An 898,780-nucleotide genomic window follows, 5' to 3' on the forward strand; every position below is an offset into this window, starting at 1 on the left:
TCATGGCGCGCGGGGCCAGTACGTTGGCCCGGCGCATGATCGCGGACGGCGCATGCGACGGGGTGGTCATTCTGGGCGGTACGATGGGCACCGATGTGGCCCTTGATGTCTGTCAGGCGTTGCCGCTGGGCGTGCCGAAATATGTTGTGTCCACCGTGTCCTTTTCGCCGCTTATCGAACCGCAACGGCTATCGGCTGATATTCAGATGATCCTGTGGGCCGGCGGGCTTTATGGCCTGAACGACGTCTGCAAGGCGTCCCTGTCGCAGGCGGCTGGCGCTGTTCTGGGGGCCGCGCGGGCGGTTGAACGGCCTCAATTGGACCGACCGCTTGTGGGTATGACTTCGCTTGGCTCTTCCTGCCTGACATATATGAAAAGCCTGAAGCCTGAACTGGAAGCACGCGGGTTCGAGGTCGCGATCTTTCATGCGACCGGTATGGGCGGCATGGCTTATGAAAGCATCGCGCGCGACGGCGGGTTTGTCTGTGTGATGGATTTTGCACTGTCAGAACTGGGCAACCTCCTGGCCGGATCAGTTGTGAATGCAGGCAATGACCGTATGCTGAACGCCGGAAAGGCCGGTATCCCGCAGATCGTGGCACCGGGGTGTCTGGACCTGATCGATTTCGCCGGGTGGCAAGAGATACCCGTCCGGTTCCGGGACCGGCCGTTTCACGCGCACAACCGACTGGTCAAATGCTCTGGCTACACCGCTGATGAGCGGCGCGAAACGGCGCGTGAAATGGCCAGGCGTCTCAAACCGTCGGCGTCGCCCGTACATGTCCTGTTGCCGAACCAGGGGATCGAGGAATGGGACCGAGAGGGCGGCGCAGCGCATGACCCCGGGGCCTTTGCCGCGTTCTGTGACGAGATGCGGGCCCAGATGACCGATCCCACCCTGTTCACGGAACTTGATTGCCACATCAACGACACAGGCTTTGTAGACGCGGCGCTTGCGATATTTGATGGGTGGGTCAAGGACGGCACGATCCGGACCTGAACACGCGCCGTCGCGGCCCGCGCGACAATTTCTGCTTGGCAATGGGCACACCAAACATCATGTAGCGCCCATGCAATTGGAACAGCATTCAAGGCTCTCTGTCGCCCCTATGATGGATTGGACGGATCGGCACTGTCGGTATCTGCACCGGCAACTGAGCACGCATGCGCTGTTGTATACGGAAATGGTGACGGCCCCGGCGCTGGTGCGGGGCGGGGCGGTCCACTTGTTGGATCATGACGTTGCAGAGCATCCCGTCGCGCTGCAACTGGGTGGGTCCGACCCCGTGGAACTGGCGCAGGCGGCCAGGATTGGCGCGGCCGCAGGCTATGACGAAATCAACCTGAACTGCGGCTGCCCGTCCGACCGGGTCCAGTCCGGCACCTTTGGTGCGGTCCTGATGCAGGATCCGGCCCTGGTTGCCGCCTGTGTGACCGCGATGCGGGCTGCTGTGGATGTGCCCATCACGGTCAAATGCCGCATTGGCGTCGACGCGCAGGACCCGGAAGAGGTGCTGCCCGAGTTTCTGTCCCGCATCGTCGCGGCAGGGTGTGAGCGGGTCATAATCCATGCCCGCAAGGCGTGGCTCAAGGGGCTCAGCCCCAAGGAGAACCGCGATATTCCCCCGCTTGACTACGATCTGGTTCAGCGGATGAAGGGCCTGTTTCCCAATCTCCACATCTCGATCAATGGCGGCGTGGCCACGCTGGACGCGGCAGAGGCACTGCTGGACAGCGGGCTGGACGGCGTCATGATCGGGCGCGCGGCCTATCACCAGCCTGCGGATATCCTGGCGCAGGCCGACCGGCGCATTTTCGGCAAGGGCCAGGACCGGACCGCCGAAAACGCGGTTGCGGCGATGCTGCCTTACATCGAGGCGCATCTGTCGGCAGGCGGACGTCTGCACCAGATCACACGCCATATGCTGGGTCTGTTTGCTGGCCGACCGGGCGCGCGCGCGTGGCGGCGGACGCTGAGCGAAGGGGCCACACGCGACGGGGCAGGGCCCGAACTGGTCATGGTCGCGCTGGCCCACGTCACCGCACTGGCCCCCGAAGCCAAAGCAGTGTAGCACCGCGCGACGCCACGCGGAGGACCCCATGCCGGACACTTTTCTTCTGATTCAGATGCTTGGAGTTCTTGTGGTGATCGGGGCCGTTGCCGGTGTTTTGGCGGGCCTTCTTGGTGTGGGTGGCGGTATCGTCCTGGTTCCGGCCTTTTTCTATGCCTTTCAGACGCTTGGATACGAAGGACCGGACCTGATGCAGATGTGTCTGGCCACTTCGCTTGCCACGATCATCGTTACGTCCGTCCGGTCGGTCATGAGCCATAACAAGAAGGGTGCCGTCGATTGGGATATCCTGCGCAGCTGGGCGCCCGGCATCGTGATCGGGGCCGTGATCGGCATGCTGGTGGTGGCGCAGCTGCGGTCGACGACCTTGCAGGCGATCTTTGGTGTGCTGGCATTGATCGTGGGCCTGTATATGGGCCTTGGCCGGGCCACCTGGAGGCTTGGGCCGGCAATGCCGACGGGACTGGGGCGGGCGGCACTGTCACCCGGTGTCGGCTTCTTGTCGGTCTTGATGGGCATCGGCGGCGGCAGTTTCGGCGTCCCGTTGATGAGTCTTTTTGCCGTACCCATCCACCGGGCCGTTGCAACCGCTGCCGGGTTTGGGGTGCTGATCGCGGTCCCGTCCGTGATCGGGTTCCTGATGGTCAGCATCGACGGGCCAGTGCCTCCGCTGACAGTCGGCGCGGTCAATCTGGTGGCCTTTGCCGTGATCATCGCGATGACGCTGATCACAACGCCCTGGGGCGTGAGACTGGCGCATGCCATGGATCCAGGGCCCTTGAAACGCGTCTTTGCCGTTTTCCTTGTCTTGGTGGCGCTCAATATGCTGCGCCGGGCCTTTTGGGGCTGATCCAAGACCGGGGCTTCGTGGTATTTGACCACGATGACCGGACCGCCCTGTGGGCGCAGGCCGCGCGGCACCGGGCCGAGGTACTGTCCCGTGATCCGCAGGTCAGGGCCGCAAACCTGCGCCATGGCAAAACATGGTTTGTGGGGGTCGATCTGCTGCCCAATGATGCGACTGGCGCGGTGGACGGCGTACCGCTTGCCGGGCCATGGCAAGACGAGGTGCCGGACCTGGCCCAGCATGCGGCGCAGGTGTCCATCGTCTATCCCGGTTATCCGCAGCAGGACGCGGGTCAGAGCGCGGCCAATCATAGATTTCGGGTTGACCGTCTGGCGGCCCATGTCGATGGGCTGCTGCCGCAAGGGCCGGATCGGCGCCGGTATCCGGGCGAATTCCATGCCTATATCCTTGGGTTGCCGCTGAACGACGTGCCCTTTGCCCCAACCGTCGTCTGGAAAGGCAGCCACCGGATCATGCAGGACGCGTTGCGCCGCGCAATCGGTCGCGCAGACCCGCGAACCGTGGATGTCACCGAGGCATACCAGGCGGCGCGCGCGCATGTGTTCAACAGCTGTGAAATAGTGCCGCTGAAGGCCAGGCCGGGACAGGCTTTTCTGTTGCACCGTTTCGCGTTGCACGGAACCGCGCCTTGGCAAGGACCCAGGCGCGATGGCCGGATGATTGCGTTTTTCCGGCCCGAGTTCCCCGATCCCAGGGACTGGTTGACCGCTGTGTGACGTCAACAGGCCGTCATTATACGCCGCTTGCCGCGTCGAAGGACGGAAAGGGAGGGCAACAGCCTGCCTTAGCTCTTCAGTCGCGCGGCCCGACCCCCACGCCGACCCTTGGGCGCGGCCTCACGATTGGGCAGTTCGGCCATGATGGCACGGCGGTCCTCTGGGCTCATCCTGCTCCAGGCCCCGATCTCGTCAATCGACCGCGCACAGCCAGTGCACAACCGCGTCTCCGGATGGATGACACAAATCTGCACACAGGGGCTTTCGATCTCGTTGCGCTTCCACACAAGGGAACTGGGAACGTCTGTCATGCCTGCCTCTTTATCGCGGCCAGTCGATCCAGCAGCCCCTGAAGGATATAGCCCGCCGCCACATGATCAATGACCTCGGCGCGACGTTTGCGTGTCGTATCCGCCTCAAGCAGCGCTTTTTCCGCGGCCACAGTGCTGAGGCGTTCGTCCCAGAACGTGATCGGACCGTCCCAGAGCCGTTCGAAATTGCGCGCAAAGGCACGGGTCGACTGACAGCGGGGGCCTTCGCTGCCATCCATGTTGCGGGGCAAGCCAAGGACAAGGCCGCCCACGCGGCGCTCGGCGATGATGTCCTGCAGGCGTGCAGCATCCACCCCGAACTTTTTGCGCCGCACCGTCTCAAGCGGCGTTGCAACCGACCAGAATGTGTCGGACACCGCGACACCGATGGTCTTGTCACCCAAATCCAGCCCCATCAGCGCCTGCATCGGGGGCAGGGCGGCCAAAAAAGCCTCGGTGTTGTCTGTGATCATTCCAGACCAACGCGATCTGCAACGCGGCTCAGAACATCTTCGGCCCGGGGATCGCCGCCAAAAACCTCACGCGCGTTGATCAGAATTGCGCGGGCCTGATCCATCTGGCCCAATACACCAAGGGCCGAAATCAGCTGGGCCCAGTCCTCGACCGGCCCCCCCTCGGTGGCAAGCCGATCCGACAGGCCAGTGACCATGCCCTGGATCATCTCCATGCGTTCGCCCGGGCTCAGATCCTCGGCGGCGTCGATCTGGTCTGCGGTCGGCCCACGGCCCGTGCCGATGGCGGGCATGGCATAATTCACGCCTGCCCGGATCGCGACCTCTTCGATCTGGGCCGACACCGGCGCGATCCACGGGGCATCAGCCGGGCCGTCGCGCAACAGCTGATCCCAAATGCGCAATGCTGTGTCAGGGCGCCCGGTCTGTGTCATCATCAAGCCGTAGTAATAGCGCGCAGGCCCGTCCGTGGGGTCGAGGGCGAGGGTCCGCTCCAACACCGTTTCGGCCTCTGGCGAGACATAACCGCCCGCCGCGAGGATCAGCAGATCAGCATATTCGGAAAAATCCGTTGCCGTTGCCCCATCGCCCTTCAGGGCCAGAACCTGCGCCTTGGCGGCATGGGCTTCGGCAAAGTTGCCCAGACGGCTTTCTGCCCGGCTGAGCAATTCATGCCCCTGCACATCGTCGGGCCGCGTGGTGACGGCCTGCCGCAACCGCTCCACCAACGCGACATAGTCGGGGTCTGCATCGCCCGGGGTGCCTTGCCCGGCAAGGCTCGCCTCGGCCGCGGCCTGGCCCGGGCGTTCATCGCGCAGGATCTGCGCGGCCTCGATCCGGTCGGTCAGGGCCAGATCACCATAACCCGGCGCGCCCAGTTGCATGTAGATTGCATAGGCGCCTGCAATGACGACCCCGGCCGTCACCCCCAGTGCGACAACACCGCCCGAGCGTTCCGCCTGCGCGGTATGTTTCTGTAGAGCGGCATCCGCCGCAAGAATGCGCCGGGACACTTCGGTGCGCACGCGTTCCGCATCTGCTTCGGACAGCACGCCTCGGGCCAGGTCGCGGTCCACCTCGCGCAACTGGTCGCGGTAGACATCCAGATCATAGGCCGCCGGCGGCTTGTCCCCGACTGTCCCACGCAACATCGCGCGGGCCAACGTGGCCAGTACGGCAAACGTCAATACGGCTGTGACAATCCAGAATCCCATGCGCCCCGCATTCCCTTGGTTTCGCCCATGTAACCCTTGCGCGGCACCAGCAAAAGGGTGCTTGGCGCACCCGTGATGTCGCAGTCACCGATCCAGTGTCGCAAATCCGTCAAAAAACGCCGCCCCTACGGCCCCTTTTCAACGGCACAAAGGTGATTACAAACGCAATGGTCGCCCTGCGATTCCACGGTTCGGGACAGCTCATCATGAAACGGTATTCCGCCTTCGCCATCACACGGGAAGCCGCCCGCTATCATACCGGGTGGGAACGCGCGTGGCGCGCGCCTGAACCCAAGAAGAAATACGATGTCATAATCGTGGGTGCAGGCGGGCATGGCCTCGCAACGGCCTACTATCTGGGCAAGAATTTCGGCATCACCAACGTCGCCATCCTTGAAAAGGGCTGGTTGGGTGGCGGCAACACGGGCCGGAACACGACGATCATCCGCTCGAATTACCTCCAGGATCCATCGGCCGCCATCTACGAAAAGGCGCGCAGCCTCTACGAGACGATGAGCCAGGACCTGAACTACAACGTGATGTTCAGCCCGCGCGGTGTCATAATGCTGGCCCAGACCCATCACGAGGTGCGCGGTTATCAACGCACGGCCCATGCCAACGCGCTGCAAGGGGTCAAGACCGAGTTCATAGGCCCCGAAAAGGTCAAGGAACTGGTGCCCATCATCCATCTGGACGGTCCCCGCTACCCGGTCATGGGTGGCCTCTGGCAGGCCCGCGGCGGCACGGCACGCCACGATGCGGTGGCGTGGGGCTATGCCCGGGCATGCTCGGATATGGGCATGGACGTGATCCAGCAATGCGAAGTGACCGGCATCCGGCGCGAGGGCGACAAGGTCGTGGGCGTCGATACGTCCAAGGGTGCCATCGACTGCGACAAGCTGGGCATTGTCGTGGCAGGTCATTCCGGCCATCTGGCCGACATGGCTGGCTTCCGTCTGCCCATCGAATCCGTGGCGCTGCAGGCTCTGGTATCCGAACCGATCAAGCCTTGCATGGACGTGGTCGTTATGGCCAACACGGTGCACGGCTACATGAGCCAGTCCGACAAGGGCGAGATGGTGATTGGAGGCGGCACGGACGGCTACAACAACTACACGCAGCGCGGATCGTTCCACCATGTCGAGGAAACCGTGCGCGCATTGATCGAGACATTCCCGATGATCTCGCGCCTCAAGATGCTGCGCCAATGGGGTGGGATCGTGGACGTGACCGGCGACCGCTCGCCCATCCTGTCCAAAACACCTGTCGAGGGCGTGTTCATCAACTGCGGCTGGGGCACAGGTGGATTCAAGGCGATCCCCGGCTCTGGCTGGGCCATGGCCGAGTTGATGGCGAAGGGCCGGTCGCCGTTGACGGACGCGTTTGGGTTGGACCGCTTCCGCGAGGGCCGTTTCATTGATGAAAGCGTGGCCGCCGGGGTGGCGCATTGATGGTGCATGTCGGTCAAGATTCAGCCGGAACCGTTCGGGAAATCAGTGTCTTCAACGGCGCGCTTCGACAGCTTCAAACGCTTTCGGGCGTGCCACAGCACCCAAGCAGTGCAGGATGCACCCAATCCGCAAACACCGACCAAAGTCCAAAAGCTGTCCATGAGATCAGCTTAACCCGCGCCAAGAAATGCACAAACCTACTTATGCGTCTTCTCGCCCTCGCCAGCGGCCGAACCAAAGGCAATCAGGTTGGCGACGTCAATCTCGCGCCCGCCGCGGGCCTCTTTCCGTTTGGCCGCCGCGCGTTGTTCCAGCAGAAACATGACAACAGCGAGGATTGCAATCGCGCCAAAGACCAGGATGGCGCCGGTTGTGTGATCCATGGGGGTCTCCTGTCAACTTTTGTTGACACTGCCACATCAGGCGCCCGGTCGTCACGCGAAATCGCAAAACCGGCGGGACGCAGCCGCTTCGGCACCACCAAACCGGCTGCCCCCAGCCCGTTTTGGCACACTATCGGCCACCCGATTGCGCCGACGCACCTATATGCTGAGATGGAAGCCTACAAACCGGAGGCTTACCCATGTCAGACTATCCAAACCCGAACATCCATCGTGGCGACGGCGTCTCGGGACGCGGTCTGCTCATCTCCTTTGCGGTCATCGTGGCGGTTGTCGCGCTGCTTGCGCTCCTCGGCTCCATCGGCTCGGGCGGCGGTGAAGGTGGTCCAACCCAGGACGCCATTGCACCGGCAGCCACAGACGCGACCGGTGTCACAGGCACGGCAGTGCCAACCGAATAACTCCTCCCCACGTTTTCGGACCGCATCAGGCGGGCGTCTCGCGACGTCCGCCTTTTGCGCGTCCACATCCCAGACCGGAGCACGCCCATGCTGATCCTGACCTGCCCCAATTGCGGCGTGACCGGCGAGGAAACCGAATTCCACGCAGGCGGCGAGGCGCACCTGAAACGCTTCGGCCCCGGTGCGTCCGACGAGGACTTCGAGACCTACCTGTTCATGCGCGAAAACCCCAAGGGCGTGCATTTCGAACGCTGGCGGCATGTCTATGGCTGCGGCAAGTGGTTTCACGCCGCGCGCTGCACCACCACACTGGAAATCTTCGGCACCTATCCGGCCCAGGTGACCGAACCGCCGCAAGAGATCCTCGACACCATCTCGGAAAAACGCCCTGGCTGGACATGGAGGGATATTGCCTGATGTTTCTTCCGACCAGAAATACGACCGCCAGAGGCTCCGACACCTCTGCCCGCGATGAGGCCCGAACATGAGCATACGTCTTGCCACGGGCGGCCGCCTTCTGAACAAGGATGCCGCCGTTCGATTTACGTTCAACGGCCAGCAGATGCGCGGGTTCGAAGGGGACACATTGGCGTCCGCGCTTCTGGCCAATGATCAGATGCTGGTGGGCCGGTCCTTCAAATACCACCGTCCGCGCGGGATTGTGGCGGCAGGCCCCGAAGAACCCAATGCCCTTGTGAACCTCGGCGTTGAAGGCAAGTTCGAGCCGAACCAGCGGGCCACGACCACAGAACTGTTCGAAGGCCTGCTTGCCACGTCGCAGAACCATTGGCCCAGCCTCGAATTCGACGTGGGCGCCATCAACGCCAAGCTGTCGCGCTTCATGCCTGCGGGCTTTTACTACAAGATGTTCATTCACCCGCGCCCCTTGTGGAAACATGTCTACGAACCGTTCATCCGCCAGGCCGCTGGTCTAGGGCAGGCCCCCAAGGGACGCGATCAGGATACCTACGAACATTTCCACACTTTCTGCGATGTGCTGGTTGTGGGCGGGGGCCTGGCCGGCCTCCTGGCCGCGAAATCCGCCGCATCGTCCGGCGCGCGCGTCGTGCTGCTGGAACAATCGGCCCATTGGGGCGGGCGTGCGCCTGTCGATGGGGGCGTGGTTGATGGCAAGCCTGTGGATATCTTCGTGGACGAACTGGTGTCAGACCTCTCTGACATGCCAAATGTCACGATGCGTACACGGACCATGGGGGCAGGGGTCTACGACCACGGCTACGTGCTGGGATATGAGCGCCTGACCGATCACGCGCCCCAGGCCGATGGTCCGCGCCACCGTCTGTGGCGTATCCGCGCCGGACATGTCGTGACCGCGACCGGTGCAATTGAACGGCCCCTGTCTTTCGCAGGCAACGACATTCCGGGTGTGATGCTGGCCTCTGCCGTGCGGGACTATGTCGTGAACTATGGTGTCAGTCCTGGCGACCGCACGGTGATCGTGACCAATAATGACGACGCATATCGCACCGCAAGCGCTTTGAAAGCTGCAGGATTGGCGGTTCCGGTCATTCTGGATGCGCGGGTTCTGCCCGTCGATAGCCCCCTTGTGGCCGAAGCCAAGGCCGCAGGCATCCGGGTGCTGATGGGCCACGGCATTGCCAAGGTGCTGGGGGGCAAACGTGTCACCGGCGTGGCCGTATGCGCGCAGGCCGGCGAAGGGGCCGTGCTGGAAGAGATCGCGTGTGACGTGGTCGCCATGTCCGGCGGGTGGTCACCGGTTGTGCACCTGTGGTCCCATTGCGGTGGCAAGCTCATGTGGGACAATGATTTTGCCATGTTCCGCCCGGATGTGGATAAAGCGCCGCTGGGCGCAGATGGCAACGGCTTTGTCAGCCCGGCCGGCGCGGCGAACGGGCATTTCGGACTGGCCGAACTGGTGGGCGACGCCCATGCGATGGGGCAGGCGGCGGCCCGGGCAACGGGCCACCGACCAAGGAAGGCAAATGCGCCCGATGCAAACGGCATCGAAGAGGCCCCCATGGCCCCGGTCTGGCTGATGCCGCAAGGGGCAGGGGCGGCGCTGCGCGGAAAGGCGTGGCTTGATTATCAGAACGACGTCAAGGTGTCGGACGTGCAGCTTGCGGCCCAGGAGGGTTTCGAAAGTGTCGAACACGCAAAACGCTACACCACGCTTGGCATGGCAACGGATCAAGGCAAGTTGAGCAATATCAACGGCCTCGCGATCCTGTCTGACGCACTGAACCAGCCCATTCCACAGACCGGCACGACAACCTTCCGCCCCCCCTATACGCCCATCTCGATGGGGGCGATTGCGGGCGAGGCGCGCGGCAAGGTGTTCCAGCCGATCCGCCGCACCCCGCTGCATGACTGGCACGATGCCAACGGCGCGAACTGGGAACCGGTGGGGGCATGGCGCAGGCCATATGCCTTCGTACGCAGCGGCGAAACCATCCACGACGCCGTGATGCGCGAAACGAAGAATGTGCGGGACAACCTGGGCCTTCTCGATGCCTCGACCCTGGGCAAGCTGATTGTCAAGGGACCGGATGCGGGCCGCTTTCTCGACATGCTCTACACCAACATGATGAGCACGCTGAAGCCCGGCAAATGCCGCTACGGCCTGATGTGCAACGAAAACGGGTTCCTGATCGATGACGGCGTTGTCGCGCGGCTCGATGATCTGACATTCCTTTGCCACACCACAACCGGCGGGGCGGACAGCATCCACCAGCACATGGAGGAATGGCTGCAAACCGAATGGTGGGACATGCAGGTCTATGTCGCCAACGTGACCGAGCAATATGCCCAGATCGCGGTGGTTGGGCCCAACGCCCGCAAGGCGCTGGAAGCGCTGGGTGGTATGGACGTGTCAGCAGAGGCGCTTGGCTTCATGGAATGGGCCGATGGCACGCTTGGCGGGTTCGACGTGCGCGCCTATCGCATCTCTTTCTCAGGCGAACTCAGCTACGAAATCGCGGTGAAGGCGTCCGAGGGGCAGGCGTTCTGGGATGCGCTCATGACGGTTGGGGACGCCCTTGGCGTGATGCCATACGGTACCGAAGCGCTGCATATCCTGCGCGCCGAAAAGGGGTTCATCATGATCGGGGACGAAACGGACGGCACCGTCATCCCGCAGGACCTTGGTCTGCACTGGGCCTTGTCCAAAAAGAAGGACGACTACCTTGGCAAACGCGCCCAGCAGCGCACCCATATGGCCGACCCGGAACGCTGGCAGCTTGTCGGGCTTGAAACACTGGACGGGTCCGTTCTGCCGGACGGGGCCTATGCGGTCGCGGACGGAACAAACGCGAATGGTCAGCGCAACGTGCAGGGCCGCGTGACGTCGTCGTACCGCTCGCCGAACCTGAACCGCGGCATCGCCATGGGCCTGGTTCTGCATGGACCGGACCGGATGGGCGAGGTCATCGACTTCCCCGGCACGGATGGCACAACCTACAAGGCCCGGATCGTCAGCCCGGTCTTCTATGACCCGGATGGGGAGAAGCAGAATGTCTAATGCTGTCAGCGCCTTGGGCGGGGTCGCGTGGTCGGATGGAATCGCGATGGTCGCAGAGGTTCCATTGCAGGGCATGATCACGTTGCGCGGCCCGTTGGGGGACCCCAAGGTCAAGAACGCCGCCACAGGCGTGGCTGCCGTCGACATGCCCGCCCAGGGCGCCGCCAATTGCGTCGAATACCGCGGCATCTGCTGGATGTCCCCAGACGAACTCCTGGTGCTGTGCCCCTATGACACGGTCGGCCCCAACCTCGAGAAGATGCGCGCAACGCTCGGCGATCTGCACAGCTTGTGTGTCGATGTGTCGGACGCCCGTGCGGTGTTCGACGTCTCCGGCCCGCTTGCCCGCGAAGTGATGGCCAAGCTGGTGCCGGTGGACCTTGCGCCCGACGCATTCACCCCCGGCATGTTCCGACGCACCCGCATGGCCCAGGTGCCCGCCGCCTTCTGGCTGCACGAGGCGGACAGGTTCCGCATCATCTGTTTCCGCAGCCAGGCGCAATACGTGTTCGACCTGTTGTGCACCGCGGCGCAAAAAGGCAGCGCCGTGAACATATTCTGACGGATCGCGGATTTCCCGTTGCGATTGCTGGTCTTGTCGCGCATGAGCGTCATGACGTGCATTTACAAGGGGATCTGCGATGAAAAATCTGATGTTGGCCGCAGCGATGGCGATAGGTATCGGAGCACCTGCATCCGCGTTGGATCTGGTGTGCAATGTACGGGACACTGGCGATGGGTTCATGTCGCCCGTAATTGTCTTCCGCTTTCCCGAAGGTGGAACGCCCCAGGTATTTGACGTGTTCATTCGCGAAGTGAAGGGCGAACCCATCCCCATGCAGGTCCGCGAACGGCAAGATGGCAGAGCCATTCTGACGTGGCGCGTCAGCAATATCCCCGCGCGCCCACGTCCCGCCACCATTGGCTACCGGGCCGTCCTGAACCCGTCCCGCACCCAGGTTTCGGTCACCGGATCCCTGCGGGGCGTCACCAACTCGATCAATGGTCAGGGCCAGTGCCAGCCGGGGACATTCACACAATAGCGCCTGTTTTCGGCATCCGTCGCCTTGAACTTGCCCCTCTGCGCACAATCTGTCAGGCACGAGGCTAGCAATACTTGAAAGGGGGCCCACATGGCTTTTGAACTTCCCGACCTTCCGTATGCGCACGATGCGCTTGCACCGCATGGCATGTCCAAGGAAACGCTGGAATACCACCACGATCTTCACCACAACGCCTATGTCACCAATGGCAACAAGGCCATCGAGGGCACCGAATGGGCGGGCAAGTCGCTCGAAGAGATCATCGTCGGCACCTATGACGCCAATGCGGTGGCCCAAAACGGGATCTTCAACAACATCAGCCAGTTGTGGAACCACAATCAATTCTGGGAAATGATGGGCCCGGGCGACAGCGCCATGCCGGGTGAACTGGAGAAGGCTCTGACAGAAAGCTTTGGGTCGGTTGACGCGTTCAAGGACCAGTTCTCGGCGGCCGGTGCAGGTCAGTTCGGGTCCGGCTGGGCATGGCTGGTCAAGGACAAGGACGGCAGCCTCAAGGTGACCAAGACCGAAAACGGCGTCAACCCGCTGTGCTTTGGACAGACGGCGCTGCTGGGGTGCGATGTGTGGGAACACTCCTACTATATCGACTTCCGCAACAAGCGGCCCGCCTACCTGACCAACTTCCTGGACAATCTGGTGAACTGGGAAAACGTCGCTTCCCGGATGTAGTCCTTGACACGACGTGGATTTCTGAAGGGCCTGCTGGGAACGATCTTGGCAGGCCTTTTTGCATCGCTTTACACCTTTTTCATCGAACCTGCGCTGCGTCTGCAGGTCAAACGGTGGCACCTTACACCCGAGGTATGGCCAAGCGGACGAAAACTGCGGATCGCGGCAATTTCCGATCTGCATGTCGGCGAGCCGTATGTGGGCCTGTCCCGCGTGCGGCAGGTTGTGCGGCGCGCAAATGCGCTTGGCGCAGACATGATCGTTCTGCTCGGGGACTATGCCGCCGGACATCACTTCATAACAAAAGACGTGAAAATTGAAGATGTTGCGCCGGTTCTGGCTGACCTGAAAGCGCCGCTTGGGGTCTTTGCCATCCTTGGAAATCATGACTGGTGGGATGACTTGTCAGCCCAACGGCGTGGCGGCGGTCCAAACCTCTATGCCGACGCATTGGAACGTGTGGGCATTCCGTGCCTGTCCAATCATGCGGTCAAGACAGGTGGGGTCTGGGTGGCCGGGCTCGAGGATCAGCTCGCCCTGCGTGGACCAACAGGCCAATGGGTGGGGTTGGACGATTTGCCGGGTACGCTTGCGCAGGTGACGGATGATGACCCTGTCATCCTTTTGGCGCACGAACCCGATATATTCGTCGATGTCCCGTCGCGCGTCGCCGTGACGTTGTCAGGTCACACACATGGCGGGCAAGTGCGCCTGTTTGGCTGGTCGCCCGTTGTACCGTCAAGATACGGCAACAGGTTTGCCTATGGCCATGTCGAAGAGGATGGCCGCCATCTTGTTGTGTCGGGCGGGATCGGATGCTCGATTTTGCCGGTCCGGCTGGGGTCCGTTCCCGAAATCACGGTGATCGAGATTGGATAGCCTGCCCGGTGCACACTCCTTGCTATTCCAGCTTCGCAAGCGCAGCGCCTGCATCTGAAACAGCGGTAAAGTAATCCAGCAACGATGCATCGGCGAACCCGTTGCGAACCACATGGTCTAGCAGTGCGACCAGCGGGTCCCAATACCCCGCGACATTCATCAGTATCACCGGTTTCTCATGAAGACCCAGCTGGCGCCAGGTCAGCACTTCGAACAGCTCATCCAGTGAACCCGCGCCGCCGGGCATCACCACAACCGCGTCGCAATTCATGAACATGACCTTCTTGCGCTCATGCATGGTCTCGGTCACGACATAGCGGGTAAGGTCGGTCTTGCCGACTTCCCAATCCACCAGGTGGCGTGGAATGACGCCGAACGTGTCGCCACCCCCGGCCTGGGCGGCCCGCGCCGCGGACCCCATCAGACCCACGTCGCCCGCCCCATAGACCAGACGCCAGCCCCTGGACGCGATGCCCGCCCCCAGGGCCTCTGCTTCGGCCGCGTATGCGGGCAGGGCACCGGGGCGCGACCCGCAATAAACACAGACGGACAATGTGGACATGTGGTGCTCCTGTAACGGGCGCGCGAAAGTGATGGTTTTGTGACGCCCTTCTTTTGACCGCTATAGCGCCGCCTGTTATGCAGGCGCAACGAAACCGGGCAAACCGGTGCGGTGGAAAGGGTCAACATGTCGAAATGGGCGGCATTTGCCGGGTCGAACGGTGCCTTGGCGGGCAGCGCGGCTGTCGTTGCGGCGGCTGCAGTGGGCATCGGCCTGTTTCTGAATGCCAACCGCGGCGATGACACCACGCGCGCGCAACCCGCAGCGGTCGAAGCGCCTCAGGTGGTCGATGCCACGCCCGAGGCAGGAACCACGCCCGCACCGCAACCGCAGGCAGCCCTGCCGCTTGATCCGCCCTCGATCGACGAAGTGCGGGTCGAGGCAGACGGCCTGACCGTAATCGCCGGACGCGCGGCACCGGGCAGCAAGGTCGCGGTCTTCCTGGACGGCGCTGAAAACACCGAGACGACCGTGGACGACGGGGGCAGTTTTGCCGCCATCACCATTCTGCCACCCAGCCCGAACGCGCGGGTCCTGACACTTGTCCAGCGGGTCGGCATGGACGAGATCGCGTCGGTGGACGAGGTGATCCTCGCGCCGCAAGCGCAACCCGCACCCGCCTTGCAAGACGAACTGGAGAGTGTCGCCGACGCGCCGCAAGCGCAACCCGCACCTGCCTTGCAAGACGAACCGGAGAGTGTCGCAGACGCGCCGGCCATCGCCGAGACTGCGCCGGTCGTGGCTGCGCCCGAAGACGACACCGTCGTTGCCACAGCGCCCGCACCCGCCGCGCGCCCCGAGACACCACAGCCCGAAGCGGTGCCCGTCGAACCGGACGCGCCGCAAGTGACGCAAGCGCCGGAAACTCCCGCCATCCCGGACCCGGAGCCTGACGTACCGGTCATCACCGAGGCGACGCCAAGCCCCGACATTGTCGAGGAGGTGGCCACCGCCGCAGCGCCCACGGACCCGGAAGCGCCCGCGGTGGTCGCCGAGGCGCCCCTGCCTGATCCGGTGGATGCCCCGGTTGTCACGGCCCAGGTTGACCCGGAACAACAGGTGACGGTGCTCAGATCGACCCAGGACGGGGTCGAAGTGCTGGGCAACACGCCGCCCGAGGCGCTCGACAACATCGCGCTGGACAGCATCAGCTATTCCGACACCGGCGACGTGGAACTGGCGGGCCGCGCCCAGCCGCAGGCCGACACGGTTCGGGTCTATGTCAACAACACGCCCATTGCCGATATTGACGTCAGCGACGATGGCAAGTGGAAGGGCGAACTGCCCCGGATCGACACCGGCACCTACACGTTGCGCGTTGACGAGCTGGACGACACAGGCACCGTGACCAGCCGGGTCGAAACCCCGTTCCGCCGCGAAGACCCCGAGGTGCTGGCACAGGCCAGGGACACGGATCTGCCCGCCACGCAGATCACGGTTCAGACAGGCAACACGCTCTGGGCCATCGCCCGCGACCGCTATGGCGAGGGGATTCTGTATGTGCAGGTGTTCGAGGCCAATCGCGATCGTATCCGCAACCCGGACCTGATTTTCCCGGGCCAGGTCTTTGCGCTGCCCAATTAAGCGGACGCCCGCGCTGGCATGTCCCCGACCTCTGCCTTAGATAGTGGGGCCTGAACGTCAGGAACCCCGCCCCATGCCAGCAGACACATCGGCCCAGGATGCCGAACAGGCCACGCCAGCCGGAAATTCCCCAGACCCTGTCGCCGAGTCCGAGCGCCGGTCGGGTCTGCGCACCGTGCGCAAGGTCGCGCCCTACCTGTGGCCAGATGACAAGCCGTGGGTCAAGCAACGCGTCGTACTGGCGATGCTGGCGCTTCTCCTGTCGAAACTGGTGTCGGTCTATACCCCGATCCTGTACCGCGATGCGGTAAACGTGCTGTCGGGCGAAGGCGTGTCGGATCTGGCCCTCGGGGCCGTCGGCCTGACCGTGGCCTATGGGTTTGCGCGGCTGATGAATGTGGGCTTTCAGCAGCTGCGGGATGCCATCTTTGCCAAGGTCGCACAGCGCGCCCTGCGCATGCTGGCGCTTGAGACATTCGAACACATCCACCGCCTGTCCATGCGGTATCACATCACGCGCAAGACCGGCGGGCTCAGCCGGATCATCGAACGGGGGGTGAAAGGGGTCGAGTTCCTCTTGCGCTTCCTGCTGTTCTCCATCGGGCCGCTTATCCTGGAACTGCTTCTGATCGGGATCGTCCTGACCATCATGTTCGACATCTGGTACCTTGTGGTCGTGGCAGGCACCATCGGGCTCTATGTCTGGTTCACCTTTGCCGTGACCGAATGGCGGGTGAAGCTGCGCAAGGTGATGAACGATCAGGACACCGACGCCAACCAAAAGGCGATCGACAGCCTGCTGAACTTTGAAACGGTCAAGTATTTCGGAGCCGAGGCGCGCGAGGCGGGCCGTTACGACAAGGCGATGGAAGGCTATGAGGCCGCAGCGCTCAAGACCAGCTATTCGTTGGCGTTCCTGAATTTCGGCCAGTCGGTGATCATCACTGGCGGGCTGGTCGGCGTCATGGTGATGGCCGCCATAGGGGTGCAGAACGGCACGCTGACAGTGGGCGATTTCGTGATGGTCAACGCCTATATGATCCAGATCACCATGCCGCTGAACTTCCTGGGCACGGTCTACCGCGAAATCCGCCAGGCGCTGGTCGACATGGGCGAGATGTTCGACCTGCTCGAACAACCGGCCGAGGTGAAGGACGCTCCGGGCGCCCAACCGCTCAAGGTCTCGGGCGGGCGGATCGAACTCGATGATGTGCATTTTGGCTACGACCCCGCGCGGCCCATCCTCAAGGGCGTGTCGGTGGTGGCGGAACCCGGGCAACAGGTCGCCATCGTCGGCTCGACCGGGTCGGGCAAATCTACCATCGGGCGGCTATTGTTCCGATTTTACGACGTGGGCGGCGGCGCATTGCGCATTGACGGGCAGGATGTGCGGGACGTGACCCAGGACAGCCTGCACGCCGCCATCGGCGTGGTGCCGCAGGACACGGTACTGTTCAACGACACGATCCGCTACAACATCGCCTATGGGCGCGACAACGCCAGCCATGCCGACATCGAAGCGGCGGCGCGGGCCGCGCAGATCCACGACTTTATCCAGGCGCTGCCCGAAGGCTATGACACGGCGGTGGGTGAACGCGGGCTGAAACTGTCAGGCGGTGAAAAGCAGCGTGTGGGCATTGCGCGGACCCTGCTGAAAAACCCGCCCATCCTGTTGCTGGACGAAGCGACCAGCGCGCTCGATACCGAAACCGAGCAGGAGATCAAGGACGCGCTGAACGCGGCGGGGCAGGGGCGCACTGTACTGACCATCGCGCACCGGCTCTCCACTATCGCCGAAGCCGACAGGATCATCGTGCTGGAACAGGGCCAGATTGTCGAAACAGGCACCCACGACGAATTGCTGGCCGCCGATGGGCGCTATGCCCAGCTGTGGCACCGTCAGCAGGCGGATGAGGCGCCCTAGGACAGAACGGCAGCGTGGCGGCGGAACTTGCCCGCCCTGCTCCAGTCCCAGCGATTGGTCCACGTGGCACGCAGGTAGTCGACCTGATCGCCCAGGGCATCGTCAAACCATATCACCAACCCCTCGCGCACAAGCACCGAACGGCGGATACGGGTCAGCGTGATCCGGCAACGGCCCATGTCAGCAACAGGCTCAATCACGAACTCCATGTCGCTCTGGACAAGGTTTTGGTTGGCCGGGTTCAACTCACCCTGCAAGACGTAGCGCGCGTGATGCGGATACGCGATGGCGTCATAGCGGATCGTCTGGTGTCCGAATTGTGCGTGCCCAATCCGGTATTCCACGTCAAAGGAATGATCTTGATCCGCGAGGTCCCCGACCTTTTTCGGCAGAAGGTCCCAATTGGTGCCCCCGTTGCGGTCCAGCCAGTGCCGTAAGCGACATTGAAAATCACGGTGTAGATGGACATCCACAGAACACTGTCCAACCCGCGGTGGGTCATCCTCGCGGGCAAGTAGGAATAAAGCGACGTGTTCAGAAGGAGGATGATCGAAAAGACTTCGACGCCCGCACGCCATGACGGAATGATCAGCACAAATGCAGCACGTGCTAGGGCCGTGCAAAACCCGACGATCAGGCATGTCAGAATTGCAAAAAAAGCCAGCGAACGTATGCCAGCGGCGCTGGCCTCAGATCATACTTAGAATGCCCGAACCATCCTCTACGCGGTACGGTCAGTACAGCGTGCAAGTCGGGCATAGGAATGGCCGACCAGTGACGCAAAAAATCAGCGCCACTGGCCGTCGGTCCCTGCTACTCCGCCGCCTTGAGAGGCGCAGCCGTGAGCGGTGGTTGTGGCCGAACGGGGTCGCCGTGGCTGGGCTCATCGCCGAAATCCCAAACCAGTTCATGATTGCCGACGGTGCGGCAGTCGCGGGCCAGTGCCCAGTCCCTGGCCGCGCGGCTGGCGCGCCCCATCGACAGTTTCGCCAGCAATTGGCTGGCCCAGCCCGCATAGGTCACGACCCAGACGCGCAACGCCAGCAAAGATGGCGTCACCATCAGCGTCAGGACGGTTGCGATGCCCAGGCCAAAAACCACCGCCGTCGCCAACTGTTTCCACCACAGGGCGGTGGGGCTGTCGACGGTATATCCACCATTTCCAAAGTCCAGTGAAAGGCCAAACATCATCGGTGCCAGACCTGCCATCGTCGTGATCGTGGTCAATAGCACGGGACGGATACGATCCTGTGCCGTGCGGATGATCGCCTCGATCCGCGGCATGTACTTTTCGTATTCCTGATAGGTGTCGATCAGCACGATGTTGTTGTTCACCACGATGCCCGCAAGCGCCACGATACCGGTGCCGGTCATGATGATCGAAAACGCCTGGCCCATGACCAGCATGCCGATCAGCACGCCCGCAGTGGACAGAACCACGGCACCCAGAACCAGAAGCGCGTTGTAGATCGAATTGAACTGCGCCAGCAGGATGATGAACATCAGCCCCAGCGCACCCATGAACGCCTGTCCAAGGAAGGCGCCGGATTCCGCCTGATCCTCCTGATCGCCCGTCCACTCGCTGTCGATACCGACAGGGAAGGGGGCCGTGTCGACCCACTTGGTCAACTCGGCAATCCGTTCGTTGGCATTGACCGGGATCAGGCGCAATTCGCCCGCATCCACACCCGCTTGCAAATCAACACCGCGTCCTTCGGGGGCCAGGTTGAACACCGCATAGCCCTGCCCATTGGCCGACAGCAGCGCATCGGCAGAGGGCCGCACGGTCGCGACGGTCTGTTCGACCTCGGTGCCGTCCTGATCGACGGTCCGGACAACCTTTTGCAGACCGTCCAGAACATCCGCCTTGACGTCAAAATACCGTTTCTGATCCACGCGGCTGATCTGCGCCAGTTCAGCCACGGGGGTCCGGGTGATGAAGTTGGCCAGTGGGACCAGCCCGTCCGCGGTGCGCACCTTGAGGCTGTCAAGCGTGGACAGCACGCGATCCTTCTCGGGCAGGCGTACGCGGATCTCGATTTCCTCGTCCGATGTGTCCACACGCATCGTGTCCAGCAGCAGGCCACGGGTGACAAGTTGCACCATCGCGCCCACGGTTGCGACGTCCGCACCGTAGCGGCCCGCCTTCTCGACATCCACGTCGATCTGCCAGTCAATGCCGGGCAGGGGGCGGGTGTCCTCGATCCGGGTCAGACCGGGGGTCGCCTCGAACCGGGCGCGGGCCATCCCGGCCGATGCCAACAGGTCCTGCCAATTGTCGCCCCTGATGCGCAAATGCACCGGCTTGGCCGAGGCCGGGCCCTGCGCCAGCGGCAGCACCTCGGTGCGGATGCCGGGGATCTGGGCCAGATCGGCGGACAGCTCGTCCAGAACGGTGTCGCCGTCAAAGTCCTCTGCCTTCACCTCGCGCATCACGGTATAGTTCACGAATGGAAGGGTGAACCACGGCTCGGCAGCATCGGGACGCTCTTCCCACGGAATGGTTTCCAGCTGGATCTGACCGATGGTGTCGCGTGGGTTCTGCGCCCCGCCGGTATTGGCGTTCAGACCACCCGCGCCGGCAAAGGCAAAGGCGCTGCGAATGCCGGGATGGGCCAGCACGATGTCCTCGGCCTGGCCCAGCAGCGTGTCCTTTTCTTCCAGCGACATGTTTCCACGGGCCAGCACATAGACGATGGCCTGCTCGGGTTCGGTCTCGACAAAGAACTCGACGCCGCGGTTGTTGTTGATGAAATAGATCAGGGTCGTGCCCACAAACACGAACACAAAGCCGATCATCACCAGCGGCATGACCGGATTGCCGACAATGGACTGGATCACATAGCCAAAGCCCGACCGCTGATAGCCCGCGCGCACCTTGCGGTTGCGGGCACCAAACACCCGGCGCAGCCCCCAGTTCACGCCAAGGCCAAAGCGCACGAACAGCGCGCTGACCGACAGCACCGCCATGATGGCCCCGGCAAAGGCGAAGGCGGCCAGAAACAGCATGCCAATGCCGAACATGAACACATCGACAAAGGTCGGCAGCACGGACCGCCAGACCTCTTGCTGGTCCATGGCCGCAAATGCGCCCCCGGCGCGCTCCAACAGGAACGGAATGCCTGCCAAACCGGCCAGCATCGCACCGGCCACAAGGAACAAACCCAGATGCGCCAGGATCGGCATCGTCGCGATACGGGTGTTGGCGCGGCTCATCGCCTGGATAAAGCGCCCCAGCACACCCCCCATCACGGGCAGGTACACCAGCGCAACGATCAGCGACGCAGACAGAACAAAGATCAACGTGACGGGCAGCATGCCCATGAATTCGCCGGGCACGCCGGGCCAGAACAGCATCGGCAGGAACGCACACAGCGTTGTCGCCGTGGACGACACCACGGGCCAGAACATCCGCTTGGCGGCGTCGACATAGGACTGCATCGGCCCCACACCGGCCTGCTGGCGCTTGTCGGCATATTCGACCACCACAATGGCCCCGTCGACCAGCATACCGACCGACAGGATCAGGCCGAACATCACGATGTTCGAAACCGAAATGCCCATGATCGCCAGCAACACGAAACACAGCAGGAACGATGTCGGGATGGCAAAGCCCACAAGCAAGGACGCCCGCGGCCCGAGAAAGGCCAGCGACACAATCATCACCAGCGCAATCGCCGTCAGAACGGAGCCCTCAAGCTGGCCCACCATCGAGGCCACTTCGCGGCTTTGGTCGTTCGATGTGCCCACGTCCACGGCGGCGATCAGACCCTCGGGCCATTCGCTGGCCTTCTCGTCCACCAGCGCCTTCACTTCCGTGGCGGTGTCGATCAGGTTGAATCCCTTGCGCTTGACCACCTGCAACGCAACCGTGTCGTTGCCATTGAACCGCGCAGTCGACACGCGATCCTCAAAGGTCAGGTTGATCTGCGCCAGATCGCCCAACGTGACAACCCGGTCACCATTGGTCTTGACCGGCAGGTCATAGATGTCGCGCACCTCGTCAAAGGACGACGGGATCTTGACGGCAAAGGCCCCTTGCGCCGTCTCCACCTCGCCGGCGGCAATCAACTGGTTGTTGTTCTGCACCACGGTGATCAATTCGCCTGCGGTGACATTGTAGGCTTCCAGGCGCAACGGATCGATGACGACCTCGACCATCTCGTCCCGGTTGCCCACAAGGCTGGCTTCCAGAACGGCGTCCAGGCCCTCGATGTCGTCCTGCAGGTCCTTGGCAACGCGCGCGATGGTGCGTTCGGGGACGGGACCGGTCAGGTTGACGATGATGATGGGGAATTCGGAAAAGTTGAATTCATCCACCGTGTACTGTTCAAACCCATCCGGAAAATCGGCCTCGGCCTTGTCCATGGCATCACGCACATCGGCCAGCACTTGCGTCTTGTCCCAGCCGAACTCGAATTCCAGCACGACATTGGCATAGCCTTCGGCAGCCGTGGCGGTCATCTTGTCCAGGCCGTCCAGGTCCGCCAGCTCGGTTTCCATCGGTTGAACCAGCAAGGTTTCGGAATCCGCGGCGGAAATGCCCGGGAAGGGCAGCGAAATCACCAGCGTCGGGATCTCGATGTCGGGCTCACCCTCCTTGGGCAGCACGATATAGGCCAGCGCGCCTGCCAAGATGGACAGGAAGATAAAGGCCACCACCATCCGCGCACGGGACGCGGCCCAGTCAACGATACCGGTCATTGGGTTTGCTCCTGGAATGTGGGCGCGACCGTCACACCGGCGGTCACGAATTCCTGCCCCACCACAATCACGTTGATCTCTTCGGGCAGGTCCGTCAGCCAGATGCCCTGCGCAGTGTCGCGCACCACCCTGGCCGGGGCAAAGGCCACCACACCGGCATCATCGACGACACGCAGGCCCAGCACCCCGTTTTCGTTCAGGGTCAGGGCCGACGCGGGCAGCAAATGCGCCTTGGCGCCTGCGGCAGAGATGGCGATTTCGGCGGTCTGGCCGTCCCGGATGCGCAGATCGTCGTTGGGCACCTCGATCTCGACCCGGAATGTCCGTGTGGTTTCATCCGCCGCGCGGCTCAAGAATGTGACCCGACCGCGCACTTCGTTGTCATCCGCGGCCAGCCGGGCGCCTGCCATGGCCCCAACCTCGACACGGGCAACTTCGGTTTCGGGCGCAAAGGCCACAAGTTTGATGGGGTTCAGCTGGATCACGGTGGCGCACAGCGATCCGGGCTGCAGCAACGTGCCCAATTCGGCCGTGTCGCTCTCCAGAATGCCGGCAAAGGGCGCGCGGATGTCCAACCGCTCCATCTCCTTTTCTGCCGTCGCGATCGAGGCCGCCGCGCTTTCGATGGTCGCATCGGCGCTTTGCAAACCCGCACGGGCCGCGATCACGCTGGCCTTTGCGCCTTCCAGCGATGCCTCGGCTGCGGCCAGGGACGCCTCTGCGTTCTTGACCCGCGTTTCAGCGGCAAATCCGCCTTCGCTCAGGCGGCGGGCGGCGTTCTGGTTGACCTGCGCCTCGTCAATGCGCGCCTGTGCCTCGATGACGCGGCTTTCGGCCTCGGGCACCCGGCTTTCGGCTTCGGTCTTGCTGGCGATGGCTTCGGCCAGGCGGGCGCGGGCCTCGGTCAGGGCCGAGGCGCGGGTGCCGGGATCAAGCTGGCACATCAACTGGCCCGCTTCGACAAAGGCGCCCTTGCGGAGCGGCGGGGAAATGACCGTCGAAGACGTCTCGGCCCGCACTTCAACCTGTCGGGCCGCCTCGGTCTGGCCACGCAGGACCACCGCATTGTCGATCTCGCGCGCAATGGATTTGCGGGCCACGACCTTGATCAGATCAGAGGTGTCGGAGGCGGGCGCGGCATCCTGCGATGCGTCGGTACCGTCGGTCTGCGCGCCTGTCCTTGCCGTTTCGGTTTCAGGTGCTTCGGTGTCTCCGGCCAGAAAGGCCAGCGTCTGTTCCCGCTCAATGACCCAAAAATACAACCCTGCGCCAACTGCTATGGCCAAGATCAACGACACAATCCGCATCTTTTTTCTTCCCTGGTGGACCTGATGACCCGCCAAATGACGGCGCGTCACCTGCGATATAGGAGGACATACGTCTAAACTAACCAGTTCAGATTACTTTTTTTCGAGACACATCGCAATGATGCCCAATTGCCGCACCGCAATGGGCGATCGCACGCTCTTGGCTTGGGCGCGGCAGCACTGTAAGACACCCGGGAAAACAAGGGTGAGGCGGAGCCAATCCGCCACGGATATTGGGAGCGCGGGCGTGAGCGACACCGACAGCTTTATCGAAGAAGTCACCGAAGAGGTGCGCCGGGATCGTCTGTTTGGCTATGTCAAACGCTATGGCTGGATCGTGGCCCTGGTGATCCTGCTGATCGTGGGGGCCGCAGGTTTCAACGAATACCGCCGCGCCCAGGAACAGGCCAAGGCACAGTCGCTGGGCGATGCCATGCTGGCAGCATTGGTGGCCAATGACGACGATGAACGCGCCGACGCGTTGGCGGGTGTCGGCGCGGAAACGGCCGAAGGGGCGGCGGTGCTCGCCTTTCTGACGGCGGGCGCACAGGCGGATGCAGGCCGGACAGACGCCGCAATTCAGTCCCTTGCACCCGTGGCCAACGCGACGGACCTGCCGTTGATCTACCGCCAGATCGCCACCTTCAAATCGCTCATGCTGCAAACCGAAACCGAAGATGCCGCGACCCGCGCCCAGGGCTTTCAGGCCCTCGCCGTGCCAGGTGTGCGGCTGCGCCTGCTGGCCGAGGAACAGCTGGCGCTGATCGATATCGAAACGGGCGACGTCGACGCTGCCATCGCGCGGTTCCAGGGCATCCTCGATGATGCCGAGGCGACCCCGGGCTTGCAACGCCGTGCCCTACAGGCAATGGTGGCGCTGGGCGGCGCGCCAGAGGCCACAGAGACCGCCGGAGAATAGCATGGGTCGGACGATGGGGGTTCTGGGCATGAGTGTGAACACACAAACCCGCGTGCTGCTGGGGGTCGTGGCGCTTGCCGTCCTTGCCAGCTGTTCGGAACGTGAAATCATCCTTCCGGGCAAACGTGAACCGGTGTCGGCGGCGGTGGTCGCTGACCCGTCCGACGCCGAAACCGGCGGCGGGGCCGAGGCCGACGCATTGGCAGGGGCCGCCCGCGACATCAGCCTGCCACCGCAAGAGACAAACGCGGACGCGGCGCAAGGCTTTGGAACACCGGCCTTTCGAACCGACCACCCGCAGCTTGGACAAACGCTGACGCCGATCTGGTCGGTCAATATCGGCCAGGGCGACAGCCGTAAGCATCGTATCGTGGCCGACCCGGTTGTGTCGGGCGGACGGGTGTTCACGCTGGATGCGGAAACCACCGTCTCGGCCGTATCGACCTCTGGCCAGCTGCTGTGGCAGCGCGACATCCTGCCCGACCGGGCCGAAAGCGGCGATGGCACGGGCGGCGGGCTGGCCGCAGATGGCGACATGCTGTTTGTGTCCAGCGGCCTCGGCACGCTCACGGCGCTGGACGCGGCCACCGGCGGCACCATCTGGACACAGGAACTCGAAGCGGTCGGCGTCGGCCGTCCCACCGCGTTCGAAGACCTGGTCTATGTGATGGCCGGGGACGACACGGGCTGGGCCATCGAAAAAGACAGCGGGCGCGTCGCCTGGCAAATCACCAGTTCCGAGACAACGACAAACGTGCTGGGCGGTCCCGCACCCATCGTGACGGACGGGCTGGCCATCTTCTCGTTCGGCTCGGGCGAGATGCAGGCCGTGTTCCGGCAGGGCGGTCTGCGGCGCTGGGACGCGTCTGTGCTGGGCGAACGGCAGGGCCGGGCATTGGCCAAGATCGACGACGTGACCGGTCGGCCGATCGCAAAGGACGGCGTGGTCTATGCGGGCAACCAGTCCGGGCGCACCGTCGCGGTGAATGCAGGATCCGGCGCACCGATCTGGACAGCGGGCGAAGGGGCGATCGACACCGTTCTGCCCGTGGGCGACAGCGTGTTCCTGGTGTCCGACCGCAACGAACTGATCCGCCTTGATGCCGCGGACGGCAGCCGCATCTGGGGCACGCGCCTGCCCAACTTCGTGCGGGACCGCCCGCTGCGGCAGGCCGAGGTCTTTGCCCATCATGGCCCGGTTCTGGCCGGCGGACGCCTTCTTGTGGCCTCGTCCGATGACGCCTTGCGCAGCTTCGACCCGGTCTCGGGCGGGCTGACGGGCCTGACGGAAATCCCGGGCGGCGCGTCAACAGCACCCGTGGTTGCGGGGCAGACGCTGTACGTGGTGTCGCGCAAGGGCCAGTTGCTGGCCTATCGCTAAGCGCTTGCCAGGATAAGCCGGGCGCGCGACCAGATCACATGGTGTTTGGACGGCTGGGTAGCTGTGCGCGCTTTGGTTGGGGTCAGGTGTGCGGGACATTGCTGCCGTCGGCATAGTCCGGCCACTTGCCTCATGATACATTTCTGGCATGACGATACTCGTTGCTCTTTCAGGCCTGCCGGGTGTAGGCAAGACAACTTTAGCGAAGGCGTTGGCCGCACAGGTCAAAGCTGTGCATCTGCGCGTAGACTCCGTTGAAACCGCGTTGAAAAATAGCGTTCTCCGGATCGATCCGTCAGAAGATGCGGGCTATTTGGCAATCGCTTCAGTGGCGGTCGATAATCTCTTGCTTGGCTTCGATGTGATCGCCGACACGGTCAATCCCATTGAAATTACAAGAAATCTGTGGGCTAGAACTGCGGCTTCTGGCAGTGCCCACCTTTTGAACGTTGAAGTGGTGTGTTCGGATCGGGCTATACATCGGTATCGCGTAGAAGCTCGCGAAAGCGACATCCAAGGGCTTGTCATGCCTGATTGGCAAAAGGTAGCCAACCGCAAATTCGACCCGTGGAAAGTGGATCGCTTGATCGTGGATACCAGCGTCGATGAAATCAAGAAATGCGCTTCCAAGGTCGTTGCAGAAATGCAGAAGTTAAAATCCGCAGACCGGTAGGATTGGCCTCAAACCGGACCTTCGCCTGATCCCGCCAACCCTGTCCTCCGTCAAGCCTGCCCATCCCCCCCTTTAAGTGATCGCCCGAATGGTCTATGTGCGCGCTCTGATCCTTCGGAACCAAATCCATGACCCTGACCCTCGCCATTGTCGGACGACCCAATGTGGGCAAGTCGACGCTGTTCAACCGCCTTGTGGGCAAGCGCCTTGCGTTGGTCGATGACCAACCCGGCGTGACGCGCGACCTGCGCGAAGGGGCAGGGCGGTTGGCGGACCTGCGTTTTACCGTGATCGACACGGCAGGGCTCGAGGAAGCGACCGATGACAGCCTGCAGGGCCGGATGCGGCGTCTGACGGAACGGGCCGTGGACATGGCCGATGTGTGCCTGTTCATGATCGACGCGCGCGCGGGCGTGACCCCCACAGACGAGGTGTTTGCCGACATCCTGCGCAAGCGGGCCGATCACGTGCTTCTGGCCGCCAACAAGGGCGAAGGGTCCGCCGCCGATGCCGGCGTGCTCGAGGCGTTCGCGCTGGGCCTTGGCGAACCCATCCGCCTCTCCGCCGAACATGGCGAGGGGCTCAATGACCTCTATGCCCAGTTGCAGCCGCTGGCCGATCTCTACGCCGAAAAGAACGCCCAAGAGGCCCCGGAAACGGATGTCACGGTGGACGAGGAGGAGGACGACCCCGATTACGTCCCACAGCCCACCGATGCCAAGCCGTTGCAAGTGGCCGTGGTGGGCCGCCCCAACGCGGGCAAGTCGACCCTGATCAACCGTATCGTTGGCGAAGACCGCCTGCTGACGGGGCCAGAGGCCGGGATCACCCGCGACGCGATCTCGCTGCGCACCGATTGGGCGGGGGCGGATGGCGTGGGTACGCCCATGCGCATCTTTGACACCGCGGGCATGCGCAAGCGGGCCAAGGTACAGGAAAAGCTGGAAAAACTGTCGGTGTCCGACGGTCTGCGCGCCGTGAAATTTGCCGAGGTTGTCGTGGTCCTGCTGGATGCAGCCATCCCCTTCGAACAGCAGGACCTGCGCATTGCGGACCTTGCCGAACGCGAAGGCCGCGCCGTCGTCATCGCCATCAACAAGTGGGATGTGGAAGACGACAAACAGGCAAAGCTGAAAGAGCTGAAGGAAAGCTTTGAACGCCTCTTGCCGCAACTCAAGGGCGCACCGCTTGTGACGGTGTCGGCCAAGACGGGCAGGGGCCTTGACCGTCTGCATGGTGCCATCATGCGCGCCTATGACGTCTGGAACCGGCGCGTGCCCACCGCGGCGCTGAACCGCTGGCTGACGGGTATGCTGGAACAACACCCGCCGCCCGCGCCACAGGGCAAACGGATCAAGCTGCGCTACATGACCCAGGCCAAGACACGGCCGCCGGGTTTTGTCGTGATGTGCTCGCATCCCGACAAGGTGCCTGAAAGCTACAACCGCTATCTGGTGAACGGCTTGCGGCTGGATTTCGACATGCCCGGCACGCCGATCCGCCTGTTCATGCGTGGCCAGAACGACGCGAACCCCTACAAGGGCCGCAAGAAACCGGGCCCATCGAAGCTGCGCAAGCACACCGAGGGGCGGCGCGGTTAACCTTGATTAACTGAATTTAACGGAAAAAGTGTTTGAAATCAGTCGTGTCCCCGCGGGGACAGATTTTCCGCGCGAAACGCGCCCACAACGGGCCGCACCATCAGCACGGCGCCCAGCAGGGCAAGCACACCGACGGACTTCACATCGAACCCGTTCTGCACGGCGATGGCAATCAGGGCCCAGATGACGGCAATCCCATAGGTCGGCGCACGCTCCAGCGCGCGCTGCATCAGCAGCGCCAGCACAACGGCAAGGGTCACCATGATCCACGCCGCGGTGCGCTCTGTGGTGATGCCATAGCCCGCCAGCAGCAGCCCAAGCGCCACACAACTCGCCGCACTCAACCACCCGGCATACAGACCCACGGGCCACGCGGCGGCCCAGCCGTCCAGCCGCGGGCTGCGCCACAACCCGATCAGGGCGGGGATCAGCATGGCCCAGATCAGGAGGGTTGCCCAGACCGGGCTGTGCACGGCGACCGGCAACCAGATGCTGCCCGCCGCCAGCGACACCGCCAAGGGCGCGCGCATGGGCTGCCAGTCAGGCGCACCCCACCGCTGCACCGCGCCAAATCCCGCGCCGATGATCAGCCAAAGATAGATCAGCCCCCAGATCGCAAAGGCATAGCCCGCAGGCTGCACGGCGGGATCGTTCTGCGGGACCGGGAACTGATCCCCGTCAAAGCCGCCAAAATCGGGCACCCAGAAGGGCGACGCGGCAAAGGTCAGGGCAAGGATCAGCACAAGTGCGGGCATGGTATTCCACCGTTTACAAATTCTGGCGCGCGGGCCATCTTTTTCGCGCCCCGCTTTTTCCAGTCTCGACGTAGTCTGGCATATGACTTTTCAAGGACTTGGCACCAGATGACACGCATAGCAATTTTCTGCGACGGAACGTGGAATTCCCCCGATATCCCCGAACCCACCAGCGTGCACAAGCTGAAACAGGCCCTGGTCAACGATCCGTCCAAGGGGCAGGTCGCGGCTTACTTTCCCGGCATCGGCACCGACCGCCGTTTTGACGGACCGGTCAAACGGTTTCTGAACAAATATGCGGGCGGGGCATTTGGCTGGGGCCTCGATGCCAAGGTCAAGCAGGCCTACCAGTTCCTGGCGCAAGCCTACCAACCGGGGGACGAGATTTACCTGTTCGGCTTTTCGCGCGGCGCGTTCACGGCGCGGTCGGTGGCGGGCATGATCCGCAAATGCGGGATCATCACGGACACCAGCGCCGATGGGGTGAACGCCGCCTTCGATCTTTACCGCAAGAAGGGCACACGAAACCATCCCGACGCGCCCCATATCCGCGCGGCGCGGCGCGCCATGTCGCCCAGATTCGCCACGTCCGACAGTGACTTGGCCTGGCGCAACGACACGTCGCGGCTGGTCGCGATATCGTATCTGGGGGTCTGGGACACGGTGGGCGCGCGTGGCATTCCGCCGTCCCTGCTGGGACCGATCGCGACCCTGTGGAACCGGCAGTACATGTTTCACGACACGACGTTGTCGAGCCTTGTGCAGTCGGCCCGCCACGCGCTGGCGCTGGATGAGATGCGGGTGCTCTACAAGCCCGCGAAATGGGACAATCTGGATGGTGAAAAGGGCCTGAACAACGGCGATACCGGCCCGCTGCGCCCTTACCAGCAGATGTGGTTCGTAGGCAATCACGGCATCGTCGGCGGGTCGGGGACGGCGCAGCCGCTGTCGGCGATTACGCTTGACTGGGTGGTGCAGGGCGCGGGGCGGTTGACCATCGACCCTGCCGCGACGTTCCCGCCGGCCAAGCCCGACCCGCTTGCCGATGCCGAGATCGAAACGCGCATCTCATGGTTGAACAAATGGCGGCAAGGCCCTCTTACCATTGAAGAAGTTCACTCGTCGGTGAAGGAGCGCAGGAAGTACCGGGCCGACTACCGCCCCGGTTCGCTTCGGGTCTAGGCAAGCGTTCCCGCCGCCGTTAGCACGGTCTTGCCGCCCAAATACGACGCGAGTGCTTTGGGCAGTTTCACGGACCCATCCGGCTGCTGTCCATTCTCGAGCACCGCGATCAGGCAGCGGCCCACGGCCAGACCGGATCCGTTCAGCGTATGCACGAATTGCGGTTTGCCGCCATCCGCAGGCTTGAATCGTGCGTTCATGCGCCGGGCCTGAAAGTCGCCGGTGGTCGAGACCGAGCTGATCTCGCGGTAGGCATCTTGCCCGGGCAACCACGCCTCGATGTCGTAGGTGCGGCGTGCGCCGAACCCCATGTCACCCGTGCACAGAACGACGGTTCTGTAAGGGATTTCAAGGGCTTCCAGGATACCTTGGGCGCAGTTGAGCATGCGCTTCTGTTCGTCTTCGGAGCCATCGGGATGGGTGATGGACACCATCTCCACCTTCTCGAACTGGTGCTGGCGCAGCATGCCCGCGGTATCGCGGCCGGCGCTGCCCGCTTCGGACCGGAAACACAGCGTGTGGGCGGTCATCCGGATGGGCAGGGCGGCCGCGTCCAGAATGTCGCCCGCGACGGTGTAGGTCAGGGGCACTTCGGAAGTTGGGACCAGCCACATGCCCTCTTCGGTGCGGTAGCTTTCTTCGCCGAACTTGGGCAGCTTGTCGGTGCCATACATGGCGTCGTCGCGCACCAGCACGGGGCTGTTCACCTCTGTCAGACCGTTCTTGTCGACATGGGTGTCGATCATGAATTGGGCGAGTGCGCGGTGGATGCGGGCAACCGACCCCTTGAGCATGACAAAGCGGCTGCCGGACGTCTTGGCAGCGGTTTCGAAATCCATCGAGGCGGCGACGCCCGCGATTTCGAAATGTTCTTTCGGTGCGAAATCAAAGGCTTGCGGATCACCCCAGCGGTGGATTTCGACATTATCGGCTTCGTCCGCGCCGTCGGGCACGTCATCGGCGGGCAGGTTGGGGATGCGCGCCAGCGCGTCGGTCAATTGCGCGTCAAGCGCCTTGGCCTCTTCCTGCATCTGCGCGATTTCCGCTTTCTTTTCAGACACAAGCGCGCGCAGGCGCTGGAATTCATCCTCGTCCCCGCGGCCCTTGGCGGCACCCACGTCCTTGGACGCCTTGTTCTGTTCGGCCTGCGCGGTTTCGGCGGCCAGGATCTTGGCGCGGCGGGCCTCGTCCAGTTCCAACAGGGACGACGACATCGCAGCGTCCCCACGGCGCGCAAGGGCGGCGTCGAAAGCGGCGGGGGTCTCGCGAATGGCGCGAATGTCGTGCATTTGTCTGGTCCTTTTGAGCTGACATGGATGATGCCGTTCCTATGCCCGATCGGGGGGCGGGGGCCAAGAGGTTAAGGCAGCGCACGGTGGGGGGACCGGCGGGTGTTGCGGGCAAACTGCACGATTTGGGGCCTGGATCGTACAATCTCGCGCGGCCAGGACGCGCCGGTTTGAGGGGGGTGGGGGGCCTTTGTACGGTTTTGGCGCAGGAGTGTACAAAACGCGGTGCGGATGCGTGTACAGGTTTGGTTAACTTTTTGACAGCGTTAAGGTTTGGGCAGAGGCGTTAACTGTTGGGAAAGGTTTGGCGCGTGGGCGTCATCAATCCGCATCGTCCCAGCCCTTGGGCAAGGTCGATTGCCATATACGCCAAGCGTCGCGAAATTCGGAAAGATCGAGCCGGGTCCTTGGCCAATGCGCGGGCCAATCCGGGTGGTCCGGAATGACGCCGTTGGGCAAGGCGGTACTGGCATCACCAAAGATGTCGGCAAGATGGTCGGCGATCTGTGGTGTGGCGGTAAAATCCACGTCCCTCACTGCCGCGCCTCGGAGATTAGCGGCAGTGAGGGAGGTGTTTTTGTCAAATGCCGCCTCGCCGAGGTCTGCCCCCTGCAACTGTGCCGTGAACAGGTCTGTCCCCTGCAACTGCGCCCTGTAGAGGTCGGCCCCCTGCAACTGCGCCCTGTAGAGGTCTGCCCCCTGCAATTGCGCGTCGATGAGGATTGCCCCCTGCAACTGCGCCCTGTAAGCGTTTGCCCCCTTCAACTGCGCCCCGATGAGGTTTGCCCGCTGCAATTGCGCCTCATCGAGGTCTGCCGCCTGCAACTGCGCCCTGCGGAGGTCTGCCACCTGCAACTGCGCGCTGAATAGGTCTGCCCTCTGCAACTGCGCGCTGAATAGGTCTGCCCGCTGCAACTGCGCCCCGTCGAGGTCTGCCCCCTGCAACTGCGCCCCTCGCAGCGAGGCCTGTTCGAACTTCGCGTGGCGCAAATCTGCAGCTTGCAGGTTGGCACCGCGCAGGTCGATTTCGCCGTTCACCAGCGGATCGGGCGCGATGTCGGCCAGCCGGCCAAGGGTTTGGGCCGCTTTTTCCATGTCAGAGCGCAGTTTGGGTAACGTGCGCGCCCAGTCGCGCAGCGTTTCCGGAGTCGCATCTGGCGGTGGGGTTTTGGCGTGCACTTCGGCGCTGAGCTCGCGGACGTAGACGGACAGCAGACGGGCGATGCGGGGAACCTCTGTCGGTTTTTCCTGTGCCAACCCTTCGAGCCGGTCGATGGCGGCGTTGCGTTGGACGATGTCGTCTTCCCAATGATCAATGTAACCTTTTTGGCGGTGCCACTTGGAGATTTGCCGCCGCGCATACAGTCCCTTGGTGGCTTCGTTGATCTTGTCGTTGAACAGGCTTTCGCGCGCGGTTTCCGTCTGCTCTTGGGACAGCCTGAGCCGGATGACGGTAAAGGGCAGCGCGATCATTGCGCCAACTACTGTCGTGAGACCAGCGATGCGCAGGACGTAGAACAGGTATTCGCGCTGCGTCTCTTCCAGCGATTGCCCGTCCTTGAAGGGCAAGGCGATGGCACCGGCGATCAGGATGATCAGTCCGGCGATCAGCAGCAGGGCGATGGCGCCGTAGAGCGTGATACCGATCAAAACAAGAGCGGGGTGCACCCGGTCAAGCCCGAGCCGGGCGTGCACATCCTTGCGCCGGGCGACGTCAATCAGGAAGGCGAGGCAAACACCCAGCAGTGGGACGCCGACGGCGACGGCGAGAAAAGATAAGGCAGTGGAAAGGAAATCGCTCATCCCACCAGTCTGACGCGAATGTGCGTCGGGCAAAAGGGCTTTGATGCATGGCCCTGACCAACCGTCCGCAAAAACCCCTTTCCGCCTTGCACAGGCCCGCCCCCGCCCATAGGTTCTGCCAAACTTTGCAGCGGGTCAGAATCCGCCCTCAAGACAAGGACGTTTCCCATGGAAGCCATCGGCCAGTTTATCCCCCTGATCCTGATCTTTGCGATCATGTATTTCCTGCTGATCCGCCCGCAGCAGAAGAAGGTCAAGGAACATGCCGCTATGGTCGAGGCGCTGCGCCGGGGCGATCAGGTCGTGACCCAGGGCGGGTTGATCGGCAAGGTGTCCAAGGTCAAGGAAGAGAACGAGGTTGAGGTCGAACTGGCCGAGGGCGTCAAGGTGCGTGTTGTCAAGTCGACCATCGCGCAGGTCCTGAACAAGACCGAGCCCGCGAAGTAATGCTTCAGATCGACAGCTGGAAACGGGTTCTGATCTGGGCGCTGTGTGCGCTGGGTCTGATCCTGGCGCTGCCCAACGGGTTCTATACCCGCGTGGAACAGCACAATGACGCCGCCCAGGCCATCGAGCTGGGGGCCGACACGCCCGCGAACCAGGCGGCGCTGTCGCAATGGCCGGGCTTTATGCCGTCATCGCTGGTCAACCTTGGCCTTGACCTGCGCGGCGGGGCGCATCTGCTGGCCGAGGTGCAGGTCGAGCAGGTCTATGCCAGCCGCATGGAGGCAAGCTGGCCCGAGATCCGCGATATCCTGCGGCCCGAACGTGCGACCATCGGCACGATCCGGTTGCAGCCCTCGGCCCCTGATGAATTGCGCATTCGCATTGGCGAGCCTGCGGGGTTGCAGCGCGCCTTGCAGGTGGTGCGGACATTGGCACAGCCGGTGCAGACGCTGACCGGTGTGGGTGCGAATGACATCGTCGTCAGTGCCGATGGGGCCGACGTGATCGTCGTGCAGCTGAGTGACGAGGAAAAGCTGGCAAGTGACGAGCGGACGGTGCAGCAATCGCTGGAGATCGTGCGCCGCCGGATCGACGAGGTGGGCACGCGCGAACCGACCATTCAGCGCCAGGGGGCGCAGCGCATCCTGATCCAGGTGCCGGGCATCGGGTCGGCGGCCGAGCTGAAGGAGATCATCGGGACAACGGCGCAACTGACGTTCAACCCGGTCGAAAACCGGACCTCGGACGAAAACGCATCGCCGGGTGTCGGCAACAAGCTGGTGCCGAGCCTTGACGAGCCGGGCCTGTTCTACATCATCGAGAGCGCCCCGGTGGTCACGGGCGAGTGCCTGGTCGATGCGCAGCCGAGTTTTGACCAGAACGGCAGCCCGGCCGTGTCCTTCCGGTTCAACACCCAATGCGCGCGCGCCTTTGGCGACTACACCGCTGAAAACATCGGGTCGCCCTTTGCCATCGTGCTGGATGACGAGGTGGTCAGTGCCCCCGTGATCCAGAGCCATATTCCCGGCGGATCGGGCATCATCACCGGCAATTTCAATGTCGAGGAGTCGACCAACCTGGCCGTGCTGTTGCGCGCGGGCGCGCTGCCGGCGGAACTGACGTTCCTTGAGGAACGCACCATTGGACCAGAGTTGGGGCAGGACAGCATTGATGCGGGCAAGATCGCGACCGTGGTCGCGTTTGCCGCGGTGCTGGTGTTCATGGCGCTGAGCTATGGTCTGTTCGGCATCTTTGCCAACATCGCGTTGATCATCAACATCGGCCTGATCTTTGGCCTGCTCAGCATGATCGGCGCGACGCTGACCCTGCCGGGGATTGCGGGCATCGTGTTGACCGTGGGGATGGCGGTGGATGCCAACGTGCTGGTGTTCGAACGGATCCGCGAAGAGTTGAAGTCGTCGCGTGGCCCTGCACGGGCCATCGAGTTGGGATATGAAAAGGCGCTGTCGGCCATTCTGGACGCCAATATCACGACGTTCATTACCGCGGTGATCCTGTTTGCCATGGGCTCCGGCCCGGTGCGCGGCTTTGCGATCACGCTGGGACTGGGCATTCTGACGTCCGTGTTCACGGCGATCTTCGTGACCCGCCTGATGGTGGTGATGTGGTTCGAACGCCGCCGTCCCAAGACAATCGAGGTGTGAGATGCGACTGAAGCTTGTCAAACAGGGCACCGATTTCGATTTCTTCGGCCGTTGGAAGCTGTGGCTGGGCATTTCGGGCCTGCTGATCCTGCTGGGGGCCGTGTCCTTTGTGGTGCAGGGCCTGAATTACGGCATCGATTTCCGGGGCGGCACAACGGTGCGGACCGAAAGCGCGCAGCCGGTGGACATCGGCCTTTACCGCGACGCGCTGTCGCCGCTGGGCCTGGGCGACATTTCGATCACCGAGGTGTTCGATCCCACCTTTGACGCCGATCAGAACGTGGCGATGATCCGCATCCAGGCCCAAGAGGGGCAGGAGGCGGTGACGCCCGAGACCATTCGCCAGGTGCAGGCCGCTCTGAGCGGGGCGGTGCCGGATATCAAGTTCGTGTCGGTGGAATCGGTGGGCCCGAAAGTGTCCGGCGAATTGATCCAGACCGCCGCCATCGCGGTGGTCTTGGCGATTGGTGCGGTTCTGATCTACATCTGGTTGCGTTTCGAATGGCAGTTTGCGTTGGGGGCCGTGGCCGCCCTTGTGCATGACGTGATCCTGACCATCGGTGTGTTTTCCGAACTTCAGATCAAGTTCGATCTGGCCATCATCGCAGCCCTTCTGACCATCGTGGGCTATTCACTGAATGACACGGTGGTCGTGTTCGACCGCGTGCGGGAGAACCTGCGCAAATACAAGAAGAAGCCGCTGAACGAAGTGCTGAACATCTCGATCAACGAGACGCTTTCCCGGACGGTCATGACCTCGATCACCACGCTGTTGGCGCTGATTTCGCTGTACGTTTTGGGCGGCGACGTGATCCGGGGCTTTGTCTTTGCGATGATCTGGGGCGTGATCGTGGGGACCTATTCGTCGGTCTTCGTGGCCTCGACCATCCTGTTGTGGCTGGGGGTCAAGCGGGACTGGTCGAAACCGGACGCCAACGCGGGCAATCAATACGCCAATATCGATGCGTAGGTCGGTGCTGGCCTAGACCCCGTTGCCAACTGGCCCTAGCGTGCCCGTCCTGAGACTGCATGCTGGGGCATCATGGGACATCTGATTGCAGAGACATTGGCGTTGCCCGGTTTGGTCTGGGTGGTCGCCATCACCGTCGCGGCGGGCGTCGTCTATGGCTTTGCAGGTTTCGGGGCGGCACTTGTGTTCATGCCGGTTGCCACGGCCTTTGTCCCGGTTGAAATGGCGATCGCCGCCTTTGGCGTGACCGCCCTTGCCTCGCTTGTGTCGGTGGTGCCGCGGGCATGGGGACAGGCGGACCGGCCCAATGTCGTATTGATGATCGGGGTTGCCACGCTGGCCTTGCCCCTGGGCATTGCGGTGTTGAAGGCCAATGATGTGACCACGATGCGATGGGCGGTTTTGGGTGTGACCACGATCACCCTGATCGCGCTGATGATGGGGTGGCGGTACAGGGCGGCGCCCACACGTGCGGCGCGGGTTGGCGTGGCGGCGGCCACGGGCGTCGTCGGCGGAGCAACGGGCCTGGTCGGGCCGATCATGGTGCTGTTTCAACTGGGCGGGCAGGACGGCGTGGCGCGGGCGCGGGCCAATACGCTGGTGTTTCTGACCCTCACGGGCCTGTTGACGGTGCCGCTGATGGCGATGCATGGCCTTTTGACGGCGGAGGCGGTCGTGATGGGGTGCATGTTGATTGTGCCCTATGGCATTGCGTCGCGGATCGGGCAGGCCCTGTTCGACCCGGAACAGCAGGCGCTGTATCGCCGCGTGGCCTATGTCATCATCGCCGTCGCCATCCTCATGGGCCTGCCCGTATACGGAGACGGCATGTGATCGCCGCCGTGGCCGACGCGCTGGCCTTGCCGGGGATCGGATGGCTTGTCGCTGCGATCCTTGCCGCCGGGCTGGTGCGCGGCTTTGCCGGGTTCGGGTCGGGCATGATCATCATGGCGGCGGCCAGTTCGGTCCTGTCGCCGTTTGCGGCCCTCGCGTTCCTGACCGTGGTCGAGTTCTGGGGGCCCTTGCCCAACCTGCGCGCCGCGTTGCGCGACGGGGATCTGTCCGAAGCCAAATGGCTGTTGCTGGGTTGTGCCGTGGGTTTGCCTGTGGGGGTGTGGACGCTGTCCCTTGTCGCGCCGGAGGTGTTTGGCTGGGGCGTGTCCATTGCCATTCTGGTCTTGCTGGCGGCGCTGATGTCGGGCTGGCGCTATTCCGGGCCGATGGGGCCGCGCACCATTGCCGGGGTCGGCACGTTTGGCGGGTTTCTGGGGGGGCTTGCAGGTATTCCGGGGCCGCCGGTGATCCTGCTGTATATGGCGTCGGCCAAGGCGATTGCCGTCATCCGCGCCAATTTCCTGCTGTATCTGCTGGGCATTGACGTGATGATGCTGGGCCTGTTCGTGGTCTTTGGCCTGCTGGATGCGCAGGCCGTGATTGTGGGGCTGGTGCTGGTCCCGGCCTACATGTTTGCCAATGTCGCGGGGGCCTGGCTGTTTGATCCGCAGGCCGAGCGACTTTTCCGCGCGGTGGCCTATATCGTGATCGCGGCCTCGGCTATTCTGGGCCTGCCGATTTGGGAGATGGGTCATGCGCCTGAATGAGATCACGTTCACCGATGCGAAGCCTGTCGAGGGGTATGGGCCCGGGTTTTTTCGCATTGGTGGCGAGGTGATCACGGGCGGTGTGCTGACCGGACCGACTGGGACCGTGCCCTGGGGTGGGTATGACGATGTTGCCCCTCTAGTGGCGCTGGGGCGCAAGGTCGATGTGCTGTTCGTGGGCACCGGTGCGGATATTGCCCATATCCCGGAGGCGTTTCGGACCCGGTTGGAAGACGCGGGCCTGGGCCTTGAGGTCATGTCGTCCCCGTCTGCGGCGCGGACCTATAACGTGCTTCTGAGCGAAGGGCGTCGCATCGCGCTGGCGGTACTGCCTGTGTAAGCGCGGTGGATTTGCATATTTGAAGAACAATGAAGGACCTTTTGCGTCTGCGTGCAATGGGTTACGGATTTCCCATGGAATTGACAGTCACTGATCTGGCCGTGGGCCGCGGGGGGGTGCCGGTGCTGGCGGGCGTGTCCTTTGGCCTTGGGGCGGGGCAGGCGCTGGTGTTGCGCGGACCGAACGGGTCCGGCAAGACCACGCTGTTGCGCACCGTGGCCGGGTTGCAGGCACCCATGGCCGGTCATGTGGCCGGCGCGGAGGACCGCATTGCCTATGCGGCCCATGCCGACGGGTTGAAGGCCGCGCTGACGGTGTCCGAGAACCTGGGGTTCTGGGCATCGGTGTTCGGGCAGTCCGAGATTGCGCCTGCCTTGGCGGCCTTTGATCTGGAGGGGTTGGTGGACCGGCGCGCGGGGCAGCTGTCTGCGGGCCAGAAGCGCCGCCTGGGGTTGGCGCGGTTGATGGTGACGGGGCGCGATGTCTGGGTTCTGGATGAACCGACCGTGTCGCTGGATGCGGCATCTGTGGCGCTTTTTGCCGATGCGGTCCGGGGGCATCTGGCGCGCGGCGGGTCCGCTTTGATGGCGACGCATATCGATTTGGGGCTGGAGGCGGGGACGCTGGATGTATCGCGGTTTCGGGCGGCCGCGTCCCAGATGGCGTCCGTGGACGAGGCGTTTCTGTGAGGGCGCTGTTTCTTCGCGATCTGGCGCTGGCCTTGCGGGCCGGGGGCGGCTTTGGTCTGGGCCTGGCCTTTTTCCTGATCGTGGTGGTGCTGGTGCCGTTCAGCGTTGGGCCCCGGGCGGCCCTGCTGACCCAGATCGCGCCGGGGGTTTTGTGGCTGGGGGCGCTTTTGGCATGCTTGCTGTCCCTGGACCGGCTTCTGGCGGTGGATTGGGAAGATGGGGCGCTGGATTTGCTGGCGACGTCGCCCTTGCCGCTGGAGGGCATTCTGGCGGTGAAGGCCGCGGCGCATTGGGTGACCACCGGGTTGCCCCTGGTGCTGGCGGCGCCGGTGCTTGCCGTCCTGTTGAACCTGGCGCCTGCAGGCTATGGCGTGCTGGTGCTGAGCCTTGCCCTGGGAACCCCGGCGCTGTCGATGATCGGGGCGTTTGGCGCGGCACTGACCGTGGGGATCAAGCGGGGCGGGTTGCTGTTGTCGCTGCTGGTCCTGCCGCTGTATGTGCCGACGCTGATCTTCGGGGCCGAGGCGGCGCGGCGGGCGGCACAAGGCCTTGATCCCGCCACGCCGTTGCTGTTTCTGGCGGGCATCACGTTGGCCGTGCTGGCGGCGATGCCTTTTGCCGCAGGCCTCGTCTTGCGGGTGAACCTGCGATAACGTGGATGTCGATTGAGAAGGGGCGCGCAAGCGCTTAGGTACGTGCCATGTCACTTTGGGAATATGCCAATCCGGTCAAGTTTCTGGCGCTCAGCGAACGGGTGCTGCCATATGTGTGGACATTGGCGGTGGCTTGTCTGGCTGGAGGGTTGATCTGGGGCTTTTTCTTTACCCCCGATGATTTCCGCCAGGGATCGACGGTGAAGATCATCTATCTGCATGTGCCGGCCGCCTTCATGGCGATCCAGGCCTGGTTCATGATGCTGATCGTGTCGTTGATATGGATTGTCCGGCGCCACCATGTGTCCGCGCTGGTGGCCAAGGCCGCGGCGCCGGTGGGCATCGTGATGACGTTGATTGCGCTGGTGACCGGCGCGATCTGGGGGCAACCGATGTGGGGGACGTGGTGGGCGTGGGACCCGCGGCTGACCTCGTTCCTGATCCTGTTTCTGTTCTACCTGGGCTATGTCGCCCTGTGGGAGGCGATCGAGGACCCGGATACGGCGGCCGACCTGACCTCGATCCTGTGCCTTGTGGGGACGGTGTTCGCGGTGCTCAGCCGCTATGCGGTGAATTTCTGGAACCAGGGGCTGCACCAGGGGGCGTCGCTGAGTCTCGACAAGGAAGAGAACGTGGCGGATGTGTTCTATTTTCCGCTGCTGGTGTGCATGGGCGGCTTCATGCTGCTGTTCCTGGCGCTGGTCCTGTACCGGACCGGCACGGAAATCCGGGTGCGCCGCACACGCGCGCTGATGGCGCGGGAGGCGAAACTTGCCTGATCTTGGGACATATGCGGATGCGGTCCTGTCGGCCTATGCGGTGTCAATCCTGTTGCTGGTGGCGCTTGTGGCCCTGACCCTTTGGCGCGGCAGGCGCGTGCGGTCCGAGATGGAGCATGCGGAGCGCAGGAGCGGGCGCGATGGCTAAGCTTTCTCCGCTGATGCTGGCACCGATCGGCATTTTCGCCGGGTTCGTCGCCCTGGCCGCCGTGGGCATGTTTCGCGACAACCCGAATGAATTGCCGTCCACGCGTGTGGGGGCAGCGGCCCCGCCGCTGACGGACGCGCAACTGGCGAACTACACGCCTGTGCGCGCGGGCGATCTGGCGCGGGGCGAGGTGACGTTGGTCAATTTCTGGGCGTCGTGGTGCCCGCCATGCCGGGCGGAGCATCCCAGGCTTCTGGAGATGGCGGCCGATGGCATTCCGATTGTCGGAGTGAACTTCCGCGACACGGAGGGGCCTGCATCAAGTTACCTGAATGACGATGGCAACCCGTTTGTGGCCGTGGCCTTTGATCCGGCGGCGCGTTCAGCGCTGGACTGGGGCGTGACGGCACCGCCGGAGACATTCATCCTGAGCGGGGATGGTACTGTGCTGTTCCGGTTCCAAGGGCCCCTTGTGGGGTCAGATTACGAAAACCGGTTCCTGCCAGAGTTGGAAAAGGCATTGGCAGGTCAGGCGGAATGAAAAAGACCGCGGCGCGGGCCGCGGTCTTGTCTGTCAGCGTCTGATCAGACGGCTCAGGCGGTTTGCTGGCGGCGTCGCAGCCATCCAAATGCGCCCAGCCCGGCGATCATCAGGAAGAAGCCCGCGGGCAGTGGAACCGCGTTGATCTCGAATTCGCCGATTGCGCCGGATGCCACGAAATCGATACGTAGCATATCACCGATTGCGCCGCCAAATCCCAGGAGCGTGAATTCGTTGTTGTTTGGATTTCCACCGGTTTCTGATTCGTTGGTTGAATCCAGCGTGAAGGACGCGACCTCGACCCCGCCGTTGAACAGCGTGGCGCTTGTTCCGGTCTCGGAATCGAGCAGGAAGACAGACGCGAAGGACCAGAGAGACTGGAAGCTGAAGATCAACGAGCCGCCGACCGCGTCATCCGGTCCGCCTGTCCGGTTTTCCTGAATGATCAGCGCATTGCCAAACGCGCGTCGGTCCGAACTGTCTTCGGCATTCGTGAACGGCGAGGTAAGGTCCGGATCGTTCCCGGTGCTGACCGTGCCCGGCGCGGTGTCGAAAACAACGGTTTCCGCGATTCCGCCGATGGCGGTGATGTCGGCGGTCACGCCCGGGCTCAGGACCGTGTCGGACCCCAGAACCTCACCTTCATCGAAGTTGTTGAAATTAATGGTCGTTGCGGATGCTGCACCGACCAGGCCCATGGAAAAAAGGGCGGCAGCGATTAGCGCTTTCATAACTTTCCCCAGTTCAAAAACACATTTTAAAATTGTTTTGTGGTTAATAAATAGCGAGTTTTCGCTGATCTCGCAATGCTTTCTTGTATTTGCTTGACCGTGGTCTGTTTGGACGGGCGCGGCAGTATTGCCGCGCCCGCGTCGTTTTAGGCCGCTGAGGCCAGGTTCCGCAGCACGTAGTGCAGAACGCCGCCATGTTCGATGTACTCGATCTCGATCGCGGTATCGATCCGGCATTTCAGCGTGATCTCTTTCACCGATCCATCGGCAAACGTGATGGTGCAGGGCACCTCTTGCAGGGGCTGGATGGTGTCGAGGCCGGAGATGCTGACCGTTTCCTCGCCTGTCAGGCCCAGCGTCTTGCGGGTGTCGCCGTTTGTGAATTCGAACGGGATGACGCCCATGCCCACGAGGTTCGAGCGGTGGATGCGTTCAAAGGATTCCGCGATGACCGCCTTGACGCCCAGCAAGGCCGTGCCCTTGGCCGCCCAGTCGCGCGAAGACCCCGCACCGTACTGTTCGCCGCCGAAGATCACCAGCGGCGTGCCGTTTTCCTGATGCGCCATGGCGGCATCGAAGATCGACGTCTGTTCGCCGTCGGGCCCCTTGGTATAGCCGCCTTCGACCCCGTCCAGCATCTCGTTCTTGATGCGGATATTGGCGAAGGTGCCGCGCATCATGATCTCGTGATTGCCGCGGCGCGAGCCGTAGGAGTTGAATTCGCGCGGGGCGACCTGGCGTTCGGTCAGGTAGCGGCCCGCAGGCGTGCTTTCCTTGAACGCACCGGCGGGCGAGATGTGGTCGGTGGTGATCATGTCACCGAGCAGCGCCAGCACCTTGGCCCCTTCGATGTTCGTGATCACGCCCGGCTCGGGCGACATGCCCTGGAAGTAGGGCGGGTTCTGGACATAGGTGGAGGTCGGCGGCCAGTCATAGGTTTTCTGGTCGGTTGTTTCCACGCCCTGCCATTTCTCGTCGCCGGTGAAGACTTCGGCATATTTTTCCTGGAAGGCTTCGCGCGTCACGGTGGCTTCGACCAGTTCGGCGACCTCCTGGCTGGTGGGCCAGATGTCTTTCAGGAACACGTCATTGCCGTCCTTGTCCTGACCGATGGGGTCGGAGGCAAGGTTGATGTCAAGCGTACCGGCCAGCGCGTAGGCCACCACAAGCGGGGGCGAGGCGAGGTAGTTGGCGCGCACGTCGGGCGAAATGCGCCCTTCGAAGTTGCGGTTGCCCGACAGGACCGAGGTGGCGACCAGATCGCCGTCCGCGATGGCCTTGCTGATTTCTTCCTGGATCGGCCCGGAGTTGCCGATGCAGGTGGTGCAGCCATAGCCCACGAGGTTGAAGCCGATGGCGTCCAGATCCTCTTGCAGCTCAGCCGCTTCGAGATAGGCGGACACCACCTGGCTGCCGGGGGCCAGCGATGTTTTCACCCAGGGTTTCCGGTTCAGACCCAGTGCGCGGGCCTTGCGGGCCACAAGCCCGGCACCGATCATCACATAGGGGTTCGAGGTGTTGGTGCAGGATGTGATCGACGCGATCACGACCTTGCCCGATTCCATGGTGTAGTCTTCGCCCTCTACGGCGACTTCCTTGCCCATGGGGCGTTTGAACGTCTCTTCCATTTCGCGGCGGAACGCGGTCTGGCCTTCGGTCAGCGCCACGTAGTCCTGCGGGCGTTTGGGGCCCGAGATGGCAGGCACGATGGTGCCCATGTCGAGATGCAGCGTATCCGTATAGATCGGCGCATAGTCGTCGCCGCGCCAGAACCCGTTTTTCTTGGCATAGGCTTCGACCAGCGCGATGCGGTCCTCGTCCCGGCCGGTGTTGCGCAGGTAGCGCAGGGTTTCGTCGTCAATCGGGAAGAAGCCGCAGGTGGCGCCGTATTCCGGCGCCATGTTGGCGATGGTGGCGCGGTCGGCCAGGGGCAGGCGGTTCAGGCCCTCGCCATAGAATTCGACGAATTTGCTGACCACACCCTTGGCGCGCAGCATTTCGACGACTTTCAGAACAAGGTCGGTGCCGGTGGTGCCTTCGACCATGGAGCCGGTCAATTCAAATCCGATCACTTCGGGGATCAACATGGAAATCGGCTGGCCCAGCATGGCGGCCTCGGCCTCGATCCCGCCGACGCCCCACCCCAGGACGGCGGCACCGTTGACCATGGTGGTGTGGCTGTCGGTGCCCACAAGCGTGTCGGGATAGGCGACCTGCGCGCCGTTCTGATCCGCATCGGTCCAGACGGTCTGGGCCAGGTATTCCAGGTTCACCTGGTGGCAGATGCCGGTGCCGGGCGGCACGACGCGGAAGTTGTTGAACGCCGACTGGCCCCATTTGAGGAACGTGTAGCGTTCCATGTTGCGTTCATATTCGCGGTCCACGTTCATCTGGAAGGCGCGCGGGTTGCCGAATTCGTCAATCATGACCGAGTGGTCGATGACCAGATCGACGGGGTTCAGCGGATTGATCTTTTCCGGATCGCCGCCCAGGGCCACAAGGCCGTCGCGCATGGCGGCCAGGTCCACGACGGCAGGCACGCCGGTGAAATCCTGCATCAGCACGCGCGCGGGGCGGTAGGCGATTTCGCGCGGGTTCTTGCCACCCTGGGCACCCCATTCGGCGAAGGCCTTGATATCGTCCACGCTGACGGTCTTTCCATCCTCGAACCGCAACATGTTTTCCAGCACCACCTTCAGGGCGGCGGGAAGATTGGCAAAGTCACCCAGCCCGGCGTCGGTTGCCGCGGGGATGGAGTAATAATCAATGGACTGGCCGCCAACGGTCAGCGTCTTGCGCGTCTTGGCTGTATCCTGGCCTACGGTGATGGGCATGGGGGATTTTCCTTTCCTAAAGCGGATGGGGCAACGAATTGTGAGCGTCATGCCCTAAATGCCCGGTTGCGATCAACCGCATTTGGGGGGCGTGCGACGATTTTGTATACCTTTGCATACAGTTTCTGTGCGCAATCGCGTGATCGGGCTGTCACATACGCTCAACAAACCTTGATTGGCGGTTTGGCAAAGTCTTTCATAATTAAGCGGAACAGGCTTCCCAACCATCCAACCGAACAGGTAGTGCGCACTTTATGACCCGACTGATCCCCCTGGCCTTTGCGGCACTTGCCAGCCTTGTCACACCTGCGGCGGCACAGTCCCCGGTTGTGGTCGAACTGTTCACGTCGCAGGGCTGTTCATCCTGTCCGCCCGCGGATGCGATGATGCATGAACTGGCCAAGCGGGACGATGTGATCGCGCTGGCGCTGCATGTGGACTATTGGGATTACATCGGGTGGAAGGACGAATTTGCAGACCCGGCCTATGCCGAACGGCAACGCGGCTATGCCATCGCTGCGGGGCGCCGGTCTGTGTACACGCCGCAGATGATCATCAATGGCGAGACGGATATCGTGGGCGCGCGGCCCATGGAGTTGTCAAAGGTCATCTCGGATCATGCCGGCAAGACCACGGCCGTCACGCTGTCGGTCGCGCGGAATGGCGACAGCATTCGCATCGAAGCGCAAAGCGCCGAGGCACAGGGCCCCATGATCGTTCAGATGCTGCGGTACACGCCTGAGCGGACGGCACGTATCACGCGGGGCGAGAATGCCGGCCACACATTGACCTATGCCAACGTCACCGAGGATTGGAAAATCCTGAAGGAGTGGGACGGCATCACCGATCTGGCGATCAGCGCCGATGCGCCGGGCGACAAGCCACTTGTGGTATTGGTGCAAAAGGGCGTGCACGGGCCCATCCTGGCAGCGGCCCAGATCAAGTGACGGCGCCCGCGGCGCGCTAGTCCGTACGCCAGCGTCTTGCGACCCACAGCCATTGCTCCGGCATCTCGCGGATGCGGGCGCTGATGCTGTCGTTCATCGCCTGTGTCATCGTTGCCGGATCGGAATGCGGGATCGGCGCCTCCATCACGCAGTCAAAGCTGAGCCCGTCGGGCTTGCGAATGCCATAGAACGGGATCAGCAGGGCGTCGTAGCGCAGGGCCAGTTCCGCGGCGGATTGGGCTGTTCGGGCGGGATGCCCCAGGAAATCCAGGACCGGGGCCCGCAGTACATGCTGATCGAACAGCAGCACAAGCTGGCCGCCTGACTTCAGGTGCCGCACGAAGCCCGCCGTGCCCTTGCGCCCCTGCGGAAATACCGGGCCGCCAAAGGCCTGCATCGTGCGCACGTAATGGGCGTTGAAATAGGGGTTCGACATGTCGCGGTACAGGCCGCCCACGTCGTGCCCGCGTCCGACCAGCGCAGCGCGGGGCGCTTCGTAATTTCCGAAATGCCCGGTGACCAGAATGACAGGCTGGCCGTTCTGCGCGGCCTCTTCCAGTGCGGCAAGGCCCGGCCCGTCGATCTGTGCCCCACGCTGGCGCGCCAACAGGGCGCGGGTCGAGTAATTCTCGATCAGGGTGCGGCCCACATTGTTCAGGCTGATGCTTGCAATGCGCTCATGCTCTGCCTTCGGCAGGTCCGGCATGGCAAAGGCGATGTGTTCGGCGGCCCGGCGTCGAAAGCCAGCCGCAGGGCCCACGATATGCGCCATGATCCAGCCCATGAACGGCACGCGCCACCTGTAGGGCAGGGCCAGCGCCGCCCCGATGCAGGTGCGCGCAACGGCATTGGTCGCGAGGTAGGCCAGTTTGGTCCGCCACGGCAAATCTTCGGGATCGTGTCGCATGCCTGTCCGTCATTGAGGCGTGGCGCTGGTGCGGCACGCCGGTCCGGGACCAGACATAGAACCGGTGCCGCGCGATCACAAGCGTGCCCCGTCCCACAGTGTCCGGTGGGCGGCAGATGGGGACGCGCATGCGGGCACGCCAGCGTGGGAACCGAACCGCGCGTGACCATGTGCCAATCCCCGGATTTCTTCATGACCGCATCCGCCCGGGGCCGATGTGCTGCCGGGCTGCCCGCGCGGGGGACGCACCGCGCGCGCCTAGTCTTCCTCGGTGATCAGCATCAGTTCGCCAGCGGCTTCCATGCTGCGGATGGCGCCGACGATCGTGCTCATCGCGGCATCGACATCGGCGGTTTTCTGGGGGCCCGCCTCTTGCATTTCTTCGCGCAACTGATCCGCCATGCGGGCCGACATGTTGTCGAGGATGAAGTCCGCCGACGGCTCCACCCCCATGGCCGCAGCGCCCGCGAAGGCGACGATCAGATCCTCCTGTTCGACGTTGCGTAGGATACGGGGCACATCACGCGGGGCGATGCGGGTCGGGATATTGGCGAAGGTGAAGATGGCCTTGCGCACAGCCGTCGCAAAGCCTTCGTCCGTTTCTTCCAGACCGGCCAGCATGTCGTCGCGCGTGGTCGAGGTGGATGAGTTCAGGATCGCACCCACACGTTCCACCGGCCCATTGTCGAAGGCGCGCAGGGGTTGCGCGTCCATCTGGCTGGCAAGGGAGAGGCCGATCCGTTCCACGGCCTCGGGTGTGACCGCCCCGGTCTGTGACACGGCATAGGTGATCGCGCGGGCGCGCGGGCCGGGCAACAGTCCCAGCAGCTCTGCCGCCTTGGACACGTCCAGCTTGGACAGCATGACGGCCGCGATCTCGATGCTTTCCTCCTCCAGCACGGGCAACAGCGTGTCCGCGCCCATGTCGCGGATGCGCTGCCAGGGGTCACCGCCCCGCTTGACGCCCGCCTCCTTGCGCAGCCGCGCGGCAGTCTGGGCGCTGATCTTGCCATCCAGCGCATCCAGTGCCCCGGCCATGCTGCCCGGCAGGCTGAGGCCGATACGCTCCACCTCTTCGGCGAATTCGGCGGCGACCGATTGCAGCGTGTCGCGGTCCACGACGCGCATGGACCCCATCGCCTTGGTCAGGTCGGCCTGCAACTCTTCCGGCAACTCTTCGAGCGGGATATCGGCGCCTTCGTTCAGCAGCAGGCGCACCACAATCGCCGCCTTGGCACGGCGCGACAGGGTGGCGGGCCTGCGGGTCAAGGAAACACCGCCGCCCGACTGCACTGGCGCAGGGGCGGCGGACATCGGTACCAGATCGGTCATGTCCTGCCTCGAAACGATTTGGTGTCGTTCTGGCAGGCAAAGGTTGAGAATCCCTCAACCTTCGACCGGTTCGGATCAGTAGTTGTAGGTGGTGCCGCTTTCGATGGCGTCACGCAGGCTGGTTTCGGCCCATGTGCCAGCGCCGCCACGGGCCTGGATTTCACGCAACTGCACCATGGCCGCGACGGTGTCGCCCTCGACCACCTTGCCTTGACCCATATAGGACCGCGCGAGGATGTTGTCGGGGTTCGTGTCGATGGCCTGCTGGTAATAGACGTTGGCCAGTTCAAGGTTGCCCAGCTTGCGGGCGGTAAAGCCGCGATAGGTCAGCACACGGTCTTCGGCCTGGTCAGGCATCTGGTCCAGAACCGTGTTCGCCTCGTTGTAGCGACCGGCATAGGCCAGTTCGCGGACGGCCTTGTACAGGTCGTCGGCATCCAGATAGGACGTCTTGTCGGGGCGCACGCATTTCTTGATCTTGGCATCCCAGACGCCGTTCACGGGCTGGGAAAAACGCACATAGGCGTTCTTGTCGGGATCCCACTGCCGCGCGTTCAGGCAGTTCTGGGTGGTTTCGGTCTTCTTTGGCTTGGCGTCATTGTCGCTGCCCGCGGCAAAGCCGGATGTGGGCAGGGCCAATGGCAAGGCAATGGCGGTGGTCAGGATCAGGGTGCGCAGCATGTCAGCTCTCCGTGGTGAGGTGCGTCGGGTTTGATACATGGACAACCCGGCGCGCCCGGATTTTATGCGATCACGAAAGCGTGAGCGTCAGCCTGTGGTGGACACACAGGACTTGGACCCGGCGTCATAGACTGTGCCATCGGCGCAAGACATCGCCTGCTGTTCGTGTTTGCCATAGTTGCATCCCATGGCCAGGCTGAGCGAAGGCGCGAGTGTGAGGGCCAGTGCCACCAGTACGGTCTTGGTCTTCATCGGTCGTCTCCTCTTGTTGGGTGACGCAAGGGTAGGACACTTGGGCCGTTCGACCAAAGGAAAACGCATGTGACCGCATCGGGATGCGCCTTTGTGCCCAATTCGTAAGGCAGGCGTGTCCGCATTGGGCGCGTCAGTCTTCGGCGAAGACCCGGGCAAAGATCGTGTCGACATGCTTGATGTGATACCCAAGGTCGAACTTCTCTTCGATCTCTGCCGGGCTGAGCGCCGCGGTCACATCCGCATCGGCCAGCAACTCTGCCTTGAAGTCGGTGCGGTGTTCCCAGACCTTCAACGCGTTGCGTTGCACATAGGTATAGGCGTCTTCGCGGCTGACACCGGCCTGGGTCAAGGCCAGCAGGACCCGCTGGCTCATGACCAGACCGGGGAACTTGTTCATGTTGTCCAGCATGTTTTCGGGAAAGATCAGCATCTTGTCGACAACGGATGTCAGCCGCGCCAGCGCAAAGTCCAGCGTGATGGTCGCATCCGGTCCGATCATCCGTTCGACAGAACTGTGCGAGATGTCGCGCTCGTGCCAGAGCGCCACGTTCTCCATCGCCGGGATCACGGCAGAGCGGACCATGCGCGCGAGGCCCGTCAGGTTCTCGGTCAGCACAGGGTTTTTCTTGTGGGGCATCGCGCTTGAGCCCTTTTGGCCCATGGAGAAGAATTCGGCCCCTTCCAGCACCTCGGTGCGTTGCATGTGGCGGATTTCGACGGCGATGTTTTCGATGGACGAGGCGACAACGCCCAAGGTTGCAAAGAACGCCGCATGGCGATCACGCGGGATCACCTGGGTGCTGATCGGTTCAGGCACAAGGCCCAACTTGTCACAGACATGATCCTCGACCGCCGGGTCGATATTGGCAAAGGTGCCCACGGCCCCGCTGATCGCCCCGGTCGCAATCTCGGCCCGCGCATCGCGCATCCGGGACAGGTTGCGGTCCATCTCGGCATAGAAGCGGGCAAAGGTCAGGCCCATGGTCGTGGGTTCGGCGTGGATGCCGTGGCTGCGACCTATGCGGACCGTGTCCTTATGCTCGAACGCGCGGCGCTTGAGGGCGGCAAGCAACCCTTCCAGATCGGCAATCAGGATGTCGGCGGCGCGGGTGAGTTGCACGTTGAAACAGGTGTCGAGCACATCCGACGATGTCATGCCCTGATGCACGAACCGCGCCTCGTCACTGCCCACATGTTCGGCAAGATGGGTGAGGAAGGCAATCACGTCGTGCTTGGTCACGGCCTCGATCTCGTCAATGCGGGCGACGTCAAATTCGACATCCTTGGCCTTCCACACGGCTTGCGCATTTTCGCGGGGGATCACACCAAGGTCGGCCATGGCGTCACAGGCGTGGGCCTCGATCTCGTACCAGATGCGGAACTTGGTGGCCGGCTCCCAGATCGCGACCATCTCGGGGCGGGAATAGCGTGGGATCATGGGGCACCTTTTTGTGACTGTCGGATATGCTGCGGCGTCCTTAGACTGAGGCCCGACGAACAACAAGACGAAGGCCCCGCCATGAGACGCTTTGCCCTGATCCTTGTCCTTCTGGCTGGCCCGGTGGCCGCAGAGCAGTGGATGCCGATGACCGGTGACGAGATCCGGACGGCGCTGACCGGTCGCACGCTTGCCTATCCCGACACCACGCAGGATTTCCGGGACAGCGGACGCACGCTCTATATTCACAAGGGCCGCGAAAGCTGGGGCTATTGGCGGGTCGAGGGCGATGCGTATTGCAGTCAATGGCCGCCCAACGACCTCTGGGCCTGCTACGGGATGGACCGGCGGGGCGACATCCTTCGCTTTGTCAGGGAACGTGACGACATTACGGAAGCCACCTATGCCGACTGACCGCCTGCTTGCGGATTTCGAAGGGGTCTGGACGATTGCGCGCACCATCACGCCCAAGGCGGGTGCGGCGGCACAGTTCGACGGCACGGCGCGCTGGACGGGGGGCAGGGACCGGTCGGACTATACCGAAACCGGGACCTTGCGGATGGACGGCACAGCCCCGATGCAGGCCGAGCGCCGCTATCTCTGGCTGGCGGATCTGTCCGTCTTCTTCGACGACGGCCGGTTCTTTCACAAAGTGCCTGCGGCGGGGGGGCGGACGCAGCATTTCTGTGACCCGGACACCTATACCGGCACCTATGACTTCGCGGATTGGCCCGTCTTTCGCGTCACATGGGATGTGCGTGGGCCGCGCAAGGAGTACAGGATGACAAGCGTCTTCACACGGCTGGAAGGGCCCTGAGCGCCTGGGCATTTGGGCAAAACAGCGGCGGCGCATCCAGATGCAGAACGGTGCGCTGCAAGGCGGCGCAGGCGCCGGGGTCGGGACAGGCCCGGCAGCGAAAAACCATGGTCTGCAAGTGGCGCGCGCGGGCCAAGCCCGGCACGTCGCCCGGCCCCACGGCGATCTTGCCCAGACGGTGCATCATGCCGGTCATCAGATCGGCGCTGGCGGCCAACCGGCGGTCCTGTGTCATGTCCGCTCTCCTTCATGTGACGGTGCGCGCAGGGTGGCAGAGAGCGGCGGACCACGCCTTGACCTGCATCAACCCCTTTGCGCTTGCAGAAACGGGCGGGGCTTGGCACAACACGCCCAGCTTTTGACCTGACAGGTGAGGGACCTCATGGAATCGACGTGGAATAACAAGGTGCTGAGCGACATGCTTGGCGCGACCGAGGGCACGGCCCTGCGCATCAAGCAGGCCGTTCTGGTGGTGCTGGGCATCGCGCTTCTTGCAGTTGCAGCGAAGATCAAGGTGCCGATGTGGCCGGTTCCGATCACCATGGGTACCTTTGCGGTTCTGACCATCGGTGCCGCCTATGGCGCGCGTCTGGGTCTGGTCACGATCCTGGGCTACATGATCATCGGTGCTCTGGGCTTTGATGTCTTTGCCGGCTCGTCCGCGGAAACATTCGGCCTGACCTACATGATGGGCGGCACGGGCGGCTATCTGGTGGGCTATGTGCTGGCCACCGTCGCGCTGGGCGCGCTGGCACAGCGCGGCTGGGACCGGTCCGTGATGTGGATGGCGCTGGCGATGCTGATCGGCAATGTGCTGATCTACGTGCCGGGCCTTGCGTGGCTGGGGCAGCTTTATGGGTGGGACAAGCCCATCCTGGAATGGGGCCTGACACCGTTCCTGGTCGGCGACGCGCTGAAGCTGGCGCTGGCGGCGCTGATCCTGCCCGCAGCCTGGAAACTGGTGGGCCGCGCGCGCGGCTGATCCACGCCTGATGCAACGTGAAAGGCGCGGCCCCTGACGGGACCGCGCCTTTTTTCATTGCGGGGACAGCCTGGCGGACCTGTGCCGCGCGCAGTCAGGTCGTTTCAAGGACATCGCCCGTTGGTGCAAGTTCAGTCACGACTTTGGATGTGCGCTCCAACGTCTTGTGAACAGGGCATTTATCCGCGATCTCAAGCAGGCGTTGGCGTTGCGTGTCGTCCAGACTGCCCGTCAGCGTGATGCGGCGTTTCCATGTGTCGATCTTGTCGCCTGCGACAGTGCCCGCATCCTGCGCGTGCACCTTGTCGTGGCTGACATCCACATGCACATGGTCCAGCGGCCATTCCTTGCGGCGCGCGTACATGCGGATGGTCATGGATGTGCAGGCGGCGAGCCCGGCAGACAGCAGGCCATACGGCGACAGCCCCTGATTGGTGCCGCCATAGGCGCGCGGTTCGTCCGCCAGAATATGGTGGCGGGTGCCATGGGTGATGTCCTGCAAGAAGCCCTTGGGGTCGGCCTCGGAACTGCGCACGATCCCCTCTGGCGCGCCGATGGGCGGGGCGGGTGGTTTCAGGTGCAGGTATTTCTTGGCCCAGGTCGCGATGATGTCGGCGGCATATTCCGCGTGCTCGGCCTTGGTCACAAGGTGGTCGGCATCGTCCAGGGTGACAAAGCTCTTGGGATGCTTGGCGGCCAGAAAGATCTGGCTGGCATTGTCGACGCTCACGATGCTGTCGCGGGGGGCATGCAGCACCAGCAGGGCGGCGTTCAACGCTGCGATGGACGGCTGCAGGGCTTCGTTCGCGACATCCTCGACAAAGCCCTTGCCAATGCGGAAAGGGCGCCCGCCCAGGGACACTTCGGCCTCGCCCTCGTCAAGGATGCGGGGCAGGGCGTCGGAAAAGTTGTGGGTCACGTGGCCGGGGTCGAAGGGCGCACCAACGGTGGCGACCGCCTTGATCTGATCCAATTGCGCGGTGGCCTTCAGCACCGCCGCCCCGCCAAGCGAGTGACCAACCATCAGGGTGGGGGGCAGGCCCCGGTCCTCAAGATAGGCGACGGCCTTGATCAGGTCCTGCACGTTCGAGGTGAAGGACGTGTTGGCAAACTCGCCCTCGCTGTGGCCCAGCCCGGTAAAGTCAAAGCGCAGCACGGCAATGCCCATCGTGGTCAGGCGCGCCGCGATCCGCCGCGCGGCCGGGATGTCCTTGCCGCAGGTAAAGCAATGCGCAAACACCGCTGTGGCAAGGTGCGGCCCCTCGGGCATGTCAAGCCGGGCGTCAAGCGTGCCGGCGTGTCCGGCGAAAGTGATACGTTCAGTGGGCATGGTGATCTCCTTGGGGTGGAGAATGGGGCGAAGCGCCTCACCTGAGAAGGGGGGTGACACACATCTCACGTAGAGGTGTTACGCTGACACGCGGACGCGCGGGCCGTCCAGAGGGTGTTTTCAAAGGCGTTTCAGGCCGGGGCGACCGCGTGGGTCAGGTCCTCGATCGCGAGCAGGAGCCGTTCGTCCGGCAGGTCGGGGAACATGTGCCGGGCGCGTCGGACAAGGTCCAGTTGGGTGGTGCCCTGGAGGGCCTGCGCCACAATCCAGCGGGCCGTCCGGGCAGGTACAAAGATCGAGCGTGCGGCATCGGGGTCGGCCACGATCCGGGTCTCGGGTCCGCGCGTGACATGGGCCGCGCGGACCTTCCAGAAGGGCGCGTCGGGCCAGCGCGCTTCGGTCCGGTAGGTACGCCAATGGGTCTTGAGATAGGCGGCATGGTCGGCCGCCACCCCGGCAACGTAGGCAGGTTTCAGCGTCCCCTGCCCAAAGAGGGCATCCGCCGCCACCCGCGCGGCCTGAATACCCCCCGCAATGGCGTTCGGAATGCCCGAAGATGACAATGGATCGCGCGCGGCAATCGCATCCCCCGCCGCGATCATCGGCAGGGCCGTGTCGGCCCCGGCCAGCAGGCTGGAAAACGCGGGCAAGGTCTGGTCTCCTCGGAAATCTGGACTGATCGAAATGCCATTCAGCAATGGGCCGTATGAATGGCATCAGCTTGCAGGGGTAAGAGATTCTACTCAAGCGGGAATGACGCGGTGGGCCGGATTTTCATGCCCGGCGCGCGCCTGTTGGCGCCAGAACGGGGTGTCATAGGGCAGGGCGGCATATTGCAGGTGTGTTCGCGCATGCGTGTACTCTGCTGTTCGTTTGACCAGCGCTTCGAACACCAGCGGTGCATCTGCATCGCCTGCCAGCGCATCTGCCGCCGCCTGTCCGGCAAAAAACCCCGAGGACAGCGCGTTGAACACGCCCTGGGACGAGATGGGATCAAAGGCGCAGGCCGCGTCACCGGTGGCCAGCCAACCGGGTCCGCAGGTCCGGTCCAGAATAGCGCTGCGACAATCCATGAGGCGTGGCCGCACAGCCCCGGCCTGGGCCACGACACGGGCAAGGCGCGCATCGGCAGCCTTCAGGAACGCGGCGGGCGATGCGCCGGCGGCCTTCGCGGATCGGGCGCTGCCCACGAATCCAATTGTCGCCCCGTCGTCCAACGGGACGGCATACCACCACCCGTCATGTGCGGCCTCGGCCTGCATGACGTGGCCCTGCGTCGATGGCACATGCCAGATGGCGGCCACAAGGTCCGGTCCATGCCGCGCAATTGCGCCTTGCCGCCGGGCGATCCGAGACGCCCGGCCCGTTGCGTCCAAAAGGATGGACACCTGCATGACCTGCTGTCCGGCAGCACAAGACAAACGAACGCGCCAGCCTTCGCCCTGCGTCTCGGTCGATCGCAGGCTGGCATGGACAAGCTGCACGCCAAGTGCCTTGGCCCGTGTGCGCATATCCCGCGACAGCGCGCGCCGATCCACGCCCCAACCGTACACGCCCAGGCCCGGCATCGCCCCATGCGCTTGCAGACCGGCAGTGCCCCAACGGCTTTGAACATCACGCACGACATGGGCGGTCGCCAGCGTGGCCCCAAGGCCCAGCCGGTCCATGATCGCCTTGGCACCGTGGGCCAGCAATTCCGCGCGCGGCTGCGCGACGCCCATGGCAGGGTCGGCAACGGTCACGGCAACGCCGCGCTCGGCCAGCGCAATCGCGGCGGCCAGTCCGGCGGGGCCGCCGCCCGCAATCAGGACATCCGTCACTAGACTTCGCCGCGCCCGAACCGTTCAAAGCTTTGCTGGTCCGGGGCGACTTCCGCGGGTGGGCCGGTGCGTTTGGCGAGCGCCTTGACCGCATGCTCCTTGGCTTGCAGCGCCACGACATCCTGCGCCAGCCGCAGGCTGGGATCGCCCTTGGAAAAGCTGGGGGCGCGGCCCGTTTCCACGAAACACGGGTCGGGCAGGCCGGACCCTTCGGGCGGGGTGTGCGCCTCGACCAGGCCGGTCATCCACCATTTGTGCACCATGTTGTCGATCCGGTCGTCATAGCCGGTGCCTTGCAGGTCCCGCAGCCAGAAGCGGCGGTTGCTGAAATGGCGCTGCACCTGCGACGGCTCAAGCCCCGGCGTGATGGCGATGGTGTAGGCCTCGATCGGCAGCACCTGATTGGGCACCCGCGCGCCCCAGAAACTGGGCGAACTCAGATACAGGCTGGGCGTATAGACAAGGCCCGAATTGCACGACGCCTCGTCCGTTTGCCACGGTACACCCATCCATCGGGTCAGGCTGCCCGGTCCCGTTGGCCCCCATGGCCCGTCCCAGGCAAGGGCCTGTTCGCGGATCAGAACGGTGCCATAATCCTGGCGCACAGGTTCGCCCTCGGGCAATGGGCGCAGGCGGTAGGGCACCTCCGGGTCCCACAAGGAGGCCAGGCGCATGGGCCATGTCAGTTCGATCCCCGGATGGAACGGCCCGCCCAGACATTCGTGCAGGGCCGCCCGGTCCAGTTCGCGCGGCTGGTCCGCCACGGGAATGTCGTCAAAGGCCGGAATGGTCGGGATCCCGTCCCAATCGGGGTCAAACTGCCCCTTGGCCCAGTTCTTCAGATGGGCGTACTGGGTGCGGGTCAGGAACAGGTCCTCGCGTGCGGGATTGACCAGATCGCCCTTGTCGGGGCCGTCCAGATAGCGGTCACCGTAGGTGTCGCCAAAGAACGGGGGCAGGGCGGCGTGGTTCAGTTCCTCGGTGTCGCTGTTGCGGAACAGGTTGAACACGGCCTGCCGGAAGGTCGCGCCGTCCGGGGACGGATCGCACAGCTGTGCGACGATGGCCGGGTCGCGCGCATCCAGTGGCGTGCCTTGCCCGGCCAGCAGCAGAATGCCGTCGCAGACCCACTGGTGTCCGGTCATCCGGTCGAAAATGGGCCAGATGTCTCGGGTAAAGCGCGTGCCCGCTGGTGGGTCAAGAATGCCTTCGTGGAAGAACAGGTCGCGCACCACGTCATCCATGGTCACCACGCCGAAAAGGCCGGGGCCGAAATTTGGCGGGGCCACGATCACATGGGCCGGTGTCGCCTCGAATGTCCGGCCGCCGACGGTCACGGTGGCGCGCACCGGGCCATCGCTGGTGTCGTCATGCCAACCGTCATTATTGGCGAATGTCGTGGGGGCGGTGCCGGGCACCAGCGGCGCGGACGCGCCGCGCCCGCCAAAGAACAACAGGCGGCCCGCATCATCGGTGCGCAATTCGCCCAGATAGACCGGCTTGCCAAAGAACGTGCCATCGTCGAAGGGCGCAGACACCTGATTGGGGCCACTGACATGGCGCGGGCTGGGGCGGATGCTCAGCCGCGCGCGGTCATCCCCGTTGAAGTCGGCGTTGCGCTTGGGGGGTTCGAATACCTGGTCGGGCGGCAGGTCCATGGCGTGCTGAAACGCGTACCACCCGGCCTTGAGGTTCGCGATCTCGACCCGCCACTCGATATCGGCGTCCTCCGCCGTCAGTTCCCGCACCTCGCCCGAGGTCAGCGTGGCATAGACCCGGAACCGCGCCACCTGCCGCTTCATATGCCCGTGTTCGTCACGGAATCCGTCCGCGTCTTCGGGCGTGGCCCCGATGACCTCGGGCGCCAGGAAATACCCGCTTTCCGCGTTGCCCACACGTGCGACGCCAATTGCGGGGTGAATGGAAACGCTCTTGATCTCGTCGGCCTGCATGAGGGCTCTCCTGAAATGTCGCTGGTCAAAGGTCTTTTCAAATGCTGCGGCACCGTATGGCAGAATCGATGCCCATGTTCACGTTATGCGAGAAATTCGGACGGACCTACGATTTGTTCACCCATGGGCCGCCACAACTGGACAAGCATCGCGCCCCGCGCGCACAGTGCGCCAAAGACCTGGGGCCGGACGACGGGGCACAGAACCATGCACAACACGCTTTACGATGCGCTGATTGCGCCACATGCCGGGAGGGGCGGCGCGTTTCTGCACTGCGATGACGGCACGGTCGTGACCTATGACGGGTTTGTCGCGCGCGCCGCGCAGATGGCCCATGTTCTGGCAGAGGCCGGGGTGGCGCCCGGGGACCGCATCGTGGTGCAAGCGCCAAAAGGCGCGGACACCGTGGCGCTCTATGCCGGCGCGCTTCAGGCGGGGGCCGTCTATCTGCCGCTCAACACCGGCTATACCTTGCAGGAGCTTGAGTATTTCTGTCGCGACGCAGACCCGCGCCTGATCATTTGCGACGCCGCGGACATCGCGGCGCTGACGCCCCTGGCGGCAAGCGTCGGGGCTCAGGTCCTGACACTGGGCGGACCATCGGGCAGCCTGAGCCGGGCCGCGTCCGGCAAACCCACATCGTTCGACACCGTGCCACGCGGCCCCGATGATCTGGCGGCGTTGCTCTATACCTCCGGCACGACGGGGCGGTCCAAAGGGGCCATGCTGTCGCACATGAACCTGCTGTCGAACGCCCGGGTGCTGACCGACCTGTGGCAGATCACCGATGCCGACCGGCTGATCCATGCGCTGCCCATCTTTCACACCCACGGCCTGTTTGTCGCGTTGAACACGGCGCTGCTGGCCGGGTCCACGGTGCGGCTGATGGCGCGGTTCGACCTGGACATGATCCTGACCGAATTGCCGTCATCCACCCTGCTGATGGGGGTGCCCACCTTCTATACGCGGCTGCTTGCGGCGGATGGCTTTACCCGGGATTGTGTCCAGACCATGCGGCTGTTCATTTCCGGGTCAGCCCCCTTGCTGGCCGAAACGCACCAGGCGTTTGAACACCGCACGGGGCACCGCATCCTGGAACGCTATGGCATGACGGAAACCAATATGATCACATCCAACCCCTATGTGGGCGACAGGGTGGCGGGCACGGTCGGCTTTGCACTGCCGGGCACCGAGGTGAAGATCACCGACCCCGACACCGGCGCGACCCTGCCGCCCGGGGACATCGGCATGATCGAGGTGCGCGGCAGCAACGTCTTCCAGGGTTACTGGAACATGCCGGAAAAGACGGCGGAAGAGCTGCGCGAAGACGGGTTCTTCATCACCGGCGATCTGGCGGTGCAGGATGCCGACGGGCGCGTGTCCATCGTCGGGCGGGCCAAGGACCTGATCATCTCGGGTGGCTACAACATCTACCCCAAGGAAATCGAAGACGCGCTGAACGATGTCGACGGCGTATCGGAAAGCGCGGTCTTCGGCGTGCCGGACCCTGACTTCGGGGAACGCGTGATGGCCGCACTTGTGGCGACCTCGGACGCCTTGGATCTGGACGCGATCCGCGCAACGGTCGAGGCCAGACTGGCCCGGTTCAAGCATCCGCGCGCTTATGTCGTGATGGACGCGCTGCCGCGCAACACGATGGGCAAAGTGCAAAAGAACGTGCTGCGCGCAGAGCACACAGACTAGGTCAGGCCCATCAACGCAGGATCGAACGCATAGCTGATCAGGTTTTCAAAACCGTCTTCGGTCACCAGCACCTGATCCTCCAGCTTGATGGTGAAATCACCGCCAACCTCGCCCACCGCCGCCTCGACACACAACACCATGCCGGGTTCCAGCGCATAGTCGAAGGACCCCGGCACCGCCTTGTCGGGGTATTGCACCAGCGGCCACTCGTCACACAAGCCCACGCCGTGCATCAGGCAGCCGTATTTCTGGGCCTGGAACTTGTCGTCCAGCACATGGGTGTTTGCCGTCAGTTCCGGGATGGTCACGCCGGGTTTGATCATCTCCATGTTCTGCATGATATGCTCATGGGCGTGCTGCATCGCATAGATCATGTCGGCGCGCGGCTTCTGGTCTCCGATCCACCAACTTCTTGATATATCGACGCAAATTCCGTAGCTGCCGACAAGGTCGGTGTCAAAGCTGATGATTTCGTTCTGCTGGCAGACACGTGGGCCGCATTCCTGGAACCACGGGTTGGTGCGCGGGCCCGACGACAGCAGGCGGGTTTCAATCCACTCGCCGCCACGGCGGATGTTCTCGGCATGCAGCACGGCCCAGATGTCATCCTCGCAGGTTGTGCCGTCGCCGACAGTGGCGCGGGCAAAATCCTCCATCGCCTGGACGGCGGCCTCGCAGGCGTTCACCGCGCAGCGCATGGCCAGGATCTCGTCCGGGCCCTTGATTGATCGGGATTTTTCAGTGACTTCCTCGCCGTCCATCACGATGAACCCCTGCGCTTCAAGCGCGCGCAGGCCGTGCACCATGGGCTTGTCAACCGCCAGCCGGGTCAGCCCCGGCGCGTGTTCGGCGCAGATTTCGCGCACCGCATTGGCAAAGACATCCGCCGCCACATCGATCTTGTCACCCCGGTCGAAATAGAACAGGTCGGCCCCGTGCCGCACCTCTTTGACCAGCGGGTTGAACGACGACAGGAAAGGCGCGTTCTTGTAATCCCAGATGACCATGTGCCCGTCCGCACACAGCAGCACGGCCCGGAACGGATTGTGTGTGTTCCACAATTGCATGTTGGTGCTGTCGGTGGCGTATCGAATGTTCAAAGGGTCGAACATCAGCAGGCCAGCATAATCGCGGTCCACGACATGCTGCGTCAGGCGCCGCCAGCGAAAGTCGCGCATATTGGCAAGGTTGGGCAGGGTCAGCCCCGCATCCGCCCATTCAGAGAAGGCCAGTTGCGTCGGCCCGATCTCGATCCGGTTGGCGTCGTTCGGAGTGCCGTCGCCCAATGTGGCACCCGTGTTCGGATCGATCTTGCGTGTGTCGCGATAATGCTGGTTCATGGTCGTTCCTTCCCTGAAGGTAAGGTGCGTTGGATTCTTGCGGTCGAATTGCCGATTTCCGACGCAGGCAGGGCGTTTTTTGGTCGCCTTGGAACGAAGGCGGCAGGTGTCACAGGGGGATGTGATGGGGTTTCAACGGGATGCAGCGATCATCGAACGGGTGGTGCAGTCCGTCGATCCTGCCTTTGTCGCTGTCCCCGATGCCGTGCACGCCGCCGCTGTGGCCGACATGCAGGCGCGTGCGCGCACAGGCGACAGGGATGGGTTTCTTCTGTCTGCGATGCGACTTGTCGCACTGGCGCAAAATGCGCACAGCCGGGTGATCCCGAACGCGGCGATCCTGGTCCTGCCGCAGCGCTTTGTGGTGCGGGATGGGCAGCTTTGCGCCTGTGTCGGCGACACGTGCGTTCCGGTTGTGTCGGTCAATTCCGTGAGGGTCGCGGATTTGCAGGCAGCGTGGCAGCGTTACCTTCCCGGTCCAAATGCGCGCCGTGCCGTGCTGGCTGCGCTGATGCTGGCGTGGCCCGCCGCCCTGTCTGTGGGCGGGGTCACCGGTCCGGACTACGCCTACCAACTGGCGGACAGTTCAATACGCAGGTGTAGGGTGGCCGAGTGCGTGCCGGCGCAGGCGCATTTCACAGAGAACGAGACAGGCGCCTTGCACGCCGGGGACGATGCCTTTCCCGCACCGCTGGTCGCGCGGCACGGCGCGTCATGGCATGTGCGGATTGCGGATCTGAAGGCGCTGACGCCAGCGGATGTTGAGACTGTGACAGAAGCAGTGCGCAACGATCCCGCGGGCGTGGTTCTGGACCTGCGCGGCAATCCCGGTGGCAGTTTTCTGACGGCGCTGCCGCTGGTCGAGCTGCTGGCGCAGCCGACCTGGGACCACAGATGCGCGGTCCTTGTGAACGGGTACACGTTTTCCGCGGCCATCGTGGTCGCGGTTCTGGTTGCCGCGCACCTTGGCCCGCGCGCCGCATTGATCGGCGCGCCGATGGGCGACAGCCTGTCCTTCTGGGCGGAAGGGGGCTTGTTGGACTTGCCGGACAGCGGTGCAAAGCTGCGGTATTCCACGGCCCGGCACGATTGGCACTCCGGGCGGCCCGATCCGACAACCCCGCCAGAGATCGCGGCCCATCTGGTGGCGGCGGGTGACCTGCACATTCGGCACTGCCCGGACGCGGATCAGATACAGGTCGCGCGATCATGTGTTGCAGATGGATAGGGTTTTGGTCGCGCCCGCGACGGCATGGAATCATGGTGTATGGTTTTGATATTACAAAGTAATCTTCCAGATGACATGCATGTCGCGCGCGCATTGCCCGGCATCCAGCCCGAACGCGGCCCGTGGCTGCGGATCGACGAAGCCTATGCCGCGCAGATGGCGCGACGCGAAACGCTGCTGCGCGGGCAAGCCGGGGATGTGCTCTTTCTGGACACGCGCGCGCGCCCCGCAGCCGAGGAATTGCTGACCTGCGTTCTGGCCGCCTTGCCCGACCTTGGGTTCGATGTTGGCGCGCATAGTGTGCAGTGCCCGGACGGGCGCGTTGTACCGGTCGATCCGGCCAACCCGATGGCGACGCTGGGCAGGCTGTGCCAGAATGACTTTGTACTCATGGAAAAGCGTGGCGATCAGCATGTTCTGACCGCTGCGGTGCTGTGCTTTCCCGCGTCCTGGCGATTGGCCGAGAAGGCGGGAAAGCCGTTGGTGGATATCCACGTGCCGGTGGCGGATTACACGGGTGACGTCGCGCGGCGTGTGCAGCGATTGTTTGACGGCATCCAGGTGGGGCGCCCGCTGTGGCGGTTCAACCAGCTTTGGTACCAGGACCCCGAACTCTATCAACCCCGGTCCGAGTGCGAGCCGCGGCGCGTGGGCGCGGGGTTGGAGGACGGACCATTTTATCGGAGCGAGCGGCAGACGCTGCTGCGGCTGCCCCGCAGCCGCGCGGTTGTGTTTGCCATACACACCTATGTTCTTGCGCGGGCGGATGTGCCCGATTTGCGGTGATCTGTCCCCGCGGGGACAGATTTCACCTTTAGCCTTTTCAAGGGGTTAAGTGTGCACTTTCAGTAAGTATTAACCATTGCGCCCCGGAATTTGGGGACGGCAGGCTGTGGCCTACCGTCTGCTTTACGCGCCGGCCAAGGCGGCGTGGATCACCACATGCGGTTGCCCATCGGATGTTTTCCGTTCCGTGCGGCCGGTCCGGTCCACCACACAGTTCACCTGCCTGCGCCAGGCAGAGAAATGCTGCGATGTCACCACGTCGACCGCATCGTCAAACCGCAAGGTCAGGGCGTGCCGACCGCCCGGCATCAGGCGCGCAGCCTTCACACTTGCGGCAAATCGGTGACCAAGATAGCGCCCGGTGACACGCTGACCGGGATGGTAGGCATGTTGCGGGGCGTCATGGGCGCGCGCGCTGAGCGTGTTCCAGTCGCGTGCGCCCCATTGGCGCGCGACAGCTTCCAGTGCCTGGGCGTGGGTGATCGTGGTGCCTGCGTCGGCCAAAGCGCCGCGCAGGCGTTTGGCATGCGCCTTGAGTGCGGCGCGGGAAGGAAGGGGGATGTCCATATCCGTCTCCGTTATCCGGTCGCGGTGTTCTGGGGTCCGGGGCTCCGCATTGCCAGGGCTGCGACCGTTGGATCGGGTCGGATCATCAGGACTTTACCACGAGGTGCGGAGGGCAGGGGCCTGAACCCTTGTGCGTGTAGCTAGACATCTGGTGCGCGTTTGGCAAGGGGTGGAGGGGGCGCTGCCCCCGGCCTGCGGCCCCCCCGTCGTATTTCTAGTCGGAAGAAACGGAGGCGCGTGCCTAGCCGTCGATCCGCGCGCCCATGATGGCAATGGATTGTTGGTACACGGTGGCGGCGTTCCACTGCTTGATCACGGCGAAATTCGGCTGGCCTTCCTGATAGCCCTGGCCGGGCGTCCAGCCCTTTTGCCGCAGGAAGTTGGCGGTGGAGGCGAGCGCATCGGTCTGGTTGTAGAGGTCGACGCGCCCGTCACCGTTGGCATCGACGCCGTAGGTGAGCGCATTGCCGGGCAGGAATTGCGTGTGTCCCAATTCGCCGTGCTTGGCCCCCTTGGTCGCGCCGGTGATCGACCCCTGATCGACCAGTTTCAACGCGCCGATCGCGTGGGGTCTGAAAAAGTCCGAGCGGCGGCAATCATATGTCAGGGTCACGATGGCCGAGACAACCGAGCTGTCCCCCATGAACCCGCCAAAGGCGGTTTCCATTCCGTGGATCGCGATCAGCACGCCTGCGGGCACGCCGTATTGCCGTTCAAGTGCGGCGTAGAAGTCCGGGTTGCGCGCCTTGCGCTTGCGGCCCTGGGCCACGATCGTGTCGGCCCCCCGGACCTGCATGAACTTGTCGAGCGAATAGCGGAAGGATTTCTGGTTGCGGTCGGCGGCGATGGTGCGCTGCGCATATTGGGCATTTGCCAGGGCTTGAAGCCCCGGTCCCCTGACCCCGGCGCGTTTGGCGTCGGCCGCAAAGGAGGCTTTCCAGCCTTCGAACCCGGCCGAGGTATTGCCGCACTGGGCGGCCGCGCCATGGGCCAGAATGATCGCGGTCGCGGCCAAGGTGCCGCGTGTCCAAAGTGTGAAACGCATCATGTCTCCCTCCCTTCGCGGTGACGCGACAAGGCTACAGTGTCGGGTTGCCTGCCTGAAAGGTCTTTTTCAAAGGGTCAGGCGATGTGGTTCAAAATCAGGTGCAGCCCCATGATGACGGAGGCGGCGATGCACACGCGGAAGCAAAATTGTGTTGTGGTCATAACGGGCACTTTCAAAATGGTTAATGCTGTCATGGTCGGCGTTTGAGCATGGGCGCGCAAGTCAGGAATTCACGACCCATGCTGCATCGCGGAAACGTGAGCGGGAATGTGCCACTTTTGTGGGCACTGCGCGGGCAAGCGGCTGATCTGGTGCGGAATTCAGGGATGTGCAGACGCGGCAGAACTGGAGGACCCGGGGCCTGAAACGGGCGCGCGTCGGCGCGCCCGTGTCCGGTTTTCAGCGGTCATGCCTGCGTTTATTGCTTGCGCACCGCGCGGCCCTTTTCGGAGTAGAGCTTGGCCGATTTGGCCGAGGGTTTGCTGCCTACGACACGGACCACGGGATAGACCCATTCAAGGTCGTTTTCGCCGGACGGAATGCCGTAGAACACGGGGTCGCCATCGGGCGTGTAGCCCGTCAGCATCAGGTAACCGCCATAGCCCTTTGTCGTGCTGGCCGCCGTGATCACCTGCAAAGGGTAGTTTTTCCCCTTGGTTTCGACATAGGCCATCTGCCCATTGGCGATGAACCCTTTTTCCTGGATCGGCACGATGATGCGGTGTTCGCCAAAGAGGTCATCCTTGCCCTGGGCGAGGACCAGGCCCGTCTCTGCGTGATTGGGGGCGCTTTGCGATTGGGTTTGCAGGTCCTGTTCGGTTGGAATGTTGGGCCCGGCGGTGCGGGCGAACCAGATGATGAACTGGGCAAAGCGCACCGCGGGGTCCCAGCCGTCATATTCCATGATCGCCTTCTGGTTGGCGGCGTGCCGTTCGGCCCAGTTCACGCCGTTTTGCATCAGCACATCGTCCGTGGGCTGGGGTTGGCCGCCGATGGTGGGTTCGGGCGGGCAGTGGTGGCAGACGGCACTGGCCAGCGTGGGGGCCGTGGCCAGAAGGCCGGTGATCAAAATGGTTTTTGCGAAATGGAAAGGCATGAAAAGCACCTCTTTGGTTTGAAATGCAGTCAGCCTAAGAGTTCGCGTCATGCGGGAGTAGTTGGGAATTCCTTACCTCGTGAACGGAAAAGGGCGCCCCGGAGGACGCCCTTGAAGGTCAGCTACAGAAGGGAGGATCAGCAGCTGTAATACATGCCGAACTCGACCGGGTGGGGCGTGTGTTCGTATGTTTCGATCTCTTCCATCTTGAGCGCGATGTAGCCTTCGATCTGGTCCTTGGTGAAGACGTCACCGGCCAGCAGGAAGTCCATGTCGGCCTCAAGCTCTTGCATGGCTTCGCGCAAGGAACCGCAGACGGTGGGGATGCCGGCCAGTTCCTCGGGCGGCAGATCATAGAGGTCCTTGTCCGACGGCTCGCCGGGGTGGATCTTGTTCTGGATGCCGTCGAGGCCGGCCATCAGCAGGGCCGCAAAGCACAGGTAGGGGTTGGCCGATGGATCGGGAAAGCGCGCCTCGACCCGTTTTGCCTTGGGCGATTCGGTCCATGGGATGCGCACGCAGCCCGAGCGGTTACGGGCCGAATAGGCGCGCAGCACGGGGGCCTCGAAGCCGGGGATCAGACGCTTGTAGCTGTTGGTCGAGGGGTTGGTGAAGGCGTTGAGCGCCTTGGCGTGTTTGAGGATGCCGCCGATGAAGTACAGCGCCTCGTCGCTGAGGTCAGCGTATTTGTCGCCTGCGAAGAGCGGCTTGCCGTCTTTCCAGATCGACATGTTCACGTGCATGCCGGTGCCGTTGTCGCCCGCGATGGGTTTCGGCATGAACGTGGCCGACTTGCCATAGGCAGCGGCGACGTTGTGGATGACGTATTTGTATTTCTGCAGCTCATCGGCCTGTTTGGTCAGGCTGTCAAAGATCAGGCCCAGTTCGTGCTGGCACGACGCCACCTCGTGGTGGTGCTTGTCGACCTTCATGCCCAGGCGCTTCATGGTCGACAGCATCTCGGAGCGCAGGTCCTGGCTTTCGTCTGTTGGGTTCACGGGGAAGTAGCCGCCCTTGACGCCGGGACGGTGGCCCATGTTGCCCATTTCGTATTCGGTGTCGGTGTTCCAGGACGCGTCCGTTGCATCGACTTCGTAGGAGACCTTGTTGATGCTGTTGGAATAGCGCACGTCATCGAACAGGAAGAATTCCGCTTCGGGACCCATGTAGGCGGCGTCGCCGATGCCGGTGGATTTCAGGTAGGCTTCGGCTTTTTCTGCAGTGCCGCGGGGGTCGCGTTCGTAGGCTTCGCCGGTGTCGGGTTCCACGATGGAACAATGCACGCAGATCGTTTTTTCCGCATAGAACGGGTCAACATAGGCGCTGGCCTGATCGGGCATCAGTTTCATGTCCGACGCTTCGATCGACTTCCAGCCCGCGATGGAGGAGCCGTCGAACATGAAGCCTTCTTCGAGGAAGTCTTCGTCGACCTGATCGGCCATGACGGTCACGTGCTGCAGCTTGCCGCGCGGGTCCGTGAAACGGATGTCGACGTATTCTGCGCCTTCTTCCTTGATAAGGTCGAGAACGGGGTTTGCCATTTCAGAGAAGTCCTTCCTGTCTTGGTAGCGAGTTTACAGTGCGTCCGAGCCGGTTTCGCCGGTGCGGATGCGGATTGTTTGTTCGATGGGGGTGACAAAGATTTTGCCGTCGCCGATTTTCTCGGTTTTGGCCGCGTCCACGATGGCCGCGATGGCGGCATCGACCTGATCGTCGTCCAGCACCACTTCGACCTTCACCTTGGGCAGGAAGTCGACCACGTATTCGGCGCCGCGATAAAGTTCCGTGTGGCCCTTTTGCCGACCGAACCCTTTGACTTCGATGACAGACAACCCTTGAACGCCGACCTCTTGCAGGGCCTCTTTGACTTCATCCAGCTTGAAGGGCTTGATGATTGCTTCGATCTTTTTCATGGGGCTGCCTCCCTTTGTCGCGCCTTGTCTGCGGTGGACCATTTCTTGGTTTGGGAGGTCCATGGGATGGGGTAGAGATTGTATGGGATAAAGTGCAATTGTGAGGTACGCGCTTAACTGGTGAGCGAAGCGCACAAAAAACAGGCGAAATGAAAACTTTGAGGATTTGCACGTGACCGACCTGCTGACAGCCGCCCAGATGCGGGCCATTGAACAGGCCGCGATTGAGTCGGGGCAGGTGACGGGTCTGGACCTGATGGAGCGTGCCGGGGCCGGTGTGGTCGAGGCCATTCTGGAGGAATGGCCGGAATTGAGCGAGGGCGCGCACCGGGCCGTGGTGCTGTGCGGGCCGGGCAACAATGGCGGTGACGGGTTTGTGGTGGCGCGGTTGTTGCATGCGCGCGGTTGGGATGTTGAGGTGTTCCTGTATGGGGATGCCCAAAAGCTGCCGCCGGATGCGCGCGAGAACTTTCGGCAACTTCAGGAGATTTGCCGGGTGAACGTACTAGGCTTCCCTCGTGCGGCATTGGACGAGCAGCATTCGTTCGGTGATCAAGCAAGCCATAGAGCAGACGAGTTGTCTGGAGACGAAAACGAAGTAAAACCACCTTTTCTGGTCGTCGATGCTCTTTTTGGAATTGGGCTTGCACGTCCAATCACCGGCCTCGATGAAGTAATGGTCCACATGGACTATCTTGCGCTTCATCGCGATCTCAATGAAAGTCGTCTGGTCGCAATTGACGTCCCAAGCGGCTATGACTGCGATAGCGGTGAGATGATTTGGGGGCAGCGAAACAATGCGCCTGCCTTTCCCGCGATTTTCGCAGACTTGGTTGTCACATTCCATGCGCGTAAGCGCGTCCACACAGTGATCGAAGGTCACGGAATGAAAACAGTCGTCAAGGACATTGGCCTGAATGGCTGACAAACCGACCAACCGTTCCGCCGGGGCGCCAGCCCCGGATCGCGCCCGACCCGCCCCACAGGGTGGGCGCGATGCGCCCACCCTCGGGTCGGGCGCGATCCTCGGGTCGGAAACGGTGCGGGCCGTCAAAGCGCCCACCGCTTTGGCAAAGGTCACGGGTCATAAGTTTGATTACGGCCACGCCCTGGTTCTGTCGGGTGGTCCTGGGCGCACAGGCGCAGCACGCCTTGCTGCTCGGGGAGCGCTGCGCATTGGAGCGGGCTTGGTCACGCTGGGTGTGCCGCCGTCCGCGCAGATGGAGGTGGCGGCGCAGATCACCGCTTTGATGTTGATGCGGATTGCTGATGCAGAGGCGTTGCGCGCCGCGTTGGAGGATGCGCGGATCAATGCGCTGTGCCTCGGTCCCGGGTTGGGGGTGGCACGGGCGCGCGATCTGGTGCCGGTTGCGGTGCGCGCGGAGCGCACACCCTACGGAGAGGCGGGTGCATTGGGGCCGCGTGCGGTGCGCGTGGTTTTGGATGCGGATGCGCTGACGGCCTTTGCGGAGGCGCCGGGTGACCTGTTCGCGATGTTGCACGATGGGTGCGTCCTGACGCCCCATGGCGGCGAATTTGCGCGGCTGTTTCCGGATCTTGCCGAGAAGCTGAACGCGCTGTCGGAACGGGGGCCAGCATATTCCAAAGCTGACGCCGCGCGCGAGGCGGCGGCGCTGTCCGGGGCCGTCGTTCTCTACAAGGGGCCGGATACCGTGATTGCCCACCCGGACGGCCGGTGTTCGGTCCATGCGGCGACGTACGGACGCGCCGCGCCTTGGCTTGCCACGGCAGGGGCGGGCGATGTGCTGGCCGGGTTCATCACCGGGCTGCTGGCCCGCGGATTGGAACCGATGGAGGCCTGCGAGGCCGCCGCCTGGCTGCACGTGGAATGTGCGCGTACGTTTGGCCCCGGCTTGATCGCCGAGGACTTGCCTGAAATCCTGCCGCAGGTGTTGCGGGAGTTGGGGCCTTAGGCCGCTTCGGCGCCGGTCATGGTCATCGCGGGGACGGAGAGTTCCAGCCCATCCGCATAGACCACGTGGGGTGCCTCGAACCCCAATCGGACCAGTGTCATCTCGCGCGGGCCCAGTGACGTGATGAACTCGTCATCGATCAGGCACCCGGCCGGCATCACGGCCTGGGCTGCGCCCCGCAGTGCACGGGCGCGCCAGTCGCGGACCAGCACCAACTGAGCGGCGGGAATGATGATGTGGTGGGACGGTTTGGTGTCGCCCAGCGATCCGGCGGCGATTTTCACCGCCTCGTCCGTCGTGCGGTAGGACTGGATGGCCGTGAGCCGCACAAGCCCTGCGTTGCGGGTAATGATCTTGTCCCCGGGCGACAGATATTCGACCGGAATCTCACCGTCCGCTGTCAAAAGAAGCGTGCCGGACACCAGTCCGACATGCGCGATATCAATGCGCAAAGGGGGCATCATGTTGCCCGTTTCGCGCCCGACCGTGTTCGGTTTCATGGCGTCTCTTTCTGTAACCTGCCTCTAGGTTGGGCACAGAATACCTCAACAGCCCCTTAATGTCGCTGAGATTTTTCTTCAAATACGTCTCGCATCCGATGTGTGGCTTTGCTACACGAACCCTCGTTGCGGGCGTGGCGGAATTGGTAGACGCACCAGATTTAGGTTCTGGCGCCGCAAGGTGTGGGAGTTCGAGTCTCCCCGCCCGCACCATACGGCCTTTGCGGCAGCAAAGGTCCGGACGCACGAGAAACGGTTGCAGGCGGCAGCGGTTTCGCAGGAACCGCGAGAGCCTTGGTTTCTGGGTTTGTCTGATCACCTGCACCACTTTGACGTTTTACAGGCATCCGACGCGGGTGTATGGAACCGCAGGGTGCAGTTCGGGCGTTGTTGCGGTATGAGCCGATCCATGACCCATTCCGAAAGCGACAACTCCACCCCGAAGAATCCCGCGATCTGGTGGCGTGCCATCCGGCATGTGGCCGAGTTGAACGATCAGAAACATCTGGGCCTGATTGCGGCGGGTGTCGCCTTTTACGCCATTCTGGCGGTGTTTCCGGGCATCGCCGCCACCATTGCCTTGTGGGGGATCGTGGGCGATCCCGGCCTGGCCCTTGAGCAGATGGAAGAGTTTCAGGCGCTGATCCCGGCGGATGTCTATGCGTTGCTGTCGCGACAGCTGACCAGATTGTCGACGACCGACGGTCTGACGCTGGGCTGGGCGTCGCTGTTGTCATTTGGCTTTGCACTGTTTTCGGCGCGGGCCGGGGTGGCGGCGCTGATGCAGGGGTTGAACGCGATCTACGACGCGCCGAACCGGTCGGGCGTGGCGCATTTCATTCGGGCCCTCCTGCTGACGCTCAGCCTGATCGGGGTGGTGCTGACGGCGATGGCCTGCATCGTTGTGGTGCCGGTCGTGATGGAGTTTCTGCCGCTGGGGCCGTGGGCGAATTTCGGTATCGAGCTGTTGCGGTGGACCGTGGGCATTGCGGTATTGCTGGCGGGATTTGCGGTCATCTACCGGCTGGGTCCGAACCTGCAGGGGCGGCGGCCGCGGCTGATTTCGCCCGGGGTGGGGTTTGCGGTGGTGTGCTGGCTGGCCGCATCCACCGGGTTTTCGGTCTATTTGCAGAACTTCGGGAACTACAACGAGGTTTACGGGTCGCTGGGGGCGGTGATCGTGATGCTGTTGTGGTTGTTCATCAGCGCCTATCTGGTTCTGCTGGGCGGTGCGCTGAACGCCGAATTGGCGCGGGCGCGGCGGGCCAAGCTGTCTATCCCAGAGCCACAAGCCACATCCATGCCGTCAGAATAGTCAGGGCCGTTGCCACAAGGACCGACGTGGCGGCCACCCGCTTGGCCCGTCCGTACATGTTGGCAAAGATGTAGCCGTTGACGCCGGGGGCCATGGCCGCCGTCAACACCGCTGCCTTGTAGGTGTCCGAGGGCACAGCCAGCGCGCTGCCCAGGGTAAAGGTGATGGCCGGGTGGAGCAGGAGCGAGATCACGCAGACCATGGCGATAATGCGCGCGTCGCCTTCGGGTCTGTACTGGATCAGCACGCCGCCCAGCGCAAAGAGCGCCGTGGGCAGAGCCGCCCGGATCACGAGGTCGAGCCCGTCCCGCAGGACGCCCGGCAGGTCGAGGCCGCTGAGGTTGACGATGAAGCCCGCGATGATCGCCAGCACCAGCACGTTGCGAAACATGGCGCGGATCACGCCCCGCGCCATGGTCAGGGGGGAGCCGCCACGGTTGCGCGCGATCTCCATCGCCGTGATGCCGAGGCCGTAGCAGAAGGGCGAGTGGAAGGCGATGATCGTGTAGGCGCCGGAAAGCGCGTCGGCCCCGTAGGCGCGTTCATTGATCGCCAGGCCCAGGAGGACGGAGTTTGAGAACAGGCAGCAGAACCCGATGGCGATGCTGTCCTCGATATCGCGTTTGAAGAGATGGTAGGCCCCCAGCGTGCCGAGGGCAAAGCCGCTGGCTGCACCTGCGTAAAAGCTGAGAAGCAGACGGCTGTCGAGGCTGGTCGACAGGTCGAGATCGGCAATCGCCGAAAAGAGCAGGCACGGAATGGCGAAGTTCTGGCTGAACTTCATCAGGGCGTCGACGCCTGCGCTTGTGAAAAAGCCCCGCCAGACGGCGACGTAGCCGAACCCGATGACGAGGAACACGGGCAGGATGACATCGAGGAGGGCTTGCATGATCGGGCCTCTGGGGCGGTGTCAGAGGGCGGGAGCCTCCGGCGGGAGTTTATTGTGCCAAGTGAACCTGGATCACGGCACCCCGATGGTCAGTGTCATGCCATCATACGCAGGTTCGATGTGGTCGGGGGTTTCGGCTAGCACCGTGTCGTAGTCGAGGTCGATATGCATGTTGGTCAGGACGGCCTGTCTTGGCTTGGCCTTTGCGATCCATGCGAGTGTGTTGTCGAGATGGCTGTGGGTGGGGTGCGGGTCGCGGCGCAGGGCATCGACGATCCAGATGTCGAGATCCTGAAGGCAGGCCCAGGCATCGTCGGGGATATCGGCCACGTCCGGCAGGTAGGCGACATCGCCGATGCGGAACCCCAGCGCGTCGATGCTGCCATGGCTGACCTTGAACGGTTTGAACGTGATCGGGCCGCCGGGTCCGTCGATCACCGTGTCACCGTCGATGGTGTTCAGTTCGAGGATGGGCGGATAGGGCGAGCCCTTGGGTTGCACGAAGGCGTAGCCGAAGCGGCTGATCAGATCGTCCTGTGTGTCGCCATCCGCCCAGACTTGCAGACGCTGGCGCATGTTGAAGACGATCATGCGCAGATCATCGATGCCGTGCACGTGATCGGCATGGGCGTGGGTGTAGATCACCCCGTCGAGCCGCCCCGTATCCGTTGCCAGCAACTGGTTGCGCAGGTCCGGGGAGGTGTCCACCAGCACGGTCGTGGTGCCTGCGGCGTTTGCGCGTTCCACCAGAAGCGAACAGCGCTGGCGGCGGTTCCTGGGATTGGCCGGATCGCACGCGCCCCAGTGCCCGCCCAGCCGGGGCACACCGCCCGAGGAGCCGCAGCCCAGGATCGTGAAGGTCAGCGTGTCAGTCATGCAGGCACAGTGTAGGCCGCCGCCTTGGAGAACAAGCGGTCAAAGTTCTTTTGGGTCTGTGCCGCGAACGCGGCGTAATCGAGGCCCATCGTTTCAGCCCCCTTGCGCGCGGTATGGGCGGTGTAGGCCGGTTCGTTCCGCTTGCCCCGGTGGGGCGGCGGCGCGAGGTAGGGGGCGTCGGTTTCCACGAGGATGCGGTCCATGGGCGCATTGGCGAAGATGTCCCGCAGGTCCTGGCTTTTGGGAAAGGCGGCGATACCGGACATCGAAAGGTAGAAGCCCAGATCAAGGGCCGCGTGGGCCAGCGCCCGCGAGGATGAAAAACAGTGCATCACGCAGGCATATGCGCCTTGCCTGTATTCATCCGTCAGGATCCGGGCCATGTCGTCATCGGCGGCGCGCGCGTGGATGATCAGCGGCAGACCGGTTTCACGGGCCGCGTCGATATGAATGCGCAGCGACTGTTTCTGGATGTCGGCGCTTTGCGACGTGTAGTGGTAGTCGAGCCCGGTTTCGCCAATGCCCACGAACTTTGGATGTTGGGCAAGGGCCATCAGCTCATCCACGGTTGCCAGCGGTTCGTCCGCCGCACTCATCGGGTGCGTGCCTGCGGCGTAAAAGACCGGCGCATGGGCTTCGGCGATGGCGCGCACCTGCGGTTCCAGCCGCAGCTTCGTGCAGATCGTGACCATGCGTGTCACGCCTGCGTCGGCAGCGTTGCGGAGGATGTCGGGAAGCTGGCCCTCGAAATCGGGGAAATCGAGGTGGCAGTGACTGTCGGTGATTTCTGGGGTCATCGGGCGGGGGCCGTCTCGGAAAGCTTGAACAGCGTATCTAGGACGAGTGCGGCAGGGTCAAGGTTGACGGCCCGTCCATGGCGTGCGCGCGCCAATGCGGTCTGTGCGGTGTCGGCCCAGGCGCGGGCTTGTGCCGCGTGGGGGGCGAGCCGGGACAGGATCGCGGCCTCGTCCGGCGCGGCCTCGACCAAAGGCGGGTGCCCCAGCGCGCCGGTCCGGGCCACACGGGTGAGGGCGACGTCGATCAGGGTGTAGAGCAGATCCAGCTTTTCTTCGGCCCCGCGTCCGGCGGCGGCCTCGGCAAGGCTGAGCGCGCGGGTGCGGTCGAGATTGGGCAACGTGCCCAGCAGGTGGATCACCTCGTGGTAGAGTTTCAGACCATCCAGCAGGGACAGGCGCAATGCGTCGCCGACCGATCCGGCGCTCAGTTCGGCCAGTGCCGCGACCTGCTGTCCGGGCGCGGCCCCCGCCTGCGCCATGGCATCCTGCATCTGCGTGGCGGACAGGGTGTTCAGGCGCACTGTGCGGCACCGCGAGCGGATCGTGGGCAGCAACCTGCTGGGTTGGTGGCAGATCAGAAGCAGCGTGGTGCGGGCCGGAGGCTCTTCCAGCATTTTGAGCAGCGCATTGGCAGCGTTCACGTTCATGTCGTCTGCGGCGTCAATGATGACGACCCGCCGCCCGCCATCGGTTGCACTGAGCTGGAAGAACGCCCCGAGCGCGCGGATGTCGTCGATGGTGATCTGATCCCGCAGGCGTTTGGTTTTTTCGTTTTCGGTGCGGTGCACCGATCTGAGGCCGGGATCGGCCCCCGCCGCGATGCGCCGCGCCACCGGGTGATCCGCCGGGACGTCCAGCGATGTGGGCACCGGGGCGCCGAACATGTCATCCGGATCGGGATCGGGCGTGGCCAGCAGAAACCGGGCCATGCGCCATGCCAGCGTTGCCTTGCCCACGCCCCGTGGGCCGGTCAGCAGCCATGCGTGGTGCAGGCGGCCGGTGTTGAACGCCTCCAGAAACGTGTCTTGTGCCGCGTCCTGACCGATCAGCCGGTCCGTTTCGCGCGGGTGCGGCGCGCCGGGAATGCCTGTTGGGTCTGGGATATCGTCAGCCATGTCCGTGCTCTAGCATCCGGGCGGGGAGGGGGGCCAGCCCCCCGGCGCATCCGCGCCACCCCCCGAAGTATTTTCAGCCAGAAGAAGACAGATGCCGTGCAACCACGCGCCGTACGTCATGGGCAACCGCATCCATATCGCGGGCGCCGTCGAGTGTCTGGAACCGGTGGGCAAATTCACTGGCGAGGGACAGGAAACCGGCCCGCATCTTTTCCTGCAGCTCGGTGCCGAAATCCTCGAACCGTTCCTCGGTGCCCTGACGCCCCTTGGCACGGGCGAGACCGGTGGCCGGGTCCATGTCGATCAGAAGGGTCAGATCGGGTTCGCGCCCGATCATGAGGGTGTGCAGCGTGTCCACCTTGGCCCGCAGATCCCCCCGGCTGAGCCCCTGGTACATGCGCGTGCTGTCGGCAAAGCGGTCACAGATGACGATCTGACCCTTGTCGATTGCGGGCTGGATCAACCGTTCCATGTGGTCGCGGCGCGCGGCGGTGAACAAAAGGAGTTCTGTTTCCGCCGACCAGCGGTCCGGGTCCCCTTGCAGGACGAGCGCGCGGATTTCCTCGGCCCCGGGGCTGCCGCCGGGTTCGCGTGTGAGGATCACATCATGTCCCTGCGCGCGCAAATGATCCGCCAGCATCCGCGCTTGCGTGGACTTTCCGGACCCATCGATACCTTCGAAGGTGATGAAGTGCCCCTTGGAGGTCACACGCCACCTTCATTGAACCGGTCGATCAGGGACAGGGCGGCGGTCGAAATCTTGGCAAGAAAGCCGCCATGCGCCACGTCGGCCTCTGCCACCAGCGGAATGCGCTTTTCGGGCAGGCCTTCGGGCTGGATGACGAGTTCGGCCAAGGGCGTACCGGCGGCGATGGGGGCCTGGATCGGGCCGGTATAGACCACTTCGGCGTCGACCGTCTTGCCTGCAAGGATCGGCAACAGGACAGAGATGTCTTCTTCGGGGACCAGCCCGACTTCGGGTTCGGCGCCTTCCCAGACACGCGCCGTCGCCACGCGTTGCCCGCCTGTTACCAGCGTCCGTTCGGCGAACTGGCGAAATGCCCAGTTGACGATGGCCTCGGATTCCTGGGCCCGGGTCGCGGCGCTGTCGAGGCCCGAAATCACGAAGACCACGCGGCGGTCGCCTTGTTTGGCCGAGCCGGTCAGGCCATAGCCGGCCTCTTGCGTGTGGCCGGTTTTCAGTCCGTCCGCGCCAATGCCAAGGGTGAGGAGGGGATTGCGGTTGAACCGGTTCGAGCTTTCGTTGGTGTCGAACAGAAACTCTGTTTCCGAAAACATCGGGTAGTATTCAGGGTAGTCGGTGATCAGCCGTTGCGACAGCAGGCCCAGGTCCCGCATCGACATGCGGTGGCCCGCGGCGGGCCAGCCGCTGGAATTGGCGAAGGTGGAATTGGTCATCCCCATTTCCTGCGCGCGACGGGTCATCAGCCTGGCAAAGCCCGCCTCGGTCCCGTCGGGGCTCAGCGCCTCGGCAATGACAACGCAGGCATCGTTGCCCGACAGCACGATGATACCCCGGATCAGGTCCTCGACCGAGACGCGTTCGCCCTGCTTGAGAAACAGGGTGGACCCGCCAAAGCTGTTGGCATGGGCGGACACCACAAGTTCGTCCGTCATCGACAATTGCCCGCGCTCGATGGCCTCGAACGCCATGTACAGCGTCATCAGCTTGGACATGGACGCAGGCGGCAAGGGCTCGTCCGCGTTCTTGTTCAGCAGAACGGTGCCGGTGGTGTGATCGATCACATAGGCCGCCGTCGCCCGCGTCTCGAACGCGGTGACGGGCAGGGCGGTGGTTGCGATCAGCAGGGCGGCGGCAGCAAGGGGGCGGATCACGGGTGGGTTGCTCCTGGTCAGTTGGTGACGGCGTATGCGTCCGTGAACCCCTCGGCCTTGATGGTCTTCAACAGCTGGCTGCGTTCGGGTGCCGTGCCTGCAGGGCCGACAACGACACGCCAGAACGGTTTGCCATCGCGTTCAAAGGTTTTCACGGTTGGGATGACCCCGGCGCCGCGCATCTGCTTGGCAGTGCGTTCGGCATTGGCCTGGATCGAGAAGATGCCGATCTGGATAAAGGGTTTGTCCAGACGGGACGCCGCTGGCCGCGTTTGTGCGGCAACAGGCGTGGGTTGCGGGGTCGCGGCCGGCTGGATGCCTTGTGCCGCAGAGGGTGCGGTGGCCGCGGGCTGTGGGGTCGGGGCGTCCAGCACGGCGGCCGCGCTCTCGATCGGGTCCAGGGCGGTGGTTGTCACATCCGCCGGGGCGGCAACGGTTTCTGCGTCGATGGGGCTTGCCTCGGGTTCGACCGCGACTTCTTCCTTGCGCAGGGCGGTGACGTTCAGCTGCGCCGGTGCACCCGCCAACATGCCAAGGGCCTCGGCGGCGTCGGAACTGATCTGAAGGCGCGGTCCCGGAATATCCCGTTCGCGGCGGAACAGTGCGCCCACGACGAACTGGTTGTTGTCGGCATTTCGGATGATCACCCGCTCGGGGTCGGTGACGTCGGGATGCGCGACCCAGACACCGCCCAGCGATGGACGCCCGTCCCAAAGGCCGGCTTCGGTCGCCGAAAACACCTCAGGCACTTCGACGTCCCGTTCAACGGTCTTGATCGGTACACCGGGTTGCGGCGCCCCTTCAACGGAGGTGTTCGAACGCTTGAACGCATCCATTGCCACGAATTGCCCGCTTTCGTCGCATCCGGCCAGTAGGCCAAGTGCGAGAAGGGCGGCGGTGCTGCTCCGAAGGGTGAAACGGGAGGAAATTCTGCTCATGGACCAAGTCCTTGCCTGCTGTTGCCTGTGTGCCCGTTTTGGGCTGTCTTGGTGTCGCGTCCGACACCGAAATTTGCCCCGCTTGTGCAGGGTTCTGACGACACAATAGCCACATGTGGCCGTTCTGGAAAGCACCCGATTCGTTTATCGGCAAATTTCCCCGTGACTGTGGGCATTTGCCGAATCGCGATTGCGTGCCTAAAGCAGGGCGCACGGAGATTTGGCAGAGTGGTCGAATGCGGCGGTCTTGAAAACCGTTGGGCGTGAGAGCGTCCCGTGGGTTCGAATCCCACAGTCTCCGCCATTCCCCGTCCAGGTGTGGACATTACCGCCCGCCCGCACATTATCAGGCGGGGGAGGCCAGACATGACCAGCAGTGATGACCACCATGGCGCCAAGCTCGATTTTGCGGGCGACATGTCCTATGGCGATTACCTGGGGCTTGATGCGCTGTTGTCGTCGCAGCATCCGTTGTCGGATGCCCATGACGAGATGCTGTTCATCATCCAGCACCAGACGTCCGAGTTGTGGATGCGGCTGGCAATCCATGAATTGAATTCAGCCCGTGATGCGATTGCGGCAGGCAACCTTGCCCCTGCTTTCAAGATGTTGACCCGTGTCGCGCGTATCTTTGAACAGCTGAACGGGGCCTGGGACGTGCTGCGCACCATGACGCCCAGTGAATACACGTCCTTTCGACCCAGCCTTGGCAATTCGTCCGGGTTTCAGTCACATCAGTACCGGCTGATTGAATACATCCTGGGCAACCGGCAGCTGGCGGTGTCCAAGGTGCATGCGCACCGACCCGAAGCCTTTGTGATCCTGTCAGATGAATTGGCGCGGCCCAGCCTGTACCAGGTGGCGCTGTCATGCCTTGCCGCCCGATTTGATGCCGGGGACCTGGCGGGCGCGGCGCATACCGGCGCCTGGTTGGAACAGGCACCGGTGCAAGATCTGTGGCAACTGGTTTACGAAGACCCCGCAACGCATTGGGAACTCTATGAACTTGCCGAAAAGCTGGTGGATCTGGAGGACTATTTCCGCCGCTGGCGCTTCAACCATGTCACCACGGTCGAACGCATCATCGGCTTCAAACGGGGCACCGGTGGCACGGCTGGCGTCAGCTATTTACGCAAAATGCTGGACGTGGTTCTGTTTCCCGAACTTTGGAACGTGAGAGGAGCCCTGTAGATGGTTCTGAGAAAAGAGTTTTTCGATTTGCCGGACGGCGTGATCTACCTCGATGGCAATTCGCTTGGACCCTTGCCGAAAGCGGCGCAAGGGCGTGTTGCCGCGATGATGCAGGACGAATGGGGCGCGCAGTTGATCAAGGGATGGAACAGCGCCGGATGGATGGCGCAGCCCAGCCGCGTTGGCGACCTGGTTGGCGGCTTGATTGGTGCGCCCGCTGGTACGGTCGTGATGGGTGACACCCTGTCGATCAAGGTCTATCAAGCGCTGGCTGCGGCGCTGAAAATGCGCCCCAAGCGCAAGATTATCCTCAGCGATTCCGGTAACTTCCCGACCGATCTTTACATGGCGCAGGGTCTGATCCAGATGCTGGAAGGCGGGTATGAGTTGCGCGTCGTGGAACCCGAGGCCGTGGCGGAGGCCATCGATGACAGCATCGCTGCCGTCCTGCTGACCCAGGTGGATTACCGCACGGGACGGTTGCACGACATGCCGATGATCACCGAACTGGCCCACAGTGCGGGCGCTGTGATGATCTGGGATCTGGCGCACAGTGCGGGGGCATTGCCGGTTGATCTGGGGGGCTGTGCCTGCGAATTCGCTGTGGGCTGCACCTACAAGTACCTCAATGGTGGGCCGGGTGCGCCCGCGTTCATTTATGTGCGCAAGGACCTTGCCGATCATGTGGAGCCTGCGCTTGCCGGGTGGCTGGGCCACGACGCGCCCTTTGCCTTTGATCTGGACTATCGCCCGGCACCTGGGATCGAACGGATGCGCGTCGGCACGCCGCCGGTGATCCAATTGACGGCCCTGGAGGCCGCGCTTGAGGTCTGGCACGACATCGACATGCAGGCCCTGCGCGCGGCGTCCATCGACTTGCAAGAGCTGTTCATTCGAGAGGTCGAGGCACGCGTGCCGCAATTGACCCTTGCCAGCCCGCGTGACAGCGCACGGCGGGGCAGCCAGGTGTCGTTTGCATTCGAACATGGCTATGCCGCGATGCAGGCCCTGATCTCGCGCGGTGTGATCGGTGATTTCCGGGCGCCCGACATCATGCGCTTTGGCTTTACGCCGCTGTATCTGGATGATGCGGACGTGGTGGCGGCGGTCGACCACATTGAAGCGGTGATGACCGGCCGCCTGTGGGACGATCCCGCATTCACAACCCGGCAGCGTGTCACCTAGGTCTTGACGCGCGCAGGCCGTAGGGGCCTGATGGCGCGGGAAAGACGGGCCGCAAGAGCCCGGATCAATAGGGAGAAGACTTCAATGACATTGAAACGATTGATGGCGGCGTGCTGCATCGCTGCCTTGGGCACGGCTGCGCAGGCTGACGGGGTCAAGGTGGGGATGATCACCACGCTGTCCGGGGGTGGTGCGGGCCTTGGCATCGACGTGCGTGACGGCTTTTTGCTGGCGGTGAAGGGCAATGACGATATCGAAGTCGTCATCGAGGATGACCAGCGCAAGCCCGACATCGCGGTACAACTGGCTGACAAGATGATCCAATCCGAAAAGGTCGATGTGATGACCGGCATCATCTGGTCGAACCTGGCCATGGCGGTGGTGCCTGCGGCGACGGCACAGGGCAAGTTCTATCTGTCGCCCAATGCGGGACCGTCGGCGCTGGCCGGCAAGGGGTGCCACCAGAACTACTTCAACGTCAGCTGGCAGAATGATGCCTTTTCCGAAGCTGCGGGCACGGCGCTGAACGGCGAGGCGGGCAAGGTGTTTCTGATGGCGCCGAACTATCCCGCAGGTCAGGACATCATGGCGGGGTTCAAGCGCACCTTTGAGGGCGAGATCGCGGCGGAGGTCTATACCAAGCTGGGCCAGACCGACTATGCCGCCGAGATTGCGCAGATGCGGGCCAGCGACGCGGACCAGATCTATTTCTTCCTGCCCGGGGGCATGGGGATTTCGTTCATGAAGCAATATGCAGGCTCGGGCGTGGACAAACCCGTGTCGGGCCCGGCGTTCAGCTTTGATCAGGGCATTCTGGGTGCCATTGGGGACGCGGCCGTCGGGGCCAAGAATACGGCCCACTGGTCGAAGGACCTTGATGTGCCCGGCAATGCCGAATTCGTGGCTGCCTTCCAGGCCGAGTATGGCCGTCTGCCGTCCATTTATGCCGCGCAGGGCTTTGACACGGGCCTTTTGCTTGCGTCGGCTGCAGGCAAGGCGGACGTGGCTGATGCGGATGCGTTCCGTGCCGCCTTGAAAGAGGCTGATTTCCAATCCGTGCGCGGCAAGTTCTCGTTCGGGTCGAACAATCACCCGGTGCAGGACATCTATATGCGCGAAGTGATCAAGGAAGGTGATCTGGTCACCAACCGGATCATCGGCACAGCCGCGACAGATCACAGCGATCCGTACGCGGCGGATTGCAAGCTATAATCAGGTTGGCCTCGGCCATTCCGGGGTCTTTTCACATTATTTCAAGGGCTTGCAAGATGCTGTGCATCTAGCGGGGCAGGGCGAATGACGACGCTTCTGTTGATCGAACAGGTGCTGAACGGGCTGCAATCGGGGATCATGCTGTTTCTGATGGCGGCTGGGCTGACCCTGATTTTTGGGGTCATGGGCCTGATCAACCTGGCCCATGGGTCGCTTTACATGATCGGGGCGTTCGCGGCGGCGGCAGTCGCGGGCGCAACCGGATCCTTTGTTCTTGCGCTTGGCGCAAGCCTCGTGGCCGCCGCAGCGGCGGGTGTGGTGATCGAAGTGGGGGTGATCCGACGGCTGTACGATCGCGACCACCTGGATCAGGTGCTTGCGACGTTTGCCCTGATCCTGATCCTGTCCGAAGGGATGCGGTGGCTGTTTGGGTCTTTTCCCCTGTACCTTGACGTGCCGTCCGCATTGGCAGGGCCCGTGACATTGCCGGGGGGCATCCAGTACCCGGCCTACCGGTTGCTGATTATTCTGATCGGTCTGCTGGTGGCTGTGGGGTTGTTCCTTCTCATCGCGCGCACGCGGATCGGTATCCAGATACGCGCTGGTGAAAGCGATAGAGAGATGATTGCCGCCCTTGGTGTCGATATTTCAAGGCTTTACACGCTGATCTTCGCCTTGGGGGCGGCGCTGGCTGGTCTGGCGGGCGCGCTTGTCGGGGCAATCCAGTCGGTACAGGTCGGCATGGGGGAACCGGTGCTGATCCTTGCCTTTGTCGTTATTGTCATTGGCGGGATCGGGTCGATCAAGGGCGCGTTTGTCGGGGCCTTGCTGGTGGGGCTGACGGATACGCTGGGCGGTGTGGTACTGCCCCTCGCGCTGGGCGGGTTCATGGACGCGTCCGCAGCCACCACGGTCGGGTCCGCGCTGGCGTCGATGTCGATTTATGTGCTTATGGCCGTCGTCCTGATCTTCCGGCCCACCGGCCTCTATGGGGCGGCCTGATGCTGCGTGAACCGGTCCTCAACACACTGGTCTTCCTGGCGCTGCCTACGGTGGCTGCGCTTGCGGTGGTGCTGGACGAACCGTTCACGATCACCCTTGCCACTCGCGCCGCGATCCTTGCGCTGGCGGCGGTGGGCCTGAACCTCGCTCTGGGTATCGGCGGGCTTGTCAGCCTCGGCCACGCGGTGTTTTTCGGTCTCGGGGGCTATGCGATGGGCATTCTGGCCAGCCATGCCCAAAGCTTTACCGCGATTGATCTGGGCCTGTTCATGGTCGAGGGCACGACGTCCATGCCGGTGATCTGGCTGGTCGCGGTTCTCGTCAGTGCCCTGGCGGCGCTGCTGATTGGCCTTTTGGCGCTGCGCACGGCAGGCGTCTACTTCATCATGATCACGCTCGCCTTCGGGCAGATGTTTTACTATTTCACGATTTCCTGGCCCGCCTACGGGGGTGAGGACGGGCTGAGCATCTATGTCCGCAACAGCTTTCCGGGGTTGAACACGCTGGATCCGATCCAGTTCTTCGCCCTTGTGTTCGGGGTACTTGCCATCGTCCTGTGGATCATGGGCCGGATTGAACGGTCTCCGTTTGGGTTGGCGCTGGGATCCGCCCGGCAGAACGCCGTGCGGGTCGAAACCGTCGGGCTCAGCCCGTTTCGCCTGCGGTTGGAGGCCTTCGTCATATCGGGCGCGATCACGGGTCTTGCCGGCGCGCTGTTTGCCGATCTCAACCGGTTTGTGTCGCCCACCATGTTCAGTTGGCAAATGTCCGGCGAATTCATCGTTTTCATCGTGCTGGGCGGCATAGGCCGCCTGTTTGGCCCGGTGGTCGGGGCATGTCTGTTTGTGCTGCTGGAACACATGCTGAGCGGCGTCAGCGACTATTGGTTGGTGTTTCTGGGCGCGATCCTGCTGTTTGTCGTTCTGTTCGCCCGGGGCGGCGTGATCGGCGCACTGACCGAGCCGGGGCGTGGGGCATGAGCCGCGCGCTGCTGGATATCCGCGACGTGTCCAAGTCGTTCGGCGCGTTGCAGGCTACGGATGCCGTATCACTGGACCTTGTTCCGGGCGAAATCCATGCGCTGATCGGTCCAAACGGGGCGGGCAAGTCGACCCTGATCCAGCAGATTGCAGGGGGCCTGATGCCCGACGCCGGACGCATCAGTCTTGGGGGCGAGGACGTCACGGCCCTGGGTATGGCCGCGCGGGCCCAACGGGGTCTGGGCCGCACCTTTCAGATCAGTGCGCTGGCCATGGACAACACCGTGCTGGAAAACGCGGCCCTGGGTGTGATCGGGGCGCAGCGCGGTGCCTGGCGGTTCCTTGGATCGGCGCTTGGCACTGCCAAGACGCGCAGCGCTGCCCAAGCGGCGCTGGACCGCGTGGGTCTGCGCGAGGTTGCGGACATGCGCGTCGGCACACTCAGTCACGGGCAGCGCCGATTGCTGGAAGTGGCGGTGGCGCTGACCTTGCAGCCGAAACTGTTCCTGATGGATGAACCGATGGCGGGGCTGGGCGCGGAAGGCACGTCCCGGATGACGGCATTTCTGGCGCAACTCAAGGCGGACGCGCCCATTTTGCTGGTCGAACATGACATGGACGCCGTCTTTGCCCTTGCCGACCGCATTTCAGTGCTGGTTGCAGGCAGGATCATTGCAACCGGCACCCCCGACGACATCCGAACGAACGCGGATGTGCGCACCGCCTATCTGGGTGAGGAGGTTCCCGCATGACCCTCTTGCAGCTTGACGGGATCGAAGCCTCCTACGGCGCCGCGCAGGCCCTGTTTGGGGTCGACCTGCGCCTGGACGAGGGCGAGGTGCTGGCCCTGATGGGGCGCAACGGGATGGGCAAGTCCACGACGATCCGGGTGATCTGTCGCCTGTTGAAACAGTCGCGCGGTCAGGTCACGTTCGGTGGGCGGGTCCTGGACGGTGTCGCACCGCATGTGGCGGCACGCGCGGGTCTTGGTCTTGTTCCCGAAGGCCGCCGGATCTTTGCCAACTTGACGGTGCAGGAAAACCTGCTGGCCGCGGCCCGGCCCGGCGCATGGGACCTGAGGTCCGTGTCCGACCTATTTCCCCGCCTCGGGGAACGCGCGGACCAGATGGCGGGGTATCTGTCTGGCGGCGAACAGCAGATGCTGGCCATCGGGCGTGCGCTGATGACCAATCCGCGTCTGATGGTGCTGGACGAGGCGACCGAGGGGCTGGCCCCCGTCGTTCGGCAGGAAATCTGGGCGGCGCTGGATGCGGTGCGACGTGACACTGGGCTGTCGCTGTTGGTGGTGGACAAATCGCTGGCGGAACTGGGGCGCATTGCGGATCACGCGGTGATCCTTCAGCGCGGACGCTCTGTCTGGCACGGGCCGATGCAAGACGTCGCAGGCGAGGTCGCAAACACTTACCTGGGTGTGTAAGCCACGGCCCTATTCGGCTGCGCGCAATCCTCGCAGCTCGCCCAGCAAGTGCGGTATCTTGTCCTTGAACCGGAAAAAACCGTGCGTCGCATGGGGCCACGCGGCGCTGTCAAAGCTGCGCCGGATGCGTCGGACAGGCGGGGCATCCGCCATTTGGGCAAGGCGGGCCAGAACGTCAGCGGCGGGCCCCGTGGGTGCGTATGGCGTCATAATCTGATCTACCCCGGCCGATGCGACCCAGGCGGCCAACGCATCCGCAGTCGGCGCCGCATGGGTGACATCCCCCAACCTGTCGCGATACCGGTCCACGGTGTCCCGCGCCGCGGCATCGGCGAATTGGGCCACATGCGGGGCTACGTTCAGCGGCGTCAGGCCAGATCGTGTCGTGATCACCGCCGTCGCAACGGGTGCGACGCCAGCGTCCAGAATGTAACCGGGGCTGAGATCATCGTCATGCAGGATCAGACCGGTGCGCGGGCCTGGAATGGGGACATCCGCATCGGGCAGGGGCATCGCGTCGGGCTTGGCCGGACCGTTAAGCGCCTGCGCCTCGCCCGCCAGTTGCCATTTCGGTGCAAACCGCCCTTCGGTGTATTTCGAGATGTTGGAGGTGCGCGCGAGATAGGTTTTGCCCGGGGTCTGGATACCGGCCACCCAGCGCCAGCTGAGCGTGTTGGACGCAGGATCGCCATCCAGAAGGTGCCGCAAGAAGAAATCCGCGCCCAATTCCCATGGAAGGCGCAAGGTGAATATCCAGATCGACGCGAACCACATACGCGCGTGATTGTGCAAATACCCAGTTTCAACAAGCTCTTGCGCCCACATGTTAAAGCACTCGATCTCGGTATTGCCGGTGCAGGCCGCTGCCCACCTGTCGCGCAGGCCAGACTGTGTTTGCACCCCGTCCAGCGCGCCTTTCAGCGCCGTCTTGTACTGGCCCCAAACCGCGGGCCGCAATTCCAGCCACCCTTTCCAATAGGTGCGCCAATAGACTTCCTGAATGAACTTCTCGGCGGCGGCGGCACTGTGACGGGCCAACGTGGCCTGCAGCACTTCGGCCTCTGTCATCAACCGCGCCCGGATGTAGGGGGACAGGGTGGATACGCCGGTATGTCCGTCTCGGCCCAGGTCGAAGTTCCGGCGCGCCGCATAATCGCGCCCGGCATGGGGCAAGAAACGATGGAGCCGCTCGAGCGCGGCGGTGCGGGTTGCTGGAAAACGGATCAGGGCGTCGCTCATGGCGCGGAGGTAAGGCAGCGCGCCAACAGGTCAACTCTGCGCCGGAACGCGCCCGCCGCTGGCGACGATCAGCAAGCCGCCGACAACCGCGATGTTCTTGAAAAATAGTGACACTTCGATGCGTGCAAGCTCGGGGGCTGCGGCCCAGAACGGGTGAAGCAGCAGGTTGATCGCCAGGGTGTGCACAATCAGCGCAGTGGCGGCGAGGCGCAGCGGCCAGGCCCGCGCAAATGCAACAAGAAGGCCGCCACCCAGTTCCAGCGCAATCACCGGGTAGATCAGAAGATGTGCAAGAGGCATGCCGACTTCGGTCATCCGCAAGATCGACGGGTCCGGGTCCAGTATCTTGTCCAGACCGCCGAGGATGAACAGGGACGCAAGCAGCACGCGGCCAATGACAAGTGGAATGGACATGGAGCCTCCTAGAATAGGGTCGTACCCGAATAATACGTAGTTCGCACTAAAATTGGTCAAGGGCAATTGCGCCACATCAATTCGCGTGCCCTTGCAGCCCCCGAATGCCGATACTAAGACTCGGGTAACTTCTCTGCGGGTATGGTCTCGCAGAAGTCTGACGAGGCAGGACATCATGCGCGACCCCATCGATCAATATGCAAACATCACCAACAATCTGGTCCCGATGGTGGTCGAACAGACCAGCCGGGGGGAGCGGGCCTATGACATCTTCTCGCGCCTGCTGAAGGAACGGATCATCTTCATCAATGGCCCGATCCATTCGGGGATGAGCCACCTTGTCGTCGCGCAGCTCTTGCATCTTGAGGCGGAAAACCCGTCCAAGGAAATCAGCATGTACGTGAACTCTCCGGGCGGCGAAGTGACGGCTGGGTTCTCGATCTACGACACGATGCAGTACATCAAGCCAAAGGTATCGACGCTGATCTGCGGGATGGCGGCCTCCATGGGGTCTGTCATCGCCATCGGTGGAGAGCCGGGGATGCGTTTTGCCTTGCCCAACTCGGAAATCATGGTGCACCAGCCGTCCGGCGGGTCGCAGGGCATGGCGTCCGATATCCTGATTTCGGCGCGCCATATCGAACAAACGCGCGAGCGGATCTATCAGCTTTATGTCAAGCATGCCGGCCAGAATTATGACACTGTGCAGAAAGCTCTGGACCGCGACACCTGGATGACACCGGAAGAAGCCAAGGAATGGGGCCACATCGATGAGATCGTGGACCAGCGGGCCAAGTCCGACGATGACGAAAAATAAGGCAGTCGCGCCGGTCTTCACGACTGGCGTGAATTGACCGCGAGGTCAGGCAAAAAGACGATTGTGGACCCTGCGGGGCTGTCTTAAGCTGACGGTCAACGCGGGGCGCGCCGGAGATGATCCGGCACCTGGAATGGCGGCATCTGCCGGGAAGGACGCGACATGGCCACGAATTCGGGCGGCGACAGCAAGAACACCCTCTATTGCAGCTTTTGCGGCAAGAGCCAGCACGAGGTGCGCAAGCTGATTGCGGGCCCGACAGTCTTCATCTGCGATGAATGTGTTGAATTGTGCATGGACATCATCCGCGAAGAGACGAAGGCATCCGGCCTGAAGTCCACCGACGGTGTGCCGACGCCCAAGGACATTTGCGAGGTGCTTGATGATTACGTGATTGGCCAGGCCATGGCCAAGCGCGTGTTGTCGGTGGCCGTGCACAACCACTACAAGCGCCTGAACCATGCCCAGAAGGGTGGGGATATCGAACTTGCCAAATCCAACATCCTGCTGATCGGCCCGACGGGCTGTGGCAAGACGTTGCTGGCCCAGACGCTCGCGCGCATTCTGGATGTGCCGTTCACGATGGCCGATGCAACGACCCTGACCGAAGCGGGCTATGTGGGCGAGGATGTAGAGAACATCATCCTTAAGCTGCTTCAGGCGTCGGAATACAATGTCGAGCGCGCGCAGCGCGGCATCGTCTATATCGACGAGGTCGACAAGATCACGCGCAAATCCGAAAACCCGTCCATCACCCGCGACGTGTCGGGCGAGGGGGTGCAGCAGGCCCTTCTGAAACTGATGGAAGGCACCGTGGCATCGGTCCCGCCGCAGGGCGGGCGCAAGCATCCGCAGCAGGAATTCCTGCAAGTGGACACCACAAATATCCTGTTCATCTGTGGCGGTGCATTCGCAGGTCTCGACAAGATCATCGCGCAGCGCGGCAAGGGCTCGGCCATGGGCTTTGGCGCTGATGTGCGCGACAATGATGAACGTGGCGTGGGCGAAATCTTTACCGATCTCGAACCCGAGGACTTGCTGAAATTCGGCCTGATCCCGGAATTCGTGGGCCGCTTGCCGGTGCTCGCGACACTCGAAGATCTGGACGAAGATGCGCTGGTCACCATCCTGACCCAACCCAAGAACGCGTTGGTCAAGCAGTATCAGCGTCTGTTCGAGTTGGAAGATACGTCACTGACATTCACAGATGATGCGCTGAGCGCGATTGCCAAACGGGCGATTGAACGCAAAACCGGTGCACGCGGCCTGCGTTCCATCCTGGAAGATATCCTGCTCGACACGATGTTCGAGTTGCCGGGGCTCGAGTCGGTGACCGAAGTTGTGGTCAACGAGGAAGCGGTCAATTCGGATGCGGCCCCTCTGATGATTCACGCCGAGGCGGAAAAGGAACCAGCGTCGGCCGGATGATCGCGTAGACGATGGAAACCGAAGGCGGGTGTCACACCCGCCTTTTTCAATTTTGTCTGAAGGGAAGTTCGCAGGGCGCACGCGTTCTGCGCCCAATCGCAGAAAAGGGGGCACCCATGTCGATGATCAAGCGCATCCATTCCGGGGGCGAATACGAACCCAAGGTCGGCTATTGCCGGGCGGTCGCGGCGGGTGGATGGATTCACGTGGCAGGCACCGTCGGGCACGGCACCACGGCTGTCGAACAATGCGCTTCCGCGCTGGATATCATTGGCAAGGCCCTGGCCGAGTTCGGTGCCGATTTCAGCCATGTGGTACGAGTGACCTACATGCTGCCGGACCGGGACGAGTTTCCGCCCTGTTGGCCCTTGCTGCGGGAGGCGTTCGGGGACAACCCGCCTGCGGCAACCATGATCGAATGCGGCCTGATCACGCCCGAAGACCGGATCGAGATTGAAGTTACCGCGATGATGCCAGACGCCTAGCGCGCTGTTTCAAACCGTTCTGCAAGCGTGGCTTGCACCATGTCGGGATCAAGGTCTTCCCAGGGCGCACCACCGGGCGCGATGAACCCGCCCTCTGCCAAAGCTGTCTGGACCTGTGCCATGTCCGGCTCGCCCAGTGCCATCCGGGCGCGGTGCGAGATCGGGTTCTCCCACGTGGTCTTGAGCGCCTTGATCGCCAACGGTGCGCGCCCGGTAAAGGATGTCAAATGCCGTTCGATCATGGTGCTGGCGGTCGACTGACGCCGCATGATCATGGCGACATGCTGGTCGCGCATCCCGCAAAATGCCAGCAGGTGCAGGGCAGACCCGTCGCAGGACACCACATGACGCGCCGCCTTGTAACGTGCAATCTGTTCCGGAATCGTATGCTTCTGCGGATGGAAAATCTCGTACCCATCGGCCTGCAAATGCGCTTCGATCTCTTGCTCGCCCAGCAGCACACCCCGATCAAACGGCAGTTGCGAGCGGGAGATATACAGCTTGTCCCCGCCCTCTGGTGCGATGTCACGGGCAAAGCGCGCGTCGCGGAACCGCCGGTAGGACGGCGTGCCCGCAATAATAGCCCCAAGGCCAAATCCCTGCCCGGGCACAATCAACTCGCCCACCTGATGCGGCTGATCCACCACCTTGATCGGGACATCCACGCCCAGGGCTTTGAACATTTCTGTCTGGAACGATTTGCATTCGGTGGCGCCTCCGGGGCGGCGCGGCACGAAAACGATGCCGTCGATCTCTCCCTGCACCACGTCGAGGGCCCAAAGACGTCCCAGCGATTCGGCGATGAAATGGGCAAAGTTGCTGTACAGCACACCGCCCCAGACCCACCGTCCATCCAACGGATTTGCTTGAGTTTTCAGCCGCTTGAACGGCAAAGTTGAACGACGCTTATTCCGCCAATGCGCCGCGATGGGCACATCACGCCCTTGGGCGGTCTGAACGCCCGAATGGCTGATGAAACCACTTGTTTCGCTGGGTTTGATAATCGCGTTTTCGCATGTCTGGATCCGCTCGGACCATCCGCCAGACGGGTCCGGCCAACTTGCATCGGGATGCGTCCAGACGTCGTCGCGCGTGCAGGTCCAGACAAAGCGGGTCGATACCGCGTCATTGCGTTCGAAATGCGCCAGCTTGAGGATGTCCTTGCATTCGCGCACACCTTCCTTGCCATACGCGTCCGGGTGAAATTCGATCACGATGGCCCGGATTCCACGCAGATTTGCATGGCGCAGCAAGTCCAGTTCGCCCCCCTCGATGTCCATGATCAGAACATCAGGTCGGAATGTGTTGATCACCCGACCATAGGGGACCGTGGGCACATCCACGGCGGTGGTCTGGCGCCGCGGCGTATCAATGAGGGACGAGCCAAGGAACGAATTGCGCAGGTGGAATGTCATGTGTTGGGGCTGGTTGGGCCCGGCGGTCACGACCTGATGGCGCACCTCCATCACCTCTTCCAATCCGTTCAGGCGGTGCAGCGCTTCGATATGGGGGATCAGATTGGGGTTTGCCTCGAACGACAGCACGGCATCGGGTTGTGCGTTCCTTGCGATGACCGCGCCAACCACACCCAGACCGGCCCCCAATTCAAGCACCCGGTCGCCCGGTCGAACCACGGCCAGCGCGCCGGCAATTTCCTCGCCCTCATAGCGACCGGCATTCATCCGCCGAATGCGCGTTTCGTTCAAAAAAGGGGACACCGGCACATGAACCCCGAAACTGGTCGCGGCGATGTCCGGCGCGTCAACAGACCCTTCGATTTTGGATACCGAATTCAAAACTGTGCCCGATCGTTACTTTTGTCTTCATGAATTGCGCGCTGGAGTTGCAAGTTCCAGAAAAAACTTTGTGACTGAAATGTCAGTTTTCGAGTGCGGCGCCTGTGCCACTGGACGTGCCGAACCGATTGCGGCATAGACTGACACAAACGTCGGAGGCAAGACATGGGCATTCTGAATACGCTTTTGCGCGCAGTCACCTGGTGGAACGGCCAGACGCTGAACACGCAGCTTTTCACCGCCCGAAAAGGCGTGAAAGTGGGCGAAGACAGCCAGGGCAACGTGTTCTACAAGACGCGGGACGATGCCCGGCGCTGGGTCATCTACAATGGCGAGGCCGAGGCAAGCCGCGTGGACCCCGAATGGCACGGCTGGCTGCATCGCACCTGGGACGAACCTCCGACCGAAAAGCCGCTCAGGCGCAAGGACTGGGAAAAGCCACACCAGCCGAACCTGACCGGCACGGCCATGGCCTATGCGCCCGCAGGTTCGATCCGGCGCCCGGACCCTGCGGACCGGTCCGATTACGAAGCCTGGACACCCGAATAAATGGCCGAAAACACGACCGAAGTGCTGGTGGGTGGGGTCGTTCTGGCTGCGGCCATCGGGTTTGCCGTCTATGGCGCGCAGGTCGCGGGCCTGGGCTCGAACACGGGGTCCGCATACCCGCTGACCGCCAGCTTTCGCAGCCTCGAAGGTGTGAATGTCGGCACGGACGTGCGGCTGGCCGGCGTAAAGGTCGGGACGGTATCGCAAGTCGAACTGAACCCCGAAACCTACCGCGCCGACACGGTGGTGTCTGTGCGCGCAGACACGCAGATACCCGATGACAGCGCCATTATCATCAGCTCCGAAGGGCTGTTGGGCGGCAATTTCGTGGAAATCGTGCCCGGCGGGTCGCCATTCTATTTCGAAGAAGGCGACGAAATCACGGACACCCAAGGGTCTGTCAGCCTGATTTCCCTGCTTTTGCGCTTTGTCTCGGGGGGCGAAGAGGGATGAGGGCGCGCGCCGCCGTTGTCGCGGCGCTGGCGGCGGTGCTGCTTGGCACTGGCCTTGCTGCGCAGCAGACCACGGAAAACGGGCCCGGCGCGGTGCTGCGTGGCCTCGACAAGTTCAGTGGCAAAGTGGTGGATATCGAGATGCTAGCCGGGCGCACCGTGCGCTTTGAACGTCTGAACATCACGCTGACCGAATGCCGCTATCCTGCGGGCAACCCGTCGGGCAATGCCTATGCCGGGTTGCAGATCACCGAAACCGGACGCGAAGGCGTGGTGTTTTCGGGGTGGATGATCGCCTCCGCCCCCGCGCTGAACGCGATGGAACATCCCCGCTATGACGTTTGGGTCATGCGGTGCACCACCTCCTGAAGGGGGCTGACAGGCACTGCTCCCATGTCGGCATCATGCACATTCAACGCACGTTCCAGCCGCGCGTGATACGCCGCCCGCGTGATTTCCACAGCGCCCAGGCTGGCCAGATGTGTCGTCAAAAACTGGGTGTCAAACAGAGTGAACTGCGCCCGGCGCAGGTGATCCACGGCGGCGGCCAGCGCCATCTTTGATGCGTTCGTGGCGCGCGAAAACATGCTTTCACCAAAAAACGCGCCCTTGAGAACAACGCCATAGACGCCGCCAATCAGCCGCGTACCATCCCAGATTTCAAATGACCGCGCCTGTTTGCGCATGTGCAGGCCCAGATACAGGCGTCGTATCTCGGGGTTGATCCATGTATCGATCCGGTCCGCGCAGCCATCGACGACCCCTTCGAAATCGGCGTCCATCGTCAATGTCCACTGCGTGCGTCGCATCGCGCGCGCCAGGGACCGGGACATGTGAAACCCGTCCAGCGGCATCACCCCGCGCAAGCGCGGATCGACCCAGAACACCTCTGGATCGTCGCGCGATTCCGCCATGGGAAAGATGCCCGCAGCATAGCCCTGCAACAGCAGGTCAGGGGTCAGTCGGATGTCGTCTTTCATAAGCGGATCCACCGGGGTTGGTGCCACCTTACGCCGGTGTGCCGACATAAAAAAGGGACCGCCGCAGCGATCCCTTGTCAGATCACGCGCAAAATTTCACTCTGCCTGCGCATCCAGCCATTTTTCCAGCCAGTGAATGTTGTAGTCGCCGGTGTGGATGTCCTTTTCCGCCAAAAGCGCGTGGAACAGGGGCACGGTTGTGTCGATCCCGTCGATGATCAACTCTCCCAGCGCGCGGTTCAGGCGGGCCAATGCCTCGGCCCGGTCGCGGCCATGCACGATCAGCTTGCCGATCAGGCTGTCGTAATAGGGCGGAATTGCATACCCGTCATACAGCGCGGAATCCATCCGCACACCCAGGCCGCCCGGCGCATGATATTGGGTGATCCGACCCGGCGAGGGCGAGAAATTGGGCAGTTTTTCCGCGTTCAGGCGGACTTCGATCGAGTGGCCGTTGATCTCAAGATCATCCTGGGTGAAAGACATTTCCATGCCTGATGCCACGCGGATCTGCTCGCGCACCAGATCGACACCAAAGATGGCTTCGGTCACTGGATGTTCGACCTGCAAACGGGTGTTCATCTCGATGAAATAGAACTCGCCGTTCTCGTACAGGAATTCGATTGTGCCTGCGCCGATATAGTCGATCTTGGCCACCGCATCCGCACAGACCTTGCCGATGGCGGCGCGCTCCTCGGCGCTGATGGCGGGGCCGGGGGCTTCTTCGAACACCTTCTGGTGACGGCGTTGCAGCGAACAATCCCGTTCACCCAGATGCACTGCACGCCCCTTGCCATCGCCAAAGACCTGGATTTCGATATGGCGCGGTGTGGTCAGGTACTTCTCGATATAGACTTCGTCATTGCCAAACGCAGCCTTGCCCTCGGCCCGCGCGGTCATGAATGCGCTTTCCATGTCGGCGGCGGTTTGCGCCACTTTCATGCCGCGCCCGCCACCGCCGGCAGTCGCCTTGATGATGACGGGATAGCCCATCTCGTCACCCAGCGCCTTGGCCTCGTCCAAGGTCGCAACACCGCCGTCAGAACCGGGCACGCAGGGCACACCCAGTGCTTTCATGGTGTCCTTGGCGGTGATCTTGTCGCCCATCACACGAATATGTTCGGCGGTGGGGCCGATAAAGGTCAGGCCGTGATCTTCGACGATCTGCACGAACTGGGCGTTTTCCGACAGGAATCCGTAACCTGGGTGGATGGCTTCGGCGCCCGTGATCTCGCAGGCCGAGATGATTGCAGGAAAGCTGAGATAAGATTGGGGAGAGGCGGGTGGACCGATGCAGACGGATTCGTCCGCCATACGCACGTGCATGGCGTCAGCGTCGGCGGTCGAATGCACGGCGACGGTCGCGATGCCCATCTCTCGCGCGGCGCGGATGACGCGCAGGGCGATCTCTCCGCGATTGGCAATCAGGATTTTGTTGAACATGGCCAGATCCTTATTCGAGGATCACAAGCGGGGCGCCAAATTCAACGGCGGCGCCATCCTCGACCAGGATACGCTTGACCGTGCCTGCGCGGGGGGCAGGGATGTGGTTCATGGTCTTCATCGCCTCGACGATCAGCAGCGTGTCGCCTTCGCTGACCTGCTGGCCGACCTTGATAAAGGACGGTGCACCCGGTTCGGCCTGCATATAGACGGTACCGACCATGGGCGATGTCACGGCGCCGGGGTCGCTGGCGGGATCGGAGGACGCCTCGGCGGCATCGGCGGCGGGCGCCGCGGCTGGTGCTGCCGGTGCGGGCGCTGCGGCGGCAGGCGCGGCCGCGACCTGCGTCACGATCTGTTGTGCCGTCTGGCGCGATACGCGTACGTTCAGGCTGTCGTCTTCGCCATATTCGCGTTTGACCTGCAATTCCGTCAGGTCATTTTCGCGCAGCAGTTCCGCCAGGGCCTGGATAAAGGCCACGTCGGCGTCATGGTTGCTCTTTGTCATTCTTGTCCTCAACCGTTTGGTCGTTGCCGCGCAGTCCCATGCGCGGCCCTTCATGCTCCGCGCCGCTTATAACCGTGCAGTGACGCAGAGGAAAGCGCCCTGACACATCAATGGTGCGTCCGCAATGGTCCAGATGCGGTGAAAGCGGGGCGGGCAAGAAAAAACCGGCCATGTGGATGGCCGGTTTTGTACCCCTTTTTGACTGATCCGTCGTCAGATGGCGAGGTACTCGGCCCGCAGTTCTTCGTTTTCGAGCACTTCGGCAGCGGTCCCGTCAAACACAATTCCGCCCGTGTCCAGGATCACTGCGCGGTCCGCCAATTGCAGGGCACGCACGGCGTTCTGTTCCACGATCACGGTTGTGATTCCCTGCTCCTTGATCACGGTTAGGGTCTTTTCGATCTCGTCGACGATGACAGGGGCCAGACCTTCGTAGGGTTCATCCAAGAGCAGCACCTTGATGTCGCGGGCCAGTGCACGGGCAATGGCCAACATCTGTTGTTCGCCGCCCGACAGGGTTGTGCCCTCTTGCGTGCGGCGCTCGCCCAGGCGCGGGAACAGATCGTAAAGCCGTTCGATGGACCAGCCGATGGGCGGGGCAATCTGCGCCAGCTTCAGGTTCTCCTCGACCGTCAGGCCGGGGATGATGCGGCGGTCTTCCGGAACCAGACCCAGGCCGGCCTGACTTGCCTCGTGGCTCGCCATGTTGTGCAGCGGTTGGTGATCCAGCCAGATTTCACCATGCGTCACCTCGGGGTCGCCAATCCGCGCGATGGACCGCAGGGTCGAGGTCTTGCCCGCCCCGTTGCGGCCCAGCAGGGCCAGGATCTCGCCCTCGTGCACGTTGAAACTGATGCCCTGCACGATGTAGCTTTCGCCGTAATAGGCGTGCATGTCCCACACGGACAAAAAGGCGGGGGCCGTGGCGGCGTGGTTCTTGCCCTTCGAAAAGTCAGGTTTGACGTTCATCTCATCAGCTCCTTATGCCGCATCCTGGGATTCGCCCAAATACGCTTCGCGTACCTTGGGGTGACCCTTGATGTTGTCGGGCGTGTCTTCGACCAGCGGCGTGCCTTGCGCCAGAACGGTGATCCGTTCGGCCAGGCTGAACACCACGTGCATGTCATGTTCGATGATCGAGATGGTGATATCCCGGTCGTCCTTGATCTGCTTGAGAAGGTCGATGGTGTTGTTGGTATCGGCGCGCGCCATGCCCGCTGTTGGTTCGTCCAGCAGCAACAGGCGTGGCTCCTGCGCAAGGCACATGCCGATCTCGAGGCGGCGCTTGTTGCCCCGCGACATGGTCGCCGCATTGTCGTTGCGGGCGTCCGCCATGTTCATCTCTTCCAGCATCTGCTCGGCCCGTTCCACGATTTCCTTGTCCTTCATCATGCTGATGAAGGCGTTGGGTGTGAACGCGCCGTCCCGCTTGGCGAAACAGGGGATCATCATGTTTTCAAGCACCGACAGATCGCCAAAGATTTCAGGCGTCTGAAACACCCGGGAGATGCCCATCTGGTTGATCTCGTAGGGTTTGCGCCCCAGCACCGATTGCCCGTCGAACATGACCGACCCGGTGTCGGGGATCAGCTTGCCCACCAGACAGTTCAGCAGGGTGGACTTGCCCGCGCCGTTTGGCCCGATGATGGCATGCACCGTGTTCTCGGCCACGCTCAGGTTCACGTCCCCCAGCGCTTGCAGACCGCCGAACCGTTTGCCCACGTTTTTGACTTCAAGGATACCCATTGGTCTCTCTCCTTATTCCGCAGGCGTGGTTTTGCCGTCAGGCGTGTCTGTCGACGTCTTCTTGCGGCCAAAGAGGCGCGCAATGCGTTGTCCACCCTCGACCAAGCCACCGGGCAGGAAGATCACGACCAACATGAAGATCAGGCCAAGCGTCAGGTGCCAGCCCTTGCCGATGAACGGATAAACCAGCGTGACCACGAAATCCTCGAGCCCATCGGGCAGGAAGGCAAACCAGGTGTGCAGGATGTCCGAGTTGATCTTGGACAGGATGTTTTCCATGTACTTGATCGCACCAGCCCCCAGCACGGGGCCGATCAGCGTGCCGACACCGCCCAGAATGGACATCAGCACCACTTCGCCCGAGGCCGTCCAGAACATGCGCTCTGCGCCTACTTGCGTGTCCATCGCCACCATCAGGCCACCGGCCAGACCGGCATACATGCCCGAGATGACAAAGGCGGCCAGCGTATAGGGCTTGGCGTTCAGGCCGGTGTAGTTCAGGCGCTGCTGGTTCGATTTGACCGCCCGCAGCATCATGCCGAAGGGCGAGCGGAAGATGCGGATGGACATGTAGAAGGCCAGCAGCATGACGATGGCCGCCACATAGTAGCCCGCGTTGAAGGTGAACAGCCAATTGCCCACGCTCCATTCAATGCTTGACCCCATTTCCAGACCGAACAGGTTGGCCTTGGCCGTCGCCCCTTCGGCCAGTGCGCCGTCCAGGATGCGCGGGTCGGTGGTTTTTGGCTGAAGCCCCGTTTCACCACCCGTGATCGGTGTCAGCACCGAATAGGCGAGCGAGTAGGACATCTGCGCAAAGGCCAGCGTCAGGATCGAAAAGTAGATGCCGGAGCGGCGCAGGCTGATCCAACCCACCGCAAGGCTGAAGACACCCGCGACGATCACGGACACGATCACGGCCGGAATGACGTTCATGGTCAGCAGCTTCATCATCCAGATCGCGGCATAGGACCCGACACCCAGGAAGGCGGCGTGCCCGAAGGACAGGTACCCTGTCAGGCCGAACAGGATGTTGAACCCGATGGCGAAGATGCCGAAGATCACAAACCGCTGCATCAGGTCGGGGTAACCCGCGTTGAATTGTGCCATGCCGGACCCCTCGGGAAAGGGGTTGAGCAGGAAGGGGGCTGCCATGGTCAGAAGGGCGACCAGGATCAGCAGGCGGGTGTCTTTTTTGTCCAGTCCGAACATGGATTATTCCTCCATCACGCCCTTGCGGCCCATAAGGCCCCGAGGACGGGTCAACAGAATGATGATAGCGACCAGGTAGATGATGATCTGGTTCAGGCCGGGCAGCACGTTCAGCACTTCGCGCATCGACGCAAAGCTTTCGAGAATGCCAAGAAGGAAGCCCGCAGCGACAGCGCCGGGCAGCGAACCCATGCCGCCCACGACGACCACCACGAAGCTCAGGACCAGAAAGTCCATGCCCATGTGGTAGTTGGGCGAGTTGATGGGCGTGTACATCACACCCGCAAGCCCAGCGACAGCGGCTGCGATGCCGAACATCAGGGTAAAGCGGCGGTCAATGTTGATGCCCAGCAGCTGCACGGTTTCGCGGTCGGCCATACCGGCCCGCACGACCATCCCGAAGGTGGTGAATTGCAGGAAGGCAAAGACCGCGCCGATGATGATGGCGGCAAAGGCAAAGTAGATGATCCGCCAATAGGGATAGATGATCTGGTTGGCTTCAAAGCCCAGCATGGTGCCGAAATCGAACGAGCCCACAAAGGCCGATGGGGCAGGGGTCGGGATCGGGTTGGCGCCGTAGTAATACTTGATGATCTCCTGCAGCACGATGGCCAGGCCGAACGTCACGAGGATCTGGTCCGCGTGGGGGCGCTTGTAGAAATGCTTGATCAGGCCGCGTTCCATGATGACCCCGATGGCGATCATCACCGGGATGGCAAACAGGATCGACAGTGGCACCGCCCAATCGATGATGGCATCACCGGTGGCCTGCCCAAACCAGTCATAGACGTAAGGTACATCCACCTTGAGCGGGTTGCCCAGAAAGTCCGTTTGCGTGTCATCAATAACCGTATGGCTGGCCGAGATGATCCGGCTGAGCGTCACGGCGCAGAACGCACCAATCATGAACAGGGCCCCGTGGGCAAAATTCACAACGCCCAGGGTGCCGAAAATCAGTGTGAGCCCGAGCGCAATCAGCGCATAGGCCGAGCCCTTGTCGAGCCCGTTTAGAATTTGAAGGATGATCGCTTCCATCGGCCTGACCTTTGGTTAGGGGAAGAACGTGTCCCCGCGGGGACAGTTTGGGAGGGCTGGGGGCCCTCCCAATGTTTTCAGTGGCTTACGCGCCGGGGTTGCACGAACCCAGCTCGCCACCGAAGATCGATGCATCGTAGGTGACTTGCGCGACCGGTGTGACTTCCACGATCTCGAGAAGGTCGAACTCGGATGTCGGGTTCTCTTTCCCTTTCACGACCAGCACGTCTTTGAAGCACTGGTGGTCTTCGGCGCGATAGAGCGTCGGACCGTTGCCCATGCCGTCGAATTCGAAGCCTTCCAGGGCCTCGGCGACTGCGCAGGGGTTGAACGAACCGGCCCGTTCCACGGCGTCCGCATAAAGCAGGGCCTGAACATAGCAGGTGTGCGCGGCCTGGCTCGGCGGGAAGCCGTACTTGGTGCCGAAGGATTGCACGAACGCCTTGGAGCCTTCGTCCTGCAGCGACCAGTGCCAGTTGGTGGACCCGAAGATACCCTTCACGTTGGCACCCGCACCCTTCGCCATCAGGCGGGAGTAGAGCGGAACAACGATTTCGAAGTTCTTGTTGTTCACGAGCTTGTCGCGCAGGCCGAACTGAACCGCGTTGGTCAGCGAGTTCACCATGTTGCCGCCGTAGTGGTTCAGAACCAGAACGTCGGCACCCGATTGCAGAACCGGCGCGATGTAGGACGAGAAGTCGGTCTGTGTCAGCGGCGTTTTCACTGCGGCGACGGTTTCCCAACCCATGGCTTCGGTCGAGGTGCGCACGGCTTCTTCGGTCGTGTAGCCCCAGTTGTAGTCGGCGGTCAGGTGATAGGCCTTGCGGTCCGTGCCGTAGTTGTTGGCCAGGATCGGCGCCAGTGCCGCACCGGACATGTAGGAGTTGAAGAAGTGGCGGAAGCCATTGGCCTTCTTGTCCTTGCCGGTGGTGTCGTTCGAGTGGGTCAGACCCGCCATGAAGATCACGCCAGCCTCTTGGCAGAGTGCTTGCACGGCCACGGCCACACCCGAGGACGAACCGCCCGTGATCATCACGGCGCCGTCTTTTTCGATCATCGACCGGGCCGAGGCACGGGCCGCGTCGGATTTGGTTTGCGTGTCGCCCGTCACATACTCGACTTTCTTGCCGAGAATGCCGTTGCCCTGCAGGGCCTTGGACGAGAAGGTGTTCATCAGGCCGCCGTCGCCGCCACCGTTCAGGTGCTCGACCGCGAGTTCATAGGCGCGCAGTTCGTCGGCACCTTCGTCAGCATAGGGGCCGGTTTGCGGCACGTTGAAGCCCAATGTCACGCTGGAACCCGTGGGCTCGTTCGTGAAAGCAGCGGCCGACTGCGCCGTAAAGATCGTTGGTGCGGCAACGCCGGCACCCGCGATGGCACCGGTTTTCAGCACGCCACGACGCGTCAGATTCATTTTGGACATGAATATCCTCCCAATTGTTGAAATGCGCTGTCCTGCTCCTCAACTGGACGGCGCGCGCACAGAGTGCAAACGTACTATCGCTTGTGATTGGAAAATTGCGCAATAAACCCTTTGTTTTGCGCGATTATTTTGTAAACAATTGCACAATACGACGGTATACTTTGTAAACTTTCTTATGTCGCAGCGCAGAAACGCGTTGAAATGACTGGCAAAGGGACGGGACGGGCCATGGCGCGCGATGCATTGACGGGCACACGGATACGCGAACGGCGGATCATGGGCGGTCTGAAACAGTCCGATCTGGCACGTCAGATCGGGATTTCAGCCTCGTATCTGAACCTGATCGAGCACAATCGCCGCAGAATCGGCGGCAAGTTGCTGTTGGATATCGCGTCCGCATTGGACGTCGAACCCACCGTTCTGAGCGAGGGGGCAGAGGCGGCCCTGGTGGCCTCCTTGCAGGAGGCGGCCCAACGGGTGCGCCTGGCCGAGGACGAAACTGCAAGGGCCGAAGAATTTGCCGGTCGTTTCCCCGGATGGGCGGATGCGTTGGCCACAGCGCACCGCAAGATCGCCGATCTGGAACGCACCGTCGAAACACTCAGCGACCGGCTGGCCCATGACCCGGAACTGGCCGCCTCGGTGCACGAGGTGCTGTCCACCGCGGCCTCCATCCGGTCGACCGCGTCTATCCTGGCCGAGGACAAAAGCATCACAGCCGAATGGCGGGACCGGTTTCACGCCAATATCGACGCCGACAGCCGACGCCTTGCCCAAAGTTCAAAGGCGCTGGTGGGGTTCCTTGATGCCGAAACCGGCGAGGCGGCGCCATCGGGGTCACCGCAGGAAGAGGTGGCGCAGTTTCTGGCTGCCCATGCCTACGGGTTTGAAACGCTCGAAGCGGGTACGGGCGATGTGGACGGCCTGATTGCGCAGGCCCCCGAACTTGCTTCGGCCCAGTCGCGGCAACTGGCGCGGGCGGTTCTTGAACGCGTGGCGCAGGACAGTGCGCGGGTGTCGATGGCGGATCTGACCGCAGCCATCGAGGATCTGGGGCCGGATGTGATTGCGCTTGCCAATCGGTTTGGCGTGTCGGTCCCGCAGATCATGCGCCGTCTGGCGGCGTCGCCTGCGCTGGGGGCAGGGATCGTGGTGGCGGACCGGGCGGGCAGCCTGCTGTTTCGCAAGGACGTGGACGGCTTTGCCATTCCACGTCACGGCGCGGCCTGTCCGTTGTGGCCCCTGTTTCAGGTCATGGGGCAACCCGGTCATGTGATCCGGGCCCGGGTGCGCATGCCGTCCCGCAACAGCGCCGTTTTTGACTGTCTCGCGGCGGCCGAGCCGGTGGGGCCGGCCATGTTGAATACCCCACCGCTGCTTGAGGCGACGATGCTGATCCTGCCCGTTCCGGACGCGCCGTCCGACCCGGTCCTGCCCATTGACGAGGTCGGTCCCGCCTGTCGCATCTGTCCCCGCAGCGGCTGCCACGGGCGACGCGAACCGTCGATCCTCAGCGACGGGTTCGGTGGCTTTTGACAGGGTGCAGAAATCGGCACATAGTTGCGGTGCGTGTCCGAGATGGCAAAAAGACCACCGGATTCCGCGCTTTGGGGAGGAGACGCAGACATGGGCAAGCATGTCCTGCTCGTGGAAGACGAGATAAACATCATCGAGGCCATGCAGTTTCTGCTGAGCCGTGAGGGCTGGGAGGTCGATACCCATTCGGATGGGGCCACCGCCGTAGACAAGGTGCGTGCCATGCGCCCGGACCTTGTGGTGCTGGACTACATGTTGCCGGGCAGGAACGGGATCGACATTCTGACGGAATTGCGCAGCGACCCTGCCTTTGAACGTCTTCCGGTGCTGATGCTGACCGCGCGCGGTCAAAGTCGCGACCGCGAACAGGCCGAACGCGCAGGTGTCAGTCGCTTCATGACCAAGCCGTTTTCCAATACCGAGGTGATGACAGCCGTGCGCGATCTGGTGCAGCTGGCGCAATGACCGGCAAGGTCCAGAACCCGACGCTGTTTCTGGAAAAGCGAAGCTATCGCCGCCGCCGGATGATGGATGCACTGCGCCTGTTGCCGATCGCCGGTATCCTGTTGTGGATCCTGCCGGTCTTCTGGCCCAATGGGCAGGATGGGCCCGCTGCACCTGCGCCGGTCGCCATGTCCAGTGCAGTCACGTATGTGTTCATCGTCTGGGCGGTGCTGATCCTGACCGGGCTTGCCCTGTGGTGGGCCGTTGGTCGCCGTACGGATGACGGCGAGGCACCGGAGCAGGAGACATGATTTCCGTCAACCAACTGGTTGGCGTCAGCCTTGTCTACGTCGCGTTTCTGTTCGCCATCGCCTTCTTTGCCGAGCGCGCGTCGGTCCGGGGCAAGGGCAGCTGGCTGCGCTCGCCCCTTGTCTACACCCTGTCCTTGTCGATCTACTGCACAGCCTGGACGTTCTACGGCGCCGTCGGCTATGCGGCCCGGTCGGGGATGGAGTTCGTGACAATCTATCTTGGTCCCAGCCTCGTGATGATCGGCTGGTGGTGGGTCTTGCGCAAACTGGTCCGCATCGGGCGCGCCCAACGTGCCACATCGGTGGCGGACCTGATTTCGGCGCGCTATGGCAAGTCGAACCTGCTTGCCATCGTTGTCACGGTCATGGCCGTTGTCGGCGTGACGCCCTACATCGCGCTGCAACTGCAATCGGTGACCCTGTCGCTGTCGATCTTTGCAGGCCCGGAACAGTCCGATACCCTCAGTCAGCCCACCGCCGCCTTTTGGGTCGCCTTCGGTCTGGCGTTGTTCACCGTCCTGTTCGGCACCCGGAACCTGAACGCCAATGAACGCCATGACGGCGTGGTCATCGCCATCGCGGTCGAAGCGGTTGTGAAACTGGTTGCCCTGCTGGCGGTGGGGGTCTTCGTGGTGTGGGGCATCGCCGGGGGGATCGCGCCGATGATGGAGCGGATCGACGCCTCGCCCATCGGGGAATGGAGCATGGACCGTAGCCGCTGGGCCGCATTGACCGCCTTGTCGGCGGCGGCCTTCCTGGCCCTGCCGCGCATGTTCCAGGTCATGGTTGTCGAGAACGAGGACGAGCGGCACCTGCAAATCGCCAGCTGGGCCTTCCCGCTGTACCTGATGTTGATGAGCCTGTTTGTCGTGCCCATCGCGGTCGTGGGCCTCGACATCATGCCCGCGGGGTCGAACCCCGACCTGTTCGTGCTGACCGTACCCTTGGCCGAAGGGCAGGGCGGACTTGCCACCCTGTCCTTTCTGGGCGGGTTTTCCTCTGCGACGTCCATGGTGATCGTGGCAACGCTGGCGCTGTCCACAATGGTGTCGAACCATGTGGTGATGCCCGTGTGGCTGAGCACACAGGCGGCGGGGGCACAGGTGTCGGGCGATGTGCGCAACGTAGTGATCCTTGCGCGGCGCGCGTCGATCCTGATCATCATCTTCTTCGGCTATGTCTATTACCGACTGTCGGGTGGCGGGGCCGCATTGGCCGCCATCGGGCTGATCTCGTTCGTGGGCGTGGCACAGTTCCTGCCGGCCATGCTGGGGGGTATCTTTTGGCGCGGAGCCACGCGGTGGGGGGCGTTGGCGGGGCTGGTTGTCGGGTTTGCGGTGTGGGTCTTTACATCGCTGCTGCCCAGCTTTGGACCCGACGCGGTGCTGAGCGCGGCCACCTTTCAGACGGGCCTGGGCGGGATCGGCTGGCTGCGGCCGCAAGCGCTGTTCGGCATCGAAGGCATCGATCCCACGGTTCACGCGGTGGTATGGTCGCTGACCTTGAATGTCGCGGCCTTTGTCCTGGGGTCGCTTGTCACGTTTCCGACCCCGTTGGAGCGGTTGCAGGGCGCGCAATTTGTCAACGTGTTCGACCATTCCACCCAGGCCCGCGGCTGGGACGCCGCATTGGCCACGTCCGAAGACCTGATGATCATGGCGCAGCGCATCCTTGGGCCGGAGGACGCGCTGGCACTGTTCCGGGCCGAGGCGCAGCGACAGGGGTTGACGGGGCACCTGCCGGAACCCACCCAGGGTTTTTTGCAGACACTTGAACGGGAACTGGCCGGATCGGTGGGGTCCGCCACCGCCCATGCCATGATCAGCCAGCTTGTGGGCGGCGCGACCGTTTCGGTCCAGGACCTGATGGCGGTGGCGGACGAATCCGCGCAAATCCTCGAATATTCCAACCGGCTCGAAGCCAAGTCTGCCGAACTGAGCCGGACCGCGCGCAAGCTGCGGGAAGCCAATGAAAAGCTGACCGCGCTGTCCGTTCAAAAGGATGCGTTTCTGGGCCAGATCAGCCATGAGCTGCGCACGCCCATGACCTCGATCCGGTCGTTTTCGGAAATCCTGCGCGACACCGATGGCCTGGACCGGGCCGACAAGACGAAATATGCCTCGATCATACACGGTGAAACGATCCGATTGACGCGCCTGCTGGATGACCTGCTGGACCTGAGCGTGCTTGAGAACGGTCAGGTGAACCTGAACCTCGAACACGGCACGCTGCGGGATGTGATTGCACAGGCGGTTTTGTCGGCGGGCGGAGATCGCGGCAACCTGCTCAGCATCACGCAGTCCGAGGCCAGCGCCGACATTCCCCTGGTCACGGATCTGGACAGGTTGCGTCAGGTGTTCATCAACCTGATCACCAATGCGCAAAAATACTGTGACGCCCCCGAACCCGCATTGCGGGTCGATGTCGTGGATCAGGCCGGTCAGCATCAGGTCGTCTTTTTCGACAATGGCACCCCGATCCCGGTCGAGGCGCGTGCGCTGATCTTCGAGAAATTCTCGCGGATCGATGACAAGGACGGGTCGGGCGCCGGGCTTGGCCTTGCCATCTGCCGCGAGATCATGTCCCGGTTGGGCGGCGATATCACCTACGAACCCCGTCCGGACGGCAACGCCTTTGTCGTTCATTTGCCGGCGCAGGCGGCACTGGCCGCGCAATAAGCAGAAATGCCGGTCGACATAAAGCGCTTGGTAACCAATCGCCCTTAGACCCTGTGCCCAGATGCAGGCCGTAGAAACGGCGGAGTTCATGGGCGAAACCGAAAAAACGAATGTGCTGGGACGCATCGCTGCGGCGGGGCGGGAAGAGCGTCAGGCCCGGGCCATGACGCTCCAGAAGGCCATGCGCATCACCGTGGCCAAGGTCGCGGATGCGTTGATGGACCTGCCCATGGCCGTGATCGGCGCCGTGATTGCCCATGTGGAGGGTGACGAGATCGAGGCGCAGTTCAAGGACGGTTCGCTGCTGATGCTGCTGGACGGGCCCGATGGGCACAGCGGGGCCGCGGTGCTTGATCAGACAGTGGTGGGCGCAGTGATCCAGCAACAGACCATCGGGTCTGTTCTGGCGGATACCGGCGCGACGCGCAGCATGACGCGCACCGATGCCGCAATCTGTGCGCCGTTGATCGACGCGCTTCTGGAACGGGTGCGCCCGATCCTCGACACGCCGGAGGATGCAGCACTGGTTGACGGGTTCCGGTTTGGTGCCCGGGCCGAAGACGCGCGCACGCTTGCCATGGCATTTGACGCACAGGACTACGCCACGATCCGCCTGACGCTGGATATCGCGCGCGGGGCGCGGCAGGGCGAATTGCTGCTTGTGCTGCCGATGCCCGACCCGTCGGACTCGGGTCCGGGCGACGGAGAGGGGGACCAGGATGCGGAGAAACAGGCTAGCATGACGGACACGGTCATGGCGCTGAATGCCGATCTGAACATGGTGGTGTGCCAAGTGCATTTGCCGCTGAAGGCGTTGCAGCGTCTGGCACCCGGTGACGAATTGCCCTTGGCGCCGGGGACATTTCCCAATGTGCAGATTACCACGCATACGGGCCGGGTTGTCGGGCGTGGGATCGTGGGCCACGTGGACGGTGTGCGTGCGGTCAAACCACAGCGCAAGCCCAGCCACGCCAGCCAACCCATGCGCCGCGTGTCGGACGAACCGATGGTCGAAATGCCTCAGGTCCAAGAAATCAGTGGCCCGTCCCGACGGGCCGCAGATGCTCCGGATGTGAGCGAGGCCGAGGTCGAGGCGGCCATGGCCGCCTTGCCGCCCATCGACCCGCCGGGCGCGGACGCGCCGCACAATGCGGCCGAGGCCACGGATGCGGACACCCTGCCTGCGCTTGCCGAATTGCCAAATCTTGATGATCTGCCGGACTTGACGGATTTGCCCGACCTGTCGGACTTGCCGGACCTTGCGGCCACCGGCGCGGGTTAGCCTGCCTTGTGGGCGGCGATTGCCTCGATCGTCGGGCGCAGGGCGTCCAGGTCATACCCACCTTCGCGCGCCGTCCGAAGGATGTCGTCGCACGCCATCTGGCCCGCCTGACCCAGGCACCACACGACCGTGGACCGCGTGCCCGACGCGCAATAGGCCAGCACGGGCCCGTCGGACCCTTTGGCAAGCTGCATATGCGCGTCCACCACATCCGGTGTCATCGTCTGGTGTGTCAACGGATGTCGAAAAAACGCCAACCCGGCTGCGCGGGCAGCACTTTCGATGGCATCCGCCTGAAAGGCGGGGTGCACTTCGGCGTCGGGGCGGTTGCAGATAACCGTCCTGATCCCGGCAGCGGCAATGTCCGGCAGGTCAGCCGGATCGATCTGCGGGGCGACAAAGTAGCGGTCTGTGATCTGCCTGATATCCATAGGCTTGGTTTAGGCCGTCGCCCGGCGACTGTCCAGCACACGCCGCAAGGGGGGCACGGCCCACATGCCGGTGAGCATGGCGCCCAAAAACACGGCCCCTTGCCACCCGCCATAGGTGATCGAGGCAAGCGCCGGTCCGGGGCACAGCCCCACAAGGCCCCACCCTATCCCAAACAGCACGGACCCCAGGATCAAGGGGCGCGTGATCTCGCTCCGGGGTGGGGCGGGAAATGCCGTGCCCGTGACCGGGACGCGGCCGCGGGTCAACCGCCACGCCAGAGCCATGGGCAGCATCGCACCGCCCATGACAAAGGCAAGCGTGGGGTCCCAGGCCCCGGCAAAATCCAGAAAGCCCCGCACCCTCGCTGTGTCCGTCATACCCGAAACATGCAACCCGGCGCCGAACAGCGCCCCGCTGAGCAGTGCAATCAGCCCGCGCATCACAGGCCCAACCCCACGCGCAGCGCAGTGACAGTGGCAGCGCCCGCGCCAATATAGGCAAGTGTCGCCGCGGTCCCGCGCACCGACAGTCGGGACATGCCGCATACGCCGTGCCCGGATGTGCACCCGTTGGCAAAGCGTGTGCCGATCCCGACACAGATCCCGCCAAGGATCAAAAGCCAGGGCACTGATGTGGCTTGCGTCGCGACCTGCCAGCCGGACACTGTCATCAGGGCTGGCATGCCGATCAGCCCTACAAGAAAGGGCACGGTCGTCGACCTGTCCGACCCGGTGCCATCCACCAGCCCACCGACGATACCACTTGCGCCCATGATCCGGCCGGTGCCCAGCAGCAAAACCGCAGCCGCCGTTCCGATCATCAGGCCGCCCAACAGCCCCCACATCCATTCGATCGGCATGTCCACCTCCGTCAGCTTAGGAAAATGCCCAAAATCACCAGCATCAAGCCGATGACGGACACGAACAGCGCGCCCAGGTTCATCGGCAGGACGCGGGCCATCACGGCGCGCATTTCTGCGTCATCCAGGCCCGCCGCACGGGCGCGCCACACCTTCAGGATGCACCAGACCAAACCGATCAAGCCAAGGACCGACAGGGCGGCTCCGCCCCAGATCAGGCCATCGAACAGGGAAAATTGCGTGTCGTGTTCCATGCCTTCGGGGCTATCCGAGCACCGCGGCGAAGACAAGGGATCAACACCCCTTGCGGCACTGTGCGCACGGCGATATCCAAGCGCCTCATCTGAACCGAGGGAACGCGCCATGTCCGACACCGCCACCAACGCCGAAAGCTACCGCGTCACCGCGGACGAACTGCGCCAGTTCATCGAACGGTTCGAACGGCTTGAAGCCGAGAAGAAGGACATCACCGAGCAGCAAAAAGAGGTGATGGCCGAAGCCAAGGCACGCGGCTACGACACCAAGGTCATGCGCAAGGTGATCGCCCTGCGTAAACGCGACAGTGACGACATCGCCGAAGAAGAAGCGGTGCTGGAACTCTACAAGGAAGCGCTGGGCATGGGCTGACGGCTCAGCCGTCCTCGGCAGGTGTGCCCTTGTCCCAGATGGGACGGATTTTCAGCACGCGTTGCGGCAACGCATCCTGCGGCGGCACAATTCCGATCGTGACCGGGGCGCCCGACCGTTTATCCGTCAGTTCCAGCGCCGACGCACCGTCCTTGAGATACTTGTCGCCCCATTGCATCAGGGCCAGGATCACCGGTGACAGCTCGCGACCCTTCCGCGTCAGGACGTAGGCATGGCGCGTCCGGGTCGCACCATCGCGATAGGCCTCCTTGCGGGCCAGGCCGTTTTCCACAATCTGGGTCAGCCTGCCCGACAACACGGATTTCGGGATGCCGATATCGGCCTGAATGTCAGCAAATCGGCTGACGCCATACATCATCTCGCGCAAAATCAGCCACGTCCACCGGTCGGGCACGATATCAAGCGCCATGGCAGCGCCGCATTCGGACATGGGCACCGGGCTTTCGCGGACCTTGGTCTTTCCTGGGTTTGACATTTGAACTCTGCTCTGTCAGTTTTTGATTATTGCAAGTCAGGGTAGCGGCAAATGGCAGACCAGACCACAGAAAATGCCGAAAAAGAGGGCGGCTGTTACTGCGGTGCCGTGCGCTTTCGGATCACCAGCCCACCGCTTGTAAAGGGGCAGTGCCACTGCCGCGCCTGCCAGCACATGGCGGGTGGGGCGCCCCAGTTCTTTCTGCTGGTGCCACCAGATGGGTTTGCCTGGACCCAAGGCGCGCCGCAGACGTTCACGCGTCCCGATCTGGCAGAGGCCGTGACCCGGTTCTTCTGTCCGGACTGCGGCACGCAACTGATCACCAAACGCCGGGACAACCCGGCCATTGTCGTCAAGGTCGGTGTTCTGGATGACCCCAGTCGGTTCAAGCCCCGGGTTGCCCTCTGCCACGCCGAGGCGCTGGCCTGCCATCATGTGCCCGAGGGCATTCCGGTCTTCGACACTCTGCCCGGGGCTTAAGGGGCGATAAAGGTCACGCCGGGGATGCGCGCCACGCGTTCCATGTCTTCTTCGTATATGTCGGTCATGGCGTCGATGACGTCTTCGGTCCAGCCGGGCGCGTTCAACTCTTCCTCGATCTCGTCCTCGATGGCGAACTTGTCCAGAAACGCCGCGATGACCCGCCGTTTTTGCATCTCGGTCATCATGGGGTGCGATTTCAGGTAGCTGCGGAACCGCTGCATCCCCTCTTTGGACATGATTTCGGACAAAAGATCAAAACCGCCAACGATCTTCTCGCCATGCTCCAGCCCGGCCATCTCGCGCACGATCTGGGCCCAGAGCATCGGCATGTCTTCGAAACACCAGGTGGTTATGGTCACGTCCGGCGCGGCCGAGCGGATGGCCGACAACGTGTCAGACCACCGGATGGCATAAGGATCAGCCCCGCGCAAAAAGCCCTGCATGTCGTCCTGCGGGGCCTGGTCGAACAGCGCGGGCAGGAAGGTCGCAGGGTTGCGCATCGCCAGAAACAGCTCGAACTCGTCATGCGCGAACAAAGCCGACAGCTGCGCGACGCGTTCCGGTGCGGACTGGTAGATGAACCCGTTGCGCACGCAGGCGCGGGGCGCGCCAAACAGGAACATGTGGCTCAGGATCATCCGGTCGGCGCTTTCATCGTCCAGAATCAGATCCAGCAAAACGTCACGTGCGTCTTCGGCGGGTGGGGCATCCTGCAACGCCGCAATGGTGTCTTTCAGCAGCGGCCGGTATTTGCCCGGACCGGGCACCGCGATGCCCCGTCTCGAAAAATCCTCCTTGTTCCGCAAAAGGCACCGCACCAACCGATCTTCTTCGGTAAAGTGGGCGCCGGCATGAAGGATGATCTGCATATGGGGGTATCCGGTTCGACAGGGGTTTTCCGGGCACAGATATACGCGTTTTGTATCCTAATAAAACCTCTGTCCGGGTGCGAAAAACGATCTTGCCACCGCCCGAGACACAGAGTAGACGATGCGCCCAAGGCCCCTATAGCTCAGCTGGTAGAGCAACTGATTTGTAATCAGTAGGTCCGCGGTTCGAGTCCGTGTGGGGGCACCATTTCACAAAAATCAATGGTATGGCGTGCGGACTGGCCCAGCGTTCCGGCCGTTTGACAACCGCGCATGCAACCATATGGATGTCGATCTCGTGCCGCCCCTTCAGGCGGGCCAGGACAACGGGCTGACGACGGCGGCACATGACCGGGTGCGGATGGCGGTGATGTGCGCCTGGGCGACCGCAGGGACGCTACTGCGCTGGCGAGCCTGCGCAAAGGCGATGCGTGGGCCTCGCACGGGGCTTTTGCGTTGGGCATCGAATGTCCCGCACCGTAAGGCGGCATACACCCGCGCGCCAGATCAGGTGTATTCCGAAATCTCCACAAGGTTCCCATCCGGGTCGCGCAGATACACGGACCGGATTGGACCCGTGGCGCCCGTACGGTCGACGATACCGTCCTCCATGGGCACGCCGCACGCTGCAAGATGGGAAACCACCTGGTCTATGGGCGTTGAGGTGATCAGACAGAAGTCCGCGCTGCCCGGTGTCGGGATCCGGGCCTTGGGCTCAAATTCGTGGCCCTTTTCATGCAGGTTGATCTTTTGCGCGCCAAAGGACAGCGCCTTGCGGTCACCGGCAAAGGTGACAACCTCCATCCCAAGCACGTCCGCATAAAAGGTACAGGTGGCGTCAATCGACGCGACCGTCAGGACAAAGTGGTCAACGCGGTCAATGTTCATCCGTCTGCTCCGATCCCCGGGTACGGCACAGGCACACCGGGCCGCCCCTTGGTCCTGTGTCCTAAACCTTGGCGTGATACACGGCGTTATGCTCAACGGCGCCGAAGAAGTCATAGGTGTCGTCGCCGCAGATCGTGTTCAGCACCTGCAGGTAATTGCGTTGCTGCCAGGGCCGGCCCGCCTCGAGGATGACAACAGGGCGGTCGCGCTTGATCGTCTTTGCGGCCCCAAGCATCGCTGCCTCTTCGTGGTCCTCGATATCAAGTTGCAGCACGGACACTTTCTTGCTGTCTTTCAGCAGTTCATCCAGCGTCTTGACCTCCACCTCGATGGTCTTGCCCTCGATATGCTCGTCCGCGATCTTTGCGCGCGCGCCCATGGCGCTGCCGCCGCTGCGCTGGATCTGCAAGGGCAGGGTCGCGTCTTCCTTGCCCACGGCAACGGGATGCAGATCCAGGTTTGTGATCCCGTTCAACTTGGCCGTATGGGAACAAGCGGCATGGCTCAGCGGGTTGGGTTCAAAGCTGATCAGCCGCTGCTTGCCTGTCAGGCATTCCGAGATTGCGGGAAAGAAATCACCGACAAACGCGCCACCCGCCACAATGTCACCGCCCAAACGGCGGGTCAGGCGCCGCAACAGCTTGATGGTGCTTGGCTCGTACACGCCGCCCGAGAACAGGATTTTGGGGACTTCGCGGTTCTTGTATTCGGCGGGGATGCAATAAAAGCCGTATTCATTTACGGCAAACAGCATGTCTTCGGGAAGGTCTGTCATATGGTTCTGCCCCAACTCAATTCACCTCGACCCCATCCGCGGGTTCGTGCCCGGGGTTTTCTGCATGCGGACCGGATCGACAGATCACGCACAGGCCCTGCTTATGGCCTGTCAGGGTTTGGGGCAAGTCTGACGGCGTGGTGCGGGGCAGGGCGCGGACAGGGCGTGTGATGTCTGCGTCACGCACGGGCCTGCCTGGCCGGGTGTGCGGTGCCTGTGTCAGCCGGCGGCCGAAACGGCCATCGGCGCGGGTGCCACATGGCCCACCATCGTGATCAGTTCGCGCAGGTCGACAGGTTTGCGCAACACCAAGCGGGCATTGCGGGACATCGAAAACAGCTCCCCCTTGGGAAACAGACCGCTGCCGGTGACAAAAATCACCTCTGCATCCGGTGCGGAATAACCGGCATAGTTGGCCACATCCGTCGATAGACCGCCCGCAACCATCAGGTCCAGCAACAGCACGTCCGGCGCGCAGCGACGCAATTCATTCATGGCCTGTTCGTTGTCGGAGGCGATGCGCACCTCGTGACCGGCATCTTCCAATGCTTCGCAAAAGGTGAATTGCAGATCGGGGTCGTCTTCAAGCACCAGAACTACAGCCATGAACAACTCCGTCTTTTCACGTCAGGTATCTACAGTGGTGGGGTTAAACAAAGGCTTAACACGCCGTCCAACGCGTCAAGAAGTCTGAATTTCTAGAATAACGCGAAAAATTGATGAAAGTCTAAGCCGCGCACTGGGTTTGGGGGAACCGGATCGTAAAGGTCGCGCCGGTCCGCCCGTCGGACTGGGCCGCGATCTCCCAGCCGTGGCGACGGCACACTTCGCGACATGTCGACAGCCCCATGCCCGTGCCCGCCACCAACGTGTCGGCCCGATGAAACGCAAGAAAGATGTTCTCGCGCTCGGCCGGGTCAAACCCACGCCCGTTATCGGCAATGATCAGGCGTGTCGCGTTATCCTCATCGGGTGCAACGGTCACGTCGATCCGCAGCGCATGCGCCGGGTTCCGATACTTGATCGCGTTGCCCAACAGGTTCATCAGCAACATCCGCAGCAGGGTAGGTTCAGCCATCAGCGTGCAGTCCGGGCCCGTGACCCGTATCGTCAGGTCCGCGGTGGTCAGGCCCAGCAGGACATCGCGGCGCACATCGTCCAACGCGGCGTGCAGGTCGACCGGCTCGGCCGACACTTCGGCTGACACGCTGCGCGCATGTTCCAGAAAATCGGATGTCAGCGCATCCATCTGGGCCACGGCGCGTTGCATGACGTCCAGGTACTCCCTGGCCTTGTCCGGCAGATCGGCGGCAAACTTGCCGCTCATCAACTGCAGCATGCCTGCCAGCGTGCTGAGCGGGGTGCGCAAATCGTGCGAGGCGTGGTGGGCAAAGGATTCCATCGCGATCAGCGACGCGTGCAAATCGACAAAGCGCGTTTCGATCTGGGCCAGATCCTCGCGCGCCTCGATCCGGCGCCGGTTCATCTGCCCCAACGCATCGGCAGCCGCCTTGAGATGGTCCTGCGTCAGCAGGTAAAGCCGCTCACCCCGGTGGCGCGACCGCAGCAATGCCACGCGAAAGACCGTTGGACGCACGGCACTGGTCTGGCTGGTGGTTTGCATAGGCAATTCAATGGAACTGCGGGCCGCGCCCGCCCGCAGCGCATTGGCCGTTTCCTCCTCGGTCAGCCTGGTCAATTCGTGCAGGCCCAGGCCGCGCATCCCGTCGTCATTCGGGATCGACCGGGGGCTGTACATCCGCTCTGCCCGCCGGTTGCAGACCAGAATACGCGCATCATGATCCAGCAGAAAACACGCATAGGGCGAGGCAAGGAAAGCCGCGCTGAGCGTGCTGGAATCAACATCCGCACCCTCTGGCAACATGGCCAGCGTACGCTCCACATCCTGCGAATATCCGTTTCGAAGCGCACGGGGCGCGGACATCATGTTCATATCGGGCCGCCATCTTTTGCGTGCGCTGTCCGACAAGATACTGCCTTGAGTTGGTGAACGGAGGGTTAAGACGACGACGCTGCGGTCTCGGACCGCAAGGATGTGCCATCTTGCGCATCGGTCAGGACCCGCAGACTGCCGAACACGTGGGTGACGCGCCCGGCTTCGTTTTGGCGGGCCTTGCCCAGACACATACAAGGCATCTGGGCCCCGTTCTCGCCCGTCAGGTCCACCGCGCGCTTGAATGCGACGCCCTGTTCCAGCACGGACTGAAAATCCCGCGACAGGGCCTCGCGCTGGTCCTGCACCACGCGCGTCAGCAGGCTTTCGACGGACGGTGTATGCCGCGCGGGGTCAAAGTTCAGGATATCGAACATCGGCGCGCTCCACTGCCCGTCGTTGTTTTCGATATCGAACGAGAAAAACCCGATGCCCAGATCATCCTGCACGGTCTCAAGGTTGGACAGGCGGATCTCGCGGGACTGATCCTCGTCAGCGTTCCAGGTCACGCCAACCAGCTGCACGGGCTCGTTTTCGGAATCCCGGATCACCGACACACGCCCGTTCACCTTGAAGATATGGCCGTCCGATCCGAAGACACGGATGGCATAGGCGCAGGTCGTGCCGTCGCGCAACAGCCCGTCGATCAGGGTGCGATGATCGTCCCGATCCACCGGATGCACCATGGAGAACATCTCGTCCCATGTCGGCATGTTGCCGGAATTCGAACGGCCATGGATGGCAAACATCTCGGGCGACCAGACCAGTTCTTCGGTATCCAGATTAAAGGACCAGTGCGCTATGCGGCTCGCCTCGCTCATCATATCGACCACAAGGTTCAGCGGGTCGCCCACGTCCTGCGTGATCGTGATGGACAGGCCGATCAGCTTGCGGTGCACGTCATGCACGGGCGACAGCAGCAGGGTAAAGTACTTGCCGTCCGACAGCACGGGCAGGCGGCGGGCCTCCTGAACGCGCAATACGGTGTTGGCGACAGGCGCCAACGCGGGAAACCCAACAGGCAGGTTGCACTGGCTCAGATGCACGCCCGTGGGCGGAATATCGGTCAGCTGGAAAAAGTCCATGGCAACGCGCGACATGCGGCGCACCATCAGCGCCTGATCGGCCAGGGCCACGGCATAGGGGGCCGAGGACATGGTGGCTTCCAGTTCGGACGCAAGCGCCTGCCGTTCCGCTGAACTGATCTGCAATTCCTCGTTGACGGTCAACAACTCTTCGTTGGTCGATTGCAGCTCTTCGTTCGACGTTTCCAGTTCCTCGTTCGTGGCCTGGAATTCTTCGTTGGTCGATTGCAGTTCTTCGTTGGACGACTGCAATTCCTCGTTCGCCGTCTGCAACTCCTCGATCGTTTGCTGAAGCGCCTCTTGCGTGGACTTGATCTCAAGTTCCATCTTCTCGACATAGGCGCGGTGATCGGAATCAGAGATGTTGCTGGACGGAGTATCCGATTCCTCTTCAAACTTCGCGTTCACGGCAACAAGGCATTGCGTTTCGCCACCGCGCTGGCCCAGGAACGGATAGACCTGTAACTGCACCCTGTTGCCCACGGGCAACGACACGCGATGCCACCGGCCGGTGCGGCGCCCGTTGTTGCGCACGGCGACGGCCATCAGGCTCATGGCCTCGGTTCGCAACGGATCAATCAGCATGCGCACGTTCAGCGAGGTCGACGCCCCCGCCCGGATTTCCATGAAGGGGCTCAGATCGCCCAGCACTTCGATGATGTTTCCGTTCTGGGTACAGATCATGCCATTGGGGGCGACGGACCGGGCCAGCGATGACTCGCGCGCATCGGCGCGCGCGGCCCCGCTTTGCGGTTTCTCGCCGGCGGGGTAGGCACGCATGCCGCCCCGGTACCCGCGCACCGATGAATCGATGGACAATTCGCCCGATATGCCACGGCGCTTGATGTAAACCTTGTCGGCACCCTGTTTGCCTTCAAAAAAGACGCCCATCTCACCCACGGTTTCCGAGGTGCCCACAAATAGCAGGCCACCGGCGGCCATGGCATAATGCAGCCGGCTCAGCACCCGCTCTTGCAGGGCAAGGTTGAAATAGATCAGCAGGTTGCGAATGCTGACCAGATCCACGTTGATGAAGGGCGGGTCCTGAAAGACGTTGTGGTGCGAAAACAGGGTCACGGCCCGCAATTCGGGATGCACGGTGAGTTCCGTGTTGCCGACCTTGAAATACTTGGTCAGCAGGTTGGCCGGAATGTCCGACGCCGCGGCAATGGGGTACACGCCCTTGCGGGCCACTTCGATGGCGTTCTGGTCGATATCGGTGGCAAAGATCTGGACATTGCGTCGCGACAGCATGTCCACACCGCCCAGGATCTCGGCCAGGATGATCGCGATGGAATATGCTTCTTCGCCAGTCGCACAGCCGACAACCCAGACCCTGATCTGGCCGTCCTCTCGCCCGCTCAGCTGTTTTTCGACTTCGCGGTGCAGTTTGTCGAACTGGTCCGGGTCCCGGAAAAAGCGCGTGACCGAGATCAGAAGATCGCGGTGCAGCGCGTCAACCTCGGGCAGGTTGGTGCGGCAATAGTCGACATAGTCGTCATAGGACTGGATCCCCAACGCGGTCATGCGGCGGGCAATGCGCCGGTTCAGGGTATTCTCCTTGTAATCGGCAAAATCGACCTGGGTCCGGGCCAACAGGATACCGAACAATTCGCCCAGGGGCTTGGGTTCGTCCTGCAGGGTGCGCAAGCTGTCCAGATTGCGGGGACGGGCCAGGATCTTTTCAAGATGGGTGCCAACCTGTTCCGGTGACAGGGTCAGATCGATGCACCCCGTCTCGATGGCCGAGGTGGGCATGCCGTCATACTTGGCCGACGCGGGGTCCTGGGCGATGGTGATGCCACCGGCTTCACGGATGGCCTGCACGCCATAGCTGCCGTCGGACCCGGTGCCCGACAGAACAATGCCCATGCAGTTTTCACCCTGTTCGGCGGCAAGGCTCTTGAACAGACGGTCAGCAGACGGCTTGGGCGATGCGGCATGGCCGGACGGGTTGCGCAGGCGCAGCACGCCGTTTTCCAGCACGACGTCGGTGTTCGGAGGCGTGACGTAGATATAGCCGCGCTCCGGATCCGTGTCCGGTTGCAGCTCTCGAACGGGCAGGCTCGTCTCGCGCGAGATCAGGGTCGACAGCACGCTTTTGTGGGTGGGCGACATGTGCTGGGCGATCACATAGACCGCATTGGCGTCCTGCGGCAGGTTCTGCGCCAGCAGCGATACCGCCTCCAGCCCCCCGGCCGAGGCAGCGATGCCGATCATGCGCACAGGCATGTCAATTCCCGCCTGGGTGGTATCGTCAGTGGGTTCGGGGGTGTTTTCCGGCGTGTCCGCGCTCATCAAGTCCTCGGGTATTCGTCGCGGCTATGCGCTTGTCGTTTTGGGGTGGGAATTAGTGCACGTGGCAATACTGATCAATCAAATCCATCAACTGACCGGGCGACACGGGCTTGCTGGCAAACCCGTTCATGCCCAGCTTCGCAATCACCGTGTCGTCGTGGTAATCCACATCCGCAGTGACCGCGATGATCGGGACCGTGTTCGGCGGCTCCTGGCTGCGGATGTATTGTGTGGCATCGATCCCGGACATTTCAGGCATGTGCAGGTCCATCAGGATCAGACCGTAATCGCCCGGGTTCTCGTCCACCGCGTCACAGCCTTCCCGGCCGTTCTCGGCCACATCGACGCGTACGCCCAGCATGTCGATGACCTCTTTCATCATGAAACGACTGAACTGGTCGTCTTCGATCAGGAGAACTTTCTTGCGCTGATGCATCCGATGCGTCCCATCCGCCGAGGCAAACCCCGTTTATCAAAGAGTTGTCCGGCTCACCATACCTCGTCAGATGGGCGGTCGCGCCCAGTCATGCAAGCCATAACTCTACCCTAGCACGAAACGCGGGGGGCGCCAATTTTCTGTGCAGGTCGCGCCAATTCCCTTGCACACCGCACGCGCCCTGCATAGAAGGGCGCGGATTTCGAATGCCGCCCTCCGACCCACGGGGGGCCTTTACCCTATGGGAGCACACATGCAGGTCACCGAGACTCTGAACGAAGGGCTGAAACGCGGCTATGCCATCACCGTGACTGCCGCGGAACTGGACGACAAGGTCAATGAAAAGCTGACCGAGGCGCAGCCAGACGTCGAGATGAAGGGCTTTCGCAAGGGCAAGGTGCCCATGGCCCTGCTGAAAAAGCAGTTCGGCCAGCGCCTGATGGGCGAAGCGATGCAGGAAAGCATCGACGGTGCCATGAACAAGCATTTCGAGGACAGCGGCGACCGCCCCGCCATGCAGCCCGAGGTCAAGATGACCAATGAGGACTGGAAAGAGGGCGACGACGTGCATGTCGAAATGTCCTACGAGGCGCTGCCCGAAATCCCCGAAGTGGACCTGAGCAAGGTCAAGCTGGAGCGTCTGGTGGTCAAGGCCGACGACGCTGCAATCGAGGAAACGCTGGGCTCGCTGGCCGAAAACGCGCAGGACTTCAAGGCGCGCAAAAAAGGCGCGAAGGCCAAGGACGGCGATCAGGTTGTCATGGACTTCCTGGGCAAGGTCGACGGCGAAGCATTCGAAGGCGGGGCTGCCGAGGATTACCCGCTGGTGGTTGGCTCCAATTCCTTCATCCCCGGTTTCGAAGAACAGCTTGTGGGCGTGAAGGCGGGCGAAGAGAAAGCCGTGACCGTGTCCTTCCCCGAAGACTACCAGGCTGACCATCTGGCCGGTAAGCAAGCCGTGTTCGACTGCACCATCAAAGAGGTCAAGGAACCCGTCGCCGCCGAAATCGACGACGAGTTGGCAAAGAAATACGGTGCCGAAGATCTGGACGGGCTGAAAACCCGCATCTCCGAACAGCTGGAAGGCGAATATGCCGGTGCGGCCCGCGCCGTGATGAAACGCGGCCTGCTGGACCAGCTGGACGAGCTGGTCAAGTTCGACCTGCCGCCCAGCCTGGTAGCGGCCGAAGCCAAGCAGATCGCCCACCAGCTCTGGCACGAGGAAAACCCTGACGTCGAAGGCCACGACCACCCCGAGGTCGAGCCAACGGACGAACACAACACACTGGCCGAACGCCGCGTGCGCCTGGGCCTGTTGCTGGCCGAACTGGGTCAGAAGGCAGAGGTCGAAGTGACCGACGCCGAGATGAGCCAGGCCATCATGAGCCAGGCCCGCCAATACCCCGGTCAGGAACGCCAGTTCTTTGAATTCGTGCAGCAAAACGCGCAGATGCAGCAGCAACTGCGCGCCCCGCTGTTCGAGGATAAAGTGGTCGACCACATCGTCGAAAACGCGTCCGTCAAGGACAAGAAAGTCAGCAAGGACGACCTGCAAAAGGCCGTCGAGGCGCTGGAAGACGACGACTAAGTCACCGGCAAACTACCTTGAAAAGGGCTGCACCCCTTGGTGTGGCCCTTTTTTGTGTCCAGATGACATGGGCGCGTCCTCTTGCGGTCCCGCTCCATTCCGCGCCGCTGCCGATCGATGATCAACGCCAGTCGAAGTCCCTGCGAAAGCTCTCCGTGCCAAAGAACGCCTGCGTCTGGTCATCTGCCGGAAACAAGAGTTCGATCTGTATTTCCTGTGCGGTCACGTCTTCCGGGCTACCAAAACCCGCCACCATGGACACCAGGGAAATCACGTCGGGTCCGACGCGGTAACGCTCGATCAACACGCTGGACGCCATGCTTTCGCCAGTGTCTTGCTGGTCAAGGAACGGCAGCAGGTCGTTGCGGTTTTCGACGCGTCGCAAGATGGACGCGGCGTTCGAACGCTCGGCCGCGGCCCGCAGGCGTCGCAGCGTGTGCGGCACTATATCCTCGGGGTTTACCATGAACTGGATCAGGCCCCTGGGATGCAGGGTCAGATCAAACAGATTGCCAAACACCGCGTCCGGCGGCCGCGCGGCCCGTGCGTCTGCAAAGGCGTGATCAATCAGGCGATCATAGGCTTCATTCGTTGTCAGAACACTGCCGCACCGGAACGTCGCAAGGGCGGGGAAAGGGGCATGGTGCGCCAAAAGCATCTCGATGGCCGACCGAGAGGTTGAAAACCCCTGCTCCTCCCATTCAAATGTCGGGCGCGGCGCCCTGTACCCCGCTGCATCATACAAGAGGTTGATGTCTGAAAAGGGCAGGTTCAGGGCCGCGCTCAGCCTGGCCACGACATCCGCCCCCGGGTTCGCGCGGCCACTTTCAAGAAAGCTGATATGCCGTTGCGAGACGTTCGAGGCATGCGCGAGATCCAATTGGGACATGCGGGCGCGGCGCCGCATATGTGCAAGATGCGTTCGGAACTCCATGTCGGAATATGATCACCTGGTAATTGTTTTGATTACCGAACGTGCCGCATCCTTGGTCGACAGACAAGGAGAGACACGATGCTGTACGAAAACTGGAAAACCTGGATCGATACCTTCGAAGCCGCGGCGCAATCCGGCGACTGGTCGGATGCGGCGAACCATCTGACCGAAGACTGCGCCTATGTCGTGGCCGGTGGACCCTACGCCGCCGAGGTGCGGGGCCGCGATGCCGTCATCGAAGGGTTCAAACGGTCGCTCGCGGGGTTTGATGACAAGTTCGACCACCGCGAATGGCGGGCGGGCAAAGTGCGGCTTCACGAACCAAACGGCGTCTCCGCGGTTGTGACCGGAACCTATGAAAAACAGGGCCGCCCTCCGCTGCGCTTTGGCGTCGATGGGCAGTGGTTATTTCGGGGCTCCCGGATCTTCCTGATGGTCGACCTCTACGATCTCGGGCTGGCCGACGCTGCCGACACAATCGACTGGATCGCGGCGCATGGTGCGGATCTGGCTCTGGACGCGTCGTATTCATGAGCGGGCAGGCACTTGTGGGCGGCGCAAGGCTGCCCTTTGCAACCATCGACTGGGGCATGGCCCTGAGGGACCGGATCAACGCCAATCACGACTATGCCAGGCACGCGGCCGACTGGTGCGATCCGATCCTGTTCCATGATACGGATTTTGGCCGTTTTGTCTGGCTGGATATCCAGCGCGGCACATGCCGGGACGTGGCGGCCTGGACCGACGCAGGCGGCGACGGGTAACGTGCCACCGAATTCACCTTCAGCGCGCGCACGGCAACTTGGCAAAAACTGTGCGAAGGCAACCTTCATCCGACGATGGCCCTGGCCACGCGGCGGCTCAAGGTCCAGGGGGACATGCGACGGGTCATGCGCTACGCCCACGCGACCGTCGCGATGGTCAAATCAGCCAAGGAGGTGCCAACGATATGGACCTGATGCGCTGACCAGGCCCCGCGCCGCTAGAAAGCGGCCAGGTCCTGCAAGGTATATCGCGGCATGACCGGAAACTCGGGATCCTCCTCAAACCGGACATCGCTGACCAGGCACATCGCCCCGCAGATCAGCCGTGCCTCCTTCGCCCGCGCATCCACATACCAAAGCCGTCCGCCGGGGGTGGCGACATATCCGTCCGTGTCATCCTCGATATCCGTGCGGATGTCGTCGTAGGACGGGATTTCGGTCAGGAATTCACGGTCATAGGCACCGTGGGTGTGGTACGAGGCCAGCACGGTCACACCCGGTCCTGCGGTCTCGGGGGGCAGGCAACTGGATGTGCCGCCGCGCCGGGCCGGCGTGGCCACATAGCGCCCGGCCGTGTCGACGCCGATCAGCCCGCAATACTCGCGCGCGTCGTTGATGGACTGGCCCTGAAGGCCGTTGAACAGATCGGCGGCAAAGGCGATCTCGGCCTCGGTCTGGGGCAGGGGACGCGGGGCCATGACGATGGCACCCACGGCCACCGGATCGGGGGCGTCGCATGCGGCAAGTACAAGTAGGGCAACAGCAAATCGGCGCGTCATGGGGACACCGTGCACGGGGTTGCGGGCAAAGGTCAACGGGTGCCGACGCAAAGAAAAACCGCGCCCCGGCGGGACGCGGTTCATATCATTCAGACCCGGTGCCGGATCAGGCCTTGGGCGCGTCCTCGGCGTCGCCTTCGGCGGCGTCCTCGGATGCGATGCCTGCGGTCTCGGCCAGGTCTTCGTCTTCGGATGCGGCGGCGCCGATATCGTCGAACAGTTCCTGGATTTCGAACTCAGCGGCGGCTTCCTCTTCGGCGGCCAGTTCCTGGATCGATTTGCCGGACGCTTGCAGTTCCGCCTCTTCTTCCGAGCGGGCGACGTTCAGTTGAATGACAACGTCCACTTCGGGGTGCAACGAGATGTGCACGTCGTGCAGACCCAGTTCCTTGATGGGGTTCGGGATCACGACCTGCTTGCGGTCAACGCTGAAACCTTCGGCGGTTGCCACGTCGGATGCATCGCGCGGTGTGACGGAGCCATAGAGGTTCCCGCCATCGGACGCCTGGCGAATCACGATGAACTGCTGACCATCCAGCTTGTCACCCAGCGCTTCGGCCTCTTTGCGGGTTTCCAGGTTGCGGGCTTCCAGCTGCGCTTTCTGCGATTCGAAGTCGGCGATATTGGCCTCGGAGGCCACCAGCGCCTTCTTCTGCAACAGCAGGTAGTTGCGGGCGTACCCGGGTTTGACGTCCACGACGTCGCCCATCTGGCCCAGCTTGGCCACACGTTCGAGAAGGATCACTTGCATGGGTCTTCTCCTTATTTCACGGCGTAGGGCAGCAGGGCCAGGAAGCGGGCGCGCTTGATGGCACGGGCCAGTTCGCGTTGCTTCTTGGCCGACACGGCGGTGATACGGGACGGCACGATCTTGCCACGCTCGGAAATGTAGCGTTGCAGCAGGCGCGTGTCCTTGTAGTCGATCGCAGGTGCGTTCTCGCCCGAGAAGGGGCACACTTTACGACGGCGGAAAAACGGTTTTGCAGCCATGGTTTAGCTCCCTTCGCTCAGCGGCGCTCGCGACGGCTGTCGCGTTCGTCACGTTTCTGCATCTGGATCGAGGGGCCTTCGGCATGCTCGTCCACCTTGATCGTCAGAACGCGCATGACGTCGTCATGCAGGCGCATCAGACGTTCCATTTCCTGGATCGCAGGGGCCGGGGCATCGGTGCGCATATAGGCATAGTGGCCCTTGCGGTTCTTGTTGATCTTGTAGGCCATGGTCTTGACGCCCCAGTACTCGTTGTCCACGAGTTGACCGCCATTGTCGGCCAGAACGGTGCCAAAATGTTCGATGAGACCCTCGGCCTGAGTGTTGCTCAGGTCCTGACGGGCAATCATCACATGCTCATAAAGAGGCATGGGACTTCTCCACTTCTATCAAGGCGCATTTCATAGACCGGCCAATGGGCCCTGCGGGTCGGTCACGAGAGACTGCGCGGCAAAACGGGTTTGCAGGGACGCGTCCGTATACACCGCTGGCGCTGCGGTGCAAGGGGCGATCAGGTTTTCCGCGCCATCACGGCCTTTCCTTTGCCGGGCCGCAATTTGGTCACGATTCGCGGACATGAATTGAAAAAACACGCTGGAGGATCACTGCCATGACTGCCACTTTCGACGCCACCACCGACACCGGACCAAACGGCATGTTGAGCCGGTTCGGCGGACCTCGCAACCTGGGCCGCTTTGCCCTGCGCACCGTGGGGGCCGTGCTGGTGGTGGCGGGGATTGGCGTCTGGCTGGAACCCACGGCCTATCCCGGCCCCGACCTCGTGGCGATGAAACTGGGCCTGTCGCTGTTTCTGAGCCTGGCGGGCTTCTTGATCCTGCACGACCGTGATGCGGATCAGGGACCCGAACTGCATATCGACACGGTCCGGCGCGAAGTCCGCCTGGTCAAGTCGACCGGTGGCAGGCACAGCGTCCTGGACCGCACACCGCTGCGCGATCTGGGCAAGGCCGAAGACCTGGGCGACACCGTGCGCCTGTCCGCCGCCAATGGCGAAGTGCTGGGCTGCGTCTCGATGGCGGACCCACAGGTCAGGGCCCGTCTGTGCGGCGCACTTCAGGATGCGGGCAAACTCTGACCGCCAGGCCCAATGCCTTCGGCACATGGGCGATGTTCAGCCGCGCGCACGATATGTTGACCAATGTGCAGTTGCCTCTGCGGCAATCTGCGACATGTTCTCCACATACTGAAACTCTTGTGGAGCATGTCCCATGAAATCCCTCCTCCTCGCCACGGCTTTGGCCACATCCGCATCTTTCGCCTTTGCGGCTGAACGCTACACGCTCGATTCAAGCCACAGCCAGGTGCTGTTTTCCTACAACCACCTCGGCTTCTCGACGACTTGGGGCATGTTCTCGGGCTTTGAAGGCGAGATCATGTTCGATCAGGACAATCCCGCCAATTCCAGCGTGACCGTGTCGATGCCCACCAAATCGATGTTCACCGGCTGGGAACAGCGCGACGGCCACTTCATGTCGGCAGATTTTTTCGGGGCCACGGACGAGGACCTGATCACCTTCACGTCGACCGCCATCGAAGTCACGGGCGAGGGCACGGCAAAGATCACCGGTGACCTGACCATGAATGACGTCACCAAGTCGGTTGTTCTGGACGCGACCCTGAACCAGGCGGGATCAAACCCGCTGAACCAGAAAGACTGGGCCGGGTTCAACGCGACAACCACGCTTTTGCGCTCTGATTTTGGGGTTGGCGCCTTTGCGCCAGCGGTGAGCGACGAGGTGCAGGTCCAGATCTCGGTCGAGGCGGAAAAGGCCGAGTAACGCCACCACTCGCGATCATTTCGAGGGCCGTGCGATCCGTTCGCATGGCCCTTTTTCGTGGCTGCTGTCGAAAGGCCGCGCAGATGCGCGACATGATTTTATTCAGGAGGGTCTTTTCAGCCCCTCCTGGCAGATGCCTCAGGCGGTCGTATTTTTGGTCGAAAGAAGGGCCTTGGTCCTACTCTGCTGCGGCCCGCGTCGCGGTGAGCGCGACGTTGACCTCCACGGCGAATTTGAGCGAGCTTTCATCGGCCATCGTGGCGCCCACGTTGAAGTCGCGCCGGTCCAGCGTCAGCCCGCCTCTCATGGACGCGGCGTCGCCGTCGATGGAGAGGCCGAAGGGCAGGGTGACCGGCATCGACTGGCCCTTTATGGTCAGCGTGCCCTGCGCCTCGTAGCCGTCCACCACCGGCACGATGTCGGCGATGTAGGTGGCGGTGGGAAATTCGGCCGTGTTGAAGAAATCGGGACCCATCGCCTGGTCCGTCACGGACCCCAGGGTGAGCGATCCGATGGACACTGTCACCTCGACCGCGCCTGCAACCCCGTTTTCGACCGTTTCATCAAAGCTGATGGCGGCGGTCCAATCGGCGAACTGCCCGTCCACCTCAGAGCCCAGTTGTGTCACCACGATGCCAAGCGTGCCGTCCTGCACCTGCCAGTCCGACTGGACCTCTTCGAGCTCTGCGGCCGCGGTGCCGCCATGGGGGGCGTAGACACCCAGTGCCGCACCGCCCGACAGGGCCAGCGCCCACAGCGCCAGCGCGGCGGTGATCGGGGCGGCATGTTTATGCTCGGGCGTTGTGGCAGGCACCTCCGTGCGGCCAAACCACATGCGCCGCAGCGTGGCGTCCTTGTCGATGACATGGTGTTTCAGGGCCCCCGCGATATGCAACAGCAGTGCCACGCCCAGCACCTTGGTCAACACCCAATGCGCCCCCCCCATGGCACCGGCCAGTGCTTCGGATTTGGGGACAAGGGGCAGGTTCTGCCCGAACGGCCACCAGATCGGGGCAAAACCGCTGGCGGCGGCATGGTGTATCCACCCCGACAGCGGCACCACGACGAGGCTGCCATAGAGTAGCCAGTGCACGGTTTCGGCGGCCAGGCTCTCCATCTTGCGGTCCGGATGCAGCAGGCCGGGTTTGGGTTGGCTGATCGCCCAGGCGATGCGCGCAAGGGCCACGAAGAACACCGCAACCCCCAATGTCTTGTGCAGCGAAAACAACCACGCCGTGCGGGCGATGAACGCATCGGACGTCTCGGCCCCGGATTTCAGCGCATAGGCCATGTCATTGGCGATCAGACCCAGGGGCATAAGCGTGATGATCAGCAGGGCGGTCAGCCAGTGAAAGGTCTTGGACAGGCTGCCGTAGCGGTCAGCGGTGTTGGCAAGGGCCATGTGTGGTCTCCGAACGTTGCGCATGGGTGTAACACCCTTGTCCCTAATGTTATGCATCTGGTCGTTCGGACAACCGCCAATTCTTGCACAGATGTCGTGCGGGCCTCTCTTGTCTGGTCGGGTCGGGGCGATTACACCCGTGGACGAAGAACACCAAAAGGGGGGCAGGCCATGAGCGTGGCATTCGTATTTCCGGGGCAGGGAGCCCAGACCGTGGGCATGGGCAAGGCGCTGGCCGAGGCCTATCCCGCCGCACAGGCCGTCTTTGACGAGGTGGATGAGGCGCTGGGCGAAAAGCTGTCGAGCCTGATCTGGGACGGCAACCAGGACACGCTGACCCTGACGCGCAACGCGCAACCCGCCCTGATGGCGACTTCCATCGCGGCGATGCGCGCGCTTGAGGCCGAAGGGATCACCATCGACCGGGCCAGTTTCGTGGCCGGGCATTCCTTGGGTGAATATTCGGCCCTCTGTGCGGCAGGGGCGCTCAGTGTCGCGGATACCGCGCGGTTGCTGCGCACACGTGGGCAGGCAATGCAGGACGCGGTGCCCGTGGGCGTGGGCGCGATGGCGGCCCTTCTGGGCCTCGACTTCGACACCGCGGCCCAGGTGGCGCAAGAGGCCGCGGCGGGCGAAGTGTGCGAAGCGGCCAATGACAACGACCCAAGCCAGGTGGTGGTGTCGGGTCACACCGGCGCGGTCGAACGGGCGGTCGAGATCGCCAAGACACGCGGTGCCAAGCGGGCCGTGATGCTGCCTGTCTCTGCCCCGTTCCATTGCAGCCTGATGGAGCCTGCGGCAGGCGTCATGGCCGAAGCGCTGAGCCACGTGGATATCGACGCACCGGCTGTTCCGATTGTGCCCAACGTGACCGCGCATAGCTGCAAAAGCGCGACGCTCGTGCGCAATCATCTGGTGGATCAGATCACCGGGTCGGTCCGTTGGCGCGAAAGCGTCCTGTACATGGCGGGCGAAGGCGTGACCGAGATCTGGGAGATCGGTGCGGGCAAGGCGCTGTCGGGCATGATCCGGCGTATCGACCGGTCCATCGCCACCCGCGCCGTTGGCACGCCCGATGACATCAAGGCGGCGCTGGATGGCTGATCTGGTCACCTTGCCGCCCGACACCCTGGGCGGTGTGATCGATACGGTGCCGTTTGCCGGACGGTTCCAGCTGATCCCGGATGTCTTCGGGCGTATGGATTCGCTCTTGGGCCAGTCCGGCATCTTCTATGCCGGGCCGCAGACCGCGCTCTACCGTGTGGACGGTGACGATATGGAGATCCGCATCGGCGTGCCGCTGCCCCACCCACTTCCCGGTTTCACGATGTTCGATGTGGCCGAAACACAGGCCCTGCACATACGCCATCACGGGGCATTCGATACGCTGCCCGGGGTCTATCAGGCGTTGACGGCCGATGTGGAACAGCGTGGCCTTGTCCGGACAGGGTGGGCGCGCGAGGTCTACCGGTTCGTGGCCAAGGACGCGTCCCTGAATATCTGCGACGTCTATATGGACGTGGCGCAAGCTTGAAGAAAAAGAGGTTCATATGTTTGATCTGACAGGAAAATCCGCGCTGATCACCGGCGCGTCGGGCGGCATCGGGGCCGAGATCGCGCGCGTGCTGCACGGGGCCGGGGCCACGGTGGGCCTGAGCGGCACGCGGACCGTCCCGCTTGAGGCGCTGGCGGGTGAGTTGGGCCCGCGGGCGCATGTACTGCCCTGTAACCTGAGCGATCCGGACGCCGTGGACGCGTTGCCCAAGCAGGCGATCGAGGCGATGGGCGCGGTCGATATCCTCGTGAACAATGCAGGCATCACCCGCGACAACATCTTCATGCGGATGTCGGATGACGAATGGCAGTCGGTGATCAACGTGAACCTCACCTCGACCTTCAAGCTGTGCAAGGGGGTCATGCGGGGCATGATGAAGGCGCGCTGGGGACGGATCGTGAATATCTCGTCCGTGGTGGGGGCCACCGGCAACCCGGGCCAGGCCAACTATGCGGCGTCGAAGGCGGGTATGGTCGGCATGTCCAAAAGCCTGGCCTACGAGGTGGCAAGCCGCGGGATCACCGTGAATGCCATTGCGCCGGGGTTCATCGCCACGGCGATGACGGACAAGCTGACAGAGGATCAAAAGACTGGAATCATGGGGCAAATTCCCGCCGGTCGCATGGGCGAGGCGCATGAAATCGCCGCCGCCACGCTGTATCTGGCCAGCCCCGAAGCGGCCTATGTCACGGGCACGACCTTGCACGTCAATGGCGGCATGGCCATGTTGTAGGCGCTAACACTCGGCGTCTTGCCATCTTTTAGGGATGTGCTATAGGCGGCGCAGATTCCGGCAACGGGCCATACGCTTGGCCCAATGCCTCACCGCCCCAAGGGGGCAAGACCAGAGCCCCGAAACGATGGGGACACCACTTGGGGGCGCGAATATTTGCCCCGGAAAAATGAGGACAGTCATATGAGCGACATCGCCGATCGCGTAAAGAAGATCGTTGTGGAACACCTGGGTGTGGACGAAGAGAAGGTCAGCGAAAACGCATCCTTCATCGACGATCTGGGCGCAGACAGCCTGGACACCGTTGAGCTGGTTATGGCGTTCGAAGAAGAGTTCGGGATCGAGATTCCCGATGACGCGGCTGAAACCATCCAGACATTTGGCGACGCTGTGGGCTTTATCACCAAGGCATCGTAAGACATTCGGGCATCTGCCCGATCCGGCGGCGTTCTTTCTTGCGGAAGGGCGCCGTTTTTTTGTGGCTGCGCATTGGGGCCTTGCCTTTGGTGTCCCCGCGGGGACAAGCTTGGACAAAACAAACATAGTGTTCGGGCAGGACAACATTCATGGGCAGACATGTGCCGACAATCAACACGGCGCGCGTGACCTTGCGCGCAATGCGGCCGGGCGAATTTGATCGCTTTGCCGAGATCTGGGCCATGCCGGACGTGGCCAAATATGTCGGGGGCACGCCGCGCGATCGCAGCGAAAGCTGGAAGGCTTTTCTGACGAATGCGGGACACTGGCAGGTCACGGGGTTCGGCCAATGGGGGATCGAGGATCACGCGACCCAGCGACTGGTGGGGCAGGTCGGGTTCTTCTACGGCGCACGCGGTCTGGGCGCGGATTTTGATGACAGGCCCGAAGCGGGCTGGGTGCTGGCCCCCGAAGCGCAGGGGCGCGGGCTGGGGATTGAAGCCGTGCAGGCCGCGCATGACTGGTTCGACCGCGTGGTGACCGGGCCTCTGGTCTGCATGATGGATCCCGCCCATGAGGCATCAGCGCGGATTGCAGAGAAGTTGGGGTATGTCGACATGCGGATGGCGGAGGATGACGCGGGACCCATTCAGCTGAAGCTGCGCAAGTCTCCGCCGCAGACGTGATCTGATTGAGCGCCTGACGGCGCATTCCATGATTGAATTTGCGCGTCCACGCACCGGTGTGGCGCTGGTGACGGAGGCGTGAGAGGGGTTTCGAAGGAGACGCGTGGGCCTGCGCAGGTGACACTTTGTGAGAAACGCTTCAGGCTCACCAAAGCGAAACATCTTTCGCATCTGATCCACCTTTGTTGCTCTGGCTATGACGCATCATCGGCTCCGCCCCAAGGTAAATAGCCGTATCCCCGCGGTGCGGGGCCCCTCGGCGATTGACCTTGGCCCGTATCCGCTCATGCGTCCTATCCGACGCAGCAAAGGCGGCTCCGAAGCGAAAGAGGTCGCGACGGCGTAGGCCGACGCGACCGGTGGCAAGGGCTGCTTTTGCCAAGCAAAAGCTGCCAGCCACACCGTTGATCCATGGGGCGCGCCGGTCCCCGACGGCGTAGGCCGACGCGACCGGTGGCAAGGGCTGCTTTTGCCAAGCAAAAGCTGCCAGCCACACCGTTGATCCATGGGGCGCGCCGGTCCCCGAGGGCGTAGGCCGACGCGACCGGTCGCAAGGGCTGCTTTTGCGTGCAAAAGTCATCAGCCAGTCTGCGCTGCCTTTGCGCGCGCACTCTGCGTCGGGACTTGAACAGGGCGCACCCGGCGCGGTAAGAGGCGGGCCAGAATTGATGAGGGGCATGAGCAGATGCGCAGAGTTGTCGTGACGGGTCTTGGACTGGTGACGCCATTGGCCGACGGGGTCGAGGCAAGCTGGAGCCGTATTCTGGATGGCCAGTCGGGCGCGGGGCCGATCACCGGCTTTGATCCCGAAGGTCTGGCCACCACCTATGCCTGCGAAGTGCCCCTTGGGGACGGCACTGACGGCACCTTCAACGCCGACACCTATATGGAGCCCAAGGAACAGCGCAAGGTCGACACCTTTATCATGTTCGGTCTGGCCGCGGCGCAGCAGGCGGTGGAAGATGCGGGGTGGATTCCTGAGGATACCGAGAGCCTTGAGCGCACCGGCGTGCTGATCGGGTCGGGCATCGGCGGGCTGAATTCCATCGCCAACACCGCCGTGATGATGGAAGAGAAGGGGCCGCGCCGTGTGTCGCCCTTCTTTGTGCCCGGTGCGTTGATCAACCTGATCTCGGGTCAGGTGAGCATCCGTTACGGGTTCAAGGGGCCGAACCATTCCGTTGTGACCGCCTGTTCCACGGGCGCGCACGCCATTGGCGACGCGAGCCGCCTGATCCAGCATGGAGATGCGGATGTGATGATCGCCGGCGGGGCCGAGGCGGCGATCTGCAAGATCGGGATTGCGGGCTTCAATGCGTGCAAGGCCCTGTCGACCAAGCGTGCGGATGATCCGAAGGCGGCAAGCCGCCCCTATGACGCGGACCGTGACGGGTTTGTCATGGGTGAGGGTGCGGGCATCGTGGTACTTGAGGAATATGAGCACGCGGTTGCACGGGGCGCCCGGATCTATGCCGAGGTGAAGGGCTATGGCCTGTCCGGGGATGCCTACCATATCACCGCGCCGTCCGAGGATGGCGAGGGCGGCGAGCGGTCCATGCGCGCGGCGCTGCGCAACGCGGGGCTGGAGCCGTCGGATATCGACTATATCAATGCGCATGGCACATCGACCATGGCCGACACGATCGAGTTGGGCGCTGTCGAGCGCCTGCTGGGGGATCATGCGGGCAATGTCACCATGTCCTCGACCAAGTCGGCCACGGGGCACCTTTTGGGGGCGGCGGGTGCGATCGAGGGCATCTTCTCGATCCTCGCGATCCGCGATCAGGTCTGTCCGCCGACGATCAATCTGGACAATCCGGCCGTTGAGACGCCCATTGATCTGGCACCGAATGCCAAGCGGGCGCGCAAGGTGGAGTATGCCCTGTCCAACAGCTTTGGTTTTGGCGGCACCAATGCCAGCGTGATCTTCGGGAAGGTCAGCTGATGTGGCGATCCATCGCCTCGAACGCGCTGACATTTCTGATCGTGGCCCTGTTTGTGCTGGGCGGCGTGATCCTGTGGGGACGCGGCCAATATGAGGGGCCGGGCCCGCTGAGCCAGGCCATTTGCGTGCAGGTGGACCGCGGGTCGAATTTCAGCCGGGTGAGTGCCGATCTGGAAGACCAGGGGGCGGTGAGCCATGGCTGGATTTTCCGGACGGGTGCGGATTATGCCGGCAAGACATCACAGTTGAAGGCCGGGAGTTTCCTAGTCGAACCCGGCGCCTCGATGGAAGAGATCGTGGACGTGGTGACCCGGGGCGGGGCAAGCACCTGCGGCACCGAAGTGGTCTACCGCATCGGGGTGAACCGGTTGAGCGCGCAGGTGCGCGAGCTGGACCCCGCGACCAACCGCTTTGTGGAGCGGGCGGAGTTTCAACCAGGTGAGGATGCGACCCCGGACATCTATGCCGAGGTGCGCGACGCGCAGGACACGCGTTATCGCATTGCCCTGGCCGAAGGGGTGACCAGCTGGCAGGTGGTGGATGCGCTGCGCAACATGGATGTCCTTTCGGGTGACGTGGCCGAGATCCCGCCCGAGGGGGCGCTGGCGCCGGACAGCTACGAAGTGCGCAACGGCGATGACCGGGCGGGCGTTTTGGTGCAGATGGCGGAACAGCAGGAATTGTGGGTCTCTGCCGCGTGGGAAGCGCGTGACCCGGACCTGCCACTGGAGAGCCCGGAAGAGTTGCTGACACTGGCCTCGATCATCGAGAAGGAGACGGGTGTGGCCGAGGAACGTGGGCAGGTGGCGTCCGTGTTCGTCAACCGTCTGAACCGTGGCATGCGCCTGCAGACGGACCCGACGGTGATCTATGGCATCACGCGCGGACAGGGTGTGCTGGGGCGCGGCTTGCGCCGGTCGGAACTGCGCGCGGCGACGCCCTGGAACACCTATGTCATCCAGGGCCTGCCGCCGACGCCGATTGCGAACCCCGGTCGCGCCAGCCTGATGGCGGCAGCCCAGCCTGAAGAGACGCCGTACGTGTTCTTCGTGGCGGACGGGACCGGCGGTCACGCCTTTGCCGAGACGCTGGATGAGCACAACCGCAATGTCGCGCGCTGGCGCGAGATCGAGGCCGAGCGGGCCAATCAGAGTGATGGTGGGTGACGTCCGGTGCGGTGCGCAGTGAATGCGCACCCTACGGGCCTGGGTGAGGGCGGACGATTGATTGCCCCATTTGTCCCCGCGGGGACACGCAAGGGTTGTTGAACGTTCTCAGGCGGTTACCGCCTGCGTTAACCACATCTTAACCCGTCAGGTAAGAATTTGTTAATGGTACCGTACGGTTAGTGCCCGTTGCTCATCCGGAAATCGCTTGACTCTGCGAACGGTCACACGTATAACTTGTGCCAAGCTAGGAGAAGTGGGCAAGCGGCCCCGGGGTGACCCGGAGGTCGCTTTTTCATTTCGCTCGTGCGGAGACAATCCCAACGCATGAGAGGTCATTTCATATGGCATTGATTACCCCGGAGGCTGAAGAGGCCCGCAGCGAAGAGCTTGTCTCGTCGATGCAGGCATCGCTCGCTGAATTGCGACAGACAATCCAAGCCTTCAAAGAAGAGGCAGGTGCCGGGGAGGAACTGAAGGAAACCGAGGTGAAACGCCACCTGACGTCGTTGCAGACGCTGGTGGTGAGCCTTCAAGGAGCGGAGCAAAAGCTTGACAAGTTCAGAGAAGCCCGCAGCGGCATTGTCCAGAACGGATATGCCCTCAACCTTGACTTTGCCCGCGCTGAGGTTCGGTGCGCGCTTGGTCGCCTCCGCGCCTGTGGAGGCGCAGGAGCGGTTTCTGAGTGAGTTGGGAGAGGGCGCCTTGGGCGCCCTCCCTTTTCTGTTCGAGTTCTGGGCCATGGAACATCAGCTGCCACCCGAGGGGGATTGGCGCACCTGGGTCATCATGGGCGGGCGCGGCGCGGGCAAGACGCGGGCCGGGGCCGAATGGGTCCGGTCGATGGTCGAGGGGCCGATGCCGCTGGACAAGGGCAAGGCCAGGCGCGTGGCATTGGTGGGCGAGACCATCGAGCAGGTGCGTGAGGTCATGGTGTTCGGGGAAAGCGGGCTTTTGGTCTGTACGCCGTCGGACCGGCGCCCGAAGTTCAATGCGAGCCGGAAGATGCTGGAATGGCCCAACGGCGCCATTGCCACCATTCATACGGCCCATGACCCGGAAGGGTTGCGGGGGCCGCAATTTGATTGTGCCTGGGTGGACGAGCTGGCCAAGTGGAAGCGCGGCCAGGAGACCTGGGACATGCTGCAATTTGCCTTGCGGCTGGGCGATGACCCGCGTTGCTGCGTCACCACGACGCCGCGCAATGTCGAGGTTTTGAAGGATTTGCTGGCGCAAGGCTCGACCGTGATGACCCATGCACCGACCGAGGCGAACGCCGCCAATCTGGCGTCATCGTTTCTGGACGAGGTGCGCCGTCGCTATGCCGGGACCCGGCTGGGTCGGCAGGAGTTGGAAGGTGTGTTGCTGAGCGATGCCGAGGGGGCGTTGTGGACCACGGCGATGCTGGATGCGGTGCGGCGCAGGCGCAAGCCGAAGCTGGACCGTGTTGTCGTCGGGCTGGACCCCGCGGTGAGTGCGGGCCGTTCCGCGGACGCCTGCGGCATCATTGTTGCGGGGGTGTCGATGGATGGCCCGCCGCAGGACTGGCGCGCCCATGTGATTGCCGATTGTACGGTGCAGGGTGTCGGGCCGAACGGCTGGGCACGGGCCGCGATCGCGGCGATGGACAGGTACAAGGCGGACCGGTTGGTGGCCGAGGTGAACCAGGGTGGGCAGTTGGTCACGGAAGTGATCCGGGGCGTGGACCCGCTGGTGTCGTTGAAGACGGTGCATGCCAGTAAGGGCAAGGTGGCGCGGGCCGAGCCCGTGGCTGCGCTTTATGAACAGGACCGGGTGACCCATGCGTTGGGTCTGGGGCCGCTTGAGGATCAGATGACGCGGATGACGCGGGTTGGATATGAGGGTGAGGGATCACCTGACCGGGTGGATGCGTTGGTATGGGCCTTGCACGAGTTGATGATTGAGCCGGCGAACGCCTATCGGCGACCGGGCATACGCAGTTTGTGAGCGACCCTCCGGGGGGAGTTTATTTGGCAAGATGAAAGAGCGGGGCGGTGCCCTGTTCGGTGAGGCGGTTCTGATTGGAGCCGCCTTTTTCTTTGGACGACGTTCAATGGATTTTGGGCCGGGCGGCCCTTTGGGATCAAAAGGAGACCCTTCGTGTTTGATTTCTTTCGAAACCGGGCTGTGGCGGATGTACCAGAGCAGAAGGCAAGTGCGACGGGGAAGGTTGTGGCCTGGCAGACGGGGGGGCGTGTGGCCTGGTCCCCGCGCGATGCGGTGTCCCTGACGCGCGCGGGATTTTCCGGGAACCCGGTCGGGTTCCGGTCCGTCAAGCTGATTGCCGAGGCCGCGGCGGCGTTACCCTTGGTGTTGCAGGATATGGAGCAGCGGTTTGAAGCGCATCCGCTGTTGAGCCTGATCAAGCGACCCAATCCCGGGCAGGGGCGGGCGGAGTTGCTGGAAGCGCTTTATGCGCAGCTTTTGCTGTCCGGGAACGCCTATGTCGAGGCGGTGGCGGGTGAGAGTGGCGCGCCGCTGGAGTTGCATGTGCTGCGATCGGATCGGATGTCGGTGGTGCCGGGGGCGGATGGCTGGCCTGTGGCCTATGAATATGCGGTGGGTGGCGCGAAGCATCGTTTTGATGCGACCGGCGCGGTGAGCCCGATCTGTCATATCAAGTCGTTTCACCCGCAGGATGATCATTACGGGTTCTCGCCCATGCAGGCGGCGGCGATGGCGCTGGATGTGCATACGGCGGCGTCGCGCTGGTCGAAGTCGCTGCTGGACAATGCCGCACGTCCGTCCGGTGCCATTGTGTACCGTGGGTCGGACGGGCAGTCGCAACTGTCCGGCGATCAGTACGAGCGGTTGGTGAGCGAGATCGAGACCAACCATTCAGGCGCGCGCAATGCCGGGCGGCCCATGCTGCTGGAAGGTGGTCTGGACTGGAAGCCGATGGGCTTTTCGCCGTCGGACATGGAGTTTCAGAAGACCAAGGAAGCGGCGGCGCGGGAGATTGCGTTGGCCTTTGGGGTGCCGCCGATGCTGCTGGGCATTCAGGGCGATGCGACCTATGCCAATTATCAGGAGGCGAACCGGGCGTTTTACCGTCTGACTGTGCTGCCCCTGGCGACCCGTGTTGCGGCGGCCCTGGCCGAGTGGCTGGGTGCGCATACCGGCGAGGATGTGGTCCTGGCCCCGGATCTGGATCAGGTGCCTGCCTTGTCCGCCGAGCGCGATGCGCAGTGGGCGCGGGTGGCGGGTGCTGAATTCCTGAGCGTGGCCGAGAAGCGGCGTCTGCTGGGCCTGCCTGCCGTGGCCGAGGACGGTGCGGATGGATGATGCGCGGCTTTGGGAAAAATTCGCCTGTGGGCCGGGGTTGAAACTGGAGGCCCATGAGCGCCTGACGGATGTGCATTTTGCCAATATTTCCAGCCGGTTGGATCGGCTGGAGATGTTGATGGAGCGGTTGGAAAAGCGGCTTTGGCTGACCGTTTATGGCGTTGTCGCCGTGGTTCTGGCGACCGGGTTTCAATCGATCATGGCGGCGATCCCACACTGAACAAGAAGGAGAGAGCAGATGCAGGCAGAGACCGGTCTGGAGACGAAATTTGCGCGCTTTGGCGAGGGTGTCGAGGTGCAGGACGGCACGGTGATCGAGGGCTATGCCAGCCTGTTTGGTGCCTGTGATCAGGGCGGGGATGTGGTGGGCAAGGGCGCCTATGCGGCGTCCTTGAAGGCCATCGCTGCCGAAGGGCGCAGTGTGAAGATGCTGTGGCAGCATGATCCCGCGTACCCCATCGGCGTATGGGACGAGGTGCGGGAAGATGCCAAGGGGCTTTGGGTGAAGGGGCGGCTGTTGCCGTCCATCGCCAAAGGCCGTGAAGCGGCGGAACTGATCGGGGCGGGGGCCATTGATGGGCTGTCCATCGGGTACCGGACCGTGAAGGCCACAAAGAATGACAAGGGCCAGCGGCTCTTGACTGAACTGGAGCTTTGGGAGGTGTCGCTGGTGACCTTCCCGATGCTGCCCAGTGCGCGGGTTGCGGCCAAGGCCGAAGAGATGTCTTCGGATCAGGACGCGTGCCTGCGTGACATGGCGGCGGCCCTGCGGGCTGCGCGCGCGGAGTTGGCGCAGCGCTAGCGCGCGGGGCCGTTTCACACCAACCATCAAGGACATGCTGATGAGCAAGACCGAGATCAAGGCTCGGGCCGGGGAAGGTTTGTCCCCCGCCCAGGACGTGGCCGAAGCCGTGCAGGGTTTCGTCACGGAATTCAAAGGCTTTCAAGCCGAACTTCAAACCAAACTTCAACAAACGGAAGAGCGACTGACCATGCTGGATCGGAAAAACATGACTGCGGCGCGCACCCCTCTGGCTGGTGCCGTCGATGCGGGTGCCCCCCATCAAAAGGCCTTCAACGCCTATCTGCGTTCGGGTGAAGATGATGGCCTGCGCGGCCTGGAACTGGAGGGCAAATCGCTGTCCACGGCGGTGAATTCGGATGGCGGTTACCTCGTCGATCCGGCGACATCGGAATCGGTGAAATCGGTGCTGAACGCGACCGCGTCGATCCGTTCGATCGCGTCCGTGGTGAATGTCGAGGCGACATCCTATGACGTGCTGGTGGACCACACGGATGTGGGCGCAGGCTGGGCCACGGAAACCGGCACGCAGGCCGAGACCGACACCCCCACCATCGACCGCATCACCATCCCGCTGCACGAGCTGTCGGCCCTGCCCAAAGCGTCGCAGCGTCTGCTGGATGACAGCGCGTTTGACATCGAAGGATGGCTGGCCGGTCGTATTGCCGACAAGTTTGCCCGTGCCGAAGCGGCGGCCTTCATCAACGGTGACGGCATCGACAAGCCCAAGGGTTTCCTGACGCACACATCCGTCGACAACGACGTCTGGGCCTGGGGCAACCTTGGCTATGTGCCCACGGGTGTGGATGGTGACGTGACCGCCGACGCGATCATCGACGTCGTGTATGCGCTGGGTGCGGAATACCGTGCCAACGCGACATTTGTCATGAACTCGAAAACCGCTGGCCTGGTGCGCAAGCTGAAGGACAATGATGGCCGTTTCCTGTGGTCCGACGGTCTGGCCGCCGGTCAACCTGCGACCCTCATGGGCTATCCGGTTCTGATTGCCGAGGACATGCCTGATGCGGGTTCGGATGCAGATGCCATCGCCTTTGGCGACTTCAATGCAGGCTACACCGTGGCCGAGCGTCCCGACCTGCGTGTTCTGCGTGACCCCTTCAGCGCCAAGCCGCACGTCCTGTTCTATGCCACCAAGCGCGTGGGCGGTGACGTGAGCGACTTTGCCGCGATCAAGCTGCTGAAATTCGCTGTCGCCTAAGGGCTGAGAGCGGATGGCCGGGGGTGGGCGACTGCCCCCGGTTCCGGGCGCGCGCCGACAGTGCGCCGTGTTGTCTAGCTGCTCCCCTCCGTCCGAGCAACGCGGACTGGCGCGCGCCCGGGCCTTTGGAGCCGAGGGGCAGAGATTTCTGGAGATGGTCCATGATTTTGAACGAAGAGACCACGGTGCCTGATGCCGCGCTGCCGGTCGAAGAATTCAAGGCGCATTTGCGCCTGGGCAGCGGGTTTGGCAATGACAGCGTGCAGGATGCGGTGCTGATCAGTTTCCTGCGGGCTGCGGTCACAGCGATCGAGGCGCGGACAGGCAAGGTTCTGATCGCGCGCGATTTCTTGCTGTCGGTGACGTCGCTGGCCGCACCGGATGCGATTGTGCTGCCGGTTGCCCCCGTGACGGCCGTGACGGCCGTCGCCCGAATTGATCGCACCGGCACGGAGACGGAGATGTCCGGCGATGTGTATTGGCTGGAGCGCGACGCGCACCGTCCGCGTGTGCGGTCGGTTGGTCATGTGTTGCCACACATGCCTGTTGCCGGTTCGATCAGCGTTGCCTTCACTGCCGGTTACGCGGCGGTGTGGTCCGAGTTGCCCGCCGATCTGGCGCAGGCCGTCATGCTGCTGGCCGCGCACTACTACGAGTTCCGGAACGAAACCAGCCTGAGCGAGGGCTGCATGCCCTTTGGGGTTACCAGCCTGATCGAGCGCTACAAGCCGATGCGCTTGGGCGGGGGTGTCCGGTGAAGACGCCGCGCCTGAACCGGCGCCTGACCCTTGAAAGCCCGTCGCGGGTGTCTGATGGCGCGGGCGGTTTTGTCGAAAGCTGGGTCCCATTGGGTGTGTTGTGGGCCGAACTGGTGGCTCGCACGGGTCGTGAGACTGTCGTCACGGGTGCCGCGGTGTCTGCGGTGCCTTATGCCGTGGTTGTGCGTGGTGCCCCTGTCGGCCACCCCGAACGACCGATCCCCGAGCAGCGGTTTCGCGATGGCAACCGCCTGTTTCACATTCGCAGCGTGGCCGAGCGCGATCCCGGGGGGCGCTATCTGGTCTGCATGGCTGATGAGGAGATCGCGATATGAGTTATGCCGTTTCCGCCGCCTTGCAGAGTGCCGTCTTTGCGGCTGTTGCCTCGGACATCGCTGTTGGGGATGCGGTGGGTGACGCCGTTTACGACGCGTTGCCCAGCGGGGCCTTGCCCAGCATCTACATCAGCATTGGCCCAGAGACTGTCAAAGTCGCTGACGACATGACCGGCAGCGGAGCCATCCACAACTTTGTCGTGTCCGTGGTCACGGACGTGCCCGGATTTTTCGCGGCCAAGGAGGTCGCGGGCGCCGTGTGTGACGTGCTGCACGATGCGGATTTGACGCTGAACCGGGGTACCCTGGTGTCCCTGCGTTTTGAACGGGCCCGCGCCATCAAGATCGACAAGGGCACGGGCCGCCGCATTGACCTGACGTTCCGCGCGCGGACCGAAGACAACTAACCATTTCAATTCAAACGGAGAAAACCCATGGGTGCTCAGAACGGAAAGGACCTGCTTCTGAAGGTCGACATGACCTCGGACGGGCAGTTCGAAACCATTGCGGGTCTGCGGGCCACACGCGTCAGCTTTAACGCCGAGAGCGTGGATGTGACCAGCCTGGAGAGCCAAGGCGGGTGGCGTGAACTGTTGGCGGGGGCCGGTGTGCGGTCCGCCAACATCACCGGTGCCGGCGTCTTCAAGGATGAGGGCACGGACGAGCGTGCGCGCCAGATCTTCTTTGACGGGGAGACCCCGAGTTTTCAGGTCATCATCCCTGATTTCGGCATCGTCGAGGGCCCGTTTCAGGTGACGTCGCTGGAGTACTCGGGCAGCCACAATGGCGAGGCCACATACGAGATGTCGCTGGCCTCGGCTGGTGCGGTCACCTTCACGGCGCTTGTGGCCTGATGACCAATCCATGGAGGGGAGAGGTCACGCTTGTCATCGAGGGGCAGCCGCAGGTGATGCGGTTGACCCTTGGGGCGCTTGCCGGTCTTGAAACAGCGCTGGCCGAGCCATCACTGGTGGCGTTGGTGGAGCGGTTCGAAACGGGCCGGTTTTCAAGCGTGGATGTATTGGCCGTGTTGAAGGCGGGCTTGCAGGGGGGCGGTGCGTCCTTTGATCCTGCAGCGCTGGATCACGCCGATATTGCCGGTGGTCCCATGGGGGCGGCCCGCGCTGCGGCCGAGTTGATCGCCCGCGCCTTTGTGGTGCCGGACGCATGACCAAGAGACTGGACTGGCCCGCCTTGATGCGGGCCGGGATGCAGGGGCTGCGCCTGACGCCTGACGCGTTCTGGGCGCTGACCCCTGCCGAATTGCAGATGATGCTGGGCACGCCCGGGTCCTCCGCCCCGCTGCTGAGCGAGGGCCTGGATGCGTTGATGGCGGCCTGGCCCGATGAGAGGTCGGAAGGGGATCAGACATGAGCGATTACAACGACGAGATCGAGACTCTCGAAGACAGTACCGACGGATTGCGCGTGACGCTCGATGCCACGTCGGCCATGGTCACAGGTTTCGACAGCGAACTGCGCCGGATGCGCGAGAGCCTGGCCGCGACAAACAAGGATGTGGCGACGCTGGAAAAGGGGTTGTCGCGTGGGTTGCGCAAGGCCTTTGACGGATTGGTCTTTGACGGGCTGAGCCTGTCCGATGCGCTGGACACTGTGGCCAATTCGATGATCAACGCCACATACAACGCCGCCATAAAGCCGGTGACCGATCATGTCGGTGGCCTGCTTGCCAGTGGGGCGGGTGGTCTTCTTGAGAACATTTTGCCGTTTGCCGATGGCGCCCCTTTTAGCCAGGGCCGTGTCATGCCCTTTGCCACGGGCGGCGTGGTCAGTTCGGCCACGCCCTTTGGCATGCGGGGCGGTATGGGCGTGATGGGCGAAGCGGGACCGGAAGCGATCATGCCCCTGGCCCGTGGCCCCGATGGCAAGCTGGGCGTGCGCGGAGGCGGCGGCCAGAGTGGCCCGACTGTCGTGATGAACATCACCACGCCCGACGTGCAGGGCTTTGCCCGTTCTCAGAACCAGATCGCCGCCCAGATGAACCGCGCGCTGAGCCGTGCAAACCGCAACCGATAAAGAAGAGAGGGGAGCCACGGCCATGAATTTTCACGAGGTTCGATTTCCCGCGTCCTTGAGCTTTGGCTCGGTCGGGGGGCCGGAGCGGCGCACGGAAGTTGTGACGCTTGCCAACGGGTTTGAAGAACGCAACACGCCGTGGGCGCATTCGCGCCGCCGCTATGACGCGGGGCTTGGCATGCGGTCGCTGGACGATGTTGAAATGCTGATCGCGTTCTTCGAGGCGCGGATGGGCCAGATGTACGGGTTTCGCTGGAAGGACTGGGCTGATTTCAAATCCGGTCCCGCAAGCGGCACGCCTGATTTCCTGGATCAGACAATTGCCAAGGGGGATGGCGTTCTGGCGACGTTTCCCTTGCTCAAGACCTACCGGTCTGGCGACTTTTCCTATGCGCGCCCGATCGCCAAGCCCGTTGCTGGCACAGTGCGCATCGGGCTGGGGCGCGACGAGATGCAGGAAGGTATCGACTATGAGGTCGATCTGAACACCGGTTTGGTTACGTTTCAGCACCCACCCGAAGAAGAGGAAGAGATTACAGCCGGTTTCGAATTCGACGTCCCGGTGCGCTTTGACACGGATCAGATCCAGACATCCGTCGCCAGCTTTCAAGCCGGTACGGTGCCGAATGTTCCGATCATCGAGGTGCGCGTGTGATGAGCGGGCAAAGTGAAGAGTTTCTGGCCCACGCCGCAACGGGTGTCACCACCTTCTGCCGGGCCTGGGCCATCTTGCGCACCGATGGTCAGTCATTCGGGTTTACGGACCACGACACGCCGCTGAGTTTCGACGGGATCACTTTTCGCGCGGACACCGGTCTGTCGGCCGCGGCCCTGGCACAAACCACCGGCCTGAGCGTCGACAACACCGAAGCACTGGGCGCATTGACGGATGCCGCGGTTCGCGAGGACGAGATCGAAGCGGGCCGATTTGACAATGCCGAAGTGCGCGCCTGGGTTGTCAACTGGAAAGACCCCAACGTGCGCTGGCTGCAATTTCGGGGCACGATTGGTGAAATGCGTCGGTCGGGTGGTGCATTTCACGCCGAACTGCGCGGACTGACCGAAGCGCTGAACCGCCCTCAGGGCAGGGTGTACCAGAAAGCGTGCACCGCAGTTTTGGGCGATGGGTCATGCCGTTTCAATCTGGACCTGCCGGGATATCGCCATGAGGGCGTGCCGGATCGCGTGATCGACGGGCGTGTCTTTGAATGGGATGACCTGGCGGGATTTGAGCCGCAATGGTTCATGCGTGGCCGTCTGGACGTCGTTTCGGGTGCTGCTGCTGGTCTGTGGGGCATGATCAAGCGTGATGTGACCGAAAACGGGGTGCGTCGTATCGAGCTGTGGGAGGCCATGCGTGCGCCGATCGTCGCTGAGGATGCGGTTCGCCTGACTGTCGGGTGCGACAAACGGTTCGAGACGTGCCGTTTGAAGTTCAACAACCTACTGAATTTTCAGGGCTTCCCGGATCTGCCGGGTGACGACTGGATGATGGCGTATCCGACATCTGGTGGGTCCAACAGCGGGGGCAGTTTGAGATGACACGCGATCAGGACATGATAGTGGACGAGGCACGTGCATGGATTGGCACGCCGTATGTCCACCAGATGGCGGCGCGCGGCGCGGGTACCGATTGCCTGGGTCTCGTGCGGGGTGTCTGGCGCGCTGTTGTTGGCGCGGAGCCGGAGCGTCCGCCTGCCTACAGTATGGATTGGTCTGAACCGCATGGTCAGGAACGCCTGTGGGATGCAGCGCTGCGTCATCTGAGCCCAAAAGACGCGGCCGATGCGGCCCTTGGCGATGTGATCCTGTTTCGCATGCGCCAGGGGTCTGTTGCCAAGCATCTGGGTATTCAGTCCGCTGTCGGCACCGCTCCTTGTTTCATCCATGCGTATAGCGGCCACGGGGTTGTCGAAAGCCCGATGAGCGCGCCGTGGGCCCGCCGGATCGTGGCCCGTTTTCAATTCCCTGATGTGGAGGCCTACTGATGGCGACCGTAATTCTATCGGCTGCGGGAGCGGCGATTGGTGGCTCTGTTGGCGGGTCGGTCCTGGGCCTGTCGTCGGTTGCGATTGGGCGCGCTGTCGGCGCGACATTGGGCCGGGTGATTGATCAGCGTGTCATGGGGCAGGGGTCCGAAGTTGTCGAGCACGGCAAGGTGGACCGGTTCCGCCTGTCGAACTCTGGCGAAGGTGCCGCAATTGCGCAGCTTTACGGGCGCATGCGCCTGGGTGGGCAGGTGATCTGGGCGTCGGATTTTCTGGAGACCGTCACGGTGAGTGGCGGCGGTGGTGGCGGCGGCAAGGGTGGGCCCAAGCCACCGCCCCAGCCGGAAGTGCGCGAGTATTCCTATTCGATCAGTCTTGCGCTTGCTGTCTGTGAAGGCGAAATCACCCGCATTGGACGTGTTTGGGCAGATGGCGAAGAGGTTGCCATCAATGATCTGAACATGCGCGTCTACACAGGTGCGCATGACCAATTGCCTGATCCGCTTATGGAAGCCATTGAGGGGCAGGGCAAAGTGCCTGCCTATCGCGGCACCGCCTATGTGGTTATCGAAAACCTGGCCTTGGGTCAGTTCGGCAACCGCGTGCCGCAGTTTTCGTTTGAAGTTGTGCGCCCAGAGCAGCCGGACCAACTGGAAGCCGACGAAGAGATCTCGCGTGCTGTCAAGGCCGTGGCTCTGATGCCCGGCACGGGCGAGTACGCCCTGGCGACCACCGCAATCAATTACATTGACGGCAACCAGGGGCGCTGGAGCGCCAACATCAACACGCCCGCTGGTCAGACGGATTTCAATGTGTCCTTTGACACGCTCCAGGATGAGCTGCCCAATTGCGAGGCGGTGTCGCTGATTGTGTCGTGGTTTGGAAACGATCTGCGGTGCGGGTCGTGTCAGATACAGCCCAAGGTGGAACGGAAGGATATCGAGGGCGAAAACGCGCCCTGGTTCTCGGGCCATCGGTTCCGGCACGAGGTCGCCGAGGTGCCACGTGTGGATGATCGCCCGATTTATGGCGGCACGCCGTCGGATGCGTCCGTGATCGAGGCCATTGGCGCAATGAATGCCGCAGGCAAGAAGGTGATGTTCTATCCCTTTATCCTGATGGATCAGTTGCAGGGCAACGATCTGCCTAACCCCTACGACCCCGATAGCACGCAGCCACATTTGCCGTGGCGTGGCCGCATCACATTGTCGAAAGCACCCGGTTTGGACGGGTCGCCTGATGGCTCGCCGCAGGCCGATACCGAGGTCGACGCTTTTTTCGGGACGGTCACGGCGGCGCATTTCCAGCCAGAAACCAGCCCGTTCTACATAGGACCAGATGAGTGGACCTTGTCCCGGTTCATCCTGCACTACGCCGCCTTGTGTCGCCTTGCCGGTGGTGTGGACGCCTTTTGCATCAGTTCCGAGATGCGCGGGCTGACCCAGATCCGCGGCGCCAACAACACATTCCCCGCAGTGCAGAAGATGAAAGAGTTGGCCGCGCAGGTCCGCTTGATCCTCGGGCCGGACACCAAGATCAGCTATGCCGCTGATTGGACCGAATACTTTGGTTACCAACCGCAGGACGGATCGGGCGACAGATTCTTTCACCTTGATCCGCTTTGGGCCGACGACAACATCGATTTCATTGGCATCGACAACTACATGCCGATTTCCGACTGGCGCGATGGCGATGCCCATTTGGATGCAGCGTTTGGCAGCATTTACGATGTCGACTATTTGCGCACCAATATTCAGGGCGGCGAAGGCTATGACTGGTACTATCGGTCTGACGAAGCGCGCGCGGCGCAAATCCGCACTCCGATCACAGATGGCGCGCATGATGAGCCGTGGGTGTATCGCTACAAGGACATTCGGAATTGGTGGGAAAACGACCACCATGAACGCGTGGACGGTGTGCGATCGGCTGCTGCCACGGCATGGGTGCCGCAGTCCAAACCGATCTGGTTTACCGAACTGGGATGCGCGGCCATCGACAAAGGAACGAACCAACCCAACAAGTTCCTTGATCAAAAGTCGTCGGAAAGCAGTTTGCCCCGGTTTTCCAACGGTGCGCGGGATGATCTCATCCAGAAGCAATATCTTCGCGCGATGCACTCTTATTGGCGGCAGGATGATAACAATCCGATCTCCAGCACCTATGACGGCCCGATGATCGACATGTCGCGCGCCTTTGTTTGGGCATGGGATGCGCGGCCGTATCCGTTTTTTCCGAATTCGCTGCGGGTGTGGTCAGATGGGGAGAACTATCCGCGTGGTCACTGGATCAATGGCCGTACCTCCGGGCGGACCCTGGCTTCGGTTGTTGGCGAGATTTGTGATCGGGCCGGGTTGACCCACTACGACACGTCAGAACTGTTTGGGTACGTGCGTGGGTTCATTGTCAGTGACGTCACGGATGCACGGGGCGCGTTGCAGCCTTTGATGCTCCGGCACGCCTTTGATGCGGTCGAGCGTGACGGCGTCCTGAAGTTCATTTCGCGCACAGGCAAACATGCCGTTCCGCTTGATCCTGACAGGATCGCGATCCATCCAGATCTGGACGGACGATTGGAGCAGTCGCGGGAGTCAGAGGCTGACCTGGCTGGGCGTGTGCGCGTACGCTTTGTCCAAACAGATGGCAATTTTGACGTTCTTTCAGAAGAAGCGATCCTTGCGGATGATGCGACGCATGCAGTGTCGTCCTCCGAAGTTCCCATGGCGCTGACCCGCCCCGAGGGCAGGCAGGTGGCCGAGCGTTGGTTGACCGAGGCGCGGATTGCCCGCGAGGCGATCAAGCTTGCGTTGCCACCTTCGTTGGTCAGTGTCGGCGCTGGCGACGTCATTGAAGTGGCGGCGGATCAATCCGAAGGCGCTGGGCTGTACCGTGTTGACCGGGTTGAGCAGGGCCAGATGCAATTGTTGGAAGCCGTTCGGATTGAGCCTGAGGTTTATACACCTTCCGAACTTTCGGATGAATTGGCGGGTGTACGGGAATTTGTGCCGCCTGTTCCCTTAAGCTCCGTGTTCATGGACTTGCCATTGCTGACCGGTGACGAAGTGGAGCATGCGCCGCATGTGGCGGTCACCGGTACGCCTTGGCCTGGCGGAGTGGCGGTTTATCAGTCGTCGTCGGATTCAGATTTTGTCCTGAACTCGATCATATCAGCCCGGGCCAGCATTGGGTTTCTGAGCAGCCCGTTGCGACGGGCCCGCAGCGGCGTCATCGACCGGGCTGCGCCGCTTGAGGTCAAGATGATCCACGGCACGTTGCAGTCGATCCCGAACCTTGAGTTCCTGAACGGAGGCAACCTGGCCGCCATTGGCGACGGTTCGGCGGAAAACTGGGAACTTGTGCAGTTCCGGGATGCGGATTTGATCGGACCGGAGCAATATCTTCTGTCGCATCGATTGCGCGGACAGGCCGGGACGGATGCGCTGGCGCCGGAGGAGTGGCCCGCAGGATCGTGGTTTGTTCTGATGAACGGGGTGCCGTCACAGATTGGGTTGCTGCGGGCGCTGCGGCGTGTGTCGCAAACCTTCCGCATCGGTCCATCGAAACGCAGCTACGACGATCCTTCGTATACCGAGACCGTGCACGCCTTTAACGGCAATGGATTGCGCCCATACGCGCCGGTTCACGTCCGCTTGGAACCTGAAACGGATGGCATCCGTGCGGGATGGATCCGGCGGACGCGTCTTGACGGGGACGATTGGGACCTTCCCGAAGTGCCGCTGGCCGAGGAATCCGAGAGTTACACGATCAGGGTCAGTCAATCAGGGCAGGTTGTGCGCGAAGTCACGGTCGCGTCTCCGACATGGGTGTATTCCGACGCGATGCGCCAAGCGGATGGGATTGTCGGCGGTTTTGAGCTGTCAGTGGCGCAGAATTCAGCGCGATTTGGACCAGGCCCCTTTGCATCGGAGTCTTGGGTTGGGTGATTTTTTTGGGTGCGGTGACGCGGGCGATTTACATCCGCGTCGCCGCAAGGTTTAGATTTTATTATATTTTATCGTTTTCGAACACGTTACTGGTTTTATTGATCCGGGTTGACGATGGGTGCCATCACGGGTTTGCGTTTGGAGAAACTGTCTTATGTAAGGTAGGCAGGGGCCGAAAGGACGCATCATGGCTGATCTACGCACAAATATTGCTTCTATTGATCCTGTTTGGGATCAGATCACGGAAGAGGCGCGGCAGGCTGTCGCCGATGAACCGCTGGTCGGTGGCTTTGTTCATGCCTGTATCCTGCACCACAAGTCGGTGGAAAAGGCGCTGTCTTATCGGATAGCGGCTAAATTGGCGTCCAACGAGATGTCGATGGTCGTCGTTCGCGAGATCGTCGAGGAAGCCTATCAGAAATCGCCAGCGCTGGTGGAAGCGGCGCGGGCTGATCTGGTTGCGGTGTACGAACGTGATCCTGCCTGCCACCGCCTGTTGCAGCCGATCCTGTATTTCAAGGGATATCAGGCCATGCAAGCCTACCGCGTAGGCCACTTTCTTTGGGAAGAGGGGCACACGGATTTGGCGTATTTCTTCCAGATGCGTGTTTCCGAGATATTTGGCGTGGACATTCATCCTGCCGCCCGGATCGGCAAGGGCATCATGATTGACCACGCGCATTCCATCGTCATTGGCGAGACCGCCGTCGTGGGTGACAATGTTTCCATGCTCCATTCCGTGACTTTGGGTGGGACCGGCAAGGAAGAAGAAGATCGCCACCCCAAGATTGGGAACGGCGTCTTGATCGGGGCCGGTGCAAAAGTTCTGGGCAATATCAAAGTGGGCAATTGCAGTCGCATCGCGGCAGGGTCAGTCGTGCTTGACGAAGTGCCGCCGTGCAAAACGGTGGCAGGTATTCCGGCGCGCATCGTGGGCGAGGCCGGGTGCGATCAACCATCTGTGTCCATGAACCACATGCTTGGAAAAGATCACTAGCGCGCAGGGACGCGACCCCCGTGACTTAACGAGACGGACAAACGAAAAGCCCCGCCCGGCAGTTGCCGGGCGGGGCTTTTTTGCGTTTGGTGTATGCGGTTAGGCGAGCATGGCCAACGGATTTTCCAGATTGTCGACGATGGCTTGCAGCAGTTGTGCGCCAAGCGCGCCATCGATGACACGGTGATCGACTGACAGAGTGACGGACATTACAGTCGCGACTTCCAGTTCTCCATCCTTGCCGACCACGGGCTTTTTGACCCCGGCGCCAACGGCCAGGATCGCGCCGTGGGGCGGATTGATGACCGCATCGAAGTTGTCGATGCCGAACATCCCGAGGTTCGATATGGCAAAGCTGCCGCCCTGATACTCGTGCGGCGCCAGCTTTCGGTCGCGTGCACGACCCGCCAGATCCTTCATCTCGGCAGACAGCGCAGATAGCGATTTCTGATGTGCGTCCTGCAGCACAGGTGTGAAAAGGCCGCCTTCGATTGCCACAGCAACGGCCACATCCGATGGGGTGAGTTTCAACACCTTGTCGCCTGCCCAAACGGCATTGGCGTCAGGCACCTGTTGCAGGGCGAGGGCGCAGGCCTTGATGATGAAGTCATTGACCGAGAGCTTTATGCCGCGATCCGCGAGTTGACCGTTGAGCGTGCCGCGAAATTCCAACAGCGCATCCAGCTTGATGTCGCGGCGCAGATAGAAGTGCGGCACGGTCTGCTTGGCTTCGGTCAAACGCGCTGCAATGGTTTTGCGCATGCCGTCCAGCTTGACCTCTTCGTAGTCGCGCCCCTCGTACATTTTGGTGACGGCGTCGCCGGACGGGCCTGCCGGCGCGGACGCTGCAAGTGCCGGCGTTGCTGTGGGTTCGGAGGCTTTTGCAGGAGCGGCTTCGGCCTTCTCCACGTCGGCCTTGACGATACGCCCATGCGGGCCAGAGCCCTTGAGGGCAGCCAGGTCGAGACCTTTTTGTGCGGCGATGCGGCGGGCAAGCGGCGAGGCAAAAATGCGGGTGCCGTCCTTGGTTGGGGCCGCTGGTGCGGGTGCCGCCGTTTCGGCAGCCGCCGGTGTGGATACCTCTGCCGTCGCGTCAGCTGCCGGAGCAGCCTCGGGTGCCGGGGCGGACGAGGTACTGCCTATGTCTTCGGCGCTTTCGCCGTCTTCCAGCAGGACGGCGATCGGCGTGTTCACCTTTACCCCCTCACTGCCCTCGGCCACCAGGATCTTGCCCACGGTCCCTTCATCCACGGCTTCGAATTCCATCGTCGCCTTGTCAGTCTCGATCTCGGCGAGAAGGTCACCGGACGACACCGTATCGCCCTCTTTGACCAGCCATTTCGCAAGTGTGCCTTCCTCCATCGTCGGAGACAGCGCGGGCATGAGAATTTCTGTCGGCATGTCTGCGGCTCCTTAGCGGTAGGTGACTTGTTTGACGGCTTCGATCACTTCGCCGGTGGTGATCAGCGCATGCTTTTCGAGGTTCGCGGCATAGGGCATCGGAACATCCTTGCCCGTGCAGTTGATGACCGGCGCGTCCAGATAGTCGAATGCTTCCTGCATGATGACCGAGCTGATGTAGTTACCGACCGACCCTTGTGGCCAACCTTCCTCGACCGTCACGCAACGATTTGTTTTCATGACAGAATTGATGATTGTGCCAGTGTCCATCGGGCGCAGGGTGCGCAGGTCGATCACCTCGGCGCTGATGCCCTCCTCGGCCAGCTTGTCGGCGGCTTCCAGCGCGTATTGCATGCCAATGCCAAAGGACACGATGGTCACATCGTCACCTTCGCGCCAGATGCGGGCCTTGCCAAACGGCACGGTGAAATCGTTCATGTCCGGCACGTCGAACGTGCGGCCATAAAGGATCTCGTTCTCCAGGAAAATCACCGGGTTGGGGTCGCGAATTGCGGTCTTCATCAACCCTTTGGCGTCCGAAGCTGAATAGGGCATCACCACTTTCAGCCCCGGCACCTGCATGTACCATGCGGCATAGTCCTGGCTGTGCTGAGCCCCCACACGCGCGGCGGCACCGTTCGGGCCGCGGAACACCATGGGCGCACCCATCTGACCACCCGACATATAGAGCGTCTTGGCCGCCGAGTTGATGATCTGGTCGATCGCCTGCATGGCGAAGTTGAAGGTCATGAATTCGACGATCGGGCGCAATCCGCCGAATGCCGCACCAACGCCGATCCCGGCAAAGCCGTGTTCGGTGATGGGCGTGTCGATCACACGTTTGGCGCCGAATTCGTCCAGAAGGCCCTGGGATACCTTGTAGGCGCCCTGATACTCGGCCACTTCCTCGCCCATCAGGAACACGGTGTCGTCATTGCGCATTTCTTCGGCCATGGCATCGCGTAACGCTTCGCGCACGGTCTGTTCCTTCATGGCCGTGCCTTCGGGCCAGTCCGGGCTGCTGTCGACCTTGGGCGCCGTGGGCGCGCTGTCGGGGGTCGATGCGGTCGCGGGCGACGACGCCTTGCCCTCTTCGCCATTCAACGCCGCCGGGGCAGGGGCGCTTGACGCCTCGATGTCGTCGGCGCTCTCGCCTTCCTCGATCAACACGGCGATGGGGGTGTTCACCTTCACCCCTTCCGTGCCTTCCTCGATCAGGATCTTGCCGACGATCCCCTCGTCGACGGCTTCAAACTCCATCGTCGCCTTGTCGGTCTCGATCTCGGCCATGATGTCACCGGACGACACCGTATCGCCCTCCTTGACCAGCCATTTCGCCAGCGTGCCTTCCTCCATCGTGGGGGACAGGGCGGGCATCAGAATTTCGGTTGCCATGTGTCTTGCTCCCCTTACGCGTTCTGCGGCGCCGTTTCGGAATAGATATCGGTCCAAAGCTCGTCCAAGCCGGGTTCCGGGCTCTCCTTCGCGAACTCGGCGGAGGCGTTCACGATGTCCTTGATTTCCTTGTCGATGGCCTTCAGGTCCTCTTCGGTCGCGTGCTTGCCGGTCAGCAGCATCGACCGGACGGCCTCGATCGGATCACGCTCATCGCGCATCTTCTGCACTTCCTCGCGGGTGCGGTACTTGGCCGGGTCCGACATCGAATGCCCGCGATAGCGGTATGTCTTGATCTCAAGGATATACGGACCCTTGCCCGCGCGACAGTGCTCCACCGCCTTCTGCCCCGCGGCCTTCACGGCCAGCACATCCATGCCATCCACCTCTTCGCCGGGAATGCCATAGGCGGCCCCGCGCTCCCAGTAACTGGGTGACTTGGTGGACCGCTTGGTCGACGTGCCCATGGCGTACTGGTTGTTCTCGATCACAAAGATGACGGGCAGGTCCCACAGCTCGGCCATGTTATACGCCTCATAGACCTGGCCCTGGTTCGCCGCGCCATCGCCGAAATAGGTGAAGGTGACGCGCCCATTCTCCTTGTACTTGTCGGCAAAGGCCAAACCCGCCCCCAGCGGCACCTGTGCCGCGACAATCCCGTGGCCGCCATAGAAATGCTTCTCTTTCGAGAACATGTGCATCGACCCGCCCTTGCCCTTGGAATAGCCGCCCTCGCGGCCCGTCAGCTCGGCCATGACACCGTTGGGGTCCATGCCACAGGCCAGCATGTGGCCGTGATCGCGATAGGACGTGATGCGCTTGTCGCCGTCCTCGGCCGCAGCCTCCAGCCCCACGACAACGGCCTCCTGTCCGATATACAGGTGGCAGAACCCCCCGATCAGTCCCATGCCATACAACTGACCGGCCTTTTCCTCGAACCGGCGGATCAAAAGCATGTCGCGATAATAGCCTTGCAGCTCCTCCGCAGACACGTTGGGTTTGGATGTGGCTTTGCGCGCGGTCATGCGGCGACCTCCCTCAAAAGGAATAGTTTAGCGTTAAACTATCCTCTACAGGATTCGTTCCATACGTGCGAGTGTCAATGTGCCGCAACGGCAACCTGGTGCATCGCAGCCATGTTTTATTGCGTGATCAAAAGCAACCGGAGCGCTGGCACGCGATCCACCGCACGCACCTGGCAGGCACCTTCACACCACGCCGACCCGCCCGCGTGCGGCGGGGCGTGCACGTGTGTCAGCCTTGGGTACGCATCTGGCCTGCGATGTTCAGCGAATGACAATCTCGTCGCTGCGCAACATGCCCAGCACGGACCGGGCCTGTTCGTCCAGCAGATCCAGGTCCAGGTAATCGTCCGACAACCGCTTGGTCAGGTTTTCCATCTCGGCCACCTGCGCCTGCACGTCGGCCAGTTGCACCGACAGGTCCCGCGCTTCGGCCTGAATTTCCGCCCGGCGGAATACGCCAAAATCCCCCTGCACAGCGGCAAAGGTGAAATAGATCGCCAGCGCGAAGGCGACGGAAAAAAAGACAAATGTGCCCAATGCGGGACGTGCGGTGCGGATCATGTCAACTGCCTCTGTACCGTCTCTGCCGGACGGCTTTCACCACTATGGCACACCTGATTCGCCGTGTGAATCCCCTTTGTTTCCAAAGGCGACAGACGCCGCGACCGGCGCATCAGGCACATCCTGATGCGCCCCCCCACACGTCGGGGTGCCCCTAATGCTTGCCCATCATCTGCGCCGCGATCCGCGTGGTCATGCTGCGGGGGCTGATCCGGGGCAGAAAGGCAAAGACCTTGTTCATCGCGCCCGGCACCACGATCCGCTTGCCGATGCGGGCCTGCAACCAGCCGTCCTCGGCCACATCCTTGGCCTTCATTGGTTTCGCCACCTTCAACAGGCGCACGCCGTCCATATCGGCATCATCGAAAAAGTTGGTGGCGGTGGCCCCGGGACACAGTGCCGTCACGGTGACGGACGATCCGCGCAATTCCTCGGCCACCGCTTCGGACAGCGACAATACATAGGCCTTGGTGGCATGATAGACCGCCATGTTCGGCCCCGGCGTGAACCCGGCGACCGACGCGACGTTCAGGATACGTCCCTTGGGCTGCGCCTGCATATGCGGGATCGCGAGCTTCATCAGCCGCGTCAGCGCCAGCATGTTCACATTGATGGAGGCCAGTTCCCGGTCCCAGCCCTGACCGGCGTCAAACGGCCCGTTGTACCCAAGGCCCGCATTGTTGACGAGCACGTCAATCTCGCGCCCATCCGTCGCTTCGGACCACAGCCGGTCCACCTCGTCCAGATTGGACAGGTCCGCCGGGATCACCACCGCCTCTACACCCGCGCCGCGCGCCTCCTCGGCCACCTTGTCCAGCTTGTCCTTGGACCGCGCGGCCAGAATGACATTACGGCTCTCCTTGGCCGCGATGCGCACAAACTCGACCCCCAAACCTTCGGAAGCGCCCGTGATAAGTGTCCAAGCCATGTGATGATCCCCGCGTGTGAAATTTCAATACGCACACATATGGGGGCAGGGTGGCCCGACACCAACGGTTTGGCGCGATTAGGAAGTCAGCGCGGCCACACCCGGCAATTCCTTGCCTTCCATCCATTCCAGAAACGCGCCACCCCCGGTCGAGATATAGGTGAAATCGTCCGCCACACCCGCCTGGTTCAGGGCCGCCACGGTATCGCCGCCACCGGCAACGGTGACCAGCGTGCCCGCGCGTGTCAGCTGCGCCGCTGCCTTGGCCGCGGCCACGGTGGCCGTGTCAAAGGGCGGGATTTCGAAGGCCCCCAACGGGCCGTTCCAGATCAGGGTTTCCAGATCGTCAAAGGCCCGCGCGATGGTGTGCGCTGCATCATCGCCTGCATCCAGCACCATCTGATCGCTGTTCAGCTTGGTATCCGACCCCAGCGCAATCACCTCGTGATCCGCCCCCGCTTTGAACTCGGTCGCGACGCGCCCGTCGGACGGCAGGATCACTTTGCACCCTGCCTCTTTCGCGGCCGCGATGATGTCGCGCGCCGTGTCGTGCAGGTCCGCCTCTTGCAGTGATGCGCCCAGGTCTGCGCCTTGCGCCGCGATGAACGTATTGGCCATGCCGCCGCCGATGATCAGCACATCGATCTTCTTCACAAGGTTTTGCAGCAGGTCCAGCTTGGTCGACACCTTGGCTCCGCCCACGACCGCACCGACGGGCCGCCGGGGATTGGACAGCGCTGCCTCCAGCGCCTCCAGTTCCGCCTGCATCAGTCGACCCGCACAGGCAGGCAGCAGATGCGCCACCCCGGTGGTCGAGGCATGGGCCCGGTGCGCGGCGGAGAACGCGTCATTGCAGTAGACATCGCCCAGCGTGGCCAGGAACTGCGCCATCTGCGGATCGTTCGCTTCTTCCATGGGGTTAAAACGGGTGTTCTCGACCAGAATGATCGCATCCCCGGCTTGTTGGTCGATCCAGTCCCGGCTGGGCCGTTCCACAAAGGTTACCGAAGCGTTAAAGGCATCTTCGAGCGCAGGCACCAGATGTTGTAGTGACATCGCCGGATTGGGCTGTCCCTTGGGTCGTCCGAAATGGGCCAGCAGCACCGGGCTGCCGCCCTTGGCGCGGATGTCGGTGATGGTGGGCACGATCCGTTCGATGCGGGTTGCGTCGGTGATGCGCCCGTCTTCCATCGGCACGTTGATGTCGACGCGGGTCAGCACGCGCTTGCCCGAAAGGTCCATATCATCCAGCGATTTCCAGCCCATGCCGCGCACTCCTTTGCCACTCTTCAAGCCCTTGCATCGCGGCAAAACCCGCTCGGGTCAACCGTGTGGCTTGTCCCTGCGGGTTCACCGGCTTAGATACGAACGAACCGAAACGGAAAGAGACATCAATGGCCGATATCAAAGACCCCGAGAACACGATCCTGATGGAGCTGAAGGGCGGCACCGTCACAATCGAATTGCTGCCCGACGTAGCGCCCAAACATGTCGAGCGGATGAAAGAGCTTGCGCGGGCTGGCGAGTACGACAACGTCGCGTTTCACCGCGTGATCGACGGCTTCATGGCGCAGACGGGTGACGTGCAGCACGGTGACATGGAAGACGGGTTCAACATCCGCATGGCAGGCACCGGCGGGTCCGACAAGCCTGACGTTCCGGCCGAGTTCTCCAAGATCCCCCACGCCCGTGGTAGCCTGGGCGCCGCGCGCTCGGCCAACCCCGACAGCGCGAACTCGCAGTTCTTCATCAACTTCAAGGACAATGATTTCCTGAACGGGCAGTACACCGTCTATGGTCAGGTCATCTCCGGCATGGAACATGTGGACGCCATCACCCGCGGCGAGCCGCCTGCCGAGCCGGACCGGATGATCAGCGTGAAGGTCGCCGCAGATGTGGCGTAACCTGATCGTCGCCGCAATCCTGACTGTCCCCGCGGGGACAGCCTTGGCCACCGGTCTGGAAATCCAGGTCACGGGTGAGGCCAACGGCACCATCACCATCGACCTTCTGGAAGATGTGGCACCCGCGCACGTGGCGCGCATCGCCGCACTTGCCGAGGGTGGGGAATATGACGGGGTGGCCTTTCACCGGGTCATCGACGGCTTCATGGCGCAGACGGGTGACGTGCAGTTCGGCGACACAAACGCTGACTATAACGGCCGTCGCGCGGGCACGGGCGGGTCGGATCAGCCGGACCTGCCGGCGGAATTCTCGAACATCCCCTACGATCGCGGCACGGTGGGCATGGCCCGTTCGCAAAGCCCGGACAGCGCCAACAGCCAGTTCTTCATCATGTTCGAACCGGGCCCGTTCCTGAATGGGCAATACACGGTTGTGGGGCAGGTGACGGACGGTTTGGACGTGCTGGACCAGATCAAGCGCGGACACCCCCGGTCGGGCGCCATCGAAGGCGCGCCGGACGTGATGACGAAGGTCACCGTGACGGAGTGAAAATCTGTCCCCGCGGGGACAAAATCGAAGGGCGCGTTTCCGGCGCGCCCTTTTTACGTTCAAGCGCAAAGCGTTACAGTGCGACGCTCACCTTTCTGAAAAGTAAACGCAGGTTAATTTTTCGTTACGCCGCGCGTCAGCCATCCCAGCCCGGCGCTGATCACTGAGAGCATAGTGGCGATCCAGGCAAGTCCCACGAACGCCGTTGTCATGGCCGCTGCATGGCCGGGTGCATCGCTTGCGATGCCAAAGCTGGCCGTGCCGCCAGCGCCTGCATAAAGCGCCGCAACGAACCCACCCACAGCCGCGACCGAGATCAGACCTGCCATGCGGGTCACAGCATTGTTGATGCCGGAGGCCGTGCCCGATTGGGTTTCGTCCACAGCCCCCATCACAGCGGTGGAGAGCGGCGCGACGACAGCGGCCATGCCGAGGCCGACAAGGCACATGGCAGGCAGCATGTGCCACCAGAAATTCTGGTCGGGTGCGAGCACTGCCATGGCGGCATAGCCCGCTGCCACGACCAGAGACCCACCAACCAGCAACGGGGCGGGGCCGATCCTGTCGGCCAGGCGGCCCGCGCGGGCAGACAGAAGCGAGATGAAGACCGACATCGGCGCGAAGGCGGCGGAGGCCTCAATCTCGGTCAGGCCCCAACCTGCGATGAAGGTCATGGGCATGAAGAAAAACATCATCGATAGGGCAGAATAAAGTGTGAAGCTGAGGGCGTTGGCCGCTGAGAAAGGGCGAGACGCAAAGAGCGACAGTGGCATCATCGGATGATCGCTGCGGGTTTGGGTCCAGAGAAAGACAAGCAGCATCATGCCGCCACCGACCAGCCAAAGCGTTGCGTCCCCGCCATGGTCGAGAGAGGTCAGCCCCCACGCAATGGCAAGCAAGGCAAGGGTCGCTGTGACGGCACCGGGACTGTCGACGCGGGCACCGTCCTTTGTCGGGTCATCGCCCAGATGTCGCCAGAGCAGGTAAAGCGCGATGCCGCCCAGCGGCAGGTTGATGGCAAAGATCCAGCGCCACATCTCTGGTCCGCCGATGGTGAGGGCAAGCCCACCAATGATCGGACCGGCAGCAGTGGTGAGAGCCGAGGCAGCGGCCCAGATGCCGATTGCGCGCCCGCGGCTTTCCCGTGGGTAGGCGCGGGCGATGAGAGCGAGGGAGCCGGGCACCATGATGGCAGCCCCCACACCCTGCACCGCGCGGGCGATGATCATGAACCACGGTGTGGGTGCGACGGCGCAGAAGATGGAGGCCACGACAAAGAGCGCAATGCCGAGGCCGAACACGCGGCCTAGGCCGAACCGGTCTCCCATGGCCCCGCCCACGAGGATGAGCGCAGAGAGTGTGAGCATGTAGGCGTTGTGAATCCATTGCGCCTCGATCAGCCCGGCACCAAGGCTGTCGCGCATGGCGGGCAGGGCGATGGCAACTACCGTGCCGTCGATAAAACCGAGGGCTGAGGCGAGGATTGCGGCAACAAGGATGTAGGGCCTGCTGCGTTCAGCGCAGAACCCGGCATGAAAAACGGGCGCCTCAGTGGTCTGGGGCGCCCGCTTGTCTGTCATGTGTCTGTGACCTTAGCCGTTTTGCTGCGGTGCCACGGCAGGCCCGCCTTGCGGCTTGGGCTTGTTTCCACCGGAATTCAGCGGGTCGTCCTGACGCTGCACCGACCCTTCGAAATGGGCGCCGGATTCGATGGCGATCGTCTTGTGGATGATGTCGCCCTCGACCCGAGCGGTCGACGTCAGGCGCACCTTGAGACCGCGCACGCGGCCCACGATGCGGCCGTTGATCACGACATCGTCGGCAATCACTTCGCCCTTGATCGTGGCGCTTTCACCGATGGTCAGCAGGTGGGCGCGAATATCGCCTTCCACCGTGCCTTCGACCTGGATGTCGCCGGTTGTCTTCATGTTGCCCGTGATGTGCAGGTCTGCCGACAAAAGCGAGGCGGGTGGTTTCGCCTTGGGCGCGCTGGCCTTGAATTCGCTTTGCTTGGGGGCTGCGGGGGCAGGGGCCGCCGGGGCCGCAGACTTGGCTGCGTCCGTACTGGGGCCGGGTTCGTTGATTTTGCTCTTAGAAAACATCGTTGGCTGCCTTGATATAGATCATCGGGTTGACGGCTTTTCCGCCGACGCGGACTTCGTAGTGCAGATGCACGCCGGTGACCCGTCCGGAGGCTCCCATATCACCGATCCGATCCCCGCGCGAGACCTTTTGACCAACTTTCACGCGCAGGCGCGACAGGTGGGCATAGCGCGTTTCGATGCCGAATTCATGCTGGATCTTGACCAGTCGCCCATAGCCCGATTGCCAGCCCGCATGCGTCACAACCCCATCAGCGGTGGCATAAAGCGGTGTTCCGAGCGACGCGGCAAAGTCGACGCCCTTGTGCATCCGGCGCCCACCCGTCTTGGGATCGCGGCGGAAGCCAAACGAAGATGTGAACCGGAACGCGTCCTTGACCGGGGTCGCAAACGGCGCCTTTTGCGCGGCGATCCGGTAGAGGTTGAGCGTGTCCATCTGGTTCAGCAGGCGGTTGGCGCGGCGGGTGTCGGGGCTGGGTTCTTCGCCCCGCGTCGAGAAGCTGAGCGGCGTCAGCGGGCCGCCCTGGCCGTTGTAGCCGCGCCGCACTTGTTCGATGATCCGGTCCGTGGGCATGCCTGCCGCGCGGAACATCTTGTCCAGCGGCGCAACCGAGACGGTCATCGCCTCTTCGAGCTGGCGGAAGATCTGGTCGTTCTTTTCTCTCATCAGCGCGATTTCGGTGGCCATGGCATCCGCGGCCAGCAGCGCGTCCTGCGCGTCCTGTTCGATCTTGTCCCGCTCGGCGGCGGTCTTGGCCAGCGCTTGGGCCACGAAGTCGATGGGGGCGCCGCCCGACGTTGCAGCCAGGGCGGTGCCGGCGCCGCCGGAGGTGATCTGTTCCTCGAGCGAGGCGAGTTGCTGGCGTGCCGCTTCGCGGTCCTTCATGGTGCCGCGCAGCGTGGCCTGGATCACTTCGATCCCCGTCTCCAGTTCGCGGCGGCGTGTTTCGGAGCTGAGCAGTTCGGACTGCATGACCGAGATCTGTTCGAGCGCGGCGTTGAAGCGGTTCTGGGCGGCGAGCGCCTCTTCGGCCCGGGCGTCCCGCTGGCCTGCCAGATCGTTGAGCCGTGCCTGGTAGGTGCGTTGGTCGCGCTTGGCCTGTTCACGGAAATTGCCCGCCCCGATGCTGTCCATCAGCAGGATGGCCGTGGCGACGATGGCCCAGGCCACCACGAAGGAACTGCCAGCAAAAGCGATGAGTTGCGTACCGGGTCGCAGACGGATGAACCGGGTGTCGCTGTCTGATTTCAGAAAGACGCGCCGTTCGGGAAAATACTTTTCCAGAAGGCCGTGCCACTTAATGCCGAGGCGTGTCCGCAAAACGCTCGTCCCTTGTCCCATCCCAATCGCAGCGCTCATATCCCCCAACACGGCGCCTTGACGCCTGTGCATAAAGTCACGTGCGCGGGGCGGCAAGCCTTTGGTTTCGTTCTGTTCCAAACCGGTGCGGAAATGCGTCAAATTGGCGGAAAACCGCGCACAATCGCCATACGGATCAGTCTGTTACGGCCAGTGGCCAGTAGAAATCCGGGGGCAGGCCGGCTTCGGCGCGCTTTTCCGCGTTGAAGGGCGGCTTGAGCGGGCTGTGGAAGTAGCGCTGGACGAGCGCATGGAAGGCGTCCTTGGGGTCGAGGTTGTCGCGCCCGCACAGGAAGTGGAACCATTTCGAGCCGTAGGCGACGTGGGCGACTTCCTCGGCGTAGATGGTTTCGAGCGCGGCGACGGCGCTGGTGGCGTCCGCCTTGCGGAAGATGTCGATCATGCCGGGGGTGACGTCGAGGCCGCGCGCCTCGAGCACCATGGGCACCACGGCGAGACGGCCCATGAGGTCGTGGCCCGTGTCCTCGGCGGCGCGCCACATGCCTGCATGTGCGGGCAGGGCGCCGTAGTGGCTGTCCATTTCCTCAAGACAGTCGCACATCAGGTTGAAATGCTTGGATTCTTCGTCGGCCGCCTTCACCCAGTCGTCGTAGAAGCCCATGGGCATGGGCACGTGGGTGAAGCGGGCGATGATGTCCCAGTGCAGGTCGACGGCGTTGAGTTCGATATGGGCCACGGCATGCAGCAGGGCGATGCGCCCGGCCGGGCTGCCGGGGCGGCGGCGCGGCACGTCGCGGGGGCTGAGGAGTTCCGGAGCTGCGGGGCGCGCAGGGTGTGTCGGTGGGTTGGCGGTACCGATCTCGGGCGTTTGCCCGTCTGCACGCGCGGCGCGCCATTCGGCAGCCAGCTTGCGCGACAGGGCCGTCTTTTCCCGCCCGTCGGCGGTGCGCAACACGGCCTCGGCCATCTGGGCGAGGGGCATCATGGGGCAAGCACGGGCAGGGCCGCCCTTATGGTTCGATTGGCATGTTCCAGCTGTGGCAAATGTCCGTCCCTTCCGGTTTTGGTCGACAGTGCAGTGTTGGATGTATCGCGCGGTGGCGCCAAGGCTATCCAGAGTTTGGCAGCGTCCCGCAAGGGGGAGCGGAAAGATGGGCCTGCACAAGTGTCGATGGTCAGGACAGAGCCCTGTTTGCCAAACGCTGCGATCTACCCGATTGGCGGATTTGCAAATACTTATCATAATGCTTTGCACTACTTGGCAAAACATCGCGCCGGCTTATTTTCTGAAGGCAACAGGTTGGCGAGGCGTCGTATGGTAAGCAAGTCACGGGTGTTCGCAGTAATCGGTCTCGGCACCTTTGGCGCGACCCTTGCCAGCGATCTTCAGCGCTTCGGAAACGAGGTTATCGGAATCGATATCGATGAACGGCGGGTCAGCGCTCATGCCGACGAGTTGTCCCAAGCCCTTGTTCTGGACGCGCGAGACGACGGCGCCCTCAAGGAAGCGGGTGTCGATTCCGCCGATGTCGGTGTTGTCGCCATGGGCACGAATATCGAAGCCAGTGTGCTGGCGACGATCAACCTGAAGACATTCGGCGTGGATACGATCTGGGCCAAGGCCACGTCGAAGAACCATCACCGAATTTTGTCGAAGTTGGGTGTTGATCGTGTGATCCATCCCGAGCGTGAGGTGGGCCAACATATTGCGCAGGTTCTGAACAACCCTCTTGTGCGGGATTATGTGAGCCTGGGAAACGGGCAACATGTTGTCAATTTTCGCGTCCCGGAAAGCCTGAAGGGCCGATCCCTTTCCGAACTGAGCTATCGGCGAGACCATAATTTGCGCTGCGTCGGCGTTCTGCGCGGCACCGACTTTATCGGACACGACGACGCGAATTGTGCGTTGGAAAAGGATGATTTGTTGCTTTTGCTTGGCGGGCGGCAAGACCTTCGCGAATTCGCGCGCGAGCTATAGGCGCTCCGATGTCAGGCCTGCGTTTCTCGATCCGTCAAAAGCGCTTCAGTCCACCAGCTGTCCTCGCAACGATCTACGCTGTGTTTATCATCGCCGGAGCGGTGGCACTGCGGTTGCCTTTCAGCAATGCCGGCGACGTCACCTTCGGCGATGCGGTTTTCACCGCCGCTTCTGCCGTCACGGTCACCGGGTTGATCGTAGTGGACACGGGTTCAGACTATACCCTGATCGGACAGGTTATCATCGCTCTGCTGATTCAGATCGGCGGACTGGGCCTGATGACCTTCGCAGCCCTTCTTCTAACGATGCTTGGGCTGACCATCGGAATGCCTCAACGGCTGGTGCTGCGCGACGAGCTTGGCCAGACCGGCGTACGCGATCTGCTTGTGCTTGTGCGCGTCGTGATGTTGGTGGCCTTTGTCGCCGAAGCCATCGCAACCGGCCTTCTGATGATTGTGTTTGTGCCCGAATTCGGCTGGACACAAGGTTTCTGGCAGGCGCTCTTCCATGCTATATCGGCGTTCAACAATGCCGGTTTCTCGCTGTTTTCCGACAGCCTGTCAGGGTATGTTGCTGACCCTATTGTCAACATCACGATCACAGTGCTTTTCGTTCTGAGCGGGCTTGGGTTCGTCGTCCTTGCGGATGTAAACCGACAGCGCAGTTGGCGGAAACTGACGCTTCACAGCAAGCTGATGCTGTCGGGCACGCTGGTTTTGATCCTGTTTGCCTGGATCATGTTCGCTTTGCTGGAATGGAACAACCCGGCCACGCTCGGCGGACTTGACAATATTGGCGCGCGTATCACAGCAAGCTGGTTTCAAGCGGTGACACCACGCACGGCAGGCTTCAACACCCTCGACTACGCGCAGATGGAAAATAGCACGACGGTGATGACCTTGATGCTTATGCTGGTCGGCGGGGGACCGTCCTCCACGGCTGGCGGTGTAAAGGTGACGACACTAATCGTCCTGGCCCTGGCGACGGTTGCGTTCTTCCGCAGACAAGAGCGGCTTCACATTTTCGGTCGCAGTTTGGGGATGTCGGAAGTCATGAAGGTGCTGGCCTTGACCGCGCTTTCGATTTTCCTCGTGGTAATCGGTCTTTTCCTGACATCGATCACCTATGACGGCGACTTTCTCGACCTTCTTTTCGAAGTTTGCTCGGCCTTCGGAACTGTTGGCCTGTCGAGAGGGGCCACTGGCGAACTCGATGAATTCGGGCGTGCGATGATCATTCTCATCATGTTTGCAGGTCGCCTGGGCCCTCTGACGCTGGCATTCTTTCTTGCCACGCAAAGCAAATCCAAGGTCGGATATCCGGAAGGAAAAGTCTTTTTGGGCTAGCAATTCAACGAGCAAGCCGACCTTGGTGTAACCATAGCGAACGCCCACTTGGTCGCGCACCCCTGTCATTGCGGAAAATCCAACACCCTGTTCGCGCCAAAACGCGATCCATGCGGACGGAACGTGGGCCTGCCGGACACAATCCGCCTGTCGGCAGGCACAGGTGTGTTACAGCGCCTGAACGGCTGCCAGCACCGCCTCGGCATGGCCCGGCACTTTGACCTTGGGCCAGACCATCGCGATGTTGCCATTGGCGTCGATCAGGAACGTGGTGCGCTCGATCCCCATATACGTTTTGCCGTACATGTTCTTTTCCTTCCACACGCCATAATCCTCGCAGACCGTGCCGTTTTCATCCGACAGAAGGCCCACCGTGAGGTCGCGCTTTTTCGCGAACTTGGCGTGGCTGGCGACGCTGTCCTTGGAGATGCCGAAGATTTTTGCGCCCGCCGCCTCGAATTCTGAAAGATGTTCGGAGAAGGCGATGCTTTCCTTGGTGCAGCCCGGCGTGTCGTCGCGGGGGTAAAAATACAGGACAACCGGGCCACCCTGAAGCGCCGACAGGGTGACATCCGTGCCATCTGCGTCGGGCAGCGTGAAATCAGGGGCGGTCGAGGCGATATCCAGCATGTTTTGGCCTTTTCATTACACTTGGGAAAGTTGTGACTGGCATGATAGGGCTGAGCGGACAAGAATAAAGACATGAGCAGTGCCGACCCCATCACTGATCCGCCTTCTGTGCGGAAGAAAAGCCTGTGGCGGCGCCTTGGGCTGGGCAGCCTGTTTTTCAGCCTGATCCTTGCCGCCGCGCTGGGGGCTGCGATCTATGTGCTGATCGGGCGGCCCGTGGCTGCGCCGGACTGGTTGCGGGACCGGATCGAGACGCGGGCCGGCGAGGCGCTGGGGGCCGCATCGCTGCGCTTTGATGCGCTGGATCTGGTGGTCGAGGACAACGCCAAGCCGCGCGTGCGCATGACCAATGTGCAGGTGTTGAATGCGGCCGGGGCCGAGATTGTCGGCTTTTCCGAAATGCGCATCGGGCTGTCGGTGACGGACCTGGTGCAGGGGGCGTTCCGGCCCACCGAAATCGGTGTGACCGGCATCTTTGCCAACCTGCGCCGCGAGCGTGACGGATCGGTGGTCTTGTCTGGGGGGCTGGACCTGACATCGAATGCGCCTGCGCAAGAGGCGGCCACCCTGGGTCAGCTGATCGAGGGGATTGACGATCTGATCACGGTTCCGGGTCTGTCAGCCTTGACCGAGGCCGACATCCGCGCCCTGACCCTGCGGATCGAGGATGTCCGGTCGGCCCGGGCGTGGACCGTGGATGGCGGGCGCATGCGTCTGACCCGGGAGGGCGAGACGGTGCGCATCACCTCGGACCTCGCGCTGCTGAGCGGCGGGCAGGGGGTTGCGACGCTGGAGGCCAATTACGAGAGCCGTATCGGAGAGTCAGCGGCCACTTTCGGCGTGTTGGTCAACGATGTGGATGCCGGCGATGTGGCGACCCTGGCCCCGGCCTTTGCCTGGCTGGACGTGCTGCGGGCCCCGATCTCGGGCGCGGTGCGCGGGGTTTTTGGTGTGGATGGGACGCTGGCGCCCGTCAATGTCGCGCTGAATATCGGTGCCGGTGTGATCCAGCCCACCGATGCGACCCGCCCCGTGCCGTTTTCGTCCGCGCGCAGTTACTTCAGCTATGATCCGCGCGGCACGGTTCTGGTCTTTGACGAGCTGTCCGTCGACAGTGCCTGGATCACCGCACAGATCGACGGGCAGGCCGTTCTGGGCATTGATGATCGGGGTGATCTTGCGGACCTGGTGGGCCAGTTCCGCGCCACGTCGCTGCGCGCGAATCCCGATGACCTTTATCCCGAACCCATCGAGATGGAGGCGGCGCAACTGGACTTCCGGTTGTCGCTGGATCCGTTCCGGCTGGATGTGGGGCAGGCGCTGTTTCAGGATCAGGGGCAGGACCTGATCGCCCGGGGCGCGCTGATCGCGGCCCCGGATGGGTGGCGATACGAGATGGATGCCCAGATGGCCGGCATGATGCCGGGCCGCTTGCTGGAATTGTGGCCGGATCGTTTTGCCCCCAAGGCCCGCGCGTGGGTGCTGGCCAACCTGCTGGACGGGTATCTGCGCGATCTGGATGTCGCGCTGCGCGATGCGCCGAACAGTCCGGTCGTGGCCTATGCGGGCTTTGCCTATGAGAATGCCAGGGTGCGCTACCTCAAGACATTGCCGCCGATCGAGGACGGGCGCGGATCGGCCAGCCTGCTGGATGGGCGATTTGTCGTGTCGGTGGATTCCGGCCATGTCACGGCGCCGCAGGGCGGCCGCATCGATGTGAGCGGGTCGTCCTTCATCATCCCTGACGTGCGCGCCCGCGACGGCGTGCCCGCCGTGGTCCGGCTTGAGACCGATGGCACTGTGACCGCGGGCCTGTCGCTGCTGGATCTGCCGCCGCTGAACGTGATGGAGCGGGCCGGGCTGTCACCAACATTGGCCGACGGGCGGATCCAGGCCGCCGGAACGCTGGCCTTTGCGATGAAGGCCGGGCTGACGCCGGACGAGGTGGAATATGACGCCACGGGCACCGCCCGCGATGTCCTGAGCACAACCCTGATCGAGGGGCGGCGCCTGGCTGCCGACACCTTGCGCGTCGTGGCGGCACAGACCGGGGTGCAGGTATCGGGTGCGGGCACCCTGGATGGCGTGCCCTTTGACGTGACCTGGCGCCAGCCGCTGAGCCGGGGCGAGGGGCCGCAGCCCAGTTCCGTCAGCGGCACTATCGAGTTGTCGGAACGCACCATCGATGCGTTTGACCTGGGCCTGCCCGCCGGATTGGTGACCGGACGCGGCACCGGCAATATCGAGATCGGCCTGCCTGCGGGCGGCGGTGTGCCCGACTTTGCCCTGACGACGAACCTGCGCGGCGTGCGCCTGTCATCACCGCCGCTGGGCTGGTCCAAACCTGCCGCGACGCCTGCCTCTTTGTCGCTGACGGGCGCGTTGGGCCCGGCGCCGCGTGTTGACCGGATGGTGCTGGACGCGCCCGGGTTGCGGGCCGAAGGGTCGATCACGGCGACCCCCGGTGGCGGGTTGGAGCGGGCGCGCTTCACAAGCGTGCGCGTGGGCAACTGGATGAACGGGCCGGTGGACCTGGTGGGCCGCGGGCGCGCGGTGCCCCCGGCCGTGCAGGTGCGCGGTGGCACGCTGGACTTGCGCGAGGCCGATTTCGGCGGTGCGGGTGCGGGCACCGGCGGGCAGCAGGGCGGTGGGCCGCTCAGCCTGACACTGGACCGGTTGCAGATCACCGACACCATCGCCCTGAACGGCGTATCGGGCGAATTCAACATGGCGCGCGGCCTTGACGGGACCTTTACCGCGCGCGTCAACGGCGGCACGCCCATTCGGGGCCAGGTGCTGCCGCAGAATGGACGCAGCGCGGTTCGGATCACCTCGGACGATGCGGGCGGTGTGGCGGCGTCGGCGGGCATTCTGAAACAGGCCCGGGGTGGTGCGCTTGACCTGACCCTGTTGCCGGTGGGGGCCGCAGGGTTTGATGGCACGTTGAACGTCCAGGAAACCCGCATTCAGGACGCGCCCGCCATTGCCGCGCTGCTGAATGCCCTGAGCGTCGTGGGCCTTTTGGAACAGATGAGCGGCAGCGGCATCCACTTTCAGGATGTGGAGGCGTCGTTTCGGCTGACGCCGTCCACGATGACGTTGACCCAGGCCAGCGCAACGGGCCCGTCCATGGGGTTGTCGATGGATGGCGTGTACGATGTGGCGGGGGGGCGCCTGGACATGCGGGGGGTGATTTCGCCGCTGTTCCTGATCAACGGGATTGGCAGCATCCTTACCCGGCGGGGCGAGGGGCTGATCGGCTTCAACTACACCTTGCGCGGGCCTGTGCAGCAGCCGCGTGTGCAGGTGAACCCGCTGTCGGCGCTGACGCCGGGCCTGTTCCGCGAGATTTTCCGCGCGCCCGCCCCGGAACTGCCCCCGGTCGAGGGCGACGGCCCGTCGCCGGTTGTGCCCGAGGCCTTTGTGCCCGAAGACACCGGACCAAGTGACGCAGAGCAACGGCGGCTGGAACGGCAGCGGCGTATTGATGAACGCTGAGCGTCCCGGTAGGGGGACGCGCATGAGACTGGATGATTTCGACTTTGACCTACCCGAGCAGCTGATCGCGACACGGCCCGCCGCGCCGCGGTCGTCGGCCCGCCTGCTGGTGGCCCAGGGCGACAAGATCCATGACCAGCGCGTGACCGATCTGGTGGACTGGTTGCGCCCGGGTGATCTGCTGGTGCTGAACGACACGCGGGTGATCCCCGCGCGGCTGTTCGGCACGCGGGCGCGGCACAGTGCGCAGGGTCTGACCGAGGCGCGGATCGAGGTCACGTTGCTGGAGCCGCGCGCCGATGGCGCGTGGTCGGCGCTGGTGAAGCCCCTGAAGAAGGTGAAGCCGGGCGAGGTCGTGCGCTTTTCCGAGGTTCTGTCCGCCACGCTGGAGGGCAGTGAAGACGGGCAGGGGCATTTGCGGTTCAACCTGGCCGGCGATGATTTCGACGCGGCGTTGGCCGAGGCGGGGGCCATGCCCTTGCCACCCTACATTGCCGCGAAACGGCCCGCCGATGCACGGGACAAGACGGATTACCAGGCGATCTGGGCGCGCAACAGCGGCGCGGTGGCGGCCCCGACGGCCTCCTTGCATTTTGATGCGCCATTGATGGATGCGCTGGCGGCGCGCGGCGTCGCGATCACCTATGTGACCCTGCACGTGGGCGCAGGCACGTTTCTGCCGGTCAAGGTCGAGGACGTGACCCAGCACAGGATGCATGCGGAATGGGGGCAGGTGTCCGTGCAGGCGGCGCAGGATATCGCGGCGGCCAGGGCGCGAGGCAACCGGGTGATCCCGGTGGGCACCACGGCGCTGCGCCTGATCGAGACGATGGCGCGCGATGGCGGCATCACCGCCTGGGAAGGCGACACGGATATCTTCATCTATCCCGGCTTTGCCTTCCGCGTGGCAGACGGGTTGATGACCAACTTTCACCTGCCGAAGTCGACATTGATGATGCTTGTGTCGGCTTTGATGGGGCAGGACCGCATTCGGGCGATCTATGACCATGCTGTCCGGTCGGAATACCGGTTCTTTTCCTACGGGGACGCGTCGCTTTTGTTGCCGCAAACGTGACACCGGAAACCGACAAAACGCGTCGCACATATCTGCGACATCTCTGGGTGATACAGGCCACGCTGGACGCATAGGCCAAGGAGTACAGTTACATGTTCCAGGTACTGACAAGCGCGTGGGCGCTGCTGTTTGGCATGGGCCTTTTGATGGTGGGCAACGGGATGCAGGGCACGCTGCTGGGCATCCGGGGCGAGATCGAAGGCTTTTCGACCGCCCAGATGTCGATTGTCATGTCCGCCTATTTCCTTGGCTTTCTGGGCGGCAGCCGAATGGCGCCCCGCATGATCCAGCGGGTGGGGCATGTGCGCGTGTTTGCGGCGCTTGCCTCGCTGATCTCTGCCGTGATGATCCTGTACCCGACCTTTACCGATCCGTTGGTATGGGCAGTGGGCCGTGTGATCATCGGCTTCTGTTTCTCGGCGGTGTATGTGACGGCGGAAAGCTGGCTTAACGACGCGGCGGACAACTCCAACCGGGGCAAGGCGCTGTCGCTTTACATGATCGTGCAGACGACAGGTATCGTCATCAGCCAGTACCTGCTGTTGACCGCCGATCCGTCGGGTTTCGTCTTGTTCGTGATCCCGTCGGTCCTGGTGTCATTGGCGATCACACCGATCCTGCTGTCGATCAGTCCGGTCCCGGCCTTTGACACCACCAAGCCGATGACATTGCGCGAGCTTGTCGGGGTGTCGCCCCTGGGCTGTGTGGGCATGTTCCTGCTGGGTGGTGTGTTTGCCGCACAGTTCGGGATGGCGGCCGTCTATGGCACCGAGGCGGGGCTGAGCGTGGCGCAGATTTCGACCTTTGTGTCGACGTTCTTTATCGCTGCGGTGCTGCTGCAATATCCCATCGGCTGGATTTCGGACCGGATGGACCGCCGCGTGCTGATCCTAGTCCTGGCCGCGTTCGGTGCTGTGGGGTCGCTGATCGGCATGCTTCTGGGCAGCAACTTTGCCATGCTTCTGGTGTCGGCCTTTGTGGTTGGTGGCATGTCGAACCCGCTGTATTCCCTGCTTTTGGCGCATACCAACGACTTTCTGGCCCACGAAGACATGGCGGCGGCGTCGGGCGGTCTGATCTTCATCAATGGGCTCGGGGCCGTCTTTGGGCCGCTGATCGTGGGGGCGATGATGGGCAGTATCGGCCCGGCCGGATTTTACCTGTTCACCGGCGTCCTGTTCGTGGCGCTTGTGGTCTACGCAGCCTACCGTGCCACGCAGCGGGCCAGCACGCCCGTGGACGAGACAGGGTCGTATGTTGCGATGTCCCAGGCGGCGACCACGCCGGTGGCGATGGAAATCGCGCAGGAATACGCCATCGAAGCTGATTTGGAAGGCGAAGACGACAACCGGGCGGAGTGATAAACTGGGTTCCGTTCGAGGAGAGTGCCATGATTCCACCACGAGAGCCGCCAAAAACAAAACTGCCCCCGCCGTTGCCGCCGGTTTACGGATGGGTGATCGCTGCAGTGTGTTATCTTGGCCTCCTTTGGAATTGGTGGTTTGACGTTCGCTTGGATGACGATCCGAGTGTTTTTGGGCGAATGATGCCGGGCTTTCTAGTCATGTTCCCGATTGTAGTGGCCTTCAAAGTGCTGAGACGGTGATGTCGCTGCATTGAACAAGCGAGCTACTCATTTGATAAGGAAGAGCGGGTTTGACCGGGTTTGCAACCGGGCCGGGTAATGTGTCGCAGCTGTTGTATTTCGTGATTTGGGACACAAGATAAACTGTGTAACGCTTTGATGACGGGGCATGGGTATTGGGAGAGAAACCATGGTGGGTCCGGACGATGTTTTGCGGTTCTGGTTGGATGAGTGCGGTCCGGAGGAGTGGTTCAAGTCCGATCCCGTCCTTGATCAGACCATACGTGACCGTTTTGGCGCGACCTGGAAGGCGGCGACCGAGGGCCGATATGCCCTTTGGCTGACCTATCCGTCCGGCGCGCTGGCCTATGTCATTCTGACCGACCAGTTCCCGCGCAACATGTTTCGCGATGATGCGGCGGCCTTTTCGACGGACAAGGCGGCGCTGGCTGCGGCCAAGTCGGCCATCGCCAAGGGGTGGGACCTGCGGATCGACATGCCCGCCCGCCAGTTCTTTTACATGCCGCTCGAGCATTCCGAGAACCTGTGCGATCAGGACCGCGCCGTGCGCCTGATCTGCGAGCGCACCGAACAGGATGAAACCTTCTTGCTGCATGCCCGCGCGCATCGCGAGGTGATCCGCCAGTTCGGTCGGTTCCCGCATCGCAATGCGGCGCTTGGCCGTGCCACGACAAATGCCGAACAGGCACATCTGGATGCCGGTGGCTATGGCACCATTGTGCGCAGCCTTCAGGCGGATCAGGCGGCCTGATCCTGTGCCGTCCATCATGCGTGGCGCCTGACGCGGGCCTTCCCTAGCGTCAGTCGATTTGTCGCGCTCGGTCTTCGTTGAGGTCTGCACGGAAATAGTTTAACGGTAAACTAAATCTGACGCAGCGCTTGGCGAGGACATTGATATGGCAGCGAAATCCTTTGACGTGGTGATTATCGGGTCCGGTCCCGGGGGCTATGTGGCCGCCATTCGGGCCGCCCAACTGGGCCTGAGCACCTGTGTTGTCGAGCGCGAGCATCTGGGCGGCATCTGTCTGAACTGGGGCTGCATTCCCACCAAGGCGATGCTGCGGTCGTCCGAAGTGTTCCACCTGATGCACCGCGCCAAGGAATTTGGCCTCAAGGCGGATGGCATCGACTATGACTTGCCTGCCGTGGTGGACCGGTCGCGCAAGGTGGCGGGGCAGCTTTCGGGGGGTGTGCAGCACCTGCTGAAGAAGAACAAGGTGACGGTCATCATGGGCGAGGGCACCGTCCCGTCCAAGGGCAAGGTGAGCGTCAAGACCGACAAGGGCACCGAAGAGCTGACGGCCAAGAACATCATTCTGGCCACCGGCGCGCGGGCCCGCGAGTTGCCGGGGCTTGAGGCCGATGGCGAACTGGTCTGGACCTACAAGGCCGCGCTGACGCCGGGCCGCATGCCGAAAAAGCTGCTGGTCATCGGATCGGGTGCGATCGGTATCGAATTTGCAAGCTTCTACAACACGCTGGGCGCTGACACGACCGTGGTCGAGGTCATGGACCGCGTGCTGCCCGTGGAAGATGCCGAGATTTCGGCCTTTGCCAAGAAGGCGTTCGAAAAGCAGGGCATGAAGATCATGCAGAAGGCGATGGTCAAGCAACTGGACCGCGCGAAGGGCAAGGTCACGGCCCATATCGAAGTGGGCGGCAAGGTCGAAAAGCTCGAGTTTGACACCGTGATTTCCGCCGTGGGCATTGTCGGCAATGTCGAGGGCCTGAACCTTGAGAAACTGGGCGTGAAGGTGGACCGGACCCATGTGGTCACGGACGAATACTGCCGCACCGGGGTCGAAGGTATCTTTGCCATCGGCGACATCGCGGGTGCGCCGTGGCTGGCCCACAAGGCGAGCCACGAAGGTGTCATGGTGGCCGAACTGATCGCGGGCAAGAACGACGTGCACCCGATCAAGCCGAATTCGATTGCCGGGTGCACCTATTGTCACCCGCAGGTTGCCAGTGTTGGTCTGACCGAGGCGGCGGCGAAAGAGGCCGGGTACAAGGTAAAGGTCGGCAAGTTCCCCTTCATCGGCAATGGCAAGGCGATTGCACTTGGAGAGCCCGAGGGCATGATCAAGACCGTGTTCGATGAAAAGACAGGCGAGCTGCTGGGCGCGCACATGATCGGGGCCGAGGTGACCGAGCTGATCCAGGGCTATGTCGTGGGGCAGGCGCTGGAGACCACGGAAGAAGACCTGATGCACGCCGTGTTCCCGCACCCGACGCTGTCGGAGATGATGCACGAGAGCGTGCTGGATGCCTATGACCGCGTGATCCATATGTAGGTGAAATGCCTTTTCGGGATCTCGAATGGCCGCTACTCTGCGGCCATTCTTTTTTCCGAGGTGATTGACATGAAGAGTATTAAAGTGGGTCTCATCGTCTTGGCCGGTGCCTTTTTGGCAGCACCGTCGCCCGGGCAGGCGCAGCAGTTGATTGCAGAGTACTATACGCTCCTGACAGGTGCGGATTTGCGCAACTCAAGCGGTGCGGCGTTGGGCAGTTTCTGCGCCATCGTTCAGCAGGACCGCGCCAACCATCATCGATTTGGCATTCGGCATGATGGCGATCAGTGGGACCCGATCTTTGCTGACCCTGCCGCGCGTGCACAGATTTCGGCCAACTGCCAACTGGCCGCAGGGTCCGAATATCTTCCCTCGGCGATAGCGCAATACGGCACGCGCTATGTCTGGGTGCGCGTTTATGGCAGTGGGACGTGGCCGACCATGGTGCTGGTGTCCGAAGGCGCGGGCTGACGCATCTTGCAGGCGTGCCGCGCCCGTGAAATGAGCGGGGCATGACCGACCGCACATCCTTCCCGCTTGTTCTTGCCCTGTGGGGCGCTGGCCTTGGTGCGGCGGGGCAGTATGCCAAAATCTCGGTCATCTTTGACCGATTGCCCGAGGTCTACCCCGATGCGGGCACGGCTTTGGGTTTCATCGTGTCGCTTGTGGGTTTTGTCGGCATCGTGCTGGGGGTTGTTGCGGGGCTTGTGGTCGCCCGTATTCGCTATCGACGCGCAATGCTGTGGGCGCTGTGGGCCGGGGCGGCGCTGTCGTTGTTTCAGGCGACATTGCCCAGCCTGCCGCTGATGCTGGCAAGCCGCGCGCTCGAGGGTGTGTCCCATCTGGCGATGGTTGTCGCTGCCCCGACACTGATTGCGCAGCTGAGTGCTGAGCGGCATCGGGGGTTTACCCTGACGCTCTGGAGCACGTTCTTTTCGGTCGCGTTCACCCTGCTGGTGGTTCTTGGCCTGCCGCTGGTGGATGCGATGGGTCTGCCCGCGTTGTTCGTGGCGCATGCGATCTGGCTGGCCGTGTTTGCCGTGATCCTTGGGCTGTTCCTGCGCCCGTTGGAGGTGCCGCCCGACAGCGCCTTGTCGTTGCGCGGTATCCTGCGGGATCATGTGGCAATCTACCGGTCACCGCGCATTGCGGCGCCGGGGGCGGGGTGGATGTTCTATACCTTTTGCTTTCTGGCCATCCTGACGGTGCTGCCGCCCTACATTGCGCCGGAATGGCGGGCGTGGGTGATGGGGGCGATGCCGCTGGTGGCCATCGGTGTGTCGCTGACACTCGGCGTCTATGCCTTGCGGTTCATGGGCGCCGTCATGCTGATCCAGATCGGGTTTGCCTTGTGCATCGCGTCGCTGCTGTGGCTGTGGATCGCGCCGGGGATGCCGGTGGCCTGTCTTTCGCTGGCAGGCGCACTGGGGCTGGTGCAGGGGGCGAGTTTTGCCGCCGTGCCGCAGTTGAACGCCACGGCCGCGCATCAAAGCCAAGCCTATGGCGGCCTCGCGCAGACCGGTAATCTGGGCAACACGCTGGGCACGCCCGCGCTGCTGGCTGTGCTGGGCATGGCGGGGTTTCCGGGGTTGGTGTGGACCTGCATCGCGGTCTTTGGCTGTGGGATTGCGGCGCACGCCTGGATGGCCGCGCGACGCCGTGCTGACATGGCATGACAGCAGTACGCATGTTCGCGTCTTGTTCTCACTTTTTCATTGGCTGTTTCGCCCATGTGACCTATGTACAGATCGTTAATCCGGGGGGCTGACATGGCCGAGCAAAAGAATATCGAGGTGCGCGGCGCGCGCGAGCACAACCTCAAGTCTATCGACGTGGATATCCCGCGCGACCAACTGGTTGTGATCACTGGTCTTTCGGGGTCGGGCAAGTCATCACTGGCGTTTGACACGATCTATGCCGAGGGGCAGCGCCGATACGTGGAATCGCTGTCGGCCTATGCACGCCAGTTCCTGGACATGATGCAGAAGCCGGATGTGGATCATATTTCCGGCCTGTCGCCCGCGATTTCGATCGAACAGAAGACAACGTCCAAGAACCCCCGGTCGACCGTCGGCACCGTGACCGAGATCTACGACTACATGCGGCTGCTGTTCGCCCGTGTCGGCACGCCCTATTCCCCCGCAACCGGCAAGCCCATCGAGGCGCAGCAGGTGCAGGACATGGTGGACCGCATCATGGCGATGGAGGAGGGGACACGTGCCTATCTGCTGGCCCCGATCATCCGCGACCGCAAGGGCGAGTACCGCAAGGAGTTTCTGGACCTGCGCAAGCAGGGCTTTCAGCGGGTCAAGGTGGATGGGTCCTTCTATGAGCTGGACGAGCCGCCGACGCTGGACAAGAAATTCCGCCATGACATCGACGTGGTGGTGGACCGCATTGTCGTGCGCGAGGGGCTGGAAACGCGGCTGGCCGACAGCTTGCGCACCGCGCTGGATCTGGCCGATGGCATTGCCATTCTTGAGACCGCACCGAGCGAGGGTGAGCCAGAGCGCACGACGTTTTCCGAGAAATTTGCCTGTCCCGTCAGTGGCTTCACCATTCCCGAGATCGAGCCGCGCCTGTTTTCGTTCAACGCACCGTTTGGGGCATGCCCAACCTGCGACGGTCTGGGACAAGAGCTGTTCTTTGACGAACGGTTGGTGGTGCCGGACCAGACGCTCAAGGTCTATGACGGGGCGCTGGCGCCGTGGCGGAAGGGGAAGTCGCCCTATTTTCTGCAGACCATCGAAGCGATTGCCAAACACTACGAATTTGACCCGCAAACCAAGTGGAAGGACCTGCCTGCTCATGTGAAGCAGGTGTTTCTCTATGGCTCGGGCGATGAGGAAATCCCGTTCCGCTATGACGAGGGCGGGCGCGTCTATCAGGTCACGCGCGTGTTCGAGGGGGTGATCCCCAACATGGAGCGCCGGTACCGCGAGACGGATTCGAACTGGATCCGCGAGGAATTCGAGCGCTATCAGAACAACCGTCCGTGCGGGGATTGCGGTGGGTTCCGTCTGCGGCCCGAAGCGCTGGCGGTGAAGATCGGGCCATCGGATGACGCGGACAAGCTGTTGCATGTGGGGCAGGTGGTCGAGATGTCGATCCGCGAGGCCTATGCCTGGTGCCAGACGGTCCCGGACAATCTGAGCGCACAGAACAATGAGATTGCGCGTGCGATCCTGAAGGAAATTCGTGAGCGGCTTGGGTTCCTGAATAACGTTGGACTTGAGTACCTTACGATGTCACGTTCAAGTGGTACGCTGAGTGGTGGCGAAAGCCAGCGTATTCGTTTGGCGTCGCAAATCGGGTCGGGCCTGACCGGCGTTCTCTATGTGCTGGACGAGCCGTCGATTGGCCTGCACCAGCGCGACAATGACCGTTTGCTGGACACGCTCAAGAACCTGCGGGATCAGGGCAATACCGTAATCGTGGTCGAACACGACGAAGAGGCCATTCGCGAGGCCGATTATGTGTTCGACATCGGCCCCGGCGCGGGGGTGCATGGCGGTCAGGTCGTGGCGCACGGAACGCCGCCGGAACTGGCGGCGAGCGGGTCGATCACGGGCGATTACCTGTCGGGCAAGCGCGAGATCGCCGTGCCGCTGGAACGCCGCAAGGGCAAGAAGGGCAAGAAGAAGGTCACCGTGGTCAAGGCCACGGGCAACAACCTGCAAAACGTGACCGTCGATTTCCCGCTGGGCAAATTCGTGTGCGTGACGGGCGTGTCGGGCGGGGGGAAGTCCACGCTGACCATCGAGACATTGTTCAAGACTGCGTCCATGGCGCTGAACGGTGCGCGGCAGACGCCCGCGCCCTGCGAGACGATCAAGGGGTTGGAGCATCTGGACAAGGTTATCGACATTGACCAGCGGCCCATCGGGCGCACGCCGCGGTCGAACCCTGCGACCTACACCGGGGCGTTCACCCCGATCCGCGACTGGTTTGCGGGCCTTCCCGAGGCGAAGGCGCGCGGCTACAAGCCGGGGCGCTTTTCCTTCAATGTGAAGGGGGGACGGTGCGAGGCATGCCAGGGTGACGGTGTCATCAAGATCGAGATGCATTTTTTGCCGGACGTCTATGTGGAATGCGAAACCTGCAAGGGCGCGCGGTACAACCGCGAGACGCTTGAAATCAAGTTCAAGGGCAAGTCCATTGCCGACGTGCTGGACATGACGGTTGAGGACGCGCAGGCGTTCTTCCAGGCCGTGCCTTCGATCCGGGAGAAGATGGATGCGCTGATGCGCGTGGGCCTTGGCTATATCAAGGTGGGCCAGCAGGCGACGACCCTGTCGGGGGGCGAGGCGCAGCGCGTCAAGCTGTCGAAGGAACTGTCGAAACGGTCGACCGGCCGGACGCTGTATATCCTGGACGAGCCGACGACGGGCCTGCATTTCGAAGATGTGCGCAAGCTGTTGGAAGTGCTGCACGAATTGGTGGATCAGGGCAATTCTGTTGTCGTGATCGAACACAATCTTGACGTGGTGAAAACGGCGGATCACATCATCGATATCGGCCCCGAAGGTGGCGATGGTGGGGGGCAGGTTGTGGCCACCGGCACACCCGAGGAGGTGGCCGAGGTCGCTGAAAGCCACACCGGCCAGTACCTGAAGCCGATGCTTGCCCCGCGCAAGGTCGCCGCGGAATAGTTATGCGCGGTTCTCACCTTGACCGGGTGTGAACCACGCCGCCGCCGCGTCAAGGCTGTCTGGCCGGCCCAGGAAGTACCCCTGGGCCAATGGCACGCCAAGACCCGCGAGTGTCAGCAATTCGTCCCCTGTTTCGATCCCTTCGGCCACGATGTCCGCACCAATTTCCCTGGCAAAGGACACAAGGGCCGCGCTGAGCGAGCGGCGCACCACGTCCTGATCAATCCGGGTGGTCAGCGAGATGTCCAATTTGATGATGTCGGGCAGCAGCCGCACGATTTGTTGTAGGCCGGAATAGCCGGCCCCGGCATCGTCAATGGCCAGCCGCACACCCGTAAAGCGCAGTTTTTGCAAGGCTTTTTCCAGCGCGTCGTCGTCGGTGGCCTTGGTGTGTTCCGTCACTTCCAGCACAACCCGTTCTGTCGGCCAATCGGCGAACACATCCGCGAGCACCCCCGATGCGACGGTGTCGGGCGAGGCGTTTACGGACAGATAGACAGATGCGGGCAAGTGGTTGAGCGCTTGCAAGGCGCGTTCGATCACGCACACCTCAAGCGCGATCTGCATACCGACGAGGCGCGCCTCGTCAAACCACAGGTTGGGGGCACGGTACGGGTCCGATTGAAAACGACACAGCGCTTCGAACCCTTTCGGGAGTTTCTGCTGGGCATCCATGATCGGTTGGTACACGACGTCAAACTCCTGGGTGTCCAGCATGTCCTGAATGCGGGTCCGTATGTCGCTTTGTTCCGTTTCGACCATCAGGCGCGCGTTCACCTGTTCGGCCGAGATGGCCGCAAAGGCGCGCATCACATCGAGGTCGCGCGTGTTCAGGTCGGTCCGTGCCGTGCGGCTGAGGCAGCAGAACATGCCGTAGATCGATCCGTCGCGCCGCCGGATCGGGATGCTGGCATGGGACCTGATCGGAATTGCATGTGTCAAATCGATGTCCTGGCACAGCGCTTCGTCTTTGGTGTCCGGGATCAGTTCGGGCAGTCGTCCGGCCAGGATGTGCCGACAATACACCGCGTCGAGCGGCATCGTGTCGCCGACCGAAATCATCTGTTCCAGGCCCGGCGCACTGACGGCGCGAAAGGCGAGGTCATCACCGATGAATTCCGAAAGATAGGCCACCTCCATCCCCAAGTGGCTGCGTACAAATTCAAGCGCCGTGTTGATCGTTTCGTCCGTGGTCATGCCACGGGTCATGGTTTCGCCCATAAGGCGGGCGGTCTTGTCCGTCATGGCACCCCTCGTTGATGGCGTGACTGCACTGTCACGCAGAGGGGTTAATGACCCACCCAACGGCGCCAGAAAAAATGCCCTTGGTTTGAATCAATCGCGCCCGCGCGTTTCGAAGCGGGGCAGCATGGCGCTGAAATCCTTGCCTTTTCCGCCTTCGTTTTCAACGAATTGGCGATACAGTTCCAGCGCGCGCGCGCCCATCGGCGTGTCGGCATCGACCGCTTCGGCGGCCTGTTGGCTCAGGCCCAGATCCTTGAGCATCAATTCCGCCGCGAAGCCGGGGGTGTAGTTGTTGTCGGCAGGGCTGACGGGGCCGACACCGGGCGCGGGGCAATAGGCATTCATGGTCCAGGAATAGCCTGACGAGGTGCTGACGACGTCGAACATCTTTTGCCGGTCGAGGCCCAGCTTGTCGGCCAGTGCGAATGCCTCGCACGTGGCGATCATGGTGGCACCCAGGATCATGTTGTTGCAGATCTTGGCCGCCTGACCGGCGCCTGCATCGCCGCAATGCACCGCCTTTTGACCCATGATGTCGAAAAGCGGTCTGGCGGCCTCGAACGCCTGGGCGCTGCCACCCGCCATGAAGGTAAGCGTGCCGCCCGCCGCGCCGCCGATGCCGCCCGAAACGGGGGCGTCGACACATCCAAGCCCTGCGGCGTCGGCCTGTGCGGCCACCGCGCGGGCGCTCTCTACATCCACGGTGGAACAGTCGATCAGGGTGGCACCGGCCTTCATAACTGGAATGATGTCATGTGCCACGGCGCGCAGGATGTCCCCGTTGGGCAGCATGGTGATCACGATGTCCTTGTCTGCCGCCGCTTCGGCCGCGCTTGAGGCCTGTGCCACCCCGTCCGCCGTCGTGCCCGCGACGTCAAACCCCGAGACCGCGTGCCCCGCCTTGGCGAGGTTCGCAGCCATGGGCGCGCCCATGTTGCCGAGGCCGATAAAACCGATCTTCATGCCTGATCCCTCCAGTTTAAGTGCCATTTTCCCCAATGGCATAAGCATCTTGGACACCGCCGTGGGGGGCACCGATCCATCGGCAAATTGCCATTTGGGCGCGCGGTCCTTGTCGATGATGGCAGCCCTTATGCCTTCCAGAAAATCACCGTGTTCCATGGCCCGTGCCGTAAAGCGGTATTCCAGGTCCAACGCCTTTTCCAGGGTCAGGCTGGGCCCGCGCAGACGGTTCAGCGCCTCGATTGTGCAGGCCATCGACAGGGGGCTGTTGCGGCCCATTCGGGTCAGGGTGTCGCGGGCGAAATCGCTGTCTTCCGCTCTGAGCGTGGTCAACACGTCGCCCAGCGACATGCCGTGAAAGTGCCGGTCGATATCGGGCATCGCCGATTGCAACGGGCCCGGGGCAGGGCCCGTGGCCGTCTGGACAACGCAATCCGGATCGCCCGTGGCCTCAAGTGTCGCGACCAGTGCGGGCCAGTGCGCTTCGGCGACGTAGTGGTCGGCAAACCCGGCCAGGATCGCATCGGCGGCGTTCATCCGCGCCGCCGTCGTGCCCAGATACGCGCCCAAGCCACCAGGGGCGAGCGCCAGCATGAGCGATCCGCCCACATCCGGGATCAGGCCAATGCCGCATTCGGGCATGGCGATCTGGCTGCTGTCACCGACGATCCGGTGCGAGCCATGGCAGCCAATGCCGACCCCGCCGCCCATGGTGAAGCCCTGCAGGAAGCTGACGACCGGTTTGGGATAGTGAAAGATCTTGTGGTTCAGGCGGTATTCGTCGGCCCAGAATTTCTGGCCGTAGGCGTAGTCGCCCTTGGTCCCTGTCGCGTAGAGTTCCGCGATGTCGCCGCCGGAACAAAACGCGCGGTCGCCTTCCGCATCCAGAACGACCAGTTTTACGGCGTCGTCGCTGGCCCAGGTGTCAAGCGCGGCTTCGATGGCCAGACACATCTCGTATGTCATAGCGTTGAGCGCGTGGGGGCGTTGCAGGGTGATGCGGCCCGCATGGCCGGTGATACGGATCGAGATGTCGGTCATGACAAAGCCGCCGTGCAAATGATTTCGATGTTATACCCCTCTCCGCCGATCTGCACTTCGCCACAGGATCGGGCGGGGGCCGTTCCCGGTGCCACCCACGCGTCCCAGACAGCATTGACGGCGTCATAGTCGGCAATAGAGCTGAGCCAGATTGTTACGGATAGAAGTTGCGCCTTGTCAGTTCCGACCGTCGCCAGATGGTGATCAATTTTTGAGAGCGCTTCGCGAGTTTGGGTTTGGATCGGTGCATGTGCGGTGCCGCACTGACCAGCGAGATACACGGTATTCCCGTGTACTACGGCTTGGCTCATCCTGTGGTCCGTGTCGAAGCGTTTGATGTCAGTCATCGGTTCTTCAACATGTCCCGCGCCACGATCACCCGCATGATCTCGTTCGTGCCTTCGAGGATCTGGTGCACCCGCAGATCACGAACCAGTTTTTCGATGCCGTAATCCGCGAGGTAGCCGTAGCCGCCGTGCAGTTGCAGGCATTGGTCGACAACCTTGCTGCCTGCATCCGTCACGAACTTCTTCGCCATGGCACAGAACTTTGTCGCGTCCGGCGCGCCAGTGTCGAGCTTCCACGCGGCTTGCCGCAAAAAGGTGCGGGCGGCTTGTAGTTCGATCTCCATGTCCGCGAGGCGAAATTGCAGACCCTGTAACTGGTCGATGGGCTGGCCGAAGGCTTTGCGCTCGCCCATATACGCAAGCGTCGCATCGATGGCAGATTGTGCGGCGCCCAACGAACAGGCGGCGATGTTCAGACGGCCGCCATCCAGCCCCATCATCGCATATTTGAAACCCTGACCCTTTTCCCCAACCAGATTGCCGCTTGGAATGTTGCAATTGTCAAACTGAACTTGCGCCGTAGGTTGGCTGCGCCAGCCCATTTTGTCCTCAAGTCCGCCGAAGGACAGCCCGTCCGTGCCGTCCTCGACATAGACGGTCGAGACGCCTTTGGGCCCATCCTCGCCCGTGCGGACCATGCAGACATACGCATCGGAATAGCCGCCGCCGGAGATGAACGCCTTGGTCCCGTTCAGGGTATAGCCTTCGTTTGTCCGCTCCGCACGGGTGCGCAGGGCGGCGGCGTCCGAGCCCGAGCCGGGTTCGGTCAAGCAATAGCTGAGAACGGTGTTCATACTCAGCACATCGGGCATCACCCGCGCCTTCAGGTCGTCACCCGCAAAGCTGTCCAGCATCTTGGCGCACATGTTGTGGATGGACAGGAAGGCGGCGACAGACGGGCAGGCCATCGACAGCGCCTCGAACACCAGGGTGGCGTCCAGACGGGACAGCCCGGCGCCCCCGGCATCCTCGGAGACATAGAGAGAGGCAAAGCCCAATTCGCCCACCTTGGGCCACAGGTCCTTGGGGATCGTGCCCGCCGCTTCCCAGTCGCGGGCGTGCGGGGCAATCTCGGACTGGCCAAAGGCGTGGGCCATGTCGAAAATCGCCGATTGTTCCTCGGTCAATGCGAAGTCCATGGTTCCTCCCGTAACGCGACGCCGTGAATTGAACGCACGTTAAATTCCGATGTTTGCAGGACTATTGCAAGGCCCGACCGCCCTGGGGTGCCAACAGCATGTCCACGGTCGCTTCGGGCTGGCCGAGCAGGGTCAGTGCCTGCGCTTCGGAGTGTTGAACCATGGGAACAACCGAATCCACGTCATCCCACGACCGCAGGTACATCGTGCAGATTTCCTGGCTGATGGGCGTGGGGGCGATGTAGACGACCAGCGACTGCACGCCCGCGCACGCGAGCCTGTCGGCCTTGGCCGCCTGCATCTCCATGAACCGGACATAGTCCCGTTCGAACCCGGTGGCATGGCTCAGATCGACAAGCTGCTTTTGCCCAGGGGCATAATCCGCGTGCGACACGTATTGGCGTGTCGCTTCCAGCGCCTCGTCAATCATGACGGTGCCGGTAAACCGGACAACGACCAAACCGCGGTCCGGGAGTATACGGAATTCTACGGGCATATCACTCCATGACGGGTATCGAGAATTCTCCGCCTTCCTTTATGCCGGACGGCCACCGGGCCGTCACTGTCTTTGTACGCGTGTAGAACTTAAATGCGTCAGGACCGTGTTGATTTAGGTCCCCAAATACGGATTTTTTCCAACCACCAAAGGTGTGGTAGGCCAGCGGCACGGGGATCGGCACGTTGATCCCGACCATGCCGATGTTGATCCGGTTGGCAAAGTCGCGGGCCGTGTCCCCATCGCGGGTAAAGATCGCGGTACCGTTGCCGTATTCGTGGTCCATGGCAAGGCCGATAGCCTCTTCATAGGTCTGCGCACGGACCGTGGTCAGGACAGGGCCAAAGATTTCCTGCTTGTAGATATCCATATCGGGGGTCGCACGGTCAAAGAGATGCGGGCCAACGAAATAGCCATCCTCGTACCCCTGGAGTTTGAAATCACGCCCATCGACGACCAGTTCTGCGCCTTGGTCGATGCCGGTCTGCACCAGCCGTTCGATGTTGGCCTTGGCCGCCGCCGTCACGACGGGGCCATAGTCCACGTCATTGCCAGCGGTGTAGGGGCCGACCTTCAGCTTTTCGATGCGCGGCACCAGCTTTTCGATCAGGCGGTCGGCGGTTTCGTCCCCCACGGGCACTGCGACACTGATCGCCATGCAGCGTTCGCCCGCGGCGCCATAACCTGCGCCCACAAGCGCGTCGGCGGCCTGATCCATGTCGGCATCAGGCATGACGATCATGTGGTTCTTGGCCCCGCCAAAGCACTGTACCCGTTTGCCGTTCGCGCAGCCGGTTGCATAGATGTATTCCGCGATCGGCGTCGATCCGACAAAGCCGATGGACTGGATCACGTCGTTATGCAGAATGGCATCCACGGCCTCCTTGTCGCCGTTCACCACTTGCAGGATGCCCTTGGGCAGGCCGGCCTCCTCCATCAGCTCGGCCAGCATCAGCGGGACGGACGGATCACGTTCGGACGGTTTGAGGATAAAGGCGTTACCGCAGGCAATGGCGGGGGCAAACATCCACATCGGGATCATGGCGGGGAAGTTGAACGGCGTGATGCCCGCCGTGACGCCAAGGGCCTGACGCATGGAATACATGTCGATGCCGGGGCCTGCGCTGTCGGTGTATTCGCCTTTCAGCAGATGCGGCGCACCGATGCAGTATTCCACAACCTCAAGGCCGCGCTGCACGTCACCCGCCGCATCCGGCAGCGTCTTGCCATGCTCGCGGCTGAGCGCCTCGGCCAACTTGTCCATGTCGCGGTTGAGCAGGCTGACGAATTTCATCAACACCCGCGCCCGGCGCTGCGGATTGGTGGCGGCCCAGGCAGGCTGCGCCCTGGCCGCAATCTCGACGGCGTGTGCAACTTCATTGGTCGAGGCAAGAGGCACACGCGCCTGCACTTCACCCGTGGCAGGGTTCATCACATCAGCGAAACGGCCCGACGTGCCGCTGACATGGGCGCCGTCGATATAGTGGGAAAGCTCTTGCATGGGATTCTCCTGATCTGGGGTTGGGTGCAGGATAGTCTTGCAAAATACTCGGTAAAAGGGGGAAGTAGGCAAAACCGTTTTGCAATAACGCATGATGAGGGCCGGCCGTTGCTGCCGCATTGGGATGATTTGCGCCTGTTTCTGGCGGTGGCGCGGGCCGAAACCCTGTCGGCCGCGGCCAAGACCGTGCGCAAGGATGCGGCGACCCTTGGGCGGCGGGTGGCGCGGCTGGAACGGGATCTGGATGTGGTGTTGTTCCGCAAATCCCCGCAGGGCTATGCGCTGACAGAGGCAGGCGCGCAACTGCTGGACCGGGCCGAGGCGGCGGAAGCCGCGATGCGGGCCGCAACCGAGGGGATCACGGGCCCGGACCGCGATGCCGCCAATGCGGGGCTTACGGGACAGGTGCGCATCGGTGCACCCGATGGCTGTGCCAATTACGTGTTGCCGCAAGTCTGCGCCCGGTTGGGGGCGGCGCATCCGAACCTTGATATCCAGATCGTCGCCTTGCCACGTGTCTTCAACCTGTCCCGGCGCGAAGCGGACCTGGCCATCGGCGTCAGCGCCCCCACCGCAGGGCAGTTGACGGTCCAGCGGATCACCGATTACCGCCTGCATTTTGCGGCAAGCACGGCGTACCTGGCCGCCGCGCCACAGTTGACGCATATCCGCGATCTCGCGGCACATCGGATTGTCGGATACATTCCTGACATGATTTTTGACCGGGAATTGGACTATCTGGCGGATGCGGGCGTGGCCCGTGTTGCGATGGCGTCAAATTCGGTCGCGGTGCAATTGAACCTGTTGCGGCAGGGGGCTGGGATTGGTGTTGTGCACGACTTTGCCTTGCCCTTCGCGCCGGGGCTGGCGCGCGTGCTGGTGGACGAAATGTCGCTGAACCGCAGCTTTTTCCTGATCCGCCACCAGTCGGACACACGCGACAGACGCCTGAACCACTTTGCCGAATTGCTGGTGCAGGGCGTGCGTGCGGAAGTCGCGCAGCTTGAGGCAAAGGCCTGAGTGAAAACAATGCGGTAGCGCCGGAATGTGAAAGACAGGGCAGGGGTGCGCGGGCATCCTTGGGGGTATGATTTCAACCGGCAGTGGATCGCCCAGACTGCTTCGCAGGCTTGACAGACAGGGCATCGGCGGCTGACGCTGGGATACATCACACCGTTGCGAGGTCCAGAATCCATGCTTGTGCACCAAATTCTCAAGTCGAAATCCGACGATGCCGTTGTCACGGTGACGCCGGGCACCAAGGTATCTGACGCGGCAAAGATCCTGGCGGAACGCAAGATCGGGACGGTCGTGGTGTCGGCAGACGGGCAGACGGCCGAGGGTATCCTGTCTGAACGCGATATCGTGCGGGTGCTTGCCAAGCGGGGCGGGGCGATCCTGAGCGAGCCTGTGGACACCTTCATGACGTCGAAACTGGTGACCTGCGGGCGGCAGGACAAGGCCGATGACGTGCTGACCAAGATGACCGAGGGTCGATTTCGGCACATGCCGGTGATCGAGGACGGCCATCTGGTCGGGCTGATTACCCTGGGTGATGTGGTCAAGGCCCGGTTGGCGGAACTGTCCATGGAAAAGGATGCCCTGCAGGGCATGATCATGGGTCACTGACCAGACGCCTGCGTCCTGTCGGCTTGCATTCGCTGGCCCGAGATGCTGCATTGCGCGCAATATGACTGACGGAGCCGCCCCATGCGCATCGGCCTATACCCCGGCACATTTGATCCCATCACGCTGGGGCATATCGACATCATAAGGCGGGCCAGCCCCATGGTGGACAAACTGGTTATCGGCGTGGCCATCAACCGCGACAAGGGTCCGCTGTTTTCCCTGGAAAACCGGGTCGAGATGATCGAGGCCGAATGCGCCAAGCTGAGCAGGCAGACGGGCACCGAGATCCTCGTACACCCGTTCGAGAATCTGCTGATCGACTGTGCCCGCGATGTCGGTGCCCAAATCATCTTCCGTGGCCTGCGCGCGGTGGCGGATTTCGAATATGAATTCCAGATGGTGGGCATGAACCGGCAGCTGGATGACAGCATCGAAACGGTTTTCCTGATGGCCGAGGCCGAGCATCAGGCAATTGCATCCAAACTGGTCAAAGAGATCGCCCGCCTGGGCGGGGACGTCAGCAAATTCGTGACGCCCTTGGTGAATGACGCGTTGGAAGAGCGGTTTGGGTGAAGGGCGACCAGCGGGTCAGAACAGCGGTTGATAGCGCCAATTGTCTGCGTCAGGCGTAACCTCGTCCAGATCGTAGTCCGCGCCTTGCAGCCGTTTGGCAATCTCTAACCCATCCCGTGCCGCCTGGTCCACATATCTGCGTCCCAATGCCTCGTCCTGCGCGATGCCATGGCCGCGCATCAGGTTCAGACCGTGATTGAAGCGCCCGACAGGATCGCCTGCCTCTGCGGCGCGCCGGTCCCATTCGGCAGACGCATCTGGATTATAATCTCCGCCAAGACCGTTGTTTTCAAGCTGGCTCATCCAGGTCATGGCCTTGGTGTAACCGGCTTCGGCACAGCGTCGGGTGAGCGTGCGCGACAGTTCGGGATTGTCGGTTTTTGTGACGTTGATGCCCAGCGAACAGGTGACGGAATCAATCACACCCATCTCGATCTTGCGTATCAGCATTTCCTGACCGGTGTCTTGGGGGTTGAGGATCCCCAATTCATTTTCGACCGTGACGGGTGCGTCATCGGCCAAAGCGGCGTTTGCAAGCACCAGACATGACGCCATCATGACAACAGGTTTCAGCATCTAGACCTCCCTTGTTGGGGCCAAGGATACCGATGCATTGCAAACACGTCACCTTTACCAAAGTCGTAGACCGGGTAAGGTGCTGCTAAATTGAAAAAGGGCGCCCTGAAGCGCCCCTTTGAGAATACGTGTTTTACTGCGTCGTTACAGGTACTTGCCCATCTCGACAGCCGTGTCGCCCATGCGGTTGGAAAAGCCCCATTCGTTGTCATACCACGACAGGACGCGGACGAAATTGCCGTCCATCACCTTGGTCTGATCCGTGGCAAAGATCGACGAATGAGGGTCGTGGTTAAAGTCCATCGACACCAGTTTGGCATCCACAACGCCCAAAACGCCGTCCAGCGGACCGGATGCCGCGGCGGCCGTCATCGCGGCGTTGATCTCGTCCACGGTCACGTCGCGGTCCATTTCCACTGTCAGGTCAACGCACGATACATTGGGTGTGGGCACGCGGATGGCCACACCGTCCAGCTTGCCGTTCAGCTCCGGCATCACAAGACCAACTGCCTTGGCGGCACCGGTCGAGGTGGGGATCATGTTCATCGCCGCCGCGCGGGCGCGGTAGAGATCCTTGTGCATCGTGTCCAGCGTCGGCTGGTCACCGGTATAGCTGTGGATTGTCGTCATGAAACCGCGCTTGATTCCGAACTGGTCGTGCAGGACCTTGGCGACGGGTGTCAGGCAGTTCGTGGTGCAGGATGCGTTCGACACCACCACATCATCACCGGTCAGCGCGGTGTGGTTCACGCCATAGACAATCGTCTTGTCAGCCTCCTTGCCGGGGGCTGAGATCAGCACACGGCTCGAGCCGTTTTCCAGATGCGCCTGGCATGCGTCCTTGGACGTGAAGATGCCCGTGCATTCCATCACGATATCCACGTGGGACCAGGGCAGGTCTGCCGGGTTCCGCTCTGCCGTGACCTTGATCGGACCGGTGCCGACGTCAATCGTGTCGCCAACAACCTTCACATTGACAGGAAAGCGGCCATGCACGCTGTCATATTGCAGCAGGTGGGCATTGGTCTCGACCGGTCCAAGGTCGTTGATGGCAACCACCTCTATATCCGTCCGACCGCTTTCGATGATGGCGCGCAGCACGTTGCGCCCGATGCGCCCGAAGCCGTTGATTGCAACTTTGATGGCCATGGTATCCCCCATGTCTGGTGTCAGCAAAAATGTCTGAACGCGGCCCGCGACAGGCGGGGCAGCGCCGTTACCGCTAACAAAGGCATAGTGCGGGGAATGTCAACCGAAGATACGGGTCACACAGGTGCGACATGTGGCCGACGGATCAGCGCCAGAAGGCCAACCATTCAAGCAGGTCTGCAAATTTCTTGCCCAGAAAAACCAGGTGTTCGGTGCCGTACAGCATGACGTCCGCCGCAATCGCGCCAACGATCAGCAGGGCAAGGGTAATGGCAACGCTGTTGGGCATAGGGGCGGTCACGCAAGTAAAAAGGGCAGGGCCGTTGTGACAGTCCCGCCCGTGCCTTGCAAGCTGCGGCTGTGGCTGTGGTTCAGGTCAGACGGCCCATCGCAACGGCCACGTCGGCCATGCGCACCGAAAACGCCCATTCATTGTCGTACCACGCCAGTACACGGACCAGACGCCCCCCGACAACCTTGGTCTGGTCGGGGGCAAAGATCGACGAGTATTCGGTGTGGTTAAAGTCGATACTGACCTTCTGTTCGTCGTCATAGGCCAGAACACGGCCCATCGGGCCTGCGGCGGCCTCTGCCACGGCGGCGTTCACCTCGTCGACGGTCACGTCACGGCCCGCTTCGAATGTCAGATCGACGGCGCTCACGTTCGGCGTGGGCACGCGCATGGCGGTGCCGTCCAGCTTGCCCGCCAGATTGGGCAGAACCTCACCCAGCGCCTTGGCGGCACCGGTCGAGGTGGGGATCATCGCCATGGCTGCGGCGCGGGCGCGGTACAGATCCTTGTGGCGCCGGTCCAGCGTTGGCTGGTCGCCGGTGTAGCTGTGAATGGTGGTCATCACACCGCGTTCGATGCCAAAGGCACGGTCCAGAACCTTTGCCAGCGGGGCCAGGCAGTTTGTCGTGCACGACCCGTTCGAGATCATGCGGTCATTGGCTGCGAGCTGTTCGTCGTTCACCCCGAAGACAACTGTCTTGTCCACGTTCTTGCCCGGGGCCGACAGCAGCACCTTGCGTGCGCCGCGCTCCATATGCGTCCTGGCCTTTTCGCCGTCATTGAATTTGCCAGTGCATTCCAGCACAACATCGACGCCCGTCCAGTCAAGTTCATTCATGTCGTAGGTGGACATCATGCGGATCGGGCCACGGCCCAGATCCATCGTGTCGTTCGTCAGCGTCACCGCGTTTGGAAAACGGCCATGCACGCTGTCATATTTGATCAGGTGGGCCGAGGTCTCAAGCGGGCCGGTGGCATTCACGGCCACCACGTCGATGTCGTTGCGCAGCGATGATGCGATGTGGCTGAGGGTACAGCGCCCGATGCGTCCAAACCCGTTGATGCCGACTTTGATGGTCATGGTTCCGGTGGTCCTTCCGCTGGGGCAGCTTTGGTGTTGGTTGGGTCATAGCCGCCGCGGCGCAGCATGAGAAGGGGAAAAGGACCGTTTAATCAGCATGTTAGCGATAAACGTGTGCCATTGTATGCAGTTCGCGCTAACAGTATGCGGAACCGGGCGGGTGTGTTATGCGCTAACGTAAGGATACAGCAAGGGAACGGGCGGTATGAGCGGACTTATTGCGCTTTTGGATGATGTCGCGGGAATCGCCAAGGTGGCGGCGGCCTCTGTCGATGATGTGATCGGGCAGGCGGCCAAGGCGGGATCCAAAGCAGCCGGTGCCGTGATTGACGACGCCGCCGTGACACCGAAATACGTCCATGGCTTTTCTGCCGACCGCGAGTTGCCGATCATCTGGCGCATTGCAAAGGGGTCGTTCAAGAACAAGCTGGTATTTTTGCTGCCCATCGGCCTTTTGCTGTCGAACTTCGCGCCCTGGGCTATCCCGCCGCTTCTGATGCTGGGCGGATCATACCTGTGTTTCGAAGGCGCCGAAAAGGTCGCGCATGTGATGGGCTGGGGCCACGGGCACGAGGATTACCAGGGCAAGGAAACCGAGATCGAGGATCCCGCGCACCTGGAAGAACAGAAGGCCAAGGGCGCGATCAAGACCGATTTCATCCTGTCGGCCGAGATCATGACAATCGCGCTTGCGGCAATCCCGGAAAGCAACTTCTGGATGGAAGCGGCAACGCTTGCGACCGTCGCAATCATGATCACCGTGGCGGTCTATGGATCGGTGGCGCTGATTGTGAAGGCCGATGATGCAGGGCTGGCCCTGGCACAGCGGGGGCGGTTGGGTCTGACCCGTGCACTGGGACGGGGCATCGTGAAGGTCATGCCCGGATTCATGAAGCTCCTGACCATTGTCGGCACCGGCGCGATGCTTTGGGTGGGGGGCGAGATTATCGTCCACGGTCTTGCGCAGATGGGCTGGCACGCACCCGAAGACGCCGTGTACGGAATTGCCAAGGCTGTCGGCGGTGACGCGGCCGCGGCGGTGTGGGGGGTAAAGGCGGCTTTGCACGGTGTGCTGGGTCTGGCGTGGGGCTTTGTCCTGATCCCGGTGGGTGAAAAGGTGATTACGCCGCTCTGGCGCGGCGTGTCCTCGCGACTGGCCCGGGCATAAGCCGGGGCGCCCAGGGGGGGGCGCAGGCCGTCTGCTTAGTAGTCGGCTTCGACCAAGACGTCGACGCTTTGGGTGTTTTGAGCAGCCTGTTTGTCCGCGCGTGACGCTTCCGTTCTGACCTCTGCCGTGGGGGCAGCGCTGCGTATTGGCAGGAATGCCGCAAGCAGGCTCAAACCAACCAGCAAAACCGCGCCGCCCAATGAATAGATTGCCAAGGCCAGCCAAATAGAGCCCCCAAAAATCAGGGAGGCTCCTGCGGCAATCGCTGCCAGCATCATAGCAAGACCAATATTCCCAATCACACGCGCCGCTTGGAGGTGAGACACACTCCGCCTAGAGGTTTTTGCCAGTTTTCATTATTCCACCACAAATAACAGCAAAACTTGTTATGAGAGTGTTAACGGCATCTATTTGCCTAAATGAGCGCCTTTGCCCGCGCGACAACGTTTTCCGCCGTGATGCCGAACTTTTCAAACAGCACGTTTGCCGGGGCGGATGCGCCAAAGTCGTCCATGCCCACGAAGTCGGCCTTGTTCGCCTTGCCACGCTCGCCCAGCAGCCACCGGTCCCAACCCTGGCGCACGGCCGCTTCGATCCCGACGCGAACGGCGCCCGCAGGCAGCACCTTGCGGCGATAGCTTTCGTCCTGCGCGGCAAACAGTTCCATGCAGGGCATGGATACGACGCGCGTGCCAATTCCGGCCTCTTGCAGCGTGGCCCGGGCCTCAAGCGCCACGGACACTTCCGAGCCGGACGCGATCAGGATCACCTGACGCTTGCCCTCTGCCTCGGCCAGAACATAGGCACCCTGGGCGGTCATGTTCTTCAGCTTGTGTTCGGTCCGCACGGTCGGCAGGCCCTGACGGGTCAGGGACAGGACCGATGGGGTTTCGGTCGAGGACAGCGCCAATTCCCAGCTTTCCGCCGTCTCAACCGCGTCGGCGGGACGGAAGACATGTGTATTGGGCGTCGCCCGGCTGATGGCCAGATGCTCCACCGGTTGGTGGGTCGGTCCGTCTTCGCCCAGGCCGATGCTGTCATGGGTCATGACGAACACGGTCGGGATTTTCATCAGGGCAGCCAGACGCATGGCAGGGCGGGCGTAGTCGGTAAAGCACATGAATGTGCCGCCATAGGGGCGGATCCCTCCATGCAGGGCCATGCCGTTCATGGCTGCGGCCATGCCGTGTTCGCGGATGCCCCAATAGACATAGCGCCCGGCGCGGTTGTCCACGTCAAAGACACCCAGGTCACCCGTCTTGGTGTTGTTCGATCCGGTCAGGTCAGCCGACCCGCCCACGGTTTCCGGCATCACGGGGTTTAGGACCTCCAGCGCCTTTTCGGATGCGGCACGGGTCGCCAGCTTGGGTGCGCTTTCCGACATCTGTTTCTTGAAGGCCTTGACCGTCGCCGACAGCTTCTTGGGCACCTCGCGGGCGAAGGACCGGTTGAACAGGGCCCGCTTGGCACCGGACATGGCGTCAAAACGCTCTTCCCACGCCTGGCGATCCTCGGCCCCGCGCGCACCAATCGCTTCCCACGCCGCCTTCACGTCGGCAGGCACGTCAAACGGGCCCGTCGTCCAGCCATAGGCTTCCTTGGCGTCCTGCAATTGCCCCTGATCAGTCAGCGCGCCGTGGCCCTTTGACGTATCCTGTGCCGCGTGACCCAGCGCGATGTGGGTCTTGCAGGCAATCATCGTGGGCTTGCCCTGGCTCTTGGCCTTGGTGATGGCGGCATCAATGGCTTCGGGGTCGTGGCCGTCAATCTCGATCACGGCCCAGCCTGCGGACTTGAAGCGCTGCGGCTGATCGGTGGTGTCTGCCAGCGATACGGGGCCATCAATTGTGATGTTGTTGTTGTCCCAGAACACGATCAGCTTGGACAGCTGGTGGCGACCGGCAAGGGTGATGGCCTCCTGGCTCACGCCTTCCATCAGACAGCCATCACCGGCGATGACATAGGTATGGTGATCCACGACCTTCTTGCCGAAGCGGGCGCGCAGGATTTCCTCGGCCATGGCAAAACCGATGGCGTTGGAAAGGCCCTGGCCCAACGGGCCGGTGGTGGTCTCGATCCCCTTGGCGTGGCCGTATTCCGGATGACCTGCCGTCTTGGACCCCCATTGGCGGAAGTCCTTGATCTGTTGCAGCGTCATATCCTCGTAGCCCGTGAGGTGCAGCAGGGAATAAAGCAGCATGGACCCGTGGCCCGCGGACAGAATAAACCGATCCCGGTCCGGCCAATCGGGGGCCTTGGCATCGAATTTAAGGTGCTTTTCAAACAGGACCGTGGCGACATCGGCCATCCCCATGGGCATGCCGGAGTGGCCGGAATTGGCGGCGGCCACGGCATCAAGGGTCAAGGCGCGAATGGCGGTGGCCTTTGACCAATGGTCGGGATGGGCGGTGCGAAGGGCTGTCAGGTCCACGGGGTAACTCGTCCTTTGGGTTATGTTTCGGGCTGCATATCAGGCAAAGGCCAAAGATCAAGGCGATCCGCCACGGCAAAACGGCGCCAATGGGCATCGGCGGCGCCTTGCTACATCAATGCCGTCTGCCAAGTGCTTGATCGCAAAGGGGGGCGCATTTCCAGACCGCTTTGGCTAGACTGAGGTGCAAAGCGACGGGAAATCGATTCGATGCACCGGGGTAAACAGGTGGGACGCGCCAAGGCGCAAAAACAAAAAGGGGACGGGCACCACAGATGAGCGACATTGACGGATTGCAGCAGCGGTTGACGGCCGCCATGGACCGGATCGCCACCGGCCTTGGCGGGCTGGATGCGGCAGGAGCTGACGAGACAGCCGCCCTTCAGGCCGCGCTTGAGGATGAACGGGTGGCAAACGCGCAATTGACCGAGCGGGTGCGCAAGTTGTCCGATGCGCAAGCGGCCGCCACGGCAGAGGCGGAGGCCGCCGCAGATGCGGCACGCGCACGGGTCGAGGAACTGGATCTGGAATTGCAGCGCCTGCGCAAGGCCAATGACCAGTTGCGCACATCAAACGCCGCACTGCGCGCCGCGAACGAGGAAGGGGTGGGAGAACCGCACCTGATCAACACGTCCATGATGGCCGAACTGGAAGGCCTGCGCGCCGCCCGCGCGGCAGATGTGGCCGAGGCCAGCAGCATCATTGGCGCGTTGGCGCCGCTTCTGGATCAACTGGATGCCCCGGAAGAGGAGGACGCAGATGCCTGAGGTCACGATCAACATTGGCGGGCGCCCGTTTCAGGTGGCCTGCCAGGAAGGCGAAGAAAGCTATCTTCATTCGGCGGCCAAGATGCTGGATGACGAAGCACAGGTGCTGGCCGATCAGGCCGGGCGGATGCCCGAGGCGCGGATGCTGTTGATGGCGGGCCTGATGCTGGCCGACAAGACCGCCAGCATCGAGGACCGCGTGACCGAGGTCGAGGCCAAGCTGGCCGAGCGCGAGGCGGAACTGGAAGGGCTGCGCACGATGGGCGCGCCGGAACCCGAGCGCATCGAAGTGCCCGTGGTGCCGCAGGCCGTCACCGACACGCTGGCGGAACTTGCCGCGCGGGCCGAAGCGCTGGCTGCGGAGGTCGAGGAAAAGACCGGCGGCTGAGCCGCCGCCCGGCACACACCAGACCCAAAGAAAGGCCGCGACCCCCCGCCGGGGCCGCGGCTTGTTTCATTCCGGATGGCTGTGCGCCACGCGCGTCGCCGCAGGTTCAGCCGTTGGCTTCGCGGATCTTGTCGGCGGCGTCCTTGTCGTAGGTCACGCCGTTTTCATCGAACAGCGTGTCCAGTTCGCCTGACAGCGTCATCTCAGTGATGATGTCGCATCCGCCCACGAACTCGCCCTTGACGTATAGCTGGGGGATGGTGGGCCAATCCGAAAAATCCTTGATCCCCTGGCGCAGTTCCTCGTCCGCCAGCACGTTCACATCGGCGAAATCGACGCCCATGTAGTTCAGCACGCCCGCCACGCGGCTGGAAAATCCGCACTGGGGCATGGATTTGGTGCCTTTCATATACAGCACCACGTCGTTGGTCTTGTTGGTTTCAGTGATCCGGCTTGCGGCATCGGTCATGTCAGTTGCCTTTCTTTTGGAAGGCGCGGTGGAACCGCGCGGCATAGGTTTCGTCTTCGGGCATCGGTTTCACATGGGTGCTGGACCGGCCGAAAAAGCCGCCCTTGCCCACAAGCGTCGGCAACCGATCCGAAGTATCGTTGGCGCGGGTGGCCCGGTCGATCACATCCATATCCACGCCTTCCATGCCCAAGGGCACGCGGCGGTTCTGGCCCATCTCGTCCCGGCTGGGACGACGGCCCGCAAGGGGGCCGCGGGGCGCACGGCGAAAGGGCATGGACAGGATGCGCCACAGGCCCATGTCAGGGCGCCTTCGTGGTCAGGGCCAGCGCGTGCAATTCGCCGTGGCTGCCATCCATCTTGCCTTTCAGCGCCTTGGTCACGGCCCGGTGCTGCTGCACCCGGTTCATCCCGGCAAAAGACGCGTCCACAACCTCGGCGGAATAGTGATTTCCATCACCGGCCAGGTCCGTGATGGTGATCTTGGCATCGGGAAAGCTTTCGCGGATCAGGTCTTCGATCTCTTGCGCTTGCATGGGCATGAATGGTGTCTCCGGCAGGTCTTGATCCAGATGTAGGCCGCAGGCCCGGGGGGCGCAAGCACTAGCCGTCCCGGGGCCGCGCGCAAGGCCCTGTGCTTTGGTCAGGGTTGTGTTCGGCAAGGACGCACGATTACGCTTGGCTCAACGGACATCAACGCAACGGATACGCCATATGCCATCGGTCGAAACCGCCCCCGAGCAGGCGCTGGAATGGGTACAGGCAGGCAAGGGCGCCGCGCTTGCCACTGTCATCGAAACCTGGGGCAGCGCGCCCCGGCGCGCGGGCGCCCAGATGGTGGTGTCGGGCGACGGCGACATGATGGGGTCCGTCTCGGGCGGCTGTGTCGAAGGGGCCGTGGTGGTCGAGGCGATGGAGGCGCTGGAAGACGGCGCGCCACGCGTGCTGGAATACGGGGTCAGCGACGGCGATGCCTTTGCCGTGGGCCTGGCCTGTGGCGGCACCATCAAGATCCTCGTGGAACCCGTGGGCAAGGCCATGCCCGTCGCCATGCTGGACACGTTGGTGGCGGCCCGCGCCGACAGGACCCGAATGGCCTATGTCGTCGACACCGAAACATGGAACCGGCGGCTTGACCGTGAGGGCCATACCGCGCGCTTTGCCAAGGACCGCACAGGCGTCGAGGAGGACGGCAAGACCTTTGTCGCCATCCACAACCCGCCCCTGCGCCTTGCGATCGTGGGCGGCGTGCACATCGCGCAGGCGCTGGTGCCCATGGCGAAACTGGCAGGCTACGACGCCACGATCATCGACCCGCGCGAAGCGTTCGGCTCGACGGCCCGCTTTCCGGGGGAAACGGTGATCAACGACTGGCCCGACGACGCGCTGGCCGAAACAGGTGTCGATGCGCGCACGGCCCTTGTCCTGCTGACCCATGATCCGAAACTGGACGATCCGGCGCTGCACATCGCGCTCAACTCCGATGCCTTCTATATCGGTGCGCTCGGCTCGACCCGCACCCACGCCAAACGGGTGGCCCGGTTGGAAGAGGCCGGGTTCAGCGCCGATCAGATCGCGCGGATCAAGGGACCCATCGGCCTTGATATCGGGGCGGCCAGCCCGCCCGAGATCGCGGTGGCGATCCTTGCCCAGATGGTCTCAACGCTCCGGCACGGCGCATGAAGTTCGGACCAAGGCCCGCAGGCGATGCGGTTGGCACGATCCTTGCCCACTCGCTGGCCGGTTCAACAGGCCGTGTGTCCAAGGGCACGGTGCTGACGCAGGCCGAAATCGACGACCTGCTGAAGGCAGGCCACGACACGCTAACCGTTGCCGCCCTCGACCCGAACGATATCGAAGAAAATGCAGCGGCGGAAACCCTTGCCGCGGCGGTGGTGCCACACCCCGACACCCAGGGCCTGCGCATCAGCGCTGCCGGGGCAGGGCGGGTGAACCTGTATGCCACCGGCCCGGGCGTCGTGGCGGTCGACGCACGACGCATCGCGGCCATCAATGGCATTGACCCGATGATCACCATCGCCACGGTCCCCCCCTTTCACCGGGTGGACGCAGGCACCATGGTCGCCACGATCAAGATCATTGCCTACGCAGTCCCACGGTCCGCACTGGCGCAGGCCTGCGCTGATGCGGCGGCGACCATCCGGGTGTTGGCGCCACGGTTCAAGACCGCGACGCTCATTGAAACGCAGGTTGGAAACACGGAACCGTCCGGCAAGGGGCGCGCCGCGCTGGCCGGTCGCCTTGACCGGTTGCAAGCCACGCTGACACCGCGCGTTGTCGTGCCCCATCGGGACGATCCGCTGTCCCGGGCCGTGGCCACCGCCGAGGGCGAGGTCATTTTCATCCTCACTGCCTCTGCCACCTCCGACACGCATGACGTCGCCCCCAGCGCGGTCCGTGCCGCCGGCGGCACGGTCACCGCCTTCGGCATGCCGGTTGATCCTGGAAACCTGCTGTTTTTCGGAGCGCTTGGCGACACACCGGTGATCGGCCTGCCGGGCTGCGCCCGTTCGCCCGCGCTCAACGGGGCCGACTGGGTGCTGGAACGGCTGATGTGCGGCGTGGCACTGACCCAGGCCGACATCTCGGCCATGGGGGTGGGGGGGCTGCTCAAGGAAATCCCGACCCGACCGCGCCCGCGCGACGGCTAAGACCCTGCGCGATCTTGCGATTTCGCAAAGGCCACGAAAATTTCTGTTCTCAACTGCCGGTCCCCATGCTTAACTCCCCTCAAACAAGAATGCCAAAAGGGAGGATGCCATGGCACAGGTCTCGATGACCGTGAACGGAAAGGCTGCGTCTGGCGAGGTTGAGGGGCGTACATTACTGTCGTCTTTCCTGCGCGACCAGCTGATGCTGACAGGAACCCACGTGGGCTGCGACACCTCGCAATGCGGGGCCTGCGTGGTGCATGTGGACGGGCAGGCGGTCAAATCCTGCACGATGCTGGCGGTCGAGGCCGAAGGGGCTGACGTCGCCACCATCGAAGGCCAGGCCAATGCGGACGGGTCACTGAACGTGATCCAGCAGGCGTTCCAGGATCACCACGGCCTGCAATGCGGCTTTTGCACGCCCGGCATGGTGATGTCGGCAGCGGCGCTGCTGAAGGACAACCCGAAACCGTCCGAAACCGAGGTGCGCGAATATCTCGAAGGCAACATCTGCCGCTGCACCGGCTACCACAACATCGTCAAGGCGATCATGGCCGCGTCCGGCCAGGACGTATCGGCCATCGCCGCAGAGTGACACGAAAGGTGCGCGCAAAGCGCACACCCTACGCAACGCGTAGGGTGCGCATTTACTGCGCACCGCCACATTAGGGAGGAATAGAACATGCCAAAAGACGGAGGCATCGGCGCCAGCAGCAAGCGGCGCGAGGACATACGGTTCCTGACAGGGGCCGGGAACTACACCGACGACATCAACATTCGCGGTCAGGCCTATGTGCATTTCCTGCGCTCGGACATCGCGCACGGCACGATCACCAACATCGACACCAGCGCGGCCGCATCCATGCCCGGCGTTGTGCGTATTTTCACGGGCTCGGATTTCGAGGGCGTGGGGGGGATGCCCTGCGGTTGGCAAGTGACCGACAAGCACGGCCAGCCGATGCAGGAACCGGCCCACCCGATCCTGGCGCAAGGCAAAGTGCGCCATGTGGGCGAACCGATTGCCGCCGTGGTGGCCGATACACTGGAACAGGCGCGTGACGCCGCCGAAGCGATCACCGTCGACATCGCGGAACTGCCCGCCGTCGTGGACATGAAAGCGGCGCTGGAGAGCGGTGCCACCAAGGTTCACGACGATCTGAACGACAACCTCTGCTACGATTGGGGGTTCGTCGAAGAAAACAAGGACGCCGTAAACAAGGCCTTCGAGGATGCGGCGCACGTCACCTCGCTCGAACTGGTCAACAACCGGCTTGTGGCCAATCCGATGGAACCGCGCGTGGCGGTGGGTGACTATGCCCGCGGCACGGATGAACACACGCTTTATACCACCAGCCAGAACCCGCATGTGATCCGGTTGCTGATGGGGGCGTTCGTGCTGGGCATTCCAGAGCACAAGCTGCGCGTCGTGGCCCCGGATGTGGGGGGCGGCTTCGGCACCAAGATCTTCCACTATCAGGAAGAAGCGTTCTGCACCTTCGCGGCCAAGGCCTGCAACCGTCCGGTCAAATGGACATCCTCGCGCTCTGAGGCGTTCATCTCCGATGCCCATGGCCGCGACCACGTGACCAAGATCGAACTGGCGCTGGACGCCGACAACAACTTCACCGCGATCCGCACGGAAACGCACGCGAACATGGGCGCGTATCTGTCGACTTTTGCGCCGTCGGTGCCCACATGGCTGCACGGCACGCTGATGGCTGGGAACTACAAGACCCCGCTGATCTACGTGAACGTCAAGGCCGTCTTCACCAACACCGTGCCCGTTGATGCCTATCGTGGCGCTGGCAGGCCAGAGGCGACGTTCCAGCTGGAACGCGTGGTGGACAAGGCCGCGCGCGAATTGGGCGTCGATCCCATCGCCCTGCGCCGCCAGAACTTCATCACCGAGTTCCCCTATGCCACGCCCGTTGCCGTCGAATACGACACCGGAGACTATCACGGCACCATGGACAAGCTCGAAGAGATGGGCGACTTCACCGGTTTCGCGGCCCGCCGCGCGGAAAGCGAGAAAAACGGCAAGCTGCGGGGCCTCGGCGTGAACTGCTATATCGAGGCGTGCGGCATCGCGCCGTCCAACCTCGTGGGTCAGCTTGGCGCGCGTGCGGGTCTTTACGAATCCGCGACTGTCCGCGTGAATGCCACGGGCGGTCTGGTCGTGATGACCGGCAGCCACAGCCACGGGCAGGGGCACGAAACATCCTTTGCCCAGGTGGTGGCCGAAATGATCGGCATCGACGAGAACATGGTCGAGATCGTGCATGGCGACACCGCCAACACGCCGATGGGCATGGGCACCTATGGCTCCCGCTCCATCGCGGTGGGGGGCAGCGCCATGGTCCGCGCGACTGAGAAGATCATCAACAAGGCGAAGAAGATCGCGTCCCACCTTCTGGAAGCCTCCGAGGCCGACATCGAATTGAAGGACGGCGCGTTCAGCGTGGCGGGCACCGACAAGTCGGTGGCCTGGGGCGACGTGACCCTGGCCGCGTACGTGCCGCACAATTACCCGCTCGAGGATATCGAACCGGGGCTGGAGGAAACGGCCTTCTACGATCCGGCGAATTTCACATATCCGTCAGGGGCTTATGCCTGTGAAGTTGAAGTGGACCCGGACACCGGCAAGGTGACCATCGAACGGTTTGCGGCGGCGGATGACTTCGGCAACATCATCAACCCGATGATCGTGACAGGTCAGGTCCATGGCGGCATCGCCCAGGGGATCGGTCAGGCGCTTCTGGAAAACTGCGCGTATGACGAGAACGGCCAGCTGCTCAGCGCGTCCTACATGGACTATGCCATGCCGCGCGCGGACGATCTGCCGATGTTCTCGGTCGATCACTCGTCCCATACGCCCTGCACCCACAACCCGCTGGGCGTGAAGGGCTGCGGCGAGGCGGGGGCCATAGGCTCACCTCCCGCGGTGGTGAACGCGGTGGTCGACGCGCTGCAATCGGCGGGCAAGGATGTAACCCATATCGACATGCCCCTGTCGCCCGACCGTGTCTGGGCGGCGATGCAATAGGTTGAAAACGCGGGACTGGGGCGCTGCCCCAGACCCCGGAGTTTATATGGCCAAGTGAAGACATGTTTTCGTTTGGCTGAGAAAGGACAAGGAAATGTACAACTTTGATGTCGTAACACCGACCCGGATCGCGGATGCGGTCAAGGAATTGTCGGACAGCACCGAAAGCCAGCCCCTCGGCGGTGGGCAGACGCTGATCCCGACGCTGAAACAGCGCCTTGCCAGCCCCGAAAAGCTGGTCAGCCTGTCTGCCATCGACGAGATGCGGGGCGTGTGCAAGGGCGATGACGGATCGGTTTGCATCGGCGGGGCCACAACCCATGCCACGGTCGCGGCAGAGGCTGGGGACTACCCCGCGCTGGCCGCAACAGCCGCCCATATCGGCGATCCGGCCGTGCGCAACCGGGGCACCATCGGCGGCAGTCTTGCCAACAACGACCCCTCTGCGTGCTATCCGGCCGCCGCTTTGGCCTCCGGCGCCACGATCAAGACGAACACGCGCGAGATTGCGGCGGATGAGTACTTTCAGGGCATGTTCGCCACCGCGCTGGACGAGGGCGAAATCATCACCGAGGTGCGTTTCCCCGTGCCCGAGAAAGCCAACTACCAAAAGTTCGTGCAGCCCGCGTCGCGCTTTGCGTTGGTGGGTGTGTTTGTTGCCAAATATGCCGACGGTGTGCGCGTTGCCATCACCGGGGCCAGCAATGACGGTGTGTTCCGCTGGACCGAGGCCGAGGCGGCGCTGTCTGCGAATTTCTCTGCGGAAGCGCTCGACGGGGTGTCGTTGGGCGGCGATGACATGATCAACGACTTGCACGGCACCGGGGCATACCGCGCCCATCTATGCGCGGTGATGACTAAAAGGGCCGTCAGCGCCGCAGGGTGACGCGCTTGCGTACACCCGTGCGAAATGGCTGCCTGGTGGCGGCCCTTTTGTGTGTTTCAGGCGGCGTGCAGGCCGACGAATCCCGTGTCCTGCGCGCCAATATCGTGGGGTGCGTCAAGGCCGTGGACGGGCTGGGCGATGATCTGCGTGCCCCTATGCAATCCCACTGTCTCGCACTCGCGATTGCACGTTGCGAACGGGCCGACTCCGGCCCCGCGGCCAGATGTTTTTCCGACCTCACCGACACCATGCAGCGCTATGCCGATGCCCTGGCCACGATGCTGGACACCGACATTCCACGCGCCGCGTCAGACACGCTGTGCACCGCGCGCCACAGCAGTGACACCAACCGGACGCGGTGTGTGCTTGTGGCCGAATTCGGGCACCTGCGCGATCTTTTCAACGCGGCCAAGGCGGCGCGGCTGGACTTGCCCTAGATCGATCCCGCCTCGACCATGAAGTTGTTGGCCGTGCACATGGCTGCATCGTCAGACGCCAGCCACAGCACCATCCGCGCCACATACACCGGATCGATCAGATCCGGCAGGCATTGCCGTGCGCGGTGCGCCTCCAACGCCTCCGGCGTCGCCCACAGCTCTTTCTGCCGGTCGGTCATGATCCAGCCAGGCACGACGGTGTTCACCCGGATGCGGTGGTCGCCCAGATCGCGCGCCATGGTGCGGGTCAGGCCGTGCACGGCGGCCTTGGCCGTGGTGTAGGCGGGAAAGCCGCCACCGGCCTCCCACCAGGAATTGGACCCAAGGTTGATGATGGACCCGCCGCCTGCCGCGATCATGCCGGGGGCCACCGCCTGAATGGCAAAGAACATGTGGCGCAGATTGGTCTGCATCCGTTCGTCCCAGTAGTCGGGCGTGACATCCTGCCAGTTGTGGCGGTCGTCGCGGGCGGCATTGTTGACCAGCACGGTAAAGGGGCCAACCTGTTCGGCCAACGTGGCAATGGCCGCGCGGGTCGCGTCGATGTCGCGTAAATCGCAAAGCGCGTGCGCCGCGCCGGTGGCTTTCGTGACCTCGGCCGCGGCATCGGCGTCGCGATCCAGAAACACGACCCGGGCCCCCTGATCGGCAAAGGCTTGGACCGTAAGCCGCCCGATCCCCGACGCCCCGCCAGTTACCAGAACGGGGGTGTGATCAAGGCTGGGATAGCGGGCAAATTGCGGCATGTTCGGGCTCCGTCATTGAAAGGGCCACTTGTCGATTGGGGGCGGCCCAAGGTCAAGGTCCGCGACGCGCACACCCGCGTGAGCCAGAAGCCGCCGATGGGCGCGCTGACACATATCCAACCGGGGTGACCGCAAGCAATTCGTGCTATGATCAGCCCGCTGCATATTTCGCAGTGATCCTTAAAGTCATTTTATCCAAGGAGTTACACAGATGGCTGTCGAATTTCGTCAACTGACCATTCATTTCGATCCGACCCGCGGGCGCAAACAGCGGGAATCCCAAACCGTGGTGTTCGGTGCAAATGTGCAAAAAGCCGAAGCAATGCTGAAAGGCTTTCGCCTGCGCTACAACAACGGGGATCACCATGTGCTGGAGCAGGAGGTGGACCTGGATATCACCCGCATCTCCGGCAATTCCGTGACCGTCGCGGCGGATTTCCTGCTGCGTGACGGCTCGGGCAATATCGACGATCCGTTCAGCGGCTTTGTGCAGGCCGTCGTTGTGGCCGACACAGCGGCCAATCCGCAGACCTGATCCCATCACGTCAAGGGGCCAGCATCCGCTGGCCTCTTTTTTCGGCAACAGACCGCGTGCCGCGATCACTTTTGATCCGGATCACTCTATGCGGCGCCTTGCTGTGGTAGCATGAAACCGCCACAGGGAGGATCACGCACCATGAAACGCAGCGACACCGCAAAAGACCACACCGCCACCGCACCCAGCATGGCGGACGCGCTTGCGCATTGGCAATCGGCGGGGCTTGGCGCGCTCAACTGGTTTGGGTCAGGCACGCTTGACCGGATGAGCGGCATGGGCGCGGAATGGATGGCCTTTGTGGCCGAACGGGTCCGCGAGGACGTGGCCCTGCAACACGCGTTGTTGCACGCCAAGACCCCGGCCGAGGTGCAGGCGCTGCAAATGACCTTCCTGCAGAAGGCCCTGGATCAATACACCGCAGAGACGGGCAAGATGATGGAGCTGGGGTCAAGGCTTTTTGACGCCACGGCGCAGGACGCCACGGACGAGGACACCGATGATCTGGCCAACAATGTGAACGTCTGATCCCGGCGCGACACAGGGCCTGCCGCACCGCAACGGGCGCCGGAAAAGGAAAGGGCGCCGCAGCTGCAGCGCCCTGTCGTCTGTTCGGCTGATCCGGTCGTCACTTCTGCGGCAATGGCCCGATCATCATGACCATCTGACGGCCTTCCATCTTGGGAAAGTTCTCGACCTTGCCGATGTCCTTGGTGTCCTCGGCCACCCGTTCCAGCAATTCGCGACCCAGGTTCTGGTGCGCCATCTCGCGGCCACGGAATCGCAGGGTCACCTTCACCTTGTCGCCGTTTTCAAGGAACTTGAAGACGTTGCGCATCTTCACATCGTAATCGTTGGTGTCGGTGTTGGGGCGGAACTTGACCTCCTTCACCTCGATGATCTTCTGCTTCTTGCGGGCTTCGGCTTCGCGTTTCTGCGTCTCGTACTTGAACTTGCCGAAATCCATGATCTTGCACACGGGCGGATTGGCATTGGGCGAGATTTCAACCAGATCCAGCCCGGCCTCATCCGCCATGTCCATGGCGCGGGCGGGGGTGACAACACCGACATTTTCGCCGTCGGCGCCAATCAGGCGAATTTCAGTTGCACGGATCTTGTCATTGACGCGCGGGCCGGTGTCTCTCTGGGGCGGCGCGTTGTGGGGTCTGCGAGCGATGGTGGTCGTCCTTTGATCGTTCCAAAAATATGAGGCCGGAAGGTAGCCTTTGACCCGGTTTTCTTCAACCCTATGAATCGGCCATCCTGCGCCGAAATCTGCAATTTTCCCCCTTGAACCTTTTCTTTCCGGCCCGCATCTGACACCCGGAACCAAAGGCGCGGACACACAGTTGATCGCGGACACATAAAAGGACAGTGCCATGAGAAATCTCATCTGGATTATCGTAGCGGTCGTGATCGCGGGTGGGGCCTATCTGCTCTACTCCGGCCAGACCCCCCAAGAGGTGGCAACACAGGCGGCAGACGCCGTGAATGCGCCCGAAGCGCTCGACAGCGCAAGCGAGGCCGTCGGCGAGGCGGTCGAGGCCACGCAAGAGGCGGCGACCGACGCTGTGGACGCCGCCACGGATGCGGGCGAAGCGGCCGTGGACGCGGTGGAAGAGACAGCGGGTGCAGCGGTTGATGCGGCCACTGACCTGGCAGAAGGTGCCGCTGATGCGGCAGCCGACGCGGTGGACGGGGCACAGGCCCTGGCCGAAGACGCGGCAAATGCAGCCGGTGACGCGGTGGACGCCGCAACCGACGCGGCCAGCGACGCTGTTGATGCCGTGACCGGCACTGCATCGGAGGCGGCAGATGCCGCGACGGACACCGCCACCGACGCGGCAGACGCAACGGCAGATGCGGCAGACGCGGCCACGGACGCAGCCGGCGACGCGGTAGACGCGGCCGCCGACACAGCCGCCGACGCCGCCGAAGCCACGACAGAGGCCGCGACGGACGCCGTTGACGCAACGACCGAAGCCGCAACAGACGCGGCCGAAGCCACCACAGACGCCGCAACAGACGCAGCCGAAGCCACAACAGACGCCGCAACCGACGCAGCCGAAGCCACAACAGACGCTGCAACCGACGCGGTTGATGCAACCACCGAAGCCGCAGAGGGTGCCGCAGACGCAGCAACGGATGCAGTGACGGAAGACGCGGCAACCGAAACCGCCGACGCAGCCATTGACGAGGCGGCAGTGACGGCCACGGAAGGCACCGAAGACGCAGGCGGCGCGGCCAAACTTCTAACCGTCGACGGGTTCAATTTCGAGAAGGTTGCCGAGATGATCGACAACTCCGAGGCCCTGAGCACCGTTCAGAAAACCACGCTCAAGGCCGGGATCGAGCAAGCGCAGAACAACCCCGAAGTTCTGCAAGGCCTGCTGGACCAGCTGAAATCGGCTATGGGTCTCTGATCCAACCGATCTTTGCAACATGTGAAAGCGCTCCTGAGGCTCAGGGGCGCTTTTTCATTTGTGCGGAGTAGGGAATGGCTGGTTTGGGTCCAAGATGACCGATGCTGCGCTTTTCGCTAGTGACCGCTATAGTAGGGCAGGCGTCAACGCAGCAAGAGGTTTGAATAACGTGAAATTCCAACGAGTTTTCTCCTTTGGGCGAGGACGGCACCCAAAACGCCCATGCAGCGCGTCGGAGCGCTACTGATAGGGTGCAACTCAGTTCTGTGCTCGGCCATCATATTGATGACGATTGTCGGTGCTTTTTCCGATGCTTGGACTATCACAGGGGTTACGATCGGTGCCTTTGGCTTTGGTTTTGTTTTATTGCTCCTTCCGACTGGAATAGCGCATGGGCTGGCAGCAGTTGTTCCACGTCTGTTCGACTCTTGGAGGCCTGATCCGGATATACGAATGGAAGAGTTGAGCATACGCTTCGCTGACCGCGTGAAGGATATGTACCTCGTTGTGGGCTGGCTCACTTCGTTCTGTACAGTTGCGTTGTTGATCTATCTACTTATGTTCCGACCAGGCTGAACAATGGCCGATGGCGGCCAGATTGCGGACATTCGGTCAACGATCTCGAACGGCAGCTCTGTCCGCCAGCCGACATAAAAAATGAAAAAAGCCCTGGTGATGGCCAGGGCTTTTTGTATGGATCGCCTGGTCTTTTTTGCGCTCAGTCCAGGAACGCCTTTTCGACCACGTAGTGCGCAGGCTTTGAATTGGCCCCTTCCTCCAGCCCATACCCCTCGAACATCTCTTTCAGTTCGAGGTTGAAGGCCAGGTTTCCGCAGATCATCGCGCGGTCTGTCTCGGGGTTCAGGGGCGGCACGCCCAGATCGGCAAAGGCGTCGCCCGACTTCATCAGATCGGTGATGCGGCCCATCTTGGGGCTCTCTTCGCGGGTGGTGGTGGGATAATACTTGATCTTCTTCCAGAACCCGTCGCCGATCACCTCGTTCAGCAATTCGTCTGATTTCAGGCTCTCGATCAGATCACGGCCATAAGTCAGCTCGCCCACTTCCCGGCAGGTGTGGGTGATGATGACCTCGTCGTAATCTTCATAGGTCTGCGGCTCGCGCAGCAGCGACGCGAAGGGGGCAAAACCGGTGCCGGTGGCAAAGAACCAGATGCGCTTGCCGGGCAGCAGCGCGTCATGCACCAGCGTGCCCACGGGCTTGGGGCGCAGGATGATCTCGTCGCCCGGCTGGATGTGCTGCAGTTTCGACGTCAGCGGGCCGTCCTGCACCTTGATGGAATAGAACTCCAACTCCTCGTCCCAGGACGGCGACGCGATGGAATAGGCGCGCAGCAGCGGCTTTTGCTTGCCCGTCTCGGGGTGCGGATCGCCCATCAGGCCGATCATCACGAACTCGCCCGACCGAAAGCGCAGCGACGCAGGGCGCGTGCAGCGGAAGCGGAACAGCCGGTCGGTGTAATGCTCGATCTCGGTCACGGTCTGCGCATCGGGCAGGGTGGGGGTCGCCTTGACGGCGGTGGTCTCGTTCACGGGTGTTTGCTCGGTCATGAATATGTCAACGCAGGTTTACACCTGCGCCTCTCACTTTGGGAAGGATTTTGTGGATGGGTAAACGCGCGAAAGGTCGCGCGCCTTGATCTGGATCACGGGCCGCGCCCGACGCGCGTCAGTGATTGGAAGCGCCGCGCAGGCGGGCCTGATAGTCGTGGCTTTGCCAATCGGCGCGGAACTGCCACTGGTCTTCGGGCTGGCGGGCGGCCAGCGCCTGGCTGATCTCGACCTCGTCAAAACCCGCGCGTCGCGCCATCGCGTATTGATCCGAAATCACATGGCCCTTTGCGCGCAGACGGCCCTGAAACCCGCGCAGGCGCAGCATCCGGGCAATGGTGAACCCGCGCCCATCGGCAAAGCTGGGGAAATCCACGCGGATGATGTCCGCATTCAGCGGGATCTGATCGGGGTCCGCATCGCTGGGCACGTCAAGTGCGGCCGCATCATTCGCGGCCTCGCCCAGCGGGGCATAGCCGCCATCCCATGTGTCCGGGCCAAAGCCCTGATCGGTCACTACGATTGTCATGTGCTTTCTCCTGTCCGCACCATCTTGCCATCGACAAAATGGATGCCACATTCGTCCTTGTCCTGATCCCGCCAGCGCCCGGCGCGCGGGTCTTCTCCGTCTGCCACCCTGGATGTGCACGGTGCGCACCCGATGCTGGGATAGCCCTGCGCCACCAGCGGGTGCCGGGGCAGGCGGTTTTCAACCATGTAGTCACGCACGTCCTCGGGCGCCCAACGGGCCAGCGGGTTCACCTTGATCCGGCCCGTGGCCTCTTCGACCTCGAAGAACTCAAGCGTTGCGCGCGTGCCGGATTGGTAGCGTTTCCTGCCCGTCATCCAGCCGCCATAGGGCACAAGCGCCTTTTGTAGCGGACGGGTCTTGCGCAGCGCGCAGCACGCATCCGGGTCACGCTGATGCAGGGTGCCGTCCGGGTCTTTTGCGTCAATGTCGTCTGCGCGGATCACTGTGACGTTCTCCAGCCGCAGACGTTCCGCCACGTCCTGCTGGTACACCAGCGTTTCTGCAAAGAGCATCTCGGTGTCGATGAAGATCACCGGCACATCCCGTTTCACCATCGCGGCAAGGTGCAGCAGTACCACCGATTCCGCGCCAAAGCTGGACACCAGCGCGATATCCGGCACAGCGTCGAAGGCCGCGCGCAGCACGTCCGTGGCACCATGATGGGTCAGTTGCGCGTTCAGCGCGCTGACCATCACCTGCGCATCGGGCTGCGTCGGGCCATGCATATTTGGAGAACAATGAAGCATGCGCGCTTACTCTGCGGCCACTTTCGTCTCGGGGTACAGCGCGGCCTTGAACGGGGCCATGCCGGTGCGGCGGTAGGTGTCGAGGAAGGGTTCGTCCTCGCCCCTGCGCAGGTCCAGATAGGTGTCCACGATCCGTTCCACCGCAGGCACGATCTCGGTGGCCGAGAAGCCGGGGCCGACCCGGTCGCCCACGGCAGCCGTTTCGGTGTGATCGCCGCCCAGCGTGATCTGGTAGTTCTCGACACCGGCGCGGTCGAGGCCGAGGATCCCGATATGGCCCACATGGTGGTGCCCACAGGCGTTGATGCAGCCCGAGATCTTGATCTTGAGCGCACCGATCTCGTGTTCGCGCTTGAGGTCATCAAAGGCGGTCGCGATCTCCTGCGCAATCGGGATCGACCGGGCGGTGGCCAGCGCGCAATAGTCCATGCCGGGGCAGGCGATGATGTCGCTGATCAGGCCGATATTGGCGGTTGCAAGCCCGGCCTCTTTGAGCCGCGCGTGGACGGCTGGCAGGTCCGACACATGCACATGCGGCAGGATCACGTTCTGCTCGTGGCTGATGCGCAATTCGTCATGGGCGAACTCTTCGGCCAGGTCCGCCATCAGGCGCATCTGGTCCGCTGTCGCATCACCGGGCGTATCGCCGTGTTTCTTCAGCGAAATCGACACGATCTTATAGCCGTCGGCCTTGTGTGCGGTCAGGTTGGTGTCCGCCCAGCTGCGGAACACCGGATCATTGTGATAGGCGTCCTTGAACGGCGCCTCGGACGCCACCTTGAAGGCGGGGGCGGCGAAATGCGCTTCGATCTCGCGCAGCATCTGCACGTCCACGCCCGAGAACGTCTTGCGGGTTTCGACAAACCGTTCGTCGACCAGACGGCGGATCTCATCAATACCATGCTCGTGCACGGTGATCTTGATGCGCGCCTTGTACTTGTTGTCGCGCCGCCCGATCTGGTTCCAGACCGACACGACGGCCTCAAGATAGGGCAGCAGGTCCGCTTCGGGCAGGAAGTCGTTGATGACCTTGCCTATCATGGGTGTGCGGCCCAGACCACCGCCCACGATGATCTCGTACCCGCGCACGCCCTCGCGTTCGACCATACGGACGCCGATATCGTGCGCTTTCGTCACGGCGCGGTCATTGGGCGATCCGGTGATGGCGATCTTGAACTTGCGCGGCATGAACTGGAACTCGGGGTGGTCGGTGGACCACTGGCGCATCAGCTCGGCCACGGGGCGCGGGTCGGCGATTTCATCGGCGGCGGCCCCGGCAAAATGGTCAGCCGTCACGTTGCGGATCGTGTTGCCGGAGGTCTGGATGGCGTGCATGCCGACCTCGGCCAACGCGTCCAGCATGTCGGGCACGTCCTTCAGTTCGGGCCAGTTGTACTGGATGTTCTGGCGCGTGGTGAAGTGGCCATAGCCCTTGTCCCACCGTTCCGCGATCTCGGCCAGCTTGCGCATCTTGGCGGATGACAACGTGCCATAGGGGATCGCCACGCGCAGCATGTAGGCGTGTAGTTGCAGGTAGAGGCCGTTCATCAGGCGCAGCGGTTTGAACTCATCCTCGGTCAGCGCGCCGGAGATGCGGCGATCGACCTGTTGACGGAACTGCGCGTTCCGCTCGGCCAGAAAGGCGGTGTCGAACTCGGAATAGCTGTACATCAGTTCAGCTCCACTTGCTTGCCATGGGCGTAGTTGCTGGGGCCGGTGGCCCGGAAGTCCTCGCGGAAATGGGTCGGGACTGGCACGCCATCGTGAACGGCCACATCGGCCAGATAGGCGCCCACAACCTCATCCACCTGCTGAGAGGCATCGATCAGGCGCAGATCGGCATCGGCCTCATCGGTCAGCACTTCGGCGTCTTCCAGCCTGCGGGTCCAGCCGGTGGCGGTCTGGTAGATCACGTCGCCCGCCAGCAGATGATTGGCGGTGACAACTTTGGGGGTGAACGCTTTGGGCATCACTGCGCCTCCTGGATCGGTTCGGGCATTTGGGGCATGGGAATGTCTGGAATGGCGGCCAATGCGGCGCGCGGGGCCAGACCGATGAAGGTCAGGGCAGGGCCGCCAAGACCGGCTTGTGTCAGGGTCGGCTCCATCTCGGCCACGGTGGTGGACAGCACCTGTTGATCGGCGCGGCTGGCGTTTTCAACGAAGGTCACGGGCGTGGCCGGATCAATCCCGTGCATCATCAGGCGGCCCTGAATAAAGCGGGCGGATTTCTTGCCCATGTAGATCGCGGCCACTTCGCCGGGTTGGGCCAGCGCCTTCCAATCGTGATCGGCAAAGCCGCGCGTGTCATGGCCGGTCAGGAACCGGACGGAGGAGTTGCGGCCCCGGCGCGTCAGCGACTGACCAATGGACGCCACGGCGGCGGATGCGGCGGTGATGCCCGGCACGATGTGATAGTCCACACCGGCGTGCGTCACGGCCTCGATTTCCTCGTCCAGACGGCCGAACACGGTGGCGTCACCGGATTTCAGGCGCACCACCTGCGCACCTTTCAGCCCATGTTCCACGATCAGATCGTTGATGACCTCTTGGGGGGTGGAGGGGCCAAAGGCTTCCTTGCCCACGTCAATCATGGTCGCTTCGCGCCGTGCCAGTTCCAGAATTTCCTTGGAAATCAGACGGTCATAGATCACCACATCCGCCTCATCCAGCGCCTTGCGCGCCTTGAGGGTCAAGAGTTCCGGATCGCCGGGGCCCGCGCCGACAAAGGCGACATGACCCTTGCGGGCATCTTTCATGAGGTGGTCGGCCAGAAGTTCATCCAGCGCGGGCTGAATGGCCTCTTCGCCAGTGGCAAACGCCTTGGGGCCGGCATTGAAATAGTAGTCACGCCAGAAATCGCGGCGCGCGCGGCCAAAGGGCAGGGCGTCTGCGGCCTTGCGAAACGCCTTGCCAATGCGGGCCAGCGTGCCCAGCGATGTGGGCAGGCGTTCTTCCAGATCGGCCTTGATGGCGCGGGCCAGCACCGGCGCGGCCCCTTCGGTGCCGATGGCAACAGTCACGGGGTCACGATCGACGATGGCGGGGGTGATGAACTGGCTATCGGCCAGATTGTCCACGATATTGACCAGCGCACCATCTGCATGGGCGATGGCCGCCGTGCGCTTGTCTTCGGTCGCGTCTTCGTCAGCGGCATAGAACAGGGCCGCGCACAGCGTGTCACCGGGCTCCATCGCACGCGCGATCAGGCGCAGCTTGCCCTCGGCAGCCCATGCCCTGATCTGATCATCGGCATCTGGCGCAAAGACCGATATATGCGCCGTCGTCTTCATCAGCAGGCGCAGCTTGGCCAGCGCGGCGTCACCGCCCCCCGACAGCACAATCCGACGTCCCGCAGTGTTCAGGAAGATGGGAAAATGGTTCATCTGCGCCTCGATCCATGAATTCTGACCCTCAATATAGGAAATTTTTCCGTATTATCGCTAGACAGTGGCGCAGATAAGGATGATTGTTCTAATTGTGTGCAGGCGCAGAACACCTGTTTCCCGGATTGGAGCGCTTTGGAATGTCTGTTCGCATCGATGACGTGGATCGCAAAATTCTGGCCGAGTTGCAGCGCGACGCAAGCCAGTCGCTGGATGACATCGCGCGCGCCGTGGGGTCGTCGAAGACGCCGGTGTGGAACCGGATTCGCAAGCTGCGCGAGGCGGGCGTGGTCGGGCAACAGACCGTGGTGCTGGATGCCGAGGCGCTGGGGTTCGAGGCCTGTTTCTTTGTCCTCATCCGCACGTCCGAGCATGAGGCCGATTGGCAAGCGAAGTTCCTGCAAGCATTGCAAGACCGCCCCGAGGTGCAGGAGGCGCACCGGCTCGCGGGCGACATTGATTACATCCTGAAAGTGCGGGTGAAAAACGCCCGCGCCTATGACGCCTTCTATCAGGCGCTGATCTCGGAGGTGCGGGTGCACAATGTCACGGCGCTTCTGTCGATGGAAGAGATCAAGTCCACCACGATGCTCCCCTTGGAGCCGTGATCCGATTGAGCGCTACCGCGCATTTCTCTTTCTGCCAGTGGAGAGGCGACGCTTTGCTGTCTGCGCATGTGCCGGTTGATCGGTTCGGTATTTCTGCTGAGAGGTCGCTTAAGGCGCAATGCGTCTTAAGCAGACCTGATCAAGGGTGATGTGAGTCGCGCCCGCATCAAGGACAAGCCGCCTTTGGCGGTGGCCGTTGGCCATCCTTGACCCGGTCCCGACTCACGTGGCCGACACGATCAGCCGGTCGAGTTTGTGAAAGTGGTAGCTGTCGGCGTATTGTGGGGGTTCGACGATCTTGAGGTCCGGCAGCGCCTCGAACAGCATCGGCAGCGCGATCTGCATCTCCAGCCGTGCCAGCGGCGCGCCCACGCAGAAATGCAGTCCGCCGCCAAAGGCCACATGCGCGTTCTTCACCCGTGTCGGATTGAACCGGTCAGGGGCATCGAACACCGCCGGATCGCGCCCGGCGGCCCCCAGCATCAGCGCGATCTCGTCGCCCGGACCCAAGGCATGGCCGCCCACCTCGATCGGTTCATAGACATGGCGCGTGAACATGTGCAGCGGCGGGTCGTATCGCATCACCTCCTCCACGCACCGTTCCGGATGTGCCAGCGCGGCGGCAGGCCGATACTCCACCAGCGCCTTCACCGCATTGCCCAGCGAATGCACCGTCGCCTCGTGCCCCGCGTTCAAGAGCAGCACGCAGGTCCCGATCATCTCCTCCCGGCTCAGCGTCTCGCCGCCATCTTCCGCCGCGATCAGCTCGGTGATCAGGTCATCGCGCGGATCATCCCGCCGCTCCTCGATATACCCGGACAAGAACGCCGAAAATTCGCCCGCTGCCGTGTTCGCAGCCTCTTCGATAGCTCGCGTGCGCCCCGCCTGATACATCGCCACCATCGCCGCCGACCACCGCAGCAGGTCCGGCCCCATCTCCTCCGGCACGCCCAGCAAGCGCGCGATCACGCGCACCGGAACCAACTGGCAATAGGTGGGGATCAGGTCAAACGGCCCCTGCGGCAGCCCGGCCAGCACCGCGGCGCAGATGCTGCGAATGTCCCCCTCCAGCCCCGCAATCCGGCGCGAGGTGAACGCATGCAGCACCAAGCGCCGCAACCGCGTATGTGCGGGCGGCTCCAACTCCAGCAGCGAATACCGCTCAACCGCATCGAAATCCGCCAGATGGGGGGCCGCCGCGCCGCGCCCCGGCACCGCCCGTCCCAACCGCTTGTCGCGCAAGAGCGCATGCACCGATCCATGGTCAAACGCCGCATGCAGTCCATAGTCCTGCCAATACACGACCGGACCATCGCGACGCGCGCGGTCATAAACCGAATAAGGGTCCTGGACAAAATCAGGCGCATGCGGGGACTGGATCAACATGGGCCCAGATGTCTCAGGCCCGCACCGCCTTGGCAAGCACGAACACCCAAGGCTAGGGTGCGCGCCATGGGACATCTCAGACGGATCAGCGTCATCCTCGGCTTCATCGCCCTTGTCGCCGCCGCATCGGCAGGCGTCTGGCGCTATGGCTACTTTCAGGCGCTGGACCAGCTGGCGCGACAAGGGCAGTCCGACCTGGCGCTCGCCTCCGACCGGCTGACTGGGCAATTGCAACGCTACCGCGAACTGGCGGTGCTGGTGGCCGACCACCCGCGGGTCAGCGCCGCACTGGCGGGCGAGGATATCACCCAGGCCGAGGCGCTGTTTCTCAACATCGCGGACAAGACCGCCGCGCAAGACATCCGCCTCACCGATGCAGACGGGCTGATCCTGGCCGCCGCACGCCCCGACACGCCCAGCCTTGATGCAACCGCACTGATCCGGCGCGCGGCGCAGGGCGCGTTGGGCTGGGGCAACGGGCGCACCGGGCAGGGCACCCGCGTGTTCGCCTATGCCGCGCCCGTCTTTGACGCGCAGTCGGATGTCATCGGCACGGTGGTGGTCACCGTCGATCTTGCGGGCATCGAATGGGACTGGGTCGGGTCCAACCCGGCGGTCTTCTTCACGGATGGGCGCGACCGGGTGTTCATCACCAACCGGTCCGAAATCGTCTACTGGCAGCGGTCGGAAACCGGGCCGGGACTGAAACCCGCCGACGCCCCCGCGCTGCCCTTCGACAGCTACACGTTGGGCAAGCACGAGGTCTGGCAGCTGGGCTGGGGGCCATACCTGCCGCAAAACGCCCTGCACCTCGTGCGGCCCCTGCCGGTGATCGGCATGACGGGCGAGGCGCTGGTGGATGTGGCCCCCGCCCGCCGCCTCGCGACACTGCAAGCGGCCGCCGTGGCCGGGCTCTGCCTTGCCTTTGGCGCGCTCCTGTTCCTTGCGACCGAACGCCGCCGCACATTGGCCGAAGCCAACGCCCTGCTCGAAGCGCGGGTCTCCGAACGCACCGCCGAACTGTCGGACACAAACGCACAGCTGCGCCGCGAGGCCGAAGAACGCGAAGAGGCCCAAGCCGCCCTGGCGCAGGCGCAGGCGGACCTTGTCCAGGCTGGCAAGCTCAGCGCGCTTGGACAGATGAGCGCGGGGCTCTCCCACGAACTCAACCAGCCGCTGATGGCGATCCAGACCTATGCCGACAACGCGCAGGCCTTCCTGCACCGGGACAGGCCGGACCGGGCCGGCGACAACCTGAACCGCATCGCGGACATGGCGCGGCGCATGGGCCGCATCATCAAGAACCTGCGCGCCTTTTCGCGCCAGGAAAGCGAACCGGCCGTGCGCGTGGACCTTGCCGCCGCGGTGCAAAGCGCGGTGGAACTGACAACGCCGCGCATCCGGAACGAGGACGTGACGCTCGACCTTCGCCTGCCGGGCCATCCCATCTGGGTCTCGGGGGGCGAGGTGCGGCTGGGCCAGGTCTTTGTCAATCTCATCTCGAACGCCATCGACGCCATGGCGGGGCAGGACACGCGCAGACTGACAATCACGGTCGACACCGGCTCTGTCACCATCGCGGACACGGGGCCGGGGATTGAAACGCCGGACCGGGTGTTCGATCCGTTCTATTCGACAAAAGAGGTGGGCGCATCCGAAGGCATGGGGCTGGGCCTGTCGATTTCCTATGGCATCATCCAGGGCTTTGGCGGTGAAATCCACGGTGCGAACGGGGCGCAGGGCGCTGTCTTTACCGTCACCCTGCAACCCTGGACGCAAGAGGTTGCGGCATGACCACCCACGTTCTGCTGGTCGACGATGACGCTGCGGTGCGCGATGCGCTGTCCCAAACGCTTGAATTGGCGGATCTGACTACCATCCCGGCAGGGTCCTTTGTGGTGGCCAAGGATCATATCACCCGCGATTTCGACGGGGTGATCCTGTCCGATATCCGCATGCCGGGCCGTGACGGGTTCCACCTGCTGGCCCACACCCGCAAGGTGGACGCGGACCTGCCCGTGATCTTGCTGACGGGCGAAGGCGACATTCCCATGGCGGTGCAGGCCATGCGCGACGGGGCCTTTGGGTTTCTTGAAAAACCCTGCGCACCCAATGATTTGCTGGCCGTTCTTCAACGCGCCTTGAACACCCGCGCGCTGGTGCTGGAAAACCGCAGGCTCCGACACCTGGTGCAAAGCGGCGACCCGGCGGCCCGCATGCTCTTTGGGCAATCCGACCTGGCCGAGGGCCTGCGCGACCGTGTGCGCCTGTTGGCCCCGCTCGAAACCGAGGTGCTGGTGACGGGCGCGCCCGGCTGCGGTATTTCCAAGGTGGCCGAGGTCATCCACCTGTCGTCCCTGCGCTCAAAGGCGCCCTTTGTCAAACGCGCCGCCGCCGACCTGCGCCCCAATGCGCTGGCCGAGGCGATGGACCAGGCCAAGGGCGGCAGCCTGTTTCTGGATGAAATCACCGGGCTGCCCCATGCCAGCCAGTTGGCACTGCTCGAAGCGTTGGAAGCAGGCAGTGATCCCCGCCTGATCGCCGGCAGCACCCGTAACCTGGGCTCAGCGGTCGAAGAGGGCGCATTGAACGCCGATCTCTATTACAAGATCGAAATGTTCCCGATCCGCATCCCCAGCCTGTCCGAGCGCCCCGAGGATATCCCGATCCTGTTCCGCCACTACGTCGCCCAGGCCGCCGAACAGGCGGGGCTCACGCCGCCTGAACTGGCCCCGGACCACATGGCCGCCCTGATGGCGCAGGATTGGCCCGGCAACGCGCGGTCGCTGATGAGTGCCGCCATGCGTTTCGTGCTGGGCATGCCCGAGGACGCGTCCAAGGCCGTCGATCTGGGTCTGGCCGAACAGATGGCGCGGGTCGAACGGTCCTTGCTGGTGGCGGCGTTGGGACGGCAGAACGGGCACGCGTCGGCTGCGGCAGAGGCTCTCAAGCTGCCGCGCAAGACGTTTTACGACAAGCTCAAGAAATACGGGATTCGTCCCGAGGAGTATCGACGCTAACACTGTGCGGGAACCCACACAGTGTTGCGTGACCCCGTGCGAAATTCCACACAGTCACATCCGGCGCAACACCTTCGCGACATTCAGAATGGATTACATAGCGTGGAAATAATTGGAAAAAATGAGTTCCGCATCGGGTAAACAAAAAGAAAACGTGTACCCCACCGTACGGTCTGCTTTTCTCCAGATCGCTGTCCCCGCGGGGACACGACATTATGTCCCCGCGGGGACATGTCAGAAAAACACGACCTCTGGGAGGAGACAGACCATGAAATTCCTGACCGCTGCCGCATTGGCATTGACCGTCAGCGCGGGCGCTGTGGCCGCTGCCTGCGACGATGGCGAAATCGTCATCAAGTTTAGCCACGTGACCAACACCGACAAGCACCCCAAGGGCATCGCCGCAACGCTGTTGCAGGACCGTGTGAACGAAGAGATGAACGGCACCGCCTGCATGGAAGTGTTCCCGAACTCGACGCTCTACAATGATGATCAGGTGCTCGAGGCACTGCTGCAGGGCGACGTCCAGATGGCGGCCCCGTCGCTGTCCAAGTTCGAACAGTTCACCAAGCAATTCCGCATCTTCGACCTGCCCTTCATGTTCAAGGACATCGAAGCGGTCGACGCGTTCCAGGCCTCCGAAACCGGTCAGGCGATGAAGGAATCCATGACCCGTCGCGGCCTTCTGGGCCTTGCCTTCTGGCACAACGGGATGAAGCAGATGTCGGCCAACAAGCCGCTGATCTCGCCCTCGGATGCCGAAGGTCTGAAATTCCGCGTGCAGAACTCCGACGTGCTCAAGGCGCAGATGGCGGCCATCGGTGGCTCGCCCCAGCCCATGGCGTTTTCCGAAGTCTACGGCGCGCTGCAAACCGGCGTTGTGGACGGTCAGGAAAACACATGGTCCAACATCTTCGGGCGCAAGTTCTTTGAGGTGCAGGACGGCATCACCGAAACCAACCACGGCATCATCGACTACCTCGTCGTGACCTCGACCGACTTCTGGGATGCGCTGGATGACGACGTGCGTGACCAGCTGGCCACCATCGTCGCCGAGGTGACGGAGACGCGCAACACCGAAGCCTTTGCGGTGAACGAATCCGCCAAGCAGGCGATCATCGATGCGGGCGGTGTGGTGCGCCAACTGACACCTGAACAGCGCGCCGAATGGGTGGCCGTGATGAGCCCGGTTTGGGAACAGTTCCGCGAAGACGTGGGCCAGGAAAACATCGACGCGGCCCAGGCCTTCAACGCCGCCACCAATTAAGTGGCACACAGGCCCGGCGGCACGATCCGCCGGGCCGATTTATCTATCCAGACACAACTCCGAAAAGGGGGCAGGTCCATGTCATCAGGCTATGACCCTGGCACCGGTTTATCCCGTGTGATCAACGAGATCGAAGAGACGGCCATTGCGCTTTTGCTGGCAGGCATGACTATCGTCACCTTCATCAACGTGGTGCTGCGCTACGGCTACAACACCGGTCTGATCTGGGGGCTTGAGCTGACGACATTCCTGTTTGCCTGGCTTGTGCTGTTCGGGGTCACCTACACGGTCAAGATCACCGCCAATCTGGGCGTCGATGCCGTGATCAACCTGTTCTCCGCCCCCACACGACGCATCATCGCGCTGGCCGCGGGGGCCATCTGCATCGGTTACGCCTTCCTCGTGTTCAAGGGGGCGTGGGACTACTGGGCCAACTTCGCCAACCTGCCGCAAACCACCGGGCGCTGGTTCCCGACGGGCTTCGAAGAGATGAAGCGGTCATCCTTCCGTGGCTGGTACGAGACGGTCGATATTCCGCATCCCGCATGGCTCGACTGGATCGAACCCCTGATGAACGAGGGTGAGGAATACGAGAAGATCCCGCGGTTCATTCCCTATGCCATCCTGCCCTTTGGCATGGGCCTGCTTCTGTTCCGTTTTGTCCAGGCCTTCGTGCGCATCTGGACCGGCACTTCCACCAGCCTGATCGTCAGCCACGAAGCCGAAGACGCCGTCGAAGATGTCAAGCACATGAACGCCGGGGACTGAGACCATGGAAGTTGCAATTCTCTTTGCCCTTGTCGTGGGGATGATGCTGATCGGGGTGCCGATTGCCGTGTCGCTTGGCATGTCCTCGATCATCTTTTTGCTGGTGCTCAGCGACACGTCGCTGGCCTCTATCGCGCAGACCTTGTTTCAGGCGATGGCCGGGCACTACACGCTGCTTGCGATCCCGTTTTTCATCCTTGCCTCGACCTTCATGTCGACGGGCGGTGTGGCCAAGCGGATCATCCGGTTTTCCATCGCCGTGGTGGGCCATTATCCCGGTGGCCTGGCCATTGCGGGTGTGTTTGCCTGCATGATGTTCGCGGCCCTGTCCGGGTCCAGCCCCGCCACGGTTGTCGCCATCGGATCCATCGTGATCGCGGGCATGAAACAGGTGGGATATTCCAAGGATTTTGCCGCCGGTGTCATCGCCAATGCGGGCACGCTTGGCATCCTGATCCCGCCGTCGATTGTGATGGTTGTCTATGCATCGTCCGTGGACGTGTCCGTGGGGCGGATGTTCCTGGCAGGCGTGATCCCGGGCTTGCTGGCGGGCTTCATGCTGATGGTCACGATCTATGCCATCGCCAAGATCAGGAACCTGCCCAAGGGCGACTGGCTGGGCTGGGGTGAGGTGGGCGCGTCGGCGGCTGCGGCGTCAGGTGGTTTGTTCCTGATCATCATTATCCTGGGCGGTATTTACGGGGGTATCTTTACGCCCACCGAAGCGGCGGCTGTGGCCGCGATCTATTCCTTCCTGATCGCGAGCTTCATCTACCGCGACATGGGGCCGTTTGCGAACAATGCGCCGCGTGCGGGCAACTTTACCGGCATCACGCTGATGGGCGGACTGGCGATCGGTATTCTGATCTGGCTGGTCGCGGGTGGGCTTGACCTGACAACATCCGTAGTCATCGGCCTTGCCGTGGCGGCGGCGGGGGCCGCGGCGGAGCGGGTGCTGCGCGGACTGGACCTGAACCCGGTGTCCATCGCGTCGGACTTTGCCAGAATGCCGCTGGCGCTGGTGCACCCTGACACGAAAAACGCGTTTTTCGAGGCGGGCAAGCTGACCGTCACGTTGATGTTCATCATTGCCAACGCATTGATCCTGAAACATGTTTTGACGGACGAGCAGATTCCGCAGCAGATTGCGTCCGCCATGCTGGATGCAGGCTTTGGCCCCGTGGTGTTCCTGATCATCGTGAACGTGATCTTGCTGATTGGCGGGCAGTTCATGGAGCCGTCGGGCCTGTTGGTCATCGTGGCGCCGCTGGTGTTTCCCATCGCGATTGAGCTGGGGATCGATCCCATTCACCTTGGCATCATCATGGTGGTGAACATGGAGATCGGGATGATCACGCCGCCGGTGGGTCTGAACCTGTTCGTGACGAGCGGTGTCGCGGGGATGCCGATGATGCGGGTTGTGCGGGCAGCACTGCCGTTCCTGGCGGTGCTGTTCGTGTTCCTGATCATGGTCACGTATATTCCGGCCATCTCGATCTGGTTGCCCACCCTGATGATGGGGCCGGAGGTGGTTGTCCGGTGACGCTCCGGTGATCCGAAGGACGCCTGCGGCGACGCGATTCATTTTTGGTGATGGGGGGCTTTGCCCCCCAAGACCCCCCAAAGTATTTTGGGCCAGAAGAAAGATCAGGACGCGGCGAGGGCGTCGATGATGGGCTGGAAGTCCGACGCTTTCAACGAGGCACCGCCGACGAGGGCACCGTCGACATTCTCGGCCTTGAAGATGTCGGCGGCGTTGGCGGGTTTGACAGATCCGCCATAGAGGATGCGCATCTGTGCACCCTGATCGCCAAAGCGGGTGATGAGGTTGGCGCGGATCATGTCGTGGGTTTCGATGATTTGTTCCATCGTCGGCACGCGGCCCGTGCCGATGGCCCAGATCGGTTCATAGGCGATGACCGTCGTGTCGGCCGTGGCCGTGTCGGGCGTGGAGCCGTCGAGTTGTCCGGCAATGATGCCAAGGCAGTCCGGGCCGAGCCGTTCCTCTTCCGATTCGCCGATGCAGATGATGGCGGTGAGGCCTGCGCGACAGGCCGCTTCGGCCTTGGCGCGGACCTGCGCATCCGTTTCGGCGTGATCGGCGCGGCGTTCGGAATGGCCGACGATCACGGATGTGGCGCCTGCGTCCTTGAGCATCGTGGCGGCGATGTCGCCTGTATGGGCGCCCGATGCGTTGGCGTGGCAGTCCTGGCCGCCGATCTCGACCCGACTGCCCAGCGTGACATCCGCAGCGCGCGTGAGAAGCGGGGCCGGGGGGCAGATGATGATTTGGGGGCCGGAGTCGCCGCTTGAGAGTGTCGAGAGTTCGGCCAGCATCTCTGGCGTGCCGTTCATCTTCCAGTTGCCTGCTGCCAGTTTGCGCCGCATCTTTGGTCCTTTCCCTGTTTGCCTTGGTCCTAGCATCGCGGTAGGGCTGCGCCAAGATGGAGTGCGTGACATGATCCCACGGTTGGATGCGGCGGCGTTGGCTGCCGGGGATGGGCCAAGCCTTGCGGCATTGGGCGAGGCGGCGACCGGGGTCGGCTTTGCCACCGTGCATAACACCGCCCTGTCGGCGAACCGGGTGCGGGAGGCGATTGCCACGTATCGCGCGTTCTTTCATTTGCCAGAGGCGGAGAAGCGCGCCGTGGACATGGCCCGGACCGGGTCGAACCGGGGCTGGGGTGCGCCGGGGTCCGAGCAGGTCGATCCGGAGGCGAACCCCGACTACAAGCAGTTCTTTGATGTGGGGTTTCAGATGCCTGCCGGTCATCCCCTTGGGGACAAGCGGTTTTATGCGCCGAACCTGTGGCCGGAGGATCCTGCGTTCAAGCGTGTGATATCAGGCTATTACGGGGATGCGCTGGATGTGGCGCGGGGGCTGTTGGCTGCGATTGCGCGGTCCATCGGGGCGGATGCGGCGCATTTTGACGGGGCGTTCGAGACACCCATGGCGCTGTTGCGCGGCAACTATTACCCGGCGCGGCCGGACTGGGCCGGGGCGAAGGATTTCGGCATCGCGACCCATACCGATTACGGCTGCCTGACCTTGCTGGCCACCGATGGCTCGCCCGGGTTGGAGGTGCGCAAGCGGGGCGGCGGGTGGATCCCCGTGTCCGCGCCGCCGGGAGAGTTCATCATCAACTTCGGCGAGATGCTGGAATTCTGGACCGGGGGCCGGGTGAAGGCGACGCCGCACCGGGTTGTGGGCGGGACAGCCGAGCGGATTTCGATCCCGCTGTTCTTCAATCCGACCTATGACACGAATGTGGCGCCGGAGGGGTCAGGTGAGGTGATGCTGGCGGGGGATCATTTAAGCGCGCGGTTTCAAGAAACCTACGTCCATTTGCAAAGAAAGTCATGAGCTTACAGGGCGAACTTGAAGCGGAAGTCGCGCGTGTCTGGGCGGAACAGACCGACGGCGCGCATGACATCTGGCATGTGCGCCGGGTCTGGGCGTCGTGCCAGCGGATCGCGGATGCCCTTGAGACGCCGACGGACCGGCAGGTTCTGATGATCGCCGCCTATCTGCACGACATCATCAATCTGCCCAAGGACCACCCGCGCCGGACGGAGGCGGCGCAGATGTCCGCCGATCATGCGGTGGCTTGGATGGCGTCGCGGGGTCTGCAGGGGCAGGAGGCCGTGGCGCTTGCCATTCTGGGCCACAGCTATTCAGCGGGGCATCCATGCGAGACGCTGGAGGCGCAGGTGCTACAGGATGCCGACCGATTGGAGGCGTTGGGCGCCATTGGCATTGCGCGCTGCTTCGTGACCGCCGGGCGGTTGGGGGCCGGGATCGTGCATGGGGGTGATCCGTTGGCCGAGGCGCGGGGGTTGGAGGATCAGCGCTTTGCCCTCGATCATTTCGAGGTGAAGCTGTTCGGGTTGCCAGAGACGTTGAACACGGCTCCAGCGCGGGCGATGGCGGCGGAGCGTATGCCGCTGATGCGGGCCTTTCAGGCGGCTTTGGCGGCTGAGGCGCGGATATGAGGTGGGCAAATTGCCCACCCTACAGGTGCGTGAGGGCTTCGCGGGCGAGGGCGGAGGCCTCTTCGCTGTCCTCAAGCGCGCTTTCGGGCAGGATCCAGTAGGGCATGGCGGTCTCGGATTTTCCGGGCCGTTGGTAGGTCCAGCGCTTCATTCCGAGCGCGTCCAGGCGGGCGATCATGTCGCCGCGGCCCTTCAGCATCAGGCGGCCGTCGCGCATCATCACGGCAAATATGGTGCCGCTGGAATAGACGCCGATCCCGCCGAACATCTTGCGGGTGGAAAGGTCATTCACGCCCGAGAAGAGGTCGAGGATGTGGTCGATCTCTTCCTCGGAGATGGCCATGTTACTGGGCGTTCTGCTCGGCCCGCAACTCTTCAACGTCCTTGAACGAGATGCTCTCGCCGCAGCCGCAGGCGTCGGTCACGTTGGGGTTGTTGAACTTGAAGCCCGATTCCAGAAGCGAGGTTTCATAGTCGATTTCCGTGCCGAACAGGAACATCTGCGCCATCGGCGCGATCATGACCCGTGCGCCGTCCTGTTCGACGGTCTCGTCATTGGGGTCGGCGGTGTCGACATATTCCATGGTGTATTCCATGCCTGCGCAGCCGCCCTTCTTCACGCCGATGCGCAGGCCCTGGTGGCCTTCTTTCTCCATCAGTTTGGAGATTTGCGCGGCGGCGCGGGGGGTGATGCTGACGGCCTGTTTGCCGGGGATCGCGAACATGGGGACCTCGTCGGTTATCCGACTGTTAAACTAGGGCTTTGAGACGCGTCCCGCAAGGGGCGGGGGCGTTTGAGGAAGGTGCTGAGCGCATCGAGGGCGGCGCGGATGGCCGGGTCGTGCCGCGTGTCCTGGTGGCAGACCAGCCATTCTTCGGTGGTGAGCGCGTCGATGATGCCGGAGACGCGCACAAGGCCCGGTGCGGTGTCCGCGGCGAAGGTGGGCAGGACAACGCGGCCCACGCCGCTTTGAGCCAGCGCCATGCGCACCTGGGGGTCGTTGGAGACGGCGACAAGGTCTGTGCCGTGATTGGCGACGGTCCATGCCTCGGAGGGGAGGGTGGCGGTGTCGTCGCTGGGCCCGATCCATCCCCGCACATCCTCGGACGTGGCATAGACGGCGTGTTCCACATGGCCTGTGCGCCGCCCGGCCAGCCAATCGTGAGTGGGGCGGCGGTTGCGGATGCCGATGTCGACCTCGCGCCGTTCGATGTCCATGTCCTGGTTGCAACTGACGAATTCGGCTGTCCAGCGGTCGCCCTGTCGCCAATAGGTCGACAGATGCCGCGACAGATAGAGCGTGGTCCATGTGCCCGCCGAGATGCGCACGCGGGGCGGGCCGGACTGGGCGGCGGACCAGTGGGCGATGCCGCGTGCCGCCGCCTCCATCTTCTTGGCCTGTTCCAGCAGGGCGCGCCCTTCGGAGGTGGGGCTGTAGCCCGATGACCCGTGCACAAAGAGACGGCGGCCCGTGCGCTGTTCGAGTGCGGTCATGCGCCGCGACAGCGTGGCCTGGCTGAGCCCCGTTTCCTGTGCGGCGCGGGCGAGCGAGCCGTGGCGGGCCACGGCGGCGAACAGCCCGTAATCTGTCCAGTCAGTGATTTGCATGTTTGCAAATGTAGGTGCGATTCCGGGGTCTGACAATGCGTTCCGGGGGCTGCCATATAGGGGGCATCATGAAAGGAGAGCCCATGCAACATCCTTACAAGTCACTGGAAATGAACAGCGTTTATGCCCAAGAGCAAGCCTTGTTTGCAGAAATGCAAGCCCAGGATCATCTGCGCAAGCGCAAACAGCGCCGCAGGCGGGCCCTGATGTGGGTTCTGCGCCGCTTGTGATCCATCAAAAAAAAGGGCCGCCGGGGGACCGGCGGCCCTTGATCAGGCCTGTACATGCGCGGGGATGGCGCGGGGTACGGGTTACAGGCCCATGCAGTTCGCGTAATAGGTGACCGTGGCAGGCCAGTCGGAAAAGACGCCGACGACACCCACGTCCTGTGCCAGCACATCCAGCAGTTCGTAATAGACACCGTCATGTGTGGTCGCATCGGTGATCGACTGGAAGTACCAGCCGCCGCCACCGCCCAGCGGACCGGAGCGTTCCAGCGTCCATGTGATGATGTTCAGACCGGCGGTTTTTGCCTCCTTGGCGTAGGCCGAGGGCACGATCTGGCCGTTTTCCATGGTGACCAGCATCCACATGGGCGGCGCGATGTAGCGGACCCCGCGCTCGTAGAGGCTCGTCATGCTGTCGGGGTAGGTGGCGGGGTCGTTGAAATCGAAGCCGTCGATGTTGTAGCTGTCATCGAGATAGACCGCTTGCGCCCCGAATTCCGGTTCATTTTCAATCCAGTAGAGCACGTCTTCGAGGTTGAAGCTTTGGGCCCAGACGTCCGACGCGGGGATGCCTGCGGCCTTGTATTCGTCGATCAGCTTCTGGGCATAGTCGGCCTGGGAGAAGCCATTGTGCGGCATGTCGACGGAGGGCGATTTGAGTTCGGGTGTGAACTTGGCCCCCAGCGATTTGAACAGGGCGATGGACTCGGCATGTGTCATCAGCTGCGCGCCATCGGTGTAGAGGTCGGTGCGCCAGCCGGCGATGCCGCCCTGGTAGGCTTCGGGCGTGGTGGCCGTCTTGTCGGCGCTGTCCATCTTGGGCGTCAGGGTTTCGAATTCCGCCAGCGTCAGTTCCGAGGTGCGGCATTCGGCGGCCGCGTCGGTATCGCCAGATGCGGGCGAGAACGGGGTGATGCAGGTGTCAGCCAGATCCGTCAGCAGGATGTTGGTTGTCGTGTGCAGGTCGTTTTGCGCGTGGCGGCAGACCAGTTCGTGATCTTCGGTAAAGGTCACGTCGCATTCCAGGATCCCTGCGCCCATGCGCGCGGCGGCCACGTTCGATTCCACCGTGTGTTCGGGGAACATCATCGGCGCGCCGCGGTGCCCGATGGAAAAGTCGGACTTGGCGGGCGTCTGGCCCTCGCAGCTTTGCAGTTTCGACTTCAGCGCGCCTTCGGGCAGTTTGTCGATCAGGTAGGCAGGGCGGGGGCCGTAGTCGACCGTGATCGAGGCCGCATGCCCGTCCGCCAGAAGCGAGGCGGGGGCGGATGCGAGCAGGAGGCAGGCAAGGGGGAGGCGCATGTGAGTATCTTTCTGCGAGTGTTGACCCGTGATAGATAGCCCTGCCCATGTGACAGTTTCTTAGGCGATGGATTATGGTTTGGTAACCGTTTTGTAACGGATGGGTGTAAGTGGCGGGAACCTGCCGCCTACATGAAGCCCAGTTCCAGCCGCGCCTCGTCCGACATCATCTCCATGCCCCAGGGCGGTTCCCAGGTGAGTTCCACGTCGACCTGTTTGACGCCCGGCAGCGGTTCGACCGCATCCGCAACCCAGCCCGGCATTTCGCCCGCCACGGGGCAGCCGGGGGCGGTCAGCGTCATGATCACCTTCACGTCGTTCTCGGGCGAGATGTCGATCGTGTAGATCAGCCCAAGTTCAAAGATATTGACCGGAATTTCAGGGTCATAGACCGTGCGACAGGCTTCGACCACCGCCTCGTGCAGCGGGTGATCGGTGGAGGACGGCGCGATGAGCGGTGTGCCTTCCATTTGGTCTGTGGGCTGGTTCATGGGATCCCCGGTGTCGTGTTCCTGACCGTTTATATAGGGAAAGCAGAGGGGCCGGTAAAGGGTGCGCCGCCGTTCACCAAGGGTTCAATGGACGTGATTGGTGCCGGACGCCGTTCTGGCCAATGGTGCGGTCATGTACTGCTGCCCCTGTCTGTGGTGCCCCGCATCGGTTCGGGGCGGCACGGATTTTGACATTGAAAGGTCATTTCATGTGGAACCCCCGTTTTGATCGCCTGTGCGCCGCTGTTCTGGCGCTGGCCCTGTCGGTATGTGCGGCGCAGGCCAAAGAGGCCGCGCCCTTGCCCGCCTATGTCACGGACGCGTTCGGCCATCCGCCGGCCGTCCCCGATGGACCCTTGCCCGAAACGCTGCGCTTTGCGGTGCGGGTGGTGTTCGAGGACAGTCTGACCCAATCCGCATGGGGCCGTGACCAGCAACTGGCGCTGACCGAGATTGCCGAGTCCGGTGATCCGCGCCTGGCCTGGGTCATCAGCGACATGATGCGGTTTACCTGGCGTGCGTCCTTTGACGATGCGTTGGCCGCCGCGGCCGCCAAGCTGTTACAGATCGACTATGACGGGCCGCAGCGCTGGGGGCAGGTGACCGACCATTTGATCGCCTGGGACATCCCGTCCTATCCCGGCTATCTCGAGACCAAGCGCGCCATTTTCACCAATTTCGTTCCGGGCTGGGACCGGATTTTCGTCGAGGGCGATATTGACTGGCGTCTGGTGTCCTGGGGCGGTGTTCTGATTGACGACCGGCCCTATGACACCACGGATGACGCGTGCAACTGCATCCCGGCGGCGGACAACCCGGAGGTGAGTTCGGCGGCAGAGGCCACCTGGCTGGAGGATGATGACATCGTCTTTGGTGTCGAGGTCAACGGCGAGGCCCGCGCCTATCCGCGTCAGATCATGGAGGTGCGCGAGATGGTCAATGACACCTTGGGCGGGCGTGATCTGGGCATTCCGTACTGCACGCTGTGCGGGGCGGCGCAGGCCTATTTCACGGACCGGTTGCCCGCAGGCGTCGAGCGGCCGATTTTGCGCACTTCGGGCCTGCTGATCCGGTCCAACAAGGTGATGTATGACCGCGTCACCTATTCCGTGTTCGACACCTTCCTGGGCCATGCCGTGACCGGGCCGCTGGCCGAGAAGGGAGTCAAGTTGGAGCAGGCCACCGTGATCACCACCGACTGGGGCACCTGGAAAGAGCAATATCCGGACACGACCGTTCTGCTGGAACGCTATGCGCTGGGGCGCGACTTTGACTTCCGCAACGGGCGCGATGCCAATGGGCCGATCTTTCCGGTGGGTGACGTGGACCCGCGCCTGTCTGTGCACGAGGATGTCATCGGTGTCATCACCGGCACGGGCACGCCTGTCGCCTTTCAGCGCAGCACCGCGCTGGCCGCGTTGAAGGCGGGGGCGGAGATCGGATACGAGGATGTGCGGCTGGAACTGGACGCGGGCGGCATTCGGGCCGTTGGCGCGGACGGGGCCGATCTGGGCAGTCACCAGGCGTTCTGGTTTGCGTGGTCGCAATTCCACCCCGACACGGCGTTGTGGCAGCCCTGACCGCAGTCGCCTGCGGTCACCCGCCCAGGCGATACCGCAAGGCTGTGCCGCGCGCGTTTACCTTTGGTCCCACAGGTGCAGGATCAGCGCGCGCACCTCTTCCATCGCCTTCCAGGTGCCGGCATCTGCCCGGTTGTCGGGCGGGGCGGCGTCCTCGTCAAAGCCGCCCCAGTCCGCGCCATAGAGCGCAGCGATGCGCGGCTTGCCCTCTTCCAGCATCGTGAGGATGTCGAAGGTCCCGTCCAGCACGTCGTCATCGCCGCCGATACGGTCCTTGATCTGCGTGCCAAAGGCGCGGTCGAGCCTCTTGGCCGTGTCGTCTGACAGGGGCAGGGCATGCGTTTTGGGGCTGTCCCGCTGGTCGATGTCCCACAGGCCGTCGACCTGTTCGAGCACGGCGTTGGTGATCAGGCGCGCCGTCTTGGCGTCCTGGGTGATGGCGAAGTAAATGTGGCTTTCGTCCGCCACGCTGATGGTTTCGAAGATGATGGCACGCGGGGCGGCGGTGGCGCTGTCCATTGTGCGTTCAAACGCCTCGCCCGTGGCGGCGATGTCGCGCAGGGCGAGGGCCTCGGCCATCTCGGCCCCGAGGTCCGTGGGGGCCTGACCGGCCATCTTTTGCAAGCGGATGCTCAATTGGTCGGGCGTCACGTGGGCCTCCTCCTCGATACGTGGTTCGGGGCGCGGTGCGCCGCAGTTGCAGTCGTAGCGGTCGGTCGTGTCAAGGTCGTGCGTGCCGGGATTGGGCACGCGGCGGCGTCCATAATGCGTGCGTTGCGGCACGGGCGGGGTCTTGTCGGCCCGCAGCTGGTTCTCGCCCCGGACGGTATTGATCTCTTCGTTCAGGATGCCGTTGGTGCGGCCCTGTGCCAGCGTGCCGCTGTTGTGGTGATGCGCGTGGATCAGTTCGTGTCCCAGCACAATGTCCGGCGGAGTCCGTTGGCGGCCATTGGTCGTACGGGTGCGCGGTTGGGCGCGCGGATTCCAGCGCACCCGCCGTCTGCGCGGGTCGTACAGACCGCGTCGTCCGCGTTGAATGGTGACGGTGTTTGCGTCGGACGTCAGGTCGGCCATCAGGTTGCAGCCCGCCAGATGTGCACAATAGCACCGGCAGAAACTGGCGTGATCCTGCGGCGATTGCAGCAGCACCTCGCCATCATCGGAAAGGGAATACAGAAAGCAGGGGCAGATCGTCTGAAGCGCCTGCAAGGTGGAGGCACGGAACCGCGCGGTTCCCCGAATGCGTAATGTCATCTGAAAATCCTTCGGCGTTAAATGCCCACAGGGTAGCACATCCCGGCGAGGCGCCGAACGATCGGTTTGTGTCGGGGCCGGAGCATTGAGATCCGTTCGGGTTTGCCTGCGGGGACGGCGCGGGGGGCGGCCCCGCGCGCATGTCGCGCAGGCCGTTGCCGTGCACGCCGACGCCTGGACTGGCGCGTCGCGTCGCGGCGGATCGGCGAAATCCGGGTGCCGCGTCAGGACAGCCAGACACCCCTGGTTCCCGGAGGGCGGTGCATTCCGGCTGGATCAGCCAACCCGGGATTTCAATTTGGTCAGGGCCCCCGTGCGTCAGGCCCGTTTGCGCACCGGCTTCGGCTTTACCCGTGCTTCGATCATGTCATAGACCTTGCCCACGATGTCCTTGCCCGTGGCGTTTTCGATCCCCTCGAAGCCGGGGCTTGAGTTCACTTCCAGCACCTTGGGCCCGGTTTCGGACCGCAGCAGGTCCACGCCGGACGTGCCCAGGCCAAAGGCCCGCGCGGCGCGCACCGCGGTGTCGCGTTCTTCCTTGCTGATCCGCACCGATTTGGCCGACCCCCCGCGGTGCAGGTTCGACCGGAAATCGCCCTCGGCTCCGGTGCGTTTCATGGACGCCACGACCCTGCCGTCGATCACCAGGCAGCGGATGTCCTCGCCCGCCGCCTCCTTGACGAAATCCTGCACGAGGAAGTTGGCCCGCAGGCCCCGGAAGGCGTCGATCACCGATTCCGCGGCCTTTTTGGTTTCGGCCAGCACGACGCCCTTGCCCTGGGTGCTTTCCAGCAGTTTCACGATCACGGGGGCAGACCCCACCAGCCCGAGAATGTTGGCTGTGTCGCGGGGCGAGGCAGCGAAGGCGGTGGTGGGCATACCGATCTTTTTCGAGGCGAGGATCTGGTGCGCGTGCAGCTTGTCCCGGCTGGCCGTGATCCCGGCAGAGCCGTTCACGCAATAGGTGCCCGTGGTTTCGAACTGGCGGATGACGGCGGTGCCGTAGCTGGTGACGGACGCGCCGATGCGCGGGATCACCGCGTCGTAGCGCGGCAGGCGCTTGCCGTCATAGTGCACTTCGGGGGCCATGGCGTTGATCGCCATGTAACAGCGGGTGGTGTCGATCACCTCGACCGAATGGCCGCGCGCCTCGCCCACCTCGACCAGCCGCCGGGTAGAATAGTTGTTCTCGCGGCTGAGCACGGCGATGCGCAAGGCCCGCGCGGGGGCCACTTTGCGCATGGCCGAGGAATGGTAGACATCATAGCTGAGGTCCGGTTGCAGCCGCTTTTCGGAGGCCGTGATGCTGATGTGGTCCTGGAGCGCCTGCCGTCCCAGCAACATGCGCGACGTCATGGACGACCGGTCCGTCAGCGTCACTTCGATGGGCCAGGATTGGCCTGCCACTTCCAGCCGGGTTTCGATGACATAGCGCAACTCGGCCTCGCCGTTCGATGACGTCACCTCGCGCCGGTCGAGGATGGGGGCGGAACAGGTGATCGACACGTGGTCTTTGCCCGCGATGGGGTGCACGTTGAACCGGACCTTGGGCGTCTTGGCGGACCCGAACACCTCGATGTCGTGGGCATGGAGCGCGGAGGTGCGCGCGCCGGTATCGATCTTGGCCCTGAGGGCGGGCAGACCCAGTTCCGGCAATGCCACCCATTCTTCCCAGCCGAAATTCAACGTGTCCATGCCGCCCCCTTGGTCCGTCTTTACGCGTTCGGCCACCCTAACAAGCGTCGGGGACGCCCACAACGTAAAGGCGTGGGCGTGGGGTTGGTTCCCGGATCAGAGGATCAGGATGTTCCCGATCTCGTCATAATAGGTGGTGTCGGTCACATCCCCATTGGTGTCATAGGACACGTCCTGGACGTGCCAGGCGGCATCGCCCGAATTGTCATAGGTCGTCTGGTCCGTGAGCCGCCCGCCTGCGTAGGAGGACACGATCAGGTCGCCATCATCCTGCACCTCTTCGACCAGCGCGATGCGGCCATTGACGTCATAGGTGGTTTCGCGGGTCTGCCAGTCGAACGTATCCGACGACCCGTCCGTTTGCAGCATCGAGGCAAGGCGGCCGTCCGCGTAGGTCACCAGGTCGCTGCGGCCGTCGTCCTGCACGATATGGCTGGAGGTCAGCCGCCCGGTGTCGGCGTCATAGGTGAAGGCGCGGCTGTGCCAGCCCGCGTTGTCCGCGCCGTCGATGATCGTGCGGCTGGTGCGGGCACCGCTGTCGGCGTCAAAGGTCGTGATGTCGATGCGCCCGTTGTCCAGCACCTTTTCCAGCCCGGTCCGCACGTGGGTGTCGGCATCGTAGGTGGTGGTCAGCGACGCCCAGTTCTTGTTGTCGTCGCCGTCGATTTCCGTCCGCTGGATGCGGAAGCCGGTATTGGGGTCATAGCGTTCGATGCGCTGGTCACCGTTGTCATAGGTGATGGTGCGCGCCGTCTTCTGGCCCATCCAGTTCCATTCCGTGGTCCGGCTGTCCCAGTTGGCGTTGTTGGCGGCGGTGTCCGTTTCGGTAAAGCTGAGCCGTTGCGGGCCAAAGAACGTCTCGGACGTGGTGCGCCCGTTGTCCATGACGGTGTCGCGTGCGGTCAGGAAACCGAACGGGTCATAGGTGCTGCAAATACTGCTCCAGGCGTATGTATTGGCCGTGTCTTCGACCAGAACGGTCGTGGGAGATTGTCCTGCGCTGCTCATCGCGAGACCTCATATGTTGTTTATGATCCACGCCCGGTGTCCGGATGCGGAGGTAAATTATGCAGGGACGGGGGGTATCCCGACAATTTGACGAAAACCGGGCGTGATCGGCGCGCGGGCAGGGCGATTGCGGGGTGATTTTGGGGGATGGTGCTGCGCCTGTGTTGCCCGACGCCATCACGTGGTGGACAGGTGGCGGGGGCTTTGCTCTAACGTTATGCGGGACGTTGGTGCGGAGTGAAACGCGTGGCCGAGCGCAGTTGGGTCTGGGTGGCGAGTACGGAGACAGTGCGGAAAGGCAAGCTGTCGGTGCTGGCCTGCGTCGAAACGGTGGCGATGGTTGCCATCTACTGGGCGATTGCGTGGATCTGGGACACGCATTTGCATTTGCTGGTGGGCGTGCTGGTCATGCCGCTGATGCTGTTCAGGTCGGACGAGAGTGTGGCGCTGGGCCTTGAGTGGGCGGAGCGGGCCGAAGATGCACTGGACGACTATATACGTCGGGACATCCATGCGCTCAACCTGGTTGCGGCAACAGCGTTGCTGTTTCTTTTGGATGCTCCCTTCCTCTTGGTTTCGACGCTTTTCCTGCTGGCCAGTTTGCTGATCTGCTTTTTCAAGAATGATACGGCCGGGCCCGTTATGTTCTTGCGCGGGCGAATTTTTGTGTGGGTGACAACAGTCATCGGCGCTCCGAGCTATTTGGTCGGCTATTCGGTCATACTATTTTTTGCACCGACCATGATCAGGCTCGCGGCGCCCGCCGTTTTCCTGGTGCGCGGGGTGCGACAGTCGACCCGCAACTGGCGGCGGATCGTCTTGCAAACGGATGTTGCTGTTGCGCCTGATCCATTGCCGGGCTCTCAGGGCACGGACCTGTTTTGGTCCGTCGACACGATCGCTGTTCTGGCACCGAGAGAAATGTTCGCTGACGTGCGGATCCGAGAGAACTTTGAGCTGGCGATTCTGTTCAGGTTCCTCCTGCGCTGCTTTGCATATCTTCCGGCGGTGAGTGTTCTGGCCCTTATTTTCGTGCCGACATACCTTTTCCGCTGGGCCCTCAAATCCACCGCATGGTTCTACCTGCCACTCCTGTTCCTCGCTTCTCCTTATGACGGCCAAAGCCGTCTGGTCTGGATGCGCAGCCTGCCGCGGACCGTTCTGGCGTGGGTGCGGCTTGTTCTGTCGCTCGTTGGCGTGACCGTGGCGCTGGCCGCGTTGATCGTTGACCTGCCATCGGCCCTCGCGGTCCTGCAACAGGCCCAGGGGATGGACTTGCCAGTCGTGCCCCTGTCCCTGGTCCTGGTACTGGATTGGAGCAACTTGCACCCTTGGCAATACGCATCACTGCCCACCGCACTGCTGACCATTCTGCTGTTTTTCCGCCTTGATCAATTGGGGCGGCGCGAACAGGCGGGGGCGGTCATTCCCGAGGAGGGGTGGCAGCTGCGCTCAATGGTCTGGGCGGATCGGGTGCGGTCGGCCTGTGCGCTGGCCTGGTTGGCGCTGATCACGCCACCCACGTTGCGGTTCTTTCATTGCGCAGGCGAGTTGCCGGACTGGGCAGCGCAGGGTCTGGCGTGGTTCTTTGCGCCCGGCGCGTGCGTGAGTGGGTAGGCCTGCCCTTGGCATCACGTGCGGCGGGCGCTAAGCGGGGCCCTTGAACCGAGACGAGGCCCCGCATGACAGCATTTTCCTTTGATCTGAACGCCACCGACGGGCGGGCGCGGACGGGTGTGATCTCGACCCCGCGGGGTGAGATCCGCACGCCCGCCTTCATGCCTGTTGGCACCGCCGCTACCGTCAAGGCGATGATGCCTGAAAGCGTGCGCGCGACAGGGGCCGATATCCTGCTGGGCAACACCTATCACCTGATGTTGCGCCCTACTGCCGAACGGATTGATCGCTTGGGCGGCTTGCACAGGTTCATGAATTGGGACCGGCCCATTCTGACCGACAGTGGCGGGTTCCAGGTGATGAGCCTTGCGGGCCTGCGCAAGCTGACCGAAGAGGGCGTGACCTTCAAATCCCATATCGACGGGTCCAAGCACGCCCTGACCCCGGAACGGTCGATGGAGATCCAGCGGCTGCTGGGGTCGGACATCGTGATGTGTTTTGACGAATGCCCCGCGCTGCCTGCGGACCGGGACCGGATAGCTGACAGCATGCGCCTGTCCATGCGCTGGGCGCGCCGGTCGCGCGATGCGTTTGGGGACCGGCCCGGCCATGCGCTCTTTGGCATCCAGCAGGGCGGGTTGGAGGAGGACCTGCGCGGCGAGAGTGCAGAGGCGCTGCGGCAGATCGGGTTCGAAGGCTATGCCGTGGGCGGTCTGGCCGTGGGCGAAGGGCAGGAGGCCATGTTCGGCTGCCTGGACTATGCGCCCGAGCAGTTGCCGCAGGACAAGCCGCGATACCTGATGGGCGTGGGCAAGCCCGATGACATTGTCGGGGCTGTCGCGCGGGGCATCGACATGATGGATTGCGTGCTGCCTTCGCGGTCGGGGCGCACGGGGCAGGTGTTCACCCGGCACGGTGTCGTGAACATCAAGAACGCGCGCCATGCCGACGATCCGCGCCCATTGGACGAAGATTGCACCTGTCCGGCCTGTTCAAACTACTCGCGCGCCTATCTGCACCATGTGTTCCGCGCCCAAGAGATGATTTCGGGCATGCTGCTGACCTGGCACAACCTGCATTACTACCAGGAGATCATGGCCGGCATGCGGGACGCCATTGCGGCGGGCACGTTCGCGGCGTGGCAGGCCGCGTTTCATGCCGGCCGGGCCGAGGGTGATATTGAACCCTTGTGACGGCCGGGGACCGATGGTCAGGAATTCCCCCATCGTGCAAGGCCGCGCTGTGCCATATAGTCGGGTCAGTCACATTCCCTGGGGAGGGACCGCCGTGCAGTTTGTAGTGTTCTCGTTTGTTTGGTTCTCGGTATCTGTATTGGCGGTCCTGACTCTGGTGTGACCTGATCGTTCAGGCGGCAAGGAGAACAAGGGCCCATCCGGCCATGCCGATCTGGATCAATTGAATGCCCATGCTGATCCCGTGCAGCATTTTGAACCGACCCGAGTCATCCGCGTCCGTGGCCGCATTGATCTGCAGCATGAGCATCTGGCGGGCGTAGGCGGTGCTGAGCGCGATACCGATCAACAGCCACGCCGCCAGGGAACTGGTCACAAAAGCGACAGCACCGGCAAGGGCAGAGGTTGCAATCACCCACATGTAATAGTGCGGAAACGCACCCCGAATGCCCCTGCGCGCCTGATCCGGGCCATAAACTGCAAAGAGAACAGCCGCAAAGCCGAATGAAAACAACGTCATACCGCCAAAGAGCAGGGCAGCGAGCAACAGGGCAACCGTGGACATCAGCAAATCCTCCTGAGCGGTGGGACTTAGGCCCGCTGCCGGGGGTTCAAGCGCCTATGGGCGCGCAGATTGCCGCATGTCATGCCGGATATCGCCCTATCTTGCGGTTTTCTGCGGCTGACCCACGACAATTTGTGCCAAAAATCTGGGGACAGTTTGATCCGCCCCATTGCACCCTGGCCGCGCCCGCGTCAGGATACACCTTGAAACCGAAGGGCTGGGATCACAGATCAAACAGTCCGACACACGGAGACAGCCAAGGGTTGCCGCAATGCGGGGCCGCGCTGTCTTGCCAATGACAAGGAACTTTTGAGCATGCAAGAGCCACTCAACGCCTCGTACCCGGTGCTGCCGCTGCGCGATATCGTGGTCTTCCCCCACATGATCGTGCCGCTGTTCGTGGGCCGTGACAAATCGGTCCGTGCGCTGGAAGAGGTGATGGCCGACGACAAGCAGATCCTGCTGTCGAGCCAGATTGATCCGTCCGAGGACGATCCTGAATCCGCGGGCATCTACAAGGCCGGTGTTCTGGCCAATGTGCTGCAACTGCTGAAACTGCCCGATGGCACCGTCAAGGTGCTGGTCGAAGGACAGGCGCGGGTGCGCATCACGGAATACCTGGAAAACGACAACTTCTTCGAAGCGCGTGCCGAGTATCTGACCGAGATGCCGGGTGACATCGCCACGACCGAGGCGCTGTTGCGCTCTGTCGCGGACGAGTTCGAGCGTTACGCCAAGGTGAAGAAGAACATCCCCGAAGAGGCGCTGGCCGCTGTTGGCGAGACTGCCGAGCCTGCGAAGCTGGCCGATCTGGTGGCCGGGCATCTGGGCATCGAGGTGGACCAGAAGCAGGACCTGCTTGAGACACTGGCGGTGAGCGAGCGGCTTGAGAAGGTCTATGGCCTGATGCAGGGCGAAATGTCCGTGTTGCAGGTCGAGAAAAAGATCAAGACCCGCGTGAAGTCCCAGATGGAGCGGACGCAGCGCGAGTATTATCTGAACGAACAGATGAAGGCGATCCAGCAAGAGCTGGGTGACGGCGAGGACGGCAAGAACGAAGTCGCAGAACTTGAAGCCAAGATCGAAGCGACAAAGCTGTCGAAAGAGGCGCGCGAGAAGGCGGATGCGGAGCTGAAGAAGCTCAAGAACATGTCGCCCATGTCCGCCGAGGCCACGGTTGTGCGCAACTATCTGGACTGGATGCTGTCGATCCCGTGGGGCGTGAAGTCCCGCGTGAAGAAAGATCTGGGCCGGGCGCAGAAGGTGCTGGATGACGACCACTATGGCCTTGAGAAGGTCAAGGAGCGGATTGTCGAGTATCTGGCGGTGCAGCAACGCTCGAAAAAGATGAAGGGCCCGATCATGTGTCTGGTTGGTCCTCCGGGCGTGGGCAAGACCTCGCTTGGGAAGTCGGTTGCCAAGGCCACGGGGCGCGAATTTATCCGCATCTCGCTGGGTGGTGTGCGGGACGAGAGCGAGATTCGCGGTCACCGCCGGACCTACATTGGCTCGATGCCGGGCAAGATCATTCAGGCGTTGAAAAAGGCCAAGACGACAAACCCGCTGATCCTGCTGGATGAGATCGACAAAATGGGGCAGGATTTCCGGGGTGATCCGGCGTCAGCCATGCTTGAAGTGCTTGACCCGGAGCAGAACGGCACGTTTGTGGACCACTATCTTGAGGTCGAATACGACCTGTCGAACGTGATGTTCCTGACCACGTCGAACAGCTACAACATGCCCGGGCCGCTGCTGGACCGGATGGAGATCATTCCGCTGGCGGGCTACACCGAGGACGAAAAGTCCGAGATTGCCAAGCAGCACCTGATTGCCAAGCAGATCAAGAACCACGGCCTGAAGGCCAAGGAGTTTGAACTGACCGACGAGGCGCTGAGCGACATCATCCGCTATTACACCCGCGAGGCGGGCGTGCGGAACCTTGAACGCGAGATTGCCAAGGTGGCGCGGAAATCGCTGACCAAGATCGTCAAGAAAGAGGTTGAAGAAGTTGTTGTAACCTCTGACAATCTCGACGATTTCCTTGGTGTGCGCAAGCATCGCTATGGCCTGGCCGAACAGGACGATCAGATCGGTGTGGTGACCGGTCTGGCCTGGACGTCCGTGGGTGGCGACCTGCTGCATATCGAGGCGCTGAAGCTGCCCGGCAAGGGTCGGATGAAGACCACCGGCAAGCTGGGGGACGTGATGAAGGAGAGCATCGACGCCGCCAGTTCCTATGTCCGGTCCATCAGCCCCGAGATTGGCGTGAAGCCGCCGGTGTTCGACAAGGCGGACATTCACGTGCACGTGCCCGATGGCGCGACGCCCAAGGACGGCCCGAGCGCCGGGCTGGCGATGGTGACGTCCATCGTTTCGGTCCTGACCGGCATTCCGGTGCGCAAGGACATCGCCATGACGGGCGAGGTCAGCTTGCGCGGCAATGCGATGCCCATCGGCGGTTTGAAAGAGAAGCTGCTGGCGGCGCTGCGTGGCGGGATCAATACCGTTCTCATTCCCGAAGAGAACGAAAAGGATCTGGCCGACATCCCGGACAACGTGAAAGAGGGTCTGGATATCATTCCTGTCAGCCACGTGACCGAGGTACTGGAGCGCGCGTTGGTGTCCAAACCTGACGCCATAGAGTGGGACGAAGCCGCAGAAGAGGCAGCTGCCGCTGCGGCTGCGGCATCTCGCGACCCCGGTGCGGGTGCGACGGCACACTGATCTTCACGACATTAAAAGGGGCGCGTAAGCATGTGCTTGCGCGCCTTTTTCTTTGAGACGCGCCGCTTGCATCCTGCTGTTGCCAAAAGCGCGACAATCCAACTTGATTCCAATGTTTTGTTGCGTGCTTATGGATTGCGTTACCGTTTCGCGTTATGGGTGCCGCAAGCAGTCCAAAATGGAAAGAGGCCAAAATGGCGACCCGCACCACAAAAACGACCTCCAAAACCACTTCCACGCGCAGCCGCGCCGGCACGGCCAAGGCGAAAACCACGCCAAAGCCCAAGGCACCCGCAAAACCTACGGCTGCCGCCGCCAAACCGACCGCGCCTGTGGTTGTGGATGCCCCGACGCCTGTCGTTGCAGGGCCCATGATGCGCAAGAAAGAGCTGATCGAGGCCGTCGTGGCCAAGAGCGGCATGAAGAAGAAGGACGTCAAGCCAGCCGTCGAGGCCACGCTGGCCGTGCTGGGCGAAGCGCTTCAGGACGGGCGCACGTTGAACCTGCAACCGATGGGTAAGGTCAAGATCAACCGCGAGAAAAAGCTGGCCTCTGGCCGTATGCTGGTTGCGCGGATCCGCCAAAATGACCCGTCGCCCGCGGCGCAAGATGCGCCAGCATCGGGCGATACGGGCGAAACGCCAGTCGCGGCAGACAAGACCGCCGCCGAATAGCATTTTCGGGCACCAGCCTCTTGCATGGCTCCGCGCAGTTGGCTAAACCGCGCGGTGTTTGGGTGATTAGCTCAGTGGTAGAGCGCTTCGTTCACATCGAAGATGTCAGGAGTTCAAATCTCTTATCACCCACCACTTTTCCTGTACGCGCGCTGCTGAAAAGCCGTTAGACGCTGTTGATGGCCTGACCGACGCGCGCTGCCAGAGGCAGCACTCTGGGTCAGGAGTTCAAATCTCTTATCACCCACCACTTTTCCTGTACGCGCGCTGCTGAAAAGCCGTTAGGCGCTGTTGATGGCCTGACCGACGCGCGCTGCCTGCGGCCGCACTCTGGGTCAGGCGTTCCGACCTTTTTCGCACAGAGTATTTCGCCCGCGACATAAACGGTCGGTCCTTGGCGACACATCGCGCCCATGGGTGTTCTGTCAAGGCGTCGTTCATTTACAAGATACAATGGCCCGCGACGTTGGTCCTGTCCAAATCCGTGACGCCGAATGTGTTGGCGCCGATACGGACCTGTGCACCGAACGGCCGGTACACCTGATCTCGACCGATCCTTTGGGGCTGATCCGACCCGGATCGGGTTCATCCGTCGTGGCCGAATACCTGAGGTGAGCGGAGCCGCGCGTGACCGCAGAGGCCTGCGCCGTGCCCGCGCTTGGCAGACGCAAGATGTATCACTCTGGTCGATCAATTGCGGCTGGCGCTATTTGGGCAATCGGGGACAACACGGTGTTCCGAGTATACAGGATGGAGATTGCAGCGCCGACATCCACCGTCTCTGTTCCACCCGTGGCCTTGCAGTGCGGCCTGTGGCGCGGTAGCCGCCCCTCATGATGTATCCTGACCTTTTGATCCTGCGCCATGGCGAGACCGAGTGGAACCGCGAAGGGCGCATGCAAGGCGAGGCAGACAGTCCGTTGACGGACACCGGGCGGGCGCAGGCGGCGGCGCAAGGCCGGTTGCTGGCCGGGGTCGATCTGGCGGGCTGGCAGATGTGGACAAGCCCGTTGGGGCGGTGCCTGGAAACGGCGCGCATCGCGTTGGGCGATCAGGCCCGTTTTGCGCGACAGGACCGCAGGCTGATCGAGATCACGCTGGGCGATTGGACCGGAAGGACCCGCATGCAGATCGCGGCCCAGGTGCCGCATTTGTTTGACCAGGATCACGGGATGGCATGGTACGATCACGCGCCCGGCGGCGAAGGGTTGGCGGGGCTTCATGCCCGGACCGGCGCGTTTCTGGCGGCGCTTGATGCGCCTGCGGTGATTGTCACCCATGGCATCACATCCCGGATGTTGCGCTGTCACTATCTGGGGCTGGAGCCCGATGCCTTTGCCGAGTTGCCGGGAGGGCAGGGTGTCATCTATCACATGTCCGGCGGGGTGCAGGCCTGTCTTGCAGAAGGGGCTTGAGGCCCCCGATGCCTTGAGCTAATACCCGGCGCAGCGGGTCGTTAGCTCAGTTGGTAGAGCGCTTCGTTTACACCGAAGATGTCGGGAGTTCGAGCCTCTCACGACCCACCACCATGCACCGCTTTGCCTGTTTGATGCGTGGCGCGCTGTCGATGGCCCGACGTTCGCGCGCCGCCTGCGGCGCCACTCTGCGTCGGGAGTTCGAGCCTCTCACGACCCACCACCCGCCTTGGTCTTGTGATATTCCGTGCCAGCTAACACGTCATGGCGCTCTGTCACCCGGTGCAAATCCGATCTTGTGCAACCCTGGATCGAAAAAGCGGTTCCTTCGGTCCGTCATGTGCTACGCTGCGCAGGCATCTGGGGGCGGACATGACGCATACCGTGTTGGAGGCCATCCAGGCCGAAACAAGCACGCCGGACTTGTGGTCGCTGCTGTTGCGATACTTCCATGACCGCGGCGTGACCAAGGTCAGCTATCATCACTTCACCGGCGACGTGCAATCGCAGCGGTCTGTCAACGTGAGTGCCGCCGGATTTTCGCAGGAATGGGTGTGTCACTATATCGAGCAGAAGCTTTTTACGGTTGATCCGATCACCGAATTTGCCCGATCGACCATTGCGCCGTTTCGCTGGTCCCATATCCGCGACCTGGTGCGTTTGTCGCGCGAACAGATCCTGTATCTGAACCAGATGCGCGATGCAGGGGTCGGCGATGGATTGGCGTTTCAGGTGTTTGGACCCGGGTTGCGCAACGGATATGTCGGGCTTGGCGTCGATAATCCTGCCGATTTTCCCAGCGATTCCGCAGTGCTGGATTTTCAGGTCGTCGCGCAGGCGGCGCATATCCGGTATTGCGCACTGAACCCAGCGGCGCTGGCGGTGGGCGATCTGTCCCCCCGCGAACGTCAGATCCTGCGCTGGATCGCGCGGGGCAAGTCCAACAGCAGCATTGCCGATATTCTTCTGGTGTCGCCACACACCGTCGACACGCTGGTGCGACGCATCTTTTCCAAACTGGGTGTAGCCGACCGCACAACGGCCGCCATTCAGGGTGTCGGGGCCGGTCTGATCCTGCCGTGACCCCCCGTGTCACGTAAGCGCGTGACATGACACCTATTGCGGACAACCCCTAGAAACTTGCAACTTGAGCAAGTGATTGGGTGACACATGATACACGGATCCATTGCGCAAAACCCCATGCTGGGGGCGCGGGTGCAAACGCTTTTGGAGGAACTTGATGGCCTGCCGCAGCAGGACAAGACCAGTGCGGCCCTCGCCGTGACGGCGAGCCTTCTGGAATATGCCGCATACGAAATGGCGCAATCTGACGAGGCGCGGCACGTGGCGCGACTGATCCTGTTGGCGGCAGACATGGAACGCACCGCGACCGAACTGCGCAGCAAAGCGTCCTCATGAACGCGCTGGTGTGAGGGTCCGCACAGGGGCGGTGTAAAACTGATGCTTGTGAGGGCGTGGCGTGGCGTTATCTTGACCCTATCGCCCCAAGGAGACACGCCCATGAGCTGGAACCCCGCCCTTGATCCCGATTGCCCCAAGGGCGATGCGGTGGACGCCATCGAAACGGTCATTGTCCCGCGTGCACGCGATCTGGGTGGGTTCGAGGTACGCCGCGCCCTGCCGGCGCCGCGGCGCCAGATGGTTGGCCCGTTCATCTTCTTTGACCAGATGGGCCCGGCCGAATTCGTCACCGGCACTGGCATTGACGTGCGCCCGCACCCCCATATCGGCCTTGCGACCGTCACCTATCTGTACAAGGGCAAGATCCATCACCGGGACAGTCTGGGCACCGATCAGTGGATTGAACCCGGTGCCGTCAACTGGATGGTGGCCGGGCACGGCATCACCCATTCCGAACGCACCGATGGCGAGATCCGACGGAAACCGCACAACCTGTTTGGCATCCAGACCTGGGTGGCCCTTCCCAGGGATGCCGAAGACAATCCGGCGGATTTTCAGCACGCGCCCAAGGACACGTTGCCGTTTCTGGAAGGTGAGGGCAAAGAGGTGCGCCTGATCCTGGGCGATGCCTGGGGCGAACGCGCCCCGGTCGAGACGTTTTCCGAGATGTTCTATGCCGACGCCGTGTTGGAGGCGGGCGCGCGTATTCCGCTGCCTGACAACCACGAGGACCGCGGCGTTTACGTGGTCGACGGCTCTGTCACGGTTGCGGGTGCGGTTTATGACGCCGGTCAGATGATGGTGTTCCGGCCCGGGGATGCGATGTCGCTGATGGCAGGAGCGCAGGGCGCGCGCCTGATGCTGCTGGGCGGTGCGACGCTGGAAGGCTCGCGCTATATCTGGTGGAATTTCGTGGCATCCTCGCAGGACCGCATTGATGCCGCCAAGGAAGCGTGGCGCGCGGGTGACTGGGCACATGGCCGGTTCCAATTGCCGCCTGGGGATGAGGACGAGTTCATTCCGTTGCCCGCCAAATGACCGCGCGATGACCCACGCGCCAGTGCATATACGGCCCATGGTCCAGAGCGACTTGCCCGGCGTGCAGGCGTTGCATCTGGAGAGCTGGCGCAGGAGCTATGCGGGACTGTTGCCCGATGCCTTTCTGGCGGGTTCGGTTGTGGATGAAATGGCCGGTCGCTGGGCTGGTTTGCCCGCAGCCCATGACGTGGCGCTGGTCGCGGAACACGCAGGCACATTGGCCGGGTTTGCGCTGGTTTACGCCAACCACGCCGATGGCCCGATGATGGAAAGCCTGCACGTGCGCGCCGACCGGCAGGGCAAGGGCACGGGGCGGCACCTGATGGCGGGCGTCGCGCGCGCGCTGATCCGCAGGGGACATGACCACCTGTGGCTGGAGGTGATGGCGGGCAATGGCGCTGCCCGCCGCATCTATGCCCGGTGGGGCGGTGTGGAAAGCTGGCCTTTCAAGGATATCATCGCCGGGCAGCCTGTCATGGCGGTTCGGGTCAGGTGGGCGTCCCTGCGCCCCTTGGAGGCCTTGGCCTAGCGACGACATTGGCACCTGAGTATTGGCACCGCGGGCACTTGGCACCGCAGGTCACCCGCCAAACGACCGGGTTGTCCCGGCGAAATCCGGACCGGCAGCCACGAATTTTCGATTTGCCGGGAAAACCCCGCTTGACGAGGGCGTGACTGCGCCATAAACCCGCCAAACGCAGCGGGCGGTTGTAGCTCAGTTGGTTAGAGTACCGGCCTGTCACGCCGGGGGTCGCGGGTTCGAGCCCCGTCAACCGCGCCACTGCTGCTCTCTGGTCCCGGAGGAATGGGCACGCCGAAAGGCAAAATGCGCGGTTGTAGCTCAGTTGGTTAGAGTACCGGCCTGTCACGCCGGGGGTCGCGGGTTCGAGCCCCGTCAACCGCGCCATTTCCCCCCTCAGACTTAAAATGGGACCCTTTGTACAGAGGGGCCGGTCGCGCGTGCTGCCCGGAGTCTGTCCGGCAAGATGAAGCTGGATCAGTAGGTATAGCCGAGGGTGCCTTCGAGATCGGTATCGATGCTGGCGCGCAAGTGGTTCATGTCCGCGTCGCTCCAGCCGTCGGGCAGGGGGGGGCGTTGCGCGATCGCAGGTTTGAACTTGGAACCAAGGCGCTTGACCACGGGACGGTAGGTCGCGTTGGCGGTTGCGCCGAGGACACCGGTGAGGGATGAAAGCGTCTTTTCCGGTGCGGACTGTGCGGTTTCCATGCGGATCACGGCACAGGTGCAGTCGCGGTTGAGAAGGGACAGCATCGCGCGCAGTTTGGCGTTGCGCAGGGCAAACAGGGTGGCAAAGCGCGCGCCGCTGTCGGGATCGCGGTCCTGTTGCAGGGGGGTGCCCACGCACCCGTCGGGAACCAGCCCTTCGAAATAGCGGGTGCGGTCGATGATCGTGTCCCATTCGGCGCGGATGAAGTCGCCAAAGGGCAGTGCCTGAAGGGCGGGAGTCGTGTGCCAGGGTTTGGCGTACATGGACCTGGCCCAAGTGTCGGCGCGGCGGACGGCGATGATGACGGCCATGTCAGACGGCACCGCCAGCATATGGGGGAACCCGTGCTTCCAACCCAGGTCTTCGGTCGGGGTCAGATGGGTGTTCCGCCCCAGCAGTCTTTTGATAAAATTCGTGCCCGAACACCGTTCGCCCAGCACCTGGTACCGGGTGATGGGCGTGTCGCCCTTGCGGATCACATGCAGGCCGGTCTGGGCGAAGTCGGAGGGCAGGAACATCTTGGCCTTTGCCGAAAATTAGCGATTCTCATGTCAGGGTCCTTGCGATAGGGTGCGCAAAAAGAACCCTGAGCAGGACCTTAGCAGATGCAGACAGTGGCCGCCGTGACCATGGTGCGCGATGACGCGTTTTTCCTGAAAGCGTGGCTGCGCCACTACGGTGAGATGTTCGGGCGGGAAAACTGTTATGTCATCAATCACGGGCGCGGGGCTGAGGTGGCCGAGTTGGCCGCGGGCTGCAACATCATCGGCATTCCGGGGGATCCGCACAAAAATTTCGACATCAAGCGTTGGGGGTTGCTGAACAACCTGGTTGGCGGGCTGCGCCGTTACTATCGCCATGTGATCGTGGGCGATGTGGACGAGTTGGTGATCCGTGACCCGCAGGCAGGTGGCACGTTGCTGGACTTGCTTGAAGACGCACCGGAGGGGCGGGTCCTGACCCCTCTTGGGTTGGAGGTGATCCACCGGATCGATCTGGAAGAGGACGTCGTTGCCGATCACATCATCGGCCCGCGCCGCCACGTGCGCCCGGCGCCGCACTATTCCAAACCCTGTATCATCGCCGCACCCGTCAAGATCGCGCGGGGGGGGCATTTTACGCAGGCCGACAAGATCTTTGCCCCCGATGATCTGTACCTGATGCATCTGAAGTTCTGCGATTTCGCGGCCTATGTGGGTGTGATGGACCACCGCAACGCCGTGACTGCGGCAGTGAACGCGGGTGTGAAGGAAGCATCCATCGGACGCCATTGGTTTGCCGAAGCGCGGGGCGAGGACCGCGCGGTGTTCGAAGCCTTTGCCGATCTGGAGATGGTGGACGGGTTCGACATGCAGCCGCTGCGCCGGAAGATGCGCCGCACCTTCAAGCCGCGCGGCGACACGGGGTTCTATCATTTCGACCGGCCGGATTACGGCACCCAATATGTCTTGCCCGAGCGGTTCGTCGGGGTGATCTGATCGGTGGGACGCTGCCCTACACCTGGGCCGTGAGGAATGTCAGCAGCGCTTTTGCGGTCTCTTCGGGGTGTGTGTCTGGGAAGAAGTGTCCGCCGGGCAGCCCGGCGGATTGCACCTGGAGAAGCCTGTCTGCCCAGGTCGCGGCCACGTCATAGGCGCGGCCCATGATCCCATCCACACCGTAGAGTACCAGCGCCGGGCAATCGACCGTCTGTCCCAGGTCTATGGCATCGTGGTCAAAATCCACATCGATGGCGGCGCGGTAGTCATTGCACATGGTTCTTATGCAGTCATGGTCGCGCCACGACGCTCGGTAGGCGTCGAGCGCGGTGGCGTCGAAACTGTCCATGCCGCCGCCCCAGCCTGCAAGGCAGCTTTGGAAGTAGGCGTCCGGATCGCGGGCGATCATGGTTTCCGGCAGCGGCGCGGGCTGGGCCAGGAAAAACCAGTGATAATAGGCGCGTGCGACCTGTTGGGTCAGGTCATTCAGCAACAGGTGCGTGGGAACGATGTCCATCAGGGTGAGGGACAGCACCGCCGCCGGGTGATCCAGCGCCAGCCGGTGTGCCGTGCGTCCGCCGCGGTCGTGGCCCACCAGGTGAAACTGGTCAAAGCCAAGATGCGCCATGAGCGCAAGCTGGTCCGCCGCCATGGCGCGGAAACTCATGTCCTTCATGTGTGCCGGTTTGGTGCTGGCCCCGTAACCGCGCAGATCGGCGGTGACGACCGTAAAGGTTTTGGCCAGTTCGGGCGCGATAGCGTGCCACATCGCGCGGGTCTGGGGAAAGCCGTGCAGAAGGAGGACAGGTGGGCCATCGCCAGTGACATCATGGGAGATGGTGATGCCGTCAGGTGTCGTGAATGCGGCCATTGGTTTGTCCCTTGGATCGACCGGGGCAGGGGGCCAGCCCCCTCGCGCGTGCCGCGCTCACCCCCGGAGTTTATCTGGCAAAGTGAAAGGGATCAGGTCAGCGCGTCGAGGATGCGCGCCCAGCTGCGGATGCCCTTGTGGAAGCTTTCCAGGTCGTACTTTTCGTTGGGCGAGTGGATCTGGTCGTCGTCTTTGCCGAAGCCCACGAGCATTGGCGTGGTGTCGAGGATGGTCTGGAAGTGGCCAGCGATGGGGATCGATCCGCCGCAGCCGACATAGGCCGCCGGGATGTTCCATTCGTTGGTGAGCGCGGTGCGGGCTGCTTCGAAGGCGGGATCTGTGGTTTCGGTGACGGACGCGTGGCCCGCGCCGTGGCCTGTGAAATCAACGTCGCAGTCGGCGGGCAGCGCATCCCGCACCATCTGGCGGAAATTTTCGCGGATTGTGTGCGGGTCCTGATCGCCGACGAGGCGGAAGCTGACCTTGGCGTGTGCCTTGGAGGGGAGGACCGTCTTGAACCCCGCGCCGGTGTAGCCGCCCCAGATGCCGTTGACGTCGCAAGTGGGACGCGACCAGATCATCTCGATCGGGGTGCGGTCCTGTTCACCTGCGGGCTCGGACAGGCCAACATCGCCCAGGAATTTCGCGTGATCGAAAGCGAGGCCCTGCCATTGGCTGCGGATGTCGTCGGGCAGTTCGGGCACGCCGTCATAGAAGCCGGGCACGGTCACGCGGCCCTGATCGTCGTGCAGCGCGGCGAGGATACGGGTCAGAACGCGGATCGGGTTCATGGAAACACCACCATACATGCCCGAATGCAGGTCCTTGTCGGGGGCGGTGATGGTGATTTCCTCACCCAGCAGGCCGCGCAGCATGGTGACGATGGCAGGCACGCGGGATTCAAAGAGCCCCGTGTCGCAGATCAGCGCAAGATCTGATTTCAGCTCGTGCGCGTTTTCCTGCATGAACGGCACAAGGGAGGGCGAGCCGGATTCCTCTTCACCCTCGAAGAAGAAGGTGATCCGGCACGGCAGGGTGCCGTGTTCGGCCTGCCAGGCGCGGCACGCTTCGACGAAGGTCATCAATTGGCCCTTGTCATCTGATGACCCGCGCCCGCGGATCACCTTGCCCGCCGGCGTGTCTTCCAGCTGTGGATCGAACGGGCCGCGGTCCCAAAGCTCAAGCGGATCAACCGGTTGCACGTCGTAGTGACCGTAGAACAGCAGGTGTGGGCCATCCCCGTCCACGTGACCCACGACCATGGGATGGCCGGGGGTTGCACGCCTTTCCGCCTTCACCCCGATGCTTTGCAAGTCGGCCACCAACCAGTCCGCGGCCGTCTGGCAATGATCTGCAAAGGCCGGATCAGTCGAGATGGAGGGGATGCGCAGCAACTCCATCAGTCTTTCCGTCGCTTGGGGCAGGTCGGCATCGATGCGGGACAGAACGGCGTCGAGGGTCATGGGGCTTCCTTTGAATGTCGGGTTGCGGCCACAGTACGGCGCACTGGCCAAGTGTCCAGTGGTTGATCTGGGTCAAAGCGCGTGGACCAGAGGTGAGGAATACCAGACCTGCGACATGACGCGCATTTGATTAGCATTGAAGCGTCAAGTTGCTGTCTATATTCATTCTAAGAAGCGCGGATGCCTCGGCACTGCGTTGGACGAAAACGGAGCCTCGCGTGGACTATACCGCAAAATTGGACGATGCCCTGCAACGCTTGCATGATGAAGGCCGGTACCGGACCTTCATCGATATCGAGCGGCAGAAAGGCCAGTTTCCGCATGCGCAATGGACGCGGCCCGATGGGTCCAAGGCACCGATCACCGTGTGGTGCGGCAATGATTATCTGGGCATGGGGCAAAACCCGATTGTTCTGAAGGCCATGCACGAAGCGATTGACGCAACCGGTGCCGGATCGGGTGGGACGCGCAATATTTCGGGCACGACCGTCTATCACAAGCGGCTTGAGGCCGAGTTGTCGGACCTGCACGGCAAGGAAGCAGCATTGCTGTTCACCAGCGCCTACATTGCGAATGATGCGACATTAAGTACGCTGCCGAAGCTCTTTCCTGGTCTCATTATTTATTCTGACGCGCTGAACCACGCATCGATGATCGAAGGGGTGCGCCGCAACGGTGGGGCCAAGCGGATTTTCCGACATAATGACGTCGAACACCTGCGTGAATTGCTGGCGGCGGATGATCCGACCGTGCCGAAGCTGATCGCCTTTGAATCCATCTACTCCATGGACGGGGATTTCGGGCCCATAAAGGAGATTTGTGATCTGGCCGAGGAATTCGGCGCACTGACATATATCGACGAGGTGCACGCTGTTGGCATGTACGGTCCACGTGGTGCGGGCGTTGCCGAGCGGGACGGATTGATGCACCGCATCGATATCATCAACGGCACGTTGGCCAAGGCCTATGGCGTGATGGGGGGCTATATCGCGGCGTCGGCCAAGATGTGTGACGCGATCCGGTCCTATGCGCCGGGCTTTATCTTTACCACGTCATTGCCGCCCGCAGTCGCGGCAGGGGCAGCGGCTTCGGTCGCGTTTCTGAAGACGGCGGAAAACCTGCGCGCTGACCATCAGGCACAGGCCAAGACGCTGAAGCTGCGCCTCAAGGGTATGGGCCTGCCGATCATTGATCATGGCAGTCACATTGTTCCCGTCATGGTCGGCAACCCTGTACACACCAAGATGCTCAGCGACATGCTGCTTGAAGATCACGGCATTTATGTACAGCCGATCAATTTCCCGACGGTCCCGCGTGGGACCGAACGGCTGCGGTTCACGCCGTCGCCGGTACACGGTCCGAAAGAGATCAACGCGCTGGTGCACGCAATGGATAAATTGTGGTCGCATTGTGCGCTGAATCGCGCCGAGAGCGCCGGGTAGTTCACTAAAATTCGCAAATGGCGTTGCCATGTGTTACCGTCTGTTAAACAACAGCGGTGTGGCGAATCGAGTGGGATCGGTTTGCAAACACTTGGGACAACGGGGCAGCGGTATGATCGGGCGTAAATCCGGTACAACCAATACAGAAGAAAACGTCGAGCCAAAGAGCTTTGACGACTTTGAGCTGCGCCTTGGCGACATTATGCGCGGAGAGCGCGCGACCATGGGCAAATCCCTGCTGGATGTGCAGCGCGAACTGCGGATCAAGGCAAGCTATATCGCTGCAATCGAAGCCTGTGATCCAGATGCGTTCGACACGCCGGGCTTTATTGCGGGCTATGTCCGGTCCTATGCCCGCTATCTGAACATGGATCCCGACCGCGCATTCAACACGTTCTGCGCGGAAAGCGGATTTGCCGTGGCGCACGGCATGTCGGCCGAAGCGTCGGTGGTCAAGAAGGCGGCGCGTGAAGATCGCCTGCACAAGCCGCATGGCGCCGACATCTTTGCCGCCCCTGCCACCCCGTTTGTGCCCGCGGGCGAAGCCGTCTGGTCGCGTATCGAACCACGCGCCATCGGGTCGTCCCTGGTGCTGTTGGCCTTGATTGGCGGGATCGGTTTTGGTGGCTATTCGGTCCTGCAAGAAGTCCAGCGCGTGCAAGTTGCGCCTGTGGATCAAACCCCCGTTGTTCTGTCTGACCTTGATCCGCTGAGCGGAGCAGGCGTGCAGCCGACCGAGCAGGGCCCGACAATCGAGACACCGCGCGCCGATGCGCTGGACCGCCTGTACCGTCCGCAGGCGTTGGAAGTGCCGGTCCTGGTGGCGCGTGATGCGCCCATTGCCACGCTTGATCCGCGCGACATTGGCACATTTGCTGCACCCGACACTGCGGACGCGCCGCCGCGGATTGACGGCATTGACCGCGCCTTGGCCGAAGCGATTGCGCCCGCTGTGCCGCAGGTGGTCGAGGAAACGGCACCGACCCTGACCATGGTTGCCGTGCGCCCGTCATGGGTTCGTGTCCGTTCGGCCGATGGCACCGTGATCTACGAGGCGACGATGCAGGCCGGTGACACGTGGGAGGCCCCGCTGACCGAAGAGCCACCGACGCTGCGCACAGGTGAAAGTGGCGCGATTTACTTCGCGATGAACGACAAGTTCTATGGCCCCGTGGGTGACACCGGCGCCGTGACATCGAACCTGCCGCTTGAGATTGCCGGGCTGAAGGAGACCTATCTGCCCGTTGACGTCAGCACGGACGAAGGTTTGACCCGTTATGCCGAAGCCAGGGCAGCGGCGCTGACCGAAGGCAGCGAATAGTCGTCACAGCCCATTGTCGGGCGGCACGCACCTGTCTATCTTTCCTGACAACTGCTGATGCTGAACAGGGCTTTTCATGTCGCTGAACCATATCCGTCCGTGGCGCAACATTTACCGTCGGGAAAGCCGCCAGATCATGGTGGGCAATGTTCCCGTGGGTGGCGATGCGCCGATCACCGTGCAGACCATGACCAATACGCTGACCACGGACGCCCCCGCGACCATCGCCCAAATTCAGGCGGCGGCAGAGGCGGGAGCCGACATCGTCCGCGTCTCGGTCCCCGATGAAGGATCGTCCAGGGCGCTGAAAGAGATCGTTGCCGAAAGTCCCGTGCCCATCGTGGCAGACATCCATTTCCACTATAAACGTGGGATCGAAGCGGCAGAGGCGGGCGCGGCCTGTCTGCGTATCAATCCCGGCAACATCGGGTCCGAGGATCGGGTCAAGGAGGTCATCAGGGCCGCGCGCGACCACAATTGTTCGATCCGCATCGGGGTCAATGCCGGGTCGTTGGAAAAACACCTGCTTGAGAAATACGGCGAGCCGACACCGGACGCGATGGTCGAGTCCGGTCTCGATCATATCAAGATCCTGCAGGACAACGACTTTCACGAGTTCAAGATCAGCTGCAAGGCGTCCGATGTGTTCATGGCCGCCGCCGCCTATCAGAAGCTGGCCGAGGCCACGGACGCGCCCATTCATCTGGGCATCACCGAAGCGGGTGGGCTGACGTCGGGCACGATCAAGTCTGCCATTGGCCTTGGCAACCTTTTGTGGATGGGTATTGGCGACACGATCCGTGTGTCTTTGTCCGCCGATCCGGTCGAAGAGGTAAAGGTCGGCTATGAAATCCTGAAATCCCTGGGCTTACGCCACCGGGGCGTGAACATCATTTCCTGCCCGTCCTGCGCGCGGCAGGGCTTTGACGTGATCAAGACTGTTGAAATTCTGGAAGACAGGCTGGCCCACATCAAAACGCCGATGAGCCTGTCGATCATCGGTTGCGTCGTGAACGGACCGGGTGAGGCGCTGATGACCGATGTCGGCTTTACCGGCGGCGGCGCGGGCCACGGCATGGTGTATCTGGCAGGAAAGCAAAGCCACCGGATGGACAACGACCAGATGGTTGATCACATCGTGGAAGAGGTCGAAAAGAAGGCCGCCGAATTGGACGCGGCCACCGCTGCGGAAGCACAGGCCGCCGAATAGCGCGCTAGGCCGGCAGCGCCTCGATGTCTGCAAAGCTGGCCGTGGTGTCGGGGTAGGCGATGCGCCGGCAAGGCCTGTGCTGCTGCGCCGGGATCATCCGCGCCGCAGTTTTCCAGATCGGCGCTGACGGGTATGTCCGTTGCGTCATCGATGTCTGTTGCGGCGTCCAACATCTCGTCCAGCGACAAGCTGCCATCACGCTTGCCACGGGCAAAGGCGGCACCCATATTGGTGGTGGCCAGCGCTTTGGCCCCCATGTTTTGCAGGATGCGTGCACTGCCAACATCCCACGGGTTCGGCATGATGAGCGGATCACCGGGAACGTGACACGCGCGAAAGTCCATCAACCGCGTTTTTCGTCGACAAGCGCCTGCATTTCGTCAAACGGCAGGAACCCGCGCAACAATTCATCCTTAAGCACGAATGTGGGTGTGCCTGTGATTTGCAACCGTTGCGCCAGCGCACGGGTGCGGCGGATTTCGTCCGTGACAGCCTCGCTGTCCATATGTGCCTCGATCGCGTCCGCATCCAGACCGAAGGTCGACGCCATACGGCGCAGGGTACGCATCGATACGTCGCCGGTCATCTCCATCAGTGCGTCATTCACGCCTTTATAGGCCGCGTCGCCCGCAATCTGTTTCGTGGCAACCGCAAAGCGCGAGGCAAGCAGAGATTGGTCTCCGAGAATCGGGAATTCCTTGACAATCAGGCGAATATTGCCATCGCTTTCCAACAGCTTGGCCACTTCGCCATGGGCGCGTTTGCAAAAGCTGCAGCGGTAATCGAGGAATTCGACCAGGGTGATGTCGCCGTCAGGGTTGCCACCCACAAAGCTGTAGCCGTCATCGAAAAGGTCGGCGGCGTTTTCCGACACCAGGTTCAAATCGGCCTGGGCTTGGGCCGCGGCCTGACGTTCTTCCAACACCCGCACCGCATCCATGATGACCTGCGGATTGTCCATCAGGTAGGCGCGCACTTCCTCGCGGAAGATCTGGCGCTCTTCTTCAGTCATCTGGCTGAGGTCCAGCGCCTGGGCGGGCAGGCCAAGCGTCAGTGCAAGAGCGGCGGCGGCAAGCGTGCGAACGAACATCGGTTATCTCCGTTTTTTGCGCTTTTCCGCGCGTTCAGAGGCAAGGAACACATCCTGCGCCCGTTGCCAAGGGCCAGAGCCTTCGGGCAAGAGGCCGGTGGCGCGTTTGGCGTGGATGCCAGCATCTTCGAGGCGGCCCTGCAGTGCATAGCGTTCCGCCGTGATCAGTGAGGCCATCCCACGCTGGCCGGTCCTTGCATAGGCAACACTGAGATCGCGCAGCATGGAGCCATCGCGAAAGTCGATGCGCCGGGCGCGTTCCAGAGCTGGAAGGGCGGCCCGGATGTTGCCACTGGCCAACAGGGCCCGCCCGTAACCTGCCTGCAAGAGCCCGTCATTGGGGCGCAGTTGAACCGCGCGCCCATGGGCGTTTGCGGCGGCCGCGAACTGGCGCGTTTCCATCAGGATTTGCCCCTTGAGGTCATACAGAAACGGGTCCTGCGGGCGCAAGGCGATCGCCTGATCAATCGCGCGGATGGCGCGTTGGGTTTGCGAATTCTTGTGCCGTGCAGCGGCTTCGCGCATCAGCGCTATGTCGCGGTGCCCACTTTCACCAAGGCGGTTGAGCGTCCAGCTGGGCTTGCGTGTAAAGGCGGTCAGCTTGCCCTTGGCACGGGCGAACCAATAATCAGATGTGGCGGAATTTGCACCTGTACCGGTGCCGTAGGCGGCGGCAAACCCTTCGATATTGCGCAGTCGGTCGCGGCTGAGCGGATGCGACCGGACATAAGGGTCCTGCCGGTTTTCGCTCAGCACCTCCTGGCCCCGAAACAGACGGAACACATCCAGCATGCCGGTCAAGTCAATGCCCGCGCTGCGCAGATAACGCGCGCCGGATTGGTCGGCGGCGCTTTCTTCGGCGCGGGTGTGTCGAAAAAAGGCGCGTTGGGCTGCGCTTTGGGTTCCGATCCCGATGGCAAGGGCCCCTTCGCCTGCGCCTGCAGCGGCGGCCAAGAGCGCCAATGCCTGCCCCAGCCCAGCCGCTGTGCGCGCATTTCCAATATTGGTGATCCGGCGGGTGATGTGACCGTTTGCGATATGGGCGGCCTCATGCGCGATCACGGCCTGCAGCATGGCCGCCCGGTCCATGCGGCTGATCAGCCCCGAATGGATGTAGATTGCGTCGTTGCTGATGACAAAGGCATTCAGCGACCCGTCATTGACCACCAGGATTTTGGTCCGCGACGCGCTCAGACCGGCGGCCTTGAGCACCGGTGCCGCAACCTGGGCCAGCGCATATTCCATGTCTGCGTCGCGCAACAGCGAAACCGCGCGCGCGGGCAGGGCAAGCGCAAGCGACACGATCAGGATTGACGCCACCCGCGTCAGGGTATGAAAGGTCATGGGCCGGATCATAGGAGACCCCATGCGAACCTCAAGCCGAAGCGACGTCGATCCCTTCATCGTGATGGACGTGATGGAGGCTGCACGCGCTGCCGAAGCCGCCGGGCGCCATATAATCCACATGGAAGTGGGTCAGCCGGGGACGGGCGCGCCACAGGCGGCAATCCGCGCAGTGACCTCGGCCATGAACGCGGGGCCCATGGGGTACACGGTTGCACTGGGCCTGCCTGCGTTGCGCGCCCGCATCGCGCAGCTTTATGGCGAATGGTACGACATTGATCTGTCTGCGGACCGGGTGATCATCACATCCGGCGCATCCGGCGGCTTTATTCTGGCGCTCAACGCGCTGTTCGACAGTGGTGACCGGGTCGGGATCGGCGCGCCTGGCTATCCCAGCTATCGCCAGATCCTGAGCGGTCTGGGTATGACACCCGTCGATCTGCCAACCGACGCCGCCAACCGGTACCAGCCTGTACCGGGCGATATTGCGGGCATGGACCTGCAGGGGGTGCTGGTTGCATCGCCGGCAAATCCCACAGGCACGATGCTGGATCGCGCCGCCATGTCCGACCTTGTAGGGGCTGCGGCGGGCGTGGGCGCGTCGTTCATCAGCGACGAGATTTATCACGGCATCGAATACGAGGCCAAAGCCGTCAGTGCGCTGAATATCAGCGATGACGTCTACGTCATCAATTCGTTTTCCAAGTATTTTTCGATGACGGGCTGGCGCGTCGGCTGGATGGTTGTGCCCGAAGATCACGTGCGAGTGGTCGAGCGGCTGGCGCAGAACATGTTCATCTGTCCGCCCCATGTCAGTCAGGTGGCGGCCCTTGCCGCCATGGACGCACGACACGAGCTTGACGCGAACCTGGAGGTGTACCGGGCCAATCGCGCGCTCATGCTGGACGGTCTGCCGCAGGCGGGCTTTACCCGGATCGCGCCGCCTGACGGGGCATTTTATGTCTATGCGGATGTGTCTGACCTGACAGAAGACAGCCGCGCCTTTGCGGCCGAGATACTGGATCAGGCCGGTGTGGCGGTGACGCCAGGGCTTGATTTCGATCCGGTGCGCGGGCACCAGACATTGCGGTTTTCCTACGCCCGCACCACCGAGGATATTGCCGAAGGGTTACGCCGCCTCAAGGATTTCATGGCGCGGCGTTGATGGGGGATTCCCGGGGCGGTTCCAACCCGGTATGCTGCCCGCAAAACAAATAGGGCAGTGGTGATGCGGGCAGGTCTGGTCGCCTTTTTCATGTGGATTTTTGCGGTGGGCGCGGTGGCGCAGGACCTGTCGGGTCTGGCGCGGGTCGATGCGGCACGCAGCAGCATCGCCGACGGCTGGTTTGGTCAGACCGACGTGACGCTGGCGCTGAGCCAGGGTGTGCCGTTCCGTGTTTTCACGCTGGACGCGCCCGCCCGGCTGGTTGTCGATTTTCGCGAAGTTGATTTTGCAGGCCTGCAGCCCGACACCTTGCTGCCCGCGCCGGGCAAGATAACGGGCGTTCGGTTCGGTGCCTTCAAGCCGGGCTGGTCGCGGCTGGTCCTTGATCTGGGCACGCCGATGGTGCCCACCGAAATTGCGATGCCCGTCGATGTCTCGTCGGGGCAGGCGGTGTTGTCGATTGCGCTGGAGGGGGTGGATGCCGCGGCATTTTCGGATGCCGCAGGCGCGCCCCCGGATGCGGATTGGGCGGTGCAGGCGGCGGCCCCGCCTGCGGTGGTGTCCGAAGACAGCTTTGTCGTGGTGATCGACCCCGGTCACGGCGGGATCGACCCCGGCGCTGTGCGCGACACCACCAGCGAAAAAGAGCTGATGCTGGAAATCGGATTGGCGGTTCGTGACGCGCTGCGCCGTGCGGGCGGGGTCGAGGTGGTGATGACGCGGGATACCGACACGTTCGTTTCGTTGACCGGGCGCGTGGCGCTGGCCCATCAGGTGGGGGCGGATGCCTTTGTGTCGCTGCATGCGGACGCGCTGAGCCAGGGGCAGGCACGGGGGGCAACCGTCTACACCCTGTCCGAAGAAGCCAGCGATGCGGCCTCGGCCCAGTTGGCGGCACAGCATGACCGGGCCGACATTCTGGCCGGTGTCGATCTGAGCGGGACGGATGATCAGGTTGCATCCGTTCTGATGGATCTGGCCCGGACTGAAACCATGCCCCGCACCGGCACGTTGGCCCGCGCGCTGATCGAGAACATGGCGGCCTCTGGCGGTCCGATGAACAAGCGTCCGCTGCGCGAGGCGGGGTTTTCCGTGCTGAAAAGCGCCGACATCCCGTCCGTCCTGGTCGAGGTCGGCTTCCTGTCCGACCCGCGGGATCTGGCAAACCTGCGTGATCCCGTGTGGCGGGCCGTCATGGTCGAGGCGCTGGCCGCTGGCATCCTGCAATGGCGTGACGATGATCTGGCGATGCAGCCGCTGATTCGGCAATAGCCGATCACATCGGCGGGATCGCGCCGTGGATGTCTTTTGACCCTGTTCGCCGCCTCAAGTATACCCGTGCGAAAGCAACCGTGGAAAACAGGTGCGGGCGGTCATGTTTCGGTTCATTCTTTCCTTCTTTGGTGGGATCTTCACCACTGTGACCATGGGCATTGCGATGGTCGCCCTGTCCATTGGTGCGGTGTTCTGGATGTACGGGCGGGACCTGCCCAGTCACGAATCCCTGGCGCAGTACCAACCTGCCACGATCAGCCGCATCTATTCCGGCGAGGGACAGATCATTGACGAATTCGCACAGGAACGGCGCCTGTTCGCCCCGGCCGAAACGATCCCTGATCTGGTGAAGCAGGCGTTCATTTCGGCAGAAGACAAGAATTTCTACACGCATGAAGGATACGACCTGCGCGGCATCGGGGCTGCGGCCTACGACGCGGTGCGCAGTCGGGGGCGCGACGTGCGCGGTGCCTCGACCATCACACAGCAGGTGATGAAGAACTTCCTTCTGTCGGGGGACCGGCAAGCGGAACGTAAGATCAAGGAAATCATCCTGGCCGCCCGTGTCGAAGAGGCACTGACCAAGGAAAAGATCCTTGAGCTTTATCTGAACGAGATTTTCCTCGGGCAGAATTCCTATGGCGTGGCTGCCGCCAGCCAGACCTATTTCAACAAGACACTGACCGATCTGGCCCCGCACGAGGCCGCATTCCTTGCGTCACTGCCCAAGGCGCCGTCCGACTATCACCCGGTGCGCCGCGCCGACCGCTTGATGGCCCGCCGCAACTTTGTCCTCAAGGAGATGATGGAGAACGGCTATCTCGATAAGGCGACCTACGAGACAGAAGTGGCGATGCCGCTGCGGTCCGTGCAAAATGGCGACTTTGAAAGCTTCAAGGCAGAGCTGCCGCCACGCGACTACTTTACCGATGAGATCCGGCGCCAGTTGAGCGAGGATTTCGGAGAGGGTGAGTTCTTTACTGGCGGCTATACGGTGCGGGCCACCATTGATGCCGAAATGCAGCCCATTGCCGCTTCGGCGTTGCGGCGGCAATTGGAAAGCTATGATCGCGGGCAGGGCGTGTGGCGTGGCACCGGCAAACGGCTGGAAGCGGACCAGCTGGAAAACTGGGAAGACGCGCTGCGCACCGTGACAGTGGCCCGAGACATCGATCTGAACGGTGTCTGGCGGCCTGCCGTTGTGCTGGGCGTCGAGGATCAACAACTGCGCCTTGGGATCGAGGGATGGACGGATGCCGAAGCGGCGCCAGTCGTTCCACGCGAAGACATCCAGTGGATGCAGGGTAACTTCTTTGACAATTTCGAACCCGGGGACATCGTTCATGTCCGGGCCATGACAGCAGACAGTGACGGGTCGTTTGTCCGCTGGACCTTGCGGCAGGTGCCTGCGGTGCAGGGCGGCTTTGTCGCGATGGACGTGAACACCGGGCGTGTGATCGCGATGCAGGGCGGGTTCAGCTACCAGCATTCGGTCTTCAACCGCGCCACGCAGGCCAAACGTCAGCCGGGGTCGTCTTTCAAACCGTTTGTGTATGCCGCCGCTCTTGACAGTGGGTACAGCCCCGCAACCATCGTGGTGGACGCCCCGATCGAGATCAACACGCCCCAAGGCCTGTGGCGGCCGCGTAACTCTTCCAACCAGTTCTATGGTCCGACGCCGCTGCGCACGGGGATCGAACGGTCGCGGAACCTGATGACCATCCGTCTGGCCGAGGAAGTCGGAATGGATATCGTGGCCGACTATGCCGAACGGTTCGGCGTCTATGACAACATGGGCCGCTTCCTTGCCAACTCCTTGGGATCGGAAGAGACAACGCTTTATCAGATGGTGTCGGCCTATGCGATGTTTGCCAATGGTGGCGAGCGGGTACAGCCGACCCTGGTTGACCGGGTGCAGGACCGCTTTGGTCGCACGGTCTACAAGCATGACGAACGCAATTGCCGCGATTGCACACAACTGGCCAGCCTTGATCCAGGCTTTGCCCCGCGCGTGGTGTCCAACCGTGAGCGCGTCATGGACCCTGTCACGGCCTATCAGCTGACATCGATGATGAAAGGTGTTGTGGACCGGGGCACGGCCTCGCGTACCGTGAACCTGCCCGTGCCGATTGCAGGCAAGACCGGCACCACGAACGACGCCAAGGACGTTTGGTTTGTGGGCTTTTCCAGCGATATCGTTGCGGGCTGTTACATCGGCTACGATCAGCCGCGCAGCCTGGGCCGTGGCGCGTCGGGCGGGGGCATGTGTGGCCCTGTGTTCAGCGCCTTCATGCAGGAAGCGATTGGCAAGTTCGGCGGCGGTGCGTTCGAAGTGCCCGAAGAGTGTATGTTCATCAAGATCGACCGGTTCAGCGGCGCACGGCTGAGCGACAGCGCCGCGGGCGACAACGTGGTCAGCGAATGCTTCCGCGATGGGTTCGAGCCGACATTCGGCATTACGTTCGACGGTGGTTTTGCCATGGGTGCAGACCTGCCGCTGTTCGAGGAAGCGGGCGGAGGCGGCCGCCAGGTGACGACGTCGACCGGCAAGAAAGCCGTCGTTGGCCCCAAGGCGAACTTCGGCACGCTCAGCTCGGGCGGTCTCTACTGATTTCGACGCCCCAACTGATCTTGTCGCGCCGCGCGCCATGAGCTATCCCGAGGCTCTGCCAGGAAGGACAGATCATGCGGGCCGAAATTCAGAACATCGTTGAAGAGATTGAAAAGTCGGTGGCTTTGTTGGCCCAGCGGCTGGATGTCGATACGGCCCAGCACCGGTTGGAAGAGTTCAACGCGCGGGTCGAGGACCCCAACCTGTGGGATGATCCAGAGGCCGCGCAAAAGCTGATGCGTGACCGGCAAATGCTTGTTGATGCGATGGAAACACACGACCGCATCAAGCAGGACCTGGCCGACAATATCGAACTGATCGAACTGGGCGAGATGGAAGAAGACCAAGAGGTCATTTCGGACGCCGAAGCCGCGATCAGGGCCCTGGCCGAGACAGCCGCCCAGAAAGAGTTGGAGGCTTTGCTGGACGGCGAGGCCGATGGCAACGACACCTTTCTTGAGATCAATTCGGGCGCGGGGGGGACAGAATCCTGCGACTGGGCTGCCATGCTGGCCCGCATGTATGTTCGCTGGGCCGAGAAGAAGGGCTATAAGGTCGAACTGCAATCCGAGAGCGCAGGCGAAGAGGCCGGGATCAAGTCCGCGACCTACAAGATCAGCGGCCCCAACGCCTATGGGTGGTTGAAATCGGAATCGGGCGTGCACCGTCTGGTCCGTATCAGCCCCTTTGACAGCGCTGCCAAGCGTCACACCAGCTTTACCTCAGTTGGTGTTTATCCGGTTGTCGATGACAACATTGAAATTGAGATAAACCCGGCTGACATCCGTATCGACACCTACCGGTCGTCCGGTGCGGGTGGTCAGCACGTCAACACCACCGATTCCGCTGTGCGGATCACACACGCGCCCACGGGTATCGTTGTCACCAGTTCGGAAAAGTCCCAGCACCAAAACCGCGACATCGCGATGAAGGCGCTGAAAAGCCGTCTGTATCAAATGGAACTGGATCGCCGCAACGCTGCGGTAAACGAGATGCACGAGAACAAGGGGGACGCCGGTTGGGGCAACCAGATCCGGTCCTACGTCCTGCAACCCTATCAGATGGTGAAGGACCTGCGCACGAACCACGAGACGTCCGACACCAAGGGCGTCCTGGATGGCGATCTTGACGGTTTCATGGCTGCCACGCTGGCGCTGGACGTGTCAGGCAAATCGCGGGCCGAGGCGCAAAGCGACTAGACGATCCTTCCAGGATCGACACAGGATGGTACCTCAAAAAGGCGCTTCCCCTCTGGCAGGCCCGGCGTCACTGTAGTGGCATGACCGATCCACTTTCATTGACCGCCCTTGCACAATCCGACGCCCTGTCTCGGGGCACCCTGTCGGCGACAGAGCTGATGGAAGCCACACTTGCCCGGATTGCCGCCGTCAATCCGTCCGTGAACGCCATCGTGTCCTTGCGCGACGTGGCCGCCCTGTTGGCAGACGCCCGCGCCGCGGATGCGGCCCCGAGGACCGGCTGGTTGCATGGCATACCCATCGCGATCAAGGATCTGGCGCATGCCAGGGGGTTGCCCACCTCCATGGGGTCGCCCGTGTTCGCAGGCCAGGTCGCACAAGCGGACGACATCATGGTGGCGCGCCTGCGCGCCGCCGGGGCCATCATTATCGGCAAGACAAACACGCCCGAATTCGGACTTGGATCGCACAGCATCAACCCGGTTTTCGGTGCAACAAAAAACCCCTACGACACGGCGCGCAGCGCAGGTGGGTCATCCGGTGGCGCTGGGGTGGCATTGGCGTGCGGGATGGTGACGGTCGCAGACGGGTCCGACATGATGGGATCGCTGCGCAACCCGGCAGGATGGAACAATGTCTATGGCATGCGCCCCAGCTGGGGCCGCGTGCCATCCGAGCCGATGGGGGACAGCTTCCTGCACCAATTGTCAACGAACGGACCAATGGCGCGCACACCTGCCGATCTGGCCGCGCTACTGGATACAATGGCAGGTTCGGATCCTCGTCAGCCGCATGGGGTCGATGCTCCGCCAACCTTGCCGCAGATCGGGGGCGGGGCCCAGGGCATGCGCCTGGGCTGGTTGGCAGATTGGGGCGGTGCACTGCCAATGGAGGATGGGGTCCTTGCGCTGTGTCGATCAGCGCTTGAACAGATGGCGCAGCTTGGCGTGACGATCGATGCGCTGGTTGCACCTTTTGACCGGGACGCGATTTGGCAGTCCTGGATCACCTTGCGCAGTTGGGCCGTGGCCGGTGGCCTTGGTGCGTTGCACGATAATCCGACAACCCGTGCGCAGCTCAAGGACACGGCCATCTGGGAAATTGAACGCGGGCACGCCCTGAGTGCAATGGAAGTGCACCGTGCCAGTGTCACGCGTTCCGAATGGTTCAAATCCGCGGCCACACTTTTTGAAACCTATGATGTGTTGGCGTTGCCGTCGGCACAGATCTGGCCCTTTGATGTGACGCTGGACTGGCCCAAGGATATCGCGGGCACCGCTATGGACACCTATCACCGCTGGATGGAGGTCGTGGTGCCCGCAAGCCTTCTGGGTCTGCCTGCCGTTTGCATCCCCGCCGGGTTCGGCGGGCCGCATGACCTGCCCATGGGCGTGCAACTGATCGGGTGCAGGGGCAGTGATGCGATGTTGCTGCGCCTGGCGCAGGCGTGGCACGATGCGACAGACTGGCCCGCACGTCGGCCGCCCCCAAAGGTGTCGTGACCATGCAATCACATCCATATCCTGCCCTTCCTGCCGGCGTTCCGCCGTTCCAGACCCCGCAACCCGGCTTTGTCCGCCGTGCCCTCGCTGCCGGGTGGGCCGACTTTCGGGCGGCGCCGGGCTTTGGGATACTGACAGGACTGGGCGCAGTTTTGGCGGGCTGGGGACTTGTCGGTCTGACGCTTTGGGCTGGTCACACCTTTTGGCTGATCTTGGCGGTCTTTGGCTTTCCGCTTGTGGCACCGCTATGCGCCCTTGGCACATACGAAGTGTCGCGGCGCATCGGCATGGGGCGTTCCGCAGGCGTTGCAGATGTTCTGTCCCGGTTGCGGGCCGAGCGGGGACGGCAATTGCCGTGGCTGTCGATGCTGATGGTTGTGGCGCTTTTGTTTTGGTTCTTTCTAGGGCACATGATCTTTGCCCTCTTCCTGGGGCTGAAACCGATGGTGAATGTGACCACGTCACTGGACGTGTTCCTGAGCCGGGACGGCCTGATGATGATGGCCCTTGGCACCGCGGTCGGCGGTGTCTTTGCGTATATCTTCTTTGCCATGTGCGTGCTGGGCTTGCCGCTGCTGCTGGCCCGCGAGGTGGACTACATGACGGCCATCCTGACCAGTTGGGGGCACGTGCAGACACATTTCGTCCCGATGTTGGGCTGGGCTTGCGTCATTGTTGTACTTTTGTTTCTGGCCATGTTGCCGGGTCTTTTGGGCCTGATCTTTGTGCTGCCATGGCTTGGCCACGCATCATGGCATGTCTATGCACAGATGGCGGCGGGCGCGCGCTAAAGCGGCGTTTCACGTCCCATGCTGACCAATGTATTGCGCAGGTCGACAGCGGACGGGTGCGCCGTTTCCATGGCAAACACATGCGCCTGCGTCAGGAAAAAGGCGCGCTCATCCTCTCCTGATGCGGCTTTTGCCGCTTCCACGTAAAGATCCACCATGGCGCGGCCGTCGCCTTGCGCATGGGCCGCCAGAAGCCGCGCGTCCAACGGTTTCATTCTGCGGCGTCGGCCGCAGCACGATGCGCCATCATCCGGTCCGCGACCCAGGCGTGAAACAGATGCGTCGGTCCATCCATGGCGGGCGAAAAGCGCCCACCGTCGAACATGGGCGTCTGCCGTCCGCGCTGCATCCCTTCAACCACAAAGATGTCCTCTTCGAACACCTGTTTCCACAGGGTGGTGTTGCGGACCCGCAAGCCGGGGTCCGTGTCCGGCCGGGCATAGTAGAGATGGATGTTTTCGACCGTCTGTCCGGGAGATTGCGGAACCAGAACAATCGCAAACGTATGGTCGCGGTGCACACCCAACAGCACATTGGGGTAGGCGGTGACGTATTCGGCCGCTGTGTCCCACTTGTCGTTCAGGGCCTCGAAATCCGGAAAGGTCTGGCCGTCTTTACCCCGCAACTGGCGGTAAACCAGCGTGCCCTGGCCCGAATACTTGCCGGGTGCCTCGATATGGTAGTGATCTTCGAGACGTGAATAGGTGTTCAGATCCGGGTGGACCCAGGGCAGGTGGTAGCTTTCGCAATAGTTTTCGACAGCAAGCTTCCAGTTGCAATTGACTGTCAGTTGAAACGCGCTGTCTGCGCCCCCGTGATACAGGGGTTTGTCAAATTCTGACCAGCGCGTCAGCAGATCCGCATGGGTGTCTTGGAAAGGGGCAGCGGTGCCGGACAGGTTGATCCAGACCACATCCATCCAGATGTGGCTGCGCACTTCGATGAGGCCCAGCAGCGCCTTGTCGATCCCGTCCACTGTGTTCTGCCCGGGCCCGCCCACATGCGGTGTCGACACAAGCCGCCCTTCGGTGGAATAGCACCAACTGTGATACGGGCACCGAATGGCCCCTTCGATCTTGCGCGGGGCATCGACAAGGATCATGCCCCTGTGGCGACAGATGTTGTGAAACACGCGCACATCGCCGGATCTGTCGCGGATCAAAAGCAGCGGCATGCCCAGAAAGGTGACCGGCACCGCGTCGCCGGGCGCGGGAACATCTGCGGCGACAGCAAGGCCGGACCAGCCCGCGACCAAAAGCGCATCACGCTCCTCTTCAAAAACGGACTGATCGGTGTAATGCGCATTGGGCAGTCCATGCGCCGATGAAATGGGACGGCGGACTGCCGCAAAGTCAGTGACGTTCATCTGTGCCCCCGAATGCAAGTGCAATCAGGGTAGCGCCTTCACCCATGCAAGCGCGCGAAATTTCGACAGCTTTTTGCCGTCTCCGACACTCAGCCCTGTTTGCGCCGCGCCGTTTGCATTGCCGGGATGGGGCGTGTCGCGGGGCTCAGCCTGAAAGGAATGATTTCCGCCGAATCCGCCACATCGACGCGCGCCTTTGGCGCAGTAGCCTTGCAGGTCAGGCTGTTGGTCAATGCGCGCCCGATGTTTTGCTGCAACCGGCAAGCCCGATGGACTTTCCTGACCTTGTTTTCAGTGATCACGTCGAATTCGACCATGTCGCCCACATCGAAAAAGTGGTCGGGCATGGCCGTGCACATGTCCCGAGACAAAAAGGCCAGGTCGCCGTGATCTTCGCACCAGATCACTGCTTTCTCCGCGACGGGATCGCTCCAAAGTATGACACCAATCATCATTCTACCCAGAGTTGGACGATCTTTATCAAACTCAATTCTGGACATTTGTGACATGCTTAAGTCGGCAACGTGCGCTTGCATTTTGTGTCTGCCACAGTATCGTGTGGTTGCAATTCTGCGTCACCGTTGACGCGAAGTGGCGTCATATCTGCATTCACCTGAAGCAGAGTGGCGTCGTTGTAACGATTGAACTTCCAATTCAAGCACGAACGAAGAGACGACCATGCCCGAAATGCGCAGATCACCGGCGGAATTGCGCAGCATGTTTGGGGACAATCTGCGGATTCTCGCCGATGCCTATCCGTCCATTTCCGAATTGTCGCGCCAATTGGGCATCAACAGGACGCAGTTCAACCGCTACCTGTCCGGCGAAAGTTTTCCGCGCCCAGACGTTCTGTCGCGGATCTGCGACTTCTTTGACGTGGATGCGCGTGTTTTGCTGGAACCGGTGCAAAACATCCTGTCGGGGTCGGACCCGTTGTCTGGTCCGTTTCTCAAGGACTTTGTCGGCTCCGGCGTGGATTCAGTGGGCGAGGACATCTTTCCAACCGGTTTCTATCGCTTTTCGCGGCGCAGCTTCCTGGAAGCGGACAAATATGTCACCGGATTGGTGCGTGTGTTTCGCGACGATACGGCAACGGTCCTGCGCGGGTACGAGACCCGCGCCGCGCTTAGCTCTCAGGGGATGTCGGTCACACGGCAGGCACGTGAATTTCGCGGTCTTGTTTTGCGGCAAGAGGATGGGGTCAGTATCCTTATCTCGCGCAGCGGCTCCCATACGGCGTCGTTCAATTATCTCAGCCGGGTGACGTCCTTCGAAAACAACTTTTGGGTGGGGTATGTGACGCGCACCATCAAGGAAAACCTTGGGGACGACCGGATCGTGCGGATGGTGTACGAATACCTTGGAACGGGATTCAGCCGCGCCAAGGAAACGGCCCGCAAGGCGGGCTACTGCACTGCGGATGAATTGGCGCCGTTCGAGCGCCGATTGCTGAAAGTGGGCGAGCCGTTCGCCTAGTCAGTCACCGCGGGGCAGGGCGGCCACGCCCGTGCGCGCCACTTCCACCAAACCCAGCGGGCGCATCAAGTCGGCAAAGGCGTCGATCTTGTCCGGCGCCCCCGTGATCTCGAAGACGAAACTTTCAAGCGTGCTGTCCACGACATTCGCGCGGAAGATGTCGGCCAGCCGCAGCGCCTCGACCCGTTTGTCGCCCTGACCGGTCACCTTGAACATGGCCAACTCGCGCTCGACCGACGGCCCTTCGACCGTTAGGTCGTGGACCTCGTGCACGGATACGATGCGACCCAGTTGCGCCTTGATCTGCTCGATGACCTGCGGTGTTCCGGTGGTCACGATGGTGATACGGGACAAGTGCCCGGTGTGGTCCACCTCGGCCACGGTCAGGCTTTCGATGTTGTAGCCGCGGCCTGAAAAGAGGCCAATAACGCGCGCCAGAACGCCCGGTTCGTTCTCGACCAGCACGGCCAGCGTGTGCCGTTCCTCGACGTCGGAGAAGGTGGGCCGTAGGTTATAGGCGGAATGGCTTGTGGAGCCTTTTTTGATCTTTAGAGCGGACATCTTCTTTTCCTTGTCGTCGGCGGCAACTTCCAGAATTTCCGGGCCGTTTTCTTTGAAAGAAAGCGGCGCGTTACACCAGTACGGAGCCTTTGGCATCAATCACCCCCTGCGTCTCGGCCTCGCCCAGCAGCATCTCGTTGTGCGCCTTGCCCGACGGGATCATGGGGAAGCAGTTTTCGTGCTTTTCCACCAGACAGTCGAACAGAACCGGCCCGTCATGGTTGATCATTTCCATGATTGCGTCGTCCAGATCGGCAGGGTCGGAACACAGGATACCCTTGGCGCCAAACGCCTCGGCCAACTTCACGAAGTCGGGCAGGCTCTCGGACCACGAATGCGAATACCGTTCACCATGCAGCAATTCCTGCCACTGTCGCACCATACCCAGCCGTTCGTTGTTCAGGATGAACTGCTTGACGGGCAGGTTGAATTGCATGGCCGTGCCAAGTTCCTGCATGTTCATCAACCACGACGCCTCGCCCGCAACATTGATCACCAACGCCTCCGGGTGTCCCATCTGCACCCCGATCGAGGCGGGAAATCCGTATCCCATGGTGCCCAGCCCGCCAGAGGTCATCCAGCGGTTCGGATCTTCAAAACCGAGATATTGAGCTGCCCACATCTGGTGTTGTCCGACCTCGGTACAGATGTAACGGTCGTGGTCCTTTGTCAGGGCCTCGAGGCGCGCCAGCGCGTGCTGCGGTTTGATTGTCTTGCCGGTCTGTTTGAACTTCAGGCAATCGACGGCCTTCCACTCTTCGATCTTCGACCACCATTGTGCCAGCGCGGATTGGTTCGTCTTGCGCCCGCGCGATTTCCACACCTTAAGGATATCCTCAAGCACGTGGCCCACGTCCCCCACGATCGGGATATCCGCCTTGATCACCTTGTTGATCGAGGACGGGTCGATGTCGATATGCGCTTTTTTCGATTTCGGGCTGAACGCGTCGATGCGGCCAGTGATCCGGTCGTCAAAGCGCGCGCCGATGTTGATCATCAGATCGCAATCGTGCATCGCCATGTTGGCTTCGTAAAGGCCGTGCATGCCCAACATGCCCATCCAGTGCTTGCCCGACGCGGGGTAGGATCCCAGGCCCATCAGCGTGGAGGTGATCGGAAAGCCTGTCGCGTCCACCAGTTCGCGCAGAAGCTGGCTGGCGCCGGGGCCGGAGTTGATCACGCCGCCGCCGGTATAGAAGATCGGGCGTTTGGCCGTTTCGATCGCGGCCACCAGTTCGATGATCGCCTCCATGTCGCCCTTGACCTGCGGCTGATAGTGCGAGGTCGACGGCTTGGGCGCCTGATACGTCCCGGTCGCAAACTGAACATCCTTCGGAATGTCGACCAGCACCGGGCCGGGACGGCCCGCGGTTGCGACGTGAAACGCCTCGTGCATGACGCCGGGCAGCCGGTCGGTCTCCTTCACCAGCCAGTTGTGCTTGGTGCAGGGGCGGGTGATGCCCACGGTGTCAGCCTCCTGAAACGCGTCCGAACCGATCATGAAGGTGGGCACCTGGCCCGTCAGAACGATGATCGGGATCGAATCCATCAGCGCATCGGTCAGGCCCGTCACGGCGTTCGTCGCACCGGGACCGGAGGTCACAAGGCACACGCCCGGTTTGCCCGTGGCACGCGCATAGCCTTCGGCCGCGTGCACAGCACCCTGTTCATGCCGCACCAGAATGTGCTTGATCGAGTTCTGCTGAAATATCTCGTCGTAAATCGGTAGCACGGCGCCGCCAGGATATCCGAATACCGTGTCCACACCCTGATCAATAAGGGCTTGGACGACCATTTTCGCTCCGGTCATTTGACGTGTCATGTCCGCGTGCTCCGATTTGCGGTTCCTGTTGCGCATAAAAAAGCCCCCGGGTTTCGGGGGCGCATGGGTGTCGATCTGGAAGTCCGTTACCGGCCCATGCGCGTGTCCACTACGATGACGACTAGTTCAGTCATTAGCCAAGGGCCTTCTTTTGCGTGAGCGGACCCTATGCGTACCCCAAAGGAGGGTCAACAGGCGAATTTCAGAAAAATCTGTCTGTGGGGGTAAAAAATGCGACATTATCTTGCGTCGCGGGCCTGCCTGACGACACGAAGCGCATTTATCGGCAGTTTTTTCCCGTCGGATCGTCCTTTACGCCACCTGTCATGGCCGCGATGTCGGTCCGGGCCGTTACCGACAGGCGCTGGATCTCTTCCGCCAAGGTTTTGAATTCGACCGCGATCACGCCCAGACCCCGCCCGGCGTCGCCAACACGCGCCGCTTCTACCGAGGCGTTGAGCGACACCAGCCGCACGTGTTTGCCAATCTGTTCAAGCCGCGTCAGGGTCTGGCCAATGGCCTTGCCCGCCGCTGCCGCGCGTTCCACTTCCTCGTGCCGCGTCGCGTCCAGGCTGGCCCACAGCCCATCGCAGAACTCGGTCACGGTTTCAAAGAAACCGCCGCGGCCAAATCGAAGATGCGCATCCAGCGCATCGCGCAATTGCCGTTTGTCATCTGCGTCCGCGGCCTTCACAATATCGAACGTCAAATCCCGCATCTGAACAAAGGCCGCGACATGTTTCGGGCAGGCGGTTCCGTGTTGACCAATCCAGTCACAGACCCACTCGGGCACCGACCGCATCGGATCGGACCCCTCAACCAGGGATGCGGCCCTTGCAATTGCATCACTTTGTTCAAGCAAGATATCGCGCCAGGTGGAGCGTGTCGCAGCAGGCTCAAGCCCGAATGGGTTTGTGCGAAAGAGGTATGAGCCAAACAGCGCAGCGCGTATCGCCCGCGCACGGGTGGTCGCAATCAGGTCAATCGCAGACCGCCGCCGAGCAAAACGTTCGGCGTCTGTTTCGACAGCCGGTGAAAGGGTGGGCGCGGGTTGCAACATGCGCAACACATGGCAGTGAGGAGTGTAGAAATGGTTAGCGCAGACGCGTTAAAGCGCGTTTCCGGTACCTTGCAGAACGCCGTGTTCCAGCGCGTATCGGGTCAGTCCTGCGGTCGATGAAATACCCAGCTTGCGTTTGATATTCTTGCGGTGGGTTTCGACCGTCCGGACAGAGATATCGAGCGCGATGGCCACTTCCTTGTTCGACAGGCCCTGCGCCAATTGCAGAAGGATCGTCTGTTCGCGCCCCGTCAGAGCCCCCGCGGCATCCGCACGCTTGGGCGCAATGGCCCCTTCGGCCCCGGTGCACAGGTACCGCTCGCCGTTCATGACGGTCTGGATTGCTTGGGCGATTTCGTCGGTGGGAACGTCCTTCAGCACATATCCCATCGCACCGTGGCTAAGTGCGGACGAAATGTATTCGGGGCTGTCGTGCATCGACAGGATCAATATGCGCGTGCCCGGGCGTTTTTCCAGCACCAGTTCTGTGGCAGTGAGCCCGCCCATTTCAGGCATGTTGAGATCCATTAGGATGACATCGGGATCAAAACGGTCCAATTGGTCAATGACGGACCGCCCATTGCCCAGTGTGCCCACGACCGCGATACCGTCGTGATCTTCGAGAACGGACTGGATGCCTTGGGCGACCATCGGGTGATCATCGACGATCAGAACACGAATGGGTTGGGTCATGCGCGCGCGCGCTCCTTTGGTGTCGTCGTGCTTTCGGGGGGCAGAAGGTGGGTCAGGGGCACCGTGGCTTCGATCACGGTGCCGCCCTGGGTCCCTGCACCTGACAGGATGCGCAAGCTGCCGTCCAACTGTTCCACCCGCTCCTGCATGTTGCGCAGGCCAATCCCGGCAGAGCGGCGGCTGAGCGATTGGTCAAGGCCCACGCCATTGTCCGAGATTCGCAACGTCGCCCCGCGTTTGTGACCGCGCAGATCAACCGACACGTTCGAGGCCGCCGCGTGCCGTTCGATATTTGTCAGGGCCTCCTGGGCAATGCGGTACAACGCAATCTTGGCATCCTGGTCCAGCCGATTGCGGAACACGACGGTCTGGAAATCCGTTTCGATCCCGGTGCGATCCGCGAAATCTTCGACCAGCGCCTTGAGGGCCGGGCCAAGGCCCAGATCATCCAGCGCGCCCGGGCGCAGATCACGGCTGATCCGGCGGACCTCGGAAATGGCGGTGCCCAGGTTCTCGATCCCTTGGGTAAGGGGGGCCTGCGCGTCGCCATTGCCCTTGTCCAGACGCCGCCGCGTGCTGTCGAGCGCATAGCGCACGCCCACAAGGATCTGGCTGATCCCGTCATGCAATTCGCGTGCCACGCGTCCGCGTTCTTCCTCTTGCGCATCAAACACGCGCTGTGTGAGTTTCTTCAGCTTGGCATCGGCCAGCCGCCGTTCGCGGATGTTCAGGGCCATGCCGGAGCCAAACACCAAAAGCAGCGCTGCCAGCGTGATGCCGGAGATATAGTAAAAGGTGCGCTGCACCCGTGTTTCCACATCCGCGCGGGCGGCGGCCACGGATGTCAGGACGTCGTCGATGAACACACCCGTGCCGACAGCCCACCGCCACGACGGGAAGGACGTAACGTATGTGATCATCTCGGCCTCTTGCCCATTCGACGGCTTTTCCCACAGGTGCGTCAGGTACCCGTCGCCCTGGCGTGCAATCTCGATCAACTCGGCCACGACCGGCGTGCCGCGACTGTCGGTCAGGTCCAGATGGTTGCGGTTGATCATGTCGGTCTGGCGCGGACTGACCAGGTTGGTGCCGTCATAGTCGTAGACAAAGAAAAACCCTTCGTCCCCGTAAATCATGGCCGAGAGGATCTGGGCCACTTGATCCTTGGCGTTCTGATCATCGGGTGCGGCAGAGCCATAGATGAAGTAAAAGCCGTTGCGGGCTTGCGTGACGTAGTTGCGCAGTTCGCGTTTCTTGGCCTCTATCAGTTGCGATTCCAGCGCTTGTATTTCGCGTTCGGCCAAGGCGCGGGACTGCACGGCCACGAGCAGAGCAATGGCCGCCACTGCCAGGATCAGCGGGACCGCTGCCACCAACGACAGCTTTTGCGCATAGGTCAGGCGCAGGTTGGAGAATATTTGACGCACAGACCGATTCGATACGCGGATTACCGCTCGAATCAAAGGGGCAGGAAGCATTTTGGTCGCGCTAACATCATGCTGGGCCCAATACCGAGATGTAGAATTGGTGAAAAATACTGACCAAACCGGCCGATTTGCACGCTTTCTACGCAGTACTAGGTATTTCCATCGTGGCCCCCATCACTAATGTGGCCGCACTCGAAACGATCCGCCCGCCCTGGGAGGGGAAGGGCATCATATCTGGGAGGAGTATCTCTATGGATCGTCGTTCTTTTCTGAAGACATCTGCACTGGGCGGTTCCGCTGCCGCTGCAACGACACTGGCCGCACCGGCCTATGCGCAAGGCAAGCGCACGCTCACCATGGTTACATCGTGGCCCCGCGGCTTTGCCGTTCTGGATGATGCGGCCAGCTATCTTGAGCAGTTCGTGTCGGCCATGTCGGACGGTCAACTGACCATCGACAAGAAGGCCCCGGGCGAACTGGTTGGCGCATTCGAAGTGTTTGACGCCGTGTCGTCGGGCCAGGCGGACATGTATCACTCGGCCGACTACTATTTCATCGGTCAGCACCCGGCCTATGCCTACTACACCGCCGTGCCCTTCGGCGGCACCGCGCAAGAGGTCACCAACTGGTACGAGCACGGCGGCGGCCAGGAGCTTCACGACGAGCTGGGCGAAATCTTCAACCTCAAAGGCCTGTTGGCGGGTAACTCCGGTTCGCAGTCCGGTGGCTGGTTCCGCAACGAGATCAATTCAGCTGCCGATTTCAACGGCCTGAAGTTCCGTATGCCCGGTCTGGGTGGCAAGGTGCTGGGCAAGCTGGGCGCGTCCGTGCAGAACATCCCTGGTGGTGAACTGTACCAGGCGCTGTCGTCCGGTGCTCTGGACGGTCTGGAGTGGGTTGGCCCGATGGCTGACGAACGCGCCGGCTTCCAGGAAGTTGCAAAGGTTTACTACACTGCCGGTTTCCACGAGCCGGGATCGGCTCTGGCCGCCAACGTGAACCTGGACGTCTGGAACGACCTGACCCCGCAACACCAGGCGATCCTGCAAGGCGCGTCGCGTGCTGTGACCTACTACCAGCTGTCCGAAACGCTGGCCAACAACGGTGCCGCTCTGGCCCGCCTGCAACAGCAGGGCGTCAAGACGCTGCAATTCTCGGACGATGTCTGGGATGCGTTCGGTGCCGCTTCGGCAGAGGTTATGGACGAGAACATGGGCGACGAGCTGTTTGCAAAAACACGCGCTTCGTTCGAAGAAAGCCTCGCCACCTCGGCAAGCTGGATCAACAAATCGGACGGCTACTATGTCAGCCAGCGCGTACGCGTGCTGGGCGGCTAAGCCCGTCTTTATTGAAATCGCCAAGGGCCCCGATCAGCGGGGCCCTTGGTTCACGTGAAGAACTGAGGCGATCCGTGCGCTGACAGGGCCGGGTTGCAGGGGGCACATCCATGGAAAACGAAACCGGCGCCGAAGCGGCGGGCACTTTTGCGACGCTGATTGACGGCGTTCTGTGGTTCTTTCAGAGCCTCGGCCTGGCCTTTTACAACATCGCCTATGCGATCACGCACCCGTCCGCTTGGCTGGACTGGGTGACCTGGACGGGCACGCCCGAGGACAAACTGTCGCTGATGAAATTCGTCTATTATGGCGGATCGACCGAGTTCTTCTTTGCTGTGCTGGCCGTCATCCTCGTCACCACGGCCATTGGCCTGTGGCGCAATGAATTCATGTGGGGCTGCGTGCGGGTGATGGAGGGGATCGCCAACACCTCCGGACGGTTCTTCGCCTGGGCGGGCCTCCTGATGGTGATCCAGCAGATCATCATCGTGTTTATGCAGCGCATCTTTACCCGGCCCGACATTTCAATCGGTTTTGGTATCCCGTTGCAATTCGACATCTCGTGGTTTGCCGAAGAACTGAAACTCTACAACGCGCTCGTCGTCTGCATGTGCGTAACATACACCTTTGTACAGGGCGGGCACGTGCGGGTGGACCTGATCTATTCGGCGGTGAAATTCCGCACCAAGCGGGTGATCGACATCTGCGGATCCATGCTGTTCATGGTGCCGTCGGCGACGCTCATCTGGATGTATGGCTGGTACTTCCTATGGCGCCACCTGGTTACTCCGAAACCGGCTGCCAGCTGGGACCTTGAGCGGGCCGAACGGTCGGCCCGCGCCGTGCGCTGGAACGTCGAGACCATCGGGTTCAGTCCGAACGGGTTTAATGGGTACTTCCTGTTCAAAATCCTGCTGGTCGCGTTTGCTGGGCTCGTCTTCCTGCATGCGATCGCCTTTGCCTACCGCTCGTATCTCGAGTGGAAAGAAGGGCCGGAGAGTGAAGGCAAATACCTCGACCGCGACAGCTTGGGCGAGGGCGAAGAAGCCTACGAAGGCACACACTGATTTAGGGGCTGAGAAGAGCTATGTTTGGACTTGATGGCGTAGAGATCGGCCTGATCATCGTCTTTATCTGCCTCTTTGGCGGTATTCTTTCCGGGTTTCCGGTGGCCTTTGCGATCGCGGGGGCCGGGGTCATCTCCTTCGGGATCATTGCGTCGCTGGATAGTGCGGGGCTCTTGATCCACCAGGCGATTGACGAGGGCAGCCAGGCCTATCGTGATCTGGTGAATTCCGGGATCAAGGCAGATACGATCAGTATCTTCCGATACCCGGAATTGCCGAGGATCGAAGAACCCGTGTTTCCTTCGGGCTGGGAAGTGGCGCTGGACCGCAATGTATCCTTCGTCGTGAACCGCATGAACGAACGCGTTCTCGCGGGGCAGTCGATCGAGACGTTGCTGGCGGTGCTGATGTTCGTGCTGATGGGCATTACGCTCGAACGCTCGAAAATCGCCAACGACCTCCTGACCACCATGGCGCGCGTCTTTGGCCCGCTGCCCGGCGGTCTGGCTGTGTCAATTGTCGTTGTGGGTGCATTCCTTGCCGCCTCGACCGGCATCGTGGGCGCGACCGTGGTGACAATGGGCCTGCTGGCGCTGCCGACCATGCTGCGCAACAACTACTCGCCCGAGATTGCCACGGGTGTGATCGCGGCGTCGGGCACGCTGGGGCAGATCATTCCGCCATCCATCGTGATCGTGCTGTTGGGCACGCTGGCGGGCGATCTTTATTCCGCCGCACAGGAAAGCCGCGCACAGGTGGCGGGCTGTACGGATGCGCTCACATATCTGGGCGAACCGGCGGTTCTGTCTGTGGGCACACTCTTTCAGGCGGCGCTGCTGCCGGGGATCATGCTGGCACTTCTTTATGCGCTCTATGCCTTTGGCTATGCACTGCTGAATCCGGAGAAGGCACCTGCCGTTGAAATGGGGGCGACGAACGCGGAACCCATCACGCGCGGTGAAGCCTTCACATGGTTCCTGGGCGCACCTGTTCTGATCGTTGTGGGTACGATATTGCTGGGCAACCTCAACATCGTGGGCAGCCAGTCGACCTCGGTGTCGTCCTTCTCGGATGTCGGGGCGTCGGCCAGCTTGCGCACGAATGTGGGCCCGGAATGTCAGGCCTCCATGATCGAACTGCATGGACAAGAGGCATGGGATGCGGCCGTCGACCAACAGGCCGAGATTGACGCCGCTGGCGTGTCGACGCAAAGCGAAGCGTTGAGCGAAGAACAGATCGCCGCGAACATCCAAGCCAAGGTTGATAATGCTGCGCCGATCGGCACAGGCACAGCGATCCTGTTGATCCTGCTGGGTCTGATCTTGACCACGGCCAAGGGCATCGCGCCCAGCAAGGAAAATCAGCCACTGATCATCGGAGGCATCGGTGTTGTGCTCGCACTGCTGGCGGACATTGTCCTGATCGGACCGCTGAACAGCGCAGGCTACTACGTGTTCGTGATGTTCATTCCGTTTGCACTGATCCTCTATGGGGTGGTCGAAGGTGTGAAACGCTGCGCCAAAAACGAATTGGTGCGCGTGGTCTTCCCGCCGCTGATCCTGATCGTCGCGGTGCTGGGCTCGATCCTTGGCGGCATCACCAACCCGACGCCCGCCGCGGCACTTGGGGCAGGGGGCGCGATCATGCTCGCCGCCTACCGCAAGCTGACGGACATGGACCGCAGCCCGAAGGTGATCATCTGGTCCACGTTGGCTATCGTGATCTGTATCCTTGTCGGCATCAACTTTGATCTGCGTATCAACCAGGACGGCGTGTCGGCGCAAAGCTGGTTCGCCTTCGTCGTAGCCTATGGCGCGTATCTCTACGCTCTGTTCGGTCTGCTGTTCTCGTGCTGGATTTTGTATACTTCGGGCGTTCTGTCGCCGGTTGTACGGGAGACGGCCAAGGTCACGTCGATGGTGTTCACCATTCTCATCGGCTCGCAGCTTCTGAACCTTGTGGTGATCTCCTTCGGGGGCGAGCATTACATCCAGCAGTTCCTCAAGTCCTTCGACAACGAGTTCACGGTCTTCCTGATCGTGATGTTGGTGCTGTTCATTCTGGGCTTCGTGCTCGACTTCCTCGAGATCATCTACATCGTGATCCCGATTGTCGGACCCGTGATTTACGGCGGCACGTTCGATCCCAAGTGGGTGACGATCATGATCGCGGTGAACCTGCAAACGTCCTTCCTGACGCCGCCCTTTGGCTTTGCGCTGTTTTATCTGCGGGGGGTCGCACCAAAGGAAGTGACAACAGGCCATATCTATCGGGGGATCGTTCCCTTCGTATTGATCCAGGTCGCCGGTCTTGCGCTGTTGTGGACGTTCCCGGGCATCGTGACGTTGGTCCCGGATCTGATCCCGAACTGACGATACGCATGTGATCCAGCGGAAAGGGCGGCCCATGGGCCGCCCTTGTTACATTTTATTGATAGAGGGCGCGTGCGCGCCATTGGGGCGCTGCCCCAAACCCCGAAGTATTTTGGGCCAGAAGAACGTGCGATCAGCGCGTCGGGCGTGTATCGGGCAGCGAGATGTTGGCGACCTGTTCCGCAATCGGATCGGTCGAGAGGGGGTGCGTGTCCGGGCTGAAACTTTCGGGATCACGCATCTTTTGCCAGCGCCCCCCGAGATAAACCTCGAGCCCGGAGAATTTGGATTTGTAGCCCATCTTCTGACTACCCGGCACCCAGTAGCCGAGGTAGACATAAGGCAGATTTGCCTCTTGCGCGATCTTCACGTGATCGAGGATCATGTAGGTGCCCAGTGACTGACGTTGCATGTCCGGGGCGTAAAAGCTGTAGACCATGCTGAGCCCATCGGTCAGCACATCCGTCAAGCTGACGCCGATAAGGTCGCCCGCGTCCTTGTCTACATATTCGATGACCCGGCTGCGGATCGGGGTCTCTTCGATCATGGCTGCAAATTCGAAGACATCCATGTCGGCCATACCGCCATCGGCGTGACGGCTGTCCAGATAGTCGCGGAAGAGGGCGTACTGATCCTCGGTCGCCCAGGGCGACGTCGCCTTGCGCTCCAGGTGCGCATTGCGCTTCAATGCGCGTTTCTGGCTTTTGGACAAGGAAAAGGCTGACACGTCGATGCGCGCCGACAAGCAGGCGGAACAGTCCGCACAAGACGGGCGGTACAGCACGTTTTGCGACCGGCGAAAGCCTTGCTGGCTGAGGCTGTCGTTCAGCTTCTCCGCGTTCTCTCCTTGTAGGGCGGTGAACAACTTCCGCTCCATCCGCCCGTCAAGATACGGGCAGGGCTGTGGCGCAGTCACATAGAACTGCGGAGCAAGGGGAAGCGTGTGGCGCATGTGTATCCAGCGAGACTACGGCGCAGATGATATCAGCGCAGACTTTGCTGGCAAGTGTATTGCGTCCGCTCAGGCCCGCGCGCGTCGATTGAGTGCCGCGCTGCCCATGACAATATCCGTCAGGCCCTGGCCCCGGTTCGACGTTGCCATCAGCACGATGGAGATCAACTGCAGCGGGGCGACCGCCCAGCTTGCGGTGTATCCCAGCGTGTGCAGGAACGCCTGACCCAGGTCCAGCCGTGCGCCGGACGCGTCGCGGATTTCGATGGCCATCAGGCGCATACCCCAGGTCGCGGAGCCGGTTGCCAGGGTGATCGTGCGATACATGAAACTGACCACGGCGTAGAGGCCAAGGAAGAAAAACAGCGCCAGGAAGGCCGTGAATGGCACGATAAGGAGGCTGAAGACGCCGATGATGATCGTGTCAATGATCCAGGCCATGAACCGTTTGCCCGTAACGTCACGGTAGAACTGGGGCTGCGTGATGGGATCGGCGAGGTGCATCTTTGGCTCCGATAAAGGTGGGAGAAGGGCCCCGTTCGGACGGGGCCAATCTGATCAATCTTCGTTTTTGGCTGCGCTGGCGCGCTCGTCCATGAACTGGTCGAACTCTGCCTTGTCCTTGGCCTCGCGCAAACGCTCGAGGAAGGCTTCGAAATTGTGCTGTTCCTCTTCCAGCCGGCGCAGCGTGTCGGCCTTGTAGGCGTCAAATGCCGAGTTGCCGGTCGAGCGCATTGTGGTCATCGCACCGCCCATGCGGCGCGTCGTGCAGGACTTGGAAAACATGCGTTTGCTCCAGATCATATAGGCCAGAAGGGCAAGGCCCACGGGCCAGAAGAAGATGAAACCGAGGACCATCGCCGCGATCCAGGCACCCTTGCCGCGGTCGTCAAGCCAGCGTTCGGTCTTGGAAAACCAGCCGCCTGCGCTGTGTTGGGCGGGGGCAGTGGTGGACATGGACGTCATTTTCGAACCTTTCGCAAGATGCGGGGTCGGCGCCCCGGTGATGATGTATGACAGTATGTGAAGCCGTTTCACATTATATAGATTGGGGTCCGTGCACTGTGATGCAAGGCTTAATGTAAATCTTTTTCACATAGTTCAGTTTTGAGATGTAAAATCAGCGTCTTGTGCGCCGGAAATTCGGCGTAGATCGCCCGGATTGGCGCAGAATACGTGGTGAGGTGTTCCGGCAGCGGCCCAGACGACATCGAAGTCGGACAAACGTGCGTCAAAATAGGCTGCGATTGGTGTGAGGTGCCCCACCGGCGACACGCCCCCGATGGCAAAACCGGTCTGTGCCCGGATGAGTGCGGCGTCCGCCTTGCCCAATGCCTCGCCAGCGACCTGCATGGCCTTGTCTGCATCGACCGTGTTGGCTCCGGCGGTGATGAACAGGATGGCCCGTCCGCTGTCTGCACCACGAAAGATGATGGATTTGGCGATCTGGTCAATCTCGCAGCCGATGGCTTGGGCCGCATCAGCCGCCGTTCGGGCCAATGGCGTTTCTACGATCTGGGTCGCGAGTCCTGCGGCGTCCAGCGCCGCGCGTACGCGTTTCAGGCTCTTGCTCATGGGGCAGAACAATGTCCGCAGACCGGCGGCGCTGCAAGGGCCATTGACGACGACGTCCGGGGATTTGATGGTGCCCGCATGCGACTGGCTGATCATATCACGCGGATGCCACGTCCCTTTGATCGCGATCGGGGCGAATCTGCTGCCTTGGCGGTTCCCGGTTTGCCGGATGATCTGCGCGCACTTCTGACCGGAACTGCCGGGTGCAGTCCGTACCTGGCTGGGGTGATCGAGAAAGAAGCGGCGTGGCTGCCCGAAGCGTTGGAGGATGTCGAAGGTTCCGTCGGACGGGCGCTTCTTCGCCCGGATGTTGCGCCTGGAGGCTTGAAAGCCGCACTTCGGCAGGCAAAACGGCGTATCGCGCTGTTGGCTGGGCTGGCCGACCTGTCAGGGGCCTGGACGCTGGAGCAGGTCACGACCGCCTTGACCCACCTTGCCGATATGGCCTGCGAAACTGCACTGGAGTTTGCGTTGGCCGAGCAGGTGCGGCGTGGGAAACTGCCCAGTCCGGATGCGGGTCTGTTTGTGCTGGCGATGGGCAAGATGGGCGCGTTCGAGCTGAACTATTCCTCCGACATCGACCTGATTTGCCTGTTTGATGAAACCCGGCACGATCCGGCGGACTATGCAGCGGTGCGCAAGGCTTGCGTGCGCGCTGTGCAGGACATGTGCAAGACACTGAGTGATCTGACCGAGGACGGTTACGTGTTCCGTACGGATCTGCGACTTCGGCCTGACCCATCCGTCACGCCGGTCGTGCTGTCAACCGGCGCAGCGGAACGGTACTACGAGGGGCTTGGCCGGACATGGGAACGCGCGGCCTACATCAAGGCGCGTCCTTGCGCCGGCGACATCACGGCCGGCACGGCATTTCTGCAAGACATGCGTCCCTTTGTCTGGCGTCGCCACCTGGACTTTGCTGCCGTGCAGGACGCGCACGACATGCGATTGGCCATTCGCGCGCACAAGGGCACGGGTGGTCCGATCACGTTGCCCGGCCATGACATGAAGCTGGGGCGCGGCGGTATCCGCGAGATCGAGTTTTTCACGCAGACCCGTCAGTTGATCTCGGGCGGGCGCGATACCGATTTGCGGGTGCGCGACACGGTGACGGGGTTGGCCCGGCTGGCGGACAAGGGGTGGGTACCTGGTGACGTTGCCACACAACTTACCGATCACTACCGGTATGCCCGCACGGTCGAACACCGCGTGCAAATGCAACGGGATGCCCAGACGCACAAGTTGCCCGGCAGTGACGAAGGCTTTGAGCGCCTTGCGGCGATGATGGCTACGGACCGTGCGGCGCTTGAGGCCGAGTTGAAGGAACGCCTGTCTGCCGTCCATGCAGAAACCGAAGGCTTCTTTGCCCCGGGCAAACCGCAGGCTGCGCCGGCCTTGGCGCTGGACGAGGCGATGCAGTCGCGCTGGCGTAGCTACCCGGCGTTGCGCAGTGAACGCGGTGCGGCACTGTTTGACCGGATCGAACCGATGCTGATGGACCGGCTTGGATCGGCAACCAAACCGCAAGAGGCGCTGGCCGCGTTCGACGGGTTTCTGGCGGGGCTACCCGCCGGTGTGCAACTTTTTTCCCTGTTCGAGGCGAACCCGCACCTTGTTGACCTGTTGGTTGATATCGTGGGGACGTCCCCGGCGCTGGCCCAATATCTGGCACGCAATGCTGCTGTTTTGGACGCGGTCATCGGCGGCAGTTTCTTTGATCCGTGGCCGGGTCTTGGGGCGCTGACCGGTATGGCGGCCAAGAGACTCGCCTCCGAGCCGGATTACGAAGCCAAGCTTGATGCCATTCGCTTGTGGGCCAAGGAATGGCATTTCCGTATTGGCGTACATCATCTGCGCCAACTTACATCTGCGCCGGAGGCTGGCCGCCAATATAATGATCTGGCCCGGGCCAGCGTCGCGGCACTTTGGCCTGAAGTGCAGGCGCATTTTGCCAAGCGTCACGGTCCTCCGCCAGGTCGTGGTGGTGTGATCCTTGGAATGGGCAGTCTGGGCGCGGGGTACCTGACGCCGCAATCCGACCTCGACCTGATCGTGATCTATGACGATGAGGGGGCAGACCAGTCGATGGGCGCGCGTCCACTGCAAAGCCGGATCTACTTTGCCCGCCTGACCCAGGCGATGATTACGGCCATCACCGCGCAGACCGCCCAAGGGCGCCTGTACGAGGCGGATATGAGGCTGCGGCCCTCGGGCAATCAGGGTCCTGTCGCCACCAGTTGGTCCAGTTTTCAGCGGTACCAGAAGGAGGACGCCTGGTTGTGGGAACATCTGGCACTGGTGCGGGCTGATGTGATTGCAGGGCCAAAAGCGCTTGCCAAGGATGTGTCCGCCTTCAGGCAAGACATAATGCAATGCCCGCGCGATGCGGCTCAGGTGCTGAAAGATTTGGCCGAGATGCGGGCGCGCATTGCCAGTGCAAAACAGCCAGCGTCACTCTGGGACGTCAAGATCGGTGCGGGCCGTCTTCAGGACATCGAACTTTTGGCACAAACCGGGGCTGTTCTGTCGGGCGACGTGCGGTCTGGTGTCAAGGACGGTCTGTCGGCCTGTGTCGCAGCAGGTGTGCTGAAGGACGCGGATGCACAACATCTTGGCACTACGCATGGTGTATTGTGGCGCGTGCAGATCGCGTCTCGACTGCTCAGCACCGGTACGGTCGATCTGGATACGTTGGGAACGGGGGGACGGGACGTGTTGTTGCGGGCGGTGGGATGCGAAACGCGAGTGGCGGCAGAACAGCAGTTGGCGGCGTTGACGCACACTTCCGCCCGTATCATTGACGCTGCAACGGGCAAGGAGCGGTCGGAGTGATGCACAAGGGCGATGAACTGGACCCCAAGGGGCTGATCTTCGAAGCCTATCGTATCGACGGGATCACGTTGGCCGAGTGCCGGACGATTTTTCTGGACTGGGCGCTCAGCGTGCCGGGTACGGACGTGCCGGCGGATCAGATCGCAGCCCTTTTGAACCAATACGGGTCCGCGCACCCGGACCATCCCATGACGCATACCTTGCGTGAAGGACAGAAAGGCACGGCCCAACCCCGCCGACGCGGAGGGTGGAGAAGCCGAAAGCGCGACGCCTGACACTGTTTGCTGCCGCAAAACAATCCTGCATTTGATCCGAATTTGTCCCAATTTTGCCTTAGTTCGCGCGCAGATTGCTCTTCAGAAACCACAGGCGCTATCCTTGTGCGCCGTCTGGAGACCAAGATGAAACGCATGAAACTGGTAATTCTGTTGGCAATGGGTGGCCTTGTGTCGGCCTGTGCGAACACGAATGTTGCCTCTCGCAACGTACCGTTCCAAACACCTGTGCTGCCGACAGCCCAGGTTGCGCCCGCTGAAACAGCCGCGCTGGTGGCCCCGCTGACGGATGTCCGGGTGGAAAATGTGACCGTGCGTGTGCCCCGCAGCCTGTCCGTGTCCGAAGCCAACCGGTATCTGCCCAAGGGCGACATCGTCTGGCGCGGTGACCCCATCGGTGATCGCCACGCGCAAGTTGCGGCCATCTTTGACACGGCCATCCGCCGCGGTATCGAGCCGCTGGACGGCACTGTTCCCGTCTCCCTCGACATCAAGGTTCTGCGTTTTCACGCCCTGACGGAGAAAGCGCGCTACACCGTGGGCGGCGTCCACAACATCGGGTTCGAACTGTCGATCCTGCACCCCGAAACAGGTGCCTTGTTGACCGAACCGCGCATCGTGCGTGCCGATCTGGACGCCTTTGGCGGCACGCAGGCCCTGCAGGCCGAAGCGCGCGGCCTAACACAGAAGGTGCGCATCACCAGCCATCTGGCCGAAGTGATCCGCCAGGAGCTGACCACGGCAGACGGGTACAAGAACCCGCAACTGGGGTTCATCCAGGCGCTGAACCAAATCTGATCTTTCACAGGATCGCCGATAGGATTAGAGGAGGGCGCCATGACAGCGCCCTTTTCCACGTCTGACCGTCCCCGATTGCGCATGCGCCCGAAGACCGACGCGCGACGCATCCGCCATGGGTTTCCTTGGGTCTATGCCAACGAAGTGGTCCTGGACCGCCGGACCAAGGCCTTGGCACCAGGTACACTTGTCGTGCTGGAAGATGCGGACCGAAACCCCCTTGGGCTTGTGGCCGTGAACCCAATGTCAAAGATCGTGGGCCGGATGCTGGACCGGGATATCGGCGCGGCGATCGATCAAGGCTGGTTCGAGGCGCGGCTTGCCCGTGCGCTTGCCCTGCGAGAAACCCTTTTTGACGCGCCGTACTATCGCCTCGTTCATGCCGAAGCAGATGGGCTGCCGGGCGTCATTATTGATCGTTTTGGCGATCTGGCGGTGATCCAGGCCAATGCCGCCTGGGCTGATCAACGACTTGGCGATTTGGCCACCGCTGTTCAGGCTGTGACCGGGATCGGCACACTGATCAAGAATAGCGCCGGGCGCACGCGGTCACTTGAAGGGCTGGATGATCAGAACGCGGTCCTGTCCGGCGCATTGCCGAAAGGGCCACTTCCCGTACCGATGAACGGCGCCACATACATGGCTGATGTCGCGGGTGGACAAAAAACGGGGCTCTTTTTTGACCAGCGCCCGAACCACGCCTTTGCGCAATCCGTCGCGCGGGATGCGCGGGTTCTGGACGTGTTTTCTCATGTTGGCGGGTTCGGGCTTGCCGCTTTGGCGGGTGGGGCCCGGCATGCGCTTTGCGTGGATGGGTCGGCCCCGGCGCTGGCGCTTGCAGAAAAAGGGGCCGCGGCCACGGACGCTTTGGCCCGTTTTGACACGCGGCAAGGCGATGCCTTTGACGTTCTGGCGACGCTGCAGGAGGAAGGCGCGACATTTGACCTGGTGATTTGCGATCCGCCCGCCTTTGCCCCGTCGAAACAGGCATTGGAGGCGGGGCTGCGTGCCTATGAACGCATTGCGCGGCTGGCTGCGCCCCTGGTGGCCGAGGGCGGCGTTTTGGGGCTGTGCAGCTGTTCACATGCAGCGGACCTGTCCCGGTTTCGGTCCGCATCCGTGCGTGGGATCGGGCGGGCAGGTCGCGCACCTGTATTGCTGCACACCGGCTTTGCAGGGCCGGACCATCCGCAACTGCCGCAATTGGCCGAAAGCGGTTATCTCAAGGCACTGTTCTTTCGCCTATGAAAGTGCTGATCGATGCCAATGTGCTTTACCCTACGGTGATGCGGGAAGTGGTTCTGGGTGTTGCCGCTGCGGGCGTATTTCAACCACAATGGTCTGCACGCATCCTCGAGGAATGGGCACACGCCGCCGCACGGTTGGGCCCGGACGCGGAGGCGCAGGCCAGGTCCGACATTGCCATGCTGTCGTTCCGGTGGCCAAAGGCGCAAATTCAGTACGCGCCGGAACTTGAGCATCGGCTGTGGTTGCCTGACCCATCGGATGTACACGTGTTGGCCGCCGCAATCGCAGGGTCGGCTGACATCATCCTGACGTCGAACGCCAAGGACTTTCCGCGCAACATTCTGGCAGAGGAAGGCCTGTCGCGTGCTGATCCGGATGGTTTTCTGCTTGGCTGTTTCGAAGCGAACCCCGACGCAGTGGCACCGGTGGTCCTGTCGGTCCTGAGCGAGGCGCGTCGATTGTCCAGCGAAGATTGGACCGTCCGCAGCTTGATGAAGAAGGCGCGCCTGCCACGACTGGGCAAAGCGGTAGAACGGGCAGGTTAGGGTGTCGGAAGGCTTTTCCACTTGGCGTCCAGTGCCTCAAGCGCCTTGATCCGATCCTGCGTCTTGGGGTGGCTCATCAGCCATGCAGGTACTGCGCCGGAATTGGATTTCGTCAACACTTCAAGCTTCTGAAACAGCGAGATCTGCGGACCGATCCCGATGCCCGCCTTCGTCAGAAGGGCAGCGGCATATGCGTCCGCCTCGTATTCGTCGCCTCGCGACAGCCGGGCCGCCAGCAAGGTGGTCAGCGCATTTGCAATCATGACGCCAATGCCGGGGATAAAGCGCGACAGCACCATGGCAAGGGCGGTGCGCAGTGCGTTCTGTCCGGAGAAGTCGATCATCCTGCGGCGACTATGCCCCAGGGCCACGTGCCCCAACTCGTGTGCGATAACGCTTGCCATTTCCGACGCCGACACCGCTCCCTGCCGGAACTTGTTGTAAAACCCCCGAGTGATAAAGATGCGACCATCCGGTGCGGCCAGCCCGTTGACCGGCTCTATCTCGTAGATGTGGACGCGAATCCGGTCCAGATCCAGCGCCGCCGCCATCTGATCGCACATCTGCCGCAACATCGGGTCAGCCAGTTCGGTCGATTGTGCATCAAGTTCGCGCGCTGTGCGCCACACGGAAAAGCGGTACATGACCAGCCCATACACGAGGGCCAGAAGGATGGGCATAAACTTGATCATGCAGCAGATATGGGGGCGTTTTGCGTCGACGGCAAGCGCGTCTGTGCGTCCCACCGGACGGGTACTGTCAGGGGGCCGCGAAACGCCCAGCCAGCAAAGCGGACATCCGATGTAAGCCGCAAATTCGGCAACTGCTCGAACAGCATGGGTAGGGCGTGATCCGCGATCAAGCTGCGCGATGCGGCAGCGCCTGCGCAGAAATGGGGCCCCGCGCCGAACGGGATGGCGGGACCGGTGTCGCGGGTCAGATCGAACCGGTCCGGATCGGCGAAATGCGCCGCGTCCCGACAGGCCGACCCAAACATGAAAAAGATCAGATCATCCTGTTCGAATTCGACGCCGCAAGCGGTATCTGCGCGCGCAACCCGGCGCGGCGACATCCCGATCGGCGCGACAAGGCGCACATATTCGTCAAAGGCATTCTGCCATGTGGCCGTACCATTCAGGATCATCTGGTACTGGTCGCGATGCGACAGCAGTGCCCAGACAGTGCCTGCAATCGCATCGCGTGGTTCGTTTTGCCCGCCACCGATGATCACCCGCACATTCCCTGCAATCTCGTCCACACTCAGCCCGGCTTGATCGAGGACAGAAATGATGGACATGTCGGGTGCAGCACGCAATTCGGGCAAACGGCGTTTGATCAATTCCATAACCCGTTCGGCATAGGCATAGCCAAGTGCGTCGACCTTCGGGTCGCGCTGGTAATTTGCGGCAGCGTCCAACATGGCCTGACTGGCGGCATCCATCTCCGCGGCTTCCATATTGGTCAGACCTGTCATCAGGCGCAGCGCATCCGCTGATACCGGCATGGCAAAGTCCGTCACCAGGTCGCACTGACCAAGTTCCTTCAACCGGTCAATATGTCCTTGGACGATGTCCTTGAACAGCGGCGCCAGCACGTCCCGCACGGTGCGGGGGCTGAGGGCCGGGAACAGTGCCTTGCGTTCGCGCATGTGCGCCTGGCCGTCCTTGCGCATCATGTTCTCGCCCATGACTTTTGTCAGCAAACCGTTCGGTTGGTGGCTTGAGAACAGGTCGACCCGCTTTTCTTCGCGGAACACGTCATCGCGTCGGGTAAAAAGGGTCGCACCAAGTTCCGGCACAAAGCAAACGGGTGTCTTGTCGCGCATCTGCGCGAGCGTGGGGTAGGGGTTCGCATGAAATGCGGCGGGATCAATGTGAATTGTGGGTGCGGATGACATACCGCATGCTACGCTGACGTTTTGTAACCAAAAAGGGCTAGCGGGTCAGGGCGCGCATACCGCGGCTGAGCCCTTCGAGGGTCATGGGGACCATTGTGTCGACGCCAAAGACTTCCTGGATCATGCTGATCGAATGCGTGTAGGGCCAGTATTTCTCTGGCACCGGGTTGATCCACAGGTTTGACGCCCATTGATCGCGGGCACGGGCCAGCCAGACTTGCCCCGCCTCCTGGTTCCAATGTTCGTTCGCGCCGCCGGGATAGGCAATCTCATACGGGGACATGCTGGCGTCGCCCACAAAGATGCATTTGTAGTCGGGTCCGTAGGTGCGCAGAATGTCATGCGTGGGCGTTTGTGCGTCCCAGCGACGGCGGTTGTCGCGCCAGACGCCTTCGTAGAGACAGTTGTGGAAGTAGAAATGTTCGAGGTGTTTGAACTCGGACTTGGCCGCCGAAAACAACTCTTCCACGATCTTCACGTGCGGGTCCATACTCCCGCCCACGTCAAGAAACAGCAATACCTTTACCGCATTGCGCCGCTCTGGGCGGGTTTTGACGTCAAGATAGCCGTGTTCGGCGGTGGCCCGGATCGTGCCGTTCAGGTCCAGCTCTTCCGCTGCGCCGTCGCGTGCCCAGCGGCGCAGGCGTTTCAGCGCCACCTTGATGTTGCGAGTGCCAAGTTCAACTGTGTCGTCCAAATTCTTGAATTCGCGCTTGTCCCAGACTTTGACGGCACGCTGATGGCGGCTTTCTTTCTGGCCGATGCGCACGCCTTCGGGGTTGTAGCCATAGGCGCCGAAGGGGGACGTGCCGGCGGTGCCCACCCATTTGTTGCCGCCTTGATGGCGACCTTTCTGTTCTTCCAGCCGCTTCTTGAGCGTTTCCATCAGCTTGTCGAAGCCTCCTAACGCCTCGATCTCTTTGCGCTCTTCCTCGGACAGGTGCTTTTCGGCCAGCTTTTCCAACCAATCTTGCGGGATGTCGACGGCCTCCAGCACCTGATCGATGCTGATCTGTTCCAGCCCTTCGAATGCGGCGGCAAACGCGCGGTCGAACTTGTCGATATTGCGTTCGTCCTTCACCATCGCGACGCGGGCGAGGTAATAAAACGCCTCAACATCATATGTCGCCAAACCTGCCTTCATCCCTTCCAGAAAAACGAGAAATTCGCGCAGGCTGACGGGCACGCCGTTCTTTCGCAGGCTTTCAAAGAAGGGCAGGAACATGTCAGCCCCGCATGGCGCGGTCGATGAGAACGGTCGCAATCATGCCGACGATGACAAAAGCCAGCGCGTATCCAGCGGCATATTGGAGGATATCGAGCCGATTACCGTTCCGCTTGCGCGCCGTAAATCCGCCGACCAATGCGCCAAGGATGGCGGCGATGATAACGATCATTTTGCTTGCCTCTCAATGCGTTGGGGCGGCAAGTTCAACCCTTGAGAGGGCTCAGCGACGAAATTTCGCGCAGTTTGGCCCGTACCGCCCAATCCGAGCCGAATCCGTAGCGCGCCCACCCCAGGCTGTCCAGCCTGACGGTGCGTGCTTCGGCGGTGCGGCCCTGCAAATCCAGAGCTTCGGCACGCAGCAGAAGGAGGGTCGAAAGCAGGGCCGCGTTTTCGTTTCGCGCGGCGCGATCAATATGGGGGGCCAGCGTGACCAAGGCGGTGTCCCCATCGCCACGGCTGATGGCGTATGCAGCCAGCTGCGTGGCCACATAGGCGCGGTGCAGGTTTGCGCCAGGCGTAGCGGCATAGAACTGGTCGGCTGCCCGAAAGTGGGACTGGGCGGCACTGGGATCGCTGGACAACAGCAGACGACCATTGGCGTAATGGGCGAACGCCCGACGATGATCGCGCCAACCCATCGCGCGGGCAATCTCCAGCGCGCGATTGGCGGCCTCGCGCCGTTGCGGAATGGTTGCACCCGGCCCCAGCGCGGTCTGCACGGCCTGGCTCCAAGCACGCGGCGTGCGGGTTGCGTATTTGGCGGGCAGGTTTTCCCCGGCCGGATTGATGCGGGCAAAGATCTGCGGCAACCGTTCCGCCACCTGACCACGGGACATGCCCGAGCGCAGTTCCGGCGCGTAATACGCACGAAGCATCAGCATATCAAAGCCGGTCAGAACCGTGTGCACATTGTCGTCATTAAAGACGCTGTCGGGCAGACGGTACAGGTCATTGAGCGGGCCGATGGCTTGTGCCAGTTCCTCGTGCAGACAGTCGCGTACTTCTTGCGGACTGGCATCATTGGGCAGGAAGATGGCAAGTTGCTTTCGGGTGCGCAGGTTGCTCCAGCTGGTGCGTGGCGTGCGGCGGTTGGGTTTGTACTCTGAAATCGTCGTGATGTTCGGAACCACGAAACACGCGGCATGGGGCAGGGCCTTGCGGATCTCCTTGCGCGACACCGCTTCGATGGTGATGTTGGCACGGTTGCCGGGCGCGGCTTCGTAGATGTCAATCTTGGCCTCGGTGCGCAACCGGTGCATCAGGCGGCGCAAATCAGTGCCAAGGGATGCGGGCGGTTGGCCGGTGACGCGGACCGAAATGGGCCCTTCAAACCGGGTGAAAACGGGCAGGTTGCGACCGGATTCCAACTGAAAGCTCAGTTCGATGAAATCGAGGGCCAGATCGTTGTTGGACCGAATGGGCTTGTCCGGGCGCGGCGCACCAAAGGTTTTCATCGGCGGCAAATCGCTGCCAGCCCCGAGTGCGCGGGTGGGTGTGTCACCGGGCGTGACAGGCACGCAGGCGTTGAGCAACAGAACGAAAGGCAGAACAAAACGGCGCATCTGGGTCATCTCCGATCATACTTGATGAAGGGGGTCAGGGTTCCGATGCGATCATATAGCTTGCGGGCTTCTGCGTTGAATTCCTGCGTCAACCAATAGACCGAAGGCGCACCTGCAGTGTCGGCCGCTCCGTACACGGCTTCGATCAGCGCGCGCCCGATCCCGCGACCACGTACAGATGGGTCAGCGTAAAGGTCTTGCAGGTAACAGACGTTTTCGACTTTCCAGCCATGGCGGTGAAACAGGAAATGAGCAAGGCCCACCAGCGTGCCATTCTGTTCCGCAACCAGCCCATTGAAGTCGATTGGGTCATCGCTCAACAGGCGATCAAAATACGTATCAAAAACGTTTTGCGGAAGACTGGTGTTGTAAAAGGCAAGATACGCTGCCCACAGATCATCCCACGCGGGGCGATCCGACGAGATAAGAGGGCGCACAACAAGTGCGTCTGAACCGGTCATTATTACTGCCTGCCTGCCTTTTAGCTTTTTGGATGCGGGCGTTTTCGCCTCTCATCACGGTCAAGGTATGGAGCATTGAAGGCAAAAGAAAGACATTTTATCCACAAGCGCTTCCGGTTCCGGGCCTGCGGTGGAAATGTGGCCGAAAAGACTCGCCTTTCGGCCCGACATTTACGTAAGCGAAATGCGCGTCAGCGCTGGCCCCGCGCCATGAAGGCAAGACGTTCAAACAGGTGCACGTCCTGTTCGTTTTTCAGCAGCGCGCCATGCAGTTTGGGCAGCGCGGATGCGCCATCTGACTTGAGGTCCTCGGCGCTCATATCCTCTGCCAAAAGCAGCTTGAGCCAATCAAGCACTTCGGAGGTGGACGGCTTTTTCTTCAGTCCCTGTTGGTCGCGGATGTCAAAGAATTGGGTCAGCGCGGTGGTCAGCAGACTTTCTTTGATCCCCGGATGGTGCACGGCCACGATCTGCTTCATCGTGTCCATGTCCGGAAAGCGGATGTAGTGGAAGAAACAGCGGCGCAGGAAGGCGTCGGGCAGTTCCTTTTCGTTGTTGGAGGTGATGATGACCACGGGGCGCTGACGGGCCTGGATCGTCTCTCCGGTCTCGTAGACAAAGAACTCCATCTTATCGAGTTCCTGCAACAGGTCATTGGGAAATTCGATGTCGGCCTTGTCGATCTCGTCGATCAGCAGGACCACTTTCTCGTCCGCATCGAAGGCTTCCCACAGCTTGCCCTTCTTGATGTAGTTGGACACGTCATGGACCTTGTCCTCGCCCAATTGGCTGTCGCGCAGGCGGCTGACCGCATCATACTCGTACAGGCCCTGCTGCGCGCGCGTGGTCGACTTGATGTTCCATTCAATCAGGTGCAGACCCAACCCGCGTGCCACTTGCTTGGCCAGTTCGGTCTTGCCGGTGCCCGGCTCCCCCTTCACCAGCAAGGGCCGTTCAAGCGTGACGGCAGCGTTCACCGCAATGGTCAGATCATCGGTGGCGACATAGGCATCTGTGCCTTGGAATTTCATGTGGGTTCATCCTGTTGCGGCAAACTGTTCATCACGCAGCTTTTAGCCAATGTGGTGCGGGAATGGGTAGTGACAATTCCAAATCCCTCGGATAGACGCTGCGGCAGGGAGACGGTCGGGGCAAGCACAGGACCAACTGGGGAGCCGTCATGGCCAACGTCAGTCGCATCGAGGGGAAGCAAATGAAACAGGAAGTGTTCCTGCCGGACGATTACCGTCCCGCAGAAGACGAGCCGTTCATGAACGACCGGCAGGTTGAGTATTTTCGCCGTAAATTGTTGAACTGGAAATCCGAGCTGCTGGCCGGCAGCCGGGATACGATCGAAGGTCTGCAGGACGGGACACGCAACATCCCCGATGTGGCCGACCGCGCGTCCGAAGAAACCGACCGCGCGTTGGAACTGCGCACCCGCGACCGCCAGCGCAAGCTGGTCGCGAAGATCGACAGCGCCCTGCGGCGTATCGACGAAGGTGAGTACGGATACTGCATTGTTACGGGCGAACCGATTTCGCTGAAACGTCTGGATGCGCGTCCGATCGCAACCATGAGCCTTGAGGCGCAAGAACGTCACGAGCGCCGCGAAAAAGTGCACCGCGACGACTGATCCCGTCGCATGTTGGAAGTTGGAAGGGCGCGCTTTGTGGCGCGCCCTTTTTCACGCGGCAGATCGCTGCAGCATGCCAAACAGATCGCGCGGATCGTTGGGGTCGGCCAGCAGGTCCAGCGGGTGAAAGAAGCTTGTGCCTTCGATCTGGTCCCGAACAAAACGCAGGGCCGAGAAATCCTCGATTGCGAACCCGACACTATCGAAGATCGTGATCTGTTTGTCTGATGTGCGTCCCCGCGCCTGGCCTGCAAGGACCTGCCAAATTTCTGTCACCGGGTGGTCGTCCGCAAGCTGCTGAATATCGCCCTCAATCCGCGTCTGTGGGGGATATTCGACAAAAATGTCGCCGCGCTTCAGGATCGCCGGGGCAATTTCCGTTTTGCCCGGACAGTCGCCGCCAATGGCATTGATGTGCACGCCTGCGCCGACCATGTTGTCCGTGAGGATCGTGGCATAGGCTTTGTCCGCTGTGCAGGTGGTCAAAATCTGAGCACCTTCGATTGCCTCCTCGGCCGAGGTGCAGGCTGTAACGCGCAGGCCGGAACCGGCAAGGTTGGCTGCGCATTTGGCCGTGGCGTTGGCGTCAATGTCGTACAATCGCACCTCGCTGATGCCTGCGATGGCCTGCATCGCAATGGATTGGAATTCCGACTGTGCGCCGTTCCCGATCATCGCCATCGTGGTCGCTCCCGCAGGGGCTAGGGTACGGGCCACCAATGCGGACGTGGCCGCCGTGCGCAAAGCGGTCAGCATGGTCATTTCGGTCAGCAGGACCGGATACCCGGTCGTTACGTCCGCAAGCAGGCCAAAGGCGGTTACGGTTTGCAGCCCGTCTGCCGTGTTCTTGGGGTGCCCGTTCACATATTTGAACCCATAGGTTTCGCCGTCTGATGTCGGCATCAGTTCGATCACGCCTTCGGCCGAGTGCGAGGCCACGCGCGGTGTCTTGTCGAACAGGTCCCATCGTTTGAAGTCGTCTTCGATGTAACCCGCAAGGCCGCGCATCATGTCCTGGACACCGACATGGTGGATCAACTGCATCATGTGGTCGACCGAAACAAAGGGCACGAGGGCCTTGTCCGAGGGTTTCATCCCAGTTCCTTTCAATAGGCGCGGGTGGGGCGATCAAAGACGCGGCGGCCAAAGGCCGAGGCGACAAGATCCACCATCAGTTGCGCGGTACGGCCCCGTTCATCCAGAAAGGGGTTCAGTTCCACGATATCCAGTGATGTCATCAGGCGGCTGTCGCAGATCATCTCCATCACCAGGTGCCCTTCGCGGATGGTGGCGCCGCCGGGAACGGTTGTTCCGACCGCTGGCGCCGCCGACGGGTCCAGAAAATCAACGTCAAGCGAGACATGCAGCAAACCGTTTGCAGCAGCGACGCGGTCCAGAAAGGCCGCGAGTGGTTTGGCGATGCCATGTTCGTCGATGTGCCGCATGTCGACGCAGGTTATGTCGGTCAACTCGATGGCCGCCCGTTCTTCTGCATCGACAGAGCGCAGGCCCAACATGGCAATTTGGTCATGGGGGACCGGATTTGTGATTGCCGGAAAGCCGTCGAACCCGTTCCGCCCGGTCACGTAGCCAAGCGGCGTGCCATGCAGGTTGCCTGAAGTGGTCGTAGCCGGTGTGTGATAGTCGGTATGCGCGTCAAGCCAGAGAACAAAAAGCGGACGATCCGCGCGGGCTGCAGCGTTCGCCATCCCGCGCACGGTACCAAGGGCAAGCGCATGATCGCCGCCCATGAAAATCGGAACCATGCCCGCCTCGGTTCCCTCTGCAACGTCAGACAGGGCCTGCGTCCAGGCAATGGTTTCCTGCGGCGCATGCAAATGGCCGCATGCCGTTTCGGCAAAGGGGGCAGGGCGTACATTGCCTTTATCGGCCACGTGGTGGCCAAGATCTGACAGGGCCGTCTCGAGCCCTGCGGTGCGCAGGGCGTCAGGGCCCATCAGGCAGCCTCGGCTTTCTTTGCCGCTATCCATCGGAGCGCCGATCAGGGTGATGGTTTGGGGTGTCATTCCGCGCCTCATGCTTCGTTGCGCCAAAGGTTTGCTCAAATCGTGTCGTAGACAAGTGTAAAGAATGATCGTATCGGAAGTAATTTGTACAATACGGATGTCAGAATGGACGAAACAGACAGCCGATTGATTGCGGCGTTGCGCCATGATGCGCGCGCCTCTCTGTCTGATTTGTCGATCCGGTTGGGTTTATCGCGGACGACGGTGCGGTCCCGGATCGAAAAGCTGCAGATGCGCGGCGATATCTTGGGCTTTACCGTGGTCTTGCGGGCCGATGCGGCGCGGGATCCGGTGCGGGGATTGATGATGATCGGGATCGAAGGGCGCGGAACCGAACGGATCATTCGCCAGCTCAACGGCATGGTCGAAGTGCGGGAAATTCATTCCACGAATGGTCGCTGGGACGTGATTGTCGAGATCGGGACCGAAACGCTCCAACAGTTCGATGAGGTCCTGTTTCGCATCAGACGGCTGGACGGCGTTGTGGCAAGCGAGACGTCGTTGCTGTTGTCTACGCGGAAGTCGGCCTGACCCGCAGGGCCGCGATCCAAAGCGCAGCCAGTATCAAAGAGATCACCATGTTCCAACCTGCCATGGACAGGCCCGCGAATTGCCACGCGATTTCGTCACAGCGGATCAGGGGTGCGGCCATAATCTGGTCGAACAGGGCGTCAGGATCAAGGTTGTTGATGGCACCCGCCGAACAACTGGTCGGACCATCCCACCAGCCTTGTTCGACGCCTACATGATACGCCCCGATACCTGCCGTCGCGAGAGCGGCCAGTGCGCCAAGGGCGATCAGTATCTGGAGCGGGACAAAGAGTGCGACCGCACCAAGGACGATCGCAGCCACATGCGGGTAGCGCTGCCAGATGCACATCTTGCACGGAGCGAGACCGCCCAGATGCTGAAAGGCAAACGCACCAAGCAATAGCGCGGCAGAGCCGCCCGCCGCCAAAATCACCCATCGCGCCTGTGTCATAGCGCCCCCACGGCAAGGAACCCGGCCACGAGGATCATTACAAACAGGATGAACATCAAGCCAAGCCGGCGTTCAATGAAATCACGAATAGGTGCGCCAAACTTCCAAAGCAGCACTGCGACAATGAAAAAGCGCAGGCCCCGGGCCAGGATGGACGTGGCGATGAACGTGGCCAGCGGCATTCCGGTCCAACCAGACATGATCGTGATGACCTTGTATGGAAACGGCGTGATCCCTGCCGTCAGCACCGCCCAAAAGCCGAAATCGTTGAAGCGCGCGTTGAAGGCCTGCATCGCGTCGGCCTTTCCCAGGCTTGCAAGAATCGGCTGACCCAGCGTTTCAAATGCCAGTGCGCCGATGGCATAGCCCAGCAAGCCGCCGAGCACGGACGCAACCAGGCAAGTTCCGGCAATCAGCCAAGCTCGTTGCGGAGCGGCCAAGATCATGGGGATCATCAAAACGTCCGGCGGGATCGGAAAGACCGAGCTTTCGATAAAAGAGACAAAGGCCAGCACCCAAAGTGCTTTGGGGTGGTTCGCCCAGCCCATGGTCCAGTCGTAAAGCCCACGTAACATGCGATGCGGCAGACCACGGGGACGGGACAAGGTCAAGTCGCTTTGCGCTTGCCCCGCTCGTTGCGTTTCGCTATCCGAAAGCCCTGAGGCCCAAGTGGCGGAATGGTAGACGCAGGGGATTCAAAATCCCCCGCCTTTGCGGGCGTGCCGGTTCGAGTCCGGCCTTGGGTACCAGCCTCATTCAACTGCGCGAAACTGGCGTCCGGTGGCGGCGTCACATTGTGCTGCAGCGGACGCTTCTGTTCCCTCTGACGCGCTTTAGAGACATGGGCCGCATTCCGCCTGAAACGATTCGGTGAAAGTGACCCGGCTTGTCTGTTTTCTGGCACTATTGAACCAATTCCTTCAGAATTGATCCCAGTTCGTGAACGTATGTTTTTCGGAAAATGGCAAAATCCGGGCGAACTCACATCCGGTCGATTGTTTCAAAACGAAAACCCGACGTTGAATCGCGTCATGCGCTAATTTCCGCCTAAACCCTTGTGGTGCAGTCATTTCGGCGCATTCTTGCGCATGCGGTCGGGTATGGAGGCAACAAAAATGCAACCGGAGATAGAACAATTGTTTACATCTTCGCGTCCAAACGGGGCAGTCTGACACCAAAGCCGACACTTTTCGGACATTTTTCCCTTTTTTTGCATCAAACGGGACCGTAAGAACATTCCTGCCCAACTGGGGGGCGATGTCTAAAGGTCACGGGGGCGACCGCACAGAACGCACTGAACGAAGTGCGGAGAATGTGTGCTCGCTGCGTTGCTCTGCAACGGCTGATGCATGTGTGTGTCGGGTCTGTCCCGCTGCGCGTGCGCGTGGGCCTACACTTTCCCTCAATTGTTCAGGCGTGCGTGTCGGTCGCCCAGTTGTCTGCCGCATTGCTTCGTCTTGGGTGTGAGTGAGTGAATGATGGAGACGTATCCATGTGCCAGCTGAAGCACAATTTGGCGCCGAACAAGCCAACGCCGAGACGTGTTGTCTCGGGACAATCCGCGCCCGTGTCCATTGTTCACTCAGAAATCGTTCCGGTCGCGTTGCGTGCTGCGCGCAACCCCGCCTAGGAGTCCAAGCCCATGACCAAGTTTATCGATTTTAACAACCTCGCCGCAGGCACGGTTGTCGACAACGAGTTTTCCGCCCAGGGCGTGACCATTTCCGCACAAGGCGGGTCCAATCAGGCGATGATCTTTGACACGGCCCATCCGACCGGTGGCGACAACGATCTGGAAACCAGCAACCTGAACGGTGCCCTGATCATCTCCGAGGACGGAGACAGCAGCGACCCGGATGACAACGGCAGCGGGGGCCGGATCAATTTTGATTTTGACGACCCGTCGTCGATCAACCGTCTGACCTTCCTGGACATCGAAGAAGGTGCGCGCGTCTGGTTCTACGATGCGGAAGGGCACCTGATCGAATCGGTGGACGTGCATGCCACGGACAACAACGGCCAATCCATTGTTGATTTCGACGTGGACGGTGTGTCGCGTATGCAGGTGCAGCTGCACGGTTCCGGGGCCATTGATAACCTCGTGTTTGACACGACAGGTGACGGTGTGGTCGAGGGTGACAATGACGGCAACCTGATCGACGGCAACTTTGACGGTGACCCCGAAGGCGACAAGATCGACGCGGGCGACGCGTTGCTGCCAGGCGAAGCCCCCAACGACGACATCGTCGACGCCCTGGGCGGCAACGACACCATCATATCGGGCGACGGCGACGATGATGTCTATGCCGGCTCCGGTTCCGATACGGTCGAAGGCGGCGCAGGCAATGACCTGATTTTTGGCGACAGCAACTACAGCGGGCCGGGCGCGGGTGTCTCCGAGCGCGAAGTGTTCGAGTGGGAAAAATCGCCCTTTGGCGACGGCAACCACCTGGGCAACTTCACCCAGGACACCGGCAATGTGAACGTGTCGTTCACCATCCTGAACCAGTCGGGTGCGTCGCGGACCATTCAGTCTAACGATGACCAGAATGTCGCCAACATCGATGGCGACGGTAATAGGGTCGACGACAACAGCTCGCTTGACAACGTGTTGAACGGAAATGGAAATTCGGCCGAGTACCAACTGTCCTTCTCGGACGCTGTCGAAGACGTGTCGTTCCGCATCAACGACATTGATGGTGACGGCGTGGTGCGTGTGCGGGCCTTTGACGAGGCGGGCAATGCAATTGTCGTGAACCTTGAAGGTGGCAGCGAACTGACCCTGTTCGACACCGATGGTGTGGCGGGCAATGACACCGCAGATAGCAATGGCGGATATCTGGCAGACACGTCCGACGAATACTCGCTTCTGGTCAGCATTCCGGGGCCCGTGGCGCGCATTGTCATCGAACATGATCAGGATGGCGGCAACAACTCCGGCATCAACATCACGGATGTCTATTTTGATGCGCCCATCGCGGATATTGGTCCCGATGGCAATGATCTGCTCGAGGGCGGCGACGGCGACGATACCATCTTTGGCGAAGGTGGCGACGACACGTTGCGCGGTGAAGACGACGATGACAGCCTTGTCGGTGGTGACGGCAACGATCGCCTTGAAGGGGGACGTGGAAATGACCTGCTGGATGGTGGCGATGGTCGCGATTTCCTGATTGGTGGGTCGGGCGACGACACTGCCCTGGGCGGTGAAGGCAACGACGAAATCTGGATGGGTTCGGGCAATGACTCGGTCGATGGCGGGGACGACAACGATTGGATCCACGGCCAGACCGGCAATGACACGCTGAACGGCGACGACGGCGACGACATGGTCTTCGGGGAAGAAGGCGATGACGTCCTGACGGGCGGTGCGGGTGCCGACACGTTGAGCGGCGGAGACGACGCCGACACCATCTTTGGCGGCGCAGGCGACGTGGTGGACGGTGGGGCCGGGGGCTTCAGCACAAACCCGGCCAACAACACCGACCTCGACGTTCTGGACCTAACCGGCCAGGGTCCGTTCTTCCTTGATAACGTGACACCCGATAGCAACGGCAACGGCATCAACGGCACGGTTGTGTTCGTGGACGGCGCGGGCAACCCCAACGGTTTGACCCTGACCTTCACCGAGATCGAAGAGGTCATCGGCGACGAGATCAACCGCGGTCCCGACGCGGTGGATGACACCGCCACTGTCGATGAAGACGGCAGCGTGGACATCGACGTTCTTGGCAACGACACGGACCCTGACAGCGACCCGCTGCGCGTGACCGAGGCCACATCGCCCGATGGCGACGTGACCATCAACCCCGATGGCACGCTGACATTCGAGCCGAACGAGAATTTCAACGGCCCGACAACCATCACCTACACCATCACCGACGATCAGGGCGGTTTCGACACCGCGACAGTCAATGTGACCGTGAACCCGGTCAACGACGATCCGGTCGCGGTTGACGACACGGCGACAGTGAACGAGGACGGTTCGGTGGATATCCCCGTGCTGGACAACGACACGGATGTGGATGGCGATACACTGCGTGTGTCCGAGGCGACCTCGCCCGACGGTGACGTGACCATCAATCCCGATGGGACCATCACATTCGAGCCTGCTGACAACTTCACCGGTCCGACGACCATCACATATACCGTGGTGGACGATCAGGGTGGCGAAGACACGGGCACCGTCAACGTAACCGTGACTCCCATCAACGACGGCCCGGTTGCCAATGACGACACCGCAACGGTGGACGAAGACGGCAGCGTCGACATTCCGGTTCTGGACAATGACACGGATCTCGATGGTGACGATCTGCGCGTGACCGACGCCACGTCGCCGGACGGAGATGTGACCATCAACCCCGATGGCACGCTGACATTCGAGCCGAACGAGAATTTCAACGGCCCGACCACGATCACGTATACGATCACGGACGACAATGGCGGCACGGACACCGGAACGGTCAATGTGACGGTGAACCCTGTGAACGACGCGCCTGACGCCGTCAACGATGCAATCACCACCGACGAAGATACGCCTGTCACAATCGACGCACTGGACAACGACACGGATGTGGACGGCGACGCGCTGACCATCACCGGTGCTTCCGTCCCGGCAGAGCAGGGCACGGTCGAGATTGTCGACAATGAGCTGCTGTTCACGCCCGCGCCGAACTTCAACGGCGAGGCGACCATTTCCTATTCGATCGAGGACGGGAATGGCGGCACGGACACGGCAGATGTCGTGGTCACCGTGACGCCGGTCAATGATGACCCGGTGGCCGTGAATGATCTGGCCGAGACGATGGAAGACGAGGCCGTTGTCATCGACCTGATCGACAATGACACGGATGTGGATGGCGACGATCTGACCATCGGCACTGTGACCGTGGATCCGTCCGAGGGCACCGTGGTCGACAATGGTGATGGTACTGTCACCTTCACACCTGCGCCGAACTTCAACGGCACGGCGACCATCGACTATACGGTGATCGACGGGCAGGGCGGCGAAGATGATGGCCAGGCCATCGTCAACGTCGGAGCGGTCAACGATGGCCCCACCGCCAACGACGACTCTGCAACCACGGACGAGGATACGCCGGTCACCATCGACGTTGTCGGCAACGACACGGATCCAGATGGTGACACGCTGACCATCACCGGCGCTTCCGTCCCGGCCGAGCAAGGCACGGTCGAGATCGTCGGCAATGAGCTGCTGTTCACCCCGGCGGAAAACTTCAACGGTGATGCGACCATTACCTACTCGATCACCGATGGAAACGGTGGCACGGACACCGCCGAGGTGGCCGTGACAGTGAACCCGGTCAACGATGATCCGGTTGCGGTCGATGATATCGAGACCACGGACGAGGACGTGCCGGTTGTCGTGGACCTGCTGGGCAATGACACCGACGTGGATGGAGATGAGCTGAGCATCGGGTCGCTGGATGTCGATCCGGCCCAAGGCTCTGTCGTGGACAATGGCGACGGTACGGTCACTTTCACGCCTGCGCCGAACTTCAACGGTCCGGCCACGATCACCTACACCGTGATCGACGGCAATGGTGGTGAGGACACCGGCGAAGCGGTTGTGTCTGTGGGCGCGGTCAATGACGGCCCCGTTGCCAATGGCGATACGGCAACTACTGACGAAGACACGCCTATCACCGTCGATGTGCTTGGCAACGACACGGACGATGACGGCGACGATCTGATGATCACCTCGGCCACGGTGCCGGCGGATCAGGGCACTGTTGAGATCGTGGACAATGAATTGTTGTTTACACCTGCCGAAAATTTCAACGGCGAGGCGACCGTCACCTACACCATCACGGATGGCAATGGCGGCAATGACGTGGCGGATCTGGTGGTCACGGTGAATCCGGTGAACGACGCACCCGATGCGGTGGATGATGCGGACACAACGCCCTTCAACACGCCCATCACCATTCCCGTTCTCGACAACGACACGGATGTGGATGGGGATACCCTGCGTGTGACCGAAGCGACCTCGCCCAATGGCGATGTCGACATAAACCCGGACGGCACAATCACCTTTACGCCCACAGACGGGTTCGAAGGCGATGCGATCATCGATTACACCATCACGGACGACCAGGGCGGCTTTGACAGCGCGCAGGTCACTGTGACGGTGGAAGAGAACCCGCTGGATGGGATTGTTGAGGGCACCGACGAAGGTGACCTGATCGACGAAGATTACACCGGTGACCCCGAAGGCGACATGGTCGACAACGGCGACAACATCTTCTCGGACGATCCGGAAGACGAAGATGACGACATCATCGAAGCGGGCGGTGGCGATGACACCATCATCGCGGGCCAGGGTGACGACAGTGTTGACGGCGGCGAAGGCAACGACCTGATCGATACCGGAAACGGTGATCTGGCGCCCGATCTCGGCTTCCCCAACGACGATGGCACGCCTGTTCCGGGCTTCCCGTTCGGCTTTCCTGCCGATGACGACCCGAACAACGACCTCGACTTTGTCGATGGTGGTGCGGGTGACGACACAATCAGCACCGGCGACGACGCTGACACCATCATCGGTGGCGACGGCAATGACGTTATCGACGGCGGGATCGACGACGACATCATTGATGGCGACGACTCCAATGATTCGACTGCGGGCGGCGCAGACCGTATCGTGGGTGGCGAAGGCAACGACCTGATTGATGGCGGTGTAGGTGACGACACCATATTCGCCGGCAACGATCCCGATCTGGGCCTTGACCAGCTGAACATTGAAGACGACGGCTCGAACCCGATCTTTCCGGGCGATCCGCGCCCCGACAACGGCATGGACACCGTGTTCGGTGGCGAAGGCAACGACCTGATCTTCGGCGCGGACGACGATGACGAGCTGTATGGCGGCACCGGCAACGACACCATCGACGGTGAGATCGACGAAGACTTCATCGACGGTGGCGAGGGCGATGACAGCCTGCTGGGTGGTCAAGGCAACGACACGATCGAAGGTGGGGTCGGCAATGACTTCATCGATGGTGGACTGCAGGCTGACACGTTGAACGGCGGGGAAGGCAACGACACCATCCTGGGTGACAATGGCGCCGACCTGATCAACGGCGGTGAGGGCGATGACCTGATCGACGGTGGCACCGGCGACGACACGCTGAACGGTGACGGTGGCAACGATTCCATCATCGGCTCGACCGGTGACGATGTCATCGACGGTGGCGACGGCAACGACACGATTGACGGTGGCAATGGTGGTCAGGACATCATGTCCGGCGGCGCCGATCGCGACCTGTTCATCAATGTCGATGCGGGCGAGACGGTCGACGGTGGCGGCGAAGGCGATGACTTCGACACTCTTGATCTGCGCGACTCTGCACCGAACAACGGCTCGCTTCAGGTGACGTTCACCAACCCGGATGACAACGGCAACGGCTTTGACGGCTTTGTCACCTATTTCGATGCAAACGGCGATCCCACCGGAACGCTGACCTTCACCGACATCGAAGAGGTGATCCCCTGCTTTACCCCCGGCACCATGATCGCGACCCCGATGGGCGAGCGTCGGGTGGAGGATCTGAAGGTGGGCGACCGCGTCATCACCCGGGACAACGGGATTCAGGAAATCCGCTGGGTCGGTCAGCGCGCCATGTCTGGCGAAGAATTGGCCCGCGCGGAACACCTGCGTCCGGTTCTGATCCAGAAGGGCGCCCTCGGCAACGGCTTGCCAGAGCGTGACATGCTTGTTTCGCCCCAGCACCGCGTGTTGATGGCCAGCGACAAGACCGCGCTGTACTTCGACGAAAGCGAAGTGCTGGTGGCGGCCAAGCACCTGACGGACATGGATGGCATCGACGTGGTGGAGGTGTCCGGCACGACCTATATCCACGTGATGTTCAACCAGCACGAAGTGATCCTGTCGGACGGGGCCTGGACCGAAAGCTTCCAGCCGGGCGACATGACACTGGGTGCCATGGGTGACGCGCAACGCACTGAAATCCTGGAGCTGTTCCCCGAGTTGGAAACGGCAGATGGCATCGACGCCTACACGTCGGCCCGTCGCAGCCTGAAAAAGCACGAAGCGCGCCTGCTCACGCAGTAAGCGCTTCGCGCCAGACCGACAGGTTTATGCAGCTTCCCCGCGGTCGATTCGTGGGGACGCATCAAACGGGGCAGGGGGCTGCACCCGTTTTTTGTGTTCAATGTGCGCGCTTGTGCAGGATTGTTTCGCTTACGCCCCCGTATGGTGCTGCATTGCGGCATCTTTGTGCACCAAATGAGGCGGGGTTTACCAATCGTCGGTTTTTCCCCCTGAATTTCAATCGAAGTTGAATTAAACCCTGACTTCGGGTGTTGGGTCTGTGGGGGCAGGTCCGTGCCCCTCTCAGTATGAGTGCGCAAAAAGGGTTGCTGCCATGGCCGTTATCAACGGAACGTCGAACAACGACACCCTGCAAGGGACGAACGAAGACGATACGATTCAGGCGTTCAACGGCCAGGATCTGGTATCGGGCGACGGCGGCGACGACAGTATTCTGGGCGGCGGCGGAAATGACACGCTGTTTGGTGATGTGGGCGACGGCACAGCGCCGGGAAATGACGCATCGCCGCTGGTCATCGACATCAACAATCTGGTGACCCCAAACACGGGCAACGTGAACGCGGGCGCATCTGCCGTCTACAAGAACGTGGCCCAGCTTGAGGATGGCACCCAGGTATCGGCGCGGCTTGTTCTCGTGTCCAAGTCCGACAGCCGTTTGACGGTCGACTTGAACGGCGGTGACGGGTTTGAAATCCTGATGAACGGGCGCGGCAACGGCGACACGGCTGATTTCCGTATGGAATTCTTCATTCCAGACACGCCGAATGCGACGACGGGCACGCCAGTCGCTTTGAATTCGACAGCGACGATCAACGACCTTGATCGCAACAGTCCCGGCGATCAGGAAGCCGTCACAATAAACGCAAGCAGCTTCAGTGCCTTTGCCGTATCGGACGATTCCGTTCTGAACGTGATCGAAGCCGGTGGGCAGGTCACGGCAGAGGGTCGTGGCGATAACGACCCGGACGACCAAGAGGCGTGGTTTTCGGCCTCGTTCGAGAACCGGACATTTATTGAGTTCACGCTGGAATCCCGGTCGTCCAACTCTGGCTTTTCCTTCTCGGGGGACCTGATCGATGACGCGGTGGTCACGCCGATTGAAGCGGGTGATGACACGATCGAAGGTGGCAGCGGCCAGGATGTGATCTTTGGTCAGGGCGGTGATGACAGCCTGTTGGGCGAACAGGGCGATGACGACATCGACGGCGGCGAAGGCAATGATGTTCTGGATGGCGGCCAAGGGCAGGATGAACTGATTGGCGGTGCCGGCAACGACACATTGATCGGGGGTACGGGCGACGACACATTGCTGGGCGGTGCAGGTGAAGACCTGATCACGTTGGGCCCCGACAACGATCAGGCCCAGGGCGGCACCGGATCCGACCGCTTTATCTTTGATGGGTTGGGTAATCACAACATCATCGGTGGCGAAGACGCGGACGGGCTGGACATTGATGTTCTGGACCTGACCGGCGTGCGCGCCAATGTGATCCCGGATGGCCCCAACTCAGAATCCGGCACGGTCGAGTTGCTGGATGATAACGGGAACGTGGCGCGCCGCGTGACCTATGAAGAGATTGAACAGATCATCATCTGTTTCACCCCCGGCACGCGCATTGCAACGCCGAAGGGTGAAATTGCGGTCGAACAGCTGCAGGCCGAGGACAAGGTATTCACGCGCGACAATGGCGCGCAGACCCTTCGCTGGGTCGGGCGCCGTGACCTGACACCGGATGAAATGCGCGGCAATGACAGTTTTCAACCGGTGCTGATCCGACAGGGCGCGCTTGGCAAAGGCTTGCCCGAGCGGGACATGCTGGTGTCGCCACAACACCGGATGCTCGTGAACTCGGATCTGGCCGAGGTCATGTTCGAAGAGCGTGAAGTCCTGATTGCGGCCAAACATCTCACAGGCCTTGATGGGGTCGATCAAGTAAAAACGGGCGCGGTCAGTTATCTGCACCTGATGTTTGATCAGCACGAGGTTGTGCTGGCGGACGGCGCATGGTCAGAAAGCTTCCAGCCCGGCGATCATTCCCTGCGCGGTATCGGCGGGGACCAACGTGCCGAGGTGCTGACCTTGTTCCCGGAACTCGACACGCTCGCGGGGCTCGACAGCTACGGGGCCGCCCGGGTGTCCTTGAAACGGCACGAAGCGGAAATTCTGGTCGATCGTCTTAAATAGCCTGACGGGCCGCCCGCCAGGCGGCCCAGTCTTCCGGCGTGTCAAGGTCGAGGCGGGCACGATTGCCCGGCAAAGGAACCAAGTGTACGCGGTCTTCGGCGGCGTGAACCACGGACCGTCCGCCATCATCCCCCTTCAATGCCAGGAGACGTGAAAAAAGGGTCTGGTCAAAAATGATCGGATGCCCCCCGCGTCCGTCTTGTGTGCCGCCGCGCCAGATCAAAGCATCGGGATGGGTGCGTACCGCACCCATGACCGCGCGCAGGTCATCGGCCGTGAGATCGGGCAAATCCCCCAGCAGCAACATGGCCTTGTCTACATCCGGTCCCAACGTGCCGAAAACCCTGCGCAGGCTGGCGCCCATCCCTTCATCCGCATCCGGAACGGGTACAGGCAGCGCAGCTGTGTCCGCGACAATTGCGTGCCGCGGATGAGGGGCGGGAGGAAGCGCAACACGGACATCGTCGCTGAGCCTCTGCGCGTTCGCAATTTGACGGGCCAATAGCGGTAGGCCGTCCACCTCTTCGGTCAGCTTGTCCCGCCCCCGCATGCGGGACGATGCACCTGCGGCAAGTATGAGGATCGGGATCATGGTTGGACATTAGGCGCGCGGATCTGCTGCCGCAACAAGACCTCGCAAACGAACGACGACAAAATAAGGGCGGGTGGCCGCCCCAGGATTTCTTGAAACAGGCAAGGATGGACTATCCGCGCATGCGTGCACCGTCCGGGTCGAAAAGCGGCGTTGTCGCAAGTGTTGCGCTTCGCATCTGGCCGAGGATTTCGATTTGAACCTGACATCCTTCCACAATCCTGTTTGTCGGCAGGAAGCCAAGCGCAACCGAAGTCTGTGTGTGATGGGAGTAGCCGCCAGACGTGCAGAATCCGACAACGGCGCCATCCATCCAAATGGGTTCGTACCCATGCACATCTGCGTCATCGGCATCGACAGTGAAGGCGCAGAGTTTTCTGTCAGTGCCGTTCGTCCGATCAGCTTCGGCGGCGGCGCGACCGATGAAGTCGGTGTTCTTTTTCCACGATATGAACCGGTCGAGCCCGGTTTCAGCGGCGGTGTAGTCCGGCGAGAACTCGCTGAGCCAGGAGCCGAAGAATTTGTCGAGGCGCAATGACATCATGGCGCGCATCCCAAAAGGCGTGATCTCATGCGCTTGCCCAGCCTCCCACAGCGTCCACCACAATTGACGTTGCGCCATGGGGTCACAGTAGATCTCGTATCCCAGATCGCCGGTGTAACTGACCCGCTGCACGATGCAGTCCGTCATGCCGACCGTCAGCGTGCGCACATCGAGAAAGGCCATGTCCACGATGTCGTGTCGGGTGCAGGACTGCAACACTTCACGGGCTCTTGGCCCAGCCAATTGAAAGCCGTTTCGTTTGTCGCTGATGTTTTCGACGGTCACGCCATCTTCTGCGTGGACCATGAAATGGCGCATGTGGACCGATTGGGCGCCATAGCTGGCCGTCAGTTGGAATTCGTGTTCGCCGAGGCACGACATGGTAAAGTCACCGATCAGGCGGCCCTTGGGGCTGAGCATCGGGGTCAACGAAACGCGTCCCGGTTTGGGCACGCGACCCGCCATGATCCGGTCAAGCCACGCACGGGCACCTGCACCGGTGATGCGATATTTGCCGAAATTGTGCACCTCGTTGATGCCGACGCCTGCGCGGACGGCCTTGACCTCGCGCGCGGTTGCGGCAAACGCGTCGGAGCGGCGGAAAGACGGGGTTTCATAGGTCGGTTCGCCATCCCGGGCGAAGTAGTTGGCAACCTCCAGCCCATATTGCTGGCCCCAGACGGCGCCCATATCGGTGAAGATGTCGTACATCGGGGTGGTGCGGTTGGGTCGCGCGGCCGGCAATTCCTCGTTCGGGTAGGCGACCGAGAACCGCTTTTGGTAGTTTTCGATCACTTTCGGGCGCGTGTAGCCGGGGCTGATCCAGTCTCCAAACCGGGCCACATCCATGGCCGTCACATCGCGTTCGCATTCCCCTTCCGTCATCCATTGCGCGAGCATCAGACCCACACCGCCGCCTTGAGAGAAACCCGCCATCACACCGCAGGCAGACCAGTAGTTGCGCCGCCCAGGGACGGGACCCACCAGCGGATTGCCGTCAGGGGCGAAGGTGAAGGGGCCGTGTATGACCGACTTGATCCCGGCAGTTTCCAGGACGGGAAAGCGTTTGTAGGCAAAGTCGATACTGCCTTCGATCTTGTCGAAATCGTCGGGAAGGAGTTCATGGCCGAACGTCCATGGTGTGCCATCGACAGCCCAGGGGCGACAGGGTTGCTCGTAAAAGCCGATGCACAGGCCGCGGCCTTCTTGCCTGAGATAACTTTCGCCGGCCGGATCCATGACATGCGGGTGCTCGGTATCGCGGCTGTAGATGTCTGCAATATCGTCGGTGACGATATACTGATGTTCCATCGGGTGGAGCGGCAGGTAGACACCTGCCATGGCGCCCACTTCGCGTGCCCAGAGCCCGCCGGCGTTGACCACGTGTTCGGCGTGGATGGTGCCCTTGTCCGTGACCACGTCCCACGTCCCATCGGCGCGCTGGATGGTGTCGTGTACCATGGTGTGGGTGTGGATCGTGGCGCCCCCCATCCGCGCGGCCTTGGCATAGGCATGTGTGGTCCCCGAGGGATCAAGGTGACCGTCAAGCGGGTCATAGAGTGCACCGATTATGCCATCGGTGTTGGTGATGGGGGCGATTTTTGCAATCTCGTCCGGGCCGACGATTTCGGTTTCAAGCCCCATGAACCGATGTTTGGCCCGTTCGGCGAGCAGCATGTCAAACCGGTCCTGATTGTCGGCCAATGTGATCCCGCCCACATGATGTAGACCACAGGACATTCCGGTGATCTCTTCCAGCTCTTTGTACAGCTTGATGGTATAGCCTTGGAGGGCGGCCATGTTGGTGTCGCCGTTGAGCGTGTGAAACCCGCCTGCGGCATGCCATGTGCTGCCGGATGTGAGTTCCGAGCGTTCGATCAGCATGACGTCTGACCAGCCCAGCTTGGTCAGGTGGTAAAGAACAGAACATCCGACGACACCGCCGCCAATCACTGCGACACGGGTGGTGGTTTTCATGGATTTGACCTTTGCTTTCAGGTGGCCGACCGGCCCTCCGGGCGAGTTTATTTGGCCAAGTGAAGCTTTGGGTCAGAAGAAAGCGACAGGTGGTGTCGTTTCGGGCCTACAAGGTCGGCTGCTGGGCCTGATGAACCAATTCCGGGAAAAAAGCGCTGGCAAGTTTGCGCTGACAGGCCGTGCGCGTAGCCGCGATCACCCGCGCCATGGGGGCGGTGATGTACGGGGCCGCGTGCCCGTCTTGCAGGGAGCCGAGGCTGTGGGCCGGGTTCATGCCATAGGCGTAGGGGTGCAGCCGCCCCGTCTCATCCACGACAAGAGGAGAAATCAGCGAGCCGGGTTGGCCGATCTTCGCGTTGGCGATGTCGATGCCGGTCAGTGCATCGGTGCCAAAGGCCGTTTCGGGATAAAGCTTGCGGAACGCTTCTGTCAGAAGGAGGAGGCGCAGCATCTGTTCTTCGTTCAATTCGGCGCAATGACCGGGTGTTTCCGTGGCGCGGCCAACAGCCGCCACCGGATGAAACTGGATCTGGGCCGCGCCCGCGTCGCGCAACACGGCGACAAGATCTGGCAATTGCGGCAGGCTTGATCTGGTGACGGCGATCACTGCGCCGGTTTCAACCCCTGCGGCGACAAGCGATTTGAGCCCGGCATGCGCCTTTTCGAATGCACCTTTGCGGCGGCGGATGACATCATGCACGCAGGGCAAACCGTCAAAACTGATCGAAACCGAGTGCAGATACCCGTTGGCTGACAAGCGTTGAACATGGTCGCAATACCAGCCGTTGGTGATGACAGAGACCTGGTAACCTTGCGCCGTCAATCCCGCGCACAGTCCGTCTACGTCGCGGTAAAGCATCGGTTCACCGCCTGACAGGCTGGCCTGGCGATACCCGTGTTGAAACAGGCCAGCTGATCCCGCAAGCAGCGTGTCCAGCGCAAGGTGGTCCCGGGCCATCGGCCCGGAACGCGAGTAGCAATGCGCGCAAGTGAGGTTGCACATCCGTGTCGGATGAATGTGAAGTACGGGTGTGGGTGTATCGCTCATCTTGCGCGCCTTCTTCAGAATTCCTGGCCGACGCGGACGCGCAGCATATCCGGATCCTTGATGCCCCAAGGAAAAATCTCGATCCCGCGGATCTTGCCCACGGCCAGTTCCTCGACATCGCGGATGTCAAAGTCGGCAAGGCCGCCTTCGATCAGCAGATCGATGCAATAGCCGTAAGCACAGATATCGAGCCCGATAGGCTTGAGACGTGTGCGGCTGACGGCGGAGGCGAATTTTTCCAGGCTGGCCTTGGGCAGTTCGGCCTTGGCCAGGTGTTTGGTGACAAGCGAAAGGGCTTCTTTCTCGTCCATGACGGTGTTCCTTTTGAAAATGTGTTTTTTGAAAATGTACGTCAGACAAATGATCCGACTGGTTCAGGGTGCGCGCGATGTTCGGTGCCCGCAATGCGGGAATTCCTGACCTGTCCTGTGGCTGTGGCGCGCGCTGTTGCACCTCAATACGACGCGGGATGTCGCCTATGGACCACCGGGCGCGGCGACATCGGCGCAGGTTGACCTGCAACGAGTCTGCAACGGGAAAGTACCATGCGTACCCACGCACAAGCGGTCGTCATTGGCGGTGGCGTCATCGGATGTTCGATCTTGTACCACCTGACAAAACTGGGGTGGACCGATGTTGTCCTTTTGGAACGGGACGAGTTGACCAGCGGGTCGACATGGCATGCGGCAGCCAACATTCATGGTCTGCATGACAGCACAAACATAAGCCGCATCCAGCACTACACCATGGGTCTTTACAAAGAGTTGGAGCAGGAAACCGGGCAGGGCTGCGGCGTGTTCCAACCGGGGTCGCTGTACCTGGCCCAGACCGAAGCGCGCGAGCATCAATTGCGGCTGCAGGCGGCGAAGGCCAAGCTGTATGGTATGAACTTTCACGAGGTCAGCCGGGATGAGGCCGAGCGGCTGCACCCGTTGGTCGATTATGACGGCATCCGTTGCATCATGTGGGAGCCCGATGGCGGCAATGTCGATCCATCCGGGGTCACCAACGCTTATGCGGCGGGCGCGCGACAGAACGGTGCCGAAATCGTCCGCTTTTGCCCGGTGACGGGCACAGAACAGCAAGCCGATGGCACCTGGATCGTGCGGACGGACAAGGGCGATATCGCCACACCTTGGGTGGTTAACGCGGCGGGGCTTTGGGGACGGGAGGTTGCGGCGCTGGCCGGCATCGCATTGCCGCTGCAACCGACCGAACACCAGTATTTTGTCACAGAAACCATTGCCGAGGTGGCTGCATTGGATCGCCGTTTGCCCTCGGTCGCGGACCGGGATGGCGAGTATTACTTGCGTCAGGAAGGCCAGGGACTGCTGGTGGGCGCCTACGAGAAGGACGTGCGGTTCTGGGCGGAAGATGGCACGCCGCAGGGCTTTGGCCACGAGCTTTTTGCGGACGATCTTGAACGGATCGAGGACAACATGATGCGCGCGATTGACCGCGTGCCTGTTGTGGGCACCGCAGGGATCAAACGGGTGATCAACGGTCCGATGATCTGGTCGCCGGATTCCAATGTTCTGTTTGGACCTGTGCCCGAACTTCAGGGGTATTTCTGCTGTAACGGCATCATCCCGGGCTTTTCGCAATCCGGGGGCATGGGGTTGCTTGCGGCGCAGTGGATCATCGAGGGCGAAACGCAATACGACATGTTTGCCTGGGACATGGCCCGGTTCGGGACATGGGCGGGCAAGACGTTCACCAAGGCACGCGTCGGTGATCAATACGCGCACAGGTTCAAGATCCATTTCCCGGGCGAAGAACGCGTGGCGGGGCGTCCTGTCCGCACACGGCCCGTCCACGACATGCAAGTCGCAATGGGGGCCCGGATGGGGCTTAATTATGGGTGGGAACATCCGCTGTACTTTGCCGATGTCGCCGACACTGCGGGCTTCACGCGCCAGCCCTGGTTTGATGCCGTTGGCACCGAATGCCACATGCTTCGGGACCGTGCCGGGATCATCGATATCTCCAACTTTGCCAAGTATGTATGCAAGGGGCCGGGGGCCGAGGATTGGTTGAACGCTGTCTTTGCCAACCGGATGCCGCGCGTGGTCGGGCGGTCCTGCCTGACCCCGTTGATTGGCAAGCGCGGCGGGATCGCAGGTGATTTCACCGTGACCCGTCTGGCAGAGGATGAATTCTGGATCATCGGCTCTGGCATGGCGGAACGCTATCATACGCGGTTTTTCAAACAGGTTCCGCTGCCCGACGACACAACCTTTGAAAGCAGGACCGAGGACATCTGTGGCTTCAACGTGGCCGGTCCCGAAAGCCGTGCATTGTTGCAGCGAATGACCAACGTGTCCCTCGGAACCGAGGATTTCCCGTTCATGCGATCGCAACGGATAGAGCTGGCAGGCGTCGATGTGCTGGCGTTGCGCGTGTCCTTCACTGGCGATCTGGGGTGGGAACTGCATTGCCGCACCGCAGATCAGCTTCGGCTTTACACGGCGCTGATCGACCATGGCGCCGATATGGGCATCGGCCCCGTGGGCAGCCGCGCGCTGATGAGCTTGCGCGTCGAGAAGGGGTATGGGTCCTGGAGCCGTGAATATAGCCCCGAATACTGGCCACAAGAAGTTGGTTTGGACCGGCTGATCAAACTGGACAAGGCGTTTCTGAACAAGGACGCCGTGGCCGAAGTATTGACGCACGCAAAGCGCGAATCGCTGGTGCTTTTGCATCTGGACGACGCCGATACGGCGGCGTCAGGCGCCGATGCCACGGGCGGAGAACCCATCTTCGACAATGGTGCGGGAATTGGTCGCGTCACGTCGGGCGCGTATGGTTACACGGTCGGAATGAGCCTTGCCCTGGGGTATGTCACGGACGCAAGGCCCGGAGACACAGTCGAGGTGATGGTGCTGGGCCGCCCGCACAAGGCGAAAATATTGGAAAAACCGCCATTCGACCCCGATGGTGTCAGACTGCGTGGGTGATCGGGCAGGTGGTGGACTGGGGTGCGAAAGAACGCTCGAACTGATCGATACAGGCCTGTACTGAAACCGATAACAACATCCTTCCGCACCCCGATTAGGCCTTCCCGAGACGTTTACTCTAATTAGCGTCACATGTTAGATAGAAATCATGTTGGGGAAGGTCTACGACCACGAAGTGCAGGTTTATGTCTCGAATGGCAGCCTGGCACATTTCACGATACGTGAAATGCACGACCTTTACACGTCGTGGCAGATGTGGGTTCTCGTGCTGGTTGGCTTTTTGATCATGGCCACAGGGCATCCTGTGACTTTGCCGCAATTTGACAGTTTTGGGTTGCGCCTGGCGTTCTGGCTGATCGCGTTGCTTGTCTATCTCGTGGTGTCGATGGTGTACGCGCTGGCCAGCTGCCGTATCTGGCGGGCCGTCTTCGGCGGACCTATTCCGCTGATTGTGCTGTCGACCCCGTTGGTTCTGGCATCCACGTATCTCACCGCAGGTGCGTTGACCGTTCTGTTCGAGCCCGGCAAACCACCCTTCGGCAGCATGACCTGGCAGATGAATGTGCGAAACGTGCTGGTCGCCCACGTGTTCGAAACGGTTGCCCTGCTGTGGCTCTTGCCGGCACAGCGTGCGCGCAAAGCCAAGGCAACCGCTGCACGTGTCATCACGTTGGCGGGCAAGAAGGTCTCTCTGGCCGAGGTGGCCCGGGTCAAGGCGGCGGAACACTACCTCGAGATACATACCTCCGACGGGATCGAGATCATGCGCGAGCGTATGGCCACGTTTCTTGATCAGGTGCATGCCGAAGATGGCATTCAGACCCACAGGTCACACTGGGTGGCCCGGCGCACCGCTCAGTCCCTGAACGGATCAAAGCTGACCCTTCAGGATGGCGAGAAGATCCCCGTCGCCCGGGGGCGTCTGGATGACGTCCGTACATGGTTGGACACGCACAACGACGGCGGTGAAATAGCCTGAGGGCCGTTCAGTCCAACGACCGGATGCGCAATGCGGTGATGCGATTGCCGTCTCGCGCAGTCACTTCAAAACGGAAGCCATGAAAGCTGAACACCTGACCGACGGTCGGGATCATCTGCGCTTCGTGAATGACCAACCCGGCAACGGTGTTGGCCTCTTCGTCCGGCAGGTTCCAGTCGGTGGCCCGGTTCAGGTCGCGGATGGTCATAGCGCCATCAATATGGAAATGACCGTCATCTGCCTTCTGGACGGCATGTTCGCTGTCGGGGTCGAATTCGTCGGTGATCTCACCGACAATCTCTTCCAGGATGTCTTCCAGCGTAATCAGCCCCTGCAAGGAACCATATTCGTCGACGACCAGCGCAAAGTGGGTCCGCATCCGCAGGAATTGGCGCATCTGGTCGTCCAACGTCGTCGTTTCCGGCACGAAATAGGGCGGCATGGCCACCTGGCTGATATCAAAGGATTTCAGGGCGGCGGCATCGCCTTCGGGTCCACCGATGACCCGGTACATCGCACGCAGCAGGTCCTTGGCGTGAATGACGCCTATGATGTTTTCCTGTTCGTCCCGGAACACGGGCAGGCGCGTGTGGTTTGACTGAAGACACTGTTCCAGGATGGCCTGAGGGGTATCCTGTGCATTGATCATCTCGATGCCTGACCGGTGCAACATGATCTCTTCGACAGTGCGGTCGCCCAGATCCAGCGCCCCCAGAATGCGGTCGCGGTCCTCTTTTTCCACGACGCCTTCCGAATGGCCCAGCTGCAACGCGCCTGCGATCTCTTCGCGCACCGCCATGATCTGGCTGTCGGGGTCGATCCGCACGCCAAAGACGCGCAACACGCCCCGCACCAGCAAACGCACCGCGGCGACGATGGGGGAAAAAACCAGAACCACCAGCGAAATCGGGCGTGACACCAGCGACGCTGCGGTTTCGGAATTGGTGATGGCATAAGTCTTGGGCAGCACTTCGGCAAAGATCAGTACAAGCAGCGTCATCACAAGCGTGGCTAGGGCCACACCGGATTCGCCAAAGGCCCGCGTAAACAGCGCGGTCGCCAGTGACGTGGCAAGGATGTTCACCAGGTTGTTGCCCAGAAGGACCGACCCAATCAGCCGTTCATTGTCTTCGGTGATCTTCAGCGCCCGTTCGGCGCCGCGTGATCCCTTGTCTGCCTTGGCCCGCAATTTCCCGCGCGAGGCTGCCGTCAGTGCGGTTTCCGAACCGGAGAAGAAGCCGGACAGAACCAGCAGGCCGAGGATGACGGCGCAAGTGATCCAGAACGCCGCGTCCAGCGTCGAAGTGGGGTCGTCCATTCGTGATTTATCCTTTGATCGTGCTTGGGTTATGGGGGGCTGAGGCGATGCAATCAAGGGATAGGGCCAGATGCGCGTACAGGATTTGGGGGTGTTGCAGGGACCTGTGCTGTTCTTTGGCGGTCCATACTCCAACTTGCAGGCCACGCATGCCGTGCTTGATCAAGCGCGGATACGCAACGCCACGCCTGTCTGCACGGGCGACGTTGTCGCGTATTGCGGCCGCCCGGCGGAAACCGTGGCTGCCATCCGCGCGGCCGGGTGCGCGGTTGTCGCAGGCAATTGCGAGGTTCAATTGGCACGTGGGGCCGCCGATTGCGGTTGCGGTTTCGCGGAAGGCACGACATGCGATCTGTTGTCAGTAGGCTGGTTCGGCTATGCCAACCGGCATATCGGACAGGATGATCGCGTCTGGATGAGCACCTTGCCAGCCATCGTGATCTTCACCCATCACGGCGCGCGCTATGCAGTCCTTCATGGCGGCGCAACCGACATCGCGCGTTTTGTATGGTCGACGTCACCCGATACCGTGTTTGCCGAGGAATGGGCCACGGTTGAGGCGATCGTCGGACCGGTGGATCATGTCGTCGCGGGCCATTCCGGCATTCCGTTCCAGCGTGATGTGGGCGCGGGTACATGGATCAATGCGGGCGTGATTGGCATGCCGCCGCATGACGGGTCCAGGACGACCGTATTTGCGACCCTGAACGGCGGCGCGGTGTCTTTTCACCGTTTGACCTATGACGTTGCGACTGCCGTGCGGGACATGGAAGCCGTCGGCCTGACCCAAGGCTACCACAGCGCCCTGTGCAGCGGTTACTGGCCGTCAGAGGACGTGTTACCGCCCGACTTGCGCGTATCCCGCGCCAGCGGGTGATGGTCCAGCACCAGTTGTGTCAACCGTTCGTCCACGACATGGGTGTAAATCTCGGTGGTTGCCACGTCGGCATGGCCCAACATGGTCTGAATGGCCCGCAAATCGGCGCCACCCGCCAATAGATGGGTCGCAAAGGCGTGGCGCAGCGTGTGTGGCGTGACCTTGGACGGGGCCACCCCCGCATGGACGGACAGCGCCTTGATCCGCGCGTAGAACCAGTGCCGTGTCAGGTGTCCGGATGCGCCGCGCGACGGGAAAAGGAACCGGGACAGGGGCGCACCTTCGTTTTCCAATGCCGCCTGCTTGGCATCGCGGACCTCAATCCAGGCCAGTAGCGACGCGCGCGCCGACGGGGACAGCGGCACCATACGTTCCTTGCCGCCTTTTCCCAGGATCAACAGCATCTGTGGATCACCGCGTGCCGACGACACCGGCAGGCTCACCAGTTCGCTCACCCGCATGCCGGTGGCATACAACAGTTCCATCAGGCACGTGTCGCGCAGCCGGTCGTGATCGCCTCGACCATAGGTGCGCGCGGCGGTCAGCAGACGCTCGACCTCGTCTTCATCCAGCGTTTTGGGCAGGCGCTTGTCCTGTCCCGGGCTTACAATCTGGATCGCCGGATTGTCAGCGCGCCAGCCTTCTTCGAAGGCAAAGCGGTAGAGTTGCTTGATCGCGGACAGGCGCCGGGCGCGGGTTGCTTTGGCCAGACCCTGTGCATCGCAATGGATCAGATACGCCTCAATCTGGGCCGTATCTGCGGTGTCAAACCCGGTGCCCCGATCAGACAACCAGGCCCCCGCATCCTTCAAGTCCCGCCCGTAGGCAAGCAGCGTGTTCCGCGCGGCCCCAAGTTCCGCCGCCTGTGCCTCAAGGAAAGTCGAAATCCACCTGTCGCTCATCCCGGACCCTCAAGCAGAAGAACCTGAAGCGCGGTCCGGCGCGCAACATCTTCAAGCCCAAGGGCGCGTAAGGTGGCAAGACCGGTGGCCAGTTGCGTGACATCGCCCGCCGCGCCGTTCTGCGTCAGGTTGATCGTCTCAAGCAAGGCCGCACCGAGGGCGCCGTCCCGGGCCTTGCGCACTATGTCGGGGTCGGCGGGGGCGGTTGAAAACGCGCGCAGGATAGCGCCCTGAACACCGTCCGCGGTCAACCCGTTTGGCACAGTACCCGCAGCGACTGCGGCGTGAACAGGGCGTCTGAGCGCGCGGGCAGGAAAGCTTTCGGCTGCGGTCTCGTAGGCCGGGGACAGCAAAAGAACGTCGAACGCCACATCGGCTGCGGGCCCGCTCAGGACCAATTCGGAAAGGCGATCCGCAAAGAGATTCGCGAAGACGGTTTGCAGGCCAACCTGACCCATCGCGCGCCAGGCGGCGGGCAGGGTTTTGGCAACGGCATCCGGACTGCGGGTGCCAAGCGCCGTGTCGAACCGCTGGATGGCTGCCACCCGGTCCCAAACCCCGCCCGAAGCGGCCGCCTGACGCTGCGTATAAAGACCCAGCAGGCGGTTGTCGCCAAGTGCGCCGCGCCGGGCCAACCGTTCTGCCGCCTCCAATTGTGCCTTCCATCCGGAATTCGGTGACAGGTCCGCGTTGGCGTAGACCACCGGCCAGCCGCGTGTTGGAATGGGCGTGCCGATTGCTTGGAACAGGCGAAACATCAGCGGGTCGGGAGAGGGCGGCACGGGCAGGGGCGCTTCGCCCTCGAACAGCTCTGGATCAAGAAACCGTTCCAACGCCTCCGCAATATCCGGGTCAATAAGCCCAAGGGCGCGCGCCGTGCCCATGATCAGCACCGCGTCATCCCAATTCCCGGCCCGCGCCGCGCAAAACACATCATGTGCCTTGCCGGGGGACAGGCGCGGGGATTGGAGGATCAAGGCACAGGCGCCACCCACATTGCCTGCCACCAACGACAGGTCCATGTAGCGCGACAGGTTTGCCGCCTCGCGGGTGACGCCCATCTGCTCCAACAGCGCCAGCGCCGGGTCAAGCGCGCCATAGCGGGTCAGCACGTCGACCCGCGCCAGGTCAAACGCCATGGCATCGCCTTCGGGTGGATGCGCCTCGGCCAGAAGCAAGGTCATGGTCAGCGCCTGGATCGCGGGCAAGGGGGCATCGGGCAAGGCAGTGATGGCGCGGGTCAGCGTGGCGGCCCTGCTGCCTGTCCAAAGCGTGTCGGGCAAGCCGGTGACATTCGAGGGGGCCAATCCCACGCGTTTCGAGGCGGGATCGGTCAAGGGCCGTACGGTCACTTGTGGCACCGTGCCACTGGGCGCGACATCGGGTTCGTCCGGTGCGGGTTGGACCGCCTCGATGGCGCCTTGCATCTCCAGCCAATCGATCACGCTCAGCGGGGCCGCAGGTGTGTCCTGTCCTTGCGCGGCGACCGCTGCGCCGATCACGGCAAAAAGCGATGAAACAAGGCTATTCCGCATCCAAGGTCACTGGCACACGTGTTTCATCCTGTGGCGGAGAGAAGTTCGCCCCAAAGTACTCACCCACATAGGCATAGCCCACAAGTCCGACAAATCCGATGATCGCTAGAAAGATCAACAGCTTGAATAGACGGATCATGTTTTTGCCTGCCCCAGAATTCTTGGTCGTGGTTCTTTGTTTTGCACAAAGCATATATGGCCTTTTTTGCAAAATCACGTCATTGACAAGCATATGAGCGAAAATCAGCAGGACAGCGTGGTTGGGGCAGGCTTTGCGCTGAAGAAAACCGTGGTCATGGTCGGCATGATGGGCGCGGGCAAGACGGCCGTGGGCCGGGCACTGGCCTTGCGTCTTGGGGTGCCGTTTCTGGACAGCGATGCCGAGATCGAGGCGGCGGCCAACATGACCGTGCCCGAAATCTTTGAGCGCGACGGCGAGCCGTTTTTTCGCGCCAAGGAAACGCAGGTGATCTCGCGTCTTCTGGATGAGGAACGGGGCATTCTGTCCACCGGTGGCGGCGCTTTTCTGGCCAGGGAAAATCGCGCGAACATCACCGCACATGGCGTGTCGGTGTGGCTGAATGCCGACCTTGATCTGCTGTGGCAGCGCGTTCGGCACAAGGACACGCGCCCGTTGCTGCGCACCGCCAATCCACGTGCGACACTTGCGGAAATCTATGCCGCCCGCGTACCCTTGTACGCCATGGCCGATGTTTCCGTGGTGTCCCTGCCGGATCTCAGCATTGATGAAATGGTGGACCGGGTTGTGGCGACACTGCTGACCCAACGCCCGGATGTTCTGGAGAAAACGGATGCGTGAAACCGTCCATGTACCGTTGGGTGACCGCGCCTATGATGTGCTGATCGGGCCCGGCCTTTTGGCGGAATCCGGGGCACTGATCGCACCATTGTTGCCGCGCCCGCGTTTGGCAGTCGTCACTGAAAGCCGAGTGGCTGGCCTGCATCTGGAGGCGCTGCGGGCAGGTCTTGCCGCTGCGGGGATCGAAGCGGTCGCTCTTGAGTTGCCCCCGGGCGAGGCCACCAAGAACTGGGCCCATCTGGGACAGGTGACCGAATGGCTGCTGGATCAAAAGATCGAACGCCGGGACGTTGTGGTGGCTCTGGGCGGCGGCGTCATCGGCGACCTTGTGGGCTTTGCCTGCGCTATCCTGCGCCGTGGTGTGCGCTTTGTGCAGGTGCCCACGTCGTTGCTGGCGCAGGTTGACAGTTCGGTGGGCGGCAAGACCGGGATCAACACGGCGCAGGGCAAGAACCTGGCCGGCGCCTTTCATCAGCCCAGCCTCGTTCTGGCCGACACGGATGTGCTTGGCTCGTTATCCGAGCGTGATTTTCTGGCAGGCTATGGCGAGGTGATGAAATACGGGCTGTTGGGCGATTCCGCGTTCTTTGAGTGGCTCGAACACAATGCCCCCGCCATGGCGTCAGGCGATATGGCCCTGCGGGTTGCCGCCGTGAAACGGTCGGTTGAGATGAAGGCCGAGATCGTGACGCGCGACGAGACAGAGCAGGGGGACCGTGCGCTTCTGAACCTTGGGCACACATTCTGCCATGCGCTTGAGGCCGCAACTGGATATTCGGACCGCCTTTTGCATGGAGAAGGTGTGGCAGTGGGATGCGGGTTGGCGTTTGAGCTGTCATCCCGGTTGGGTCTATGCAGTCAGGAAGCCCCCAGTCGCGTGCGCGCGCATTTGAAAGCGATGGGGATGAAGACCGATATCGCCGACATCCCCGGCGATCTACCGGATGCGGCCGGCCTGCTGGACCTGATGGGGCAGGACAAGAAGGTTGTCGCAGGCACGCTGAATTTTGTCCTTGCACGCGGGATTGGCGACGCCTTTGTCACCTCGGATGTGCCACGCGACGTGGTCATGGGAGTGCTGAAGGACGCGCTGCACGGGCGCTGATACGGCAAGGGAGAATGCGATGACACCGGACAGGCTCAGGGAACTCTACGGCGAACCGCACACGCTGGCCGCTGCCAAGGTTGTTTCGACATTCGATCATCATTGCCGCCAGTTCATTGATCATGCGACGTTTCTGGTGCTGGCAAGTTCGGACGGTCACAACCTTGATGTGTCGCCCAAGGGCGATCCTGCGGGGTTTGTGCAGGTCGACTCCGACACAACGATGCTGATACCGGACCGCCCCGGCAACAACCGGATCGACACTCTGCTGAACATTCTGGCCCATCCGAAAGTCGCGTTATTGTTTATGATCCCTTCGGTCACAGAAACCTTGCGCGTCAATGGCACGGCAGAGATCAGCGACGATCCCGCATTGTGCGACCGGTTCCAGGTGAACGGGCGCAGCCCAAAGACGGTTATACGCGTCACAGCGGATGAGATTTACACCCATTGCGGCAAGGCCCCAATCCGATCTGGCCTATGGACGCCCGATACATGGCCAACCGAACGTCCCGTACCGACCCTGTTCGATATTCTCAAGGATCACACCCGGTTGCCGGTGAAAGATACCAGTCAGAATGCAGTGGACGAGGTTTATTCCAGGTCGATGTACTGAAGCGCGGTTCCTGTAAACGCAAAAGGCCCGCGATATCCTCGCGGGCCTTTTTTCCTGTCTGATGATCCGATCAGAACGGAATTTCGTCGTCCAGATCACGGCTTGGCGCCGGGCTGGGCTGGCTGTTGCCGCCACCGCCGCCATATCCACCGCCCTGGTCGTCATATCCCATCTGGCCACCGCCACCGCCGCCGCCAAAGTTACCACCGCCGCCGCCTTCGCCACGGCCATCCAGCATTGTCAGGGTCGAGGTGTAGGGGCGCAGCACAACTTCGGTCGAATACTTGTCCTGCCCCGACTGGTCCTGCCATTTGCGGGTTTCCAGCTGGCCTTCCAAATACACTTTGGACCCTTTGCGCAGATACTGCTCGGCCACGCGCGCCAGCGGTTCCGAGAAGATGGCGACCGAATGCCACTCGGTGCGTTCCTTGCGTTCGCCCGTGTTGCGGTCTTTCCATGTCTCTGAGGTTGCGATGCGCAGGTTGCACACCTTGCCGCCATTCTGGAACGTGCGCACTTCGGGGTCGCGCCCCAGATTGCCGATCAGAATGACCTTGTTGACGGACCCTGCCATGTTCTTCCCCTCTATCGCTCGCCGGGCTGATTCCATCTCCGGCCTTCGTGTTCTGGCTAGACTACACATGGTTAATGCAGACTTAAATCGCGGAAGGCTGGCAAGTGCGCGAAAAAGCCGTATATTGCGCGGCAGGAAACCGGGACAGTGAGCAAACTGGGGGGTGGGTGACATGCGGGCAGTCTGGGTTGGCGCGATTATCGCGGCCTGCATGGCAAGCGCGAGCGTTGCACAAAGCGTGTCGTCAAAAAGCCGGAATTCGCTTTTCAAGTCGCAAACCAGCGTTCTGGACAGCCGCGCGGCCAAGCAATACACGAACTCGGTCCGGTTGCAGCCACCCAAGGTGGTCACGCCCACCAAATGGGACGCCGAAACCAAACGTTATAACGGCAAGTATCGCGGGCCTTACCTGCGCATGGCACAGGACGCGGCCCGCAAGCACGGGGTACCCGAAGACCTGTTCCTGCGCCTTGTTCAGCAGGAAAGTGGCTGGAACGCCAAGGCGCGGTCACACAAGGGCGCTTACGGGTTGGCCCAGTTGATGCCCGCCACTGCGCGCAGTCTTGGCGTGGACCGCGAAAACCCCGAAGAGAACCTGGAAGGGGGCGCGCGGTATCTCAAGGAACAGTACCGCACCTTCGGCAGTTGGCGCCTCGCACTTGCGGCTTACAACGCGGGCCCAGGCGCGGTGAAGAAATACAACGGCGTGCCGCCCTTCCGCGAGACCCGAAACTACGTCAAGATCATCTGGGGCAGCTGACCACGGCCCAAAGCGCCCTTCGAATGTGCCAATAGCGCCATATTGCTGCCCAGCGGTTCCCGTAACCCGAGTGGAAACACGCGCTAGGGGGCAGACATGAAACCGGGTCAATCCACATTCGAAGAACGCTTGGGGCGGATCAACAGCGGGCGGGCGCAAAACGCAAGCGACGTCGTGGTGCCTCGACAAAGGCTGGTGCACGAAGCCTACAAGGAACGTCGGTTCCACCTTGATATGTTGGTCGCGGGCGGCATTGCAGGCGGCATTGCGGGCATACTCTTTGCCAGCAATATCGGCTTTTTGTTCATCATCACGCTCGACTATCTGACGCTTTATGGCCTGATCCTGGCCGATCTCAAAATCGCGGCCTATATCGGCTCGGTGATTGCCGGTCCGCTGGCCTTCCTGGCAACGCTGATCTTTTCGCGCACGGCGCAACGCGCCTGGCAGTTCTGGACAGCCTATTGCATTGGCGTCTTCGCCGCGAATTTCACGGAATTGCGATACTTCTTCGAAACGGTGGTCGTCCCCGGCTTTTGGCAGTTCATGGAAAACTTCGCCGCCGCAGCCGAGGGTCTTTGATCACTCCGCCGCGATCTTGATGACCGGCTCCATCCGCGCAAGGATGTCATCGGCCAGATGGCATTTGACCTGATGGCCGTCGGCCAGATGACGCACCGGTGGCACCTCTTTCTCGCACAGCCCACCGGGGACCTCCGATTTCCAACGACAGCGGGTCTGGAACGGGCAGCCGGGCGGCGGGTTCATCGCTGACGGGATGTCGCCTTCCAGCACGATATGCTTTTTCTCCACGGAGGTGTCTGCAATGGGCACCGCACTCAGCAACGCCTCCGTATAAGGGTGGTAGGGGGGCGAAAACACCTGTTCGGTTGAGCCCAACTCTACCACATGGCCCAGATACATGACCATGACCCGGTCACTGAGGTAACGCACAATCGACAGGTCGTGAGAGATGAAGAGCAGCGTGGTCTTCTGCTCGCGCTGGATTTCCATCAGCAGGTCCGTCACCGCCGCCTGCACGGACACATCCAGCGCCGATACCGGCTCGTCCGCCACAACAATCCGCGCGTCGCCAGCAAAGGCCCGGGCAATGCCCACCCGTTGCTTCTGCCCGCCGGACAATTGGCGCGGCATACGGTTGGCAAATTCGCGGGGCAGTTTCACGAGGTCCAGCAGCTCCAGCATGCGCTGCCAGCGCTCCGCCTCGTTCTTGCCGATCTTGAAGATCTCCAATGCCCGCACGATCTGTCGGCCCACGGTCATGGACGGGTTCAGCGTATCAAACGGGTTCTGGAACACCATCTGCACATCCGCCACCGTCTGGGTGTCACGCTCTTCGATGGGAATGTCCTGAATGGCCTTGTTGCCCAGCGTGATCGTGCCCTCGGTCGCGGTCTCAAGTCCCATCAGCACCTTGGCAAAGGTGGACTTGCCGCAGCCGGATTCACCCACGATGGCCAGGGTTTCGCTTTCCCTTGCCTCAAAGCTCAGCGTCTCGTTCGCCTTCACGACCTTCTTCTCACCTGAGGAGAACAGGGCAGAGGCAGCCACCTCATAGTATTTCTTCAGGTTGTCCATCTTCAGAACAACATCACCCACAGCGCCCTTTTCCTTCTGCTCGCCCAACGTGATCGGCGCGTTCCAGTCGATCTCCTGGAACCTCAGGCAACGCGTCTCGTGGCTGCCATCGTCATTGGCGGGACACATCGGAATGGCTTTCTTCTCGTTGCACAGCCCTTCTTCGAAGTAGTCGCAGCGCGGGCCAAAGTTGCACCCGGGCGGGCGTTCATGGGGCAGGGGGAAGTTGCCTGGAATGGCCACCAGCGGGCGCGCGTTCTTGTCCGCCCCGGGCAGCGGGATCGACCGGAAAAGCGCCTGGGTATAGGGGTGCTGCATCTCGTCAAACACCTGGCCGATGCTGCCGCGTTCGACCGCTTCGCCCGAATACATCACGCAAATCCGGTCGCAGGTTTCCAGAACCAGGCCAAGATTGTGCGAGATGAACAACATCGAGGTGCCATATTTCTTGCCCAGGTCCTTCACCAGTTCCACCACGGCAGCCTCAACGGTCACGTCCAGCGCAGTTGTCGGCTCATCCAGGATCAAGAGCGACGGTTCGGACATCAACGCCATGGCAATCACGATCCGCTGCTGTTGCCCACCCGACAATTGGTGCGGGAAAGAATTCAGCATCCGCTTGGGGTCGGGCAGCTTCACATCCGTGACCACCTGCAAGGCGCGCTCATAGGCGTCTTTTTCGGACATGCCCTGGTGGATCATCGGCACTTCCATCAGCTGCTTGCCGATCTTCATGGCCGGGTTCAGGGACGCCATCGGCTCCTGATAGATCATCGCAATCTCCGACCCGCGGATGTCGCGCAGCTCTTCGGCGCTCATCTCCTGCAGATCGCGGCCCTTGAACTTGATGGACCCGCCCACGATGCGCCCGTTCTTGCCAAGGTCCTGCATGACGCCAAGGGCGACGGTGGACTTGCCGCAGCCCGACTCGCCCACCAGCCCAACCGCTTCACCGGGTTGCACCGTGACCGAAAAATCCATCACGGCCGGGATTTCCCGCAACCGTGTGAAGAAGGAAATGCTCAGCTTGTCGATCTCGAGGATCGGGCCGTCATAATCCTGTTTCGCCATTTTCATCTCTCCCCGTCAGATCGTGCCCTTTGGGCTTCTTCTGACCAAAAATACGACGGGGGTCCGGGGGCTGGCCCCCGGTCCCTCCGTTTCCATCAGTCCTTCAGGCTTTCTTCGCGCAACCCATCCGCCAGCAGGTTCAACCCCAGAACCAGCGTCAGCAGCGACAGGGCCGGTGCGATGGCCGCATGCGGGTATACCGACAACAGCCGCCGACCGGCGTTGATGGTGGTTCCCCAGTCCGGGCTCTCGCTTTCCAGACCCAGGCCAAAGAAGCCCAATGTGCCCAGAAGAATGGTGGTATAGCCGATGCGTAGGCAGAAATCGACAATCAGCGGGCCACGCGCGTTGGGCAGGATCTCCCATAGCATGATGTACCATGGGCCTTCTCCGCGCGTTTGTGCCGCCGCAACATAGTCCCGGGTCTTGATGTCCAGGGCAAGGCCCCGCACGATCCTGAACACGGTGGGTGCATTCACGAATACGACCGACACGAATACGACAAGGATGCCCGGATCGATGTCGAAAAGGTCGATGAACTCGGGCAGGACGGCCACCTTGGTTCCGCCGTCCGAAATCAGCGACAGGTACACCCACCCCATGAGGCCCAGCACCACGATCAGCAGTGGTGTCCGGAAACTCGGCTGCGTGTAGTAGCGCGAGTTCAAAAGCACCCCGACGAAGATCAGCGGGAAGATGAACAGCACCGTCGCCATGTAGTTCGGAATGCCGGTCGCCACGATCTCGGGCGTGACCAGCAGGTAGAACAGCAAGATGACCGGGAAGGCCAGGATCAGGTTTGCCAGGAACGACAGGATCGTGTCCAGACGACCACCATAATAGCCCGCAGGCAGACCCAGCGTGATGCCGACCATGAAGGCGAACAGCGTGGCCAACGGCGCGATCTGCACCACGACCCAGGCACCCTTAAAAAGACGGCTGAACACGTCGCGGGCCAGATTGTCGCCGCCCAGCAGGTACCAGGCGTATTCACCATCTTCGGCGCCGCGCAGCGGGGTGCCGGGCACCTTGTTCTTCATGCCGGACACCTGGCTCAGGCTTTCATGGGTGGTAATCCAGTCAAAGGTTCCCGCCATCACGCCCGCATACACCCAGAACATCACCAGCGCGAAACCGATCATGCCCACGGTTGAATCGAACAGCTTGCCGTAAAGGCCCAGGCGGCGCTTGTAGGTGATCGACACCGCGAAGGTGATGATCAGCGCAATCCAGACAGGCATCAGTTGCTGGCTCATTCCGCCGATGATCCCGGCGGCCTGTGGTCCGGCAAAGACCCCGACCACGATGTACCCCAGTACAACGGCCAACAGCGCGGCACCGGTCCATTTGGTTGCGGCGCTCGACACGCCATACATGCCGCCCGCCGAACTGAGAGTGCCATCCGGGTTGGTCACAACCCGCTCGCCAGTGGATGCCACGCTCATCACGATCTGCACCAGGACGGCCAGTAGGAACAGTGCCGACAGTACATACAGCACCGGGTCCAAAAATTGCCCCAAAGGGCCGGTCCATGTCAAAGGGTCCATGGGTAAGCCTCCTTAGGAAATGCGAATGCGCGGGTTGAGGAAAATGTAGCCGATATCCGAGATCAGCTGCGTGATCAGAACCACGACGACGGAAACGACAGACACGGCCAAGAGCAACTCGATATCATTGTTGCCCGCCGCCTGCACCAGCAACCAGCCAAAGCCCTTGTAGTTAAACAACGTCTCGACAATCACGACGCCGTTCAACAGCCACGGGATTTGCAACATGATGACCGTGAAGGGCGCAATCAACGCATTGCGCAGCGCGTGTTTCAGAACGATGTTGCCAAAGCTGACGCCTTTCAGGCGCGCCGTTCGAATGTATTGGGCCGTCATCACCTCGGTCATGCTCGCCCGTGTCATCCGCGCGATGTACCCCATGCCGTAAAGGGCGATGGTCAGCACCGGCAGGGTGAAGTTCTCAAAAGTCGCGTTTTCAATGGCCTGCGTGGCCGACCCCTTGAACCATTTGAGCCCGAAGGCGGATGAGGCAAAGACCGCGATAAAAATTACCCCCGACACGTATTCCGGCGTGGCGGTGGTCGCGATCGAGAATGTGGACAACGACCGGTCCAGACCCGACCCCTCGCGCATCCCCGCAAGCACGCCCACGATCAGTGACATCGGCACCATGACCAAAAGGACAAATCCCATCAACTTGCCCGTGGCGCCAAGTCGGGTGGCCACGAGGCTGCTGACATCATCCTTGAACACCAGCGAAAAGCCCCAATCCCCCTGAAGGACACCGCAGAAGGTCGCCCGCTCTTCGACAGGGGCGTTTTCCTCGAAACACTGGCCCGTAACGGTGCCGTCTTCCTTCTCGGTCACCCAGCCGGGTGCGACGCCCAGCCAGCGTCCGTATTTGACGAAGGTGTTGTCGATATATCCCCGGTCGTCCAGCCAGCTTGCCACGGCTTCGTCCGTCATGCGGAAGTTGCCCTGCGTCTTGGCCAGTTTTTCGAGGTTTGGATAGAGATTGGTCAAAAAGAACACGATGAACGTCAGGCACAAGGCCGTCAGCAGCATCACGCCCAATCGTCTGAGTATGAAAAGTCCCATTTATCGCCCCTGTTGGGTGGCTTTGTGGCGGGTGAGTGCCGCCTGTGATGACCGCCGGGCGCGGCTTGTTGTGTTCATGCGCCTCTGACGTGGGCCTGTGCGGGCCTCAAACTGTGATTGATCTGGTCTGGCTACACCGATGCCCCCTTGTGACCGGATGACCCGTCAAGCGGGTCAGGCGCGCGGCACGCCGCTGGCGGCGGCATTCAATCGTGCGCTTTTGCGGTCTTTTGTTGCTCCCTTTCTATATGAGGCAACAGATGTGCACACAGGTCAACGGTGCGGTTTCAAAAATCAGTGCACAATTGCGACATTTGACTGTGCTGTTTGCGACATTGCCCGCGGCGTGGGCAGTGAGCGGGCGGCGGGTCAGCGTGCCGCCTTGCGCAAGGCGGTCGGAGTTTGGCCGGTATGCTGTTGCATGAATCGGGTAAAGTAGGCGGCCGAGCCGAAACCCAGATGTCGGGCGATATCCTGTGCGGGCACGGACGTTTCCAGCAGCGCCACCCGCGCGGCATAAAGAATGCGCTCCGTCAGCAGATCGGCGGCGGTCCGTCCGGTGGCCGCCTTGCAGGCGCGCGTCAGGTGCGTGGCCGTCACCCCCAACACCTCGGCATGTTCCGCCATCGTCAGGCCATCGGCATGATGCAACGCCACGCGCGCGCAAAACCGTCCGCTCAGGCGGGCGGCGGCGTTCATGTCCATTGGCAGATGATCCGGCAGCGCAATCTGGCGGCGCAACCAGACCGACATCAACGCCATATGCGCATCCACGGCATCCTGGGCCAGCGGCCGTCCTTGGGTGGTTTCACGGTGGGCCGCTTCGAATATACCGGTCAACTCGCTGATCGCGTCCACGGCACGCAGACGCAATTGCCGTGGGCCCGTTGGAAGACGAATATCGGTCCCATCGGGGATCAGGGCCATCATGCCGCTGCCCTGGCGGCCCAGTTCCAGTGAAAACAGGGTGCGGGGCGGAATGGTCAGCGCATTGTGCGTGCCAACCCCGCGGCGGGTCCCGTTCAAGAGCAACCGGCCCTGGCCCCGCGTGATCCAGATGATGACATGTTCGGGCCTGTCATGGGCCAGTGCCAGGCGCCAGTCCTGCCCAAGGGTCACTTGGTTCAATGGTTTGATCGCAACAGGGGCAAGAGACATGTCTTTGTCCGGTTTCGACAAGTTCAAAGGGGCCGTATCCACGGCATTGGGCCCATGCGGACAAGATTAGTCAAGTCCGGGACAGATCAGGCGCTGAAATCCGCCACCACTCGGCCATGCGCGCGCGAAACCAGGTGCGCTGCCGCTTGGCATATTGACGGGTGGCGATTGTCGCGCGCTCGACAGCGGTGGCGTGGTCGATCTCCCCGCGCAGCAGGGCCATTGCTTCGGCCACGCCGATGGCGCGACAGGCGGGCAGGGCGGGATCAAACCGGTCCTGCATCGCGCGCGCCTCGTCCAGCGCACCGCCGCGCAGCATCTGATCAAAGCGGGTTTCGATCCGGGGGGTCAGCCAGTCCTTGGGGCTGTCCAGAACCAGACCGGTATACATGCCCCCGGTCAAAACCGGCGGCGCAGTCTGATTTTGCCAATGGGCCAGCGTCTGTCCCGTGGCGGTCTGAACTTCCCAGGCGCGCTGCACCCGGGCACGGTTGGCGGTGTCGATCCGGGCGGCTGTTTCTGCATCAAGGTCGCGCACCAGGGCCTCCAGCGACAGCGTATCGGCATGGGTACGCACATCCATAGGGGTGGCCGGGATGTCGGCCAACCCATCCGTCAGCGCCGCGAAGTAAAGCCCGGTACCACCCACGATGATGGGGCGGTCCCCGCGCAGCAAAGGTTTCACTTCGCGCATCCAATGTCCGGTTGAATAGGGCACGTCATGAGGGACATGACCATAAAGCCTGTGCGGCGCACGCGATTCTTCCTCGGCAGACGGGCGCGCCGTCAAAACCCGCCAACACGCGTAAACCTGGCTTGCATCGGCGTTCACGATCACGCCGCCCTGCGCCTCTGCGATGGCCAGCGCAAGCGACGATTTGCCCGAGGCCGTTGGCCCCGCGATCAATACAGGCAGGTCTCGCGGCAATGTTGCGATCAGGTCGCCGATCATGTCGTGTCGTCCATTGAAAACCAGCCGCTTTTAGGACAGGTTGCGCGCAAATTGAAAGAGCGGGGGCGCACCATGACCGAGAGCGAGACACAAGCCACATTCAATCGGGTCATGCTCAAGATTTCGGGCGAGGCGCTGATGGGCGACCAGGGGTACGGCCTGCATCCGCCAACGGTCGAACGCATCGCGCAAGAGGTCAAGGCGGTTCACGATATGGGCGTCGAAATCTGTATGGTCATCGGCGGCGGCAACGTCTTTCGCGGCTTGCAGGGATCGGCGCAAGGGATGGAGCGGACCACGGCCGACTACATGGGCATGCTGGCAACGGTGATGAATGCGCTTGCCATGCAGTCCGCCCTTGAGGGGCTGGGGGTGTTTACCCGCGTGATCTCCGCCATCACGATGAACGAGGTTGCGGAACCCTATATCCGCCGCCGCGCCGTGCGCCACCTCGAGAAAAAGCGGGTCTGCATCTTTGCCGCGGGCACGGGCAACCCGTACTTCACCACGGACACCGCCGCGACCCTGCGCGCAAACGAGATGTCGTGCGAGGCGATCTTTATGGGCAAGAACGGGGTCGACGGCGTCTATGACAAGGACCCGGCCAAACATGACGACGCCAAACGCTACGACACGGTCACCTATGACGAGGTGCTGGCAAAGCGGCTGGGGGTCATGGACGCCTCTGCCATTGCCCTGGCCCGCGACAACAACCTGCCGCTGATTGTCTTCCCGCTGGACACGGCCGGCGGTTTCAAGGAAATCCTCGAAGGCAAGGGGACGTTCACCCGGGTTCAGGGGTAAGGCGCGCAAAGACGTCAGGCATCTTTCCCGCGGTGTTCCCGCTGATTTTTCCGCTTCTGAATATCCCCATGCGGCCCATGCGCGCCCGTAAACCGCCGCACAGGTACCTGCGATAGTCAGCGCACAGGTCGAAACGTCCCCAAAGCGCGGGCGGTGCAGTGAATAGGAACTGCGCCAGCGGGGTGCAGGACCGTAAAACGTTGAACACCGGCACACCCAGCGCCGTGCCCCAGATCCCGGCGGCCTTGGCCGGAACCTGCCAGCGCGCATTTGCGCGATTCATGTTGTCACCCTTCTTGCCACATTGGACATAGCGGCGCGCGGCAATCGACGCGGCACGGTTGCGCGGCGCACCGATATGAACCTGTACTGCAATGCGGATGCCAGGGGCCAAAAAGGGCGGTATTGTCCCGCAGGCTTGCCAGGGTCATGTCGTCTGCCTTGACCCGGTACACGGGCAACGCGTCGAAAACACCGACAAGGTCCACGCCCTGTTTGGCCCAGGTATTTTCCATCATGTCCTGAACGTCGACCTGTATCCAGGCCAAGGTCCACAAGCTCCACATCCGGGGCGATGTCGTCGCGCTCAAAACACAACATGCAGGCGGCGCCATCGATCAGCGATGACCGTTGCCGGACTCCATAGTTTCTCGATTCGGTCCTTTGCAGTGCAGCAGTGGAGTGCGTTTTCAGTTTGATGCGCTTGCGCACCAAGGGCATGAAAATGATCCCGCACCAAACCCCTCTGGCGTTCCGCCCGCCCGTTGCATTATACCCGAACCAAAGGCGCCCGAATGGGCTTGGACGAACACGGGGAATACGATGTCTGACGACTTCATGCTCGACACTGACGACCTTCAGCGCCGGATGGATGGCGCCATGGCGAACCTCAAGACCGAATTTGCGTCGTTGCGCACGGGCCGCGCGTCGGCATCGATGCTGGAACCGGTGATGGTGGACGCTTACGGCTCGATGACGCCGATCAACCAGGTGGGTACGGTAAACGTGCCCGAGCCGCGTATGGTCACGGTGAATGTCTGGGACAAGGGGCTGGTCGGAAAGGTCGAGAAGGCCATTCGCGAAAGCGGCCTGGGTATCAATCCGCAATTGAATGGCACGATCATCATGCTGCCCATCCCCGAGCTGAACGAAGAACGCCGCCGCGAGCTGGGCAAGGTTGCGGGCAGCTATGCCGAAAACGCCCGCGTCAGCATCCGTAACCTGCGCCGCGACGGCATGGACCAGATCAAAAAGGCCAAGGCCGAGGGCATGTCCGAGGACGATGAAAAGCTGTGGCAGGAAGAAGTGCAGGAAATGACGGACAAATATATCAAGGCCGTCGATACTGCGCTTGAAACAAAACAAGCCGAGATCATGCAGGTTTGATGACCGCACCGGGCCTGTGGCCCGGCAAACGCTCCGGGGGAGCGTTTGGGGAGTTGAAGGGCGGAACTCCGGGGACGGGGCCTTCGCCAGACCATCCGCAAGGACCATACCATCGCAGACGCCTCACATACCGGTCCCCGCCACGTCGCCATCATCATGGATGGCAATGGCCGTTGGGCCACGCAACGGGGCCGTCCGCGCCTCTTCGGACATCACGCAGGCGCACGCCGTGTGCGCGAGATTGTCGAAACCTGTCCCGATATCGGGGTCGAGTATCTGACCATCTTTGCCTTCTCGACAGAGAACTGGAAACGGACCCAGGTCGAGGTGGCCGGGCTCATGAGCCTGTTTCGCCGCTATATCTCAAAGGAAACGCGTGCCCTGAACGAATTTGGCGCGCGGGTGCGCTTTATCGGTGACCGTGTGCGACTGGATGCCAAGCTGATCGCGCTGATGGACGAACTGGAAAGGCTGACGTCGGGCAACACAAGCGTGAACCTCACGATCGCGTTGAACTACGGCGGCCGGGACGAGGTGGCGCGCGCAACCCAACGCCTGGCACGGGACGTCGCAGATGGCAAGCTGCACCCCGACGAAGTCGACGAGGAAACGCTGCCCCGCTACCTTGATACCTACGTGCTGCCGGATCCTGATCTTGTGATCCGCACGTCGGGCGAGGCGCGGATATCAAACTTTCTTCTCTGGCAATCGGCCTATGCCGAATACGAATTCATCGACACGCTGTGGCCCGATTTCAGCCGCGCGGAATTCACGGCCCTGTGCGCCTCCTACGGGGGACGCGAGCGCCGGTATGGCGGTATCAAGACATGACCGAAAAGTGGTCAGACCTTGCCGCCCGCATGGGCTCTGGCCTGCTGATGGTGCTGGTGGGCATATGGGGCATCTGGATGGGCGGTGACGTCTTCCATGTTCTTGTCGCGGTGGTCTGCGGTCTGATGGTGTGGGAATTGGTGCGGATCGTGTCGCCCGCACAATCCGCCCTGGCAATGCAGTTGGGCGCGGTGTCGGGCTCTGCGGTCCTGCTGGCGATCTACCTGCCGGTGGGGCTGGCCCTGCCGATCCTTCTGGCCCCGTGCATGGTGGGGCTGGGGCAACTGGCGCAGAACCGGTCGACCTACATGATCTTCACGGTTCTGGTGCTGATGGCGGGCTTTGGCATGATGCAGGTGCGCGACGACCTGGGCTTTGGCTGGATGATCTGGCTGGTGATGGTGGTGGTTGCGACCGATGTGGTTGGATACTTTGCCGGTCGCACCTTTGGCGGACCCAAATTCTGGCCGCGCGTGAGCCCGAAAAAGACATGGTCCGGCACCGTCGCGGGCTGGATCGGGGCAGGGGGCGTGGGCGCCGTCTTTGCCATCAATACGGATGCAACGCTTCAGCTTGTGGGGGTGTCCGTTGCCCTCTCCATGGCCAGCCAGATGGGCGACATCGGCGAAAGCGCGATGAAGCGGCGCATGGGGGTCAAGGACAGTTCCAGCCTGATCCCCGGCCATGGCGGCGTGCTTGATCGCTTTGACGGGATGCTGGGGGCCTCCGTATTCCTGTTGATGCTGGGCGAGGTGGCCGGTTTCCCGGGGGGCGTTCTGTGACCCGCAAGGTTTCGATCTTCGGCGCGACGGGATCGATCGGCCAGAACACAATCGATCTCATTGCACGCGATCCCGAGGCGTATGACGTGGTGGCGCTGACCGGCGCATCGAACATCGAAACCCTGGCTGCGGACGCGATCCGGCTGCGGGCCGACATCGCGATCACGGCGGACGAAACCCGGCTCGACGCCTTGCGCGACGCCCTCGCGGGCAGGGGGGTCGAGGCCGCGGCCGGCCCATCCGCCCTGATCGAAGCGGCACAGCGCCCCGCAGATTGGGTGATGTCGGCCATTGTCGGCGCCGCCGGGCTTGAACCCGGTCTGCGGGCGCTGGAACAGGGCGCAACGCTGGCGCTGGCCAACAAGGAATCACTGGTGTGCGCGGGTCAGCTGGTGCTTGCGACGGCCAAGGCCCATGGGGCGCAATTGCTGCCCGTGGACAGTGAACACTCCGCCGTGTTCCAGGCCCTGCTGGGCGAGGATATGACGGCAGTCGAACGTATCATCATCACCGCCAGCGGTGGTGCCTTCCGCGACTGGCCGCTGGACAGGCTGGCGACGGCGACGCTGGCGCAAGCCTCTTCGCATCCCAATTGGGACATGGGCCAGCGCATCACCATCGACAGCGCGTCCATGTTCAACAAGGCGCTGGAACTCATTGAAACACGGGAATATTTCGGTGTTCGACCAAGCCAGATCGAGGTGCTGGTGCACCCGGAATCGATGATCCACGCCATGGTTGGGTTCAACGATGGGGCGCTGATGGCCCATGTGGGGCCGCCCGATATGCGCCACGCCATCGGATTTGCGCTGCATCACCCGGTTCGCAAGGCACTGCCGGTGGACCGGCTCGATCTGGCGCAGATCGGCGCACTGACCTTCCGCGCCCCGGACGAGGTCCGCTGGCCCGCGCTGCGACTGGCGCGCGAAGTGATGGAACGGGGGGGGCTGGCGGGGGCCGTGTTCAACGCGGCCAAGGAAAGCGCGCTGGATGGCTTTATTGCCGGGCAGATCGGTTTCCAGGCCATGGCCGAGGTCGTCGAAGAGGTGTTGCAAACCACCCCGACCGGTCACATTGATGCCCCAATGACCCTTGATAACGTGCGAAACGCGGACCAAATGGCACGACAAGCCGCCCGCGACGTGATCGAGCAAAGAGCAGGATAAAAACCTTGGACATTACGGCCCTGATCCCCGCCTTTGGCGGATTTGCCTGGACCATCTTCTTTTTCGTCGTGGCGCTCAGCGTCATCGTCGCGATCCATGAATACGGCCATTACATCGTGGGCCGCTGGTCGGGCATCCATGCAGATGTGTTTTCCATCGGCTTTGGCCCGGTTCTGTTCAGCCGCTATGACAAGCGCGGCACCAAATGGCAGATCGCGGCGCTGCCCTTTGGCGGCTACGTCAAGTTTGCGGGTGATGCCAACGCCGCGTCGGGCAAGGACGACGAGGCGATGGAAGAGGCGGCGGCCGATCCGGCTGCGCTGCGCCGCACCATGCACGGCGCCCCCCTTTGGGCGCGCGCGGCGACCGTGGCGGCGGGGCCGGTGTTCAATTTCGCATTGTCGATCCTTGTATTTGCCATCGTCGGCTATTCCAACGGTGTGCCGCGTGATCCGCTGACCGTGGGCGACATCCAACCGCTTCCCACCGAGGTGCAGGAACTCGCGGCGGGCGATGTGGTGCTGGCGATCAATGGCACCCCGGTGCCCAGCTACGCGAGCCCCGACTACGTGGATCTCATGGAAAACCTGCCGCTCGAACGGGTCCTGGACTACACCGTGGAACGGGGCGGCGACGAAATCACCGTCCAGGGACCGTATCTGCGTCCGCCGCTCGTTCGGTCTGTCAGCCCGCGCAGCGCGGCCCTTGCGGCAGGTCTTGAGCAGGGGGACGTGATCACGTCGATCAATGGCGAACCTGTGTTTGCCTTCCGGCAGCTTGTCGCGGCCGTGGAAGGCTCGGACGGGAACACTCTGGATCTGGGCGTGTGGCGCAATGGCGAGATGCTGACCAAAAGCCTCGCCCCCAAACGCGTGGACGAGCCGCAGCAAGATGGCGGGTTTGCCACGCAGTGGCGGATCGGGGTTGCCAGTGGCAACGCCTTTGATCCCGCCAGTGAAAGCCCCGGTGTGGTCGATGCGGTCACGGGCGGTGTGGCGCAGACATGGCGGATCATCACCGGCTCCATCTCTGGTCTGGGTCATATGGTCACGGGCGCGATCAGCACCTGCAACCTGTCTGGCCCGATTGGAATCGCGCAAGTGTCCGGCACCATGGCCAGTCAGGGCGCGCAAAGCTTTGTCTGGTTTATCGCGGTGCTGTCGACGGCCGTGGGCCTGTTGAACCTTTTCCCGATCCCCGCGCTCGATGGCGGGCACCTTGTGTTCTATGCCTACGAGGCTGTGACGGGCAAACCTCCCAGCGACAAGGCGTTGCGCATCCTGATGACCTTTGGCCTTGCCCTGGTGCTGACGCTCATGCTGTTTGCCCTGGGCAATGATCTGTTCTGCCCATAGAATCCGAAGCGATGGGGCAATCGCCCCATTTTCGCCACATTCAATGCACGCTGGTGCCGCATTCTCCGCTTAGGTCGTGACGCAAGCAGAGGATAAGACGATGCAAACGATTCAAACCGGATACCGTGGCCTGAGCCTCTTGATGATGCTGAACTGGGATCGGGCGCTCTATGGCCTGACGCTGGCGGCTGCGCTGGTCGCCGGGGCATGGATCGGCAGCCTCTAGGCGCCGCCAATTTATCCACAAGATGTGCTATATGCCCCGTGGTGATCCACGGGGTTTTGCGCTTTTGACAACACCTCGCAATGCCGTTACTCACGTGGTCACTGTATGTCTGAACACGTGGGGCAAAACCATGGGACTGGGGATGAGGGGCGCAGTCGCGCAAGCACGGATGTGCGGGCGAGCGGCGCTAAGCGTAGCAGCTATTTTGGTACTGGTATCAGTGTCTTGGGTCGCATCAACGACCCATGCAGTGGCCCAGAGCTTTCGATTTACGCAGATTGTGGTCGAAGGAAACCAACGCGTCGGCGACGCGGCGGTCATTACGCGGGCAGGAATCGCACCGGGTCAAACGCTGACCGCAGGGCAGGTGAATGACGCGCGGCGCAATCTGGAAAACAGCGGTTTGTTCGAATCCGTGTCCGTGGATGCCCAGGGCAGCCGCCTGTTGATCACGGTCACCGAATTTCCGACGATCAACCGTTTGACCTTCGAAGGGAACCGCCGCGTCGATGACGAGGCGCTGTCCGCAGTTATTCAAAGCCAGGAACGGCGGGTGTTCTCGCCCGCGCAGGCCGAACGCGACGCAAGCGCGATTGCCGAAGCCTATAGTTCCCAGGGCCGCGCCGCGGCGCGGGTCACCCCCCGCATCATCCGGCGCACCGACAACCGTGTTGACCTGATCTTCGAGATTTTCGAAGGCGATGTGGTCGAGGTCGAGCGCATCAGCTTTGTGGGCAACCGCGTGTATTCCGACCGCCGCCTGCGCCGGGTGCTGGATACCAAGCAGGCAGGGATTTTCCGCCTGCTGATTCAATCCGACACGCTGGTCGAGGATCGCATCCAGTTCGACCGCCAGGTCCTGACCGATTTCTACAATTCGCGCGGCTATGTCGATTTCCGCATCGTCAGCACCAATGCCCAGCTGACCGAAGAACGCGACGGCTTTTTCCTGACCTTCAACGTGCAGGAAGGCCAGCAATTTTCCTTCGGCGAAGTCACGGTGACCAGCGAATTGGCCGAGGTGGATGCCGACCAGTATGAGCAGCTGATCAAGGTCCGGCCCGGGGTCATCTACTCGCCCAGCCTGGTCGAACAGGAAATCACCCGCCTCGAACGGCAGGGCCAACGGGACGGCGTCGATTTTTTGCGTGTGGAACCGCGGGTCAGCCGCAATGACCGCGATCTGACGCTGGATGTCGAATTTGTCATCAACCGCGGCCCGCGCGTCTTTGTTGAACGGATCGACATCGAAGGCAACACAACGACGCTGGACCGCGTAATCCGCCGCCAGTTCCTCATCGCCGAAGGCGACCCGTTCAACCCGCGCGAAATCCGCGATGCGGCGGAACGGATCCGCGCGCTCGAATATTTCGGCGTGGCCGAGGTGAACGCGCGCGAAGGGTCCACGCCAGAGCAGGTTGTCATAGACGTAGACGTCGAAGAACGACCCACCGGTGCGTTGAACTTCGGGGGCGCGTTTTCGCAGGATGACGGGTTTGGCCTGATTGTCAGCTTCACGGAACGCAACTTCCTGGGACGTGGTCAGACGCTGGGCTTCAACTTCTCCACCGCCGAGGAAGCCGAACAATACGGGATCAACTTCGTTGAACCTGCCTTCCTGGGTCGCAACGTCGCCTTTGGCCTGAACCTGCAGTTCAGCGAAACGGATTCCAGTTTCGCCAACTACGATACAGAGTCGCTTGTATTCCGTCCCAGCATCTTGTTCCCGGTCAGCGAACGCGGGCAGATCGAACTGCGCTACTCCTACCTCAAGGACGAGCTGATCGGTCGCGATCCGGTGGCCAACGGTGCCATTGTCCAACGCGAAATCGATGCCGGCGATCTGGTGACGTCGTCGCTTGGCTACACCTACACCTACGATACACGGGATCGCGGCCTGAACCCGAACGCGGGCATCCTGTTCGAGTTGTCGCAGGAATTCGCGGGCATTGGAGGTGATCAGGAGTTCATCCGCACCCGTGGTCGCCTGGTCGGTCAACGCCTTGCCTTCAATGAAGAGGTCACGCTGCGCGCCACGCTCGAAGCGGGCTACCTGTCCTTTGGCGACGGGACCAGCCGGTCCTCTGACAGGTTTGTGCTGGGCCCCAGCGTGATCCGGGGATTTGAACCCGGCGGTATCGGTCCACGTGACCTGGATACCCAGGGCGAAGACCCCGATCCGCTGGGCGGCAATCTGTTTGTCGCAGCCCGGTTCGAGGCCGAATTCCCACTGGGCCTGCCCGAGGAAATCGGCATCCGTGGGGGCGTGTTCTATGACGTCGGCAACCTGTGGGATCTGGGGGGCATTGATCTGTCCGGTGGCAACGTCGTCGGCGAAGGCGGATCGTTCCGCCATGTGATCGGGTTCTCGATCTTCTGGGATACGGCCATTGGTCCGCTGCGTCTGAACTTCACAAATGCGCTGCGCAAGGAAGAGTTCGACCGGGAACAGACCTTCGACCTGACCATCTCGACCACGTTCTAGGCGGATGGGCAAGCTGGCGCGCGCCCTTGTCCTCTTGGTCGTGGCCCTGGTCTGGGCCATGGCCACAACCGCCCAGGATGTGCGCAGCCCCATCCTGACCATCGACAGCGAACGGTTTTATCGGGACAGCGCCTTTGGGCAGCGTGTTCTGCAGGAAATCGAGGCGCAAACAACCGCTTTGTCCGAAGACAATCGGAAGATCCAGGCGGAACTCGAAGCCGAAGAACAGGCCCTGACGGAACAGCGGTCCGAACTGGAGCCCGAGGCCTTTCGCGAACTCGCTGACGCCTTTGACGCACGGGTCGAAGTGATCCGGCGCGACCGCGACGCACGCAACCGGGGAATCGCGAGCCTTCTGGAACAGAACAGGGACCGGTTCCTGGCGTCTGCCGCGCCTGTCCTTGAAACGATCATGCGGGACGCAGGTGCCGCCGTGATCCTCGAACAGCGCAGCGTCTTTGTCAGCGCCAATGCCATCGACATCACGGATCTGGCGATCGAACGGATGAACGGCTTTCTCGGGGACGGTAGCGACACGCCGTAGCCATGCTTGCGGGCACGCGCCGCTCTTGCTAGGCAAAGACCACAACAAGACCAACGACAAAAGGCTTCGGGCACTGCATGACATCTGATCTGAAAACTGCCGACATTGGCCTGATCCAGCGGATCATCCCCCATCGTTATCCGTTTCTGCTGGTGGACAAGGTTGTCGACATTGACGGCTATCAATCGGCCACGGGCATCAAGAATGTCACGATGAACGAGCCGCATTTTCAGGGCCATTTTCCCGGCCACCCGATCATGCCCGGTGTCACGATTGTAGAAGCGATGGCACAAAGCGCTGCGGTGATGGTGGGGGTCGCGCTTGATCTGGCTGACAAGAACCTGCTGGTCTATTTCATGTCCATCGACAAATGCAAATTCCGCCGCATGGTCGTACCGGGCGATGTGTTGCAGCTGAAGGTGTCCACGACGCGGGGCAAACCCGGCGGCAAGGTCTGGAAATTTGCCGGCGTGGCCGAAGTTGACGGCGAAATGGCGTGCGAGGTCGAATTCACCGCCATGATGGACCTGCCCACAGCATGAGCAGCCCGGGTGTTCATCCCTCGGCCGTGGTCGAACCCGGCGCGCAGATCGATCCCTCGGCCTCGGTTGGCCCGTTCTGCGTGATTGGTGAAAATGCGGTGGTGGGACCGGATGTGGTCCTCAAAAGCCATGTGGTGGTCACCGGGCACACAGAGATCGGAGCGGGCACAACCGTTTTCTCCTTCGCCGTCATCGGCGAAGTGCCACAGGACCTCAAATTCAAGGGCGAAGCCAGCCGACTTGTGATTGGCAAGCGCAATCGCATCCGTGAACACGTGACGATGAATGGCGGCACCGAAGGTGGCGGCGGCGTGACACGGATCGGCGATGATGGCCTGTTCATGGCCGGGTGTCATATCGCCCATGACGCGCATGTGGGCGACAGGGTCATTGTCGTGAACTCGGCTGCTGTCGCGGGGCACTGCGTGCTTGAAGACGACGTGATTGTCGGCGGTCTCTCGGGAATTCACCAGTTTGTGCGGATTGGACGGGGCGCCATTATCGGTGCCGTGACCATGGTCACCAATGATGTCATTCCATACGGTCTCGTACAGGCGCCGCGCGGCGAACTTGACGGGCTGAACCTCGTTGGGCTCAAGCGCCGGGGCGTGGCGCGCAGCGACATCACCGCCTTGCGCGCCGCGTTCCAGATGCTGGCGCAGGGCGAGGGGACATTCCACGATCGTGCGGACCGCTTGGGCAAGGAAACCGACAGCGCCTATGTGCGCGAAATCGTGGCGTTCGTGATGGGCGACAGCGACCGGTCGTTCCTGACGCCGCGCTGATGCTGGCGCTTGTCACCGGCGCGGGCGCGCTGCCCTCCATCGTTGCGGCGCATCAATCCGCTCCCCCCCTGATCTGCGCGCTGGACGGGCACGCGCCCGACGGGCTGGAGGTTGATCTTTGGTTCCGTCTCGAAACCATCGGAACGCTGCTGCACCGTCTGGTCAAACGGGGTGTCACGGACGTCTGTTTCTGCGGCGCGATCCAGCGACCGGGGTTCAACCCGCTCAGGCTTGATGGTCGCACGATGCCGCTGGTCCCGACATTGGCAAAGGCCGTCAAGGACGGTGAGGATGCTGCGTTGCGCGCCATTCTGGGTCTGTTTGAACAGCGTGGGATGGTCGTGCATGGGGCGCATACGCTTGTCCCCGACCTTCTGCCGCCCGCGGGTGTGCTGACCCGGGTGCAGACGCCTGATGATCTTGACGTACAGATCAGGGCGGCGGAACAGGTGTCTATTGAACAGGGACGGTCCGATCTGGGTCAGTCCTGCGTGATCCGCGATGCGCAGGTCATTGCCCAAGAGGATGCGCGCGGTACGGATGCGATGTTGCGCAGCCTGTCAGAGCCGCGCCCCGCGCCCCCGCCGTCCGGCGCTGATGATCCATTCGGCGCGGCCATGGATATGGTGGGCGGGATGCTGGATGACGCCGCCGATTGGCTGTCGGGCCCCGTGGCCGAGGCGCGGGCGAAACAGGCGGGGGGCGTCTTTTTCAAGGCACCGAAACCCGGTCAGGACCACCGCGCGGACTTACCGACCATCGGCCCCGGCACGGCCCGCGCGGTTGTTGACGCCCGGCTGGACGGCATGGTGATCGCGGCGGGTGGTGTCATGGTGCTCGACCGGGCCGAGGTCCTGCGCATTCTGGATGAGGCGGGGCTTTTTCTATGGGTGCGTTGAAGGTCTTTATCCTGGCCGGAGAACCCTCTGGCGACGCGCTCGGGGCGGCCCTGATGGCGGGACTGAAAAGCCAAGTGCCCGGCGTTGCCTTTGACGGTATTGGTGGTCCGTTGATGCAGGCGAGGGGGCTTGTCAGCCGGTTTGACATGTCCGAGCTGACAGTGATGGGCATTGCCGAGGTATTGCCCAAGTATCGGCACCTCAAGCGCAGGATTGCCGAGACAGCGCAGGCCGTCATCGATACCGCGCCGGATGTCCTGATCACCATCGACAGCCCCGACTTTTCGCTGCGGGTGGCCCGGCTGGTCAAGGCAGCGTCGGACATCCGCACCGTGCACTATGTGGCGCCAACCGTGTGGGCCTGGCGCCCGGAACGGGCCAAGAAGATGGCGGCGATGATCGACCACGTGCTGGCGCTGTTCCCGTTCGAGCCGCCCTACATGGAAGCCGAAGGGATGCAGTGCGACTTTGTCGGTCATCCTGCAGCAACGGTGCCGCGCGCCAGCGCCGCCGCACAGGCGGAATTTCGTGCGCAGCATGGTCTGGATGACGCGGCCCCCCTGATCCTCGTCCTGCCGGGATCGCGCCGGGGCGAAGTGGCGCGGATGAGCCCGGTGTTCGGCGAGGCGCTTGGCCGGTTGGCACGCACACGGCCTGACATGAAACTGGTGGTGCCAGCGGCGGGGTCCGTCGCCGATGCGGTGCGGACCGAGGTCTCGAAATGGCCCATCGCACCGCTGGTTCTGGACCCGCGCGGGCAGGACGCCGATGCGGCGCTGGCCGAAAAACGCGTGGCCTTTGCCGCGGCTGACGTGGCGCTTGCGACATCCGGCACCGTTGCGCTTGAGCTTGCCGCGGCGGGCACACCCATGGTCAGCGCCTATGATCTGCACTGGCTGAGCCGCGCGATCATCAGCCGCATGGTCACAACCGACACAGGCAGCCTGATCAACCACGTGGCAGACACGCGCATCGTGCCTGAGGTTGTCGGCAAGGATTTCAACGCGGACAATGTCGTGCGCGCGATGCAGGGTCTGTTGGCCGATCCAGACGCACAGCGCGACGCGATGGAGTTGACCATGGACCTGCTGGGCCGGGGGGGGGCGGACCCGGGTTTGCGCGCCGCGCGGGCGGTTCTGAACCGGATGGGCTGATCTGTCCCCGCGGGGACAGAATTGACCGTACGGTCGAAAATTAACCTTCTCGGGCGCTCATCACCCTCAATTGTCTGCGGGGCAGACCATGCGGGCCGTTGTCACGCCGCCCGCGACATAGATGACGCTGTTGACACTGCACCGGGTGCTTTTGTCAAACCATTGCGCTGCACGTGTGGCTGCGGCGACCGTGGTAAAGGGACGGCCATCGCCATCCAACAGTCCGACTTTCTGAACCTTGTCATCCCCCTCAAAGCGTTCCGCGCTGGCAAAGGCCACGAAACGCTTGTCGATCCAGCGGCCGCGAATATCGAATGGCATCGTGGCTTCGGCAGAGCATATGCGCGCCACGCGGTCCGGCTTCTGCAGCCTGCTGAGGAACCCGGCGCAATCCGCGGCGGCGGGTCCTGCAACCAGAGCAATTGCGCTAACCAAGCTGAACAAGCGCATGGCGTTTCTTCCCGGCTGACAGCTTGATCGGATCGGCAAGCGCTGCTGCATCAATCATGGTGCCTGCTTCGGTTAATGGTGCGTCATTCATCTTTGCCCCGCCTTCGGCGATCAGGCGCTTGGCCTCTTTCCCGGACCCGGCGAGGCCAGATTTCACGATCAGCTGCACGATGGAAATGCCGTCGCCCACGTCCGCGGGGCTGAGGGTCAGGGTCGGCAGGTCGTCCCCTACGCCGCCTTTTTCAAAGACGTCGCGCGCGGTCTGCGCCGCGGCGGCTGCGGCCTCGGCACCGTGCAACAGCGTCGTGATCTCGGTCGCGAGGCGGGCTTTGGCCTCGTTGATCTCGGACCCTTCGAGCGTGCCAAGACGTTCGCATTCGTCCAGCGGCAGTTCGGTATACAGCTTGAGGAACCGTCCCACATCGGCGTCAGTGGTGTTGCGCCAGAATTGCCAGAACTCGTACGCGCTCAGCATCTCGGCATTCAGCCACACGGCACCGGACTGGGATTTGCCCATCTTCTTGCCGTCCGACGTCGTAAGCAGCGGAGAGGTGAGGCCATACACCTCGCCCTCGATCACGCGGCGCGTCAGGTCGATGCCGTTGACGATGTTGCCCCATTGATCCGAGCCGCCCATTTGCAGGATGCAGCCATGGCGGCGGTGCAATTCCATGAAGTCATAGGCCTGCAGGATCATGTAATTGAATTCGAGGAAGGACAGGGACTGTTCGCGGTCGAGCCGGGATTTGACCGATTCAAACGACAGCATTCGGTTGATCGAGAAATGCCGCCCGATGTCGCGCAGGAAATCGAGGTAGTTGAGATCATCCAGCCACGCGGAATTGTTCAGCATCATCGCGCCGGCGTCGTAGTCGATATAGGCCGAAAACACCTGTTTGATGCCCGCGATATTGGCGTCGATCTGTTCGGGACCCAGCAGCGGGCGTTCATCGGCGCGGAAGGACGGATCACCCACCTTGGTTGTCCCGCCGCCCATCAGCGTGATGGGCGTGTGCCCCGTTTTCTGGAACCAGCGCAGCATCATGATCTGGATGAGCGAGCCCACATGCAGTGATTTGGCCGTCGCGTCAAAGCCGATATAGGCCGATTGCCCGGGCGTCAGCAGGGTGTCGTCCAGCGCCTGCATGTCTGTGCAGTCGGCCAGAAACCCGCGGCTTTGCATCACGTGCAGAAAATCGGAACGGGGTGTGTAGGTCATTTGGCTTGTCCTTGGATCAGCGCTGCCGCAGTCTATAAGCGGCGGACGGGCAAAGGAAAAGGCCATGGATAAGGCCAGGGATATGGTGCGGGAAAAACGGGCCGTGATCACAGCACTTGGGGCGATGTCGGGCACATCGCTGGACGGGGTGGATGCTGCGGTCCTGCGCACGGATGGCGTGACCATTCACGGGTTTGGCCCGCATGATTACCGTGCGTACACAGACGGGGAACGTGATGTTCTGCGCGCCGCGCTTGGCCACTGGCACGGGCCTGCGTTGGACCCTGCGACCCGGGTCGTCATGGACGCGCACACGGCGCTTTTGGGCCGGTTTGCAGCCGTCGATCTGGTTGGGTTTCATGGCCAGACCGTGGCCCACGCGCCGCGTCTGCAAGGCACATTGCAACTGGGTGACGGGGCGGCGCTGGCCCGTGCGCTGGACCGTCCCGTGGTGTGGGATTTCCGGTCGGCGGATGTCGAACTCGGGGGCGAGGGTGCACCGCTGGCCCCCTTCTTCCACTTTGCCTGCGCCAAGTGGATGGGCGCCGACGGCCCGGTCGCTTTTTTAAACCTGGGCGGGGTGGGTAACCTGACATGGGTTGATCCCGCAGCGGTGCGGCCCGAAGACGAGGGCGCGTTGCTGGCCTTTGATACGGGACCGGCAAATGCGCCCATCAACGATCTGATACAGGCGCGGCGCGGCGTGCCCTTTGATGCAGGGGGGCGCATCGCGTCTTCTGGCACGGTCGAGGCCGGCGCGCTGGAGCTGTTTCTGGCGGAGCCGTATTTTGCCCGTATCCCGCCCAAATCCCTTGACCGGAACGATTTTGCCGAGATGGTGGGACTGGTCGGCGAACTCAGCGATGCGGATGCCGCAGCCACGCTGACCGCCATGTGTGCGGCAGGTGTCGCCGAGGCGATGCAACATTGTCCGCGCCCGCCCGGTCAGGTTCTGGTGACGGGTGGGGGGCGGCACAACCCCGTTCTGATGAAGATGCTGGACGTGTCGCTGGATTGCCCGGTCCGCCCGGTCGAGGCGGTGGGACTGGATGGCGACATGCTGGAGGCGCAGGCGTTTGCCTTTCTTGCCGTGCGCGTGGCGCGCGGGCTGCCGACCTCTTGTCCGGGGACGACGGGTGTGCGGGCCGCTGTGGGGGGCGGTACGGTCAGCTATCCCTGACGCGGGATGTCGAAGCCGGGGGCGGCCAGCGTGAAGCCCTCGAACTGGAAACCGGGAGAGACGGTACAGCTGACCAGCGTGTAGTCGCCGGTTGTGCGGGCGGCCTGCCACTGGCCTTCGGGCACGATGATCTGTGGCGCGCCTGCGCTCAGGTCGGGCGTCAGCAGGTGATCCTGTGCCGGTCCAGCATCGTCGGCACAGAGCGACAGCACCAGCGGCGCGCCTGCGTGGTAAAGCCAGATTTCGGTCGCGTCGACCTTGTGCCAATGGCTGCTTTCCCCCGCCGCCAGCAGGAAGTAAATGCAGGTGCCCGTCGCGCGCCCGCCGTTTTCGGCCATCCAGGTCTGGCGATAATGCCCGCCTTCGGGGTGCGGTTGCAGGCCCAGATGGGCGATGATCTCTTGTGCGGTCATGCCGCGACGGTAGGGTGCGCGCAACAGGGGGGCAAGACCATGAAGACCATTGTCGTGGGGGGCGGCATCATCGGGGCGGCCATTGCGCATCAGCTGCGCGGTCAGGGGGAGGATGTCATCGTGTTGGAGGCGGGCGCGGGTGCGACGGCTGCGTCCTTTGGGTGGATCAACGCCAGTTTCTTTCTGACCCCGGATCATTTTCGCCTGCGTCAGGCGGGGATCGAGGCGTGGCGTCGGCTGGGTGTTGCCGTGGAGTGGACCGGTTGCCTGTGCTGGGACGTGCAGGGCGCCGCGCTTGAGGCGCAGCAGGCCGAACTTGCGGAGTTGGGATATGATGTCGAGCGCGTGGAGCAGGGTGCCTTTCGGACCCTTGAGCCACATGTCGCCGCGCCGGACCGCGCCTTGCGATTTGGTATCGAAGGGGTGGCGGCGCCGGCGGCCACGGCAGAGCGGTTGCTGGCCGGCGTGCGGCGTGTCAGGGGCGTGCGGGCTGAAGCCGTTGCAACGGCAGGCGGGGCGGTGACGGGCGTGCACACCGGGCAGGGCTTTATGGCGGCGGACCGTGTCGTGATCGCTGCCGGAACGGCGAGCCCCGATCTGTTGGCGCCGCTGGGCGTGACCTTGCCGATGTTGGACCGGCCCGGTGTGATGGTGCGCACCCGTCCTGTCCCGCAGGTGATGACCCATGTTCTCGTGACCCCGGACGCAGAGGTGCGCCAGGACGCGCAGGGTCACATCTGGACCCCGACCGCAGCCAACCATCAGGCGGATGAGGCCGATCGGGTTGATGCGCCGCTGGATCATGCGGCGGATGTGGCTGTGGCGCGTCTGCGTGCGTTGCTGCCGCAGCACGTTATCGCCTGGGATCAGGTGATGCTGGCGCATCGTCCGGTGCCACAGGATGGGCTGCCGGTTTTTGGGCCCGCTGGCCCAAGGGGGTGCTTTGTCGCTGTGATGCATTCCGGCGTGACCCTTGCGGCCATCGCGGCCGAGCTGGTGGCGGCGCAGGTCACAGGGCGTCCGCTGAGCAACAGGCAAGCGGCCCTCGCTGCCCCTTACACCGTGGACCGGTTTCAGAGCCGGTGATCGAAAAAGCGCAGATAGGGGGCAAAGGCGGGGTCGGGGTCGTAAAACGGGGCGCAGGGCGTGAAGCCCAACCGTTCGTAGAGCGCGATCGCCTCGGTCAGCGGGCTGATCGTGTCCAGCACGACGCGGGTATAGCCATCGGCGCGGGCGCGCGCCATGGCATCCTGCATCAGCGCGCGGCCTGCACCGGTGCCGCGCCCTGCCGGATCGACAAAGACGCGCTTGATCTCGGTCGTGCCGGGCGCGGTCAGGGGATAGTACATCGCACAGCCTACAGTCTGTCCAGCCAACGTCGCGATCAGGATGTCGCCCTTGGGCCGGGCGTGGATGCGTGGCAGGTCCGCAATCAATGCGGCATAGCTGTCGCGGGCGTAATACGTGTCGACGACAGGCGGTAACCCTTGGGACCGTTCGACCAGCAGGTCGCGGTAGGCCCAGCACAGGCGTGCCACATCATCCATGTCGTCGCGGGTTGCGGGGCGGATGGACAGGTCAGTCATGCCGTATCAGTAAATCGCGCAGAAGGTCTGGTGCAATGGGGCAGCGCAGCGAAACCTCGGTCACGGTGTCGGGTGTGCGCTTGAGCCCGCGCTTTACGCGGTTGCGACGAAAGGCATCAAGCCCCGCCGTCAGGGGCACGTACAACCAGTCGCCGCGATGGGCATGTGCCCCGCCTTGGGTGAAATTGCCGGAATTTATGGGGCTGAGGTCGATATGTGCACCAATGGCCTGCGCCAGACGCCCTGCATCCAGCCACAGCACAGAGATATCAAGTTCGCGTTCAATCGAAGCGGCAAAGGCACGGCCCTTGCGCGCGGGCCAAAGAAAGATGCGGGTGTCGAGTTGCCGTGCCCAGCTGTGCGGCGTGTGTCCGTCCAGAACGCGATAGGCCGCGTTCAACCCATGCAGGATGGGTTTTTGGTGGTTGAGGGTGGCCGAACCGATGCGCAACCGGCGGTCGCGCATTGCGATCGTGGCATCGTCCACGCGTGCGTCACGGGCCAGTTGCGCGGCAGGCCGCAATCCGGTCACGTGGATCGACGCGAGGTTGGACGAGGCAGTGACGTGGGCGAGCGTGCCGCCCACGGCCCTGGCAAAGGCGCTGATCACTTCAGGATGGAACGGCCCGCATACTCCGCGCTTTCGCCCAGCATCTCTTCGATGCGGATCAGTTGGTTGTATTTGGCAAGCCGGTCCGAGCGCGCAAGCGATCCGGTCTTGATCTGGCCGCAATTCGTGGCGACGGCGAGGTCGGCAATGGTCGCATCCTCCGTCTCGCCCGAGCGGTGGGACATCACGTTGGTGTACCGGGCCCGATGGGCCATATCGACCGCTTTAAGGGTTTCTGTCAAGCTGCCGATTTGATTGACTTTTACCAACATCGAGTTGGCGCATCCGCGTTCGATCCCTTCGGCCAGTCGGACGGGGTTGGTCACGAACAGATCGTCACCGACCAGCTGCACCTTGTCGCCGATGGCGTCAGTCAGGGCCTTCCAACCATCCCAGTCGTCTTCGCCCATCCCATCCTCGATCGAGATGATGGGGTAATCGTTCACCAACGCCTCAAGATAGGCGGCGTTTTCTTCGGAGGACAGCGTTTTGCCTTCGCCTACAAGGACATACTTGCCGTCCTTGAAGTATTCTGTGGCCGCGCAATCAAGGGCGAGGTGGATGTCCTCGCCCGGTTTGTAGCCTGCCTTTTCAACAGATTTCAAAATAAAATCAAGCGCGTCACGGGTGGAGCTGATGTTGGGTGCGAACCCGCCTTCGTCCCCGATACCGGTGCTGAGCCCCGCGTCGGACAGCTCTTTCTTCAGTGTGTGGAACACCTCCGAGCCCATGCGCACAGCTTCGCGGATGTTGTCCGCCGCCACCGGCATGATCATGAATTCCTGAATGTCGATGGGGTTGTCCGCGTGTTCGCCGCCATTGATGATGTTCATCATCGGGACGGGCAGGATGCGGGCCGATGTGCCGCCCACGTAGCGATAAAGCGGTTGCGAGGTCCAGTCGGCGGCGGCCTTTGCGGCGGCCAAGGAGACACCAAGGATGGCATTTGCGCCGAGACGACCCTTGTTGTCGGTGCCATCAAGTTCGATCATCGCCTGATCAAGTTCGACTTGCTCGGTGGCGTCGATGCCCACCAGCGCCTCCGCGATCTCTCCGTTCACCGCGGCGACGGCCTCGAGCACGCCTTTGCCCTTGTAGCGCGCCTTGTCTCCGTCCCGCTTTTCCACAGCCTCGTAGGCGCCGGTGGAGGCCCCCGAGGGCACCGCGGCGCGGCCCATTGTGCCGTCTTCGAGTGTTACGTCGACCTCGACCGTGGGGTTGCCTCGGCTGTCGAGGATTTCGCGGGCATGGATGTCGATGATGGTGCTCATGGAAGGCTCCTGTAGCGAGAAGTTACGCAGCGTCTACCGCGATGGTGGCGCTAACAACAAGGGTCTTTACGCCGCACGCGGCGATTTCCTGATGTGTTCGCGCCAAAGGGTGAACAGGCCCGAGGCGATGACGATGCTGACACCGACCAATGTCAGCGTGTCGGGGATTTCAGCAAAGATGAGCACGCCGATGATCAGGGCGAAAATCATGCGCGTATAGCGGAACGGGGTGACAAAGCTGACCTCGCCAATGCGCATGGCCATGACGATGAACCGGTACGAAAAGGCGCCGATCAGTGCGGCGATGGCGACGATGCCCCATTCGCGCGGGGTTGGCGGGACATAGTCCGTTCCGGTCGCCATCATGAGCGCGGCACCGGTTGGCACCAGCAACGCAAACGCCACGAAGCTGAGTTGCAGAGCCGACAATTGTGCAGGGACGCGCCGCGTGGCGAGGTCGCGGATGGACAGGCCGAGCATGCCCTGCACGGCGAACAGCACGTTCCAGTCAAACCCTTCAAGCCCCGGACGCACAATCAGAAGCACGCCGCAAAGCCCCACGCAGATGGCAAGCCAGCGCCGCCAGCCTACCGCTTCGCCCAGAAAGAGTGCCGCACCCAGCGTGACCATCAGCGGTGTCGTTTGCAGGATGGCCGAGGCGGTCGCGAGCGGGACCAGCACCAGTGCGGTGACAAAGCCCAGCGTGCCGATCAGTTCGCCCGCGTTTCGGATCATCACCGGGGTAGAAAGCAGGTCGCGGCTGAGCATCGGTTGGCGTTGATAGAGGCACGCGCCCGCCATGATCAGGACGCCGCCTGCGCCCAGCAGCGCCAGAAGCTGGCCCACGGGGATCGCGCCCCCCAGCAGCTTGATGAACATGTCCTCGATGGCGAAGCACAGCATTGCCATGACCATGAGGCCGGCACCGCGCAGGTTGTCCATGGCCTTATCCCGCCCGTTTCAGGCGCATCATCAGCTGGTTGCCCTGTTTGCGTGTCTCGACACCCTTGAGCGCATCGACCAGCGCGGACAACTTGCGGTGCCCGTAGGTCCGCGTGTCAAAGTCGGGGTGGGCATTCTGGATCGCCTGGCCGATCTGGCCCAGCGCATACCAGTCGTCGTCCTGGTCGATCTTGTCCATGGCCCCTTCAATCAGCGACAGGGCGTCGTCGGCCTTGGCGCGGCCCTTTGCGGGCTGAGGTTCGCCAATCAGGTTCTCGATCAGGATGAAGCGATTGCAGACGTTGCGCAGCGCCTCGGGTGCCTTGGCTTCGCCGATGCCGATGACGGTCAGCCCATCCTCGCGCAGACGATTGGCCAGCGCCGTGAAGTCGCTGTCGGACGACACGATGACAAACCCGTCGAAACGGCCCCCGTGCAGGATGTCCATGGCGTCGATGACAAGTCCGATGTCGCTGGCATTCTTGCCGGTGGTGTTCGACGTGTCCTGGTGCGCCACAAGTCCCAGTTCGAGGATCCGTTCCGACCAGGCCTTGAGCCTGCCGGATGTCCAGTCGCCATAGACGCGGCGCAGGGCGGGCTCTCCGATAGAGGTCACCTCGCGCAGGATGGCGTCGGCATATTTGGCGGGCACGTTGTCTGCGTCAAACAGAACGGCGAGCAGGGGGCGGTCTCGGTCGGCCATCTGGCCTCCTTCATATTGTTACCGCTTGCGCGGTACACCATAGAGTTCAAGGCGGTGGCCACGCAGTTCATAGCCCAGCTTTTCGGCGATCTTTTCCTGCAGCGCTTCGATGTCCGCATCCACGAATTCGATCACCTCGCCCGAGTTCATGTCGATCAGGTGGTCGTGATGTTCGCGCTCCGCGTCTTCGTACCGGGCGCGCCCGTCACCGAATTCCAGCTTGTCTAGAATGCCAGCCTCTTCGAACAGCTTCACCGTGCGGTAGACCGTGGCGATGGAGATCCTCGAATCGACGGCGCTGGCGCGATTGTAGAGTTCCTCGACATCCGGGTGGTCGTCCGATTCCTCCAGCACCTGGGCGATCACGCGGCGCGGGTGCGTCATGCGCAGCCCCTTGGCTTCGCTGCGGTCGGTGATGGTGGCGCGTTTGGAGGTCATGGGCACGGCTTTACCGAAAGGGCGGGCCGGGGGCAATTGCGGTTGACGCTGGTGTGGTATGGGTCCACTGGGGGCCATGAGCGATTTTGACATGATGAACCTGCCGCAGACGCTGTCCAAGCGCGTGGCAGAGATGGGCCTGACCCAACCGACCCCCATTCAGGCACAGGCGATTCCGCATGCCCTGAACGGGCGCGACGTGATGGGACTGGCGCAGACCGGCACCGGCAAGACAGCGGCCTTTGGCATTCCGCTGATTGCGCGGCTGATGGAAGAAGGGGGCAAGCCGGCCCCCAAGACTGCGCGGGGTCTGATCCTGGCGCCCACACGCGAACTGGCGGGTCAGATCGCGCAGATGCTGCGCGCCCTGACCGGCATGCGCGTGCAGATTGTCGTGGGCGGTGTCAGCATCAATCCGCAGATACAGCGCCTGTCCAAGGGCGCGGACATCCTGGTTGCAACGCCGGGCCGCTTGCTGGACCTGGTGGAGCGCAAAGCCATCAAGTTGCAGGGCACCGGGTTTCTGGTGCTGGATGAAGCGGACCAGATGCTGGATCTGGGCTTTGTCCATGCGCTGCGCAAGATTTCAGAACTGATGGGCGAAGACCGGCAGACCATGCTGTTTTCGGCCACGATGCCCAAACAGATGAACGAGATCGCGCAAAGCTACTTGCGCGACCCGATCCGCGTCGAGGTGAACCCGCCCGGAAAGGCCGCCGACAAGGTCACGCAAGGGGTGCACTTTATCGCCAAGGCCGAAAAGTCCGAACTTCTGATCGAACTTCTGGACAAGCACCGAGAGAACCGGGCGCTGGTTTTCACACGCACCAAACATGGTGCCGACCGGCTGGCGCGTACGCTGGAACGCAAGGGGTTTGCCGTGGCGGCCATTCACGGTGACAAGCGGCAGGGCCAGCGCGAACGTGCGCTTGCCGCCTTCAAGGCGCGCGAAGTGCGGGTGCTGGTGGCGACGGATGTCGCGGCGCGTGGTCTCGATATTCCGGACGTGAAGTTTGTCTACAATTACGAGTTGCCCAATGTGCCCGAAGCCTATGTGCACCGGATCGGCCGCACTGCGCGCGCGGGCAAGGATGGGTCTGCCGTGGCGTTCTGCGCGCCCGAGGAGATGGACCACCTCAAGGACATCCAGAAGGTCATGAAACTGTCCATTCCGGTGCTGTCGGGCCGCGCGTGGGAACCGGTGCCGGATCCCAATGCGAAAACCGCCGGTGGGCGCGGACGCGGTCGGGGTCGACCCGGCGGCAAGCCGGGCGGCGGCCGTCCCGGCGGGGCGCCCGATGGCGCCAAGCCGTCAAACCGGCGCCGCCGCAAGCCCAAGGGGCCACGCGTCTGACGCACCCGGCCCCGTCAGATCAAGTATAGAGTGACGGCACGCCAAGCTGGGCGTGGATGTCATTCACCTGGCCCGCATCCATACCCAGTGCCTGCGCAAGCCCGTGCAGGTATTGCGCCTCGGCCTGGCTGTCGAGGTCGATGGCCAGCACGGACATTGCATAGACCTGCGGTCCCATGCCGTTCGGCACGTCGCGGGCCAAGGCCTGCGCATCCACGCTGCGCTGCATTTCCGCCTTGAGAAAGGCCGCCTCATCTGCGTCGATGTCGCCGCCCAACTGGCCCATCAGTTTTTCCTGTTCCGCCTCGTCGAGCTGGCCGTCGGACTTGGCCGCCTGGATCATCGCCCGCAACATCAGCGCCGCCGCGGCTTCCTGATCGGCGGTGGGTTCGATCGGCTCTTCCGGTGTCTGGTCAAAGTTCGAATTCAGGACCTGACCAAAGCTGGCGCCATTGTCTGCGGGCCGGTGTCCCATGCCGCCGCCGAGTGCGCCAAGCAATCCGGCCGCGCCTGCGCCGCCGGCCAGGCCGCCCAGCATCCCTTGCAGGCCCTGGCCCTGACCGCCCGCGCCGCCCAGTCCTTCGAGAAGGCCGCCCAGGCCGCCCATACCTCCGGCTGAACCCGAGCCTTGCGCGCCGCCCATGAGGCCACCCAGCATGTCCTGCAATCCGCCGCCCTGCGCCTGACCACCCGACAGCCCCCCGAGCAATCCGCCCAATCCGGCACCTCCGCCGCCCGTCGCGCTACCACGTTTCTGCATCATTGCGCTGGCACCTTTGGCAACGGCCACGCCAATGGCCACCTTGGCCAATGTCTTCATCAAGCTCATAGTCTACTCCATCTCCCCGGGGAATCGCTGGTCTGAACCTTGGCACAGATCACGGCCCAAACGGCGGGGAATGTTTGCGCCCGATTGACATTGCACGGTAAACCGGCCGTTCTGCGCCGATGATACGCAAGTCCCAAATCGACCTGTTCGGTGCCGTGGCCCTGACCCTGTTTTCGCTTAACCTGGGCTTTAACCAGGTGGTCATCAAGGTCGCGAACGGGGGCTTTCAACCGGTGTTCATGGCGGGTTTGCGGTCGCTTGGCGCGTTGGCGCTGCTGGCGGCGTGGATGTGGGTACGGGGGATTCCGCTGCGTATGCCTGCCGTGGGGCGGGCCGGCGGGATCATTGCCGGGCTGCTGTTCGCGGTCGAGTTCATTTGCCTGTTCCTGGCGCTTGATCTGACCAGCGTCGCACGCACGTCCATCCTGTTCTATTCGATGCCCGTCTGGCTGGCGCTGGCCGCGCATGTTCTCTTGCCGGGAGAGCGTCTGACAGGCGTGCGCCTTGTCGGTCTGGCCTTTGCCATGGGGGGTGTCGTGCTGGCGTTGCTGGACCGCGAGGCCGGGCAGGGCCATCTGCTGGGCGATGTGTTTGCCCTGGGGGCTGCCTTGTGTTGGGCGGGCATCGCGCTGTGCGTCCGGGTCACGCCCCTGTCCGGCATTCCGGCTGAACAACAGCTTTTCTGGCAGCTTCTTGTGTCGGCGCCGGTCTTGCTGCTGGTGGCCCCGGCCTTTGGGCCGCTTTTGCGCGATCTTGAGGTGATCCATGTGGTGGGCCTGGCTTACCAGATCGTGTTCATCGCAAGCTTTGGCTTCCTGTTCTGGTTCTTCCTGATGAAGATCTACCCGGCGTCGGGCGTTGCCTCGTTCAGCTTTCTGTCACCGGTGTTTGCGGTTGTGCTGGGCTGGATGATTCTGGGCGAGGATATCTCGGTCACGATCTGGCTGGCCCTTGGGCTGGTCGCCGTGGGGCTGGTGTTGATCAACCGCCGCTAGGTGCCGCAGAAGGTGGCGGGCACGATTTCGGATTGGGACGGGGGGCGGCGCAGGTCATCGAAGTCTGGCGCGACGCCATAGGGCGTACCGAGGGCGGTCATCAGGCGTTGGAACGGCGCCATGTCGCCTGCGACCGCGGCTTCGATCATCGCCTCGATCCGGTGGTTGCGCGGAATGATCTGCGGATTGCTGCGCTGCATCAGGTCGGTGTCGGGCGTGCGCGCGCGCCAGCGTCGGGCCCAGGTGTCAAAGGATGCGCGGTCCGTGAACTGGTCCCGTGCGGCATCGGTATGCAGTGCGGCGAAGGTGTTTGTGAAATCCGCGCCGTCCGTCTGCATCAGCGCCAGAAGGTCTTCGATCAGCGTCTGGTCCCCGGGTGTGGTGCCTTCCAACCCGATCTTGGCCCCGAACCGGCGCAGCCAGGCAGCCTGCAACTGGCCCGGCATGGCGTGCACGATGGCTGTCGCGTCTGCGACCGCCTGTTCCTTGTCGTCGAACAGCTGGATCAGGGCCGTTGCGAGTTGCGCCATGTTCCACACCGCGATCCTGGGCTGATTGCCAAACGCGTAGCGCCCCATCTGGTCGATGGACGAAAACACGCGCCCCTCGTGATAGGCGTCCATGAAGGCGCAAGGGCCATAGTCGATGGTTTCGCCGGAGAGGGTGCAGTTGTCCGTGTTCATAACGCCGTGGATAAAGCCCACGGACATCCATGCCGACACCAGTTCGGCCTGGGCGGCACACACGGCCTTGAGCAATCCCATGGGGCCGTCCGCCTCGGGGTGGTGTCGCGCGATGGCGTAGTCGGTCAACGTCCGCAACGCGTCAATCTCGCCCCGGTGGGCAAAGATCTGGAACGTGCCCACGCGCAGGTGGCTGGATGCGACGCGCGTCAGCACCGCACCGGGCAGCGCGCCCTGTTCGCGGTAGACCGGTTCGCCCGTGGCCACGGCGGCCAGCGCCCGTGTGGTGGGGATGCCCAACGCGTGCATCGCCTCGCTGACCACGTATTCGCGCAGAACCGGACCCAGCCATGCGCGCCCGTCGCCCATGCGGGAATAGGGGGTCGGGCCGGACCCTTTCAGTTGGATGTCGCGGCGCTGCCCGTGGCGGTCGATCACCTCGCCCAGCAGGATCGCGCGCCCATCGCCAAGCTGCGGGTTGTAGTTGCCAAACTGATGTCCGGCATACAGCTGGGCCAGCGGGGCCGCGCCGTCTGGCACGGTTGTGCCTGCAAAGACGGTTGGATCGCTGCCTTCGATGCCCAATTCGGCGGCCAGGTCGGCATTCCACGCCAGCATATCTGCCTGGGCCACCGGGGTCGGGTCCAGGCGGGTGTAGAAAACGCCAGGCAGGGTGGCATAGCTGTTGTCGAAGGGGATGCGCACGGTCATGGCTTGGACATAGGTGGGCGACGCGCCAAAGGCTAGAGCATCCGGGTCATCAGGTGGTAGCCTTCGCGCAGGCGGAACCCGGCCCGACCATAAAGCCGCTGCGCTATGTCGTTGTCCGTCCCGACCTCAAGATGCAGGGCCTTGACGCCTGCACCGCCCAAGGCGCGCGGCAGGGCCAACAGAACTTCGGTCGCGATACCGCGCCCCCGCACGCCGGGTCGGATAAAGATTTCGTCGATAAACCCATCCATCCCGCCAAATTCGATGGACCATCCAAAGGTCACAACCACATAGCCGATGGGCGCACGCGCCGGGCCGATCAGATATGCCGCACCATGCGGTATGCCGTCGAGCAGTGGTTGCAGACCTGCGGCGCGGGCCGCGTCGGACATCTCGATGCCCTCTTCTGCGTGAAAGGCGGCAACAAGCGAATCCAGACGCGCGAAGTGTTCCGGCGTCGCAAGGGTCAGCGCAGCACTCACAACCGGGCCAGCCGTTCGGTCAACAGGTCAAAAAAACCGTCCGCATCGATGTCACCGATAAAGGTCGCATTGGCCGTGCGGTCGGTGACCCGCCACCAGTCGGCGACCGTCATGCCCATGGTCAATTCAGAGGTTGTTTCAATCTCTACATTGATATGCCGCCCGGAAAAAAGATCCGGCCGGATGAGATAGGCAGTCACACACGGGTCGTGCAGCGGCGCACCGGCAGAGCCGTATTTTTCCTTGTCGAACCGTTCGAAGAAATCGGTCATCTGCGCAACAGCGACACCCACGGGCGTGGCCAGGGCGCGGAAGGCATCATTGCGCGGTTTGGTGACCAGCGCCTTGTGCGTCACATCCAACGGCATCACGACGATATCAACACCGCTTTTGAACACGATATCAGCGGCGTGTGGATCGACGTAGATGTTGAACTCGGCGGTTGGCGTGATGTTGCCCACTTCGAAGTACGCGCCGCCCATCAGGACGATCTGCTGCACCTTTTCGACGATGTCGGGGGCCCGTTCAAAGGCCGTGGCGACATTGGTCAACGGACCCAGCGGGCACAGGGTGATCGTGCCGGCATCATGGTCGCGCAGGGTTTCGATGATCCAGTCAACCGCATGTTTACCCTGAAGCGGCATGGTCGGGTCCGACAAGTTCGGACCATCGAGGCCAGTTTTTCCATGCACATGCTCAGCCGTCACCAGATCGCGCCCCAGGGGCCGGTCGCATCCCGCGAAAACGGGAACATCCGTTTTACCGGCCAACTCGCAGATGATGCGCGCGTTCCTGGCGGTCAGCGCCAGGGGCACGTTGCCCGCCACGGCGGTGATTCCCAGCACCTCCACATCCTCGGGGCTGGCAAGTGCCAACAGGATCGCGACGGCGTCGTCCTGGCCTGGATCCGTGTCGATGATGATTTTGCGCGCCGCCATGGAACCTCCGGTCAAGTTTGGCGCAACGTGGCCCCTTTGGCCTGCCTTGTCCAGAAGGGGCAGGGCCCGGTGCGCAATTCCTTGCGCGGCTGGCACGGCGCGGCCCGGGGGGTGCGTTGATGGCTGATGCACCGATCTATGTCCATGCCGGGGCGCATCGTACAGGCACGACGTCGTTTCAGATGTGTTTGCACGAAAACCGGCTGGTCCTGCAGGCGCGCGGCTGGACGCCGGCGTATCCGGGGCGCGACGGGATCAAATCGGGCAAGCTGGCCCTGCGTTTGCCGACCGGGACGCGGATTGACCCGGTGGGTGCCGCGGCCAAGGCCCGGCGCACCCTTGATCCGTACCGCACGAGCCGCCCCGTCATCCTGTCCGAGGAGAACATCCTGGGCCGCATGTTTCATTTCATGCAAGGCAAGTTCTATCCCTTTGCCGAAGCCCGCTGTTCCGCGCTGCGGGCCGCTTGGGACGGTCCGATTGCGCATGTGCTGTTGGTGGTGCGCCCCTATGAGCAGCTGTTCGTGTCGGCGTTTCGCAAGCGGGCCGAAGACAACCCCATGCCCGATTTTGCCGAGGTGCGGGACAGCTATCTGAACATCGACCGGGGGTGGCCGGAACTGGCCGCATCCATCCGCGACATCCTGCGGCCCGAGGCCATGACGGTGCTGCCATATGCGTCGCGGGGATCAAGCCTGAACCTATTGCACACGCTGGCGCCGGGCCTGGACATGTCGGGTCTGATCGAGCCGGGGCAGATCGCCAACAAAAGCGCGACCGATGCGGCGCTTGAGACGTTGCAGGCCCGATACCGCACCGGCCGTGACCTGTCGCGTGCCGACTGGAAGTCGGTCATTGAACGGCATGCGGCAAACACGAAGCCCCGCAATTTTGCGGCCTTCACGGACAAGGAGCAGGCGGATTTATCCGCCCGTTATGCGTCGGACCTGAAACAGATGGAATGGATGCCGGCGATCAACGTCGCTTAGCTTTTTCGTCCGCCTTGACCGCGTCCCACAGGGCGTCCATTTCCGCGAGCGTGCTGTCTTGCGGGCGTTTGCCCTGATCGGCCAACGCCTGTTCGACGGCTTCGAACCGGCGGGTGAACTTGGCGTTGGTGCGGCGCAGGGCCTCTTCGGGTTCGACGCCCAGATGGCGGGCAAGGTTGGCCACCACAAACAGAAGATCGCCCATTTCATCGACCATCTCTTCGTGGCCCAGCGTGTCACGCGCCTCGACCAACTCGGCGGCTTCTTCCTGGATCTTGTCGATCACTTGCGCGGTTTCCGGCCAGTCGAACCCGACGCGCGCGGCCCGTTTCTGCAACTTCACGGCGCGCAACAGCGCAGGCAGGTTCATGGCAACGCCGTCCAGCGCGCCTTGTTGTGCCTTGCCTGCGCGTTCGGCGGCCTTGATCGCTTCCCAATCGCGGGTTTGCTGGTCCGCGGACTTGTCGCGGGAGGCGTCGCCGAAAACATGCGGATGCCGATCCACCATCTTGTTCGAGATGTTGGTGACAACAGACTGAAAGCTGAAATGCCCGGCCTCTTCCCCCATCGCGGTGTGATAGACCGATTGCAACAGCAGGTCGCCCAACTCGCCCTCAAGTTCGGCCCAGTCCTGCCGTTCGATGGCATCCGCCACTTCGTATGCCTCTTCGATGGTGTAGGGCGCGATGGTCTCAAAGGTCTGCTCGATGTCCCACGGGCATCCCGTGTCCGGATCGCGCAACCGGCGCATGATTTCCAGCAAGCGTTCAATTCCGGCCGATTGATCGTGGATTAGTGCGTCGCCCATTGCAGCCCCCGGCGGTTTCAGGTTTGCTGACATGTGACGTATCCCCGCGACAGGAGTCCACCCATGCCCATCATCAACCGCATCGGCGATCTGGCCCCGGACATGGCGGCGTGGCGTCAGCATCTGCACAGCATTCCCGAGTTGTCCTTTGACTGCCCGAAGACGTCCGCCTTCATTCGCGAGCGGTTGGTCGAGATCGGCGTGGATGAGGTGCATGACGGCATCGCGCAGACGGGCCTTGTCGCCATCATCAACGGACAGGCTGACGGCCCCACCATCGGCCTGCGCGCCGATTTCGATGCGCTGCCGATCGAGGAAGAAACAGGTGTGCCCTATGCCTCGACCCATCCGGGCAAGATGCATGCCTGCGGCCATGACGGGCACACCGCCATGTTGCTGGGGGCGGCGACGTATCTGACCGAGACGCGCAATTTTTCTGGCCGCGTGGCGCTGATCTTTCAACCCGCCGAGGAAGATGGCGGCGGGGGCGAGGTCATGGTGCAGGAGGGCATCATGGAGCGGTTCGGCATCGGCGAGGTCTATGCCATCCACAATGCGCCCGGAAAGGATTTCGGCAAGTTTCACACGCGCGGCGGGCCTATCATGGCGGCGGCTGATACCTTCCATATTCGCGTCACCGGCAAAGGTGGGCATGCCGCCCGCCCGCATGACACGGTGGATCCCGTGGTCGCGGCCTGTGGCATTGTCACCGCATTGCAGACCATCGTCAGCCGCAACCACAAGCCGTTGCAGCAATTGGTGATCTCGGTCACCCAGATCCACACGGGCACCACGGACAACGTGATCCCCGAGACCGCCTATATCAACGGGACCATCCGCACCTTTGAAAAGGACGTGCAGGCCATGGTTGTGCGCCGCATGGAAGAGGCCGTGGCCGGATGTGCGGCGGCCTATGGCTGCGAGGCGGAGCTGGAGATCGAGTTCGGCTATCCTCCGACCGTGAATGATGCGGGCAAGGCCGCGTTTGCGGCGCAGGTTGCCGCCGAAGTGTCGGGCGAGATCGGCGTTGAAGGCGATGTGGAGCCCGTGATGGGGGCAGAGGATTTTTCATACATGCTTGAAGAGCGGCCCGGTGCGTACCTGATGTTGGGGCAGGGCGACGGGGCGGGTGTGCATCACCCCAAATACAACTTCAATGACGAGATTGCGCCGATTGGGGCGTCATTCTTTGCCCGTTTGGTCGAGACGGCGCAGCCCGTGCGATAAGGGGCGCTGCCCCTCGGCGCCTGCGCGCCTCACCCCGGAGTTTATCTGGCAAGATGAAGGATCAAGATGGCGCTTGAAGATGCAAAGACGCAGATGGACCATGCGTTCACCCGCGAGGACCCGCGCGGCCCGTCATTCGAGTTGACCTTTGGCGGGGCGACGTCGTTCTTGCGGCGGCGGTATACCAAGGACCTGACGGGCGTGAATATTGCCGTAACAGGCGTGCCCTTTGATCAGGCGGTCACGAACCGGCCCGGCACACGGCTGGGCCCACGCGCCATTCGCGAGGCGTCAAGCCTGCAAGCCCCCGATGCGCCGTATGGCTGGCCCTTTGATGTGCTGAGCGAACAGGTGATCGTGGACTATGGCGACGTGGCCTTTGACTATGCCGACATACCGGCCTTTCCCGACACGCTGACGGCCCATGTCCGGGGTATTCTGGATGCGGGTGCGGCCAGCGTTGTGCTGGGCGGGGATCACTACATCTCGTTTCCCATTCTCAAGGCCTATGCCGAGAAGCACGGGCCGATATCGCTGATCCAGATTGATGCTCACACCGACACATGGGCGGATGACGACATGGCCCGTGTGGACCATGGCACGATGTTCTACAAGGCGGTGAAGTCGGGGATCGTGGACCCGGCGACATCGGTGCAGATCGGGATACGGACGACAAATGAGGACACCCTGGGCGTCAATATTATCGATGCGCCCGAGTTGCACCGCATCGGCCCCGAGGCCGCCGCGGCCCGGGCACGGGACATCGTGGGGGACCGGCCCGTTTATCTGAGTTTTGACATTGATGGCCTTGATCCCGCCTTTGCCCCGGGCACCGGCACCCCCGTGTGGGGCGGCTTGTCGAGTGCGCAGGCTGCGGCGTTGCTGCGTGGTCTGGCGGGCATCAATATTCAGGGCGGCGACGTGGTCGAGGTGTCGCCCCCCTTTGACACCACCGGCGCGACGGCGATTGCCGGGGCGCATGTCGCGACGGAAATCTGCCAGCTTCTGGGATGGAGGATGCGCGGTGGCGCCTAAGAACCAGCCGCTGAGCGGCAACGACCTGGCCCGCTTCTCCGGCCCCAACACCTTTATGCGCCTGCCGTTCTCGAACGCGTTGCAAAAGCTGGATGTGGCGGTGTTGGGTGTGCCGATGGACATTGGCACATCCTGGCGCTCCGGCACCCGGTTCGGACCCAAGCAGGTGCGCGCCGAAAGTGCGATGATACGGCCTTATAACCTGCAGACAGGGGCGGCGCCGTTTGACAGCCTGCACGTTGCAGATATTGGCGACCTGGCGATCAATACGTTTTCCCTTTCGGACAGTTTGCGCATTATTGCAGAGAGTTACGAGACGATCCTTACCTACGATGCGGTGCCTGTCGCAATTGGTGGCGATCATTCCATCACATTGCCAATTCTGCGCGCGATTGCAAAACGGCACGGGCCGGTGGCCCTGGTTCATGTGGATGCCCATGCCGACGTCAATGACGAGATGTTTGGTGAAAAAGAGACGCACGGCACCGTCTTTCGACGCGCCTATGAGGAAGGTCTGATCCAGCCATCCAAGGTCTATCAGGTGGGCTTGCGGGGCACCGGGTATTCGGCAGAGGACTTTACCGAGGCGCAGGGCTGGGGCTTTCAGCAGTTTCTGGCACCCGAGTTGTGGGGCCGCGACCTGAGCCAGTTGGGCGCTGAAATCCGCCGCGACATCGGCGACGTGCCTACCTATCTGAGCTATGACATAGACAGTCTTGATCCGGCCTTTGCCCCCGGTACCGGAACGCCGGAAATCGGCGGGTTGACCACGCCGCAGGCGATGCAGTTGATCCGGGCCTTGCGCGGCCTCAATCTGGTGGGGTGTGACCTGGTTGAAGTTTCGCCACCCTACGATACATCAGGCAACACGGCGCTGACAGCGGCGAACATCCTGTATGAGCTGTTGTGCATCCTGCCCGGCGTGACCTATCGCTGAGGCGTCGGTTGATCTGGCAACGTGAAGCGAATGAGATGAAATACGTCATGTATCTTGTTGGTGTTATTTGTGTTTTGATAATCGGAGCTGTTGCGTTTGTGCGATTTGCGCCAACGGATCCGACCCAATGGCATGTGCCAATTGCCGAAACCAACAGCCAGAACATGACAGGCGGCGCCATTCGTGTCACGGAAACGGGACCCGATGCGCTGGCGCGTGTCGATGCGGCTATGCGGGCGCTGCCCCGGACCACAGCCATTGCCGGAGCCGTGGACGAACGGCGCATCACCTATGTGACCCGTTCCAAATGGGTGGGCTTTCCCGATTATACGACGATTGAACACAGCGACGGGCTGCTCAAGATGCATGCCAGGCTGCGGTTCGGAAAATCAGATATGGGCGTCAACCGCGAACGATTGGAGCGGATGCTGATCGTCGCCGGACAGGGATGAGCTGAGGCACCCTTCCTGCACTTCGCGCCACATGGGCGAATTCAGCGACATCTGGCATTGCGCCATGAACATACGGCCGTCCACCTGCAAACAGATGGTCTGGCCCAATTCGATGCGTGCGCCTGCCTTGTCCGTACAATAGCACTCCACCGTCTTGCCCGAGGGCGAGGTGACATCCGCCAACGCAGGGCTGGCCGCGAGAAGGGAAATCAGAAGCGTATGTTTCATGTCGCATAATATATCACGCAACAGGCGTTCGCCAAAGGGTCGGCTGGATCAAACCCGCTTGACCAAAGCCCCGGCATGGCTCAAACCCGCTGCATGATCCCCCAGGACCGCCTTTTTCAGATCACCCAGCGCTTTCAGTATCTTGAGGCCGCGATGGCCGATGGAACGGGTGATATTGCCGCGCTGGCAAAGGAATATTCGGACCTGAAACCCGTGGTGGATCAAATTGCCGCATATCAGCAAATCGTGTCGGACATGGAAGAGGCCGAAGCGATGCTGTCCGACCCGGACATGGCAGAACTGGCCGAGGAAGAGTTGCCCCGTCTGAAGGCCGCATTGCCCGAGGCCGAGGCTGCGCTGCAACTGGCGCTTTTGCCGAAGGATGCCGCTGATGCGCGCCCCGCGATGCTGGAAATCCGACCCGGTACCGGTGGGGACGAGGCGGCCCTTTTTGCCGGGGACCTGTTGCGCATGTACCAGCGCTATGCAGAGGTACGCGGCTGGAAAGTTGACATCATCGAGGAACAGGCGACCGAACTGGGCGGCATCAAGGAGGTCGTGGCCCATATCAAGGGTGACAACGTCTTTGCCCGGATGAAGTACGAAAGCGGCGTACACCGGGTCCAGCGTGTGCCCACCACCGAAAGCGGCGGTCGCATTCACACCTCTGCCGCCACTGTCGCCGTCCTGCCCGAGGCCGAAGAGGTCGATATCGACATCGCCCCGAATGACATTCGCATCGATACGATGCGGTCGTCGGGTGCCGGCGGACAGCATGTGAACACAACCGACAGTGCCGTGCGCATCACGCACATCCCGTCGGGCATCGTGGTAACCAGCAGCGAAAAGTCACAGCACCGCAACCGCGAGATCGCAATGCAGGTGCTGCGCACCCGTCTTTACGACATGGAGCGGAGCCGGATGGACAGCGAACGCTCTGCCGACCGGGCCGCACAGGTGGGGTCGGGCGACCGGTCGGAACGTATCCGCACCTATAATTTCCCGCAGGGGCGCATGACGGATCACCGCATCAACCTGACCCTGTACAAGCTGGATCAGGTGATGCAGGGCGATCTGGACGAGGTGATCGATGCGCTGACCGCAGATGCACAGGCCCGGATGATGGCGGAGATGGGCACATGACCACTGCCGCCGAAGCCATGGTTGCCGCCACCGCCCGCCTGCGCGCAGCGGGTGTGCCGGACCCGGCCCGCGATGCACGCGTATTGCTGGCGCATGCCGCCCAGGTCGATGCGGCGCGGGTCACCCTGATCGCGCCCGAAGACATCGCGCCTGACATTGCGGATCGCTATGACCACCTGATTGCCCTGCGCGCCGTGCGTGTCCCCGTCAGTCATCTGATTGGCGAGCGTGAATTCTATGGCCGCCGGTTCAAGATCAGTGCGGATGTGCTGGACCCGCGCCCCGAGACCGAAACACTGGTCGAGGCCGCCTTGGGCAGCGAGTTCGACCGGGTTTTGGATCTGGGCACCGGGTCCGGCTGTCTGCTTGTGACCCTGCTGGCCGAACGGCAGGACGCGCGGGGCGTTGGTGTTGATCTGTCCGAAGAGGCGTGCCTGCAGGCGTCGGCCAACGCGGTGCTGCATCAAGTGGCCGCGCGGGCCGAGATCCTGCAGGGTGACTGGTTCGACCCCGTTGAGGGGCGATTTGACCTGATCATGTCGAACCCGCCCTATCTGTCCGCCTTCGAGATGGAGGAGGTGTCGCCTGAATTGCGTGACCACGAACCGCGCATGGCGCTGACCGACGAGGGCGATGGGTTGTCGGCGTATCGCATCATTGCGGATGATGCGGGCAGCTACCTGACCGCTCAGGGCCGTGTTCTGTGCGAGATCGGATGGCAGCAGGGCGATGACGTGCGCCGCATCTTCAAGGACCGGGGGTGGGGAACTGTTGACGTCTTGCCGGACCTTGATGGCCGTGACCGTGTGATTGTTGCGCGGAATCCGGCGTGATCCGATCAAAAATGCCAAAAAAGCCCCTTTAACCCTTGTCGTCAGGGCATGACCGTGCTTATTCATGCTTCAGACACTGCTGCCGCCGATCAGGCATGCGCCAGCGTCCCATCCACAAGATCGCCAAGAGACTGTGACACGCAACCAAGATGATGCGGCACGGGCGATCCCAAAAAGTTATGCCAGAGAGCTGAACACATCCATGAAGTCTTCGAGATCACGGTCCCGGTCCAAGAACAACCGCAACCGCAATTCCGGTGGAGGTGGCGGTAACGTCGTCAACCGGGTGTTCGACAGTTCCGGCCCCGAGGGCAAGGTCCGCGGCACACCGCAACAGATCATCGACAAATACAATCAGTTGGCGCGCGATGCGCAACTGGCCGGTGACCGCGTGGCCACCGAGAACTTTCAGCAGCACGCCGAACACTACCTGCGTATGCTGGCCGACGCTCAACGCGAGATCGAGGCCCGCCGGGAAGAGCAGGAACGCCAGAACCGCGAACGTCAGGCCGAGCGGGACCGCGAACGCGCAGCCCGTCAGGAGCCGGATGCGAACCCTGATCCGGCGCAGACCCCGCAGCCCGATGTGGTTGATGCCGATGGCGAAAGCGGATTGGTCGAGACCCCTGAAAGCCAGCCCAAGCCAAAGCCGAAGTCGCGCAGCCGCGCCCGCAAGCCCAAGGCCGATGTGGCGCCAGAGCAATCTGATGCCGCGCACCCGGAAGCGGACGGGCCGGCACCGGAAGCCGCTGAATAAGCATTTTTGAGATGTGAAAATGGGGGCGTGCCAGTGGTGCGCGCCCTTGTCGTTTCAGCCTTTGGCGACTTCCCGGGCGAGGGCGCAGAATGCCTCCAGCGAAACTTGTTCGGCTCGGTCCGTGGGCTTGATGCCCGCAGCCCGCAACCGATCCTCGATATCCGGAGCCGTGCCCTTGAGTGCGGCACGCAGCATTTTGCGGCGTTGGTTGAAGGCCGCAGCCACGACGCGGCTCAGGACTGCGGCATCCGCGTCAAAGCGGGGCGCGGGCAGGGCGGTAAGATGCACCACGGCGCTGGACACCTTGGGCTGTGGCGTGAAGGCTTCGGGCGGCAGCGCCATCGCGATCCGCGCATCGGCCCGCCATTGCGCCAGCACTGCCAGCCGCCCATAGGCCTTTGAGCCCGGCTGTGCCACGATGCGTTCGGCCACTTCACGCTGGAACATCAGCGTCAGCGATTGCCAGAAGGGTGGCCAAGTCGGCGGAGTGAGCCAGCGCACCAGCAATTCGGTGCCGACATTATACGGCAGATTGGCCGCGACCCGGATCGGCGGCGTCAAATGCACCAGGGGATCCACGTCAAGCGCATCCCCTTCGATAACGTGCAAGCGACCGGGATAGCGCTCTGCGATCTCGGCCAGCGCGGGCAGGCACCGCCTGTCCTTTTCGATCACCAGCACCTTGCGTGCCCCTTCGGACAACAGACCGCGCGTCAGGCCCCCCGGACCTGGCCCGATCTCAAGTATGTCCGTGTCTGAGAGGGTGCCCGCCTGTCGCGCGATCTTGGCCGTCAGGTTGAGGTCCAGAAGAAAGTTCTGGCCCAAAGCCTTGCGCGCACTCAGCCCATGGGTCGCGATCACCTCGCGCAGCGGGGGCAGATCGTCGATGGCGCTCATACCGTGCCTGCCATTTCGTGGGCCAGCTTGATGGCTTCGATCATGCTGGTGGGATTGGCGATGCCACGCCCAGCGATATCAAAGGCCGTCCCGTGATCGGGCGAGGTGCGGATGATGGGCAGGCCCAGCGTCACGTTCACACCACGGTCGAAATCCAGCGTCTTGATGGGGATCAACGCCTGGTCATGGTACATGCAGACAGCCGCGTCATAGCGGTCGCGTGCCGCTGCGTGGAACATCGTGTCGGCAGGCCAGGGGCCGGTCACGTCGATCCCGGTTGCGGCCATTTCGGCCACCAGTGCGCCAATCCAATCGCCTTCCTGCCGTCCCATCGCCCCGCCTTCGCCCGCATGGGGGTTCAGACCCGCAACGGCGATGCGCGGCGCGGTGATGTGGAACTGATCCCTGAGACCCTGCGCCGTGATCCGAATGGTGTTGCGCAGCAGGTCCGGGCTGAGCGTTGTGTGGACCTGTTCCAACGCGATGTGGATTGTCGTCGGCACGACCCGCAACGCCGGGGATGCAAGCATCATCACCGCGTGCGGCGCATCTGTCAGCGCCTCGAGGTATTCGGTATGTCCGGGATAGGCAAAGTCGGCACCGTCCATCAGCACTTTCTTGTGGATGGGCGCGGTGCACAGCGCGGCGGCCTGTCCGGTCGTGACCAGGTCGACCGCCCGTGCAATCACGTCGATCACCGCTTGGGCGTTGGACGGTGACGGCGTGCCGGGTGTGACAGGGTCGGGAAATGCATGACGCAGGACCGGCAGCGCGTCTGCCCCGACGGCCGCTGACGTGGTCGACACCTCTGTCCACGCAACATCACGCGGCAGATGGCGGGGATCACCGATCCAGATCATCGGTACACTGTTCCCGAGAGATGCCCATGCCTTGGCCGCAATTTCGGGACCGATGCCCGCCGGTTCGCCACAAGAGATGGCGATGGGGCGTTGTGTCATTCGAAGATGCGCACGTCGGCCTCGGCCCTCAGCTCGGCCAGCAACGTCTCGGAAAATGCGGTCAGGCGTTGGTTGCGCAATTGCGTCGCGATGGCTGCGCGGTCGACCTCTTGTTCTTCTTCCAGGGCAGGCGTCCGGCCGCACAGCATCAGGAAGACAAGGGTGTTGCCATTGGCGCGCGTCAGCGCTGTCGACACCTCTCCGGGGTCCAGTTTGGACAATTCGATCGCGATGTCATCGGGGATTTCTTCGGGAGGCAAGCTGCCACGGTCCAACACATTTTCGGCCTGCCCGCGGGCAATGCCGTAGAGGTCGTCGCAGCGGTCCACACGCGATGCGATGGTGCGGGCGCGCGACAGCGCCTCGGGCGTGCGCCCGCCGTTGATGTAGTAGGCGGCATACTCCACCGACGAATAGGTCCGCTGTGGCGCATCCGTTTCCCGGATGTCGCGCAATTGGAACAGCGCAACCGCATTCGGGATTTGCAGCGGTGCGGTCACCTGGCCAGGGGCCAGCGACAGCAGAAGCGGGCGCAGGACCGGTGGCAGATCGGTGATCGCGGTCCAGGGCAGGCGACCGCCCGCCCCCCGGGACGCCGTTGCCGAGAACCGGCGCGCGAAACTGGAGAATTCGGCTTCTGACGTGGATTGCGAGATGGTTTCGGCCTGCTCCAGCACGGCTTCTGACCGGTCAGGAGGTGCAGGAATGATGATTTCGGAAACCAGTACTTCGATCCCGGAATTGCCGCGAGCCGACGCGACGGCCCGGTCGACTTCACGGTCGTCGATCTGAACCCGGCTGCCAAACCGCGCGCGGATGTAGTCGCGCCACACAAGCTGGCTGTTGACGAAATCGCGGAAAGTCTCTTCGGCCACGCCTTCGCTCGCAAGGCCTTGGACGAACTCTTCGGTGCTGAGTTGGGCGCGGGCGGCAAAGTCACTGAGGCCAGAGGCCAGTTCCTCGGGGCCAAGCACGATGCCCACGGCGCGTGTTTCCTGTTCGCGCAGACGGTCACGGATCAATTCCTCGATCACTTCGGTGCGGCTGCTGCCACTTGCGCCCAGTACCCGCAAGAAGCGCTGTCGCTGCTGCACCTCGAATTCGGTGATGACACGCTGGTCCACCTGCGCGACCGGTGCAAACAGGTCCTGTGCTGCACCCTGTACCGCCCATACAGCCACGGCACATGCCGCCATCATCACTTGCCTGAAGGTCTTCCCGCTCATCTTGCCTGCTTTCCGCATGATCGTGTTTCCACGCGCTCGCCCGTGTTGACGGAAAAGCCGCGCAAGGACACTGTTAACCCCAGACTGGTCGAGGGCTCAAGAGTTGTCGAGTCCGCGAAGCTGCGATTGATCGACACCCCCACGCGAACGCATTCATTGGTATAGGCGATGCCGGCCCCCGCGGTGGCCGCGCGCCCTTCGTCCAGATCATACCGGACATTTCCCGTTGCGGTCCAAAACCGGTCGATCTTGTAGGCGCCGTCAAAGGTCACTTCGCCGATGGGCGCGGGTTGTTCGATGGCGGGATCCTCGTCAATCCAGATATAGCTGCCGCCAAGGTCAAGGCGGTCATTGCTCCAGTCGCCACGCACTTCTGCGCGGGAGATGTCGAAATCCTCGTCAAACAGGGTGCGCCCCGACATGGCAAGGCCGCCATCGAATTCAAGTTGGCCAGCCAGAAGAAAATCGGATGAGCTGCCCGACAGGCCCGAATTGTCGTTGAAATCCGGCTGTGCCTCTTCCCGCAAGATCTGGGCAACGGTCAGACTGGCCGACCAGCCATCGGGGTCCAGTCGGGCCCATGTCCCGCCATAGGCCACCGCCCAACCCCGTTCACGCCTGTCAGGGGCGGGAAAGCGGCTGAGCGACAACAGGTTGCCTTCGTCAAATTCAACCCTTGTGCTTTCGTCATTCGGGACATGCAGCCCGTCTCCACCGACCCATGACACCTGGGCGATAGGCTCAATGAACTGGCGCACGCCGTTCTTGCCCCGCCGCATCAGGGGATAGCGCAGGACCACGCCCACCTTGGGGGCTGTACCACTGTCGCCATCGTCGAACGTCGAATCGTCGCTGACGCGGATCACGTCACCGGCGATGCCCAATGTCGATTGCATCTGCAGTCCGCCGAATTGCACGGTACGCAGCCATTCGGCATCGACGTTGAACCGCAAGACGTCGCGGCCATCGATGAACCCGTCGCCATCGGCATCGATATCGACATCCGAGGGCCGTTCGTGCGCATGTGCTTCGGCGGACAGGCGTATCTCGCCCCCTATGCCCGCGGGATGGAAACGCCGTTCATAAAGCGCATCCGCCACGTCCGAGGGCAGCAGATCGTCATCTTCGTCATCGCGCAACGACTTGAAGTTCACATAGGACAGGCGAATGAATTCGTCGCGCCGTGTGCGGGTGACCTGGAGTGTGCTGTCCAACCGGTCTTTGCCGAAAAAGCCGTAGTCATTGAGGTAGGCATCATCTGACACGGACTCGAAATCGAATTCGAGAACAAAACCACGGCGCAATGCAAATTCGCCCGCCCCGAACAGGTAGCCGCGCGTGTCGTCAGGTTGCAGGTCGTCATCGGAATAGGCGCCTTGGAGGATGATCCGCCCCCGCTTGAATGCCTGTCGGTACCGGAATTCCAGCGTTCTGGTGTCGCCGGTCAAATAAGGTGTCAGTGTCAGGTCGCGCTGGTCGCCGATCTTGATGAAGTATGGCACGCGCAACCCGGTGCCCAGACGCGAGTTCGAACGGATCTCGGGGATCAGAAAGCCCGTGGCCCGGTCCAGCGTCGGGTCGGGCAGGCGCAGGCGCGGCAGGTAAAGGATGGGCACATTGCGGACCCGCAATTGTGCCCCGTCAAAATAAAGCTGGCGCGCCTCGCGGTCATGAACCACACGCTTGGCCCGGATCTGCCACAAGGGCGGGCCGGTGTCCTCTTCGCAGATCCGGCAGGATGTGACGGCTGTTTTGTAAAGCTGCGTATAGCGCCCGCCAACCCGGTTCAACTGGACCGAGGCCAGTTGCAGCTGGTCGTTGAGAACAAGGCGCGCGCCGGTCAGTAGCCCGTTTTGCAGGTCCTCGCTCAGCTCGGCCTGGTTGGCGAGGATAACGACCCCGCCGCCGTCATCGATCACAATCGGCCCGGTGATCGTCAATGCGCCCGTGTCCGGGTTGTATTCGATGGCCTGTGCGCTCAGCCGTGTGTTGCCCTGAAACGCCTCGACATTGCCGCGCGCGATCAGGCGGCGTTCGCGGGTCACTTCTATGCTGTCGGCGACCAGAACAGCGGGGGGCGGTGTGGCCAATGGTGCATCCGGCTGCGCCTGGCCATGGGCCTGCACGGCGATCGACAAAGCCAGCAGGACGGTTGTCAGGAAATGGCGGAATAATCCACGCATCCTACCCGTCCTCTGCCTGCAAGAGCAGCCCAAGGGCCAGAAGGATGGATGCAACGGGGGGGGCCCATGCTGCCAGCAGCACCGGTATCTGGCCGTTCTCGCCCAGTATCTGTGCAAAGCTTCGGATGAAGTACAAACCAAACCCCAGCAACACCGCAGCCAGCACCGCCGTGCCGGTCCCCCCAAACCGGGTATGGCGCATCGTGAACGCTGCGGCAACAAGAACCATACCCATCAAAAAGATCGGACGCGCCAATTCGGACTGCATCCACACCACATGCTTGCGCGCGGAAAAGCCCGCCTGTTCCAGCTGCGCGATGAATTCGGGCATGTCCCAGATGGACACGCCCGCCGGCGTGCCCAGACGCTCGCGAATGCCATCGAGCGTGAGGGTCGAGGGAATTTCAAGGATGTCATGTTCGACCGCGTTTGCCTCCGGGTTCAACCCCGTTGCAAGCGGCCATGCCTTGGCTTTGCGCAATGACCATGCGCCCTGTTGCAATGCGGCGCTGGCCGCCTCGATCCGGCGTACCGGACCGCCGCCGGGCGCGTAGGACACGAAGGTCACATCGTACAGAACGGACGCATCCGCGTTGGACCGCGTCGCGCGGATCACCGTCTGACCGCTTTCGCCGCCCTGGCGCAGCCACAGACCTTCCTCGGAGATGGACAGCGCGGACACACCGCCCGAACGATAGGTCTCGGCCAACGTTGCGTAGCGTTTGGAGGTGGCGGCCACGATCGGGCCCAATGTCGTTGTGGCGAAGATGCCGATCACAATCGATACCACAACCGGACCGACAAGGGCGCGCAGCGCGGACCGTCCGGCGGCGCGGGTCACAACCAGTTCCGATGACCGGGCCAGCGACACGAACAGCGCCACGGTGCCCAGGATCATGATCAATGGCAGGATCTGGTTGATGGTTTCGGGCACGTTCAACAGCGTCAGAACGATCCGCTGCCCGAAGCCCACGCCGAAATCGTTGAACTTGCGCGTCTGATCAATGATGTCGACCAGCGCCACAAGTGCGATCAAAACGGCGGCTATGCCAAGCAGGGCCAGTGCAAAGCGCCGGGCAAAGTAGAAATGCAGGATCATGCCGCACGTCCTCGCAGCCGGTGCAGGGTTGCGCGTCCGCCGGACACAAACCAAAGCAGGCCCGCCGACAGCGCCAGCCCGATGATGGACGGCAGGTAGAGGATCGGCCACAGGCTGGCCTGATCCAGAACAGGCGTCGACAAGGGGCTGCGCATCCCGTCCAGTGCGATCAGCATCAGGAATGCGACCACGACCTCGCGCCACGCGCCAAAGCGTGAATACCCACCAACCAGCAACGTCGCAAAGCCGATCATGGCGGTCACAAAGCAAAAGAGGGACCGTGCAAAACGGCTGTGCACCTCTTCGGCCACGGCGCCGGGGCGGGTCGACAAGCTGGCGGACAGCCCGTCCCAATCCGACAGCAGGGCATCGGTGCGCATGAATTGCAGCGACGGCGCGATCTGTTCGTCGGTCTTCATCAGGGGCGAGATGTCGAACGAGAAGTCGCGGAACTTGGCCGTCGACAGACGGTTGTCACTGATGGTCAGTTGCTGCGCCAACCCGTCCACCATGATCAGAGACGTGTCATCGCCATTGCGCACGAGATAGGCCTCTGCCGCAGTGTAGATCACCCGTTTTTCGGGCAGACGGCGGTCGGCCAGAAACACGTCCTGCAACACGCCATCCTCGCCGATGGCCCGGGTATAGAATGTCACGCCCGGGGCCGGGCTCAGGAATGTGCCTTCGGTCAACAATTGCGAGGTGATGTTGCGCGATATTTCGATCTCGCGCTGCGACAATTGTTCGGTGGCGGCAGGGACCAGCACATGGCTGAGCATCGACATCATCAGGGCCGATACCAGACCGAACACCGCCACAGGGCGCGCAAGCCGCCAGGGCGACGATCCGGTGGACATCATCACCGTCAGTTCGCTTTCATTGTTCAGCCGGTTGGTGACATAGACAGCGGCGGCAAAGGTTGCGATTGGCAGGACCGTCGTGATCAGGCGGGGCAGGCCCAGGGCCGAGAATTCCAGGAACACAAGCGCGGTCTGCCCATCGCCGATCAGGCGATCGAACAGTTGTACGGCCCGGTTGATCCAGAATACGGCAACCAGTACGAGGGCAAAAAAGCCAAAGAGCCACAGCAATTGTGACAACATATAGCGGTCAAATCTGACCAATGGGCCCCCTGTGGTGTCGTGGTCGTCATGCATGACGCGGCAGCGCTTGGCTGTGAACCTACCCCAAGGCGCGCGCGGGGAAAACTCCAAAACGTCCCTAACCGCTGGTCAGTGGCGCGGTCGCGCGTTACCTCTGGTCCAAACAGCGATCCGGAGCACATCATGACTGACCTGACCCCCGTCACCTTCATTGCCACAGACCTTGACGCCATAGCGACCCACCCGGGCCGCGTGGCGGTGATTGTGACGCCCGAAGGCAAGTTGGAGCAAAGCGCGCGCCGGGCCAACCGGCTGACGCGCGGCGCGGTGCAGCGATTTGTGGACAGTGACGCCTTTGAGAAGGTCAAACCGGGGTCTGTCACCAGCTTTGGCTGGCCTGCCGGGATGGCGGCCGATGCGTTGGACGTGATCTGCCTGCCGCGCAATCACGGGGTGGAGGAGGCGCGCAAGGCGGGTGCGGCCCTGGGCAAGTTGCGAGGTGACAAGGCGGTTCTGCTGGCCGCTGACGGCGCGCGCCGGGTGGCCGAAATTGCCTTTGGCCTGGTCATGCGCGACTACAGTTTTGTGCCGCACAAAACCGATGCGGAACCCAGCGATACGGCGGTGTCCGTGATGTGTTCCAAGCCGGAAGAGGCAGAGGACGCCGCAGCGCCGTTGATGGCGATTGCCGATGGCGCCTTCATGACCCGGGACCTGGTGAATGAACCGGCCAATGTGCTGACCACGACGGAATTTGCCGACCGGCTGGTCGAGATGAAGGCCCTGGGCCTCGACGTGGAGGTGCTGGAGGAGGCGCAACTTGAAAAGCTGGGCATGCGCACGCTGTTGTCCGTGGGGCAGGGGTCGGACAGCCCGTCGAAAGTTGTGGTCATGCAATGGAACGGCGGCGCCAAGGATGCGGCGCCACTGGCGCTGGTGGGCAAGGGCGTCGTGTTTGACACGGGCGGTATCAGCCTGAAACCGGCCGGCGGTATGGAAGACATGACCATGGATATGGGCGGCGCCGGCGTCGTGGCAGGTACGATGCGCGCGCTGGCCAAGCGCAAGGCCAAGGCCAATGTCGTGGGGCTGGTCGGACTGGTGGAAAACATGCCGTCGGGCAATGCCACGCGGCCCGGCGATGTGGTCACGTCGATGAAGGGTGATACCGTTGAAATCATCAACACCGATGCCGAGGGTCGCCTCGTTCTGTGTGACGTCATGTGGTATGCGCAAGAGCGCTTTGAACCTGCGGGCATGGTGGACCTCGCGACGCTGACAGGTGCGATCATCATCGGGTTGGGTCACGAAAACGCGGGCGTCTTTTCCAATGATGACGGGTTTTGCAACGCATTCCTCAAGGCGGCCGAGAAAGAGCGTGAAGGCGCATGGCGCATGCCCTTGGGCAAGGCCTATGACGATTTGCTCAAGTCGCGGATTGCGGACATGAAGAATATCGGTGGGCGTCCTGCCGGATCCGTCACGGCGGCGCAGTTCCTGCAACGGTTCGTCAAGGAGGGCACCCCATGGATCCACTTGGACATTGCCGGTGTGGCGGCGGTCAAGTCGGAGACTGCGCTTGCGCCCTCTGGCGCGACAGGGTGGGGCGTGATGGCGTTGAACCGGCTTGTCGCCGACGGATACGAGACGGAGTGACATGGGCGCTGCCTATTTCTACCACCTGACGCGCCGCCCGCTTGAGGACACGCTGACCATGCTGCTGGGCAAGGCGCTTGAGGCTGGCTGGCGCGTGGCCGTGCGCGGGCCGGATGCCGGACGGCTGGGATGGCTGGATGAAAAGCTGTGGCTTGGGGCGGATGACGGATTCCTGCCCCACGGCATGGCGGGCGGGCCACATGATGCGGATCAGCCGGTGCTGCTGACCTCGGGGCCTGCGGCCAATGGGGCCACGTGCGTGATGACCATTGACGGGGCCGAGGTGACCGCAGAGGAAGTGGCGGCCCTGGACCGCGTCTGTGTCCTGTTCGACGGCAACGACCCTGCGGCGCTGGATATTGCGCGTGCCCAGTGGAAGGCATTGAAGGATGCGGGTGCTGCAGCGCAATACTGGTCGGAAGAAAGCGGCCGGTGGGAGAAAAAGGCCGAGACCTGAACGGGGCAGCGGCGATGTGCCAAATCGCGGGTGCCTAACGGCTGAGCGTCATCTCTCCGCCCGCAATCTCGATCCGGCCCCAGCGTTGCAGGTACCCCATACCCAAAAGCGACTGTCCCAGGTCGCCGTCATTGACGACGGCGGGCACGTTGGTGTCTTCATGCGGGCCGATGGCAACCGTATCGAGGCGCACGGGTGCTGTGCGCACCTCTCCGTTTGCGGTGGCGGCACGGCCCAGGAAGTTCAGGGTCGACGGATCAAGCCCTGCCGCCGCCGCATCGGCCCGGTTCAGGACGATGTCGGTTGCGCCCGTGTCGACGATGAAATCGGTGGCGCGCCCGTTGATGTCCAGTGTCAGGTAGTAATGGCCATCAAAGCTGCGCGGAATGGTGATGGTGCCGCTGTCATCAAACCGGGTCTGGTTCGCCATGAGGTCGTCCTGGATGTCACCCCAAAGACCAACGGCCCCGATCGCCCCGATGAAGATCAGCACCCAGATCGCCGCCATCTGCATCGTCTGCCCAAGCTTGAGCCTTGAGGAGAGAAGAAACCCGCCACCCAGCACCAGTGCGAAGGTGCCCAGGTAGATCAATTGTGCAATGTTGTCGCCGCTCATATCGCTCATATAGGGCAGATGCGCATCCGTTTCAGCCCGGCATCAGGCCAAAGTTGCGCAAACCGTCCAGAACGAACTGCACCGACAGGGCCGCAAGCAGCATGCCCAGAAGCCGTGTGACCACGGTGATACCTGTCTTGCCCAAGGCACGTTCAAGCAAGCTGGAGGCAAGGAAGAGGACAAGGCACACACCAAGGACAAGCGCCGTGATCGCCAGCACGAGGGCCAATCCTTCGACCCCCGGTTTCTGACCGGTCAGCAGGATCACGGACGCGATGGAGCCGGGCCCGGAGATGAGCGGGATTGCCAGCGGAAAGACCGACGGGTCGTCATGTTCGGTATCTTCGGACTGGTCCTCGCGCCGTTTTGTGCGCCGTTCGAACAACATGTCGAGCGCGGTGAGGAAGAGCAGGATGCCGCCCGCGACGCGGAAGGCGGGCATCGAGATGCCGATGAAGCCCAGCACCGCTTCGCCAAAGAGGGCAAAGACGACCAGGATGATCATGCCAATGGCGCAGGCGCGTACCGCGATCCCGCGGCGCTGGCGTTCCGGCACGCCCTGGGTCAGCGCCACGAACAAGGGCGCAAGGCCAATGGGGTCGATCACCACGAACATGGTCACGAAGGCGGTGATGAGGAAGGCGGTGTCGATCATGGCGTATTCTCAAGGCGCGCCTGTGGCGCATTCCATCTGTCTTGCTGGGGCTCTGCCCCAGACCCCGGGATATTTGGGGCCAAGAGAAGGGTCATGCGCGCTCGGCTGTTTCGAGTTTTTCGAGGTCCTGCATCCAGAGGCTTTCGGCGCGGTTGAGGGCGTCCATGACCTCGGCATATTTTTTCTGCCAGACTTCCATCTCGCCGATCTTGGCGTCCTCATAGAGGTCGGGGTCCGCCAGTTTGTCCGCCAGCTTGTCGCGCATCTGGTTCAGCTTTTCGACGCGCGCTTCGGATTTGCGGACCTCCGAGCGCAGGGCTAGGATGGTGTCGCGGCTGGGTTTCTTGGGCTTTGGCGTGTCCGGTTTGGTCGGCTTGCCTGGCTTGCCGTCGCTGAGAAGCAGCTTGCGGTAGGCTTCGAGGTCATCCTCGAACGGTGTCACGGTGCCGCCTGATACCAGCCACAGCCGGTCGGCCACGAGTTCCAGCAGGTGCATGTCGTGGCTGACCAGGATCACGGCGCCGGTATAGTTGGTCAGCGCTTCGACCAGCGCCTCGCGCGACTCGATATCGAGGTGGTTGGTGGGTTCGTCCAGGATGAGCATGTGCGGTGCGTCGAGCGTCGCCAGCAGGAGCGACAGGCGCGCCTTTTGGCCGCCCGACAGTTTGCCCACAATCGTATCCGCCTGATCCGCCATCAGGCCGAAACCCGACAGGCGTGCGCGCCATTTTGCGGGGCTTTCGGCGGGGCGTTCGCGGCGCAGGTGGTCGAGCGGGGTCTCGTCGATGTGCAACTCGTCCACCTGATGCTGCGCGAAGTAGCCGATGCGCAGCTTGGACGACTTGGTCATCTTGCCCGTCATGGAGGGCAAGCGGTCGCTGAGCAGTTTCGACAGGGTCGATTTACCCTGTCCGTTCTTGCCCAGCAGCGCGATGCGGTCGTCCTGGTCGATGCGCAGGTTCAGTTTTTGCAGCACCGTCATGTCACCGTACCCGGTGCTGGCACCATCGAGGTGGATGATGGGCGGCGACAGCTCTTCGGGGTTCGGGAAGTCGAAGCGTTTGAGCCCGGCCTCTTGCGGGGTGGTGATGGGCTGCATTTTCGCCAGCGCCTTGAGCCGGGACTGGGCCTGCCGCGCCTTGTCGGCCTTGTAGCGGAAGCGGTCCACATAGGATTGCAGGTGGGCGCGGCGTGCGTCCTGTTTTTTGGCCATGGCGGCGGCGTTGGCGAGCTTTTCCGCCCGTTGCCGGGCGAACTGGTCATAGGGGCCTTGGTAATAGGTCAGTTTGCGGTCTTCGAGGTGCAGGATCGCACCGACGGCGCGGTTCAAGAGGCCGCGGTCGTGGCTGATGATGACGACCGTGTGCGGGTATTTGGCGAGGTAGGATTCGAGCCAGAGCGCGCCTTCGAGGTCGAGATAGTTGGTGGGTTCGTCCAGCAGCAGCAGGTCAGGCTGGGCAAAGAGTACGGCGGCAAGGGCCACGCGCATGCGCCAGCCACCGGAGAAATCGGCGCAGGGTTTCAGTTGCTCGTCATCGTCAAAGCCCAGGCCCTTGAGGATGGTCGCCGCGCGTGCCTCTGCCGACCAGGCGTCGATGTCGGCCAGCCGGGTCTGGATTTCGGCGATGCGATGCGGGTCCTGGCTTTGGTCTGCCAGCAGGGCCGCGCGTTCGGTATCTGCCGCGAGCACCGTGTCGATGAGCGACGTCTGGGACGCGGGCACCTCCTGGGCGACGCCACCGATGCGTGCGCCGGAGGGCAGGGAGATGTCGCCCGATTCCAGCGCCAGTTCGCCATAGATGAGGCGAAAGAGGGTCGTCTTGCCGGTGCCGTTGCGGCCCACAAGACCGACCTTGTGGCCTTCGGGAATGACGGCGCTGGCCCCTTCGAACAGGGGGCGGCCCGCGACGGCGTAGGTGATGTCAGAAATGCGCAACATGGGCGCGCTCTAGCAGAGGGGTGCGGGGCGTGCTAGCCCCTGCGGATGACCAGACCTGCGCCGCATCTTGTGACCCTTGTCCTGCTCACGGCGCTGACCGTGCTGACGCTGAACATGTTCCTGCCAGCGCTGCCTGCCATGCGTGCCGCGTTCGGGGTGTCGGAGGCGGTCATGGGGCGGGCCATTTCCCTTTACATGCTGGCGGCGGCGGTGTTGCAGCTGGTGCTGGGGCCGCTGTCGGACCGGTTCGGGCGGCGGCCCGTGATCATTGGGCTGCTGGCCTTGTATGTGGTGGCGTCGGTGATGTGCCTGCTGGCGCAGAACATCACGCTGTTTCTGATTGCGCGGACCGGGCAAGCGGTGGCGGTGGGGGGCGGTATCCTCGCCTCGGCCGTGGTGCGCGACCTTTATGCGGGGCGGGTTGCGGCGGCGAAGCTGTCGCTGATTGCGTCGGCCATGGCTGTGGCGCCCATGCTGGCGCCCATGGTGGGCGGGGTGCTGGACACCGCCTTTGGCTGGCGGTCGGTCTTTGTGACCTACGCAGCCCTGGGGGCTGGCCTGCTGCTGTGGTGCCTGCGTGATCTGGGCGAGACGCATGCGGGCGGGCCGGGGCAGCGCATGGACATTGGCGCGCTGCTGACGGCGCGGCTGTTCTGGGCCTATGTCGGCTTGCAAGCCCTTGGGGTCGGGACGTTTTATGTGTTCCTGACCGGTGCGCCCTTTGTGGCGGCGGATGTCTTCGGGCTGGGCCCCGCGCAGATCGGGATCGCGCTCGGGACCACCACCGCGGGCTTCATGCTGGGGGCAGGGCTGTCGGCGCGGCTGGTGCAGCGGGTGGGGCCGATGCGTCTGATCCTGATCGGGCGGGCGGTGCCCATTCTGGGGCTGGGGGCTGCGTTTCTCTATTACGTCAGCGGGGGCGATCAGGTTTTGCCGCTGTTTGTCAGCACGGTAACGGTGGGCATCGGCAACGGGTTGTCGCTGGCCAATGCCAATGCGGGCGCGTTGTCTGTGCGGCCCGATCTGGCGGGCAGTGCGTCTGGTGTGAACGGGGCGGTGGCACTGGGACTGGGGGCGGCACTCAGCTGGGCGACGACGGCAGTGCTGGGGGCGTCGGCCACGCCGCAGGCGCTTTTGCTTTTGATGCTTGGAACGCTGGCGCTGGCACTTGCAATTGCGGTGCTTGCAGCACTTTGGGAGCAGGGCGAGACAGGGGTTTCCAACCTCAAAACCCCATGATACTGGGCCGTTGATTTTCGCGCGCGGGACGGTCCCGGGCGCTGCTGACAGGAGATATCCATGGCTCTCGAGCGCACCTTTTCCATCATCAAACCCGATGCAACCCGCCGCAACCTGACGGGCGCCATCAACAAGAAGTTCGAGGACGCGGGCCTGCGGATCGTCGCCCAAAAGCGCATCCACCTGACCAAGGCGCAGGCGGGCGAGTTCTATAAGGTGCATGCCGAGCGCCCGTTCTATGATGAGCTGTGCGACTTCATGGCGTCTGCCCCGATCGTCGCACAGGTTCTCGAAGGCGAAGGCGCCATTGCCAAGAACCGCGAAGTGATGGGTGCGACCAACCCCGCCGATGCGGATGCCGGCACCATCCGGGCCGAATTTGCCGAAAGCGTTGGCGAAAACTCGGTTCACGGGTCAGACGCGCCGGAGACGGCGGCGGTCGAGATTGCCTACTTCTTCTCCGGTCTGGAGTTGGTGGGCTAAGCCGACCTTTCATATCGCGCAGAATACAACCGGCGTGCCTTTTGGGGGTGCGCCGGTTTTTTTGTGGTTAATCGGTGGTTAACCGGCCGTGCGGGCAACGGGACCAATTTTTGTCAGGTGCAACGCGAAGAGCGGCCTTCCAATTACTGAATTTGAACTGAAATACCTGATCCAGGGGCCTGTGCATCCCGTACACAATGTGTACACCACCTGTGCACAACGCGTGCACTGCCTTTCGGTCATTTCATACGTTGGGCACATCATGTTGTGCCACATCGACTGTCCGGGAAGAATGTTAAGATTTGGTGGGCACAGCGTGCGGTGGCGCGATATCCGACATCTCGAAATGATCGCGCAGAAGGGCCACGTTGCGTGTGTTTGCCTTCCAGCCGATGTCGAACAGATCACCGACCAAGGGTATCGACCCGATCAGGGCGTCAATGCCGATATTGGCAAGCATTCTTCCCTTTACCGACGCGGGCGCGCCCATCCGATGCGCCGTGAGGACGATGTATCCGGCAGGGCCAAGCGTTAACGCGTCTCCGATGCCCGGGATCAGACCCAGGATGCTGTCCCAGCCCACCTGCACGCCCACAACGGGCAATCGCATCGCCCGGTCCATGGTCCGGGCGATGCGGTCAAGATGTTCAAGCTGTTGTGCCTGATCAGGCATGTTCGGGGGTGCGCGCAATGACCCACACGGCGTGCACGATGCCGGGGATGTAGCCCAGCAGGGTCAGCAGGATGTTCAGCCAGAAATGTTTGCCGATGCCCACCTGCAGAAAGACGCCCAGCGGGGGCAGGATAACGGAAAGAATGATGCGGATCAGGTCCATTGGAGTGTCCTTTCGGGTTGTGCGGTCTTGACCTGTCAACCCGGACAGCGCCTGAATTGTTCCGACACATCAGGCCTTGGCGATGACGCCGATCTCGTTCAGGGTCCGCTCAAAATCGCTGAGCCCCTTGTCAAAAGCCTGTGCCTTTATGCTGTCAAAGCGTTTGCGCAGGGCCTTTTTCTCGTCCCCCTTGCAATCGTTCCAGGGCCGTCCCTGCAATCCCATCACCAGCACGTAGTAGCCGATGAAGTGCGGGCGCAGGCCCGCGCGCAGAAGACGGGTGTAGGTTTCGTCCGCACCAAGCGCGCGCACCGTGTCTGCATCCGGTATGCCGGCCCTGGCGCAGGCGGCATCCATGGCCGGGCCAAGGTTGCGGATTGAGGAAACAGGGTCGCCCATGGGCGCAGGTTATCCAGCCGCTGGCCCGGTGTCACCCGCGATCAGATGCTGGCGTAATCCGTGAAGATCGGCGTAGGCTTGGCATCTTTCTTGGGCTGCGGTTGCGGGGCCTGTGTGCGTTGTGTGCTCGACATTTCAATCACCTTTTACCTTTTGCGTTGACCGCGCACCTGTGCGGTCTGTTCACCCCAGCACGGATCTGTGCCGGGGACATGGCTGAAATGTGGCGATTATGTGGCGGGTTGCACCCTGTATCGGGTCGTTTGTGAATAGGGGTGATCGGGCGTGCAGATGACGCTGGGGAAGGTCGGGTGGTTCACCGCATCGGGCCAGCCCTGCGGTTCAAGCGCGATGCCCGACAGCGGGGCGATGTCCGCCTGTGGGATGTGAGGTAAAAACGCGCCGCTATAGGCCTGTAGCCCCGGTTCGGTGCTGTAGATGTCCAGCCTGTGCTGACCTGTGGCCAACGTGGCCATGTGCTGCGGCGTGGCGGCAACAGCCCTGCTGATGCAAAAGTTATGGTCCGTGTCCGCGTGGATGCGCCGCGGCGTGCGGTGGTCGAAAACGGTGTCCGCAACCGGCGTGATCTGGCCGGTGGGCAGGTTCCTGTCGTCCGTGGGCAGGTAATGTGTGGCGTTGATGTGCAGCAGATGATCCGGCGTGACGCGCCAGTAGGGGTGGTGCGCGATCGAGACCGGGGTGGGGGTATCGGTGGTCAAGGTGATCCGCAGCATCAGCGTGGTGTCCGTCACCTGCGCCCGGAGGCTGACATCCCGCGCCCCGGGCAGGCCGCCATGAAAGGCGGGCAGGTGGTGGGTCAGGTGGACGGCGTCAGCGCCATGTGCCGCGACCGTCCAGCGCGCGCGGTCAAGCCCGTCTGGCCCGCTGTGAAGCGCGGTGATCCCGTTTTCATTGCGGGGCATCTGGTGTGTGACACCGTTGACCGGCGCCTTGCCATCGCGGACGCGGTTGGCCAGGGGCCCCACAATGGCGCCGCCATAGCAGTCCCGCAGGGCGGGGGTCGTTGCCTCGTCCACGTCCAGAACAAGGTTGGGGCCATCGTCCAGATGCAGGCGGCGCAGCCGCGCGCCATCGGGGTCAAACACGGCCGTCAACCGATCGGACCGGAGGGTGAATAGAGTACGCATGCAAGCACCATGGTGCAGGGGCCGGGAGTGTGCAATTCATCTTCACAACGGAGGGACAGCATGCACGACATACCGATTTCGACACATGACGCGGCCGCAGATGACCGCAACGACCACATCCTGATTTATGTGGATGGTCAGATCGTGCCGCGCGATCAGGCCGTTGTGTCCGTCTATGACAGCGGTTTCATGCTGGGGGACGGTATCTGGGAGGGGCTGCGCCTTTATGACGGACATATCCCGTTCTTCGATGCCCATCTGGACCGGCTGTTCGAGGCGGCGGCCTATACCGAGATCGAGATCGGGTTGGATCGGGATGGGCTTAAGAATGCAGTATGGAAAACGTTGCAGGCCAATGACATGCACACGGATGTTCATGTGCGTCTGATGGTCACGCGCGGGCGCAAGGCCAAGCCGTTCCAGCACCCCCATCTGAGCCTGTGGGGGTCGACCATCGTCATCATTGCCGAGCATTCGAAACCCGATGACCGTGTGGTCGAACGGGGCATTCGCCTTGCGACCGTGCCGCATCATCGCGGGCTGCCCCTGACGCAGGATGCAAAGTTGAATTCGCATTCCAAGCTGAATTGCATCATCGCCCTGAACCACGCGGTGCGCGCGGGTGCGGACGAGGCGCTGATGCTCGACCCGTTTGGCTTTGTGAACACGACGAACGCCTGCAACTTCTTCATCGTGAAGACGGGGGCCGTTTGGACCTCGACCGGCGACTACTGCATGAACGGGATCACGCGGCAGAAGGTGATCGACCTGTGCCGCGCCGAGGGCATCCCGGTGTTTGAGCGGAATTTCTCGCTGGTCGATACCTACAGCGCCGACGAGGCGTTTCTGACCGGTACATTCGGTGCACAAACCCCGGTGTTCGAGATTGACGGCCGCAAGATCGGCGGCGGTGTCGCGGGCCCGGTGTTCCTGCACCTTCGCGCCGCGTACAAACGGCTGATCGCCACGGATCGTGATGTCTGAGTGGGGGAATTGGCTCCGGCGGTAGGGATCGAACCTACGACCAATTGATTAACAGTCAACTGCTCTACCGCTGAGCTACGCCGGAACGGTCTGCGCGATATAGCAAGGGTGATTCAGGTCGTCCAGAGGGATTTGTGCGCCCGGCGACAAAAAGTTCGGTGGGGCTCAGGCGGTTGCAAAACGCGTCTCTGGCCCCAGTGGATCAAGGGCGGTGATCTTTGATTTTCCCATCAGATCAATCAGATGGGCCAGCACATTTCGGGTCGCTGCTGGCAGCAGTGGAGCAGGCGTATCGGTATACACGGTTTCGGCGATCTGTGCCGCAGTTGCCGGGGCTGCGATCAGTGCCGACAGGATGGCCGCCTCGCGGGCGCGCCGGTGGGTGATCAGCCAGGACAAACGCGCAGCCGGGTCACGGATCGGGGCGCCATGGCCCGGGTAGAATACCCGCCAGTCGCGCGTCGCCAGCCGGTCGCAGGAGGCCATGAAATCGGTCAGGTCCCCGTCGGGCGGGGAGACAAGCGAACTGGCCCAGCCCATCACATGATCCGCCGTCAGGCACGCATCGCCAAAGCCCAGGCAAATGTGGTTGCCCAGATGCCCGGGCGTGTGCATCACCTCAAGCTGCCAGTCGGCGCCCGGGATCATGTCCCCATCGGCCACGCGAATGTCGGGGACAAATGCATGATCAATCCCTTCGCCACCCCCCGCAAGGCCTGCCTTGGCCAAATTCTGCATCACGGTGCTGCGTCCGTCGGTGGCGGTGCCAAAGGCCAGAACGGGTGCGCCGGTTTCCTCGGACAGGCGGCCGGCCAGGGGGGAATGGTCAAGGTGCGCGTGGGTGACAATGATATGCGAGACGGATTGTCCGGGCGCCAAGGCGGACAGGATGGCGGACAGATGAGCGTCAGATGCCGGGCCGGGATCGACCACGGCCAATGCGGTGTGACCCAGCAGGTATGTGTTCGTGCCGCGGTAGGTCATCGGCGACGGGTTCGGGGCCACGATCCGGCGCAGGCCCGGCTCCAACATCTCGGCCGTGCCGATGGGTGGATCAAAATCATCTGGTGGCAGCATGGTGGTCTTTCGTCCCCGGTCTCGGCTCGCTAGGGTCTAGCCCATGTCCTTTGCCTGGCTCAAACAGTATATGCCGCGAGGTATCTATGCGCGGGCGGCTTTGATCCTGCTGTTGCCGGTGATCGTTGTGCAACTGGTTGTGTCGGTCGTGTTTGTGCAGCGTCATTTCGAGGAAGTGACCCAGCAGATGTCGAGCGCGGCGGCCCGTGAGGTGCGATTGGTCCTGGCCCGGATCGGTACGGCACCGTCCCGCAGCGCGATCGAAGCCGTCACCAGCGACCTGGCCCCCCTCGCCATCACCGTGACACCGGTCACCGCGCGCATGCTGTCCGAAGACGATCGCCGCGTCTGGTACGACTTTTCGGGTATCGTGATCATCGAACGGCTGAAACTGGCAGTGCCGCAGATTGCGGTGGTTGACCTGTCGAATGACCGGCGCGTGCGGTTGGTTCTGGATACGGTGCACGGCGCGGTCGAGATCACATTCGACCGCAGGCGGGTGTCTGCGGCGGCCCCGCACCAGTTGTTGGTGAACATGGTTTTTTTCAGCATCATCATCACCGTCATCGCGTTTATCTACATGCGCAACCAACTGCGTCCGATCAAACGCCTTGCGGCTGCGGCAGAGGCGTTTGGCCGAGGGCGGACCGTTGCCTATGCCCCGGCGGGCGCAACAGAGGTGCGCGCGGCGGGCACGGCCTTTGTCGATATGCGCAACCGTATCGAACGGCAGATCGAAACACGTACGCTGATGCTGTCTGGGGTCAGCCATGATCTGCGCACGCCGCTGACACGCATGCGCCTGTCCCTGTCGATGTTGGATGATCAGGATCGCGCCGCATTGGAACAGGATGTCGCGGACATGCAGGGCATGATCGATGCCTTTCTGGAATTCGCCAAAGGCGAGGGCGAGGGCGAACCGGAGCGCGTTGACCCGATTGCCTTGACCCGCGCGCTGGTGGAAGATGCGCAGCGCGCCGGTCAGTCCGTGACGTTGGTCGAAAGCGAGGTCGAGGGTGAAGGCGAAGGGACCGTGATGTTGCGTCCCCTGGCCATGCGTCGGGCGCTGGACAACCTTGTGTCCAATGCGGTGCGGTATGGGGCGCGGGCCGAGGTGACGGTACGGCTGACGGAAAAGTCGCTGCGCTTTCGCGTCGAGGATGACGGCCCAGGTATTCCCGAAGATCAGCGCGCGGACGCGCAGCGCCCCTTTACCCGTCTGGATCCGGCCCGCAATCAGGACAAGGGGTCGGGCGTTGGTCTGGGCCTTGCCATCGCGACCGATATCGCCCGGGCGCACGGCGGTACGTTGCGATTGGGGCGCAGCAGCCGCCTGGGGGGGCTGCGTGCCGACATTGTCATCGCCCGGTGATCTGCCGCAGCGGCACGCTTGCCGCGCCGGTGCATTCCGCTTTACTGGCGGCACCGGACTCCAGGAGCAACGCCAATGACACCTTATGACATGATCCGCGACCAGCTTGGCAAGGCGGTGCCATTTGCAAATCACGTTGGTGTCGAGCTGATCGAAGTGGGCGACGGGCTGGGCATTGCGGCGCTGGATCAGCGGCCAGAGACGTCCAACCATATCCAGTCCCAGCACGCGGGCGCCATGTTCACCCTGGGCGAAGCGGCCTCGGGCGCGGCCCTTGCCGGAGCCTTTGGTCCGATGATCTTTCAAGCCCGTCCGGTCGCGTCGGGCGCGCGTATTTCCTATGTGAAAATCGCAAAGGGGCGGCTTGAGGCACATGCCAGGACCGAACGGCCCGGCGCGGATCTGGTCAAGGAACTGGAAGAGGTGGGAAAAACCGCCTTTGACATCACCGTGGACATTCGCGACGCCGAGGGCGACACGGTCGTCTCCATGACGGTTGGCTGGCACGTGCGCAAAGCGTAACGGGGCGGCTGGTAGGCCCGGCAGGACTTGAACCCGCAACCAAAGCGTTATGAGCGCTCTGCTCTAACCAATTGAGCTACAGGCCCGCCATGGGTGTGGGATACCATTGCCCCGCCGGGTGTCAATATGGCCTGCGCTTCAGAACCGAAAGCGCGCACCGATAAAGACCGAGTCGATGTCCTGAAACGATTCGGTTGGTGTCGCGGCATCGAATGTCCGGAAACCTGCGTAGACTTCGGTGTTGATCTTGTCGATTTTCTGCACGGCAAAGATGCTGTAGCTTTCGGAACTGCTTCCGTTCAATGACTGGTCGCTGCCGTCATAATAGTCGACTGCGATCGATGTGCTGCCCCACGGCACGAGGTCTTTTTGCTGGTAGCCCAGCTTGAGGTAGTAGTACCCGGGATCATTGCGCCCGGCCACGTTCAGATCGTCCTGCCCTGACGCAAAGGTCAGGTTCAGGCCCGTTGGGTCATGAAAGGCGGAGACCGATCCTGCAATCCGGTCCGTGTCGTCCAATTGGGCATAGGTGATCCCGCTGCGGACGCGCACGTCGCCCAGTTTCCCGTTGTAGCGCAACGCGATGTCGTTCTGGTCATCCTCACCAAACGAGACGGAGGCGGTAAAACCGCCACCAAAGGCGGGCGTGTCATAGCGGAATCTTTCAATCCGCGTGATGCCATCGAAGTTGGAAAAGAAATCGCCCACGTCGTTGCTGCTGAATGCGCCGGATGCCGTGCGGAAAATCTGACCACCCGAGATCAGGCCCACGGCAGAGTTATTGCCGATAAAGGTGCCGGAGAGGTCGATTTCGGCAATCCCATTCGATGCCGCGTCGCCTTGCCCATACGCGAAGTTGCCAAAGGGTGTTCTGGTGAACAGTTCGAATTTGCGTTCGTTGGACACTGACGAGCTGATGTCCGAGTTAAGCTGGCTCACGCCATTGGAGGTCGAAAACTCGAATTCGTATTCGATGAGGGCACCAACGACGTAGTCGCCAAAGTCATAGGCCGCACGGGCCGTAAGACGGGTCGATGAATTGTCATTGTCGACAAAAAACTCGTTCGATTCGACGCCATCATCGGTGAAAAGGATCCCCCGGTTGATCTGCCCGCCGAAAGTGAAGGTGAACCCGCCATCCTTGATGTTAACGACCTGCGCGTGCGCGGCTGACATCGAAAGTGCGCCCACCGCAACGGGTGAAGCGAGCAATATTTTGCGGAGAAGCATGGAGGGAACCTTTCAAAAGGCGCTGCGGCTACGGTGCCAGTATTACATGAATTTGCATACACGCATAACAAGAGCGTGAAGGCCCGTGATCCCGGGGGGGAGGAGGCGGCTTGCATGGCGCACCGGCGGGATTTCCTTTTGCGCCCCACGGGCGTTCACGCTAAGGGGCGTCCGAGCCCCGGTGGAGTAAACCTATGACCAGCAAACCCAATGGAATGACATATGCCGAGGCCGGCGTTGATATCGACGCGGGCAATGCGCTGGTCGAACGGATCAAACCTGCCGCTGCGGCCACGAAACGGTCGGGGGTGGCCTCTGGTCTTGGCGGGTTCGGGGGGCTTTTCGATCTGAAGGCCGCGGGGTTTGTCGATCCGGTTCTGGTTGCGGCCACGGATGGAGTTGGCACCAAGCTGCGCATCGCAATTGACACGGGCCATGTGGATGGCGTGGGCGTTGACCTTGTGGCCATGTGCGTCAACGATCTGGTGTGCCAAGGCGCGGAGCCATTGTTTTTCCTTGATTATTTCGCAACCGGGACGCTTGATCTGGACCAGGCCGCCCGCATCATCGAAGGGATTGCCCGGGGGTGCGAGACGTCGGGCTGCGCGCTGATCGGGGGCGAGACGGCGGAGATGCCGGGCATGTATCCGGCGGGCGATTTCGACCTTGCCGGGTTTTCTGTGGGTGCGATGGAGCGGGGCACGGCCCTGCCTGCTGACGTGGCCGAGGGCGACGTCGTGCTGGGCCTTGCCTCGGACGGGGTGCATTCGAACGGGTATTCGCTGGTGCGCAAGATTGTTGAGACATCTGGCCTGGGGTGGGACGATGCCTGTCCCTGGGACGCGGGCACACTTGGTGCGGCCCTGCTTCGTCCGACAAGGTTGTATGTAAAGGCCGCATTGGCTGCGATGAAGGCGGGCGCCGTGCATGGCTTTGCGCACATCACGGGCGGCGGGCTGACGGAAAACCTGCCCCGCGTTTTGCCAGACGGGCTGGGCGTATCTGTGAACCTTGATGCCTGGGCATTGCCACCGGTGTTCCAATGGTTGGCCAGGCAGGGCGGGATGGCCGAGGCCGAGATGCTCAAGACGTTCAACGCAGGTATCGGCATGGTTGTGATTGTCGACCCTCAGGCCGAAAAAGATGTGACATCCGCCCTGGTCGCAGAAGGGCAGACCGTCACCCGTATCGGCGCCGTGCACGTAGGGCAGGGCGTGACCTATAGCGGGTCGCTTCTTTGAAAAAACGGGTCGGCATCTTTGTGTCCGGCGGCGGGTCGAACATGCGTGCGCTGGTCGAGGATATGGATGCACGGCACCCGGCGGAACCTGTTGTCGTGGTATCCAACAATAGCGATGCGGGCGGCATCGCCTGGGCGCGTGATGCGGGACTTGCCACTGTTGTTGTCGATCATCGGCCCTATGGCCGGGACCGTTCCGCATTCGAGGGCGCCATTTCAAATGCGCTTGCCCCATTTGAGTTGGACATGATTTGCCTTGCCGGGTTCATGCGCGTTCTGACGGCGGGATTTGTAACCCCGTGGCGCGAAAGGATGCTGAACATTCACCCCTCGCTTCTGCCCAAATACCGGGGCCTGCACACCCATGCCCGCGCGTTGGAGGCCGGCGACGCAGAACATGGCTGTACAGTCCATCTGGTGACGCCGGAATTGGACGAGGGACCGGTGCTGGGCCAGGCACGGGTTCCGTTGCAAGCCGATGATACGCCTGAGGAATTGGCCGCCCGCGTGCTGGTGCAGGAACACCGGCTTTATCCTGCAGTGTTGCGCCGTTTCGCCAGCGGAGACCGCAGGCCTCTGATGCTCTAGCCAGCGCTTGCGCATTGGTGTAGGACCAGACAACCTGACGGTGAAAAGCAACAAAAAGAAGCCGCTTATGAGAACCATCACAACGACGGACGCGTTGGCCGAATTCTGCACTCAGGCCCGGACGCACCCGTATGTGACCGTTGATACAGAATTCCTGCGCGAACGGACCTACTATTCGAAACTGTGCCTTGTCCAAGTGGCGATGCCGGGCACGGATGACGGCACTGCGGTGCTGATCGACCCGCTGGCCAAGGACCTGTCGCTTGAACCGCTTTATGACCTGTTTCGGGACAGGTCTGTCGTCAAAGTGTTTCACGCGGCGCGACAAGACCTCGAGATTTTCTATGTCGATGCGCAGGTCTTTCCCGAGCCATTGTTTGACACTCAAGTGGCGGCCATGGTCTGCGGCTTTGGCGAACAGGTCGGATACGAGACCTTGGTGCGCAAGATCGCCAAGCAGTCGCTCGACAAGACGTCACGCTTTACCGATTGGTCGCGGCGGCCCCTCACCGATGCACAAAAGACGTATGCGATTGCGGACGTCACACATCTACGCCAGATCTATGAATTCCTGTCGGCCAAGCTGAATGAAAGTGGCCGCGCACGCTGGGTGTCCGAAGAATTGCAGACACTGCTGAGCCCCGACACATACATCGTTGATCCCGCGCAGGCGTGGAAACGGGTCAAGACCCGGACAAACTCTTCCCGTTTCTTGGCGGTCGTCAAGGAACTGGCGGCATTTCGCGAGACACATGCCCAGACCCGCAACATCCCGCGTAACCGGGTGTTCAAAGACGATGCATTGGTCGAGCTGGCAAGCAACAAGCCGAAATCCCATGAAGATCTGGGCCGGTCGCGTCTGCTGTTGCGTGAGGCGCGCAAGGGCGACATCGCGGACGGTATCCTTGCGGCGGTCAAGCGGGGGGTGGACATGGACCCGGATGCCATGCCGCGCCCGGACCGGTCGCGTGAAAAAATGCAGGTCAACCCGGCGTTGGCGGATCTGCTGCGTGTCTTGCTGAAGGCAAAGACCGAGAGCGCGGGCGTGGCTGCCAAGCTGATCGCTTCGGCCGCAGACCTTGACGCCCTGGCTGCGGGTATGCGGGACGTGCCCGCCCTCAAAGGGTGGCGTTCCGAGGTGTTTGGCACCGACGCGTTGCGCTTGTGTGATGGTCAGGTTGCGTTGACGGCCCAGGGCGCGGACGTGAAAATCATTCCGCTGGACTGATCAGCGTCGCGTTGTGCTTTGTGCATTGCGGCGGCCTTCGACCCGGATCACGCGGATCTCAGACAATTCCTGATCGGTCAGGCGCCGTGCGGCAGTGACGGTTCGTACCCGCTGGCTGAGCGTGCGTGTGGGGCGGTCCGAATGAACGCCGCGCAGCTGGTACGTCAATACGCCATCCACGGGGATGTTTTCATCGTTGTCGGTGGTCAGGCGGATGTCATATACGCGGTCCTGATCGACAATCCCTGTCGCGCGCACAATGGCGCCGCCCGGCACGCGTTCGATCACAAGGTCGGTCACCTGGTCCACCGGCGTGCCGACATAGATTTCGGCCTGATCGCGGAGGCTGGAAAACAGGCCCGCACGGGTGTTCTGCGGGATCAACGGGTTGGTTTCGGCGCGTGGGTCGGGACGGATCGGTTCGGACCGGCTGCCGCCAAACCAGTTCAGTGGATTCACGGCGCTGTCGCGCACGGCTGCACAGGCGGACAGGGTCAGGGTGAGAACCAGAAGGGCAGGAAGGGTCAGGCGCATTGTCCGCTCGCATCTTTTGCTTTTGCGCAATGTGGTAACGGATGCAGGCCCGGTTGAAAAGCATCCATTGCCGGGCTGGACCTTTGACGTGCGCACGCCTAGGTGACGCATAGCGCGACCAGCACCCGGGACGGACCAATGGCAACAGAAAGCTTTGAAGAGATTGTCGAGGATTTCGAGTTTCTTGAGGATTGGGAAGATCGCTATCGTTACGTGATCGAGCAGGGCAAGGCGATGGACCCGCTGCCGGAAGCGTTGAAAGTGCCGGCAACCAAGGTCGATGGCTGTGCCAGCCAGGTCTGGCTGCATCCGCAGATTGCCAACGGGGTTTTTCATTTTGACGGTGACAGCGACGCGATGATCGTGAAGGGCCTGATTGCTGTTCTGCGCCGCCTTTACAATGGTCTTCCCGTGGCTGAGGTGCGCGCCGTCGATGCGCGGGCCGAAATGGCGCGGCTGGGATTGAATGATCATCTGTCGGCACAGCGGTCCAATGGCCTGCGGGCCATGATCGAGCGCATTCAAGTGGTGGCGGCCGCCTGACCCGAAGGACGCCTTGCGGCGACACGATTCATTTTTTTGGATGAGGGGCGCTGCCCCTCATACGCCCCGAAGTATTTCCGGCCAGAAGACGGGTCAGAGGCGCCCCAGTGTTTTTTGCAGGTCTCCGTAACCCGTAAAACGTCGTTCGAAGGCCAGGCCAAGCCGGCCTGCGGCTGCTTGCGCTTTTCTTGTGAGGGCCGGATCGTCTGTTTGTGCCTGATAGACCAGTTTCTCGTAATTGCCGAAATACATGTCCCGGAGTTCTGGATGCCGGTCGAGACCCATCGGCTTGATGATGAAGGCATCGAACTGTCGGACCAGGAAATCTGTCAGGTAAAATGTGGTGATTTCACTTTCACTTTGCGCAGCAAATGTCTCGTTTCCTTCAAAAAAACTGTAGCAATGTGGGCCTGCGACCATCTCGACCCCGAGCTCTTGGCACGCCGCTTTCAACAGGCCGCCGGTGCCGCAATCGGCGTAGACAACAAAGATTGTGTCGTAGTTGCCGCGATGTTTCGCGACCGCGTCGCGCACCGCCTCGGTGATCTTGTCAGGGAACAAGTGATACTTGGCAGGCAGGCAGGTCAGGTCCATGTGGTCCCATCCGTTTGCCTGTTTGAGGTCCAGTATCTCGCGTGCAAGCGCGCCGCATGCAATCAGCAGAATGCGGCCCGCGCCGATGGGCTCCAGTCCGTGATCGGTCAGCTGTGCATCGGTCAGCGCCATTTGATCGAGCATCCCATGCTTGCCGTTTGATCGCGCGGGCCGGCGCCTGTGTCCGCGATCTGTCGCATGGCGTTCACAAGCTCCGGTACGCGCCGATCCGCATTGCCCATGCCTGCGTCATCCAGCCGCCCGCGATACTGCAAGGTGCCCGCACCGTTGAAGCCGAAGAAATCAGGTGTGCAGACAGCGCCATAGGCGCGGGCGACGGATTGATCTTCGTCTATCAGATAGGGGAACCCGAATGTGAACCGTGCGGCAAAGGCGGGCATTTGGGATGGCGCATCCGCGGGGTAGGCGGTGAAGTCGTTCGCATTGATCGCAACCACACCGATGCCTGCATCCATCAAGGTCTGCGCATCGGCCGCCAGCCGGTCTGCAAGTGCGACAACATAGGGGCAATGGTTGCAGATGAAGGCGACAAGCACGCCCTTGGGCCGCAGGTGATCGTTCAGATCATGCATGTGGCCCCGGGCATCCGGTAGACGAAAGGGCGGTGCGGGATCCCCGAAATTGCATCCGGGCGTTTCAAGCAGCATGTCGTCCTCCGTTTGGCGGGGGCGACAGGGGGGTCAGCCTGCCGCCATCTGGTTGTGCTTGCGCGCTACGAATTCCTTGGCCGTTTCGACCGCCACAGCGGCATCGCGGCAATAGGCGTCAGCACCGATGGCTTTGCCAAACTCTTCGTTCAGCGGCGCACCGCCCACCAACACGATATAGTCGTCGCGGATGCCCTGTTCGACCATGGTGTCGATCACGACCTTCATATAGGGCATCGTGGTGGTCAGCAGGGCCGACATGCCGAGGATATCCGGACCTTCCTGTTCGATGGCTTCCAGGTAGTTTTCGACCGGATTGTTGATACCCAGATCGACCACTTCAAAGCCAGCACCTTCCATCATCATGGACACAAGGTTCTTGCCGATGTCGTGGATGTCCCCCTTGACGGTGCCAATGACCATCTTGCCGACGCGCGGGGCGCCCGTTTCCGCCAACAGTGGCTTGAGAATGAACATACCGCCCTTCATTGCGTTGGCTGCAAGCAGCACTTCGGGGACGAACAGGATCCCGTCGCGGAAATCGTGGCCCACGATCGTCATGCCGCCCACAAGGGCCTTGGTCAGAATGTCGTAAGGCTGCCAGCCCCGTTCAAGCAGGATGTTCACGCCTTCTTCGATCTCTTCCTTGAGACCGTCATAGAGATCGTCGAACATTTGCTGGACCAGCTCTTCGTCATCCAGTTCCGACAGGATGATTTCGTCTTCGTCTGACATGGGCATTCCTCGTATGCAGGTCCGCGGACCTGGTGCCTATTTATCGGGTTATCGTTCAGAATGTCGCAGGTGCACTGTCCGAATTGCGACATGGCCCGCTTCTGGTGCGACGCGGCATGTCACTTTTGTGTGCCATGGCATGCTGTCCGATGGCTGATTTCGAAGTCTTTTCTGGCATATGTTCTTGATACGTTCTAGTTTGGGATCATGAAACCCGATCTCCAGACGCGTCAGCCCAAGGCCCGTGGCGCGGTGACCAATGTCGTAAGCCGGTATGATAGCGTCACGCGCCACAGTGATCCCGATGGCTGGGATATCGAAGAGGACCTGCCGATCCTTCGGACGGATGTCAGCCTGGAACGCCCTCGCAGCATGATCAGTTACAACCGGTCTCCCGATCTGCCCTTTGATCGGTCGATCAATCCCTACCGCGGCTGTGAACACGGATGCGTATACTGCTTTGCGCGGCCCAGCCACGCCTATCTGGGTTTGTCGCCGGGGCTTGATTTCGAAACGCGGCTTGTGGCGCGACCAACGGCGCCTGACGTTTTGCGGGCCGAGTTGATGCGCAAGAGTTACCGGGTGGCCCCCATGGCCATCGGCACGAACACCGATCCGTATCAGCCCATTGAACGCGATCATGGGATCATGCGCGCCTGTCTTGAGGTGCTTGAGGCCTGTAACCATCCGGTTGCCATCGTGACCAAGGGCACGTTGATTGAACGCGATATCGACATTCTTGCGCGCATGGCGCGGCGTGGGCTGGCGCGGGTGGGCATATCCGTGACCACATTGGATGCCGATCTGAGCCGCAGGATGGAACCCCGTGCGCCGACGCCCAAGCGTCGGTTGACCATGATCCGCCGCTTGTCCGCGGCGGGGATACCTGTTCGTGTCATGGCGTCGCCCATGGTGCCGGCCCTGACCGATCCCGAGCTTGAGGCTATTCTGACCGCTGGCAAGGAGGCCGGGGCACGGTCGGCCAGTTGGATCATGCTGCGGCTTCCGCGCGAAGTGTCGCCCCTGTGGCAGGAATGGCTGGCGGAACACGTGCCCGACAGGGCCAATCGCATCATGTCGCATCTGCGCGACATGCATGGCGGCCGCGATTATGATGCCCGGTGGGGGCACCGCATGCGGGGGACGGGGGCCTATGCCGAACTGGTGCACCATCGGTTCAAGGTCGCGATCAAACGTCTGGGGTTGAAGGAAAAGGTGCCGCCGATGCGAACCGACTTGTTCCATCCGCCGCAGGAGGACAGCGCGCAACTCACCCTCTTTTAGGCGGCGGCAGCGCGGCGGCCACGCCGTTTGCGCGCCGGGCGGGTGCTTGCGTCGTCCCCTGTGCCGTCGCTGGCAGAGGAAAATGCGCCCAAGGCCGCAACGATGGCATCCAGTGTCGGAGCGGGACGCTTTGGGCGCGTGTCCAGTGCATCCCGCATCTTTTCCAGGTGCGCAGGGGTGGTACCACAGCAGCCGCCGATGATGCTGGCGCCGCAATCACGCGCAAGGACTGCATAATCCGCCATCAATTCGGGGGTGCCGTCGTAATGGATGTGGCCATCATGGTATTTGGGTATGCCAGCGTTGCCCTTGGCGATGATCGGCACCTCGGTCCCTGTCGCGGCAAAGCCCAGGACGGTGCGCAACAGGTCAGACGCGCCCGTACCGCAATTTGCTCCAAACGCGACAGGCGGGAAATCGAGGCTCGCGACCAGCGCAGCCATATCCGTGCTGGTCACTCCCATCATCGTCCGTCCAGCGGTGTCAAAGCTCATTGTGCCGACCCAAGGCAGTTCGGCCAGCGCAAACCCTTCGGCTGCTGCGGAGAATTCTTCGGGCGCCGATATCGTTTCGAGCCAGCCGATATCCGCGCCGCCCGCTTTCAGCCCGGCGGCGGTTTCGTGAAACATCTCGACCGCGTCCGCGTGCGTCAGGCTGCCGACGGGTTCCATGATCTCGCCCGTGGGGCCGACCGACCCGGCAACAAGCACCTTGCGCCCGGCCGCATCCGCCACGTCGCGCCCCAGTTCGGCGGCCCTCTTGCTCAACTCAAAGGCGCGGTGGCCAGCGTCGTGCAATTTCAGACGCGATGCGTTTGCGCCAAAGGAGTTGGTCAGAAACACGTCACTGCCCGCGTCGACCGCCCCCTGATACAACGCGCGGACCTTGGCAGGTTCCTGTTCGTTCCACAGTTCCGGCGCATCGCCAGACATCAATCCCATGGCAAACAGATTGGTGCCTGTGGCACCGTCGGCCAACAGAACGCCGTTTTCGGCCAGCAGGGTGGTGATGGGATCAGACATGAAAGCACCTTTCGCGCGCGTGACTGCCACTCTGTCTCATGCAGCTTTACGTGAAGCCAGTTCATAATTCTCATCTTCTTGATGAGCGAATTTTGCATCTTCGGTCAGCAAGGGATCCGGCGCGCGTATTGTGCGGGCAATGTCGGCAAGACCAAGGACCAACGCGGGCCAGGAGGGTGCGGCGGCATAGCGCGGCACCCAGCGCGGGGCAAAGGCCGATTTGAACTGGCGCAATCCCGTCCCACCGGCGAACTGTACGGCCTTTTGGCTGGCCCAACGCCATGCGGCAGATGCGGTATCCGGGCACGCGATGATGGATGCAAGACTGACGCGCGCCGCACCGGCGGCTTGCGCATCCTGAATGGCCTGATGCACGAGGGCATGCATCGTTCCATCGGGCGCATCATCCCCGTTTCGCATCAGGTCCAGGCACCAGTCGGTTTCGCCCATGTGGAACGTGGCAAATGCCACCAGGTCTGAGCCTCGAAACGCGCTGACAACCCATTGATTTTGCACATATGCAGGAGTGTAGCGCCCCATGCTGCCGCCACGCGCACCGCCGTTTTGGACCTGCCACGCCAGATCCAGCGCGCGCGCCGCATCCGGGTCGAGCATTGCTTGGCACTGAATGCGAATGCCCGACTTCTCCGCGGCCCTCATTTTGCGCCGCAAGCGGGCGCGTGCAGGGCCTGCGACGGTGTAATCCCGTGTTTCAATGATCGCGTCATCGGCCAGATGCAGCACCGCCCATCCCGCCCTGCGGGCTGCGTGGGCGAGGCGTGCGCCGGATTTGTAGATCATCGGGCACCGGCCGTGCGACCGCGCAACCGCGCGCACATGCGTCAGCGTGTCGTGATCTGCGGGGCGCACCGGGTCGGTAAAAAGCGTTACGGTCTGCGCGGTTGGCCACATCGGAGCGCCGTAGTCGGGGGTAATCCAACCGCGGTTCTGCGTAAGAGCCTGCGCTTCGCTGCGCGGCAAGGCAACCCAGCCGGGACCGGTGCGCAGGACCGCCGTCCTGGCGCGCAATGGTCGCAGCATCACAAGTACAGCGATGCAGGCCGGTGCCGCATAATAGACAATGCGAAAGGCCATGATACCAGCCAGCAGAGACGCGTCCGCGTCCTTTGCCAGCGCCGATACCAGCACCAGTTCGAAGGGGCCCACGCCGCCGGGCGTGTTCGACATCAGACCGCATCCAAGCGCCACCATGAACAGGGGCAGCAATGTGCCAAAGGGCAGGGTGCCCGCAGGCAAAAGGACCCACAGCGCGGCTGCAGCAAGGATCATGTCCAGGCTGGCCCAAAACAGGATGGCCCCTGCCACACGCAGGCTGGGAAGAGGCAAGCGATGTCGCCCGATCCGGACGGTCGGCCACCAGAACAAAACGAACCCACAGGCGGGCAACAACACAAACGCCACGACGGACAGTGTCGTTGTCCAGGGCGGCGCCGGCAGGAGGGCGGCGACAAACCCAGTCGCGCAGCCCCATGCGACCACAAAGGTCAGGGACACGAGCGCTGACAGCTTCAGCGCCTTGCCAACGCTCAGGTCCGGCACCATGCGCCACCGGGCCAACGCCCCGGTGAAAAGGCCAAATCCAACAGTTTGGCCGATTGCGATTCCGACAGCGCCGGAAATCCGGGCATGCGTATCTGACACGCCGGTGCCCAAAGTGCGATGCGCCTGCACATCATATTGCGCAACGGCAAAGAAGCTGCCTGCAGTCAAAAGGGCGGCCAATCCCCATTGCAGGGCGGATATCCCTGCCAATTGCTGTGGCAGATTTTCCACCACGTCGGACGGCACCTGTCGACCCAAAAACACCACGCATACCCCCAGGATGGCCAATGGCACCCCGAACCGAACCGTCATGCGCGTCACCCACCGCGCCGTCACCCACTGCATGTCAAACCTCTTTCCCGCACACCCGACATTTGGGGTAAGGGCGAAGGGTGAGCCAATCCTTAACGGTCGGTGATCAAGTGCAGACAATGCAATGAAAAAGGCGCGCGTTCGACAAAACGCGCGCCCCAAAATACTTCAAGATTGCCCAGTATACTTCTGGTTTTAGTCAACTTCTTTCATGATCTGACCTTTGGCTTCGGCCATCAGTTCAAGCATCTTGGTGCGAATTGTCACCTCATCCGCCTTGTCGCCCAGATCGCCGGATACCTTGCGATAAACATCTTCGTCACCGGCCTCTTCAAAATCGGATTTCACGACTTCGCGCGCATAATCTGCTGCGTCGTCGCCGGTCTTGCCCAGCAGCTCCGCCGCCCAAAGGCCCAGCAGCTTGTTGCGGCGCGCCTCCGCCTTGAACTGCATTTCCGCATCATGGGCGAATTTGTTTTCAAACGCGTTTTCGCGATCGTCAAAGGTGCTCATCGGTTGACCCCTCTCTGGCAATGTCCTGCATCAGATAGGCAGGGCGGGACGGGCCATGCAACCCCATTGCTTGCGGCATTTGGGTCGATTGCTTATGAGGTGCCCAAGCTTGGGCAGACTCATCCGCCCTGCACATGCGAAAGGACGCCCATGGCGCGACGCAAGAAGATTTATGAGGGCAAGGCCAAAATTCTGTATGAAGGTCCCGAGCCCGGCACGATTGTTCAGTACTTCAAGGACGATGCCACCGCCTTCAATGCGCAGAAAAAGGACGTCATCGAAGGCAAAGGCGTGCTGAACAACCGCCTGAGCGAGTTTTTCATGACTGGCCTGGGCCAGATCGGCGTGCCCACGCATTTCATGAAGCGCCTGAACATGCGCGAACAGCTGGTGCGCGCCTGCGAAATCGTGCCTTTGGAAGTGATCGTGCGCAACTATGCCGCCGGCACCATGAGCGAACGACTGGGCATCGAGGAAGGCACGCAATTGCCGCGTCCCATTGTCGAATATTGCTACAAGGACGACAAGCTGGGCGATCCGCTGGTGACCGAAGAGCATATCGCCGCTTTTGGCTGGGCCAGCCAGCAGGACATGGACGACATTCTGTCCTTGGCCCTGCGCGTGAACGATTTCCTGTCGGGCGTCATGCTTGCGGTTGGAATCCGCCTGGTCGATTTCAAGATCGAGATTGGCCGCGTATACGACGGCGACTTCATGCGCCTTATCATCGCGGACGAAATCAGCCCGGACAGCTGCCGCCTGTGGGACATCGAAACCGGCCAGAAACTGGACAAGGATGTGTTCCGCCGCGACCTGGGCAACCTGGCAGACGCCTATACCGAAGTGGCGCGCCGTTTGGGTGTGATGCCCAAGAACGCCTCGCCCATCACCAAGCCGACGCTCATCAATTGAGCGTCGGAGTTTGCATATTTGAAGAACAATGAAGGGCAGGGCATGAAAGCGACCGTGCATGTGATGCTGAAGACCGGTGTTTTGGATCCACAGGGCGAGGCCGTGCGCCATGCGCTTGGAGCCTTGGGTTTTGACGGTGTGAACGGTGTGCGTCAGGGCAAGGTGATCGAGCTGGACCTGGCCGACGGCACGACAGAGGCGGATGTGACGGCTATGTGCGAAAAGCTTCTCGCCAACACGGTGATCGAAAGCTATCGGGTCGAGATGCCATGAAGGCGGCTGTTGTCGTCTTTCCCGGCTCAAATTGTGACCGGGACCTTGCCGTTGCGTTCCGCAATGCCGGAGCCGAGGTCGAGATGGTCTGGCACAAGGACACGGATCTGCCCACAGGCATTGACATGGTGGGCGTGCCGGGCGGGTTTTCCTTTGGGGACTACCTGCGCTGCGGGGCCATCGCGGCCAATTCACCCATTTGCAGGGCGGTAAAGGCCCATGCGGACAAGGGGGGGTATGTATTCGGGGTGTGCAACGGGTTTCAGGTGCTGACCGAAACCGGCATTCTGCCCGGCGCCTTGTTACGGAATGCGGGCCTGAAGTACATTTGCAAGACTGTTGGTCTGCGCGTCGAGACGTCGCAATCGGCCTTCACCGAGGGCTTTAACGCGGGAGATGTGGTCGATATTCCCATTGCCCACCATGATGGCAACTATTTTGCAGATGCGGACACGCTGGACCGTCTTGAAGGCGAAGACCGGGTGGCTTTCAGGTATACCGACAACCCGAACGGATCGCAGCGGAACATTGCGGGCATCCTGTCGGACAATCGCCGCGTCCTTGGCATGATGCCGCACCCGGAACGGGCAGCGGATGCAGGCCACGGGGGGACGGACGGACAGGCGCTCTTTCGCGCAGTGGTGGGGCAGCTGACGTCCGCGTGACTTGAGCCGGTCCGGCCGAGGCCGTAGGGTCACCTTCATGTCAGCCGCTCGCACACCAGAACCGCGTACATCCACCACCAGTTGGCGTGTGCGCGTCGCTGTGGTCATCCTGACCATTGCGGCGGTGGTCACCGTGTTCTTCACCAACCGCCTGCTGACTGACCGCTTTACCGAAACCACGCGCAACCGTGCCGAACTGCGTCTGGCCCTGTACTCCGGCAACCTGCTGAGCGAATTGCGCCAGAACCAGATTGTGCCGCAGCTTCTGGCGCGTGACCCTACGCTGATTGGTGCGCTCAACAGCCAGGATTACCAGCAATCCACCCAACGCCTGATCTCTTTCGTGGAAGAGATCGGGGCCGCGAACCTGATCCTGCTGGACAGCGACGGGCGCGCCGTGGCGGCCACGGATCGCAACCGCTTGGGATCCAATCACCGGACAGAGCCCTATTTCATTGATGCCCTGCGTGCCAACAACACGATCTTTACAGTGGCTGAACGCGAGGCGGGGGGCTTTACCTTTACCTATTCACGCCGCGTGACGGCCGGCAGCGACGTGCTCGGCGTTATCGCGGTTGAGGTGGACCTGCAAAAGTTCGAACGCGCCTGGGCCGGGATTTCGGCTGCGGTGCTGGTGACGGACAGCGCAGGGCAAATCATCCTGGCCACCGAACCCCGCTGGCGCGGCCGCACGGAAGAGGCGGCGCTTGCGCGGCAAACACCCCAAAGCGCGATCGAACGGGCGATCCGGGCGACAGCCGATTGGACCGCCTTGCCGCCTGACGCCTACCTGCAGGGCGAAGGCGTGATGCGCCTTGAGGCGCGTATTCCGTTTCGCGGCTGGCGCATGACGTCCTTTACCACCTACGCCTCGGTGCGGGAACGGGTGAACGGGGTGCTGGCGCTGGAAATCATGGGATTCGCCATTTTGCTGGCGCTGGCCTTCTATGCGCTCAGCCGTCGGTCAGCGCTGCGTGTGGCACTGTTTGCGCGTGAGTCGGCAGAGCTTCGCCACTTGAACATCCAGCTACAGCGGGAAATTGCCGAGCGGAAACGGGTACAAGAGGACCTTGCGCAAGCCGAACAAACCCTTGAGCAGTCATCGAAACTCGCCGCTCTGGGCGAGATGTCAGCCGCGGTCAGCCACGAGTTGAACCAACCCCTGGCGGCGATGAAAACCTATCTGGCGGGTGCGCGGCTGCTGCTGCGTCGCAATCGCCCGGACGAGGCGTTGGTCAGCTTTGGCCGCATTGACGATCTGATCGAACGCATGGGCGCGATCACGCGGCAGCTCAAGTCCTATGCCCGCAAGGGTCAGGACGCGCTGAGCCCAGTAAACATGGGCGATGCGCTGGCATCCTCGCTGTCGATGATGGAGCCGCAGCTGCGCCAGCGTCGGGTGCTGATCAACCGTGTTGTCCCGCCCGAACCCATCGAGGTGATGGGCGACCGGATGCGGATTGAACAAGTGATGGTCAACCTCTTGCGCAATGCCATCGACGCCACCAAATCCGAGCGAGAGCCGCAGGTCGACATCATCCTGTCGGCTGGTGAGACGGCCACGCTGACCGTGCGGGACAACGGACCGGGGATCGAGGATTTGGACAGCCTGTTCGAGCCGTTCTACACCACCAAACAACCCGGCGACGGCGTCGGGCTGGGCCTTGCCATCTCGTCCGGCATTGTGAACGATTTGGGCGGACGGCTCGTGGCCCGCAACGGACAGGCGGGTGGGGCCGTTTTTGAAATGCAGCTTCCGGTGCTCGGTGACGAGGATGCGGAAGATGAGGACACCAAGATCAGCGCGGCCGAGTAACCCCGCGGGGAGCAGACATGACCCAAGCCATGAAAATCGCCATTGTCGATGACGAACAGGACATGCGCCAATCCATCAGCCAATGGCTGGCCTTGTCGGGCTATGACACCGAAACTTTCGCCAGTGCCGAGGATGCACTGAAAGTGCTGGGCCCCGAATATCCCGGTATCGTCATATCCGACATCAAGATGCCCGGCATGGACGGGATGCAGTTCCTGAAGAAGCTGATGGGCAATGACAGCGCGCTGCCGGTGATCATGATCACCGGCCACGGCGACGTGCCCATGGCGGTCGAGGCGATGCGGGTGGGGGCGTTCGATTTTCTTGAAAAGCCGTTCAACCCCGACCGGATGAGCGAACTTGCAAAGCGTGCCACCGGTGCCCGAAGGCTGACCATGGACAACCGGGCCTTGCGCCGCGAGTTGTCGGACGGAGGTCAGTTGATGAAAAAGCTGATCGGCCAGTCGCCGGTCATGGAGCGGCTGCGCGAGGACATCCTTGATCTGGGCCAGGCCGACGGTCACGTCCTGATCGACGGCGAAACGGGCACGGGCAAGACGCTGGTCGCACACGCCTTGCACGCGGTTGGCAGCCGCGCAGGCAAGAAGTTCGTGCTGGTCAGCTGTTCCGCCTGGGAAGAAGAGGCGCTGACCAAGCGTCTGTTTGGCCCCATGCTGCCCGAAGACAGTGCACTGCCCGCAGTGGAAGAGGCCCGTGGCGGAACCCTGGTCCTCGAAGATATCGAGGCGCTGAGTGAAGGGCTTCAGGCGCGCCTTCTGTCTGTCATAAATGAACAGGGCACGCCGGCCGAGACCCGCATCGTGGGCATCTGCAACATGCAAGAAGCGGGCAAGACCTGCGAAGACGCGCTGCGTCCTGATCTGTATTACCGGCTTGCGGCTCTCAAGATCACCGTTCCGCCGTTGCGCCAACGGGGCGAAGACATCCTGACCCTGTTCACGCGGCTGAGTGACCAGTTTGCCGACGAATATGGTTGCGAGGCGCCCAAGGTGTCGGCACAAGAGGCCGCGCAGCTGTTGCAGGCCCCATGGCCCGGCAATGTGCGCCAGCTGATCAACATCGCCGAACGTGCCGTTTTGCAGGCCCGTCGTGGCACGGGGTCCATCGCGTCCCTGCTGATGAACGATCACGAGGAAATGCAACCCGTGATGACGACCGAAGGCAAACCCCTCAAGGAATATGTCGAGGCGTTTGAACGTATGCTGATCGACAACACCATGCGCCGCCACAAGGGGTCCATCGCATCGGTGATGGAAGAGCTGTGCCTGCCGCGCCGGACCTTGAACGAAAAGATGGCGAAATACGGGTTGCAACGGTCGGACTATCTCTGACCTGCCTGTAACAGCCTGTTGGAACATGTGACCGTCGGCCTGTCCGGCGGTCATTTCATGTGCCGGTGTATCGTGTCATGACGGGGCCAAAGCAAATCAAGGTCCATCTCCATGCCGCCACATGCCTTCTTGTTCGACATGGATGGTCTCCTGATTGACAGTGAGCGTGTGTATGCTGCGGTGGCGCGCGACATTCTTGTTCCGCAGGGCCACGCGGCCGACAGCGTCTCCGCGTTTTTTCTGACATTGGTTGGTGTCTCGGGTGCCGAGAGTGTGCAGATGTTGACGACGTTTCTGGGCGATCCGGCCAAGGCCGCAGCGTTCAACGCAGATTGGCATGCCGGGGTGGCGCAGCGCTTGCAGCAGGATGTCCCGCTGCGTCCCACGGTACGCGACGCCCTAGCAACGTTAGGCGGGCAGGGCGCGCGAATGGCCGTCGTGACGTCCACAAATGGCGACAGTGCCCGCAGGTACCTTGAACAGGTCGGCCTGTTGCCGCTGTTCGAGGTTGTGCTGGGTGGCGATGAGGTCAGCGCGCGCAAGCCGGATCCCGCGCCATATATCGAAGCGGCGGCGGCCCTTGGCCTTGATCCCGGCCTGTGCGCCGCTTTTGAAGACAGCGATCACGGAATTACGGCAGCTGCGCGCGCCGGATGCCGCGCGGTGCAGGTGCCCGACATGCGCCCCCCTGGCGTGCCACTGCCGGACCTGGGTCAGGGCGTTGCTGGTGATCTGTCGACCGCCATCAAGATGGTCGGAGGGTTCGCCGCAGAGATCCGCGCGGAGTGACACAGACACGCCGAAACACGATTGCGATGCCATCATCGGGATGAAACCATGCATGGCGCGTTTGATCATCGTTCCGGAGGTCTCCAGTGAAAATCGTCAGTCTGAATGCCTGGGGTGGGCAGGTCTGGGACACCTTGGCCCCCTGGATCGGCGCGGTCCAGGCGGACGTCCTGTGCTTGCAGGAAGTCACCCGCGCGCCGGTACCAAGCCCGGACTGGTTGCGCTGTGTCGACCCTTATCGCGATCTATCCCAGCGGGCCGACCTGTTTGGTGATGTGTCCCGTCTCCTGCCAGACCATCAGTCGTTTTTTGCGCCTGCGACCCGCGGGACGCTGACGGACGCGAAGGACCGGGCGGTTGCGTCAGAACATGGTTTGGGTCTTTGGGTGCGCCGTGGTCTTGCCGTGACACACATGGCGCAAGGCTTCATTCACGGGGCTTTTCGTGCAGACGGGTGGGGCGCTGAACCGGTGCCGCGTACCATGCAGGTGGCAGGAATTGTGAACCCGGACAGGGGCACCAGGATATGCGTTGGGCACTTCCACGGGCTCCGGGACCCCGATGGCAAAGGCGACACGCCGGCAAGGGCCCGGCAAACCGACCGTGCCATGGATCTGTTTCAACGGGTCTGGTCGGGCGATGGCCCCGCGATCCTGGCCGGTGACTTCAACCTGTTGCCAGACAGCGCCGCCTTTCCCCGGTTTCGTGAGAGCGGGTTACACGATTTGATCACCCGTCATGGTATCAGTGATACGCGCACCGCATTGTACACCAAGAGCCAACGGTTCGCGGATTACATGCTGGTGTCGGATGACCTGCTGACCGCCCGATTTGATGTTCCGGCCGCGCCTGTGGTGTCCGATCACCGGGCCCTGATTCTGGACATTTGACGGTTCCTGCGATTGCCCATTGTCATTTGCCCCGCCTTCCTCTTATCTAAGGGCAGAAGCCAGACGCCATAGCGCGTCGCTTTTATGAGTTTCGCTGTTGGACGAGACGGGCAGGACACGCCTGCTGCATTCGACAGACCGATTGGGCCAGAGATGGCCACGAGTTGCTGACGCGGACCGAGGTTTGGCGCAGCGTATGAACGGACACCGCGCGATCTGCGTGTGTGTCGGAGAAGAACCGCGATGACGCGCGTGAGGACAGTAACGAACCCGGCAGATGGCCCAACCGGCCAGATCTGCGGCGCGTCCCTTATCGCTCAGACAAGACACGCCCCCAATGCACTTGCGCCACCAGGCGCGGGACGATTGCGGGCGCGCAATGGACTTTCATGGCAAAGAAAATGCTTATTGATGCCACCCACGCGGAAGAGACCCGCGTCGTGGTGGTCGACGGAAACAAGGTCGAGGAGTTCGACTTTGAATCCGAAAACAAACGCCAGCTTGCTGGCAACATCTATCTCGCAAAAGTAACACGGGTCGAACCGTCGCTCCAGGCGGCGTTTGTGGATTATGGCGGCAATCGCCATGGGTTCCTTGCGTTCTCGGAAATCCACCCGGATTACTACCAGATCCCCGTCGCCGACCGCGAGGCGCTGATGGAGGAAGAACGCGCCTATGCCGAGGCAATGAAGGCGCGCGACGAGGAAGAGGACAGACCCAAGCCCAAGCGCAGCCGGTCGCGCTCCAAATCCAAGGCATCGAAAGCAGCGGACACCGACGCCAAGGCCACGGCCGAGATCGAAGGTATGGAGACCATCGATCTTGATACCGATGCTGAGGCCGAGGCCGACGTCGCCGTTCCCGAGGACGAAGCCGCGTCGCCCATGGAAACGGTGAAGGACACCCCGGTCGAAACCCCGGAAGCGGGCGAGGACGATGCCGGTGACGAGGGTGAAGCGACCGCGGACACCGTTGAAGCGGACGCCGACGCCAAGCCTGCCGACGACGCAAGTGACGACGGCGACGACGAAGATGACACCGCAACAGCGGCCGATGCCACGTCCAAGGATGACAGCATCGAATCCGTGGCCGATGAGGACGACAGCGAAGACATCCGCCCCCCACGCAAACCGCGCCCGAAACGCTACAAGATCCAGGAGGTCGTCAAAGTCCGTCAGATCCTGCTGGTGCAGGTCGTCAAGGAAGAACGCGGCAACAAGGGGGCCGCGCTGACCACATACCTGTCGCTGGCTGGCCGGTATTGCGTCCTGATGCCGAACACGGCCCGTGGTGGCGGTATCTCCCGCAAGATCACCAACGCGGCCGACCGCAAGAAGTTGAAGGAAATCGCCAATGAGATCGAAGTGCCCCAGGGCGCCGGTCTGATCGTGCGCACCGCAGGGGCCAAGCGGACCAAGGCCGAGATCAAGCGCGACTATGAATACCTGCAACGCCTGTGGGAGCAGATCCGCGAGTTGACGCTGAAATCCATCGCGCCTGCAAAGATCTACGAAGAAGGCGACCTGATCAAACGGTCGATCCGCGATCTCTATAACCGCGAGATCGACGAAGTGTTTGTCGAAGGTGAACGCGGCTATCGCATCGCCAAGGACTTCATGAAGATGATCATGCCGTCCCACGCCAAAAACGTGAAACTCTATGGCGAGAGCCTGCCGTTGTTCGCGCGCTATCAAGTGGAAACGTATCTGGGTGGCATGTTCAACCCGACCGTTCAGCTGAAATCGGGTGGCTACATCGTCATCGGTATCACCGAGGCGCTTGTCGCCATCGACGTGAACTCGGGCCGGTCGACCAAGGAAGGGTCGATCGAGGAGACTGCCCTCAAGACCAACCTGGAGGCTGCGGACGAGGTGGCCCGCCAGTTGCGTCTGCGCGATCTTGCCGGCCTGATCGTCATCGACTTCATCGACATGGACGAGCGCAAGAACAACGCGGCAGTCGAAAAGCGCATGAAGGATCGACTGAAAACCGACCGGGCGCGCATTCAGGTGGGTCGCATCTCTGGCTTTGGTCTGATGGAAATGTCGCGCCAGCGACTGCGCCCCGGCATGATCGAGGCGACGACACAGCCTTGTCAGGCGTGCCACGGCACCGGCCTGATCCGGTCGGACGACAACCTGGCCCTGTCCATCCTGCGCCAGATCGAAGAGGAAGGCACACGTCGCCGGTCGCGCGAAGTGCTGGTGAAATGCCCTGTCGGCATCGCCAACTTCCTGATGAACCAGAAACGCGAACATATCGCGCATATCGAAGGCCGCTATGGCCTGTCGGTGCGGATCGAAGGGGAACCGCATCTGGTCAGCCCCGACTTCTCGCTTGAAAAGTTCAAGACGGCGACACGTGTCGTGAAGGCAGTGGAAGCGCCTGTCGTCTCGGTCGATACGTCGATCATGGATCAAGTGGACGAAGACGAAGACGCCGTCACCGACGAGGCACCCGAAACGCCCGTAACCGACGACGGAGAGGCAAAGCCCAAGCGCCGCCGTCGCCGTCGCCGCAGCCGGGGCCGGGGCAAGTCATCCGGGGATCAGGCCGAGGGTACCGAGGCGTCAAACGGTGACGCCGAAGCGTCGGACACATCCGAAGCTGAGCCCGTCGAGGCGCAGGTCGAAGCCACCGATACCGCAGAGGTATCGGAGCCCGTGGCCGAGGCCCCGCCGGAGGGTGCCGAAAAAGACGCGCCCAAGAAGCCCACGCGCACCCGCCGGTCGCGTAGTTCCAAGTCCAAGTCGACAGACGCGACGGACGACGATGTGCAGGCAGAAGGCGCAGACACGTCCGCAGAGGGTGTTGAGGCACCTGCGGAGGCCAAGGAAGACGCGCCCAAGAAGACGCGGTCGCGCAGCACGCGGTCAAAGGCACCCAAGGCGGCCGAAGCGGCGGCGCGTGCGCCGGCACAGGAAGACGTGGTTGTGTCGGCACCCGAGGTCGAAGTCGTCGCTGATCCCGCACCGTCAGCACCCGAGCCGACACCGGAGCCTGTGGTCGAGACTGCGGAACCGGTCGCGCAAGCGCCAGACGAGCCGCCCAAGCCCAAACGGCGCGGGTGGTGGTCCCTGGGTAAGTGATACGTGATGGGGGCGTGCCAGTGGCGCGCCCTTATCCTTTTCGGATGGCGTAACGCTGGATCGGGCCGTCGGTATCGGCGGACACCAGCGTATGCCCTGCCTCTGCGCAGAAATGCGGAACATCCACGACCGCGGCCGGATCATCGGCCGACACGATCAGAACGTCACCCGGGGCCAGCGCCTGCAATCGCTTGCGGGCCTTGAGGACGGGCAGGGGGCACAGCAGGCCCACCGCATCGAGTTCATGTGCATTGTCCATGACCGCTCAGATAGGGATGATGTTACACCCTGTCCACAGACATGTGACCTCAGGGTACGTGACGCGGGCGTCAATGGCCGCTAGGTGGGATATATGTTTGGAATCGATATCATCGACGCAAGCCTGATCCCGGCCATGAGCGTCGCGCTGCTGGCGGGCATCATCAGCTTTCTCAGCCCTTGCGTGCTGCCCATCGTACCGCCCTATCTGGCGTATATGTCGGGCATGACCGTGGGCGAGATGTCCGAAGGTCGTTCGGGCCGCAGCCGCGCCACTGTAACCGCACTGTTCTTCGTGTTGGGGCTGTCGACGGTGTTCATCATCCTCGGCTTTGCCGCGTCGGCCTTCGGCGCGTTTTTCCTGCAGAACCAGATCCTGTTCGCACAGATTTCTGGCGCAGTGATCATGATCTTTGGCCTGCATTTCCTGGGCGTGTTCCGGATCCCCTTTCTGGACCGCGAGGCGCGGATGGAAGCGGGCGATCAGGGCGGATCATCCTTCGGCGCGTATATCCTTGGTCTCGCGTTCGCCTTCGGCTGGACGCCGTGCATCGGTCCGCAATTGGGTGCAATCCTGACACTTGCCGCGTCCGAGGCGTCGGTGACCCGTGGCACCTTCCTGCTGGGGGTCTATGCGGCGGGCTTGGGCATTCCATTTCTCTTGGCCGCGATGTTCATGAGCCGGGCCATGGGCCTGATGAACCGGATCAAGCGACATATGGCGCTGATCGAGAAGATCATGGGCGGGCTGCTGGTTCTCGTCGGGGCCGCCATGCTCTTTGGCCTCTTTACCCGGTTCTCATTCTGGTTGCTGGAACAGTTTCCGGCTTTGGCAACGCTCGGCTAATCGGCCGCCGCCTTACTTTGGCCGCAGAACCACGCTAGACTGCACCCAAGAGGTGCATGAATGAGCAGGTCGCATCCACATACCGTATCGCGCCGCCGGGTCTTCTATATTCCCGGCTATGACCCGATCCATCCGCGTCGCTACCGCGAACTCTACCGCAAGGAGGGCGCGGACCAGGCTCGCGTGTCCGGTTATGAGATCCGCCTTAGCCCGGCGCCCAAGTCGGAGCATTTTGGCTGGCATGTCGACGCAACGGTAGATGGCCAATCAGTCCGCGCAAATGTCGAGGTTCTGGTCTGGTCCGATATCGTCAAGGGCAGCATGGAGGCGTCGATACCTGGCACGTATCTGCAACTTGTACGCACGGCGTGGACCTACATCGCGTCGGGTGCCCTGCGCCGCCTGATGCGGTTGCGCAAGGGGCCGGTTATCGCGGCGCTGTATCCTGTCGGGATGTTGCTGGGGCAGGCGCTGCTGGCAATGGCGCTGTGGTATGCGCTGTGGCGGGCCGGCAGCGGTTTTGGATCATTGGCCGGGTGGGGCGGTGCCGCACTTGGAGCGATTGCATGCGTGGCCCTGCTGCGGTGGTTCAAGGACAAGGATGGCAAGTTCTTTGCCTATTACCTGATGCACGATTATGCCTATTCGGCAGCATCCAAAGGGGCGAACCCGCCCGCGCTTGAAGAACGGATGACGCAATTTCAGGATGCCATTGCCGCGGCACTGACATCCGAAGTGGAAGAGGTTCTTGTGGTGGGCCATTCATCCGGCGCGCATCTTGCGGTTTCGGTCCTGTCTGACCTCATCCGGGCAGGACGCGTGCCTGCCAACGGTCCGGCCCTTGCGTTTCTGTCGTTGGGACAGGTGGTGCCGATGGTGTCCTTCTTGCCCGACGCGCACCGCCTGCGGGCGGATTTGCAATTCCTGTCGGCCCGGCACGAATTGACATGGGTGGATGTGACGGCCCCGGGTGACGGCTGTGCCTTTGCCTTGTGCGATCCGGTGTCTGTGTCCGGCGTCGCACCTGCCGACAAACGCTGGCCGCTTGTGTTTTCGGCGGCCTTCACGCAAACGCTCAGCCCCGCACGGTGGAAGGAACTGCGCTGGCGCTTCTTCCGGCTGCATTTCCAGTACCTGTGTGCCTTTGACCGGCCAAAGGACTATGATTACTTCCTGATTACCGCCGGTCCGGTGACGCTGGCAGATCGCTATGCGGATCGCCCACCATCGAAGTCTCGCATTGACGTGCCCGTGTCGAAATACACATCCGTCGCCGCATGATCCCGCCCAAACCTCCCAGTCGCCCGGACCGGGTGTCCTTGTGCCGCTACATGCAGCTTTTCCGCCAGGACATCCTGTCGGCACAGCCCGCACGGCTGTACCGCGCGTGGATGGCCGAATTTCGGACGCCATTCTTCCGCAGCTACCTGATGAACCAGCCCGATCTGGTGAAAACCGTGCTGAAGGACCGCCCCGACGATTTTCCGAAATCTGACCGGGTCAGCGAAGGGTTGCGTCCTCTGCTGGGCAACTCCGTCTTTTTGACAAACGGCGAGACCTGGAAGCGCCAGCGCCGGATCATTGACCCGGCTTTTGAGGGGGGCCGGTTGCGCGAGACCTTTCCGGCAATGTGGGACGCATCCGAAGCAGCAGCGCAGCGTCTGCCAGAGGGTCTGGTCGAAATCGAAGAACAGACCAGCCATGCTGCCGCGGACGTGATTTTTCGCACGCTGTTTTCCATCCCGATCGAAGACACGCTGGCCACAGCCGTGTTTCACGAATTCCGCGCCTATCAACGCAGCCAACCCATTCTGAACGTCGCCGCCTTTGTGCCGCTGCCGCGCTGGGTGCCGCGCATGTTCCGCCGCGACACAAAGGCCAGCGCCGCCCGCATCAGGTCACTGATCGGGCAGTTGGTCAACCGCCGCGCACAAGAGATCGCCGACGGTCGTGCGCCCCATGATCTGGCGACCAAGATCATGACAACACGCGACCCTGAAACCGGTGATACGTTCTCACCCGGGGAAATGGTGGATCAGGTCGCGATCTTCTTTTTGGCAGGCCATGAAACCAGCGCGTCGGCGCTGGCGTGGGCGCTCTACCTGATGGCGCTGTACCCCGAATGGCAGGACCGCGTCGCGGCAGAGGCCTCGGCGCTTGAGACCTGCGATTTCAGCGCCATGTCCAAGCTGCCCGTCACGCGTGACGTCTTTCGCGAAACCTTGCGCCTCTATCCGCCCGTGCCGATGATGGTACGCGAAGCGTCATGCCCCGAGCGGTTTCGCGACCGGGACGTGGCAAAGGGCAGCCAGCTGGTGCTGAGCCCCTGGCACCTGCACCGACACTCGCGACTGTGGGAGCGTCCTGATGAATTTGACCCCGGACGCTGGCATACGGAAAACGGCCGCACATGTGGACGGGACGCCTATATCCCGTTTTCCGCCGGGGCACGGGTCTGTACGGGCGCAGGTTTTGCCATGGTCGAAGGGCCGCTGATTCTCGCGCGCCTGTTGCGGGATATGTCGGTTGCGCCGATGGCAGACCGGGTGCCGGTGCCCGTCGCACATCTGACCGTGCGGGCCAAGGACGGCATTTGGCTGAATTTGCGCAAACGGTAGCGCAAACAGCGGCTTGCCGGGGTTCGCCCAGGCCTGCGAATGCGGTAGACGGGTGTCAACGACGGCACGAGCTTGGAGCATGCGATGACCGATTTCGCCAAAATGCGCGACCAGATGGAAAACGGGGCAGGTTTTATCGCCGCGTTGGATCAGTCCGGGGGGTCGACGCCCAAGGCGCTGGCGCTTTATGGTGTGGATGCGTCGGATTACGGGTCCGAAGACGAAATGTTCGCCGAAATTCAGAAGATGCGGGCGCGCATCATCCTGAGCCCGGATTTCACCAGCAAAAAGGTGATTGGCGCGATCCTGTTTGAAAAGACACTGCACGAGCAGATCGAGGGCCAGCCGGTGCCGTCCTACCTGTGGGACAAGCGGGGCGTCGTGCCTTTTCTCAAAATCGACAAGGGCCTGCAGGACGAGGCGGAGGGCGTTCAGCTTTTGAAACCGATCCCCGCACTGGCCGACACGTTGGCCGCAGCCAAGGGCATGGGCATCTACGGAACCAAGGAACGCTCGGTCGTGCATCAGGCCAATGCGGCAGGCATCTCGGCCATCGTCGACAACCAGTTCGATGTGGCGCACGAGGTGATTGCCGCCGGGATGGTGCCGATCATCGAACCCGAAGTGAACATCCACTCCGAAACCAAGGCCGAGGCCGAAGCGATGCTGGCCGACGCGCTCATGGCGCAGACCGAGACGCTTGGCGACGGGCAGGACATCATGCTGAAACTGACGCTGCCCGACACGCCGGGCATCTATGACGCGCTGGCGGATCATCCACGGGTGCAGCGGGTTGTGGCCTTGTCTGGCGGGTATTCGACGCAGGATGCAAGTGCCCGCCTTGCGCAAAACCACAAGATGATCGCCAGCTTCAGCCGGGCCTTGACCGAAGGGTTACAGCGCGACATGAGCGACGAAGGGTTCCATGCGGCCCTGGGCAGCAACATCGATCAGATTTACCGCGCGTCCATCGCCTGAGACCTGTTGCCGGAAACCTGCAAGGTTTCCCGTCCGCTTTCTTCCAAAGACAGCGGCTGCAGGTGGGCAAAGATACGCACACGTTCATGGTCGCAAAACGCGATGATCTGACCCGCGTTTTTGATTGCGCGACATCCGCGTCGCGGTAGTTCGTCCGGGCAGCGGGCCTTCCCGATGTATTTTCCTGTGTCTCGTAACGTGTGGCGGTTCACGCCGTCTGTGCGTGCCGTCCCGGACCTGAAAAGTTCAAGAAGCCAGTTATCCGGCGTCAACGGGGCGCGTGTCATGCCCGCATCACGGAGCGATCAGAGTTGGCGGGTCATGAAATGCTGAAGCACAAACACGCGGATCGCTGAAGCAAGACCGATATCTGCGCCGCGCGCCGCATCAATTTCGGCGGCCAAGTCATTGATAGGACGATCCTCTGCCGCTGCGATCTTCCGAAAGGCGTCCCAGAATTCAGGTTCCAGCGACACGCTTGTCCGGTGCCCTTTCAGGGTGAGTGAGTGCTTTTGCGGCCGTTGGCTCACTGCTCGGCCCAGAACCGCCGGGCCGGGTCAAGCTGCGCAATCCGCTCATACGTATTGATGACGCGGGCCAGCGTGCCTTCGTTGGCACGTATGTACCGACGCGCGCGGCGCAAGGCGCGGATCTTGTCACGCGTGGCGATGTTGTCTGTCGGGCTCATGGGAACACCTATACCTCATAACAGATGCAATTTGCCCCGTATTTATGGCTTTTTGTCGTTCCCATTCGCAACATACGGGGACGTTTCGGCGGCTTTGCCATCCAAATCTCGCGCTATTCGCGCATTTTCCCGCTTTGCGCGATCTTTTTCGACCTTCGTCAGACCGAACGCCACCGTATTGGCCTCCGCACGCGCCTTCTTGTCGGCGCGTGCGCGGGCCTTTCGGACCTTGTTCAGGTTGACGGGCGTGCTCACTTGGGTCCGATCATGTTTTCAGGGCGCACCACCTCGTTGAACCGCTCTTCGGTGACAAAGCCCAGCTTGACCGCTTCTTCAATCAGGGTGGTGCCGTTCTTGTGGGCCGTCTTGGCAACCTTGGTGGCGTTGTCATACCCGATTTCCGGAGCGAGCGCAGTCACAAGCATCAGCGACTCGCGCATCAGCTTGTCGATGCGCACCTCATCAGCCTGTAATCCGGCGACCAGGTTGTCGGTAAAGGCAGAACAGGCATCTCCCATCAATTGCATCGATTGCAGCACGTTATAGGCCATCATCGGCTTGTAGACGTTCAGCTCGAAATGCCCCTGCGATCCGGCAAAGCCCACGGCGGCATCATTGCCCATCACATGGGCACAGACCTGCGTCAGCGCCTCGCATTGTGTGGGGTTCACTTTGCCCGGCATGATAGAGGACCCCGGCTCGTTCTCGGGCAGCACCAATTCGCCCAGACCACACCGGGGGCCGGATCCCAGCAGACGGATGTCATTGGCAATCTTGAACAGCGACACGGCAACGGTTTTCAACGCACCTGACATCTCGACCATGGCATCATGGGCGGCCAGTGCCTCGAACTTGTTGGGTGCGGTGACAAAAGGCAGGTCGGTGATGTCGGCCATATGGCCTGCAACCGCCTCGGCCCAACCGACCTTGGTGTTCAGGCCGGTGCCGACAGCGGTGCCACCTTGCGCCAATTCATAGATGCGGCCCAATGCATCCTTGACGCGCTGGATGCCCATGGCAACCTGATGGGTGTATCCGGAAAACTCCTGACTCAGCGTCAAAGGCGTCGCATCCTGCGTATGCGTGCGCCCGATCTTGATGATGCCGTCGAACTGGGCGACCTTCGCTTCAAGGGCCGCGTGCAGCTTTTCCAGACCCGGCAGCAACACGTCCCGCGCAGTCATCGCGGTTGAAATATGCATGGCGGTCGGGAACGTGTCATTTGACGACTGTCCCATGTTGCAATGGTCATTCGGGTGAACAGGGTCTTTTGACCCGATGACACCACCCAGGATTTCAATGGCGCGGTTTGCGATCACCTCATTGGCGTTCATGTTGGACTGGGTGCCCGAGCCGGTTTGCCAGACGACAAGAGGAAAATTGTCGTCCAGCTTGCCGTCCACAACTTCGCCGGCGGCTGCGATGATCGCATCGGCCAATCTGGCGTCAAGCGCACCTTGCGCCTTGTTCTGCATCGCGCAGGCTTTCTTGATCACGCCCAGCGCCCGCACCACGGCCACGGGCTGTTTTTCCCAACCAATCGGGAAATTCATGATCGAGCGTTGCGTCTGCGCGCCCCAATACTTGTCGGCGGGGACCTCCAGCGGGCCAAAGCTGTCGGATTCGGTGCGGGTGTCGGCCATCTGGCGGCTCCTTGTTGCGCGTGTCGTCGTGCTTTGCATCTACCGGGCGGGGCGCAGTCAGACAAGCGGGCGGCACATTTGTCGCCGTCATGTGATCACACGCCGCAGTCCCAAGGGTGCATCGGCGGTGAATGCCACCTATATTGAAAGGTGGAAGCGCAGTGAGGACCGCCATGATCAGAACACGCACGTTGTTTCGCGCATCGCCGCTTGGTATCGCAAATGCCCTGTTTGCCCTGGGATGCGCCTTGCTTTTGCTGGCCGGGCAAGCTCGGGCCGAGATTGCGCCCTTTGTCGGCTCCTACACCGGCAATGCCGAAGTGACACAAATCGACGGGAAGAAAATCCCGCGCGACATGAGCGTGATGATCAGCGAAAACAAGCAGGGCTTTACCGTCACCTGGACGTCCGTCACCTACAAGGCGTCCGGCAAAGTGTCAGAGAAATCCTACTCGATCGACTTTGTGCCCAGCGGGCGGGGCAACGTCTATGCCGCCGCCCAGAAGAAGAACGTATTTGGCCACGAGGTGCAACTCGACCCGATGAAGGGCGAACCCTATGTCTGGTCCCGCATCGACGATCAGACGCTCACCGTTTATTCGTTGTTTGTTGACGTCGATGGCGGCTACAGCTTGCAGCAATATGACCGCACGCTGACCGAGGGCGGTCTGAACCTGCGGTTCCAGAACATCCGGGACGGAGAGATTTTGCGCGCGGTCGAGACGTTCCTGGCGCGCAAGTGATCCCTATTTCCTGAAGCTGTCGAGGGATACGATCTCGGCATCCTTGCCATCGCCATCTTCGGCGGCCGGCTCGTCTGCGGCCTTGGGGGCTGCGGGTGCGCGGCTTGGCAGGATTTCGGGCGGTGTCGCAGGCGACGCGGTGTCCTCGTCATCGCCCTGCGTTTCAAAGCGCAAGCCGAATTCGACGGACGGGTCCACAAAGGTCTTGATCGCGTCATAGGGGATGTACAGCGGCTCGGGCGCGTCGCCGAAATTGAGCGTCACGGCGAACCCTTCGGCACCCACATCCAGATTGTCGTACCAGTGCTGCATGACGACCGTCATCTCGCCCGGATACCGGTCACTCAGCCAATCGGCCAGTTCCGCATCGGGATGGCTGGTGTCAAAGGTGATGAAGAAGTGATGCGCGCCGGGCAGCCCATTCTGGGACACATCGGTCAAAACCTTGCGGATCAGCCCCCGCATGGCTTCGTGCATCAAGTTGCCGTAATCGATGTTGCGGCTCATGGCGATCCTCGTTTGTGTCGCCCAACCATATCCCAATTTGACGCAGAGGGAAGGGGCGGCGCGCGTCCTGCGTACCTTAAACTGCGCCGGCAAGTGCCAGCGCGCATCCCGCCGCTGCCATAAGTGCCAAGGTCACAAGCAGATCCACCCGCAAACGCAGCATCAGGTAGGCCGCAGCCGCCGTCAAAAGGACTGCCCACAGGTTCAGCGTGGCAAGGTCCGGCATGGGCAAGGCAAGGTGCGGAACCGCGCCGACATCGCCAAACAGCACATGCAGTGCGAACCAGATGGACAGGTTCAGGATAACCCCCACCACCGCAGCCGTAATGGCGCTGAGCGCCGCTGACAGGCGCGGGCGGGCAGCAATATGATCCAGGTACGGACCGGCGGCAAAGATCCACAGGAAACACGGGACAAACGTGACCCAAAGCGTCAGCGCACCTGCCGCGAGCGCAAGGCCCAGCCCGCCCTGGGCATACCCGGCCAACAGGGCCACGAATTCCGTCACAAGGATCAGCGGGCCCGGCGTTGTTTCAGCAAGACCCAGCGCGTCGATCATCTGTCCCGTCGTGATCCAGCCGTGCTCCTGCACGACGTCCTGTGTCATGTAGGCCAGGACGGCATAGGCACCGCCAAAGGTGACGACCGCCAGCTTGGAAAAGAAAAGCCCGATCTCGAGCAGGAAGTCGCGCCCGGTCAGCCAGAGCAGGGCCAGCGGTGCGGCCCATAGTGCGGCAAGGCCCGCCACCGGGCCAAGGATGCGGGCTTGCACAGGTGCTGCCACCGGTGCGTCTGGCATGGGGCTGGCGGTCGCGGCCCCATAAAGGCCCGCCATGACAACGACGATGGGAAACGGGATGCCAAAGACAAACAGGGCGACAAAGGCAAGGCCCGCCAAGGCCCATGCAGCTGACCCGTGCAGCGCCTTTTGCCCCAGACGCATAAGCGCCTGCAAAACAACGATGATCACAGCGGCCTTGATGCCCAGGAATGCGGCCTGGACCAACGGAACGTCGCCAAACCGGACATAGGCAAGCGCCAGACCAAGGATGATCATCGCGCCCGGGATCACGAACAGCGCACCCGCCAGCAGGCCCCCGGTGATGCCGCGCAGGCGCCAACCTGCATAGGTGGCAAGCTGCATCGCTTCGGGTCCGGGCAACAACATGCACAGGGACAGCGCCCGCAAATACTGGTCTTCGGTCAGCCACTTTTCGCGGCGTACCAGCGCATCATGCATCAGGGCGATCTGTGCTGCGGGCCCGCCAAAGGACATCAGGCCGATCCGGCCAAACACGCGCGTCAATTCCGACCAATTGTGCACCATCATCCGGCCTCCTGACCACTTGACCGGCAGAACGCGGTCCACGCCGCATCCAGAAACGGAAGGCCTGCTGTCGCACAGTCTTCATCACGAACGTGAAGATCAGGCAACATGTCCATCAACACGGTCCCGGGCGCGGTTCCATCCTCAACCCTGTCCAGAAACACGACAAGGGCAGGGTGGATCAGCCCTCGCGCGGCGAAGTTCGTCGTCAACGATGTGTCAGGATCATGTAGGGTCGCGCCAAATCGGTCCGCAACGGCACTGACATGATCTGGCGCAACCCACATCACACGCGCGTTGCGGTCAAACCAGCGCATGACGGTCCATGCAGCCGCCAGCGCACCGCGGTCGCGGGTGGCGGGAAGCACCCAGGCTGTCCCCATATCCGGGGCCAGATCGCAGGCGAGCCGCGGGTGATCGGCCGCCTGCCACGCAAGGTTTCCGCCCTGCAACGCGCGGGCACCGATGCCCGCAGCGCGCAACAGCGCCGCCGCACCTTGCGACAGTTTGAGCCCCTTCTGACAGACCGTGACGACAGGTCTGCCTGGGTCCAGAAACGGCACCGCGTCAAGGACATCGCGGTGGTGCACCGGCATGGCCGTGGGCAGGCGCCACGGATCGGCGGCGACATCTTCGGGAAGGGTGACGTCGATGATGTGCGGCCCATGAGCGGTGCCCAAAAGCGCGTACATTTCATCAGCAGGGATTACATGAAGAGGGTGGTCCATCGTGGCATCCTTTGAGCACAACAAAAGGATGCGACATTTGGGCCAGCGTTGTTCAAGCCTGATGGGGCAGTCGCGTTCGCCCCTGTGCTTGAGTAGCGGCGCGCCGTGGCTTGCGTCAACCCTTGCTTTGAACGCTGGGCATCAGGAGTAGCGCGCCGCACCGGGTTATCAGACCAGCCAACTGCCAGCATTCGCGGGCAGACGCTGCTGCCGCGCAATCGACGGATTTTGCCGGAAAACGCAGTCGGGCGTTTCGGGAACAGATTTCACCGGATGTGCCACCGGGCCATTGCGCGTTGATCGACCGATAGGATGCGAATGATGTGTGACAGGTGTGGGCCAAAGACGACTGCCCTGTCAGCGCAGGCGCGTGCCGCCCAACATCACGGCCATCGCATTTTCAGGCAGCAGACCCAGTTGTTCGAACAGGGAAAGAGAGTCGGTGTTGTTGTAAATCTCGACCATCTGCGTGCCCTCAAAGCGGGCGATGACCTGGGTAAAGATGTGCACCGGGTCACCGGTATCAGCACTGTGGCTTTTAATCTCAATCAGCGCCGACAGCCAATCATCCTGTTCCATCGTGATCGGCAGACTGATTTCGATCGGACCCAGCAACTCGCGCACCATTGTCACCAGTTCGGTCAGATCATCTTTGGAAAAGGGCATGTCGCCCATGATCCCCCGCGATCGTGCGTTGGGGGCCAGGAATTTCGGGATGGCGCCGGTGTCGCCCTTAACCCACACCTCGTCGTACCAGCCTTGGAGGGTTTTGACCTTGTGCGGCATGCGCGCCTCATTCTGAATGGACCTCTATCCCGTTCAGGACTAGCTGCGGCGCGTTAACATTCCTTAAAGTTGTGGAGAAAACCGGCGTTTCTTTGCAGTTTCCCGTTCTCAGCGTATCTTCATGTGATGGAAAGTGCAGGCTTCTGTTGCCAGGTGCCTGCGAACCCCGCCTTACGCGGCTAGGCGCAAGGGCTTAAAGTCGGTTCGACTAGGACTGCTTACGCAGCCATAGCAACCGGAGCACGATTGTCGTTTGCAATTGTACTGTTTTCGCCGGTAACGGTGGCAGACAGCCGAGACAAAGCAAACCCCTTTAGACGTCCGTCGATCCTGTTTCGGCCCCATGATCCCGCAAACGACAGGATGTTTGGTGGAGCCGCCGGGTACCGCCCCCGGGTCCGATCCGCTTATTACGAGCGCGTTTATGTCCATAGTCCCGAAGGACACCCCATACATAGGCGACGGGCGCGCCTATTGCAATCTGCGCGCGCGCCCTGCCGCGTTTTTTGGAACAGAGAAGCAAGCATTCTTACATGAAGATCGAGCCATAACACTCTGATTTACAGTGCACCCATCGCAATTCGGGTTGCTGCAATGGCGCCCAGGTTGATCGACAGCGCCACGATGGCCACCACAAGTTCAGAGCCGAAGAAGATCCATTTCAACCGGGTCGTGCCGTCGGCGATCAGGGATGTGATCCGACCCAGCGCGCCGCCGGCCCAGATGAATCCCAGCATGGCATAGGCCACAGGGCTTGCAAGCCACAGCGCGCCCGCGCCAGCCACCACAAACAGCGCGCCCGAGGCTGCGCGCACTTCGGACCGGCCCATGGTCGACCCTCCGTCGCGCAGGTCGACCGTTTGCATCGTGTAACGCGGTGCCAACCATCCCAACGCACCGAAAAAGATAGTGAGCACGGCGATGCCGATATTGATAAATGTGATCCAGTCCATGAGCGCCTCGTTTCAATGGTTTGAAAGAGGAACCCGGAAGGGGCCATTTTGTTCATATGTTCGCTGCGATGAACCAGACGGCCAGGGCTGCCTCTATGCCACCGAACAGGATCACCTTGCGGCGAGGTGGGTTGTCCAGCGCTAGCGACAGGCAGCGGCCAAGCGCAGCACCTGCAAAGGCAAAGCCGATCATCGCATAGGCGACCGGCGCGTCGATCCAGATGGCGGCCAGGCCTGCCACGACAAAAAGCCCACCGACAGAAGCGCGCATTTCGCTCAGCCCCATGGTGCTGCTGGTCGGCTCCAGATCAAGCGCTGCCGCCGTATAGCGCGGTGCCAGAAATCCAAACAGGCCGAAGGCGATGGTCAACGCGGCGGCCAGGATGTTGAGGCTGTCAATCATGCGCCGCAGGTAGGGCAGGATTATCTGTCCGGCAAGCGCCAAATGTCTCGGCGATCGGGGTGTTCAGCCGATCTTCCAGCCTCTGGTTGAAGGTCGCAAGGTCCATGTTCGGGTCCAGATCATCCACCCGCCGCAGATCGACCGAGATATGCCGCCGCCCGCGTTTGATGCCGATGAACGTCCAGAAGTAATCATAGCGCGCGGGCTGGAACTTGCCCAAGCCATCCAGTCGTAGAACCAACACGGGCCGCTCTGGATTTGTTTGCAGGATATCACGCGCGCCGGACAGATGCGGCGCTATCACTTCGGCCGGTTGCTGGCGCGTGTGCCCGGCGGGGAACAGCAGAATACTCTCGTCGCGATCAAGCGCTGCGAGGATCAGCGACATCGCTTTCTTCTTTTGGGCCTCGCGCCGTTCGGGGCTCCAGGTCCTGGGGGAACTGACGGGAATGGCGCGGGCCACGAACAATGGAAACCACTGCATCCAGTTGTTGTATTCGTTGTAATGCACCACAGGGCGAATGCGTTGCGTGGTGTACAGGATCGCAGCAATCAATGGACCGTCAAAGCGGCTGACATGGGTTGCGAGGATCAACGCGCCTTGCAGGTCCTGCAAAAGATGCTTGTTCGAACAACTGACATTGTAGAACAGCCCGAAATAGGTGCGCACGATCGCAAAGAAGAAATGGCGCAGCCATTTGCCGATGGTGCCATCAATAAATCGGAACATATCTGTGCTGCTCGCGCCTCGGTCTCTTTGGCCCGACAGTCGTGGGCGGACGCAACGACGTCAAATAAAATCCTCAGAGAGCGGTCCAGAGACCAACACCGCCCACAAGGATCAGGCTCAGTGCCCAGCCAAGTTCAAGATCAAACCAGCCGCGTTTGAGAAAGTTGAGACCAAGCCAGCGGTGTACCGCATAAGCCACGGCGCCGCCGGATCCCATCATGGCGACGGTATGCAGAACGGCCACGCCCAGTGCCAGGGCCGTTGTCGCCATCAGTGCGGACGCGGCGCGGTGCCCTGCGTCCAGTTCTTCGATGGCGCAAAGGCCCAGGTAAATCGGCACGAGCATGAGCGCAGCACCGTGGGCCAGCGCAACGAGAAAGGACCAAAGGGTCAGTTTGTGCGGCGGAATGCGCGCCAAGAACCGCGGGTGCTTGCGTGTTATCGCCAGGTACAGTCCCATCCCGATGACCAGAAGGCCCGCGCCGATGCGGATTTCGTTCTCGAAATCAATCAGCAACGTCATCATGGAGAAGGGCAGAAGAATACCCAGCATCGCCGCGAAATGGCCCAGCGACAGCGCCCCAAGCGCGGGCCACAGCGCGCTGCGCCGCCGTTCGAACAACGCGGAGGACACGGCCAGTGGCCAGCCCATGCCGGGGTTCAGGCCGTGATACAGGCCAGAGAGGATCACGGCGAGCCACAGGCCCGCCGCAGTTGTCAACTCCATGCTCTAACCCACTGAAGGATAGCAGAAACTGTCCGTCGAACAGTCGCCGCCCTCAAGCCGGATCTGGTGGCTGCGGTAGCCTTCGGGGAATGTGGTCCAGAACTTTTCGTCCAGCGTCAGTCCGCCGTTCTCGCCCACATGCGCCATCACCATCGCCGCCCCACGCTCACCCGGATAGAACTGGTCGTCCCATGTGGAATAAAGCGAGTTGGTCCAGTAGACGCGCTTGCCGTCGCGGCTGATCTCGACCATCTGCGGGCCATAGCCAAAGTCCTGGCCGTTGGGGTGCTTGTGCTTGGCGACGATGCCCCCAATCTCGACCTTGCCGGCCAGAACCGGGTTCATCGGGTCGGACACATCGTATTGGTGCATCTCGCCCAGTCCCCAACACGCGACATACAGGTATTTGTCATCCAGGCTCAGGTCGATGTCCGTCACCAGCGGCGGCACGGCACCGAACCCTTTCAGCAAGTCGGGCAAGTCGTCCGCGTCCGCAGGCACCGGATCAATGGTGATTGTCTTCTTGGCCTGCCATTCACCATCCTCGTCCCGCCACCAGGTAAAGATCGCGCCTTGCAGGTTGGTGGTGTCCACGACCACACCGCAAAACCCGTATTCCTTGACCGGATCGTGGGCCGGTCGGATCTCCAGCGCCATCTGGTGGTTCTCGCCCAGGTCGATGGATTTGGTCACCTTGCGCCCGCGCAGATCCCAGAAGTGGATCGTATGGCCGTATTTGTTGCTCAGCAGATCTTCGGGCACCACACCGTTTTCAAACTGTGGCGGCAGGCCCCATTCGGAACTGACCATGTAGTCGCGCGGCAGGTTCCACCAGAAATCATAGTGCTTGTCCTGAATGCCCCGGTCCATCTCGTACCGGCCCAGGATGTCGAAGCTCTCGCAATCCATGATGAAGATGCCAGGAGGGCCGTCGGTCCCATCCTCGCCGCCGCCGCCAAGGGTCGAGACATAGATACCCTCAGGACCGCAATGGATCGTGTGCGGGCGCGAATAGCCCGTCTTGGCAAACAGTTCTTCGGGTTCGATGATCTTGTGGATCTTGGCGTCCAGAGGGTCCTTGACGTCGATGATATAGATGCGCGACGACCGGATGCCGGGGATGATCAGGTAACGGCGCTCCAGAAAGGCGTGGCCGGTCAGGGGCGACAGGGCCGACGAACAGGCGTTCCACCCAAAATGGTGAAATTCGTCGCCCAGGTTCGGCACATAAAGTTCGTGAACAATCTGGCTGTAGGTGTCGCTGGTCGGATCGACATCCACAACTGCAAGGCCGTCCGGTCTGGTCCCATCGGGGCTAAGCATCAGCGTAAAGGCCAGCTTTTCTACCGGTGCCTGCATGGCATCGTTGGGCGAAGGATAAAATGTGGGATCTGGTCTTAAATTCATGGCTTCCTCCCTGAAAGCGTGTGTCTGTCTGTGCCCGGCCCCTTCAATGTATTTGCGACTTGTGACAAAGGGATCAGGCGGTCTTGTGCTCCTTTTCGGCGGCCCGTTTTGCACGGGCGGTGACCACAGAATGGGCCAGTTCCCGTGTGTAGGCTTCTAGTTTCACAAGTGTGGCGTCGACCTTGTGCGCGTCCTGCGCATCGATCGCGTCGGCAATATCGGTGTGCAAGGCCACGATCTCTTCGCGCGACCGCGCCGTGAACGTGATCATGTTCATCAGGGGCTGCATGGCCTCGACCGCACCGGCAAGCTGATAACTCAGCACCTTGTTGCCCGCGCCATCCACCAAGGCCCGGTGAAAGGTGACGTCAGAAGCGCAGAACGCTTCATCCGTCAATCCAGGCTGACCCTGGCGATGAATTTCGGCGCGCATCGTGGCCAGCTGATCCGGTGTGCGGCGCTGTGCCGACAGGGGCGCGCAGGCACGCTCCAACGCATAGCGCGCTTCACAAGCGACATCGAAACTGACCGCGTTCATGGACAAAAGCAGGGTCGACGTGGTGACCTGCTGGGCATAGGCATCCTCAAAGCGCAGACGGTTCACAAACGCGCCGCCCGACGCGCCGCGCTGGGTGCGGATCAGCGATTGCGCCGCCAGCCGCTTCAGGGCCTCGCGCACCGTGGGACGGGACACGTCAAAATGATCCGCAAGCTCCGCCTCGCTTGGCAGGCGCTGATCGACAATCAAATCGCCCGCAATGATCGCATCCCGGATCGCCTTGGCAATCTGGGCGGACAAATCCACGGTGCTGTCAGGATCAATTTTCATTTGTCTTACATTTTAATGTCTGACATTTAATCTGGCAAGCATTGAGTCGTATGCGTTCAGGGAGGACACATGCCGCATCTTGTTCGTTCAACCCTGTGGCTTGGGTTCTTCGGCGCGATCCTCGCGGCGTGGTGGGTGATGTATTCCATGTCGCTGTCCATGGACGTGGACCTGTTCGGACGGCCCGGAGAGATGGGCGCGCGCATGGCCGCGATGGACCCGCGCATGCCCATGTACATGCCGATGGCGCATTTCGGCCCGCTGTTCGCGATGTGGGCGATCATGATGGCGGCGATGATGCTGCCGACTCTGGTGCCGACACTGCGCAGCTACGAAGACCTGATGGTCAGCGCGGACGGCACGCGGGCAGGGTGGCTGGGGGTCCTTCTGGGCTACTTCGTTGTCTGGGTCGCTTTTGCCGCGCTGATCACGGGCGTGCAGCTTGCCTTGCTTTTCGGCGGCATCATCGACATGCTGGGCATATCCAAGACCACCACATTTGCGGGCCTGCTGCTGCTGGCCGTTGGTCTGTTCCAATTCACCCGAGCAAAGGAACTCTGCCATGGCGTCTGCCATAGCCCGATGATGTACTTCCTTGGCCACTGGCGCACCGGCTTTCAGGGCGGGCTGCGCATGGGCCTCGGCCTTGGCGCGTTTTGCGTGGGCTGCTGCTGGGGCTTCATGGCGCTTGGCTTTGTCGGCGGCGTGATGAGCCTGCTGTGGATGGGCCTCGCGACGCTGTTTATGGTGATCGAAAAATTGCCCCAGATCGGGCATGTTGTCACGAAACCCATGGGGGGTCTGTTGACCCTTGCAGGGCTGACCGTACTGGTCTGGCCCTTTGTAACCGGAGGATAAGATGGCCGTCAAAAAACGCGCGCAAGCGGACAAGCTGCCGATCAGCCAACGTATCGACAGCCGGATGCCGAACCCCGGCAGGCGCCAGATGTCGCCCACCGAATGGGCCATCAAGGGCGAACTGTTCCTCAACTGCTCGTGCGAGCTGTTTTGCCCCTGCGTGGTGTCGCTGGGCGCGCATCCGCCGACCGAGGGGCACTGCCACGCCTGGATGGCGATCGCCATCGACGAGGGGCATTTCGAGGGCGAGGACCTGTCAGGCCTGAACGTGGGCCTCATGGTCGACATCCCGGGCCGCATGGGCGAAGGGGGCTGGCGCGTTGCGGCCTATGTGGACGAACGGGCAAGCGGCAAGGCCTATAACGGCATTCTGCAAGTCTTCTCGGGGGCTGCGGGCGGCACCACGGGCCTTTTCACCATGCTGGTCAGCGACATTGTGGGCGCCGAACGCGAGAAGGTCGAGATCGTCCGCGAAGGCACGAAGCGCGGCCTCTATATCGGGCGCAAGATCCAGGGCGAGATCGAGATGATCACCGGCAAGTCCGAAGATCACCCGGTCATGATCACCAATTCCAAATACTGGATGGGCCCCGACATCATCGCGGCGCGCGGGCTGAAGTCCAAGGTACGCGATTATGGCCGCATCTGGGACTTCGGCGGCAAGTCCGCCGAAATCTGCCCGATCGACTGGAAAGGCCCCAAACCGTGATCGAGGCAGGCTATGTACGGACCATGGCCCGTTACAACGCCTGGCAGAACCGCCAGTTGACGGAGATGCTGACCGGCGTGCCGGACGACGAGTTGCGCAAGGATCGTGGCGCGTTCTTCGGCTCGATCATGGCGACGCTAAACCATATCCTTTGGGGCGACACGATGTGGATGAGCCGGTTCAACCCGGACATACCCGCACCTGCCGTGCCGCCAGAGCAGCACAAGGACTTCACACCCACCTTCGCGGTCTGGAGCGCCGAACGCTTTCGTATGGACGGCACGATCCGGCTGTGGGGTGACACCCTCAACACCGTCGACCTCAAGGGCGACCTGTCGTGGTATTCCGGCACGCTCAAGCAAGACTTCCAGATGCCGCTTGAGACATGTGTGACCCACCTTTTCACCCACCAGACCCACCACAGGGGTCAGGTGCACGCCATGATGACCGCGGCGGGCCTGTCCGCACCGGTTACCGATATCGTATTCATGCCAAAGGACGAGTGATGGCCGTTATCTCTCCATCGCGCCGCCTGCGCCGCACACCCTTTTCCGACGGGGTCGAGGCCGCAGGGGTCAAAGCCTATACCATCTACAACCGGATGCTGCTGCCCACCGTGTTCGACAGTGTCGAGGCGGACTATCGCCATCTCAAGGACCATGTGCAGGTCTGGGACGTGTCCGTCGAACGGCAGGTCGAATTGCGCGGTCCCGATGCGGGCCGCCTGATGCAGATGCTGACACCTCGCGATCTGCGCCGCATGCTGCCCGGTCAGTGCTATTATGTGCCCATCGTGGACGAGACGGGGGGCATGCTGAACGACCCCGTGGCCGTGAAGCTGAGTGAAGATCGCTGGTGGATATCCATTGCCGACAGCGATTTGCTGCTGTGGGTCAAGGGGATCGCAAACGGGTACCGGCTGGATGTCCTGGTGGACGAACCTGACGTATCACCGCTTGCGGTGCAGGGCCCCAAGGCTGACCAGCTGATGGAACGGGTCTTTGGTGAACGGGTCCGCGACATCCGGTTTTTCCGCTTCGACATGTTCCAGTTCGAAGGATGCGACCTGGCGATCGCGCGCTCGGGCTACTCCAAGCAGGGCGGGTTCGAGATTTACGTGCCCGACAGCGCGCAGGGCATGCCCCTGTGGAACGCGCTGTTTGCGGCAGGTGAAGACCTGCAGGTCCGCGCCGGTTGTCCCAACGGCATCGAACGGGTCGAGGCCGGGTTGCTGTCCTATGGCAACGACATGACCGATGACAACACGCCCCATGAATGTGGGCTGGGACGGTTCTGCGACACGCAGACGGCGATTGGCTGTATCGGGCGCGACGCGCTGTTGCGGGTGTCCAAGGAAGGGCCCGTGCAACAGATCAGGCCCATCGCCATTCATGGTGATGCCGTGCCCACCTGTGACCGGCCCTGGCCGCTGTATGCCGGGGGCAAGCGCGTGGGGCAAGTCACGTCCGCCGCGTGGTCGCCGGACTTCAAGACCAACGTGTCTATTGGTATGGTGCGCATGACCCATTGGGATGCGGGCACCGCGTTGGAAGTCGAGACGCTGGACGGCATGCGCCGCGCAACGGTGCAAGAGGCGTTCTGGTTGTAACCGCCGGACCGGGGCGCTGCCCCGGACCCCGGCATATTTTTCGAACAATGAAGGGGTGGTCCCTTCGATGAATGGAGAGCGATATGTTCAATGCACTTGTGGTCAACAAGGATGAGGACAGCGGCAAGACCTCTGCTGCGGTGCAAGAGCTGTCGCTGGATGACCTGCCCGAAGCCGACGTGACGGTTGCAATCGAGTATTCGACGGTGAACTACAAGGACGGTCTGTGCATCGGGCCGGGTGGTGGTTTGGTCCGCAAATACCCGCATGTGCCCGGCATCGACTTTGCCGGGACGGTCGAGGCGTCGGATGATGACCGCTACACGCCGGGCGACAAGGTTGTGCTGACCGGCTGGCGTGTCGGCGAGGCGCATTGGGGCGGCTATGCGCAGAAAGCACGGGTCAAGGCCGATTGGCTGGTACCGCTGCCGGAGGGTCTGGACACCCGCCAGGCCATGGCCGTGGGCACGGCCGGTTTCACCGCGATGCTGGCGGTGATGGCGCTGGAAGATCACGGGATCAAGTCCGGCCCGGTGCTGGTCACCGGTGCCGCGGGCGGTGTGGGCTCGGTGGCCACCGCCATTCTGGCCAACCTTGGTCACAGCGTTGCCGGTGTGACGGGGCGCCCGGAAACGGCCGATTACCTGACATCCCTGGGCGCCAGCCAGATCGTGGCCCGCGAAGAGATCAACGAGACCACCAAGCGCCCGCTTGAGGGCGAAACCTGGGGCGGATGTGTCGACGCCGTGGGCGGCGCGATGCTGGCCCGCGTGCTGGGGCAGATGGAATACGGTGCCTCGGTGGCTGCGGTCGGCCTGGCCGGGGGCGCGGGCCTGCCCGCCACCGTCATTCCGTTCCTGCTGCGCGGCGTGAACCTTCTGGGCATCGACAGTGTCATGCAGCCCTATGACAACCGCGTCCGCGCCTGGCAGCGCATCGCCAAGGACCTGCCCATGGACAAGCTCGAGGCCATGGTCCAGCCCGCGACCCTGTCCGATCTGCCGCACTTGGGCGCAGACATCCTCAAGGGGCAGGTCAAGGGCCGCGTCGTGGTCGACGTGAACGCCTGATCGGTCTAAACGGGTCTTCGAACCATCTCGGAGACCCGCATGACCGCCTATGACGACACCAACATCTTCGCCCAGATCCTGCGGGGCGAAATCCCGTGTTTCAAAGTCTATGAAGACGATGACACCTTGTGCTTCATGGACATCATGCCCCGTACGGATGGGCATTGCCTGGTCATCCCCAAGACGCCCTGCCGCAATGTCCTCGATGCATCGGACGCGCAACTTGCGGCGGTGATGTCGACGGTCAGGAAAGTGGCAAATGCGGCCAAGGCGGCGTTTGACGCAGACGGCATCACCTTGCAGCAGTTCAACGAGACGGCCGGCGGACAAGAGGTGTTTCACCTGCATTTCCACATACACCCGAGGCATGAGGGCGTGTCGATGCGCCCGCCGGGCAAAATGGGCGACACGGATGTGATCAAGGGCTACGCCGAACGGATCAGCGCGGCGCTTTAGGGTACGCGTTTCAAATCCGCCGGTTGGCCGATCCGTGGGTGCGCGCTTGGTCCCCATGCCACCGCGTCCGCGCGCGTATCGCACAAGAAGGGCAGCCTGGTTTTGGGCAAGGAGTGGTGAAATCCAGCCAGCGCGCAGGGACGATGTGACGGTTTTGAACGGCTCCCGCGCCGGATGGACCCGACCGGATACCACCCATGACGCGTGGAGATCGGTCCGAATCTTTGAATAATGAGACGGTTTCTTGCGCGGCGGGTGCGTCGAAAAGGCCGGTTCAGACCGCTGTTTCTGAAATTCCACAGGCAAATTTCATATCGGACACAGAAACGGCGGTTCATGGCACAAAGCGACCCCAAAAACCGGATTTTACCCTTCGTTAATCACCTAAGCCGTGTTTTCCTGCTGTCATAAAAATGACAACAGGAAGGTAACCATGTCAATTCAACCTCCATTGACGGAGCTGCCGATCAAGACCGCGGACTCGGGGTTTTATCGGGGCTTTAGCGTCAACGTTGCGGTGATCAGCAAGATCATCATCAGCATGCTTGTCGTCTGGTGCATCGTTTGGCCGACCGAGGCGGGCACCGTCTTGGGCGACTGGAACAGCGTCATTCTCGCCAACTTCGCCGCTTGGTACATCTGGGTCGTCACGTTCTTCGTGATCGTCTGCCTGGGCCTCGCCATCTGGCCAACTGCGGGTCGCCTGAACCTGGGCCAGCCCGGGGAAAAACCCGAATTCAGCAACTTTTCCTGGTTCTCGATGATGTTCGGTGCCGGGATCGGGGTCGGCATGCTGACCTGGGCCGTGGCCGAACCGGTGGCGCATTTCAAGAACAACCCCTCCGTCATTCAGGGCGCAACCACCACGCTTAGCGCAGACAACGTGCGTGAGGCCTATGTCTGGTCCTTCCTGCACTGGGGCCTGGGGGCCTGGGCCTGCTATGCTGTTGCAGGTCTTGCTCTGGCATTCTTCAGCTATCGTCGTGGTCTCCCGCTGACGATCCGGTCGTCACTGACGCCACTGTTCGGCAAAACGCTGTCCGGATTTCTGGGCAACCTGATCGACATCGTCGCAGTGGTGGCAACCATTCTGGGGGTTGCGCAAACGCTTGGCTTTGGCGTGGAACAGTTCGTGGCCGGTCTGACCCGGATCGGAATCGGAGGCCTTGTCCTGGATGACGGTTCCGCCACGACGCTCGGCATTGTCGTGGCGCTTCTGGTCATCATGGGCGCGTCGACGCTCTCGGCCCTGTCGGGCGTGGGCAAAGGCATCAAATGGCTGTCGAACATCAACATGGTGCTGTCGATTGTCCTGCTGGGCTTCTTCATCATCTTCGGGGCGACCTTCTTTGGTGCGGCGGCTTTCTTTGTGGGCATCTGGGACTACCTGGTCGCGCTTCCATGGCTCAGCTTCAATGTCTACGCCTCTGACGGCGTTGACGGGTCCGAAGCGTTCCTGCTGGCACAGTGGCAGGGCTGGTGGCCCGTGTTCTACTGGGCCTGGTGGATCGCCTTTGCACCTTTCGTGGGGCTGTTCCTGGCGCGTATATCGCGGGGCCGAAGCATCCGCGAGTTCGTGCTGGGCGCCATGATCGTGCCGTCGCTGATGTGCTTTGTCTGGTTCTCTTGGGCCGGTGGCACCGCCATCGATCTGGAACTGAACGGCGACGCAAACGGTGTCATTCTGGACGCGGCCAATGGTGACAAGATTTTTGCCATGACCGAATTCATGCTGGCACCCATCGCACAGGTCCTCGCCTGGGGCATGGCGGTTCTGATCGTTGTGCTGCTGATGACCTTCCTTGTGACATCGGCTGACTCCGCTGTGCTGATCGTGAACACGATCAACGCCGCCGGTGACGAAGGTCCCAAGGCGCGCCCGCACATCCTGTTCTGGGGCTCGGCCCTTGGGCTTGTCGTGGCCGGTCTGCTGATTTCCGGCGGGACGGGGGCCATTCAGACCGCCATGGTGATCGGGGCATTGCCGTTCTCGATCGTGATGGCGCTGATGTGCATCGCGCTGATCAAGGCGATCTACAACGATGGACGCCGCGAAGCGGCTGGCGTGCCCGCCGTGCACTCGGAAATTCCGGGGGCCACCGGCAACGGCCTGCCTGCCGAGTAAACCGATCTGCAAAACGCACTGAAAGGGCCCTGGCGCTTGCGCGCCGGGGCCTTTTTCTTAATCTGGGGGCAATTGCAGAAGGTGCGCCCATGTCCCTCGATATTGAATTTGTCCGGGCCCAGTTCCCGGCCTTTGCCGAACCGTCCTTGCAGGGGCAGGCGTTTTTCGAAAACGCGGGCGGCAGCTATACCTGCAGGCAGGTCATTGACCGGTTGTTCCGCTTCTACACGCAGCGCAAGGTGCAGCCCTATGCCGACTATGACGCCTCGCGCCTGGGCGGCGAGGAGATGGACGAGGCGCGCATGCGCATGGCAGCCCTCTTGGGTGTTGACACGGACGAGCTGAGCTTTGGCCCTTCGACGACCCAGAACACCTATGTTCTGGCACAGGCCTTTGCCCAGATGATGCAGCCCGGCGAAGCCATCGTCGTGACCAATCAGGACCACGAAGCCAACACAGGCCCGTGGCGCCGTCTGGCGGAACGCGGATTCGAGATACGCGAATGGCAGGTGGACCCCGGCACCGGCCATCTGGATCCCGGAGCGCTGGAAGACATCCTCGATGAAAAGGTGCGGCTTGTCTGCTTCCCGCACTGTTCAAACGTGATCGGAGAGATCAATCCGGTGACCGAGATCACGGCCCTGGCCCATGCTGCCGGTGCATTTGTCTGCGTGGATGGCGTCAGCTATGCGCCGCATGGCTTTCCTGATGTGGGAACGTTGGGACCGGATGTGTACCTGTTTTCCGCCTACAAGACCTATGGCCCCCATCAGGGTCTGATGGTGATCCGCCGCACGCTTGGAGAGTTGTTGCCGAACCAGGGGCACTACTTCAACGCGGGCAGCCTGTACAAACGGTTCACGCCCGCCGGGCCCGACCATGCGCAGGTTGCCGCCTGTGCGGGTATGGCAGATTATGTAGACGCCCTTTACGATCACCATATGGGTGGGGGTGGCACACAAGTGTCCCCGCGGGGACAAACCGTACACGACCTGATGCGCACCCGCGAAATCGAAGCGCTAACCCGCGTGATGGACGCCCTCAGGGACCGCAACGACGTCCGCGTGATCGGCCCGACCGACGCCGCGGTGCGTGCGCCCACCGTGGCGCTTGATCTCGGCCGCGACCCGGTGGCCGTGGCGGCCGAGCTGGCGCGGCAAGGGATCATGGCAGGGGGCGGAGACTTCTATGCCGTGCGGGCCTTGCAGGCCATGGGGGTGGACCCGGACCGGGGTGTTCTGCGACTGAGTTTCACGCATTACACGAATGATGCCGAAATCGATCAACTCCTTTCCGCCCTCGACGCTGTTCTTTGACGCAAGGGCAGCCTGCGACAGCTTGATCCAAGCCGCCTCGCGCTACGTAATCTCTGAACAAGAAAAGAGGGCGGGGCGTTGAGCAGCACACCGATTATCATGTGGTTTCGCCGCGACCTGCGGCTGAGCGACCATCCGGCGTTAAAGGCGGCTTGCGACAGCGGTCGCCCCGTTATCCCTTTGGTTATACGAGATCAGAGCGTGGATGACCTGGGCGCTGCACCGAAATGGCGTTGGGGCCTTGGGGTGGAACACCTGGCGCAAGCGCTGGAAGGCAAGGGCAGCCGGCTGATCTTCCGGTCGGGTCAGGCGCTGACCGTCTTGCAAAAGCTGATCGACGAGACTGGGGCAGGGGCCGTGTACTGGTCGCGGCTTTATGATCCGCAGGCCGTCGACCGCGATAGCACGATCAAGGCGACGCTCAAGGACCAGGGCGTGGATGCGCGCAGCTATGGCGGGCACCTGATGTTCGAACCCTGGACAACCGAGACCAAGACCGGCGGGTTCTACAAGGTCTACACGCCCTTCTGGCGATCCGTGAAAAACCGCGAGGTGGACGCGCCGTTGTCCACGCCGGGCGGGTTTTCTGCCCCGGACACCTGGCCCGCAAGCGAAGACCCGGGCGACTGGAACCTGCGGGCCGGGATGAACCGTGGGGCCGAGGTCGTGAGGCCCTATGTGCGTCTGGGTGAAAGCGCCGCGCAGTCGCGGCTGGGGGCGTTCATGGCGTCCAAGGTGGCCACCTATGATGCGGGGCGCGATATCCCCGCAGAAGACCGCACATCGAACCTGTCCGAGAACCTGGCACTTGGCGAAATCAGCCCGCATCAATGCTGGCATGCGGGCGTGCGCGCCCTGAACGAAGGCAAGGCCGGCGCGGGGACCTTTCTGAAGGAACTGGTCTGGCGCGAGTTTGCCTATCACCTCATGCACCACACCCCGCGCATCCTCGACCAGAACTGGAAAGAGGACTGGGACAGCTTTCCCTGGAACACGGACGAAACCGCGCAGGTGACTGCGTGGAAACAGGGGCGCACCGGCATTCAGTTCGTGGATGCCGCCATGCGCGAGATGTATGTGACGGGGCGGATGCACAACCGGGGGCGGATGATCGTGGCCTCGTATCTGTGCAAACACCTGATGACCCATTGGAAGGTCGGGCAGGCCTGGTTTGACGATTGCCTGATCGACTGGGACCCGGCTGCCAACGCGATGGGCTGGCAATGGTCGGCGGGGTCGGGGCCGGATGCGACGCCCTATTTTCGCGTGTTCAACCCGGTGACGCAACTCGACAAGTTTGACAAGAACCGGGACTATGTCAGCCAGTGGATCGCCGAAGACCGCCGCAACCCGGCAGATGCCGCGTTGTCCTATTTCAAAGCCATCCCGCGCGCCTGGAACCTGTCACCGGATGACACGTACCCACATCCGATCGTGCCGGCGGACGCGGGCCGCAAACGGGCGCTAAGTGCTTATGAAAACCGCGATTTCTGATAACAAGCGCGTGCGCATGGTTGCACGACGCACACTGTCAAGCTAACTTGACACAAATGCGAAACGGGGAAACCGCATGATCCTGACAACGACTGACGGCCAGACGGGCTTGCCACGCTATTTTGCCCGTGTCTTTGACATGGCGCAGGGGATGAATACTGGCCGCGTGGACTTTGTTCTGCCGGACGGACGGCAGTTTCGGGCCGAGGGACCGAACCCCGGACCGGTGGCCGAAGTCCATATCCACAATGACGATCTGTTTGCCCGACTGATCCGCGAGGGCGATCTGGGCTTTTGTGATGCCTACCTGGACGAGTGGTGGAGCACGCCGGACTTGCAGGCCTTCATGGATTGGGTGCATGCGGACAATGACGACATCTATGACGGGTTTCCCGGCATGGGCCTGGTGCGCAAGTTCGAAAAGTTCCGGTTCTGGTTGCAACGCAACCACCGCGAACAGGCGCGCAAGAACATCAGCTATCACTATGACCTGGGGAATGATTTTTACGGCCTGTGGCTGGACGACACGATGACCTATTCGTCCGCCCTGTTCGAGACGGGACAGGAAAGCCACGAGGCTGCGCAAATTGCCAAATATGCCAGCATGGTGGACCAGATGGGCGCGCAACCGGGTGACCATATTCTGGAAATCGGCTGTGGCTGGGGCGGGTTTGCCGAATACGCGGCCAAGGAACGCGGGCTGAAGGTCACCGGGCTGACCATCAGCGAGGAACAGTTCAAGTTCGCCCAGGACCGCATTGAAAAGGCAGGGCTTTCCGATCTTGTCGATTTCAAGTTGCAGGACTACCGCGACGAGCGTGGCACCTATGACGGCATTGCGTCCATCGAGATGTTCGAGGCCGTGGGCGAAAAGTACTGGCCCGTGTATTTCGAGACGGTCAAGGAACGACTGAAGCCGGGCAAGAACGCCACCTTGCAGATCATCACGGTGCAGGACCGGCGCTGGAAGGTGTACAAGCGCGGTGTCGACTTTATCCAGAAATACATCTTTCCCGGCGGCATGCTGCCCAGCCCCTCTGTGTTGCGCCAGCAGATCACCAAGGCCGGTCTGGGCATCGAACGGTCCGTCGAGTTTGGCCAAAGCTACAACATCTCGCTACGGCGCTGGCATGAGACATTCAACCAGAAGTGGGATCAGATCGCTGCCATGGGGTTTGACGACCGATTCCGCCGGATGTGGAATTTTTACCTGACCTCTTGCGCGGCAACGTTCGAAAGTGCCAACTGCGATGTAACGCAGATCACCATCAAACGACCTGGATAGATATGACGGACCTTTCCTATGCCTGACGCAGCCAAACTGGTGGCCGCTGTGGGCCTTGGGCTTTTGGCCTTTATCGTGTCCGGCATGATCATGCCCCTGTTCGAGGAAGACACCAATTTCGGCTGGTTTACCTATGTGAATGTGGCTGTGGGTGCGATTGCCGGGTGGATGGTCATCGGCACGCGGGCCGGGCGGGGAATGACGTCAGCCATCAATGTCGGTCTGACGGGACCGGTGGTGATGGTGTTCTGGTGCCTGTTCATTCAGTCCTGCAACGAGATGGTCCGCATCGCCATGAAGAACCGGTATGACGGCGCGTTCGAGGCGTTGGTGGATATCTTTCAGATCGGGGCCGAATGGGCGCTGCTGATGGCCACGATCCCGATCTGGGCAACGCTTTTGATTGGCGGGGTGATCACCGGCGTGGTGACGGAAATCGCCTGGCGCAACTGGCGGTAGGGCCCGATGGACACCTTGTTTTTCTATGGCACGCTGCGGCATGTGCCCTTGCTGGACTGCGTGCTGGGCCGCCCGGGTGACGTGGATGTGGTGGCGGATGTCCTTCGCGGCTATGCGGTGTTGTCGTCGCCTGATGGGCTGTACCCGGTGTTGACGCCGGATGCCGACGATGAAGTGCATGGTGTTCTGGTGCGCGGCCTTGGACCAGAGGATATCGCCCGCCTGAACTATTACGAGGGTGGGTTCGACTATGATCTGGAGCCTGTGACCCTGGACTCCGGGGCCGTGAGCCGTGTCTATGTGCCGGGTCCATCGGTATCGCGGGTGCAATCCAGGTGGGATTTCGATGCGTGGGAAGACCGCTGGGCCGAGATGAACCTGTTTGCCGCGCAAGAGGTCATGGCGGGCTATGGCCGTGTGTCGGTTGCGGATTTGGCCGCCCGGTTCCCCCGCATTCGGGCCCGCGCCTGGAGCAAGGTTCTGGCGCGGCGTGGACGCCATGGGCAGGACGTGTTGAACGGGCGTGTCGACATGACTGCCCGCACCAAGGCGTACAGCGACTTCTTCACCATTGAGGACATGGTGCTACGCCACGAAATCTTCGGGGGCGGGATGTCAGGGCCGTTGCGGCGGGCCGTCTTTGTGTCCAGCGATGCGTCTATCGTGTTGCCCTACGATCCGGTGCGGGACCGTGTCCTGCTGGTCGAACAGGTTCGGATGGGCCCGATTGGCCGCAACGACCCGGTGTGCTGGCAGATGGAGCCGGTGGCGGGTCTGATTGATCCGGGCGAGACGCCGGAAGAGGCTGCCCGCCGCGAAGGGGCGGAGGAGGCGGGCCTGACCTTTGACCGGCTGGAGCCTGCAGGCGAATGCTATGCCTCGCCGGGGGCGGCGACGGATTTTTTCCACCTGTTCGTTGGGCTGTGCGATCTGCCCGATGATGCGACAGGCATTGGCGGAGAAGAGGCGGAGGGGGAGAACATCCGAAGTCACCTCATGGCGTTTGATGACTTGCTGGCGCTGGCCGATGACCGGCGGGTCGCCAATACGCCGCTGGCCATGCTGACCTATTGGCTGGCGCACCACCGTGCACGCGTGCAGGGTGCGCGCGCGCCGGACGTGGCTTGAGGTCGGATACGCGCACCGTTACATCTGCGGGTAACTTGGAAAAGGAATGCCCCCATGCGCTATGCGTCTGATTTGGCTGCGGCCATCGGAAACACGCCCCTGATCAAGCTGCGACAGGCGAGCGAAGAGACGGGGTGCACCATCCTGGGCAAGGCGGAGTTCATGAACCCGGGCCAGTCCGTCAAGGACCGCGCCGCGCTGTCGATCATTCAGGACGCCGTTGCCAGTGGCGCGCTGCGTCCCGGCGGCACGATTGTCGAAGGCACCGCAGGCAATACCGGTATCGGGCTGGCCTTGGTCGGCGCGTCCATGGGCTTCAAGACGGTCATCGTGATCCCGGAAACCCAAAGCCAGGAAAAGAAGGACATGCTGCGCCTTGCCGGGGCGGAACTGGTGCAGGTGCCCGCCGCCCCCTATCGCAATCCCAACAATTTCGTGCGCTATTCCGGACGTCTGGCCGAGGCGCTTGCCAAGACGGAGCCGAATGGCGCGATCTGGGCCAACCAGTTCGACAACGTCGCCAACCGCAAGGCCCATATCGAAACCACCGGGCCCGAGATCTGGGAACAGACCGATGGCAAGGTTGATGGCTTTATCTGTGCGGTGGGCTCTGGTGGGACCTTGGCGGGCGTGGCCGACGTGTTGCAGCCCAAGGGCGTCAAGATCGGGCTGGCCGATCCCGATGGGGCGGGCCTGTTCAGCTATTACACCACGGGCGAGATCGCGATGGAAGGTTCGTCCATCGCCGAAGGTATCGGGCAGGTGCGCATCACGCGGAACCTGGAAGGGTTCACGCCCGATTTCAGCTACAACATCCCGGATGCCGAGGCGTTGCCGCTTGTTTTTGACATGCTTGAGCACGAAGGGCTGTGCCTTGGCGCATCGTCCGGCGTGAACGTGGCGGGCGCCATCCGGCTGGCGCGGGACCTTGGGCCCGGCCATACCATCGTCACCATCCTGTGTGACTTTGGCACGCGCTACCAGTCCAAGCTGTTCAACCCCGACTTCCTCAGAGAGAAAGGCCTGCCCGTGCCCGAGTGGCTGGATCAGGCCCCGTCCAGCATCCCGGGCGTGTTCGAGGACGTATGATGCGTCTGTCCTGGCTGCGTGCGGCATTCCTTGCGGTCTGTCTGGCGCTTTTTGCAACACTCGGTGCCGCACAGAACGGCGGCCCCGATTACGAGCAATGGCAAAACACGGCGACCCGTGCGGAAACGGCGGTCGAAGCCGCGCAGGCATCTGATCCGGCGTTCGAAACATTGCGGGCCGAGGTGGCCGAGTGGCGATTGCAGTTTCAGGCGCAACTGAACGCGAATGACAGCCGCCTGCAAACCTTGCGCGATCAGATTGCAGCCCTTGGACCCGCGCCCGAAGAGGGGCAGTCCGAGGCCACGGAAATCGCTGCGCGGCGTGCAGAGCTGAATTCACAGCTGGAACGGCTGAGCACACCGCGCAGAACAGCCGAAGAAGCGTTCAGCCGGGCCAATGGTATCATCGCAGAGATTGACGGGATTCTGCGCGCGCGGCAGACCGATGCACTGTTGAACATGGGGCCGTGGCCGGTCAATCCGGCCCATTGGTCCGAAGCGTGGCGGCACATGCAGGAATCGATTGTGGGCGTGGCCGCAGGCGCACGGCAGTCCTGGGGCAACCCGTCGCGACGGGCCAACGCCAGCGACAACCTGCCGCTGATCATGGTGCTGTTGGCGGTCGGTGTCGTGCTGTTGGCGCGGTCGCGGTACTGGTCGGAACTGCTGGCGGCGCGCATTCAGCGCAACGACAACAGCGCCAGCGCGCGTGTTGCCAGCTTTTTCGTGTCCTTGGGCCAGATCGTTCTACCCATGCTTGGCCTCTTTGCCTTTATCCGGGCCATTCGCGCGTCTGAACTGTTGGGCGCGCGCGGTGATATGCTGCTCGATTCACTGGAGATTGCCGGGCTTGTCCTGTTCTTTGCGCGGTGGTTGGCGGGGCGTCTGTTTCCCAAGGAAGACGGGCTTTATGCCCCCCTTGCCATTCCGGATGATCGCCGGGCCGAGGGGCGTCTTTACGCCATCATTCTGGCCCTTGTGTTTGGCGTGTACCAGGTGTTGCGCGCGTTTTCGGATTTCGACCGGTATGACGTTGCTTCGGACGCGGTTCTGAATTTTCCGCTGATCTGCGTCGCCTCGCTGATCCTGATGCGCCTGGGGTGGCTGTTGCGGCGCCGCATGCGCGAACGGGCAGAAGAGAGCGAGGATGATACGTCATATGGCAACCGGATAGTCGGCACCATCGGGCGGATTATCATTGCCGTCGGCCTTGTTGCCCCGATCCTGGCGGCCCTGGGTTTCGGGACCGCTGCCAAGTTCCTGACCTATCCGATGATCCTGACCCTGGCCCTGATCGGCACGGTTGTGTTGCTGCAAGGGCTGGTGCGCGACGTCTATGCATCGCTCAGCCAGGCAGAGGGCGCACGCGATAGTCTGATCCCGACCTTGATCAGTTTCCTGATCGTGCTGATTGCGCTGATCCCCCTGTCGCTGATCTGGGGCGCGCGGGTGACCGACCTGACCGAGGTCTGGGCCACACTGCGCAGCGGATTGACCATTGGCGACATGACGATCTCGCCCGGCAGCTTCTTCACCCTGATCATCGTTTTCACCATTGGCTATGTCATCACGCGTGCCGTTCAAAACGCGCTGAAGACATCCGTCCTGCCGAAGACGCGCATCGATCCCGGTGGTCAGGTCGCGATTGTGTCCGGCCTTGGTTATGTCGGTATCTTCCTGGCCGCATTGCTGGCCATCACGTCGGCCGGAATAGATTTGTCGAGCCTGGCCATCGTGGCGGGCGCGCTGTCCGTTGGCATCGGATTTGGCCTGCAAACCATCGTGTCGAATTTCGTGTCTGGTATCATCCTGTTGATCGAGCGCCCCATTTCCGAAGGCGACTGGATCGAGGTTGGCGGGCAGATGGGTTATGTCCGGTCCATCTCGGTCCGGTCGACGCGGATCGAGACCTTTGACCGGACGGACGTGATCGTGCCCAATGCCGATCTGATTTCGGGCACCGTCACCAACTATACCCGTGGCAACACCGTGGGGCGCGTGATCGTGCCGGTGGGTGTCGCCTATGGCACGGACACCCGCCGGGTGGAACGTATCCTTAAAGAGATTGCGGATGCCCATCCCATGGCACTGGCAAACCCGCCGCCCGCGGTGCTGTTCATGGGGTTTGGCGCCGACAGTCTGGATTTCGAGATCCGGATCATCCTGCGCGATGTGAACTGGATGCTTGCGGTCAAGAACGAGATCAACCACCAGATCGCCGAGCGGTTCGAGCAGGAAGGCATCGAGATCCCGTTCGCCCAACGCGATGTCTGGCTGCGCAATCCCGAGGTGCTGCACGCCACCCAGGCCGCGCCTGCTGCATCCGCGCCTGCGGCCACGCAGGCCCACATGGATCACGGCGACATGGAGCGGGATGATCCGACCGACGACGGTGAGGGTGATGGAGATGGACGATGACGACCCCCTTGTTTCGCGATGACGCCTATATGCGCGATGCGACCGGCGTGGTGACAGGTCATACGCAAGAAGGCGGGATTGTTCTGGATCAGACCATCTTTTACCCGACCGGTGGCGGCCAACCCGGCGACAGCGGCACACTTGGCTGGTCGGGCGGTGCATTGCAGATTGCAACCGCCGTCAAGGGGCAGGGCGACGAGGTCGTTCTTGTGCCGGCAGAGCCACGTGCGCTGCCACCCATCGGCACCGAGGTGGCGCAATCACTGGATTGGGAACGGCGGTATGCCCACATGCGCGTGCATACGGCGTTGCATCTTCTGTCTGTGGCGTTGCCTTTTGGTGTGACGGGCGGGTCGATTGGTGCGGGCCGTGGGCGGCTGGATTTCGACATGGCGGATGCGCCCGACGATCGCGACGGGATCGAGGCCGCATTGAACGGTTTCGTCTCGGATGACACACGCGTCAGTGCCGAGTGGATCACCGAGGCCGACCTTGCGTCCAACCCCTCTTTGGTCAAGACGCTGTCGGTCAAGCCGCCCCGCGGCACCGGGCGGGTCCGATTGATCCGGATTGGTACGGGGGCCGAGACGGTGGACCTGCAACCCTGCGGGGGCACCCATGTCGCCCGCACAGGTGAGATTGGCGCGCTGCGCATCGGCAAGATCGAAAAGAAGGGGCGCATGAACCGCCGCGTCTATCTGCATCTTCAGAGCTGAAAAATTTGCACGCTACCCGCTTGCACTCCCGTGCCTTCATTCGATAGAGACGGCGGTGGACAGGTGGCCGAGTGGTCGAAGGCGCGCGCCTGGAAAGTGCGTAGGCGGGAGACCGTCTCGAGGGTTCGAATCCCTTCCTGTCCGCCATACTTTTTATTGCGCGACCGCCTCGGGCTACTTGAGCGCGATGGCTTGAGTTCGAACTTTGTCCGAACGTCTCCGCCACCTCACCCCGGTTTGACTTGATGCTCGCATATGTCGCGGAACCGTGCTGTGCATGCGATTGATTTCGCGGCCGCGCCGCTTAGCTTGTGCCGCAGGCAAGGACGTACGAGGCGCATGACCGATCATTCCCACCTGTCCCGCCCGGTTGCGGTGCCCGCACGGCGCGTGTCGCGGATGGGGCGTATGGGCGTGCTGGCCGCAGGGGTGGCCGGGCGCATGGCCGTCGACGGGGTGCGACAGTTGGGGCAGGGCGTGCGCCCGGTGCCCCGAGATTTGTTGCTGACACCCGACAACATGCGCCGCATCGCGGACGAACTTGCGCGCATGCGCGGTGCAGCGATGAAGGTTGGGCAACTGGTATCCATGGACACCGGTGACGTGCTGCCGCCCGCGCTCGCCGACATCATGGCCCGATTGCGGGCGGATGCGGATTTCATGCCGCCGCGCCAGTTGCGTGATGTGCTGGACGCGGCCTGGGGCCCGGGGTGGCGCGCCCGTTTTGATCACTTCGATGTGCGCCCCATCGCGGCTGCATCGATCGGGCAGGTGCATGCTGCACGACTCCCTGACGGGACCGCATTGGCGATCAAGGTGCAGTATCCCGGCATTGCCCGCAGCATCGACAGCGATGTTGCCAATATCGGCCGCCTGATCCGCTTGTCGGGGCTGATGCCTGCGGGGTTTGACCTTGGCCCCTACCTGGACGAGGCCCGCGCGCAACTGCATGAAGAGGCGGATTACGTCGTCGAGGCGCGTCATCTGGAACATTTTGCCGACCTGTTGCGCGATGATCCGCGGTTCGTGGTGCCTGCGCTGCATGCGCCGCTCAGCACCGACAAGGTTCTGGCGATGACCTTTGTGCCGTCCGACCCCATCGAAACCCTGACCACAGCCAGCCAAGAGAGCCGCGACGCCGCGGCCCATGCGCTGTGTACCCTGGTGCTGCGCGAGTTGTTCGAGTTTGGGATCATGCAGACCGATCCGAACTTTGCCAACTACCGGTACGACGCAGATACGGGGCGCATCGTGCTGTTGGATTTCGGGGCGACCCGTGCTGTGCCACCGGGTCTTGCGCAAGACTTTCGGGCCTTGATGCGGGCGGGTATGTCCGGGACGCGCGCTGATGTTGACTTGCGTCTGGCGGCTATGGGTCTGGTGCCCGAAACACTCAGCGCCGCGTTCCGGTCCCGCATCGCTGATATGACCATGATGGTCTTCGACACGGTGCGCCACGCGCCTTTTCTTGACCTGCGGACCTCGGACCTGTCGCGCCGGTTGCAGCATGCGGGCGAGGCACTGGCACGGGACGGGTTTGTGCCGCCGCCGGTGCCCATGGACCTGCTGTTTGTGCAGCGCAAGCTTGCAGGCATGTTCCTTTTGGCCACGCGTCTTGGCGCGCGGGTTCCGGTCGCCGACGTGCTGGCCCCCTATCTGGAGGCGGAATGACCGACGCCGACCCTGTGCTGGACCTGCGGGGCGTCCAGAAATCCTTTGCCAGCGCGGATGGTCCAGTGCCGGTCCTGCGGGGCGTGGATCTGAGCCTTGAGGCGGGTGAAACGCTTGCGCTGACCGGCGAATCCGGCAGCGGCAAAAGCACGCTCTTGCATATCGCAGGCGGATTGGAAAACGCGGATGCGGGTCAGGTCCGCGTTGCGGGGCAAGACATCACGACCCTGAGCGATGCCGCGCGCGCCGCCGTGCGCTGTACGGACGTGGCCGTGGTGTTTCAACAGTTCAACCTCATCCCGTCGCTGAACGTGGCCGACAATATCGGCTTTCAGGCGCGGTTGGCGGGTCGGCTTGACCCCGCTGTCACGGACAGGCTGGTGCAGCATCTGGGCCTGACGGACCAGTTGCGCAAGTATCCCGAGGCGCTGTCGGGCGGTCAACAGCAACGGGTGGCGATTGCCCGGGCCTTGGCCGCGCGTCCCAGGGTTTTGTTGGCGGATGAACCCACGGGCAACCTGGATGAAGGTACGGCTGCGGATGTTCTGGACCAGCTGCTTGGTCTTGTGGCCGAGACAGGCGCGGGGCTGTTGCTGGTCACCCATTCCCCGACCATTGCCGCCCGGATGGACCGGCGTCTGCACCTGAGCCAGGGGCGTGTGGCATGAACCGCGCCTGCATGGGGGCGCTGCTGTCGCATTGGCGGCGCACGCCGCTGCAACTGTTTGCGTTTCTGGCCGGGTTGGCGCTGGCGACGGCGCTTTGGTCCGGTGTTCAGGCTATCAATACCGAAGCGCGCGCCAGCTATGACGCCGCCGCCGCGACCCTGGGTGACGGGCAGTTTGACCAGATTGTGCCGGAAGCAGGGGACAGTATCGCGCAACAGGATTTCGTGTCGCTACGCCGCGCGGGCTGGATCGTGTCACCAGTGATCGAAGGGCGTGTGGGCGATGTGCGCCTTTTGGGGCTGGACCCCTTGTCCTCACCCGCCGGCTTTGGCGGGGTGCAGATGGGCGGGCAAGGACAGTTGAGCGACGTGCTGAGCGGTAGAGCGCTGTTTGCAAATGCCGAAACGGCGGCTGCGCTGCCCCGGGACACCGCCGTGTCTGTGACCCCGTCCGTCGCGCCGGGCCTGGCTGTCGGAGATATCGGCACCGTGCAACAGCTGTTGGGGCGTGACGACCTGTCCCGCCTTCTGGTGTCGCCGGACCAACCGATACGCCAACCCGATCTGGCCGAAATCGCGCCCCGTCTGCGGCTGCAATCCGCAAGCCAGACAGCGGATCTGGGTGAACTGACGCAAAGCTTTCACCTGAACCTGACCGCCTTTGGATTGCTCAGCTTTGCGGTTGGGCTGTTCATTGTCTACAGCACCATCGGCCTGGCCTTTGAACAGCGGCGCAGTGTCGTGCGTACGTTGAGGGCCCTTGGTGTGTCGTTGCCGCGCCTTATCGTGTTGATGCTGGTCGAGGTGTTAATCCTTGCACTTATCGGCGCGGGGCTGGGCATTGTGCTGGGCTATGTCATGGCGGCCGCCCTGCTGCCGGATGTCGCGGTCACGTTGCGGGGGCTTTACGGGGCCGAGGTCGCGGGCACCTTGCAATTCCGTGTGGCGTGGTGGGGGTCAGGCCTGGCCCTTGCGGTCCTGGGGGCACTTGCCGCGGCCGCCATCCGGCTGTGGCAGATCGCGCGTATGCCATTGCTGGCCAGTGCAAGGCCGCGGGCCTGGGCCATGACAGCGGGTCGGGCGCAAGCGGTGCAGGCGCTGAGTGCCGCGACATTGGGGGGTGCGGCCATCGGATTGGGTGCCTTCGGCTCGGGTCTGGTGGCGGGCTTTGTGCTGTTGGGCTGCTTCCTGATCGCGGCTGCCCTTGCTTTGCCCCTGGTGGTCCGGCCACTGCTGGCTGTTGCGGAACGGTCGGCAAAATCGCCGGTGACGCGGTGGTTCTGGGCTGATACGCGCCAGCAACTGCCGGGGCTGAGCCTTGCGTTGATGGCGCTGCTGCTTGCAATTTCAGCCAACATTGGCGTGGCGACCATGGTGTCGAGCTTTCGACTGACATTTGTGGCCTTCCTTGACCAGCGGCTGGCGCCGGAACTGTATGTCCAGGTCAGTTCCGCCGCCGGGGCCGCGGCGCTGGAGACCGGGCTGGATGCCGACATCCTGCCGCTGCTGAACATCGACACGCAGGTTGCAGGCCATCAGGCGCGTCTGTTTGGTGTACGGGTCGGCGCGACTTATCGGGACAACTGGGTCTTTCTGGACGCTGAACCCGGCACGTGGGATCAGGTCGCGCAAGGACAGGCCGCCATTGTGAACGAACAGCTTGCCCGCCGCGCGGGTCTGTGGGTGGGGGACCCGGTCGAGATTGCGGCGCGCGTGACCCTGCCCATTGCGGCAGTGGTGGCAGATTATGGCAATCCGCTGGGGCAGGTGGTGATCGGCGAGGCGCTGTTTCGCAGCCTGCACCCTGATGTGGGCGCCCGCCAGTTCGGCATTCGAACCGATGATCCGGGCGGGTTGAGGGCCCGCCTGACCTCCGAATTCGGGGTGCCGGACAGCGCCATCACCGATCAGAAGGTGATCAAGGCCTTTTCCTTGCAGGTGTTCGAACGCACGTTCACCGTGACTGCGGCGCTGAATATCCTCACCCTCGCCGTGGCGGGGTTTGCCATGTTGATGAGCCTTCTGACGCTTGCCGACCTGCGCGTGCCGCAACTGGCGCCGGTCTGGGCGCTGGGGGTGACGCGGCGCCGGATCGGTCAGTTGGAGGTGATACGCTGCGTTGTCTTTGCGGTGGTGGTGTGTCTGTGCGCGGTGCCTGTGGGTCTGGGCCTGGCCTGGGTGCTGTTGACCGTCATCAATGTCGAAGCGTTCGGATGGCGGTTGCCCATGTTCCTGTTTCCCGCTGACTATGCCCGGCTTGGGGTCTATGCGGTTCTGGCCGCCATTGCGGCGGCAGCATGGCCCGCGCTGCGGCTGATGCGCACCCCGCCCAACGCATTGCTGAAGGTATTTGCCCATGAGCGTTAGGCTGATCTTGTGCCTGGTGATGTGGCCCTGGATGGCACTGGCACAGGGATTTGCGGGCCTGGGCACCGATGCCGATGGCTTTTCCGTGCCTGCGCCGAACCCGCAGTTCGATTTCCCCGCCGATCACGGGCCGCATCCCGATTACCGCATCGAATGGTGGTACCTGACAGCCAACCTGACCGATGCGGACGGCACCGCGTATGGGCTGCAATGGACCCTGTTCCGGTCGGCGCTGGCGCCCGGGGAACGGGACGGCTGGGCATCGCCCCAGATCTGGTTCGCGCATGCCGCCGTCACCACGCCGGACGCGCATTTCGCAAGCGAACGGTTTGCGCGGGGTGGCGTGGGGCTGGCGGGTGTCGAGGTGTCGCCCTTTCGTGCGTGGATCGATGAATGGGCCATGGAAGGGCCGGATCTGAACGCGCTGACGCTGCGCGCACAGGGCACCGACTTTGGTTATGACATGAGGCTTGAGGCGACGGGGCCGCTGATCTTTCAGGGGCAGGGCGGCTATTCGGTGAAATCGGCCGAAGGGCAGGCGAGCTATTACTACTCGCAACCCTTTTACCGCATCACCGGCGTGTTGCAGTTGCCGGACGGCCCGATCGAGGTGACCGGGCAGGCCTGGCTGGACCGGGAATGGTCCTCGCAACCCCTGTCTGACACCCAACTGGGGTGGGACTGGTTTTCGCTGTCCTTTGACAGCGGGGACAAGATGATGGGCTTCCAGCTGCGCCAACGTGACGGCACCCGCTACACCGCGTCGACTTGGATCGACGCGGATGGAACCACGACGGCGTATCCCGATGGGGCCTTTGTCGCTGACCCGATCACCACCACCCAGGTCGCCGGACGTGACATCCCGACCACGTGGCGGATCCGCCTGCCGGACCGGGGCGTCGATCTGGACGTGTCGGCGTTGAACCCGAACGCGTGGATGCCGCTTAGCATTCCGTATTGGGAAGGGCCCGTGACACTTGGCGGAAGCCACGCAGGTGTCGGGTATCTGGAGATGACGGGATATGAGTGATCCAAACGATCTGGCCGCGTTTCTGGCCAGCGCCTGGCAGCATTTGCAACGCGGCGTGGCGGACCGCCGCGCGCCCGCGCGCTATCCAACCTTTGCCACCGTGTCGCCCGATGGGGTGCCCGAGGCGCGGACAGTTGCACTGCGCCGCGCCAGCCGGTCTGAGGGCTGTGTCGAAATACACACCGATCTTGTTACGCCGAAGGTTACGGCGCTACGCGCATCACCCCGCGCGGCCCTGCATGTCTGGGTGCCGCGGGCGGATATGCAGATACGACTGACCACGACGGTCACGATCCTGACGGGCACGCATGTCGACGATGCATGGGCGCAGGTTCCCGCAGCCTCGCGCGTGTCCTACGGGACCGTGCCCGATCCTGGCCTCCCGATTGATCACGTATATGCCTATGACAAACCGGTCGACCGCACGCGGTTTGCCGTGCTTCGATGCGCCATAGATCACATCGATCTGGTGGAACTGGGCGCGCGGCACAGGCGTGCGGCATTTGTTCGGACCGATGGGTGGGCAGGCACATGGCTTGCTCCCTGACACCTAATCCGCCGTGTTCAGGGATGGCAGCAGTCGCACCACCAGCCCCATCAAAAGCGCCGTGCTGATCCCAAAGGTCAAGAGCCCCGTGATCGCTGCGAATGTGCCAAAGATGCGCAGCCCGTCGTCCAACAGCAAGTCACCGTATCCAAGGGTCGTATAGGTCGCCGTCGAAAAGTAGAAACTGGTGGGGAAGTCGGCAAACGCCCCCAACAGCAGAAAGGCCGCCGCCCAGGACCAGACCTGCAGCGTGTGCGCCATTAGCAGCATAAACACACTCAGACCGGTCAGAATCAGGGTTCGCAGCCGCACGCGGGCATAGTTCAGCCGTCTGGATGCGTGTGACAGCAACGGGACCATGATCGCAACGACCCCCACGTGGATCAGGGCGCAAAAGGTCAGTAGGGCACTGCCCAGCAGGATTTGAGATGCGGCTGTCATGGCCCCATTTTGACGCGACCGGCACGAAGGCTCAACCGCGGTTGGGGTGCCCGTGGACGCCTAGCTGCCCAACAACAGGGACCGACAGGCCGCGAGGTGCCGCAATGCCGTGTCGCGCGCCGCGCGGGCGCGGGACGGGGCGGTGGCAAAGGTCGCCTGTTGCAACAGCGCGGCATGTGCCAGCTTCACTTCGATCCGGTGGCCCAGTATGGCGCGCCCGTCATCAGGGCGCATCGACGCTGTTGTCAGCACCACGAACGATGCGCGGTCTGCTGCAAACATGTCCGCCCTTTGGTCGTTGATCAGCCAGGCATGTTCCATCTCGGCCGAGAACCGGCCCGCGCATTCCGCAAATGTATAGGCCACGTCATCATGGGCCAGTGCCGGCGTCAGGGTGGAGAGAAGGGCAACCGTTGCAACGGTTATTGTTCTTTTTCTGCTCATGAATTGAGCATTGCGGCGAAAACCCCGTGGGTCAACTGTGCAGTTTGCAAACTTTGAGGCATCTGCCAGGGACCCCACGGGCACCTGTGCCCCGGCGTTCCTTTGCCAGACCGGAACTGTGCCCCGTTTTGATTGGATTTCGAAAGCATCCCGTATCCATTCTGATAGGATCGGGTCAGCTGCTTGGTTGCGGATCGACGTGCCGCGGATGGAAACCGGATACAATTGTCGCGCCTGCGTGACTGGCATTGAGCCTTTGTGGCAGAGCGGCTATCTGCACGGTATACGATGGTGTGCCGAAGTGGTGCACCGTGCGCACCGCATAACAAACGTGCCTGAAACAACCGAAAGACTGTCCCATGTCCCAAGACACCGCACCCGATATCATCTACACCGTCACCGACGAAGCCCCGCAACTGGCCGCAGCATCGTTGCTGCCCATCGTGCGCAAGTTCGTGTCTGCCGCCGGTATCGACGTGTCGACCCGCGACATCTCGGTCGCAGGTCGCATCCTTGCAGCCTTTCCCGAACGTCTGACCGCCGACCAGGCCCAAAGCGACGATCTGGCGGCCCTGGGCGCGTTGGTGACAACGCCCGAGGCCAACGTGATCAAGCTGCCGAATATCTCGGCCTCGGTCCCGCAATTGCAGGCGGCCATCAAGGAATTGCAGGGGCAGGGTTATGACATCCCCGATTACCCCGAAGCGCCCGCAACGGACGCGGAAAGGGACATCCGCGCGCGCTATGACGCGATCAAGGGGTCTGCCGTGAACCCGGTTTTGCGCGAAGGCAATTCCGACCGCCGCGCGCCTGCCGCCGTCAAGGCCTATGCCAAGGACAACCCGCATTCGATGGGCGCATGGACCGCCGACAGCAAGACCAAAGTGTCGACCATGAGCGCGGGCGACTTCCGGTCGAACGAAAAATCCGTGACACTGAGCGCTGCACAGGCCGGTGCGCTGAAGATTGAACACAAGGCGGCGGACGGCACCGTGACTGTGCTGAAAGACGGGCTCGACATGCCGGAAGGCGCCATCGTGGATGCGACATACATGTCGCGCGCCGCCCTGATGGATTTCCTGGCCACGGCCATTGACGACACCAAGGCGGACGGAACGCTGTTTTCGTTGCATATGAAGGCCACGATGATGAAGGTGTCGGACCCCATCATTTTTGGGCACGCGGTGCGCGCGTATCTCAAGCCGGTGTTCGACACGTACGGGGCCGAACTCCAAGCGGCGGGGGTCAACCCGAATTCCGGACTGGGCACCATGCTGGAGGTCATCGCCGGCATGGAGAACGGGGCCGCCATCCAGGCCGAGATTGACGCCGTTCTGGCCGATCGGCCGCCGATGTACATGGTGAATTCCGACAAGGGCATCACCAACCTGCATGTTCCGTCGGATGTGATCATCGACGCCTCCATGCCTGCCGTTCTGCGCGCAGGCGGCAAAGGCTGGGGACCTGATGGGAGAGAGGGGGACACAAACTGCGTGATTCCCGACAGCTCTTACGCGCCGGTCTATGCAGAGACGGTTGATTTCTTCAAAGCCAATGGTGCGATGGACCCCACGACGGTGGGCACCGTGCAGAACATCGGCCTGATGGCGAAGAAAGCCGAGGAATACGGCTCGCACCCGACAACCTTTGAAATATCCGCCACCGGGACGGTCACGGTGACTGCGGCCAATGGCGATGTCCTGACCAGCCATGACGTGGAAGAGGGCGACATCTGGCGCATGGCCTCGACCCGGAAAGAAGCGGTTGTGAATTGGGTCGATCTGGCAATTTCACGAGAAGCCACAACAGGTTACACGTCGGTCTTCTGGTTGGACGAAACGCGCGGCCATGACGCGGAACTGATCAAGATGATCACACCGATCTTGGCCGAGAAGGGTAAGACGGACACGTTCCACATCATGGACCCGGCTGCCGCCACGCGCCACGCGCTTGAGGTGATCACGCGGGGTGACAACTGCATCGCGATCAGCGGCAACGTGTTACGCGACTACCTGACCGACCTGTTCCCGATCTTGGAAGTCGGCACATCGGCCAAGATGCTGTCGGTGGTCAAACTGATGAATGGCGGCGGCATGTTCGAGACCGGCGCAGGCGGGTCCGCACCCAAACACGTGCAGCAGCTGGTGGAAGAAAACCACTTGCGCTGGGACAGCCTTGGCGAATTTTGCGCCATCGCGGAAAGCCTGCGCTTCTTTGGCGAGGCGCATGGCAACGCGAAGGCGGCCATCATGGGTGACGCGGCAGACGCGGCGATCATCAAGCTGTTGGGCGAAGGCAAATCGCCGGGCCGCAAGGTCGGCCAGCCCGACAACCGCGACAGCCACTTCTTCTTTGCGCTTTACTGGGCCGAAGCGCTGGCCGCACAGACCGACGACACCGACCTGTCTGCCCGGTTTGGCGAAATGTCGCAGCTTATGGCGCAGCGGGCCGACGTGATCGAAGAGGAATTGAAAGCCGGACGCGGCGGCCCTGTTGACCTGGGCGGCTATTACAACACGGATGCTGAAAAGGTGGCCGCTGTCATGCGGCCGTCCGTCACGCTGAACGCGCTGATCGACGCGTGACACGGGCAAGCGCGGTATTCAGGAAGTGAATGCTGCACCTGTAAAGTCATCAATATTGAGACAAGAAACCGGCCCACCTTTTGATTTTCGAAAGGTGGGCCGGTTTGTTCTTGAAAGTCCGCCATGCAGGCCCACGTGACCTTGCGTCACCGCATGCCCTGGCAATAGCGTGCGCCAAACTCACGGATGGATCAGGGCACCCGATGGCACGCGACTACCTCAAAAAAGCGACGTTAACTTCGAAATCGGGGGCGTCTGACGTACATCAGACCGTCACGGACATTCTGACGGATATTGAACAGCGGGGCGACGCGGCTGCGCTGGAATACGCCGCCAAGTTCGACAAGTACGATGGCAATGTCCTGCTGACCCCCGAAGAGATCGACGCCGCATGTGCCCTTGTTCCCGAAAAGCTGAAGGCGGACATCCAGTTCGCCCATGACAATGTGCGCCGCTTTGCCGAGACACAGAAAAAGACGGTTGCGAATGTCGAGATGGAGGTCGTGCCCGGCCTGATCGCGGGTCAAAAGGCGATCCCGGTGGATGCGGCGGGTTGCTATGCGCCCGGTGGCCGTTACAGCCACGTGGCCAGTGCCATCATGACGGTGACCACGGCCAAGGTGGCGGGCTGCAAACACATCACGGCCTGTTCGCCCCCGCGCCCCGGCGTCGGTATTGCCCCCGCCATCGTCTACGCCGCCCATATCTGTGGCGCGGACAAGATCATGGCGATGGGCGGTGTGCAGGGCGTCGCGGCCATGACATTCGGTTTGTTTGGTCTGCCCAAGGCGAACATCCTTGTCGGCCCCGGCAACCAGTTCGTGGCCGAAGCCAAGCGCATCCTGTTTGGCCGTGTGGGCATCGACATGATCGCGGGCCCGACCGACAGTCTGATCCTGGCCGATGCGGATGCCGACGCACATATCGTGGCCACCGATTTGGTCAGCCAGGCCGAGCACGGCTACAACTCGCCCGTCTGGCTGGTCACCGACAGCCGCGATCTGGCAGAACGTGTGATGGAGATGGTGCCGGGCCTGATCGACGATCTTCCTGAGGTGAACCGCGAAAACGCCACCGCCGCCTGGCGCGATTATGCCGAGGTGATCGTTTGTGCCGACCGCGAGGACATGGCCGCCTGTTCCGACGAATACGCGCCCGAGCATCTGACGGTGCAGGCCGCCGACCTTGATTGGTGGCTGGACCGGCTCACCTGCTACGGCTCGTTGTTTTTGGGCGAAGAAACCACCGTGTCCTATGGCGACAAGGCGTCGGGCACGAACCACGTGCTGCCGACGTCGGGCGCGGCCAACTATACCGGCGGTCTGTCCGTCCACAAATACATGAAAATCGTGACCTGGCAGCGCGCCACACGCGAGGGGTCCAAGCCCGTGGCCGAGGCGACGGCCCGCATCTCGCGTCTTGAGGGGATGGAAGGGCACGCCCGGGCTGCCGATGTCCGCCTGGCCAAGTACTTCCCCGGTGAAAACTTCGACCTCAGCGCCGATGGGTGAGCCGTTTCGCAATCCCCTTGCCCCTGCTAGTTTGGGGCAGGTGGGAGGAGCAAAGAGATGAAAGCGCTTGTCTATGACGGGGTCGAAACCCTGACATTCCGCGATATGCCGGACGCGGTGGCACACGCGGATCAGGATCTGGTCCGCATCGCGTCATCGGGTATTTGCGGGTCTGACATGCACGCCTATCTGGGCCATGATGATCGCCGGCCCGCACCCTTGATCCTTGGCCATGAGGCGGCAGGCGTGATTGTGGGTGGTGACCGCGACGGCACCCGCGTGACAATCAACCCGCTGGTCAGTTGTGGCATCTGCCAATGGTGCCGTTCGGGCCGGGACAACCTGTGCCCCGAACGCATGATCATCTCGATGCCCCCACGCGAAGGCGCCTTTGCCGAGATGGTGGCGATGCGTCCGCAAAACCTTGTTGCCGTGCCGGACCACGTGCCCTTGGACAAAGCGGCACTGGCAGAGCCATTGGCCGTCAGTTGGCATTCCGTGCGCCTGGGCCTGGCCGCGCTTGATCCCGGCGGGACACGCAGCGCGTTGGTTCTGGGGGGTGGCGCCATCGGTTTGGCCGCATCCCTTGCCTTGAAAGCACAGGGGCTGACGGACGTCACCATTGCAGAACCAAATGATGCAAGACGTCATTTCCTTGAAAATCAATGCGATGAGGTATGTGTCCCCGCGGGGACAGGTCAATACGGCATGGTGATCGATGCCGTTGGCTATGCCGCCACACGTGCGGCCGCGTCGGCCCTTGCGGAACCCGGTGGCGTTATCGTCCATATCGGCTTGGGCGAAGACGCCGGCGGTCTCGACATCCGGCGCATGACGTTGCAGGAAATCACCTTCATCGGCACATACACCTACACGCCGCAGGACTTTCGCGACACCTGCGCCGCCATCTTTGACGGCCGCCTGGGCCCGCTGGACTGGACCGAAAAGCGCAGCCTGTCGGACGGCGCGGGCGCCTTTGCCGACTTGCGCGCAGGTCGCGTGGCCGCTCCGAAAATCATATTGCACCCCTGACCCCGGAGACTGCTGATCCCATGAACATCGACAAGAAAATAACGGAAGATCTGGTGGCGAACGATATCTCGTTCGTGACGACAGTCCCGTGCAAACAGCTCGCTGGCGTGATCGAAGAGATCGACCAGCATGACAAGATCTTTCACATCCCCTCGAACAAGGAAGACGAAGGGATGGGCCTGTGTGCCGGTGCATGGATGGGCGGCAAACGGCCTGCCATCATCATGCAGAACACCGCCATCGGGGTCACGATCAACACGCTGGCCACGCTGATCCAATATTACCGGATGCCGCTACCCATGCTGATCAGCTACCGCGGTGAATTGCGCGAACCTGTGGCCTGCCAGGTCGAGATGGCGGTGCACACCAAGGCGCTGCTGGCGCAAATGAACATCCCCACCTACCACTTTCACAAACAGGCGGACGTGGAGGAACTGGATATGATCCTGAAATACACATTCATGTGCTCGAAACCCGTGGCGATCCTGACCGACGCCAACTTTTGGGGAGGCTATGGCGACCAATGATCCGTTCTGAAATCCTCAAGGAAATTGCACCGATCCTGCGTGATCAACTTATCATCTGCAACATCGGCATCCCCAGCCAGGAACTGCATGCCATCGACGATCAACCCACGAATTTCTACATGCTGGGCACGATGGGACTTGCGTCCTCGATCGGGCTTGGGCTGGCGCTGGCACAGCCGAAGACCGTCATTTCGATCGACGGGGACGGGTCTGTTCTGACGAACCTTGGCACGCTGCCCACGATTGGCAACAACATGCCCCCGAACTTTATCCTGATGATCATCGACAACGGATCGTATGGGTCAACCGGGGACCAACCCACCTATACGGGTCGCAAAACCGATCTGGCGGGCATGGCGCGCGCGGCGGGCTGCGATAACGTGGTCGAAGTGCAGGACGTGGATACGGGCGCGGCATTGCAACAGGCCATCGATGCCCAGGTTGGCACGGTAATGATTGTGAAATGCGACAGTGGCAACGCCAAGATGCCCGTGATCACGATGGACCCAGTGGTGATCAAGGACCGCTTTATGACGGCGGTCAGCAGCTGAAACCTGATGCCGTCCCGAACATGGGCTTTGGGACGGCATTAATCCCTGATTCAGGGGTGCGCTGTTAGTCTGCGCTGTGTTGCCAACACCGCGGGACGGACGGACAGATATGCATATTCCCTTGAAGGCCATGTGCCCGGCGAAGGTGTCGGGGTAGGGGCGTGGCGTCCCGTCGGAAACCGGCGCAGCCGCAGGGCCCGTACAGGGTGGTGGTTGTGGACGATTCGCAAATCATGCGGCGGTGGCTGGGCAGCATGATATCTGCCGATCCGCGTCTCGAACTGGTCGGCACGGCGGCCTCTGCCGATGAGGCGCGGAGAGTCATCAAGCAGACAAACCCGGATGTGCTGACCCTCGACGTCGAAATGCCCGGGATGAACGGGCTTGAATTTCTGTCACACTTGATGCGTTTGCGCCCGATGCCGGTTGTGATGCTGGCCGGTTCGTTGCGCAAGAACGGACCAGAGGCCAAGCGTGCCCGCGCGTTGGGTGCCGCCGCATGCCTTGCCAAACCGACCATTCCCACGCCCGAGGCGCTGGCGATCCTGTGCGACAACATCTGGAGCGTGGCACATGGCGCGCCAGTTGAAGGCAAGGGGATGGCACGTCACACCGACAAGGTCATCCTGATGGGTGCCTCGACCGGTGGGGTCACGGCGTTGGAACAGATCCTGCCCCAGTTTCCTGTCAATGGTCCGCCCATCGTTGTGGCACAGCATATGCCGCATGCCTTTCTGGCCCGCTTTGTCGAACGGCTGGACCGTCAACTTGCCCAGAGTGTTGCCTTTGCCGAAGTTGATGACCGGCTAGAGGCGGGGGATATCCGAATTGCCCCGTCGCGCGACAGCCAAACGGCGCTGACATGGCATAGTGGAGCGTGGCATGTTCAAGCCTTCCGGCGTGGATCCGAAGACCTGTTCTGTCCGTCGGTCGATGTGCTGTTCGGGTCGGCAGCGCCCTGGGGCGCGCAGGTTGGCGCCATGATGCTGACCGGAATTGGCAATGACGGGGCCAGGGGCATGTTGATGCTGCGCCGTAATGGTGCACGCACGCTGGCGCAATCCGAAAACAGTTGTGCGGTCTACGGCATGCCGGCGGCGGCGCTTGCCATGGATGCGGTGGAGGACGAATGTGATGTCGATCTGATTGGTGCGCGCATGGTGCACATGCTGATCGGTGACGGGTTGGCACAATGACCCCGCACAACATCCATATCACCCAGGGTGAACACGCGACCGGTGTGGCAGACGAGGTTGTCATTTCTACGCTGCTTGGGTCCTGTGTGGCCTGTTGCTTGTGGGATCCCGTCAATCGGGTGGGCGGCATGAACCACATGTTGCTGGCCCTGTCCGGCGCCAACGACACGTCCCATACCCTGTCCGGCATCAATGCGATGGAAGTATTGATCAACGACCTGATCAAACTCGGTGCGGTGCGCAACAGGCTGCAAGCAAAGGCGTTTGGGGGGGCGCGGATGATTTCGGGCTTTTCCGACATCGGCGCGCAGAACGCGACCTTTACAGTGCAATACCTGGCCCAGGAAGGTATCCCGCTGGTCACCCAGTCGCTGGGCGGCAATCTGGCGCGCAACCTGCGGTTCTGGCCGGGCAGCGGGCGTGCCATGCAAAAGGTCACGGATGTTACAGTGCGGGATGTCGAAGTTGGTGCGCCCGCTCCGTCAGGCAATGGGCTTGAGCTGTTCTGACGCCACCCAGGTCAAAAAAGCTCGATTGATCCGGTGACGATGTCGTCATCTGGCCCAGGCTCGGGCGCAAGGATCGAACGGGTTGTTGCCAATTGCACATCCACGGCCTGTCCCGGTCTGGCCCCCGGCGCGGTGGCGAGGGATTCCGTGATGACAACAAGGTCGCGCAGGGATTGGCAAATGCGGTCAAGTGTCTGCAGGTCAGTGATTTGCGCCGAAGACAGCGTCACGGCATCCTGCGTGCTGAGTTCCGACACCAGCTGTGCCACATGCGTCATGTCATCCGTGATTTCGGCCAGCAGTCCGGACATGCGCAGCAATGCGCCTTGGGTGGTTGTCGGGCTGGCGTTCATCATCAAAGGGGTCCAACGACGGTTTCGATGCAATGACGCAAGTGCGCCGCTTCAAAGGGCTTCTTGAGGTAGTTGTTCATCCCGAGTTTGCGGCCGTAGTCGACGATTTGCTGTTCGGTGCGCCCGGTGATGAGAATGAACCCGACCCCCTTGGTCTTGCCGCCACTGCGCAAGGCGTGCAGCAGCTTCAACCCATCCATCTTGGGCATATTATAGTCGGAAATCACCAGATGCACCGGGCTTTTGGCCAGTAGGGTAAGCGCACTGGATCCGTTGTCCGCCGTGGAAATGTGCCGGACCCCCAACGCTTCGAGCGCCTGCACAAGCAGGCCACGGCTGGTCGACATGTCGTCAACAACCATAATTCGAATTTGGTCTCGCAGAGCCATTTTGGTCTCCTGTTAAGAGGTAGAGTGTGCGTGGGCTGGCTTGCAATACGCGGTGGGACCCACGGATTGGAACCCATCATCCGCGGGCTCAAGAATCCTTTCGGAATGCCCAAGGAAAAACAGCCCTTCTGGCGTCAGCGCGGCGTTGAATCTGGGCCACAACCGTTCCTGCGTGGCCTGATCAAAATAGATCACGACGTTCCGGCAAAATATCGCATCGAACGGAAATTGCATTGGCCACTGGGAAAAGAGGTTCAGTTCATGAAACGACACGATCCGCTTTAGTTCATCGGTCATCGTGCGACTGCCGTCGTCATGGTCGGTTCCGATTGTGAACTTGTCCAGAATCTCAGGGGGAATACCGCGCAGGTGTTGGGCGGAATACGATCCGCGACGTGCATGCGCGATAACCTGCGGATCGATGTCGGTGCCAAGAATGCGAAAATCCCCATCAACAAGTGAGGGGTCCTGCGCCAACAGGTGCATGGCGATCGAGTAGGGTTCCTGCCCATTGGAGCATCCCGCAGACCAGATCCGAATGCGTTGTCCAGTCGCGATGCAGGCACGAAACCTTGGCAGCAACCGATCGCTGAGAATGTCGAAATGCTGCGCCTCGCGGAAGAAATGGGACACATTGGTGGTTAACGCCGAAATCATGAAGCGACGTTCCTGCGCCCCGTTCTCTGAGATCACGTGATCCGCGTAGGCGGCGAAGGCGTCCAGATTCAGTTCACGCAAGCGGTGCCGCAGTCGCGATTGCACCATCAGCTTTTTCTCCCGCACCAATCGAATGCCACTTTCGCGGTAGGCAAGTGCGGCGATGCGGTCGAATTGCCGGTCGTCCATCTGGGGCTGACGCATCAGGCGGCATCACTTTCCGTGTGGGTGACGATATGTTCAAGATCAAGCACCCGGATCATCCGATCGTCGATCAGCGTGAGCGACTTGATGACATTCGGACCATCCTGAAGCGTCGCGTCGGGCGGGTCCTGCATATCGTCGACATTCAGCGCCACGATGTCGGACACCGCATCAACCAGAAGGCCGGTCATGTGGCCGTCATGTTTGACCACGATGATCACGTTGCGGTTGCTTTGACCGCATTTGGGCAGGCCCAACCGTTCTGCAAGGTCCATTACCGGCAATACCGTTCCACGCAGGTTGATCACGCCCCGCATGAAACTGGGCGCAAGCGGCATCGGCGTCGCCCGGGTCCAGCCGCGGATCTCGCGTACGCTCATGATGTCGAGCGAGTATTCCTGATCTCCCAGTTTGAACGTCAACAGCTCCATCGGGTGTGCGAGGTCAGCCTCATTCATTTCAAGCCTCCATTTTCTGGCGGGACAGCGCATGCACGCGTGATTTCGTTATGTTGGACACCACGTCGGCCGGATCGAGGATCAAGGCGATCTGCCCGTCGCCCAGGATCGTGGCCGCGGCAATACCCGGGGCACGATAAAAACTGTCATCCAGGCCCTTGATGACAACCTGCCGCTGATCCTGGATCTCATCCACGATGAGGGCCACGCGCGTGTCATCCTCAAGCGTCAGGAGCAGTGCGATGCGGTCCACGAAGTCCTCGACTTCAGGCCGATACCCCAAAGCCCCGCCAAGGTCGAAGAGCGGGACAAACCCGTCGCGGTTGCGCACGATTGTACTGCCGGGCCTTATGGTTTCGACCGTGGCATCGGTCAATGTCAGTGTTTCGGTCACAAAATTCAGTGGCAGGACAAGCGTTTCCCCCGCGACATCGACGACCATGCCGTCCAGCACGGCCAGTGTCAGCGGCAGGGATATGTTGAATGATGTGCCCTTGCCCGGTTCCGAGCTGATGCTGATGCGGCCGCCCAATTCCTGAATGGCGGTCCGTACAACATCCATGCCGACGCCGCGGCCGGACAAATCCGACACCGTGGATGCGGTTGAAAAGCCGGGCATGAAAAGAAGATTGTCGATTTCCGTGTCCGTCAGGGATGCGTCCGCTGGAACAAGACCCTTTTCCACGGCGATCTGAAACACGCGGGGGCGGTCAATACCGGCACCGTCATCAGATATTTCAAGGACCACACGGCCTGACCGGTGCGCCGCGCTCAATCGGACTTGCCCTTGCGCCGGTTTGCCTTGTGCGACCCGCATGTCCGTGGTTTCAAGCCCATGATCGACCGCATTGCGGATCATATGCGTCAATGGATCGGCCAGCCTTTCAATGACGGTCTTGTCCACCTCCGTCGTTTCGCCCACGGTGACAAGGCGCACGTTCTTGGACACAGAGGCCGATGCCTCGCGCACGATGCGGGACATGCGCTGAAACAATGATTTCACCGGCTGGGCACGGATCATCATCACGCTGTCCTGAATGTCACGGGTCAGGCGCTGGAATTCCTCCAACCCGTTCATCGCGTCCGAGTGGGGGGACAGGCCGGCACCCTGAAGGCTTTGGGCCAGCATGGCCTGATTGATTACCAATTCCCCCACCAGGTTCACCAGGCGTTCAATGCGGTCGATGTCCACCCGTACGACGGATTTGTTTGGCGCGGGTGCGGTCTGTTTCGGTGGTGGGGTTTCATCCGGTGCGCGGCCTTGGGTTTCTATTGTGGTCTCTGGCATCGCAACCGGCATGTCCGCGGGTACGACATCCCGTTTTGATATTGTCAGTTCGCACAGACCTTCCACGAACTCGAAAACGGATTCGATTTCCGCCACATCCACATCCGTGGTCAACGCCAGTGACCAACTCAGATAGACGGCCTCCGGGGCCAGTTGATCCAGTGCGGGCAGGCGACCCGTGTCGCAGATTGTTTCCAACGTGCCAATTTCTGCCAAGACCGAAAGGATGTGCGGGACATCATTTCCGGTGTCGAAAAGGTCCGGTTCAGGCGTGAATGAAATATCGAAGGTTGCGGTACATGGGGCCTCCGCCAACGCATTCAGGTCGAGATCAAGCGCAATTGGCGCAAAGGCGATGGCGTCATCCTGGTCACCCGTTTCATCCCGGTCCACCAGCGCGTCGAGGTCTGCCAGAAGGCCTTCACTGGACCCTTCCGCGATCGACGCGCCATCGCGCGATGCCCGCACAATGTCCGACAGGTGATCTGCCGCCCGAAAGAACAGTTTCAGCACGTCCGACGTCACCACGAGTGTGTCGGTTCGAACGGCATCCAGTACAGTCTCGTACCGATGCGAAAACTGCACCAAAGGAGCAAGGCCGAACGCACCCGCACCCCCCTTGATCGAGTGAACGGCGCGGAAGACGACATGGATGGTGTCGTCATCATGCGACCCTTCTTCAAGCGCATGCAGACCGTCTTGCAGGGCTTCCAGCAGTTCCTCGCACTCCACAAAGAAAGAGGCGCGTATCTCTGCCATCGGATCCGGAGCGGTCATCGGAAACCCTACCCGGCGACCATTTGCAGCGCCTTGACCAGCTTGGCCGGATCAAACGGTTTGACGATCCAGCCCGTCGCCCCCGCGCTGCGCGCCCGCATTTTCATTTCTGGTGCGGCTTCCGTCGTGAGGACAAGAATGGGTGTCGTCTTGTACTGCCCACGGTCCCGCACGGCGTCGATAAAGCCGAACCCGTCCATGCGCGGCATGTTGATGTCGGTGATGATGACGTCCGGATTGATACCCTCCAGCACTTCGGTCCCATGCACGCCGTCATCTGCGGTATGCACGGTGAAGCCGACCGGCTCGAGCGCCAGACGGATCATGTCTCGCATCGTTCGGCTGTCATCAACGGCTAGTACTTCCAGGCTCATCACTCATCCTCCAGCATCATCAATTCGGACAGCCCCATCAGGCGTATGTGGTCACGGGCGCGCTCTTGCAGGTTCAAAAGGCGGAACCGTCGGCCCTTGGCGTGCGCGGTGTGCTGCGCGCTCAGCAGCACTTGAACGCCCATCGCGCCCACATGGGTCGTGTGACGCGCATCCAGATCAAGATCACGGGAGTCGACATGATTGCAGAGCACCGCCGCCAGTTTGGGCGCGGTCGCGGCGTCCAGCCGCGCGGGCAGGGGGATCGCATCAAGCATTGCGCACACGGCGCATTGTGTATGATCGGCAACTCATTCCGGCCCTCCAGATCACGGCAATGCGGATCATCTAGCGGACGGTCTGTTAAAACCGCGTTACCGAATACCTGCCTGTTTCGGTCATGTCGCAAACGGAAAAGGCCGCCCGGTCAGATGCTGGACGGCCTTTTGAACAAGATTATCAGTTGGTTCAGCCTCGGCGGCGGCGCCCGCCGGCCCGACCACCGCGGCCGCGGCTTTCTTCGCCCGCCTTGGGGGCGACCCGGTTGAACTTGATCCACGCGCCCCCGCCTTCGTCGTTGTTGGTCAGGAAGTTGGCGGCCCGGATGGCTTCCATTTCCTTGCCTGCGCGCGGCTTGGTCGACCCCATCCCAAACAGGTGAACAAAGGCCTCGTCATCCATGCCGTCTGGAAGGGTGATCCCTGCCGCTTCGACCTCGGCCCGTTTTTCGGCGATCTTTGTGGGGCCGACGGGCAGGGCGACGGGGTTCATGATGGCGGATGTCATGCCTGCGCCCATCGCCATGGGCAGGAACGCGTTGTTGATGCCGTGCCGGTTGGGCAGCCCAAACGAGATGTTGGAGGCCCCGCAGGTCGTGTTCACGCCCAATTCCTCGCGCAGACGGCGGACAAGGGTGAAAACCTGCAAGCCCGCCGTGCCCATCGCACCGATGGGCATCACAAGGGGGTCGACCACAATGTCATGGGCGGGAATGCCGAAATCAGCGGCGCGTTCCACGATCTTCTTGGCGACGGCAAAGCGCACATCGGGGTCTTCGGAAATCCCGGTGTCGTCGTTGGAGATCGCCACGACCGGCACGTTGTATTTCTTGACCAGCGGCAGGACCAGGTCCAGCCGCTCTTCCTCGCCCGTGACCGAATTCAGCAGGGGGCGTCCTTCGGCGGCAGCCAGACCGTTCTCAAGCGCGCCAGGGACGGAACTGTCGATGCAGAGCGGGCAATCGGTAACGGCCTGTACCCGTTCGACCAGTTCGCGCATCAGCGTGGGTTCGACAAAGTTGTTGTCGGCATAACGCGGGTCTTCGGCCATCTTGTTGGAAAACACGGCGCCCGAGTTGATGTCGAGGATTGTGGCGCCAGCGGCCACTTGTGCAATGGCGTCGGCCTCGACCCGGCTGAAATCGCCGCGCTCCAGTTCCTCGTTCAGGACCTTGCGGCCGGTGGGATTGATCCGTTCGCCGATGACGCAAAAGGGTTGGTCAAAGCCGATAATCGCGGTCTTGGTTTTGGATTCAACGACGGTGCGGGTCATGTGTCTGGGCGCTCCCTAGGCGAGGTTTTGCGAGACCCTACGCGCGCACAGGCGGACAGGGCGGATTGCAAACGACATAGGCGGGCGCGCGGGCGACGTCACCCGGAATTCGGCTCATGAAGATGATGAGGGCAGGGCGTCGAGGGCGGCTTGGATGCGGTTGCGGAGTGCTGTTGCGGTGCCGTGGTCGTAGGACATGTGTTCGGGATCGTAGATGCGCAAAGCGTTTTCGACATGAAACAACGCCGCCTCCAGATGCGGGCGCGGATCTGCGGTGGTGTCATGTTCCGCGCGCGCCATTTCTGCGAGTGCCATGTTTTCCTGCGTTATGGCCCAGTCCACCGGATGCTCCGCCTCGGTACGCACGCGCAAGGCGGCGCGGTAGCTGTCCACCGCCTCACCCAGCAGGGCGGCCCCCTCAGGCCCTGAGGTGCGGGTGCCTTGCTTTTGCAGCGCAATGGCGAGGTTCTGCATGGTCATGGCCCAGTACACCGGATGCTCCGCCTCGGTGAACACGCGCAATGCGGCGCGGTAGCTGTCCACCGCCTCGCCAAGTAGAGCCGCCCCCTCTGGCCCTTGGGTGCGGGTGCCTTGCTCTTTCAGCGCATTACCAAGGTTCTGCATGGTCATGGCCCATTGCACCGGATGCTCCGCCTCGGTGCGCACGCGCAAGGCGGCGCGGAAGCTCCCCACCGCTTCGCCCAGTAGAGTGGCCCCCTCCGGCCATTGGGTGCGGGTGCCTTGGTTTGCAAGCGCATTGCCGAGGTTCTGCATGGTTCCGCCCCAATATACCGAATGATCCACCTCGGTGAACACGCGCAAGGCGGCGCGGTAGCTGTCCACCGCCTCGGCCAGCAGCGCGGCCCCCTCCGGCCCTTGGGTGCGGGTGCCTTGGGTTCGCAGCGCATTGGCGAGGTTCTGCATGGTCATCGCCCAGTCCACCGGATGATCCGCCTCGGTGCGCACGCGCAAGGCGGCGCGGTGGCTGTCCACAGCCTCGGCTAAAAGAGCAGTGCCCTCCGGCCCTTGTGTGCGGGTGCCTTGGTTCTCCAGTGCATTCGCCCTTACAGTATGGGTAGCCCAGACGTCTCTTGGGTTATCCTTTTCGTTCAACACCGCCAAAGCAGACATGCACATCTCGTTACACAGGATCAGACCCTGACCACCGTATCTGATCCCATGTTCCTGTAGTTTAATCGCCATCTGCCATTTGCGTTTGCCCGGTTCCGCAACATCAATCGCCCCAAAGCTGTCGGCGGCGCTGGACAGGATTGCAGCGGCGCGGACAGGGTCCCCGCGTAGCAATGCATTGTCCGCGCGCAGTTCTGCCGTTCTTGCCGCTTCCTCCAGTTCAGTTTCGTGAACCAATTCCAGCAATCGGTCCACTTCGGGCAAATCAATGCGGTTGATTGCGTCCTGCGCTGCGGCTTTGAGGTTCGACAGGCTGCGATAGCGTTCATCGATCCCGTCCACCTCTGCCTTGTAGCGGCGGTAGTCTTCGGCGCGTTTGGTCAGTTCCTGTTGCAGTGCCGCATCGGTCATCGCGTGGGGCTGCGGGATGTCAAAGCGGCTGGCGAGCAGTTCGAGCGCGTCGCGGTCCAGCACCGGGATGTGGTCCAGCTGTTCACTTGCGCTCATTTGCACGCGGCGGTGCAGTGCGTCGATCTCGCCGCCACTTATCCCGACAGCGTCAGCGATACGCTGGATGGTCTGGGTGGTTGGGTTGTGCGTGCGACCGTTTTCGAGTTTAGAGATATCGCCTTTGCGCTTCTCCGCCTCTTCCTCGGCCAAGTTCGGGTACAGCGCGCAGGCCAATTGTCCCTGCGTCAGCTTCGCCGCCGCCCGCTTGCGTTTGACCATACGCCCGAATGCAGCGCCAAATGTGTCTGGGTAAGGGCTTGGCACTCTAACTCTTTCTAACTTTCTGAAAACTCAATCTAACCTCGGCTCAAACCCTTGCCGGATCGCAAAAACAGCCCCGACGCCGCACCTTAGCCATACGTTCCAACGGAGCGTAGCAAGGGCCCTTGCTCAACTGCAAGTGGGAGTATCCACAGTGTTTGAGCGCATGAAGAAGATGATGAGACGGACGGCAAATGCCCTCTGGTGCCACCGGACCGCCTATGCGGGATTGGCGGCCATATACGGGGCCGGGTGTCTGGGCCTGGTGGACAAGGATGTCGTGGCCCAAGGGGCAACGGCGATCTATGTCGCGTTGACGGTACAACAGCATTGAGTGGGTGGGCGGGGTGAAACCCGCCTTACAATTTTAGCCGGCGGGGATGGCAGCGTTCCCGCCGTTTTCAATCGCCCAGGTCGCGTTTGTCTTGATCCCGCCAAGGGGGAAGAAATGCACTTGTGCGATGTTGAAATCGGGGTTTGCGGCCTTGTGGGCGGCGAGCTCGGAAATCACCTCCGTCGGCTCGAACGGCAGCAGCAGTTTGGTGACGTCCTTGGCGCGGCGTTGCAGCACGCGCAGGGACGGACCCACACCGCAGGCAATCGCGAACTTGATCATGGTTTGCAGCTTGGCCGGGCCCGCTATGCCGATATGGATGGGCAGGTCGATGCCCGCCGCCTTCAAGCTGTCGGCCCACGTGATGATCGGGCCAGCCTCGAACGCGAACTGGGTGGCCAGGGCCATCTGTGCATCAGTGCGCTCCGAGAATTTTTGTTTCCATTGAAGCGCTTCATCGACGTTCTTCATGCCACCCGACGGGTCAATGTCCTGGTTGCCTTCCGGATGCCCCGCCACGTGCAGCCGCTTGAAGCCCGCGCGGTCGAACGCACCGCTTTCCATCATCTGCATCGAGCTATGAAAATCGCCATGGGGCTTGTCCACACCACCGGCCAGAAGCAGGGCCTGATCCACGCCCGCTTCGCCCTGATATCGGGCAATCCAATCCTCAAGCGTCGCCTGATCCTTGATAATGCGCGCGGGAAAGTGCGGCATGACCGGAAAGCCCTCTGCCGCCAGACGCTTGGCCGTGGCCACCATGTCCTCGATCGGGGTGCCTTCGATATGGGCGATGTAGACGCGGGTGCCCGCGGGCAGAAGGGCGCGAAAATCGTCAACCTTCTGGGCGGTGCGGGGCATCACCTCGATGGAATAGCCTTGCAGGAACGCCTCGACGTCGGGCGACAGGGAGCCGGCCACCGGGCCAACGTCACGTTTGAAGTTCAGCAATGCCATCGCGGGCACCTCCCAAATGCCGGGGCCGTCAGGCCCACCCTTCGTTGTCGATCAGTGCCTTGATACGCGCCTGGTCGTATTCTGTCTCAAGCCGCACGGCTTCCGCCTCGGCCACCTCGGCCGGATCACCGTCAACCGGGTAGGGGTCCGCCTTGCGCCACTCCGCCAGATAGGCGTCGGCATCCTTGGCATTGACCTTCATGGCGGCGCGATCAATGGCCTGCTCGAACCGCTCTTCCAACTGGCGTTTGGACCCACGCCGTCCCTTGCCGACAATGACCTGGGCCGGGATGTCGCGCCAATAGACGATGGTGACGTCAGGCATGTGATTCCTCCACGGTTCGTTCGCCCTCAATACGCGACCAAGTAAGGGCGCTGCGGCTTGTTTTCGACACAGGACATTGCGGTTGCGACGCGCCGATACGTGACTCAGTTTTGCAACAGGCGCGGACTTTCGCCCGTTTTTGTGTTCGGACCGCGTTAACCTTGATTAAGATGGGCACAACAAGACAAGAATGTCGGGCAGGAAAACATGGTTATTCGGGTCGAACCTCATCGGCTGGCCTATATGGCTGTGCCAAAGGCAGCATGCACTTCCGTAAAGGCGGCATTGGCGGTTCTGGACCCCAATCAACCAAAATCACATGCAGATGATCTGGACGAGTTCGAAGTGCACGGGCTGTACCCGACGATGCGCTTTCGCCCGCACCGCTGGGCCCTGTACGAAGACCATTTCCGCTTTACCGTCGTGCGCGATCCGCTCAAGCGCCTGCTGGCTGTGTACACGAACCGGGTCGAGACGCTGAACATTCTCAGTAACTGTCGCAATATCCGGCGCGGCATGGTGCATCTTCCAAAACAGCCTGACCCCGACTACTTCTTTCAGAACCTGCCCGCGTACATTCTGGCGTCGTCCGATATCAAGCATCACAGTTTGCCCACCTGGCTGTTCACCGGACATGACTTCACCCTTTATGATCGCGTGTTCCGCACGAGCGAGATGGGTGATCTGGCCGAAACGCTGACAGACCGCGTGGGGGCGCCCGTCGAGATTCCGCATTTCAACTCGAGCGATCGGCGCCTGCACCTGGCCGACCTTGCGCCGGAAACACAGCGTGCGCTCGAACACTTTCTGGTCGACCAATACGATCATCTTTCAGACTATTTCGACAATCCGTTTGATAAGCCCCGGATGCATGCGGTGGCCTGATCAAGCCACTTGCGCACCGGTCGCACAGGACATATCGTCAAGCCAACCCGTTATGAAAGGCGCAGAAGATGGCGCCACAGCGTCCCCAAGGTGCGGGCGCGACACAGACAAGTGGCCCCACGCATGGGGCCAAGCCCGCGCCGCGTGCCCCAGGATCGCCCGAGCTGTATGCCGCGCTTGATCTGGGTACGAACAGTTGTCGCATGTTGATTGCCGAGCCGCGAGGCGCGGGATTTCACGTCGTGGACAGCTTCTCGAAATCCGTACAGCTGGGCCTTGGGCTTGAAAAATCGGGCAAGCTGTCGCGCGGTTCCATGAGCCGCACGGTACAAGCGATGCGCATCTGCCAGCAAAAGCTGAAGCGCCACAAGGTCAAGCGCATGCGCTTGGTGGCAACCGAAGCCTGCCGCCGCGCCCTCAATGCCCGCGAGTTTGTCAAACGCGTGCACCGCGAAACCGGGCTGCAACTGGACATCATCGCACCGGAGGAGGAAGCGCGCCTGGCCGTCGTATCCTGTGCGCCCCTCGTCAGCCCGAAAACTGAAAACCTGTTGGTGGTCGATATTGGCGGCGGGTCAACCGAGCTGGTGTGGATCGATCTGGCAAAGGTCCCGCGCGAGGATCGTCCCCAAGCCATCATGCGGTTGCATTCGGGGTTCACGCAGGCCGCTTCGGAGATTCCGGAGGCGCGTGTGGTGGACTGGATCAGCGTGCCCTTGGGGGTCGCGACCCTGCGCGAACAATTCAACGACGTCGAAGACGATGCCGCCCGCTTTGCGCTCATGAGCTGGTTTTTCGAGGAGAACCTGGACGGTTTTTCACCCTACCATGCGACGGAGCCGACCGAGCGCTTTCAGATCATCGGCACGTCCGGGACCGTGACGACGGTGGCGGCGTCTCATCTGGGGCTCAAACGCTATGATCGCACCAAGGTGGATGGCTTGCGCATGACATCGGACCAGATTGACAGGGTCATCCGCTCTTACCTGGCGATGGGGCCGGGCGGACGGCGTGCCGACCCGCGCATCGGGTCGGACAGGCACGCGCTGATCATGTCGGGGGCGGCGATCTTGCAGGCGTTGATGCGCTGCTGGCCCACGGATCGCCTGTCCGTGGCGGACCGTGGGCTGCGCGAAGGGTTGCTGTATGCTCAGATGAGCGCGGATGGCGTCCTGGATGATCAACTGGTCTGAGGCACGGTTTGCCAGCGGACCGCGGTCCAAATGATGAACACAAGCGCCAACACGTGAAGCACGGCAAAATATCTCTCGTCCAATGCGGTATGCGGCGTGTTCAGCACGAAACCGAGGTTCATAAGCGCGACCAGCCCATTGGCCCAGCGGTTGATCTGCTTGGGCAGCACCCTGGACAACCAGATCAGGGCGATGGGCAACGTCACAACCAGACCACCGATCAGCAGCAACTGGTCGGTGACGACAAACCCGTTCACAACACCGCCAAGCACCTGATCGACAAAGCCGGGGCGCACGAAGGCGTGGATGTCGCGAAACACCGTTGTCAGCAGAAAGAAAAGCCAAGCCGACGACATCTGTTCGGGGACGGGCATGGGGGAAAATTTGGTTGCCATGGGACAGGCACCTTCCGGGTTGTGGGTATCGAAGGGCGATCTACGAAGTGGGGGCGTGCTTGCCCATTGACGAAATTGGCAGGCGGGCCATGCAAATCTGTATGGATGGACCTATATCGGACGTCTCTGTTAAAGACCGCCGGGCGCGCAGGCGCAGGACCAAATCGGAAGGTGCCATCGTGGCCAAGACCCCCAGTGGAAAAAACACGTCCGGACGCGGCCAGCGCGACCTGAAGGTCAAGGTCAAGACGGCGCGCGGGCGCAAGCTGTCCTCGACACGCTGGTTACAGCGGCAGTTGAATGATCCCTACGTCAAGCGGGCGCAGGCCGAAGGGTATCGCGGGCGCGCCGCCTTCAAGATCATGGAACTGGACGACAAGTACCGCTTTCTCGTGCCCGGTGCGCGTATCGTGGACCTTGGCGCCGCCCCCGGTGGCTGGTGTCAGGTTGCCGTGAAACGTGTGAACGCGCTGGGAGAGAAGTCAGGCAAGGCTGTCGGCACCATCCTGGGCATCGACCTGCAAGAGATGGAGCCGATTGCCGGGTGCGACCTGCATCAGCTCGATTTCATGGAAGATGACGCCGACCTGAGGGTCAAGGACCTGTTGGGGGGCAAGGCTGATGTGGTCATGTCCGACATGGCCGCCTCCTCCTCGGGCCACAAGCAAACGGACCACCTGCGCATCATCGCCCTGTGCGAGGCGGCCGCCTATTTCGCCTTTGATGTGCTGGACGACGGCGGCACATTCGTCGCCAAGGTGCTGGCAGGCGGGGCAGAGGGCAGCTTGCAACAGCTGTTGAAACAGCGCTTTGCCAAGGTCGCCAACATCAAGCCGCCTGCATCCCGTGCGGACAGTTCGGAAAAGTTTGTAGTTGCAACCGGGTTCCGCGGCAGCGTTGACTAGACCGCCCCGATCAAAGGATCGCAGCGCCACTGTCTTGACCTGATCCAGATCAACGCGCAACGGCACAGAACTGTCGGCGCGTCGCAGCTTTCCGTCACGACGACGTCACTGATGGTTCGGCGCTGATTTGGACATGTCATTCGCGCGGGGGGGTATCAGGTGGGCCGCCGAAAAGACCAAAGCGCCCGCTGCCGGACCAATCGCAAAGAATCGATGTCCCCAAGGCCCTCGGCATCGGCAGAAGGAACATCCTGCGCCACTCGCTCCTGACGGATCAATTCGAACAGCCGCATGTGTTTGGGCATTTGTGATGCAAACAGAGACATGGGGATCGGGTATACCGGCCCCTTGCGGCACCGCTATGGACAGAGTGCGGCAACCGTATGGCGCTCAGATGGACAGGCGTGCCGCATGCGTGCCGCGTTCGCGGTACGGGGTCGTGTCGTAATGCGCGCGGTAACATTTCGAGAAATGCGAGGGCGAGGCAAAGCCGCAGGCCAGCGCCACGTTGATCACACTCATATCCGTCTGCATCAAGAGGTTGCGCGCTTTTTGCAGGCGCAATTCCATGTAGTACCGCTTGGGACTGCGGTTCAGATAGCGGCGGAAAAGCCGTTCCAACTGACGCGTCGACATGGCCACGTCCTTGGCCAGAATGGACGGGCTGATCGGCTCTTCGATGTTCTGTTCCATGATCTGGATGACCTGGCTCAGTTTTGGGTGACGCACACCGATGCGCGTGGGCACCGACAGGCGCTGGGTGTCCTGATCGGTGCGGATCGAGGAATAGATCAGCTGATCCGCAACGGAATTCGCCAGTTCCTCGCCATGATCATCGGCGATCAGCTTCAGCATCAGATCGATGGAAGATGTGCCACCGGCCGTCGTCAGACGCTTTTCGTCCACAACAAAGACCGATTTGGTCAGTTCGACCTCCTGAAACTCTTCTGCAAAGCTGTCCTGGTTTTCCCAGTGAATGGTCGCCTTCTTGCCATCAAGCAACCCGGCCTTTGCCAGCGTGTAGGCGGCTGTGCACAGACCAGCCACAGGGACACCCTTGCGGGCCTCGCGGCGCAGCCAGCCCAGCAGGCGTTTGGTGGTTGCGACCTGCACATCTATGCCGCCACACACCATGACCACGTCATCACGGCTCAATTCATCCAGATCGCCATCCAGCTTGAAGCCCGTCCCGGCCGAGCAATAGGCCGCGTCGCCGCCTTCGCCGACGATCTTCCAGGCATAAAGGTCACGCCCCGCCATGCGGTTGGCGATGCGCAGGCTTTCAAGGGCCGCAGAAAAGCAAAGCAGTGTAAAATTGTCGAGCAGGACAAACACGAAGCGCTTTGGCTTGTCGACCTCTTGGCGGGTCTCGGTGACCGAACGAGAAATCGACATCGCGGCAGGGGTCCTGATCTTGTTGCCGGGCGGGTGCGGCCCGGGCGGTTTTGCCAGCCTGATCACGGTGCAAACGCGACGTCAAGACTTCGCATTTGTGATATGGCGTCCCTCGAGCAGCTTTTGTATAGAGGCCCCCGGTCACGTGACCGCTAACAGCTGATGCGGAGAGAGAAGATGAGCGATTGGACGAAATCTGACTGGCGCGCCAAGCCCCGGATCCAGATGCCCGATTATACCGACACTGCGGCCCTGAACGCGGTTGAGGCGCAGCTTGCAAAATATCCTCCGCTTGTGTTTGCAGGCGAGGCGCGGCGGCTAAAGGCACATCTCGCCGATGCATCCCGCGGTGACGCGTTCCTGTTGCAGGGCGGCGATTGCGCCGAGGCGTTTGACCAGTTCAGCGCCGACAGCATCCGCGATACGTTCAAGGTCATGCTGCAGATGGCGATGGTGCTGACCTATGGCGCCAAGGTCCCGGTGATCAAGCTGGGGCGCATGGCCGGTCAGTTTGCCAAGCCGCGGTCGGCCCCGACCGAAGTGATCGATGGCGTCGAGTTGCCCAGCTACCGTGGTGACATCATCAACGATCTTGCGTTCACATCTGAATCCCGCATCCCGAACCCGCAGAAGATGCTGCAAGCCTACACGCAGGCGGCCGCCACGCTGAACCTGCTGCGCGCGTTCTCGACGGGTGGTTTTGCCGACATGAACATGGTGCATTCCTGGACCCTCGGCTTTGCCGACGGGCAGGGCGCCGAGAAGTATCGCGAGATCGCCGCGCGCATTCAGGACACCATCGACTTCATGGCCGCCGCCGGGATCGATGCGGACACGACACATGAATTTTCGTCCGTGGAATTCTATACCAGCCACGAGTCGCTGCTACTGGAGTATGAAGAGGCGCTGACGCGGATCGACTCGACCTCGGGCAAATGGCTGGCTGGTTCCGGTCACATGATCTGGATCGGGGACCGTACGCGCCAGCCCGACGGCGCGCACGTGGAATATGCCCGCGGCGTGCAGAATCCCATTGGCCTGAAATGCGGGCCCACCATGACCACGGATGACCTCAAGGCGCTCATGTCCAAGCTGAACCCCGAAAACGAGGCCGGCCGCCTGACACTGATCGCGCGCTTCGGCGCAGGGTCGGTTGGTGAGCATCTGCCGCGCCTGATCAAGACGGTGCAGGAGGAAGGCGCGAATGTGGTCTGGGTCTGTGACGCGATGCATGGCAACACGATCAAATCGTCGACGGGCTACAAGACCCGCCCGTTCGACAGTGTTCTGCGCGAAGTGCGCGAGTTCTTTGGCGTGCATGCAGCGGAAGGCACTGTGCCCGGTGGCGTACATTTCGAGATGACCGGCCAGGACGTGACCGAATGCACCGGTGGTGTCCGCGCCGTGACCGAAGAAGACCTGAGCGACCGCTACCACACAGCCTGTGATCCACGCCTGAACGCGTCGCAGTCGCTGGAACTGGCATTCCTGGTGGCAGAAGAGCTGTCGCAGCTGCGAGCCACCCGGTCCAAGGCGCGTGCGGCCAGCTGATCAACGAAAATCGCGCCGGGCGGAATGTCCGGCGCGCATCACAGGCTCATTTTCAACCGGCCCTTACTTATCTTCGGATTTCACCAGGCGCAGATACGGCACGTCAGACCGTGGCGTCGTGCTTTTGAACGCCTTTTGGCTCTCGGCGAACCCGTCCACCCGCGCGCGTTTCTGTTCGGCGTGAACCGGCGGCTTGACGGGCGCAGGCGCTGTCGAGGGGGCCGAAATTGGGCGGATGCGCGCACCCACCACGTTGAAGCGGCGCGGCGTGTGGCCCACCTCTCCGTGGGCGACCATGCAGCCAAGCACGCGGCTGACATCGCCCAGGTCGCTTTTGAGCGGCAACAGCAGCAGACGTGCATCCATCTGCGGCTTGGCCACAGTCGTCTCGGCGCTCATCCGCAGTTCGCACACGGCGGGGCGTTGACACACATCTTCGATGGCATCTGCAATCTGGCGGCGGCAAGGCGGTGTGATCAGGGATGTAAGCGGCATTCCGCGCACCTCCATGCCCATCAGATCACCCAAATGGCTTCCCGCAATGCGAATGCGGGCCATGCCGGGCGCGATCCGTTCCAGCACAAAGGTGTATTCCAGTGCCGATTCAATGCCGCGGGGATCAATCTCGGACCGTTTGGGCATCAAACGCGCACCGCGCAGCCCTTCCCAGTAGGCCTCAACCTGGGAAATCGCGGAAAATCCAACTTCTGCGCGAAACTCTGTCATAGCAACAACATTGTGCGGGTTAACCGTTGATTTGTCCATCTGTACATACTCTTGCTTGACCCTCATGGCCGGTTGCACGGGGATTGGTGCAAAACATATCAAATTTGGTGCGAAAGGCGCGCAGATTGCTAACAACTGGTTAATGTCTCGCTGTCCCCGCGGGGACAGATCCGTGGCTTGCCCAGGTTTGAACTTATCCCTAAAGGCTGTGACATGACTGAAAAACGCACAGACGCCCATTTGCGTTCCATGACCGGCTTTGCCGCAGCCACAGGCGGGTCCGACCCGTTTCGCTGGACATGGGACATCCGCAGCGTGAACGGAAAGGGGTTGGACCTGCGACTGCGCGTGCCTGACTGGATCGACGGTCTGGAAACGGCGCTGCGCCCGTTGGTTGCCGCACGGGCCAAACGCGGCAATGTCACGTTGTCACTGCGGCTGACACGGGACGACGCGGTGTCTGGCCTGTCGCTGAACCAGGACGTGATGCGCGGCGTGGTGCAAAACCTGCTAGCGATCGAAGCCGAAGCGATGGAGCAGGGGCTGTCCCTGGCCCCGTCACGCGCCACCGACATTGCTGCGCTGCGCGGCGTTATGGAAACCGGCCCCAGCCAGGATGACCCGGCCCCTTTGCGTGCCAGCCTTCTGGCGGACGTGACATCCCTTCTGGATGCATTTGACGACATGCGCGCGCGGGAAGGCAGGGCGCTGCACGAAGTGCTTCTGGCGCAGTTGACCGAGGTTCAGGCATTAACGCAGCAGGCCGCCACGCTGGCCGAGGCACGCAAGGACGAGGTCGCGGCGACGCTGCACCGAAACCTGGCCCGGGTGCTGGAAGGCGCAGGCGGTGCGGACCCGGACCGGGTCGCGCAGGAACTGGCCCTGTTGGCCGTCAAAGCCGACGTGACCGAAGAGATCGACCGCCTGCACACCCATGTGGGTGCGGCCCGTGCCCTGCTGGCCGATGGCGGTCCGGTAGGGCGCAAGCTGGATTTCCTGATGCAGGAATTCAATCGCGAGGCCAACACCCTATGTTCAAAGGCGCAGAATGCCGACTTGACGGCGGTGGGATTGGCGCTGAAGGCGTTGATCGATCAGATGCGCGAACAAGTCCAAAACGTGGAGTAACTTGATGCATGACGAACGGTCACGCCGCGGTCTTCTGATCATACTCAGCTCGCCCTCGGGCGCAGGTAAAAGCACCTTGGCCCGCAGGTTACGCGACTGGGACCCGAACCTGTCTTTCTCGGTTTCGGCCACAACGCGTGCCGCGCGCCCGGGTGAAGTGGACGGCGAACACTACCGCTTTGTGTCCGAAGCGGAGTTCAAGGCCGAGGTGGCAAATAACGCGATGCTGGAACATGCGCATGTGTTCGGCAATTTCTACGGCTCGCCAAAGGGCCCGGTCGAAGAGGCCATCAATCGCGGATGTGACGTGTTGTTCGACATCGATTGGCAGGGGGCGCAACAAATCCGCAACTCGTCCCTTGGACAGCACACATTGTCGATTTTTATCCTGCCTCCCTCGATTGCCGAATTGCGCCGCAGGTTGGAGAACCGCGCGCAGGACGACGCAGGAACAATCGGGCGCCGGATGCAAAAAAGCTGGGACGAGATCAGCCACTGGGGCAGCTATGACTATGTGATCGTCAACGATGATCTGGAAAAGACCGAAGAGCAGCTGAAGACCATCATCACCGCAACGCGCCTGCGCCGCCTGCAACAACCGCAGCTGATGGACCATGTGCGCGTTCTGCAGACCGAATTCGAGGACTTGCCATGACCCGTTACGCTTTGGGCAAAAATCGTCCCCAGATCGCAAAAGACACCTGGGTCGCGCCTGACGCCAATCTAATCGGCAAGGTGATCCTGGAAGAAGCGGCCAGCGTGTGGTTTGGCTGCACGATCCGCGCCGATCATGAATACATCCGCATCGGCACCGGCACCAATGTGCAGGAAAACTGTGTGATGCATATCGACCTGGGCTTTCCCCTGACCATCGGGGCCGGCTGTACCATCGGGCACAAGGTCATGCTGCATGGCTGCACGATTGGCGATAACAGCTTGATCGGCATGGGAGCTACGGTGCTGAACGGCGCGCGCGTCGGCAAGGACTGCCTGATCGGGGCCGGGGCCCTGATCACCGAGGGCAAGCAGATCCCGGACGGGTCGCTGGTTATGGGTGTGCCGGGCAAGGTGGTGCGTGCACTTGACGAACAGGCGATACAGGGGCTGCGCGCCTCGGCCCTGCATTATCAGGACAACATGCGCCGCTTCCGCGACACGATGGTTGAGGTCACAGGCTGATGCCGCATTGCGAACTCAGCTATTCCAGCGATCTGGACATTGATGCCCAGGCCATCCTGGCCGAGGTCGAGGCCTGTATCCTGCGCCATGACGGTGACGCAGGCGACACCAAGGGCCGCGCCTATCCCGCACCGGTGTTTCACCACAGCAATATGAAAGCCTCGGTTGCGCTTTTGTCGAAACCGCACCGCGGCGCGGCCTTTACAGCGGCGCTGCAAAAGGACCTTGTTACGCTGATCGCGGCACATCTGCCGCGTCCATGCTGGTTAAGCGTGGACATCACCTACAGCACATCGACCTACCATACGGAATTCCTTGAATGATCTCGAACACCAAGGGGTCGCTTGTGCGGCCCACACCTTTGCCGGACAGCGCATCGCGCCCCGTGGTCACACCTCTAAGCCCGTCCGTGGTCTATGCCTCTGACACGCCGGACATGCTGGACGCGCAGTATGATGGCGACTTGCATGGCTATACCTACAGCCGCGAAGGGCATCCGAATGCGGATGTCGTGGCGCAAGCCATCGACCGGATGGAGGGCGCGCCGCATATGGGGGTGCTGACCTCGTCGGGCATGGGGGCCGTGTCCGCGGTTCTGCTGGGTCTGTTGAAGGCCGGGGACCATGTGATTGGCGGCAATCAACTGTATGGTCGGTCGCTGCGCATGATGTCGGAGGATATGCCACGGTTGGGCATTCAGACTTCGATGGTTGATCCCGGCGATGTGGATGCGGTGCGGGCTGCGCTGCGCCCCGAGACAAGGATGATCCTGGTCGAGGTTGTATCCAACCCGACCCTGCGGGTGGCCGATGTGCTGGGCCTGTCGGCGCTTGCCAAGGACGCGGGCGTGCTGCTGGTCATCGACAACACCTTCACCACCCCACGTGCGTTCAAGGCGTTCGATCATGGCGCGGATATCGTGATCCATTCCCTGACAAAGCTGTTGTCGGGGCATTCCGACGTCATGTTGGGATATGTCGCGGCCCGGGATGAAGCGATCAACACCCGTTTGCGCGTCTTCACCGTGACCGCAGGCATGACACCCAGCCCGTTTGATTGCTGGCTGGCCGAGCGCGGATTGCTGAGCTTTGATCTACGCTATGACCGGGCGCAGGCTACGGCTGCCGTGCTCGCTGAGCACTTGTCGACGTTGCCGGGCGTGGTGCGGGTCATCTACCCGGCACGCCATGACCATCCCGATCACACACGCGCCGAGGCGCTGCTGAAGGGCCAGTATTGCAACATGGTCAGCTTCGAAATCGACGGCGGGCGCGATGCCGCGAACGCGTTTGCGCGGGGGGGCGAGGGACTAAGCTTTGCTCCGACCCTGGGCGATGTGGGTACCACGATATCGCATCCCGCGTCGTCATCGCACCGTGCCTTGACGGCGGAAAGACGGGCCGAATTGGGGATGTCCGAAGGGTTCTTCCGCATCTCAGTCGGACTTGAGGACCCAGAGGCCCTGTGCGCCGTATTCACCGACGCCCTAAAGGCCGCGCTGGCGTAAGGATCGGGGCCATGGGCAATGACGCGCTTGATGCTTTGCTGGCGGCCTTTCCCTTGCCGACCCTTGCCATCGACAGTACAGAACGCATCGTCGCCGCTAATACCGAGGCGCTGACCCTGATCGGGCAGCAAGCGCTTGAGCGCAATTATGTGACCATGCTGCGCCAACCGGCCTTGCTGGACGCTGTCGAGGCGACGTTGCTGGACGGTCGCCCGCGCCAGACCCGATATCTGGGCAATGATGGTGCGCAGGACACCACGTTCCGGGTCAGCGTGCGGGCGGTGCCCGGTGTCGGGCGCAACACGGCGGGAGCTGCCTTGCTTGTGTTCGAAGACATCACGCATGTGGAGCAGGCAAGCCAGATGCGCCGCGACTTTGTCGCCAATGTCAGCCACGAGTTGCGCACGCCCCTGACGGCCCTGATGGGTTTCATCGAAACATTGCGCGGTCCCGCCCGCAACGACCCCGCCGCAGCGGAACGATTTCTGAACATCATGCAGGACGAGGCCGAGCGGATGAACCGCCTGGTGGGCGATCTGATGTCACTGAACCGGGTTGAGGGCGATGAACGGGTGCGGCCGACCGAGGCGGTCATCCTGAACGATATCCTGGATTCGACGTTGCGCACGCTGCGCTCTCTGGCGGGCGAGGCCGGGGTGGACCTGGACCCTCAGTTCGGGGACAAGACCGTGCACCTGATCGCCGACCCGGACCAGTTGAAGCAGGTTTTTACCAACCTGATCGAAAACGCCATCAAATATGGCGGATCGGGTGGTCGCGTGACCGTACGCGTCAGCACCAGCCCGCGCGAGGCGGCATTGCGCGCACCCGGTGTCCGGGTGCAGATTGTCGACTATGGCCCCGGCATTGATCCGGTTCACCTGCCGCGCATCACCGAACGGTTTTATCGCGCCGATGATCACCGCAGTCGCGCACTTGGCGGCACCGGCCTGGGCCTTGCCATCGTCAAGCACATCATCAACCGGCACCGCGGCCGGTTGCGCGTCGAAAGTACGCTGGGGCAGGGCGCGACATTCACCGTCATCCTGCCCATGCACGAGAATCTGGCCTGACGTGGGGGCACCCCGCGGACTGTCATAAAACCGTTACGCATCTGTCACAAAAGCATTGCGCTCACCCCATAGACGGGCGCCAAGGTCCTCATGGGGGGGATCACGATAAATGTTCAAACAGGAGACATTCATGTCCTTTGTGAAACTCACCACATCGGCGCTGGCCCTTTCGGCCATGGCTGCAACTGCCGCTGTGGCCCGGGACCAGGTGCAAATCGCCGGTTCGTCCACCGTTCTGCCTTATGCGTCGATCGTTGCCGAAGCTTTTGGCGAAAACTTTGACTTCCCGACACCGGTCGTGGAATCGGGCGGCTCCTCGGCCGGCCTCAAGCGTTTTTGCCAAGGCGTGGGCACGGAACACACGGACATCGCCAATGCTTCGCGAGCGATCCGTGACAAAGAAATCAAGGCCTGTGCCGAAAATGGCGTGACGGACATCATCGAAGTGCGCATCGGTTACGATGGCATCGTGTTCGCCAGCCAGATTGATGGTCCTGCCTACACTGCGTTCACTCAGTCCGACATCTTCAACGCCCTGGCGCCCAAAGTCATGGTTGATGGCAAGCTGGTCGACAACCCGCACACCAAATGGTCCGACTTCAACGCCGACCTGCCAGCAGACGAAATCCTGGCCTTCATCCCCGGCACCAAGCACGGCACCCGTGAAGTGTTCGAAGAGAAGGTGATCGCGGCAGGCTGTGAAGCCACAGGCGCGATGGCAGCGATGATCGAAGGCGGCATGTCCGAGGACGACGCCGAAGACGCATGCCTGGCCGTGCGTACAGATGGCCGTTCCGTGGACATCGACGGCGACTACACCGAAACACTGGCATCCATCGACGCCAACACAAACGCCATCGGCGTGTTCGGTCTGTCCTTCTACGAAAACAACACCGACAAGCTGAAAGTGGCAACAATGGCCGGTGTTGAGCCCACAACGGAAACCATCGCCGCAGGCGATTACCCCGTGTCGCGTCCGCTGTACTTCTACATCAAGAAAGCCCACATCGGTGTGGTGCCTGGCTTGAAAGAGTACGCAGAGTTCTTTGTTGCTGATGCGGTTGCAGGCCCCGACGGCCCGCTGGCGGCCTATGGTCTGGTGTCCGATCCTGAGCTGGCCGACACGCAGAAAATGATTGCCGACGAAGAGACAATGGGCGGCAACTCGTAATCTGACACTGCGTCAAAGATTGCCAAGATAACCAACTGGGCGGCACCGCAACGCCGCCCAGTTACTGCTTTCAAGCCCGCGGGACATGCGGCTTTGGATTTTGGGGGACATATGCCTGTACTCTGGCTCACGCTGATCGTGATCGCGATCTCGGCTGCCGGGTTTGTCATGGGGCGCAGACGCGCCATGGCGAGCGCGGATGGCAATATCCGCGATCTGCATTCCCTGCCGATCTACTATGGATCGAACGCTTTTCTGAAGGCTGTTGTTCCGGCATTCGGTGTCATGATCGTGTGGCTGCTGGCGCAGCCCTTGTTCATCGACAACCGTATCTCGCAGATGATCCCCGACAGTGAAATCGCCGAAGGCTCCAACCTTGGGCTGGTGATGTCCGAAGTGCGGCGTACCGCGGACGGTATTCAAAATGCGGTCGACGCGGGTGTGCTGGACGAAGAGATGGCGCAGAACGCGCGCACGGATTTCACCGACATGACGCAGCGCCTGCGCGATGCGGGCCAGATCGTGACCAACCAGATCACGCAACCCGTGTTGAACGCCGCGCAAGCCTATCGCGCGATGTCCCAGACATCGAACCTGTTGATGACGATTGTCGTCCTTTTGGTCACCCTGGCGGGGGCCGCGTGGGGTGTGATGGAAAGCGCCAAGGCGTTCCGCGCGCGCAACACGGTCGAGCAGGGCATTCTGGCGCTCCTGATTGCGGCAGCTTCCGTTGCGATCCTGACGACGGTCGGCATTGTCCTATCACTTATCTTCAACACGATCGAGTTTTTCCGTCTCTACCCGGCCGCCGATTTCTTCTTCCTTCTTGAATGGGCGCCCAGCTTTTCCGGCCGGGGCGGCGCATCGAGCCTGGGTATCCTGCCGCTGCTCTGGGGTACGATCTATATTTCCTTGGTGGCCTTGCTGGTGGCTGTGCCCATCGGCCTCTTCGCCGCGATCTATCTGTCCGAATACGCGTCACCCCGGGTGCGCAGCATTGCCAAGCCGCTGCTTGAGATCCTTGCCGGTATCCCGACCATCGTCTACGGCCTGTTTGCCTTGTTGACCATCGGCCCAATCCTGTTGACGGTGTTTGGCAATGATGGCCTGGGCTGGATGCAGGGCCAGCGGGCCGTCATGACAGCTGGCCTGGCCATGGGCATCATGCTGATCCCCTTTGTCAGTTCGTTAAGCGACGACATCATCAACGCTGTACCACAAGCGATGCGCGACGGCTCTTACGGGCTGGGTGCGACGAAATCCGAAACCATCAAACAGGTCGTGCTGCCCGCCGCCTTGCCCGGCATTGTGGGTGCGGTCCTGCTGGCCGCCAGCCGCGCCATTGGCGAGACAATGATCGTGGTGCTTGGGGCCGGGGCCGCTGCACGGCTGAGCCTGAACCCGTTCGAGGCCATGACAACAGTGACAGCCAAGATCGTGAGCCAGTTGACGGGCGACAGCGACTTTGCCTCGCCCGAAGCGCTGGTGGCCTTTGCCCTTGGCATGACGCTGTTCATCATGACCCTCGGGCTGAATGTCTTTGCCCTCTACATCGTGCGCAAATATCGGGAGCAATATGAGTAATGACTGACGCAAGCCTGAACTCCCCCGACGCCGCGCGGCCCACAAAGTCGCTGACGCACGAAGATGCGCGCACCAAGAAGCGCAACGCATCCGAACGCAGGTTCCGCATGTACGGTGTCGCAGCCATTGCAACCGGCCTGTTCTTTCTGGTGGCGCTGCTGACGGCGATCCTGACAGCGGGCCTGCCTGCCTTCAAACAGGCGGTGGTCGAGGTGCCGTTTGTACTGACGCAGGAAGAATATGACGAAGCAGAAAAGGCGCTTCTGAAAACTGGCATCTATACCGGGTACTTTATCACGTCGCTGTCGAACAGCATGGACGCAGCCGGGGTTCAGATCGAGTTTGACGAAGACGCGGTTGATCGCCTGTTGGGCAAAGTGGGCGGTGAATTGCGGTCCTTTTACCGTGAAAACGAAGATCAGCTGGGCGAGCCCATCGGCTTTGAACTTGCTGCGTCGTCCCGTGTCGACCGCTACCTGAAAGGCACCTTCACGCGCGATGATCTGCAAGAAGGCAACCGCTTTTTCATGCCCGAGGACTTTGACCTGATCGACGCAATGCGCGAGGCCGGGTTGGTCAAGCAGGTGTTCAACTTGAACTTTATCACGGGTGTGGACACAGGCGTGGACAACCCCGGCGGGGCCGGGATCGGCGCGTCGGTCCTTGGCTCGTTCTTCATGATGCTGGTGGTGCTGGTACTGAGCCTGCCGATTGGCGTCGCTGCCTCGATCTACCTTGAGGAATTTGCGCCCAAGAACCGCTTCACCGACTTTGTTGAGGTGAATATCGCCAACCTTGCCGCTGTGCCGTCCATCGTGTTCGGTATCCTCGGCCTGGCTGTGTTCATTCAGTTCATGCACTTGCCGCAATCGGCACCTCTGGTGGGCGGTTTGGTGCTAACGCTGATGACATTGCCGACGATCATCATCTCGACCCGCGCGTCGCTGAAATCGGTGCCGCCATCCATTCGAGATGCAGCGCTTGGGGTAGGGGCCTCGAAAATGCAGGCGGTGTTCCACCATGTGCTGCCACTGGCCGCGCCGGGCATCTTGACGGGCACAATCATTGGCCTGGCGCAGGCGTTGGGTGAAACCGCACCGCTGCTGCTGATCGGGATGGTCGGCTTTGTGGCGCGCTACCCCGACACCTTCATCGAAGGGTTCTTCGAACCGAACTCGGCGGTGCCCGCGCAAATCTACAACTGGGCTGCGCGTTCCGACGCAGTCTTTACCGAAAAAGCATGGGGCGGCATCATCATCCTGCTGTTGTTCCTGATCACAATGAACACCATCGCCGTTATTCTGCGGCGCCGGTTCGAACGCCGCTGGTAGGGGGCTTCCATGAACGACATGAGAATTGTGGAGAGAGACGTGGAGACAAACGACGTCAAGATCGCGGCCAAGGGTGTGCAGGTCTATTACGAGGACAATCACGCGATCAAGGACGTGGATGTCGAGATCGAAGACAAGACGGTGACCGCGTTCATCGGTCCATCGGGCTGCGGCAAGTCGACTTTTCTGCGGTGTATCAACCGGATGAACGACACAATTGATGTTGCCCGGATGGAAGGCAACATTCTGATTGACGGCGAAGACATCTATGACGCACGCGTCGACCCGGTGCAGTTGCGCGCGAAAGTCGGTATGGTGTTTCAAAAGCCGAACCCGTTTCCCAAGTCGATCTATGACAACGTGGCATACGGTCCCCGCATCCACGGCCTTGCCAGAAACAAGGCGGAACTGGATGAGATCGTTGAACGGTCGCTGCGGCGCGGCGCCATCTGGGAAGAGGTCAAGGACCGTCTGGATGCGCCGGGCACTGGTCTTTCGGGGGGTCAACAGCAACGCCTTTGCATCGCCCGTGCGGTTGCGACCGAACCCGAAGTCCTGCTGATGGACGAACCCTGTTCCGCGCTTGACCCGATCGCCACGGCCCAGGTCGAAGAGTTGATTGACGAGCTGCGCCAAAGCTATTCTGTGGTGATTGTCACGCACTCGATGCAACAGGCCGCACGCGTCAGCCAAAAGACAGCATTCTTCCACCTTGGCAACTTGGTGGAATACGGCGAGACCGGCCAGATCTTTACGAATCCAGAAGACCCGCGCACCGAAAGCTACATCACTGGCCGTATCGGCTAAGGAGATTTTGCAATGAACGACCAACACATCGCGTCGGCCTTTGACCGGGACCTTGAGGCGATCCAGGCCCAGATCATGAAAATGGGCGGCCTTGTCGAAAACGCTATCCTCGAAGCGGCGATCAGCCTGGAGACGCGCGACGAAGAGCGCGCCGAGCGGGTGCGCAACGGTGACAAAGCCATCGATGCGCTGGAAGAGGTGATCAACGAAGAAGCCGCGCGTGTCATTGCGTTGCGTGCGCCCACTGCCGTCGATTTGCGCCTGGTATTGTCCGTGATCAAGGTGAGCGCCAACTTGGAACGCATTGGAGATTATGCAAAAAACCTTGCGAAGCGGACCAGCGTCCTGTCACAGATGGCGCCCGTGAACGACAGTGCAGGGGCCCTGCGGCGGATGGCCAAGGAAGTCGAGCGCATGCTCAAGGACGCGCTGGATGCTTATGTGGCGCGGGATGCGGAATTGGCGCAGGACGTGATCGACCGCGACACCGATGTCGACCAGATGTACAATGCGCTGTTTCGAGAGTTTCTGACCTTCATGATGGAAGATCCGCGCAACATCACAGCCTGTATGCACCTGCATTTCATTGCCAAGAATGTCGAGCGGATGGGCGATCACGTGACGTCGATCGCGGAACAGGTCGTGTACCTCGTGACGGGGTCAACACCCGAAGAGAACCGCCAGAAGGCGGACAAAACCTCGGTTCAAGCCTAGGAGACGATGCACATGTCCGCCGATCAGCCCCGTGTTCTGGTTGTCGAAGACGAACCCGCACAGCGAGAAGTCCTGGCCTACAATCTTGAGGCCGAAGGCTTTGCCGTCAGCCGTGCACAAAACGGCGAAGAGGCGTTGCTTCTTGTTGATGAGGATGTGCCGGACATCATTGTCCTGGATTGGATGATGCCGAACCTCAGCGGCATTGAAGTGTGCCGCAGGCTCAAGATCAGGCCCGAGACACGCAGCATACCGGTGATCATGCTGTCCGCGCGGTCCGAGGAAGTCGACAAGGTGCGCGGCCTTGAAACCGGTGCGGACGACTATGTTGTGAAACCGTATTCGGTGATCGAATTGATGGCCCGTGTGCGCAGCCAGTTGCGGCGTGTGCGTCCGGCGACGGTTGGTCAGCGGTTGGAATTCGACGACATCGTCCTTGATTCAGAAAGCCACAAGGTGACCCGTGGCCGGGACGAGTTGAAACTGGGCCCGACGGAATTTCGGTTACTGAGCACGTTCATGGAAAAGCCCGGACGCGTCTGGAGCCGAGAGCAGTTGCTGGATCGGGTGTGGGGCCGCGACATCTATGTGGATACCCGGACAGTAGACGTGCACATCGGGCGTCTGCGAAAAGCGTTGACTGTGTTTGGCGGCGCGGACCCGGTGCGGACAGTGCGTGGTGCGGGTTACGCGCTTGGGTGAATAGCGACACGTAACGCTTTGTTTTCAAGCTGTTTGTGGTGCAATTCTATATCCAATAACTTAACATAATGTGGATTATAAGCTTTATGCCTGTGCCGTTTGCCGGGGCATCTTGGCATGCGCGTGGATAGGCCCTAGCCTATGCGGATCACTCTTTTGCCACCATAGCAGCCAGGACCGCGTATGGACATCCAGAACAAGATCGTTGTCGTCACTGGCGCCGCTGCCGGCATCGGGCGCGCGCTTTGTCTCGCGTTTGCAAACCAAGGTGCGAAAGCGGTCATTTGTGCGGATCTGGATCTTGGTGGTGCCCAGGAAACATCGCTATTGGTCAACGGCTTGGCTTTCCAAGTTGATGTTTCGAACGAGATGCAAATCAGAAATTTGATCGAAACGGTCGAAGCCGACATCGGGCCTATCGACCTGTTTTGTTCGAATGCCGGTGTTCTTGTTGAAGGTGGTGTTGAGGCACCGGACGACGCTTGGCAACGGCTGTGGGACATCAACGTCATGGCGCATGTCTGGGCGGCGCGGCATCTGGTGCCTTCGATGCGCGCGCGTGGTGGCGGGTATCTCCTGAATACCGCTTCTGCGGCGGGTTTGCTGAACCAGATCGGATCGGCGCCCTATGGTGTCACGAAACATGCCGCGGTCGGCCTGGCCGAATGGCTGGCCATAACTCATGGTGATGCGGGAATAAAAGTGTCGGTGCTCTGCCCCCAAGCGGTGCGTACCGCCATGACCGAAGGTCACGAGGATCATGTCGCGGCCATTGACGGGATGCTGGAACCCGAGGATGCAGCCCAGGCCTGCATCGACGCCATTCGCGAGGAAGCATTCCTTGTTCTGCCCCATGCAAATGTCCGCAAGTACATGCAGATGAAAACCGGCGATTACGACCGTTGGATCGCGGGCATGCAGAAACTGAACCGGGCCTATTCCGGCTGAGATTTCGGCGTGATCGGGCGGATCAGACCCTCTTGGGCGACCGACGCCACCAGCGTGCCGTCCTTGTCGTAGATCATCCCCCGGTTAAAGCCCCTGCCCTTGCCCGACCACGGGCTGTCCATCGCGTAGAGATGCCAGTCGCAAAAGGCTGCGGGCGCGTGAAACCACATGGCGTGATCAAGGCTGGCTGCCATGACCCGCCCCGTGAACCATGTCTGACCGTGCGGCCTCAGCGCGGTGCCCAGCAGGTTGAGATCAGAAGCATAGGCCAGCAGGCAGTGCTGCAGCTGTGCGCTGATGCCTTTTGCGGCCTTCATCCGGAACCACAGGTGGCTGCGGTCCTCCATCGGCTCGGGGGTAAAGAAATCACGCGGGGCGACCTCGCGGATGTCTATGGGCCGCGGGCGCAGGAATTCCTCGTGAAACTGTCGGGGGATCTTGTCGACCACAGCTTCGCGCAGTTCGGTGCGGTCGCTCAGAGTGTCCGGGCCCTCCACCTCGGGCATCGGATGTTGGTGCGACCAGCCTTCCTCATCCGCATGAAAGGACGCCGACATGTTCAGGATTTGACGTCCATGCTGGATCGCCACGACACGGCGCGTGGTAAAGCTGCCGCCGTCGCGGGCGCGATCCACCTGGTAAATCACCGGGATGGACGGATCGCCCGGTCGAATGAAATAGGCGTGCAAACTGTGGCATAAACGGTCTTCGACCGTGCGGTATGCAGCGGCCAGAGCCTGGCCAATAACTTGTCCCCCAAAGATGCGCGTGGGCGTCTCGCCCCCCTGCCCTGTGCCACGAAACATATCAACCTCGAGCCGTTCAACAGCCAGCAGGTCCAGCAAGGTTTGATGTGCATCTGTCATGGAGGTTGTCCTTTCACATCAACGCGCTGTGCACCAGCGCCTTGAGTTCTGCGCGGGCGGGATAGCTGGACGACGGGCTGAGTTGGGTGAACATCACGACGCTGATGTCGTTGACGCGATCCACCCAGAAGAACGTCGACGCCATGCCGCCCCAACTGAAATCCCCCACCGATGACGGGACCCGGCTGCGCGCGGGGTACAACACAACTGCGCCGCCAATCCCAAATCCCATGCCCTCCATCGGCTGTTCGGCAAAGCTGGCGGGGCCAAGGCTGGCAATGTCGCCGGGCAGATGATTCGACATCATGAAATCCGCCGTGGATGGGGAAACAAGACCCAGACCGCGCTGTCGCAGGCATTCGGCAAAGGCCATGTAGTCGTCGATGGTGCCCACCAGCCCGCCGCCTCCGCTGAAACAGGTCGTGGCGCGAAAGGGGGAATGCTGCGCGTCGTCGAACAGGCGCAGGGTCGCATCACCCCCGGCACAGGCGTCCAGGTCCATCGCATCCCCTGCCAGCGGGGTATAAAGCGCGGCAAAGCGTTCCAGCGCGCTGTCTGGTACGGAAAATGCGGTATTCGTCATGCCAAGCGGTTCGAGCACGCGGCTCTGGAACACCTGATCCAGTGGCGCGCCGGTGACAACCTCGATCACCCGCCCGATGACATCGATACCGACCGAATACTCCCATCGTGCGCCCGGCTCGAAGGCCAGGGGCAGCGTCGCCAGTTGATCACATTGATCCGCAAGCGTGCCCGCGGTGGGCTTGAACAGCAAATCCAGCTCGGCCATGGCTGCGGGCAGGAGACCGGGATTGAACGGGTAGCTCAGCCCGGATCGGTGTGTCAGCACGTGGTGCAGGGTTGGCACAGCGCAGGGCGCAGTGTCGGATATGTGCGCGGCGCCCGGGCGCAGTGCGTGCAGGTCGGCATAAGCGGGCAAAAAGCGGCTGAGGGGCGCGTCGAGATGCAAGAGCCCCTCTTCGACCAGCATCATCAGGATCAGCGACGTGATCGGCTTGGTCATCGAATAGATGCGCGCCACGGTGTCACGATCAAAGGCGGTGTTATCAGCAAGGTCCTTGACCCCCGCCTGGGTATAGAACACCTCGTCCCCGCCCTGTTTCACCAGCACGGACACTCCGGCGAACTTCTGTGCGTTCACATAGCGATCCGCCCAGTCTTGGATGCGGGTCAGGCGGGCGGGATCAAGGGACAGCGACATGCGCCCACGATACGGTCCCAAACGGGCTTGCCAAGGCAAAAGCGCGAGCGCTAGCGTTACGGAACGGGGAGGACCACCATGCTCAGACTTCACTTTGCACCGCGCAGCCGGGCCGTTCGTATCGCGTGGATGCTCGAAGAGATGGGGGTGCACTATGACCTGGTATCCTATGCGCTGGGGGATCCGGCCATGCGCAGCCCCGGGTTTCGCGCTGCGGTTCATCCGATGGGCCGCGTGCCGGTTCTGGAAGACGGCGATGTGCGGATCATGGAAAGCGGCGCGATCCTGGAATACCTGCTGGCACGTCACGGTGACGGGCAGTTTCGCCCGGCGGTGGACAGCGCAAACTACCCCGCCTACCTGCAATGGCTGCACTATTCCGAAGGCATGTTGATGCCTCAAGTGAACAGTTACATGGTCGAGACGTTCTTTTTGCCACCCGAACGGCAATCAGAAGTGCATGCAAAGCGCGCAAAGAAATTGCTTGGTCAAATGCTGGGCCCGGTCAATGCGGCGCTGGACGGGCGTGACTATCTTGCCGGCTCGTTCTCGGCGGCAGATATCATGACGGGTTCTGCGGCCATCACGGCCAGGGGGATCGGGATCGACCTGTCCGAACGCCCGGCCCTTGCCGCGTACATTGATCGGCTGGAAGCGCGCCCGGCCTACCAGACAGCGGCCAACTTGTAGTCAGACCTCCAGCCACTCCTTGCGCACATCGTCGCGCGCCTTGAGTTCGGCAGGGGTGCCTTCGAATACGACCTGACCGTGGCCCATGACGTAGACACGGTGCGCAATATCAAGCGCGATGGACAGTTTCTGTTCCACGAGCAGCGTCGCGATGCCGCGCTTCGCGATCTCTTGCAAAAGCTGCGCCACCCGCTGGACCATCTGCGGCGACAGCCCTTCGGTCGGCTCGTCAATCATCACAAGGTCCGGGTCGCCCATCAGCGTCCGGCACATGGTCAGCATCTGCTGCTCACCGCCCGACAGCACCGACGCCTCCACATCCGCCCGTCGTTCCAGGTTTTCGAACATGTCGAACATGTCCTGCATGGACCACCGCCCCTGCCCGTCCTTCTGGCCGGGTTTCAAACCCAGGATCAGGTTCTGCCGCGTGGTGAGGCCGGGAAAGATGTCGCGGTTCTCCGGCACGTATCCAATGCCCAGATTGGCGACTTCATAGGCCTTCTTCCCAGCGATCTCCTGCCCGCGAAACTTGACCGATCCTTGCGGCGCAACCTCGCCCATCACCGCCTTGCACGTAGTCGATCGTCCGACGCCGTTGCGCCCCAGAAGGGCGACGATCTCGCCCTCGGCGATCTGGATGTTCACCCCCTGAAGGATGTGGGATTTGCCGTAATAGGCGTGCAGGTCTGAAACATCCAGCATCAGTGCACCTCCAGCGCTTCGCCAAGATACGCTTCCTGCACCCGTGGGTTGGCGCGCACAGCCTCCGGTGTGCCGGTGGCGATGATCTCTCCGTAGACAAGTACGCTGATCTGGTCGGCGAGACCAAAGACGACGCCCATGTCATGTTCGACCATCACAAGTGTCTTGCCCTCCGTCACGGTGCGGATCAGATCAACGATGTAGTCGGTTTCTGAATGGCTCATGCCCGCGGTCGGTTCGTCCAGCATGATCACATCCGCCCCGCCTGCGATGGTGATCCCGATTTCAAGTGCACGTTGTTCGGCATAGCTGAGCACACCTGCGGGCAGATCCCGCCGCGCCGTCAGGTTGATCTGGTCCAGAATTTGATCTGCCCCATCGGTCAGTGCACGCGACCGCCCCACCATGGACCAGAAGTTGTAACGATACCCCATCGACCACAAAAGCGAGCAGCGCACGTTCTCGAATACGGTCATCTTGGGAAAGATGTTGGTGATCTGGAAGCTGCGGCTCAGTCCCATGCGGTTGATCTCGAACGGGGCCTTGCCCGCAAGATCGGCGCCATGCAGACGGATCGCCCCGTCGGTCTGGGGAAAACGGCCCGTGATGAGGTTGAACAGCGTGGACTTGCCCGCGCCGTTTGGGCCGATGATCGCGTGCCGTTCGCCCTTGCCGATGCTCAGATCAACGCCGCGAATGATTTCGGTCTTGCCAAAGGACTTCTTGAGCCCATCAAGTTCCAACGCGGCGGTCATCGTGTCGCCCCGTCTGGCGTGTTGGCTTCGTTCCAGGCCTCGGCCAGGGCCGGTGCCGTCCGACGCGCGATGCCGAATCCCACCAATGTGGCGGCGCCGGCGATGATCCAGGGCAGTGCGGCGTGGCTGTCAAATGTCGTCCAGTAGACGGTCATGTCGTGATCCCCTGTGCTGGCATGGCGCACATGAAACGTCATCTCGATCAGTGCAGCGGCCCCCAGACACCCGATCGCTCCTGATCCGAGGGTCCGAAGATAGGGAAGGCCCAGATGCCGCAACTTGCCCAGACGCAATGCAGGCACATGCATCATGATCAACCCGGCCAACCCGCCGGGAAAGAACATGACGGTCACAACGAATACGATACCAAGGTAGAAACCCCAGAGTTCGGTTTGCAGGCTCAGCACCGTTTGAACGAGGGTGAAGACGATGGCGCCCAGGATGGGTCCGAAGAAGAAACCGACACCGCCCAGGAAGGTGACCAGCAGGATGATACCCGATTGTGTGGTGTTCAGGTTCTCTTCGGTCAGGATTTCATAATTGATGGCAAAAAGTGCACCGGCAATACCGGCAAAGAACCCGCTGGCCACGAAGGAGTAAAACCGAACCCAGCGCGCGGAATATCCCAGGAATTCGGCCCGTTCCGGATTGTCGCGCACGGCGTTAGCCATACGCCCCAGCGGCGTGCGGGAATAGAGGTACATCAATGCGGCCGAGATCATCAGCCAGACTGCAATCAGGTAGTAGACTTCGATCTGTTGCAGGAACTCGACGCCAAAGAATGGCAGGCCATAGGTGCGGTCTCCGGACACGCCTTCTTCGCCCCCGAAAAATGCGACGATGATCACGGAACACGCTGCGATCAGTTCGCCCACACCCAGCGAGATCATGGCAAAGACCGTACCGGCCTTGCGGGTCGAAAAGCTGCCCACGATGGTGGCGAGCCCCATGCCCATCAACCCGCCGAAAATCGGCAGGACCGGCAGCGGCACCTGGGCAAAGAAATCATCCATGTTCATGATGTGGACACAGGCGAAGCCCCCCACACCGGCATAGACGGCATGACCAAAGCTGAGCATGCCGCCCTGCCCCAGCAGCATGTTGTACGCGAGCGCGAAAATGATCGTGATCGCCATCTGGTTCATGATGGTGATGGCGGAATTGGCGGTAAAGATGAAGGGCAGGACCGCCAGCAAAACCGCGCCGACGATCCACGGGATCAACGGGATCGTCATCGCCCCTGCCCGCATCCTTTGTGCCGGTTTGGTTGGGTCCGTGGTCAGTTGGTCGGTCATGCGTCCCGCTTTCCGAACAGGCCATAGGGGCGGAAGATCAGGATCAGCACCATCAGGATGTAGGGCAGGATGTCCGCGATTTGCGGGCTGGTGATCGACCACAGATCGCGCCAGGCGCTGTCCCAGATCGGCTCGGGCTTGGTGAATCCGGCCCATGTCAGCAGGTCCTCCATGCGCAGATTGTAGGCTTTGGAAAACGTGGTGATCCAGCCGATAAGAAGGCTGGCAACCAGCGCGCCCCACAAACTGCCCAGGCCCCCGATGACGATGGTGACAAAGACGATCGAGCCCAGGACGAATGCCATGCCCGGAAACGTGCCCAGCACCGGCCCCGCGATGACGCCCGCGACACCGGCGAGTGCGGTGCCGACGCCGAAGACACCCATGAAGATCAGCGGTACGTTGTGGCCCAGGGCCTCGACGGTCTTGGGGTATGTGAGGGCAGCCTGGATGATCATGCCGACCCGTGTCCGTGTCAGCACATAGAGCAACCCGATGAAGATTGCGACCGAGATGAAGATCATGAAAATCTTGTAGGCCGGGATCGCATTGCCCGCGATGGAGAAGGCCGTAAATTGCAGGATCTCGGGGGTGGAATAGGGCATCTGGTTCTTGCCCCAGATGAATTGGACAAGTTCCTCGATCAAGAGCGCAAGTCCGAAGGTGAAGATCAGTTCCGGCACGTGCCCGTATTGGTGAACACGCCTGAGCCCATAGCGTTCCACCCCTGCCCCCATGACCCCCACGATCAGCGGTGCGATCAGCAGCCCCATCCAGAACCCCAGATAAAGGCTGATCTGAAACGCAAAATAGGCGCCCAGCATATAGAAACTGGCATGGGCAAAGTTCAGCACGCCCATCATCGAAAAGATGAGCGTCAGGCCCGCCGACAGCATGAAGAGCAGCAGGCCAGTCACCAGGCCGTCGATCAGATTGACGAGGATGAGGTCCATATCAGGCGTGATCCAAAAGACGCGGCAAGCCGCGACGCGATTCAGTGTGTGGTTGGGGGCCAGCCCCCAAACCCCCGAAGTATTTCAGGCCAGAAGAAGGAGCGGAAACTGAGCCGCTCCTTCTCTGTGCGGGTCAGGGGCGACGCATCTTGCAGCTTGTCGGGCTATCCGCCGCGGCCATTGTCACGGTGCTGTCCACCTTGATGCCGAAGCCCGAGTTGTCATAGTCGAACGTCACATCGTCATTCGTATGGGCATGGATGTGCACATCCTGGATGATCTGGTGATCGCTTTCCCGCATTTTCAGGGACGTACCCCAGAGGCTTTCGTGCTCCATCCCCGCCAGCGCATAGGCGATCGGGACCACGTCATCCGCTGTGCCCGCTTCGTTGATCGCCTTGGCCAGCATTTCGATCACGTTGGTGATGCGGGCCTGGCTGATATTGCCGTCCGGATACTTGGCCTTGAACGCTTCGTAATATGCAGCCGCGCGGTCGTTGGCAGGCGGGTTGATCTGCCCTTCGGCCACCAGTTTGAGCGAGCCGACACCGGCATCCCCGAACGCGGCGGTGATCCCGTCGGCGGCTGCGTAATAGGTATAGAGCGGGCCGGTGTAGCCGTTTTCCAGCACGGACCGCCCCAAGCCGACCATGTCAGCCCCCCAATTTCCGGTGATGATCGCGTCCGCCTCGGATGCCATGATCTTGCGGGTGTAGGGCGTGAAATCCTTGACCTTGCCGATCGGGTGCAATTCGTTGCCCACAATCTCGATATCGGGGCGTTTTTCGCCCAGGAACCGGACCGCAGCGGCCGCCACCGCCTTGCCGAAAGAATAGTCCTGCCCGATGATATACACCTTTTCGATGCTGTCATCGGCGGCAATCACGTCCGTCAGCGCGTCCATCTTGATGTCAGCATTGGCATCAAAGCGGAAGTGCCAGAAGTTGCACTTGTCATTGGTCAGCGCCGGATCAACGGCAGAGTAGTTCAAAAACAGCACCCGGTCACCCGGGTTGCGCCGGTTGTGCTTGTCGATGGCTTCGGTCAGCGCGTTTGCCACGCCGGACGAATTGCCCTGGGCAATGAACCGGATGCCCTGATCAATCGCGACCTGCAACTGGATCAGCGATTCCTTCGGACTGATCTTGTTGTCGAAGGCGACGATTTCGAACATGTCGCCATCCAAAACGCCCCCTTTCTTGTTCACCAGCTCCTCTGCCGCGAATTCGTATTGGTGCAGGCCATTGGTGCCGGTCCCGGCAAAGGGGCCGCTGAGCGGGTCGATAAAGGCGATCTTGATGGTGTCTGCGCCAGCCGCAAATGCGCTGGCAGCAAGAGTGAGGGCCGTGGTCAACCCCAACAGTGTCGTGGTGCGCATGATGTTCCTCCCTAGAACGCGATCCGCCCGGGCGGCCTCTTTCGGACCAGATTACGAGGCGGGATAGGTCCAGCGTTGCACAGGCACAGGATAAGTCAAGCGTCTAGGTTGAATCGTCCCAGTTGGGGTCCATTCCTCATGTCATACATGCACTACACCCTGTAGCCATTTGTTATTTATCATTCTTCAGTGCCTTTAACCCATTCTCGGCAAACACCGGGACAAAGGCGCCAAGTTGCATCGCCCGTTCGGGGTTGGACGCATTGCCGTCAATCGCGCGTTTCAGGACCCCCTGAATGATCGCCCCCATCCGGAAAAAGCAGAACGCCACGAAAAACCCGAAGCGGTCCACCCGGTCCAGGCCGCGCCGCGCGCAGTATTCCGCCACAAACTCGGCATCTGACGGCAAACCAAGGGCCGCACGGTCCACCCCCATCAGGCCGCGCCCCTGCGGACCCGCCGGCAATTGCCATTGCATGATGACCGATGCGAGGTCGGCATAGGGGTGACCGATTGTGCTCAATTCCCAATCCAGGACGGCAAGGCACCGGGTGCCGTCGGCCTCGAAAATCATGTTGTCGATCCGGTAATCACCATGGACCAGGGTCCGTTGCCCGTCGTCGTCCGGCATGTCGGCCTGCAACAGGTCGATCAGCGTGTTCATGGCCGGAATGTCCTGGGTTTCGGACGCACGGTACTGCTTGGTCCAACGCCCGATTTGCCGTTCCAGATAGTGACCCGGGGGCCCATAATCGCTGAGCCCCACTGCGTCGATATCCACATCGTGCAGGGCGGCCAGAACGCGGTTCATGTCCGAAATCACGGCCCCGCGGTTGTCGTTGGACAGCCCGTCCATCGTCGGTTCGTTAAAGTTTCGGCCATCAACATGATCCATCACGTAAAAGTCCGAGCCGATGACGGACGGATCCTCGCACAGGACATGCATCTGCGCGACAGGAACGTCCGTGTTGTACAGCGCCTTCTGCACACGGAACTCGCGGTCCACCGCATGCGCTGACCTCAGCAGCTGCCCGGGCGGCTTGCGGCGCAGCACATAGGCGCGGGCGCCTGTTTCAAGCAAGTAGGTGGGATTGGACTGCCCGCCTGCAAATTTCGTTGCGACAACGGCACCGTCGAACCCCGGCAACTTGTCCTTGAGAAATGCGGCGACAGCCGTGGTGTCGAGCGTTTGCGTGTCCATACCTACCTCGTGAAATCCTGCGCCAACCGCGCGCCTGCGCTGGCATATTCCCGTGCCATCCGGTCCACGATATCCGCGGCGGGGCCAACGGATGTGATGGCACCAATCCCTTGCCCCGATCCCCAGATTGTCTTCCACGCTTTGGGTTTGGAGGACCCCGATGCAAAGTTCATCGATGACGCGTCCGCCGTTGGCAGGTGGTCAGGGTCCATCCCTGCCGCCTCGACCGATCCACGCAGATAGTTGCCCCAGACACCGGTAAACAGCGACGAATAGACGATATCCTCGGCGCCGCTGCTGACGATCATGTCCTTGTAGCCCTGCGCGGCATTGGCCTCGTCCGTGGCAATGAAAGGCGAACCGACATAGCCGAAATCAGCCCCCATCGCACGGGCGGCCAGCAAGGCTTCGCCCGTTGCAATCGCACCGGACAATGCCACGGGTCCGTCAAACCACTCGCGTATTTCACCGATCAGCGCAAAGGGCGACTGCTGTCCTGCGTGCCCACCGGCCCCAGCGGCCACAGCCACCAATCCATCCGCCCCTTTTTCGATGGCCTTGCGGGCAAAGGTGTTGTTGATGATGTCATGCAGGACAATGCCGCCGCAGGAATGCGCGGCCTCGTTCACTTCGACCCGCGCACCCAGCGAGGTGATCCAGATCGGAACCGCGTGCTTGACACAGATCTCAAGATCCCGCTCAAGCCGCGCATTCGACCGGTGCACGATCTGGTTGACCGCAAACGGGGCTGCGGGATGGTCGGGGTGGGCCTGGTTGTGGCGGTCCAGCTCTTCTGAAATCTGCGTCAGCCATGTATCCAGCAAGGGCGGCTCGCCCTCGGCCTCGCGCGCGTTCAACGCGGGAAACGACCCCACAATGCCGGCCTTGCACTGGGCAATCACCAACTCTGGCACCGAGATGATGAACAGGGGCGCGGCAATCATCGGAATGCGCAGCCCTTGCAGCGCAGGTGGCAATGCGCGATCAGCAGTCATACCTGTGTTCCTCGCACCCATCTTCTCTGCGTCGAAGAATCCCCGCCGAAAGCGCCCACAGTCACGAACCTCGCCACGCTCACAGCACCTCGAACAGGCCGGCAGCCCCCATGCCGCCGCCGACACACATGGTGCACACCACGTGCTTTGCGCCGCGGCGTTTGCCCTCGATCAGCGCGTGGCCCACCATGCGGGCGCCCGACATTCCGTAGGGATGTCCGATGGAAATCGCGCCGCCATTCACGTTCAACAACGCGTCCGGAATCCCCAACGTGTCGCGGCAATACAGCACCTGCACGGCAAAGGCCTCGTTCAATTCCCACAAACCGATGTCGTCCATCTTCAAACCATGCGCCTTCAGCAGCTTCGGCACGGCAAAGACGGGACCAATTCCCATCTCGTCCGGCTCGCATCCCGCTGCCATCACGCCCACACATCGACCCAACGGTGACAGGCCCTTTTTCTCGGCCAGCGACGCTTCCATCACCACGGCTGCCGACGCGCCATCCGAAAGCTGCGAGGCATTGCCCGCCGTTATGTACTCTCCCTGCGCCACGTGGATACCTCCGGCAAAAACTGGCTTCAGCCCGGCAACGGTGTCGTAGGCCGTGCCGGGCCGGTTGCCCTCGTCCTTGTCCAGCGTCACTTCGTGCTCGGATATCGCCTTGGTTTCCTTGTCCTGAACCTTCATCGTCGTCGTCATCGGCACAATTTCGTCGGCAAACCTGCCCGCCTCTTGCGCCGCGGCGGTGTGCGCCTGCGACTGAACGGCATAGCGGTCCTGCGCCTCGCGGCTCACGCCGTAGCGCGCGGCAACCGTTTCCGCCGTTTCCAGCATGGTCATGTAGATTTCAGGCTTGTGCGCCTTGAGCCACGGATCGCCATGCGCGCGCATCTCCTGGGTCTGGACCATGGACACGGATTCGACGCCGCCGCCCACAACGACATCCATGCCATCCTGCACCACCTGTTTCGATGCCGTGGCAATTGCCATCATGCCCGACGCACATTGCCGGTCGAGGCTCATACCCGCGACCGTCACCGGCAGGCCCGCACGGATCGCGGCCTGGCGTGCGATGTTGCTGGCCGCATGCCCCTGTTGCAATGCGGCCCCCAGAACGACGTCCTCGACCTCTGCCCCTTCAACCCCGGCCCGGCTGACGGCATGTTCAATCGCGTGCGCGGCCAGGGCCTGCGGTGTCGTGGCATTGAATGCGCCGCGATAAGCCTTGCCAATCGGAGTGCGGGCGGTGGAAACGATGACGGCGTCGCGCATGATCAGATATCCTTTTGGGTTGTAACGTGCGGACCGGGGCGCTGCCCCGGACCCCGGAGTTTACTTGGCAAGATGAAGGAGGATCGCGTCTTACCAGTCAAGCGCCACACCTTTGGCCTTGGCCGCGCGCAAAGCATATTTGCGGGTCTGGGCAAACGCGTTTTCTAGCGGTTCTGCCCCCGACGGGTCCGTGATGGCGGCCCAGTGGTCCGCGACCGCTTCGGGTGTGACATCCTCGTCCAGCAGGACACCTTGGGTTTCCGTGATCCGAGTGACCGCGAACGTGCCGCCCCCGGCGGCAAGGATTGTCCGGCTGGGCGCATCGCGGCTGGCAAGGTACAGCACGCCGGGGGTGATCGTTTCGGGCCGCAGCAGGTCCAGCGCGGCATTGGGCAGCACCCCTTGGGTCATGGCCGTTGCCGCCGTGGGCGCAAGCGTGTTCACCCGGATGTCGTCCCGCGCGCCCTCCAGATGCAGCGTGTTCATCAGGCCGACCATCGCCGCTTTGGCCGCGGCATAATTCGACTGACCGAAATTGCCGTAAAGGCCGGACCCGGACGACGTCAGCACAATCCGGCCATAGCCCTGCTTGCGCATGATCGGCCACACCGCGTGACAACACCGGGCCGAGCCCATCAGGTGGACCATGATCACCTTGGTGAAGTCGAGCATGTCCATCTTGGCGAATGTCTTGTCCCGCAGAATGCCTGCATTGTTGATCAGGATGTCGATACGGCCCCAGCGGTCTATGACCGCCTCGACCATGTCGAACACCTCCGTCCCGTTCGACACATCGGCGGCGATGGCCATGGCCTGCCCGCCTGCCGCCTCGATGTCGGTCACGACATCGTCGGCCTGGCTCATGTCGTTGACAACAACCTTGGCCCCGCGCGCGGCCAGCCCAAGGGCATGGCTGCGCCCCAACCCGGCCCCCGCGCCCGTCACGATGGCGACCTGATCGTCAAAGCGGATCATCCGCCCAAGGCCGCACGGAAAAGGTTCGGGCCGGTCATCACCTGAATACCACCCGACACCGGCAGCACGGCACCCGTCAGATATGCGCCGCCACGACCACAGAGGAATTGCATGCACCCGGCGATATCCTCGTCCCGGCCCACGCGGCCCAGGGGCACGTCCGCGCCGACCTTGTCGCGCATGCCTTCATCGGCGGTGGCAAATGCCGTCATCTTCGAAACAAACGGCCCCGGCGCCAGCGCGTTCACCGTGACATGATGCGGGGCCAGTTCCTTGGCCATGATCTTGGTCATGTGCAACACGGCGGCCTTCGACGCGGCATAAGAATACGCGCCGTCCCCCATTGGTGCCTCCCCCATGACCGATCCGACATTCACGACACGCGCCGGATCGTCGGCGGTTCCGGTCTTGATCAGAACGGGCAGCAGCGATTGGGTCAGATGGAACATGGCGGCCACGTTCACATTCATCACCTTTTCCCACGCCGCATGGGGAAACTGGCCCATCGGTGCGCCCCACGTGACGCCGGAATTGTTCATCAGGATGTGCAGATCGTCCGCGCGGCCCGCCACATCTGCCACCAGCGCCGCGATGCCGTCCTCGCTGCCAATGTCGGCGGCAAACCCTTCGGCGCTGCCGGGGCCGTCCAGTGCGTTCAGTTCGGCGGCCACGGCTGCACAGGCGTCGCCCTTGCGGCTTGCGATCAACACACGGGCGCCCGCCATCATCAACCCGGTGGCGGCCATCCGCCCGATGCCGGTCGCCCCGCCCGTGACCAACGCCACCTTTCCTTCCAATGAAAACAAGGTGTTGGGATCCATGGCATGCTCCTCCGATCTATGGCTACCGTAACGTCGCGCGGTGCGCGTCTTTACAGCAACCTATCCTCAACTGCAGGATGTGACAAAGGCAGGTGCAATGCACCCCTGCCGTAACGTCATGGGGGAGGACCCGATATGCACGCCATGCTCAGCACCGCACCCGGTGGTCCCGAAACACTGGAATGGACAGAAGGGCCTGCGCCCGAGCCGAAGAAAGGCGAAGTGCGCATCGCGGTCAAAGCGGCGGGCGTGAACTTTCCCGATACGCTGATCATCCGCGACCTCTATCAGGTGAAACCACCCCGCCCCTTCGCGCCGGGAGGCGAGATTGCAGGCGTCGTTGACGCGGTTGGCGCAGGCGTGACGCACTTGGCCGAAGGGGATCGGGTGCTGGCCATGACCGGCTTCGGCGGCTTCACCACGCATCTGTGTGCGCAGGCGACGGCATGCGTGAAAATCCCCGACACCATGCCCTTTGACGAGGCGGCGTGCTTTATCTTCACCTACGGGACATCGCACTATGCCCTGAAGAACCGTGGTGCGCTGAAAGACGGCGAAACCCTTCTGATCCTTGGGGCAGCAGGCGGCGTCGGTGCGGCTGCGATCGAATTGGGCAAGGTCACGGGCGCCAAGGTCATCGCCGCCGTCAGTTCTCAGGAAAAGGCCGATTTTTGCCGCGACCTCGGTGCGGACGAAACCATCCTCTATCCCCGCGAAATGGATCGGGACGCGCAAAAGGCGCTGTCGGCGGACATCAAACAGGCGGCAGGACCCGATGGTGTGCAGGTGGCCTATGATGCCGTGGGCGGCGCGTATGCTGAACCGGTGATCCGGTCCATGGGTTGGGGCGGTCGGTTTCTTGTGGTCGGATTTCCCGCTGGTATCCCCTCCATTCCGTTGAACCTGACGCTGTTGAAATCCTGCCAGATCGTGGGCGTGTTCTGGGGCGCCTCGATCTACCGCGACCCGGCAGGTCACATGCAGAATGTCAAAGACCTGTTTGAAATGTATGCTCAAGGGCAGATCAAGCCGCGCATCTCGGCCCGTTTTCCAATGCAGGACGCAGCCCAGGCCCTGTCGCTGATTTCCGAGCGCAAGGTGATGGGCAAAGTGGTGCTGACCAACGATCAGAGGTGATCGAGGTGCTGCGTTTCGTTGAACCCGCGCACGATCATACGCTCGCCATGGATCACCAGGCGGCTGATCGAGCCGTTTGCCGCACCCAAAAATGCAAAAGGTTCGGACCCCGAGGCCATCGCCAATGCCGCGCCAATGACGCCGCCATGTACAAAAACAGCCGCGCGCGCGTCGGCGTGGGCTCGAGCGATTTCCAGCAACCCCTTGCGAACACGACCGAAAAACTCTTCGCGCGTCTCGGCCCCCGGGATGGCCGACCAGTCCTGCGTCTCGACAACCCGGCGATAGATCGGATCGCCTTCTGCTGCCTTGATGCGATACAGCCCGCCGTCCCAGTCACCAAGATGCACCTCGTGCAAATGCGGATTCTCCGTCGGTGTCATGCCCAGATGTGCAGCCAGCGGCGCAGCCGTCTGGTGGGTGCGTGTCAACTTGGTCACGTAAAGCGCTGCAAAGGTTTCGTTTTTCAGCCTCTCGCCTACGGCTACCGCCTGCCGGTCCCCTTGCGGATGCAGCGGCGGATCACCACTGCCGTCCTTCATCGGAAAATCCACGCCCGGACGCGCGGGTGCGCTTTCTCCGTGCCGGATCAGAAACAGATCAGCCGCCCCCTTGGGCGGCGCATACACAGGTTGGCGATATTCTTTCGTCATGCCCCCACATACCTCAGGAGCCCCCCATGACCAACCGCCAGATCGTTGTTGCCAGCCTGCCCCAAGGCGCGCTTGGCCCCGAGCATTTCGAGATGCAGGACGCGCCGATGCCCTCACCGGACGATGGTGAGGTACTGCTGCGCACCATCCTGATGAGCATCGACGCCGCCAACCGGTCCTGGATGAAGGGTGCGACCTACCGCGATGCGGTGCTCGCCGGCGACCCGATGCCCACCTATGCCATCTGCGAAGTGGTCGAGAGCCGTTCACCGCGCCTGAGCGCCGGTGATATCGTGGCGGCAGAGAGCGTCTGGGCCGATCACGTCACACGACCTGCCCACAAGGTGCAGAAACTGCCCAAGGTGCAGCCTCTCAGTCATCTGCTGAGCGTCTATGGCATCGCGGGCAAAACGGCGTTTCACGGGTTGATGCAGGTCGGCCAGCCGCTTGCCGGCGAAACCATCGTCGTCAGCGCTGCGGCAGGGTCGGTCGGCGGCTATGTGGGTCAGATCGGCAAGGCGCTTGGCTGTCGGGTCGTGGGACTCGCGGGCGGGCCGGACAAATGCGCCTTTGTCACGGACACGCTCGGCTTTGATGCCTGCGTTGACTACCGCGCGGGCGGTGTGTTCAAGGCGCTGCGCGCCGCCTGCCCCGATGGCGTCGATGTCTATTTCGACAATGTGGGCGGCGAGATCCTCGAAACAACGCTGGGCCTGATGAATGAACGCGGCCGGGTCGTCTGCTGCGGCGCCATCAGCCAATACGACACCACGACGCCAACCGGTCCCCGCAACCTGCCCGGTGTCGTGGTGGTGAAGCGCCTGCGGATGGAAGGGTTCATCGTCATGGACTTCGCCCGCGACGATGCCAAGGCAACACGCGCCCTTCAGGCCTGGGTGACCCAAGGCAAGATCAAGGTGACCGAGGACATCGTCGACGGGCTTGAAAACGCGCCCCAGGCGTTGATCGGGCTGCTCAATGGCGAAAACACGGGCAAGCGCATGGTGCGCGTGGGCGCGGATCCATGAGCATCGATGCCGCCCTGGAAACCCTGCAAGGGCAGGTCGGCACCGAAGTTGGCGTGTCGAACTGGATCGCAATCGACCAACCCATGATTGACCGCTTTGCGGACACAACCCACGACGACCAGTGGATACATGTTGATCCGGCGCGGGCGGCACAATCTGACCTGGGTGGCACCATCGCACACGGGTTTCTGACCCTCAGCCTCGCATCACGCTTTGCCTATGACTGCTTTCCGATGATGCCGGGTCAAACGATGGGCATCAACTATGGGTTCAACCGGCTCCGCTTCCTGTCACCGGTCAGGCCGGGTGATCGGGTACGCGGACGGTTCACCCTGACCCAGGTCAGCAAACGCACGGATACGGACCTGATGCGCACAATGGGCCTGACGATCGAGATCGCGGGATCGGACCGGCCTGCACTTGTTGCAGAATGGCTTGGCCTGGCCGTGTTTGTGTCATCCCCTTAACGCCATACTGGACAGAACCCGGGCAAAGTCGCTAACACCGGAATAACTCTAAGGTATTTCCAATGACTTCTGTCCTGGTTCTCAATGGCCCCAATCTGAACCTGCTGGGTACGCGCCAGCCCGAGATCTATGGCGCCACCACATTGCCGCAAGTGGAACAACTGTGCCGCGATCACGGGGCGACGGGCGGCTATGACGTCACCTGTGCACAGTCCAACCACGAGGGCGCGCTGGTGGATGCCATTCACGCCGCCAAGGGCACCCATGACGGTATTGTCCTGAACGCCGGTGCCTACACCCACAGCTCGATTGCCCTGCATGACGCGATCCTCGGCACCGCGTTGCCGGTCGTCGAACTGCACCTCAGCAACATTCACGCGCGCGAGGCGTTTCGCCACCACAGCTATATTGCGCCGGTGGCCGTCGGTATGATTTGCGGCTTTGGGGTCGCAGGCTATACTCTGGCTCTGGACGCATTGATCGGGCATCTTGGGGGGCGCACGTGAAAAGCTATTTGCACAGGCTGTCGAACTGCCAGACCATAGAAGAGCTGTGGGAGGCGCACTCGAAGAAAATGGAAGAGTACGGCTTTGACAGGCTGATCTATGGGTTTACGCGCTATCGATCCGGCAACTCGCTGGGCGATCCCGAAGACTTTATCATCCTGACCAATCACGACAGGGCGTATACGGACGTCTTTATGGGGGAACAGCACTATGTCCATGCCCCCATGGTCAACTGGGCCCTGAACAACGAAGGCGCGTGCAGCTGGGGTATCCTCGCACAGATGCAATCGACCGAAACGTTGACCGCGTCGGAACAACGGGTGCTTCAGTTCAATTATTCCATGGGTGTGACCGCAGGCTACACCATCAGCTTCAAATCCGTGTCGGCGCGGTCCAAGGGGGCGATTGCCCTGACCGCGCGCGCGGGCATGTCCCAGGAAGAGGTGGACGCCATCTGGGCCGAACATGGCCGCGACATTCACCTGATGAACAACGTGGCACATCTGAAGATCCTGACCCTGCCCTACACCGCCCCCAACCGGTCCCTGACCAAACGCCAGCGCGAAGCTCTGGAATGGGTGGGCGACGGCAAGACCATGCAGGACATCGCCGTTTTGATGGGCCTGACCTCGGCCACGGTGGAAAAGCACCTGCGCCTCGCACGCGAAGCGCTGGCAGTGGAAACCACGGCGCAGGCAGTGCTCAAGGCGGCCTTTGCCAACCAGATGTTCATTCTCGAGGCATAGGTGGCTGTGCCGCGTCAGGTGCTCCGATATCTGAGCCATCCGCAGGTCGAAATTGATCCCGCCGTTCCCGTACCCGATTGGCCCCTGAACGCGGTGGGTCACGCCCGCGTCGCGGCGCTGGCGCAAGTGGCACGCGACAGGCTTGGCGATTCGCGGTCCGTATTCAGCAGTCCGGAACGCAAGGCACGTGACGCCGCGATGCCCTTGGCGCAGGCATTGGGCCTGTCCGTCTCAATTGCGGAAGACAGCGGCGAAATCGACCGATCTGCGACCGGCTTTCTCCACCAGACCGCCTTCGAAGCGACAGCGGACGCCTTCTTTGCGCAGCCTGATCAATCCGTAGACGGATGGGAAAGGGCCACAGACGCCCAAAATCGCATCCTGAACAGCATACACGCGATGATTTCACGGGCACCGGACGGTGACATGCTGGTCATAGGACATGGCGCCGTCGGCACGTTGCTTTTTTGTGCCTGCGCGCGCCTTCCCATCAGCCGCGCGTATGATCAGGCGCCCGGCGGTGGTGGCAACGTACTCGAGTTCGACCGCGAAACCCTTGAAATCAAGGAAGAATGGGTCTCGATGGAGCGCTATTTCCACGTGTGATCCCGCCCTGATGCACGTCGTTTATGCATCACACCGCGCCCCTTATCGGACACAAAACTGCGTGTAACCTTGGGTCATTTGCAATTTTTGACCGTTAGGTAAGGAATCCCCCACTTTGCTAACGTCAGGTAAATTTGGCATGGTACACATGTTCCGTGAGTGGTGGCTTTAGCCAGGGAACAGCGAGGCGAACCTCTCGCGATTTCGGGGGCTCTTCGTCTTGGCCGGTTTATTCCGGAGCCGACTCACCTGTGTATTCTTCCGCAGGTGGGTCGGGTTTTCAGCGTCCACGTGTCTCATCCCCGTGGCCAAGGACGCCGACGAAAGGGCGGGATCGTACCCCAAAGACGGTCCCGCCCGCTTTTCCTTCAGACCTGCAAGGCGTCGGTGGCTGTCCTGATCGCGGTGGTCATGTCCCGATCAAGCGCGGAATGGCTCGTGCCGTCCAACACGTGCAACTGTGCAGCCGGCCAGGCCTGGTCCAGGTCCCACGCCGCCCGCAGCGGGCAGGACGGATCAAACCGGCTGTGGATCATGGTGCAGGGCACATGTGCGATACGTGCCACGCCCTGCAACAGCTGCCCGTCCGTCATCCAGGCGCGATGTGAAAAATAGTGGGTCACCATGCGGGCAAAGCCAAGGCGAAAGGCAGGGTCCGCATATCGCGATCCCGGTGCCCGAATATCACCCCCGAAAATCGCCGTCTCCCACTGGCACCACGCATCCGCCGCCGCCTGTGCCATGTCCGCGTCGCGCAGGCGTGCGGCATAGGCCGCAATGCGGGCCGGTGTTTCCGAAGGGTCCGTTCCCACCTCGGGCACTGCTGCGCAGAACGCGGAATAGGCTTCGGGAAAAATGTTGCCGATATCACCGTAAAGCCAGCGCAAATCCCGCGCCGACGTGGTTGCGACACCCGCCAGCACCATGGCCTTTACCCGCGCGGGGTGCGCCTGCGCATAGGCCAGCGCAAGGGTTGTCCCCCACGATCCGCCAAACAGAACCCAGGCCTCTACACCAAGATGCGCCCGCACCGCTTCGATGTCGGCGATCAGATGGGCGGTTGTGTTCGCCTCAAGAGCGTCCAGCGTTTCGGCTGCAAGCGGGCGTGACCGGCCACAGCCGCGCTGGTCCAGCAGGGTGACGCGGTAGCGGGCCAGATCGAACAGGTCATAGTGCCCGGGGCGGCACCCGGATCCCGGACCACCATGCAGAACAAGGGCATCCATCCCCTGCCCGGCCTGTTCAAACCACAGATGGTGGCCGTCTCCGACATCCAGCATTTCACAGCCCCTGCAACGCAAAACGGCGCGCCCATATGGACACGCCGTTCGCACCATCATGCAAGCAAAAGATCAGCCTTGGGCAGCCTTCGCAACCTCGGCGGCAAAGTCTTCCTTCTCGACCTCGATGCCTTCGCCAACTTCTAGACGGGCAAAGCCGGTGATGGTTGCGCCCGCTTCGGTCGCGGCGGCGGCAACCGTCAGGTCCGGGTTCACAACAAAGGACTGGTTCAGAAGGGTCGATTCGGCCACGAATTTCTTCATGCGGCCCACGATCATCTTCTCGATGACCTGCTCTGGCTTGCCGCTTTCGCGGGCAATGTCCATCTGGACCTGCTTTTCCTTCTCGACCACGGACGCGTCCATGTCGGCCTCGGACAGGGCGGCAGGGTTCACGGCGGCGATGTGCATCGCAACCTGCTTGCCAAACGCCTCGTCACCGCCATCCATCGCGACCAGAACGCCGATCTTGCCCATGCCAGCAGTTGCGGCATTGTGGACATAGGACACGACGGTGCCGCCGGTGATCTTCGCCATGCGGCGCACCGACATGTTCTCGCCGATGGTCGCGATCTTGTCGGTCACGACGTCAGCCACGGACTTGCCGCCCATATCGGCCGCAACCAGCGCATCCACATCATCAACCGTCAGCGCGGCCTTGGCGATGCCTGCAACCATCTCCTGGAATTCGGCATTCTTGCCGACGAAGTCGGTTTCCGAGTTCACCTCGACCGCGACGCCCGTGCCGCCATCGACAACAACAGCCACCAGGCCCTCGGCCGCCGTACGGCCCGATTTCTTCGCAGCCTTCGCCAGACCCTTGGTGCGCAGCCAGTCTACGGCCGCTTCCATGTCACCGTCGGTTTCGGTCAGCGCTTTTTTCGCGTCCATCATGCCTGCGCCCGTGCTGTCGCGCAGTTCTTTCACCAATGCCGCTGTGATTGCCATGCTTGGCTCTCCTCAATTGGGTGTGTCGTGCGGCAGGGCTTAGCCCGCCGCACATGTCAGGTTTGTGACGGGCTCAGCTCTCGGCCTTGGCAACCGTCTCTTGCGTGGATTCGATATCCAGCGGTGCGTCCTTGGCGACAACATCGTCCGACACGGTCTCGGTCGATGCGGCACCGACTTCGACGCCGGTGCTCTCTTCGGCAACGGCCTCTTCGACAGGCGCCTCTTCCATCGCACCAAGGTCAACGCCCGCCGCACCCAGCTGGGCGCTCATGCCATCAAGGGCCGCGCGCGATGCCAGGTCGCAATAAAGCGAAATGGCGCGGGCCGCGTCGTCATTGCCGGGAATGATATAATCCACACCATCGGGCGAACAGTTGGTGTCCACGACAGCCACAACCGGAATGCCCAGCTTGTTGGCTTCGGCCACGGCAAGCGCTTCTTTCTTCACGTCGATGACGAACAGAAGGTCCGGACGACCGCCCATCTCGCGGATACCGCCCAGCGACGCCTGCAGCTTGCCCTGATCCCGTTCCATGCCCAGACGCTCTTTCTTCGTCAGGCCGTCAAACCCGTTCGCCGCCTGCTCATCGATCGACTTCAGGCGGTTGATGGATTGCGATACGGTCTGCCAGTTGGTCAGCGTGCCGCCCAACCAGCGGTGGTTCATGTAGTACTGGGCGCATTTTTCGGCCGCATCCGCGATCGGTTGCGCCGCCTGGCGCTTGGTGCCCACGAACAGAACGCGGCCGCCCTTGGCAACGGTGTCCCGCACCGCTTGCAGGGCCTGGTCCAGCATGGGAACCGTCTGTGTCAGGTCCATGATGTGGATGCCATTGCGCGCGCCATAGATGAACGGCGACATGCGCGGGTTCCAGCGCTGTGTCTGGTGACCAAAGTGTACGCCTGCTTCCAGCAGCTGGCGCATGGAGAACTCGGGAAGAGCCATGTGCTTTATCCTTTTCCGGTTTATGCCTTGCCGAAGCCCATAGGTGCGGATGCACCAACCGGTGGACGGGTCGGGGATGTCTCCCCCGGCCGCCCGGCCTCGACTGCGAAGTGACGCGCGTATAGGCCAGCGAACCGGGCAACACAAGACCGAAAAGAAGGGGGCCTATCAGTCGTGCCCGAACGGAGAGGCAAAGCCCTTCCCGACAGGTTTAATCATGATTTCAAAGGCGGTGTGCTGGCCCGCCACCATGGACACCCGGATTTCAAAGTTGTCGTCGTTTATAACTCGGTGGACCTTGCCAATATGGGAGTTCAGATAGCTTTTGGCCCGCACGTTCTGTCCAATGGAATAACCGAACGTATTGAAAATCGGTGGTTCATACGTCATTCCCTTCTTGAGGAAAAGCTTGCGTTTCTTGTGGAAAAATTCACTGATCGACTTGTCCAGCGGCGTGCCATCCTTGGCCTTGCGCAGTTCGGATTCCGCAAAAGTCGAATAGGCCGCGCAGCGGTATTCGACCAGATCGTCCTCGTCATCATCCCGGTAGGTATCCAACCACAGGAACACCAACATACCCAACCCATCGACGGGGGATGTGGGGGAATAGTAGGCCAGGCATGTCTCGGCAATGACCTCCTCGTCCTCGTCGTAATGTCCCTTGAACCCGGCCGTCAGCAAGTGTTGCGCTTTCAAGGTGTTCTCGGGCGCGTCGAACCAATTGGCGCGGTCGTTTCGGTCACCATCCTCATCCAGAATGTTGCCGGTGAATTGCACCTGGTGAAAATCATAGTCGGTCAGGTTGGTGATACTGACACCGGACCCGTAGGTGTGTTTCACCTTGTCTTCGCTTTTGAACATGGAGGTGACTTGGTTCAGCGTGGACACAAGCGACCCGATAATGGCGGCCCCTTGCGCAATTGCGGCAATGCTCATTCAAATTCTCCCTCAAAGCAATCCGGCAACCCTACCCGACAATGCGTTTCGATCAACCGCGTTTTGTTCTGAACATACGAATGCGCATGTTCTGTGCCATCAGCCCCTCCGACCCTCGAAATTGGGTGTCGAACGCTTTGATGCACCCCAGCGGTGCATACTTTGTGCACAGGTTGTGCACGGACGGTGCACAGGGTGTAGCGACCGGTGAAACCGCTCCAAACGCAACAAAACCTTAAGATTTCGCAGTTTCGTTATCGCCCTGTTCACGCGCAGCAAGGGCATGATCACCCCGCACCGCCCGTTCCGCCGCGGCCGCCAGCGCCTTGCGATTGGCATAGTCCGACACGCGCAGCGGCGCATGATACGTCACCTCGACCCGCCCGTGACGGGGCAGCGCAAGCGTCGCCAGCAAGTGCGTGCCGAACTCCATGTCCCCCCACCATCCGTAGGTGCGCGCGTCGCGCCCCTCTGGCGCGTGGTAGACCACCGTCACAGGTTGCAACGACAGGTGCGGGCGCAACTCTTCTGAAAAGAAGGACGCAAAGAGCGTCGTCTTGAACGGCAGGACGCGCAGCCCGTCCGTGCTCGTGCCCTCGGGAAAGAACAGCAGGCGTTGACCTGCCAGCAAACGCTCTTCGAACAGGGCGGTCTGCGCCTTGGCGGCGCGTGGATCGCGGGCGATGAACAACGTGCCGGTGGCCCGCGCCAAGGTGCCGATGCCGGGCCATCCCGCCACTTCGGATTTTGACACGAAACAGATACGGTCAGCGGCATTCAGCACAAAGATGTCCAGCCAGGACGAATGGTTCGCGACAATAGCGCCCCGCCCCTGCATCGGCGCGCCCGTACGCCGGTACGACAGCCCCAGCCAGAACAGCGACACCCGGCAAACCATCTGCGTGATCCAGGGGGTCCATGGCCGGTGCAGACCGAAGACGGGCCGCTCGACCAGACGCAGCGGCAGCAGCACCGACAACCCGGCCACGATGACCAGAACGATGCCCATGCCACGCCAGATGATGCGCGCAACCGCGCCCGGCCCCTTGGACACATGATCCGGCGGCGGCGCGCCATCCCAGGTCATGTTCATGATTTTGCACCGTAAATGCGCTTTTGCCGGCCTGACATGGCGGCCGTGTCCATGATCAGGCATACATCGGTCGTATTGAAGGCGTGATCGACATAGGCGCCCTCGCCCACCACGCCACCCAGCCGCAGATAGGCCTTGATCAACGCGGGCACCTCGACCATGGCGGCGCGGCGATCGATCTGGTCTTCGGGCAGCAGGTCCATGGATGCCGCATGTGGCGGCCGTGCCGTGACGCGCAGATCGGCAGGGGCCAGATGCCGGCTGTGCAGCAGGGACAAGGGCTGCGCCAGCGCCTGCACATCCGTGCCATGGAACGAGGCGACCCCGAACATGATGTCGATATCGTGCTCGGCCACATAGGCCGCAAGCCCATTCCACAGATGGAACATCGCGGGTCCCCCGCGATACGCCCGATGCACGCAGGACCGGCCCAGTTCCAGCAATCGGCGGCCCGAAGCATGCAGCACGCTCAGGTCATACTCATCCTCGGAATAGTACTGGCCCGCCGCCCGCGCCTGTTCGGACCGCAACATCCGGTAGACGGCGACCACCTGCCCGGCCGCATCGTCGTGCAGCAACAGATGGTCGAAATAGGGATCAAATCGGTCCTGCTCAAGCTGTGCCGCGTGATCCACCAACGTACCGCCACCGCCCAATTCGCGCACGAAGACTTCGTAGCGCAACCTCTGTGCCGCGCGCAGTTCGGCGTCGGTCGTGGCAAGCGCCACGCGGAATTCGGGGGCATTGGTCTTGGTCATTGCACGGGGTGTAGCGGGCTGCATTGGAAATGGACAGGTTTGAGCTAGGGCGCGACCTGAGGTTGCATCATGTTAACACTTCGGAAAGGATGTTCAGGCATCAAATACGGGTATCAACGCAACCCGCGTCCCATCAATCACCACCTTGCCCTCGTTGGGGAAATTGACGGTGACCTTGGCCGCGATGTTGCTTTGGACCTGCCCGATTCCCCAGTCTTCGTACTGCGGATGACGCACGAACATACCGGGGGCCAGAATGGCATTCAGATCTTCCATGAACGGGATCCACCCATCGCTGAATTGGGAGGCCACATATGGGCCAGAGTAATATCAACCTTGCCGCCCTGATCGGCAGCCGTATTTGCCACGACCTCATATCCCCAATCGGCGCGATCAACAACGGGCTGGAACTTTTGGGGATGTCGGATGCCCGCGAAGGGCCCGAACTTGATCTGATCTCGGAAAGCGTGGGCAATGCCAGTGCGCGCATCCGGTTTTTCCGCATCGCATATGGTGCCGCCAGCGAACAGATGCTGGGCCGGGCCGAAGTCGTGTCGATCCTTTCCGACAGCATGCGGGGCGGGCGGTTGAAGGTGTTCTACGGTCCGCTTGACCCGCAACCCCGGTGGGCGGTGCGCATGGCCTTCCTTGCCGTGCAATGCCTAGAAACCAGCCTGCCCTATGGCGGTCGGGTCGAAATCGCGTGCTGCGACGGGGCCTGGGACATCACGGGCCATTCGGCCAAGCAAAGCGTGGATGATGCGCTTTGGGGTCTGCTGAAAGGACAAGACGTGGATGAACTTGCCCCGGCCCATGTCCAGTTTGCGCTGCTGCCCGCGGTCGCGTCTGACGCGCAACGGGCCTTGCATACGCAAACAACACCGGACTTCGTGTCGATCCGGTTTTAGGCGCGGACGGTCCCGTCCCCCCGAACAAGATACTTGAAACTGGTCAGCTGGGCCGCGCCCACGGGTCCACGCGCGTGCATCTTGCCGGTGGCAATCCCGATCTCGGCCCCCATGCCGAACTCGCCGCCATCCGCAAACTGGGTGGAGGCATTGTGCATCAGGATCGCGCTGTCCAACTGATTGAAGAACTGCGCAGCCGCCTGGGCATCCTCTGTCAGGATACAATCAGTGTGGTTTGATCCATGCGTCCGGATATGGGCAATGGCAGCGTCGATGTCCGGGATGACGCGGGCGGCAATATCCATGTCCAGATACTCTTTGCCCCAGTCCTCATCGGTGGCGGCCATGACCCCTTCGATGCTCTGCAAGGCGACGTCCGCGTGCACGCGCACACCGGCATCCATCAGCGCCTTCACAACGCCCCGCCCCATGGTCGTGGCCACGTCTTCGTGGATCAAGAGACACTCTGCCGCGCCGCAGATCCCCGTGCGCCGCGTCTTGGCATTCAGCACGACCCTCAGCACCTTTTCGGGATCCGCAGCCTTGTCGATATAGATGTGCACGATGCCCTCAAGATGGGCAAAGACAGGCACCCGAGCCTCACGTTGCACCAGCCCGACCAACCCCTTGCCCCCACGCGGCACGATCACATCAATGGTGTCGGTCATGGTCAGCATCTCGCTGACCGCGGCCCGGTCGCGCGTGGGTACCAGTTGGACCGCGTCCTCGGGCAGGTTCGCATCGCGCAACCCCGCCTGCAGCGCCGCATGTATCGCGCCGGACGAATGGAAGCTTTCGGACCCGCCGCGCAGGATCACCGCGTTCCCGGCCTTCAGACACAGCGCGCCTGCGTCAGCCGTCACGTTGGGGCGGCTTTCATAGATGACACCAACGACCCCCAGCGGCGTGCGCACGCGCTGAATGTTCAGACCCGTGGGCTGGGTCCATTCGGCCAGAACCTCGCCCACTGGGTCGGCCTGTTCTGCCACGGCGCGCAAACCGTCCACGATGCCCCGAATGCGGTCTTCATCCAGTCGCAGCCGGTCCAACATGGCATCCGACAGCCCCTTGTCGCGGCCAAATACCATGTCCTTGTCATTGGCGACGATGATGGCCTCGCGACTGTTCCAGACGTGTTCGGCTGCAGCAATCAAGGCAGCGTGCTTGCGTTCAGCGCTGGCAAAGGCCAGCGTTGCCGCTGCGGATCTGGCGCGGGCGCCGATGTTGGCCATCAGGGTGGGAATGTCAGCGAAGTCTTTCATCGGTCGCGTCCTTTGCAGGCAGGGGTCCAGAGGATTTCGATGCCTCCGGCGGTCGTATTTGTAGTCGGAAGAAGATCACAGTGCCATATCATCACGGTGGATCAGTGCAGCGCGGCCCGGATATCCCAGCAACGCTTCGATCTCGGCACTCTGGTGGCCCTTGATCTTTTGCGCTTCCTCAGCGGTATAGCGGCTCAGACCCAGCCCAAGCTGATGCCCGTCCGGCCCGGTGATCGCGACCGGGTCGCCGCGCCCAAACGTCCCTGTAACCGCATGAACACCAGCGGGTAACAGGCTGTTTCCATTTGACAAAGCCCGCGCGGCCCCTGCATCCAGCGTCACCGCGCCAAGCGGTTTCATCGCCGCAATCCAGCGCTTGCGGGCCACTTGCGGGTCGAGCGTGGCCGTAAACCACGTGGCGTTGGCCCCTGTGTGCAGGGCCGTCAGCGGGCGCAGCGCCGCCCCGTGGCAGATCGCCATGGCACACCCTGCTGCCGTGGCCGTCTTGGCGGCCATCAGCTTGGTCTTCATGCCGCCCTTGGACAGACCGGAGCCCGCATCCCCCGCCATCGCCTCGATCGCCGGGGTGATATGATCAATCACGTCATACCGTGTCGCGGTGGCGTCTTCGGTCGGGTTGGCGGAATAAAAGCCATCCACATCCGACAGCAGCACCAGCATATCGGCCCCTATGGTCGCGGCAATCTGCGCCGCAAGGCGGTCGTTGTCGCCAAAGCGGATCTCGTCCGTGGCAATCGTGTCGTTTTCGTTCACGATGGGCACCACGCCCAAACCAACCAGTTGTTCAAGCGTCGCACGCGAATTCAGGTAGCGGCGGCGGTCACGGCTGTCCTCAAGCGTCATCAACACCTGTGCGGTGGTGATGCCATGGGGCGCAAGCGCCTCTTCATAGGCGCGCGCCAGGCGGATCTGGCCCACCGCCGCGGCCGCCTGAGACTGTTCCAACGCTAGGTCCGTGGCGGGCAATTGCAACACGCCCCGCCCCAACGCGATCGACCCGGACGACACCAGCACGACCTGCACGCCCTGCCCCGTCAGCCAGGCTACGTCCTCCGCCAGGGCGCTCAGCCAGTCGTTGCGCAACGCCCCCGTGGTCCGGTCCACCAGAAGGGCCGACCCGATCTTGACCACCAGCCGCGTGGCGGTGATCAGGGACGCCATGGGTCTTCCTCTTCCGCGGGGCGATGGCGCAGGCGGTCATCGTCGATCTGACCGCGCAATGCGCGCAGCACCTCGGTGACCCCCTCGCGCGCCACGCTCGACATCAGCATGACCGGACCACCCGACGCCTCTACGAGCGCGGCGCGGGCGGCGGCGCGTTCCTCGTCGTCCAGGGCGTCGATCTTGTTCAGAACGGTCACGCGCGGCTTGTCGGCCAGATCGCCGCCATAGGCTTCCAGCTCGCCGATGATGGTGGCGTAGTCCTCGGCAACCGTCTGTGATGTGCCATCGACCAAATGCAGCAGAACCGCGCAGCGTTCGACATGGCCCAGGAACAGGTCCCCAAGGCCGCGCCCTTCGGAGGCACCTTCGATCAGACCGGGAATGTCGGCCACCACGAATTCGGTGTTGTCGACGCCCACGACGCCCAGGTTCGGGTGCAGCGTCGTGAACGGATAATCCGCGATCTTGGGCCGCGCATTTGACGTCGTGGCCAGGAACGTGGACTTGCCGGCATTGGGCAGACCCAGCAGCCCCACATCGGCAATCAGTTTCAGGCGCAGCCAGAGCGTGCGCTCGACCCCCTCCTGCCCGGGATTGGCACGGCGTGGGGCCTGGTTGGTTGCAGATTTGAAATGCAGGTTGCCCCAGCCACCATTGCCACCGCGCGCCAGTTCAACCGTGTCACCGACGTTTACCAGGTCCGCGATCACCGTCTCCTGGTCTTCGTCCAGGATTTCTGTCCCCGCGGGGACACGCAGCAGGATGTCGTCGCCGTCCTTGCCGGTGCGCTGCCGCCCCATACCGGGTTGGCCGTTCTTGGCAAAGAAGTGCTGCTGGTAGCGGAAGTCGATCAGCGTGTTCAGCCCGTCCACGGCTTCGGCGATGACGGATCCGCCCCCACCGCCGTCACCGCCGTCGGGCCCCCCGTATTCAATGTATTTTTCGCGCCGGAACGAGATGCACCCGTTTCCGCCTGCACCCGAGCGGATGTAGACCTTGGCCAGATCAAGAAATTTCATGGGGTCGTCCTAGCGCGGGGGTGCGCCCCCCGCAATCAGAGTTTGCGGCTATAGGTCCAGGTGGGCACCGTTGCATCCCGCGCGACAGAGAAGCTTTCGGCATCGCCCAGATATTCGAACCCGCAATGGGTCAGCACACGGGCCGAGGCCGGATTGTCCTGAAACACAGACGCGAACATCGTCGCATGGTCCATCGGGTTCGCCTCGACCAGCGCCTGAACGGCATCAGACGCCAGCCCGGTGTTCCAGAAATGCGGCGCGACCCAATACCCGACTTCGGACTGGTTGCGATCCATCCGGGTCAAAGAGATCAGACCCATCACTTCGGCCCCGCCCGATTTCAAACCGTCCATAGCCCACACATCCTCGTCCCGCTCGTCCGCCATGGACCGCGCGACAAAGGCTTCGATCATTCCGGGGGGAAGCGGGTGCGGGATGGACTGTGTATTGCAGGCCACGCGTTTGTCGCCGGCATACATCTCGATCAGCCCCATGTCCGACCGACGCAGCGGGCGCAGCACAAAGCGCTCGGTCTCGATCACGTTTTGGGTCACGATTTTCTCCATCTCCATCGTCATGTTCCTCCTCCGAACAGAACAAACAGAACCGATGCCACCGTAAGGGCGGCAAGGGTATACATCAGATAGGGTTCCGCACGCGTTCCTGCGAGGGTGCGCGCGATCCGATCACCGGCAAGTGTCCATAACGGATGCAAGACCACCTGCGTGGCCAGCAATATCCCGGCGATGGTTGCAGTTGCGACAAACGGGTCCGTACCCGGCGCCACAAACCCGGTAAAACCTGCAACGATCATCGCCCATGCCTTTGGGTTCAGGGGGTGAACGATCAACCCAGCAACGAAACCCGGCGCCTTTGGTGCGTGATCGGAGGGGCCAAGGCGCAGTTGCGACACCTTCCACGCCAACCAGATGATGTAGGCGGCGGAGACATATTTGAGTGTCTCGAACACCCAAGGGGCGCGCGCGGCCAGTTCCATCAGGCCAAAGCCAACAGGCCAGATCACGAATTGTTTCCCCACCGCCACGCCGGCCACAAAGGGCAGCGCCGCCCGAAAGCCATAGCGCGCACCGGTGGCCAGCAGCGCCATGTTTGCAGGCCCCGGCGTCCCCACCTGGCTGGCCGCGAAGACGGCGAAGGTGGCGGCCGCGACACTCATGTCAGACGCACCAGATCACGGTCGAGCAGACCCATGATCAGGTCATCGTGCCAGTCCTTGCCGATCAGCGCCGCTTCGCGTTCGCGCCCTTCGACCTTGAAACCCACCTTTTCATAGGCGGCGACGGCGCGGTCATTGAAGTCAAGCACGCGGCATCCCAACCGGTGCAGGCCAATCTGGTCGAAGGCGTGCGCGGCCAGAACCCGCATGGCCTCGGTACCAAGGCCCTTGCCCAGGGCCGCAGGGTCAAGAATGCCAATGGCAATCTGCGCGCGCTTGTCGGCATGGTTGACCGTGTGCAGGCGCACGGACCCAAGCAGCCGCGCCTCGGCCTCGATCACCCACGCGTTGGCATCGGTTTGCAAGGCGTTGACCCAGGCCTCGGCCGCGTCGCGCGTGATGTCGCGCACCTGACCGGGATCACCACCAAACATCCTGATGATGTCGGGCGTGTTCCCCAGTGCAAACCGTCTATCGACGTCCCCGGGCAGGACATCACGCAGCACAACGCGGTGCCCGCGCAAAACGGGTTTGGCCACAGTATTCATGTCTGCGCCTCCCACCGGCTTTGGGTTAGAACCATACGTTGCAGAACGTGGCAGTCCCCTGTGGCGGGGCTGCGGGCCTGCTCTTGCGAGGTGCGCACAAATCCCAGCTTTTCTAACACATGGCGCGAGGCCGCGTTTTCCATGAAATGGCCACTTTGCAATTCATTATGGCCGTACCCAAAGTGACGGGTGATCATGGCGCGCGCCGCCTCTGATGCATAGCCCTGCCCCCAGTGGTTCTTGCCCAGCCAATAGCCAAGTTCGCCTTGTGTTCCAATGCAGCCGACCACCTGATCACCGACACAGATCATGAATGTGTGGCCACTGCCGACAGCCACGCGCGCGATGAATTCATGCGCATCCTTCAGGCCATAGGGGTGCGGCACACGGGTCAGCCAGCGCGACACCTCAAGATCGCCGACAAGGGCGGCAATGGCGGCGGCGTCCCGCTGCTCGGGCATTCGCAGTATCAGGCGTTGGGTTGTCATATGGTCTGTCATCAGACCGTCCTCGCTGGTTGCGGGGGGCGGAAACGGAAAAGGGACCGGCGTTTCCGCCGATCCCTGATTTTGTCAAAACCTTTCGGGCGCGGCTTACTCTGCGGCCTCCGCCGCCGGCAGGACCGAAATAAACGTGCGGTTCTTGAGACCCTTGTGGAAGGTCACAGAGCCATCGACAGTTGCAAAGATCGTGTGATCCTTGCCCATGCCCACGCCTTCGGCTGGCCAGAACTTGGTGCCGCGCTGACGCACGATGATGTTGCCGGGAATGACAGCTTCACCGCCATATTTCTTCACGCCAAGACGGCGGCCCGCGGAATCGCGACCGTTACGGGATGAACCGCCTGCTTTTTTGTGTGCCATGCGTCTCTCTCCTTAGCCTTGGGTCTTTTCTTTGGCCTGTTCGATCCAGCCTTCACGCTCGATCCGGCCTTTGAAAGACAGTTTCTCGTCCATATCAGCAACGTCCTCGGGGGTCCATGCTGCAATCTGCGCGAAGGTGGTGACACCGTTTTCGTGCAGCTTCTTCTCAAGCGCGGGACCCACACCCGACAGTTCCTTCAGATCGTCAGCCCCGGCTGCGGCCGTCTTGGGCGCGGCTTTCTTGGCTTCTTTCTTTGGCTCTGCCTTGGCTTCGGCTTTTGGGGCCTCGGCTTTGGGCGCTGCGGCCTTCTTGGCTTTCTTCGGGGCGGCAGCAGCTGCGGCCGCGCCAAAGCCCGCGCCGTTTTCGGCGGCCATCACGCCCGACTTGTCCGCGCCAGAGGCGAGGATGTCGGTGATCTTCACCAGCGTCAGTTGCTGACGGTGGCCCTTGGTGCGTTTCGAACTGTGCTTCCGGCGACGCTTGACGAAATTGATCGTCTTGGGGCCTTTGATCTGTTCGATGACTTCGGCCTGGACGCCCGCGCCCGCGACAACGGGGGAACCGACCTGGGGCGCGTCGCCACCAACCATCAGCACTTCGTTGAATTGGACTTTGTCACCTGCATTTGCGGCCAGTTTTTCAACGCGGAGCGTGTCGCCCGATTGAACTTTGTACTGTTTGCCGCCGGTTTTCATAACCGCGAACATTGCGTTCTTCCTTTGTCAGCCGCGTTCTGTGGCCCCGGTTGCCCGGTGTTGTTGGCTTTCGCCGCCTCGAACAGCGCGCCCTGCATGGGGCGTCATTACGAAATAAAGCACCGCCGGGAGAACCCAGCGGCGACTGCGCGGCTTTTGGGCCAAGAGGTCGGGGTTGTCAACGTCTAAGTGTCACGCCTGTGCCTGTTGCCTGATTGTGCCGGGGGTCAGGCCAAGATGGCGGCCCACCACGGTGGTCAGATGCGCCTGCGAACTGAACCCGCAGGCATAGGCGATCTCGACCAGGGGCATCGCGGTTTCGGTCAGAAGGCGGCGCGCCTGATCGACGCGCATCTGCGTCAGGTACTGGTGAAAAGTCATGCCGGTGGCCGATTTGAAGGAGCGTCCAAAGCCGAAGATGTCGCGTTGAAGCAGGGCCGAGACCTCTTCGAGGCCGATATTCTCTTCGAGATTGTCCTGAACAAAATCCCGAACCGCGCTCAGTTCCGTACGTGTCAACGGTTTCACGGCGCGTTCGACCGCGTTGCAAAGAGACTTCATCAGTTCGACCGCAATCTGCGTGTTGCACGCCTCGGTCATCGACCGCCAACCCATATCCTGGCGCGCCGCCAGTTCGATCAGGGCCGCCATCTTGCGCGCCAGTCTCGGATTGCGAAAGGCCATCCTTGGGTCGTCCGTCGGGGCGGATCGGAATTCCGGGTTATCTTCCTTCACCCGCTGAACAAGCGTCGTGTCAAGCGTGATCAGCGTGTTGCGTGTGGTGCCATCGAACTCATATTCTTGATGCACACCCTCAGGCACAAAATACAGCAGCCCGGACGTCACATCATGCTGCCCGGCGCGGCCATCCATTCGGGTTTTTACGTGGCCTTCGCTGTCAATGGTCGAGATCAACGTGATTTGATCGGACATTTTAATACTGCTGGAATGGGACCGCGCGGAAAATCGGGCGGCCTGCATACCGGACGCGTCGTAAACCGTGTTCGCCTCGACGTCGACCTGGCCGGTCTTAAGCAAGCTGTTGATGGCATCCTGCATGACAAAGTGCGCCATCGATGTCTTTGTCGCTTCGGCTTCCATTCGCATTGTGCGCACCCTTTGTTCGCTTTGCACAAGCCTGTGCAAGTCAGCACCATACACTATGACGCGCTTGGGCGCCTTTCACATATCTGCAACAATATCCTGTCCTTTCGCCGCTCCACACGCGCGGCGACAATGCGCAGTTTTGGCCCGACGCGATCGGCCTATAGCTCGTTCTGAGGCAACAAACGCCCCGCCGCTTGCCCCAGCGCATAGGACAGCGTGGTATAGCTTTGCCCAAATCCAAGAAACAGCGCGTTGTCCACCGCCTGGCCGACTTCGGTATCCCAGAAGGCGGTGTAGATGGCGATGTCGTCCTCTGTCATCGCGGATTGCACCAGCGCGTTATACCCACGCAGCCAGCTTTCGGTGTCGGTCAGGATGCGGGCCCGCAAACGGTCCAGGTTCGGCTGCGCATCTGTTGATCCGGATGCATCGGCCAGCCCATCCAGAAACGCGGCCTGTGCCGCCACGGCGATGTCCGTGTTCCGTTCAATCAGGTCACGTGCCAGCAGGTAATCGGTGACAGGTTTGGCCTGTGCGGACGGCGCCACCTTGGCCGCCTCTTCAATCGTCTCATCCAGAAAGGCCTGCCGCGCCTGCACCTCAAGTTCGACGATGCGTGCGCCCAGATCACTCTCGAAGAACAGCAGCGCCTGTTCCGCCGCGCCCGGATCCAGTTCCTCGCCCATGACGGTCCGCAATTCGGCCTCGATCCGCTGCGGATCGTACAAACGCTGCACGGTTGCGGCCCAGACGTCGCCGCCCTGCCGGTCCAGAAATGCCTCGTCAATTGCCTGACCGGCCTCGACCCCCTCGGTTGAAAAGGCCACGATCAACTCCGGAATGCCCATCGCATCAATCAATCTGTTCACATCGGCGCAGGCAGATTGCGCCGCAAAACAGATCGACAGGCCAAGCGCGGCAAGGCGCATCTAAAGCTCCTGACTGGGTTGCAGGGATTGCATGGCGCGCGCCAAGGCTTCGAACCTGTTGGCCATGATCTCGTATTGCACCGCGTTCATCAGATCATAGACATGGCGCATCTTGGGATGCTCCAGCGCTTCGGTGTATTCCAGAACCTCTGCATCCGAAAAGGACTGGTAGGTATAGGCCGCACCGGTCAGGGCGCTGGCAGCGATCTCTTGCTTCAACACGTCTTCGTCGCTGGCCAGCAATTCGCGCAGGTCCGGCTCTTCCAATTGCAGCTCGATCACGCCCGCACCCGCCGCGGCCATCAGAAACCGCACCTGAATTTCCTGGATCGCACGCACGCTGACACCGGCCGTATCCGACGCCTCGTTCATGCGCTTGAGATAGGCCAGACGCGGGCTGTCCAATTGCTCAAGCCCCGCAACGATCGCCTCGCCGCTTTCGTGCTTCAGGGTGTCATCCTCTTTCATATGGCTGGCATTCTCGGCCTCGACCAGGCGCTGGCCCAGATCGGTGGCATAGAAGTCTGCCGCGTGGGACAGCATGTCATCCTCAAGCGTCCGCTCCAGGATGTCGAGCGCAAGGTCGTGCATCGTTTCCGTCCGGAAGACATCCGTGGTCAGGCGCGTCCATTCCGTGCCAAAATCCTCGGCCTGCATGCCCAGCATCTGCGGGGCGGATTCCGCCGACAGTCGTATGCTTTCCAGCGCAACGTCAAAGCCCGTGACTTCCAGAAAGTCCTGCAACTTGGCCCGATCCGCGGCCGAAGCCATCATGGGGGCGGCGACGGTCAGTACGAGGGCCGCAAAGCCAATTCGAAGGGCGCGCATCGTAATCCTTTCCTGATTTCTGCTCTGATATGTTGTGTTGATTGCAAGGTTATGTGTTTTTACCGGCGCGTCCATCAAATTTCCCGTGTGGGCAAGAATGCGCAAAAACCGCCTTGCGCGTGGCCCGTGTTCCCTCTAATTGGGCGCACCAGACCCCCGCGGAGAGGTGCCGGAGTGGTCGAACGGGGCGGTCTCGAAAACCGTTGTGGGTGCAAGCCCACCCAGGGTTCGAATCCCTGTCTCTCCGCCATTTCATTGCAGTTCAACAACATAAAAGTTGGACGGGCATGTGCGACACAAGGTGGAGCACCACGCCCATGAAACCGTCTGCGTGGCTGTCGCCGTCACGGCAGTTTGGAGCGGATCGACTTTCGGGCCTGTCGACGGTCAATGCGCCGGCGGAACTGAACCTGGGCCGGACCGTACGGAGGACGGCGACGCAAACACCCAGCAATTCGATCACGCTGACCAGGGTCAGCCTGGCCGATCTGGACGGGTTTGATTTCTCATTCTGAATGCAGCCGGACGGTGAGGTGCACCGCGCCTAGCTCTCTTGCACGAAATCCACATGGATGTGGTTGCCGTCCGGGTCCCAGACATTGAAGGCGGCAAGGTTCATCGCATCAATGCCGGACCTGCGGAACGACACGCCCTTCAATTGCAAGCGTTCCTGAAACGCTTCGGCATCGCCCGACGCGCGAAAGGCAAAATGTTCGATCTTCAGCGCGGTTTCGGATCCCGCAGCGCCATCCTCCTCTACCGCAACCAGATGCACGACCGGCACGTCGCCTGCATAAAGCCAGGCGCCGTCAAATCCGAAATCGGGCCGCTCCCCGGCGAACAGGCCCAATATCTCTTCGTACCATTGGATCATCTCGGCAAGCCGCGTGGTGCGCAGGTTCACGTGATCCAGACGTTCAATGGGCATCGGGCTCTCCTTCTTGCGGCGCACCCTAGCCGTAATTGGTTAGCGCGTCATCCGGTACACAGCACCATTGCCGACGGAAATGAATAGAATGCTTCCATCCGGCGCTTCGACGATATCGCGCACCCGCAATGTTTCGTCCCCCTCGATCTGTTCGAGCTCGCGGGCAGTGATCCCATCGATGGCCAGTCGCGAGATATAGCTGAACTTGAGCGAGCCGACGAACATGTCCCCCTGCCACTCGGGAAACATGCCGCCCTGATAGATCATGAGACCGGACGGAGCCATCGAAGGGTCCCAGTAGAACGCGGGCTGCTCCATGCCCTCCTGCGACTGGCCCTGGCCAATTGTGGCGCCGGAATAGTGCACCCCATAGGAAATGACAGGCCAGCCGAAATTGGCACCTTTTCTGACCCGATTCACTTCGTCCCCGCCGCGCGCGCCATGCTCTGCCGTCCAGAGCGTGCCTCGTCCGTCAAGGCCCGCACCCTGCGGATTGCGGTGCCCATAGGACCAGATGTGCGGCTGGATGCCATCCTGGCCCAGAAATGGATTGTCGGCGGGCACGCTGCCGTCCCGGTTGACCCGCACGATGGCCCCGTTGTGGTTGCTGCGGTCCTGTGCCGATGGGCGGTCGCCCCGGTCGCCAATGGTCACGAAAAGCGTGCCATCCGACGCTTCGACAACGCGGCTGCCAAAGTGCCGTCCGGTCGTCCCGCCGGGCGCACTTTCGAAGAGGTCGCGCAGGTTTTCAAGCCGTGTTCCATCCGCACTCAACTCGGCGGCGGCCAGCGCCGTACCGGACCCGCCCCCTTGCGGCTTGGAATAGGTCAGAAACAACGTTCGGCTCTCCGCAAAGTCGCGGGCAAGGGTGATGTCCAGCAATCCGCCCTGCCCCTGCGCTGCCACACGCGGTGTGCCGCGGACCTGTCGGGCCTGACCGTCCTGCACCAGGATCAGCTGTCCGCCCCGCTGCGTGATCAACAGCGCGCCGTCCGGGGTTTCGGCCACGCCCCAGGGTTGATCCAGCCCACTGACAATGGCCGAGACGGACACCGCCCCCTGTTCTGTTTCAAGGGCCAGCGCCCCCGTGGGCAAAAGGGCAAAGGCAAGAACGGCAAAGCGGCGCATGGGCAACTCCTTGGGATCAGGTTTGATACAAACCTAGTCACGCCGCAGGTCCGATCCACCCACTTTCCCGTGGGGCAAGGCAGACTATTCGACTTTCCTTTTCACAAACGCACGCTTAGTTTTCGATCAGGACAAAGATCCACAGGGAGTAAACACATGAAAAAACTGCTTATGGCTTCGGCCGCAACGGCATTGATGGCAGGCACCGCGTTTGCGGGCGGCCACGCCAAAGAAGTCAAGATCGGTATCATTCTGGGCTTTACCGGGCCGATTGAATCGCTGACGCCATCCATGGCGGACGGGGCCGAGCTGGCAATGAAAGAGGTGACCGATTCCGGTCTGCTTCTGGACAGCGCAACAGTGACACCCGTGCGCGCCGATTCGACTTGTGTCGACGCGGGCGCTGCAACGGCGGCGGCAGAACGTCTGGTCACCTCCGACAAGGTCGATGGCATCATGGGCGCCGATTGCTCGGGTGTCACCGGCGCGATCCTGAATAACGTGGCCGTCGCAAACGGCGTTGTCATGGTATCCCCCTCGGCCACCTCGCCCGGCCTGTCGCACAACGACAACGAAGACAACGGCCTGTTCTTCCGCACCGCACCGTCGGACGCGCGCCAGGGCGTCGTGATGACCGAAGTGCTGATGGAAGAAGGCATCAAGGAAGTCGCGGTCACCTACACCAACAATGACTACGGCAAAGGTCTGGCGGACAGCTTCCAGGCGGCCTTCGAGGCTGCGGGCGGCACCGTGACCATCAACGCGGCGCACGAAGACGGCAAGGCCGACTATTCGGCTGAAGTGGGCGCACTGGCTGCGGCGGGCGGCGATCGCCTGGTGGTTGCGGGCTACGTGGACCAGGGCGGTTCAGGCATCGTGCGGGCCGCGCTCGATTCCGGCGCGTTTGACACGTTCCACTTCCCCGATGGCATGATCGGCGCAAAGCTGCAGGAAAACTTCGGTGACGAAATCGAGGGATCGACCGGTCAGCACCCCGGCACCGACAGCCCGGGCGCCGCGAAATTCGCGGAAATGGTCGGAGATGCCTTTGACGCGACATCGCCCTTCACGCCCGAAAGCTATGACGCGGCAGCCTTGATCATGCTGGCCATGCAGGCCGCAGATTCCAAGGACAGCAACGACTACAAGGAAAAGCTGATGGACGTGGCCAACGCGCCGGGCGAACAGATCTTCCCCGGCGAACTTGCCAAGGCGCTGCAAATCCTCAAGGACGGTGGCGACATCGACTATGTCGGTGCCACAGCGGTTGAACTGATCGGCCCCGGTGAAAGCGCGGGCAACTACCGCCAGATCGTCATCGATGGCGGCGAGATCACGACGGCCAAGTACCGCTAAGCGGACCATCCGGACAAACAGACAGCCCGAGGCGAAACCTCGGGCTGTTTCAACATCTTGAAGACTGTTCTTAAGACAGCACGGGGATATACATGATCGTCGTTGACGACATTCACAAGCATTTCGGCGGGTTCCACGCCGTCGATGGCGCATCGCTGTCGATCGAAGCGGGCTCCATCACCGGGCTGATTGGGCCAAATGGCGCTGGAAAAACCACTCTTTTCAATGTGATCGCGGGCGTTCTTCCACCAACATCCGGACGCGTGACCATGGATGGCGAGGACATCACCGGCCTGCCGCCGCACACCCTGTTTCACAAGGGCCTGTTGCGCACCTTCCAGATCGCACATGAATTCAGCTCGATGACCTGCCGCGAGAACCTGATGATGGTGCCCGGCGCACAATCGGGCGAGACGCTGTGGAACACATGGTTCGGGCGCAAGCGGATCGCGGACGAAGAGCGGGCCCTTGCCGCCAAGGCGGACGAGGTCCTTGAGTTCCTGACCGTTGAACACCTGGCGGACCACAAGGCCGGGCAGGTGTCAGGCGGACAGAAAAAGCTGCTGGAACTGGGCCGCACCATGATGGTCGACGCCAAGATCGTCTTTCTGGACGAGGTGGGCGCAGGGGTGAACCGCACGCTGTTGAACACCATCGGCGACGCCATTTTGCGCCTGAACAAAGAGCGCGACTATACTTTCGTGGTGATCGAGCACGACATGGATTTCATCGGAAAGATTTGCGATCCGGTCATCTGCATGGCCGAGGGCAAGGTGCTGGCCGAAGGAACCCTGGCCGAGATCAAGGCCAATGAGCACGTGATCGAGGCGTATCTGGGCACCGGCCTGAAGAACAAGGACAAGGTGGGCGCATGACCGTGTTTCGAATTGGCTGCGCCGATCCGACCGACGCGGGGGTTTCACCCCCGCACCCCCATCGTATTTTCAGTCGGAAGAAACTGTGGGGTGTGCCATGAGCAACCCGTATCAAGAGGGGCGCGGGAACAAGGACGCATCCGTCACAAACCCGCGCGGCACCGGATCGCTGCTCGCGTCCCCCGGAACCAAGGGCACGATGAACACGGCCGAGGCGTTCCTGATCGGCGACACGATGACAGGCGGCTATGGTGCCGGTCCGGACATCCTGCACGACTGCACCGTGGCCGTGAACCCGGGCGAGATTGCGGTGATCGTCGGCCCCAACGGCGCGGGCAAGTCCACCGCGATGAAGGCCGTGTTCGGGATGCTGGATGTGCGACAAGGCTCTGTCCGGCTGGATGGCGAGGACATCACCGACTTGTCCCCGCAGGACCGCGTGGCCAAGGGCATGGGGTTTGTGCCCCAGACGTCGAACATCTTCACGTCCATGACGGTCGAGGAGAACCTGGAAATGGGGGCCTTCATCCGGCGCGACGATGTCTCGGACACGATGGCGCAGGTGTATGACCTGTTCCCGATCCTGAAGGAAAAGCGCCGCCAGCCCGCGGGCGAATTGTCGGGCGGCCAGCGTCAGCAGGTCGCCGTGGGCCGCGCGCTGATGACCCAGCCCAAGGTGTTGATGCTGGACGAACCCACCGCAGGGGTCAGCCCCATCGTGATGGATGAGCTGTTCGACCGCATCATCGAGGTTGCCCGCACCGGCATCCCGATCCTGATGGTTGAACAGAACGCCCGTCAGGCGCTCGAGATTGCAGACAAAGGCTATGTGCTGGTGCAGGGCCGGAACGCGTATACGGGGACGGGCAAGGAACTGCTGGCCGACCCGGACGTGCGCAAGAGTTTCTTGGGGGGATAAAATGAGGGCGATCCTTGCGATCATTGCCTTGTCTTCACCTGCGATCGCGCTCACGGAAGCCGATCTAACTGCCGACGGCTATGTCGCTATGGACTGCCTCTTTGACCAACGTTGTGTCATTGGGCAGCCCTGCGTCACAGCGTGGCGAGACGTAAGGTGGCTGATGAAAGACGAGGACGGCGCCGCATACCAAGTGCGGCGCGGCGGAGACCTGTCGCGCCGAGCCCATCTGATGATGGACGCCAGGTGGAAAGGCACCTCCGAAGCGCGCGCAATCGTCATGCAGATGCGAGAGGCTGTGGCGTCGCATTTGACCGTATTTGATGGCGGTGGAGCGATCCAATCATTTCAATACGCCGCAAACCCCGGGGCTGGACAGTTTTACTTGGGCACGTGCGAGGTGATCGAATAATGGACCTGCTCAACGCCTTCATCACCCTTGCCAACTTCGTCCTGATCCCCGCCATCGCCTATGGCTCCCAACTCGCCCTCGGCGCGCTTGGGGTCACCCTCATCTACGGCATCCTGCGCTTTTCCAACTTCGCCCATGGCGACACGATGGCCTTTGGCACCATGGCGACCATCCTGATCACCTGGGGCTTCCAGGCTGTCGGCATCTCTGCCGGCCCCCTGCCCACCGCCCTGCTCGCCCTGCCCTTCGGCATCGGCGTCTGCGCCCTGCTGGTGCTGGCCACCGACCGCGGCGTCTATCGCTTCTACCGCACGCAAAAGGCGAAACCGATCATCTTCGTCATGGTCAGCCTCGGTGTCATGTTCATCATGAACGGCCTTGTCCGCTTCATCATCGGCCCCGATGACCAGCGGTTCTCGGACGGCGAACGCTTCATCATCTCCGTGCGTGAGTTCAAAGCCCTCACCGGCCTCGACGAAGGGCTGGCGATCAAGACGACCCAAGGCATCACGGTCATCACCGCCATTATCGTTGTGGCGCTGCTGTTCTATTTCCTGAACCGCACGCGCACCGGCAAATCCATGCGGGCCTATTCGGACAACGAAGACCTTGCGCTGCTGTCGGGCATCAACCCCGAGCGGGTGGTCATGGTCACATGGCTGATCGTTGCGGCACTGGCGACAGTGGCGGGCGTCCTCTACGGCCTCGACAAATCGTTCAAGCCCTTTGTCTATTTCCAGCTTCTGCTGCCCATCTTCGCCTCTGCCATCGTGGGCGGTCTGGGCAGCCCGCTGGGGGCCATCGCGGGCGGCTTCACCATCGCGTTCTCCGAAGTGCTGATCACCTATGCCTGGAAGAAGGTCGCGGGCTACGCCCTACCGGACAGCCTCGCCCCTGACGGCCTGGCTCAACTCCTCAGCACGGACTACAAATTCGCGGTGAGCTTCGTGATCCTGCTGATCGTCCTTCTGTTCCGCCCCACCGGTTTGTTCGCAGGGAAATCCGTATGACAGACAAAAGCACAAACGCAGGGAATTATCGCATCGACAGTCTTCTGGCGTGGCTCTTTGGTCCGGCTGGAAGCGTCCAGCGGGCCATCCTCTATTTCACCATCATGGCCGCGATGCTGATCGGAACCGGCTACTATCAAAGCTGGGACACCGCGCTGCAAATCCTGAACTTTTGCCTGATTGCCGCCATCATGGCACTGGGCGTGAACCTGCAATGGGGGTTCGCGGGGCTGTTCAACGTGGGCATCATGGGCTTTGTCGCGCTTGGCGGCCTTGCCACCGTTCTCGTCGCCATGCCCCCGGAGGGAGAGGCATGGGCGGCGGGTGGCCTGCGGGTCATCCTTGCCCTCGTGCTTGGTGCGGCCACGATCGTTGGCGCCATCCTGGCGTATAACGCGCTGCCCAAGGGGCGGGTGCGCACCATTGGGTTGCTTGTCATCCTTGTCGCCGGGTTCTTCATCTACCGCGCGGTCTTTGACGGCGGCGTGCAGGCAGTCGAGGCGGTCAACCCCGCCAACGCAGGCTATCTCGGGGGCCTTGGCCTGCCCGTGCTGCTGGCCTGGCCCGTGGGCGGACTGCTGGCAGCAGGGGCGGCTTGGATCATCGGCAAAACGGCCCTGGGCCTGCGTTCCGACTACCTCGCCATCGCAACGCTGGGCATTGCGGAAATCATCATCGCCATCATGAAAAACGAAGACTGGCTGGCCCGCGGCGTGAAAAACGTGGTGGGCCTGCCGCGCCCCGCGCCTTACGAGATCGACCTGCAGAACAACGCGGCCTTCGTGGAACGCGCCACCGGCCTTGGGATCGACCCGGTCACCGCCTCCACACTCTGGGTCAAGGCAATCTACGCGGGCCTCTTCACCGTCGTCCTGCTGATCCTCTTCATCCTTGCCCAACGCGCGCTGCATTCCCCGTGGGGGCGCATGATGCGCGCCATCCGCGACAACGAGGTTGCGGCAGAGGCGATGGGCAAGGACGTGACCGCCCGGCATTTGCAAATCTTCGTGCTCGGCTCCGCCATCTGCGGCATTGCGGGCGCGATGATGACCACGCTTGACGGGCAGTTGACGCCCGGCACCTACCAGCCGCTGCGTTTCACCTTCCTTGTCTGGGTCATGGTGATCGTGGGCGGGTCCGGCAACAACCTTGGCGCCGTGCTGGGGGGGTTCCTGATCTGGTGGCTGTGGGTCATGGTCGAACCCATTGGCCTGTGGGTCATGCAGGTGGTCACGTCGGGCATGGCCGACGGCTTCTGGCTGCGCGAACACCTGCTGGACTCGGCGGCGCATATGCGACTTTTGACCATGGGGATCGTGCTGCTTCTGGTGCTACGGTTCAGTCCCAGAGGATTGATACCGGAGAAATGACATGCAGCGCATCGCGGCCCGCACCGCATGGACCATTGCGGGCCTTTTGCTGCTGTTCGTTCTGATCCAGGGCTTTGTCTGGCATGCCGCATATCGCGGCGCGGTTGGGCTGTCCGGTGACCCCACCGCCATCGAACGGCTGACCGGGCCGCGCGGCAGCATCGTGGCGCTTTTTGCCCATATGGTGACGGGTGCGCTTGTCACCACGTTGTCCGTCATCCAGTTGGCGGGGCCCATCCGCCGCCGGTGGCCGCGCCTGCATCGAAACTCGGGCCGTCTTCTGGCGGTCGCGGCACTGCTGACGGGTATCGGCGGGCTGGTGTATATCGCGCGCAGCGGAACGGTGGGCGGGACCGACATGTCGGCCGCCTTTGGTCTGTATGGCGTGCTGATGATCATTGCGGCTATTCAGACGCCCCGTCTTGCCATGCACCGCGACTATGACCGTCACCGCCGCTGGGGCCTGCGGCTGATCATTCTGGGGCTCGGCTCGTGGTTCTACCGGCTGCATTACGGACTGTGGTTCGGGATCACCTGTTCCCTGGGGGATGCCACCTGCGGGATGGGGGTGCAAAGCGACTTTTCCGGCCTGTTCGACCGGATACAGGTCTGGGCCTTCTACCTGCCCTACCTGTTGGTGCTCGAATGGTGGCTGCGCCGCCGTCCACAACCGGTCAGAAGGTGATGTCGGCGGCCACGCGCAGATCGCGCAGGGGCCGCACGATGTCGATGGATTGCTGATACAGCGGATGCGCCTTGTAGTCAGCCAGGGCCTGACTGTCGCGGAACTCGGCGTAGACCACCACATCAACCTCATCGGACAGGGCGTCATTGCGGGTGTTGCGTCGCACCGAAATCACATCGGCATGGGGGTTCTTCTCAAGAATGGACAAGCCGTCAAACACACGGTCCACATCCGTGCGTTCGCGGGCACGGAAAAAGACGACATGGCGCAAACGATGGGCATCGGGCATGACACGTGACCCTGTGTGGCACGGGCGCATCCTGCGCCCGCACTTCATATGGGTGCCGTTCAGCGCCCTTTGAAGAGGCCACCCAAAATGCCGCGCACCATGCGGCGGCCTGTGGTGCCGGTCAGTTCCTTGACAACCATCTTGGTCATTGCCTCGCCAAAGCTGGCCCCCCGCCGCGCCGGGCGCGACGTCGAACGCGTCACACCCTTGGCCGAATAGCGGCGGGCCGCATTGAACTCGCGCAGCATCGGCGTCGCCTCTTCGGCCTTCGTTTCCGCCACTTCCGCCTCTTGCGCCGCCGCATCGGCCCGTGCCTTCAACATCTCGAAGGCGGATGTGCGATCAAGCGTCTGATCATATTTGCCCGCCATGTCGCTCGCGGCCAGATGCGCCTTGCGTTCGGCATCCGTCACGGGGCCCAGTTGCGATGATGGCGGCCGGATCAGGGTGCGCTCCACGATCCCCGGCACGCCCTTCTTTTGCAGCATCGACGTCACCGCCTCGCCCACGCCGACCTCGCGAATGGCCTCCTCCGTCTCGAACCGCGGGTTCTCACGGTAGGTCTCCGCCGCCATGCGCAATTCCTTCCGGTCCTTGGCGGTAAACGCACGCAACGCATGCTGAAACCGGTTGCCAAGCTGACCCAGGATATCCTCGGGCACGTCCGCAGGATTCTGGGTGATGAAATACACCCCCACCCCTTTGGACCGGATCAGTCGCGCCACCTGTTCGACCTTGTCGACCAGCGCCTTGGGCGCGTCCTCGAACAGCAGATGCGCCTCGTCAAAGAAGAAGACCAGCTTGGGCTTGTCGGGGTCGCCCACCTCGGGCAATTCCTCGAACAGTTCGGACAGCAGCCACAGCAGGAATGTGGCATAAAGCTTGGGCGCACCCATCAGCCTGTCAGAGGCCAGGATGTTCACCATCCCCTTGCCCGCCGCATCGGTGCGCATCAGGTCCGACAGCTCCAGCGCCGGTTCGCCGAACAGCTGGCTCGCCCCCTGGTTTTCCAGCACCAGCAACCGGCGTTGGATCGCGCCGATGGATTGCGTCGACACGTTGCCATAGCGCAGGCTCAGATCCTTGGCATTCTCGCCCACCCAGACCAGCAACGCCTGCAGATCCTTGAGATCCAGCAAGGGCATGCCTTCCTCGTCCGCCAGGCGAAAGGCGATGTTCAGGATACCCTCCTGCGCTTCGGTCAGTTCCAGAAGCTGGGCCAGCAAAAGCGGCCCCATCTCGGATACGGTGGTGCGCACCGGATGGCCCTGGGCGCCGAACATGTCCCAGAAGGTGACGGGACAGGCGTGATAGGAATAATCCGAAAACCCGATCTTTTCCGCCCGTTCCGTGAACGGGCCGTGCAGTTTGTGCGCGGCCGTGCCCGATTTCGCCAGCCCCGACAGGTCGCCCTTGACGTCCGAAAGGAACACCGGCACGCCCGCATTCGAAAACCCCTCGGCCAGGATTTGCAGGGTCACGGTCTTGCCGGTGCCGGTCGCCCCCGCGATCAATCCGTGCCGGTTGGCGTATTTCAACGTCAGGCCCTGCTTTTCGGCATAATCGACCCCGCCGCCCCCGATGAAAATATGATCGTTCATGCCATTAACCTTTTGTCCATTGGGGCCTTCGGCGCGACCATACAAAGTTAACCATTGGGTGCCATAGTGTTTTTGTTCAGCGCCCAGAGTCCTCCTGGCGCGGAACACTTCCTCCCTGTCAGACTGGGCCGCGCCTTGTGCGCGGCCATTTTTTCACAAAACTGAACCAAGCAGTTTAGGTGCTGATTTCACAAAAGAATTTTTCCGGCTTTTCCCTGTTGACCCCCGGCAGTGGCTCTCGTAACGTCTGCGCAATAAGTCGGCCAGTCCGACGGGGAGAGAAAAAGACACTTGGAAAAGGGGGCTTTGGGGCCCCCTTTTTTGCTGTTTGGGCCATGTCACGAAAACTTTCCTCTTTGCCGCTGACACTGCCCGTTGTCCGTGCTAGCACTCCGGCAAATGAAACAAGAGCGGATTTAACATGCGTACGTCCCTGATTGCCCTTACCGCGGCCCTTCTGATGCCAATTGGCGTCATGGCCCAATCCACGGACTCCACAACCGAAGAAACGACAGACGCGCCCGATGTCGGCAGCGCCATCGAAGACCAGCTGAGCCTGGGCGAAGACGCCTCGCTGCCTCAGGTGGGTGACACCTACACGGCCGAAACAAACGGCGCGTGGGAATTGCGCTGCATCAAGACCGAAGAGGGCGAAGACCCCTGTCAGATGTACCAGCTGATGTCAGACGCCGAAGGCACGCCCGTGGCCGAAATATCGATCTTCCGCCTGCCCGAAGGCGGCCGGGCCGTGGCCGGCGCCACGATCATCGTGCCGCTCGAAACCTCCCTGCCCCAGCAGCTGACCATGGCCGTCGACGGTGGTCAGGCACGGCGCTATCCCTTCGCGTTCTGCAACCCGATCGGGTGCTATTCGCGCGTGGGTCTGGTGGCAGAAGAGGTGGCGCAGTTCCGTCGCGGCGCCAGCGCGACGCTGACGATTGTGCCCGCGTTGGCCCCCGACCAGAAGGTCGAGTTGGACATGTCGCTCAGCGGCTTTACCGCGTCGTTCGACAAGACGACAATCGCCCAGTTCTGATCTGACACGTCACCACGACCACAGCCGCCCCGGCAATCACGGGGCGGCTTTTTCTATTTGATCCTGCGCAGGGCCAGCACCGCATTCATGCCGCCAAAGGCAAAGGCATTGGACAGGACCACATCCACGTCCGCCTGGCGCGCCTCGTTCGGCACCACGTCCAGCGCACATTCCGGGTCCGGTTCTTCATAGCCAATGGTGGGCGCGATCACCCCGTCCCGCAGCGCCATGATGCAGGCCAGCAATTCAACCGCACCGGTGCCGCCAATCAGGTGCCCATGCATCGATTTGGTGGACGAGATCATCAGCTTGTCCGCATGGGGTCCGAAGACATCCGCCACGGCCGCGCATTCGGTCTTGTCGTTCGCCGCCGTGCCGGTGCCATGGGCGTTGATGTACCCGATCTGGTCCGCGTTCACGCGCGCATCGGCCAAGGCCCCCGACATGGCCCGTGCGGCACCGTTCTTTGACGGCATCACGATGTCAGCCGCATCCGAAGACATGGCAAAACCCGCCACTTCGCACAGGATATCGGCCCCACGGGCCCGTGCATGTTCGTATTCCTCGAACACGAAAACGCCTGCGCCCTCGCCCTGGACCATGCCGTTGCGGTTGGCGGAAAACGGACGGCACGCGTCCTTTGACATCACCCGCAGACCTTCCCACGCTTTGACGCCGCCGAAACACAACATGCTCTCCGATCCGCCCGTGACCATGACGGGCGCCATGCCGGTGCGCACCATCTGAAAGGCCTGCGCCATCGCATGGTTCGACGACGCACAGGCGGTAGCGACGGTAAAGGACGGCCCCTTGAGGTTCCATTCCATCGATACGTGGCTCGCGGCGGCGTTGTTCATCAGCTTGGGCACGACAAAGGGGTGCACCCGGTTCTTGCCCTCTTCATAGACCAGGCGGTAATTCTGGTCCCATGTGCTGACGCCACCCGCCGCGGTGCCCAGGATCACGCCCGACTTTGCGGCCTCTTCCCCGGAAAAGGTCAGGCCCGATTGTTCGATGGCTTCCTTGGCGGCGGCCAGCGTGAACTGCGTGAACCGGTCATACAGGCTCATCTGCTGGCGGTTGTACCGTCCTTCGGCCTCGAACCCGCGCACCTGACCTCCGATCTGGATGGCCAGCCGGTCCACATCCTGAAACTCAAGCGCGCAAATGCCGCTGCGGCCCTCGCGCATGGCCTCAAGGGTTTCGGCCACATCATGGCCCAGGGCGTTCACGGTGCCCGCACCGGTAATGACAACGCGGTGCATCAGCTTTTCTGTTCTGCGATCAGCTTCTCGATGCCCGCAATGATCGACTGCACGCTTGAGATGTCAAAGTCGCTTGCCTCGGGCTCGTTCGCGTTGAAGGGGACCTGGATGTCGAATTCTTCCTCGATCGCGAAAATGCTTTCGACCAGGCCAAGGCTGTCGATACCCAGGTCTTCCAAGGTATTGTCCAAGCTGACGTCGCCGGGTTCAAGCACCGCCTGTTCCGCGACAATCTCGATGACCTTGTCCTTGATGCTCATCGTCTGTCCCCTTGCCTGACTTGGGAGTGATTTAGTCACTGCCATCCGACTTGGAAACCGCTTTCTTGAGGTCCGCCATGTCGCGCATCAGCCGCCCGATGCGGCGGACGTTGCGAAACACTTCGAGATTGGTTTTCATCTCGATCGCCGGATAGCCCATCATGACCTTGCCATCGCGCACCGAACTCAGCACCTTGCTGGCGGCGGCCAGAACGACGTTGTTGCCGATGGTCACGTTGTCGGACACGCCCACCTGGCCTGCCATGACAACGAAATTGCCCACAGTGACCGACCCGGCAATGCCCACGCACCCGCACAGCAGATTGTCCTCGCCGATGACGCAATTGTGGCCGATATGAACCAGGTTATCGATCTTGGTGCGGTTACCAACCGTCGTGGGCCGGATGGTGCCGTTGTCGATGACCGAATTGCTGCCGATCTCGACTTCGTCACCGATGACCACGGCACCCAGCGATGCAATGCGCGCCCAGGGCTGGCCGGTGGCGTGCCCCTGGTCGCCCAGCGACTCGCGCACCGCCTCGACACCGCTTTTCTCCGGCGTGACAAAGGAAAACCCGTCCCCGCCGATACGCGCGCCGGGCTGCGCAATGAAATCTGCACCGATCTGCACGCCCGCGCCAATGCTGACATGTTCTCGCAGATGGGCATTCGGGCCCAACCGTGCGCGCCACCCGACAAAGGACAAGGGGCCAATGACAGCATCCGCGCCGATCACCGCCTCGGGCCCGATCACCGCACCGGCACCGATGGACACGTTGTCCCCCAGCACTGCAGAGGGATCAACGCTGGCCGATGGATGAATGCCCGCGCCAAAGCCCTGTCCGGGATCGGCCATCGCCGTCAGGCGCGACATGGCAAAGCGGGGGCGCCGGGGCAGAATGGCCGCACGCAGACCCAGGCTCTCCCACGGGGCACCATCCCACAACAGCGCCGCCTGCGCGGCCCCTTCGGCAATGGCATCGGCGTATTTGGCATTGCTGGCCAGCGCCAGATCGCTAGCCGACGCCTGCGCCGGCTCGGCCAGACCCGTCACAACCAGATCGGTATCCCCAACCGCCTGCGCGTCCAGCGCATCGGCAATCTGGGCGATGGAATAACGCATGAAGGGTCCCCTTGTTGCTCGTGGCTCAGGGGCCGGATTTACCCCTGAACGGCGCGCAGGGCCACCCCTGCATTCGACAGCGCATTCCAGATCTTGGCGTCTCTTCCATAGATGTCGCGGCGATACTGCGTGTGCCCCTTGGGAGTGGTGAACGCCGTGCGGTAGATGATGTGCACGGGCACCGGCGCTTTCAAGTCGACGCGTGTCTCGCGGCCCGTGGCCAGCACGGACTGGAAATACTGTTCGGGGTTGCTTTCCTGCTTGGCCAGCAGCGTATAGGCAAAGTCGAACGGATCGGCCAGCCGCACGCACCCATGGCTATAGGCACGCACCTCGCGGCCGAACAGGTTCTTGGCGGGCGTGTCGTGCAGGTAGATGTTGTGCACGTTGGGGAACATGAACTTGACCAGTCCCAGCGCATTGCCCTTCGACGGCGGCTGGCGCATGGCAAAGGGAAAGGTCTTGGCCGTGTACTGGCTGAAATTCACGGCACCCCGGTTCACCTTGCGGCCCCGACTGTCGGTGATCTCGATATGCTGGACCGCATTGCGGTTGCGTTTGAGGGCCGGCAGATATTCCTTGGTCACGATCGAACGCGGGACGTACCAGCTTGGGTTGATGACCATGAACTCCATGACATCCGAAAACTCGGGCGTGGGGCGGTCATCCTTGTTGGCGCCCACCACCGACCGCGTCTCGAAGGTCAGCTTGCCACTGTCGATCACCTTGGCGGTGAAGTCCGGGATGTTCACCAGGATATGGCGCTTGCCGCGCTCCTGATTGACCCAGCGTTCGCGTTCCATGGCGACAATGATCGATTGCAGGCGGTCCTGCACGCCTTTGTTCATTTCGGTGATGGTGGCCTGCCCGGCCACACCATCGGCAGTCATGCCATGGGCCAGTTGGAACTGCTGCACGGCGGCTTGAACGGTCGCGTCATAGGTCTGGGTGTTGGTGCGTTGCAGGAACCCCATGGCCATCAGGCGGTTGCGCAAAATGACAACCGCATCGCCCGACTGGCCCGGCTTCAACCCGGTGCCGGGAACCTTCTGACCCCAGCCGCCCTTGGCCAGCAACCGCTCCATGCGGAGCTTTTCCTTCATCAGGGCTGTGTATTCAGTGGTCTTGGGCGCCAGCGCCTTGAAAAAACCCGATGGCGAGGATTTCGAGAAGTTCACCAGATACGATGTGCGGTCGCGATAGGGCACCTGGCGAACAATGGCGCGGTCCACACGCGACGGGACCAGAACACCGGTCTGCAAGTCGCGCGAATATTGCAGGAACGTGCGGCTCATCTCGACCTCGACCAGACCGCGATCGCGCTGGGTCTTGGCCGCCTTCATCTTGGCCTGAAGGCCCGCGGCATCATAGCGCGCAGCGGGCAAGCCATGATTGCCGGCCTGCGACAGGGCATCGAACAGGGCCACGCGGCGCTGGCGTTCGCGGCCCGACCGGCCCGTCCACAGGCTGTCATAGCCGTTGGCCTTGTAGAACGCGGCAATGTCCGCATCCCGTGCCGCGGCCTCGGCCACCGCCTGCTTGAAGGCCGTCACCTGGGCCGACACGGACTGCGGCGCGCCTCCGAAAAACACAGCCATCACCAGGGCCAGCGCCATCATCCAAACCCGCGAAATCTTCACCGTCATGTCACACCCGTTGTCGCTTTACTCAATGGTCGGCCCCTTATCCCAAAGGGCCGGGAACACTGTCCATTCACTTTGCCGCAAGGCATCCCAAGAACACCCTGCCTGATGCACCCGTGCATCGTCTCGCGCCCTTTGCGCCACATGCGACGGATTTTGCGCAAAATTTTGCCTAAATGGCTTGCGAGGTTCGGAGCACCGGATTCAGCACTTGGTAAACGAATCAAGCTATGGCATAGAAATGTTGCATCTGGGGATGAGATGACAAATCCCGTGTAACATCACGGGCAGGCAGGCGTACGGGACGCGCAGTAACATGACGAACAATACCTCTACGGGCATGACCCGCCGGGCCGTACTTGGCGCATTTGCAGCTACGGCAGTCACGGCGGCACCAACTTTCTCAAACGCAGCAGGGTTCTTACGCGGCGCGGGCGACATCCGCCGCCTGCGTATGTATTCCGGCCGGACCGGTGAACGCATCGACATGATCTACTGGATCGAGGGCGATTACATCAAGGACGCCGTCAGGGAAGTGAACCACTTCATGCGGGACTGGCGCACCGACGATGTCAAATCGATGGACCTGCGCAATGTCGACATCATGGCCGCCGCGCACAATCTGCTCGATACCGACGAACCCTACATGCTTCTGTCGGGCTATCGCAGCCCGAAAACCAACGCCATGTTGCGGTCGCGCAGCCGCGGTGTCGCGAAGAATTCGCTGCACATGAAAGGTCAGGCCGCTGACCTGCGTCTCTCCACCCGGTCGGTCGGACAGATGGCGCGCGCGGCACAAGCGTGCCGTGGTGGCGGGGTCGGCAAGTATTCCGGATCCAACTTCGTGCACATGGATTGCGGGGTCATCCGCAGCTGGGGCCGGTAACAGCCTTTCCTACATCACCTTTCTGGGGCGCCGCGGCGCCCTTTTTCGTGCCGGGTGGTGCGCATCGAGGGGGGAATTGCACACCACCCGGTTGGGACAGTTGCTACGAACAACACCTTGGGAACGTGACCAACACGGGATTGGTTCCCGGGCCGTCAGAAAAAAATGTGCGCGGCCTTTCGCCGGACCGGACATGAAAATGTGACGTGCGTCCACTACGCGCTTACCGTGAATGACACAGACGCGTTTTCGGGGGACCCACATGACACATTTCATCTCACGCCGCACCTTCCTTGCAACCACCGCGACCTTTGCAGCCGTGCACCCGTTCAGCCTGCGGGCCAGCACGAACCAGGCGCATCTGCGGATCATGGAAACGACCGACCTGCACGTGCACGTCTTCCCCTACGACTACTACGCCGACCGTCCCCGCGACACGGTGGGCCTGTCGCGCACGGCTTCCATCATCGAAAGCATCCGGGCCGAGGCCACGAATTCCATGCTGATCGACAATGGCGACTTTCTGCAGGGCAACCCGATGGGCGACTACATCGCCTATGAACGGGGCATGAAAGACGGCGACGAACATCCCATCATCACCGCCATGAACACCGTAGGCTTTGATGCCGCCACACTGGGCAACCACGAATTCAACTACGGCCTCGACTTTCTCATGAAATCGCTGGCGGGCGCCAACTTCCCCGTGGTCTGCGCCAACGTGTCCAAGCAGCAAGGCGCGGACGCCGCCGCTGACACCACCCTCGTGCCGCCTTTCGTGATCCTGGACCGCACGGTGACGGATGGCGCGGGCGAAACCCACCCGATCAAGGTCGGCCTCATCGGCTTTGTCCCGCCGCAGATCATGAACTGGGATCGCCGCCATCTCGACGGCAACGTACAGGCCCGCGACATCGTGGACACCGCCAAAACCCTCGTGCCACTGATGAAGGAACAAGGGGCCGACATCATCATCGCACTCAGCCACTCGGGGATCGGGGCCGCCGACCACACGGACGGCATGGAAAACGCCTCCGTCCCCCTCGCTGCCGTTGACGGCATCGACGCGATCCTCACCGGCCACCACCACCAGGTCTTCCCCTCGCCCACCTATGCCGACCTGCCCGCCGTCGACGTGGCAAACGGCACGATCCACGGCAAACCGGCAGCCATGGGCGGGTTCTGGGGCTCGCACCTCGGTGTCATCGACCTGATGCTGGAACGCGACGGATCGGAGTGGCGGATCACCGGCCACGGCTCCGAGGCGCGGCCCATCTCCAAACGCAACGAAGACCGCTCGGTCACCGCCCTTGTCGAAGACCACCAACCGGTGCTCGACAGCGTGCAGGCCGAACACGACGCCACGCTCGCCTATGTGCGTCGCGCCGTCGGCAAGACGGATGCGCCGCTCCACAGCTACTTCGCCCTCGTCGCCGACGACCCTTCGGTCCAGATCGTGTCGATTGCCCAAAGCTGGTACATCGCCCAGATGATGCAGGGCACCGAATACGAAGGGCTGCCGATCCTGTCCGCTGCGGCCCCCTTCAAGGCCGGTGGTCGGGGCGGCCCGGAATACTTCACGGATGTGCCCAAGGGTGACGTGGCGATCAAGAACGTGTCTGACCTCTATCTCTACCCCAACACCGCGCGCGCCGTGCTGGTGACGGGATCGCAGGTCAAGGATTGGCTTGAACGCTCCGCCGGCATGTTCAACCAGGTCGCCCCCGGCAGCAGCGACGCCCCCCTGCTGAACCCCGACTTCCCCAGCTACAATTTCGACGTGATGGACGGCGTGACCTACCAGATCGACCTCAGCCAACCGTCGAAATTCGACCCCAAGGGGGAGCTGATCAACGCAGAGGCCAACCGCATCGTCAACTTGAAGTTTAACGGCGAACCCATTGACCCAGAACAGAAGTTCATCATTGCCACCAACAACTACCGCGCAGGCGGCGGCGGCAACTTCCCCGGCGCCAAGGGTGACAGCGTGGTGTTCGAGGCCCCCGACACAAACCGCGACGTCATCGTGCGCTACATCGTGGAACAAGGCACGATCAGCCCCCGCGCAGACGCCAACTGGTCCTTTGCGCCGCTCGACAACACCAGCGTGCTGTTCGAAACGGGCCCAAAGGCCGCCGACTATATCGACGACGTCAAGGGCGTGATCATCGAACCGGCAGGCGACGGCCCCGACGGCTTTGCCCGGTTCCGCATCTCGCTCTGATTTTATCAATTGCAGGGCGTGGGTGGCACCGCTATACCGCGCCCCAGTGGACCATTAGCTCAGCTGGATAGAGCGCTGCCCTCCGAAGGCAGAGGCCAGAGGTTCGAATCCTCTATGGTCCGCCATACTTTTTATTGCGCTACCGCCTCGGGCTACTTGAGCGCGAAGGCTCGAGTTAGGACTTTGTCCGAACCTCTCCGCCACATCCCTTATGCGCTACCGCCTTCGGCTCCTTGAGCGTGGCCCTACTGCCGCGACCACAACGCCGTCTGCGGATAGAACTGCGACCACGCAAACCAGAACGCCTGATGGCTGCCCAGATCGGCACCCGACGCATCCACGGCCCGGATACCGCCCGCATCCAGCTTCAGATGCACGCCGTCCAGGACAATCTCATCCCCGCGCGACAACACCAGCAGGGCAGTGCTGCGCCGAAACGCGACAGGCGTGCCCGAGGGCGCAACCACGCCAATCACGTCTTCCTGTACCGGCAATCGCGGGTCCACATCGCCCACCGGAAAAATGGGCCCGTTGGCATCCCGTGTGCTGCGAAAATCCGGATCACGCCCCAGCGCATAGCGTTCCAGCAAAACCGTTGTCTCCGGATGCTGCGCCTTCCACGTGCCCCAGTCGGTGGTGATCACGGTAGCCTGCTTCAATTGCACCCCCTTCTCGGCCAGCGGCCCGGTCACGGCCTTGCCCAGAAACGTGTCGAACACCGACATCGTTTCAATGTCATACATGACCTTGTTCGACCGGCTCAGCAAACCAGAGGTCCGCAGGATGGGGCGTTTCACCCCGGTCGGCAGATCATCGGTGAAATAGGCCTGCGCCGCCCCGCACAGCGTGCAGTACGGAATGCCCAGATCACGCCCGCCCAGGGTGTCATTGACCATCTCGCGCACCTCCATGATCTGGCGCGGATAGGCGCGATATTCACCATTCACCTCGACACCAAAGACGATATCATCGTCCTCCAGCCAGGTGGCCTCTGCCGCCGAACTCACCTCCGGGTTGTCCGCCGCCGGGATGCACCGGCATCCGTCATCCGTGGTGTCGTAAGGCCGGTCGTCAATCAGCACGCCGCCCCAGGACACCAGACGCCAGTCAATATCACCCTCGACAAAGATCTGCTCCCACCCCGGCACAATGCCGGTATAGATCGTGCGCTTCAGCCGCAGGTAATCCGGCGGCGCCGGGATGTCCCACGCAATCAAATGATCGGTGATCGCGCCCCAATTGTCCTGCCCGTCAAAGGATTTGCCCAAAAGGTCCGACGCCGCCCCCGACAGGATATCATGCAGCGCCCCCGACGCGGCAAAGCGCATCACGTCACTGATCAGCCACGCCAGACGCGGATCACCGGACTTGGAAATCTCGGCCAGGGCCAGCGTCTGGTTTTCGTCCCAGGTGGACAGCACAATGCTGTCGACAAAGGCCACGCGCACCGCGAACTGCATCGCGGGCGACAGGTCCCCCGACGGCACAGGCGGCGGCGCGCCGAATTCCTTGATGACATAGGCGGGCACCTCTGCAGTCTGGGCCCGGCCGGACCCGGGCCAAAGCTGGGCCGCAGCCACGCAAAGGGTCAACGCAAGCCCGCGCAAAACAGTGGTCATAACCGGTGACATGAGAAAGCCTTTCCGCGCACCTGGCCTGCCTTGCCCGATCGGTCCGTCATGGACCCGGATCAGCCGCACAAGCCGTGTCACGCCTTGTCCAAAATCACGGCAACTGTGCCTTGTAAGCTGCGCGCCACCCAATCACGATTGCATCAGCTACCGTGAGCGCGGGACATATCGGTTCAGGTCTTTTCCAGGATCCAGACCTGTTCGACCGGGAACTCCTTGGCCCAGGCCGCGGGGATCGCCGCGCGTTCTCCCTCCGCCCAGTCCGGCGCATAAAGCTCGTGATACCCGCGCACTTCAAATCCGATCCTGGTAAACAAGGCCATCCAATCCGCCACCGTCAGGTTGAAACAGATGCCGCTTGGCTCGTACGCGACAGTCGTCCAATCCGCGCCCCACATCCCCTTGTAGGGGCGGTGCAGGGTCCGGTCATTGGGCATCCCATCCTCGGGCGATGTGATCAGCGAAATGGGGTGATTGCCCAGAAAGGTCAGCCGCCCGCCGGGGCGCAACAGCCGCCAGGCCTCCCGCAGCCACAGATCGGGCGTGCACCAGATCGCTGCACCATATTCCGAGATCGCGAAATCAAAGCTCTGGTCCGGCAACCCGGTCTCTTCGGCGTTGCCTTCGACAAAGGTGATATCGGCACCATGCTGCGCTGCCAGGTCCCGTGCCGTTGCCAGTTGCGCGGCAGAAACGTCAATGGCCGTCACCCGCGCGCCGCGGCGCGCCATCCATCCCGCGACATAACCGGTGCCGCACCCCAACTCGATGGCGTCCATCCCCGACATGTCATCGGGCAGAAGATGCAATCCGTCATCCGGGTTGTTCCAGGTGCCCCACTCGGGCGTCTCCATCGCCCAGGCCCGTTCTCCCATCTCGACCCAATTGGGGGCATCCTTGTCCCACAGCTCTCGGTTCACGGCCACGTAATCGCGCGACATCAGGAATCTCCGGCAAAACCATGCGTCGCCGGACGATACTCCAAAACGCAAAAAACACGAAACCGGGTCCCCGCCCGCCGTCGGGCAGCAGCATGGCGCGCGGCTGGTTAATTTTAGCGAAACGCGGCGTGCGGTCCGCAAGCCATTGATGTCAGGCCCGTTTCACAGGCAGGCTAAGACTTCGCAAACCCGGCGCACGCCTTGTCCCCGCGGGGACACATCCCCTGTCCCCGCGGGGACAGGCTCAGGCGAACAAGTCGTGCGCCAGTTCCAGCGCCTCGACCAGCACGTCCACCTCGTCCTTGGTGTTGTACATGCCAAAGGACGCGCGGCATGTGGCGTTCAGCCCCATATGCTCCATCAGCGGACCGACACAATGCTGGCCCGCGCGCACCGCGACCCCCTTCTTGTCAAGGATGGTCGAAATGTCATGCGCGTGCCCGGCCCCGTCCAGCGTGAACGAGAAAATGGCGCCCTTGTCCGGTGTCGTGCCCTGCACCTGCAACCAGTTCAGGCCACCAAGCTTTTCAACCGTGTAGTCGCGCAAGCTGTCCTCATGCGCTGCAATGGCGTCCATTCCGTGGCCCATCATGTAATCCAGCGCGGCGCCCAGCCCGATCATCTGCACGATGCCGGGCGTGCCCGCCTCGAACTTGTGCGGCGGGTCGTTGTAGATCACGGCGTCCTTCGACACCTCCTTGATCATGTCGCCCCCTCCGATGAAGGGGCGCATCTCGGCCATCCGCTCGGCCTTGCAATAGATGGCACCGGACCCCGACGGACCATAGAGCTTGTGGCCCGTGATCGCGTAGAAATCGGCACCCAGATCCTGCACATCGACGGGCATGTGCACTGCCGCTTGCGACCCGTCGACCAGGACCGGCACACCCTTGGCATGCGCGCCCTCGCAGATCGCCTTGATGTCCACCTTCGTGCCCAGCACATTCGACATGTGGGTCACCGCCACCAGCCTGGTCCTGGGCCCGATGGCATCGATCACCTTCTGCGGATCAAGCGCACCGGTCGCGTCCACATCGACCCACTTCAGAACAACGCCCTGACGTTCGCGCAGGTAATGCCACGGCACGATATTGGCGTGATGTTCCATGACCGACAGCACGATCTCGTCGCCCGCGTCCATCCGTGGCATGGCCCAGCCATAGGCCACCATGTTGATACCCTCGGTGGTGCCGGAATTCATCACGATCTCATCTTCAGAACCGGCGTTCAGGAACCTCGCCAGCTTGCCCCGCACGCTTTCGTAATTGTCGGTCGCCAGGTTCGACAAGAAGTGCAGGCCGCGGTGTACGTTGGCATATTCCTCGGAATAGGCCTTGGAAATCGCATCGATCACGACCTGCGGCTTTTGCGCCGAGGCGCCGTTGTCGAGGTACACAAGCGGCTTGCCGTTCACCTCGCGCGACAGGATCGGAAAGTCTGCCCGGATGGCGCCCACGTCATACATTCTGCAATCCCCCTGCGGTCACGCCGGTCAGCGTCACAAGCATCATCATTCCAATAAAAAGGCCCGCCAGAACCACCAGAAGCAGACCAAAGGCCCGAAAGAGCGACTCGAACCGCAAGGCCGCGCTGATGAAATGCAAAAGCAGCCAGAAGGCCACTACCGCAACAACCAGCGCCACAAGACCCGCAATCGCGGGCACGATCAGGCTGAGCACAAGAACCAGCGCCTGCGCGGCGGCCCGTAGCGCCTGCAACCAGGTCAGCAGCGCCAGCATGTCGGCAAAACTGCCCTGCCCGCCCAGGGCCCGACCGGCCCAGACAAGCCCGTGCACCATGACCAGAAGCCCGCCCGCGATGATCGCGAACATCGCCAGCGGGCGCTCCAATAACCCGAGGATCGGGAGCGCCGCGCGGGCCGTGGGGTCGATCTGTCCGTCCAGCAGCACCACCGGACCCGAGGCCAGCAGCGTATTGATGGCGGCCACGGCAAACAGTGCAAAATACAGCGTTTGACGATCAAGGTTCCACGCGATGATCCGCTGTGCAGTGCCGCGCGGGTCGCGCACCGTATCGACAACCAAGTCGGCAAACCCGTTCATGTCGCACGCTCCTGCGCGATGGACCCGCCGATCCAAAACCACAGGAATGCCACGAACCACAGCAGACCCACCGCGGTTTCCTGCGGGCCCGGGCCGATGAAACCGGACACCAGCCCGTGCAGCAAAAGCAGGGGCGCGGACGCAAGCAGCGCCCAGAACAACGCAAGACGCGCCCCATAGCCGGTGCCCTGCCCGCCCAGAACGCGGCCGATCAGCCGCGCGACGAGGGCAAGCCCATACAGCAGAAGTGGCGCGATAAAGATCAATGCCATGAGGCTGCCGCCCATCAGCATGTTCAGGTCCTCACCCGTCAGATGCGCCTCGCGCGACAGACGCGGCAATTGCGCGATGAACAGCAGCGCGCAGGCGGCCATCAGATAGGCCAGCGCGCGATCCTCGCGCGGGCCCATGGCCAGCAGGTGCCGGACCACGCGGCCGGGACCGCGATAGGTGGCGGTGATGTTGCGCGTGATGGACATGCTCCTAGCCCCGGTGCCGCTCCAACCAGCCTTCCAGCCGTTCGACAAGGGCGCCGCGCAGGGTTTCGTCCTCGATCTCTTCGACCGCTTCGGCCAGAAAGGCGAGGGTCAGAAGATCGGTGGCGATCCCCGCGGGGACACCGCGCGAGCGCAGGTAGAACAGCGCGTCTTCGTCAATGGCACCGGACGTCGAGCCATGCGAACAGGCCACGTCATCGGCATAGATTTCCAACTCGGGCTTGGCCAGAAACTGGCTGTCATCGTCCAGCAGAAGCGACTGGCTGATCTGGTACCCATCCGTTTTCTGGGCCCCTTCCTTGACCAGGATCTTGCCCTGGAACACGCCCACTGCCCCGTTGCGCAGCACCTTCTTGAACACCTGGCGGCTTTCGCAGCGCAGCGCGTCATGGGTCACGAACACGGTGTCGTCGTGGTGAAAATCGCCGTCCCCGACACAGGCCCCGGCCACGTGGGCCACGGCATCGTCGCCGGTGATGTCGATCACGCATTCATTGCGGGTCAGACGGCCATTCACGGTGAGCGTGAAGGACTTGAACGTGGATTCGGCCCCCAATCGCGCAAAGATATGCGTGACCGCGCGGCGTTCATGGTCGCGCCCCTGCGCGCGCACATGGTGGAAGGTGCCACCGTCGGCCACGTCCACTTCCATGCACTTGTTGAACCGGGCCGCTGCCGGGCCGGTCTCCAACAGGGTCAGGTCCGCGCCCGCATCGACCCTGATCACATGGTGGAGGATCGCATCCGATGCCTCGTCTTCGTGCAAGTATATGAAATTGATCGGCTTTTCCGCCTTCGCCGTCACGTGGATCAGCACGCCATCCGTGGCAAAGGCCGTGTTCAGCGCCGCCAGCGGGCGCGGCACGTAATGGCCGTTCGCCTCGAGGCTGCCATAGAGATCGGACGCCCAGTGAATGTCAGCGCTGTCGGCCAGACGGTCGATGCGCACACCGGCAAGGGTCAGGTCGTCGGACTGGGCGGGATCGAACACACCGTTGACAAAGACGATCTTGATCCGGTCCATGTCCCCGAACAGCGGCCCTTCGTCATTGTGAAACAGGGCAGCCCCCGGCGCATCAGGTTGCACCAGACTGTCGGGGCGGGTGAATTTCCAGTATTCGTCGCGCCGACCGGGCAGGCCCATTTCGCGCACGCGGGCCAGCGCCGCCTTGCGCGCGGCATCCGCCCAGCCGTTTTGCGGCATCGCAAGCGCTGCCAGCCGGTCTTCGGTCGGGTGTGTCTTGGTCGCGGCCTGGGCCATTACGCCACCTCTGCCAGAATGTCGGCATAGCCGTTGTTTTCAACCTCGAGCGCCAGTTCCGGCCCGCCCGTCTTGACGATGCGGCCATCGGCCATGATGTGCACGACATCGGGTTTGATGTGGTCCAGCAGACGCTGGTAGTGCGTGATCACGAGGAATCCGCGCCCCGCACTGCGCAGCGCGTTCACGCCTTCGGCGACCAGTTTCATCGCATCGACATCCAGGCCCGAATCCGTTTCATCCAGGATGCACATCTTGGGTTCCAGCATTGCCATCTGCAGAATTTCGTTGCGTTTCTTTTCGCCCCCCGAGAAGCCGACATTCACGGGGCGTTTCAGCATGTCCGCGTCGATCTTGAGGTCCTTGGCCTTGGCCCGGATCACCTTGAGGAAGTCTGCGGCGCTCATTTCCTCTTCGCCGCGGGCCTTGAGCTGTGCGTTCACCGCCGTGCGCAGGAAGGTCATGTTGCCCACGCCGGGAATTTCGACCGGGTATTGGAAGGCCAGGAACAGGCCTGCGGCGGCGCGCTCTTCCGGCTCCATCTCGAGCAAGTCATCGCCGTCCAGCGTGGCGCTGCCGCTGGTCACGTCGTAGCCGTCGCGGCCCGACAGGACATAGGACAGCGTGGACTTGCCCGAACCGTTGGGCCCCATGATCGCATGCACCTTGCCCGCTTCGACAGTGAGGTCCACACCTTTGAGGATCTGTTTGTCCTCTTCCTCGAGTTGCACATGCAAGTCTTTGATGTTCAGCATTTTTTCCTGTCCTTGTTCGAGGTAAGGTGCGCAATGAATGCACACCCTACAGATGTTTCATTTGCGTCTATGCCAGAATGACGGCCGTGCCCGAGACACTGACCATCAACATTGAATCGCCAACCACTTCGTAATCCAGGTCGATCCCGATCACGGCGTTGGCGCCCTGGGCTTGTGCCCGGTGTTCCAGTTCGGCCATTGCCGTGTCGCGGGCGTCCTGCAACTTGGATTCGTACGCGCCGGACCGGCCCCCGATGATATCCGTAATGCCCGCAAAGAAATCGCGCACGACATTGGCGCCCATGATCGCCTCGCCCACGACGATGCCGCGGTAGTCGGTCACGGTGTACCCTTCGACGGTGGAGGTGGTTGTCATGATCATTCGGTGTCCTCCTGCGTTTCCCGGGAAAACAGACGTTGCGCGCCAAGCCCGACGGAGACGGACAGGGCCAGGATTGCACACCAGACCCAGAAGGACGTCAGCGCACCCGGCGCAAATGCGGCGGCCACGATCATCCCGCCCAGCACGGCAATGACAAAGGCCAGCCCGCCCTGTTGCGTTCCATCAAGGTCGGAGACGGTGTGGCGCTTGATCGGCTTGTGATGGGTCAGATCCGTCATTCGTCCGCTCCGGCAAAGAGGAAGAACGCAGCGCCGATCGCGCCGCCCGTCAGCGCGCCACCGACCGCAAGCGCCACGGCGAGGCCCGGCAGGGCCACGGCACCCAAGCCACCGCCAAGCGCGGCACCGCCCAGCACCGACAGCGCCATGGTCGCGGAAACCGACCGGGGTTCCTTGTTGGCCGGCATGGTTACCCCACCGACCCTTCGAGCGAGATCGCCACAAGCTGCTGCGCTTCCATGGCGAACTCCATGGGCAGCGCTTGCAGCACATCCTTGCAGAACCCGTTGACCACGAGGGCGACCGCCTCTTCCTCGTCCATGCCACGGCTGCGGCAGTAGAACAGCTGGTCGTCATCCACCTTGGAGGTCGTCGCCTCGTGTTCGACGCGGGACGAGTTGTTCTTGACCTCGATATACGGGACCGTGTGGGCGCCGCACTTGTCCCCGATCAGAAGGCTGTCGCATTGCGTGTAGTTGCGCGAATTCTTGGCCTTCGGGTGCATGGACACAAGGCCGCGATAGGTGTTCTGCGCCTTGCCCGCGCTGATCCCCTTGGAGACAATCCGCGATTTGGTGTTCTTGCCCAGGTGCACCATCTTGGTGCCGGTGTCGGCCTGCTGCATGTTGTTGGCAATCGCGATCGAGTAGAACTCGCCCTGGCTGTCATCGCCCCGCAGGATGCAGGACGGGTATTTCCATGTCACGGCAGAGCCGGTTTCGACCTGCGTCCACATCACTTTGGCCCGGTCACCCCGGCAATCGGCCCGCTTGGTCACGAAATTGTAGATGCCGCCCTTGCCGTTCTCGTCCCCGGGGTACCAGTTCTGGACGGTCGAATATTTCACCTCGGCATCTTCCATGATGACGATCTCGACCACGGCGGCGTGCAGCTGGCTGGTGTCGCGCTGGGGCGCTGTGCAGCCTTCGAGGTAGGACACATATGACCCCTTGTCGGCGATGATGAGCGTCCGTTCGAACTGACCCGTGTTTTCTGCGTTGATGCGAAAATACGTGGACAGTTCCATCGGGCAACGCACGCCGGGTGGAACATAGACAAATGACCCATCGGAGAAGACCGCGCTGTTCAGCGTGGCATAGAAGTTGTCCTGCACCGGCACGACGGACCCGAGGTATTTCTTGACCAGTTCGGGATGTTCCTTGATCGCCTCGGAGATCGAGCAGAAGATCACCCCGGCCTTTTTCAACTCGGCCTGGAATGTCGTGCCCACGGACACGGAATCAAATACGGCATCCACGGCGACCTTGCGGCCCTCGGCGGGCGCATTCTCGGCCCCTTCGACACCGGCGAGGATCATCTGTTCCTTCAGCGGAATACCCAGTTTTTCGTAGGTGGCCAGCAATTTCGGGTCGACCTCGTCCAGCGACTTGGGCTTCACCTCCATGCTTTTGGGGCGGGCGTAATAGTACTGATCCTGAAAGTCGATCTCGGGATAGTCGACCATGGCCCAGTCGGGTTCCTTCATCTGCAGCCAGCGGTCATAGGCTTGCAGACGCCATTCGGTCATCCATTCGGGTTCTTCGTTTTTGTCCGAGATCAGGCGCACGATGTCCGGGGTCAGACCCTTGGGCGCATATTCCATCTCGATGTCGGTTTCCCAGCCGTACTTGTACGTACTGACGTCGCGCACCGCATCAACCGTTTCCTGATCGACGCCGTCCTTGACGACCACATCCTCTGCAACATTGTCCATATCAGACATTCCTCTCGCATCTGAGCGGATTACGCCGCCCGCGCCTCGTGTTTCTTCAACTTTTGCGCCCAAACCTCGGCAAAGCGCAAAACGTCATCCTCTGTCGTGTCCAACCCCAGCGACACCCGCACGGCGCTGGCCGCCTCACGCTCTGAATACCCCATCGCCTTCAACACATGGCTGGCCTTGACCTTGCCACTGGAACAGGCGGACCCCGCCGAAATGGCAAACCCGGCCAGGTCCATCTGCATCACCTGCGTCTCGCCCTTCCAGCCGGGCGTGATGAAACAGGACGTGTTGGGCAGCCTTGGCGCCTCTTTCCCGACAAAAATAGTTGTCTTTGAGGCAGCAGCAAGAGCGTTTTCTAGAATATTTCTAAGTTTCTCGACCCGGTCCCATTTTCCGGCCTCGACATCGCGCTGCGCGGCCTCGGCAGCCGCACCGAAACCAGCGATGCCAATCACGTTCTCAGTGCCAGACCGACGGCCCATTTCCTGGCCCCCGCCGCGCAAAATTGCGATTGGATCGTTTGCCGTAAAGTTGACCAAAGCACCTACACCCTTAGGCCCCCCGAGTTTGTGCCCGGAAAGGATTGCGTAAGAAGGCTTTTCTTCTGCGTAAATGATCGAAGTCTTGCCCGCGACTTGCGTGATATCGGCAACGACCGAGTACGGCACCGTACCTTGTCTTGACGAATTCACGCGATGATTGCCCGCCACTTTTCCTTGCGCCGACATCACCCCGGTTTCACTGTTGGCCGCTGAAATCGCCAACAGACCGGCTGCGGTGTGCGAAGCGCTCCAATCCTGCGGAGCACCCTGCATGATCCAATTCATCACCTCACCAGCGCCATGCCCGTCAACCCCGCCGGCTTTGCCATGAACCGCAGGCAGTTCCTTTTCAGACCAATCCCGAAAGCAATCATGCTCGGTTGGCAGCGCCGCGAAACGACCTCCGTGCTGGCTTTTCTGAGCAACCGCGAGTGCCGCCGCCTCGGTCGCTGACCCCGTAAACACCACCTGCGTCGGCTCACACCCCACAAGCGCCGCCACCTGCGCCCGCGCCTTCTCGACAATCGCCTTCGCGCTGCGCCCCTCCGCATGCACAGACGACGGATTGCCCACCACATCCATGGCGCGCAGCATCGCGTCGCGTGCCTCAGGCCGCAAAGGTGTCGTCGCATTATGATCCAGATAGACCCGGCTCATGTTTCATTGTTCTTCAAATATGCACTCACAAGGTCAGCCATCATCGACCACCGCAAAGAGGTTGGGCACCGCCGGACACGGCGCAAGCTCGTTCCCGATCACATCCGACAACCGGGTCTGGTGCAGGAACACGTAGACATGCGCGCTGAGGCCCTCCCATAACCGGTTGGTGAGGGACTGCGCCTTTGACCCTGATGCCGCACCGGATGCCCCGGCCCCCTTGTGCATGGCATCCACGGTTTCATCCACCGCCGCCAGAATGTCGGCCACACGAATGTCAGAGGCGGACCGTGCCAGCCGGTAGCCACCGCCCGGCCCCCGCACCGACGTCACCAGATCGGCGCGCCGCAGCTTGACAAACAACTGTTCGAGATAGGGCAGGGAAATGTCCTGCCGCGCCGAGATATCCCCCAGGCTGACCAGCTTGTCGTTGGGCTGCATCGCGATATCGGCCAATGCCACCATCGCATAGCGCCCCTTGGTCGACAGTTTCATCGCAAAGCCCCCGATTGACGTCACCGGCCCAAGGCCATACATCCGTTGCCACTGCAGGATGTATGCCTGCGCCTTAAGTTAGAACCGTTCTAAGGTAGCCGATCAATTTCGTCAAGAATTCGGTTGCCGAAAAGACGCGACAAGGACAGTAACGCATATGCCCGAGGTCATTTTTCCCGGACCCGAAGGCCGTCTTGAAGGCCGCTACCACCCACAAAAGGAACGCGACGCCCCGATTGCGATCGTGCTGCACCCGCATCCGCAGTTTGGCGGCACCATGAATCACAAGGTGGTGCACGCGCTGCACTATGCCTTTTTCAACATGGGTTTCACGGTCCTGCGCTTCAACTTCCGGGGTGTGGGCCGGAGCCAGGGCGAATACGACCAGGGCATCGGAGAGCTGAGCGATGCGGCCTCGGCCCTCGATTATCTGCAATCGATGAACAACAATTCCAAGCATTGCTGGGTTGCGGGTTTCAGCTTTGGTGCATGGATCGGGATGCAGTTGCTGATGCGGCGGCCCGAGATCACCGGATTCATTTCCGTATCGCCCCCCGCGAACATGTACGATTTTTCCTTCCTGGCGCCCTGCCCGTCCTCGGGCCTGATCATCAACGGCACCTCGGACCGGGTTGCACCGCCTGCGGACACGGAATCGCTGGTGTCCAAGCTGCACGACCAGAAGGGCATCACCATCACGCACACGCAGGTCGAGGGGGCCGGCCACTTCTTTGAAGATCCGCACCTGGATACGCTGATCGGGCACACAACCGATTACGTCAAACGTCGCCTGACGGAGACAACGCGCTGATATGGCGGACCCCGTTGTCATCGAAATGGCCAACAAGCTGGCCGAGGAATGCCTGGCCGTGCAGAATGAGGTTGGCAACGACCGGCTGTTCATGGAAGTGGGCGACGTTCTGGGTGCGTCCTCGCAGACGTTGGAAGAGGCGTTTCTGACCGCGATTCGCACGCGGATGGCCAATGATGCCGGGCGCCGGTTCCTGGCGCAAAAGCTGAAGTCGCACCGTGCCGAACAGGGCAGTTCGTGACGCGACTGGACCAGCAGATCGCCTTTCTGACCGAGGCGGACAAACTGAAATCCATCACCCGCGCCACGACACTGGCGGATGGAAGTCGCGCCGAAAACAGCGCCGAACATTCCTGGCACCTGACCCTTTATGCCCTTGTACTGGCGGATCAGGCTGGACCGGATGTCGATATCAACCGCGTCATCAAGATGTTGATCCTGCACGATCTGGTCGAGATTGATGCGGGTGACAATCCCATCTTCGAGGATGTGGATGCGGCCGTTGTCGCGGCGCAGGAACAGGCGGCGGCGGATCGGATCTTTGGCCTGTTGCCCGAGGATATTGCCCGGTCATTGCGCCCGATCTGGGAAGAGTTCGAAGCCGCGGAGACCCCAACCGCCCAATTCGCCAAGGCGCTGGACCGGTTTCAGCCGCCCATGCTGAACCTCGCGTCAGGCGGGGGCAGCTGGACAGACTACAACGTGACCGAAGACATGGTCGCCGCCCGCGTGGGCACCAAGATCGCACGCGGTGCGCCCGGATTATGGGCCTATGCCAGCAAACGCATCGCCGCGTTCTTTGCCACCGTCCCGTAGCCTCTCTTTTTCAGTATACAATTGCATACACACTTCCCAAACCGGTTCTGACGGGCTAAGCGACCATAGAGTAGTCGCGCGCAAAGGACCCCTTTGATGACCAAGATCAAGGTAGACAACCCAATCGTCGAAATGGACGGGGACGAGATGACCCGCATCATGTGGGATTTCATCAAGAAAAAGCTGATCGAGCCCTATCTGGACATCGACCTGCTGTATTACGATCTGGGCATCGAGGAACGCGACAGGACCGAAGATCAGATCACCATCGACGCCGCTGAAAAGACCAAGGACGTGGGCGTCGCCGTCAAATGCGCGACAATCACGCCGGACGAGGCGCGGGTGGAGGAATTCGGCCTCAAGAAGATGTGGCGCAGCCCGAACGGGACGATCCGCAACATTCTGGGCGGTGTGATCTTTCGCCAGCCGATCATCTGCCGCAACGTCCCCCGCTTGGTGCCCGGCTGGACCAAGCCCATCGTGGTCGGCCGCCATGCCTTTGGCGACCAGTACAAGGCCACGGACATGAAATTTCCGGGGCCCGGGACGTTGACCATGAAATTCGTGGGCGAGGACGGGACAGAGGTTGAGCACGAGGTCTACAAGGCCGACAGCGCCGGTGTCTTCATGTCGATGTACAACATCGACCCGTCGATCTATGACTTTGCGCGGGCGTCCTTCAATTACGGTTTGTCGCTGGGCTGGCCGGTGTACCTGTCCACCAAGAACACCATCCTCAAGCAATATGACGGGCGGTTCCTGGAGGTCTTCCAGGAGGTCTATGACGCCGAGTTCAAGGAGAAGTTCGAGGCGGCGGGCATCTGGTACGAGCATCGCCTGATCGACGACATGGTGGCCTGTGCCATCAAGTGGAACGGTGGTTTTGTCTGGGCCTGCAAGAACTATGATGGCGACGTGCAGTCGGACGTGGTGGCGCAGGGGTTCGGGTCACTTGGCATGATGACCAGCCAGCTGATGACGCCGGACGGCAAGATCGTCGAGGCCGAGGCGGCGCATGGCACCGTCACGCGCCACTACCGCCAGCATCAGGCGGGCGAACAGACCTCGACCAACTCGATCGCGTCGATCTATGCGTGGACCGGGGGCCTCAAGCACCGGGCCAAGCTGGATGACAATGCGCAACTGAAGAACTTTGCCGAGACGTTGGAGAAGGTGATCGTGGACACGGTGGAATCGGGCCACATGACCAAGGATCTGGCCTTGCTGGTCGGCCCGGATCAGGGGTGGCTGACCACGATGGGGTTCCTTGAGAAGATCGACGAGAACCTGAACACGGCGCTGGCAGGTTAGGCCGCCAGTGCTGCCACACGTGGCGCAAATGGCAGAATGGTGCGGGTGCGCCCCTCGAAGGTGACAAAGCTGCCGGGGGGCACTTCGTGCCATTTGGCATCCTGGTCATACGGTTCGCTGACCACGGACCAACCATTTGTCTCATCGCTCCAGCGATAATAGAGCGACGGCGCAAACGGATCAGAGGCATAGCGGGCCGCAAACAGGCGTTTGCCGTCTGTCATGGCAACGGTCATGCGCACAAGTGGGTCAAAGCCCCGCGCGCGGCCCGCATCAACAAGCGTGGCTGTGGCGCGTTCCAGACCGCCGCGTGGATCGTCAGCGAGCCCCAGGCTGAGGGCCACCAGGAACAACGCCTCGCTGTCCGTGGCCCCCCTGCGTTCGGGATAAAGCGCATCGGCGATATGCATGTCGGCCGATTTGCGGAACTGGCCGAAATCACCGATCTGACCGTTATGCATGAAGCTCCAATTGCCGCTGGCAAAGGGGTGGCAGTTGTTGCGGCTGGTCGCGGTTTCGGTCGAGGCGCGCACATGGGCCATAAAGAGCGGCGCACGCACCTGGCTGGTCAGCGAGGCCAGATTGGCATCAGACCACGCCGGGAAAACGTCCCGGAACAGGCCCGGTTCGGGGCGCTGATCGTACCAGGCCACCCCAAACCCGTCTGCGTTGATCGAGGTCTTGCTTTGGGATGCCGCACTGGCCTGTTCGATCAGCGAATGGCACGGGCAGCTTATGACATCGGCCATAAAGATCGGGTCACCCAAATATGCGCTCCAGCGACACATGGCTCAGCGGCCCCTGTTGCGGATGTCTTCGTACATCGCCGCGATCATGTTGCCGGCGGTCTTTTCGAACAGCGCGGGGATGATGGCGTGGACAGTGGCGGCCCCGGCGGCACCGAAGAGCCGCAAGGCAAAGCGGCCCGCGAATACGGCATGCTGGGCATAGCTTTCATCGACGCTGCGGGGATGGGTCAGGAATACGCGGGTCAACATGGTCTTTCCTCCGGTTTGGTTGACCTGAACGTAAGCGCTGTGGGGTGGGAACATATCTTTGTTTCAGTGTCCCAACCCGCTTGTGAGAAGATGAAATCCCACGTATTCGGCAAACATGGAGACATTTGACACCATAGACGCCAAGATCCTGCGCGAACTGCAACAGGATGCGTCGATCTCTCTGGACCAGTTGGGAGAACGTGTGGCGCTGTCGCGCAACGCCTGCTGGCGCCGGGTCCGAGCCCTGGAAGAGGCGGGTGTGATCAAGGGGCGCGTGGCGCTGATTGACCCGGCGGCGGTAGGTCTGGGCCTGATGGTATTCATGGAGATCCGGACGCACAGCCACGATCCCGACTGGCAGCGCACATTCAACCGGGCCACGCAGACAATCCCGGGTATCCTGAGCGTCTACCGCATGACGGGCGATCTGGATTACCTGATCCGGGCGCGCGTGGCGGATATGGCAGGGTATGATGCGCTGTATCAGCAGTTGATTGCGCAGGTGCCCATCGCCGATGTCGCCGCCAGTTTCGTGATGGAAGAAATCAAGGACAGCACCGCCCTGCCCCTTTGAAAGTGAGCCTTATGCCCTTGCACTATATCTACCTGATCGTGGCGGTTGCCGCCGAAACCATCGGCACAACGGCCTTGCAGGCCAGCGATCAGTTCACGCGCGTCTGGCCCACCGTGATCGTGGTTGTCGCCTATGGGTTTGCATTTTTCTTTCTGGGCATTGCGCTGAAATACATTCCCGTCGGTATTGCCTATGCGATGTGGTCGGGGTTGGGGATCATCCTGATTGCGCTTATCGGTTTTGCCGTCTTCGGTCAGCGGCTGGACCTGCCTGCGGTTCTGGGGTTGGGCATGATTATCGCAGGGATTGTGGTGATCCAGCTCTTCTCGAAGACGGCCACACACTAGCCCTTTCATTCTGCACTGCGGCGCTATATGGGCCGGGCAACAACCATTGAGGCCCGTTTCATGGAACTGCGCAACATCGCCATCATCGCCCACGTCGACCACGGAAAAACCACGCTGGTGGACGAATTGCTGAAGCAATCCGGCACCTACCGGGACAACCAGGCCACGACCGAACGCGCCATGGACAGCAACGACCTGGAGCGCGAGCGCGGGATCACCATTTTGGCAAAAGCCACGTCCGTCGAGTGGAAGGGCACCCGCATCAACATCGTGGACACGCCCGGTCACGCCGATTTCGGGGGCGAGGTCGAGCGTATCCTGTCGATGGTGGACGGGGTTGTGCTGCTGGTCGATGCCGCCGAAGGGCCGATGCCGCAGACCAAGTTCGTGACCTCGAAGGCGCTGGCGCTGGGTCTGCGCCCCATTGTGGTGCTGAACAAGGTCGACAAGCCCGACGGCGAACCCGACCGGGCGCTGGACGAGTGTTTTGACCTCTTTGCCAACCTGGGCGCGGATGATGATCAGCTGGATTTCCCGGCAATGTATGCGTCGGGCCGGGCCGGTTGGGCGGACATGGAGCTGGATGGCCCGCGCAAGGACCTGTCGGCGCTGTTTGATCTGATCGTGGATCACGTGCCTGCGCCCGCGCAGGTCGCGGCCAGGGACGAACCGTTCCGCATGCTGGCGACCACGTTGGGATCCGACCCGTTCATTGGGCGCATCCTGACCGGTCGCGTCGAATCCGGTACGTTGAAGGCGGGCGAGACCGTCAAAGCGCTGAGCCGCGATGGCACGCTGATCGAGAATTTCCGCTGCACCAAGATTCTGGCCTTTCGGGGCCTGGGCCAGCAGCCCATTGATCTGGCCGAAGCCGGGGACATCGTGACCCTTGCAGGCATGTCGAAGGCCACCGTGGCCGACAGCATCGTCGCCACCTCTGTGTCCGAAGCGCTGCCCGCGCAACCCATCGACCCGCCCACCATCACCGTGACTTTCGGCATTAACGATTCGCCCTTGGCGGGCCGGGACGGCAAGAAGGTGCAGTCGCGCGTGATCCGCGACCGCCTGATGAAAGAGGCGGAATCCAACGTCGCCATCAAGATCACCGACACGCCCGGCGGTGACGCGTTCGAAGTGGCGGGCCGTGGCGAATTGCAGATGGGCGTGCTGATCGAGAACATGCGCCGCGAAGGGTTCGAGTTGAGCATTTCGCGCCCGCAAGTCCTGTTTCAGGAGATTGACGGGGTCCGTCACGAGCCCATCGAGGAAGCCACGATTGACGTGGATGACGAATATTCCGGGTCGGTCATCGAAAAGCTGACCGGTGCGCGCAAGGGCAACCTGGTCGAGATGAAGCCAGCCGGTGCAGGCAAGACGCGGATCGTGGCCCATGTGCCGTCACGCGGATTGATCGGGTATCATGGCGAGTTTCTGACCGACACGCGCGGCACCGGCGTTCTGAACCGCGTGTTCCACGAATGGGCACCGCACAAGGGCCCGATCCCTGGGCGCCGTGCCGGTGTGCTGATTTCGATGGAGAACGGACAATCCGTGGCCTTTGCCCTGTGGAATCTCGAAGAGCGGGGCCGCATGTTCATCGGGGCGCAGGCGGATGTTTACACCGGCATGATCATCGGCGAGCACAGCCGCGAAAACGATCTGGAAGTGAACCCGCTGAAAGGCAAGAAGCTGACCAACGTCCGCGCCTCTGGCACAGACGAGGCCGTGCGCCTGACCACGCCGATCACCATGTCGCTGGAAGAGGCGATTGCGTATATCGACGACGATGAATTGGTTGAAGTGACGCCGAATGCAATCCGGTTGCGCAAGCGGTATCTGGATCCGCATGAACGCAAGCGGATGGCGCGGGCGTCCTAGGTCAGGACTGGGGCGCTGCCCCAGACCCCGTCGTATTTTTGGTCGGAAGAAACGGTTAGTCCGTGGTCTCGACGATCAACAGTTCACGCTCGGATGCGCCGCGGGCATGTTCAAGTGCGGCTTGATAGGCATCCGAGTGGTAGCAGCGTTCGGCTGTTTCCACGTCCGGGAACCTGGCCACGACATTGCGCGGGCGGTCCGTGCCTTCGAGTTGTACGTAGCGACCGCCGCGCGCGATGAACGTGCCGCCATGATCGGCGATGGCGACCGTCGCGCCGGCCGCGTATTTCTTGTACGCCTCTTCGTCCGTCACCGTGACATGTGCAATCCAGAGTGCTGGCATCTTATCCTCCCATGACCGCCTTGGCCGCCGCAATGGCGGCATCCGCGTTGCTTGCATCCTTGGCCCCGCCCTGCGCCATGTCGGGACGACCGCCGCCGCCCTTTCCACCCAGTTCGACCACCGCTGCCTTGACCAGATCGACCGCGCTGACGCTGTCGGTCTTGTCTTGGGTGACGCCTGCGGCCACGGCAACCTTGCCGTCTGCCTCTGCTATCAAGAGGATCGCACCGGAGCCCATGCGGGATTTGTGTTCATCGATCAGGGCCGGCAGGTCCTTGCCTGTCACGCCGTTCAACACCTGCGCGAGGAAGGCTGTGCCCCTCACATCTTCGGCCTCGGGTGCCGCCTGGCTGCCGCCCGACATGGCCAGGTCGCGGCGCAGCTGCGCCACCTCGGCGGCCAACGCCTTGCGTTCGTCCATCAGCGCCTTGACGCGCGCGGGCACATCCTGGGCCTGGGCCTTCAGTTCGATGGCCGTTTCGGCCAGCAGGTGGTCCTGTCCGCGCAGATAGTCCATCGCCGCCTGCCCGGTCAGCGCCTCGATCCGGCGCACGCCTGCGCTGGACGCGCTGTCGCCCAACGTGACAAAGGCGCCGATGTCGCCGGTCTGGCGGACATGGGTGCCGCCGCACAGTTCCAGCGAATAGGTGTCGCCAGACGTGCCCTTGCCGGACCCATCCTGGCGACCCATCGACACGACGCGCACTTCGTCGCCGTATTTTTCACCAAAGAGCGCCTGCGCGCCGAGCGCACGCGCATCGTCCGGTGTCATGATCCGGGTGTCGACGGGGGCATTCTGACGGATATAGGTGTTCACCTCGGCCTCGACCCGTGCCAGTTCCTCGAGGCTGAGCGCCTTGCCGTGGCTGAAATCAAAGCGCAGCCTGTCGGGGGCATTGAGTGATCCGCGTTGCGCAACGTGGTCACCCAGCGCGCCGCGCAGCGCCTCGTGCAGAAGGTGCGTTGCCGAATGGTTCGCGCGAATGTGTGTTCGGCGTGCATGATCCACTTCAAGAACGGCGGCTTCGCCTTTGGAAATCATGCCTTTTGTCACGTCGGCACTGTGAATGAACACGCCGGCAGTCTTGCGTGTATCCGTGACGCGGGCCTCACCGTGTTCGGTGCGGATGGTGCCCATGTCACCGACCTGGCCACCGCTTTCGGCATAGAAAGGGGTCTGGTTCAGAGCGATCTGTACCTTGGCGCCCGCGTCCACACGATCAGTCTGCACACCATCCACGACCAAGGCCGCAATCTGCCCTTCGGCGGTTTCGGTGTCATAGCCCAGGAATTCGGTAGCCCCGCTGGCCTCGGCCACGTCGAACCATACGGTCGCGTCGGCAGCTTCGCCCGAGCCGGACCAGGCGGCGCGCGCCTTGGCCTTTTGTTCGGCCATGGCGGCGTCAAAACCGTCCGTGTCCACGCCGCGTCCCTTTTCGCGCAGCGCGTCCTGCGTGAGGTCCAGCGGAAATCCATATGTGTCGTACAGCTTGAATGCCGCATCGCCCGGCAAGTCGGCGCCATCGGCAAGGTTCGCGACCTCGTCATCCAGCAACTTCAGGCCGCGATCCAGCGTCTGCTTGAAGCGGGTTTCCTCTGCCTGCAGCGTTTCGGTGATCAGCGACTGCGCCTGGCCAAGTTCAGGATAGGCCGCGCCCATCTGCTGCACCAGCGACGGCACAAGGCGGTACATCACCGGATCCTTTGCGCCCAGAAGATGCGCGTGGCGCATGGCCCGACGCATGATGCGGCGCAGCACGTATCCGCGTCCGTCATTTGATGGCATCACCCCGTCCGCAATCAGGAAAGACGTCGAACGCAGGTGATCCGCGATCACCCGGTGGTGCACGTTCTGGTCGCCATACGGGTCAACGCCCGTCGCATCCGCCGACGCCTCGATCAGCGATTTGAAGAGATCGGTGTCATAGTTGTCGTGGCTGCCTTGCAAGAGCGCGCCGATCCGTTCCAGACCCATGCCCGTATCGATGGACTGCATGTCCAGATCTATCATGGACCCGTCTTCGAACTGTTCGTTCTGCATGAAGACGATGTTCCAGATCTCGATAAACCGGTCGCCATCTTCTTCGGGGCTTCCGGGTGGGCCGCCCCAGATATGGTCGCCGTGATCATAGAAAATCTCGGTACATGGACCGCAGGGGCCGGTCGGACCCATCTGCCAGAAATTGTCGGACGTGGCGATGCGGATGATCCGGTCTTCGGGAACGCCGACCTTTTTCCAGATCTCGAACGCCTCGTCATCGGTGTGATAGACGGTGACGTATAGCCGATCCTTGGGAATGCCGAATTCGCCCGTGATCAGGGTCCAGGCAAAGGGGATCGCTTCGTGCTTGAAATAATCACCGAAGCTGAAGTTGCCCAGCATCTCGAAAAACGTGTGGTGACGTGCGGTGTAACCCACATTGTCGAGGTCATTGTGTTTGCCGCCTGCCCGTACACATTTCTGGCTGGTCGTCGCGCGGGTGTAGTCGCGTTTTTCCAGGCCCGTGAACAGGTTCTTGAACTGCACCATGCCCGAGTTCACGAACATCAGCGTGGGGTCGTTGCGCGGCACCAGCGGGCTGGACGGGACCACCGCATGCCCTTGTTTTTCAAAGTAATTCAGAAAGGTCGAGCGGATATCATTGAGCGATGGCATGGCCGAGGTCCCGGGCGTCTGATTGGTCGCACTGACATAGCGCCGCGCCGGGGCGGTGTCCACAAACGAAACGGGGTGCCGCCGGTGCGACACCCCGTCCCGGATATGTCCGCATCATGTCTGATGCACCAGGGACGTTTTGGCTCCCCGTAGTCGACCAATCAGGCCTCAAGGATGTCGTCATCCTCGACCTTTTCGGTGTCGGGCATGTCGAAATCAAGACCGTGGGCTGCCCGGATCTTGTCCTCGATCTCGTAGGCGATGCGGTTGTTTTCCTTCAGGAAGGTCTTGGCGTTTTCGCGCCCCTGCCCGATCCGTTCGTCACCATAGCTGAACCAGGACCCTGATTTTTCAACCACACCGGCCTTTACGCCCAGGTCCAGAAGTTCGCCCATTTTCGAGATGCCCTCGCCATACATGATGTCGAATTCCACCTGCTTGAACGGCGGGGCCACCTTGTTCTTGACGACTTTCACGCGGGTGGCGTTGCCAACGACCTCGTCCCGGTCCTTGAGCGCGCCGATACGGCGGATGTCCAGACGGACGGAGGAGTAGAATTTCAGCGCATTGCCGCCCGTGGTCGTTTCGGGGCTGCCGAACATGACGCCGATTTTCATCCGGATCTGGTTGATGAAGATCACCATGCAGTTCGAGCGGCTGATCGATCCAGTCAGTTTGCGCATCGCCTGGCTCATCAGTCGGGCCTGCACGCCAACGCTCGAATCGCCCATGTCGCCTTCCAGCTCGGACTTCGGCGTGAGTGCGGCAACAGAATCGACGACGACCATGTTCACGGCCCCCGAGCGCACCAGCGTGTCCGTGATCTCAAGCGCCTGCTCGCCCGTGTCGGGTTGCGAAATCAGCAACTCGTCCAGGTTGACGCCCAGTTTCTTGGCGTATTGCGGGTCAAGCGCGTGTTCCGCATCCACAAAGGCGCACACACCACCCGACTTTTGCTGTTCGGCAACGCAATGCAGGGTCAGAGTGGTTTTACCTGACGATTCAGGGCCATAGATCTCGACGATCCGCCCCATGGGCAAGCCGCCGATGCCAAGGGCAATGTCCAGCCCAAGGCTGCCGGTCGAACTGGCCTTGATATCCTGGATGGCGCCCTCGTCGCCCAGTTTCATGATCGACCCCTTGCCGAACTGCCGTTCGATCTGGGCCAGGGCACTGTCCAGCGCCTTTTGTTTGTCTGCCGATTTCTTGTCTGTCATGGTCAAAAGGTCTGCCGTTGCCATTGCTTTGGTCCTTTGTGTCATACCCGCCGGGGGGCGGCAATCACTGCCGCAGCTGCGTCGATGTTCCCCTTGCGTTCCTTATGGGATCAAAACGGGAACATTTCAATAAATTTCTACACAACCACCTTTTGCGCTTAGGGGTTAAGGAGTAGTTTACGCGCCAGAACACAGGCATGACAAAGTGGATCGGGGCAGAACATGATGGTGTTTTACAAGGCTGGGCTGGCCTTTCTGTCCGTGCCAAAGACCGGCAGTTCGGCCTATGAGACCGCGTTGCGGCCACATGCGGACATGGTGATTTCCGAACCGCCCGATCTCAAGCATGCGCCCGTTTATCGCTACAATCGATTTGTCCGGCCCATGTTCCTCAAGGTCTGCGACGTCGAGCTTGAGCTTATGGCCGTGATGCGGGAACCCATCAGTTGGCTGGGCAGTTGGTGGCGATATCGGCAAAGGCCCTTCATGCGGGACAAGCCCAATGCGACCCATGACATCAGCTTTGATGACTTTGTACTGGCCTACATGAAAGGGCAGCGGCCGGGCTTTGCGAATGTGGGCAGCCAGTTCAAGTTTCTGGAACGACAACCCAACGGCACCGGCGTGACGCATCTGTTTCGCTACGAGGACCAGATTGGGCTGCAGTCATTCCTGACGGATCGTCTGGGGGTGGCATTCGACCTGGGACGCGAGAACGTGTCTCCGACGCGGCCTTTGGACCTGTCGAGGGATGTGGAAACGCGGTTCCGCAGGAAGTTCGCCGAGGAGTTCGCGCTTTATGAAAGTATCCCCGTCAGGTAACGCGGTCAGTGCAGTTGCTGATGCACCGTTTCGGCAAGATCGTTGAGCGAGAATGGTTTGGGCAGGAAGACGGAATTGGGGATTTCCCGTTGCTGGTCGCTCAGCCGGTCTTCTGCATAGCCCGATACAAACACAACGCGGACATCGGGGCGCTCTTGCAATGCCTCGCGCACCCACGAAGGGCCGTCCATGCCGGGCATGACCACATCGGTGACGAAAAGGTCGACATTCAGGCTCGCATCTTCCAGCGTCTTGAGCGCTGCTTCGGCTGAATCCGCCTCTAGCACGGTGTAGCCCCGCAGCCGCAGCGCGCGGCTGGCAAAGGCGCGCACCGGTGCTTCGTCTTCGACCAGCAGGATCACCCCGTCGCCGTGTTTGGGTTCCGCCATGGGTGCGGGTGTTTTGGCAACGGGTACATTGGTCTTCGTGGTTTCCAGAACGGGGAACATGATGGAAAAACAGGTCCCCTGCCCCAAGGTGCTGTCGACAAAGATGAAACCGCCGGTCTGTTTGACGATCCCGTAGGCCGTGGACAGACCCAGGCCGGTCCCCTCGCCTGTCTTCTTGGTGGTATAGAACGGCTCGAACACCTTTTGCAGCTTGTCGGCCGAGATGCCGACGCCATGATCAATGACCCGCAGGCACACATAATCCCCGGCTGGGACATTCACCCGGTCCCGCTCCAACGGTTCGGACAGTGTCATGCATTCGGTTTCAATCTGGATTTCGCCGCCATCGGGCATCGCATCCCGTGCGTTGACCACCAGGTTCATGAGCACCTGCTCCAACTGCCGCTTGTCGGCCCGGATCGGTTTGAGAATGGGGTCGTGGGACAAAGTGAGCGTTACCTTTTCGCCCACCAGACGGTTCAGCAAATGTGTCAGATCGGACATCGTGTCCCGCAGGTCCAGCTCTTCTGGGCGCAAGGTCTGTTTGCGCGAAAATGCCAGCAGCTGACCCACAAGCGCGGCGGCCCGGTTGGCGTTCTGATTGATCTGCACCAGATCGCTATAGTCCGGGTCGCCCTGATCGTGGCGCAGAAGCAGCAAGTCGCAATGCCCGGAAATGGCTGTCAGCAGGTTGTTGAAGTCGTGGGCCACGCCCCCCGCAAGCTGCCCGATCGCCTGCATTTTCTGGCTTTGAACGAATTGCGCCTCAAGGGTTTTCAATTCGGTCGCGTCAGCCAGAACACCGATGACAGACACTTCGCCATCCTCTTGCATCCGGTTCAGCGCCACCTGGACGAACATTTCCTTGTCCGACCGGGTCAGGCGCAAAAACTCTGATTGTTGCACCGCCCGGTTCGACACGGTTTCTTCCAGCCAATCGGAAATCGGCCGCCCCAGACCCGCCATCAGGTCCGCGATATGTACGCCTTCCTGCAGCGACGGGCCAATCAGGTCGGACGCGCTGCGGTTGAAGCTGCGCACGTCGCCCTCGGGCGAAAAACGGACAAGCGGGACCGGGAGGTGTTCGAATGAGGCCCAGCTGGCGGTTTTGGCGGTGGCCCCTTCGGGAGGCGGCAACAGGTAATAGGCCTGCCGCCCGGCGCCGGCGTCAATCCGGGTCACCAGAACATCCACCGACCCGCTGTCGGTGGTGATTGCATTGACCGCACCAATGCCCAACGGCATCCGTTCAAAAACCGCCTCAAGCGTTTTGACGCGTGATCCGACCAGTTTGCGGGCGCTTTCATTCATGTATAGAACGGCACCCGTGCGCCCCACCATGAGCATCGGCAACCCGGGCCCGTCCGCACCGCGCCCTTGGCCGGTATCGGGCGCCGCCTCAAGCCGCCACAGCAGTTTGTCTTCTTCCATTTCATGCACGGCGAGGCGCATATGGCCTTTGCGGGTCACGATGTCCTCGCGTGCGGCCCCGTCCATTTCGGCCTGCGCCTTGAGGCGGAACAGAATGCCACCAGGGTTGGCGAAAGTGTTGCGCAGCGTGCCTGCCAACGTCTCGCCCCGCCGTGTGGCATAGGCCTGCCGCGCAGCGGCATTGGCCCGCAAGACTTCGCCATCGGCGGTGCACACGAAACTGGGCGAGGCATCCTTTTCAATGAAATTGGCGAGCGTCGACAGCGCACTCTCCGTTTTGGACCGTGACGTGCGCGCCGACAGCATCACCGCAAATCCCAGCCCCATCAGGGCGCAGGCCGCCGCCAGCAATCCAAGCTGGATCAGCCGTTCCGGCGCCAGCACACCCATAACGCCCAGCAGCACGGACGCCCCCAAAAGGCTTGCCCCGCGGTTGGACCCCGCCCCGTCCGGGCGGCCTAAAGTGAAGAGCGAACGCGCGCTTTCAGGCACCAGTGACCTCTTCCTTGTCGATTCGTTGCGTCCTTTGTGTGAGCAAAACGGTTAATTGCCCCTTAATCGGCGCTCGATCCGTCGCAATCCCAGCCCCGCGCACGCACGCACGCGAACCGCCCCGCAACAATAAACCTTAGGTTGAGTAAAGCGCAGTCACGCTTGGCGCGTCAAGTGTGCGCTGAAAAATCCGTCGCCCGATGCATCGACCGGCCAATGGGTTGTCTGCCCCTGATCAAAGTCCGGATGCTTGGTCAAAAACCAGGTCACCTGATCCGTGTTTTCATCCTGGAAGACCGAACAGGTCGCATAGACCAGACACCCGCCGGGCCGCACAAGACCGGCCGCCCTGGTCAAAACAGAGCGTTGCATCTGCACAAGATCCGCCAACCGGTCAGGCGTAAGCGCCCATTTCGCATCCGGTGTACGCCGCCATGTGCCCGAACCGGAACAGGGAGCATCGACAAACACCAGATCGAATGGGGCCTGACGGGTCAGGGCATCGGCCTCGATCACAGTGATATCATGCCCGCCTCTTGCTGCGCGTTCGGGCAGGTCGCGCATCCGCGCGGCATCGATGTCGCTGGCCGTGACAGTCCAACCCTGTGCGGCAAGCGCCAATGCCTTGCCGCCACCGCCGGCGCACAGATCAAGCGCGCGGTGACCCGCCCCCAACGCGGCGACTGCGGCCTGGCTTGACCCGTCCTGAATCTCGACAAGCCCCCGGATATAGGCGGGTGTGGCCCTGATCCGGCGCGCGCCTTCCGTCACTGTCAGCGCGGTGTTGGCGCGGGGGTTTGGCGCTGCAACGATCCCATCATCGGCCAAGGCAGACATGGCAACGTCAAGGGATGTCAGGCGCGTGTTCACGCGCAAGGTGACCGGCGCGCGTTCTGTCAACGCGAGCGTCGTTGTCGCGGCCTCGGGACCCAGGCTGCGCTCGAACACCGGGACCAGCCAGTCGGGGACGTCCCAGGCCGTGCCCGGTTGCTCCGGGATCGTGCCGGCCGCGCGTTCTGCATCCGAAAGGGGTGCGGGCGCATGGCCTTGCCCATCAAAGAGGGCGTCCACGTCCTGCCCTTGTGCGCGCAGGCGTCCGATCATGCGGCCGCGGCCGGTGTCGGCACCACCGCGCGCCGCATCGCTGCGCCAGTGCCGCAGGACGTCAAACACGTGATCCCGAACTGCCGCACGATCCTTGGATCCGGCAAAGCGGCTGGCGCGGGCCCAACGGCTGAGGGCTTGTTCCGCGGCCAGGCCATCGGCGATCCGGTCCAGGATGTCGATGGCGGCAGCCACGCGTGCGCCCGGTGTCATGGCGTCACCTCGACATTAGGAACGCACCGCAACGCCATGATAAATCACATAACCCGGTAGTTGGGAGACTCGCGTGTGATCTGCACGTCATGGACATGGCTTTCCTTGAGGCCTGCGCCGGTGATCTTTACGAAATGGCAGTTTCTGCGCATCTCGTCGACCGTGGCACAACCGGTGTAGCCCATGGCAGCCCGCAGCCCGCCCACCAGTTGGTGGATGACCGCGCCTGCCGAACCTTTGTAGGGCACTTGCCCTTCGATGCCTTCCGGCACCAGTTTATCGCTGGCCGCGTCCTTCTGAAAATAGCGGTCGGCCGAGCCGCGTGCCATGGCCCCGAGAGAGCCCATGCCGCGATAGGATTTGAAGCTGCGGCCCTGATACAGGATCACTTCGCCCGGGCTTTCGTCTGTGCCGGCAATCATGCTGCCGACCATGGCGCAGGACGCACCGGCGGCGATGGCCTTGGCAAAATCGCCCGAAAACTTGATGCCGCCATCGGCGATCACCGGGACGTCGCCCGCCGCCGCCGCGCAATCCATGATCGCAGTCAGTTGCGGCACGCCCACACCGGCCACCATGCGGGTGGTACAGATGGAGCCCGGTCCGATCCCCACTTTGACCGCATCGGCGCCTGCATCGATCAGGGCACGGGTTGCTTCACCGGTTGCGACATTACCGGCGACAATCTGAACCTCGTTCGACAGGTTCTTGGCGCGGCGCACCGCCTCGGCGACACCTTCGGAGTGGCCGTGGGCGGTATCGATGACAATCATGTCAACGCCCGCGTCAACCAATGCTTCGGAGCGTTCAAACCCGGCATCCCCGACGGTCGAGGCCGCAGCCACGCGCAAGCGACCCAGTTCGTCCTTGCACGCCGTGGGGTTCAACACGGCCTGTTCGGTGTCCTTGAGGGTCAACAGCCCCGTAAGTGCGCCGTCGGCATCCGTGACCAGCAGCTTTTCGATGCGCCGCGCCTTCATCAGGCTGATGGCTTCATCCCGGTCCGCGGGTTCGTGCAGAATGGCAAGATCATCAGTGGTCATCATCACTGAAACGGGCGTGTCGTCGTTCTGGGCAAAGCGCATGTCGCGGTTCGTGACGATGCCCAGCACCCGGCGGTTTTCATCGACGACCGGAAAGCCGGAAAAACCATAGCGTTCCGTCAGCGCACGGGCGTCCGCCAGGGTCTGGTTGGCTGTCAGGGTGATCGGGTTGTAGACGATGCCCGATTCAAACCGCTTGACCCGGCGCACCTCGCGCGATTGCGCGTCAATATCAAGGTTGCGGTGCACGACCCCCATGCCCCCTGCCTGAGCCATGGCAATGGCCATCCGTCCTTCGGTCACTGTGTCCATGGCCGAGCTGAGCAGCGGGATGTTCAGGTCGATGCTGCGGGTGACACGCGTGCGGGTGTCGGCGGTTGTGGGCAGCACGTTGGACGCGGCCGGAACCAGAAGAACATCATCGAAGGTAAGCGCCTCGCGAATCTCCATGGGGGTCTCCTTGGGAGGGTTCGTTTGACGCTTCCCTATTTCACGGGTTCGGGAAAATGGAAAGGGGCAAATGGGTGGCTTGCGCGGGGGCGTGGCACTGCGCAGAGTGCGGCCATGACAAACAGCTATGACACCGGCCGCCTGAACCTGCCCTTTGTGGGCATATCGACCTTTGGCAAGCGCCCCTATGTCGAAGACTGGGGCGCGCTGGACGCCGATGTGGCCATCCTCGGCGCCCCGTTTGATGCAGGCACGCAGTGGCGGTCGGGCGCACGCTTTGGGCCACGCGCGGTGCGCGAGGCGTCGACCCTGTTCAGCTTTGGCCACGCCGGCGCCTATGATCACGAGGACGACGCCACCTATCTGCCGGACAGCGTGCGCATCGTGGACATGGGGGATGCCGACATCATCCATACCGACACCGAAGGCTCGCACGCCAACATCGAGAAGGGTGTGCGCGCGGCACTCGCCGCTGGCGCCCTGCCCGTCACCATAGGTGGGGATCACTCCATCAACATCCCCTGCATCCGCGCCTTCGACGGCGAGGGCGACATCCACATCCTGCAAATCGATGCCCATCTTGATTTCGTGGACGCGCGGCATGGCGTGCGGCACGGGCACGGCAATCCGATGCGCCGCGCGGCCGAATGTGCCCATGTCACCGGCCTGACGCAGGTGGGCATCCGCAATGTGAGTTCGACCGCCAGGGAGGGCTATGACGATGCCCGCGCCATGGGGTCCGACATTCTGTCAGTCCGGCAGGCGCGCGCGCTGGGGCCCGGTGGCGTGATTGACCGCATCCCAGTCGGCGCACGCCTGTACATCACCATCGACATCGACGCGTTCTGCCCCTCGATCGCGCCGGGTACGGGCACGCCCAGCCACGGCGGGTTTCTGTATTACGACGTGCTTGAAATGCTACAGGCCGCCGCCCGCCGCCACGAGATTGTCGGCATTGATCTGGTCGAGGTCGCGCCCGACTATGATCCGACCGGATCGACGGCCATTCTGGCGGCGCAGGTGCTGATGAACCTGTTGGGGTTCCTCTTTCACGCGCGCGCAGATTGACGGGTCAGAGGGGGCCAGCCCCCTCGGCGCGCGGCGCCTCACCCCCGAAGTATTTCCGGCCAGAAGAAGGGGCAATCTGCCGCCCCGGGGCATCCTGATGTCGTTTGACACCTTTCCCTTGCGCGCGAGGCTCCTATTGTGTGGCGAGGCAAGATTTTCGAGGCATGTATGAGCACCGATCCACTCGTCGTTTTCACACCGTCCGGCAAACGCGGGCATTTCCCCGTGGGCACGCCAATCCTGACTGCGGCCCGGCAGTTGGGCGTTGACCTTGATTCGGTCTGCGGCGGGCGGGGCATCTGTTCCAAATGCCAGATCATGCCCAGTTATGGCGCGTTTCCCAAACATGGGGTCACGGTCAGTGACGATGCCCTGTCCGCGTGGAACAGCGTCGAAGAACGGTACAAATCCAAGCGCGGTTTGACCCCTGGCCGCCGCCTTGGCTGTCAGGCGACCGTGCAGGGCGATGTGGTCATCGACGTGCCGCCCGAAAGCCAGGTGCACAAGCAAGTCGTGCGCAAAAGGGCCGAGGCGCGGGACATCGTGATGAACCCGTCCACCAAGCTTTATTATGTCGAGGTTGCCGAGCCCGACATGCATGATCCGTCGGGTGATCTGGAACGTCTGGTGGCCGCGCTTGAGGCTGATTGGGGCGTGACCAACATCCATGCGGACCTGCACATTCTTCAGGACCTGCAACCGGCATTGCGCAAGGGTGGCTGGAAGGTCACGGTTGCCATTCACCTGGGCGACGGTGAAAACGCGCCGCGCATCATGAACATCTGGCCCGGATATTATGACGGGTCGGTCTATGGGTTGGCGGTAGATCTGGGATCCACGACCATCGCGGCACATCTGTGCGATCTGACCAGCGGTGAGGTCGTGGCGTCCTCGGGGATCATGAACCCGCAGATCCGCTTTGGCGAGGACCTGATGAGCCGCGTCAGCTATGGCATGATGAACGCGGGCGGCGCGAACGAGATGACGGAGGCCGTGCGCGAGGGCATGAATGCCCTGTTCACCCAGATCGCGACCGAGGCGAATATCGACAAGCGCCTGATCGTGGATGCGGTTTTTGTCTGCAATCCGGTCATGCACCACCTGTTTCTTGGCATCGATCCGTTTGAACTGGGCCAGGCGCCGTTTGCTCTGGCGACGTCAAACGCGCTGCGCCTGCGCGCCGATGACCTGAACCTGAACATTCACCCGTCTGCGCGTATCTACCTGTTGCCCTGCATTGCAGGCCACGTCGGCGCGGACGCCGCCGCCGTGGCCCTGTCGGAGGCACCCGACAAGTCCGATGATCTGGTTCTGGTGGTCGATGTCGGCACAAATGCCGAGATCCTGTTGGGTAACAAGGACAAGGTGCTGGCCTGTTCGTCCCCCACCGGGCCAGCCTTTGAAGGCGCCCAGATCAGCGCAGGCCAACGCGCCGCCCCCGGTGCCATTGAACGGGTCGAGATTGACCCCGTCACCAAGATCCCGCGCTTTCGCATCATAGGCGTTGATCGGTGGTCGGATGAGGCCGGATTTGAGGCCGAGGCCGCAGGCACCGGCATTACGGGCATCTGTGGCTCGGGCATCATCGAAGCCATTGCAGAGATGCGCTTGGCCGGTCTGCTGGACGCGTCCGGCCTGATTGGCAGCGCGGCGCAGACAGGGTCGGACCGGTGCGTGCTGGATGGACGCACCCATGCCTATGTGCTGCACGATGCCACCGCGACGGGCGGGCCGCGCATCACCATCACCAATCCGGACATCCGGGCCATCCAGATGGCCAAGGCCGCGCTTTATTCCGGTGCCCGATTGCTGATGGACAAGTTCGGCGTCGACACCGTGGACCGCGTGGTTCTGGCCGGGGCCTTTGGTGCGCATATCTCGTCCAAGCACGCGATGGTGCTGGGCATGATCCCTGACGCACCGCTGGACAAGGTGTCATCCGCGGGCAATGCCGCAGGTACCGGTGCGCGGATCGCCCTTCTGAACCGTGACGCCCGGGGCGAGATCGAAGAGACGGTGCGCCGCATCCACAAGGTCGAAACGGCCATAGAACCCCGCTTTCAGGAGCATTTCGTGAACGCGTCGGCCATTCCGAACGCGGTAGAGCCGTTTCCGATCCTGAACGGGATCGTGGACCTGCCCGATGTCAGCTTCAACACCGGCGGCGACACCGAAGGCGGTCGCAGGCGCAGGAGGCGTGCATGAGCAACGCGGATCAGGAAGAGTTCTGGACAGAGGCGGCAGGCCCGAAATGGGTCGCACACCAAGACGGTATGGATGCACTGCTGGCACCGGTGCTTGATCTTGTGATGGAGGGGGCCGCGCTGCGGCGCGGGGACAACGTTCTGGACATCGGATGTGGCACGGGGATCAGTGTTGCTGCCGCCGCGCAGGCGGTTGGAGATCAGGGGCATGTCACGGGTCTTGATATCTCGCACACCATGTTGGCGCTTGCGGCCTCGCGCCTTGGAGACAGGCCAAACATATCACTGCTGAAAGCCGATGCGCAGACCCATGCGTTCAGCCACGATTTTGATGCACAGATATCCCGCTTTGGTGTCATGTTCTTTGACAACAGCCGCGCGGCGTTTGCCAATTTGCAGGCCACCCTGGCCCCGGGTGGGCGCATGACCTTTGCCGCATGGGGACCCGCGCCGGAGAATCCCTATTTCATGGTGCCCGCCCGCGCCGCCGCAGCCGTCCTGGGCCCGATGCCCAAGACCGACCGCACCCTGCCTGGACCTTTTGCGTTTGAAGACAGTGACAGGACGCTTGCGATGATGGCCGATGCGGGAAGTGCGCAGGCACGGGTCGAAACCGTGACGCTGGACCTGACGCCACCCGGTGACTGCGCCGAAACGGCGGCCCTGATGATGCAAATTGGTCCGGCTGACGCAGCGATCACACACCACCAGGCGGATGCTGCTGCGGCCGCAGATGTTCAGGCGGCCTTGGCCGAGGCGATGACCGCGTTCGACACCGGGTCAGGCCTACGCATTCCGGCCTGCATTCACATCTATTCGGCGGTCAAACCCGCTTGACGCGGCACGCCACCGCGCCTATCCCAAGCGCCCAGAGCGCGGGTATGGTGAAAAGGTATCACGCGAGCTTCCCAAGCTTAAGTTACGGGTTCGATTCCCGTTACCCGCTCCAGATCCACGTTCACGCAGACGGACAATGCCCTCGGCCCAAAGCAAGAGCGCACGACCATGCCGCACGGCAGTCGTGCCCTTGTCTTTTCGCCGGGACCTAACCCGCAGTGGCATCTCGTCCAAAAGGGCGCGATGGACGCACCTGTCCACCTGGGGCTAGCGCAGGGTCAATACCATTTGCGTGACACCTTCCCGCTGTTGACGCAGCGCGCCGAAGACCACTGGCCTGCCCGCCAGCGAGACAATGGCGAGAAATGTCCGCATTTCCGCCGAAACGGGCAAGGAACGCGCGGGCGCGACACCCTGCCCGTCACACCCTTCACTATCCTGTGCGCCCCGGGTTTCGCCCTTGATTTGGGAACCGATTGGTTCAATTTGAGGCCAAAGGAGGCAGATCATGGCCCACACCACCACCGCATGGGACATCGCGACAGATCGCACCGTCGTCAAACGCGCGGCCAAGATTGCCTTTGTGGTGGGCGTCATCATTGCGATGATCAACCACGGCGACCGGATTATGGGCGGCCAGATGGATGCCGCGGCCTGGATGAAATGCGCACTGACATTCCTTGTGCCGTATTCTGTCTCAACCTACTCTTCGGTGATGGCCGTTCGGGAACGGCTGCAAAGCCTTGGGGACTGACCAACCTTGAACATTCTGTTTGTGATGTATGACCAGCTGCGGTTCGACTACCTCAGCTGCGCCGGCCATCCGCATCTGCATACCCCCAATTTCGACCGTGTTGCCGCCATGGGCGTGCGGTTCACCAATGCCTATGTGCAATCGCCGATCTGTGGCGGGTCACGGATGTGTTTCTATACGGGGCGGTACGCGTCTTCGCACGGGGCCCATTGGAACGGGTTCCCCCTGAAGGTGGGCGAACAGACCTTGGGCGACCACCTGCGCAAGATCGGGATGTCCTGTCATTTGATTGGCAAGACGCACATGACCGTTGATGCCGAAGGGATGGACCGGCTGGGACTTGAGGCCGACAGCCTGATCGGCGTCCGCACATCCGAATGCGGCTTTGACCCCTGGGTGCGCGATGATGGGCTTTGGGCCGAAGGGCCGGACGGGTTTTATGACGAAAGGCGAAGTCCTTACAACGAATACCTCAAGTCCGTTGGATATGATGGCACAAACCCGTGGGCGGATTACGCAAATGCTGGCGTCCGGGACGGTCACATCGCGTCGGGCTGGTTCTTTGACAACACCGACCTGCCTGCCAACATCCGCGAAGAAGACAGCGAAACGCCGTGGCTCACATCCGAGGCCATTCGTTTTTTCGACCAGGCGCAAGAGCCATGGTGCGCGCATCTGAGCTATATCAAGCCGCACTGGCCGTATATCGTGCCAGCGCCCTATCACGATATGTTCGGGCCTGCGCATGTGCCCCCTGCCACTCGCGCCGATGAAGAGCGGGACAACGCGCACCCGGTCTATGACACCTTCATGAACGGCCCCGTCGGCCGTGCCTTTCAGGATGAAGAGGTCCGGGCCAAGGTCATCCCGGCCTATATGGGCCTGATCAAGCAATGTGATGACCAATTGGGCCGCCTGCTGGATCATCTGGATGCGACGGATCAGATGGACGACACGATGATCGTACTGACCTCGGATCATGGCGATTACCTGGGCGACCATTGGCTGGGTGAAAAGAACCTGTTCCATGACCCTTCGGTCAAAGTGCCCATGATCCTTTATGACCCGCGCGCGACAGCGCATGGCACACGCGGCACGACCCGCGATGCGCTGGTCGAATCCATTGATCTTGCCGCCACCTTCGTCGAAGCGGCGGGCGGCACCGTGCCGGACCACGTGATCGAAGGGCGCAGTTTGATGCCGTGGCTGCGTGGAGAGACCCCCGACTGGCGCGACTATGTGATATCCGAGTACGATTTTTCAGCCCAACCGGTCGCCGTGAAGCTGGGGCTGGACCCGCGCGACTGTCGCCTTTTCATGGTGTTTGACGGACGCTACAAGCTGATGCATTGCGCGGCCCCCGGCTTGCGCAACATGCTGTTTGATCTGCACGACGACCCGGACGAGTTGCATGATCTGGCCAAGACCGAAGCCCGTGCAGACATTGAAGCACGGCTTTTGGCCCAACTGCACGATTGGGGCCTGCGCATGTCGCAGCGCACCACACGGTCCGAAGATCAGATCAAGGCGATGCGCGGCGCTTCGACCGGAAAAGGTGTGCTGATCCACCTCAAGGACGGCAGCGAAGTGGATCCCGAGCTGACATCAAGATATCGCGGGCCCGCGCGGCAAAACCACCTGCCGGACTGAGCGTGCCAACGGTGCGCAGCGCAACACGCGTTCGTGACAAATTGCGGAAACTACTCTACCATAGCGGTAGTCTGGTCCGGTTGGCCCGATGACTTGGATATGTTCTCGTTTTCCTGAATTCACTGTTGAGACGGACGATATTGGATCACACCGCCCGGATCAGAACCATATTCGAAGAGGCGAAACACACTGAACGTGTTCTCAGCAACGAATTCCTGATCCGCTTAGTTCTCGTTATAGTTGCATGTTCCTGTGGTTGGCTGTTTCTCGGCATGGCCGTCCTGCCCTATTGGGTCGTGATCTACTACGTCGCCGTCTTTGCCGAAAAGACAGTGCTGCACATGCCGATCGACGGGCGCGAGACGACGGCCTTTGCAATGCTGTGGATCGTCAGCTTTGTGCAGGCCAGTATCTACGCCGCATTGCCCGTCTACATCTGGTCAATGGAAGATCCGGTCTGGCAATTCGGTACGGTCATTCTGTTCACGGGCGCGGTTTTGAACATCTTTCTGCTGCGGTCACGGAACTGGCTGTTGGGTGCGGCCTATCTGATCCCTGTGATCATGGCCACGCTGTGGATCGCCGCCGGGTTCTACGAAGGCACCTATGGCGGTGCGGCATTCTGGTCCGCGACGGTTCTCTGCCTGTGTCTGGCGGTCTACTTCGGCGTGTGCCTGTCCGAAGCGCACCGCGCCAATCGCGAACTCAAGGAAACGCGCGAGCAATTCCTGCAAGCCCAGAAAGTCGAGGCCCTGGGCACCCTGACCAGCGGTGTCGCACATGATTTCAACAACCTTCTCAGCGTGATACAGGGAAATCTTGAGCTGCTTGAAACCTATCCGGACGACAACGATCGCGATGAGTTTCTGTCCGCGGCTTTGACCGCGGCGCAGCGCGGCGCGCATCTGACACGCCAGTTGACCTCCTATGGGCGGAAGGCCGAACTGTGGCCGCGCCACATCGCACCCGACGACATCCTGCGCACCCTCGAAGACATGGCGCGGCGGGTGTTGCCCGCCAACATCGCGCTGAAAATCAGGTTCGGAGGCACCACGGCGTCGATCTTTACTGACGAAACCCTTCTGCAATCCGCGCTTCTCAACCTTGTCATCAATGCGCGGGATGCAATGCCCAAAGGCGGCAGCTTGCATATCAAGGTGACAGACGTCGCGCGCCCCGCCAGCAGCCTGAAACTGGCCGAGGGTGTCAAATACATCGCATTTGAAGTGACCGACACGGGCCAGGGCATTCCCGCCGATATCCTGCCCAGCATCCGCGACCCCTTCTTCACCACCAAGGCCGTGGGGCAAGGCAGCGGCCTGGGCCTGCCGATGGTGTGTGGCTTCGCTGTTCAGTCCGGCGGCGAGGTCGAGATCAACAGCCGCGTGGGCAAAGGCACCTCCATCCGGTTGTATTTGCCCCGCTCTGAACCCAGGCCCGATCAGGTCGTGACGCAAGCCCGCGCTCAGCCCACCAGCACATCTCCGAACTGATCCCGAAGGGTCCGTTTCAGAACCTTGCCCGTGGCATTGCGCGGCAGAGCATCTGTGAACACAACCTTGTCCGGGATTTGCCATTTGGCAATCTTGCCGTCGAACACGGACAGAACCTCTTCCTCGCTGGGTGTTTGACCTTCGGCGGCCACGGCGATCAGGACCGGGCGTTCATCCCATTTTTCATGCCGCGCACCGATCACGGCCGCATCGGCAAGTGAGGGGTGCGCGATCGCGATATTTTCCAGGTCCACGGACGAAATCCATTCACCCCCCGACTTGATGATGTCCTTGGATCGGTCCTTGATCGACAGGTAGCCGTCCGGGTCCATTGTCGCCACGTCGCCCGTGTCGAACCACCCGTTGGTCAGCGTTTCTTCCGTTGTCTTCTGGAAATAACTGTCGAGAATCCAGTGCCCGCGTACCATCAACGCCCCCTGCGCTGCGCCGTCATGGGGCAAGGGGTTTCCGGCGTCATCCATGATCTCAAGCTCGACCCCCCAGGGCGGCCGCCCCTGGTTCTCGCGCAGCTTGTGCTGCGCGTCGAGCGGCAGGCTGGCATGTTTTGCCAGCGGTTGGTTCGACGACCCAAGCGGTGACATTTCGGTCATGCCCCAGGCGTGGATCAATTCGACATCGTATGTTTCACGGAAGGCCGTGATCATCGAGGGTGGACAGGCCGATCCCCCCACAACCGTGCGCTTGAGCGACGTGAGCTGCGAACCCGACGCCTCTGCCTCGCCCAAGAGGCCCAGCCAGATTGTCGGCACCCCCAAGGCAATCGACACTTTGCAATCGTCAATCAGCCTGACCAGCGACGGACCATCAAGGCCCGGCCCCGGCAGCACCATGCGCGCGCCAACCTGTGCACAGGCATAGGGCGTACCCCAGGCGTTGACGTGGAACATCGGAACAACGGGCAGCACCACATCGCGCGCCGAAAACCCAATGCAATCGTGGGTGTTCGACGCAAAGGCATGCAGCACTGTCGACCGATGAGAATACAACACACCCTTGGGGTTGCCCGTGGTACCGGACGTGTAACACAGCGAAGAGGCCGTGTTTTCGTCGAATTCAGGCCATGCAAAATCCGGCGACCCGGTTGCGACCAGTTCGTCATAGAACTGCAACCCTTCGATGTCCGCCGCAGCGGCCTCATCGCGGCCGTCCATCAAGACGATATGCGCCACGCCAGGGATCTTGTCCCGGATCGCCTTGACCAGCGGAACAAAGGTACGGTCGATGAACAGCACCCGGTCCTCGGCATGGTTGATGATATAGATCAGCTGTTCGGGAAACAGACGCGGGTTGATGGTGTGACAGACTAGGCCCGCGCCGGACACGCCGAAGTAAATCTCAAGGTGTCGCCGGTTGTTCCACGCGATGGTGGCGCAGCGCGCTTGCGGTTCAAGCCCCAGCTTCAGCAGCGCATCGCCCAGACGATGCGAGTTGGCCCCGACCTGCCCCCAGCTTGTCTCTTCGACGCCACCTCCCGTATTGACGGAGGTGATCGCAGTTTCGCCGTGATACCGCGCGGCGTGGTCCACCAGCGACTGAATGGTCAGGGGGTAGTTCATCATTTGGCCAAGCATGGGCGCCTCCCGTATTTTGCTGTCAGAGCAACGCCTTGCCCACGTGGCCATGTACGGCTCACGTGCGTTCCTCCCTTGGGCCAACCCTGCCAAGGGCGCGCGACGCTTGCAAGCATGGCGTGCCGCGCATGACGCAAAGAAAGGGGGCCGACCCGGCGGCCAGCCCCGATCCAGATCAGCAATGCGCGCTTAGCCGCATTGCAGCGCATCGGCATGCTCAATGTGCCCGCGATGCGCCTCGACATAGGCGATCAAGCCCGCCATGATGCTAGGCTGCCCCTTGAAACCATGCCAGGGCTTGAAGTGCTTGATGTGAAGGAACGTGGTCGGATCGCGGCGCAGCAGGTTGGCAAAGACCGACGCCACCAGACGGCCTCCTGCTCCGGTCAGCTTGCCGTGCCCTTTCTCTTGCGCCTCTTGCAGGCAATAGAACCATAGCGGGGTCTTGGTGATGCCCTTGGCCTTCAGGATGTCAGGCGGATCAATGACATGCGTGCCCAGATGTGCCGCCAATTGCTGACCACTGGCCAGTTGGTAGGTATAGCGGTCCCGCACCATGTTGCGCAGGGCAAGGTTGCGTGACTGATCCAGGGTCAGCGTCTCTTCGATGTCCGCAAGCGCAATGGGCGCGTGCACGAAAGGCAGGTTCAGCAGCGGTGTGCCCAGTTTTGGCCCGACAGGCCGCGCCTTTTGCGAGGTCACATCGCCATTCATGCCAAAGAACTTGGCATAGTCGATGTTACCGCTGGTCGGCCGTCGGCCAAAACCCAGTGTGGCAAACAACCCTTTGGGATCGGCGCCGTCCGTCAACGCATATTCGAATTGGGTTGTGGCATGCCCGAACCGGTACGCAGCTCCGGTGAATTCGACCGGCATGACCGGCGCGTCCCACCCGAACGGATCGTTTTCAAGCGCCCAGTCCAGGCAGTCCTGCTGCACAAAGGCGGGCAGCAATTCACACCAGACAATCCACTGGTAATGCAGGCGGATAAAGCGGCGCACTTCCTCAAAATTGGTCAACTTCGGGCTCACATGGTCATGCCAGACATGTTTGGGCAAGCCGTCATGCGCGCAGGCCTTGATGTCATCGGCGTCCTCGCCCTCTTCCGCCCGCTTGCTCATCAGGATGTTGTGCAATTCGATAAAGATCGCCTGAACCTGGGCCACGATGATGTTTTCGTCATTGCGCGGATCGCCGATCAGCGCCTTACCCGCGCAGGTCCGGGCCAGGTCACGCGGATTGTCCTTGCGCCCGAACACCAGAAATTGCTCGGCCTCGCCTTCGCCATAAAGGTGCGGAGACGCTTCGGGGCCCGCACCGTAAACACAATCCAGATCAAGGCTGGGCGTGCGCACATTCGGAATGGTCGACGGATCAATCCGCGTCCCAAGCGCCGAGGTCGCATCCAAAGTGATGTCATGATCGACGAACTGACCCAGAAATGTCAGGCCCGCGTCGGCGGGGCCGTCCTCGTTTTCAGTGGCCCCCATGGATTGGGCAAGCGTATCAAGCGTCGCAATGACATCGGCATGCGTGATATTCTTGATATGAACAGGGTTTGCAGGCAGTACCCGGCCCAATGTTTGTGCAAAGGGCCGCGCGGGCCCCTTCCCGTGAAGACATGTTTTGAAGAGTTGATCGAGCCGTGTCAGCCCGTGCTGTGTGCCAGCCATAATCTTGGCCTCCGGTGCATGTGAAAAGAAACAGAGCGCAAAATATGACGCGCCCTGCGTAACAATATTGCGCAAAGCACGGTCAACACAACCGTTGGCCAGGTCAGGCATTCCTGACCCCGCATGACATAATCGGCGAACAACCGCTCACGTATAGGTCGAAAATCGCCCGTCCGGTGGTTGAGCACCGCGCCCCATCATGTCTTCTTCTGGCCCAAAATACTTCGGGGTTTGGGGCAGCGCCCCAACAAGGAATGGATCGCGCTGCAAGCGCGCCGCGCGACAGACGTGCTCAGCGGTGCGCGTGCAGATACCGCACCAACGCCTGTGTCGATCCATCTTTTTCGTCGGCAGGTGCGGTGCCTTCGACAATCGGCTGCAGGGTCGTTGCCAGTTCCTTGCCCAACTCGACGCCCCATTGGTCATAGGAATTGATGCCCAGGATCACACCCTCGACAAACACGCGGTGTTCGTACAATGCCACGATCTGACCAAGGGTGAACGGATCAAGCTTGGGATAGATCAGCGTGGTCGACGGGCGATTTCCGGCAAAGACCCGGTGCGCGGCCTGCCGCTCCAACTCCGCGCCATCGAACCTGTCCGAAATCTTCGCGCGGGCTTCTTCCAGGGACCGCCCTCGCATCAACGCTTCGGACTGGGCCAGGCAATTGGCAACCAGCAGATCGTGATGATGCCGCAATTCGGGTTCGTGTCCTTCGCAGGCCACCATGAATTCGCACGGGATCACCGATGTACCCTGATGGATCAATTGGTAGAATGCGTGCTGCCCGTTTGTACCCGGCGCGCCCCAGACAACCGGGCCACTTTCGACAGGCACGGTGCCACCGTCCATGGTCACCGACTTGCCATTTGATTCCATCTCCAACTGTTGGAAATAGGCAGGCAATTGGCCCAGGCGCTGGTCGTAGGGCAAAACCGCCCGCGTGGCATGGCCCAGAACCTGCCGGTGCCAGAGGCCGACCAGCGCCAGCATCATCGGCATATTCTCGGTGCCATCGGCGACCCGGAAATGCGTGTCCATGTCCTGCCCGCCGCGCAAGAACGCGCGGAACCCATCCGGTCCGACCGCCAACATCAGGGACAATCCGATTGGGCCCCACATCGAATAGCGCCCGCCGACCCAATCCTCGAACCCGAAGACGCGGGCCGCTGGAATGCCGAAATCGGATGTCTTTTCCAAGTTGGTCGACAGCGCGGCGAACTGTGCAGTGGGATCACCGCCATGGTCCTGCATCCACGCCCGCGCGGTGCGCGCATTTGTCATTGTTTCGATCGTGGTGAAGGTCTTCGATGCCACGATCACCAGTGTTGTCCTGGCATCAAGCCCACGCAGCGTGTCCGCAATATGCGCGCCATCGACATTTGACACGAAATGGCAGCGCGGGCCGTCGTGATAAGGCGACAGCGCCTGCACCGCCATGGCCGGTCCAAGGTCAGAGCCGCCGATGCCGATGTTGACCACATCGGTGAAGTCGCTGCCGCGCACCTCAGCCGCATAGGCATCCATCCGCGCCAGTGTCTCCAACACGCCGGGCATGACATCCGTGCCATCCACCACCACCGGATCGCCATCCAGATTGCGCAGGGCGGTGTGCAGAACGGCCCGTCCTTCCGTCTCGTTGATCTTTGCACCGGCAAACATTGCATCCCGCCGCGCCGCAACACCTGCAGCTTCGGCCAATGCCAACAGCATGTCGCGCGTTTCGGCATCTATGTTGGTCTTGGAATAGTCAAACCGCATATGTTGGGTCTGGACCGCAAAATCATCCGCCCGTGTGTCGTCAAACACATCCAGAATGGTACGATCCGCCACTGCGGCCGCCTTCCGCTTCAAATCGTTCCACATGGTTTTTCACTCCGCCCAATGTACGGTCAGGCCGTTCATGACGGCATTTATCGGCGCCTCGGCCGGATCAAGGCGCTCGGCCCGGTCCAACGCGGCCCGTTTCTCCGCGCCGAAAATCACCAGATGCTTGGCCATTGCCCCGGCCAGCGCGGGTCCCGAGAACGAGATGCGCGGCTCTTGCCCCTCGACCGAAACGGGCACCACCAGCGGCGCCGTGTCGGCCAGCATGTCAGCAAGACCGACGGCACCGGGAAACAGCGATGCCGTGTGCATATCCGCGCCCATGCCAAGCAGCAGCAACGATATCGGCATCTGCTCTGAGAGGCGTGCGGACAGATCCGGGGCGGCATCTGCCGGGGTTTTGCCATCCATGTAGAAGGGTACGAATTGCGCCGCGGCGGCGCGGCCTTGGAACAGCCTGTCCTTCAACAGTGCGGCGTTTGACCGGTCATGGTCTTCCGGAACCCACCGCTCGTCGCTCAGCATCACATGCACGCGGGACCAATCAAGGTCGGCGGCACACAGGTTGTCAAAGATCGGACCCGGCGTTGTGCCACCAGGCACCACGAAAGAGGCCCAGGGGTGAACCAGCAGGCAATTCTTCAATTCGCTGGCAAGCGTGTCCGCCAACCCCATGGCCAACAGATCGCGGTCGGGATATTCGACGATGTTCATGGGCTCACTTTTCTCCAGACACGGGTATCGCGGGCCAGAAGCTGGACAGCATCGACCGGCCCCTCACTGCCGGCATCATAGGTCTTGGGGACATCGCCGCGCGCATCCCAGCCATTGATGATGGGATCGGTCCAGGCCCAGGCGGCCTCGACCTCGTCCCCGCGCATGAACAGGGTCTGATTGCCCCGGATCACATCCATGATCAGCCGTTCATAGGCGTCGGTCTGGTCCGCCCCGTCCGGCCCAAGCGCATCAGCAAACGACATGTCCAGGGGCACGTTCATCAGACGCATGCCGCCCGGCCCCGGTTCTTTGATGGTGACGCCCAGCGTGATCCCCTCGTTGGGCTGCAAACGGATCGACAGCTCGTTGCGGTGATCGCTAGATTCACCAAAGATCGAATGGTTGAGTTCCTTGAACACCACGACGATCTCGCTTGACCTGGCTTGCAGGCGTTTGCCCGTGCGCAGGTAGAACGGTGTGCCCGCCCATCGCCAGTTCGAAATGCCCACCTTCATGGCGATATAACTTTCGGTGCGGCTGCGCGGATCGCCAACGGCTTCGCGGTACCCGGGTTCGTTGCTGTCTGCCTCGTATTGGCCGCGCACGATATGATGCGGATCGACGTCGTCCAGCGCGCGAATGACCTTCAGCTTTTCGTCGCGCACAGCGTCGGGGTCAAATTTCGATGGCGGTTCCATCGCGATCAGGCACAACAACTGCATCAGGTGGTTCTGCACCATGTCGCGCATGGCGCCGGACTTGTCATAATACTCGCCCCGTCCACCGACACCGACGGTTTCGGCCACGGTGATCTGGATGTGGTCCACATACTGACTGTTCCACAACGGCTCGAACAACATATTGCCGAAGCGGACGGCCATCAGGTTCTGCACCGTCTCCTTGCCCAGATAGTGATCGATCCGGTAGATCTGCTTTTCGTCGAAGTGTTGTGCCAGATCGCGGTTCAGCGCCTGTGCCGACGGCAGATCCCGACCAAACGGTTTTTCGACAACAATGCGGCTATGTTCGTCCGTCAGGCCGTGCTGGTTGAGGCGCTGCGCAAGATCCCCGAACAGGCTGGGCCCCACCGAGAAGTAGTAAGCGCGCACCACGTCCGGGCGTACCAGTTTGGCGAGGTCGGCCCAGCCCGTGTCGCCACGCGCATCAATGGTGACAAATTCCATACACTCCAGAAATCCTGTCAGCGTGCCGTCCTCGCAGGTGCGCCCGCCCCCGAATTCGGCAACCGCATCCGCCACGAACGCGCGATAGGCTGCGCTGTCCATGTCGCCACGTGCGGCACCGATCACCCGCGCGTCGGCAGGCATCTGACCCGCACAGTACCGGCGGAACAATCCGGGCAGGATCTTGCGGCGCGCAAGGTCCCCCGTGCCGCCGAAGATGACCAAGTCAAAGGGATCAACCGGAATGACGCGCGATACCATGGCAGGGGTTCCCTCTTGGATGCCAATGAAATGTTTGCGCTATCACTAGCAGATTCAAACAGATACTCAACGCCCAATGCTGCACGTGCATTCAAGCGATGCGTCTTTCTATCACAAAGCCGTCAAGGCAGCACAGTCCGCTTTCCCCTTGCTCCTGTTCGACGTACCTCTACGCTTCAGAACGACGGCAAGAACGGACGCGACCACGATGAAAGACCTCGCAAACCTGGGCAAGTTTCAAGACCCCGATGTGACAGCCAAGGGCGAAGCGCGAGCCAAGGTGTCGCTGACAAATCCCGATACGCTGTGGTTCAACACGGGCACGCTGTGCAACATCGCCTGCGCGAACTGCTATATCGAAAGCTCGCCCACCAATGACGCGCTGGAATACATGACCGCGGATGAGGTGTCGAATTATCTTGATCAGTTGGATGCGCGCGCCTGGAACGTCCGCGAGATCGGCTTTACCGGCGGTGAGCCGTTCATGAACCCCGCCTTCCTCGACATGGTCGAACGGTCGCTTCTGCGCGGGTACGAGGTGTTGATCCTGACCAATGCCATGGCCCCGATGATGCGCCCCAGGGTCAAGGCCGGGATCGTGCCCTTGGTTGAACGCTACGGTGACAAGCTGACCTTCCGCATCTCTCTCGATCACCATGCCGCGGCTGTACATGATACCGAACGCGGCGTTGGCACCTATGCGAAGACGCTGCGTGGCATCGACTGGCTGTCGTCCATCGGCGCACGGCTGGCAGTGGCCGGCCGGATCGAGATGGCCGAGAGCGAGGCCGAGGCCCGCGACGGCTATGCCGCGCTGTATGCAAAGCATGGCTGGGACATTGACGCCCGAGATCCGGGCATGACGGTCCTGTTCCCTGAAATGGACGCGCAAGCCGAAGTGCCCGAAATCACCACCGCCTGCTGGGGCATCCTGAACAAACATCCCGAGGCGGTGATGTGTTCGTCGTCCCGCATGGTGGTCAAACGCAAAGGGGCTGAAACGCCCGCTGTTCTGGCCTGCACCCTGCTGCCCTATGACCCTCAGTTCGAAATGGGCGCAACGCTGGAAGAGGCCGAGGCGGACGTGTCCCTGAACCACCCCCACTGCGCCAAATTCTGCGTTCTGGGCGGGGCGTCCTGCAGCGCGTAGGCGTCTGTCACTAGAAACAGTCCGGCGCCGATCCTACCGGCCCAGGCCATGTCAGTGCAGCGTGAATTCGCCGGTCACATGTCGCCATGTCCCGGCAGCCACCATCTTTCGATGGGTGAATCGCACCGAATGCAGTGGCCCTTCAATCTCGGCCTTCCAGAAATCGATAAATTTCAGCAAGCGGGGATGATCAGGTGCGATGTCGTACTCCTGCCAGACAAACGTGTTTAACACGTGGGTGTAGTCGGGCATGTGATAGAACAGTTCCGCCGTGGTCAGCCCATAGCCTTTCAACATCAGTTCGGTTTCGGTTATTGCCATTTTGCACCTCGAATTGCCTGCATTGGGATCAGCAGAGACGATCAGCGATTAATTTTCAATGAAAACAATACTATAGCACCACTCGACCGCGACTGCTAACAACGACGACCTACGCACCATTGCACCTTATCTGCGCTTTCTGATAGACTTTGCCGCAACATATAGCGCACGCGACAGAACGGGCAGAAAAACGTGAACGACACGCCACAACCTCCTGAAAATGATGATGAAATGACACCGGATAGGCCCGCATATGACGGCCCATCAGTGTCCATCGAAGACGAAATGCGCACGTCCTATCTGGACTATGCCATGTCTGTCATCGTCTCCCGCGCCATTCCTGACCTGCGGGACGGGCTGAAACCGGTGCACCGCCGCATCCTGTATGCGATGCACGAAACAGGCAACACGCACGACAAATCCTACCGCAAATCCGCACGCCCTGTGGGCGACGTCATGGGTAAATACCACCCGCACGGCGACAGCGCGATCTATGATGCGCTGGTTCGGATGGCGCAGGACTTTTCCATGTCGCTGCCGCTGCTCGATGGTCAGGGCAACTTCGGCTCAATGGACGGCGATAACCCGGCCGCCATGCGCTATACCGAAGTGCGGATGGACAAGCCCGCGGCGTACGTGCTGGCCGACATCGACAAGGACACCGTCGATTTCCAGGACAATTACGACGGCAAGGACCGCGAACCGACGGTCCTGCCAGCGCGCTTCCCGAACATGCTGGTCAACGGCGCAGGTGGCATTGCCGTTGGCATGGCGACCAACATTCCGCCCCACAATCTGGGCGAAGTGGTGGATGCCTGCCTTGCCCTGATCGAAGACCCGGACCTGTCGTCCGAGGCGCTGATCGAATTTGTACCCGGTCCCGATTTCCCCACGGGCGGCATCATGTTGGGCCGTTCAGGCGCCCGCAAGGCGTATCTAGAGGGGCGCGGCAGCGTCATTGTGCGGTCAAAGACCCGCGTCGAAGAGATCCGCAAGGATCGTTATGCCATCGTTATTGATGAGATCCCTTACCAAGTAAACAAGGCCACGATGATCGAGCGCATCGCCGAGGCCGCGCGCGAAAAGCGGATCGAGGGCATTTCCCACGTGCAGGACGAATCCGACCGCAATGGCGTCCGTGTGGTGGTCGAACTCAAACGCGATGCCACGGCAGAGGTTGTGCTGAACCAACTGTTCCGCTTCACGCCCATGCAGACTTCCTTTGGCTGTAACATGCTGGCCTTGAACGGGGGCCGGCCCGAGCAACTGACCCTGCGCCGGTTCCTGACCTCCTTCCTGGACTTCCGCGAAGAAGTTGTGATCCGACGCACCGCCTTTGACTTGCGCAAGGCACGGGACCGGTCGCACATCCTGTGTGGTCTGGCCGTCGCCGTATCGAACGTGGACGAGGTCGTTGCGACCATCCGGTCCTCTGCCGATGGGGCAGAGGCGCGCGAAAAACTGATGACACGCCGCTGGCCTGCCGCCTCCATCGAAAGCTATCTGCGCCTGATCGACGATCCGCTGTCGAAAATGCACGACGATGGCACCTATAACCTGACCGAGGTTCAGGCCCGCGCGATCCTTGATCTGCGCTTGCAACGACTGACCCAGATCGGGGTCAAGGAGGTCACGGACGAACTTGAAGAACTGGCCGCAAAGATCAAGGAATACTTGGAAATCCTTGGATCGCGCGAACGGATCATGGGCATCATCGCGGACGAGTTGACCGAGGTGAAAGACCAGTTCGCCGTACCGCGTCGTACCGAGATCGTCGATTGGTCCGGCGACATGGAAGATGAGGACCTGATCGAGCGCGAAGACATGGTCGTGACCGTCACTTCGGGCGGATACATCAAGCGGACACCGCTGGCTGACTTCCGCAGCCAGAAGCGGGGCGGCAAAGGCGTGAGCGGCATGCGAACCAAGGAAGAGGACGTGATCACCACCCTCTTCGTGGCCAACACGCACACGCAGCTTCTGTTCTTCACCACTGACGGGATGGTTTACAAGCTGAAGACGTGGCGCCTGCCGCAAGGGGGCCGCACGTCCAAGGGCAAGGCGATCATCAACATCCTGCCGATCCCCCAGGGGGTCAGCATCGCAGCCATCATGCCGGTGGACCGCGATGAAAAGGAATGGGATGACTTGCAGGTGGTCTTTGCCACCGACCACGGCACCGTGCGGCGCAACAAGCTGTCGGATTTCACCAATGTGAAGTCCAATGGCAAGATCGCCATGAAATTCGAAGGGGATAGCGAAGGCTGGAAACTGATCAATGCACGCATCGCATCGAATGATGATGACGTGATGCTGGTCACGGACGCAGGCCGCGCCATTCGCTTCCGGGCCGATGATGTGCGCGTGTTCAACTCACGCGCCTCTATCGGGGTGCGGGGTATCAAGCTGTCCGGCGATACCCGCGTCGTGTCCATGTCTGTCATCCGCCACTTCGAGGCGTCCTCGGACGAGCGTGCGGCCTACCTCAAGATGCGCCGCGCCATGGCCGGCATCGCGGACGATCCGGACAGCACCGACGAAGAGGAAGGCAATGCGGACATGCCATTGCCGCAGGATCGCTATGCCGAAATGTCGGCAGTCGAAAACCTGATTCTGACAATTACATCCGGCGGGGCGGGCAAGTTGTCGTCGTCCCACGACTATCCCCTGCGCGGGCGTGGCGGAATGGGTGTGACGGCGTGGGACAAGCGCATGCAGACGGGCGGCATCGTCGCATCCTTCCCCGTCGATTTGGACGACCAGATCATGCTGGCCACATCGAAAGGGCAATCCATTCGCGTGCCGGTGGACGGCATCAGCTTCCGGTCGCGCAGCGCGGGTGGGGTAAAGGTGTTCAACACGGGCAAGGGCGAAGAAGTTGTCAGCGTCGCGTGGATCGCGGATCAGGGCGACGCCGAGGGACACGGCGGCGAAGAGTAGTCGCGACACCGCCAAAATTAAAAAAGCCCCGGGTCCAACATAGACCCGGGGCTATTTCGTTCGATTGACGCGAAGACCTTAGAAGTTGGTCAGGTTTGCGATGTTTCCGGTCGCGTGGTTGATGATGTTCGTGACCGTGCGACGCGGCGACGTTTTGGCGCCGATCTCGTACTGCAACCCGAATGTCACGACATCAATGTCGTCCGCACCATCCGCGTTGAGACGGGAATAGGCGATCTCAGCACTCGCACCCGGAACGAATTCGTATTTCGCACCGATCGATATCGAATCCAAATCGTCACCAAGGCTGACATGGGCCAATCCGCCAGTTACGTACGCCTTGTCGAAAACCTGATATTCACCACTGACCGCAAGGATATCCAGATCGTTGACGGACAGGAAATCTGCGCTCAAGCCATAGCGATTTGTGTCATAATCTGCATACAACGAAACCAAAGTCTCGGATTCTATTTCCACCAGATCAATTCCAACACGTCCATTCTCCGTCACGTCCCACGTGCCGAATACCGAATAGACCGTATCGCCTAGATCGCTCGCTTCGCCAACGGACAGTCCCAATGCGAATTCGCTGAAACTGTAGAACGTAAACAATGACACAATGTCAGAGTCGCCAAAGTCTTCTACGTCGAATTCCGAATAATCCAGACCGACCGATACGCCATTTTGGAATGCGTAGGACCCGCCAAGAGACAGCGTGTCAAGCGACAGGTCTTCGACGTCCAACCGTCCTGCCTCTCCGGAAAACGTGAAGTTTCCCGCCAAAAATTCGATACTTCCGCCATAAGCCTCGACATCAACATCCGCGTTGCCGTTGTCAAGATTATGGAACGTGGCAAATGCGTTCGCATAGCTCACCTCCGCCGCAGCGGCGCTTGCACTTAGCGACGCCACGATAATCCCGAGGCCGATTGATTTCGTTTTCATACTGCACCCTCAATACTAGTGATTTGGTAGCGTTCCACTAACCTTTGGGAATTGGAGGTTACAGCCGATATCTCAGAAATTTTTTCAGAAACTGAATGCGGTGCAGTATTGCAACGCCCTGTAACCGGATCACAAATGACCCGGTTTGTTTGCACAAATCTGCTGACTTTTTTGCGGCATCGCGTGATGTCAATGTTGTTGAAACGGGACGAGGTCTACAATTTGTAAATACCACTGAATTTATCTTTTAGATACGCCAGCAATGGCTCAGGGCCCGGTGCAGATCCGCTCGCCCGTTCAATGATCTCTCGCGGCTGGTACAGGCTGCCATGCTTCTGCAAATTGTCCCGGAGCCACCCCGTTGCTGAAGTCGTGTCACCCTTCGCGAGCTGCGCATCCAAATCTGGCACCGCACCGCGCAGCGCTTCGTAGAGGCAACCTGCATACACATTGCCCAGCGAATATGTCGGGAAGTACCCGAACAGCCCCACGGACCAATGCACGTCCTGCAAAACCCCGTTGGACGGCCGGTCAACCGCATAGCCAAAGTCGGCCTCGAACCGGTCATTCCATGCGGCCTCGAGGTCGGGCACACCCAGATCACCAGACATCAGCGCCCGCTCCAGATCAAAGCGCAGCAAGACGTGCAAATTGTATTGCACCTCGTCCGCCTCTGTCCGGATATAGCCGTTGGAAACCCGGTTTACGGCCGCATAAAACGCGTCTTCGCTGTCGATACCGAAGTCCCCAAACGCATCCCGCATCTGGCCGTAAAGCCAACCGGTAAACGCGCGGCTGCGTCCCAGCTGGTTTTCATAGATTCGGCTCTGGCTTTCGTGAACGCCCATGGACACGCCCCGTCCCAGCGGGCTCAGCAAATAGGCATCATCGATGTTCTGCTCATAGCAGGCGTGCCCAACCTCGTGGATGGTTGAGTAAAAGCAATTGAACGGGTCATCCGGGTTGGTACGTGTGGTGATGCGCACATCGCGCCCCGACCCCGAGGAAAAGGGGTGGACGGCCTTGTCGATCCGGCCGTGACCCAGATCATAGCCAAAGCGCTGCGCGAGCGTCGCGCTCAGGCGCAACTGCGCCGCTTCATCAAAAGAACCGGTCAGGCCCTGCGGTGCGGGCTTGTCCAGAATGGCGGCCCGAAGGTTCGTCAGCGCCGGGCGCAGCGCACCGAACATGGCCTCAAGATCTGCGCCGGTTGTGCCGGGTTCGTAATCGTCCAGCATCGCATCATAGATGTCCCCGCCGCCGGCCAGGGCGGCCCCTTCTTCGCGCTTCAGGCTGACGACTTCGGCCAGGACCGGGGAAAAGGCCGCATAATCATCTGCCTTGCGCGCCTCGGCCCACTTGCCCTGTGCGGTCGAGGTGACGCGGGCAATCTGTGCGGCCAGATCGGCGGGCACTCTGTTCGCGCGATCATAGCTGCGCTTGATCTCGCGCAGCTTCGCGGCTTCAACCTCATTCAAGGTGGCGGGATCAATTCCAGCCAGCCAGTCGCCCACTTTCGGATCTGTCCGGCGGGCATGAAGGACGCTCTCCATCGCGGCCATCTCTTCGGCGCGTTGGTCGGCTGCCCCGCGCGGCATCACGGTTTCCTGATCCCACCCCAACCGGCCCGCAACCTGACCCAAGGCCTGGGTTGTGTGATCAAAGGCCAAAAGATCGTCAAATGCGGGCATCAGGAGGTTCCTCGTATGGATGTGGCAATTGGATATGCCGCAAGAAAACGGGCCCGCAGGATCAATGCCCACAGCACGACGGCCAGGATCTGATGCAGGATCGCCACCTGCCATGGGGCACCATACAGCACCGTCACGATGCCCAGCACAATTTGCAGTGCCATCGCGGCAAAAACGGCGTTGAAGGCAAATCGCGTCGTTGGATGCGCAGATGCGCGCCCGCGCAGCCACACCACAACGGCAAAGACGAAAAGCAGGTAACCCGTCACGCGGTGAATGAACTGCACAAGGCCCGGGCTCTCGAAAAAGTTCCGCCACCAGGGCTCGAACACAAAGGCGGTCGCGGGAAACACCTGCCCGCCCATGAGCGGCCAATCGGTATAGCTGCGCCCCGCGTCAATACCGGCCACCAGCGCACCGATCAGGATTTGCAGAAAGGCAAAGTGCATCAGCCCGGTGGACATGGAAAACAGCTTGTCCTCCTTGGACCGGCGCGCCTGCATCAGGTCGCGCTCGTGGCGGCCAAGCAGGTAGGTGTACCAGGCGATAAAGCCCAGAATGACAAAGGCCAGACCCAGATGGGTCGCAAGCCGGTAGCTGGCCACGTCCAGCATGCCTTCGCCTTGTGTCACGCCGCTGGCGACCATCCACCAGCCGATGGCCCCTTGCAGCCCTCCCAGCACGCCCAGCCCCAAAAGGCGCGGCGTCCAGCCTGTAGGGATCTGACGCCGCAGAAGAAACCAGAAGAACCCGATGGCCCAGACCAAGCCAATGACACGGCCCAGTTGCCGATGCCCCCATTCCCACCAGTAGATCACCTTGAAATCTGCCAGCGTCATCCACTGATTTTGCAGGCGGAATTCGTCGATCTGCTGATACAACGCGAACTCGGCCTCCCAATCGGCCTGGTTCAGCGGCGGGACGGCCCCGGTGAAAGGGCGCCATTCGGTGATGGACAACCCGCTGTCGGTCAGGCGGGTCAGTCCGCCCACGGCGATCATCACCACAACAAGGGCAAAGAGCATCATCAGCCAAACACGGATCGCACCGCGTGCGCCGCCCCTGCCCTTGTCGATCACACCTGTCTCGACCACCTGCTTTTCGGTGGTACCCACCTCTTCGAAGATACTGCGGTTCTTTGCCATTTCGGTCCCGGTCTTTGGTCTTGGCAGAACCTAAGTCTGCGATGGGCCAAGGTCCAGCGTCACTGGCGCGACGCCCAGCGGACCATCTGACGCAGCATGCCGTGCAAGGTCTGCACATCGGCGCGCGTCAGGGGCATCCGGCTCCACAGATTGCGCAGGTTCATCTTCATGCTAGGGGCCTTGTGTTCGGGAAAAAAGAAGCCCGCTTCCTCCAGCCGTTCCTCGAAATGGCGGGCCAGGTGGTCAATCTCGCGGCCCTCGGCCCAGTCGGTGCCTGCCATCTCGGTCACCTTGTGTTCGATCTCGGCGCTGGCGCGGCGCCACTCGTAACCTACGAGCAACACGCATTGGGCCAGGTTCAGGGACGGAAACTCCGGGTTCACGGGCACTGTGATCAACGCGTTGGCCTGGGCCAGATCCTCATTTTCCAACCCGGCCCTTTCGGGCCCGAACATGACGGCCACATGCTGGCCCCCGGCCATCCTGCGGGCGGCATCCTGCATCGCGGCCTCGGGGCTCAACACGTCCTTGGTCATGTCCCGCATTCGGGCCGTGGTGGCGTAGACATAGGTGCAATCACTAACGCTGCCGGCCACATCCGGGTGCACGGTGGCGGCATCCAGAACACGACCCGCCCCGCTGGCCATCGCCACGGCGGCCGGGTTCGGCCAGCCGTCACGCGGATCCACGATGCGCATCCGGTCCACGTCAAAGTTCAGCATGGCGCGGGCCGCGGCTCCGATGTTTTCGCCCATCTGCGGGCGCGTCAGCACAAATGTCGGTGTCATGGCGGGCCATCTACCGCGACCCACCCCGACCGACAATCCCCTTCACTTGGCAAAATAAACTTCCGCCGGAGGCATAAAAGTTGTTCAAGCCCATCGGTTTGGGCTAGAGCCAGCCCAAGACCAAAAGGACGACGCCAATGAGTGACCCCGAGCAGCCGCAGCTTTACCTTCTGACCCCGCCCGTGTTCGAACTGTCGGTGTTCCCGGATCAACTCGCCTCGGTTCTGGATGCGCACGACGTGGCCTGCATCCGCCTGGCGCTCGCAACCCGGGACGAAGACCGCATTTCCCGCGCGGCCGACGCGTGCCGCGAAGTGGCCCATGCGCGCGACGTGGCAATCGTGGTGAACGACCATGTAGGATTGGCCGAACGGCTGGGACTAGATGGCGTGCACCTGTCGGACGCCGCGAAATCCGTACGCGACGCGCGCAAGGCGCTTGGACCCGATGCCATCGTCGGCAGTTTTTGCGGCACGTCTCGCCATGATGGCATGACAGCGGGCGAAGCGGGTGCGGACTATGTGGCGTTCGGTCCGATCACCGGCCTCGGGGACGAGGCAGCCGCCGATGACGCCCTGTTTGCCTGGTGGTCCGAGATGATCGAGGTGCCCGTGGTCGCCGAGGGTGGCCTGACCGAAGCCACGGTCAAGCGTCTGTGCCGCATCACCGACTTCTTCGGCGTCGGAGAAGAGATCTGGGGCGACGATGACCCGGCGGCCGCCCTCGCCCGGCTGATGATCCCGCTGGACTAAAGAAGCGTCCGTTCAATCACCCAATAGATCGCGATCACGGCAATGATCAGCGACCCGGTCACGGACCAGGCGCGGAACATGACATTGTAGTCTGTGATCGTCTCTTCCTGCCCTTCAAGGTCGGACATCCGCGCGGCCCGCACGCCCAGCCACAACGCAATCGCGGCAAGTGCAATGACGGTCAGCTGCCCCAGTTCCACCCCGATATTGAAGCCGATCAAGGCAGGAATGAACTGGCCGTCCGGCAATCCGAATTCCCCAAGGACCGATGCAAAACCCAACCCGTGCAAAAGGCCAAAGCCAAAGATGATCACCGGTCGCCACGTGCTCAGACCCCGGGCAAAGATGTTCTCGATCGCCACATAGACAATCGAGGCCGCGATCAGCGGCTCAACAATGCTGCCGGGAATGTTGACCAGCCCCAGCGCTCCCAGGGCCAGCGTGACCGTGTGGGCCAGTGTGAACGCTGTGACCTGCCACAGCAGCGGCCCGATCCGCGTCGACAGGAAGAACAGGCCAAGGACGAACAGGATATGGTCCAGTCCCTTGGGCAGAATGTGATCAAACCCGACTGGAATGTAGGCCCCAAAAGTCTGCCAGCCTGACGCCGCATCCCCGCCGGATACCGAAATGGCACCACTGTTCCCGCCGCCACTGATCAGACCGGTATAGGGCGCATCGACCCCCTGTTGTCGCAGAATCAGGTCACCCGCGCCGTCAGGCCAGGCCACCGTGATCTGTTTTGTCTCCGCTGGGACAGCAGCACTGAGCGCGATATCCGAAACCCGGGCAAGCTCTTGATTTGCAACTTCGGGCACCGTCACGGTGTCCAGAACAAGGGTTAACGGTGCGCCATCGACTGTCACAATCGGCAGGGCATTCCAGACGTCAACGAGGTCCGGCGCTCGCGCGGCCACATCGGCCCCGCTCAGTGCACGCAAGGCGTCATAATCCGCCGCATTCTCCGCATTGTCGGTGTCGGCCACCGCATCCAGATCTATGCCGGACAGTTGCGCCTCGATGTTGGCGCGCACGTCCAGGCGCAAAACCTCGCCCTCCACTGTCACGTCGGCGATTGTTGGCACAACTTCGTGAGCCGCAAGCCCCTGTGCCCAAAGTGAACAGCAAAGAGTTGACAAAACCGCCCAAAGCCGCAGCTTCAAAGGCACTCGATCAAAGGCATCCGGCATGTATCTTCCCCGACTTTTTCTTGCGCTTTGGTGCGCCATCCTGACCACAAGCGCAACCGCTCATGAGTTCTGGATCGAACCCGAAGTGTATCAAGTGCCGCCATCGGGTAAAATCATAGCGCGTCTCAAGAACGGCGAGACATTCGAGGGCGTGAACCTGGCATATTTCGAACGCCGGATCGAACGGTTCGATGTTGTGGTCGGTGACACCATCCGCCCGGTCGAGGCGCGGATGGGCGACAACCCCGCCCTGGATGTGCCGGCCCCGGTGGGCGGGCTTGTGGTGGTTGTGCATGAAACAACGCCGTCGCTGCTGACCTACAAGGAATGGGCGAAGTTTCTGAAATTCGCCGACCACAAGGATTTTGCGGATATCGAGGCGCGCCATGCGGCCAATGACTTTCCCGCACCTCCTTTCAAGGAACGCTATACCCGGCACGCCAAGGCCCTCGTTGCCGTGGGGGACGGCGCCGGCCGGGACCGGGCGCTGGGTCTGAAAACCGAATTCATTGCCCTGACAAACCCCTATGCCGCCGATTTTGACGGGGCGATGCGCGTGCAGGTTACGTTGGACGGACAGATCAGGGCGAACGCGCAAGTCGAAGTGTTTGACCGTGCGCCAGACAATACCGTCACGGTGAGCCTGCACCGCACCGATGCAGAGGGAATTGCGACAGTGCCGGTCCAGCCCGGCCACGCCTACCTGTTTGATGCCGTTTCCATTGCACCGGTCGCAGACACCGATACGGACGCTGTCTGGGACACCTTTTGGGCGGCGCTGACCTTCGCGGTTCCGGGCTAGCACGGCGCCCTTGCCACTTGAGCCCGAGAGCGGCACAAGGCGGACATGACAAAGACGCCCGACATTCTGTGCATTGGATCGGTCCTGTGGGATGTGATCGGACGTGCGCCGCTTGCCATGCGCCAGGGCTCGGACGTGCCTGGGCGCATCACCCGCCTGCCCGGCGGCGTCGCCATGAACATCGCGATGACGCTGGCCCGCTTTGGGCTGACACCTGCCCTGCTCAGCGCGATTGGCCGCGACGCGGAAGGGGATGAATTGATTGCTGCCTGCACGGCACGTGGCATGATCACGGATACGGTCTACCGCTCGGAAGACCTGCCAACGGACCAATACATGGCTGTCGAAGGGGCCAACGGGTTGATCGCGGCCATCGCGGATGCCCATTCGCTGGAAAGTGCCGGCGCCAAGATCCTGCGTCCGCTGACCGATGGCACAATTGCGACCACCGCAGCGCCCTATGCGGGTCTTGCCGCCCTTGACGGCAATCTCACACTTGATCTGCTGAACGAAATTGCAACCAGTCCCGTTCTGGCCCAGGCAGACCTGCGCGTGGCACCGGCGTCACCCGGCAAGGCCGAGCGGCTGGGGCCGTTCCTGACCCATGGACGCGGCACGCTTTACGTCAACCTTGAAGAGGCGGGATTGCTGTGCCAGCGCGGCTTTGACACGTCGATCGCGGCGGCGGAGGGGCTTTTAGATCGCGGTGCGGCGCGGGTTCTGGTGACCGATGGCGGCAACACAGCGACCGAAGGGACATCACAGGGCCTGATCAGCGCCACGCCGCCGCAGGTCCTGGTGACCCGCATTACAGGCGCAGGCGACACCTTCATGGCCGCCCATATCGCGGCGGAACTGCGCGGCGCGGACCGGAACGGCGCGCTGCACGCCGCCCTGGAGGCGGCGGCCATCTACGTATCAGGAAAGACACCGACATGACCCTGTTCACCCCGGCACCCGACGTCGCTGACGCCCTTGCCACTGGCGCGCCCGTCGTCGCGCTTGAAAGCACGATCATCACCCATGGCATGCCCTATCCGCAGAACCTGGACGTTGCCCGGCAGGTCGAAGCGGACGTGCGCGCAGGCGGCGGGGTGCCGGCCACGATGGCGGTGATCAACGGCACGCTGCACGTGGGCCTGACCGACGCGGCGCTCGAAGACCTGGCCCAAGCCCGGAATGTAGCCAAGCTGAGCCGCGCGGACATGGCAGCCTGCATCGCGTCGGGCGGTACGGGGGCAACCACGGTGGCGGCCACGATGATCGCCGCGCGGATTGCGGGCATTGCCGTCTTTGCGACGGGTGGCATCGGCGGCGTGCACCAGGGGGCCGAGGCCAGCTTTGACATCTCTGCCGACCTGATGGAATTGGCACAAACGCCAGTGACCGTCGTGGCCGCCGGGGCCAAGGCGATCCTCGATATACCCAAAACCCTGGAGGTGCTGGAAACCCAAGGGGTGCCGGTCATCGCGTTCGGTCAGGACGATGTGCCCGCCTTCTGGTCGCGCAGCGCCGGTATCTCTGCCCCCCTGCGCATGGACAGTGCGGCAGAGATCGCAGCCGCCCACGCACAGCGCGCGGCCTTGGGCGTTCCGGGGGGCCAGTTGGTCGCCAACCCGATCCCCGCCGAAGACGAGATCGACCGCGCAACGCTGGCACCCATCATCGAGCAAGCCGCACGGGACGCGGATGCACATGGCATCACAGGCAAGGGCGTGACGCCCTATCTGCTGCAACGCATCTTTGAATTGACAGAAGGCCGGTCGCTGACCGCAAACATCGCGTTGGTGCGCAACAACGCAAGGCTCGCCACGCAAATCGCAACCGAATTGTGCGCTCTGCAAAAGGATGCCTGATTAAACGGCGGAAACCATTGTAGTGCCCGACCCGTTGACATACTTCTTTGATGACTTTGTGCCGGGACCCCGATGAATACCCCATTTGATCCAGAAACGCCCCGGCGCCCCGGTTTGTTTTCTCGTTTGCGCGCCTCGTTCCTGACGGGTATCGTCGTGATTGCACCGGTGGGTTTGACCGTATGGTTGATCTGGACGGTGATCGGCTGGGTCGATGGATTTGTCTGGCCGCTGGTGCCGACGGCGTGGCAACCGGATTCGATCGTCAACTATTGGCTCAACAATCCGCGGTTCATCGAACAGAACGGATCGCGCCTGCCAAACCCGGACTGGATCAACGTGAACGTCCGCGGCGTGGGCGTCATCGTCTTCTTGCTGTTCACGATCTTTGTGGGCTGGATCGCCAAAGGCTTCATTGGCCGGTCCTTGATCCGCTATGCCGAAAGCCTGGTGGAACGCACCCCGGTGGTGCGGTCGATCTATTCCGGGATCAAGCAGATCTCGGAAACGATCTTTGCCCAGTCCGAACGGTCCTTTGAAAAGGCATGCCTGATCGAATACCCGCGAAAGGGGATCTGGGCCATCGGCTTCATCTCGACCACCGCCAAGGGCGAGGTCAGCGAACGGGCGGGCAATACCGGTGCGCTGCTCAGCATTTTTGTGCCCACGACACCCAACCCCACTTCGGGCTTTTTGCTGTTCTTTCCGGCAGAGGACGTGATCGAACTGGACATGACGGTCGAGGACGCGGCCAAGCTGGTGATATCGGCAGGCCTTGTCTATCCCAACGGCAAGGACCCGACGACGCCGCCCCCACAATAGGCTGAGCGTCAGCTGAACATGGTGCGCATGTCGATGCTGTCGCCGGTACCGATCTGATCGAAATGGCTGTCCAGAAACTGCTCGGCCGCTCGCGCGCCCGCGTCGCGCAGGGTGCCGATCACATAGCCGTTGGGCACCACCTTGGTGGCAATACTCAGGTCGTTCATCAACGCATCATCTGCAATCATGTGCATGTTGATGCGCCGCATCTGCCCTTCCTGGATCGTGCCCTCGTCAATCAGGCGCTTCACAAAGGAAATCGCCCGCATTTCGCGCAGAAGTGACGAGTTAAAGCTGATCTCGTTGATCCGGTTCTGGATCTGCTGCGGCGTGCGCGGCAGCTGTTCGCGTTCCAGCGGGTTGATGTTGATAACGATGATGTCGTCCGGCAGCGACCTGTCAAACAGCGGAAACAGCGCCGGGTTGCCGGTATACCCGCCGTCCCAGAACTCTTCGTCCTGCCCTGTTTCGGTGTCGTGGATCGTCACGGCCTGAAACAAGGTGGGCAAACAGGCCGACGCCATGATCACCTCGAGCGTCACCTCGGCTTGCCGAAACACGCGCAGCTTTCCGTTTCGGACGCGGGTGGCATTGATGAACAACTGCGGGCCGTCATCGCAACAGACCTTGTCCATGTTGAACTTGGACACGATATCCGTCAGCGGATTGCGGTAGAACGGACCATAGGCATAGGGCGACACCATGCGGCCTATTGCGTCTCCGATGGCATAGGGCAGCGAATATTCCAGCGCCTGGCTGACCTGTGCGGGCCCGAAGGGCGCCATCCACGACGCGATCCGCAGGTCCTGGACCCCCGCCACCTGGTCCCACAGCCAGTCCAGATTATCGCGGGCCGCCTGTTCGCCGGCCAACGCCAGACCTGCCTTGACCGCCGCGCCGTTCAACGCCCCCGCAGAAGTGCCTGACACGCCCGCGATATCGATACGGTCATCGGCCAGCAGAACATCCAGCGCGCCCCAGGTGAACGCGCCATGGGCGCCGCCGCCCTGCAAGGCCACATTGATCTTTTTGCGCGTCATGGATCGCCCTTTGCTGGGGTTGAGAGTGCGGGAGCTTCCGGCGGGAGTTTTCCGGCAAGATGAAGGTGAATCAGAGCGCCGTCCAACCGCCGTCCACGCTGATTGTCGTGCCGGTGATCTGATCGGCGGCTGGCGAACACAGGAACACCGCCGTGCCGCCCATCTGTTCGGTTGTCGCGAATGCCTTCGATGGCTGGCGCTTGAGCATGACGTTCTTGATCACGTCCTCGCGGTCCATATCGTATTCCTTCATCGTGTCGGGGATCTGGCTTTCAACCAGCGGGGTCAACACATATCCGGGGCAGATGGCGTTGGCGGTGATTGGTTCTTCGGCAGTTTCGAGGGCCGTTGTCTTGGTCAGGCCAACAATTCCGTGTTTGGCCGCGATGTAGGCGGATTTGTAGGGCGACGCCGTCAGGCCATGGGCCGACGAGATGTTGATGACGCGCCCCCAGCCGGCGGCCCGCATCAAAGGCAAAGCGGCAGCTGTTGTGTGAAAGGCGGAACTGAGGTTGATGGCGATGATCGCGTCCCACTTGTCGACGGGGAAGTCAGGGATGCCTGCCACATGCTGGATCCCTGCGTTGTTGATCAGGATGTCGCAGGCACCCGCCTGTTCGATCAATGCGCGGCACTGGTCGCCCTTGGACATGTCCGCCTGAATGTAGCGGGTGTTGGTGCCCGTCTCCTCTGCGATATCCTTGGCGAGGGCGTGGTCCTCATCCGTGTTGGTGAACGAATTCAGCACCACGTCCGCCCCGGCCCGCGCGAGTTCCCACGCCATGCCCAGTCCGATACCTGAATTCGATCCGGTGATGACGGCCGTTTTGCCGCCGAGCGAGATTTCAAATGCCATGGGGGTGTCCTTTCGTGCGTGGTAGGCGCATCCTGTCATGCTGCACCTGCGAAAGAAATGGCCGGACCATCCCGATCGTTGCCATCGAGCCAAAAAAAACGCCAGCACGAAGCTGGCGTTAAGTTATTGAGGCAGGTTTCATACAGGCAAGAAACCTATCGAGCAGTGCTCTTGTTATACGCAAACCCGCCCGAAGAGTCCAAGCTAAAAGTTTGATAATGCGTAAATGTCCCGGGGCCGCTATTGTTAACAAAACAAGGGCGATTGAGGATTGTTTACGAAATGAGCAGGCATTTTTTCCAAATCGGAGCAAGCAAGAACCGGACCTTCGCGGTGATTCTTGCAAGTCTCGTCAGCTTTGCCGCCGTGGCACAAGCAGAGCCACAACATGGCATAGCTATGTATGGGGACCCTGCCCTGCCACCGGATTTTGTGGCCTTGCCGCATGCGAATCCCGATGCACCCAAAGGGGGCAGCATCACGTTGGCCAATACAGGCAGTTTTGATTCGCTCAATCCCTACATCCAGAAAGGCAACGTACCCTGGCAGCTGCGCTTTCTGACCCATGAAAGCCTGATGGGTCGCAGCGGGAACGAACCGTTTGCCCTTTATGGTCTGCTGGCCGAATCGATTGAGACGGACCCGGACCGCACCTGGGTCGAATTTACCCTGCGCGAGGGCGCCACGTTCTCGGATGGCAGCCCGGTCACGGTCGAAGATGTCCTGTGGTCTTATGAAACGCTCGGTACGCAGGGGCATGGGCGGTATCGCAGCCTATGGACCCAGATCGAAACGCTGGAACAGACCGGTCCGCGCAAGATCAAGTTCACCTTCAACACCGAAAACCGCGAACTGGCACTGCTGGCCGGGATGCGCCCGATCCTGCAAAAGGCGCAATGGGACGGAAAGGACTCTGCCGCCGCCACCATCAATGATGTGCCCATCGGTTCCGGTCCTTACGTCGTCAGCGATTTCGAGGCGGCGCGGTCCGTCACCCTAACGCGAAACCCCGACTATTGGGGCAATGACCTGAATTTCCGGCGTGGCACGTTCAACTTTGACGAGATCACGATCGACTTCTACGGCGATGGCGATGTGGTGCTTGAGGCCTTCAAGGCCGGTGACGTGTCCGCAGTGCGCGAGTTCAACGCCGAGGCGTGGAACAGCCGCTATGACTTCCCCCGCGCCCAATCCGGCGACGTGGTCAAAACCGAGATTGCGCATCAGAAACCATCAGGCATCACCGGTTTTGTAATGAATACACGCCGCGCGCCATTTGACGATTGGCGCGTACGCGAGGCGCTGATCACCGCCTTCAACTTCGAATACATCAACGACACGCTCACGGGTGGCGCGCAACCGCGCATCACATCCTATTTCTCGAACTCGCCGCTTGCGATGGAACCGGGGGCCGCCAAGGGCCGCGTGGCCGAACTGCTTGCCCCCTTCAATGGCAACCTCTTGCCTGGGGTAATGGAGGGCTACACCCTGCCCGAAAGCGACGGCACCTTGCGCAACCGACGTGGTTTGCGACGCGCATTGGGTCTGTTGGAAGAGGCGGGATGGACCACGCGGGATGGCAAGCTGCGCAACGCGGATGGAACCGCGATGTCCTTCACCATCCTGCTGGACCAGCAACGGACCGAGGATCGGGCGATTGCCGACCTCTATACCCAGGCGTTGGACCAATTGGGCATCGATGTCAGCGTCGACCTGGTGGACGGCGCACAATTCACCGCCCGCGAGGATGCCTTTGACTTCGACATGACCTATCACCGCCGTGCCATGTCGCTCAGCCCCGGCAACGAACAATGGTTCTATTGGGGATCCACGGCGGCGGACGAGGAAGGCTCGGCCAACCTGATGGGCGCACAGGACCAGGCCATTGATGCCATGATCACCGCCATGCTGACCGCCACCACGCGCGAAGACAGCATTGCCGCCACTCGTGCGCTTGACCGGCTGCTCACGGCCGGGCGCTATGTGGTGCCGTTCTGGCAATTCACCACAGGCCGCATCGCCCATGTCTCGGACATGAAACACCCAAAGGTGATCCCGCTTTATGGTGACGGGCCGGACTGGATGCCGCAATTCTGGTGGTGGGACGCGAACTGACGGGACGGGTACCGTGCAGAAACTTGTGGCCGAAGGGCTGGGAACCGCGCTGCTTCTGATCAGTGTCGTGGGTTCGGGCATCATGGGCGAGGACCTGGCTGGCGGAAACATCGCCATCGCACTTCTGGCCAACGCGATTGCGACGGGCTGCATGCTTTATGTCATCATCTCCGTGCTGGGGCCGATTTCTGGCGCGCATTTCAATCCCGCCGTCACCCTCGCCTTCTGGCTGCGGGGAGAGATCACGACGCGGCCCGCGCTGGCCTATGTCAGCGTCCAGATCGCAGGCGGTGTGCTGGGCGTCTGGGCCACGCACGCAATGTTCGATCTGCCGATCCTGCAAAGCTCGGCCACGCTGCACCGCACCGGCCTTGCGCAATGGTGGTCCGAGGGGATTGCCACCTTTGGCCTGCTTTTTGTGATCTTTGGCGGGTTGCGGGCACGGCCCGATGCGGTGCCGACCCTGGTCGCACTCTATATCACCGGCGCTTACTGGTTCACCTCCTCGACCAGCTTTGCCAATCCGGCGGTCACGATCGCGCGCGGATTTTCTGACACGTTTGCAGGCATTTACCCCGGGCACGTGGCCGCCTTTGTCTGCGTTCAAGTGCTTGCCGTCTTTGCCGCCCATCCGATCTTGCGCAGGTTGTTCGACCTCAAGCCTTGATCTGTCAAAAAATTGCAATATTGTTCGGCGCGTGGTGGATGTCTGCTTGGCGTAGGGAGCGCTGGCAGGGGTGCGTGTTCAACACACCAAGTAACCGAAAAGCCTCGGGGGTACGCATGAACTGGAACGACCTGACCCGCAATTGGGCGGAGAACTATCGCGCGCTGTGCAAAGTGTTCCCGAAACTTGAACCCAGTGCGATGCCTTTCCTCAAGGCAGATCAGGATCGGTTCGAAAGCTATCTGGCTGCCACCCACGACATGTCGCTCAAAGAGGCGCAGGACGCGTTCGACGATTTCATGTCGCAGCGTGCCCAAGAGGTGCGGGTCGCATCGGCCTGATCAGGCCAGCGACGTTACCCACAAGATCAACGCATCCTCGTCGCTGACTGACACCACGTTGTGACCCATCGTGGCATCATAATAGGCACTGTCTCCGCGTCGCATGTCGACCGGCTCGTAGAACTCTGTATACAGTCGGATGACACCGGTCAGCACATAGAGGAACTCTTCGCCGTCGTGCCGTACCCAGCCGTCAAATTCGTCCATCGACCGGGCACGCACCCGCGCGCGATAGGGCAGCATCTGCTTTTTCGTCAGGGTTTCGGCCAGCAACTCGTGTTCATAGGTCACGGTGGCCTGCGCGTTGCCTTCGCCCGACTGGGTCACGACCATACGCCCGTTGATCTGCCCCTTTTCCGGCGGCGTGAACAATTGCGGCACGCTGATCTCAAGGCCGACGGCCAGCTTCTTCAGCGCTTCGTAGGTGGGCGACATCTGACCATTCTCGATCTTCGACAGGGTCGACCGGGCCAACCCGGCCTGGTTTGCGGCCTGTTCAAGCGTCCAGTCGCGCGCCTTGCGCAATTCGCGCACGCGTGCGCCCAGATCAAGCGGCTCTGCGGTGTCGTCCTTGCCTGTGGAGCGGGCAATCTGGATCAGGGTTTTGGGGTCTTTGCCTTGCATGGCGACCTCTATAGGACGCGAGGTACGCCCTTGCAACGCCACCCATGCTGAGCATAACGCAAGGGCCCGCGGCGCCCGCCTGCCCTGCCCCGTTCAACATGGCAGCACATGTTCTGGCTCACGCCGATGCACATCCTGACAAGGTCGCCGTATCCGTGGTGCAGAATAACACCGCCGCCGGGATGACCTATGGCGCCCTGAAACGGGCCGTTCTGGGCACCGGGGCCGGATTTCTGGCCACAGGCTGCGTGCCTGGCGATATCCTGTTGATGCGGCTGGGAAACACCATCGATTTTCCAATTGCATATCTCGGGGCCCTGGCTGTCGGGCTGGTACCGGTGCCGACCTCAGCCGCCCTGACAGAGGCCGAGGTCGCAAACATCGTCGCCGAGCTGCAACCGCGCATGATCCTCAGGGACCCGCAGGTTGCATCAGCGCCGGGTGCGCCCGAAATCGGCCTTGCCACCCTTCAGACCCTGCGCGACACCGCCCCCGCCGACTGGCACATGGGCGATCCCGACCGTTTGGGCTATGTCATCTATACGTCCGGCACGTCGGGCAGACCGCGCGCCGTGGCCCATGCGCATCGCGCGATCTGGGCCCGGCAGATGATGCATCAGGGCTGGTACGGCCTGAGGCCCGATGACGTGCTGATGCATGCGGGCGCCTTCAACTGGACCTATACGCTGGGCACCGGGTTGATGGATCCCTGGACGGTCGGGGCCACCGCGCTGATCCCGGCAGCAGGTACCCCGCCCGAGGATCTTGGTGCGTGTCTTGCAGCGCACAAGGCCAGCATTTTTGCAGCGGCGCCGGGGGTTTACCGCCAAATCCTCAACCGCTCGACACTGCCGGCATTGCCGCATCTGCGTCACGGGCTCAGTGCCGGAGAGAAGCTGTCCGAGGCCGTCGCCCAGGCGTGGCGGCGGGCAACGTCCACGGACGTATACGAAGCCTACGGCATGTCTGAATGTTCGACCTTCATCTCGGCCTGCCCCACGGCCCCCGCCAAACCCGGCCGCCTGGGACAGCCACAACCGGGGCGGCGGGTTGCGATCATGGGCGATGGCGGGCCAATGCCGCGTGGCACGCCCGGCACCATTGCGGTGCACCACACAGATCCCGGCCTGATGCTGGAATACCTGAACGCACCCGACGACACCCGCGACCGGTTTGCTGGCGACTGGTTCATGACAGGCGACATCGGCGTCATGGACGAAGACGGGCAAATTGGCTATCTGGGGCGCAACGACGACATGCTGAATGCGGGCGGCTACCGCGTCTCGCCGATCGAGGTCGAGGCGGCGCTGGCTGGCGCTCCGGGCCTGTCATCCGTTGGCGTGGCACAGGTCGAGGTCAAGCCCGGCGTCTTTATCATTGCCGCGTTCTACACGGCGTCCGCCCCACTGGACGAAAGCGCCTTGCGTGCCTATGTCGAGCCGAAGCTCGCGGGGTACAAGCAGCCCCGCGCCTATGTCCACGTGCCAACACTGCCCACGGGTGGAAATGGCAAGCTGGTGCGACGGCGGTTGCCGCTGTTCTGGCACAAAGCAACGAAAGCCCAGTGATGCCCGACCCGATCAAGCTCGATATCATGTCCGACCCGATTTGCCCCTGGTGCTATATTGGCAAGGCGCATCTTGACCGCGCGCTCGAAGCGCATCCGGACCACCCGTTTGTCATCGAATGGCATCCGTTCCAGCTGAACCCCGACATGCCCGCCGAGGGCATGGACCGGCGGACCTATCTGGAAACGAAATTCGGTGGCAAGGATGGTGCCGTGCGGGCCTATGCACCCGTTGTCGAACATGCCGAAAAGGCCGGTCTCAAGATCGATTTCGAAGGCATGACACGCACCCCAAACACGCTCGATGCCCATCGCCTGATCCATTGGGCCGGGATCGAGGGCAAGCAGACAGCCGCCGTATCCGCCCTGTTCAAGGCGTATTTTGTCGAAACCCGCGACATCGGAAACGCCGAAGTGCTGGCCGACATCGCAGACGGGATCGACATGGATGCCAGTGTCGTTCTGCGGCTTCTGGCCTCGGACGCGGACCGCGACGACATCGCCGCGCGCGATGCGCATTCCCGCCAGATGGGAATCGGTTCGGTCCCCACCTTCATCGTGGCCAACCAGCATGCCGTTCCGGGGGCCCAACCGCCCGAGCTTTGGGCAAAAGTCATCTCGGAACTGCGGGCCGGCGCCGCCTGACAGGCGGATGCGTTCACATTTTAACCGTTTGGTCGATTTTCAACCATAAGTCGTTGCCATTTCCATTGCGCATCCCCAATGTGCTGCGGAACAGCGTCACCGCAGAACCAACAGAGCAAATCGCCACGTGACCGATCCGGAGGGACAACGATTAGGGAAAGCAGAGTTCATTGCCCTGATGGCAATGATGTTTGCAACCATCGCGTTTTCCATTGACGCGATGCTGCCCGCCATGCCCGCCATTGCCGCCGAGATTGCACCGGGTGGTGTGGCACAGGCCGCTCTGGTCATGACCTTCTTCGTCATCGGCATGGGCGCAGGCACCTTCTTTACCGGGCCGTTGTCGGATGCGATCGGGCGCAAGCCGGTGGTTTACCTGGGGCTTGCTGTCTACGCCGTGGGTGCGGTGCTCAGCTGGGTGGCGCCGACGCTTGAACTGATGCTGGCCGCCCGCGTGTTGCAGGGCCTGGGGGCTGCGGGTCCCCGCGTGGTGTCGACCGCCATCATCCGAGACCTCTACGCTGGTCGGGCCATGGCCAGCATCCTGTCGCTGACCATGATGGTGTTCCTGCTGGTGCCTGCCATCGCACCGCTTTTGGGCCAGATCATCATGGAGGCCGCGGGCTGGCGTGCGATATTCCCCGCCTTTCTGATCTTTGCCGTCATTCTGCTGCTGTGGTTCGGCCTGCGGGTGTCTGAAACCCTGCCGCCCGAAAACCGGCGCCCTTTGCGCTGGCCTCTGATGAAAGACTCCGTGCGCCAGATGTTTGCGCACCGCACGGTGCGCCTGTCGATCTATGTGCAGACGCTCATGTTGATGATCCTGTTTTCGATCCTGACCATGGTGCAGCCCATTTTCGAGGTGACCTTTGACCGGGTCGATACGTTCCCGCTGTGGTTCGGCGCCATCGCGCTCGCTTCGGGTATTTCAAGCCTGCTGAATGCTGCCATCGTCGGCCGGTTCGGGATGCGGCGGCTGGTGACCTGGGCGCTTGCCGCGCAGGTGGTCATCTCGACCGTCTTTGTGCTGTGGATGGTGGCGGACCTGCCGGGGCTGTTCTGGTTCTACATCTTCTGGCAATGGGGCGTGATGTTCCAGGGCGGGCTGACCGTTGCCAACCTGAATGCCATCGCGATGGAACCGATGGGCCACATCGCGGGCATGGCCGCCTCCGTCATCGGGGCCGTATCGACCGTGCTGGGGGCCGCCCTTGCGTCGCCCATTGGCCTGATGTTCGACGGCACGCCCATGGCGTTGGTCGCCACCGTTCTGATGGCCTGCATCGTGGCATCCGTGCTTATGCAGCAGATGCGCCGGGCGGAAGAGGCTGTGGCTTAGTTCACGCGCGTCCGGGCGTCTTCAGGACCAATGCGACGACCAAAAGTATGGACGACACAGACAAAGTCGTAACACAAAGCCATATCAGGCAGCGTTCATTTTTGACTTTGAAAGTCACACCGGGGATGTCGATGTGGACGGCATAGGTTTCGCTCGTGTTTGTCATAAGAACCAACTCCGAAGTGCAGCTGATTCTTGCATACTCCAACGCATGGGATAGTCGCGATTAAGCAATTCTGACTCGCGCATCCAGCGTCAGTTAAATTTTTCTTGTCTACCCTATGTAGGTGTGCAGTCCTGCAAACTACCAGATGCCGTTTACGCCTTCGTCTTTTTCTTCTCCGCCACGATTTTCTCCGCCAGATCACGTGCAAGCGCAAAGGCGCCCTTGATCTTGTCGCTGTCCTTTTTCCAGTCCCGTCGCACCACGATCTTGTTGTCCTTGACCTTTGCCATGCCGCGCTGGTCCTGGATGAACTCCACCAGCCCCTGGGGCGAGGCGAACTTGTCATTGTGGAACTGGATCGTCGCCCCTCTTGGCCCGCCATCCAGCTTGGCAATGCCCGCCCGCTTGCACATCGCCTTGATGCGCACCACCAGCATCAGCGTGTTCACCTCCTTGGGCAGCTTGCCAAAGCGGTCGATCAATTCGGCGGCAAAGCCTTCCAACTCCACCTTGGTCGTCAACTCGGACAACCGGCGGTACAGGCCCAGCCGCACGTCCAGGTCGGGCACGTAATCGTCGGGGATCAGCACCGGCACGCCCAGATTGATCTGGGGCGCCCATTGCCCGTCGTCATCGGCCAGCCCCTCCATCTCGCCCGCCTTGATCTTGCCGATCGCCTCTTCGAGCATGGATTGATACAACTCAAAGCCCACATCGCGCATCTGGCCCGACTGTTCCTCGCCCAAAAGATTGCCAGCCCCGCGAATATCAAGGTCCTGAGACGCCAGCGTGAACCCCGCCCCCAGCGTATCCAGCGACCCCAGCACGCGCAGCCGCTTTTCCGCCGTGACCGTCAGCTTGGCACGCGGCTTGGTGGTGAGATACGCATAGGCCCGTGTCTTTGAGCGACCCACGCGACCCCGGATCTGGTACAGCTGCGCCAGACCAAACATGTCGGCCCGGTGAATGACCATCGTGTTGGCCGTCGGAATATCCAACCCGCTCTCGACAATCGTGGTCGCCAGCAACACATCGAACTTGCCGTCGTAAAAGGCGTTCATGCGGTCATCCAACTCGCCCGCTGCCATCTGACCATGGGCCACGACATAGGTAAGTTCGGGAAGTTGTTCTTTCAGGAACGCCTCGATCTCCGGCAGGTCACTGATACGCGGCACGACATAAAAGCTTTGCCCACCACGATAATGCTCGCGCAGCAGCGCCTCGCGGATCGTCACAGTATCAAATTCGGACACGTATGTACGGATCGCCAGACGGTCCACCGGGGGTGTGCCGATGATCGAAAGGTCACGCACGCCGGTCAGCGACAATTGCAGGGTCCGTGGAATAGGCGTGGCTGTCAGGGTCAGCACATGCACGTCAGACCGCATCTGCTTCAGCCGCTCCTTGTGGCCCACACCAAACTTCTGTTCCTCGTCGATGACCAGCAGACCCAGGTTCTGGAACCGCACCCCCTTGGCCAGCAGCGCATGCGTGCCCACCACGATATCCGCCGTGCCCTTCGACATCCCGTCGCGGGTCACCGCCGCATCCTTGGCACTGACAAAGCGCGAAAGCTGCCGCACTTCGATTGGAAACCCCCGAAACCGCTCGGCAAAGCTCTTGTAATGCTGCCGCGCAAGCAGCGTCGTGGGCGCAATTACCGCCACCTGTACGCCCGACATGGCGGCCACAAAGGCCGCGCGCATCGCCACTTCGGTCTTGCCAAAGCCCACATCGCCGCAGATCAGCCGGTCCATCGGCTGCCCAGCCCCCAGATCGTCCATCACGGCGGCAATGGCATTCAGCTGATCGTCGGTTTCCTGATAGGGGAACCGTGCCGCAAAGGCGTCCCACATGCCCGGGGGCGGCTCCAGGATCGGGGCCTTGCGCAAGGCACGTTCGGCAGCGATGCGGATCAACCGGTCCGCCATCTCGCGAATACGCTCTTTCAGCCTTGCCTTCTTGGCCTGCCACGCGCCGCCGCCCAGCCGGTCCAGCAGGCCCTCATCGTGGCCATATTTGGACAGCAATTCGATGTTCTCGACCGGCAGGTACAGCTTTGACCGCTCTGCGTATTCCAGCAGCAGACACTCATGCGCGGCACCGGCCGCAGTCACCACCTCCATGCCCTGATAGCGGCCAATCCCGTGATCCACATGCACCACCAGATCACCAGGCGACAGCGATTGCGTCTCGGTCAGGAAATTCTCGGCCCGGCGCTTCTTCTTGGGTTGACGGATCAGCCGGTCGCCCAGCACATCCTGTTCGGAAATGACGGTCAGGCCCGGCGCCTCGAACCCATGTTCCAGCGCCCAGACCGCCAGGTGCAGGCCGCGTTTGCCCACACGCGTGGCGTTGGGGATCGGAACGACCCCGGCCAAACCCTCGTCTTCAATCAGGCCGGTCAGACGCTCGCGCGCCCCTTCGGAATAGCTTGCAATGACAACCGGACCATCGGCCATCTTCGCTTTGACATGCGCCGCCAAAGACCCGAACAGGCTGACGGTTTCCTGTTGACGTTCGGGTGAAAAATTGCGCCCGATGCGCCCGCCCGCATCAATCACACCGGGGCCGGTTGCCTGCGGCAGTTGCGCGAATGACAGCACGCGGAACCCGGCCACCGCCGCCTCCCACGCCGCATCGTCCAGATACAGACCCGACGGCTTAGCCGGCTTGTAGACGCTGTCCATTTTCGACCGGTTTTCCATCGCCAGCCGGCGCGTCTCGTACTGGTCCTCGATGCTGTCCCAGCGGGCAAGGCGCGCAGGCGTCACCTGATCATCCAGCGTGATCGTCGCCCCCGGCAGGTAATCCAGCAGCGTGTCCAAACGATCATGGAACAAGGGCAACCAATGCTCCGCCCCCTGATGCTTGCGCCCCGCGCTCACCGCCTCGTACAGCGGGTCGTCCGTACCCGCCGCCCCGAATTCAAGGCGATAGTTCTGCCGGAACCGCGTGATCGCTGCCTCGTCCAGGATCACCTCGGACACCGGGGCCAGTTCGATCACATCCAGCTTTTCGGTCGTGCGCTGCGTGGCCGGATCAAACCGGCGCGCGCCGTCCAGCACATCGCCAAACAGGTCCAGGCGCACAGGCCCCAAATCGCCGGGAGGATAGATGTCGATGATGCCGCCCCGAATGGCATAGTCGCCGGGCTCCATCACCGTGGGGCTTTGGACAAAACCCATGCGCACCAGAAATTGCCGCAGCGCGCCCTCGTCCACGCGGTTGCCCACGGTCGCGGAAAACGCGGCCTCGCGCAGCAAAGCGCGCGCAGGCACCCGCTGGGTGGCGGCATTGAGCGTGGTCAGCAATATGAACCGGTCGGGCATCCCGTGTACCAGCGCGGCCAGTGTCGCCATCCGCTGGGCCGAGATATCGGCATTGGGCGACACCCGGTCATAGGGCAGGCAATCCCAGCCGGGAAAGACCAGAACCGGCATGTCGGGTGCAAAGAACCGCAGCGCCGCCTGCATCGCCGCCAACCGCTTGTCGTCGCGCGCGACATGGCACACCGGACCACCCTTGGCGACCTCGTCAAGGATCAGACGTGCGTCAAATCCCTCGGGCGCGCCGGACACGGTGATATGGGTCTGCTCGGGCATGAAACTCGTCAGGCGGAAGGGTTCGGGATCAAGAGCGCTTCAATTGGGGCTTTCGCCCCGACTGTCAACCGGCCAGCGGCCCGATTGACAGGTTTTGGTACATCCCCCACAGCGCGGTCACGAAAATCGACACCATGCCGATGGCCTGCACCATTGTGCGATGGCGCGTCATGCGCCGCCACAACGCCTCTCCGGTCGCTTCCTCTTCCTGGATCAGGCGGGCGGTGGACAGGTTCAGCGCCCCGACGATGCTCATTGGAAAGCCCAGCAGGAACAGGGCTTGCGCAAATTCCAGATCATAGATGAAACCCAGCAGAACCAGACCGGTCAACACGAAACACGCAAACCCCAGCAGCCACAGGCCCGACACGGATGCAATGAACAGGATGCGGTTGGTATTGATGCGGATCAGGTCCTCCAGATCCGCCGCCGCCTGCCCGCCATGCCGACGGGCCCGCGCGACCATGTCGTAAGGCACGCCCAGCACCCAGTGGCTGGCGGTCGACCACACGACCGCCAACGCGATCCAGAACCAAAGGTTCGAGAACGAGCGCATGTCGATGAGCTCAAAGATGGTGTCGTACCAGTCCACGCGCTGTCCTGTCGCCGCGTTTCGCGGGCTTTCTTGCTTGCTTCGCGGTCCCTCTTAGCGTGCACGCGCCCCGGTGCCTAGACTTGGCAAGCGCAAAAATCCATGCCACCCATGCACTGTCACTCAAACTGGACACTTGTCATGCGCCCGACCCAAGCCCCCTATCCCACCACCCGCCTGCGCCGCACCCGTCAAAGCCCCGCGATCCGTGGCCTCGTGCGGCAAAACACGCTGTCGGTCGACGATTTCATCTGGCCGGTCTTCGTGCGCAGCGGCGAACGGATCGAGGAACCCATCCCGTCGATGCCCGGCGTCGTGCGCCGCTCGGTCGACAAGGTGGTCGACGCCGCCCGCGAGGCCGCCGATCTGGGCATCCCCGCCATCTGCATCTTCCCCTATACCGGATTGGAAGAACGGACCGAAGACTGCGCGGGCGCATGGGACCCCGACAACCACGCCAACCGCGCCATCCGCGCCATCAAACAGGCGGTGCCCGACATCGCGGTCATGACCGATGTGGCCCTGGATACCTATAACATCAACGGCCATGACGGGTTTGTCGAAGATGGCAAGATCGTGAATGACCGCACGGTCGAGGCGCTGGTGAAAATGGCCCTGTCGCAGGCCGACGCGGGCGCCGACATCATCGGCCCCTCGGACATGATGGATGGCCGTATCGGCGCCATCCGCGCAGCCCTTGAAGGCGCAGGGCATCAAAACGTGATGATCCTCAGCTATGCCGCAAAATATGCCTCGGCCTTCTATGGGCCATTCCGCGATGCGGTGGGCGCATCCGGGGCCCTGACGGGTGACAAGAAGACCTACCAGATGGACCCCGGCAATTCGGACGAAGCCCTGCGGCTGATCGAACGGGACCTCGGCGAAGGGGCCGACATGGTCATGGTCAAACCCGGCCTGCCCTATCTCGACATCTGCCGACGCGTCAAAGATGCCTTCGGCGCGCCAACCTTCGCCTACCAGGTGTCGGGCGAATACGCGATGATCAAGGCCGCCAGCGCCAACGGATGGGTGGACCACGACCGGGTGATGATGGAAAGCCTGATGGCCTTCAAACGTGCAGGCTGTGACGGCATCCTGACATATTTCGCCCCCGCAGCGGCAACACTGCTGAACAGCAGCCAGGCCAGTCCCTGACACACAAGCGCGCGACACCCATGACGCCCCTCAATTTCTTCCGGCTCAAAATATCCCGGGGGAGGTGCCACGCACCGGGGGCAGAGCCCCCAAATCCCCGGCAAAAACCCGCCCAGACCCCACCGCATAGTGACAGGCCGTCGCAATCGGCGTATATTTGCACACAAGCGCGGGTAAACCGCGCAAACCCAAGAACTATACAGGCGGTTCACTATGAAAACGAACGGGATCTCGCGGCGTGCATTCGCCGCAGGGGCGCTGGCAGGCACGGGCCTTCTGGCGGCATGTGGAAATGGCATTGGCAGTCGCGGCGGGTCGCTGATCGACGCGCGGGTCGATGCAACACTTGAAGAAATGTACCGCAGCTACCCCAACACGGTACAATTGGCGCAAAAGGCAAACGGCATGCTGGTGATGCCACTGGTGACCGAAGCCGGGCTTGGCTTTGGCGGGGCCTATGGACGCGGCGCGCTGCGCGTGGACAATGCCACCATCGACTACTACTCGGTGCTCAAGGGGTCGGGCGGGCTGCAGATCGGCGCACAGCAATTTGCGCATGTCCTGTTCTTCATGACCCAGGATGCGCTGAGCGAATTCCGCCGTGGCCCCGGCTGGGCCGCAGGTGCGGACCTCGAATATGTGGTGTCCGATCAGGGCGACAGCGTCGCGGCTGACACGACAACAGCGCTGTCACCGGTGCTGGCGGCCGTCTTCGCGCGCGCCGGCCTGCGCATCGGCGCCACGCTTGAAGGCACCAAATACACGCGCATCATTCCCTGATACCGGGCCGGTGGGCGGGCGAATTGGCAAAGCCAAGAGTCCACCCGCCGGCAGAGATCATCACCCGATGTTGCGCAACCGCTTGAACAGGCTGGACGTGTCCCAACGCCCGCCCCCCATCTTCTGCACGTCCTTGTAAAACTGATCGACCAGCGCCGTCACCGGCAGACTGGCTCCGTTCTCGTCCGCCGTGTCCAGACAGATGCCCAGATCCTTGCGCATCCAGTCCGTGGCAAATCCGTGATCAAAGTGGTCATCCAGCATGGTCTCATACCGGTTCGACATCTGCCACGATCCCGCAGCGCCCTGTGAAATCACCTCGACCACGGCGCGCCCGTCCAGCCCGGCCTTCTCGGCGAAATGCAGTGCCTCGGACAGGCCCTGTACCACACCGGCAATGGCGATCTGGTTGCACATCTTGGTCATCTGTCCTGCGCCGCTGCCCCCGATCCGGCGGCACAGCTTGGCATAGGCCTGCATGATCGGCTCGGCCCGGTCATAGGCCCCTTGGTCACCGCCGCACATGATCGACAACTGCCCATTCTCGGCCCCCGCCTGCCCGCCCGAAATCGGGGCATCCACAAAACTGATCTGGGCCGCATCGGCCGCGGCATACAGCTCGGCCGTCACCTTGGCCGACACGGTGGTATGATCGACAAACACCGTGCCCGTCCCCATCCCGGCAAAGGCGCCATCATCCCCCAGACAAACGGACCGCAAATCATCATCATTGCCGACGCAGGCCATCACGAAATCGGCCCCTTCGGCGGCGACACGCGGTGTTGTCGCCATGGCGCCACCATGGTCGCTGACCCAATTCTGCGCCTTGGACGCCGTGCGGTTATACACTGTCACCTGGTGACCCGCTTTCAACAGATGCCCCGCCATCGGCGCGCCCATCACGCCCATCCCCAAAAATGCCAGCTTCGCCATGATGATCCCTCGCCTTTTGCGCCGCCTGCGGCTTGCGCTTCTTCCCCTGCCTACCTAACAGTCATGGCCCAAGCGTCAACGCATCCAAGGACAAGGATCAGCATCGGCATGGCAGTGGTGTTTCAATGGCTGGTTCGCCTGACGGCCGGGGTGATCGTCCTGGTCGTTCTGGGCGTGGGCATGGTCTATTACCTCGCGGCGCGATCCCTGCCCAATTATGATGCCCGCGTGCGCGTGCCCGCCATCACCGCCCCGGTCGAAATCGTGCGCGACAACGCAAATGTGCCCCACATCTTTGGCAGCACGGACACGGATGTGTTCCATGGGCTGGGCTTTGCCCATGCACAGGACCGGCTGTGGCAGATGATGATGCTGCGCCGCACGGCACAGGGACGGCTCAGCGAGCTCTTCGGCACCGCCACGGTGGACGTCGACAGCTTTATCCGCCGGCTCGACATCTACAGGCTGTCCGTTCAGTCGGTCGAGGCGCAGGATGCCGCCACCCGCGCCGCCCTCGATGCCTACGCCTCGGGAGTGAACGCCCGGCTTGACCAGATCAATGCCGAGGCGCTGGGGCGCGGCGCGCCCGAAATGTTCCTGTTCAACAGCCCCCTGGCCCCGTGGCGCCCGGCAGACAGCATCGCCATCGCCAAGCTGATGGGCCTGCAACTGTCCGGCCACCTCAGCGAAGAGGTGCTGCGCGCGCGCATGTCGCTGGCCCTTGATGACCCTGCGCGCCTTGCCGACATCCTTCCGGACGTCCCGGGCGACGGCATCGCAAGCCTGCCCGAATACGCCAGCCTCGTCCCCGGCACGTCGCCCACATTTGCGGCTGCCGAACCTGACCCGCACCCGCTCTCGCCCTTCAAACCCCGCGGCTTTGCAGGCGCGTCCAACGCATGGGCCGCTGCCGCCGCGCGGTCGGCCTCGGGCGGCACGTTGCTGGCCAATGACCCGCATCTGGGGTTCTCTGCCCCCGCGATCTGGTACCTCGCGCGCCTCGAACTGCGCACCGGCGGCGTGATTGGCGGCACGATCCCCGGCATGCCCGTGGTCCTGACAGGGCGCTCCGACAGGCTGGGTTGGGGGCTCACCACGGCCTATGTCGACGATCAGGACGTGTTCATGGAAGAGTTGAACCCGCAGGACCCGTCCCAGTATCGGACCCCAACGGGATGGAAAGCGTTTGAGTCGCGTGATTCCATTCTGCAAATCGCCGACGCGGACCCGGTAACGCTTACCCTGCGCTGGACGGACAATGGGCCCGTCCTGCCCGGCAGCTTCCGCAACCTTGGGACCGTCACACCGCCTGGACATGTGGCCGCGCTCAGCTGGACAGTGCTCAGCCCGCGCGACACCTCCCTGACCGCGGCACTGGGGATCATGAAGGCGCAGACGGTGGCCGAAGCCATCACCGCAGGCGAAGCCTATATCGCCCCCGCCCAGAACATCACGCTTGTCGATCGCGGATCGATCGCAATGAAAACCATCGGCGCGGTCCCGAACCGCAACGACGCCCACCAAAGCCAGGGCCGTCTGCCTGCGCTTGGCTGGCGCAGTGAAAACCGCTGGCAGGGGCGCATGCCATACACCTCGAACCCCGGTTTCGTCTCGCCCGTGGGCGGCATCCTGGGCAACACCAACAACAAGACCGTCGATCGTCCGTTTCCCAACCACATCAGCTTTGTCTGGGGCGACACGCAACGGGTGCAACGCTGGCGCCGCCTCATGCAGGCGCGCGAAGTCCATACGCGTGACAGCTTCATCGAGGCTCAGCTTGATACGGTCAGCTTCACCGCCCGTTCGCTCCTGCCCCTGATCGGATCCGAACTGTGGTTCACCGGCGAGGCCGCCCCCGCAGGCACCCCCGAACGCCAGCGCCAACGCGCGCTGTCGCTTCTGGCCGAATGGAACGGCGAGATGAACGAACACTGGCCCGAACCGCTGATCTACGCGGCCTGGCTGCGCAAGTTGCAGGACCGGCTGATCCGGGACGAACTTGGCCCCATGGCCGACACGCTGACGCATGTCGAGCCGCTTTTTATCGAACGGGTCTTCCGCAATGTGGACGGGGCCGGCATCTGGTGCGACGTGCGCCAATCGGCCCCCGTGGAAACCTGCCCCGACATGGCGCGCTTGGCACTGGACGACGCCCTGCTCGACATCAATGAAACCTGGGGCACGCAACTGGAAAGCCTGCGCTGGGGCGATGCGCATCAGGCCACCCACGACCACCAGGTGCTGGGCGAGGTGCCGATCCTGCGCTATTTCGTCAACATCCGGCAAAGCACCTCCGGTGGCGACAACACCCTCCTGCGGGGGCTGACCAAGGGCACAGGCCCCGATCCGTTCAACAACGTGCATGGCGCGGGCTACCGCGGTGTCTATGACTTTGCCGACCCCAACAGTTCCGTCTTCGTGATCTCGACCGGCCAGTCGGGACACGTCCTGTCGCGGCACTATGACGACCTGGCCCAGCTGTGGCGACGCGGCGAATACATCCCCATGTCTCTGGACGAAGGGCTCGCGCGGGCTGCGGCTGTGGGCATCACAAGGCTCGAACCCCTGCGATGACCCACCTCTTCATTGTTCCAAAAATATGCACACGCAGGCTGTGCAACCCGTGACAACGATCCTGTTCAACAAGCCATTCGGCGTTTTGTCCCAATTCACCGACAAGGGCACCGCGGGCGCATCCCGGCCCACCCTGTCGCAGTATATCGACGTGCCGGGTGTCTACGCCGCAGGCAGGCTGGACCGCGACAGCGAAGGGCTGATGGTGCTGACCAGCGATGGCGCGCTGCAATCCAGGATCGCACACCCGAAATACAAGGCGCCCAAAACCTACCTCGCACAGGTCGAGGGAATGATCACCGAAGATGCCCTGATCCAATTGCGCCGCGGCATCACGCTCAAGGACGGACCAACCAAACCGGCCAGGGCCCGCGCCATCACCCCCCCCGACATCTGGGACCGGGACCCACCGATCCGGGCACGCAAGTCAGTGCCCGACAGCTGGCTGGAACTGACGCTGACGGAGGGGCGCAACCGACAGGTGCGGCGGATGACAGCGCATGTGGGCTTTCCGACACTCCGGCTCGTCCGCATAAAGATCGGCGACTGGACGTTGGGCGACTTGCAGCCCGGGCAATGGCGCCACGCCTGAGACCCTGCACGGCGCGGGTGTGCGGCGCCCCGGGATCAAAGACCGTCAAAGCGCGCCTTCTGGATCGCGGTCCACCGCACGTCAAACTGGAACCCGTCCTCGCCCTGACGTTCTGCCTGCACCACGTCCTGCTCGAACAGCCACGCGCGCTTGCGGCCCTCGGCATAGGGCAACCGCAGCGTCTCCTCCATCACCGCCCCTTGCAGGGTCGTCGCCACATGGGCCAGCAACGCGTCGATCCCCTCGCCGGTGATCGCGGACATGGCAAAGACGTCGTCGTCCCGCTCGGCCCGCGCACGGGCGGCGTCGGCCTCCTCGTCGGGCAAAAGGTCGATCTTGTTCCAGACCTCGACCATCTCGCGGCCCTCCCCCACGCCCAGATCCGTCAGGATCGTGCGCACATCCGCGGCCTGCGCTTCGGTCTCGGGATGCGAAATATCGCGCACGTGCAGAATGATGTCGGCCGCCAAAACTTCTTCCAGCGTCGCCCGGAACGACGCCACCAACTCGGTCGGCAGGTCCGAGATGAACCCAACCGTGTCCGACAGGATCACCTCCGGCCCATCCTCCAACTCGACCCGCCGCATGGTCGGGTCCAGCGTGGCAAAAAGCATATCCTTGGCCATCACATTGGCCCCCGTCAGGCGATTGAACAGCGTGGACTTGCCCGCATTGGTGTAGCCGACCAGCGCCACAATCGGATACGGCACCTTGGCCCGCGCCGCGCGGTGCAGGGTCCGGGTCTTGACCACCTTGTCCAGTTGTCGGCGCAGACGGACCAGTTGTGTGTCAATGGCACGGCGGTCCGCCTCGATCTGCGTCTCGCCCGGACCGCCGACAAAACCCAAACCACCGCGCTGGCGTTCCAGGTGCGTCCAGGCCCGCACCAGACGCGTGCGCTGGTAACTCAGGGCGGCCATCTCGACCTGCAACACACCCTCGCGGGTGGCGGCACGGTCGCTGAAAATCTCCAGGATCAGCCCGGTGCGGTCCAGTAATTTGACCTTCCAGGCCTTTTCCAGGTTGCGCTGCTGAACGGGGGTCACAGGCCCGTCGATCAGAACCAGTTCCACCTCGGCATCATGCAGACGGGTCGCCAGTTCCTCGATCTTGCCCGACCCGAACAACAGGCCCGCGCGCACACGCGGCAAGGGCACGATCTCGCTGCCTACGACATCCAGTTCAGGCAGCGCATGGGCCAGGGACACGGCTTCGGCCAGCGCGAACTTTGCCTCGCGCCGGTTCGGATCGGATTTGATATCGGGGTGGAGCACCCAGGCGCGGGTGAACTCCGGCTGCTCACCCATCAAGAGGCGTCTTCGCCCTCATAGAGGCTGATCGGCTGGCTGGGCATGATGGTCGAAATGGCATGCTTGTAGACCAACTGGCTTTGGCCATCACGGCGCAGCAAGACACAGAAATTGTCGAACCACGTGATAACACCCTGCAATTTCACACCATTAATAAGGAAAATCGTCACGGGCACCTTGGTCTTGCGCACGTGATTCAGGAATGCATCCTGCAAATTCTGTCGGTCCGAAGCCATGTCGGTTAACCCTTTTTTTCTTGCTTAGGCCTGCGGATCAGACCGTCCCTCCGGGCGGAGTATGTCGTGGGGTTTAGAAAGATTCCACCCCAAAAAACAGTCCGTTACGGACCTACCGCGACACCCCGCCTACCCGCGCCACAAATCCGGAGTGAAAAGGGCGATGATGGCCAGCGTTTCCAGGCGGCCCAGAACCATCGCGGCCGTGAAAATCCCCTTGGCCGCACCGCCAAGATCGGTCAGCGAAATGGGCGCATCCTTGGCCACATCCAAAAGCGGCCCCGTGGTCGAAAGACCCGAAACCGCAAGCACCAGCGCGGTGTCGAACGCCACGCCTGTAAAGGCCAGCAAAATGGTGATCAGCGCCAGCGTCAGCGCAAAAAGCATAAAGAAGATCCACGCGATGAACGCGCCGTCTTTCTGCAACCGCCGCGCGCGTGGCCCGGCCGAACTGACAGAGGACGGATGCACAAGGCGCTCCATCTCCCTGACGCCATTGCGATAAAGTGCAAAAACCCGCAGCAACTTGACCCCGCCCGCCGTGGTCGCAACGCCGCCCCCGATCAGCGCAAGACCCATCAGCAGCAGCCCCGGCGTCTCAAGCCCGGACCACGCCTGTGCGTCGACCCAATTGGCCGATGCAAACCCGGTGGTGGTCAAAAAGGACATGACGGTAAACGCACTGCCCCACAACGCCCGGCCCGCGCCCACAAGGTCGGTTTCGGCGGCCACGTCATAGGCCCCCAGAAAATGACGCAGAAACAGGAACAGGGGCACTGCAATCACCACCGCCGCCCCGATGCGAAATTCGGGGTCCTGCCACAGCCCGCCGGATTCAGCGGTGGTCGTGTCGGTCGAGAACGTCAAACGCGACAAGGCGAACAGCATGAAAAGCAGCATGACCGCCTCACCCGCCATCCCGGACCCTGCCGTCTCCAGTCCGCCCACCGGCGAGATGCCTGAGGTCGCAAGGATCGCCATCGCGTGGCACAGGGCAACCAGACCTTCGTCCCCGCCCACCGCAAGCAGAACCCACAGCAACAGGGTCAGCCCGGCATAGATCGGGATCAGCACCGCCGCGACCTTTGCAACACGCGCACGCACCTCGGGCGCGCTCATCCCGATGTCGCGGCTCGAGGATCGGCCCGGTTCGGCCCGCGCGGTGACTTCGAAACCACCGAGGTTCAGGGGCGCCAGAATGGCCGAGGCGGCGATCCACATCAGCAATCCGCCCAGCCACCCGACGATGGCGCGCCACAGGTGCAGCGTCCCGTTCAGCCGCCCGGGATCGTCGAACATCGTGGCCCCGGTGGTTGTCACCGCACTCACCATCTCCACATAGGCATTCAGGAACGTGGTTGTGCGCAGCCCCTCGTAAAACGGCACCGCCAGAAGGGCCGGCAGGATGACAAAGGCGCTCAGCAGCGACACAAGCGGCCCAAGGGGGCCATGGCGCGGGTCGCGTCCCGCATGGGCCAACCCGATCAGGGCAAAGATCACAAGGCCCAGCACACCCGAATACAGAAACGCCCGCGCCGCCACCAATTCGCGCACCACGCCCCCATAGATGGCGGGCACCAGCATCGCGGCGGAAAACACCCCCACCAGCAGCAGGAACAGCGGCAATTGCAGAACCGACAGCCAAAAGGGCTGGCGCGGCTGAACCCGTCCCTGCATCAGAAAAAGTCGATGGACACCTGCATCAGGCGCTCCACCTCGGGCACATCAGTGGCCAGGGCAAAGATGGCGATCACGTCACCTTCGTCAATACGGGTGCTGCCGACGGGGCGGCTGACCTTGTCACCCTTGCGAATGGCCCCGATCAGCACCCCTTCGGGAAAGTCTATCTCGTTGATCTTCTTGCCCGCCATGGGCGACGTCGACAGCACCTCGGCCTCGATCACCTCGGCATCCGCATCGCCGATGGAGTAGACAGAGCGCACGCGGCCATGGCGAATATGGCGCAGGATGGATGACACGGTCGTAGCGCGCGGGTTGATATAGGCGTCAATGCCCAGGGGGCCCATCATCGGCACCAGCGTCGGGTCGTTGATCAGCGCAATGGCATAGGGACAGCCCTCGGATTTGGCACGCACGGCGGCCAGCATGTTGGTCTTGTCGTCGTCGGTAACGGCCAGCATGGCATCGGCCCGGCTCACCCCCGCCTCGGTCAGCAGGTTCACATCCAACCCGTCGCCGTGCAGAACAATGGTCCGCTCCAGCGCTTCGGCGGCCAGTTCCGCACAACGGCGGTTCCGCTCGATCACCTTGGCGCGCACCCGGCTGGCGCGTTTCTCAAGGGCGCGGGCCACGGTCAGGCCGACATTGCCGCCACCCACCAGTACCACACGCTCCTGCTTGCGCATGGTCTTGCCAAACACCTCCATGGTGCGCGGCACGTCATCCACATGGGCAAAGACATAGGCCTCGTCCCCCTCGAATAACTGGTCCGACGCTTCGGGGGCAAACAGCGTGCCCTCGCGGCGCACGCCCACCACGACAACACGCAAGGTCGAAAACAGGTCGGTCAACTGACGCAGAGGCGTGTTGAGCACCGGACAATCGGCATCCAGCGCAATACCCAGAAGCTGGGCCTGCCCGTCAATGAACAGTTCGGTGTCAAAGGCCGCAGGCGCGCTCAGGCGCTGCAAGGCGGCGGCGGCCACCTCGCGCTCGGGCGAAATCACCACGTCGATGGGCATGTGATCCCGACGATAAAGGTCGGAATAGATGGCGGTCAGATAGGACTGGCTGCGCAGACGCGCGATCTTGCGGTTGATGCCGAACACGGAATGGGCCACCTGACAGGTGACCATGTTGACCTCATCGGAATGGGTGGCGGCAATGACCATGTCGGCGTCGCGCGCCCCCGCGCGGTCCAGCACATCCGGATAGCTGGCAAAGCCCGCAACCCCCTGCACATCCAGCGTATCGGTGGCCCGGCGCACCAGATCGGGGTCACTGTCGACCACCGTCACATCGTTGCGCTCACCCGACAGGTGGCGGGCAATCTGCCAGCCCACCTGGCCTGCCCCGCAGATGATGACTTTCATCCATGTCCCCGTTTCGACGCGCCAGCACACGGCGCATTCAGCCTCTTTGCATGACAGACAGGGGGCATGCGGTCAACGCTTGGCGGGGCGTCAGGCGCGCATCGGGGCGCAGGCGGTGATGCGGGGCCGGATCACGGCGAAACAATCGCGCGCGCGGTACGCAACCTCAGGCGGCCACCCCCAACTGGTCCAACACCCATGCATTCGGGACCACATCAAGTGTCAGGTTGACACGCTCTTGGGTGCCGTGATGCAGCACACGGTGCGGATCGTTCAGCTTCATGTACCAGCACTCGCCCGGCTGCATCGGGACCGGGTCGCCATTCAACAGGAACTCCACGTCATCCGTGGGGGTAATGGGGATCGTCAACCGGACAACGCTGTCTGGCACATCCAGGCCAAGGGTCGGGTCAGTATGTTCCTGCACCTCGGCCCCGGCCTCCAGCCGCAGCAGCCGCGTCAGGGTGACCACCGTATGGGCACGAAACCCGTCGATGATCGACTTGGTGTATGGGATGTCGCTCAGATCGCCGTTGTCCTTCGACGGGGCCCGGGACGCCCCCGTATGGGCGCTCAGATCCGGCGGCACGGTCAGCATGACAACGGAATAATACAGAAACGGCTTGGCCAAGTCGGATGAAAGTTCATCCAGCATGCGCCCCGCGTCATAGTGGAACGGTAGTTTTATGCGATCAGGTGCCTGTGTCATGACTGCCCCTCGGGAATGACCAGAAGACTAGGGGTGGCACAGGCAAAGCGTCAAGCAATGGCCGCGGCGGCACAGGGGAAGGCCCGCGTCCCCCGGGAAGTGCCTGTTCAAGGGGGACAGACCACGATCCAGTCGCGGGGCCACCCAGGCCATCGCCCGACGCCGGGGGCAAGGACGATGCGCAAGGCGCAGCACGGCGGTGCACCAAAAATGTCTTGGATGCGGCGACTTGCCACCGGCGGCTTTGCGGGACGAAGCTGACCTTGGAGGCAATCGGATTGCCACTGTAGACCAAGGCTTGTAGCCAAGGCCCCGACAGCAGCTGTAGTCGGTGACGCCTTTGAAAGACGAAAAAGTGGCGAAGGTAATCCTAGACCTCGCGCAAGAAATACGCAGTAGATGGGACAGGCTGGGCTATCTGGAAACGGATGATGGTGCATTCGCTACTGGCCATGTTCCGAATGTAGCTCCACACGCATATCTGTGTCGCTTTTATCCGGGTCTTTCGGATGCTGGGCTTGATGATGCCGAGGCAGAGAGTGAACGATACTTGCCGCAACCCTATCGAGATATTCTTAGTTCGTTTAATGGCGCGAGAATTATGGGCATCTCGTTGCACGGAGCGACTGGTGGCCAGACCGTCCGAGACGCTGAAGGTATCGGGCAGCCGATAAGTATCAGATACCAAAATGTTTTCTACACTCGACCAGAGTTCATTCCAGAAGGCCACTTTGGCTTGGGGGCCATGAATGGCCCTCGATACTCGCAAGGCCATCTGTATCTCACGAGCGTTGGCGAAGTTGAATTGATCAATAGAGACCACGATTTGGTCGCCATGAAGTGGCCGTCATTAACGGAATTTCTCAATCAAGAGATTGCGAGACAACTGTCGCGGTACGACGACGAAGGCCGAGAAACTGGCGAGGTCCCACGACTGCCAGGAAATACGGATAATTGGGAAGCATTGGGCAAAGAAACGTCAGATAGAAGAAAGAAAGAGGATTCAGTTTTGCACAAGACCTTCACCAAGCTCAGCGTGTTTCGAAAGAAGTAGTCGCCGACAATCCTGAAGCTGCGTTTGCCCTGTTGAGACATGCGGCAGTAAGACAAAATGGGCTCAGACCGGTCATCTGACACAAACGCTCGGGAATTTCGGCCTCAGGTCCGCACCCGAGGTCGGCTTGGCAGGACAAACCGCACTTTCGCTGCGTTAGCGCCAATGGCCGCTTAGAGTTGGCTGAACTTTGAGGCTCCGACGCCCATAGGGTTCACTATGTGAAGTTAACCGCTTTGAACGAACGCTGATGTTTTGAAGCAGCCAAAACACACGAAAACGTACAGCATACCTACATCGGCAAAAGTCATCTCTTCACCGATAGAGTCGATTTGAGCAATAAAGGTCATTTCTGCGCCACATGATGGACAAACCTGAGCTTCATGGTCTTGAAGGAAATCCGGCGAGCCACCTACTTTTGACCTAGTCCCGATATGGGGGTCTGCCCACTTGAACCCCATTTTTTCCTGCGCCTCGTCGGTAAGCGGCGTCAGTACGACTTTATATTCTGGCCAGCTCATTAGTCACCTGTATGGAGTAATTGGTAAATCATCTAGGTGGAAATCCCGTCTCATTTTGTTCATTTGTTGAAAAATCTGCTCACGATTCGCGTTTGGATTCTTGGATATGAAGTCTGACCATTCTTTGTTCCAATTTCCTCGAAGAGCGCCGCCACCTCTTCCGTGAACCTTCGACAAATGAACTGTCCTCCCCAGTGCCACAGTATAGTTGTCGATGTCTATTCCAGCATTTTTAAAGAAACCTTTGAATTGCTGAGAAAAAAGATGATGTTTGTGTACCACCAACCGTGACGCTTGCTTCGATCCCGAAGCCGCTGCAGCAGCTGCTGCAGCCTTGGCAAGATCATCAAGCTGCTTGACGGACAGGTTCGCAGCGTTTCTTGCAAGCGCTGTGGCTCCTAGACCTAAAAAATCAAATATAAAATCACCTGATCCGAGCTCACCCGATTGCAGATACTCGGCCCAATCGGCCGCGTTCAGGCTATAAGCTCTCTCTTCAGGTGATTGGCCATTATAGAAGTCAGTAGACGTAAACTCCAAAAGGCGTTCATAGTGTTCTTGCCGAGTTTCCCGTGATCCACTATCATCACCGCTTGCGTGTCTTCCGCTGTAATAACTGTCAGGAGTCCCATATCCGTAGTCCGGGGCATTTCCGCCAGGGTCCGCCAGATTTATTGGGTCATTGGGAGAATAGGAGTAGCGATTTGTGCCAACGGCAGGATCATCTACTTCCCACCAATCTGGCTGAATAAACATGGCGGATGCCTGCGACGCAAAGATCGCAAATAGCGTGGTCATTATAAATTGCTGTAAAATGCGAAGCATCTAACACCCCAGTCTTTCAATTCGCATTTTACGCTAACCTATCTTTGCAGAGGTCGCCAACCTAAAGATTCCGCTTGTTGAAAAGAACCTTGGTTCACACGCTGAAGGTAAGCCAGATAAGGGCGCTGATCTTCGGGCACGTCCTGCACATTCGGGTACTTCTCGTGGAACTCCGTGCGCAGCAGGTGATAAGATGCCGTAGCTTTCTTCACCATGATGTAGGCGAACATCGGATAATGCTCGATCAGGATTTCCGCCACGGCAATGGCATCATGATAGCGCTCCTGCTCAATCAGCTCTTCGACAACCACTGCGGCGATGACCGCGACGGACTGTTCCGCATTCAGTGGGGCTAGGAACACGCCATTTGCAATCGCTGCATCCGTGATAGGCAGCAGTTCTCGGTAGTGTTGATCCCGTGCTCGCCCGGCCCCACTGGTGGTTTCGAGATTGTGTGTGACGCCCTGATCGACGGTGAACTTCACAAAGACATGCAATGGGGCCATGGCAGGTGTCACATCCAACCCAAGCCGTTGCCCAAGAATAACGAATAAGAATGGCATAGTGATGCAGTTGCCGCGTCGATCTTGGATATAGTCGCTCAACAACTTGTTGCGCACATCCAGGCCGTAAGGATCATCGTGGTCATAGCTGAATGCCCTGCCATCGTTCCATGGCCCTGGCTGATAGATATAGCGCCGGATTGCTTCCACCTTTGTCCAACTATCGGCATTGCGCGGCAGCATCGCACGGATTGCGGCAACCATGTCATCGATTTGAACCAGTTGCGCTTCAACATCGATACTGGAATCAATCATGCGATCCACTTCGATTTTCACGCGAGCAAAATCGAGGGCGTCCATGTTGTGAGTGAATAGCTCGCGCACGTCAGCGCGGATGTCGGCAAATGCGGAGCTAGCGAAAACCCATACTAGAGAAACAGAAAGAACAATAAACCGCATTCGCACACCATGAGTCGATTGCTGCAACCCTAGGTTCTGCGTCCAACTGAAATCAACGATGAATTTGCAGAATTGAAGGAATCGCGCTTGTAATCTCTTCGGCATCGACAATGTTGACTTTAGGGACCGTGGAAGCGGACATCGGGGCACCACGCAGCATTTGGAGCTTTGGGCTCTCTGCCGCCGTTCCGGTGGTCACGGATCAAACGCGGCTCACGACCGCCGGAAACGCCCGTCCAAACCCCAATTGCCAAAGCCTCCAAGCTGCGGCAATGTCCCCGCGATGCGCGTCCTGCTTACCCTCGCCCTGCCCGTGGCCCTGTCCGGCTGCCTGCCCCTCTCGACCTACTATGCCGAGGGCGTCAGCTTGGCACAGTTCGAACGGGACACCACGACCTGCGATGTGCAGGCGCTGCGGGACGCTCCGGTCGCCAACACGGTGCGACAGGGCGCACCGCGCTACGTTCCACGCCGGGTCTGCCGCGCCGATGGCCACTGCCACACCCGTGGCGGGTTCTGGGTCCCGGGCGAGATCTACACAGTCGATGTCAACGCCCAGCTGCGCGCTCGGGTCAAGGGGCAGTGCATGGGCGATCTGGGCTATCGCCCGGTCGAAATTCCCGCCTGTCCCCAAGGGGTGGCACAGGCCGCACCGCCGGGCCCGTCGACAACCCTGCCCCGGCTCAACGGGCGCAGCTGCGCCATCAGAACCGGTGATGGCCGGTTCCGCATCGTCACCCAAGGATGAACATGACCACCACCCTCGCCCATGCCAAAGCAATTGTTCTGGCGCATCACGCAGCCCTTGCACGGGCCGAACCCGCATGCTGTTTCACCACCCTGTCGCAGCACTTTCTGCCCGACACGCTGTGGCGTGGCATGCACCCCTTTCACGAACAGCGCGGGCCGCAGGCCGTGGCCGACGCGTTCTGGTCCCCGTTTCTGGCCGCCATGTCACGGGTCCAGCGGCGGCAGGACATCTTCTTTGCCGGGCACAATCATCTGGACGCAGGCGGCGGGACATGGGTTGCCTCGATGGGCCATCTCATGGGCCTCTTCGATGCGCCCTTTCTGGGCATCCAGCCGACGCGCAAGATCACCATGGTGCGCTATGCCGAGTTTTCGAAGGTCGAAGGCGACCGGATTGTCGAACAGGCGCTCTTTGTGGACCTGCTGCACCTCATGGCGCAGGCGGGCCAGTACCCCCTGCCCGGCATGACCGGCGCCCAACTGGTCCAGCCGGGGCCGCTGACCCATGATGGTCTTCTCTTTGAAGATCAGGACCCCGCGACGGGCCAGGAGACGCTGAACCGCATCCACGCGATGATGGACGCCATCACGCAGGCGAACGCATCAGATACGCCACTGCCGCCCGCACAGGAACTTGCCCGCGATTGGCATGACGACATGCTTTGGTGGGGCCCTACCGGGATCGGGGCCACCTATACGATCGACCGCTATATCGAACAGCATCAGCGCCCGTTCCGCACCCAGCTTGGGGACCGCACCTTCAACGGCCATATCTGCCGCATGGCCGAAGGGACCTATGGCGGGTTCTTTGGCTGGCCGAACCTGACGATGGCGTGCACCGGCCCGTATCTGGGCCTGCCCCCATCCGGCAAGAAGGCCGACATGCGCGTTGTCGATATCTATCGCCGCGACGGGGACAAGCTGGCCGAGAACTGGGTCTTTATCGACATCCTGCACTTTCTGAACATGCAGGGTCTTGACGTACTGGCACAGCTTGAGGTGCGCAAAGGTTAACGGGTTTTAACCTTTGGAAATTTCAAGATCCTGAAATCATTGACTTTTTCGAATCTGTCCCCGCGGGGACAGATTTTCAGCCCGCCTGCGCCTCTTCCTCATCCAGATGCGCCACCCGCGCGCCCGCCTTGGACGAGGTCACGACACCCAGCGACTTCAGCTTGCGGTGCAGGGCCGACCGTTCCATGCCGACGAAATTCGCGGTCCGGCTGATGTTGCCGCCGAAGCGGTTGATCTGGGTCAGCAGGTATTCGCGCTCGAACGCCTCGCGCGCCTCGCGCAGCGGCAGGGTTGCAAGCGCGCCAGACAGAACCACGCGCCCTTCCTCGCCCTCGGGCTCGTCTGCGCCGGGCAATTCCTTGGCGTCGATGGGGCCCGTCCCGTCCCCCAGGATCAACACGCGTTCCACCATGTTTTTCAACTGACGCACGTTCCCGGGCCACACCATCGTCTGCATCAGCGCCGCCGCGTCCTCGGTCAGTTCGCGCTTGGGCAGGCCCTGGGCGGCGTTGCATTCCTCGATGAAATGCGCGGCCAGGACCGGGATATCCTCGCGCCGTTCTTCCAGGCTGGGCACGGCGATCGGGACCACGTTCAGGCGGTGGTACAGCTCTTGCCGGAAGGTTTCGGCGGCAATCGCCTCTTCGAGGTTGCGGTTTGTGGACGAAATCACGCGCAGATCGACGCGCACCTTGTCTGTCCCGCCAACCCTTTGAAATTGTTGATCAACAAGCACGCGCAGGATCTTGGACTGGGTGCCCAGCGGCATATCCGCGACTTCGTCGAAATAGATCACGCCGCCATGGGCCTGCTCCAGCAGGCCCGGCTCGACCCCGCGTTCGGCACCTTCCCTGCCAAAGAGGACTTCTTCCATGTTTTCGGGGGCTACACCGGCACAGTTGACCGTGATGAACGGCGCGTCTGCCCGGTTCGACTTGGCATGGATGTAGCGCGCCGCGACCTCCTTGCCGCATCCGGCGGGGCCGGTCAGCATCACGCGACCGTTGGACTTGGTCACCTTGTCCAGTTGCGAGATCAGCGCGCGGAAGCTGGCAGAGGCACCGATCATCTTGGCCTGTGCGGCTTCGGGCCGGCGCAGGCTCTGGTTCTCGCGCCGGAGACGGCTGGTTTCCATCGCGCGGCGAATAACGACCAGCAACTGATCGATATTAAAGGGTTTTTCAATAAAGTCGTAGGCCCCCTGCTTGATCGCGGCCACCGCGATCTCGATGTTGCCATGTCCCGAGATGATGACCACCGGCACACCGGGATTGTCGCGCTTGACCGCCTTGAGAATGTCGATCCCGTCCATCCGGCTGTCCTTGAGCCAGATGTCGAGGATGATCAGCGCCGGTTCCTCGGTGTTGATGGCGGCCATGGCGTCGTCGGAATTGCCCGCAAGCCGGGTGGCAAAGCCTTCATCTTCGAGAATATCCGAAATCAGCTCCCGGATGTCCCGTTCGTCGTCCACGATCAGAATGTCGCTCATACTGCTTCCTCTTTCTCATCTTCATGGGCGGGTGCCATGACGGGCAGTGTGATGACTGCCATGGCGCCGCTATGGGTCTGGCCCGCAAACGGGGCCGCGTCTTCGAGGGTCAGCGTGCCCCCGTGTTCTTCGATGATCTTCTTGACGATGGGCAGGCCAAGGCCGGTGCCTTCGTCGCGGGTGGTGACGTAGGGTTCGAACAGACGCGCGCGGTCTTCGGGCAGACCGATGCCATTGTCCGAAATGGTGATGACGGCCCCGGTAGGTCCGGTGGTCATGCGGACCTCGATCCGTGGGGCATGCCCATCTGGTACGCCTTTTTCCTTCAGCGTATCAATGGCTTCTCCGCCGTTCTTCACCAGGTTTGTCAAGGCTTGCGAAATCATTGTCGCGTCGACTTCGGCCTGGATCGCCTGTGTGGGCAAATCGGCGGCAATCTCGACGTCCGGCTGGCCGGACTGCTGCAACAACACCGCGTCGCGGACCAGTTGCACCAGGTCCTCGGACTTGCGTTCCGGTTCGGGCATGCGGGCGAATTTTGAAAATTCGTCCACGATGCGGCGCAGATCACCCGTCTGGCGCACGATCACGTCGGTCATCTGGTCCAGGCTTTCGCTGTCGTCCCCCAGTTTGGGGCTGAACTTGCGCTTGATCCGTTCGGCGCTGAGCTGGATCGGGGTCAGCGGGTTCTTGATCTCGTGCGCGATGCGGCGGGCCACATCACCCCAGGCGGCCATGCGTTGGGCCGATACCAGATCTGTCACGTCATCGAAGGCGACCACATATCCTTCGAGCGTGCCTTCGACGCTGCGGCGGGTTGCCATGCGCACCAGCAGGTTTTCAAGTCGCCCGCCCCGCGTCACCTTCACCTCGCCCGTCGCCACCTCTTGGGGGCTTGCACGCAGCAGGGCGAACAGGGCCGCGAATTCGGGCACAGCCACGGCGAGCGGCACCGCCTCTTTCCCCTCTTGCCAGTTCAGCAGGGTCGCGCCGGAGCGGTTCACAAACGTCACGCGCCCATGCGCGTCCACACCGACAACGCCCGATGTGACGGAACTGAGCACCGAATCGAACAGCCGGCGGCGGCGTTCGATCTGTTCGGTATTGGCCAGAAGCGTCTGGCGCTGGCCCTTCAACTGCTTGGTCATCTGGTTGAAGTAGCGGCCCAGCATGGCGATTTCGTCATCGCCTTCCTCTTCGCGCACCTGAACGTCAAGATCGCCCGCCCCGACCCGCTGCGCCGCCCCGGTGAGACGCCCCACGGGGCCTGACAGGCGTTCGGCAAACCACAGACCCAGCCAGATCGCCGCCAGGATCAGGATCACCGCAAAGCCGAGATAGAGCAGCCCGAACTGAAACAGCACCGTGCCCCGTTCGCTTTCCAACTGCTGATACAGGCGCACGGTTTCCTTGGTTTCATCCAGCAGGGACAGAATTTCGCCGTCCACATCGCGGCTGACATAAAGAAAGCGGTCCACATAGCTGGCCAGCGGCACAAGCGCGCGGAATTCGTTGTTGGGCCAGTCCTGGATCACCAGCCCACCGGTGTCGATGGACTGGCTGATCTGGTCCGCGGAGGGTTTTTCAAAATCAAACAGGTAGGACCGGTCGCCCCGGGCGCGAATTTCGCCTGTCCCGTCGATCAGATACGCCTCGCGCAGTCCGCGCTGGACCTGCAATTGTCCCTCTGTCAGCACCTCGCGGTCGCCCACCGGCTGCGCCCCGCGCACGGTGTCGATATAGCGCGCCAATGCCCGCGCGTCCGTGATCAGATCGCTGCGCTGTTCGGTCTCGTACGCCTCGGCGGCGGCAAGAGAGGCCCCGACCACGCGGCTGACCCGGTCCGAAAACCACCCTTCGAGGCCGATATTCACGGTCAGACCGGCAAAGACGGCCACCGTGACCGTCGGGATCAGGGCCAGCAGGGCAAACACCCCGGTAAGACGCAAATGCAACCGGGAGCCTGCGGATTTGGCCCGGCGCGCCGCGATCAGCCGTCCGATTTGCGACAGCACCAGCGCGCCCACCAGCAGGACATAGACCAGGTCGGCCAGCAGGACCAGCCGCAGCGACAGCGCGTTCGCCCCCTGATCAAGCGGCCCCAGCACCAGGAACGTCGCCAGCGCCAGCACCGGCCCCAGCAGGACCAGCCCCAGCGTCGCAAAGTTGCGCACACGTCTGCGTCGCCGCAAACGGCCCAGCGTCATCCACCAGCTGGTGCGTGTTTCGGATGCCACTCGGTGCGCCCTTTATGATGTGGCACCTTTGGTGCCGTACCGCCATATCCGGTGATCCGAGGAACACTGCGCCCCATCGGCCACGGGTTGTGTGGCAGTATTACATCAACTTGCGGCGGCGTGTCACCTCAATATCCAGATCTGTGATCTTCTTGCGCAAAGTATTCCGGTTGATGCCCAGAAGGTCGGCGCATTTCGCCTGATTCCCGCCTGTGGCATCGAGCGCGATTTCGATCAGCGGTGCCTCGACCTCGCGCAGGATGCGCTGGTAAAGCCCCGGCGGTGGCAGCATATTCCCATGCAGGTCGAAATAGCGCTTGAGATGCCGCGCCACGGAAGCGCCCAGCTTGTCCGTGTCGCCCGCGCTGCGGATCGGTTCCAGTTCGGGCTGGCTGCCCAGCACCTGTTCCACCTCGGACGCGGTGATTTCGGCGGCCCGGCTGGTCAGCCCAAGTCGGCGCACCGCGTTTTCCAGTTGCCGCACATTGCCAGGCCAGGAATAGGTGCGGAAAATTTCCGAGGCGGCGTCGGACAGCACACGGCGGGGTTGGCCCGTCTTTTCGCCCTTGAGCAGGAAGTGATCCGCCAGCAGCGGTATGTCATCGACCCGTTCGCGCAAGGCAGGCACGTTGAGCGTGGCACCGGACAGGCGGTAATAGAGGTCCTTGCGCACCTGCCCCGCCTCCATCGCGGCTGTCAGGTCGGTTTGCGACGTGGCCAGAAAGCGCGGGACGTATTCGCCGGGCGTGTCCATCATGCGCACGATGCGGGCCTGGAGTTCTTCGGGGATGTCGCCGATTTCGTCAATCAGGAGCGTGCCGCCCTTGACCCGTGCAAGCACCCGCGCGGGCCCTTCGAGGTCCTGCAGTTCGGCGGCGGTGACGGTGACGAAGGGCAATGTGCGGCGGTCGGAAAAGTCGTGGATGGCCCGGGCGATCAGCGACTTGCCCGTGCCGCTTTCGCCCCAGATCAGCACCGGCAGGTCGGTGTTCATCACCCGCGCCACGACGCGGTAGAGCGCCTGCATGATCGCGGTGCGCCCCACCAGCGGCAGTTCGTCCGGGCGGTCTGTGTCTTCCTGGCGCGCGGGGGCGTGCGCCTTTTGTTCCAGCGCCTTGGCGGTGCGTTTCATCAGGTCGGGCAGATCGAAGGGTTTGGGCAGATAGTCGTAGGCCTCGGCCTCGGCCGCCTGGATTGCCGTCATGATCGTGTTTTGCGCACTGATCACGATGACGGGCAGGCCGGGGCGGTCTTCGGAAATCTTGGGCAGCATTTCGAGCCCGTTGCCATCCGGCATCATCACGTCCGAGATCACGACGTCGCCCTTACCCTCGCCCACCCAGCGCATGAGCGTGGTGAGCGACGAGGTGGCATGCACCTTGCAGCCCGCCCGCGTGAGCGCCTGGGTCAGAACGGTGCGGATCGTGCGGTCGTCATCGGCGACAAGAACGGTGCCATCCATGTGCTAGTCCTCTGGTTGATCTGTGGGGGCGGGGTCGGAATTGACCAGCGCGGATTTGGGCGCGCGGGGCAGTGACAGGCGAAACACGGTCTTGCCCGGCACGGAGGTGACGGAAATCCAGCCGCCGTGATCCGAGATGATCTTGGATACCAGGGCAAGGCCCAGGCCGGTGCCGTTTTCCTTGCCCGACACGAACGGGTCAAAGATGTCGGCAGAGATGGCCTCGGGCAGGCCGGGACCGTCGTCGATGATCTCGATCTGCAGGGGCAGCGACTGGCCCGACCCATCTGCGCGGCGCAGGCGGTAGGAATGTTCGAAATAGCTGTGCAGGCGGATCGTGCCGCCCGCGTCGCCTGCGGCCTCAGAGGCGTTCTTGACCAGGTTCAACACCACCTGAAGCAGTTGGTCCGGGTCGCCGTATGCCAAGGGCAAGGAGGGATCGTAATCCTCGATGATCCGCATGTTCGCGCCAAAGCCCAGCAGCGCCGAGCGGCGGGCGCGGTCCAGAACGTCGTGGATGTTGACGGGCTTGAGGTCGGGCGGTGACAGGTTTCCGAACTGTTCCACCTGTTCCAGCAATTTGACGATGCGCCGCCCCTCTTCCACGATCAGGTCGGTCAGTTCCAGATCCTCGGGCTTGAGGTTCATGGACAGCAGCTGTGCCGCACCGGTGATCCCGGCAAGCGGGTTCTTGATCTCGTGGGCGAGCATCTCGGCCATGCCGATGGCGGACTTGGCCGCGGACTTGACCGAATGGTTCTGCGTCATGCGCCCCGACAATTCGCGGGGCGAGATCATCAGCACCATGTGATCGGGCGCACCGATCAGCGGCGCGATCTGGAGCGCGCATTGCAGCGGTGCACGCTGGCCGTGGCCCACATCCACATCGTTCACGAACAACGGCGTGCCGTTCTTGCGCGCCCGCGCCAGGCTGTCCTCGAGCGGGGCGTCCACTGCCAGTTCGTCCCAAAGCGGCATGCCCTTCATCGTCTTGACCGAGGAATTGAAGAACCCTTCGGCGGCCGAGTTGATGTCGACGATATCGTCGTCAGGGCCGATGATGATGACCGGTACCGGCAGGGAGGCCCAAAGATCACCTGCACCCGTCATGCCGCCGCCACCCCCGTTTCGGGGCAGAGCGCGCGCGGCAGCAGGTCCATCGTGGCCTTGGGTGTCTTGGCGGTCAGCACGGCGCGGCGCATGTCCGTGGGCGTGCCTGCGGTATCCATGAACCATCCCAGATGCTTGCGCGCCACGCGCAGGCCCAAAAGATTACCATAGAAGTCCAGCATGGCGGCGTAATGATCCATGACCATCGCCGCAAATGCGGCCCCCTTGGGCACCTGTGGCGCGGGCGTGCCGAACAGCGCGTGCGCCACCTGGGCCAGCAGCCATGGCTTGCCCTGTGCGCCGCGCCCGATCATCACACCTTGCGCGCCCGAAAGATCAAGTGCCTGACGCGCGGTGGCCGCGTCGACGATGTCCCCATTGGCGATGACGGGAATGTCCACCGCATCAACGACAGTGCGGATCGCGGCCCAATCGGCGCAGCCCTTGTAGAACTGGCAACGGGTGCGTCCGTGAATCACGATCTGGCGAATGCCCGCCGCTTCGGCGCGCGTCGCGATGTCCGGCGCGTTCATCATCGCGTCATCCCACCCCAACCGGGTCTTGAGCGTCACGGGGATGTCGACCGCATTCACCACCGCCTCGATCAGGGTCAGCGCGTGATCTGGGTCCCGCATGAGCGCCGAACCGGAATAGCCGTTGACCACCTTCTTTGCCGGGCACCCCATATTGATGTCGATGACCTTGGCACCCTGCCCCGCAACCATTTTGGCCGCTTCGGCCATTGGCGCCGCTTCGCGCCCTGCAAGCTGCACGGCGGTGCCGTCCGCCCCCAAGCCCAGTTCCGCCTTTTCGCGGCTGCCCGGTCGGGCATTCAGCATATCGTGGCTGGCCACCATTTCGGACACAACCATGCCGGCCCCGAACCGCGCCACGAGGCTGCGGAAAGGCAAGTCGGTGATTCCGGCCATCGGGGCCAGCATCACGGGGGCTGTCATGTCGAGGGGGCCTACGGCCATAAGGGTGTGCCTAATCCTTGTGCGTCGCTCTGTGCTACTGCAATCCTTGCGTTTTCTCAATTGTCTCAAGTCTGTTTACGGGGCAACTCGCATGCGATTGCCTAAATTTTAATCACTCCCCAGCCCCATGGACAGGTCGCCGCAGAGCCCCTAGAGATCAGGCATGATGCAGGAGCACGTCAAATGACCGCCGCCGCTGCCGTGATCGTGGCGGCCGGACGCGGGGTACGCGCGGGCGGTGATGCGCCCAAGCAGTGGCAGATGCTGGCGGGCGCTCCGGTGTTGGCCCGCACGGTGCACGCCTTTGCCGCCCATCCCGAGATCGGCCAGGTCGTGCTGGTGGTGCACACGGATGACGTGACCCGCATCAAGGACGATGTCCGGGAACAGGTCACCATCGTCACCGGCGGCGCTGACAGGGCCGCGTCCGTGCGCTGCGGACTGGATGCCGTGGACGGGGCCGATACCGTCCTGATCCACGATGTCGCCCGCCCCCTGGTGACGGCACAGACCATTTCGGCCGTTTTGGCCGCGCTGACAACATCCGCCGGGGCCGCCCCCGCCCTGGCCGTCACCGATGCGTTGTGGACCGGAGCGGATGGTCGGGTGACCGGGACCAAGGACCGTGCCGGGCTGTTTCGGGCGCAGACGCCACAAGGCTTTGACCTGGAGGCCATTCGCGCGGCCCATGCGGCCCATCCCGGCGGAGCCGCCGACGATGTCGAGGTTGCGCGTGCCCACGGGCTGGCGGTTGCCATCGTGCCCGGAGACGAAGACAATCTGAAAATCACCCTGCTCGCCGATTTCGCACGGGCCGAACGGATATTGCGAGGACGCGATGGACATTAGACTGGGCAACGGGTTTGACGTGCACGCCTTTGGCCCCGGCGATCACGTCACCCTGTGTGGCGTGGACGTGCCGCATGACCGCGGTCTGGTCGGCCATTCGGATGCCGATGTGGGCATGCACACGGTCACGGACGCGATTTACGGCGCGCTGGCCCGTGGTGACATCGGTCAGCATTTTCCGCCTTCGGACCCGCAGTGGAAAGGCGCGGCCAGCGATATCTTTCTGCGGCATGCGGTGGCACTGGCCCGTGACATGGGGTTCGAGATATCGAACGTGGACTGCACGCTGATCTGCGAAGAGCCGAAGATTGGCCCCCATGCCGCCCAGATGCGCAGCGTCCTGGCCGACATCATGGGGCTGGAGGCCGACCGCGTATCCGTCAAGGCCACCACGTCCGAACGGCTGGGGTTCGCGGGCCGGGGCGAGGGCATCGCCTGCATCGCCACAGCGGCGTTGAGCAAGCCATGATCGCCCGGATTTTAGGCACAGTCTGTTTTGTCGGCTATTTGCGCCCGGCACCGGGGACCTGGGGGTCATTGGTGGCATTGCCGCTGGGCTGGGCCCTGCACCAGTGGGGGGGCTTTCCGCTGCTGATCGTCGCGGCGGCCGTCTATTTCGGTGCCGCGTGGTGGGCGACGGCGCGCATGACGGCAGGCGGCGCGGATCACGACCCGTCCGAGATAGTCGCAGACGAGGTTGTGGGCCAGTGGATTGCCCTGGCCCCCCTCAGCTATGCCGCGTGGGATCGGGGCCTGGACATTCTTGTGATGTGGCCCGGTTGGATCGCGGCCTTTGTCCTCTTTCGCCTGTTCGACATCTGGAAGCCGTGGCTTGTGGGCTGGGCGGACCGGCGCGGTGATCCGCTGGGCGTGATGCTGGATGACGTGATTGCCGGGGTGTTTGCCGCTGTCGGCGTGCTGGCGCTGGCCGCGCTGGCGCATGGGGTGGTGTTAAGGTGAGCCTTGCGTCGGAAGTCCTTGATTTGGCAAAGGATCGTGGCGTCATGATTGCCACAGCCGAAAGCTGCACGGGCGGGATGGTGGCGGCGGCGTTGACCGACATCCCCGGCTCTTCCGCCGTGGTTGACCGGGGGTTTGTGACTTACACCAACGCGGCCAAATCAGAGATGCTGGGCGTGTCTTCGGCGGCACTGGACGCACATGGCGCAGTTAGCGAAGAGGTCGCGGCAGAGATGGCCACGGGCGCGTTGGCCCACGCCCATGCCCAGATCGCCGTGTCCATCACCGGCATTGCCGGTCCGGGCGGGTCCGACCACAAGCCCGAAGGCCGCGTCTGTTTCGGGATCGCAACCCCGCACGGCACGCGGGCCGAGACGGTGGAGTTCGGCGCCCTGGGACGGGACAGGGTGCGGGCGGCGGCGCGGGATCACGCGCTGAACCTGTTGAAACAGGCGCTGCACGGCCCCTAGCGAACGCTTTTCAGTGCGCTGCTTTTTTGTGCGATGCGCGGATGATTGCGCCTAATTTTACATCATTCCGTAAAACGCCTCTCATTTTGGCACCTCTGGGGCGCTCCGCCTCTTTTTTCCGCATGTCCTGTCCGTCAAAGCCCCCGCACACAAAAAATTCCGGAGGGGACAATGAACGGAGCCGATACAGCCTGGATCATCGTGGCAACCGCCTTGGTGCTGCTGATGACATTGCCGGGCCTTGCGCTGTTTTACGGGGGCCTTGTGCGCGCCCGCAACGTGCTGAGCGTTTTCATGCACTGCTATGCCATCGCGTGCCTAATGAGCATCCTGTGGTTTGTGGCGGGCTATTCCATCGCATTTGGCGGCGGCGGCACGGGCTATTGGGGCGGGCTGGACAAGCTGCTGCTCAGCGGCGTGACGGCGGACAGCCTGGCGGGCACCCTGCCCGAGGTGCTGTTCTTTGCCTTTCAGATGACGTTCGCCATCATCACGCCGGCACTGATCGTGGGCGCCTATGTGGAGCGTATCGGCTTTGGCTTTGTCCTGCTGTTCTCGGCCCTTTGGATGCTGTTGTGCTATGCGCCGGTGGTGCATTGGGTCTGGGGCGGCGGTATGCTGGCCGATGGCGGCATCTTTGGCGACACAGGTGTGCGCGACTTTGCGGGGGGCATCGTGGTGCATGAGACGGCCGGTATTGCCGCGCTGATCCTGGCCGTGTTCCTGGGCGCGCGGCGCAATCAGACGACACCGCCACACAATCCCGGCATGGTGATGATGGGTGCGGCGCTGCTGTGGGTCGGCTGGTTCGGCTTTAATGGTGGATCGCAACTGGCCGCCGATGGGGGTGCTGCCATGGCGCTGACCGTCACGCATATCTCTGCTGCAACCGCATCCCTGAGCTGGGCGCTGTGGGAACGGATCAAGTTCGGCAAGGCATCGCTTGTGGGCATGGTCACAGGCACCATTGCGGGCCTTGCCTCGATCACCCCGGCCAGCGGCTTTGTCGGCCCGGTCGAGGCGCTGATCATCGGCGCGGTTGCCGGTGTCCTATGCCAAGAAGCGGTTACGTTGATCCGCAACACGCTCAAGATTGACGACACGCTGGATGTCTTCGCGGTGCACGGGGTCGGCGGCATCTTTGGCACGATCATGATCGCGGCCTTTGGCGCTGGCAGCTGGGCGGCACAGCTTGGGTCGCTGGTGATTGTCGCTGTCTTCACCGTGGTGGTGACCGTGGTGCTGATCCTTGTGGTGCGGATCATCACGCCGCTGCGCGTGGATGAAGAGACCGAGGTGAACGGCCTTGATCTGGCTGTGCATGGCGAACGTGCCTACGACGTCAGCAGCTGAGCAAAGCGCTGCAGGTCATCCGCATCGATGGCCTGCCAAATTTCGTCGGCCCGTGCGCCCACAAGCGCGCGGGCCTTTGCGTGGATGCGGGCCTGACGGACCTCAAAGGAAAGCGGCGCATCGAGGTCATGGGATTGTGCAACGCCGTCCACAACCACCCGCGCCTGCATTTCGGTCAGGCCCTTGTCCGCAATGACGTGCACCCTGCCCCGCCACGCCACCAGGTCCGCATCCTGTGCGCGCGCATCCGAAAACGCGGCGATATCGCCGGTGTCGTAACCATAAGCGGCCATCGCCAACACATGCGCATACGAAAACTTCGCCCCCAGCCCGGTGTCGGGGGCGGGCTGGTTGCACACGCTCATCCAACGCGGATGGGTGTGGACCACGACCTGTCTTGCATCGCGCAGCGGCACGTCCCGCACCGCTTCGAGCGTGGCATGCAGCCCGTGACAACAGGCGTGAAACTTGTGACTGACCACCCCCATACGCCAGGCAAAGGGCACGTTTGCCCCTGCCCCGTGATGGGTTTCGCCAAACCCCAGCGGACCGGCCAGACCATCCTGGGATGACGTCATGCCGGACCGGGCCCACATCGCCGCCTCGACACCCGTGCGGGCCGCCAGCCCTGCATTCAGCGGCTTGCCCATGGTTCCGAATTGCGACTTGAGACCGGACGCCATGGTCGCACACAGACCCAAGGCATGCCGCGTCTGGTCCGGATCAAGCGCCAAAAGCCGTGCCGCCGCAACCGTCGCGCCGAACGCACCGGCGGTCGCCGTCTGGTGAAATCCGATCTGGTAGTGCCCGCGCCCAAGCCACAGGCCCATGGCAACGGACGCCTCTGCCCCGACCAGGGCGGCATCCACCATGTCGGCCAGGCCCACGGCGCGCATCTGCGCCACCGCCAGCGCCGCCGGAATCACAGCCACCGAAGGGTGCCCGATATGCGCAAAATGCGTGTCATCGTAATCCAGGGCGTGGGACAGGGTGCCATTGACCAGTGCCGCATCGGCCACCGCGCCGATATGCCCGTCAAACCGCGTGGCCGGCCCGGGGGATGTGAATGTTGCGGCCCAGGCGCCAAATCCGCCCTCTTGGTGCCCTGCCATGCCACAGGCCGCCCAGTCCAGAACACACAAACGCATCACATCGTGCACGTCCCGAGGCGGCACGGCGCGCGCATAGTCCAGCAACAGCGCGGTGATATCCAGAGGTTCCTGTTTCACATCTTTCCTCCCCGAGGGGCCGGGTCGGACCAGGCCGCCGCTATCCGTACAGGTCCGCCGCCCGCCGTTCAAACGCGCGCACGATACGCTGCATCGCCTCGTTGAAGACGACGCCGATAATCCCTTGCAAGATCGCGTTCTTGAACTCGAAATCCACGAAAAACGACACGTTGCATCCGCCCGTTGTGTCCTCAAAGCCCCAATTGGACTTCATGTACCGGAACGGGCCATCCAGATATTCGGTGTCGATCTTGTGCGCATCGGGGTGCAGCACCACGCGGGACCCGAACCGTTCCCGAAAGACCTTGAAGCTGATCACAAGGTCCGCTTCCATCACCTGGGCATCGCCCTTGGGGGTCACCTTGCGCACGCGGGCGGCGGCGCACCAGGGCAGGAATTGCGGGTAACTTCCGACATCTGCGACCAGATCATACATCTGCTGGGCCGTGTACGGCAGGAAGCGGGTTTCGGAATGGGTCGGCATTGAGGTAGGTACGGCCTTGGCAAGTGTTTGCAGGGATGTGTCGCGGTTGCGGCGCGAAATCAAGGGGATGACCATGTCAGAGCGGCCATATGTCATAGATCAGATGATTTCGGCCAAGGCGATTGCCGCCCGGATCGAGGCCCTGTGCCGCGAGATCCAGTCCGAATTTGCAGGCACGGACAAGCTGGTGGTCGTGGGTCTGCTGCGTGGATCCTTTGTGTTCATTGCGGATCTGGTGCGCGAGCTGGACCTGCCGATCGAGGTCGACTTTCTTGAGGCGTCATCTTATGGCGACGGGATGGAGAGCAGCCGGGAAGTGCGTATTCTCAAGGACTTGCGCGGCGCAATTGAAGGGCGCGACGTTCTGGTGGTCGAGGATATCGTCGATACCGGGTTCACCATGCATCACGTCATCCGCCTGCTGAAGGGGCGCAATCCGGCCAAGCTGCGGACCATTGCCCTGCTGGACAAGCCCAGCCGGCGCGAGGTGGACGTCAAGGCCGATTGGACCGGGTTCGAGATTCCGGATGAATTTGTCGTGGGCTACGGGATCGACTATGCGCAGCGCAATCGCAACCTGCCCTTTATCGGCAAGGTCCGGTTCACTTGAACAGGCGCACCTTGCCTTTTTTCTGCACGCGCCCGTCAACAAGGACGTCCGACCGCGCATAGCGTGTCGGTTCGTCCCGCGACGCGGCGGCGAGGGCATCCATCGCGTCCTGCAAATGTGCAATCGCCACTTCGTGCACCCGCGGGTCAAGCCCGTCGATCAGTGTCTGAAGCTTTTGGATGGTGCTGTTCGGGTTCGTCATGGGGCTACACTCCCCGTGTCTGTCCCGCCTTTCGTGTATGTGAGCCGTACGGTCAGCATGTCAAGGTCAATTGACACATCTTTAGGTGGTATCTTATTGTTTTTACACACGATTTACGGTACTCACGTGGCGCTTTCAACGTAGGAGACGTGTCTGGTGCGGTGCCTTGTTCGATGAAAACCCAGCCAAATCAGGGATATCCGGGTTGCATGTGCGGACCCGGATCGGGGATCAGGCGAATTTCGCCCGACGTGCGTCACGCAGTCGCGCGAAATCCTCGCCCGCGTGGTAGGATGACCGGGTGAGCGGTGTGGCGGAGACCATCAAGAAGCCCTTGCCATAGGCCGCTTTTTCGTAGGAGGCGAATTCGTCGGGATGCACGAAGCGGTCCACACGGTGGTGTTTCGGCGTGGGTTGCAGGTACTGGCCGATGGTCAGGAAATCGATGTCGGCGGCGCGCATGTCTTCCATGACCTGGATCACCGATTGCCGGTCTTCGCCCAGTCCCACCATGATGCCTGATTTGGTGAACAATGTCGGGTCCAGTTCCTTGACCCGCTGCAACAGGCGCAGGGAATGGAAATACCGCGCGCCCGGGCGCACTTCGGGATAGAGCCCCGGCACGGTTTCAAGGTTATGGTTGAACACGTCGGGTCGTGCTTCGACCACCACCTCCAGTACGGACGGGTCACAGCGGATGAAATCCGGCGTCAGGATCTCGATCGTGGTGTCGGGGCTGCGGTGCCGGATCGCCCGGATGGTCTGGGCAAAGTGATCAGCGCCCCCATCTTCGATGTCGTCGCGGTCTACCGAAGTGATGACGACGTGGTTCAGCCCCAGCTTTTCGACAGCGTGGGCCACGCGGCCCGGTTCGAACGCGTCCAAGGCCTCGGGCGGTTTGCCGGTGGCGATGTTGCAGAAGGTGCAGGCGCGAGTACAAACCTCGCCCATGATCATCATGGTGGCGTGTCCCTGGCTCCAGCATTCGCCGACATTGGGGCAGCCCGCCTCTTCGCAGACGGTGACAAGGCCATTGTCCCGCATGATCTTGTGCGTGTCCTTGTAGCCCTGGCTGACAGGCGCCTTGACCCTGATCCAGTCCGGTTTCTTCGGCTGTGGATTGTCGGGGCGCCGCGCTTTTTCAGGGTGCCGCTGCTCGGGTATCTTCAGGTCGCGCATCACGTCTCTGCCAAATGGTTCAGCGTTAAACTTGTTTGTAACATAGGTGACGCCAGGGAAAACACCACGCGGCGCATGGCCGCTATGCAGCGTGGCGCGCGCGCCACCATGCGCCGACGCTCCAATGGTCGCGGTGGATCATCAGGATCAGCGCGATCATGGCCGCCAGCACAGCCAGGTCGATCACCTGATTGCGGTGGATGGGAAACCCCCGGTCATTCAGCGCAAAGGGGTCCAGGAACCCGTCCCATCGGCGCAACACGGTAAAGAAATGCATGACCGCCAGGGCGGGATAGCTGACCCAGCGCAGGGCGCCCACCGCCACCAGGGCACAGATCAAGATCTGGACACCAGCCACTGCGTAGATGGTCCAGAACTCAAGCGTCACCCCGTCAAAGTGACGCGCCAGGCCCTGATATTGCTTGGGTGTGATGATCTTGTGTGCGGCCCACAGAAAGATGAACCACGCCAGTCCCAGGCGCAGAACGCACAGCGCAAACGCGTCCCGGTTGTGATGTGTCATGTGCCGTCCCCCTTGCGCCCATCTGGCCCCGGGCATGCCCGGAGGCGCGGCGCATGCCAAGTCACCTTTTGCGGAGCGGGCAAAAAAATGGCGCTGCGGGGAGGAACGCAGCGCCATTCAAAGACACCGGAAGGTCAGCCGATCAGGCCGCCCCCGGGTCCCGTTGTTTCGTCGTAATGCTGCTTGAGCCGCATCAGCGCGATGCGCAACACGATCTTGCCGGAACGCGCAGACCAGCCAAGCCGCTTTTCGGCGCTTTCGAGCCCTTCGAGGTAGCAGCAGCAGCGCAGCACCACATCCGACAATCCCGGCCCCAGATCACGCAGCGCCGCGGCAACACGCGCACGGGCCGCGTCGGGCCCGTTGCCCACGCCACTGTCCATGGCAAAACCGCCGCGCCCGCCGCCGGTCAGGAACCGGTCCCAGTTCTGCGCCACTCGCGGGCCCATCTGGGCCAGTTCAAAGTCTTCGCGCAGCCGTTCGCCCGCCGTGACCAGATCATCGTTCAGGAAGGGTTGTCCGCCCTTGTCCCGCCGACGCGCAAGCGCGGTCAAAGGCGATTCCGCCAGGTTGTAGCGCACCTTGCGCGGTTGACCGGTATCAGTGTCGCGCACCGTGCGTTCGCCCCACTGGCGATGTTGATCGGCAAAGGGGGTCGCCGCCTCGGCAAGGCCCGGCTGCGTCTCCTCGACCTCGCCCATCATCGCGGCCAGTGCCGTACGGCCCGCCGGGGTGATCTTGTAGCGTGTGATGCGGCCCGTTTGTTCGGCGCCAATCCAGTCCTGCAACGCCATCGCCTCGGCCACCTTGCGGTCCACCACGGCGGTGCGCGTGCTGCTGCCCGTGGCGCCGTCGCGCACAACAACCGCCTTTTCCATATCGACGGCGACCGCCAGAACGGCCCCCGTTTCGCACAAACGGCGCAGTATGCGCACCGAATCCTGGGTCATCCTGATGGCGTCTGGACCGTGGTTCTGGGCAAAGGCATGTTGCATGTCCGGGTCTTCCTTTCTGGGCTGAGCGGCAGCCGACGAACGGGAACGACCCAGGGATGCGCCCAGTTTGCGCAACACGCCATCCACAAGCGGATCGTCGCGGCGCGTTTCGAATCGCCTGATCTGACGCAGCACGGTCGAGGCGTGACAGCCCGATTTGCGGGCCAGTTCACGGATCGGAAGACCCGCTTCGGTATGGGCAAGGTAGTGTACGGCCGCGTCCGGAACCCAATCAGGCAGGTTCAGGTCCGTGGCGCAGAGTGCATCGCTTGTGCGCATAGTCGGTGTCCGTCCTTCTTCCCCTTCGGGTCCCCGGCGTCATCATGTCCGCACCGGGTTATCCACAAAATTACCCACACAACCTAAAGCTGCATTGATTACCGGATCGTTAACATTCGTCGTATTCCGCAGCATTGTTTCTAAATGATAAACAGTTGCTAAACGAACGTGCGGGCACCGTTCAGGGCACGCAACACCCGCTCAGGTTGTGCAATGGTCACCGAGATGTCGCCCGATGGGGATCGGGTCACGGCACCGACAAGGAGACCGGAAATGCAAGATATACTGACAATGCTGAGCGCCCTGCGCCGACCACGCCTGTTGATGCGCGCCGCCCGAATCGGTGCCGAGGATTACCGCCGCAGCGCGCACCTGCCGCGTTTGCTGGGCTACGGCCAGCTGCCGCGGCACGGGGCGGCGCTGATGCGCCTCATGGAGATCGAGGGCGAATTGAACGCCCAGCGCATGAGCGACGATTCGTCCTACAGCCTGCTGCGCCATATCGACATTCTGATCGCCATCGTGGGCGAGGCGCGCATCCTGCGGGCCGCACAGGCCGAACCCGCGGCCTGATCACATGAAGCTGTCCGGTTCGGCGGCCTTTTTGCCGGCGACATAGGCGTCCAGTGCTTCGCGTATGGCCGGGTCCATGGCCGGTTGCTGGTAATCGCCCAGCAGCTTCCGGACCCGGTGCGCCGCCAATTCTGCCGTGTCCCGTGCGCCTTCGTCTTCCCAGGTCTCGAACGGTTTGTAATCCAGCAGATCGGACTTCCAGAATGCCTGTTTGAAATTCGCCTGCGTATGGGCGCACCCAAGGTAGTGCCCGCCCGGCCCCACCTCGCGGATGGCATCCATGGCTTGGGCGTTGTCGTCGATCTGGATGCCCGCAGCCAGGTGGTGCAGCGTACCCAGTTGATCGGCATCCATGACAAATTTCTCGTACGAGCTGACAAGCCCGCCCTCGAGCCATCCGCAGGAATGCAGCATGAAGTTCACACCGGCCAAGAGCCCCATGTTCAGCGAATTGGACGTCTCGTAGGCCGCCTGCGCGTCGGGCAGCTTCGAGCCGCAGAACGAGCCGGCGGACCGGTACGGCAGGCCCAGCCTTCGGGCCAGCTGCCCGGCGCCGTAGGTGATGTGCGCCGCTTCGGGTGTTCCGAAGGTGGGCGCGCCCGAGTTCATGTCGATCGACGTCACAAACGCCCCCATGATCACCGGCGCCCCGGCGCGGCACAGCTGGGAATAGGCGATGCCGGCCAACACTTCGGCCAGCACTTGGGTCAATGTCCCCGCGACCGACACGGGCGCCATGGCCCCGCCCACGATGAAGGGCGAGATGATGCAGGCCTGATTGGCCTGCGCATAGACTTCGAGCGCGCCCATCATCACATCATCGAACGTCATGGGCGAGTTGATGTTGATCAGCGAGGTCATGACCGTGTTGTCGCGGACAAAGTCCTTGCCAAACAGGATCTCGGACATCTCGACCGAATCCCGCGCGCGGCTGGGTTCGGTCACCGATCCCATATAGGGTTTGTCAGACAGGGTCATATGCGCATGGAGCATGTCGAGGTGACGCTTGTTCACGGCCACGTCCGTGGGTTCGCACACGGTGCCGCCCGAATGGTGCAGCCACTTGGACATATAGCCCAGCTTCACGAAATTGCGGAAATCCTCCATCGTGGCATAGCGGCGTCCACCATCGGCATCGCGCACGAAAGGCGGGCCATAGACGGGGGCGAGCACAAGGCTCTTTCCCCCCACCTCAACAGTGCGGGCCGGGTTGCGGGCGTGCTGGGTGTACGAGGACGGTGCCGTTTTACACAACGTGCGCGCCAGGCCGCGCGGAATGCGCACCCGCTCGCCATCGACATCCGCACCGGCATCGCGCCACCGCTGAAGGGCGGCGGGATTGTCGGGAAAGTTCACCCCGATCTCTTCCAGAACCGTCTCTGCATTGTGCTCGATGATCTCCAGCGCCTCTTCGGTCAGCACCTCGAAGTTGGGAATGTTGCGCTCGATGAAACGCACCGTCTCGAAGGACACCGCACTGCGTTCCGCACGCCGTGCGGCACCACCACCCCCGCGTCCCCGTCTGCGTGTCGCTGCTTCGGCCATGGCGCATCCCCCAGAATATCCTGTTTGCCCGTGTGATTACCGCATCGCAGCACGCACCGCAGGCCCAGAGCGCCCCCCGAGGGAAAAAAGCGACATGCGGTCTTCTTCCGACGCAAAATACGACGGGGGTCTGGGGGCTGGCCCCCAGTCCGACGCTTGCCAGCCCTCGTCCACGGGCCTATTGCACGCACATGACCGATCAGACCCACGACCGCCTTCTCATCATCGACTTCGGCAGCCAGGTGACGCAGCTGATTGCGCGCCGCCTGCGCGAGCTTGATGTCTATTGCGAAATCCACCCCTACCAGAACTTGACAGATGACAGTCTGCGCGACATGGCACCCAAGGCGGTGATCCTGTCCGGCGGCCCCGACAGCGTGACGCGCGCGGGCTCCCCCCGGGCTCCGGATGCAGTATGGGACATGGGCGTTCCGGTCCTGGGCATCTGCTATGGTCAGCAGGCGATGATGCAGCAGCTGGGCGGCCAGGTGGACGGCGGCAAGATTTCCGGCGGTGGCGGCACGGCCGAGTTCGGACGCGCCTTCGTGACCCCCGAAGGTCAGCTTGATCTGCTGGACGGCTGGTTTGCCGATGGCCGCGAACAGGTCTGGATGAGCCATGGCGACCACGTGTCCAGGCTTGCACCGGGATTCGAGGTCTTTGGCACCTCCCCCAATGCGCCCTATGCGATCACCGCAGACACCAAGCGGCATTTCTACGCCGTGCAGTTTCACCCTGAAGTGCACCACACGCCCAAGGGGGCGATGCTGTACGAGAACTTCGTGCGGCTCGCCGGGTTCAAGGGCGATTGGACGATGGGCGCCTACCGTGAAGAGGCGGTAGAGCGTATCCGCGAAAAGGTTGGCGACAAGAAAGTGATCTGCGCGCTGTCGGGCGGTGTCGACAGTTCCGTTGCCGCGGCGCTGATACACGAGGCCGTGGGCGACCAACTGACATGCGTCTTCGTGGACCATGGCCTCTTGCGCAAGGACGAGGCGCAGGAAGTCGTGGGCATGTTCCGCGACCACATGAACCTTTCGGTGATCCACGCGGACGAGACAGAACTGTTCCTGGGCGCGTTGGAGGGGCAATCCGACCCCGAGACCAAGCGCAAGATCATCGGCCGCCTGTTCATCGATGTGTTCCAGAAATACGCCGACCAGATCGAGGGGGCCGAATTCCTTGCCCAAGGCACGCTGTATCCCGACGTGATCGAAAGCGTGTCGTTCAGCGGCGGGCCGTCTGTCACGATCAAGTCCCACCACAACGTGGGCGGCCTGCCCGAGAAGATGGGTCTGAAACTGGTCGAACCGCTGCGCGAGTTGTTCAAGGACGAGGTGCGGGCGCTGGGACGCGAATTGGGCCTGCCGGACCATTTCATCGGACGCCACCCGTTCCCCGGGCCGGGCCTTGCCATCCGCTGCCCCGGTGAAATCACCCGGGCCAAGCTGGACATCCTGCGCGAGGCGGATGCCGTCTATATCGACCAGATCCGCAAACACGGGCTCTATGACGAGATCTGGCAGGCCTTTTGCGCGATCCTGCCCGTGCGGACCGTGGGCGTGATGGGCGATGGTCGCACATATGATTATGCCTGTGCCTTGCGCGCCGTCACATCCGTCGACGGCATGACGGCGGATTACTATCCATTCACCCATGACTTTCTGGGGGAAACAGCAACGCGCATCATCAATGAGGTACCGGGGATCAACCGGGTGACCTATGACATCACGTCCAAGCCTCCGGGCACCATTGAATGGGAGTGACAGGCCGGTGAGTTTCTACAGCAAATGGCGCAAGCGGCGCACCAAGGTGCATGCCCGCCGGGCCGCGGATGCAGCGGAAACGGTGGCCCGCGAAACCACGCTTCGGGCGGCGGATGCGCGTATCCGTGCGCATCCGAACCCGATCTCTCGGATGGGCACGAAATGCTACAGCCAGAATGACGAGGACGGCATCACGCTCGACATTCTGCGCCGGTTGAATATCGAAAACGGCACTTTTCTGGAATTCGGCGTCGAGGACGGGATCGAAAACAACACGCTTGTCCTGCTTGCCGCAGGTTGGCGGGGCGGCTGGGTCGGTGGCAGTGACCTCGCGTTCGACATTCCCGAAGGCTCGCCGCTGTGCTACCGCAAGGGGTGGGTCGATCGTGACAACATCACGGCGCTTGTGGGCGACGCGCTGGCTCCGTTTGCGGATACGCCACCCCAGCTAATCTCGATGGATCTGGACGGGAACGACATTCATTTTGTGTCCGCCCTGCTTGAGGCCGGGCACCGGCCTGCGGTCTGGATCACCGAATACAACGCCAAGTTTCCGCCGCCGGTGCGGTTCGCGCTGCCCTATGCGGCCGATCACACGTGGCAGGGGGACGATTGGTTCGGCACGTCGCTGCAAAGCTATATCGATCTGTTCGACAGCAACGACTATCAACTGGTGGCCTGCAATGCGGCGACCGGCAGCAACGCCTATTTCGTGCGGCGCGACCTGATGGGCCACGCCTTTGACGATGTGCCGCAGGACCCCAGACAGATCTGGGCCGCCCCCCATTACGTCGACATCACGCCGATTTGGCACCGGCCCAGCCTGCGCCTGATCAAGCACCTGGTGGCAAAACGGTGACATCAACACCCGCCCCGGCAGCGGGCATGACCCCGACGGTGCGTGCAGCGCTCTGGATGATCGGCTCGATCGCGTCCTTTTCCACCATGGCGGTGGCAGGACGGGAAGTATCGGGCAGCCTCGATACGTTCGAGATCATGATGTACCGCAGCCTTGTGGGTGTGATCATGGTCTGTGCCCTGGCCACGGCCACGGGTGCGTGGCGCCACATCAGGATAGACCGCCTTGGCATGCATCTTGTGCGCAATCTGGCGCATTTCACCGGCCAGAACCTGTGGTTCTATGCCGTCACGGTCATTCCTCTGGCGCAGGTCTTTGCGCTTGAGTTTACGTCTCCGATCTGGGTGATCGTCCTGAGCCCCCTGATCCTGGGTGAACGGCTGACGCCTGTACGGGCGCTGGCCGCCATCATGGGGTTCATCGGGATCCTCATTGTCGCCCGCCCGGACCTTGCGGGGGTGAACGCCGGTGTCGTCACCGCCGCCTCATCCGCCATCTTCTTTGCCGTCACCATCATGCTGACCAAACGGCTGACCCGGCACGAGGGCATCGCGTCGATCCTGTTCTGGCTGACCGCCATGCAACTGATCATGGGCATCGTCATGGCGGGATATGATGGCGACATCGCCCTGCCCGACTTGCAGACCGGACCATGGGTTTTCCTGATCGGTTGCGCCGGGCTCTTGGCGCATTACTGCCTGACCAATGCGCTGGCGATTGCCCCTGCGACGGTGGTCGTTCCCATCGATTTCGTTCGGCTGCCGACCATCGCCGTGATCGGAATGCTCGTTTACGGCGAAGCGCTTGATATGTGGGTATTTGTGGGTGCGGCAATCATCTTTGCGGGCAATTATGCGAACATCTGGGTGGAATCACGGCGCGCCAAATCGCTGTGACCTGAATGTCACAAACTCATGACGCTCCGTCACAAGCGTCCATCTGCCCCTGCGTCAATATTGACGCAGACCCCTTGAAACCGGCTTATACATCCCCAACGCGCATCCCACTCGACATCCATAGACGCGCGCTTTTGGGAGGAAATGACATGAAATTCCGTTTCTTGACGGCGGCTGCTCTGCTGGCGTCAACGACTTCTGCTTACGCCGTCGGACTGGATCGCTCCGGACAATCGATCTCGGTCCTTTTTCAGGACGGCAATCACCTCGAGTTTTCCTTGGGGTACACAGACCCGACAATCACCGGGACGACCTTCGTTGCACCGGGCTTTGTCCAGAACGAATCCGGCAATGTAGGCGACAGCTTTCTGACGTTCGGCGCGGGTATCAAAGTTGACCTGAACGATCGGTGGTCCTTCGCGCTGATCGGTGACGAACCCTATGGGGCCGATACGTTTTACGGCAACAGCTCGGCCACATCGGCGCTCGGTGGCACTGGGGCGACCGTCGACAGCTATGCGATCACTGCCCTGGCCCGTTACAAGTTCAACGACAACTGGTCGGTCCACGGCGGTTTGCGCTACCAGGAAGTGTCGGCAAGCGTGACCCTGGGCGGTGTCGCCTTTGGCGCGGTGAACGGCTATGATGGCTTTTTCGGCAGCGACGGCGACGTCGGGTACGTGATCGGCGCCGCTTACGAGATCCCAGCGATCGCGCTGCGCGTTGCCCTGACCTACAACTCGTCCACGACTCATGATCTGCCTACCACGGAATCCGGCCTGCCGGTTCCGTTCCTGAACGGCAACAGCATCACCGAGGTGGAAACCCCCGAATCCGTCAATCTGGATTTCCAGACCGGCATCGCGGCCAACACACTCCTGTTCGGTAACGTCCGTTGGGCGAACTACGGCCAGACAAACGTGTCGCCAGTCGGGTTTACAACTGTGACCGGTTCCAGCTTGACCGACCTTGAAACCGGTTATGACTTCTCGCTTGGTGTGGGCCGCCGGTTTAACGAAAAGTGGTCTGGCTCCCTCGCGGTTGGCTACTCGACCCTTGGCGACGACGACTTTGTATCACCCCTCGCTCCGACAAACGGGCAGGTGTCGATCTCTGTTGGCGCGAAGTACGACGTGAACGATAGCTTCGCGATCGCCGGCGGTATTCGCTATACGGATCTGGGCAACGCTATCCCGAACACGGCCAGCACGGCGCGCGGTTCATTTGACGGCAACGATGCCATCTCGGCCGGCCTGCGGTTCGAATACAAGTTCTAAATCTGTCCCCGCGGGGACAGACTGGCAAACCCCGCCCCTCACCGGGCGGGGTTTTTCTTTGCGCAGGTTCCGGGTGGCGTGCAGTGCCCCGCACTGACAGGGTGCGCCCATGACACCGCAAAAAACACTGTCGGGCCGCGCCTGGTCCGAGTTGCTTCTTCTCGGGCTGATCTGGGGTGCGTCATTCCTGTCGATCCGCATCGCTTTGGACGAAATCTCACCGCTCACCAGCGTGGCGCATCGCACATTCTGGGCGATGTGCGTGCTGTGGGTGGTTGTGGCACTGATGCGTCTGCCGCTGCCACGCGATCCGCGCGTCTGGATGGCCTTTCTGGGCATGGGGCTGCTGAACAACGTCATCCCGTTTGGCCTCATGGCGTGGGGGCAGCTGCATATCGAGACCGGCCTCACGTCAATCCTGAACGCCGCAACGGCGATTTTCGGGGTCATTGCCGCCGCCCTCTTTTTTGCCGATGAACGGATCACCGTGCGCAAAGGCATCGGTGTGGCCCTCGGGTTCCTTGGTGTTGCCACGGCCATTGGCCTCGACAATTTCCGATCCTTCGATCTGCGCAGCCTTGCGCAACTTGCGATCATCGCGGGCACCGTCAGCTACGCGCTGGCGAGCGTCTGGGCGCGCCGCTTCCTGGTGGGATTGTCGCCGCAAGTGGCGGCGGCGGGCATGCTGACCGGATCGACTGTGATCACCCTGCCCCTGGCCTGGATCGTTGACGGTCCAATCAGCCTGAACCTGCAAGGCGACACCATCCTTGCCATCGCCTATTACGCCATCGTCGCGACGGCAGGTGCATACCTGTTGTACTACCGCGTCCTGGCGATGGCAGGATCGGGCAACCTGATGCTGGTAACGCTTGTCATTCCGCCCGTGGCCATCGTGCTGGGCGCCTGGATCCGGGACGAGACACTGAACCCCAACGCGTTTGCAGGGTTTGCCATCCTGGCCCTTGGCCTTGCCATTCTGGATGGTCGCATCCTGACGCTCTTGCGACGCCCGGGCGTTGACCCCTTTCACCCCCGCGGCTAGGACAGCCGAAACGCGGGGGATACGGGGACAATGACACCACTGCTTTACCACGATGCGGACGCCTGGCGCGGCGCGGCGACCAAACGTGTTCTGGTCTTTGGCATGTCTGGCCTGGGCAAAACGCACATGTCCACCACCGTGCGTGACAGCGGCACCTGGTTTCACTATTCGATCGATTACCGCATCGGCACCCGGTACATGGGCGAGCGCATCGCCGACAATGCAAAGGCCGAGGCGATGAAAGTCCCGTTCCTGCGCGATCTTCTGATGTCGGACAGCATCTATATCGGGTCCAACATCACCTTTCATAACCTCAGCCCCGTCTCGACCTATCTGGGCAAACCCGGCGATCCGGCCAAGGGCGGATTGCCCATCAACGACTACCGCCGCCGACAGGAACAGTTCCGCCAGTCCGAGATCGCGGCATTGCAGGACACCGGCTATTTCGCCGAACGGGCGCAGGCGCTTTATGGGTATCCGAATTTCATCTGCGACACTGGCGGCTCGATCTGCGAATGGGTGGACCCGGCCGACGATAACGATCCGCTGATGACCACGCTCAGTTCCGTGGCCTTGCCGATCTGGATCAAGGGCGACGACGCCCACACTGCGGCCCTGGTCGCGCGGTTTGACAAGGCACCCAAGCCCATGGCCTATCAGCCGGAATTCCTGCTGGAGTGCTGGACGACGTACCTGGCCGAAACAGGCGAGGCCGAGGACAAGGTTGACCCCAATGCCTTTGTGCGCTGGACCTACGCACGGGCCCTGGCCCACCGGCAGCCCCGGTACGAAGCGATGGCGCGGTGGGGCGTGACGGTGACGGCGGACGAGGTGGCCTCGCTCCGCGGCGAGGCCGATTTTGTTGAATTGGTAAGCGCGGCGCTGGGGCGCGCGTGAGGGGTCACGTCACAAGGTCAATAAACCGCGCAATGATGTTCAAAACACGTGCAGCGCCGGCCAGCGCTGTTGCAACATCTTCAATCGACTCGCGCGCATCATTTGCCTGTTCCACAGTTTTGCGCAACCGCCATTGGGCAGACGCGGCTTCGGGCGCATCACTGGTCATATAGACCTCGACCGCATCTTCCATATCTTGGCGGCGTTTGCTTATCTGCTTACGCAATGCCAGCAGTTTGTCGCGATCATCTTCGCTTGTCCCAGTTTTGTTGGCCTCATCAGACAACGCGCCTTCAGTTTCAATCGCTTCGGAAATCAGTGTTTTGTATTTCTTGTAATCAACGACATTTACATCTGTGGTCATAACTCCGTTCCTATTCTGTAAGTGATTTCAAGTCTTCGAGCACACCAAGCGTGGCTTCGATGTTTTGGTCAGTTCCGAGCGCTGCTCGAAGGGCTTGATGTGCCTTCCAAATCGTCATCAATCGCTTGGTTTCGCTTTGGTCGAAAATTGTGCGAAATGTTTTGAAAGCCTTTTCATAGTCTGTGACCGCTTGGCTGTATGCGCGGAACTCGGCAGGTGTCACAGGACGCGGGGTTGGGCTTGGGCGCGCCTCATCCAGCGCTTGACTGGCTTTGGTCAGTTCTCGCGCGGCCTCCTTCAGCCCAGAGGTTTTGCGATCATGGATGATGAGATGATCGATCATCGTTTCAAGCGGATCATGGGCATCATCGACCAACCGTTTCAAAGCGCGCGCTCGCGCGGATTCAGTTAGTCGTGTGGCTAGGCTCGCGGCGGTCTTGATATCGCTTTCGGCAATCGCAAGCACGTCACTGTCTTCGTCGATGGAATGCTTTAATCCATTGGATGCTGCCAGCAACGCTGAAAGGTTTTCACCGATCTTCTTGGCCGACTCGTCGCGTGCAAGAGCGTTGACAGCATCCGCATAGGATCTAATGACTTCCCAAGTGGCTTCCCTGAAAACAGCGGTGCTCGGTTCGTCTGGAACCGGAAAAACCGCGTCGAGTTTGCAGGCTGCGAAAGCCGTGTCACTCACACCGACGCTTCCGAGCTTCGAGCAAGCAGTGGGTGCCCTGTATATCTGAAAACTGTTCGAGATTGCACTTTTTTTTGCCTCATCTCGCTCTTGGTTTGCCGCTGCGACAACCGATGGAACGTCTTTCTTCTCTGATACTGCAACCGATGCATCCAGTAATTTGGCCTCGGTTGAAACATCCGGAACGGTACATGCAGACATTGCCACAAGTCCCGTCAGCACAGCCGCGCAAACCGGTGTATTTGGTACGTGCATTGTTTCTCCCCCACGAATTTGCAGCGAGACGATATCACCCCCGAAAAAACGCAGGCGTGATTAAACCGTTAATGTTTCGTGAGAGCTCTGGCCCGATCTGCGCTGGAAACCTGCCGACTTCGCGTTTATCTACCTCGGTCCAAGACACAAGGTTTGCTTTCATGCCCATCAAACTGCCATCCACCCTGCCCGCCTATGACGTTCTGACGAACGAGGGCGTGATGGTCATGGACGAGGAGTTGGCCGCGCATCAGGATATCCGGCCGCTCAAGATCGGGCTGCTGAACCTGATGCCCAAGAAGATCCAGACCGAAACCCAGTTTGCGCGCCTCATCGGGGCCACGCCGCTGCAGATCGAGCTGAGCCTGATCCGCATGTCGGATCACGAGACCAAGAACACTGCCGCCGCGCATATGGAAAGCTTTTACCGCCCGTTTCAGGAGGTGAAGGCCCAGAAATTTGACGGTCTCATCATCACGGGCGCCCCGATCGAGCATCTGGATTTCGAGGATGTGGACTATTGGAGAGAGCTGGAAGAGGTCATGGACTGGACCCAGACCAATGTGCATTCCACGTTTGGCGTGTGCTGGGGCGGCATGGCGATGCTGCACCATTTCCACAAGGTGCCCAAGCATCTGCTGGGATCCAAGCTGTTTGGCGCGTACCGTCACGCCAACCTGGCGCCGGCCTCGCCCTATCTGCGGGGGTTTTCGGACGATTGCGTGGTGCCCGTGTCCCGCTGGACCGAGGTGCGCGCGCCCGAAGTCGAAGCCGCGGGTCTGCCGATCCTGCTGGGGTCGGACGTCACCGGCCCCTGTCTGATCGAAGATCCGGGTCACCGGGCGCTCTATATCCTCAATCATTTTGAATATGACAGCGATACGCTGAAGCAGGAATATGATCGCGACCTTGCCAATGTGCAGGTCGAAGGGGCCGCGATTGCCCTGCCCGTCGGATATTTCCCCGACGACGACCCCGCGCAACGTCCGGCCAACCGCTGGCGCAGCCATGCGCACCTTCTTTATGGCAACTGGCTGTCCGAGATTTATCTCACCACCCCGTATGACATGAAGCGGATCGGGCAGGATCGCACTGATCTGCGGGGGTGAGGGTATGAAAACAGGTCTTTATGTTCTTTTGGGCCTTGTGGCCCTGCTGGTGGTGCTGGTGCAGCTTCTGGCCGCCAAACGCGACCGCGATGCGGCGGCTGCCTTTCCACCCACAGGGCAGATCATCGATGTGAATGGCGTCGATGTGCATGTCGAACAGATGGGACAGGGACCGGACCTGGTGCTGATCCACGGGGCATCCGGCAACACGCGCGATTTCACCTTTGCCTTTGCCGACATGGTCAAGGATCGGTACCGGGTTACGATACTGGACCGTCCCGGCCTGGGCTGGACCGAACAGATCGCCCCCGAACACAAAGCTGCCTGGAGCACGGCACACGCCAACCCGACCGAGCAAGCGCGCCTGTTGAAGGCAGCAACGGACCAATTGGGGGTCAAGTCCCCCATCGTGCTGGGGCATTCCTTTGGCGGCATCGTCGCCCTTGCCTGGGCCGTTGAATTCGACGATCTGGCCGGTGTTGTATCTGTGGCGGGTGTCGCCAACCCGTGGCCCGGCGATCTGGACTGGACCTATCAGGTCAATGGCTCTGCCTGGGGTGGCGGCCTGATGGTGCCGGTTCTGTCGGCTTTTGTGCCCGCGACCTATATCGACAACGTGGTATCGAACATCTTTGCCCCCCAAGCCGCACCCGAAGGTTACATCGACCATGTGGGCCCTGCCCTGATCCTGCGCCGGGTGTCCATGCGCGCCAATGCGCGGCAAGTGAACTGGTTGCGGCCCTTCGTGGTGGATCTGTCGCAGCGCTATGGCGACATCGACGTTCCCGTCGAGGTGGTCCACGGCGATGCCGACACGATTGTGCCGCTTGATGTGCATTCGGCCAAGTTGCCTGGCCAGATCGCGGGGGCAAACGTGACCGTGCTGCCTGGTGCGGGCCATATGCCTCAACACACCCATCCGGCCGCGGTGATTGACGCCATTGACCGCGTCGCGGCACGTGCGGGTTTGCGTTAGGCGCCACTCTCGCCCATATTGCATGTTAAGAGCAGTAACTTGAGGCCTCGGACCATGAGCCTTCCCTTTGATGGTGCGATCACGGAGTTCTTCACCTCCGGCGCGCCCGATGACATCCGCGACAAGATCACCGCGGCGGACAAGGATGACATCCTGACGCCGACCTATCCGCACAGCGAACGGATGGGCAAAAAGCAATACGAGCGTGAGATGGAAGCCTTGCAGATCGAACTGGTCAAGATGCAGGACTGGGTGTCGACCACCGGGTGCCGCGTCGCCTGCGTGTTCGAAGGCCGCGATGCAGCAGGAAAAGGTGGTACAATCAAACGGTTCCGCGAAAACCTGAACCCGCGCGGTGCCCGCGTTGTGGCCCTTTCGAAACCGACCGAGACCGAAGCGACCGAATGGTACTTCCAGCGCTATGTCCGGCAATTGCCTGCGGGCGGCGAGATCGCGTTCTTTGACCGCAGCTGGTACAACCGGGGCGTGGTGGAGCAGGTGTTCGGCTTTTGCACCCCGAAGCAACGCGAACATTTCTTTGTCCAGGTGAACCCGTTTGAAGCCATGATGGTCGACGATGGCATTCACGTCTTCAAATTCTGGCTGAACGTCTGCCGCGCCGAGCAATTGCGCCGCATCATGGCCCGCGAACGCGATCCGCTGAAGCAATGGAAGCTAAGCTGGATTGATGTTGAGGGGCTGAAGAAATGGGACGCCTACACATCCGCCATCCGCGAGACCCTGGACCGGTCCCACACGAGCCACGCCCCGTGGACCATTGTCCGGTCCGACGACAAGAAACGCGCCCGGCTGAACGCCATCCGCACGGTTCTGCACGGCCTAGACTACACAAACAAAGACCCGCAAGCCATTGGAAAAATAGATAAAGACATTTGTGGCGGTCCGGACATCTGGGATGCCTAAACGCGGCTACCACCACGGTAACCTCCGACAGGCCCTGATCGAAGCTGCGCTGCAACTGATCACAGACAAGGGTCCGACAGGTTTCACCCTGTCCGAGGCGGCCAAGCAGGCCGGAGTAACACCGGCTGCTGTCTACCGGCACTATGAAGGGCGCGAAGACCTGATCGCGGAATGCGCGCGCCAGGGGTATGGCATCTTTGCCGACCTGATGGAGCATGCCTACCAGTCGGGCCAACCCTCAGCCCTTGCCGCATTCGAGGCGACAGGACGGGCCTACCTTGCTTTTGCCCGCCGGTTTCCCGGTCATTACATCGCCATGTTCGAAAGTGGTATTTCGGTGAACCGCACGCCTGAACTGGCCGATGTTGCGGCCCGCGCAAATGCGGTTCTGGAAAAGGCCGCCGGAGACCTGAGCCAGCATATCCCGGAAGGCAAACGCCCCCCTGCCGCGATGTTTTCCGCCCATATCTGGGCCATGAGCCACGGGGTGGTCGAGTTGTTTGCCCGCAATTCGCCCGGTCGCGCATCCCCCTTCCCGCCCGAGGATCTGCTTGAAACCGGCATCGGGATCTATCTGCGCGGCCTGGGCCTGTTGCCTGGCGATGACTAGGCTGCTGCGTTTCTTGCCACCAACGGTGCAGGCGTGGGTCTTGGAACACACATGGATCGGTGTTGTCGCGGTTTTGTGGCTGGGCGCGGTGGTGGCAACTGTACTTTATGTGCGGCCTGACCCGGTGGTTGATCGTGATTTCTTGACCGCGCGCGTGCTGGGATCGGCCGACACCAGTTCGGACGCGGGTTTTTCCGTGCGATTTGCGTTGGAGTTTCCAGACGGCACGCCAAAATCCCTATCGACGGCATCGATGTCGGTCGCGGTAACAATCATCGAAACCGCCTGCGTGGAACGCCGGACATTATCTTCCGGCAATGAGCACTTTGTGCTTGTTCCAACAAACATGTGCCCTGAGTGATCGCGCCGGGCTATGCCTGTCCCGTCGGAAAATGGGGAAGCACCTCTTGGGCTAGTCGCCCGAGCGTCTCTTCCACATCGCTGAAATTGTAGCGCAGGTTCAACGCCACGTGGTTCACGCCCATGGCTTGCAGGTCCGCCAGGTGATCGACCAAAAAGGATGTGCCCGCCTGATAGCCCAGCACGATGGGCCGTGTGCGCGCGTCCGACCTGTCCAGCACATCAACATAAAGCGACTGCATGACAGGCTTGTCGCCCTGCCCGACCGTAGCGACGTAGCGCCTGTACTGGGCAATCATGTCTTTTTGGTTCTGGGCATTGCGGGGATAGGTGATCCACCCGTCGCCATGTTCCGCGCCCCAGTCCGGTGTCTGTTGACTGCCGCCCGTGATCAGCAAGGGCACCTGCCCGGCCACCGGCTTTGGCACCATGTCAATATGCCCGTTCAGCACACCCTGCGCGGCGTCCAACCTGGGATAGCTTTGAAAACAGGCGCGGATGTATTGCACACTGTCCCGAAACCGGGCCCCACGGTTGTCGTATTCCATGTTCAGCGCCGGATATTCTTCGGGCCGGTCGCCGGATGCAATGCCAAGCATGACCCGCCCGCCGGACAACACATCGGCAGACGCGGCGGCCTTCGCCACATGGGCAGGATGGCGCAACGGCAGGATGACGCTGCCCACCCCCAAACCGATCCGGCGGGTACTGGCCGCCAGCGCGCCCAGATACACAAACGGGTCGAACATCTGACCGACATCGCCAAAGGCTGGCACGTTGAAGGGCACGTCGCGCAACCAGACTGCCGCAAAGCCCAAGCTCTCAGCAAGCTGAACCCGCTCGATATGACGCGCCAGCGTCGGTATGTCTTCGGGGCCGTACTCTTCGATCGGCAGGAACAGCCCGATGCTCAGGCGGCCTGGTTGAAAGGTTGCGTTGTAGCCGCGGTTCATTTTCGGAAAGAAGGGGTCAGTCATGGTCCGGGCACGCCGCAGTGTTTGGTGATCCACCCTGCGCAGCAGCGGTTCCGCGTCAATCGAAAAAACCGCGGTGTGCAGAATGCGCCCGCCTGGCTTTGTCCCGCGCGCATCTGCGTCGCGCACTGACTTTTGCCGCTTTGGCGGGACGCTGCGCATCACAAGACCCGAATGCGCGCACCCTTGCCTGACACAAGACTGTCGTGAACCTGTTGTCTGTCTGTCGCACTTAACGTGTCAAAGCCCGCGTATGAAAGAGCGCCTGGATCCTCTGGTGGCCGAACGCGCACCGTGGCTGTTTCGCCCCGGCACACTCAGCCGTGTCGCGCGACACAGCCTTATGTCGGTGCTGAGCTACGACAAGACAGTCGATCTGGCCACGCAGTTGAAAGACGAACAGACCGCCACCCTGATGCAGCGCGTCGGTCAGTTGCTGGCCCAGGATGTTTCTGTGACTGGGTTGCATTTTGTCCCACGCAAAGGTCCCGCGCTGATCGTGGCAAACCATCCGACAGGCATCGCTGACGGCATCATGCTGCATCACGTGTTGGCCCCTGTCCGACCGGATCTGTTCTTTTACGCAAACGCTGACATCTTGCGGGTCTTGCCGCAGGTGTCGACAATGATTGCCCCGGTCGAATGGCGCCATGACAAGCGGTGCCACGCCAAGACGCGTGCAACGATGACCTATACGCGGGACGCCGTGGCCGAGGGGCGGCTTGGCATCATCTTCCCGTCCGGGCGGCTGGCCAAGCGGCGGGGTTTGCGCCTTTGCGAGCGTCCGTGGATGCCGTCGGCCGCTATGATCGCGCGCAAATACAATCTGCCTATTGTCCCGATCCATATCCACGCGCGCAATTCAGCGCTGTTTTACCTGCTGGACCTGATCCATCCGACGTTGCGGGACATTACCCTGTTCCATGAAACTCTGAACAAAGGCAGCCAGTCGTTTCGCATCACGATCGGGCGCCCCATCCCGGCCTCGGACCTGCCGCGCAACTCTGATGACGGTGTGGCGCTGTTGCGGTCTGCAACCCTGCGCCTGGGCCAAGAGGCGAAGGGCCGGAAAGTGGTGCGGGTCCATGGCGCGCGGCGTGGGCGGGCCAACACGTTGCCCTGATCCGCACAGCAAAAGGGCCACCCCATAGGGCAGCCCATTTGACCATTCGAACGATATAAAGCTTAACGCTTGGAGAACTGGAAGCTCTTCCGGGCTTTGGCCTTACCGTATTTCTTACGCTCGACCACGCGGCTGTCGCGGGTCAGGAAGCCTGCGGCTTTCAGGGCCGCGCGCAGGCTGGGATCATAAAGCTGCAGTGCTTTCGAAATGCCGTGCTTGACCGCACCGGCCTGACCCGACAGACCACCGCCCTTGACGGTCGCAGTCACGTCGAACTGGTCTTCGACACCGGCAACCTCGAACGGCTGGCGCAGGATCATTTGCAGCACGGGACGTGCGAAATAGGTGTTCAGTTCCTTGCCGTTCACGGTGACCTTGCCCGAACCGGGTTTGATCCAGACGCGGGCTACGGCGTCTTTCCGTTTGCCGGTGGCATAGGACCGCCCGAATTCGTCCCGGACAGGTTCGCGGGGCGTCAGGTCGACCTCTGCCGGGGCGGCGTCGCCCGCAACAGCTTGCAAGTCTTCGAGTGTGTTGATTTCGTCAGCCATGCTCATGCGCTCCGGGTGTTTTTCTTGTTCATGGATTTCACATCCAGAACTTCGGGGCTTTGTGCCTCGTGCGGGTGCTCGGCCCCGGCATAGACACGCAGGTTGGTCATTTGCTGGCGCGACAGGCGGTTGCCGGGCAGCATGCGCTTGACCGCGAGGGTCACGACGCGCTCGGGATGTGCGCCGGTCAGGATCTGTTCCTTGGTGCGCGACTTGATCCCGCCGGGGTGGCCGGTGTGCCAGTAATGGCTTTCGTGACGCTTGTTGCCGGTCAACTGGATCTTGTCCGCGTTGATGATGATCACGTTGTCGCCCATGTCCATGTGCGGCGTGAAGGACGGCTTGTGCTTGCCACGCAGACGCATGGCGACGATCGAGGCAAGGCGGCCCAGAACAACGCCTTCGGCGTCGATCAGGATCCATTTCTTGTCGATGTCCGCAGGTGTTGCGGTATAGGTTTTCATGTGAGTGAATCCCTTGAGGGGTGGAATTTCAGATTGCGCGGTTATACAGCAGATCAAAGTCACGTCAACTGCGTCATGATGGTTTTTATATAACAAAAACAAATGCTTGAAAATAAGGTATCATATTACCCCACAAAATGCGCCGATTTGGAGATGCCATGCTGACCGGACTGGCCGTGCCCGCCGCCGCCACGCTCGGTTTGCTGGTCTGCGCCACGGCCATCGGGGTGCCCGCCATGCGCAAACTGATCGTGGTTTACGAGGCCAAGCACGAACTGAAACATGGTTCGGCCGGGTGGCTACGGTCATTGCGCGGCTGGTCGATGGTGGCCTTCTGGCTGATGACGACATGGTTCATCGCAACGATCTTTGGCGATTGGGCGGTGAATGGTGATCTGGAGGCGGCGATTGACCGGGGATGGCTGCGCCTGCGCATCCTGCTTGAGATCGCGATGGCGATCATGGAGTCCGACTGATGCAGGACCTGAGTGCTGTGCAGTCGGACCTGCAATGCCGCAATTGCGCGGGTCAGTGCGTCTATGACCCCTCGCAGCAGGCGCTGGTCTGTTCCAGTTGCGCCACGCGCTATGGACTTGAAACCGACCGGGACGCCGACGCTGCGACCGAATTCGAGTTCGACCCGGATGCGCCCGAAGCCGATCCGATCGAGACCACACAGACCCGCGTACATCATTGCGAAACCTGCGGCGGCGATGTGGTGTTCGTGGGCCAGACCCTGTCGGAACGCTGCGCCTATTGCGACGGTCCGGTGGTACTGGCGACCAGCGACACCGGGTACCAGACCAAGGCGCTGATCCCCTTCCGCGTGCCGGACCGGGACGCGCAGCGTGCGGCCCTGGATTGGGTCGCCGGGCGGTGGGCGGCGCCGTCAAGCCTGACTTCTGTGGTGTCGGGGGCCCGGGTGGCAGGTTTGTACGTGCCGTTCTGGACCTTCGACAGCGAAGAAGCGGTAAATTACTGGGCCAAATACAAGGTGCGCCGCAACAAACGGACAGTGACACGGTCCACCTCCGGCGCGCTGCGCATCCGCTTTGACGATCTGCTGGTCCCCGCCTCGCCCCATGTCACCCCCCTGATCCGCGATGGCATCCTGCACGATTTCGACCCCCGCCGCCTGCGCCCGTACCGTCCCGGTTACCTGGCGGGCTTTGGGGCCGAGCGCCACCATCAGTCGGTGGCCGAAGGGCTGGATGCGAATGCAGAGGACAAGGACCTGCTGATCCGCAACCGGATCAAGGGCCATGTGCGCAAATCCGGCGTGCACGACATTCGCTACACCACGGGGACAAGCGGCATACGCTACCGTCGCATTCTGCTGCCGGTGTGGATCCTGCACTATCAATATGACGGCACGCCGATGAAAGTCGTGGTGTGCGGCATGCAGGGGCGCACCTTCGGCGAGCGTCCGTTCTCCTGGATCAAGCTGGCAGGCTATGCCGCGCTGCTGTCCGCGCTGACCATCGGCTTTGGTCTGGCCTGGGGGGCCGGCGGGCTGCTTTAGACCCCGATCTGGTCCGGTGGGTTGTCCAGCAGGTCGCGCAACCGTTCGATCGCCCTCTCAAACGACTGCAACGACACGCCAGCATTGATCGCGATCCGCACGGCATGGGGCGTGCGCGCATCACGGCAGGCGTAATCCTCGGCGGCGCGAATGCCCACGCCCTGCTGAGCCGCCGCCTGCACAAAGGCGCCCGCCCGCCATCCTTCGGGCAAGCGTAGCCACAGGAACGGCACGTCCGCGCGCCAAACGATATCGTATCCGCCCAACACGTTCACCGCGCGGTGCACATATGTGCCAATTCCGTTGCGCGCGCTGTCCATCAGACCCGGCAGCGTCGGATGCACAAGAAGGGCCGCAAAGAGGTCGGTCATGGGCGTAGCAAGGCCAAAGAACGAATACTCCGCCGTGCGCCGCAGCACACTGGCCCGCCCTTTGGGCGTCACCGTAATGCCCAGGCGCAGCGCAGGCGTGATGGATTTGGAGATCGAGGAAATGTACCAAGTTCGTTCTGGTACAATCATGCGATAACTGGGCGCCTGTGCCTGCCCCAATCTGTAACAATCATCTTCGAGGATCTGAAGATCGTGGCGCTTGGCAACATCGGCCAACGCTTCGCGCCGCTCAAGCGGGGTGAAGCCGCATGTGGGGTTGTGCACTTCGGGCGAGGTGCAGAACACCTGCGCGTCGTGAGCCTTGGCGGCGGCCTCCAGCGCCTCGGGGATCACGCCATCCGCGTCCATTTCCACGGGAATGACGTCTGCGCGCAGCAACTCTGCCGCGCGCCGGAATCCGGGATAGGCCAGGTCCTCGACCAGGATCGCCGGGCGGCGCCCTTTCAGAAGCGCTTGCAACACAAGCAGAATCGCGTTCTGCCCACCATTGGCCAGCACGATGTCATCCGGCCCGAACGACCCGATGGGCGCCCCAGCCAACCATGCCGCACAGGCCGTGCGGGCAGGTGCGCCGCCGCTGCGGGTCGGGTAGTGCATCATGCCCGATGGCGGGTCCTGCGCGACCTCGGCCAACAGCCCGCGGATCAGCGTTGCCTGCCCCACACTCGGCAAGTGCGGAGAGAACAGATTGACGTTCCAGGTTTGCGCTTCGGAATTGTGGGTCGCACTGTCGATCTCAAGCGGGACATCGGTAAAAAGTGGCCCTTTTTCATCAGGTTGCGCGACAAAGGTGCCACGCCCGACCTCGGCCGTCAGGGTGCCGTCATCGGTCAGCAACGTGTAGGCGCGTGCCACCGTGCCAGGCGTGATCCCAAGGCTCCACGCCAGATCCCGCACCGGCGGCAGCTTGTCCCCCGGAGTCAGGTCGTGATCCGTAATTCGCTGCCGGATCACCTGCATGACAGCTTTGTACTTCGGGCCCTGCCCATCCAGCAGTTCCGGCGACCAAATTGTACCCATTACAATGTTTCCGTAGCGTTAGGTGATCCCGCATTGTATCACTACAGAATGGCAGTTACGCCATATTGTGTCAATACAATTCAGGAGATTCCCATGGCACACCACATGCAAACGCCCGCCTCGCACCTGGCTTACCTGACTGCGCAAAATCGCATTCCGGCAGCTTCCGTGATCGCGCTGCGCGTTGCCGTGGTGCTGTCGAAATGGGGCCAACGTCGCCGCAGCAGGCATGCCTTGCACCAGCTCCCCCCGCACCTGCTGCGCGACATTGGATTGACACCCGCCGAGGCCGAACGCGAGTCGCGGCGCGTGTTCTGGCGGATGTGACATCCCCGTGGCGTCCGCCAGACCTCTTCCCTGCGGCCGGGTTTCATCCCGGCCGTTTTTTTTACGCCGGCAGATCAACGCCCTGTGGCGGTATCGCATATGTCAAACTGGCACGCGCGACCGGCTTGTCGTCGCCATCGGAATAAATCAGCGCATCCGTAACCGACAACTGCTTGCCCAGCTTCAACAGCCGCCCATGCGCTATCAGGTCAACGCCGGCCCTGGGTTTGCGCATGAAATCGATAGAGCAATTGGTGGTCACCGCAAGCGCACGTGGCCCGATATGCGCCAGCGTCACCATGTAGGCGGTGACATCTGCCAGCCCGAACATGGCCGGTCCGGACACGGTGCCGCCCGGACGCAAGTGCCGGTCCTGCACCAACAGGCGCAACACAACGCCGTCCTCGCTCACGTCTTCCACAAGAAATTCGCCCGCGACTTCCAGAAACACCTTTTGCAGAAACGCGTTCATCTCGGGTGCAGTCATCTGAACGGCCATGCTTTTCCTTCCCTTGTCCCTGCCCTAGGGTGAGCCGCAAACGCAACGGAGAGCAAGATGGCAATTCTGGAACGTGAGGTCATAGGCGCGGTGGCGCATCTGCGCATGAATGCGCCGGATCGGCTGAACGCATTGTCGGACGAGATGATCGCCGAAGTGCACGGCGCATTGGATGACGTGGCCGAGGACAGATCGGTGCGCGCGGTTGTGCTGTCGGGCGCAGGCAAGGCGTTTTGCGCGGGCCATGACCTGAAACAGATGACGGCGGGCCGACAGGCTGCGGATGGCGGGGCGGCCTACTTCAAGGACCTCTTTGACCGCTGCGCCGCCATGATGGCGCGGGTGCAATCCCTGCCCCAGCCCGTCATCGCGCAAGTGCACGGGATCGCCACGGCCGCCGGCTGCCAACTGGTGGCGACATGCGATCTGGCGGTGGCAGCGCATGGCACGCGGTTCGGGGTCAACGGGGTCAATATCGGTCTCTTCTGCTCGACGCCCATGGTGGCGCTCAGCCGCAATATTCCCCGCAAGCAGGCATTCGAGATGTTAACCACGGGTGAGTTCATCGAAGCGGACCGCGCGGTCCAATTGGGCCTTGTTAACCATGCCGTACCCATGGATGACCTGCACAGTACCGCCCAGGAGCTGGCCACCCGCATCGCCGCCAAGCTGGGCAGCGCGGTCAAGATCGGCAAACAAGCCTTTTACGAACAGCTTCAGATGCCGGTTGCGCAGGCCTATGCCTATACGGGTGAAGTGATGGTGACCAATATGCTGAACCCCGACACGGCCGAAGGCATCGACGCCTTTATCGAAAAGCGCTCGCCCGACTGGACGCAATAAGCCCGTAAAATCCGATACGACTTTTGGTTGTTTCCAAATCGTGACCCGATTATTTCCAACTAACCACTGGCAATTTGGGCACAAATGGGGCACAAATAAGACACGGTTAACAAACCGATGACGATTTTGGGTCGCCGTAGGCGGAAGGTCCCTCCAGGTCAGCCTCTCTCTGACCGACCATTCCCGCAGCGGCGACCCCAAAACTCCCTCCGGCAAAATCACTGATCCACGTTGCGCGCGCAGCGCGCCTGCCCTACATCCGCGCCATGACAAACACTCTTCACATCGTGGGCGGCGGCATGGCCGGGTCCGAAGCTGCGTGGCAAGCCGCCAACATGGGCGTGCAGGTCGTCATTCACGAGATGCGGCCAAAGGTCGGCACCTTTGCCCACCAAACCGGGCTGTTGGGCGAAATGGTGTGTTCGAATTCGTTCCGCTCGGATGACAGCGAACAGAACGCCGTGGGTTTGCTGCACTGGGAGATGCGCGCCGCCAACGGTCTGATCATGCAAACGGCAGACAAACACCGCCTGCCCGCCGGTGGGGCCCTTGCCGTGGACCGTGACCCGTTTGCGCAGTCCGTGACCGATACGTTGATGGCGCACCCGAACGTGACCGTCGAACACGGTGAAATCACGGCCCTGCCTGACGCCGGTCATTGGATCATCGCCACTGGCCCTCTGACGTCCAGCGCCCTGGGTCAGGCCATTGCCGCTGAAACCGGCGCCGAGGCGCTGGCGTTTTTCGATGCCATTGCCCCCATCGTCTATTTCGACTCGATCAACATGGACAAGGCATGGATGCAGTCCCGCTATGACAAGGGCGAAACAGAGGAAGAGCGCACAGCCTACCTGAACTGCCCCATGGACAAGGCACAGTACGATGCGTTCATCGACGCCCTTCTGGCTGCCGACAAAACCGAATTTCACAACGGCGAAACCGCTGGCTATTTCGATGGCTGCCTGCCCATCGAAGTGATGGCCGAGCGCGGGCGCGAAACCCTGCGCCATGGCCCGATGAAGCCCGTCGGTCTGACCAACCCGCACCAGCCTGACGTCAAACCACACGCCGTTGTGCAACTGCGCCGCGACAACAAGCTGGGCACGCTCTACAACATCGTCGGCTTCCAGACAAAGATGAAGTATGGCGCCCAAGCCGATGTTTTCAAAACCATTCCCGGCCTCGAAGACGCCCGCTTTGCACGGCTGGGCGGCATTCACCGCAACACCTTTCTCAACGCGCCCACCTTGCTTAGCGCAGATATGAGGCTGCTGTCGCGTCCCAACATTCGCTTTGCCGGTCAAATCACCGGGGTCGAAGGTTATGTCGAATCCGCGGCCATGGGCCTGCTTGCGGGCCGCGCCGCCGCGACAGAATTGCTGGGCGGCACGCTTGACATGCCGCCCGACACAACGGCCATGGGGGCGCTGATCACGCACATCACCGGAGGTGCAGACGCCAAGACCTTCCAACCGATGAACGTCAATTTCGGGCTGTTCCCGCCGGTCGACGGGCTGCGTGGCGGACGCCGCGGGCGCAAGGACCGGTACAAGGCCTATACCGACCGGGCCAAGGCCGATTGGCAGGCTTGGCTCGCCCCGCAGGCGGCTGCCGCCTGACCCTACTGGACGGATACGGGCCTCACCCGCTACTGTTCCGTCCATGACCGGATTTCTCGACAAGGCCTATACGGCCCGCGACGCGGCTTCGACCCGCGCCCTTTATGATGACTGGGCGGCCAGTTACGAGGCAGAAGTGGCGGAAAACGGCTATGCCACACCCGCCCGCTGTGCCGAGGCGCTCAAGACATATGTGGATGACCTCGCCGCGCCTGTTCTGGATTTCGGGTGTGGCACGGGATTGTCCGGTCTGGCGCTGAAGCTGGCGGGTTTCGCCGCCATCGACGGGGTCGACCTGTCCAACGAGATGCTGGCGGGCGCGCGCGACAAGACCGTGTACCGCCATCTCGATCTGATCGAAGCGGGTGGGCCGCTGCCCCGTGACAACTATACAGCCATCGCGGCCATCGGTGTCATAGGGGCCGGGGCCGCACCCATCGACGTGCTGCACCTTCTGATGCGCGCCTTGCCATCCGGCGGCAAGCTGGTCTTTTCCTTCAACGACCATGCGCTCGAAGACCCCGCAAACGAGGGCGGCGTCGCCGAATGGACCGATTGCGGCGCGGCCCGGCTCCGGTTCAAGCAACACGGTGATCATTTGCCAGGTATCAACTTGAAATCCAACGTCTACGTGCTTGAAAAAGCGTGAGTTTCGTCACCCGATTTGCACCATCGCCAACGGGACCACTGCACCTTGGCCATGCCTATTCCGCGATGTTGGCGCATGACATGGCCCGCACGCGATCCGGCACGTTCCTGTTGCGCATCGAAGATATCGATCAAAGCCGCGCCCGCCCGGAATGGGAGGCGCAGATTTACGACGATCTGCGCTGGCTTGGCCTTGCATGGCCCAGCCAGGTCCTGCTTCAATCGGAAAACGCACGCGCCTATGGGCGGGCGCTGGATACGCTGTGGGATCACGGGCTTTTGTACCAATGCGACTGCAACCGGCGCGACATCCGTGCCGCGGCTCAGGCACCGCAGGAAGGTGCCCCGCTGCACGGTCCCGACGGCGTCATCTATCCGGGCACCTGCCGGATGAAACATCCGCGCATTGGGTCCAGGCCAAAAGGGGTGGCCTTGCGCCTCGATCTTGGCAAAGCACTTGGGAAAATGGACACCACACCCACATATGCCGAGACCGGGGAACATGCGGGGAGCCACGGTATTGACGCTCCGGAACGGACAATCGGTGACATCGTCCTGGCCCGCAGGGACATGGGCACATCCTACCACCTGTCAGTTGTCGTCGATGACGCCGCACAGGGGATCACGCATGTAGTGCGCGGCGCCGATCTGGCCGAAGCGACTGGAATCCATGTCATTTTGCAGCACCTGCTTGGCCTGCCGACGCCTATGTACCACCATCACAAGCTGATACGCGACGCCACGGGCAAGCGGCTCGCAAAGCGCGACGATGCCCGCGCGATTTCAAAGTACCGCGCCGATGGGGCCAGCCCGGACGACATCCGCGCGATGGTGGGCCTGCCGTCCCTGTTTCAGAAAAATCCGCAGGGGTGAGTACGCCGGCGCCAGGGGGCGGACAGCCCCCTATTCCATCGGCGCCAACAGTTCGACCTCGTCCCCGTCGGTCACGTCCGTATAGAAGCAGCTGCGCCGCCCTGTATGGCAGGCGGGTCCGACCTGGTGCACAAGCACCAGCAGACAGTCCCGGTCGCAATCCACGCGCATGGACACAAGCGATTGCACATGCCCCGATGTCTCGCCCTTGATCCAGAAGGACTGGCGCGACCGCGACCAATAGGTCACGCGCCCCGTATCCAATGTGCGTGCCACCGCTTCGGCATTCATCCACGCCATCATCAGAACCTCGTGGCTGTCCGCGTCTTGCGCGATGGCCGGGATCAGGCCCTGGTCATTGAAAGTAAGCGTGGCAGGATCGAAAGCGGACATTGCAAAACCTTTTGCATCTGGGTCAGGGCCGCTTAAATAGGGACAAAGCAATTGCGACACCAGAGCGGAGGGGCCATGCCCGCCGATACCGACCTGATCAAGCTGTATTCAAGCCGCATTCTGGGGCTGGCTGCGGACATTCCGCACCACGCGCGCCTCGATACCCCCGACGCCACGGTCAAGAAGCGGTCGCCGCTGTGTGGATCCACGGTGACCGTCGACGTGCAGGTCGAAGACAACCGGATCACGTCGTTCGGTCAGGACGTAAAAGCCTGTGCCTTGGGCCAGGCCGCCGCAGCCGTCACCGGGGGGGCGGTCGTCGGACTCACGCTCCGGGACGTGCAAGCAGGCCGCGACGCCTTGCGTGCCATGCTGAAATCCAACGGACCCGTGCCCGCGGCGCCATTTGACGGTTTCGAAGTTCTGGAACCGGCACGCGACTACAAGAACCGCCACGCGTCGATCCTGCTCAGCATCGAAGCGACAGCCGAAGCAATGGAACAGGCCCTGCAATCTGATTGTGCCTGAGGCCGATCTTAGGAAAATTTGAAGATTTCGGGTCTAGCCCTGCAGCAGTCCACAACTGCCCAGGGTCATGCCATGACGGCTCAGCCAGATTTTCCGGAAATGTCCCAGTTGCATGCGCTTGCGCGCGCCGCCTCGACGCTTGGATATGAAATTGTGGACCTTGCCGGGTTCCTTGATCTGGTCGAGACGCAGGCACGTGACCAGCGTAAAGCGCTCAGGGTGGTGTCGGACGGGGCCACTGAAATCGAAACGGCAAACACGGCCGTCGATGCGGCCTCCAAAGACCTTGTGGACAGCGTCGATCGAACCTTTGCGGATGTGGGGCAATCTGTGGATCTGGTACGCGATCTGGGTGCACGGTCGCGCGATGTGGCCGCGTGGGTGCAGGACCTGTCCGAGCGCAGCGGCGATGTCGGCCAGACGCTTGCAGCGGTCAAGGCCAACAACAGCCAGATCGCCGCCATCTCGATGCAGGTGAACACGCTCGCCATCAATGCCAAGATCGAGGCGGCGCGGGCCGGTGATGCCGGCCGCGGCTTTGCCGTGGTGGCCGAGGCCATCAACGAACTGTCGCAAAAAACCAAGGCGGCCGCGGCGGAAATCTCGGCCAATATCGAAACGCTGACGCAATGGATCGCCACCCTAGGTGCGGAATCCAGCACCGTGGCGGACAAGGCGATGGGTGTGATTGAACAAAGTGCTGAAACCGACCGCGCCCTTGGCCGCATGGAACAGTCCGTTGAATCAACCAAGTCCGAAGCGAGCCGCATCGCGGGACACACCGCGCGCGTGTACAAGGCAGTCGCGGCATTTGGGCCCAGCATGCACGGCATAGGGCGCAGCATTGCCGAAACCTCGGACGGCATCGTCGAGGCGCATGCCCGCATCGAACGAATGGTCGATACGTCGGAAGAGATTGTACAGGCCAGCGCCGGTTTGGGCGGCATGACCGATGATGCGCCGTTCATCGAATATGTCCGGGCCCAAGCGGCCAAGGTCAGCGCCGTATTCGAAGATGCCCTGAACAGCGGCTTACTTTCACAGGCAACCCTTTTTGATCGCAGCTATGTCGCGATTCCGGACACGCGCCCGCAGCAGGTTGCAACATCGTACAACGACATACTTGATCAGTTGCTGCCGCCGATACAGGAACCCGCACTTGCCTTTGATGATCGTGTCGTGTTCTGCGCCGCCGTGGACATCAATGGCTACCTGCCCACGCACAACACCAAATTTTCGCGCCCGCAAACCGATGACGAAATCTGGAACACCGCCAACTGCCGCAACCGGCGCATTTTTGACGACCGGGTGGGTCTGAAGGCGGGGCGCAACAAGGCCCCTTTCCTTTTGCAGGTCTATCGCCGCGACATGGGCGGTGGCAGCTTCAAAATGATGAAGGATCTGTCGGCCCCGATCATTGTCCGGGCACAGCATTGGGGCGCTCTGCGCCTCGCCTACACTTTTTGAAAAAAAGCGCCGCACATCCGGGCGGATGGCGGCGCAAGGAAAGCGTCTCTTGCATGGGACAGATCCTGTGGCCCCGAGGCAAACGGGGGCGTCCGAAACGGCAGGCAGAGCCGGAAGGACACAAAAAACGGCACCTGGGACGGGCGCTGTATGGGATCAAGCAAGATCGCAGGCAGAACTCAGATCAAAACCGGAAGATGCAAGCCAACAACCAGCATCACGGCCAGGGCTGCTGCGCCCACCGCGTCCTGCAGCAAAGAGGCTTCGGCGCGGGTGGCAATATCCTTGATTTGGCGCAGTGTGGTCATCGGGCATCTCCGTCTTCAAGTTGCCTCTTTGTTCTCATATTCTTAACAGTTGGTAAAGAACTTTTTGGGAACATTTGCGAACTTTTTAGAACAAACAGGCTAACCCACTGAAATCAAACGGATGGCTTGATCCTGCCGCATCAACCACAACAGAACACGCGCGGCTTGTCCCCGCGGGGACAACAGCGCGGGATCTTCGGACAGCAATTTGCGGGCGTCAGATTGCGCCACAGCCATCAGCCCCGCCTGCCGGTCCATGTCCGCCACCTGAAAGCGTGGCACTCCGGATTGCGCCGTGCCGATCAGGTCGCCATAGCCGCGCATGCGCAAGTCCGTCTCGGCAATGCGAAACCCGTCTTCAGTCTCGCGCAGCACTTCCAGTCGCTGCTTGCCCGTCTCTGACAGGGGCGATTGGTACAGCAACAGACAGGTCGACGCAGCGTCGCCGCGCCCGACCCGTCCCCGCAACTGGTGCAGCTGCGCCAGGCCGAACGTCTCGGCCCGTTCGATCACCATGATCGTGGCGTTTGGAATGTTGACGCCAACCTCGATCACGGTTGTCGCCACCAGAACACCCGTCTCGCCCGCCTGGAACCGGCGCATCGCCGCGTCTTTCTCGGCGGGTGGCATTTGGCCATGCACCAACCCTACCCGCCCTTCGCCAAGAATGGCGCGCAACCGCTTGAAGCGTTCCTCGGCGGCCGTCAGATCCACCGCTTCGCTTTCTTCGACCAGCGGACAGACCCAGTAACACTGCCGTCCTTCGTCCATGGCCGCGCGCAGCCGGGCGATCACCTCTTCCATGCGGGCCGTGCTGACCATCGCCGTCTTGATCGGTTTGCGTCCGGGCGGCTTTTCATCCAACACCGACACATCCATGTCGCCATAATGTGCGAGCGCCAACGACCGCGGGATGGGGGTCGCGGTCATCACCAGAACATCTGCCGCCCCGCCCTTTTTCCCCAGCGCAAGGCGCTGACGCACACCGAACCGGTGCTGTTCATCGACAATCGCCAACCGCAAATCGGCAAACACGACATCGTCCTGGAACACCGCATGTGTCCCGACAAGGATCTGGATATCCCCGCGCGCAAGGGCCGCCAGCTTGGCCTTGCGCTCGGCCCCCTTGTCGCGGCCTGTCAGGATTTCAAGTACGATGCCCGCGTCCTCGGCCAATGGTTGCAGCCCTTCCAGATGCTGCCGCGCGAGGATTTCGGTGGGGGCCATCATCACCCCCTGCCCACCTGCTTCGACCGCGATCAGCAAGGCCATGAAGGCCACGAGCGTCTTGCCCGCGCCCACGTCGCCCTGCAACAGGCGATTCATCCGGATGGCGCGCGCCATGTCTTCGGCAATATCCGTAATCGCACGCTCTTGCGCGGCCGTGGGGGCATAGGGAAGGCGCGCGCGCACGCGAGAGCGAAGGATGTCTGTACCGACAGTTTCCACACCCGGACTGCGCCGTTCGGACGCGCGGGCCAGGGCCAATGTCAACTGATGCGCCATCAATTCGTCATAGGCCAGTCGCGTGCGCGCACCGGCATCCGGCGCCAGATCCGTTTGCCCCAGCGGGCTATGCACCGCGCGCAACGCATCGACAAAACCGGGCCACCCGGCCTGCGCCAATTGTCCGGGATCAATCCATTCATCAAGGTGCGGTGCCAGGGCCAACGCCGCGCGCGTCGCCTTGAACATCGTCTTCTGGGTGATGCCCGCCGTCAGCGGATATACGGGTTCGAATGGTGGAATGTCCGCAGCCTCGCTTTCGGGCAGGATATGGTCGGGATGCACCATGTTGAGGATGCCGTCGAACAGCTCGACCTTGCCCGACACCACGCGGATACTGTTCTGCGGCAGCACCTTGTTCAGGTAATCGCTGCGCCCGTGGAAAAAGACGAGTTGAAAGCTGGTTTGTGCGTCTTCCACATGAATGCGGTATGCGCCTCCGCGCGTGCGGGCGGGATAGTGTTTGCCCACGGTCACCGTGACGGTCAGCGTCGTTGGCAGGCCCGCCCCCTCGACCGTGTCGCGCATGGTGCGGTCCACGCCGGTGTGCGGCAGGGTGAACAACAGATCGCGCGGCGCCTCGATCCCCAGATGCGCGAGGTTCTGAGCGGTCTTCGGCCCAACGCCGTCCAGCGTTTCAAGCGCTGCAAACAGCGGAAAAAGGACTTCGGGACGGCTCATGAGGCGCCGATCAAGTCCAGCCAGCCATCTTCGTCCATCGTCTCGACGCCCAGATCGGCCGCTTTCTTGGCCTTGGACCCCGCTCCTGGCCCGGCCACCAGCAGGTCAGTCTTGGCACTGACTGAGCCCGAGACCTTGGCCCCTAGCGCCTCGGCCCGCGCCTTAGCTTCGGCCCGCGTCATCTTTTCCAGCGTTCCGGTAAACACGACAGTCTTGCCCGCAACGGGGCTGTCCGACGCGGCGCGGGCTTGGGCATTCTCGATCTGCAATGCGCGGACCAGCGCGTCAATCGAGCGGCGTTCGGCCTCTTGCTGGAATGTCGTCACCAGCGCGGTGGCTACCGACGCGCCAATCCCGTCAATGCCTGTCAGGTCGGCCCAGGCGGCTTGCGCGTCGGCGGAAAGATCAGCCCAAACCGCTTCGCGCACCGGTTTGATCCGCGCGCGGCGCCCCTCTTGTGCCGCGGCCCGGCGTTCTACCGCCTCGGCCGCATCGGCTTGCAGGTGGCGCTCCGCCGCGGGGGCGGCGGTATCGACAGCCTCCGAAAACGCCTGCCAAGTAGTATAGTGCCGTGCCAGATCGTTGGCGGCCACCTCGCCCACATGGCGTATGCCAAGCGCAAAGATCACCCGCCCAAGCGCCACACGGCGCCGTTCATCTATGGCATCAAACAGGTTTTGCGCGCTGGTTTCGCCCCAACCATCCCGCTTTGCCAGCTTGCTGAGGTTCCGTGCATCGCGCGATTGCAACGTGAAAATATCGGCGGGCGTGCGGATCGGCAGTTGGTCGTCATGATAGAACATCTCGACCTGTTTCGCGCCAAGGCCCTCGATATCAAACGCGCCGCGACTGACAAAATGCTTGAGTTTCTCGACCGCCTGGGCCGGGCAAATCAGGCCACCGGTGCAGCGGCGCACCGCATCCCCGTCCTCGCGGATCGCATCCGACCCGCATTCCGGGCAACAGCCGGGAAACCGGAACGGTACGGCATCTTCGGGCCGCTTTGTCAGATCTACATCGGCTACCTTCGGGATCACATCGCCCGCGCGGTACACCTGCACCCAGTCGCCGACGCGAATGTCCTTGCCCCCCCGGATCGCACCACCCTTGCTGTCCCGCCCCGCAATGTAATCCTCGTTGTGCAGGGTGGCATTCGACACCACCACACCGCCAACCGTCACGGGCGTCAGGCGCGCCACGGGACTGAGCGCACCGGTCCGGCCCACCTGGATGTCGATGGCATCCAGACGTGTCCACGCAAGTTCCGCAGGAAATTTGTGTGCGACCGCCCATCGCGGCGTTGTGGACCGGAAACCAAGCCGCCCTTGCAGGTTGAGGTCGTCAACCTTGTACACCACGCCATCGATGTCATAGCCCAGCGTGGCGCGTTTCTGTTCGATCAGCCGGTAATGCGCGAGCATCTCATCGGGGCCAGTGCAAAGTTGCGTCAACGGGTTGGTTTCAAATCCTAGATCCTTGAGCCGGGCGATGGATGCCATTTGCGTGTCTGCCAGCGGTTCGGAGAGCGCACCCCAGGCATAGGCGAAAAAACGCAGCGGACGGGTGCGGGTGATGTTGGAATCAAGCTGCCGCAATGACCCCGCCGCCGCGTTGCGCGGGTTCGCGAATGTCTTTTGACCCGCATCGGACTGGCGCGCATTGAGCGCTTCGAAATCCGGGTGGGACATGTAGACTTCGCCGCGGACTTCCAACAGGGCAGGTGCACCGCTGAGCCTGTGTGGCACGTCGTCGATCGTGCGCGCGTTTGCGGTCACGTTCTCTCCGACCGCGCCATCGCCGCGTGTCGCGGCCTGGACTAGGACGCCGTCCTCGTATCGCAACGACAGGGACAGGCCATCAATCTTGGGTTCGGCGGTGTAGGCCAGTGGCGCGTCAGCGGCCAGGGCAAGGTACTTTCGAATCCGTCCGTCAAACTCGCCGACATCCGCATCTTCAAACGCGTTGGCGAGCGACAGCATCGCAACTGTGTGGGTGACCTTGGAAAACCCGTCTGCCACGGACCCACCGACCTGTTCGCTGGGGCTGTCGTCGCGTTTGAGGTCTGGAAACCTGGCTTCGATCGCGGCATTTCGCTGCTTGAGGCGATCATATTCCGCGTCGCTGATCTCGGGTGCGTCGTCTGTATGATAGGCTTGGTTGGCCTCGTGCAACATGCGGGCAAGCGCGGCCAGTTCGGCCCTGGCTTGATCTTCTGTCAGCGCGTCAATCTCGATCTGGTCCGTCATGGCGCATCCCCTGCCTTGTCGCGCCAAGAGATAAAAGCCGTAGGCAGGGCGGTCCAGTCATTGATGCGGTGCAGGCGCGGTCCGGCACGAAAAAAGCCGACATGCGTCGTGCATATCGGCCCGTTTCGCGAGGGGGGGTTGGCTGCGTCAGGCGCCGATGGCCATCGGCGTGTCATCCGTCATCTGGGCAGGTTCGGGATCACGCAGCACATAGCCTCGGCCCCAGACCGTTTCGATATAGTTTTGACCACCGGTTGCGGTGCTCAGCTTCTTGCGCAGCTTGCAGATGAACACGTCAATGATCTTGAGTTCCGGTTCGTCCATGCCGCCATAAAGGTGGTTGAGGAACATTTCCTTGGTCAGCGTGGTGCCCTTGCGCAGGCTCAGCAGTTCCAGCATCTGATATTCCTTGCCGGTCAGATGCACCGTCTTGTTGTCGACGCTGACCGTCTTGGCATCCAGATTGACCGAGATGTCGCCTGTTTCGATAACCGATTGCGAATGCCCCTTGGACCGACGGATGATGGCGTGGATACGGGCTACCAGTTCTTCGCGGTGGAACGGTTTGGTCAGGTAATCGTCCGCCCCAAAGCCGAACCCCTTGATCTTGTTTTCCGTATCATCGGCACCCGACAGGATCAGGATGGGCGTTTCCACGCGGGCCAGTCGCAACTGGCGCAGCACCTCGTGACCGTTCATGTCCGGCAGATCAAGGTCAAGCAGGATCAGGTCGTAATCGTAAAGCTTCGCCAGATCGATCCCCTCTTCCCCCAGATCCGTCGCATAGACGTTCAGATTGGCATGGGTCAGCATCAGTTCGATGCTTTTGGAGGTGGTCGGGTCGTCTTCTACAAGCAGCACACGCATTCTTCGGGATCTCCACACTGGGGGTGTTCGGGTGTCGAACCAAACGTGAACCGAAAAGGTTAACCACACGTTACCCTTGATGGAAACTTACGTTAACAACTTAAAGTTGTCTATATTTTTGTAACGCTGTTGCTTTCAGCGCGTCCTCTCCGTGCGTGGACACGGCGCGCACCCATTCGTGGAACTCTTCTTCGCTCAGGCCGTACCGATCCAGCGCCGCCTCTTGGGTCATGAGGCCGTACAGCACGCCACGCACCACGGCCGCCTTGCGGGACGCCACCCAGCGCCGCGTGGTCGCCGGTGGCATATCCGCCTGCGTCAGCACCGTCCCATCTGGCAGGGACACCGCACGTGGCCCGTCAACTTTCTTCAAATACATCGCACCGCTGCTCTTTATTCGTGTTGAGCAAAACTCTGCGCCATCGCCTTTAATGCGCCGTTAAACGAGCCCTTGAGACTATTTCGGATTTTCATATATATGCGTCCAATTCCCCGCGGAGACGTGCCATGCTTGACCAATCCGGTCCGCTCAATTCACTGGGCTTTGCCAAAGCCCCTGCCGACACCCGAGTTGTCGTCGCCATGTCCGGCGGCGTCGACAGTTCCGTTGTGGCGGCCGAGCTGAAAAGCCAGGGCTATGACGTCGTGGGCGTGACGCTACAGCTTTATGACCACGGTGCGGCGCTGGCCAAGAAGGGCGCGTGCTGTGCGGGTCGTGACATTCATGATGCCCGCCGCGTGGCCGAAGAGATGGGATTCCCGCACTACGTTCTGGACTATGAAAACGTCTTCAAGGATGCGGTAATTGACGAATTTGCAGACAGTTATCTGGGCGGCGCGACCCCGGTGCCGTGCATCCGCTGCAACGAACGGGTGAAATTCAAGGATCTTCTTGAAACGGCTAAGGATTTAGAGGCCGACTGCATGGCGACCGGCCATTACATCCAGCGCAAGATGGGTGACCATGGCGCTGAATTGCACGCCGCAGCCGACGCCAATCGCGACCAGAGCTATTTCCTGTTTTCGACCACGTCGGAACAGCTGGACTACCTGCGTTTTCCGTTGGGCCATTTGCCGTCCAAGGACGACACGCGCGCCCTTGCCGCCAAGTATGGACTGAGCGTGGCGGACAAGCCTGACAGCCAGGACATCTGTTTCGTGCCCAACGGCGACTATGCTTCGGTCATTCGCAAATTGCGCCCCGAAGCGGCGGCGCCGGGCGATATCGTTGATACAGACGAGCGTGTGTTGGGCCGCCATGACGGCGTGATCAATTACACAATCGGGCAACGCCGGGGCCTGGGCATCGGCGGTCTGGCTGATCCGCTTTACGTGGTGAAACTGGATGCGGAACGTCGCCACGTGGTTGTCGGGCCAAAAGATATGTTGGCCACCCGGACCGTGCCGGTGCGGGACGTGAACTGGCTGGGCGATACCCGATTCGACAGCCGGGACGCGTGGCATGTCGCGGTAAAGGTCCGCTCGACCCGCCCGCCGACCGAGGCAATCATCCGCCCTATCAGCGCAACCGAGGCCACCGTCGAACTGGTCGCGGCCGAGGCGGGTGTGTCCCCCGGGCAGGCCTGCGTGTTCTATGACCGCGATAGCAGCCGCATCTTTGGCGGCGGGTGGATTCACAAAGGGTGACGCCACCCACCTTGCCAGCACGGGTGCATTCCGCTTAACTGAACAGACGTTCATATCTCGCGGAGGCCGACCCCATGAAACTAGACACAACCCTGGCGGTAGTGACCGGCGGCGCGTCCGGGCTGGGCGAGGCGACGGCCAGACACTTAGCGGCGCAAGGTGCACAAGTGACGCTGTTGGATCGCGATTCGGACCGAGGCAAACAGGTCGCATCCGAGATCGGCGGCCATTTTGTCGAAACAGATGTGACCGACGAAACGTCCGTCAGCCGGGCCATCGATCATGCACGCGACAAAATGGGCGGGATCACCGCCGCGGTGAACTGCGCAGGCATCGCTCTGGGCATCAAAACAGTCGGGCGCGACGGTGCGCACCCCCTGCCCGCGTTCCAGAAAACCATCGACATCAACCTGGTCGGCAGCTTCAACGTCGCCCGGTTGGCGGCCGCAGCCATGGCCGAAAACGATCCCGAACCTGACGGGGCACGCGGCGTCATCATCAACACCGCCTCGATCGCGGCTTTTGACGGACAAAAGGGCCAGGCCGCCTATGCTGCGTCCAAGGGCGGAATCGTCGGAATGACCCTGCCCATGGCACGCGATCTGGCCAGTTCCGGAGTGCGTGTCATGACCATCGCGCCAGGTATCTTCAAAACGCCGATGCTGGCGGGGCTGCCCGACGATGTGCAAGCCGCGCTGGCCGCAGATGTGCCGAACCCGGCCCGCCTGGGCGACCCAAATGAATATGCGCGGCTGGCCGCCTTCATCGTTGAGATGGGATATCTGAACGGCGAGGTGATCCGCCTTGATGGCGCGCTTAGGATGCGCTGATGACAACCGAGCGCCAGAAGATGGAGTCGGGCGCATGGTATTCATGCCTCGATTCCGAATTGGAAGCGCTGCGCATGACCGCATTGAATGCGGTCCACGCGCACAACCACCTGCCCCCGTCCGACCGCCGCGCACTCAGCCCGCCCTTGCGGGCGCTGTTTGCCGATCCCGGCAATGCGTGTCTGATCGAAGCGCCTTTTCACTGCTCGTACGGGCGTAACATTCATCTGGGGACAGAGGTCTATATCAACAGCGGATGCGTCATCCTGGACAGTGCCGCGGTCCATATCGGCGATGGCACGATGATCGGACCGGGTGCACAGATCCTGTGTGCCGATCACCATCGCGATCCGGTCAAGCGGCGCGCCGGGATCGAGATCGCGCATCCCGTTCATATCGGTGCCGATGTGTGGATCGGTGCCGGGGCCATCATCATGCCCGGTGTAACTGTCGGCAACCGTGTGATCGTGGGCGCCGGTGCGGTCGTGACGCATGATGTACCCGAAGGTGTGACGGTCGTGGGTGTGCCCGCCCGGGCAATCTAGGGGCCGGAAACAGGGCGTGGAATGCGGGGCAGCCCCATCTGGCACGTCAAGGACGGGTCCCAATCACCCAAGGACGCCGCCGCGTCATATGTGGCCAGCAAAAAGTCCAGCAACACCGCGGCAGGATCATCTGCCTCTGCGACAGTGCGATAGGGCATCAGGAACTCGCCCAAACTGGTGTCGTAATATGCGCCTTCGGGCCCGGCAGGCGCCGCCCCGAATCCGTCCGGCACCGGATAGGCATAGCTGTAGAACATCGCATCATCCGCGCCGTTGCCCCCTGCCCAGAACCCGGCCGAGGACACTTCGTGGCTGTAGGCCTCTTGCGTGACGGCATCGGGAAGCGCCGGAAATCCGCCCGGATGCAAGGGTGCGGGCCGACCGGAGAAGCGGGTGACCGCCAGATCGAACGACCCCCAGAACAGGTGCACGGGGCTTACCTTGCCCAGGAATCCGGTTCTGAACTGTTGGAACACCGGCGTCATCGCCGCAATTGCCTGCCACCAGGCATGGGCCGCCTCCGCATTGTAATGCCCCGGACCTGTCTGATCGCGAAACGGCATCGGGTCCGGCACTTCGTTTGGGAAATGGTGATAGTCCGTCGGCGCGCCGACGTGATCCAGCGCCTGTTTGAACGCGGCATCAAACTGTGCGACGGGCATCGGTTCAAGGTCGAATCCAGACTGTGCTCCTGACGTCGCCGTGATCTCCAACCGGTGGTCCACCAGGTCAAACCGGACGTCGACCCCGCCGGGGATCAGACCGGTCGTCAGACCGCGTGCATCAGGATAGAGCGTTGCATGCCACGAATGGTTCACCCAAGGGGTCTGCGCGAGGCGGAATTTCCCAACGATTTGCGCCCACATGTGCAGGCTGGCGCCAGTGTGTTTCCACGTGGCATAGGTCAATGCGGGCCAGGTCATGCGCGCAGCCTAGCACAGGACATCACGTCAGGCTTCCGCCTTTTCCTCAAGCGTCAGCCATTCCACTTCGGCCGCGTCGAGTTTCGCCTGGCGTATCGCCAGCGCCTCGGTCGCCTTTTGGAACTTCACCGGTTCGCGGGCATAAAGGTCGGGATTTGACAACAATTCCTGCAACTTGGACATCTCTGCCTCCAGCCGTTCGATTTCGGCGGGCAAGGCGTCCAGACGGTGTTTTTCGGTAAAGGATAGTCCCGTCTTGGCGGTCTGCTTGGGCTTGGGGGGTGTCGCTTGGCGTTTGCGTTCAGCTTCAAGGGGTTCCGGCACTGACCGGGTGGGTCGTTGCGATCGATAATCGCTCCACCCTCCGGCATAGACCGTGGCATTGCCATCGCCTTCCATGGCGATCGTGGTCACGGCAACCCGGTCCAGAAAATCGCGGTCGTGACTGACCAAAAGCACGGTGCCGTCATATTGCCCCAGAAGGTCTTGCAGCAGATCCAGAGTTTCGACGTCAAGGTCATTGGTCGGTTCGTCCAGCACCAGAAGGTTGGACTGGCGCGCCATGATCCGCGCCAAGAGCAGGCGTGCTTTTTCTCCACCAGACAGGGACCGGACCGGTGCGCGGGCCTGCGCCTCGTCAAACAGGAATTCCTTGAGGTATCCGACGACATGCTTGGGCGTGCCCCGTACCATGACCTGATCAGCCTTGCCGCTGACGCGCATTTCGGGATCACCGGTCAGGCTGTCCCACAGGCTCGCATCCGGGTCCAGCGTGGACCGGGCCTGATCAAACACGGCCAGTTCCAGGTTGGTGCCGATTGTGACGGTGCCCGTGTCCGGTTGCACTTCGCCGATCAACATCTTGAGAAGGGTCGTCTTGCCAACACCATTGGGTCCGACAAAGGCGATGCGATCGCCGCGCCGCACCTTCAGATCAAACGGCGCAAGGATCATCTTTCCATCATACGCCTTTGAAATGCCTTGCGCGTCCAGCACCTTGCGACCGGACTTCGGACCGGCATCCAGCGCCATCGCAGCAGCACCCTGGCGGTTGATCTGAGCCGCGCGCTCCGAACGCAGGTCCTGCAGGGCGCGCACCCGGCCCATGTTGCGCTTGCGGCGGGCGCTGATGCCTTCCACGGCCCAACGCGCTTCGGCCTTGATCTTGCGGTTCAGTTTGTGGCGGGCGGTGTCTTCTTCCTCCCAAACGGTGTCACGCCAGGCTTCGAACGCGTCAAAACCCTTTTCCTGCCTGCGCACCATTCCCCTGTCAATCCAAAGCGTTGCGCGGGTAAGCTCACGCAAAAAGGCACGATCGTGGCTGATCAACACAAACCCGGCACGGGTGGCCTTCAACTCGCCCTCCAGCCAGGCGATGGCCTCGATATCGAGGTGGTTGGTCGGCTCGTCCAACAGCATGAGGTCCGGCGCTTCGGCCATGAGGCGCGCCAAGGCGGCGCGGCGCCGTTCGCCACCCGAGGCAGTGCTCACAGGGCGGGCCGGATCAAATTTCAATCCTTCGCCGGCGCGCTCAACCTTGTAAAGGTCGGACGCCTCTAGCCCGTGGATTGCAAAGTCGCCAAGCGTGGAGAACCCCGACATATCAGGGTCTTGCTCCATGTACCCGACACTCACGCCGGGGCCCGGCACTATGTCGCCCCTGTCGGGCTCAACCAGCCCGCCCATCACTTTCATCAGCGTAGATTTACCGGACCCGTTGCGCCCCACCAGCGCCACACGGTCGCCCGGTTGCACCACCAGGGACAGATCGTCAAATACGGGATCGCCGCCGAAGGTAAGCGAAATATCGGAGAGCTGGAGCAAGGGAACACGGGCCATAGGCGGGCAGCTAGTGGGTCCTTTCAGCACCGTCAACCGGCGCGTCACCGCGTTCCACCCTGAAACACGCGCCAAATGGCCAGGGATCCACTTTCTTCTGGCTGAAAATACTTCGGGGGGTTTGGGGGGCTGGCCCCCCAGCCGGTCGGATCGGGGCACCCCGATCCGATATCCCTATCCGGCGACAGCGCGCAAAAGTCGCTTGCGCGCAGGTGGAATCGCCCCGATTTCCACCCCGGTAAACACATGCAGCGTGTTCATGTCATCATCGACCACGGCGTGATCACTGACCCAACCGCCCATCATAAGATAGGTGCGCAACAACGGCGGCATGCGCAGCATCGCCAGCTTCGCATCGGGCTTGTGGCGAAGCCGGGCGGCAAATTCGAACACTTTGGGGGCCTTGACCCTGGGCAACCAGCGCGTCGGCGCCAGATGGCGCGCCTTGAGCATGGCAAACGCGTCGAGGTAGTCTGCCGTCTCCGTTCCTGCAAAGGACGAACACCCAAACAGCAACTCGACCCCGGTGTCATCGACATAGGTTGTCATGGCCCCCCACGCGACGCGCAGGATATCCGGATCCGCTGCATCCGGGTCCACACAGAACCGGCCCATCTCGACCATCTTGCCGTCAAAGGCCTCAAGTGCGCTGAGTTCGTAATATTGCGCCGAATAGCTGTGCGAGATGGTGGCCCCGGTCAATGGCATCATTCGGAAACAACACACCAGCGCATCATCTGCGACCCGGCGGACCAGAATATGGGTCGATCTGTCATCAAACGCATCAGAATCGGTCTCGAGCCCAAAACAACGCGCCCGAAGCGCCTGCGCGGCGCGCAAGTCGGATGGCGTCTGTGCCGTCCGCGCGACATAGCGCCCCTTTTTCAACCTGATCATGCCCTGCCCCTTGCCGACATTGTTTTGGATCCCCGTATCACAGGGCCCATGACACCGGCGTGACGGCCCGCGGTCAGAGAACGCCCTCTGGGCCGATCCGGCCGATATTGCCAAGCAGCTGGCGCAGGAATGTCGTGTCGCGGACACCGCTGGTGGTCACGCGCCGCGACAACGCGACAACGCGCCCGTCTTCCAGCCCGAACCGTTCGATGTTCTGCAAGACCCCGTCCTGATCGAAGGTGATCGCCAGAACCTGTCGCTCCACGACCTGCGGCCGCCTGGGTCCAAAGGTGCGCACGCGGCTGCGCACATAGAAATAGTCGCCCCCTTCGAGCACCCCGCCGGATGTGGGCGGACCCACAAGGTCCTCGACCGTGCCGCGCGTGTCGATCCCAACAACCAGTTCGGCCAGGTCTTCTTCGGGCGGGACATAGCCGTGATTTCGGAACGTGGGGGAACATCCCGCAAGCCCAAGCGACAGTATCAGGGCCAGCCCTGCTGCGGAAAGTGGTGTAAAGGTCCCCATTTGACCCCCCTTGTGCTGCGCCGCCCCTTGCTCAGGGGGCGTGGTGCTTTTATCTCGACTTACTCAAGCTTTGGCCTTGGTTCAAGAAACGAAAGTCCGTTCATGTCTTTGACCCCTCCTTCACCTGCGGCTTTGCGCGTCAGTGGATTGGCCCAGAACGCGCCCACACCCTTTGCCTTTGCGCCGGATACGGACGCCATGAAGGCATTGGCGGTCGCGCTGGATCTGACCGGATTGCGCAAGCTGCGTTTTGAGGGACAGATCGCGGGCCACGGGGCAACGGACTGGCTGCTGACAGGTGATCTGGGCGCGACGGTGACCCAACCCTGTGCTGTCACTCTTGCCCCTGTCACGACCCGCATCGATGTGCCCGTGCGCCGCCTGTACGTGCGCGACTTCGAAGAAATCGACGCCCCTGAGGCCGAAATGCCGGAGGATGACGAGGTCGAACCCCTTGGGGCCTGGATTGATCCCGAAGCCGTCATGATCGAAGCACTGAGCCTTGCCATTCCAGACTTTCCGCGCGCCGATGGGGCGGAACTTGGAGAGACGGTGCTGACCGAACCGGGCGTTGATCCGTTGACCGATGAGGCTGCCAAACCCTTTGCCGGTCTGGCGGATTTGAAGTCGCGCCTCGAGGGCGGCGAAAAGGACTGATTTGCCCTTGCGTCTTGGGCAGGGATGCGTATTTTGCCGCCCTCACGAGATTTAGGGTTGGACACGGGACGGCGCTTTGCCTAAACGCTGCTCAGCCCGTCCATGGACGATCTGAAATGCCCGGTCTACGGGCGCACCGAAACACATCGCATCCGCGCACCCGGCGCGGCGCTGCCCGAACCAAAGGCCCAATCCAATGGCTGTGCAACAGAACAAAGTGTCGAAATCGCGCCGCAACAACCGCCGCGCCCACGACAGCTTGACCCCCGCCAACCCCAACGAATGCCCAAACTGCGGTGAGCTGAAGCGCCCACACCACATTTGCGCGGCATGCGGTCACTACGACGACAACGAAATTGTCGCCATGACTGAAGAGGTTGATCTGGAAGACGACGCGGCCTGAGCAGCGTCCACGGCGACAAGGCAAGACAGCGCACAATGACGGCCCCCTCCTCCGACACGGCCGACGCCACCGCAAAGCTTGCCTTTCCCATTATTCTATCCGTTGACACGATGGGCGGGGACATGGGCCCCGCCGCTGTCGTGTCCGGGTGTTCCAAGTCTGCCAAGAAGAATCCCAAGCTGGGGTTTATCCTGCACGGCCCAAAAGCCGAGCTGGAGCAGTTGGTATCCCGCAGAAAAAACCTGCACGATCGTTGCGTGATCCGTGACGCGAGCAACGTCGTGACCATGGATGACAAACCCAGCCATGTGGTCCGCAACGGCAAGGGCACATCAATGTGGTCGGCCATTGAATCGGTCCGCTCGGGCGACGCGGACGTGGTCGTCAGTTGCGGCAACACCGGTGCACTGATGGCCCTGTCGATGATCCGCTTGCGCAAATTGCCCGGCGTGAACCGCCCCGCCATCGCCGTGTTGTGGCCCAGCAGGAACCCCCAGGGGTTCAACGTGATGCTGGATGTGGGCGCGGATGTGCGCGCCGAGGCACCGGACCTGTTGCGCTACGCGTTGATGGGTGCGTCCTATGCGCGCAACGGCATGGATCTGCCGCGCCCGCGAATCGGTCTGTTGAATGTGGGCACCGAAGAACACAAAGGGCGGTCCGAGCTGAAAGAGGCTTATGAGCTGATCGGCGCCCAGGCTGACGCGGCTGAATTCGATTTCGTGGGCTTTGTCGAAGGCGGGGACATCCAGGGGGATGTGGCCGATGTGGTTGTGACCGACGGGTTCACCGGCAACGTCGCCATCAAGACAGGCGAGGGCACGGCCAGCCTGATCGGTGATTTGCTACGCGAGGCGTTCAAGTTCACACCCCTGTCCCGCCTCGCCTATCTGTTGGCTTTCACCTCGATGCGCCGCTTGCGCAAACGCATTGATCCGCGCCGGGTAAATGGTGGCGTGTTTCTTGGTTTGAATGGCACGGTTGTCAAATCGCATGGCGGGGCCGATGCTACGGGCGTATCGGCAGCCATCAAACTGGCGGCCCAATTGTCCGAACAGGGCTTTAACGACAAGCTGGCCGCCCGGGTTGCGCGGGCCACTGCGCTGGCAGAGGAGAGCAAGCGATGACGCTTCGTGCGGTGGTGCGTGGCGTGGGGCACTACCTGCCCGCGCGCGTGGTCGAGAACGCCGAGTTCGAGGCCTCGCTGGATACGTCCGACGAGTGGATTCGCGCGCGGTCCGGGATCGAGCGCCGTCATTTTGCCACCGAGGAGGACACCACATCTTCCATGGCAACAGCCGCCGCCCAGGCGGCGCTGGACGATGCCGGGCTGGTTGCGGACGACATTGATGCCATCGTGCTGGCCACCTCCACGGCGGATCTGACATTTCCGTCCGCCGCGACCATGGTGCAGGACAAGCTGGGCATGACGCGCGGTTTTGCCTTTGACGTGCAGGCGGTGTGCGCCGGCTTTGTCTATGCCTTGTCGAATGCCAACGCCCTGATCGTGTCGGGTCAGGCACGGCGGGTGATTGTCATAGGGGCCGAGACGTTTTCCAAGATCATGGACTGGACCGACCGCAGCACCTGCGTGCTGTTTGGCGACGGCGCCGGTGCGTTGGTGCTGGAGGCGCAAGACGGCGGGGGTACATCCGAGGATCGGGGCATTCTGGCCACGGACCTGAATTCGGACGGGCGGCATCGCGACCTGCTTTATGTGGATGGCGGCGTGAGTACGGGGACCAGTGGCTATCTACGGATGCAGGGCAATCAAGTGTTCCGCCACGCGGTCGAAAAACTGGCTGCCACCGCCGAAACTGCGATGGACCGTGCCGGTGTCACGGCCGATGACGTGGATTGGATTGTACCGCACCAGGCCAACATTCGAATTATCCAGGGCACGGCCAAGAAAATGGGCGTCGCGATGGATAAGGTGGTCGTTACGGTTCAGGACCACGGCAATACCTCTGCCGCGTCCATCCCGCTGGCCATGTCCGTGGGTCGAAAAAACGGTCAAATCCAGGATGGCAACCTGATCGTCACCGAAGCCATTGGTGGCGGATTGGCCTGGGGTGCCGTCGTCCTGCGCTGGTGACCGCTAGCGCCGGGCCCGAACCATACCCGGTGTCATGCCCATAACCTTGCGAAAGACGGTATTGAAATGCGCCTGGCTGGAGAAGCCGCAGGCATAAGCGGTTTCGATCAGGCTGATGTCGGTCGACAGCAACAGATGCAGCGCCCGCTCTACCCGCAATTGGAGCAGGTATTGGTACGGCGAACGGCCCGTCCGTGACTTGAATGCGCGAGAAAACGAAAACACGTCCATCGAAACCCGGTCCGCGAGGTCCTGTATCGTAAGGGGCAGTTCGATGTGATCGACGAACATATCATGCACCTTGCCAAACGCGTCCGCGTCCAGGGGTGATGTATTGCGGCGTGCCAGTTCAATGGTCCCCGCACGCTGTAACAAAAGCGCGGACAACGCCCACAGCGACTGGTCCGCATGAAAGGCGTCGCGCCCGGACGTCAGGAGCGCCGTTTCTGCAAGCGACTGGGCCACCCACAAAATCGCGGGGTCATGAAAGTAGATGCTGAACAAGCTCTCGAGATCGGGCTGCACTGGCACGTCCAGCGCGTCTGCCGTGCGGCGCAGTATGGCCTGAGGGACGGCGATATGCAGGCTGGAAAACGTACCTTCGACTGCCAATTCCCCCCTAGTGGCGCGTGGTGCCAGTCCAAGCTGCCCCGCGTGCCCGCGCCCTTCCCGGATCAGCCCGTCGAAATTGGAATAGGTCCGGCGCGACGTCGTCAGTGCAATGTGCAGGTGGTAGTCGTCAAAGGGCGGAGAATCGAATTCACCGCCCGGACAATTCACTTGCTTGATAATCGCGCCGCCTGCACCGCCGATCAGATTGGTTTGGGTCACATAGCCATAGAACGCACGGGCGTCGCGTTCTGGCCCATCCTCGCCCAATGTGAGGATATTCGTGATCAGTCCGTTCCTATCCTCGTCGTCCCGCGGCACATCACACCTGTCCTTCCGGGTGCGGATCAATGCGCTGCCAGCTAGGGCCTTCGAAAGTGGATGCGTGTGCGTCCTGATTTGTCGAATATCGCGGCGTCCCACCCGATATTACGGGATTTAGCCCGGTTTATCGGGGTTTCTTTCGCATTTTGGGGGATTTGAAGTGACGTGATCCAGCCGAGCCAAACCAGCCCGGCCTTCGGCCGCAGACACCCGTGGCAGGCGGATTAACCCAGTGACACGCGCAGGGCCTGTGGCCGGACGCCCAACGTCGCGAGAAAGGCGGACACCAGCCCCTGTTCGGTCTTGAACCCCGTCACAAAGGCGATCTCTGTTAAATCGAAGCGGGTGTCGATCAACAGGCGGACGGCGGTATCCACGCGCATCCACGTCAGAAAATGCATTGGCGGCAGCCCGGCATGGGCTTCGAATGCGCGACGGAAAGCGAGCATGCCCATCGGGCTGAGCGCACATAACATGTCTTCGCTTATATGTTCATCGATGTGGCTGCGCATCCACGCGATGATGCGCCCAAAGGCCTTTTCACTGAGCGAGTGACCCTGCCGGTCCCGTGCCAGCCTGGTGTTGACCTCGGCACATGGGTCGTCAACAGGCGAGATTGTCGGAATGTTCAGAATATCCTTCAAAACAGCAGCATGGTGCGGCACGGTTCTTCCTCCCATCGTATAATCATAGGTTGAATTTACCGCAAAACGGCCTTCAGGTCTTTCGTGTTCTAGCGCGCGCTTTTCGCTATCGAGGTTTTTCTGCGGTTTTTCGCTTATCAATTCCATCCGGCGCAGTATGGGCCGCAATCTGACCTTGTTGGCGTATTTAAGCGCGCTGTGCTTCCTCAACCGGCCATAAATTGTACATCCGGTGTCTTGGCCAAGGTCTTGATATTGACTCGGAATTTCCCTGCGCCCTATGCTCTGCCAAAGGGGAGTTCCAATGACAGACAAGACTTTGACGCGAATGGACCTCAGCGAAGCGGTGTTTCGTGAGGTGGGATTGTCGCGGAACGAAAGCGCGCAATTGGTGGAAAGTGTGCTGGACCACATGTCTGATGCGCTCGTGCGTGGCGAGCAGGTCAAGATTTCATCCTTCGGTACTTTTTCGGTTCGCGACAAGTCGGCCCGCATCGGCCGCAACCCGAAGACGGGTGAAGAGGTGCCGATCAACCCGCGTCGCGTTCTGACCTTCCGCCCCTCGCATCTGATGAAAGATCGCGTGGCGGCTGGCAACAAATCCTGACCGGATGGCCAAGTCTGCAGACGCCTTTCGTACCATTTCGGAAGTTGCGGAATGGTTGGGGGTGCAGACCCATGTGCTGCGCTTTTGGGAAAGCAAGTTCACCCAGGTAAAGCCCGTGAAACGCGCTGGTGGGCGGCGATACTACCGCCCCGCCGACATGTTGTTGTTGGGTGGCATTCGCAAGCTGCTGCACGAAGATGGGCTGACCATCAAAGGTGTGCAGAAAATCCTGCGCGAGGAAGGTATGGCCTATGTTGCCGACCTGTCGCCGCCCCTTGATGCTGAAACGGATGCACAGCTGGACGCGGATCTGACCGCCCGCATGGACGAGGATGTCACGCCGCCGCCCGTCGAGGCCGAGGTTGTGCCATTTGCATCGACACCACCCGCTGTGCAAGGCGCGACATCTGACGATACCGCGGCAGACACAGAGTCAGTCGCGGCAGCAGAACCGGAAGCGCCCCTTCCATCTTTCTTGCGCACACCGACCCCACCGCCCGACGCGGTGAATACGGAAGAAGACGCCGCAGCCGGTCTGCCGTTCCCCCCGATGGTGGAGGACGTGCCCGTGCCTACAGAGGATGACCGGTCAGAGGTGGACGGCGCCCAGGACGACCCAGCGCCGGATGAGGTGCCCGCGAATGCCCTGCCCGCATTCATGCGCTCCGAACCGCCTACCGCCACAACAGAAGCCACCCCGGCCCAGGAAGAGGCGCCCGAAAGCACAACCGCGGAGCCGCAACAGGCAGACGCCCCTTCACACGGCTTGCCGTCGTTCCTGTCGGATTATGCCCCAGACGCTGTGGCGCCGGACAAGGCCGAGAGTGACGAGGTGGTCACTTCCACCGATGAGCCTGCGCCGCCCACTCCATTACCTGACGATCCCGTGGCCGAAGACGAATCCGGCGTTGCGGTCGACGAAACTGCCGCAGCCCCCGTGCCGCGTGTCATTGATGTTCCGGATGATCCGGATCCGGATATAATCGCCGTGGCACCCTCGGCACTGAGTAAGGCGGCACGCCTGACACAGTTGACCGATGCACAGCGCAATGTAATCCGCCCCCTGCTGGCACAGCTCACTGCCTTGCGTGACCAGATGGCCAGCAACCGGCGCGAGCCGCGGTAAGAAGAACAGGGCATCGCGTGCCAATTCCCCCTTGCCCCCGGCCAGAAATCGGGTATGACACCCCTCACGTCGGGCTATGGCGCAGCCTGGTAGCGCGTCCGTCTGGGGGACGGAAGGTCGCAGGTTCGAGTCCTGCTAGCCCGACCAAAACACACTGCCCCGGCGCTACGGGGTCGCTGATACGACGCCTCGGAACACGATGAGGGGGGCACTATGATCGGCGTACTTCCAGACACGGAATTGCAACAGATGATGGCACGCGGTGAGATCACCGCCACGCCGGATGTCATTGACGCGCAAGTCCAACCCGCCAGCCTTGATCTGCGCCTTGGGCCTATCGCGTACCGCGTGCGCGCGTCGTTTCTGGCGGGCCATGGCACGCGGGTGCGGGACCGTTTGGACGAATTCCAGATGCACGAGGTCGATCTGTCTGGCGGTGCGGTGCTGGAAAAAGGGTGCGTTTATGTGGTGCCCCTGATGGAGGTTCTGGACCTGCCCGACGGCATTCAGGCCGTGGCCAACGCCAAAAGCTCAACCGGTCGGTTGGATTTGCTGACACGCACCATTACGGACGGCGGAACCGAATTTGACCGTATCCCTCCAGGTTATTCCGGTCCGCTCTATGCCGAGATTTGCCCCCGCTCTTTTTCGGTGTTGGTCCGTCCCGGCATGCGCCTGAACCAGATCCGGTTCCGCGCAGGGCAAGCGGTGCTAAGCGATGGGGAACTTACGGCACTGCACGATGCCATGCCATTGGTGGACGGCGATGCGGTGATTGACGAGGGACTTGGGTTCTCCGTTGATTTGCGACTGCCCGACACGACTCTGGTGGGATACCGCGCCAAGCCACATACCGGCGTGATCGACCTGGACAATATTGGTTACTATGACCCGGCCGAGTTTTGGGAAGAGGTGCACGCCCGCGATGGACATATCATCCTTGATCCTGGCGCCTTTTACATCCTGGTCAGCCGCGAGGCGGTGCATATCCCGCCCGACTATGCCGCTGAAATGGCCCCTTACCTTGCGATGGTCGGTGAATTCCGGGTGCACTATGCCGGCTTTTTCGATCCGGGCTTTGGCCATGATGCCGCCGGTGGTACCGGATCACGCGGCGTGCTTGAGGTGCGCTGCCACGAGGCACCTTTCGTGCTGGAACACGGGCAGATCGTGGGCCGTCTGATCTACGAACGGATGGCGGGACAGCCTGCGCAGCTTTATGGCGCAGGCATCGCTTCGAATTACCAGGGTCAGGGCCTGAAGCTGTCCAAGCATTTCGCGCCGCCACGTTAGGCGTCGGCGCCGTCCTCCGATTTCTTGGATTGGTCAGACTGTGCTTCTGGTGCAAAGATGCGCTTGCCCGCCGCCTGGATCGAGGCAAAGGCATCCTCGGCCATGAACCCGGACAGAAATGCGATGAAAGCCACGGTATAGGGGCTGAGTTCGACATCATTTGCCGGCCCGCTGCCTTGCGTCAGGGCCAACATACCCGCGCCGGAGAACAGAAAGATGGCGATGGCGGCAGCGATCCCCTCGCCCACATTCACAAAAAGCCGCGACAACGTCAGCTGGTCCGAATTTTTCGCTGAATAGTAGCGGCGTGAAAAGGCAACCACAGTGCCAAGCCCGCCCGCCGCGATGGTCACGATCAGGGTCAGGAAGATGGTTGGAAAGCTGACAAGACGCATCAGGATGTCCGGCATGATCGGTGTGTTCAGCGACAACGCCGACAGCCGCGCACGTGATGCGTTTCCCGGCGGTAGCGTTTCCTGAAGCGCGAGGATTTGTTGGTCGTGCGCCGCCCACCTGTCCCTCAATTCGTTTAAATCGGCCTGCAACGCCTCTTTCTCGGCCTTGATACCGAGAGAGGCCGCATTGGCCGACTCCACCTCTGACGACAAAGCATCGAGTGCCGCAATGGTGGCATCATGCAGGGAGGCGAACCGATCCTTGGTGTCCAGATCAACCTGGCTCAGCCCAAGACCGTCTTCCAGAGTGCGCATGAGCGCGCGCAATTGCAGTTCCGCCGATTTGGACCGCAAGTTGGGCGGTTCACTTGCCACGGTTGTGTGCAAGGTTTCAAGCGACGTGTCGTAGATCAGGCGCTGTGGCCCATCCAGTTCGAACTGGAACTCGGAAAGCTTGCCCAGGGTCGCGTCCACCTCGGCGCGCAGCGCGGTTTTGGCTATGGCGATGGTTCCAAAGGACCGGTTATGATCTGCCTCCATCTCCGACATCTTGGCGGCTTGAAGCCGAATATCCTGCGTGACGCGCGCCTTGGCGCGGTCAAGGTCCTGTTCCCTTTTGATGATGAAAAGAAGGCTGTCGATATCATTGCCACCCACAACCGGCCCGTCCGGGGCCAGCCCCGCACTGGCATCGACTTGCCATCCGGTCCGATAAATATAGCTGCCAAAGCCAAAGGCGACGAGCGCAACGAACAGCACATAAAGTGCAATAACTGTGATCCCGAGCGATACGGATCCGACACGTATCACGGGTGCAGATTTGTCTGCCATGTTCGAAATCCCCCACTTAAATCAATGGCGATCACGCTACGGCAGCATCATTTAACAATCAACGGTGGTATTCCGGACCCTGTTTCGGCCCGGATCCTAGTCGCGCCCCGTTTGTCGCGCTTCGCGTGCAGCACGGCGCGCGCGGCGGCGTTCACGGATTTCGGCCTGTGTAGGGCCGTCATCCACGTCCAGCTGTGGCTGTTGCTGGTGACGCGGCTGTTGCGCGCGCCCGCGGGTGGCACGGTTCATCCCCGCATCAATGCCCTTGCTGATCGCTTTTCGCATGACGATGCGCATGATCATGTTAATGATCTGATTTGCATTCATGGGACCACTCCGCGCTGTTCGCTTGTCCGGCAATATAGGGGCGAATGCGGCGAATTTCAGGCTGTTTCGCCGATCAATCCTCGAAAAGCTCGGACTGGCCTTCTTCGCTTTCGTCTTCCGCATCCGATTCCGGGCCGGGCAACGCGCCGGGCGGCGGGCGGTTTTCCAACAGCCCGGCGGCGCGCAATTCCTTCAACCCCGGCAGATCGCGCGCATTTTCCAGACCGAAGTGATCAAGGAAGGTTTGCGTCACCACAAAGGTCACCGGACGGCCAGGCGTCATCTTGCGGCGTCCAAAGCGGATCCATTCCAGTTCCAGCAACTGATCGACCGTGCCCCGGCTGACGCTGACCCCCCGGATCTCCTCGATCTCGGCCCGAGTGACGGGCTGGTGATAGGCGATGATCGCCAGTGTTTCGATGGCAGCGCGGCTAAGCTTGCGCGTCTCGACCGTTTCCTTCTGCATCAGAAACCCCAGATCGGCTGCCGTCCTGATCGCCCAGGCGTCGCCCACCTTCATCACCTGCACGCCGCGCCCATCGTAGCGTTTGCGCAAATAGACCAACGCCTCGGCGGCATCGCAGCCATGCGGCATACGGGCCTCAAGCTCGCGCGTGGTGATCGGTTCCGCCGTGGCAAACAGGATCGCTTCGACCATGCGTTCCTGTTCGGCAAGGGGCGGTGCGTCGAACAGGCTTTCTTCTTTATCTTCAGTTGCTTCGGTCACGATGCTCATCTTTCTTGCGCAGCTGGATTGGCGCAAATGTATCGGATTGCCGGATTTCCAGATGGCCCTCTTTCACCAATTCCAGACTGGCCGCAAAGGTGGCGGCAGTGGCCGAGCGGCGCTTGGCCGGATCCATTTCCCATCCCTCAGGCAAATAGGACAGGATGTCGGTCCAGTCGCCAGCAAAGCCGATCAGACCACGCATGCGGTCCAGCGCCTGCTCCATTGTGAATACGGCGTCCCGATCCATGACAAAGGGGCGGAACTCGTCACGCGTGCGGATGCGGGCATATCCCTGCATCAGGTCCAGCAGGGTCGCGGAATAGGTCACCTTGCGCACGCGTGTCACCATCTCGGATTGCCCGCGTGCAAAGAAATCGCGGCCCAACTGGTCGCGGGCCATAAGGCGGGCGGCGGCATCGCGCATGGCTTGCAGGCGTTCCAGTTGAAAAGCCAGGTGCGCTGCCAGTTCTTCGCCGCTGGGCCCCTCTTCGGTCGGGTCCGGTGGCAACAAAAGGCGGGATTTCAGAAAGGCGAGCCAGGCCGCCATGACCAGGTAGTCAGCCGCCAGTTCCAGCCGCAATTGCTTGGCCCTTTCGACAAAGGCAAGGTATTGGCGAGCCAACTGAAGCACGGAAATCTTGCGCAGGTCCACCTTCTGGGTCCTGCTGAGCGTCAAAAGCAGGTCAAGCGGGCCCTCGAACCCGTCGACATCGACGATCAGGGCTTCGGCGGCAAGGCGATCGGCCACCGAAACGCTGTCTTCCTCGAATATGTCCTCAGCCATGCCCCACGCTTTAGCCTGCCCCGCCCAAAAGCGCCTCAAGTTCGGCGTTGAGCTCGGCAATGTCAATGTCGTCGGGGGCCTGACGCGCGGCAAGGGCCGCTTCGGCGCGGGCTTGGGCCGCGTCGGTCATCTGGCCGGCCGCACCCGCAGAGGCAATCCGATGTGACAAAGGTGCGTTGCAGTGCAGGATGACATCGCATCCGGCGTCCAACGCGCGGCGCGCGATCTGATCCGGCGTGCCATCAAGGGCCTTCATGCCAATGTCATCCGTCATGATCAGACCGTCAAATCCGATGTCGCTGCGGATCAGGTCCATTGTGTTTTGGGACAGCGTTGCAGGCACTTCGTCTACCGCCTCGTACACGACATGCGCCGTCATTCCCATGGGCAGATCATTAAGTGCCCGAAACGGCGCGAAGTCAGTCTCGCGCAGCGTATCGAGGCTGACATCCACGCGGGGCAGATCGTAGTGGCTGTCCAGGTTCGTACGCCCGTGACCCGGAATATGCTTCAGCACCGGCAGAACGCCGCCTTCCAGATGCCCTTGCGCTGCGGCGCGGCCCAAGGCCGCGATGTCACCAGGCGATGTGCCGTAGCATCGGTTGCGCAGAAAGTCGTGGGTATCCTTGACCACCAGATCGACCATAGGGGCGCAGTTGCTGTCGATGGTCAGCGCTTTAAGTTCGTGCGCTATATGCCTGTATCGCAAATACATTGCGCGCTCGGCATCATCTCCTGCTGCCTGCACGAAATCAAGGGGCGGCAGCCATTCTGTCCATGTGGGGCCGCGCAGCCGCTGGACGCGTCCGCCTTCCTGATCAATGGTGATGATCGCCTCGCGCCCGACCGCGTCGCGGAATTCCGAACACAGGCCATAGACTTGGTCAGGGGTATCGATGTTGCGCGCAAACAGGATAAAGCCGAACGGATCGGCATCGCGGAAGAAGGCCTTTTCATCCTTCGTCAGGTGCAAGCCATCCGCGTCCAATATGGTCGCGCCAAAGTTGCTCATCGTGTGACGACCGGGATGCAATCTGCGCCCTCGGCCACAAGGGCCGAGCAAAAGCGGCGCGCGTCACTCAGGTCGGCAAACCCATGTGCACGCAGGCGATAAAACGTCCGGCCGCCGGATTGCGCCTGTTGCACGATGCGGTCCTTGTCTCGCAGCAAATCGCCAAACCGGCCCTGCATTTTCTCCCATTCCGCGCGGGCAACCTCGGGGCTGTCGAACGCGCCCAATTGAACCAGTCGGGTGCCGGCAGGGATTTCGTTCGCGTCAAGATCGCTTGTCAGCGGCGCGACGCGCGCAGGCTGAGCCGGCACCACGGTTTGGGGTGCGGATGCGGGGCGCAATTGCGGGCGTTTGGATGCTTTGGGCCCCGGACCTTGCACCACGGCAGGCACCGGCGTCGGTGCCTCGGGCAGTTCTGCGGCGCTGACGCTGGCAAGGACAGGTTCAACCGCGACCGGCTCCGCATCAATCGCATCAATCCCGGACGTCAGTTGGTTCACCAGGTCATCGACGTTGCCCTCGGCAAGGGCTGCGGCAACGTCAATCTGCGGCACCTCCAAGCTGGCGGCGACGTCAAGTGCAGCGGGTTGTTGCACAGGTGCCACCGTTTGGGCGGCGATCGGCTGATCTTCTTCGGTCAGATCGACAGGACGCGGGGCCAGCGTCACCTGTTCGACGGGGCCCGATGCCTCGCCCAAAGCGGCGATCTCATTGACGGCAAGGCCCGTGTTTCGGGCCAGTTGGCCACCGGGATCTTCCGGTCGCACCCGCATCTCGCCTTCTGCGGCACGCACAACAGGAATACCGGACACATCCCGCATCACCAGCTTGTATCCCCAAACGGACACACCAGCGATCAACGCAAGGGACACTGCCGCGCCAGCGAAATTGGTAAGGTTTTTCAGCGTGTTGGACTGCAGAACTTCCGCATTCTCCTGCGCGTCATAGCCCCGGTGACCCAGGTCATGGGTATAGTGCATATCTGCCATCTTTTGCCTCGTTGCCTGCGCGAATACGTGCCCGCACAAGTCATCTTGTTGGTTGTGCGCGCCCACGAAACCACGTCACGGCGTGCGTTAGGATATGTGCCTGTGTGCCCCTTTTGGCGGAGCGTTAACGCAGCTCTTCGGCTGGTTTCACGCCAAGAATACCAAGGCCGGCTGCAATTACAACGGCGCAGGCGCTGGCAAGCGCGATTTTTGGCATCGACGCGTCTTCGCTGTCTTGCAGGAATCGCAACTCGGGCTTGTCATTGCCCCGGTTCCATAGCGCGTGAAAAACCTGGGCCAGCTCGTAAAGGTAAAAGGCAATCCGGTGCGGTTCGTTACTGCGTGCAGCGGTTTCGACCAGGCGTGGCCACTCGGCGATCTTGGCAGCCACGGCCAATTCGGCCGGGTCCGTTAGCCCGCTCAGGTCGGCGTCGGAGAGCCGTGCATGCGAAAAGATGTACCCCTGCTCAGACGCCTTGCGCATCACTGACGTCACCCGCGCATGTGCGTATTGAACATAAAAGACCGGGTTTTCCTTGGACTGCTCGAGTGCGGCGTCCAGATCAAAGTCGAACATTGCGTCATTCTTGCGGGTCAGCATCATGAAACGGGTCACGTCCGGGCCGACCTCGTCCACCACATCGCGCAGGGTCACAAAGGTCCCTGCCCGCTTGGACATCTTGAATTCCTGCCCGTTCTTGAACAATTTGACCAGCTGCGTCAGCTTGATATCCAGCGATACCCGGCCGTCGGACAGCGCGCTGACCGCAGCCTTCATCCGTTTGACATAGCCGCCGTGATCCGCGCCAAAAACATCAATCAGCGCATCGAAGCCGCGCTGCACCTTGTCATAGTGGTAGGCAATGTCCGGCGCGAAGTAGGTCCAGGCGCCGTCCGACTTCATCACCGGCCGGTCCACATCGTCGCCATGATCCGTAGATTTGAACAACGTCTGCTCGCGTGGCTCCCAATCTTCGGGCTTTTTGCCCTTGGGTGGCTCAAGCACACCTTCATAAATCAGCCCTTTGCCGCGCAAGTCATCAAGAGCGGCCTCGATCCGCCCGGTGCCGTAAAGCGACTTTTCGGAATAGAACACATCCATTTCGACACCCAGGGCGGCTAGGTCACCCCGGATCAAATCCATCATGGCTTCCGTCGCAAACTCCCGCACATCCGTCAGCCAGAACTGTTCGCCCTTGTCGACAAACGCGTCACCAACCTTGGCCTTGAGCGCTTCGCCCACGCCAATCAGGTAGTCGCCGGGATAGGTGCCATCTTCAAACGCCACGTCCTGTCCGTGCGCTTCGAGGTAGCGGAGATAGACGGAGCGCGCGAGCACATCGACTTGGGCCCCACCATCATTGATATAGTATTCGCGAGTCACGTCGTAGCCTGCGTAGTCCAGCAGCGACGCCAACGCATCGCCAAACACCGCGCCCCGCGTGTGCCCGACATGAAGCGGTCCGGTCGGATTCGCCGAGACGTATTCGACGTTCACCTTCTTGCCAGCCCCAAGATCCGAGCGGCCGAAATCCGTTCCGTTCGACAAAACCTGGCCGATGACCTTGTGCCAAACGACCGGGGTCAGCCGCAGATTCAGAAACCCCGGGCCTGCGACCTCGGCGCTTGTGATCCGTTCATCCTCGGCCAATCGCCGTGCCAAGACGTCCGCGATGTCGCGCGGCTTCATCTTGGCGGGTTTTGCCAGCACCATGGCGGCGTTGGTTGCCATGTCGCCATGCGCCGCATCGCGCGGCGGTTCGACGGTCACGTTGCGGGTCTCAAGTCCCGCAGGCAATTCCCCCAGTTCGACCATGGCATCAAGGGTGGTCAGCACGAGGGCGCGGATGTCGGCAAAAAGGTTCATTTGGGGCCTATTCAATGGTTGCGCGGGGTGTATCACGCGCACCCCAAGCGTCAAGCGCACTCAGCCGATCAGGCGGGCATGTTCCTGCAGGGCAAAGCGATCGGTCATGCCCGCGATATAGTCGGATACGCTGCGTGCCAGCGCGATCTTGTCGCTTGCGTCAACGTTGCGACGCCATTCCATTGGCAACAGGTCGGGTTGGGACAGGAACAATGGGAAAAGGTCGTTGACCACGCATGTGACCTCCTCTCGCTTCGCCATCACGGACGGGGCGCGGTACATGTTCGTGAACAGGAATGCGCGAATGTGCTGAAGGTCCGCCCACAGCGTGTCCGAAAACCGAACGACAGGACGGCCAAGCTTGCGCACATCCTCGACCGATTGCACAGCGCTGTCCGCGAGGCGTGCGCGCGACGTTTCGACCACGTCGGTCACCATCACGCCAAAGACGCGGCGCAGCGCCTCGTGTCGGCGGCGGTTCACGTCAAGGTTGGGGTAGAGCCTGTCGACCTCGGCAAAGGCGGGACCGACCATGGGCAACGCACAGATGTCGGCCTCGTTGAACAGACCGGCGCGCAGACCGTCATGCAGGTCGTGATTATTGTAGGCAATGTCGTCCGACAACGCGGCCACTTGCGCTTCGGCGCTTGCGTGCGTGCCAAGCTCCAGATCATGTTCGGCGTCATATTCAGCCAGCGCATAGGGCAGATCCCCCGTCACCGGGCCGTTATGTTTCGCAATTCCTTCAAGCGCTTCCCAAGTGAGGTTCAATCCGTCGAAATCGGCATAATGGCATTCCAGTTTCGTCACGATCTTGATGGCCTGGGCGTTGTGATCAAACCCGCCATAGGGCGCCATCAGAACCTGCAATGCATCCTCGCCCGTATGGCCAAACGGCGGATGGCCCAGGTCATGGGCCAGCGCCACGGCCTCGGTCAGACAATCGTTCAGACCCAAGGCACCCGCGATCGTGCGGGCCACCTGCGCCACCTCGATCGAATGGGTCAGTCGGGTGCGGAAATAGTCGCCCTCGTGTTCCACAAACACCTGGGTCTTGTGCTTGAGCCGCCGAAAGGCCGAGGCGTGAATGATTCTGTCCCGATCCCGTTGGAACGGAGAGCGGAACGACATTTCTTCCTCGGGCCAGCGTCGCCCCCGGGCGTGGGCAGGATCCGAGGCATAGGCGGCTGTCATTCCCAGTGATCCTTGTCGGCTTTACCTTAGGTGCATATATTGCACGCGCAGCACGATGAAAACCGTTCGGAGCAGATGCAGATGCAATTGCCACCCAAAGTCACCGACCGCGCCTTTGAGCGTCTGGCAGAAATTGGCGCCGCGGATCAGGGCCAGGCCCTGCGCGTCGCGGTTGAAGGGGGTGGTTGCTCCGGCTTTCAGTATGAAATCGCTCTGGACGACCCCAAGGATGACGACCTCGTACTGGAAGGTGCGGGCCAGAAAGTTGTTGTGGACAGCATCAGCCTGCCCTTCCTGTCCAACGCCGTCATCGACTTTTCCGAGGAATTGATCGGCGCGCGGTTCATCATCGACAATCCCAACGCCACCAGTTCCTGCGGCTGCGGCACATCTTTTTCGATGTAGCCGTCAGGCCCGCGCGAAGGTGGCAAAGAACGCATCGAATTCGGTCGTGGATGCAATTGTGGCTTCCAGAACAGCGGCGGCATCGTCGTCAAGAACACTGAACACATAGTCGCACATGTGATCCCATCGGGTGCTGCGGGTGCGTGCCGCTGCAAAAAGTGCGGCTGACACTCCGCGCAATGCGCCACCGGTTCTGGTCGGATGATGAAACGCCACGCGTCCCACCGGCAATGCGGCACCTGTATCGTCAAAGCCCAATGTCTGCGCTGCCCAATTCGCAACGAGGTATTCGTGGTACGCATCTGATGAAATGGTATCTTCGTCCGAAACAACGGTGAACCCGGACAGATCCGTGCGCACCGCGTCGACCCAGATCGGGTCAGGTTGCTGACCGGCCTGACGCAGGGCCACACAGACTTCAGCCAAAAGATCAATATTCTGATCAAGATACGCGAGGATACCCGCATAGGTGAGGCTGCGCACTGCGTCGGGACCCAGTTCAGGATCGCGCCGCCCATATTCGGACAGGTAAAACACGATATGCGTCAGCTCATAGGCCGCCTTCTTGTTGGGCAGCGCATATGTATCTGACCGGTTGATAAAGCCATGCAGACGGCTGTCGAGTTCAGGATCGGCGGCCGCGCAAGCCACACCTCGCCGCGCCAGCAACCTGCGGGCTTCGGCACGCTGCAAATCGCTCAGTTCTGCATCCGGCAGTCCCTGACGGGCCACGCTGTGGCACAGCTCTTCCATCTGCGTGCCAGGCAAGCCCAGATCCTCAAGATCAAGGCCGATGGACAGCAGGAACCGATAATATTGCGGGAAAAACTGCAACCGGTCGTGCAATCCATCGTAAAAGTCGTGGTGTGGGGCCAACATGTCGGCCCCCACTGCAGTGCCCGTGCACTCCAGAATGCTGAGCAATTCTGCATTTTCCTTTAGCCAGAACACATCGTCCTGGATGCGCCGCTGCGTGGCAAAGATATCGATCAGGGCGCCGGCCCTCTCGATCAGCCGCTGGCGACGCGGCGGGACGTTCAAGGCAATGATGTTCGACATGGATTGGTCTCCTTTCACTTGACTCCTGATCATCCCGCCGGCGGAATTACGAACCGGACGAGAACAGGCCGGTGACATCGCCCTGAATGACCGTGCCCGTCACAGGGCCAGAACCGGACGAGAACGCCCCGGTCGCATCGCCGGTGACTGCGCTTGACGACACCGGTGCGCTGCTGGTCGAAAACATCTCGACGCCCTCGCCGGTCACCACGTCCGATTTTGCAGGGGCACTGCTGGTCGAAAACATCTCGACTCCGTCGCCAAGCAGCGAGTCACAGGTAGCAGGCGCGCTGCTGGTCGAGAACAATTCCACAGCGTCGCCGGTGTGCAGACCGGTTGTGACGTTGGTGTCCAGAGCGAAGTCAATTTTGCGTTGTGCAGTCATGGCGTAGGTTCCTTTCAGCCTTGGGTTGTGATGCCCAAAGCGTTGCCCGTTAAAGGCGATTTGCAAAAGAACTTTTCTTGCTCAGGGCGAGTTGCCGATGGCTTATCCACATAAGCAAACCCGCAGAAGCGATTGCGCTTCCCTATCTTCCACCAAGAACATTTTGGAACAAAATTTTTTATCCACAGCCCTGTTTTTGCTGGGATATCGATGACCTTTGGGTCACTTACACGCAACTGTACCGCGAATCGAAAAGTTAAGAAATAGTTAATTCACATTCTCCGGGCGCGTCAGATGGGGCTTGCCGCACGGCCACGGATGCGCGACACCCAGTTTGATCATCCATCGGGGGGCAGGCATGAAAATCGCAACATTCAACATCAATGGCATCAAGGCACGGATCGACGCGTTGCCCCGCTGGTTGGACGCCGCGCAGCCCGATGTCGTTCTGTTGCAAGAAATCAAGTCGGTGGATGAGAACTTTCCCTGCGAGCTGTTCGAGGACCGGGGGTACAATGTCGAAACCCATGGGCAGAAATCCTTCAACGGGGTTGCAATCCTGTCGAAGCTGCCTCTGGAGGACGTGACGCGCGGTCTGCCGGGGGACGATGCTGACGAACAGGCCCGCTATATTGAGGCGACGGTCGTGGGGGACACGCATGCCGTTCGGCTGTGCGGCTTGTATTTACCCAACGGCAACCCGGTGCCCGGTCCGAAATACGACTACAAGCTGGCCTGGATGGAACGCCTGCGCCAACGCGCCCGAACACTGCTGGACGAAGAGATGCCGTTCCTGATGGCGGGGGATTACAATATCATCCCCCAGGCCGAAGACGCCAAGCGCCCCGATGCGTGGCGCAAAGATGCGCTGTTCCGCATGGAAAGCCGCACGGCATTTCGCAACCTTTTGAACCTCGGCCTCACAGAAGCGTTCCGCGCCCGCACCTTTGGTCCGGGGCACTATTCCTTCTGGGACTACCAGGCAGGTGCATGGAACCGTGATGATGGCATACGTATTGACCACTTCCTGCTCAGCCCTGCCTGCGCCGACATGATGGTGGACTGCCAGATCGACAAGTCCGTCCGGGGGGAAGAAAAGCCGTCAGACCACGTACCGGTCTGGGTCGACCTCGCTGCCTGAGCACCGCACCCGCTCACGCGGGCTCACAGTCTTGTTCCGTGTATGGCAACAGCGTTTTGCCGCGCCATCTTTGGGCAAAGATGTTCCGCACGAGGAAAGACAGAATGCCCACGCGCCGCACCGTTTTGACACTCGCCGCCACATTGCCCGCCGTTGCGCTGTCTGCGCGCTACGCGGGTGCCAGCACACCGCCCGTCTATTCCAACGATGGCGTCGCCGTCGATGCAAGCGATGTCGTTGCCTATTTTCAGGAAGGGAAACCGGTCAAGGGGTCAGCCGACATCACGTATGGCTGGAAGGGCGTCGAATGGCACTTTGCCAGCGTGGCGAACCGCGACACATTTGCAAATGACCCCGCGGCCTATGCCCCGCAATATGGAGGGTACTGCGCGTGGGCCGTCAGCGAAGGCTACACCGCTTCAACGATCCCGGAGGCCTGGAAGATCGTGGATGGCAAGCTGTATCTGAACTTCAGCCGCCGCATTCAGCGACGGTGGGAACGCGACATTCCTGCGCGCATCGCAGCAGGCGACACAAACTGGCCCGGCGTTCTGACCTAGCGCATGTTGCCGCAACCCTGTTACGCCTGAAGTTCGGCATCCCAGTAAAGGAAGTCCATCCAACTGTCGTGCAAATGGTTGGGCGGGAACTTGCGGCCCATGTTCCGCAACTCTTCCGCGCCGGGTTGTCGCGGCGGTTTGCGCAAGGCCATGCCCGTCCGATGCAACGGCTTCGACCCCTTGCGCAGATTACAGGGGCTGCAGGCCGCAACGACATTCTGCCAGCTTGTGACACCGCCGGATGCACGCGGCACGACGTGGTCAAAGGTCAGATCGCCCTTGGCCCCGCAGTACTGGCAGCGGAATTCGTCCCTCAGAAACAAATTAAAGCGCGTAAAGGCCACGCGCTTTTGAGGTTTCACATAGTCTTTGAGGACAACGACCGATGGTATTCGGATCTCGGTACTCGGCGACCGGACGACCTCGTCATACTCGGCAACAATATCCACCCGGTCCAGCCACGCCGCCTTGACCGCCTCCTGCCAGGGCCAAAGTGACAGCGGATAATAGCTGAGCGGCCTGTAATCCGCATTCAGCACCAACGCCGGGTGCTGTTTCAGCGCAGAGGGGCTGCGCGTGAATTCTGTCCTGAAATCGCCATCCATCTGTGACTCCGTCCTCGCCCTGTCTGCCCGTTGTTGGCACCAGAGCGGGGAACCCGCCCCAGCTTTATACGGTGACTATATCTTGTGGAAAGCGTCTGACAAGTGCGCAACTTACCACGAGATGTCGCAGGTCGGATAGGGCAGGATCGTGACATCCGCATGACGGTTATCCACAGGGTCGCTGTTCAATCGCAATGGCCTGCATCCACGGGCCGGTCAGTCAGTTCGACAAGCGGTCGAGCACGGGCGGCAACAAGTGACAGGTCAGCGGCGCGACGGCTTGTCACCGCCCGGCGCGACAGGCGATAGACCAGTTCTGCCAGACACGCCTCGCTCAGGTCCGATGCACGGTTCAGATTGACGAAATGCACATCCATCATCTGTCCGGCACGGACATTCCATTGAAAGGATTTGAACCGCAGGGTCGGTGACGCGTCATGCAGGTGCGACGCAAACAGCCTGTACAGCGGGCTTGTCGCAAGCCATTCGGTGTCGGACCACCCATCCAGCCCAACAACCCAGACATCCGCATCCGTGAGCGTGGCCACGTCTCGGGTGCGGTCGATCAGTCCGGCATCGGAATCCATATCAAGGATCAGCTTGCCGAAGGCCCCAGGCATGCGAACCGACCGCAACACGATGGATCGGTCCAGTTCGGTATCCACCGCCGCTGATGTCGTTTTCAATTCGTCGATGTTCAAGGCAATGGCAGGTGCCGTCCACGTCAAACTCAGCACCGCCGCCGCCAGGGCCAGGCCCCCAGCCAGCGCCGTTTTCATCCCGCGTCCCCCTGTTGCGCACGTTTGTTTTCACAACAGTTCGCCATAGAAAACGCGAAGGCGCAAAGAAAATGTGCCGTCGGGCAGCCACGTCAAGGCAAGACGCGAAAAAATCAGGCCAGATAAGCAATATTGTTCAGATCACAGACCCAATTTGTCCCGCATGAAGGCCAGCGCCACGCTCAACCCGTCAGGCGCGATTCCATGGGCCGTCCCTTTCATCACATGGGCATAGACGTCTTTCCAGCCCGCCCCCTGCAAGGCTTCTGCGGCCTGCGGCAAGGATTGCGGCGGCACGACGTCGTCCTGATCCCCGTGGATCAGCAGAATGGGCGGCCGGCTGACCACCTCATCCGAGAGGACCTCGGGGTTCAGCAACCGGCCGGAAAACGCAACGATGCCCGCCACGGGGTCTTCGCGTCGCGGCGCGACATGCAATGACATCATCGTGCCCTGCGAGAACCCGAACAGGACAACCTGTTCCGGCAACACATCCTCGTCCACCATGAGTGCATCCAGAAACGCGTTCAGATCCTCGGACGCCGCGTTCAAACCGCGCTCGGCCTCTTCCTCGGACGATCCGTCAATCCACGGGATCGGAAACCACTGATACGCATTGGGCATCATGTCGATGGCTTCGGGCGCATCGGGGGCCACAAATAGCGTGTCTGGCAAATGCTCGGCCAGCGGCTCAGCGAGGCCAAGCAAGTCCGCGCCATTGGCGCCGTAGCCGTGCAGGAACACCACGATAGACCGCAGCTCACCCGATTGCGGCTCAACCCGCCCTGCTTGCAATACCCGTGTCATGTGATCCCCTCTCGGCCCTTTGCCACGCGGTAGTAGGTGAAGAACAGCCGTGCGGCAACCGCGCGCCACGGCGACCAGTCCCCCGCCATCTGGCGTAGCGCGTTTTCCTTTGGCCGGTCCGGCAGGTCAAAGATCATCCGGGCGGCCTCCTGTAAGGCCAGGTCACCCGGCGCGAACACATCCGCCCGCCCAAGTGCGAACATGGCATAGATTTCGGCTGTCCAGACACCGATGCCCTTGACCGCGGTCAGCGTTGTGATGACGTCGGCATCGGGCGCGCGACGCAATGCGTCATAGTCAATGCCGGCCTCCGCAAGCGCGCACGCGTAAAGGATCTTTTGTCGGCTCAGCCCCGCGGCACGCAACCCGTCCTCTTCCGCCCTGGTCACGGCGGTGGGCGTGATCAGGCCGCCCTCCTCTAGCCTGGCCCAGATGGCATTGGCCGACGCGACGCTGACTTGCTGACCGATAATCGCATTCAAAAGGGCGGCAAACCCGTCCGGGCGGCGGCGCAGTGGCAAGGGTCCGGCCACCTCCAGCGCGCGGGCCAGGGCAGGATCACGCTGTGCCAGCCATGCAGCACCTTCCGCCACATCCGCATCCGTTTCGATGAGACGCCCGGTCACAGTGATCCCAACCAGTCCAGCAAAGCACCGGCATCCGGCACATGTATCTCGAACCCCGTCTCAGGCGGCGAGATCAATACAACCGGCAAACCAAGCGTTCGGGCCGCCGCGAGTTTGGGAAATCCCCGGACGCCCCCCATGTTTCGCGCCAACAGCGCGTCAATCTCCAGGTTCTGAAACAGGGTGATTTCGCTTTCAACGTCAAACGGGCCATCGCCAAAGACAAATGTGCATCCCACGGGTGGCACATCGTCGTGGTGATGCAACTGGCGCAGGTACACGGGGCCATCATGATGCGCGAGCACTTCGGCGCTGTCGCGGCCCGACGCGGCAAAGACCCGCGCGCCCGAAGGCAGGGCGGCGACCGCCTGCGCCAGATCCTCAACTTCGGTCCATCGGTCCTGCGGGGCTGGCGTCCACGCGGGTCGTCCCACCCGAACGCGTGGCACGTCTGCGGCAAAGGCCAACGCAAGACCTCGCAACGTGTCGTCAAAGGGATGGGTCGTGTCCACAAGCAGGCCCGCCCCATCCAGGCCTGCCCGCAACGTGGTCGCCATGGGCAGGACCGCAGACATAGGCCCGCGCGACCAATAGACCGACACGTCATGCCCTGCGGATTTCAGAGCATGCCCCACATCATCGGTAAGGGCAGATCCACCCAGAACAAGAACCCGTGTCATGCGGCTACCCTACCCCCGTGCCCCGCATGCGCAACCACCTGTGCTCAATCGCACGCTTGCCGGGGATCATATCCGGGGATAGTCAGCACATATGACCCAAGTCGATGATACCCGCGCAAAACGCAACGTGGCCGTGCTGGTGGCGGCCCAGGCCTTTCTGGGCAGCCAGATCACCATGATGTTTGTGGTGGCAGGCCTGGCAGGACAACAGCTTAGCCCGATTGCCTGCCTTGCCACCTTACCCATCTCGCTGATCGTATTCGGGTCGATGACCACGGCGCCGTGGCTGTCCACGATCATGCAACGCTTTGGGCGCAAGACCGGATTCATTCTGGGCGCGCTTGGCGGTTTGGCCGGGGCCGCAATCGGGGTCTGGGCGCTGAGCATCGGCAGCTTCTGGCTGTTCCTTGTGGGCAGTTTTCTGACCGGCATCTACATGTCCGCGCAAGGGTTTTACCGCTTTGCCGCTGCCGACACGGCGTCCGATGCGTTCCGTCCCAAGGCGATATCCTACGTCATGGCAGGTGGGTTGTTGTCGGCCATCATCGGGCCACAGGTCGTCGGCTATGTCACGGCCGGCGCGGCAGACGCGACTGTTGCACGCTATATCCCGATTTACTGGGTCGCCATGGGGTTCAACCTGCTGGGCATGGCGCTGTTCCTGCTTCTCGACATCCCCAAGCCGCCCGCCCCTTCGGCAACCGATGGTCCGGGCCGCACCCGCAGCGAACTGTTGCGCGATCCGCGCATTGCAGTGGCCGTCATCTGTGCAGCGGTGTCCTACGCGCTGATGAACCTCGTGATGACCTCGACGCCGCTGGCGGTGGTCGGATGCGGCTATACGGAACCGGATGCCGCCGATGTGGTCACCGTGCACGTGCTGGCCATGTTCGCGCCATCCTTCTTTACCGGACACCTGATTGCCCGCTTCGGGGTAGAGCGGATCATGGGCCTTGGCCTCGCGATCCTGGGTGGCGCGGGTATTGTGGCGCTGCAGGGCGTCGATATTGCCAACTTCTACTGGGCCCTGTTCCTGCTGGGCCTCGGCTGGAACTTTGGGTTCATCGGCGCCACCACCATGCTGGCAGGCGCACACAGCCCTCAGGAAAGAGGCCGCATGCAGGGCATGAACGACCTGATCGTGTTCGGCTGTGTGACGGTGGCGTCGCTGGCATCTGGCGGGTTGATGAACTGTGCAGGCGGCGATCCGGTCGAAGGCTGGGCGGCGGTGAACATCGCCATGGTGCCGTTCCTGGTGCTGGCGGGTGGATCGCTGATCTGGCTGGTGATGCGGCAGCGGGCATTGCCGGCCTTGCGCGGGTAAGGATCCGCCTTACAACAGCAACCGCCCCGACACGGCAGACACCCCCAACCGCCAGGACGTCAACGCATTTGGCATCCGATCTTCGGCCACCATGGCCGGATCATGGATCACCTGAGCCAGCACCTTCCGCGCACCAATTGCAGGCCACAACGCAGGTCGCACCGTCGCGGGCACACGAGGCATGGTCAGGCGTAACATGATGCGCCTCGCCAGGTCACCAACCCCAGCCTGTGTGCCGTCCAGCAACGGGATGCGCCCTGCCCGTTCCAACTCGGGGACCGCCCGCAGAAACGCAACCAGCCCTGCGACGTGCGCGACAGACCGCACAGCCGCCTCCTGATCCGCGGGCGCACCCAAGACCTGGGCCGCACTCCACATCAGGTGGCCCGCCGTTTGGTCCAGATAGCAGTCAAAATGCACCGCATCCTCAAAGGCGTCGCGATAGATATCCCACCGCCGCGCGGCAATGGCACCGTCCAGCAGACGCGCCTGTTCGGCGCCAATCGCGCGCGCCAGCGGGGTCGTCACCTCATGCTTGCGGACGTCCGCGCCGGTCGCGATCTCTTCCAATGCATCCCGCCACCATTGCAGACGCATCTCTGCAATCATCGCTTCCTGCGTGACCCAGGGTGCACGCGCCACCTCGATATTGAAGGCATATAGCGGAAACAGCCTGGCGCGCGCCGCAACCGGGGCTGCCATCACGGTGCGGAACCGATCGGCGTCGCCCTGCTCGACAATACGCGCGCAGGCGACAACGTCTTCGGGCAGGGTCATGCCGGGGCCACGATCAGCAAGGCATAGGCGATCTCGCCCCGTGCGGCGCGCCACCGGTCAATTTCGGTCTGGTTTTCAGCAACAGCCGCCAACAGCAGCGGGTCCGTCGCGGTCGCGCTCAAGTGATCGTTCCGCACCTGCATCGGGGCATAATATGCCTCCCATGGTGCACCGACCAGCATGCGATGACCCAGCACACGATATCCCGCGGCCGTCACGCGTGCCGCGATCCCCGCCAGATCAGTGATGCCGGGATACTCTTCCCAGAACGCCGCCGCCGCAGGAGAAAAAGGCGCCAATGCAACAGGTTCGGAAAAGGCCACATGCCCGCCCGGCGTCAACGCGTCGCGCCACAGAGTCAACCCCTCGGTCACGCCAAGAAAGTAAAGGGCGCCAGCACACCAGATCAGATCATAGCGTCCGCCAGGTTCGGCCATGCTGCCCACCCGGACCCGAACCCGGTCGCCATAGACGGCCACCCGATCCTGCGCCTGACGCACAAAAGGCTCGGCCGTGTCCACCGCCCGAATGCGCGCCTGCGGCAGAGCGTTGGCCAGCGCAACCGTATCATCGCCCGGCCCACAGCCCGCATCGAACACGTCCACCGCCCCCGAAAGGCCCAGATGATCTACGACCCAGCGCACGTCCTCCGGCGCGCCGGGCCCCTGACGGGGCAGCCCATCCCGGGCCTGCAAGAACGCCTGCCATGCCTCTGGCGTCATGCCACGCCATCCTGCACCAGCTTCCACCGGATCGCATCCAGCAAAGCCGAAAATGACGCATCGACAATGTTGGCACTCACCCCGACGGTGGACCAACGCCGCCCCTGACCGTCCTCACTGTCGATGATGACACGGGTCACGGCCTCGGTCCCGCCTTGGGTAATACGCACCTTGAAATCGACGAGGCGGATATCCTCGACATAGCGCTGATACCGCCCCAAATCCTTGGCCAACGCCTTGAACAGCGCGTTCACAGGCCCCCGGTCTGTCCCAAGCTCATCCATGCTCTCGGACACGGACAGCATCTTCTGCCCGTCCACCTTCACCACCACCACAGCCTCGGACAGCGATACCATACGGTTCCGCTTGTTCTTGCGCCGCTCGATGGTCACACGGTAGCGCTTGACCTCAAAGAACTCGGGCAGCAGCCCCAACTCATCCCGCGCCAGCAGCTCGAACGACGCTTGCGCGGTGTCATAGGAATAGCCCTCTGCCTCCCGCGCCTTGATCCGCTCCAGAATACGGGACAGGGCCGGGTCCTTCGCAGGGACGTCCAGGCCCATCTCCGCCAGCCGCTTGCGCAGGTTCGACTGCCCCGCCTGGTTGGACATCGGAATGACACGCGCATTCCCGACGCTGGCGGGATCGATATGCTCGTAGGTCGTCGGGTCCTTCAGGATCGCCGACGCATGCAGCCCCGCCTTGTGCGCAAAGGCAGACGCCCCCACAAAGGCCGCCTGCTTCTGCGGCACCCGGTTCAATATGTCGTCCAACATGCGCGAGGTGCGCGTCAGCCCCTCCAGCGCCTCCAGCGTCACACCTGTCTCGAACCGGCTGGCATAGGGCTCCTTCAACAGCAGGATCGGGATCAGCGCGGTCAGGTTCGCATTCCCGCACCGCTCACCCAGCCCATTGAGCGTGCCTTGGATCTGCCGCGCCCCTGCATCGACGGCCGCCAAGGACCCTGCCACCGCATTCTCGGTATCGTTGTGCGTATGAATGCCCAGCCGCCCACCATCGATGCCCGACGCGATTACCGCCTTGGTGATGGCGTGAATATCGTGCGGCAGCGTCCCGCCATTGGTGTCACACAGTGCAATCCACCGCGCGCCGGCATCATGGGCCGCGTGAATGGCCTCAAGCGCGTAGTCGGGATTGCTCTTGTAGCCGTCAAAGAAGTGTTCGGCGTCAAAGATCGCCTCGCGCCCGGCGTCCACCAGATGGGCAAAGCTCTGCGCGATATTGGCCGTGTTTTCGGCCAGCGAAATGCCAAGGGCCTTGTCCACGTGAAAATCATGGGTCTTGCCCACTAGAGACACGGCAGAGGTACCCGCATTCAGCACAGCCGCCAGCACATCGTCATTCTCGGCACTGATCCCCGCCCGCTTGGTCATGCCAAAGGCGGTAAAGGTCGCGCGGGTCTTGGGCTGATCCTCGAAAAAGGCACTGTCGGTCGGGTTCGCCCCGGGCCAGCCCCCTTCGATATAGTCGATGCCGAGGGTGTCGAGGGCTTGCGCAATCCGGTGCTTTTCGGGGGTCGAGAATTGCACCCCTTGGGTTTGCTGGCCGTCGCGCAGGGTCGTGTCGAAAAGGAAGAGCCGTTCTTTAGACATCAAGCGCCTCCAGCTTTGACGCATCAAACGCAGTGCCGGGCACCAACTCCACCCCAGCCTTGCTCATCCGCACTTCAACACCTGCCTCCACAAGCGCCGCCTTCATCGCATCCACCGGGCCAAAATCCTTGCTCTGCATCGCTGCAACCCGCAATACAGCCAAGCGTTGCGCCAAAGCGTCCAACGCCGAACCCGCCGGCGTTTCCGAAGCATCAAGGTTAATGCCCATTAAAGTTAACGCTGACGCCAGTCCCGCCGCATCGCCTTCAGACGCAAGCTTGTGCATGTGCGTAATCGCGAGCGGCGTGTTCAGATCATCCGACAGTGCCTCCAGCACCAGAGGTGGCAGCGCACCAGGCGCCACACCATCCACCAAACCGGCCCATTTCCGCAACGTCGCTTCCGCCTCAGCCCGCTTCTTTTCCGTCCAGTCCATCGGCTTGCGATAATGCGTGCTCAACATGACAAACCGGATCACCTCGCCAGGCACACCCTCATCCAACAGATCTCGCACGGTGAAAAAGTTGCCCAAGGACTTGGACATCTTCTTTCCCTCGACCTGCAACATCTCGTTGTGCATCCAGACGCGTGCAAACCCGTGACCCGCGCATGTCGACTGCGCAATCTCGTTCTCATGATGCGGAAAGGTCAAATCATTGCCCCCACCGTGAATATCAAACGTATCGCCCAACAATTCATAGGCCATGGCCGAGCATTCGATGTGCCACCCGGGCCGTCCACGGCCCCACGGACTGTCCCAGCCCGGCAATTCATCATCCGATGGCTTCCAAAGCACAAAATCCATCGGGTCCTCTTTATAGGGCGCCACCTCAACCCGCGCGCCCGCGATCATGTCGTCCACCGACCGGCCTGACAGCGCGCCATAAGCCTCGTAGGCACGCACGCGAAACAGGACATGCCCGTCCTTGGCATAGGCAAAGCCCTTGGCCATCAGGTCCTCAATCATCGCCACCATCTGAGCGATGTACTGTGTAGCACGCGGCTCGTGATCCGGGCGCAGGGCTCCCAGAGCATCCATGTCGGCGTGATACCAAGCGATGGTCTCGTCTGTGCGCTCCTGCACCAAGGACTCAAGCGACCCTGCAGCACCCGCCTGCTTCCGCGCCAGTGCCGTCGCGTTGATCTTGTCATCCACATCCGTGAAATTGCGCACATATGTAACGTGATCCGCGCCATGGACATGGCGCAGCAGCCGGTTCAGCACGTCAAAGACCAGCACAGGCCGCGCATTGCCCAGATGGGCCCGGTCGTAAACAGTCGGCCCGCACAGGTACATGCGCACGTTTGTCGAATCAAGCGGCTCGAACGCCTCTTTCCGGCGCGTCGCAGTGTTGTAAAGCTGGATGGTCATGGCATGCCTCGTGCACAGGTTGGCGCGGGCCTAGCAATTCTGAACTGTCAAGGAAACAAAGAACCGGCCCGCTGTGAAATCAGCAGGAAATGCAGCAGATGATGCAGACGGTTCCGGTCATGACGTGTCAGTAGCGCGCAGCGGCAACAGCGGTCAACCCTTGTCTGACAAACTTCCAATCGCCACACTCCCGGCATGACACTCGAAAACGCAAACCGCATCTGCGCCGCCCTGCCCGGCGCATGGTATCACAGTGCCGCCGATGGCGGGCTTGAGGCGTGGAAGGTCGGCGACAAGATGTTCGCCTGCTACGGCCACGCGCTGGACGGCATCTCGGTCAAGACGGAAGACCCTGAAAGCGCACAGTTCCTGATCGAGATCGGGGCCGCCACCAAAGCTAAGTACTTCCACCGCTCCTGGGTCCGTATCCCCTTCGACCACCCCGGCGCAGAGGCATTGGCCGACCGCATCCACACCTCCTATGGGCTGATCCGCAAATCCCTGCCCAAGAAAGCGCAGGCCGCACTCGCCGCATGGCAGGACGACACCTGACACCGTTCTCCATGACACGGGCCTTCATTGTTCCAGAAATATGCCGGGGTCTGGGGCAGCGCCCCGGTCCAGGTGTTGACTTCGCCCCACGGCTCTGGCCCCTTCGCGCCAACAGCCACCAAGGACCGCGCCCATGAACCTCTCGCACCGTATGAAAACGCTCACTGGCGGCGGCTCTGACGGCTGGGACGTGTTCATCAAGGCGCGCAAGATGATCGCCTCAGGCACACCCGTGACCGAACTCACCATCGGCGAACACGATATCCGCACCGCCGCACCGGTCCTGCAAGACATGCACAAAAGCGCGATGGGCGGGCACACTGGATACGCCATGGTCCCCGGTACGGATCGCCTGCGCGACACCGTGGCCAAACGCACGACAGACCGGACCGGCGTGCCCACGACCCGCGACAATGTGCTGATCACACCCGGCGGGCAATCGGCGCTCTTTGCAGCCCATGCGGCGGTGTGTGATCCCGGCGACACGGCGCTCTACATTGATCCCTACTATGCCACCTATCCCGGCACGATCCGTGGCGTGTCGGCCATTCCCAAAGCGATCCAGACACGGGCAGAAGACGCATTCCAGCCGCGTGCCACCGACATCGCCGCCCACGCGGCAGATGCCAAAAGCGTGCTTGTCAACACTCCCAACAACCCCACCGGCACCGTCTACTCCGAAGCCACGCTGAACGGCATCGCGCAGGTCTGCCAGGATCATGACCTCTGGCTGATCTCGGACGAAGTCTATGACACCCAGGTCTGGGAAGGCGACCACATCTCACCGCGCAGCCTGCCCGGGATGGCCGACCGCACTCTCGTGATCGGGTCCATGTCCAAAAGCCACGCGATGACGGGCTCTCGTTGCGGATGGGTGATCGGACCGGAGGCAGTGATCGCGCATCTCATCACCTTTGCGACCCACACCACCTACGGCGTGCCCGGCTTCATCCAGGATGCCTCGGTCTTTGCGCTTGACCAAGGCCCGGAGTTCGAAGCCGACATCGCCGCCCCCTTCCAGCGCCGCCGCGCCATCGCGCACAGGGTACTTGCCGGTCAGAATACCGTCGGACTGATCCCCGCGCAGGGTGCGATGTATCTGATGCTGGATATCCGCGCCACGGGCCTCAGCGGCGACGATTTTGCAAACGCGCTGCTCGACCAGCACCATATTGCCGTGATGCCCGGCGAAAGCTTTGGACAGGCTGCCGCCGGACATATCCGTGTCGCGATGACCATCGAAGACTCAGCCTTCGAACAGGCATTGCGCACGCTCATGGCGTTTGCCGAGGCGTGCGCAACAGCGACCTAGAAGCGGATCGAGCCGCGCACGGTCAGGGTGGTGGCGTCCGCCTCGACCCCGGTGCCACCGATATCGTCGAAGCTGTGCTCCAGCAATTCGGCACCCACGGTGTAGCGCTCGTTGACCTGATAGGCGACGCCGATACCATAGAATTCGCCCGTTTCGGACCCGATCGACGTGTCAACGTCTGCGACGCCTGCGGTGAAGTAACCCAGCGTACGACCAAAATCATACCCGGCCTGCAATTTCAGGCGGGCCACACTGTCGACATCCGCGGCCCCGTTCAGGTCGATGTCGGAAAAATCATAATCCAGTTCGCCGCCCAGCACGAAGGTTCCGAAATCGTAACGGTACCCCACGTGGACCCCGTACAGAATGTCATCGCCATCCGCGGCGCCCGATCCGTTGATGTCGCCATAACCCAGCTGCACCCCGGCATAGCCCGAGGTCCAGTCGCCGCCAAAGCTGGCGACAGGGGCCGGTGGGGGTGGTGCTGCGGGCGCGGCAGGTTCAGGGACCGGTTGCTGCAACCCTCCCGCCAGGGCCGGACCGGCAAGGCCGAGGGCCAGGCCCATCGCAAGAATGCGCGTTGTCATATGTCTGCTCCTTTTGTCTTGGCAAAGCGCGTGCGTGCGCCTTCCCTTAGACAACTGGCAATCCCCGCCCGCAGTTCCAGCCCCTGTCGGACAGCATGCCGGTCCTGCGCAGTGAACCGCCCAAATGCGCGAATGACGCCAGCAAGGGCCCGCCCGCGTCCTGTCGCAAACAGACAAGACAGGCGACAATTTGCACACCAACGTATGCAAACAAGCGGAACAACGGTCAAAGGGAGGGACCGGCAAATGCAGGGGACCTTCAGCAAGATCGCCTTGGTGGCGCGGACCATCGGCGCCGAACGGGGCCGGGCCGCGCGCGGGCGACCCATGGGGCCCTAGCCCGACGTCACCACATCACCCCTTCTGTTCTGCGGACACAAACATGAACGATCAATCCCCCTCTCGCTCCGGCGGCCGTGCAGCCCGCCGCGCGGCGCGCGCAGCTGCATTGCCTGACCACCTGCGCCCGGTGCGCCCCGGCCTGACCGGCGGCCGCTACACCCCCCTGACCGAGGACGAGGTACTGCGCATTCACCACGCAGCCCTCGACGCCCTTGAAACCATTGGACTGGCAGACGCACCGGACAGTGGTGTCGCCTACCTCACCGGAGCCGGCGCCATTCAGGGCGATGATGGGCGCATACGCTTTCCCCGCGCACTTGTCGAAGACACACTTGCACGTGCGAACCGTGCGATCACGTTGCACAGTAGGGATGGCAAAACTGATCTGGAACTGTCTGGCGCACGCGTACACTATGGCACGGCAGGTGCCGCCGTACATCTGGTCGACGCAACCGGACGCGAGTACCGCGAAAGCACGGTTCAGGATCTACACGACGCAGCACGCATTTGCGACGTTCTGGACAATATCCACTTCTGCCAACGCCCCATGGTATGCCGCGACATCCCCGATACGTCAGAAAGCGAATATAACGCCGTCTATGCCTGTACTGCCGGCACAACCAAACATGTGGGCATCAGCTTTTCCGAACCGCAATGCGTGCCCCCCGCGATCGAGATGCTGCACATGATCGCAGGCAGCGAAGAGGCGTGGCGTGCCCGGCCCTTCGTATCGAACTCCAACTGCTTTGTCGTGCCGCCGATGAAATTCGCAACGGAAAGCTGCCAGGTGATGGAGGCCTGCATCAAGGCCGGAATGCCGGTGCTTCTGCTCTCGGCGGGCATGAGCGGGGCAACGGCCCCCTCGACCATTGCGGGCGCCATCGTCCAGGCAGTGGCGGAGTGTCTGGCGGGCCTCGTCTATGTCAATGCGGTCAAACCCGGTGCCCCGGCGATCTTCGGCACCTGGCCCTTCGGCCTCGATCTGCGCACAGGGGCCATGTCCATCGGATCGGGCGAACAGGCGCTGCTGACGGCCGGATGCGGACAAATGCACCGCTTTTATGATCTGCCGGGCGGGGCCGCCGCCGGGGCATCAGACAGCAAACTGCCCGACATGCAGGCCGGCTGGGAACAGATGTGCTCGAACGTGGTGGCGGGACTGGCGGGGGTCAACATGGTTTACGAGGCCGCTGGCATGCACGCATCGCTCTTGGGGTTCTGTCACGAAAGCCTGATCATGGGCGACGACATCATCGGGCAGGCCCTGCGCTGCACCCGCGGGATCGAGGTGACGGACGAAACCCTCGCCCTCGACCAGATGGCGCAGGTCTGCATGGGCGGGCCGGGCCATTATCTGGGCACGGAACAGACCCTGTCTCGGATGCAATCGGATTGCGTCTATCCGAATATGGGAGACCGGACCTCTCCAAAGGAATGGGCCGAACTGGACAAGCCGGACCTCGTGTCCAAGGCGACAGCACGCAAGGACCAGATCCTTGCAGCCCGTCCCGCAGCGGCGTTCGACCCTGACCTCGACGCAGCCATCCGTGATCGGTTCAACATATATCTGCCACCCTACTGATCCCGCAGGGTTTCTTCCGACCAGAAATACGACGGGGTGAGGCCGCAAGGCCGAGGGGCAGCGCCCCTGAACCAAATAAATCGTGTCGCGCGCATGCGCGTCATTTCGCAAAAAATGGGGTCCGGCCCCTGGGGGGAGACCGGACCCCACACCCCCACCCTTCTGCCGCGCGGACGTTACAACGCGCGGCAAAAGTCGGGTGTTCGGCTTAGCCGTCTGTCGGTGGCATCAGGCCCGCTTCCTGGGCTGCGGCCACCTCGTTTGCATCCAGTGCGCCATCGGCGTTCAGGTCCATTGCGGTGAACGTGTCCGATGTGACATCGGGAAAGCTCGCCTGCACCTCGTCAATGGTCAGCACGCCGTCTCCGTTTGTATCCAGGTCCGCCGCGCCCTGTCCCATGGCAAGGGCCGGGATGGCCATTGCGGCGACGAACGTCAGAGAAGCAATCTTTGTCATAGGTAATCTCCCACTTGGGTTTGATTGAAGAGGGGCCGTCCCCGGCACCCTCATGAAGAAAGAGCGTGAAAGGGCGGCGCGCATCCCGGCGGGGTAGGCGTAGCGCCCGACCGCGCAACCGCCTGCCGATACGCCATGCCAAGATGGGCGGCGGGTTGCCCAAAAAGGGGGCATGCCCGCAATCGGCGAAAACCCCCGGGCTGTTCAATCGCTGCGGGAAGGCCCAGCTTGTAAGACATGTCACAGCACCCCACCCCGCGCCGCCTCGTGCTCCTGATCCCGATCCTCAGCCGTCGTGCGCGCAGACTGGCCCGCACGCGGGCCGAAGCAGAGGATCTCGTGCAAGACACATTGCTGAGCCTGTGCCAGCGCCTTCGCGACGGGACCGAGATCGAGGACCTGCCCGCCTATGCCATGCGCACACTCTCGAACCGCGCGCGCCGCGGATGGCGCATGCAGGCCATGGACGAATTGGAAGAAGGTCACGCACTCACGGAACCTGACGCCCTTTTGCGGCTCGACTGTGCTGACACCTTGGCCGCTATCGAAAAGCTGCCCAAGGCGCAGCGCCAGTTGATGGACCTTGTGGTGGCGGGTGAAACGTCACCCCGGTCACTTGCCAATGCGACGGGGCTGCCCTTGGGCACGGTCATGTCGCGGCTGGCGCGCGCCCGTGCCAAACTGCGGATCGCGCTGTCCGAAGACGCCTGACGCCCGGGTGGTCACGCGGGTGCTTTTGGGCAGCAAACAGTACGCGCACCGGCTCAAAGAAGAAACGGGAGGCACAAGGCCCCCCGTGAGTTTCGCCGTACAGGCTCAATATGTTAACCGCCCGGTACTTTTCTGCCTGCGGCCTGCACGTCGTCAGGGGCGAGCGCACCCGCCCCGTGTAAAGGTGGGGGGACAAAGTACCGCCCCACCCCATCGCATTGAGAAATCAAGGATTTCCCAGTCTTCGCGACAAGGTCAGCGCACCGTCCTTGCCTTTGTCTTCGTCGGGAGCCAGGCCGGTCCCGCCAACCCGGCTCCCTCGCGCCCCTTCCCCGGGGTGCGTAACTCTTAACTACAGCCGGATGTCCCGCCGCAGGTGTTGCACTTCATGCAGGTGCCATTACGCACCAGCGTGTAGTTGCCGCATTCGCCGCACGCCTCGCCTTCGTAGCCCTGCATCTTGGCCTTGGTGCGCGCGTCCAGCGTCGTAGTCGCGGCCGTCACAGTGGTGGTCGACACCTGCGCCGCGCCATTGACGGCCACCTCGGGCACCAAGGTGTGCAACGCCACTTCCGCGTCCACTGCCGCTTCGGCCATACCGCCCTGCAGAACCACAAGGTCTTGCGGCAGACGTTTGCGCAGATAGCCAGTCGAGCTGATTTGTTTCAGCACTTCCAAGGACTTCGACGCCGCACTCTCGGACAGTTCAGAGACGTTGGACACGCCCTCTGCCTCGCCCTGACCCAACGTGTCGAATGTGGCCCCTTCGGGTTTCACATGCGCCAGATCGGTGCGGTCCAGATAGGACACCGCCAATTCGCGGAACACGTAATCAAGGATCGACGTCGCGTTCTTGATGCTGTCATTGCCCTGCACCATGCCTGCCGGTTCGAACTTGGTGAACGTGAACGCATCCACGAATTCCTCAAGCGGCACACCGTATTGCAAACCCACGGACACGGCGATGGCAAAGTTGTTCATCATCGCCCGGAAGCCGGCACCTTCCTTGTGCATGTCGATGAAAATTTCACCCAGATTGCCGTCTTCGTACTCGCCCGTGCGCAGGTAGACCTTGTGGCCCCCGACGATCGCTTTCTGGGTGTAGCCCTTGCGGCGCTGAGGCATCTTTTCGCGGTGAGATTTCACAATCTCCTTCACGATGATCTTCTCGACGATCTTTTCGGCCAGAACTGCGGCTTTCTCGGCGGGTGCACCGCTTTCCAGCACCTCTTGCGCGTCCTCATCATCCTCGACCAAAGCCGCTGCCAGAGGCTGCGAAAGCTTGGAGCCGTCGCGGTACAGCGCGTTGGCCTTCACCCCCAGCGACCAGCTCAGTTCGTAGGCGCGTTGGCAGTCTTCGATCGTTGCATCATTGGGCATGTTGATCGTTTTCGAAATCGCGCCCGAGATGAAGGACTGCGCCGCCGCCATCATAGTGATGTGGCTGTCAACGCTCAGGAAACGCTTGCCTTTCTTGCCGCACGGGTTCGCACAGTCAAAGATGTGGTAGTGCTCTTCCTTCAGATGCGGCGCGCCTTCCAGCGTCATCGTTCCGCAGACGTGATCGTTGGCGGCGTCGATATCGGCTTTGGCAAAGCCCAAGTGCTTCAGAAGGTCAAAGGTTGGATCGTTCAGCTTGGCTGCCGGGATGCCCAATACGCCAGTGCAGAACTCTTCACCCAGCGTCCACTGGTTGAAGACAAAGCGGATGTCAAAGGCGCTTTCCAACGCCGCGTCCACCTTGGCCAGTTCATTGGCGCCAAAGCCGTGGCCCGCCAGCGTCGTGTGGTTGATCGCCGGAGCATTGCCGATAGAGCCGTGGCCCACCGCATAGCTGACGATTTCCTCGATCTGGGCCGAACCGTAGCCAAGGTTTTCGAGCGCCGCAGGCACCGAGCGGTTGATGATCTTGAAGTAACCGCCACCGGCCAGCTTCTTGAACTTCACCAGCGCAAAATCCGGCTCGATCCCCGTGGTGTCACAGTCCATGACCAGGCCGATGGTGCCGGTCGGCGCGATCACGGTGGATTGCGCGTTGCGGTAGCCATTCTTCTCGCCCAGTTTCAGTGCTTCGTCCCATGTGGACATGGCGACATCGATCAGGCGCGGATCGGGACAGTTGGCGTGGTCCAATGCAACGGGTTTTACCGCCAGCTTTTCGTAGCCTTCGGTTGCACCATAAGCCGCGTTCCGGTGGTTGCGCATGACGCGCAGCATGTGATCGGCGTTTTTCTTGTAGCCCGGGAACGGACCCAGTTCGCCCGCCATTTCGGCCGACGTGGCGTAGGACACGCCGGTCATGATCGCGGTCAGCGCACCACAGAGCGCGCGGCCCTCGTCACTGTCATAGCCGTGGCCCATGTTCATCAGCAGGCCGCCGATATTGGCATAGCCCAGACCCAGCGTGCGGAAGTCATAAGACCGCTGCGCGATTTCCTTGGACGGGAACTGTGCCATCATCACGCTGATTTCCAGCGTCACGGTCCACAGACGGGACGCGTGCATATACTCTTCGACCTGGAACTGGCCGTCCTTGAGGAAGGTCAATAGGTTCATCGACGCCAGGTTACAGGCCGTGTCATCAAGGAACATGTATTCCGAACACGGGTTCGAGCCGCGGATCTGGCCGTCTTCGGGGCATGTGTGCCAGTCGTTGACGGTGTCGTGGTACTGGATGCCCGGATCGGCGCACGCCCACGCGGCGTGACCTACCTGCTCCCACAGCTCGCGCGCTTTGACGACTTTGGTGATAGAGCCGTCGACGCGGCTGATCAGTTCCCAATCGGCATCCTTTTCGACAGCGGTCAGGAAAGCGTTGGTGACGCGGATCGAGTTGTTGGAATTCTGGCCCGAGACAGAGTTGTACGCCTCAGAGTCCCAATCGGTGTCGTATGTCGGGAACTCGATGCTGGTGTGGCCCTGCCGGGCGTAATCCAGCACGCGCTTGATGTAGGTTTCAGGGATGGCAACCCGCTTGGCCGCTTTCACCGCGTCCTTCAACGTGTTGTTTTTCTTGGGGTCGTAGGCGTCCTCTTCGGCGCCATCCCATGTGCCGATAGCCTCAAAAATACCGTTCAGCTTTTCTTCGTGCATCTTGGAACCGGCGACGATGGACGCCACTTTCTGCTCTTCGATGACCTTCCAGTTGATGAAGTCCTGGATATCCGGGTGATCGGCATCGACGATGACCATCTTGGCCGCGCGCCGCGTTGTGCCGCCGGACTTGATCGCGCCCGCCGCACGGTCACCGATTTTCAGGAAACCCATAAGGCCCGACGACTTGCCGCCGCCCGACAGCTTCTCGCCCTCGCCCCGAAGGCTGGAGAAGTTTGTGCCTGTGCCGGAGCCGTATTTGAACAAGCGCGCTTCGCGGACCCACAGGTCCATGATGCCGCCCTCGTTGACCAGATCGTCTTCGACCGACTGGATAAAGCAGGCGTGCGGCTGTGGGTGTTCGTAGGATGACTTGGATTTGGTCAACTTGCCGGTCTTGTAATCGACATAGTGATGGCCTTGTGCCGGACCGTCGATGCCATACGCCCAATGCAGGCCCGTATTGAACCATTGCGGGCTGTTCGGGGCGGCACGTTGGGTCGCCAGCATGTGCCGCATCTCGTCATAATACGCGCAGGCGTCTTCCTCGGTCGAGAAGTAGCCGCCTTTCCAGCCCCAGTATGCCCATGCGCCCGCCAGCCGATCAAAAACCTGCTTCGAAGACGTTTCGCCACCCATCTCTGCGCCGTCCGCCGCTTCGGAACGCCACAGAAACTCAGGGACGTCCTTCTCTTCCACCTTACGCAGTTTCGACGGCACACCTGCCTTGCGGAAATATTTTTGCGCGATCACGTCGCTCGCCACCTGGCTCCAGCTGCCCGGCACTTCTACCTCGTCCAGGCGGAACACGATGGTTCCGTCAGGATTGCGGATTTCGGACACCGTCGTCACGAAATCGAGATCCGCGTAAGCGTCCTGACCGGCTTTGGTGAACTGTCTTTCAATCTTCATCGCGCTGCCTCATTCCCAGCTGGTGTTCCGAAAGGTGCGCCTGACGTTGCAGGGCCCCGCATGTGGTGCCGGCACGACAGCAAAAGACACCCGTTCGAGCCCGTAGATGAGCCCGCAATAGACCAAGAAATGGCGGTTGTTTTTGTCCCTCGTGCCCGGCGCCTCACCCCTAGTGTTGACCACTAAATGTTGTGGTGAAGCACCCGGCCCGCACAAGGTGGCGTATCACCGGGGTTCACGTCAACGACATTTTAAAGGTTTTTTGACATCTTTTTCCTTGACCGGCGCCATCACATTTGCAGCGGCATGGGATGTGCGATTCACTTCGTTAACGCGGCATCGGTCGGGCAGGATTTCATCCCAAAGGCATGTCCGAAAAACCTGAAACAAACAGGCTACTTAATCGCAGATGTGGATGCTTAACGTGAAATTATCCACAGTAAGAACCCGGCGACGCAGAAAGGTTTTGCCGCGCTGCGGAAAATGTGGTGATGTCGACACATCCCGGAAAAGAGGCACAAGAATGCGACCCATCATAGCTTGTTTTGCGGTCGCGCTCAGCGCCTGCGCACCACAATATGTAGAGACCGTGGTGACGGATGAACAAGATTTGCCCGTGCGTCGCGCAACCTTTGCCGCGAATCCCGAGCCGCTGGACAGCGCGTTCCGATCATCCTGCGATGCGCCGGGCGATGAACTTCGGAATATCTCGCGGTCAATCGTGCAATGCCGCATCTTGCCACCGCCGGATGTCGCGGCGTTCCTGCTACTGCAATATGATGGCGCGCTCGAGGCGCCAACGCTTGTGGTCCAGAAAGAGACAGAGAAGGCAGATCAACAATTTGTTGTCGAACTGTCCTACTTTGCAGAGGTGATCCAGAAGTCGGGCAATCCGCGCCGCATCTATATCAAGCAAAAAGCGCTGGATCAGCTGATGGACCAGCTGCTGATCGCAACCGGTGGTACAGCCGACATTTCGTGAACTGGTCGGAGCGAGAGGATTCGAACCTCCGACCCCCTGTACCCAAAACAGGTGCGCTACCAGGCTGCGCCACGCTCCGACCGTGGCGCTGTCTTAGACGGGGTCCGCGCGATTGAAAAGCCCAAACCGCGCATTCAGCACGGCCAGGCGGCACTATCTTGATCAAAGCTGGGATGGCGCAGCTCAGCCCCTTCGCCAATTCCCATTTGGCGGGCAAGCCCACCGTTGATTTCCAGCACATGGGTCAGACCATCTCCACCCGGAATAGGCGTTTCATCCAGCGGAATCGCCTCGTGATGGATTTTCTTGACGCGGCCTGTGGGATCGACAAACAGCATGTCCAGCGGGATCAATGTGTTTCGCATCCAAAACGACATGCGCTGAGGGCGCGGATAAACAAACAACATCCCTTCGCTTGCCGGCATCGACTCGCGATGCATCAGGCCAATGGCTCGTGTCCGTTGCGTGTCTGCGATTTCGACGTTGAAGCGCGCCGTTCCGAAATCGCCGCGCACCCACACCGTACCCTCGCTACAGGTCGCCGATGCTGTCTGCGCGAAGACGCACAGGGCCAGCGCGACAAGGCCGCGCCGCATCGATACCAGCACATCAATCATCAGTCTTGGGCAGCGCCGCTTCCCAGGCCAGCACTTCGGCCGCCATATGCCCGCGCTTGCCATCAATCACCCGCAAGGCCAGCGCCTCGCCCGGTTGAAGGTCGGACAACCCCGACCTGCGCAACACTTCGACATGCAGGAACACATCATCGGAACTGCCGAACACATTGGCAAAGCCAAAGCCCTTGCCCTTGTCAAACCACTTCACCCGGCCCGGTTGCAGGGGGGCATCGGCCACGTCACTGTCATTCATATGCGCCAGATCGGCCAGCGACGACGACTCCGTATGGTCGGGGGGCGTGATCGACACCACCTCGACCGCTTGAACACCCCGCTCGGTCTGCTGAATGCGCACAGACACGTCCGCACCATCCGCCACCGACGACTGGCCAAAATTCCTGAGCACGTTCACATGCAAAAGGATGTCCGGACCACCCGTATTTGCCACGATAAAGCCGAACCCCTTGACGGGATCGAACCACTTCACCGTTCCTGTGACCACTTCGGTATCTTGAGACTCTTCTGACACGACTTGTCTTTCTATGTGTGCGTTATACCGCACCCCAAGACTTGCGCCATTTCCACCGCAGAATTCAAGCATGAAATAAAATCACGAAATCATGGGCTTACATTTCACGTCACGTGAAATTCACGGGTTCAGACGTGTCATTTGCCATACCGCACCCGGTTTTTCGCGCCACCAACGGAACCGGTCATGCAGGCGAAACGCACCGTCAGCCCAGAATTCGATCTCGACCGGCGTGATGCGGTATCCGCCCCAGAAGGGTGGCCGCGACGGGTTCGTACCTTCGCGCGCGGTGACCTTGGCCACTTCCGCCAAAAGGCTTGCGCGGCTGTCAAGCGGCGCGCTCTGATCCGATGCCCAGGCCCCAAGGCGGGATTTGAGTGAGCGCGACGCATAATAGGCATCCGCCTTCGGGCCGTCCTCCTTCTCGATCAAGCCGCGCACACGCACCTGGCGACGCAGTGATTTCCAATGCATGACAAAGGCGGCCTTGCCTGCCTGATCCAGTTCGACCGCCTTCGCACTTGTATAGTTTGTATAGAAAACAAAGGCGTCATCCTCGATGTCCTTCAACAGAACCATCCGGGCGTTGGGCAACCCTTCGGCATCCACCGTGCTCAGGGCAATCGCATTAGGATCGTTGACTTCGGTCTTTTCCGCCTCCGCCAACCACGCGCGTGCAATGTCGAACGGGTTATCGCCCGCAAACTTTCCGTCCCGATCGGCCATCGCGCCCTCCTTGATCCATCGACCGACAGCTAGCGCCGGGATCGATGGGGTTCAACCGTTCGACCGTCTCTTGATGCGTCTGGGCCAATGGCATAAAGCTGACCGCCAGACACAAGGCCAATAACGAGGGATGGGATGGGCAGTGACATGGCGACCGGTCTGATGACGGGCAAGCGAGGTCTGATCATGGGACTCGCCAACGACAAATCCATCGCATGGGGCATTGCACGCACCTTGCATGCCGCAGGGGCCGAACTGGCCTTTTCCTACCAGGGCGATGCGCTCAAAAAGCGGGTCGATCCACTGGCCGCACAATTGGACAGCGACATCGTGCTGCCCTGCGACGTGGGCGACGAAGCGTCTATTGACGCCCTGTTCGATGCGCTCAAGGATCGCTGGGGCAAGCTGGACTTCGTGGTGCACGCGATTGGTTTTTCCGACAAGAACGAATTGCGTGGCCGCTATGTTGACACCAGCCGTGGCAATTTCACGCTCACCATGGACATTTCCGTCTACTCCTTCACTGCCGTGATGCAGCGGGCGGAAAAAATGATGACGGATGGCGGCAGCGCCGTGACGCTTACCTACTACGGTGCGGAACAGGTCATGCCGCATTACAATGTCATGGGCGTGGCCAAGGCAGCACTTGAGGCATCCGTCAAGTACCTGGCCGAAGATCTTGGCAAGGACAACATCCGCGTCAACGCCATCAGCGCGGGACCGATCAAGACATTGGCCGCCTCCGGCATTGGCGACTTCCGCTACATCATGAAGTGGAACGAATACAACTCACCCCTGCGCCGCAACGTGACCATAGACGATGTGGGCAAGTCTGCACTGTTCCTGCTCAGCGACCTGGGGTCGGGCACCACGGGCGAAAACCTGCATGTCGATGCGGGATATCACGTCGTGGGCATGAAGGCCGTCGACGCCCCCGACATTGAAAAAGGCTGATCAATGAGCCTGACCCTGGCAGAGCTGGTCGCGTTCAACACGGTGCTTCTCGCGGCGCTGCTATCGCCGGGTGCGGCCATGCTGTTTATTACCAGGGCGACCGTAACGGGCGGGCGTGCAGCGGGTATCGCCACAGGTATCGGCCTTGGCACGGCGGCTGCGCTTTGGACGTTCGCGGCGCTTTTGGGGCTTGAGGTGGTATTCAACCTCTTCCCATGGACCTACACCGCGCTCAAGATCGGCGGGGCCATATACCTGATCTGGATCGCCATCCAGACGTGGCGCCATGCACGTGATCCGCTGGGCGACGCGCCGACACCACGGGGCCGCGCAATCCTGTCCGGCCTGATCCTGAACTTCGGCAATCCCAAATCCATGCTGTTCGCGGCAGCCGTCATTGTCGTGGTTTTCCCCCAGGGGCTCGCCGCGGCCGACATCGCTGTGATCGTTCTGAACCACTGGGTGCTGGAACTCGCGTTCTACACACTTCTCGCGCTGGCGCTCAGCACCCCCCATATCCGGCGCGGCTATATCAGCCTCAAACCCATTTTTGACCGCATCGCGGCCACCCTGCTCGGCGCACTCGGCCTGCGCCTGATCCTGGAGAAGTAAGACATGGCAGACCGCCTCCCCCACGAAAAAGGGTTTCACATCAGTTGGGACCAGATCCACCGCGACAGCCGCGCACTGGCCTGGCGGCTTGATGGGCAAGGCCCGGACAATGGTGCGTGGCGGGCCGTGGTGGCGATCACGCGCGGCGGCATGGCCCCGGCCATGATCGTCAGCCGCGAACTGGACATCCGCACCGTCGACACCATCAGCGTCAAATCATACCACCACCAAAGCCAGGGAGAGGTCGAAGTGCTGAAAGCCCCCGACGCCACCTTGATGGGCGATGGCACAGGCATCCTGATCGTCGACGACCTGGTCGACTCGGGCCGCACCCTCGAAGTCGTGCGGGATCTCTATCCCAAAGCCCACTTCGCCACAGTCTATGCAAAACCCAAGGGCGAACCGATGGTCGACACATTCATCACAGGGGTCAGCCAGGACACCTGGATCTTCTTCCCCTGGGACATGGCCCTGCAATACGTGGAACCCTACCGTGGCACCGACTGACTGGCGGCACGTAAATCCGCTTCACTTGGCAAGATAAACTCCCGCCGGAGGCTCCGGCGATCTGCAAAAGGGCATGCCCATGACCGTGACGCGCACCGCCTCAACCTTCGCCCCGCCGGTGATGGAAGCGCGGCGATGGATCGAGGGCGTCACCTTTCCCGCCGACCGCCCGCTGATCAATGTCAGCCAGGCCGCCCCAGTGGACCCGCCCCCGGATACGCTGCGGCAGGCCATGGCAGATGCCGCCCTGACCAGGGATGACGCGCATCTTTATGGCCCGGTCCTTGGCATGCCTGCCTTGCGCGCCGGACTGTCAGACCAGATCAACCGCCACTACGGCGCGGCCACCACGGCCCGGAACATCGCAATCACGTCGGGCTGCAATCAGGCCTTTGCCGCCACCATCGCAACCCTGTGCGATGAAGGGGATGAAGTCATCCTTCCAACCCCATGGTACTTCAATCACAAAATGTGGCTGGACATGGCCGGCGTGAGGTCCGTCCCGCTGCCCGTCGGCGACGGCATGTTGCCGGATGTGGAGGCGGCCCGCGCCCTCATCACCCCGCGAACCCGCGCCATTGCACTGGTGACCCCCAACAACCCGTCAGGGGTCGAATATCCCGATACTCTGGTGATGGCCTTCTTCCGGTTGGCGCAGGCACAGGGCCTTGCCCTGATCGTGGATGAAACCTACCGCGATTTTGACAGCCGCAGCGGCCCGGCACACCCCCTGTTCCATCAGGACGGCTGGGAAGAAACGTTTATCCACCTCTATTCCTTTTCCAAGACCTACCGCCTGACCGGCCACCGCGTCGGCGCGCTGGTCTCGTCACCTGAACGATTGGCCGAGGCCGAGAAATTCCTCGACACGGTTGCCATTTGCCCCGGGCAGCTTGGGCAATATGCGGCACTTTGGGGGCTCGAAAACCTGGGCCAGTGGGTTGCGGGCGAGCGGGACGAAATCCTTGCCCGCAGGCAGGCTATCACCGAAGGGTTCCCTGCCCTTGCCGCCAAGGGTTGGTCCCTGATGGGTCTTGGCGCGTATTTTGCCTACATGCGCCATCCATTCGACATCTCCTCGGCCGACCTGGCGCCGAAACTGGTCACGGATGCAGGCATCCTGTGCCTGCCGGGGACTATGTTCTGGCCCAAGGACGCGCCTCAGGGTCGGCAGGAACTGCGCATCGCCTTCGCCAATCTGGACGCAGACGGGATCGCCGAACTTTACACAAGGCTGTCAGCCTTGAAGGTTTGAGTTTCAAGCGCCCTTGCCCGTCTTGGGCAGGGCCGCTAGACATCCTCAATCGCAACAAACCTCGCAAGAAGGCGCCCATGGCACAGAGCAAAACGTCCATCTCGAAAATCGCAGTCTGGATCCTGCTGGGCCTGTTGTTTGTCGGCCTCAGCCTGGGCTTTGGCCTTGACGGCCTGGGCGGCACAATCCGCACCGTGGGCAAAGTGGGGGATAAGCACATCGACGTGCAGACCTATGCCAATACGCTCCAGCGGGAAATGCAGGCGGTGGGCCAGCAGACCGGAACACCACTGACCTTTGCGCGCGCGCAAGCCATCGGTCTGGACCGCGCCGTTCTGGCGCAGCTTGTCCGCGCCCGCGCGTTGGACCACGAAGCTGGTGAAATGGGGCTTAGCGTCGGTGACGAAACGATCCGCGACGAAATCCTGAACATCCCGGCCTTTCGCGGTCTGGATGGCGCGTTCGACCGCGAGGCCTACAGCTTTGCCCTGAACAACCAGGGCACCAGCGAGGCCGAGTTCGAGACGACCTTGCGCGAGGAAGTGTCCCGGTCGATCCTGCAAGGGGCCATCGTGTCCGGCATCAGCATGCCAGACACCTATGCCCGCACGCTGGTAAGCTTTCTGGGCGAAACCCGCGACTTCACCTGGGTGCGTCTGGGGCAGGCTGACCTTGAAACCGACCTGCCCGATCCGTCGGACGAGGTGCTGCGCGCCTATTACGACGAAAACATCCAAGACTACCAATTGCCCGAAACCAAGCGCATCACCTATGCCGTGCTCCTGCCCGAGATGATTCTCGACAGCATGGAACTGGACGAGGCGATGCTGCGCGCCGAATACGATGCCCGCGCCGATCAGTTCAATCGCCCTGAACGGCGTCTGGTCGAACGTCTGGTCTACCTGGATAACGACGCCGCCGAACGCGCCGCGGCGCAGCTGGACGTGAACGGCACCACATTCGAGGCTCTGGTGACCGAGCGCGGTCTTGAACTGGGCGACGTGGACATGGGCGATGTGACCCGCCTTGAGCTTGATGCCGCGGGCGAGGCCGTGTTCAATGCCGAGGTGGGCGATGTCGTGGGGCCCCTGCCCTCGACACTTGGCCCGGCCCTGTTCCGTGTGAACGGCGTGCTTCCAGCCCAGACCACCAGTTTTGAAGCGGCCGAACCGCTGTTGCGCCAGGAACTGGCCATGGATGCCGCGCGCCGCCAGGTGGCCGTGCTGGCCGAAGAATTCGACAATCTGCTCGCTGGCGGTGCCACGCTCGAAGAGCTGGATGCCGAAACGGACATGCAGCTTGATGTCATCGACTGGTTCCCGGTCCTGGGCGACGGAATCGCCGCCTATGACGGGTTCCGCGATGCGGCACTCGAACTGACGCAGGATGATTTCCCCGAAATCGTGCAGCTGGAAGACGGCGGCATCGTCGCGCTGCGCATGGATGACCTGTTGCCACCCCGCCCCGCCCCCTTTGACGAGGCCAAATTGAACGTGCAGGGCAACTGGGAAGCCGAACAGACCGAAGCCCGCCTGATGGAAAAGGCCGAGGCGCTGTTGCCCGCCTTGCAAGAAGGTCAGAGCTTTGCCAGCCAGGCGCTGGATTCCATTGTCGAGACGGACCTGGACCGCAGCGCCTTCGTGCAGGGCACGCCACCGGAATTCATGACCACCGTGTTCGAAATGCAGCCCGGCGACGTCAACGTCATCCCCGGCTACGGCGCCGTCCTGGTCGTGCGTCTGGATGCCATCAATCCGATCGAGGACAGCCCCGAGGTGCAAGCGGAAACCGAAGCGCTCAGCGCCGAGATGGGCCAGATCGTGGCGGGCGAAATCTTCAACATCTTCGGTGAGGATGTCGTGCTGCGTGCAGGGTCACAGATCAACCAGCAAGCGCTGGATGCCGTGCACGTGAACTTCCCGTAATGGCGCTGGTTCCCGATTTCGACAGTTTCGCTGCCGCCTATGCGGCAGGTCAAAACCAGGTGGTCTATACCCGCCTGGCGGCTGACCTCGACACGCCCGTGTCGCTGATGCTGAAGCTGACGGGCGCGCAAAAGGATGCCTTTGTGCTGGAATCCGTGACGGGTGGCGAAGTGCGCGGGCGCTATTCCATCATCGGGATGAAACCGGACCTGATCTGGCGCTGCGATGGCGAGACGTCGCAGATCAACCGGATGGCGCGCTATGACGCGGACGCGTTCGAGCCGCTGGCAGGCAATCCGCTCGATGCCTTGCGCAACCTGATCGAGGAAAGCCGTGTCGCCCTGCCCGATGACATGCCGCAGGCGGCGGCAGGGCTCTTTGGCTATCTGGGCTATGACATGATCCGACTGGTCGAACGGCTGCCGGATGTGAACCCCGATCCGCTTGGCCTGCCCGATGCGCTGATGCTGCGCCCGTCCGTTGTGGCCGTGCTGGATGGGGTCAAGGGTGAAGTCACCGTGGTGTCCCCGGTCTGGGTCAGCGACGGGCAATCGGCCCGCGCGGCGTACGCGCAGGCGGCCGAACGCGTGATGGACGCGGTGCGTGATCTGGAACGCGCCATGCCGGTCGAGACCCGCGATCTGGGCGAAGCGTCCGAGCCGTCCGAGCCGGTGTCGAATTTCACCAAGGACGCCTACAAGGCCGCCGTCGAAAAGGCACGCGACTACATCAAGGCGGGCGATATCTTTCAGGTGGTCCCGGCCCAACGCTGGACGCAGGACTTTCGCGAACCGCCCTTCGCCCTTTATCGTTCGCTGCGGCGCACGAACCCGTCGCCCTTCATGTTCTATTTCAACTTCGGTGGGTTTCAGGTCGTGGGCGCGAGCCCGGAAATTCTTGTGCGCGTTTTCGGGAAAGAAGTCACGATCCGCCCAATCGCAGGCACGCGTCCCCGCGGGGACACACCCGAGCAGGACAATGCGCTCGAAGCCGATCTGCTGGCGGACAAGAAGGAACTGGCCGAGCATCTGATGCTGCTGGATCTGGGCCGCAACGACGTGGGCCGCGTGGCCAGGATCGGCACCGTGCGTCCCACCGAGGAATTCATCGTCGAACGCTACAGCCACGTGATGCATATCGTATCCAACGTCGTAGGAGAGTTGGCCGAGGGCAAGGATGCGCTGGATGCGTTCTTTGCAGGGATGCCCGCAGGCACCGTGTCCGGCGCACCCAAGGTCCGCGCGATGGAGATCATCGACGAGCTGGAGCCGGAAAAGCGCGGGATCTACGGTGGCGGGGTCGGCTATTTCAGCGCGGGTGGCGACATGGACATGTGTATCGCCCTGCGCACCGCGGTGGTGCAGGACCAAAAGCTATACATCCAGGCCGGTGGCGGTGTTGTCTATGACAGCGATCCCGAGGCCGAGTTCATGGAAACCGTGCACAAATCGGGTGCCATTCGGCGCGCAGCCGCAGATGCCGCGCGCTTTGGCGGGGGCAACCGGTGATCCGTCACATCCCGACCGGATGGCCTCGTGTAAACCGGCCGTTCCCAGAGGCGTGTTTTGAAACAGGGATGACTGTGGGCGCGCTGTGTCCGTGGCGGGCGTACTGCTGATGGCGCGCGTACCCTTTTCCCTTGGTGACGTCACCATTGCACCCGGGTCATCCGCGTCTGTTGCTTTGCCCGTCTCCGCTTTGCCCGACCACACGCCGGTGTCCCTGCGGGTCGAGGTGATCCATGGCAAGCGCCCCGGCCCCACGATGTTTGTCAGCGCCGCCGTTCACGGCGACGAGGTGATCGGGGTCGAGATTGCGCGTCGGCTGCTGCGCACACCGCAGCTCGACAAGTTGCGGGGCACGTTGCTTGTCGTGCCCATCGTCAACGCCTTCGGCTTTCTGGCGCGCTCGCGCTACTTGCCGGATCGCCGCGACCTGAACCGCTGTTTTCCCGGCAGCGCAGGTGGATCGCTGGGATCACGGTTGGCACATATCTTCCTGCATGATGTCGTTCTGCGCTGCGATTTCGGCATTGATCTGCATTCGGCTGCGGTGCACCGGACTAACCTGCCCCAAATCCGCGTTACACCGGGCGACAAGATCACGGCAGCAATGGCGCGCAGCTTTGGTGCGCCGGTCATCCTGACATCCGCCCTGCGCGAAGGGTCCCTGCGGGGCGAGGCGGCAGCGCGCGGCACACCTGTCCTGCTCTATGAAGCCGGCGAAGGTCTGCGCTTTGACGAATTTGCCGTCCGCGCGGGTGTGGCCGGCATCCTGCGTGTCATGCGTGATCAGGGCATGCTTGCCGCCAAAGGCATCGCGCGGGCACGGGCACCGTCGCTGGTCTGCACGGGCTCTGGCTGGGTGCGGGCTCCGTCGGGCGGCCTGCTGCGCACGTTCCGGGCCGAAGGTGACGTGGTCGAAATGGGTGACCTGTTGGCGGCTGTGTCCGACCCTTCAGGATCAACCGAGACCGAATTGCTGGCCCCCGGTCCCGGCATCCTGATCGGACGTGCCGTGCTGCCCGTGGTGAACGAAGGCGACGCCGTGTTTCATCTGGCCGCGATCAGCCCAACCGCAGATGAAGACACGGTCGAGGTCATGTCTGCGCAGCTCGATGCCGACCCGCTTTTCGACGAAGACGAGATTATCTGAGGTCTACTGCGCCTCTTCCGCCAACCGCGTGAGAACGGCGGACACCGGGGCAAGGGCAACCCGCTCGGCCCGGTCCTGCAATCCCCACAGCAATAGGGCAGAGATTGTGTCGGGACGGACCCGGCCCACCATGATCACGCCGCCCTCCTGCCCGGCCCGGAAGGCCGCCTGATCCAGAAACCGGCGTATCACCGTCGGCGTCTGCCCGGCGCTGTCAAAATCGCGAAAGATCAGACCGGCAGGCACCCCATCGCGGACCGCAAGCTTCTGCGCGGTGTTCAGACCCTTCGATTGCAGGATCAGACCATGGCCGCTGTCCAATAGAGCAGCCGAGACCTGATCGGACGCATCGCGCGTTTCCTGCAAACCGGTGCCCGTGCCTTCCATGACGGCCACCGCCTCGGGCACCGCATCGATGGCGGCGGACAGCGTCACCTCGGTGTCCCCCGCCGTCGCCCCTTCGGGCAGGTCCAGCAGGACGGCAACCTCGAACCCCTGCCCCCGATATTCGGCTGCGCGCGCTGCCGCGTCCGGCAGGGACGCGTTCACCGCAAAGGTCAGCGGATAGGGAAAGCTCTGCAAGGCCGCCAGCCCCACGGTACCGCCCGTCAGATCTGCGCCATTGTCGATGAGGACAATGGACATCAATGGCTTGTCTTCCGGGTTTTCGAATGGCGCGGCATAGGCCACCATGGGCGGCGCATCGGTGATCGCGGGGCCCTCATCCCCGGGCGTGGCCGTGTCGGGGCTGTCGGGTGTTGCATCCCGATTGATCAGCGATGTGGCGGGCCGCCCGATACTGGGACGGCCTGTTTCGATCTGCGGATCAAGCGCCGACGGCAATGCCGCAGACCGGTCCGGCGCAGGCTGTGGTTCTGCCGGGCCGTCGGCGACGGCAGGCGCTTGCGGTGCAGGTGACGTCTCGGGTGTTGCAGGTGCCGGTGCCTCAGCGCTCGGTGGCTCGGCACTGTCGGGCACGCTGGGCGCATCCTCCGCAAACGCGTTGGGGGTCTCGGGCACATCCGGCGCCGGTGGCTGCGCAGGATCGGTCGAGATCGACAATTCCGTCTCGTCCCCCGGTGCCGCAGGCGCGTCGGACTGTACGCTGGGCTGCACCGGTGCATCGGTGTCGACCGCAACGGTCGCGCCTTCGCCCGCACCGGCGGGATCGGCCAGATCGTCTGCCTGGCCGGTTTGCGGAACCGTGGGCGTGTCTGCACCGGCCACTTGCGCCGCGGTCACGTCATCGGCCTGAGGGCTGTCCACCTGAGGCGCATCCCCATCAATAACCAGATCCGCATCGCCGGCAGTTTGTGGCGTCTCGCCCGTCCCGGGCACAGGGGCATCCACGGCCACAGGCGCCTGCACCCCGGCATCCGGACCGCTTGGGCTGTCGCTGGCAATCGACACGGCCGCAGCCCCCGCCACGCTGACAACGCCGCCCCACAGTAGTCCGCTCAGAAATCCCCGTGCCATGTCTGACCTCTTTGCCTGTCCCGCCGCAGCCCCGGTTTCCGGTGTGCCGCCGCCCGCTCTTGTTGCCTGTTGTCCACGGCCTCCGCCCCTTGACGCTGGCGGGCAAGCCTGAACATGTATGCGCGCAACTATACCGGCCAATCCGCGCCCTTGGAACATCGAATACGCCCATGCTGCTGCTGATCGACAATTACGACAGTTTTACCTACAACCTCGTGCATTACTTGGGGTCCCTGGGCGCGGATGTGCATGTCTACCGCAACGATGCGCTGAATGTGCAAGAGGCGATGGCGCTCAAACCCGATGGCATCCTGCTGTCGCCCGGTCCCGGCGTGCCGGACCAATCGGGCATCTGCCTTGCCCTGACCGAAGCGGCAGCCGAAACGCGCACCCCCCTGATGGGCGTCTGCCTGGGCCACCAGACCATCGGCCAGGCCTTTGGCGGCAAGGTCGTGCGCGCGGGCGAGATCGTGCATGGCAAGATGGGCACCATGCACCATGACGGCGCTTCGGTGTTCAAAGGGCTGCCCACGCCATTTGAAGCGACCCGATATCATTCGTTGATCGTGGACCGCGACAGCCTGCCCGACGCCCTTGAGATCACCGGCGCGCTCGAGGACGGAACGATCATGGGCCTGGCCCATAAAGAGCTACCTATTCACGGCGTCCAATTTCATCCCGAATCCATTCGCTCTGAACACGGGCATGCGATGCTCAAGAACTTCCTCGACCTGATGCCGGTGACGGCATGAGCGACACCCTCAAACCCCTGATCGATGCAGCAGCCAACGGGCCGCTCAGCCGCGCGCAGGCGCAACAGGCGTTCCAGATCCTCTTTGACGGCGAAGCCACGCCCAGCCAGATCGGCGGTCTCCTGATGGCACTGCGCACACGTGGCGAAACGGTGGACGAATACGCTGCCGCGGCCGCGGTCATGCGGGCCAAGTGCAATCCCGTCAAGGCACCCGAGGGGGCGATGGACATCGTGGGCACGGGCGGCGATGGCAAGGGCACGCTCAACATCTCGACCGCCACCGCGTTCGTGGTGGCAGGCGCGGGCGTGCCGGTCGCCAAACACGGCAACCGCAATCTCAGCTCGAAATCCGGCGCGGCGGATGCGCTGACGCAAATGGGCCTCAACGTCATGGTTGGCCCAAAGGTGGTGGAACAGGCGCTGGCGGATGCGGGCATCGGGTTCATGATGGCGCCCATGCATCACCCGGCCATTGCCCACGTGATGCCGACACGGGCCGAACTGGGCACGCGCACCATCTTCAACATCCTCGGCCCGCTCACCAACCCGGCGGGTGTCAAACGGCAATTGACGGGGGCATTCTCGCGCGACCTGATCCGCCCCATGGCCGAAACACTGGGCCAATTGGGATCGGACGCGGCCTGGCTGGTGCACGGGTCTGACGGCACGGACGAACTGACAATCACGGGGGTCTCGTGGGTGTCCGGCCTCGACCATGGCACAGTCACGGATTTCGAGGTGCACCCCGAAGAGGCGGGCCTGCCCACGCACCCGTTCGACGACATCGTGGGCGGCACACCCGAAGACAATGCCAAGGCCTTCAATGCGCTGCTTGACGGGGCGCACGGGGCCTACAGGGACGCCGTGCTTCTGAACGCCGCGGCCGCCCTCAAGGTCGCCGGACAGGCCGCAGACCTCAAGGACGGCGTCGCCCAAGCCACCGCAAGCATCGACAGCGGCGCCGCGAAAGCTAAGATAAAGGCAGTGGCCGAGATCACCCAAAGAGCAGGGTAACACCTTCTCTTGGCCCCAAATATCCCGGGGAGCACGAGGGGCTGGCCCCTCGGTCCCGCGGCCAGAGGAAAAGCGCACCATATGACAGATACGATCCTCGACAAGATCAAGGCCTACAAGTTGGAAGAGGTGGCCGCAGACAAGGCCGCCAAACCGCTTGAGGTGGTAGAGGCCGAAGCGCGCGAGGCTGGCCCGGTGCGCCCCTTCGCGCAGGCGCTGCAACTGGCCAATCGCGAAGCCTACGGCCTGATCGCCGAGATCAAGAAGGCCAGCCCGTCCAAGGGCCTGATCCGCGCCGACTTCGATCCCGCCACGCTGGCAAAAGCCTATGAGGAAGGCGGCGCAACCTGCCTGTCCGTCCTGACGGACACGCCCAGCTTTGAAGGGGCCAAGGCGTTTTTGACAGAGGCCCGCAATGCCTGCGCCCTGCCCGCCCTGCGCAAGGATTTCATGTACGACACCTACCAGGTGGCCGAGGCCCGCGCGCTTGGCGCCGACTGCATCCTGATCATCATGGCCTCGGTCAGTGACGCGCAAGCGCAGGAACTCGAGGCCGCAGCCTTCGAATGGGGTATGGACGTGCTGCTTGAAGTGCATGATGCCGACGAACTGGCACGCGCCGCCAATCTGAAAAGCCCGCTCATGGGCATCAACAACCGCAATCTCAAGACATTCGACGTGACGCTCGACACCACGCGCACCCTGTCCAAACTGGTGCCGGCGGACCGCACCATCGTGGCCGAAAGCGGGCTGAATACGCCCGCCGACCTTGCCAACCTTGCGATGTATGGCGCACGCACCTTCCTGATCGGAGAAAGCCTGATGCGACAAGACGATGTCGCAGCGGCCACGCGCACCTTGCTGGCAAACCCGCTGACCTCCGCGGGAGGCATGTAGATGGCGCTCACCCATTTCGACGACAAGGGCGCCGCCCATATGGTGGACGTGTCCGCCAAGGATGTGACCGACCGCATCGCGGTGGCCGAAGCCTGGGTAAAGATGCAACCGGAAACCTTTGATATCATTACCGAAGGTCGGACAAAAAAAGGGGACGTGATCGGTGTTGCGCGCCTGGCCGGGATCATGGGGGCCAAGCGGACCTCGGATCTGATCCCGCTCTGCCATCCTCTGCCCATCACCAAAGTGTCCGTCGATCTTAACCCGGACGCGGACCTGCCCGGCCTGCGGATCACCGCAACGGTCAAGACAACAGGCCAGACCGGGGTCGAGATGGAGGCACTGACGGCCGCGTCCACGGCCGCATTGACCGTCTATGACATGGCCAAGGCCGTCGACAAGGGCATGGAGATCGGCGGCTTACGCGTCTTGCTCAAAGATGGCGGAAAATCAGGACGTTACGAGGCGACATGATCACGGTTGCCGAGGCACTGGCCCACCTCTTTGCCCTTGCGGACGAAATGTCCGTCGAACATGTGCCGCTGCGCGAGGCAGATGGCCGCGTCCTTGGCGAACCCGTGGCCGCGCGGCGGACCCAACCGCCTTTTGCTGCGTCGTCCATGGACGGCTACGCGCTGAACGGGGTCGAGGCGGACCTGCACGCCCAGTTCATGGTCATCGGCGAGGCAGCCGCCGGGCACGGTTGGAACGGCACCGTCGGCGCGGGCCAGGCCGTGCGCATCTTTACGGGCGCACCTGTCCCCGCGGGGACAAACAAGGTGGTCATTCAGGAAGACGTCACACGGACGGGCGACCTGATCACGATCACCGACGATCCCGGCCCAAAGGACAACATCCGCCCCGCCGGTATCGATTTCAAGGAGGGCGACACGCTGGATGCCCCGCGTGTGCTGGGTCCCGCAGATATCGCATTGCTGGCGTCCATGAACGTCGCATCAGTGCCGGTCCGCCGCGCCCCCGTTGTCGCCCTGATCGCCACGGGCGACGAACTGGTGATGCCCGGCGAGGACCCGGGCCCCGATCAGATCATCGCGTCGAACACGTTCGGCCTTGCGGCCATGCTGCGCCGCGCGGGCGCGGTACCCCGCGTCCTGCCCATCGCCCGCGACAGCGCGGTATCGCTGACAACGGTCTTTGACCTGGCCCGCGGTGCCGACCTGATCGTCACCATCGGCGGTGCATCGGTCGGGGACCATGATCTGGTCGGTCACGTGGCGGGCGAGTTGGGCATGAACCGCAGCTTTTACAAAGTGGCGATGCGTCCGGGAAAACCGCTGATGGCGGGCAGGCTTCATGGCAGCCCCATGGTCGGGCTGCCGGGCAACCCCGTATCGGCAATGGTATGTGGCACGGTCTTTCTGACACCCATGATCCGCGTGATGCAGGGGTTGGGCCGGGCCGCGGTGCAACGTGTGCAACTGCCCCTTGCCGCGCCCCTTGCCGCGAACGGGCCGCGCGAGCATTACATGCGTGCCCGCGTCGATGGCGGCGCGGTCGCGGATGCGGGCCTGCAGGACAGCTCGCTTCTGACCGTGCTGGCAGAGGCAAATGCGCTGATCGTACGCCCCCCGGGCGATCCGGCCCGCGCTGTCGGTGACATGGTCGATATCGTCCATTTGACCTGAGCTGTTGACACAAAAGGGGAACGTCCATAGAACAAACCCAAACCAAAAGGGTTTGGAGGACGGACAGTGTTGACGAAAAAGCAGCTTGATCTGCTGGAATTCATTCACAAGCGGGTACAGCGCGACGGCGTGCCCCCCAGTTTCGACGAAATGAAAGAGGCGCTGGATCTGCGCTCGAAATCGGGCATCCACCGCTTGATCACCGCGTTGGAAGAACGCGGCTTTATCCGCCGCCTCGCGCACCGTGCCCGCGCGATCGAGGTCATGCGCCTGCCGGAAAGCCTTGGTGGCGCGCCCAGCGGCTTCAAACCGCAGGTCATTGACGGTGACAAGCCGGACATGCCGCCCCCTGCAACGGCCCGCCCGGTCGATGCCGCCCATGCCGTGGAACTGCCGGTCATGGGCCGGATCGCCGCCGGTGTGCCAATCTCCGCCATTTCCGAAGTGTCGCATTCGGTGGCCGTTCCCGGCCAGATGCTGTCGGGTCAGGGCGATCACTACGCGCTTGAGGTCAAGGGCGACTCGATGATTGACGCGGGCATCAATGACGGCGACGTCGTGGTGATCCGCGAAACATCCTCGGCCGACAACGGCGACATTGTTGTCGCGCTGGTCGAAGATCACGAAGCCACGTTGAAACGCTACATGCGCAGGGGCGATAGTATCGCGCTTGAGGCGGCAAATCCCGCCTATGAAACGCGGGTGTTCCCGGTGGGCCAGGTCAAGGTGCAAGGTCGTCTGGTCGGATTGATCCGCACCTACTGAACACCACAGATTGCACATGAGTGGGGCGGACCAGACGGTTCGCCCTAGTCGTTTCGGGCCAGGGTACGGATGGACGGCCCGCCCACGGCCAGCGCCGGAGCAGGCGCTTTGGCCCAGCCGGACCACATCCGGTCCCCCGCCACGTCCCGCGCTGTGCGCAGCACCCACCCGTCTTTGCCATGCAGCACTGCAATCGCGCCGGTGTACCGCAGGATTGGCGGGGTCAGCACCAGGCACGGCAGATCGCGCGCGCCTTCAAGGTCAGTGTTGGCCACGACGATCTCGCCCTTGACGCAGCCGGAAAAGGCCGCAGCCGCGCGCTTGCCGCTCAGATGGGTGATCCGGATCGGATGATCCTGATCCCACCGGTCCGCAGCCGTCGCCTGATCAATGCCCTCGCCATCGTTTTCAAGCCAGTTGCGCGCCACGAACCCGGCGCCCTTGGCCCGGCTGAGCGCCCGTCCCTCGGTTGTCATGAGACCCACCAGTCCACCCGTATCGGCAATCAGGACATGCGGGCGCGAACCGAACTGCCACAACACCAGCGCCACAATGACAGGCAAGACCCCGAGCGCCCGGACCCGCCCCTGCCAGAGGATGACAAACAACATGCCCAACGCCATCAAGGGCAACACCACCGGTCCCGGCCCCGCTACAAACCCCTGCGCGCCCTCCAGACCCGACACGGTGTCCGCGACCCACAGAATCCAGCGCAACCCGGCCCCCATCAGCCACAACCCGATGATATCGAGCCCGATCGGGGCCAGCGCCAGGGCAATTACCGCTGCCGGGATCACAAGGATGCCCATCAACGGCACCGAGGCCAGGTTCGCGATCAGGCCGTAATGCGCCATCGTGTTGAAATGTGCCGCCCCGATAGGCGCTGTCGCCAGTCCCGCCACAGCGGACGAAATCACGACGCCCAGAACCGGCTGCATCCATTTCGGGCCCAAGGTCCACTCCAGGTCCCTGATCCAGCCGAACACCGCCACAAGGGCGGTTGTAGCGGCAAAGGACATCTGGAACCCCGGCCCCATCAATGCCTCGGGCCGCAGCGTGAGCACGATGATGGCCGCCATTGCAACTGCGCGCAGGCTGATGGCCCGCCGGTTCACCAGTATCGCGCACAGCGCAACCGCAACCATCACAAAGGCCCGTTCGGTCGCCACATTGCCCCCCGATAGCGCCAGATAGACCGATGCCGCGATCAACGACCCCACCGCCGCCAGTTTGCGCGCGGGCCAGTTCAGGGCGACAAAGGGGATCAACGCAAAGATCAAACGCAGCAAGCCAAAGACAAAACCGGACAAGAGCCCCATATGCAGCCCTGAAATCGCCAGCAGGTGCGCCGTGTTGGACGCGCGCAGATCGCCAAGGGCATCCTGGCTGATGCCGCTGCGATCCCCGGTGGTCACGGCCGCCGCAAATCCGCCGACATCCCCCGGCAGCGCCGCGCGCACGTGCGCCGACACGGTCATGCGGATGCGAAAGATCGTTTGGCGCAGGTCGAACTCCGCCACGCTGATCGCCATCAGCGGCACCCGTGTATAGCCGACGGCCCCCAGTTGCGCGAACCAGGCGTGGCGTTGAAAGTCAAAGCCTCCCGGCTCGACCGGGCCGCCCGGGGGACCCAGATGCGCCGTGGTCATCACCCGCAACCCCGGTTCGGGCGTAACACCAAGTGCACTGTCGCCATGCAGGGAAATGCGGACGCGCGTCGGTGTGTCAGTGGGGGCGACCCGGTCCAGCTTGACATGATCCAGCGTCAGGCGCACCGCGTCCGAGGCACTGCGGTCCATGCCGATGATCCGCCCTTCGACCGGGCCGTAATAGCGCCAGTCCAGCACAGGCCCTGCCACCGAATGCGCCCGCCAGCCCGCCAAGGTGAACCCCAGCGCGATCATCGCTGCCAGAACCAGCAGGGGTGACATCACCTCGCCCACCCGCCGTGCTGCCACGAGCGCGCCAAGCCCCGCCGCAATGACCCCGGCGTAAATCGCCAGCGAGGGTTCGAACCGCAGACCGAAAAACAGGGCAATCCCGCACGCCATCCCCACGGGGCACCAGCCAAAAAGGTGCCCGCGCTGGATCAGCATCGCGTGGCGTATGCCAAGGCCATGCCCCATGCTTGCCCCTTGTGCCCATGGTGAGTATCAGGAGCCCAAACCGTAGGCCCATCGTGGTTAAGCAAAGGTAAATCCGTCCCATGTCACAGCCCGTCATCACCCGTTTTGCCCCCTCGCCCACGGGTTTCCTGCATATCGGCGGGGCGCGAACCGCGCTGTTCAACTGGCTGTATGCGCGGGGGCGCGGCGGCACCTTTCTGCTGAGAATCGAGGATACGGACCGCGCCCGGTCCACCCCCGAAGCGACGCAAGCCATCCTTGACGGGATGGCGTGGCTGGGCCTGGATCACGATGGCGAGGTGATCAGCCAATTTGCCCGCGCCGACCGCCATGCCGAGGTGGCGCACGCGCTTCTGGCCGAAGGCAAGGCGTATAAGTGTTTCGCGACCCAGGATGACATCGCGGCGTTTCGCGAAGCGGCGAAAGCCGAGGGCAAGTCTACCCTTTTCCAGTCGCCCTGGCGCGACGCGGACCCTGCGACATACCCCGACGCGCCCTTTGTTGTGCGCATCAAGGCGCCGCAGGATGGCACAACCGTGATCAAGGACGAAGTGCAGGGCGATGTGACCATCCGCAACGATCAGTTGGACGACATGGTTCTGTTGCGTGCCGACGGCACGCCCGTCTACATGCTGGCGGTGGTGGTCGATGACCACGATATGGGTGTGACCCATGTGATCCGGGGCGATGACCACCTGAACAATGCCGCACGCCAGATGATGATCTATACCGCCATGGGCTGGGACGTGCCCGTCTGGGCGCATATCCCGCTGATCCACGGACCGGACGGCAAGAAGCTGTCGAAACGCCATGGCGCACTTGGGGCGCAGGAGTATCAGGTCATGGGCTACCCTGCCGCCGGTATGCGCAACTATCTGGCGCGCCTGGGGTGGAGCCATGGGGACGACGAGTTCTTTACCGACGCGCAGGCACTGGAATGGTTCGACCTGAATGGCATCGGCAAAAGCCCCGCCCGTTTTGACGTCAAAAAGCTCGAAAACCTGTCGGGCCAGCACATTGCGCAAGCCGATGACGCCGCATTGCAGCACGAAATTGAAAGATATCTGGCCGCCGCTGACCTAGAACCGTTGAAACAATCGCGGAAAGACGGGTTGATGGCGGCCCTGCCCTTTGTCAAGGAACGGGCCAAGACACTGCCCGAACTTCTTGAAAAGGCACACTTTATCCTGACCGAACGGCCTGTAACACCGGACGAGAAATCCTCAAAAGCGCTTGATACAGTATCCCGTAGTATACTGTCGCAATTGACGCCGCAGCTGCAAACCGTTACTTGGTCTCGTAACAGTTTGGAGGCGGTCCTGAACGATTTCGCTGCGGCGCAGGACACGAAATTCGGCAAGTTGGCTGGTCCGCTCAGGGCCGCGCTTGCAGGTCGGGCCGTAACGCCTTCGGTCTTTGACATGATGCTGGTGCTGGGACGCGAAGAAACCCTTGCCAGGCTTGAGGATGCTGCCACCTGAAAACGGTTCATCAATCGTTCATGGTGCGCAGTCTAACGATGGGCTTGGCGGCAATGCCACAGCCCCTGGCGGGTGCGCCCGCCATGCGACGAAAGGAACGACCCTGATGGCCGATGCCCCCAAATCCGCAACCCTGACAATTGGTGACGACAGCTTTGATCTGCCCATCCATTCGCCCACTGCCGGGCCTGATGTGGTGGATATCCGAAAACTTTACGGACAGGCGGGTGTGTTCACCTACGATCCTGGCTTTACCTCGACCGCCAGCTGCGACAGCACCATCACCTTTATTGACGGTGGCGAAGGTGTGCTGTTGCACCGTGGCTACCCGATCGGTCAACTGGCTGAAAAATCTCACTATCTCGAAGTATGCTACCTGCTGCTCTATGGTGAACTGCCCTCGGCCAAACAGCTGGAAGAATTCGAAAACCTGGTGACCAACCACACCATGCTGCACGAACAGATGCAGTATTTTTATCGCGGGTTCCGCCGTGATGCGCATCCGATGGCGATCATGACAGGTGTTGTCGGGGCCATGTCCGCCTTCTACCACGACAGCACCGACATTCACGACGAACACCAGCGCGAAGTCGCGTCCATCCGCCTGATCGCCAAGATGCCGACGATTGCGGCCTGGGCCTACAAGTTCTCTATCGGCCAGCCGTTCATCTATCCACGCAACGATCTGGACTATGCGTCGAACTTCCTGCGCATGTGCTTTGCCGTCCCGGCCGAGGATTACGAGGTCAATCCGATCCTCTCCCGCGCCATGGACCGCATCTTCACCCTGCATGCGGACCACGAACAGAACGCGTCCACCTCGACCGTGCGGCTCGCGTCGTCGTCCGGGGCAAACCCGTTCGCCTGCATCGCGGCGGGCATCGCCTGCCTTTGGGGTCCTGCCCACGGCGGTGCAAACCAGGCGTGTCTTGAGATGCTCAAGGAAATCGGCACCGTTGATCGCATCCCCGAATTCATCGCTCGTGCCAAGGACAAGGACGATCCGTTCCGCCTGATGGGTTTCGGCCACCGCGTCTACAAGAACTTTGATCCGCGCGCGACGGTGATGAAACAGTCCGCCGACGAAGTGCTGGAATTGCTGGGTGTCGAAAACAACCCCATCCTGCAGGTCGCCAAGGAACTGGAACAGGCGGCACTGAACGATCCGTATTTTGCCGAGAAGAAGCTGTTCCCGAACGTGGACTTTTATTCCGGCATCATTCTCGAAGCGATGGGCTTCCCCACCTCGATGTTTACCCCGATCTTTGCGCTGTCGCGTACCGTGGGCTGGATCAGCCAGTGGAAGGAAATGATCGCCGATCCACAGAACAAGATCGGCCGCCCGCGCCAGCTGTACCTGGGCGAGACCGCGCGCGATTACGTGGACATCGAAAGCCGCTGAAGCACCGCAAAAACCCCCGCCCTGTGTGGGGGTTTTTCGTATCAATGCCGCGCGTCGTTCAGGATCGTTTCCGTACATGCCACAATACCGAGGCCCAGCTTGACGCGCATGCGCGTCTGCACCACCCTTTGCCAAACGCTTTGGGGAGTGTGCGCGCATGGGTTTTGGAATTGCGATTCTGGCGGTATTCGGTGTTGGCTTGCTGGTCAGTGCCTTCGATGACGATGATGACACCGGCACAACCTCCGAACCAACGGACGGCGATCAAAATCTGTCGACGACGGACGAAGCAGAAACCATTGAAACGGGCACGGGCAATGACATTGTACGGTCCCAAGGCGGCAACGATCTTGTCAACCTGGGCGCAGGCGATGACCGGGCCTTTGCCGGGCAAGGCGCGGATGCTCTTTTTGGGGCGGAAGGCAACGACCTGATCCGCGGCGAAGGCGGAATGGATCAACTGTTTGGCGGCACGGGCGAGGACACCCTCTTTGGCGACACCGGCAATGATATCCTTTACGGGGCGAACGTTCTGGATGAAGACGCGCTGTTCGATCAGACAACAGCGTCCGGATTTCTGATCTTCGACAACACCGGCAGCTTTGACGCCGACGCGGACACAGGTGAAAGCGATACCGTGATCGCTGGCGTAGGCGATGATACGGTGTACGCAGGGGCCAATGACGAAGTGAGCCTTGGCGACGGCGCGGACGAGGTTCAGGTCGGTGATTGGATCGCCCCGGGCAGCACCGTTGACATCGTTGATTTTGACCCCAGTCAGGACAGGCTTGTCTACAGTGTCGCAAATGGCGCGCCGCAGCCGACCTTGTCGCTGGCAAGCGGGTCGGACGGCACCCTTCAGCTTCTGGCGGAAGACGATGTGGTCGCAAACCTGCTGAATTTGACGCTGGATGATGCCAGCGATGTTCAACTGTCACTGGTGGAACGCCCAGCGACCAACACGATCGAGACGCAGCTTGGAACAGACGGCGCGGACGTCTTACGCGGCACAACGTCAAACGACTTTGTCCTGGCCGATGACGGCGCGGACCGCGTCTTTGGCCGCGAAGGGGCGGATGTTGTGGTCGGTGGCGCCGGGAATGACCTTCTGCGGGGCGAATCCGGGAACGACACATTGTTTGCGGATGCCGGTGAAGATACGCTTTTCGGCGATGTGGGTGACGATCTGCTGGTGGGCGCAGACATCTTTGTGGCTTCAACTCCGGCCGAGTTGGTCAGGGCGGCGGGCATTCTTGTGACGGACGGTGCGCCGCTCAACTTTGCGGATTTGTTGGACATTGGTGCCGACACGGGCGAGGCAGACACGCTGGTTGGCGGCGTCGGCGACGACGTGTTTTTTGCCGGGAACGCGGACGTGGTCGATACCGGCTCCGGCATTGATGCTGTAATTATTGGAGATTGGATGGACCTTGATGGTCCGCCTGTAGAAATTGTCGACTTCGACCCTGCACAGGATACTCTGCTGTACAGCTTCGACGGCGACGCAGCGCCAACAGTGTTTTTCGCTGAAGATGACGATGGAACCGCTGTCGTTGAAGTCGCCATTTCCGACACCGAAAACCGCGTGATCGCGCGCTTCCCCAACATCGGCTTTGACGCGTTGAACAGCGGCAATGCCTTGGTCCTGTTGCCGGTGTGATCACGCACCACGGGGTATATTGCATCGAACCGGTGCACCGCGCAACGCATTGTTGCTGCGTGAGAAACAGTATGCAGTCACGCTCGTGTTCATGCCCGCGGCAGTTTCAATTCGCGGCTTTGGATTGACAGGACGGCGGCACGCCCGAACAATCTCAAGAAAATGGTAACAGATAGTGCTCGGTTCCTGGGGGACCCACCATGCTTTTCCTACTTTCGCTGTTTCCAGCCCTCTTTGCGGATGTCATCAAAATCGAAGACGACGTCGATGCACCCGCCCGTCAGGAAGATGAAGACATTGATCAGCTGCTGATCGGCACCATAGGCGACGACAACATCACCGGTGGCGAGGGCGATGACGACATCATCGGATTGCTGGGCAATGACACTCTGGACGGGTCGTTCGGCGATGACGTCGTACAAGGCCTGAATGGCGATGACCTGCTGATCGGCGGTGCTGGCGATGACGCGATGCAGGGCCGTGGCGATGACGACACGGTGCAGGGGTTCGCCGGGGACGATTGGGTTGACGGCAATGACGGCAGCGACCTGGTCCGTGGTGGCGCGGGTGACGATGTGGCCATCGGCGGCCAGGGCGCAGACATCGTGGACGGGCGCAGCGGTGATGACATCGTGGTGGGCGGCGAATTGATCGCCGATCCGCTGTCGAATGCGCAGCTTGGCGTCATCCGCGATGGCGGCACGCTGCAAGAGCTGTTCCCCGATGGCTCGAACCCGCTGGCAGGCATCCGCGATGACGGCGCGGCGGACCAACTGTTTGGCCGCAATGGCGAGGACGTGCTGATCATGGGCGCAGGCGACACGGCCGAGGGCGGCAGCGAGGTCGACTTTTTTGCCGTGATCGCCGACAGCGCGCTCAACGATCAGGGTCCGGCGACGATCACGGATTTCAACAGCCCCGAGGGGGAAGAGCTGGCGCTTTACTTCCGGTCGGACGAGGTTGCGATCCGCGATGCAATTTCCGTGGCGGATGATGGTGATGACGCGCTGCTCAGCTACGATGGCGAAGTGCTTGCGCGCATCACCGGCGCGGCTGGCACATTCACTGCGGATGACGTGCAAATCCTGCAATTCGAAGACACCGACGCCACGCCCGTGATCGACGGAACCGAAGACAGCGAAACGCTGTCAGGCACAGGCGAAGATGAAATCATCAGCGGCCTTGGCGGCGACGACACGATCAGCGGCGGCGCGGGCGATGACGAGATCATCGGCGGCGACGGCTCTGACATCGTGCAGGGCCAGGCGGGCTTTGACCGTATCACCGGCAATGCCGGCAACGACTATTTGCAGGGGCGCGGCGGCGACGACACCGTTTCCGGAAACGCCGGCAACGACTGGGTAAACGGGAACGACGGCAACGATTCCGTGCGTGGCGGCACGCAGTCCGACACGGTCATCGGCGGCACCGGCGCGGATACGGTTGTTGGCGGCGAAGGGGCGGATGTGCTGATTGGCGGCGATCTGACCGGCCCGCTCAGCAATGGCAGTTTCGGGTTCCTGCAAGACGGATTGTCCCTGGACCAGGCGGTTCCGCCACCTGTGGATGGTGTGATCATACCGGCAGACGATGGGGACGCTGACGTGATCGATGGCGGCAACCGCAGCGATCAGATCATCTTTGGCGCCGCTGACACGGTAACCGGCGGCGCAGATGCGGACACATTCTTTGCCCTGGGCAGCAGCGCGGGCGCGGATGCAGGACCCGGGCTGATCACCGATTATGTCGCGGGCGAAGACGCGCTTGTCATCATGACGGACATCGAAACGCCGGTGATCACGGTTATCAATGACGGCGCAGATGCCTTGGTTCAGATCAACGGCGCGGACGTGATGCGGGTACAGGGCGGCGCCGGAGCCGTGGCCTCAGGCGACATTACATTGTCACGTGGCCTCGATACCAACGCCCTGTTTGCACCCGCCTGACCGGGTGCACAGAAAGGCCACCGGCGTCAGCGCCCTTCAAAGCTTGGCTTGCGCTTTTCGACAAAGGCCAACACGCCCTCGCGGAAATCCCGGCTTTGCCCGCATGCGCCCTGTTCGGACGCCTCGGACGCCATTTGCGCCTCCAGATCATTGGCCCAGCTGCCCCGGATGACCCGCTTGGCCGCGGCAAAGGCTTTGGTCGGGCCATGCGACAGGTGCGCGACACGGGCTTTCCAGTGCGCGTCGAACGCATCATCGGCAACCGCTTCCCAGATCATGCCCCAATCATCGGCCTGGCGGGCCGTGATCTTCTCGGCAAAAAGGGCGGCGCCCATCGCCTTGGCCATGCCCATCGTGCGCGGCAACACATATGTGCCGCCCGCATCCGGGATCAGGCCAATGCGCGTAAAGGCCTGAAGGAAATAGGCGCTTTCCGAGGCGATCACCACGTCACAGGCCAAGGCAAGGTTGGCCCCCGCCCCGGCGGCAGCGCCGTTCACGGCCGCCACGGTCGGCACAGGGCACTCCACAATCGCGTTCAGCATGGGCGTGTATTCGTCACGCAATGTCCGCTCAAGATCCAGGTTCGATGCGTTGGCCCGGTCGCCCAGGTCCTGGCCCGAACAAAAGGCGCGGCCCGCCCCGGTCAGCACGACAACGCGCGCATCCTTTCCGGCATGGGTCACGGCAACTTCGATCTCGGCCCGCATCTGCGTGGTCAAGGCGTTCATCTTGTCGGGGCGGTTCAGCGTGATAATCGCCGCGCCGTCCTCCAGGTCGTAGCTGAGCGTCTCGTAGTTCATGGCAGGTCCCTTCACGTTCCGATCCTCAATACCAAACCGATCAGTTTAGAAAAGCCCTGACAGCGGGTCACTCGTCCATAATCTCGCGCAGACGTCGCGTTTCCTCCGCGCTCAGGCCCGCATCGGACGTGACAGGCGCACGGGCGCGTCCACGCAGATACCCGAACCCGATCCCGGCAGCGAGCAAGAACATCAACGGCCCCGCCGCCCAAAGCAGCCAGTTCGATCCGGACCTGCGGGGCGTCATCAGCACAAACTCTCCATACCGCTCGACAAAGAAATCAACGACCTGTGCGTTGGTTTGCCCGGCAGCCACCTGTTCACGGATCACGCGCCGCGCGTCAACCGCCCACTGCGCGTTCGAGGATGCAATGGATTCCGACTGGCACACGACGCAACGCAGGGCATGATCCAGGTCCCGCGCCTGCGCCTCCAATACCGGATCACCCAGCATCTCGGCCGGATCAAGGGCCAGCGCGGCGGTGCACAGAACCAGCCAGACCAGGACAGCAAGCCGCATCATTCCGCAGGCACCGCGGTTTGACGCGTCTTGCGCGCCCCCGAGGCCACGCGGAACCGCCGGTCACTCAGCGACAAGAGCCCGCCCAGCGACATCAGCGCGCAGCCGATCCAGATCCAGTTTGTCAGCGGCTTGATATAGGTCCGCACCGCCCATCCGCCGCCCTGCTGCGCATCCCCGATCACGACATAGACGTCGCGGGCCAGATCATAATCGATCCCGGCTTCGGTTGTCGGCATCTGGGCCACCGGATAAATCCGCTTTTCGGGACGCAGCTGCGCAATCTCTTCGCCGTCCTGCGACAGCGTGATGAACGCCATGGTAGACAGGTAATTCGGCCCCTCCACATCCCGGACCTCGTCCAGGGTCAGATCATAACCGCCAACCGTGAACTGCTCGCCCACCTGCGCCACGCGGATGTCCTCGCTCTGCCAGGCGGTCAGTCCGGCCACGCCGATCATGGTTACCCCAAGACCCGCATGGGCCACCGTCTTGCCCCAATCGGCGCGGGGCAAACGCCACAAACGGGCAAAGTCGAACCGCTGGCCGGTGCGCGACGCCAGATCGACCATCGCCCCCATCACCAGCCACGCCCCCAGGAACGCCCCCAAAGGACCGGTCAGTGACCGCCCCGTGTTCATGGCCCAGGCCAGCCCGCCAAAGGCCAGCGCCAGAACAAATACATAACGCAAGGGCCGCATCGCCCGCGCCATCTGCCCCCGTTTCCACGGGATCATCGCGCCCACGGGCAGGATCAGGCCCAGGATCACCATAAACGGCGTGAAGGCCATGTTGAAGAACGGCGGCCCGACACTCAGCTTGCGATCAAAGAACATCTCGGCCACGAGCGGCCACATGGTGCCCACGAAAACCACGAAACAGCTGACCGCCAGCAGCACGTTGTTGGCAATCAACGCACTTTCGCGGCTGACCATACCGAAGACGCCGCGCGCCTCCATTGCGCCCGCGCGCAAGGCAAACAGGATCAGCGCACCGCCCATGAAAAAGCCCATGATCATCAGGATGAACACACCCCGTTCGGGATCGTTGGCAAAGGCATGTACCGATGTCAGCAGACCCGACCGCACAATAAAGGTGCCGATCAGCGAAAAGCCGAAGGCGAGGATCGCCAGAAGGATGGTCCAGGATTTCAGGCTCTCGCGCTTTTCCACCACGATGGCCGAATGCAGCAATGCCGCCGCCAAAAGCCACGGCATGAAGCTTGCGTTCTCGACCGGATCCCAGAACCAGAAGCCCCCCCAGCCCAGCTCGTAATAGGCCCACCAGGACCCAAGGGCGATGCCAATGGTCAGAAACACCCAGGCCGCCAGCGTCCAGGGCCGCACCCACCGGCCCCAGGCGGCATCGACCCGCCCTTCGATCAGGGCGGCCACGGCAAAAGAAAACGCCATGCTCAGACCCACATAGCCCAGATACAGGAACGGCGGATGGAAGGCCAAACCGGGGTCCTGCAGCAGCGGATTCAGGTCCTGCCCGTCAAAGGGCGGCACGGCCAGACGCACAAACGGGTTCGAGGTGAAAAGGATAAAGGCGAGGAATGCAACGCCAATCGCCCCCTGCACCGCCAGCACGCGGGCGCGCAACGTGGGCGGCAGATTGTCCCCGAACCACGCCGCCATTGCACCAAAAAGTGCCACGATCAGCACCCACAGCAGCATGGACCCCTCGTGATTCCCCCATGTGCCCGAAATCTTGTACAACATCGGCTTGGCCGAATGGCTGTTCAGAACCACCAGCCGCAACGAGAAATCCGACACGATAAAGGCCCACATGAGGGCCGCAAAGGAAAAGCCGATCAGCAAGAACTGGGCCGACGCCGCAGGTTCCGCCACCGCCATCCAGCGCGCATCGCGGCGCCAGGCACCGACCAGCGGAACAACCGCCTGCACGATGGCAATCAAAAAGGCGAGGACGAGGGCAAAGTGACCGAGCTCTGTAATCATACTCCCGGTTATATGCGGCCCGAGGCATCCCGCCAATGCCCCTGCCGTTTATGTCGCATCACATGCGCGCCAGGACGGGTCTTCTTCCGACCGGAAATACGACAGGGAGTTTGAGGGACAGCGTCCCTCATTCACAAAAATGAATCGCGTCGCCGCAAGGCGTCCTTTGGATCACGCCGCGGCGCGCCACTCGTCCAGGGCTGCATTTTCGCCCTGACGCAATGCCGCAACGGTCAGCGTGGCATCGCCTTGCGTGGCCGCGGCGCCCACGCTGTCATGGCGCAGCTTCCGCAACGCGGCGACATTCTCCATCACCTGCGGCACATGCGCCATCGACTGAACGATCTCACGCTGGAATTGCTGCGCCTTCACCTGATGCCGCGCGCCAAAGTAGAAGGACACGATAACACCCAAAAGCCACCACAGCGGCTCCGGCACCAGTGCGATGCCCTGCATGCGTTCGGCGAACCACAAGGGTGCGACCATCGCAGATACGAACAATCCCAGCGTGCCCAGGGCCAGCGCCGGACGCGGCAAGCGGTTCAACCCGTCCATGAAGCGATCAAATGCCCCCTGGCGCGGCACCACGAACTCGGCCCCGAACGCGCGCATGGCTTCCATCTGCACCTCATGCGCCCGTGCCGATCCGGCCTCGGCATTCTCGCGGAACACTTCAACGGTGTTTTTGACCACATTGCGCTCGCCACCAAACAGCAGCGCAAGCACCCCTTGCATCAACCCCATGTCGCAACCCTTTGCTGAAACTGTGCGTCACTCAGGTGAAACCGTGGCGCAATGAACTCTTCGGCCCGTTTGATCCACCCGCCCTTGCCCCCTGCCCGGCTGCGGGCATATTTCCGGCTGGCAGGACGGTTGTCCGCGATGCGGAAATAATAATTGCGGCGCGCGATGCCATAGGCGTCGACCAGATGGTCAGGCGCCTGTTCATGTGCCTCGTGCGCTGCGCCGATGGATTGCGGCCCCAATGCACCGTCCACGCTGACCCGATACCCCATCGCATTCAGCAGCCGTTGCAGGATCTTGATCGCGTTACCGCCCGCGTTGACATACATGTCAAAGACAGTCGCATGCAGGGGCTGCGGCAGGTCCGCGATGCGCGGCCGTTCAAAGTAATGGGTGACGAAAATGTCCACCGCCTGCGCACGCGTCAATCGGCGCACATCGCGCACATCCACGTCGCCATCGCGATCCAGGTCAAGGCCCAGGCGGCGCATCGTATGGATCGTCACCCCGAAATTCGTGGCCCCGCCCGGATCGTCCGGATCGTTCACGAAACCGCCTTCGCGGCCGACAATCTCTTCTGCAATCTCACGCACGTTCTGCATGTCTTCCCCCTCATGGCGTCCGATGGGGCAAGACTGCTGTGATGTTGGTTAACGGGTCTTAACGCGACCGTACGCTACCCTTGCGGCTCCTTGTAGACACCCTGTTCCTTCAGGGCATCCACGACCTCGGCCGGCATATAGGTTTCGTCGTGTTTGGCAAGAATTTCAGAGGCTTCAAAGACACCATTGATGTACTGGCCAGTCCCGACCATGCCCTGGTTCTCTTCGAACAGGTCGGGCAGCACCCCCGTAAACACGACCGGCACCGTCGCGCCTCCGTCGGTGACCTCAAAGCGAATCGAGGCGCCCTCCCCCCGGATCAACGACCCTTCGGCCACCAACCCGCCAATGCGAAACACCTCGTTTGGTCCGGGCGGTTCGGCCACGATCTGACTGGGCGCGCGGAAAAAGTTGATGCCGTCGCGCATGGCATAGCCGATCAACACCGTCGACACGGTCAGGGCCACTGCCGCAAGGGCGATGATCTGGATGCGACGCTGCTTTTTCAGGCTCTTCATGGGCGCACTCTACGGGAACAGCGGGGCCATCATCAGCCCCTCGACCTCGGAAATACCTAACATCAGATTGGCATTTTGCAACGCCTGCCCCGACGATCCCTTGGTCAAATTGTCGAGGGCCGCAACCACAACCGTCCGTCCCGGCAACCGATCCGCCGCCACACCGATATGACAGAAGTTCGATCCGCGCACATGCCGGGTCGACGGCACGTTGCCCATGGGCAACATCTCGATAAACGGCTCGTCCCCATAAGCGGCGACCAGCGTGTCATGCACGACCTGAGCGTCCCCCTTCACATAGGCCGTACCCAGAATGCCCCGGTTCGCAGGGATCAGGTGGGGTTGGAACTGGATGCGCACATCACGCCCGGCGACCTTGGAAAACTCCTGATCGAACTCGCCCAGGTGCCGGTGCGACCCGCCGGTGGCATAGGCGTGGTATCCCTCGGACAATTCCGCATGCAGCAGGTTTTCCTTCAACGCACGCCCCGCGCCCGATACCGCCGCCTTCAGGTCCAGAATGATGTCATCCAGATCAATCACACCCGCCGCGATCAACGGCCGCAGCGCAAACTGCCCCGTCGCCGCATTGCACCCCGTCCCGGCCACCAACCGTGCGCCCGCAATCTCGTCCCGGTAGAACTCGGTCAGGCCATAGACGGCCTCTTTCTGCATCTCGACCGCTGCGTGCGGGTTGCCGTACCACTTCTGATAGGCATCTGGGTCCTCCAGCCGGAAATCTGCACTCAGATCAATGATCCGCAAATCCTTCGGCAGACCCGAGATCACGTCCTGGCTGGTCTTGTGCGGCAGGGCGCAGAAACACAGATCAATGCCGGACCAGTCGATCTGGTCAAAGGCGACCATCGGCGGCAGGTCCAGGTGGCGCAAATGCGGATACACCTGCGCCACCGTCTGTCCAGCTTTGGAAAAAGCGCCCAAAGCCTTGATTTCAATGAAGGAGTGTCCGGAAATCAACCGGATCAGTTCAGCGCCCGTATAGCCGGAAGCGCCCAGGATAGCGATGTTATAGGTCATGTTTGTCTTCTTGGATAAAGTGTCAGATCAGGCGGCTTCAAACGTGATCTGTCGTCGCAAGAACTGCGTGGCGCGCTGGCTGACGGTCTTGGGGTCACCGGTGGTCAGATACGCAGACGCGCCGCTGCCCATCTTGTCCGGATGCCTGTCCAGGTAATCGGCCAGGCTCTCGCCCACCAAACCGGCCTGCGAATACACGGCCACGTCCGGGCCCAGCGCATCCTGGAACTCGTCCTGCATCAAGGGGTAGTGCGTACAGCCCAGAATGGCGGCCTGCGGATGCGGCATCTTGCGCTTCAGCGCGTCCACATGGGACCGCACCAACGCGTCGGCCAGGATCATGTCGCCGTCCTCGATCGCATCGACAACACCGCCACAGGCCTGCGCCTCGACATCGACACCGATGGCACGAAACGCCAGCTCACGCTGAAACGCACGGGATGCCACGGTCGCAGGCGTCGCAAACAGGGCCACATGCTGCACAGCGACTTCACGCGGCGGCGAATTATCGCCCCATTGCCGTTCGGTCAGCGCCTCGATCATCGGCACGAACACCCCCAGCACCCGCTTGTCGGTGGGCACCCACGCCTCCTGCATCCGCCGCAGGGCCGCCGCAGAGGCCGTATTGCAAGCAAGGATCACCAGATCGCAGCCCGCATCGAACAAGCGCTGCACCGCCGCCGTGGTCAGGTCATAGATATTATCGGCGGTCCGCACGCCGTAAGGGGCATTGGCGCTGTCGGCAAGATACACGAACTCGACATCCGGCAACCGCTTTTGCGCGGCGTCCAGCACGGTCAGACCACCCAAACCGGAATCGAAAATGCCAACTGCCATGTCATGCGGGCCTCCCTGGGCCCCGTGCGCTCAGGCTCCTGGCCAGCGCGTGTCCTCGAACTCATATCCCAGATCAAAGCGTTTGACCGGGCCTGGTGCCAGCTCATAGGTGCTTTTTCGGAGGAATTCCATCATGGCTTTGGGGTCTTTGGACATCGGGTCCAAAACGTCACGCGCAATCGGCTTGCCGATGACGACCTTCACAGGCGTATCCACTCGCTCGCGGAACTCGCGGATCATAAGACCCATGCGCAACGTGTAGTGCATGTGCGACGCGATCTGGAACAACCGGCTCGTGTGCCCCTCAAAGAACACAGGCACAACAGTGGCATTCGATTTCGCGATCATGCGGGCCGTGAAGCCGCGCCAATTGGGGTCCATGGGCCGCGACAGAGGCTTGGCCGCCGTGCTGACGGTGCCGCCCGGAAAAATGCCGATGGCTCCGCCCTGCCCCAGGTAATCCAACGACGCCTTGCGTGTCTCGATGTTCAGCTTCACCGCCTCTTTCGTCTCGTCGAACGAAATGGGCAGGATGATACGGTTCAAATCCTCGGCCTTGCGAAATATCCGGTGGGCCAGAATGCGAAAGTCACCGCGTACGGTCGACAGGATATGGCCCATCATAAGCCCATCCAGAATACCGTATGGGTGGTTCGCCATCAGGATCAGCGGCCCGTCTTTCGGGATATTGTCCAGAGTGCCCCCAACGACCTCCAGGCTCAGCCCATACCGCTCCACCATCACCTGCCAAAAATCCCGGCCCGCCGCGACCTCGTTCTCGTACCCCTCGGCCCGCTTGATCAGGCGCAGCCTGCCGGTTGAGTTTTCCATCAACCGGATCATTGCGCGGCCCGACTTGGTGGCGGCCGAATGGGCATAGCTTATTTCGCGGGCGATCTGGCGTTGGCTAACAGTCATGACGTGTGTGCTCGTTGCGCGTGTGGCGTTTATTTATAGGTGGTAGCGTTGTCTGCCTAGCCTTTGTGACAGAGGTGTGACGTTTATTCCGCCGCTTTCGCCTGCACAGGCCCACCCGCACGGATCACAGACAGCAACTCCTCACGCCGTTTCGCCGCCTTGGCCTCGTTCGCTTGCTTGACCGGGCCAAACCCCCGAATGTCCAGCGGCAACGCGGCCAACGCAACAATTGCGTCCCGCGTGACATCCTCCAGTTTGGGCAGCACATCCTTCATATCGGCCTCGTATTGCTTGATCAGCGCCCGTTCCATCCGCCGTTCCTCGGTCCGGCCGAACACGTCCAGTGGCGTGCCGCGCAGCCCCTTCAGCTTGGCCAGCAGGCGGAAGTTGCGCATCATCCCGGGTCCGTATTCCTTTTTCACGGGCCGCCCATCGGGCCCGTTCTTGGACAGCATCGGCGGGGCCAGGTGGAATTTCATGGTGAAATCGCCATCAAACTGTTCCCGTGCCTTGGCCTCCGTCTCCAGATGCAGACGGGCGACTTCGTATTCGTCCTTGTAGGCCAGCAGCTTGTGATAGCCTTTCGCCACGGCCTCTTTCACAGCTGCGTCGTCAATCCCGTCCACCAGCTTGCGATAGCGTTTCGCCAACCGCTTGGACTGGTATTTGACCAGATGATCGGCACGAAACGCGATCTTGTCCTCCAGCGACTTCGGCAGTTGGATCACCTTGGGCTCGGCCACCCGCGCGGCGTCCTCGGCATGCAGCACCGCCCAGCGCCCGATATCAAAGGCGCGCGTATTGCGGTCCACCGCCGCCCCGTTCAGGTCAATCGCCGCCATGATCGCATCGTAACTCAGTGGCACCAGCCCCCGCTGCCACGCCGCGCCAAAGATCATCATGTTGGAAAAGATGCTGTCGCCCATCGTGGCCTTTGCCAGATCAGAGGCATCAAACATATCCACCCGGTCCCGCATCCGCGCCTCAAGCGCAAGGGCCAGCCGGTCCGATGGCAACGCAAACTCGGTATCGCGGGTGAAATCGCCGGTGATGATTTCGTGGCTGTTGACCACTGCCCCGGTACGCCCCGCACTGGTCAGTCCCAGTGTCTTCGCCCCCGCGCTCACCACCAGATCGCCGCCGATCAGCGAATCGCACTCTCCGGTCGCCACCCGAATGGCACTGATATCGTGCGGGTCATTGGCGATACGGCAATGGATGTGTACCGCCCCGCCCTTCTGGGCCAGCCCCGCCATCTCCATCATCCCGGCACCCTTGCCGTCGATATGCGCGGCCTGCGCCATCACGGCACCGATGGTGACAACGCCGGTGCCCCCCACCCCGGTGATGACCACGTTCCAGGTCCCCTTGATCTCGGGCAATTCCGGCATCGGCAGGTCGGGCAAATGCAATTCAGTCGTCGCCGCCTTCTTCACCTGCGCGCCTTCCAGCGTCACGAAGCTGGGGCAGAACCCTTTCACACAGGAAAAATCCTTGTTGCACGAGGATTGATCAATCGCCCGCTTGCGGCCCAGCTCGGTCTCTTTCGGCACAATGGACACACAGTTCGACTGCACCCCGCAATCGCCGCAGCCCTCGCAGACATCCGTATTGATGAACACCCGCTTGTCGATATCGGGAAACGTGCCCCGCTTGCGCCGACGGCGTTTTTCGGCGGCGCAGGTCTGGATGTAGACGATGACACTGACGCCTTGCGTCTTCGACATCCTGTCCTGCACAAGCTGCAACTCGGCCCGCTCGTGCACCGGCACACCGGTCGGAAAGCGCGACATGTCCACGTCTTCCTTGTCATCATAGACCACGGCCACGGTCTGGCAGCCCATGGCGCGGACCTCATTCACGATGCGGTACGGATCAAGGCCGCCCTCATTCCCTTGCCCGCCGGTCATCGCGACGGCGTCGTTGTAAAGGATCTTGTAGGTGATGTTCGTGCCCGCTGCCAAAGCGGCCCGAATGGCCTGCACGCCCGAATGGTTGTACGTGCCATCGCCCAGGTTCTGGAACACGTGGTCGCGCGTCGAAAACGGCGCCTCACCGATCCAGTTCGCCCCCTCGGCGCCCATGTGGGTAAAGCCCAGCGTCTCGCGATCCATCCATTGCGCCATGAAGTGACAGCCGATGCCGGCATAGGCGCGGCTCCCCTCGGGCACCTTGGTCGATGAATTGTGCGGACAGCCGGAACAGAAATACGGCAACCGCGCGGCAATCTCTTCGGCATTGTCGGACCGGCGCGCCTCGTCCAGCTTGGCCAGCCCTGCCTGAATGCCGTCGGTATTGCGCCCCTCGTCCACCAGGACCTGGCCCAGCTTCGTGGCAATCTCGACCGGGTCCAGCGCCCACTTCGCGCTGAAGAACTCCTTGCCCTCGCGGGTGCCACCATAGACGCGACGCCCCTGACGGTTGTCGAAAATGGCTTCCTTGATCTGCACCTCGATCAGCTTGCGCTTTTCTTCCACGACAATGATCAGGTCCAGCCCCTCGGCCCAATCGTTGAAACCACGCATGTCCAGCGGCCAGGTCTGGCCCACCTTGTACGTGGTGATGCCCAGACGCTCGGCTTCGTCCGCATCAATGTTCAGCAAGGACAACGCGTGGACCACATCCAGCCAGTTCTTGCCCGCAGCCACCAATCCGATCTTGGCGCCCGGCTTGCCCCAGACACGCCTGTCCATCTTGTTGGCGTTGGCAAAGGCTTCGGCCGCATAGCGCTTGTGATCGATCAGCCGCGCTTCCTGTTCGATCCGGTCATCGACCAGACGAATGTTCAACCCGCCTTCGGGCATTGCATAGTCCGGCGTGACAAAGGACAAACGATGCGGGTCGCCATCCACGACGCTCGTGGCCTCCACCGTGTCCTTCATGGTCTTCAGACCCACCCAGACACCGGCAAACCGGCTCAGCGCGATGCCATACAGACCGTAATCCATGATCTCCTGCACACCCGCAGGCGACACGACGGGCATGTAGGCATCGACCATCGCAAATTCGGACTGGTGCAACACGGTCGAGGATTCGCCCGTGTGGTCGTCGCCCATCGCCATCAGCACGCCACCATGTCTGGACGACCCGGCCATATTGGCATGGCGCATCACATCGCCGGACCGGTCCACCCCGGGGCCCTTGCCGTACCACAGGCCAAAGACACCGTCATACCTGCCCTCACCGCGCAACTCTGCCTGCTGCGATCCCCAAAGGGCGGTGGCCGCCAGATCCTCGTTCAGACCGGGCTCGAACTTGATATCAGCGGCAGACAGTTGCTTGAGCGCGCGGGTCATCTGCATGTCGACCGCGCCCAGCGGCGATCCGCGATATCCGGTCACATACCCGGCGGTGTTCAGCCCGGCGGCCACATCCCGCGCCTTCTGCATCAGCATCAGGCGCACCAACGCCTGTGTGCCGTTCAAAAGAACGGGGCTCTTTTCGAGATCATACCGGTCGTTCAAGGATATCTTTTGCGTGCTCATCGCTGGCCTCCCTGCCGTGATCAGTCTTGCATATCTTTTGTACGATAATAGGTCACAAATGCTGACCTGCCCACAAAAAATTTTGTCATCCCAAGGTTCCGGTGCAGGTGGGCATGTGAAATACGAAGATTTCGGATAGGGTGACGTCGACGTTAAGGAAGTGGTGCAGATGGACTGGGACAAGTTGCGAATATTTCACGCGGTGGCCGACGCGGGCAGCCTCACCCATGCCGGTGACAAGCTGAACCTCAGCCAATCCGCCGTCTCGCGCCAGATCCGCGGGCTCGAAGAATCACTGAACGCCACCCTGTTCCACCGCCATGCGCGCGGCCTGATCCTCACCGAACAGGGCGAGCTTCTGTTTGACGCCACCACGGCCATGAACAAACGTCTCGATACCGCCAGCGCCCGCATCCGCGACAGCGAGGAAGAAGTGTTTGGCGACCTGCGCGTGACCACCACCATCGGCTTCGGGACGCTCTGGCTCGCCCCCCGCCTGGTCAAGCTCTATGAACAGTACCCCGACCTGCGGGTGGACCTGATGCTCGAAGAACGCGTGCTCGACCTGCCCATGCGCGAGGCCGACGTGGCCATCCGCATGAAGGAACCCAGCCAGGCCGACCTGATCCGCAAACGGCTGATGACGGTCAAGATGCAGGTCTTTGCCACACAGGCCTACCTGGACGCCAACGGCGCGCCCGACACGCTGGAGGACCTGATCCAGCACCGCCTGATCTGCCAAAACGTCAATTCGGCCCAGGTGGGGGCAGGCAGCAGCCTCGTGCAACATCTTTTGACATACGAGGTGCGGTCGCTTTTGACGGTCAACAACTACTTCGGCGTGTTGCAGGGGGTGCTACAGGACCTGGGTCTGGGCATCCTGCCGGACTACGTGTCGCTGGACGATCCGCGACTCATTCGGGTGCTGCCGGAAATCGAGTCCGCAGATGTGCCTGTATTTTTGGCATATCCCGAAGAATTACGGCAATCCAAGCGGATCGCCGCCTTCCGCGACTTCGTGCAGGAAGAGATCATCGCATATCGTAAGATGCTGAGAGAAAAAGAAAATCACTAAGGTATGCGCTTGGTGCATATCTGCATTGCCTTCGCACGTGCAGAAAACGCCTTGATTAGGGGCAATCGTAACCCTAACTCGCCTATTGAAGAGACACGGTGCCTATGCACCATCTTCATACCTCCCTGTTGGACTTGGCCGAGCTTCGCGCTCGGCCTTTTTTTTTGGCGCTCTCGGGGACAGCCACATACCTTCCATGACGTAGTGCCGCTTGCATGACGGCCCGCCCTTCCGCAATGTAAGAAAAAACACAGTGCATTTCCCGGGGGGGGGACAGGATGCCAATGTCGTTTATCACCGTGCTGGCGCGCGTCCTTTTGCCTGCCCTGGTCATTGCACAGCTGTCCTTCGGCGCGGCTCAGGCGCAGTCCATTGTCACCCCCGGATCAGGCGACAGCGAAACCGCGGTGCCGGATCTGCCCGACCCCCTGACCGAGGATACCGCAAACGCGCTGATCTCCCGGCTCAGCGACAGCGAAGTGCGGGCCTTGCTGCTGGATCAGTTGAACGCACAGGCCGTCGACCCAAGCGGCGAAGACGCCGCCGAGATCGAGGACTTTGTCTATCACTTCACCTTTGGTGCCTTTGAACAGATCACCATCGCGATCCAGCGCCTGCCGCTTCTGTTCACGGAACAGGCCCGCGCCTTCACCACCTTTGGCAACTTTGTGGGCGCAAACGGGCTTCTGGCCATCGCGGGCTATTTCGTGATGGTGCTGATCGCGGCCTTTGCCATCGAATTTGCCTTTCGCCGCCTGTTCCGCAGTTGGCTGGTGCTGCCGCCCCGCACGAACGAAGCGCAAAGCATCCGGGCCGCCGTCGTGCCCTTGGGCAAACGCCTGACCAGTGAAGTCGTGTCCGTGATCGTGTTTATGGTCGCGGCCTCGCAGATCACGCGCTACGCGGTGCCCCCCTACTTTCACCCGTTCTTCATGCTGGTCGGGCCCTGGCTGATCGGCCTGCCCCGGCTCACGGCGGCCGTCGGGCGCTTCTTCATGGCACCCAATGCGCCGGACTACCGGATCGTGACGGCCTCGGATGCAACTGCCCGCGCGATGGTGTTTCACATGTTCTGGCTGGGCATGGTCATCGGCATCGGCCAGGTCATCGTGCCGTTCAACGCGTTCAACGGTGTGCCCGTGGGCGAAACCCGCATCGGGGCCTGGATCAATTTCGCCGTCCATTTCTATGTGGCGCTCCTGTTCTGGCGCTACTGGTCCGAAAGCGTCGACATGATGCGCGGCGGCTACGATGACCTCAGCCCGGCCGAGGACTGGATTGCACGGGCCTACCCCGCCTTTGGCATCATCGTGGCAGTGGCCACCTGGTGGGTCGTCAACATCGTGGTCAGCTACGGCAACTTCGCCCTGCTGGACAGCGTGCCGCAATACACCACCATGGCGCTGTTGACCTTTGCCCCGGCCATGGACACGGCCATCCGCGGACTGGTCCGGCATCTCGCCCCACCCATGACGGGCGAAGGGCCCGTGGCCGAACGGGCCTATGTGTCCACGCGCCGCTCCTATGTGCGTATCGGCCGGGTCGTCGTCTTCGGCATTGTCCTGCTGACCGTGGCCGCGATCTGGGGGATGACCCCCACGACACTGGCAAGCGCAGGGGTTGGCGAACGCGTCGCGGCCCATCTGATCGAATTCCTGATGATCCTCGCCATCGGCTACCTGGTGTACGAGGTCGTATCGCTCATCATCAACCGCAAGCTGGCCGCCGAAATGACGGCATCCGGCTATGACCCCGAGAATGAGGAAATGGGCGGCGGTGACGGCGGCGGCGCAGGCGGATCGCGCCTGTCGACCGTACTGCCCCTGATCCTTGGCGTCAGCCGTGCCGCGATTGTCGTGGTGTTTCTGCTTCTGGGTCTCAGCAATATCGGGGTCGACACCACGCCCCTGCTGGCCGGTGCCGGTATCGTTGGCCTGGCCATCGGCTTTGGCGCGCAAAAACTGGTGACAGACGTGGTATCCGGCATCTTCTTCCTGATCGATGACGCCTTCCGCACCGGCGAATATGTCGAGGTGGACGGCACCATGGGCACGGTCGAGAAAATCTCGATCCGCTCCATGCAACTGCGCCACCACCGTGGCCCGGTCCACACGCTGCCCTATGGCGAGATCCCCAAGATCACCAATTATTCGCGCGACTGGGTGATCATGAAACTGCGCTTTACCGTCCCCTTCGGCACCGACCCCAACAAGGTGAAGAAGATCTTCAAGACCATCGGCGCCGAGATGATGGAAGACCCGCTCTTCAACGAAGACTTCCTTCAACCGTTCAAATCCCAGGGCGTGCTGGAATTCGACGATGTGGGCATCGTGATGCGGGGCAAGTTCATGGCCAAGCCGGGCACGCAGTTCACCATCCGCAAGGAACTGCTGACCCGGGTGAACAAAAAGTTCGAAGAGGCCGGGATCGACTTTGCCCGACGCGAGGTGCGCGTGGCGATCCCCGGCCTTGACGACCACGACAAGCTGACGGACGAGGACAAGGCCAGCATCGCCGCCGCCGCGTCCGAAGCCGCGCAGGACATGGCCGACACAGCAGCCGTAGGACCCGGCAAACCGGGCGACTAGACACCACACAATGGCGTGACAGGCTTTGCCTTTGGGCGGCGCCGCGCCACCTTTTGCAGCGATCACTGCACGAGGGAGCGTACCATGACACTTGCACACCGGGCAGCCGCGCTGCTGACCGCCACCGCCATGACCCTGCCTGCAACGGGCTGGGCCGACCTGTCTTCCGCCGATATCTCGGCCCTGTCAAACGGTCCGAAGGGGCGTGTCCTTGCATCGGACGGCGCGGTTCTGGGCACGATTGACGGGTTCAGCGTCTCGGGCGACCGGGCCAAGCTGTTTGTCCTGACCCGGGGCGGCAACATCTTTCGACGGACAGGCGGCAAGGACATCGTGGTGACCACACGCACGGAAAATCTGACACGGCAGGGCAATGACCTTGTGATGGACGCAGATGCGCAACGGGTGCGGATCAAGGCCAACAAATCCTTTACCGACGACAGCTCGCCCATCACCATCTTGCTACTGGATCGTTAACGTCCGGCCTGAATAATTTCGGGTGCCCAGGCGTTATCTCGTCAGAGAGCAATCGAAAGGAACAGATATGACCGCCCTCCCCAAACTGGTCCAACTGACCATCGCCACCATTGCCCTGGGTCTCAGCACAATCGCTGCCCAGGCGGATCTGACCGTATCCGAGGCCGCACAGGTCGAAAAGCTGCGCTACACGCCCGTGCTGTCCTCGGACGGCGCACTTGTGGGCCTGATCGAAGGCGCCTCCATCAGCGGCGACAAGGCCTCGCTTTTCCTCAAGCCGGCCAGCAGTGACATCCTGCGCCGCAACGGCAAGGATATCATCATCCGCACAAACACCACCGAACTGACGTTGCAGGGCAACCGGATCATCCTGAACGCCAACGCACAGCGCGTGCGAACCAAGGCCAAGGTGCTGAAGGACTATGATGACCAGATCATCGTGACCCTGCCCCGCATCTGACACCGACACGACCACAGTGCGCAGAAGCCCTCCGGCATCGTTCCGGGGGGCTTTTTCCTTTTTGCGGGCCGATGCGGACACGGCCCCGTCGGGGCGACTCGCCCCAACGCGCAAGAGACGCTGTGGTTCCGTTGATTTTTAATGCTTTTTTTCTTCATTTCTTGGAACGGTTCGGGCCCGGACGCCGTTGTGTTTTCGAAGTCAGACAAACGAAAAGGAGACTGACAATGACACGTAAGATGACACTGATCGCGACAACCGCACTGGCCCTGGCCGCAGCACCGCTGCTGGCAGACGTCACATTCGACCCGACCAACACCCTCGCCGGTAAAGAAGACCGCGTGAGCACCGTATCCGCCATCCAAGGTGGTGACGTGGTGACATCCGACGGCGTCCTGCTGGGCCAGATCGAGGAATTCACCATCAACAGCGACGACCGTGCCGTCATCCAGATCGATGTCGAAGCCGGCCTGCGCTATGATGGTGACACCATGATGCTGATGATCGACCCCAAGCACGTGACCGTCGCTGACGGCAGCGTTGCCGTGGAACCGACCAACGACGAGCTCTTCGCAGCGATCGGTCTGGGTGGTCAGAACACCGCAGGCGCAGTCGAGATCGACTATAAATAAGCCTGTTTCAGCCTGATGGGCTGAGCATTCAAGGGGCCGTCCTGCATATGCAGGGCGGCCCTTTTTCGTGCGCGGATGCACCAACCACCTCGCGCCCCTGCGAGGCCAAATGTTGCAATCAACACGTCGACGTGACGCCGACTTACATCGGCACGCCCCCTCCCCCACCTCATGGTCAACGCAAACGAAAGGACTTGACCATGACAGGTTTCAAAACTGCGCTGGCGTCCATTGCAACCGCCGCAATGCTCAGCGTGCCCGCCACCGTGACGCACGCTGACCTCAGCCCGTCCGACATCCAGGCCATCAACGGCCAAAGCGGCATCCGCGTGTTTTCCGCCGATGGTGACTTTGTCGGCCTGACCAATGGCCTGCGCGTCAGCGGTGAACGCACCCGCCTGTTTCTGCTGCCCCGCTCGGGGTCGATCTTCCGCCTGCGCGGACGGGACGTGATCATCACGACCAAGACCGATTTTCTGACCCTGCGCGGCAATGATCTGGTGCTGGACGCGTCCACGCAGCGGCTCAGGATCAAGGTGCAAACGCCCGCCTCCGATGAAGACGGCGCACTGACAATCCTGCTGCTCACCTAACGACACCAACCCATCCCAAACGCGCTGCTCCTGCGTGCCGTGTCCGGTACGCACCCGAAAGGCGCGCCCACACATCCCGAAAGGAGACCGCCATGACCCGCGTCTCGACCACAGTCAAAGCCATCGCCACCGCCCTCGTGCTCAGCCTGCCCGCCACACTGGCCCAGGCCAACCTCAGCCCGGCCGAGGTTTCGGCCATCAATGGCAAAAGCGGCATCCGCGTCTATTCCTCGGACGGCGAATTTGTCGGCCAGACATTCGGCCTGCGCATCTCGGGCGACCGGACACGGCTGTTCCTGCTCTCGCGGTCCGGCTCCACCTTCAACTTGCGCGGGGGCCGCGACGTGGTGATCACCACGTTCACCGACAATCTGTCGCTCCAGGGCAACCGGCTGGTGATCAATGCCACCGAACGGCGGCTCAAGGTCAAATCCCACACCTCGGGCGGCAGCGACAACCCGGTGACGATCCACCTGCTGCACCGCTGAGCGGCAGAACAGGTGCCCGTACTGCCGGGCACCTCCCGCTCACATTCCGTGCATGTCGTCCTCGGGGCCCTCCATCGGGTCCAGAACCAGAACAAGCCGCGTCTCGCCCGTTCCCTCGATGGGCGGCGACCGGTGCAACAGCCCCGATGCGGGCGGTTCCGGCCACCTCGTGCCGCGCAGCACAATGGGCGCGCCCGTGGCGACGGTGAACACACGCGCCGGGTCGTTCCCATCGGTGGATATGCCGTATTGCGTCCCCGTTCCGCGATAGGTGCAGACAAGCCGCGCCGTAATGGCATCAACGTGGAACCTGCGGCAGGCATTGGTCGTGATCGCATCCAGACGCATCCGCAGGAATGGCGCCGACATCAGATCGGCGAATGTCCCCGCCAACGCCGCGATATCCGCCTCAAGCCAACTGCGTTCGCCTCCGGCAGGCAACGCCGCCGCGTCGCAGATGCGCCGCACCATGTCCGCCACACCGGCAGGCCGCAGGACCACCCGCGCGCGCGGCAGCGCATCGGGGGCCAGATCGTCCAGCCACGCCTGCACATCGGGCGGCGTGTGCCTGCGCCACAGGGCCGCGGCGCACCCCGGTCGCAGAAACGCGTTCAGTCCACCGGGATCGTCGGCCACGGCAACCCCCACGGCGGCATCCGTCACGGCGGCGCGCATCAGGCTCACGCCGCGTCCTCCACGCGCCGCCAGACGGGGAACGGATTGGGGTAATCGGGCAAGGCATCCGGCCCCGTGGCCGCCACGGCCGGCACCAGGCAGGCATCCAGTCGCGCCTTGAGTGTGGGCCAATCGATGCCCACCCCGATGAATACGATCTCCTGCCGCCGGTCGCCCCACGGCGCCTGCCAATGCGCCTGCAAATAGGCTTGCGCGCTCTCATGGGTCGGACGCCGGTCTTCCGGGACCGATGCCCACCAGGTGCCCAGCGGCTTGACGCTCGACAACGCACCCGCCAGCGAAAACTCGGCCACCCAGTCGGGGCGCGTCGCGATCCAGAAATGCCCCTTGGCCCGGATCACGCCGGGCAGGTCGCCGTTCAGAACTTCAAGCACGCGCTCGGGCACAAACGGCAACCGCGCGCGGTAGACAAAGGACGCAACGCCGTATTCCTCTGTTTCGGGCACATGATCGGCAAAACCGTATAGCTCCTTGGCCCACATCGGATGTTCATGCGCCTTTTCGAAATCGAAAAGTCCGGTGTCCAGGATCTTCTCCGCCGCAACCGCGGAATGGTTCGTCTCGATGATCTCGGCATCGGCGTTCAGGCTGCGGATGATCTTGCGGGCGGCATCGACCTTTTCCGGTCCCGCATCCGCAACCTTGTTCAGGATCACGACATCGGCGAACTCGATCTGGTCGGTCAGCAGATGCACCAGTGTGCGCGCGTCCTCCTCGCCCAGTGTTTCGCCCCGGTCGCGCAGGAAATCATGGCTGGCAAAATCGTTCAGCAGGTTCGCGGCATCCACCACCGTGACCATCGTGTCCAGCCGCGCCACATCCGCAAGGCTGTCACCGAATTCATCCCGGAAATCGAACGTGGCGGCCACGGGCAAGGGTTCGGAAATGCCGGTGCTTTCGATCAGCAGGTAGTCGAACCGCCCTTCGCCAGCCAGGCGGCGCACCTCGTCCAGCAGATCATCGCGCAACGTGCAGCAGATACAGCCGTTCGACATCTCGACCAGCGTTTCGTCGGTGCGGCTCAGCTCCGTGTCGGCCCGCACCAGGTCGGCGTCGATGTTCACCTCGGACATGTCGTTCACGATCACGGCGACCCGCCGCCCCTCGCGATTGTTGAGCACACGGTTCAGAAGCGTGGTCTTTCCGGCCCCCAGAAAGCCGGACAGAACGGTGACGGGAAGGCGGGTGTTTGACATCGGCGGTGTCCTTTTTCGTAAGCTGGCGCGGTGTGGCCGGGTGGTGTCGTGGTCGAACTGCCGTTTATGTTATGATATAACTTTACATAAGGAAAGAGATCGGCTGTCACGGCCCGCCGAAATGGCGCGGCAACGGGGGCGTTGCGCCGGTCCGGGGTTATGCCCGCGCGGCCTGCGCGCCCGCCGGTTCTTCATGCAAATCCGCACCGGACCCCGCGACCGCACCGGATCGTGCGTCAGCTTGACTTTTCCTGGTTAAGATCCGGCAAATGGAGCGTGCGCAGGCCCAAGCCACTGATGTCACGGCAGGACCACAGAGGCATTGATATCCCCTAAACCCATCGAACAGGCTGTCCCCGCGGGGACAAACCCTTTCCCCCCGCCCGTCCCTGCTCTAAAGAGCGGTCCAAAGCCGCGGGGGACGCACATGCAAGAGCCGAAAATCACCGACGATCTGATCGCAAGTCACGGGCTGAAGCCCGACGAATACGACCGCATTCTCGAGATCATCGGACGCGAGCCCAGCTTCACGGAACTGGGCATCTTTTCGGCCATGTGGAACGAACATTGTTCCTACAAATCCTCCAAGATCCACCTCAAGAAACTGCCCACCACCGGCCCCCAGGTGATCTGCGGCCCCGGTGAGAACGCGGGCGTGGTGGACATCGGCGATGGCCAGGCGGTCGTCTTCAAAATGGAAAGCCACAACCACCCCAGCTATATCGAACCCTACCAGGGTGCCGCGACAGGTGTGGGTGGCATCCTGCGCGACGTCTTCACCATGGGCGCCCGCCCCATCGCCTCCATGAACGCGCTGTCCTTCGGCGAACCGTCGCACCCCAAGACCCGCCAGCTGGTGCACGGCGTGGTCGAGGGCATCGGCGGCTACGGCAACGCCTTCGGCGTACCTTGCGCGGGTGGCGAGGTTCGGTTTGACCCGGCCTATAACGGCAACTGCCTTGTGAACGCCTTCGCCGCCGGCCTCGCGGATGCGGACAAGATCTTCTACTCCGCCGCTTCGGGCCTCGGCATGCCGGTGGTGTATCTCGGCGCCAAAACGGGCCGCGACGGTGTCGGCGGTGCAACCATGGCGTCCGCCGAATTCGACGACACGATCGAAGAAAAACGCCCCACCGTGCAGGTCGGCGACCCCTTCACCGAAAAGCGCCTGATGGAAGCGACGCTGGAGTTGATGCAGACGGGTGCCGTCATCTCGATCCAGGACATGGGGGCCGCGGGCCTGACCTGCTCCGCCGTGGAAATGGGCGACAAGGGTGGCCTGGGCGTCAGGCTGAACTTGAACGCCGTACCCGTGCGCGAAGAGAACATGACCGCCTACGAAATGATGCTGAGCGAGAGCCAGGAACGCATGCTCATGGTGCTGAACCCCGAGCTTGAGGCCGAGGCGAAGGCCGTGTTCGACAAATGGGACCTCGACTTCGCCATCGTCGGCGAAACCATTGCCGAAGACCGCTTCGTGATCGAGCACAATGGCGAAGTCAAAGCCGACCTGCCGCTGTCGAAACTCGCCTCCGAAGCGCCCGAATACGACCGCCCCTGGGTGCCCACGCCCGCGGCCGGTCCCCTCGGGGACGTCCCCCAGATCGACCCCATCGACGGGCTCAAGGCCCTGCTCGCCAGCCCCAATTACACGGCCAAGCACTGGGTCTATGAACAATACGACACCATGGTGATGGCCGACAGCGCCCGCACCCCGGGCGCAGGCGCGGGCATCATCCGGGTGCACGGCACCAACAAGGCGCTGGCCTTCACCTCGGACGTCACCCCGCGCTATGTCAAGGCCAACCCGGTCGAGGGTGGCAAACAGGCGGTGGCGGAAGCGTATCGCAATCTCACCGCGGTGGGCGCGAAGCCCTTGGCCACAACGGACAACCTGAACTTCGGCAACCCCGAAAAGCCCGAGATCATGGGCCAGTTTGTGGGCGCGCTCGACGGCATCGGTCAGGCCTGCGCGGCGCTCGACATGCCCATCGTGTCGGGCAACGTATCACTGTACAACGAGACGGACGGGACAGGCATCCTGCCCACCCCGACCATCGGCGCGGTGGGGCTGATCGACCACCCAGATGACATCATCGGCGGCGAGGTGCGCGACGGTCACGTGGCGCTGCTGGTCGGGGAATGCGGTGGGCATCTCGGCCAATCCGCGCTGCTGGCCGAAGTGTTCGGGCGCAACGATGGCGACGCACCGCATGTGGACCTGGACGCCGAACGGCGGAACGGGGAATTCATACGTAACAACAGACACTTGATCAATGCCTGCACGGATCTCAGCGACGGTGGGCTTGCCCTTGCGGCCTTTGAATTGGCCGAAGCGGCAGACGTGGGCGTATGGATCGATGCCAACGAGATGGGCAGCTTCTTTGGCGAGGATCAGGCCCGCTATCTGGTGGCCTGTTCCTTCGACAAGGCCGAGGCGCTCATGATCGCTGCGGGCCGCGCGGGCGTGCCCATCGTGTCGGTTGGCAAGTTCATGGGCGACACCGTATGGATGGGCAATGCGTCCGCTCCTCTGTCCGAACTGCGCGACATCTATCGCAACGCTTTCGCCGATACCTTCGCCTGAAGCCTGCAAGCACCCAGCAGATCAACGGGGGGGCGCCGCAGGTTTTGCACGCAACGTCGCTTTCCGCCACTGCGACAGGCATAGTGGCCTGTCGCGCTTTGGGCTGGAGCCGTCCTTGCTTGATCAGCAACGGACAGGGGATGGGCGCACGATTCAGCTGAAATGCGGAGGGCCAGCTGAAATGCGGAGGGTCCCTGCAAGTGGAAACCGTATTTCTGCTTGAGCGGGTGACCATCCCCTGTCAGGCGGCGGATCGGGCATGGACGGCTCCAGCCTTTTGGGATGGTGAGTCCGCAGCGCCAAATCCATAATGGAATGCGCGCGCAGCGCGCTCCGCTTTACAACATGCCCATCAAGCGGTCGCGGTCGCCCACGTCATCGCGGCGCGAAATGACCTGTGCCAGGTCCTCGATCGAGGCGATGGAATGCCCGGCACGAAAGCTGTCAACATGCGGCAGCATGGCCGCGATACCCCGCGCGCGGGGCGCGAAATCCTCCCACCTCAACAGGGGGTTGATCCAGATCAGACGGTTGGCGGACAGATGCAGCCGTTCCATCTGCCGCGCCAGCGCATCGGGGTCATCCCGGTCCAGCCCGTCCGTGATCAGCAGGACCACCGCGCCCTGCCCCAGCACCCGGCGCGACCATTGCTTGTTGAATGCCTCAAGACACGACCCGATCCGTGTGCCGCCTTCCCAATCCTGCGCTTCGGCGCCGGCCGCCTTCAGCGCCGCATCCACGTCACGGTGATCCAGGTGGCGGGTGATGTTGGTAAGCCGCGTGCCGAAGGTGAAGGCGTGCACCCTGGCCCAACCTGCCCCCTTGGCATTCGCAACCGCATGGAGGAAATGCAGCACAACCCGGGAATACTGGCTCATCGAGCCGGAGATGTCGCAGAGCGCCACCAGGTTCGGATAGCGGACCCTGGGCGTTTTCCATTTCAGGTCGCGCATGTCGCCCCCCTGGCGCATGGCCGCGCGCAGGGTGCGCGCCGCATCGATCCGGCCCCGGCCTGCGGCCTGCATGCGCCGGGTGGGCATGGGGTCCACGGGCAAGGTCATACGGGCCAGCATCGCCTTGGCCTGCGCCATTTCATGCGTGCTCATCTGTTCGAAATCCAGGGTCTTGAGCTGTTCTTCGGCACTCATGGTGAGCGCGGCGTCGATCTCGATCTCGGTGCCGCCCTCCTCCCCCTCGGGCAGGTCGATATCGTCGCCTGCCCCGTCCAGCAACGCCTCGGCCGCGCGCTTTTCGGCGGCTTGGGCGCCGCGGTCTTCCTGCACGCCGCGCACCGCCGGAAGCATCGCGGCCATCATGTGTTCAAGGTATCGCGGGTCGCGCCAGTAGAGCCGAAAGATCTGGGCAAAGACCGCCCGGTGTTCCGGTTTCGAGACAAAGCAGGCGTGCAGGGTCCAGTAGAAGTCGCGTTTTTCCGTGAAGCCCGCCTTGGTCACGGCGGTGATGGCATCCATCACGCGCCCCGTGCCGATGGGCAGGCCCGCACGGCGCAGGGCGCGGGCAAAATGGGTGATGTTGCCTGCAAGCCTGGGCGTTTCGGGCAGGTCCAGGGGGGCGTATTCAGGCATGGGACATGCCGGGGGGCCAGCCCCCCGGACCCCCCGGGATATTTCCGGCCGAAAGAAGGATCATGCGGGTTCCAGCGACGCCTTGGCCTCGTCCAGAAGGCGTTTGGCTTCGGATCCTTGCAGCTTCTGGATGTCGTCCTGGTATTTGAGGATCGCGCCCAGCGTGTCGGCGATGACCTCCGGGCTGAGCGTGAGCACATCCAGCGCCAGCAGGCATTTGGCCCAGTCGATGGTTTCCGCGACGCCGGGTTTCTTGAACAGGTCCTCGGTCCTGAGCCGTTGGACAAACGCCACCACTTCGCGGCTGAGCTCTGCGGCCGCTTCGGGCGCGCGCGCTTCCAGGATCTCCATTTCGCGGTCGAAATTGGGATAGTCGACCCAATGGTAGAGGCAGCGGCGCTTGAGCGCATCGTGCACCTCGCGCGTCCGGTTGGAGGTCAGGATCACGATGGGCGGTTCGGGGGCCTTTATGGTGCCGAGTTCGGGGATGGTGACCTGAAAGTCGCTGAGGGCTTCGAGCAGGAACGCCTCGAACGGTTCGTCCGTGCGGTCCAGTTCGTCGATCAGCAGGACCGGCGCGCCGTTGGCATCGGGCCGCATCGCGTCCAGCAGGGGCCGTTCGATCAGGTAGTTGTCCGAGAACAGTTCGGTTTGCAGCGCCTTGCGGTCGGCATTGCCTGCCGCCTCGGCCGTGCGGATCGCCACCATCTGGGCCGGGAAGTTCCATTCGTAGACCGCGGTCGAGGCATCGAGCCCTTCGTAGCATTGCAGGCGGATCAGCCGGCGCCCCAGAGCGGCGGCCAGCGCCTTGGCGATTTCGGTCTTGCCGACGCCTGCCTCGCCCTCGAGAAACAGGGGGCGTCCCAGCGACAGGCTGAGAAACACCACTGTGCCGAGCGACCGGTCGCAGACATATCCCTGGTCACCCAGCATGGATTGAACGGCGTCGATGGAGGTGGGCTGGGACATCATGTTTCCTTCTTTGCGTCCAACCTGCATCGCTGGGCGGTGCCGTCAAGGCCTTCTAAGGTCGTGTGCGTTGACGCGATTCGTGCGAAATGGCATGATGTTAACGGGTTGAAAAAGAGGTTTGCGGCATAACGCACGCGGACCCGGAACAGAGGCGGCGGAGAATGATCCCATCATGGAAGGCGGGCATGTGATGCGCATCACGGCAGTCACCTGCGTGAAGAACGAGGGCCCGTTCCTGTTGGAGTGGATTGCCTTCAACCGTCTGATCGGGGTGACAGACCACCTGTTTTATTCCAATGACTGCACCGATGGGACCGATGCGCTGTTGGATGCGCTGGCGGATCGCGGTCTGTGCCAGCATCTGCCGAACCCTGCCGAGGGGCGCAATTACCAGATGGAGGCGCTGAAGGACGCGCGTCATCAGGACATCGTGACCGAGGCCGATTGGGTCTGGATTGCGGATGTGGACGAGTTCCTGAACATCCATGTCGGCGATCATACGATCCCGGCCCTGATCGAGGCGTGTGGCGATCCGCAGGCTGTGTCGGTGACCTTTCAGTTCTTTGCCAATGACGGGGTGGACACGTTTGTGGATGCGCCCGTGATTGGCCAGTTTCACCGCTCGCACAATCCCGACCTGTGGTGCGGGGAGGCCGCGATTGAGGTCAAGTCGCTGGTGCGCCACGATTTTCCCCTGCAGTACTATGGTGCGCACCGCCCGTTTCAGAAGGGCAAGGCGAAGCCCGCGTGGACGGACGGGTCGGGCCGGGACGTGCCGCACCGGTTCCTTGTGGCGGCCAATCCGCGCCGCATCCGACGCTTTCCGGCGCAGGGCGCGCGGGAATTTGCGACGCTGAACCACTATGCCCTGCGGTCGCTGGACAGCTATCTGGTCAAGAATGACCGGGGCGATGTGAACCGCGAAAACCGGGCCTTTGACGACACCTACTGGCGCGAGCGGAACGATCCGGCGTGGGAGGATCGGAGCATCGCGCGGTATCTGCCGGACGTGAACGATGCGCTGACGGACCTGAAGAAAGACCCGGAGATCAAGGCGCTGCACGACGAATGCGTGCGCCTGCACATCGCCAAGCGGGATGAGCTGCTGCAAAAGCCGGAATATCAGGCGATGCAGGCGCAGTTGCATGCGGCATCGACCCTGCCACCACAGGAAGAGGCGATGCTGATCGAGCTGGGTCTCATGGGGTCCGCGGCATGACGCTGGCGGTGGTGAACCTGGGCCTGCCCAAGACGGGCACCACCACGCTGGCGCGCGCCCTGCGCCGGGCGGGTCTGCATGTGGCCGATCACCGGGTGCGCCCGCGCCAGACCAAGAACACGCAGTTGCACAATAAATTTGTCGCGGACCTGCTTTATCGCGGGTATTTCGAAACGGGCGATCCCGGTTTCTACTTTGACGACTTTGCCGCCATTTCCGAGATGAGCGTGCTGCGCGAGGGCCGGTCGCTGTGGCCGCAGATGGATTTCGGCCTGATCATGGCGATCCGCAAGCACAATCCCGGCGTCAAGTTCCTGGCCTCGAACCGCGACCCGTTCGAGATGTCGCAAAGCATGCTGGCCTGGTCCGATCTGGGCACCGCCCGCCTGCCTGCGGGCAACATCCCCGGCCTGCCCGAAGGGTTTGGCACCACCAGCGTGGAACGGATGCAGTGGATCGAGGCGCATTACGCCCATTTGCGCGCGATCTTTCGCGACGACGATGATTTTCTGGAATATGACGTGGCCGACCCCATGGCCCGGGACCTGATCAGCGGCTTTATCGAACGGCCGGTGAACTGGTGGGGCCGGACCAATGTGAACAAGTTGAATGAGGTTGCGTGATGCAGATCCACCTGCATATCGGTCTGGAACAGGTGGGCGCGCATCGTCTGCAAAACGTGCTGGCAGCCAAGCGGGATCAGTTGATCACCAAGGGTGTGCTTTTTGCCCGCAGCCCCGGCAACAAGAACCATACCCGGCTGTACATGGCGGTCACGGACGCGGCCCATATTGACCCGCTGCGTTACAATCGCGGGTACATTACCGGTGACAAGCAGAAGGTGCTGCATGACACGGTGGCCGCCGATCTGACCAAGGAAGTGGCACAGTTTTCGCCGGATCACCTGATCCTGTCAGCCTCGCAACTGGGCGTCAGCCTTGTCTCAAAATCCGAGTTGGAGCGGGTGAAGGCGCTGTTGGCCCCGCTGTCGGATGACATTCGCATCATTGCCCATATCGACGAGCCTGCCCGCCTGCTGGCGCGGCATTACGGCGAACAGGTTCTGGAAGGGCGTGGCGCGCCCCTGACGCAGGAACTGGACCTGGCGGGCACGCGGACATGGTGGGCCGATGCGCTGTCGCTGGCCCCCCGGATCAACCCGCAGGCGGGCGTGTTCATTGAAACGCAGGCCCCACCTTGCTGGCTGGATTATGCAGCGCTTGAACGCCATTGGAATGCCGTTTTTGGCGAGGGTGCGCTGAGGTTCCGCGCCTATGATGCCGAGGCCTTTGCGGCAGAGACCGTCACGGACGAACTGCGCGCGGCGTTCGAGATAGAGCCAACCATCGGCAAGGCGGCAAAAGGCAAGGTGTTCCCCGAACCGTCCGCTGCCGGTCTGGCCCGCGGGCGGCAGTTGAATGCGTTGCTGTTGAAGGTGCTGGCAGGGGAAAAGCGCATTCTGCCCCGGCAGTTGTGGCGGTCTTTCGTGTCAGAGGTGCAGGTGCCCGGCAACCCGATTGATCCCGGCAGCCTGTCAGCGATTTCCAAGGGGTTTGCGGCGCAGAACAAGGCGATTGCCAAGGCGCATGGGCTGCCTGCATCGCTGTTCAAGGCCCCGAAGGCGGCAGAAGACTGGACCGAGGCGGATCCGACACTGGGCTTTCGCGCGTCGCAATATCTGCTGGGGTTCATGTGGCGCATCGACAAGGCCACGCACGAAGAACGCAAGACCAAGGCCGCCGACCTGGCGCGCCTGAACGGGTCCGCGGCCCCTGCCCCCGCGTCGGTGGCTGACCCCGTGCCCGAAGACGGGCTGACCGACAGCGCGCGTGCGTTGATGCCACCGCTGGCGAAACAGAATTTTGAAAAGCTGCGCGCGTCATCCTTTGCCCCGCACAACAAGCTGGGGGCCGTGAACGAGGAAGAACTGGCCGCCGCCTATACCCCCATCGAAAAGCGCAAGTTGCCCAAGGGATCAACCGGCAATGTCATCGTCGGCTGCATGAAGAACGAGGCGCCCTATATCGTGGAATGGGTCGCCTATCACCGCGCCATGGGTGTCGACAATTTCCTGATCTATACCAATGGGTGCGAGGACGGCACGTCCGAAATCCTTGACCGCCTGCAAGAGATGGGCGTGGTCCAGCATCGCAACAACGACGACTGGAAGGGCAATTCGCCCCAGCAATATGCGTTGAACCAGTCATTGAAGGAGCCGCTGATCAAGAACGCCGACTGGATCATCCATATCGACGTGGACGAGTTCATGAATGTGCGCACAGGCAACGGGACCTTGCAGGATTTCTTTGACGCGGTGCCGGATGCCACCAATGTTGCCATGACCTGGCGGCTGTTCGGCCATAATGGCGTGACCGACCTGAAGGACGATTTCGTCATTGACCAGTTTGATCGCTGCGCCCCGAAATTCTGCCCGAAACCGCACACGGTCTGGGGTTTCAAGACGATGTTCAAGAACATCGGCGCCTATGAAAAGATCAGTTGCCACCGCCCGAACAAGCTGAAGCCCGGCCAGAAGTCGAATGTGCGCTGGGTGAATGGTTCTGGCAAGGACATGACCAAGGAAGCGGCCGAAAACGGCTGGAGAAGTTCGAAAAAGTCAATTGGCTATGACCTGCTTCAGCTGAATCACTATGCGTTGCGCAGTGCGGAATCGTTTTTGATCAAGCGTCAGAGGGGCCGCGCGTTGCATGTGGACCGGTCCATCGGGATCAACTACTGGATTCGCATGGATTGGTCCGATTTCCGCGACATCACCATCAAGCGCAACCTGCCCCGCCTGCGCACCGAATATGATGCGCTGTTGCAGGATGCCGAACTGCGCAAATGGCACGAATACGGTCTGACATGGCATCGGACCAAGGCGGATGAGCTTCACGCCAATCCGGAGTTCCGGGACCTGTATGATCAGGCCCTCAAGGTCAAACTGACCGAGACCGAGCGGGTGGCCTATGCCCTCGCTCTTGACATGGAGAGTTAGGATGGATGGATCGCCGGTTGAAACACCCATGATCAAGACCCCGCGGGGCCTTCTGTTTCCAAGGGACACCGACGTGGTCAAGCCGCGCATCGCAAGTGCGCTGCGGCAAGGCATGTACGAGGCCAAGGAGGGCAACGCGGTGCTGCGCGTCATTCAGCCCGGCGACGTGGTGATGGAACTGGGCGGCGGCATCGGCTTCATCTCGACCCTGGTGGCCAAGAAAAGCCCCGCCGCAGAGGTGCATGTGTTCGAGGCCAACAGTGCGCTGGCGGCCTATATCGGTCGGGTGCACGAGGTCAACGAGGTCGAGAACGTGACCGTGCACCACGCCCTTCTGGGCAAGCGCAAGGGCACGGCGGAATTTCACGTGCGCGGCAATTTCCTGGCGTCGTCCGTGAATGCCGACAATGCCGATGGCGTGACCCGGACCGAAACCGTGGAGGTGGTGAATGCCAATCAGCAGACCAAGGCGATCAAGCCGACGGTGCTGGTCTGCGACATCGAGGGGAACGAGGCCGAGCTTTTGCCCGAGATGGACCTGAGCAGCCTGCGCGCCGCGGTGATCGAGTTGCATCCACAGTGGATTGGCCCCGAGGGCGTGAACGCCGTCTTTGGTGCCCTGATGGGGGCGGGCCTTGCCTATTACCCCAAGCTGTCGACGCAGAAGGTCGTGACATTCCGCAGGGCCTGGCCGCTGAAGTGACCCATCTTGCCCTGCTGACGGTCCGGAACGAGGCGGCGTTCCTGCTGGAATGGCTGGCCCATCACCGGGCCGTCGGCTTTGACGATTTCCTTGTCTTTTCAAATGATTGCGACGATGGCACCGACGTCATGCTGGACCATCTGGCCGGGCTGGGCTGGCTGACCCATGTGCGCAATGACGGCCCCTATGACAAGGGTGGTATCCAGTTCACGGCGCTGAAGGCGGCCGCCAGGATGGATCAGGTCAAGCGGGCCGACTGGATCCTGCCCGTCGATATCGACGAGTTCGTGAACATCCATGTGGGCGACGGCACGCTAGCGGACCTGCACAGCGCCCTGCCCGACGCCACCGCCATCACGCTGACGTGGCGGCTGTTCGGGAACAACGGGCAGGTGCGATATGCGGACCGGCCGGTGACGGACACGTTCCCGATGGCCGCGCCCAAGGTGCTGCACTGGCCCTGGCGGGCATCGATGTTCAAGACGCTGTACGCCAATGACGGGACATACCGCAAACCCGGCGTGCACCGGCCCCGTGACGTGGACGAGGCCAAGCTGGAACAGGCCCGCTGGTTCGACAGTCACGGGCGGGAACTGGAGGATCAGTTCAAGACACGCCGCATCTTTTCGACCTATGGCCGCGAAAACTTCGGGTTGGCGCAGCTCAATCACTATCCGCTTGGGGCCATGGAAAGCTATATTCTGAAGACGGACCGTGGGCGCGCGGTTCACGCCGACGACGCCTTGGGTATGGATTATTGGGTCGAGCGGAACTTCTGCACGGACGAAGACCGCACGATCCAGCGTTACGCCGTGCGGCGGGACACCATTCTGGCCGAGTTGAAGGCCGATGAAACACTTGCCGCGCTGCATGATCAGGCCGTCGCATGGCGCAAGGCCCGCTTTGACGCGCTGATGGAACAAGAGCCGTTTCGCGCCCTGTTTGGCCGTCTGCTGATGACGCCGCCCACGCGGCCCGTGCCGCCCAAAGCCGCGCAATTCATGATCCGATACGCCAATCGCGCGCGCCAATCGGCGCAATAGTCGCTCAAATTTTCCGCAATTCTGCCCCAATGCAGCGGTACTTCAGTCGCAACCCGCGCGTTCAAATGCGGGATGTGAGGATAGAGTGATGCAGGACCAAGTGACCCCGTTCGAGCCGGACATGGCAGACCTGCCGAAAGGCGAATGGCTGACGCGGCTGGCACAAACCGCTGAAACGCATGGGTTTTTCCAACCCCTGGGGCGCAAGCATTTTGCCGCCCATATCCGTCGCGGTGACACGTTGGTGGTGACCTTCGAATCGGTGCAGGGCATGCGGGCGCTGACCGAAGGGGCCGAACCGCTGGGCTGGTCCATGGTGCGCGACAATGACTGGTCGCATCTGTGTATCGCGTCGGACGGCGACACCTGGTTCCGGGATCGCCATGTCATCGGCCTGTTTGACCAGATGGTGGATGACGGGTTTTTCGACGATTTCGAAACGGTGCTGTTCTATGGTGCGGGGCCCTGTGGCTATGCCGCGGCCGCCTATTCCGTCGCCGCACCCGGCGCCCAGGTGCTGGTGATCCAGCCCCAGGCCACGCTGGACCCGCGCGTCACCGAATGGGATGACCGGTTTGTCGAGATGCGGCGCACCGATTTCACTTCGCGCTATGGGTACGCGCCCGACATGCTGGATGCCTGCAACCAGGCCTATGTGCTCTATGATCCGGTCGAGACGCTGGACGCCATGCACGCGGCGCTGTTCACCCGCGCAGGGGTGACCCAATACCGGATGCGCAACATGGGCGATGCGCTTCAAAGCGATCTGATGAACATGAACGTGCTGCCCGACCTGATGGAGATGGCGGCAGAAGGCACATTGGATGACCTGCAATTCGCCAAAGTCTACCGCGCCCGCCGCACCTATCCCGGCTATCTGCGCCGGGTGATGGCCGCGCTGGATCGCGATGACCGCACCGAACTGACCTACATCATGGCGCGCAATGTCGTGGCGCGCATGAAAAAGGCCCCCCGGTTCCAGCGTCGTCTGGCCGAATTGGACGGCTTGCGCAAAGCGGCAGACGCACCAGACGAGGGCTAGCAACCCGTGCCCGGCCCATGCTAACGCCGGGCCATGACGACGCTGACCATTGCCCGCCCCGACGACTGGCATCTGCATCTGCGCGATGGCGCGATGATGCGGGCCGTTCTGCCCTGGACCGCCCGCGATTTTGCCCGCGCGATCATCATGCCCAACCTCGTGCCACCGGTTGTGACGGGTGCACAGGCCGCCGCCTATCGCGACCGTATCCTGGCCGCCCTGCCGGACGGCATGGCGTTCGAGCCGCTGATGACGCTGTACCTGACCGAAGACACCGATGCCGATGACGTGGCCGCCGCCCATGCCAGCGGGCTGGTGAAGGCGGTCAAGCTGTACCCCGCCGGGGCCACCACCAATTCTGCCTCCGGTGTCGCAAATTTCGACAACGTTCGCCCGGTGCTGGAGCGGATGGCAGAGGTCGGACTGCCGCTTTGTGTGCATGGCGAGGTCACGGACCATGACATCGACATCTTTGACCGCGAGGCGGTGTTCATCGACCGTGTACTGGACCCGACCCGCCGCGCCACGCCCGGGTTGCGCGTGGTGATGGAACATATCACCACCGCCAACGCCGTTGACTATGCCCGCGCTCAGGATGACAGCCTGGGTGCCACGATCACGACGCACCACCTGGTGATCAACCGCAACCATATCCTGGCAGGCGGGATCAAGCCGCATTACTACTGCCTGCCCGTCGCCAAGCGCGAAGAGCACCGTCTGGCCTTGCGTGCAGCCGCCACCAGTGGCGAAGAACGTTTCTTTCTGGGCACTGACAGCGCGCCGCACACCGATGCCAACAAGCTTTTGCCCTGCGGGTGTGCGGGTTGCTTCACCGCCCCCAACACGCTGCCCATCCTTGCCCAGGTGTTCGAGCAGGACGGCGCGCTGCATCACCTGGAACGGTTCACGTCCCGGAACGGGCCCGCCTTTTACGGCCTGCCCGTGAACACCGACACCGTCACCCTGACCAGATCCCCCCCTGACCTGCCCGGCCATGTCGATACGGACGAGGGTCCTGTCACGGTCTTCGACCCCGGCTTTGACCTGCTCTGGGCGGTGACCTGATCCTCCTTCACTTTGCAAGATAAACTCCCGCCGGAGGCTCCCGCCCTCTGCACAAGCGCAACATCTGAAAGCAACAGCACCATGATCCCGACCAGCTACCCCACATCCGAAGACATGGCGCGCCTGACGGCCCGTATGCTGCTGGAAATCAAGGCCGTGCATTTCAACGCGGCCGAACCGTTCATTCTGTCGTCCGGCCTGCCATCGCCAACCTATATCGACTGTCGCAAGTTGATCTCGTTCCCGCGCATCCGCGCCACGTTGATGGATTTCCTGACCGTCACCGTCATGCGCGACGCGGGCTTTGAGGCGTTTGACAACATCGCGGGCGGAGAGACCGCTGGCATGCCCTTTGCCGCGCTTGTGGCGGAACGCATGGGGCTTCCGATGACATATGTGCGCAAGAAGCCGAAGGGATACGGGAAAAACGCCCGCATCGAGGGCGTGATGACCGAGGGCGAGCGTGTCTTGCTTGTCGAGGATCTGACGACGGATGGCGGCTCAAAGCTCAGCTTTGTGGATGCGATCCGTGACACCGGGGCGACCTGCGCGCACACGGCCGTGATCTTTTATTATGGCATCTTCCCGGAGACGGAGAAGACACTGGGCGATCATGGTGTGACGCTGCATTCCTTGTGCACATGGTGGGATGTGTTGGCCGAGGCGAAGGCCTCCGGTGCCTTTGACGATGCAACCCTGAGCGGTGTCGACGCGTTCCTGAATGACCCGCGCGGCTGGCAGGCGGCGCGCAGCTGAGACATCTTTGTCACGTCGGGCCCGTATGGTGTAAACGCCCGCTGACACATCGGGAGGAAATTGGGGACAAATCCCAGTTTTCTGTGGATAGCGTGATGTGGACGCCATGTGCATAAAACGATTCGTCCGGCCCGCCCCGTCGCGGCGTCGCCGCGCGCCCTCATCATCTCGTGACATTTGCGCAGGAATACACTAGATATGGATAGGCCCATTTCCGGCGCCGCGATATGCACAGGCTTATCCCCGCATATTTCCAGATCGCCACTGTGACCGGGCTGTGACATCCCCCACCCTCACGGGGACAGACAGAACAACGAGCAGAGAGTGGGGCAATGAACGAGATTGCGGCAATCAATCCGACGGGTGTGGCGGTTCAGGACGCCGAGACCATGCCCCACTCGATCGAGGCCGAGCAGCAATTGCTGGGCGCGATCCTGACCAACAATGACATCTACGACCGGGTCGCGGCGATCATCAGTCCCGATCATTTCTATGACCCGGTGCATGCGCGCATCTTCGAGATTTCCGCCGCCCGGATCGCCAAGAACAACCTGGCCTCGCCCGTGACGCTCAAGGCGTTCATGGAGGATGACGAGGGCCTGAAGGAGCTGGGTGGCCCGGCCTATCTCGCGCGGCTTGCGGGGGCCGCGATCAGCGCCTTTGCCGTGCGTGACTATGCCCAGATGATCTATGATCTTGCAGTGCGCCGCGACCTGATCCAGCTGGGGCGCGACATCAGCGCCAAGGCGGCCAAGGTCGATGTCGCCTCGGAACCGAGGGAACAGATTGTCGAGGCCGAACAGGCGCTTTACAAGCTGGCCGAACAGGGCACGTCCGAGGGTGGTTTTCAAAGCTTTCTCAAGGCTGTAACCGACGCGGTTAATGTGGCCAACGCCGCCTATCAGCGCGAAGGGGGCCTTGCCGGCATCTCGACCGGGCTGATTGACATGGACAAGAAGCTGGGCGGGTTGCACCCGTCTGACCTGTTGATCCTTGCGGGCCGACCGTCGATGGGGAAAACCTCGCTTGCCACGAACATCGCCTTCAACATCGCCAAGGCCTACAAGAAGGGCCTGAAGCCCGACGGGTCTGAGGGGGCCATCGAAGGCGGTGTCGTCGGCTTTTATTCGCTTGAGATGAGCGCGGAGCAGTTGGCTGCACGGATCCTGTCCGAGGCGGCCGAAGTGCCGTCCGAGAACATCCGGCGCGGCGACATGACCGAGGCCGAGTTCCGCCGGTTCGTGGACGCGGCCAAGCAGCTTGAGGCCTGCCCGCTTTATATCGATGACACCCCCGCCATCCCGATTGCCCAGCTTGCGGCGCGGGCACGGCGGTTGAAGCGCACCCATGGTCTGGACGTGTTGATTGTCGACTATTTGCAGCTGGTGCGCGGCGGGGCCGACAACCGGGTGCAGGAGATCGCGGAGATTTCCATGGGCCTGAAGGCCATCGCGAAAGAGCTGAACATTCCCGTCATTGCCCTGTCCCAGCTGTCGCGCCAGGTCGAAAGCCGGGATGACAAACGGCCGCAATTGTCGGACCTGCGGGAATCGGGGTCCATCGAACAGGATGCGGACGTGGTGATGTTCGTGTTCCGCGAGGAATATTACAAGGAGCGCGAAAAGCCGGGCGATCACGATCTGGAAGCCATGGCGAAATGGCAGGAAGAGATGGAGCGGCTGCATGGCCGCGCCGAAGTGATCATCGGCAAACAGCGTCACGGCCCCATCGGCACGGTCGACCTGTCCTTCGAAGGGCGGTTCACGCGCTTTGGCAACCTGGTCCAGCCCTGGCAGCAGGGCAATGGCGGCGGCACCGACGTCGGGTTCTGATCCGGAGGACCGCATGCGCGGACGCCATGTTTCAGGGGGCTCTGCCCCCGGCCTGCGGCCTCCCCCGTCGTATTTTCAGTCGGAAGAAGGGCGCATTCCAGCTTTTGATTGGACAGGTGCGGCGTTGTCTTGCACGCTGCGGTCATGCGGTTTCTGTGTGTCTGGCTTTTCCTGGTGGCATCATCCCTGCATGCGCAGGACGGTGTTGAGGTTGACGTCGAGTTGTTTCTTGCCGTCGATGTCAGCCGGTCGATGCAACCCTATGAACTGGAAATCCAGCGCCGGGGCTATGCCGCGGCCCTTGTGTCGCCCGAGGTGCAGGCGGCCATCGCCGGCGGATTTCTGGGCCGTATCGCCATCACCTATGTAGAATGGGCCGGCGCCGATCATCAACGCGAGATCGTGCCGTGGACCGTGCTGGCCACGCCCCGGGATGCGGCCCGCGTCGCCGCGCAGATCACGGCGCATTTTGACGAGGGGATGCGCCGCACCTCGATCTCGGGCGCGTTGACCCATGCCGCCGACAGTATCTATGCCAATGGGTTCGATGGCTTGCGCCGGGTGATCGACGTGTCGGGCGACGGGCCGAACAACATGGGCGATCCCGTCACGCAGGCCCGTGACGCCGTTCTGGCACGTGGTATCACCATCAACGGCTTGCCCCTGATGACGCAGGATGAGGGCCTCATGGCCCGGTGGAACATTCCCGATCTGGACGTCTACTATACCGCGTGTGTGATCGGGGGCACCGGTGCATTCGTGGTGCCGGTTCTGGACTGGTCCGAGTTCGAGGACGCGGTGCGGCGCAAACTGGTCCTGGAGATTGCTGGTCAGCCTGTCCGCCTGTGGCGGGCCCAGGCCCGGGCCGAGGCGCAAGCACCCTACAATTGCATGATCGGCGAGGAAATCTGGCTGCGCAATCGCGACATCTTTGCCCTGCCCTGACGCAGGCGCGCTTTTTCCCCTTCACCAATCCGCGCGCTCCTGCCAAACAGGCGCGCATGACGTCCGCGACACTCTCGATCGACCTTGGCGCATTGGTGCGCAACTGGCAGGCTCTGGACGCCCTGAGCGAGGGCGAGACGGGGGCCGTGGTGAAGGCCAATGGCTATGGGCTTGGTGCCCCGGTTGTCGGTCGGGCCTTGATGCGTGCGGGGGTCCGCAGCTTTTTCGTGGCCACCGCGGAGGAAGGCAACATTTTGCGCGCCGCCATCGGGCAAGGGCCCGACATCTATGTCTTTTCCGGACATATGGCGGGGGACACCAAGCCCATGCGCGAGGCGGCCCTGACCCCCTTGCTGAATTCCGTCGATCAGATGCTGCGCCATGTCGAGGCGCTGCCCGGTCACCCCTTTGGCATACAGCTGGACAGCGGCATGAACCGGCTGGGCATGGAGCCGGGCGAGTGGTCCGCCGTGCGCGACATCGCAGTGGCCCAGGGCCCGACCCTGATTATGTCGCACCTGGCCTGCGCAGATGAGCCGGACCACGCGATGAACGCGCACCAGCTGGCCGAGTTTCGCGCGATGACAGACGGGCTGGAGGCCCGCAGGTCGCTGGCGGCCACGGGTGGCACGCTTTTGGGCCGCCCCTATCATTTCGACATGACCCGGCCGGGCATCGGTCTTTATGGCGGGCTGCCCTTTGTGGACGCCGTGCCTGTTGTCACGCTGGATCTGCCGGTCATTCAGGTGCGCGACGTGATGCAGGGCGAAACGGTGGGCTATGGCAATACCTGGACCGCGCCGCGCGATGCGCGGATTGCCACCGTATCGGGGGGCTATGCCGATGGGCTGATCCGCGCGATGGGTTCCAAGGCCACCCTGTTTGCAGGGGATGTCCCCTGTCCCGTTGTGGGCCGCGTGTCCATGGACCTGATGACGGTCGATGTGACCGAACTGGACCACGATCCAGCGGAACTGCAATTGATGGGGCGTCACCAGTCGGTGGATACCGTGGCCGAGGCCGCAGGCACGATCGGGTACGAGATTTTGACCTCGCTTGGCCTGCGCTATGCCCGGAACCTGATGACATGAAGCTGCTGGCCGGGATCGGTGCGGTGACCCTTGGCCTGTTGGCGGCCATTGGTCGCGTCGCCATGTTCTTCGGCGCGGCGGTCAGCCATCTGGTGCGGCCCCCGTTCTATCCGCGCGAATTCGCGCTGGCCCTGTTGAACATCGGGTGGCTGTCCTTGCCGGTTGTGGGCCTGACGGCCATTTTCACGGGGGGCGCGTTGGCCCTGCAGATCTATGCCGGGGGCGCGCGGTTCAATGCCGAAGCCGTGGTGCCGCAGATCGTGGCCATCGGCATGGTGCGCGAATTGGGCCCGGTGCTGGTGGGCCTGATGATCGCGGCGCGCGTGACCTCGTCCATCGCGGCCGAGATTGCGACGATGAAGGTCACCGAACAGATCGATGCGCTGGTGACCCTATCGACGCATCCGATGAAATACCTGACCGTGCCGCGTGTGCTGGCCGCGACGCTGGCGGTGCCCCTTCTGGTTGCCGTAGGCGACATCATCGGCATCTTTGGCGGATACGCGGTGGCAACCGGCACGCTGGGCTTCAATGCGGCGGCCTACATTCAGAACACCGTCGATTTCCTGGAGCTGCGCGACATCACCTCGTCCCTTGCGAAGGGGGCTGTGTTTGGGTGTCTGGCCGCCTTGATGGGCTGCTATTTCGGGATGAATTCGGGCCGGGGCGCGCAGGGTGTGGGCCGTGCGACAAAAGGATCGGTCGAGGCCGCCGCCGTCCTGATCCTTGCCGCCAACTTCGTTCTGACAGGGGTGTTCTTTTCGCTATGATCACGCTGTCGGACGTTCACAAATCCTTTGGTGCCAACCATGTGTTGCGCGGCGTCGACCTGCAGGTGGACAAGGGCACGTCGATGGTCATCATCGGCGGATCGGGCACCGGCAAGTCGATCACGATCAAGACCATTCTGGGCCTTGTCACGCCTGACCGGGGCACCATTACGGTGGACGGTCAGGATGTGACGCAGACCGGGGATCGGGACGCGTTCCTGGCGCGGTTCGGCATGCTGTTCCAGGGGGCTGCGCTGTTTGATTCGCTGCCCGTGTGGCAAAACGTGGCGTTTCGCCTGTTGCGCGGCAGTCTGGCCCGCCCGAAGGACGAGGCGCGCGAGATTGCCATCGAAAAGCTGCGCCGCGTGGGTCTGACCCCTGACGTGGCGGACCGTCTGCCGGCCGAGTTGTCGGGCGGCATGCAGAAACGCGTGGGTCTGGCCCGCGCCATCGCGGCCGAACCCGAGATCATCTTTTTCGATGAACCCACCACCGGGCTTGATCCGATCATGGCGGGGGTCATCAACGATCTGATCCGGGAGATCGTGACCGAGATGGGGGCCACGACCATGACCATCACCCATGACATGACCTCGGTCCGGACAATCGCCGACACCGTCGCCATGCTGCATGGCGGCAAGATCCGATGGACGGGGCCCGTCGCAGATATTGATGCCGCCGGTGATCCTTATGTGGATCAGTTCATCCATGGGCGCGCCGAAGGTCCGATTGAAACGGTGCGCTGAGCCGCAAACGTGATCCAAAGGCCGCTTGTCAGCGACGCCATGTGTTTGATTGGGGCGCTGCCCCAAACCCCGAAGTATTTTTCGCCAGAAGAAAGGGTCAAGGGGATGAACGACAATGATGGGCAGGTGTCGCGGGTGCACCCGGTTCTTGTGTGGCTGAACCTGTCCCTGCTTGTGCTTTTTCCGGTGGCGTGGGCTGCGCCATTGATGCGGGCGGGGCTGTTGCCCCTGTTCAAGCTCAAGGAGATTTCGATCCTCAGCGGCGTGCAGTCTTTGTGGGGCACGGATGTCTTTCTGGCACTGGTTGTGACCGTTTTTGCCCTTGTGGCCCCGATGGCCAAGACGGTTGGCCTGGCCCTGCTGCATTGGAACCTTTTGCGCCCGCGCCTGGCGCCTGTGCTGCGTGTGTTGGGGAAACTGGCCATGGCCGACATCTTTCTGATCGCCATTTACATCACGGTTGCCAAAGGTGTAGGCGTCGGACGCCTGGAAGTGGCGTGGGGCCTGTACCTGTTCACGGCCTGCATTCTGGTGTCGTTCTGGGTCAGCATTCAAACGGAACGAAACCAGCGTCACGCCCCGGATTGAGCAGCGATTGGAAACAATCGTCGGCTGAAGCACCCGGCAGTCACCACTTTTTGACTGTATTTTCCGAAGCTTAAAGGTATGATCCTGCATCTTTTGTGTCTTCTGGGGGGAAGGCTGGTGAACCATATTGTTTTTGCTGCCCGGGTTTTTGCGGCAACCATGCGCCGCCTGGCGCTTTTTCTTTTTGCGGGTCTGGCCCTTCTTCTGGTGGGGGCGACGGGGATGGCAACGGCCGGACTCTGGCCGTGGATCGATGTCCCGATCATGTGGGACGGCACCCATGTGGTGCAGGCGGGCATGTTTGCGCAGATCGGTCTGACGATCTTTGCCGTGGCCTTGTGTTTCTTCCTGCCCACGAACATCCGCATCATGCAGTTGGAGACCTCGCACCGGCAATTCAATGTCGGCGTGGATGACATCACCCGCGCCTATCACGCCGCCCACCACGGCGACCGCGACGGTGCGTTTACCCTGGGCGACGCGTTCGAAAGCACGCGCGACCGGTTGGCCTTTTTGCGTGATCATCCCGACCTTGGCATGCTTGAGCCCGAGCTTTTGGAACTGGCTGCCAAGATGTCCCATATCAGCCGCGATCTGGCCGAGGCCTATTCCACCGACAAGGTCGAGCGCGCGCGGTCCTTTCTGCAGCAGCGCCAGTTCGAGATCGAGCAGTTCAACGACCGGCTGGAACAGGCCAAGGCCATCCATGGTGAGTTTTCGACGTGGATCAACCGACTGGACCTTGAGGAAAACGTGGCCCGTGCGCAGCTTGAACGCCTGCTGGACGAGATGGAGCGCCTGCTGCCCGAACTGAACCAGCCCGCACAGCCCGCGAAGGTCACCCAACTGCCCATGCGCGTCGAATAGGGCTTGCCCGCCCCTGCACCCGCTGGCAGACCAAACGCCATGGCTAAATCCGCGCCCACCTATTCCTGTTCGTCCTGCGGGGCCACGTTCTCGAAATGGTCGGGACGCTGCGACAGCTGTGGCGAATGGAACACCATCACCGAAGACACCGGCCTGTCGGCAGGCCCCTCGGGCAAGGGGTTGGGCGCGCAGCGCGGCAGAACGGTTGCCCTGACCGACCTGAGCACGGAAGAGGCCCCGCCGCCACGCACGCAAAGCAAGGTCGCGGAATTGGACCGTGTGCTGGGGGGGGGCCTTGTGCCCGCCTCTGCCATTCTGGTGGGCGGTGATCCGGGCATCGGGAAATCGACCCTGCTGTTGCAGGCTGCGGCGCGTTTTGCCCGCAAGGGATTGAAGACGATCTATGTCAGCGGGGAAGAAGCCAGCGCGCAGGTGCGCATGCGCGCCCAGCGCCTTGGGCTGGCGGATGCGCCGGTGCAACTGGCCGCCGACACCAACCTGCGCAACATCCTGACCACACTCGAGGCCGAGGCCCCCGGCCTTGCGATCATCGATTCCATTCAGACCATGTGGCTTGATACCGTGGACAGTGCGCCCGGCTCCGTCTCTCAGGTGCGCGCGGCGGCGCATGAGTTGACCACATTTGCCAAGCGCAAGGGCATCAGCGTCATTCTGGTGGGGCACGTCACCAAGGAAGGTCAGATCGCAGGCCCCCGCGTGGTTGAACATATGGTCGACACGGTTCTGTATTTCGAGGGGGAACGCGGCCACCAGTTCCGCATCCTGCGCGCGGTCAAGAACCGGTTTGGCCCGGCGGACGAGATTGGCGTGTTCGAGATGACGGGCAAGGGGCTGGCCGAGGTGACCAACCCGTCGGCCCTGTTCCTGTCCGAACGGGGTGCGCCATCGCCCGGATCGGTCGTGTTCGCGGGTATCGAGGGCACACGGCCCGTGTTGTGCGAGATGCAGGCGCTTGTTGCGCCGTCGCCCCATTCCCAGGCCCGCCGCACGGTCGTGGGTTGGGATGGCGGACGGCTTGCCATGATCCTGGCCGTGCTCGAAGCGCGCTGTGGCATCCCCTTTGCGGGGCTGGACGTCTATCTGAACGTCGCGGGCGGCATGAAGATCAGTGAACCCGCCGCCGATCTGGCGGTCGCGGCAGCACTCTTGTCTGCGCGCGAAGACAGCGCTTTGCCTGCTGACACGGTGCTTTTTGGCGAAATAAGTCTCTCTGGCGCGCTGAGACCCGCCCCCCAGACGGAAAACAGGTTGAAAGAAGCCCAAAAACTTGGTTTTTCCTCAGCCATCGCACCCAAGGGCGGCAAAACCCAAAGTGCGCCCGGAATGACGCTGAAGCGCTTCAGCGACCTGACCGGATTTGTTGGGGACGTGTTCGGCGCAGGGTAAGCGCCCTCGGGGCAGAATAAAGGGGCAGGACCATGGAAGGGTTCACCATCATTGACGGCGTCGTTGCCGTGGTCATCATCCTGTCGGCCCTTCTGGCCTATGGGCGCGGGTTCGTGCGCGAAGCCATGGCAATTGCGGGCTGGATCGCGGCCGCGATCCTGGCATTCCTGTTCGCCCCTCGGGTCGAGCCGCTGGTGCGCGAGATCCCCGTTGTCGGCGAGTTCATCGCCGACAGTTGCGAATTGAGTATCATCGGGGCCTTTGCCCTCGTCTTTACCATCGCGCTGATCGTGGTGTCGTTGTTCACGCCGCTGTTTTCATCGCTGGTGCAACGGTCGGCCCTCGGGGGCTTGGATCAGGGGCTGGGCTTTCTCTTTGGCGTGGCCCGGGGCGTGTTGCTGGTGGCCATCGCGTTCTTTGTCTATGACACCGTGATCACCGGACAGGAATTCACCATCGTGGATGAAAGCCGGTCGGCCGCCGTCTTTGGCCGCTTTACCGGACAGATCGAAGAGCAGAACCCCGAACAGGCGCTTGGGTGGATCACCCGACAGTACGAGAGCCTTGTGGGGGCCTGCAGCGAATAAGCTCCTTTGGGCCGCAGGGAATCAGACAATTCAGAGGCAGTGTCGCCGCACGCGGCACGCGGTCGTGGTTAACCAGTGGTGAATTGCGTCGCCCGCAAGCGGAGAGTGCACGCCCTGCACCCCCCACTGGTGACTGTGGCGAAACAGCGCCCGGCTTTGGCCGTGGTTGTGACGAAAAAGCGGCAGATTTGTGGAGCGTTCTGGTCGCCAGAACACATCACACACAGACCTGCCCCGGAGGACACAATCATGTTTCTGAACCACGACACAGCATTCGCAGAGATCACCCCTGTTGCCAGCCCCATGACGCCGCGCATTTCGGCAACGATGACGGCCCACACGATGCTTGAAACCGAAGCCGGGTGGACCACCGTCGATGGCCTGCAAGCCGGGGACGCGGTGGCGACCCTGGACGGCGGGTTTGCCCCGATCACGGCCATCACCCGGTCAGATCGCGCCGCCCCCCTCGTGCACATTCCGGGTGGCGTCCTGTCCACCTGTTCCGATATCACCCTGCCTGCCGATGCCTATGTGGCGCTGCATACCCCGGCCGGCTGGATCGACGCCCCGGTTGTCGCGATCCCGGTCAAGGCGCTGAGCGGGTGGCGCGGTGTGCGACCGACCCTGTTTCACGGGCCTGATCTGGCGCAACTGCACTTTGACACCGAAGAGATGATCTTTGCCCAGACGGGCCTGTTGATCCACGCGGCCCCGGCCACGGAAGAGACCTTTTTTCCCCGCCTCGACTATGGCAATGCGCGTGCGATGCTGGCTGCGACCGCCGGCAAGTTTGGCCAACCGGACACTGTCGCTGCGTAAAGGGTCGCAGTTTGTGATCCTTTCGTGACAGGAACAGCGGGGCTTGGTACACCGCGCCCATATCCCCTTCACGGATTCGGAGCCGCCCCTTGTCCGATTTTGCCGCCGCCCCGCACATGCCGCCAGCACACCCGTTTGACGACGACAAGCTGAAGGAAGAGTGCGGGATTTTCGGGGTCCTCGGGACCATGGACGCGGCCAATTTCGTGGCCCTGGGCCTGCACGCGCTGCAACACCGGGGGCAAGAGGCGGGCGGCATCGTCGCCTTCCACCCTGACCACGGCTTCAACTCCGCCCGCCGCTTTGGGTACGTCCGCGACAACTTTACCAGCCAGGACGTGATGGAAACGCTGCCGGGGTCGCTGTCCATCGGACATGTCCGATACTCGACCGCTGGATCCAAAGGACAGACCGCGATCCGCGACGTGCAGCCCTTCTTTGGTGAATTTGCCATGGGGGGCGCCGCCATCGCCCATAACGGCAACATCACAAATGCCGACGCTCTGCGGCGCGAGTTGATCGAACGCGGCTCGATCTTCCAAAGCTCGTCCGACAGCGAATGCATCATCCACCTGATGGCGCGCAGCCTGCAACGCAATATCCCCGAACGGATGGAAGACGCGCTGCGCCGGGTTGAAGGCGCGTTTTCGGTCGTCGCCATGACCCGGACCAAGCTGATCGGCGTGCGCGACGCGCTTGGGGTGCGCCCGCTGGTGCTGGGCAAGCTGGACACCGGTTATGTTCTGAGTTCCGAAACCTGCGCGCTCGATATCATCGGCGCCGAGTTTGTACGCGAGATCGAACCCGGCGAGATGGTGGTGATCACCGATCAAGGGATCGAAAGCCGGCACCCGTTCCGCCCCAAGGCGTCCCGTTTCTGTATCTTCGAACACGTGTATTTCAGCCGTCCCGACAGTATCCTCGGGGGCCGGTCCGTCTATGAGACGCGCGAGAATATCGGCCGCGAACTGGCCAAGGAAGCGCCGGTGGAGGCAGACCTTGTCTGCCCTGTCCCTGACAGCGGCACGCCTGCGGCCATCGGTTTTTCGCTGGAGTCGGGCATTCCTTATGCCATGGGGATTATCCGCAACCAGTATATGGGCCGCACCTTTATCGAGCCGACCGAGCAGATCCGCAACATGGGCGTGCGCCTGAAGCTGAACGTGAACCGCGCCCTGATCCGCGGCAAGCGCGTGATCCTGGTGGATGACAGCGTCGTGCGCGGCACGACGTCGCGCAAGATCAAGGAGATGATCCTGGATGCGGGCGCGGCAGAGGTCCATTTCCGCATCGCCTCGCCCCCCACGGCGTGGCCTTGTTTCTACGGCGTCGACACGCCGCAACGCGAAAAGCTGCTTGCGGCCACCATGAGCGAAGAAGAGATGACAGAACATCTGGGCGTCGACAGCCTCAAGTTCATCTCGCTTGATGGTCTTTACCGCGCCGTGGGCGAGGCCAAGGGGCGCGATGCGTCCAGCCCGCAATATTGCGACGCCTGTTTCTCGGGTGAATACCCGGTCGAGCCTGCCGACATGATCGAAAAAGGGTTCGAGATGAAGGCGGCTGAGTAATCCTGCTGACAAAATCTGCCATGTGCCGGTCGTATGCTGGCATGATGAACATGACCCCACCCGACTTTCTTGCCCGGATCGAGACCTGGCCCCAGCCCGCACAAACGCAGTTCGTGAAGCTGCGGCAGATCGTCCATGATGTCGCCACATCCGCCGAGATCGGCCCGCTGGACGAAAGCCTGAAATGGGGCCAACCGTCCTGGCGACCCAAGCGCGCGCGCGTAGGATCGACCTTGCGCGTGGACTGGTCCCCCTCCACACCCGATCGCCTGCTGGCGTTTGTCGATTGCAAGACCAACCTCGCCGCACAGATGGACACCCGCTTTCCCGGGCAGTTCCACAATGACGGGCGGCGGGCGTTGGGCTTTGACCTGGACAAGCCGCTGGATGAAGATGCGGTTTGGCAGCTGGTTCACCTGACCCTGACCTACCACCGGGCCAAGCGCGCCGCCTGATCAGCGCGCCTTTGCCACCTGCCCGCACGTCAATGGGCAAGGGGCCGCGCATGGCCCTACGCCCCCGTTCACCCTGCCCAGCCTCCATGTTAGCGGCGCGCTCCGAAAGGAGGGTTCACCCCTATCATGACTGACCCCACAAATGACATCACCGCCAATCTGGCGACCCAGCGCGGAGCGTTGCCACTGCGCAACCTGCAACTGATCGGCATTGCGGGCACCCAAGAGCACCCCCGCGCCCTGCTGCGCACGGCAGGCGGGCAAACCCGACTGGTTCGCGTTGGCGACACCCTGCGCCAGGGCGCCGTCATCGCAATTGGCGCGGACAGGATCGTGCTGAACGGCGGCATGGGCCAACGTACGCTCACCCTGCCCGACCAACCCCGCGCCGCTGCTTGACCTGAGCGCGCGCACGGGGCACACCGCCGCCATGACACAGACCGCCCTGATCACCGGAGCGTCCCGCGGCCTTGGCGCTGCGCTTGCGCTGGCCCTCGCACCGACCCATCACATCATCGCCGTCGCCAAGACCACCGGCGCCCTGGAAGACCTGGATGACCAGATCAAGGCCCGCGGCGGCAGTGCCACGCTGGCGCCCATGGACATCGGCAACGATGCGGCCATGCAGACCCTATGCCGTGGTATTTTTGACCGCTGGAACAGCCTGGACATGTGGGTGCACTGCGCCGTGCACGCGGCACCGCTGTCCCCGGCCAACATGATCAATGACAAGGACATGGCCAAATCCATCGCGGGCAATGTCACGGCCACATCGACCTTGATCACCTATATCGCCCCGCTTCTGGGCGAGGCCGGGCGCGCCGTTTTCTTTGACGATCCGGTGGCCGGGCAACCGTTCTACGGAGCCTACGGGGCCACAAAGGCCGCTCAGATCGCCCTGGCCCGCAGCTGGCAGGCCGAAACGGCGCGCACCGGGCCACGGGTGCATATCGTGACGCCTACGCCGATGCCCACGGCCACGCGTGCCCGGTTTCACCCTGGCGAAGACCGGTCGGCGCTGAATGACCCGGCAGGCGAAGCGGCGCGCATCCTCTCTGAAATCAACGGTTGAACGCGCGGTCCGGTCGTGGCCCAATGCGGCCATGCTGTCCCGTCTCACCAGGTTTGATCGCCCCCGCCCTGCCGCGCAGGCAGGCGCATTGCAGGCCATCTATGATGCGGCGGCAACGGGCTGGCAGGACGGCATCTCGAAACTCGGGTTCGTCACCGCCTATGCAGAGCTGATGCAAGCCACCGCGCACCGTCCCGCGCGGCACGTACTGGATGTTGGGACAGGTACAGGCGCCTTTGCCAATGCGTGGGTTGCGGCCCGCGGCCATCCGGACGCGCTGACACTCACCGACATTTCCCCTGCCATGCTGGGCGCCGCCACCAAACGCCTGCCTACCGCCAGCACGCGCGTCGCGGCGATCGGCGATCCGCTGGAAGGCCTGCCACCGCAAGACGTCGTCCTTTGCGCGCACGTGGTCGAACATCTTGAAAACCCGGCCTCGGCCCTGCGATGGCTGCATGATCGGCTGGCGCCGGGCGGGATGCTCGTCCTGGCCCTGTCGCGCCCACACTGGTGCACCGCGCTGGTCCGCTGGCGCTGGGGCAACGCGGCCTATGCACCCACGGAGGCGCGCACCATGCTGGCACAGGCCGGGTTCACCGATATCGCATTGCACCCCTTCACCAAGGGGCCGCCGTCCCGCGTATCGCACGGCTACATCGCGCACCGCCCTTGAAAGGCCCACGGCACTGCGGCCCTTGCGAGACGGTCCTTGTGCCCTGTTTCAAAAAAGTCGCCGCCGGAGGCTCCGACAGTTGCCCCAAGGGGCGCACATCCATAGTAAGGCCCAAAGGGGCAACACATGCGCATTCTCATCACCAATGACGACGGTATCTCGGCCCCCGGCCTGACGGTGCTGGAACGGATCGCCGCAGATGTGGCCGGGCCGGATGGGCATGTCACGACAGTGGCCCCGGCCTTCGAACAATCCGGTGTGGGACATTGCATCAACTATGCCCGCCCCTTCATGTTCCAGCAGATCGGTCCGCACCGCTACACGGTCGAAGGATCGCCGGCCGATTGCGTGCTGGCCGCCCTGCACCAGGTGCTGGACGGCCCGCCGGACCTGATCCTGTCCGGGGTGAACCGGGGCAACAATTCGGCAGAAAACGCGCTGTACTCGGGAACGCTGGGTGCAGCGATCGAAGGGGCGCTTCAGGGCGTGCTTTCCATAGCCCTGTCGCAGTATTTCGGGCCCGAGAACCGCGCGCTTGATGATCCGTTCGAGGCGTCGGCGACCCACCTCAAGGATGTAGTTGAGCGGATTGTCGCCGCCACGCCGGAGGTGCAGCCGGGCTACCAGCTGTTTTACAACGTCAATGTCCCGCCGGTTGCGGCCGCATCCGTGCAGGGCACCAAACTGGTCCCGCAAGGCCTCCGACCCGGTGTCGGCTTTCACACCGAACAGACGCAATCACCCAATGGACGCAACTTCCTCTGGATCAAGGGCGGCAATCAGCAGGTGCCGACGGCGCCGGGCACGGATGCTGCCGTAAACCTTGACGGCTACATCTCGGTCACCCCCATGCGCGCCGATTACACCGCCCATGACATGCTGGGGCAGTTGGGGTCCATCGCCACATGAGTGACGACGCCGCCGACCTCGCCACACGCAAGATGCAGTTTCTTTACGCCCTGCGCTCAAAGGGCGTGACGGACAAGCGCGTGCTGCAGGCCATGGAGGAAATCGACCGTGGGCCCTTTGTCCGTGGGCTTTTTGCCGAACGCGCCTACGAAGACATGCCCTTGCCCATCGCCTGTGGGCAAACAATCAGCCAGCCGTCGGTCGTGGGCCTGATGACCCAGGCGTTGCAGGTCAGCCCCCGTGACAAGGTGCTCGAGATCGGCACCGGCTCCGGCTATCAGGCGGCGATCCTGGCCAAGCTGGCGCGCCGTGTCTACACGATTGACCGCCATCGCCGTCTGGTGCGCGAGGCGCGCGACATCTTCGAAGAGCTGAATCTGCACACCATCACCGCAATCACCGGGGACGGATCATACGGGCTGCCGGATCAGGCCCCCTTTGACCGTATCATCGTGACCGCCGCTGCCGAGGACCCGCCGGGCCCGTTGCTGGGGCAGTTGAAGGAGGGCGGGATCATGGTGCTGCCCGTCGGACAGTCCGATACGGTGCAAAGCCTGATCCGTGTGCACAAGACGGCGCAGGGCCTTGAATACGACGAATTGCGCGACGTGCGCTTTGTTCCCTTGCTCGAGGGCTTGGGCAAAGAGTGAAACTGGTGTAAAACAGTGCGCAACCGACAAGGCCCCCACCCACGAGGGGCCCGGCAGAGGACGATGCAGATGATCCCGATGCAAAAGCGCAGCCGCGCGCCCCTGATGATGGCAACCTGTGGCCTGCTGGTACTGGCCGCCTGTGACGAGCCGCTGGATTTCGACCTGCGCGGTCTGGGTGGCGGGTTCTCGACCGCACCCGCGGCACAGAACGCCACCGCTGACCGGCCCCGGCCCGACAATCGCGGCGTCATCTCCTATCCCAACTATCAGGTCGCCGTCGCCAACCGGGGCGACACGCTTGCGGATGTGGCCGCCCGTGTGGGCCTGCCCGCCGACGATCTGGCAAGCTTTAACGGTGTCGCCGCCGATGTGCCCCTGCGCAGCGGCGAGATCATCGCCCTGCCCCGGCGCGTGGCCGAACCGTCGCCGGCCACCGGGGCCATCGGCACCGGACCGATCCAGCCGGGCGCGGTGGACGTGACCACGCTGGCTGGCAATGCCATCGACAATGCTGCGCCGACGCCTGTCGCAGACACCCCGCGCACCGCCTTGCCGCAGACTGGTCAGGAACCGATCCGCCACCGTGTGGAACGGGGCGAGACGGCCTTTACCATTGCGCGGCTCTATCAGGTGCCCGCCAAGTCACTGGCGGAATGGAACGGTCTGGGCGCCGATTTCGCGATCCGCGAGGGGCAGTTCCTGTTGATCCCCGTTGCACGCGTGGCCGCCCCGGACCGCGCAGACACGACCACAACAACGGCCCCCGGCGCCGGTTCACCCACCCCGCTGCCGCCCAGTTCGGCCCAGCCGTTGCCGGAGGACGACACCGCCACCCCACCTGCCGCGGCCCCGGCCCCCGGGACACCGGTTGCAGATGTCGGTGAGACCAGCGCACCCGCGCAGACAGCCGCCATGTCGCTGCCGGTGCAGGGCGCGATCATCCGCGACTATTCCAAAGGCCGGAACGAAGGCATCGACATCCAGGCGGCCCCCGGCACAGCCGTGAAGGCCGCTGCCGCAGGAACCGTCGCGGCCATCACCAAAAGCGCCGAAGGCGTGCCGATCATCGTTGTGCGCCATCCAGACAACCTGCTGACCGTTTACGCAAACGTCACCGATGTGTCCGTGACCAAGGACCAGAGCGTATCCCGGGGCCAGTCCATCGCGAAACTGCGGGACACCGCGGACACCGCCTATGTGCATTTCGAAGTGCGTGACGGTTTCGACAGCGTGAACCCCAATCCGTTCTTTGAATAGCAGCCAACGGGCCTAAAATGTGGCGCAGCGCCCGCAATGCGGGTGATTGCGCCATGTTTGCCGCAAACTTTCCCTCAATTTTCCTAAAACGCCCGTGTTTGGCCCTAAGACCGCCCGGTTGCGGGATCAGAAACAATCCAACGAAACGAATTGGATTGGTTCAGGCCCATGCCTGTCTTTTACGGATACAGCTTTGCCCTGCGCGGCATCCAAACCACGGTCAACGGGGCCGCCAACAACTATGCTTTCGCCCCGACAGGGACATGGAGCTATACGGGCGACACCACCTATTTCGTCGTCAACGAGAATGATGGCGCGACCGTCTTCAACGGCGACGGCAACAACAACGAAACGGTACAGGCCCAGGAACGGTTAGACGGGGCGTTTCCCCAGACCGTGTTCATCGAAGGGACCGAGCGCCAGATCATCTGGGACTATACCTTTACCGTGACGGACGGCACGACGACCTGGCAGGTCGCGGTGATCGATGTCGACCTGAACAATGACAACGACCTGAATGACGGCGCGGATGCCACGGCGACGGACGAAGACGGCTATTTCCTTGTGTTTCCGGACGGGTTGCCCCCGCCCAACACGGATCTGACCATTGGCGGCATTGTCGAGAATGACGAATTTGTCCCTCACGGCGATCTGGGCGGTGCGATCGTGTGTTTCGCATCGGGCACCTTGATTGAAACCCCCTATGGCCCCCGCGCCATCGAAACGCTGCAGGATGGCGATCTGGTCATAACAGATCGCAGCGGCCCGCAACCCATCCTGTGGTGCGGTCAAACCACGGTTGTCGCAAATGGCGAACTGGCGCCCATCGTGATCTCTGCCGGAACGCTTGGCAATGACCGTGACCTGGTTGTGTCACCGCAACATGCCATCCTCCTGAACGATTGGCGTGCCGAATTGCTGTTTGGCCAAGACGAGGTGCTGGTGCGGGCCAAGGATCTGTCATGCCTTGACGGCGTGTATCGCAAGCCCGGCGGGCGCGTGACCTATCACCATATCCTTCTGAGCAGTCACCAGGTGGTGCAATCACACGGGATCTGGAGCGAAACCCTGTATCCCGGTGCCATCGCCATGGGCGCTGTCGGTGATGCCGCACAGGCCGAGATTGCGCGCCTTTTTCCCGATCTCGACGCCTACGGCCCGATGTGTGCCCCTTGCCTGAGAGGGTTTGAGGCGCAGGTGCTGGCGGCCTAGATCGCCACGCCCCGCCGCCCGGCCAGATCGCAGAAAAACTGCCACGCGACACGCCCGGACCGGGACCCGCGCGTGGCCTGCCATTCGATCGCCTCGGCCCTCAATGTGTCCGCGTCCATCTCGACCCCGTAGGCCGCGCAATAGCCCCGGATCATCGCCAGATACTGATCCTGATCGCAGGCATGAAAGCCAAGCCACAGGCCAAACCGGTCCGAGAGCGACACCTTTTCCTCAACCGCCTCGGACGGGTTGATCGCACTGCCCCGCTCGTTCTCGATCATGTCACGCGGCATCAGGTGGCGGCGGTTTGACGTGGCATACAGGATCACGTTATCCGGCCGCCCTTCGATGCCCCCATCCAGAACCGCCTTGAGCGATTTGTAATGCTGGTCATCATGGCTAAAGCTCAGATCGTCACAGAACAGAAGAAAGCGCGCATCGGGCGCCTCGCGCAGCACGTTCAGCAACCGGCCCACCGACGGCAAGTCCTCGCGGTGCAGCTCCACGATCTTCAGCTGCGCATATTCAGCCTCAAGATCACCATGTATCGCCTTGACAAGGCTTGACTTTCCCATACCCCGCGCGCCCCAGAGCAGTGCGTTGTTGGCTGGCAGTCCCTGCGCAAACTGGCGCGTATTGGCCAACAAGGTGTCGCGCGACCGGTCAACGCCCAAAAGCAGATCAAGGGGCACGCGGCTGACGTGGGACACAGGCTCCAACCGGTCAGGTCCGGTCTGCCAGACAAAGGCTGCGGCCGCATTGAAATCGGGCGCTTGCAGCGGGGCCGGCGCCATCCGTTCCAGCGCCGCCGCGATGCGGTCCATCGGATCATCGATCACTTGGCGTCTTCCTCGGGCAGATCACCAAGGTCTTCCTCGTCGTCGAAATACCCTTCTTCGCGCAGCCTGGCGTCGCGCTTGGTCTCGACCCGGGCCACCAACCAGATGGAAATTTCGTACAAGCCATACACCACGGTAAACAGGATCAACTGCGTGATCACATCCGGCGGCGTCACAACCGCGGCCAGCACAAGGATGCCAACCATGGCGTATTTGCGCACGTTGCCAAGGCCCTCGGAACTGACCAGCCCCGCCTTGCCCATCAGCGTCAACAGCACCGGCAATTGAAAGCACAAGCCAAAGGCCATGATGAATTTCAGCGTGATATCAAGGCTTTCATTGACCTTACCGTTGAACACGATCGTCGGTCCATCACCTGCTTCCGGCGTGGCCCCACCCCCCAGAATGCTCGTGAACATGGACGACGCATCGGCAAATCCCAGAAGGAACCGCATGGCCAGCGGCGTCACCACGAACTGGGCAAAGCTGGCCCCCAGAATGAACATCAACGGCGAGGCGACAAGAAATGGCAGAAACGCAGTCTTTTCCTGGCGGTACAGGCCCGGGGCCACAAAGCGCCACATCTGGAAGCCAATCACCGGAAAGGCGATGCCGAAGCCAAAGACCATCGACACCCGAAACAGTGTAAACAGGTATTCCTGCGGGCTGGTATACTGGAAGGTGGGCGACGGATCACCCAGCGCCCGCAACGTGTTTTCGATCGGGTCCAGCAGGAATTCCAGCACGTGGGCCGCGATGAATTCGCCCTGGATCGGGATGAAGAAGATGGTGATGGCAATGATGAACGCGATCACGGACCGGATCAGGCGGGTGCGCAACTCGGCCAGATGCTCGATCAGCGGCGCCGTGCTGTCATCAATGTTCTCTGACTGGCTCATTTAGCTCTCTTTCGGGGCCTGTGCTTCCAGCTCTTCGGCCTTGGCCAGGGCGTCAGCGGCTTCCTTTGCCTTGCGCTCGGCCTGGGCACGGGCGGTCGCGGCCTGGATCTTGCGCGCGTTTTCCGCACGTTCGGCCTGTTCGGCGGCCATCTTGCCAGTCTCGCTTTCAGGGTCGAGGTCCGTCAGGGACGATGTCATGTCCCGCGTCGCATCCTTGACCCCATCCATGGCGCTTTTGACCGGATTGGTGGCTGACTTGATCGTACGTTGGATATCCTTGACACCCGCCTCGTCCGCGGCCTCGTTCATCGCGGTCGAAAACTCGCGTGCCATGCCACGGGCCTTGCCCACGAAACGCCCGACATTGCGAAACACGACGGGCAGTTCCTTGGGGCCGATGACAATCAGTGCCACGATCCCGATGATCAGCAGCTCGGCCAGCCCGAGGTCAAACATGCGCCTTACACCTTGTCTTTATCGGTCTCGGGCGTGATGTCCTTGGCGTCGTCGGCCTTGGCCGCTTCCAGCTCTTCCTTGCCTTCGCTGATGCCCTTCTTGAAGCTGGTGATGCCCTTTCCGACCTCACCCATCAGGCTCGAAATCTTGCCGCGTCCAAACAGCACCAGCACCACAACCGCGATCAGCAGCAGGCCCGGAAGTCCGATGTTTCCAATTCCCATGGTGTCTCTCCCATCTCTCGGGGCGCAGAGTGCGCCCGCTGTCGGACCCTGTTCTATGGTCTTGCCGCACCTGCGAAAAGGCTCAGGGCCGCCCGCCCGGTCACAGACGTGACAAAATTCGGCGAAATTTGCAGTGGCCCGCACGCAACTGACAGGTTAATGTCAGTTGGACCCCGCTAACACAGGCGCATCACCGCTCGAACAACAGGAGATATCGATGCGCACCATGATGACCACCCTTTTTGCCGTCACCCTTGCCCACGCGGCAGCCGGCGAAGGTACCCGGACGTCCGGCCCCGTGGCCGAAATCGTGACGTTCCGCCTGGCCGAAGGCACCGACCCCACCGCATTCATCGCTGCCGCCGACGACATGGGGCCCTTCCTGCGCAGCACAGGTGCCATGATCCAACGCACGCTGTCATCCGACGACACGGGCCTGTGGACCGATCATATCACCTGGACCTCGCTCGAAGCCGCCAAATCCGCCGCCGCACAGATGTTTGAACGGCCCGAGGCGCAACCCTTCATGGCCATGATCAACCCCGAAGGCATGGACATGCGCCACGCGCCGATCCAGCTGCAACAGGAGTAGCATGCGCCGCACCGACCGCCTGTTTGACATCATCCAGATCCTGCGCGACGGACAGTTGCACACAGCGCAGGACATGGCGGATATCTGCGAAGTGTCGGTGCGCACCATCTACCGCGACATGGACACGCTGGTGGCCTCCGGCGTGCCCGTGCAGGGCGAACGCGGCGTGGGCTACATGATCACCGAAGCGATCAGCCTGCCGCCCCTGACGCTCACCACCGAAGAACTCGAGGCGCTGAACCTGGGCATGGCCATCGTGGCGGAAGCCGCCGATGACACGCTCAAATCCGCGGCCCGCACATTGGCGGACAAGATCGACGCGGTTCTGCCGGAACGCACGGTGGCCGAGGCCGACAAGTGGAAATTCGCGGTCTACCCCTTTGCGGATGCCGTGCGCGGCTTTGCCCAGATGCCCACCTTGCGCGCCGCGATCCGGGCCCGGCAGAAACTCCGGCTCACCTACCATTCCAAGGGCGACCGCATCACCACGCGCACCATCCGCCCCTTGCACATGGAATATTGGGGCCGGGTCTGGACGCTCACAAGCTGGTGCGAAATGCGCAATGACTTCCGCGTCTTCCGGGTGGACCTGATCCAAAGCGCCGAGGCACTGCCGGAAATGTTCGTGGACGAACCGGGCAAACGGCTTGCCGACTACGACCCGAACCTGTGACCCTGGTTTCGGAGCCGCCCTCGCTGCATCGTCGGACGACAGGCCGTTGGCAGCTTGCCAAGAGAAATCGCCGAGGGGCCCCGCAAGCGGGGATACGGTCTATTTCTCTTGGGAAGATGGCAGCGACCTGTCAGACGAAAGATCAAGCGAGGGTGGCTCCGAAACCCTGGGTTTGGTGAGCCCGAAGCGAAAAGGCCCCGGGCTGGCGGGTGGGCGAATTTGCGCAGCAAAGAGTGCACCCCGTCAGCGCACCGGCAAGAACACTTCAATCGCCGCCACCGCCATCACGGCCACATCACCCGCGACCGGCACGTCCAGCCCGCCCCGCTCGGCCACAACCTCGACCGTCCCATAGGGCAACACCCCGGCAATCATCTGCACATCCACCGCCTCGGGCCGTGGCACGCCAATGTGCACGACCACGCGCATGCTGTCCCGGTCCACACCCAGCGTGCCAAAGATCGGCAAGGATGCCCCCTGCAAGGCCTGCTCCACCGCGCGCCGCGCCGCCTTGGTATCGTCGCGCCCGTGCAGGTCCACACCCTGCGCCATCTCGATGATCAACCGCTGCTCAGCCACCCTGCATCTCCACCGACACAACCAGTGCGGCCTGCGCCATCACGGTCGGATTGCCCACGCCTTCGGGACGGGCCACATCAAGCCCCCCATGCCCCACGACAAAGGACGTCGCGCCATAGGGAAACACCTCGGCCAGAACGCTGGTATCCACCAGCTCAGGCCGTGCACAGCCGATATGCACTTCGATGCGCATATCCTCTTTGCCCACGCCCATATATTCGGCCAGATTGATCGAGTTGCGCCACAACGCCGCCCGGATCGCCCGCGCCGCGGCCTCGGTATAACTGCCCCGGCGCAGCGAGGTGCCCAGGCCAAACTCCACAATCATCGGATCCTTCATTCCGCCGCCTCCGCGCTGGGAAATACATAGCACTTGTCGCGGCGCACCCGCAGCCACATGACGGTGTCCGGCTGGGGCAGGAACACGCCGGGGACAGTCGCCTTGATGACGGCCAAACCGTCATCCAGCCGAAATTCGACCAGGCTTTCGTTGCCCATGAACCGCGCCCGCACCACATGGGCGCGCGCCGCGGTGCCCTCGGCCGCTGTCGGCCCCGGCCCCACCCCGGCCCGGTCAAAGTCGATCTTCACATGCTGCGGGCGAAACACGATATCGACCTGCGTTCCATCGGCCACGCCGGGGGCCAGGAAGCGGCCAAAGGGTGTCATGGCCAAGGCCCCCTCCACCACCGCGTGCAACCGGTTCGCATCACTGAAAAACGCAACCGATGCCCGGTCCACGGGCCGGGTATAGACGTTATAGGGTGCGCCCTGCTGCACGATCTGCCCGTCGCGCATCAGTGCAATCTCGTCGGCCATGCGCATGGCTTCCTCGGGCTCGTGGGTCACCAGCAGCACACCTGTGTCCTCTTCCTTGAGGATCGCGAGCGTCTCGTCCCGGATGCCGTCGCGCAACCGGTTGTCGAGGCCCGAAAACGGCTCGTCCATCAGCATGATGCGCGGCCGCGGGGCCAGGGCACGGGCCAGCGCAATGCGCTGTTGTTCGCCGCCCGACAACTGGTGCGGATACATGTCGATGAACCGCTCCATCCGTACTCGGGCAAGCATCTCTTCGACCCGTGCGCGCTTTTCAGCGCGGCCGCCGCTCAACCCATAGGCGACATTGCCTTCGACGCTCAGATGCGGAAACAGGGCAAAGTCCTGAAACATCAGGCCAATTTCGCGCCGTTCCGGTGGCACGCGGAACCGCGTATCACAGATCAGCTTGCCATCGACATAGATCTCGCCGGTGTCCTGCATCTCGACACCCGCGATCATGCGCAAGGTGGTGGACTTGCCACAGCCCGACGGCCCCAACAGGCACGTCACCTGCCCCGGTTGGATCGACAGGCTGACCCCATCCACCACGCGCCGCCCGCCAAAGCTGCGCACCAGATTGCGAATTTCCAGCCGAGGCGCTGTCACGGCATCCCCATTCCCGATCAAAACAGTCGGGGAGTATCAGGCCCGCCGCGCGCCCGCAAGCACCGCCGCAAATCCAACGCCCAGGACAAGGACACAGATCACCAGCAACTGCTCGTATTTGTGCCCCTCCGGCAGCACGGCGGCAACGCTGGGCCAGGCCCGTCCGAAATAGGCCAGCGCGCCCAGCATCGCCGCAGCAAAGGCCGCCAGATACGACCAGACCGGCACCCTCCGCCCCATCACCAGACCAACGATCAGGACCGGTGTCAGGAACATGGACGCCGTGCCGCTGACAGCCACCGCATCAAACAGCGTCGCATTGCCCCAAAGCGTCAGCGCCACGCCCAGCACCATGAAGACCAGCATCACCGTGCGCCCGCCCAGCAACGTACGCGGTGCCAGGGCCAGTTCCTCGACCACCAGGCGCGCGGATGATGACAGGGCCGAATCCAGTGTGGACAGGGCCGACACCAGCAGCGACAGCATCAGCAGGGCAAAAACCCACATCGGGAACATCGCGCCCCAGGTCCCGATCAATTCGCCCTCATATGCCGCGCCCACAAGGCTTGCCTGAATGCCAAAGAACCCGAACCCGATGATGCAGATCACCGACAGCCAGAACGCATGCAGGAACGACCGGCGCGTCGTGGCGTCATCCGCGATGAACCCGCGGTCCATCATGACGGGGTCATGTGCCGGATAGGAAAACACCTGCAACGCCGCCACGGCCAGCAGCACCCAACCATTCCACGCGCCCGCCGTCCCCGGCGCCGTCAGAACCGCACCGATCGAAAAACCGGGGCTCAGCACCAGGTACAGGAACGCAATGCCGAACACGGCCAGAAACACAACCATCTGCACCACATCCGTGCGCAGCGCCGCACTCAGCCCGCCCCACGCCGAATAGGCAAGGCCAACCGCCGCCACCACCAGAATGGCAACCGTTCCGCTGCCGTCGATCACCGCCCCGGCGATCAGGCCCACAACCAGCAGATTCGCGAACACTTCCGACAAAAGCCGCAGTGCAATCACCAGGTTATAGGCCCCGGTGCCAGCCGCCCCGAAATGATCTTCCAACCAATCCTGCACCGATCCGGCCCCCTGGGCACGCAGGCGGGCCACGATGAAGCCACCGGTCAGAAAGCTGCCGTAGTAGGCCGCATAGGCCAGCGTGCCCGCAATGCCGTAAAAGTAGCCTAGGATGGCGGCGTTCATCAGGGACCTTGCAAATATCCAGGTGGTGACCTGGCTCAGCACAAGAACCCAGAGACCCGGTGCCCGTCCGCCCATCCGGCCCGAGAAAAACCCGTCCACCGACGCCCGGCGGGGGGCCGCCAAAACGCTCGTCCCGATCAAGACGACAAAAAGTGCGATCAAGGCGATGGGGGTCATGAACATGTCTTTCGTACTGTGGTTTCAACCCGTTAGCAGCCCACAACACCCCACACCACCGACCTGACAGCTTTGTGAAAGGCGCGCCGCACATCGTGACCGCCTTTGTCTCGGAGCCACCCTCGCTTGATCGACGTGGGACGGAAAGACGGCGGATTTGCAAGAGAAATCGCCGAGGGGCCCCGCCCCGCGGGGAGACGGTCTATTTCTCTTGGAAAGGCGGCGGCTTTCTGTCACGCCAAAGATCATGCGCAGGGCAGGTCCGCAGACACAGGCTTTGTCTTGGTGGGCCCGAAGCGAAACCTCCACAGGGTCGGCGGGTGGGCGAATTGGCACAGCCAAGAGAGCACCCACCGACCCTACACGATCTCGAACGTGCCCTCCGCCCGGTCCACGCCATTTACCTGAACAACCAGCCCGTGCGCCCCCGGATGCAATTCGAATGTCGTCGCATTGGCCTTCAGCTTGTGCACTTTCTTCAAGACCGATGGTGTGCCCGGCGTCACCTCGACCACCCTGAGCTTGAACACTTTGTCGCCGTGCTTGCCGTTTGGCCGCGCAAACCGGATACGGTAGTCGACAAGGGCGGGCACCGGTTCGTTCGCAGTCAAGGTCACCGCAAATTCCAGCGCATCACCAAGCGCGGCCCTTGGCGTTTCCACGTCCAGGGCCACCGTAACCGGTGCGTCCCCACGATATCCCAGCATCGCCATGGCCCCCGGATGCCCGTCCTTGATCAGCGTGCGAAGCGCATGGCGCCGCATCCAGTCACGCTCCTTCGGGGCCTGGTCGCCGCCCGCCTCCCACGCGCCCAACCGGTCCAACACCGCATCCGGGTCGGTCTTGGCCACGTCGTTCAGGTGATTGGCAACAGAGCGGGTGACAAACCGTGTCGGGTCCGCTTGCAGCCGATCAAGCAGGGGCAAGGTCTGCCCCAGCGTCAGCTCCACCTTCCGCGCCCATGGCAGCCTGGGCCGTGTGCCCTCGCTCACGAGACGCCGCACATGGTAATTGTCGTCCGCCACCCACGACGCGAGCCGCGCCAGCGTCTCGTCCGGCCAGCGGTTCAGAAAGGGACGGATGTAGAATTCCATCGAAAACCGCTGCGTGGCTGCATGAAGCAGGTCCAGGGCCCGCTCCCGATGCCCCTCAAGCCCATGCCGCACGGCCAGAACGCCCGGCACCGCATGAATGAACCGCCCGAAATCATCATCGCGCCGCGACGGGTCCAGCCGGGGCGGCATCGCCGCCTCCAACTGATCCGCCATGGTCGGAAAATCGGGTGCCAGATGCGGCTCAAGGCACTCCGCAAACCAATCAAGGCACTCCATCAGGGACCGTTCTGCAATGCCGGACAGGGCCGCCGCGTGAAAGGCGTCCCGGTCAAACCCCGGCACGCCGGCGGCGAACTCATCCGCCAGATCACCCAGACTGTCGGCGTTGAACAGCTGATCCTTCAGCGAAAAGGTGGCAGCGGCCCTGGCCATCAGATCGTGGCCACCGTCGCCCCACCGTCCAGCAGCAGGTTCTGCCCCACGATAAAGCCCGCATGCTGCGAACACAGGAACGCACAGGCCGCGCCAAACTCTTCGCGCGTGCCATAGCGGCCCGCCGGAATGGTTGCGGCACGTTCGGCCCGCGCCTCCTCCAGCGTGATGCCCTTGGCCTTCACGACACCGCCATCCAGCGCATCGGCGCGATCGGTGGCGTGAATGCCAGGCAAAAGGTTGTTGATGGTCACGCCCTTGCCGGCCACCTGGCGCGAGGTGCCGGCCACATAACCGGTCAGGCCCGCACGGGCCGAATTGGACAGACCCAGCACGGGAATGGGCGCCTTCACCGATTGCGAGGTGATGTTGACCACGCGGCCCCAGCCGCGATCCATCATGCCCGGCACCAGCGCCTTGATCAGCGCGATGGGGGCCAGCATGTTGGCATCCAGTGCGGCGATGAAATCATCGCGGTCCCAGTCGTGCCACATGCCCGGGGGCGGCCCACCGGCGTTGTTGACCAGAATGTCGGCATCCCCCGCCGCCGCGATCAGTGCGGCCTGCCCGTCTGCGGTGGTCACGTCGGCGGCAACGGTCTGCACCTCGACCCCGTAGGCGGCCCTGATGGCGCTGGCGGATGCCTCAAGCGCCTCCGCCCCACGTGCGTTCATCACCAAATGCACACCGGCGGCGGCCAGTGCCTCGGCACAGCCCAGGCCCAACCCCTTGGACGACGCGCATACGACCGCCCGCTTGCCTGCAAGTCCCAGATCCATCTTCGTTCTCCCTGTCATGGCATTGTCCAACTGGTAACGGCCCGATCACCAATGTGCCAGCAAAAGGCCGAACCGTTGACCGACACGCGCCACAATTCTACGCTAGGCCGTTGCCAAACAGAGCCGAGCAGCCGCATGACCGACACCGCCCAAGCCCACGCCCAAAGCATGCCCGTCTACCGGGCGGACCGCTTTGTCGTGAGCGAAGGGGCAAATCTGGGCGATGCGCTGTCCCATGCCGATGACATGATGCTGGACGACGTCTACAGCCTGATGCCGGGGGCACAGCCCGAACGCCTGTCGCTGGGCGCAGGGCCCGCCGATCGCCTGACCGTCGCCATGGGCAGCGCCTGCGGCGTGCCGGGTGCGGACATCCACCTTGATTGTGCGCTGACGCTGATGTCGCCGGACGGGCAAATCACCGACGCCATCGTCCTGGTCGAAGTCGACGGCGACGGCCATATCGCGGATATCTACCTTTTGCCCATGGCCGCCCTCACGCCGCGCACGCCCTATGCGCTGGTCGGCATCGACCGGGACGAGGCGCGCACCAAATTCGCCCACCTGGCCTGCGCCCGCTTTACGCGGGGCACCCATATCACGCTTGCATCCGGCGCCCAGAAACCGATCGAAGCGCTTGAGGCCGGAGACAGGGTCCTGACCCGCAATGACGGCGTACAGGAGGTGCGCTGGGTCGGTCAGTCCACGGTGCGGGCAACGGGCGATTTCGCCCCGATCCGCATCCGTGCCGGCACGCTCAACAACGATCGGGACCTGATCGTATCGCCCGATCACCGGCTCTTCATCTATCAGCGCCAGGACCGCCTTGGCGCTGGCCGGTCCGAATTGCTGGTCAAGGCGCGGCACCTTGTGAACGGCGACAGCGTCACGGTGCAGGATGGCGGGTTCGTCGACTATTTCGAACTGCTGTTTGACACCCACCAGATCATCTATGCCGAAGGGATCGCCGCGGAATCCATGCGGATCGATACGCGCACCAAACCGGTGGTGCCGGACGAGGTGTCGGCGCGCCTGACGGAACATACCGATGCGGGCCTGTCGGGGCTTGATGTCACGGAAACCCTTCTGGACCGGCCCGATGCGGCGGAACTGCTGCGCCGCGCCTCGACGCGTTGACCCCGACCGCACTTGACGCAGGTCAAGGCGCGGCATCGCCACTGTCTCCATACCGGATGCGACCATCCGAAACGGGAGATTTCGATGACCACGCTGACCTCTGTCCTTGTCGCAACCGACCTGTCCGCCCGGTCTGACCGGGCCGTGCGCCGCGCCGCCCAGATCGCGCGGGACCATGGCGCCCGCTTGCGGGTGATGACCGTGCTGGACGATGCCATGCCTGCGGACCTGATCGCCATGGTGCATGACAGGACGCAATCGACCATCGCACATTTCGTGGCGTCAGCCTGCGATGGGGTGGATGTCACCGTGGATGTGCAGCCCGGCGATCCGACAACCGCCATCGTGCAGGCCTGCACGGCGGATGTGGATCTGCTGGTGATGGGCACCCACAGGGCACGCGCGATCCTGGATGCGATCCGGGAAACGACGATGCAGCGGATCGCAAGACTGACCGCCACACCCGTCCTGCTGGTCACGGATCGGGCGGATCATCCCTACGCCAAGGTGGTCGCCGCCTGTGATTTCTCTCCGGCCAGCAGCGCAGCATTGCGCCTGGCCCATCTGATCGCGCCTGCGGCCCACATCACGCCTGTGCATACGCTGCACATCCCCTATGCCGGGCGGCTGTCGCACAGCACCGCCGCGGCCGACGCGATCGAGGCCAGCTTTCGCCACGAGGCCGAAAGCGCCGCACGAACATGGTTGGAGCGGGAGACGTTGCCGACGCAGCACATGGCCGACCTCGAAATCATACCCGGATCGCCCATGCAGATCCTCCATGGAAAGGTCGATCATGCCGGCGTCGACCTGATCACGGTCGGCGCCCATGGTCGTGTGGGCGCCGCTCGCAGCCTGTTGGGATCACTTGCCACGGACCTGATGCGCGATCCGCCCTGTGACGTGCTGATCGCGCGGCCCTGACCGGTCAGTGATCACAGCGGATAGAAGAATTCTTCCCGCACGATCTTGCCACCTGCAACGGTGTACAGCGCCACTTCCTTCATGTCGGTGACCTCGCCGGTTTCCTTGTTCTTCGCCTTCAGTTCAAAAATCACGGCGAACCGGTCGTCGGGGTGCATCATCGGGTCAGAGATTGACCCATCCAGCATTTCGAATGTGGACTCCCACCACTCATGCTTGCCACGAATGGCGGGAATGCCCTGCGCTTCGCGCCCCATGCCATTGTCCATGGCTTCGACGGAAACGGCATCTGCCGCGTACAGTGTCTCCAGGTTGCCGACGGCAGTGTTCGTACGGCAGCCGTCGACCAGCTTGTCGGCGATCTCTTGCAATGTCATGGCGGTGTCCTCCTCAGCCTTGATACGAACCACCCTAGGCGACCCCCCTGACATTTTCTGACAGCAGGCTTGGATGCACCACAGCGGTGTACGGTCTGTGCACACTCTGTGCACAGGATGTGCACACCCGAATTTGCGGTTCTTGCCCCCTTGGTCTGCCCCCGATATAGGGCACCTATGCTAGACAATCGTCCTGAATTGCCCCCCGAAATCGCCCGCCGCCGGACCTTCGCGATCATCTCGCACCCCGACGCGGGCAAGACGACATTGACCGAGAAATTCCTGCTGTTCGGCGGGGCCATCCAGATGGCCGGTCAGGTCCGTGCCAAGGGCGAGGCGCGGCGCACGCGCTCGGACTTCATGGCGATGGAGAAAGACCGGGGCATCTCTGTGTCCGCCTCGGCGATGTCGTTCGATTTTACCAACAAATCCAACACGTTCCGCTTTAATCTGGTGGACACGCCCGGCCACTCCGACTTCTCCGAAGATACCTACCGGACACTCACTGCGGTGGACGCCGCCATCATGGTCATTGACGGCGCCAAAGGCGTTGAAAGCCAAACACAGAAGCTGTTCGAGGTGTGCCGCCTGCGCGATCTGCCGATCCTGACATTCTGCAACAAGATGGACCGCGAAAGCCGTGACGTCTTTGAGATCATTGACGAAATCCAGGAAAACCTGGCAATCGACGTGACCCCTGCCAGTTGGCCCATCGGCATGGGCCGCGATTTCCTGGGCTGCTATGACATCCTGCGCGACCGGCTGGAACTGATGGACCGGGCCGACCGGAACAAGGTCGCGGAAAGCATTGAAATCAACGGTCTGGACGATCCAAAGCTGGCTGAACACGTGCCCGAGGCGCAGTTGACCCAACTGCGCGAAGAGCTTGAAATGGCGCGCGAATTGTTGCCCCCGCTGGACCCCGATGCGATGCTGCAGGGCACGCTGACGCCCATCTGGTTCGGTTCTGCCATCAACTCATTTGGTGTCAAGGAACTGATGGACGGCATCGCCACATACGGGCCAGAGCCACAGGTCCAGACCGCGGAGCCACGGCAGATTTTGCCAGAGGAATCAAAGGTATCCGGCTTTGTCTTCAAGGTGCAGGCGAATATGGATCCCAAGCACCGCGACCGCGTGGCATTCCTGCGCATGGCGTCGGGGCACTTCAAACGCGGGATGAAACTGACCCATGTGCGGTCCAAGAAACCCATGGCCATCTCGAACCCGGTGATGTTCCTCGCCTCAGACCGCGAACTCGCGGAAGAGGCCTGGGCCGGCGACATCATCGGCATCCCCAACCACGGCCAACTGCGCATTGGCGACACGTTAACCGAAGGTGAAGCTTTGCGTGTTACAGGAATTCCCAGCTTTGCGCCCGAACTCTTGCAAGGCGTCCGCGCCGGTGATCCGCTGAAGGCAAAGCATCTGGAAAAGGCGCTGATGCAATTTGCCGAGGAAGGGGCCGCCAAGGTGTTCAAACCCGCCATCGGCTCGGGCTTTGTCGTCGGTGTCGTGGGCGCGCTGCAATTCGAAGTGCTGGCAAGCCGGATCGAGCTGGAATACGGCCTGCCCGTGCGGTTCGAGCAGTCGCAATTCACCTCCGCCCGCTGGGTGAGCGGCGACCGCCAAGCCGTTGACAAGTTTTCAGAATCCAACAAGCAGCATATCAGCCACGACCATGATGGCGACATCGTCTACCTCACGCGCTTGCAATGGGACATCGACCGGGTGACGCGCGACTATCCCGACGTGACGCTCAGCGCGACCAAGGAAATGATGGTCTGACGTTATGGCGCGCGGGCCAATTCTTTCTGTCCCGCAGCCGGTCCAGACGAACCCGGATCAGTTGCGCTGGGGCATCGTGACCACGGTCAAGGCCCCCTTGCGTAAAGTGGCCGAATTTGTGGCCTACCACCTTGATCTGGGCGCCGATCGCATCCACGTTCACCTGGACACGCCAAGTCCAACCATCGCACAGCGGCTCGCGCATCCAAAAGTGCGCTACACGCAATGCGATGATGCGTATTGGCACGGCAAGTCCAACCGCGCGCGCTCCACCCACCAGATGCGCCAGGTCTTCAACGCAACACGCATGTATCGCATGATCAAGCTGGATTGGCTGGCGCATATCGACGTAGACGAATTCATCCTGACGCGAGAGCCGTTGCGGAACCTGCTGGCTGGCGTGGATCCAAACTGTACGCATGTCGCGATGCAACCCGTTGAAATGATGAAAAGCCCACCCGGATTGCATCACTTCAAACGATACGCCACTGTAGACGAACGTGCGGTGGTGTACCCGCGGTTCGGCCCCCTGATCCGCGGCGGATTCATCGGCACCGGCAGTCCCAAGGTCATCGCGCGCCGGGGCCTGCCCGACATCCGTTTCGGCATCCATGCGCTGCGCTTGCGGGGTGACATCGTGCGCGGGGCCGGCACGTTGCCGGGGGTCGAGTTGGGGCACGCCCATGCCCCGGATTTCGACACCTTTGAACGGCATATGACCTACCGCCTCGCACACGGCAGCTATCAGGATCGCAAAGGCCAGCCAAACCCCAGGGGTCACCTGATCCGCGCCCTGATAGAGGACCCGGACCCCGACGCCCTACGTGCCTTCCATTCCGAGATGTGCGTGCCCACGCCCGCGCGGCTTGACCTTCTGGCCGCCCATGACATGCTGCGAACCGAACGGTTGGACCTTGATGCCAAGGTCGCCCGCTATTTCGGCAAATTGGAGGACTGAACCTTGGCCACCTGGGGACTGTCCACAACCATCCTGGCACCGACACCCGACATCCTGCGCTTTGCGGCCCATCACCTCGACCAGGGCGCGCACCGGCTTTACATCTACCTGGACGATGCCAACGACACCGCCTTCAAACTGTTGAAGGCACATCCCAAAGTGCGCGTACAGATCTGCGACGATGACCACTGGCGCAAGCTGGGCGGCACGCGCCCGGTCAAGCATCAGGCACGCCAGACCATGAACGCCACCCACGCCTACGGGCGCAAAGCCGAGGTGGATTGGCTGATCCACATGGATGTGGACGAATTCCTGGTCCCCGACCGCCCCCTGGCTCAGGTGCTGGCTGATCTGCCCGCTGCAACCTCTTCGGCGCGCGTGCGTCCGATGGAACTGCTGGGCGGCTCAGACACCGCGTTCAAGGCATTTCTGCCGGCGCGCGGGGACCGCCAGAAAACCGTCAACGCGATCTACCCGCAGTTCGGCCCATACCTGAAAGGCGGGTTCCTCAGCCATGTTGCGGGCAAGCTGTTCGTGCGCACGGGTCTGCCCGACATGGAAGTGCGCATTCACAACGCCTTTCAGAAGGGGCAGATGCTGCCGGACGCGGCCGAATTGACCGACGTGGCGCTGGCCCATTGCCACGCCAAGTCGTGGGAGGCCTGGCGCAGCGCCTACGCCTACCGCCTTGCCAAGGGGTCATACCGGGCCGATTTGAAGCCAGCCACAAAACCCGAACATGGCGGCCTGTCCCTGCATGATCTTTTCCGCTGGATCGAGGCCGAACAGGGCGAGGCGGGATTGCGCGCCTTTTATGACGAGGTGATTGGCGACAGCCCGGACATGCGGACCCGATTGCGCGCGCACAACGCGCTGCGCGAGGTGGATTTTTCATATGACGCCGCGTTGGCACGCCACTTCCCCGACGCCGCTGTTTGACGTGACGCAGCACCTTTGCTATGCACGCGCAGCATGTCGGGGCACGGTGCCCCCGCTGGGCCGCTCGGGCTGACATCACCAGACGCCGCGGGCCAAGTCAGTGTCCGCAACTTACGGACATACATGACAAAATTCTCTGATCTGAACCTGAATCCCAAGGTCCTGAAAGCCATCGCCGAAGCGGGCTATGAAACACCCACGCCCATTCAGGCGGGCGCGATTCCAGCGGCCCTTGATGGGCGCGACGTTTTGGGCATCGCCCAGACCGGCACCGGCAAAACAGCCAGCTTCACCCTACCCCTGATCACACAGCTTGCCCGTGGACGGGCCCGCGCACGTATGCCGCGCAGCCTGGTGCTGTGCCCCACGCGCGAACTGGCCGCACAGGTGGCAGAAAATTTCGACACCTACGCCAAGCATGTGAAACTGACCAAGGCGCTGCTGATCGGCGGCGTCAGCTTCAAGGAACAGGACATCCTGATCGACAAGGGCGTCGACGTTCTGATCGCCACGCCCGGCCGCCTTCTGGACCATTTCGAACGCGGCAAGCTGATCCTGAACGACGTGAAAGTCATGGTCGTGGACGAAGCGGACCGGATGCTCGACATGGGGTTCATCCCCGACATCGAACGCATCTTCGGCCTAACACCCTTCACGCGCCAGACGCTGTTCTTCTCTGCCACCATGGCGCCCGAGATCGAGCGGATCACCAATACGTTCCTGTCGAATCCGGAACGGATCGAAGTTGCCCGTCAGGCCACCGCGTCCGAGACGATCACCCAAGGTGTGGTCATGTTCAAAGGCTCGCGCCGTGACCGGGAGGCGTCGGAAAAGCGCAAGGTTCTGCGCGGCCTGATCGATGCCGAGGGCGAAAAGCTGACCAACGCGATCATCTTCTGCAACCGCAAGACGGATGTGGACATCGTCGCCAAGTCTTTGAAAAAGTACAAATATGATGCGGCTCCGATCCACGGCGACCTGGACCAGTCGCAACGCACACGCACGCTTGATGGGTTTCGCAATGGCGAGTTGCGGATCCTTGTCGCCTCTGACGTGGCCGCCCGCGGGCTGGACGTGCCGTCGGTCAGCCACGTGTTCAACTTCGACGTTCCAGGCCACCCCGAGGACTATGTGCACCGCATCGGCCGGACGGGCCGCGCGGGCCGCGAGGGCAAGGCGATCACCATCTGTATCCCACGCGATGAAAAGCAGTTGGACGCGGTAGAGAAACTGATCCAGAGGGAAATCTCGCGCCTCGATAACCCGGTTGCAGCATCGACGCCCGAGGCAACGGATAAGCCCGAGGCAGAAGAAAAACCCAAGTCCACGCGCAGCCGCTCGACCCGGTCCAAATCGGAACCAAAGTCCGACGCGCCGGCGGAGAAGGTAACCGAGGCCAAATCCGAAGCACCACGTGAAGAGGCAGCGCCCAAGTCGCGCAGCCGCTCGTCCTCCTCCAGCCGCAGCCGCTCGTCGTCCCGCGATGATCGCGGCGGCAACAAGGTGGTCGGGCTGGGCGATCACACGCCCAGCTTCATCGGTCTGAGTTTCGAAGAGCGTATGGCGAGCTGAGCCCGTAGGGTGCGCCTTTACGGCGCACCATTGCCCCAAGGTGCGCCGTAAAGGCGCACCCCACGCCCTAGTGCATCCTGCTGATCACCACGGTCACTTCGGGCTTCTTCCCAATCTCGTCCTGCGCTGACTTGCGCACGATTCGACGCAAGGCTTCGGTCAGGTTGTCATCATCGCGCAGCGTCTTTGCGTCGGCCCGGCCCAGGAACTGGCTCATGTCCTCTTCCAGCACCTCGACCAGAGCGGCATTGCTGCGCCCGGTTTCCGACAGCCCCATCAACTCGCACCACGGCTCGCCCAGCGGCTCATCCTCTTCGTCAAGGATCAGCGTCACCGTCACATGACCGTTCAATGCCATGCGGATACGGTCCCGCACGACCCCGTCCAAAGCGCCAATCTTGACCGAACCATCCAGGTACGTACGTCCGGTCTCGATGTACTCGGCCACCTTTGGCGCGTTGCCGCTCAGATCAATCATCATCCCGTTCACGGCCAGAACGCCCATGCGTCCCTTGCCCTCCGTCAACTTCACATGTTCGCGCAGATGCCGGTGTTCACCGTGCATGGGCACCACGATCTGCGGGTTCACGATGTCCTGCAATTCCTCAAGATCGGGGCGGTTGGCGTGCCCGGACACGTGATACAGGCCAGATAAGTCGTCGACCACGTCCACACCCTTCTCGCTCAACTGGTTCATGATGCGGATCACACCGCGCTCGTTGCCCGGAATGGTCTTGGAGGAGAACAGGAACAGATCGCCCTCCTTCAACTCAAGCCCCATATACTTGCCATTGGCCAGCTGCGCCGACGCCGCACGGCGTTCACCCTGCGAGCCCGTGACAAGCAGCATCAGGTTTTCGCGCGGAATGTTCCTGGCATCTTCCGGGCTTACGACCGACGGAAACTCGGTCAACACTCCGGTTTCAATCGCGGCCTCGATCATCCGGCGCATCGCCCGGCCCAACAGGACAATGGACCGTCCCGCCCGCTCACCGGCCTCGGCCAGCGTTTTCACGCGGGCGACATTCGACGCAAAGGTCGTCGCAACCACGATGCCGGACGTGTGACCGCGCACCAGCTTCTCGATTTCCGGCCCCACAGAGACTTCGGATCGACCGGGATGGGGCGAAAAGATGTTGGTCGAATCGCAGATCAGCGCCTTCACGCCATCCTTGCTGACCTCGGCCCACAGATCGGGATCAAACGGTTCGCCCACAATCGGGGTCGGGTCCAGCTTGAAGTCGCCAGAATGGATCACCCGCCCCTCGGGACTGTCGATGATCAGTGCGGCACTTTCAGGGATCGAATGGGACATCGGCAAAAAGCCGACCTTGAACGGCCCCGCCTGCACCTGATCAGGCCACCCGGCCACGACCTGAACCGCATCCTCCGGGTGCCCGTGCTCATCCATCTTGCGACGTGCAATATTGGCCGTGAAGGGCCGCGCATAGACCGGCGCGCCCAGTTGGTCATAGGTATGGGCAACGGCGCCCACATGGTCCTCGTGCGCGTGGGTGATGAAAATCCCGTCGATGCGGTCGCGCCGCTCTGCCAACCACGTGATGTCGGGCAGGATCAGGTCCACACCCGGGGTGCCGTCCATATCGGGAAAGGTCACGCCGAGGTCGACCACGATCAGGCGTTCCCGATCAGGCGCGCCATAGCCGTAGACATAGGCATTCATGCCAATTTCACCCGCTCCCCCAAGGGGCAGGTAGATCAATCGTTCACTGCTCATAGCTTTAGTTGTTTTCCTTGTTATAGCGATGGATGACCGTCAGGCCATGCATCGTCAAATCGTCTTGAAAGTCGTCAAACAGCTTTTCTGTTTGCTGGAACAAGGGGGCCAGCCCCCCGGTTGAGATCACGCGCATGTCGCGGGCGCGCTCCGCTTTAATTCGGGCACATATCTCACGAACAAGGCCCACGTAACCCCAAAAGACACCGGACTGCATGCAGGCCACCGTGTTGGTGCCCACAACGGCCTGCGGCTTGGTGATGTCGACATGCGGCAAGGCGGCGGCGGCGTTATGCAGCGCCTCAAGGCTCAGGTTCACACCGGGCGCAATCACGCCACCGACATAGGCGCCGTCCGTATCCACCACGTCAAAGGTGGTGGCCGTGCCGAAATCCACCATGATCAGATCACCACCATAAAGGTCATGACCCGCCACCGTGTTCACCAACCGGTCCGGCCCCACCTGCGTGCCCTCGTCCACCCGCACGTCAACAGGCAACAGGCAATCGGGTTTGCCCACCACGATGGGTCGGGTGTTGTAGTACCTGTCCGCAAAGACACGCAGGTTGAACACCACGCGCGGCACGGTGGACGAGATGATGATGTCGGTAATCTCGACGTCGATGTTCTGGAATTTCATCAGCGTCGACAGCCAGACATAATACTGGTCCGCCGTGCGCTGCCATTCGGTCGAGGTGCGCCATGTGCCGATAAACGCGTCCCCGTCCCAGATGGCAAAGACGGTATTGGTGTTGCCGCAGTCAATGGCCAGAAGCATGGGCCGCCCCCTCAGAAGTAAACATCGCCCGCCGGGATGGTGACCCGGCCCTTGGCCGTCTCTAGAACAAGTTGGCCGTCCGCGTCCACGTCCACAAAGGTTCCAACATGGGCGTCGCGTGTGGTGCGGGCGGTGATCACCTCGCCCAGTTTCGCGGCATGTGCCATCCAAGCGGTGCGGATAGGGGCAAAGCCATAGGTGCGAAACTGATCCTCGTACCGCGCATAGGCAGCCGCCAGCAGTGTTAGAAACGCCTCGGGCGCAATGACAGTTCCCAGCGCGCTCGTCAGCGCAACAGGCGCAACCGCCCCCACCTCGACCTCGGCCGCACCCGGTGCCGCCGCAAGGTTCACACCGACGCCAATGGCAAGATGCGTCAACTTCGCCCCCGCCCCAACACTCTCAAGCAGGATACCCGCCACCTTGCCGCCCTGCAGCAAAACGTCATTGGGCCATTTCAACGCAAAGGCATCCGCGCGCCCGGTGGCAGCCACAAAGGCATCGTGCAAGGCCAGCGAGATCACAAAAGACCGCAACGCCGCCTGCCCCGGTGACTCCTGCACTGGCAGCACAAGCGTCGCTGCGAAATTCCCCGGCGGCATGGACCACGCGCGCCCGCGACGTCCCCGCGCCGCCGTCTGCTCCCGCGCCAAGATCCATTCAGGACCCGCCAGTTCAGGCGCAATCCGCGCCGCTTCACTCAGCGTCGAGTCCACAGAAGCCAAAACGCGCCGCCCATAGCCTGATGGCCAAGCGCTCATGCCTTCTCTGGTTCCCCAAAATCCCCCCCGGAGGGCCGGTCTGCCATGAAACGCCTAGTTCACCAAAGTGAGCGCAGCCGCCGCCGCAGCCCCTTCGACACCAAACATGTTGATGATGCCAAGCACCATCACGGCTGCCGACCCCATGAGCATGGCCCACAGGATCGGGGACTTGCCGCCGTTCAGGCGTTCCTCGTCCGCGTCACCGAAATACATGTAGAAAACGATGCGCAGGTAATAGTAGGCACCGATCACCGACGCGATCACGCCTGCGATGGCCAACCAAGCCAGCCCACCTTCATACGCGGCACGCAGCACGTACAGCTTGCCAAAGAAGCCGAGCATCGGCGGCACGCCAGCCAGGCTGAACAGCAGCACCAGCATCGCAAGTGCCTTGCCGGGCTCTCGCTTGGAATACATCTTGAGCGAGTCAATCTCGACCACAGGCTGGCCATCCTTCTCCATCATCAGGATGAAGGCGAAGGTGCCCACGTTCATTGTCACGTAGATGGCCATATAGACCAGCATTGCCTGCACACCCAAAACGGTCCCAGCAGCCAGCCCCATCAGGGCATAGCCCATATGAGCAATCGACGAGAAGGCCATCAGACGCTTGATGTTGGTCTGTCCGATAGCGGCAAACGCGCCCAGGAACATCGACAGGACCGACAGCAGCGCCATGATCTGCTGCCAATCGGCAACCGCACCGCCAAAGGCGTCGTGCATGACGCGGGCAAACAGCGCCATGGCCGCGACCTTTGGCGCCGTCGCAAAGAAGGCGGTGACCGGCGTGGGCGAACCTTCGTAGACGTCGGGTGTCCACATGTGGAACGGCACGGCAGAAACCTTGAAGGCAAAGCCCGCCATCAGGAAGACAAGGCCAAAGAGCAGGCCCAGCGACACGCCCTCTTCCGCGACCTGCACGATGCCAGAGAACAGCGTGGTCCCGGCATACCCATAGACCAGCGACGCACCATAGAGCAGCAGACCCGACGACAAAGCGCCCAGTACGAAATACTTCAAACCCGCTTCGGTCGATTTCACCGAATCCCGGCGCAGCGACGCAACCACGTACAAAGCCAGCGATTGCAGTTCGAGGCCCATGTAAAGCGCCATCAGGTCACCTGCCGACACCATGGTCATCATGCCCACGGCCGCCAGCGCCACCAGCATTGGATATTCGAACCGCAGCAATCCGCGCTGCGACATGTACCCTTCGCTCATCAACAGGACGGCGGCAGCCGACACAAGGATCGTCACCTTGGCAAAGCGCGAAAAGCCGTCATCCACAAACATGCCGCCGAAGGCGACATTCGTCCCCTCGCCCGTGAAGCCGATCCACGCGGCAACCGCAAGGAACACGGCAGCGGTCGCCCACAGCAGCGGCGAGGCCAGATCGTCCTTGGACGTGTAGACCGCGCCGATCAGGCCCAGCATGGCAAAGACGCTCAGCAGGATCTCGGGCAGGATGATGGTCAGATCAGCAGACATATTGACGTCCTCAAGTAACGTAGTGGTAGGACATGAAAAGCGTGTCCTTATTTCGACGCCACTTGCGTCGCGGCCTCGGCCGCGGCGAGCGCCGTATCGTAATTGCTTACCAGTGCCGCCACGGACGGCCCGATGATGTCAAGGATCAGCGCCGGGTACACCCCCAGCAGCAGGGTCATCACGACCAGCGGGGCAAAGATCGCCTTTTCCCGGCGGCTCATATCCGTGATCGACTTCAGGCTTTCCTTGATCAGGTCGCCCATGACGACGCGGCGGTACAACCACAGCGCATAGGCGGCCGAGAAGATCACGCCGGTCGTCGCCACTGCCGCGACCCATGTGTTCACCTGGAACACCGCCATCAGCGTCAGGAACTCGCCCACGAAGCCGGACGTGCCCGGCAGGCCCACATTGGCCATGGTGAACAGCATGAAGATCAGCGCATAGGCGGGCATCTTGTTCACCAGCCCGCCATAGGCATCAATCTCGCGCGTGTGCATCCGGTCATAGATGACGCCCACGCACAGGAACAGCGCGCCAGAGATGAAACCATGCGACAGCATCTGGAAGATGGCCCCGTCCAACCCCTGCTGGTTCGCCGCAAAGATGCCCATGGTCACAAAGCCCATGTGCGCGACGGACGAATAGGCAATCAGCTTCTTCATGTCCTCCTGCACCAGCGCCACGAGGCTGGTGTAGACAATCGCAATCGCCGACATCCACAGGACCAGCGGCGCCATCACATCGGACCCGACCGGGAACATGCCGATGGAAAAGCGGATGAAACCGTAACCGCCCAGCTTCAACAGGATCGCCGCCAGCACCACGGATCCGGCAGTCGGCGCCTGCACGTGCGCATCGGGCAACCAGGTGTGCACCGGCCACATCGGCATCTTGACCGCAAAGCTGGCAAAGAAGGCCAGGAACAGCAGCGTCTGCATGCCGCCCACGATCTGAATGCCTAACAGGCTGAACGTCTCGGACCCGAACTGGTGGTTCAGCAGCATCTCGATATCGGTGGTGCCTGCATCCGCATACATGCCCACCATCGCCACCAGCATCAGCACCGAACCCAGGAAGGTGTAAAGGAAGAACTTGAAGCTCGCGTAGATCCGGTTCGCCCCGCCCCAGATGCCGATGATCAGGAACATCGGGATCAACCCGGCCTCGAAGAACAGGTAGAACAGCACCAGATCCAGCGCCATGAACACACCCAGCATGAGCGTCTCAAGCAGAAGGAAGGCGATCATGTACTCCTTGACGCGGGTCGTCACGGACCACGACGCGGCAATCACCAGCGGCATCATGAAGGTCGTCAGCATCACGAACAGAACACTGATGCCATCGACCCCCATCTTGTAGGTGAGGCCCATGATCCACGTGCCTTCTTCCACGAATTGGAAGCCGGTGTCGTTGCGATCAAAGTCGAACAGGATGAACAGCGACGCAATGAACGTGATCACCGTCGCGGCCATCGCCGCCCACTTGGCATTGCGCTGCGCCGCCTCGTCCTCGCCCCGCAGGAACACGGCCAAAATCAACGCGGCAATAGCGGGCAGGAAGGTGGTGATGGAGAGGATATTGTCCATGGCTCAGTTCCAGAACTGCGTAAGAAATGAAAGCGCAACAAACGCCGCAAACAGGCCCAGGCCCACGGTCGGGCCAAACGCCGCCATGCCGACAAGGCAGGCGCCGATGGCCCCCGCCACCACGCCGCCCTTGGCAAAGCGCCGCACATCCGAACGGTCGTCGCGCATGTACATCATGCCCGCAAACATCATTCCCAATGAGACAAGCCCGATCAGCGGCATCAGTTGGCGCCCCCGCTCAGCGTCATCCATGTGATCAGAACCGCGATCCCGATCACCATGGCAAAGGCATAGGTAAAGATATAGCCGGACTGCGCGCGGCCCGCGAGGCGGGTGATGAAGGGCACAATGCCCATGGACACACCGTTGATCGTGCCGTCAATGACGTTGCCGTCACCCTTCTTCCACAGCTTCTTGCCAACCCACAGGGCGGGCTGCACGAAGACAAAGTCATAGAGTTCGTCGAAGTACCACTTGTTCTTGAGGAACAGATACAGCGGGCGCTGGTTCTCGGCCAACCGACCGGGCAGCGCGGGATTCATGATGTAGAACCAGAAGGCCACGATAAAGCCCAGCAGCATCGACACAAACGGCGACAGCTTGACCCAAGTCGGCACATAATGCGCCTCGTGCAGCACGGTGTTCTCGGGGGCCATGTAGATCCCCGCCTCACCTGGTGCGCTTTCCATCACGTACTTCAGCTCGGACGCCTTCGGGCTGCGTTCGGCCACAGCGGTCTTAATGTCTTCCGCAGGTGCCGCGTACTCACCGCCGAAGAACTTGATCACCTCGTTCGGCTTGCCAAAGAAAGACGAATACCAGATCGCCCCGGCAAAGATCGCACCCAAGCTCAGCACACCCAGCGGGATCAGCATGACCATCGGGCTTTCATGCGCATGCTCGTGCGTGTGTTTGTCCCCGCGCGGCGTGCCGTAGAAGGTCAGGAACATCAGACGCCAGGAATAGAAGGACGTGAACAGCGCTGCGATCACCAGCGCCCAGAAGGCAAAGGTGGACCCGACATAGGCGCTTTCGATCACCGCATCCTTGGACGCGAACCCGGCAAAGCCGATCCAGCCCGTCAGCGGAATGCCCACACCGGTGATGGCCAACGTGCCAATCATCATCGCCCAGAAGGTGTAGGGGATCTTCTTGCGCAGGCCCCCATAGTTCATCATGTCCTGCTCGTGGTGCATCGCGTGGATCACCGACCCGGCCCCAAGGAACAGCATCGCCTTGAAGAACGCGTGCGTGAACAGGTGGAACATCGCGACCGAATAGACCCCCACACCCGCCGCCACGAACATGTAGCCAAGCTGCGAGCAGGTCGAATAGGCAATGACGCGCTTGATGTCGGTTTGAACCAAGCCGACGGTCGCCGCAAAAAACGCGGTCATCGCGCCCAGCACGGTAACAAAGGCCATCGCTTCGGGCGCGAACTCCATCAGCGGCGACATGCGGCAGACCAGAAACACACCCGCCGTCACCATGGTCGCGGCATGGATCAGCGCCGACACGGGCGTCGGACCTTCCATCGCGTCCGGCAGCCACGTGTGCAGGATCAACTGCGCCGACTTGCCCATCGCACCGATGAACAGCAGGAAGGCAATCAAGTTGGCGGCGTTCCATTCGCCCCACAAGAAGGTCAGCTGCGTTTGCGCCAGGTCCGGCGCGGCAGCAAAGATATCGTCGAACCTGATCGAGTCCGTCAGGAAGAACAGCGCAAAGATACCAAGCGCAAAGCCGAAGTCGCCCACACGGTTGACCACAAAGGCCTTGATGGCGGCGGCATTGGCGCTTGGCTTGCGGTAGTAGAACCCGATCAGCAGGTAAGACGCGACGCCCACACCTTCCCAGCCAAAGAACATCTGCACCAGGTTGTCTGCCGTCACCAGCATCAACATCGCGAAGGTGAAAAAGGACAGGTAGGCAAAGAAGCGCGGTTTGTAGCTTTCGCCCTCTTTCCACTGCGGATCGTGGTCCATGTAGCCAAAGCTGTAGAGGTGGACGAGGCTCGACACGGTGGTGATCACGATCAGCATGATGGCCGTCAGCCGGTCCAGCCGGATGGACCAATCTGTGCTGAGGCTGCCGCTTTCAATAAAGCGCAGGATCTGGATCTGCTCCGTCGTGCCGTCAAAGGTCAGGAACACGATCCACGACAGGATGGCGCTTAGGAACAACAGGCCCGTCGCGATCCAGCAGGCCGCCGCCTCGCCAAACATGCGCCAGCCAAACCCGCACAGCAGCGCGCCAACGAGGGGGGCAAAGAGGATGATGGTTTCCATTATTCTTCAGCACTCCGCATCTCTTGGCATTTCGGCGTGTCACATTTGCGTGGAGGCAATTCACCAATCGGAAAAACGTAAGGAGTCCCACAATCGTTACAAATGTGCTTTTTCATTCCATGCCCCGCATCGACAACGCGATAGGTTGTGAGGAAAATAGCCATCCGCTCAGCCCTTCATCACGTTGACGTCTTCGACGGCGATGGTGCCGCGGTTGCGGAAGAAACAGACCAGAATGGCAAGGCCGATGGCCGCCTCTGCCGCGGCGACGGTCAGGACAAACAGGGTGAACACCTGCCCGACGAGGTCATCCAGGAAAGACGAGAACGCCACAAGGTTGATGTTCACCGCCAGCAGCATCAATTCGATGCTCATCAGCAGGATGATCACGTTCTTGCGGTTCAGGAAAAGCCCGAAGATGCCGATAACGAACAGCGTCGCCGCGACGGTCAGGTAATGTTCAAGTCCTATCATGTCGTCCCTCCGGGGCGTGTCCCCGCTTGTCGTCTGTTGCCGGGCTCAGCCCAGCATGAATTCCGTCTTGTCGCCCCGAGCGTCAGGGTAGAGTGCGGCGCAGGCACAGGGCTCTGCGTCCAGTGTGGTGATCTCAATATCCCGCGCGATGCCATCCAGATCGGCGGCCAGGCGGTCAAACGTGGCAAAGGCACGCGCCCCGCTCTCGTGCCGGTCGATCACGGCCAGCGCCTTGTCGGTTCGGTCAAAGGGCAAGCGGTTGCCCATGTTCTCTTCCTGCGTGCGAAAGATCAGCGTGGTTCCCGGCGCGCAGTCCACCAGGACAAACGACGTCGCCGTTCCCTCTTGGCTCCACCACTCGCGCCACATCACACGGCCCGCGCCCAGATCAACATGATCCGCCTCGCCGCCATGAGATACATGGGTGACGCGGTCGCAATCGGTCAGGGAGAGCGCCATGGCTTCTCCACCGAGTATTGCGACAATCGCAACCAGATATGCGCACCGTGCGTTCAAGGGTTCACAGCCCCTGCCCCGGTTTGACGTCCTTCAGCTCCATCGCGACGGCCGGGTCACGCATCATCTGGGCCACCACATCCTGGCGTTTGACGTCCGAGCGGTGGCGCAGGGTCAGCACGATGGCCCCCACCATGGCGACCAGCAGGATCAGACCTGACAGCTGGAACAGCAGGAAATACTGGTCATAGAGGATCAGGCCCAAGGCTTCGGTATTGTGCCGATCCACGGGCGTCACCTGCGCGCGCAGCCCCTCGGCGGCGGCATTGGATTCCCAGGCGCCAAAGGCCATGACGAACTGCATCAGAATGACGACGCCGATCAACAGCGCGAGCGGCATGTACTTCGCCATCTCCGCCTTCAGCTCGGCGAAATCCACATCCAGCATCATCACCACGAACAGGAACAGCACAGCAACCGCGCCCACGTAAACGATGATCAACAGCATCGCCACGAACTCGGCCCCCAGCAAGACGAACAGACCCGCCGCACTCAGGAACGACAGGATCAACCACAGCACCGAATGGACCGGGTTGCGGCTGATCACGGTGAACAGGCCTCCGGTGATCACGCTGATCGCAAACAGGTAGAAGGCAAATACGGTCATGTCTCGTCCTCGTCATCGCCCATGACCTCTTGCGCCAATCCCATGGCGCGGGTCATGGCAGGCACCCCGGCGAACATCGCCATCATGCCCAAAGTCTCGGAAATCTGCTGGTCGGTGGCCCCCGCCTCGCGGGCGTGGCGCACGGTCTGACGGATCGCGGTGTCGGCCTGCGCGCCCTGCATGGTCAGGCCCGCAAGGGTGATCAGCAGCCGCGTCTTGGCATCCAACCCGTTTTCATTGAAGGCGTTGCCAAACCACGTTTCCATAACGTCCTTGGGCATGGTGGGCCACAAGGTCTCGAACATCTTGGGATCGAACCCCTTCGACGGGTCGAACGCCGCCATCTGCGGAAACGCCTTGGTCATTTCCTGCATCTGGGCCAGCATCGCGGCAAAGGGGTTCTTGTCGTCACTCATCGGTACGGCGCATCCAGTTCCAGATTGCGCGCGATCTCGGCTTCCCACCGCTCGCCATTGGCCAGCAGCTTGTCCTTGTCGTAATACAGCTCTTCCCGCGTTTCGGTGCTGAATTCGAAATTCGGACCTTCAACGATGGCGTCCACGGGACAGGCTTCCTGACAGAACCCGCAATAGATGCACTTGGTCATGTCGATGTCATAACGCGTGGTGCGGCGGCTACCGTCCTCGCGCGGTTCCGCGTCAATGGTGATGGCCTGCGCGGGGCAAATCGCCTCGCACAGCTTGCAGGCGATGCAGCGCTCTTCCCCGTTGGGATAGCGGCGCAAGGCATGCTCCCCCCGAAACCGCGGGGACAACGGCCCCTTTTCATGCGGGTAGTTGAGCGTGGCCTTGGGGGCAAAGAAGTATTTCAGGCCCAGCTTCATGCCGACCCAGAAATCCTGCAGCAGGAAGTATTTGGCGGCGCGGCCGTAATCGATCTGCGTCATGTCAGTCTCCCTGTGAGCCGTCGTTCAGATGCATATACGCCCAGGCCTTGAGGGCCGAGACGACGTCACCCGCGTCCGACTTGTCGAAATTGTCTTCGCTGTCGAGCGTGCCGATCGCGAACTCGGAATTCAGAAACGACACCAGATCGTCCAGATGCCGTTCAGGTGCTTCGTTGATGGCGGCAGCCAATCCCATATCAGCCCCCCACGGCCCAGCGGGCATAGATGCCCCAGAACCAGTCGAACTTGGCGGCAAAGGCCACAAACACGACCCAAACCAGGCTGAATGGCAGGAACACCTTCCACCCCAGACGCATCAACTGGTCATAGCGGTAGCGGGGTGTGATCGCCTTCACCATCGCGAACAGGAAGAAGAAGAACGCCATCTTCGCCACCATCCACAGCACGCCGTCAGGCAGGCCGGGAATGGGCGACAACCAGCCGCCAAAGAACAGCAGCGACATCAGCGCACACATCAGGAAAATGGCGATGTATTCACCGGCCATGAACAGCAGGAAGGGCGTGGACGAATATTCCACCTGATAGCCCGCAACCAGTTCTGATTCCGCTTCCGGCAGGTCGAAGGGCGGGCGGTTGGTTTCAGCCAAGGCACTGATAAAGAACAGGAACACCATGGGCAGATGCGGCAACCAATACCAGCCAAAGAAACCGTATCCGGTGTCTTGCGCATTCACGATCGCGCCAAAGTTCAGCGATCCGGTGGACAGGATCACGCCGATGATGATCAGACCGATGCTGACTTCATAGGAAATCATTTGCGCCGCCGACCGGAGCGAGCCCAGGAACGGGTATTTCGAGTTCGACGCCCAGCCGCCGATGATCACGCCGTAAACCTCAAGCGAGGAAATGGCGAAGACATAGAGGATGGCGACGTTGATATCCGACAGCACCCATCCATCGTTGAACGGGATCACGGCCCAGGCCACCATCGCCAGCACAAAGCTGGTCATCGGGGCAAGCATGAAAAGCGTCTTGTCCGCCCCCGCAGGCACGACAACCTCTTTCACGACGTATTTCAATGCGTCGGCCACGGTCTGCAACAGACCGTAGGCGCCCACCACGTTCGGGCCACGCCGCATCTGGACCGCAGCCCAGATTTTCCGATCACCATAGACCAGGAACAACAGGCTGATCATGACAAACGCCACGACGGCCAGCACCTGTGCCAGGATCAGGACGGCGATGCCGCCCGTTGTGGTAAAGAAATCAGCCATGCATCCTCACACCGTCGGTATTCCCTTTTCCGCGCAGGCGGCGGCCACGACTTCGGCGTCGATGGTCCGTATGCCCCGCGGCAAGGCTGGCGAGATGGTGTAAACAGCATCCGCTTTCCACACGCCACCCTCTTCTGTCACATTTGTTCGCAAATGACGCGCAAATCCCCAGCCGCGGATCAACGTGTATCCCGCAGCCGCGCATTCGGCATAGTTCTCGACATCCGCAGCACTCAGGGCGTTGGTCATTTCCACGTCGAATTGGACCAGATCATCCGCCAGCAACTGCGTTTCGACGCCCCGGTAATCCGGGATGAAACGCTCCGCCGTCGGCACGGGCTCGCATGCCGCAAGCGGCAGCGCCGTTATGATCCAGGCCGCCTTCATTCGGCGGCCATGGCCTCGGTCTTGCGCGCCTTGGCGCCCGCGCTCAGCTCAGCCATCAGCTGGCTGGCGCGGGCAATCGGGTTGGTCAGGTAGAAATCGGTGATGGTCGAACTCAGCGCACCGCCTTCGATCGTGCCCTGCGCAAGCGTGTCACCGGTGTTTTCTGCCACGATGTCGATGTCGCCCAGATGCGGATGATCGGCGACCAGCTTCTGACGGAGTGCGGCAAGGCTGTCATAGGGCAGCGTTGCGCCCATCTCGCCCGACAGCGCGCGCAGAATGGCCCAGTTCTCCTTGGCCTCACCGGGGGCAAAGCTGGCGCGTTGGGCCAGTTGCGGACGCCCTTCGGTGTTCACGAACAGCCCACCCTCTTCGGTATAGGCCGCCCCCGGCAGGATCACGTCAGCGCGATGCGCGCCACGGTCGCCGTGGCTGCCCTGATAGATGACAAAGGCACCGTCGGCGATTTCAATCTCGTCCGCGCCAAGGTTGTAGATTACGTCGGCGCCGTCCACAGCGGCCATGGCGTCGGGGTTGGTCGCCCCCACATCCATCGCGCCCACGCGGGACGCCGCAGTGTGCAGAACCATCAGCCTGGCCTGCGATTTTTTGGCCTGCACCATGGCCTCCGCCAGAATGGCCGCACCATCGCTTCGGCACAGCGCGCCAAGACCCACGATCACAAGCGCCGGGCCATCGGAACCGGGATCGAAATTGCTCTGGTCCAGGTCTTTCAAGGCGGCGGGCTCGGTACCGATATGATGATAGTCATAGGTCAGATCGACCGCCGCGCCGATCAGGCCGACATTGGCGCCGCGCGCCCAGGCCGACCGGATACGCGCATTGAGCACGGGTGCCTCAAGGCGCGGATTGGTGCCGACAAGAAGGATGGCCTTGGCGCTTTCAATATCCCCTATCGCTGCCGTACCGACGTAGGCCGCTCGGTTGCCACTGGGCAGCTTCGCCCCATCGGTGCGGCATTCGACGATACCACCCTGCCCTTCGACCAACTCTTTGAGCGCATAGGTCGCCTCAACCGGTGCCAGATCACCAACCAAACCGGCTAGCTTGGTCGCGCCCTTGATCGCATCGGACGCCTTGCCAAGCGCTTCACCCCAGGACGCAGGCCGCAGCTTACCGTTCTCGCGCACATAAGGCTTGTCCAACCGCTGGCGGCGCAGCCCATCCCAAACGAAACGGGTCTTGTCCGAAATCCACTCCTCGTTCGTACCGTCATGGTTCAGCGGCAGGAACCGCATCACCTCGCGCCCCTTCGTATCCACACGGATGGAGGAGCCAAGGGCATCCATGACGTCGATGCTCTCGGTCTTGGTCAGTTCCCAAGGGCGGGCGGTGAAAGCATAGGGCTTCGACACCAGCGCGCCTACGGGGCACAGATCAATGATGTTGCCCTGCAAGTTCGAATCGAGGGTCTCACCCAGATAGGACGTGATCTCGCTATCCTCGCCGCGCCCCGTCTGACCCATCTGCGTGATGCCCGCGACTTCGGTCGTGAACCGCACACAGCGGGTGCACGAAATACAACGGGTCATATGCGTCTCGACCAGCGGACCCAGATCCAGATCATCCACCGCGCGCTTCGGCTCGCGGAAGCGGCTGAAATCCACGCCATACGCCATGGCCTGATCCTGCAAATCACACTCGCCCCCCTGATCGCAGATCGGGCAATCCAGCGGATGGTTGATAAGCAGAAACTCCATCACCCCCTCGCGGGCCTTCTTGACCATGGGCGAGTTCGTCTTGACCACAGGCGGCTGGCCTTCGGGACCGGGGCGCAAATCGCGCACCTGCATGGCGCAGGACGCCGCAGGCTTCGGCGGGCCACCGACCACTTCCACAAGACACATCCGGCAATTGCCCGCGATCGACAGACGTTCGTGATAGCAAAAACGCGGGATCTCGATCCCCGCCTCTTCACAGGCCTGGATCAGGGTCATGGCCCCGTCCACCTCTACCTCTTGTCCGTCGATGATGATCTTGCGGAGGTCGCTCATGCGTCAGTTCATCCTCAATAGGGCGCCGATCTGGCCGCCTTTTTCAATTTCTGCGCGGCCAAGCATGCAATAGGTCGCGGGCTGGCCTGCGGTCACACCGCTGTTTTCCAGATAGGTGGCGCGCGCCGCCTTCAGGCGGGCCTTTTCGGTGTCGGATGTCCGGTAGGCGTCGATCTCGGCATCTGAATACCCCATATCGCGGGCACGGCCCTTGAGGCTGTTGACGAGGGTCAGCGCCCGGAACATCCGGGCCGAAATATCGGGGCAGTTCTTGCGAATCTCATCCGCGATCCCGACGGCCAACAGCGTCCCGTCAATCTCGGGCACATCCCGCAGGTGGGGCTTGGCCGAAAGGGCTCCGGCAGTCAGGCTTAGCATCAGGGCCATGGTCATTGCGCGCATCGTTTCTCTCCACGTTGTGCATCACGTCGATGCCATGTGAGAGCCGTCCTCGTGCTATGCAATAACATGGCGCAGCACAACCCGTCAGCGCGCAAAATGTCGCCTTATCCGGCGCTTGTGATCACGCTGGTGTACAGGTGCCACGCAGAAGCAGTTTGTCACCGTTGATGCGCAGGGTGCCATCCTCTGCATCGGGGCCCGCGATCCAGTCGATGTCGGACGATCCGAACTGGCGGATGCAATAGCGGATCGCCTCATACCGGCCCGCCTCGCGCGCGCCGTCCAGCGATGCCGACACCGGGCTGACAGACACTTCGAACTGCTCGCGCTGCTTGTCGACCTTGCCCGAAGAGGCACGGAAGAACACGCCGTCAAATGCCACGCGATCCGCCTGGCGTTCATTGCACGCACTGAGCAGCAGAACCGCAATCAGCATCAAACCGGTCAGCAGGGCGGGACGCATGTCTGCCCATGTGCGCGTTTTCGTCTTGGTCACAGCACTCTCCCCCTGCCCCCGCTTAACCGCGGATGTGATCCCAACCAAAGGCGTGGTCCGTATTGCCATGGTTTTCAAGATGATGGAAGCGCTCCATCGCGTCTGTGATCGTGGGTTTATACCCCGGCGCCACCCACCACATGACAAAGCGCAATCCTTGGTCCGGATCATACCACTCGCCCTTGCGGTCATAGAATTGCTTGTGAACGGTGTTGAAGGTGAAAGCATGCAGGCTTTCAACGTCTTCCCAGACGGACAAAGTGCTGGCCGTGCGGGGATTGCCCCCAAGCGGGCCATCAGGGTCAAGCTGAGCCGCCTCCATATCCTCGCCTTCCAGATGCCAGACATAGCCGGGCGAGCGGCGCGCGATGTCATAGACACGGTCAAGGTTGTTCTGGAAGTCGGCTACGCGCGGGTCGTCCCAATCGTATTTCAATGTGCCGATGTTGAATTCAGCGAGGTGCATTTTTCAGAACACTGAAAAGAACAGGATGAACGCCAGTACCAGGAACACTCCGAAAATGATGGGGAGACGAATATCTCCTCGCGTTGGCACGTTGCGATGCGGTTCCAATTCCTGCGTCGGATGCAAGATCGGTTCGACATCGGACCCGCACTGTTTACAGAGAATTGTCCCGAATGTAGCCTCGTTCTGATAACCACAAACGTCGCACAAGCCGCCGTTTGGCCGGCTTTCCAGGGGATAGGGAAGTCTACTCAGCCGCAATTCGCTTGCCCGCAATCCGATCCTCGATCTCATCCCGGAAGTTCCGAATAAGCCCCTGGATCGGCCACGCCGCCGCATCGCCAAGCGCACAGATCGTGTGCCCCTCGACCTGCTTGGTCACATCCAGCAGCATGTCGATTTCCTCGACCTCTGCCTCGCCATGCACCAGACGGTCCATCACGCGCATCATCCAGCCGGTGCCTTCGCGACAAGGCGTGCACTGGCCACAAGATTCGTGCTTGTAAAACTTCGACAACCGCCAGATCGCCTTGATGATATCCGTGCTCTGGTCCATCACGATCACCGCCGCCGTGCCCAGACCCGACTGCAGATCGTTCCGCAGATAGTCGAAGTCCATGATGGCGTCCTTCATCTTCTCCCCGCGCACGCAAGGAACGGACGATCCACCGGGGATGACGGCCTTGAGGTTGTCCCAGCCACCGCGAATGCCGCCGCAATGCTTTTCAATCAGTTCTTCGAACGTGATCGACATCGCCTCTTCCACGACGCACGGGTTGTTCACGTGGCCCGAGATGGCAAACAGCTTGGTGCCCGCATTGTTGGGACGCCCAAAGCCCGAGAACCACGAGGCCCCCCGGCGCAGGATCGTCGGCACAACGGCAATGGATTCGACATTGTTCACAGTGGTCGGGCAGCCATAAAGGCCCGCACCGGCCGGGAATGGCGGCTTCATGCGCGGCATCCCCTTCTTGCCTTCCAGCGATTCCAGCAGCGCGGTTTCTTCACCGCAAATATAGGCCCCTGCCCCGTGATGCAGGTAAATCTCGAAATCCCAACCGGACCCGGCAGCGTTCTTGCCGACCAGCCCCGCATCATAGGCTTCGTCAATCGCCGCTTGCAGCGCTTCCTTCTCGCGGATGTATTCGCCACGAATATAGATATAGCAGGCGTTGGCATTCATCGCGAAGGACGCGATCAGGCACCCTTCGATCAACGTGTGCGGATCATGGCGCATGATCTCGCGGTCCTTGCAGGTTCCCGGCTCTGATTCATCTGCATTTACAACAAGATAGCTGGGCCGCCCGTCGCTTTCCTTGGGCATGAAGGACCATTTCAGTCCGGTGGGAAAGCCCGCGCCGCCCCGGCCCCGCAGGCCGCTGTCTTTCATTTCCTGAACGATCCAGTCGCGGCCCTTCTTGATCAGGTTGCCGGTGCCGTCCCAATGCCCCCGCGCCTGCGCGCCTTTCAGCGTGCGGTCGTGCATGCCGTAGAGGTTGGTAAAGATGCGATCCTTGTCAGCCAGCATGGGTACGTCCTTTTGTAACACGCGATATGGCGCGTGATCCTTTGCCTAGTCGCTCTGCGCGCCGAGCGGTGAAATCAGTCGCGGCTGTTTTGCCAAATCCTGACCGCCACCACCAGTGCCCAAATGAACGCAGCCAGGGCAAAAAGCAGAATCAGGATTTCATAGCGTTGCGCCAGTCCAAGGGCGCTGACGATGACCGGCGCAAAGATCGACAGCAAAGCGGCCCCTGCAATGACAAGGGCCGCGATACGGCCCTGTCGGGCCAGTTTCGGGTCAAGCCGGTCGGACATGCGTCAGTAAACGCCGCCCTTGTCGACCTTCTTGGAGAACTCTGTCTCGCCACCGGCGGCCAGGATCTTGGCCTGCGCGACCCAGTCGTCGCGGCTGACACGGCCCTTGAAGCCTTGCAGGTTCTGATCGACCCACGCCACCTCGTCCGCGCCCCAGCTCGCCACCTGATCAAAGTGGTAAAAGCCCATCGAATGCAGCAACGCCTCCAACTTCGGACCTACACCCTTGATTTCCTTGAGGTTATCTGGTCCGCTTTCGCGTGCCGCAGACAAGGTCTCCGGTTTGGACCCAGCCCCGTCTGCAGCCGGTGCGTCGTCCGTCTTCTTGGCCGCCGCTTTCTTGGGGGCCGCTTTCTTGGCCGCGGGCTTGGCTTTGGGCTTGGGGTTCGCCTCGTATTTCCACTCGCCCTTGCGCTCGGCCAGATCCGCCTCACCCGGCAGCGGTGTCGAGGGTTTGACCGCGGCGGCGGGGGTGGCCGTAGCCGCCGCAGCAGGTGCCGCCGCCGCTGCGGGTGTCGCAACCGGGCGCTCTGCTGCGTCGGTCGGTTCCGACGCACCGGGTGCGTCGCCAAGTGCGGGCAGCGGTTTGCAGATGATCCAAGCCAGCAGCGCGCCTGCGATCCCGAAGATCACCACGCCCGCGAACACGCCTTGCATGAAGGTCCAGCCGCCCAGCACCATCAGCAGCATCGCCGCCAACACACCGCCCAGCAGCGCAACCAGCCAGCACCCGATGGCACAGCTGATCATTCCCTCGTTCTTATCCATTACGATATCTCCCCCGTTTCAGGATGTTATCCCTTATAGATATCGTCTTTTTTCGCGCGTTGGGAAAATTCTGTCTCATCTCCCCGTGCAAGCGCCTGTGCCTGCGTGACCCAATTGTCACGGCTCACCCGTCCTTTGAAGCGCACAAGGTGTTGATCGGCCCACGCAACTTCCTCGGGCGTCCACGACGCAAGCTGGTCGAAATGATAGACACCCGCGGCGTTCAATTCCTTTTCCAGCCCCGGACCAACGCCCTTGATCAGCTTCAGATCATCCGCACCACCGTCGCGCGGGGCCGTCAAAAGCTCGGGTTTTGTCCCCGCGGGGACAGCCTTATCCGCCTGTTTTTGCGGCGATTTATTTTCCGTTACCGCAGCGTCCGCCTTCGGCTTCGCCGCCGCCTTGGCCTGAGGTGCTTCGCCGGGCACTTCCGATGTCTTGTCAGACGCGTCACCCCGCTTGCGCGGTGCGGGCGCTTCGGCCTTGGTCCGCCCACCCTGTTTTCCGTCCGGGCCGTCGGGGGGCATCATGTCGCCGCTCGGGGCCACATTGTCGTTTGCCTTGCCCCAGGGCGCCAGCAGCGGCACTTCGGTGCCGTCGATACGCTTGACCGTGTCACCGATATCCGTCGCCAACTGGACCGAAGCATTGTATTTGGTGTGGCCGCTGTCAAAATCCTTGAGGGTGGTCAGACCGCCCAAGGGTTCGGCAGCATACCGCCCATTTTGCGGGCCGGGCGTAGGCACTTTGCCTGCGGCAAGTTCGTCGATGATCTCGCCCATACGGGCAGCGGTCAGGTCCTCGTAGTAATCCTTGCCGATCTGGGCCATGGGCGCGTTGGCGCAGGAGCCGAGGCATTCGACCTCTTCCCACGAAAACTTGCCATCGGCCGACAATTGGTGCGGCTTGGCGGCGATCTTGTCCTTGCAGACGGCCACGAGGTCTTCGGCCCCGCAGATCATGCAGGACGTTGTGCCGCAGACCTGGATATGTGCAACGGACCCAACGGGTTGCAGCTGAAACATGAAGTAGAACGAGGCCACTTCGAGCGCGCGGATATAAGCGAGATCCAGCATGTCCGCGACAGCTTCGATCGCCGGACGGGTCAGCCAACCCTCTTGTTCCTGCGCGCGCCAGAGCAGCGGGATGATGGCGCTGGCCTGACGGCCCTCGGGGTACTTGGTAATCTGCGCGTCGGCCCAGGCCTGGTTGGCGGGCGTGAAGGCGAAGCTGTCGGGTTGGTCTGGGTGGAGACGGCGGAGCATTAGAGTGTGTGTCCCATCGAGAAGTTGAGGTGTGCGACGCGCTCCCCCCCTCCGTCCCGGAGGGGGGTCAGGGGGGAGGCGTTCGCCTGAAGTGCGTCGATCACGTCCCGGATCGCGGTTGTGACACCGTACAGGTTTTGCAGGACGTCATTGTTCCAGAAGCGCAGGACGGAGATGCCGTGCGCGTTCAGAGCATGCGTGCGGGCTGCGTCGGACGTGCTGTCGGCATGTTGACCGCCGTCAACCTCGATGGCGAGGCGGATGGACGGTGCATAGAAATCGAGGATGTAGCGTTGCAGAACCGGAATTTGGCGGCGAAAGCGCAGGCCCAAGGCATCGAGGCGCAATGCGTTCCAGAGCGCGCGTTCGGCGTCTGTCGGGTCGGACCGCAGGGCGCGTGCCTTGAGCGTCATGCCGGGGCCGCGGGTGAAGGCCTCCCCCTTGATCCCCCTCCCCACGGGAGGGGGAGACGACAGAGGCTGGCGCCAGGCGCTGTTCCCCCCTCCGTTTCGGAGGGGGGTTAGGGGGGAGGCGCGTTCGCTCACCTGTCAATCTCTCCGAACACCACGTCCATCGTGCCGATGATGGCGGCGACATCCGCCAACTGGTGCCCCTTGGAGATGTAGTCCATCGCCTGCAAATGCAGGAAGCCCGGAGCGCGCAGCTTGGCGCGGTACGGTTTGTTCGACCCGTCCGCGACGAGGTAGACGCCGAACTCGCCCTTGGGCGCTTCGACCGCGCAGTACACTTCGCCTTCGGGGACGTGGAACCCTTCGGTATAAAGCTTGAAGTGGTGGATCAGCGATTCCATCGACGTTTTCATGTCGGTGCGCGACGGCGGCGTGATCTTGCCGCGCGCAAGGATGTCGCCCGGGCAATCGCGCAACTTGCCGATGGCCTGTTTGATGATGCCGATCGACTGGCGCATCTCTTCCATGCGGACGAGGTAGCGGTCATAGCAGTCGCCGTTCTTGCCCACGGGGATCTGGAAGTCGAATTCATCGTAGCATTCGTAGGGCTGCGACCGGCGCAGGTCCCAAGCAAGGCCAGAGCCCCGCACCATCACGCCGGAGAAGCCGTATTTCAGGATGTCATCTTCGGTCACGATGCCGATGTCGGCGTTGCGCTGTTTGAAGATGCGGTTTTCGGTCAGGAGGCCATCGATATCCTCCATGAAACCGGACATGAACTTGTGGGCCCATTCCTCGATATCATCAAGCAGTTCGGGCGGCAGGTCCTGATGCACACCGCCGGGGCGGAAATAGGCCGCGTGCAGACGTGCGCCACAGGCCCGTTCGTAGAAGATCATCAGCTGCTCACGCTCTTCAAAGCCCCAGAGCGGGGGCGTGAGCGCGCCCACGTCGAGCGCTTGGGTGGTGATGTTGAGCAGGTGGTTCAGGACGCGGCCAATCTCGCAAAAAAGCACGCGAATGAGGCTGGCGCGGCGTGGCACTTCGACGCCTGTCAGCTTTTCGATGGCCAGACACCAGGCGTGTTCCTGGTTCATCGGGGCCACATAGTCGAGCCGGTCGAAATAAGGCAGGTTTTGCAGGTAGGTCCTGCTTTCCATCAGCTTTTCGGTGCCACGGTGCAGCAGGCCGATATGCGGGTCGCAGCGTTCCACGATCTCGCCGTCCAGTTCCAGGACAAGCCGCAGAACCCCGTGTGCCGCAGGGTGTTGCGGGCCGAAGTTGATGTTGAAGTTGCGGATTTTCTGTTCGCCGGTGAGGGCGTCGTCGAAACCTTTGGAGCCGTCCATCATTGTCCTTACTCCTTGTCCAGATGCGCCGCCGTGCGGAACACCTTTGTCAGTAATTTCCAAGCGCCACCCACGTGGACAAAGCCCAAGTGGTCCTCGTAACGCAGGGGCGGCACATCGACAGTCAGATGAACCCGCGCGATGTCTCCACCCGCCTCATCGATGCTGAGCATGTTGTATTTCGCGGGGGCCGGAAACGGGTCACGCCCGCGCACGCGGTCGAGATAGGCCGCTTTATCCCAGAACGTCGCCGCATCGTTTTCGATGTGCGTCATCTGGAATTTCTCGTGGCACAGTACTTCGAACACGTCCGCCTTGGCGAAGTACACCGCGTCGCAATAGGCCAGCGCGGCGGCTTCCAGTTCAGCATGGATATCGGCAGCACCATCGGCCATCACCGCTTCTCCAGCTCTTGCAGCTTCATTGCCATGATCCACAGCAGCACGATGGTCCCCACGGGCAGGATGCAGAACAGCGCCCAGTATTGGTTGATCCCGAAATGGGGCAGCAGCTTGAACATCGGGATGATGCTTGCCGCTGCGATGAGGAGCCACCAGAGCATGTCCACTACTTCGCCTCCGCTTCCTTTTCATCCCCCGGAAGGATGTATTCGGCCCCTTCCCAAGGCGACATGAAGTCGAACTGGCGGTATTCCTGCACAAGGCTGACGGGTTCGTAGACGACGCGCTTTTCCGCCTCGTCATAGCGGACCTCGGTGTAGCCCGTTGTGGGGAAGTCCTTGCGCAGCGGGTAGCCGCGAAAGCCGTAATCCGTGAGGATGCGCCGCAGGTCCGGGTGGCCCGAGAAGAGGATGCCGAACATGTCGAACACCTCGCGTTCGAACCAGTTGGCGGAGGGGTGGATATCGACCAGTGACGGTACGATCTGGTCCTCGCGGATCGACACGCGCAGGCGGATGCGGTGGTTCTGGTACATCGACAGGAAGTGGTAGACGACGTCGAACCGCTTGGCCCGGCCCGGGTAATCCACGGCCGTGATGTCCACCAGCGTCGAGAATTTGCAGGTGCTGTCGGCGGTGATGAATTCGACAAAGCCGGTCAGGCTGGCGGGCGCCACGTCGATGTTCAACTCACCATGGGTGACGTCCCAGGCCAGCACGCAATCGGGGCGCTTGGCTTCAAGATAGGTGCCAAGTTCGGTCATTGCTTCGGACATGGGTTCCCCTTAGCGGACGATTGTGCCGGTGCGGCGGATTTTGCGTTGGAGCTGCAGGATGCCGTAGAGCAGCGCTTCGGCCGTGGGCGGGCAGCCGGGGACGTAGACATCCACGGGCACGATGCGGTCGCAGCCGCGCACCACGGAATAGCTGTAGTGGTAGTAGCCGCCGCCATTGGCGCAGGAGCCCATGGAGATCACGTAGCGTGGCTCGGGCATCTGGTCGTAGACCTTGCGCAGGGCGGGCGCCATCTTGTTGGTCAGTGTCCCCGCGACAATCATCAGGTCCGACTGGCGGGGGGAGGCGCGCGGGGCGGTGCCGAAGCGTTCGAGGTCGTAGCGCGGCATGGAGGTGTGCATCATCTCGACCGCGCAGCAGGCGAGGCCGAATGTCATCCAGTGCAGTGAGCCGGTGCGCGCCCAGTTGATGATGTCGTCGGTCGAGGTGAGCAGAAAGCCCTTGTCCTGCAACTCGGCATTGAGCGCCTGGGTGGCGTGGTCCTTGTCGCCGCCTGCATAGGCGGGACCGGCGGTGTCCGTCATTGCCATTCGAGCGCCCCCTTCTTCCATTCGTAGGCGAAGCCGATGGTCAGGACACCCAAGAACACCATCATGGACCAGAAGCCGACCATGCTGATGTCCTGGAACGCGACGGCCCAGGGAAAGAGGAATGCGATTTCGAGGTCGAAAATGATGAACAGGATCGACACGAGGTAGAACCGCACATCGAACTTCATGCGCGCATCGTCAAAGGCGTTGAACCCGCATTCATAGGCCGACACCTTTTCGGGGTCCGGGTTGCGCACGGCCAGAACGACAGCTGCAAGGATCAGGACAAGACCGAGGCCAATGGCGACGGCCAGAAATACGAGAATGGGGAGATACTCCCGCAACATCTCTTCCACGTTGGGCTCCTTTTCTTGGCGCGAGACGTGACGCACCAGGTCAAGTGGCAAAGTTGACTGGGCACGGGTTTACGCCCGCCGCATGTCAGGGTCAATAAAGCCCGGGGCGGAAGTCGCGGAAAAGGACGGGTGATTTCGCCGCAGCGTGGACAATTTGATGTCAGGCGGGATCAGTGCGGCTCCATTCCGCCAGGGTCAGCCCGGCCTTGGGCGCATAAAGCTGCACATGCAATGCGTGGCTGGGCCGTCCAGGCATGTCGACCGACACATCGCCCGAGCGGGCACCGCCGCTGGCCAGCCGCTGTGCCGCATGCGGCAAGACCAGCAGTTCCTGATAGGTCAATTCCAGGTCCGCCCGCGTCGCATCATTGGCAAACACCAGTTCACCGGCATCGTTGTGGATGGTGATGGCCGTGCCGCTGGCTTCGGCCAGGGTGGTCAGAATGGCATCGTTCTCGGCCAGCGCATCACTCAACGCCTTTTGCTCGTATCGCAGTACCAGGCGTTCAATCTTGCTTTCGACCAGATCGGCAATGGCTTCGAGATAGGCAAGCTCGGCATTGCTCCAGATCCGGGGGGACGCGGACAGAGCGCACATCGCCCCCATCGGCGTGCCATCGTCCGACCGCAGCGGCACGCCCATATAGGCCCCGATGTTCATCGTGCGGACCGTGGGCGCATCGCGGAACCGCCTGTCCGCGTGCACATCAGGGACGCGCAACGCCGCCCCTGCCTGCATCGTATGCACACAGATCGTATCGCGGGCCAGAACCGACCGCTCTGAAAACGGTTCGTCCGCACTGGAATGGCCCAGCGCCAAGAGCGCGTCATCCTGCAACACGCTCACCAGGCTGAGAGCGCAGTTCAGTTTCGCCGCGACCGATTGCGCCAAGGCGTCAAATTCGGCCATGTTGCTCACGTCGAGCGTCAGTTCCGCCATTGTGATCTTCCGTAACGCCGTACCCTGCGCGCTGCCGAAACAGGCGCGCCTTTTTGAAAATATCGCAAAGTTGACGCTACGTAAAACAAAATGGTCCAAAACAACGCGAAACGTGGCAGATCATTTCAGTTTCTGATCAGGTGCGCGGAGTCCCGCGCATGATTTACATCAGGATGATATCGGATACCCCTGCCCCACGGCGCAGGGCGTGCACGCTTTGCAAATCGGGGTCGGCCATCCACGCCTCGGCGGCGGCGCGGTCGGGAAAGCGCACGACAGCCAATGCATCGGGCAGAATGGGCGCCCCTTCCAGGATCGACAGGTCGGGCGAGGCTTGCACAACCTCGCCACCATGCCGCGCCAAGGCGTTGGCGGCGAGTTCGCGGTACTGGGCCAGGCTGTCCGGATTGGTGATGCGCAACATGACAACGGCGTGAGTGGTCATCTTCTTGGTCCTTTCGGGTTGGTCAGGCGCACGCTATCGCTGCCTAACCTGTGAAAGAAACGAGTGTGTTTGCGCCCCGCCTGTGCAAAAACGATCAGGTGCACACACAGGAGCAAGTGATGGATTGGGGTGATTTGCGCTTTGTTCTGGAAACAGCGCGTCAGGGCGGCCTGAGCGGTGCAGCCCGCGCCCTGGGCGTGAACCATGCAACCGTCGCCCGGCGCATTGCAGCCGCCGAGGCGGCCCTGGGCACGCCGCTGTTTGATCGCCGCCCGTCGGGCTATGTGCCCACGCAGGCCGGTCGGGATGCCGCCCGCACCGCCGAAGCGTTCGAGGCCGAACAGGCCGCCCTGTCCCGCGCAATTGCCGCGCGGGATGCGGCCTTGAGCGGCCCGCTGACCGTCACCGCCCCGCATTTGATGGTGCATTCGGTCCTCGCGCCCGTTTTCGGTGCCTTTGCGCGGGCGCATCCCGAGATCGCGTTGTCCGTGCTGGGCTCGATCGAGACGCTGAACCTGGCTGAACGCGAAGCGGACGTTGCGATCCGTATCTCGGACGCGCCGGATCCGGACCTGGTGGGCCGTCAGGTCGCCGTCCAGAAATCAGCGGTCTATGCCAGCAAGGACTATCTCGACCGGTTCGAACGTGATCCGGGTCGCGGCCTGCACTGGCTGCGGTTCCTGCATTGGCACCCGACGCCGAAGGAGGTGCTGGACGTGTACCCCAATGCCCGCACCGTCATGGCGCTGGACGATATGGTCGCGATGATCGGGGCCATGCGTGCCGGATTGGGTGCGTCGCGCGCGCCGTGCATTCTCGGCGATGCCGATCCGAGCCTTGCCCGCGTGCCGGGCCTGCCGCTGATGTCCTACCCCTCAATCTGGGTCCTGACCCATGCGGACCTGCGTGCCGTGCCGCGCATCGCGGCCTTTACCGACTTCGTATCGGCGGCGCTGCGCAGAAAGCGTGCGGCCTTTGCTGGCAACGCCGGGGCCTAGTCCGGCATCCAGGCCGCCTTGCGCTTGGCAAAGAAGGCGTCGATGCCTTCGGCGGCCTCGGCGCTTTCCCAGCGGGATTTCAGGGCCGCCACGGATGACGCAATGGTGGCCTCGTCAATGCGCGGTCCAAAGCTGCGCGCCAGTGCCTTGGCCGCGGCCACCGCACCGGGGGCGCAGTTGAGGTAGGGCGCGACCTCGGCCTCGATCGCCTGTGCCAGATCGTCCACCGGAACGATCCGCGTCAGAAGGCCCAGGTCCACCGCTTCGGCGGCGTCAAACAGGCGCGAGGACATGAAGACGCGCCGCGCCCGCCCCTCGCCCATGCGCGCCACGACATAAGGCCCGATGGTGGCCGGGATGATCCCCAGCCGTGTTTCGGTAAGGCCCATGCGGATGTGATCGGCCCCGATGGCCACGTCGCAGACCGACGCCATGCCCACGCCGCCGCCAAAGGCATTGCCATGCACCGCCCCGATCAGCGGTTTGGGCATCGTGTTGAGCGCATGCAGCATATGCGCCAGCTTGCCCGCCTCGCGCGCGCGGGTGTCCGCATCCGACTGCATATGGTCGCGCATCCAGCCCAGATCACCGCCCGCGCAGAATGTCTTGCCCGCCGCGGCCAGCACGACCACACGCACGCTGTCATCCGCGCCCAGCGCTTGGGCTGCATCGTGCAGGTCCGCGATCATCTGTGCGTTCATCGCGTTATGCTTGTCCGCGCGGTCAAGGCGCAGGGTTGCGACGCCGCGAGCATCGGTCGAGATCGAAAGCGTACCGGTCACGTCAGCCGTCCTTGTCTGCGCTGCGCATGGCGCGGGCCATGTCCGCGGCCTGGGCGATGATGTCGAGGTCGAGGCCGGTGTCATAGCCCAGGCGGGCCAGATGCGCGGCCACGGCCTCGGTTGCGACATTGCCAGCGGCCCCCGGCGCATAGGGGCACCCGCCAAGCCCCCCGACCGCCGCGTCAAAGACCCGAACGCCCAGCGCCAGTGCGGCATCGATATTGTCCAGCGCCCGCCCGTCCGTGTCGTGAAAATGCCCGGCCAGTCGGCCCACGGGCACAACGTCGCGCACCGCCAGCAGCATCCGGGCCACCGCGTCGGGTGTGCCCCGCCCGATCGTGTCGCCCAGGCTGACCTCGTAACAGCCCATGGCAAACAGCCGGTCTGCCACCCGTGCGACCGCATCCGGCGCGACCGCCCCGTCATAGGGACAGTCCACAACGCAGGACACGTAGCCACGCACCGGCAGGTCGATGGCACGGGCCGCATCGATGACCGGGGCAAACCTGTCCAGCGCCTCGTCGATGCCGGCGTTGATGTTGGCGCGCGAGAACCCTTCGCTGGCAGAGCCGAACACCGCAACTTCGTCCGCGCCGGCGGCGCGCGCATCGTCAAAGCCGCGCATGTTCGGGGTCAGCGCGGCATACCGCACGCCCCGCGCGCGGGTGATGCCCGCCAGCACCTCGGCACTGCCGGCCATTTGCGGCACCCATTTCGGGCTGACAAAGCTCGCGCATTCGATGCGTTGGAACCCTGCACGGCTGAGCACGTCGACCAGGGCCACCTTCTCGGCAACCGGGATCTCGCGCGCTTCGTTCTGCAGGCCGTCGCGTGGCCCCACTTCGTAGATTTCGACCCTGTCCATCTATTCCTCCCACGCCGCATAAAAATCCTGATCGTACAGTCGCGCCTCGGGCGCGGGCAAGCTGGCCTGAAAAGCGGGCCGTTCGGTGATCCGCGTGTACCATTGCGCCAGTTCCGGATGCTGGTCCAACCCGCGAAAGTGCCGCGCCATGTAAATCGCCTGCCCGACCGAGATGTCCGCCGCCGAAAACCCGGAGGTGAGCAGGTAATCCCGGTTTTCCACCGGTGTCGACAACCGCGCCTCGATCGCGTCATAGCATTTGCCCAGCCGTGCCGCTTCCAGCTTCATGATGGTCGGGCTGCGCATCGCATCATCGTAAAGCACGACATGCTGCTGCGTCAGGGCCGCCGCATGCTGGCTGACCGTTTCGGCAAAATGCACCCAGACCAGCCACGCCATCCGGTCCGGGCTGGCCACACTGCGGCCCATGCGGTCCGGACTGAACCGTTCGCACAGGTATTGGGTGATGGCGCCTGTCTCGAACATGCGCTCGCCCTCGATTTCCAGCGCGGGCACGCGGCCTGCCGGGCTCAGGCTCAGAAATTCGGGCGCGCGCAGGGACTTGTCGAACGGATGGACCTGTACGTGAAAGGGAACATCCAGCTCATGCAACAGCCAGAGCGTACGCATGGACCGGGTCTGGGGACAGTGATGCAGGGTGATCATGGGGCCTCTTTCGTGGTCAATGCGTCCCAATGCGGGCGCGTGGTGCGGAATATGCGTGTTTCGGACAGGGCCGCAAACCATGCAGACAGGTTTGGCCGCGCGGCAAGCATGTCTGCCGCTTCCGGCACCATCTGAAAGGTGTCGATCATCGGGGCAAGATGGCAATCCGCGCGGGTCAACGTGCCGGGGGTCAGGACCAGCCCTTCGGCTGCGATGGTTTCGAGCATGTCCAGAACCGGCGCCGCATCACGCAACCCCTGCACCACCAGACCGGCCTGTGCATCTGCACCAAAGGCCGGGCGAAACCAGCCGTGGGAAAAGACATGGCGCACGAGGGGCCAATACGCATAGGCATCCGCGATACCCCCGACCTGTACCGCACGGGCCTGCACCAACGGCGGGGCCTGCCAGCCCCGGTGCGCATCGCACCACGTCAGAAGGGCGGCGGTTTCGTATAGCGTCGTGTCGCCCAGGTGCAGGACTGGCACGCGGCGCATCGGGTGTGCCTGTACCAGTGTGTCCGCGTGATCGAACGGGTTCGCCTCGCGGTAGTCATAGCTCAGACCGGCCAAGTCCAGCGCCATGCGGGCGGTCCGCGTGTAAACGCTGTAGCGATATCCGGTCAGGCCAATGTCCATCACGTGGTCTTCACATCCTCCAGCCGCACCAGCGCGGCCCCGGCGACCACCTGATCGCCTTCGCCTGCAAGCACTTCGGCCACGACGCCGTCGCGTGCGGCCAGCAGGACATGCTCCATCTTCATGGCCTCAAGGATGGCAAGGCGGTCTCCTTCGGCGACCTGCGCACCGGCTGTGGCAAATACCGCCTTGACCAGGCCGGGCATCGGCGCCTCGACCAGGTTGCCATCGCCGGCGGCGCTGGCGGCCACATCCAGCGGATCGGCCACCTGAAATGGAATGCCATAGGCGTCAAACACGGTCGCAACACCATCCGCCACATGCACGTCCGGTGCGGGCGCGTCCCCGATAAACCACTGCCCCTGACGGCGGGTCGCCATCACCTGGTCATCGGCCACCCGCCAGCGCTGATGGTCGGGGCCCCGAACCTCGACCCAGCAAGGCACATCATCGCCGTCACGGCGCAAAGCCACGGCGCGGCGCAACGGGGCCCACAGGGAAAACCCCGCATCATCCCCTGCATCTGCCAGACCCGACACCGCCATCGCAGCCGCCACGGCATGGCGTGGCGCGACCTCGGGTGGTGCGGTCAACTTGTCGATGTCCCGTGCAATCAGGCCCGTATCCACGTCCCCGGCGGCAAATCCGGCATGGCGGGCCAAGGCCCCGAGGAAGGCAAGGTTCGTGACGGTCCCGCCGACGTGCGTGTCATCCAGCGCACGGGCCAGTCGCGACAAGGCAACGGCGCGCGTCGGGCCGTGCACAATGACCTTGGCAATCATCGGATCGTAATGGGGGCTGATCTGGTCCCCGGCCCGCACGCCGCTGTCGGCACGGGCGCTGTCGGAAAAGCGCAGGTGGGTCAGCGTACCGGTGGCGGGCAGGAAACCGGCGGGCACGTCCTCGGCATAAAGCCGCGCCTCGAACGCGTGCCCGGTGATGGTCAGATCCTCTTGCGCTGCGGGCAACGGTTCACCCGCCGCCACGCGCAGTTGCCACGCCACCAGATCGACGCCGGTGATGGCTTCGGTCACCGGGTGTTCGACCTGCAGGCGCGTGTTCATCTCCATGAAGAAGAAGCCATCGGGGCGCAGCGGGCCAGAGCCGTCCACGATAAACTCGACCGTGCCCGCGCCCTTGTAGCCAATGGCCTCTGCCGCACGAACGGCGGCGTCGCCCATGGCCGCGCGGATCTCTGCGGTCATGCCGGGTGCCGGGGCTTCCTCGATCACCTTTTGGTGGCGGCGTTGCAGCGAGCAGTCGCGTTCAAAGAGATGCACGGCGCGTGTGCCATCACCAAAAACCTGCACCTCGATATGCCGGGGCTGGGTCACGAATTTCTCGACCAGCACGTCCGCATTGCCAAAGGCGGTTTTCGCTTCGCTGCGGGCACTGGCCAATGCGTCTGCAAATGCGCCAGGTGTTTGGACCAGCCGCATGCCCTTGCCCCCGCCCCCCGCAACCGCCTTGATCAGGACCGGGTAGCCCATCTTGTCCGCTTCGGCCGCCAGCAGCGCATCGTCCTGATCCGCGCCGTGATACCCTGGGACAACGGGCACACCCGCCTCGACCATCAACGCCTTGGCCGCGTCCTTGAGGCCCATGGCCCGGATCGCATCTGCCGACGGGCCGACAAAGGTCAGGCCAGCGGCCGCCACCGCGTCCACGAAATCCGGATTCTCGGACAGAAAGCCATAGCCCGGGTGGATGGCCTTTGCGCCCGTGTCCAGGGCGGCCTGGATGATGACATCGCCGCGCAGATAGCTGTCCGCAGGGGCCGCGCCGCCGATATGGACGGCAATGTCCGCCATCTGCACATGTTTGGCGGCGGCATCCGCGTCCGAGTAGACGGCGACGCAACGCACGCCCATGGCCCGGGCGGTGTCCATGACCCGGCAGGCAATTTCGCCCCGGTTGGCGATCAGGAGTGTGTCAAACATCTTGGCCCCTACTTTCTTCTGGCCGGAAATACTTCGGGGAGCACGAGGGGCTGGCCCCTCGGTCCGGCGGGTGCGGCACGCACTGTCCCATGATCACATCCGGAACACGCCAAAGCGTGTCTCTTCAATCGGGGCGTTCAGGGCGGCGGACAGGCTGAGGTGCAACACATCCCGGGCCTTGCGGGGGTCGATTACGCCATCATCCCACAGGCGCGCACTGGCATAAAGCGGGTGGGATTGTTCCTCGAACATGTCGATGGTGGGCTGTTTGAAGGCAGCTTCCTCATCCGCCGACCATGTACCCCCGCCCCGTTCGATCCCGTCGCGCTTGACGGTTGCAAGGACACCCGCCGCCTGCGCGCCGCCCATGACGGAAATGCGGGAATTGGGCCAGGACCACAGGAACCGCGGGGAATAGGCACGCCCTGCCATGCCGTAATTGCCCGCCCCGAAGGAGCCGCCGACCAGCATCGTCACCTTGGGGACGGAGGTTGTGGCCACCGCCGTCACCATCTTGGCGCCGTGCCGCGCGATGCCTTCGTTTTCGTATTTCCGGCCGACCATGAAGCCGGTGATGTTTTGCAGGAAGACCAGCGGAATTTTCCGTTGGCTGCACAGTTCCACGAAATGCGCGCCTTTCTGCGCGGCCTCGGAAAACAGCACGCCGTTGTTGGCGATAATGCCGACGGGCACGCCCTTGATATGGGCAAAGCCGCAGACCAGTGTTTCGCCAAAGCGCGCCTTGAACGGATCGAAGCGCGAGCCGTCGACAATGCGGGCGATCACCTCGTTGATGTCGTAGGGCGTGCGCAGGTCGGCAGGCACGACGCCCAGGATCTCTTCGGGATCGTATGCGGGGTCTTCCGGATTTTGCAAAGTGACTGTCGTCGGTTTGCAAAGGTTCAGGTTTCCGACACTTCTGCGGGCCAGGGCCAGCGCGTGGGCGTCATCTTCGGCTAGATAGTCGGCCACACCGGACAGGCGCGTGTGCACGTCGCCGCCCCCCAGATCTTCGGCGCTCACCACCTCGCCCGTGGCCGCCTTGACCAGCGGCGGACCGGCCAGGAAGATCGTGCCTTGTTCCTTCACGATAATCGTCACGTCGGACATGGCAGGCACATAGGCCCCACCGGCCGTACACGAGCCCATAACGACGGCGATCTGCGGAATGCCCTTGGCGCTCATCTGCGCCTGGTTGAAGAAGATGCGGCCGAAATGGTCGCGGTCGGGGAACACTTCGTCCTGGTTGGGCAGGTTCGCACCGCCGCTGTCGACCAGGTAGATGCAGGGCAGATGGTTCTGCTCGGCGATCTCTTGTGCGCGCAGGTGCTTTTTGACCGTCATCGGGTAGTAGGTGCCGCCCTTTACGGTGGCGTCATTGCAGACGACCATCACCTCGTGCCCCATGATGCGGCCAATGCCCGCAATCACGCCGGCACAGGGCGCCGCGCCGTCATAAAGGCCATGGGCCGCCGTTGCGCCCACTTCCAGAAAGGGTGATCCGGGATCCAACAGGTTTGCAACCCGTTCGCGCGGCAGCATCTTGCCCCGGCTGACATGCCTGTCACGGGACCTTGCCCCACCGCCTGCCGCAGCCTGATCTGCTGCTCTTTGCACAACGGCCAGCGCCTCAAGATGCGCGGCACGGTTGGATTTGAAGGTTTCGGATGACGGGAGGGCTTGGGTGGTCAGTTTCATGTGCGAAGCATCTTCTTCACTTTGGGCACCAATGTCTTTCGTGCGCGTGCAGTTTTGAAAACGGTCGGAAGGACGCGATCAAACCAGTATTGATAACGTGGCAGGCGCGTTTGGGGCCTGGACAAAAGCGTCAGGTAGCCAATGACATGGTCGCGATCCTCGAACCACAATCGCTTGCCCAAGAAACTCAATTGATAGTGCGCATCATCCGGCCAGTTTATTTCGATCTTCTGTGGGGTATGGCACGTACTGCACACCGAAGTGCCGATGTTGATTGCACCGTCGAGGCACGGACCCCAAATGTCATAGTCTTCGCTTACCTGCCGGTGACCCAATCCCCGGTATTGAAATGTGTGTGGCCGATGTCGTGACACATCCACGCGACCGGTCCTGGCAAAGTTGAAAAGACCTTCGTTCTTGCCTGGCGTCCACCCTTGGGCAATGGCGCGTTTCAGCGGACGTCGCACGTCTGCCGCAAGAAACCGAGCTTCAGCGCCGCAATTCGGACAGGGTATCGCGGCTCCGTTCGGGACCGATAACCGATGTCCATTGTTCAGTACGGGGATGTTTGCAACTTGGGTCATGTCACTGCCTCGGCATCTAATTCTGCTGCGGCGCGCGCCTTCAATTCCTTGCGGATCACCTTGCCTGTGACGGTCATGGGCAGGGCATCCAGAAATGCAATCTCTCTTGGATATGAATAGCTTGCAAGACGATCTTTGACCCAGCGCTGCAAGGTGGCTGCATCCGTCGACGCGCCCGGCTTGCGCACCACATACGCTTTGACGATCTCGGTGCGCAGCGGGTCCGGTTTACCCACCACCCCCACCGTCGCCACATCCGGGTGGGTCAGCAGGCAATCCTCGATCTCGGCTGGTCCGATCCGGTAGCCCGCCGATGTGATCACATCGTCATCGCGTCCAACGAAACGGAGGTCCTGTCCGTCTTGCTGGCCTCGATCCCCGGTCAGCATCCAATCGCCCCGAAACTTTTCTGCCGTGGCATCGGGACGGCCCCAATATTCCAGCATCATGGACGGTGCGCCGCGCCTGACCGCTATATCGCCCTCGTCCTCTGTTACGTTGCCTGTATCGTCGATCACGGCGACATCGAACCCGGGCACGGCCCGTCCCATGCAGCCCGGTTTCGTGGGGTAACGGGTCGCACACGACGTCACCACCATATTGCACTCGGTCTGGCCGTAGAATTCATTGATCGTCACCCCCAGCGCATCACGGCTGCAGGCCAGCATTTCCGCGCCCAGCGGTTCACCCCCGCTTGCCACGGATCGCAAACCGTCTAGGCGGGCGCCTTCCGACTTCAACAACCGCAGCGCGGTTGGTGGAAAAAAAACATTTTTAACAGATCCTTCCGAGATGATCCTCATGCAGTCTTCGGGGGTGAACTTGGCCATCCGCGCCGCCACCACCGGCACACCCAGGGCAAGCCCCGGCATCAGCACATCAAAAAGCCCACCGATCCAGGCCCAGTCGGCCGGGGTCCACAGGCAATCCCCCGCTTGCCCCAAATCATCATGGCTGAGCGTGACACCCGGCAGGTGCCCATCCAGAACGGCGTGGCCATGCAGGGCCCCCTTGGGGGGGCCGGTTGTGCCCGAGGTGTAGATCAGCACGGCGGGCGTCTGCGCGGATGCGTCAAACACAGGCACCGGATCGCCGGTTTGCCCAACCTGATCCACCATCCAACACGCGGCCAGATCGCCCACAAGCGCCGCGCCCGCCGTGTCCGTCAGCACGACGGTCAGCCCGGCATCCCCGATGCGGGACGCCAGCGCATCCGACTTGAAGAGCTTGAACAAAGGCACTGAAATTGCGCCAATTTTCCAAAGCGCGAGATGCGCCGCCGCGCACCAGGGCGATTGCGACAGCAACACGCCGATGCGATCGCCGGGCTGCACCGTGCGCAGAAGAGCGCGCGCGAGCCCATCGGCCTGTTCGGCCAGCATGGCATAGGTGACATCTGTGCGCGTCTGGCCCGTCAGATCAATGATCGCCACCTGATCCGGCGGATGCGCGAGGCACTGCAGGGCCATGTTCATATGCCGCCCTCCTGCTGCATACGCGTGACACGTCCCCAGCGATCCACTGCATAGAGCATGGCGCCGCACCGGACATGGAATACCGCGTCCTCGCGGCCTGGCCAGCCTACGCATTGCGCCCGGTCGCCGCCGTGGTCAGCCACATGCGCATCGGCCACCGCCTCGATCACGCCACTGGCGTCCACTGTGACCTGCCTTTGGCCCAGCCAGTAGCCAACCAAAGCGGCCAGAACGACCAGGGTCGCCGTGGTGATCACAACCTGCCGCGGCATCACATCATGGCCGAGACCAGTTCGCGCCCGACCAGCATGCGCCGGATTTCGGACGTACCTGCCCCGATCTCCATCAGCTTGGCATCGCGGAAAATGCGGGCAACAGGTGCGTCATTCAGGAACCCGGCACCGCCCATGGCCTGTACGGCCTGATGCGCCTGTTTCATCGCCTCTTCCGACGCATAAAGACAGCAGGCCGCCGCATCCTGACGTGTCACTTCGCCCCGGTCACAGGCCCTGGCCACTTCGTAGACATAGGCGCGGGCAGAATTCATCGCGGCATACATATCGGCGATCTTGCCCTGCATCAGTTGAAAATTCCCGATGGGCTGGCCGAACTGCTTGCGTTCGGTGACGTAGGGCATGACCTCATCCAGACAGGCCGCCATGATGCCAAGGCCGATGCCCGCCAGCACCACCCGTTCGTAATCAAGGCCGGACATCAGCACCGCCACACCGCGCCCCTCTTCGCCCAGGATATTTTCAAACGGCACTTCGACATTGTCAAATACCAGCTCGGCCGTGTTCGATCCGCGCATGCCCAGCTTGTCGAAATGGGGGGATGTGGAAAAGCCCGTCATTTCCTTTTCGATCAGAAAGGCAGTCATCCCCTTGGCACCTGCCTCGGGGTCCGTCTTGGCATAGACCACAAGCGTGTCTGCGTCGGGCCCGTTTGTGATCCAGTATTTCGTGCCGTTCAGGATGAACCGGTCATTGCGCTTTTCCGCGTGCAGCTTCATCGACACGACGTCGGACCCGGCCCCGGCCTCGGACATGGCCAGCGCGCCGACATGGGCGCCGCTGATCAGACCCGGCAGGTACTTGGCCCGCTGATCCGGGGTGCCGTTCAGCTTGATCTGGTTCACGCACAGGTTCGAATGCGCACCATAGCTGAGCGAGACGGACGCGCTGGCGCGCGCGATCTCTTCGATGGCGACTGTGTGCGCAAGGTAGCCCATGCCAGCCCCGCCATCTTCTTCGTTCACGGTGATTCCAAGCAGACCAAGCGCGCCCATCTCGGGCCACAGCGCGGGTGGGAAGCTGTTGTCGCTGTCGATCTGGGCCGCCATCGGTTTGACGCGGTCCTGCGCCCAGCGATGCACCATGTCGCGCAGCGCGCCAATCTCGTCGCCCAGATCAAATTTCATGGATGCGTGGAACATAGGCCCTCCCCCGATATCCGCAGATAAATTGAACGCTTGTTCATAAATAGCGGGGAAGGGTATCCGTGTCGAGTCCCGGCATGGGTCAGGTCCGGGGCCGTCAGTGGTTCATGAATTCCCGCAGGCTGACCACCCCGTCGCCATCTGCATCCAGGAACGCGACAATCTCGGGCGCGCGCGCCGCACTTTGCATGCCGATCGCGGCGCGGCATTCGGCGTGAATCTTTGCTTCGTCGATCCTGTAGGCGGCGGCCAGCTCGTCCTCGGTGACAAACCCGTCGCCGTCCGTATCGGCTTCGACGAACTCCTTGGCGCGTTTGCGATCATGGGCGGCAACAAATTCATTAAGTGTCGCGACACCATCATCATTGCCGTCATAGAATTCCATGTGACCATCCGCCAGCATCTGCGGCGTGGCCTGCCACCTGATTTCCCATTCCGTGCCTTTGCAGACCGCCGGCACATCGGCCTTGGCAATACGTTGCGCCATGTCGACAATCAGTTCATCGCGGTCGATCACGCCATTTCTGTCCGCGTCCTTGGCCCGGAACAGGCCTTTGAAGTCGGTTTTTGTATCGGCCTCGGCGCCCGCGAGGGATGCTGCGACAAGAACAGCAGCGGTGATGGCAGCCGGAACGCCGGCAATCAGGGTTTTTCGCCACATGGGAACCTCTTTCGACAAGAGTTGAGGCACGGCATCTTCCGCAATCAACCGGCGCAGGGCGGCGCTCATTGATTCTCCGCGCGCTGCTGCCCGCGCGGCAAACGCCGTCTTTTCCGAATGGCTGACCCGAATTTCGAGCGTTTCAGATTTCTTTTCAGAGCGCATGGTCGATGGATTGCTTGGATGTCGTGCTGCCTGTCACAGGCCACATGTTGTGCCACAAATGCTAGCATCAGCCTGCCCGGACGCACGGTTTTTCGTGTCCCGACACGTGGTTTCGTCGCGATTCCGTCGCTCAGGCCATGCTGCGATTATGGGCCCGTGCGACTTCGTCCCGGATGATGCGGGCAATCAGCGCGCAGTCTTCGAGGCTGAAGGTCAATGGAACCCGAAGGTCCACGATGCCTGCCAGAACCCGGTCGCTGGCCGCCATGGGTTTGGACGGGGCATAGCGCCAACTGTCGTAACGGCTGGTGAAGGCCACGGGTTCAGCGGCACCGAACCATTTCAGTTCCACCCCGCGCGCCGCACATTTGGCGATGACATCGCGCACGGCTGATGCGGCCCAATCCAGCAGAAGGAACTGGAACGATGACCCCACGATCGTTTCGACCTCGGGCCGGTCGATGACGGTCAGGCCGGGTGTGTCCCGCAACCCGTCTTCGAGCACGCGGTAGCGGTCATTCCAGCGTTGGCACTGGGTTGCCAGATCAGCGATCTGCGGGCGCAGGATCGCGGCCCGCAGATTGTCCATGCGGCCCGATATGTTGGGCGTGTGGTACTTGATGTCGTCAAACGCCTCTTTCGGCGGGGCCGCGAGGTGGCGTTCGTAGAGCATGTAGCTGCCCGACAGCATCACCGCCTTGGCCGCGAGATGCGGATCGTCGGTCACCAGAAACCCGCCCTCGCCCGAATTGACATGCTTGTAGGTCTGGCAGGAATAACATCCGATGGCCCCGAACCGCCCCGACGGCACGCCGTTCCAGGCCGCGCCCATCGTGTGGGCACAATCCTCGACCACCGCGACGCCGGCTGCGTTGCACATGGTCATGAGCCGGTCCATGTCGCAGATATGGCCGCGCATGTGGCTGAGCAGAAGGACACGCGCCTCGCCCAACTTGGGCTTAAGATCATCGAGGTCGATGGTCAGCGCCTCTGTCACCCCGACAAAGACCGGCACGGCACCCAAGGATGCAATCGCACCGGGCACCGGGGCCAGCGTGAAGGCATTCGACAGCACCTTGTCGCCCGGCTGTACCCCCAGGGCGCGCAAGGCCGTCGCCATGGCATAGCCGCCAGACGCAACCGCGAGGCAGTACTGGGATCCGACGGTGGCCGCGAATTCCTGTTCCAGCAGTGCCGTTTCCGACACTTCGCCCGGCGCTGTGTTGTACCGGTGCAGACGCCCGTGACGCATCACGGCAATTGCGGCTTCGATCCCTGCTTCGGGGATCGGTTCCTGCTGGGTGAAGCTGCCGGTGAAATGCTCTGTCATGGCGATGTTTGTGGGATGTGCAATGGGCACCGTCAAGCCGTCGTGCGCGGATTTCAGGTTCTGAAACCGAAGCTGCAGGTTCAGCCCAGCGGCAGCAACGCCCCAACGACGCCCGGAAGGGCCGCGTAGTCATGCAGCAACGCTTCCGGCTCCAACGCTGCCATATCCTCGCCCGACGGACCAAAGGTGACGAGGATCGAAGGGACGCCAGCCGCACGTGCCGTGTTGCGGTCGGTGTCACTGTCGCCCACCAGAACGCAGGCGGAGGGGTCTATGCCCAGCCGCCGGGTCGCTTCGTACAGCGGTTCGGGATCGGGTTTGCGCACCGGCAGCGTGTCGGCACCCACCAGGCTGCCAAAGGCATCGCGCACCCCCAGATCCTGCATCAGCTGTTCGGCCAGTCCTTCGGGCTTGTTCGTGCAGATGCCGATGGCGTAACCCTGTGCGGACAGGACGGCGATAGCCTCCATTGTGCCGGGGTACAGCGTCGTTCGGCTTGAGATGTCGGCCCCGTAGGCTTCCAGAAGAACGGGATAGTAGCGATCAATCACCGCCTCATCCATGCGCCCCATACGCGTCAGTCCTGTGCGCAGCATCATGCGCCCACCGCGCAACGCCACGCCCGCATCCCCCGGGCCCAGCACATCGCCCAGCCCCATGTCGCGGAAACAGTGGTTGGCCGCCGCCAACAGGTCGCCGCTGGTGTCCGCCAACGTGCCGTCCAGATCGAAAATCACCGCTGCCATGTCTGCCCCTTGCTGACGTGCTGTGGCGGATGCCCGCCTGTTCCTGTTGCAAGTCGAAACCATGTTTGATGGCCCGCCCGCTTGCGCCTTTGCGCCCAGCGGATAAACAGGGCGGCATAAAAAGACAAAGAGAAAGCCATGAGCGTTGCACTGATCATCCTGGCCGCGGGCAAGGGCACACGGATGAAATCGGACCTGCCGAAGGTTCTTCACCCCATTGCCGGCGCACCGATGCTGCACCACGCCCTGCGGGCGGCCACGGTTCTCGAACCTGCGCATACCATCGTGGTGGCAGGCCATGGCAGCGACCAGGTGCGCGCTGCCGCCGTCGCGTACGACCCCGATGTTCAGGTGGTCCTGCAGGACAAGCAGATGGGCACCGGCCACGCCGTGGACCAGGCGCGCGCGGCCTTGCAGGGCTTTGACGGGGACGTGGTTGTCCTGTTCGGTGACACCCCGTTTCTGCAACCGGACACCTTGACCCGCATGATCGAGGCCCGGCGCACCCATGATGTTGTTGTGCTAGGCTTTGATATCGCAGAGGTCCAGCCGCGGTATGGCCGGTTGGTCATGGACGGCGACCGGTTGGTCAAAATCGTCGAATACAAGGACGCGACCGAGGACGAACGCGCGATCCGCTTTACCAACAGTGGTCTGATGGCCTGCGACGCCAAGATCCTGTTCGAGGTGCTGTCCGAGGTCACGAATGACAACGCATCCGGTGAATATTACCTCACTGCGGTTCCCGAACTGGCGAACGCACGCGGGTTGAACGTTACCGCCGTGAAATGTGACGAGGCGGAAACGCTTGGCATCGACAGCCGTGCAAACCTGGCAGACGCCGAAGCGATCTTTCAGAAGGCCGCCCGCCGCGCGCTGTTGGACAGCGGTGTCAGCATGGTGGCGCCGGACACGGTGTTTCTGTCTTTTGACACCGTGATCGGGCGTGACGCGCTGATCGAGCCGAACGTGGTGTTTGGCCCCGGCGTCACCGTCGAAAGCGGCGCAACGATCCGCGCCTTTTCCCATCTTGAGGGCTGCCACGTGTCGCGCGGTGCCATCGTTGGCCCCTATGCCCGCCTGCGCCCGGGTGCGGAACTGGCCGAGGACGTGCGCATCGGCAACTTCGTCGAGATCAAGAATGCGACCCTGGCAGAAGGGGCCAAGGTCAATCACCTGTCCTATATCGGTGACGCGACGATTGGCGAGGCAAGCAATATCGGCGCTGGTACGATCACCTGCAACTATGACGGCGTGATGAAGCACCGGACCCAGATCGGCGCGCGCGCCTTTATCGGGTCAAACACGATGCTGGTCGCCCCTGTCTCGGTCGGCGATGAGGCGATGACCGGGTCCGGTTCGGTCATCACGTCGGATGTGGATGATGGCGCGTTGGCCATTGCCCGCGCCCCGCAGGTCGAAAAACCGGGCATGGCCCGCAAGCTTTTTGAGATGTTGAAGGCCAAAAAGGCCCGTATGAGCAGAGGCAGCTAAATGTGCGGAATTGTAGGTGTTCTGGGCGATCACGAGGTCGCCCCCATCCTGGTCGAGGCGCTGAAGCGGCTGGAATACCGGGGCTATGACAGCGCGGGCATCGCCACGATCAACGGCGGCGTGCTGGACCGCCGCAGGGCCGTTGGCAAGCTGGTGAACCTCAGTGATCGGCTGGTGCATGAACCACTGGCCGGCAAGGCCGGGATCGGGCACACCCGCTGGGCCACCCACGGTGCGCCGACCGAAGGCAATGCGCACCCGCACCGCGCCGGTCCCGTGGCGGTTGTGCACAACGGCATTGTCGAGAATTTTCGCGAATTGCGGGCAGAGCTGGCCGAGGCAGGCATTGGTTTTGAAACCGACACGGACACCGAGACCGTGGCGTTGCTGACCCACCACCATATGCAGGAAGGCATGAACGCGGTTGCGGCCGCGTTTGCCACCATCGACCGCCTTGAGGGTGCCTTTGCCCTCGCGTTCCTGTTTGATGGTGAGGATGACCTGATCGTGGCTGCCCGCAAGGGATCACCCCTCGCCATCGGGCATGGCGACGGGGAAATGTTCGTGGGTTCTGACGCAATCGCGCTTGCACCGCTGACGGACCGGATCACCTATCTCGAGGAAGGCGACCGCGCTGTTGTGACCCGTGCCGGGGTCGAGATCCGGGACGCGAACGGCAGCCTTGCCAACCGGGCCGTGCGCCAGATCCAGGTGGATGCCGCCCGCGTGGACAAGGCCGGGCACAAGCATTTCATGGCCAAGGAAATCGCCGAACAACCCGCTGTGCTGAACACGACCCTCGTGAACTACCTGGGCAGCGACGGCCAGATCACCCTGCCCGATCCCGGTATCGATTTTACCGCCATCGACCGCGTGACCATGGTGGCCTGCGGCACGGCCTACTATGCCTGCCTGACAGCAAAGTACTGGTTCGAACAAGTGGCGCGCCTGCCGGTCGAAGTCGATGTGGCGTCCGAATTCCGCTACCGTGAACCGCCTATTCCGGGCCGCACCCTTGCCCTGTTTGTCAGCCAATCCGGAGAGACAGCCGACACCCTGGCCGCTCTGCGCTATTGTGAGGGCAAGGCCGACAAGATCGTGTCGGTGATCAATGTTCCCGAAAGTTCGATCGCGCGCGAAAGTGATCTGGCCCTGCCCATCCATGCGGGAGTTGAGGTGGGCGTGGCGTCAACCAAGGCATTCACCTGTCAGTTGACCGTTCTGCTGATGCTGGCCCTGCGTGCCGCACGGGACCGGGGCGAGATCGACGCGGCCCGGTTTGCGGATCACGTGTCCGCGTTGCGCGGATTGCCGGCCCTGATGACCCATGGCATCGACCGCAGCGCGGCGATGCAGCGCACCGCGCGCAAGCTGGCCGAAGCCCGCGACATTCTGTTTCTGGGCCGCGGCGTGATGTATCCCCTGGCCCTTGAAGGTGCGCTTAAACTAAAGGAAATCAGCTATATACACGCCGAAGCGTATGCATCAGGCGAACTGAAGCATGGACCCATCGCCTTGATCGACAAGCATGTGCCCGTGGTTGTCATGGCGCCCAAGGACGGTCTTTTCGACAAGACGGTGTCGAACATGCAAGAGGTCATGGCGCGCAAAGGCAAGGTGGTTCTGGTGTCCAACGCGGCAGGCATAGCCGAGGCGGGCGACGGTGTCTGGGAAGAGATCGCAATGCCGGATTGCCCCGACATCGTGGCCCCGATCCTCTATGCTTTGCCCGCGCAGCTTTTGGCCTATCACACCGCTGTAGCCAAGGGCACGGATGTGGACCAGCCCCGCAACCTGGCCAAGTCCGTGACCGTGGAATGACACCTGATGACGCATTGGCCCAGATCCGCGCACATGCGGATGCAGATCGCGCCAAAGGGGCAAAGGCGTATCACAAGTCGGACCGGCTGCATCTGGGTGTGCCGAACCCGGTTCTGAATGACCTGACAAAAGCATGGCGCCAAAGCCTGGATGTTCCACGCCGCGTGGCGCTGGCCGATGGGCTTTGGCAAACAGACATCTACGAAGGGCGGGTGGCGGCGGCCAAGCTGCTGACGCAGGCCCGTATCCGCCCCGATGATGCGGCATGGGGCCTGATCGCATCCTGGGTGCCCGATTTCGACAGCTGGGCCATTGCCGATCACGCCTGCATGGCGGGGCAAAAACGGCTGGTGGCTGATCCTGCACGCCTTGACATGGTCGGAAGTTGGACAACGTCCGAGCATATGTGGACGCGCCGGGCGGCGTTGGTCATCACCCTGCCCTGGACCAAACAGAACAATCCGAAACCGCTCGACATCACGATCCGGGATCGGGTGCTGGGATGGGCCGCGACCTATGTGCCCGACCACACATGGTTCATTCAAAAGGCAATTGCCTGGTGGCTGCGAGAATTGTCAAAGCATGACGCACCGCGCGCCACCGCGTTTCTGGAGGCGCATGGCGCTGCGATGAAACCCTTCGCGGTCAGGGAGGCGCGCAAGTACCTGTAGCCGGGCATTGTGCCTTTGCGCCTTGGGTCATCCGTATCGGAACGCCGCTACCCGGCAAACACATCGACCTCGGGCAATCCGGTCAGGGGCGCCCCCAGCGCCTGCATGGCCGCCAGTGACAAGCGGCTGCCTGCCGTGTCGGGCCCTTCGATCGGGATCAGGGTCACGTCCACCGTCGTATTTGTTTGCGCATAGTAGACGCGGCCCCGCTGTTCCGCCGTCACAAGCGGGGTCTTGAGCCACAGCCCCGGTTCGGCAGCATTGCCCAGCGACGCAATTGTGCGGCCCAGAGTGCCAACAGACACCTCTGGTGCGGGGGCCGCCGTCGTCTCGTCCTCGGCCGTGTCGCGCGTATCGGGCGTGTCTACGCCCACATCCCCGGACGCGGGCGGCGGTGTTTCGACCGGCGTCGCTACCGGCTGGCCATCTGGGGTACGAACCGCCCATTCCGGCAACAGGTCGCACCCAACCAGTACCACGGCACATATACTCAACACCATCCACCGCATCTTGCGCTCCCTCGACTTTGGTCGTTTCTGGCCTGATCCCCCTTGCAGGGAACCCATACCACGCCTACCACTATCCTATGACCGCTCCTTTGATCGACCCCTTCCAGCGCGCGATTACCTATCTGCGCGTGTCCGTCACCGACAGGTGCGATTTCCGCTGCGTCTATTGCATGTCGGAAAACATGACCTTTCTGCCGAAGAAAGAGCTTTTGACGCTGGAAGAACTGGATCGCATGTGTTCGACCTTTGTGGGTCTGGGCGTTGAAAAGCTGCGCATCACCGGCGGCGAACCTCTGGTTCGGCGGGACATCATGACCTTTTTCAACGGTATGGGACGGCATCTTGACGCGGGCACACTCAAGGAACTGACGCTGACGACCAATGGCAGCCAACTCGAACGCTTTGCCAAGGATCTGTATGCAGCGGGCGTGCGCCGCGTGAACGTGTCGCTGGACACGCTGGACGAACAGAAATTCGCCGACATCACGCGGTGGGGTCGCCTGCCCCAGGTTTTGCGCGGCATTGATGCGGCACAGGCGGCAGGATTACGGATCAAGATCAATGCCGTCGCCCTGAAGGGCTTTAACGAAGACGAATTGCCGACCATCACGCAGTGGTGCGCCGAACGCGATATGGACCTGACCTGGATCGAGGTCATGCCCATGGGCGACATCGGGAATGAAGACCGATTGGGCCAGTACTGGTCCCTGAAGGATGTGCGCGCGCGCTATGCCGACCACTACACCGTGACCGATCTGGCAGAGCGCACAGGCGGCCCGGCCCGTTACGTGCGGCTGGAGGAGACGGGTCAGAAGATCGGCTTCATCACACCGCTCAGCCACAATTTCTGCGAAAGCTGCAACCGCGTGCGCATCACCTGCACGGGCGAGATCTACATGTGCCTCGGTCAGGAAGACATGGCCGACCTGCGGGCACCGCTGCGCGCCCATCCGGACGACAACACCCCCCTCGAAGAGGCCATTCGCGCGGCTATCCGGCTCAAGCCCAAGGGGCACGATTTCGATTATTCCCGTCAAAAGCTGGATGGGCAGATGCCCCGGCACATGAGCCATACAGGCGGCTGACACCTCATGCGGCCCACGGCCCTGTTTCAGTTCTATCGCATGCTCAGCACAATTGCCTTGCCCTTTGCGGCCCGGTCGGCTGTCAACAAGCTGCGCCGCGCAGGCATATCCGTGGACCGGGCCCATGAACGGCTGGGGCATGCAACGGCGCAACGCCCATTGGGGCCGTTGATCTGGGTGCATGGCGCTTCAGTGGGTGAGGCAAAATCCGTCTTGCCCCTCTTGTCGCGTATGCGCGCGGTGTCGCCCGGCACGCAGGTTCTTTTGACCTCTGGCACCGCGACCTCGGCCGAGGCGGTTGCGCCGCGTCTGCCAGATGGCGTGATCCACCAGTTCAGCCCGCTTGATGGCACCGGTCCGCTGAACCGTTTTCTGGACCGCTGGCGCCCTGATCTGTGCGTGCTGGTCGAATCCGAACTCTGGCCCAACCTGCTGGACCTGTGCGCGCGCCGGGACGTGCCAATCGCCCTCTTGAATGCCCGCCTGTCAGATCGCAGCGCCGAAGGCTGGAGGAATTTTCCCGCGACTGCCACCTATGTTCTGCGCGGCATCGCCTGGGCGCATTGCCAGGATCGGCGCAGCCGCGATCACTTGCGCGCCATGGGGCTGAGCAGTGCGGAGCAAGGCACCAACCTGAAATCCATCCTGGGTGCGCCGCGCGTGACCGCGCAGGCGCTGGATGCGGCCCACAACGCCCTGGGCGGACGGCCCGTGTGGGTTGCTGCATCCACCCATCCCGGAGAAGAGGGACAGGTGCTTGCAGCGCACAAGGCCCTTCTGGCGGATCATCCGACCTTGTGTTTGATCCTGGTCCCGCGCCACCCGGAGCGCGCAGATGATATCCTGACGCTGATCAGAGGCGCGGGACTGAGCGTCGCACAGCGCAGTGCGGGGGCTGACATGTCGGAGGGTGCCCAAGTCTATCTTGCCGATACGATGGGTGAAACTGATCTCTGGTATGCGCTGAGCCCCATCGTTTTTCTGGGCGGATCCTTTACCGATGTCGGCGGCCATACCCCGTTCGAACCGGCAGCGGCCCATACTGCCATCCTGCACGGACCGCATTACGCGAACTTTGCCGAAGCATACGCCGCCTTCCAGATGCGGGATGCAAGCCTTCAGGTGACAGACGGCGCCGCCCTTGGCACCGCCGTGGGTGATCTATTGACGCATCCCAGTCGCGCCGCACAACTGGCAGGCAATGCCCGTCCGCTGGCCCCGACAGGAACCGAGGCACTGGACGCGATCGCGCAGCGCCTCTTTTCGCTGATGGATGAGAACGGTATGGACCGACATGCCTGATCTTGCCCAAATCGATGTCATTGCCCCCAATTTCAAACGGCGCCTGTCAGGGGTCACGGCCACGGTTGCGCGGCTTGTGCCCCTGCAGGCGCAATCCATTGCCATTACAGCCTGTGCGCCCGAGATGCCGAACGAAGTGCCCAATGTGCATTGGTCCCGGCTGCTAACACTGCCGCGCCATGGCCCGTCGGGCCCACGCGTCTGGCACGCCCGCCGCAATATCGAGATGATTGCCGGCCTCGCCCTGCGCGGTCTCCTGGGCAAGCGGTTCAAGTTGCTGTTCACATCGGCCAGCCAGCGGCAGCACACCGGGCTGACCAAGGCGTTGATCGCGCGTATGGACGCCGTGATTGCCACATCGGCAAAGACAGCCGGCTATCTTGAAAGGCCCGCCACCATCATCCATCACGGCATCGACACCGACACCTTCAGCCCGCATTCCGACAAGGCCGCGCTGCGCCGCACCCTCGGACTGCCAAAGGGGCCGCTCATGGGCTGCTTTGGCCGCATTCGCGCACAGAAGGGCACGGACGTGTTTGTAGATGCGATGATCCGGGTGTTGGGAGACCACCCGGACGCCGCGGCCATCGTCATGGGCCGCGCGGTGGACAAGGATCAAGCCTTTCTTGACGATCTCAAGGCGCGTGTTCAAACCGCCGGTCTGGCCGACAGGCTGCTTTTTCTGCCCGAAGTGCCCGTGTGGGAAACACCCCGCTTCTATCAGGCGCTCGACATCTATATCGCGCCGCAACGCTGGGAGGGGTTTGGCCTCACCCCGCTTGAGGCCATGGCCTGTGGCGCACCCGCTATCGCCACCCGCGTCGGTGCGTTCGAAGAGCTGATCACCGAGGGCGCGACCGGCACCCTGATCGACGCGGGCAACATCGACCAGATGGTCGACGCGACGAACGCCCTGCTGAAAGACCCGGCCACGCTGGCCGCGTGGAGCACAAGCGCCCGACAGCACATGGTCGACCACTTTCAGCTAAAGCAGGAAGCGGACGCCATTATTGCGATCTACCGCGACCTTCTGGGCCACTGAACCAGCTGGTGCCGCCCGCACCGCCGCGCGGCGGTTCAGGACGCAAGCGGCAGGCGCTGCTCGACGATTTCCGCCCACCAGGAACATCCTGCCGGGATCGCCTCGTCATTGAAGTTGTATTCGGGATGGTGCACCGCCGCGGTATCGCCATTGCCCACAAGGATATAGGCGCCGGGACGTTCTTCGAGCATGAAGGCGAAATCCTCGCCTCCCATGACCAGCGGCGCTTCTTCGCATTGACCGGACACCGATTGTGCCACGCGGGCCGCAAATTCGGTCTGTTCATCATGGTTGACCATGACCGGATAGTTCCGGTTGTACGTGACCCTGGCCACGCCGCCGAACGTGCTGGCGACACCTTCGCAAATCTCGACCACGCGTTTTTCAGCAAGGTCGCGCGCCTCCGCGCTCATGGTGCGTACCGTGCCCATGATCTGCACCTTCTGCGGGATCACGTTGAAGGCCTTCGAGGATGTCTCGAACGAGGTGATCGACACCACGATCCGGTCGATGGGATCCGCATTTCGGCTGACAATGGATTGCAGCATGGTCACCGCATGTGACGCCATAAGGGTGGTATCGATGGTCTCTTGCGGCTTTGCGGCATGCCCGCCCAGGCCCTCGAACTCAATCTCAAGCAGGTCGGTTGCGGCAAAGAACGGCCCCGGCCGGATCGAGAATTCGCCCACGGGTCGGCCGGGCCAATTGTGCATTCCGTAGACCTCGTTGATGCCCCAACGGTCCATCATGCCGTCATTGCACATTTCGCGCCCACCGCCGCCACCTTCTTCGGCGGGTTGAAAGATCACCACGACCGTGCCGTCAAAGTTGCGCGTTTCCGACAGGTATTGCGCCGCGCCAAGCAGCATCGCGGTATGGCCGTCATGGCCGCAGGCGTGCATCGCGTTTGGGGTTTGGGATGCGTACTCGACCCCCGTCTGTTCGTGGATAGGCAGCGCGTCCATATCAGCGCGCAGGCCAACCACCTTGCCCGACCCGTCCGCCTTGCCCTTGATCACGCCGACAACGCCCGTGCGCCCGATGCCTTCCACCACCTCGTCACAGCCAAAGGCACGCAGCTTCTCAGCGACCAGCGCACTGGTGCGGTGGGTTTCGAACAGGATTTCCGGGTGCTGGTGGATGTCACGCCGCCAGGCTGTGATGTCGGCGTGCATTTCGGCGAAACGGTTCTTGATCGGCATGGCGTGTCCTTTGGTTACTGCGCGGGCATACGTTGTTCGACCAGTTCCACGAACCAGCTGGCCCCGGCGGGGATGGCATCGTCATCGAACCGGTATTCGGGGTGGTGGACCATTGGCCCGTCCCCGTTGCCCAGCATGATGTAGGCGCCGGGACAGGCATTCAACATGAATGCGAAGTCTTCGGCGGCCATTATGGGGGGCGTGTCCGTGATCACATCACCCGCGACGGCCCGCGCGGCGGCGGCAGCATATTCCGTGTGTGCGTCGTGATTGACAGTGACGGGGTATCCGACACGGTAATCGACCTGCACCTCGCATTGGTGCGCCGTGCCGATGGCCGTGGCAATCTCGGTCACCCGCGCCTCGACCTGATCGCGAACCTCTGGGTTCAGCGCACGGACCGTACCGGTCATGCGGGTCACCTGCGGGATGATGTTGTGCGTGTCGATGTCGGAATGCAGGGCACAGATCGACACCACGGCTGAGTCCAGCGGATCGACGTTCCGGCTCGCGATGCTTTGCAACCCCAGAATGATCTGTGCGGCCGCCACATTGGGGTCAATCGCCTGATGCGGGGCTGCGGCATGCCCGCCTTTGCCCGTGACTGTCAGGTAAAACTCATCCGCCGACGCCAACAGCGCCCCCGACCGGATCGCGAACTGACCTGTCGGCAAACCCGGCATATTGTGCAACCCGTAAATCTCTTGAATGCCCCAGCGGTCGATCAGCCCGTCATTGACCATCTCGCGGCCCCCGCCGCCCCCCTCTTCTGCGGGTTGAAAGGCCAGGACAACGGTGCCGTCGAAATTTCGCGTCTCCGCCAGATATTGCGCGGCACCCAGCAGGATCGACGTATGCCCATCATGCCCGCAGGCATGCATCTTGCCGGGATGTTTGGAGGCGTAGTCGAGCCCGGTCGCTTCTTCAATCGGCAGCGCATCCATGTCCGCACGCAGGCCCACGACGCGCCCCTTGGTATCTGTGCGGCCCTTGATGACCGCAACGACGCCGGTCTTGCCAATGCCCGTGGTGATGTCATCCACCCCGAATTCGCGCAACCGGTCCACCACGAAAGCGGCTGTTTCATGCACATCGAAATCCAGCTCAGGGTGGGCGTGCAGATGGCGACGCCAGCCGGTGATCTCGGCATGGGTCTCGGCAAGGCGATTCTTGATGGGCATGGATCAGATCCTGTCAGACAGAGGGACCGATGCGCATCTTGCTGCCATCGGAAAAGCGGCCCAGGCGGAACCGTGCCAGATCATGACCCGGATCGTTGCCCATGACCAGAGCGGCCAGCACCTTTCCGATCCCCGGTCCGATGCCAAAGCCGTGCCCGCTCATCCCTGTGCCGACGGTGACGCCCGGCAGGGCAGCAACCCGGTCCACAACGGGAACGACATCCGGCATCGTGTCGATCATGCCGGCCCAGGCCGCCTTGATCCGGATTGGCCCCAGATCGGGGAACAGGGTGGCGAAATCACGGGTCAACTGTGCGACCTTGCGGCGGTTCGGCGCAGGATCCAGGATACGCACCCCCTCGAACGGGCTGGGCGCGTCGCCGTCCCACTGGCGCGGCGTCGTCCATGCATCGGGAAAGCCGCGCGGCGCGCCCGGCAAGAACCGCGTGCCGAACGGATCCGCGCGCAGCTGCGTCAGGAATTTGGGCAATGCGCGAAACGCGTCGGGTCCGACAAATAATTCGTGGAAACCGCCCGCCGCCAGCGAATACCCCCCATCCTTGCGTGGCCGAAAGGCGATGTCGTCATCCGCGGCACCGCCTGGATAGATCATGGGCAGCGCTTGGGTTGCGGCGACGGTGGCGCGGACCGAAAGCTGCGGCAGGTCGATACCGTGGCGGCGCAGGAACAGGGCCGACCATGCGCCGCCGGCCAGCACAACTTCGGGCGCCGCAATCCGGCCCGCCTCGGTGACGACACCGGCGACCCGGCCACCCACGATATCAAGGGTGCGCACCGCACAATGTTCGACAATCGTGGCACCGGCGCGTGCCGCCACCCCGGCCAAGGCGGGTACCGCCACCCAGGGCTCGGCCCGCATGTCGGATGCGGTATAGAGCGCACCGATATAGGATTTGGTCATCCCTGGCACCAGATCGGCAACTTCGCGCGTGCCAAGAAGGCGACTGTCCACGCGATGCGCCCTGGCGTGATGCAACCAGTCGGCATATTTCGCCATCTCAGCCTCGGACCGGGCCAGATAGGTCACCCCGCCCTGGGTCAGGCCAATGTCCACATTGGTGCGCCTGGCCAGATCGCGCCACAGCGCGTTCGCCTCGACCATGATCGGCAATTCGTCGGGGTCGCGTCCCTGTTGTCTGATCCAGCCCCAGTTTCGGCTGGATTGCTCGCCCGCGATACGGCCCTTTTCCAACAGCACAACGCGCTGGCCCGCCTCGGCCAGGTAGAGGGCCGTGCAGACGCCAATCACGCCACCGCCAATCACCACGACATCCGCGGTGTCGGGCACGGGGCCGGGCCACGTGACCGGCGAAGCGTCGTTGATGGGAAAGGCCATATGCCGTCCTCAGGTCAGTCGCGCCACCAGATCCTTCATAAAGGCGTGCCCCGCCTTGAATTGTGCCACGGTGATGAATTCATTGGGCTGATGCGCTTGTGCAATATCGCCGGGGCCGCAAACAACGGCCGAGTAGCCCGCGGCCTGAAACTGTCCCGCCTCGGTGCCGTAGCTGACCACATGGGTGCCGTTGTCACCGGTGATCGCCCGAACAAGACCTTCGGCGGCACCGTTGTCTTCGGGCCGCAGTGGCGGCACGTCAAATCGCGTTTCGATATCGACGCGCGCCTCTGGATGGGTCGCCTTCATGCCCTGTTCGATCTTGGCCACATGCGCGAGATACGCCTCTTTCAAGGCGACGGTGTCGTCACCCGGAACCGCGCGGACATCCATGGAGAACCGGCAATCCTTGGCCGTGATGTTGTGTGCCGTGCCGCCCTGCACCTGCCCCACATGCCAGGTGGTAAAGGGGGGATCGAACATGGCGGCCAGCGGCGATGGCTCGGCCGCCATGTTCTCGGCATTGCGGTGATTGGCAAAGTCGATGATTTTCGCGCCTTCCAGAATGGCACTTACCCCCTGCGGCAGCAGCGACGAATGCACTTCGAACCCTACAACATGGGTGTCAAAGCCCTGCCCGCCCTTGTGGCCGGTCACCGCCCGCATCATCGATGGCTCGCCGACGATCACGGGGCCGCCCTTGGGCACAACACCGTGCATCGCCTCGATCATCGGCGGCGCGCCAAGACACCCGATCTCTTCATCGAAGCTCAGCGCGATCTGCATGGGTTTGGCTGCATGATGCGCCTCGACCAGCGCCCATATGGCAAGAGCATCGAACCCTTTCATATCGCAAGTGCCGCGCCCGAAATACTTGCCGTCCTTTTCGGTCACGACAAACGGATCCGTATCCCATGGTTGACCGTCCACGGGCACCACGTCCGTGTGCCCTGACAGCACGACGGCGCCCTCGACCTGCGGACCCGCATGCGCAAACAGCGCAGCCTTGGGTTGATCGGGGTGATAGTAGCGGTGGGCCGTGATGCCATGATCGGACAGATAGTCTTCGACCCAATCCACCAGCGGCAAGTTTGTATCGCGGCTGACGGTGGGAAAGCTGATCAACTTGGTCATCAGCTCGAGCGGCGTCATGCGCACGGTCATGGCGCAATGGCCTCACCAAAGAAGATCAGCGTGCAGTCTTCGTCCTTCACATGAAATTCGCGTTGCCCATAATCCTGGTCAAAGGGCGCACGGACACGGCCGTCTGGCAAGGTGTCAAGCTGCGCTTTCAAGTCGGCATAGACTGCGTCAACGCCTTCGACATCAATGTAGAACGACATCTCGCGCTCAGGATGGCTCAGATCTGCAGTCACCTCCACCAGGCGCACCGCAGCGCCGTCGCGGTGAAGATAGGCATAGTTGTCTGCTCGGAACCCAACCGTAAAGCCCAATACATCGCGAAAGAAGGTGACCTGCTGTTCCAGCGATGTGCAAGGCACAAACGGTGTGGCCTGGATCAGGCGCATCAATACCCGCTGTCTGTTGTCAGCACCAAATGCCCCGGCTCGACTTCGTTGTATTCTGATGGCGCGGGTTCATAATCCACCGGATGGATCGGTGACGGGATTGGCTTGAAATTGAGGTCCTTTTCGGCCTTGCGCTGGCGCGGGTCGGCGATGGGCACGGCCTTCATCAGCGCCTGCGTATAGGGGTGCTGGGGATTTTCGAACACGCGCGCACGCGGCCCCATTTCAACGATCCGGCCCAGATACATGACACCCACATAGTGGCTGACGCGCTCCACAACGGCCATGTCATGGCTGATGAACAGGAAGGACAGGCCCATTTCAGCCTGCAGTTCCATCATCAGGTTCAACACTTGCGCCTGTACGGACACATCCAGCGCCGACACCGCCTCGTCCGCGATGATCAGCTTGGGGTTTAACGCAAGCGCGCGGGCGATCGCCACACGTTGGCGTTGGCCGCCAGACAATTCATGGGGAAAGCGGCGCATGAAGCTGCGCGGCAATTCCACGCGGTCAAACAGCATCTCGACCCGTTTCTTGCCTTCGTCGCCCTTGAACATGCCAAAATTCTGCATGGGTTCGGCGACCTGATCGGCCAGTTGCATCTGTGGGTTCAACGACGCGAACGGGTCCTGGAAAATCATCTGCATGTCGCGCCGCGCATCGCGCAGATCGCGGTCGTTCAGCGCCATGATGTCGGTGCCATCCAGCATGATGTGGCCGGCTTGGGGCTCGACCAGCCGCAGGATGGACCGCCCGGCGGATGACTTGCCGCAGCCGCTCTCGCCCACAAGGCTGAGGGTCTGCCCCTTGTTGAGGGTAAACGACACGTCCTCGACCGCATGCACATTCGCCACCAACCGGCGGAAAAATCCGCCGCGTACCGGGAAACGCGTGGTCAGGTTTCTGACCTCAAGCAGCTTGTCTTCCGTGCCCGGGATCGGTTTGATCTCTCCCTGGTCGCGGCCCAGCAGCTTCATGGGTTCGGGATAGGCCTTGCCGCTCATCTCGCCCAGTTTCGGCACAGCGGCGAGCAGCGCCTTGGTATAGGGGTGCTGCGGATTCTCGAAAATCTCGGCAACGGGCCCCTCTTCGACCTTGTTGCCGCGGAACATGACCACGACGCGGTCCGCCATCTGCGCCACAACGGCCATGTCATGGGTGATGAACATCACGGCAGTGCCGGTTTCGCGCTTGAGGCGGTCCATCAGGGCCAGGATTTCAGCCTGAATGGTCACATCCAGCGCTGTGGTCGGTTCATCCGCAATCAGAAGGCGCGGTTCGCAGGCCAGCGCCATTGCGATAACGACGCGCTGGCGCATCCCGCCGGACAATTCGTGCGGATACTGTTTGAGGCGGCGCTCGGGTTCGGGAATGCGGACCTGTTTGAGCAGCGACAGCGCGCGTTCTTCAGCCTGCGCCTTGCTGAGGTTGCGGTGCAGGCGCAGCCCCTCGGTCAACTGACGACCCACCGTGAAAACCGGGTTCAGCGCCGTCATCGGTTCCTGAAAAATCATTCCGATTTCGTTGCCACGTATGGTGCGCATCAAATCCTGATTGGTTGCGGCCAGGTCAATACTATCCGCATCCTTGCGATCAAAGACCAGGCGCCCGCCGGCGATTTCGCCGCCGCCAAACTCGACCAGTCGCATCAGCGACAGCGACGACACAGACTTTCCAGACCCGGATTCGCCCACGATACAAACGGTTTCGCCCGGGTGAACCTCGAAGGAGACGTCCTCGACCCCCACGACCGGACCGTCCTTGGTCTGGAATTCTACCCGCAAATTCTGAATGTTGGCGATTGGCGACGTATCAGTCTGATCGAGCATTTCTATCCCCGCGATTGAGCCTTTTCGGCTCGACTTTTTTGAAGAGTGGGCGAAGGGACAGGCACTGTCAAACAATCACCTACGAATTTCATCGTTGACCGCACGCAACGCTTGCATTTTCCCCAAAAGCTGTTTCGATATCGGGGTGCGCTTGGGGGGCCAAGAGTAAAAATCACGGGGAAACCGTGGGTTAACACGTAGTCCTTGCCAATCCCAAGCCGGACGTGTGCCGCAAAGCGTGCGGCGCGAACCTGACGCGCAGGACAAACCTGCGGTCCAACAAGGAGTATGATATGTCCCTGAAACCCCTTTTGATGGGTGCCGTGGCCGCCACTGCGCTGGCCCCTGCCGCCTTTGCCGAGCGTGGCTCGGACGGCGAGCTGCGCATCATCTACTGGCAAGCCCCGTCCATCCTGAACCCCTATCTGTCGGGCGGCACAAAAGACATCGAATCCGCTTCGATGGTCATCGAACCCCTTGCCCGCTATGACGAAACCGGCGCGCTGACCCCTTGGCTGGCCACGGAAATCCCGACCGTCGGCAATGGCGGCGTGAGCGAGGACCTCACCACCATCACCTGGAAGATCAAGGAAGGCATCGTCTGGTCGGACGGCACGCCCTTTACCTCCGCTGATGTGAAATTCACCGCTGAATACTGCATGCACCCCGAAGGCGGCTGTGCCCAGGCATCCTTTTTCGACGGTGTCGAAAATGTGGAAGCGCTGGACGACCTGACGGTCAAGGTCACGTTCAACCAACCCAAGCCTAACCCCTACGGCCCATTCGTCGGCGGCCAGTCACCCATCATCCAGGCCGCACAATTTGCCGACTGCCTGGGCGCCAAGGCCCCCGAGTGCACCGAGGCCAACTTCAACCCCATCGGTACGGGCGGTTTCAAGGTCGAAGAATTCCGCCCCAATGACGTGATCACCATGGTCGCGAATGAAAATTACCGCGAGGCTGACAAGCCCGCCTTTGCCCGCGTGACCTTCAAAGGCGGCGGCGACGCGACGGCCGCAGGCCGCGCCGTGCTGGAAACCGGCGAATTTGACTATGCCTGGAACCTGCAACTGGCACCCGACGTGATCTCCCGTATGGAAGAGGCTGGCCAGGGCAAGGCGATCGCAGGCTTCGGCCCGCTGGTGGAACGTCTGGAAATGAACCTGACGGACCCGTCGCCTGACCTGCCGGAAGGCGAGCGCGCGACCGTTGCGCATCCCCACCCGTTCCTCAGCGACATCAACGTCCGCAAGGCCCTGTCGATGGCAATCGATCGCGCCCTGCTGGTCGAAGTCGGCTATGGTCAAGCGGGTAAAGTCACCTGCGATCTGGTCCCCGCACCCGACATGTTCGCCTCAGGCGATCAGCACTGCTTTGAACAGGACATCGAAGGCGCCAAGGCGCTGTTGGACGAAGCCGGTTGGGTCGACAGCAATGGCAACGGCATCCGCGACAAGGATGGTGTTGAGCTGAACATCCTTTACCAGACCTCGACCAACGCCGTGCGTCAGGATTTCCAGGCCCTGATCAAGCAGTGGTGGAGCGAGATCGGCGTTGAAACAGAACTGCGCAACCTCGATGCCTCCGTGTTCTTCGGTGGCGACCCCGGTTCGCCCGACACCTTCCAGAAGTTCTATGCAGACGTGGAAATGTACGCCAACACGTTCAACGGCACAGACCCCCAGCAATACCTGGCGGCCTATCGTTGTGGCAACGAACCCAAGCCCGCGTCCCAGTGGCAGGGTGAGAACATCAACCGTTTCTGCGATCCCGAATATGACGCTTTGATCGATGAGCTGGCCCGTACCGGTGAAATCGAGAAACGCGCCGAAATCGCGATCAAGATGAACAACATGCTGACCAAGGACACATTCACCATCGTGCCGCTTGTGCACCGTGGCCGTGTTTCCGCCCACTCGAACACGCTGGGCGGCGTCAAACTGAATGTCTGGGACAGCGAAATCTGGAACACGGCCGACTGGTATCGGATCGACTGATTTCCCTCGGGGTGGGCGTTCGCGCCCGCCCCACCTTTTCTGACCAACGACAAAAAGACCTCCGCAAAAGGACTGGCCTTATATGCTGACCTTCACGATCCGCCGGTTGATCCTGTCGATCCCGACGCTTTTGTTCATCAGCTTCGTTATTTTCGGACTGCTCCAGCTTGCGCCCGGCGATCCCATGGCCCAGGTTCCGCTGACCGTGCCCCCCGAAGTCAAAGAGAAGATGCGCGAGGCGCTTGGCCTTGGTCAGGCGTGGTACATCCAGTACTGGAAATGGCTGGTCCAGTTTTTCTGGGTCGAACCGCAAGTGCTGGTCGATCATTGGTTCGGCACGTCCTTCTCGGAAGGCAAGCAACGCATTCTCTCCTGGCAGACACGCAGCCCCGTGATGGACACGGTTGTGCAGCGCATTCCCCAAACGCTTTGGGTTGTGGGCCTGGCTTACGTCGTCGGCATCCTGATCGCCCTGCCCATCGGCATCTATTCGGCTTACCGCCACTACTCAGTCTTTGATCAGGCCGGTACATTTGTGACGATGATCGGTTTCTCGATCCCACCCTTCTTCACCGGCCCGCTGCTGATCGTGATCTTTTCAGTCTATCTGGGCTGGCTGCCTTCGATCTATGACACCACCCATGTGGTCAATGACTGGGCCAGCTTCAAAATCCAGTTCCAACAGATGATCATGCCGGTCATGGTGTTGGCGCTGCAAACGACGGCGCAAATCTCGCGCTACATGCGCGGCGCGATGCTGGACAACCTGAACCAGGACTATGTGCGCACCGCGCGGGCCAAGGGGCTTAAGGAAAGTGTCGTGGTCATGGTGCACGTGGTGCGCAATTCGATGATCCCGGTCGTGACAGTGATCGCCCTTGGCGTGCCTGCCATCTTCGGGGGTGCGATCATCACCGAAAACGTATTCAAGGTGAATGGCATCGGGCAGCTGCTGCTGACCTGGCTTTTTGCCAACGACCTGCCCGGCGTCATGACGCTGACTTTCATCTTCGCGATCCTGATCGTGCTTTTCAACCTGATCGCAGACGTGCTCTACGGTGTGCTCGACCCGAGGATCCGCTATGACTGAACCTGTCCCATCCGGTCCAGAGGCCGACGCCGAATTCATCACTGCCCTGCAGGACAAGGCGGCCACGACCGCCCCGTCCAGCCAATGGCGGGACGTCTGGTACCAGTTCCGTCGCCACAAGGGCGCGATGTTTGGCGGTGCGTTCCTGCTGTTCATCACACTGGCTGTCATCCTGGGGCCCTACATCTGGGCGATAGATGCCCAGGCGCTGGACATCCGCAATCGCGACATGCGCCCGATCTGGGTTGGCCTGTGGGACAGTTCGGCCAAGGTCGGCTGGAACCGCCCATTGGGGACGGACAATCTGGGCCGCGACATCCTCGCCACCATTATCGCGGGCGGGCGCGTGTCCATGGCTGTCGGCTGGGCCGCGATGCTGCTGGCGCTGCTGATCGGCACGCTGATCGGCGTCTTGTCGGGGTACTTCCGTCGCCTCGACTTCTGGCTGATGCGGTTCACCGACCTGGTGCTGTCGCTGCCGATCCTACCACTGGTTCTTTTGGCCGTGACATTGTTCCGCCAACCCCTGACGAACACATTCGGCGGACCCGAGGCGGGCATGTTCGTGTTGATCGTGGGGGTCATCGGTCTGACCAACTGGATGCCCACCGCCCGGATCGTGCGTGGTGACATCCTTGCATTGAAGGAACGCGAGTTCATCCTCGCGGCCCGGTCCATCGGCACGTCGTCAAGCGCCATCATCCGCAGGCATCTTCTGCCCAACGTGATTTCACCCATCGTCGTATCTGCGACGCTGGGTCTTGCCACGGCAATCATCACCGAAAGCGCGCTGTCTTTCCTGGGCGTTGGCTTCCCGTCTGACTTCCCGACCTGGGGCAAGCTGCTGTCAGATGCGGTGCCACGGATGCAGGAATACCCCGAACGGGTCATGTTGCCCGGCATCATGATCTCGTTGACCGTGTTAAGCGTGAACTATCTGGGCGACGGCTTGCGCGACGCGCTGGATCCGCGGATCCGGGGGCGCTGAAACCTGCCATCAGACCGGGCAAGGTACTGCGGTCCGCTATGGCTCTGCCGAAGCGGACAGTGAAACACCATAACGGTCGGTGATGGCCGCCCACTCCCCCGAGCGCAGCAGGTCCGGCAGCGCGTTCTGAACAAAGCGGTGCAGAGCGCCCAACCGAGGCTGGATCATGATGTGGCGTTGATACCGCGAATGCGGCGTGTCCGAGACATGCACGTTGGCGGCAAGGCCCAGATCCTGGACGTAATACTGCACAGCCGAATGCGCGATGATGGCCACCCGCCCGCGTCCGCTGGCGATGAACTGCACAAGGCTGTGTTCGGACCGGACGTCAACCCGGTCAACCAGCCCTTGCGCCACCAGGCGGTCCACATCCTGATACCGGTGCCCGCGAATGCCGACCATGGTCATTCCAGTCAGCGATCGTGGTCCGGTGTAGTCAAACGCAATGCCCGTCGGAGAGATGACACTGTTCCGGTCACTCAGGATGGCATCGGTCCAAAGAAACCGGGTCCGGTCCTGGTCCCCGAACCACACCGGGTTCACCCACGCCACCATGCCCGGCTGCCCGGCCTCAAGGTTTTGGTTCAGGCGTTGGCGCGGCAGGACCATGACGCGAAACCTGTAATGCCCTTGCGCCATGTCGGTCAGTACGCGGGCCAGGTCATAGCTGAGGCCCTCTTCCGCCTCGGCATCGACCACGTACGGGGGATAGTTGTGATAGACCCAAACCGTGATATCTTCCGCAGCTGCGCCCGCAGGTTTGGACACCATGACCAGAAGGGTCAGCACGGCAGCGCAAACCGCGCGCACCGCACCCGCAGAGATGTCTCGATGTTTGATATGAACCTCCACAGAAAAGACAGAACGCACAAAACCCGATCCACGTTAAGAACAGGTTTCGGACGGCCGATTGGCAATGGCCCAAGAGGTTACTTTTCGACTGCCTTGCGCAAGCGGCGGATCATACCCCAAACCAACAGGACAACCGGCACGGTCACCAGCGCCGTCAGAATGCCCTTGGACAAGCCTGTCGGTGCCTCAAGCGGATACAGCAAATAGCCAGCCAACGACACGGCGTAATAGCTGATCGCCACAACCGAGAGCCCCTCAACGGTGCGTTGCAGACGCAATTGCAGGTCCGATCGCTTGTCCATGCTTTCCAGCAAGGCCTGGTTCTGGGCGGATCGTTCCACATCCACACGCGTCCGCAAAAGGTTGGCTGCCCGCACACCCCGGTTCGACATGGCTCCCAACCGATCCTCGGCAGATCTCACGGTCCGCATGGCAGGTTGGTAGCGTCGCATCATGAATTCGGCAAAGGTCTGGCGCCCCTCGTACCGCGCCTCGCGTAGCGCTTCGATCCGTTCGTTCACGATGGCCTCGTAAGCCCAGGTGGCACCGAACCGAAAGGATGATTGGGCCGCGAGCGTTTCCAACTCGGCTGAAATCTCCAACAGGGCTTTCAATGTCGCTTCGGCCTCGGACCGCTCGCCCGACATGGATTCCACCAGTTCGATCAACCGTGTGTCCAGGGCCGTCAGTTGCGCGCCCATGGACCGCACGCGGGCAAAGCCCAGCATCGACATGGATTTGTAGGTCTCGATCTCGCACAGCCGTTGCACGATCCGGCCCACGCGACGCTGGCCTGTGCCTTCTGAGGCGAAGACGGCAAACCGCATGTGCCCGTTCTGATCGATGCGGAAATCTCCGCCGATCACCGCCGCGTCCTCAAGGACTGAACTGACGGCAAGGCTTTCGGGCACAAACCACTCGTTCAGACTGTCCTGAATGCTGTCAGCCGCGCGTCGCGGCTCGACCCGGATCAGGATCGACGTCACCCGTTGGCCGGGTGCATCTTCCAACCAGTCCTGCGGGAACGGATCGAAGGCGCGTGGATCAAAGGGGCGGTCTTCGACCCCTTCCGAGAAGATGGTGTAGGTGACAAATTCCGTGTGCTGTTCCCATTTCAGCCAATGCCGCCCGATCTGGCCGTAATAATGCGTGGCGCCGGGCTGTGGATGCGGCGCGCCATGTCGGTCCAGCAAGGCCTGAAGGTGCGCAACATCCAGCGCCCTGTCACGGTTGGCGGCCATCTCCGGCTGCTTGAACGCGACATATGCCACAGCACAAGGCGCGCGCATCGATGGAAACGGGCGCGCATGCAGCTCATTCGCCAGCTTGTAGCGCAGGGGATGATCTTCGATGGGGGCCATGGCTGCTCCGGCACGTCTTTGGAGCGCATATAATGCAATAACCTGTAAAGGCAAAGTATTTTAATTATACTTTTCAATGTCTTATGTGAATGCAATTGTATACCATGGCGACATCCTCGGTGGATTGCACTGCGTCACCGGCCTGCGCCCTGCCCCAAGGCCCTGCGGGCTCGGTCCTGCAAGACCGGAAAGGACCAGTCCGGGTGACTGGTCTGCAATTGCGCCAAGGCACGCGCCACAAGACCCGTGTGCCCCCTGTCCAACCCGGCGCGCAACACCAGACGTGCCTGCATGCCCGAGCGATCCGCCGACCGCACGGTACGGCGAAACCCGCGTGCGGTCAGATCACCGTCAAAGGCGGCGCGCACCACCGTTTGCATCTGACCTGTGCGCCGCAAAACAGGGCCCGCATGATGGATCGACCACGGCAAGCGCAACGGCACAAGGTTGCCCTTGTCCAGACGCGCCACGTGGCGCGCATCGGGGGCAAAATAAGGATCATAAAGAACGTAGACCCGGGCCGCACACCGTGCCCCGTCAACGGCATCCAGATACGAGCCTGACCAGTCGCCCTGACGGAACCCATCATCATAGCGTGTCTCGAATGGCACGACGGATGGATCAAGATGCGTCTGTGGGACCAGCGCGACAATGCGGCACCCGGGCGCCGCGCGGGCAAAGGTCAACGCGCCGTAGCCACCCATGGAACTGCCGTAGAACACGACCTCGGCAAAACGGTCGAAAAAACCATCGGCCTGCAGACCGTCGAACATCGCCCATACGTCGCTGTGCCGAAACCAGTCCGCTGGCCCTGCCATCATCACGCCCAGATGCGACGCCCCTATGCGATCCACAAATCCATATTCCCAAGGGTAGTGGGGGACCGGCGCATTGGCGCTTTCAAGGTTGTCGAAAGTCACGACAAGTCGGTCGGTGCTCCGCTCGAAAAACAGCGCCAGATGGGCCGCCATGTCGTGAACAAAGCCCGTCGCGGCGGCTGCCGCCTCTTGATGTCGCTCTTGCACGGCCATGTCGGCATTTGGCCCCGACCATCACCGAAACGCAATTGCGCGATGAAAAAAAGGCGGGCCCGTTGACCCGCCTTTTTCTTCAGTCGCAGCGCAAGGATACCCTGCGCGTCAAATCGTCAGTCGATCATCGGCAACAGCTTGTCGATCGACGCCTTTGCATCGCCATAGAACATGCGCGTGTTCTCTTTGAAGAACAGCGGGTTTTCGATACCAGAGTAGCCCGTGCCTTGGCCACGCTTGGACACAAATACCTGCTTGGCCTTCCAGCATTCAAGCACTGGCATCCCGGCGATGGGGCTGTTCGGATCGTCCTGCGCGGCCGGGTTCACGATGTCGTTCGAACCGATGACGATGGCGACATCCGTGTCAGGGAAATCGTCGTTGATCTCGTCCATCTCCAGCACGATGTCATAAGGTACCTTGGCTTCGGCAAGCAGCACGTTCATGTGGCCGGGCAGACGACCGGCAACGGGGTGGATGGCGAACCGCACCTCTTTGCCGGCCGCACGCAACTTGCGTGTCAGTTCGGCCACGCCTTGCTGGGCTTGCGCCACGGCCATGCCGTAACCGGGGATGATGATGACGCTGTCCGCCTCGTTGAGCGCCGTGGCGACGCCATCCGCCTCGATGGCGATCTGTTCGCCTTCCACGGCCATCTGTTCACCCGCAGGACCACCAAAGCCACCCAGGATCACAGAGACGAAGGACCGGTTCATGGCCTTGCACATGATGTAGGACAGGATCGCACCGGACGAGCCGACAAGCGCGCCCACAACAATCAAGAGGTCGTTGCCGAGGCTGAAGCCGATGGCCGCCGCCGCCCAGCCTGAATAGCTGTTCAGCATTGACACAACGACAGGCATGTCAGCCCCGCCGATACCCATGATCAAGTGCCAGCCGATGAACAGCGCCAGCAGCGTCAGCAGGATCAGGGACAGCACGCTGCCTGTGCTGAAATAGACGATGGCAAGCACCAGCGACGCAGCCGCAGCAGACGCGTTCAGGATATGGCCGCCTGGCAGCTTGGTGGCGGAACTGTCGACCTTGCCCGACAGCTTGCCCCAGGCCACGTAAGAGCCTGTGAAGGTGACGGCGCCAATCCAGATGCCCAGGACCAGTTCAATCTGCAGGATCGTGATCTCGACGGATGTCTTCTTGGCAATCAACTGGCCAAAGGCCGAAAGCGGTTCAAGCACCGACTTTTCAACCGACTGGACCCATTGGCCGTCTACGATCGCACCCCCCAAAGCGGCCCCGTTCTCGGCCAGATGATGGTCCACAAAGCCGATCATGATATGTGCATTGAAGCCGATGAAGACAGCGGCCAGACCGACCAGCGCGTGCATCCCCGCCACAAGCTCGGGCATCTGCGTCATCTCGACCTTGGTGGCAAGTTGATAGCCAACGGCAGCGCCGCCCGCGATCAGCACCAGTGACAACAGCCACAGGCCGTGACCGGGGCCGATCAGTGTCGCCACAACGGCGATGAACATGCCCACGATGCCGTACCAGACGGCCCGCTTGGCGCTTTCCTGACCGGACAGACCGCCCAAGCTCAGAATGAAAAGAACAGCCGCAACAACATAGGCGGCAGTGGTAAATCCGAGTTCCATTGCGCCTACTCCTTAGGATTTCTGGAACATGGCGAGCATGCGCCGTGTCACGAGGAAGCCGCCGAAAATATTGATCGACGCCATAAAGACCCCAAAGATCGACAGGAAGGTAATGACCCCCGACGTTGATCCAATCTGGATCAGCGCCCCCAGGATCACGATTGAGGAAATCGCGTTGGTCACGGCCATCAGCGGCGTGTGCAGGCTGTGTGCCACACCCCAGATGACCTGGAAGCCGATGAACACGCTCAGCACAAAGACGATGAAATGCTGCATGAAGCTGGCAGGCGTATAAAGGCCAGCCAGCAGGATCAGTGCCCCACCGATGGCCAGCAATGTGACCTGGTTCTTGGTCTGCGCCTTGAACGCCGCCGTCTCGGCCGCACGCTTTTCCTCGGGCGTCAGTTCCTTGGCCGCCTCCTTCTTGGGGGCCGCGGCGATCGCGGCCACCTTGGGTGGCGGCGGCGGGAAGGTGACGTGTTGCCCATGGGCAATGGTCGCCCCGCGGATCACGTCATCTTCCATGTCGTGGTCGATCACGCCGTCTTTTTCCGGCGTCAGGTCCGTCATCAGGTGACGGATGTTCGTTGCATAGAGGCTGGAGGCCTGCGTTGCCATCCGGCTGGGGAAGTCGGTGTAGCCGATGATGGTCACGCCATTCTCGGTCACGATCTTCTCGTCCATGACGGTCAGCTTGCAGTTGCCGCCCTTTTCGGCCGCCAGGTCCACAATGACCGACCCTGGCTTCATCGAGGCGACCATGTCTTCGGTCCACAGCTCGGGTGCTTCGCGGTTGGGGATCAGGGCCGTCGTTATGACAATGTCCACCTCCGGCGCCAGTTCACGGAACTTTGCAAGCTGCGCTTCGCGGAATTCGGGCGACGAGACGGAAGCGTATCCACCCGAGGAAGAACCATCCTGCTGTTCTTCTTCGAAGTCGAGATAGACAAATTCGGCGCCCATGGATTCGACCTGTTCGGCCACTTCGGGGCGCACGTCGAAGGCGTAGGTGATGGCACCCAGCGACGTTGATGTCCCGATGGCGGCCAGACCCGCAACACCCGCACCCACAACCAGAACCTTGGCCGGGGGCACCTTGCCCGCCGCCGTGATCTGGCCGGTAAAGAAGCGGCCAAAATTGTTGCCTGCCTCGATCACCGCGCGATAGCCCGCAATGTTCGCCATGGACGACAGCGCGTCCATCTTCTGGGCGCGGGAAATCCGAGGGATCATTTCCATGGCGATGACGGTCGCGCCCTTCTTGGCGGCACTCGCCATCTTTGCCTCGTCCGCGACGGGGCTGAAAAACGAGATCAGCGTCTGCCCTTCGCGCAGCCGCTTCATCTCGGTCGCGTCCGGCACACGGACCTTGGCGACCACGTCGGCAGCTTTCCATAAGGCCGCAGCGGTCTTGACCACCTCAACGCCAGCAGCCTTGTAATCGGCATCGGCAAAACCCGCCTCGGCGCCCGCGCCCGTTTCAACCACACAAGTATGGCCAAGTTTTTGCAAGGCGGCGGCGCTGTCAGGCGTCATGGCGACGCGGCGCTCTCCTTCAAATATCTCTTTTGGTGTTCCGATCTTCATTCGAAGAACCCCCATCTGGTCGTGGCAGTCAGTTTCGGGCAAAACCCAAAGGCTATGTGGCGCAGCGCCGTGCGCTGTCCACTACCCAACCGCCGTCCGAGTTACAAGCAGCGCCCCTGCGTCATCCACGCAATATCTGCAAAAATCTATACCCACCGACGCACTTTTTGTTCGTACCGCGCAAATTCCGCGCGAAATTCGCGACGCATCCGGTCTTCTTCCGGGATGATGAACTGTTTTTCGATCCACCACACGAAAATGGGTACAAGGATCAGCGACGGCACCGCATCAAATCGCAGGATAAAACCCGCCAAGAGCAGCGCATCACCAAGGTAAATGGGGTTGCGCGTCCGGGCAAAAACGCCATCGGTGATCAGGCGCCTTGGCGTCTGGTGCGGTATGACGGTGGTCCTGTGGCGCCAGAAAGCCAAAAGGGCCGCCGCCATCAACAGCAACCCCGCCCCGATCATCAGCCCAGCCATCGCATGGGTGACGGGATGATCGACGCTCATCCCCAGTGGCACGAAACGCCCCTGACACCACGCCACGAACAGGCAAAAGACAAGCCACACCGGCGGGATATGCAGAAGGTTGGTCACGATTGGCGAGCGCAAAGGGTCATACGCGCCAGTTCAAGGCCAGCTTCCCTGCCCTGTCAACGCATGTCCGGTCCAGCGCATCCCATTGCCGCAGCACGCACACAAAGGTGATTGATGCTTTGGCACCATGGGCGCAATCTGGCGATGCTGCCACCGCCCAAGGGGATCCCACGCTATGACCGACACCACATCGCTTTCCGGCAAACACGCCCTTGTAACCGGGGGAGGCACGGGCATTGGCCTGGCCATCGCCCAAGCCCTTGCCGCACGGGGCGCTCAGGTGACCATAACGGGCCGCAGGCAGGAGGTTTTGGACCAGGTTGCAGGCGACGGCGTGTTCGGTGTGGCGATGGACGTCCGGGACGAGGACGCCGTGAACGATACGGTTGCTGCCGTGACCAGGGCCCGCGGTCCCATCCAGATTTGCGTGCCCAATGCGGGCATCGCCGAAGGGCGCGCCGTGCACAAGACGGACCTTGAATTCTGGCGCAATATGATGGCGACCAATCTTGATGGTGCTTTTCTGACAATAAAAGCCTGCCTGCCGGGCATGCGCCAGACCGATTGGGGCCGGGTGATTGCAGTGTCCTCTATCGCGGGATTGCGCGGTCTGCCGGGGGCCGCGGCCTATGCGGCCTCGAAACACGGGCTGATCGGCCTGATCCGTTCCCTGAGCGAAGATTACATGGGCCAACCCTACACCTTCAACGCGCTTTGCCCCGGCTATGTCGACACCCCCATCGTGGACCGCAATCAAGAGGCCATTGCGGAACGCACGGGTATGAGCAGCGAGGACGCCCGAAAGGTCATGATCAACGCCAACCGGCACAAGCGCCTGCTGGACGCGGATGAGGTCGCGGCCGCAGCACTCTGGCTCACTGGCCCCGGATCACAAAGCATCAACGGACAGTGCATCCAGATCTCGGGCGGGCAAACGGTATAGGGCGCAGGCCGCCTGCGTCCTACGATGGCGCCGCCGCCACCGCATCGCGCAACTTGCTGGGTGCACCTGTCGTGTGCGCCCGCAACGGTAGATGCATGGCACCGACCTGACCGCCAGGCACATAGTGCCCCCGCGCGACCGCGCGGTGTATCGACGAGTGCGGCCATTGCTCTGGTCGTTTCACCAACCCGGCCTGGACCGGGGCCGTCCAGATCATGTGCCGATGTGCCGCCAGGTCGTCTGCATCCCGGATCGCATATTCCCAAAACCGGCGTTGCCACACGCCCTTTTCACCGGGGCGCAAGTGTTGCCCAGGCACAGCCGCGGGGGCGTCCACTGCCCGCGAAAAAAGGCTTTTGATCATGCGCCAGCGGACAGAGACATCCGCATCCCCATCCGGCAAGCGCCACAGCGTGTGGATCACATCGCCCAACACCACGATCTCGGAAATGTCGAACGGATACCGATCCTTGGTCTTGCGCATGGCCGCGCGCAACGGGTCGATCTCGCGTAGAAAGAGGTCCGTGCCGCGCGACGCGGCCCGCACGGTGAAGAAATAGGTGACATCGGGGCTGTCAGAGCAAACATAGCGAGGCATGGCGTCACCCTGCCCCCGCCATGGTTAACGCACGCTTAAGCCGAGCGTAAAACCGGGCGCGCACGGCCCCCATCTGCCCAGTCACGGCACGCATCGCCAAAGGCTTCGAACAATGGGCGCGAAACGGAATCGCATTTCGCGTTCCATTCGGGGTGCCATTGGACAGACAGGGTAAAGCCCGGTGCGCCATCAATATAGAGCGCCTCGGCGGTGCCGTCAGGCGCATGACCATCCACGATGACACGCGGTCCGGGATGCTTGATCCCCTGGCCGTGCAATGTGTTGGTGGGCACAGACTGACGCCCCATCAAACGGTGAAAGACACCGCCTTCGGAAAAGGTCACATCGTGGCGCAGGGCAAACTTCTCTTCAAGCGTACCATCGGGGGGCATGCGGTGGTTGTCGCGGCCCGGCAGGTCCCGGATTTCCGGGTAAAGCGATCCGCCCATCGCCACGTTCACCTCTTGAAAGCCACGGCAAATGCCCAGGAAGGGCTGACCACGCTCAACGCAGGCCCGGATCAGGGGCAACGTCACCGCATCGCGGTTGCGATCGAAATCACCATGCGCTTCCGTGGGCGCCTCACCATACTCTTCCGGATGCACATTGGCCCGTCCGCCCGTGAACACGAAACCGGCGCAATGCTCCAACAGGTCGGAAATCCGCACCTTGTTCGGTTCGGCCGGAATCAGCATCGGCACACCTTCGGCCACATCTGCCACCGCCGAGATGTTTATCAGGCCCGCAGCCTGCACCTCGTACTCATCATTGATGACGTGGTGGTTCGAAATGATGCCGATAATGGGTCGGGCCATGGGGGTCCTCTGCGACGTTGCGTTTCAAGGGATATACGCCACCGATGCGCGCCCAGACCAGAGAAACGCGCGCGCAAGGACCTGTGCGAAAAGCCGCAGGTGGGCCGTTGCCTAAATTTCAGCCGTCAGCGCGGCCGCTTCGATGCCGGCCACCGCTGCGGCGGCGTCGTTGTCTGACGTGTCGCCGGTGACGCCCACGGCCCCGATGACGGCACCCTTCCTGTCGCGCACCAGCACACCGCCGGGCACCGGGACAACCTGCCCACCATAGACCCCGTTCACTGCCGCCATGAAATAGGCTTGCTGTTCCGCCCGCGCCATCTGCGCCGTTCCGGCAATGCCCAGCATCACGGCACCATAGGCCTTGCCCTGCGCGATCGCGAACCGACCCGGCGCGGCGCCGTCTTCGCGCTCGCAAGCCTGCACATGCCCACCGGCGTCCAGCACCACCACCGTCAGGGGCTTCAATTCCATCTGCCGCCCCTGCTCCAACGCCTTGCGAATGATGGTCCGCGCCTTGCGCAACGAAATCGCCACGTCTCTATCTCCTCGAACGGGCCTGTCGCCCATGTTTCTTCCGACTGAAAATACGATCGGGGGTCTGGGGGCAGACAGCCCCCAGGTCTCTCAACCCGGTATTCAGGCCGCTTTGACGTCCAAACGGCGCGCATGCAAGACCGGCTCGGTATAGCCCGAGGGCTGCACACGGCCCTTCAGCACCAGTTCGCACGCGGCCTGGAACGCCACGCCATCAAATCCGGGCGCCATCGGTGTATATGTTGCGTCGCCTGCATTCTGACGATCCACCACTTCCGCCATCTTCTTCATGGCTGCCATCACCTGATCCGCGCTCACCACGCCGTGGTGCAACCAGTTCGCCATCGCCTGGGCAGAGATCCGGCAGGTCGCGCGATCCTCCATCAGGCCGACATCGTTGATGTCGGGCACCTTGGAACAGCCCACACCCGCGTCCACCCAACGCACCACATACCCAAGGATACCTTGGGCGTTGTTTTCCATCTCGCGGGCAATCTCCTCGGACGAGAAGTTGCGGCCGACCGCCACGGGAATGGTCAGCAAGTCTTCAAGCGTTCCCCGCGCACCGCCCGCGCGCAATTCCTCCTGCCGTTCCATCACATCGACCTTGTGGTAATGCGTGGCGTGCAAGGTTGCGGCCGTGGGCGATGGCACCCAGGCACAGGTGGCACCCGACTGCGGATGACCGATCTTGGCCTCCAGCATCTCGGCCATACGGTCGGGCATGGCCCACATCCCCTTGCCGATCTGCGCACGGCCCTTCAGACCGCAGGCCAGGCCGATATCCACATTGCGATCCTCATAGGCCGCGATCCAGGCCGCGCCCTTCATCTCGCCCTTGGGGATCATCGGTCCGGCTTCCATCGAGGTATGAATTTCGTCTCCGGTCCGGTCCAGGAACCCGGTGTTGATGAAGGCCACCCGCGCCTTGGCGGCCCGGATACATTCCTTGAGGTTGGCAGACGTGCGCCGCTCCTCATCCATGATGCCCAGCTTCACCGTATTTGCGGACAGGCCCAGGACTTTCTCAACGCGGCTGAAAATCTCGTCGGCAAACGCCACTTCCGCAGGCCCGTGCATCTTCGGCTTCACGACATAAACGGATCCGCACACCGAATTGCGCAATCCGTCCGTCTTTTGCAGATCGTGCATGGCGATCAGCGTGGTGATCATGGCGTCCATCAGCCCTTCACCGACCTCATGGCCGTCACGGTCATGGATGGCCGGGTTGGTCATCAGGTGGCCGACATTCCGAACCAGCATCAGGCTCCGCCCCTTCAGCGTCAACGGCGTCCCGTCAGGCGCGGTATAGGTGCGGTCAGGGGCCATGCGGCGCGTCATCACCTTGCCACCCTTGTCAAAGCTCTCTTCGAGGTCGCCCTTCATCAGGCCCAGCCAGTTGCCGTAGGCCAGCACCTTGTCTTCGGCATCCACAGCCGCAACGCTGTCTTCGCAATCCATGATCGTGGACAGGGCCGATTCCAGGTTCACGGCAGACATCCCGGCGGGGTCCGATGCACCGATCACGTCGTTGCGGTCCACAACGATCTCGATCGCGAGGTGATTGTTGCGGAACAAGAAGGTCTGTGCCTCTTCATTGCCGCCGTGGCCAAGAAACTGATCGGGGTCCGCAAGGGACGGCCCGCCCAGGTCCAGTACGCCATCGGTCACCGACAGGGTCGTGACGTCCGTCCATGCCTTCCCGTTCAGCGGCAGGGCCGCGTCAAGGAACGCCTTGGCCCAGGCAATCACACGTGCACCGCGGGCCGCGTCGTAACCACCGGCCCGAGGCAGGTCGCCCAGCGCATCTGTTCCGTACAGCGCATCATAGAGGTTGCCCCAGCGCGCATTGGCCGCGTTCAACGCAAAGCGGGCATTCATGATCGGAACCACCAACTGCGCACCCGGCGTGGCGGCGATTTCCGGGTCCACATTTGCGGTCTCGATCTCGAAATCCGGCCCCTCCGGCACAAGATATCCTATGTCTTCCAAAAAGGCGCGGTAGGCCGCAGGATCATGCGCATTGGTGCGGTGTGCGACATGCCAGGCGTCAATCTTGGCCTGAATGTCCTCGCGCTTGGCCAGAAGGGCCCGGTTCTTGGGGCCCAAATCATGGACCAGCGCCGAAAAGCCAGCCCAGAAATCGGCCGAAGCGACACCCGTGCCCGGCAAGGCGCGGGCTTCGATGAAGTCGGCCAGACTGTCTGCGACCTTCAGATCGCTGCGGTCCACATAGGTTGTCATTGGCGGGTCCCTTTCGGCCTGAGATGCGAGTCGGCGACAGGCTTAGAGAAAAAGTTTCCTATCGTAAACATCATTGGTCAAATAATTTTACCAAAGCAGTGCAGATGCACAGAAACTCCGCAAAGCGGTGCTGTCACCAGCCCAAGAAAGCGGCGATCATATTTTACAATATCTGAGAGTGCCGGCGGTTCAGACGTCGTCTGTATCGGCAGGTGGATCAGGCCACCGCCAGGCAATCGCGCCAAGGTAATTCCCGGTCTCGACAGCATTCACGGTCTGGCGCATGGGGCCGTACCCATCGGCTTGTCGGACCTTGCGGTACGTGCGGCGGTTCTTGGCCAGCCGGATCAGCCCGGACAGGGTAAGTACCAGGAATGCGCCCTCGCCCTTCCACGGAACCGTGTCGACACTGTACCAGCCCGACGCCAGCGCCTCTTGCGCCATGTCATGCGGATTTCGACGTTTCGGGACAGTGTGCTGCACGCGACCAGACCTACGGCTTAAGAGTTGTGAGCATAGTCGGCGGGCGCGCGGGGCGCAATGCGATGCGACTGACCTGGCCGATCCACCAAACCAGTTCGGTCCCGCACGTCTTGGCCGGTTTCAGCCCCCGCTGTCCCCGCGGGGACAGGTACGCGGCCGGGCCGCTCTTCGGCATCGGTCCGAGCAGTATTTCACCTCGTTCCAGACGTTTTCCCACTTTTTGCGCCAGGTGAATGGGCGGGCACACACAGGACAAGTCTTCTCGGGCAGGTCCGCCTTTTTCCGCATGCGGCCCATCAGAACTCGAACCCCATCTGACGGTTGTCCCGAGCGGGCGATGCAGGCCCCTTGCGCTTCGGTTTGGCGGCCCTGTCATTCACAAAATGCCCCTGGCTGTCCTTGCGGCTCGCGTGCTTGTGGATCACTTCTTTTGCCTCGGCGCGAAACGCCCCGCCCCGCCGCACGGCCCAGACCTGTTCGCGCGCCCGTCGGGCCGCGTCCAGCACGTCGACGACCGGTGCGGGATAGGTCTTGCCCAGAACCGTGCCCGCGCCCTCCCATAGCCACGGTTCCTGCAAGAACCGGTCCGGCACAGACGCCAGTTCTGGGCACCACTGGCGTGTGAACACACCCGTGGGATCCTGATCCTTGCCCTGTTTGACGGGATTATAGATGCGGACGGTGTTCATCCCGGTTGTGCCCGATTGCATCTGGCTTTGGGGCCAGTGAATGCCCGGTTCAAAATCCGTGAAACGCCGCGCCAGATGCAGCCCTGTCACCCGCCAATCCAGCCACAGGTGATACGAGGCAACCGCCATAAGCATTGACCGCATTCGAAAGTTCATCCACCCGGTCGCAGCCAGATAGCGCATGCAGGCATCGACGAACGGGATCCCGGTTTCGCCCGTTTCCCAGGCGGCCAAACGCTCTGCATCCGGCACTTTGGGACGCATATCTTCGTAGGCCGAATGCAAACAGCGATGCTCCAGCGCGGGTTCGTCCTCAAGCTTCTGCATGAAGTGGTCGCGCCACGCCAAACGCGCCTGGAACGACTTGAGCGACCCACCCCAGCCTGCGCGCGTGCCCTTGACCTCGCGCTGGCGCATGGCCGCAGCCTGCGACGCTTCGCGACCCGACAGACAGCCAAAGGCAAGGTAGGGCGACAAACGCGAGCACGACCACGCGCCCGTGACAGGCGACGACATGTCTTTGCGATAGGTCTGTCCACGCTCGACCAAAAACGACCCAAGCAGCGACATTGCCATCCGGCGGCCCCCGACCTGCCGCGCGGGACAATGATCGGGCGCGGTCAGGCATGGCACACCATCCGACGGCAACGCGGGTCCGGTCAACGCAACTGGTGTCGCTGCCTGCGGTTCGCGCATGAAGGCGTTGCGCTGTTTGGCCCACCCATCGCGACCGTTCAGGCGCCGCACGACCCCGGATTGGGCCAGCTCTTCCCACAGCACGCCTTGGGCGCGGCACCAGGCGGCCACATCGCGGTCGCGGGCATAGGTCCACCCGCTTCCGGTTTCTTCATGGCTGACGATCCGGTCAAAAGGCACCCTTGCCCTCAGACTATCGAGGATATCCACAACCCGCCCGACACGAACCACCAGCGGGACCCCAAGGGCAGCAAGGTACTCGGCCAGGACGGTCACGCTTTCGCGCACAAATTCAAATTGCCGCCCCGAGACATCGGGTTCAGCCCAATACGCAGGCTCGAACACATAAAGCGGCAGCACATCCCCGATGGCCGCGGCCCGCGCCAAGGCCGGGTGGTCCGCCACCCGCAAATCACGTTTGAACCACACAAGTGTTGTCATGGATGCGCATCTAGCGTGCAGAACACAGGCGCCAACCGATGCAGTCCGCAATATCTGCAGCAAGATCAGTCTGCAGACCGGTCCCCGGAAAAACAGGCTGTCCCGCTGACGTCGGGCAGCCAGTCCTCGCGTCGCACTGTCCAGAGTTCATAATCAGGGGTGAATTGGTTCGGGTCATCAAGCGCGCCGAGATGCACCTCGATTTCACCGGGGCTGCGCGCAAAGACCGAACTTCCGCACCGGGGACAGAAGTGACGGTCCCGGTATTCAGCGGTGCGGCCCCGAACCTTCACCGCGTGCTCGGGAAAGACCGCGGCCGCAAAGAACACAGCGCCGTGGTGTTTGCGGCAGTCAAGGCAATGACACAGGCCCACCCGGTCAGGCCGGCCCGCCGCGACAAGGCGGACCGCGCCGCACAGGCATCCGCCCTTGACCTCGTGCATGACATGGCTCCCTTCGCCTTGCATTGCGGCGGGTGTCGCACGACCGTACCGCCCGTGACAACCGGCCTGCCTCCGCCGCAGGGCACGCGCACCATTGAAGTCACCCGGTGCCGGACCTACGGTTGCCGGAAACGCCCTGATCGAGAGTGCCCCATGCGCGACGCGAGCCCCCAGACCATCTACCTCAAGGACTATACGCCATTCGGCTTTACAGTCGAAGAGGTGCACCTGACCTTTGACCTTGCGCCGTCGGCCACGCGGGTGACGTCACGTATCAAGTTCGCACCAAACCCCGAGGCGACCGACAAGACCTTTTTCCTGCACGGCGAGGACCTGACCCTGATCTCGGCCAAGGTCGATGGCGAAACGGTCAAGCCTGTGCTGACGGATGAGGGGCTGACCTGCGAGGTACCCAACATGCCCTTCACATGGGAAGCAGAGGTACAGATCGATCCCGCCGCCAATACCGCGCTAGAGGGGTTATACCTGTCGAACGGGATGTATTGCACGCAATGCGAGGCCGAAGGCTTTCGCAAGATCACCTACTATCCCGACCGGCCGGATGTGATGAGCGTGTTCACCGTCCGCATCAACGGCCCGCACCCGGTCCTGTTGTCGAACGGCAATCCCGTGTCGTCGGGTGATGGATGGGCGGAATGGCACGATCCATGGCCTAAGCCCGCCTACCTGTTTGCGTTGGTGGCCGGCGAATTGATGGCCCACCGCGAAAGCTTTACGACCATGGAGGGGCGCAAGGTGGATCTGGCCCTTTATGTCCGGCCCGGCGATGAAGGGAAATGCGCCTTCGGTATGCAGGCCCTGAAGGACAGCATGAAATGGGACGAGGATGTCTATGGCCGGGCCTATGATCTGGATGTCTTCAACATCGTCGCCGTCGATGACTTCAACATGGGCGCGATGGAGAACAAGGGGCTGAACATCTTTAACGCCTCTGCCGTTCTGGCGTCGCCCGAGACGGCGACCGATGGCAATTTCGAGCGGATTGAGGCGATCATCGCGCACGAGTATTTCCACAACTGGACGGGCAACCGGATCACCTGCCGCGACTGGTTCCAGCTGTGTCTGAAGGAAGGGCTGACCGTGTTTCGGGACAGTCAGTTCACCGCCGACATGCGGTCTGAACCGGTCAAGCGGATCAGTGACGTGATTGACCTGCGCGCACGGCAGTTCCCGGAGGATCAGGGGCCGCTGGCGCATCCGGTGCGGCCCGAAAGCTTTCAGGAAATCAATAACTTCTACACCGCAACTGTCTACGAAAAAGGCGCGGAAGTCATTCGCATGCTCAAGACGCTGGTGGGCGATGCCGGGTACAAGCGCGCGCTCGACCTCTACTTTGACCGCCATGATGGCGACGCGGCCACGATCGAGGATTGGCTGGCGGTGTTCGAAGAGGCAACAGGCCGTGACCTGACCCAGTTCAAACGCTGGTATTCGCAAGCCGGAACACCGCATGTTAATGTGTCGGACAGCTTTGAGGACGGCACCTATACCCTGTCGTTTTCCCAACACACCCCGCCGTCTGCCGCAACCCGCGATCCGCAGGCGCAAGTGATCCCGATTGCCGTCGGATTGCTGGGCCCGAACGGCGACGAAGTGCTGCCGACACAAGTGCTGGAACTGACGGAAGACAGCCAGAGCTTCAGTTTTCCGGGACTGAGCGCCAAGCCGGTGCCGTCGATCCTGCGTGGATTTTCCGCGCCGGTTGTGCTGGAACATACGCCCGACAACGCATTTCTGTTGGCCCATGACACGGACCCGTTCAACCGCTGGGAGGCCGCGCGCAACCTCGGCAAAGCCTCGCTCTTGGCCACGGTGACGCGTCAGACCCAACCAGATGCGGCGTGGCTGGACGGGGTGGCGGCCGTATTGACGGACGCAGGGCTTGATCCGGCCTACCGCGCCTATTGCCTGGCCCTGCCCAGTCAGTCGCAACTGGCCGCAGAACTGCATGGTATGGGCGAAACGCCCGATCCGGATGCGATCTGGGCGGCCGGAGAAACGCACCGTCAGGCCCTGTCCGAGCGTGTGGCCAGTGACTTGCCCGCGCTCTACGCGGCCCATCAAATCGACGCGCCCTATACCCCGGACGCAGCACAGTCGGGCACACGGGCCCTGGGCAACGCGGTCCTATCTCTCCTGACCCGTCTGGACGGTGGCGATGCCGCGCAAACGCAGTTCGATGGCGCGTCAAACATGACGCAGCAATTGGCCGCCCTCGGGCTGTTGATCCGTGCAGGCCGTGGGGACGCGGCCCTGGCCCAATTCGAAGCGCAATGGCAACACGACCGGTTGGTCATGGACAAATGGTTCGGGTTGCAGGTGATGGAGGCCGCGCCGGATGATGCCGCAGACACAGCCAGGGCCCTGACCAAACACGCGGATTTCACCTGGAAGAACCCAAATCGGTTTCGCGCCACCTTGGGCACGTTCGCCGGGCATCACGCCGGTTTTCACGCCAAGGATGGATCGGGGTACACCCTGCTGGCAGACTGGTTGATCCGGCTTGATCCAGTGAACCCGCAGACCACGGCGCGCATGTGTTCCGCTTTCCAGACCTGGCGGCGCTATGATGCCATCCGCCAATCAATGATCAGCAAGGAACTGGAACGGATCGCGGCGACCCCGAACCTCAGCCGCGACACAACCGAAATGATCACCCGCATCAGGGAAGCCTGATCTTCTTTCGACCAAAAATACGACGGGGGTCCGGGGGCTGGCCCCCGGTCCTGCCCTCCAAGACGGACCGCACATGGACCTGTACGACGCCACGATCCCACCGCTGAAACGCCTGACCGATGCGGTCCAGCGCCTGCTGTCCTGCCTTGACGATCCCGCGCAGCTCGACGCGCGGCTGGCGCCGGACGGCTTTACCGCCGCCGAGCATTTCTGCGTGGCCCTGGGGTATGTCGCACGCACGGTCATGCCGCTGCGAGGCGACAAGGCGCCAGACATGCCGATGGACACCGACCCCGGTGCCATTCTCGCGCTGGCCCAAGACATGCGGTTTTTGCTGGATCAACTGGATCGGACCGCATTGGACGGGGCCGACACACGCCAGATCGTTCACACCGCCGGAGAGGCGGAATTGACCCAGTCGGGGCGCGACTATGCCCTGCTCTATGCTCTACCCAACGCGCAATTCCACCTTACGCTGGCCTATGCCACGGTCCGCATGGCGGGCGCACGTGTCGGCAAGGGAGATCTGGACGGATTTCACATCTACAGCCCCGGCACGTCATTCGTGTCGGACACGCCCCTGAACTGAAAGGACACCAAAATGCCATCACGCCCTGTTTGCCTGATCACTGGCGCATCCGCCGGCATTGGCGCCGCATGTGCCCGCCTTGCAGCGGGCACCTATGATTTCGTGCTCGCATATCGCAGCGATGCCGCAGGCGCAGACGCCACCAAAGCCGCGGTCGAAGCACAGGGGGCACGGGCCCTCACGGTCCAGGGCGATGTGGCGAACCCGGATGACATCGCCGCTATATTCCAGTCTGCCGATGACAGCTTTGGTCGCATCGACGTATTGATCAACAACGCAGGCATCGTGGACCAAAGTGCCAAACTGACCGGGATCGATCACGCGCGCCTGACCCGCATGATGAACGTTAATGTGATCGGCGCGATTCTGGTGGCGAAAGAGGCCGTCATCCGGATGCAGGCCCAGGGCGACGGCGGAGCGGTCATCAATGTCTCGTCTGCGGCCGCGCGGCTGGGATCGGGCAACCAGTATATCGACTATGCCGCGTCCAAGGCAGCCATCGACACGTTCACCAAGGGCCTGTCGGACGAGGTGGCCCCAGACGGCATTCGCGTGATGTCGGTTCGCCCCGGCCTGATCGACACGGACCTGCACGCCAAGGGCGGAGAGCCGGGCCGCGCGCAGAAGCTTGCGCACATGGTGCCCATGCGCCGCGAAGGCTCGGCCGAGGAAGTGGCCAGCGCGATCCTGTGGCTGGCCTCGGATCAAGCCAGCTATGTGACCGGATCGACATTGGATGTGACCGGCGGCCGATGACGCCCTACCGCTATCAGACAACGGGACGAAACCGACGCACGCTTATGGCGTTGATCGCGGTATGGGGCGCGATCCTGGCAGCGATTGCGTTTTTGGACGCGTCCCTGTTGCTGATGGCACTGATCGCGCTTTGCACGGCCCCTGCCCTCTATGATCTGGTGTCTGGACGCGTATCGGGGCTGACATTGGGCGCAGAAGGTCTGTCCTGGTTCGCCGGGCGCCGAACAGGAGAGATTGCGTGGACGAAGATCGACCATATCCGCCTCGACACCCGCCTCGATTTCTCGGTGCGCGCCAGCGCAGTTCTTATCTCGGGCCGAAAGGTGCGTGTTCCGCTCGAGGCGACACCATCCGCCGACATGCTGGAGGTCGCGTTGACCGAACGCGGGATCACCGTGCGGCGGCACCACTTTTCGTTGCTGGGATGAGGGGGCCCGGACTGGCCCTACTCTGCGCGTGGCTGGCCGCATGCGCACCGATCCCTCGGGTGGATCATCCGTCCGATCCGCTTCTGTTCGACCTTGTCGCAATGGACCGCGCCGACAGGGTGGTTGTGGGCATTCCCGGCGTCATGACCTCGATCGGCGTACTGCAGCCGATGCAGGGCCTGGAACGCGCCGACAGGGCCATCGCCTATTTCCGGCTGCCTGGGTTTGATGGCCACCCGTCCGATGAAAGCATCGTGATCGACCGGGCGGCCCAGCGTATCGCGGACCTGGTCGGAACACATGATATGGAACGGATCGACCTGATCGGCCATTCCACCGGGGCGGTCATCGCGCTTGAGGCGGCCAAGGCGGTGCGCAGACAGCATCCCGATGTCACGGTAACCGTCACGGGGATCGCCACGGCCCTGCCTGCCCCGCAACCCCTTCTGGCGGGCGTCCGGGGTGCAGTGGGCACCGTAGGCGCGGCCCTGCGCACCGGCAGTCTCAACCGGCGGACGGTCTGGTTGGAATACTACCGTCGCCTCGCCTTCGGCACAGATGTCGAGGCAAGCACGGAGACGGCGGCGGCCGCCGATGCACTTGTCGCCGCCAATGATGACCGGATCGCACTGCCCGAAGACGGTCTCTATCGCCGGCACACTCGGGATCTGCAGCGTTGGACCAATCCCGATCCCGAGGCGCTGGCCGGGGCACGGGTCACCTATTACCATGGTGCGGCCGACCCGGTGTTTCCGCCGCGACCCACCCGGCGGTTCGTGGACCGCCTGCCCGATGCAAAGATCACGTTCATCGACGGTCACGGGCACCTGCTGCTGCAAACCTATCCGCAAATCTGGAACCGGATCACGGCTGCGCTGAACCATGTTTCTTCCGACTGAAAATACGACGGAGCGCGAGGCGGCGCCTCGCACTGGCGCAGCTGCGGGACGCAGATGCAAAACATGGTGTGCGCGCCCGCGGCGCGCGCGTCTCAGTCAGAAGACACGAAGGACGCGGGCCGCGACATGGGCCGCAGCGTGTCGAGAGGCGCACAATAGCGCTGCCGCTTGAGCCACCCGGCCATGTCGGCCCGTTTGGAGGATGACCGCATCGGCCCCCAGTCAGCCGCGACACCTTTCCCGCCGCGCCCATAAATCACCCCGTCACGGGGCACCGTCACAGCCATGATACGCACCGCACAACTCAGATTGGCCGCGCCGTTTTTCAACGCCTCGCCCGAGCCCACGTTGCAGCCGTATCCGCGGGCCGTCGCAGGCAGGATCTGCAACAGCCCATACCACTTGCCGCCGCCGCCCACGGCGCGCGGCTTGTAGGTACTTTCGAACTTGGCCAATGCCGACAGGAAACCCAGCCAGAATGCACGCCTGTCTGCCGCATCTGCATCGGGGTAGCGCGGGCACCAGTTTGCGATGTCAGCGGGCACCAGATCAACCAGTGGACGCCCATGCGACTTGAGCGCTGAAAGCGCCGCCCGGTTCCACAGCATATGATCCGGTTGATGGGTCCACCTTGTGCGCGGAATATCCCCACTGCGGGCCGGTGGGCGGAGCCCGTCATAGGGGCCGGCCTCCTGTGCGCCGGACGAAAGCGCGGTTGCGGCCCAAAGGACAGTGACAAGGACAAGGCAACGCGTAAGCATGGCGCGCAGTATGCAAAGCACGCCTGCATCCTGTCCACCTGTGATTGGCCTGGTGATCGTGTCCTTGCCAACCCGTCGGCGACAATGCGCACGCATGCCGCGCATTGTCATAACCTATGCAGGAATTTCCGAAAAATCATCCCACACTCAACGTGAACTTGTCCCTGCTTTGCCCCTTTTGTGTCCCAATTGATCGGCAGTTTGGTACCTGTAAAAAGTAGTGGATGAGTAACTATGGCATTTGCAGAACGCCTGATGGCGCCGTTGGCGCACCTTCGCGACAAGTTCGCGGGGCCGCAATTTTCAATGGCCCAAGACGGCGTTCTGCAGGCCGGCGTACCTGCATCCACCACCCCGATCCCAGCGACGACACCGGACACGCGTATACGGTTCGGGGATCTGTCGATCCCCTGTCCCGATCCAACCTCCGAGGAGCGCGCCCGCGACACCCATCAGGCGCGCGGTCTGAAGCTCGCGCGCCTAGATGACTGGACACGCCTCAGCGCCGAGATCAACCGGACCAGCACGGCCCGCCAGAAAACCCTTGGCGGCACGCCTGTGGCCGAACTTCTGGCATTCGGGGCGCGTGCTGATGTGGTCAGCGCCGCCGAACACGCGCTGATTTCCGGCCGCCCGGACCCCAAGGCCCCCCTTTTGGCGGGGATCGAGGCGTTGGAGCGTGTTCTGGCCGAACATGCCGACAATCCTGTCATCGCCACCATTGTTGCCCAGACCCACATGGACCTGGGCTGGGCCTGGCGTGGTACCGGTTGGGACGTGGAAGTGCCCGAGCACAACCGCGAGGCCTTTGCCGCCCATTTCGATCGTGCCGCCGACATCCTGATGCCGTTTGACGCCAAGGCCCTTGATTGTCCGTTGATGGCCGCAGCCCATTGCGCCCTGATCACCGGGCGCGGCGGGTCGCCGCGCGAAGTGGTGTCGCGCTATGAAACATGGATCGAACTTGATCCGCGCAACCCACAGGCCTTTCGTGCCATGGGCACACATCTGCTGCCGCGCTGGCACGGGTCCTACGAACGGCTGGAACTGGAGGCCCGCCGGGCCGCGGGCCGTACCTTTGATCTGTGGGGCACTGGTGCTTACGCATGGGTCATGTTCGATGCGATCGCCCAGGATGCAGCGGCCTGCGCGCGGCTTGACCTCGATTTTTTCCTTGATGGTTTGGCCGACATCGTCAAACGCGCCTCGGATCAGCACACCGTCAACCTGATCGTGGCCTATTGTGCCAACACGATGGGCGGCGCGCCAACGGGAGACGATGAAACAGATTACATACGCACCCAGATCGCCGCAGCCGCGGACGAGATCGTGCGCGAATACCTGACCGAATTGCACCCGATGCTGTGGGCCCATGCCGCGCGCGGCTTTGACAACGGGTTGCGCGTCCGCTGCGCGGACAAGTTCGCAGCCTCGGGTCATGCCGATGCATTGCGCTATCTCAAGCAGCTGTTCCGCCGGGAATTGGCCGCTGGCAAGACGGTTGTCTTTGCCGAGGACGGGCCAGAGCTTTTGTCCGGCTAGGCCCGGCGAGCGGCGCCTGACAAAAGGGCGCGCGCGTAAATCTTGTGCGCCGACAACAAGCTTTGAAACACGGGGCCAAGCGTCAGCTTGCCGGATTTGGTGCGCACCGGCACCACCACGGACCCGAACCGCAACGCCGAAGGTGTCACCATCAACCATGACAACGTCCGGCCGGATCGATCCACCATGAGGATTTCAGCGTCGCGCCGCGCCTCGACCTGCCAGACGGCCAAGTCAGAAGACCCGCCGTCGGCCAGCGCCTGCACATCTGCATCGGTCGATGGTTGTCCCGCCACAAGCCGCAGGACCACACGTTCCGCCCGGAACAACGGCTGCGTATAGAACGCGCGAATGTAGACCGGCAGGGTTACCGGTGTCGTGACCGGAGTTTCAAAACAGTCAACATAGTGCCCGTCCTTCTGTGCATAGGGTGCGATAAGCGTGCCATCCGGCACTGAAATTTCGTCGATCTTCATGCGCCCAGTTTGCATGCGGCAAGCCGATGGCAAAGACGCCGGATCGTCGCGCCCTCTTGCGAGCCGTGCAGCACCGCATTACACCGCCCGAAGCCCCTTGATCCTGATCGGTGACACCATGCTTGACCTGACCTATGACCTGCCCAAACCCAAAGTGATTTCCGGCGCCAAGCACGACTGGGAATTGGTGATCGGGATGGAAGTGCATGCACAGGTGTCATCCAACGCAAAGCTGTTTTCAGGTGCATCGACCCAGTTTGGCGCCGAACCGAATTCGAACGTCGCCTTTGTGGACGCAGCCATGCCCGGCATGCTGCCTGTCATCAACGAGTACTGCGTGGAACAGGCGGTGCGCACTGGGCTGGGTCTGAAGGCCGAGATCAATCTGCATTCAGCCTTCGACCGCAAGAACTATTTTTACCCGGACTTGCCGCAAGGCTATCAGATCAGCCAGCTTTATCATCCTATCGTGGGCGAAGGCGAAGTGCTGGTGGAACTGGGGGACGGCACCGCACGCATGGTGCGCATCGAGCGCATCCATATGGAACAGGACGCGGGCAAGTCGATCCATGACATGGACCCGAACATGTCCTTTGTGGACCTGAACCGCACGGGCGTGTGCCTGATGGAGATCGTCAGCCGCCCCGACATTCGCGGGCCGGAAGAGGCCGCCGCCTATATCGTGAAGCTGCGCCAGATCATGCGGTACTTGGGCACCTGCGACGGCAACATGCAGAACGGCAACCTGCGTGCGGATGTGAACGTGTCGATCTGTCGGCCTGGTGACTATGAGAAGTATCAGGAAACACAGGACTTTTCGCATCTGGGGACACGGTGCGAGATCAAGAACATGAATTCCATGCGCTTTATACAGCAAGCAATCGACGTCGAAGCGCGGCGCCAGATCGCCATTGTCGAGGGTGGCGGGACAGTCGATCAGGAAACCCGGCTTTATGACCCGGACAAGCAGGAAACCCGGTCCATGCGGTCCAAGGAAGAAGCGCATGATTACCGGTACTTCCCCGATCCCGATCTGCTGCCACTGGACATCGAACAAGCCTGGGTTGACGACATCGCGGCATCTTTGCCCGAACTGCCGGACGCCAAGAAAACGCGCTTTATCAATGACTTTGGCCTGACCGACTATGACGCGTCCGTATTGACGGCGGACGTGGATACCGCCGCCTACTTCGAGGCTGTAGCCGAAGGCCGCGACGGCAAGCAGGCGGCGAACTGGACCATCAACGAATTGTTTGGCCGTCTCAAGCGCGATGACGACAAGGACATCACCCAAAGCCCGGTGTCGCCTGCACAATTGGGTGGCATCATCGACCTGATCGGCAAGGGCGACATCTCGGGCAAGATCGGGAAGGACCTGTTCGAAATCATCTATACCGAAGGTGGAGATCCGGCAGAGGTTGTCGACGCACGTGGCATGAAACAGGTGACGGACACAGGGGCCATCGAAGCGGCGGTGGACGAGGTCATTGCGGCGAACCCCGCGCAAGTCGAGAAGGCCAAGGAGAATCCGAAGCTTGCAGGCTGGTTTGTGGGTCAGGTGATGAAGGCGACCGGCGGCAAAGCCAATCCGAAGGCCGTCAATGACATCGTGGCGAAGAAGCTGCAGGGCTGAGGTTGCGCGAAGGCGTTCTGCCCGCCCTACATCAGCCGTGAATAATGCATCATGCCCGCGCCGCAGAGCGCAGCCTCGACCTGCGACCAGACCGCACGATCGCTTTGTGATGGGGCAATTTCCGCCAGCGCGCGCCGGCCATCCACCCGTTTGATCAGAGTGGCCGCATCGGCAGGGATGTCGAAGGAAAACGTCTCTCCGGCGGTGTCAACTGTGATGCCTTGCCCGTTGGCAACATGGCCTGCCAACGCGCCCGCATCGATGTCGCGGAAATGCGGGACGGCGTCCGGCTCGCCCAGTGGGGGCGACATGACCCTCCCTTTGGGTCGCGCATATGCGACGTGTGTCTTGAACGTGCCGCGCAGGTCTTCGGCCAGTTGCATCAGCGCGCAGACGTCCATGTCCGGAATGTCATCCACCAAGGGGGTTGGATCATAGAGCATCGGTTCGGGTGATCCGGCATAGTCCAGCCCCGCAGCGTTCAGCGCATGCACCAGGTCGGTGATGGTAAAGGGACGATCCTGACTGTGCAAAAGCAGGTCGTAAAATCCCGCATCCCCGTTCCTGTGATCCACCAATCGCATGTTGCGCTTGAACGGGTGCGCCTCCGGCAACCGGTCAAAGATTCGCTTGGCCCGCTTGAGTTGCTTTTCCGGCGTCAGATCTTTCAAAACCGTATTGAAGGCGTCTTGCAGAGGGTAGACCCCTGCCCGGCCATGCGGCGCGTAAACCATGAGGCCGATACCGCCGTCTGGCGCAAGCGCGCCTGCCAAAGCATCAAAACCGGCCTGCGGTTCGGGCAGATGGTGCAGCACACCGCAGCAATCGATGTAGTCAAATGGTCCATAGTTCGCCGCATCCAGCAAAGAACCTGTCACAAAGGTGATATTGCGAAGACTGCGCACCTCTGCCCGCTTTTCGGCAATCCGGCGCGACGCCTGTGACAGATCCAGGTATGTGATATCAAATGGCCGTTCCGCGTCGGCCAACTTCTGCGCCAGCTGGATCAGCGCGTCACCTGTGCCACCACCCGCAACCAACGCCCTTAGCGGTTGTGACCAATCGCGCGCACCGCCCCAAAGCCAATGGTCCATCTCGACCGGCAGGGATGGCGAACCGGTGATCAACCGCTTGCGCTCATCCGTCGGTTTCCGCTCGGGATAAGGAAACGCCTCGTATTGGGCGCGAACTGTGTCGGTCATGGGTGTTCCGGTTCTTGTCGAATTCAGCTTTAACAGCCCTGCCCGGTCATGCAATCCGAGAGGCAGGAGGAACACGATGCAAGCGCCGTTTCAATCAACCGTCATGGCGGTCAAGCCCGAGTGGATCGACTTCAACGGCCACCTCAACATGGCGTATTACGGTGTTCTGTTTGATCTGGGGGCCGACCAGATGTTCGACCACTTTGGCTTTGGCCCCGACTATCAGGCGCGCACCGGCAACACGACCTACGCGGCAGAATTCCACGTGCGCTATGTGCGCGAATTGCATGTCAATGACCCTGTCATCGTGACCTACCATCTGGTGGATCACGATGAAAAGCGGCTGCATTCCTTTCAAGAGATTCGTCACGTCGATGGGTGGTTGGCCGCCACGGGCGAGACGATGACTTTGCATGTTGATCAGTCCGGGCCACGGGTTGCGGCCATGCCGGCAGATGTGCTGGCCCGTGTGACAGCGGTGGCGCAGGCACATGCATCGCTGCCCAAACCGGACGCAGTGCACGCAAGCATCGGTATCAGACGCCGGTAGGACCATGCTCTTCCCCTTGGTGCCGGGTGCAGATATATCCGCCCGAAACAAGACGAGGGGACGCGCCATGTCGGGTTGGGAATACAAGGTCGTACCTGCCCCCACCAAAGGGCAGAAAGGCAAAGGGATCAGAGGCGCCGAGGCGCGTTTTGCCTTTGCGCTGGAAACACTGATGAATGACATGGCCGGAGACGGCTGGGAATTTCAGCGCGCCGAAACCCTGCCTTCGGTGGAACGGACCGGCCTGACAGGCAGCACAACCGAGTGGCGCAACCTTTTGGTCTTTCGCCGCACGGTGCAGGCCCCGGTTGACGACTTTGAACCCGAATTGCTGCCCGCACCCGAGGATGTCGCAGCAGCGGATGATGCGCCTGCCGACGAGGTTCAGGACATGGAGGACGCGCCGCAGAGCACCGGCATGGACGCAGAATTCATTCCCGGAGAAGGAGCCACACATATGGCCACCGACAACGGGGTTGAAGAAACCAGCCCGGTGTCCGGAATGACCACATCGCTCAAGAACCTGGCGAGCCAACGCAAAGGGACGGATGACGCTGGTTAACCGGCGCTAGACGTCAAGATCCAGCGCAAGGGCGTGAATGCGCCCGATCAATTCCGGCCCAAGCGCAGCATGCACTGCGCGATGTCGCGCAACACGGTTTTTCCCTTTGAATTCAGCGCTTCGCAGCATGACATTGAAGTGGCTCTGACCGGATGCGGGCGCGCCTGCGTGACCCGCATGGCTGGCACTGTCATCCACTACAACAATCTCGCGCGGCGCAAAGGCCGCCCGCAATGCATCTTCGATTTCCTGCCGAACCGTCATCTCGCCTGACATTTTTTTCTGCCACCCCCTTCAATCTCCGTGACCAGACCGTAAACTTAGCGGCCTGAGTCGGAAAGGACCCCTTCCATGCCCAAGCCTGATCCCTTCGGTTTCGATATGTCCGTGTCTTCTGCGAAGAAGAAGAATCCACGTGGGCGCCGGGGCATGTCGGGCGCGTCCGAGACGTCGACGCGCATTTGCGATCACGAGGGTTGCAACGAACCGGGCAAGTTCCGTGCGCCAAAGGCCCCCGACGTACTGGATGACTTTTTCTGGTTCTGTCAGCAGCACGTGCGCGAATACAATCTCAAATGGAACTTCTTTGACGGCACGACAGAGGCGGAGATCAACGCACAGCAATCCAAGGACAAGGTGTGGGAACGCCAGACCAAGCCGCTGGGCGACCCCGAAGCGCGCGCCTGGGCCCGGCTGGGCATCGAGGACCCGCACCAGGTGTTGGGCAAGAACGCGACCCAGAACCCCGGTCGCGGAGGATCGGCCGCATCACGCCGCCTGCCCCCGACCGAAAAACGCGCCATCGAGATCCTGGAGGCCAAGGCGGACGACACCAAGGCCGATGTGCGCAAGGCCTACAAAAAGCTGATCAAGGTGCTGCACCCCGACATGAATGGCGGCGATCGCAGCCAGGAAGAGCAGCTGCAAGAGGTCGTCTGGGCCTGGGACCAGATCAAGGACAG

General features: G+C 62.1%; 902 protein-coding genes, 16 tRNA genes, 1 other RNA gene and 5 pseudogenes (2 of these 924 only partly in view). 458 read left to right on the top strand and 466 right to left on the bottom strand.

Going from position 1 to position 898,780, the window contains the following annotated elements; all coding sequences use genetic code 11:
• The 4 genes from Q0844_RS00270 to Q0844_RS00285 form a co-directional block, all read left to right on the top strand.
• On the top strand, positions 1–1,001 hold the 3' portion of the coding sequence (locus Q0844_RS00270; protein ID WP_299040932.1) for a Tm-1-like ATP-binding domain-containing protein. Its footprint begins 232 nt before the window's first position; 1,001 of the gene's 1,233 nt are visible here — the last part of the coding sequence; its start codon lies off the left edge, out of view; it ends in the stop codon at positions 999–1,001.
• A 70-nt stretch (positions 1,002–1,071) separates the two neighbouring features.
• Positions 1,072–2,073 (top strand): tRNA dihydrouridine(20/20a) synthase DusA, encoded by a 1,002-nt coding sequence (dusA, locus tag Q0844_RS00275; RefSeq protein ID WP_299040933.1) that lies wholly within the window; start codon positions 1,072–1,074, stop codon positions 2,071–2,073.
• Positions 2,074–2,101: 28 nt separating this feature from the next.
• The gene (locus Q0844_RS00280; RefSeq protein ID WP_299040935.1) at positions 2,102–2,923 is read left to right on the top strand and encodes a sulfite exporter TauE/SafE family protein; all 822 of its coding nucleotides are present in this window, start codon (positions 2,102–2,104) and stop codon (positions 2,921–2,923) included.
• Positions 2,914–3,657 (top strand): hypothetical protein, encoded by a 744-nt coding sequence (locus Q0844_RS00285; RefSeq protein WP_299040937.1) that lies wholly within the window; start codon positions 2,914–2,916, stop codon positions 3,655–3,657. The genes Q0844_RS00280 and Q0844_RS00285 overlap by 10 nt, the downstream gene beginning before the upstream one ends.
• Positions 3,658–3,725: 68 nt before the next feature.
• Here Q0844_RS00285 and Q0844_RS00290 read toward each other — a convergent pair whose 3' ends face one another.
• Genes Q0844_RS00290 through ccmI form a run of 3 tightly spaced genes read right to left on the bottom strand, consistent with a single transcriptional unit; the run spans position 3,726 to position 5,655 of the window.
• Entirely contained in the window at positions 3,726–3,968 is a 243-nt protein-coding gene (locus Q0844_RS00290) for a DUF1289 domain-containing protein (RefSeq protein WP_299040939.1), read from the bottom strand.
• Positions 3,965–4,441, bottom strand: coding sequence for a Holliday junction resolvase RuvX (gene ruvX / locus Q0844_RS00295; RefSeq protein WP_299040941.1), 477 nt, complete (start codon positions 4,439–4,441; stop codon positions 3,965–3,967). Before ruvX ends, Q0844_RS00290 begins: the two co-directional genes overlap by 4 nt.
• Entirely contained in the window at positions 4,438–5,655 is a 1,218-nt protein-coding gene (gene ccmI / locus Q0844_RS00300) for a c-type cytochrome biogenesis protein CcmI (protein WP_299040942.1), read from the bottom strand. Before ccmI ends, ruvX begins: the two co-directional genes overlap by 4 nt.
• 206 nt (positions 5,656–5,861) lie before the next feature.
• Between ccmI and Q0844_RS00305 the strand changes: the two genes are divergently transcribed.
• Positions 5,862–7,106, top strand: a complete 1,245-nt coding sequence (locus Q0844_RS00305) for a sarcosine oxidase subunit beta family protein (protein WP_299040943.1) — start codon at positions 5,862–5,864, stop codon at positions 7,104–7,106.
• A gap of 197 nt (positions 7,107–7,303) precedes the next feature.
• Here the strand turns inward: Q0844_RS00305 and Q0844_RS00310 are convergent, their stop codons facing one another.
• The gene (locus Q0844_RS00310; protein ID WP_299040944.1) at positions 7,304–7,489 is read right to left on the bottom strand and encodes a hypothetical protein; all 186 of its coding nucleotides are present in this window, start codon (positions 7,487–7,489) and stop codon (positions 7,304–7,306) included.
• Between the two features lie 200 nt (positions 7,490–7,689).
• Here Q0844_RS00310 and Q0844_RS00315 point away from each other — a divergent pair, with 200 nt between their 5' ends.
• The 7 genes from Q0844_RS00315 to Q0844_RS00345 all read left to right on the top strand — a co-directional run bounded on the left by Q0844_RS00315 (position 7,690) and on the right by Q0844_RS00345 (position 14,019).
• Complete coding sequence (locus Q0844_RS00315) at positions 7,690–7,908, top strand: hypothetical protein (RefSeq protein WP_299040945.1); 219 nt, start codon at positions 7,690–7,692, stop codon at positions 7,906–7,908.
• Positions 7,909–7,995: 87 nt separating this feature from the next.
• A complete protein-coding gene (locus Q0844_RS00320; RefSeq protein WP_299040947.1) occupies positions 7,996–8,325 on the top strand; it encodes a sarcosine oxidase subunit delta in 330 nt (109 codons plus the stop codon).
• A gap of 67 nt (positions 8,326–8,392) precedes the next feature.
• Positions 8,393–11,407 carry a sarcosine oxidase subunit alpha family protein gene (locus tag Q0844_RS00325; RefSeq protein ID WP_299040949.1) on the top strand — a complete coding sequence of 1,005 codons (3,015 nt, stop codon included), beginning with the start codon at positions 8,393–8,395 and terminating at the stop codon, positions 11,405–11,407.
• Entirely contained in the window at positions 11,400–11,969 is a 570-nt protein-coding gene (locus Q0844_RS00330; RefSeq protein WP_299040950.1) for a sarcosine oxidase subunit gamma family protein, read from the top strand. Before Q0844_RS00325 ends, Q0844_RS00330 begins: the two co-directional genes overlap by 8 nt.
• Before the next feature lie 79 nt (positions 11,970–12,048).
• On the top strand, positions 12,049–12,450 hold the full coding sequence (locus Q0844_RS00335) for a hypothetical protein (RefSeq protein ID WP_299040951.1): 402 nt from the start codon (positions 12,049–12,051) through the stop codon (positions 12,448–12,450).
• A 90-nt stretch (positions 12,451–12,540) separates the two neighbouring features.
• Positions 12,541–13,140, top strand: coding sequence for a superoxide dismutase (locus Q0844_RS00340; RefSeq protein WP_299040952.1), 600 nt, complete (start codon positions 12,541–12,543; stop codon positions 13,138–13,140).
• A 3-nt stretch (positions 13,141–13,143) separates the two neighbouring features.
• Complete coding sequence (locus tag Q0844_RS00345) at positions 13,144–14,019, top strand: metallophosphoesterase (RefSeq protein WP_299040953.1); 876 nt, start codon at positions 13,144–13,146, stop codon at positions 14,017–14,019.
• A 22-nt stretch (positions 14,020–14,041) separates the two neighbouring features.
• On the opposite strand, the gene Q0844_RS00350 is transcribed toward Q0844_RS00345, so the two are convergent.
• Positions 14,042–14,581 carry a TIGR00730 family Rossman fold protein gene (locus Q0844_RS00350; protein WP_299040954.1) on the bottom strand — a complete coding sequence of 180 codons (540 nt, stop codon included), beginning with the start codon at positions 14,579–14,581 and terminating at the stop codon, positions 14,042–14,044.
• A gap of 126 nt (positions 14,582–14,707) precedes the next feature.
• On the opposite strand from Q0844_RS00350, the gene Q0844_RS00355 reads away from it, so the two are divergent.
• Both Q0844_RS00355 and Q0844_RS00360 read left to right on the top strand, forming a co-directional pair.
• A complete protein-coding gene (locus tag Q0844_RS00355; protein ID WP_299040955.1) occupies positions 14,708–16,165 on the top strand; it encodes a LysM peptidoglycan-binding domain-containing protein in 1,458 nt (485 codons plus the stop codon).
• Positions 16,166–16,238: 73 nt separating this feature from the next.
• Positions 16,239–18,089, top strand: a complete 1,851-nt coding sequence (locus tag Q0844_RS00360; protein WP_299040956.1) for an ABC transporter ATP-binding protein/permease — start codon at positions 16,239–16,241, stop codon at positions 18,087–18,089.
• Here Q0844_RS00360 and Q0844_RS00365 read toward each other — a convergent pair.
• From Q0844_RS00365 to Q0844_RS00375, 3 genes are all read right to left on the bottom strand, one after another.
• Entirely contained in the window at positions 18,086–18,562 is a 477-nt protein-coding gene (locus tag Q0844_RS00365) for a hypothetical protein (protein ID WP_299040958.1), read from the bottom strand. The genes Q0844_RS00360 and Q0844_RS00365 overlap by 4 nt on opposite strands.
• A 340-nt stretch (positions 18,563–18,902) precedes the next feature.
• The gene (locus tag Q0844_RS00370; protein WP_299040959.1) at positions 18,903–22,793 is read right to left on the bottom strand and encodes an efflux RND transporter permease subunit; all 3,891 of its coding nucleotides are present in this window, start codon (positions 22,791–22,793) and stop codon (positions 18,903–18,905) included.
• A complete protein-coding gene (locus tag Q0844_RS00375; protein WP_299040960.1) occupies positions 22,790–24,100 on the bottom strand; it encodes an efflux RND transporter periplasmic adaptor subunit in 1,311 nt (436 codons plus the stop codon). Before Q0844_RS00375 ends, Q0844_RS00370 begins: the two co-directional genes overlap by 4 nt.
• A gap of 247 nt (positions 24,101–24,347) precedes the next feature.
• On the opposite strand from Q0844_RS00375, the gene Q0844_RS00380 reads away from it, so the two are divergent.
• From Q0844_RS00380 to der, 4 genes are all read left to right on the top strand, one after another.
• Complete coding sequence (locus Q0844_RS00380; protein ID WP_299040961.1) at positions 24,348–25,019, top strand: hypothetical protein; 672 nt, start codon at positions 24,348–24,350, stop codon at positions 25,017–25,019.
• A gap of 28 nt (positions 25,020–25,047) precedes the next feature.
• The gene (locus Q0844_RS00385) at positions 25,048–26,400 is read left to right on the top strand and encodes a PQQ-like beta-propeller repeat protein (protein WP_299040962.1); all 1,353 of its coding nucleotides are present in this window, start codon (positions 25,048–25,050) and stop codon (positions 26,398–26,400) included.
• A gap of 148 nt (positions 26,401–26,548) precedes the next feature.
• Positions 26,549–27,073, top strand: a complete 525-nt coding sequence (locus Q0844_RS00390) for an AAA family ATPase (protein ID WP_299040964.1) — start codon at positions 26,549–26,551, stop codon at positions 27,071–27,073.
• Between the two features lie 128 nt (positions 27,074–27,201).
• Positions 27,202–28,674 carry a ribosome biogenesis GTPase Der gene (gene der / locus Q0844_RS00395; RefSeq protein ID WP_299040965.1) on the top strand — a complete coding sequence of 491 codons (1,473 nt, stop codon included), beginning with the start codon at positions 27,202–27,204 and terminating at the stop codon, positions 28,672–28,674.
• Between the two features lie 38 nt (positions 28,675–28,712).
• Here the strand turns inward: der and Q0844_RS00400 are convergent, their stop codons facing one another.
• Positions 28,713–29,429, bottom strand: coding sequence for a hypothetical protein (locus tag Q0844_RS00400; RefSeq protein ID WP_299040966.1), 717 nt, complete (start codon positions 29,427–29,429; stop codon positions 28,713–28,715).
• A gap of 108 nt (positions 29,430–29,537) precedes the next feature.
• Here Q0844_RS00400 and Q0844_RS00405 point away from each other — a divergent pair, with 108 nt between their 5' ends.
• Positions 29,538–30,611 carry a DUF2235 domain-containing protein gene (locus Q0844_RS00405; RefSeq protein WP_299040967.1) on the top strand — a complete coding sequence of 358 codons (1,074 nt, stop codon included), beginning with the start codon at positions 29,538–29,540 and terminating at the stop codon, positions 30,609–30,611.
• Here the strand turns inward: Q0844_RS00405 and serS are convergent.
• Positions 30,608–31,900 carry a serine--tRNA ligase gene (serS, locus tag Q0844_RS00410; protein WP_299040969.1) on the bottom strand — a complete coding sequence of 431 codons (1,293 nt, stop codon included), beginning with the start codon at positions 31,898–31,900 and terminating at the stop codon, positions 30,608–30,610. The two genes, Q0844_RS00405 and serS, sit on opposite strands and share 4 nt — an antisense overlap.
• Positions 31,901–32,221: 321 nt before the next feature.
• Positions 32,222–33,703, bottom strand: a complete 1,482-nt coding sequence (locus Q0844_RS00415; RefSeq protein ID WP_299040971.1) for a pentapeptide repeat-containing protein — start codon at positions 33,701–33,703, stop codon at positions 32,222–32,224.
• Positions 33,704–33,871: 168 nt separating this feature from the next.
• On the opposite strand from Q0844_RS00415, the gene yajC reads away from it, so the two are divergent.
• From yajC to Q0844_RS00470, 11 genes are all read left to right on the top strand, one after another.
• Positions 33,872–34,150, top strand: coding sequence for a preprotein translocase subunit YajC (gene yajC / locus Q0844_RS00420; RefSeq protein ID WP_299040972.1), 279 nt, complete (start codon positions 33,872–33,874; stop codon positions 34,148–34,150).
• Positions 34,150–35,814, top strand: coding sequence for a protein translocase subunit SecD (secD, locus tag Q0844_RS00425; RefSeq protein WP_299040974.1), 1,665 nt, complete (start codon positions 34,150–34,152; stop codon positions 35,812–35,814). The genes yajC and secD overlap by 1 nt, the downstream gene beginning before the upstream one ends.
• A 1-nt stretch (position 35,815) precedes the next feature.
• Entirely contained in the window at positions 35,816–36,784 is a 969-nt protein-coding gene (gene secF / locus Q0844_RS00430) for a protein translocase subunit SecF (RefSeq protein WP_299040976.1), read from the top strand.
• Between the two features lie 72 nt (positions 36,785–36,856).
• Positions 36,857–37,618, top strand: coding sequence for a sulfite exporter TauE/SafE family protein (locus Q0844_RS00435; protein WP_299040978.1), 762 nt, complete (start codon positions 36,857–36,859; stop codon positions 37,616–37,618).
• Positions 37,615–38,385: a sulfite exporter TauE/SafE family protein gene (locus Q0844_RS00440; RefSeq protein WP_299040980.1), complete on the top strand. Its 771-nt coding sequence runs from the start codon at positions 37,615–37,617 to the stop codon at positions 38,383–38,385. Before Q0844_RS00435 ends, Q0844_RS00440 begins: the two co-directional genes overlap by 4 nt.
• Complete coding sequence (locus tag Q0844_RS00445) at positions 38,372–38,725, top strand: Mth938-like domain-containing protein (protein WP_299040982.1); 354 nt, start codon at positions 38,372–38,374, stop codon at positions 38,723–38,725. The genes Q0844_RS00440 and Q0844_RS00445 overlap by 14 nt, the downstream gene beginning before the upstream one ends.
• A gap of 74 nt (positions 38,726–38,799) precedes the next feature.
• Positions 38,800–39,414, top strand: a complete 615-nt coding sequence (gene ccmA / locus Q0844_RS00450; RefSeq protein ID WP_299045165.1) for a heme ABC exporter ATP-binding protein CcmA — start codon at positions 38,800–38,802, stop codon at positions 39,412–39,414.
• Positions 39,411–40,067 (top strand): heme exporter protein CcmB, encoded by a 657-nt coding sequence (ccmB, locus tag Q0844_RS00455; RefSeq protein ID WP_299040983.1) that lies wholly within the window; start codon positions 39,411–39,413, stop codon positions 40,065–40,067. Before ccmA ends, ccmB begins: the two co-directional genes overlap by 4 nt.
• Positions 40,068–40,114: 47 nt before the next feature.
• Entirely contained in the window at positions 40,115–40,846 is a 732-nt protein-coding gene (locus Q0844_RS00460) for a heme ABC transporter permease (protein ID WP_299040985.1), read from the top strand.
• Complete coding sequence (gene ccmD, locus Q0844_RS00465) at positions 40,839–40,994, top strand: heme exporter protein CcmD (RefSeq protein WP_299040987.1); 156 nt, start codon at positions 40,839–40,841, stop codon at positions 40,992–40,994. Before Q0844_RS00460 ends, ccmD begins: the two co-directional genes overlap by 8 nt.
• Positions 40,987–41,535 (top strand): DsbE family thiol:disulfide interchange protein, encoded by a 549-nt coding sequence (locus Q0844_RS00470; protein ID WP_299040988.1) that lies wholly within the window; start codon positions 40,987–40,989, stop codon positions 41,533–41,535. Before ccmD ends, Q0844_RS00470 begins: the two co-directional genes overlap by 8 nt.
• A 53-nt stretch (positions 41,536–41,588) precedes the next feature.
• On the opposite strand, the gene Q0844_RS00475 is transcribed toward Q0844_RS00470, so the two are convergent.
• A complete protein-coding gene (locus Q0844_RS00475; protein ID WP_299040989.1) occupies positions 41,589–42,266 on the bottom strand; it encodes a VPLPA-CTERM sorting domain-containing protein in 678 nt (225 codons plus the stop codon).
• A gap of 146 nt (positions 42,267–42,412) precedes the next feature.
• Positions 42,413–45,100, bottom strand: a complete 2,688-nt coding sequence (acnA, locus tag Q0844_RS00480) for an aconitate hydratase AcnA (protein ID WP_299040990.1) — start codon at positions 45,098–45,100, stop codon at positions 42,413–42,415.
• Between the two features lie 254 nt (positions 45,101–45,354).
• Here acnA and Q0844_RS00485 point away from each other — a divergent pair, with 254 nt between their 5' ends.
• On the top strand, positions 45,355–46,047 hold the full coding sequence (locus Q0844_RS00485) for a thioredoxin family protein (RefSeq protein WP_299040992.1): 693 nt from the start codon (positions 45,355–45,357) through the stop codon (positions 46,045–46,047).
• Positions 46,048–46,063: 16 nt separating this feature from the next.
• On the opposite strand, the gene Q0844_RS00490 is transcribed toward Q0844_RS00485, so the two are convergent.
• The 5 genes from Q0844_RS00490 to purB all read right to left on the bottom strand — a co-directional run bounded on the left by Q0844_RS00490 (position 46,064) and on the right by purB (position 50,660).
• The gene (locus Q0844_RS00490) at positions 46,064–46,954 is read right to left on the bottom strand and encodes a lysophospholipid acyltransferase family protein (protein ID WP_299040994.1); all 891 of its coding nucleotides are present in this window, start codon (positions 46,952–46,954) and stop codon (positions 46,064–46,066) included.
• 258 nt (positions 46,955–47,212) lie between these two features.
• Entirely contained in the window at positions 47,213–48,286 is a 1,074-nt protein-coding gene (locus Q0844_RS00495; protein ID WP_299040995.1) for a FliG C-terminal domain-containing protein, read from the bottom strand.
• 75 nt (positions 48,287–48,361) lie between these two features.
• Complete coding sequence (locus tag Q0844_RS00500) at positions 48,362–48,967, bottom strand: hypothetical protein (RefSeq protein ID WP_299040996.1); 606 nt, start codon at positions 48,965–48,967, stop codon at positions 48,362–48,364.
• Between the two features lie 87 nt (positions 48,968–49,054).
• A complete protein-coding gene (locus Q0844_RS00505; RefSeq protein ID WP_299040997.1) occupies positions 49,055–49,219 on the bottom strand; it encodes a hypothetical protein in 165 nt (54 codons plus the stop codon).
• A 133-nt stretch (positions 49,220–49,352) separates the two neighbouring features.
• Complete coding sequence (purB, locus tag Q0844_RS00510) at positions 49,353–50,660, bottom strand: adenylosuccinate lyase (RefSeq protein WP_299040998.1); 1,308 nt, start codon at positions 50,658–50,660, stop codon at positions 49,353–49,355.
• A gap of 81 nt (positions 50,661–50,741) precedes the next feature.
• Between purB and Q0844_RS00515 the strand changes: the two genes are divergently transcribed.
• Both Q0844_RS00515 and Q0844_RS00520 read left to right on the top strand, forming a co-directional pair.
• On the top strand, positions 50,742–51,074 hold the full coding sequence (locus Q0844_RS00515) for a hypothetical protein (RefSeq protein WP_299040999.1): 333 nt from the start codon (positions 50,742–50,744) through the stop codon (positions 51,072–51,074).
• Complete coding sequence (locus Q0844_RS00520; RefSeq protein WP_299041000.1) at positions 51,064–51,477, top strand: DUF6314 family protein; 414 nt, start codon at positions 51,064–51,066, stop codon at positions 51,475–51,477. The genes Q0844_RS00515 and Q0844_RS00520 overlap by 11 nt, the downstream gene beginning before the upstream one ends.
• Here Q0844_RS00520 and Q0844_RS00525 read toward each other — a convergent pair.
• Positions 51,455–51,712 carry a DUF6455 family protein gene (locus Q0844_RS00525; RefSeq protein WP_299041001.1) on the bottom strand — a complete coding sequence of 86 codons (258 nt, stop codon included), beginning with the start codon at positions 51,710–51,712 and terminating at the stop codon, positions 51,455–51,457. The two genes, Q0844_RS00520 and Q0844_RS00525, sit on opposite strands and share 23 nt — an antisense overlap.
• A gap of 147 nt (positions 51,713–51,859) precedes the next feature.
• Between Q0844_RS00525 and Q0844_RS00530 the strand changes: the two genes are divergently transcribed.
• The gene (locus Q0844_RS00530; RefSeq protein WP_299041002.1) at positions 51,860–52,459 is read left to right on the top strand and encodes a biotin transporter BioY; all 600 of its coding nucleotides are present in this window, start codon (positions 51,860–51,862) and stop codon (positions 52,457–52,459) included.
• A 94-nt stretch (positions 52,460–52,553) separates the two neighbouring features.
• On the opposite strand, the gene Q0844_RS00535 is transcribed toward Q0844_RS00530, so the two are convergent.
• From Q0844_RS00535 to Q0844_RS00550, 4 genes are all read right to left on the bottom strand, one after another.
• Positions 52,554–53,789: an alpha/beta fold hydrolase gene (locus Q0844_RS00535; protein ID WP_299041004.1), complete on the bottom strand. Its 1,236-nt coding sequence runs from the start codon at positions 53,787–53,789 to the stop codon at positions 52,554–52,556.
• 131 nt (positions 53,790–53,920) lie between these two features.
• Positions 53,921–54,439: a hypothetical protein gene (locus Q0844_RS00540; protein ID WP_299041006.1), complete on the bottom strand. Its 519-nt coding sequence runs from the start codon at positions 54,437–54,439 to the stop codon at positions 53,921–53,923.
• 93 nt (positions 54,440–54,532) lie between these two features.
• Positions 54,533–55,609, bottom strand: a complete 1,077-nt coding sequence (locus Q0844_RS00545; RefSeq protein ID WP_299041009.1) for a tryptophan 7-halogenase — start codon at positions 55,607–55,609, stop codon at positions 54,533–54,535.
• A complete protein-coding gene (locus Q0844_RS00550) occupies positions 55,609–57,561 on the bottom strand; it encodes a LodA/GoxA family CTQ-dependent oxidase (RefSeq protein ID WP_299041011.1) in 1,953 nt (650 codons plus the stop codon). The genes Q0844_RS00545 and Q0844_RS00550 overlap by 1 nt, the downstream gene beginning before the upstream one ends.
• 207 nt (positions 57,562–57,768) lie before the next feature.
• Here Q0844_RS00550 and Q0844_RS00555 point away from each other — a divergent pair, with 207 nt between their 5' ends.
• Positions 57,769–59,265 (top strand): malonyl-CoA synthase, encoded by a 1,497-nt coding sequence (locus Q0844_RS00555; protein ID WP_299041013.1) that lies wholly within the window; start codon positions 57,769–57,771, stop codon positions 59,263–59,265.
• Here Q0844_RS00555 and dddP read toward each other — a convergent pair.
• A complete protein-coding gene (dddP, locus tag Q0844_RS00560) occupies positions 59,262–60,605 on the bottom strand; it encodes a dimethylsulfonioproprionate lyase DddP (protein ID WP_299041015.1) in 1,344 nt (447 codons plus the stop codon). The genes Q0844_RS00555 and dddP overlap by 4 nt on opposite strands.
• Positions 60,606–60,729: 124 nt before the next feature.
• Between dddP and Q0844_RS00565 the strand changes: the two genes are divergently transcribed.
• Both Q0844_RS00565 and Q0844_RS00570 read left to right on the top strand, forming a co-directional pair.
• A complete protein-coding gene (locus tag Q0844_RS00565; protein ID WP_299041017.1) occupies positions 60,730–61,833 on the top strand; it encodes a hypothetical protein in 1,104 nt (367 codons plus the stop codon).
• Positions 61,834–61,908: 75 nt separating this feature from the next.
• A complete protein-coding gene (locus tag Q0844_RS00570) occupies positions 61,909–62,619 on the top strand; it encodes a DUF3445 domain-containing protein (protein WP_299041019.1) in 711 nt (236 codons plus the stop codon).
• A gap of 123 nt (positions 62,620–62,742) precedes the next feature.
• On the opposite strand, the gene Q0844_RS00575 is transcribed toward Q0844_RS00570, so the two are convergent.
• The 5 genes from Q0844_RS00575 to Q0844_RS00595 form a co-directional block, all read right to left on the bottom strand.
• Entirely contained in the window at positions 62,743–63,186 is a 444-nt protein-coding gene (locus Q0844_RS00575) for a glyoxalase superfamily protein (protein WP_299041021.1), read from the bottom strand.
• A gap of 241 nt (positions 63,187–63,427) precedes the next feature.
• Entirely contained in the window at positions 63,428–64,234 is an 807-nt protein-coding gene (locus Q0844_RS00580; protein ID WP_299041023.1) for a lytic transglycosylase domain-containing protein, read from the bottom strand.
• Positions 64,235–64,652: 418 nt separating this feature from the next.
• Positions 64,653–65,330, bottom strand: a complete 678-nt coding sequence (locus Q0844_RS00585) for a hypothetical protein (protein WP_299041025.1) — start codon at positions 65,328–65,330, stop codon at positions 64,653–64,655.
• 137 nt (positions 65,331–65,467) lie between these two features.
• Positions 65,468–66,871, bottom strand: coding sequence for a type I glutamate--ammonia ligase (gene glnA, locus Q0844_RS00590; protein ID WP_299041026.1), 1,404 nt, complete (start codon positions 66,869–66,871; stop codon positions 65,468–65,470).
• A gap of 33 nt (positions 66,872–66,904) precedes the next feature.
• Entirely contained in the window at positions 66,905–67,243 is a 339-nt protein-coding gene (locus Q0844_RS00595) for a P-II family nitrogen regulator (RefSeq protein ID WP_039683188.1), read from the bottom strand.
• A 172-nt stretch (positions 67,244–67,415) separates the two neighbouring features.
• Between Q0844_RS00595 and Q0844_RS00600 the strand changes: the two genes are divergently transcribed.
• Positions 67,416–68,168, top strand: a complete 753-nt coding sequence (locus tag Q0844_RS00600; RefSeq protein ID WP_299041031.1) for an NAD(P)H-hydrate epimerase — start codon at positions 67,416–67,418, stop codon at positions 68,166–68,168.
• A gap of 160 nt (positions 68,169–68,328) precedes the next feature.
• Positions 68,329–69,177 (top strand): annotated as a pseudogene (locus tag Q0844_RS00605) (NAD(P)H-hydrate dehydratase); the annotation flags it as partial.
• On the opposite strand, the gene Q0844_RS00610 reads toward Q0844_RS00605, so the two are convergent.
• Complete coding sequence (locus Q0844_RS00610) at positions 69,174–69,677, bottom strand: Hint domain-containing protein (protein ID WP_299041033.1); 504 nt, start codon at positions 69,675–69,677, stop codon at positions 69,174–69,176. The pseudogene Q0844_RS00605 and the gene Q0844_RS00610 overlap by 4 nt on opposite strands.
• A 128-nt stretch (positions 69,678–69,805) precedes the next feature.
• On the opposite strand from Q0844_RS00610, the gene Q0844_RS00615 reads away from it, so the two are divergent.
• Together Q0844_RS00615 and Q0844_RS00620 are read left to right on the top strand one after the other, a co-directional pair.
• Positions 69,806–69,890: transfer RNA gene (locus Q0844_RS00615), tRNA-Leu, on the top strand.
• Positions 69,891–70,074: 184 nt separating this feature from the next.
• Positions 70,075–70,992: a YihY/virulence factor BrkB family protein gene (locus tag Q0844_RS00620; RefSeq protein ID WP_299041035.1), complete on the top strand. Its 918-nt coding sequence runs from the start codon at positions 70,075–70,077 to the stop codon at positions 70,990–70,992.
• Here the strand turns inward: Q0844_RS00620 and Q0844_RS00625 are convergent.
• The 7 genes from Q0844_RS00625 to Q0844_RS00655 all read right to left on the bottom strand — a co-directional run bounded on the left by Q0844_RS00625 (position 70,952) and on the right by Q0844_RS00655 (position 77,464).
• Positions 70,952–71,881 carry an AEC family transporter gene (locus Q0844_RS00625; protein WP_299041036.1) on the bottom strand — a complete coding sequence of 310 codons (930 nt, stop codon included), beginning with the start codon at positions 71,879–71,881 and terminating at the stop codon, positions 70,952–70,954. The two genes, Q0844_RS00620 and Q0844_RS00625, sit on opposite strands and share 41 nt — an antisense overlap.
• A 72-nt stretch (positions 71,882–71,953) precedes the next feature.
• A complete protein-coding gene (locus Q0844_RS00630) occupies positions 71,954–72,757 on the bottom strand; it encodes an MBL fold metallo-hydrolase (RefSeq protein WP_299041037.1) in 804 nt (267 codons plus the stop codon).
• On the bottom strand, positions 72,754–73,554 hold the full coding sequence (locus tag Q0844_RS00635; protein WP_299041038.1) for a TatD family hydrolase: 801 nt from the start codon (positions 73,552–73,554) through the stop codon (positions 72,754–72,756). Before Q0844_RS00635 ends, Q0844_RS00630 begins: the two co-directional genes overlap by 4 nt.
• Complete coding sequence (locus tag Q0844_RS00640; RefSeq protein ID WP_299041040.1) at positions 73,551–74,669, bottom strand: DNA polymerase III subunit delta'; 1,119 nt, start codon at positions 74,667–74,669, stop codon at positions 73,551–73,553. The genes Q0844_RS00635 and Q0844_RS00640 overlap by 4 nt, the downstream gene beginning before the upstream one ends.
• 73 nt (positions 74,670–74,742) lie before the next feature.
• Complete coding sequence (gene tmk / locus Q0844_RS00645; protein ID WP_299041042.1) at positions 74,743–75,378, bottom strand: dTMP kinase; 636 nt, start codon at positions 75,376–75,378, stop codon at positions 74,743–74,745.
• Entirely contained in the window at positions 75,375–76,526 is a 1,152-nt protein-coding gene (locus tag Q0844_RS00650) for a D-alanyl-D-alanine carboxypeptidase family protein (protein WP_299041044.1), read from the bottom strand. Before Q0844_RS00650 ends, tmk begins: the two co-directional genes overlap by 4 nt.
• A gap of 17 nt (positions 76,527–76,543) precedes the next feature.
• A complete protein-coding gene (locus Q0844_RS00655) occupies positions 76,544–77,464 on the bottom strand; it encodes an SPOR domain-containing protein (protein WP_299041046.1) in 921 nt (306 codons plus the stop codon).
• 214 nt (positions 77,465–77,678) lie between these two features.
• On the opposite strand from Q0844_RS00655, the gene Q0844_RS00660 reads away from it, so the two are divergent.
• The 8 genes from Q0844_RS00660 (at position 77,679) to Q0844_RS00695 (ending at position 84,472) form a co-directional block, all read left to right on the top strand.
• Positions 77,679–77,768, top strand: a tRNA-Ser gene (locus Q0844_RS00660).
• A gap of 62 nt (positions 77,769–77,830) precedes the next feature.
• On the top strand, positions 77,831–78,655 hold the full coding sequence (locus Q0844_RS00665) for a tryptophan 2,3-dioxygenase family protein (protein WP_299041048.1): 825 nt from the start codon (positions 77,831–77,833) through the stop codon (positions 78,653–78,655).
• Positions 78,656–79,840 carry a kynureninase gene (gene kynU, locus Q0844_RS00670; protein ID WP_299041050.1) on the top strand — a complete coding sequence of 395 codons (1,185 nt, stop codon included), beginning with the start codon at positions 78,656–78,658 and terminating at the stop codon, positions 79,838–79,840.
• Between the two features lie 84 nt (positions 79,841–79,924).
• Positions 79,925–81,052, top strand: a complete 1,128-nt coding sequence (locus Q0844_RS00675; RefSeq protein ID WP_299041051.1) for an ABC transporter substrate-binding protein — start codon at positions 79,925–79,927, stop codon at positions 81,050–81,052.
• Between the two features lie 84 nt (positions 81,053–81,136).
• Entirely contained in the window at positions 81,137–82,054 is a 918-nt protein-coding gene (locus Q0844_RS00680; RefSeq protein WP_299041053.1) for a branched-chain amino acid ABC transporter permease, read from the top strand.
• Complete coding sequence (locus Q0844_RS00685) at positions 82,054–83,034, top strand: branched-chain amino acid ABC transporter permease (protein WP_299041055.1); 981 nt, start codon at positions 82,054–82,056, stop codon at positions 83,032–83,034. The genes Q0844_RS00680 and Q0844_RS00685 overlap by 1 nt, the downstream gene beginning before the upstream one ends.
• On the top strand, positions 83,031–83,786 hold the full coding sequence (locus Q0844_RS00690; protein WP_299041057.1) for an ABC transporter ATP-binding protein: 756 nt from the start codon (positions 83,031–83,033) through the stop codon (positions 83,784–83,786). The genes Q0844_RS00685 and Q0844_RS00690 overlap by 4 nt, the downstream gene beginning before the upstream one ends.
• A complete protein-coding gene (locus Q0844_RS00695) occupies positions 83,783–84,472 on the top strand; it encodes an ABC transporter ATP-binding protein (RefSeq protein WP_299041058.1) in 690 nt (229 codons plus the stop codon). The genes Q0844_RS00690 and Q0844_RS00695 overlap by 4 nt, the downstream gene beginning before the upstream one ends.
• A 9-nt stretch (positions 84,473–84,481) precedes the next feature.
• Here the strand turns inward: Q0844_RS00695 and Q0844_RS00700 are convergent, their stop codons facing one another.
• Entirely contained in the window at positions 84,482–85,711 is a 1,230-nt protein-coding gene (locus Q0844_RS00700; RefSeq protein ID WP_299041059.1) for an FAD-binding domain-containing protein, read from the bottom strand.
• A gap of 30 nt (positions 85,712–85,741) precedes the next feature.
• Positions 85,742–86,125: a DoxX family protein gene (locus Q0844_RS00705; RefSeq protein WP_299041060.1), complete on the bottom strand. Its 384-nt coding sequence runs from the start codon at positions 86,123–86,125 to the stop codon at positions 85,742–85,744.
• Between the two features lie 175 nt (positions 86,126–86,300).
• Here Q0844_RS00705 and Q0844_RS00710 point away from each other — a divergent pair, with 175 nt between their 5' ends.
• From Q0844_RS00710 to Q0844_RS00720, 3 genes are all read left to right on the top strand, one after another.
• The gene (locus Q0844_RS00710) at positions 86,301–86,942 is read left to right on the top strand and encodes an ATP-dependent Clp protease proteolytic subunit (protein ID WP_299041062.1); all 642 of its coding nucleotides are present in this window, start codon (positions 86,301–86,303) and stop codon (positions 86,940–86,942) included.
• 162 nt (positions 86,943–87,104) lie between these two features.
• Positions 87,105–88,370, top strand: a complete 1,266-nt coding sequence (gene clpX / locus Q0844_RS00715) for an ATP-dependent Clp protease ATP-binding subunit ClpX (protein ID WP_299041063.1) — start codon at positions 87,105–87,107, stop codon at positions 88,368–88,370.
• A 122-nt stretch (positions 88,371–88,492) separates the two neighbouring features.
• Positions 88,493–88,855, top strand: coding sequence for a RidA family protein (locus tag Q0844_RS00720; RefSeq protein WP_299045167.1), 363 nt, complete (start codon positions 88,493–88,495; stop codon positions 88,853–88,855).
• Here the strand turns inward: Q0844_RS00720 and Q0844_RS00725 are convergent.
• Positions 88,852–90,537 (bottom strand): FkbM family methyltransferase, encoded by a 1,686-nt coding sequence (locus Q0844_RS00725; RefSeq protein WP_299041064.1) that lies wholly within the window; start codon positions 90,535–90,537, stop codon positions 88,852–88,854. The genes Q0844_RS00720 and Q0844_RS00725 overlap by 4 nt on opposite strands.
• Before the next feature lie 279 nt (positions 90,538–90,816).
• On the opposite strand from Q0844_RS00725, the gene Q0844_RS00730 reads away from it, so the two are divergent.
• Genes Q0844_RS00730 through Q0844_RS00740 form a run of 3 tightly spaced genes read left to right on the top strand, consistent with a single transcriptional unit; the run spans position 90,817 to position 92,021 of the window.
• Positions 90,817–91,200 (top strand): NADH:ubiquinone oxidoreductase subunit NDUFA12, encoded by a 384-nt coding sequence (locus Q0844_RS00730; protein ID WP_299041065.1) that lies wholly within the window; start codon positions 90,817–90,819, stop codon positions 91,198–91,200.
• Positions 91,201–91,653: an outer membrane lipid asymmetry maintenance protein MlaD gene (gene mlaD / locus Q0844_RS00735; RefSeq protein ID WP_299041066.1), complete on the top strand. Its 453-nt coding sequence runs from the start codon at positions 91,201–91,203 to the stop codon at positions 91,651–91,653. It abuts the gene before it with no gap.
• Positions 91,650–92,021, top strand: a complete 372-nt coding sequence (locus Q0844_RS00740) for a DUF2155 domain-containing protein (protein ID WP_299041067.1) — start codon at positions 91,650–91,652, stop codon at positions 92,019–92,021. Before mlaD ends, Q0844_RS00740 begins: the two co-directional genes overlap by 4 nt.
• Here the strand turns inward: Q0844_RS00740 and aat are convergent.
• The 8 genes from aat to Q0844_RS00780 form a co-directional block, all read right to left on the bottom strand.
• Positions 91,985–92,620, bottom strand: coding sequence for a leucyl/phenylalanyl-tRNA--protein transferase (gene aat, locus Q0844_RS00745; protein WP_299045169.1), 636 nt, complete (start codon positions 92,618–92,620; stop codon positions 91,985–91,987). The two genes, Q0844_RS00740 and aat, sit on opposite strands and share 37 nt — an antisense overlap.
• Positions 92,621–92,728: 108 nt before the next feature.
• Complete coding sequence (gene accC, locus Q0844_RS00750) at positions 92,729–94,075, bottom strand: acetyl-CoA carboxylase biotin carboxylase subunit (RefSeq protein ID WP_299041068.1); 1,347 nt, start codon at positions 94,073–94,075, stop codon at positions 92,729–92,731.
• Between the two features lie 10 nt (positions 94,076–94,085).
• Positions 94,086–94,583: an acetyl-CoA carboxylase biotin carboxyl carrier protein gene (gene accB, locus Q0844_RS00755; RefSeq protein ID WP_299041069.1), complete on the bottom strand. Its 498-nt coding sequence runs from the start codon at positions 94,581–94,583 to the stop codon at positions 94,086–94,088.
• Positions 94,584–94,796: 213 nt separating this feature from the next.
• The gene (locus Q0844_RS00760) at positions 94,797–95,552 is read right to left on the bottom strand and encodes an ABC transporter ATP-binding protein (RefSeq protein ID WP_299041070.1); all 756 of its coding nucleotides are present in this window, start codon (positions 95,550–95,552) and stop codon (positions 94,797–94,799) included.
• Positions 95,553–95,564: 12 nt separating this feature from the next.
• Complete coding sequence (locus Q0844_RS00765; protein ID WP_299041071.1) at positions 95,565–96,329, bottom strand: ABC transporter ATP-binding protein; 765 nt, start codon at positions 96,327–96,329, stop codon at positions 95,565–95,567.
• Positions 96,330–96,341: 12 nt separating this feature from the next.
• The gene (locus tag Q0844_RS00770; RefSeq protein ID WP_299041072.1) at positions 96,342–97,541 is read right to left on the bottom strand and encodes a branched-chain amino acid ABC transporter permease; all 1,200 of its coding nucleotides are present in this window, start codon (positions 97,539–97,541) and stop codon (positions 96,342–96,344) included.
• A 3-nt stretch (positions 97,542–97,544) separates the two neighbouring features.
• Positions 97,545–98,576 (bottom strand): branched-chain amino acid ABC transporter permease, encoded by a 1,032-nt coding sequence (locus Q0844_RS00775; RefSeq protein ID WP_299041073.1) that lies wholly within the window; start codon positions 98,574–98,576, stop codon positions 97,545–97,547.
• An 85-nt stretch (positions 98,577–98,661) separates the two neighbouring features.
• Positions 98,662–99,999 carry a substrate-binding protein gene (locus Q0844_RS00780; RefSeq protein ID WP_299041074.1) on the bottom strand — a complete coding sequence of 446 codons (1,338 nt, stop codon included), beginning with the start codon at positions 99,997–99,999 and terminating at the stop codon, positions 98,662–98,664.
• Between the two features lie 228 nt (positions 100,000–100,227).
• Here Q0844_RS00780 and Q0844_RS00785 point away from each other — a divergent pair, with 228 nt between their 5' ends.
• The 5 genes from Q0844_RS00785 (at position 100,228) to Q0844_RS00805 (ending at position 106,250) form a co-directional block, all read left to right on the top strand.
• A complete protein-coding gene (locus Q0844_RS00785; protein WP_299041075.1) occupies positions 100,228–101,535 on the top strand; it encodes a helix-turn-helix transcriptional regulator in 1,308 nt (435 codons plus the stop codon).
• Positions 101,536–101,625: 90 nt separating this feature from the next.
• Entirely contained in the window at positions 101,626–102,000 is a 375-nt protein-coding gene (locus Q0844_RS00790; protein WP_299041077.1) for a response regulator, read from the top strand.
• On the top strand, positions 101,997–102,290 hold the full coding sequence (locus tag Q0844_RS00795; RefSeq protein ID WP_299041078.1) for a hypothetical protein: 294 nt from the start codon (positions 101,997–101,999) through the stop codon (positions 102,288–102,290). Before Q0844_RS00790 ends, Q0844_RS00795 begins: the two co-directional genes overlap by 4 nt.
• The gene (locus tag Q0844_RS00800) at positions 102,287–104,968 is read left to right on the top strand and encodes a sensor histidine kinase (RefSeq protein ID WP_299041080.1); all 2,682 of its coding nucleotides are present in this window, start codon (positions 102,287–102,289) and stop codon (positions 104,966–104,968) included. The genes Q0844_RS00795 and Q0844_RS00800 overlap by 4 nt, the downstream gene beginning before the upstream one ends.
• A gap of 61 nt (positions 104,969–105,029) precedes the next feature.
• Positions 105,030–106,250 (top strand): hypothetical protein, encoded by a 1,221-nt coding sequence (locus tag Q0844_RS00805; protein ID WP_299041082.1) that lies wholly within the window; start codon positions 105,030–105,032, stop codon positions 106,248–106,250.
• Here the strand turns inward: Q0844_RS00805 and Q0844_RS00810 are convergent.
• From Q0844_RS00810 to Q0844_RS00825, 4 genes are read right to left on the bottom strand one after another with little or no spacing between them, the layout of a single operon-like run.
• Positions 106,247–106,681, bottom strand: coding sequence for a TIGR01244 family sulfur transferase (locus Q0844_RS00810; RefSeq protein ID WP_299041084.1), 435 nt, complete (start codon positions 106,679–106,681; stop codon positions 106,247–106,249). The genes Q0844_RS00805 and Q0844_RS00810 overlap by 4 nt on opposite strands.
• 9 nt (positions 106,682–106,690) lie before the next feature.
• Positions 106,691–107,122 (bottom strand): DUF6691 family protein, encoded by a 432-nt coding sequence (locus tag Q0844_RS00815; protein ID WP_299041086.1) that lies wholly within the window; start codon positions 107,120–107,122, stop codon positions 106,691–106,693.
• Positions 107,122–107,541: a YeeE/YedE family protein gene (locus Q0844_RS00820; protein WP_299041087.1), complete on the bottom strand. Its 420-nt coding sequence runs from the start codon at positions 107,539–107,541 to the stop codon at positions 107,122–107,124. The genes Q0844_RS00815 and Q0844_RS00820 overlap by 1 nt, the downstream gene beginning before the upstream one ends.
• Before the next feature lie 11 nt (positions 107,542–107,552).
• Positions 107,553–107,795 carry a hypothetical protein gene (locus tag Q0844_RS00825; protein WP_299041088.1) on the bottom strand — a complete coding sequence of 81 codons (243 nt, stop codon included), beginning with the start codon at positions 107,793–107,795 and terminating at the stop codon, positions 107,553–107,555.
• A gap of 109 nt (positions 107,796–107,904) precedes the next feature.
• Here Q0844_RS00825 and Q0844_RS00830 point away from each other — a divergent pair, with 109 nt between their 5' ends.
• Complete coding sequence (locus Q0844_RS00830; RefSeq protein ID WP_299041089.1) at positions 107,905–108,168, top strand: DUF2312 domain-containing protein; 264 nt, start codon at positions 107,905–107,907, stop codon at positions 108,166–108,168.
• A gap of 4 nt (positions 108,169–108,172) precedes the next feature.
• On the opposite strand, the gene Q0844_RS00835 is transcribed toward Q0844_RS00830, so the two are convergent.
• Positions 108,173–108,664: a helix-turn-helix domain-containing protein gene (locus Q0844_RS00835; protein WP_299041090.1), complete on the bottom strand. Its 492-nt coding sequence runs from the start codon at positions 108,662–108,664 to the stop codon at positions 108,173–108,175.
• Positions 108,665–108,715: 51 nt separating this feature from the next.
• Here Q0844_RS00835 and Q0844_RS00840 point away from each other — a divergent pair, with 51 nt between their 5' ends.
• Positions 108,716–109,144 (top strand): GFA family protein, encoded by a 429-nt coding sequence (locus tag Q0844_RS00840; protein WP_299041091.1) that lies wholly within the window; start codon positions 108,716–108,718, stop codon positions 109,142–109,144.
• Here Q0844_RS00840 and Q0844_RS00845 read toward each other — a convergent pair.
• Positions 109,141–110,016: a hypothetical protein gene (locus Q0844_RS00845; protein ID WP_299041092.1), complete on the bottom strand. Its 876-nt coding sequence runs from the start codon at positions 110,014–110,016 to the stop codon at positions 109,141–109,143. The genes Q0844_RS00840 and Q0844_RS00845 overlap by 4 nt on opposite strands.
• A gap of 132 nt (positions 110,017–110,148) precedes the next feature.
• Between Q0844_RS00845 and Q0844_RS00850 the strand changes: the two genes are divergently transcribed.
• Positions 110,149–110,224, top strand: a tRNA-Thr gene (locus Q0844_RS00850).
• Between the two features lie 299 nt (positions 110,225–110,523).
• Here the strand turns inward: Q0844_RS00850 and Q0844_RS00855 are convergent.
• The 6 genes from Q0844_RS00855 to Q0844_RS00880 all read right to left on the bottom strand — a co-directional run bounded on the left by Q0844_RS00855 (position 110,524) and on the right by Q0844_RS00880 (position 117,452).
• Entirely contained in the window at positions 110,524–110,904 is a 381-nt protein-coding gene (locus Q0844_RS00855; RefSeq protein ID WP_299041093.1) for a VOC family protein, read from the bottom strand.
• A 61-nt stretch (positions 110,905–110,965) separates the two neighbouring features.
• A complete protein-coding gene (locus tag Q0844_RS00860; protein ID WP_299041094.1) occupies positions 110,966–111,679 on the bottom strand; it encodes an FkbM family methyltransferase in 714 nt (237 codons plus the stop codon).
• Between the two features lie 219 nt (positions 111,680–111,898).
• Entirely contained in the window at positions 111,899–112,285 is a 387-nt protein-coding gene (locus Q0844_RS00865) for a response regulator (protein WP_299041095.1), read from the bottom strand.
• A 121-nt stretch (positions 112,286–112,406) separates the two neighbouring features.
• Positions 112,407–113,633 (bottom strand): HAMP domain-containing sensor histidine kinase, encoded by a 1,227-nt coding sequence (locus Q0844_RS00870; protein ID WP_299041096.1) that lies wholly within the window; start codon positions 113,631–113,633, stop codon positions 112,407–112,409.
• Between the two features lie 65 nt (positions 113,634–113,698).
• Positions 113,699–117,016: a chemotaxis protein CheB gene (locus Q0844_RS00875; protein WP_299041097.1), complete on the bottom strand. Its 3,318-nt coding sequence runs from the start codon at positions 117,014–117,016 to the stop codon at positions 113,699–113,701.
• 52 nt (positions 117,017–117,068) lie between these two features.
• Positions 117,069–117,452 (bottom strand): response regulator, encoded by a 384-nt coding sequence (locus tag Q0844_RS00880; protein ID WP_299041098.1) that lies wholly within the window; start codon positions 117,450–117,452, stop codon positions 117,069–117,071.
• A 253-nt stretch (positions 117,453–117,705) separates the two neighbouring features.
• On the opposite strand from Q0844_RS00880, the gene tig reads away from it, so the two are divergent.
• Positions 117,706–119,040 carry a trigger factor gene (tig, locus tag Q0844_RS00885; RefSeq protein ID WP_299041099.1) on the top strand — a complete coding sequence of 445 codons (1,335 nt, stop codon included), beginning with the start codon at positions 117,706–117,708 and terminating at the stop codon, positions 119,038–119,040.
• Between the two features lie 121 nt (positions 119,041–119,161).
• Here tig and Q0844_RS00890 read toward each other — a convergent pair whose 3' ends face one another.
• On the bottom strand, positions 119,162–119,974 hold the full coding sequence (locus Q0844_RS00890; RefSeq protein WP_299041100.1) for a helix-turn-helix transcriptional regulator: 813 nt from the start codon (positions 119,972–119,974) through the stop codon (positions 119,162–119,164).
• A gap of 78 nt (positions 119,975–120,052) precedes the next feature.
• Here Q0844_RS00890 and Q0844_RS00895 point away from each other — a divergent pair, with 78 nt between their 5' ends.
• The 3 genes and pseudogenes from Q0844_RS00895 to Q0844_RS00905 form a co-directional block, all read left to right on the top strand.
• Positions 120,053–120,508, top strand: a complete 456-nt coding sequence (locus Q0844_RS00895) for a nuclear transport factor 2 family protein (protein WP_299041101.1) — start codon at positions 120,053–120,055, stop codon at positions 120,506–120,508.
• A complete protein-coding gene (locus Q0844_RS00900) occupies positions 120,505–120,738 on the top strand; it encodes a hypothetical protein (RefSeq protein ID WP_299041102.1) in 234 nt (77 codons plus the stop codon). Before Q0844_RS00895 ends, Q0844_RS00900 begins: the two co-directional genes overlap by 4 nt.
• Before the next feature lie 21 nt (positions 120,739–120,759).
• Positions 120,760–120,933, top strand: a pseudogene (locus tag Q0844_RS00905) (SCP2 sterol-binding domain-containing protein); the annotation flags it as partial.
• 23 nt (positions 120,934–120,956) lie between these two features.
• Here Q0844_RS00905 and Q0844_RS00910 read toward each other — a convergent pair.
• The 4 genes from Q0844_RS00910 to rpsF all read right to left on the bottom strand — a co-directional run bounded on the left by Q0844_RS00910 (position 120,957) and on the right by rpsF (position 122,878).
• Entirely contained in the window at positions 120,957–121,517 is a 561-nt protein-coding gene (locus Q0844_RS00910; protein ID WP_299041103.1) for a DUF4329 domain-containing protein, read from the bottom strand.
• A gap of 106 nt (positions 121,518–121,623) precedes the next feature.
• Complete coding sequence (gene rplI / locus Q0844_RS00915) at positions 121,624–122,268, bottom strand: 50S ribosomal protein L9 (protein WP_299041104.1); 645 nt, start codon at positions 122,266–122,268, stop codon at positions 121,624–121,626.
• Positions 122,269–122,279: 11 nt separating this feature from the next.
• Complete coding sequence (gene rpsR / locus Q0844_RS00920; RefSeq protein ID WP_028957713.1) at positions 122,280–122,507, bottom strand: 30S ribosomal protein S18; 228 nt, start codon at positions 122,505–122,507, stop codon at positions 122,280–122,282.
• Positions 122,508–122,524: 17 nt separating this feature from the next.
• Entirely contained in the window at positions 122,525–122,878 is a 354-nt protein-coding gene (gene rpsF / locus Q0844_RS00925) for a 30S ribosomal protein S6 (protein ID WP_076630132.1), read from the bottom strand.
• 239 nt (positions 122,879–123,117) lie between these two features.
• Between rpsF and Q0844_RS00930 the strand changes: the two genes are divergently transcribed.
• On the top strand, positions 123,118–123,603 hold the full coding sequence (locus Q0844_RS00930; RefSeq protein ID WP_299041130.1) for a hypothetical protein: 486 nt from the start codon (positions 123,118–123,120) through the stop codon (positions 123,601–123,603).
• Between the two features lie 133 nt (positions 123,604–123,736).
• The gene (locus Q0844_RS00935) at positions 123,737–124,306 is read left to right on the top strand and encodes a YceI family protein (protein ID WP_299041132.1); all 570 of its coding nucleotides are present in this window, start codon (positions 123,737–123,739) and stop codon (positions 124,304–124,306) included.
• A 178-nt stretch (positions 124,307–124,484) separates the two neighbouring features.
• Here the strand turns inward: Q0844_RS00935 and Q0844_RS00940 are convergent, their stop codons facing one another.
• Positions 124,485–125,708 (bottom strand): cytochrome b/b6 domain-containing protein, encoded by a 1,224-nt coding sequence (locus tag Q0844_RS00940; protein ID WP_299041133.1) that lies wholly within the window; start codon positions 125,706–125,708, stop codon positions 124,485–124,487.
• A 171-nt stretch (positions 125,709–125,879) separates the two neighbouring features.
• On the opposite strand from Q0844_RS00940, the gene fabD reads away from it, so the two are divergent.
• From fabD to cysE, 25 genes are all read left to right on the top strand, one after another.
• On the top strand, positions 125,880–126,812 hold the full coding sequence (gene fabD / locus Q0844_RS00945) for an ACP S-malonyltransferase (protein WP_299041134.1): 933 nt from the start codon (positions 125,880–125,882) through the stop codon (positions 126,810–126,812).
• Positions 126,805–127,242: a hypothetical protein gene (locus Q0844_RS00950; protein ID WP_299041136.1), complete on the top strand. Its 438-nt coding sequence runs from the start codon at positions 126,805–126,807 to the stop codon at positions 127,240–127,242. The genes fabD and Q0844_RS00950 overlap by 8 nt, the downstream gene beginning before the upstream one ends.
• 16 nt (positions 127,243–127,258) lie before the next feature.
• Positions 127,259–127,996, top strand: a complete 738-nt coding sequence (gene fabG / locus Q0844_RS00955; protein WP_299041137.1) for a 3-oxoacyl-[acyl-carrier-protein] reductase — start codon at positions 127,259–127,261, stop codon at positions 127,994–127,996.
• Positions 127,997–128,179: 183 nt separating this feature from the next.
• Positions 128,180–128,413, top strand: coding sequence for an acyl carrier protein (locus Q0844_RS00960; protein WP_076627013.1), 234 nt, complete (start codon positions 128,180–128,182; stop codon positions 128,411–128,413).
• Between the two features lie 149 nt (positions 128,414–128,562).
• Entirely contained in the window at positions 128,563–129,099 is a 537-nt protein-coding gene (locus Q0844_RS00965) for a GNAT family N-acetyltransferase (RefSeq protein ID WP_299041142.1), read from the top strand.
• Between the two features lie 685 nt (positions 129,100–129,784).
• Positions 129,785–131,044: a beta-ketoacyl-ACP synthase II gene (gene fabF, locus Q0844_RS00970; RefSeq protein WP_299041144.1), complete on the top strand. Its 1,260-nt coding sequence runs from the start codon at positions 129,785–129,787 to the stop codon at positions 131,042–131,044.
• Entirely contained in the window at positions 131,044–132,210 is a 1,167-nt protein-coding gene (gene mltG / locus Q0844_RS00975; RefSeq protein WP_299041146.1) for an endolytic transglycosylase MltG, read from the top strand. Before fabF ends, mltG begins: the two co-directional genes overlap by 1 nt.
• Before the next feature lie 344 nt (positions 132,211–132,554).
• Complete coding sequence (locus Q0844_RS00980; protein WP_299041148.1) at positions 132,555–132,899, top strand: hypothetical protein; 345 nt, start codon at positions 132,555–132,557, stop codon at positions 132,897–132,899.
• A gap of 52 nt (positions 132,900–132,951) precedes the next feature.
• On the top strand, positions 132,952–134,178 hold the full coding sequence (locus Q0844_RS00985) for a terminase family protein (protein ID WP_299045171.1): 1,227 nt from the start codon (positions 132,952–132,954) through the stop codon (positions 134,176–134,178).
• Between the two features lie 153 nt (positions 134,179–134,331).
• A complete protein-coding gene (locus Q0844_RS00990; RefSeq protein WP_299041150.1) occupies positions 134,332–135,516 on the top strand; it encodes a phage portal protein in 1,185 nt (394 codons plus the stop codon).
• Positions 135,509–135,736 (top strand): hypothetical protein, encoded by a 228-nt coding sequence (locus Q0844_RS00995; RefSeq protein ID WP_299041151.1) that lies wholly within the window; start codon positions 135,509–135,511, stop codon positions 135,734–135,736. Before Q0844_RS00990 ends, Q0844_RS00995 begins: the two co-directional genes overlap by 8 nt.
• A gap of 18 nt (positions 135,737–135,754) precedes the next feature.
• Entirely contained in the window at positions 135,755–136,318 is a 564-nt protein-coding gene (locus Q0844_RS01000; protein WP_299041152.1) for an HK97 family phage prohead protease, read from the top strand.
• A 40-nt stretch (positions 136,319–136,358) separates the two neighbouring features.
• A complete protein-coding gene (locus Q0844_RS01005) occupies positions 136,359–137,537 on the top strand; it encodes a phage major capsid protein (RefSeq protein WP_299041153.1) in 1,179 nt (392 codons plus the stop codon).
• Between the two features lie 161 nt (positions 137,538–137,698).
• Positions 137,699–138,295, top strand: a complete 597-nt coding sequence (locus Q0844_RS01010) for a head-tail connector protein (protein WP_299041154.1) — start codon at positions 137,699–137,701, stop codon at positions 138,293–138,295.
• Positions 138,292–138,630, top strand: coding sequence for a phage head closure protein (locus Q0844_RS01015; RefSeq protein ID WP_299041155.1), 339 nt, complete (start codon positions 138,292–138,294; stop codon positions 138,628–138,630). Before Q0844_RS01010 ends, Q0844_RS01015 begins: the two co-directional genes overlap by 4 nt.
• Positions 138,627–139,037 carry a DUF3168 domain-containing protein gene (locus Q0844_RS01020; protein WP_299041157.1) on the top strand — a complete coding sequence of 137 codons (411 nt, stop codon included), beginning with the start codon at positions 138,627–138,629 and terminating at the stop codon, positions 139,035–139,037. Before Q0844_RS01015 ends, Q0844_RS01020 begins: the two co-directional genes overlap by 4 nt.
• Before the next feature lie 27 nt (positions 139,038–139,064).
• Positions 139,065–139,484 carry a phage major tail protein, TP901-1 family gene (locus Q0844_RS01025; protein WP_299041159.1) on the top strand — a complete coding sequence of 140 codons (420 nt, stop codon included), beginning with the start codon at positions 139,065–139,067 and terminating at the stop codon, positions 139,482–139,484.
• Complete coding sequence (locus Q0844_RS01030; RefSeq protein WP_299041161.1) at positions 139,484–139,801, top strand: gene transfer agent family protein; 318 nt, start codon at positions 139,484–139,486, stop codon at positions 139,799–139,801. Before Q0844_RS01025 ends, Q0844_RS01030 begins: the two co-directional genes overlap by 1 nt.
• Complete coding sequence (locus Q0844_RS01035) at positions 139,798–140,004, top strand: rcc01693 family protein (RefSeq protein WP_299041162.1); 207 nt, start codon at positions 139,798–139,800, stop codon at positions 140,002–140,004. Before Q0844_RS01030 ends, Q0844_RS01035 begins: the two co-directional genes overlap by 4 nt.
• A complete protein-coding gene (locus Q0844_RS01040) occupies positions 140,001–140,666 on the top strand; it encodes a phage tail tape measure protein (protein ID WP_299041163.1) in 666 nt (221 codons plus the stop codon). The genes Q0844_RS01035 and Q0844_RS01040 overlap by 4 nt, the downstream gene beginning before the upstream one ends.
• 22 nt (positions 140,667–140,688) lie before the next feature.
• The gene (locus Q0844_RS01045; protein WP_299041164.1) at positions 140,689–141,321 is read left to right on the top strand and encodes a DUF2460 domain-containing protein; all 633 of its coding nucleotides are present in this window, start codon (positions 140,689–140,691) and stop codon (positions 141,319–141,321) included.
• On the top strand, positions 141,321–142,208 hold the full coding sequence (locus Q0844_RS01050) for a DUF2163 domain-containing protein (protein ID WP_299041165.1): 888 nt from the start codon (positions 141,321–141,323) through the stop codon (positions 142,206–142,208). The genes Q0844_RS01045 and Q0844_RS01050 overlap by 1 nt, the downstream gene beginning before the upstream one ends.
• Entirely contained in the window at positions 142,205–142,654 is a 450-nt protein-coding gene (locus Q0844_RS01055; RefSeq protein ID WP_299041167.1) for an NlpC/P60 family protein, read from the top strand. The genes Q0844_RS01050 and Q0844_RS01055 overlap by 4 nt, the downstream gene beginning before the upstream one ends.
• The gene (locus Q0844_RS01060) at positions 142,654–146,595 is read left to right on the top strand and encodes a glycoside hydrolase/phage tail family protein (protein ID WP_299041169.1); all 3,942 of its coding nucleotides are present in this window, start codon (positions 142,654–142,656) and stop codon (positions 146,593–146,595) included. The genes Q0844_RS01055 and Q0844_RS01060 overlap by 1 nt, the downstream gene beginning before the upstream one ends.
• Positions 146,596–146,782: 187 nt before the next feature.
• Positions 146,783–147,592: a serine O-acetyltransferase gene (cysE, locus tag Q0844_RS01065; protein ID WP_299041171.1), complete on the top strand. Its 810-nt coding sequence runs from the start codon at positions 146,783–146,785 to the stop codon at positions 147,590–147,592.
• A 99-nt stretch (positions 147,593–147,691) separates the two neighbouring features.
• On the opposite strand, the gene Q0844_RS01070 is transcribed toward cysE, so the two are convergent.
• From Q0844_RS01070 to Q0844_RS01095, 6 genes are all read right to left on the bottom strand, one after another.
• Entirely contained in the window at positions 147,692–148,993 is a 1,302-nt protein-coding gene (locus tag Q0844_RS01070; RefSeq protein ID WP_299041173.1) for a pyruvate dehydrogenase complex dihydrolipoamide acetyltransferase, read from the bottom strand.
• Positions 148,994–149,005: 12 nt separating this feature from the next.
• Positions 149,006–150,388 carry a pyruvate dehydrogenase complex E1 component subunit beta gene (locus tag Q0844_RS01075; protein WP_299041174.1) on the bottom strand — a complete coding sequence of 461 codons (1,383 nt, stop codon included), beginning with the start codon at positions 150,386–150,388 and terminating at the stop codon, positions 149,006–149,008.
• 14 nt (positions 150,389–150,402) lie between these two features.
• Positions 150,403–151,413, bottom strand: a complete 1,011-nt coding sequence (gene pdhA, locus Q0844_RS01080) for a pyruvate dehydrogenase (acetyl-transferring) E1 component subunit alpha (protein WP_299041176.1) — start codon at positions 151,411–151,413, stop codon at positions 150,403–150,405.
• 261 nt (positions 151,414–151,674) lie between these two features.
• Positions 151,675–151,974: a septum formation initiator family protein gene (locus Q0844_RS01085; RefSeq protein WP_299041177.1), complete on the bottom strand. Its 300-nt coding sequence runs from the start codon at positions 151,972–151,974 to the stop codon at positions 151,675–151,677.
• 154 nt (positions 151,975–152,128) lie between these two features.
• Positions 152,129–152,902, bottom strand: a complete 774-nt coding sequence (locus Q0844_RS01090) for an SDR family oxidoreductase (protein ID WP_299041178.1) — start codon at positions 152,900–152,902, stop codon at positions 152,129–152,131.
• 78 nt (positions 152,903–152,980) lie between these two features.
• Positions 152,981–154,168 carry a phosphoglycerate kinase gene (locus Q0844_RS01095; protein WP_299041180.1) on the bottom strand — a complete coding sequence of 396 codons (1,188 nt, stop codon included), beginning with the start codon at positions 154,166–154,168 and terminating at the stop codon, positions 152,981–152,983.
• 128 nt (positions 154,169–154,296) lie between these two features.
• Between Q0844_RS01095 and Q0844_RS01100 the strand changes: the two genes are divergently transcribed.
• Complete coding sequence (locus tag Q0844_RS01100) at positions 154,297–154,806, top strand: peptidylprolyl isomerase (RefSeq protein ID WP_299041182.1); 510 nt, start codon at positions 154,297–154,299, stop codon at positions 154,804–154,806.
• Entirely contained in the window at positions 154,796–155,356 is a 561-nt protein-coding gene (locus Q0844_RS01105; RefSeq protein ID WP_299041183.1) for a peptidylprolyl isomerase, read from the top strand. Before Q0844_RS01100 ends, Q0844_RS01105 begins: the two co-directional genes overlap by 11 nt.
• A 113-nt stretch (positions 155,357–155,469) precedes the next feature.
• On the opposite strand, the gene Q0844_RS01110 is transcribed toward Q0844_RS01105, so the two are convergent.
• The 4 genes from Q0844_RS01110 to Q0844_RS01125 all read right to left on the bottom strand — a co-directional run bounded on the left by Q0844_RS01110 (position 155,470) and on the right by Q0844_RS01125 (position 159,764).
• Positions 155,470–156,936: an MFS transporter gene (locus tag Q0844_RS01110; RefSeq protein WP_299041184.1), complete on the bottom strand. Its 1,467-nt coding sequence runs from the start codon at positions 156,934–156,936 to the stop codon at positions 155,470–155,472.
• Between the two features lie 12 nt (positions 156,937–156,948).
• A complete protein-coding gene (locus tag Q0844_RS01115; RefSeq protein ID WP_299041185.1) occupies positions 156,949–157,458 on the bottom strand; it encodes a polymer-forming cytoskeletal protein in 510 nt (169 codons plus the stop codon).
• Positions 157,448–158,779 carry a M23 family metallopeptidase gene (locus tag Q0844_RS01120; RefSeq protein WP_299041186.1) on the bottom strand — a complete coding sequence of 444 codons (1,332 nt, stop codon included), beginning with the start codon at positions 158,777–158,779 and terminating at the stop codon, positions 157,448–157,450. Before Q0844_RS01120 ends, Q0844_RS01115 begins: the two co-directional genes overlap by 11 nt.
• Positions 158,780–158,954: 175 nt before the next feature.
• Complete coding sequence (locus Q0844_RS01125; protein ID WP_299041187.1) at positions 158,955–159,764, bottom strand: ferritin-like domain-containing protein; 810 nt, start codon at positions 159,762–159,764, stop codon at positions 158,955–158,957.
• Positions 159,765–159,860: 96 nt separating this feature from the next.
• Here Q0844_RS01125 and Q0844_RS01130 point away from each other — a divergent pair, with 96 nt between their 5' ends.
• Both Q0844_RS01130 and Q0844_RS01135 read left to right on the top strand, forming a co-directional pair.
• Complete coding sequence (locus Q0844_RS01130) at positions 159,861–160,757, top strand: TrkA family potassium uptake protein (RefSeq protein WP_366522973.1); 897 nt, start codon at positions 159,861–159,863, stop codon at positions 160,755–160,757.
• 8 nt (positions 160,758–160,765) lie between these two features.
• Positions 160,766–162,103 (top strand): TrkH family potassium uptake protein, encoded by a 1,338-nt coding sequence (locus Q0844_RS01135; protein ID WP_299041189.1) that lies wholly within the window; start codon positions 160,766–160,768, stop codon positions 162,101–162,103.
• Between the two features lie 168 nt (positions 162,104–162,271).
• Here Q0844_RS01135 and bcp read toward each other — a convergent pair whose 3' ends face one another.
• Positions 162,272–162,733: a thioredoxin-dependent thiol peroxidase gene (gene bcp, locus Q0844_RS01140; protein WP_299041190.1), complete on the bottom strand. Its 462-nt coding sequence runs from the start codon at positions 162,731–162,733 to the stop codon at positions 162,272–162,274.
• A gap of 72 nt (positions 162,734–162,805) precedes the next feature.
• Here bcp and Q0844_RS01145 point away from each other — a divergent pair, with 72 nt between their 5' ends.
• The 8 genes from Q0844_RS01145 to uvrA all read left to right on the top strand — a co-directional run bounded on the left by Q0844_RS01145 (position 162,806) and on the right by uvrA (position 175,858).
• On the top strand, positions 162,806–166,231 hold the full coding sequence (locus Q0844_RS01145) for an AsmA-like C-terminal region-containing protein (RefSeq protein ID WP_299041191.1): 3,426 nt from the start codon (positions 162,806–162,808) through the stop codon (positions 166,229–166,231).
• Between the two features lie 22 nt (positions 166,232–166,253).
• On the top strand, positions 166,254–167,306 hold the full coding sequence (gene queA / locus Q0844_RS01150; RefSeq protein WP_299041193.1) for a tRNA preQ1(34) S-adenosylmethionine ribosyltransferase-isomerase QueA: 1,053 nt from the start codon (positions 166,254–166,256) through the stop codon (positions 167,304–167,306).
• A 92-nt stretch (positions 167,307–167,398) separates the two neighbouring features.
• Complete coding sequence (locus Q0844_RS01155) at positions 167,399–168,667, top strand: MFS transporter (RefSeq protein ID WP_299041195.1); 1,269 nt, start codon at positions 167,399–167,401, stop codon at positions 168,665–168,667.
• A gap of 414 nt (positions 168,668–169,081) precedes the next feature.
• Positions 169,082–169,663 (top strand): DUF924 family protein, encoded by a 582-nt coding sequence (locus tag Q0844_RS01160; protein WP_299045174.1) that lies wholly within the window; start codon positions 169,082–169,084, stop codon positions 169,661–169,663.
• Between the two features lie 145 nt (positions 169,664–169,808).
• On the top strand, positions 169,809–171,206 hold the full coding sequence (gene lpdA, locus Q0844_RS01165) for a dihydrolipoyl dehydrogenase (protein ID WP_299041197.1): 1,398 nt from the start codon (positions 169,809–169,811) through the stop codon (positions 171,204–171,206).
• 69 nt (positions 171,207–171,275) lie between these two features.
• Positions 171,276–171,677, top strand: coding sequence for a hypothetical protein (locus tag Q0844_RS01170; protein WP_299041199.1), 402 nt, complete (start codon positions 171,276–171,278; stop codon positions 171,675–171,677).
• Positions 171,678–171,718: 41 nt separating this feature from the next.
• Positions 171,719–172,882 carry an MFS transporter gene (locus Q0844_RS01175; protein WP_299041201.1) on the top strand — a complete coding sequence of 388 codons (1,164 nt, stop codon included), beginning with the start codon at positions 171,719–171,721 and terminating at the stop codon, positions 172,880–172,882.
• Positions 172,883–172,975: 93 nt separating this feature from the next.
• Complete coding sequence (uvrA, locus tag Q0844_RS01180; RefSeq protein ID WP_299041202.1) at positions 172,976–175,858, top strand: excinuclease ABC subunit UvrA; 2,883 nt, start codon at positions 172,976–172,978, stop codon at positions 175,856–175,858.
• Here the strand turns inward: uvrA and Q0844_RS01185 are convergent, their stop codons facing one another.
• The 7 genes and pseudogenes from Q0844_RS01185 to Q0844_RS01210 form a co-directional block, all read right to left on the bottom strand.
• Positions 175,859–177,103: an EAL domain-containing protein gene (locus Q0844_RS01185; RefSeq protein ID WP_299041203.1), complete on the bottom strand. Its 1,245-nt coding sequence runs from the start codon at positions 177,101–177,103 to the stop codon at positions 175,859–175,861.
• 90 nt (positions 177,104–177,193) lie between these two features.
• A complete protein-coding gene (mmsB, locus tag Q0844_RS20865) occupies positions 177,194–178,093 on the bottom strand; it encodes a 3-hydroxyisobutyrate dehydrogenase (RefSeq protein WP_366522997.1) in 900 nt (299 codons plus the stop codon).
• 9 nt (positions 178,094–178,102) lie between these two features.
• Positions 178,103–179,107, bottom strand: a pseudogene (locus Q0844_RS20870) (enoyl-CoA hydratase/isomerase family protein); the annotation flags it as partial.
• Positions 179,104–179,454, bottom strand: a complete 351-nt coding sequence (locus Q0844_RS01195) for a RidA family protein (RefSeq protein ID WP_299041207.1) — start codon at positions 179,452–179,454, stop codon at positions 179,104–179,106. The gene Q0844_RS01195 and the pseudogene Q0844_RS20870, both read right to left, overlap by 4 nt.
• Complete coding sequence (locus Q0844_RS01200) at positions 179,451–180,593, bottom strand: acyl-CoA dehydrogenase family protein (RefSeq protein WP_299041208.1); 1,143 nt, start codon at positions 180,591–180,593, stop codon at positions 179,451–179,453. Before Q0844_RS01200 ends, Q0844_RS01195 begins: the two co-directional genes overlap by 4 nt.
• Before the next feature lie 61 nt (positions 180,594–180,654).
• The gene (locus Q0844_RS01205) at positions 180,655–181,089 is read right to left on the bottom strand and encodes a hypothetical protein (RefSeq protein ID WP_299041209.1); all 435 of its coding nucleotides are present in this window, start codon (positions 181,087–181,089) and stop codon (positions 180,655–180,657) included.
• A gap of 1 nt (position 181,090) precedes the next feature.
• Positions 181,091–182,590 (bottom strand): CoA-acylating methylmalonate-semialdehyde dehydrogenase, encoded by a 1,500-nt coding sequence (locus tag Q0844_RS01210; protein WP_299041211.1) that lies wholly within the window; start codon positions 182,588–182,590, stop codon positions 181,091–181,093.
• A gap of 108 nt (positions 182,591–182,698) precedes the next feature.
• Between Q0844_RS01210 and Q0844_RS01215 the strand changes: the two genes are divergently transcribed.
• The 3 genes from Q0844_RS01215 to coaD all read left to right on the top strand — a co-directional run bounded on the left by Q0844_RS01215 (position 182,699) and on the right by coaD (position 184,792).
• Positions 182,699–183,610 carry a LysR family transcriptional regulator gene (locus Q0844_RS01215; RefSeq protein WP_299041213.1) on the top strand — a complete coding sequence of 304 codons (912 nt, stop codon included), beginning with the start codon at positions 182,699–182,701 and terminating at the stop codon, positions 183,608–183,610.
• A 174-nt stretch (positions 183,611–183,784) separates the two neighbouring features.
• Complete coding sequence (locus Q0844_RS01220) at positions 183,785–184,219, top strand: CBS domain-containing protein (protein WP_299041215.1); 435 nt, start codon at positions 183,785–183,787, stop codon at positions 184,217–184,219.
• 81 nt (positions 184,220–184,300) lie between these two features.
• Entirely contained in the window at positions 184,301–184,792 is a 492-nt protein-coding gene (gene coaD, locus Q0844_RS01225) for a pantetheine-phosphate adenylyltransferase (protein WP_299041217.1), read from the top strand.
• 15 nt (positions 184,793–184,807) lie between these two features.
• Here the strand turns inward: coaD and Q0844_RS01230 are convergent, their stop codons facing one another.
• The 4 genes from Q0844_RS01230 to gap (Q0844_RS01245) form a co-directional block, all read right to left on the bottom strand.
• Positions 184,808–185,368: a sel1 repeat family protein gene (locus tag Q0844_RS01230; RefSeq protein WP_299041219.1), complete on the bottom strand. Its 561-nt coding sequence runs from the start codon at positions 185,366–185,368 to the stop codon at positions 184,808–184,810.
• A gap of 144 nt (positions 185,369–185,512) precedes the next feature.
• Positions 185,513–186,517: a type I glyceraldehyde-3-phosphate dehydrogenase gene (gene gap / locus Q0844_RS01235; RefSeq protein ID WP_299041222.1), complete on the bottom strand. Its 1,005-nt coding sequence runs from the start codon at positions 186,515–186,517 to the stop codon at positions 185,513–185,515.
• A 145-nt stretch (positions 186,518–186,662) separates the two neighbouring features.
• Positions 186,663–186,806, bottom strand: coding sequence for a hypothetical protein (locus Q0844_RS01240; RefSeq protein ID WP_299041226.1), 144 nt, complete (start codon positions 186,804–186,806; stop codon positions 186,663–186,665).
• Between the two features lie 82 nt (positions 186,807–186,888).
• Positions 186,889–187,890 (bottom strand): type I glyceraldehyde-3-phosphate dehydrogenase, encoded by a 1,002-nt coding sequence (gene gap, locus Q0844_RS01245; RefSeq protein WP_299041227.1) that lies wholly within the window; start codon positions 187,888–187,890, stop codon positions 186,889–186,891.
• A gap of 205 nt (positions 187,891–188,095) precedes the next feature.
• On the opposite strand from gap (Q0844_RS01245), the gene Q0844_RS01250 reads away from it, so the two are divergent.
• Positions 188,096–189,058, top strand: a complete 963-nt coding sequence (locus Q0844_RS01250) for a DUF808 domain-containing protein (protein ID WP_299041229.1) — start codon at positions 188,096–188,098, stop codon at positions 189,056–189,058.
• 35 nt (positions 189,059–189,093) lie between these two features.
• Here the strand turns inward: Q0844_RS01250 and Q0844_RS01255 are convergent, their stop codons facing one another.
• Positions 189,094–189,336, bottom strand: a complete 243-nt coding sequence (locus Q0844_RS01255; RefSeq protein WP_299041231.1) for a hypothetical protein — start codon at positions 189,334–189,336, stop codon at positions 189,094–189,096.
• A gap of 137 nt (positions 189,337–189,473) precedes the next feature.
• Complete coding sequence (gene tkt / locus Q0844_RS01260) at positions 189,474–191,489, bottom strand: transketolase (RefSeq protein WP_299041234.1); 2,016 nt, start codon at positions 191,487–191,489, stop codon at positions 189,474–189,476.
• Between the two features lie 275 nt (positions 191,490–191,764).
• Between tkt and Q0844_RS01265 the strand changes: the two genes are divergently transcribed.
• Together Q0844_RS01265 and Q0844_RS01270 are read left to right on the top strand one after the other, a co-directional pair.
• Positions 191,765–192,256, top strand: a complete 492-nt coding sequence (locus tag Q0844_RS01265; RefSeq protein ID WP_299041236.1) for a hypothetical protein — start codon at positions 191,765–191,767, stop codon at positions 192,254–192,256.
• The gene (locus tag Q0844_RS01270) at positions 192,249–192,644 is read left to right on the top strand and encodes a cell division protein ZapA (protein ID WP_299041237.1); all 396 of its coding nucleotides are present in this window, start codon (positions 192,249–192,251) and stop codon (positions 192,642–192,644) included. Before Q0844_RS01265 ends, Q0844_RS01270 begins: the two co-directional genes overlap by 8 nt.
• A 106-nt stretch (positions 192,645–192,750) precedes the next feature.
• On the opposite strand, the gene grxD is transcribed toward Q0844_RS01270, so the two are convergent.
• The 3 genes from grxD to Q0844_RS01285 are packed head-to-tail and all read right to left on the bottom strand — an operon-like array spanning position 192,751 to position 193,655.
• The gene (grxD, locus tag Q0844_RS01275; RefSeq protein ID WP_299041239.1) at positions 192,751–193,113 is read right to left on the bottom strand and encodes a Grx4 family monothiol glutaredoxin; all 363 of its coding nucleotides are present in this window, start codon (positions 193,111–193,113) and stop codon (positions 192,751–192,753) included.
• Between the two features lies 1 nt (position 193,114).
• Positions 193,115–193,414, bottom strand: coding sequence for a hypothetical protein (locus Q0844_RS01280; RefSeq protein WP_299041242.1), 300 nt, complete (start codon positions 193,412–193,414; stop codon positions 193,115–193,117).
• A 1-nt stretch (position 193,415) separates the two neighbouring features.
• Positions 193,416–193,655: a BolA family transcriptional regulator gene (locus Q0844_RS01285; protein ID WP_299041245.1), complete on the bottom strand. Its 240-nt coding sequence runs from the start codon at positions 193,653–193,655 to the stop codon at positions 193,416–193,418.
• 172 nt (positions 193,656–193,827) lie between these two features.
• On the opposite strand from Q0844_RS01285, the gene Q0844_RS01290 reads away from it, so the two are divergent.
• The 6 genes from Q0844_RS01290 (at position 193,828) to Q0844_RS01315 (ending at position 200,151) form a co-directional block, all read left to right on the top strand.
• The gene (locus Q0844_RS01290) at positions 193,828–194,796 is read left to right on the top strand and encodes an XdhC family protein (protein ID WP_299041247.1); all 969 of its coding nucleotides are present in this window, start codon (positions 193,828–193,830) and stop codon (positions 194,794–194,796) included.
• The gene (locus Q0844_RS01295) at positions 194,793–195,785 is read left to right on the top strand and encodes a molybdopterin-binding protein (RefSeq protein WP_299041249.1); all 993 of its coding nucleotides are present in this window, start codon (positions 194,793–194,795) and stop codon (positions 195,783–195,785) included. The genes Q0844_RS01290 and Q0844_RS01295 overlap by 4 nt, the downstream gene beginning before the upstream one ends.
• A 109-nt stretch (positions 195,786–195,894) precedes the next feature.
• Complete coding sequence (locus Q0844_RS01300) at positions 195,895–196,380, top strand: (2Fe-2S)-binding protein (protein ID WP_299041252.1); 486 nt, start codon at positions 195,895–195,897, stop codon at positions 196,378–196,380.
• An 87-nt stretch (positions 196,381–196,467) separates the two neighbouring features.
• Positions 196,468–198,828, top strand: coding sequence for a xanthine dehydrogenase family protein molybdopterin-binding subunit (locus tag Q0844_RS01305; protein WP_299041255.1), 2,361 nt, complete (start codon positions 196,468–196,470; stop codon positions 198,826–198,828).
• Positions 198,829–198,922: 94 nt separating this feature from the next.
• Positions 198,923–199,714, top strand: coding sequence for a xanthine dehydrogenase family protein subunit M (locus Q0844_RS01310; RefSeq protein WP_299041257.1), 792 nt, complete (start codon positions 198,923–198,925; stop codon positions 199,712–199,714).
• A 5-nt stretch (positions 199,715–199,719) separates the two neighbouring features.
• Positions 199,720–200,151 (top strand): hypothetical protein, encoded by a 432-nt coding sequence (locus Q0844_RS01315; protein ID WP_299041258.1) that lies wholly within the window; start codon positions 199,720–199,722, stop codon positions 200,149–200,151.
• Here the strand turns inward: Q0844_RS01315 and Q0844_RS01320 are convergent.
• The gene (locus Q0844_RS01320; RefSeq protein WP_299041260.1) at positions 200,148–200,897 is read right to left on the bottom strand and encodes an SDR family oxidoreductase; all 750 of its coding nucleotides are present in this window, start codon (positions 200,895–200,897) and stop codon (positions 200,148–200,150) included. The genes Q0844_RS01315 and Q0844_RS01320 overlap by 4 nt on opposite strands.
• A 211-nt stretch (positions 200,898–201,108) precedes the next feature.
• On the opposite strand from Q0844_RS01320, the gene Q0844_RS01325 reads away from it, so the two are divergent.
• Both Q0844_RS01325 and Q0844_RS01330 read left to right on the top strand, forming a co-directional pair.
• Complete coding sequence (locus tag Q0844_RS01325; RefSeq protein ID WP_299041263.1) at positions 201,109–201,432, top strand: hypothetical protein; 324 nt, start codon at positions 201,109–201,111, stop codon at positions 201,430–201,432.
• 141 nt (positions 201,433–201,573) lie between these two features.
• Complete coding sequence (locus Q0844_RS01330) at positions 201,574–201,960, top strand: phasin family protein (protein WP_299041267.1); 387 nt, start codon at positions 201,574–201,576, stop codon at positions 201,958–201,960.
• Positions 201,961–202,060: 100 nt separating this feature from the next.
• Here the strand turns inward: Q0844_RS01330 and infC are convergent, their stop codons facing one another.
• Positions 202,061–202,609 (bottom strand): translation initiation factor IF-3, encoded by a 549-nt coding sequence (gene infC / locus Q0844_RS01335; protein WP_366522998.1) that lies wholly within the window; start codon positions 202,607–202,609, stop codon positions 202,061–202,063.
• A 202-nt stretch (positions 202,610–202,811) separates the two neighbouring features.
• On the opposite strand from infC, the gene Q0844_RS01340 reads away from it, so the two are divergent.
• Positions 202,812–203,855, top strand: a complete 1,044-nt coding sequence (locus tag Q0844_RS01340; protein ID WP_299041271.1) for a translation initiation factor 3 — start codon at positions 202,812–202,814, stop codon at positions 203,853–203,855.
• A gap of 718 nt (positions 203,856–204,573) precedes the next feature.
• Here Q0844_RS01340 and Q0844_RS01345 read toward each other — a convergent pair.
• The 6 genes from Q0844_RS01345 to cysG form a co-directional block, all read right to left on the bottom strand.
• Entirely contained in the window at positions 204,574–205,425 is an 852-nt protein-coding gene (locus Q0844_RS01345; protein WP_299041273.1) for a ferredoxin--NADP reductase, read from the bottom strand.
• A gap of 118 nt (positions 205,426–205,543) precedes the next feature.
• Complete coding sequence (locus Q0844_RS01350) at positions 205,544–205,954, bottom strand: DUF934 domain-containing protein (RefSeq protein ID WP_299041275.1); 411 nt, start codon at positions 205,952–205,954, stop codon at positions 205,544–205,546.
• Positions 205,951–206,682, bottom strand: coding sequence for a phosphoadenylyl-sulfate reductase (locus Q0844_RS01355; RefSeq protein WP_299041277.1), 732 nt, complete (start codon positions 206,680–206,682; stop codon positions 205,951–205,953). The genes Q0844_RS01350 and Q0844_RS01355 overlap by 4 nt, the downstream gene beginning before the upstream one ends.
• A 27-nt stretch (positions 206,683–206,709) precedes the next feature.
• Complete coding sequence (locus Q0844_RS01360; RefSeq protein ID WP_299041279.1) at positions 206,710–208,374, bottom strand: nitrite/sulfite reductase; 1,665 nt, start codon at positions 208,372–208,374, stop codon at positions 206,710–206,712.
• Positions 208,374–208,673, bottom strand: coding sequence for a DUF2849 domain-containing protein (locus tag Q0844_RS01365; protein ID WP_299041281.1), 300 nt, complete (start codon positions 208,671–208,673; stop codon positions 208,374–208,376). The genes Q0844_RS01360 and Q0844_RS01365 overlap by 1 nt, the downstream gene beginning before the upstream one ends.
• Entirely contained in the window at positions 208,673–210,088 is a 1,416-nt protein-coding gene (gene cysG, locus Q0844_RS01370) for a siroheme synthase CysG (RefSeq protein ID WP_299041283.1), read from the bottom strand. The genes Q0844_RS01365 and cysG overlap by 1 nt, the downstream gene beginning before the upstream one ends.
• Positions 210,089–210,228: 140 nt before the next feature.
• Between cysG and Q0844_RS01375 the strand changes: the two genes are divergently transcribed.
• The gene (locus tag Q0844_RS01375) at positions 210,229–210,696 is read left to right on the top strand and encodes an Lrp/AsnC family transcriptional regulator (protein WP_299041286.1); all 468 of its coding nucleotides are present in this window, start codon (positions 210,229–210,231) and stop codon (positions 210,694–210,696) included.
• A 222-nt stretch (positions 210,697–210,918) separates the two neighbouring features.
• Here Q0844_RS01375 and Q0844_RS01380 read toward each other — a convergent pair whose 3' ends face one another.
• The gene (locus tag Q0844_RS01380) at positions 210,919–212,082 is read right to left on the bottom strand and encodes a cytochrome P450 (RefSeq protein WP_299041287.1); all 1,164 of its coding nucleotides are present in this window, start codon (positions 212,080–212,082) and stop codon (positions 210,919–210,921) included.
• 66 nt (positions 212,083–212,148) lie between these two features.
• Here Q0844_RS01380 and Q0844_RS01385 point away from each other — a divergent pair, with 66 nt between their 5' ends.
• From Q0844_RS01385 to Q0844_RS01405, 5 genes are all read left to right on the top strand, one after another.
• Entirely contained in the window at positions 212,149–213,876 is a 1,728-nt protein-coding gene (locus Q0844_RS01385; RefSeq protein WP_299041289.1) for an ATP-binding protein, read from the top strand.
• Positions 213,873–215,102 (top strand): sigma-54 dependent transcriptional regulator, encoded by a 1,230-nt coding sequence (locus Q0844_RS01390; protein ID WP_299041292.1) that lies wholly within the window; start codon positions 213,873–213,875, stop codon positions 215,100–215,102. The genes Q0844_RS01385 and Q0844_RS01390 overlap by 4 nt, the downstream gene beginning before the upstream one ends.
• A 268-nt stretch (positions 215,103–215,370) precedes the next feature.
• The gene (locus Q0844_RS01395) at positions 215,371–216,369 is read left to right on the top strand and encodes a DctP family TRAP transporter solute-binding subunit (RefSeq protein WP_299041294.1); all 999 of its coding nucleotides are present in this window, start codon (positions 215,371–215,373) and stop codon (positions 216,367–216,369) included.
• 78 nt (positions 216,370–216,447) lie between these two features.
• Entirely contained in the window at positions 216,448–217,137 is a 690-nt protein-coding gene (locus tag Q0844_RS01400; protein ID WP_299041296.1) for a TRAP transporter small permease, read from the top strand.
• A gap of 4 nt (positions 217,138–217,141) precedes the next feature.
• Positions 217,142–218,680, top strand: coding sequence for a TRAP transporter large permease (locus Q0844_RS01405; RefSeq protein WP_299041299.1), 1,539 nt, complete (start codon positions 217,142–217,144; stop codon positions 218,678–218,680).
• Between the two features lie 104 nt (positions 218,681–218,784).
• On the opposite strand, the gene tpiA is transcribed toward Q0844_RS01405, so the two are convergent.
• Positions 218,785–219,525 carry a triose-phosphate isomerase gene (tpiA, locus tag Q0844_RS01410; protein WP_299041301.1) on the bottom strand — a complete coding sequence of 247 codons (741 nt, stop codon included), beginning with the start codon at positions 219,523–219,525 and terminating at the stop codon, positions 218,785–218,787.
• Positions 219,526–219,595: 70 nt separating this feature from the next.
• Here tpiA and Q0844_RS01415 point away from each other — a divergent pair, with 70 nt between their 5' ends.
• On the top strand, positions 219,596–220,501 hold the full coding sequence (locus tag Q0844_RS01415) for a 2-oxoglutarate and iron-dependent oxygenase domain-containing protein (RefSeq protein ID WP_299041303.1): 906 nt from the start codon (positions 219,596–219,598) through the stop codon (positions 220,499–220,501).
• Complete coding sequence (locus Q0844_RS01420; protein WP_299041304.1) at positions 220,498–221,130, top strand: HD domain-containing protein; 633 nt, start codon at positions 220,498–220,500, stop codon at positions 221,128–221,130. Before Q0844_RS01415 ends, Q0844_RS01420 begins: the two co-directional genes overlap by 4 nt.
• 19 nt (positions 221,131–221,149) lie before the next feature.
• Here the strand turns inward: Q0844_RS01420 and Q0844_RS01425 are convergent, their stop codons facing one another.
• From Q0844_RS01425 to Q0844_RS01435, 3 genes are read right to left on the bottom strand one after another with little or no spacing between them, the layout of a single operon-like run.
• On the bottom strand, positions 221,150–221,473 hold the full coding sequence (locus tag Q0844_RS01425; protein ID WP_299041306.1) for a TfoX/Sxy family protein: 324 nt from the start codon (positions 221,471–221,473) through the stop codon (positions 221,150–221,152).
• A gap of 1 nt (position 221,474) precedes the next feature.
• Positions 221,475–221,855, bottom strand: a complete 381-nt coding sequence (locus tag Q0844_RS01430; protein WP_299041307.1) for an iron-sulfur cluster assembly accessory protein — start codon at positions 221,853–221,855, stop codon at positions 221,475–221,477.
• A 14-nt stretch (positions 221,856–221,869) separates the two neighbouring features.
• On the bottom strand, positions 221,870–222,739 hold the full coding sequence (locus tag Q0844_RS01435) for a LysR family transcriptional regulator (RefSeq protein WP_299041310.1): 870 nt from the start codon (positions 222,737–222,739) through the stop codon (positions 221,870–221,872).
• Positions 222,740–222,822: 83 nt separating this feature from the next.
• On the opposite strand from Q0844_RS01435, the gene Q0844_RS01440 reads away from it, so the two are divergent.
• Positions 222,823–222,969, top strand: coding sequence for a hypothetical protein (locus Q0844_RS01440; RefSeq protein WP_299041313.1), 147 nt, complete (start codon positions 222,823–222,825; stop codon positions 222,967–222,969).
• Between the two features lie 81 nt (positions 222,970–223,050).
• Here Q0844_RS01440 and Q0844_RS01445 read toward each other — a convergent pair whose 3' ends face one another.
• Together Q0844_RS01445 and Q0844_RS01450 are read right to left on the bottom strand one after the other, a co-directional pair.
• Positions 223,051–224,268, bottom strand: coding sequence for a glycerophosphodiester phosphodiesterase family protein (locus tag Q0844_RS01445; protein ID WP_299041315.1), 1,218 nt, complete (start codon positions 224,266–224,268; stop codon positions 223,051–223,053).
• Positions 224,269–224,396: 128 nt separating this feature from the next.
• Positions 224,397–224,759, bottom strand: coding sequence for an SUF system Fe-S cluster assembly protein (locus tag Q0844_RS01450; RefSeq protein ID WP_299041317.1), 363 nt, complete (start codon positions 224,757–224,759; stop codon positions 224,397–224,399).
• A 209-nt stretch (positions 224,760–224,968) separates the two neighbouring features.
• On the opposite strand from Q0844_RS01450, the gene Q0844_RS01455 reads away from it, so the two are divergent.
• Complete coding sequence (locus Q0844_RS01455; RefSeq protein WP_299041319.1) at positions 224,969–226,339, top strand: DUF3179 domain-containing (seleno)protein; 1,371 nt, start codon at positions 224,969–224,971, stop codon at positions 226,337–226,339.
• A gap of 57 nt (positions 226,340–226,396) precedes the next feature.
• Here Q0844_RS01455 and Q0844_RS01460 read toward each other — a convergent pair whose 3' ends face one another.
• From Q0844_RS01460 to Q0844_RS01470, 3 genes are all read right to left on the bottom strand, one after another.
• On the bottom strand, positions 226,397–227,593 hold the full coding sequence (locus Q0844_RS01460; RefSeq protein ID WP_299041321.1) for a M91 family zinc metallopeptidase: 1,197 nt from the start codon (positions 227,591–227,593) through the stop codon (positions 226,397–226,399).
• Positions 227,594–227,911: 318 nt separating this feature from the next.
• The gene (gene rimK / locus Q0844_RS01465) at positions 227,912–229,288 is read right to left on the bottom strand and encodes a 30S ribosomal protein S6--L-glutamate ligase (RefSeq protein ID WP_299041323.1); all 1,377 of its coding nucleotides are present in this window, start codon (positions 229,286–229,288) and stop codon (positions 227,912–227,914) included.
• Between the two features lie 96 nt (positions 229,289–229,384).
• Positions 229,385–230,296 (bottom strand): hypothetical protein, encoded by a 912-nt coding sequence (locus tag Q0844_RS01470; protein WP_299041325.1) that lies wholly within the window; start codon positions 230,294–230,296, stop codon positions 229,385–229,387.
• A 237-nt stretch (positions 230,297–230,533) separates the two neighbouring features.
• On the opposite strand from Q0844_RS01470, the gene Q0844_RS01475 reads away from it, so the two are divergent.
• Together Q0844_RS01475 and tgt are read left to right on the top strand one after the other, a co-directional pair.
• Entirely contained in the window at positions 230,534–231,913 is a 1,380-nt protein-coding gene (locus tag Q0844_RS01475) for a hypothetical protein (RefSeq protein ID WP_299041328.1), read from the top strand.
• 65 nt (positions 231,914–231,978) lie between these two features.
• Positions 231,979–233,106, top strand: coding sequence for a tRNA guanosine(34) transglycosylase Tgt (tgt, locus tag Q0844_RS01480; RefSeq protein WP_299041329.1), 1,128 nt, complete (start codon positions 231,979–231,981; stop codon positions 233,104–233,106).
• A gap of 172 nt (positions 233,107–233,278) precedes the next feature.
• On the opposite strand, the gene Q0844_RS01485 is transcribed toward tgt, so the two are convergent.
• The gene (locus Q0844_RS01485; protein WP_299041331.1) at positions 233,279–233,671 is read right to left on the bottom strand and encodes a DUF4149 domain-containing protein; all 393 of its coding nucleotides are present in this window, start codon (positions 233,669–233,671) and stop codon (positions 233,279–233,281) included.
• A 315-nt stretch (positions 233,672–233,986) separates the two neighbouring features.
• On the opposite strand from Q0844_RS01485, the gene lon reads away from it, so the two are divergent.
• From lon to Q0844_RS01545, 12 genes are all read left to right on the top strand, one after another.
• Positions 233,987–236,395, top strand: coding sequence for an endopeptidase La (lon, locus tag Q0844_RS01490; RefSeq protein ID WP_299041333.1), 2,409 nt, complete (start codon positions 233,987–233,989; stop codon positions 236,393–236,395).
• A gap of 194 nt (positions 236,396–236,589) precedes the next feature.
• Positions 236,590–237,069: an HU family DNA-binding protein gene (locus Q0844_RS01495; RefSeq protein ID WP_299041335.1), complete on the top strand. Its 480-nt coding sequence runs from the start codon at positions 236,590–236,592 to the stop codon at positions 237,067–237,069.
• A gap of 60 nt (positions 237,070–237,129) precedes the next feature.
• A tRNA-Val gene (locus Q0844_RS01500) sits at positions 237,130–237,204 on the top strand.
• A 318-nt stretch (positions 237,205–237,522) separates the two neighbouring features.
• On the top strand, positions 237,523–237,684 hold the full coding sequence (locus Q0844_RS01505; RefSeq protein ID WP_299041337.1) for a hypothetical protein: 162 nt from the start codon (positions 237,523–237,525) through the stop codon (positions 237,682–237,684).
• Between the two features lie 218 nt (positions 237,685–237,902).
• A complete protein-coding gene (locus tag Q0844_RS01510) occupies positions 237,903–238,484 on the top strand; it encodes a histidine phosphatase family protein (RefSeq protein WP_299041339.1) in 582 nt (193 codons plus the stop codon).
• Positions 238,485–238,519: 35 nt separating this feature from the next.
• Positions 238,520–238,595, top strand: a tRNA-Val gene (locus Q0844_RS01515).
• 261 nt (positions 238,596–238,856) lie between these two features.
• Positions 238,857–239,567, top strand: coding sequence for a LuxR family transcriptional regulator (locus Q0844_RS01520; protein ID WP_299041341.1), 711 nt, complete (start codon positions 238,857–238,859; stop codon positions 239,565–239,567).
• An 87-nt stretch (positions 239,568–239,654) separates the two neighbouring features.
• Positions 239,655–239,903, top strand: a complete 249-nt coding sequence (locus Q0844_RS01525) for a hypothetical protein (protein WP_299041343.1) — start codon at positions 239,655–239,657, stop codon at positions 239,901–239,903.
• Positions 239,904–240,005: 102 nt separating this feature from the next.
• Positions 240,006–240,944: a pirin family protein gene (locus Q0844_RS01530; RefSeq protein ID WP_299041344.1), complete on the top strand. Its 939-nt coding sequence runs from the start codon at positions 240,006–240,008 to the stop codon at positions 240,942–240,944.
• Positions 240,945–240,951: 7 nt separating this feature from the next.
• Positions 240,952–241,473, top strand: coding sequence for a GNAT family N-acetyltransferase (locus Q0844_RS01535; protein ID WP_299041346.1), 522 nt, complete (start codon positions 240,952–240,954; stop codon positions 241,471–241,473).
• A 175-nt stretch (positions 241,474–241,648) separates the two neighbouring features.
• Positions 241,649–241,725, top strand: a tRNA-Asp gene (locus Q0844_RS01540).
• Between the two features lie 49 nt (positions 241,726–241,774).
• Positions 241,775–241,851: transfer RNA gene (locus tag Q0844_RS01545), tRNA-Asp, on the top strand.
• Positions 241,852–241,941: 90 nt separating this feature from the next.
• On the opposite strand, the gene Q0844_RS01550 is transcribed toward Q0844_RS01545, so the two are convergent.
• Positions 241,942–242,691: a hypothetical protein gene (locus tag Q0844_RS01550; protein ID WP_299041348.1), complete on the bottom strand. Its 750-nt coding sequence runs from the start codon at positions 242,689–242,691 to the stop codon at positions 241,942–241,944.
• Between the two features lie 87 nt (positions 242,692–242,778).
• Here Q0844_RS01550 and Q0844_RS01555 point away from each other — a divergent pair, with 87 nt between their 5' ends.
• Positions 242,779–243,651, top strand: a complete 873-nt coding sequence (locus Q0844_RS01555) for a glycosyltransferase family 2 protein (RefSeq protein WP_299041349.1) — start codon at positions 242,779–242,781, stop codon at positions 243,649–243,651.
• A 16-nt stretch (positions 243,652–243,667) separates the two neighbouring features.
• Here Q0844_RS01555 and Q0844_RS01560 read toward each other — a convergent pair whose 3' ends face one another.
• On the bottom strand, positions 243,668–244,522 hold the full coding sequence (locus tag Q0844_RS01560) for an alpha/beta hydrolase (RefSeq protein ID WP_299041350.1): 855 nt from the start codon (positions 244,520–244,522) through the stop codon (positions 243,668–243,670).
• 92 nt (positions 244,523–244,614) lie between these two features.
• Positions 244,615–245,985, bottom strand: coding sequence for a M20/M25/M40 family metallo-hydrolase (locus Q0844_RS01565; protein WP_299041351.1), 1,371 nt, complete (start codon positions 245,983–245,985; stop codon positions 244,615–244,617).
• 218 nt (positions 245,986–246,203) lie between these two features.
• On the opposite strand from Q0844_RS01565, the gene hemA reads away from it, so the two are divergent.
• The 3 genes from hemA to ispG all read left to right on the top strand — a co-directional run bounded on the left by hemA (position 246,204) and on the right by ispG (position 249,958).
• A complete protein-coding gene (gene hemA, locus Q0844_RS01570) occupies positions 246,204–247,427 on the top strand; it encodes a 5-aminolevulinate synthase (protein ID WP_299041353.1) in 1,224 nt (407 codons plus the stop codon).
• Positions 247,428–247,539: 112 nt separating this feature from the next.
• A complete protein-coding gene (locus tag Q0844_RS01575; protein ID WP_299041355.1) occupies positions 247,540–248,748 on the top strand; it encodes a helix-turn-helix domain-containing protein in 1,209 nt (402 codons plus the stop codon).
• A gap of 76 nt (positions 248,749–248,824) precedes the next feature.
• A complete protein-coding gene (gene ispG / locus Q0844_RS01580) occupies positions 248,825–249,958 on the top strand; it encodes a flavodoxin-dependent (E)-4-hydroxy-3-methylbut-2-enyl-diphosphate synthase (RefSeq protein WP_299041357.1) in 1,134 nt (377 codons plus the stop codon).
• Here ispG and Q0844_RS01585 read toward each other — a convergent pair.
• Genes Q0844_RS01585 through Q0844_RS01595 form a run of 3 tightly spaced genes read right to left on the bottom strand, consistent with a single transcriptional unit; the run spans position 249,880 to position 252,392 of the window.
• A complete protein-coding gene (locus Q0844_RS01585; protein WP_299045175.1) occupies positions 249,880–250,302 on the bottom strand; it encodes an isocitrate lyase/phosphoenolpyruvate mutase family protein in 423 nt (140 codons plus the stop codon). The two genes, ispG and Q0844_RS01585, sit on opposite strands and share 79 nt — an antisense overlap.
• Positions 250,302–251,048: a DsbA family protein gene (locus tag Q0844_RS01590; RefSeq protein ID WP_299041359.1), complete on the bottom strand. Its 747-nt coding sequence runs from the start codon at positions 251,046–251,048 to the stop codon at positions 250,302–250,304. Before Q0844_RS01590 ends, Q0844_RS01585 begins: the two co-directional genes overlap by 1 nt.
• Positions 251,049–251,051: 3 nt before the next feature.
• Positions 251,052–252,392 carry a M48 family metalloprotease gene (locus tag Q0844_RS01595; RefSeq protein ID WP_299041361.1) on the bottom strand — a complete coding sequence of 447 codons (1,341 nt, stop codon included), beginning with the start codon at positions 252,390–252,392 and terminating at the stop codon, positions 251,052–251,054.
• Positions 252,393–252,414: 22 nt separating this feature from the next.
• Here Q0844_RS01595 and Q0844_RS01600 point away from each other — a divergent pair, with 22 nt between their 5' ends.
• From Q0844_RS01600 to Q0844_RS01625, 6 genes are all read left to right on the top strand, one after another.
• Positions 252,415–253,557: an aminotransferase class I/II-fold pyridoxal phosphate-dependent enzyme gene (locus tag Q0844_RS01600; RefSeq protein WP_299041362.1), complete on the top strand. Its 1,143-nt coding sequence runs from the start codon at positions 252,415–252,417 to the stop codon at positions 253,555–253,557.
• Positions 253,558–253,620: 63 nt separating this feature from the next.
• The gene (locus Q0844_RS01605; protein WP_299041364.1) at positions 253,621–254,829 is read left to right on the top strand and encodes an N-acetylmuramoyl-L-alanine amidase; all 1,209 of its coding nucleotides are present in this window, start codon (positions 253,621–253,623) and stop codon (positions 254,827–254,829) included.
• A gap of 103 nt (positions 254,830–254,932) precedes the next feature.
• Positions 254,933–257,443 (top strand): PBP1A family penicillin-binding protein, encoded by a 2,511-nt coding sequence (locus Q0844_RS01610; protein ID WP_299041366.1) that lies wholly within the window; start codon positions 254,933–254,935, stop codon positions 257,441–257,443.
• Positions 257,444–257,517: 74 nt separating this feature from the next.
• Positions 257,518–258,642: a peptide chain release factor 2 gene (prfB, locus tag Q0844_RS01615; protein ID WP_299041369.1), complete on the top strand. Its 1,125-nt coding sequence runs from the start codon at positions 257,518–257,520 to the stop codon at positions 258,640–258,642.
• Positions 258,643–258,722: 80 nt separating this feature from the next.
• Positions 258,723–260,144, top strand: a complete 1,422-nt coding sequence (locus tag Q0844_RS01620) for an amidase (RefSeq protein ID WP_299041372.1) — start codon at positions 258,723–258,725, stop codon at positions 260,142–260,144.
• A 2-nt stretch (positions 260,145–260,146) separates the two neighbouring features.
• Positions 260,147–260,935, top strand: coding sequence for a DUF2189 domain-containing protein (locus tag Q0844_RS01625; protein ID WP_299041374.1), 789 nt, complete (start codon positions 260,147–260,149; stop codon positions 260,933–260,935).
• On the opposite strand, the gene Q0844_RS01630 is transcribed toward Q0844_RS01625, so the two are convergent.
• From Q0844_RS01630 to Q0844_RS01640, 3 genes are all read right to left on the bottom strand, one after another.
• Complete coding sequence (locus Q0844_RS01630; RefSeq protein WP_299041376.1) at positions 260,932–261,150, bottom strand: hypothetical protein; 219 nt, start codon at positions 261,148–261,150, stop codon at positions 260,932–260,934. The genes Q0844_RS01625 and Q0844_RS01630 overlap by 4 nt on opposite strands.
• The gene (locus Q0844_RS01635; protein ID WP_299041378.1) at positions 261,147–262,301 is read right to left on the bottom strand and encodes an aromatic ring-hydroxylating dioxygenase subunit alpha; all 1,155 of its coding nucleotides are present in this window, start codon (positions 262,299–262,301) and stop codon (positions 261,147–261,149) included. Before Q0844_RS01635 ends, Q0844_RS01630 begins: the two co-directional genes overlap by 4 nt.
• 89 nt (positions 262,302–262,390) lie before the next feature.
• The gene (locus Q0844_RS01640; RefSeq protein ID WP_299041380.1) at positions 262,391–262,837 is read right to left on the bottom strand and encodes a hypothetical protein; all 447 of its coding nucleotides are present in this window, start codon (positions 262,835–262,837) and stop codon (positions 262,391–262,393) included.
• A gap of 142 nt (positions 262,838–262,979) precedes the next feature.
• On the opposite strand from Q0844_RS01640, the gene Q0844_RS01645 reads away from it, so the two are divergent.
• Complete coding sequence (locus tag Q0844_RS01645) at positions 262,980–263,777, top strand: helix-turn-helix transcriptional regulator (protein WP_299041382.1); 798 nt, start codon at positions 262,980–262,982, stop codon at positions 263,775–263,777.
• On the opposite strand, the gene ilvN is transcribed toward Q0844_RS01645, so the two are convergent.
• From ilvN to Q0844_RS01670, 5 genes are all read right to left on the bottom strand, one after another.
• The gene (gene ilvN / locus Q0844_RS01650) at positions 263,778–264,338 is read right to left on the bottom strand and encodes an acetolactate synthase small subunit (RefSeq protein ID WP_299041385.1); all 561 of its coding nucleotides are present in this window, start codon (positions 264,336–264,338) and stop codon (positions 263,778–263,780) included.
• Between the two features lie 70 nt (positions 264,339–264,408).
• Entirely contained in the window at positions 264,409–266,160 is a 1,752-nt protein-coding gene (locus Q0844_RS01655; RefSeq protein WP_299041388.1) for an acetolactate synthase 3 large subunit, read from the bottom strand.
• A 280-nt stretch (positions 266,161–266,440) separates the two neighbouring features.
• Positions 266,441–267,022 carry a methyl-accepting chemotaxis protein gene (locus tag Q0844_RS01660; RefSeq protein WP_299041390.1) on the bottom strand — a complete coding sequence of 194 codons (582 nt, stop codon included), beginning with the start codon at positions 267,020–267,022 and terminating at the stop codon, positions 266,441–266,443.
• A 246-nt stretch (positions 267,023–267,268) separates the two neighbouring features.
• The gene (locus Q0844_RS01665) at positions 267,269–267,913 is read right to left on the bottom strand and encodes a response regulator transcription factor (protein ID WP_299041392.1); all 645 of its coding nucleotides are present in this window, start codon (positions 267,911–267,913) and stop codon (positions 267,269–267,271) included.
• Positions 267,910–269,340, bottom strand: coding sequence for a cache domain-containing protein (locus Q0844_RS01670; RefSeq protein ID WP_299041393.1), 1,431 nt, complete (start codon positions 269,338–269,340; stop codon positions 267,910–267,912). Before Q0844_RS01670 ends, Q0844_RS01665 begins: the two co-directional genes overlap by 4 nt.
• Before the next feature lie 251 nt (positions 269,341–269,591).
• Between Q0844_RS01670 and Q0844_RS01675 the strand changes: the two genes are divergently transcribed.
• The 3 genes from Q0844_RS01675 to Q0844_RS01685 all read left to right on the top strand — a co-directional run bounded on the left by Q0844_RS01675 (position 269,592) and on the right by Q0844_RS01685 (position 274,116).
• A complete protein-coding gene (locus tag Q0844_RS01675; RefSeq protein WP_299041395.1) occupies positions 269,592–270,677 on the top strand; it encodes a TRAP transporter substrate-binding protein in 1,086 nt (361 codons plus the stop codon).
• Between the two features lie 110 nt (positions 270,678–270,787).
• Positions 270,788–271,744, top strand: coding sequence for a TRAP transporter small permease subunit (locus Q0844_RS01680; protein WP_299041396.1), 957 nt, complete (start codon positions 270,788–270,790; stop codon positions 271,742–271,744).
• A gap of 20 nt (positions 271,745–271,764) precedes the next feature.
• Positions 271,765–274,116 (top strand): TRAP transporter large permease subunit, encoded by a 2,352-nt coding sequence (locus tag Q0844_RS01685; protein WP_299041398.1) that lies wholly within the window; start codon positions 271,765–271,767, stop codon positions 274,114–274,116.
• A 133-nt stretch (positions 274,117–274,249) separates the two neighbouring features.
• Here the strand turns inward: Q0844_RS01685 and Q0844_RS01690 are convergent, their stop codons facing one another.
• From Q0844_RS01690 to Q0844_RS01705, 4 genes are all read right to left on the bottom strand, one after another.
• Positions 274,250–275,068: an arginyltransferase gene (locus Q0844_RS01690; protein ID WP_299041399.1), complete on the bottom strand. Its 819-nt coding sequence runs from the start codon at positions 275,066–275,068 to the stop codon at positions 274,250–274,252.
• Between the two features lie 69 nt (positions 275,069–275,137).
• Positions 275,138–275,572, bottom strand: a complete 435-nt coding sequence (locus Q0844_RS01695; RefSeq protein WP_299041402.1) for an RDD family protein — start codon at positions 275,570–275,572, stop codon at positions 275,138–275,140.
• Positions 275,573–275,626: 54 nt separating this feature from the next.
• Positions 275,627–276,034: a DUF2852 domain-containing protein gene (locus Q0844_RS01700; RefSeq protein ID WP_299041404.1), complete on the bottom strand. Its 408-nt coding sequence runs from the start codon at positions 276,032–276,034 to the stop codon at positions 275,627–275,629.
• A 135-nt stretch (positions 276,035–276,169) separates the two neighbouring features.
• The gene (locus tag Q0844_RS01705) at positions 276,170–276,643 is read right to left on the bottom strand and encodes a YbaK/EbsC family protein (RefSeq protein ID WP_299041406.1); all 474 of its coding nucleotides are present in this window, start codon (positions 276,641–276,643) and stop codon (positions 276,170–276,172) included.
• Between the two features lie 78 nt (positions 276,644–276,721).
• Between Q0844_RS01705 and Q0844_RS01710 the strand changes: the two genes are divergently transcribed.
• The 5 genes from Q0844_RS01710 (at position 276,722) to Q0844_RS01730 (ending at position 282,341) form a co-directional block, all read left to right on the top strand.
• Positions 276,722–279,475, top strand: a complete 2,754-nt coding sequence (locus tag Q0844_RS01710) for a glutamine-synthetase adenylyltransferase (RefSeq protein WP_299041409.1) — start codon at positions 276,722–276,724, stop codon at positions 279,473–279,475.
• Positions 279,475–279,750 (top strand): hypothetical protein, encoded by a 276-nt coding sequence (locus Q0844_RS01715; protein WP_299041411.1) that lies wholly within the window; start codon positions 279,475–279,477, stop codon positions 279,748–279,750. Before Q0844_RS01710 ends, Q0844_RS01715 begins: the two co-directional genes overlap by 1 nt.
• 126 nt (positions 279,751–279,876) lie before the next feature.
• Positions 279,877–280,548 carry a DUF6778 family protein gene (locus Q0844_RS01720; protein ID WP_299041412.1) on the top strand — a complete coding sequence of 224 codons (672 nt, stop codon included), beginning with the start codon at positions 279,877–279,879 and terminating at the stop codon, positions 280,546–280,548.
• Between the two features lie 39 nt (positions 280,549–280,587).
• Complete coding sequence (locus tag Q0844_RS01725; protein WP_299041414.1) at positions 280,588–281,796, top strand: RSP_2647 family RNA methyltransferase; 1,209 nt, start codon at positions 280,588–280,590, stop codon at positions 281,794–281,796.
• On the top strand, positions 281,793–282,341 hold the full coding sequence (locus tag Q0844_RS01730; protein WP_299041416.1) for an RSP_2648 family PIN domain-containing protein: 549 nt from the start codon (positions 281,793–281,795) through the stop codon (positions 282,339–282,341). Before Q0844_RS01725 ends, Q0844_RS01730 begins: the two co-directional genes overlap by 4 nt.
• On the opposite strand, the gene Q0844_RS01735 is transcribed toward Q0844_RS01730, so the two are convergent.
• From Q0844_RS01735 to Q0844_RS01765, 7 genes are all read right to left on the bottom strand, one after another.
• A complete protein-coding gene (locus tag Q0844_RS01735; protein ID WP_299041419.1) occupies positions 282,338–283,033 on the bottom strand; it encodes a M48 family metalloprotease in 696 nt (231 codons plus the stop codon). The genes Q0844_RS01730 and Q0844_RS01735 overlap by 4 nt on opposite strands.
• Complete coding sequence (locus Q0844_RS01740) at positions 283,030–284,238, bottom strand: cytochrome P450 (RefSeq protein ID WP_299041421.1); 1,209 nt, start codon at positions 284,236–284,238, stop codon at positions 283,030–283,032. The genes Q0844_RS01735 and Q0844_RS01740 overlap by 4 nt, the downstream gene beginning before the upstream one ends.
• A gap of 37 nt (positions 284,239–284,275) precedes the next feature.
• Complete coding sequence (locus tag Q0844_RS01745) at positions 284,276–285,463, bottom strand: VWA domain-containing protein (protein WP_299041423.1); 1,188 nt, start codon at positions 285,461–285,463, stop codon at positions 284,276–284,278.
• Between the two features lies 1 nt (position 285,464).
• Entirely contained in the window at positions 285,465–285,635 is a 171-nt protein-coding gene (locus tag Q0844_RS01750; RefSeq protein ID WP_299041425.1) for an apolipoprotein acyltransferase, read from the bottom strand.
• Between the two features lie 34 nt (positions 285,636–285,669).
• Positions 285,670–287,028 (bottom strand): DUF2927 domain-containing protein, encoded by a 1,359-nt coding sequence (locus Q0844_RS01755; protein ID WP_299041427.1) that lies wholly within the window; start codon positions 287,026–287,028, stop codon positions 285,670–285,672.
• A gap of 5 nt (positions 287,029–287,033) precedes the next feature.
• On the bottom strand, positions 287,034–287,489 hold the full coding sequence (locus Q0844_RS01760) for a GNAT family N-acetyltransferase (RefSeq protein WP_299041429.1): 456 nt from the start codon (positions 287,487–287,489) through the stop codon (positions 287,034–287,036).
• 191 nt (positions 287,490–287,680) lie between these two features.
• The gene (locus Q0844_RS01765; protein WP_299041430.1) at positions 287,681–288,520 is read right to left on the bottom strand and encodes a MoxR family ATPase; all 840 of its coding nucleotides are present in this window, start codon (positions 288,518–288,520) and stop codon (positions 287,681–287,683) included.
• Positions 288,521–288,669: 149 nt separating this feature from the next.
• Between Q0844_RS01765 and dksA the strand changes: the two genes are divergently transcribed.
• Positions 288,670–289,125 (top strand): RNA polymerase-binding protein DksA, encoded by a 456-nt coding sequence (gene dksA / locus Q0844_RS01770; RefSeq protein WP_299041431.1) that lies wholly within the window; start codon positions 288,670–288,672, stop codon positions 289,123–289,125.
• A gap of 51 nt (positions 289,126–289,176) precedes the next feature.
• Here dksA and Q0844_RS01775 read toward each other — a convergent pair whose 3' ends face one another.
• The gene (locus Q0844_RS01775; RefSeq protein ID WP_299041434.1) at positions 289,177–290,220 is read right to left on the bottom strand and encodes an ornithine cyclodeaminase; all 1,044 of its coding nucleotides are present in this window, start codon (positions 290,218–290,220) and stop codon (positions 289,177–289,179) included.
• A gap of 11 nt (positions 290,221–290,231) precedes the next feature.
• On the bottom strand, positions 290,232–291,152 hold the full coding sequence (gene rocF, locus Q0844_RS01780; RefSeq protein WP_299041436.1) for an arginase: 921 nt from the start codon (positions 291,150–291,152) through the stop codon (positions 290,232–290,234).
• A gap of 105 nt (positions 291,153–291,257) precedes the next feature.
• Here rocF and Q0844_RS01785 point away from each other — a divergent pair, with 105 nt between their 5' ends.
• Complete coding sequence (locus tag Q0844_RS01785; RefSeq protein WP_299041439.1) at positions 291,258–291,683, top strand: Lrp/AsnC family transcriptional regulator; 426 nt, start codon at positions 291,258–291,260, stop codon at positions 291,681–291,683.
• Here Q0844_RS01785 and Q0844_RS01790 read toward each other — a convergent pair.
• Positions 291,664–292,134: a disulfide bond formation protein B gene (locus Q0844_RS01790; protein ID WP_299041441.1), complete on the bottom strand. Its 471-nt coding sequence runs from the start codon at positions 292,132–292,134 to the stop codon at positions 291,664–291,666. The genes Q0844_RS01785 and Q0844_RS01790 overlap by 20 nt on opposite strands.
• Positions 292,131–292,709, bottom strand: a complete 579-nt coding sequence (locus Q0844_RS01795) for a YqaA family protein (protein WP_299041446.1) — start codon at positions 292,707–292,709, stop codon at positions 292,131–292,133. Before Q0844_RS01795 ends, Q0844_RS01790 begins: the two co-directional genes overlap by 4 nt.
• Positions 292,710–292,797: 88 nt before the next feature.
• Between Q0844_RS01795 and Q0844_RS01800 the strand changes: the two genes are divergently transcribed.
• From Q0844_RS01800 to Q0844_RS01810, 3 genes are all read left to right on the top strand, one after another.
• Positions 292,798–292,883: transfer RNA gene (locus tag Q0844_RS01800), tRNA-Leu, on the top strand.
• Between the two features lie 893 nt (positions 292,884–293,776).
• A complete protein-coding gene (locus Q0844_RS01805) occupies positions 293,777–300,229 on the top strand; it encodes a tandem-95 repeat protein (RefSeq protein WP_299041449.1) in 6,453 nt (2,150 codons plus the stop codon).
• Between the two features lie 313 nt (positions 300,230–300,542).
• Positions 300,543–302,414, top strand: a complete 1,872-nt coding sequence (locus Q0844_RS01810) for a Hint domain-containing protein (RefSeq protein WP_299041451.1) — start codon at positions 300,543–300,545, stop codon at positions 302,412–302,414.
• Here Q0844_RS01810 and Q0844_RS01815 read toward each other — a convergent pair.
• The 4 genes from Q0844_RS01815 to Q0844_RS01830 form a co-directional block, all read right to left on the bottom strand.
• Complete coding sequence (locus Q0844_RS01815) at positions 302,407–303,006, bottom strand: nucleotidyltransferase family protein (protein WP_299041452.1); 600 nt, start codon at positions 303,004–303,006, stop codon at positions 302,407–302,409. The two genes, Q0844_RS01810 and Q0844_RS01815, sit on opposite strands and share 8 nt — an antisense overlap.
• Positions 303,007–303,118: 112 nt before the next feature.
• The gene (locus Q0844_RS01820) at positions 303,119–305,527 is read right to left on the bottom strand and encodes an FAD-dependent oxidoreductase (protein ID WP_299041453.1); all 2,409 of its coding nucleotides are present in this window, start codon (positions 305,525–305,527) and stop codon (positions 303,119–303,121) included.
• Between the two features lie 106 nt (positions 305,528–305,633).
• On the bottom strand, positions 305,634–306,575 hold the full coding sequence (locus Q0844_RS01825) for a radical SAM protein (RefSeq protein ID WP_299041456.1): 942 nt from the start codon (positions 306,573–306,575) through the stop codon (positions 305,634–305,636).
• A gap of 14 nt (positions 306,576–306,589) precedes the next feature.
• Positions 306,590–306,886 (bottom strand): hypothetical protein, encoded by a 297-nt coding sequence (locus Q0844_RS01830; RefSeq protein WP_299041459.1) that lies wholly within the window; start codon positions 306,884–306,886, stop codon positions 306,590–306,592.
• 234 nt (positions 306,887–307,120) lie between these two features.
• Between Q0844_RS01830 and Q0844_RS01835 the strand changes: the two genes are divergently transcribed.
• A complete protein-coding gene (locus Q0844_RS01835; RefSeq protein ID WP_299041462.1) occupies positions 307,121–309,532 on the top strand; it encodes an FAD-dependent oxidoreductase in 2,412 nt (803 codons plus the stop codon).
• Positions 309,533–309,680: 148 nt separating this feature from the next.
• Positions 309,681–310,511 (top strand): LytTR family DNA-binding domain-containing protein, encoded by an 831-nt coding sequence (locus Q0844_RS01840; protein WP_299041463.1) that lies wholly within the window; start codon positions 309,681–309,683, stop codon positions 310,509–310,511.
• 7 nt (positions 310,512–310,518) lie between these two features.
• Here Q0844_RS01840 and Q0844_RS01845 read toward each other — a convergent pair whose 3' ends face one another.
• Positions 310,519–311,829, bottom strand: coding sequence for an HlyC/CorC family transporter (locus tag Q0844_RS01845; RefSeq protein WP_299041464.1), 1,311 nt, complete (start codon positions 311,827–311,829; stop codon positions 310,519–310,521).
• Between the two features lie 70 nt (positions 311,830–311,899).
• Between Q0844_RS01845 and Q0844_RS01850 the strand changes: the two genes are divergently transcribed.
• Complete coding sequence (locus Q0844_RS01850) at positions 311,900–312,706, top strand: metallophosphoesterase family protein (RefSeq protein WP_299041466.1); 807 nt, start codon at positions 311,900–311,902, stop codon at positions 312,704–312,706.
• Here Q0844_RS01850 and Q0844_RS01855 read toward each other — a convergent pair.
• Genes Q0844_RS01855 through Q0844_RS01865 form a run of 3 tightly spaced genes read right to left on the bottom strand, consistent with a single transcriptional unit; the run spans position 312,646 to position 315,282 of the window.
• On the bottom strand, positions 312,646–313,608 hold the full coding sequence (locus Q0844_RS01855; protein WP_299041467.1) for a site-specific tyrosine recombinase XerD: 963 nt from the start codon (positions 313,606–313,608) through the stop codon (positions 312,646–312,648). The two genes, Q0844_RS01850 and Q0844_RS01855, sit on opposite strands and share 61 nt — an antisense overlap.
• Positions 313,605–315,143 carry a hypothetical protein gene (locus Q0844_RS01860; protein ID WP_299041469.1) on the bottom strand — a complete coding sequence of 513 codons (1,539 nt, stop codon included), beginning with the start codon at positions 315,141–315,143 and terminating at the stop codon, positions 313,605–313,607. Before Q0844_RS01860 ends, Q0844_RS01855 begins: the two co-directional genes overlap by 4 nt.
• Entirely contained in the window at positions 315,133–315,282 is a 150-nt protein-coding gene (locus tag Q0844_RS01865) for a hypothetical protein (RefSeq protein WP_299041471.1), read from the bottom strand. Before Q0844_RS01865 ends, Q0844_RS01860 begins: the two co-directional genes overlap by 11 nt.
• A 93-nt stretch (positions 315,283–315,375) precedes the next feature.
• Between Q0844_RS01865 and Q0844_RS01870 the strand changes: the two genes are divergently transcribed.
• Genes Q0844_RS01870 through Q0844_RS01880 form a run of 3 tightly spaced genes read left to right on the top strand, consistent with a single transcriptional unit; the run spans position 315,376 to position 317,684 of the window.
• Positions 315,376–315,963: a shikimate kinase gene (locus Q0844_RS01870; protein WP_299041474.1), complete on the top strand. Its 588-nt coding sequence runs from the start codon at positions 315,376–315,378 to the stop codon at positions 315,961–315,963.
• Positions 315,956–317,068, top strand: a complete 1,113-nt coding sequence (aroB, locus tag Q0844_RS01875; protein WP_299041476.1) for a 3-dehydroquinate synthase — start codon at positions 315,956–315,958, stop codon at positions 317,066–317,068. The genes Q0844_RS01870 and aroB overlap by 8 nt, the downstream gene beginning before the upstream one ends.
• A gap of 19 nt (positions 317,069–317,087) precedes the next feature.
• A complete protein-coding gene (locus Q0844_RS01880; protein ID WP_299041479.1) occupies positions 317,088–317,684 on the top strand; it encodes a pyridoxamine 5'-phosphate oxidase family protein in 597 nt (198 codons plus the stop codon).
• A 70-nt stretch (positions 317,685–317,754) separates the two neighbouring features.
• Here Q0844_RS01880 and ssb read toward each other — a convergent pair whose 3' ends face one another.
• Positions 317,755–318,258 (bottom strand): single-stranded DNA-binding protein, encoded by a 504-nt coding sequence (gene ssb, locus Q0844_RS01885; protein ID WP_299041482.1) that lies wholly within the window; start codon positions 318,256–318,258, stop codon positions 317,755–317,757.
• Positions 318,259–318,430: 172 nt separating this feature from the next.
• Between ssb and Q0844_RS01890 the strand changes: the two genes are divergently transcribed.
• Positions 318,431–319,018, top strand: coding sequence for a lytic transglycosylase domain-containing protein (locus Q0844_RS01890; RefSeq protein ID WP_299041485.1), 588 nt, complete (start codon positions 318,431–318,433; stop codon positions 319,016–319,018).
• Positions 319,019–319,114: 96 nt separating this feature from the next.
• A complete protein-coding gene (locus Q0844_RS01895) occupies positions 319,115–319,600 on the top strand; it encodes a hypothetical protein (RefSeq protein WP_299041486.1) in 486 nt (161 codons plus the stop codon).
• Here Q0844_RS01895 and Q0844_RS01900 read toward each other — a convergent pair whose 3' ends face one another.
• The 5 genes from Q0844_RS01900 to miaA form a co-directional block, all read right to left on the bottom strand.
• Complete coding sequence (locus Q0844_RS01900) at positions 319,601–321,688, bottom strand: ABC transporter ATP-binding protein (RefSeq protein WP_299041488.1); 2,088 nt, start codon at positions 321,686–321,688, stop codon at positions 319,601–319,603.
• A gap of 95 nt (positions 321,689–321,783) precedes the next feature.
• A complete protein-coding gene (locus tag Q0844_RS01905; RefSeq protein ID WP_299041491.1) occupies positions 321,784–323,235 on the bottom strand; it encodes an ABC transporter permease in 1,452 nt (483 codons plus the stop codon).
• A 12-nt stretch (positions 323,236–323,247) separates the two neighbouring features.
• Positions 323,248–324,294, bottom strand: coding sequence for an ABC transporter permease (locus Q0844_RS01910; RefSeq protein ID WP_299041493.1), 1,047 nt, complete (start codon positions 324,292–324,294; stop codon positions 323,248–323,250).
• Positions 324,295–324,663: 369 nt separating this feature from the next.
• Positions 324,664–325,452, bottom strand: a complete 789-nt coding sequence (locus tag Q0844_RS01915) for an AraC family transcriptional regulator (RefSeq protein ID WP_299041495.1) — start codon at positions 325,450–325,452, stop codon at positions 324,664–324,666.
• 70 nt (positions 325,453–325,522) lie between these two features.
• Positions 325,523–326,404, bottom strand: coding sequence for a tRNA (adenosine(37)-N6)-dimethylallyltransferase MiaA (miaA, locus tag Q0844_RS01920; RefSeq protein ID WP_299041497.1), 882 nt, complete (start codon positions 326,402–326,404; stop codon positions 325,523–325,525).
• A gap of 72 nt (positions 326,405–326,476) precedes the next feature.
• Between miaA and pyrH the strand changes: the two genes are divergently transcribed.
• The 13 genes from pyrH (at position 326,477) to lpxB (ending at position 339,363) form a co-directional block, all read left to right on the top strand.
• The gene (pyrH, locus tag Q0844_RS01925) at positions 326,477–327,208 is read left to right on the top strand and encodes a UMP kinase (RefSeq protein ID WP_299041500.1); all 732 of its coding nucleotides are present in this window, start codon (positions 326,477–326,479) and stop codon (positions 327,206–327,208) included.
• A gap of 822 nt (positions 327,209–328,030) precedes the next feature.
• Positions 328,031–328,594, top strand: coding sequence for a ribosome recycling factor (gene frr, locus Q0844_RS01930; protein WP_299041503.1), 564 nt, complete (start codon positions 328,031–328,033; stop codon positions 328,592–328,594).
• A gap of 156 nt (positions 328,595–328,750) precedes the next feature.
• Complete coding sequence (gene uppS / locus Q0844_RS01935) at positions 328,751–329,425, top strand: polyprenyl diphosphate synthase (protein WP_299041505.1); 675 nt, start codon at positions 328,751–328,753, stop codon at positions 329,423–329,425.
• Entirely contained in the window at positions 329,422–330,207 is a 786-nt protein-coding gene (locus Q0844_RS01940; RefSeq protein WP_299041507.1) for a phosphatidate cytidylyltransferase, read from the top strand. The genes uppS and Q0844_RS01940 overlap by 4 nt, the downstream gene beginning before the upstream one ends.
• Complete coding sequence (gene dxr, locus Q0844_RS01945) at positions 330,204–331,373, top strand: 1-deoxy-D-xylulose-5-phosphate reductoisomerase (RefSeq protein WP_299041510.1); 1,170 nt, start codon at positions 330,204–330,206, stop codon at positions 331,371–331,373. The genes Q0844_RS01940 and dxr overlap by 4 nt, the downstream gene beginning before the upstream one ends.
• A gap of 5 nt (positions 331,374–331,378) precedes the next feature.
• The gene (gene rseP / locus Q0844_RS01950) at positions 331,379–332,728 is read left to right on the top strand and encodes an RIP metalloprotease RseP (RefSeq protein WP_299041513.1); all 1,350 of its coding nucleotides are present in this window, start codon (positions 331,379–331,381) and stop codon (positions 332,726–332,728) included.
• Between the two features lie 100 nt (positions 332,729–332,828).
• Positions 332,829–332,954, top strand: coding sequence for a hypothetical protein (locus tag Q0844_RS01955; protein ID WP_299041515.1), 126 nt, complete (start codon positions 332,829–332,831; stop codon positions 332,952–332,954).
• 169 nt (positions 332,955–333,123) lie between these two features.
• Entirely contained in the window at positions 333,124–335,439 is a 2,316-nt protein-coding gene (bamA, locus tag Q0844_RS01960) for an outer membrane protein assembly factor BamA (RefSeq protein ID WP_299045176.1), read from the top strand.
• 4 nt (positions 335,440–335,443) lie between these two features.
• The gene (locus Q0844_RS01965; RefSeq protein WP_299041517.1) at positions 335,444–335,983 is read left to right on the top strand and encodes an OmpH family outer membrane protein; all 540 of its coding nucleotides are present in this window, start codon (positions 335,444–335,446) and stop codon (positions 335,981–335,983) included.
• Positions 335,984–336,060: 77 nt separating this feature from the next.
• On the top strand, positions 336,061–336,525 hold the full coding sequence (gene fabZ, locus Q0844_RS01970; protein WP_299041518.1) for a 3-hydroxyacyl-ACP dehydratase FabZ: 465 nt from the start codon (positions 336,061–336,063) through the stop codon (positions 336,523–336,525).
• Positions 336,522–337,310 carry an acyl-ACP--UDP-N-acetylglucosamine O-acyltransferase gene (gene lpxA, locus Q0844_RS01975; RefSeq protein ID WP_299041519.1) on the top strand — a complete coding sequence of 263 codons (789 nt, stop codon included), beginning with the start codon at positions 336,522–336,524 and terminating at the stop codon, positions 337,308–337,310. Before fabZ ends, lpxA begins: the two co-directional genes overlap by 4 nt.
• Complete coding sequence (gene lpxI / locus Q0844_RS01980) at positions 337,310–338,209, top strand: UDP-2,3-diacylglucosamine diphosphatase LpxI (RefSeq protein WP_299041520.1); 900 nt, start codon at positions 337,310–337,312, stop codon at positions 338,207–338,209. Before lpxA ends, lpxI begins: the two co-directional genes overlap by 1 nt.
• Positions 338,197–339,363 (top strand): lipid-A-disaccharide synthase, encoded by a 1,167-nt coding sequence (lpxB, locus tag Q0844_RS01985; RefSeq protein WP_299041521.1) that lies wholly within the window; start codon positions 338,197–338,199, stop codon positions 339,361–339,363. Before lpxI ends, lpxB begins: the two co-directional genes overlap by 13 nt.
• 66 nt (positions 339,364–339,429) lie before the next feature.
• Here the strand turns inward: lpxB and Q0844_RS01990 are convergent, their stop codons facing one another.
• Positions 339,430–339,813: a hypothetical protein gene (locus tag Q0844_RS01990; RefSeq protein WP_299041523.1), complete on the bottom strand. Its 384-nt coding sequence runs from the start codon at positions 339,811–339,813 to the stop codon at positions 339,430–339,432.
• Positions 339,791–341,032 carry a tyrosine--tRNA ligase gene (gene tyrS, locus Q0844_RS01995; RefSeq protein WP_299041524.1) on the bottom strand — a complete coding sequence of 414 codons (1,242 nt, stop codon included), beginning with the start codon at positions 341,030–341,032 and terminating at the stop codon, positions 339,791–339,793. The genes Q0844_RS01990 and tyrS overlap by 23 nt, the downstream gene beginning before the upstream one ends.
• A 64-nt stretch (positions 341,033–341,096) precedes the next feature.
• Between tyrS and Q0844_RS02000 the strand changes: the two genes are divergently transcribed.
• On the top strand, positions 341,097–342,212 hold the full coding sequence (locus Q0844_RS02000; protein ID WP_299041527.1) for an anhydro-N-acetylmuramic acid kinase: 1,116 nt from the start codon (positions 341,097–341,099) through the stop codon (positions 342,210–342,212).
• Here Q0844_RS02000 and Q0844_RS02005 read toward each other — a convergent pair.
• Complete coding sequence (locus Q0844_RS02005; protein WP_299041530.1) at positions 342,203–342,625, bottom strand: cupin domain-containing protein; 423 nt, start codon at positions 342,623–342,625, stop codon at positions 342,203–342,205. The genes Q0844_RS02000 and Q0844_RS02005 overlap by 10 nt on opposite strands.
• Positions 342,626–342,664: 39 nt before the next feature.
• Here Q0844_RS02005 and Q0844_RS02010 point away from each other — a divergent pair, with 39 nt between their 5' ends.
• The gene (locus Q0844_RS02010) at positions 342,665–343,711 is read left to right on the top strand and encodes an FAD-dependent oxidoreductase (RefSeq protein WP_299041532.1); all 1,047 of its coding nucleotides are present in this window, start codon (positions 342,665–342,667) and stop codon (positions 343,709–343,711) included.
• Here the strand turns inward: Q0844_RS02010 and Q0844_RS02015 are convergent.
• The 6 genes from Q0844_RS02015 to Q0844_RS02040 all read right to left on the bottom strand — a co-directional run bounded on the left by Q0844_RS02015 (position 343,699) and on the right by Q0844_RS02040 (position 348,175).
• The gene (locus tag Q0844_RS02015) at positions 343,699–344,211 is read right to left on the bottom strand and encodes a GNAT family N-acetyltransferase (protein ID WP_299041535.1); all 513 of its coding nucleotides are present in this window, start codon (positions 344,209–344,211) and stop codon (positions 343,699–343,701) included. The two genes, Q0844_RS02010 and Q0844_RS02015, sit on opposite strands and share 13 nt — an antisense overlap.
• Positions 344,204–344,797, bottom strand: coding sequence for a hypothetical protein (locus Q0844_RS02020; protein WP_299041538.1), 594 nt, complete (start codon positions 344,795–344,797; stop codon positions 344,204–344,206). The genes Q0844_RS02015 and Q0844_RS02020 overlap by 8 nt, the downstream gene beginning before the upstream one ends.
• Before the next feature lie 20 nt (positions 344,798–344,817).
• A complete protein-coding gene (gene eno / locus Q0844_RS02025; RefSeq protein ID WP_299041540.1) occupies positions 344,818–346,092 on the bottom strand; it encodes a phosphopyruvate hydratase in 1,275 nt (424 codons plus the stop codon).
• A gap of 66 nt (positions 346,093–346,158) precedes the next feature.
• The gene (locus Q0844_RS02030; protein ID WP_299041543.1) at positions 346,159–347,034 is read right to left on the bottom strand and encodes a DMT family transporter; all 876 of its coding nucleotides are present in this window, start codon (positions 347,032–347,034) and stop codon (positions 346,159–346,161) included.
• A 4-nt stretch (positions 347,035–347,038) separates the two neighbouring features.
• On the bottom strand, positions 347,039–347,737 hold the full coding sequence (locus tag Q0844_RS02035; RefSeq protein WP_299041546.1) for an NYN domain-containing protein: 699 nt from the start codon (positions 347,735–347,737) through the stop codon (positions 347,039–347,041).
• An 18-nt stretch (positions 347,738–347,755) separates the two neighbouring features.
• Positions 347,756–348,175 carry a Fur family transcriptional regulator gene (locus Q0844_RS02040; protein ID WP_299041548.1) on the bottom strand — a complete coding sequence of 140 codons (420 nt, stop codon included), beginning with the start codon at positions 348,173–348,175 and terminating at the stop codon, positions 347,756–347,758.
• 76 nt (positions 348,176–348,251) lie between these two features.
• Here Q0844_RS02040 and Q0844_RS02045 point away from each other — a divergent pair, with 76 nt between their 5' ends.
• Positions 348,252–349,529 carry a DEAD/DEAH box helicase gene (locus Q0844_RS02045; protein ID WP_299041550.1) on the top strand — a complete coding sequence of 426 codons (1,278 nt, stop codon included), beginning with the start codon at positions 348,252–348,254 and terminating at the stop codon, positions 349,527–349,529.
• A gap of 19 nt (positions 349,530–349,548) precedes the next feature.
• On the opposite strand, the gene Q0844_RS02050 is transcribed toward Q0844_RS02045, so the two are convergent.
• Entirely contained in the window at positions 349,549–350,358 is an 810-nt protein-coding gene (locus Q0844_RS02050) for a DUF533 domain-containing protein (RefSeq protein WP_299041553.1), read from the bottom strand.
• 119 nt (positions 350,359–350,477) lie between these two features.
• On the opposite strand from Q0844_RS02050, the gene Q0844_RS02055 reads away from it, so the two are divergent.
• Positions 350,478–351,353 (top strand): DMT family transporter, encoded by an 876-nt coding sequence (locus Q0844_RS02055; RefSeq protein WP_299041555.1) that lies wholly within the window; start codon positions 350,478–350,480, stop codon positions 351,351–351,353.
• Here the strand turns inward: Q0844_RS02055 and Q0844_RS02060 are convergent.
• From Q0844_RS02060 to Q0844_RS02070, 3 genes are read right to left on the bottom strand one after another with little or no spacing between them, the layout of a single operon-like run.
• A complete protein-coding gene (locus Q0844_RS02060) occupies positions 351,350–352,747 on the bottom strand; it encodes a protein adenylyltransferase SelO (RefSeq protein WP_299041557.1) in 1,398 nt (465 codons plus the stop codon). The genes Q0844_RS02055 and Q0844_RS02060 overlap by 4 nt on opposite strands.
• Positions 352,748–352,779: 32 nt before the next feature.
• A complete protein-coding gene (locus tag Q0844_RS02065) occupies positions 352,780–353,229 on the bottom strand; it encodes a GNAT family N-acetyltransferase (protein ID WP_299041559.1) in 450 nt (149 codons plus the stop codon).
• The gene (locus tag Q0844_RS02070; RefSeq protein WP_299041562.1) at positions 353,226–354,167 is read right to left on the bottom strand and encodes a nucleoside hydrolase; all 942 of its coding nucleotides are present in this window, start codon (positions 354,165–354,167) and stop codon (positions 353,226–353,228) included. Before Q0844_RS02070 ends, Q0844_RS02065 begins: the two co-directional genes overlap by 4 nt.
• A 119-nt stretch (positions 354,168–354,286) precedes the next feature.
• Between Q0844_RS02070 and Q0844_RS02075 the strand changes: the two genes are divergently transcribed.
• Positions 354,287–355,156 carry a hypothetical protein gene (locus Q0844_RS02075; RefSeq protein WP_299041564.1) on the top strand — a complete coding sequence of 290 codons (870 nt, stop codon included), beginning with the start codon at positions 354,287–354,289 and terminating at the stop codon, positions 355,154–355,156.
• Here Q0844_RS02075 and mazG read toward each other — a convergent pair.
• Complete coding sequence (gene mazG, locus Q0844_RS02080; RefSeq protein ID WP_299041567.1) at positions 355,143–355,964, bottom strand: nucleoside triphosphate pyrophosphohydrolase; 822 nt, start codon at positions 355,962–355,964, stop codon at positions 355,143–355,145. The two genes, Q0844_RS02075 and mazG, sit on opposite strands and share 14 nt — an antisense overlap.
• 63 nt (positions 355,965–356,027) lie before the next feature.
• On the opposite strand from mazG, the gene Q0844_RS02085 reads away from it, so the two are divergent.
• From Q0844_RS02085 to Q0844_RS02100, 4 genes are all read left to right on the top strand, one after another.
• Positions 356,028–357,191, top strand: a complete 1,164-nt coding sequence (locus tag Q0844_RS02085) for a M20 aminoacylase family protein (RefSeq protein ID WP_299041568.1) — start codon at positions 356,028–356,030, stop codon at positions 357,189–357,191.
• Positions 357,192–357,257: 66 nt separating this feature from the next.
• The gene (gene speB, locus Q0844_RS02090; RefSeq protein ID WP_299041570.1) at positions 357,258–358,226 is read left to right on the top strand and encodes an agmatinase; all 969 of its coding nucleotides are present in this window, start codon (positions 357,258–357,260) and stop codon (positions 358,224–358,226) included.
• Positions 358,216–359,163, top strand: a complete 948-nt coding sequence (gene speB, locus Q0844_RS02095; protein WP_299045177.1) for an agmatinase — start codon at positions 358,216–358,218, stop codon at positions 359,161–359,163. The genes speB (Q0844_RS02090) and speB (Q0844_RS02095) overlap by 11 nt, the downstream gene beginning before the upstream one ends.
• Before the next feature lie 164 nt (positions 359,164–359,327).
• A complete protein-coding gene (locus Q0844_RS02100) occupies positions 359,328–359,615 on the top strand; it encodes a DUF1499 domain-containing protein (protein ID WP_299041572.1) in 288 nt (95 codons plus the stop codon).
• On the opposite strand, the gene Q0844_RS02105 is transcribed toward Q0844_RS02100, so the two are convergent.
• Positions 359,553–359,843 (bottom strand): hypothetical protein, encoded by a 291-nt coding sequence (locus tag Q0844_RS02105; protein WP_299041574.1) that lies wholly within the window; start codon positions 359,841–359,843, stop codon positions 359,553–359,555. The genes Q0844_RS02100 and Q0844_RS02105 overlap by 63 nt on opposite strands.
• A 93-nt stretch (positions 359,844–359,936) precedes the next feature.
• Here Q0844_RS02105 and prfA point away from each other — a divergent pair, with 93 nt between their 5' ends.
• The 3 genes from prfA (at position 359,937) to Q0844_RS02120 (ending at position 362,576) form a co-directional block, all read left to right on the top strand.
• Positions 359,937–360,986, top strand: a complete 1,050-nt coding sequence (prfA, locus tag Q0844_RS02110; protein ID WP_299041577.1) for a peptide chain release factor 1 — start codon at positions 359,937–359,939, stop codon at positions 360,984–360,986.
• Positions 360,983–361,819 (top strand): peptide chain release factor N(5)-glutamine methyltransferase, encoded by an 837-nt coding sequence (gene prmC, locus Q0844_RS02115; protein WP_299041580.1) that lies wholly within the window; start codon positions 360,983–360,985, stop codon positions 361,817–361,819. The genes prfA and prmC overlap by 4 nt, the downstream gene beginning before the upstream one ends.
• 202 nt (positions 361,820–362,021) lie before the next feature.
• On the top strand, positions 362,022–362,576 hold the full coding sequence (locus Q0844_RS02120; RefSeq protein ID WP_299041583.1) for a DUF4167 domain-containing protein: 555 nt from the start codon (positions 362,022–362,024) through the stop codon (positions 362,574–362,576).
• Positions 362,577–362,630: 54 nt separating this feature from the next.
• On the opposite strand, the gene rsmA is transcribed toward Q0844_RS02120, so the two are convergent.
• The 6 genes from rsmA to lptF are packed head-to-tail and all read right to left on the bottom strand — an operon-like array spanning position 362,631 to position 370,043.
• Positions 362,631–363,473, bottom strand: a complete 843-nt coding sequence (gene rsmA, locus Q0844_RS02125) for a 16S rRNA (adenine(1518)-N(6)/adenine(1519)-N(6))-dimethyltransferase RsmA (RefSeq protein ID WP_299041585.1) — start codon at positions 363,471–363,473, stop codon at positions 362,631–362,633.
• The gene (pdxA, locus tag Q0844_RS02130; protein WP_299041588.1) at positions 363,470–364,432 is read right to left on the bottom strand and encodes a 4-hydroxythreonine-4-phosphate dehydrogenase PdxA; all 963 of its coding nucleotides are present in this window, start codon (positions 364,430–364,432) and stop codon (positions 363,470–363,472) included. The genes rsmA and pdxA overlap by 4 nt, the downstream gene beginning before the upstream one ends.
• Complete coding sequence (locus Q0844_RS02135; RefSeq protein ID WP_299041590.1) at positions 364,429–365,658, bottom strand: peptidylprolyl isomerase; 1,230 nt, start codon at positions 365,656–365,658, stop codon at positions 364,429–364,431. The genes pdxA and Q0844_RS02135 overlap by 4 nt, the downstream gene beginning before the upstream one ends.
• Positions 365,655–367,841, bottom strand: coding sequence for an LPS assembly protein LptD (gene lptD, locus Q0844_RS02140; RefSeq protein WP_299041592.1), 2,187 nt, complete (start codon positions 367,839–367,841; stop codon positions 365,655–365,657). Before lptD ends, Q0844_RS02135 begins: the two co-directional genes overlap by 4 nt.
• Position 367,842: 1 nt before the next feature.
• Positions 367,843–368,940, bottom strand: coding sequence for an LPS export ABC transporter permease LptG (gene lptG / locus Q0844_RS02145; protein WP_299041594.1), 1,098 nt, complete (start codon positions 368,938–368,940; stop codon positions 367,843–367,845).
• Positions 368,937–370,043 carry an LPS export ABC transporter permease LptF gene (lptF, locus tag Q0844_RS02150; protein ID WP_366522974.1) on the bottom strand — a complete coding sequence of 369 codons (1,107 nt, stop codon included), beginning with the start codon at positions 370,041–370,043 and terminating at the stop codon, positions 368,937–368,939. The genes lptG and lptF overlap by 4 nt, the downstream gene beginning before the upstream one ends.
• A gap of 183 nt (positions 370,044–370,226) precedes the next feature.
• Here lptF and Q0844_RS02155 point away from each other — a divergent pair, with 183 nt between their 5' ends.
• Both Q0844_RS02155 and Q0844_RS02160 read left to right on the top strand, forming a co-directional pair.
• The gene (locus Q0844_RS02155) at positions 370,227–371,699 is read left to right on the top strand and encodes a leucyl aminopeptidase (RefSeq protein ID WP_299041599.1); all 1,473 of its coding nucleotides are present in this window, start codon (positions 370,227–370,229) and stop codon (positions 371,697–371,699) included.
• A gap of 1 nt (position 371,700) precedes the next feature.
• Positions 371,701–372,156, top strand: a complete 456-nt coding sequence (locus tag Q0844_RS02160) for a DNA polymerase III subunit chi (protein WP_299041601.1) — start codon at positions 371,701–371,703, stop codon at positions 372,154–372,156.
• Positions 372,157–372,190: 34 nt separating this feature from the next.
• Here the strand turns inward: Q0844_RS02160 and Q0844_RS02165 are convergent, their stop codons facing one another.
• From Q0844_RS02165 to Q0844_RS02175, 3 genes are all read right to left on the bottom strand, one after another.
• Positions 372,191–372,772 (bottom strand): TIGR02281 family clan AA aspartic protease, encoded by a 582-nt coding sequence (locus tag Q0844_RS02165; RefSeq protein WP_299041602.1) that lies wholly within the window; start codon positions 372,770–372,772, stop codon positions 372,191–372,193.
• 31 nt (positions 372,773–372,803) lie between these two features.
• A complete protein-coding gene (locus Q0844_RS02170; protein ID WP_299041604.1) occupies positions 372,804–373,427 on the bottom strand; it encodes a MarC family protein in 624 nt (207 codons plus the stop codon).
• 91 nt (positions 373,428–373,518) lie between these two features.
• Positions 373,519–375,366, bottom strand: coding sequence for an ABC-F family ATP-binding cassette domain-containing protein (locus tag Q0844_RS02175; RefSeq protein WP_299041605.1), 1,848 nt, complete (start codon positions 375,364–375,366; stop codon positions 373,519–373,521).
• Between the two features lie 45 nt (positions 375,367–375,411).
• On the opposite strand from Q0844_RS02175, the gene Q0844_RS02180 reads away from it, so the two are divergent.
• Complete coding sequence (locus Q0844_RS02180) at positions 375,412–376,605, top strand: multidrug effflux MFS transporter (RefSeq protein ID WP_299041608.1); 1,194 nt, start codon at positions 375,412–375,414, stop codon at positions 376,603–376,605.
• 60 nt (positions 376,606–376,665) lie between these two features.
• A complete protein-coding gene (ndk, locus tag Q0844_RS02185; RefSeq protein WP_299041610.1) occupies positions 376,666–377,088 on the top strand; it encodes a nucleoside-diphosphate kinase in 423 nt (140 codons plus the stop codon).
• A gap of 295 nt (positions 377,089–377,383) precedes the next feature.
• On the opposite strand, the gene Q0844_RS02190 is transcribed toward ndk, so the two are convergent.
• The 4 genes from Q0844_RS02190 to Q0844_RS02205 all read right to left on the bottom strand — a co-directional run bounded on the left by Q0844_RS02190 (position 377,384) and on the right by Q0844_RS02205 (position 379,471).
• The gene (locus Q0844_RS02190; protein ID WP_299041613.1) at positions 377,384–377,761 is read right to left on the bottom strand and encodes a DUF4112 domain-containing protein; all 378 of its coding nucleotides are present in this window, start codon (positions 377,759–377,761) and stop codon (positions 377,384–377,386) included.
• Positions 377,754–377,924: a YqaE/Pmp3 family membrane protein gene (locus Q0844_RS02195; RefSeq protein ID WP_299041616.1), complete on the bottom strand. Its 171-nt coding sequence runs from the start codon at positions 377,922–377,924 to the stop codon at positions 377,754–377,756. The genes Q0844_RS02190 and Q0844_RS02195 overlap by 8 nt, the downstream gene beginning before the upstream one ends.
• Before the next feature lie 69 nt (positions 377,925–377,993).
• Positions 377,994–378,323: a TfoX/Sxy family DNA transformation protein gene (locus tag Q0844_RS02200; protein ID WP_299041618.1), complete on the bottom strand. Its 330-nt coding sequence runs from the start codon at positions 378,321–378,323 to the stop codon at positions 377,994–377,996.
• 230 nt (positions 378,324–378,553) lie between these two features.
• Positions 378,554–379,471 (bottom strand): galactose mutarotase, encoded by a 918-nt coding sequence (locus Q0844_RS02205; RefSeq protein WP_299041620.1) that lies wholly within the window; start codon positions 379,469–379,471, stop codon positions 378,554–378,556.
• Between the two features lie 60 nt (positions 379,472–379,531).
• Here Q0844_RS02205 and Q0844_RS02210 point away from each other — a divergent pair, with 60 nt between their 5' ends.
• The gene (locus tag Q0844_RS02210; protein ID WP_299041623.1) at positions 379,532–380,455 is read left to right on the top strand and encodes an aminotransferase class IV; all 924 of its coding nucleotides are present in this window, start codon (positions 379,532–379,534) and stop codon (positions 380,453–380,455) included.
• Positions 380,456–380,465: 10 nt separating this feature from the next.
• Here the strand turns inward: Q0844_RS02210 and Q0844_RS02215 are convergent.
• Both Q0844_RS02215 and Q0844_RS02220 read right to left on the bottom strand, forming a co-directional pair.
• Positions 380,466–380,540, bottom strand: a tRNA-Asn gene (locus Q0844_RS02215).
• Between the two features lie 80 nt (positions 380,541–380,620).
• Positions 380,621–381,532, bottom strand: a complete 912-nt coding sequence (locus tag Q0844_RS02220; RefSeq protein ID WP_299041626.1) for an MBL fold metallo-hydrolase — start codon at positions 381,530–381,532, stop codon at positions 380,621–380,623.
• Positions 381,533–381,575: 43 nt separating this feature from the next.
• On the opposite strand from Q0844_RS02220, the gene Q0844_RS02225 reads away from it, so the two are divergent.
• Together Q0844_RS02225 and Q0844_RS02230 are read left to right on the top strand one after the other, a co-directional pair.
• Positions 381,576–382,904, top strand: a complete 1,329-nt coding sequence (locus Q0844_RS02225; RefSeq protein ID WP_299041628.1) for an ATP-binding protein — start codon at positions 381,576–381,578, stop codon at positions 382,902–382,904.
• Positions 382,905–382,979: 75 nt separating this feature from the next.
• Complete coding sequence (locus Q0844_RS02230; protein ID WP_299041631.1) at positions 382,980–383,426, top strand: DUF4442 domain-containing protein; 447 nt, start codon at positions 382,980–382,982, stop codon at positions 383,424–383,426.
• Between the two features lie 9 nt (positions 383,427–383,435).
• Here Q0844_RS02230 and Q0844_RS02235 read toward each other — a convergent pair.
• Together Q0844_RS02235 and Q0844_RS02240 are read right to left on the bottom strand one after the other, a co-directional pair.
• A tRNA-Ile gene (locus Q0844_RS02235) sits at positions 383,436–383,512 on the bottom strand.
• Positions 383,513–383,564: 52 nt separating this feature from the next.
• Positions 383,565–384,602 carry a hypothetical protein gene (locus Q0844_RS02240; protein ID WP_299041634.1) on the bottom strand — a complete coding sequence of 346 codons (1,038 nt, stop codon included), beginning with the start codon at positions 384,600–384,602 and terminating at the stop codon, positions 383,565–383,567.
• A gap of 248 nt (positions 384,603–384,850) precedes the next feature.
• Here Q0844_RS02240 and purM point away from each other — a divergent pair, with 248 nt between their 5' ends.
• From purM to rnd, 3 genes are all read left to right on the top strand, one after another.
• The gene (gene purM, locus Q0844_RS02245; protein WP_299041636.1) at positions 384,851–385,897 is read left to right on the top strand and encodes a phosphoribosylformylglycinamidine cyclo-ligase; all 1,047 of its coding nucleotides are present in this window, start codon (positions 384,851–384,853) and stop codon (positions 385,895–385,897) included.
• On the top strand, positions 385,894–386,484 hold the full coding sequence (purN, locus tag Q0844_RS02250) for a phosphoribosylglycinamide formyltransferase (RefSeq protein WP_299041639.1): 591 nt from the start codon (positions 385,894–385,896) through the stop codon (positions 386,482–386,484). Before purM ends, purN begins: the two co-directional genes overlap by 4 nt.
• 67 nt (positions 386,485–386,551) lie before the next feature.
• Positions 386,552–387,712: a ribonuclease D gene (gene rnd, locus Q0844_RS02255; RefSeq protein WP_299041641.1), complete on the top strand. Its 1,161-nt coding sequence runs from the start codon at positions 386,552–386,554 to the stop codon at positions 387,710–387,712.
• Here the strand turns inward: rnd and Q0844_RS02260 are convergent, their stop codons facing one another.
• Entirely contained in the window at positions 387,713–388,246 is a 534-nt protein-coding gene (locus tag Q0844_RS02260) for a hypothetical protein (protein WP_299041644.1), read from the bottom strand. It lies immediately after the preceding gene.
• 138 nt (positions 388,247–388,384) lie between these two features.
• Here Q0844_RS02260 and Q0844_RS02265 point away from each other — a divergent pair, with 138 nt between their 5' ends.
• Positions 388,385–388,789: a SufE family protein gene (locus tag Q0844_RS02265; protein WP_299041646.1), complete on the top strand. Its 405-nt coding sequence runs from the start codon at positions 388,385–388,387 to the stop codon at positions 388,787–388,789.
• A gap of 93 nt (positions 388,790–388,882) precedes the next feature.
• Here the strand turns inward: Q0844_RS02265 and Q0844_RS02270 are convergent, their stop codons facing one another.
• The 3 genes from Q0844_RS02270 to Q0844_RS02280 are packed head-to-tail and all read right to left on the bottom strand — an operon-like array spanning position 388,883 to position 390,786.
• Positions 388,883–389,515, bottom strand: coding sequence for a DUF1638 domain-containing protein (locus tag Q0844_RS02270; protein WP_299045178.1), 633 nt, complete (start codon positions 389,513–389,515; stop codon positions 388,883–388,885).
• The gene (locus Q0844_RS02275) at positions 389,506–390,051 is read right to left on the bottom strand and encodes a thioredoxin family protein (RefSeq protein ID WP_299041648.1); all 546 of its coding nucleotides are present in this window, start codon (positions 390,049–390,051) and stop codon (positions 389,506–389,508) included. Before Q0844_RS02275 ends, Q0844_RS02270 begins: the two co-directional genes overlap by 10 nt.
• Before the next feature lie 33 nt (positions 390,052–390,084).
• Positions 390,085–390,786, bottom strand: a complete 702-nt coding sequence (locus Q0844_RS02280) for a B12-binding domain-containing protein (RefSeq protein ID WP_299041650.1) — start codon at positions 390,784–390,786, stop codon at positions 390,085–390,087.
• A 207-nt stretch (positions 390,787–390,993) separates the two neighbouring features.
• On the opposite strand from Q0844_RS02280, the gene Q0844_RS02285 reads away from it, so the two are divergent.
• The gene (locus Q0844_RS02285) at positions 390,994–392,070 is read left to right on the top strand and encodes a PA0069 family radical SAM protein (protein ID WP_299041652.1); all 1,077 of its coding nucleotides are present in this window, start codon (positions 390,994–390,996) and stop codon (positions 392,068–392,070) included.
• Here Q0844_RS02285 and bmt read toward each other — a convergent pair.
• The 3 genes from bmt to Q0844_RS02300 all read right to left on the bottom strand — a co-directional run bounded on the left by bmt (position 392,067) and on the right by Q0844_RS02300 (position 395,480).
• Complete coding sequence (bmt, locus tag Q0844_RS02290; protein ID WP_299041654.1) at positions 392,067–393,092, bottom strand: betaine--homocysteine S-methyltransferase; 1,026 nt, start codon at positions 393,090–393,092, stop codon at positions 392,067–392,069. The two genes, Q0844_RS02285 and bmt, sit on opposite strands and share 4 nt — an antisense overlap.
• A 36-nt stretch (positions 393,093–393,128) precedes the next feature.
• Positions 393,129–395,000 carry a phosphatidylglycerol lysyltransferase domain-containing protein gene (locus Q0844_RS02295; protein ID WP_299041657.1) on the bottom strand — a complete coding sequence of 624 codons (1,872 nt, stop codon included), beginning with the start codon at positions 394,998–395,000 and terminating at the stop codon, positions 393,129–393,131.
• A gap of 162 nt (positions 395,001–395,162) precedes the next feature.
• Positions 395,163–395,480 carry a DUF1476 domain-containing protein gene (locus Q0844_RS02300; RefSeq protein WP_299041660.1) on the bottom strand — a complete coding sequence of 106 codons (318 nt, stop codon included), beginning with the start codon at positions 395,478–395,480 and terminating at the stop codon, positions 395,163–395,165.
• A gap of 150 nt (positions 395,481–395,630) precedes the next feature.
• Between Q0844_RS02300 and purC the strand changes: the two genes are divergently transcribed.
• The 8 genes from purC (at position 395,631) to Q0844_RS02340 (ending at position 405,266) form a co-directional block, all read left to right on the top strand.
• On the top strand, positions 395,631–396,392 hold the full coding sequence (gene purC, locus Q0844_RS02305; RefSeq protein ID WP_299041662.1) for a phosphoribosylaminoimidazolesuccinocarboxamide synthase: 762 nt from the start codon (positions 395,631–395,633) through the stop codon (positions 396,390–396,392).
• A 42-nt stretch (positions 396,393–396,434) separates the two neighbouring features.
• On the top strand, positions 396,435–396,665 hold the full coding sequence (purS, locus tag Q0844_RS02310) for a phosphoribosylformylglycinamidine synthase subunit PurS (RefSeq protein ID WP_299041664.1): 231 nt from the start codon (positions 396,435–396,437) through the stop codon (positions 396,663–396,665).
• Entirely contained in the window at positions 396,662–397,330 is a 669-nt protein-coding gene (purQ, locus tag Q0844_RS02315) for a phosphoribosylformylglycinamidine synthase subunit PurQ (RefSeq protein ID WP_299041667.1), read from the top strand. Before purS ends, purQ begins: the two co-directional genes overlap by 4 nt.
• 37 nt (positions 397,331–397,367) lie before the next feature.
• The gene (locus Q0844_RS02320; RefSeq protein WP_299041670.1) at positions 397,368–399,146 is read left to right on the top strand and encodes an ATP-binding protein; all 1,779 of its coding nucleotides are present in this window, start codon (positions 397,368–397,370) and stop codon (positions 399,144–399,146) included.
• Positions 399,147–399,163: 17 nt separating this feature from the next.
• Positions 399,164–400,498, top strand: coding sequence for a sigma-54 dependent transcriptional regulator (locus tag Q0844_RS02325; protein WP_299041673.1), 1,335 nt, complete (start codon positions 399,164–399,166; stop codon positions 400,496–400,498).
• Between the two features lie 111 nt (positions 400,499–400,609).
• On the top strand, positions 400,610–401,287 hold the full coding sequence (locus Q0844_RS02330) for an HAD family phosphatase (protein WP_299041676.1): 678 nt from the start codon (positions 400,610–400,612) through the stop codon (positions 401,285–401,287).
• 86 nt (positions 401,288–401,373) lie between these two features.
• Positions 401,374–402,177, top strand: a complete 804-nt coding sequence (locus Q0844_RS02335) for an endonuclease/exonuclease/phosphatase family protein (protein ID WP_299041679.1) — start codon at positions 401,374–401,376, stop codon at positions 402,175–402,177.
• A gap of 389 nt (positions 402,178–402,566) precedes the next feature.
• A complete protein-coding gene (locus Q0844_RS02340; RefSeq protein ID WP_299041682.1) occupies positions 402,567–405,266 on the top strand; it encodes a ribonuclease E/G in 2,700 nt (899 codons plus the stop codon).
• A gap of 31 nt (positions 405,267–405,297) precedes the next feature.
• On the opposite strand, the gene Q0844_RS02345 is transcribed toward Q0844_RS02340, so the two are convergent.
• Complete coding sequence (locus tag Q0844_RS02345; RefSeq protein WP_299041684.1) at positions 405,298–405,525, bottom strand: sulfurtransferase TusA family protein; 228 nt, start codon at positions 405,523–405,525, stop codon at positions 405,298–405,300.
• A 93-nt stretch (positions 405,526–405,618) separates the two neighbouring features.
• Between Q0844_RS02345 and Q0844_RS02350 the strand changes: the two genes are divergently transcribed.
• From Q0844_RS02350 to Q0844_RS02365, 4 genes are all read left to right on the top strand, one after another.
• Entirely contained in the window at positions 405,619–406,371 is a 753-nt protein-coding gene (locus Q0844_RS02350) for a cytochrome c biogenesis protein CcdA (protein ID WP_299041687.1), read from the top strand.
• A gap of 60 nt (positions 406,372–406,431) precedes the next feature.
• Positions 406,432–407,652 carry a hypothetical protein gene (locus Q0844_RS02355; RefSeq protein ID WP_299041689.1) on the top strand — a complete coding sequence of 407 codons (1,221 nt, stop codon included), beginning with the start codon at positions 406,432–406,434 and terminating at the stop codon, positions 407,650–407,652.
• Positions 407,649–408,989, top strand: coding sequence for a cytochrome P450 (locus tag Q0844_RS02360; protein WP_299041692.1), 1,341 nt, complete (start codon positions 407,649–407,651; stop codon positions 408,987–408,989). Before Q0844_RS02355 ends, Q0844_RS02360 begins: the two co-directional genes overlap by 4 nt.
• An 84-nt stretch (positions 408,990–409,073) precedes the next feature.
• Positions 409,074–409,967, top strand: a complete 894-nt coding sequence (locus Q0844_RS02365) for a fructose bisphosphate aldolase (protein WP_299041695.1) — start codon at positions 409,074–409,076, stop codon at positions 409,965–409,967.
• A 305-nt stretch (positions 409,968–410,272) separates the two neighbouring features.
• Here the strand turns inward: Q0844_RS02365 and Q0844_RS02370 are convergent, their stop codons facing one another.
• Genes Q0844_RS02370 through fumC form a run of 4 tightly spaced genes read right to left on the bottom strand, consistent with a single transcriptional unit; the run spans position 410,273 to position 412,298 of the window.
• A complete protein-coding gene (locus Q0844_RS02370; protein ID WP_299041697.1) occupies positions 410,273–410,497 on the bottom strand; it encodes a ribbon-helix-helix domain-containing protein in 225 nt (74 codons plus the stop codon).
• Positions 410,494–410,655 carry a hypothetical protein gene (locus tag Q0844_RS02375; RefSeq protein ID WP_299041699.1) on the bottom strand — a complete coding sequence of 54 codons (162 nt, stop codon included), beginning with the start codon at positions 410,653–410,655 and terminating at the stop codon, positions 410,494–410,496. The genes Q0844_RS02370 and Q0844_RS02375 overlap by 4 nt, the downstream gene beginning before the upstream one ends.
• Before the next feature lie 42 nt (positions 410,656–410,697).
• Positions 410,698–410,910 (bottom strand): DUF4169 family protein, encoded by a 213-nt coding sequence (locus Q0844_RS02380; RefSeq protein WP_299041701.1) that lies wholly within the window; start codon positions 410,908–410,910, stop codon positions 410,698–410,700.
• Positions 410,907–412,298, bottom strand: a complete 1,392-nt coding sequence (gene fumC / locus Q0844_RS02385; RefSeq protein WP_299041704.1) for a class II fumarate hydratase — start codon at positions 412,296–412,298, stop codon at positions 410,907–410,909. The genes Q0844_RS02380 and fumC overlap by 4 nt, the downstream gene beginning before the upstream one ends.
• A gap of 173 nt (positions 412,299–412,471) precedes the next feature.
• Between fumC and Q0844_RS02390 the strand changes: the two genes are divergently transcribed.
• The gene (locus tag Q0844_RS02390) at positions 412,472–413,041 is read left to right on the top strand and encodes a hypothetical protein (protein WP_299041707.1); all 570 of its coding nucleotides are present in this window, start codon (positions 412,472–412,474) and stop codon (positions 413,039–413,041) included.
• Positions 413,042–413,044: 3 nt separating this feature from the next.
• Here the strand turns inward: Q0844_RS02390 and Q0844_RS02395 are convergent, their stop codons facing one another.
• The 11 genes from Q0844_RS02395 to Q0844_RS02445 form a co-directional block, all read right to left on the bottom strand.
• A complete protein-coding gene (locus tag Q0844_RS02395) occupies positions 413,045–413,548 on the bottom strand; it encodes a ClpXP protease specificity-enhancing factor SspB (protein WP_299041709.1) in 504 nt (167 codons plus the stop codon).
• 76 nt (positions 413,549–413,624) lie between these two features.
• Positions 413,625–414,878 carry a chromate efflux transporter gene (chrA, locus tag Q0844_RS02400; RefSeq protein ID WP_299041712.1) on the bottom strand — a complete coding sequence of 418 codons (1,254 nt, stop codon included), beginning with the start codon at positions 414,876–414,878 and terminating at the stop codon, positions 413,625–413,627.
• Positions 414,875–415,603, bottom strand: coding sequence for a rhodanese-like domain-containing protein (locus Q0844_RS02405; protein WP_299041714.1), 729 nt, complete (start codon positions 415,601–415,603; stop codon positions 414,875–414,877). Before Q0844_RS02405 ends, chrA begins: the two co-directional genes overlap by 4 nt.
• A gap of 357 nt (positions 415,604–415,960) precedes the next feature.
• Positions 415,961–416,389, bottom strand: a complete 429-nt coding sequence (locus tag Q0844_RS02410) for a hypothetical protein (protein ID WP_299041717.1) — start codon at positions 416,387–416,389, stop codon at positions 415,961–415,963.
• A gap of 132 nt (positions 416,390–416,521) precedes the next feature.
• Positions 416,522–416,873, bottom strand: a transfer-messenger RNA (tmRNA) gene (ssrA, locus tag Q0844_RS02415).
• A 76-nt stretch (positions 416,874–416,949) separates the two neighbouring features.
• A complete protein-coding gene (locus Q0844_RS02420) occupies positions 416,950–417,342 on the bottom strand; it encodes a DUF4345 family protein (RefSeq protein ID WP_299041719.1) in 393 nt (130 codons plus the stop codon).
• A 52-nt stretch (positions 417,343–417,394) separates the two neighbouring features.
• Entirely contained in the window at positions 417,395–417,745 is a 351-nt protein-coding gene (locus Q0844_RS02425) for a DUF4345 family protein (RefSeq protein ID WP_299041721.1), read from the bottom strand.
• Complete coding sequence (locus Q0844_RS02430; RefSeq protein WP_299041723.1) at positions 417,738–418,475, bottom strand: 1-acyl-sn-glycerol-3-phosphate acyltransferase; 738 nt, start codon at positions 418,473–418,475, stop codon at positions 417,738–417,740. Before Q0844_RS02430 ends, Q0844_RS02425 begins: the two co-directional genes overlap by 8 nt.
• A 73-nt stretch (positions 418,476–418,548) precedes the next feature.
• Positions 418,549–419,202 carry a hypothetical protein gene (locus tag Q0844_RS02435; protein WP_299041726.1) on the bottom strand — a complete coding sequence of 218 codons (654 nt, stop codon included), beginning with the start codon at positions 419,200–419,202 and terminating at the stop codon, positions 418,549–418,551.
• A gap of 3 nt (positions 419,203–419,205) precedes the next feature.
• The gene (locus tag Q0844_RS02440; RefSeq protein WP_299041728.1) at positions 419,206–420,609 is read right to left on the bottom strand and encodes a selenium-binding protein SBP56-related protein; all 1,404 of its coding nucleotides are present in this window, start codon (positions 420,607–420,609) and stop codon (positions 419,206–419,208) included.
• 73 nt (positions 420,610–420,682) lie between these two features.
• Positions 420,683–421,438, bottom strand: a complete 756-nt coding sequence (locus Q0844_RS02445; protein ID WP_299041731.1) for an FCD domain-containing protein — start codon at positions 421,436–421,438, stop codon at positions 420,683–420,685.
• A 69-nt stretch (positions 421,439–421,507) separates the two neighbouring features.
• Between Q0844_RS02445 and Q0844_RS02450 the strand changes: the two genes are divergently transcribed.
• The 21 genes from Q0844_RS02450 to Q0844_RS02550 all read left to right on the top strand — a co-directional run bounded on the left by Q0844_RS02450 (position 421,508) and on the right by Q0844_RS02550 (position 444,451).
• On the top strand, positions 421,508–422,296 hold the full coding sequence (locus Q0844_RS02450) for a DUF2182 domain-containing protein (protein WP_299041732.1): 789 nt from the start codon (positions 421,508–421,510) through the stop codon (positions 422,294–422,296).
• 1 nt (position 422,297) lies between these two features.
• Positions 422,298–423,005: a DUF1326 domain-containing protein gene (locus tag Q0844_RS02455; RefSeq protein ID WP_299041733.1), complete on the top strand. Its 708-nt coding sequence runs from the start codon at positions 422,298–422,300 to the stop codon at positions 423,003–423,005.
• Positions 423,002–423,511, top strand: coding sequence for a DinB family protein (locus tag Q0844_RS02460; protein ID WP_299041734.1), 510 nt, complete (start codon positions 423,002–423,004; stop codon positions 423,509–423,511). The genes Q0844_RS02455 and Q0844_RS02460 overlap by 4 nt, the downstream gene beginning before the upstream one ends.
• Positions 423,511–424,614, top strand: a complete 1,104-nt coding sequence (locus Q0844_RS02465; RefSeq protein WP_299041735.1) for a dimethylsulfoniopropionate demethylase — start codon at positions 423,511–423,513, stop codon at positions 424,612–424,614. Before Q0844_RS02460 ends, Q0844_RS02465 begins: the two co-directional genes overlap by 1 nt.
• A gap of 83 nt (positions 424,615–424,697) precedes the next feature.
• Positions 424,698–425,684, top strand: a complete 987-nt coding sequence (gene acuI / locus Q0844_RS02470; RefSeq protein ID WP_299041736.1) for an acryloyl-CoA reductase — start codon at positions 424,698–424,700, stop codon at positions 425,682–425,684.
• A 39-nt stretch (positions 425,685–425,723) separates the two neighbouring features.
• Positions 425,724–426,140 carry an HIT family protein gene (locus tag Q0844_RS02475; protein ID WP_299041740.1) on the top strand — a complete coding sequence of 139 codons (417 nt, stop codon included), beginning with the start codon at positions 425,724–425,726 and terminating at the stop codon, positions 426,138–426,140.
• A gap of 433 nt (positions 426,141–426,573) precedes the next feature.
• The gene (locus Q0844_RS02480) at positions 426,574–428,265 is read left to right on the top strand and encodes a BCCT family transporter (protein ID WP_299041743.1); all 1,692 of its coding nucleotides are present in this window, start codon (positions 426,574–426,576) and stop codon (positions 428,263–428,265) included.
• 89 nt (positions 428,266–428,354) lie between these two features.
• Positions 428,355–429,581 carry an aminotransferase class V-fold PLP-dependent enzyme gene (locus tag Q0844_RS02485; RefSeq protein WP_299041746.1) on the top strand — a complete coding sequence of 409 codons (1,227 nt, stop codon included), beginning with the start codon at positions 428,355–428,357 and terminating at the stop codon, positions 429,579–429,581.
• Positions 429,582–429,680: 99 nt separating this feature from the next.
• On the top strand, positions 429,681–431,075 hold the full coding sequence (locus tag Q0844_RS02490; protein ID WP_299041747.1) for a deoxyribodipyrimidine photo-lyase: 1,395 nt from the start codon (positions 429,681–429,683) through the stop codon (positions 431,073–431,075).
• A 76-nt stretch (positions 431,076–431,151) separates the two neighbouring features.
• Entirely contained in the window at positions 431,152–432,360 is a 1,209-nt protein-coding gene (locus Q0844_RS02495; protein WP_299041749.1) for a cyclopropane-fatty-acyl-phospholipid synthase family protein, read from the top strand.
• Positions 432,361–432,378: 18 nt separating this feature from the next.
• Entirely contained in the window at positions 432,379–432,819 is a 441-nt protein-coding gene (locus Q0844_RS02500; RefSeq protein WP_299041750.1) for a TrgA family protein, read from the top strand.
• A 6-nt stretch (positions 432,820–432,825) separates the two neighbouring features.
• Positions 432,826–433,947, top strand: a complete 1,122-nt coding sequence (locus Q0844_RS02505) for an NUDIX domain-containing protein (RefSeq protein ID WP_299041752.1) — start codon at positions 432,826–432,828, stop codon at positions 433,945–433,947.
• A 54-nt stretch (positions 433,948–434,001) separates the two neighbouring features.
• Positions 434,002–435,036 (top strand): cysteine synthase A, encoded by a 1,035-nt coding sequence (locus tag Q0844_RS02510; protein ID WP_299041755.1) that lies wholly within the window; start codon positions 434,002–434,004, stop codon positions 435,034–435,036.
• Complete coding sequence (locus Q0844_RS02515) at positions 435,033–437,453, top strand: DUF3772 domain-containing protein (protein ID WP_299041756.1); 2,421 nt, start codon at positions 435,033–435,035, stop codon at positions 437,451–437,453. The genes Q0844_RS02510 and Q0844_RS02515 overlap by 4 nt, the downstream gene beginning before the upstream one ends.
• Entirely contained in the window at positions 437,450–438,169 is a 720-nt protein-coding gene (locus Q0844_RS02520; protein ID WP_299041758.1) for an alanyl-tRNA editing protein, read from the top strand. The genes Q0844_RS02515 and Q0844_RS02520 overlap by 4 nt, the downstream gene beginning before the upstream one ends.
• A gap of 57 nt (positions 438,170–438,226) precedes the next feature.
• Positions 438,227–438,316 (top strand) — tRNA-Ser (locus Q0844_RS02525).
• A 192-nt stretch (positions 438,317–438,508) separates the two neighbouring features.
• Entirely contained in the window at positions 438,509–439,840 is a 1,332-nt protein-coding gene (locus Q0844_RS02530) for an AarF/ABC1/UbiB kinase family protein (protein ID WP_299041759.1), read from the top strand.
• A complete protein-coding gene (locus Q0844_RS02535; protein WP_299041761.1) occupies positions 439,837–440,508 on the top strand; it encodes an ABC transporter ATP-binding protein in 672 nt (223 codons plus the stop codon). The genes Q0844_RS02530 and Q0844_RS02535 overlap by 4 nt, the downstream gene beginning before the upstream one ends.
• The gene (locus tag Q0844_RS02540) at positions 440,505–442,874 is read left to right on the top strand and encodes an ABC transporter permease (protein WP_299041763.1); all 2,370 of its coding nucleotides are present in this window, start codon (positions 440,505–440,507) and stop codon (positions 442,872–442,874) included. The genes Q0844_RS02535 and Q0844_RS02540 overlap by 4 nt, the downstream gene beginning before the upstream one ends.
• Positions 442,864–443,904: a lipocalin-like domain-containing protein gene (locus Q0844_RS02545; protein ID WP_299041766.1), complete on the top strand. Its 1,041-nt coding sequence runs from the start codon at positions 442,864–442,866 to the stop codon at positions 443,902–443,904. Before Q0844_RS02540 ends, Q0844_RS02545 begins: the two co-directional genes overlap by 11 nt.
• The gene (locus Q0844_RS02550; protein WP_299041767.1) at positions 443,897–444,451 is read left to right on the top strand and encodes a pyridoxamine 5'-phosphate oxidase family protein; all 555 of its coding nucleotides are present in this window, start codon (positions 443,897–443,899) and stop codon (positions 444,449–444,451) included. Before Q0844_RS02545 ends, Q0844_RS02550 begins: the two co-directional genes overlap by 8 nt.
• A 3-nt stretch (positions 444,452–444,454) precedes the next feature.
• Here Q0844_RS02550 and Q0844_RS02555 read toward each other — a convergent pair whose 3' ends face one another.
• Together Q0844_RS02555 and Q0844_RS02560 are read right to left on the bottom strand one after the other, a co-directional pair.
• The gene (locus tag Q0844_RS02555; protein WP_299041770.1) at positions 444,455–444,892 is read right to left on the bottom strand and encodes an ion channel; all 438 of its coding nucleotides are present in this window, start codon (positions 444,890–444,892) and stop codon (positions 444,455–444,457) included.
• A 60-nt stretch (positions 444,893–444,952) separates the two neighbouring features.
• Positions 444,953–445,336: a hypothetical protein gene (locus Q0844_RS02560; RefSeq protein WP_299041772.1), complete on the bottom strand. Its 384-nt coding sequence runs from the start codon at positions 445,334–445,336 to the stop codon at positions 444,953–444,955.
• Between the two features lie 359 nt (positions 445,337–445,695).
• Between Q0844_RS02560 and Q0844_RS02565 the strand changes: the two genes are divergently transcribed.
• The 7 genes from Q0844_RS02565 to Q0844_RS02595 all read left to right on the top strand — a co-directional run bounded on the left by Q0844_RS02565 (position 445,696) and on the right by Q0844_RS02595 (position 453,247).
• Positions 445,696–447,921, top strand: a complete 2,226-nt coding sequence (locus Q0844_RS02565; protein WP_299041774.1) for an NADP-dependent isocitrate dehydrogenase — start codon at positions 445,696–445,698, stop codon at positions 447,919–447,921.
• 203 nt (positions 447,922–448,124) lie between these two features.
• On the top strand, positions 448,125–449,432 hold the full coding sequence (gene hisD, locus Q0844_RS02570; RefSeq protein ID WP_299041776.1) for a histidinol dehydrogenase: 1,308 nt from the start codon (positions 448,125–448,127) through the stop codon (positions 449,430–449,432).
• Between the two features lie 57 nt (positions 449,433–449,489).
• Positions 449,490–450,464, top strand: coding sequence for an alcohol dehydrogenase catalytic domain-containing protein (locus tag Q0844_RS02575; protein WP_299041778.1), 975 nt, complete (start codon positions 449,490–449,492; stop codon positions 450,462–450,464).
• Positions 450,465–450,484: 20 nt separating this feature from the next.
• Positions 450,485–450,991 (top strand): sulfopyruvate decarboxylase subunit alpha, encoded by a 507-nt coding sequence (gene comD, locus Q0844_RS02580; RefSeq protein ID WP_299041780.1) that lies wholly within the window; start codon positions 450,485–450,487, stop codon positions 450,989–450,991.
• The gene (gene comE, locus Q0844_RS02585) at positions 450,988–451,542 is read left to right on the top strand and encodes a sulfopyruvate decarboxylase subunit beta (RefSeq protein WP_299041782.1); all 555 of its coding nucleotides are present in this window, start codon (positions 450,988–450,990) and stop codon (positions 451,540–451,542) included. Before comD ends, comE begins: the two co-directional genes overlap by 4 nt.
• 215 nt (positions 451,543–451,757) lie before the next feature.
• Entirely contained in the window at positions 451,758–452,738 is a 981-nt protein-coding gene (locus tag Q0844_RS02590; protein ID WP_299041783.1) for a chemotaxis protein CheB, read from the top strand.
• Positions 452,735–453,247, top strand: coding sequence for a chemotaxis protein CheD (locus tag Q0844_RS02595; protein WP_299041784.1), 513 nt, complete (start codon positions 452,735–452,737; stop codon positions 453,245–453,247). The genes Q0844_RS02590 and Q0844_RS02595 overlap by 4 nt, the downstream gene beginning before the upstream one ends.
• An 11-nt stretch (positions 453,248–453,258) precedes the next feature.
• Here the strand turns inward: Q0844_RS02595 and Q0844_RS02600 are convergent, their stop codons facing one another.
• The 9 genes from Q0844_RS02600 to Q0844_RS02640 all read right to left on the bottom strand — a co-directional run bounded on the left by Q0844_RS02600 (position 453,259) and on the right by Q0844_RS02640 (position 461,200).
• Entirely contained in the window at positions 453,259–453,603 is a 345-nt protein-coding gene (locus tag Q0844_RS02600) for a hypothetical protein (RefSeq protein ID WP_299041786.1), read from the bottom strand.
• Entirely contained in the window at positions 453,603–453,989 is a 387-nt protein-coding gene (locus Q0844_RS02605; protein WP_299041787.1) for a response regulator, read from the bottom strand. The genes Q0844_RS02600 and Q0844_RS02605 overlap by 1 nt, the downstream gene beginning before the upstream one ends.
• Before the next feature lie 12 nt (positions 453,990–454,001).
• Complete coding sequence (locus Q0844_RS02610; protein ID WP_299041789.1) at positions 454,002–454,850, bottom strand: protein-glutamate O-methyltransferase; 849 nt, start codon at positions 454,848–454,850, stop codon at positions 454,002–454,004.
• Complete coding sequence (locus Q0844_RS02615) at positions 454,850–455,308, bottom strand: chemotaxis protein CheW (RefSeq protein WP_299041790.1); 459 nt, start codon at positions 455,306–455,308, stop codon at positions 454,850–454,852. The genes Q0844_RS02610 and Q0844_RS02615 overlap by 1 nt, the downstream gene beginning before the upstream one ends.
• A gap of 1 nt (position 455,309) precedes the next feature.
• On the bottom strand, positions 455,310–457,373 hold the full coding sequence (locus tag Q0844_RS02620; protein ID WP_299041792.1) for a chemotaxis protein CheA: 2,064 nt from the start codon (positions 457,371–457,373) through the stop codon (positions 455,310–455,312).
• An 8-nt stretch (positions 457,374–457,381) separates the two neighbouring features.
• The gene (locus Q0844_RS02625; RefSeq protein ID WP_299041796.1) at positions 457,382–457,747 is read right to left on the bottom strand and encodes a response regulator; all 366 of its coding nucleotides are present in this window, start codon (positions 457,745–457,747) and stop codon (positions 457,382–457,384) included.
• On the bottom strand, positions 457,747–458,022 hold the full coding sequence (locus tag Q0844_RS02630) for an STAS domain-containing protein (RefSeq protein WP_299041799.1): 276 nt from the start codon (positions 458,020–458,022) through the stop codon (positions 457,747–457,749). Before Q0844_RS02630 ends, Q0844_RS02625 begins: the two co-directional genes overlap by 1 nt.
• 190 nt (positions 458,023–458,212) lie before the next feature.
• On the bottom strand, positions 458,213–459,295 hold the full coding sequence (locus tag Q0844_RS02635) for a methyltetrahydrofolate cobalamin methyltransferase (protein ID WP_299041801.1): 1,083 nt from the start codon (positions 459,293–459,295) through the stop codon (positions 458,213–458,215).
• 114 nt (positions 459,296–459,409) lie between these two features.
• Positions 459,410–461,200 (bottom strand): helix-turn-helix transcriptional regulator, encoded by a 1,791-nt coding sequence (locus Q0844_RS02640; protein ID WP_299041804.1) that lies wholly within the window; start codon positions 461,198–461,200, stop codon positions 459,410–459,412.
• 172 nt (positions 461,201–461,372) lie between these two features.
• Here Q0844_RS02640 and Q0844_RS02645 point away from each other — a divergent pair, with 172 nt between their 5' ends.
• The gene (locus Q0844_RS02645; protein WP_299041807.1) at positions 461,373–461,531 is read left to right on the top strand and encodes a hypothetical protein; all 159 of its coding nucleotides are present in this window, start codon (positions 461,373–461,375) and stop codon (positions 461,529–461,531) included.
• A gap of 33 nt (positions 461,532–461,564) precedes the next feature.
• Here the strand turns inward: Q0844_RS02645 and Q0844_RS02650 are convergent, their stop codons facing one another.
• Both Q0844_RS02650 and Q0844_RS02655 read right to left on the bottom strand, forming a co-directional pair.
• On the bottom strand, positions 461,565–462,488 hold the full coding sequence (locus Q0844_RS02650) for a methylenetetrahydrofolate reductase (RefSeq protein ID WP_299041809.1): 924 nt from the start codon (positions 462,486–462,488) through the stop codon (positions 461,565–461,567).
• A 28-nt stretch (positions 462,489–462,516) separates the two neighbouring features.
• Entirely contained in the window at positions 462,517–462,813 is a 297-nt protein-coding gene (locus Q0844_RS02655; RefSeq protein WP_299041811.1) for a virulence factor, read from the bottom strand.
• 207 nt (positions 462,814–463,020) lie between these two features.
• On the opposite strand from Q0844_RS02655, the gene Q0844_RS02660 reads away from it, so the two are divergent.
• Together Q0844_RS02660 and Q0844_RS02665 are read left to right on the top strand one after the other, a co-directional pair.
• On the top strand, positions 463,021–463,698 hold the full coding sequence (locus tag Q0844_RS02660; protein WP_299041813.1) for a sulfotransferase family 2 domain-containing protein: 678 nt from the start codon (positions 463,021–463,023) through the stop codon (positions 463,696–463,698).
• A gap of 68 nt (positions 463,699–463,766) precedes the next feature.
• Positions 463,767–464,891, top strand: coding sequence for a Ppx/GppA phosphatase family protein (locus Q0844_RS02665; protein ID WP_299041815.1), 1,125 nt, complete (start codon positions 463,767–463,769; stop codon positions 464,889–464,891).
• On the opposite strand, the gene Q0844_RS02670 is transcribed toward Q0844_RS02665, so the two are convergent.
• A complete protein-coding gene (locus Q0844_RS02670) occupies positions 464,879–465,286 on the bottom strand; it encodes a DUF6326 family protein (protein WP_299041817.1) in 408 nt (135 codons plus the stop codon). The genes Q0844_RS02665 and Q0844_RS02670 overlap by 13 nt on opposite strands.
• Positions 465,287–465,465: 179 nt before the next feature.
• Between Q0844_RS02670 and Q0844_RS02675 the strand changes: the two genes are divergently transcribed.
• The gene (locus tag Q0844_RS02675) at positions 465,466–466,191 is read left to right on the top strand and encodes an RlmE family RNA methyltransferase (RefSeq protein ID WP_299041818.1); all 726 of its coding nucleotides are present in this window, start codon (positions 465,466–465,468) and stop codon (positions 466,189–466,191) included.
• Positions 466,192–466,581: 390 nt separating this feature from the next.
• Here Q0844_RS02675 and Q0844_RS02680 read toward each other — a convergent pair whose 3' ends face one another.
• A complete protein-coding gene (locus tag Q0844_RS02680; RefSeq protein ID WP_299041821.1) occupies positions 466,582–467,586 on the bottom strand; it encodes a GlxA family transcriptional regulator in 1,005 nt (334 codons plus the stop codon).
• A gap of 177 nt (positions 467,587–467,763) precedes the next feature.
• On the opposite strand from Q0844_RS02680, the gene Q0844_RS02685 reads away from it, so the two are divergent.
• A complete protein-coding gene (locus tag Q0844_RS02685) occupies positions 467,764–469,137 on the top strand; it encodes a class II 3-deoxy-7-phosphoheptulonate synthase (protein ID WP_299041823.1) in 1,374 nt (457 codons plus the stop codon).
• Between the two features lie 63 nt (positions 469,138–469,200).
• Here Q0844_RS02685 and Q0844_RS02690 read toward each other — a convergent pair whose 3' ends face one another.
• Positions 469,201–469,863, bottom strand: coding sequence for a PAS domain-containing protein (locus Q0844_RS02690; protein ID WP_299041827.1), 663 nt, complete (start codon positions 469,861–469,863; stop codon positions 469,201–469,203).
• 213 nt (positions 469,864–470,076) lie between these two features.
• Between Q0844_RS02690 and Q0844_RS02695 the strand changes: the two genes are divergently transcribed.
• The 13 genes from Q0844_RS02695 (at position 470,077) to Q0844_RS02755 (ending at position 482,007) form a co-directional block, all read left to right on the top strand.
• Entirely contained in the window at positions 470,077–470,991 is a 915-nt protein-coding gene (locus Q0844_RS02695) for a YicC/YloC family endoribonuclease (RefSeq protein ID WP_299041830.1), read from the top strand.
• Between the two features lie 4 nt (positions 470,992–470,995).
• The gene (gene gmk / locus Q0844_RS02700) at positions 470,996–471,646 is read left to right on the top strand and encodes a guanylate kinase (protein ID WP_299041833.1); all 651 of its coding nucleotides are present in this window, start codon (positions 470,996–470,998) and stop codon (positions 471,644–471,646) included.
• Positions 471,643–472,170, top strand: coding sequence for a gamma carbonic anhydrase family protein (locus Q0844_RS02705; RefSeq protein WP_299041835.1), 528 nt, complete (start codon positions 471,643–471,645; stop codon positions 472,168–472,170). The genes gmk and Q0844_RS02705 overlap by 4 nt, the downstream gene beginning before the upstream one ends.
• Positions 472,170–472,493 (top strand): hypothetical protein, encoded by a 324-nt coding sequence (locus Q0844_RS02710; protein WP_299041837.1) that lies wholly within the window; start codon positions 472,170–472,172, stop codon positions 472,491–472,493. The genes Q0844_RS02705 and Q0844_RS02710 overlap by 1 nt, the downstream gene beginning before the upstream one ends.
• Entirely contained in the window at positions 472,493–473,677 is a 1,185-nt protein-coding gene (locus tag Q0844_RS02715) for an aminotransferase class I/II-fold pyridoxal phosphate-dependent enzyme (protein ID WP_299045179.1), read from the top strand. The genes Q0844_RS02710 and Q0844_RS02715 overlap by 1 nt, the downstream gene beginning before the upstream one ends.
• An 11-nt stretch (positions 473,678–473,688) precedes the next feature.
• Positions 473,689–474,750 carry an ATP-binding protein gene (locus Q0844_RS02720; RefSeq protein ID WP_299041838.1) on the top strand — a complete coding sequence of 354 codons (1,062 nt, stop codon included), beginning with the start codon at positions 473,689–473,691 and terminating at the stop codon, positions 474,748–474,750.
• Between the two features lie 130 nt (positions 474,751–474,880).
• The gene (locus Q0844_RS02725) at positions 474,881–475,921 is read left to right on the top strand and encodes a substrate-binding domain-containing protein (protein WP_299041841.1); all 1,041 of its coding nucleotides are present in this window, start codon (positions 474,881–474,883) and stop codon (positions 475,919–475,921) included.
• Between the two features lie 111 nt (positions 475,922–476,032).
• On the top strand, positions 476,033–477,505 hold the full coding sequence (gene pstC / locus Q0844_RS02730) for a phosphate ABC transporter permease subunit PstC (protein ID WP_299041844.1): 1,473 nt from the start codon (positions 476,033–476,035) through the stop codon (positions 477,503–477,505).
• Entirely contained in the window at positions 477,505–478,836 is a 1,332-nt protein-coding gene (gene pstA, locus Q0844_RS02735; protein ID WP_299041846.1) for a phosphate ABC transporter permease PstA, read from the top strand. The genes pstC and pstA overlap by 1 nt, the downstream gene beginning before the upstream one ends.
• Positions 478,837–478,845: 9 nt before the next feature.
• Positions 478,846–479,643, top strand: a complete 798-nt coding sequence (gene pstB, locus Q0844_RS02740) for a phosphate ABC transporter ATP-binding protein PstB (protein ID WP_299041848.1) — start codon at positions 478,846–478,848, stop codon at positions 479,641–479,643.
• A 12-nt stretch (positions 479,644–479,655) separates the two neighbouring features.
• A complete protein-coding gene (gene phoU / locus Q0844_RS02745; protein WP_299041849.1) occupies positions 479,656–480,357 on the top strand; it encodes a phosphate signaling complex protein PhoU in 702 nt (233 codons plus the stop codon).
• Positions 480,358–480,369: 12 nt separating this feature from the next.
• Positions 480,370–481,059 (top strand): phosphate regulon transcriptional regulator PhoB, encoded by a 690-nt coding sequence (gene phoB, locus Q0844_RS02750; RefSeq protein ID WP_299041852.1) that lies wholly within the window; start codon positions 480,370–480,372, stop codon positions 481,057–481,059.
• Positions 481,060–481,242: 183 nt separating this feature from the next.
• A complete protein-coding gene (locus Q0844_RS02755; protein ID WP_299041854.1) occupies positions 481,243–482,007 on the top strand; it encodes an SDR family oxidoreductase in 765 nt (254 codons plus the stop codon).
• Here Q0844_RS02755 and Q0844_RS02760 read toward each other — a convergent pair.
• Together Q0844_RS02760 and Q0844_RS02765 are read right to left on the bottom strand one after the other, a co-directional pair.
• The gene (locus Q0844_RS02760) at positions 481,995–482,873 is read right to left on the bottom strand and encodes an acyl-CoA thioesterase II (protein ID WP_299041856.1); all 879 of its coding nucleotides are present in this window, start codon (positions 482,871–482,873) and stop codon (positions 481,995–481,997) included. The two genes, Q0844_RS02755 and Q0844_RS02760, sit on opposite strands and share 13 nt — an antisense overlap.
• A gap of 13 nt (positions 482,874–482,886) precedes the next feature.
• Entirely contained in the window at positions 482,887–484,095 is a 1,209-nt protein-coding gene (locus Q0844_RS02765; protein WP_299041859.1) for a serine hydrolase domain-containing protein, read from the bottom strand.
• 78 nt (positions 484,096–484,173) lie between these two features.
• Between Q0844_RS02765 and Q0844_RS02770 the strand changes: the two genes are divergently transcribed.
• Positions 484,174–484,785 (top strand): glutathione S-transferase family protein, encoded by a 612-nt coding sequence (locus Q0844_RS02770; protein ID WP_299041861.1) that lies wholly within the window; start codon positions 484,174–484,176, stop codon positions 484,783–484,785.
• On the opposite strand, the gene Q0844_RS02775 is transcribed toward Q0844_RS02770, so the two are convergent.
• The 10 genes from Q0844_RS02775 to Q0844_RS02820 all read right to left on the bottom strand — a co-directional run bounded on the left by Q0844_RS02775 (position 484,786) and on the right by Q0844_RS02820 (position 495,136).
• Positions 484,786–485,490 (bottom strand): ABC transporter ATP-binding protein, encoded by a 705-nt coding sequence (locus tag Q0844_RS02775; protein ID WP_366522999.1) that lies wholly within the window; start codon positions 485,488–485,490, stop codon positions 484,786–484,788. It abuts the gene before it with no gap.
• Positions 485,487–486,242 (bottom strand): ABC transporter ATP-binding protein, encoded by a 756-nt coding sequence (locus tag Q0844_RS02780; RefSeq protein WP_299041864.1) that lies wholly within the window; start codon positions 486,240–486,242, stop codon positions 485,487–485,489. The genes Q0844_RS02775 and Q0844_RS02780 overlap by 4 nt, the downstream gene beginning before the upstream one ends.
• Positions 486,239–487,537, bottom strand: a complete 1,299-nt coding sequence (locus tag Q0844_RS02785; protein WP_299041866.1) for a branched-chain amino acid ABC transporter permease — start codon at positions 487,535–487,537, stop codon at positions 486,239–486,241. Before Q0844_RS02785 ends, Q0844_RS02780 begins: the two co-directional genes overlap by 4 nt.
• Complete coding sequence (locus Q0844_RS02790) at positions 487,534–488,490, bottom strand: branched-chain amino acid ABC transporter permease (protein ID WP_299041867.1); 957 nt, start codon at positions 488,488–488,490, stop codon at positions 487,534–487,536. The genes Q0844_RS02785 and Q0844_RS02790 overlap by 4 nt, the downstream gene beginning before the upstream one ends.
• A gap of 133 nt (positions 488,491–488,623) precedes the next feature.
• Complete coding sequence (locus Q0844_RS02795; RefSeq protein WP_299041870.1) at positions 488,624–489,868, bottom strand: branched-chain amino acid ABC transporter substrate-binding protein; 1,245 nt, start codon at positions 489,866–489,868, stop codon at positions 488,624–488,626.
• A gap of 172 nt (positions 489,869–490,040) precedes the next feature.
• Positions 490,041–491,069, bottom strand: a complete 1,029-nt coding sequence (locus Q0844_RS02800; RefSeq protein ID WP_299041873.1) for a phosphotransferase family protein — start codon at positions 491,067–491,069, stop codon at positions 490,041–490,043.
• Between the two features lie 2 nt (positions 491,070–491,071).
• The gene (locus tag Q0844_RS02805; protein ID WP_299041876.1) at positions 491,072–492,064 is read right to left on the bottom strand and encodes a nitronate monooxygenase family protein; all 993 of its coding nucleotides are present in this window, start codon (positions 492,062–492,064) and stop codon (positions 491,072–491,074) included.
• Positions 492,065–492,143: 79 nt separating this feature from the next.
• Entirely contained in the window at positions 492,144–493,340 is a 1,197-nt protein-coding gene (locus Q0844_RS02810) for an acetyl-CoA C-acyltransferase (protein ID WP_299041878.1), read from the bottom strand.
• Between the two features lie 90 nt (positions 493,341–493,430).
• Entirely contained in the window at positions 493,431–494,315 is an 885-nt protein-coding gene (locus tag Q0844_RS02815) for an SDR family NAD(P)-dependent oxidoreductase (protein WP_299041880.1), read from the bottom strand.
• Positions 494,312–495,136, bottom strand: coding sequence for an SDR family NAD(P)-dependent oxidoreductase (locus Q0844_RS02820; protein ID WP_299041881.1), 825 nt, complete (start codon positions 495,134–495,136; stop codon positions 494,312–494,314). The genes Q0844_RS02815 and Q0844_RS02820 overlap by 4 nt, the downstream gene beginning before the upstream one ends.
• Before the next feature lie 135 nt (positions 495,137–495,271).
• Between Q0844_RS02820 and Q0844_RS02825 the strand changes: the two genes are divergently transcribed.
• Complete coding sequence (locus Q0844_RS02825; protein WP_299041883.1) at positions 495,272–496,273, top strand: NADPH:quinone oxidoreductase family protein; 1,002 nt, start codon at positions 495,272–495,274, stop codon at positions 496,271–496,273.
• Here Q0844_RS02825 and Q0844_RS02830 read toward each other — a convergent pair.
• On the bottom strand, positions 496,264–496,926 hold the full coding sequence (locus Q0844_RS02830) for a histidine phosphatase family protein (RefSeq protein WP_299041887.1): 663 nt from the start codon (positions 496,924–496,926) through the stop codon (positions 496,264–496,266). The two genes, Q0844_RS02825 and Q0844_RS02830, sit on opposite strands and share 10 nt — an antisense overlap.
• A 26-nt stretch (positions 496,927–496,952) precedes the next feature.
• On the opposite strand from Q0844_RS02830, the gene Q0844_RS02835 reads away from it, so the two are divergent.
• From Q0844_RS02835 to Q0844_RS02855, 5 genes are all read left to right on the top strand, one after another.
• Positions 496,953–497,954, top strand: coding sequence for an NADP-dependent oxidoreductase (locus Q0844_RS02835; RefSeq protein WP_299041889.1), 1,002 nt, complete (start codon positions 496,953–496,955; stop codon positions 497,952–497,954).
• Positions 497,951–498,421, top strand: coding sequence for a MaoC family dehydratase (locus Q0844_RS02840; protein WP_299041892.1), 471 nt, complete (start codon positions 497,951–497,953; stop codon positions 498,419–498,421). Before Q0844_RS02835 ends, Q0844_RS02840 begins: the two co-directional genes overlap by 4 nt.
• 62 nt (positions 498,422–498,483) lie before the next feature.
• On the top strand, positions 498,484–498,927 hold the full coding sequence (gene aroQ / locus Q0844_RS02845) for a type II 3-dehydroquinate dehydratase (protein ID WP_299041894.1): 444 nt from the start codon (positions 498,484–498,486) through the stop codon (positions 498,925–498,927).
• Positions 498,924–499,673, top strand: a complete 750-nt coding sequence (locus Q0844_RS02850) for a LuxR family transcriptional regulator (RefSeq protein ID WP_299041896.1) — start codon at positions 498,924–498,926, stop codon at positions 499,671–499,673. Before aroQ ends, Q0844_RS02850 begins: the two co-directional genes overlap by 4 nt.
• Positions 499,674–500,279 (top strand): histidine phosphatase family protein, encoded by a 606-nt coding sequence (locus tag Q0844_RS02855; RefSeq protein WP_299041899.1) that lies wholly within the window; start codon positions 499,674–499,676, stop codon positions 500,277–500,279. It begins immediately after the preceding gene.
• 368 nt (positions 500,280–500,647) lie between these two features.
• On the opposite strand, the gene pip is transcribed toward Q0844_RS02855, so the two are convergent.
• The 7 genes from pip to Q0844_RS02890 all read right to left on the bottom strand — a co-directional run bounded on the left by pip (position 500,648) and on the right by Q0844_RS02890 (position 506,519).
• Positions 500,648–501,559 carry a prolyl aminopeptidase gene (pip, locus tag Q0844_RS02860; protein WP_299041901.1) on the bottom strand — a complete coding sequence of 304 codons (912 nt, stop codon included), beginning with the start codon at positions 501,557–501,559 and terminating at the stop codon, positions 500,648–500,650.
• A 72-nt stretch (positions 501,560–501,631) separates the two neighbouring features.
• Positions 501,632–502,507 (bottom strand): translation elongation factor Ts, encoded by an 876-nt coding sequence (gene tsf, locus Q0844_RS02865; RefSeq protein WP_299041904.1) that lies wholly within the window; start codon positions 502,505–502,507, stop codon positions 501,632–501,634.
• Positions 502,508–502,580: 73 nt separating this feature from the next.
• A complete protein-coding gene (gene rpsB / locus Q0844_RS02870) occupies positions 502,581–503,456 on the bottom strand; it encodes a 30S ribosomal protein S2 (protein WP_299041906.1) in 876 nt (291 codons plus the stop codon).
• Positions 503,457–503,624: 168 nt separating this feature from the next.
• The gene (locus Q0844_RS02875; RefSeq protein WP_299041909.1) at positions 503,625–504,392 is read right to left on the bottom strand and encodes a hypothetical protein; all 768 of its coding nucleotides are present in this window, start codon (positions 504,390–504,392) and stop codon (positions 503,625–503,627) included.
• 235 nt (positions 504,393–504,627) lie between these two features.
• Positions 504,628–505,479 (bottom strand): 1-acyl-sn-glycerol-3-phosphate acyltransferase, encoded by an 852-nt coding sequence (locus tag Q0844_RS02880; RefSeq protein ID WP_299045181.1) that lies wholly within the window; start codon positions 505,477–505,479, stop codon positions 504,628–504,630.
• Positions 505,480–505,481: 2 nt separating this feature from the next.
• Positions 505,482–506,243, bottom strand: coding sequence for a GNAT family N-acyltransferase (locus Q0844_RS02885; RefSeq protein ID WP_299041912.1), 762 nt, complete (start codon positions 506,241–506,243; stop codon positions 505,482–505,484).
• A 93-nt stretch (positions 506,244–506,336) separates the two neighbouring features.
• Complete coding sequence (locus Q0844_RS02890) at positions 506,337–506,519, bottom strand: DUF3553 domain-containing protein (RefSeq protein WP_299041914.1); 183 nt, start codon at positions 506,517–506,519, stop codon at positions 506,337–506,339.
• Positions 506,520–506,557: 38 nt separating this feature from the next.
• On the opposite strand from Q0844_RS02890, the gene Q0844_RS02895 reads away from it, so the two are divergent.
• The gene (locus Q0844_RS02895; protein ID WP_299041916.1) at positions 506,558–507,151 is read left to right on the top strand and encodes a histidine phosphotransferase family protein; all 594 of its coding nucleotides are present in this window, start codon (positions 506,558–506,560) and stop codon (positions 507,149–507,151) included.
• Here Q0844_RS02895 and Q0844_RS02900 read toward each other — a convergent pair.
• From Q0844_RS02900 to Q0844_RS02955, 12 genes are all read right to left on the bottom strand, one after another.
• Positions 507,148–508,413, bottom strand: a complete 1,266-nt coding sequence (locus Q0844_RS02900) for a glutamate-5-semialdehyde dehydrogenase (RefSeq protein ID WP_299041918.1) — start codon at positions 508,411–508,413, stop codon at positions 507,148–507,150. The genes Q0844_RS02895 and Q0844_RS02900 overlap by 4 nt on opposite strands.
• A gap of 75 nt (positions 508,414–508,488) precedes the next feature.
• Complete coding sequence (gene proB / locus Q0844_RS02905; RefSeq protein ID WP_299041921.1) at positions 508,489–509,595, bottom strand: glutamate 5-kinase; 1,107 nt, start codon at positions 509,593–509,595, stop codon at positions 508,489–508,491.
• The gene (gene obgE, locus Q0844_RS02910) at positions 509,583–510,617 is read right to left on the bottom strand and encodes a GTPase ObgE (RefSeq protein WP_299041924.1); all 1,035 of its coding nucleotides are present in this window, start codon (positions 510,615–510,617) and stop codon (positions 509,583–509,585) included. Before obgE ends, proB begins: the two co-directional genes overlap by 13 nt.
• A 35-nt stretch (positions 510,618–510,652) precedes the next feature.
• Positions 510,653–511,189, bottom strand: a complete 537-nt coding sequence (locus tag Q0844_RS02915) for a GNAT family N-acetyltransferase (protein ID WP_299045182.1) — start codon at positions 511,187–511,189, stop codon at positions 510,653–510,655.
• A gap of 2 nt (positions 511,190–511,191) precedes the next feature.
• Complete coding sequence (locus Q0844_RS02920) at positions 511,192–511,794, bottom strand: LysE family translocator (RefSeq protein ID WP_299041925.1); 603 nt, start codon at positions 511,792–511,794, stop codon at positions 511,192–511,194.
• Complete coding sequence (locus Q0844_RS02925) at positions 511,791–512,342, bottom strand: GNAT family protein (RefSeq protein ID WP_299041927.1); 552 nt, start codon at positions 512,340–512,342, stop codon at positions 511,791–511,793. Before Q0844_RS02925 ends, Q0844_RS02920 begins: the two co-directional genes overlap by 4 nt.
• Entirely contained in the window at positions 512,339–512,842 is a 504-nt protein-coding gene (locus Q0844_RS02930; RefSeq protein ID WP_299041929.1) for a GNAT family N-acetyltransferase, read from the bottom strand. The genes Q0844_RS02925 and Q0844_RS02930 overlap by 4 nt, the downstream gene beginning before the upstream one ends.
• 93 nt (positions 512,843–512,935) lie before the next feature.
• Entirely contained in the window at positions 512,936–513,205 is a 270-nt protein-coding gene (gene rpmA, locus Q0844_RS02935; RefSeq protein WP_299041931.1) for a 50S ribosomal protein L27, read from the bottom strand.
• Positions 513,206–513,217: 12 nt separating this feature from the next.
• The gene (locus tag Q0844_RS02940) at positions 513,218–513,913 is read right to left on the bottom strand and encodes a 50S ribosomal protein L21 (protein WP_299041933.1); all 696 of its coding nucleotides are present in this window, start codon (positions 513,911–513,913) and stop codon (positions 513,218–513,220) included.
• A 180-nt stretch (positions 513,914–514,093) separates the two neighbouring features.
• Complete coding sequence (locus tag Q0844_RS02945) at positions 514,094–515,008, bottom strand: AraC family transcriptional regulator (RefSeq protein WP_299041935.1); 915 nt, start codon at positions 515,006–515,008, stop codon at positions 514,094–514,096.
• 158 nt (positions 515,009–515,166) lie between these two features.
• Entirely contained in the window at positions 515,167–515,937 is a 771-nt protein-coding gene (locus Q0844_RS02950; RefSeq protein WP_299041936.1) for a DUF2059 domain-containing protein, read from the bottom strand.
• A complete protein-coding gene (locus Q0844_RS02955; RefSeq protein WP_299041937.1) occupies positions 515,938–516,765 on the bottom strand; it encodes a DUF2059 domain-containing protein in 828 nt (275 codons plus the stop codon).
• Positions 516,766–516,925: 160 nt separating this feature from the next.
• Between Q0844_RS02955 and Q0844_RS02960 the strand changes: the two genes are divergently transcribed.
• Together Q0844_RS02960 and Q0844_RS02965 are read left to right on the top strand one after the other, a co-directional pair.
• A tRNA-Ser gene (locus Q0844_RS02960) sits at positions 516,926–517,015 on the top strand.
• A gap of 67 nt (positions 517,016–517,082) precedes the next feature.
• On the top strand, positions 517,083–517,280 hold the full coding sequence (locus tag Q0844_RS02965) for a hypothetical protein (RefSeq protein ID WP_299041939.1): 198 nt from the start codon (positions 517,083–517,085) through the stop codon (positions 517,278–517,280).
• Positions 517,281–517,309: 29 nt separating this feature from the next.
• Here the strand turns inward: Q0844_RS02965 and Q0844_RS02970 are convergent, their stop codons facing one another.
• Positions 517,310–517,693 (bottom strand): VOC family protein, encoded by a 384-nt coding sequence (locus Q0844_RS02970; protein WP_299041942.1) that lies wholly within the window; start codon positions 517,691–517,693, stop codon positions 517,310–517,312.
• A gap of 39 nt (positions 517,694–517,732) precedes the next feature.
• The gene (locus tag Q0844_RS02975; protein WP_299041943.1) at positions 517,733–518,821 is read right to left on the bottom strand and encodes a PQQ-dependent sugar dehydrogenase; all 1,089 of its coding nucleotides are present in this window, start codon (positions 518,819–518,821) and stop codon (positions 517,733–517,735) included.
• A gap of 156 nt (positions 518,822–518,977) precedes the next feature.
• On the opposite strand from Q0844_RS02975, the gene Q0844_RS02980 reads away from it, so the two are divergent.
• The 7 genes from Q0844_RS02980 to Q0844_RS03010 all read left to right on the top strand — a co-directional run bounded on the left by Q0844_RS02980 (position 518,978) and on the right by Q0844_RS03010 (position 525,448).
• The gene (locus Q0844_RS02980) at positions 518,978–520,177 is read left to right on the top strand and encodes an ABC transporter substrate-binding protein (RefSeq protein WP_299041944.1); all 1,200 of its coding nucleotides are present in this window, start codon (positions 518,978–518,980) and stop codon (positions 520,175–520,177) included.
• A 92-nt stretch (positions 520,178–520,269) separates the two neighbouring features.
• On the top strand, positions 520,270–521,052 hold the full coding sequence (locus tag Q0844_RS02985; protein ID WP_299041946.1) for an ABC transporter ATP-binding protein: 783 nt from the start codon (positions 520,270–520,272) through the stop codon (positions 521,050–521,052).
• Between the two features lie 97 nt (positions 521,053–521,149).
• Complete coding sequence (locus Q0844_RS02990; RefSeq protein ID WP_299041947.1) at positions 521,150–521,971, top strand: ABC transporter ATP-binding protein; 822 nt, start codon at positions 521,150–521,152, stop codon at positions 521,969–521,971.
• A 1-nt stretch (position 521,972) separates the two neighbouring features.
• Entirely contained in the window at positions 521,973–522,383 is a 411-nt protein-coding gene (locus tag Q0844_RS02995; RefSeq protein WP_299041949.1) for a hypothetical protein, read from the top strand.
• Complete coding sequence (locus tag Q0844_RS03000; protein ID WP_299041951.1) at positions 522,383–523,393, top strand: branched-chain amino acid ABC transporter permease; 1,011 nt, start codon at positions 522,383–522,385, stop codon at positions 523,391–523,393. The genes Q0844_RS02995 and Q0844_RS03000 overlap by 1 nt, the downstream gene beginning before the upstream one ends.
• Positions 523,394–523,878: 485 nt before the next feature.
• On the top strand, positions 523,879–524,763 hold the full coding sequence (locus Q0844_RS03005) for a branched-chain amino acid ABC transporter permease (protein ID WP_366523000.1): 885 nt from the start codon (positions 523,879–523,881) through the stop codon (positions 524,761–524,763).
• Between the two features lies 1 nt (position 524,764).
• Positions 524,765–525,448, top strand: coding sequence for a DUF2306 domain-containing protein (locus Q0844_RS03010; RefSeq protein WP_299041953.1), 684 nt, complete (start codon positions 524,765–524,767; stop codon positions 525,446–525,448).
• On the opposite strand, the gene Q0844_RS03015 is transcribed toward Q0844_RS03010, so the two are convergent.
• Both Q0844_RS03015 and Q0844_RS03020 read right to left on the bottom strand, forming a co-directional pair.
• On the bottom strand, positions 525,438–525,737 hold the full coding sequence (locus tag Q0844_RS03015) for a Dabb family protein (RefSeq protein WP_299041955.1): 300 nt from the start codon (positions 525,735–525,737) through the stop codon (positions 525,438–525,440). The two genes, Q0844_RS03010 and Q0844_RS03015, sit on opposite strands and share 11 nt — an antisense overlap.
• A 59-nt stretch (positions 525,738–525,796) precedes the next feature.
• Positions 525,797–527,338, bottom strand: coding sequence for a helicase HerA-like domain-containing protein (locus Q0844_RS03020; protein WP_299041957.1), 1,542 nt, complete (start codon positions 527,336–527,338; stop codon positions 525,797–525,799).
• A 421-nt stretch (positions 527,339–527,759) separates the two neighbouring features.
• Here Q0844_RS03020 and Q0844_RS03025 point away from each other — a divergent pair, with 421 nt between their 5' ends.
• Complete coding sequence (locus tag Q0844_RS03025) at positions 527,760–528,374, top strand: invasion associated locus B family protein (RefSeq protein ID WP_299041958.1); 615 nt, start codon at positions 527,760–527,762, stop codon at positions 528,372–528,374.
• A 53-nt stretch (positions 528,375–528,427) separates the two neighbouring features.
• Here Q0844_RS03025 and Q0844_RS03030 read toward each other — a convergent pair whose 3' ends face one another.
• From Q0844_RS03030 to Q0844_RS03045, 4 genes are read right to left on the bottom strand one after another with little or no spacing between them, the layout of a single operon-like run.
• The gene (locus Q0844_RS03030; RefSeq protein WP_299041960.1) at positions 528,428–529,639 is read right to left on the bottom strand and encodes a beta-ketoacyl-[acyl-carrier-protein] synthase family protein; all 1,212 of its coding nucleotides are present in this window, start codon (positions 529,637–529,639) and stop codon (positions 528,428–528,430) included.
• Positions 529,639–529,899 carry a phosphopantetheine-binding protein gene (locus Q0844_RS03035; RefSeq protein WP_299041962.1) on the bottom strand — a complete coding sequence of 87 codons (261 nt, stop codon included), beginning with the start codon at positions 529,897–529,899 and terminating at the stop codon, positions 529,639–529,641. Before Q0844_RS03035 ends, Q0844_RS03030 begins: the two co-directional genes overlap by 1 nt.
• Positions 529,900–529,930: 31 nt before the next feature.
• Positions 529,931–531,022 (bottom strand): UDP-3-O-(3-hydroxymyristoyl)glucosamine N-acyltransferase, encoded by a 1,092-nt coding sequence (lpxD, locus tag Q0844_RS03040; RefSeq protein WP_299041964.1) that lies wholly within the window; start codon positions 531,020–531,022, stop codon positions 529,931–529,933.
• A gap of 38 nt (positions 531,023–531,060) precedes the next feature.
• Positions 531,061–532,641 (bottom strand): L,D-transpeptidase family protein, encoded by a 1,581-nt coding sequence (locus tag Q0844_RS03045; RefSeq protein WP_299045184.1) that lies wholly within the window; start codon positions 532,639–532,641, stop codon positions 531,061–531,063.
• A gap of 340 nt (positions 532,642–532,981) precedes the next feature.
• Here Q0844_RS03045 and Q0844_RS03050 point away from each other — a divergent pair, with 340 nt between their 5' ends.
• From Q0844_RS03050 to Q0844_RS03060, 3 genes are all read left to right on the top strand, one after another.
• Complete coding sequence (locus Q0844_RS03050) at positions 532,982–533,551, top strand: DUF882 domain-containing protein (RefSeq protein ID WP_299041966.1); 570 nt, start codon at positions 532,982–532,984, stop codon at positions 533,549–533,551.
• 262 nt (positions 533,552–533,813) lie between these two features.
• Positions 533,814–535,772, top strand: a complete 1,959-nt coding sequence (locus Q0844_RS03055; RefSeq protein WP_299041969.1) for a bifunctional 2',3'-cyclic-nucleotide 2'-phosphodiesterase/3'-nucleotidase — start codon at positions 533,814–533,816, stop codon at positions 535,770–535,772.
• Between the two features lie 48 nt (positions 535,773–535,820).
• Positions 535,821–535,897: transfer RNA gene (locus Q0844_RS03060), tRNA-Arg, on the top strand.
• 120 nt (positions 535,898–536,017) lie between these two features.
• On the opposite strand, the gene Q0844_RS03065 is transcribed toward Q0844_RS03060, so the two are convergent.
• From Q0844_RS03065 to Q0844_RS03125, 13 genes are all read right to left on the bottom strand, one after another.
• A complete protein-coding gene (locus Q0844_RS03065) occupies positions 536,018–537,403 on the bottom strand; it encodes a DUF3179 domain-containing (seleno)protein (protein WP_299041971.1) in 1,386 nt (461 codons plus the stop codon).
• A gap of 173 nt (positions 537,404–537,576) precedes the next feature.
• Positions 537,577–538,344, bottom strand: a complete 768-nt coding sequence (locus tag Q0844_RS03070; protein ID WP_299041973.1) for a class I SAM-dependent methyltransferase — start codon at positions 538,342–538,344, stop codon at positions 537,577–537,579.
• A gap of 244 nt (positions 538,345–538,588) precedes the next feature.
• Positions 538,589–539,809, bottom strand: a complete 1,221-nt coding sequence (locus Q0844_RS03075; protein WP_299041975.1) for a cysteine desulfurase — start codon at positions 539,807–539,809, stop codon at positions 538,589–538,591.
• Positions 539,802–540,407 carry a YIP1 family protein gene (locus tag Q0844_RS03080; protein WP_299041978.1) on the bottom strand — a complete coding sequence of 202 codons (606 nt, stop codon included), beginning with the start codon at positions 540,405–540,407 and terminating at the stop codon, positions 539,802–539,804. Before Q0844_RS03080 ends, Q0844_RS03075 begins: the two co-directional genes overlap by 8 nt.
• A complete protein-coding gene (locus Q0844_RS03085; RefSeq protein ID WP_299041981.1) occupies positions 540,404–540,886 on the bottom strand; it encodes a YIP1 family protein in 483 nt (160 codons plus the stop codon). Before Q0844_RS03085 ends, Q0844_RS03080 begins: the two co-directional genes overlap by 4 nt.
• Before the next feature lie 4 nt (positions 540,887–540,890).
• Positions 540,891–542,165, bottom strand: coding sequence for a SufD family Fe-S cluster assembly protein (locus tag Q0844_RS03090; protein ID WP_299041983.1), 1,275 nt, complete (start codon positions 542,163–542,165; stop codon positions 540,891–540,893).
• A complete protein-coding gene (gene sufC / locus Q0844_RS03095) occupies positions 542,165–542,920 on the bottom strand; it encodes a Fe-S cluster assembly ATPase SufC (protein WP_299041984.1) in 756 nt (251 codons plus the stop codon). The genes Q0844_RS03090 and sufC overlap by 1 nt, the downstream gene beginning before the upstream one ends.
• A 67-nt stretch (positions 542,921–542,987) precedes the next feature.
• On the bottom strand, positions 542,988–543,302 hold the full coding sequence (locus Q0844_RS03100; protein WP_299041987.1) for a heavy metal-binding domain-containing protein: 315 nt from the start codon (positions 543,300–543,302) through the stop codon (positions 542,988–542,990).
• The gene (locus Q0844_RS03105) at positions 543,299–543,541 is read right to left on the bottom strand and encodes a hypothetical protein (protein WP_299041990.1); all 243 of its coding nucleotides are present in this window, start codon (positions 543,539–543,541) and stop codon (positions 543,299–543,301) included. Before Q0844_RS03105 ends, Q0844_RS03100 begins: the two co-directional genes overlap by 4 nt.
• Positions 543,538–543,729: a hypothetical protein gene (locus Q0844_RS03110; RefSeq protein WP_299041994.1), complete on the bottom strand. Its 192-nt coding sequence runs from the start codon at positions 543,727–543,729 to the stop codon at positions 543,538–543,540. Before Q0844_RS03110 ends, Q0844_RS03105 begins: the two co-directional genes overlap by 4 nt.
• Positions 543,730–543,731: 2 nt before the next feature.
• Entirely contained in the window at positions 543,732–545,264 is a 1,533-nt protein-coding gene (gene sufB, locus Q0844_RS03115; RefSeq protein WP_299041997.1) for a Fe-S cluster assembly protein SufB, read from the bottom strand.
• A 20-nt stretch (positions 545,265–545,284) separates the two neighbouring features.
• Positions 545,285–546,463: an aminotransferase class V-fold PLP-dependent enzyme gene (locus Q0844_RS03120; protein ID WP_299042001.1), complete on the bottom strand. Its 1,179-nt coding sequence runs from the start codon at positions 546,461–546,463 to the stop codon at positions 545,285–545,287.
• A gap of 33 nt (positions 546,464–546,496) precedes the next feature.
• Complete coding sequence (locus Q0844_RS03125) at positions 546,497–546,958, bottom strand: Rrf2 family transcriptional regulator (protein WP_299042004.1); 462 nt, start codon at positions 546,956–546,958, stop codon at positions 546,497–546,499.
• Positions 546,959–547,115: 157 nt separating this feature from the next.
• On the opposite strand from Q0844_RS03125, the gene Q0844_RS03130 reads away from it, so the two are divergent.
• The 4 genes from Q0844_RS03130 to Q0844_RS03145 all read left to right on the top strand — a co-directional run bounded on the left by Q0844_RS03130 (position 547,116) and on the right by Q0844_RS03145 (position 549,896).
• Positions 547,116–547,769: an alpha/beta hydrolase gene (locus tag Q0844_RS03130; protein WP_299042006.1), complete on the top strand. Its 654-nt coding sequence runs from the start codon at positions 547,116–547,118 to the stop codon at positions 547,767–547,769.
• Position 547,770: 1 nt separating this feature from the next.
• Positions 547,771–548,010, top strand: coding sequence for a hypothetical protein (locus tag Q0844_RS03135; protein WP_299042008.1), 240 nt, complete (start codon positions 547,771–547,773; stop codon positions 548,008–548,010).
• Positions 548,007–548,585 (top strand): HD family hydrolase, encoded by a 579-nt coding sequence (locus Q0844_RS03140; protein WP_299042011.1) that lies wholly within the window; start codon positions 548,007–548,009, stop codon positions 548,583–548,585. Before Q0844_RS03135 ends, Q0844_RS03140 begins: the two co-directional genes overlap by 4 nt.
• Positions 548,586–548,681: 96 nt before the next feature.
• A complete protein-coding gene (locus Q0844_RS03145) occupies positions 548,682–549,896 on the top strand; it encodes an NADP-dependent isocitrate dehydrogenase (RefSeq protein WP_299042014.1) in 1,215 nt (404 codons plus the stop codon).
• On the opposite strand, the gene Q0844_RS03150 is transcribed toward Q0844_RS03145, so the two are convergent.
• Together Q0844_RS03150 and Q0844_RS03155 are read right to left on the bottom strand one after the other, a co-directional pair.
• Positions 549,893–550,684: a class II glutamine amidotransferase gene (locus Q0844_RS03150; RefSeq protein ID WP_299042016.1), complete on the bottom strand. Its 792-nt coding sequence runs from the start codon at positions 550,682–550,684 to the stop codon at positions 549,893–549,895. The genes Q0844_RS03145 and Q0844_RS03150 overlap by 4 nt on opposite strands.
• A gap of 3 nt (positions 550,685–550,687) precedes the next feature.
• Complete coding sequence (locus Q0844_RS03155) at positions 550,688–550,894, bottom strand: DUF6356 family protein (RefSeq protein WP_299042019.1); 207 nt, start codon at positions 550,892–550,894, stop codon at positions 550,688–550,690.
• 115 nt (positions 550,895–551,009) lie between these two features.
• Between Q0844_RS03155 and Q0844_RS03160 the strand changes: the two genes are divergently transcribed.
• Genes Q0844_RS03160 through typA form a run of 3 tightly spaced genes read left to right on the top strand, consistent with a single transcriptional unit; the run spans position 551,010 to position 553,693 of the window.
• Complete coding sequence (locus Q0844_RS03160) at positions 551,010–551,468, top strand: Lrp/AsnC family transcriptional regulator (RefSeq protein WP_299042021.1); 459 nt, start codon at positions 551,010–551,012, stop codon at positions 551,466–551,468.
• Positions 551,469–551,479: 11 nt separating this feature from the next.
• Positions 551,480–551,815, top strand: a complete 336-nt coding sequence (locus Q0844_RS03165) for an SMR family transporter (RefSeq protein ID WP_299045185.1) — start codon at positions 551,480–551,482, stop codon at positions 551,813–551,815.
• A gap of 60 nt (positions 551,816–551,875) precedes the next feature.
• Positions 551,876–553,693 carry a translational GTPase TypA gene (gene typA, locus Q0844_RS03170; protein WP_299042023.1) on the top strand — a complete coding sequence of 606 codons (1,818 nt, stop codon included), beginning with the start codon at positions 551,876–551,878 and terminating at the stop codon, positions 553,691–553,693.
• A 55-nt stretch (positions 553,694–553,748) separates the two neighbouring features.
• Here the strand turns inward: typA and Q0844_RS03175 are convergent, their stop codons facing one another.
• From Q0844_RS03175 to recA, 3 genes are all read right to left on the bottom strand, one after another.
• Positions 553,749–554,036 (bottom strand): DUF1330 domain-containing protein, encoded by a 288-nt coding sequence (locus Q0844_RS03175; protein WP_299042025.1) that lies wholly within the window; start codon positions 554,034–554,036, stop codon positions 553,749–553,751.
• Position 554,037: 1 nt separating this feature from the next.
• On the bottom strand, positions 554,038–556,692 hold the full coding sequence (gene alaS, locus Q0844_RS03180) for an alanine--tRNA ligase (protein ID WP_299042029.1): 2,655 nt from the start codon (positions 556,690–556,692) through the stop codon (positions 554,038–554,040).
• A gap of 161 nt (positions 556,693–556,853) precedes the next feature.
• The gene (gene recA / locus Q0844_RS03185; protein ID WP_299042032.1) at positions 556,854–557,933 is read right to left on the bottom strand and encodes a recombinase RecA; all 1,080 of its coding nucleotides are present in this window, start codon (positions 557,931–557,933) and stop codon (positions 556,854–556,856) included.
• A gap of 198 nt (positions 557,934–558,131) precedes the next feature.
• Between recA and Q0844_RS03190 the strand changes: the two genes are divergently transcribed.
• Entirely contained in the window at positions 558,132–558,731 is a 600-nt protein-coding gene (locus Q0844_RS03190; protein ID WP_299042033.1) for a gamma-glutamyl kinase, read from the top strand.
• Between the two features lie 5 nt (positions 558,732–558,736).
• Here the strand turns inward: Q0844_RS03190 and Q0844_RS03195 are convergent, their stop codons facing one another.
• From Q0844_RS03195 to guaB, 3 genes are all read right to left on the bottom strand, one after another.
• Positions 558,737–560,941 (bottom strand): ATP-binding protein, encoded by a 2,205-nt coding sequence (locus Q0844_RS03195; RefSeq protein WP_299045186.1) that lies wholly within the window; start codon positions 560,939–560,941, stop codon positions 558,737–558,739.
• Positions 560,942–561,199: 258 nt separating this feature from the next.
• Entirely contained in the window at positions 561,200–562,360 is a 1,161-nt protein-coding gene (locus tag Q0844_RS03200; RefSeq protein WP_299042035.1) for an RsmB/NOP family class I SAM-dependent RNA methyltransferase, read from the bottom strand.
• A 44-nt stretch (positions 562,361–562,404) separates the two neighbouring features.
• Positions 562,405–563,853, bottom strand: coding sequence for an IMP dehydrogenase (guaB, locus tag Q0844_RS03205; RefSeq protein WP_299042037.1), 1,449 nt, complete (start codon positions 563,851–563,853; stop codon positions 562,405–562,407).
• Between the two features lie 114 nt (positions 563,854–563,967).
• Here guaB and Q0844_RS03210 point away from each other — a divergent pair, with 114 nt between their 5' ends.
• The 7 genes from Q0844_RS03210 to Q0844_RS03240 all read left to right on the top strand — a co-directional run bounded on the left by Q0844_RS03210 (position 563,968) and on the right by Q0844_RS03240 (position 571,859).
• On the top strand, positions 563,968–564,921 hold the full coding sequence (locus Q0844_RS03210) for an agmatinase (protein ID WP_299042040.1): 954 nt from the start codon (positions 563,968–563,970) through the stop codon (positions 564,919–564,921).
• Between the two features lie 168 nt (positions 564,922–565,089).
• A complete protein-coding gene (locus tag Q0844_RS03215) occupies positions 565,090–567,126 on the top strand; it encodes an ASKHA domain-containing protein (RefSeq protein WP_299042042.1) in 2,037 nt (678 codons plus the stop codon).
• Positions 567,123–567,962 carry a methyltransferase domain-containing protein gene (locus tag Q0844_RS03220; protein WP_299042045.1) on the top strand — a complete coding sequence of 280 codons (840 nt, stop codon included), beginning with the start codon at positions 567,123–567,125 and terminating at the stop codon, positions 567,960–567,962. The genes Q0844_RS03215 and Q0844_RS03220 overlap by 4 nt, the downstream gene beginning before the upstream one ends.
• A 38-nt stretch (positions 567,963–568,000) precedes the next feature.
• Positions 568,001–568,074: transfer RNA gene (locus Q0844_RS03225), tRNA-Gly, on the top strand.
• Between the two features lie 396 nt (positions 568,075–568,470).
• A complete protein-coding gene (nrtS, locus tag Q0844_RS03230; protein ID WP_299042047.1) occupies positions 568,471–568,716 on the top strand; it encodes a nitrate/nitrite transporter NrtS in 246 nt (81 codons plus the stop codon).
• 6 nt (positions 568,717–568,722) lie between these two features.
• Positions 568,723–570,366, top strand: a complete 1,644-nt coding sequence (locus Q0844_RS03235; protein ID WP_299042049.1) for a sulfatase-like hydrolase/transferase — start codon at positions 568,723–568,725, stop codon at positions 570,364–570,366.
• 140 nt (positions 570,367–570,506) lie between these two features.
• Complete coding sequence (locus tag Q0844_RS03240) at positions 570,507–571,859, top strand: ATP-binding protein (protein ID WP_299042052.1); 1,353 nt, start codon at positions 570,507–570,509, stop codon at positions 571,857–571,859.
• On the opposite strand, the gene Q0844_RS03245 is transcribed toward Q0844_RS03240, so the two are convergent.
• The 5 genes from Q0844_RS03245 to zwf form a co-directional block, all read right to left on the bottom strand.
• Positions 571,832–573,451, bottom strand: a complete 1,620-nt coding sequence (locus Q0844_RS03245; protein WP_299042053.1) for a long-chain fatty acid--CoA ligase — start codon at positions 573,449–573,451, stop codon at positions 571,832–571,834. The two genes, Q0844_RS03240 and Q0844_RS03245, sit on opposite strands and share 28 nt — an antisense overlap.
• Positions 573,452–573,640: 189 nt before the next feature.
• Complete coding sequence (locus tag Q0844_RS03250) at positions 573,641–575,032, bottom strand: peroxidase family protein (RefSeq protein ID WP_299042055.1); 1,392 nt, start codon at positions 575,030–575,032, stop codon at positions 573,641–573,643.
• 385 nt (positions 575,033–575,417) lie between these two features.
• Positions 575,418–576,992, bottom strand: coding sequence for a glucose-6-phosphate isomerase (gene pgi, locus Q0844_RS03255; RefSeq protein WP_299042057.1), 1,575 nt, complete (start codon positions 576,990–576,992; stop codon positions 575,418–575,420).
• Positions 576,993–576,998: 6 nt separating this feature from the next.
• Complete coding sequence (pgl, locus tag Q0844_RS03260) at positions 576,999–577,667, bottom strand: 6-phosphogluconolactonase (RefSeq protein WP_299042059.1); 669 nt, start codon at positions 577,665–577,667, stop codon at positions 576,999–577,001.
• Positions 577,664–579,115, bottom strand: coding sequence for a glucose-6-phosphate dehydrogenase (gene zwf / locus Q0844_RS03265; protein ID WP_299042061.1), 1,452 nt, complete (start codon positions 579,113–579,115; stop codon positions 577,664–577,666). The genes pgl and zwf overlap by 4 nt, the downstream gene beginning before the upstream one ends.
• 208 nt (positions 579,116–579,323) lie before the next feature.
• Between zwf and Q0844_RS03270 the strand changes: the two genes are divergently transcribed.
• Complete coding sequence (locus tag Q0844_RS03270) at positions 579,324–580,265, top strand: radical SAM protein (protein ID WP_299042064.1); 942 nt, start codon at positions 579,324–579,326, stop codon at positions 580,263–580,265.
• A 51-nt stretch (positions 580,266–580,316) separates the two neighbouring features.
• On the opposite strand, the gene Q0844_RS03275 is transcribed toward Q0844_RS03270, so the two are convergent.
• Positions 580,317–580,586, bottom strand: coding sequence for an usg protein (locus Q0844_RS03275; protein WP_299042066.1), 270 nt, complete (start codon positions 580,584–580,586; stop codon positions 580,317–580,319).
• 231 nt (positions 580,587–580,817) lie between these two features.
• Between Q0844_RS03275 and gyrA the strand changes: the two genes are divergently transcribed.
• Positions 580,818–583,526 (top strand): DNA gyrase subunit A, encoded by a 2,709-nt coding sequence (gene gyrA, locus Q0844_RS03280; protein ID WP_299042069.1) that lies wholly within the window; start codon positions 580,818–580,820, stop codon positions 583,524–583,526.
• 78 nt (positions 583,527–583,604) lie between these two features.
• Here the strand turns inward: gyrA and Q0844_RS03285 are convergent, their stop codons facing one another.
• The 4 genes from Q0844_RS03285 to Q0844_RS03300 form a co-directional block, all read right to left on the bottom strand.
• Positions 583,605–584,471, bottom strand: a complete 867-nt coding sequence (locus Q0844_RS03285) for a 2-isopropylmalate synthase (protein ID WP_299042072.1) — start codon at positions 584,469–584,471, stop codon at positions 583,605–583,607.
• A 215-nt stretch (positions 584,472–584,686) separates the two neighbouring features.
• Positions 584,687–586,162, bottom strand: a complete 1,476-nt coding sequence (locus Q0844_RS03290) for a carboxypeptidase M32 (protein WP_299042075.1) — start codon at positions 586,160–586,162, stop codon at positions 584,687–584,689.
• On the bottom strand, positions 586,162–587,307 hold the full coding sequence (ctaA, locus tag Q0844_RS03295; protein WP_299042078.1) for a heme A synthase: 1,146 nt from the start codon (positions 587,305–587,307) through the stop codon (positions 586,162–586,164). The genes Q0844_RS03290 and ctaA overlap by 1 nt, the downstream gene beginning before the upstream one ends.
• A gap of 59 nt (positions 587,308–587,366) precedes the next feature.
• Entirely contained in the window at positions 587,367–588,095 is a 729-nt protein-coding gene (locus tag Q0844_RS03300; protein WP_299042081.1) for an RNA methyltransferase, read from the bottom strand.
• 137 nt (positions 588,096–588,232) lie between these two features.
• Between Q0844_RS03300 and Q0844_RS03305 the strand changes: the two genes are divergently transcribed.
• Complete coding sequence (locus tag Q0844_RS03305; protein WP_299042083.1) at positions 588,233–588,847, top strand: thiamine phosphate synthase; 615 nt, start codon at positions 588,233–588,235, stop codon at positions 588,845–588,847.
• Here Q0844_RS03305 and Q0844_RS03310 read toward each other — a convergent pair.
• Positions 588,844–589,932, bottom strand: coding sequence for a HupE/UreJ family protein (locus Q0844_RS03310; RefSeq protein ID WP_366522975.1), 1,089 nt, complete (start codon positions 589,930–589,932; stop codon positions 588,844–588,846). The genes Q0844_RS03305 and Q0844_RS03310 overlap by 4 nt on opposite strands.
• 103 nt (positions 589,933–590,035) lie before the next feature.
• Between Q0844_RS03310 and Q0844_RS03315 the strand changes: the two genes are divergently transcribed.
• The 4 genes from Q0844_RS03315 (at position 590,036) to Q0844_RS03330 (ending at position 593,517) form a co-directional block, all read left to right on the top strand.
• Positions 590,036–590,839, top strand: a complete 804-nt coding sequence (locus Q0844_RS03315) for a DUF4198 domain-containing protein (protein ID WP_299042088.1) — start codon at positions 590,036–590,038, stop codon at positions 590,837–590,839.
• Positions 590,840–590,884: 45 nt separating this feature from the next.
• Positions 590,885–591,778 (top strand): PfkB family carbohydrate kinase, encoded by an 894-nt coding sequence (locus tag Q0844_RS03320; protein ID WP_299042091.1) that lies wholly within the window; start codon positions 590,885–590,887, stop codon positions 591,776–591,778.
• A complete protein-coding gene (locus tag Q0844_RS03325; protein WP_299042092.1) occupies positions 591,775–592,695 on the top strand; it encodes a pseudouridine-5'-phosphate glycosidase in 921 nt (306 codons plus the stop codon). The genes Q0844_RS03320 and Q0844_RS03325 overlap by 4 nt, the downstream gene beginning before the upstream one ends.
• Positions 592,696–592,767: 72 nt before the next feature.
• Positions 592,768–593,517, top strand: a complete 750-nt coding sequence (locus tag Q0844_RS03330; RefSeq protein ID WP_299042093.1) for a DUF502 domain-containing protein — start codon at positions 592,768–592,770, stop codon at positions 593,515–593,517.
• A gap of 8 nt (positions 593,518–593,525) precedes the next feature.
• Here Q0844_RS03330 and Q0844_RS03335 read toward each other — a convergent pair whose 3' ends face one another.
• On the bottom strand, positions 593,526–594,557 hold the full coding sequence (locus Q0844_RS03335) for a patatin-like phospholipase family protein (protein WP_299042095.1): 1,032 nt from the start codon (positions 594,555–594,557) through the stop codon (positions 593,526–593,528).
• A 70-nt stretch (positions 594,558–594,627) separates the two neighbouring features.
• Complete coding sequence (locus Q0844_RS03340) at positions 594,628–595,413, bottom strand: 3-hydroxybutyrate dehydrogenase (RefSeq protein WP_299042097.1); 786 nt, start codon at positions 595,411–595,413, stop codon at positions 594,628–594,630.
• 399 nt (positions 595,414–595,812) lie between these two features.
• Here Q0844_RS03340 and Q0844_RS03345 point away from each other — a divergent pair, with 399 nt between their 5' ends.
• The 3 genes from Q0844_RS03345 to Q0844_RS03355 all read left to right on the top strand — a co-directional run bounded on the left by Q0844_RS03345 (position 595,813) and on the right by Q0844_RS03355 (position 598,536).
• Positions 595,813–597,528: an extracellular solute-binding protein gene (locus tag Q0844_RS03345; RefSeq protein ID WP_299045188.1), complete on the top strand. Its 1,716-nt coding sequence runs from the start codon at positions 595,813–595,815 to the stop codon at positions 597,526–597,528.
• A gap of 13 nt (positions 597,529–597,541) precedes the next feature.
• Positions 597,542–598,195, top strand: a complete 654-nt coding sequence (locus Q0844_RS03350; RefSeq protein ID WP_299042099.1) for an MIP/aquaporin family protein — start codon at positions 597,542–597,544, stop codon at positions 598,193–598,195.
• A gap of 116 nt (positions 598,196–598,311) precedes the next feature.
• Positions 598,312–598,536, top strand: coding sequence for a hypothetical protein (locus tag Q0844_RS03355; RefSeq protein ID WP_299042101.1), 225 nt, complete (start codon positions 598,312–598,314; stop codon positions 598,534–598,536).
• Here Q0844_RS03355 and Q0844_RS03360 read toward each other — a convergent pair whose 3' ends face one another.
• Complete coding sequence (locus Q0844_RS03360) at positions 598,537–599,160, bottom strand: XRE family transcriptional regulator (RefSeq protein ID WP_299042104.1); 624 nt, start codon at positions 599,158–599,160, stop codon at positions 598,537–598,539.
• Positions 599,161–599,204: 44 nt separating this feature from the next.
• Between Q0844_RS03360 and Q0844_RS03365 the strand changes: the two genes are divergently transcribed.
• From Q0844_RS03365 to Q0844_RS03375, 3 genes are all read left to right on the top strand, one after another.
• Complete coding sequence (locus tag Q0844_RS03365; protein ID WP_299042107.1) at positions 599,205–600,728, top strand: class I adenylate-forming enzyme family protein; 1,524 nt, start codon at positions 599,205–599,207, stop codon at positions 600,726–600,728.
• Positions 600,728–601,372, top strand: a complete 645-nt coding sequence (locus tag Q0844_RS03370; RefSeq protein ID WP_299042109.1) for a DsbA family oxidoreductase — start codon at positions 600,728–600,730, stop codon at positions 601,370–601,372. The genes Q0844_RS03365 and Q0844_RS03370 overlap by 1 nt, the downstream gene beginning before the upstream one ends.
• 178 nt (positions 601,373–601,550) lie before the next feature.
• The gene (locus Q0844_RS03375) at positions 601,551–602,711 is read left to right on the top strand and encodes a multidrug effflux MFS transporter (RefSeq protein WP_299042111.1); all 1,161 of its coding nucleotides are present in this window, start codon (positions 601,551–601,553) and stop codon (positions 602,709–602,711) included.
• 318 nt (positions 602,712–603,029) lie between these two features.
• Here the strand turns inward: Q0844_RS03375 and mfd are convergent, their stop codons facing one another.
• Together mfd and Q0844_RS03385 are read right to left on the bottom strand one after the other, a co-directional pair.
• The gene (gene mfd, locus Q0844_RS03380; RefSeq protein WP_299042113.1) at positions 603,030–606,482 is read right to left on the bottom strand and encodes a transcription-repair coupling factor; all 3,453 of its coding nucleotides are present in this window, start codon (positions 606,480–606,482) and stop codon (positions 603,030–603,032) included.
• 64 nt (positions 606,483–606,546) lie between these two features.
• The gene (locus Q0844_RS03385; RefSeq protein ID WP_299042114.1) at positions 606,547–607,074 is read right to left on the bottom strand and encodes a component of SufBCD complex; all 528 of its coding nucleotides are present in this window, start codon (positions 607,072–607,074) and stop codon (positions 606,547–606,549) included.
• A 141-nt stretch (positions 607,075–607,215) separates the two neighbouring features.
• Here Q0844_RS03385 and hemB point away from each other — a divergent pair, with 141 nt between their 5' ends.
• Both hemB and Q0844_RS03395 read left to right on the top strand, forming a co-directional pair.
• On the top strand, positions 607,216–608,229 hold the full coding sequence (gene hemB / locus Q0844_RS03390) for a porphobilinogen synthase (RefSeq protein ID WP_299042116.1): 1,014 nt from the start codon (positions 607,216–607,218) through the stop codon (positions 608,227–608,229).
• A gap of 213 nt (positions 608,230–608,442) precedes the next feature.
• Complete coding sequence (locus tag Q0844_RS03395; protein ID WP_299042117.1) at positions 608,443–609,009, top strand: YSC84-related protein; 567 nt, start codon at positions 608,443–608,445, stop codon at positions 609,007–609,009.
• A 60-nt stretch (positions 609,010–609,069) separates the two neighbouring features.
• Here the strand turns inward: Q0844_RS03395 and Q0844_RS03400 are convergent, their stop codons facing one another.
• A complete protein-coding gene (locus tag Q0844_RS03400; protein WP_299042119.1) occupies positions 609,070–609,942 on the bottom strand; it encodes an NAD(P)-dependent oxidoreductase in 873 nt (290 codons plus the stop codon).
• Between the two features lie 108 nt (positions 609,943–610,050).
• Here Q0844_RS03400 and Q0844_RS03405 point away from each other — a divergent pair, with 108 nt between their 5' ends.
• Together Q0844_RS03405 and Q0844_RS03410 are read left to right on the top strand one after the other, a co-directional pair.
• Complete coding sequence (locus Q0844_RS03405) at positions 610,051–612,516, top strand: penicillin acylase family protein (RefSeq protein WP_299042120.1); 2,466 nt, start codon at positions 610,051–610,053, stop codon at positions 612,514–612,516.
• Positions 612,517–612,565: 49 nt separating this feature from the next.
• Positions 612,566–613,108 carry a pseudouridine synthase gene (locus Q0844_RS03410; protein WP_299042121.1) on the top strand — a complete coding sequence of 181 codons (543 nt, stop codon included), beginning with the start codon at positions 612,566–612,568 and terminating at the stop codon, positions 613,106–613,108.
• A gap of 35 nt (positions 613,109–613,143) precedes the next feature.
• On the opposite strand, the gene hflX is transcribed toward Q0844_RS03410, so the two are convergent.
• The 5 genes from hflX to Q0844_RS03435 all read right to left on the bottom strand — a co-directional run bounded on the left by hflX (position 613,144) and on the right by Q0844_RS03435 (position 618,416).
• Positions 613,144–614,415, bottom strand: a complete 1,272-nt coding sequence (hflX, locus tag Q0844_RS03415) for a GTPase HflX (RefSeq protein WP_299042122.1) — start codon at positions 614,413–614,415, stop codon at positions 613,144–613,146.
• Entirely contained in the window at positions 614,415–614,654 is a 240-nt protein-coding gene (hfq, locus tag Q0844_RS03420) for an RNA chaperone Hfq (protein ID WP_007119530.1), read from the bottom strand. Before hfq ends, hflX begins: the two co-directional genes overlap by 1 nt.
• A gap of 129 nt (positions 614,655–614,783) precedes the next feature.
• Complete coding sequence (locus Q0844_RS03425) at positions 614,784–616,331, bottom strand: potassium transporter TrkG (protein ID WP_299042123.1); 1,548 nt, start codon at positions 616,329–616,331, stop codon at positions 614,784–614,786.
• The gene (gene trkA, locus Q0844_RS03430; RefSeq protein WP_299042124.1) at positions 616,331–617,707 is read right to left on the bottom strand and encodes a Trk system potassium transporter TrkA; all 1,377 of its coding nucleotides are present in this window, start codon (positions 617,705–617,707) and stop codon (positions 616,331–616,333) included. The genes Q0844_RS03425 and trkA overlap by 1 nt, the downstream gene beginning before the upstream one ends.
• A 166-nt stretch (positions 617,708–617,873) precedes the next feature.
• A complete protein-coding gene (locus Q0844_RS03435; RefSeq protein ID WP_299042125.1) occupies positions 617,874–618,416 on the bottom strand; it encodes an aspartyl/asparaginyl beta-hydroxylase domain-containing protein in 543 nt (180 codons plus the stop codon).
• Between the two features lie 340 nt (positions 618,417–618,756).
• On the opposite strand from Q0844_RS03435, the gene Q0844_RS03440 reads away from it, so the two are divergent.
• Positions 618,757–619,470, top strand: a complete 714-nt coding sequence (locus tag Q0844_RS03440; RefSeq protein WP_299042127.1) for an SMI1/KNR4 family protein — start codon at positions 618,757–618,759, stop codon at positions 619,468–619,470.
• Between the two features lie 227 nt (positions 619,471–619,697).
• Here Q0844_RS03440 and Q0844_RS03445 read toward each other — a convergent pair whose 3' ends face one another.
• The 3 genes from Q0844_RS03445 to Q0844_RS03455 form a co-directional block, all read right to left on the bottom strand.
• On the bottom strand, positions 619,698–619,991 hold the full coding sequence (locus Q0844_RS03445; protein ID WP_299042128.1) for a hypothetical protein: 294 nt from the start codon (positions 619,989–619,991) through the stop codon (positions 619,698–619,700).
• Between the two features lie 3 nt (positions 619,992–619,994).
• The gene (locus tag Q0844_RS03450) at positions 619,995–620,789 is read right to left on the bottom strand and encodes a DUF2380 domain-containing protein (protein ID WP_299042129.1); all 795 of its coding nucleotides are present in this window, start codon (positions 620,787–620,789) and stop codon (positions 619,995–619,997) included.
• A gap of 65 nt (positions 620,790–620,854) precedes the next feature.
• Entirely contained in the window at positions 620,855–621,778 is a 924-nt protein-coding gene (locus tag Q0844_RS03455) for a transglutaminase family protein (RefSeq protein WP_299042130.1), read from the bottom strand.
• Positions 621,779–622,061: 283 nt separating this feature from the next.
• On the opposite strand from Q0844_RS03455, the gene Q0844_RS03460 reads away from it, so the two are divergent.
• Together Q0844_RS03460 and Q0844_RS03465 are read left to right on the top strand one after the other, a co-directional pair.
• Complete coding sequence (locus Q0844_RS03460) at positions 622,062–622,526, top strand: hypothetical protein (RefSeq protein ID WP_299042131.1); 465 nt, start codon at positions 622,062–622,064, stop codon at positions 622,524–622,526.
• 2 nt (positions 622,527–622,528) lie between these two features.
• Positions 622,529–623,542, top strand: a complete 1,014-nt coding sequence (locus Q0844_RS03465) for an ester cyclase (protein ID WP_299042133.1) — start codon at positions 622,529–622,531, stop codon at positions 623,540–623,542.
• A 76-nt stretch (positions 623,543–623,618) separates the two neighbouring features.
• Here Q0844_RS03465 and Q0844_RS03470 read toward each other — a convergent pair whose 3' ends face one another.
• The 5 genes from Q0844_RS03470 to dusB form a co-directional block, all read right to left on the bottom strand.
• Positions 623,619–625,031, bottom strand: coding sequence for a sigma-54 dependent transcriptional regulator (locus tag Q0844_RS03470; RefSeq protein ID WP_299042134.1), 1,413 nt, complete (start codon positions 625,029–625,031; stop codon positions 623,619–623,621).
• Positions 625,028–627,238 (bottom strand): PAS domain-containing sensor histidine kinase, encoded by a 2,211-nt coding sequence (locus Q0844_RS03475; protein WP_299045190.1) that lies wholly within the window; start codon positions 627,236–627,238, stop codon positions 625,028–625,030. The genes Q0844_RS03470 and Q0844_RS03475 overlap by 4 nt, the downstream gene beginning before the upstream one ends.
• A 130-nt stretch (positions 627,239–627,368) precedes the next feature.
• Positions 627,369–628,730, bottom strand: a complete 1,362-nt coding sequence (locus Q0844_RS03480; RefSeq protein WP_299042135.1) for a response regulator — start codon at positions 628,728–628,730, stop codon at positions 627,369–627,371.
• Positions 628,731–628,733: 3 nt separating this feature from the next.
• Positions 628,734–629,840 (bottom strand): ATP-binding protein, encoded by a 1,107-nt coding sequence (locus Q0844_RS03485; protein WP_299042136.1) that lies wholly within the window; start codon positions 629,838–629,840, stop codon positions 628,734–628,736.
• On the bottom strand, positions 629,837–630,817 hold the full coding sequence (gene dusB, locus Q0844_RS03490; RefSeq protein ID WP_299042138.1) for a tRNA dihydrouridine synthase DusB: 981 nt from the start codon (positions 630,815–630,817) through the stop codon (positions 629,837–629,839). Before dusB ends, Q0844_RS03485 begins: the two co-directional genes overlap by 4 nt.
• Before the next feature lie 183 nt (positions 630,818–631,000).
• On the opposite strand from dusB, the gene ispD reads away from it, so the two are divergent.
• The 5 genes from ispD (at position 631,001) to Q0844_RS03515 (ending at position 634,449) form a co-directional block, all read left to right on the top strand.
• Positions 631,001–631,666 (top strand): 2-C-methyl-D-erythritol 4-phosphate cytidylyltransferase, encoded by a 666-nt coding sequence (gene ispD, locus Q0844_RS03495; protein ID WP_299042139.1) that lies wholly within the window; start codon positions 631,001–631,003, stop codon positions 631,664–631,666.
• Positions 631,656–632,135 (top strand): 2-C-methyl-D-erythritol 2,4-cyclodiphosphate synthase, encoded by a 480-nt coding sequence (ispF, locus tag Q0844_RS03500; protein WP_299042140.1) that lies wholly within the window; start codon positions 631,656–631,658, stop codon positions 632,133–632,135. Before ispD ends, ispF begins: the two co-directional genes overlap by 11 nt.
• Complete coding sequence (locus tag Q0844_RS03505; protein WP_299042141.1) at positions 632,132–632,626, top strand: phosphatidylglycerophosphatase A; 495 nt, start codon at positions 632,132–632,134, stop codon at positions 632,624–632,626. The genes ispF and Q0844_RS03505 overlap by 4 nt, the downstream gene beginning before the upstream one ends.
• The gene (locus Q0844_RS03510) at positions 632,623–633,096 is read left to right on the top strand and encodes a CinA family protein (RefSeq protein ID WP_299042143.1); all 474 of its coding nucleotides are present in this window, start codon (positions 632,623–632,625) and stop codon (positions 633,094–633,096) included. The genes Q0844_RS03505 and Q0844_RS03510 overlap by 4 nt, the downstream gene beginning before the upstream one ends.
• Positions 633,097–633,267: 171 nt before the next feature.
• Complete coding sequence (locus Q0844_RS03515) at positions 633,268–634,449, top strand: ammonium transporter (protein WP_299042145.1); 1,182 nt, start codon at positions 633,268–633,270, stop codon at positions 634,447–634,449.
• Here the strand turns inward: Q0844_RS03515 and Q0844_RS03520 are convergent.
• Both Q0844_RS03520 and Q0844_RS03525 read right to left on the bottom strand, forming a co-directional pair.
• Entirely contained in the window at positions 634,431–635,678 is a 1,248-nt protein-coding gene (locus Q0844_RS03520) for an MmgE/PrpD family protein (protein WP_299042146.1), read from the bottom strand. The two genes, Q0844_RS03515 and Q0844_RS03520, sit on opposite strands and share 19 nt — an antisense overlap.
• A 40-nt stretch (positions 635,679–635,718) precedes the next feature.
• On the bottom strand, positions 635,719–636,162 hold the full coding sequence (locus tag Q0844_RS03525) for a type II toxin-antitoxin system RatA family toxin (RefSeq protein WP_299045192.1): 444 nt from the start codon (positions 636,160–636,162) through the stop codon (positions 635,719–635,721).
• Positions 636,163–636,235: 73 nt separating this feature from the next.
• Here Q0844_RS03525 and hpt point away from each other — a divergent pair, with 73 nt between their 5' ends.
• Positions 636,236–636,772, top strand: a complete 537-nt coding sequence (gene hpt, locus Q0844_RS03530) for a hypoxanthine phosphoribosyltransferase (RefSeq protein WP_299042148.1) — start codon at positions 636,236–636,238, stop codon at positions 636,770–636,772.
• On the opposite strand, the gene Q0844_RS03535 is transcribed toward hpt, so the two are convergent.
• The 4 genes from Q0844_RS03535 to Q0844_RS03550 form a co-directional block, all read right to left on the bottom strand.
• The gene (locus Q0844_RS03535) at positions 636,765–636,974 is read right to left on the bottom strand and encodes a hypothetical protein (RefSeq protein ID WP_299042149.1); all 210 of its coding nucleotides are present in this window, start codon (positions 636,972–636,974) and stop codon (positions 636,765–636,767) included. The two genes, hpt and Q0844_RS03535, sit on opposite strands and share 8 nt — an antisense overlap.
• 231 nt (positions 636,975–637,205) lie before the next feature.
• Positions 637,206–638,153 carry a lipoyl synthase gene (gene lipA, locus Q0844_RS03540; RefSeq protein ID WP_299042151.1) on the bottom strand — a complete coding sequence of 316 codons (948 nt, stop codon included), beginning with the start codon at positions 638,151–638,153 and terminating at the stop codon, positions 637,206–637,208.
• Positions 638,154–638,235: 82 nt separating this feature from the next.
• Entirely contained in the window at positions 638,236–638,676 is a 441-nt protein-coding gene (locus Q0844_RS03545; protein WP_299042153.1) for a hypothetical protein, read from the bottom strand.
• 134 nt (positions 638,677–638,810) lie between these two features.
• Complete coding sequence (locus Q0844_RS03550) at positions 638,811–639,950, bottom strand: DUF6456 domain-containing protein (RefSeq protein WP_299042155.1); 1,140 nt, start codon at positions 639,948–639,950, stop codon at positions 638,811–638,813.
• A gap of 273 nt (positions 639,951–640,223) precedes the next feature.
• Here Q0844_RS03550 and Q0844_RS03555 point away from each other — a divergent pair, with 273 nt between their 5' ends.
• Positions 640,224–640,523: a DUF6477 family protein gene (locus tag Q0844_RS03555; RefSeq protein WP_299042157.1), complete on the top strand. Its 300-nt coding sequence runs from the start codon at positions 640,224–640,226 to the stop codon at positions 640,521–640,523.
• Here Q0844_RS03555 and Q0844_RS03560 read toward each other — a convergent pair whose 3' ends face one another.
• The gene (locus Q0844_RS03560; RefSeq protein ID WP_299042159.1) at positions 640,524–642,068 is read right to left on the bottom strand and encodes a trimethylamine methyltransferase family protein; all 1,545 of its coding nucleotides are present in this window, start codon (positions 642,066–642,068) and stop codon (positions 640,524–640,526) included.
• A gap of 191 nt (positions 642,069–642,259) precedes the next feature.
• Here Q0844_RS03560 and guaA point away from each other — a divergent pair, with 191 nt between their 5' ends.
• The 6 genes from guaA to Q0844_RS03590 all read left to right on the top strand — a co-directional run bounded on the left by guaA (position 642,260) and on the right by Q0844_RS03590 (position 648,808).
• Positions 642,260–643,834, top strand: coding sequence for a glutamine-hydrolyzing GMP synthase (gene guaA, locus Q0844_RS03565; protein WP_299042160.1), 1,575 nt, complete (start codon positions 642,260–642,262; stop codon positions 643,832–643,834).
• A gap of 7 nt (positions 643,835–643,841) precedes the next feature.
• Complete coding sequence (locus Q0844_RS03570; protein ID WP_299042163.1) at positions 643,842–644,693, top strand: hypothetical protein; 852 nt, start codon at positions 643,842–643,844, stop codon at positions 644,691–644,693.
• 26 nt (positions 644,694–644,719) lie between these two features.
• The gene (locus Q0844_RS03575) at positions 644,720–645,589 is read left to right on the top strand and encodes a DMT family transporter (protein WP_299042165.1); all 870 of its coding nucleotides are present in this window, start codon (positions 644,720–644,722) and stop codon (positions 645,587–645,589) included.
• A 149-nt stretch (positions 645,590–645,738) separates the two neighbouring features.
• Positions 645,739–646,866 carry an outer membrane protein transport protein gene (locus tag Q0844_RS03580; RefSeq protein ID WP_299042167.1) on the top strand — a complete coding sequence of 376 codons (1,128 nt, stop codon included), beginning with the start codon at positions 645,739–645,741 and terminating at the stop codon, positions 646,864–646,866.
• 109 nt (positions 646,867–646,975) lie between these two features.
• Positions 646,976–647,911 (top strand): DMT family transporter, encoded by a 936-nt coding sequence (locus tag Q0844_RS03585; RefSeq protein WP_299042170.1) that lies wholly within the window; start codon positions 646,976–646,978, stop codon positions 647,909–647,911.
• Between the two features lie 39 nt (positions 647,912–647,950).
• Entirely contained in the window at positions 647,951–648,808 is an 858-nt protein-coding gene (locus Q0844_RS03590; protein WP_299045194.1) for an ATPase, read from the top strand.
• Between the two features lie 4 nt (positions 648,809–648,812).
• Here the strand turns inward: Q0844_RS03590 and Q0844_RS03595 are convergent, their stop codons facing one another.
• The gene (locus Q0844_RS03595) at positions 648,813–649,172 is read right to left on the bottom strand and encodes a hypothetical protein (protein ID WP_299042173.1); all 360 of its coding nucleotides are present in this window, start codon (positions 649,170–649,172) and stop codon (positions 648,813–648,815) included.
• A gap of 10 nt (positions 649,173–649,182) precedes the next feature.
• The gene (locus Q0844_RS03600; RefSeq protein ID WP_299042174.1) at positions 649,183–650,067 is read right to left on the bottom strand and encodes a hypothetical protein; all 885 of its coding nucleotides are present in this window, start codon (positions 650,065–650,067) and stop codon (positions 649,183–649,185) included.
• A 215-nt stretch (positions 650,068–650,282) separates the two neighbouring features.
• Here Q0844_RS03600 and metA point away from each other — a divergent pair, with 215 nt between their 5' ends.
• From metA to Q0844_RS03625, 5 genes are read left to right on the top strand one after another with little or no spacing between them, the layout of a single operon-like run.
• The gene (gene metA, locus Q0844_RS03605) at positions 650,283–651,230 is read left to right on the top strand and encodes a homoserine O-succinyltransferase (RefSeq protein WP_299042176.1); all 948 of its coding nucleotides are present in this window, start codon (positions 650,283–650,285) and stop codon (positions 651,228–651,230) included.
• A gap of 4 nt (positions 651,231–651,234) precedes the next feature.
• Positions 651,235–652,206: an alpha/beta hydrolase gene (locus Q0844_RS03610; protein ID WP_299042178.1), complete on the top strand. Its 972-nt coding sequence runs from the start codon at positions 651,235–651,237 to the stop codon at positions 652,204–652,206.
• Between the two features lie 54 nt (positions 652,207–652,260).
• Positions 652,261–653,130 carry a polyphosphate kinase 2 gene (ppk2, locus tag Q0844_RS03615; protein WP_299042181.1) on the top strand — a complete coding sequence of 290 codons (870 nt, stop codon included), beginning with the start codon at positions 652,261–652,263 and terminating at the stop codon, positions 653,128–653,130.
• Complete coding sequence (locus Q0844_RS03620; RefSeq protein WP_299042183.1) at positions 653,123–653,740, top strand: TetR/AcrR family transcriptional regulator; 618 nt, start codon at positions 653,123–653,125, stop codon at positions 653,738–653,740. The genes ppk2 and Q0844_RS03620 overlap by 8 nt, the downstream gene beginning before the upstream one ends.
• A gap of 40 nt (positions 653,741–653,780) precedes the next feature.
• Positions 653,781–654,101: a hypothetical protein gene (locus Q0844_RS03625; protein WP_299042184.1), complete on the top strand. Its 321-nt coding sequence runs from the start codon at positions 653,781–653,783 to the stop codon at positions 654,099–654,101.
• A gap of 10 nt (positions 654,102–654,111) precedes the next feature.
• On the opposite strand, the gene Q0844_RS03630 is transcribed toward Q0844_RS03625, so the two are convergent.
• Positions 654,112–655,077 carry an LLM class oxidoreductase gene (locus Q0844_RS03630; RefSeq protein WP_299042186.1) on the bottom strand — a complete coding sequence of 322 codons (966 nt, stop codon included), beginning with the start codon at positions 655,075–655,077 and terminating at the stop codon, positions 654,112–654,114.
• 250 nt (positions 655,078–655,327) lie between these two features.
• Here Q0844_RS03630 and Q0844_RS03635 point away from each other — a divergent pair, with 250 nt between their 5' ends.
• Positions 655,328–656,197, top strand: coding sequence for a lysophospholipid acyltransferase family protein (locus Q0844_RS03635; protein WP_299042187.1), 870 nt, complete (start codon positions 655,328–655,330; stop codon positions 656,195–656,197).
• 62 nt (positions 656,198–656,259) lie between these two features.
• Here Q0844_RS03635 and rpsI read toward each other — a convergent pair whose 3' ends face one another.
• Together rpsI and rplM are read right to left on the bottom strand one after the other, a co-directional pair.
• Positions 656,260–656,748, bottom strand: a complete 489-nt coding sequence (gene rpsI / locus Q0844_RS03640) for a 30S ribosomal protein S9 (RefSeq protein ID WP_299042189.1) — start codon at positions 656,746–656,748, stop codon at positions 656,260–656,262.
• Positions 656,749–656,750: 2 nt separating this feature from the next.
• Complete coding sequence (gene rplM, locus Q0844_RS03645; RefSeq protein ID WP_299042191.1) at positions 656,751–657,212, bottom strand: 50S ribosomal protein L13; 462 nt, start codon at positions 657,210–657,212, stop codon at positions 656,751–656,753.
• Positions 657,213–657,349: 137 nt separating this feature from the next.
• On the opposite strand from rplM, the gene Q0844_RS03650 reads away from it, so the two are divergent.
• Complete coding sequence (locus Q0844_RS03650) at positions 657,350–657,688, top strand: hypothetical protein (RefSeq protein WP_299042192.1); 339 nt, start codon at positions 657,350–657,352, stop codon at positions 657,686–657,688.
• Complete coding sequence (locus Q0844_RS03655) at positions 657,688–658,734, top strand: hypothetical protein (RefSeq protein WP_299042195.1); 1,047 nt, start codon at positions 657,688–657,690, stop codon at positions 658,732–658,734. Before Q0844_RS03650 ends, Q0844_RS03655 begins: the two co-directional genes overlap by 1 nt.
• Here Q0844_RS03655 and Q0844_RS03660 read toward each other — a convergent pair.
• Positions 658,731–660,146 (bottom strand): PLP-dependent aminotransferase family protein, encoded by a 1,416-nt coding sequence (locus tag Q0844_RS03660; RefSeq protein WP_299042198.1) that lies wholly within the window; start codon positions 660,144–660,146, stop codon positions 658,731–658,733. The two genes, Q0844_RS03655 and Q0844_RS03660, sit on opposite strands and share 4 nt — an antisense overlap.
• A gap of 93 nt (positions 660,147–660,239) precedes the next feature.
• On the opposite strand from Q0844_RS03660, the gene Q0844_RS03665 reads away from it, so the two are divergent.
• Positions 660,240–660,473, top strand: coding sequence for a DUF1127 domain-containing protein (locus Q0844_RS03665; protein ID WP_299042201.1), 234 nt, complete (start codon positions 660,240–660,242; stop codon positions 660,471–660,473).
• 61 nt (positions 660,474–660,534) lie between these two features.
• On the opposite strand, the gene Q0844_RS03670 is transcribed toward Q0844_RS03665, so the two are convergent.
• Positions 660,535–660,972: a PaaI family thioesterase gene (locus tag Q0844_RS03670; protein WP_299042203.1), complete on the bottom strand. Its 438-nt coding sequence runs from the start codon at positions 660,970–660,972 to the stop codon at positions 660,535–660,537.
• Positions 660,973–661,020: 48 nt separating this feature from the next.
• Here Q0844_RS03670 and Q0844_RS03675 point away from each other — a divergent pair.
• The 4 genes and pseudogenes from Q0844_RS03675 to gluQRS all read left to right on the top strand — a co-directional run.
• Positions 661,021–661,815, top strand: a pseudogene (locus tag Q0844_RS03675) (enoyl-CoA hydratase); the annotation flags it as partial.
• 266 nt (positions 661,816–662,081) lie between these two features.
• The gene (gene trmFO / locus Q0844_RS03680) at positions 662,082–663,434 is read left to right on the top strand and encodes a methylenetetrahydrofolate--tRNA-(uracil(54)-C(5))-methyltransferase (FADH(2)-oxidizing) TrmFO (RefSeq protein WP_299042205.1); all 1,353 of its coding nucleotides are present in this window, start codon (positions 662,082–662,084) and stop codon (positions 663,432–663,434) included.
• Between the two features lie 43 nt (positions 663,435–663,477).
• Positions 663,478–664,083 carry a methyltransferase domain-containing protein gene (locus tag Q0844_RS03685; protein WP_299042207.1) on the top strand — a complete coding sequence of 202 codons (606 nt, stop codon included), beginning with the start codon at positions 663,478–663,480 and terminating at the stop codon, positions 664,081–664,083.
• Positions 664,080–664,955: a tRNA glutamyl-Q(34) synthetase GluQRS gene (gene gluQRS / locus Q0844_RS03690; RefSeq protein WP_299042208.1), complete on the top strand. Its 876-nt coding sequence runs from the start codon at positions 664,080–664,082 to the stop codon at positions 664,953–664,955. The genes Q0844_RS03685 and gluQRS overlap by 4 nt, the downstream gene beginning before the upstream one ends.
• Positions 664,956–664,985: 30 nt before the next feature.
• Here the strand turns inward: gluQRS and hisI are convergent, their stop codons facing one another.
• Positions 664,986–665,348: a phosphoribosyl-AMP cyclohydrolase gene (gene hisI / locus Q0844_RS03695; protein ID WP_299042209.1), complete on the bottom strand. Its 363-nt coding sequence runs from the start codon at positions 665,346–665,348 to the stop codon at positions 664,986–664,988.
• 75 nt (positions 665,349–665,423) lie between these two features.
• Here hisI and Q0844_RS03700 point away from each other — a divergent pair, with 75 nt between their 5' ends.
• Both Q0844_RS03700 and Q0844_RS03705 read left to right on the top strand, forming a co-directional pair.
• On the top strand, positions 665,424–665,876 hold the full coding sequence (locus Q0844_RS03700) for an iron-sulfur cluster assembly scaffold protein (protein ID WP_299042210.1): 453 nt from the start codon (positions 665,424–665,426) through the stop codon (positions 665,874–665,876).
• 72 nt (positions 665,877–665,948) lie between these two features.
• Positions 665,949–667,343, top strand: coding sequence for a methyl-accepting chemotaxis protein (locus tag Q0844_RS03705; protein ID WP_299042213.1), 1,395 nt, complete (start codon positions 665,949–665,951; stop codon positions 667,341–667,343).
• Between the two features lie 179 nt (positions 667,344–667,522).
• Here Q0844_RS03705 and Q0844_RS03710 read toward each other — a convergent pair whose 3' ends face one another.
• The 5 genes from Q0844_RS03710 to Q0844_RS03730 form a co-directional block, all read right to left on the bottom strand.
• Positions 667,523–667,651 (bottom strand): hypothetical protein, encoded by a 129-nt coding sequence (locus Q0844_RS03710; protein ID WP_299042216.1) that lies wholly within the window; start codon positions 667,649–667,651, stop codon positions 667,523–667,525.
• A gap of 99 nt (positions 667,652–667,750) precedes the next feature.
• Positions 667,751–669,838, bottom strand: a complete 2,088-nt coding sequence (gene recG, locus Q0844_RS03715; protein WP_299042218.1) for an ATP-dependent DNA helicase RecG — start codon at positions 669,836–669,838, stop codon at positions 667,751–667,753.
• Positions 669,835–672,084, bottom strand: coding sequence for an NAD-dependent DNA ligase LigA (gene ligA / locus Q0844_RS03720; protein ID WP_299042221.1), 2,250 nt, complete (start codon positions 672,082–672,084; stop codon positions 669,835–669,837). The genes recG and ligA overlap by 4 nt, the downstream gene beginning before the upstream one ends.
• Positions 672,085–672,231: 147 nt before the next feature.
• Positions 672,232–672,951, bottom strand: coding sequence for a response regulator transcription factor CtrA (gene ctrA / locus Q0844_RS03725; RefSeq protein ID WP_299042224.1), 720 nt, complete (start codon positions 672,949–672,951; stop codon positions 672,232–672,234).
• A gap of 100 nt (positions 672,952–673,051) precedes the next feature.
• Positions 673,052–673,330 carry a DUF1153 domain-containing protein gene (locus Q0844_RS03730; RefSeq protein ID WP_299042226.1) on the bottom strand — a complete coding sequence of 93 codons (279 nt, stop codon included), beginning with the start codon at positions 673,328–673,330 and terminating at the stop codon, positions 673,052–673,054.
• 128 nt (positions 673,331–673,458) lie between these two features.
• Between Q0844_RS03730 and mnmA the strand changes: the two genes are divergently transcribed.
• The 3 genes from mnmA to Q0844_RS03745 all read left to right on the top strand — a co-directional run bounded on the left by mnmA (position 673,459) and on the right by Q0844_RS03745 (position 675,973).
• Entirely contained in the window at positions 673,459–674,598 is a 1,140-nt protein-coding gene (mnmA, locus tag Q0844_RS03735) for a tRNA 2-thiouridine(34) synthase MnmA (protein WP_299042228.1), read from the top strand.
• Positions 674,599–674,672: 74 nt separating this feature from the next.
• Positions 674,673–675,428 (top strand): SDR family NAD(P)-dependent oxidoreductase, encoded by a 756-nt coding sequence (locus Q0844_RS03740; protein WP_299042230.1) that lies wholly within the window; start codon positions 674,673–674,675, stop codon positions 675,426–675,428.
• Entirely contained in the window at positions 675,428–675,973 is a 546-nt protein-coding gene (locus tag Q0844_RS03745; RefSeq protein WP_299042233.1) for a sugar O-acetyltransferase, read from the top strand. Before Q0844_RS03740 ends, Q0844_RS03745 begins: the two co-directional genes overlap by 1 nt.
• Here Q0844_RS03745 and Q0844_RS03750 read toward each other — a convergent pair.
• From Q0844_RS03750 to bamE, 4 genes are all read right to left on the bottom strand, one after another.
• Complete coding sequence (locus tag Q0844_RS03750) at positions 675,970–676,896, bottom strand: DUF5996 family protein (RefSeq protein WP_299042236.1); 927 nt, start codon at positions 676,894–676,896, stop codon at positions 675,970–675,972. The two genes, Q0844_RS03745 and Q0844_RS03750, sit on opposite strands and share 4 nt — an antisense overlap.
• Positions 676,897–676,923: 27 nt before the next feature.
• A complete protein-coding gene (locus tag Q0844_RS03755) occupies positions 676,924–678,735 on the bottom strand; it encodes an ATP-binding cassette domain-containing protein (protein ID WP_299042239.1) in 1,812 nt (603 codons plus the stop codon).
• Between the two features lie 174 nt (positions 678,736–678,909).
• Positions 678,910–679,632 carry a GNAT family N-acyltransferase gene (locus Q0844_RS03760; protein WP_299042242.1) on the bottom strand — a complete coding sequence of 241 codons (723 nt, stop codon included), beginning with the start codon at positions 679,630–679,632 and terminating at the stop codon, positions 678,910–678,912.
• 73 nt (positions 679,633–679,705) lie between these two features.
• Positions 679,706–680,158, bottom strand: coding sequence for an outer membrane protein assembly factor BamE (gene bamE, locus Q0844_RS03765; protein WP_299042245.1), 453 nt, complete (start codon positions 680,156–680,158; stop codon positions 679,706–679,708).
• A gap of 102 nt (positions 680,159–680,260) precedes the next feature.
• Here bamE and Q0844_RS03770 point away from each other — a divergent pair, with 102 nt between their 5' ends.
• From Q0844_RS03770 to Q0844_RS03785, 4 genes are all read left to right on the top strand, one after another.
• Complete coding sequence (locus Q0844_RS03770; protein ID WP_299042246.1) at positions 680,261–680,815, top strand: DUF177 domain-containing protein; 555 nt, start codon at positions 680,261–680,263, stop codon at positions 680,813–680,815.
• A gap of 196 nt (positions 680,816–681,011) precedes the next feature.
• A complete protein-coding gene (gene rpmF, locus Q0844_RS03775; protein ID WP_299042248.1) occupies positions 681,012–681,218 on the top strand; it encodes a 50S ribosomal protein L32 in 207 nt (68 codons plus the stop codon).
• A 35-nt stretch (positions 681,219–681,253) separates the two neighbouring features.
• Positions 681,254–682,345 (top strand): phosphate acyltransferase PlsX, encoded by a 1,092-nt coding sequence (gene plsX / locus Q0844_RS03780; protein WP_299042250.1) that lies wholly within the window; start codon positions 681,254–681,256, stop codon positions 682,343–682,345.
• Entirely contained in the window at positions 682,342–683,313 is a 972-nt protein-coding gene (locus tag Q0844_RS03785; RefSeq protein WP_299042252.1) for a beta-ketoacyl-ACP synthase III, read from the top strand. The genes plsX and Q0844_RS03785 overlap by 4 nt, the downstream gene beginning before the upstream one ends.
• 3 nt (positions 683,314–683,316) lie before the next feature.
• Here Q0844_RS03785 and Q0844_RS03790 read toward each other — a convergent pair whose 3' ends face one another.
• On the bottom strand, positions 683,317–684,243 hold the full coding sequence (locus Q0844_RS03790) for an AraC family transcriptional regulator (protein ID WP_299042254.1): 927 nt from the start codon (positions 684,241–684,243) through the stop codon (positions 683,317–683,319).
• Between the two features lie 227 nt (positions 684,244–684,470).
• Positions 684,471–685,205, bottom strand: coding sequence for an AraC family transcriptional regulator (locus tag Q0844_RS03795; protein ID WP_299042255.1), 735 nt, complete (start codon positions 685,203–685,205; stop codon positions 684,471–684,473).
• Between Q0844_RS03795 and ihfA the strand changes: the two genes are divergently transcribed.
• The 4 genes from ihfA to Q0844_RS03815 all read left to right on the top strand — a co-directional run bounded on the left by ihfA (position 685,195) and on the right by Q0844_RS03815 (position 687,916).
• The gene (ihfA, locus tag Q0844_RS03800) at positions 685,195–685,497 is read left to right on the top strand and encodes an integration host factor subunit alpha (protein WP_039686554.1); all 303 of its coding nucleotides are present in this window, start codon (positions 685,195–685,197) and stop codon (positions 685,495–685,497) included. The genes Q0844_RS03795 and ihfA overlap by 11 nt on opposite strands.
• Positions 685,498–685,501: 4 nt before the next feature.
• The gene (locus Q0844_RS03805; protein ID WP_299042258.1) at positions 685,502–686,623 is read left to right on the top strand and encodes a MerR family transcriptional regulator; all 1,122 of its coding nucleotides are present in this window, start codon (positions 685,502–685,504) and stop codon (positions 686,621–686,623) included.
• 70 nt (positions 686,624–686,693) lie between these two features.
• Positions 686,694–686,770 (top strand) — tRNA-Pro (locus Q0844_RS03810).
• A 66-nt stretch (positions 686,771–686,836) separates the two neighbouring features.
• On the top strand, positions 686,837–687,916 hold the full coding sequence (locus Q0844_RS03815) for a 2'-deoxycytidine 5'-triphosphate deaminase (RefSeq protein WP_299042259.1): 1,080 nt from the start codon (positions 686,837–686,839) through the stop codon (positions 687,914–687,916).
• Here Q0844_RS03815 and Q0844_RS03820 read toward each other — a convergent pair.
• The 8 genes from Q0844_RS03820 to Q0844_RS03855 all read right to left on the bottom strand — a co-directional run bounded on the left by Q0844_RS03820 (position 687,913) and on the right by Q0844_RS03855 (position 696,045).
• A complete protein-coding gene (locus Q0844_RS03820) occupies positions 687,913–689,142 on the bottom strand; it encodes a hypothetical protein (protein WP_299042260.1) in 1,230 nt (409 codons plus the stop codon). The two genes, Q0844_RS03815 and Q0844_RS03820, sit on opposite strands and share 4 nt — an antisense overlap.
• A 96-nt stretch (positions 689,143–689,238) precedes the next feature.
• Complete coding sequence (locus Q0844_RS03825) at positions 689,239–689,469, bottom strand: hypothetical protein (protein ID WP_299042262.1); 231 nt, start codon at positions 689,467–689,469, stop codon at positions 689,239–689,241.
• A gap of 73 nt (positions 689,470–689,542) precedes the next feature.
• Positions 689,543–690,196 (bottom strand): SMC-Scp complex subunit ScpB, encoded by a 654-nt coding sequence (gene scpB, locus Q0844_RS03830; RefSeq protein WP_299042263.1) that lies wholly within the window; start codon positions 690,194–690,196, stop codon positions 689,543–689,545.
• Positions 690,180–690,983, bottom strand: a complete 804-nt coding sequence (locus Q0844_RS03835; RefSeq protein ID WP_299042266.1) for a ScpA family protein — start codon at positions 690,981–690,983, stop codon at positions 690,180–690,182. Before Q0844_RS03835 ends, scpB begins: the two co-directional genes overlap by 17 nt.
• A 10-nt stretch (positions 690,984–690,993) precedes the next feature.
• Positions 690,994–691,995 (bottom strand): beta-N-acetylhexosaminidase, encoded by a 1,002-nt coding sequence (nagZ, locus tag Q0844_RS03840; RefSeq protein ID WP_299042267.1) that lies wholly within the window; start codon positions 691,993–691,995, stop codon positions 690,994–690,996.
• The gene (locus Q0844_RS03845; RefSeq protein WP_299042270.1) at positions 691,992–692,984 is read right to left on the bottom strand and encodes an SPOR domain-containing protein; all 993 of its coding nucleotides are present in this window, start codon (positions 692,982–692,984) and stop codon (positions 691,992–691,994) included. Before Q0844_RS03845 ends, nagZ begins: the two co-directional genes overlap by 4 nt.
• Before the next feature lie 124 nt (positions 692,985–693,108).
• Positions 693,109–694,851, bottom strand: coding sequence for an arginine--tRNA ligase (gene argS / locus Q0844_RS03850; RefSeq protein ID WP_299042273.1), 1,743 nt, complete (start codon positions 694,849–694,851; stop codon positions 693,109–693,111).
• A 60-nt stretch (positions 694,852–694,911) separates the two neighbouring features.
• Complete coding sequence (locus Q0844_RS03855; RefSeq protein WP_299042275.1) at positions 694,912–696,045, bottom strand: deoxyguanosinetriphosphate triphosphohydrolase; 1,134 nt, start codon at positions 696,043–696,045, stop codon at positions 694,912–694,914.
• 81 nt (positions 696,046–696,126) lie between these two features.
• Here Q0844_RS03855 and Q0844_RS03860 point away from each other — a divergent pair, with 81 nt between their 5' ends.
• Positions 696,127–696,450 (top strand): iron-sulfur cluster assembly accessory protein, encoded by a 324-nt coding sequence (locus tag Q0844_RS03860; RefSeq protein ID WP_299045196.1) that lies wholly within the window; start codon positions 696,127–696,129, stop codon positions 696,448–696,450.
• A gap of 3 nt (positions 696,451–696,453) precedes the next feature.
• Here Q0844_RS03860 and Q0844_RS03865 read toward each other — a convergent pair whose 3' ends face one another.
• Positions 696,454–697,509 (bottom strand): hypothetical protein, encoded by a 1,056-nt coding sequence (locus Q0844_RS03865; RefSeq protein ID WP_299042277.1) that lies wholly within the window; start codon positions 697,507–697,509, stop codon positions 696,454–696,456.
• A gap of 46 nt (positions 697,510–697,555) precedes the next feature.
• A complete protein-coding gene (locus Q0844_RS03870) occupies positions 697,556–697,894 on the bottom strand; it encodes a DUF6749 domain-containing protein (RefSeq protein ID WP_299042279.1) in 339 nt (112 codons plus the stop codon).
• Positions 697,895–698,252: 358 nt separating this feature from the next.
• Here Q0844_RS03870 and xth point away from each other — a divergent pair, with 358 nt between their 5' ends.
• Together xth and Q0844_RS03880 are read left to right on the top strand one after the other, a co-directional pair.
• Complete coding sequence (gene xth, locus Q0844_RS03875; protein ID WP_299042280.1) at positions 698,253–699,035, top strand: exodeoxyribonuclease III; 783 nt, start codon at positions 698,253–698,255, stop codon at positions 699,033–699,035.
• 104 nt (positions 699,036–699,139) lie between these two features.
• Positions 699,140–699,595, top strand: a complete 456-nt coding sequence (locus tag Q0844_RS03880) for a YHS domain-containing (seleno)protein (RefSeq protein WP_299042281.1) — start codon at positions 699,140–699,142, stop codon at positions 699,593–699,595.
• A gap of 20 nt (positions 699,596–699,615) precedes the next feature.
• Here Q0844_RS03880 and Q0844_RS03885 read toward each other — a convergent pair whose 3' ends face one another.
• The 5 genes from Q0844_RS03885 to Q0844_RS03905 all read right to left on the bottom strand — a co-directional run bounded on the left by Q0844_RS03885 (position 699,616) and on the right by Q0844_RS03905 (position 703,092).
• Positions 699,616–700,200 carry an HNH endonuclease gene (locus Q0844_RS03885; RefSeq protein WP_299042283.1) on the bottom strand — a complete coding sequence of 195 codons (585 nt, stop codon included), beginning with the start codon at positions 700,198–700,200 and terminating at the stop codon, positions 699,616–699,618.
• A gap of 185 nt (positions 700,201–700,385) precedes the next feature.
• Positions 700,386–700,979 carry a hypothetical protein gene (locus Q0844_RS03890; protein WP_299042284.1) on the bottom strand — a complete coding sequence of 198 codons (594 nt, stop codon included), beginning with the start codon at positions 700,977–700,979 and terminating at the stop codon, positions 700,386–700,388.
• Between the two features lie 141 nt (positions 700,980–701,120).
• On the bottom strand, positions 701,121–701,786 hold the full coding sequence (locus Q0844_RS03895; protein WP_299042286.1) for an alpha/beta fold hydrolase: 666 nt from the start codon (positions 701,784–701,786) through the stop codon (positions 701,121–701,123).
• Positions 701,783–702,412, bottom strand: a complete 630-nt coding sequence (locus tag Q0844_RS03900; RefSeq protein ID WP_299042289.1) for a DNA-3-methyladenine glycosylase 2 family protein — start codon at positions 702,410–702,412, stop codon at positions 701,783–701,785. Before Q0844_RS03900 ends, Q0844_RS03895 begins: the two co-directional genes overlap by 4 nt.
• The gene (locus Q0844_RS03905; RefSeq protein ID WP_299042292.1) at positions 702,409–703,092 is read right to left on the bottom strand and encodes a precorrin-6A/cobalt-precorrin-6A reductase; all 684 of its coding nucleotides are present in this window, start codon (positions 703,090–703,092) and stop codon (positions 702,409–702,411) included. Before Q0844_RS03905 ends, Q0844_RS03900 begins: the two co-directional genes overlap by 4 nt.
• Positions 703,093–703,183: 91 nt before the next feature.
• Between Q0844_RS03905 and Q0844_RS03910 the strand changes: the two genes are divergently transcribed.
• Positions 703,184–704,416, top strand: a complete 1,233-nt coding sequence (locus tag Q0844_RS03910; protein ID WP_299042294.1) for an MFS transporter — start codon at positions 703,184–703,186, stop codon at positions 704,414–704,416.
• 9 nt (positions 704,417–704,425) lie between these two features.
• Here the strand turns inward: Q0844_RS03910 and Q0844_RS03915 are convergent, their stop codons facing one another.
• The 4 genes from Q0844_RS03915 to cysS are packed head-to-tail and all read right to left on the bottom strand — an operon-like array spanning position 704,426 to position 708,900.
• Entirely contained in the window at positions 704,426–705,193 is a 768-nt protein-coding gene (locus Q0844_RS03915; RefSeq protein ID WP_299042296.1) for a squalene/phytoene synthase family protein, read from the bottom strand.
• A complete protein-coding gene (locus Q0844_RS03920) occupies positions 705,190–705,915 on the bottom strand; it encodes a class I SAM-dependent methyltransferase (RefSeq protein WP_299042298.1) in 726 nt (241 codons plus the stop codon). The genes Q0844_RS03915 and Q0844_RS03920 overlap by 4 nt, the downstream gene beginning before the upstream one ends.
• Complete coding sequence (gene cimA, locus Q0844_RS03925) at positions 705,912–707,528, bottom strand: citramalate synthase (protein ID WP_299042301.1); 1,617 nt, start codon at positions 707,526–707,528, stop codon at positions 705,912–705,914. Before cimA ends, Q0844_RS03920 begins: the two co-directional genes overlap by 4 nt.
• On the bottom strand, positions 707,521–708,900 hold the full coding sequence (gene cysS / locus Q0844_RS03930) for a cysteine--tRNA ligase (protein ID WP_299042304.1): 1,380 nt from the start codon (positions 708,898–708,900) through the stop codon (positions 707,521–707,523). The genes cimA and cysS overlap by 8 nt, the downstream gene beginning before the upstream one ends.
• A gap of 195 nt (positions 708,901–709,095) precedes the next feature.
• On the opposite strand from cysS, the gene Q0844_RS03935 reads away from it, so the two are divergent.
• Entirely contained in the window at positions 709,096–709,452 is a 357-nt protein-coding gene (locus Q0844_RS03935; protein ID WP_299042306.1) for an MmcQ/YjbR family DNA-binding protein, read from the top strand.
• A 133-nt stretch (positions 709,453–709,585) separates the two neighbouring features.
• The gene (locus tag Q0844_RS03940) at positions 709,586–710,764 is read left to right on the top strand and encodes a pyridoxal phosphate-dependent aminotransferase (protein WP_299042308.1); all 1,179 of its coding nucleotides are present in this window, start codon (positions 709,586–709,588) and stop codon (positions 710,762–710,764) included.
• Here Q0844_RS03940 and Q0844_RS03945 read toward each other — a convergent pair.
• Positions 710,761–711,351 (bottom strand): porin, encoded by a 591-nt coding sequence (locus Q0844_RS03945; protein ID WP_299042314.1) that lies wholly within the window; start codon positions 711,349–711,351, stop codon positions 710,761–710,763. The two genes, Q0844_RS03940 and Q0844_RS03945, sit on opposite strands and share 4 nt — an antisense overlap.
• 382 nt (positions 711,352–711,733) lie before the next feature.
• On the opposite strand from Q0844_RS03945, the gene Q0844_RS03950 reads away from it, so the two are divergent.
• Positions 711,734–713,275: a trimethylamine methyltransferase family protein gene (locus Q0844_RS03950; RefSeq protein ID WP_299042316.1), complete on the top strand. Its 1,542-nt coding sequence runs from the start codon at positions 711,734–711,736 to the stop codon at positions 713,273–713,275.
• A 208-nt stretch (positions 713,276–713,483) separates the two neighbouring features.
• Here the strand turns inward: Q0844_RS03950 and Q0844_RS03955 are convergent, their stop codons facing one another.
• On the bottom strand, positions 713,484–713,732 hold the full coding sequence (locus tag Q0844_RS03955; RefSeq protein WP_299042318.1) for a hypothetical protein: 249 nt from the start codon (positions 713,730–713,732) through the stop codon (positions 713,484–713,486).
• Between the two features lie 237 nt (positions 713,733–713,969).
• Between Q0844_RS03955 and Q0844_RS03960 the strand changes: the two genes are divergently transcribed.
• Entirely contained in the window at positions 713,970–714,443 is a 474-nt protein-coding gene (locus tag Q0844_RS03960) for a sigma-70 family RNA polymerase sigma factor (protein WP_299042321.1), read from the top strand.
• Between the two features lie 348 nt (positions 714,444–714,791).
• On the opposite strand, the gene Q0844_RS03965 is transcribed toward Q0844_RS03960, so the two are convergent.
• The gene (locus Q0844_RS03965; protein ID WP_299042322.1) at positions 714,792–718,448 is read right to left on the bottom strand and encodes a vitamin B12-dependent ribonucleotide reductase; all 3,657 of its coding nucleotides are present in this window, start codon (positions 718,446–718,448) and stop codon (positions 714,792–714,794) included.
• Between the two features lie 523 nt (positions 718,449–718,971).
• Here Q0844_RS03965 and Q0844_RS03970 point away from each other — a divergent pair.
• Entirely contained in the window at positions 718,972–719,430 is a 459-nt protein-coding gene (locus Q0844_RS03970; RefSeq protein ID WP_299042324.1) for a hypothetical protein, read from the top strand.
• Between the two features lie 2 nt (positions 719,431–719,432).
• On the opposite strand, the gene Q0844_RS03975 is transcribed toward Q0844_RS03970, so the two are convergent.
• The 4 genes from Q0844_RS03975 to pdxH all read right to left on the bottom strand — a co-directional run bounded on the left by Q0844_RS03975 (position 719,433) and on the right by pdxH (position 721,302).
• Positions 719,433–719,509, bottom strand: a tRNA-Pro gene (locus Q0844_RS03975).
• 55 nt (positions 719,510–719,564) lie between these two features.
• Entirely contained in the window at positions 719,565–720,047 is a 483-nt protein-coding gene (locus tag Q0844_RS03980) for a DUF192 domain-containing protein (RefSeq protein WP_299042327.1), read from the bottom strand.
• Entirely contained in the window at positions 720,040–720,576 is a 537-nt protein-coding gene (locus tag Q0844_RS03985; RefSeq protein WP_299042329.1) for a cold-shock protein, read from the bottom strand. Before Q0844_RS03985 ends, Q0844_RS03980 begins: the two co-directional genes overlap by 8 nt.
• A 120-nt stretch (positions 720,577–720,696) precedes the next feature.
• The gene (pdxH, locus tag Q0844_RS03990) at positions 720,697–721,302 is read right to left on the bottom strand and encodes a pyridoxamine 5'-phosphate oxidase (RefSeq protein ID WP_299042332.1); all 606 of its coding nucleotides are present in this window, start codon (positions 721,300–721,302) and stop codon (positions 720,697–720,699) included.
• 147 nt (positions 721,303–721,449) lie between these two features.
• Here pdxH and fabI point away from each other — a divergent pair, with 147 nt between their 5' ends.
• From fabI to Q0844_RS04025, 7 genes are all read left to right on the top strand, one after another.
• The gene (fabI, locus tag Q0844_RS03995; RefSeq protein WP_299042335.1) at positions 721,450–722,256 is read left to right on the top strand and encodes an enoyl-ACP reductase FabI; all 807 of its coding nucleotides are present in this window, start codon (positions 721,450–721,452) and stop codon (positions 722,254–722,256) included.
• Between the two features lie 3 nt (positions 722,257–722,259).
• Positions 722,260–722,868 (top strand): LysE family transporter, encoded by a 609-nt coding sequence (locus tag Q0844_RS04000; RefSeq protein ID WP_299042337.1) that lies wholly within the window; start codon positions 722,260–722,262, stop codon positions 722,866–722,868.
• Between the two features lie 3 nt (positions 722,869–722,871).
• Positions 722,872–723,375 (top strand): xanthine phosphoribosyltransferase, encoded by a 504-nt coding sequence (gene gpt / locus Q0844_RS04005; RefSeq protein WP_299042338.1) that lies wholly within the window; start codon positions 722,872–722,874, stop codon positions 723,373–723,375.
• A 79-nt stretch (positions 723,376–723,454) separates the two neighbouring features.
• On the top strand, positions 723,455–724,630 hold the full coding sequence (locus tag Q0844_RS04010; RefSeq protein ID WP_299042339.1) for an aminotransferase: 1,176 nt from the start codon (positions 723,455–723,457) through the stop codon (positions 724,628–724,630).
• A 77-nt stretch (positions 724,631–724,707) separates the two neighbouring features.
• Entirely contained in the window at positions 724,708–726,555 is a 1,848-nt protein-coding gene (locus tag Q0844_RS04015) for a peptidyl-prolyl cis-trans isomerase (protein WP_299042340.1), read from the top strand.
• Positions 726,555–728,063: an anthranilate synthase component I gene (gene trpE, locus Q0844_RS04020; protein WP_299042342.1), complete on the top strand. Its 1,509-nt coding sequence runs from the start codon at positions 726,555–726,557 to the stop codon at positions 728,061–728,063. Before Q0844_RS04015 ends, trpE begins: the two co-directional genes overlap by 1 nt.
• Before the next feature lie 109 nt (positions 728,064–728,172).
• On the top strand, positions 728,173–729,210 hold the full coding sequence (locus Q0844_RS04025; protein ID WP_299045197.1) for a succinylglutamate desuccinylase/aspartoacylase family protein: 1,038 nt from the start codon (positions 728,173–728,175) through the stop codon (positions 729,208–729,210).
• Between the two features lie 3 nt (positions 729,211–729,213).
• On the opposite strand, the gene Q0844_RS04030 is transcribed toward Q0844_RS04025, so the two are convergent.
• Positions 729,214–730,686: a divergent polysaccharide deacteylase family protein gene (locus Q0844_RS04030; protein WP_299042343.1), complete on the bottom strand. Its 1,473-nt coding sequence runs from the start codon at positions 730,684–730,686 to the stop codon at positions 729,214–729,216.
• Positions 730,687–730,856: 170 nt separating this feature from the next.
• Between Q0844_RS04030 and Q0844_RS04035 the strand changes: the two genes are divergently transcribed.
• From Q0844_RS04035 to lexA, 6 genes are all read left to right on the top strand, one after another.
• A complete protein-coding gene (locus tag Q0844_RS04035) occupies positions 730,857–731,438 on the top strand; it encodes an aminodeoxychorismate/anthranilate synthase component II (RefSeq protein ID WP_299042345.1) in 582 nt (193 codons plus the stop codon).
• Positions 731,435–732,454 (top strand): anthranilate phosphoribosyltransferase, encoded by a 1,020-nt coding sequence (trpD, locus tag Q0844_RS04040; protein ID WP_299042348.1) that lies wholly within the window; start codon positions 731,435–731,437, stop codon positions 732,452–732,454. The genes Q0844_RS04035 and trpD overlap by 4 nt, the downstream gene beginning before the upstream one ends.
• 81 nt (positions 732,455–732,535) lie before the next feature.
• Positions 732,536–733,351: an indole-3-glycerol phosphate synthase TrpC gene (gene trpC / locus Q0844_RS04045; protein ID WP_299042350.1), complete on the top strand. Its 816-nt coding sequence runs from the start codon at positions 732,536–732,538 to the stop codon at positions 733,349–733,351.
• Complete coding sequence (gene moaC / locus Q0844_RS04050; RefSeq protein ID WP_299042351.1) at positions 733,352–733,825, top strand: cyclic pyranopterin monophosphate synthase MoaC; 474 nt, start codon at positions 733,352–733,354, stop codon at positions 733,823–733,825.
• Positions 733,822–734,997, top strand: a complete 1,176-nt coding sequence (gene glp, locus Q0844_RS04055; RefSeq protein WP_299042353.1) for a gephyrin-like molybdotransferase Glp — start codon at positions 733,822–733,824, stop codon at positions 734,995–734,997. Before moaC ends, glp begins: the two co-directional genes overlap by 4 nt.
• Before the next feature lie 66 nt (positions 734,998–735,063).
• A complete protein-coding gene (lexA, locus tag Q0844_RS04060; protein ID WP_299042356.1) occupies positions 735,064–735,762 on the top strand; it encodes a transcriptional repressor LexA in 699 nt (232 codons plus the stop codon).
• A 44-nt stretch (positions 735,763–735,806) separates the two neighbouring features.
• Here the strand turns inward: lexA and Q0844_RS04065 are convergent, their stop codons facing one another.
• The gene (locus tag Q0844_RS04065; RefSeq protein ID WP_299042358.1) at positions 735,807–737,888 is read right to left on the bottom strand and encodes a ComEC/Rec2 family competence protein; all 2,082 of its coding nucleotides are present in this window, start codon (positions 737,886–737,888) and stop codon (positions 735,807–735,809) included.
• 80 nt (positions 737,889–737,968) lie between these two features.
• Between Q0844_RS04065 and gltX the strand changes: the two genes are divergently transcribed.
• The 4 genes from gltX (at position 737,969) to Q0844_RS04085 (ending at position 744,377) form a co-directional block, all read left to right on the top strand.
• Positions 737,969–739,369 carry a glutamate--tRNA ligase gene (gene gltX / locus Q0844_RS04070; protein WP_299042360.1) on the top strand — a complete coding sequence of 467 codons (1,401 nt, stop codon included), beginning with the start codon at positions 737,969–737,971 and terminating at the stop codon, positions 739,367–739,369.
• Between the two features lie 106 nt (positions 739,370–739,475).
• Complete coding sequence (gltA, locus tag Q0844_RS04075) at positions 739,476–740,771, top strand: citrate synthase (RefSeq protein ID WP_299042362.1); 1,296 nt, start codon at positions 739,476–739,478, stop codon at positions 740,769–740,771.
• Positions 740,772–740,928: 157 nt separating this feature from the next.
• Positions 740,929–742,431 carry a calcium-binding protein gene (locus tag Q0844_RS04080; protein WP_299042364.1) on the top strand — a complete coding sequence of 501 codons (1,503 nt, stop codon included), beginning with the start codon at positions 740,929–740,931 and terminating at the stop codon, positions 742,429–742,431.
• Between the two features lie 200 nt (positions 742,432–742,631).
• Entirely contained in the window at positions 742,632–744,377 is a 1,746-nt protein-coding gene (locus tag Q0844_RS04085; protein ID WP_299042366.1) for a calcium-binding protein, read from the top strand.
• 26 nt (positions 744,378–744,403) lie between these two features.
• Here Q0844_RS04085 and Q0844_RS04090 read toward each other — a convergent pair whose 3' ends face one another.
• From Q0844_RS04090 to Q0844_RS04135, 10 genes are all read right to left on the bottom strand, one after another.
• The gene (locus Q0844_RS04090; RefSeq protein ID WP_299042368.1) at positions 744,404–745,180 is read right to left on the bottom strand and encodes an enoyl-CoA hydratase-related protein; all 777 of its coding nucleotides are present in this window, start codon (positions 745,178–745,180) and stop codon (positions 744,404–744,406) included.
• A 67-nt stretch (positions 745,181–745,247) separates the two neighbouring features.
• Positions 745,248–745,703: a cytochrome c-type biogenesis protein gene (locus tag Q0844_RS04095; RefSeq protein WP_366522976.1), complete on the bottom strand. Its 456-nt coding sequence runs from the start codon at positions 745,701–745,703 to the stop codon at positions 745,248–745,250.
• Positions 745,700–747,664, bottom strand: a complete 1,965-nt coding sequence (locus Q0844_RS04100) for a heme lyase CcmF/NrfE family subunit (RefSeq protein ID WP_299042370.1) — start codon at positions 747,662–747,664, stop codon at positions 745,700–745,702. The genes Q0844_RS04095 and Q0844_RS04100 overlap by 4 nt, the downstream gene beginning before the upstream one ends.
• A 171-nt stretch (positions 747,665–747,835) precedes the next feature.
• Positions 747,836–748,408 carry a holin family protein gene (locus Q0844_RS04105; protein ID WP_299042372.1) on the bottom strand — a complete coding sequence of 191 codons (573 nt, stop codon included), beginning with the start codon at positions 748,406–748,408 and terminating at the stop codon, positions 747,836–747,838.
• Positions 748,399–749,010 (bottom strand): holin-associated N-acetylmuramidase, encoded by a 612-nt coding sequence (locus Q0844_RS04110; protein WP_299042375.1) that lies wholly within the window; start codon positions 749,008–749,010, stop codon positions 748,399–748,401. Before Q0844_RS04110 ends, Q0844_RS04105 begins: the two co-directional genes overlap by 10 nt.
• 74 nt (positions 749,011–749,084) lie before the next feature.
• The gene (ccmE, locus tag Q0844_RS04115; RefSeq protein WP_299042378.1) at positions 749,085–749,528 is read right to left on the bottom strand and encodes a cytochrome c maturation protein CcmE; all 444 of its coding nucleotides are present in this window, start codon (positions 749,526–749,528) and stop codon (positions 749,085–749,087) included.
• 9 nt (positions 749,529–749,537) lie between these two features.
• Positions 749,538–750,566: an N-acetyl-gamma-glutamyl-phosphate reductase gene (argC, locus tag Q0844_RS04120; protein WP_299042380.1), complete on the bottom strand. Its 1,029-nt coding sequence runs from the start codon at positions 750,564–750,566 to the stop codon at positions 749,538–749,540.
• Positions 750,567–750,593: 27 nt separating this feature from the next.
• A complete protein-coding gene (locus Q0844_RS04125; protein ID WP_299042384.1) occupies positions 750,594–751,403 on the bottom strand; it encodes an aspartate/glutamate racemase family protein in 810 nt (269 codons plus the stop codon).
• 30 nt (positions 751,404–751,433) lie between these two features.
• A complete protein-coding gene (locus tag Q0844_RS04130; RefSeq protein ID WP_299042387.1) occupies positions 751,434–752,321 on the bottom strand; it encodes a lysophospholipid acyltransferase family protein in 888 nt (295 codons plus the stop codon).
• Between the two features lie 83 nt (positions 752,322–752,404).
• The gene (locus Q0844_RS04135) at positions 752,405–755,827 is read right to left on the bottom strand and encodes an indolepyruvate ferredoxin oxidoreductase family protein (RefSeq protein WP_299045199.1); all 3,423 of its coding nucleotides are present in this window, start codon (positions 755,825–755,827) and stop codon (positions 752,405–752,407) included.
• Positions 755,828–755,975: 148 nt separating this feature from the next.
• On the opposite strand from Q0844_RS04135, the gene Q0844_RS04140 reads away from it, so the two are divergent.
• From Q0844_RS04140 to Q0844_RS04170, 7 genes are all read left to right on the top strand, one after another.
• Positions 755,976–756,881, top strand: coding sequence for a LysR family transcriptional regulator (locus Q0844_RS04140; RefSeq protein ID WP_299042390.1), 906 nt, complete (start codon positions 755,976–755,978; stop codon positions 756,879–756,881).
• Positions 756,882–757,165: 284 nt separating this feature from the next.
• Positions 757,166–759,469, top strand: a complete 2,304-nt coding sequence (locus Q0844_RS04145; RefSeq protein WP_299042391.1) for a mechanosensitive ion channel family protein — start codon at positions 757,166–757,168, stop codon at positions 759,467–759,469.
• A gap of 84 nt (positions 759,470–759,553) precedes the next feature.
• On the top strand, positions 759,554–759,946 hold the full coding sequence (locus Q0844_RS04150) for a hypothetical protein (RefSeq protein ID WP_299042393.1): 393 nt from the start codon (positions 759,554–759,556) through the stop codon (positions 759,944–759,946).
• A 67-nt stretch (positions 759,947–760,013) separates the two neighbouring features.
• On the top strand, positions 760,014–760,406 hold the full coding sequence (locus Q0844_RS04155; RefSeq protein WP_299042395.1) for a hypothetical protein: 393 nt from the start codon (positions 760,014–760,016) through the stop codon (positions 760,404–760,406).
• Positions 760,407–760,633: 227 nt separating this feature from the next.
• On the top strand, positions 760,634–761,038 hold the full coding sequence (locus tag Q0844_RS04160; protein ID WP_299042397.1) for a hypothetical protein: 405 nt from the start codon (positions 760,634–760,636) through the stop codon (positions 761,036–761,038).
• Positions 761,039–761,238: 200 nt separating this feature from the next.
• Positions 761,239–761,631, top strand: coding sequence for a hypothetical protein (locus Q0844_RS04165; RefSeq protein WP_299042399.1), 393 nt, complete (start codon positions 761,239–761,241; stop codon positions 761,629–761,631).
• A 92-nt stretch (positions 761,632–761,723) separates the two neighbouring features.
• Entirely contained in the window at positions 761,724–762,119 is a 396-nt protein-coding gene (locus Q0844_RS04170) for a hypothetical protein (RefSeq protein ID WP_299042402.1), read from the top strand.
• Positions 762,120–762,158: 39 nt separating this feature from the next.
• Here the strand turns inward: Q0844_RS04170 and Q0844_RS04175 are convergent, their stop codons facing one another.
• Both Q0844_RS04175 and Q0844_RS04180 read right to left on the bottom strand, forming a co-directional pair.
• The gene (locus Q0844_RS04175) at positions 762,159–762,794 is read right to left on the bottom strand and encodes a DUF1826 domain-containing protein (protein WP_299045201.1); all 636 of its coding nucleotides are present in this window, start codon (positions 762,792–762,794) and stop codon (positions 762,159–762,161) included.
• Positions 762,795–762,799: 5 nt separating this feature from the next.
• Complete coding sequence (locus Q0844_RS04180) at positions 762,800–764,011, bottom strand: GTP-binding protein (protein WP_299042403.1); 1,212 nt, start codon at positions 764,009–764,011, stop codon at positions 762,800–762,802.
• Positions 764,012–764,438: 427 nt separating this feature from the next.
• Between Q0844_RS04180 and purL the strand changes: the two genes are divergently transcribed.
• Positions 764,439–766,598 (top strand): phosphoribosylformylglycinamidine synthase subunit PurL, encoded by a 2,160-nt coding sequence (gene purL / locus Q0844_RS04185; RefSeq protein ID WP_299042406.1) that lies wholly within the window; start codon positions 764,439–764,441, stop codon positions 766,596–766,598.
• A 338-nt stretch (positions 766,599–766,936) separates the two neighbouring features.
• Here purL and Q0844_RS04190 read toward each other — a convergent pair whose 3' ends face one another.
• The gene (locus Q0844_RS04190) at positions 766,937–768,184 is read right to left on the bottom strand and encodes a VWA domain-containing protein (RefSeq protein WP_299042409.1); all 1,248 of its coding nucleotides are present in this window, start codon (positions 768,182–768,184) and stop codon (positions 766,937–766,939) included.
• A gap of 60 nt (positions 768,185–768,244) precedes the next feature.
• On the bottom strand, positions 768,245–769,153 hold the full coding sequence (locus Q0844_RS04195) for a MoxR family ATPase (protein WP_299042411.1): 909 nt from the start codon (positions 769,151–769,153) through the stop codon (positions 768,245–768,247).
• Between the two features lie 193 nt (positions 769,154–769,346).
• Between Q0844_RS04195 and Q0844_RS04200 the strand changes: the two genes are divergently transcribed.
• The 27 genes from Q0844_RS04200 (at position 769,347) to Q0844_RS04330 (ending at position 795,439) form a co-directional block, all read left to right on the top strand.
• Positions 769,347–770,375, top strand: coding sequence for a glycosyltransferase family 2 protein (locus Q0844_RS04200; protein ID WP_299042412.1), 1,029 nt, complete (start codon positions 769,347–769,349; stop codon positions 770,373–770,375).
• Positions 770,372–770,998 carry a hypothetical protein gene (locus Q0844_RS04205; protein ID WP_299042415.1) on the top strand — a complete coding sequence of 209 codons (627 nt, stop codon included), beginning with the start codon at positions 770,372–770,374 and terminating at the stop codon, positions 770,996–770,998. The genes Q0844_RS04200 and Q0844_RS04205 overlap by 4 nt, the downstream gene beginning before the upstream one ends.
• On the top strand, positions 770,998–773,373 hold the full coding sequence (locus Q0844_RS04210) for a glycosyltransferase family 2 protein (protein ID WP_299042418.1): 2,376 nt from the start codon (positions 770,998–771,000) through the stop codon (positions 773,371–773,373). The genes Q0844_RS04205 and Q0844_RS04210 overlap by 1 nt, the downstream gene beginning before the upstream one ends.
• 28 nt (positions 773,374–773,401) lie before the next feature.
• Positions 773,402–774,076 carry an FkbM family methyltransferase gene (locus Q0844_RS04215; protein WP_299042420.1) on the top strand — a complete coding sequence of 225 codons (675 nt, stop codon included), beginning with the start codon at positions 773,402–773,404 and terminating at the stop codon, positions 774,074–774,076.
• Positions 774,073–775,119, top strand: coding sequence for a glycosyltransferase family 2 protein (locus Q0844_RS04220; RefSeq protein WP_299042422.1), 1,047 nt, complete (start codon positions 774,073–774,075; stop codon positions 775,117–775,119). Before Q0844_RS04215 ends, Q0844_RS04220 begins: the two co-directional genes overlap by 4 nt.
• Positions 775,120–775,207: 88 nt before the next feature.
• Positions 775,208–776,161 carry a phosphoadenosine phosphosulfate reductase gene (locus Q0844_RS04225; RefSeq protein ID WP_299042425.1) on the top strand — a complete coding sequence of 318 codons (954 nt, stop codon included), beginning with the start codon at positions 775,208–775,210 and terminating at the stop codon, positions 776,159–776,161.
• Positions 776,162–776,194: 33 nt separating this feature from the next.
• Complete coding sequence (gene pyrC / locus Q0844_RS04230; RefSeq protein WP_299042428.1) at positions 776,195–777,226, top strand: dihydroorotase; 1,032 nt, start codon at positions 776,195–776,197, stop codon at positions 777,224–777,226.
• Positions 777,227–777,307: 81 nt separating this feature from the next.
• The gene (locus tag Q0844_RS04235; RefSeq protein WP_299042431.1) at positions 777,308–777,982 is read left to right on the top strand and encodes an orotate phosphoribosyltransferase; all 675 of its coding nucleotides are present in this window, start codon (positions 777,308–777,310) and stop codon (positions 777,980–777,982) included.
• 332 nt (positions 777,983–778,314) lie between these two features.
• Complete coding sequence (locus Q0844_RS04240; RefSeq protein WP_299042433.1) at positions 778,315–779,814, top strand: replicative DNA helicase; 1,500 nt, start codon at positions 778,315–778,317, stop codon at positions 779,812–779,814.
• Positions 779,815–779,958: 144 nt separating this feature from the next.
• Positions 779,959–780,759, top strand: coding sequence for a DUF1194 domain-containing protein (locus Q0844_RS04245; protein ID WP_299042435.1), 801 nt, complete (start codon positions 779,959–779,961; stop codon positions 780,757–780,759).
• A 56-nt stretch (positions 780,760–780,815) separates the two neighbouring features.
• Positions 780,816–781,850, top strand: coding sequence for an alanine racemase (gene alr / locus Q0844_RS04250; RefSeq protein WP_299042437.1), 1,035 nt, complete (start codon positions 780,816–780,818; stop codon positions 781,848–781,850).
• Positions 781,847–782,620 (top strand): ABC transporter permease, encoded by a 774-nt coding sequence (locus Q0844_RS04255; protein WP_299042439.1) that lies wholly within the window; start codon positions 781,847–781,849, stop codon positions 782,618–782,620. The genes alr and Q0844_RS04255 overlap by 4 nt, the downstream gene beginning before the upstream one ends.
• Positions 782,617–783,366 carry an ATP-binding cassette domain-containing protein gene (locus Q0844_RS04260; RefSeq protein WP_299042441.1) on the top strand — a complete coding sequence of 250 codons (750 nt, stop codon included), beginning with the start codon at positions 782,617–782,619 and terminating at the stop codon, positions 783,364–783,366. The genes Q0844_RS04255 and Q0844_RS04260 overlap by 4 nt, the downstream gene beginning before the upstream one ends.
• Before the next feature lie 105 nt (positions 783,367–783,471).
• Positions 783,472–783,954, top strand: a complete 483-nt coding sequence (locus Q0844_RS04265) for a paraquat-inducible protein A (protein WP_299042443.1) — start codon at positions 783,472–783,474, stop codon at positions 783,952–783,954.
• A 117-nt stretch (positions 783,955–784,071) separates the two neighbouring features.
• Positions 784,072–784,821, top strand: coding sequence for a DNA repair protein (locus Q0844_RS04270; RefSeq protein WP_299042445.1), 750 nt, complete (start codon positions 784,072–784,074; stop codon positions 784,819–784,821).
• A gap of 39 nt (positions 784,822–784,860) precedes the next feature.
• On the top strand, positions 784,861–786,228 hold the full coding sequence (gene radA, locus Q0844_RS04275) for a DNA repair protein RadA (RefSeq protein ID WP_299042446.1): 1,368 nt from the start codon (positions 784,861–784,863) through the stop codon (positions 786,226–786,228).
• 32 nt (positions 786,229–786,260) lie between these two features.
• Positions 786,261–786,815, top strand: coding sequence for a CvpA family protein (locus tag Q0844_RS04280; RefSeq protein WP_299042449.1), 555 nt, complete (start codon positions 786,261–786,263; stop codon positions 786,813–786,815).
• A gap of 249 nt (positions 786,816–787,064) precedes the next feature.
• On the top strand, positions 787,065–787,634 hold the full coding sequence (locus Q0844_RS04285) for a Hint domain-containing protein (protein WP_299042451.1): 570 nt from the start codon (positions 787,065–787,067) through the stop codon (positions 787,632–787,634).
• A 116-nt stretch (positions 787,635–787,750) separates the two neighbouring features.
• Entirely contained in the window at positions 787,751–789,205 is a 1,455-nt protein-coding gene (gene purF / locus Q0844_RS04290) for an amidophosphoribosyltransferase (protein WP_299045202.1), read from the top strand.
• Between the two features lie 41 nt (positions 789,206–789,246).
• Complete coding sequence (locus Q0844_RS04295; protein WP_299042453.1) at positions 789,247–789,660, top strand: hypothetical protein; 414 nt, start codon at positions 789,247–789,249, stop codon at positions 789,658–789,660.
• A gap of 126 nt (positions 789,661–789,786) precedes the next feature.
• Positions 789,787–790,059 (top strand): type II secretion system protein N, encoded by a 273-nt coding sequence (locus Q0844_RS04300; RefSeq protein ID WP_299042455.1) that lies wholly within the window; start codon positions 789,787–789,789, stop codon positions 790,057–790,059.
• Between the two features lie 31 nt (positions 790,060–790,090).
• Positions 790,091–790,732, top strand: a complete 642-nt coding sequence (locus Q0844_RS04305) for an SDR family NAD(P)-dependent oxidoreductase (RefSeq protein WP_299042457.1) — start codon at positions 790,091–790,093, stop codon at positions 790,730–790,732.
• A 31-nt stretch (positions 790,733–790,763) separates the two neighbouring features.
• Positions 790,764–791,408 (top strand): class I SAM-dependent methyltransferase, encoded by a 645-nt coding sequence (locus Q0844_RS04310; protein WP_299042460.1) that lies wholly within the window; start codon positions 790,764–790,766, stop codon positions 791,406–791,408.
• Positions 791,409–791,534: 126 nt separating this feature from the next.
• Positions 791,535–792,317: a 5'/3'-nucleotidase SurE gene (gene surE / locus Q0844_RS04315; protein WP_299042462.1), complete on the top strand. Its 783-nt coding sequence runs from the start codon at positions 791,535–791,537 to the stop codon at positions 792,315–792,317.
• Positions 792,314–792,967 carry a protein-L-isoaspartate(D-aspartate) O-methyltransferase gene (locus Q0844_RS04320; RefSeq protein WP_299042464.1) on the top strand — a complete coding sequence of 218 codons (654 nt, stop codon included), beginning with the start codon at positions 792,314–792,316 and terminating at the stop codon, positions 792,965–792,967. Before surE ends, Q0844_RS04320 begins: the two co-directional genes overlap by 4 nt.
• Before the next feature lie 69 nt (positions 792,968–793,036).
• The gene (locus Q0844_RS04325; RefSeq protein WP_299042467.1) at positions 793,037–794,227 is read left to right on the top strand and encodes a peptidoglycan DD-metalloendopeptidase family protein; all 1,191 of its coding nucleotides are present in this window, start codon (positions 793,037–793,039) and stop codon (positions 794,225–794,227) included.
• Between the two features lie 168 nt (positions 794,228–794,395).
• Positions 794,396–795,439, top strand: a complete 1,044-nt coding sequence (locus tag Q0844_RS04330) for a Hint domain-containing protein (RefSeq protein WP_299042470.1) — start codon at positions 794,396–794,398, stop codon at positions 795,437–795,439.
• Here the strand turns inward: Q0844_RS04330 and Q0844_RS04335 are convergent.
• The 4 genes from Q0844_RS04335 to Q0844_RS04350 are packed head-to-tail and all read right to left on the bottom strand — an operon-like array spanning position 795,436 to position 797,857.
• Positions 795,436–796,278, bottom strand: coding sequence for an ATP-binding protein (locus tag Q0844_RS04335; RefSeq protein ID WP_299042473.1), 843 nt, complete (start codon positions 796,276–796,278; stop codon positions 795,436–795,438). The two genes, Q0844_RS04330 and Q0844_RS04335, sit on opposite strands and share 4 nt — an antisense overlap.
• A complete protein-coding gene (gene tatC, locus Q0844_RS04340) occupies positions 796,275–797,177 on the bottom strand; it encodes a twin-arginine translocase subunit TatC (RefSeq protein WP_299042475.1) in 903 nt (300 codons plus the stop codon). Before tatC ends, Q0844_RS04335 begins: the two co-directional genes overlap by 4 nt.
• Positions 797,178–797,633 carry a Sec-independent protein translocase protein TatB gene (tatB, locus tag Q0844_RS04345; RefSeq protein ID WP_299042478.1) on the bottom strand — a complete coding sequence of 152 codons (456 nt, stop codon included), beginning with the start codon at positions 797,631–797,633 and terminating at the stop codon, positions 797,178–797,180.
• A 5-nt stretch (positions 797,634–797,638) separates the two neighbouring features.
• Entirely contained in the window at positions 797,639–797,857 is a 219-nt protein-coding gene (locus Q0844_RS04350; RefSeq protein ID WP_299042479.1) for a twin-arginine translocase TatA/TatE family subunit, read from the bottom strand.
• 217 nt (positions 797,858–798,074) lie between these two features.
• On the opposite strand from Q0844_RS04350, the gene Q0844_RS04355 reads away from it, so the two are divergent.
• The gene (locus tag Q0844_RS04355) at positions 798,075–798,449 is read left to right on the top strand and encodes a hypothetical protein (protein WP_299042481.1); all 375 of its coding nucleotides are present in this window, start codon (positions 798,075–798,077) and stop codon (positions 798,447–798,449) included.
• A 1-nt stretch (position 798,450) separates the two neighbouring features.
• The gene (locus Q0844_RS04360) at positions 798,451–799,122 is read left to right on the top strand and encodes a YafY family protein (protein ID WP_299042482.1); all 672 of its coding nucleotides are present in this window, start codon (positions 798,451–798,453) and stop codon (positions 799,120–799,122) included.
• 243 nt (positions 799,123–799,365) lie between these two features.
• Here the strand turns inward: Q0844_RS04360 and Q0844_RS04365 are convergent, their stop codons facing one another.
• From Q0844_RS04365 to Q0844_RS04390, 6 genes are all read right to left on the bottom strand, one after another.
• Positions 799,366–799,701 carry a Lin0512 family protein gene (locus Q0844_RS04365; RefSeq protein WP_299042483.1) on the bottom strand — a complete coding sequence of 112 codons (336 nt, stop codon included), beginning with the start codon at positions 799,699–799,701 and terminating at the stop codon, positions 799,366–799,368.
• Complete coding sequence (locus Q0844_RS04370; protein WP_299042485.1) at positions 799,694–800,041, bottom strand: Lin0512 family protein; 348 nt, start codon at positions 800,039–800,041, stop codon at positions 799,694–799,696. The genes Q0844_RS04365 and Q0844_RS04370 overlap by 8 nt, the downstream gene beginning before the upstream one ends.
• Positions 800,038–801,126: an ABC transporter ATP-binding protein gene (locus Q0844_RS04375; RefSeq protein ID WP_299042487.1), complete on the bottom strand. Its 1,089-nt coding sequence runs from the start codon at positions 801,124–801,126 to the stop codon at positions 800,038–800,040. The genes Q0844_RS04370 and Q0844_RS04375 overlap by 4 nt, the downstream gene beginning before the upstream one ends.
• A gap of 36 nt (positions 801,127–801,162) precedes the next feature.
• Entirely contained in the window at positions 801,163–802,518 is a 1,356-nt protein-coding gene (locus tag Q0844_RS04380; protein WP_299042490.1) for a sodium:proline symporter, read from the bottom strand.
• 359 nt (positions 802,519–802,877) lie between these two features.
• Entirely contained in the window at positions 802,878–804,005 is a 1,128-nt protein-coding gene (locus Q0844_RS04385) for a DNA alkylation repair protein (RefSeq protein WP_299042492.1), read from the bottom strand.
• Positions 804,005–804,784 carry an SDR family oxidoreductase gene (locus tag Q0844_RS04390; protein ID WP_299042495.1) on the bottom strand — a complete coding sequence of 260 codons (780 nt, stop codon included), beginning with the start codon at positions 804,782–804,784 and terminating at the stop codon, positions 804,005–804,007. Before Q0844_RS04390 ends, Q0844_RS04385 begins: the two co-directional genes overlap by 1 nt.
• Positions 804,785–804,919: 135 nt before the next feature.
• On the opposite strand from Q0844_RS04390, the gene Q0844_RS04395 reads away from it, so the two are divergent.
• Complete coding sequence (locus tag Q0844_RS04395; protein ID WP_299042497.1) at positions 804,920–805,921, top strand: Hint domain-containing protein; 1,002 nt, start codon at positions 804,920–804,922, stop codon at positions 805,919–805,921.
• Positions 805,922–806,005: 84 nt separating this feature from the next.
• Entirely contained in the window at positions 806,006–806,845 is an 840-nt protein-coding gene (locus tag Q0844_RS04400) for a universal stress protein (RefSeq protein WP_299042500.1), read from the top strand.
• Between the two features lie 11 nt (positions 806,846–806,856).
• Here Q0844_RS04400 and Q0844_RS04405 read toward each other — a convergent pair whose 3' ends face one another.
• Complete coding sequence (locus Q0844_RS04405) at positions 806,857–807,222, bottom strand: nuclear transport factor 2 family protein (protein ID WP_299042502.1); 366 nt, start codon at positions 807,220–807,222, stop codon at positions 806,857–806,859.
• A gap of 177 nt (positions 807,223–807,399) precedes the next feature.
• On the opposite strand from Q0844_RS04405, the gene Q0844_RS04410 reads away from it, so the two are divergent.
• The 4 genes from Q0844_RS04410 (at position 807,400) to Q0844_RS04425 (ending at position 812,479) form a co-directional block, all read left to right on the top strand.
• On the top strand, positions 807,400–809,010 hold the full coding sequence (locus Q0844_RS04410) for a peptide chain release factor 3 (RefSeq protein ID WP_299042504.1): 1,611 nt from the start codon (positions 807,400–807,402) through the stop codon (positions 809,008–809,010).
• Between the two features lie 4 nt (positions 809,011–809,014).
• Positions 809,015–809,968 (top strand): glycosyltransferase family 2 protein, encoded by a 954-nt coding sequence (locus Q0844_RS04415; protein ID WP_299042505.1) that lies wholly within the window; start codon positions 809,015–809,017, stop codon positions 809,966–809,968.
• A 3-nt stretch (positions 809,969–809,971) separates the two neighbouring features.
• Positions 809,972–810,907 carry a glycosyltransferase family 2 protein gene (locus Q0844_RS04420; protein ID WP_299042507.1) on the top strand — a complete coding sequence of 312 codons (936 nt, stop codon included), beginning with the start codon at positions 809,972–809,974 and terminating at the stop codon, positions 810,905–810,907.
• Between the two features lie 123 nt (positions 810,908–811,030).
• The gene (locus tag Q0844_RS04425) at positions 811,031–812,479 is read left to right on the top strand and encodes a DEAD/DEAH box helicase (RefSeq protein ID WP_299042508.1); all 1,449 of its coding nucleotides are present in this window, start codon (positions 811,031–811,033) and stop codon (positions 812,477–812,479) included.
• A gap of 67 nt (positions 812,480–812,546) precedes the next feature.
• Here Q0844_RS04425 and Q0844_RS04430 read toward each other — a convergent pair whose 3' ends face one another.
• The 32 genes from Q0844_RS04430 to Q0844_RS04585 form a co-directional block, all read right to left on the bottom strand.
• A complete protein-coding gene (locus Q0844_RS04430; protein WP_299042510.1) occupies positions 812,547–814,217 on the bottom strand; it encodes a ribonuclease J in 1,671 nt (556 codons plus the stop codon).
• Positions 814,218–814,221: 4 nt separating this feature from the next.
• Positions 814,222–814,995, bottom strand: a complete 774-nt coding sequence (locus Q0844_RS04435; RefSeq protein ID WP_299042512.1) for a type III pantothenate kinase — start codon at positions 814,993–814,995, stop codon at positions 814,222–814,224.
• A gap of 11 nt (positions 814,996–815,006) precedes the next feature.
• A complete protein-coding gene (locus Q0844_RS04440) occupies positions 815,007–815,756 on the bottom strand; it encodes a biotin--[acetyl-CoA-carboxylase] ligase (RefSeq protein WP_299042515.1) in 750 nt (249 codons plus the stop codon).
• 54 nt (positions 815,757–815,810) lie between these two features.
• Positions 815,811–817,247: an NADH-quinone oxidoreductase subunit NuoN gene (gene nuoN, locus Q0844_RS04445; RefSeq protein ID WP_299042516.1), complete on the bottom strand. Its 1,437-nt coding sequence runs from the start codon at positions 817,245–817,247 to the stop codon at positions 815,811–815,813.
• Between the two features lie 47 nt (positions 817,248–817,294).
• A complete protein-coding gene (locus tag Q0844_RS04450; protein ID WP_299042518.1) occupies positions 817,295–818,836 on the bottom strand; it encodes an NADH-quinone oxidoreductase subunit M in 1,542 nt (513 codons plus the stop codon).
• A 3-nt stretch (positions 818,837–818,839) separates the two neighbouring features.
• The gene (locus Q0844_RS04455; protein ID WP_299042521.1) at positions 818,840–819,088 is read right to left on the bottom strand and encodes a hypothetical protein; all 249 of its coding nucleotides are present in this window, start codon (positions 819,086–819,088) and stop codon (positions 818,840–818,842) included.
• Positions 819,058–821,124: an NADH-quinone oxidoreductase subunit L gene (gene nuoL / locus Q0844_RS04460; RefSeq protein WP_299042523.1), complete on the bottom strand. Its 2,067-nt coding sequence runs from the start codon at positions 821,122–821,124 to the stop codon at positions 819,058–819,060. The genes Q0844_RS04455 and nuoL overlap by 31 nt, the downstream gene beginning before the upstream one ends.
• A 168-nt stretch (positions 821,125–821,292) precedes the next feature.
• A complete protein-coding gene (gene nuoK / locus Q0844_RS04465) occupies positions 821,293–821,598 on the bottom strand; it encodes an NADH-quinone oxidoreductase subunit NuoK (RefSeq protein ID WP_039686350.1) in 306 nt (101 codons plus the stop codon).
• 45 nt (positions 821,599–821,643) lie between these two features.
• Complete coding sequence (locus tag Q0844_RS04470) at positions 821,644–822,057, bottom strand: hypothetical protein (protein WP_299042530.1); 414 nt, start codon at positions 822,055–822,057, stop codon at positions 821,644–821,646.
• A gap of 61 nt (positions 822,058–822,118) precedes the next feature.
• Positions 822,119–822,721, bottom strand: a complete 603-nt coding sequence (locus Q0844_RS04475) for an NADH-quinone oxidoreductase subunit J (protein WP_299042532.1) — start codon at positions 822,719–822,721, stop codon at positions 822,119–822,121.
• Positions 822,718–823,137, bottom strand: coding sequence for a carboxymuconolactone decarboxylase family protein (locus Q0844_RS04480; RefSeq protein WP_299042534.1), 420 nt, complete (start codon positions 823,135–823,137; stop codon positions 822,718–822,720). Before Q0844_RS04480 ends, Q0844_RS04475 begins: the two co-directional genes overlap by 4 nt.
• A complete protein-coding gene (gene nuoI / locus Q0844_RS04485) occupies positions 823,134–823,628 on the bottom strand; it encodes an NADH-quinone oxidoreductase subunit NuoI (protein ID WP_299042536.1) in 495 nt (164 codons plus the stop codon). The genes Q0844_RS04480 and nuoI overlap by 4 nt, the downstream gene beginning before the upstream one ends.
• A 1-nt stretch (position 823,629) precedes the next feature.
• On the bottom strand, positions 823,630–823,824 hold the full coding sequence (locus tag Q0844_RS04490) for a hypothetical protein (protein ID WP_299042539.1): 195 nt from the start codon (positions 823,822–823,824) through the stop codon (positions 823,630–823,632).
• A 1-nt stretch (position 823,825) separates the two neighbouring features.
• On the bottom strand, positions 823,826–824,863 hold the full coding sequence (gene nuoH, locus Q0844_RS04495; protein ID WP_299042542.1) for an NADH-quinone oxidoreductase subunit NuoH: 1,038 nt from the start codon (positions 824,861–824,863) through the stop codon (positions 823,826–823,828).
• A 6-nt stretch (positions 824,864–824,869) separates the two neighbouring features.
• Positions 824,870–825,250: a hypothetical protein gene (locus Q0844_RS04500; RefSeq protein WP_299042545.1), complete on the bottom strand. Its 381-nt coding sequence runs from the start codon at positions 825,248–825,250 to the stop codon at positions 824,870–824,872.
• A complete protein-coding gene (gene nuoG / locus Q0844_RS04505) occupies positions 825,247–827,265 on the bottom strand; it encodes an NADH-quinone oxidoreductase subunit NuoG (RefSeq protein WP_299042547.1) in 2,019 nt (672 codons plus the stop codon). Before nuoG ends, Q0844_RS04500 begins: the two co-directional genes overlap by 4 nt.
• A gap of 3 nt (positions 827,266–827,268) precedes the next feature.
• Positions 827,269–827,667: a DUF5333 domain-containing protein gene (locus Q0844_RS04510; protein WP_299042550.1), complete on the bottom strand. Its 399-nt coding sequence runs from the start codon at positions 827,665–827,667 to the stop codon at positions 827,269–827,271.
• A 121-nt stretch (positions 827,668–827,788) separates the two neighbouring features.
• Positions 827,789–828,163 (bottom strand): hypothetical protein, encoded by a 375-nt coding sequence (locus Q0844_RS04515; RefSeq protein ID WP_299042553.1) that lies wholly within the window; start codon positions 828,161–828,163, stop codon positions 827,789–827,791.
• A gap of 22 nt (positions 828,164–828,185) precedes the next feature.
• Positions 828,186–828,629, bottom strand: coding sequence for a DUF3291 domain-containing protein (locus Q0844_RS04520; RefSeq protein ID WP_299042554.1), 444 nt, complete (start codon positions 828,627–828,629; stop codon positions 828,186–828,188).
• A gap of 247 nt (positions 828,630–828,876) precedes the next feature.
• The gene (gene nuoF / locus Q0844_RS04525) at positions 828,877–830,157 is read right to left on the bottom strand and encodes an NADH-quinone oxidoreductase subunit NuoF (RefSeq protein ID WP_299042556.1); all 1,281 of its coding nucleotides are present in this window, start codon (positions 830,155–830,157) and stop codon (positions 828,877–828,879) included.
• A gap of 74 nt (positions 830,158–830,231) precedes the next feature.
• On the bottom strand, positions 830,232–830,447 hold the full coding sequence (locus tag Q0844_RS04530) for a DUF5337 family protein (protein ID WP_299042558.1): 216 nt from the start codon (positions 830,445–830,447) through the stop codon (positions 830,232–830,234).
• A 3-nt stretch (positions 830,448–830,450) separates the two neighbouring features.
• Positions 830,451–831,215 (bottom strand): endonuclease, encoded by a 765-nt coding sequence (locus Q0844_RS04535; RefSeq protein WP_299042559.1) that lies wholly within the window; start codon positions 831,213–831,215, stop codon positions 830,451–830,453.
• 26 nt (positions 831,216–831,241) lie between these two features.
• On the bottom strand, positions 831,242–832,480 hold the full coding sequence (locus Q0844_RS04540; RefSeq protein ID WP_299042561.1) for an NADH-quinone oxidoreductase subunit E: 1,239 nt from the start codon (positions 832,478–832,480) through the stop codon (positions 831,242–831,244).
• A complete protein-coding gene (locus Q0844_RS04545) occupies positions 832,480–832,893 on the bottom strand; it encodes a DUF559 domain-containing protein (RefSeq protein WP_299042564.1) in 414 nt (137 codons plus the stop codon). The genes Q0844_RS04540 and Q0844_RS04545 overlap by 1 nt, the downstream gene beginning before the upstream one ends.
• A gap of 128 nt (positions 832,894–833,021) precedes the next feature.
• On the bottom strand, positions 833,022–834,239 hold the full coding sequence (locus Q0844_RS04550) for an NADH-quinone oxidoreductase subunit D (RefSeq protein ID WP_299045204.1): 1,218 nt from the start codon (positions 834,237–834,239) through the stop codon (positions 833,022–833,024).
• Between the two features lie 8 nt (positions 834,240–834,247).
• Positions 834,248–834,634, bottom strand: a complete 387-nt coding sequence (locus Q0844_RS04555; RefSeq protein ID WP_299042567.1) for a nuclear transport factor 2 family protein — start codon at positions 834,632–834,634, stop codon at positions 834,248–834,250.
• Positions 834,634–834,801, bottom strand: coding sequence for a hypothetical protein (locus Q0844_RS04560; protein ID WP_299045308.1), 168 nt, complete (start codon positions 834,799–834,801; stop codon positions 834,634–834,636). The genes Q0844_RS04555 and Q0844_RS04560 overlap by 1 nt, the downstream gene beginning before the upstream one ends.
• Positions 834,802–834,806: 5 nt before the next feature.
• Positions 834,807–835,415, bottom strand: a complete 609-nt coding sequence (locus tag Q0844_RS04565) for an NADH-quinone oxidoreductase subunit C (protein ID WP_299042569.1) — start codon at positions 835,413–835,415, stop codon at positions 834,807–834,809.
• A gap of 9 nt (positions 835,416–835,424) precedes the next feature.
• Positions 835,425–835,958, bottom strand: coding sequence for an NADH-quinone oxidoreductase subunit B (locus tag Q0844_RS04570; RefSeq protein WP_189369990.1), 534 nt, complete (start codon positions 835,956–835,958; stop codon positions 835,425–835,427).
• Complete coding sequence (locus tag Q0844_RS04575) at positions 835,955–836,320, bottom strand: NADH-quinone oxidoreductase subunit A (protein WP_076630212.1); 366 nt, start codon at positions 836,318–836,320, stop codon at positions 835,955–835,957. Before Q0844_RS04575 ends, Q0844_RS04570 begins: the two co-directional genes overlap by 4 nt.
• Positions 836,321–836,480: 160 nt before the next feature.
• Positions 836,481–837,260: a GAF domain-containing protein gene (locus Q0844_RS04580; protein ID WP_299042575.1), complete on the bottom strand. Its 780-nt coding sequence runs from the start codon at positions 837,258–837,260 to the stop codon at positions 836,481–836,483.
• Between the two features lie 163 nt (positions 837,261–837,423).
• Positions 837,424–837,705, bottom strand: coding sequence for a DUF1330 domain-containing protein (locus Q0844_RS04585; protein ID WP_299042578.1), 282 nt, complete (start codon positions 837,703–837,705; stop codon positions 837,424–837,426).
• 119 nt (positions 837,706–837,824) lie between these two features.
• Here Q0844_RS04585 and Q0844_RS04590 point away from each other — a divergent pair, with 119 nt between their 5' ends.
• Positions 837,825–838,703: a LysR family transcriptional regulator gene (locus Q0844_RS04590; RefSeq protein WP_299042581.1), complete on the top strand. Its 879-nt coding sequence runs from the start codon at positions 837,825–837,827 to the stop codon at positions 838,701–838,703.
• Here Q0844_RS04590 and Q0844_RS04595 read toward each other — a convergent pair.
• From Q0844_RS04595 to Q0844_RS04655, 13 genes are all read right to left on the bottom strand, one after another.
• Positions 838,700–839,485 (bottom strand): crotonase/enoyl-CoA hydratase family protein, encoded by a 786-nt coding sequence (locus Q0844_RS04595; RefSeq protein ID WP_299042584.1) that lies wholly within the window; start codon positions 839,483–839,485, stop codon positions 838,700–838,702. The genes Q0844_RS04590 and Q0844_RS04595 overlap by 4 nt on opposite strands.
• 1 nt (position 839,486) lies before the next feature.
• Positions 839,487–840,350 (bottom strand): hydroxymethylglutaryl-CoA lyase, encoded by an 864-nt coding sequence (locus tag Q0844_RS04600; protein WP_299042586.1) that lies wholly within the window; start codon positions 840,348–840,350, stop codon positions 839,487–839,489.
• On the bottom strand, positions 840,351–841,016 hold the full coding sequence (locus tag Q0844_RS04605; RefSeq protein WP_299042589.1) for a glutathione S-transferase family protein: 666 nt from the start codon (positions 841,014–841,016) through the stop codon (positions 840,351–840,353).
• Entirely contained in the window at positions 841,013–841,654 is a 642-nt protein-coding gene (locus tag Q0844_RS04610) for a glutathione S-transferase family protein (RefSeq protein WP_299042592.1), read from the bottom strand. The genes Q0844_RS04605 and Q0844_RS04610 overlap by 4 nt, the downstream gene beginning before the upstream one ends.
• Positions 841,654–843,594 carry an acetyl/propionyl/methylcrotonyl-CoA carboxylase subunit alpha gene (locus Q0844_RS04615; RefSeq protein WP_299042595.1) on the bottom strand — a complete coding sequence of 647 codons (1,941 nt, stop codon included), beginning with the start codon at positions 843,592–843,594 and terminating at the stop codon, positions 841,654–841,656. Before Q0844_RS04615 ends, Q0844_RS04610 begins: the two co-directional genes overlap by 1 nt.
• 93 nt (positions 843,595–843,687) lie before the next feature.
• A complete protein-coding gene (locus Q0844_RS04620; protein ID WP_299042597.1) occupies positions 843,688–845,292 on the bottom strand; it encodes a carboxyl transferase domain-containing protein in 1,605 nt (534 codons plus the stop codon).
• Positions 845,289–845,876: a hypothetical protein gene (locus tag Q0844_RS04625; RefSeq protein ID WP_299042599.1), complete on the bottom strand. Its 588-nt coding sequence runs from the start codon at positions 845,874–845,876 to the stop codon at positions 845,289–845,291. Before Q0844_RS04625 ends, Q0844_RS04620 begins: the two co-directional genes overlap by 4 nt.
• Positions 845,873–847,351 carry an AMP-binding protein gene (locus Q0844_RS04630; RefSeq protein WP_299042602.1) on the bottom strand — a complete coding sequence of 493 codons (1,479 nt, stop codon included), beginning with the start codon at positions 847,349–847,351 and terminating at the stop codon, positions 845,873–845,875. Before Q0844_RS04630 ends, Q0844_RS04625 begins: the two co-directional genes overlap by 4 nt.
• Positions 847,348–847,623 carry a hypothetical protein gene (locus Q0844_RS04635; protein WP_299042605.1) on the bottom strand — a complete coding sequence of 92 codons (276 nt, stop codon included), beginning with the start codon at positions 847,621–847,623 and terminating at the stop codon, positions 847,348–847,350. Before Q0844_RS04635 ends, Q0844_RS04630 begins: the two co-directional genes overlap by 4 nt.
• Positions 847,623–848,786: an isovaleryl-CoA dehydrogenase gene (locus Q0844_RS04640; RefSeq protein ID WP_299042606.1), complete on the bottom strand. Its 1,164-nt coding sequence runs from the start codon at positions 848,784–848,786 to the stop codon at positions 847,623–847,625. Before Q0844_RS04640 ends, Q0844_RS04635 begins: the two co-directional genes overlap by 1 nt.
• 100 nt (positions 848,787–848,886) lie before the next feature.
• Positions 848,887–849,615, bottom strand: a complete 729-nt coding sequence (locus Q0844_RS04645; protein WP_299042608.1) for an EF-hand domain-containing protein — start codon at positions 849,613–849,615, stop codon at positions 848,887–848,889.
• Positions 849,616–849,745: 130 nt separating this feature from the next.
• Positions 849,746–850,945 carry an aminotransferase class I/II-fold pyridoxal phosphate-dependent enzyme gene (locus tag Q0844_RS04650; protein ID WP_299042611.1) on the bottom strand — a complete coding sequence of 400 codons (1,200 nt, stop codon included), beginning with the start codon at positions 850,943–850,945 and terminating at the stop codon, positions 849,746–849,748.
• Positions 850,946–851,025: 80 nt separating this feature from the next.
• Positions 851,026–851,691 (bottom strand): HAD-IIIA family hydrolase, encoded by a 666-nt coding sequence (locus tag Q0844_RS04655; RefSeq protein WP_299042613.1) that lies wholly within the window; start codon positions 851,689–851,691, stop codon positions 851,026–851,028.
• Positions 851,692–851,829: 138 nt separating this feature from the next.
• Here Q0844_RS04655 and glmU point away from each other — a divergent pair, with 138 nt between their 5' ends.
• From glmU to Q0844_RS04670, 3 genes are read left to right on the top strand one after another with little or no spacing between them, the layout of a single operon-like run.
• Positions 851,830–853,185 carry a bifunctional UDP-N-acetylglucosamine diphosphorylase/glucosamine-1-phosphate N-acetyltransferase GlmU gene (gene glmU, locus Q0844_RS04660; protein WP_299042616.1) on the top strand — a complete coding sequence of 452 codons (1,356 nt, stop codon included), beginning with the start codon at positions 851,830–851,832 and terminating at the stop codon, positions 853,183–853,185.
• Entirely contained in the window at positions 853,186–855,006 is a 1,821-nt protein-coding gene (gene glmS / locus Q0844_RS04665) for a glutamine--fructose-6-phosphate transaminase (isomerizing) (protein ID WP_299042618.1), read from the top strand.
• A complete protein-coding gene (locus Q0844_RS04670) occupies positions 855,003–855,677 on the top strand; it encodes a DNA alkylation repair protein (protein WP_299042621.1) in 675 nt (224 codons plus the stop codon). The genes glmS and Q0844_RS04670 overlap by 4 nt, the downstream gene beginning before the upstream one ends.
• 47 nt (positions 855,678–855,724) lie before the next feature.
• On the opposite strand, the gene Q0844_RS04675 is transcribed toward Q0844_RS04670, so the two are convergent.
• Positions 855,725–856,186, bottom strand: a complete 462-nt coding sequence (locus Q0844_RS04675) for a hypothetical protein (RefSeq protein WP_299042623.1) — start codon at positions 856,184–856,186, stop codon at positions 855,725–855,727.
• A 77-nt stretch (positions 856,187–856,263) separates the two neighbouring features.
• Between Q0844_RS04675 and moaA the strand changes: the two genes are divergently transcribed.
• The 3 genes from moaA to Q0844_RS04690 are packed head-to-tail and all read left to right on the top strand — an operon-like array spanning position 856,264 to position 859,615.
• Positions 856,264–857,271, top strand: coding sequence for a GTP 3',8-cyclase MoaA (moaA, locus tag Q0844_RS04680; protein WP_299042626.1), 1,008 nt, complete (start codon positions 856,264–856,266; stop codon positions 857,269–857,271).
• Positions 857,272–857,277: 6 nt separating this feature from the next.
• Positions 857,278–858,573 carry a 3-deoxy-D-manno-octulosonic acid transferase gene (locus Q0844_RS04685; protein ID WP_299042628.1) on the top strand — a complete coding sequence of 432 codons (1,296 nt, stop codon included), beginning with the start codon at positions 857,278–857,280 and terminating at the stop codon, positions 858,571–858,573.
• A complete protein-coding gene (locus Q0844_RS04690) occupies positions 858,566–859,615 on the top strand; it encodes a glycosyltransferase family 4 protein (protein ID WP_299042629.1) in 1,050 nt (349 codons plus the stop codon). The genes Q0844_RS04685 and Q0844_RS04690 overlap by 8 nt, the downstream gene beginning before the upstream one ends.
• A gap of 35 nt (positions 859,616–859,650) precedes the next feature.
• Here the strand turns inward: Q0844_RS04690 and Q0844_RS04695 are convergent, their stop codons facing one another.
• The 6 genes and pseudogenes from Q0844_RS04695 to Q0844_RS04720 all read right to left on the bottom strand — a co-directional run.
• Positions 859,651–860,817, bottom strand: coding sequence for a M20 aminoacylase family protein (locus tag Q0844_RS04695; RefSeq protein WP_299042630.1), 1,167 nt, complete (start codon positions 860,815–860,817; stop codon positions 859,651–859,653).
• 14 nt (positions 860,818–860,831) lie between these two features.
• Positions 860,832–861,998, bottom strand: coding sequence for a M20 aminoacylase family protein (locus tag Q0844_RS04700; protein ID WP_299042632.1), 1,167 nt, complete (start codon positions 861,996–861,998; stop codon positions 860,832–860,834).
• A 13-nt stretch (positions 861,999–862,011) separates the two neighbouring features.
• Complete coding sequence (locus Q0844_RS04705) at positions 862,012–863,355, bottom strand: FAD-binding oxidoreductase (protein WP_299042634.1); 1,344 nt, start codon at positions 863,353–863,355, stop codon at positions 862,012–862,014.
• 9 nt (positions 863,356–863,364) lie between these two features.
• Complete coding sequence (gene argE, locus Q0844_RS04710) at positions 863,365–864,519, bottom strand: acetylornithine deacetylase (RefSeq protein ID WP_299042637.1); 1,155 nt, start codon at positions 864,517–864,519, stop codon at positions 863,365–863,367.
• Positions 864,516–864,884: a VOC family protein gene (locus Q0844_RS04715; protein ID WP_299042638.1), complete on the bottom strand. Its 369-nt coding sequence runs from the start codon at positions 864,882–864,884 to the stop codon at positions 864,516–864,518. The genes argE and Q0844_RS04715 overlap by 4 nt, the downstream gene beginning before the upstream one ends.
• A 2-nt stretch (positions 864,885–864,886) precedes the next feature.
• Positions 864,887–866,716: pseudogene (locus Q0844_RS04720) on the bottom strand (ABC transporter ATP-binding protein); the annotation flags it as partial.
• 293 nt (positions 866,717–867,009) lie between these two features.
• Between Q0844_RS04720 and Q0844_RS04725 the strand changes: the two are divergent.
• The 3 genes from Q0844_RS04725 to Q0844_RS04735 all read left to right on the top strand — a co-directional run bounded on the left by Q0844_RS04725 (position 867,010) and on the right by Q0844_RS04735 (position 870,791).
• Positions 867,010–868,713 carry a peptide ABC transporter substrate-binding protein gene (locus tag Q0844_RS04725; RefSeq protein WP_299042641.1) on the top strand — a complete coding sequence of 568 codons (1,704 nt, stop codon included), beginning with the start codon at positions 867,010–867,012 and terminating at the stop codon, positions 868,711–868,713.
• Positions 868,714–868,795: 82 nt separating this feature from the next.
• Complete coding sequence (locus Q0844_RS04730; RefSeq protein WP_299042644.1) at positions 868,796–869,803, top strand: ABC transporter permease; 1,008 nt, start codon at positions 868,796–868,798, stop codon at positions 869,801–869,803.
• The gene (locus Q0844_RS04735) at positions 869,796–870,791 is read left to right on the top strand and encodes an ABC transporter permease (protein WP_299042647.1); all 996 of its coding nucleotides are present in this window, start codon (positions 869,796–869,798) and stop codon (positions 870,789–870,791) included. Before Q0844_RS04730 ends, Q0844_RS04735 begins: the two co-directional genes overlap by 8 nt.
• 36 nt (positions 870,792–870,827) lie before the next feature.
• Here the strand turns inward: Q0844_RS04735 and Q0844_RS04740 are convergent, their stop codons facing one another.
• The 6 genes from Q0844_RS04740 to Q0844_RS04765 form a co-directional block, all read right to left on the bottom strand.
• Positions 870,828–871,580 carry a transporter substrate-binding domain-containing protein gene (locus Q0844_RS04740; RefSeq protein WP_299042648.1) on the bottom strand — a complete coding sequence of 251 codons (753 nt, stop codon included), beginning with the start codon at positions 871,578–871,580 and terminating at the stop codon, positions 870,828–870,830.
• A gap of 140 nt (positions 871,581–871,720) precedes the next feature.
• A complete protein-coding gene (locus Q0844_RS04745; protein WP_299042651.1) occupies positions 871,721–873,004 on the bottom strand; it encodes a DUF3422 domain-containing protein in 1,284 nt (427 codons plus the stop codon).
• A 134-nt stretch (positions 873,005–873,138) separates the two neighbouring features.
• Entirely contained in the window at positions 873,139–874,035 is an 897-nt protein-coding gene (locus Q0844_RS04750) for a hypothetical protein (protein ID WP_299042653.1), read from the bottom strand.
• Positions 874,036–874,151: 116 nt separating this feature from the next.
• Entirely contained in the window at positions 874,152–875,648 is a 1,497-nt protein-coding gene (locus Q0844_RS04755) for an NAD(P)(+) transhydrogenase (Re/Si-specific) subunit beta (protein WP_299042656.1), read from the bottom strand.
• A 12-nt stretch (positions 875,649–875,660) separates the two neighbouring features.
• Positions 875,661–877,235, bottom strand: coding sequence for a Re/Si-specific NAD(P)(+) transhydrogenase subunit alpha (locus Q0844_RS04760; RefSeq protein ID WP_299045209.1), 1,575 nt, complete (start codon positions 877,233–877,235; stop codon positions 875,661–875,663).
• A 146-nt stretch (positions 877,236–877,381) separates the two neighbouring features.
• Positions 877,382–877,834: a methyltransferase gene (locus Q0844_RS04765; protein WP_299042657.1), complete on the bottom strand. Its 453-nt coding sequence runs from the start codon at positions 877,832–877,834 to the stop codon at positions 877,382–877,384.
• A 175-nt stretch (positions 877,835–878,009) separates the two neighbouring features.
• On the opposite strand from Q0844_RS04765, the gene Q0844_RS04770 reads away from it, so the two are divergent.
• Positions 878,010–878,777, top strand: a complete 768-nt coding sequence (locus Q0844_RS04770; protein WP_299042659.1) for an SDR family oxidoreductase — start codon at positions 878,010–878,012, stop codon at positions 878,775–878,777.
• A 19-nt stretch (positions 878,778–878,796) separates the two neighbouring features.
• Here the strand turns inward: Q0844_RS04770 and Q0844_RS04775 are convergent, their stop codons facing one another.
• The 8 genes from Q0844_RS04775 to Q0844_RS04810 form a co-directional block, all read right to left on the bottom strand.
• Positions 878,797–879,375: a transposase gene (locus Q0844_RS04775; protein WP_299042662.1), complete on the bottom strand. Its 579-nt coding sequence runs from the start codon at positions 879,373–879,375 to the stop codon at positions 878,797–878,799.
• A gap of 35 nt (positions 879,376–879,410) precedes the next feature.
• Positions 879,411–880,190: a gamma-glutamyl-gamma-aminobutyrate hydrolase family protein gene (locus Q0844_RS04780; RefSeq protein WP_299042664.1), complete on the bottom strand. Its 780-nt coding sequence runs from the start codon at positions 880,188–880,190 to the stop codon at positions 879,411–879,413.
• Positions 880,191–880,301: 111 nt separating this feature from the next.
• Positions 880,302–880,727 carry a heme-binding protein gene (locus Q0844_RS04785; RefSeq protein WP_299042666.1) on the bottom strand — a complete coding sequence of 142 codons (426 nt, stop codon included), beginning with the start codon at positions 880,725–880,727 and terminating at the stop codon, positions 880,302–880,304.
• A 102-nt stretch (positions 880,728–880,829) separates the two neighbouring features.
• On the bottom strand, positions 880,830–882,971 hold the full coding sequence (locus Q0844_RS04790) for a malate synthase G (protein WP_299042669.1): 2,142 nt from the start codon (positions 882,969–882,971) through the stop codon (positions 880,830–880,832).
• A 189-nt stretch (positions 882,972–883,160) separates the two neighbouring features.
• Positions 883,161–883,454, bottom strand: a complete 294-nt coding sequence (locus Q0844_RS04795; RefSeq protein ID WP_299042671.1) for a hypothetical protein — start codon at positions 883,452–883,454, stop codon at positions 883,161–883,163.
• A 120-nt stretch (positions 883,455–883,574) separates the two neighbouring features.
• The gene (locus tag Q0844_RS04800; protein WP_299042674.1) at positions 883,575–883,751 is read right to left on the bottom strand and encodes a DUF2256 domain-containing protein; all 177 of its coding nucleotides are present in this window, start codon (positions 883,749–883,751) and stop codon (positions 883,575–883,577) included.
• Positions 883,751–885,280, bottom strand: a complete 1,530-nt coding sequence (locus Q0844_RS04805; protein ID WP_299042676.1) for an FAD-binding domain-containing protein — start codon at positions 885,278–885,280, stop codon at positions 883,751–883,753. Before Q0844_RS04805 ends, Q0844_RS04800 begins: the two co-directional genes overlap by 1 nt.
• A 65-nt stretch (positions 885,281–885,345) precedes the next feature.
• Positions 885,346–885,723, bottom strand: a complete 378-nt coding sequence (locus Q0844_RS04810) for a GFA family protein (RefSeq protein WP_299042679.1) — start codon at positions 885,721–885,723, stop codon at positions 885,346–885,348.
• Positions 885,724–885,876: 153 nt separating this feature from the next.
• Between Q0844_RS04810 and pepN the strand changes: the two genes are divergently transcribed.
• From pepN to Q0844_RS04835, 5 genes are all read left to right on the top strand, one after another.
• On the top strand, positions 885,877–888,420 hold the full coding sequence (gene pepN, locus Q0844_RS04815; RefSeq protein ID WP_299042681.1) for an aminopeptidase N: 2,544 nt from the start codon (positions 885,877–885,879) through the stop codon (positions 888,418–888,420).
• Positions 888,421–888,493: 73 nt separating this feature from the next.
• A complete protein-coding gene (locus Q0844_RS04820; RefSeq protein WP_299042683.1) occupies positions 888,494–889,009 on the top strand; it encodes a DUF1993 family protein in 516 nt (171 codons plus the stop codon).
• A gap of 12 nt (positions 889,010–889,021) precedes the next feature.
• Entirely contained in the window at positions 889,022–889,765 is a 744-nt protein-coding gene (locus tag Q0844_RS04825) for an SDR family oxidoreductase (protein WP_299042684.1), read from the top strand.
• Complete coding sequence (locus tag Q0844_RS04830) at positions 889,762–890,193, top strand: hypothetical protein (RefSeq protein ID WP_299042686.1); 432 nt, start codon at positions 889,762–889,764, stop codon at positions 890,191–890,193. The genes Q0844_RS04825 and Q0844_RS04830 overlap by 4 nt, the downstream gene beginning before the upstream one ends.
• Positions 890,194–890,252: 59 nt before the next feature.
• Positions 890,253–891,092 (top strand): alpha/beta hydrolase, encoded by an 840-nt coding sequence (locus Q0844_RS04835; RefSeq protein ID WP_299042687.1) that lies wholly within the window; start codon positions 890,253–890,255, stop codon positions 891,090–891,092.
• Between the two features lie 92 nt (positions 891,093–891,184).
• Here Q0844_RS04835 and Q0844_RS04840 read toward each other — a convergent pair whose 3' ends face one another.
• Entirely contained in the window at positions 891,185–891,853 is a 669-nt protein-coding gene (locus tag Q0844_RS04840) for a transglycosylase SLT domain-containing protein (protein ID WP_299042689.1), read from the bottom strand.
• 234 nt (positions 891,854–892,087) lie between these two features.
• On the opposite strand from Q0844_RS04840, the gene Q0844_RS04845 reads away from it, so the two are divergent.
• Entirely contained in the window at positions 892,088–893,395 is a 1,308-nt protein-coding gene (locus Q0844_RS04845; RefSeq protein WP_299042691.1) for a hypothetical protein, read from the top strand.
• Here Q0844_RS04845 and Q0844_RS04850 read toward each other — a convergent pair.
• Positions 893,392–893,871 (bottom strand): hypothetical protein, encoded by a 480-nt coding sequence (locus Q0844_RS04850; protein ID WP_299042693.1) that lies wholly within the window; start codon positions 893,869–893,871, stop codon positions 893,392–893,394. The genes Q0844_RS04845 and Q0844_RS04850 overlap by 4 nt on opposite strands.
• A 118-nt stretch (positions 893,872–893,989) precedes the next feature.
• Between Q0844_RS04850 and gatB the strand changes: the two genes are divergently transcribed.
• Positions 893,990–895,504, top strand: coding sequence for an Asp-tRNA(Asn)/Glu-tRNA(Gln) amidotransferase subunit GatB (gatB, locus tag Q0844_RS04855; RefSeq protein ID WP_299045211.1), 1,515 nt, complete (start codon positions 893,990–893,992; stop codon positions 895,502–895,504).
• Between the two features lie 26 nt (positions 895,505–895,530).
• Here the strand turns inward: gatB and Q0844_RS04860 are convergent, their stop codons facing one another.
• Positions 895,531–896,706 carry a class I SAM-dependent methyltransferase gene (locus Q0844_RS04860; RefSeq protein ID WP_299042695.1) on the bottom strand — a complete coding sequence of 392 codons (1,176 nt, stop codon included), beginning with the start codon at positions 896,704–896,706 and terminating at the stop codon, positions 895,531–895,533.
• Between the two features lie 76 nt (positions 896,707–896,782).
• Here Q0844_RS04860 and Q0844_RS04865 point away from each other — a divergent pair, with 76 nt between their 5' ends.
• Complete coding sequence (locus Q0844_RS04865; protein WP_299042697.1) at positions 896,783–897,256, top strand: thioesterase family protein; 474 nt, start codon at positions 896,783–896,785, stop codon at positions 897,254–897,256.
• 67 nt (positions 897,257–897,323) lie between these two features.
• Complete coding sequence (locus Q0844_RS04870) at positions 897,324–897,818, top strand: DUF4177 domain-containing protein (RefSeq protein WP_299042699.1); 495 nt, start codon at positions 897,324–897,326, stop codon at positions 897,816–897,818.
• A gap of 6 nt (positions 897,819–897,824) precedes the next feature.
• On the opposite strand, the gene Q0844_RS04875 is transcribed toward Q0844_RS04870, so the two are convergent.
• Positions 897,825–898,082, bottom strand: a complete 258-nt coding sequence (locus Q0844_RS04875) for a BolA family protein (RefSeq protein ID WP_299045212.1) — start codon at positions 898,080–898,082, stop codon at positions 897,825–897,827.
• Positions 898,083–898,169: 87 nt separating this feature from the next.
• Between Q0844_RS04875 and Q0844_RS04880 the strand changes: the two genes are divergently transcribed.
• Positions 898,170–898,780: the 5' portion of a J domain-containing protein gene (locus tag Q0844_RS04880; protein WP_299042701.1), read on the top strand. It continues 16 nt past the right edge of the window; only the first 611 of its 627 coding nucleotides appear in the window; its start codon is at positions 898,170–898,172; the stop codon falls past the right edge of the window.

It is taken from the genome of uncultured Tateyamaria sp. (assembly GCF_947503465.1).
Lineage (GTDB): Bacteria > Pseudomonadota > Alphaproteobacteria > Rhodobacterales > Rhodobacteraceae > Tateyamaria.

Excerpts from the sequence above, each read along its gene's own strand:
- dusA (WP_299040933.1), top strand. The coding sequence starts at position 1,072 with ATGCAATTGGAACAGCATTCAAGGCTCTCTGTCGCCCCTATGATGGAT.
- Q0844_RS00280 (WP_299040935.1), top strand. The coding sequence starts at position 2,102 with ATGCCGGACACTTTTCTTCTGATTCAGATGCTTGGAGTTCTTGTGGTG.
- Q0844_RS00290 (WP_299040939.1), bottom strand. The coding sequence starts at position 3,968 with ATGACAGACGTTCCCAGTTCCCTTGTGTGGAAGCGCAACGAGATCGAA.
- ruvX (WP_299040941.1), bottom strand. The coding sequence starts at position 4,441 with ATGATCACAGACAACACCGAGGCTTTTTTGGCCGCCCTGCCCCCGATG.
- ccmI (WP_299040942.1), bottom strand. The coding sequence starts at position 5,655 with ATGGGATTCTGGATTGTCACAGCCGTATTGACGTTTGCCGTACTGGCC.
- Q0844_RS00305 (WP_299040943.1), top strand. The coding sequence starts at position 5,862 with ATGAAACGGTATTCCGCCTTCGCCATCACACGGGAAGCCGCCCGCTAT.
- Q0844_RS00310 (WP_299040944.1), bottom strand. The coding sequence starts at position 7,489 with ATGGATCACACAACCGGCGCCATCCTGGTCTTTGGCGCGATTGCAATC.
- Q0844_RS00315 (WP_299040945.1), top strand. The coding sequence starts at position 7,690 with ATGTCAGACTATCCAAACCCGAACATCCATCGTGGCGACGGCGTCTCG.
- Q0844_RS00320 (WP_299040947.1), top strand. The coding sequence starts at position 7,996 with ATGCTGATCCTGACCTGCCCCAATTGCGGCGTGACCGGCGAGGAAACC.
- Q0844_RS00325 (WP_299040949.1), top strand. The coding sequence starts at position 8,393 with ATGAGCATACGTCTTGCCACGGGCGGCCGCCTTCTGAACAAGGATGCC.
- Q0844_RS00330 (WP_299040950.1), top strand. The coding sequence starts at position 11,400 with ATGTCTAATGCTGTCAGCGCCTTGGGCGGGGTCGCGTGGTCGGATGGA.
- Q0844_RS00335 (WP_299040951.1), top strand. The coding sequence starts at position 12,049 with ATGAAAAATCTGATGTTGGCCGCAGCGATGGCGATAGGTATCGGAGCA.
- Q0844_RS00340 (WP_299040952.1), top strand. The coding sequence starts at position 12,541 with ATGGCTTTTGAACTTCCCGACCTTCCGTATGCGCACGATGCGCTTGCA.
- Q0844_RS00350 (WP_299040954.1), bottom strand. The coding sequence starts at position 14,581 with ATGTCCACATTGTCCGTCTGTGTTTATTGCGGGTCGCGCCCCGGTGCC.
- Q0844_RS00355 (WP_299040955.1), top strand. The coding sequence starts at position 14,708 with ATGTCGAAATGGGCGGCATTTGCCGGGTCGAACGGTGCCTTGGCGGGC.
- Q0844_RS00360 (WP_299040956.1), top strand. The coding sequence starts at position 16,239 with ATGCCAGCAGACACATCGGCCCAGGATGCCGAACAGGCCACGCCAGCC.
- Q0844_RS00370 (WP_299040959.1), bottom strand. The coding sequence starts at position 22,793 with ATGACCGGTATCGTTGACTGGGCCGCGTCCCGTGCGCGGATGGTGGTG.
- Q0844_RS00375 (WP_299040960.1), bottom strand. The coding sequence starts at position 24,100 with ATGCGGATTGTGTCGTTGATCTTGGCCATAGCAGTTGGCGCAGGGTTG.
- Q0844_RS00385 (WP_299040962.1), top strand. The coding sequence starts at position 25,048 with ATGAGTGTGAACACACAAACCCGCGTGCTGCTGGGGGTCGTGGCGCTT.
- Q0844_RS00390 (WP_299040964.1), top strand. The coding sequence starts at position 26,549 with ATGACGATACTCGTTGCTCTTTCAGGCCTGCCGGGTGTAGGCAAGACA.
- der (WP_299040965.1), top strand. The coding sequence starts at position 27,202 with ATGACCCTGACCCTCGCCATTGTCGGACGACCCAATGTGGGCAAGTCG.
- Q0844_RS00400 (WP_299040966.1), bottom strand. The coding sequence starts at position 29,429 with ATGCCCGCACTTGTGCTGATCCTTGCCCTGACCTTTGCCGCGTCGCCC.
- Q0844_RS00405 (WP_299040967.1), top strand. The coding sequence starts at position 29,538 with ATGACACGCATAGCAATTTTCTGCGACGGAACGTGGAATTCCCCCGAT.
- serS (WP_299040969.1), bottom strand. The coding sequence starts at position 31,900 with ATGCACGACATTCGCGCCATTCGCGAGACCCCCGCCGCTTTCGACGCC.
- Q0844_RS00415 (WP_299040971.1), bottom strand. The coding sequence starts at position 33,703 with ATGAGCGATTTCCTTTCCACTGCCTTATCTTTTCTCGCCGTCGCCGTC.
- yajC (WP_299040972.1), top strand. The coding sequence starts at position 33,872 with ATGGAAGCCATCGGCCAGTTTATCCCCCTGATCCTGATCTTTGCGATC.
- secD (WP_299040974.1), top strand. The coding sequence starts at position 34,150 with ATGCTTCAGATCGACAGCTGGAAACGGGTTCTGATCTGGGCGCTGTGT.
- secF (WP_299040976.1), top strand. The coding sequence starts at position 35,816 with ATGCGACTGAAGCTTGTCAAACAGGGCACCGATTTCGATTTCTTCGGC.
- Q0844_RS00435 (WP_299040978.1), top strand. The coding sequence starts at position 36,857 with ATGGGACATCTGATTGCAGAGACATTGGCGTTGCCCGGTTTGGTCTGG.
- Q0844_RS00445 (WP_299040982.1), top strand. The coding sequence starts at position 38,372 with ATGCGCCTGAATGAGATCACGTTCACCGATGCGAAGCCTGTCGAGGGG.
- ccmA (WP_299045165.1), top strand. The coding sequence starts at position 38,800 with ATGGAATTGACAGTCACTGATCTGGCCGTGGGCCGCGGGGGGGTGCCG.
- Q0844_RS00460 (WP_299040985.1), top strand. The coding sequence starts at position 40,115 with ATGTCACTTTGGGAATATGCCAATCCGGTCAAGTTTCTGGCGCTCAGC.
- Q0844_RS00470 (WP_299040988.1), top strand. The coding sequence starts at position 40,987 with ATGGCTAAGCTTTCTCCGCTGATGCTGGCACCGATCGGCATTTTCGCC.
- Q0844_RS00475 (WP_299040989.1), bottom strand. The coding sequence starts at position 42,266 with ATGAAAGCGCTAATCGCTGCCGCCCTTTTTTCCATGGGCCTGGTCGGT.
- acnA (WP_299040990.1), bottom strand. The coding sequence starts at position 45,100 with ATGCCCATCACCGTAGGCCAGGATACAGCCAAGACGCGCAAGACGCTG.
- Q0844_RS00485 (WP_299040992.1), top strand. The coding sequence starts at position 45,355 with ATGACCCGACTGATCCCCCTGGCCTTTGCGGCACTTGCCAGCCTTGTC.
- Q0844_RS00490 (WP_299040994.1), bottom strand. The coding sequence starts at position 46,954 with ATGCGACACGATCCCGAAGATTTGCCGTGGCGGACCAAACTGGCCTAC.
- Q0844_RS00495 (WP_299040995.1), bottom strand. The coding sequence starts at position 48,286 with ATGACCGATCTGGTACCGATGTCCGCCGCCCCTGCGCCAGTGCAGTCG.
- Q0844_RS00500 (WP_299040996.1), bottom strand. The coding sequence starts at position 48,967 with ATGCTGCGCACCCTGATCCTGACCACCGCCATTGCCTTGCCATTGGCC.
- Q0844_RS00505 (WP_299040997.1), bottom strand. The coding sequence starts at position 49,219 with ATGAAGACCAAGACCGTACTGGTGGCACTGGCCCTCACACTCGCGCCT.
- purB (WP_299040998.1), bottom strand. The coding sequence starts at position 50,660 with ATGATCCCACGCTATTCCCGCCCCGAGATGGTCGCGATCTGGGAGCCG.
- Q0844_RS00515 (WP_299040999.1), top strand. The coding sequence starts at position 50,742 with ATGAGACGCTTTGCCCTGATCCTTGTCCTTCTGGCTGGCCCGGTGGCC.
- Q0844_RS00520 (WP_299041000.1), top strand. The coding sequence starts at position 51,064 with ATGCCGACTGACCGCCTGCTTGCGGATTTCGAAGGGGTCTGGACGATT.
- Q0844_RS00525 (WP_299041001.1), bottom strand. The coding sequence starts at position 51,712 with ATGACACAGGACCGCCGGTTGGCCGCCAGCGCCGATCTGATGACCGGC.
- Q0844_RS00530 (WP_299041002.1), top strand. The coding sequence starts at position 51,860 with ATGGAATCGACGTGGAATAACAAGGTGCTGAGCGACATGCTTGGCGCG.
- Q0844_RS00535 (WP_299041004.1), bottom strand. The coding sequence starts at position 53,789 with ATGCCCACTGAACGTATCACTTTCGCCGGACACGCCGGCACGCTTGAC.
- Q0844_RS00550 (WP_299041011.1), bottom strand. The coding sequence starts at position 57,561 with ATGCAGGCCGACGAGATCAAGAGCGTTTCCATTCACCCCGCAATTGGC.
- Q0844_RS00555 (WP_299041013.1), top strand. The coding sequence starts at position 57,769 with ATGCACAACACGCTTTACGATGCGCTGATTGCGCCACATGCCGGGAGG.
- dddP (WP_299041015.1), bottom strand. The coding sequence starts at position 60,605 with ATGAACCAGCATTATCGCGACACACGCAAGATCGATCCGAACACGGGT.
- Q0844_RS00565 (WP_299041017.1), top strand. The coding sequence starts at position 60,730 with ATGGGGTTTCAACGGGATGCAGCGATCATCGAACGGGTGGTGCAGTCC.
- Q0844_RS00570 (WP_299041019.1), top strand. The coding sequence starts at position 61,909 with ATGCATGTCGCGCGCGCATTGCCCGGCATCCAGCCCGAACGCGGCCCG.
- Q0844_RS00575 (WP_299041021.1), bottom strand. The coding sequence starts at position 63,186 with ATGGACATCCCCCTTCCTTCCCGCGCCGCACTCAAGGCGCATGCCAAA.
- Q0844_RS00580 (WP_299041023.1), bottom strand. The coding sequence starts at position 64,234 with ATGATGCGTTTCACACTTTGGACACGCGGCACCTTGGCCGCGACCGCG.
- Q0844_RS00585 (WP_299041025.1), bottom strand. The coding sequence starts at position 65,330 with ATGCCTTTCCATTTCGCAAAAACCATTTTGATCACCGGCCTTCTGGCC.
- glnA (WP_299041026.1), bottom strand. The coding sequence starts at position 66,871 with ATGGCAAACCCCGTTCTCGACCTTATCAAGGAAGAAGGCGCAGAATAC.
- Q0844_RS00595 (WP_039683188.1), bottom strand. The coding sequence starts at position 67,243 with ATGAAAAAGATCGAAGCAATCATCAAGCCCTTCAAGCTGGATGAAGTC.
- Q0844_RS00610 (WP_299041033.1), bottom strand. The coding sequence starts at position 69,677 with ATGAAACCGAACACGGTCGGGCGCGAAACGGGCAACATGATGCCCCCT.
- Q0844_RS00620 (WP_299041035.1), top strand. The coding sequence starts at position 70,075 with ATGAGCCGATCCATGACCCATTCCGAAAGCGACAACTCCACCCCGAAG.
- Q0844_RS00625 (WP_299041036.1), bottom strand. The coding sequence starts at position 71,881 with ATGCAAGCCCTCCTCGATGTCATCCTGCCCGTGTTCCTCGTCATCGGG.
- Q0844_RS00630 (WP_299041037.1), bottom strand. The coding sequence starts at position 72,757 with ATGACTGACACGCTGACCTTCACGATCCTGGGCTGCGGCTCCTCGGGC.
- Q0844_RS00635 (WP_299041038.1), bottom strand. The coding sequence starts at position 73,554 with ATGACCCCAGAAATCACCGACAGTCACTGCCACCTCGATTTCCCCGAT.
- Q0844_RS00640 (WP_299041040.1), bottom strand. The coding sequence starts at position 74,669 with ATGGCTGACGATATCCCAGACCCAACAGGCATTCCCGGCGCGCCGCAC.
- Q0844_RS00655 (WP_299041046.1), bottom strand. The coding sequence starts at position 77,464 with ATGAGCAGAATTTCCTCCCGTTTCACCCTTCGGAGCAGCACCGCCGCC.
- Q0844_RS00665 (WP_299041048.1), top strand. The coding sequence starts at position 77,831 with ATGACCAGCAGTGATGACCACCATGGCGCCAAGCTCGATTTTGCGGGC.
- kynU (WP_299041050.1), top strand. The coding sequence starts at position 78,656 with ATGGTTCTGAGAAAAGAGTTTTTCGATTTGCCGGACGGCGTGATCTAC.
- Q0844_RS00675 (WP_299041051.1), top strand. The coding sequence starts at position 79,925 with ATGACATTGAAACGATTGATGGCGGCGTGCTGCATCGCTGCCTTGGGC.
- Q0844_RS00680 (WP_299041053.1), top strand. The coding sequence starts at position 81,137 with ATGACGACGCTTCTGTTGATCGAACAGGTGCTGAACGGGCTGCAATCG.
- Q0844_RS00685 (WP_299041055.1), top strand. The coding sequence starts at position 82,054 with ATGCTGCGTGAACCGGTCCTCAACACACTGGTCTTCCTGGCGCTGCCT.
- Q0844_RS00690 (WP_299041057.1), top strand. The coding sequence starts at position 83,031 with ATGAGCCGCGCGCTGCTGGATATCCGCGACGTGTCCAAGTCGTTCGGC.
- Q0844_RS00695 (WP_299041058.1), top strand. The coding sequence starts at position 83,783 with ATGACCCTCTTGCAGCTTGACGGGATCGAAGCCTCCTACGGCGCCGCG.
- Q0844_RS00700 (WP_299041059.1), bottom strand. The coding sequence starts at position 85,711 with ATGAGCGACGCCCTGATCCGTTTTCCAGCAACCCGCACCGCCGCGCTC.
- Q0844_RS00705 (WP_299041060.1), bottom strand. The coding sequence starts at position 86,125 with ATGTCCATTCCACTTGTCATTGGCCGCGTGCTGCTTGCGTCCCTGTTC.
- Q0844_RS00710 (WP_299041062.1), top strand. The coding sequence starts at position 86,301 with ATGCGCGACCCCATCGATCAATATGCAAACATCACCAACAATCTGGTC.
- clpX (WP_299041063.1), top strand. The coding sequence starts at position 87,105 with ATGGCCACGAATTCGGGCGGCGACAGCAAGAACACCCTCTATTGCAGC.
- Q0844_RS00720 (WP_299045167.1), top strand. The coding sequence starts at position 88,493 with ATGATCAAGCGCATCCATTCCGGGGGCGAATACGAACCCAAGGTCGGC.
- Q0844_RS00725 (WP_299041064.1), bottom strand. The coding sequence starts at position 90,537 with ATGAATGCCGGTCGCTATGAGGGCGAGGAAATTGCCGGCGCGCTGGCC.
- Q0844_RS00730 (WP_299041065.1), top strand. The coding sequence starts at position 90,817 with ATGGGCATTCTGAATACGCTTTTGCGCGCAGTCACCTGGTGGAACGGC.
- mlaD (WP_299041066.1), top strand. The coding sequence starts at position 91,201 with ATGGCCGAAAACACGACCGAAGTGCTGGTGGGTGGGGTCGTTCTGGCT.
- Q0844_RS00740 (WP_299041067.1), top strand. The coding sequence starts at position 91,650 with ATGAGGGCGCGCGCCGCCGTTGTCGCGGCGCTGGCGGCGGTGCTGCTT.
- accC (WP_299041068.1), bottom strand. The coding sequence starts at position 94,075 with ATGTTCAACAAAATCCTGATTGCCAATCGCGGAGAGATCGCCCTGCGC.
- accB (WP_299041069.1), bottom strand. The coding sequence starts at position 94,583 with ATGACAAAGAGCAACCATGACGCCGACGTGGCCTTTATCCAGGCCCTG.
- Q0844_RS00760 (WP_299041070.1), bottom strand. The coding sequence starts at position 95,552 with ATGAACGTCAAACCTGACTTTTCGAAGGGCAAGAACCACGCCGCCACG.
- Q0844_RS00765 (WP_299041071.1), bottom strand. The coding sequence starts at position 96,329 with ATGGGTATCCTTGAAGTCAAAAACGTGGGCAAACGGTTCGGCGGTCTG.
- Q0844_RS00770 (WP_299041072.1), bottom strand. The coding sequence starts at position 97,541 with ATGTTCGGACTGGACAAAAAAGACACCCGCCTGCTGATCCTGGTCGCC.
- Q0844_RS00775 (WP_299041073.1), bottom strand. The coding sequence starts at position 98,576 with ATGGAAGCGATCATCCTTCAAATTCTAAACGGGCTCGACAAGGGCTCG.
- Q0844_RS00780 (WP_299041074.1), bottom strand. The coding sequence starts at position 99,999 with ATGTCCAAAATGAATCTGACGCGTCGTGGCGTGCTGAAAACCGGTGCC.
- Q0844_RS00785 (WP_299041075.1), top strand. The coding sequence starts at position 100,228 with ATGGCGCGCGATGCATTGACGGGCACACGGATACGCGAACGGCGGATC.
- Q0844_RS00790 (WP_299041077.1), top strand. The coding sequence starts at position 101,626 with ATGGGCAAGCATGTCCTGCTCGTGGAAGACGAGATAAACATCATCGAG.
- Q0844_RS00795 (WP_299041078.1), top strand. The coding sequence starts at position 101,997 with ATGACCGGCAAGGTCCAGAACCCGACGCTGTTTCTGGAAAAGCGAAGC.
- Q0844_RS00800 (WP_299041080.1), top strand. The coding sequence starts at position 102,287 with ATGATTTCCGTCAACCAACTGGTTGGCGTCAGCCTTGTCTACGTCGCG.
- Q0844_RS00805 (WP_299041082.1), top strand. The coding sequence starts at position 105,030 with ATGCAGGCCGTAGAAACGGCGGAGTTCATGGGCGAAACCGAAAAAACG.
- Q0844_RS00810 (WP_299041084.1), bottom strand. The coding sequence starts at position 106,681 with ATGGATATCAGGCAGATCACAGACCGCTACTTTGTCGCCCCGCAGATC.
- Q0844_RS00815 (WP_299041086.1), bottom strand. The coding sequence starts at position 107,122 with ATGCGCGGGCTGATTGCACTGCTCAGCGGGGCGCTGTTCGGCGCCGGG.
- Q0844_RS00820 (WP_299041087.1), bottom strand. The coding sequence starts at position 107,541 with ATGCCGATCGAATGGATGTGGGGGCTGTTGGGCGGCCTGATGATCGGA.
- Q0844_RS00825 (WP_299041088.1), bottom strand. The coding sequence starts at position 107,795 with ATGGAACACGACACGCAATTTTCCCTGTTCGATGGCCTGATCTGGGGC.
- Q0844_RS00830 (WP_299041089.1), top strand. The coding sequence starts at position 107,905 with ATGTCCGACACCGCCACCAACGCCGAAAGCTACCGCGTCACCGCGGAC.
- Q0844_RS00835 (WP_299041090.1), bottom strand. The coding sequence starts at position 108,664 with ATGTCAAACCCAGGAAAGACCAAGGTCCGCGAAAGCCCGGTGCCCATG.
- Q0844_RS00840 (WP_299041091.1), top strand. The coding sequence starts at position 108,716 with ATGGCAGACCAGACCACAGAAAATGCCGAAAAAGAGGGCGGCTGTTAC.
- Q0844_RS00845 (WP_299041092.1), bottom strand. The coding sequence starts at position 110,016 with ATGCAGATCATCCTTCATGCCGGCGCCCACTTTACCGAAGAAGATCGG.
- Q0844_RS00855 (WP_299041093.1), bottom strand. The coding sequence starts at position 110,904 with ATGAACATTGACCGCGTTGACCACTTTGTCCTGACGGTCGCGTCGATT.
- Q0844_RS00860 (WP_299041094.1), bottom strand. The coding sequence starts at position 111,679 with ATGACAGACCTTCCCGAAGACATGCTGTTTGCCGTAAATGAATACGGC.
- Q0844_RS00865 (WP_299041095.1), bottom strand. The coding sequence starts at position 112,285 with ATGGCTGTAGTTCTGGTGCTTGAAGACGACCCCGATCTGCAATTCACC.
- Q0844_RS00870 (WP_299041096.1), bottom strand. The coding sequence starts at position 113,633 with ATGAACATGATGTCCGCGCCCCGTGCGCTTCGAAACGGATATTCGCAG.
- Q0844_RS00875 (WP_299041097.1), bottom strand. The coding sequence starts at position 117,016 with ATGAGCGCGGACACGCCGGAAAACACCCCCGAACCCACTGACGATACC.
- Q0844_RS00880 (WP_299041098.1), bottom strand. The coding sequence starts at position 117,452 with ATGCATCAGCGCAAGAAAGTTCTCCTGATCGAAGACGACCAGTTCAGT.
- tig (WP_299041099.1), top strand. The coding sequence starts at position 117,706 with ATGCAGGTCACCGAGACTCTGAACGAAGGGCTGAAACGCGGCTATGCC.
- Q0844_RS00890 (WP_299041100.1), bottom strand. The coding sequence starts at position 119,974 with ATGGAGTTCCGAACGCATCTTGCACATATGCGGCGCCGCGCCCGCATG.
- Q0844_RS00895 (WP_299041101.1), top strand. The coding sequence starts at position 120,053 with ATGCTGTACGAAAACTGGAAAACCTGGATCGATACCTTCGAAGCCGCG.
- Q0844_RS00900 (WP_299041102.1), top strand. The coding sequence starts at position 120,505 with ATGAGCGGGCAGGCACTTGTGGGCGGCGCAAGGCTGCCCTTTGCAACC.
- Q0844_RS00910 (WP_299041103.1), bottom strand. The coding sequence starts at position 121,517 with ATGACGCGCCGATTTGCTGTTGCCCTACTTGTACTTGCCGCATGCGAC.
- rplI (WP_299041104.1), bottom strand. The coding sequence starts at position 122,268 with ATGCAAGTGATCCTTCTCGAACGTGTGGCCAAGCTGGGCCAGATGGGC.
- rpsR (WP_028957713.1), bottom strand. The coding sequence starts at position 122,507 with ATGGCTGCAAAACCGTTTTTCCGCCGTCGTAAAGTGTGCCCCTTCTCG.
- rpsF (WP_076630132.1), bottom strand. The coding sequence starts at position 122,878 with ATGCCTCTTTATGAGCATGTGATGATTGCCCGTCAGGACCTGAGCAAC.
- Q0844_RS00930 (WP_299041130.1), top strand. The coding sequence starts at position 123,118 with ATGACTGCCACTTTCGACGCCACCACCGACACCGGACCAAACGGCATG.
- Q0844_RS00935 (WP_299041132.1), top strand. The coding sequence starts at position 123,737 with ATGAAATCCCTCCTCCTCGCCACGGCTTTGGCCACATCCGCATCTTTC.
- Q0844_RS00940 (WP_299041133.1), bottom strand. The coding sequence starts at position 125,708 with ATGGCCCTTGCCAACACCGCTGACCGCTACGGCAGCCTGTCCAAGACC.
- fabD (WP_299041134.1), top strand. The coding sequence starts at position 125,880 with ATGAGCGTGGCATTCGTATTTCCGGGGCAGGGAGCCCAGACCGTGGGC.
- Q0844_RS00950 (WP_299041136.1), top strand. The coding sequence starts at position 126,805 with ATGGCTGATCTGGTCACCTTGCCGCCCGACACCCTGGGCGGTGTGATC.
- fabG (WP_299041137.1), top strand. The coding sequence starts at position 127,259 with ATGTTTGATCTGACAGGAAAATCCGCGCTGATCACCGGCGCGTCGGGC.
- Q0844_RS00960 (WP_076627013.1), top strand. The coding sequence starts at position 128,180 with ATGAGCGACATCGCCGATCGCGTAAAGAAGATCGTTGTGGAACACCTG.
- Q0844_RS00965 (WP_299041142.1), top strand. The coding sequence starts at position 128,563 with ATGGGCAGACATGTGCCGACAATCAACACGGCGCGCGTGACCTTGCGC.
- fabF (WP_299041144.1), top strand. The coding sequence starts at position 129,785 with ATGCGCAGAGTTGTCGTGACGGGTCTTGGACTGGTGACGCCATTGGCC.
- mltG (WP_299041146.1), top strand. The coding sequence starts at position 131,044 with ATGTGGCGATCCATCGCCTCGAACGCGCTGACATTTCTGATCGTGGCC.
- Q0844_RS00980 (WP_299041148.1), top strand. The coding sequence starts at position 132,555 with ATGGCATTGATTACCCCGGAGGCTGAAGAGGCCCGCAGCGAAGAGCTT.
- Q0844_RS00985 (WP_299045171.1), top strand. The coding sequence starts at position 132,952 with ATGGAACATCAGCTGCCACCCGAGGGGGATTGGCGCACCTGGGTCATC.
- Q0844_RS00995 (WP_299041151.1), top strand. The coding sequence starts at position 135,509 with ATGGATGATGCGCGGCTTTGGGAAAAATTCGCCTGTGGGCCGGGGTTG.
- Q0844_RS01000 (WP_299041152.1), top strand. The coding sequence starts at position 135,755 with ATGCAGGCAGAGACCGGTCTGGAGACGAAATTTGCGCGCTTTGGCGAG.
- Q0844_RS01005 (WP_299041153.1), top strand. The coding sequence starts at position 136,359 with ATGAGCAAGACCGAGATCAAGGCTCGGGCCGGGGAAGGTTTGTCCCCC.
- Q0844_RS01010 (WP_299041154.1), top strand. The coding sequence starts at position 137,699 with ATGATTTTGAACGAAGAGACCACGGTGCCTGATGCCGCGCTGCCGGTC.
- Q0844_RS01020 (WP_299041157.1), top strand. The coding sequence starts at position 138,627 with ATGAGTTATGCCGTTTCCGCCGCCTTGCAGAGTGCCGTCTTTGCGGCT.
- Q0844_RS01025 (WP_299041159.1), top strand. The coding sequence starts at position 139,065 with ATGGGTGCTCAGAACGGAAAGGACCTGCTTCTGAAGGTCGACATGACC.
- Q0844_RS01030 (WP_299041161.1), top strand. The coding sequence starts at position 139,484 with ATGACCAATCCATGGAGGGGAGAGGTCACGCTTGTCATCGAGGGGCAG.
- Q0844_RS01035 (WP_299041162.1), top strand. The coding sequence starts at position 139,798 with ATGACCAAGAGACTGGACTGGCCCGCCTTGATGCGGGCCGGGATGCAG.
- Q0844_RS01040 (WP_299041163.1), top strand. The coding sequence starts at position 140,001 with ATGAGCGATTACAACGACGAGATCGAGACTCTCGAAGACAGTACCGAC.
- Q0844_RS01045 (WP_299041164.1), top strand. The coding sequence starts at position 140,689 with ATGAATTTTCACGAGGTTCGATTTCCCGCGTCCTTGAGCTTTGGCTCG.
- Q0844_RS01050 (WP_299041165.1), top strand. The coding sequence starts at position 141,321 with ATGAGCGGGCAAAGTGAAGAGTTTCTGGCCCACGCCGCAACGGGTGTC.
- Q0844_RS01055 (WP_299041167.1), top strand. The coding sequence starts at position 142,205 with ATGACACGCGATCAGGACATGATAGTGGACGAGGCACGTGCATGGATT.
- Q0844_RS01060 (WP_299041169.1), top strand. The coding sequence starts at position 142,654 with ATGGCGACCGTAATTCTATCGGCTGCGGGAGCGGCGATTGGTGGCTCT.
- cysE (WP_299041171.1), top strand. The coding sequence starts at position 146,783 with ATGGCTGATCTACGCACAAATATTGCTTCTATTGATCCTGTTTGGGAT.
- Q0844_RS01070 (WP_299041173.1), bottom strand. The coding sequence starts at position 148,993 with ATGCCGACAGAAATTCTCATGCCCGCGCTGTCTCCGACGATGGAGGAA.
- Q0844_RS01075 (WP_299041174.1), bottom strand. The coding sequence starts at position 150,388 with ATGGCAACCGAAATTCTGATGCCCGCCCTGTCCCCCACGATGGAGGAA.
- pdhA (WP_299041176.1), bottom strand. The coding sequence starts at position 151,413 with ATGACCGCGCGCAAAGCCACATCCAAACCCAACGTGTCTGCGGAGGAG.
- Q0844_RS01085 (WP_299041177.1), bottom strand. The coding sequence starts at position 151,974 with ATGATCCGCACCGCACGTCCCGCATTGGGCACATTTGTCTTTTTTTCC.
- Q0844_RS01090 (WP_299041178.1), bottom strand. The coding sequence starts at position 152,902 with ATGGCTTGGACACTTATCACGGGCGCTTCCGAAGGTTTGGGGGTCGAG.
- Q0844_RS01095 (WP_299041180.1), bottom strand. The coding sequence starts at position 154,168 with ATGGGCTGGAAATCGCTGGATGATATGGACCTTTCGGGCAAGCGCGTG.
- Q0844_RS01100 (WP_299041182.1), top strand. The coding sequence starts at position 154,297 with ATGGCCGATATCAAAGACCCCGAGAACACGATCCTGATGGAGCTGAAG.
- Q0844_RS01105 (WP_299041183.1), top strand. The coding sequence starts at position 154,796 with ATGTGGCGTAACCTGATCGTCGCCGCAATCCTGACTGTCCCCGCGGGG.
- Q0844_RS01110 (WP_299041184.1), bottom strand. The coding sequence starts at position 156,936 with ATGACAGACAAGCGGGCGCCCCAGACCACTGAGGCGCCCGTTTTTCAT.
- Q0844_RS01115 (WP_299041185.1), bottom strand. The coding sequence starts at position 157,458 with ATGTTTTCTAAGAGCAAAATCAACGAACCCGGCCCCAGTACGGACGCA.
- Q0844_RS01125 (WP_299041187.1), bottom strand. The coding sequence starts at position 159,764 with ATGATGCCCCTCGCCCAGATGGCCGAGGCCGTGTTGCGCACCGCCGAC.
- Q0844_RS01135 (WP_299041189.1), top strand. The coding sequence starts at position 160,766 with ATGTCAGGCCTGCGTTTCTCGATCCGTCAAAAGCGCTTCAGTCCACCA.
- bcp (WP_299041190.1), bottom strand. The coding sequence starts at position 162,733 with ATGCTGGATATCGCCTCGACCGCCCCTGATTTCACGCTGCCCGACGCA.
- Q0844_RS01145 (WP_299041191.1), top strand. The coding sequence starts at position 162,806 with ATGAGCAGTGCCGACCCCATCACTGATCCGCCTTCTGTGCGGAAGAAA.
- queA (WP_299041193.1), top strand. The coding sequence starts at position 166,254 with ATGAGACTGGATGATTTCGACTTTGACCTACCCGAGCAGCTGATCGCG.
- Q0844_RS01155 (WP_299041195.1), top strand. The coding sequence starts at position 167,399 with ATGTTCCAGGTACTGACAAGCGCGTGGGCGCTGCTGTTTGGCATGGGC.
- Q0844_RS01160 (WP_299045174.1), top strand. The coding sequence starts at position 169,082 with ATGGTGGGTCCGGACGATGTTTTGCGGTTCTGGTTGGATGAGTGCGGT.
- lpdA (WP_299041197.1), top strand. The coding sequence starts at position 169,809 with ATGGCAGCGAAATCCTTTGACGTGGTGATTATCGGGTCCGGTCCCGGG.
- Q0844_RS01170 (WP_299041199.1), top strand. The coding sequence starts at position 171,276 with ATGAAGAGTATTAAAGTGGGTCTCATCGTCTTGGCCGGTGCCTTTTTG.
- Q0844_RS01175 (WP_299041201.1), top strand. The coding sequence starts at position 171,719 with ATGACCGACCGCACATCCTTCCCGCTTGTTCTTGCCCTGTGGGGCGCT.
- uvrA (WP_299041202.1), top strand. The coding sequence starts at position 172,976 with ATGGCCGAGCAAAAGAATATCGAGGTGCGCGGCGCGCGCGAGCACAAC.
- Q0844_RS01185 (WP_299041203.1), bottom strand. The coding sequence starts at position 177,103 with ATGACGGACAAGACCGCCCGCCTTATGGGCGAAACCATGACCCGTGGC.
- mmsB (WP_366522997.1), bottom strand. The coding sequence starts at position 178,093 with ATGGCACTTAAACTGGAGGGATCAGGCATGAAGATCGGTTTTATCGGC.
- Q0844_RS01195 (WP_299041207.1), bottom strand. The coding sequence starts at position 179,454 with ATGACTGACATCAAACGCTTCGACACGGACCACAGGATGAGCCAAGCC.
- Q0844_RS01200 (WP_299041208.1), bottom strand. The coding sequence starts at position 180,593 with ATGGACTTCGCATTGACCGAGGAACAATCGGCGATTTTCGACATGGCC.
- Q0844_RS01205 (WP_299041209.1), bottom strand. The coding sequence starts at position 181,089 with ATGCCCGTAGAATTCCGTATACTCCCGGACCGCGGTTTGGTCGTTGTC.
- Q0844_RS01210 (WP_299041211.1), bottom strand. The coding sequence starts at position 182,590 with ATGCAAGAGCTTTCCCACTATATCGACGGCGCCCATGTCAGCGGCACG.
- Q0844_RS01220 (WP_299041215.1), top strand. The coding sequence starts at position 183,785 with ATGCTTGTGCACCAAATTCTCAAGTCGAAATCCGACGATGCCGTTGTC.
- coaD (WP_299041217.1), top strand. The coding sequence starts at position 184,301 with ATGCGCATCGGCCTATACCCCGGCACATTTGATCCCATCACGCTGGGG.
- Q0844_RS01230 (WP_299041219.1), bottom strand. The coding sequence starts at position 185,368 with ATGCTGAAACCTGTTGTCATGATGGCGTCATGTCTGGTGCTTGCAAAC.
- gap (WP_299041222.1), bottom strand. The coding sequence starts at position 186,517 with ATGGCCATCAAAGTTGCAATCAACGGCTTCGGGCGCATCGGGCGCAAC.
- Q0844_RS01240 (WP_299041226.1), bottom strand. The coding sequence starts at position 186,806 with ATGCCCAACAGCGTTGCCATTACCCTTGCCCTGCTGATCGTTGGCGCG.
- gap (WP_299041227.1), bottom strand. The coding sequence starts at position 187,890 with ATGACCATCAAAGTCGGCATCAACGGGTTTGGACGCATCGGGCGCTGT.
- Q0844_RS01250 (WP_299041229.1), top strand. The coding sequence starts at position 188,096 with ATGAGCGGACTTATTGCGCTTTTGGATGATGTCGCGGGAATCGCCAAG.
- Q0844_RS01255 (WP_299041231.1), bottom strand. The coding sequence starts at position 189,336 with ATGATGCTGGCAGCGATTGCCGCAGGAGCCTCCCTGATTTTTGGGGGC.
- Q0844_RS01265 (WP_299041236.1), top strand. The coding sequence starts at position 191,765 with ATGAGCGACATTGACGGATTGCAGCAGCGGTTGACGGCCGCCATGGAC.
- Q0844_RS01270 (WP_299041237.1), top strand. The coding sequence starts at position 192,249 with ATGCCTGAGGTCACGATCAACATTGGCGGGCGCCCGTTTCAGGTGGCC.
- grxD (WP_299041239.1), bottom strand. The coding sequence starts at position 193,113 with ATGACCGATGCCGCAAGCCGGATCACTGAAACCAACAAGACCAACGAC.
- Q0844_RS01280 (WP_299041242.1), bottom strand. The coding sequence starts at position 193,414 with ATGGGCCTGTGGCGCATCCTGTCCATGCCCTTTCGCCGTGCGCCCCGC.
- Q0844_RS01285 (WP_299041245.1), bottom strand. The coding sequence starts at position 193,655 with ATGCCCATGCAAGCGCAAGAGATCGAAGACCTGATCCGCGAAAGCTTT.
- Q0844_RS01290 (WP_299041247.1), top strand. The coding sequence starts at position 193,828 with ATGCCATCGGTCGAAACCGCCCCCGAGCAGGCGCTGGAATGGGTACAG.
- Q0844_RS01295 (WP_299041249.1), top strand. The coding sequence starts at position 194,793 with ATGAAGTTCGGACCAAGGCCCGCAGGCGATGCGGTTGGCACGATCCTT.
- Q0844_RS01300 (WP_299041252.1), top strand. The coding sequence starts at position 195,895 with ATGGCACAGGTCTCGATGACCGTGAACGGAAAGGCTGCGTCTGGCGAG.
- Q0844_RS01305 (WP_299041255.1), top strand. The coding sequence starts at position 196,468 with ATGCCAAAAGACGGAGGCATCGGCGCCAGCAGCAAGCGGCGCGAGGAC.
- Q0844_RS01310 (WP_299041257.1), top strand. The coding sequence starts at position 198,923 with ATGTACAACTTTGATGTCGTAACACCGACCCGGATCGCGGATGCGGTC.
- Q0844_RS01320 (WP_299041260.1), bottom strand. The coding sequence starts at position 200,897 with ATGCCGCAATTTGCCCGCTATCCCAGCCTTGATCACACCCCCGTTCTG.
- Q0844_RS01325 (WP_299041263.1), top strand. The coding sequence starts at position 201,109 with ATGGCTGTCGAATTTCGTCAACTGACCATTCATTTCGATCCGACCCGC.
- Q0844_RS01330 (WP_299041267.1), top strand. The coding sequence starts at position 201,574 with ATGAAACGCAGCGACACCGCAAAAGACCACACCGCCACCGCACCCAGC.
- Q0844_RS01340 (WP_299041271.1), top strand. The coding sequence starts at position 202,812 with ATGAGAAATCTCATCTGGATTATCGTAGCGGTCGTGATCGCGGGTGGG.
- Q0844_RS01345 (WP_299041273.1), bottom strand. The coding sequence starts at position 205,425 with ATGACCGAGCAAACACCCGTGAACGAGACCACCGCCGTCAAGGCGACC.
- Q0844_RS01350 (WP_299041275.1), bottom strand. The coding sequence starts at position 205,954 with ATGACAATCGTAGTGACCGATCAGGGCTTTGGCCCGGACACATGGGAT.
- Q0844_RS01355 (WP_299041277.1), bottom strand. The coding sequence starts at position 206,682 with ATGCATGGCCCGACGCAGCCCGATGCGCAGGTGATGGTCAGCGCGCTG.
- Q0844_RS01360 (WP_299041279.1), bottom strand. The coding sequence starts at position 208,374 with ATGTACAGCTATTCCGAGTTCGACACCGCCTTTCTGGCCGAGCGGAAC.
- Q0844_RS01365 (WP_299041281.1), bottom strand. The coding sequence starts at position 208,673 with ATGCCCAAAGCGTTCACCCCCAAAGTTGTCACCGCCAATCATCTGCTG.
- cysG (WP_299041283.1), bottom strand. The coding sequence starts at position 210,088 with ATGAACCATTTTCCCATCTTCCTGAACACTGCGGGACGTCGGATTGTG.
- Q0844_RS01375 (WP_299041286.1), top strand. The coding sequence starts at position 210,229 with ATGTCTGTTCGCATCGATGACGTGGATCGCAAAATTCTGGCCGAGTTG.
- Q0844_RS01380 (WP_299041287.1), bottom strand. The coding sequence starts at position 212,082 with ATGTTGATCCAGTCCCCGCATGCGCCTGATTTTGTCCAGGACCCTTAT.
- Q0844_RS01385 (WP_299041289.1), top strand. The coding sequence starts at position 212,149 with ATGGGACATCTCAGACGGATCAGCGTCATCCTCGGCTTCATCGCCCTT.
- Q0844_RS01390 (WP_299041292.1), top strand. The coding sequence starts at position 213,873 with ATGACCACCCACGTTCTGCTGGTCGACGATGACGCTGCGGTGCGCGAT.
- Q0844_RS01395 (WP_299041294.1), top strand. The coding sequence starts at position 215,371 with ATGAAATTCCTGACCGCTGCCGCATTGGCATTGACCGTCAGCGCGGGC.
- Q0844_RS01400 (WP_299041296.1), top strand. The coding sequence starts at position 216,448 with ATGTCATCAGGCTATGACCCTGGCACCGGTTTATCCCGTGTGATCAAC.
- Q0844_RS01405 (WP_299041299.1), top strand. The coding sequence starts at position 217,142 with ATGGAAGTTGCAATTCTCTTTGCCCTTGTCGTGGGGATGATGCTGATC.
- tpiA (WP_299041301.1), bottom strand. The coding sequence starts at position 219,525 with ATGCGGCGCAAACTGGCAGCAGGCAACTGGAAGATGAACGGCACGCCA.
- Q0844_RS01415 (WP_299041303.1), top strand. The coding sequence starts at position 219,596 with ATGATCCCACGGTTGGATGCGGCGGCGTTGGCTGCCGGGGATGGGCCA.
- Q0844_RS01420 (WP_299041304.1), top strand. The coding sequence starts at position 220,498 with ATGAGCTTACAGGGCGAACTTGAAGCGGAAGTCGCGCGTGTCTGGGCG.
- Q0844_RS01425 (WP_299041306.1), bottom strand. The coding sequence starts at position 221,473 with ATGGCCATCTCCGAGGAAGAGATCGACCACATCCTCGACCTCTTCTCG.
- Q0844_RS01430 (WP_299041307.1), bottom strand. The coding sequence starts at position 221,855 with ATGTTCGCGATCCCCGGCAAACAGGCCGTCAGCATCACCCCCCGCGCC.
- Q0844_RS01435 (WP_299041310.1), bottom strand. The coding sequence starts at position 222,739 with ATGCAAATCACTGACTGGACAGATTACGGGCTGTTCGCCGCCGTGGCC.
- Q0844_RS01440 (WP_299041313.1), top strand. The coding sequence starts at position 222,823 with ATGCAACATCCTTACAAGTCACTGGAAATGAACAGCGTTTATGCCCAA.
- Q0844_RS01445 (WP_299041315.1), bottom strand. The coding sequence starts at position 224,268 with ATGCGCCTCCCCCTTGCCTGCCTCCTGCTCGCATCCGCCCCCGCCTCG.
- Q0844_RS01450 (WP_299041317.1), bottom strand. The coding sequence starts at position 224,759 with ATGAACCAGCCCACAGACCAAATGGAAGGCACACCGCTCATCGCGCCG.
- Q0844_RS01455 (WP_299041319.1), top strand. The coding sequence starts at position 224,969 with ATGTGGAACCCCCGTTTTGATCGCCTGTGCGCCGCTGTTCTGGCGCTG.
- Q0844_RS01460 (WP_299041321.1), bottom strand. The coding sequence starts at position 227,593 with ATGACATTACGCATTCGGGGAACCGCGCGGTTCCGTGCCTCCACCTTG.
- rimK (WP_299041323.1), bottom strand. The coding sequence starts at position 229,288 with ATGGACACGTTGAATTTCGGCTGGGAAGAATGGGTGGCATTGCCGGAA.
- Q0844_RS01470 (WP_299041325.1), bottom strand. The coding sequence starts at position 230,296 with ATGAGCAGCGCAGGACAATCTCCCACGACCGTTCTGGTCGAAGACACG.
- tgt (WP_299041329.1), top strand. The coding sequence starts at position 231,979 with ATGACAGCATTTTCCTTTGATCTGAACGCCACCGACGGGCGGGCGCGG.
- Q0844_RS01485 (WP_299041331.1), bottom strand. The coding sequence starts at position 233,671 with ATGTCCACGGTTGCCCTGTTGCTCGCTGCCCTGCTCTTTGGCGGTATG.
- lon (WP_299041333.1), top strand. The coding sequence starts at position 233,987 with ATGCAAGAGCCACTCAACGCCTCGTACCCGGTGCTGCCGCTGCGCGAT.
- Q0844_RS01495 (WP_299041335.1), top strand. The coding sequence starts at position 236,590 with ATGGCGACCCGCACCACAAAAACGACCTCCAAAACCACTTCCACGCGC.
- Q0844_RS01505 (WP_299041337.1), top strand. The coding sequence starts at position 237,523 with ATGGCCCGCGACGTTGGTCCTGTCCAAATCCGTGACGCCGAATGTGTT.
- Q0844_RS01510 (WP_299041339.1), top strand. The coding sequence starts at position 237,903 with ATGATGTATCCTGACCTTTTGATCCTGCGCCATGGCGAGACCGAGTGG.
- Q0844_RS01520 (WP_299041341.1), top strand. The coding sequence starts at position 238,857 with ATGACGCATACCGTGTTGGAGGCCATCCAGGCCGAAACAAGCACGCCG.
- Q0844_RS01525 (WP_299041343.1), top strand. The coding sequence starts at position 239,655 with ATGATACACGGATCCATTGCGCAAAACCCCATGCTGGGGGCGCGGGTG.
- Q0844_RS01530 (WP_299041344.1), top strand. The coding sequence starts at position 240,006 with ATGAGCTGGAACCCCGCCCTTGATCCCGATTGCCCCAAGGGCGATGCG.
- Q0844_RS01535 (WP_299041346.1), top strand. The coding sequence starts at position 240,952 with ATGACCCACGCGCCAGTGCATATACGGCCCATGGTCCAGAGCGACTTG.
- Q0844_RS01550 (WP_299041348.1), bottom strand. The coding sequence starts at position 242,691 with ATGTTCCTGCCCTCCGACTTCGCCCAGACCGGCCTGCATGTGATCCGC.
- Q0844_RS01555 (WP_299041349.1), top strand. The coding sequence starts at position 242,779 with ATGCAGACAGTGGCCGCCGTGACCATGGTGCGCGATGACGCGTTTTTC.
- Q0844_RS01560 (WP_299041350.1), bottom strand. The coding sequence starts at position 244,522 with ATGGCCGCATTCACGACACCTGACGGCATCACCATCTCCCATGATGTC.
- Q0844_RS01565 (WP_299041351.1), bottom strand. The coding sequence starts at position 245,985 with ATGACCCTCGACGCCGTTCTGTCCCGCATCGATGCCGACCTGCCCCAA.
- Q0844_RS01575 (WP_299041355.1), top strand. The coding sequence starts at position 247,540 with ATGATCGGGCGTAAATCCGGTACAACCAATACAGAAGAAAACGTCGAG.
- ispG (WP_299041357.1), top strand. The coding sequence starts at position 248,825 with ATGTCGCTGAACCATATCCGTCCGTGGCGCAACATTTACCGTCGGGAA.
- Q0844_RS01585 (WP_299045175.1), bottom strand. The coding sequence starts at position 250,302 with ATGGACTTTCGCGCGTGTCACGTTCCCGGTGATCCGCTCATCATGCCG.
- Q0844_RS01590 (WP_299041359.1), bottom strand. The coding sequence starts at position 251,048 with ATGTTCGTTCGCACGCTTGCCGCCGCCGCTCTTGCACTGACGCTTGGC.
- Q0844_RS01595 (WP_299041361.1), bottom strand. The coding sequence starts at position 252,392 with ATGACCTTTCATACCCTGACGCGGGTGGCGTCAATCCTGATCGTGTCG.
- Q0844_RS01600 (WP_299041362.1), top strand. The coding sequence starts at position 252,415 with ATGCGAACCTCAAGCCGAAGCGACGTCGATCCCTTCATCGTGATGGAC.
- Q0844_RS01605 (WP_299041364.1), top strand. The coding sequence starts at position 253,621 with ATGCGGGCAGGTCTGGTCGCCTTTTTCATGTGGATTTTTGCGGTGGGC.
- Q0844_RS01610 (WP_299041366.1), top strand. The coding sequence starts at position 254,933 with ATGTTTCGGTTCATTCTTTCCTTCTTTGGTGGGATCTTCACCACTGTG.
- prfB (WP_299041369.1), top strand. The coding sequence starts at position 257,518 with ATGCGGGCCGAAATTCAGAACATCGTTGAAGAGATTGAAAAGTCGGTG.
- Q0844_RS01620 (WP_299041372.1), top strand. The coding sequence starts at position 258,723 with ATGACCGATCCACTTTCATTGACCGCCCTTGCACAATCCGACGCCCTG.
- Q0844_RS01625 (WP_299041374.1), top strand. The coding sequence starts at position 260,147 with ATGCAATCACATCCATATCCTGCCCTTCCTGCCGGCGTTCCGCCGTTC.
- Q0844_RS01630 (WP_299041376.1), bottom strand. The coding sequence starts at position 261,150 with ATGAAACCGTTGGACGCGCGGCTTCTGGCGGCCCATGCGCAAGGCGAC.
- Q0844_RS01635 (WP_299041378.1), bottom strand. The coding sequence starts at position 262,301 with ATGAACGTCACTGACTTTGCGGCAGTCCGCCGTCCCATTTCATCGGCG.
- Q0844_RS01640 (WP_299041380.1), bottom strand. The coding sequence starts at position 262,837 with ATGCAAGCGCACGTTGCCGACTTAAGCATGTCACAAATGTCCAGAATT.
- Q0844_RS01645 (WP_299041382.1), top strand. The coding sequence starts at position 262,980 with ATGCCCGAAATGCGCAGATCACCGGCGGAATTGCGCAGCATGTTTGGG.
- ilvN (WP_299041385.1), bottom strand. The coding sequence starts at position 264,338 with ATGTCCGCTCTAAAGATCAAAAAAGGCTCCACAAGCCATTCCGCCTAT.
- Q0844_RS01655 (WP_299041388.1), bottom strand. The coding sequence starts at position 266,160 with ATGACACGTCAAATGACCGGAGCGAAAATGGTCGTCCAAGCCCTTATT.
- Q0844_RS01665 (WP_299041392.1), bottom strand. The coding sequence starts at position 267,913 with ATGACCCAACCCATTCGTGTTCTGATCGTCGATGATCACCCGATGGTC.
- Q0844_RS01675 (WP_299041395.1), top strand. The coding sequence starts at position 269,592 with ATGGATCGTCGTTCTTTTCTGAAGACATCTGCACTGGGCGGTTCCGCT.
- Q0844_RS01680 (WP_299041396.1), top strand. The coding sequence starts at position 270,788 with ATGGAAAACGAAACCGGCGCCGAAGCGGCGGGCACTTTTGCGACGCTG.
- Q0844_RS01685 (WP_299041398.1), top strand. The coding sequence starts at position 271,765 with ATGTTTGGACTTGATGGCGTAGAGATCGGCCTGATCATCGTCTTTATC.
- Q0844_RS01690 (WP_299041399.1), bottom strand. The coding sequence starts at position 275,068 with ATGCGCCACACGCTTCCCCTTGCTCCGCAGTTCTATGTGACTGCGCCA.
- Q0844_RS01695 (WP_299041402.1), bottom strand. The coding sequence starts at position 275,572 with ATGCACCTCGCCGATCCCATCACGCAGCCCCAGTTCTACCGTGACGTT.
- Q0844_RS01700 (WP_299041404.1), bottom strand. The coding sequence starts at position 276,034 with ATGACGTCCATGTCCACCACTGCCCCCGCCCAACACAGCGCAGGCGGC.
- Q0844_RS01705 (WP_299041406.1), bottom strand. The coding sequence starts at position 276,643 with ATGAGCAAGAGCCTGAAACGCGTACGCGCGGCGCTGGACGCCGCAGGA.
- Q0844_RS01710 (WP_299041409.1), top strand. The coding sequence starts at position 276,722 with ATGCGACTGGCTGATCATATCACGCGGATGCCACGTCCCTTTGATCGC.
- Q0844_RS01715 (WP_299041411.1), top strand. The coding sequence starts at position 279,475 with ATGCACAAGGGCGATGAACTGGACCCCAAGGGGCTGATCTTCGAAGCC.
- Q0844_RS01720 (WP_299041412.1), top strand. The coding sequence starts at position 279,877 with ATGAAACGCATGAAACTGGTAATTCTGTTGGCAATGGGTGGCCTTGTG.
- Q0844_RS01725 (WP_299041414.1), top strand. The coding sequence starts at position 280,588 with ATGACAGCGCCCTTTTCCACGTCTGACCGTCCCCGATTGCGCATGCGC.
- Q0844_RS01730 (WP_299041416.1), top strand. The coding sequence starts at position 281,793 with ATGAAAGTGCTGATCGATGCCAATGTGCTTTACCCTACGGTGATGCGG.
- Q0844_RS01735 (WP_299041419.1), bottom strand. The coding sequence starts at position 283,033 with ATGATCAAGTTTATGCCCATCCTTCTGGCCCTCGTGTATGGGCTGGTC.
- Q0844_RS01740 (WP_299041421.1), bottom strand. The coding sequence starts at position 284,238 with ATGTCATCCGCACCCACAATTCACATTGATCCCGCCGCATTTCATGCG.
- Q0844_RS01745 (WP_299041423.1), bottom strand. The coding sequence starts at position 285,463 with ATGTTCCTGCCCTTCTTTGAAAGCCTGCGAAAGAACGGCGTGCCCGTC.
- Q0844_RS01750 (WP_299041425.1), bottom strand. The coding sequence starts at position 285,635 with ATGATCGTTATCATCGCCGCCATCCTTGGCGCATTGGTCGGCGGATTT.
- Q0844_RS01755 (WP_299041427.1), bottom strand. The coding sequence starts at position 287,028 with ATGCGCCGTTTTGTTCTGCCTTTCGTTCTGTTGCTCAACGCCTGCGTG.
- Q0844_RS01760 (WP_299041429.1), bottom strand. The coding sequence starts at position 287,489 with ATGACCGGTTCAGACGCACTTGTTGTGCGCCCTCTTATCTCGTCGGAT.
- Q0844_RS01765 (WP_299041430.1), bottom strand. The coding sequence starts at position 288,520 with ATGAAATTCCAAGGCACAGATGCCTATGTCGCCACCGATGATCTGACC.
- dksA (WP_299041431.1), top strand. The coding sequence starts at position 288,670 with ATGGCCAACGTCAGTCGCATCGAGGGGAAGCAAATGAAACAGGAAGTG.
- Q0844_RS01775 (WP_299041434.1), bottom strand. The coding sequence starts at position 290,220 with ATGAAACCCTCGGACAAGGCCCTCGTGCCCTTTGTTTCGGTCGACCAC.
- rocF (WP_299041436.1), bottom strand. The coding sequence starts at position 291,152 with ATGACACCCCAAACCATCACCCTGATCGGCGCTCCGATGGATAGCGGC.
- Q0844_RS01785 (WP_299041439.1), top strand. The coding sequence starts at position 291,258 with ATGGACGAAACAGACAGCCGATTGATTGCGGCGTTGCGCCATGATGCG.
- Q0844_RS01790 (WP_299041441.1), bottom strand. The coding sequence starts at position 292,134 with ATGACACAGGCGCGATGGGTGATTTTGGCGGCGGGCGGCTCTGCCGCG.
- Q0844_RS01795 (WP_299041446.1), bottom strand. The coding sequence starts at position 292,709 with ATGTTACGTGGGCTTTACGACTGGACCATGGGCTGGGCGAACCACCCC.
- Q0844_RS01805 (WP_299041449.1), top strand. The coding sequence starts at position 293,777 with ATGACCAAGTTTATCGATTTTAACAACCTCGCCGCAGGCACGGTTGTC.
- Q0844_RS01810 (WP_299041451.1), top strand. The coding sequence starts at position 300,543 with ATGGCCGTTATCAACGGAACGTCGAACAACGACACCCTGCAAGGGACG.
- Q0844_RS01815 (WP_299041452.1), bottom strand. The coding sequence starts at position 303,006 with ATGATCCCGATCCTCATACTTGCCGCAGGTGCATCGTCCCGCATGCGG.
- Q0844_RS01820 (WP_299041453.1), bottom strand. The coding sequence starts at position 305,527 with ATGAAAACCACCACCCGTGTCGCAGTGATTGGCGGCGGTGTCGTCGGA.
- Q0844_RS01825 (WP_299041456.1), bottom strand. The coding sequence starts at position 306,575 with ATGAGCGATACACCCACACCCGTACTTCACATTCATCCGACACGGATG.
- Q0844_RS01830 (WP_299041459.1), bottom strand. The coding sequence starts at position 306,886 with ATGGACGAGAAAGAAGCCCTTTCGCTTGTCACCAAACACCTGGCCAAG.
- Q0844_RS01835 (WP_299041462.1), top strand. The coding sequence starts at position 307,121 with ATGCGTACCCACGCACAAGCGGTCGTCATTGGCGGTGGCGTCATCGGA.
- Q0844_RS01840 (WP_299041463.1), top strand. The coding sequence starts at position 309,681 with ATGTTGGGGAAGGTCTACGACCACGAAGTGCAGGTTTATGTCTCGAAT.
- Q0844_RS01845 (WP_299041464.1), bottom strand. The coding sequence starts at position 311,829 with ATGGACGACCCCACTTCGACGCTGGACGCGGCGTTCTGGATCACTTGC.
- Q0844_RS01850 (WP_299041466.1), top strand. The coding sequence starts at position 311,900 with ATGCGCGTACAGGATTTGGGGGTGTTGCAGGGACCTGTGCTGTTCTTT.
- Q0844_RS01855 (WP_299041467.1), bottom strand. The coding sequence starts at position 313,608 with ATGAGCGACAGGTGGATTTCGACTTTCCTTGAGGCACAGGCGGCGGAA.
- Q0844_RS01860 (WP_299041469.1), bottom strand. The coding sequence starts at position 315,143 with ATGCGGAATAGCCTTGTTTCATCGCTTTTTGCCGTGATCGGCGCAGCG.
- Q0844_RS01865 (WP_299041471.1), bottom strand. The coding sequence starts at position 315,282 with ATGATCCGTCTATTCAAGCTGTTGATCTTTCTAGCGATCATCGGATTT.
- Q0844_RS01870 (WP_299041474.1), top strand. The coding sequence starts at position 315,376 with ATGAGCGAAAATCAGCAGGACAGCGTGGTTGGGGCAGGCTTTGCGCTG.
- aroB (WP_299041476.1), top strand. The coding sequence starts at position 315,956 with ATGCGTGAAACCGTCCATGTACCGTTGGGTGACCGCGCCTATGATGTG.
- Q0844_RS01880 (WP_299041479.1), top strand. The coding sequence starts at position 317,088 with ATGACACCGGACAGGCTCAGGGAACTCTACGGCGAACCGCACACGCTG.
- ssb (WP_299041482.1), bottom strand. The coding sequence starts at position 318,258 with ATGGCAGGGTCCGTCAACAAGGTCATTCTGATCGGCAATCTGGGGCGC.
- Q0844_RS01890 (WP_299041485.1), top strand. The coding sequence starts at position 318,431 with ATGCGGGCAGTCTGGGTTGGCGCGATTATCGCGGCCTGCATGGCAAGC.
- Q0844_RS01895 (WP_299041486.1), top strand. The coding sequence starts at position 319,115 with ATGAAACCGGGTCAATCCACATTCGAAGAACGCTTGGGGCGGATCAAC.
- Q0844_RS01900 (WP_299041488.1), bottom strand. The coding sequence starts at position 321,688 with ATGGCGAAACAGGATTATGACGGCCCGATCCTCGAGATCGACAAGCTG.
- Q0844_RS01905 (WP_299041491.1), bottom strand. The coding sequence starts at position 323,235 with ATGGACCCTTTGACATGGACCGGCCCTTTGGGGCAATTTTTGGACCCG.
- Q0844_RS01910 (WP_299041493.1), bottom strand. The coding sequence starts at position 324,294 with ATGGGACTTTTCATACTCAGACGATTGGGCGTGATGCTGCTGACGGCC.
- Q0844_RS01915 (WP_299041495.1), bottom strand. The coding sequence starts at position 325,452 with ATGTCTCTTGCCCCTGTTGCGATCAAACCATTGAACCAAGTGACCCTT.
- miaA (WP_299041497.1), bottom strand. The coding sequence starts at position 326,404 with ATGATCGGCGACCTGATCGCAACATTGCCGCGAGACCTGCCTGTATTG.
- pyrH (WP_299041500.1), top strand. The coding sequence starts at position 326,477 with ATGACCGAGAGCGAGACACAAGCCACATTCAATCGGGTCATGCTCAAG.
- frr (WP_299041503.1), top strand. The coding sequence starts at position 328,031 with ATGTCTGACGACTTCATGCTCGACACTGACGACCTTCAGCGCCGGATG.
- uppS (WP_299041505.1), top strand. The coding sequence starts at position 328,751 with ATGGATGGCAATGGCCGTTGGGCCACGCAACGGGGCCGTCCGCGCCTC.
- Q0844_RS01940 (WP_299041507.1), top strand. The coding sequence starts at position 329,422 with ATGACCGAAAAGTGGTCAGACCTTGCCGCCCGCATGGGCTCTGGCCTG.
- Q0844_RS01955 (WP_299041515.1), top strand. The coding sequence starts at position 332,829 with ATGCAAACGATTCAAACCGGATACCGTGGCCTGAGCCTCTTGATGATG.
- bamA (WP_299045176.1), top strand. The coding sequence starts at position 333,124 with ATGTGCGGGCGAGCGGCGCTAAGCGTAGCAGCTATTTTGGTACTGGTA.
- Q0844_RS01965 (WP_299041517.1), top strand. The coding sequence starts at position 335,444 with ATGGGCAAGCTGGCGCGCGCCCTTGTCCTCTTGGTCGTGGCCCTGGTC.
- fabZ (WP_299041518.1), top strand. The coding sequence starts at position 336,061 with ATGACATCTGATCTGAAAACTGCCGACATTGGCCTGATCCAGCGGATC.
- lpxA (WP_299041519.1), top strand. The coding sequence starts at position 336,522 with ATGAGCAGCCCGGGTGTTCATCCCTCGGCCGTGGTCGAACCCGGCGCG.
- lpxI (WP_299041520.1), top strand. The coding sequence starts at position 337,310 with ATGCTGGCGCTTGTCACCGGCGCGGGCGCGCTGCCCTCCATCGTTGCG.
- lpxB (WP_299041521.1), top strand. The coding sequence starts at position 338,197 with ATGGGTGCGTTGAAGGTCTTTATCCTGGCCGGAGAACCCTCTGGCGAC.
- Q0844_RS01990 (WP_299041523.1), bottom strand. The coding sequence starts at position 339,813 with ATGCGCTTGTTCAGCTTGGTTAGCGCAATTGCTCTGGTTGCAGGACCC.
- tyrS (WP_299041524.1), bottom strand. The coding sequence starts at position 341,032 with ATGACCTACACACCCCGTTCCGATTTTCTGCACGTGATGCAAAGCCGC.
- Q0844_RS02000 (WP_299041527.1), top strand. The coding sequence starts at position 341,097 with ATGGATAAGGCCAGGGATATGGTGCGGGAAAAACGGGCCGTGATCACA.
- Q0844_RS02005 (WP_299041530.1), bottom strand. The coding sequence starts at position 342,625 with ATGACCGCACAAGAGATCATCGCCCATCTGGGCCTGCAACCGCACCCC.
- Q0844_RS02010 (WP_299041532.1), top strand. The coding sequence starts at position 342,665 with ATGAAGACCATTGTCGTGGGGGGCGGCATCATCGGGGCGGCCATTGCG.
- Q0844_RS02015 (WP_299041535.1), bottom strand. The coding sequence starts at position 344,211 with ATGACTGACCTGTCCATCCGCCCCGCAACCCGCGACGACATGGATGAT.
- eno (WP_299041540.1), bottom strand. The coding sequence starts at position 346,092 with ATGAGCACCATCATCGACATCCATGCCCGCGAAATCCTCGACAGCCGA.
- Q0844_RS02030 (WP_299041543.1), bottom strand. The coding sequence starts at position 347,034 with ATGGACAACCTGCGCGGTGCCGGCCTCATGGTCATGGCAATGCTGTGC.
- Q0844_RS02035 (WP_299041546.1), bottom strand. The coding sequence starts at position 347,737 with ATGGCCGACCGAGACCGCCCCCTGCTCGCCGTTCTGTTTGACGCAGAC.
- Q0844_RS02040 (WP_299041548.1), bottom strand. The coding sequence starts at position 348,175 with ATGACCTCCAAACGCGCCACCATCACCGACCGCAGCGAAGCCAAGGGG.
- Q0844_RS02045 (WP_299041550.1), top strand. The coding sequence starts at position 348,252 with ATGAGCGATTTTGACATGATGAACCTGCCGCAGACGCTGTCCAAGCGC.
- Q0844_RS02050 (WP_299041553.1), bottom strand. The coding sequence starts at position 350,358 with ATGAGCTTGATGAAGACATTGGCCAAGGTGGCCATTGGCGTGGCCGTT.
- Q0844_RS02055 (WP_299041555.1), top strand. The coding sequence starts at position 350,478 with ATGATACGCAAGTCCCAAATCGACCTGTTCGGTGCCGTGGCCCTGACC.
- Q0844_RS02060 (WP_299041557.1), bottom strand. The coding sequence starts at position 352,747 with ATGACCGTGCGCATCCCCTTCGACAACAGCTATGCCACCCTGCCTGGC.
- Q0844_RS02070 (WP_299041562.1), bottom strand. The coding sequence starts at position 354,167 with ATGGCGGCGCGCAAAATCATCATCGACACGGATCCAGGCCAGGACGAC.
- Q0844_RS02075 (WP_299041564.1), top strand. The coding sequence starts at position 354,287 with ATGGCTGATGCACCGATCTATGTCCATGCCGGGGCGCATCGTACAGGC.
- mazG (WP_299041567.1), bottom strand. The coding sequence starts at position 355,964 with ATGGGCGACGCACTAATCCACGATCAATCGGCCGGAATTGAACGCTTG.
- Q0844_RS02085 (WP_299041568.1), top strand. The coding sequence starts at position 356,028 with ATGCCCATCATCAACCGCATCGGCGATCTGGCCCCGGACATGGCGGCG.
- speB (WP_299041570.1), top strand. The coding sequence starts at position 357,258 with ATGGCGCTTGAAGATGCAAAGACGCAGATGGACCATGCGTTCACCCGC.
- Q0844_RS02100 (WP_299041572.1), top strand. The coding sequence starts at position 359,328 with ATGACAGGCGGCGCCATTCGTGTCACGGAAACGGGACCCGATGCGCTG.
- Q0844_RS02105 (WP_299041574.1), bottom strand. The coding sequence starts at position 359,843 with ATGAAACATACGCTTCTGATTTCCCTTCTCGCGGCCAGCCCTGCGTTG.
- prfA (WP_299041577.1), top strand. The coding sequence starts at position 359,937 with ATGATCCCCCAGGACCGCCTTTTTCAGATCACCCAGCGCTTTCAGTAT.
- prmC (WP_299041580.1), top strand. The coding sequence starts at position 360,983 with ATGACCACTGCCGCCGAAGCCATGGTTGCCGCCACCGCCCGCCTGCGC.
- Q0844_RS02120 (WP_299041583.1), top strand. The coding sequence starts at position 362,022 with ATGAAGTCTTCGAGATCACGGTCCCGGTCCAAGAACAACCGCAACCGC.
- rsmA (WP_299041585.1), bottom strand. The coding sequence starts at position 363,473 with ATGAGCGCCATCGACGATCTGCCCCCGCTGCGCGAGGTGATCGCGACC.
- pdxA (WP_299041588.1), bottom strand. The coding sequence starts at position 364,432 with ATGACACAACGCCCCATCGCCATCTCTTGTGGCGAACCGGCGGGCATC.
- Q0844_RS02135 (WP_299041590.1), bottom strand. The coding sequence starts at position 365,658 with ATGAGCGGGAAGACCTTCAGGCAAGTGATGATGGCGGCATGTGCCGTG.
- lptD (WP_299041592.1), bottom strand. The coding sequence starts at position 367,841 with ATGCGTGGATTATTCCGCCATTTCCTGACAACCGTCCTGCTGGCTTTG.
- lptG (WP_299041594.1), bottom strand. The coding sequence starts at position 368,940 with ATGATCCTGCATTTCTACTTTGCCCGGCGCTTTGCACTGGCCCTGCTT.
- lptF (WP_366522974.1), bottom strand. The coding sequence starts at position 370,043 with ATGTTGTCACAATTGCTGTGGCTCTTTGGCTTTTTTGCCCTCGTACTG.
- Q0844_RS02155 (WP_299041599.1), top strand. The coding sequence starts at position 370,227 with ATGACTGACCTGACCCCCGTCACCTTCATTGCCACAGACCTTGACGCC.
- Q0844_RS02160 (WP_299041601.1), top strand. The coding sequence starts at position 371,701 with ATGGGCGCTGCCTATTTCTACCACCTGACGCGCCGCCCGCTTGAGGAC.
- Q0844_RS02165 (WP_299041602.1), bottom strand. The coding sequence starts at position 372,772 with ATGAGCGGCGACAACATTGCACAATTGATCTACCTGGGCACCTTCGCA.
- Q0844_RS02170 (WP_299041604.1), bottom strand. The coding sequence starts at position 373,427 with ATGATCGACACCGCCTTCCTCATCACCGCCTTCGTGACCATGTTCGTG.
- Q0844_RS02175 (WP_299041605.1), bottom strand. The coding sequence starts at position 375,366 with ATGTTGCGCATTTCTGACATCACCTACGCCGTCGCGGGCCGCCCCCTG.
- Q0844_RS02180 (WP_299041608.1), top strand. The coding sequence starts at position 375,412 with ATGACCAGACCTGCGCCGCATCTTGTGACCCTTGTCCTGCTCACGGCG.
- ndk (WP_299041610.1), top strand. The coding sequence starts at position 376,666 with ATGGCTCTCGAGCGCACCTTTTCCATCATCAAACCCGATGCAACCCGC.
- Q0844_RS02190 (WP_299041613.1), bottom strand. The coding sequence starts at position 377,761 with ATGCCTGATCAGGCACAACAGCTTGAACATCTTGACCGCATCGCCCGG.
- Q0844_RS02195 (WP_299041616.1), bottom strand. The coding sequence starts at position 377,924 with ATGGACCTGATCCGCATCATTCTTTCCGTTATCCTGCCCCCGCTGGGC.
- Q0844_RS02200 (WP_299041618.1), bottom strand. The coding sequence starts at position 378,323 with ATGGGCGACCCTGTTTCCTCAATCCGCAACCTTGGCCCGGCCATGGAT.
- Q0844_RS02205 (WP_299041620.1), bottom strand. The coding sequence starts at position 379,471 with ATGCGTACTCTATTCACCCTCCGGTCCGATCGGTTGACGGCCGTGTTT.
- Q0844_RS02210 (WP_299041623.1), top strand. The coding sequence starts at position 379,532 with ATGCACGACATACCGATTTCGACACATGACGCGGCCGCAGATGACCGC.
- Q0844_RS02220 (WP_299041626.1), bottom strand. The coding sequence starts at position 381,532 with ATGCTGCCACCAGATGATTTTGATCCACCCATCGGCACGGCCGAGATG.
- Q0844_RS02225 (WP_299041628.1), top strand. The coding sequence starts at position 381,576 with ATGTCCTTTGCCTGGCTCAAACAGTATATGCCGCGAGGTATCTATGCG.
- Q0844_RS02230 (WP_299041631.1), top strand. The coding sequence starts at position 382,980 with ATGACACCTTATGACATGATCCGCGACCAGCTTGGCAAGGCGGTGCCA.
- Q0844_RS02240 (WP_299041634.1), bottom strand. The coding sequence starts at position 384,602 with ATGTCAGCCGCGCACGCGCAGGTCGTTAACATCAAGGATGGCGGGTTC.
- purM (WP_299041636.1), top strand. The coding sequence starts at position 384,851 with ATGACCAGCAAACCCAATGGAATGACATATGCCGAGGCCGGCGTTGAT.
- rnd (WP_299041641.1), top strand. The coding sequence starts at position 386,552 with ATGAGAACCATCACAACGACGGACGCGTTGGCCGAATTCTGCACTCAG.
- Q0844_RS02260 (WP_299041644.1), bottom strand. The coding sequence starts at position 388,246 with ATGCGCCTGACCCTTCCTGCCCTTCTGGTTCTCACCCTGACCCTGTCC.
- Q0844_RS02265 (WP_299041646.1), top strand. The coding sequence starts at position 388,385 with ATGGCAACAGAAAGCTTTGAAGAGATTGTCGAGGATTTCGAGTTTCTT.
- Q0844_RS02270 (WP_299045178.1), bottom strand. The coding sequence starts at position 389,515 with ATGGCGCTGACCGATGCACAGCTGACCGATCACGGACTGGAGCCCATC.
- Q0844_RS02275 (WP_299041648.1), bottom strand. The coding sequence starts at position 390,051 with ATGCTGCTTGAAACGCCCGGATGCAATTTCGGGGATCCCGCACCGCCC.
- Q0844_RS02280 (WP_299041650.1), bottom strand. The coding sequence starts at position 390,786 with ATGTCAGACGAAGACGAAATCATCCTGTCGGAACTGGATGACGAAGAG.
- Q0844_RS02285 (WP_299041652.1), top strand. The coding sequence starts at position 390,994 with ATGAAACCCGATCTCCAGACGCGTCAGCCCAAGGCCCGTGGCGCGGTG.
- bmt (WP_299041654.1), bottom strand. The coding sequence starts at position 393,092 with ATGTCTGATCCCATCACCACCCTGCTGGCCGAAAACGGCGTTCTGTTG.
- Q0844_RS02295 (WP_299041657.1), bottom strand. The coding sequence starts at position 395,000 with ATGCAGTGGGTGACGGCGCGGTGGGTGACGCGCATGACGGTTCGGTTC.
- Q0844_RS02300 (WP_299041660.1), bottom strand. The coding sequence starts at position 395,480 with ATGAGCACCTTTGACGATCGCGAAAACGCGTTTGAAAACAAATTCGCC.
- purC (WP_299041662.1), top strand. The coding sequence starts at position 395,631 with ATGGCGCGACGCAAGAAGATTTATGAGGGCAAGGCCAAAATTCTGTAT.
- purS (WP_299041664.1), top strand. The coding sequence starts at position 396,435 with ATGAAAGCGACCGTGCATGTGATGCTGAAGACCGGTGTTTTGGATCCA.
- purQ (WP_299041667.1), top strand. The coding sequence starts at position 396,662 with ATGAAGGCGGCTGTTGTCGTCTTTCCCGGCTCAAATTGTGACCGGGAC.
- Q0844_RS02320 (WP_299041670.1), top strand. The coding sequence starts at position 397,368 with ATGTCAGCCGCTCGCACACCAGAACCGCGTACATCCACCACCAGTTGG.
- Q0844_RS02325 (WP_299041673.1), top strand. The coding sequence starts at position 399,164 with ATGACCCAAGCCATGAAAATCGCCATTGTCGATGACGAACAGGACATG.
- Q0844_RS02330 (WP_299041676.1), top strand. The coding sequence starts at position 400,610 with ATGCCGCCACATGCCTTCTTGTTCGACATGGATGGTCTCCTGATTGAC.
- Q0844_RS02340 (WP_299041682.1), top strand. The coding sequence starts at position 402,567 with ATGGCAAAGAAAATGCTTATTGATGCCACCCACGCGGAAGAGACCCGC.
- Q0844_RS02345 (WP_299041684.1), bottom strand. The coding sequence starts at position 405,525 with ATGGACAATGCACATGAACTCGATGCGGTGGGCCTGCTGTGCCCCCTG.
- Q0844_RS02350 (WP_299041687.1), top strand. The coding sequence starts at position 405,619 with ATGTTTGGAATCGATATCATCGACGCAAGCCTGATCCCGGCCATGAGC.
- Q0844_RS02355 (WP_299041689.1), top strand. The coding sequence starts at position 406,432 with ATGAGCAGGTCGCATCCACATACCGTATCGCGCCGCCGGGTCTTCTAT.
- Q0844_RS02360 (WP_299041692.1), top strand. The coding sequence starts at position 407,649 with ATGATCCCGCCCAAACCTCCCAGTCGCCCGGACCGGGTGTCCTTGTGC.
- Q0844_RS02365 (WP_299041695.1), top strand. The coding sequence starts at position 409,074 with ATGACCGATTTCGCCAAAATGCGCGACCAGATGGAAAACGGGGCAGGT.
- Q0844_RS02375 (WP_299041699.1), bottom strand. The coding sequence starts at position 410,655 with ATGAGCCCGACAGACAACATCGCCACGCGTGACAAGATCCGCGCCTTG.
- fumC (WP_299041704.1), bottom strand. The coding sequence starts at position 412,298 with ATGGCCGACACCCGCACCGAATCCGACAGCTTTGGCCCGCTGGAGGTC.
- Q0844_RS02390 (WP_299041707.1), top strand. The coding sequence starts at position 412,472 with ATGATCAGAACACGCACGTTGTTTCGCGCATCGCCGCTTGGTATCGCA.
- Q0844_RS02395 (WP_299041709.1), bottom strand. The coding sequence starts at position 413,548 with ATGAGCCGCAACATCGATTACGGCAACTTGATGCACGAAGCCATGCGG.
- chrA (WP_299041712.1), bottom strand. The coding sequence starts at position 414,878 with ATGATGGTGCACAATTGGTCGGAATTGACGCGCGTGTTTGGCCGGATC.
- Q0844_RS02405 (WP_299041714.1), bottom strand. The coding sequence starts at position 415,603 with ATGGACCACCCTCTTCATGTAATCCCTGCTGATGAAATGTACGCGCTT.
- Q0844_RS02410 (WP_299041717.1), bottom strand. The coding sequence starts at position 416,389 with ATGCCGCACAAGGTCAAAACCCTCCAAGGCTGGTACGACGAGGTGTGG.
- Q0844_RS02420 (WP_299041719.1), bottom strand. The coding sequence starts at position 417,342 with ATGGACTGGATCACATTTATCAATATCGGCATCGCCGTGCTCACTATC.
- Q0844_RS02425 (WP_299041721.1), bottom strand. The coding sequence starts at position 417,745 with ATGATTGACAGCCTCAACATCCTGGCCGCCGCGTTGACCATCGCCTTC.
- Q0844_RS02430 (WP_299041723.1), bottom strand. The coding sequence starts at position 418,475 with ATGTTCCGATTTATTGATGGCACCATCGGCAAATGGCTGCGCCATTTC.
- Q0844_RS02435 (WP_299041726.1), bottom strand. The coding sequence starts at position 419,202 with ATGGAGTTGACAACTGCGGCGGGCCTGTGGCTCGCCGTGATCCTCTCT.
- Q0844_RS02440 (WP_299041728.1), bottom strand. The coding sequence starts at position 420,609 with ATGAATTTAAGACCAGATCCCACATTTTATCCTTCGCCCAACGATGCC.
- Q0844_RS02445 (WP_299041731.1), bottom strand. The coding sequence starts at position 421,438 with ATGAAAATTGATCCTGACAGCACCGTGGATTTGTCCGCCCAGATTGCC.
- Q0844_RS02450 (WP_299041732.1), top strand. The coding sequence starts at position 421,508 with ATGCCGCATCTTGTTCGTTCAACCCTGTGGCTTGGGTTCTTCGGCGCG.
- Q0844_RS02455 (WP_299041733.1), top strand. The coding sequence starts at position 422,298 with ATGGCCGTCAAAAAACGCGCGCAAGCGGACAAGCTGCCGATCAGCCAA.
- Q0844_RS02465 (WP_299041735.1), top strand. The coding sequence starts at position 423,511 with ATGGCCGTTATCTCTCCATCGCGCCGCCTGCGCCGCACACCCTTTTCC.
- acuI (WP_299041736.1), top strand. The coding sequence starts at position 424,698 with ATGTTCAATGCACTTGTGGTCAACAAGGATGAGGACAGCGGCAAGACC.
- Q0844_RS02475 (WP_299041740.1), top strand. The coding sequence starts at position 425,724 with ATGACCGCCTATGACGACACCAACATCTTCGCCCAGATCCTGCGGGGC.
- Q0844_RS02480 (WP_299041743.1), top strand. The coding sequence starts at position 426,574 with ATGTCAATTCAACCTCCATTGACGGAGCTGCCGATCAAGACCGCGGAC.
- Q0844_RS02485 (WP_299041746.1), top strand. The coding sequence starts at position 428,355 with ATGTCCCTCGATATTGAATTTGTCCGGGCCCAGTTCCCGGCCTTTGCC.
- Q0844_RS02490 (WP_299041747.1), top strand. The coding sequence starts at position 429,681 with ATGTGGTTTCGCCGCGACCTGCGGCTGAGCGACCATCCGGCGTTAAAG.
- Q0844_RS02495 (WP_299041749.1), top strand. The coding sequence starts at position 431,152 with ATGATCCTGACAACGACTGACGGCCAGACGGGCTTGCCACGCTATTTT.
- Q0844_RS02500 (WP_299041750.1), top strand. The coding sequence starts at position 432,379 with ATGCCTGACGCAGCCAAACTGGTGGCCGCTGTGGGCCTTGGGCTTTTG.
- Q0844_RS02505 (WP_299041752.1), top strand. The coding sequence starts at position 432,826 with ATGGACACCTTGTTTTTCTATGGCACGCTGCGGCATGTGCCCTTGCTG.
- Q0844_RS02510 (WP_299041755.1), top strand. The coding sequence starts at position 434,002 with ATGCGCTATGCGTCTGATTTGGCTGCGGCCATCGGAAACACGCCCCTG.
- Q0844_RS02515 (WP_299041756.1), top strand. The coding sequence starts at position 435,033 with ATGATGCGTCTGTCCTGGCTGCGTGCGGCATTCCTTGCGGTCTGTCTG.
- Q0844_RS02520 (WP_299041758.1), top strand. The coding sequence starts at position 437,450 with ATGACGACCCCCTTGTTTCGCGATGACGCCTATATGCGCGATGCGACC.
- Q0844_RS02530 (WP_299041759.1), top strand. The coding sequence starts at position 438,509 with ATGACCGATCATTCCCACCTGTCCCGCCCGGTTGCGGTGCCCGCACGG.
- Q0844_RS02535 (WP_299041761.1), top strand. The coding sequence starts at position 439,837 with ATGACCGACGCCGACCCTGTGCTGGACCTGCGGGGCGTCCAGAAATCC.
- Q0844_RS02540 (WP_299041763.1), top strand. The coding sequence starts at position 440,505 with ATGAACCGCGCCTGCATGGGGGCGCTGCTGTCGCATTGGCGGCGCACG.
- Q0844_RS02545 (WP_299041766.1), top strand. The coding sequence starts at position 442,864 with ATGAGCGTTAGGCTGATCTTGTGCCTGGTGATGTGGCCCTGGATGGCA.
- Q0844_RS02550 (WP_299041767.1), top strand. The coding sequence starts at position 443,897 with ATGAGTGATCCAAACGATCTGGCCGCGTTTCTGGCCAGCGCCTGGCAG.
- Q0844_RS02555 (WP_299041770.1), bottom strand. The coding sequence starts at position 444,892 with ATGACAGCCGCATCTCAAATCCTGCTGGGCAGTGCCCTACTGACCTTT.
- Q0844_RS02560 (WP_299041772.1), bottom strand. The coding sequence starts at position 445,336 with ATGAGCAGAAAAAGAACAATAACCGTTGCAACGGTTGCCCTTCTCTCC.
- Q0844_RS02565 (WP_299041774.1), top strand. The coding sequence starts at position 445,696 with ATGTCCCAAGACACCGCACCCGATATCATCTACACCGTCACCGACGAA.
- hisD (WP_299041776.1), top strand. The coding sequence starts at position 448,125 with ATGGCACGCGACTACCTCAAAAAAGCGACGTTAACTTCGAAATCGGGG.
- Q0844_RS02575 (WP_299041778.1), top strand. The coding sequence starts at position 449,490 with ATGAAAGCGCTTGTCTATGACGGGGTCGAAACCCTGACATTCCGCGAT.
- comD (WP_299041780.1), top strand. The coding sequence starts at position 450,485 with ATGAACATCGACAAGAAAATAACGGAAGATCTGGTGGCGAACGATATC.
- comE (WP_299041782.1), top strand. The coding sequence starts at position 450,988 with ATGATCCGTTCTGAAATCCTCAAGGAAATTGCACCGATCCTGCGTGAT.
- Q0844_RS02595 (WP_299041784.1), top strand. The coding sequence starts at position 452,735 with ATGACCCCGCACAACATCCATATCACCCAGGGTGAACACGCGACCGGT.
- Q0844_RS02600 (WP_299041786.1), bottom strand. The coding sequence starts at position 453,603 with ATGATGAACGCCAGCCCGACAACCACCCAAGGCGCATTGCTGCGCATG.
- Q0844_RS02605 (WP_299041787.1), bottom strand. The coding sequence starts at position 453,989 with ATGGCTCTGCGAGACCAAATTCGAATTATGGTTGTTGACGACATGTCG.
- Q0844_RS02610 (WP_299041789.1), bottom strand. The coding sequence starts at position 454,850 with ATGCGTCAGCCCCAGATGGACGACCGGCAATTCGACCGCATCGCCGCA.
- Q0844_RS02615 (WP_299041790.1), bottom strand. The coding sequence starts at position 455,308 with ATGAATGAGGCTGACCTCGCACACCCGATGGAGCTGTTGACGTTCAAA.
- Q0844_RS02620 (WP_299041792.1), bottom strand. The coding sequence starts at position 457,373 with ATGACCGCTCCGGATCCGATGGCAGAGATACGCGCCTCTTTCTTTGTG.
- Q0844_RS02625 (WP_299041796.1), bottom strand. The coding sequence starts at position 457,747 with ATGAGCCTGGAAGTACTAGCCGTTGATGACAGCCGAACGATGCGAGAC.
- Q0844_RS02630 (WP_299041799.1), bottom strand. The coding sequence starts at position 458,022 with ATGCTTGATGCGATCCCCCTGCCCGCGCGGCTGGACGCCGCGACCGCG.
- Q0844_RS02635 (WP_299041801.1), bottom strand. The coding sequence starts at position 459,295 with ATGACCCGCACCGTCGTTGAATCCAAAACCAAGACCGCGATTATCGGC.
- Q0844_RS02645 (WP_299041807.1), top strand. The coding sequence starts at position 461,373 with ATGATGAGACGGACGGCAAATGCCCTCTGGTGCCACCGGACCGCCTAT.
- Q0844_RS02650 (WP_299041809.1), bottom strand. The coding sequence starts at position 462,488 with ATGGCATTGCTGAACTTCAAACGTGACGTTGGCCCGGTGGCCGGCTCC.
- Q0844_RS02655 (WP_299041811.1), bottom strand. The coding sequence starts at position 462,813 with ATGCCTGACGTCACCATCGTCTATTGGCGCGACATCCCGGCCCAGGTC.
- Q0844_RS02660 (WP_299041813.1), top strand. The coding sequence starts at position 463,021 with ATGGTTATTCGGGTCGAACCTCATCGGCTGGCCTATATGGCTGTGCCA.
- Q0844_RS02665 (WP_299041815.1), top strand. The coding sequence starts at position 463,767 with ATGGCGCCACAGCGTCCCCAAGGTGCGGGCGCGACACAGACAAGTGGC.
- Q0844_RS02670 (WP_299041817.1), bottom strand. The coding sequence starts at position 465,286 with ATGGCAACCAAATTTTCCCCCATGCCCGTCCCCGAACAGATGTCGTCG.
- Q0844_RS02680 (WP_299041821.1), bottom strand. The coding sequence starts at position 467,586 with ATGTCGATTTCTCGTTCGGTCACCGAGACCCGCCAAGAGGTCGACAAG.
- Q0844_RS02685 (WP_299041823.1), top strand. The coding sequence starts at position 467,764 with ATGAGCGATTGGACGAAATCTGACTGGCGCGCCAAGCCCCGGATCCAG.
- Q0844_RS02690 (WP_299041827.1), bottom strand. The coding sequence starts at position 469,863 with ATGACAGAGTTTCGCGCAGAAGTTGGATTTTCCGCGATTTCCCAGGTT.
- Q0844_RS02695 (WP_299041830.1), top strand. The coding sequence starts at position 470,077 with ATGACTGAAAAACGCACAGACGCCCATTTGCGTTCCATGACCGGCTTT.
- gmk (WP_299041833.1), top strand. The coding sequence starts at position 470,996 with ATGCATGACGAACGGTCACGCCGCGGTCTTCTGATCATACTCAGCTCG.
- Q0844_RS02705 (WP_299041835.1), top strand. The coding sequence starts at position 471,643 with ATGACCCGTTACGCTTTGGGCAAAAATCGTCCCCAGATCGCAAAAGAC.
- Q0844_RS02710 (WP_299041837.1), top strand. The coding sequence starts at position 472,170 with ATGCCGCATTGCGAACTCAGCTATTCCAGCGATCTGGACATTGATGCC.
- Q0844_RS02720 (WP_299041838.1), top strand. The coding sequence starts at position 473,689 with ATGGGCAATGACGCGCTTGATGCTTTGCTGGCGGCCTTTCCCTTGCCG.
- Q0844_RS02725 (WP_299041841.1), top strand. The coding sequence starts at position 474,881 with ATGTCCTTTGTGAAACTCACCACATCGGCGCTGGCCCTTTCGGCCATG.
- pstC (WP_299041844.1), top strand. The coding sequence starts at position 476,033 with ATGCCTGTACTCTGGCTCACGCTGATCGTGATCGCGATCTCGGCTGCC.
- pstA (WP_299041846.1), top strand. The coding sequence starts at position 477,505 with ATGACTGACGCAAGCCTGAACTCCCCCGACGCCGCGCGGCCCACAAAG.
- pstB (WP_299041848.1), top strand. The coding sequence starts at position 478,846 with ATGAACGACATGAGAATTGTGGAGAGAGACGTGGAGACAAACGACGTC.
- phoU (WP_299041849.1), top strand. The coding sequence starts at position 479,656 with ATGAACGACCAACACATCGCGTCGGCCTTTGACCGGGACCTTGAGGCG.
- phoB (WP_299041852.1), top strand. The coding sequence starts at position 480,370 with ATGTCCGCCGATCAGCCCCGTGTTCTGGTTGTCGAAGACGAACCCGCA.
- Q0844_RS02755 (WP_299041854.1), top strand. The coding sequence starts at position 481,243 with ATGGACATCCAGAACAAGATCGTTGTCGTCACTGGCGCCGCTGCCGGC.
- Q0844_RS02760 (WP_299041856.1), bottom strand. The coding sequence starts at position 482,873 with ATGACAGATGCACATCAAACCTTGCTGGACCTGCTGGCTGTTGAACGG.
- Q0844_RS02765 (WP_299041859.1), bottom strand. The coding sequence starts at position 484,095 with ATGTCGCTGTCCCTTGATCCCGCCCGCCTGACCCGCATCCAAGACTGG.
- Q0844_RS02770 (WP_299041861.1), top strand. The coding sequence starts at position 484,174 with ATGCTCAGACTTCACTTTGCACCGCGCAGCCGGGCCGTTCGTATCGCG.
- Q0844_RS02780 (WP_299041864.1), bottom strand. The coding sequence starts at position 486,242 with ATGACCGCCGCGTTGGAACTTGATGGGCTCAAGAAGTCCTTTGGCAAG.
- Q0844_RS02785 (WP_299041866.1), bottom strand. The coding sequence starts at position 487,537 with ATGACCGACCAACTGACCACGGACCCAACCAAACCGGCACAAAGGATG.
- Q0844_RS02790 (WP_299041867.1), bottom strand. The coding sequence starts at position 488,490 with ATGGACCTCATCCTCGTCAATCTGATCGACGGCCTGGTGACTGGCCTG.
- Q0844_RS02795 (WP_299041870.1), bottom strand. The coding sequence starts at position 489,868 with ATGCGCACCACGACACTGTTGGGGTTGACCACGGCCCTCACTCTTGCT.
- Q0844_RS02800 (WP_299041873.1), bottom strand. The coding sequence starts at position 491,069 with ATGGACACGCAAACGCTCGACACCACGGCTGTCGCCGCATTTCTCAAG.
- Q0844_RS02805 (WP_299041876.1), bottom strand. The coding sequence starts at position 492,064 with ATGACTGCTGATCGCGCATTGCCACCTGCGCTGCAAGGGCTGCGCATT.
- Q0844_RS02810 (WP_299041878.1), bottom strand. The coding sequence starts at position 493,340 with ATGCGCGACGCCGTCATCGTTTCCACCGCCCGCACTCCGATTGGCAAG.
- Q0844_RS02815 (WP_299041880.1), bottom strand. The coding sequence starts at position 494,315 with ATGATCCGCTTTGACGATCAGGTCGCCATCGTGACGGGCGCGGGGGCC.
- Q0844_RS02820 (WP_299041881.1), bottom strand. The coding sequence starts at position 495,136 with ATGGATCCCAACACCTTGTTTTCATTGGAAGGAAAGGTGGCGTTGGTC.
- Q0844_RS02825 (WP_299041883.1), top strand. The coding sequence starts at position 495,272 with ATGCACGCCATGCTCAGCACCGCACCCGGTGGTCCCGAAACACTGGAA.
- Q0844_RS02830 (WP_299041887.1), bottom strand. The coding sequence starts at position 496,926 with ATGACGAAAGAATATCGCCAACCTGTGTATGCGCCGCCCAAGGGGGCG.
- Q0844_RS02835 (WP_299041889.1), top strand. The coding sequence starts at position 496,953 with ATGACCAACCGCCAGATCGTTGTTGCCAGCCTGCCCCAAGGCGCGCTT.
- Q0844_RS02840 (WP_299041892.1), top strand. The coding sequence starts at position 497,951 with ATGAGCATCGATGCCGCCCTGGAAACCCTGCAAGGGCAGGTCGGCACC.
- aroQ (WP_299041894.1), top strand. The coding sequence starts at position 498,484 with ATGACTTCTGTCCTGGTTCTCAATGGCCCCAATCTGAACCTGCTGGGT.
- pip (WP_299041901.1), bottom strand. The coding sequence starts at position 501,559 with ATGCTGGATGTCGGAGACGGCCACCATCTGTGGTTTGAACAGGCCGGG.
- tsf (WP_299041904.1), bottom strand. The coding sequence starts at position 502,507 with ATGGCAATCACAGCGGCATTGGTGAAAGAACTGCGCGACAGCACGGGC.
- rpsB (WP_299041906.1), bottom strand. The coding sequence starts at position 503,456 with ATGGCTCTTCCCGAGTTCTCCATGCGCCAGCTGCTGGAAGCAGGCGTA.
- Q0844_RS02875 (WP_299041909.1), bottom strand. The coding sequence starts at position 504,392 with ATGAGCATTGCCGCAATTGCGCAAGGGGCCGCCATTATCGGGTCGCTT.
- Q0844_RS02880 (WP_299045181.1), bottom strand. The coding sequence starts at position 505,479 with ATGACCTGGGATGGCGCGCCGCCGCCGGATCATGTGTCCAAGGGGCCG.
- Q0844_RS02885 (WP_299041912.1), bottom strand. The coding sequence starts at position 506,243 with ATGACCAAGACCAATGCCCCCGAATTCCGCGTGGCGCTTGCCACGACC.
- Q0844_RS02890 (WP_299041914.1), bottom strand. The coding sequence starts at position 506,519 with ATGGAAGATCTGAATGCCATTCTGGCCCCCGGTATGTTCGTGCGTCAT.
- Q0844_RS02895 (WP_299041916.1), top strand. The coding sequence starts at position 506,558 with ATGGGCCAGAGTAATATCAACCTTGCCGCCCTGATCGGCAGCCGTATT.
- Q0844_RS02900 (WP_299041918.1), bottom strand. The coding sequence starts at position 508,413 with ATGAAAGACTTCGCTGACATTCCCACCCTGATGGCCAACATCGGCGCC.
- proB (WP_299041921.1), bottom strand. The coding sequence starts at position 509,595 with ATGGCGTCCCTGATCACCGCCACGCGGCTGGTGGTCAAGATCGGGTCG.
- obgE (WP_299041924.1), bottom strand. The coding sequence starts at position 510,617 with ATGAAATTTCTTGATCTGGCCAAGGTCTACATCCGCTCGGGTGCAGGC.
- Q0844_RS02915 (WP_299045182.1), bottom strand. The coding sequence starts at position 511,189 with ATGGAGATGGAGAAAATCGTGACCCAAAACGTGATCGAGACCGAGCGC.
- Q0844_RS02920 (WP_299041925.1), bottom strand. The coding sequence starts at position 511,794 with ATGAGTGTCGCGGCCGCCACCTTCGCCGTCTTCGCGGCCAGCCAGGTG.
- Q0844_RS02925 (WP_299041927.1), bottom strand. The coding sequence starts at position 512,342 with ATGAATACTGTGGCCAAACCCGTTTTGCGCGGGCACCGCGTTGTGCTG.
- Q0844_RS02930 (WP_299041929.1), bottom strand. The coding sequence starts at position 512,842 with ATGACAGACCATATGACAACCCAACGCCTGATACTGCGAATGCCCGAG.
- rpmA (WP_299041931.1), bottom strand. The coding sequence starts at position 513,205 with ATGGCACACAAAAAAGCAGGCGGTTCATCCCGTAACGGTCGCGATTCC.
- Q0844_RS02940 (WP_299041933.1), bottom strand. The coding sequence starts at position 513,913 with ATGTTCGCGGTTATGAAAACCGGCGGCAAACAGTACAAAGTTCAATCG.
- Q0844_RS02945 (WP_299041935.1), bottom strand. The coding sequence starts at position 515,008 with ATGCGAATGGAAGCCGAAGCGACAAAGACATCGATGGCGCACTTTGTC.
- Q0844_RS02950 (WP_299041936.1), bottom strand. The coding sequence starts at position 515,937 with ATGCGCCTTGCCGCGCTTGGCCTGTCGATCTGTTTTGCGGCGCAATCT.
- Q0844_RS02955 (WP_299041937.1), bottom strand. The coding sequence starts at position 516,765 with ATGCGCGCCCTTCGAATTGGCTTTGCGGCCCTCGTACTGACCGTCGCC.
- Q0844_RS02965 (WP_299041939.1), top strand. The coding sequence starts at position 517,083 with ATGAAACCGTCTGCGTGGCTGTCGCCGTCACGGCAGTTTGGAGCGGAT.
- Q0844_RS02970 (WP_299041942.1), bottom strand. The coding sequence starts at position 517,693 with ATGCCCATTGAACGTCTGGATCACGTGAACCTGCGCACCACGCGGCTT.
- Q0844_RS02975 (WP_299041943.1), bottom strand. The coding sequence starts at position 518,821 with ATGCGCCGCTTTGCCGTTCTTGCCTTTGCCCTTTTGCCCACGGGGGCG.
- Q0844_RS02980 (WP_299041944.1), top strand. The coding sequence starts at position 518,978 with ATGAAAAAACTGCTTATGGCTTCGGCCGCAACGGCATTGATGGCAGGC.
- Q0844_RS02985 (WP_299041946.1), top strand. The coding sequence starts at position 520,270 with ATGATCGTCGTTGACGACATTCACAAGCATTTCGGCGGGTTCCACGCC.
- Q0844_RS02990 (WP_299041947.1), top strand. The coding sequence starts at position 521,150 with ATGAGCAACCCGTATCAAGAGGGGCGCGGGAACAAGGACGCATCCGTC.
- Q0844_RS02995 (WP_299041949.1), top strand. The coding sequence starts at position 521,973 with ATGAGGGCGATCCTTGCGATCATTGCCTTGTCTTCACCTGCGATCGCG.
- Q0844_RS03000 (WP_299041951.1), top strand. The coding sequence starts at position 522,383 with ATGGACCTGCTCAACGCCTTCATCACCCTTGCCAACTTCGTCCTGATC.
- Q0844_RS03010 (WP_299041953.1), top strand. The coding sequence starts at position 524,765 with ATGCAGCGCATCGCGGCCCGCACCGCATGGACCATTGCGGGCCTTTTG.
- Q0844_RS03015 (WP_299041955.1), bottom strand. The coding sequence starts at position 525,737 with ATGCCCGATGCCCATCGTTTGCGCCATGTCGTCTTTTTCCGTGCCCGC.
- Q0844_RS03020 (WP_299041957.1), bottom strand. The coding sequence starts at position 527,338 with ATGAACGATCATATTTTCATCGGGGGCGGCGGGGTCGATTATGCCGAA.
- Q0844_RS03025 (WP_299041958.1), top strand. The coding sequence starts at position 527,760 with ATGCGTACGTCCCTGATTGCCCTTACCGCGGCCCTTCTGATGCCAATT.
- Q0844_RS03030 (WP_299041960.1), bottom strand. The coding sequence starts at position 529,639 with ATGCACCGCGTTGTCATTACCGGTGCGGGCACCGTGAACGCCCTGGGC.
- Q0844_RS03035 (WP_299041962.1), bottom strand. The coding sequence starts at position 529,899 with ATGAGCATCAAGGACAAGGTCATCGAGATTGTCGCGGAACAGGCGGTG.
- lpxD (WP_299041964.1), bottom strand. The coding sequence starts at position 531,022 with ATGCGTTATTCCATCGCCCAGATTGCCGATGCGCTGGACGCGCAGGCG.
- Q0844_RS03045 (WP_299045184.1), bottom strand. The coding sequence starts at position 532,641 with ATGATGGCGCTGGCCCTGGTGATGGCTGTGTTTTTCGGAGGCGCGCCG.
- Q0844_RS03050 (WP_299041966.1), top strand. The coding sequence starts at position 532,982 with ATGACGAACAATACCTCTACGGGCATGACCCGCCGGGCCGTACTTGGC.
- Q0844_RS03055 (WP_299041969.1), top strand. The coding sequence starts at position 533,814 with ATGACACATTTCATCTCACGCCGCACCTTCCTTGCAACCACCGCGACC.
- Q0844_RS03065 (WP_299041971.1), bottom strand. The coding sequence starts at position 537,403 with ATGTCACCGGTTATGACCACTGTTTTGCGCGGGCTTGCGTTGACCCTT.
- Q0844_RS03070 (WP_299041973.1), bottom strand. The coding sequence starts at position 538,344 with ATGTCGCGCGATTACGTGGCCGTGAACCGAGAGCTGTGGGACAAGGAT.
- Q0844_RS03075 (WP_299041975.1), bottom strand. The coding sequence starts at position 539,809 with ATGTATGACGTGGGCGCCATCCGGGCAGACTTTCCGATCCTGTCGCGC.
- Q0844_RS03080 (WP_299041978.1), bottom strand. The coding sequence starts at position 540,407 with ATGAACGGGTTTGCCGACTTGGTTGTCGATACGGTGCGCGACCCGCGC.
- Q0844_RS03085 (WP_299041981.1), bottom strand. The coding sequence starts at position 540,886 with ATGTCCATCACGCGCAACATCACCGCCACCTATCGCGGTCCCGGCCGC.
- Q0844_RS03090 (WP_299041983.1), bottom strand. The coding sequence starts at position 542,165 with ATGGCCCAGGCCGCGACCAAGACACACCCGACCGAAGACCGGCTGGCA.
- sufC (WP_299041984.1), bottom strand. The coding sequence starts at position 542,920 with ATGCTGAACATCAAAGACTTGCATGTGCAACTCGAGGAAGAGGACAAA.
- Q0844_RS03100 (WP_299041987.1), bottom strand. The coding sequence starts at position 543,302 with ATGATCATGACAACCACCTCCACCGTCGAAGGGTACACCGTGACCGAC.
- Q0844_RS03105 (WP_299041990.1), bottom strand. The coding sequence starts at position 543,541 with ATGACGGATCTGACCCATCACAAGCCGATCAAGCGCCACACCGTCTCC.
- Q0844_RS03110 (WP_299041994.1), bottom strand. The coding sequence starts at position 543,729 with ATGCCGGCCAACAAGGAACCCCGGTCGGTTTCCGCGACCATGGCGCTG.
- sufB (WP_299041997.1), bottom strand. The coding sequence starts at position 545,264 with ATGTCTGATATGGACAATGTTGCAGAGGATGTGGTCGTCAAGGACGGC.
- Q0844_RS03120 (WP_299042001.1), bottom strand. The coding sequence starts at position 546,463 with ATGAGCCGGGTCTATCTGGATCATAATGCGACGACACCTTTGCGGCCT.
- Q0844_RS03125 (WP_299042004.1), bottom strand. The coding sequence starts at position 546,958 with ATGAAACTGTCGACCAAGGGGCGCTATGCGATGGTGGCATTGGCCGAT.
- Q0844_RS03130 (WP_299042006.1), top strand. The coding sequence starts at position 547,116 with ATGCCCGAGGTCATTTTTCCCGGACCCGAAGGCCGTCTTGAAGGCCGC.
- Q0844_RS03135 (WP_299042008.1), top strand. The coding sequence starts at position 547,771 with ATGGCGGACCCCGTTGTCATCGAAATGGCCAACAAGCTGGCCGAGGAA.
- Q0844_RS03145 (WP_299042014.1), top strand. The coding sequence starts at position 548,682 with ATGACCAAGATCAAGGTAGACAACCCAATCGTCGAAATGGACGGGGAC.
- Q0844_RS03150 (WP_299042016.1), bottom strand. The coding sequence starts at position 550,684 with ATGTGTCGCTGGAGCGCATATTTGGGTGACCCGATCTTTATGGCCGAT.
- Q0844_RS03155 (WP_299042019.1), bottom strand. The coding sequence starts at position 550,894 with ATGTTGACCCGCGTATTCCTGACCCATCCCCGCAGCGTCGATGAAAGC.
- Q0844_RS03160 (WP_299042021.1), top strand. The coding sequence starts at position 551,010 with ATGGAGACATTTGACACCATAGACGCCAAGATCCTGCGCGAACTGCAA.
- Q0844_RS03165 (WP_299045185.1), top strand. The coding sequence starts at position 551,480 with ATGCCCTTGCACTATATCTACCTGATCGTGGCGGTTGCCGCCGAAACC.
- typA (WP_299042023.1), top strand. The coding sequence starts at position 551,876 with ATGGAACTGCGCAACATCGCCATCATCGCCCACGTCGACCACGGAAAA.
- Q0844_RS03175 (WP_299042025.1), bottom strand. The coding sequence starts at position 554,036 with ATGCCAGCACTCTGGATTGCACATGTCACGGTGACGGACGAAGAGGCG.
- alaS (WP_299042029.1), bottom strand. The coding sequence starts at position 556,692 with ATGCCATCGCTCAATGATATCCGCTCGACCTTTCTGAATTACTTTGAA.
- recA (WP_299042032.1), bottom strand. The coding sequence starts at position 557,933 with ATGGCAACGGCAGACCTTTTGACCATGACAGACAAGAAATCGGCAGAC.
- Q0844_RS03190 (WP_299042033.1), top strand. The coding sequence starts at position 558,132 with ATGATGGTGTTTTACAAGGCTGGGCTGGCCTTTCTGTCCGTGCCAAAG.
- Q0844_RS03195 (WP_299045186.1), bottom strand. The coding sequence starts at position 560,941 with ATGGGTGTGCTGGCGCCGGAACGGCTGATCCAGCTTGGATTGCTGGCG.
- Q0844_RS03200 (WP_299042035.1), bottom strand. The coding sequence starts at position 562,360 with ATGACACCGGGCGCACGCGTGGCTGCCGCCATCGACATCCTGGACCGG.
- guaB (WP_299042037.1), bottom strand. The coding sequence starts at position 563,853 with ATGGAGATTCGCGAGGCGCTTACCTTCGATGATGTTCTTCTGGTTCCG.
- Q0844_RS03210 (WP_299042040.1), top strand. The coding sequence starts at position 563,968 with ATGACAAACAGCTATGACACCGGCCGCCTGAACCTGCCCTTTGTGGGC.
- Q0844_RS03215 (WP_299042042.1), top strand. The coding sequence starts at position 565,090 with ATGAGCACCGATCCACTCGTCGTTTTCACACCGTCCGGCAAACGCGGG.
- Q0844_RS03220 (WP_299042045.1), top strand. The coding sequence starts at position 567,123 with ATGAGCAACGCGGATCAGGAAGAGTTCTGGACAGAGGCGGCAGGCCCG.
- nrtS (WP_299042047.1), top strand. The coding sequence starts at position 568,471 with ATGGCCCACACCACCACCGCATGGGACATCGCGACAGATCGCACCGTC.
- Q0844_RS03245 (WP_299042053.1), bottom strand. The coding sequence starts at position 573,451 with ATGCTTGGCCAAATGATGAACTACCCCCTGACCATTCAGTCGCTGGTG.
- pgi (WP_299042057.1), bottom strand. The coding sequence starts at position 576,992 with ATGTGGAACGATTTGAAGCGGAAGGCGGCCGCAGTGGCGGATCGTACC.
- pgl (WP_299042059.1), bottom strand. The coding sequence starts at position 577,667 with ATGAACATCGTCGAATATCCCGACCGCGATCTGTTGGCCATGGGGTTG.
- zwf (WP_299042061.1), bottom strand. The coding sequence starts at position 579,115 with ATGGTATCGCGCGTCATTCCGGTTGATCCCTTTGACTTGGTCATCTTC.
- Q0844_RS03270 (WP_299042064.1), top strand. The coding sequence starts at position 579,324 with ATGAAAGACCTCGCAAACCTGGGCAAGTTTCAAGACCCCGATGTGACA.
- Q0844_RS03275 (WP_299042066.1), bottom strand. The coding sequence starts at position 580,586 with ATGGCAATAACCGAAACCGAACTGATGTTGAAAGGCTATGGGCTGACC.
- gyrA (WP_299042069.1), top strand. The coding sequence starts at position 580,818 with ATGACACCGGATAGGCCCGCATATGACGGCCCATCAGTGTCCATCGAA.
- Q0844_RS03285 (WP_299042072.1), bottom strand. The coding sequence starts at position 584,471 with ATGAAAACGAAATCAATCGGCCTCGGGATTATCGTGGCGTCGCTAAGT.
- Q0844_RS03290 (WP_299042075.1), bottom strand. The coding sequence starts at position 586,162 with ATGCCCGCATTTGACGATCTTTTGGCCTTTGATCACACAACCCAGGCC.
- ctaA (WP_299042078.1), bottom strand. The coding sequence starts at position 587,307 with ATGGCAAAGAACCGCAGTATCTTCGAAGAGGTGGGTACCACCGAAAAG.
- Q0844_RS03300 (WP_299042081.1), bottom strand. The coding sequence starts at position 588,095 with ATGACACCGACATTTGTGCTGACGCGCCCGCAGATGGGCGAAAACATC.
- Q0844_RS03305 (WP_299042083.1), top strand. The coding sequence starts at position 588,233 with ATGAGTGACCCCGAGCAGCCGCAGCTTTACCTTCTGACCCCGCCCGTG.
- Q0844_RS03315 (WP_299042088.1), top strand. The coding sequence starts at position 590,036 with ATGTATCTTCCCCGACTTTTTCTTGCGCTTTGGTGCGCCATCCTGACC.
- Q0844_RS03320 (WP_299042091.1), top strand. The coding sequence starts at position 590,885 with ATGACAAAGACGCCCGACATTCTGTGCATTGGATCGGTCCTGTGGGAT.
- Q0844_RS03325 (WP_299042092.1), top strand. The coding sequence starts at position 591,775 with ATGACCCTGTTCACCCCGGCACCCGACGTCGCTGACGCCCTTGCCACT.
- Q0844_RS03330 (WP_299042093.1), top strand. The coding sequence starts at position 592,768 with ATGAATACCCCATTTGATCCAGAAACGCCCCGGCGCCCCGGTTTGTTT.
- Q0844_RS03335 (WP_299042095.1), bottom strand. The coding sequence starts at position 594,557 with ATGACGCGCAAAAAGATCAATGTGGCCTTGCAGGGCGGCGGCGCCCAT.
- Q0844_RS03340 (WP_299042097.1), bottom strand. The coding sequence starts at position 595,413 with ATGGCATTTGAAATCTCGCTCGGCGGCAAAACGGCCGTCATCACCGGA.
- Q0844_RS03345 (WP_299045188.1), top strand. The coding sequence starts at position 595,813 with ATGTATGGGGACCCTGCCCTGCCACCGGATTTTGTGGCCTTGCCGCAT.
- Q0844_RS03355 (WP_299042101.1), top strand. The coding sequence starts at position 598,312 with ATGAACTGGAACGACCTGACCCGCAATTGGGCGGAGAACTATCGCGCG.
- Q0844_RS03360 (WP_299042104.1), bottom strand. The coding sequence starts at position 599,160 with ATGCAAGGCAAAGACCCCAAAACCCTGATCCAGATTGCCCGCTCCACA.
- Q0844_RS03365 (WP_299042107.1), top strand. The coding sequence starts at position 599,205 with ATGCTGAGCATAACGCAAGGGCCCGCGGCGCCCGCCTGCCCTGCCCCG.
- Q0844_RS03370 (WP_299042109.1), top strand. The coding sequence starts at position 600,728 with ATGCCCGACCCGATCAAGCTCGATATCATGTCCGACCCGATTTGCCCC.
- Q0844_RS03375 (WP_299042111.1), top strand. The coding sequence starts at position 601,551 with ATGGCAATGATGTTTGCAACCATCGCGTTTTCCATTGACGCGATGCTG.
- mfd (WP_299042113.1), bottom strand. The coding sequence starts at position 606,482 with ATGCCCGAGCAGACCCATATCACCGTGTCCGGCGCGCCCGAGGGATTT.
- hemB (WP_299042116.1), top strand. The coding sequence starts at position 607,216 with ATGCGCCCGACCCAAGCCCCCTATCCCACCACCCGCCTGCGCCGCACC.
- Q0844_RS03395 (WP_299042117.1), top strand. The coding sequence starts at position 608,443 with ATGAAAACGAACGGGATCTCGCGGCGTGCATTCGCCGCAGGGGCGCTG.
- Q0844_RS03400 (WP_299042119.1), bottom strand. The coding sequence starts at position 609,942 with ATGGCGAAGCTGGCATTTTTGGGGATGGGCGTGATGGGCGCGCCGATG.
- Q0844_RS03405 (WP_299042120.1), top strand. The coding sequence starts at position 610,051 with ATGGCAGTGGTGTTTCAATGGCTGGTTCGCCTGACGGCCGGGGTGATC.
- hflX (WP_299042122.1), bottom strand. The coding sequence starts at position 614,415 with ATGGGTGAGCAGCCGGAGTTCACCCGCGCCTGGGTGCTCCACCCCGAT.
- hfq (WP_007119530.1), bottom strand. The coding sequence starts at position 614,654 with ATGGCTTCGGACCGACAGAATTTGCAGGATGCATTCCTGAATCACGTG.
- Q0844_RS03425 (WP_299042123.1), bottom strand. The coding sequence starts at position 616,331 with ATGCAGGGACGGGTTCAGCCGCGCCAGCCCTTTTGGCTGTCGGTTCTG.
- trkA (WP_299042124.1), bottom strand. The coding sequence starts at position 617,707 with ATGAAAGTCATCATCTGCGGGGCAGGCCAGGTGGGCTGGCAGATTGCC.
- Q0844_RS03435 (WP_299042125.1), bottom strand. The coding sequence starts at position 618,416 with ATGACACAGGCACCTGATCGCATAAAACTACCGTTCCACTATGACGCG.
- Q0844_RS03445 (WP_299042128.1), bottom strand. The coding sequence starts at position 619,991 with ATGAGCTGGCCAGAATATAAAGTCGTACTGACGCCGCTTACCGACGAG.
- Q0844_RS03450 (WP_299042129.1), bottom strand. The coding sequence starts at position 620,789 with ATGACCACGCTATTTGCGATCTTTGCGTCGCAGGCATCCGCCATGTTT.
- Q0844_RS03455 (WP_299042130.1), bottom strand. The coding sequence starts at position 621,778 with ATGCGGTTTATTGTTCTTTCTGTTTCTCTAGTATGGGTTTTCGCTAGC.
- Q0844_RS03460 (WP_299042131.1), top strand. The coding sequence starts at position 622,062 with ATGCGCGTCCTGCTTACCCTCGCCCTGCCCGTGGCCCTGTCCGGCTGC.
- Q0844_RS03465 (WP_299042133.1), top strand. The coding sequence starts at position 622,529 with ATGACCACCACCCTCGCCCATGCCAAAGCAATTGTTCTGGCGCATCAC.
- Q0844_RS03470 (WP_299042134.1), bottom strand. The coding sequence starts at position 625,031 with ATGAGCGACATTCTGATCGTGGACGACGAACGGGACATCCGGGAGCTG.
- Q0844_RS03475 (WP_299045190.1), bottom strand. The coding sequence starts at position 627,238 with ATGACGCTGGGCCGTTTGCGGCGACGCAGACGTGTGCGCAACTTTGCG.
- Q0844_RS03480 (WP_299042135.1), bottom strand. The coding sequence starts at position 628,730 with ATGGATGGCACCGTTCTTGTCGCCGATGACGACCGCACGATCCGCACC.
- Q0844_RS03485 (WP_299042136.1), bottom strand. The coding sequence starts at position 629,840 with ATGACGGGTGCAGGTGATCTTTGGGCCTCCCTGCCGGTACCGGTCATC.
- dusB (WP_299042138.1), bottom strand. The coding sequence starts at position 630,817 with ATGGCCGTAGGCCCCCTCGACATGACAGCCCCCGTGATGCTGGCCCCG.
- ispD (WP_299042139.1), top strand. The coding sequence starts at position 631,001 with ATGACCGCCGCCGCTGCCGTGATCGTGGCGGCCGGACGCGGGGTACGC.
- ispF (WP_299042140.1), top strand. The coding sequence starts at position 631,656 with ATGGACATTAGACTGGGCAACGGGTTTGACGTGCACGCCTTTGGCCCC.
- Q0844_RS03505 (WP_299042141.1), top strand. The coding sequence starts at position 632,132 with ATGATCGCCCGGATTTTAGGCACAGTCTGTTTTGTCGGCTATTTGCGC.
- Q0844_RS03515 (WP_299042145.1), top strand. The coding sequence starts at position 633,268 with ATGAACGGAGCCGATACAGCCTGGATCATCGTGGCAACCGCCTTGGTG.
- Q0844_RS03525 (WP_299045192.1), bottom strand. The coding sequence starts at position 636,162 with ATGCCGACCCATTCCGAAACCCGCTTCCTGCCGTACACGGCCCAGCAG.
- hpt (WP_299042148.1), top strand. The coding sequence starts at position 636,236 with ATGTCAGAGCGGCCATATGTCATAGATCAGATGATTTCGGCCAAGGCG.
- Q0844_RS03535 (WP_299042149.1), bottom strand. The coding sequence starts at position 636,974 with ATGACGAACCCGAACAGCACCATCCAAAAGCTTCAGACACTGATCGAC.
- lipA (WP_299042151.1), bottom strand. The coding sequence starts at position 638,153 with ATGCGCGACCTGAAGATACCCGAGCAGCGGCACCCTGAAAAAGCGCGG.
- Q0844_RS03545 (WP_299042153.1), bottom strand. The coding sequence starts at position 638,676 with ATGACACATCACAACCGGGACGCGTTTGCGCTGTGCGTTCTGCGCCTG.
- Q0844_RS03550 (WP_299042155.1), bottom strand. The coding sequence starts at position 639,950 with ATGCGCACAAGCGATGCACTCTGCGCCACGGACCTGAACCTGCCTGAT.
- Q0844_RS03555 (WP_299042157.1), top strand. The coding sequence starts at position 640,224 with ATGCAAGATATACTGACAATGCTGAGCGCCCTGCGCCGACCACGCCTG.
- Q0844_RS03560 (WP_299042159.1), bottom strand. The coding sequence starts at position 642,068 with ATGGCCGAAGCAGCGACACGCAGACGGGGACGCGGGGGTGGTGGTGCC.
- guaA (WP_299042160.1), top strand. The coding sequence starts at position 642,260 with ATGACCGATCAGACCCACGACCGCCTTCTCATCATCGACTTCGGCAGC.
- Q0844_RS03575 (WP_299042165.1), top strand. The coding sequence starts at position 644,720 with ATGACCCCGACGGTGCGTGCAGCGCTCTGGATGATCGGCTCGATCGCG.
- Q0844_RS03580 (WP_299042167.1), top strand. The coding sequence starts at position 645,739 with ATGAAATTCCGTTTCTTGACGGCGGCTGCTCTGCTGGCGTCAACGACT.
- Q0844_RS03585 (WP_299042170.1), top strand. The coding sequence starts at position 646,976 with ATGACACCGCAAAAAACACTGTCGGGCCGCGCCTGGTCCGAGTTGCTT.
- Q0844_RS03595 (WP_299042173.1), bottom strand. The coding sequence starts at position 649,172 with ATGACCACAGATGTAAATGTCGTTGATTACAAGAAATACAAAACACTG.
- Q0844_RS03600 (WP_299042174.1), bottom strand. The coding sequence starts at position 650,067 with ATGTCTGCATGTACCGTTCCGGATGTTTCAACCGAGGCCAAATTACTG.
- metA (WP_299042176.1), top strand. The coding sequence starts at position 650,283 with ATGCCCATCAAACTGCCATCCACCCTGCCCGCCTATGACGTTCTGACG.
- Q0844_RS03610 (WP_299042178.1), top strand. The coding sequence starts at position 651,235 with ATGAAAACAGGTCTTTATGTTCTTTTGGGCCTTGTGGCCCTGCTGGTG.
- ppk2 (WP_299042181.1), top strand. The coding sequence starts at position 652,261 with ATGAGCCTTCCCTTTGATGGTGCGATCACGGAGTTCTTCACCTCCGGC.
- Q0844_RS03620 (WP_299042183.1), top strand. The coding sequence starts at position 653,123 with ATGCCTAAACGCGGCTACCACCACGGTAACCTCCGACAGGCCCTGATC.
- Q0844_RS03630 (WP_299042186.1), bottom strand. The coding sequence starts at position 655,077 with ATGACTGACCCCTTCTTTCCGAAAATGAACCGCGGCTACAACGCAACC.
- Q0844_RS03635 (WP_299042187.1), top strand. The coding sequence starts at position 655,328 with ATGAAAGAGCGCCTGGATCCTCTGGTGGCCGAACGCGCACCGTGGCTG.
- rpsI (WP_299042189.1), bottom strand. The coding sequence starts at position 656,748 with ATGGCTGACGAAATCAACACACTCGAAGACTTGCAAGCTGTTGCGGGC.
- rplM (WP_299042191.1), bottom strand. The coding sequence starts at position 657,212 with ATGAAAACCTATACCGCAACACCTGCGGACATCGACAAGAAATGGATC.
- Q0844_RS03650 (WP_299042192.1), top strand. The coding sequence starts at position 657,350 with ATGCGCCGATTTGGAGATGCCATGCTGACCGGACTGGCCGTGCCCGCC.
- Q0844_RS03655 (WP_299042195.1), top strand. The coding sequence starts at position 657,688 with ATGCAGGACCTGAGTGCTGTGCAGTCGGACCTGCAATGCCGCAATTGC.
- Q0844_RS03660 (WP_299042198.1), bottom strand. The coding sequence starts at position 660,146 with ATGGGTACAATTTGGTCGCCGGAACTGCTGGATGGGCAGGGCCCGAAG.
- Q0844_RS03665 (WP_299042201.1), top strand. The coding sequence starts at position 660,240 with ATGGCACACCACATGCAAACGCCCGCCTCGCACCTGGCTTACCTGACT.
- Q0844_RS03670 (WP_299042203.1), bottom strand. The coding sequence starts at position 660,972 with ATGGCCGTTCAGATGACTGCACCCGAGATGAACGCGTTTCTGCAAAAG.
- trmFO (WP_299042205.1), top strand. The coding sequence starts at position 662,082 with ATGACAAACACTCTTCACATCGTGGGCGGCGGCATGGCCGGGTCCGAA.
- Q0844_RS03685 (WP_299042207.1), top strand. The coding sequence starts at position 663,478 with ATGACCGGATTTCTCGACAAGGCCTATACGGCCCGCGACGCGGCTTCG.
- hisI (WP_299042209.1), bottom strand. The coding sequence starts at position 665,348 with ATGTCCGCTTTCGATCCTGCCACGCTTACTTTCAATGACCAGGGCCTG.
- Q0844_RS03700 (WP_299042210.1), top strand. The coding sequence starts at position 665,424 with ATGCCCGCCGATACCGACCTGATCAAGCTGTATTCAAGCCGCATTCTG.
- Q0844_RS03705 (WP_299042213.1), top strand. The coding sequence starts at position 665,949 with ATGACGGCTCAGCCAGATTTTCCGGAAATGTCCCAGTTGCATGCGCTT.
- Q0844_RS03710 (WP_299042216.1), bottom strand. The coding sequence starts at position 667,651 with ATGACCACACTGCGCCAAATCAAGGATATTGCCACCCGCGCCGAAGCC.
- recG (WP_299042218.1), bottom strand. The coding sequence starts at position 669,838 with ATGAGCCGTCCCGAAGTCCTTTTTCCGCTGTTTGCAGCGCTTGAAACG.
- ligA (WP_299042221.1), bottom strand. The coding sequence starts at position 672,084 with ATGACGGACCAGATCGAGATTGACGCGCTGACAGAAGATCAAGCCAGG.
- ctrA (WP_299042224.1), bottom strand. The coding sequence starts at position 672,951 with ATGCGTGTGCTGCTTGTAGAAGACGACCCGACCACCTCCAAAAGCATC.
- Q0844_RS03730 (WP_299042226.1), bottom strand. The coding sequence starts at position 673,330 with ATGTATTTGAAGAAAGTTGACGGGCCACGTGCGGTGTCCCTGCCAGAT.
- mnmA (WP_299042228.1), top strand. The coding sequence starts at position 673,459 with ATGCTTGACCAATCCGGTCCGCTCAATTCACTGGGCTTTGCCAAAGCC.
- Q0844_RS03740 (WP_299042230.1), top strand. The coding sequence starts at position 674,673 with ATGAAACTAGACACAACCCTGGCGGTAGTGACCGGCGGCGCGTCCGGG.
- Q0844_RS03745 (WP_299042233.1), top strand. The coding sequence starts at position 675,428 with ATGACAACCGAGCGCCAGAAGATGGAGTCGGGCGCATGGTATTCATGC.
- Q0844_RS03750 (WP_299042236.1), bottom strand. The coding sequence starts at position 676,896 with ATGACCTGGCCCGCATTGACCTATGCCACGTGGAAACACACTGGCGCC.
- Q0844_RS03755 (WP_299042239.1), bottom strand. The coding sequence starts at position 678,735 with ATGGCCCGTGTTCCCTTGCTCCAGCTCTCCGATATTTCGCTTACCTTC.
- Q0844_RS03760 (WP_299042242.1), bottom strand. The coding sequence starts at position 679,632 with ATGATCAGGTTGAAAAAGGGGCGCTATGTCGCGCGGACGGCACAGACG.
- bamE (WP_299042245.1), bottom strand. The coding sequence starts at position 680,158 with ATGGGGACCTTTACACCACTTTCCGCAGCAGGGCTGGCCCTGATACTG.
- Q0844_RS03770 (WP_299042246.1), top strand. The coding sequence starts at position 680,261 with ATGTCTTTGACCCCTCCTTCACCTGCGGCTTTGCGCGTCAGTGGATTG.
- rpmF (WP_299042248.1), top strand. The coding sequence starts at position 681,012 with ATGGCTGTGCAACAGAACAAAGTGTCGAAATCGCGCCGCAACAACCGC.
- plsX (WP_299042250.1), top strand. The coding sequence starts at position 681,254 with ATGACGGCCCCCTCCTCCGACACGGCCGACGCCACCGCAAAGCTTGCC.
- Q0844_RS03785 (WP_299042252.1), top strand. The coding sequence starts at position 682,342 with ATGACGCTTCGTGCGGTGGTGCGTGGCGTGGGGCACTACCTGCCCGCG.
- ihfA (WP_039686554.1), top strand. The coding sequence starts at position 685,195 with ATGACAGACAAGACTTTGACGCGAATGGACCTCAGCGAAGCGGTGTTT.
- Q0844_RS03805 (WP_299042258.1), top strand. The coding sequence starts at position 685,502 with ATGGCCAAGTCTGCAGACGCCTTTCGTACCATTTCGGAAGTTGCGGAA.
- Q0844_RS03815 (WP_299042259.1), top strand. The coding sequence starts at position 686,837 with ATGATCGGCGTACTTCCAGACACGGAATTGCAACAGATGATGGCACGC.
- Q0844_RS03820 (WP_299042260.1), bottom strand. The coding sequence starts at position 689,142 with ATGGCAGACAAATCTGCACCCGTGATACGTGTCGGATCCGTATCGCTC.
- Q0844_RS03825 (WP_299042262.1), bottom strand. The coding sequence starts at position 689,469 with ATGAATGCAAATCAGATCATTAACATGATCATGCGCATCGTCATGCGA.
- Q0844_RS03835 (WP_299042266.1), bottom strand. The coding sequence starts at position 690,983 with ATGGCTGAGGACATATTCGAGGAAGACAGCGTTTCGGTGGCCGATCGC.
- nagZ (WP_299042267.1), bottom strand. The coding sequence starts at position 691,995 with ATGAGCAACTTTGGCGCGACCATATTGGACGCGGATGGCTTGCACCTG.
- Q0844_RS03845 (WP_299042270.1), bottom strand. The coding sequence starts at position 692,984 with ATGGCAGATATGCACTATACCCATGACCTGGGTCACCGGGGCTATGAC.
- argS (WP_299042273.1), bottom strand. The coding sequence starts at position 694,851 with ATGAACCTTTTTGCCGACATCCGCGCCCTCGTGCTGACCACCCTTGAT.
- Q0844_RS03855 (WP_299042275.1), bottom strand. The coding sequence starts at position 696,045 with ATGACAGCCGCCTATGCCTCGGATCCTGCCCACGCCCGGGGGCGACGC.
- Q0844_RS03860 (WP_299045196.1), top strand. The coding sequence starts at position 696,127 with ATGCAATTGCCACCCAAAGTCACCGACCGCGCCTTTGAGCGTCTGGCA.
- Q0844_RS03865 (WP_299042277.1), bottom strand. The coding sequence starts at position 697,509 with ATGTCGAACATCATTGCCTTGAACGTCCCGCCGCGTCGCCAGCGGCTG.
- Q0844_RS03870 (WP_299042279.1), bottom strand. The coding sequence starts at position 697,894 with ATGACTGCACAACGCAAAATTGACTTCGCTCTGGACACCAACGTCACA.
- xth (WP_299042280.1), top strand. The coding sequence starts at position 698,253 with ATGAAAATCGCAACATTCAACATCAATGGCATCAAGGCACGGATCGAC.
- Q0844_RS03880 (WP_299042281.1), top strand. The coding sequence starts at position 699,140 with ATGCCCACGCGCCGCACCGTTTTGACACTCGCCGCCACATTGCCCGCC.
- Q0844_RS03885 (WP_299042283.1), bottom strand. The coding sequence starts at position 700,200 with ATGGATGGCGATTTCAGGACAGAATTCACGCGCAGCCCCTCTGCGCTG.
- Q0844_RS03890 (WP_299042284.1), bottom strand. The coding sequence starts at position 700,979 with ATGAAAACGGCGCTGGCTGGGGGCCTGGCCCTGGCGGCGGCGGTGCTG.
- Q0844_RS03895 (WP_299042286.1), bottom strand. The coding sequence starts at position 701,786 with ATGACACGGGTATTGCAAGCAGGGCGGGTTGAGCCGCAATCGGGTGAG.
- Q0844_RS03905 (WP_299042292.1), bottom strand. The coding sequence starts at position 703,092 with ATGACACGGGTTCTTGTTCTGGGTGGATCTGCCCTTACCGATGATGTG.
- Q0844_RS03910 (WP_299042294.1), top strand. The coding sequence starts at position 703,184 with ATGACCCAAGTCGATGATACCCGCGCAAAACGCAACGTGGCCGTGCTG.
- Q0844_RS03915 (WP_299042296.1), bottom strand. The coding sequence starts at position 705,193 with ATGACCCTGCCCGAAGACGTTGTCGCCTGCGCGCGTATTGTCGAGCAG.
- Q0844_RS03920 (WP_299042298.1), bottom strand. The coding sequence starts at position 705,915 with ATGACGCCAGAGGCATGGCAGGCGTTCTTGCAGGCCCGGGATGGGCTG.
- cimA (WP_299042301.1), bottom strand. The coding sequence starts at position 707,528 with ATGTCTAAAGAACGGCTCTTCCTTTTCGACACGACCCTGCGCGACGGC.
- cysS (WP_299042304.1), bottom strand. The coding sequence starts at position 708,900 with ATGACCATCCAGCTTTACAACACTGCGACGCGCCGGAAAGAGGCGTTC.
- Q0844_RS03935 (WP_299042306.1), top strand. The coding sequence starts at position 709,096 with ATGACACTCGAAAACGCAAACCGCATCTGCGCCGCCCTGCCCGGCGCA.
- Q0844_RS03940 (WP_299042308.1), top strand. The coding sequence starts at position 709,586 with ATGAACCTCTCGCACCGTATGAAAACGCTCACTGGCGGCGGCTCTGAC.
- Q0844_RS03945 (WP_299042314.1), bottom strand. The coding sequence starts at position 711,351 with ATGACAACGCGCATTCTTGCGATGGGCCTGGCCCTCGGCCTTGCCGGT.
- Q0844_RS03950 (WP_299042316.1), top strand. The coding sequence starts at position 711,734 with ATGAACGATCAATCCCCCTCTCGCTCCGGCGGCCGTGCAGCCCGCCGC.
- Q0844_RS03955 (WP_299042318.1), bottom strand. The coding sequence starts at position 713,732 with ATGACAAAGATTGCTTCTCTGACGTTCGTCGCCGCAATGGCCATCCCG.
- Q0844_RS03960 (WP_299042321.1), top strand. The coding sequence starts at position 713,970 with ATGTCACAGCACCCCACCCCGCGCCGCCTCGTGCTCCTGATCCCGATC.
- Q0844_RS03965 (WP_299042322.1), bottom strand. The coding sequence starts at position 718,448 with ATGAAGATTGAAAGACAGTTCACCAAAGCCGGTCAGGACGCTTACGCG.
- Q0844_RS03970 (WP_299042324.1), top strand. The coding sequence starts at position 718,972 with ATGCGACCCATCATAGCTTGTTTTGCGGTCGCGCTCAGCGCCTGCGCA.
- Q0844_RS03980 (WP_299042327.1), bottom strand. The coding sequence starts at position 720,047 with ATGATTGATGTGCTGGTATCGATGCGGCGCGGCCTTGTCGCGCTGGCC.
- pdxH (WP_299042332.1), bottom strand. The coding sequence starts at position 721,302 with ATGGCCGATCGGGACGGAAAGTTTGCGGGCGATAACCCGTTCGACATT.
- fabI (WP_299042335.1), top strand. The coding sequence starts at position 721,450 with ATGGCGACCGGTCTGATGACGGGCAAGCGAGGTCTGATCATGGGACTC.
- Q0844_RS04000 (WP_299042337.1), top strand. The coding sequence starts at position 722,260 with ATGAGCCTGACCCTGGCAGAGCTGGTCGCGTTCAACACGGTGCTTCTC.
- gpt (WP_299042338.1), top strand. The coding sequence starts at position 722,872 with ATGGCAGACCGCCTCCCCCACGAAAAAGGGTTTCACATCAGTTGGGAC.
- Q0844_RS04010 (WP_299042339.1), top strand. The coding sequence starts at position 723,455 with ATGACCGTGACGCGCACCGCCTCAACCTTCGCCCCGCCGGTGATGGAA.
- Q0844_RS04015 (WP_299042340.1), top strand. The coding sequence starts at position 724,708 with ATGGCACAGAGCAAAACGTCCATCTCGAAAATCGCAGTCTGGATCCTG.
- trpE (WP_299042342.1), top strand. The coding sequence starts at position 726,555 with ATGGCGCTGGTTCCCGATTTCGACAGTTTCGCTGCCGCCTATGCGGCA.
- Q0844_RS04025 (WP_299045197.1), top strand. The coding sequence starts at position 728,173 with ATGGCGCGCGTACCCTTTTCCCTTGGTGACGTCACCATTGCACCCGGG.
- Q0844_RS04030 (WP_299042343.1), bottom strand. The coding sequence starts at position 730,686 with ATGGCACGGGGATTTCTGAGCGGACTACTGTGGGGCGGCGTTGTCAGC.
- Q0844_RS04035 (WP_299042345.1), top strand. The coding sequence starts at position 730,857 with ATGCTGCTGCTGATCGACAATTACGACAGTTTTACCTACAACCTCGTG.
- trpD (WP_299042348.1), top strand. The coding sequence starts at position 731,435 with ATGAGCGACACCCTCAAACCCCTGATCGATGCAGCAGCCAACGGGCCG.
- trpC (WP_299042350.1), top strand. The coding sequence starts at position 732,536 with ATGACAGATACGATCCTCGACAAGATCAAGGCCTACAAGTTGGAAGAG.
- moaC (WP_299042351.1), top strand. The coding sequence starts at position 733,352 with ATGGCGCTCACCCATTTCGACGACAAGGGCGCCGCCCATATGGTGGAC.
- glp (WP_299042353.1), top strand. The coding sequence starts at position 733,822 with ATGATCACGGTTGCCGAGGCACTGGCCCACCTCTTTGCCCTTGCGGAC.
- Q0844_RS04065 (WP_299042358.1), bottom strand. The coding sequence starts at position 737,888 with ATGGGGCATGGCCTTGGCATACGCCACGCGATGCTGATCCAGCGCGGG.
- gltX (WP_299042360.1), top strand. The coding sequence starts at position 737,969 with ATGTCACAGCCCGTCATCACCCGTTTTGCCCCCTCGCCCACGGGTTTC.
- gltA (WP_299042362.1), top strand. The coding sequence starts at position 739,476 with ATGGCCGATGCCCCCAAATCCGCAACCCTGACAATTGGTGACGACAGC.
- Q0844_RS04080 (WP_299042364.1), top strand. The coding sequence starts at position 740,929 with ATGGGTTTTGGAATTGCGATTCTGGCGGTATTCGGTGTTGGCTTGCTG.
- Q0844_RS04085 (WP_299042366.1), top strand. The coding sequence starts at position 742,632 with ATGCTTTTCCTACTTTCGCTGTTTCCAGCCCTCTTTGCGGATGTCATC.
- Q0844_RS04090 (WP_299042368.1), bottom strand. The coding sequence starts at position 745,180 with ATGAACTACGAGACGCTCAGCTACGACCTGGAGGACGGCGCGGCGATT.
- Q0844_RS04095 (WP_366522976.1), bottom strand. The coding sequence starts at position 745,703 with ATGATGCGGCTTGCTGTCCTGGTCTGGCTGGTTCTGTGCACCGCCGCG.
- Q0844_RS04100 (WP_299042370.1), bottom strand. The coding sequence starts at position 747,664 with ATGATTACAGAGCTCGGTCACTTTGCCCTCGTCCTCGCCTTTTTGATT.
- Q0844_RS04105 (WP_299042372.1), bottom strand. The coding sequence starts at position 748,408 with ATGGGGTTGATGCAAGGGGTGCTTGCGCTGCTGTTTGGTGGCGAGCGC.
- Q0844_RS04110 (WP_299042375.1), bottom strand. The coding sequence starts at position 749,010 with ATGCAGAACGTGCGTGAGATTGCAGAAGAGATTGTCGGCCGCGAAGGC.
- ccmE (WP_299042378.1), bottom strand. The coding sequence starts at position 749,528 with ATGAAGAGCCTGAAAAAGCAGCGTCGCATCCAGATCATCGCCCTTGCG.
- argC (WP_299042380.1), bottom strand. The coding sequence starts at position 750,566 with ATGACCTATAACATCGCTATCCTGGGCGCTTCCGGCTATACGGGCGCT.
- Q0844_RS04125 (WP_299042384.1), bottom strand. The coding sequence starts at position 751,403 with ATGGCAGTTGGCATTTTCGATTCCGGTTTGGGTGGTCTGACCGTGCTG.
- Q0844_RS04130 (WP_299042387.1), bottom strand. The coding sequence starts at position 752,321 with ATGACTGTTAGCCAACGCCAGATCGCCCGCGAAATAAGCTATGCCCAT.
- Q0844_RS04140 (WP_299042390.1), top strand. The coding sequence starts at position 755,976 with ATGGACTGGGACAAGTTGCGAATATTTCACGCGGTGGCCGACGCGGGC.
- Q0844_RS04145 (WP_299042391.1), top strand. The coding sequence starts at position 757,166 with ATGTCGTTTATCACCGTGCTGGCGCGCGTCCTTTTGCCTGCCCTGGTC.
- Q0844_RS04150 (WP_299042393.1), top strand. The coding sequence starts at position 759,554 with ATGACACTTGCACACCGGGCAGCCGCGCTGCTGACCGCCACCGCCATG.
- Q0844_RS04155 (WP_299042395.1), top strand. The coding sequence starts at position 760,014 with ATGACCGCCCTCCCCAAACTGGTCCAACTGACCATCGCCACCATTGCC.
- Q0844_RS04160 (WP_299042397.1), top strand. The coding sequence starts at position 760,634 with ATGACACGTAAGATGACACTGATCGCGACAACCGCACTGGCCCTGGCC.
- Q0844_RS04165 (WP_299042399.1), top strand. The coding sequence starts at position 761,239 with ATGACAGGTTTCAAAACTGCGCTGGCGTCCATTGCAACCGCCGCAATG.
- Q0844_RS04170 (WP_299042402.1), top strand. The coding sequence starts at position 761,724 with ATGACCCGCGTCTCGACCACAGTCAAAGCCATCGCCACCGCCCTCGTG.
- Q0844_RS04175 (WP_299045201.1), bottom strand. The coding sequence starts at position 762,794 with ATGCGCGCCGCCGTGACGGATGCCGCCGTGGGGGTTGCCGTGGCCGAC.
- Q0844_RS04180 (WP_299042403.1), bottom strand. The coding sequence starts at position 764,011 with ATGTCAAACACCCGCCTTCCCGTCACCGTTCTGTCCGGCTTTCTGGGG.
- purL (WP_299042406.1), top strand. The coding sequence starts at position 764,439 with ATGCAAGAGCCGAAAATCACCGACGATCTGATCGCAAGTCACGGGCTG.
- Q0844_RS04190 (WP_299042409.1), bottom strand. The coding sequence starts at position 768,184 with ATGCCTGAATACGCCCCCCTGGACCTGCCCGAAACGCCCAGGCTTGCA.
- Q0844_RS04195 (WP_299042411.1), bottom strand. The coding sequence starts at position 769,153 with ATGTCCCAGCCCACCTCCATCGACGCCGTTCAATCCATGCTGGGTGAC.
- Q0844_RS04200 (WP_299042412.1), top strand. The coding sequence starts at position 769,347 with ATGCGCATCACGGCAGTCACCTGCGTGAAGAACGAGGGCCCGTTCCTG.
- Q0844_RS04205 (WP_299042415.1), top strand. The coding sequence starts at position 770,372 with ATGACGCTGGCGGTGGTGAACCTGGGCCTGCCCAAGACGGGCACCACC.
- Q0844_RS04210 (WP_299042418.1), top strand. The coding sequence starts at position 770,998 with ATGCAGATCCACCTGCATATCGGTCTGGAACAGGTGGGCGCGCATCGT.
- Q0844_RS04215 (WP_299042420.1), top strand. The coding sequence starts at position 773,402 with ATGATCAAGACCCCGCGGGGCCTTCTGTTTCCAAGGGACACCGACGTG.
- Q0844_RS04225 (WP_299042425.1), top strand. The coding sequence starts at position 775,208 with ATGCAGGACCAAGTGACCCCGTTCGAGCCGGACATGGCAGACCTGCCG.
- pyrC (WP_299042428.1), top strand. The coding sequence starts at position 776,195 with ATGACGACGCTGACCATTGCCCGCCCCGACGACTGGCATCTGCATCTG.
- Q0844_RS04235 (WP_299042431.1), top strand. The coding sequence starts at position 777,308 with ATGATCCCGACCAGCTACCCCACATCCGAAGACATGGCGCGCCTGACG.
- Q0844_RS04240 (WP_299042433.1), top strand. The coding sequence starts at position 778,315 with ATGAACGAGATTGCGGCAATCAATCCGACGGGTGTGGCGGTTCAGGAC.
- Q0844_RS04245 (WP_299042435.1), top strand. The coding sequence starts at position 779,959 with ATGCGGTTTCTGTGTGTCTGGCTTTTCCTGGTGGCATCATCCCTGCAT.
- alr (WP_299042437.1), top strand. The coding sequence starts at position 780,816 with ATGACGTCCGCGACACTCTCGATCGACCTTGGCGCATTGGTGCGCAAC.
- Q0844_RS04255 (WP_299042439.1), top strand. The coding sequence starts at position 781,847 with ATGAAGCTGCTGGCCGGGATCGGTGCGGTGACCCTTGGCCTGTTGGCG.
- Q0844_RS04260 (WP_299042441.1), top strand. The coding sequence starts at position 782,617 with ATGATCACGCTGTCGGACGTTCACAAATCCTTTGGTGCCAACCATGTG.
- Q0844_RS04265 (WP_299042443.1), top strand. The coding sequence starts at position 783,472 with ATGAACGACAATGATGGGCAGGTGTCGCGGGTGCACCCGGTTCTTGTG.
- radA (WP_299042446.1), top strand. The coding sequence starts at position 784,861 with ATGGCTAAATCCGCGCCCACCTATTCCTGTTCGTCCTGCGGGGCCACG.
- Q0844_RS04280 (WP_299042449.1), top strand. The coding sequence starts at position 786,261 with ATGGAAGGGTTCACCATCATTGACGGCGTCGTTGCCGTGGTCATCATC.
- Q0844_RS04285 (WP_299042451.1), top strand. The coding sequence starts at position 787,065 with ATGTTTCTGAACCACGACACAGCATTCGCAGAGATCACCCCTGTTGCC.
- purF (WP_299045202.1), top strand. The coding sequence starts at position 787,751 with ATGCCGCCAGCACACCCGTTTGACGACGACAAGCTGAAGGAAGAGTGC.
- Q0844_RS04295 (WP_299042453.1), top strand. The coding sequence starts at position 789,247 with ATGATGAACATGACCCCACCCGACTTTCTTGCCCGGATCGAGACCTGG.
- Q0844_RS04300 (WP_299042455.1), top strand. The coding sequence starts at position 789,787 with ATGACTGACCCCACAAATGACATCACCGCCAATCTGGCGACCCAGCGC.
- Q0844_RS04305 (WP_299042457.1), top strand. The coding sequence starts at position 790,091 with ATGACACAGACCGCCCTGATCACCGGAGCGTCCCGCGGCCTTGGCGCT.
- Q0844_RS04310 (WP_299042460.1), top strand. The coding sequence starts at position 790,764 with ATGCTGTCCCGTCTCACCAGGTTTGATCGCCCCCGCCCTGCCGCGCAG.
- surE (WP_299042462.1), top strand. The coding sequence starts at position 791,535 with ATGCGCATTCTCATCACCAATGACGACGGTATCTCGGCCCCCGGCCTG.
- Q0844_RS04320 (WP_299042464.1), top strand. The coding sequence starts at position 792,314 with ATGAGTGACGACGCCGCCGACCTCGCCACACGCAAGATGCAGTTTCTT.
- Q0844_RS04325 (WP_299042467.1), top strand. The coding sequence starts at position 793,037 with ATGATCCCGATGCAAAAGCGCAGCCGCGCGCCCCTGATGATGGCAACC.
- Q0844_RS04330 (WP_299042470.1), top strand. The coding sequence starts at position 794,396 with ATGCCTGTCTTTTACGGATACAGCTTTGCCCTGCGCGGCATCCAAACC.
- tatC (WP_299042475.1), bottom strand. The coding sequence starts at position 797,177 with ATGAGCCAGTCAGAGAACATTGATGACAGCACGGCGCCGCTGATCGAG.
- tatB (WP_299042478.1), bottom strand. The coding sequence starts at position 797,633 with ATGTTTGACCTCGGGCTGGCCGAGCTGCTGATCATCGGGATCGTGGCA.
- Q0844_RS04350 (WP_299042479.1), bottom strand. The coding sequence starts at position 797,857 with ATGGGAATTGGAAACATCGGACTTCCGGGCCTGCTGCTGATCGCGGTT.
- Q0844_RS04355 (WP_299042481.1), top strand. The coding sequence starts at position 798,075 with ATGCGCACCATGATGACCACCCTTTTTGCCGTCACCCTTGCCCACGCG.
- Q0844_RS04360 (WP_299042482.1), top strand. The coding sequence starts at position 798,451 with ATGCGCCGCACCGACCGCCTGTTTGACATCATCCAGATCCTGCGCGAC.
- Q0844_RS04370 (WP_299042485.1), bottom strand. The coding sequence starts at position 800,041 with ATGAAGGATCCGATGATTGTGGAGTTTGGCCTGGGCACCTCGCTGCGC.
- Q0844_RS04380 (WP_299042490.1), bottom strand. The coding sequence starts at position 802,518 with ATGACCCCCATCGCCTTGATCGCACTTTTTGTCGTCTTGATCGGGACG.
- Q0844_RS04385 (WP_299042492.1), bottom strand. The coding sequence starts at position 804,005 with ATGGCCAGGGCCGCTGCCACCTTTTCGCTGAAGGATCAGCTGTTCAAC.
- Q0844_RS04390 (WP_299042495.1), bottom strand. The coding sequence starts at position 804,784 with ATGGATCTGGGACTTGCAGGCAAGCGGGCGGTCGTATGCGCGTCGTCC.
- Q0844_RS04395 (WP_299042497.1), top strand. The coding sequence starts at position 804,920 with ATGACCGACACCGCCCAAGCCCACGCCCAAAGCATGCCCGTCTACCGG.
- Q0844_RS04400 (WP_299042500.1), top strand. The coding sequence starts at position 806,006 with ATGACCACGCTGACCTCTGTCCTTGTCGCAACCGACCTGTCCGCCCGG.
- Q0844_RS04405 (WP_299042502.1), bottom strand. The coding sequence starts at position 807,222 with ATGACATTGCAAGAGATCGCCGACAAGCTGGTCGACGGCTGCCGTACG.
- Q0844_RS04410 (WP_299042504.1), top strand. The coding sequence starts at position 807,400 with ATGCTAGACAATCGTCCTGAATTGCCCCCCGAAATCGCCCGCCGCCGG.
- Q0844_RS04415 (WP_299042505.1), top strand. The coding sequence starts at position 809,015 with ATGGCGCGCGGGCCAATTCTTTCTGTCCCGCAGCCGGTCCAGACGAAC.
- Q0844_RS04425 (WP_299042508.1), top strand. The coding sequence starts at position 811,031 with ATGACAAAATTCTCTGATCTGAACCTGAATCCCAAGGTCCTGAAAGCC.
- Q0844_RS04430 (WP_299042510.1), bottom strand. The coding sequence starts at position 814,217 with ATGAGCAGTGAACGATTGATCTACCTGCCCCTTGGGGGAGCGGGTGAA.
- Q0844_RS04435 (WP_299042512.1), bottom strand. The coding sequence starts at position 814,995 with ATGCTTCTGGCCATTGACTGCGGCAACACCAATACCGTCTTTGCCATC.
- Q0844_RS04440 (WP_299042515.1), bottom strand. The coding sequence starts at position 815,756 with ATGAGCGCTTGGCCATCAGGCTATGGGCGGCGCGTTTTGGCTTCTGTG.
- nuoN (WP_299042516.1), bottom strand. The coding sequence starts at position 817,247 with ATGTCTGCTGATCTGACCATCATCCTGCCCGAGATCCTGCTGAGCGTC.
- Q0844_RS04450 (WP_299042518.1), bottom strand. The coding sequence starts at position 818,836 with ATGGACAATATCCTCTCCATCACCACCTTCCTGCCCGCTATTGCCGCG.
- Q0844_RS04455 (WP_299042521.1), bottom strand. The coding sequence starts at position 819,088 with ATGGATGACGCTGAGCGGGGGCGCCAACTGATGCCGCTGATCGGGCTT.
- nuoL (WP_299042523.1), bottom strand. The coding sequence starts at position 821,124 with ATGGAAACCATCATCCTCTTTGCCCCCCTCGTTGGCGCGCTGCTGTGC.
- nuoK (WP_039686350.1), bottom strand. The coding sequence starts at position 821,598 with ATGATAGGACTTGAACATTACCTGACCGTCGCGGCGACGCTGTTCGTT.
- Q0844_RS04470 (WP_299042530.1), bottom strand. The coding sequence starts at position 822,057 with ATGGCGCTCTCCCTGACCGATTGCGACCGCGTCACCCATGTATCTCAT.
- Q0844_RS04475 (WP_299042532.1), bottom strand. The coding sequence starts at position 822,721 with ATGACCGTATTTGCCTTCTACCTGTTTGCGATCAGCGTGATCACCGGA.
- Q0844_RS04480 (WP_299042534.1), bottom strand. The coding sequence starts at position 823,137 with ATGAGTGACGACAAGAACCCCTTTGCCGCGATGCTGGCCCAGATGCAG.
- nuoI (WP_299042536.1), bottom strand. The coding sequence starts at position 823,628 with ATGACGCAGATCGATTACGGCCGCGCCGCCAAATACTTCCTGCTGCAG.
- Q0844_RS04490 (WP_299042539.1), bottom strand. The coding sequence starts at position 823,824 with ATGGGATTGGCTGCCGCCATCAACGAAGCACCTGAACGGCATCTGGAC.
- nuoH (WP_299042542.1), bottom strand. The coding sequence starts at position 824,863 with ATGGCTGATTTCTTTACCACAACGGGCGGCATCGCCGTCCTGATCCTG.
- Q0844_RS04500 (WP_299042545.1), bottom strand. The coding sequence starts at position 825,250 with ATGAAGGCGGCCTGGATCATAACGGCGCTGCCGCTTGCGGCATGCGAG.
- nuoG (WP_299042547.1), bottom strand. The coding sequence starts at position 827,265 with ATGAGCGACCTCCGCAAGATCATCATCGACGGACAAGAGGTAGAGGTG.
- Q0844_RS04510 (WP_299042550.1), bottom strand. The coding sequence starts at position 827,667 with ATGCGCGCAATGACCATGGCCCTGATGCTAAGCCTGACTGCCGGAGCC.
- Q0844_RS04520 (WP_299042554.1), bottom strand. The coding sequence starts at position 828,629 with ATGCACCTCGCTGAATTCAACATCGGCACATTGAAATACGATTGGGAC.
- nuoF (WP_299042556.1), bottom strand. The coding sequence starts at position 830,157 with ATGCTGGCTGACAAGGATCGCATCTTTACCAACCTCTACGGCATGCAC.
- Q0844_RS04530 (WP_299042558.1), bottom strand. The coding sequence starts at position 830,447 with ATGTCCGACCGGCTTGACCCGAAACTGGCCCGACAGGGCCGTATCGCG.
- Q0844_RS04535 (WP_299042559.1), bottom strand. The coding sequence starts at position 831,215 with ATGGATAAGAACGAGGGAATGATCAGCTGTGCCATCGGGTGCTGGCTG.
- Q0844_RS04540 (WP_299042561.1), bottom strand. The coding sequence starts at position 832,480 with ATGCTCCGCCGTCTCCACCCAGACCAACCCGACAGCTTCGCCTTCACG.
- Q0844_RS04545 (WP_299042564.1), bottom strand. The coding sequence starts at position 832,893 with ATGACGCTCAAGGCACGCGCCCTGCGGTCCGACCCGACAGACGCCGAA.
- Q0844_RS04550 (WP_299045204.1), bottom strand. The coding sequence starts at position 834,239 with ATGGACGGCTCCAAAGGTTTCGACGACGCCCTCACCGGCGAACAGAAA.
- Q0844_RS04555 (WP_299042567.1), bottom strand. The coding sequence starts at position 834,634 with ATGGCCGATGGTGCTGCCGATATCCATGCTGAACTGGAAGCCGCCGCG.
- Q0844_RS04560 (WP_299045308.1), bottom strand. The coding sequence starts at position 834,801 with ATGCTCTGGTGGCTCCTCATCGCAGCGGCAAGCATCATCCCGATGTTC.
- Q0844_RS04565 (WP_299042569.1), bottom strand. The coding sequence starts at position 835,415 with ATGTCCGAAGCAATGACCGAACTTGGCACCTATCTTGAAGCCAAGCGC.
- Q0844_RS04570 (WP_189369990.1), bottom strand. The coding sequence starts at position 835,958 with ATGACGGACACCGCCGGTCCCGCCTATGCAGGCGGCGACAAGGACCAC.
- Q0844_RS04580 (WP_299042575.1), bottom strand. The coding sequence starts at position 837,260 with ATGGCGGAACTGACGCTCGACGTGAGCAACATGGCCGAATTTGACGCC.
- Q0844_RS04585 (WP_299042578.1), bottom strand. The coding sequence starts at position 837,705 with ATGACCACTCACGCCGTTGTCATGTTGCGCATCACCAATCCGGACAGC.
- Q0844_RS04590 (WP_299042581.1), top strand. The coding sequence starts at position 837,825 with ATGGATTGGGGTGATTTGCGCTTTGTTCTGGAAACAGCGCGTCAGGGC.
- Q0844_RS04600 (WP_299042586.1), bottom strand. The coding sequence starts at position 840,350 with ATGGACAGGGTCGAAATCTACGAAGTGGGGCCACGCGACGGCCTGCAG.
- Q0844_RS04605 (WP_299042589.1), bottom strand. The coding sequence starts at position 841,016 with ATGATCACCCTGCATCACTGTCCCCAGACCCGGTCCATGCGTACGCTC.
- Q0844_RS04610 (WP_299042592.1), bottom strand. The coding sequence starts at position 841,654 with ATGGACATTGGCCTGACCGGATATCGCTACAGCGTTTACACGCGGACC.
- Q0844_RS04615 (WP_299042595.1), bottom strand. The coding sequence starts at position 843,594 with ATGTTTGACACACTCCTGATCGCCAACCGGGGCGAAATTGCCTGCCGG.
- Q0844_RS04620 (WP_299042597.1), bottom strand. The coding sequence starts at position 845,292 with ATGAAACTGACCACCCAAGCCCTCCCGTCATCCGAAACCTTCAAATCC.
- Q0844_RS04625 (WP_299042599.1), bottom strand. The coding sequence starts at position 845,876 with ATGACCCAAGTTGCAAACATCCCCGTACTGAACAATGGACATCGGTTA.
- Q0844_RS04630 (WP_299042602.1), bottom strand. The coding sequence starts at position 847,351 with ATGAACATGGCCCTGCAGTGCCTCGCGCATCCGCCGGATCAGGTGGCG.
- Q0844_RS04635 (WP_299042605.1), bottom strand. The coding sequence starts at position 847,623 with ATGCCGCGGCAGGTTGTGATCACCACGGCGACCCTGGTCGTTCTGGCC.
- Q0844_RS04640 (WP_299042606.1), bottom strand. The coding sequence starts at position 848,786 with ATGTTCCACGCATCCATGAAATTTGATCTGGGCGACGAGATTGGCGCG.
- Q0844_RS04645 (WP_299042608.1), bottom strand. The coding sequence starts at position 849,615 with ATGCGCTCTGAAAAGAAATCTGAAACGCTCGAAATTCGGGTCAGCCAT.
- Q0844_RS04650 (WP_299042611.1), bottom strand. The coding sequence starts at position 850,945 with ATGACAGAGCATTTCACCGGCAGCTTCACCCAGCAGGAACCGATCCCC.
- Q0844_RS04655 (WP_299042613.1), bottom strand. The coding sequence starts at position 851,691 with ATGGCAGCGGTGATTTTCGATCTGGACGGCACGTTGGCGGACACCAGC.
- glmU (WP_299042616.1), top strand. The coding sequence starts at position 851,830 with ATGAGCGTTGCACTGATCATCCTGGCCGCGGGCAAGGGCACACGGATG.
- glmS (WP_299042618.1), top strand. The coding sequence starts at position 853,186 with ATGTGCGGAATTGTAGGTGTTCTGGGCGATCACGAGGTCGCCCCCATC.
- Q0844_RS04670 (WP_299042621.1), top strand. The coding sequence starts at position 855,003 with ATGACACCTGATGACGCATTGGCCCAGATCCGCGCACATGCGGATGCA.
- Q0844_RS04675 (WP_299042623.1), bottom strand. The coding sequence starts at position 856,186 with ATGCGGTGGATGGTGTTGAGTATATGTGCCGTGGTACTGGTTGGGTGC.
- moaA (WP_299042626.1), top strand. The coding sequence starts at position 856,264 with ATGACCGCTCCTTTGATCGACCCCTTCCAGCGCGCGATTACCTATCTG.
- Q0844_RS04685 (WP_299042628.1), top strand. The coding sequence starts at position 857,278 with ATGCGGCCCACGGCCCTGTTTCAGTTCTATCGCATGCTCAGCACAATT.
- Q0844_RS04690 (WP_299042629.1), top strand. The coding sequence starts at position 858,566 with ATGCCTGATCTTGCCCAAATCGATGTCATTGCCCCCAATTTCAAACGG.
- Q0844_RS04695 (WP_299042630.1), bottom strand. The coding sequence starts at position 860,817 with ATGCCGATCAAGAACCGTTTCGCCGAAATGCACGCCGACATCACAGCC.
- Q0844_RS04700 (WP_299042632.1), bottom strand. The coding sequence starts at position 861,998 with ATGCCCATCAAGAATCGCCTTGCCGAGACCCATGCCGAGATCACCGGC.
- Q0844_RS04705 (WP_299042634.1), bottom strand. The coding sequence starts at position 863,355 with ATGGCCTTTCCCATCAACGACGCTTCGCCGGTCACGTGGCCCGGCCCC.
- argE (WP_299042637.1), bottom strand. The coding sequence starts at position 864,519 with ATGACCGTGCGCATGACGCCGCTCGAGCTGATGACCAAGTTGATCAGC.
- Q0844_RS04715 (WP_299042638.1), bottom strand. The coding sequence starts at position 864,884 with ATGCGCCTGATCCAGGCCACACCGTTTGTGCCTTGCACATCGCTGGAA.
- Q0844_RS04725 (WP_299042641.1), top strand. The coding sequence starts at position 867,010 with ATGTCCCTGAAACCCCTTTTGATGGGTGCCGTGGCCGCCACTGCGCTG.
- Q0844_RS04730 (WP_299042644.1), top strand. The coding sequence starts at position 868,796 with ATGCTGACCTTCACGATCCGCCGGTTGATCCTGTCGATCCCGACGCTT.
- Q0844_RS04735 (WP_299042647.1), top strand. The coding sequence starts at position 869,796 with ATGACTGAACCTGTCCCATCCGGTCCAGAGGCCGACGCCGAATTCATC.
- Q0844_RS04745 (WP_299042651.1), bottom strand. The coding sequence starts at position 873,004 with ATGGCCCCCATCGAAGATCATCCCCTGCGCTACAAGCTGGCGAATGAG.
- Q0844_RS04750 (WP_299042653.1), bottom strand. The coding sequence starts at position 874,035 with ATGGCCGTGCAAGAGCGACATCAAGAGGCGGCAGCCGCCGCGACGGGC.
- Q0844_RS04755 (WP_299042656.1), bottom strand. The coding sequence starts at position 875,648 with ATGGAACTCGGATTTACCACTGCCGCCTATGTTGTTGCGGCTGTTCTT.
- Q0844_RS04760 (WP_299045209.1), bottom strand. The coding sequence starts at position 877,235 with ATGAAGATCGGAACACCAAAAGAGATATTTGAAGGAGAGCGCCGCGTC.
- Q0844_RS04770 (WP_299042659.1), top strand. The coding sequence starts at position 878,010 with ATGACCGACACCACATCGCTTTCCGGCAAACACGCCCTTGTAACCGGG.
- Q0844_RS04775 (WP_299042662.1), bottom strand. The coding sequence starts at position 879,375 with ATGCCTCGCTATGTTTGCTCTGACAGCCCCGATGTCACCTATTTCTTC.
- Q0844_RS04780 (WP_299042664.1), bottom strand. The coding sequence starts at position 880,190 with ATGGCCCGACCCATTATCGGCATCATTTCGAACCACCACGTCATCAAT.
- Q0844_RS04790 (WP_299042669.1), bottom strand. The coding sequence starts at position 882,971 with ATGACAACCTATGTGGACCGCAGCGATCTGAAGGTCGCAGACAGTCTG.
- Q0844_RS04800 (WP_299042674.1), bottom strand. The coding sequence starts at position 883,751 with ATGGGCCGCATGCGGAAAAAGGCGGACCTGCCCGAGAAGACTTGTCCT.
- Q0844_RS04805 (WP_299042676.1), bottom strand. The coding sequence starts at position 885,280 with ATGACAACACTTGTGTGGTTCAAACGTGATTTGCGGGTGGCGGACCAC.
- Q0844_RS04810 (WP_299042679.1), bottom strand. The coding sequence starts at position 885,723 with ATGCACGAGGTCAAGGGCGGATGCCTGTGCGGCGCGGTCCGCCTTGTC.
- pepN (WP_299042681.1), top strand. The coding sequence starts at position 885,877 with ATGCGCGACGCGAGCCCCCAGACCATCTACCTCAAGGACTATACGCCA.
- Q0844_RS04820 (WP_299042683.1), top strand. The coding sequence starts at position 888,494 with ATGGACCTGTACGACGCCACGATCCCACCGCTGAAACGCCTGACCGAT.
- Q0844_RS04825 (WP_299042684.1), top strand. The coding sequence starts at position 889,022 with ATGCCATCACGCCCTGTTTGCCTGATCACTGGCGCATCCGCCGGCATT.
- Q0844_RS04830 (WP_299042686.1), top strand. The coding sequence starts at position 889,762 with ATGACGCCCTACCGCTATCAGACAACGGGACGAAACCGACGCACGCTT.
- Q0844_RS04840 (WP_299042689.1), bottom strand. The coding sequence starts at position 891,853 with ATGCTTACGCGTTGCCTTGTCCTTGTCACTGTCCTTTGGGCCGCAACC.
- Q0844_RS04845 (WP_299042691.1), top strand. The coding sequence starts at position 892,088 with ATGGCATTTGCAGAACGCCTGATGGCGCCGTTGGCGCACCTTCGCGAC.
- Q0844_RS04850 (WP_299042693.1), bottom strand. The coding sequence starts at position 893,871 with ATGAAGATCGACGAAATTTCAGTGCCGGATGGCACGCTTATCGCACCC.
- gatB (WP_299045211.1), top strand. The coding sequence starts at position 893,990 with ATGCTTGACCTGACCTATGACCTGCCCAAACCCAAAGTGATTTCCGGC.
- Q0844_RS04860 (WP_299042695.1), bottom strand. The coding sequence starts at position 896,706 with ATGACCGACACAGTTCGCGCCCAATACGAGGCGTTTCCTTATCCCGAG.
- Q0844_RS04865 (WP_299042697.1), top strand. The coding sequence starts at position 896,783 with ATGCAAGCGCCGTTTCAATCAACCGTCATGGCGGTCAAGCCCGAGTGG.
- Q0844_RS04870 (WP_299042699.1), top strand. The coding sequence starts at position 897,324 with ATGTCGGGTTGGGAATACAAGGTCGTACCTGCCCCCACCAAAGGGCAG.
- Q0844_RS04875 (WP_299045212.1), bottom strand. The coding sequence starts at position 898,082 with ATGACGGTTCGGCAGGAAATCGAAGATGCATTGCGGGCGGCCTTTGCG.